This window comes from Pseudomonas sp. MWU12-2020, from assembly GCF_023100605.1.
GTDB classification, from domain to species: domain Bacteria; phylum Pseudomonadota; class Gammaproteobacteria; order Pseudomonadales; family Pseudomonadaceae; genus Aquipseudomonas; species Aquipseudomonas fluorescens_H.
The window spans coordinates 168177-906090 of the sequence record NZ_JALMEX010000001.1 but is presented as its reverse complement, the minus strand read 5'-3'; the positions used below and the strand labels follow the sequence as shown (position 1 = coordinate 906090).

Sequence of the window (737914 nt, the reverse complement as noted above, 5' to 3'; positions counted from 1 at the left end):
ATCGTCAGAATCACACGATACGCGCGCTCCAACCGTCGCCAGGACTGCCGTTGGGCAAAATCCTTCTGAAGTGACCACTCGGTTTTTGGTATGGTGCAGCTCGTTTTTTAACGGACTGATGTCATGCCCATGGATCGGCACTCAAATTATGTCAAAGAGTCGCTGTAGAAATGCCTGAACCCATTCCCATCAAGGATCACGAGAAAGAGAAGCGGTTGGTCAATAAACGGTTGATCGCCTGCGCTCTCTTCGTCTTTGCTATCAGCTGCGCGCTGGTGGTGCGCCTGTACATCCTGCAAGTGGTTGAGTACGACTATCACTCGACCATCTCCGAAAACAACCGCGTGCACATTTTGCCGATCCCGCCGACAAGAGGCTTGATCTATGACCGCAATGGCGTGCTGCTCGCTGATAACCGACCCAGTTACAACCTGGTGATCACCCGCGAGCGCGCCACTGATGTCAATCAGGAGCTGGACGAGGTGATCAATCTCCTGCATCTGCCCGCTGAAGATCGCACGGTTTTCGATAAGGCAATGAAGCAGTCCCGTCATCCATTTACCCCGGTGACACTGTTCTACGAACTGACGGAAGAACAGATCGCCGTGTTGGCAGTCAACGAGTTCCGTTTGCCGGGCCTCGATGTCGAGCCGCAGTTCGTGCGGCATTACCCGCTGGGGCCGCACTTCGCGCATTCAATCGGCTACGTTGGCCGGATCAACGAGAAAGAGTCCAAAACCCTCGACTCGGTGGAGTATCGCGGCACCCAATCCATCGGCAAAACCGGCATCGAGCGCTTCTACGAAGCCCAGCTGCACGGCCACGTAGGCTATGAAGAAGTTGAGACCAACGCCCAGGGCCGAGTGTTGCGGGTGCTCAAGCACACCGATCCGGTCCCTGGCAAAAACATCGTGCTCAGTCTCGACGTCAAGCTGCAGGAAGCTGCCGAAGCGGCACTGGGGGATCGTCGTGGCTCGGTGGTGGCGCTTGATCCGTCCACCGGTGAGGTACTGGCCATGGTCAGCAACCCGAGTTTCGACCCGAATCTGTTCGTCACCGGCATCAGCTCCAAGGAGTATTCGGCGCTACGCGACTCTATCGACCGACCGCTGTTCAACCGCGTGCTGCGCGGCCTGTATGCGCCAGGCTCGACCATCAAGCCGGAAGTGGCGATTGCCGGTCTCGATGCCGGCGTCGTGACCCCGCAGACCCGCGTTTTCGACCCGGGTTACTACCAACTCCCCGACTTTGATCACAAGTACCGCAACTGGAACCACAGCGGCGATGGCTGGGTGGACATGGACGCGGCGATCATGCGTTCCAACGACACCTACTTCTACGATCTGGCGCACAAGCTCGGCATCGATCGCCTGCACGACTACATGGCAATGTTTGGCCTTGGCGAAAAAGTCTCGCTGGATATGTTCGAAGAGTCGCCCGGTTTGATGCCGTCTCAGGCCTGGAAACGCGCAACACGCCGCCAAGCCTGGTTCCCGGGGGAAACGGTAATTCTCGGCATCGGTCAGGGCTACATGCAGGTCACGCCGCTGCAACTGGCTCAGGCCACCGCACTGATCGCCAACAAAGGCGTATGGAACCGACCGCACCTGGCGAAGACAGTCGATGGTGTGGCGCCGGTTGACGAGCATCCGATGCCCAACATCCTGCTGAAGAACCCGCGTGACTGGGATCAGGTCAACCACGGCATGCAGATGGTGATGCACGATGCCCGGGGGATCGCTCGTGCTGCAGCGGTGGGTGCGCAGTACCGTATTGCGGGCAAGAGTGGTACCGCGCAAGTGGTGGCGATCAAGCAGGGCGAGCGCTACAACCGTGAGAAAACCCTCGAACGCCATCGCGACAACGCCTTATTCGTCGGCTTCGCTCCGGCGGAGCACCCGAAGATCGCCATCTCGGTAATGATCGAAAACGGCGAGGCTGGTGGTCGCGTCGCCGGTCCGGTGGTGCGGCAGATCATGGACGCCTGGCTATTGGATCAGGACGGCCACCTCAAGCCGCAATACGCTGCGCCTGCCAAGCCGCCGGGTGATCCGCACGTTTAACCTGAGGCGTCTCCCGGCACAGGCTCGCGCACGCTGAGCAAAGCCGGGAGACGCCCACGGAAACGTACTACTTGCAGCGGTAACCCTCGGGCATCGTCACGGTGTAGTTGCGCTGCACGCGATCCTCGAAACTCAGGTTCTGCAGGCCTTGTTCCACCAGAAAGGTTTCGACCTTGGCGGCCTGGCAGTCGTCGTTATAGGACGAAGCCCGAAGCAGGTAGACGGTACGCTTGCTCACTTCATCCCGGGCGGTGGCAACGAATGTGCTGAGAGTGGTGTAACCGATTCGCTCCGAGGTACCCACCGGACCATATGTAGTGTTTGGGGTACTGGTGCAGGCCAGCCGATCGTCTTTCTTCTTGATGTTTTTGCACACCGTCGAAGTGCTGGTTACGACCTGCCCGTAATCGGTGGCGGTGTAACGGTAGGACACTTGCCGGCTGCCGATATCGAGGGTGATGGTCATTTTCACCGGAGCATGGTTTCTGGGCAGATCAGCGTCGGTATAAACCTCCTGGAATCCCCGATCCTTCAACGCATTCACCATATTGCGAAGATAGTAGCGAGCATTCAATGCATTTTCAGCAGTAGCGCTTGCCGAGGTCACAAGTACTGTTGCCTTGCGGTCGAACTGATAGTCCGGATCAGGTATCGCGTTGAGCGCTACGTCCAATTGTGTGGCGCAGCCGCTGAGTGACGCTGTCAGCAATAACAGCGCGCATGACAAATAACGGGACATGAAATAGCCGCCTTGAAACTAAGGATTGAATGAGAGTTAAACGATTGCGACTGGCGATAAACAACTCGCCGTCAGGGGAAAGTCCTAGTCTTTCTGATATTCCAGCAGATCGCCCGGTTGGCAATCGAGCGCCGCGCAGAGCTTGTCGAGGGTTGCCATTTTCACGCCTTTGACTTTGCCGTTTTTCAGCAATGACAGATTGGCCTCGGTGATCCCGAGCAGGGCGGCCAGCTCTTTCGAGCGAATTTTTTGCGTGGCCATAACAACATCAAGGCGGACGATAATGGTCATTATATTGTTCTATATGTATTGACTTTGCTCATCGCTGAGCACTTTTGCATCGCGCATGATAATTGAAAACGAACACAGCAATACGCCTTTGATAATTTCGTAGGCAGAAGAGGAGGACAGGCCGATAGAGAACTGAAAAATGCGATCCCCCGGCGGCAGATCTATCGACAAGGCAAGACCTTGCAGGGTCTCTACCAGCGGATAGGCGGCCGGAGAAACGATGCACAGTACCCCCACTCGCCACAGGACCCCGATATTGCGGTCGGTCCAGGTTTCGCCGCGCGACAAGCGCAGGAAAAATAACCCTGTCAGCCATAACGTGTACGCCGACAGGACAACGGGCAGGAAGTCCAGGACAACGATCAGCGCAGTGGCGAATGACGACAGCCAGGTGTCGGGATCGAGCAGTGCGCCTTCGACAAACGGGTCAAGCAATTGTGGTGAGCCTTCAGCGAACGCATAGAGCAGGCTTGCCAGCATTTCATCCTTTTTGAAGATCCAGATCGTAGTGTTGCCGCCGACCTCCGTTACACCCAGAACCCAGACAAGTATCGCTGCCAGCAGCCCGATCCAATGCATGCGCTGCAGCGCCAGTCCGTTGTTGTGAGTACTCATGAAAATTCCTGGTTGTTCCAGTTGGGTAGCGAATTTTCGATGAATAATTATCTAATTACAATAATTTATTTTGATTTATTTCTGCGGCTGCCTTTTCTGCGGTCAGCATCGCATTGCTGCTCGAAACGTTGATAAGAAGACGATCCGCCAGCCGCATACACCCAATCGCCCCGTGGTGCTTGCCATCGTCCTGACGTTCACGTGAAGAATGCCCACAGGGCGCTGAAATCAAAAAAGCGCAAAGCGGAACGCTTGATGAGACCGAAACCACTGACTTCGGCCCGCTGACTGAAATCTACTTCAGCGGCATGTGTTCGCCGAAAGAACCGAACCTGATGTTCGGCGTGCTCAATCGCTTGGCCAAGTACGACATCAAGCAGAAGAAGCTGCTGCAGGCCGCGACTCCGGAGCATTCCTACTACTGCATTTCGTTCAACAAGGAGGGCAGCAAGATCTATCTGGCCGGGACGTTCAACGATGTGGCGATTTTTGATGCCGAGACCATGAAGTAAACGGGGAGCATCAAGTTGCCGGGTGGGGATATGGCGATTACGACGGCGCAGGTGTTTGTCCGGGAATGGGTGGCGTCTGTGCTGACGCCTTCGCAAGCAAGCCCGCGCCCACAATCGGAGTGTATTTCAAATTCGGGCGCGGACTTGCTCGCGCAGAGGCCCTCGAAACCACTACAAGGTCAGGCCCCCGGCACCGGGCAACTCATGTCGCCTTCTTCACACTTCAAATACTGCTTCAACGCCTCGACCCGCACTTTGGTGACCCCCGTCAGGCAATTGCTGTAAATCAGCGGATAAACACTGCCGCCCGCGACTCCGGATGCCGAAAACTTGCACTCGGCATCGCGAAACCCGATCCACGCCCGCTGCGCACTCACCAACAGCTTTTTGGCGTCGGCGTTGTCTTTCAAACGGGCGGTAATTTGCTGATAAACCGCATTCAGTTCCTTGTCGGCAGTCTTGAATTCCTGCCCGGCACACTGGTTCATGGTGGCCTGATCGTTGGCATTGGCACAGTCGACGGCGGCATGGGCGAGGGGCGTGAACAGAAAGGGCGTCAGGGCCAGCAGCAGGCGTGGGGACATGGGGGTTCTCACTGTGTCAGATGGAAGTACCGAGCAGTTTAGCGGCTCTGGGGCTTCTATTCAGGTACGTGTAGCCGGGATGCTTCGAGCAGGCGATCTGCGGTGGCCGCAATCTCCTCGCCGTCATGGAGCATTTCCAGCCAGTGGGTGGGAATCGCCCGAACGCCGTAGTAAGCGCCGGCCACCTGACCAACGATAGCGGCAGTGGTGTCGGCGTCATCGCCAAGATTGGCGGCTTGCAGAATCGCCGATGAAAAACTGTCGGTGCGGTGAAAACACCACAGCGCCGCTTCCAGTGACTCGACACTGTAGCCGCTGCCACGGATTTCGCTCGCCGACTTCGCGAGGTAATCGCCTCGAGCGATGGCTGCGACTTTCGGTTGAGTGAAGGTTGAGTCCGGCAGTTTGCGCAACTCTGTTTTGGAGGCGCCAAGCAGGGCTTTGCTGATCAGTTCGGCAAACAACTGACAGCACTCGATGGCTTCGGGGGCTGCATGGGTTGTCCGCGAACTGTCGATGGCGAACTGGCGGATCAGCGGGGCATCAGGAAAGTAAAACAGCACCACCGGCACCAGGCGCATCAGTGAACCGTTGCCGGCGGTAAACGGGTCGGCAGATCCCGCAAAGGGCTGACCGGTTTGTTGATACTGCGACAGCGCCTGGCTGACCGTCGTGCCGATATCGAAACAATCACCGGTGGAGCTGAGATAGCCCCATTTCCACCAGTTCAGATAGCGCCCCATCTGGTCAGCCGCATCGAAGGTGTTTTTGCTCAGCAGACTTTCCGCCAGGCACAGCGCCATCGAAGTGTCATCCGTCCATTGCCCTGGCTTCAAGTGAAAGGGGCCGCCACCGACCATGTCTGTCAGCGGCTGGAATGAGCCCCGTGGCTTGAACTCCACCGTGGTGCCTACGGCATCGCCACAGGCAAGGCCGAGCAGAGCGCCGCGATAACGTTCGGAGAGGGATGGCTGCATGGTTCGTCCTTGTTTGTTTCCATTTCGCAGGAAAAGGTAACAGGTTCATCGGCGGAGAGCGCTCGATTCAACCAGCGGAAATGCCGCCGAATGTTTCCCCATGCTGCACAGTTGCACTGCTTTGATACAACTTCAGGTTGGACATGTGGTCATACAAGCCTACTGTTCAGAACAGGAGGTGACTTATGAAACCGGTACCCAATAGTTTCGAACGCAAAATCAAGCTGAAGGCGCCGCGTTCCTATGTCTGGCGCGCACTGGTCGATGCCGAGGCGTTTGGCCAGTGGTTTGGCGTGGCGCTGGAGGGCAGGCGGTTCATTGCCGGGGAATGGACGCAAGGGCAGGTCACCTATCCCGGTTATGAACACGTGTTGTGGAACGTGCTGGTCGAGCGGGTCGAGCCGCAGCAGCTGTTTTCATTTCGCTGGCACCCCTACGCGGTCAACCCGAGCATCGACTATTCCCAGGAACCGACGACGCTGGTCAAGTTCGACCTGCAGGATTACGAGGACGGTACCTTGCTCAAGGTGTCTGAGTCCGGTTTTGCGCATATTCCCGACGTGCGCCAAAAGGAGGCGTACTACATGGACAGCCGTGGCTGGGAGGAACAACTGAGCCGGCTTGAACAGTTTCTCGCCGAAAGCGCCAAGACTCGCGAGCGTGACGGTGACTGACTGCGCAATCTTCGAACCCTGGTTGCAATGCTGGACGCTGGTACCGGACGGTGAACCGATCATTACCCCGGGCAGCCGCCTGTTACCGGTACGTTTCGGCGACACGCCGGCGATGCTCAAGGTTGCGCTGGATACGGACGAGCAATTCGGCAATCAGCTGATGACCTGGTGGGACGGTCACGGTGCCGCGCGAGTGCTGGCCCATCACGAGGAAGGTTTGTTGCTGGAACGGGCCATGGGCCGGCGTTCGCTGATGCACATGGCGCTCAACGGTGAAGACGACGAGGCCACGCGGATCATGTGCGCGACACTGGCGCGCTTGCATGCGCCGCGTTCGACGCCGCCACCGCCGCTGGTAGAGCTGACGCCGTGGTTCGCCTCGCTGCGGGAGGCCGCCGCCGAACAGGGCGGGACCTATGCCCTGAGCCTGCAAACGGCTGAAGCCTTGCTCGCTGACCCGCAGGACGTAGTGGTGCTGCACGGTGATATGCACCACGACAACGTTCTCGATTTCGGTGCACACGGCTGGCTGGCGATTGATCCCAAACGGGTCCGTGGCGAGCGTGGTTATGACTATGCGAACCTGATCTGCAATCCGGATCTGCCGACGGCTGGCGAGCCGCAGCGTTTGCGCCGTCAGCTCGAAGTGATTGTCGAGGCTTCCGGGCTTGATCGCCGACGCTTGCTGCAGTGGGTGCTGGCGTTCGCCGGGTTGTCCGCGGCGTGGTTTCTCGAAGACGACGCGCAGCAGCAGGCCGCCGGGCAGCTAAAGATCGCGCGAATCGCGGCTTGCCTGCTGGATGCCTGAAGGGGGTAAGGGTTTTCGGAAGTGCCTGTATAGCGAATGTCTTACACGCGTTGGTAGCTTTTGCGACTATTGCCGATTGGATCCACGGCGTAATCTACACCCATCAACTGAGACACAGGGAGTGTTTCAGGATCACGGATGATCGACCATTAGCAAGGATCGCTGCCGACAGGGAGTCGATAATGGTCTTGGGAAAAACCCGCTTCGGCGGGTTTTTTTTCGCCTGGAGAAAAGTGCTGAAGGCTTGTGTCGGGCACCTGTAGCGAGGGGATTTATCCCCGATGGGTAGCGAAGCGACCCCAAAAAAGGGCCTGCTGCGCAGTCCATCAGGGATGAATCCCCTCACCACAGGAATCAAGCAATCAAGAGGCAATCAGCTGCCGCAGCACGTAGTGCAGGATGCCGCCCGATTTGAAGTACTCCACCTCATTCAATGTATCGATGCGGCACAGCACTTCGATTTTCTCCTGCCGTCCGTCTTCACGGGTGATCACCAACGTCAGGTTCATGCGGGGCGTCAGCTCGACGCCGGTCAGGCCCTGAATATCCAGGGTTTCCTTGCCGGTGAGGTTAAGGCTCTTGCGGTTCTGATCGAGCTTGAACTGCAGCGGCAACACGCCCATGCCCACCAGGTTGGAACGGTGGATGCGCTCGAAGCTTTCAGCGATAACCGCTTTGACTCCCAGCAGGTTGGTGCCTTTTGCTGCCCAGTCACGGCTGGAGCCGGTGCCGTACTCCTGACCGGCGATCACCACCAGCGGCGTGCCCGAGGCCTGATACAGCATGGCCGCATCGTAAATCGGCATTTTCTCGCCGCTCGGGATGTAGATCGTGTTGCCACCTTCTTCGCCGCCAAGCATCTCGTTACGAATGCGGATGTTGGCGAACGTGCCGCGCATCATCACTTCGTGGTTGCCGCGCCGTGAGCCGTAGGAGTTGAAGTCCCGCGGTTCCACGCCTTTCTCGCGCAGATAGCGCCCGGCCGGGCTATCAGCCTTGATGTTGCCGGCAGGTGAGATGTGGTCGGTGGTCACCGAATCGCCCAGCAGCGCCAGAACCCGAGCGCCTTTGACATCCGTGATCACCGGCAATGGGCCGGAAATGTCGTCGAAAAACGGTGGATGCTGGATGTAGGTCGAATCGTCCTGCCACACATAGGTAGCGGCTTGCGGCACCTTGATCGCCTGCCATTGCTCGTCGCCGGCAAACACTTCGGCGTATTCCTTGTGGAACATCGCGGTGTTGACCTGACTGACTGCGTCGGCGATTTCCTTGCTGCTCGGCCAGATATCCCGCAGGTACACCGGATTGCCTTGCTGGTCGTTACCCAGCGGTTCAGTGCTGATGTCGGTGCGTACGCTGCCGGCCAGGGCGTAGGCGACCACCAGCGGTGGCGAGGCCAGCCAGTTGGTCTTGACCAGCGGATGCACCCGGCCTTCGAAGTTGCGGTTGCCGGAGAGCACCGACGCCACGGTGAGGTCGGCTTTCTGAATGGCTTTTTCGATCGGCTCCGGCAACGGCCCGGAGTTGCCGATACAGGTGGTGCAGCCATAACCGACCAGCGAGAACCCGAGTTGATCAAGGTATTGCGTCAGCCCCGCAGCCTTGTAGTAGTCGGTGACCACTTTCGAGCCGGGTGCCAGCGAACTCTTCACCCACGGCTTGCGGGTCAGGCCTTTCTCCACGGCTTTTTTCGCCAGCAGACCAGCCGCCATCATCACGCTCGGGTTCGAGGTGTTGGTGCACGAGGTGATCGCGGCGATCACCACTGCGCCGTTTTTCAAGCGGTAGGTGTGGCCTTCGTATTCGTACTCGGTTTCGCCGATCAGATCGGCGTTGCCCACGGCCACGCCACCACCACCCTCGCTTTCCAGGCGACCTTCTTCCTTGCTGGTGGGCTTGAATTGCAGGTCCATGAAATCACTGAAGGCCTGCGCGACGTTCGGCAGCGAGACCCGATCCTGCGGACGCTTTGGCCCGGCGAGGCTGGCTTCGACGCTGCCCATGTCCAGCGCCAGGCTGTCGGTGAACACCGGTTCCTGGCCGGGCAGGCGCCACAGGCCCTGAGCCTTGGTGTAGGCCTCGACCAGTTTCACCACTTCGGCCGGGCGACCGGACAGGCGCAGGTATTCCAGAGTGACGTCATCGACCGGGAAGAAGCCGCAGGTCGCGCCGTATTCCGGGGCCATGTTGGCGATAGTCGCGCGGTCGGCCAGTGGCAGATCGGCGAGGCCATCACCGTAGAATTCGACGAATTTGCCGACCACACCTTTCTTGCGCAGCATCTGCGTGACCGTCAGCACCAGATCGGTGGCGGTGATGCCTTCCTTGAGCTTGCCGGTGAGTTTGAAACCGATCACTTCCGGAATCAGCATCGACACCGGTTGGCCGAGCATCGCGGCTTCCGCCTCGATCCCGCCAACGCCCCAGCCGAGTACGCCGAGGCCATTGATCATGGTGGTGTGGGAGTCGGTGCCGACCAGGGTGTCGGGGAACGCGTAGGTGCGGCCGTCCTCATCCTTGCTCCACACCGTGCGCCCGAGGTATTCGAGGTTGACCTGGTGGCAGATCCCGGTGCCCGGCGGCACCACGCTGAAGTTGTCGAAGGCACTCTGGCCCCAACGCAGAAAGGCGTAGCGTTCGCCGTTACGCTGCATCTCGATGTCGACGTTCTGTTCGAAGGCGCTCGGGGTGGCGAATTTGTCGACCATCACCGAGTGGTCGATCACCAGGTCCACCGGCGACAACGGGTTGATCCGCTGCGGGTCGCCGCCGGCCTTGGCCATCGCCGCGCGCATGGCGGCGAGGTCGACCACGGCGGGTACGCCGGTAAAGTCTTGCATCAATACCCGGGCCGGGCGGTACTGGATTTCCCGGTCGGAGCGACGCTCCTTGAGCCACGCGGCAATGGCCTTGAGGTCGGCACCGGTGACAGTTTTTTCATCTTCCCAGCGCAGCAGGTTTTCCAGCAGGACTTTCAGCGACATCGGCAACTGGTCGATATTGCCCAGGCTTTTCGCGGCATCCGGCAGGCTGAAATAGTGGTAGGTTTTTTCGTCTACTTTCAGGGTTTTAAGGGTTTTCAGGCTATCGAGGGACGGCATTACGATCACTCCTTTGAGTCCGCACGGCTACGGACTGAGGGGACGGGCAGAGCTATCAACGTAGCCCTGTTTTCAGTAGCTGGCTAATAACTGGACTCTATTGACGGAACCAAGGTTCCGACATCGGCTATCATGCGCCGGTTTTCGTGACAGGCTTTGCTTCACCGCAAGGCTTGAGCAGCGCGCAGGGGCCGAATGTCCGCCCTCTGCCCAGGAGTAAGAATGAACACCCTATTCATGCATTGCCGGCCAGGCTTCGAAGGCGAAGTCTGTTCGGAGATTTCCGACCTCGCCGCCCACCTCAACGTGGCCGGTTACGCCAAGGCCAAACCGGCCACCGCTTACGCCGAGTTTGTCTGCACCGAAGAAGACGGTGCCGAGCGTCTGATGCGCGGCCAACGTTTCGCCGAGCTGATTTTCCCGCGGCAATGGGCGCGTGGCGTCTTCATCGACCTGCCGGAAACCGACCGCATCAGTGTGATCCTCGAGCACATGGCGGACTTCCCGGTCTGCGGCAGCCTGTGGCTGGAAGTGGTCGACACCAACGACGGTAAAGAACTGTCGAACTTCTGCAAGAAATTCGAAGGCCCACTGCGCAAGGCACTGACCGGCGCCGGCAAATTGGTGGACGACGCGAACAAACCGCGCCTGCTGCTGACCTTCAAGAGTGGTCGCGAAGTGTTTCTCGGCATGGCCGATGCCGGCAACTCGGCGATGTGGCCGATGGGCATTCCGCGCCTGAAGTTTCCGCGCGAGGCACCAAGCCGTTCGACGTTGAAGCTGGAAGAGGCCTGGCACCACTTCATCCCGCGTGATCAGTGGGACGAGCGCCTGCACAGCGACATGACCGGCGTCGACCTCGGCGCCGCTCCGGGTGGCTGGACCTGGCAACTGGTCAACCGCGGCATGCTGGTCACCGCGATCGACAACGGCCCGATGGCCGAGAGCCTGATGGACACCGGGCTGGTACAGCACTTGATGGCCGACGGCTTCACCTTCAAGCCCAAGCAACCGGTGGACTGGATGGTCTGCGACATCGTCGAGAAACCGGCGCGTAACGCGGCGATGCTCGAAGAGTGGATCGGCGAGGGGCATTGCCGCGAAGCGGTGGTCAACCTCAAGCTGCCGATGAAACAGCGCTATGCCGAAGTGAAGCGCCTGCTCGAGCGCATCGCCGATGGCTTCAAGGCGCGCGGGATCAAGGTCGATATTGGCTGCAAGCAGCTGTATCACGACCGTGAAGAGGTCACGTGCCACCTGCGCCGGCATGACGTGAAGAAAAACAAATCCCGCTGAGTCACTAAACCCTGTGGGAATGATCTCTGTGGTGAGGGGATTTATCCCCGATGGGATGTAGCGCATCCCCAGTCTTTGGGGCCGCTTCGCGACCCATCGGGGATAAATCCCCTCGCTACAGATGACTGAGCACCCGGCAATGCGCGACAATGCCGGCCAGTTTCAGGAGTGAATCATGAGTGAAATGATCGACACGCCGGTCGACGGCACCCTCGACGCCACCGGTCTCAATTGCCCGGAACCGGTGATGATGCTGCACCAGCACATCCGTGACCTGGTGCCTGGCGGCCTGCTCAAGGTGATCGCCACCGATCCCTCGACCCGTCGCGACATTCCCAAGTTCTGCGTGTTCCTCGACCACGAACTGGTGGGCCAGCACGAAGAGGCCGGTACTTATCTGTACTGGATCCGCAAGAAAAACGCCTGAACCTCAGGCAAACGCAAAACCCAATGTGGAAGCGGGCTTGCTCGCGAAAGCGGTGTGTCAGTCACTGTAAATGTCGACTGAAACACCGCTTTCGCGAGCAAGCCCGCTCCCACTTTTTTGTACTGTGTTATTGGCTTAACCCGCGCTGCGACTCATCCGAATACGCTTGCGCGCACTGCGCGTCAGGCGAATCGACAGCATGAACGCCGCGCAGCTCAGACCAACGATCAAACCCTGCCACAAGCCGCTCGGGCCACGCGGCTCGCCGAGCCAATCGGTCAGGCCGAGGGCGTAACCCACCGGCAGGCCGATGCCCCAGTAGGCGAACAGCGTCAGGATCATCGTCACCCGGGTGTCCTGATAACCGCGCAGGGCGCCGGCAGCCGTCACCTGGATTGCGTCGGAAAACTGGAACAGCGCCGAATACACAATCAGCATCGCCGCGATATGAATCACCGTCGGGTCGGCGGTGTAGATCGCCGCAATCGGCTCGCGCAGCAACAGCATCATGCTCGCCGACAGACAGGCGTAGGCCAACGCAGTGCCCATGCCGACGCCGGCTGCAAAGCGTGCTTCACGCGGTTCTTCACGGCCCAGTGCCTGGCCGACACGCACGGTCACCGCCATGCCCAGCGAATACGGAATCATGAACACCAGCGAGCTGACGTTCAGCGCAATCTGGTGCCCGGCCACCACCGTGGCGCCGAGGCTGCCGATCAGCAGGGCGATCACCGCGAAGATGCTCGACTCGGCAAACACCGCGATGCCAATCGGCAGGCCGATCGCCAGCAGGCGCTTGATCACCGCCCATTGTGGCCAGTCGAAACGGCTGAAGATCTCGCTCGAACGATAAGCTGGCGCCCAGCGCTCGTAACCGGCCAGACCCAGCGCCATGACCCACATCACGATCGCCGTGGCCCAGCCGCAGCCGACGCCGCCCATGGCCGGTACGCCGAAGTGGCCATAGATGAAGATGTAGTTCAGCGGAATGTTCAGCGCCAGACCGCACAGGCCCAGCACCATCGCCGGACGGGTGCGGCCGATGCCGTCACTGGTGCAGCGCAGCACATGATAGAACGCCACCGCCGGCAGGCCGCTGGCAATGCCGTGCAGGTATTGCATGCACGGGCCGATCAGCTCGGGATCGACTTTCATCAGGTGCAGCACCGGTTCGGCGGCGACCAGCATGCAAGTCGCGATCAACCCCACCACCAGCGCCAGCCACAACGCCTGACGGACGATCGGGCCGATTTCACTGTGGGTGCCGGCGCCGAAACGCTGGGCGACTTTCGGTGTGGTGGCCAGCAGGGTGCCGGTCATCAACAGAAAAACCGGGACCCAGATCGAGTTGCCCAGCGCCACCGCCGCCAGATCACGTGGCCCGACGCGGCCGGCCATCACGGCATCGACGAAGCCCATGGCGGTGGTCGCCAGTTGCGCGATGATGATCGGCAACGCCAGGGCGAGCAGGTTCCTGAACTCCAGGCGAATTCGCGCGGGGCGGGTGAGTGAGGCAGCGAGAGGTTGATCAGTAACAGAATTCACAGGCAAAGCGTCCACAGGTGTTGATGCGCAAGGCGCCGCATTCTACGCCGCTGACGTGACAGTCAGGAAAAATCCTCTGTTGCGGATTTGTAATCATCAAGGCCATCCACTTTGGCGAGGCAGGTTGCTCCCGCCGGGAAGCGAAGCGTCCTCGCCACCGTGCAGTCTGCGCTGGCTCAACGGTGGATCAGCACCTAAACTGCCGATCCCCCCAAGGAGCCCGCCATGCTGATTGTTGCCGACGAAAATATCCCGCTGCTCGATGCCTTTTTTGCCGGTTTCGGCGAGATCCGCCGGGTCCCGGGCCGCTCCATCGACCGTGCGACGGTCGAGCAGGCCGACGTGCTGCTGGTGCGCTCGGTGACCAACGTCAATCGCGCGCTGCTCGAAGGCAGCAAGGTGCGTTTCGTCGGCACGTGCACTATCGGCACCGATCATCTGGATCTCGATTATTTCAACGAGGCCGGCATCACCTGGTCCAGCGCACCCGGTTGCAATGCGCGGGGCGTGGTCGATTACGTACTCGGCAGCCTCATGACTTTGGCGGAAATTGAAGGCGTCGATCTGCCACAACGTACTTACGGCGTCATCGGTGCCGGTGAAGTCGGCGGCCGGTTGATCAAGGTCCTCAAGGGCCTGGGCTGGAATGTCAAAGTCTGCGACCCGCCGCGTCAGGCGGCCGAGGGCGGCGATTACGTCAGCCTGGAGCAGATCATCGAGCAGTGCGACGTGATCAGCCTGCACACGCCGCTGACCCGTATCGGCGAAAGCGCGACCTGGCACCTGTTTGATGAGCAGCGTTTGCAACAGCTCAAATCCGGTACCTGGCTGATCAACGCCGCCCGTGGTCCGGTGGTGGATAATGCCGCGCTGCGCAAAGTGCTGCTGGCGCGCGAAGACCTGCAAGCAGTGCTCGACGTTTGGGAAGCCGAGCCTGAAGTCGATGTGGCCCTCGCCGAACTCTGCGTGCTGGCCACGCCGCACATTGCCGGCTACAGCCTTGATGGCAAACAGCGCGGTACGGCGCAGATCTATCAGGCTTATTGCGAGTTTATCGGTCAGCCGCCGAGTATCCAGCTCAGTGACCTGTTGCCGGCACCGTGGCTGTCAGAAGTGACCCTGCACGCCGACAGCGATCCGGCCTGGGCGCTGACGATGTTGTGCCGCGGGGTGTACGACCCACGCCGCGATGACGCGGATTTTCGCCGCAGTCTTGTAGGCAATGTCGCTGAACAGCGTGCGGCGTTCGATGTATTGCGCAAGCAGTATCCGGTGCGACGCGAGATTGAAGGGCTGAAAGTGCGGATCGACGGGAATTCGCCGCAGTTGCAAAAGATTGTGGCGGCGCTGGGGGCGGTGGCTGTCTAGAAATAAAATTGGCTTTATCGCTGGCAAGCCAGCTCCCACAGGTTCTCCGTGTTACGCAAGATCTGAGCTGACCCTGGACCTGTGGGAGCGGGCTTGCCCGCGATGGTTGCACCACAATCGTCGATTTGTGGGCAGAAAAAACCCGGCCAAACAGGGGCCGGGTCAGGAAGACGGTGGCTATATCACTTTTGTTCGGCAGGCTTGACCAATCGCTTCTCCAGTTCGCGGCATGCTTGCTGGATCATGTCTTCAGTGATCGGTACTTCACGCCCGTCCTTATCAATAATCGAGCAACCCAGAGGTTGGCCGGGCTTGGTGCGGATCACTTGAATCTTGTCATCGCTGCGGTGTTGCAAGGACATGGCCTGTCTCCTCATCAGGTTGTGCACGTAGATTAAAACCGCCACGTGACCAGGCTGTGACAACACCTTTGGGTCTGTCAAAAGCGGCATCTCCACTCCAACAGAAATGACCGCTCGTCTCAACCGGGACATTAGACCAATAGCAACTATGGCCTAGTCTTTGGGGGCATATTTAACCTGACTCATTGTGATTTACAGAGTTCCGCCCCATAGAAGGTTTAGGCTAGCCCTTTCACCAACACGGATGTGTACCTGAATGATCTCGAAGCTTTCTTCCCGGCACCGTCGCGCGCTGAGTCTGACCAGCCGATTTCTGGCGCCTTATCGTTGGCAAGTCTGCGCTGCGCTGCTGGCGTTGATCGTCACCGCGGCCGTCACTTTGTCGATGGGGCAGGGGATCAAATTGCTGGTCGATCGGGGCTTCATGACCCAGTCGCCGCACCAGTTGAACCAGAGCATTGGGATCTTCATGCTTATGGTACTGGGCCTGGCGGTCGGCACATTTGCGCGGTTTTACTGGGTGTCGTGGATCGGCGAGCGTTGTGTGGCGGATATCCGGCGCGAGGTGTTCAACCATCTGGTGTATCTGCATCCCGGTTTTTACGAGAACAACCGCAGTTCGGAGATTCAGTCACGGCTGACTGCCGACACCACATTGCTGCAATCGGTGATCGGCTCGTCACTGTCGATGTTTCTGCGCAACCTGTTGATGGTGATCGGCGGGGTGGTCCTGCTGTTCGTCACCAACCCGAAACTCACCAGCATCGTGGTGATTGCCTTGCCGTTCGTAGTCGCCCCGATCCTGATTTTCGGTCGGCGCGTGCGCAATCTGTCGCGGCTGAGCCAGGACCGGGTCGCCGACATCGGCAGCTATGTCTCCGAGACCCTCGGCCAGATCAAGACCGTGCAGGCCTACAACCATCAGGTGCAGGACGAGCGGCGTTTCGCCACGACGGTCGAGGATGCATTCGACACGGCGCGCAAACGGATTTTTCAGCGTTCCTGGATGATCACTGTGGTGATCGTGCTGGTGCTGGGCGCGGTGGCGGTGATGTTGTGGGTCGGTGGCATGGACGTGATTGCCGGGCGCATCACCGGTGGCGAACTGGCGGCTTTCGTCTTCTACAGCCTGATCGTCGGCAGTGCGATCGGCACGTTGAGCGAGGTGATCGGTGAGCTGCAACGTGCGGCGGGTGCCGCCGAGCGGATCGCTGAATTGCTCAGTTCAAAAAACATCATCCAGCCACCGACCATCGGGCTGGTGACGTTGCCAGAACGGATCAAGGGCGAACTGCAATTGCAGAATGTGCACTTTTCCTACCCGTCGCGTCCGGACAGCTACGCCGTCAACGGCTTGAGCCTGACCATCAGGGCCGGCGAGACCCTGGCCCTTGTCGGGCCATCAGGTGCCGGTAAATCCACGGTGTATGACTTGCTGTTGCGCTTCTACGACCCGATTGAAGGCCGGATCCTGATCGACGGCGTGCCGCTGACCAGCCTCGACCCGCTGGACCTGCGCCGCAATTTCGCCCTGGTCTCGCAATCGCCCGCGCTGTTTTTCGGTAGCGTCGAAGAGAATATTCGTTACGGCAATGCTGGCGCGACACTGGAGCAGGTCAAGGAAGCGGCAAGAATTGCCCATGCCCATGACTTCATCGAGAAGATGCCCAACGGCTATCAGACCCATCTGGGGGACGCCGGCCTCGGCCTTTCCGGCGGCCAGCGTCAACGCCTGGCGATTGCCCGCGCGCTGCTGGTGGATGCGCCGATTCTGCTGCTGGACGAAGCTACCAGCGCCCTCGATGCGCAAAGCGAACATCTGATTCAGGAAGCCTTGCCCAGCCTGATGCAAAACCGCACCACGCTGGTGATCGCACATCGACTGGCCACGGTGAAAAACGCCGACCGGATCGCCGTTATGGATCAGGGCCAGTTGGTAGCGATCGGTACCCACCAGGAGCTGATCGTGAGCAATCCGCTGTATGCGCGGTTGGCGGCGCTGCAGTTCAATGATGGGCACGCCGTGGCGGTTTAGAACTGGCGCAGGCCTTTGCTGACGACAAAAAAATGCCCGCATCGATTGATGCGGGCATTTTTCATTTCAGGTAATCAGCACCGGTCATTGGTCGTCGAAATACCGCTCATGCCAATCCACCAGCGGCTGCGGTGAATTGAGTTTCTGGCCGTAGATCACCGAGTACGACAGCACGTTCTGCACGTACTGGCGGGTTTCGTCGAACGGGATGCTTTCCACCCAGACGTCGAAGCTCAGGTGATCGGCGCCGCGCAGCCACTGACGCACGCGGCCGGGGCCGGCGTTGTAGGCGGCGGAGGCGAGCACGCGGTTGCCGTTGAACTGGCTGTGCACCTGACTCAGGTAAGCGGCGCCGAGCTGGATGTTTTTATCAGGATCAAGCACTTGCTGTGGCGAGGCCAGCGGGATGCTGAACTTGCGTGCGGTTTCCTTGGCGGTGCCGGGCATCAACTGCATCAGACCGCTGGCGCCGACACCGGAGCGGGCATCGTCCATGAAGGCGCTTTCCTGGCGGGTGATGGCGAACACCCAGCTCGAATGCAACCCGCGAACCTTGGCTTCACGCACCAGCGTGTCGCGGTGGGCCATAGGGAAGCGGATGTCCAGGTCGTCCCAGTACTGCGCCTGGCTGATGGTGCGGATCGCCGGGAAGTACCATTTCAGGTCGTAGGCCAGTTTGGCCTGGGCGACCATTTCGTCCCGATTGAAATGGCGGCTGACGTGATACCACTCGCGACGCCCGTCGACGATCTGCCCGCGGGCATGGAATTCCAGAGCACGGCGTATGCCCGGTGTATTGCGCACCTTGTTGATGGTGGCCTGGCTGAGCACAAGCGGCTTGTTCACTAGCGAATAAGGCGATTGCGAACGGTCGGCGGCGAGGAAACCGTAGAAATCGCGTTCCTTGGCCAGATTCTTGTACAGGGTCTGCGCTTCCGGGTTCTGCGGTTGCGCCAGTTCCAGGCTGCGGGCCTGCCAGTAGCGCCAGCGGTTGGTGGTCGCCAGATCCTGTGGCAGGCGACGGGTCAATTGATAGGCATCGTCCCAGCGTGCCAGACGCAACAGCAGACGCAGGCGCCATTCGGAAACGGTGTTGTCACGCAGCTCGGGATCATATTGAGTCATCACGTCCAGCGCGCGGCTGTCGAAACGCCGGGCCAGGGTCAGGCCGATTTCCCGGGCAATCGCGACCTTCTCGTCACGAGAGAAATGCATGCTGCTGGCGTAACCGTCGAGCAGGGCCATGGCCCTGTCCGGATCCTGACGGGCGAGGCGACGCAGGCCGAGGCTGACAATGTCGGACATCGGCTCGTCGTTCGGGGTGAAGCGCGAAGGCTGATTGAGCAGTTCAGGTTTTTGCGCCACATCGACCAGCAGACGGCCGCGCGGCGCGAGGGTGGTCAGGCCGTTGACCAGGCTGTTCGCCAATGGATAGTTACGCGCCTGAGCGGCGAGTTTGGTGCGCTCCCAGCGTTTCTGTTCGGTCAACTGGCCATCGGCAGCCCAGATCCCGAACAGCCCGTCGCAGGCCGCCGGTTGCGATTTACCGGTCAGCCACAGCTTGTCGGCGTTGGCGTAACCCTCGGCCTTGTGGCCGCTGCTGATCTGGTACTGCGCGTTGAGGCAGTCCAGTTCGGTGAAATTGAGTTTCGGGTCGTAATACTTGACGAAAGTCGCCCAGTCGCCACGGTCGGCGAGCCAGCGCAACCAGCGCAGTTTCATCCAGTTGGCCTGTGGCAGGTCACCGTGTTCGGCGAGGAACTTCTCGATTTCCTCGTTACTGGCGGTCTTCAGACGCGCGGTCAGTTCGTCGTAGGCCAGGTACGGTTCCAGCGGATAATCGGCCAGGGCCTGGCTGTAGCGGAAGTATGGGCCGGTATCGCCCTTGGCCAGTGCGCGCTTGGCTTCATCGTAATACTGGCGTTGGGTGGACAGATCCACCGCCTGAGCGGATTGAGCGGCAGCGGCGGTGAGTAGCAAACAGGACAAGACACTGAAAAGGCGACTGCGCATGAGACATCCGGGCAGAGAAATCATGACAAGTGCCGACCTCGATCAGCACTGAATTGTCTGTAGCTTAGCCTTTTGCCAGCGAGCGGCGAAAGCTTTGCGGGTCTCGCAGCACAAGTTCGCAACAAATGTTGTGCAGAGTGCTTCAGCAGACAAATTGCCGGCCTGCTGAGGGCCTAACTCAGGTAGAATGCGCGCCCGGTTTTTGGAGAAGCTCATGACCCTGCTCAAATTCAGCGATGTGTCCCTTGCATTCGGCGCGATGCCGTTGTTGGACAAGGTGTCCTGGCAGATCGCCCGTGGTGAGCGGGTGTGCATCATCGGCCGCAACGGCACTGGCAAGTCCAGCATGATGAAACTGGTCAAGGGCGACCAGAAGCCCGATGACGGCTCGGTGTGGCGTGCCCCCGGTCTGAAAATCGGCGAATTGCCGCAAGAATTGCCGGTGGCCGACGAGCGGACCGTATTCGACGTGGTTGCCGAAGGCCTCGACGGCGTTGGCGCCTTGCTCGCCGAATACCATCACCTGAGCCAGAACATCGTCACCGACGCCGATCTGGACAAGCTGATGCACGTTCAGCACGACCTTGAAGCCCGTGACGGCTGGCGCTTGCAGACCCTGGTCGACAGCACCCTGAGCCGCCTGCAACTGCCGGCCGACAAGACCCTTGCCGAGTTGTCCGGCGGCTGGCGCCGTCGCGTGCTGCTGGCGCAGGCGCTGGTCTCGGAACCGGATCTGCTGCTGCTCGACGAACCGACCAACCACCTGGACATCGGTGCGATTGCCTGGCTCGAAGAAGCGCTGAAGGATTTCCAGGGCGCTGTGCTGTTCATCACGCACGACCGTTCCTTCCTGCAAAACCTCGCCACGCGCATCCTCGAACTGGATCGCGGCGGCCTGATCGACTGGAACGGCGACTACGCCAGCTTCCTCGTGCACAAGGAAGCTGCGCTGGCCGCGGAAGAAACTGCCAACGCGCTGTTCGACAAGCGTCTTGCTCAGGAAGAAGTGTGGATCCGTCAGGGCATCAAGGCCCGTCGTACCCGTAACGAAGGTCGCGTTCGCGCCCTGAAAGCCCTGCGTGTTGAGCGCAGCGAGCGTCGCGAGCGTACCGGCAAGGCGAACATCCAGCTGGAAACCGCCGACAAGTCCGGCAAGCAAGTGATGGTGCTGGAAAATGTCAGCTTCCATCACCCGGATGGCCCGTACTTGATCAAGGACTTCTCGATGGTCCTGCAGCGCGGCGACCGTATCGGCCTGCTCGGCGCCAACGGTACCGGCAAGACCACCTTGCTGAAACTGATGCTCAATGGTCTGCAGCCGACCAGCGGCAAGGTGGAAGAGGGCACGCGCATCGACGTGGCCTACTTCGACCAGTTGCGCCATCAGCTGGATCTGGAAAAGACCGTGATCGACAACGTCGCCGAAGGTCGCGACTTCATCGATATCGACGGCCAGAGCCGCCACGTTCTGAGCTACCTCGGCGACTTCCTGTTCAGCCCGCAGCGTGCCCGCACGCCGGTCAAGGCGCTGTCCGGTGGTGAGCGCGCGCGCTTGCTGCTGGCCAAACTGTTCAGCAAACCGGCGAACCTGCTGGTACTCGACGAACCGACCAACGACCTCGACGTGGAAACCCTCGAACTGCTCGAAGAAGTGCTGCTGACCTTCAACGGCACTGTGCTGATGGTCAGTCACGACCGGGCATTCCTCGACAACGTGGTCACCAGCACCCTGGTCTTCGAAGGTGAAGGCAAGGTGCGTGAATACGTCGGTGGCTATCAGGACTGGATCCGTCAGGGCGGCTCGCCGCGCCTGCTGGGCGTGACCGAGAGCAAGTCGGGCAAGGCTGACCTTAACTCGGCGGTGGTCACCGCTGAACCTGTCGTGGCTGCCGCACCTGCCGCTGCCGCGCCGGCAGCCAAGAAGAAGCTGAGCTACAAGCTGCAGCGCGAGCTGGAAGCATTGCCGGGCGATATCGATGCCAAGGAGCAGCAGATCGCGGCCGTCGAAGCCGAAATGGCCGAAGCCGGCTTCTATCAGCGTCCGCCGGCAGAAACGGCCAAGGTGATTGCTTCGCTGGAGCAGTTGCAGGCTGAGCTGGATGCACTGGTGGAGCGTTGGGCCGAGCTGGATGCCTGATTGATCCGGCCATGAAAAAGCCCGGCGTTCAGTGATGAGCGCCGGGCTTTTCATATACGGGTGGAGACCTAATGTGGGAGCGAGCCTGCTCGCGAATGCGGTGTGTCAGGCGGCATTAATGCTGAATGTTCCGACGCCTTCGTGAGCAGGCTCGCTCCCACACTGATCAGTGTTTCAGCGTTTGACCAGATGCACTGCGAGCACATCGCAGGGCGCGCCGTGCAGCACGTCGTTGGCGGTGGAGCCGAGCAGCAGCGCCAGACCATGGCGGCCATGGCTGCCGACCACGATCAGGTCGCACAGTTGCTCCTTGGCGAAGTGATGGATTTCCTGGCGTGGCTGGCCGTAGGTCAGGTGGCAATTGGCGCCTTCCAGCTCGGGGTATTTGTGCTTGAGCGTATCAAGGCGTTGCTTGGCCTGATCGAACTGCTGCTGTTGCAGTTGTGACAGATCCATCGGCACATCGCCGCCGAATGCCATCGCCATTGGTTCGACGATATGCACCAGCGACAGCTTGGCACCGTTGCTCGCTGACAGCTCGCGGGCGCGGTGGATCACAGGGTCGCACTCTTCGGTCAGGTCTACGGCGACCAGGATATGGTGGTAGGGCATGAGGTGCTCCTCGTGACGGATCAATATTGTTAAGTATGGCTGGTTTCAAGCGCATTGGTTCCAAAGTGACGCAATGCGCTCACCTATAAGTCGGGAGTAGAGATATGACGGTCTGGTTGGTGGTGTCAATCCTGCTGGTGGTTCTGAGTCCACTGGCATGGTTGCGCCCATCGCGCGTGCAGAGTGGCCGGATGGCCCTGCGCATGGAGGCTCGGCGCATCGGACTGGCCATGCAGTTAGCGCCTCAGGAGTGGCCGCACTGGCTGTCTCAGGAGCCGCCCAACCCGTGTGCGCAATATCATCGGCCACGGCGTGGCAGTCAGCCGGCGTGCTGGACCTACTGGCAGAAATCGCCGGGCGTGTGGGTCAATCAGTGGCAGGAAGTCTGCGAAGACCGATTGTTGCTCAATCATTTCGAAAAGTTGCCGGGCAACGTGTTCAAGGTCGAGGCTGACAAGCAGATGATCGCTTTGTACTGGGGGGAGAAGGGCGAAGCCACGGTTCTGCAGGATATCGATGCGACTCTGAAAGCACTGGCATGACTCGCGGACTTTTCCCACTGCAAGGGTGGGGAGCGTCCGGCAGACGAGCAATAAAAAGCCCGACATGATTCATCGGGCGGGGTGGCCAGGCAGGCCGGTAACTGTTTTTGTCGCTGATTCGTCTTTTTGCAGTCAGCGGATATCCCTGTAGTCCAGCCAGCGTAGCCTTTTAAACAGGGCTCGTTGCGAATTAGGGCGACTTTTCTAACTATTGATTCTATGAATGGCTTTGCATGCAGAGGCGTATTGCAGCTCTGCGTGCGACGGAAGTGACCGCAAAGTCGCATTTCCACCCGTATTTTGGGCGATTGACAATTGTTGGAAATTCCGTGAAGGTGACGTACCCAAATCAAACGGGCGTATGAATTGAGCGTTTGTCTTACAGACTGCTCCTACAGAATCCCGACTATCGCGTTGGCGGGTGTGCCGGGTGGATTGGCGTCAGCATCGACGAAAAAGCGTCCTGCCGAGCCATTTACCTGCGTCCGACGTGTACTGTTCAGCTTCCATATCGTGGAGATCAGTTGATGATTTACGAAGGTAAAGCCATCACGGTTAAAGCTCTTGAAAGTGGCATCGTCGAATTGAAATTCGACCTCAAGGGTGAGTCCGTCAACAAGTTCAACCGTCTTACCCTGAACGAACTGCGTCAGGCCGTGGACACCATCAAGGCAGATGCTTCGATCAAGGGCGTGATCGTCAGCAGTGGCAAGGACGTGTTCATCGTCGGCGCCGACATCACCGAATTTGTCGACAACTTCAAGCTGCCGGATGCCGAGCTGGTTGCTGGCAATCTCGAAGCCAACAAGATCTTCAGCGATTTCGAAGACCTCAACGTTCCGACCGTGGCCGCGATCAACGGCATCGCTCTGGGTGGCGGTCTGGAAATGTGCCTGGCTGCGGACTACCGCGTCATGTCGACCAAGGCCAAGATCGGTCTGCCGGAAGTCAAACTGGGCATCTACCCGGGCTTCGGCGGTACCGTGCGTCTGCCACGTCTGATCGGCGTCGATAACGCCATCGAGTGGATTGCCGCCGGCAAGGAAAACCGTCCTGAAGACGCGCTGAAAGTCAGCGCCGTCGACGCCGTGGTTGCTCCAGAGAAGCTGCAGGAAGCTGCCCTTGAACTGATCAAGCGTGCCATCTCCGGCGAGTTCGATTACAAGGCCAAGCGTCAGCCGAAGCTGGAAAAGCTCAAGCTCAACGCCATTGAACAAATGATGGCTTTCGAAACCGCCAAAGGTTTCGTGGCCGGTCAGGCTGGCCCGAACTACCCGGCGCCGGTCGAAGCGATCAAGACTATCCAGAAAGCCGCGAACTTCGGTCGTGACAAGGCGCTGGAAGTCGAAGCAGCAGGTTTCGTCAAACTGGCCAAGACCTCTGCCGCGCAGAGCTTGATCGGTCTGTTCCTGAACGATCAGGAGCTGAAGAAAAAGGCCAAGGCCTACGACGAAATCGCCAAGGACGTGAAGCAGGCTGCCGTACTGGGCGCCGGCATCATGGGTGGCGGCATCGCCTATCAGTCGGCCTCCAAAGGTACGCCGATCCTGATGAAGGACATCAACGAGCACGGTATCGAGCAGGGTCTGGCCGAAGCCGCGAAACTGCTGGTTGGCCGCGTTGATAAAGGCCGCATGACTGCTGCGAAAATGGCTGAAGTGCTCAACGGCATTCGTCCGACCCTGTCTTACGGCGACTTCGGTCACGTCGACCTGGTTGTAGAGGCTGTGGTCGAGAACCCGAAGGTCAAGCAAGCGGTACTGGCTGAAGTCGAAGACAAAGTCAAAGAGGACACCATCCTCGCGTCCAACACCTCGACCATTTCCATCAGCCTGCTGGCCAAGGCCCTCAAGCGTCCGGAAAACTTCGTCGGCATGCACTTCTTCAACCCGGTGCACATGATGCCGCTGGTGGAAGTGATCCGTGGCGAGAAGTCCAGCGAGCTGGCGATTGCCACCACCGTTGCCTACGCCAAGAAAATGGGCAAGAACCCGATCGTCGTCAACGACTGCCCGGGCTTCCTGGTCAACCGCGTTCTGTTCCCGTACTTCGGCGGCTTCGCCAAACTGGTCAGCGCCGGCGTGGACTTCGTCCGCATCGACAAGGTCATGGAAAAATTCGGCTGGCCAATGGGCCCGGCGTACCTGATGGACGTGGTCGGCATCGACACCGGTCACCACGGTCGTGACGTGATGGCTGAAGGTTTCCCGGATCGCATGAAGGATGACCGTCGTTCGGCCATCGACGTGCTGTACGAAGCCAAACGCCTGGGGCAGAAGAACGGCAAGGGCTTCTACGCCTACGAGGCCGACAAGAAAGGCAAGCAAAAGAAAGTCGCCGATCCGGCGGTACTCGAAGTGCTCAAGCCGATCGTTTATGAGCAGCGCGAAGTCACTGACGAAGACATCATCAACTGGATGATGATCCCGCTGTGCCTGGAAACCGTGCGCTGCCTGGAAGATGGCATCGTTGAAACTGCCGCCGAAGCCGACATGGGTCTGGTTTACGGTATCGGTTTCCCTCCATTCCGTGGCGGTGCGCTGCGCTACATCGATTCGATCGGTGTTGCCGAGTTCGTTGCCCTGGCTGACCAGTACGCTGATTTGGGCGCGCTGTACCACCCGACCGCGAAGCTGCGCGAAATGGCCAAAAACGGCCAGAGCTTCTTCGGTTAAGCGCCCCCAACTAGAGTGAGAGTGAACTTATGAGCTTGAATCCTAGAGACGTCGTGATTGTCGACTTCGGTCGTACGCCGATGGGCCGCTCCAAGGGCGGCATGCACCGCAACACCCGTGCCGAAGACATGTCGGCACACCTGATCAGCAAACTGCTGGAACGCAACGCCAAGGTCGATCCTGCTGAAGTCGAGGACGTGATCTGGGGCTGTGTAAACCAGACCCTGGAGCAGGGCTGGAACATCGCACGCATGGCGTCGCTGATGACCCAGATCCCGCACACCTCGGCCGGCCAGACCGTCAGCCGTCTGTGCGGCTCGTCGATGAGTGCTCTGCACACGGCGGCGCAAGCGATCATGACCGGCAACGGTGACGTATTCGTGGTTGGTGGCGTCGAGCATATGGGCCACGTGAGCATGATGCACGGTGTTGATCCGAACCCGCATATGTCGCTGTACGCGGCGAAAGCCTCGGGCATGATGGGTCTGACTGCAGAAATGCTCGGCAAGATGCATGGCATCACCCGTGAGCAGCAGGACGCCTTTGGCGTGCGCTCCCACCAGCTCGCTCATAAGGCGACTGTGGAAGGCAAGTTCAAAGACGAAATCATCCCGATGCAGGGTTACGACGAAAACGGCTTCCTGAAGCTGTACGACTACGACGAAACCATTCGTCCGGAAACCACCCTGGAAAGTCTGGCGGCCCTCAAGCCTGCCTTCAATCCAAAGGGCGGCACCGTGACTGCCGGTACTTCGTCGCAGATCACCGATGGTGCTTCGTGCATGATCGTGATGTCGGCGCAGCGTGCGCAGGATCTGGGGATCCAGCCGATGGCCGTGATCCGTTCGATGGCAGTGGCGGGTGTGGATCCGGCGATCATGGGCTATGGTCCAGTTCCGGCTACACAAAAAGCTCTGAAGCGTGCGGGCCTTGGCATCAACGATATCGACTTCTTTGAGCTCAACGAAGCTTTCGCTGCACAGGCCCTGCCAGTGCTGAAAGATCTGAAAGTGCTCGACAAGATGAACGAGAGGGTTAACCTGCACGGCGGCGCGATCGCCCTGGGTCACCCGTTCGGTTGCTCCGGTGCCCGTATTTCCGGCACCTTGCTGAACGTGATGAAGCAGAATGGCGGCACCTTCGGGGTGGCTACCATGTGCATTGGTCTCGGCCAAGGCATCTCCACCGTCTTCGAACGCGTTTAAGCGTCTCGTCGATGGAAGCCGGGGCCAAGTGCCCCGGTTTTTGTTTTTGTGGATTTATTTTGTATTTATTTTGAAAAAATTTGAGTGAGGGCCGAAGCATGCCGATACAACCTGGGCTCTACCAACATTACAAGGGGCCGCAGTACCGCGTATTCAGTGTTGCGCGGCATTCCGAGACCGAAGAAGAAGTGGTGTTTTACCAAGCCCTGTATGGCGAATACGGCTTTTGGGTGCGCCCCTTGAGCATGTTTCTGGAGTCGGTCGAGGTTGACGGCGAGCAGGTGCCACGCTTTGCTTTGGTGCAAGCCGAACCGAGCCTTTTTTCCAAGGTATGAGACGAGTGCGTGCAGAACCCTGCGCTTGACCTCACCTTGTATCAACTATATATAGCGGTGCCGCGTCAGGCGCCAACCGCCTTTCACTTCTAGAATTCAGGAATTTTCTGATCCATGGGCAAATCGCTGGTCATTGTGGAATCCCCGGCTAAGGCCAAGACCATCAACAAGTATCTGGGTAACCAATACGTGGTGAAGTCGAGTATCGGCCATATCCGAGACCTGCCCACCAGCGGTTCGGCTAGCGCCAGCAAAGAGCCAGCCGCCAAGCGCGGCAAGGCTGCCGCAGGTGAAGGGCCGGTGCTCACGCCGAAAGAGAAGGCGCGCAAGCAGCTGGTCTCGCGTATGGGTGTCGATCCGGAACACGGCTGGAAAGCCAAGTACGAGATCCTCCCGGGCAAGGAAAAGGTCATCGAAGAGCTGCGCCGGCTCGCCAAGGATGCTGACACCATCTATCTCGCAACCGACTTGGATCGCGAGGGGGAAGCCATTGCCTGGCACCTGCGCGAAGCCATCGGTGGTGATGACAGCCGCTACAAGCGCGTGGTGTTCAACGAAATCACCAAGAAGGCGATTCAGGAAGCCTTCTCCGAGCCGGGCGAGCTGGACATCGATCGTGTAAATGCCCAGCAGGCGCGTCGTTTCCTCGACCGCGTTGTGGGTTACATGGTCTCGCCGCTGCTATGGGCCAAAATCGCCCGTGGTCTGTCGGCCGGTCGCGTGCAATCGGTTGCCGTGAAGCTGGTGGTCGAGCGTGAGCGCGAGATTCGCGCATTCAACCCGGAAGAATACTGGGAAGTGCACGCTGATCTCGGCACCGCCAAAGGCTCGACCGTACGCTTCGAAGTGGCTCGCGAGAAGGGCGAAGCCTTCAAGCCGCTCAACGAAGCCCAGGCCACGGCCGCGCTGGAGAAGCTCAAGTCTTCCAGCTACAGCATCGTCAAGCGCGAAGACAAACCGACCAGCAGCAAGCCGTCGGCGCCGTTCATCACGTCAACCCTGCAGCAGGCCGCGAGCAACCGCCTGGGCTTCGGCGTGAAGAAAACCATGATGATGGCCCAGCGTCTGTACGAAGCCGGCTACATCACTTATATGCGTACCGACTCGACCAATCTTTCGGCTGATGCCGTGGCAATGGCGCGCACTTACATCGAAGACGAGTTCGGCAAGAAGTACCTGCCGGAAACGCCGAACGTCTACAGCAGCAAGGAAGGCGCACAAGAGGCTCACGAAGCGATTCGTCCGTCTGACGCCAACACCACGCCGAGCAAACTTGCGGGCATGGAGCGTGACGCAGAGCGCCTCTACGAGCTGATCTGGCGCCAGTTCCTCGCCTGCCAGATGCTGCCTGCGCAGTACCTGTCGACCACCGTCAGTGTCGCCGCTGGGGATTTCGAGCTGCGCGCCAAGGGCCGCATCCTCAAGTTCGACGGTTATACCCGCGTCATGCCGCAGATCGCCAAGCCTGGCGATGACGACGTTCTGCCGGACATGGCGCAGGGCGACGTGATGAAGCTGATCAAGCTTGATCCATCGCAGCACTTCACCAAGCCGCCGGCCCGTTACTCGGAAGCCAGTCTGGTGAAAGAAATGGAAAAACGCGGCATCGGTCGTCCTTCGACCTACGCGGCGATCATTTCGACCATTCAGGATCGCGGCTACGTGACCCTGCACAACCGTCGTTTCTATTCGGAAAAGATGGGCGACATCGTCACCGAACGTCTGTCGGAGAGCTTCTCGAATCTCATGGACTACGGCTTCACCGCCGGCATGGAAGAGAACCTCGATGACGTGGCTCAGGGCGAGCGCGACTGGAAAAACGTGCTGGACGAGTTCTACGGCGACTTCAAGAAAAAGCTCGAAGTGGCCGAAAACCCGGACAACGGCATGCGTGCCAACCAGCCGGTCATGACTGACATTCCGTGCACCACGTGCGGTCGTCCGATGCAGATTCGTACCGCATCGACTGGCGTGTTCCTCGGTTGCTCGGGTTACAGCCTGCCACCAAAAGAGCGCTGCAAGGCCACCGTCAACCTGGTTCCGGGCGACGAGATTGCGGCGGACGACGAGGGTGAATCGGAGTCGCTGGTGCTGCGCGGCAAGCATCGCTGCCCGATCTGCAGCACGGCGATGGACGCTTACCTGCTCGACGAGAAGCGCAAGCTGCACATCTGCGGTAACAACCCGGATTGCGCCGGCTACGAAATCGAAGAGGGCAACTACCGTATCAAGGGCTACGAAGGTCCGAGCCTGGAATGCGACAAGTGCGGCAGCGAGATGCAGCTCAAGACCGGCCGCTTCGGCAAGTTCTTCGGTTGCACCAATCCGACCTGCAAGAACACCCGCAAACTGCTCAAGAGCGGTGATGCGGCGCCGCCGAAGATGGATCCGGTGAAGATGCCTGAGCTGAAATGCGAAAAGGTCAACGACACCTACATCCTGCGCGACGGTGCTTCCGGTCTGTTCCTGGCGGCCAGCCAGTTCCCGAAAAACCGCGAGACTCGTGCTCCGCTGGTGATCGAGATTCTGCCGCACAAGGACGAGATCGATCCGAAGTACCATTTCCTCTGCGAAGCACCGCAGAAGGATCCTGATGGTCTGCCAGCGGTCATCCGTTACAGCCGCAAGACCAAGGAGCAATACGTGCAGACCGAGGTCGACGGCAAGCCTACCGGCTGGAAGGCTTATTACGACGGTGGCAAGTGGACTGTTGAAGACAAGCGCACGAAAGCCAAGGCCGAGTAAGCGTTAGCCTGATACACAAAAGGCCGCATGATGACCCTCGGGTTTTCATGCGGCCTTTTTGTTTTGTGCTTGCGGTCGGATCCGTTGATCCATGACACTGTCGGGTCTGTGTGACGCAATTATTTCGCTGTGGAGACTGCCGGCATGGCGCACGAACTCTATACCCGCACCAATCAGAAGATCTATTTCGCCGGCCTGTCGCTGGACGCTCTGGCTCGCGCCGAAGAGGGGCGGGCGATGAATTCGTTGGCGTTGATTCAAGCTGGGCGTGAATCGGCGTTGTTTCACCTCTATGGCGCGCTTCTGGGGCTGTGCCATGAGATCGCCGGTTTCTACCGTCTGCCTCAGGCTAATGCGTCGCGAGCGGAAGCGTTGCTGACTCGCGAAGTCCTGGAATCGATTGCGATCCCTGAGCTGGCCGAGATGATCGAGTTGGCGGGCAATCCTGAAACCTGGCTGGCGAAACTGCTGGCGGCGCACTCGGCGTTGTTTCAGCCGCCACGGGTGCCACACAAGCCCAAGGGTGATGTGACACAGCCATTGATTCAGGCCGTTAATCTGGATGAAGAAGAAACGCCGCAAGAGTTGAGTCGCGAAGAGCTGGAGAGCTGGCGGCAGAATCTCAAAGGCCTGGCCATCCGCTTTCGCGAAGGCTTGAACGAATGCTGAGGACAATTGACACGGTGGCAATCTGAAACATGCTGCTGGTCAAGATACCGAGCGAAGCCTGAATGATGTCTATATAATCCCTGCCTTTCGTGGAGAACAGACCTATATGCCAACGTCCTTTCTAGAAATTGTCGAGTTACCAGACGGCCGAATCGAACTGCGCAGGGCTGAGGACGAGGGGTCTCTGGTGACGCTGGATTTCTCCGAGGATGCCAAGGCGTTCCTGCAAGGCCAGCACGTGGAAATCGCCAAGGCGATGTTGAGCGTCGGCGTGCAGATGGCCGGTCGTATGGTTGAAGGCGAATTTGATAAGGAAGAAGGGCCGCGGGTTCTTCACTGAGCCCCGCCTGTCGGCGTTTGCTGTTACCGCATCAGATCGGCTTCTCTGTCCTTGGAGAAGCCATGCGCTTCACACAGCGCGTGTCACAAGTGAATCAACCCAATCGAATATTCAGACTCTGAGCGTCGCCCGTGCGCGCAGCACTGATCAACTGCTGTCGTGAGCTTGTGTTCAGCGGGTTGAGCCAGGTCACCACCGTGTGACTACGACCCAGACGCAATGCTTCGCAGGCCAGTTGCTGGGCGCTTTGCGCGCCACGTGGTTGCAGCAGCAGAATGCGTTCACGGTTCAGGCCGGCCTCGCGCAGCCAGATCTGGGTCAGGCTGGCAGGAGGGGCAATCAGCGTCAGCCAGCGCGCGTCCTGATCTTCGCTCAGTTCGCGCAGGATCGGGGCTAGCAGGTTCAGGCAGTTCCCGGCTGCACCGCGCAGTGACAGCTCGCTGAATACTTCCGGTTCGGCAATCCATGGGCGCTCGACCACATCTTTCAGGATCGGCGCCATCGGTTGTGCCAGAAACGCTTCGAATAACGGCAGTTGTGTTTGCTGAGGTGTGTGTGGGAACTGCATAAAGCCTCCTTTAGCGGCGGATTACGCCGACACTCAAGCCTTCGATCACCAGTTCCTGATCTTTCAGGTCGACTTCGATAGGGGCGAACTCGGGGTTTTCGGCAATCAGCCAGACTTTGCTGCCTTCGCGCTTGAAGCGCTTGACGGTGACTTCGTCGCCGATTCGCGCAACCACGACCTGACCATTGCGTGCTTCGCGGGTGGTGTGAACCGCCAGCAGGTCACCGTCGAAAATACCGATGTCCTTCATGCTCATGCCGTGTACGCGCAGCAGGTAATCAGCGCGAGGGTGGAAGAACGCGGGGTTGATATTGCAGGACTCTTCGATGTGCTGCTGGGCGAGGATCGGTGCACCGGCGGCGACCCGGCCAATGATCGGCAGGGTAGAGTCGTCAGTCTTGGCTTCAAACCCGGGAATGCGAATGCCGCGGGAGGCGCCCGGGGTCATCTCGATCGCACCCTTGCGGGCCAGGGCCTTGAGGTGTTCTTCCGCCGCGTTGGGCGACTTGAACCCCAGTTCCTGAGCGATTTCCGCGCGGGTTGGCGGGTAGCCGTTGTCTTCGAGGCAGCGTTTGATAAAGGCCAGAATCTCGGCTTGGCGTGGCGTCAGCTTTAGCATATTGATCGCTCTGTCTTTTTATACAGTGACTGGGATTATATACAGTGAAGCGGTCTTGGCAATGCCCGTTTTTTTGCAGGCTGCCGGACGGTCGGCAGCCGTGCTTATTAAAGGAGCGGTCCAGTGTGGTTAAATAGCTGACCGACCATTCCCAAAACGGACTGGCAGGCTTGACAAGGCACAGGCTGAAACGTATGTTTCAAACAAGTGTTTGTCAGGCGGAGTAGCCATGGCCCAGTCGGAAACCGTTGAACGCATTCTTGATGCTGCCGAGCAGTTGTTCGCGGAGAAAGGTTTCGCGGAAACCTCATTGCGTTTGATCACCAGCAAAGCCGGAGTAAACCTGGCGGCGGTGAACTATCATTTCGGCTCCAAGAAAGCGCTGATCCAGGCGGTTTTCTCGCGCTTCCTCGGGCCGTTCTGCATCAGCCTCGATAAGGAGCTCGAGCGTCGCCAGGCCAAGCCTGAAAACAAGCCGACCCTTGAAGAACTGCTGGAAATTCTCGTCGAACAGGCGCTCGTGGTGCAGCCACGCAGCGGTAACGATCTGTCGATCTTCATGCGTTTGCTCGGCCTGGCGTTCAGTCAGAGCCAAGGCCACTTGCGTCGCTATCTGGAAGACATGTACGGCAAGGTGTTCCGCCGCTACATGCTGCTGGTCAACGAAGCGGCTCCGCGCATTCCACCTATCGAACTGTTCTGGCGCGTGCACTTCATGCTCGGCGCTGCGGCGTTCAGCATGTCCGGGATCAAGGCCTTGCGTGCGATTGCCGAGACCGATTTCGGCGTCAACACCTCGATTGAACAGGTGATGCGTCTGATGGTGCCGTTCCTTGCCGCCGGCATGCGTGCCGAAACCGGTGTCACCGACCCGGCCATGGCGACTGCGCAACTTCGTCCGCGCAGCAAATCGACCCCGGTAGCCGCCAAGGTTTAACCGCACACGGGTGGGCGCGGCAGTTTACATCCGCTAAGCTAGCCGCCCATGCCGACTCTCGTTCTGAACCCGTTTCCTATCGACATCGCCAACCTGCCGGGCACCGCTCTCGGTGGCGATGTCGTGCGAATCGGGTTTTTCGTTTTCAAGGAATCTCTATGACTGCTGGCCTGCAAGGCTCGTTGATGGTGGACGTCGCCGGTACCTGGCTGACGGCCGAGGATCGCCAATTGTTGCGTCAGCCCGAAGTGGGCGGCCTGATCATTTTTGCCCGCAACATCGAGCATCCGCGCCAGGTGCGTGAGTTGAGCGCCGCCATCCGCGCCATTCGCCCGGATCTGCTGCTGGCGGTCGACCAGGAGGGCGGTCGCGTGCAGCGTCTGCGTCAGGGCTTCGTGCGCCTGCCGGCGATGCGCGCCATTGCCGACAACCCGAACGCCGAATACCTCGCCGAACAATGCGGCTGGATCATGGCCACCGAAGTGCTGGCGGTCGGCCTCGACCTGAGTTTCGCCCCGGTGCTGGATCTGGATTACCAGCGCAGCGCCGTGGTTGGCACGCGTTCGTTCGAAGGGGATCCCGAGCGCGCCGCGTTGCTCGCCGGCGCCTTCATCCGCGGCATGAACAGCGCGGGCATGGCCGCTACCGGCAAGCATTTCCCCGGTCACGGTTGGGCCGAAGCCGACTCCCACGTCGCGATCCCGAATGACGAACGCAGCCTCGACGAGATTCGTGCCAACGACCTCGTACCGTTCGCCAGACTCAGCAAGCAATTGGCAGCGGTCATGCCGGCGCACGTCATCTATCCGCAAGTCGATTCGCAGCCGGCCGGGTTCTCCCGCCGTTGGTTGCAGGACATCCTGCGCGGCGAGTTGCAGTTCGACGGCGTGATCTTCAGCGACGACCTGTCGATGGCCGGCGCCCATGTGGTCGGCGACGCCGCCAGTCGCATTGAAGCCGCGCTCAGCGCCGGTTGCGACATGGGCCTGGTGTGCAACGACCGCGCTGCAGCCGAACTGGCCCTGAGTGCTGCGCAACGGATGAAGGTCAAGCCGTCCGCGCGTATTGCGCGGATGCGCGGACAGGCGTTCGCCAGCACCGACTACCGTCAGGATCCGCGCTGGCTCACCGCCATCGGCGCGCTAAAAGACGCTCAATTGATCGATTAAGGACTCTTCGTTATGACGGTTTACGCAATCATCGGTGGCACCGGCCTGACCCAGCTCGAAGGCTTGAGCATTCGTCAGTCGTTGGCGGTGGACACCCCTTACGGTGCGCCTTCGGCCGAGGTGCAAATCGGCGAGTACGCCGGCAAGGAAGTGTTGTTCCTCGCCCGTCACGGCCATCCGCACCGTTTCCCGCCGCACAAGGTCAACTACCGCGCCAACCTGTGGGCGCTGAAGCAGGCCGGCGCCGAGGCGATCATCGCGGTCAATGCGGTGGGCGGGATTCATCCGGCGATGGGCACCGGCCATTTCTGCGTGCCGCATCAGATCGTTGATTACACCAGTGGCCGTGAACACACGTTTTTCGCCGATGATCTGGAGCACGTCACCCATATCGATTTCAGCTTCCCTTACAGTGAGCCGCTGCGTCAGCAATTGATCGCCGCGCTGGCTGCCGAAGGCTGCGAATACAGCGATCAGGGCGTGTACGCCTGCACCCAGGGCCCGCGTCTGGAAACCGTGGCGGAGATCGTGCGTCTGGAGCGTGACGGTTGCGACATCGTCGGCATGACCGGCATGCCGGAAGCGGCATTGGCCCGTGAGCTGGATCTGGATTACGCCTGCCTGTCGCTGGTGGTGAACCCGGCAGCAGGCAAGACCACGGCGGTGATTACCATGGCCGAGATCGAGCAGGCGCTGCATGACGGAATGGGCAAGGTGAAATCGACGTTGGCGCGGGTGTTGGCCAGCTAAGGACTGTCCATGACCACTTTCATCGAGCGGCTTAAAGGGCTGGCATGGACTGACGCATTCAGTAGTAAGGCGTTGGCCAAGGCCCGCGCTTATGCTGCCGATGATCGGGTAGAGATCATCGAGATCGATGACAGGAAGATCGAGGCGTTCTGCGTCGGTTCGGAAACTCAGGCATATGAACAAAGCATCTACCTGTCCGAAGATCGCCTGGGATCGGTTAATTTGCGTTGCTTGTGCACCTGCCCCGTCGTGATTGATTGCAAGCACTGCGCGGCGGTGCTCTATCACCTGCAGGGCATTGACGACGATACGTCCGAAAGTGACGCACAGATCCCCTTGGGTCGGGCGCTCGAGCATTGGCTTTCGACAGTCCCCGTCCCGTCCCGGCCCGTCGACGAAGGCGCGCAAACCGCGGGCACGCGCCTGTTTTACAAACTCAAACCCACGTCTGCGAACGGCAAGTGGCTGCTCGATATTTTCAAGGTATATCAGCTCAAGAGCGGCGAGTTACGCGAAGTAAAACCGATGTATTCGCTGTCGGACATGCTCATGCGCCAGCCCGGTTATCTGTCCGAACTGGATCTGCGCGTCGCCAGGCTGTTGGTCGCCATGCATTCCCATCACGCCTATTACAGCGGCTATCCGCTGGAAGGCAGCAGTGGCGCGGAAATGCTGGAAATGCTCCTGCGCACCTCGCGCCTGTTCCTCGACTTCGAAAACCTGCAGCCACTGACGCCGGGCGCGAAACGCATGGGTCTGTTCTCTTGGGCCGAGCAGGCCGACGGTGGGTTCCGCGCCCAGTGGAGCAGTGCCGAGGCTGCGCAGGAAACCGTGCTGGCGCTGGAGCCGCTTTATTACCTCGATCGTGAGCAGCGACAGGTTGGCCCTCTGTTCAGTGAGCTGGAAGAAAAACTGGCCTGCCATTTGACCCTCGCCCCAGACATCCCCGCGCGTCAGGCGATGCAGTTCAGCCATCGCATGAGCGCGATGACCAAAATCCCGCCGCCGCACAAACTCACCGAACGAATCATCGATGACGTGTTTCCGCAGCCGCAACTGACCTTGGTCAGCGGCCGGGAGCGTTCGCGCTGGGAATACGTTCTGGAGCACCGCGCCGCTCTGGTGTTTACCTACAACGGTCATCCGGCGGTGGATCGTAATCCGGAAGTGATGATCCTCAACGGCCCTGAAACCCAGCGCATTCGGCGCCAGCCTGCGATGGAAAAGAAGCTGCGCCAGAGCCTGCAAAAGCACGGCTTCAAAAAAGCCACGCGCAAGAGCGCTATGGATCGTCCCGGCGAGATGTTCACTTTGCCGGATGATTCCGCCTGGCTCGGATTCATGCATGAAGGGCTTGCCACACTGCGCGCCGCGGACTGGGAAATCGAAATCAGTCCCGGCTTCCATTTCGATGTGCAGCCGGTTGAACACTGGTACGCGGAGGTCGAAGAAGAGGCCGGGCATCAATGGTTTGATCTGCAACTGGGCATCGTCGTCAATGGCGAGCGCTACAGCTTGTTGCCCATCCTTCTGCATCTGTTGCGCACCCAGCCACGTTTGCTCGACCCGGTGAATCTGGCGCAACGCAGCGACGACGAAAAACTCCTGATCGAACTCAAACCCAGCGGTTTTGGCGACCCGGCAGGCGCCAAGGTGGCGTTGCCGCTGAGCCGGGTCAAACCGCTGATGGCGACGCTGGGCGAGCTGTACCTGGGCGGACATCAGGGCGATGCGCTGCGCTTGACTGCTCCAGACGCCGCGCGCCTGAGTATGCTCGATGGCGTGCCACTGGAATGGCAGGGCGGCGAACGCCTGCGGACTTTTGCCAAGCGGCTGCACAATTCCAGTCACACTCACATTGCTGCGCCGGCCGGCCTTAATGCGCAACTGCGCCCGTATCAGCTCGAAGGCCTTGGCTGGATGCAGACTCTGCGGGAGCTGGAGGTCGGCGGCATTCTTGGCGATGACATGGGCTTGGGCAAAACCCTGCAGACCCTGGCGCATCTGCTCACGGAAAAGCACGCCGGGCGCCTCGATTGCCCGGCACTGGCGGTGATGCCGACCAGCCTGATTCCCAACTGGCTCGACGAGGCACAGCGCTTCACGCCTCAGTTGAAGGTCCTGGCGCTGCATGGGGCCGGGCGGCAAAAAGACTTCGCCAATCTCGCCGAATACGACTTGGTGCTGACCACTTACGCGTTGCTGCCCAGGGATCTTGAAACGTTGCGGCCGCAGTCGTGGAGCGTACTGATTCTCGACGAAGCGCAGAACATCAAGAACCCGCTGAGCAAAGCGGCGCAGGCCGCACGTGACTTGCAGGCCCGTCAGCGCTTGTGTCTGAGCGGCACGCCACTGGAAAACCATCTCGGCGAGCTCTGGTCGCAGTTTCATTTCCTCATGCCTGGCTGGCTGGGCGACAGCAAATCCTTCAACCGCGATTACCGCACACCGATCGAGAAGCATGGCAATGTCCAGCGCATGCAGCACCTGACGGCGCGCATCAAGCCATTTCTGCTGCGTCGCAAGAAAGATCAGGTCGCCACTGAGCTGCCGCCGAAAACCGAAATCATCCATTGGGTTGAACTCAGCGACGGCCAGCGCGACGTCTATGAAACGGTGCGCGTGGCGATGGACAAAAAAGTGCGCGACGAAATTGCCCGCAGTGGTGTGGCGCGCAGTCAGATCATCATTCTTGATGCCTTGCTCAAGCTGCGTCAGGTCTGCTGCGATCTGCGCTTGATCAACATGCCGCTCACGGCGAAGGCATTGCGCTCGGGCAGCGGCAAGCTGATCAGCCTGATGGAGATGCTCGAAGAGTTGCTCGGCGAAGGTCGGCGCATCCTGCTGTTCTCCCAGTTCACCTCGATGCTGGCGCTGATCGAGCAGGAGTTGCAGCAGCGCGCTATCGATTATTCGTTGCTGACTGGCGACACCACCGACCGGCGCACGCCAGTCAAGAATTTCCAGGGCGGCAAGGTGCCGTTGTTCCTCATCAGCCTCAAGGCTGGCGGTACCGGTCTGAACCTGACGGCTGCGGACACGGTGATCCACTTCGACCCTTGGTGGAACCCGGCGGTGGAGAGTCAGGCAACTGATCGCGCTTATCGTATCGGGCAGAACAATCCGGTGTTTGTTTACAAGTTGATTGCCAAAGGTACCGTGGAGGAAAAAATCCAGGCGCTGCAGCAGGAGAAGGCTGCGCTGGCCGGGGCGGTGCTGGAAGGGGGTACGACAGGTGGGTTCAAGCTGGAGCAGAGTGACATCGAGGCGCTGTTTGCGCCGCTGCCGGTTTCCAAGGGTTGACTGTCCAGGTCAGAGTTCGACATCTGATGGCCCCATCGCTGGCAAGCCAGCTCCCACAGGTTTTGTAATGTTCACAAATTAGTGCTCAACGCAAAGCACCGTGGGAGCTGGCTGGCCAGCGATGGCAATTTATCGGAAAAAACGCATCTCAACGCTTGTCGAACTTGTCCGGCAACGGCGCAAACAGCGCTTCAATATCATCGCTCTGCAGTTTCCAGTCCCCGGCCTTGCGCCCATCCAGTACGCCCGCTGCCAGGTCAGACTTTTCCTTCTGCAGGTGCTGAATCTTCTCTTCCACTGTGCCCCGGGCGATCATCTTGTAGACGAACACCGGTTTCTCCTGGCCGATTCGATACGCGCGGTCAGTCGCCTGGTTCTCGGTGGCAGGGTTCCACCACGGATCGTAATGGATCACCGTATCCGCTTCGGTCAGGTTCAAGCCGACGCCGCCGGCCTTCAGGCTGATCAGAAAGATCTGGCGCTTGCCGCTCTGGAATTCCTTCACCGGCGTGCGCCGATCGCGGGTCTGGCCCGTCAGCAAGGCGTAGGCCACGTTGCGTTTTTTCAGTTCGTCTTCGATCAGTGACAGCATCGAGGTGAACTGCGAGAACAACAGAATCCGCCGACCTTCTTCGAACAGCTCTTCGAGCATTTCCATCAGGCTGTCGAGTTTGCCCGAGGTGCTGCCGCGCGCGGGCAGGGTGGCGTCGTTGACCAGGCGCAGATCGCAGCAGACCTGACGCAGCTTGAGCAGGGCTTCAAGAATGATGATCTGGCTACGCGCCACGCCTTTGCGAGTGATCTCGTCGCGGACTTTCTTGTCCATCGCCAGGCGCATGGTTTCGTAAACGTCGCGCTGCGCCTCATTGAGATCGACCCAGTGGATGATCTCGGTTTTGGGCGGCAGTTCGGTGGCTACCTGTTCCTTGGTGCGGCGCAGCAGAAACGGTTTTATCCGCCCATTGAGGTGCTGCAGCCTGACTTCGCTGGCGCGTTTTTCGATCGGCACGCGGTAGTCGGCATTGAAGCTTTTGACATCGCCCAGCCAGCCCGGCAGCAGAAAGTGGAACAACGACCACAACTCGCCGAGGTGGTTTTCCAGCGGTGTGCCACTCAGGCACAGGCGCTGGCGCGCGTTGAGTTCGCGAGCGGCCTGCGCGGCCTTGCTGTTGGGGTTCTTGATGTACTGGGCTTCGTCGAGCACCAGAACGTGCAAGGGCTGTTGTGCCAGCCGTTCGACGTCCTTGGGCAGCAGCGCGTATGTGGTGAGGATCAGGTCGAAGTCGGCCAGATGATCGAAATGCTTTTTGCGGCCGGCACCGTACAGCGCGACCACTTTCAGTTGCGGCGTGAAGTGCGCGGCTTCGTCGAGCCAGTTCGGGATCAGGCTGGTGGGCATTACCACCATGCACGGTCGATCCAGGCGTCCGGCGTCTTTCTCACTGAGAATATGCGCCAGGGTCTGTAGGGTTTTGCCCAGGCCCATGTCGTCCGCCAGAATCCCGCCAACCTCAAGCTGACGCAGCGACTGCATCCAGCTCAAGCCTTCGAGCTGATAAGGACGCAACGTCGCGTTCAAGCCCTTCGGCGCTTTGGCCGTGTAATCGCGAATGTCGCGCAGGCGTTGGGCGAAACTGCGGATCTGCTCGCCGCCCTCCCACAGCAGGGGAATGCCTTCCAGCGAATTGAGGCGCGTGGCATCGGCCTTGCTCAGGCGCAGGGTGGTTTCGCCCGGTTCCTGCAAGTAGAACTCGCCCAGCGTTGCCAGTACCGGTTTTAGTCGGCCAAGGGGCAGCGCCACTTGCAGCGGCCCGTGCTCACTGTTGCGTTGCGGCACATTGACCAGAATCAGCTCGTCATCGCGGCGCCGCGCCAGGCGTTCCGGGTTGAGGATTTCCGTGTGCGAGCGCATCAGGTTGAGCAGGATCGGCAGCAGGCTCAGGCGTTCGCCATTGACGATGATCCCCAGTTCCAGATCGAACCAGTCGCGCTCCGGCGCCTGTTCGACGGTGGCGTACCAGTCGTCGACGGCGGTCAGGTCGAAACCGAACTCCTCGTCGATCTGCAATTCCCAGCCTTGGGTGCGCAGCTTCGGCAGTTCGTTGAGGGTAAACGTCAGCCAGGCGCTGTCGTTGACCATCTCGTACAGCTCGCCGGCGCTTTCCGGCAGCGCTTTGCTCTGGCGCGTGGCGATACGGAAGCCGAGGATTCTTAACTGTTCGCGGTAGGACTGTTCCACTTCCGGATGGCGTTTTATCCGCAGGGTCTGCGTTTCCTGACGAATAAGAATGTCGCTGTTTTTCTGTCCACTGACGTATTCATCCAGATAACTGAACGACAGCGCCGCTCGATGCTGAATGTAACGCTGCATTTTGCCGTTGCGCGGCTCGAACGCGCTGAACTCGACACTCGCCAGCCACAGGCGCGGCAGCGGTTGCACGTTGTCCACCAGCACTTGCGGCGGCGCCTTGGGGCTACGGTTCTCCAATACGGCCTGGAGCTTTTCCAGCAGCTCGGCGTCTTTCGCAGCGGCAGGGTATTCGAGGGTTTCCTGCACTTGCAGGAGTACTGCGGCGCAGTGTTTGCAGTTGTTGCGCACCGGGCAGGTACAGGTGGCGTCAACCAGCAACAGGGTGTCTTTGGCTGACTCGCGCAGGTGAATGGTCTGACGGTAGACGTTACCGCCAGAGCCTTCGCAACTGGCGGTAATGGTCGCATCGCCAACCTGTGCGATGCGTACCCGGTTCTCCAGGGCGTAGCGGCGGCCGCGCTCCAGGCTCTGTTCCTTGAATCGGCTGACCCAGGAGGGTGCCAACGGTTTACTCAGGGGCGGGGACATAAGGACTTCGATCAGTCCGGAATCGCTTCAGGGGCTTGCCGAGGGGCGGGCGCCGTCAGGGAGGTGATCTTGATCAGCAGCGCCAGGTGGCCGTTGTCGAGATAGTTGAGCTGGCCGTTCTTGGTGTGGCTGTCCTGCTTCAGGCGCTCACTGGCGGTGACCATGCCGTTGCTGTCGATCTGGTTGACCCAGAAGTCCGCGTTCACGTCGGTGAAGCGCCCGAGTTTCAATTCCAGGGTGCCCTCGATCGGGAACTGGCCGAACTGTTCCTTGCCGTCGCTGACGGCGACCTTGGTCGGCGCTTCGCCGAGGGTCTGCTGCCAGGCCTTGTGCATCAGCACGCTGTAATCACCGCTGGCGCTGAGTTTGCTGGCAACGTCGCCGAGCGCGGGTGTGCGCAGGCTGTCATCACCCAGGCGTTGAGCGCCGGCGGCCCAGTCTTCCGGGGCGGCACGGCTGACAATCGCTGGCACGGCGTTCTGGCGTACCAGAATCATTTCGACCTGATACAGGTCATCGGCAAAAACCGAAGGGGCTACCAAGGCAAGTAGCAAAGTCAGTGAGCGAAACAGGCGCATGCGGCGTCCTTCAAACAGTTTTCGGGAGGAGGCGCTCGAACAGCGCCTCTACAGTATTAAAGCGCTCTTCCGGGCGTTCCATCGGCACCTGGAACTTGAACATAGTGGCGCCTTCGAATTTGTAGCGTTTTGGCTGAGTCTGGATCAGTTTGATCAGAGTCATCGGGTCTACCGGCGTCTGCGCGGCGAACTCGATACGCCCACCCTGCGGCCCACCGTCGACCTTCTTGATGCCCAACTGCTCGGCCTGCAACTTCAGTGCGGTAATGCGTACCAGGTTCTTGGTCGGCTCAGGCAGCAGGCCGAAACGGTCGATCATCTCCACTTGCAGATCCTTCAGGCCTTCCTCGTCGGTGGCCGAAGCGATGCGCTTGTACAGAATCAGACGGGCGTGAACATCCGGCAGATAGTCTTCCGGAATCAGCGCCGGCACCCGCAGGTTGACCTCCGGGCCTCCGCCGAGCGGTTGATCGAGGTTCGGCTGTTCGCCCTTGCGGATCGACTTCACCGCGCGCTCGAGCATTTCCATGTACAGGGTGAAACCGACTGCCTGAATCTGCCCACTCTGACCATCGCCCAGCAGTTCGCCGGCGCCACGGATTTCCAGGTCGTTGGTCGCCAGCACGAAACCAGCGCCAAGATCTTGGGTATTGGCAATCGCTTCCAGACGCTTTTCCGCATCGGACGTGATTTGTTGGCGTGGCGGCGTCAGCAGGTAGGCATAGGCCTGGTGGTGACTGCGCCCGACGCGTCCACGCAACTGGTGCAATTGCGCCAGGCCGAACTTGTCGGCGCGCTCGATGATGATGGTGTTGGCGCTCGGCACGTCGATGCCGGTCTCGATGATGGTCGAGGCGATCAGCACGTTGAAGCGCTTGTGATAGAAGTCGCTCATCACCTGTTCGAGTTCGCGTTCGCGCATCTGCCCGTGGCCGATGCCGATCCGCGCTTCCGGCACCAGTTCGGCGAGATCCGCCGCGCATTTCTCGATGGTCTTCACGTCGTTGTGCAGGTAGTAAACCTGACCGCCACGCAGCAGTTCACGCAGCAGGGCCTCTTTGACCGTGCTCTTGTTCTGCTCCATGACGAAGGTGCGCACCGACAGGCGTCGCGCCGGCGGCGTGGCGATGATCGACAGGTCGCGCATGCCCGACACCGCCATATTCAGCGTGCGCGGAATCGGCGTGGCGGTCAGCGTAAGAATGTCGACTTCGCTGCGCAGGGCTTTGAGCTGTTCTTTCTGCCGCACACCGAAGCGGTGTTCTTCGTCGATGATCACCAGACCGAGGTTTTTGATCTTCACGTCGTCGGACAGCAGCTTGTGCGTACCGATGACGATGTCGATCTTGCCTTCCGCGAGATCGGCAATCGCTGCATTCACTTCCTTGGCCGATTTGAAGCGGCTCATCACTTCCACGGTCACTGGCCAGTCGGCGAAACGGTCGCGGAAACTGTTGTAGTGCTGCTGGGCGAGCAGGGTGGTCGGCACCAGAATCGCTACCTGGCGTCCGCCGTGCACGGCGATGAACGCAGCGCGCATCGCCACTTCGGTCTTGCCGAAACCCACGTCGCCGCAGACCAGACGGTCCATCGGCTTTGGCGCGAGCATATCTTCGCGCACGGCTTCGATGGTCGCTTGCTGGTCCGGCGTTTCTTCGAACGGGAAACCGGCGCTGAAGGTCGCGTAATCGGCTTTCGGGTCGGCAAACGCGTAGCCTTCGCGGGCGGCACGACGGGCATAGATGTCGAGCAGCTCAGCGGCGACATCGCGCACCTGTTCGGCGGCTTTGCGCTTGGCTTTCTGCCAGGTCTCGGAGCCGAGGCGGTGCAACGGCGCCAGCGCGTCATCGCTGCCGGTGTAGCGGGCGATCAGATGCAGGTTGGCCACCGGCACGTAGAGCTTGGCGTTCTCCGCGTATTCCAGGGTGAGGAATTCCGCCGCCTGATTGTCGATCTCCAGAATCGTCAGGCCGAGATAACGTCCGACGCCGTGGTCGATGTGCACCACCGGTGCGCCTTCGCGCAGCTCGGTGAGGTTCTTGATCACCGCATCGTTGTTGGCGTCGGCGCGCTTTTCGCGACGGCGGCGCTGCATGACTCGCTGACCGAACAGCGGGCTCTCGGCCACCAGCGCCAGCGCCGGGTCATCGAGCATCAAGCCTTCGTCGAGCGGCGCAATGGTGATCGCCAGACGATCCTTGCTCGAAACGAAGTCCGGCCAGCCGTCGACGGTTTTCGGCCGCAGCTTCAGACGTTCCAGCAGTTCCAGCAGGACTTCACGACGGCCCGCGGATTCGGCGGTGAACAGCACACGCCCGGGGAATTCATCGAGAAACGCCGAGAGCGCCGCCAGCGGTTGCGTGGCCTTGGCTTCGATCGCCAGGTTTGGCAGTGCCTGCGCCGGGAAGCGCTCGCGACCGGCACCGGATTCGACGTCCTGCTGACTGGCGACGACCCGTGGCCAGCTCTTGAGGCGGGCGAAGCAGTCTTCCACCGGCAGGAACAATTCCGCAGGCGGCAATAGTGGGCGCGATGGATCGACGCGGCGCTCTTCGTAGCGATTGCGCACGTCGTTCCAGAAGTTTTCTGCCGCCTGTTCGATCCCCGGCAGCGAGAACACTTGAGTGTCCTGTGGCAGGTAATCGAACAACGTCGAGGTTTCGTCGAAGAACAGCGGCAGGTAGTACTCGATACCGGCTGGGGTGATGCCGCTGCTCAGGTCCTGGAAGATCGGGCAGCGCCGGAAGTCGACGTCGAAACGCTCGCGAAAGCGCGCCTTGAAGCGGGTGACCGCATCTTTCTGCAGCGGGAACTCTCGGGCCGGCAGCAGCTTGACCGAATCGACCTTGTCGATGGAACGCTGGTTTTCCGGATCGAAGGTGCGCAGGGTTTCGATTTCGTCGTCGAACAGGTCGATGCGATAGGGCAGTTTGCTGCCCATCGGGAACAGGTCGATCAGCGCACCGCGTACGGTGAACTCGCCGTGCTCGTAAACCGTATCGACGTAGCGATAACCGCTGGCTTCCAGGCGTGAGCGCATCTGTTCGACATCGAGCTTCTGGCCGACATCCAGCACCAGGCTGCTGCCGAGCAGGAATTTGGTCGGCGCCAGGCGGTGCAGGGCGGTGGTGATCGGCACCACCAGCACGCCGTGCGCCAGCTCCGGCAGTCTATAAAGGCTGGCGATACGCTGGGAAATGATGTCCTGGTGCGGCGAGAACAGATCGTACGGCAGGGTTTCCCAGTCGGGAAAATGCAGAACCGGCAAATCCGGGGCGAAGAAGCTCAGCTCCTGCTCCAGCCGTTCGGCACTCTGGCTGTCGGCGGTCAGTAGCAGCGTGAAGCGCTTGGCTGCGCTGGCAGCCTCGGCAATCGCCAGGCTGAGGGCGGCACCGGGCAAGTTGCCCCAATGCTGTTTACCTGCCGCGGCAGGGAGAAGCGGTAGACGCAGAACAGGCACGGAAGGTTGAGCTCCAGGCGTTGCGACAAAGTCGGTAATTGTAGCGGCGTCCGGTGCCGCCTGTCAGTTGCAGACTGCGTCTATCTTCGCGGTTTGCGCGAAATGTAGTGGTAACCATAAAAACGAGCACTTTTTTAGTGGTTATGTAGTGCCGAAATCGACTGGTGTTACGGAGGGTTACAGACATCGTCTAACAGTCGTCGAAAAATTGACTGCGCTGAAAGCCCCGGTTTTACTGGGCTGGCGCGGGGCGTAATTTTTTTGAACGGAATTTTGTTACCGATTGCGCGACAAGCGCGCATTGCTACAAGAGGTTCTCGGCGGCATAATGTAGCCCCTTTTTTCTGCCCCTACATGTGGAAGGTTCCCGTGACTCAGAAGCCCGACCAGTGTCTTGGTGAATGGATCGACCGTGAAGCACTCGCAGAAGCGATGATTCCGCTTATCGGTCAGCTCTACCGCAATAACAACGTGGTGAGCTCGATCTATGGCCGCAGCCTGATCAACCAGTCTGTCATCGCGATTCTCAAAGCTCACCGCTTTGCTCGCCACCGTTCCTCCGACGATAGCGAACTCTCCGTCCACGAAACATTCCCTCTGCTTAAAGCCATGAGCGAGCTCAAGCTCGGCGCGGCTTCGGTAGACCTGGGCAAGTTGGCGTTCAAATTCCGCAGCGAAGGCAATGGCCGCAGCGCCGAGCAGTTCGTTCGTGAAGAACTGGCTGACGTGGTTGGTCAGCAAAACGCTTCGGCCCGTAAAGGCACTGACGTTGTGCTGTACGGCTTCGGTCGTATCGGCCGTCTGCTGGCGCGCATCCTGATCGAGAAAACCGGTGGTGGCGACGGTCTGCGTCTGCGTGCCATCGTCGTGCGCAAGGGCGCCGAAAACGACCTGACCAAACGCGCCAGCCTGCTGCGTCGCGATTCGGTACACGGTCCGTTCAACGGCACCATCGTCATCGACGAAGAAAACAACACCATCACCGCCAACGGTAACCTGATCCAGGTGATCTACGCGAAGAACCCGACCGAGGTGGATTACACCCAGTACGGCATCAAAGACGCGCTGCTGGTGGACAACACCGGTGTATGGCGTGACGCCGATGGCCTGGGTCAGCACCTGCAATGCCCGGGTGTCGCTCGCGTTGTTCTGACCGCGCCTGGCAAAGGCAAGCTGAAGAACATCGTTCACGGTATCAACCACAACGAAATCACCGCTGACGACAAGATCGTGTCCGCCGCTTCCTGCACCACCAACGCCATCGTGCCGGTGCTGAAGGCTGTGAATGACAAGTTCGGCATCATCAACGGTCACGTCGAAACCGTTCACTCGTACACCAACGACCAGAACCTGATCGACAACTTCCATAAGGGCGATCGCCGTGGCCGTTCCGCCGCGCTGAACATGGTCATCACCGAGACCGGTGCTGCCACCGCTGCTGCCAAGGCCCTGCCTGAGCTGGCCGGCAAGCTGACCGGTAACGCGATCCGCGTTCCGACGCCAAACGTGTCGATGGCCATTCTCAACCTGAACCTTGAGAAAGCCGCCAGCCGTGAAGAGATGAACGAGTACCTGCGCTACATGGCGCTGCACTCCGATCTGCACAAGCAAATCGACTTCGTCAACTCGCAGGAAGTGGTGTCCACTGACTTCGTGGGTTCGCGTCACGCCGGTGTGGTCGATGCTGAGGCAACCATCGTTCAGGACAACCGCGTTGTTCTGTACGTCTGGTACGACAACGAGTTCGGCTACAGCTGCCAGGTGGTTCGCGTGATGGAAGACATGGCCGGTGTAAACCCGCCAGCGTTCCCGCGCTAAGCCTTAGCTGCAAATGAAAACGCCCCGACTTTGGTCGGGGCGTTTTTTTATGCCTGCTGAATCTCTATTGCCTGTACCGGCCTCTTCGGGAGCAAGCCCCCTCCCACAGGTTTGGCGGTGTTCACATCATCGTGTTGGCACCACCGGACACTGTGGGAGGGGGCTTGCTCCCGAAGGCGTCCTATCGGGCGCCGCCGACTATCGAGGCCTGCGCAGTCCGCAGCTCATGCTTGTTGCCACGGAACAGCACCAGCGTCGCAATCAGCCCCAGCACCGCCGCACCGCTGAGCCAGATCCCCGGCGCAGCCTTGTTGTCCAGCACATGGATCAGGTAAGTACAGGCCGCTGGCGTAAAGCCGCCAAAGGTCGCGGTCGCCAGGCTATAGGCCAGCGAGAACCCGGTCGTGCGCACTTCCACCGGCATGATTTCGGTCAGCGCCACCACCATCGCCCCGTTGTACGAGCCGTACAGGAACGACAGCCACAGTTCGACGATCAGCAAATGACTGAAGCTCGGATTTGCCACCAGCCACGACAATGCCGGGTAAGCGGTCAGGATTGCCAGAATGGTCGCCGCCAGCAGTAGGGGTTTACGTCCGATCTTGTCAGATACCGCGCCCATCACCGGCAGCCAGAAGAAGTTCGACAGGCCGATACACACGGTCACCAGCAGCGCGTCGAAGTCCGACAGATGCAGTTCAGCCTTGCCGAAGGTCGGGGTGTAGGCGGTGATCAGGTAGAACGAAACCGTGGTCATCACCACCAGCGCCATGCCGGCGATGACGATGCCAAAGTTCTGGCCGATCGAACGGACGATTTCGCGCAGGGTAGGGCGATGTTTACGCGCCTGGAATTCCGGCGTTTCTTCCAGCGAGCGACGAATCACGAAGATCACCGGAACGATCATGCAGCCGATCAGGAACGGCACGCGCCAGCCCCAGTCACCCATCTGTTCCGGGCTCAGCCAGTGGTTGAGACCCACCCCGAGCAGGCCGGCAAAGACCACCGCTGCTTGCTGGCTTGCCGACTGCCAACTGACGAAAAAGCCCTTGCGGCCCGGTGTGGCGATTTCCGCCAGATACACCGAAACACCGCCCAGCTCGACGCCGGCCGAGAAGCCTTGCAGCAAACGACCGAATAGCACGATCAGCGGGGCGGCGACGCCGAGGGTGGCGTAGCCGGGGACGCAGGCAATCAGCACCGTACCGGCGGCCATCAGCGCCAGCGTAATGATCAGGCCCTGGCGACGGCCATGGCGGTCGATATAGGCACCGAGGAAAATCGCTCCCAGCGGACGCATCAGGAAGCCGGCACCGAACGTCGCCAGGGAGAGCATCAGGGAAGCGAAGGCGCTGTCGGCCGGGAAGAAGGTTTTAGCAATGGCCGTGGCGTAGAAGCCGTAGACCATAAAGTCGAACATCTCGAGAAAATTGCCGCTGACAACGCGAAAAATCGCTTTGCCTTTGCCCGTGGTGGAGGACATTGGTTCGTACTCTCTGTTGGCTGTCTTATTGGAAATCCCTGAACTAGACACGTCCTCGCCGTCACGCGGCAAACTCAGGCAGTACCCGTGAACAGTTTTGTAACCATATGTGTATAAAGAACGTTAGGCAACAATTGGTTAGGGCACTGCTTAAACGATATAGCCATTACGAAGGCCAGCGTGACGCTATCAAGCGAATGAAAAACCTGTAGGAGCTGCGGAACGCTGCGATCTTTTGATGTTGCTTGAAAAGATCAAAAGCAAAAGATCGCAGCCTCGTTTCACTCGGAAGCTCCTACAGGTTCTGGCGCATAATCTTCAGCTTTGTGTGGGGAGTAGGGGATTTGTCTATAGGGAGGCTGATTGGCCTTTTGCTGCTGGTGGGCAGCTTGTCCGGCTGCGGCAACGGCGATTCCATGGAAAGCTTCGGCGGCCCGACCATGGGCAGCACCTATTCAATCAAGTACGTGCGCCACGCCGGTCTTCCCGAGGCCGCGCAGGTCCAGCTTGAAGTGGAAAAAATCCTCACCGATGTCGATCAGCAGATGTCGACCTATCGCAGTGACTCAGACATCGAGCGCTTCAATGCATTGCCGGCGAACAGCTGTCAGACCATGCCGGCTGCCGTGCTCGAATTGGTCCGTGTCGGCGAACAGCTGTCAGAGCAAAGCGAAGGTTCCTACGACCTGACCGTCGAGCCGCTGATGAACCTGTGGGGGTTCGGCCCGCAAGGGCGTGAAGAGAAAGTCCCCAGTCCCGTCGCACTGTCCGAAACCCTTGAGCGGGTCGGCTACCGCCATTTGCATATCGACGGCGACCGCTTCTGCAAGGATGCGCCGGTCGAAGTCGACTTCAACAGCATCGCCGCCGGTTACGCCGTCGACACCATCGCAGCCAGGCTCGAGTCGATGGGGATCCATGACTATCTCGCCGAAGCCACCGGTGAGCTGAAGGCCAAGGGCAAGAAGCTTGATGGTTCGTCCTGGCGTATTGCGCTGGAAGAACCGCGAGACGATCAACAGGTGGCCGAACGGATCATTCAGGTCGACGGCTACGGCGTTTCCACCTCCGGTGATTACCGCAACTATTTCCTGCAGGATGGCCGGCGCTATTCCCACACCTTCGATGCGCGTAGCGGGGCGCCGGTCCTACACAACCTGGCGTCGGTCACGGTGATTCATCCTTCAGCGTTGATGGCCGATGGACTATCGACGCTGTTGCTGATTCTCGGGCCTGAAAGGGCTTGGGACTATGCCGAAAAACATGACATTGGTGCATTCTTCGTCATTCGTGCCGATACAGGTTTCGTTATCCGCACCAGTACGGCTTTCGAGCGCCTCAATCACGCAAAAGTTGACTGAAAACAGTACGAAAGCTGGCGTTGTAGTGCAGGCAAAAGTAGCCTACGACGCGACCAAGGGTTAATGTGCGCGGCGTTGACGCTTCTATAGACTGTGTCCGGGTTCTTTACTGACCCCCAATTGTTCCTTCGCGCCGCGATTCGGCGTGATTTAGCCGCCGGTGCTGCTGGCACCGCGGCCTGTTCTGAGGAGTACGCATGGCTGTCTACAACTACGACGTGGTGGTGTTGGGTTCCGGCCCGGCGGGAGAAGGCGCGGCAATGAACGCCGCCAAAGCAGGGCGCAAGGTGGCGATGGTCGATAGCCGTCGCCAGGTCGGCGGTAACTGCACCCACCTGGGAACCATCCCGTCCAAGGCCCTGCGTCACTCGGTCCGGCAGATCATGCAGTTCAACACCAACCCGATGTTCCGGGCGATCGGCGAGCCGCGCTGGTTCTCCTTCCCGGACGTGTTGAAAAGCGCCGAGAAAGTCATTTCCAAACAAGTCGCTTCGCGTACCGGCTACTACGCCCGTAACCGCGTCGACGTGTTCTTCGGCACCGGCAGCTTCGCCGACGAGCAAACCATCGAAGTGGTCTGCGCCAACGGCGTAGTCGAGAAACTGGTGGCCAAGCACATCATCATCGCCACCGGTTCGCGCCCGTATCGTCCGGCGGACATCGATTTCAATCACCCGCGTATCTACGATAGCGACACCATCCTCAGCCTCGGCCACACCCCGCGCAAACTGATCGTTTACGGCGCCGGCGTGATCGGTTGCGAATACGCCTCGATCTTCAGCGGTCTGGGGGTACTGGTTGAACTGGTGGACAACCGTGGTCAGTTGCTGAGCTTCCTCGACTCGGAAATCTCCCAGGCGTTGAGCTACCACTTCAGCAACAACAACATCACTGTGCGCCACAACGAGGACTACGATCGCGTTGAAGGTGTGGACAACGGTGTGATCCTGCACCTGAAGTCCGGCAAGAAGATCAAGGCCGACGCCTTGCTCTGGTGCAACGGCCGTACCGGCAACACCGACCAGCTCGGTCTGGAAAACATCGGCGTCAAGGTCAACAGCCGTGGCCAGATCGAAGTCGACGAGGCCTACCGCACCTGCGTGCCGAACATCTACGGTGCCGGCGACGTGATCGGCTGGCCGAGCCTGGCCAGTGCGGCCCACGACCAGGGTCGTTCGGCTGCCGGCAGCATCGTTGATAATGGTAGCTGGCGCTTTGTGAATGACGTGCCGACCGGCATCTACACCATTCCGGAGATCAGCTCGATCGGCAAGAACGAGCAGGAGCTGACCCAGGCCAAGGTGCCGTATGAAGTCGGCAAAGCGTTCTTCAAGAGCATGGCGCGTGCGCAGATCGCCGGCGAGCCGCAAGGCATGCTGAAGATCCTGTTCCACCGTGAAACCCTGGAAGTGCTGGGCGTTCACTGCTTCGGTTATCAGGCGTCGGAGATCGTGCACATCGGTCAGGCGATCATGAGCCAGCCGGGCGAGTTGAACACCCTGAAGTACTTCGTCAACACCACGTTCAACTACCCGACCATGGCCGAAGCCTATCGGGTAGCGGCGTACGACGGCCTCAACCGGCTTTTTTGACGGGCTCCGGCCGGTGGCCTGAGCCGGCCGGGGAGACCGATTTCAGCAATTCTCGAGGGTGGCAGTGGCCAAACCGGGAAAGTCTGTAATCAGGCTGTCAACGCCGAAGTCGGCGAGTCTGCGCATCAGCGCAGGCTCGTTGACGGTCCACACCGACACATGCAGCCCCTGACGCTGCGCCTTCTGCAGGCGTTCCGGCGTACACAGCGTCCAGTTCAGAGCCAGAATCTCACAGCCATAGCTGGCCGCGACCTTTAGCGGGTCGAGCCAGGCGTATTCGGCTACCAGTCCCCGCGATACGTCCGGCACCAGGTCCAGTGCCGCCTTCAGCACTTCCCGCGAACTCGAAGTAATGGTGACCTTGTCCAGCAAGCCATGACGCTGGGCCATCTCGCGAATCGCCAGCACGGTGGTCGCCGCGCGGGTGCGCGATGCACTTTTGACTTCCAGCTGCCAGTGCTCGAAATCACATTTTTCGAACAGCTCTTCCAGTGTTGGAATCGGGCACGGCTTGATCCAGCCCGGGCCGCCCTTGCGCGCGTCGTAGGTCACCAGTTCGGCGGCGGTGTGCTCGACCACCTTGCCGCGCCGGTCGGTGGTGCGTTTGAGGGTAGGGTCGTGGATCACCATCAGCTCGCCGTCCTTGGACAGGTGCAGATCCAGTTCGCAACGGCGTACGCCGTGCTTGAGACATTCCTGAAAACTGGTCAGGGTGTTTTCCGGTGCTTCGCCCTTGGCGCCGCGGTGGCCGTAGATGAGGGTCACGGTGCTTCCTTAATTTAAATGCCTGAATCGTTCTGTTCACGGGCCAGGCGTCGTTCCTGGGCCTGTTTCTGCAGGATATAGCGGGCGAGCAACTGACGTTGGGCGTCGGTCAAGTGTTCGAACTCGGTGCCGACGTCGTAGCCATCGCCCTTGCGATCGCAATGGGTGACGCGGGCGCGCAGCAGCAGGCCCAGCGCCTGCGGCATCAGCACCAGCTTCACCGACAGGTGCGCGCCAGTGGCCAGCGCGGTCGGGTGCTGAAAGTCGATCCCGCCTTCGGAGATGATCACCGGTTGCGGCTCGCCGATATGGCCGAGCACGGTCAGGGCGACCACCTGGCTGAGCAGGTCGATACGTTTGTTCTGGGATTTGAGGAACGCGGCGATGGCCCGGTCGCGCTCGCTGATCTGGCGCAACAGGTGCTGCGACTCGAATTCGCTCAGGTGCAGTTCGCTGAGCAGGTTGAACAGCGGGGAAGCATCCTGCAACACTTCCTGGCCAGCGGCTTCGGGAGCGGACAGGGGCCGAATTTCCAGTGCGATCGTGTCCTCGATACGGTAGTATTCGCGGCGATCTTCTTCATCTAATGTCGACATGGCGAACCCATGGTAGCGGCGGTGGTCTGAGTGTAAAGCTGGTTATCGACCCCCGCCACAAGGACGTTCCTTTTCCCTCCGAACAAGCCCCGACATGTTCAGACCTCTCTTCGTATTTATCGGCACGCGTTATACCCGTGCAAAGCGTCGCAATCATTTTGTGTCATTCATTTCCCTGACTTCGATGATCGGGCTCGCCCTTGGCGTGGTCGTGATGATCGTGGTGCTATCGGTGATGAACGGCTTCGATCATGAGATGCGCACCCGCGTGTTGGGCATGGTGCCCCACGCGACTCTTGAAACCGGCGAACCGATCAACGATTGGCAAAGCCTCGCCGCCAAGGTCAAGCGCAACCCGGAGGTGACGGCCGTTGCGCCGTTCACTCAGATGCAGGGTTTGCTGACCAACAACGGCCAGGTGTCCAAGGTGTTGCTCAACGCCATCGACCCCGCGCTCGAGCGCAATGTGTCGATCATCGACAACTTCATGAAGCAGGGCAAACTCGACGACCTGACGCCGGGCAGCTTCGGCATCGTCATCGGCGACAAGGCCGCGACCAAGCTCGGCGTGGGCCTCGGTGACAAGGTCACCTTCGTCGCGCCGGAGGTCAGCGTGACCCCGGCCGGGATGTTCCCGCGCATGAAGCGTTTCACCGTGGTCGGCATCTTTCATGTCGGCGCCGGTGAGCTGGACGGCTATCTGGGCGTCACCAACCTGCAGGATCTGGCGAAGATGCACCGCTGGAAACCTGATCAGGTGCAGGGCATCCGGTTGAAGTTCGATGATCTGTTCCAGGCGCCGCGCGTGGCCTGGACCATCGCCCAGCAACTGGGCGAAGACCATTACTACGCCCGCGACTGGACCCGCACCCACGGCAATCTGTATCAGGCGATCCGCATGGAAAAAGCCATGATCGGGCTGCTGTTGCTGCTGATCGTCGCGGTGGCTGCGTTCAACATCATTTCCACGCTGGTGATGGTGGTGAACGACAAGAAGAGCGACATCGCCATTCTGCGCACCCTCGGCGCTACGCCGGGGACGATCATGCGCACGTTCATGGTGCAGGGCACCGTGATCGGCGTGGTCGGCACCGCCATCGGCGCGGTGGTCGGGATTCTCGCGGCGTTGAACGTCAGCGCGGCGATTTCCGCCCTCGAAGGGCTGATCGGCCACAAGTTCCTCAACGCCGATGTGTATTTCATTGATTACCTGCCGTCGCAGGTGCAGAGCCAGGACGTGGTCATGGTCTGCGCGGCTGCGTTGGTCCTGAGTTTCCTCGCCACCCTGTATCCCGCCTGGCGTGCCGCGCGCACCCAGCCGGCGGAGGCGCTACGTTATGAGTGAGTCGGGCATGAGTGATAAAGCAATCTTGAGCTGCCGCAACCTCGGCAAATCCTACGAGGAAGGCCCGGAGTCGGTGCAAGTGTTGGCCGGCCTGCAACTGGAGTTGCACCCGGGCGAGCGAGTGGCGATCGTCGGCAAATCCGGTTCGGGCAAAAGTACCTTGCTCAACCTGCTGGGCGGTCTCGATACGCCGACCGAGGGCAGCGTCTGGCTCGACGGTGAAGAACTGTCGGCCCTGAGCGAGAAGAAGCGTGGCCTGCTGCGTAACCGTGCCTTGGGGTTCGTGTACCAGTTCCACCACTTGCTGCCGGAATTCACCGCGCTGGAAAACGTCTGCATGCCGCTGCTGATCGGCAAGACTGCGATCCCGGAAGCACGTCAGCGCGCTACGGCGTTGCTCGAGCGCGTAGGTCTGGGTCATCGTCTGGAGCACAAACCGGCCGAGCTGTCCGGTGGTGAGCGCCAGCGTGTGGCCATCGCCCGTGCACTGGTGAACAATCCAGGCCTGGTGATGCTCGATGAACCAACCGGCAACCTCGATTCGCACACCGCCGAAGGCATTCAGGACTTGATGCTGGAACTCAGCACTTCGATGCGCACCGCGTTCCTGGTGGTGACTCACGACATGAACCTGGCCCGCCAGATGGACCGCGTCCTGCAGTTGCAAGAAGGTTGCCTGACCGCCATCTGACCGACCGAAACCCGGTGCCTGTGTAAGGCATCGGGTCTTTTATTTTTATACGGTGCCCCAGCGAATGTTCAGACCGTTATCGATCTTTATCGGCACGCGCTATACCCGCGCCAAACGCCGCAATCGCTTTGTTTCGTTCATCTCGATGACTTCGATGATCGGGCTCGCCCTCGGCGTGCTGGCGATGATCGTGGTGCTGTCGGTGATGAACGGTTTTCAGCGCGAGATGAGCTCGCGCATCCTCGGCATGGTGCCGCACGCGACCATCGTTGGCGTCAAGCCGATCGATGATTGGCAACCAGTGGCCGCTGCCGCGCTGAAAAATCCCGAAGTGACCGCCGCCGTGCCGTTCACCGAGATGGAAGGCATGCTGTCCTACAAGGGCTCGATGCAGCCGATCCAGATCAGTGGTGTCGATCCGGCCCAGGAAGGCAAGGTGTCGATCGTGGCCCAGCACATCGTGCAGGGCCGTCTTGATGATCTGAAACCCGGCGAGTTCGGTGTGGTGATCGGTGAAATCACCGCGCGGCGCTTCCGTCTCAATGTCGGTGACAAGATCACCCTGATCGTGCCGGAAGTCAGCACGGCACCGGGGGGTATCACCCCGCGCATGCAGCGCCTGAACGTAGTCGGTGTGTTCAAGGTCGGCGCCGAACTGGACGGTTCGATGGGCCTGATTCACGTGGCCGATGCCGCGACCATGCAGCACTGGCAGCCGAATCAGGTGCAGAGCGTGCGCCTGGCGGTGAAGGACCTGTACGCCGCGCCAAAAGTCTCCTCGGACATCGCCGCGGGCCTCGGTGCCGACTTCAAGGCTGACGACTGGACCCACACCCAGGGCAGTCTGTTCAGCGCGATGAAAATGGAAAAAACCATGATCGGCCTGCTGTTGCTGATGATCGTCGCCGTGGCGGCGTTCAACATCATCGCCACGCTGATCATGGTGGTGAACGACAAGGGCGCGGACATCGCGATCCTGCGCACCATCGGCGCCACGCCACGGCAGATCATGGCGATCTTCATGGTGCAGGGCACGGTGATCGGCATTGTCGGCACACTGATTGGCGGCGTGCTCGGGGTGATCGCGGCGCTCAACGTCAGTGAAATGGTTGGCTGGGTCGAGCGTGTCACCGGCCAGCACATCTTCAGTTCCGATGTGTACTTCGTCAGCAACCTGCCTTCGGAATTGCAGGGCGGGGATGTGCTGTTGATCTGCTCGGCAGGCTTTATTCTGAGCTTCCTGGCGACGGTGTACCCGGCGTTGCGGGCGGCGAAGATCGAGCCGGCTCACGCGCTGAGATATTCGTAAGCGCCAATACCGCCTTCGCGAGCAGGCTCGCTCCCACAGGGAAATGCATTCCAATTGTGGGAGCGAGCCTGCTCGCGAAGGGGCCGGACCTGCTGGCCTCAAACTCCCTTGGGCAACTCAATCACAAACCGCGTCCACCCCGCAGCCGATTCGCAATGAATCTGCCCTCCATGCGCGCGGACGATCGATTGGGTAATCGCCAACCCCAACCCAGCATGCTCACTGCTGCCTTCCTGCCGCGCCGGATCCGCCCGATAAAACCGGTCAAACAGCCGTGGCAACAGTTCTGTTGAAATGCCTTCGCCACTGTTCTCCACCGACACCTGCACCCTGTGCGGCTGATCGACGATGGACAAGCGCACGCTGCCTGTCGTCGGAGTAAAGCGCAGCGCGTTGTCCAGCAGATTCGACAAGGCCCGGCGCAACATATTGCGATCACCTTCCATGCGCGCATGACCTTCGCGGCTCAGCGTCACCCCGGCGTCCTCGGCCAATGGCGCAAAAAACTCCAGCAGCACATCGCTCTCATCCGCCAGTTCCAGCGCCTCACGCTTGGGCATCAGCAAACCGTGGTCAGCCTTGGCCAGATAAAGCATGTCATTGACCAGTTGCGCCATCCATTGCAGTTCTTCGAGATTGCTGTGCAGGGCTTCGCGGTAATCCTCGATCGGTCGCGGGCGGGTGAGGGTGACCTGAGTGTGGGTCAGCAGGTTCGACAGCGGTGTGCGCAGTTCATGGGCGATGTCGGCTGAGAACGCCGACAGCCGTTGAAACGAGTCGTCGAGGCGTCCGAGCATGGCGTTGAAGCTGTGGGCCATTTCCGCAAGTTCTGGGGGCATTTGCGCTTCCGGCAGTCGGGCATTGAGCGAATTCGCAGAAATCCCACGCGCCACTGCACTCATGCGCCGCAGCGGACGCAAGCCGCTGCGTGCAGCCCAGGCGCCGAGCAGCGCGGTGGCCAGCGCCGACAACCCGACGGTCAGCCAGATCAGGTGCTGCATGCGTTGCAGAAAGTGCTGGTGATGGGTGATGTCCAGCAGCAGTGTCAGTTGGGGCGTATCGGGTTTGTCCGGGTAGAGCGGGGCATTGAGCACGCGATAGTCTATGCCGTCATTGCTGATGGTCGACAGGCCGGGCTGTTGCGGCAAATCCGGTGGCACCTTGATCGAGCTGTCGTACCAGCGCTGGCCATCGGCCCCGGTGATGCGCAGCGAAAGATCGGCCTGCCGGCTGAGTTCATCGGCCAGCCGCGTTTCACTCTCGCTGGCCTGAACATCCTGCAAGGCACGGCGCAAACCGATCAGCTTGCCGTCGAGCAATTGCTGGTCGAGCTCAATGAAGTGCGCCTCGCTGGCGCGGTTGAACAGCACCCCGGCGAACAGCGAGACCACGGCGGTGCAGGCGGCAAACAGCAAGGCCAGACGCGAACTCAGGGACAGGCGAGGCATCAGGCAGGGCGCTCTTCAAGCACGTAACCCATGCCGCGCACGGTGTGGATCAGTTTGTTGGGGAAGTCATCGTCGATCTTCAGGCGCAGGCGCCGGATCGCCACTTCGATCACGTTGGTGTCGCTGTCGAAGTTCATGTCCCAGACTTGCGAGGCAATCAGCGATTTCGGCAGCACTTCACCCTGACGGCGCAGGAGCATTTCCAACAGTGCGAACTCCTTTGCGGTCAGGTCGATGCGCTGACCGCTGCGTTCGACCCGGCGGCGGATCAGGTCCAGACGCAGATCGGCCAGTTGCAGGCTGGTTTCCTGGGGCAGGGCGCTGCCCCGGCGCAGCAGGCTGCGCACCCGGGCCAGCAGTTCGGAGAAGGCGAAGGGTTTGACCAGATAATCGTCGGCGCCGAGTTCGAGGCCGTGAACCCGATCCTCGACGGCATCTTTGGCGGTCAGAAACAGTACCGGCGTGTCGAGGCCGGCAGTGCGCACCGCATGCAGGATCTGCCAACCGCTGCGCTCGGGCAGCATCACGTCGAGGATCAGCAGCGCATAATCACCGCTCAAGGCCAGTTGCTGACCGCTGTTGCCGTCTGCCACCAGCTCTGTGTTGAACCCGGCCTCGGTCAGGCCCTGGCGCAGATAGTGGCCGGTTTTCGGTTGGTCTTCGACGATCAGCAGTTTCATGGGCGGCTCGGGTTGTAGAAACGAAAGCGTTATACCGTGAGAGCAGGCGACAGGCGCCAACCTGACAAAGTTGTAATCTGTCTGTCAGGTAGCTGCCAGCGCGGGCGGGCTAGAGTTTCCCACAGGCTGAACCTTTTCTTGTTGGAGTATGACTATGTTTTTGCGCAACCCTCTGGCCGTCGCCGCCTGTTTGCTGGCGCTGAGTTCACCTGTCTGGGCCGCACCCGCGCACAGCTATGACTTCGGCCAGCCGGCCCCGGCGGCCCAGGCCAGCCGCAGCATCGAGGTGGTGCTGAACGACATGTCGTTCGAGCCGAAGGCGATTCAGGTCAAGGCCGGTGAGACGGTTCGCTTTGTGCTGGTGAATAAAGGCCAGTTGCTGCACGAATTCAACCTCGGCGACGCGGCGATGCATGCCAGGCATCAGCAGGAAATGTTGCAGATGCAGCAAAGCGGCATGCTCACGCCTACCGGCATGAAAGAAATGTCCCACGACATGGCCGGCATGAATCACGGCAGCATGGACCACGGCATGAAGCACGACGACCCCAACAGCGTGCTGATCGAGCCGGGCAAGACCGCTGAGCTGACCTGGACCTTCAGCAAAGCCACCAGCCTGGAATTTGCCTGCAATATTCCCGGTCACTACCAGGCAGGCATGGTCGGCAAACTGACTGTCAGTCAGTAAGCACTCAAAGGCGGGCGCAAAGGCTGATAGAATCCGCTGATTCTTCAGTCAGGTTTCCGCCATGCATCCCGCAGCCGAACATTCGCCGCTGGGCAAATCCAGCGAATACATCGCCACTTACACGCCGTCCCTGCTGTTCCCGATTCCGCGTACCGCGAAATGGGCCGAGCTGGGCCTGACCGCCGAAACCCTGCCGTACAAAGGCGTGGATTTCTGGAACTGCTTTGAACTGTCGTGGTTGTTGCCATCGGGCAAACCGGTGGTGGCGATCGGTGAATTCAGCATTCCGGCGGATTCGCCGAACATCATCGAATCGAAGTCGTTCAAGCTGTACCTGAACTCGCTGAACCAGACGCCGTTTGCCGACATCGCCAGCCTGGAAGCGACGCTGGTCAAGGACTTGTCGGCCGCTGCCGGCAAACCGGTCGGCGTGCGCGTGCGCAGCCTGAAAGATGTCGAAGCCGAAGGCGTCGTGGCGTTGCCGGGCGTGTGCATCGACGATCTGGATATCAGCGTCAGCAACTATGAGCATCCGCGTCCGGAACTGCTGCGTTGCGATGATTCGCGGATTGTCGAAGAGAGCGTGCACAGCCATCTGCTCAAATCCAATTGCCCGGTGACCAGTCAGCCGGACTGGGGCAGCGTGGTAGTCGAATATCGCGGCGCGGCGCTGGATCACGCGAGCCTGCTGGAGTACATCGTCAGTTTCCGCCAGCATTCGGACTTCCACGAACAGTGCGTGGAGCGGATCTTCCTCGACCTGCAACGTTTGCTGAAGCCAGAGAAGCTGACGGTGTTTGCGCGCTATGTGCGTCGGGGTGGGCTGGATATCAACCCGTATCGCAGCACTGAAGCGGTACAACTGCCGAACCATCGCCTGGTGCGTCAATAAATAACCCCTGTAGGAGTGAGCCTGCTCGCGATAGCGGACTGACATTCAACTTGGATGTCGACTGTACACCGCAATCGCGAGCAGGCTCACTCCTACAAGGGACTGCGTTTCAAATCGCACCGATGAAAAAGCCCTGCCATCACTGGCAGGGCTTTTTGCATTTCGGGGGAGGGGAATCAGATCCCCATGCTGCCTAGCGCATTGACGATATTGCGCAGGGTGCCGGCAATGGCCGGGTGTTCGACTTCGAAGCGTTCCACCGCCAGGTTCACACCGTCGGCGATGCTCGCGTCCTGAGTGGCAGTTTCCAGTTTGATTTCCGATTCAATCTGCGCCATCAGCGCACGCAGATCTTCACGCTCGGCTTCGGACAACGGCGGATTCTGCTCCAGTTGCTCGCGCAGGGTATTGAGCTGTTCTTGAAGTTCACGGGCGGGCATGGTGTGGTTCCTTTTATCTATAGGCACTGGCATTGACCGCAGCCGCGCGCCAAAGGTCTATGGCTGACCTTTAGATTAATCCACTCTGCTGCAACCTGCATGATCCCGGTCAGGGCTTTTCGCCTTTGAGGCGGCGCAGGCTGATGTCGGCCAGGCAAGTGTCGAGTTCGCCCAGATGATCGATCACCGAGTGCACGCCGAGACCAAACAACTGCATGGTCGCCTTGCCGCGCAACTGCTCGCGCTCCTTCTGGCTCAAGGCTTGCCACTCGCTCGGCGCCAGGCCACACAACGAGCCGCAGGACGCCAGGCCAATGGTCCACAACCCGGCGTTGAGGCCCGATTGCAGCAGGCGTGGCTCGCCGCTGACCAGCACGCAGCCATCCAGACGGCTGACGTTCAACCCCATCAGCGCCTGCCAGCAGGCGTTCGGCGCTGGCCATGGATTGATTGTTGCTGAATATTGCGTCGGTTTGATCCAACCCGGCAGCGAGGCCGCCAGCGGTTGCGCGAGGGCCGGGGGCAGTTCATCGATCCACGCACAGGGAATCTGCTGGCGCTGCAGGCTGAGCAGGCTGTCGAGGGCGCCAGGCGTGGCGTCGGCCTGTTCGGGCAGTACGCTGGCGTGTTGATGGGCGCGGGCACCGAAATCCACCAGACAGCCACTGAGTCCGAACAGCACGGCGGTCAGACCGGGCGCGGCGACAGGCAAGGCTTCAGCGTGTGTCATGGCAACGTCCCTGAAATAGTCATGAGGCTAGGGGACGGCGGTGACAGTTGGATGACAGGCGTGTGAAGGGGGCTTGGAAAGGTCCTACACGACTCTTCATTGGTAGACTGCCCAAAACGGCTTTTGCGCTTATACTAGCGGTCTTAACGCCTGGGCCCGGGTGCCCGCGCCAGTAAAAATCCAAGGAGTTTTTCTATGCGCTGGAGCAATCCTCTCGCTCAGCTATGTGTATGTGCCAGCGTCTTGCTGGTTCCGTTCGCCGCCAACGCCGCAACGGAAGAAGACCCTTGGGAAAGCGTCAACCGCCCGATCTTCCAGTTCAACGACTTCGTCGACACCTACGCGCTCAAGCCGCTGGCGCAGGGCTACGAGTACGTGACGCCGCAGTTCCTCGAGGACGGCATCCACAACATGTTCCGCAACGTCGGTGATGTCACCAACCTGGCGAACAACATTCTGCAGGCCAAACCGGCAGCAGCCGGTGTCGATACCGCGCGTATCATTTTCAACACCACCTTCGGCCTGCTGGGCTTCTTCGACGTCGGCACGAAAATGGGCCTGCATCGCAGCGACGAAGACTTCGGTCAGACTCTCGGTTACTGGGGCGTTGGCAGCGGTCCGTATGTGATGCTGCCGTTGCTCGGCCCTAGCACCCTGCGTGACGCACCGTCGAAGTACGTCGACAGCTACACCGCTCCGTATCGCTACATCAACGACATCCCGGTGCGTAACTCGACGTTTGGCCTGAACATCGTCGACACCCGCGCCAGCCTGCTGTCGAGCGAGAAGCTGATCAGCGGCGACAAATACACCTTCATCCGCAACGCCTACCTGCAGAACCGCGAGTTCAAGGTCAAGGATGGTAAGGTCGTAGACGATTTTTAATGTCGATCCATGACCAGAAGGCGGCCTCTTGAGGCCGCCTTTTTTGTGTGCGCTTATTTCATCTTCAGAATGGTCAGACCGAGTTTCTGGCTGTCACCGTCCTGGGGCTTGACCCAGACCACTTCAGTCTCGGCCTCCAGTCCGCTCAGCGCCGCGTGCTCGGAGTCGATGCGCACGCTCAAGCGGTCGCCGACCGCGAACTGGCGCGGTGCTTCAACCTGCATGCCACTGCTGGAGAGGTCGATGCACACGCCCGACACCTGATCCCCTTCATGAATCAACACCACATCGGCATCGACCCGCATGCGGATGAAATCGCGCTTTTCGCTGTAGTCCCGACCGGTTTGACTCATGGCTTTGACCTTCCATTGGGTTACGGTTTGAGCTGTTCTTATAACTCTCGGTGATTTGACAAGTAAAGTCGTCAAGCGACCATCGGCGCATGCTTGAAACGCCCCGCGGATGGGAGTACCGTCTGCGCCTTAGAAGGGCACCTCTGGTGCAATCGCGTTCCGGCTCAGTGCTCGAAAGCGGTGCAGCAGAGAGGCTAGAAAGCGAATCCAGTAGTCTGAGCCGGGCCGATGCCCCGCCTGCTACGCCAACCTAATTCTGGCGCCGTTTGCCCACATGCCAAAAACCAGTGCCACGCTGCTGATAATCGATGATGACGAAGTAGTGCGCGCGAGCCTCGCGGCCTATTTGGAAGACAGTGGTTTCAGCGTCCTGCAGGCCAGCAACGGCCAACAGGGTCTTCAGGTATTCGAGCAAGACAAGCCCGACCTGGTCATCTGCGATCTGCGCATGCCGCAGATGGGCGGTCTCGAATTCATCCGTCAGGTCACCGAGCGGTCACCGCAAACGCCGATGATCGTCGTTTCGGGGGCCGGCGTGATGAACGACGCGGTCGAGGCGCTGCGCCTGGGTGCAGCTGACTACCTGATCAAGCCTCTCGAAGACCTGGCCGTGCTCGAGCACTCGGTGCGTCGAGCGCTTGATCGTGCGCGCCTGCTGCTGGAGAACCAGCGCTACCGCGAGAAGCTGGAGAAGGCCAACCGCGAGCTCGAAGCCAGCCTGAACCTGCTCCAGGAAGACCAGAATGCCGGTCGCCAGGTGCAGATGAACATGCTGCCGGAAAGCCCGTGGCGCATTGACGAATTTCAGTTTGCTCACCAGATCATCCCGTCGCTGTACCTGTCGGGTGATTTTGTCGATTACTTCCGCGTCGACGAGCGTCGGGTGGCATTCTACCTGGCCGACGTCTCGGGCCATGGCGCCTCTTCAGCGTTCGTCACCGTGCTGCTGAAGTTCATGACCACGCGCTTGCTGTTCGAGTCCAAGCGCAACGGCACGTTGCCGGAATTCAAGCCTTCGGAAGTGCTTGGTCATATCAACCGGGGGCTGATCAGCTGTAAGCTGGGCAAGCACGTCACAATGGTCGGTGGAGTCATCGACGAGGAGACCGGTTTGTTGACCTATAGCATCGGCGGCCATCTGCCGTTGCCTGTGTTGTACACGCCTGACAGTGTTCGTTACCTCGAAGGCCGCGGTTTGCCGGTGGGCTTGTTCAATGAGGCCACCTACGAAGATCACGTGCTTGAGCTGCCTCCGACTTTCAGCCTGACGCTGATGTCCGACGGCATTCTGGATCTGTTGCCAGAACCGACGCTCAAGGAAAAAGAAGCTGCTTTGCCTCAACGGGTGAAGGCGGCGGGCGGCAGCCTGGATGGTCTGCGGCAAGTGTTTGAATTGGCCACGCTAGGGGAGATGCCGGATGATATCGCCCTGTTGGTGTTGAGCAGGAATCTTCAATGAGTACCGGTAGAATCCAGTTCGCCGAGCAGGACGGCACCTTCGTCCTGAAGTTCGTCGGTGAAGTTCGCCTGACCCTGTGTTCGGCGTTGGATGCGACTATTGAGAAAATCTTCACCGCGTTGAATTTCAACGCGATCGTGATCGATTTGACCGAAACCCGTAGCATCGACAGCACCACCCTCGGTCTGCTGGCCAAACTGTCGATCCTGTCGCGGCAAAAGGTCGGCCTGCTGCCGACCGTCGTCACCACCCACGAAGACATCACCCGCCTGCTGCAATCGATGGGCTTCGAGCAGGTGTTCAACATCGTCAACCACCCGGTGCCTTGCCCCGAGTGCCTGGACGATCTGCCGGATCAGGATCAGTCCGAAGAAGTGGTGCGGATCAAGGTGCTCGAAGCGCACAAGATCCTCATGGGCCTGAACGACTCCAATCGTGAAGCCTTCCATGATCTGGTGAATGCCCTCGAAAGACACTGATTCCCTAGGGGGGGAGGGTGTTTGTTCCGGCCTCTTCGCGAGCAAGCCCGCTCCCACAGTGATTGAGTGAACCCGAGATCTTCATTCCACACCTGACCCTGTAGGAGCGGGCTTGCTCGCGAAGGCGTCAGTTCAGACGATGCATCCTCCCGCGCAGCATAAATAAAAAGGGCGAACCCAACCGGGTTCGCCCTTTTTGCATTTCAGCGACTCAGATCACAGCTTGGCCTGCAGCAGCGCCTCAAGCTTCTCCTGGTCACGGGCAAACTGACGGATGCCCTCAGCCAGTTTCTCGGTGGCCATCGCGTCTTCGTTGGACAGCCAGCGGAACTGTGCTTCGTTCAGGATCAGGCGGGCTTCGCCAGCGTGGCCAGGAGCGAGTTTGCGCTCCAGTTTGCCGGTGTCTGCCGCGAGCTTGTCGATCAGGTCCGGGCTGATGGTCAGACGGTCGCAACCGGCCAGTTGCTCGATCTGGCTCAGATTACGGAAGCTGGCGCCCATGACCACGGTCTTGTAGTCATTGGCCTTGTAGTAGTTGTAGATGCGAGTGACCGACTGTACGCCCGGATCATCGGCGCCGGTGTAGTCGTTGCCGTTGGCCTTCTTGTACCAGTCATAGATGCGGCCCACGAACGGCGAGATCAGGAATACCCCGGCGTCAGCGCAAGCGGCAGCCTGAGCGAAGGAGAACAGCAGGGTCAGGTTGGTCTGGATGCCTTCCTTCTCGAGGATCTCCGCTGCGCGGATGCCTTCCCAGGTCGAAGCGATCTTGATCAGCACGCGGTCACGGCCGATGCCGGCCTTGTCGTACAGTTCGATCAGGCGATGTGCACGCTTGAGCACGGCGTCCTGGTCGAACGACAGGCGCGCATCCACTTCGGTGGAAATCCGGCCCGGGATCACTTTGAGGATTTCCTGGCCGACGGCGACGCCAAAACGGTCGCTGGCCAGGCCCACATCGCCCTTGCAGTCGCTGACGCAGGCGTTCAGCAGCTCGGCGTAAGCCGGGATGGCGGCTGCCTTGAGCAGCAGGGAAGGGTTGGTGGTGGCGTCGACCGGCTTGACCCGGGCGATCGCTTCGAAGTCGCCGGTGTCGGCAACCACGGTGGTCATCTGTTTGAGTTGTTCCAGCTTGGAAGTCATGGGTGTGCTCTGTCCTGTGGGTTTGACGACATTACCCGAGCGCTGACAGTCACTCAAGGGTATCCGGGCGTATCGGAGGCCCCGCTGGCAACAACCTGAGAACGGCTGCTTGATGGGCGGGGCGCGGTATCGATGAATACGATGCCAAAAGCGGTCACAGGTTCAAAGCAACTGACGGCCAGCGCCCCTTGGGCACATCAATGGAGGTTATTGCTGGCTCAGTTGGGTTTTGACCGCTGTTTCCGCCGGTTTCGGCTGGCCGTCGGCGGTCAGCAGACCGAAGTTCTTCTCGCGGTCATTGCTGCCGGTGTCGCTGTTTTTCCATTCGTAAATCGAGGTCAGGGCAATGTTGCGGGTTTTGATATCGGCCACGAATGCACTGATTTTACTGGCTTGGCCTTCGGTGCCGCCGTTGGAGGGGAGCGCCGAGATACCCCATTCGCTGATCACCCCCGGCAGATGGAAGTTCTGCTGGATAAACGTCTGGGCGTTGCTGATCTGTGTGCCGGTCATGCCATAGGGATGGTAGGAAACCGCGCTGAGGCATTTGGGGTATTCGCTGACAATTCGGTTGAGTGCCACGGTGGACGCCGAGCCGGCAGTCGGCGGGCGGGCAAAGCCAAAACCGATCACCGGGATGGCTTGCGGCTTGTCCTGCAGGGTTTTGCACGCCGCGCTCATGAACGGCACGAACGTCGTATCGAAATTGCCGGTCGGCCAGTAGGTGTCGAGGTCCGGCTCATTCCACAGCTCGACTGCGACCAGTTGTGAGCCATAGGTCGCTGCCAGGCTGGTCAGCGCGTTGGCATACGCGACCCCCGCGTTCGCCAGATCATTGGCCGGTAACGGCTTGGTCGCGCGCAGGGTCATCAGCACCGGCAGACCGGCTGCGCGGGCCACGGCGAAGGCATCGCTGATCTGCTTCTGGTAGGCCGCGCTGGGCAGGCTGTCAGTCCATACGCCAAAACGCACGAAACTGAATCCGGTGGCTTTGACGCGCTCGGCGTCGGCAGCGGAGAAGGTCTGGACTTTGACCTGAACTCCGATGGTCTTGTTGGTGGGTAATGCCGGGAACAGTTCATTGGCCTGACTCTCGCCGGTTGCCGCCAGCAGTAACAGGGTCAGGGCGCTCAGGTGTTTGAGATGGGCTGACTTCATGTCGGTTCTCCAGGTGAGAAATGACAACGGCGAAAAGGTATCTCGTGATAACTGCTTCGAAACTAACATTGGCACTAAGTGCGCCAATGTTATTTTTTGTCAGGAAAACCAGACCTGAAAATCACAGTTATTTTTAGTCCGGTAATTCTATTTTGGCGACTTTTGGCGCTGTGGTACTTAATACACTGGTACTGACAGGGCGAATCTATTTCTGAGTGCAGAATGATCTAGTGGGTTCATTAAGATCCGCTCTAGATGTTGGCAGAATGATATTACACAGGAATGTAAACCTTGTTCAAAAAGATCCTTGTCGTGTGCGTTGGCAATATTTGCCGAAGTCCGACAGCAGAACTTCTGCTGCGTAACGCGCTGACCCCCTCAACCATCTCTGTGACTTCCGCAGGCCTCGCGGCGCGGGTTGGTGAAGGCATGGAAGCGTCGGCGCGCCAGGTGCTGGAAGACCACGGGCACAGCGCGGAGGGCTTCCAGGCCCGGCAATTGACCGCCGATATCGTCAATGAATCAGACCTGATTCTGGTCATGGAAAAACAACATGTGAATCAGGTACTGAAGATTGCCTCGCACGCTCGAGGCAAAGTGTTTCTTCTTGGCAAGTGGCAGAGCGAAAGAGAAATACAGGATCCGTATCGTCAAGGTAAGGCCGCTTTTATTCATGCCCATGCATTGATTGAAGATGCTGTTAGCTCGTGGGCGCAGCGCCTCGGACATTGATGAATATTCTTCAGATCAGTGAATGGTAAGAAAGACTTATGCAGTTACCGTCAGTAATCGCCAACCGTGATAACGATCAAGACAGTATTGATCTTCTGGGTATATTCGGCAGTTTGATCGACCAGAAATGGCTGATCGGTGCATTCACCGGTGCCTTCATGGCCGCAGGTGTTGCCTATGCGGTATTGGCGACGCCGGTGTACCTGGCGAACGCGCTGGTTCAGGTCGAACCGAAAAAGAACGACATGCTCGGCTTTTCCGACCTCAGCAGCATGCTCGGCGGGCAATCGCCGTCGGTGACCGAAATCGGCATCATCAAGTCCCGCGCGGTGATCGGCAAAACCGTCGATGACCTGCGCCTGGACATCGACGTCACCCCCAACACCTTCCCGGTCATCGGCGGTTTTCTCGCCCGGCGTTATCGCGGCGAAACCGAATTCAGCGTGGCGCCGCCGCGTTTTGGCCTCAACAGCTACGCCTGGGGCGGCGAGCGTCTGGAGTTTACCCGGCTCAATCTGCCCAAAGAACTGTTGGGCAAGAAGCTCACCCTGGTGGCTGGCGAACAACAACACTTCCAATTGCTCGATGACAACGACAACCTGCTGGTCGAGGGCGTCGCCGGCGAAGCCTTCGCCCAGGACGGCGTCGAGGGTTTGATCGAACGCCTGCAAGCCAACCCCGGCACACGCTTTGAAGTGGTGCGCTATCCACGGATCGTGACCATCCAGGGTTACCAGGATGCGCTGGATATTTCCGAGCAAGGCAAGGAGTCGGGGATTATTCGCCTGGCGCTGGCCAGTTCCGATGCCGCCGAGGCAGTGAAGATCCTCAACAAGATCGCCGCGCTGTACGTCGATCAGAACGTGCGTCGCACCTCGGCGGAAGCGGCGCAAAGCCTGGCGTTCCTGCAAAGCCAGTTGCCGCAGGTCAAGCGTGATCTGGCCAAGGCCAGCGATGCGCTCAACGCGTATCAGACCCGTGGCAAGACCGTGAACATTTCCCTGGAAACCCAATCGGTGCTGGGTCAATCCGTGGCGCTGGAAACGCGGATTTCCGAGCTGAAAATGCAACAGGCGGAAATGGATCGCAAGTTCACCAAGCAGCATCCGGCGTATCGCGCGCTGATGTCGCAGATTGGCGAATTGACCCAGCAGCAGAAATCGCTGGAAGGCAAGGTCGGTGATCTGCCGGCCACGCAACAGGAACTGCTCAACCTGACCCGCGATGTGGAAGTCGCTTCGCAGATCTACACGCAGTTGCTGAACAAATCCCAGGAGCTGGACATCGTTCGCGCCGGTGCGGTGGGCAATGTGCGCCTGATCGATCCGGCGGATGTCGACCTGAGCAGTCCGGTCAAACCGAAAAAAGCCCTGATCGTGTTGATCGCGACGTTCCTCGGCGCCTTTCTCGGTGTGGCGCTGGTGCTGTTGCGCAAATCCCTGAGCAAAGGTCTGGAAGGCCCGGAAGCCATCGAACAGCTCGGGCTGCCGGTGTACGCCTCGATTCCCTACAGCACGCTGCAACGGGAAGAAGACAGCAAAAAAGTACGGGCCAAAATCACCGCCGAAACACCGGCCTATCTGCTGGCGCTGCGCAACCCGACCGACTTGTCCATCGAGTCGATTCGCAGCCTGCGCACCTGCCTGCATTTCGCCGCGCTGGATTCGACCAACAACCGCATCATGATCTCCGGTCCCAGCCCGCAGGTCGGCAAGACCTTCGTCTCGTCCAACCTCGCAGCGGTCATGGCGCAAAGCGGTCAGCGCGTGTTGCTGATCGACGCCGACATGCGCAAGGGCCACCTGCACAAGACGCTGAATGTTCCGATCGCCAATGGTCTGTCGGACCTGCTGGTCAAGCGCTGCAGCATCGAGCAGGCGATCAATAAGGTGGAAATCGACAACCTGCATTTCATCAGCCGTGGCCAGGTTCCACCCAATCCTTCCGAGCTGCTGATGCACGCCAACTTCCGCGATCTGCTCGCCGAGCTGAGTCAGCGCTACGACGTGGTGATCATCGATACACCGCCACTGCTGGCGGTGACGGACGCGGCGATTGTCGGGCGTGAAGCCGGGATCAGCCTGATCGTCACGCGGTTTGCGGTGAACCCGGCCAAAGAGATCGAAATGACCATTCGCCGCTTCGCGCAGAACGGCATCGAGCTCAAGGGCGCGGTGTTCAACGGCGTCGAGAAGCGCGCCGCCAGTTACTACGGCAACGGCAACTACGGTTACTACAACTACGAATACGCGTCCGACAAATCCTGAGTGTCAGCGATTGTCCTTACATGCAAGGAAGTGGGTGGGTTGTGAAGAAAATACTGCACGTGGCTGAAACGATAAAAGGTGGGGTCGCCACCGTTATCCGCACCATCTCGGCCTCTCCCGAAGGCCAGGACTCGAATTACGAGCTGGTCTATCTGGTGCCGCTCGACCAGAAAAAAGAGCTGCACGGTATCGATGAGCAGCAGATTCGCACGTTCGAACGCAGCGGGCGCGATGTGCGTTCGCTGCTGCGTTTTGCCTGGCAACTGACCCGAGTGATGCTCAAGGAAAAACCCGACGTGGTGCATTTGCACAGCACTTTTTCCGGGGTGATCGGCCGCGTGGTCTGCGTGCTTCTGCGACCGTGGCGCAAGCCGAAAATCGTCTACTGCCCGCACGCCTTTTCGTTCCTGATGGAAAGCTCGCCGACCAAGCAGAAGCTCTACGCGTGGATCGAGCGCGTCCTGCAGCGGGTGACCGACGTGATCATCTGCGTCAGCCGCTACGAGATGGACAAGGCCGCGCGGTTCGGCATTCAGCGCAAGCGCATGAAACTGATCTACAACGGCATTCATCAGCGTGACGAGGCGCCGAAGGTCGAGAGCCCCGCGCCGATTCATCTGTTGTTCGTCGGTCGTCTCGACTACCAGAAAGGTTTCGACGTGTTGCTCAAGGCCTTCGCCAAGGTGCAACGCAGCGATCTGAAGCTGACGGTGGTCGGCAGTGCGGTCAACGAGGACAAGGTCGAGTGTCCGCAGATGGACGCCGTCGAGTACCTGCCGTGGGTCACCCCGGCCGAGGTGCAGGCGCTGTATCAACAGGCCGACGCGCTGATCGTCCCGAGTCGCTGGGAAGGCTTCGCCATGGTGCCGCTGGAAGGCATGGCCATGGGCTTGCCGGTGATTGCCAGCAACTGCACGTCGCTGCCCGAACTGGTCACCCATGAAGTGTCCGGCTACGTCTTTCCTACCGGTGATCACCAGGCGCTGGCCGATGTGCTGGCGCGAATCCAGAAGCCGCGGTTGCTCGACCTCGGCAGCGAGGGCCGGAACATCGTGCGCGAGCGTTTCAGCGCCGCGCTGATGATCCGCCAGACCTACGACGTGTATTGCGCTCCCACTTATTAAGTAGAACTCAAGCTTATGAACGTAACGATTTTGCATGGCTACAGTGCGTCCAACTCCGGTGACGGCCTGCTCGTCGATCTGGCCATCGCGTTGGTGCAGCGCAACTTTGGCGACGACACCGCGATCAATGTCGTGGCGTCCGATCCGCAGTCTTTCGCCTACTTGCCGCACCCGCGTTTCGACGCACCGGTGATGGCGGCCAAGGGGCTGGGCCGGGTCAAGCAGGCGGTGTTCCTCAATCAGTCGTATGCCGGGCTGGCGGATCTGTTGCGCAAGACTGATCTGATCGTCGGCGTCGGTGGCGGCTACATGCGCTCGAAAAGTGCCTTCGAACACATCAAGCTGAAACTGGGCCACGCCAAGCAACTGGAAACGGCGATTCTCAGCAAGGTGCCGTCGGTGTACCTGCCGCAAAGCATCGGGCCGTTCCATGGCGAGAGCCGCAAGATCGTCGAACACTACGCCAGCGCCGATGCGGTGTTCGTGCGCGATAACCGTTCCTCGGCGATGTTCGATGCCTGCGAAAACGTCTACCGCGCGCCGGATCTGGCGGTGCAGTCGTTGGCCAGCAAGATTCTTCAGCAACCCAAGTTCACCCGCTGCGCCGCGTCGCCGGCCACCGTGTGCGTGGTGCTGCGCAAACCGCCGGAGTGGAGCAAGGAAAAGAAGATCGCCTACGTCGCCAACCTGAAGTTGCTGCTGCAGCGCCTGAAGAACAAAAGCAAAGTGGTCTGCGCCGTGCAGAGCGCCGTTCGCGGCAACGATGACGGTGCGTTCTATCGCGAACTGGGCATCACCGAAGACCTGCTGTCGTTGAAGGCGACGATTGCCCAATATCAGCCGGATCTGGTGATTTCGGTGCGTCTGCACGGCGCCATCGAGTCGCTGCTGTCCGGTGTCCCGGCGTACCACATCAGCTATGAACGCAAAGGCTTTGGCGCCTATCAGGACATGGGCGTGGAAGACTGGGTGATCAATGGCGGCGACATCGATGTCGAGCAGATCATCGACACCGTTTACGCGCCGAACGCGCTGTCGAACTTTGGTAAACGCCTGACCGACACCTGCCGCGAGATCGAGGCAAAAACCGTGGCCATGGACGAGATCATCAAAGGCGTCGTTCGATGATATTTCGGTTGCTGCTTCGCGGCGGAGCGTTAGGCGCGAAGTTCTTGCTGGTGTTGGCCATCACCCATTACCTGGGCTACGAAGCGTTGGGGTTTTACGGGGTGGTGGTCGCGGCTTCGTTGATCGCCTCGAAGTTCTACAGCGTCGGTTTCAGTTCCGAGATCAATCGGCTGATCAGCGTCGGCGGCAGTTCGCGGCGGGTGGTCGACAAAGTCCTGCTGCTGTATCTGGCGGTGGGGCTGCTGCTGTCGCTGCTGACAGTGGAGATTTACTCGCTGTTCCAGCAGGTCGAGGCGGGCACCGCGTTGATTCTTTGCGTGACGCTGGTGCTGCTCACCGAACACCTGTCGTTTGAGATCAATTCGTTCGTGTTTTCCGCGCAGAAAGCCACGGCGGGCGCGCTGCTGTTTTTCATCAAGACTGGCCTCTGGGCGCTGCTGGCGGTGGGCGGGATGATGCTCGACTGGGTGTCCAGCATCGCCAGTGTGCTGTGGCTGTGGGTGGCCGCCAACGTGCTGGTGATCATCGCCGGTTACCTGATTGTGGTGAGCGTGCACAAGGGCCGGGTCAGCGCGGCGCTGACCACGGCGACCGTGTGGAAGGCCGGGTTGCCGTTCTACTTCGGTACGGGGCTGATCGCGCTGAGTCAGTACGCCGAGCGCTTCCTGATTGCCGATCTCGAACCGTATGCCAATCTCGGTAAATACGTGTACGCGTGGTCGGCGGCGAACACTTTGCAAGCGCTGTCCTACGCGGTGGTGGCGGTGGTCGGTATTCCGGTGCTGGCCAAGCGGTTTCAGGCGGATCAGCAGGCGTTTACGGTCAGGCATTTGTTCGTCAACAAGTGGGTGATGCGCTCGCTGCTGGTTTCGGCGGCGGTGGCGGTGCTGATTTTCCTGTTCTTCAACGTGGTGCTCGACTACGTCGCCACCAGCGTGCCGCGTCCGGATAACGCGATCCTCGGTGTGCTGATCTTTTCCTTTGCCCTGCGGGCCATTGGCGACATCGTCTGGGGCGGTCTGATCGCTTCGAAAAACAGTCGAGTGTCATTCGCCAGCGCGGCGATCTGCCTGCTGGTGTCGGTTCCGGTCAGCTACCTGCTGATCAAGCACTATTCGATTTATGGCGCGGCGTGGGGCAATGTCTTCGCGATCATCGTCCAGCTCGGGGTGATTGCCGTGTTGACTCGGGCGACCCGTGTAAAAGGGGCGCTGGCATGGGGTTGAAGTTGCCGTGCATCGAGTTTCGCGGACGCAAACTCGATTCCTCGCTGTCGTTCCTGATTCTGTTCACCGGGCTGTTTCTGTCGGTGGCGATGCCGCTGTTGATCCCCCGTGCTCCGGGCCCGGATGCGATGACGTTGTGGTCGTCCTATGCGCGCGCCGACAACTGCAATTTCTGGAACCCGTTCTCGCCGGATCGCTCCTCCTATGAGTGTTCGGCGTTCCTACTGCGGCCCACCGGGATCAACCTGACCAACGCCTGGGCCTACGGGATGTTCTGCAATTTCTTCCTCACGGCGATTCCGGTGGTGGTGTTCCGCCGCATGCCGCTGGCGATCTTCGGCACCCTGTGTCTGTGGGGGATTGTGCGCTCGTTTTTTCTGGAAAACCTGACCAAGGAAATCATCGTTTCGGTGGCGGTGCTGAGCATTTTGTTCAGCTCGCTGACGCGTAAATATCGTGGCGGATTTTTTTTGTCGGCGGTGATCTACGGCGTGCTGATCCGGCCTTACTGGATTCTGTTTTCGTTGTCGTGGGTCGGCGTCTGCGTGATGAAGAAGTACGTGTCGCGCTTCACCTTCTTCCTGATGCTGTTTCTGTTTTATCTGGCGGTGGCCATGGCGATTCAGCTGGCGCTGGGGTTTCCGGTGTCGTCGATTCGCGCCAGCAACAACGAGTTGCGTACGGCGGGGGAGGAGGGTTCGAAATCGCTGATCGTCTCGTGGCTCAGCGGCAGCGACTTTGTCTCGCAGGCGTTGGACTCGATGATCATTTTTTTCCGCCTGTCGTTCCCGGTGGAGCTGATTCTGTTGTCCGGGCCGGGCCAGGTGATCTTCGTCGCGTTGATGATCATGACCGCGCTGCTGCTGTTCAAAGTCATCACTTCCACCGATTACAAAGGCGCGCCGATCGAGACCAAACCCAAGGAACTGATCGCGATTCCGCTGGCTTTCCTGCTGGTGCAGGGTTTGTTCGAGCCGGACTTCGGTTCCTTCGCCCGGCACTTTTCCATGGTGGTGCCGGTGTTGTTTGTCGGCCTGGGTTTGATGTTGCGCGCCAACAAACCGGTGCGGGTTGAATCAAGAGTTCTGAATTAAGGCGGGTGCTGTATGTCGAGCAAGAAAAAATCGCTGGAGATCGAAACCCTGCGTGGCCTGGCGTGCCTGCTGCTGGTGCTCTATCACGTCATCGGCCCGTTGGGCGGGGGCTTGAAGATCGATCTCGGCTCGCCGTTCCGCGTCATCGCCGACTCGATGGTGTACGTGCGCATGCCGCTGTTCACCTTCATTTCCGGCTACATCTATTCGATCTACAAAATTCGCGGCAATGACTTTTCCGCATTCTTCAGCGGCAAGGTGCGGCGGCTGATCGTGCCGCTGTTTTGCGTCGGCGTGCCGTTCTCGGTGTTGCAGGCGGTGGGGCCGGGGGTGAACAAGGACGTGGGTGTGATCGATGCGTTGTTGTCGTTCTGGGTGCCGGTCAATCACTTCTGGTTCCTGCAGGCGGTGTTCATCATTTTCATGTTTGTCGGGCTGCTCGAATGGCGCGGGCTGCTGCGCTCGATGACGCGCTTGTACCTGCTGTTCGGGTTCGCTGCGGCGGTGTTTCTGTTGCCACCGTTCAAGCTTGATGCGTTCGGCATCAATGGGGCGATTTACCTGCTGCCGTTTTTTGTGGCGGGGATGATCGGCCAGGAAAATGTCGAGGCGCTGAAGCAGCGGTTCAAGGTGATCGGGCCGCTGGTGTTTGTGTTGATCTCGCTGACGCTGCTGTACGTGGCGGCGATTGATCGCGAGCTGATCGTTGACCGCCGCAGCCTGATCGGTCTGACCGTGGGCTGCGTGTCCTGCATCGCCTTGCTGTCGAGTGACATGCGCTCGAAGTGGCTGACCTGGCTGGGCGGCTACTCTTACGCGATCTTCCTGTTCCACGTGCTGTTCGCCGCGACTTCACGGTTTGTCATGGGGCGGCTGGGGATAAAAGACGAAAGCATTCTGGTGCTCAGCGGCGTGCTGTTCGGCTTGTTGGGGCCGGTGGTGTTGTCGATGATTTTCAGCCGCTTCAATGTCACTTCGGTGCTGTTTCTCGGGGAACGTGCGGCGAAGAAGAAGCCAGCGGTTGGCGTTACTCCAGTGGTGCCGGCCAATAGCTGAAAAGCTTCGCGAGCAAGCCCGCTCCCACAGGGATTGTGTGAGTTGCCGAGATCCAATGTGGGAGCGGGCTTGCTCGCGAAGGGGCCATTCCAGACTGAAGGAAATAACGCATGTTGGCAGTAGATGACGCTCAGCCCGTCGCGGCGTCGGTGGTGGAAGTGGGCGATGCCCGCGAGCGCTTTGCGCAGTGGCGCGAAGGTAAGGCCGGGAGGGTGTTGTCGGTCTCGGTGATCGGCGACAGCTACAGCGCCGGGCAGAATTTTTATCTGAACAAACTGGTGCAGCGCGTGGCCGGCGAGGTCGGTTTTGCCGGCCCCGGTTATGTCGGTTTCAACCATGGCGCGGCGCTTGGTGGCACGCACTTCAAATACACCCGCAGCAGCGAAAAATTTTTCGGTGGTGGCTGGCAAGTGTCCGGCCTTGGCCAGGCCAGCCCCGACAGCCGCACGGTGACCGGCAAACCCGGCGCCTGGCTGCAAATCGATGCCAGTCCGACACCCGCCATCGACACCAAAGTCACTCAGGCGAACCTGCTCTACCTGGGCAGCGGCGAGCCCAGTGAGCTGCGTTACCGTTGGACGCCCGCGCAAGACTGGCAGCCCTTGAAACTTGAAGGGGCAGGCGTACAGGAAGTACCGCTCGCAGGTCTCTCTTCGGCGGCAGACTGGTCATTCAAACTGGAAGTGGTGAAGGGCGCGCCGACCTTGTTTGGCCTGTGGCTGAGCAACGATCAGCACGGCGTGCGGGTCTCGAAACTGGCGGCATCGGGCGCGGCATCGGCGGATTTCTATCACCAGGACCCGCAATGGCAGGTGCAGTGGAAAGCTGTCGTGTCGAAGATTCCCGCCGACGTTTACCTGATCATGCTCGGCGGCAACGATCAGGGCTTCGGGGTCAAACCCGAACAGTACCTGCACAACGTTCAGGGCTTGGTGGCGATGATCCGCGAGATTCAACCGGCGGCGAGCATCAACCTGATCATGCGTCAGGACACCACGCGTTCCAGTGCCTATCCGATGTCAGCGTATGCGCAAGTCCTGCAACCGTGGGCGCATGAGCAGCAGTTGGGCTTTGCCAATCTGCAATGTGCGTTCGGCCCTGACGTCAAACGCTATGCGGCGGCGATGATCGGGCCGGACAGGATTCATCCGCAGCCGGCCACGGGCGGGAAGGTGATTGCCGATTACTTCTATCGCTGGATTGTCAGTGGCATCAACGCGGACAGTTGCGACCCCACCAAACCTATGTAGGAGCTGCGGCACGCTGCGATCTTTTGATCTTAAAAACAAGATCAAAAGATCGCAGCGTGCCGCAGCTCCTACAGGGGGAGCGTTTATTGGAATTGGTCTATTTGGCTCAGGAGCTCGGCAGTCTTCTGCGGCATCAACTGCGTCGCACACCGCGTCTCGACATTGATGATGATCGCCGGCTCGTTGCAGCACAGGCGTACGCGGAAGCGCCAGTCGCTGAAGATCACTTTCAACCCATCACGGTCATCCATTTCCAGCGCCTGCTCGGCATAGCGTTGTTTCAGATGGGCGAGCAGGGGGTAGGGATCCGCCAGCGCTCGGCGAATGTCGCCGGACGCCGGAAACATGCCGATGCGCTCCACCAGCAGAATGCTGCCCAGCCACGACTCGTTGGCGCTGGGCAACGGCTGATGGCGTGGCAGCCAACTCACCGCCCCGAGGTTGCCCACCTCCCGTTCAATCTCTGCTGCATGCTGTGCCATGTTCATGGGTTGCCTCCTGAAAAGAGAAGTGGGCGGGAGCCGTCTCAGCGGCCCTTGAGGTAAACGTTGTCGTAGCAGAAGTTGGTCGCCTGCAGGTAACCCTCGGCGTCGCCGCAGTCGAAGCGCAGGCCCTTGAACTTGTAGGCCAGCACGCAACCGTTCTGCGCCTGTTTCATCAGCGCGTCGGTGATCTGGATCTCGCCGCCCTTGCCCGGTTGGGTGTCGGCGATCAGGTCGAAGATGTCCGGGGTGAGGATGTAGCGGCCGATGATCGCCAGGTTCGACGGGGCATCCTGCGGCGCGGGTTTCTCCACCATGTTATTGACCCGATAGATGCCGTCGGACATCAGCTCGCCGGCGATCACCCCGTACTTGTGGGTCTGGTCAGCCGGGACTTCCTGGATGGCGACGATCGAGCAGCGGAATTTCTTGTACAGCTGGATCATCTGCGACAGCACGCCGTCACCTTCCAGGTTCAGGCACAAGTCGTCGGCCAGCACCACGGCAAAGGGTTCATCGCCGATCAACGGGCGGCCGCTGAGAATCGCGTGACCGAGGCCCTTCATTTCCACCTGACGGGTGTAGGAGAAGGTGCAGGTGTCGATCAGTTCGCGGGTACCGGCGAGGAATTTTTCTTTCTCGGTGCCGCGAATCTGGTGTTCGAGTTCGTAGCTGATATCGAAGTGGTCTTCCAGCGCACGCTTGCCCCGACCGGTGACGATGGCCATGTGTTGCAGGCCGGCGTCCCGTGCTTCTTCAACGGCGTATTCGATCAACGGTTTGTTGACGATCGGCAGCATCTCTTTCGGCATGGCTTTGGTCGCCGGCAAGAAACGCGTGCCGTAACCGGCAGCGGGGAACAAACATTTACGAATCATAAAAGTATCCTGGACAGTCATGGAACACAGGCAACGGATGCGCACACTTACGAAGGCGCACAAGTTTCAATGATTATTGAACGAGTACTTTAATACCTGAGTCAGGTTGTTAATGGCAATTAGCGCGAAGGCTAAAACATGACAATGTTATGAGATGTCGGTAACAACGTTATTAGTTATTTTTAGTCGGTATCTGTTGATAGTGATGAGTGTACTTGGGGTGCTAATAAGTACCGGGCAATACAGTTTGACCTGCAAAAATATTTATTGCCAGTGGTTGAACCAATTTTGTTTGAGGCTGTTGTCGTCCTTATTTGTGTGGTGCGCCACAGATTGAATAAAAGGGACTTGACACGCTACTTGTCACTTATCCAATGACGGACCGCGCTATGAAGATTCTGGTAACGGGTGGTGCCGGCTATATCGGCTCGCACACCACACTTGCGCTGCTTGAAGCAGGTTATGAAGTTGTTGTACTGGATAATCTTTGCAACAGCAGCGATGCGGCACTGCACGCGATAGAAGGTATTTGCGGCAAAAGCGCGCTGATGATTCGTGGCGATGTCTGCGACCGGGCGTTGCTCGACCGGATTTTCCGCGAGCATCAAATCGACGCGGTGCTGCATTTTGCCGGGCTCAAGGCCGTCGGCGAGAGCGTGCGCAAGCCGCTGGATTACTACGAAAACAACGTCGGCGGCAGCATCACCTTGTGTCAGGCGATGGCCGCAGCGGGCGTGTTCCGGCTGGTGTTCAGCTCGTCGGCCACGGTGTACGGCGAGCCTGAACAGATGCCGATCCGCGAGGATTTCCCCACCGGCATTCCGACCAATCCTTATGGTCAATCCAAGCTGATCGTCGAGAACGTGCTGCGCGACCTGAGTCAGGCCGAGCCGCGCTGGAGCATCGCCTTGCTGCGTTACTTCAACCCGATCGGTGCGCATCACAGCGGGCATATGGGCGAAGACCCCAGCGGCATCCCCAATAACCTGCTTCCTTACATCAGCCAGGTCGCGGTCGGCAGCCTGCAGGAGTTATCGATCTTCGGCGACGATTACCCGACCATCGATGGCACCGGGGTGCGCGATTACATCCACGTCGTCGACCTCGCCGATGGCCATCTGAAGGCCTTGCAGTCGATTGCCGGACGCCCGGGCATTCACACCTGGAACCTTGGCACCGGCGACGGCTACAGCGTGATGCAAGTACTGCACGCTTTCGAACAAGCCAGCGGGCGACCAGTGCCGTACCGGGTGATGCCGCGTCGCAGCGGTGACATTGCCGAGAGCTGGGCCGACGCGTCCAAGGCTGCCAAAGAGCTCGGCTGGAAAGCCACGCGCAGTTTGCAGGACATGGTCACCGACACTTGGCGCTGGCAATCCAATCATCCGCGCGGTTATCTCGAATGATGTCGTTCTAATACTGAATGTTAGTTTCGGTCAGCTGTTAGATATCGTCGGGAAAATACGCTGGAAATGCCTTTTGCATGTCCGTAGATATAAACCTGCCGTTCGACTTTTATCAGTTGGGTAAGACTGTGAAAGAACGACGGATCTTGTTCGCGCATTTTGCGGACTTGAACGCTACCACCGCTAACACAGGCCGGTTTTTAACAGGCCGAATGTTAGAAAGGAGTTGATATGAAAAAAGTGATGGCGATTGCCCTGTTGACGATGTTGAGCAACTGGGCGTCCGCTGCTGAAGCGCCGCTTACTGCGGTGACCAATGTATCTGGCAGTGTCGCGGCTTCTACCGCGCCTGCTGCCAGTACGGCAATGGTTGCCAGTGCAGTGGCGGCGTCCAACAGTGGTGGAAGTGCCAACGGCGGTACCACCGGTACTACGGGTACCACCGGTACAACCGGCACGCACAACTAACAGGAACATTTGTTAGTGCAGTACAGGGTCGCCCGACGCAAGTCGGGTGACTTTGTTTTTAGATTCGCCCTTGAATAGCGTAGTGCCATTATGACTCGTAGTTTTTCTCTTTTGCTGTTGGCAAGTATCGCTTTGCAAGGTTGCATGTTTTCCCCCGGCCAATACCTGAGCACCGGCGACATCACGCGCCAGGGCGCCAGCGAAAGCAGTCGGGTCGAGCTGATTCCGATCACGCCCAAGCTGATCTCGATGACCCGCGCCACGCAAAAGCGTGAGACGGTGCCGGCGGAATTGTTGGCGACGCCGGCGGAATACCGCATCGGCAGCAACGATGTGCTGTACATCACGGTCTGGGATCACCCGGAGCTGACCGCGCCATCCGGGGCACAACAGCAGATCGACGCCAACGGTCGACTGGTGCGCTCCGATGGCACGCTGTACTACCCGTTCATCAAGGAAGTGCAGGCGGCCGGCAAGACTATTCAACAGTTGCGTGCGGACATCGAATCCCGCCTGTCGGCGTTCATCGCCGAGCCGCAAGTGGATGTCGCGGTGCTGCGTTTCGCCAGTCAGAAAGTGGTGGTCTCGGGCGCCGTGGCCAAGGCCGGCCCGCAGCCGATTTCCACCAACCCGTTGAGCGTGGTCGAAGCCCTCGGTACTGCCGGTATCGACACCAACAACGCCGATCTGTCGGGCCTGTTGCTGACCCGCAATGGCCGGGTGTATCCGCTCAATCTCGACTCGCTGAACCATCAGGATTCCGAGTTGCAGCACGTCTTTCTCAAGGGCGGCGACCAGCTCTATCTGCCGTACAACGACAACAAGCGCATTTACGTCATGGGCGAAGTCAATCAGCCCCGTGCGCTGAGCTTCAAGACCGCGACGATGAACCTCTCCGACGTACTCGGTTCGGTCGGCGGCTTGAGCCAGACCACTTCCAACGGTAACGCGGTGTACGTGATTCGCGGGGTGGAAAACCTCGATGTCGAGCCGGCGAAGATCTATCAACTGGAAGCCCAGTCGCCGACCGCCATGGCACTCGCTTCGCACTTTGAAGTGCGTCCCCAGGATGTGGTGTACGTCGGCCCGGCCAACGTCACGCGCTGGAACCGCTTCATCAGCCAACTGGTGCCGTCGGCATCGATTGTCGGGACCGGGGCTTCCGCTGCGAAGAACTGGAGCGAATTCAGTAACAACAGCAAATAAGGCCGACCGTGAAAACCTTGAAAGTTGGCGTCTGCCTGATGGCGGCCTTGATGTTGTGTGGCTGTAACCCGCTGATGACTGCTTCGGTGCGCAACCTCAAGTCGGCGGTGATCGGCCCGGATGAGCTGGACGTGAGCGCGGCCCAGGTGGCCGAGGTCAAGTATCCGCAAGTCAAACTGACCACGCCCTCCGGCTCCGGAGTGCTGGCGCTGGTGCGTGAGCGTGATGATCTGCAGTTCTGGGTCGCTTCCGGCAAACAGGTGTTGCTCCTGCGTGACGGCCTCGCCGTGCGCACCATCGGCCTCGGTGTGGAAGGCGATCTGGACGGCACGCGGCTGGCCGACAACGCGCCGTTCAAACGCGGCCTGCATCAAGTTGCCGATGGCTTCACCAGTCAGCGCTGGATCGACCTGTACAAGGGCCAGGAAGTCGGTTTGATCGTCAACAGCCGGTTCTCCCGTCGATCCACGCAAACCCTGGACATTCTCGACAAGCAATACACCGTGCTGCGTGTCGACGAGCGCATTGACGTTCCGGCCATCGGCCTGCGCGCGACCAACCATTACTGGGTCGATCCGGTGGACGGTTTCATCCTGCAGAGCGAGCAGCAACTGACCGCGCAAATGCGCGTGCGCATCGTGCAATTGACCCCCGATCGCAGGCACCTGCCATGAAGCGCTTACGGAGGTTATCGGCGGGTTTGCTGTTGCTCAGCGGCGTCAGTCAGGCAGCGGTCACGGTCAGTGGCGATGTCGCCAACCCAGGGCCGGTGGAATTGCCGCCGGGCGGGCGCTTGCTCGACGTGATCAGCGTGGCCGTACCGAATGCCGAAGGTTACTGGCTGGCCGGCGAGTTGCTGCGCCAGTCGTTGCTGGAACAGCAGGCCCGGCTCAAGGCCGGCGTGTTGTTCGATCTCGATGTGCTGCAGCGCATGGCTTCGCTGTTTGACCGCCCGAGTCGCGCGGCGCTGGCGTTGCGCTTGGCCGAACAGGTGCGGCAGATGCCGGTCACCGGGCGCCAGGTCGCGGATCTCGATCCGGTCGCGGTGGAAGTCGGTTTTGCGCGCAATATCCGTCTCGACGATGGCGATCGCCTGATCTACCCGAAACGGGTCGACGAGGTACAGGTATTGGGCGCCGTCGCCGAAACCTGTCACCTGCCTTATCAGCCACTGCTGGAGGCGCGCGAGTACCTGGAAAGCTGCACGCCGCTGGACGATGCCGAGGCCGATTACCTGTGGCTGATCCAGCCCAATGGTGCGGTTCGGCGCGTGGGCATTGCGCATTGGAATCGCGAGAGCGGGCAGTTTCCCGTGGCCGGCAGCAAGATTCTGGTGCCGGTGAAAAACGATGATCTGGATCCGCCTGTTCCTGAACTGAATCAGCAGTTGGCCGAATTGATTGCCACGCAGCTGGCTGAGGTGGTTCGTTGAAGTTACGTGTTGCAGCTGTGTTGTTATTGCCGTGCGGTCTGGTGCATGCCGAGCCGCGTATTACCCAGAATGATTTCGGTGGCACCGGTCTGTTGCAGACGCCGACCGCACGCATGGCCCCGGCCGGCGAGCTGAGCGTCAACGCCAACCGCACCGAGCCTTACAGCCGCTACAGCGTGTCGCTGCAGCCGCTGGACTGGCTCGAAGGCTCGTTCCGCTACACCGCCATCACCAACCGCCCGTACGGGCCGGAGTCGATGAGCGGCAGCCAGAGCTATAAGGACAAGGCGGTCGATGCCAAAGTCCGGCTGTGGCAGGAAACCCACTGGGCCCCCGATGTTGCTTTGGGCTTCCGAGACATTGGCGGTACCGGCTTGTTCGCCAGCGAATATTTCGTCGCCAACAAGCGCTTTGATAATTTCGATTTCAGCGCCGGCATTGCCTGGGGGTATCTCGGTAATCGTGGCGATCTCGACAACCCGCTGGGCTACCTCGACGATCGCTTCAAGACCCGTCCGGCCCTGGAAGGCACCGGTGACGTCAACGCCGGTTCGTACTTTCGCGGCAAGCCTTCGTTCTTCGGTGGTGTGAGCTACCAGACACCGTGGGATCGACTCAGCCTGAAACTCGAATACGAAGGCAACGACTACAAGCACGAGCCCAAGGACAACGTGATCAAGCAAGACTCGCCGATCAACTTCGGCGCGGTGTTCAAGGTGGCGGATTCGGTGGACGTCAGCGCGGCGTGGGAGCGGGGCAACACGGCGATGTTCGGCGTGACCTTTCACACCAATTTCGTCAGCCGCAAGGCGCCGGCCAAGACCTACGATCCGACGCCTGAACCGCTGCCGGCGAAGATGCCGACCACGCCGATGGAACAGGTCAACTGGGCCGACGTGTCGCAACGCTTGCAGCAAAACGCCGGGTACAAGGTCGAGCGCATCAGCCAGCGTGATTCCGAGCTGATCGTCTACGGCGAGCAGCAGCGTTACTTCCATTCGTCCAAGGCCGTTGGCCGCGCAAGCCGGATTCTCGACAACAGTGTGAATGACGACATCAATTGGTTCACCGTGGTCAACAAGCGTTACGACCTGCCGCTGGAAGAGACCAGCGTGCCGCGCCAGACCTTCCGCGAAGTGATCAACAACGAGGAGCCGCTGGAGTCGTTGCACCGCACCACCGAGATCAACCCGGCGATGCCGCACAACGAGAAAACCCTCTACAGCGAAGCGCCGCAGCATTTCAGCTATGGCGTCGGTCTGGGCTTCAAGCAAAACGTCGGCGGCCCGGATGGTTTGCTCTATCAATTGAGTGCCGATGCGGACGCCGAGTACCGCTTCAACCGCAACACCTGGTGGAGCGGGCTGGTCAGTGCCAACCTGGTGAACAACTTCGACAAGTTCACCTACGATGCGCCGAGCGGTCTGCCGCGGGTGCGTACCGATTTGCGTCAGTACCTGACCACCTCGGAAGTGACCATGCCGTTGTTCCAGGTCAGCCATGCCGAGCAGTTGGACAAAGACCTGTATGGCATGGTCTACGGTGGTTATCTGGAGTCGATGTTTGCCGGCGTCGGCGGTGAGGTGTTGTTCCGTCCGACCGGCGAGCGCTGGTCGGTGGGGGCGGATCTGAACTATGTGCGCCAGCGCGAGTTCGACCAGGGTTTTGGCCTGCGCGACTATTCGGTCTGGACCGGGCACATCACCGGCTACACCGACTTGCCGTACGACACGCTGGCGGCGGTCAGCGTCGGTCGCTACCTGGCCGGCGACTGGGGCGGCACGCTCGACATCTCTCGCGAGTTCTTCAACGGCGTGCGCTTCGGCGCCTGGGCCACGATCACCACCGCCGGCAGTGCCGAGTATGGCGAAGGCAGTTTCGACAAAGGCCTCTACCTGTCGATCCCGTTCGACGAAATGATGAGCATGTCGACCATGCGCCGCGCCAACCTCGTCTGGGCCCCCCTGACCCGTGACGGCGGCGCCAGGCTCAATCGCAGCTTCCAGCTGCACTCGATGACCGATAGCCGCGAGGGCGACATGTTCTACCGCAACTTCTCGAAGATTACCGAGTAATCCTTGGGGATCGGTGGGAGCAGCTGGCCTGCTCGCGATGGTGCCGGCCCATTCAACATCTGTGCAGCCTGACCCACCGCTTTCGCGGGCAAGCCACGCTCCCACAGTGGTTCGAGGGTGAAGCAAATATCTTGGTCCACACCCCAATCCCTGTGGGAGCGGGCTTGCTCGCGAAGGCGTCGGCCCACTCAACATCTGCGCTGCCTGACCCACCGCTTTCGTGGGCAAGCCACGCTCCCACAGTGGTTCGAGGGTGAAGCAAATATCTTGATCCACACCCCAATCCCTGTGGGAGCGGGCTTGCTCGCGAAGGCGTCGGCACATTCAGCATATGTGCTGCCAGATCCACCGCTTTCGCGGGCAAGCCACGCTCCCACAGTGGAACTGGATGAACTGGATATCCTGATCCCCCCCGATCCCTGTGGGAGTGAGCCTGCTCGCGATGGCGTCAGCCCAGTCGACATCCCTGTTGCCTGAAACACCGCCATCGCGAGCAGGCTCACTCCTACAATGGGGCTGCGGTGAGGCCATACATCCCGACGCGATCCCCAATCCCTGTGGGAGCGGGCTTGCTCGCGAAGGCGTCGGCACATTCAATATCTGCGCTGCCTGACCCACCGCTTTCGCGGGCAAGCCACGCTCCCACAGTGGTCTGGGGTGAACCGAATATCCGATCCATACCCCCGATCCCTGTAGGAGTGAGCCTGCTCGCGAAGGCGTCAGTCCATTCAAAATCCATGTTGCCTGATCCACCGCTATCGCTTGCACGCAAGCTCCCACAGTGTTTTTGTCGTGCGCCCGATTTGAGTGAACGCCGCCGGACCCTGTGGGAGCGGGCTTGCCCGCGAAGGCGCCGGCACTGCCACCATCGCAACAGCCTGACTCACCACCCAATCCCGCCCACAAAAAAGGGGACTTTCGTCCCCTTGCGGCATTGCCTGATCTACCGCTCGCCCATCAATAAATATCTTTCGACAACAACGTAAATGGCGTCTTCACCAGGATCTTCAGATCCAGCCACAACGACCAGTTGTTGATGTAATGCAGGTCCATCTCCACCCGCCGCTGCATTTTGTCGATGGTGTCGGTCTCGCCACGGCAGCCGCTGATTTGTGCCAGCCCGGTAATACCCGGTTTGATTCGATGACGAGCCATATACGCGAGGATTTTCCCCGAGTAGTAGTTGTTGTGCGCCACCGCGTGCGGACGTGGACCGACCAATGCCATTTGCCCCTGCAGCACGTTGAACAACTGCGGCAGCTCGTCCAGCGAAGTGCGGCGGATGAAGCGCCCGACCGCAGTAATACGCGAGTCGTTGCGGCTGGCCTGAACCACTTCGCGGTCATCGTGCACGCGCATCGAGCGGAATTTCCACACCTGAATCACCTTGCCGTTCCAGCCGTGGCGATCCTGCTTGAAGAACACCGGCCCCGGCGAGTTGATCTTCACTGCCAACGCAATGAACAGCAGCACCGGACTCAACAGGATGATCGCCAGCAACGCCACGCCTTTTTCCAACAGGCTCTTGCTCAGCGCAGCAGTAGGGCGGCTGGTCAGCGGGCTTTCGTTAAGGCAGATGGCCGGCAGACCGTCCACGACCTTCACCGAGTGGTTGAGCAGGGTCAGGCTGTTCAAGTCCGGCACCCAGACCACATCGACGTTGGCACCGAGCAAATCGACGTACATCGCTTCGATTTTCGCCGCCTCCGCCAGCGGCAGGGTGATGTACAGACGACGGATGTCATGGTCTTTGATCAGCTCGAGCAAATCTTCCTGATCGCCGACCACACGCGGCGCATCCGCATCCAGATTCGACGTCGGGCCATTGCTGACCAGGCCTACCAACGGCAGGTTTTCCACCTGACTGATCTTCTTCGCCAGACCCAGTGCCAGCTCGCCGGTACCAACGATCAGGGTTTTCTGCGCGCTGGTGCGGGAGCGCTGGTAGTACTTGGAAAAGGCGTGCAACGGTGCGTACAGCAACGCCTGACCGAGGAAACCGTACACCGCCCAACTCAGCGTCACCTCGCGGGAGAACACCTCGTCGGCCTTGCACACGAACGCGATGCAAGCCAGCGCGACCATGGTCATCGACCAGCCCATGAACAGACGTCCCAGACCCGTCAGGTAATTGTCCTGCTTGCGATACACGCCGCTGAACGTATACGCCGGTACCGAGGCCAGTACCGCCAGTGTCGCGCACATGCGGTAATAGAACTCGACGGTGCCTGTGTGCCGTTCAGCCAGTATGAATAACAACGCAACAATGAAAGCCTGCGCCAATGCCCATTGGCCCCAGAAGGTAAGTCCCTTGAGGCCGTTATTTCGATTGATCCGTAGAGAAAGTTCCATGAGATATCCCCAGAAATACGTCCATTCAGGTTTCGACAGTTGAAGTCCGAGTTGCTAGATAGGCTTGTTGTTGTTATTGGACGAGTGTCCTGAGGTAACAACGTCGATAGGCCGAACTGTCGTCAATCAATAGACTAAGTTATTGCCGGAGAGGGTGTCTGACGAGTTCTAACAAGATGGCACAGTGCCAACTTTTTAATAATCAAATACAAGGTTGTTAGAAAAGGTCGCAGAGCAGGGGGTGAATAAATTATGTTGTGTTTGTTACTGTAGGAGGGTGGAGGCAGGGAGCTATTATTACCAGGGAGGTGAAGTCAAACAGAGTGCTCTTGTTGTTTTTGTAATCGCACTGTTTTCTGTTTGTTTTGTTCGTGGATATCGTACGTGTTTACGCAACGATTTCCTGGATGAGGCAATAACCGCGGTTTCTTACGGCACGAAACAGACGCTCACCATTACTCGCGCTTTTGAACTTGTCCTGCAGGCGACTCAGGCACATCTCCAGGCCACGATATTGCTCTGGCTCGCGGCCGATGCTGAGGATCAGGTCATCACGACTGACTACGCGTTCCTCGTGATGGAGCATTTTGCGCACCAGTGCGGTTTCCAGCCCGGTCAGACTGATCTCGACGCCTTCCTTGACCAGTGCGCCTTGATCGTTGTCCAGGTGCCAGGTTTCGTTGCACGGTGTGCCGTCTTCATTGGCTGAAGTCGGGTGGGCGGTGTCCGCGTTCATTGTCGGGGATTGGTGAAACGGGTTTGCCGATTGTGCGGCGAGCCATTCCGATTCGAGGGTGGCCAGTATGCGCTGGGTATCGTGTTCAATCGTGCGGGCGACGTTTTTCCGAGTGCCGCTTGGGTAAGAAAACTCCATCAGCATCGGGGCGGAAGAGGGCGAAGTAGCACCTTCAATAAACATTTGTGCCTGAGACGTGCCAAACGAATTGAAGCGCTCGCTGGACAGAATGCTCTCAAGTTCACGCTGCGACGTTGTACTGTTGGTCACGACGACAAAATATTTTCTTGGGAGGGTTGTACTAGTTTCCATGTCTCTCTCCTAAAATGTGCACCAAAATGGGCGAAAAGATAAATCGGCAGGCGAGCAATAACTTCCTTGGAAGTAACCGACAGGCAGGGTCTGGGCCCAAAATGGCCTCGATAAATTCCACTCGTTCTGCTGCTATGTTGTTAAGTTTATTGTTATGGTTCGGTGTAGCCGTGCTCATTCAATTGCTTGATTATAATTAGATATGAAGTACAACTAGAGCGGTATGGTTGCATATGACGATCCTTCGTAATTATGCAAAGAGGATGGCTGCCCGAGAGTCAGGCAGTCGATATCAGACCCCGCATCAGGCGATAGCCGTAGCCGCGGATGCTCTGAATCGCGTTCGTACCATACATGTCCTTGATTTTTCCACGCAAGCGGCTGATGGATTTTTCCAGCGCCCTCGGGTCGTAGAAATTGGTATTGAGCCCCATGATGCTGGCGATTTCATCATGGCTGAGAATGTGATTGCTGGTCTGCGCAAAGGCTTCCAGGATCTTCATCTCGGCAAACGAGATGTCGAGTTTCTGGCTGGCGCCGCCCAGCAGGCAGATGCGCGTAGGGTCGAGCGTGAGGTTGATATCCCGCTGCCATTCTTCACTGTTGAAGAACTCACCGAGCAACTCGTCGCCCTCGTCGGAAAGGGTGTTGAGCTTGATACAGAAGTCGGCCCCGGCCAGGAAATACTTGATCTTGTTGAACGCGCCGCGACCGGTAATGACCGCGCAAATGATCGGCTTCAAGTTATTGGTGCGCAGGTTCTCGATCAGCGCAAGATTGTCTTCCAGCGCTTGCGGAGTGTCGATAACGATGAAGATGGCTCGATACGAACCAGAAAGTTCATTGTGCTTAAATGAACTAGTGTACGAACTGGCCTCAAGTGCCATATCAGTGCGTACGTGCTTTGCGACCAGCGCTCTAAAATGTTCGGCCACGCCACAGGTTCGGCCCAGAGTGAGAACACCGGGTACGTCGTTTGTCGGGCGCGGACTTCTAGTCGCCAAGTTCCCTGAGAGCATCATGCATTGACTCGAATTAGGTGCTGACATCGGGATGTTAAAGCACCGGTTCTCATCTGTGACTGACAATTGGTAACATTCACGCGATTTTTAGACGTGGCTCCCGAGTTTTCTAACAATAATTAAGCATTTCAAGCTTTTAGTTGATTTTCTCGGGGCTGTGAACTAGTCGTTACATGGTGGCAATGTGGAATTGTGCCACTATTTTGAATCTATGGCCACGGCTTTATTCATGTCCAAATGCCACTGTCCGTGATCGGGAAATAGTGTGAGCTTGATCACACTTTATTGGCTGATCCTACTTTTTTCTACTAAATGCCTAAATATTTTTCGAGCGGTTCGTAGGCGGACGATTATTAACATGGCTTGAGTGTGTCTTTTGATAAGACATATTCTCCGTCGCCTGATCAGGCAATGGGTGTCGCGTTATACCGATTGTTTAACTTCAGATACTCAATTCCTGAATACAGTTGACCGGTCGCTCATCAAGAGCGCTCTGACGGAGGATTAATGGATTTCTGGACCTTTATCCAGGTGTTGATTTTAGGCGCAGTGGAAGGCCTGACCGAGTTCTTGCCGATCTCCAGTACCGGCCACCAGATCATCGTCGCCGACTTGCTGGACTTCGGCGGCGAACGCGCGATGGCGTTCAACATCATTATTCAACTGGGGGCAATTCTGGCCGTGGTTTGGGAGTTTCGCCCGAAGATCTTCGACATCGTCAAAGGCCTGCCCACCCAACGCAATGCGCAACGTTTCACCCTCAACCTGCTGATCGCCTTCCTGCCGGCGGTGGTCCTCGGCGTGCTGTTCGCTGACAAAATCCATCAATACCTGTTTAACCCGATCACCGTGGCCATGGCCTTGGTAGTGGGGGGCATCGTCATGTTGTGGGCCGAACAGCGCAACCATGCGGTGAGCGTCGATCACGTCGACGACATGCGCTGGTCAGACGCGTTGAAGATCGGTTTCGTGCAATGCCTGGCAATGATCCCCGGCACTTCCCGTTCCGGCTCGACCATCATCGGCGGTTTATTGTTCGGCTTGTCCCGGAAAGCCGCCACAGAGTTCTCGTTCTTCCTCGCCATGCCGACCATGGTCGGCGCCGCGGTGTACTCCGGCTACAAATACCGCGACCTGTTCCAGGCCAGCGACCTGCCAGTGTTCGCCCTCGGTTTCGTCATCGCCTTCATCTTCGCCATGATCGCCGTGCGCGGCCTGCTCAAATTCATCGCCAACCACAGCTACGCCGCGTTTGCCTGGTATCGGATCGCGTTTGGCTTGTTGATTCTGGCGACGTGGTTGTTTGGCTGGGTGAACTGGACGGAAGCGGCGGCGGGGTAATGCGCACGCCAGGCGGATCATCCCGCCTGGCGCGTTTTACGGAAGGAGGGCATCAACGCCCTTGCAGCAACTCGCCAGCCTGATCCAGCAACGCCAGCGGATCCGTGGCCTTGTGAATATCCACCGACAACAACTGGCGGAATTTACGCGCCCCCGGGAACCCGGTGCCCAGCCCCAACACATGCCGAGTGATGTGATGCATCGCGCCGCCGGCCTGCAAATGCTCGGCAATATACGGCCGCAACTGCGCCAGCGCCTCGGCACGGCTGATCACCGGTGCGCTGCTGCCGAACAACTGCTGATCCACTTCCGCCAGCAAATACGGATTGTGATAAGCCTCGCGCCCGAGCATCACACCGTCAAAGGTCTGCAAATGCTCATGGCAGGCCTCCATCGTCTTGATCCCGCCGTTCAGCACAATCTCCAGCTCCGGAAAATCCGCCTTCAACTGCGCCGCCACGTCATACCGCAACGGCGGAATGTCGCGATTCTCCTTCGGCGACAACCCCTCCAGAATCGCAATCCGCGCATGCACAGTAAAACTGGTACACCCGGCATCCCGCACCGTACCGACGAAATCACACAACTCGGCGTAACTGTCCCGCCCATTGATCCCGATCCGATGCTTCACCGTCACCGGAATCGACACCGCATCGCGCATCGCCTTCACACAATCCGCCACCAACTGCGGATGCCCCATCAGGCACGCACCGATCATATTGTTCTGCACCCGATCACTCGGGCAGCCAACATTCAGATTCACCTCGTCGTAACCATGCTCCTGCGCCATGCGCGCGCAAGCGGCCAGATCCAACGGAACGCTACCGCCCAATTGCAGCGCCAGCGGGTGCTCGGCTTCGTTGTGACGGAGGAACCGTTCGTGATCGCCATTGAGTAGGGCGCCGGTGGTGACCATTTCGGTGTAAAGCAGGGCGTTCTTCGACAGGAGGCGTAGGAAGTATCTGCAATGCCTGTCAGTCCAATCCATCATCGGGGCGACGGAGAAGCGGCGGGAGAGTGGGGCGGGTGTGGCGGAGATAGGGGACATTGGCGGTTCTGGATTGGGTGGGGCTGGGAGGTGGGGGAGTTTATCAGGATTGAGAGTGGCGGGCTTGCAGATGCTCTCCCGCGATGATTGCGACATTTGTGAGTGCTTTTTTCAATCATCTGACTAGCATAGGGTGGCTATTTGATGGCTAAATCCCTATTTTCTAAACCAACAAAACCAAGCCTGTGCAGGGAGAAGCAATGGACGCTCAGCAAGAAAAAGTCTTTTTTGACGAACGTGAAGTAAAGGTTACCAACAGCCGATTCATCCTTCCGGGGCAAAAGACGTTCGCGATGAGCGGAGTCACGGCAGTGAAAACCTCTCAAATAAATCCTAACCGTACTTGGCCCATACTGCTGATGATTGTCGGGGCGATTATCGGATATAACAAAGGTATAAATACCGCTTCCGTCGTCTTGTTTTTTGCAGGTCTTGCTTGGTTCCTTATGCAGAAGACGATATATACAATTGTACTTACTACGTCTTCTGGGGAGCAGCAAGCTCTGCAAGATGCGGATCTTTCTTGGATTTCCAGAGTCGTTGGCGCGATAAATGACTCAATCATTCATCGTGGATAGGAACAATGTGGTAAAGATTATTTTGGAAGCTGGATGCTCGGTAGTAAATAATTTGGTGAAAATAAATTTACTTCCTTTATCTTTATTTATTAAATGCTAATACGAATGGATACATTAGGTGCATGAATACTTTACCCAAGCTAGAGCTTCCAAAACGGTGGGAATTCCTCGAACAACGTGCAGTAGCCGCGGGATTGGACGTGGGGCAATTCGTAGAGCGTGTTGATTCCGCAGCAGACCGTATAGATCATCTGTTGCAGAGGGTGAAAACCGGAGGTGGTGGTTTATTTGAGGTCTTTTATGGACTTTCCGGTAGCGGGAAAACTACATTTTTAAAGACGTTACCTAAACATTTTCAACATATTCGTGTTCTGTCATTTCCGAAAAGTTCTCCGCTGAAAGATCTGCCAAAGTTTGTGGTAGAGCAATTTATCCCTAATGACACAGACGCGCGAATAATATTAATTGAGCGTCGTGATAATCCTTCTAGTTCGGATATAGACGCCGTAAGCGAAATGTTTGCTGAGTTGTTAGAGGCGTTCCGCGATCCTCAAGGATCTGCTCTAGTATTGTGGCCAATCACTCGGGAACCCGAAGCTGTGAGAATTGCCACCGAAGCTTGGGTAACCGGTCGCGATTCTATGACGGATACCTTAACTAAAGGTATATATAATTTTACTGGACTTCTAAAGGAACGCTTTTATCATATTGCCGACACCACAACGCGTAATCTGACCGGTGACGGGCTGGAAGCTTTCGGTATTACACCAGAAGTTGGGAACTCCCTTCTGAGCGGAAACGAGACTATTGCAGACTTTTTTAACGCTGTGGATTTACATGCTGAACAGCAGCGTCAAAAAACGTGGTCTGTCCTCAAAAATCGTGTTCGTGCACGTCTGTGGATCGTATTGCCCGGAGATGTACCATCCGTTATTCGATCAACAGTATCCTCATTAACTCAAGGAACAAGAAACAGGGTTGATATTGATCTGATTGCCGAATTTATTGACCATCCTGATAACACATCCCTCTATGTAGCGGACTGGAAAGCGAAAAGGGCTGCGATGGCGCACTTGCTACGTGCGATTGATCTTCGTCTTTTTGGCCTTCCGCCTAATATTTCCCTTGCTGCAGTTAGGGCATTTGGAGATGAAGCAACAACCAAGGTGCTTAAACAACCCGCTGTAAATATTGAAGCAGCCAAGGCAACTTTGCGCGCGAGCAAAATCTACAAAGCTATATTGGAAGAAATTGGCATTTCAACCAATGCGTACTCCGGTAACAATAGAGACAACGAAGAGACGTCAAATGAATTTAGGCGCGTGCAAGCGAGCGCGAGTCGCGGTGACAAACAACTAAATAAGTCGGTTGGACTACTATTGGCCGAGTGTCTCAAAGAAGATGCTCCAAATATAACCATTGCAACAGAGAAGAAGTCGCTACCAAAGTGTGAATTGAAGCCGGATGTTTGTATATATATAGGTGATCAAGATTACATTTGCTTAGAGCCGACATGGCGCTCGACAGATCGTGGTATTCCCGGGGAAATTAGCGGTGGGCAGAACACCCTTGCAGAATCTCATATTAAAAAATATATCCTTGAAAAAGCGATGCAATATGTAAAAGGTTTAGATCTTTAGAATGCAGATGGTATTTCGTTTTTCATGCCGCGTTTTCAGATAGGTGAAGTTTATAGGTAAGTCAGGGTAGGGTGCTTCTTGTGGCTAATTGCAGGCAATTGCCACCTTAGCAGTTGGCTGGAAGCAGTTCGTAAAATGCGTGTATGAATACGAACTACGAATTTTTCACACATTTGAAAATGGTGACGGATTATTTAGACGGATGGGGCGCTTGATAGTTAATAAATTCATCCCCGTTGTCGCCCTCAACTAAACTCCAATAGTTGCTCCTGTAGCTTCTGATTTTGCGATATTCTTTTTGCGTAAATGGTTTATTTCTTTTTATTGTTTTTAAGTTTCTTTCTAGATTTAGCCGTGCCTGAACTCAAGTTGGCGTATTAATAATTTTTCTCTTTGGCGGCGGAAATGATGTTTTTACGCGTTTTTAGTATTTCCTCTATGTCAAATTTCAAATTTTTCTACATTGAATGCTGACCAAGTCATGGAGGTGACCGGCTTAAAATTCGTACCATTTTTCGATTTTCTATTCGGTCGTGGTTGGTAAGCGCTCATATACGATTTTTGCAAACTCTCTATAGGACATACGATTTGCCTGGCCTGACTCTATTATGATCGCATGTCCTAGGTCGTTGGCCTCAGTGAAAGGGAAATCGTTAGTGTTAGCCGGTACGTTTAAAGTCGCAACGTGCTTGCCAAGTATTCCTATGATTATTCCCAGATTTGCCGGGCCCGGAACAAAGCATATACATGAGCCTTGAACTATTTCGCAAAATAGCTTGTCCATGGCGAGTTGGTCGCTGTCTTGCTCGTTTGCAGGCATGAATTCGTCGTATGCTGTTAGTCCGAAGCCGGAAAAATCAATATCATTAACTTCCGAGTTTAAATCCATTAATGCTCTAAGTTCTTTGTGGTTGACATTGTTTCTAAACCATTCCCCAAAAGCAAAGTAGCCACCTGAAAGCGCCGCCTTTGCGGCAAACTTTAACCTCCCATGTCGTGATAGAGTGAATTCGCTGCTGAAGATTTTGCCAGTTATTTCTTTTTTTGATAATTCTTTTTTATTTATAGGGTCATATATTTTCAACCCTTCTTGTCCAGAGAATTCGATTTGTACCGGATGTATTCCATTTTCCTTGTTTATACTGGATTTCTTGAGAATGGCTTTTGGTGGTTTTTTGCTATGGCCGCGGGCATCATATTTTTTACGACGAATCAGTACTAAGAAATCGTTAGCTAGCATCCCGTCGATATCCGTACCAGCTTTAGAGTTATACTCCTTGCTCACTGAGATAGTAAAGCTATTTGAACCTCCTAGCGATAGTGGGATTATGTGTTCGATACTGGAGTCTCTAGTGTTTAGCTCTTTATCTGTGTATGGGCAGTAGAATAAATCTTTCATGCAGTGTCTCTGTAAAATGTTCTAGAGAGGTTCGGTTTTATTTGTTCAATAATTCTTGGTTCTCTTTTGTGAGTTTTGATTTTGTCGATGAAACGGCACTTTGTGTTCACTGAATTCGATGTTGTAGTAGAAAAGGTGACAGATTTACTTAAAAAGCTCTTACCCATCACAACTCGGCACGGGAACCTATGTTCTACGGAATAATAACCTATAAATTCCGCATCCTCCCGTTTCCACTGAACCTCACCACAGGACACTGCGACCCCAAATCTAACCGTACCGCTTCAAAACCCGATCGATATTCCCGATCTAAACGCCAAACAATATCAAAAACGCTCGATCTAACTTCTCTGAGCAGCCCACTGCAAGGTCGGGGCGATGGCGCCTTGTCACGCAGCGTTTGATTACGCGGGTGAGGCATGTGAGGCGTGTAGTGTCGAGCCAGATGGTCAGGTCGGCGTGGTGCAAACGTAGTTCCAAGGTGCGGCGGGAGTAGTTGCCTTCGTAGATTCATGTGTCTGTTATGAGTGCTTCTCGGACACGTACTGAATTGTTCCGCGTGGGGCTCGATCTAGCCGAACTCCCAGAAAAGGGTGTCCAGATCACCACTGGCAGGCCCTGGCGTTTACCAAGTTTGCGGGCAAGAGTGGATTTTCCGCTTCCGGAATTGCCTGAAATTACAATCCGTTGCATGGATACTTCCCGTCGAAAGCCGGTAATTATTTCGATCTGGACTTCCAGTTAAAAGGTGGATAGTGAATTTAAACGGAGAATATTGTTTACGTTTAAATGAATCTTGCCGTTACTACCCCTTGCCTACATGACCTTGCGCCACCCCCTACACCTAAGACAGAATCCCCCGGCTTGTGCGTCTAGCCCGCAGGTTCTATTGTCCCTACGTCACTGAAAACAGTGTCCGGGTTTGGTAGCCCGCTTCGTTTCTAGACTCATGGCGTCACCGTGTGCAGTCCTTCCCAGGACTCCGATTTCATGGTGGTCATGCGTGGGGCTCATTCGTGGGCGCCGGGTTCTAGTGCGACCGGTCTACCAACCCGCGTATGGCCGCCACCTATCGTTTGGTAGCGAGGGTGATGGCTCCTTTTAGTATTCGCGCTAGAGGTTCCATCTATGTTCAAAGTAACACCCAACCCACCCGAATCCGACCCCGCATCCCCCTACGAATCCCTCGATTCCCGCAAACTCCACGAAGCCGCCGAGCGCGCCCTCGATCACTACCTCACCCCGGCCAGCCAGATCATGGCCAGCGGTGATCAATCCAAACCGATGTTCCTCGCCAACCCGGCCTACGACACCGAATCCCTGCTCGCCAACGCCAGTGAATCCCTGGGTTCCGCCACGACCATGCTCAACGATTTCGCCGCGTTGCTGGATGTCTCGCACCGCAAGACGCTGCTGGGTATTGCACAGGTGGTGATGTTGGGGGAGTTGGCGGTGAATCAGGCGTTGGATAACGTCGAGCTCAAGGCGTAGCGCGCTGCCCTCCGTGGCGAGCGGCGAGGTCGTGGTCGCGGAGGGTGTTCTGTCGATGCGCAAAACAACCGCCGAAAATGGCGGTTTTCAGCTTGTTTCCGCTGCAATAGCGATGTGCCACGAAAAATGATGGCAATGCGTCATCATGCGCACGAAAAAGTTCACTGCTTGTACAAAAATATAAAGTTGTACAACTTTTCCCAAAGTTTATAGCATCCGTTCCCAACACCTTTGCTGAAACGATAAATCCAGCTTGAGCCCTGGATTTGTCCGCCGGTGCGTGGGCCGTCAAAACGGTTTTCGCAGCGGTTATTTGCAGCCGGGTCAGTGGAAGCTGCCCGTATTTCGCCCAGGACGACGACCCCGAATATGAGTGGTAACTCCGGTTATCAGAGATCTACTTTTTTGTGCCTGACGCTGAATCGCGTCAGGGCGTTAGAGGCTGAACATGGCAGAAGCATCGAATTTCCTGGGCAACATCAAGGTTTCCCGAAAGTTGGGGGCCGGGTTTGGCGTTCTTTTGCTGGCGGTGGGGGCGGTGGCTTTCATTGGCTATAGCAGCAGTAATGTGCTGGTGGATCGTCTGGACACCACGCGCCTGATCGGCACGCTCAACGATGCGTCGCAGGACATGCGGCTGTCGGAGAAGCAGTATGAAGCGGCGGCGGATGCGGCGTTTGCCGAGTCTTATCAGTCGCAGCTGACGGTGTTGCAGGGGCTGATCGCCAAGGCGTTGCAGACCCTGACGCGGGCGGAAAACCAGCAGGCGTTGAAGCAGTTACAGGACACCACGCTGGCTTACGATCAGCGGGTCAAGCGCTTGATCGAGGCGGACAAGGCGACCAGCGCTGCGCTGAAACCGTTGGGGGCGATGTCGGACAAGTACGCCGAGACCTTCAACAGGATGTTCGAGAGCACCACGGCCAGCGCGTTGGCGTCGGCCGACAGCGCGCGAGTGGCGGACTTGCGCACGGTGGCGGATCTGCGCAATGGCATGACGATGTTTCGTCTGATGTTGCGGCGTTATATCGCCGTGCCGAGCGAGGCCAACAAGAAGGTGCTGCTGGACACCACCGATGCGTTTCTGGCCGACATGAGCAAGGCGCGCAGCGGTTTGCCGGCGGCCCTGTCGAGTCAGCTTGAAGAGGCGCAGGCCGGCATGCGCCGTTATCGCGAGGTGCTGGTGGAGGTCGCCGCGCTGTTCGAGCAGAAGCAGAGCCTGCGCCAGCAGGTGGATCAGCAGAGCCAGGCGATGGACAGCATCATGACCGGCCTGATGGACACCCAGCAGCGTCTGGCGCGGGACGATCAACAGCGTGCGTTTATCCAGATTGCAGTGCTGACGGTGCTGGCGCTGGTGGTCGGTCTGGTTGCTTCGGTGCTGATCTCGCGGCAGATCACCGGGCCGCTGGCGCTGACGGTGGAACTGGCGCGACGGATTGCCAAGGGCGATCTGACGGTGCAAGCCAAATCCAGCCGCAAGGATGAGTTGGGCGATCTGCAAAACGCGATGCAGGACATGGCGCAAAGCCTGAACACGCTGGTGCAGGGGATCGGTAACGGTGTCACGCATATTTCGACATCGGCGGAGAAGCTCTCGGCGATGAGCGAGCAGACCAGCGCCGGTGTGCGCCAGCAGAAAGTCGAGGTGGATCAGGTCGCCACGGCGATGCACGAAATGGCCTCGACGGTGCAGGAGGTCGCACGCAACACCACCGACGCATCCGCCGCCGCGACCCTGGCCGATCAGCAGGCACGCCACGGCAGTGCGGTGGTCAAGCAGGCGACTGTGCAGATCAGTGAATTGTCGGTGGCGATCGAAGACTTGGGCGCGGCGATGAACGTGCTGTCCCAGGACAGTGAGCAGATCGGCAAGGTCATCGATGTGATCAAGGCAGTCGCCGAACAGACCAACTTGCTGGCGCTGAACGCGGCGATTGAAGCGGCGCGGGCGGGTGAGCAGGGCCGTGGTTTCGCGGTGGTTGCCGATGAAGTGCGGTCGCTGGCGCAGCGCACGCAGGATTCGACCAAGGAAATCGAAGCGCTGATTGTCACCCTGCAACAGGGCACGCAAGCGGCATCTACACTGATGACATCCAGCCGCGAGCGCACCCTGGACACCGTGGTGCTGGCGCAGAAGGCCGAGCAGGCGATTACCGAGATCAACCATTCGATCGGCACGATCCAGCAAATGAGCCTGCAGATTTCCGCCGCCGCCGAGCAGCAAAGCGCGGTGGCCGATGAGATCAATCGCAGCATCGTCAGTGTGCGCGATGTGGCCGATCAGTCGGCCGTCGCCAGCGAAGAAAGTGCTGCCGCGACTATTGAACTGGCGTCGCTGGGGCAGGACCTGCAGCGCATGACATCGCATTTTCGAATCTGATGGCGTTTTGAGATGAACTTGGGCTGGCCTGACCGGTCAGCGTGTATAAGTGGGGGGCCGCCGAGCGGCGGCCATCCGGTCCGTGCTGTTATTTTCTGGGCCATGGAAGGTTACAACCCGCTCTCAGGGGGCGTCATGACCAATATTCCCGTTTTCCCCCAGCCCAGCGGGGGGTGCCAAGGATGCCGGCAAAAAGGCGAGGCCGATATGGCGTTCTCCTTTGCTTTCCAGCCGATTGTGGATGTGCGTGATCAATCGACCTTCGCCCATGAGGCGCTGGTCCGGGGCGTGCAGGGCGAGGGTGCGCTGTCGGTGCTGGAGCAGGTCGATGACCAGAACCGCTATCGCTTCGATCAACTGTGCCGCGTGCGTGCGATCTCCACGGCTGCGCAGTTGGGGCTCACCGGGTTTCTCTCGATCAATTTCCTGCCCAACGCGGTGTATCGCCCGGACATGTGCATTCGCAGCACGCTGGAGGCGGCCCGCGCACATGCGTTCCCGCTTGATCGGCTGATCTTCGAAGCGGTCGAAGGCGAGCACGTCGAAAGCAACAAGCACTTGATGAACATCTTGCGCGAATACCGCGAGTTCGGCTTCAAGACGGCCATTGATGACTTCGGTGCGGGGTATTCCGGGCTGAATCTGCTGGCGGACTTTCAGCCGGACCTGATCAAACTGGATATGGCGCTGATTCGCGATATCCATCGCGACCGCGTACGCCAGGCGATTGTGCGGGGCGTGGTGGGCATGTGTGCCGAGTTGGGCGTCGAGGTGATTGCCGAGGGCATCGAGCACCCCGAGGAGCGCGATTTTCTCGCTGATTGCGGGATTTATCTGATGCAGGGTTTCTGGTTCGCCAGACCGGCGTTTGAGGCGATGGCGCAGATTCCTGCGCAGGCGTGGCAACCGATTTAACGGGGGCTGGTCTTTGAGCCTGAGCCATCACGTTGAGGTGACGGCTCAGGCGTGCAGATTCAGCCAAACTGGCTCGCCGACTCAACTGCCGATTTCGTCTGCCTTGAGCGGGTCAACTGGTAAGCAATCGCCAACCAAACGAACCAACCCGGCATGACCATCAAGGCGATCCGAGTGTCAGGTCGCAATGCCAGCAGACACAGCACAAAGCCTAGAAATGCCAGGGAAAACCAGGCCATCGGTACGCCGCCGGGCATCTTGTAAGCCGACTTCGCATGCAGGTCCGGGCGTTTTTTGCGATAGGCAATGTAAGACGCGAGGATGGTCGACCAGGTGAAAATCACCAGAATCGCCGACACGGTGGAGACGATGGTGAAGGCGGTCATCACTTCCGGAACGATGAACAGCACCAGCACCCCAATCAGCATCAAGAGTGTGGTGAACGCCAGACTCAGCAGCGGCACGCTGTTACCTGACAGTCGCCGGAAGATGCCCGGAGCGTTTTGCTGGTTGGCCAGGCCGAACAGCATGCGGCTCGACGAAAACACTCCACTGTTGGCCGATGATGCCGCCGATGTCAGGACCACGAAGTTGACGATACCGGCGGCCGCGGGAAACCCAGCCACGAGAAACAGTTCGACAAAGGGGCTCTTGACCGGAGACACCTGCTGCCATGAGGTCACGGCAATAATGCAGGTCAGTGCCAGCACGTAGAACAGGATGATCCGCAGCGGAATCGAGTTGATGGCCTTGGGCAAAGTTTTCTCTGGAGATCGGGTTTCAGCGGCGGCGGTGCCGATCAACTCGGTGCCGGCGAAGGAGAAAATTGCCATCTGAAATCCGGCGAAGAAGCCGAACAAGCCGTTAGGGAAGGCCGCCTGTTTATCCACCAGGTGACTCAGGGATGCGGTGACGCCACTCGGGGACACGAAGGACGTGGCAATCAGCACGGTGCTGACGCCGATCAAGGTCACGACGGCAATGATTTTGATGATCGCGAACCAGAATTCCACCTCACCGAACAGCCTGACCGTCAGCACATTCAGCGCAAACAACGTCGCCAGCATGCCGACGGCGGGTATCCACGCCGGTACCTCGGGGAACCAGTACTGGAAGAATCCACCGACCACGACGGCATCGCCGATCACCGCCACGCTCCAGCTCAACCAATACGACCAGCCGAGAAAAAATGCCGCGCGCGGGCCGAGGTAGGCGCCGGCAAAGTCGGCAAAGGTTTTGAAGTTCAGGTTGGACAGGAGCATTTCGCCCATGGCGCGCATGACGAAAAAAACGAACAGGCCGATGATCATGTAGATGAGGATGATCGACGTCCCGGAGAGGGCGATGATCTTCCCGGAGCCCATGAACAGGCCCGTACCGATGGCACCGCCCATGGCCATTAATTGGATGTGACGATTGCTGAGCGTGCGCTGCAGCGCGGGCTGTTCAAGCAGCCCGGAAGGATTCGATTTCATCGCAAAACCTCTTGATTTTATGTTTTTGAGTTTTGGCAGAAAGTAGGTGTCGAGCGTTCTTGTTAGAGAGGCAGCGGCTAATCACAGCGATGCCTGGAGAGTGAATGGCCCCCTCGCAAAATCGCGTGGGGGCGGTCCTTACTGATTAACTGACGGTGCGCAGACGTGAGGCTGTTGCCGGTTGCGGCTCCAGCAACTGGAAGAGGTTTTTGATGTTGGCCGGCGTCGGTACCAGGTGGATGCGCTGGCCGATTTGCTGTTGCTGAGCCAGGTCGTTGAGGTAGCGCAGTGACGAAAAATCTTCCAGAGCAAAGCCCACCGAATCAAAGACCGTCACCTGCGTATCGCTCTCGCGGCCGCGAACTTCGCCCTGCACAATCCGGAAAAACTCGACCACTGGAGAGTCGGCTGCCAATTGCTGAATGTCACCTTCAATGCGTGTTTGCGGCTCGAATTCGACGATGACCCGGGCGTTGCGCAGGATGTCGGCGTGCAGTTCGGTTTTACCCGGGCAGTCGCCGCCGACCGCATTGATGTGCATGCCGGGTTCGATCATTTCGGGCGTGAGAATCGTTGCGTAGGCTTTGTCGGCGGTGACCGTGGTGACGATGTCCGCACCCTTGACCGCGTCCTTTACCGAGTCGGCCAGAATCACTTCGATCTGCGGAAACGCCGCGAGGTTGTGCTTTAACTTGAGCGAAGCGTCGCGATCAATATCGAAGATGCGGATTTCGCTGATGCCCAACATTTCATGAAAGGCGAGCGCCTGAAACTCACTCTGCGCACCATTGCCGATGATCGCCATTGAGGTCGCACCCGGGCGAGCGAGCGACTGCGCAACCAGTGCCGAGGTGGCAGCGGTGCGCACGGCGGTGGTCAATGTCAGTTCGCTGAGCAGGGTCGGGTAGCCACTCTGCACATCGGCCAGCAGCCCGAAAGCCATGACGGTCAGCAAGTTGCGCTGACCATTGTCCGGATGGCCGTTGACGTATTTGAACGAGTACTGCTGGCCATCGTCGGTGGGCATCAGCTCGATCACGCCGTCTGCCGAGTGGTTGGCCGTGCGCGGCGATTTATCAAATTGCGCCCAGCGTGCGTAGTCCGCTTCGATGTAGCCCGCCATGTCGCGGATGGCCCGGCGGATGCCGACCTGGGTGAACAGGCGTGCAGCATCATCGACATCAATAAAAAGCGTCATGTTGTTGTTCTCCGATTCAGTCATTCAAAGGCCGCAGAGCGGGGATGGTTCAGCTGCGTTTGCTTTCGAAACCATGCAGCACGTTCACCGCATTGATGCCGATTTCATCGACCATGTAGCCGCCTTCCATCACGAACAGGGTGGGGCAGCCAACACTGGCGATCAGCGTTCCGATGCCAATGAAGTCCTCGCTTTCCAGCAGGAAGTGGCTGATGGGGTCGTCCTTGAACGTGTCGACACCGAGGGATATCACCAGCACTTCAGGTGCGAACTGCTGGAGTTTTTTGCAGGCGTGGAGCAGGGCGTTGCGGTAGCTCTCCCACGTGGTGTTTTTCGGCAGCGGGTAGTTGAGGTTGTAACCCTCGCCGACACCCGCGCCGACTTCGTGGCTGTAACCTGAAAAGTACGGGTAGGACACCGCAGGTTCACCGTGCAGCGACACGAACATGACGTCGCTGCGCTGGTAGAAAATGTTCTGCGTGCCGTTGCCGTGGTGGAAGTCGACGTCGAGCACCGCGACACGTTTGGCGCCTTGGGTGATGGCCTGCTGCGCGGCAATCGCGGCGTTATTGAGGTAGCAATAACCGCCCATGTATTCGCGCGCGGCGTGATGGCCGGGCGGGCGGCACAGGGCAAAGGCGCTGTCGTGGCCTTCATCAATCAGTGCGAGTCCGGTGAGGGCGATATCCGCGCTGGTTTTCACCGCTTGCCAGGTCGTGGCGGTGATGGGCGAACCGGCATCCATGGCATAGAAGCCGAGCTTGCCGTCGATGAACGTCGGCACTTGCTCGTTGGCCAGATCGCGTACCGGCCAGACCAGGGGCAAGGCATCGTGCGTGCGTCCAGTTGCGCACCATTCGGTCCAGGCACTTTCCAGAAAGCTGACGTAGCGCTCACTGTGCGCGTTGACGTAGCACGAGCGGTCAAACGCACGCGGTTCGACGATTTGCCCCAGGCCGACCTGTTTGACGCGGTTGTGCACGGTATCGGCCCGACTCGGTTGTTCGAATGACGGCTTGAGCACGCCGTCCTTCAATTCGGTGCCATGGTGCAAACGGTGGGAATCACTGAAAACTGTAAACATTCTGCGCATCCGTTAATGTGAGCCAGTGCAAATATTCTGTTCCGGCTGACCTGCGCTTTCTTTGCTTTGTTTTCTTGATTCAGTAGATTAATCGGGCGTTCTTACTCAGGATTGGCGTCATGCAGAAAAAATCATCCAAACGCATCAGTCTCGACGAGACCGACCTGGCGATTCTTGAGTTGTTGCAGGAAGACGCCAGTATTTCCAACGCTGAACTCAGTGAGCGGCTGTCTTTGAGCCTTACGCCTTGCTGGCGGCGGCGCAAAAGAATGGAGGAGGCCGGGGTGATCAAGGGCTATCAGGCCAACCTTGATCGGCGAATGCTCGGGCTGGACATCATGGCGTTCGTGCACATCCGTTTTTCCACCCACGCCGATCACGCGCCGGACGCCTTCGAGTCGGTGATTGCGCAACTGCCCCAGGTGCTGTCCTGTCACAAGATCACCGGCGATGCCGATTATGTGTTGCAGGTGCTGGCCGAGGATCTGGATAGCTACAGCGATTTCATCGAGCAGGTGCTCAGGCGCCAGGTCGGGATTGCGTCCATCCAGTCCAGCCTGGCGTTGCGTGAGGTCAAGACCAGTAGCCGTATTGCGATACCCAGACCGGGAAGGGAATGAGCGGGCCGGGGGCGTTTTTCCAATGGGGTGACAGAGTCTTTTGCGGCGTTGTCGGCTGACCAGCCGATTGCCGCAGCCCTGGATTCTGAACCCGCGCTGTCGATCAGCAAAATTTCATCTTGCCGGGCGCGACTTGGGCCTAGGATGCTTGCACAAGATCATCCCAAGGGGAGCCGTACCATGCGCACCAATGTCGTCAAAGTGCTGTTGATCGCTGCAGCTGTCTCGGTATTGAGTGCCTGTTCGGGCTCCGGTGGGCTGACCACCACCAGTTGTTTCTCCTCGGATTGCCAATCGCCGGAGGGTCGCACAAATGCAACGACCCTCAAATTCGGCGGTAACAGTATTGGTAGCAGCTTGAACCAGTACAGCTCCGGGATGTTGCACGACGATTGATCAAAATCGAGGCTGAACCTGTGGCGAGGGAGCTTGCTCCCGCTGGGGCGCGCAGCGGCCCCCAAAAAGAAGGTCTGCTGCGCAGCCCAGCGGGAGCAAGCTCCCTCGCCACAAATGTTTGTGCCTGGAAGATTACTGCGGCAGCGCCAGCCACTCACCAATGACCTTCTGATAACTGCCAGTGACTTTGCTCAAGTGCAGCCACTGGTCCACGTACAGTTTCCAACTGATGTCATCGCGCGGCAGCAGATAGGCCTTTTCGCCGTACTGCATGTACTGGTGCGGATTCACTGCGCACAAACCCGGTTTGAGTTTCTGCTGATACAGCGCTTCCGAGGCGTCGGTGATCATCACGTCAGCCTTGTTATCGAGCAGTTGCTGGAAGATCGTCACGTTGTCGTGCAGGGCCAGTTGCGCCTTGGGCAGGAAGGCGTGGACGAAGGCTTCGTTGGTGCCGCCTGCCGGTTCGACCAGGCGTACGTTGGGCTGGTTGATCTGCTCGACGGTCTGGTACTTGGACTGATCGGCGCAGCGCACCAGCGGGATCTTGCCGTCGCTGTCGAGGGTGTTGCTGAAGTAGGCTTTCTTCTGCCGCTCCAGCGTCACCGAAATGCCACCCATGCCGATGTCGCACTTGCCGGCCTGCATGTCCGGCATCAGGGTTTTCCAGGTGGTTTGTACCCACTCGACTTTCACCCCGAGGCTGTCGGCCAGCGAGCGCGCCATGGCGATGTCGATACCCTCGAAGTCGCCGTCGCTGCGTTTGAAGGTGTAGGGCTTGTAGTCGCCAGTGGTGCAGACGCGCAACTGGCCTTGTTGCTGGATGGTGTCGAGGTGCGAAGGTTGCTCGGCGGCCTGAGCGCTTAAATTCAGCGCGAGCAATGAACCGAGCAAGAGCAGTTTTTTATTGATGGGCATGTCTGTCGGGCTTCAAAGGGATCGGAGCGAGAAGTTAACCACGTTCTCGGCGCTGATCCCTATGGGTAGCTCGCGGTCAGAGGCCGAGACCTTCCTGCACCACCTGCAACAGATTGTTCTCCGTCAGCGCAATCGCATCCAGTTCCTGACCGGTTTCCACCGTTTGCAACCACCAATGGCTTTCGTGATGTTCATCGACGGTGCGCAGCAGATAAGTGTTGCGCTCGGGCAGGGTGATCTGCACGTGGCCGGCGCCGTCCTCGGTAAACCGCGCGATGGGATCAAATGTCAGGGTTCGTTGATTGGCTTCGATCACCAGTTGGTCGATCGCGTAATCGTGGCTCTCGCCATCGGGTGAGCTTTCGCAAACGTGGGTTGGATTGCGGCGGATTTTCAGGCCGACTTCGGTGACTGGCTGCAGCCAGCCCTCGATGCGGTGGTACAGATCGTAGACCTGCGCCGGCCAGCAATCGATCTCCAGCGCGGCATCCGCATGGGTGTGCCGTGTTTGCTTGAGTTTGGCGGCGAGTTCGTCTGCTTTACTCATTTCGGATCCCTTGGTTTGATGTCTGCCTGTTAATCGTAGACCTTTCAACGGCGTACGGCGTTGCCTTGCGTCATGCGCTTGCAACACAAGCATGTCGAAATCAGCGCTGGCCAAGTCTGGTCAGGATCGAAAACCACGGACGCAGGCGTCCCAAGGAGCGGGTAGATGAAAAAGCTGTTTACAATTTTGGCAGTGATTGCGCTGACGGCCGGTAGCATCGGCCTGAGTTCAGCGCGTCAGTCGAACGCCAGCAAGGTGCAAACGGAAGCGGTGGCGGGGCAGTTCGATTACTACCTGCTGACGCTGTCCTGGTCGCCGACCTTTTGCCTGACACACAAGGACGACGTGCAGTGTTCCGGCAAGGGCTACGGTTTCGTGCTGCATGGTCTGTGGCCGCAATACGCCAATGGCGGCTGGCCGGAGTCCTGCCCACCGCTGACCACGTTGTCGGCGGCGGAAACGACCAAAGGCCTGACGCTGTTCCCGACCAAGAAACTGCTTGACCACGAATGGTCCAAGCACGGCACCTGCAGCGGCCTGGGCGCGATGGGTTATCTGGACGAAGCGGACAAAGCGGTCGGCGCGGTGAAAATCCCGCAAGAGCTGCAACCGTTCAGTTCCTCGTACTACTTCGAAGCCCAGGAAATCGCCGACCTGTTCCGCAAGGCCAACCCGGGGATCCCGGCGGATGGCATCGCGGTGATCTGCAGCGGCCCGGAACTGTCGGAAGTACGGGTGTGCATGGGCAAGGATCTGCAGTTCGGCGCGTGCGGCAAGGGCGTGAAGACCCAGTGCCGGGCGGGGGATATTCGGGTACCGCCGTCGCGTTGATGTGATTCAAAACAGCCAAGACAAACACTGAATCCGTGGCGAGGGAGCTTGCTCCCGCTGGACTGCGCAGCAGGCCCCTGCTTTTAGAGTAAGACTGGGCGCTTCGCACCCCAGCGGGAGCAAGCTCCCTCGCCACAGGGTTTTGGTGAACTCGAGTTTTCGGGCCAAGACCCGCTTGCCTGATCAATTGGCATGATCACGCGCAAAACGACAACTGAAAATAAATCGACGCACAGCGTTCATCCAAATCTCTTGCGCGCCGATACAACTGGGCGGGCATGTGTTGGCGCGGCGGGTTTGCTGTGCGCACCCCGGTGGGCTACGCTCACGAAAAGTAAGGGTTTCGGGCTGCGGCCCCTGTCGTACCTGCCCAGGACACGTTTTTGCCAATCCCCATTCACGATCCGCATCAGACTCCCGGCACGCTTAAACGCCTGCCGCTGCGCAAGGCGGCAGCGCTGTTCATCGTTGCGGTGTGCCTGTGCCTGTCCGGCTTGCTGTATCTGCAACTCGAGCAGACCCGACGCCAGGATCTCGCGAGCGCGCAGATCGCTTCTTCCAACCTGACCCGTGCCATGGCTCAGCAGGCCGAAGACACGTTTCTGGCCGCTGATCTGGTGCTCACCAGCCTGGTCGATTGGGTCGAGGACGATGGTTACGGCGCCGCGCAGCGACCACGTCTGCAAAAAACCTTCGCGCGTCGGGTGCAACAACTGGAACAGTTGCACGGCATGTTCCTGTTCGATCGCGACGGTCAGTGGGTGATCACGTCATTTACGGATCTGCCTCGTGGCAATGGTGTGGCCGACCGCGAGTACTTCAAGTTTCACCAGCAGAACGTTTCCTCCGTGGCGCATATCGGCCCGGCGATTCGCAGCCGTGAGAATGGCGAGTGGATCATCCCGATCTCGAAACGCATCAACGACCGTGCCGGCAATTTCCAGGGCGTGCTGATGGCCGGGATCAAGATGGCGTACTTCGACCGGTTCTTCAAAAGCTTCAGCCTCGATGACAACGGCATCATGTTTCTCGGCCTCAAGGACGGCACGTTGCTGGCGCGGCGGCCGTTCGACGAAGGCCTGATCGGTTCGTCGCTGGCCAAAGGCAGGATTTACCAGAAGCTGCTGCCCGAAGCCCCGGCCGGTACCGCGATGATCAAGTCGGTGGTCGATGGCGTGGTGCGTCTGTACGGCTACCGGCAATTGGCGTCGTATCCGCTGGTGGTCGCGGCGGCGTCATCGCGCGATACGATTCTCAAGGGTTGGTATGAGCGGGCCTTTCAGTCCAGCGTGATTGTGGCGCTGGTGATTCTTGGCGTCGGCCTGTTCGGCTGGGTGTTCATTCATCAGGTGCGCGACGGCGAGCGTATCGAGAAAAACTTGCGCAAGGCGCAGCGCGCACTGGAGCAGATCGCTACCCACGACAGCCTGACAGGGCTGGCAAACCGGCGGCTGTTCGAGCGTTCGCTGGAGATCGAATTTGCCCGCGGCGCACGCCAGTCGAGTCCGGTCGGTCTGATCATGCTCGATATCGATTTCTTCAAGCGCTACAACGATGCCTACGGTCATGTGGCGGGCGATCATTGCCTGACGCAGGTGGCGCAGGTGCTGAAGAATTGTACCCAGCGCAAGTCTGACCTGGCGGTGCGTTACGGTGGCGAGGAGTTTGCGGTGCTGTTGCCGGACACCGACATCAACGGCGCGCTGGCGATTGCCGGGCAGATCCGGCGCAGCGTGATGGACAAACGCATCACCCACAGCGGCTCGCCGACCGGGTATCTGACGGTAAGTCTGGGCTGTTACTCGTTTATTCCCAGCGGCAATGACAGCCTGGAGGTGTTTATCCAGCGTGCTGACGCGGCGTTGTATCAGGCGAAAAATGCCGGACGCAACCGCGCTGCGGTGTTGTCGCTGGATACCGGTTTTGCCGAATTGATGCGCTCGGATCGCTGAGGTTTTGACGCTTCAACAGGGGTGAGGGAGCCCGCCCCCTCACACACAGGTCCTATTACCAGCCGTAACGGCGGTTCGTTCAGCTGCCCGAGCCACCGCCCGCGCCGCCGGTTCCGCCCCCGGCCGCGCCTGTGCCACCGCCAGCGCCGGAGCCCGAACCCATGGCGCCGCCGTTGGTGCCGGTGCCGTTGCCAGAACCAGGGCTACCCGCACCGTTACTGCCGGCAGGTGCGCCCGGGGTGTTGTCCGGCGGCTTGGGCGTGCTTTTGTTGACGTCGGGGTTGGTACTCGATGTGCCAGAGCTGTCGTTCGCCGCGAAGCTGGCAGCCGAGGTGGCGGCGAGCAGGCCGGCGAGTAACAACGAGGTGAGTGTGCGTGTAGTCATGGTACGTCTCCAAAAGGGGTCGGTTACCTGACTTTGGTCTGACACTTTTGCCCGTTGGTGCCGATTGGCTGACGAGCGGTTGTTGAGCTTCAGCGCCTGTCGTCCGCCAGTTTCTGCTCCAGCGCCTGACGCACCTGCGGCCACTCGTCATCGATGATGCTGAAGCGCACCGAGTTGCGCTTGCGCCCGTCCGGCATGATCCTCTCGTGGCGCACGATGCCTTCCTGTTGCGCTCCGAGGCGCAGAATCGCGTTGCGCGACTTCTGGTTGTTCTCGTCGGTAGTGAACTGCACTCGCACGCAGTCGAGCACCTCGAAGGCGTGACGCAACATCAGGTATTTAGCTTCGGTGTTGACGAAGGATTTCTGCCAGCGCGCGGCAATCCAGCTGCTGCCGATTTCCAGCTTGCGATTGAGCGGGTCGATCTTCCAGAACCGGGTCGAGCCGATGACTTCGCCGCTATCCTTCAACACAATCACAAACGGCATGACCGTGCCGGCGTCGCGGCCGTCCAGGGCCTTCTTCAGGTAGCTGTCGATGGTGCTCGCCGAAGGCACCACGGTGACGGTGAGGTTCCACAGTTCGCCGTCAGCGGCGGCGTGGAGCAGGGCGTCGGCGTCGATGTACTGAAGCGGGCGCAGGAGGATGCGCGGGCCTTGCAGCGTGGTGAGCATGGGAGCAGGTCTCGGCAGGTTGGGGCAGTGGCGAACGTCTATTACGCCGCAGCCGGTTGATCCGATGCAACCACCGTCGCCGCTACAGAGTCACAATTTTCACACCTTGTTCGCCGGAGTCTGGACGATGAAAAACCTGCGGATCGCCACGTTCAACGTCAACGGCCTGCGCGCACGCTTGCCGAACCTGCTGGAGTGGCTCAAGCGCGAGCAACCGGACATCGCGTGCCTGCAGGAACTCAAGTCAGTCGACAGTGCATTTCCTGTAGCTGAACTTGAAGCCGCCGGTTATGGCGCGATCTGGCACGGTCAGGCGTCATGGAACGGGGTGGCGATCCTCGCCCGTGATGCGCAACCGCTGGAGAGCCGCCGCGGCCTGCCGGGCGATCCCGAGGACAAGCACAGTCGTTATCTGGAAGCGGCGGTGCACGGGGTATTGGTCGGCTGCCTGTACCTGCCCAACGGCAACCCGCAGCCGGGGCCGAAGTTCGACTACAAACTGGCCTGGTTCGAGCGCTTGATCCGTTACGCCAAGGATCTGCAAGGCAGCGATCATCCGGTGGTGCTGGCCGGCGATTACAACGTGGTGCCCACCGACATGGACATCTACAACACCCGCTCGTGGCTCAAGGATGCGCTGCTGCAACCCGAAAGCCGCGAGTGTTATCAACGGCTGCTTGATCAGGGCTGGACTGATTCGCTACGCCATCTGTATCCCGACGATCGCCTCTACACGTTCTGGGATTACTTCCGTCAGCATTGGCAAACCAACTCTGGCCTGCGCATCGATCATCTGCTGCTCAACCCGGCACTCAGCCCGTATCTGCACGAGGCCGGTGTAGACGCCTGGGTGCGCAACGAACCGCACGCCAGCGACCATGCGCCGACCTGGATTCGCATCGGTTCGCGCAAACGTCGGTAACGTTGATTGGCGAAATCAATTGTCGGAATCGGCGCCCAATCCCGTATACATGTCGGCCAGCGGCGCAGCGATCCGCGGCCACATGCAAAAGGACTGAGCAATGAGCGAGCCACGTCTGGCGAATCCGACGTTGTACCTGCAACACCTGGGCTTCGATGCCCCACCGGCACCGACGCTGGAAACCCTGCGGCAGTTGCAGTTGCGCCATACCGGCGTCTTTCCCTTCGAGAATCTGTCGACGATCACGGGCGCACCGGTACTGATCGATCTGGCGTCGGTCGAACAAAAAGTTCTCCACGGTGGCCGTGGCGGTTACTGCTACGAACTGAACAATCTGTTTCTGGCGTTATTGCTGGAGCTGGGCTTCGACGCCCGTGGCATCTCCGGGCGTGTGGTGCTGGCGCAACCCGAAGGCACGTGGACGGCGCGTACCCATCGCTTGAGCCTGGTAATCATCGATGGCGAGCGCTACATCACCGACGTCGGCTTTGGCGGTATGGTGCCGACCGCGCCGCTGCTGCTCGATACCGAGGCTGAACAGGCGACGCCGCACGAGTCCTATCGCATCGAGAAACAGGCCGATGGCTACATGCTGCGCGCCAATGTCGCCGGCGAATGGCGCGCGATGTACCTGTTTGATCTGCAACGCCAGGAAGACATCGATTACACCCTCGGCAACTGGTACGTATCGACTCATCCCGAATCACCGTTTGCTCAGCGGTTGATGGTTGCGCGCACCGGCGATGGCTGGCGCCGGACCCTGAACAACGGCAGTTTCGCGATTCATCATATGGGCGCCGCCAGCGAGCGACACGAGGTGGCGGATGTCGCTGAACTGCTTGAAGTGCTGGAGCAGGAATTCGGCCTGCGCGTGCCTGACCAGCCGCATGTGCGCCAGTCGCTGGCGCGGATGCTCGTACCGGCCTGATCTCAGGGCTTGACCTCCGGTTCCAGTACCCGGCGGATTTCCCCGACCGCCGCCGACAGCTTTTTTTCCAGACTCTTGAGGTCGGCGGCGGTGATGCCTTTCTTGAATTGCCCGGAGTGGGGCGGCTCGACCTCCTGCTTTTTGCTGCCAGCCTCCAGCAGGGCATGGCGCAGGGTGTTGTTGATCACGGTCTGATAACCGAACCCTTCGTTTTCCGCCACGCTGCGGGCGGCTTCGATGACCGCGTCATCGAGCATGATGGTGATGCGGGTTTTGCCCTTGGTGGGCGCCAAGGCTCCGCGTTTGCCCTGCGAGAAGTCGTATTCGTCTTTCATCGTTCAAGCCTCCTGAAAATAAGCGCAACGCTCGCTCGGTGTGGCGACACGTGCAGAAATGATTCGTACGACGTTGGCTTCGCGATAACTGTACGCAACCACCAGCAAACGTCCTTTGCCATCGAGACCGAGGGTGATCCAGCGCTGTTCGTCATGGTCGTTGTCCTCGATCGTCAGCGCGCGTTCGTCATGAAAGACCGGCTCGGTCTCGGCAAGGCTGACGCCTCTGTGCTTGAGTTTGTTGGCTGCGTTCTTGCTTTTGTCGTACTGAATTTCGAATGACTTCATTATGCATACTTTATATGTATAAAAAACAGCGCCAGTACACCGCTGGTCGCCATGAACACTTCAGCCTAGTGCGATAAAAATCGTGGGCAGGAGGGGATGTGTTGCCGGATTTGTGGGAGATGGGGGTGGCGAGATAGAAGCTTGGGTGGCTACCTATCCATTATGTGACTGATAAGTTGTATACAACTCTATGGACATTTGTCACGAGTATTGAATACAGTGTGCGCATAACAAAAACCAGGGAACCCCCCACATGAAAACGCCCCATGTTTCACACCAACGGCCCGAGGACGAAAATCTCGGGGTCGGCGCGAATATGGCTTACGGCCTGCAACATGTTCTGACCATGTACGGCGGTATCGTTGCGGTGCCGCTGATCATCGGCCAGGCGGCCGGGCTGTCGCCGGCGGACATTGGTTTGTTGATTGCTGCTTCATTGTTTGCGGGGGGGCTGGCGACACTGCTGCAAACCCTGGGTCTACCGTTTTTTGGCTGTCAGTTGCCGCTGGTGCAGGGCGTGTCGTTCTCCGGTGTGGCGACCATGGTCGCGATCGTCAGCAGTGGCGGGGAGGGCGGCTTCCAGTCTGTGCTGGGCGCGGTGATTGCCGCGTCGTTGATCGGCTTGCTGATCACCCCGGTGTTCTCGCGAATCACCAAGTTTTTCCCACCGCTGGTAACCGGCATCGTGATCACTACCATCGGTCTGACGCTGATGCCGGTGGCCGCGCGTTGGGCCATGGGTGGCAACAGCCATGCGCCGGACTTCGGCAGCATGCAGAACATCGGTCTGGCGGCGGTGACGCTGGTGCTGGTGTTGCTGTTGAGCAAAGTCGGCAGCTCGACCATCTCGCGTCTGTCGATCCTGTTGGCCATGGTGATCGGCACGATTCTCGCGGTGTTCCTCGGCATGGCGGATTTCTCCGGTGTCGCCCAAGGGCCGATGTTCGGCTTTCCGACGCCGTTTCACTTCGGCATGCCGACTTTCCACTTCGCCGCGATCCTGTCGATGTGCATCGTGGTCATGGTGACGCTGGTGGAAACCTCGGCGGACATTCTGGCGGTCGGTGAGATCATCGGCACCAAAGTCGACTCCAAGCGCCTGGGCAACGGTCTGCGTGCGGACATGCTGTCGAGCATGTTTGCGCCGATCTTCGGTTCGTTCACCCAGAGCGCCTTCGCGCAGAACGTCGGGCTGGTGGCGGTGACCGGAATCAAGAGCCGTTATGTCGTGGCCACCGGCGGTGTTTTCCTGGTGATCCTCGGCCTGCTGCCGTTCATGGGGCGGGTGATCGCTGCGGTGCCGACGTCAGTGCTGGGCGGCGCCGGTATCGTGCTGTTCGGGACGGTGGCGGCGAGCGGGATTCGCACGCTGTCGAAGGTCGATTACCGCAACAACGTCAACCTGATCATCGTCGCGACCTCGATCGGCTTCGGCATGATCCCGATTGCCGCACCGAACTTCTACGATCATTTCCCGAGCTGGTTCGCGACCATTTTCCACTCGGGCATCAGCTCGTCGGCGATCATGGCGATTGTGCTGAACCTGACTTTCAACCACTTCACTGCCGGCAACTCGGACCAGCAGTCGGTGTTTGCCGCAGCGGAAGAGCGCACCCTGCGTTATCGCGACCTGGCGGCGCTGCGGGAAGGCGATTACTTCAGCGACGGCAAGCTGCACGATTGCGATGGCAAGGAAGTGCCGGTGATCGAGGTGGATGCCGATCATGACCACGGTCACGGTACGCCGAAGCCCCAAGTGAAGAGCAGCGAACACGTCTGATCGCTGAATGCATGAAAAGGGCCGATCTGTTGTGAGACAGATCGGCCCTTTTCGTTTCGCAGCAGATTTTCCATCGCCCACAAAAAAGCCCCTGAATCTTTCGATTCAGGGGCTTTGCTATTTGGCTCCACAACCTGGACTCGAACCAGGGACCCAATGATTAACAGTCATTTGCTCTACCAACTGAGCTATTGCGGAATTGGTGCGTATGTTACTGATTCAAAAAGAGAAGTCAAGCACGGGATATAAAATTTCTGGTTTGAGCAGGACGGACGGTGCTTTGTCAGCGATTAGCGATTACCAGAACCGCCTCACAGGTCTACCATGGCTGCCCGGAAGTGGTCACACGCGCTGCCGGCCATTCGCCGAAAAGGTACGCGCCATGATTCAAACCGTTCTGATTTCTCTTTCACGCGAGGTGTTCGTATGAGCGTCACGCAGATCAGCCTGCCTAAAGGCGTCGGCCCGCACGCCGAGAAACTCTTCGACGCGATTACCCAGGCCAGCACCGCTGAGGAGTTGAACCGCGCCGGCGGCAAGGCCGAAGGTTTCGTGCTCGGCCTGGAAAGCACCAAGGCAATCAAAAGCCAGATCGCCGAATCGCTGTACGTCGCCTATGACGACGCAGCCAGTCAACGTGCGACGGAACTGGCTTAACCGCCGAAAGTGATGGTGCCGAGCATCAGCTTGGCATACGCCGCGGTGGCGGCCAGTTGCACCAGCCACAAGGCCAGGCCACCAAGGAACACGCCCGCTGCGACTTGCAGCACCAGGCTCTTGTCGCGCTTGGCCGTGGTGCGAGGGATGAAATCATCCAGATCGTCTCGGTCGGCGCGCAGGTTGTCGTTTTTCATTTGGGTTCTCACAGAATTCCTGGATGTATACGAAATCTGTGGGAGCGGGCTTGCTCGCGAAAGCGTCGGGTCAGTCGCCATGATCTTTGGCTGATACACCGCTTTCGCGAGCAAGCCCGCTCCCACACTTCAGATTTGTGTGCAGTTTAGAGGGAATGTTGCATTCCTTCGGACAAATAAAAAACGGGAAGCCCCAAGGCTTCCCGTTTTTCATTGCCAGGCGAAATCAGATGACCTGAACGATCGCATCCGTTACCGCTTTGATGTTGCTCTGGTTCAGTGCCGCGACGCAGATGCGGCCGGTGTCCAGGGCGTAGATGCCGAACTCGCTGCGCAGGCGGTGCACCTGTTCAGTGGTCAGGCCGGAGTAGGAGAACATGCCGCGCTGACGGCCGACGAAGCTGAAGTCACGCTGCGGGGCTTTCTCAGCCAGCAGGGCGACCATCTGCTCGCGCATGCCGCGAATGCGCAGACGCATTTCTGCCAGTTCGGCTTCCCACTGGGCGCGCAGTTCCGGGCTGTTCAACACAGCGGCGACGATGCTTGCACCGTGAGTTGGCGGGTTGGAGTAGTTGGTGCGGATCACACGCTTGACCTGCGACAGCACGCGCGCGCTTTCTTCTTTCGATTCGCTGACGATCGACAGGGCGCCAACGCGCTCGCCGTACAGCGAGAACGACTTGGAGAACGAGCTCGAAACGAAGAAGGTCAGGCCCGATTCAGCGAACAGGCGCACAGCCGCCGCGTCTTCGTCGATGCCGTCGCCGAAACCCTGGTAAGCCATGTCGAGGAATGGCACGTGACCTTTGGCCTTGACCGCTTCCAGAACGTTTTTCCAGTCAGCCGGGCTCAGGTCGACGCCGGTCGGATTGTGGCAGCAGGCGTGCAGCACAACGATCGAGCCGTTCGGCAGGGCGTTGAGGTCGTCGAGCATGCCGGCACGGTTCACGTCGTGGGTGGCAGCGTCGTAGTAACGGTAGTTCTGCACCGGGAAGCCAGCGGTTTCGAACAGTGCGCGGTGGTTTTCCCAGCTCGGGTCGCTGATCGCCACGACAGCGTTCGGCAGCAGTTGCTTGAGGAAGTCGGCACCGATTTTCAGTGCGCCGGTACCGCCGACAGCCTGAGTGGTGACGATGCGACCGGCAGCGATCAGCGGCGAGTCGTTACCGAACAGCAGCTTTTGCACCGCTTGGTCGTAGGCCGCGATGCCGTCGATCGGCAGGTAGCCACGGGAGGCGTGCTGAGCAGCGCGAATGGTTTCGGCTTCGATCACCGCGCGCAGCAGGGGAATTCGCCCCTCTTCGTTGCAGTAAACACCTACACCCAGGTTGACCTTGGTGGTCCGGGTATCGGCGTTGAATGCTTCGTTGAGGCCCAGGATTGGATCGCGGGGTGCCATTTCGACAGCGGAGAACAGGCTCATTATTACGGCGGCTCTGAATGGAGAGTGGAGGGACGTGTCGCGCTCCAGCCGAATGCACTAGAGCGGTGCACAAACGGGGAGCTAGTATAGAGGCCATCACTGAGCAATGGCGACAGGCGATTCAGCTTTTCAGGCAAGTTTTTCCGATTATTTCTTGACCGTTAGTCGATTGACTCTGTCAGAGACTTTACCGGATGTAGGACGTTTGCCTTGAAAGGCGAGGCAATCGGCTCCACATTGAGCACAATCTTCGTTTTTCCTTGGGCGACAACGGTCGTTTGCGGTCATCCCCGTGGCTCGGCTGTTTTCTGCGCGAGCCGCGATCCCAGAGGTGTGTATGTCCGAATTCCAGCTAGTCACCCGCTTCGAGCCCGCCGGCGATCAGCCTGAAGCCATCCGCCAATTGGTGGAGGGCATCGAAGCCGGGCTGGCGCACCAGACGCTGCTCGGTGTGACCGGCTCGGGCAAGACCTTCAGCATCGCCAATGTCATCTCGCAGGTACAGCGCCCGACGCTGGTGCTGGCGCCGAACAAGACCCTCGCCGCGCAGCTGTATGGCGAGTTCAAGGCGTTCTTCCCGAACAACGCGGTCGAGTATTTCGTTTCCTACTACGACTACTACCAGCCCGAAGCCTATGTGCCGTCGTCCGACACCTTCATCGAGAAGGACGCGTCGATCAACGACCACATCGAGCAGATGCGCCTGTCGGCGACCAAGGCGTTGCTCGAACGCAAGGATGCGATCATCGTCACCACGGTGTCGTGCATTTACGGTCTCGGTAGCCCGGAAACCTATTTGAAGATGGTGCTGCACGTCGATCGCGGCGACAAACTCGATCAGCGCGCCTTGCTGCGGCGTCTGGCCGATCTGCAATACACCCGCAACGACATGGATTTTGCCCGGGCGACGTTCCGGGTGCGCGGCGATGTGATCGACATCTATCCGGCGGAGTCCGATCTGGAAGCGATCCGCATCGAGCTGTTCGATGACGAGGTCGAGAGCATTTCCGCGTTCGACCCGCTGACCGGCGAAGTCATCCGCAAGATGCCGCGCTTCACGTTTTACCCGAAGAGTCACTACGTGACGCCGCGCGAGACCCTGCTCGACGCCATCGAGCACATCAAAGTCGAGTTGCAGGAGCGCCTCGAATACCTGCGCAGCAACAACAAACTGGTCGAGGCCCAGCGCCTCGAGCAGCGCACCCGTTTCGACCTGGAAATGATCCTCGAACTGGGTTACTGCAACGGCATCGAAAACTACTCGCGCTACCTGTCCGGGCGCCCGGCCGGTGCCGCGCCGCCGACGCTGTATGACTATCTGCCGGCCGACGCCTTGCTGGTGATCGACGAATCCCACGTCAGCGTGCCGCAAGTCGGCGCGATGTATAAGGGTGACCGTTCGCGTAAGGAAACCCTGGTCGAATACGGCTTCCGCTTGCCTTCGGCACTGGACAACCGGCCGATGCGTTTTGACGAGTGGGAAGGGGTGAGCCCGCAGACCATTTTCGTCTCGGCGACCCCGGGTAATTACGAGGCCGAGCATGCCGGGCGCGTGGTCGAGCAAGTGGTGCGTCCGACCGGTCTGGTCGACCCGCAGGTTGAAGTACGTCCGGCGCTGACTCAGGTCGATGACCTGCTCTCGGAAATCACCAAACGCGTGGCGGTCGAGGAGCGGGTGCTGGTCACTACGCTGACCAAACGCATGGCCGAAGACCTCACCGATTACCTCGCCGACCACGGCGTGCGCGTGCGTTATCTGCACTCGGACATCGACACCGTCGAACGGGTCGAGATCATCCGCGACCTGCGTCTGGGCACCTTCGATGTGCTGGTGGGGATCAACCTGCTGCGTGAAGGTCTGGACATGCCGGAAGTGTCGCTGGTGGCGATTCTCGACGCGGATAAGGAAGGCTTTCTGCGTTCCGAGCGCTCGCTGATCCAGACCATCGGCCGGGCGGCGCGGAACCTCAATGGCCGGGCGATTCTTTACGCTGATCGCATCACCGGCTCGATGGAGCGGGCGATTGGCGAGACCGAGCGTCGTCGCGACAAGCAGATCGCCTTCAACCTGGAAAACGGCATCACGCCGAAGGGTGTGTTCAAGGACGTCGCCGACATCATGGAAGGCGCCACCGTGCCCGGCTCGCGCAGCAAGAAGCGCAAGGGCATGGCCAAGGCTGCCGAAGAAAGCGCCAAGTACGAAGCCGAACTGCGCTCGCCGAGCGAAATCACCAAGCGCATTCGGGCGCTGGAAGAGAAGATGTATCAGCTGGCGCGGGATCTGGAATTTGAAGCGGCGGCGCAGATGCGCGATGAGATTGCCAAGTTGCGCGAGCGGCTTTTGGCGGTTTGATCTCTGTTGCCTGATCTGGCCTCTTCGCGAGCAGGCTCGCTCCCACATAGGAATTGTGTCGCTCACAAATCCCCTGTGGGAGCGAGCCTGCTCGCGAATGGCGGCAACGCGGTCTTAATGAGACTCCCCAGCCTTCAACCCCGCCGGCAATTTCCTGGTCAACAAAATCGCCAGCATGCTGATCCCCAGCGCAATCCCGACGAAGTGAAACGCATCGTTATAGGCCATGATCAGCGCCTGCTGATGCACGATCTCGCTCATCTTTCCCAGCGCCGCGGTGTCGCTGCCAAACCGGTCGGTCATTGAGGCCATGCGTTCGGCCACTTGCGGGTTGGTCGGCACAATCGACTCACGCAGATAATCGAAGTAGGTCTTGGTCCGCGCATCCAAAAGCGTGGCGAGCAGGGCAATGCCGATCGCACCACCCAGGTTGCGCAGGATGTTGAACAGACTCGATGCCGACCCCGCGTCCTGCGGCAGGATGTACGCCGTGGCGATCAGCGAAATGGTGACCATGATCAGCGGCTGACCCAGCGCGCGGATGATCTGGATCTGATTGAACTGCGGCCCGGCGAAATCCGGGTTGAGCACCCCCGAAGAAAAACTCGCCAGCCCGAACAAGCCAAAGCCAAGGGTGCACAGCCACTTCGGCGACACGAACTTCATCAGCTTCGGCACCAGCGGAATCAGGAACAGCTGCGGCACGCCCATCCACATGATCACTTCGCCGATCTGCAGGGCGTTGTAGTTCTGGATCTGCGCCAGGTACAGCGGCAGCAGATAAATCGAGCCATACAAGCCGACGCCCATACCGAGGCTGGAAATGCTCGACAGGCCGAAGTTGCGATTGCGCAGAATGCCGAGGTTGATCAGCGGATTGGGTTTGGAAATCTGCACGATGACGAAGGTGATCAGGCTCAGCAGGGCAATGCTGCCCAAGGTCACGATCAGGTTCGATTCGAGCCAGTCCTTGCGGTGGCCTTCTTCGAGAAATACCTGCAGACAACCGAGGCCGACACCCAGTGTGAGAATCCCGGTGTAGTCGGTGCTTTTCAGCAGTTCCCAGTGCGCTTCCTTCTTTTCCAGCCCGTACATCAGCCCGGCGATCATGATCAGCCCCGGCGGGATGTTGATGTAGAAAATGTATTCCCAGCCCCAGTTTTCCGTGAGCCAGCCGCCGAGTGTCGGGCCGATGGAGGGGGCGAAGGTCGCGGTCATGGCGAACATCGCCATGCCTTTGGCGCGGTGGTGTTCGGGGAGTTTGATCAGGGTCAGGGTGAACGCCAGCGGAATCAGCGCGCCGCCGGTGAAGCCTTGCATGGCACGAAAGACGATCATGCTTTCGAGGCTCCAGGCCATCGAGCACAGCAGCGATGACGCCAGGAAACCCAGCGACACCCATACCGCCAAGCGTCGCGCCGAGAGCAGCTGCACCAGCCACGCGGTCAGCGGGATCATGATGATTTCCGCGACCAGGTACGAGGTGGAAATCCACGAGCCTTCTTCCAGCGTCGCCGACAGCGCGCCCTGAATGTCCTTGAGCGAAGAGTTGGTGATCTGAATGTCGAGCACTGCCATGAAGGCGCCGAGCATCACGCTCATCACCGCGATCCAGTCCCGCCGGGTCGGTTCGCCGACCGGGCGGATCAGCGAATCACCGGCCATTGTCTGGGGCGTCTTTGATATTCACGGTGGCGGTGACCGACATGCCCGGGCGGATCTTGCCGTGCAGCGGGTTGTCGGCCTTGAACGTCAGTTTCACCGGAATTCGCTGCACGACTTTGGTGAAGTTGCCGGTGGCGTTGTCCGGCGGCAGCAGGCTGAACTGCGCACCGGAGGCGGCGAACAGGCTGTCGACCCGTGCTTCGATCGGCCTGTCACTGTAGGCGTCGAAGGTCAGCTCGGCTTTCTGTCCGGGCTGCATGCGGCCGATCTGGGTTTCCTTGAAGTTGGCCTGCACCCAGATGTCTTCATCGGGGACGATCGACAGCAGATACGCGCCAGCCTGCACCACTTGGCCATTGCGTGCGGCACGCTGGCCGACCATGCCGCTGATCGGCGCGTGGATTTCGCTGCGGGTCAGGTTGAGTTCGGCTTGCGCCAGATCGGCGCGGGCGTTGGCGATCTGCGCGTCGAGGCGTTTGATCTCGGCAGTCAGTGCGTTGACCTGCTGGCGCTGGCTCTGTGCATCGGCCTGGGCCTTGGCCACTTGCGAGCGGGCGATATGGGCGTCAGCGGAGAGAGTGGTCACCCGCTCCTCGGAAACGTAACCGGGTTTGCGCAAGGTTTCGGCGCGCGACAAATCGACCTGCGAGCGGCCCAGCGTGGCCTGCGATGCGGCGACTTGTGCGTCACTGGAGGCGATCAGACTGGCCTGCTGAGTCAACTTGCTCTGCGCCTGCAAACGCTCGGCTTCGCGGGTGGCGAGGGCGGCGTTGGCGCGATCGACGGCCAGGCGGAAATCAGCGGGTTCAAGGCGCACCAGCAACTGGCCCTTTTCCACATGCTGGTTGTCCTGCACCAGCACTTCGTCGATGCGTGCGCTCAATTGGCTGGAAACGCGGGTGATCTCGCCCTGGACATAGGCGTTATCGGTGCTTTCATAAAACCGGCCCTTGAAAAACCAATGGGCGAAGAAGCCCCCGGCAATCAACAGAACCAGCAGCAGGAAAATAAACAGGCGACGCTTGAGTTGGGCAGGCATGAGGCAAACTGTAGTCGAGGAATTGTAAGGAAAGTTCTCTGCGGCTGAATCTGGCATACAGCCGATAAACGGTAAATGCCAATGGCTGATATTCGGCCCGTCACCACGGTCTATGGGCGTTACAGACGCAAACTTGGCTTAAATGCCCTGTCCGCTGGAGCGGGGCGGGTGTCGCCTGTTACCATTCGCGGCTTGATTGTTCTTTGCTTTTCATTCTTTTCGAGACATGCCATGACCACCGTCCGCACTCGCATCGCGCCATCGCCTACCGGGGACCCCCACGTAGGTACCGCTTACATCGCATTGTTCAACTACTGCTTTGCCAAGCAGCATGGCGGTGAGTTCATCCTGCGCATCGAAGACACCGACCAGTTGCGTTCGACCCGCGAGTCCGAACAGCAGATCTTCGACGCCCTGCGCTGGCTGGGGATCGACTGGAGCGAAGGCCCGGACGTTGGCGGCCCGCACGGTCCGTACCGGCAGAGCGAGCGTGGCGATATCTATCAGAAGTATTGCCAGCAACTGGTCGACATGGGTCACGCATTCCCGTGCTTCTGCACCGCTGAAGAGCTGGACCAGATGCGCGCCGAGCAGATGGCGCGCGGCGAAACCCCGCGTTACGACGGCCGCGCTTTGCTGCTGTCGAAGGAAGAAGTCGCGGCCCGTCTGGCGGCTGGCGAACCGCACGTGATCCGCATGAAAGTGCCGACCGAGGGCGTCTGTGTGGTGCCGGACATGTTGCGCGGCGATGTCGAGATCCCGTGGGATCGCATGGACATGCAAGTGCTGATGAAGACCGACGGCCTGCCGACGTATTTCCTCGCCAACGTGGTCGACGACCACCTGATGGGTATCACCCACGTGCTGCGCGGCGAAGAATGGCTGCCGTCGGCGCCGAAACTGATTCTGCTGTACGAATACTTCGGCTGGGAACAACCGGAGCTGTGCTACATGCCGCTGCTGCGTAACCCGGACAAGAGCAAGCTGTCCAAGCGCAAGAACCCGACCTCGGTGACGTTCTACGAGCGCATGGGCTTCATGCCGGAAGCGATGCTCAACTACCTCGGTCGTATGGGCTGGTCGATGCCGGACGAGCGCGAGAAGTTCTCGCTGCAGGAAATGGTCGACAACTTCGACCTCAAGCGCGTGTCGCTCGGCGGGCCGATCTTCGACATCGAGAAACTGTCGTGGCTCAACGGCCAGTGGCTGCGTGACCTGCCGGTGGAAGAGTTCGCCGCACGCGTGCAGAAGTGGGCGTTCAACTCCGAATACATGATGAAGATCGCACCGCTGGTGCAGGGTCGCGTGGAAACCTTCAGTCAGGTTGCACCGCTGGGCGGCTTCTTCTTTGCCGGTGGCGTGAACCCGGATGCCAAGCTGTTCGAGTCGAAAAAGCTCTCGGGCGATCAGGTGCGTCAACTGATGCAACTGATCCTGTGGAAGCTGGAAAGCCTGCGGCAGTGGGAGAAGGACAACATCACCGCAACGATTCAGGCAGTGGTCGAATCCCTCGAGCTGAAATTGCGTGACGCGATGCCGCTGATGTTTGCCGCGATCACCGGGCAGGCCAGTTCGGTGTCGGTGCTCGATGCAATGGAAATCCTCGGCCCGGACCTGACCCGTTTCCGTCTGCGCCAGGCGATCGACCTGCTGGGCGGTGTGTCGAAGAAAGAAAACAAAGAGTGGGAAAAGCTGCTGGGCGCGATTGCCTGAGCACGTCTGACTCTGCAGTAACCACCGAAGGCCGGGATCGTTTGATTCCGGCCTTCGGCGTTTTTCCCCCGGATTTTCGGGGGGAGGGCGGTAAGTGATTGTTATGCCGACAAAAAACTTTGAAATTTTTCAAAAATAAGTTTGACAGGCTTTCGATACGCCCTTAAGATTCGCCCCGTCCTCAGCGATGACATCAACGATGAGGGGCTATAGCTCAGCTGGGAGAGCGCTTGCATGGCATGCAAGAGGTCGACGGTTCGATCCCGTCTAGCTCCACCAATTTACACTTCGAAGCCTGGCCACACCGGCTCCGAAGCGATCAACACTCAGCGTTGATCAGTTGTATAGAAGGGTTTGCGTCCCCTTCGTCTAGTGGCCTAGGACACCGCCCTTTCACGGCGGTAACAGGGGTTCGAGTCCCCTAGGGGACGCCAGTTTTACAGAAGTGATGTTGCAAGATGTCACTCCGCCGCGAGGCGAAAAATCCGGGGCTATAGCTCAGCTGGGAGAGCGCCTGCATGGCATGCAGGAGGTCAGCGGTTCGATCCCGCTTAGCTCCACCAATTTACAGTTCAAGGTCTGGCCACACCGGCCTTGAATCAGATCAGATCTCAGCACTGATCAGCTGTATAGAAGGGTTTGTGTCCCCTTCGTCTAGTGGCCTAGGACACCGCCCTTTCACGGCGGTAACAGGGGTTCGAGTCCCCTAGGGGACGCCACGATTACCCGCTCTGCGGGATTTATAAGGGTCATTCAATTATTGAATGGCCCTTTTGTTTGTCTGGCATTTGGCCAAATCTCCTTTTTCCTTACACTGTGCTTCAGACCAGCGGTCATATCCTCGACTTGCAGAATATTATTATGCGAATAATATTCTAGTCGTAATATTCGGAGGCAACGATGAACGATAAAAAAGCTCAAACCCGCGAACGCATCCTCAAGGCTGCCAGCGCCGCACTGATCCAGCGCGGCCCGGCAGATCCCAGCGTGGGCGAAGTGATGGGCGCCGCCGGCCTGACCGTCGGAGGTTTCTACGCGCACTTCGAAAGCAAGGACGCCATGATGCTCGAGGCGTTCAAGCAATTGCTGGGGCGTCGACGCGACTTGATTGCCGACATGGACTCCGAGCTGACCGGCGAAGAGCGTCGCGCCTTGGTCGCTGCGTTCTACCTGTCGCGCAAGCATCGGGATTCCAGCGATGCCGCGTGTCCGATTCCGGCTTCGATCGGCGAGCTGGGACGTTTGCCGGAGTCGTTTCGCATCGCGCTGAACGAACACCTGGAACTGATGATTGCGCAGTTGGCGTCCAGCCCCGAGGACACCGACAAAGCACTGGCCGATGTGGCGTTGATGGTGGGTGGTCTGGCGTTGGCACGCGCGCTGGGCCCGGGCGATTTATCCGATCGATTGCTGCGCGCTGCCAAGTCGGCGGTGCGTTGACCTGAAGGCAACTCGCCTGAGGAGAGAGCGATGAACACGTTGAAGTGGGTTCGTGGCGTTAATGGCACCTTGGGCTGGATTGCACCGCAGCGGGTAGCAAGCAAAATGCGTCAGGCGTTCATGACGCCACGTTCGCTGCCGCTGCGCGATTGGGAGCTGCCGCTGCTGGCGAGCGCCGAACGCATCACGCTGCGTTTCGGCCTGTCGGCGCTGCGCTGGGGCCAGGGACCGGCGGTGCTGTTGATGCACGGCTGGGAAGGGCGACCCACGCAGTTTGCGGCGTTGATCACCGCGCTGGTCGAGGCCGGTTACACCGTTGTCGCGCTGGACGGCCCGGCCCACGGCCGCTCACCGGGGCGCGAGGCCAATGTCGTGCTGTTCGCTCGCGCCATGCTTGAGGCTGCCGCTGAACTGCCACCTCTTCAGGCCGTCATCGGCCACTCGATGGGCGGCGCCAGCGCCATGCTTACCGTGCAACTGGGCCTGCGCACCGAAACCCTCGTCAGCATCGCAGCTCCCGCGCGGATTCTCGGCGTGCTGCGCGGTTTTGCCCGCTATGTCGGCATGCCACCGCGGGCCCGCTCGGCGTTCATCCGCCAGGTCGAGCAAGACGTCGGCATGCGTGCCGCGACCCTCGATGTTGCGCACTATCAACTGGATATGCCAGGCCTGATCGTGCATGCCGAGGACGACACCTTCGTCTCGGTCAAGGAATCGCAACTGATCCACGAATCATGGTTCGACAGTCGTCTGCTGCGCCTGGAAAGCGGCGGCCACCAGCGAGTGTTGGCCGACCCTCGGGTGGTTGATGGGGTGTTATCACTGTTGGCGGGGCGCAGCCTTCAGGCGCGGCAATCGGCCTGACATCCGTTACACTGCCCCGGTTGAATAATCTGACCGGGAGTGGGGCATGGGCTGGGATCGGGCAACGCCGTTCACCATTGATCTGCAAGTAGGCGCCGAGGACATCGACGGGCTGGGCCACGCGAACAACGCGGTGTACGTGACCTGGCTCGAACGCTGCGCCTGGCGCCACTCGCAGCGGCTGGGGCTGGATCTGGTCGAGTACCGGCGTCTGGACCGGGCGATGGCCGTGGTGCGCCACGAAATCGATTACCTGGCGGCGGCCTACGAAGGCGACGAGCTGCAACTGGCGACCTGGATCGTCGATTGGGATCAGCGCCTGAAAATGACCCGCCACTTCCAGCTGATCCGCCCCAGCGACAACGCCACCCTGCTGCGTGCCCAGACCACATTCGTCTGCATCGAGCTGTCCAGCGGCAAGCCCAAGCGCATGCCGGCGGAGTTCATCGAGGGTTATGGCCCGGCGATCCAGAAACTTGAGACAGTGCAGCTCTAATGTGGGAGCGAGCTTGCTCGCGAAAGCGGTGGGCCAGTGACGGTTGCATCAACTGATACACCGCTTTCGCGAGCAAGCTCGCTCCCACAGGAAAGAGTGTTGTTCTGCGGATTTGCGCGATATCCAGTAAACTGCCGCACGTTTTTTCTTCCTGAGTAGTGTTTTCCCCATGCAAATTGCCCTGGCGCCCATGGAGGGGCTGGTCGACGACATCCTGCGCGACGTGCTGACCCGCGTTGGCGGCATCGACTGGTGCGTGACCGAATTCATTCGGATCAACGATCAGTTGCTTACCCCGGCCTACTTCCACAAGTTCGGCCCGGAGCTGCTCAACGGCGCCCGCACCCGTTCCGGCGTGCCGCTGCGTGTGCAATTGTTGGGCTCCGATCCGGTGTGCCTGGCGGAAAATGCGGCGCTGGCCTGTGAGCTCGGCTCGGAAGTCATCGACCTGAACTTCGGCTGCCCGGCCAAGACCGTCAACAAATCCCGGGGCGGGGCGGTGCTGCTCAAGGAGCCGGAACTGCTCAACAGCATCGTCGAACACGTGCGTCGCGCCGTGCCGGCACATATCCCGGTCACCGCGAAAATGCGCCTCGGTTTCGACAGCCCGGACGGCTCGCTGGTCTGCGCCACTGCGCTGGCCGAGGGCGGCGCCGAGCACATCGTGGTTCACGCCCGGACCAAGGTCGATGGCTACAAGCCGCCGGCGCATTGGGAGTGGATTCCGCGGGTGCAGGACGTGGTCAAGGTGCCGGTGTTCGCCAACGGTGATATCTGGAGCGTCGAGGACTGGCGCCGCTGCCGCGAGATCAGTGGCGTCGAAGACATCATGCTCGGTCGCGGTCTGGTATCACGCCCGGATCTGGCCCGGCAGATCGCTGCCGCGCGCGCCGGTGAAGAAGTGGTCGAGATGAGCTGGGCCGAGTTGCTGCCGCTGATTCAGGACTTCTGGCTGCAAGCCAAGGCGCAGATGACTGCGCGCCAATCGCCGGGTCGCTTGAAGCAATGGCTGGCGATGCTGACGCGCAATTATCCCGAGGCCACCGAGCTGTTTACTGTGCTGCGTCGTGAGACAGAACCGGATCAAGTCTCGCGTTTGCTCGGTTTGCCCGTCGCCGAAGCGGCCTGAAAAAAATCTTCAAATAATCTCTTGAAATCATTTTGGCGGTCCCTATCTAAGGGGTACGCGATGCCGAATTCGGGTCGCGGAGTCAAAAAACCTTGCTGATTGTTTTCAGGAGATTTGAACCATGAGTACTGCATTTTCCCTGGCACCACTGTTCCGTTCCTCGGTTGGTTTCGACCGTTTCAACGATCTGTTCGAAACCGCGCTGCGCAACGAGCCAGGCAGCACCTACCCACCCTACAACGTGGAAAAACACGGTGACGATCAATACCGCATCGTCGTAGCGGCAGCCGGTTTCCAGGAAGAAGACCTGGAGCTGCAAGTCGAGAAGGGTGTGCTGACCATCAGTGGCGGCAAGCGTGATGCCAACGAAGGCGTGACCTTCCTGCATCAAGGCATTGCCCAGCGTGCTTTCAAGCTGTCCTTCCGCCTGGCCGATCACATCGAGATCAAGGCCGCCGATCTGAGCAACGGTCTGCTGAGCATCGACCTGTTGCGGGTGATCCCGGAGGAAGCGAAAGCCAAGCGCATCCCGATCAGCGGAGCGCAAAAGCCGGCTCTGCAGTAAGGCCGAGCAGGAAAAAAGGGCGCCACTGGCGCCCTTTTTTTGTGCTCGTCATTCGAGCATCTTTTTCAACGCCTCCAACGCCACCGGCCGACTGTGCAGATAGCCCTGATACAAATGGCAACCCAGCCCTTGCAGGAACGCCAGTTGCTCCGGCGTCTCGACACCTTCGGCAATCACCTCCAGTTCCAGGCTGCGGGCCATGGCGACGATGGCGCGGATGATCTCGGCGTCGTTGGGGTCGGTGGTCGCGTCGCGGATGAATGACTGGTCGATTTTCAGGGTGTCCACCGGCAGGCGTTTGAGGTAGGTCAGCGATGAATAGCCGGTGCCGAAATCGTCCATGGCGAAGCTCACGCCAAGTTTTTTCAGGCGGCGCATTTTGCTGATGGTGTCTTCCAGGTTCTGGATGACGATGCCCTCGGTGATCTCCAGTTTCAGCAGCGAGCAGGGCAGGCCGTGGCTGCTCATGCTGTGTTCGATGCGTTCGACGAAGTCGTTCTGGCGGAACTGGCGTGGGCTGATGTTCACGCACAGGCTGAAGTTGAACGGATCGACCAGTTTCAAGGCAATCAGCTGTTTGAACGCCTCGCAGGCCTCGTCGAGGATCCAGGTGCCGACTTCCAGAATCAGACCGCTGTCTTCCAGCACCTTGATGAACTCGGTGGGCGATTGCGCGCCGAGTTCCGGGTGATTCCAGCGCACCAGGGCTTCGGCGCCAATGATGCGGTTGTCCCGCGCATCGACCTGCGGCTGGTAGTGCACGTTGAATTCGCCACGGGACAACGCCAGACGCAGATCGGTCTCCATGCGCAGCCGTTCGCTGGCCGCCTTCTGCATGGTGTTGTGGTACATCTGCGTGGTGTTGCGCCCGGAGTCCTTGGCCCGGTACAGGGCAATGTCTGCGCGCTTGAGCAGATCGGTCGGGGTCGAGCCGTGATCGGGAATCAGTGCCACGCCGATACTCGGCGTCACTTGCAGGCGCTGGCCGTCGAGGAACATCGGCTCCGACAGCAGTTCGCGAATGGTGTCGGCCAGTTCCCGCACTTGTGCACTGACCTCGTTGCGCGTGCCTTCCAGACCGCTGAGCAGCACCACGAATTCATCGCCGCCGAGACGTGCCACCGTGTCTTCCATGCGCACGCTGGCTTCAAGCCGCGCAGTGACGATTTTCAGCACCGTGTCGCCGACCGGGTGGCCGAGCGAGTCGTTGATGTGCTTGAAGTGGTCAAGATCGAGGAACAGCAGCGCGCCGCGCAGATTGTGGCGCTTGAGCAGGGCGATCTGCTGGCTCAGGCGATCCATCAGCAGGGCGCGGTTGGGCAGATTGGTCAGCGGGTCGTGATAGGCCAGGTGACGGATCTGCGCTTCAGCATTTTTCAGCAGGCTGACGTCCCGGGCGGTCAGCAGCAGGCATGCGGTTTCGTTGAGGGTGATCGGTTCGATCGACACTTCCACGGTCAGCAGTTCGCCGCGCTTGTTGCGCCCGAGCATTTCCTGATGATGCACGCGGCCTTTGATCTGCAGTTCGGCAAACAGCGCCGAGCGTTGTTTCTCTTCGGCCCAGATGCCGATCTGGTACACGGTTTTGCCCACCACTTCTTCCGCGCGATAGCCGGTGAGGCGGCAGAAACCGTCGTTGACCTCAAGATAACGCCCGGTGTCGCGCTCGGTGATGGTGATCGCATCGGGGCTGGAGTGAAACGCTTTGGCGAATTTCTCTTCGCTGGCCTTGAGTGCGGCTTCGGAGCGCTGCTGCTGGGTGATGTCGCGCAAAGTGGTGACGATGCACGGCTGATTGCCAACGCTGATCTGTCGGCTGGAAATCACACAGGTCAGCGACTGGCCGTCCTTGTGCTGGACGATGATCGCGACATTGCTCAGGCCCTGTTCGCGGATCACCCGCTCGATGCGTTGCAGGCTTTTCGCCGAGGCGTCCCACAGGCCGATGTCTTCGGCGGTGCGGCCGATCACGTCGGCGGCGCTCCAGCCGAAGGTCTGGGTGAAGCTGTTATTGATTTCGATGAACTCGCCGCTGTCCTGGCGCGTGACGCAGATCGGATCGGGGCTGACCTGGAACAACGTGGCGAATTTCTCTTCCGAGGCCACCAGACGTTGCTCGCGCTCGACCTGATCGGTGATGTCCAGCAAGGTCCCGGCCATGCGCAGCGGCGCGCCGTTCTCGTCGCGATAGAGGCGGGCGCGGCTTTCCAGATAGCGTGAGCTGCCATCCGGCAATTGCACGCGGTAGGTCAGTTGATAATTGCCCGCCGGGCCTTCGCGCAGGCTGCGGTAGGCGTCGCGCATGCTGTCGCGTTCTTCGCCGGGCACGCCTTCAAAGAACTCTTCGAACGACTCGTGAAACGGGATCGGCTCCAGCCCGTGCAGTTGCGCGGCCCGTGCCGAGCCATAGAGCATGCCACTGGGGATGTGCCAGTCCCAGGTGCCGAGCTGCGCCGAGTCCAGCGCCAGATCGAGGCGTTCCTGGCTGTCTTTCAAGGCGTGTTCGGCAGCTTTGCGTTCGGTGGTGTCGAGAAAGGTGCTGAGCAGATACGGCTGGCCTTCGAGTTCGACCTTCTGCGCGCTGAGGATGCCGTCATGAATCTGCCCGTTGCTGGCGCGGAACTGCACTTCCATGCTGATCAGTTCGCCCTTGGCCTTGGTCCTTTTCACCAGTTCTGCGCGTTGCTCCGGGTGCACCCACAGGCCCAGCTCCAGGGTGGTGCGGCCAATGGCGCTCTGTACCGGCCAACCGAACAGGCTTTCGAAATATTGGTTGGCCTCGGTGATCAGACCGTCTTCCTGGCGCGTCAGCAGCACCATGTTCGGGCACAGGTGAAAGAGTGTGGCGAAACGTTTCTCCGAGCTGCTCAGAGCCTGCTCGCGTTGGCGCTGGTGGGTGATTTCGCGAATCACCCCGATCATTCGAGGACGCCCCTGTTTGTCCGGTAGCAGACTGCCGCTGATTTCCAGCCAGTGCAGACTGCCATCGGGCCAGCGGATGCGGTGGTGCATCGCCTGTTCCAGCGGTGCTCCGGCAATCACCGCGTGGAATGCCCTGACAGTTTTCGCCCGGTCCTCGGGCGGTAGCAGGTCGAGGTATTCCAGATCCTGCGGCAGCGGTTGCCGTGGATCGAAGCCGAACAGCGCCTGGGTGCCCCGTGACCAACTGATCTGCCCGCGCTCGATGTCCCAATACCAGGCACCGAGCCGGGCGCCGTTGAGCGCGGCGAGCAATTGCGGCGCACTCTCCCAGCTCTGCTCGGAACGTCGCGGATCAATGGCCTGAATACGCGGCATCGGCGGAATTCGGTCAACAGATTTGGGCATTGTTAACGGGCCTTGAGCTGATGGTGGCGTTAGGCACAGGGACAGCGGCTCTGTAGGAGTAGCACAAGTTAGCCCGGAGTCCCTGGCAGATCGATTTGCGCATCCAGCAAAGCCATGAAGGCCCTTGCTGCATTCGACAGCGTCCGTTCGGTGTGCACGATATAGCCTAGCTGGCGACTGAGCTGTATGCCCGGCAAAGGTATGCGCGCGACCTGTTCATCAAGCATGGTGCGTGGCAGAACACTCCAGGCCAGACCGATGGAGACCATCATCTTGATGGTTTCCAGGTAGTTGGTGCTCATGGCGATGTTCGGCGTCAGCCCTTGGGCTTCGAACAAACGTTGGACAATATGATGAGTAAAGGTGTTGCCTCCGGGAAAAACCGCCGGATGACCGGCAATATCCGCCAGACTCACCGCGCCGTTGCTGATCAGCGAATGCTCCGGCGCCACCACAAAATCCAGCGGGTCGTCCCACACCGGCGTGGCTTTGACCAGCGTGTGCGGCTCTGGCGCCAGGGTGATGACTGCCAGTTCAGCGCGGCCATGGAGAATTTCCTCGTAGGCCACTTCCGAATCGAGGAACTGAATATCCAGCGCCACTTGTGGGTAGCGGCGGGTGAATTCCCTCAATAGCGGCGGCAAACGGTGCAGGCCGATGTGGTGACTGGTGGCCAGGGTCAGCCGGCCGCTGACTTCGCCAGTCAGGTTGGTCAGGGCGCGGCGGGTGTCGTCCAGCACGTTGAGAATCTGGTACGCCCGGGGCAGCAGGGCGCGGCCGGCCTCGGTCAGACCGACTTCACGACCCAGTCGATCGAACAACCGCACCTTCAGTTGTTGCTCCAGTCCGGCGATGCGTTTGCTGATCGCCGGCTGCGTCAGATGCAGGCGTTCCCCGGCGCCGGAGAAGCTGCCGGTCTCGGCGATAGCGATAAAAGCATTGAGGTTGGCCAGATCCATGGTTCGTATTCCAGTTGGTTATCCAAAGCATAAAAAATATGAATTTGAGTTATTTAATGTAACGCCATAGGATCGGCCTCACAAGCCAAAGGGTTATTGATAAGCCCAAGGCATAGAAACAAGCTGATGAGGAACCGTCTGATGGCCGGCAAAACGCTCTACGACAAGCTCTGGGATTCGCATTTGGTCAAACAGCGCGACGATGGCTCGGCGCTGATCTACATCGATCGTCACATCATCCACGAAGTGACCTCGCCGCAAGCCTTCGAAGGCCTGCGTCTGGCCGGGCGCAAGCCTTGGCGCATCGATGCCAACATCGCGACCCCGGACCACAACGTACCGACCACGCCAGAGCGCAAGGGCGGCATCGAAGCGATTGCCGACCAGGTCTCGCGTTTGCAGGTTCAGACCCTCGATGACAACTGTGATGAGTACGGCATTGTCGAGTTCAAGATGAACGACATCCGTCAGGGCATCGTCCACGTGATCAGCCCGGAGCAGGGCGCAACCTTGCCGGGCATGACCGTGGTCTGCGGTGACTCGCACACCTCGACCCACGGCGCTTTCGGTGCCTTGGCGCACGGGATCGGCACTTCCGAGGTCGAGCACGTGCTCGCCACCCAGTGCCTGGTCGCGAAGAAAATGAAGAACATGCTGGTGCGCGTGGAAGGCCAATTGCCGTTCGGCGTGACCGCCAAGGACATCGTTCTCGCGGTGATCGGCAAGATCGGCACCGCCGGCGGTAACGGCCATGCCATCGAGTTCGCCGGCAGCGCGATTCGCGATCTGTCCGTCGAAGGCCGCATGACCATTTGCAACATGTCCATCGAAGCCGGCGCCCGTGTGGGTCTGGTGGCTGCGGACGAAAAGACTGTCGAGTACGTCAAGGGCCGCCCGTTCGCACCGAAAGGCGCGCAGTGGGATCAGGCGGTTGAAGCCTGGAAAGACCTGGTCTCCGACGCCGACGCCAAGTTCGACACCGTGGTTGAACTCGACGCGGCGCAGATCAAGCCGCAAGTCAGCTGGGGCACCTCCCCGGAAATGGTCTTGGCCGTTGACCAGAACGTGCCGGACCCGGCGAAAGAGATGGATCTGGTCAAGCGCGATTCGATTGTCCGCGCCTTGAAATACATGGGTTTGACTGCCAATCAGGCGATCACCGACATTCAGCTGGATCGTGTGTTCATCGGTTCCTGCACCAACTCGCGTATTGAAGACCTGCGCGCTGCGGCCGTGATCGCCAAGGGTCGCAAAGTCGCTTCGACGATCAAGCAGGCAATCGTCGTACCGGGCTCGGGTCTGGTGAAGGCGCAGGCGGAAGCCGAAGGTCTGGACAAGATCTTCCTCGAAGCCGGTTTCGAATGGCGTGAGCCGGGTTGCTCGATGTGCCTGGCGATGAACCCGGACCGTTTGGAGTCCGGCGAGCATTGCGCCTCGACCTCCAACCGTAACTTCGAAGGCCGTCAGGGTGCCGGTGGCCGTACCCACCTCGTGAGCCCGGCCATGGCCGCTGCGGCGGCGGTGAACGGTCGTTTCATCGACGTTCGTGAATTGATCTAAAAGGAGCGCAGCATGAAAGCTTTTACCCAGCACACTGGTCTTGTCGCGCCTCTGGATCGTGCCAACGTCGACACCGACCAGATCATTCCCAAGCAGTTCTTGAAGTCGATCAAGCGCACCGGTTTCGGCCCGAACCTGTTCGACGAGTGGCGCTACCTGGATGTCGGCCAGCCGTATCAGGACAACTCCAAGCGCCCGCTGAACAAGGACTTCGTGCTCAACGCCGAGCGTTATCAAGGCGCCAGCGTGTTGCTCGCCCGCGAAAACTTCGGGTGCGGCTCCAGCCGTGAACACGCCCCGTGGGCGCTGGAAGAATACGGTTTCCGCAGCATCATCGCGCCGAGCTACGCCGACATCTTCTTCAACAACAGCTTCAAGAATGGCTTGTTGCCGATCATCTTGAGCGACGCTGAAGTGGATGAGCTGTTCAAGCAGGTCGAGGCTAATCCGGGCTACCAGTTGCAGATCGATCTGCAGGCGCAGACCGTGACCCGTCCGGATGGCAAGGTGTTGAGCTTCGAGATCGACGCGTTCCGCAAGCATTGCCTGCTCAATGGTCTGGACGATATCGGCCTGACCTTGCAGGACGGTGATGCGATTGCGGCGTTTGAGGCCAAACATCGTGTGAGTCAGCCGTGGTTGTTTCGCGACGCATGATTGATTCGAGATTGATGTAGTCAGGGCTGACCTCTTCGCGAGCAAGCCCGCTCCCACAGGGGAATGTATTTCAAATGTGGGAGCGGGCTTGCTCGCGAAGGCGGCAGCTCAAACAACACAAATGCCAGGAAATGACTATGACCAGCACCGCCCAGCACAGTCAGGTTGTACAAAAGCAATTCGGTGAACAGGCCGCCGCCTACCTGAGCAGCGCCGTTCACGCTCAAGGCACTGAATTCGCGCTGCTCCAGTCTGAACTGGCGGGGCAGGGCGCGGCTCGGGTGCTGGATCTGGGGTGCGGTGCCGGTCATGTGAGTTTTCATGTGGCGCCGCTGGTGAAAGAAGTGGTGGCCTACGACCTGTCGCAGCAAATGCTCGACGTGGTCGCCGCCGCAGCCGTTGATCGCGGTTTTGCCAATATCTCCACGGTCAACGGCGCCGCCGAGCGCCTGCCATTTGCCGATGGCGAATTCGATTACGTGTTCAGCCGTTATTCGGCGCACCATTGGAGCGACCTCGGGGTGGCCCTGCGTGAAGTGCGGCGGGTGCTGAAGCCGGGTGGCGTGGCAGCGTTCATCGACGTGTTGTCACCAGGTAGTCCGTTGTTCGACACTTACCTGCAGAGCGTCGAAGTGCTGCGCGACACCAGCCACGTGCGCGATTATTCCGCCGGTGAGTGGCTGCGGCAGGTCAGCGAGGCCGGGCTGCATACCCGCAGCACCAGTCGTCAGCGCCTGCGTCTGGAATACAGCAGTTGGGTCGAGCGCATGCGCACACCCGAAGTGATGCGCGCGGCGATCCGCCAGTTGCAGCAATCGATGGGCAACGAAGTGCGCGAATATTTTGAGATTGATGCCGATGGCTCGTTCAGTACAGATGTATTGGTACTGTGGGCCGAGCGCTAAGAATTTTTCCGGGCGCGCCTGCGGGCGCTCCGACTGATGACATGAGGAAAGCATGAGCAAGCAGATTCTGATTCTCCCTGGTGACGGTATTGGTCCGGAAATCATGGCCGAAGCGGTCAAGGTGCTGGAGCTGGCCAACGACAAGTACAGCCTGGGCTTCGAGCTGAGCCATGACGTGATCGGTGGCGCGGCCATCGACAAGCACGGCGTGCCACTGGCCGACGAAACCCTCGACCGTGCCCGTGCTGCCGACGCAGTCCTGCTGGGCGCAGTGGGCGGCCCGAAATGGGACACCATCGAGCGTGACATCCGCCCTGAGCGTGGTCTGCTGAAAATCCGTGCGCAACTGGGCCTGTTCGGCAACCTGCGTCCGGCGATCCTCTACCCGCAACTGGCTGATGCTTCGAGCCTGAAGCCGGAAATCGTTGCCGGTCTGGACATCCTGATCGTCCGTGAGCTGACCGGCGGCATCTACTTCGGCGCGCCACGCGGCACCCGCACCCTGGAAAACGGCGAGCGTCAGTCTTACGACACCCTGCCGTACAGCGAGAGCGAAATCCGCCGCATCGCCCGCGTCGGTTTCGACATGGCCATGGTCCGTGGCAAGAAGCTGTGTTCGGTGGACAAGGCCAACGTACTGGCGTCCAGCCAACTGTGGCGTGAAGTGGTCGAGCAGGTCGCCAAGGATTACCCTGAAGTCGAGCTGAGCCACATGTACGTCGACAACGCCGCCATGCAACTGGTGCGCGCGCCGAAGCAGTTCGACGTGATCGTCACCGACAACATGTTTGGCGACATCCTCTCCGACGAAGCCTCGATGCTTACCGGTTCGATCGGCATGCTGCCCTCGGCCTCGCTGGATTCGAACAACAAGGGCATGTACGAGCCTTGCCACGGTTCGGCGCCGGACATCGCCGGCAAAGGCATTGCCAACCCGTTGGCAACGATTTTGTCGGTGTCGATGATGCTGCGTTACAGCTTCAATCTGCACGACGCGGCCGATGCCATCGAGAAAGCCGTCAGCGTGGTGCTGGATCAAGGCTTGCGCACCGGCGACATCTATTCGGCCGGTTGCACTAAAGTCGGGACGCAGGAAATGGGTGACGCAGTAGTCGCCGCGCTGCGGAATCTGTAATCTCTCGGGCCCGCTGCGAAATTCAATACAAAGCAGCGGCCCACTTTTCAAGAAGGTGTAGTTGCGATGAAACGTGTAGGTCTGATCGGTTGGCGCGGCATGGTCGGTTCCGTGCTCATGCAGCGGATGCTGGAAGAGCAGGATTTCGATCTTATCGAGCCGGTGTTTTTCACCACTTCCAATGTCGGTGGCCAAGGCCCGTCCGTGGGCAAGGACATTGCTCCGCTCAAGGACGCTTACAGCATTGAAGAGCTGAAAACCCTCGACGTGATCCTGACCTGCCAGGGCGGCGACTACACCAGCGAAGTATTCCCCAAGCTGCGCGAAGCCGGCTGGCAGGGTTACTGGATCGACGCGGCGTCCAGCCTGCGCATGAACGATGACGCGGTGATCATTCTCGACCCGGTCAACCGCAAGGTCATCGACCAGCAACTGGACGCGGGCACCAAGAACTACATCGGTGGCAACTGCACCGTCAGCCTGATGCTGATGGGCCTGGGCGGTCTGTTCGAGGCCGGTCTGGTCGAGTGGATGAGCGCCATGACTTATCAGGCGGCCTCCGGTGCCGGCGCGCAGAACATGCGTGAACTGATCAAGCAGATGGGCGCGACTCACGCCGCTGTCGCCGATCAACTGGCCGACCCGGCCAGCGCGATCCTCGACATCGACCGTCGCGTGGCCGAAGCCATGCGCAGCGACGCGTACCCGACCGAAAACTTCGGCGTACCGCTGGCCGGCAGCCTGATCCCGTGGATCGACAAGGAACTGCCGAACGGCCAGAGCCGCGAAGAGTGGAAGGCCCAGGCCGAGACCAACAAGATCCTCGGCCGCTTCAAGAGCCCGATCCCGGTCGACGGCATCTGCGTGCGCATCGGCGCCATGCGTTGCCACAGCCAGGCGCTGACCATCAAGCTGAACAAAGACGTGCCGATCGCCGACATCGAAGGGCTGATCAGCCAGCACAACCCTTGGGTCAAACTGGTGCCGAACAACCGCGACATCAGCATGCAGGAGCTGAGCCCGACCAAGGTCACCGGCACCCTGAACGTACCGGTGGGTCGTCTGCGCAAGCTGAACATGGGGTCGCAATTCGTCGGTGCCTTCACCGTCGGCGACCAACTGCTGTGGGGCGCGGCCGAACCGCTGCGCCGCATGCTGCGGATTTTGCTGGAGCGTTGATCGCTTGAAGTCGTGAAAGAACCCGCGCCTTGTGAGAGGTGCGGGTTTTTTTATGCCTGAGGTTTCCGGTGTCAGGTCTGGCGCCTTCGCGAGCAAGCCCGCTCCCACCCTTGAAATGCGTTCCCCCTGTGGGAGCGGGCTTGCTCGCGAAGAGGTCAGAACAGACACTGCAAGTCCCGCAGAAATTGCCTGCATCTCACTCACCCGGTAAAGTGCCGCTCCCCCCGTTTCGCCAGAGGTAGAACCATGACCCAGACCCTTGATATTGCCGTCGTCGGCGCCACCGGTACTGTCGGCGAAACCCTCGTACAAATTCTCGAAGAGCGCGACTTTCCGGTCGGCAACCTGCACTTGCTGGCCAGCAGCGAATCCGCCGGCAGTTCGGTGCTGTTTCGCAACAAGAACGTGCGCGTGCGCGAAGTCGACGAGTTCGATTTCAGCAAGGTCAAACTGGTGTTCTTCGCCGCTGGCGCTGCCGTTTCCCTGAGTTACGCGGCGCGTGCCCACGCGGCCGGTTGCTCGCTGATCGACCTGTCCGGCGCGTTGCCGGCCGAGCAGGCGCCGCAAGTGGTGCCGGAAGCCAACGCTGAGGTGCTCGCCGGTCTGAAAGCGCCGTTCCAGGTCAGCAGCCCAAGCCCTTCGGCCACTGCGCTGGCCGTGGTGCTGGCGCCGCTGCTCGATTTGATCGAGCTGCAATACGTTAATGTCACCGCCAATCTGGCCGTGTCCGCCCAGGGTCGCGAAGCCGTGACCGAGTTGGCCCGGCAGACTGCCGAGCTGCTGAACATGCGTCCGCTGGAGCCAACGTTCTTCGACCGTCAGATGGCCTTCAACCTGCTGGCCCAGGTCGGCACCCCCGACGCTCAAGGCCACACGCTGCTGGAAAAACGTCTGGTGCGCGAGTTGCGTCAGGTGCTGAAGCAGCCTTTATTAAAGATTTCCGCAACTTGCGTTCAAGCCCCGGTGTTTTTTGGCGATAGCTATAGCGTGACCTTGCAGTCAGCGAGCGCGGTCGACCTGGCAAAGGTCAACGCTGCGCTTGAGGACGCGCCCGGCATCGAGCTGGTTGAAGCCGGCGATTATCCGACCGCGGTGGGTGACGCGGTGGGGCAGGATGTGGTCTATGTCGGTCGCGTGCGCAGCGGCGTCGATGACCCGGCGGAACTTAATCTGTGGCTGACGTCAGATAACGTACGCAAAGGGGCAGCCCTGAATGCTGTGCAGGTCGCTGAATTGTTGATAAAAGACCTGCTGTAAAAGATACTTGGCAACAATTTGTCGACTGATTCTAGGTGAGCGCTATGCTTGCCCGGAGCACTGGATAACGTGTCACCCTCCGGGACTTTCCGGGGCATCAAAGAAATGATCGCGCGCGGCAGTCTGTCGTCGTCGCGCGCAATGCCTTACGGCAGCGGCAATCAACATCTTCTCGCTGGCCGAGGAACGTTCAAACAAAGGATGAGGCTATGGTTCAAGTTCGCAAACTGGTGTTAGCAATAGCGGCCGCCTCGGCGCTGTCCTCCGGTATGGCGCATGCCCTCGGGCTCGGGGAGCTGACCCTGAAGTCGACCCTGAACCAGCCGCTGGTGGCCGAGATCGAGCTGCTCGATGTCAAGGATCTCACCGCTGCCGAAGTGGTGCCAAGCCTGGCCTCGCCAGAAGATTTCGCCAAGGCCGGCGTTGATCGCCAGGCCTTTCTCAACGACCTGACGTTCACCCCGGTGCTCAACGCCAGCGGCAAGAGCGTGCTGCGCGTGACTTCGAGCAAGCCGCTGTCGGAACCGATGGTGAAATTCCTCGTCCAGGTGATGTGGCCGAACGGCCGTCTGCTGCGCGATTACAGCGTGCTGCTGGATCCGTCGAAGTTCTCGCCGCAGACCGCTGACGCCGCCGCGCAACCGGCGCCGTCGCAGACCATCACTGCGCCAACCACTGGTGCCACGCACCCGACGCAATACACCACCACGCCGCGCGACACCCTGTGGGAAATCGCCGCGAAGGCGCGTACCGGCGGCTCGGTGCAGCAGACCATGCTGGCGATTCAGGCGCTGAACCCGGATGCGTTCATCGACGGCAACATCAACCGGCTGAAAACCGGCCAGGTGCTGCGTCTGCCGGATGCAACGCAGAGTGCCGCACTGCCGCAGTCCAAGGCGATTGCCGAAGTGGCGGCGCAGAACGAAGCCTGGCGTCAGGGTCGTCGCTATGTGGCCAAGCCTGGCACCGGCCAGCAGCAGCTCGATGCCACCAAGCGTGGCCGCAGCAATGTCGGCACCGGGCAGAATGCCAAGGACAACCTGAGCCTGGTGTCTGCCGAAGGCGCCAAGGGTCGTGGCAAAGGCCCGGCAGGCGATGCCAAGGCTTTGAGCAACAAACTGGCGGTCACCCAGGAAAGCCTCGACACGACCCGTCGTGACAACGAGGAACTGAAAAGCCGCATGGCCGATCTGCAAAGTCAGCTGGACAAGCTGCAACGCCTGATCGAGCTGAAGAACAATCAACTGGCGAAGATGCAGGCCGAAGGCCCGGGCGCCGCGCCAGCCGCCACCGCTGCCGTACCGGCGATCACCGCCGAACTGGCCGCGACCCCGCCAGCCACCCCGGCAGAAGCGGCGCCAACGCCAGAGTCGGCGATCGCGCCACCGGTCGATACGCCTGCCGAAACGCCGGCGGTCGCGCCCAAGCCGGTTGTCGATGAGGATAAAACCTTCAACGAACTGCTGACCAATCCGATCCTGCTGGGTCTGATCGGTGGCGGTGCGGTGGTGCTGCTGCTTCTGCTGTTGCTGCTGGCTCGTCGCCGCAAAGCCCAGCAGGAAGCCGAGAAACACCTGCGCATGGCCCGCGCCCTGGCCGAAGAGCAGGAGTTCTCCGCCGAGCAGGACCTGCCTGAAAGCAGCTTCGAAGGCCTTGAAGTACCCGCTGCCAGCGTCAAGCTCAACACCGCGGCAGCTGCGCCAGCGCCAGCGGCAGTCGTGGCTCCGGTGGTGATGGCTGAGCCGATTGCCGCGCCATTGGTCGCGCCGGCCGCCGAGCGCTCCGATGACGTGCTGGACAAGGCTCAGTCGCACGTCAACGCCGGTCGCCTGAATCAGGCCGCCGCGCTGCTTGAAGAGGGCGTCAGCCTCGAGCCGCAGCGCAGCGATCTGCGTCTGAAGCTGATGGAAGTCTACGGTCAGCAGGGCGACCGCGATGCATTCGTCGCTCAGGAGCGTCAACTGGTGGCCAACGGCGATAACTTCGCCAAGGTCGAAGAACTGAAAAAGCGCTTCCCGGCCATGGCAGTAGTCGCTGTCGCGGGTCTGGCCGCAGCGGCGGTCGCTGCCGAGCTCGACGCGCAATACGTCAAGGATCTGCTGCTCGACGAGCCAGAGGCGCCTGCACCTGAGCCTGCTCCTGCGGCAGACGATCTGGATAGCGCGTTCGACCTGAGCCTGGATGACCTCGACAACATCACCCCGGTTGAGCCTGCCCCTGTCGTCGCGCCTGAAGCGCCGGTAGAGCTGGACGAATTCCCGGCAGACGACGATCTGAGCTTCGAATCGGTGCTGCAACAGCAGACCGAGATCAAAGAGAACCTCGACGACCTGTCGGACTTCGACCTCGATCTGGATCTGGGTGCCGAACCTGCGCCAGCCCCGGCGGCGGACCTTTCGGACGATGACTTCCTGCTGGATCTGGACGAGGGCGTGAAAGACCTGTCGCCGGTCGAGCCTGCGGTCGTCAGCGAAGTGCCGCAGGACGATCTGGAGCTGCCGGCCGATTTCGATCTGTCGCTGGCTGACGAAATGGACAGCAACCCGGCGGCCGAGCCTGACGCATTCGCAGCGGAACTGAATGACGTCAACGCCGAGCTGGATCGTTTGTCGCAGAGCATTGCCGAGCCGACCTTCACTGAAAACGATGCGGCATTGGGTGGTGATCTGGGGGAAGACGATTTCGACTTCCTCGCCGGCACCGACGAAGCCGCGACCAAGCTCGATCTGGCCCAAGCCTACATCGACATGGGCGACAGCGACGGCGCGCGCGACATCCTCAACGAAGTGTTGACCGAGGGTGACGAAAAGCAGCGTGGCGAAGCCAAGGAAATGCTTTCGCACCTGGCGTGATTCGGCGGTAAACAAAACGGCAGCCCATCGAGGCTGCCGTTTTTGTTTGGGCTGGATTTCTGTGGTGCCTGATCGACCGCCTTCGCGAGCAAGCCCGCTCCCACATTTGGAATACATTCCTCCTGTGGGAGCGGGCTTGCTCGCGAAGAGGTCGGATCCGTCAACACAGAACTGACTGGCATCCCCGGTCCACAGCCTTATAATGCCCGCCTTTGCACATCAGCAGGCTGTCCCACCTTGGCAAACATAGATAACCCGGTCGCCGAAATGGCACCCGACGGCTTTTACCGCGTCGCGCTTGGCGTTGAATACAAAGGTTCGCGCTACAGCGGCTGGCAGCGCCAGTTGACCGGCGTGGCCACGGTGCAGGAAGAACTCGAGAAAGCCTTGTCGAAAGTCGCCAACTCGCCGGTTTCACTGCAGTGCGCCGGGCGTACCGACGCGGGCGTGCATGCCTGCGGACAAGTGGTGCATTTCGATACGCAAGTCGATCGTTCGCTGAAAGCCTGGGTGATGGGCGCCAATATCAATCTGCCCCACGACATCAGCGTCAGCTGGGCGCGGGTGATGCCGGCGCATTTTCATGCGCGGTTCAAAGCCATCGCGCGGCGTTATCGCTATGTGATCTACAACGATCAGATTCGTCCGGCCCATCTCAATGAAGAAATCACCTGGAACCATCGCCCGCTCGATGTCGAGCGTATGGCCGAGGCGGCGCAGTATCTGATCGGCACTCATGATTTCAGTGCGTTCCGTGCCGGGCAGTGCCAAGCGAAATCGCCGATCAAGAAAATGCACCACCTGCGCGTGACTCGCCACGGCAAGATGATCGTTCTCGATATTCGCGCCAACGCCTTTTTGCACCACATGGTGCGCAACATTGCCGGTGTGCTGATGACCATCGGTGCCGGCGAGCGTCCGGTCGAGTGGATGAAGGAAGTCCTGGAGAGTCGCGAGCGCCGTTCCGGTGGCGTGACGGCGCATCCGTTCGGTCTGTATCTGGTGCAAGTCGAGTACCACGACGAGTTCCCGTTGCCCGAGCGTTTCATCGGGCCACATTTCCTTACGGGTTTCTCGGGCCTTGACGGCTGACGCCCCCGAACGCTTTTGTTACCATCCGGGACTTTCCCGGTTTTTGCCTTGAGGTTTTTATCGACATGTCAGCCGTTCGCAGCAAGATTTGCGGGATTACCCGCATAGAAGATGCGTTGGCAGCGGTCGAGGCGGGAGCCGATGCGATCGGTTTCGTGTTTTACGCCAAGAGCCCGCGGGCGGTAAGCGTGCAGCAGGCAAGGGCGATCATTCAGGCGTTGCCGCCGTTCGTCACCACCGTTGGCCTGTTCGTCAATGCCAGCCGCTGCGAGTTGGGTGAAATCCTCGATGCCGTGCCGCTGGATCTGTTGCAGTTCCATGGCGACGAAGTCGCTGCCGACTGTGAAGGCTGGCATCGTCCCTACATCAAGGCGCTGCGGGTCAAGGCTGGCGACGACATCGCGGCTGCCGTCGATGCTTATCCGAGCGCCAGTGGCGTGCTGCTCGACACTTACGTCGAAGGCGTGCCCGGCGGAACCGGCGAGGCATTCGACTGGTCATTGATTCCGCAAACGTTGAGCAAGCCGCTGATCCTGGCCGGTGGCCTCACCCCGGAAAACGTCGCCGACGCCGTAGCCCGGGTCAAACCTTACGCGGTCGATGTCAGCGGCGGGGTAGAAGCGAGCAAAGGCATCAAGGATCATGCGAAGATCCGCGCGTTCATCAATGCCGTACGTAGAAGCTCGCAGGGAGCGTCTACTTCGATGTGACGGCTGGCAGTCTGCCGCCGTCCATCAATGCACTTGCACAAAGCAGGCGAGGCTGAGGGTTTCTGGAGTTGCACGCAGGTCATGTTTCGCGCTGACCGCGGCGTTTCATCAATCATCGCCACACACATGAATTTAGCTGAAGGGCATACGCGGGGCTGCGAACCAGAGCGTTCGGGCCGCCGGTACTGGAGAAAAAAAGCATGAGCAACTGGTTGGTAGACAAACTGATCCCTTCGATCATGCGTTCGGAGGTCAAGAAGAGCTCGGTGCCTGAAGGTCTGTGGCACAAATGCCCGTCCTGCGAGGCTGTGCTGTATCGCCCTGAGCTGGAAAAGACCCTGGACGTTTGCCCCAAGTGCAACCACCACATGCGCATCGGCGCACGGGCGCGCATCGACATCTTCCTGGATGCCGAAGGCCGCAACGAGCTGGGTGCAGACCTGGAGCCGGTTGACCGTCTGAAATTCCGCGACGGCAAGAAGTACAAGGACCGTCTGGTCGCAGCCCAAAAGCAGACCGGCGAAAAAGACGCGCTGATCTCCGTCAGTGGCACCCTGCTGGGTATGCCGGTGGTGGTGTCGGCGTTCGAGTTCAGCTTCATGGGCGGTTCCATGGGCGCCATCGTCGGTGAGCGCTTCGTGCGCGCCGCCAACTACGCCCTGGAAAACCGTTGCCCGATGATCTGCTTCGCCGCCTCCGGTGGTGCGCGCATGCAGGAAGCGCTGATCTCGCTGATGCAGATGGCCAAGACTTCGGCCGTCCTGGCACGTCTGCGTGAAGAAGGCATTCCGTTCATCTCGGTGCTGACCGACCCGGTCTACGGCGGTGTTTCCGCCAGTCTGGCAATGCTCGGCGACGTGATCGTCGGTGAGCCGAAAGCCCTGATCGGCTTCGCCGGTCCGCGTGTGATCGAGCAGACCGTGCGTGAAAAACTGCCGGAAGGCTTCCAGCGCAGCGAGTTCCTGCTGGAGCATGGCGCGATCGATCTGATCATTGATCGTCGTGAATTGCGTCCACGTCTGGGCAATCTGCTGGCGCAACTGACCGGCCAGCCGACTCCGACCTACGTCGCCGCTCCTGTCGAGCCAATCGTCGTTCCACCGGTGCCTGCCAACGTATGACCGAGCGTACCCTTGGCGAGTGGCTCGCCTACCTTGAGCAGTTGCATCCATCGGCCATCGACATGGGGCTGGAGCGTTCGCAACAGGTAGCGTCCCGCATGGGGCTGGGCCAGCCGGCGCCTCGGGTGATTACGGTTACCGGCACCAACGGCAAGGGTTCGACCTGCGCTTTCGTGGCTTCGTTGCTGCGGGCGCAGGGCCTGAGCGTGGGTGTCTACAATTCTCCGCACCTGCTGCGTTACAACGAGCGGGTGCAGCTTAATGGCGTCGAAGCCACTGACGCACAGCTGTGCGAAGCTTTCGCTGCGGTCGAGGCCGGGCGTGGCGACACTTCCCTGACTTACTTCGAAATGGGCACCCTGGCGGCGTTCTGGCTGTTTCAGCAGGCAAAACTTGACGCTGTGGTGCTGGAAGTCGGTCTGGGCGGGCGTCTGGACACGGTCAACGTGGTGGATGCCGATATCGCGCTGGTCACCAGCATTGGTGTCGATCATGCCGAGTACCTGGGTAATACCCGCGAGTCCGTGGCTTTCGAGAAGGCCGGGATTTTCCGCCAGGGCAAACCTGCGCTGTGCGGCGACCTGAATCCTCCGCAACCTCTGCTCGACAAGGTTCGCGAGCTGGCGTGCCCGTTCTCTCTGCGCGGGCGCGACTTCGATCTGGGAATCACCGATCACAACTGGCAATGGCGCGGCACTGACGCACGGGGTCAGGCGGTCGAATTGCATGATTTGCCGCTGCTCGATCTGCCGATGGAAAACGCGGCGCTGGCATTGCAGGCGTATCTGCTGCTCGGTTTGCCGTGGAATGCGTCGCAAATTGTTGCGGCCTTGCAGGCCACTCGCGTGGTCGGCCGGCTGGATCGCCGCTCGTTCGAGTTCAACGGCAAGCGCCTGAACCTGCTGCTGGACGTGGGGCATAACCCGCACGCGGCGGAGTATCTGGCGCGACGTCTGGCCAGTCGGCCACCGGTGGGCAAGCGTCTGGCGGTGTTCGGCCTGTTGGCGGACAAGGATCTGGATGGTGTTGTCGGCGAATTGAATGCTAGTGTCGAGCACTGGGCGGTAGCGCCGCTGGATTCGCCGCGTGCGCGTCCGGTCAGTGAATTACACGCGGCGTTGCAGAACCTTGGCGCCTCTGTCACGTCCTATGACAGTGTCGCGGCTGCGCTGGAAGGGCAGTGCGAGATCGCAACCAGCGACGACGAGATTCTGTTGTTCGGATCATTTTATTGTGTCGCCGAGGCCCTTGAATGGCTGGCCCGGCGCTCCACGGAGGAAGCGGCAAATGGCTTTGCTGGATAAAGCGTACAAACAGCGCATGGTTGGTGCCCTGGTGCTGGTGGCGCTGGCGGTGATTTTCCTGCCGATGCTGTTTTCCCGTCAGGACGAGCAGCGCCAGGTCACGGTCGATGCACCGGCTGCGCCGCAAGCGCCTGCCGTGCCGCAAGTGCAGCTTGAGCCGGTAGCCGTGCCCGAGCCGCAAGCACTGCCGCAGGAACCGGTCCCGAGTGATGATGAAGTGGCCGAGCAATCGGCGCCGTCGATGCCGATTGCCGCGGTACCAGCGCCGGCACCGGCACCGGCTCCGGTAGCCAAGCCGGTTGCGCCTGCGCCAGTCGCCAAGCCTGCTCCGGCGCCGGCTCAGCCGATTGCTGCCGCTCCGGCCAAGCCTGACACCACGCAAAGCCGCGTCGACGCCAACGGTCTGTCGGTCAGCTGGTCGGTGCAGCTGGCCAGTCTGTCGAGTCGCGCCAGCGCCGAAAGCTTGCAGAAAACCCTGCGCAGCCAAGGCTACAACGCCTACATCCGTTCCGCCGATGGCAAGAATCGGGTGTTCGTCGGCCCGCTGATCGAGCGCGCCGAAGCTGATCGTCTGCGTGATCTGTTGGGCCGTCAGCAGAACCTCAAGGGTTTTGTCGTGCGCTTCCAGCCCGAGCGCGGCTAGGATCTATCGATTCGATTGAAATGCACTGAAAATCGCAGCTTACCGACAGCGGTGCGCTCTGCTAAAATGCGCCGCCTTATCCGTCTGTAGGCTGCACTGTGCCATTTACCATGGTTGACTGGGCGATTGTTGCAATCATCGCCATCTCCGCTTTGATCAGTTTGAGCCGCGGCTTCGTCAAGGAAGCATTATCGCTGGTGACCTGGATCATCGCAGGAGCTGTTGCCTGGATGTTCGGTGGCTCACTGTCCGAGTACCTCGCCGGATACATCGAAACCCCATCGGCTCGCGTGATCGCGGGCTGTGCCATCATGTTTGTCGCCACACTGATCGTGGGCGCAATGATCAATTATCTTATCGGCGAGTTGGTGCGCGTGACCGGGTTGTCCGGCACCGACCGATTCCTGGGCATGGCCTTCGGCGCGGCGCGTGGCGTGTTGCTGGTGGTCGTGGCAGTCGGGCTGTTGAGCCTGGGGCCGGTACAGCAGGACGGGTGGTGGAAAGAGTCACAGCTCGTGCCAAAGTTTCTATTGGTCGCCGATTGGTCCAAAAACCTGATTCTCGGGTGGAGCAGTCAGTGGCTTGCCAGCGGAATCAGCGTACCCGCTGATATTCCGTTCAAGGAGCAACTCTTGCCGTCGGCCAAAACGCCTCAGTGAGTGTTGTTCAGTTCAGATCCATTAAGTAGGGGTTGCGTCGCATGTGTGGCATCGTCGGTATCGTCGGTAAGTCGAACGTCAATCAGGCGCTGTATGACGCGCTAACCGTGCTCCAGCACCGCGGCCAGGACGCTGCCGGTATCGTGACCAGCCATGATGGCCGGTTATTCCTGCGCAAGGACAATGGCCTGGTGCGTGACGTGTTTCAGCAGCGTCACATGCAGCGCCTGGTCGGCCACATGGGTATCGGCCACGTCCGTTACCCGACCGCTGGCAGCTCGACCTCGGCCGAAGCGCAGCCGTTTTACGTCAACTCGCCTTACGGCATTACCCTGGCGCACAACGGCAACCTGACCAACGTTGAACAGTTGGCCAAGGAAATCTACGAATCCGACCTGCGTCACGTCAACACCAGTTCCGACTCGGAAGTATTGTTGAACGTGTTCGCTCACGAGCTGGCCCAGCGCGGCAAGCTGCAGCCGACCGAAGAAGATGTATTTGCCGCTGTGACCGACGTGCACAATCGTTGCGTCGGCGGTTACGCGGTGGTGGCGATGATCACCGGTTACGGCATCGTCGGTTTCCGTGACCCGCACGGCATTCGTCCGATCGTGTTCGGCCAGCGTCACACCGACGAAGGCGTCGAGTACATGATCGCTTCCGAAAGCGTTTCGCTGGACGTGCTCGGTTTCACTCTGATTCGCGACCTGGCCCCGGGCGAAGCGGTCTACATCACTGAAGACGGCAAGCTGCACACTCGTCAGTGTGCGACCAACCCGTCCCTGACCCCGTGCATCTTCGAGCACGTCTACCTGGCGCGTCCGGATTCGATCATCGACGGTGTGTCGGTGTACAAGGCGCGTCTGCGCATGGGCGAGAAACTCGCCGAGAAGATCCTGCGCGAGCGTCCAGAGCACGACATCGACGTGGTCATCCCGATCCCGGACACCAGCCGCACCGCCGCGCTGGAACTGGCGAACCACCTGGGCGTGAAATTCCGCGAAGGCTTCGTCAAGAACCGTTACATCGGCCGGACCTTCATCATGCCGGGCCAGGCGGCGCGCAAGAAGTCGGTTCGCCAGAAGCTCAACGCGATCGAGCTGGAATTCCGCGGCAAGAACGTGATGCTGGTCGACGACTCGATCGTACGCGGCACCACCTGCAAGCAGATCATCCAGATGGCTCGCGAAGCCGGCGCGAAAAACGTCTACTTCTGCTCCGCGGCTCCTGCCGTACGCTTCCCGAACGTTTACGGCATCGACATGCCGAGCGCTCACGAACTGATCGCGCACAATCGTTCGACTCAGGACGTGGCGGATCTGATCGGCGCTGACTGGCTGATCTATCAGGACCTGCCTGACTTGATCGAAGCGGTCGGTGGCGGCAAGATCAAGATCGAAAACTTCGATTGCGCAGTGTTCGACGGCAAGTACGTCACCGGCGACGTCGACGAGGCTTACCTGGACAAGATCGAGCAGGCACGCAACGATGCCTCGAAGGTCAAGACCCAGGCGGTCAGTGCGATCATCGATCTCTACAACAACTGAGTTTCTACCGGCCCTGAGGGGCCGGTTTTGTATCTGGCAAAAGACTTTCATTTATTCAGAACAGAGCAAGGAGTGACAGCATGAGTCAGGAATGGGATGCCGGTCGGCTGGACAGCGACCTCGAAGGCGTAGCGTTCGATACCCTGGCCGTACGTGCCGGTCAGCACCGTACGCCGGAAGGCGAACACGGTGATCCGATGTTCTTCACTTCCAGCTACGTGTTCCGTACCGCTGCCGACGCGGCTGCGCGGTTTGCCGGGGAAGTGCCGGGCAACGTTTACTCGCGCTACACCAACCCGACCGTGCGCGCGTTCGAAGAGCGCATCGCCGCGCTGGAAGGCGCCGAACAAGCGGTCGCCACCGCCACGGGCATGGCCGCGATCATGGCTGTTGTGATGAGCCTGTGCAGCGCCGGTGATCACGTCCTGGTGTCGCGCAGCGTGTTCGGTTCGACCATCAGCCTGTTCGAGAAGTACTTCAAGCGTTTCGGTGTGCAAGTCGACTACGTGCCGCTGGCCGACCTGTCGGGTTGGGATGCGGCGATCAAGCCGAACACCAAGCTGCTGTTCGTCGAGTCGCCGTCCAACCCGCTGGCCGAGCTGGTCGACATCACCGCGCTGGCGGAAATCGCTCACGCCAAAGGCGCGATGCTGGTGGTCGACAACTGCTTCTGCACGCCTGCCTTGCAGCAGCCGCTGAAACTCGGCGCGGACATCGTCGTGCACTCGGCGACCAAGTTCATCGACGGTCAGGGCCGTTGCATGGGCGGTGTGGTGGCTGGTCGCAGCGAGCAGATGAAAGAAGTTGTCGGCTTCCTGCGCACCGCTGGGCCGACACTGAGCCCGTTCAACGCCTGGATCTTCCTCAAGGGCCTGGAAACCCTGAATCTGCGGATGAAAGCGCACTGCGCCAACGCCCAGCAACTGGCCGAATGGCTGGAGCAGCAGGACGGTATCGAGAAGGTTCATTACGCCGGTCTCAAGAGCCATCCGCAGCATGAGCTGGCCCAGCGTCAGCAGAAGGGCTTCGGTGCGGTGGTGAGTTTCGAGGTCAAGGGCGGCAAAGAGGGCGCGTGGCGCTTTATCGACGCCACTCGCTTGATCTCGATCACCGCCAACCTCGGTGACAGCAAAACCACCATCACTCACCCGAGCACCACTTCCCACGGCCGTCTGGCGCCACAGGAGCGTGAAGCCGCAGGGATTCGTGACAGCCTGATCCGCATCGCGGTCGGTCTGGAGGACGTGGCGGACCTGCAGGCCGACCTGTCGCGCGGTCTGGCGGCGTTGTGATCGAATTGTCTACTCCGAAGGCGGGCACCCATGGCCGCGTGGCGCTGGTCACCGGTGCCGCGCGTGGCATCGGTCTGGGTATTGCTGCCTGGCTGATCAGCGAAGGCTGGCAAGTGGTGTTGACCGATCTGGATCGTGTGCGCGGTTCGAAAGTGGCGAAGGTGCTGGGCGAGAATGCCTGGTTCATCGCCATGGACGTGGCGGATGAGAGCCAGGTCGCGCTGGGTGTCGCCGAAGTGCTTGGGCAGTTTGGTCGTCTCGATGCGTTGGTGTGCAACGCGGCGGTGGCTGATCCGCACAACATCACGCTGGAAAGTCTTGATCTGGCTTACTGGAACCGGGTGCTGGCGGTGAATCTCAGTGGGCCGATGTTGCTGGCCAAACATTGTGCGCCGTATCTGCGCGCGCATAACGGCTCGATCGTCAATCTGGCCTCGACCCGGGCGCGGCAGTCGGAGGCTGACTCTGAGGCGTATGCGGCGAGCAAGGGCGGCTTGTTGGCGCTGACGCACGCGTTGGCGATCAGCCTCGGGCCGGAGATTCGCGTCAATGCGGTCAGCCCAGGCTGGATCGATGCACGGGATCCATCCGCACGACGCGCCGAGCCGCTGGCCGATGCCGATCATGCGCAGCATCCGGCGGGCAGGGTAGGGACGGTCGAGGATGTGGCGGCGATGGTGGCGTGGCTGTTGTCGCGCAATGCCGGGTTTGTCACCGGGCAGGAATTCGTCGTTGATGGTGGCATGACCAAGAAGATGATTTACACCGAGTAGATCGCGTTCTTCTCCTGAATTTGCGTCAAATGGGCTGCCGTCTTCGCGAGCAAGCTCGCTCCCACATGAGGAATGCATTTCCCTGTGGGAGCGGGCTTGCTCGCGAAGGCGGTCTCGCAGGTGGGAAGCAATTTTGTCTTTTTCAGAAAAACTTCAATCCTGCTATTGACTTAGGTTCGCTACCTGCGTAAATTTCGCGGCCTCGGAGATGCAAACGGGTGATTAGCTCAGCTGGGAGAGCGTCTGCCTTACAAGCAGAATGTCGGCGGTTCGATCCCGTCATCACCCACCACTCCCCGAGAAACTTGCGCAAGCAAGAGGTAGGCTGAAAGTGCCTCCACCGACGCGCAGCGGTAGTTCAGTCGGTTAGAATACCGGCCTGTCACGCCGGGGGTCGCGGGTTCGAGTCCCGTCCGCTGCGCCATATTTTACGAGTCAGGCATTGTCTGGTTCGCGATTGAAAAGCACCGAAGCTTTCAGTCAAAACGAGTTACTTGAGCGCAAGCTCAAAGCGATACGCAGCGGTAGTTCAGTCGGTTAGAATACCGGCCTGTCACGCCGGGGGTCGCGGGTTCGAGTCCCGTCCGCTGCGCCATATCTGTTTCAAGGACCACTGAACGCCTTGAAACACCGAAAGCAACCGTTGGTTGTTTCGGAATCGATAGCAAAGACCCTGGTCGAAAGACCGGGGTTTTTTGTGTCTGAAATTTGGCTTTCCTCTCTTCCTCCCTCCTCAGTCCAGCGCAAATCCCTGTGGGAGCGAGCCTGCTCGCGAAGGCGTCGGCACGTTCAAAATCAGTATTGGCTGGAAGAACGCTTTCGCGAGCAGGCTCGCTCCCACAAGGGGTGTCGATATGTTCAGCGATCTGCTGCGGTGCCACGTCGCATTGATTTTTTGATTCTTTAGTCAAATTTTTGTAACTGGTTGTTTGCCGGACGCTCAGAAACCTTTAAAGTTAACCTTTCGGTCAGCTTTGCACTGTCAACACGCCCTTTGTTTAGCCAAGAAGGGCTTCTGCAAGACTCGAGATTCCCAGTAGATAACCAGAAGGGCGGACACATAACCGCCCAGAGGATGATCCATGTCCAACCGTGATATATCCCGGCGCTCGTTCCTCCAGGGCGGGCTGGTGGCGGGTGTGAGCGTCACGCTCACGCCGCTCAGCAGTCAGGCGCTGGCTGCCTTGATGGAAAACAGCGTAACCGTGCCGTCCGAAAAGTGGCTCGGCCACAACGGCAAGGCACGCCAACGTAACGACGCCTTGTCCAAGGTCTGCGGCAGCAAAGTGTTTGCCCGCGACATTCGCTCCAAGGACATGCCGGGCTGGCCTGAACAGCAAGGCCACGCCATGCTGCTGAAAACCATCAAGGCTGACCGTATCTACGCCGGCTACGACCTGTCGTGGCTTGGTGCCGACTTGCAACCTGACCGCATCGTCACCGCTGCCGATCTGGACAAGGACGGCATCGTCTTCCCGGAAGAGCACGCGCCGGACCCATTGCTGCCGGAAGGCAAAGTGCCGATGTTCATCGGTCACCCGGTGGCGATCCTGATCTGGAACGATTTCGAGCGTTTCCGCCAGGCCAAGAACAAACTCAAATTCAATGACAAGGCGATTCGTTACGGTGCACAAGTGCCGTACTACGAAGGCGACCCCTATGGCAGCTTCCGCTACGTGCGTGTGGGCGGCCCGACCTCGGCCGACGAAGACGAGTTCGCCAGCCTCAAGGACTCGATCCTGTTCCCGATGCTGAAGAACCGGCGCCCGGTATGGAATTCCCAGCCGAACCTGCACGGCAACCTGACCGAGCGCGGCCTGTTCTACGCCGATCGCATGAAGCAGCAGATCGACACGCCACCGGACAACTGGCTGGTGTTCGACGAACGTTACAAGACCCCGTCGATCGAACCGGCCGCCATGGAGCCAGACAACGGCAACGGTTGGTACGACCCGAAAACCAAGACCCTGCACTTCGTGGTCGCCACTCAGTGCCCGCTGGAAGCCGCGACCGAAACCGCGAAAATGATCGCGCCATCGCGCTTCGGCCTGGCGAACCTGAACATGCACCCGGGCTACACCGTGGGCTACGGTTCCAAAGACCACAACATCTTCGTCTACTACGCGGCCCTCGCTGCGCTGTATGGCGCTGGTGTGCCGATCCGTCTGGCCAATGACCGCTACGAGCAGTTCCAGAGCGGCATCAAGCGCCACCCGTTCGACATCCGCTACCAACTGGCGGTGGACAAGAACGACTACAGCTTCAAGATTTTCCGTGCCGAGATGAGCGTCGACGGTGGCGGCCGAATCAACTACAGCCCTTCAGTAGCGGCAGTGGGTGCCACGGCAGCCCAGTCGATCTACTACATGCCGCAGAACGATCTGCAGGTCACCGCTTACCACTCGCGTGGTGTTGAAGCGGGTTCGATGCGCGGTTACGGCACACTGCAAAGCATGGCCTCGACCGAAATGATGGTCGACGAAATCGCCAATCGCCTCGGTGTTGACGCGATTGATCTGCGTCGCAAGAACGCCCTGCGTTCGGGCATGAAAAACACCCAGGGCGCGATTCCGGCCGGTGCTCTGCGCCTGCACGAGATTCTCGACAAGGCCTCGGTGCACGAAGTCTGGAAAAACCGCGACGCGATCAAGAAACAGCGCGAAGCCGCCGACCCGGACAACTGGTACGGCGTGGGTTTCGCGATTTGCCAGAAAGACTTCGGCACTGGCTCCGAAGCGCCGATGGCCAGTATCGAGTTCACCGCCGAGGGGCGCATCACCCTGCGTCACATCGGTATCGAAATCGGCACTGGCATGTCCACTTCGCAAGCGCTGGTTGTTGCCGACTTCCTTGGTAGCCCGGCACACGACGTCAAGACCGGCGAAACCGAATGGAAGGAAATGCAGCTGATCACCAGCGGCAACCCTTACATCATGAGTCAGGCCGAGCAGGACAACCTGCTGCGCAACCCGCGCTGGGTCGGCAAGCTGGCCTCGGCTTCGTCCGCGACCAACTCGGCTTACTATTTCAGCCACGCCACCCGTGAAGCGGCGCGCGTGCTGTTCAACAACGGTTTGTGGCCGGCGGCCATGGAGATCTGGCGCCAAGGGCCTTACGGCGGTCAAGCCAACCCTTATGTCGTGCGTCGTGAAGATGCGCATTGGGTCGACGGCAAACTCACTGCCAACGGTATGCAGCCATTGAGCTTCGAAGAGCTGGCCAAGCATGCTCACGAGCGTGGTCTGGTGACCGGTGCCACCGTTCACGCATTCAACCGCTGGAGCTGGGCCGAGGCCGAATACAGCATCGACGGCGTGCGCGAGCGTCTGCCGCTCGACGGTCTGGCAGTGAAGTACGGTGATGGCGCGCCGAAGGCGAAGAAAGTGCTGATGAGCACAGCGGGTTTCCACCTGCTGGATCGTCAGAACATCAACTACCCGGTGGTCCAGTTGAACAACGCTGCTGTGACTTACTACAGCCCGGTGGCGACGCTGGTAGAGCTCAAGGTCAACAAAGGCTCGGCGGAAGTCGAAGTGCTCAACCACCATTCGTGGGTCGAGTGCGGTCGGGTGCTGGTCGAAGAACTGGTCAAGGGCCAGCTCGAAGGCGGGATCGCCATGGGCATTGGTCACGCGCTGATGGAAGAGATGCCGCTGTACGAAGGCGGGCCGGGGGAGGGTGACTGGAACTTCAACCGTTATCGCCTGCCGATGGCCCGTCACGTGGCGGTGTGGAAGCAGACTGCGGAGATTCTGCCGCCGCTGTCGCCAAGCGATCCGTCCAAAGGCATCGCCGAAGTGGTGATGATCCCGGTGGTCGGTGCCATCGGTAACGCCGTGGCGCACGCCATCGGTAAACGTGTTCGCGATCTGCCAATCACTGCTGCGCGCATCAAGGAGGCCCTCAATGGCTAACCGTCCGCTTCAACTGACCCTCAATGGTCAATCCGTCGGCCCGGTGGACATCCCTGATGACCTGCCGATGATCGACTATCTGCACGAATACAAGAATCTCACCGGTTCGCGCCTGGGCTGCGGCCAGGGCATCTGCCACGCCTGCGTGGTGATCGTCGACAACCCGGACGGCACCAGTGAAGAAGTGCGCACCTGCATCACTGGCGCGCATTACTTCGAAGGCAAGAAAGTCCGCACCATCGAAAGTCACGCCAAGCGTGATGAGAGTGGTCAGGTCACCGAGCTGAACCCGATCCAGCAGCGCTTCGTCGACGAATTCGCCTTCCAGTGCAGCTACTGCGCGCCGGGCTTCGTCAACGCCGCGACGGTGCTGGTAGAGAAGCTGCAGCGCCAGCCGATCGTTAAAAGCCAACTGGAAAAAGTCATCGAGGACAGCCTCGGCCACCACATCTGCCGTTGCACCGGGTACGTGCGTTACTACAACGCCACGCGCAACGTGCTGACCGATCTCGGCCTGGTCAAGGAGGGTTGAGCATGAAGTATCTATTGACCCGCCTGACCCTGGCGGTCGGGCTGGCTGCACCGGTGTTGTTTGCTCACGCTGATGATCAGGTCAAGCGCGGCGAATACCTCGCTCGCGCTGCCGACTGCATGGCGTGCCATACCGCACCCGGTGGCGCGCCGTTTGCCGGCGGGCTGCCGATCGTCTCGCCGTTCGGCACGATCTACGGCACCAACATCACCCCGAGCAAAGAGCACGGCATCGGTCTGTACAGCGATGACGAATTCTTCGCTGCGCTGACCGAAGGCAAGCGTCGCGACGGGGCGAATCTGTATCCGGCGATGCCCTACACCTCGTATCACCTGGTGCCTCGGGAAGACTCGGATGCAATCCACGCGTACTTGAAAACCATCGAGCCGATCGAGCGCGCCGCGCCGGTCACCAGCCTGAGTTTTCCGTTCAACGTGCGTCCGGGCCTGATCGGCTGGAACATGATGTATGGCAAGGCCTTGAAACTCGAGTCGGGCGAAGGCAAAAGCGAAGCCTGGAAGCGCGGTCAGTACATGGTCGAGGTGCTCGGCCACTGCGGCGAATGCCACACGCCACGCGGCCTGCCGGGTGCGATGCAATTGGACAAGCGCCTGACCGGCGGCATCCTCAACGGTTATCTGGCACCGAGCCTGCTCGCCGCCGATCTGGCGGCGCGCGGCTGGAATCAGCAGGACCTGAGCACGTTCCTCAAGCACGGCATGAGCGCCCAGGGCACGATGTTCAACGAGATGTTCCCAGTGTTTCATAACAGCACCCAGGGCCTGAACGATCAGGATCTGGCGGCGATGGCGACGTTCCTGCTCGGCGACAAACCACCAGTAGCCAAAGAGCTGGCTGAAGTGTCGCTGGACAAACTCAGCCCGAGCGCCCAGCGCGGCCGTCAGGAATATTTGAACGTCTGCGCAGGTTGTCATGCTGCCGGTGGCGAAGGCAAACCGCACATCGCCGTGGCCATGCGCGGCAACACCACGCTGCGTCTGGAAGATCCGCGCAACCTGGTGCGGGTGATCGAGGACGGCATCGGCGAGCAGAAATTCGCCGGGTTCGAACACATGCAACCGATGCCGGGTTTCGCCGACAAGCTCAGCGCTGAACAGCTGACCGATCTGCTGAACTACCTGCGGCAAGGCTGGGGCGGTCAATCGGCAGCGTTGGCGGTGAGCGACGTGCAGAAACTGCAGGCTGACGCTCCGGCCGTCGAGCACAAGGCGCACTGACATGCAGCATCTCGATCTACAGGTTGTGCGGCGGGCACTGGAGTGGTCGGTGGCGGGGCAGCGCATTTGGCTTTGCACCGTGCTGACCACCTATGGCTCGGCGCCGCGTGCGCCGGGTTCGCTGCTGGCGGTGAACGAAACCGGCCAGTGGATCGGGTCGCTGTCCGGTGGCTGCGTCGAGGAAGATTTTCTCGAGCGCGTGGCTGAGGGCGCGTTTCTCGATGCGGTCAACGTGGTGCGTTACGGTGAAGGGGATGATCCGCGCTCGCGGGTCAGCCTGCCCTGTGGCGGCATTCTCGACGTACTGGTAGAGAAATTTGACGCCGACTGCGAGGTGCAGGCGCATCTGCGTGAGCTTGAATCAGCGTTGCTCGGTCAGCGCCGTTTGATTCGCGAAGTCGATCTGGCCAGCGGTGCGCGCAGTCTGTTCGCGGATCGCGAGCAGGGCGCGCGCATCGAGCGCGAGATCGATCGGGTGCGGATTCGCGTGGGTGCCGCTCAGCGCTTGTTGCTGGCGGGTTACTCCAGCGTGGCGCAGGCCTGTGCCGAGTTCGCGGTGGGTCTAGGCTTCGAAGTGATTCTCTGCGATCCGCGTGATGAAGTACTCGAAGGCGTGGTACTGAATGGCGTGGAGATTCGTCGGCAACTGCCGTCGGTGTTCATCGCTGACGGCGGTTGTCATCGCGATACCGCGGTGGTGGCGCTGACCCATGATCCGCGCATCGACGATCTGGCGATGATGGAAGCGGTGCGCACCGAGGCGTTTTACATCGGCGTGATGGGATCGCAGCAGACTTCGCAGAAACGCTTCGAGCGCTTGCGCAGGATTGGGGGGCTGGGGGAGGTAGAACTGGCGCGGATTCATGCGCCGATCGGCCTTAACCTGGGCAGCAAGACGCCGGCGGAAATCGCCTTGGCGGTGCTGGCCGATATCTTGCGGATTCGTAGCGGGATTGCTCGGGATCAGCTCTGATCTGAATTCTGCAAATATTTGTGGCGAGGGAGCTTGCTCCCGCTGGACTGCGTAGCAGGCCTTCTTTCTAGATAAAAGAGGGGCCGCTTCGCGACCCGGCGGGAGCAAGCTCCCTCGCCACAGTTGTTTGCCAGTCAAGAAAACTGATCAGAAACCCAGCTTGTCACGCAATCCGTAATACCACGCACCCAGCGCCGCAAACGGCGTACGCAGCAACTGCCCGCCCGGGAACGGGTAATGCGGCAGATCGGCAAATGCATCAAAACGCTCGGCCTGTCCGCGCAACGCCTCGGCCAGCACTTTGCCGGCCAGATGCGTGTACGTCACACCATGGCCGCTGCAGCCTTGCGAGTAGTAGATGTTGTCGCCAAGGCGCCCAACCTGCGGCAGACGCGACAGGGTCAGCAGGAAATTGCCGGTCCAGGCGTAATCGATCTTCACGTCCTTGAGTTGCGGGAATGCCTTGAGCATTTTCGGGCGGATGATCGCTTCGATGTTCGCTGGATCCCGCGCGCCATAAACGACACCGCCGCCGAAGATCAGGCGCTTGTCGCCCGTCAGGCGGTAGTAGTCGAGCAGATAGTTGCAGTCTTCGACGCAGTAGTCCTGCGGCAGCAGGGTTTTCGCCAATTCATCGCCCAGCGGTTCGGTGGTGATCACCTGGGTGCCGCACGGCATGGATTTCGCCGCCAGTTCCGGCACCAGATTCCCGAGGTAGGCGTTGCCGGCAACGATGATGAACTTGGCCCTGACCTTGCCTTGCGGCGTGTGCACCACGGGGTTGGCGCCGCGCTCGATGCGCACGGCTGGCGATTGCTCATAGATCGTGCCGCCGAGTGACTCGACCGCAGCGGCTTCGCCGAGGGCCAGGTTCAGCGGATGAATGTGGCCGCCGCTCATGTCGAGCATGCCGCCGACATATTGATCGCAGGCGACCACTTCGCGAATGCGGCGCTGGTCGAGCAATTCCAGTTGGGTATGGCCGAAGCGCTCCCACAGGCGTTTCTGCGATTCCAGATGGCCCATCTGCTTGGCCGTCAGCGCGGCGAACACGCCGCCATCCTTCAGGTCGCACTGGATGTTGTACTTGGCGACGCGCTCACGAATGATCCGGCCCCCCTCGAAGGCCATCTGCCCGAGCAGTTGCGCCTGCTTGGGGCCGACAGTGCGTTCGATGACGTCGATGTCGCGGCTATAACTGTTGACGATCTGCCCGCCATTACGCCCCGACGCGCCGAAGCCGACCTTGGCTGCTTCCAATACCGTCACGCGAAAACCGTTCTCCAGCAGAAACAACGCCGAGGACAGCCCGGTGTACCCGGCGCCGATCACACAGACATCCGTCTCCACATCATCCTGCAAGGCCGGACGTGGCGGTACGGCATTGGCCGACGCAGCGTAATAAGACTCTGGGTAAGGGGTGTTCGCCATCCTGCAGCCTCTGTTTAATATACTTTACGAGTGCGTCGATCCTACCCGAGTTGAAAAACCTCCGCCAGCCACCGGAAAAATCTCCTCTACCGGCCCGAAATTAAATATTTTGCATATTCATAGGGTTAGGTGAAAAAAAGGTGTTGACACCCCTCCGGAATTCCGTAGAATGCTGCCTCACAGCAGGCACGTAGCTCAGTTGGTTAGAGCACCACCTTGACATGGTGGGGGTCGTTGGTTCGAGTCCAATCGCGCCTACCAAACAAAATCCGCTCTGCTGGGCGGTCTAGAAGGGCTCACCGAAAGGTGGGCCCTTTTTTGTTGTCTGCGATTTGCCAAAGCCTGCTCAACCGGGCTCGTCGATCACTTCTCGTCTCCCGTTACCTTGAGCGCTTAGCGTGTTTCGAAATAACACGACCTGCTGATATGGCGTTCTGTTCTTTTTTTGGATCCGTCGAAAAAGTGTGGATATTGAAGGGTTTACCGGTATTTTTAACCGACCGGTTATCAAAAAAATGTTGTTGCTGTTCGTGAACTTCAGTAACATCTGCCCCGCGTTCACCACCACGGTTTATGCATTTTTAAATCCCAAGCTTCCATCAGCTGCTTGGGATTTTTTTTGCCTGCGATTTGGCATTCCCTGCCTCTGTTTCCCCCAGCTTTCGCGCGAAGCCTCCCGCGATCCACGATCGCGCATGGGCGAAGCCTCGATTTTTCGACTACTACTGACTGGCGTTTCCAGGGCTTTCTCAAAGGAGTTCGTCGATGCTGGCTCACTGGTTTCTTGCCGCAATTCATCTATTGGCTTTTGCCTTGGGCTTCTGGGCGGTATTGACTCGTGGTACGGCGTTCAGTCGCATGGCGGCGGGTGTCGGCGAGGCCAGGCGTGTTTTGCTCGCCGATAATCTGTGGGGGATTGCCGCGCTGGTTCTGCTGGTGACCGGGGGCATGCGCGCCTTCGGCGGCTTTGAAAAGGGCACTGACTACTATCTGCATCAGCCGTTGTTTCATTTGAAGATGGCGTTGTTCGTACTGATTCTGCTGATTGAGCTGGCGCCGATGATCACGCTGGTCAAGTGGCGGATCGCGTTGGCACGGGGCAAGGCGTTCGATACCGGGCGTGCAAAGCTGTATGCACGGTTCAGTCACATCGAGGCGCTGCTGTTGGTATTGATGGTGATTGCAGCCACCGGCATGGCACGCGGCGTGACGTTCGGCTAGCAGGGAGCAATTCTCTGTGTTCTCTCGGAAATGTCTGACAGCCAAGCTTGGCAGTCGCAGGTAGTATCGCGCTGCTGGGGAGAGGGAAGGGAGCGAATGAAGCGGAGAGGAAGGGCATGTGTCAGGCGCCGTGCCCAGTGAGTGGACTGGGAAGCGGATGGCAATACGGCGCGTGAATTTTTAGCCAGTCATTACGCAGAGGCAAACGAACTGGCTACTGACTGCGGGGTGGCTCAAGGCGTTTGTGGCTTGTCCGGGGCGGTCAGGCCAGCCTGAATGCGCTGATAGATCTCTTCACGGTGCACGGCAACGTTTTTCGGGGCGTTGATGCCGATACGGACTTGCTGACCGCTTACGCCGAGGATGGTGATGGTGATGTCATCACCAATGTTTATGCTTTCACCGACTTTGCGGGTGAGTATCAGCATGGTCTTCTCCTTGATTGCTTTGTAGGGCACCTGATTCAGACAGTGCAGAGGTCGGTGGTACGTATAGATTAGTGCGAAGTTTCACGGTTTGGGTGCCTCTTTCTGACGCGCAGATGTGGCATTAATTCCCAGGGCGTAACTATACAGAGGCTGCAATCATCAATCTCGTTGTTTTGTGCCCATTTTGCGGGCCTCGCGAAGTATTTATGAATGTTAAGATCGGCGCTTTGTGATTTTCGAGGAAAGCGTTGTGCGCAAATTGGTCTGGATGGTCGCGGCACTGGCATTGGCAGGGTGTGGTGAAGGCAAGAGTGTAGATGTGCAGAAGCCGAAAACGACAGTCGCGGCCGCGCCTGCTACGGCATCTGCTCCGCAGTGGGACCTCGAAGTACGCGGCGAAACGCCCCAGGCTGTCAGCGATCTGAGTGGCTGGTTGATCGAGCATGCATTCGTGCCGACCGTGATCAAGGACAGCAGCGGCAAGACACGGATCCTGATCGGTCCGTTCAACTCCCAGGCCGAGGCGCAAGCTCGCAAGGTAGAAGTGGATGCAGCATTGGTGAAAGCCAAGAAGCAGAATGTCGAGTCGGTCATCGTGGAGCATCCGCTCGCGCCGTAAGCAGCAGATTCAGCGGAGCGGCCTAAAGGACATCGCAGGTGACTCGTCTTATACGAGTCAATCACGATTTCTCGAAGGAGCTCCGCATGGCCTCCGCCGCTCCCTACACACTCTTCAATGCAGTTCTGCATCGCAAGACCCTCTTGAGTCCGCACCTGATGCGGATCACGCTGACCGACCCCTCAATCAGTGGTATGGCCACCTGGGCGCCTGATCAGCGGATCAAACTGTTTTTCCCCGCCGAAGACGGAACGCCCGCGAATCTTGCGCAGGAAGAGGGCTGGTACGCCCGTTTTCGCTCGATGCTCGCGAGTCGTCGACCAGCAATGCGCACTTACACCATCCGTCATTTGCGCGCCGAACAGGGTGAGGTCGACATCGATTTTGTCCTGCATGGCGAGACCGGCCCCGCTTCGCGCTGGGCGCTGCATGCGCAGCCGGGAGCGTCTTTGCAGATTCTTGCTCCCGACAGCGAGTTTTCGGCACAGGACGCCGGAGGATTCGAATGGAAACCGCCGCAGGTGCTCAAGGAGGTTTTGCTGGTGGCTGATGCCACGGCATTGCCGGCTGCGATGGGGGTTCTCGAAGAGCTGGCTGCCATGTACGAGCCGCCCCGGACTCAGGCGTTCTTTGAGGTGGACAGTGCGCAAGACATGCTCTCGGTGCCGGATTGGCCCGGGCTGACAGTGCAGTGGCTGGTTCGCGATCAGGCGCCAGCAACAGTGGCTGGAGCGCTGATGGTGGAAGCGGTGATGCACAGGGTCCGGCCAACAGAGGGCCAATCACTTGGGCAGGTCGCTGAACTGGCCGAGGTCGATATCGACGAAAACATTCTTTGGGAGATCGCCAACACCGCCCCTGCAGGATTCTATGGCTGGATTGCCGGAGAAAGCGCTGCCGTCATGCGCCTGCGTAAATACCTGATCAAGGAATGCGGTATCCCGCGCGAGTCACTCAATCTGATGGGCTACTGGCGCTACAACAAAGCTGGCAGCTAAAAGCCAAAAAGGCCTCGAACACCACGTTCGAGGCCTTTTCTTTTGGACTGAAGGATCAGCCGCAGGCTTTCAGGTTTACCGGGCCGACGAATTCATTGCCGCGTCCCATCACACACGCCACGCTCTGGTTGCGCTGGCGCTCCCAATCCTGCACCGGGTAGGTCTTGTCCCACGCCTCATACAGCTGGCGATCCTGTTTTGACAGGCGCAAGCCGTATTGCTTGCTCATGTAGAAATAGGTGCGAGCGATCATGCCGCGAATCGACGGGCGAGGCATGACCTTCTTGGCCTTGAAGTCGACCTGGGTCAGGCACGATCCGTACTGTCCGGATTGCACCGGCAGCCAGCCATAACTGAAGTTGCTGCGATCACCGTTGACCTCACCAATACTCGGCACCAGGTTGTGCAGATCGGCTTCGGCTTTCTGATAGCTCGGGTCATAGCGGGTGCAGTTCTTGCGTCCGCCCGACTGCCAGCATTGGCGCTGGTGACCGAATTCCCACGCCGGAACAATGTGCTCCCATTCAATGCGCGAAGCGCGCTTGGCGTTTTTACGTGGTACGTAGCCGCAAGCCTTCAAGTCCACCTTGTTGCCGGTGTACTTGCACCCGCAGTAAAACTCGGTGGACTGCGGTGCATACAGTTTCCAGGCGACCTTCTTGGCCTCGGTAAAAGTGCGGGGCGCGCCAGCCTGGGCGCCAAAAGCGATGAACAGCAGCAGCAAAGCAAAACAGCGGACACTCATTGAATCAATCTTCCTTCGGCACAACCCAAAAAATCTGCACGCCGCCATCGTCGCGATAGGCGAGTGTGACGTTGTCGTTCTCGTCGATTTCCTCGAGCAGTTGCTCCCATGCATCCACAGGCTCGTCCGGCAGACGGAAGATCAGTGCGGCTTTGGCTTTTTGTGCGGTAGGGGAATTGATGATTTTCTGAACGCGCATGCCCATGCGTTCGTAAGCGTCAGGAGCATCAGGAGAGGTGGCCACGAGGTTATCCTTATTAAGCTGTACGTGCATACAGTATTTAACTGTAAGTATTTTCGCAACTGCTTAAAATTCAAGAAAATCCTCTGACAGCGCTTTTCCGCTTTTGGTGTAGGTCGGGTCGATTATTTTGTACGAAAAATTCGCGCTCAGCGTAGGCGGCAGCACCACCCGCCGTGCGGGCGAGTGGTAAGCAGGTTGCCCGACCCGGAAAGGGTCAGGCGAAGGCCAATCAGTATTCCCAGAACATCCGTTGCAGCTCTTTGCTGTCGTTGGTTTTGGTCAGGGCGACCATGGCCAGGATGCGGGCTTTTTGCGGGTTCAGGTCGTGAGCGACCACCCAGTCGTACTTGTCGTCAGGCTGTTCGGCGTTGCGCAGGACGAAACCGCCGGCGTTGACGTGGGAAGAACGGATGATCTGCACGCCATCTTTACGCAGGGCTTGCAGGGATGGCACAACGCGGGAGGACACCGAGCCATTGCCGGTACCGGCGTGGATGATGGCTTTGGCGCCGGCCTGGGCCAGAGCCTTGTAGGCGGTGTCGTCGACGTTGCCGTAGGAGTAGGCGATTTCTACGTCAGGCAGGCTCTTGATGTTTTTGATGTCGAATTCCGAATCCATGGTGTGGCGCTTGGCTGGCAAGCGGAACCAGTAGGATTTGCCTTCGACCACCATGCCCAGCGGACCCCAAGGGCTTTTGAACGCCTCGGTCTTGATGTTGATCATCTTGCTCACGTCGCGACCGGACTGGATCTCATCGTTCATGGTCACCAGCACGCCTTTGCCGCGCGCATCTTTGCTGCTGGCGACGGCGACGGCGTTGTACAGGTTGAGCATGCCGTCCGCCGACATGGCGGTACCCGGACGCATCGAGCCGACCACGATGATCGGCTTGTCGGTTTTTTCCACCAGGTTCAGGAAGTAGGCGGTTTCTTCCAGGGTATCGGTGCCGTGGGTGATGACGATGCCATCGACGTCTTTGCTGTCGGCCAGTTCGGATACGCGGCGACCCAGTTGCAGCAGGTTGTCATTGGTGATGCTTTCCGAAGCGATCTGCATGACTTGTTCGCCACGCACGTTCGCCAGTTTGTTCAGTTCAGGGATACCGGCGATCAGTTGTTCAATGCCGACCTTGGCCGCCTGATAGGTGGCGCTGTTGGCTGCGCTGGCGCCGGCACCGGCAATGGTGCCGCCCGTGGCAAGCACCACGACGTTGGCGAGTTTGGTCTGGGTTTCGACTTCTTTTGCCTGAAGGGCAGTTGGCAGGAGCAGGAGGAGGGCCAAAGCGCCCGGAACCAAGGTGTTGAAAGCAGATTTCATTATTTTTCTCTCTAGTAGTGAGACGGTGCTGATGCAGGTTCATCTAGATGCGCCCCGAGCCGATCTGAATGCCCGGGGTGCAGGCTAGGGAGCAGGATCTGTACCAGCGCTACTTTGCTTTAGAAAAATGTTTAACTTCATGATTTACATCAAGATTTTATGGATTGGCCAATGATGCGGCGAATGACATGGCCGGGTTTCCGAACAAAGGAGGCTTTCGTGTTCGGTTCACCGAAAGGGACTACATCTCCTGGCGACCGCAACAGCTTGCCGGTTCAGGTTTTCTGCTAAAGAAACCCGTCTGCAGGCCGATGGCTGTGGAAGGAAACGTTTATTTAGGGAGTTCACATGTCACTGACGATCGGTTTTTCAAATCCCGGCTCAGTCACCATTGGCGGTAAAACTGCAGCGACAATCAATGCAATGAACCAGGCGGAATCAGATGCGGCTGACGAGGCCCTTGGCGTTGAAAAAGAACCGAGCAATCAAGTCCGCACTGGTGGTCCTGCGCAAGAAGCCAGCAAGGCGGATAGCGCTGACAGCGGCGATAATCTGAGCGTCACCGTGAAAATGCTGCTCAAACGCATGCAGGAATTGCAAAAGCAACTGCAGGAGCAGCAACAGCAACTGGCTGCAGCCCAGGCCGCGAGCTATCCAACACCTGAGGCCAAGTCGCAGGCGGTCATGTCGGTCCAGGGACAGATTGCACAAACCAGCGGGGAGCTGATGCAAGTGGCGGCGGCGCTGGTCAAGGAAATGACCAAGGATTCCACCAGCGGCAATCTGGTCAGCACCACCGCTTGAGCGGTAAGGGGCGAATCAGACGATTGCGCCCCGCAATACAACGACGATTTCTGATTGTTGACAAATGTCGGCGGGATTCGCATAGTTCGATCTACGCAAACGTTTGCGCGGCTTCCCCGGTGCACTATTGTCCGGAAGAGAGCGCTGAAGCTTACGCCAGCGCGAGCGTTGCTCACAATAATCATAAGATCGGAGTGAACCCATGAAGCTGCCATTCGCTGGACGTCTTCTTGCTGTCGCTATGCTGGCTGCCGCAGCCGCCGCACTACCTGTCTCTTCGGCCTTCGCCGAGTCCCCGGAAAAACCCAAAGTCGCACTGGTCATGAAATCCCTGGCCAACGAATTCTTCCTGACCATGGAAGATGGCGCCAAGGCCTACCAGAAAGAACACTCCGCCGACTTCGACCTGATCTCCAACGGCATCAAGGACGAGACCGATACCGCCGGCCAGACCCGCATCGTCGAGCAGATGATTCTGGCCAAGGTCAACGCGCTGGTCATCGCACCGTCCGATTCCAAAGCCATGGTGCCGGTGATCAAGAAAGCCGTCGATGCCGGCATCACCGTGATCAACATCGACAACCAGCTCGATCCGCAGATCGTCAAAAGCAAAAACATCAGCGTGCCTTTCGTAGGCCCGGATAACCGTAAAGGTGCACGTCTGGTCGGCGAATACCTGGCCAAGCAACTGAAGGCCGGTGACGAAGTCGGCATCATCGAAGGCGTATCCACCACCACCAACGCCCAGCAACGCACCGCAGGCTTCAAGGATGCGATGGAGGCGGCGCAGATCAAGGTAGTGTCGCTGCAATCCGGCGACTGGGAGATCGACAAGGGCAACAAGGTTGCCGCGTCGATTCTCAGCGAATACCCGGATGTGAAGGCGCTGCTGGCGGGTAACGACAGCATGGCCGTTGGCGCTGTTTCCGCGGTGCGTGCTGCCGGCAAGGCGGGCAAGGTCCAAGTGATCGGTTATGACAACATCAATGCGATCAAGCCGATGCTCAAGGATGGTCGGGTGCTGGCGACGGCCGATCAGTTCGCTGCCAAGCAGGCCGTGTTCGGTATCGAGACTGCGCTGAAAATCCTCAAGGGCGAAAAAGTCGACAGCGGCGTCAATGGCGTGATCGAAACGCCAGTCGAGCTGGTCACTAAGTAAGTCTTCCGGCGACACAACGGCGCTCGTCCGTCCGGACGAGCGCATGGAGAGTTTTTTATGTCAGTTTCCGCCCCGAACGCTGTCCTCTCGGTCAGCGGTATCGGTAAGACCTATGCGCAACCGGTGCTCACGGGCATCGACTTGACGCTGATGCGCGGTGAAGTGCTGGCGCTGACCGGCGAGAATGGCGCCGGTAAAAGCACGCTGTCGAAGATCATTGGGGGGCTGGTTACGCCCACCACCGGTCAGATGCAATTCCAGGGCAAGGACTACCGTCCGGGCAGCCGTACCCAGGCCGAAGAGCTTGGCGTGCGCATGGTCATGCAAGAACTCAATCTGTTGCCGACCCTGTCGGTGGCGGAAAATCTGTTTCTCGACAATCTGCCCAGCAACGGCGGCTGGATCAGTCGCAAGCAATTGCGCAAAGCCGCGATCGAAGCCATGGCACAGGTCGGCCTCGACGCCATTGACCCCGACACCCTGGTCGGCGAACTGGGCATTGGCCATCAACAGATGGTCGAAATCGCACGCAACCTGATCGGCGATTGCCATGTGCTTATCCTCGATGAACCGACTGCGATGCTCACCGCCCGCGAGGTGGAAATGCTCTTCGAGCAGATCACTCGTTTGCAGGCGCGTGGCGTCTCCATCATCTATATCTCCCACCGTCTCGAAGAGCTGGCGCGCGTCGCGCAGCGCATTGCCGTGCTGCGTGATGGCAATCTGGTCTGCGTCGAGCCGATGGCCAACTACAACAGTGAGCAACTGGTCACATTGATGGTCGGCCGCGAACTGGGCGAACACATCGACATGGGCCCGCGCAAGATCGGCGCCCCGGCACTGACGGTCAAGGGCCTGACCCGCTCCGACAAGGTGCGTGATGTTTCCTTCGAAGTGCGTGCTGGCGAGATCTTCGGGATTTCCGGGCTGATCGGGGCAGGGCGCACCGAATTGCTGCGACTGATCTTCGGCGCCGATCTGGCCGACAGCGGCACGATTGCGCTGGGTTCGCCGGCGCAGGTGGTCAATGTGCGTTCGCCGGTTGATGCGGTGAAGCATGGCATTGCCTTGATCACCGAAGACCGAAAGGGCGAAGGCCTGCTGCTCAGTCAATCGATCAGCGCCAACATCGCGTTGGGCAACATGCCGGAGATTTCCAGGGCAGGGATCGTCAATGCCAGCGACGAAATTTCCCTGGCGCAGCGTCAGATCGACGCCATGCGCATCCGCAGTTCCAGCCCGACACAATTGGTGTCGGAATTGTCCGGCGGCAACCAGCAGAAAGTGGTGATCGGTCGTTGGCTGGAGCGCGATTGCTCGGTGCTGTTGTTCGACGAGCCGACTCGCGGTATCGACGTCGGTGCCAAGTTCGATATCTACGCCTTGCTGGGCGAGTTGACGCGTCAGGGCAAGGCACTGGTGGTGGTTTCCAGTGATCTGCGCGAGCTGATGCTGATCTGCGACCGGATCGGTGTGCTGTCGGCAGGGCGTTTGATCGACACCTTCGAGCGCGACAGCTGGACCCAGGATGATTTGCTTGCCGCCGCGTTCGCCGGCTACCAAAAACGTGATGCGTTGCTCAATGAAGCGGCGCCTAGGGATCTCCCATGAAAACTGCATCTTCTGCCGGCAAACGTAGTGGCAATTTCTACGGTCTGGGCACCTATCTGGGCCTGGCCGGGGCCTTGTTGGCGATGGTGGCGCTGTTCTCGATGATGAGCAGCCACTTTCTGTCCTATGACACTTTCAGCACGCTGGCCAACCAGATTCCCGATCTGATGGTGCTGGCGGTGGGCATGACTTTTGTACTGATCATCGGCGGCATCGATCTGTCGGTCGGTTCAGTGCTGGCGCTTGCCGCCTCGACGGTCAGCGTGGCGATTCTCGGTTGGGGCTGGGGCGTATTGCCGGCCGCATTGCTCGGCATGGCGGTGGCGGCACTGGCAGGTACGGTGACCGGTTCGATCACCGTGGCGTGGCGCATTCCGTCGTTCATCGTTTCGCTCGGTGTGCTGGAAATGGCCCGTGGCCTGGCGTATCAGATGACCGGTTCGCGCACCGCCTACATCGGTGATTCGTTTGCCTGGCTGTCGAACCCGATCGCCTTCGGCATTTCGCCGTCGTTCATCATTGCCTTGCTGGTGATCTTCATTGCGCAAGCTGTACTGACCCGCACCGTGTTCGGTCGTTACCTGATCGGTATCGGCACCAACGAAGAAGCGGTGCGTCTGGCCGGGATCAATCCCAAGCCGTACAAGATTCTGGTGTTCAGCCTGATGGGCCTGCTCGCCGGTATCGCCGCGCTGTTCCAGATTTCCCGTCTGGAAGCGGCGGACCCGAATGCCGGTTCTGGCCTTGAGCTGCAAGTGATCGCCGCCGTGGTGATCGGTGGCACCAGTCTGATGGGTGGCCGTGGGTCGGTGATCAGCACCTTCTTTGGTGTGTTGATCATTTCGGTACTCGCCGCGGGTCTGGCGCAGATCGGTGCCACCGAGCCAACCAAGCGCATCATCACCGGCGCGGTGATTGTCATTGCAGTGGTGCTCGATACCTATCGCAGCCAGCGCGCCAGTCGACGGGGCTAAGAAATGGCAACGATCAAGGATGTGGCGGCGCTCGCGGGGATTTCCTACACCACGGTTTCTCACGTGGTGAACAAGACCCGCCCGGTCAGTCAGGAAGTGCGGCTGAAGGTCGAGGCGGCCATCAAAACCCTCGACTACGTGCCGAGTGCGGTGGCGCGCTCACTGAAGGCCAAGACTACTGCGACCATTGGCTTATTGGTGCCCAACAGCCTCAACCCGTATTTTGCCGAGTTGGCGCGGGGTATCGAGGATTACTGCGAGCGTAACGGCTACTGCGTGATCCTCTGCAACTCTGATGACAACCCGGAAAAACAGCGCAGCTATTTGCGTGTGCTGCTGGAAAAGCGCATCGACGGTCTGATCGTCGCCTCCGCGGGTGGCGATACCGGTCTGGCACAAGGGCTGGCGGGCGTGAAAACGCCGATGGTCATTGTCGACCGCGGGCTTGAAGGCGTGGATGCGGATCTGGTGCGCATTGATCATGAATATGGCGCCTATCTGGCGACTCGTCACCTGCTGGAGTTGGGGCATCGTGACATCGCCACCATCGGTGGTCCGTCGAGTACCAGCGTGGCGCAAATGCGTCAGGCCGGTTTTTGTCGGGCGCTGAAGGAGGCGGGGATCACGGTGCGCCCCGAGCGCATACTGGAAAGCGATTTCACCAGTACCGGCGGCTACAACGCAGCGGCGGTCCTGCTCAAAAGCAATCCGCCGAGCGCGATCTTCGCCGGTAACGACATGATCGGTATCGGTGTGCTGCGTGCGGCGGCCGAGCGCAATGTGCGCGTGCCAAGCGAACTGTCGGTGATCGGTTTCGACGATATCCAGATGAGCCGCTATGTGTACCCGGCGCTGACCACTGTCGGCCAGTCGATCCTGCAGTTGGGCGAAATGGCTGCCGAAGTGCTGCTGCGAAGGATTGCTACCCCGAGCCTGGTCACCGATCAACGGATCGTGACCCCGAGTATTGTCTTGCGTGAATCGACTGCGCCGCTGTCTGGCGTGTTCACCGAGTACCGCTGAAACCGAATTGACGAGTAGTGATGTATGCCAGCAAATGTAGTGGTAATAGGCAGCCTGAACATGGACCTGGTCACCCGGGCGCCACGGCTGCCCAAAGGCGGGGAGACGCTGATCGGTCATTCCTTTGCCACCGTGTCCGGCGGCAAGGGCGCCAATCAGGCAGTCGCTGCTGCGCGTCTGGGTGCACAAGTGGCGATGGTCGGCTGTGTTGGCAACGATGACTACGGCGTGCAATTGCGCGACGCGTTGCTGGCCGAGCAGATCGATTGTCACGCGGTGAGCACGGTTGAGGATTCCAGTGGTGTGGCGCTGATCGTGGTGGATGACAACAGTCAGAACGCCATCGTGATCGTCGCCGGCGCCAACGGTGCAATGACCCCGGCCGTGATTGACCGCTTTGATGCGGTGCTGCAGGCGGCCGACGTGGTTATCTGTCAGCTGGAGATTCCGGATGCGACGGTGGGTCATGCGCTCAAGCGCGCACGTGCGCTGGGCAAGACCGTGATCCTCAATCCGGCGCCGGCCAGTCGTCCGCTGCCGGCAGAGTGGTTTGCCGCCATCGACTACCTGATCCCCAACGAAAGTGAAGCCGCTGCGTTGAGCGGGTTGCCAGTCGATTCGTTGGAAACCGCAGAAAGCGCGGCCAGCCAGCTGATTACCATGGGCGCGGGCAAGGTCATCATTACCCTTGGTGCGCAAGGTTCACTGTTTGCCAGCGGCAAAGGTTTCGAGCATTTCCCGGCGCCAAAGGTGAAGGCTGTCGATACCACCGCTGCGGGCGATACCTTCGTCGGCGGTTTTGCCGCGGCGCTCGCCAGTGGCAAATCCGAGGCCGAGGCAATCCGTTACGGGCAGATCGCGGCAGCATTGTCTGTGACCCGGGCCGGCGCACAACCTTCCATTCCAACGATGTCCGACGTACAGGCGTTCAAACCCGCATGAAAAAGACTCCACTGCTCAACGTCGCGTTGTCGCGGCTGATCGCCTCCCTGGGCCATGGCGACATGGTAGTCATCGGTGATGCCGGACTGCCGGTGCCGCCAGGTGTCGAGTTGATCGATCTGGCCCTGACCCACGGTGTCCCGGATTTCATCAGCACGCTGAAAGTCGTGCTCAGTGAGATGCAGGTGGAGCGCCATGTGCTGGCCAACGAAATCCTCGACAAGCGGCCGACTGCGCTGGCCGTGCTGGATGAGTTGCAAGAAGAGGACGCTCTCGGTCGGCGCGATCTGCTGACTCATGAGCAATTCAAGGTTCTCAGCCGACAGGCACGGGCGATTGTTCGTACAGGCGAATGTCAGCCGTACTGCAACATCGTGCTGGTGGCCGGGGTAACGTTCTAATCGGGTTTTCGACCCTTTCATTTTCATCAGCACAAGGAATGCGCCATGCACCGCTATGCTCAAAAACTCCACCAATTGCTTCGGAGTCTGCTGCTTTTGTCTTTTATTACCGCCACCGGCGCTCAGGCTGCTGAAAAGATCGATCTGATCATCGACACCGATCCGGGTGCTGACGACGTGGTCGCCTTGCTGTTCGCCCTGGCATCGCCGGATGAACTGAACATTCGTGCGCTGACCACCGTGGCTGGCAACGTGCGCCTCGACAAGACATCGCGCAACGCGCGCCTGGCTCGCGAGTGGGCAGGGCGCGAGGATGTTCCGGTCTATGCCGGTGCGCCGAAGCCACTGATGCGTACGCCGATCTACGCCGAGAACATCCATGGCAAGGAAGGCCTTTCGGGTGTCACCGTGCATGAGCCGAAAAAGGGCCTGGCCGAAGGCAATGCGGTCAACTACCTGATCGACACTCTGAAAAAAGCCAAGCCGCACAGCATCACCATCGCCATGCTCGGCCCGCAGACCAACCTTGCGCTGGCGCTGATCCAGGAGCCTGAGATCGTTAATGGCATCAAGGAAGTGGTGATCATGGGGGGCGCGCATTTCAATGGCGGCAACATCACCCCGGTGGCCGAATTCAACCTGTTCGCCGACCCGCAAGCGGCGGAAGTGGTGCTCAAGAGTGGCGTAAAGCTGACCTACCTGCCGCTGGACGTGACCCACAAGATCCTCACCAGCGATGCCCGTCTGAAGCAGATTGCTGCGCTGAACAACAACGCGAGCAAGATCGTTGGCGACATCCTCAACGAGTACATCAAGGGTGACATGGAGCACTACGGCATCCCGGGCGGCCCGGTGCATGACGCGACCGTCATCGCTTACCTGCTCAAGCCTGAGCTGTTCACCGGTCGCTCGGTGAACGTGGCCATCGACAGCCGTGAAGGGATCACCTTTGGCCAGACTGTCGTCGACTGGTACGACGGCCTGAAACAACCGAAGAATGCATTCTGGGTCGAGAACGGCGATGCCCAGGGCTTTTTCGATCTGCTGACCGAGCGTCTGAAGCGCTTGAAGTAAGGCATGGACCCGCAGGTGCCAGCCTGCGGGTCGTTACTCCCTCTCGGTGTCCTGCGCGCCCTTGTGCTCGTGCTGATAGCGTTCGAAAATCTGGGCGATAAACGTCTGCGCACCTTGTGTTCCCATGGTCTTGACCAGCAGATCGATGCTGATCAACGCCAACTCCTCCGAACTGCCAGGGCTATATGAACTGTGCCCCTTTGGCCAAAGAACCTTGATGTCGGCGTTGATGCTTACAGTGCTCATGAATGCGCTCGAAAAGTCGGGAATGTCTGTGCCTGAGTTAACCACTTTGTCGGGCGTTTGGCACTGCGACTTAGGCATGAGCGTGACGCTATGCGACACTTGGTCTTTTCCGGCTGATCCAAGGAATGTGCTGTGCAGATCGATTTGAACACCCCCGACGGCCTCACACTCGACGCTGTGCGCCAGTTGCTGGCGTCGGCCAGCGATGATGTGCACACGCAGTTGCGCGTGACGAAGGGGGGGATTGCCTATATTTCTTCTGGTGTGACGGGCGGGCAGGACATCGATGGCCTGCTGTTTCGTCTGGAAACCTGGGCCAAGGGTTCGGGGTGCGTCGGCAATGTTGCGGCCAGTGATGAGGTCTGGGTGATGCAGATTTTCAACGCGCTGAAAGACAACTGGCCGAATCCGCCGCTCGATTACATCGACGTCTATTGAGCTTCGTTAATATTCGGTGACGATTGCGTGAGGATGCGTTGCGCGCACTTCAGGCAGACTCGGCGTTTTTCCGGATCGTGGGGCAGGGTGGCAGCACTTGTTGTGAAACCAAACGCCAGATTGGCGGTCGCACGATCTCAGCTTAACCATTTGAAAAAAGGAGGCTTCATGCCTTTGAAGTTCGCGTCTCTGGGTGCACTTATGGCCGTTGCCATGTTGGCCGGTTGCAGCACAACCTCCAGCGAGTCGGCAAAGGATCCTGTGGCGACCGATGCCGGTCATAGCCGCTGTGAAGCAAAGGCAGCGGAATTTGCCATCGGTAAAAAAGCTTCGCCGGAATTGCTCGATCAGGCTCGTGCCAAGGCTGGCGCGCAAAACGCTCGATTCCTCAAGCCAACGGACATGATTACTCTGGAGTATCGTTCCGATCGCTTGAATCTGAATACCGACAACAACCTGGTAGTCACCCGCGTCAACTGCGGCTGATCGCTGACCGCTTTTGTTGCAGGCATAAAAAACCCCGTCACATGGACGGGGTTTTTTCAGTGCGCCGGGAAATTACTCTGGGCGAACTTGTGCAGCTTGCATACCCTTTTGGCCTTTCTCAGCCACGAAAGAGACGGTCTGGCCTTCTTTCAGGCTTTTGAAACCGTCGGATTCGATAGCTTTGAAGTGTACGAACAGGTCGTCACCGCCACCTTGAGGAGTGATGAAGCCGAAGCCTTTTTCATCGTTGAACCATTTAACGGTGCCGGTTTGGCGATTAGACATGGTGTATCTCCAAGAAACATATATTTTCAGTAGTACTGTGCTGCTCAGGCCAACTGGGCACACCGGAGTATCATAGTCGAAATGTTCGCTTTGGTAGCCCCCCGGACGTGCTGTTTGCTTTCATATTGCATCGATTTCAACCTCTGAAATGTCTGCAAGCCCCGGTTTCAGTGGCTTTCAGCCGAGTGAAGAGGGTGTAAAAAAAGCTATAAAACCTGCGTAAATTATCGATTTCGGGGTCTTTTTGGCGGTTTTCAGCCTGCTGGACGCCCGAAAAAACATTCGTCAGCGCTTATTTCTGCACTCGGCAAACCGAGATTTCTTTCAGTGCGCGCTGACCCAGTTCACCACTTGGCGGGGTGTTCTTGTCCATCAGTTGCGCGATCTCTTGCGTGGTGAATTTCTTTTCCAGAACGTCGGCACCGCAAGCGCAATGTTTATTGGCTTCGGCCGGATTGACGCTCTTGCTGGCTGCGGCGGTGCAGTCGTTCATGTATTGGGCTTTGACGCCGGCAGGCCAGGCCGCGTTGGCGCTCAGCGGCAGCAGCAGGGCCAGCGGGGCCGCGAAAGCAAAAAGTCGGATAAGGCGCATGTCGGAAACTCCTTGGGTTGATATCGGCGACGATTCTCAGCTTATTTGAGGCAAAGCGTATATCCCAAGTTCACTTCGCGCCGCAAAAGTGCGCAAATCAGCAACACCGCAATTCGATGACGTCGATGACCGCTCATCTGTGCTAGCATGCCGGGCTCAAGCGTTCTCAGGCTCCGGAAGGCCTTCAGCCCCGGCAGCGGTCAGCGTGCGAATATTCTGATTTGAATCCCAGTCACTCTGGTTCGGTTTTCCGGTTGGCCGCAAGGCTCCTGCCGCTGTAAGGCAAGCGTTCGTCATTGAATGGCCTGGATCGGATCTTGTACTGGCTCATCCCAACCCACGTGACCTTTGGTAGGGGTCACCACTAGGAGAGGAGGCGCCATGCCAACTATTACTCTTCCCGACGGCAGTCAACGTTCATTCGATCACCCGGTTTCCGTAGCCGAGGTCGCCGCATCCATTGGTGCAGGTCTGGCCAAGGCCACCGTGGCCGGCAAGGTCAACGGCAAGCTGGTCGACGCCTGCGACATCATCGACAGTGACGCGACGCTGCAAATCATCACGCCAAAGGATGAAGAGGGGCTGGAGATCATTCGCCACTCTTGCGCGCACCTGGTTGGCCACGCGGTCAAGCAGCTGTACCCGACTGCGAAAATGGTCATCGGCCCGGTCATCGACGAAGGCTTCTATTACGACATCGCCTTCGAGCGTCCTTTCACTCCGGACGACATGGCCGCCATCGAACAGCGCATGCATCAGCTGATCGATAAAGATTACGACGTCATCAAGAAAGTCACTCCGCGCGCCGAAGTGATTGAAGTGTTCAAGGCCCGCGGCGAAGACTACAAGCTGCGTCTGGTCGAAGACATGCCGAACGAGCAGGCCATGGGCCTGTACTACCACGAAGAATACGTCGACATGTGCCGCGGCCCGCACGTGCCGAACACGCGTTTTCTGAAATCCTTCAAGCTGACCAAGTTGTCCGGCGCCTACTGGCGCGGCGATGCCAAGAACGAGCAATTGCAGCGCGTTTACGGCACAGCTTGGGCTGACAAGAAGCAGCTGGCGGCTTACATCCAGCGCATCGAAGAAGCGGAAAAGCGCGATCACCGCAAGATCGGCAAGCGCCTGGGCCTGTTCCACACCCAGGAAGAAGCACCGGGCATGGTGTTCTGGCACCCGAACGGCTGGACCCTGTATCAAGTGCTCGAGCAGTACATGCGCAAGGTGCAGCGTGACAACGGCTACCTGGAGATCAAGACCCCGCAAGTGGTCGATCGCAGCCTCTGGGAGAAATCCGGGCACTGGGCCAACTACGCCGACAACATGTTCACCACCGAGTCGGAAAGCCGCGACTACGCCATCAAGCCGATGAACTGCCCGTGCCACGTGCAGGTGTTCAACCAGGGTCTGAAGAGCTACCGCGAGCTGCCGATGCGCCTGGCCGAGTTCGGTGCCTGCCATCGTAACGAGCCGTCGGGTGCGCTGCACGGCATCATGCGTGTGCGTGCGTTCACTCAGGATGACGCCCATATTTTCTGCACCGAAGAGCAGATGCAGGCCGAATCCGCAGCGTTCATCAAGCTGACCATGGACGTTTACCGCGACTTCGGCTTCACCGACGTCGAGATGAAGCTGTCCACTCGTCCGGAAAAGCGCGTGGGTTCCGACGAGTTGTGGGATCGCGCCGAAGCGGCACTGGCTGCAGCCCTTGACAGTGCTGGCCTGCCGTACGATCTGCAGCCAGGTGAAGGCGCGTTCTACGGGCCGAAGATCGAATTCTCGCTGAAAGATTGCCTCGGTCGTGTGTGGCAATGTGGTACTTTGCAGCTCGATTTCAACCTGCCTGTCCGTCTTGGCGCCGAATACGTCTCCGAAGACAACAGTCGCAAGCACCCAGTGATGTTGCACCGGGCGATCCTCGGTTCGTTCGAGCGTTTCGTCGGGATTCTGATCGAGCACTATGAAGGTGCATTCCCTGCGTGGCTCGCGCCAACCCAGGCAGTGATCATGAATATCACTGATAAACAGGCAGATTTTGTTGCTGAAGTGGAAAAAACTCTCAACGAAAGCGGATTTCGTGCCAAGTCCGACTTGAGAAATGAAAAGATCGGCTTTAAAATCCGCGAGCATACTTTGCTCAAGGTTCCCTATCTTTTGGTTATCGGAGATAAGGAAGTCGAGATGCAGACTGTCGCTGTGCGTACTCGTGAAGGTGCTGACCTGGGCTCGATGCCCGTCGCCCAGTTCGCTGAGTTTCTCGCGCAAGCGGTTTCCCGGCGTGGTCGCCCAGATTCGGAGTAATTATTATTAAGCGTGAAATGAGACAAGATAAACGAGCTGCACCGAAAGCCCCGATCAACGAGAATATCTCGGCACGCGAGGTTCGGTTAATTGGCGCTGATGGCGAGCAGATTGGCATCGTCTCGATTGATGAAGCGCTTCGTATTGCTGAAGAAGCAAAGCTTGATCTGGTAGAAATCTCTGCTGACGCAGTCCCACCGGTTTGCCGGGTGATGGACTACGGCAAATCGATCTTCGAAAAGAAGAAGCAGATTGCAGCAGCGAAGAAAAACCAGAAGCAGATTCAGGTAAAAGAAATCAAGTTTCGTCCAGGGACGGAGGAAGGGGATTACCAGGTAAAACTGCGCAACCTGGTACGTTTCCTGAGTGACGGGGACAGGGCCAAGGTATCCTTGCGATTCCGCGGCCGTGAGATGGCCCACCAGGAGCTGGGGATGGAACTCCTCAAGCGGGTTGAAGCTGACCTGCTCGAGTACGGTTCGGTCGAACAGCATCCTAAGATGGAAGGACGCCAGCTGATCATGGTCATCGCCCCGAAAAAGAAGAAGTAATCAACAGGGCACGGCAGGCCTTCTGATTATGTTTATCAACTGAATGCGGAGTATCCGAACATGCCAAAAATGAAAACCAAAAGTGGTGCTGCTAAGCGGTTTCTGAAAACTGCTAACGGTATCAAGCACAAGCACGCTTTCAAGAGCCACATCCTGACCAAAATGTCGACCAAGCGTAAGCGTCAACTGCGCGGTAGCAGCTTGCTGCATCCGTCTGACGTGGCAAAAGTCGAGCGCATGCTGCGCCTTCGTTAATTTTAGTCAAGAATAGAGGAAGTAACTCATGGCTCGTGTAAAGCGTGGCGTCATTGCCCGTAAGCGTCACAAAAAAATTCTGAAACTTGCTAAAGGCTACTACGGCGCACGCTCCCGCGTATTCCGTGTTGCCAAGCAAGCGGTAATCAAGGCAGGCCAATACGCCTACCGTGACCGTCGTCAGAAAAAACGTCAGTTCCGCGCTCTGTGGATCGCTCGTATCAACGCTGGTGCTCGTGTTAACGGTCTGTCCTACAGCCGTTTCATTGCTGGCCTGAAAAAAGCGTCCATCGAGATCGACCGTAAGGTTCTGGCTGATCTGGCAGTGAACGAAAAAGCGGCGTTTGCTGCGATTGTCGAGAAAGCTAAAGCCACCTTGGCTTAAGTACCCCCGACAGTCACCCGGCCTCACCTCTGTGGGGCCAGGTGTTAAACGTCATAAATAGGGGAAGAGCCTTCAAGCTCTTCCCCTATTTTGTATCTGGAGTCTGTACATGGAAAACCTGGATGCGCTGGTCTCTCAAGCACTAGAGGCTGTGCAAAGCGCTGAAGATATCAATGCCCTGGAGCAAATCCGGGTTCAATACCTTGGCAAAAAAGGTGAATTGACTCAGGTGATGAAGACCCTGGGGAATTTGCCGGCAGAAGAGCGTCCGCAAGTCGGCGCCCTGATCAACGTTGCCAAGGAACGTGTCACAGGCGTTCTCAATGCGCGCATGGCTCTGTTTGAAGAAGCCGAACTGGCTGCCAAACTGTCTGCCGAATCCATTGACGTGACGTTGCCGGGCCGTGGTCAGACCTCCGGTGGTCTGCATCCGGTGACCCGGACTCTGGAACGAGTCGAGCAGTTCTTCACCCGCATCGGCTACGGCATCGCCGAAGGCCCTGAGGTCGAAGACGACTATCACAACTTTGAAGCGCTCAACATCCCAGGCCACCACCCGGCCCGGTCGATGCATGACACCTTCTATTTCAATGCGAACATGTTGCTGCGCACCCATACCTCGCCGGTACAGGTCCGCACCATGGAGTCCAAGCAGCCGCCGATCCGCATTGTCTGCCCAGGCCGTGTGTACCGCAGTGACTCCGATATCACCCATTCGCCGATGTTCCACCAGGTCGAAGGCCTGCTGGTCGATCGCGACATCAATTTCGCCGATCTCAAAGGCACCATCGAAGAGTTCCTGCGGGTGTTCTTCGAAAAAGAGCTGGCCGTACGTTTCCGTCCTTCGTACTTCCCGTTCACCGAGCCATCCGCTGAAGTCGACATGGAATGCGTGATGTGCAGCGGTAAAGGCTGCCGCGTCTGCAAACAGACCGGCTGGCTGGAAGTCATGGGCTGCGGCATGGTGCACCCGAACGTGCTGCGCATGTCCGGCATCGATCCGGAAGAGTTCTCCGGTTTTGCCTTCGGCATGGGCGTCGAGCGTCTGGCGATGCTCCGTTACGGCGTGAACGACTTGCGTCTGTTCTTCGACAACGACTTGCGGTTCCTCGCGCAATTTCGCTAGTCGTAACGAATTCTTAGGAGAGCAGGATGAAATTCAGTGAACAATGGCTGCGTGGCTGGGTTAGCCCGCAGGTAAGTCGCGACGAGCTGGTTGCTCGTCTGTCGATGGCGGGTCTGGAGGTCGATAGCGTGACCCCGGCCGCCGGTGTATTCAGCGGCGTGGTAGTGGGCGAGGTGCTGAGCACCGAGCAACACCCTGACGCCGACAAGCTGCGTGTATGCCAGGTCAGCAATGGCGCGGAAACCTTCCAGGTCGTGTGCGGTGCGCCAAACGTGCGTCCGGGCCTGAAGATTCCGTTCGCCATGATCGGTGCCGAACTGCCGGGCGACTTCAAGATCAAGAAGGCCAAGCTGCGCGGCGTCGAGTCCAACGGCATGCTGTGCTCGCAAGCCGAGCTGCAGGTCGGTGAAGGCAATGACGGTCTGATGGAGCTGCCGGCCGATGCGCCGGTGGGCGAAGATTTCCGGGTTTACCTGGACCTGGAAGACGCCAGCATCGAGGTTGACCTGACCCCGAACCGTGGCGACTGCCTGTCGCTGGCCGGTCTGGCCCGTGAAGTCGGCGCGCTGTACGACACGCCGGTCGCTCGCCCGGTGGTCATGACCATCCCGGCTGCGCACGACGAAGTGCGTTCGGTAGAAGTGCTGGCGCCTGCCGCTTGCCCGCGTTACCTGGGCCGCGTCATCCGCAATGTCGACTTGTCCAAACCAACCCCGTTGTGGATGGTTGAGCGTCTGCGCCGCGCCGATGTGCGCAGCATCGACGCTGCCGTCGACATCACCAACTACGTGATGCTCGAGCTGGGTCAGCCGCTGCACGCTTTTGATCTCGCCGAAATCAATGGCGGCATCCGCGTGCGTATGGCGGAAGAGGGCGAGAAGCTGGTTTTGCTCGACGGTCAGGAAGTCAGCCTGCGTAGTGATACCCTGGTGATCGCCGACCATACCCGTGCTCTGGCGATTGCCGGCGTGATGGGTGGCGAGCACAGCGGTGTATCTGCAACCACTCGCGACGTTTTCCTGGAAAGTGCGTTCTTCGATCAGATCGCTGTGGCAGGCAAGGCTCGCTCCTACGGCCTGCACACCGACGCTTCGCATCGTTACGAGCGCGGTGTGGACTGGCAACTGGCCCGTGAAGCCATGGAGCGCGCCACTGGCCTGCTGCTGGAAATCACTGGCGGCGAAGCCGGCCCGATCATCGAGACCGTCAGCGAGCAGCACCTGCCGTCGATCGCGCCGATCACCCTGCGTGCGCAGCGCATCACCCAGATGCTGGGGATGGAAATGGATTCGGCTCAGGTCGAGCGTCTGCTCAGCGCCTTGGGTCTGAATATTTCCGCTGACGGAGCAGGGCAGTGGCGCGTAGAAGTGCCAAGCCATCGCTTCGACATCAGCCTGGAAGTCGATCTGATCGAAGAGCTGGCTCGCCTGTATGGCTACAACCGTCTGCCGGTTCGTTACCCGCAAGCGCGTCTGGCGCCACAGGCCAAGGCTGAAGCGCGCAGCGAATTGCCTGAGCTGCGTCGTCTGCTGGTAGCGCGTGGTTATCAGGAAGCGATCACTTACAGCTTCATCGATCCGAAGCAGTTCGAACTGTTCAATCCGGGCGTCGAGCCGCTGTTGCTGGCCAACCCGATTTCCAATGACATGGCTGCCATGCGTTCTTCGCTGTGGCCGGGTCTGGTCAAGGCGTTGCAGCACAACCTGAACCGCCAGCAGGATCGCGTACGTCTGTTCGAAAGCGGTCTGCGCTTCGTCGGTCAGCTGGAAGGTCTGAAGCAAGAGCCGATGCTGTCGGGCGTGGTTTGCGGCAGCCGTCTGCCGGAAGGTTGGGCGCAAGGTCGCGACACCGTCGATTTCTTCGACGTAAAAGCTGATGTTGAAGCGGTGCTGGGCTTCGCCGGTGCGCTGGATACCTTCACGTTCGCTCCGGGCAAACACCCGGCGCTGCACCCGGGGCAAACCGCGCGCATCGAACGTGACGGGCGTGAAGTCGGCTTTATCGGTGCGATTCACCCGGAGCTGTCCAAGGCCCTGGGTCTGGATCGTCCGGTCTTCGTCTTCGAGCTGGTTCTGGCTGAAGTCGCTTCCGGAAAAATGCCGCAATTCCACGAGTTGTCGCGTTTTCCTGAAGTGCGTCGTGACCTTGCGCTGATCGCGCACAAAGACGTCGCGGCCTCGGCGGTATTGGGCGTAATCCGAGAAAATGCAGGCGAATGGCTCACGGATCTCAGGCTGTTTGACGTGTATCAGGGTAAAGGTATTGATCCTGATAGAAAAAGCCTTGCAGTTGGCTTGACCTGGCAGCATCCATCGCGCACTCTTAATGACGATGAGGTGAATTCGACGACGCAAAATATCCTCACCTCGCTCGAACAAAGGTTGAACGCCACGTTAAGGAAGTGACGTATGGGGGCTTTGACGAAAGCTGAGATGGCGGAACGTCTGTATGAAGAGCTGGGCCTGAACAAGCGGGAAGCCAAGGAATTGGTTGAACTGTTTTTCGAGGAAATCAGGCACGCTCTTGAAGACAACGAGCAGGTCAAATTGTCCGGTTTCGGTAATTTCGACCTTCGGGACAAACGCCAGCGGCCTGGCCGCAACCCGAAAACGGGGGAAGAAATCCCGATCACGGCTCGCCGTGTGGTCACCTTTCGTCCAGGGCAGAAGTTGAAGGCCCGAGTTGAGGCTTATGCTGGAACCAAGTCATAACGACGAACTACCCGTCATCCCGGGCAAACGCTACTTCACCATTGGTGAAGTCAGCGAGCTGTGTGCAGTAAAACCACACGTGCTGCGCTACTGGGAGCAGGAGTTTCCTCAACTCAACCCCGTCAAACGCCGCGGAAACCGCCGGTATTATCAGCGCCAGGATGTGCTGATGATCCGGCAGATCCGCGCGCTCCTTTACGATCAGGGTTTTACCATCGGCGGTGCGCGTCTGCGTTTGTCCGGCGATGAAGCCAAAGACGACACCACCCAATACAAGCAAATGATCCGCCAGATGATCGCTGAGCTTGAAGATGTACTGGTGGTTCTCAAGAAATAAAAAGCTGCGTTTGAATACTTCCAGTTTTCAAAAGCTTGCGCTATATTCTTGAGCGCTCTTCGAGATGAAGAGCAGGTTTCAAACCAGTCGGGGCGTAGCGCAGTCCGGTAGCGCACTAGCATGGGGTGCTAGGGGTCGAGTGTTCGAATCACTCCGTCCCGACCATATTTCCTGAGTAAAGTCAGACAGTTAAGCCGATCATCTAGATCGGCTTTTTTGTGCCTGCGCAAAACCCGCGCAAAAAAGGTTGCTGGATGAAAAGTTTGGATCACTTGATAGACAAGCAGGATCCGGCGCTGCCCATCATTGAAAAAATGCTGGAGGAAGCCGTACCCAACTATCAGTTACTCCCTCCCTCCGCCGAAAATGGCAGAGTTCTTTCAGGTCTTCAGGTCACGACTAAATCGACTTTGGGGGCGATCGCTTTCAAAACGGGTGGGCTGCTGATTGATCACGGCTGGCTACGTGTGCTCGGCTCCGGGCATCCGCAATTACCGCGAAATCTTCTGGATTGGAATAACGGCCGTGCTGATGCTTATTTGTTGGTTGCGGACGATGCCGCTGGAGGTTTTTTTGCTCTCAATGGCGGTGGTTTGGGTGAAGAAGTTGGAGCGATGTATTACTGGGCGCCTGACACGCTGTTGTGGGAGCCATTGCACATTGCTTACACCGACTTTCTGGGTTGGGCGTTGAGCGATCGGCTCGCGACCTTCTACGACGGTTTGCACTGGAACGGCTGGATTCGCGACCTGCAGGCGCTGGAAGCGGATCAGTGTTTTTCGTTTTTCCCGTTTCTCTGGACTCGGGAAGGCTCAGTCGAAAAGAGTCGTCGTACGGCGATTGATGTTAGCGAACAGTTCGAAATGAATGTCGAGTTGGCACGCAAGCTCGGCAATGGTTCTGCGCAGCCAATCTGATGTCGGGTTGATACTCTACCTGCCAGGGCTGAAGATGCTCGCTCAGATACACGAATGAAGTGCAGGCCACATCTTTTCCGTCATTGGTTCCTAAGAAAATGGATAAGTTATCTCGCTTGAACTCGCTTTTGATTCAGCACAATGCGGTCGTTTCGCTGAATATCGAAATTCAAGACTTCAAGTACAACCTGGCCTTGACGATGTCGTCGCTCGATGACGCAGCAGAAAGCGCTATCACTATAAATTTTCAGGATGTCAGTGCGCTTGATCTAAGTGGCTTTGGCGGCGGATTGACTCAATTCATGGAGCTCGTCGTTACCCGAATCGATCGTGGGCTCGACAGGATCAGATATGAATTAAAAGACGTAGAGGACGAGAAAATATCGTTCTACTTCTTTACCTTCAGTGAGCCTGTTCATTCGGAGCAATCTTGCGGGTTTGATTGACCGCACTTTCAGTGCGCTTGCCCCTGAAGCGCCATTAAATATTGGCGATCGGATGCCGATACCCGGTTATCTAAATTCTGATCGAGCGAAGGCGCATGGACATCAGCAATACCAGCAGTGAATATCAAAAGCCCAAAAATCTCGCAGGGCTGGGCCGTCGCTGGGGCGGGCAGATCATCGATACATTGATCACCTACTTTTTGATCCTCTTCGTAGGGCGGTTGGCGGAGTTTATTGGCTTGCCGCCAAATGTTGTGGCTATCCTGGCTCTTGGTACGGGTGTGTCGTATTACCTGTTTTCCGATGCAATGCCCAACGGGCAAAGCCTGGGTAAAAAGCTGCTGGGGATGTCGGTGATTGATGAGCGTAGTTACTTGAACTGCAATCTGTATCAATCGTTCATCCGCAACATCACAACGCCGTTTCTGAACATCCTCGACTGGATTTTCATCTTCTTTGGCTCGCGCAAACGCTTGGGCGACATGCTTGCCTCGACAATTGTGATCCGCGTTTAGATGAGTCAAATGAGGCGGCGGCAGTCGCCCAAGTCTTAAGGTTTCGAATCTTGCTGAATATCCTCCGAGTCACTCGAGGTAGCGGCATCTTTCTGGGTTTCTTTGGGTTCGGCACCAGAGTTTGAACCTGACGCTTCTTCGCCCTTTTTATTGGCTTTTTCGTCGTTGGACTCGGAGCTGTTCGCCTGATTGGCTCCGGGTGAGACGGCGGGTGCTTCTACCGTTCCTGATTTCTCCGCGGCCTGCGAGGAGAGCGAGCCAGTCAACAGCAGGCTGGCAAGCGTCATGGTGACAATCGACTTGTTCATTGTTGAGTCTTCCGCGCAATGGGGGTAAACCATTGGAGGCATGAACAGGCCCAAGGTGCTTGCTGTTGGACGAGCGGTAAAGTCGGCGGGGACTATGATTTTGCGGCTTGCAAGTCGGCCCATTCAATCCCGAACCGGCTCAGATATTTTCTCAAGCGATCTGCATCATTCGGCTGCGCCTTGGCCTGTCGCGATACCCCAAACAATCTGCGCCCTGCATCCGACAGGCTGTCTGCCTGCCGGCATACGTCAAGTACCGCCTTCAATTGCAGTCGATCGAACAGGTCCAGGCTGTCGGCGTCTCCCGGTAGTTCATCCGACATCCCGTCCGCTTGCGTCAGCCCCCACGCATAACGCAGCCGATCAATTTCTTCCTGCACTTGCGCCTCATCAATTCGTCCGCTGTCAGCCAGTGTGGCCATCCGGGTAATCGACGCTGACAGTTCGCGAAAGTTGCCCAGCCATGCCGCTTCCCGAGAGCTGGCGAAGGCGAGGTAGCGCCGCCGCGCTTCGAGGTTGAAGCGCACTAGTTGGCCGTGATCGCGAGCGTGACGTTCCAGTTCGAAATCGATGTTGGGCTCGATGTCTTCGCGGCGGCCGGCCAGGCCGGGCAAATCAAATGTCCAGAGGTTGATCCGCGCGTACAGATCTTCGCGGAACAGGCCTTCGGCGACGCGGCTGCGCAGGTCGCGGTGGGTGCCGGCGATGATCAGGAAGTCGCTGTCGACTTCCTTGTCGGAGCCAAGCGGAAAGAAGCGCTTTTCTTCGATCGCCTTGAGCAGCATCGCCTGTTCGTCCGCGCCCAGCTCACCGATTTCATCGAGAAACAACATGCCGCCGTCCGCAGCGCGCAGCAGGCCGTCGCGGGCGTTCTGTGCGCCGGTGAAAGCGCCTTTGACGTGACCAAACAATGCCGACATCGCGCCGTCGCCACGCAGGGTGGCGCAGTTAACCTCAACAAACCGGCCCTGCATTTGATGACGGCTGCGCTTGAGTTCGTAGATGCGTCGGGCAAGAAACGATTTGCCGGCGCCGGTCGGGCCGATCAGCAGCATGGGCGCCTTGGAGCGCACCGCGACGCGCTCTATCTGTTCGATGGAGCGGTTGAACGCCGCGTTACGGGTGGCGATGCCGGACTTCAAGAACTCCAGGCCTTCGAGGCGTTTATTGGCGAAACGCGAGGCGATGCGGTCATAACGCGACAGGTCGAGGTCGATCAGGGCGTGGGTGCCCGTGGCTTGTTCATCTTCGCTTTTACGTCGGGCGGGGGAGGTCTGGATCAGGCGCGCCGGCAGATAGCGTGCTTCGGTCAGCAAGAACCAGCAAATCTGCGCGACGTGGGTGCCGGTGGTGATGTGAACCAGATAGTCCTCATGTTCGGTATCGAAGCTGTAGGCCGTCGTGAAGTCATGCAGGGCGCCGTAGACCTCTTCGAAATCCCACGGATTGCGCAGTGCCATGGGGTGCAGGTGGACTTCGGTTTCCGGTGAGACCTGCTGGATATCGGCGCGAACCCGTTCAGCGAGGCTGATGTCGCGCGCGTCGATGCCGTGAATCAATTCCAGGCGATGGATCAGCACGTCCGGTTGTTGGCACAGGCCCACGCTCGGCCGCCAATGGCTCCAGCGATTGGCGCCCTTGCCAACACGGTCCAGGGTGGCGCCGATAAAACCGATGGCGACGGTGCGTTTGTTTGGCATGGCTATCTCAAAAGATAAATGACGATATCAAATGATAGATTTCTCTTGGTTGGTTTGTCTTCGGTTCAGCTAAAAGAAAACCATGAAAAATAAAAAGTCTTTATAAATCAATTAGATAAAAAATAAATTTTATTACTTTCAAAATCTGGCACAGCCGCTGCAATACCTATCGCAACGAACAGGACAACAGAGCGAGACGCCACGATGGCCAACTTCAAACTCTTCAACAGGCAATCGAAGCAACTGCCAGCCTGCGACACTTTGAATGCTTCGGGTGCCTCGGCATATGCCTACACCCCGAAGCATCAACTGGCTCAACTGGCGGTCACCGGTTGCCTGAACCAGACGTTTTACGCCAGCGCTGAAAGTCAGCTGGATCAAGTGTTGAAGCTGGTGGCTGAACTCGACAGCCGTTTCGTGGCGAAGGCTGCTGTCTACGCTCGCCACAAAGGCCACATGAAAGATATGCCGGCGTTGCTGCTGGCGGCGTTGACGGCGAACCGTTCGTCGCTGGTACCTGAGGTGTTTGAACAAGTGATCGACAGCGGCAAGATGTTGCGCAACTACGTGCAGATCCTGCGCAGTGGCGCCACCGGGCGCAAATCCCTCGGTTCGCAACCCAAGCGTCTGGTGCAGAACTGGCTGAACCGCGCGACCGAACGTCAACTGCTGCAAGCGTCGATTGGCAACCAGCCATCGCTGGCGGACGTGGTGAAGATGGTTCACCCGAAACCGGCTGAGGCCTGGCGCGAAGCATTCTTCGCGTGGTTGATCGGTAAACCGGTGGATGTGCAGGCATTGCCTGAGTTGACCCGCGATCTGCTGGCATTTCGCAGCGGTGCAAGTCATCAAGTACCCGCGGTACCGTTCCAACTGCTCGGCAACGAAACCCTGAGCAAAGAGCAATGGGCTGCGCAGGCTTACAACATGGGCTGGCAGGGATTGCGCATCAACCTCAACACCCTGGAGCGGCATGGCGCGTTTGAAGTTCCGGGTTGCGTCGAATACGTGGCGGCGCGGTTGGCGGACCCGCAGGAAGTGGCCAAGGCGCGGGTTTATCCATACCAGTTGCTGGCGGCTTATCGGATGGTTGGCGATAACGTACCGCTGCAGATCCGCGAGGCGTTGCAGGACGCACTTGAGTTATCGCTGGCCAACGTGCCGAAGCTGGAAGGTGCGGTGGTGGTTTGCCCGGACGTATCGGGTTCGATGGGCAGCCCGGCGACCGGTTATCGTCAGGGCGCGACCACGGCGGTGCGTTGCATCGATGTGGCGGCACTGGTCGCGGCAGCGGTGTTGCGCAAACAGCCGGCGGCGCGGGTGATGCCGTTCGAAGTGAACGTGGTGGATATCCACCTCAATCCACGGGACAGCGTGATCAGCAACGCGGAGAAACTGGCCGCGGCCTTTGGCGGCGGCACCAATTGCTCGGCGCCGCTGAAGAAACTGGCGGACAGCAAGGCCAGGGTCGATACGCTGATTCTGGTATCGGACAACGAGTCCTGGATCGATACGCGACGCCATGGTGCCAGTGAGACCATGCGCCAGTGGGAGCGCATCAAGCAGATCAACCCGCAGGCGCGGCTGGTGTGCATCGATATCCAGCCGGGTTATGCAACGCAGGCAGCGGACCGCGATGACATTCTGAATGTCGGCGGTTTCAGCGATGCAGTGTTCGATGTGGTCGAGCAGTTCACCAGCGGCCGTTATGGCGCGCAGCACTGGGTCGAAGCGATCGAGAGCATGCAATGAATTGATTTGTCACAGGCGCTGAATGCCGGTGGGACTACATCCAAGACGTCTCATCAAGCCCTTGTCAGCGTGTGTGACGGCACGAATGCCTGATGGCTGTACATCTGAGGCCGGTTAACCCCGGTGCGCGGCAACGCGCAACAGTCATCAACTTTTGTCGTGCCACCTTAATTGAAAAAGAAGGCAGCGAATGCAACAGGTACTCCATAGGAACGCGGGTTCGAATCCCGCCCCGGCAACGGGGGCTCGACTGGCAGAGCCACAGTGTCTGTTTTTTTGTCGCTGTACATGACGGAACAACGCCGAATCATCGGCCAACGAATAAAGAATAGAGAAATGAAAGAACACACTTACCAACTGCTCGAAGTCGCCAACGGCAAGCCGATCAAACTCTGGACCGAAGGCGTCCCGGTAGAAACCGAGGCCCGCGAACAACTGATGAACACTGCAAAGATGCCGTTCATCTTCAAGCATCTGGCGGTGATGCCGGATGTGCATCTGGGCAAGGGCTCGACCATTGGCAGCGTGATTCCGACGGTGGGCGCGATCATCCCGGCGGCCGTCGGCGTGGACATCGGTTGCGGCATGATCGCCGCACGCACGTCGCTGACCGCTGCCGATCTGCCGGACAACCTGCAAGGTCTGCGCAGCGCCATCGAGCAAGCGGTGCCCCATGGCCGCAGTTCGAACCGTTCGCGGCGCGACAAGGGCGCGTGGGACGAGATTCCGCAGCAAGCCGATCAGGCGTGGGCGGGGCTTCAGCCACGTTTCAAACTGATCACCGATAAGTACCCGAAACTGGCCAACACCAACAACCGCGGGCATCTGGGCACGCTTGGCAGTGGCAACCACTTCATTGAAGTGTGCCTGGATGAAGCCAACCGGGTCTGGTTCATGTTGCACAGTGGTTCTCGCGGTGTCGGTAACGCTATCGGCAACCTGTTCATTCAGAAGGCTCAGGCGGATATGCGGCAACACATCGCCAACCTGCCGGATCGCGACCTGGCGTATTTCGAAGAAGGCAGCCAGCACTTCGATGATTACGTGGAAGCGGTGAGTTGGGCGCAGGACTTCGCCAGACAGAACCGCGAACTGATGATGCGTGCGGTGATTCAGGCCACGCGCCAGATCATTCGCAAGCCGTTCGAGGTGGCGCTGGAAGCGGTCAACTGCCACCACAACTACGTGCAGAAAGAGCGGCATTTCGGCGAAGAAGTATTGGTCACTCGCAAAGGCGCGGTGTCGGCGAAGAAAGGTGAGCTGGGGATCATTCCGGGTTCGATGGGCGCCAAGAGTTTCATTGTGCGCGGCCTGGGCAACGAAGAGTCGTTCAACTCCTGCAGCCACGGCGCCGGCCGCACCATGAGCCGCACCAAGGCCAGGAACACCTTCACCGTCGAGGATCAGATCCGCGCCACGGCGCATGTGGAGTGCCGCAAGGACGAAGCGGTGATCGACGAAATTCCGATGGCCTACAAGGACATCGACAAAGTCATGCACGCCCAGCGCGAACTGGTGGAAGTGCTGCACACCCTGCGGCAAGTGGTGTGCGTCAAAGGATAAAAGGATCAGCAATCATGGAATTCGAAGAACGCCACCCGCTGTGCGACACGATGCGTGCGCGGGTACTGGAAGAGTTGGCGCGTATAGAGCGCGAGCGCAACGTCACGGTGTTGTACGCCTGTGAGTCCGGCAGTCGGGCCTGGGGCTTTGCCTCGACCGACAGTGACTACGACGTACGGTTCGTGTACGTGGAAAAACCGCAGTGGTTCGTTCAGGTCGACACGCCGCGCGATGTGATCGAGCGGCCATTGGACGATGAGCTGGATGTCAGCGGCTGGGAGCTGCGCAAGACCCTCGGGTTGTTGCGCAAGTCCAACCCGACGCTGCTGGAGTGGCTCGACTCGCCATTGGTGTACCGCAGCGAAAGCGCACAGGTTGCGCAACTGCGTGAGCTGGCCGAAGCGTTCTACAGCCCGCCGGCAGCCCGTAACCACTATCTGTCGATGGCGAAAAACAATTTTCGCCAGTACCTGCAAGGCGACAGCGTGCGGTTCAAGAAGTACTTCTACGTGCTGCGGCCATTGTTGGCGGTGCGCTGGATCGATCAGGGGCGTGGGCGTCCACCGATGACCTTCGCCGACCTGCTGACCACGGTCGACGACCGTGCACTGCTGGCTGAAGTCGACGAACTGCTGGCACTTAAACGCAATGCCGACGAGAGCACCTATGGTCCACGTCGTCCGGCGCTGCACAGGTTCATCGCGGCCGAACTCGAGCGCGATGTGCCCACATTACTCAGAACTCAGGAAGACTCGCGACGACTGGATGACTACCTCAGGGAGACCGTCGGGTTGTACGCGTAAGGATTGAAATGGAACAGCAAGTGATTGAACTGGACGGCGCGATTGGTGGCGGTCAGGTGTTGCGCAGCGCGCTGAGCCTGTCGATGGTGACGGGCCAGGCGTTTCGCATTAAACAGATTCGCGCCCGACGCAGTCGGCCGGGACTGTTGCGTCAGCATTTGACGGCAGTGATGGCAGCTGCCGAAGTCTGCGGCGCACGGATCGCGGGAGCGGAGTTGGGCTCGCAAGAGCTGCATTTCGAGCCGGGAACGATTCGTTCGGGTGATTACCGGTTTGCGATCGGTACGGCCGGTAGTTGCACGTTGGTGTTGCAGACACTGCTGCCTGCGCTGTTGCAGGCGCGGGGCACAAGTCGCGTGCGGATCAGCGGCGGTACCCATAATCCATTGGCGCCGCCTGCCGATTTCCTCACGCGCAGTTGGTTGCCGCTGATGCGACGCATGGGGGCCGGTATTGAGCTGGATCTGTTGCGTCACGGCTTCGTCCCGGCCGGTGGTGGTGAGATCGACGTCACGGTGCAGCCGTCGCAACTGACGCGACTTGATCTGTGTGAGCGCGGGGCACTGCTGTCGCATCAAGCAATGGCGCTGACGGCCGGTCTCGCACCGACTGTCGCCGAGCGAGAACTGAATCGGGTGGCCAAACGCCTGAACTGGTCATCGGAAACATTGCAGTCGATCACGCTCGATCCGGCGCGTGGCCCCGGTAATGTGTTGTTGCTGGAGTACGTGTTCGAACAGGTCACCGAAGTCTTCAGTGCCTTTGGCCAGGTGTTGTTACGGGCGGAGAAGGTCGCTGATACCGCAATCAATCAGGCGGCAGACTGGTTGCGCAGTGACGCTGCGGTGGCGGAACACCTCGCCGACCAGTTGCTGCTGCCGATGGCGCTGGCCGGCGGCGGGTCATTCACCACCCCGAGAATGACCGAGCATCTGCACAGCAATATCGCAGTGATCGAGCGCTTCTTGCCGGTGAATATCGAATGTTCGGAGGAGGGCGCCGAGCGTCTGCGGGTTGAGGTCCGCAGCGGTCGCTGATCACGGCGCAGGCACAGGTCAATCTCGGAAAAGCGGCAATTTGCTGGCCCCCAGGCTTGGGCTTCCCCGGCAAACTCGCCTTTTTTCAAAAGGTTAGGTTGGCTATATGCGGACGATTGTCATAACCGTTGCAACGCTTTCCCTGGCTGCCTTCGCTTCGGCCATTGAAGCGAAAGAGTTGAGCAAGAGTCATCGGTTTGCCTGTACCTGGGGCTCGGACATCGCTGCCGGGGCGCAGCAGTCGAAGCTGTCGGGGATCTCGCTGTACGGCGCGCGCAAGCAGTTGCAGGTGCGCAAGTTCCAGCAACCGTGGATGCGCATGACGGCGATGGGCATTACCGAGCAGACGTACAACAGCACCTCCAGGCTCAAACCCGCGGCGGTCAAGCAGACCTATTACGAACAATGCGTGCGGCATGAGCTGGCCCAGCGATAAACCCAAAAGCCCAACCTGAAGAGGTTGGGCTTTTTCATGCCTGACGAAATGTCAGCATCACTGGTCAGTCTCGCAATTAACCATCCATGACACGCCAAAGCGATCGACCAGCATGCCGAAACGGGCGGCCCAGAACGTGGTTTGCAGCGGCATGTCGACGCGAGCGTCCTTGGCCAGCGCGTTAAACACTCGCTCGGCTTCGGCAATGCTGTCGACGTTGAGGGAGATCGAGCACCCGCTCATGCCCCCGGTTGGCCGGTCAGGTGTGGTGTCCGAGGCCATGATCATCTGGTCGCCAACCTTCAGGCAGGTATGGTTGACGAGGTTGTGGTGCTCCTTCGGTACGTGTTCGGCGGCGGGTGTTTCGCCGTAGGTCATCATTGCTTCGAGTTTGCCCTGCAAGGCTTGTTCATAAAAGGTGAAGGCCTCGCGGCAGTTGCCGTTGAAGATCAGGTAGGGATTGATTCTCATGATGGCGTTCCTGGCAGTAGGCGCGGAGAGAGGCGATTTTCGCCAGGTTCCGCGAAAGGCGGTTAAACCATAGCAAAGCATTGGACGCCGCAACGGCCAGAGTTTTTCCAGATGTTTTTCTTCTGAAAACGCCGCGCTTCAGCACGGATAAAACCTGCGGAGTACCATGACACCCTGTACGACCTATCGAGCTTGATCTGCCATGCCTTTGATTTGCCGCTTCAACGCCCTGTTCGATCAGGCCCGGCGCGCCCTGTTGCTGGTCTGGGCGACATCACGCGGGTTGTTTCTGGGGTTGGTGCTGGCGACCCTGATTGCCGGCGTTCTGCCGGCGCTGGCTGCGTGGCTGGGCCAGCGCATTGTCGATGCGGTCGTGACGGCGATGCAGTTGCACGCGCAGCAGGGCGATGCGCCACTGTGGCCGGTGTTGCGTTATGTGCTGATGGAGGCGGGGGTATTGGCGCTGTTGTCCGGCGCGCAACGGGCGCTCTCGGTGCAACAGTCGTTGCTGCGGGTGCAATTGGGGCAGAAGGTCAACACGCTGATTCTGGAGAAGGCGCAGACCCTGTCGCTGGTGCAGTTCGAGAATTCCGAGTTCTACGACAAACTGGTCCGCGTGCGCCGCGAAGCTTCGACCCGGCCGCTGGCGTTGGTGATGAAGTCGCCGGGGCTGATCCAGAACCTGATCATGTTGATCAGCTTCGGTGTGCTGCTGGTGCATTTTTCGCCGTGGGCGCTGGTATTACTGGTGGTCGGCGCGTTGCCGGTGTTCTTTGCCGAGGCGCATTTTTCCGGCGACGCTTTCCGCTTGTTCACCCGCCGTGCGCCGGAGAGTCGGCAGCAAAATTACATCGAAACATTGCTGTCCCATGAGGCCTATATCAAAGAGGTCAAGCTGTTCGGCTTCGCGCCGTTGCTGTTGCAGCGTTATCGGGACACCTTCGCCAAGCTCTACGCTGAGGATCGGCGCCTGACATTGCGTCGCGATGGTTGGGGCTTCGGTCTTGGATTGCTCGGCACCGGGGCGTTCTATCTGGCTTACGCCTGGGTGGTGATCGATGCCGTGAACGGCAATATCAGTCTCGGCCAGATGACCATGTACCTGGTGCTGTTCAAGCAGGGCCAGAGTGCGGTCAGCAGCAGCCTGAGTGCGATCAGCGGCTTGTACGAGGACGGTCTGTACTTGTCGAACCTGTACGAGTACCTGGCCGAACCGGTGCTGGCCGATTCCGGTCACCTCACTGTCGGCGCGCAACCGGGCGATGGCCTGCGCTTTGAAAACGTCGGTTTCCGTTATCCCGGAGCAACCCGGGCAGCGCTGGAAGGCATCGACCTGCACCTGGTGCCGGGCAAGAGCGTGGCACTGGTGGGGGAGAATGGCTCAGGCAAGACCACACTGATCAAATTGCTGACCCGCCTGTATCGGCCGGATCAGGGGCGCATTCTGCTCGACGGCAGCGATTTGCAGGATTGGGAAGAGATCACCTTGCGTCGGCGTATCGGCGTGATTTTTCAGGACTACATTCGCTACCAGTTCACGGTGGGTGAAAACATCGGCGTGGGGGATACCTCGGCGTTCAATGAAGAACAACGCTGGAAGTCAGCGGCCGCCGAGGGAATGGCCGCGCCGTTCATCGAAGGGCTTGACCGTGGCTATGCAACGCAACTGGGTCGCTGGTTTGCCGGCGGTCAGGAGTTGTCGGGTGGGCAATGGCAGAAGATTGCCTTGTCCCGGGCCTATATGCGCCGCGATGCCGACATCCTGATCCTCGACGAACCGACCTCGGCGCTGGATCCGGCGGCGGAAGCGGCAGTGTTCGAGCATTTCAGCCAGCACACCGAAGGGCGCATGACCCTGCTGATCTCCCATCGCTTTTCCAGCGTGCGCAACGCCGATCAGATCATGGTGCTGGAGGCCGGACGGATACTGGAGCAGGGCGATCACGACAGCCTGATCGCCGCCGATGGACACTATGCCAAACTGTTTGATCTGCAGGCTCGCGGCTATCGCTAGGAGTCCTGTGCGCTGCGTGCCAGCGCGGGTCCTGCGACGTGGGGCGCGGGTTTGGACTGCATCAGCGCATCAATCGCCTTGCGATAATTCTGCCCACCCAGCGCCATGCTGTTGTTGTGGGTGGCTCCCGGCACCAAGAGCAGTCGCTTTGGTTGTTGGGCGGCGTTGAACAGTTGCTCGCTGAAGCGCGGCGGCACAAACGCGTCGGCCATGCCGTGCACCACCAGCAGTGGCATGTGAATTTCGGCGATCTTGTCGATGGAGTCGAACTTCTGCGACAGCAGCCAGCGCACCGGTAGTGAAGTGTTGGCCACTGCGGCCGCCACGTCGGCGAGGGAGGTGAACGTCGACTCGATCACCAGGCCTTTGACCGGCAGCGGAGTATTGTCCCGAACGGCGTCCTGGCCGAGTTCGGCAGCCAGATCAATGGCCACGGCGCCCCCCAGCGAGTGACCGTAGATCAGGCGTTTGCTCGGGTCGGGCTGCAGCAGTTTGAAGCGTTCCCACGCCACACGAGCATCTTCGTACACGCTGCTTTCTGAAGGCAGATCACCCTTGCTCTGGCCGAAACCACGGTAGTCGATGGCCAGTACCGAGTAGCCGGCCGCGCGCAGTTGTTCGATACGGAACAACTGCCCGGTGAGGTTCCAGCGCACACCATGCAGATAGAGGATTGCCGGGGCATTGGCTTTTTCTGCCGGCCACCACCAGGCATGAATATTCTGCCCGGCCTTGAAACTCTTGGGCTGCAAGTCGAGTTCCTGCACGCTGCCCGGCAAGCCGTGATACCAGCCGGCCGTGCCCGGTTCGATGCGAAACAGCAGTTTGCGCTCGGTGTGTTCGAGCACCGCGCAACTCGCCGGCACGCCAATGATCAGCGCAGCCATGCAGGCGAACGCCAGACGGCGACGACGCAAACGAGTCATGAAGGACAGGAACATTAAACGGTTCACCACAACGCAGACAAAGAAGGCTTTTTACCAGAAGCCTCCGCCTGCGCGTGACTTTTTCGACCGCCGTGTGCTTGCAACGATTACAAAATGCTGCGGCTCAGTCCACCCGCAGCACAATTTTGCCAATGTGATCGCCGCCTTCCATGCGCGCATGCGCCTGGGCCGCATCGTTCAGCGAGTAGACCTTGTCGATGATCGGCAGGCAGCGCCCGGCGGCCAGCACCGGCCACACGTGTTCGCGCAGTTGTTCGGCAATTGCGGCCTTTTCCTCCGAGGTACGCGCACGCAGCAACGAACCCGTGATCACCGCGCGTTTGGCCATGATCGCCAGCAGGTCGACGTCGTTGGCCCGTCCGCCGCCGAGAAAGCCGAGCATTACCAGCCGGCCATCCATTGCCAATGCGCTGACATTACCGTTGAGGTACGAGGCACCCATGATATCGAGAACCGCGTTTACCCCTTGGCCTGCCGTCTTTTCGGCGATGACCGCGGCGAAGTCCTGCTCGCGATAATTGATCGGCTGGCCACCCAGTTCGCTGATGGCCGCGCATTTATCCGCGCTGCCGGCAGTGGCAAAGGCTTCGATGCCAAACTCGCGGCACAGCATCAGTGCGGTGGTACCGATGCCGCTGGTGCCGCCGTGGATCAACACGCGCTGGCCACGCTGGGCGTCGCCGAGGCCGAACAGGTTGGCCCACACGGTAAAGAAGGTTTCCGGGATGGCGGCGGCCTGCACCCAATCCAGACCATCGGGGATCGGCAGGGTTTGCCCGGCCGGGACGGTGCAGTACTCGGCGTAACCGCCACCGTTGGTCAGCGCGCACACCTTGTCGCCCACGGCAAACTCGCTGACGCCGGCGCCCAGCGCCACGACTTCGCCGGCCACTTCCAGGCCGGGGATCGGATTCATTCCGGGCTTCATCGGGTATTTGCCGGCGCGTTGCAGGGCGTCGGGGCGGTTGATCCCGGCGGCGTGCACGCGAATCAGCACTTCACCGGCTGCGGCGACGGGCAGGGGCACGTGTTTGGCCTGCAAGACTTCGGGGCCACCGGGTTGGGTGATTTCGATACGGGTCATTTCGCTGGGCAGTGTCATATCCGGTCCTGTTGCGTAGGTGGTCTGTAGGTGGGAGTTCAGAGGAGCGCCAATGATTCCCTGCAAAAGCATTTCAAGCTTGAGAACAGGGGTGAGGATATCGGCTATTGTTGCTGCTTTAGCGCAGCGTTTTGGCGGCACAGTGATGCAAATCTGCATCAACGGAGGATCATATGAATTGGGATGACGCACGGGTATTTCTCGCGGTCTGTCGCGAGTCGACACTGCGCGGCGCAGCGCGGGTGTTGGGTGTGGATCAAGCCACCGTCGGACGGCGGATTACCGCACTGGAAAAGTCCCTCAGCGCAACGTTGTTCCTGCGCACGTCTGACGGCTATGCGCTGACCGCCGTCGGTGAAGCGGCGCTCAGGTCCGTGGAGAAAATGGAGCATTCGGCGCTGGAGCTGGAGCGGCAGATCCAGGGGCTGGATGATCGCCTGACCGGCACGGTGCGGGTCAGCACCACCGATTCGCTGGCCATCGACTTCCTGATCCCGGCCATCGCCCGCCTGCATGAACTGCATCCGGACGTACGCGTGCAGTTGGACGCCTCCACGCAGATCCTCAGTCTGGCCAAGCGCGAGGCGGATATCGCCGTACGCAACACCCGGCCCGACAATCCGGACCTGATCGCCCGGCGCATCGCGCGCTGGCCAACGGGATTGTTCGCCTCAAAAGCTTACGTTGACGCCCACGGAGAACCTGAACCCGGCAGTGCTTTCGCCGGGCATGATCTGGTGGTTTATCAACCGTATCTGCAGAGCAACCGGGACCTGAACCTGGTGGGGGAGCCGATCAGCCGCGGACGAATCGTCGCCAGCCTCGGTTCCAGCCTGTTGATGCGTCGCTCGATTGCGGCGGGTATTGGTGTAGGAGAAATCCCGGTGTACATGGGCGAGCGCGACGGTCTGGTGCGGCTCTGGCCGCAGCGTACCCGGCCGCAGCCGTACGAAGTGTGGCTGGTGACCCATGCGGACCTGCGTCATACCGCGCGGGTGAGGGCAGTGATCGAGCAGATCGTCGAGGTGTTTGCGTCGGAAAACGAGTAAGGCGCGTTTTCTCGGCGAACTCACAAGGTCTGACGAAATGGCCTACGCCGGACGCAGAATCCGCTGGCTTGTAGGCCGAAGGACCGGGGGCTATCGTACCCAAAGGCTGGTACGAGGCCGCACGCTTGCACTGGAGTGACATACCACGGACGGTATCGGTAGCCCGATAAAGGTGTCGAATTGGAAGCCAGGGAATTCAGTCACTTTCAAAGCAGTGACATAACGGGTAACGGTCAGAGTACGCAAGTCATGGGCGCCATCAGTCGAGAAGAATTCAATGCCAGGATCGAGACCATCGAGACACGAATGGATGCTCGACTGGACGCGGTATCAATGAAAATTGACGGGTTTTTATCTGTTCAGGGAGAACGGGACAAAACTCAAGTCGAACGAGACAAACGCTACGACTTGATTACGCAAGAGATGCGCAGAATTGCCGACGGCGCGCAGGACGCAGCGAGGCAGGGCGCCACCGTCAAGGCCAATGTCTGGGCAGCAACGGCTGTCCAGTTACTTGGAATAGTCGCCATCGTCGTTGGGGCCTATTACGCCAACCAAGCCAACATGTACGTAGCGATACAAACCACCTTCGCGGCGGTCCAGGCGGGTAAGGATGCCCACACACTCAAATCGCCGGAGTTGCCAACGCCACTGCCACCGCAATAAAAAACGGCCTTCAAATGAAGGCCGTTTTTGCAGGCGTTAAACCCGTGCCTCATGGCATTTGCGGCAACTCCTGCGGCCGCAGATCAAACACCAGTACTTCGGCATCCACGCCGTTGCTCAAGGTCAGGGCCTGTTCTTCACGAACCCGCACACCGTCGCCTTCCTGCAATTGCACGCCGTTGAGTTCCACGCTGCCACGCGCCACATGCACGTAGGCATAACGGTTGGCCGGCAGTTTCAGCGTTGTGCTTTCCTGGCCGTCGAACAGGCCGGCGTAGACCCGTGCGTCCTGCCGTACTTTCAGCGAGCCATCAGCGCCGTCCGGCGAGATGATCAGTTGCAGGCGGCCGCGTTTTTTCTGCGCACTGAAGTGCTCTTGCTGGTAGCGCGGCTTGGCACCGGCCACTTCCGGCACGATCCAGATCTGCAGAAAGTGCACAGGCCGGGTGACCGAATGGTTGAACTCGCTGTGGGCCACGCCGCTGCCGGCGCTCATCAGTTGCACATCACCAGGGCGGATCACCGAACCGGTGCCCAGGGTGTCCTTGTGCTCCAGCGCACCTTCAAGCACGTAGGAAAAGATCTCCATGTCGCGGTGTGGGTGCTGGCCGAAACCCTTGCCGGCCGCCACGCGGTCATCGTTGATCACCAGCAGGTCGGAAAAACCCTGTTCGCGTGGATCGCGGTAACTGGCAAAGGAAAAGGTGTGGAAGGACTTCAGCCAGCCATGATTGGCGAGGCCACGGTCGGAAGCTTTGCGAAGGGTCAGCATGATGGATTCTCCTTGCGGGACGTTGATTCGTCCGAGTGAGGAGAAGGTTACTGTTAAACGATGGATGCAATAAGTAGATGGAAATTGAAATACTGTCCCTCTCAGGTTGACAGTTTTGCGCAATCGATCACGCATTCTTTTCGCCGCTCTCTACGCACTTGGCCATAATGCGAGGCTTGCTCCCTTTTCCTTGATTTCAGTGATGTTCACCCATGAAAACCGTGGCAATGGTGCTGTTTCCCGACTTTCTTCTGCTCGACATGGCCGGTCCCATGGAGGTGTTTTCGGTCGCCAATCGCTACTTGAAGCCCGAAGATCACTATCAACTGATTACCCTGGGCACTGAGCGCGGGATGCTGCGCGCGTCCAATGGTGTGCAGGTGCAGACCGACCGCCATATCGACGACCCGGCACAGGCCTTCGACCTGTTGCTGGTACCGGGTGGGCCGGGTGCCTATAACGAAAGGCACCCGGCGCTGCTCGCCTGGCTGCGGCGCGCGGTGAGGCAGGCTGGTTGCTACGGTTCGATCTGCACCGGGGCCTTTGTGCTCGGGCATGCCGGTCTGCTCGACGGTTATCGCGTGACCACGCACTGGAACTACACCGAACGACTGATCAAGGCCTTCCCCGAGGCGCAGGTGGAGACCGACCGGATCTACACGGAAGACCGCAATCTGATTACCTCGGGAGGCGTGACCGCCGGTATCGATCTGGCGCTGGCCGTGGTCGCCCGGGATCATGGGAAAAAAGTCGCTCAGGACGTGGCCAAGGTTCTGCTGGTGGTGATGAAACGACAGGGCGGACAAGCGCAGTTCAGTCCGTTGATGGCGGCAGTATCCCCCCAGGAAACCGCGATCACGCGGGTGCAGAACCATGTGCTGGAACACCTCGAAGAAGCCTTCACGGTCGAGCGCATGGCGGGTCTGGCGAACATGAGTACCCGGCACTTTGCGCGGCTGTTCGCGCGGGATGTGGGCATGACGCCGATGGAGTTTCTGCAAAACGCCCGGATTGATTGCGCGCGTAATCTTCTGGAGACCACCGAGCTGCCGTTGAAGACCGTCGCCTATAAAAGTGGTTTCGGCAGTGTGCGGCACATGCGTTTTCTGTTCACTGAAAAGCTTGGTCTGACCCCGGCGCAATACCGCGAACAGTTCAGCTAGAGCGGTTGTGTCCGTCCGGTGCATCCGGATGTCCGTGTTGCGCCCCGTACGGAGGTTGTGCCGTTACCGGCGCCTGCCAAGATAAACGGCAACGCTTGGGAGGGAGAGGCACTGGACGCCGAGGGCATGCTGCCCGCAGGCGCTGGCGCTGAAAAACGGCATGAACAGCCACAATGATTTACCCGCGGCATCGGTCCTGCATTTCGGGCCATACGCCTTTCATCTGCGCCAACGGTTGATCCTCGAAGGGGATCGACAGTTGCGCATGGGCGGGCGCGCTCTCGATATTTTGCAGGTGCTGGTCGAGCACGCTGGTCGAGTGGTGCGCAAGGAGCAGTTGATCGCCTGGGTGTGGCCGGACAGTGTGGTCGAAGAGATCAACCTGCGGGTGCACATCGCTGCGTTGCGCCGGGCACTGGGCGATGGTGAAAACGGCCAGCGCTACATCGTCAATGTGCCGCAATGTGGTTACAGCTTTATCGCCCCGGTGCACGGCGACAGTGTCGCGCAAGTGGTATTCGAAACCCTGCAGGCGCCGCAACATAACCTGCCCGCACGCTTGACTCCGGTCATCGGCCGCGATTCGCTGGTCGGCAGCCTGGTGCGACAAATGCCGCTGTGCCGGCTGATGACGTTGACGGGCCCGGCGGGCATCGGCAAATCCACGGTGGCGCTGCGGGTGGCCGAGTTGCTGTTGCAGCATTATCGCGACGGTGTCTGGTACATCGACCTGTCCATTGCCGGTGATGCGCCGTCGTTGCTCGACTGTCTGCTGCACACTCTGGATACCTCGTTCGATACGTTAGCGTCGCGGCATGCCTTGCTGATCCTGGATAACGGCGAGCGGCGTCGCGAATCATGCCGGGCGCTGGTGGAACGATTGCTGTTGGCGGCGCCACGGCTGGCGCTACTGGTCACCAGTCGCGAACCGCTGCAAGCCCATCTCGAGACCCTGCAACCGATTGCGCCATTGACCTTCCCCAAGGCGTCGGCGCCGGCCAGTGTCGACGAGCTCATGGGCTATTCGGCGGTGCAATTGCTGGTCAGCCGTGCGCGTGCCCGTCAGCACGATTTCCGCCTGCGCGAGCAGGATCTGCACACCGTGTGCGCGATCTGTCGGCGCCTGGACGGTTTGCCGCTGGCCATCGAACTGGCGGCTGCGCAAATCGATGCGCTGGCGCTGGTGGGGCTGCTAGCGCAACTGGACAACGGTCTGCGCCTGCTCAGTCATGGCCGACGCACCGCGATGCCCCGGCATCAATCCATGAACGCCGCGCTGGACTGGAGTTATCAGGATTTGCGTCCCTGTGAACGACGGGTATTGCAGCGCCTGTCGGTGTTCAACATGGCCTTCACCGCGGACGCTGCGCTGCGAGTCATTGACGGTGCGCATCTGCGGGCGGTGATTGAACGCCTGGCCGCCAAGTCATGGCTGACGATGGAGCGCGGTGGAGATTCGACGCGGTATCGGATGCTCAACACCCTTCGCTGTTATGTCCGCGAACAGCTGGAAACCAGCGCTGAACGGATGGAAAACCTGCAGCGTCATGTCCTGTACAGCGGACGAAATCGATCAAGCGCGGGCGGACAACTGGCCACGCAACGCGTCGAGCAGTAAGCGCACTTTGCGCAGGTCCGGGGTGGCATAGCCTTCGGTGAAGCGCTGGTAGATCGGGGTCAGCAGATCCAGTGCCTCGCGATGGCGTGATTGACGCTGCCACAGTTGAGCCAAAGACGTGGCGCTGCGTAGCTCCCAGGCCAGCGCGCCCTGGGAGCGGGCGATGGCGAGAGCGTTTTGCAGGAGGTGTTCTGCCTGTTCACGAAGGCGTCCTTGCGGACAACCCGCCTCATCCGCCAATAACCGCTCAGCCTCGGCCCGCAACACTTCTGCGGTGCTCCAGCCTGCCGCACCGCTGTGCGCCCGCTCCAGCAACGCCTCATCGATATGCCGAGCATCGAGCGTGACCATCAGCTCCTTGATCAGCCCGTTATCCGCCGGAGCGTCGGGCTGGGCTAGATGGTTATCGATCACCTGCGCATAGTGCCGGCCCCATCGATAGAACAGCAGCACCGAGTGCTTCTGCGCCTGCTCCAACAGCAGTTGCAACAGCGCGCGAGCGTTCTTGTCGTCGCCGTTGTAATGCGCGATCAGACAGCTGGCCAGCGCCAGGGTGTAGCAGATCGAAGTGCCGTGATTGATCTGCACCGCGATGTCCAGCGCCTGCCGAGCGGTGCGCCAAGCCTGTTCGGGAAACCCCTGCAGCCACAGCACCCGGGCAAGAATGGTCAGCGAAGCCACGCTCTGGTCGTACTGCACGCCGAAACCGTGGGTGAAGCGGTTGCGATAGCCGCTGTGGGCCATGCGCTGGATCACTTGCTCGGCACTGACCCGCGCTTGCGGCTGGTCGCCGGCGAAGTGCAGGGCGAGGACGCGCAAGCGGTGAATGCTCAACGACAGCAGTGGCTCGTCGTGGCCGCCGAGACGATCGAACTGTTCGCTTTGCAGCAATGCCGCCTGGTAATGCCCGCAACTGAGATTGACCGCCAGGTGCCCGGAGATGGCACGCAATTGTCCGGCGACATCGTTTTGCTGTTGCGCCAATGCGTTGGCCTGAGTGAAGGCGTCGACAGTCTCCGGCGAACCGCCCCAGGTGTGGTAGCAGGCGCTGCCGAGTGCCAGTTGCAGGGCAATCTCCAGACGTGGGCAGGGTTGCTCGGCACCGCTGAGCAAGGTCAGTGCCTGGCGCACATGGTCGCCATATTCCTTGAGCAACGACAGCTCTTGCCACAACGCGGCCGACGTCGCCGTCAAACGGATGCCGAGATGGCGCGAGCCGTTGCCGTGCAAACTCCAGTCGAGGGCGGCGCGCAGGTCTTCCAGGCTTCGGGCATAGCGCTCGATCCATTGCGTGCTCGGAGTGCTTTCCCATTCGGTCTGCGCCTGCTCCATCAATGCCAGACAGCGTTCGGCGTGGCGTTCGCGCAGGGTTTCGTGCTCGCCGCTGTATTCAAGTTTTTCCAGGGCGTAATGGCGGGTCGTGTCGAGCAGGCGATAAAACACTTCTTCATCGCCAACATCCACATTCAGCAGCGATTTACCCACCAGTTGCGTGACCGACGCGAGTACCTGCGTCGGATCGATGTGCTGACCGACGATCACCGCCGCGGCCGATGCCAGGCTGAAGCTGCCGCGAAAGACCCCGAGGCGGCGCAGACAGGTCTGCTCGCAGGAGCTGAGCAGGTTGAAGCTCCAGTCCAGTGTGGCGTGCAATGTCTGGTGCCGCGCATGGCGCGGGTGGTTGCCCGCCGCCAGCGGGTGCAGATGGCCCTGCCATTGCTCCAGCAAGCCGTTCAGGCCCAGGCTCTCGACCTGCGCTGCCGCCAGCTCCAGGGCCAGCGGAATACCGTCCAGGCGCCGACAGATTTCCATGGCCAGCGGTACGTCGGCGTCGCTCAGTTCAAAGTGTTCATGGGCGCCCATGGCCCGTTCGACGAACAGTTGCAGGGCAGCAAAACCCATCGCCTGCTGGCGATCGAGAACGGCCATTGCTGGCGGGCAATCGAGGGATTCCAGACGCTGCACGAACTCGCCTTCAGCGCGCAGGCTTTCACGGCTGGTGGCCAGAATGTGCACCTGCGGCGCGCCGCTCAGCAGGCTCTCGACGAGCAGCGCCACGGCATCGATCAGGTGCTCGCAATTGTCGATCACCAGCAGCATCTGCCGCTCGCGCAAATCGTTGATCACACCCGCCAGCGGCTCGCTGTCGTGCACTGGCAGATCAAGCAGGGTTGCCAGTTGCGAGGCGATCAGCGTCGGGTCGTTGAGCGGTGCCAGATCCAGCAGCCGGATCCCGTCGCGATAGCGTCCGAGCAACTGCTCGGCGACGCGCAGGGCGACGGTGGTCTTGCCGATTCCGCCGGAGCCGACCAGGGTGATGCAACGCTGTCGCGGCAGTTGCTGCATCAGATTGTCCACCAGCGGCTGGCGGCCGATCATCCGGGTATGGCGCAACGGCAAATTATGGCGTCCGGGTGCTGCCTCCAGCAGCCGTTGTCCGCTGACTTGCACCGTCAGCGGCGCAACGAAACTGTAGCCGCGCTGGGCCACGGTGACGATGTAGCGCTGGCCGGCCTGACCATCGCCCAGCGCCTTGCGCAGGGCGGCCATGTGTACTCGCAGATTGATGTCTTCGACGACACTGTCCGGCCACACGCCAGCGAGCAGTTGCTGCTTGCTCACCACTTCACCGGCATGCGCCAGCAGCATCAGCAGAATGTCCATGGCGCGCCGACCCAGGCGCAGCGGCTGGTCACCTTCCATGACCAGCCGCTGCCCGGTGTAGATCCGATAGGGGCCGAAGCCGATGGCCTGATTCGGGGAAATACTCAACAGCACACTCCTGCGGTGATGCGGCGATCCTGGCAAATGAACGCTGCGTGAGGACGCAGATCGTCGGGTGCAAGGTATCGCAGCATATTCCTCAGGTTTGGCCATCAGTGCAACGCCAGGCTCCTGCGCAACGCTCAAAAGGTCATGGGCCGGGTCCGGGTGTCCTGGTTTTCACGCATGACCTGACAGCGCCAGGCGAACGGATTGATCCCTTCGCTGCGAGTAAACATGTGACAGAAATGTGCCTGATCGCAGAAGCCGCATTCCAGGCTGATCTGCGTCAGGCTCAGGCCCGTGTGGCGGATCAGCAGCTTGGCACGGGCGATGCGCTGTTCGCGGATCCAGTCCTGGGGCGCGAGGCCGGTGCTGGCCTTGAACGCCCGGGAGAAATGGCTGCGCGACAGCGAGCAGGCGCGTGCCAGCTCGGCCACTTCCAGGCTTTCTCCGAGGCGTTCGAGGATCAGTTGTTTGACCTGCCGCTCCCGTTGCGGGCTGAGGCCGCCGATGAGCGGCTTGCGGGGTTCGCTGGCAGGGGCGAGGGCGACTGATTGCTGTAAATGAGCCATGGCCAAAGTCCGTGTCGTGGGGGCAATAACAACGCTGCGCAGAGGCCTTCATTGTTAAGACGAGAGAGGCAGGCTGACGAGTTAATCGTTGTTAATTCGCAGGCCTGACCCGGATGCAAACCGCCGTTGATCGGGTAAAGTGCTCAGCACTTGCGACTGGTCATAGAAGGAATTGCCGCCCATGAACCGTAACGATCTGCGTCGCGTCGACATGAACCTGCTGGTGATTTTCGAAGCGCTGATGTTCGAAAAGAACCTGACCCGCGTTGCTGAAAAACTGTTCATGGGCCAACCGGCAGTCAGTGCCGCGCTGGGACGTTTGCGCGACCTGTTCGATGATCCGTTGCTGCTGCGCAACGGCCGCAGCATGGAGCCGACCGCCCGCGCGCTGGCGATTCTGCAGGAACTGCAACCGGCTATGGATGTGATCTCCGGCGCGGTCAGCCGGGCCAAGGAGTTCGACCCGGCGAGCAGTTGCGACGTGTTCCGCATCGGCCTGTCGGACGACGCCGAATTCGGTCTGTTTCCGCCGCTGCTGCGACAGCTCCAGCAAGAAGCACCGGGGATTGTCGTGGTGGTGCGCCGTGCCAACTATCTGTTGATGCCGGCGCTGCTGGCGTCCGGGGAAATCTCGGTCGGGGTCAGTTACACCACCGATCTGCCGGCCAACGCCAAGCGCAAGAAGCTGCGCGATATTCCCTGCAAGGTCCTGCGCGGCGATGACCGTCCCGGGCCGCTGACACTGGACGAATACTGCGAGCGTCCGCACGCGATGGTGTCGTTCTCCGGCGACCTGAGCGGCAATATCGACCTGGATCTGGCCAAGCTCGGCCGGCGGCGGCGCGTGGTGCTCGGTGTGCCGCAGTTCAGCGGTTTGCGCGCGTTGCTCGCCGGCACCGAAATGATTGCCACCGTGCCGGACTACGCCGCGTGTGCGCTGGTCGAAGGCTGCAACCTGCGCGCCGAAGATCCACCGTTCCCGATCGATGCCGCCCAACTGTCGATGGCCTGGAGCGGGGTGCACGACAACGACCCGGCCGAGCGCTGGCTGCGCTCGCGGATCAGCCAGTTCATGGCGGCGCCGCTGGATATCCCGCTTGCTTGAACACACAGCAAAACCTGTAGGAGTGAGCCTGCTCGCGAAGATACCTCCACAGTCACCATTCTTGGCGCCTGACACACCGCATCGCGAGCAGGCTCACTCCTACAGAAGTCCGGATGGCCTGAAAGAGAGCACATCCATTCAATTTCCCACCGCCCGCACCGAGCATGATTCACCCCGATAAGAAATAAAGGGTGGGGTCATGAACGCTTTGCAAAGGGATGAACGGGCGCGAGACGCCGGTTTGCTGTTTCTGCGGGTCAGCGGCGGATTGTTTCTGCTGTGGGTGCACGGCTTGCCCAAGCTGTTGAACTTCAACGCGCAATTGCAGCAGATCGAAGACCCTTTCCACCTTGGCGCGCACCTCACGCTCTGCCTGGCGATTTTCGCCGAAGTGCTCTGCCCGCTACTGATCGTCGCCGGGGTGCTGGCGCGATTGGCTTGCTTGCCTATTCTTTTTGTTCTGCTGGTGGCGCTGCTGGTCGTGCATCCGCAATGGAGTGTGGCCGAGGGGCAATTCGGCTGGTTGCTGTTGATCCTGTTCGCCACTGTGTTTATCGCCGGGCCGGGACGCCTGGCGCTCAATGTCCGTCTGCCCGGAGTGCTGCGTTATGCCTGAAGCCCTGAGTCCAAAAGCACCGGGGGTCGGTGAAACCGTGACCCTGATCGTCAAGCACCGGGTCAAGGCCGGATTCGAACAGCCTTACGAGGCGTGGTTGCGCAACATCGTCAGGGTCGCCGGGCAGCGCGACGGCCACCTCGGGGTTGACGTGGTGCGCGGCAAGCTTAAAGGCCTCGACACCTACACCTGCGTGCTGCGCTTTTGCTCCACCGAGGCCATGCAGCTGTGGCTGGAGTCGCCGCAGCGTCAGGCGCTGGTGGATGAAGCAGCGCCGATGCTCGCCGATGGCGACCAGACCGAAGTCGCGCCGGTCAACGAATTCTGGTTCGCACCACTGGCCGATGCCGCCAAGCCGCCGCCGCGCTGGAAGCAAGCGGTGATCACCCTGCTGGTGATTCTGCCGCACACGCTGCTGGTGCCGCTGATCTGGGGGCCTCTGCTCAAGCTGCATCCGCTGCTTTCCAACTACGTGGTCGCCACGTTCCTGATCACCCTGACCATCGTCCTGTCGGTGGTGTACGTGTTCATGCCCCGCGTGACCCGGTTGTTCGCGCCGTGGCTGGAAGCCGGTCAGGCCCATGCTCACGTCGAGCTCGCGAAACAGCCGTCACGCTGACACCCATTCATCTACTCGAAAGGAACTGCGATGAACGCCGATCTGATTCTGTTCAATGGCCAATTTCATACCGTAGACCGCAGCAAACCGCTGGCCAGTGCGGTGGCGATCAAGGACGGCCGCTTTGTCGTCGTCGGTAACGACACCCAGGCCATGGCCCTGCGTGGTTCGGCCACGCAAGTGATCGACCTGCACGGGCGCTGCGTGATCCCCGGCCTCAACGACTCGCACCTGCACCTGATCCGTGGCGGCCTGAATTACAACCTCGAACTGCGTTGGGAAGGCGTGCCGTCGCTGGCCGATGCGCTGCGCATGCTCAAGGAGCAGGCCGACCGCACGCCGACTCCGCAATGGGTGCGCGTGGTGGGTGGCTGGAACGAATTCCAGTTCGCCGAAAAACGCATGCCGACCCTCGAAGAACTCAACCAGGCGGCACCGGACACCCCGGTATTCGTCCTGCACCTGTACGACCGCGCGCTGCTCAACCGTGCCGCCCTGCGCGTCGCCGGTTACACCCGTGACACGCCGAACCCGCCGGGTGGCGAGATCGTCCGCGATGCCAACGGCAACCCGACCGGCATGCTGGTGGCAAAACCCAACGCGATGATTCTGTACTCGACGCTGGCCAAGGGGCCGAAGCTGCCGCTGGAATATCAGGTCAACTCGACCCGGCAGTTCATGTGCGAACTCAATCGCCTCGGCCTGACCAGCGCGATCGATGCTGGCGGTGGTTTCCAGAACTATCCGGATGACTATCAGGTGATCGAGCAACTGGCCAAGGACGACCAGTTGACCGTGCGCATCGCCTACAACCTGTTCACCCAGAAACCGAAAGAAGAGCTCAGCGATTTCCAGAACTGGACCGGCAGCGTCAAGTTGCACCAGGGCGACGATTACCTGCGGCACAACGGCGCCGGCGAGATGCTGGTGTTCTCCGCCGCCGACTTCGAAGACTTCCTCGAACCGCGCCCGGACCTGCCGCAGACCATGGAACAGGAGCTGGAACCGGTGGTGCGCCATCTGGTCGAGCAGCGCTGGCCGTTCCGCTTGCACGCCACTTACAACGAATCGATCAGCCGCATGCTCGACGTGTTCGAGAAGGTCAATCGCGACATTCCATTCAATGGTCTGCCGTGGTTCTTCGACCACGCCGAAACCATCACCCCGCAGAACATCGAGCGGGTGAGGGCGCTGGGCGGCGGCATCGCGATTCAGGATCGCATGGCGTTCCAGGGCGAATACTTCGTCGACCGCTACGGCGCGAAAGCCGCCGAAGCCACGCCGCCGATCAAACGCATGCTCGCCGAAGGCGTGCCAGTAGGCGCCGGCACCGATGCCACGCGGGTGTCCAGCTACAACCCGTGGACCTCGCTGTACTGGATGGTCAGCGGCCGCACCGTCGGCGGTCTGGCCTTGTACGAAGAAGGTCTGCCGCGCACTACCGCACTGGAACTGTTCACCCACGGCAGCGCCTGGTTCTCCTCCGAGCAGGGCAACAAGGGCCAGATCAAGGTCGGGCAACTGGCTGATCTGGCGGCGCTGAGCGCGGACTTTTTCCATGTCGAGGAAGAAGCAATCAAGTGGATCGAGTCGGTGCTGACCGTGGTCGGCGGCAAGATCGTTTACGCCGCCGGCGATTTCGAAGACCTCGGCCCCCGCTCGATCCCCGTGCTGCCGGACTGGTCGCCGGTGGTCAAGGTGCCGGGCCACTGGCGCCCGAACTCGCCGTTGCAGGCGCAAGTGCACCAGTGCGTCGGTGCCTGCGCGGTGCACTCGCACAGCCATGAAAAGGCTCGACTGTCGAACGCACCGGTCAGCGACTTCGCCGGTTTCTGGGGCGCGTTCGGCTGTTCCTGTTTCGCTTTCTGATCCCTACAAAAAAGCGCCGGCCAACCGGCACGGCGCTTCTTGCAACATCCACCCAAGGAGTTTCCCATGAGCGTTCCCTACAAGCGTCTGAACAAAGATGATGCGGTCGTGCTGCTGGTCGATCACCAGACCGGTCTGATCTCGCTGGTGCAGGACTTCACCCCCAACGAGTTCAAGAACAACGTGCTGGCACTGGGCGACATCGCCAAGTTCTTCAAACTGCCGACCATCCTCACCACCAGTTTTGACGCCGGTCCGAACGGCCCGATCGTGCCTGAGCTGCGTGAGCAGTTCCCGGACGCGCCGTTCATTCAGCGTCCAGGCCAGATCAATGCCTGGGACAACGAAGACTTCGTCAAAGCGATCAAGGCTACCGGCCGCAAGCAACTGATCATCGCCGGTGTGGTGACCGACGTCTGCGTGGCGTTCCCGACCTTGTCAGCCATTGCCGAAGGTTATGAAGTGTTCGTGGTCACCGACTCGTCCGGCACTTTCAACACCACTGTGCAGCAAGCGGCGTGGGCGCGGATGTCGGCGGCCGGTGCCCACCTGCTGAACTGGTTCTCCGTGGCTTGCGAGCTGCAGGGTGACTGGCGCAACGACATGGAAGGCCTGGCGCATCTGCTGTCCGAGCGCCTGCCGAACTACCGCAACCTGATCAACAGCTACACCAAGTTCACGGCCAAGTGATGCCTGAAGCCCCTCACCCTAGCCCTCTCCCAGAGGGAGAGGGGACTGACCGAGGGGTTTGTTCGCGATACGCCGACCTGCAATACCGAGCCGATCTCCGAAATTGAAGTACACGGAGATCGGCTCCCTTTCCCCCTCGCCCCCTTGGGGGAGAGGGTTGGGGTGAGGGGGGCTCTTGATCTTGCTCTCGCATCAGCGCTTTTGCAGCCAACCCAAAAAACCACCCTTGCGCACCGCCACCGGTTTGGCCATCAACGCCAGCCGACTGCTCTGCTGTCGCACGGCCTGCAATTTGTTCAGCGCCTGGCCGACTTCGCTGCGCTGCTCCATGCATTGGCGCGCCAGGGTTTTGTCGAGGCGGTAGATGATGCTCGAGGTCAGCGTGGTGAACGTGGCTTGCGACGGGGTATCGGCGAGGATGCTCTGTTCGCCCATGACCTCGCTCGGCCCCATGCGCCCGGCCTCGGTCTGGCCGTTGCCATCGGGCACGGTCGCACTGACCACGCCAGTGGCGATGACAAACAGACTGTCGGGGACTTCATTCAGATCCAGCACCACCTGACCGGCCGCGTACTGCTGCGCGACCATCGATTCGGCGAGGCGATCACGTTCTTCATGGCTCAGCGAGCGAAAGACTTTCACTTCATCGAGCAACGCGCGGGCGCGGGTCGAGGGTTCGATCACGCCATCCGGATGCCGGGAAATACCTGCGGCTTCGAGATGCCGGTGGGCGAGGTCGAACAATTGATTGCGCACTTCGCCTTTGTTGCTCAGTTCACTGATGAAACCGCTGGCGACATACTCCGACATCTCCTCACCGGCCTCTTTCAACACGGCTTTGGGCGGCGGATTGAGCAGCAGGCTGCTGCTGCCCTGCAGGGTGCGGTCGAGGGCGTCGAGCACCCGTCGCGGGCGAATGTGATTCGGCACCTTGAGGCTGATCGAGACGCCGTGCAGGTTGCTCGGACGACTGAGATTGACGATCTTCGCCTTGGCTGCCACCGAGTTCGGCACTACCGCCAGGGTGCCGGTGCTGGTCAGCAGATGCGTGGCGCGCCAGTCGATGTCGAGCACCTTGCCCTCGACACCGTCGATCACCACGAAGTCGTCGACCTGATACGGTTTGGTGGTGTTGAGGACGATCCCCGAAAACACGTCGCTCAAGGTGCTTTGCAGCGCCAGACCGACGACGATCGCCACCACCCCGGAGGTCGCCAGCAAACCTTTGACCGGCAGCTCCAGCACGTAACCGGCGGCCGCGACGATCGCTGCCAGAAACACCATCGCGCCGATCACGTCCTGCAACAGCCGACCGCTGTGCCCGATGCGCCGCATCAGCGCCAGACCGATCACTTCGGTCAATACACGCGCGGCGTACAGCCACCAGACAATCCCCAGCGCCGTCGCGCCCAGTTGCATCACCCGGTCATCGGCGAACAGCGGCGCCTGCAACGGGCTGATCTCGGCGTTGATGATCAGTGCGCTGAAACCAAGGAACAGCGCCAGGCGAATACCGACTCTCGGTGCGCGGTGCTGGAACGGGGCGAGGTGCCAGAGCAATGCGTCGAGCAGCAGCAGGCCGGCGCTCCAGGACAGTGGGTGGGTGAGGAGGATGGACATGATGTGCTCCACGATGATGAGCGCTGTTGTGGCGAGGGAGCTTGCTCCCGCTTGAGTGCGCAGCGCTCACACAATTTTGGGGCCGCTGCGCAGCCCAGCGGGAGCAAGCTCCCTCGCCACGGAATGTGGTCAGGCAAAAAACTCGCCACACCGTCAGGTGTGGCGAGGGAGGGGGCCTCAGTTCAGATGCGTCTTCAACTCCGCCGCCGCCTGCCGCACGGCCGCTTTAACTTCCGGAATCTGACTCAGCGGATTGAGCAAGCCAAAGTCATGAATCATCCCGTTGTAACGCACCGCGGTCACCGCCACACCGGCCGCATCCAGATGCCGCGCGTAGCCTTCGCCTTCATCCCGCAACACGTCGAATTCGGCGGTCTGCACCAGCGCGGCGGGCAGGCCCTTGAGCTGGTCGCTGCTGGCGTTCAGCGGCGAGGCGTGGATCTGTGCGCGCTCGGCCGGGTTGGTGGTGTAGTTGTCCCAAAACCATTGCATCATGCCCTTGGTGAGGAAGTGGCCCTCGGCAAACTGCTGGTACGAGCCGTCGTTGAACTGCGCGTTGGTCACCGGCCACATCAGCAGCTGGAAGCGCAGGGCCGGGCTCTGCTTTTCTTTGGCCATCAGCGCCACGACCGCGGCCATGTTGCCGCCAACGCTGTTGCCAGCCACCGCCAGACGCTTGCCGTCGACGCCAATGTCCTTGCCATGCTCAGCCACCCATTGGGTCGCCACGTAGGCCTGGTTGATCGCTGTCGGGTACTGCGCTTCCGGCGACGGCGTGTAATCGACGTACACCGCGACCGCTCCAGAGCCGACCACCAAATCGCGAATCAAGCGTTGGTGCGTCGGGTAATCGCCCAACACCCAACCGCCGCCGTGGAAGAACATGAACACCGGCAACTCGCCTTTGACCTTGGCTGGACGCACCACTTTGAGGTGGATCGTCTGGCCATCGACGGTGATCGCCTTGTCGCTTACTTCAACCCCGGACAGGTCGACTTTCACCGACGCCTGAGCGTCAGTCAGCACCGCACGGGCATCCTTCGGGCTCAGCTGTTCCAGCGGTTTGCCACCGCCGGCGGCGAGGGCTTCGAGGAAGGCCTGGGTGGTGTGTTCGACACCCGGGCTGCCAGCGGCGAAAGCATTGCCGATGGAGAGGGCGAGAAGGGATGCGGTCAGGGTCTTTTTGATGTTCATGCTCAATTCCTTTTTCGAAAGTTTTTGGTGTTGTGTCGGGCTGTTCTCAAACCGTGCGCACAGATTAATGAGCTGTCGAAAAGTGAAAAAGCGGCTATAAAGCGTTTGACTGTCTACCAGAGAGTGACAATGAACCCGTTCGAAGACATGCGTATTTTTTGCCAGGTCATGGACTCCGGCAGCTTCACCGCCGCCGCCGATCAGTTGGGCCTGTCCAAGCAGTTCGTCAGCCGCCGTTTGATGCAGCTCGAAGAGCGCCTCGGTGTGCGCTTGTTGAACCGTTCCACCCGACGCCTCGATGTCACGCCACTGGGCCAGAGCTACTACGAATCGGCGCTGCGTCTGCTGGGCGAAGTGGAACAGGTCGAGCAGGGCATCGCCGGGCAGACCGCCGAGCCACGCGGTACGATTCGCGTCAGTGCACCGCTGTCGTTTGCCGTGGCGCATCTGGGATGCCTGCTGCCGCTGTTCCTGCAGCGCTATCGCGAGGTCACCGTGGAGGTGGATTTGAGCGATCGCCCGGTGGACCTGCTCGGCGAAGGTTATGACCTGGCGCTGCGCATCGGTGTGCTGGAAGACTCGACGCTGATCGCGCGGCGCATCGCCGCCATCGAACGGGTGTACTGCGCCAGTCCCGCGTATCTGGCCGAACGCGGCACACCGCTCAATCCCGAAGACCTGCACAGCCACGACTGCCTGCCGTACGGCCACGGTCGTTCGGTGCAGTGGCGCTTCAATGCGGGGCAGGGCAAGCCGCTGCTGGTCAACGTCACCGGGCGCATGCGGGTGAACAATGGCGAGTTGCTGCGCGATGCGGCGGTGCAGGGGATGGGGATTACCTATCTGCCGACGTTCATCGTTGGCGCGGCGCTGAAGGATGGGCGACTGGTGCCGGTCCTCGACGATTACCGCACTGAACCGCTGACCTTGTCCGCGGTGTATCCGCAACATCGCCAGGCTTCGCGCCCGGTGCAGGCGCTGGTCGAGTTTTTGCGCGAACGTCTCAACCAAATGTGACCACGCCAAAAGTGTGGGAGCGGGCTTGCTCGCGAAGAGGTCGTGTCAGTCGATATCCATGTTGACGGATACACCGCCTTCGCGAGCAAGCCCGCTCCCACAATGGCACTGTGGGTTGGCTTACAAGTTCGCAACAACCCGAATTGCCGAGCTGTTCTAGACTCGTGGCCGCTCAATCACGAGCATCGCCCGGAGTGCGCCATGGAAGTGCCCAACAATAAAACCGCCATCGACAGCAATCGACAGGCGTGGAACGATTCCGCTCGCCACCACCGTGAATCGGCCGAATGGCAAGCGCTGTTGAACGACGTGTCCCAGGCTGATTTCTCTTGCCTCGACGATACCTTGCGCGGCTTGCTGGAGCAGGTCGGCGTCGACGGTAAAGAGGTGATTCAACTCGGTTGCAACAACGGCCGCGAAAGCCTGTCGCTGTTTGCCCTCGGCGCGCGCAGGGTGGTCGGCGTCGATCAATCGGAGGCGTTTCTCGAACAGGCCCGCGAGCTGAATCAGCGCTCGCCGTACAACGGCGAATTCATCGAAAGCGATATCCATCACCTGCCGGCCGCGCTGCACAGCCGCTTCGACGTGGCGCTGATCACCATCGGCGTGCTGAACTGGATGCCCGACATCGGCGAGTTCTTTCGCCATGTCGCGCTGACCCTGAAACCGGGCGGCAAACTGGTGATCTACGAAACCCATCCGTTTCTGGAAATGGTCGATCCTGAAGGCGAAGACCCGTACCGCCTCGCCAGCTCCTACTTCCGCGCCGAGCCATTCGTGCAGGAAGAACCGATCGTCTACGTGGGCAAGGTCGAGCAGCAGGCCGCCAAGTCCTACTGGTTCGTGCACACCCTCGGCGCCATCTTCAGCGGTGCTATCGCGGCCGGGCTGAACATCGCGCACTTCAAGGAGTATGCGCATTCGAACCGCGAAGAGGTGTATGACCAGTACCTGAATCAGACAGCGCAGATGCCGCTGTGCTTCACCCTGGTCGCCAGCAAGACCTGAAGCTTTCCATCGATCCAACCGGCCTTTTCGCGAGCAAGCCCGCTCCCACATTGGATCTGCGTCGTACACAAATCCATTGTGGGAGCGGGCTTGCTCGCGAAGGCGTCGATAAGGTTTCAAGTCTGGCTGAAAGAATCAGAACCAACTCTGGCCGTTTGATCCCTTCGAATGTTCGAGCAAGCCTCTGCCACATAGCCGATGGCTCGAAGCAACTCTTCATCGTCGTCATCGCTTAGCACTTGCTTCAGATATTCACGAATTGCCGCGACATCTACGAGTAATGACGGCATCTCTAGGCTGGTGAGTTTGTGGCTCAACTTTCTGCTCCCTTCTGTTTTTGCACCAATTTACTTGATCACGCCATTGGCAACAGTCAGGCATAGACTTTAGGGCAGGAGGGCGATTCTTTTTTGGTTGTGGGCAAAGTCGTGTATTACGCAAAGAACATAACGAACGACTTCCCGCCTCATCGCGAGCAGGCTCACTCCTGCAGTTGAATGGTGTCGTACACAAATCCACTGTAGGAGTGAGCCTGCTCGCGATGGCGGCGGAATGGCCGCCATCACTTTTACGATGAATCAAGCCTGCGCCGCCGCACTCACTACCGGCCGTTCCGGTTTGCGCAGTGGTTCCAGGCGTGAGCCGTCATAGCGGGTTTCGCGGTAGAAGCGCCAGCGGCCGAACAGGCCGTAGACGTGGGTGATGCGCCCCTGTTCGTGGTAGCCCATGCGCAGGTGCAGCTTCATCGCCGGGATGTTGCGGGTTTCGCAGGTGTCCACGACGGTGTGGCAGCCCTGGGCGGCCATGGCTTCCCAGAGGGCGACTTGTACGTCCACCGACAGGCTGGTGCCGAAATACGGCCGGGCCATTTCGCCGCCGAATTCGAAGAACTCACCGGGTTTGACCGGGAACCAGCAGCCGTAATAGTGGCGGTCGTGGTAGTCGCGAATACTGCCCCAGATGAACGCCACCGCGTGACCGTCGCCGTCGAGGTACATGTGTCCGGTATGACCCTCGGCGGCGAGTTCGGCCATGGTCTCGACCCGGTCGCCGAAGTGTTTGGCGAAGGCCCCGGTGTTGTGCGGCGTGATATCGACTTTGCGCAAACCTTCGTATGGGCGCAGCTTGTGCGGCGGCACCGGGGAGACCAGATCGCGCTCCATCCACAGCAGCTCCCAGTGGAAGAACACATAGCGTTTCCACAGGGTAGCGAAGAGACGGCCAAGGCCTTTTTGACGAATGCGTTCGCGCAGTTTTTCGATAACGCTCATGTTGCCCTCCGTGGCCAAGGCCCGGTGTGGTGGATGGTGCTTTTGTGGGTATAGATCACACCTGCAACGCCGTTTCGAAGCGCCATCCTCGAAAGTATTGCAAGTTATGTAGGTCAATCGAGTGCCGCAGCACCGCGTAGAAAATCCTTGTTCAGATCGGCATAGGAAACCCGGGGAACGCCCGGCAGTCGCTGCTCTAGCACGCGGCTCAGGGATTCTCCGGGGTTGAGATAGGCATCACCGAAATCGCTCCCGAGCTGATTCGGGTGGGCAACGATTTCCAGCACGCCGTCGGTCGGCGCGGGGTCGTTGCGCAGGTCTACCGGGGTACACACATAGTCCGCCGTGGCCCCGGCGAGACTTTGTAAACGCCAGTTGAGCAAACCTTTGAACAGGCGTTTCGGCAGACTGAGGTTCTGCCCCAGGTTGCGTGCCAGGCGAATCGGCACGCCTTGCCGGGCGGCAAACCGGGCGACGATTTCGCCGATCGGCCAGATGTTGTGCACGTGCTGATGCGAGTCGATGTGGCTCGGCCGCACGCCATGTTCGACACAGCGCTGCCACTGCGCGTGCAACTCCTCACGCACCGCATCGCGATCTTCGCGACTCAGCCACAGACTGTGGCGCGGCAGGCTCAGATCGAACACGCCGTGGCCATCGCAGAAGGTGCGACTGCGCAGGATCGAAGTGCTTAACGGCCGGCCGTAAGTCAGGTTGAAGTGCAACCCGACCCGACCTTGCAGCGTCGGATGCCGGGCCATCGCGCAGGCTGCTTCGAACGCCGGCATGTTGGCCATGGCTGTGGCCGAGCTGATGACCCCGGCCTGAAACGCCGCGAAGATCGTCGCGTTTTCGTTCGGGCTCAACCCGAAATCGTCAGCGTTGACTATGACTTGGCGAGGCATGATCGCCCTCCGTGGTGATGACGACAGGTGGGGTGGGCGATGCCGGTTTGGCTGCACGCCGCGCTCGCCATTGCTGCACCGTCGGTTTCAAGCGATGCCAGAGCCGCAACCCCAGCCCCAGCAACATCCCGCTGGGGCGCCAGGAATAGAAACTCCAGCGCCAGTGTTCCAGTTGTCCGGTCATGCGTTCGTGCAGTTGGTGGCTGGAGTTTTCCAGACTGACCCGCGAGGCATCGATCCAGCGCCAATGCTCGTCCAGCCCCCAGCGAATCCACTCCTCCAGCAGCACCCGGCCGCTGCCCAGATCGGAGTATTGCGGCAGGAACGCGAGGTTGTAATCGTAGAGTCGGTCCTGTTCGAGCAGGCCGAGGCGATAGCTGATGCAACGTCCGTTGAGTTCCAGCGTCACCACCCGCACCAGTCCCTGGCCGGCGAGGGCGGTGAAGGCGCGTTCGATCCATTGCCGACTGCGTTCGCTGGCGAAGATCCCCACGCCTTCGTCACCTTTCCAGCTCACCGCTTCGACTTCGCTGATCGCCCGCAACAGCGGACCCATGCTCAGCGCGTCGGGAGTGATGCGCCGCACCTGGGCGCCACACGCGGCAATCCGTTTGCGCGCCCGCCGCAGCTTGTAGCGCGGATCACCGGAGACTTCCTGATGATCGGCGTCGCTGATCAGATGCACCGGCACCCGGCAACTGAGACGGCGTTCGCCTGTAGAGCTGTGGGCCATCCATTCGGTGAGCACGCTTTCTTCACCCGCAGGCTCGGACAATTCGTTAAGTTGCAGCAGCGCGTGCGGCAGCTGTCGGTGGATCAGGCGCAAGGCTTCGCGCATGTCCTCGCCCTTGAGCAATGACAACAGCGCCAGCCGATCCGCCAGCGGATATCCCAAGTGGTGCAGCACGCGGAACGGCACGCCGGCAAAACGCTCGCGGCCCGCGACCAGCGGCAGGCACAGACGCAATTCTTCCGCTTCCCAACCGAGCAGGATGTGCAGGCGCTCACTCTCGTCGAGTGCCTGCTCGGCCGCGCACAACCAGCCCAGGTGGTTGAACGGCGTGTGGTCCGTCACTTGCAGGCGCAGCGCTTCATAGGCTGCTGCCGGGAAGTCGGCGGCGCACAGCGAAGTGCGCCATTCGAATCGCGCCGGCATAGGCTCAGACCGCCGTTGCTGTGACAGGTGGACGGGACGGTTTGCGCAGCGCATCCAGTCGCGAACCGCTGTAGCGGGTTTCGCGGTAGAAGCGCCAGCGACCGAACAGGGTATAGACATTCATGATCCGGCCTTGCTCGGTGTACCCCATGCGCAGGTGCAGTTTCAGCGCCGGGATGTTGTGGAACTCGCAGACGTCCACCACCTTGTCGCAGCCCTGGGCCGCCATGGCTTTCCACAGTTCCAGTTGCAGGTCCACCGACAGTTCGGTGCCCCAGTAGGAACGGGTCAGCTCGCCGCCGAATTCGAAGAACTCGCCGGGTTTCACCGGGAACAGGCAGCCGTAGTAATGCCGGTCGAAGTAGTCCCGCGCGCTGCCCCAGATGAACGCCACGGCATCGCCTTGATCGTCCAGGTGCATGTGCCCGGTGTGCCCTTCGTCGGCCAGCTCGGCCATGGTCCCGACGCGGTCGCCGAAGTAACGGGCGAAGGCGCTGGCGTTGTCGGCGGTGATCTTCACTACCCGCAGCGGCGGATACGGTTTGAGGCTGTGCGGTGGCACCGGACTGACCAGATCGCGCTCCATCCACAGCAGTTCCTGATGGAAAAACACGTAGTGCTTCCACGCCTTGCCGAGGGTGGCGCGCAGGCCTTTTTGTTTGATGTGTTCGCTGAGTTTGCTGACGGTACCCATGTTCTGTACTCCGGCGTTATCGCAGGGCGAACGACTGTGGCGAGGGAGCTTGCTCCCGCTCGGCTGCGCAGCAGTCGCCAATGGGGTCGCAAGCATTGGGGCCGCTTCGCAGCCCAGCGGGAGCAAGCTCCCTCGCCACAATTTTGTTTTCGCCATGCATTGTCTGAAATTCGGGTTCATGACGCGCTCCAGCTCAGGGCGAACAGGGTTTCCCCTGGCAACTTGAAGCTGACGCGTCCGGCGCGACAGGCAAACGGCGCGTCGCGGCTGCGGTTGTCCGCGCCGAAGTAACGCAACGCACCGTTGTTCAGCGGGCACTTGGCGCCGCTCAGGTCGACACGCTGCAAACGCGTGCCCTTGTTCACACCGAGCAGGCCACGCTGGTCGTCGCCGGCCATCGCCAGCACATCGACTTCAAAGCCATCGTTCTCCAGCCACAGCACCTTGTGCAGCCAGTGTTGCGCGATGAATTGCTGGGCCAGCCCCACCGGTTTCAGCTCGAAACGCTCAGCGCCCAAGACCCGGATCATGCCCTTGGGGTACTGCGGTTCATCGGCGGCCTGAAACCAGTTGAGCATCGTCAGCAAACCGTCCTGCGAGGCATTGATCACCACCGAGGCCCACCACAGCGCGGCGTAATGGGTCTCCTGATCGTAGGGACTGAGGCTGGAGCCGCTGGACAGATTGGTCTGATCCAGCAACAAGGCCTTGCGCGGCTGGCCATGGGCGTCGAGGCCAACCAGTTCGGCGGCGCGGCGCACGCTGTCGCGGTAGACCCGGGTGGCGAGCAGGTCGCGGATCATCCATTCGTGCCACGCCAACGCGTCGATCTGCTCGGCGGACTCGCCGAGCAAGCGCCGCGCCCAGTCGATGCCGCGCTTGTCTGCCGCGTTGTCGGCGAACGGCCCGTTGACCAGCCGTGAACTGGCCGGCATGGCGATGCGCACGCCGGCCCTGGCATTCGCCGGATCGCTGCGCACCTGTCTGGCCATGCTGGTGAATATCGCCCGGTATTGCTCGAAGCTCGAATAGTTGAGGTTCGGCTCGTCGGCAAAACCGATGTAGTGCGTGCCTTTGCCGCCCAAGGCGCGGGTGCCGGCGAGCCAGGCGTCAAGCCCGCCATTGCTTTGCACATCGGCGCGCAGATCGGCCTGACGCTGGCTACCGGCGAGCAGGGTGATGTCCTGACGGATGCCGAAGCGCTCCTGATAAACCTCGCGGAACGCGTCTTCGAAGTGCGGATTCTTCGCCGTGACATCGACAAAACTGTAGTAACTGGCGGCGGTCGGTTTCAGCGCATCCAGCGCGGCATGGCTGGCGGCGGGCGGCAGCACATAGGGCAGGGCGATGCCCAGATCCGGGGTGCGCCCGAGGATTTTGTCGTGCAGGGCCAGGTGGATCTGGCCGGTCTCCTCGCGCACGGGTTTGAGTTGCTGCGGAGTCTGCGCAAACCGATTGGCCGTGCCGTCGAGCCAGAACGCCGCTTTGCCGCTGCCTTGCAGGCGCAGGCGCCAGACCTGTTCGCGCGCGCTGACCGGCAGCGCCAGTTGATCGAACTGCCAATAGGCGCGATAGGGTTTGAGCGCCAGCGTCAGTGGCTGATCATCGCCAACCCGTTGTACCTGCAGCGCGTTGACCCCGCCATGAAACTTGCCGGCAAGCACCGCGTGTTCCCCCGGCGCGACTTTGAAATATAACTCGTCGCCATTCTGCGTCTGCGCGCTGAAATGCACCTTGGCCGGCTCGAACAGCGCGACGGTGCGATCGTCGTGTTCGACCCGGTAATTGCGGAAGCTGTAGCCGGGAATTTCCAGGCGATAACTGGCGGCACCCGGCAGCAACGCCCAGCTCTGGGTGCCGCGGGTTTCGCTGGCCTTGATCAAGCGTTCGCCCTGCAATTTGCCCTGGCCGTCGAGCAGGTACAGATGCTCTTCGTTGGCGTCAGCCTGCCACGCGGGTGTCCAGCGCACGGTCACGGTGTCCGGGCGATCGGTTTGCAGGTACAGGCTGCCGTCGCGGATCTCGCCCCAGCGCATCGACGCGGCAAAGGCGTCCAGCGACAGGCCGAGACCGAGCAGCAGGACCAGGCCTTTCATGCGGCCTTCCGTTGCAACATCTGCCACATCGGCGTGATGTCGCTGGGCAGGATGATCAGGGTTTGCCAGAACGCCACGCCGCTCAAACGGCAGTACAGCACCAGCATCGCCACGGTGACGGCCAGATAGGCAATTGACGAAGCCGCCGCCGCGCCGACGATCCCGTAGGCCGGAATCAACACCAGGTTCAGCGCCAGATTGAGCAGGGCACCGAGGCCCATCAGCAGCGATACCGAGCCGGGGCGGTTTTTCCCCAGCAGGTCCAGACGCAGGATGCTCGCGTAGCACAAGCCGAGCAGCCCCGGCAGCAACGCCAGCAGCGCCGGATACGCCGGTTGGTAGGCGATGCCGAACAGGGTGACGATCAGCCAGTTGCCGATCACTGCCATGCACAGGCACGCAGCGAGCATCACCGTGGCGGTCAGGCGCAGGGCCAGCGGGGTGACCTTGTCCATGCCTTCGTCCTGTTGCAGCAGGCGCTTCATCAGCGGCGTGGTCACCGCTTCCGGGACGATCAGCAGCAGTTCGGCGGCAGCGCTGGCCATCGCGTAATGCCCCAGCGCGGTGCTGCCGAGCAGGGCGCCGATGAACAGGTAGTCCGAGCGCAGAATCACTTGCTGGAACAACAGATCCGGATGGCTGCGCGCGCTGTAGCGCAGCAGTTCGTTCTGGCTGGCGCGATCCCATTGCAACTGCAGCGGTTGCGCGCGTTTGAGCCAGACCCAACCGGCCAGCACCACCAGGCTGATCCCGGCCAGCCAACTGATCAGCGCGGCTTCCAGCGCTGCGCTTTTCCACATCCAGAACAGCGCGAGAAACAGCAGCAACGGCGCCAGCGATTCGGTCAGGCGCAAGGCGTTGAACGCGACCACGCCGCCGGAGGCGTTGTGCAGGGTCAGCAGGCCGCTTTTCAGCACGGTCAGCGGTACCGCCAGCAGCAACAGCCAGGCCAGCAGGCCGAGCTGCACAGTCACATCCAGCTCACTGCCGAACTCACGCACCAGCGCCACCACCAGCAAGGTCAGCAGACCGGCGAGCAAGCAACCGAAGACCAGCACCTGACTCAGCAGCAGCCCCATCGGCCGTTGCTTGGCGGCCTGATAGCCGACGGCTGAATTCAACCCGCCACTGGTGGCGGCGCTGATCAGGTCGGGCAAGGTGCTGAGCAGCGCAAACAGCCCCCGTTCACTCGGCCCGAGGATCCGCGCCAGCAACACGTTGCGCAGCAGACGCAGGGCGATCATCGCCAGTTTGGTGCCCATGCTCAGTGCCAGATGCCTGAGATAGTGGCTGCGGCTCATGGCCGGTTGCCACGAAAGATGCGCCACGACAGCAGCTCAGGATTACGCGCGGTGCGCTGGCTGACACCGAAACGCGGAAGGTTCAGCGGATCGCCTTCGCCGCGATAGATGCCGGTGCCGGTGCCGAGGGCGAACCGGTAGTCGTGCGCGGCAATCTGCTTGCGCACGCGTTCGTCGTTGTTGCCGTTGGGGTAGCAGTACACCGGCAGCGGCCGGTTGCAGCCGTTGTTCAAGGCTTCACGGCTGCGGCTGATTTCTTCGCTCAGGCGCACATCGTCCAGTTCGGTGAGGATTTTATGGCTGGCGCCGTGCGGGCCGAAGCGCACCAGTCCCGAGGCCTCCAGCGCGCGTACCTGATGCCAGTCCAGCGCTTGCGGCAACGATTCCGGCGGACATTCGTCAGTCAGGCGTTCGAGCATTTGTGGTTCGAGGCTCTTCAGGCTTTGCAGGTAATGCAGCAGCGACAGGCTGCGGCGATCGACGTCAATGTCGTCGACCAGCACCGGCACCGGGTGATGAATCGCGTGCAGGCATTCGATCAAGTGCAGGCGGGTCTTTTCGCCATGGCTGCCCCACAGGGTTTCGCCGAGGCTTTCCCACCAGAAGCGCTGACGGCTGCCGATGAAATCGGTGGAGAGGAAAATGCTCGCCGGCACCTGATGCTTCTGCAGCAGCGGGAAGGCGTTGACTGCGTTGTCGCGCCAGCCGTCGTCGAAGGTCAACGCCACCCGTGGGCGCTCGTCGCGCGCTGAGCCGGGCGTCAGGATATCCATCAGCGGCACGCAATCGAAATGCCGACGCAGCCACACCAGCAGGTGATCGAACGCCTTGGGGCCGACGCACAGCTCATTGCGGTGCGGCAGGTCGGCAGCGCGGTCGTTGTCCAGCACCCGGTGCAACATCAGGATCACCCCGGCACCGTGCAACTGGTTTCGTCCTACGGGCGAATTGAGGTAAAGCCAGCCGCTGGTACGTTTTATCAATTGTTTGATCGCCATGGCTTCGGTCCTCTCAACGGTTTTGTTCAGGGTTCCACTGGGCGTAACGGTGGCCGCGCAGGAATTGCCACAGGCCGATGCTCATGCCTGCCAGTGTCACCAGCAGGAATGCCGCAAGGCGGAACGGTTTGGGTAACCGGTGTTGTGAATCCAGCAGTCCGGCAATCGCCACGGCGTAGCCGAACAGTTGGGCGATCAGGGCCAGTCGATAGAAACCGTGGTCGTCCCACAGCCAGAAGTTGCTCAGCAGCAACGGCAGCAGGAGGATCGGTGCCAGACGCCGGATCAGCTTGTGGCTGATCAGCGCAATCGAATACAGGCCATGTTTGAGTGGGTTGAGCAGCTCACTGCGCTGGGCGAGGCTTTGCAGGCCACCGACGGTGACGCGTTGACGCCGGCGGAATTGTTTGTCCGCTTCGTCGACACCGTGGTCGATCACTTGCGCCTCGGGCACGTACACAATGCGCTTGAATGCCACCGGTGCACAGGTGCTGAGAAAGAAGTCGTCATTGACCTCCGCCGGCACGTTCTGGAACAGCTCGCGGCGCAGGGCGAGCAGGGCGCCGTCGGCCGAGACCATGCAGCCGGTGCGGTTCTCCACCCGGCGCAGCCAGCCTTCGTAGTGGCGGTACAGACTGTCGCCGACGCTCAGGCCACCGCCCGTCACCGGAATCACCATGTGCCCGGCGCAGGCGCCGACATTCGGGTCACTGAGTGGCGCGAGCAGGTAGCCGAGGGTTTCCCGCGACCACTGGTTGTCGGCATCGGTGAACACCAGAATATCGCCAGTGGCCAGGGCCACGCCGGCATTCAGCGTCGCCGCTTTACCCAGGCGCGGCAGATCGAGCACGGTGATGCGCGAATCGATCACTTTGTGCGCGCAGGCCACGGTGTCGTCGGTCGAACCGTCGCTGGCGAGAATGATCTGCAGCGTGGCCGGCTGATAGTCCTGCGCCAGCAGCGTGCGCAACTTGTGCTCGATGTGCCGCGCCTCATTGTGCGCGGCGATCACGATGCTGATGTTCAGCGGCGGCGTCGGGCTGTGGCGCCAGGCCGGGAACAGCGGCGCCAGCACGGTCAGCAGCAGCGGGTAGCCGAGGTAGGCGTACACCGGCAGCAGCAGGCACAGCCAGAAAATGAATTCAGCCACGGGCAGGCCTCCTGGCGTTCCAATGACACACACTGAGAATGAGCGCCGCCCCGGCCAGGTGCAGACGCACCCAGTGCAGGCCCCACAGTTGCAGGGTCAGGCCAATGTCGTGATGGCGTGAACTCTGGCGAATGCTCAGCACCAGCGCCGGAATCAGGGTCAGCATCACCATGACCGCTGCGTGATGCGGAAAGCCGTTGAGCAGCGCGGAAATCGCCAGCAAGTCCAGCAGCCATGCCATCAGCGACAGCAGCGGAAAGCGCAGCAGACGCAGGCTGAAGCCGTGGGTGCGCAGCAGTTGCAGATGACTGCCCTGACGCCACATTTCCTTGCCCATCCACTCACGCCAGTTCATCTCGTAGCCCCAGTGCAGGGCCACGTTGTTGTTCACCGACAACAGGCGCGCGCCTTGTTCGCTCAGGCGCAGGGTGAATTCCTTGTCCTCGCCGGTGCGCAGGTGTTCGTCGAAGCCGCCGACCTTCTCGAACCAGCGCCGGCGCATCAGCAAGTTGGAGCTGGGCAGCCAGTCCACTGTGTGCGACGCCTGCCCGGAAGGGCGCAGCGTGCGCCGTTGCCAGGCCGTCGCATACCACGACGCAGCGGCGGGAGTATGCAGATCCAGACCAAACACATCGGCCTGACCACTTTCCTCCAGTTCGAACAGTGGCCTGAGCCAGTCTTCGGGCATTTCGACGTCGGCATCGATGAACGCGATCCACTCGCCGCTTGCCAGCAGGACACCGCGATTACGCAGCGCACCGATCAGCAGCCCAGGCAGCACCAGCACCTGCGCACCGAACTGCCGGGCGATGTGCGGGCCGTCATCACTCGAGCCGTTGTCGACCACGATCAGCTCGCACTCGACATTGGCTGCGTGCGCGGCTTTCTGCGCCGCCAGCAGCGTGCGGCCGATGTGCCGGGCCTCGTTGTACATCGGGATGATGATGCTGATCCGGCTCATGTTCTGGCCTCGCTCAGTGGCGCTTGCTCGGCCTTGAGGCGCAGGACGCTGGTCAGCGCGAGCATGATCCACACGTACTTCTGGTTCGGTGCGCTGAGGAACATCAGGAACAGGGTCAACGACAGGAAACTCACACCGAGGTGAGTCATCAGGTCTGCCTGCTGCCAGTCGCGCCGCAGCATCCACGCGGCGCGGGCACGGATCAGGTTGTACAGGCCCAGACCGAGCATGCCGACGAACAACAGGCCGGCGGGAATCCCCAGTTCACTGAAGATTTCCAGGTAGGTGTTGTGGGCGCGGCGGTACAGGTCGCCGATCTTGCGGTTGGCGGAAAACGCCTTGGCATAGCCGGTGGTTGCGTAGTGCAGCGGGAAGGTGCCGGGGCCGGAGCCGAGCAGCGGATTCTCGCGGATCATCTGCCCGCCGACCACGATGTACGAGGCGCGACGGCCGAGGGATTCGTCGTCGTGGCCCTTGGCCCCGGCGCTCAACACGCTCAGGGACTGAATGCGCGCGATGTAACCGGCGGGCATCGCGTAGATCGCCAGCGGAATCACGATCGCTGCGCCGAGCATGGCGAAACCCAGGTGCCGTGGGCGAATCCGGGTGAGTTGCGCGCGGTAGTGCCAGCAGCCGATCAACAGACTCAAGGCCACCACCACCAGCCCGGAGCGCGATTCGGTCTTGGTCATGCCGCCGAGCAGCAGCACGCAGCAAGCGCCCCAGAACAACCGATGCAACAGGTTCGAGCCGCGAATCACCAGCAGCAGGGCCAGCGGAATGGCGAAGGCGATCAGCAGGGCGAAGGCGTTGGGGTCTTCGAGCAGCCCGGCGGCGCGGCCCTGATCCTGGAATTTGGTCGAAAACATCGCCATGGCGCAGGTGGCGCTGACGCTCAGGGTCACCAGTCTGGAAAACAGGTCGAGGTTCAATTCGCGGCCGATCAGCAGGGTGATGACAAACAGGATCAGGCCGACGCTCAGCTCACGCAGATGCCCCAGCGACATACCCATGTCATCGGTATTGAGCAGGCTGAGGAAATACAGGACCAGAAACCACAGCAGAAACCGCCAGATATTGCTGCGCAGGCGCTCGGAGGGAATCTGATGCATGGCCAGTTGCAGCATCAGGATCACCGCCAGCGAGGCACCGATCAGTTTGCTCCCGGACAGCGAACTGTCCTTGAAGAAACCTTCGAACGGCACCAGCGCGGCGATGCCCAACAGGCCCCAGGTCGGCTTGCGGTACAACACCGAGAAACCCACCAGAGCAATGACGGCGCCCGGTGCCAGAAACGGATAAGGGCTGGCGAGCAGACCGATGCACACCAGACCGAGCAGCGTGACGATCGAGAGCGGGAAAATCATGCGCGTGCCTCCCGTGCCGTGCGGATGTACAGCTGCGACCAGCGTTCGGCCAAAGCCTTGAGGTCGTAGCGATCCTGTTGCGTACGCTTTGCGTTGTCGCACAAATGCCGGGCCAGCTTCGGCTCGCTCAGCAGGTTGTCGAGCTGGCGGGCGAGGGCAGAGCTGTCGGCGGGTGCCGCCAGCAGGCCGTTATTGCGGTGTTCGAGCACATCGGGAATGCCGCCGACTGCGAAAGCCACCACCGGCACACCGGCCTGCATCGCTTCCAGCAGAATCATCGGTGTGCCTTCGGTGCGCGAGCTGATCACCAGCGCATCCAGTTGCTGCCACCACGGTTGCATGGCGGTCTGGTAACCGGGCAGGCGAATCCGTTGGGTCAATCCGGCGGCGTCGATGCGTGTTTGCAGCGCTTCACGTTCCGGGCCGTCGCCGAGCATCACCGCGTCCAGTTGCGGGTGCTGGTGACATAACGGAATCAGTGCATCGAGAAACAGATCCGGGCCTTTCTCGCTGCTCAAACGCCCGACGTAACCGGCGAGCCAGCGCTGGCGGTCAACGGTGCTGACCAGCGCGGCGGCGGCCGGTAAACCGTTGGGGATCACTTGCAGTTTTTCCGCCTGCACGCTGGCCTGACGATGCAGCACGGCGATGCTCTCGGCCACGCACACCACCCGGTCCACCGAAGCGGTGCGGCACAACTGCAGACTCAGCCAGGTGTAGAACTTCTGCTTGCGGCTGCGCGGGGTGAAGCCGTGTTGGGTGATGACCAGTGGCAGACGCAACAGCGTCGCCCCGACCCAACCGAACAACAGCCCTTTGAAGTTGTGGGTGTTGATCAGCGGCTGCTCGCTGCGCCGGGCACGTAGATGGCGCATCAACTCGCCCAGCCCGGAGCAGCCACGACAGTCCACCCCGGCCTCGCGAAAGCGCGCGATCAATGCGGGTGGTGCATCGAGACACAGCACCTGGTGCTGCCCCGGTGTCGCCAGGCAGTGATCGAGCAACATGCGCTCGGCCCCATAGAAGCCGCCGCTGCTGAGCAAATGAATGATCGGCAGCGCGGCGTTCGGGGTGGACAGCGTGTTCAATTGCGCACCCAGTGCACGAAGCTTGGCACGGTCCAGTTCTTGTGCGGATTGCGTGGCAGAACATTTTCGTCGTTGATCACCAGCAACACCGGCAGGCCCAGTTCGTGGGTGATTTGCGCAGGGTGTTTGAAACGGTGATCGAAGAACTCACGCACATAGACCAGGGCAATCGCCAGCAGCAGACCGGTGAACAGCCCGAACGGGATGATCAGCAGCGGTTTGGGGAACGCCGGCTCGCTGGGCTCGATTGGTGGGCTGAGTACCTTGGCGTTCGACAGGTCGTCGTTGATCGAGCCAACGGTACTGCTTTCGGCGAAGCGTTGCGCGTAGGTCGAGAACGCCGTGTGCAGTGCGTCGATTTCAGTGTCCATCTGCCGCAGCTTGCTCTGGGTCTGCTGCAAGGTGTGGATGCGGTTCTTGAAGTCGGCGATGCGCGCGGTTTTCTGATCGATCACCTGTTGCACCACGGCCAGGTCGTTGGTGCGTTCCTGAATGCGGTTGCTCACCACTTTGAGGAATTGCTGCCGGGTGCGGGCGATCTGCTCGCGGGTCAGCAGCATCGGCTCGCTGCCGGGCTGGAACACCGCGAGGTCATTCATGTAGCGGCTGACCTGAGTGGTCAGTTGCTCGCCCAACTGTTTGACTTCGCGATCTTCGAACGCCACGTTGTCGACGGTGGTGGTGAAGGTGTAGGGGAAGGTGTAGTCGTTGAGCTTGTTGGTGCTGGCGGCGGCCAATGCGGTTTTCAGGTATTCAAGCCAGCGCTGGCTCTGCAACAGGCGATCCTGGTACAGGTTCAGCGCTTGCTCTTCGGTGTTGATCGCGTTCAGGCGAAAGGTGATTTCTTCCTTCGGATCGGACGAGCCGACACTTTCCAGCAGCGCCTGGCGATTGCCCTCCAGTCCATCGAGACGCACCTGATACAGGTGCTTCTTGGTTTCGTAGAAGGATTGCGGCAGGTCGATCGATTGCAGCGCCTGACGGCTCACCAGATAGTTCTGCAGCAGGGTGGCGACAAACGTCGTGCCTTGATGCGGATCGGGGAAGCTGTAGACGATCGAGATCACGTTGGAGCCGGGCAGGGTCTCGATCTTCAGGCTGTCGAGGGCCTGTTGAGTGAGGCCGTCGAGCACGGTGTCGCGCACCGGATCGGTCTCCAGCCCGAGCATGTTGCGCAGCGGGTTGATCACGTATTGGCGCAGGGGTGAGGTGACATAACGGCGGAACGGATCGCCGACCAGTTTGGCGAACATCCCGACCGGTGGGCTGTATTCGCCCTTGTCGCGCAACTCACTGATGGTCTGCCGGATCAACGCGGGCGAGCGCAGGATATTGCTCTCGGTTTCCATATCCGCCAGCGACGGCGGAATGAAGGTGGCGTTATCGACCGTCAGTGACGTGGTGGCGTCACCCTGGGAAAGTTTTTTCGACTGCACGATCACCTGGGCGGTGATATCGAAGCTCTGTTTGAGCACCAGCGGCAGTACCAACGCGATGACTGCAAAGATCAGGAAGACCCGTTTCACCAGTTGCTTGTTGGCGAAGAAGATCCTGAAGAACTCATGCAGGTAGTTTTCCTTTGGATTCATGATCGGTCACCTGAGAGTCAGTTACTGCTGCTGCTTTTGTTGTCGACGCGGTAGCCGAAGCTGAAGCCCACGCCCTGAAACAACACCACGTCGGCCAGTTGCCGGGCCAGATCGCCGGCACTCGCGAGTTTGGTTTTTGGTACGAACAGCATGTCGTCGGGTTGCAGGTAGGCGATTTGCGACGCGTCGCCCGACAGGGCTTTTTCCACGTCGTAGTGCACGGCCTGCACCTGGTTGCCGTTGCGGCGCATGATCACCACCGAGTCCAGACGCGCCTTGATGTTGGTGCCACGGGCCAGGGTCAATGCTTCAAGTACCGAGACCGGGCGACGAATCGGATAGGAACCCGGCTGGCCGACTTCACCCAGCACATAGATCTCGTTGCCGGCGGTGGATTTGAGCATCACATCGACACTCATCCGACCTGGCAGTTGTGCGTACTTCTGGTTGAGGAAGGTTTCCAGCTGGTTGATGGTCATGCCTTGCAGTGGCACCGCGCCGATTTCCGGAAAACTCGCGTAACCGTCGTTACCCACTGTGATCTCACGGCTCATACCGGTGGCGGGATGGTTGAGGGCACTTTTGAGGTTCTGCTCATTGGTCAGCGGACTGATGACCTGCACCGTCAGCTGATTGCGGTTGGGCTGGAACAGTTGTTTGCGCTGGTAGGCACGCTGGATTTCCTCGCGCGCTTCGTCGCCGGTCAGCCCGGCGATTTTTACCGAGGTGTTGGCGCCCGGCAGGTTGATGGTGCCGTCAGGCAGCACCAACTGGTTGCCGTTGAGCTGGCTGGCCGCGGTGAAGTTCAGGCCGATCTGGTCACCCGATTGCACGCGGTAGGCGTCCGAACCGCTGGTGCTGATGTGGAAGATCACATCCAGCACGTCTTGCGGGCGCAACGTCTGCTCGATCTTCGGCATATCGGTGGCCTGGGCGTTGGCCGGGGTGGCGGTGAGAATGTTCACCGGCATGGTCTGGGTCTCGGAATTGCTGGAGCAGCCTGCAAGCGGCAGCATCAGCAGAACAAGTATCTTGGCGTTCATGGCGTCATCCTTCGCATTTGCTTACAGGTTTTTGTAAAGCCATTTGGGCATGTAGTACTTGCGCCGGTTGAAGACGCTGCCAACCACTTTTGCCCCGGCCTGGGTCAGGCGTTGCACGGCGGCCTGGGCGACTTCCCAGCGCGTGTCCTCGGCGCGTACCACGAACACCACGCCATCGACCTGAGTGGCGAGTACCAGCGTGTCGGCGGCGGAGTACACCGCGTCACCATCGATCACCACAAAGCGGTACTGGCTGCCCAGTTGATCGAGCAATGGGCTCAGGCGCTCGGCAGTCAGGTGCTCCAGCGTGCGGATCGGCCGACCGTTGGGCAGGACATGGAACGGCAGGCTCGACACCTGCACCACGCAGTCCTGCAACAGCGGCGGGTTGTCCGGGTTGAACAGCAGATCGCGCAGGCCGCGCTCCTTGCTCAGGTTCAACTGTTGGGTGAGGTTGCTCGCCGACTGGCTGGCGTCGACCAGCAGCACCTGGCCGCTGCTCATCTGCGCCAGTTGGCTGGCCAGCGCCAGCGCGCTGGTGGTGGTGCCGGCACCAGGGTTGGCGGCGGTCAGGAACAGGATCCGCAGATCCAGATCCAGCACGGTCGAAATCAGGTTCGATTCGCTGGGGTTGGCAATGCTCAGGCTTTTGTTGGTTGAACCGTCCATTAGCTTGCTCCGTGGCCGCTGAATACTTTGAAGGGGGTTTTCAACAGGATCTTCAGATCAAGCAAAAGGCTTTGCTCGGCGATGTAGCTGAGGTCCAACTCAACGCGCTGGTCGAAGTCGATGTTGCTGCGCCCGGAGATCTGCCACAGGCCGGTCATGCCGGGGTAGATGCTCAGGCGAGCGAGGTGGCGGTCCTTGTAGCGGTAGGCGTTGAACGAGGTCGGACGCGGGCCGACCAGGCGCATGTCACCGCTCACCACATTGAACAGATTGGGCAGTTCGTCGAGGCTGGTGCGCCGCAGGAAACCGCCGATCCCGGTGATGCGCGGGTCCTTGTCGATCTTGAAATCGATGGCGTCGACCCCGTGCTTGTTGAGGTGGCGCAGCGATTCCTTCAGTTCTTCGGCGTTGCAGACCATGGTGCGGAACTTGTACATGCCGAACGTGCGGCCGCGATAGCCGGTGCGTTTTTGCACGAACATCACCGGTCCCGGGCTGGTGAATTTGATGGTCAGTGCCAGGCCCAGCAGCAGCGGCGAAAACACCACCAGGATCATCAGCGCACCGAAGCAGGCCAGCACTCGGTTGGTGCGTGACAGCGTCCATGGCCGGCCACCGTCGCGACCGGTCAACCAGCCACGACCCTGCATATGGATGGCGGTATCCAGGCGCATTCGGTGTTCGGGATCCATGCGTTTGTCACGACGCATCTGATTGATCGGTACACCTTGTTCATGTCCAGTCATGAGAACCTCCGCTGAAGTTCAGCCGCGAGCGGCGCGTGGGCGACAGGCAGTGGGGTAGTAGTCGCGAAACCAGGCGATGAAACGCCCCAGGCCTTCATCCAGCTCGATCCGGGGCTGGAACCCGGTGGCCTGGGCCAGATCATCGGTTTCGGCACAGGTGTTGAGCACATCGCCCGGTTGCAGGGGCAAGAGCTCGACAATGGCTTTCTGGCCGAGGTGTTTTTCCATCAACGCCAGGTAGGTTTTCAGTTCCACCGGGTGGTGGCCGCCGATGTTGAACAGGCACCACGGGGCCATGCTGCTGCCGGCATCGGGGTGTTCGCGATCCCACTCCGGGTGGTTGTGCGGCGGATGATCGGTGAGCCGGGCGATGCTTTCGACGATGTCGTCGATGTAGGTGAAATCGCGCTGGTGCTCGCCGTAGTTGAACAGTTTCAGCGGGGTGCCATCGGTGATCGCCCGGGCGAACTGAATCGGCGACATGTCTGGCCGACCCCATGGCCCGTACACGGTGAAAAAGCGCAGCCCGGTGCTCGGGATGCCGAACAGATGGCTGTAGCTGTGAGCCATCAGCTCGTTGGCTTTTTTGGTCGCGGCGTACAGCGACAGTGGGTGATTCACACCGTCATGCACCGAATAAGGCGTGTGCTGGTTGGCGCCGTAGACCGAGCTCGACGAGGCATAGATCAGGTGCTCCACCGGATGGTGCCGGCAGCCTTCGAGAATATTCAGGAAACCGCTGAGGTTGCTGTCGAGGTAGGCCTTTGGGTTTTCCAGCGAGTAACGTACGCCGGCCTGCGCCGCGAGGTGGATCACCACTTGCGGTTGCTCGCGGACAAACAGCGCTTCAATCGCCGCGGCATCGGCCAGATCAATCCGCGCGATCGGGAAATGCCCGACCTGATTACGTATCCATTGCACCCGATCGTGTTTCAGCTGCGGGTCGTAGTAGCCGTTGAAGTTATCCAGGCCGACCACCGCATGCCCGTCGCGCATCAGCCGCAACACGCAATGGGCGCCAATGAAGCCGGCTGCGCCGGTGACCAGGATTTTCATGGGCGCAATCCTTCCGGCGTAATGTGGCGCAGGCCGATACCGCTGTAATGCAGGCCGGCCGCCGCTACGTGTTCCGGGTTGTAGAGGTTGCGACCGTCGACGATCACCTTCGAACGCAGCTTGCTCGCCAGCAGCTCGAAATCCACCACGCGAAAATTTTTCCATTCGGTGCAGATCACCAGCGCATCGGCATCTTCCAGGGTGTCGTCGCGAGTGGCGCACAGATGCAGGTCGTTGCGATAGCCGTAGAGGCGCCGGCATTCGGACATGGCTTCCGGATCGTAGGCCTGCACGCTGGCGCCTTCGGCCCACAGTGCGTCCATCAGGTAGCGGCTGGGCGCTTCGCGCATGTCATCGGTATTGGGTTTGAACGCCAGGCCCCAGATCGCGATCGACTTGCCGGCCAGACCCTGCGGAAACTGCGCCTTGAGTTTGCTGAACAGAATGTGCCGCTGACTGTCATTGACGTCGGTGACGCTGCGCAGCAGTTTCAGCGGCATGCCGTTGTGTTCGGCGGTGTGTAACAGGGCACGCAGATCCTTGGGGAAGCACGAACCGCCGAAGCCGCAACCGGGGTAGATGAAGTGGTAGCCGATGCGCGGGTCGGAGCCGATGCCTTTGCGCACCGCTTCGATGTCGGCGCCCAGCAGTTCGGTGAGGTTGGCCAGTTCGTTCATGAAGCTGATACGCGTGGCGAGCATTGCATTGGCCGCGTACTTGGTGAGCTCGGCGCTGCGGTTGTCCATGAACATCAGTTTTTCGTGGTTGCGGCAGAACGGCGCGTACAGTTCGCTCATCTGCTCGCGGGCTGCGTCATCGCGGGTGCCGACGATGATCCGGTCCGGACGCATGCAATCGGCGAGGGCGCTGCCTTCCTTGAGGAATTCGGGGTTGGACACCACCCGTACCTTCAGGCTGCTGCGGCCACGACGTTGCAGCTCTTCGTTGGCCTTGGCGGCAACCTGGTCCGCCGTGCCGACCGGCACCGTGGACTTGATGATCAGGGTGCGATCAGCCTCCATGTGCGAGGCGATCTGCCGGGCCACGTTCAGCACGTGGCTGAGGTCGGCGGAACCGTCCTCATCGGCCGGCGTGCCCACGGCGATGAAAATCAGTTCGGCATGTTCTACCGCGTCGCTGGCCTGGGTACTGAACAGCAGACGCCCGGCCTTGATGTTTTCTTCCAGCGCAGCGGATAACCCCGGCTCACTAATAGGCGGCACGGCTTGTTGCAGTTGTTTAATCTTGTTGGGGTCAATATCCACACATAAAACCCGATGCCCTACATCTGCAAGTGCGGCGGCTTGAATTAATCCGACGTAGCCGGTGCCAAATACGCTCACGTCCATCTGCGCACCCTCGATAGAGCGAAAAGAAGAAGTTCGGAAGAAGACTGTAAAAGGGGTATAGCGCAGGGTTTGGAAAGCGTGTCAGCAAAATGACATGTTGCACCTGTATAACACTTGAGTGCTTTTTGGCGATTGGCCATCAAGTCATTGCTGCGATTGGATTTGTTGTTTTTCTGCAGATTTGTTCAGATTTAAAATAAGCGATAAACGGTTGTAAGTCTTTAATTTAAAGGCTTCTAGCGTTTTGCGTGTGTCAGATTTGAGTCATCGGTTTTTTGACGCTTTCTAAAGAAAACAGTCAATTCTTGCGCTTTGATGGCTGGGTGCTAGTGTCAGGTTCTGACCGACAAACCTTTGACTCTCTGCCGTTTTGCACGAGCGGTATCGCCATGTTCAGATATGCCAAAGAATTACTTTTGATTGTTTATTTGCTGCTTTATTCCGAATATTACATTGAGCGGTTAAATGCTATCGGTGTCGGTTTTGCTGTACTTCTTTTTGGCGCGATGTTTTTGGCGCTTACTTTAGCGTTATATCTAACGGCTTATATTCGTCAGGCTCTCATTCGCCACTTGTTCGCAATAACACTGTTTGTCTCAGCGGTATTTTTTGATGTCTATACCCGGGTCACCGCGGATTACCTGAGCTACAGCAGCTTTGTGTCGCTGGTGTACTCTGGCGGCTTCATCCAGGAAGCCGCCTACCAGTATCGCGACGCGATCATTCATGGCGCGCTCAGCGGGCTGCTGTTGCTGTTCGGTATCGGTCTCAAGCCGCGTCATGCACTGGTGGTGCCCAATGCGTTGCGCGTGGCAGCGCCGGTATGTGGCGTGTTGCTGTTGAGTACGGTGTTGTTCCTGCGGGCGGGCGAGGGCGCGCGGGGTTTGCCGATCATGTACACGCCGCTGGCTTATCTGAACCTGTTTGCCTATGAAGCGCTGCACAACACGGTCGGCCCGCGTGAGCCGGTGACGTTGGCGCGCAATACCGCGGCGATCAATCACGACATCGTGCTGATCATCGACGAAAGCATCTCCGGCAATTACCTCGACATCAACGCGCCGTTCGGGGTGCACAGCAACCTCAAGCAGGCGCATCCGGGTGTCGACATCTTCAACTACGGCTACGCCGCGTCCATTGCCAATTGCAGCGCCGACACCAACGTCACCCTGCGCTACGGCGGCACTCGCGCCGATTACATGCGCATCAACAGCACGCTGCCGTCGATCTGGCAGTACGCGAAAAAAGCCGGGTTGCGCACGGTGTACATCGACGCCCAGCGCACCGGCGGCAATTTGCAGAATCTGATGACCGACACCGAAAAAAAGGACATCGACGAATTCGTCCAGTTTGACCAGACCAGTGTGCGTGATCGCGACATGGCCGCCGCCGCGAAACTGATCGAACTGCTCAACGATGATCAGCCGGAGTTGGTGGTGATCAACAAGGTCGGCGCGCATTTCCCGGTGCACGACAAATACCCCGATGCGTTCATGGCGTATCGTCCGACGCTGCCGCGTGGGCAGTTCACCGAAGTGGCCGACACCGGTAAACGCGACGGTTTCAACGGCCAGCCGGATGACTGGGTGCTGTACCGCAACGCCTACAAAAACACCGTGCTGTGGAACGTCGGCGAGTTTTTCGCCCGGGTCTTTGCCCAGGCCAATTTGCACAATGCGCTGCTGATCTACACCTCCGATCACGGCCAGGACCTGCATGAGCGCGGCAATCCCGGGCTCAACACCCACTGCGGCGGCGATCCGGTCGAGGAAGAAGGGCTGGTGCCGCTGGTGGTGATTCAGGGCGATCAGGTGCACGGCCCGGACTGGACGCAGGCATTGGCGCAGAACAAGGATCGCTCCAGCCACTACAACATCTTCCCGACGCTGCTGCAGTTGATGGGTTACGACCTGGCGGGTATCGAAGCGGTGTATGGCAAACCGCTGACGCTGCCGACCGCGGACGATTTCACCTTCAACTATCGCTTCAATGCGCGGTTGGGGGCCAAGCCTGAGTGGAAACACATTGATCTGAAGACGATTGTCACGCCGGGGGAAGCTGCGACCAGTGTGGCAACCGGGGAGTGAGGTTTGTGCCGGTTTCACTGGCCTCATCGCTGGCAAGCCAGCTCCCACAGTGTTTCAGGGTGAACCCGGTATTTGCGGACAACCTCAACCCCTGTAGGAGCTTGCCTGCAAGCGATGGGGCCAGTTCAAACACCACTGATCTGAAGATACTTCCCACAGTGTTTGATGGTAAGTCCAGTATCTGCGAGCAACCTCAATCCCTGTGGGAGCTGGCTTGCCAGCGATGAGGCCAGTACGAACACCTCTGATCCAATCAGGTCGCTATCCGCTATCCTTGCCCCACACTGACCCAGCGGATGGCGGCATGCTTCAGGTTCAAGGCGTCTTCAAAAGTTACCTCACCCCCCAAGGCCCGCTCCCGGTGCTGCAAGGCGTCAACCTGACGCTCGAACCCGGCAGCAGTCTGGCGCTGATGGGCGAATCCGGCAGCGGCAAAAGCACCTTGCTGCACCTGATCGCCGGCCTCGACAAGGTCGATCGCGGCAGCATCCACAGCGGCGAGCATCGGCTGGAGCAGATGAACGAGGCGCAACTGGCCGACTGGCGTCGCACCGAAATCGGTCTGGTGTTCCAGCAGTTCAACCTGATCGGCAGTCTGCGGGTCGAGGACAATCTGGCATTTCAGGCACGTCTGGCCGGGCGGCATGAGCCGCGCTGGCAGGCGCATCTGGTGCAGCGTCTGGGCCTGGGCGATTTGCTCACGCGTTATCCCGAGCAGCTGTCGGGCGGCCAGCAGCAGCGGGTTGCGCTGGCCCGGGCCTTGGCGTCACGGCCAAAATTGCTGCTCGCCGACGAACCCACCGGCAGTCTCGACGAAGCCACCAGTGATGAAGTGCTGCGTCTGTTGCTGGAGCTGCTTGATGACACGCCGACCACCCTGCTGATGGTCACGCACAGCCCGCGCGTGGCGGCACGCCTGGCGCGGCGCGTGGTGTTGTCCAACGGCCATCTGACGTGAACGTTTTCTGGCAAACCCTGCGCGCGCTGCTCAGTCATTGGCGGCGGCACCCGGTGCAGTTTTTCAGTGTGCTGACCGGGTTGTGGCTGGCTACAAGTCTGTTGACCGGGGTCGAAGCGCTGAACAGTCAGGCCCGCGACAGTTACGCTCGAGCCAGTCAGATGATTGGAGGCGAACCGCAGGCCAGTCTTGTTGCGCCCAGTGGGGCGACGTTTACCCAGCAGTGGTTCATTGATCTACGCCGCGCGGGCTGGCCAGTCTCGCCGCTGTTGCAAGGCCGGCTGATGCTCAAGGATCACCAGGAGCAGCGGCTGCAACTGATGGGCATCGAACCGGTGTCGCTGCCGACGGACGCTGCGGTGGCCGGGCAGGCGATGCCGATCGAGCGCATCGTCGAGTTCTTCTCACCGCCGGGCAGCACGTGGATTTCCCCGGAAACGTTGCAGGCCTTGAAGCTCAGCGAAGGCGCCACGCCGCTGACCGTCAACGGCCAGACCCTGCCGCCGCTGCACACACAAAAGGACATGGCGCCGGGCGTGCTGCTGGTGGACATCGGTGTCGCGCAAACCCTGCTCGAACAGCCCGGGCAACTGTCGCGGCTGTTACTGCCGAAGGATTTTCATGCCGAACTGCCGCCGGCGTTCAATGGTCGGTTGCAGCTTAAAAGCAGCGCCGAGGAAAACAATCTTTCGCGCCTGACCGAGAGCTTTCACCTCAACCTCGATGCCTTGGGCTTTCTCTCGTTTCTGGTCGGGCTGTTCATCGTGCACGCGGCCATCGGTCTGGCGCTGGAACAGCGTCGTGGTCTGCTGCGCACGTTGCGCGCCTGCGGGGTCAGTGCGCGGATGTTGATCGGCTGTCTGATCGTCGAACTCGGCGTGCTGGCGCTGGTTGGCGGGGTGTTCGGGGTCATCAGCGGATACTGGCTGGCGAGCGCGTTGCTGCCGGATGTCGCCGCCAGTCTGCGCGGTCTGTACGGCGCGGAAGTGGCGGGGCAGTTGCGCCTGAGTCCGTGGTGGTGGTTCAGCGGTATCGGTTTGAGCCTGTTCGGCGCGTTGCTGGCCGGCGCCAACAGTCTGTTGCGTGCGGCACGACTGCCGCTGTTGGCGGTGGCGGATCCGCAGGCCTGGCATCTGCAACATGCGCGCTGGTTGCGACGTCAGGGTTGGCTGGCGGCGCTGCTGGGCCTGATCGCACTGTTGGCATTGCTGTTCGGTGACAGCCTCGGTAGCGGGTTTGTGTTGATGGCCGGGTTGTTGCTCGGCGCCGCGCTGGCGTTGCCGGTGGTGCTCAGCGCGGTGCTCAATCCCTTGCTCGGGCGCAGTCGCTCGGTACTCGGCCAGTGGTTTCTCGCCGACTGCCGCCAGCAACTGCCGGCACTCAGTCTGGCGCTGATGGCGTTGCTGCTGGCGCTGTCGGCGAACATCGGTGCTGGCAGCATGACCGCCGGTTTTCGCCAGACCTTCGACGACTGGCTCGAACAACGTCTCAGTGCCGAGCTGTACCTCAACCCGGTCAATCCGGCGCAGTCCCGCGAAATGTACGCCTGGCTCAAACAACAGCCGAGCGTCAGCGCGGTGCTGCCCAACTGGCAAGTGGCGGTGACCCTGCAGGGGTGGCCGGCGGATGTCTTCGGGGTGATCGATCATCCTTATTACCGGCAGCACTGGCCGTTGCTCGAGGCGCTTGCCGGCGATCCGTGGGCGCATCTGGCGACGGACGATGCGGTGATGCTCAGCGAACAACTGGCGCGACGCCTGAAGGTTCGCGCAGGGGATCATCTGAGTTTGCCGACGCCGGGCGGTGCGTGGTCACCGCGAATCGTCGGGATCTACGCCGACTACGGCAATCCCAAGGGCCACCTGCTGGTCAACAGCAATCATCTGCTGCGGCTGTGGCCGTCACTGACGCCGAACCGTTTCAACTTGCGCATCGCGCCGCCCGACATCCCGCCGTTTTTGCGCGCACTGCAAACGCGCTTTCAACTCGATGACAGCCGCATCGTCGATCAGGCGCGGCTCAAGGGTTGGTCGGTGCAAGTATTCGAGCGCACTTTCGCCGCCACCGCCGCGCTGAACAGCTTGACCCTGGCGGTGGCCGGTGTGGCGCTGTTCATCAGCCTGCTGACCCAGAGCCAGAGTCGCCTCGGGCAACTGGCGCCGCTGTGGGCGCTGGGTGTGACGCGCCGTCAGTTGATGCTGCTTAACCTCGGCCAGACCTGGCTGCTGGCGGTGTTGACGCTGGTGCTGGCGTTGCCGTTGGGGATCGCGCTGGCGTGGTGTCTGGATGCGGTGATCAACGTGCAGGCGTTCGGCTGGCGCTTGCCGTTGCGGATCTTTCCGCTGCAACTGCTGCAGTTGCTCGGGCTGGCGTTGCTGGCGACGCTATTGGCCTCGGCGTGGCCGCTGTATTCGTTGTATCGCACGCAACCGGCGGATCTGTTGAGGACGTTTGCCCATGAGGATTAACCTGGTTGCGCTGCTGCTCGCGCTGTTGCTATTGGGCGGTTGCGATCAGCCTGTGCCTGAGCAGAAGGGTTTTGCCGGGCTCGGCGATCAGGCCGCGCAGTTCACACCGGTGGTGCCGGGGCGGGTATTCAGCTTCCCGGCGGATCACGGCGCGCACGATGGTTTTCGCATCGAATGGTGGTACGTCACCGCCAATCTCAAGGATCAGCAGGGCCACGATTTCGGCGTGCAATGGACGTTGTTTCGCAGCGCCTTGAAACCAGTGGCGCAACAATCGGGCTGGGCCAACCAGACGATCTGGCTCGGGCATGCCGCAGTGACTTCAGCCACCGCGCATCATGCCGCCCAGCGCTATGCCCGAGGCGGAGTGGGGCAGGCCGGGGTGAACGTCGCGCCGTTCGAGGCGTGGATCGATGATTGGCGCTTCGCCAGTCAGACGCAGGATCCGCTGACGGATCTGCAACTCAGTGCCCGAGATAAAGATTTCAGCTATCAACTGCACCTCACCTCCAGTCGTCCGCTGGTGTTGCAAGGTGACAACGGTTTCAGCCGAAAATCCGAACAGGGCCAGGCCTCGTACTACTACAGTCAGCCGTTTTTTCAGGCCAGCGGCACCCTGCAAATCGACGGCCAGACCTACACCGTCAGCGGCCCGGCGTGGCTGGATCGTGAGTGGAGCAGTCAGCCGCTGGCAGCCAATCAGACCGGCTGGGACTGGTTTTCCCTGCACCTGGACAGCGGTGAATCGCTGATGCTGTTTCGCACCCGGCAAACCGATGGCGCGCCCTATCTGACCGCCACCTGGATCAGCGCCGACGGGCAGACCGAAACCCTGCACGGCGAGCAGATCAAACTGACCGCCCAGGACACCGCCAAAGTCGCCGGACGCCAGATGCCGGTGCGCTGGTCGATCAGCATTCCGGACAAACACCTCGACATCAGCCTCGACGCACTCAATCCCAATGCCTGGATGAACCTGCGCATTCCTTACTGGGAAGGGCCGGTGCGGATCAACGGCAGCCATGGCGGGCGCGGCTATCTGGAGATGACCGGGTACTGAGTTTCGTCGCAACCCCCTGTGGGAGCGGGCTTGCCCGCGAAGGCGCCGGTACAGTCACCCACAGAGCAATTGCCCGGAACTCCGCCCCGTCTACCATCCTCTACCGATCAATCCCGGCCCATTTCGAGGCCCCGGCGAGGACTCCCCCCATGAGCGACGACCTGCAACCCCCCGACCTCACCACGTGGCAGCGCCTGTTCGACGATCAGACCTACTGGCAGCAATCCCCCGACGCTCACTACCTCGACCTGCAACACATCGCCGACGACCTGCTCGCCCAGGGCGCGATCGATCTGGAGCAGTGGCAGATCCTGCGCGCCAAGGCCGATGACCTGCATAAGAATTCGCCAGCCGTGAACGTCGCCAACGAACTGGATGACCCCGAAGCCTGACGAACCGTCACAAACAACAGCCAAGCCCTGAACAGCGTCTATGCTCAGTGGCACATCCGCCGTCAACCACCTGTCGGCGCCGGGTGCTGCCATTCATTACAGGGAAAGTACCGCTTATGAAGCTCCATGCTCTGGCCAAGGCCATCACCCTCGCAACCGTTCTGTCCGCCACCAGCTTCGGCGCAATGGCGGCCGATATTCCGCTGTCTGCCACTGTCGAAGCCGATCAAGTCACGACCAAAGTGCTGGCCGTCGATGCGGCAAACCATCAGGTCGTGCTGGAAGGCGCCGAAGGTCGTCAGGTTCACGTTCAGCTCAGCGACAAGGCGAAAAACCTCGCCAACCTCAAGGTCGGTGATCTGGTAAAAGTCGAAGTGCAGCGTTCCGTGGCGGCCTACCTCGATACCGATGTGGATAAAGGTCTGCCTGGCACGGTCGAGCGTAGCGGCGAGCTGCGCAACGCTCCAGGCACTGAAAACCCGGGCGGCGAGGCCTACCGGCAGATTCAGGTGCAACTGAAAATCACCAAAATTGATTTGAAGCAAAATCAGGTGACCCTGGAAAATCCGGCGGGCCAGTCGAAAATCCTCGACGTTAAAAAGCCTGAAATTCAAGCCAAGCTGAAAGATCTGAAAGTCGGGCAGAGCGTAGTTGTCACTTATACCGATGTATTAAAAGTGACCAGTCAGCATGAAAGCTGAGTATTAACTCTACAAGATGGTTGTTCTTGTACAGATTATTGTATGAGAACAATCATCTGAAAGGAGTTGAGCCGTGCTTTGAAAGTTTCGCGAAAGGATTTCGTCGATAAATATCTATTAACTTTTTCGTACATAAAATTTACCTTTATGTATGACGACATATCCGCCAACTTCTATTAAAATCCTTCCCGTTCGCCCAGTGTCAGGGCTCTTTACCGGTGCATGGATTGCCAGGCCATTACACTGGGCGAACACCTCTTCGGAGCGGATGTATACAATTTCAGATAAAAAAGGGCGACTTTCAAGTCGCCCTTTTTTGTGTTCGCGATTATGCCGATGCCTGCCCCTCAAAGCGTTTGAGGGTGGCTTCATACATCTTGGTGCGGCGGTGGTTTTTGCCGTAGGTTCCAGCAGCTGCGACGGTTCCTGCCTGGATGTGATCCAGATAGCGGAAAATCTTGCGCGGCGCCAACAGCTTGATGCCGTAGCCCAACGCTGTCATTCGATCCTGCAGGGTATAACCGGGCACCCGGTCATCCATGCAAAAGTGCAGTCCCCGGGACTTCATCAACTTGGCGTTCCACAAAGTGCAGAAACTCTTGAGGTGAGTTTCCCGATAAGGTTTCGGCTCTTTACTGCGCAAACCCAACGCAGTTTTCGCCCGGCGAATATAGTGTTTGCAAAATCGCGAAGTTAACCGCCAGGTGTCTCTCACAATCCCACGATTGATTTGCTCGACACACCCGACTGCGGCGATACCCGCAGTCTTCGTACACTCACGCAGCATCATTGCAAAGACTTCCTTGTCGTAGACAAAGGTGTCGGTGTGCAGCAGAAACAGATAGTCGGTTTCAACTTTTTCCAGCGCCAGATCCAGCGCCTTGCCATGCGCAATATGTCCCGCTTCTTTGCCGGGGGAGGGACGTTCGATCAGATTGATCCAGTCCAGCGAACGCAAATAATCCAGACTGGCATCCGCCGAATCATTGTCCACCACCCAAACCGGAATGCGCTGCGCCTGAACGTGCTGACGCAACAACTCCAGGCACATCCGGGTGATGTCCGGGGTTTTGTAATTTACCAATACAAGACTGAAATTCGGCTGCGTAACGGCTGGTAAATCAAACTGGTTCATTTCGGGAAGCTCATCCGCGGTTGATCGGCGACAGGTGTCTCTCGGGCCGGGATGCTAGCGACGCAAGCTTAGTTGAAGCTTAATTCGGCGTTCAGCAAACACGTCAAAGTGTGTCGAGCCAAGACACCTCGCGCGCGACGTACGCTAAACTGCGCACCCCTCTTGCACGCTTCAAGGAAGAAACGGCATTTCGCCGTCGCCTCACGGATGAAACCACTCTCCCTCTACCACCCGGCCCTGTACTGGCTGCGCGTGTGGCAAAAAAGACTGTTGCGCCAGATCGCCTGGCACTGCTCCAGCAAACGCTACGCACGCCTTGTTGCCGGCGCTGACCGCCTGCCATTTCGCTACCTCAAACACACCTCGAAACTCATCCGCAAACTCGGCGACTCCGACCTCGCCCTGCAACACAACAAAGTCATCAACCTGAAACTCGCCGTCGCCGCCATCGACGGCCTCATCATCGCCCCCGGCGAACACTTCTCCTTCTGCCGCCTCGTCGGCCGCCCAACCCGCAAACGCGGCTACGTCGAAGGCATGGAACTGTCCTTCGGCGAAGCACGACGCGGTATCGGCGGCGGAATCTGCCAACTGAGCAACCTGATCCACTGGATGGCGATCCACTCACCTCTGATAGTCCTTGAACGCTCCAACCACAGCTTCGACCCATTCCCGGACGAGGGGCGAGTGCTGCCATTCGGTTCCGGCGCGGCGATTTTCTACAACTACGTTGACCTGGTACTGCACAACCCGACGGATCGGAGTTTTCAGTTGAAGTTGAACGTGGGGGAGAAGCAGTTGGAGGGGGAGTTGTTGTGCGATCAGGCGCGGGCGTATCGGTATCACGTGTTTCAGGAAGGGCACCGGTTTGTGCGGGAGGGAGAGCGGGTGTATCGGGAGAATGAGATCTGGCGGGAAGTGCGGGAGAAGGGGCAGGTGGGGGAATTGGTGGAGCGGGTGAGGTTGTATCGAAATCGGGTGGTGGTTAAGTATGAGGTGATGGACGAGTTGATCGGGTAGGGCGCACAAATAGCTACGATGATATTGGCGCCCACTGATCAGTTTCTGAAATAGAGCTCATCCAGTTGGCGTTTGCGTATGGATAGATACTCTTCCCATACCTTGGGGAAGTCTTCATCTTTGGTCAGCGGGAAGGTCAGATAGATGTGCCTTCCAACCACACTGATGTATTGCCTCACACGCTTGAAGGCGGGTTGTTCGTAAGCTGCCACGCTTTCGTCATAGGCGTCATGGTAGTGATGGATGCTCACTCGGTGCGGGGCGATCATGCACCGCGAGAAATCGATCACCCAGCAGCTGTCAACGGCTGTGCTCAAATAACCGTAGACACCGTCGCTGGATAGACGAATGCACGAATTAGCCTGGGTGCCGTCGTCATCGTTGACCAAAATGATCTTGTCCGCGAAGTAATTGATATTTCTGCCGTCAGGTCCTTGCAGGAGCAAGCTCCAGCCTTCGGCTCCCATGCGGAATTCACCGTTGTTTTCGAAGGTGGCGATCCAGTTATTGGCGAGTGTGATTTGATGTTTATTCATGGGTGCTCATGTTAACCGAAGGGCCGCAAAGTAATGGGTATTTTGTTTTGAACTCCAATAGAGAGTTTTCATTTTCTGCACGGATTAAAAAATACTCGTCAATCTTCTCTATTTTGATAGTGAGGCTCTCTCGAGTAGGTATGTTTTTTAAGAGTAATTCCTTGACTCCGTTGCAGCTCAAGCCAATGCGGCAAGTGTTGAATCCCATCTTTATCCATTTTTCAGGTGCGGAGTCGGGGATTTCTGGGATATCGAATTCGAAGGTTATGTTAGGTCTGTTGTTGTCGATTGTTATTTGGAATAACTTTATCGTGCTAATTTTAATAGGTTTGGTGAACACTCTATTGAATAAGGTGTTGCCATCAAGTTCATTCCAGGTTTTCATTTTTTTTCCTTGAAGGGGTAGTGTTCTTTGGTGCCGGGGACCTTTCAGGTTCTAGTGTCATCGAAGGTAAAAGAGGCAAAAGGGCCAGATTTGTTTTCAATATCTTTTGGGTTGTCATAAATAATAAATCTGTCCCCTTTTGTCTCAATAGGAAGTAATAGTAAAGGTAATATGTCGAGGCAGGGGTCTAGTTTCATTGTTCATATTTCGGAAAGTATTTTGTTTCATTGTTTTTGAAAGCTCTATCGAGCGGTTGAGGTTTTTGTTGTGTGCACTGCAATTCTTTTATGTTGGCCAATTTCCTAGAGTGCTTCTTTGATTGAAAATCTCTGCAAGGAATTCTGAACAATTTTTCTTTCTCCCGATTCGCCACTATTTTATATTGAGTGCAATCGATAGCCTGCATCAAAATCGCATATGGTATGCAAATTGCTGTAGCTAATATCGAATATACCCTGAATTTCAGGTTGAACGCGATTTGCCTGTGAGTTTAATATCCCTACTGATTTCTGAAGTTCGTCGTATGTGGGTATATAAGTGTGGTTTGAAGCAGTGAAGTCGAGGGTTACTTTTTTTGGTGAGATGATGGCAAGGTTGATTAATAATTCAGGAGTTGAGAATGATCTTCCGCCGATATCGTATATTTTATCTTTGTTCTCTAATTTTGGGCCGTAAGATTCGTGCGTCAAGTAGCCACTGTCCTGGTTTAATAAGCGTATTAATTTTTCGTGACCTTTTATTTTTTCAAATGTGATGATGGCTTGCTTAATGACCAGGAAACCGTCCTCGTCCATCTTTTCTAGAAAGCTTGGGTTCTGGTTTTTTATTGAAGAAACTACCGATTTTTCTATTAAGTTAAGGACAAAATTAAATAGTTCTAGTTGGAATTTGTCTTGAATATTTTCGTTTGGAGGTATGTTTATATACGAGATAAGTCCGCCTGCATTATCGAAGTCGATAGCGCCAAAGGATTCTGTAATGTCAATTGAAAAGTTCATTTTGCTCTCTCGATAAAAAATTGATCAAGTTTTTTTGAATCGATTTGGTTGCCATCAGTTGTTTTATGGTGTTTTGGGTTGAGTTTTGTTTATAAAGCTATTCTTAGACCTAATTAATTTTTTGTTTTTAGTGATTTTTATGTATTTGTTTGCGTGAAAATGGGGCTGAAAAGGGGGCAGATTTATTTCCTTCAACGAAAACAATCCGCCCCTCTCCTCATTGCAGTTCAGCAACTAGAGAGGATATTCACACCGCCATGGAGTAGTGAAAAGTTTTGGATCGACGTTAAGCTTTTCAAGAAAGGCGTTGATTTCCGCTTCAGAGTTCATGGTTTCTATTTTTAAGATATTGATGTCTCGGTCGTCCACGCCGTCACTTGTTTCAAGTGTTTCGGTTGAGATTGTAAATATCACTGTTGCATATCGGAAATTTTTTGATTGATGGATGAAGTCATAATGGTTATATGGATCATTGGTAAAGGGGTATTTGTAAATGGCGTATACTGAAATCCATTTTCTTAGTGAAGGGTTTTCGGATTCTAGCTCTTGCGCAATGTTGTTGTAGCCTGTTCCGTCGAGCCCAAACCATACACTTCGTGGGATACATTTCTGGGTTGTCATTTTTCGACCCTAGAACCGATTTGGCCAATAAATTCGGATTATTTTTCAAAGCGGAAGGGAACAGATTTATTTTGATTGCTTTTTTGGGCTGCCTACACAAAAAATCTGTGCCCTTTATTCGTTTTTCTATCGTGTCGGGTGTTCGCTAATTTTAATGCGATATTTTTATGGGAGTAGCAGAGTTTTTAAACTTTGAATTCTTTAAATGGCTATCATCAGCTGTGCCGAAGTCCTGATCTGCATGTTTTTTCAAAGCTGTTCAAGATTAAGGGTGCATCCCTTTAGCTTTAATCGTTTGATTTTCTCATCAAATGTGTACTTTGGCAGATCTTTGTTTTTTAAATCGTACTGTTGCCTAAGCAGACGAAATAGTTTTCCTATATTTTTCTTGCTTCTCTCGTCAAGACTTTCGATTAAGTCGTAACTATTGCTCGATAAAAAGGCTATTTTATTTTTAAGTGTATAGTAGGTGCTTATATTGGAGAATAATCCTTCGGCATCTGAATAATCTTCCTTCAAATATTTTGCGTAATCTTCAAATATCGATGTGAGTAAATTTTGTGCGGCTTTCTGATTTTTTAAAACGCTGCACATTTCCTGCCAGTTGCTAATAAAAAGATGGTCTCCCCAGTCGGAGCCTCGAGCAAAATATTGTCCATTTCCTTTAAAGAAATCAGATATTTCGTGAAGGTCTAAAGCGGTTTCAAAAGTGGTCTTCATTGAAGATTTTCCCAGTCATCGAAATTTTTCAATGAAAAAGGGGGCGGATTTATTTTCTGAAAAGAAGGCCAAAGGGAGGGCGTTCAATCCCTTTTGATCAAAAAGTGGCAAGCTGAAGCAGTATAGGTATGCTCAGTTTCTTGGTGAGTGATTTCACCAGAAATAGAAATCCATTATTTTTTATAAATTGAAAGTGTTTATGTGTTTATGTCATTCAGTTATATTGAGTTGCCATTTTTATCGAATAAAGAGTGGTTTTTTTCGATATTCTTTGAGTTGAGTATTAAATATGGATTTGTAGTTTTTATCAGTTTATATATTTCTGGGAAAAACTCAGAAGTAAAAAAACAATCCAGTATTATGTTTTATTGCTGATTCATTAAGCTTTAAGATTTTGTTTATTATTTCAGTGTTGGTGGTTTTTAATGCTTCTTGAAATATGTTGAGAGATGTTTGTAATTCTGAGATTCCTTGTATTTTTTCGTCTTCGTACTCGTCTATAAGTATTCCTAGTGTTGAGTTGATTTTTTCAATTGCTCCGGTCTTTACAAGGGTTGAGAATTCATCTTCGGAAAGAAAAATTTCTTCCAGATCTCCCGGTAAACATTCATCAAAGTCTAATCGATTCATTGCTTCCACGGTTACTGGCACTGAAATTGTTTTCACTTCTATGGTTCCTTGTTAAAGTGCGTAACTTCGTTGTATTCGCTTTGCGATCTGCCTGTTTGCTTTCCGTTCGGAAGCGTTTTGTTGCTAGGTACAATTCCGTCAAGGTTCAGATATTTACGTTTTCCGGGAAGTGAGGGGTCGTAAACTCTAAAATAGTTTCCATTCATGTCTTCTACTACTTCTACTCCGTTTTGAGGGTTTTTGTATATTTTCTTACCCTTATCAGTGGTGCTGATTATAGGATTGTTGCCGGCGAATTTTTCCACAGCATTATTTAAATTTGCTTTAGGCCAATTTGCAGAGTATTGAGCAGCTCGAGCTGCGCCTCCTGTCTCAGGTGCTTTTTGATCGCCCTCATTTACTTGTGGTTTTGTTGCAGCATCGTCAGCCCCCACTCCAGGCGTACAATTCTCGCCGCCTGGACAAGTACTCAGACCAAGCGGATCCACCCAACCCGTAGGATTAGGCACGTACTGATAGTTGTTCAACCCACCCGCGAGCTTGATCGGATCCGGCGTCAAAAACCGCCCAGTACCCGGATTGTAGTAGCGGTGCCGGTTGTAATGTAACCCCGTCTCGGCATCGAAGTACTGACCTTGGAAGCGCAGCGGATTATCAATCTCGCTGACGTCCAGCGCGGCGAGGTTACCGTAGGCGCGGTACTTCGCCGACCACATGATCTCGCCGCTGTAATCTGTGAGTTCTTGCGGCGTGCCGAGGTGATCAAGCTGATAGTAGAACGGCGTAGCTTTGCGTGGACCTTCGCCGTCGAGCATTGCCAGAGGGCGGAAGCTGCCAGGTTCGTAAATGTAGCTGCGGTAGCGGTTTTCCGCGCTTTCAGCGATCAATCGTTCGCCTTGCCACAGAAACTCGGTAGTGTGGCCGTCGACGGTTTTTTCGATACGGCGACCAAAGGCGTCGTATTTGTAGGATGCGGTACTGCCGCCCGGCAGGCTGACGCCGATGAGGCGGTGCTGGCAGTCGTAGCGGTATTCGGTGACGAGTTTCTGGCCGGCACCACGGCGTTCGCGGATCAGGTTGCCGTAGGCATCGTAGTCGTAATGGCGGTCGCCCTGCATCAGCAGGCGGTTGCCTTTGACGTTGGCCAGGTTCGCTGTGCCTTCGTTGTTTTGACCCAGCAGGTTACCGGCCGGATCATGGGCGAAGCTTTCCGGTGTGGCGCCGCGCACGCTGATGAGTCGGTCGAGCGGGTCGTAGTGGTAGCTGCGCTTGCCTTTGCGGCTGTCATCGATACCGGCGAGATTGCCGTTGGCGTCGTAGTTGTATCGACGCTGAAACAGGTTCTTGTCTCGCTGGCCGACTGTGTGGGCTTGCAAGCGACCCTGCTCATCGTACTGGTATTGGCTGAGCAGCAGACCTTGTTGGCGTTGCTGTTCGCGTCCGGCGCTGAACTGGTGAGCGGTCAGGCGAGAGCCATTGAGGTCGATGCTGCTCAGACGTCCGCCGGGCAGGTGACGGTAGTCAAGTTTGCTGCCATCGGGCAGGCGGCAGTGGTTCAGTTGGCCGACGCTGTCATATTCGTAACGTGTGGTGCCCCAGCCTTGGTGTTCAGTGATCAGGCGATCTTGCACATCGTATTCGTAGGCGAGTGGCCAATTGCCGTCGTCGACATTTACCAGACGACCCAGTCCGTCGTAGCTGTAGTGAATCTCTTCGCCATCGGCGAGGATTTTTACCAACAGGCGGCCAGAAGCATCGCGCTGGTATTCGGTAACGAGTTCGCTGCCGTCATCGCCGAATTCGGTTTTCTTGACCAACTGGCTGTTGAGGTCGTACTCGTAGGCAGTGCGACGACCGTCGAAGCCGGTTTCCTGTTGGATCAGGCCGTTGGCGTAGTAGTCGAGGTGATATTGCTCGCCGCGCTCGTTCTCTATTTCGGTAAGCAGCAGTCCCGCATTGTCGTAGCGGTAGCGCAGTTGGCTGCCGTCCGGATTGATGCGGCGGCTGACAAGGTGCAGGTTGTCGGCGTATTCGTAGCGAGTGATGCGGCCGAGTTCGTCACGTTCGGCGGTGACGTTGCCATAGGCGTTGTAGGTGAAGGCACGTGTTGCGCTGTGCTAGGCGGTTGGCCGCATTCCGTTGGTATTGGGTGATGGCGCGGATTCTTCCTTACGAGTGATCTGACGACCCAGTGCGTCGTAGCGATACTTCCGTTGACCTCCGTCCGGCAGACGCTCTTCCGGAAAAAGGGGACGGATCTGTTTCTGAAAAAGCGGCTAGAACAGGGGGATTTTCACTCCCTTTTGAATCAAAAAAGGGGGGCAAGCCGGAAAATAAACCTGTCCCCTTAGTCCCCCTTAGTCTCGTCTGTAAGGTCGGTGACCTGATTACTTCGCCATAGTCGCAATTTCGACTATCCACACACGCGAATGACTCATCTCAACGTTATTCTTTCACCCATTTATCCAAAGGAAGTTTCTCAGTTTTTTTTGCAAACAATTCTTTTGCTTCCCGAAGAGTCATGTGGTTTGGGCCGCTATAAGTGTCAAGGTTGCTAGTTCCATTGTCTTCCCATTTGCATAGGTCGCAAATTTCATAATTGCCAAGCACTGAAAGCGTGCGGTATTTACAGCACGGGCAAGGCATCAGAGTTTCAATTTCTCCAGATACCTCGTACTCTCCAATATTCAATTGTTTTAATTTTTTTGATAAGAATACGTTTGTTACGCCTTTATAGCTTGATGTTAGGGCAAGCAAGATAAGTTCGTCATATTTTTTATCATCGATGTCGCTAGGTAGATCGTCCCCGCTAGCAATAAGGCTCTGCAGTTGCTCTGATAGTGTGAAGAATTCAGGATTGCTCTCATCAATACTCCACCAATCGAGGAGATGAGATTCTCGCTCGTCATGGTCAAGCAAAATCAAAATTGCCTTTGAGATTTTTTTTATAGCATCGTGTCGATCAATTTTGGTCATTTTATAAACCCTTAGCCAATTCAATGGCGGATTGGAAGGCGTCGGCGCTTCTACCATCATCTCTATAAAATGTTCTAATTTCTCTGGATTTCAAGTGTCCAACAAATATTCTTCCAGTTGCTGGGTCATGTTTGATTACAAAATTTCCGACATTCGTTTCGTTAAAGCTTCCTGATTCTTTCGAGAATTCTTTCGCCTGTTTTAAGTATTCAGTTTGGCTTATGTTTCCGAATTCTTTTTGATCAATTACATGCTTTTGATAATGAGGTTGCAACTTCCCAGAAGAAAATCCCTTCCAATTGACAGATGCGGCCGCCGTTGGAACCTGCGCATCTCCTTGATTTACTCTGGCTTTGTCCTCAGGCGCCTCAGCGCCTTGGCCAGGGATGCATTTATCTCCGCCAGGACAAGTGTTCAGACCAAGCGGATCTACCCAACCCGTAGGATTAGGCACGTACTGATAGTTGTTCAACCCACCCGCGAGCTTGATCGGATCCGGCGTCAAAAAACGCCCAGTACCCGGATTGTAGTAGCGGTGCCGGTTGTAATGTAACCCCGTCTCGGCATCGAAGTACTGACCTTGGAAGCGCAGCGGATTATCAATCTCGCTGACGTCCAGCGCGGCGAGATTACCGTAGGCGCGGTACTTCGCCGACCACATGATCTCGCCGCTGTAATCTGTGAGTTCTTGCGGCGTGCCGAGGTGATCAAGCTGATAGTAGAACGGCGTAGCTTTGCGTGGACCTTCGCCGTCGAGCATTGCCAGAGGGCGGAAGCTGCCAGGTTCGTAAATGTAGCTGCGGTAGCGGTTTTCCGCGCTTTCAGCGATCAATCGTTCGCCTTGCCACAGAAACTCGGTAGTGTGGCCGTCGACGGTTTTTTCGATACGGCGACCAAAGGCGTCGTATTTGTAGGATGCGGTACTGCCGCCCGGCAGGCTGACGCCGATGAGGCGGTGCTGGCAGTCGTAGCGGTATTCGGTGACGAGTTTCTGGCCGGCACCACGGCGTTCGCGGATCAGGTTGCCGTAGGCATCGTAGTCGTAATGGCGGTCGCCCTGCATCAGCAGGCGGTTGCCTTTGACGTTGGCCAGGTTCGCTGTGCCTTCGTTGTTTTGACCCAGCAGGTTACCGGCCGGATCATGGGCGAAGCTTTCCGGTGTGGCGCCGCGCACGCTGATGAGTCGGTCGAGCGGGTCGTAGTGGTAGCTGCGCTTGCCTTTGCGGCTGTCATCGATACCGGCGAGATTGCCGTTGGCGTCGTAGTTGTATCGACGCTGAAACAGGTTCTTGTCTCGCTGGCCGACTGTGTGGGCTTGCAAGCGACCCTGCTCATCGTACTGGTATTGGCTGAGCAGCAGACCTTGTTGGCGTTGCTGTTCGCGTCCGGCGCTGAACTGGTGAGCGGTCAGGCGAGAGCCATTGAGGTCGATGCTGCTCAGACGTCCGCCGGGCAGGTGACGGTAGTCAAGTTTGCTGCCATCGGGCAGGCGGCAGTGGTTCAGTTGGCCGACGCTGTCATATTCGTAACGTGTGGTGCCCCAGCCTTGGTGTTCAGTGATCAGGCGATCTTGCACATCGTATTCGTAGGCGAGTGGCCAATTGCCGTCGTCGACATTTACCAGACGACCCAGTCCGTCGTAGCTGTAGTGAATCTCTTCGCCATCGGCGAGGATTTTTACCAACAGGCGGCCAGAAGCATCGCGCTGGTATTCGGTAACGAGTTCGCTGCCGTCATCGCCGAATTCGGTTTTCTTGACCAACTGGCTGTTGAGGTCGTACTCGTAGGCAGTGCGACGACCGTCGAAGCCGGTTTCCTGTTGGATCAGGCCGTTGGCGTAGTAGTCGAGGTGATATTGCTCGCCGCGCTCGTTCTCTATTTCGGTAAGCAGCAGTCCCGCATTGTCGTAGCGGTAGCGCAGTTGGCTGCCGTCCGGATTGATGCGACGACTGACAAGATGCAGGTTGTCAGCATATTCGTACTGGGTAATGCGCCCAAGTTCGTCTCGCTCGGCGGTGACGCGACCATACGGGTTATAGGTGAAGGCACGGCTGGCGCCACCGGGTAGGATCACCTGAATCAGACGGTCAACGGCATCCCATTGGTATTGAGTAATGGCGCCCGTTTCATCTTGGCGAGTGATTTGCCGCCCAAGTGCATCGTAACGGTATTTACGTTTCCCACCATCCGGTAACTGCTCTTCAAGCAATTCGCCGAGGTTGTTCCAACCTAACCTATGGCGGCTGCCATCCTGGTTTAGAATCTCTAAAAGACGACCTTGATCATCGTAAGAGTAATACGTTGAATTACCGTCGGGATCAATTTGTTGAGTGATATCACCTTGTTTGTTTCGTATATATTTCCAGATCGCATCGCCACGACGAACTTCGGACACAAAGCCGAATTTGTAGTCGTAAAGTGTAGGTGTGTCCTCTGGCGGAATTACTGCTTCCAATCGACCCGCGTCGTTGTACTGGTATTCCGTGATTGCGCCTAATGGATTCTTTTCGGCAACAAGACGGCCCTTTTCGTCGTAGATGTTGCTGTGTTCCGCTCCACCCGGTTCGACTTTGCTGATGAGTCTGGCGTGATCGTCATGAGTGTAGATTTCCTCACTGCCATCAGCGTTAGTAACAGTGACGCTTCCATTATCGTCCCAAGTATAGCGGGCATCCATCTGTGTAAAGTTTGCCCAATGATGGATGCATCGAGAGGATTTTCCTTCGTTCTCCCATTCCCAGAAGAAGCTCGCACCACCAGCTAGTTGCCTTTCGAGAATTACGTTTTGGTGGTTATAGGAATAAAGCTCACTTTCACCCGCGGCGTTTTTCGCTTCCACGAGGCGACTGTGCTCGTCGTATCGATAAGTGACAAGTGTTTGAATGGTGGCCCAAGCATCTTCCAGGTTGTCTGCAGGGATGAACTGCTGATAATCGACAGATACAATATGCTTGCGATCATAGCGAATTAATAATGCTCGTCCCGCACCGTTATCTACACGTTTGATTCGTCCATGAATATCGCGAGTAATATGAAGCCGATTACGATACCGGTCAGTAATTGCAATAAGTGTTGCGCCTTCGCTGTTGTACCTGAAGTGATAGAACAGCGGGCGCTCGCCTGCCTGGGTCAGAATGAGTTCAGATGGATCATCACCAATAAAGATAGCCGCTTTTGCTAGGCTATTGGTTATTGCTGACCGTTGTTCGCTAGGAAGCGGAAAGTTGGTGATGCGATTTTCATGATCTGTCCAGACAATCCCGTCGTCATTCACTTGGACTCGCTGCGCAAGAGCGTGACTCCACCCGTAGCCTAGTCCACAGTCTACTTCTGCTGCGCTAGTACGATATAGGCGGGTCCATTCGAATGGAAACAGTCCATTTAACTGGCCGTCAGTAAGCGTTAGCAGTTCCTCCCCTGTAACCATCGATACTGGGCAGCCGTTAACACAAGTTTCCCTGGTGCAGGCGACGTTTTTATCGTCGTGGTTGGTTGACTGTTTTGATTTGTCATCAACATGCTCTGAACTGCCAACTTTTGCATGGTCTTGTCGGTCCCAGCCAAGTTTGACCTTGCCCTTTTCAAAAGTCCCAGCGATCGCCCTTGTAGCGAGTTTTTTGTAGTGCTCGATCGCTTCCATGAACTTTTTAACAATACTGAATATGGATTTTACAAACCCAGAGACAGCTTCGATAACTCTTGCACCGTAGTTAACCAAGCGCACGCCGAGGTAGGCAATACCTGAGCCCTCTGCAGCGAACGTGAGAACGATCGCCAGAAGAATATCTATTAAAATAGTTACGATGGCGCTGGATATTTGTTCTGCGGTTTTTCCGGATATTACGCTGGGAGGGAGTTGTAGTAGCCAGATTCCTGACGCCTTCAGAATAAGAAAAAGTGCCGCTTGGTCGCTGGCTAGCAACATCAGCTTTTCCATCATCGCTGGTGTTTCTTTCGCTAGTCTCAACAAATCGCTCGCGCTTTCTCCCAATTCCTTTTCGAATTGTTTCGGATCCTTCAGGATCTCAAAGATTCGCTTAATGCCGTCAAATGCTGCCTTGATCGCCTCCCAACTTCCAATGAGCGTTCCCTTCATCTGGGCGAGGTAGGGGGAGGCAAGTGTTTCCTTCGGCCAAAGTGGTCTGTATTTTCTCCATTCTAAGTCGAGCCAGTCTTTTAACTGTGCGGTGAACCCGTCGTAGGAGCTAAATAGCTGATTTAGCTGATTTTTTGTTACTGAGCTTTGTACCCGAACGAAGTATTTTTTTCCTGGTACGCCCTTGTAAACACCTTTTCCATCAGCATCGAGAGTGATAGAAGTTGCTGTGCCGCCTTCTTTGGGAGTGACCTCGACCGTTATATTGCCAACGGGAATGTCGTTGACGGAGACAAATTTACTTTCGATCAGCAGTCTGCCATCCTTGGGGCACTGTGCAACCGTGGATTCGAACTCATCGTCTTTCACACTGACAGTAGCGTTCGCGCTCCCGAGCTTGATGGATCTGCTCAACCCAAAAAATGCTGGTCTATCGAGAAATTGAGGCCCCTTGTCCAGCCATTCCGCATATTTGCTTTCAGTCAGTTCTCGGTAGTCCTTCAAACTGTCCGGGAAGGTAGAGAGTTGTTTATCAACAAAGGCAACGCGATCCATCAGCCTTGCTCCAGAATCAGGTGGTTTAACAGTGCTTCTTTAAGGTTTTTCGGCGCATCCGGGCGGCGCACGAAACGGCTGACTTTCAGCTTCAGGTTGTTCTCAGGCCAAGCGTTGTAAATGTCCGGGCGGTCTTCTTCCAGCCACTGCATAAGGTTGCTGATCAGTGTCGTCGGGTTGTCCTTGGCTAAGCCATCCAGCAAATCCTTCGGCACCTCCCACCACGGCCAATCCTTCACCTTCGGCAACACCCGTGTCCCAACCTCCAGCGTCTGCCCATTAATCAGATACCGCTCAAACATCGGCATTACTTCCCCAGCCTTCTCCCCAAGCCCCTTCAGAATCGGGTAGATATGCCGCCCATCCCAGAAGCGAAAAAACACCTCGGTCCCGTCCGGCATCTTCACCTGGGTCAGGCTGCGCAGGTGTTCGAACACCTCGTTCGGTTCGGCGCGTGAGACCGCCAGCCAGCCCCAGTCGAGGGCGTCGGTTTCGGCGATCCACGGCAGGAATGCCGAGTTGGGTTTGAGTTCGGTGACGTAGGGCATCACTGGTTGCCAGGTGGAGTAGGGCGTGCCGCCCCAGATTGGCAGGAGCTGGGCGGTGGGTTCGGTCAGGTACAGGGTTTTCAGCGCGTCGGCATCGCTCGCCGCACTGATGATCAGGTACAGGCGCTCGCCAGTCTGCAGCGGCTGTTGTGCCAGCCAGTCCTTGGGTGTCAGTCGATCAGATGGCACAGGCACCTGCCTTGCATTTTTCGCATTCTTCGCAGAACGGCGCGTTGCGTTTGAGGGTGTTGATCTGGGCCGGGGTCAGAACTTGGCCGGCTTTGTCGGCGTCGGCCTGTTTCAGCACGCCGGGCATCAGCGGGGCGGCGGGAGTGCCGCTGCCGGGGCTGCCGCCGGAGTTGATGTTGATCGTCGGGCCGCTCATGGTCACGCCGCCGGCGTCGATCTTGATGAAGCTGCCGCCGCCGACCAGGGTCAGCTCGGCGCCGGCTTCGAGCACGACTTTCATGCCGCTGCTCAGGTGGATTTCCTGGCCGGCGTCGATGAACTGGCCGGTGCCGATCTTGATGTGCTGGTTGACACCCACGGTCAGGTGGTCGTTGGCGCGGGCTTCGACTTTGCGGTCTTCGTAGACGGTGTGGTGTTCTTCGGCTTTGAATTCGGTGTAGCTGTTTTGCTCGACGGTGTCGTGGCGTTCGTTGCCGACGCGGATCTTCTGGTCGTGCTCGATGTTCTCGTCCCAGTCGCGCTGGGCGTGGAGGAAGATCTGCTCCTGACCTTTCTTGTCTTCGATGCGCAGTTCGTTGTAGCCACCGCCACCCATCGAACTCAGGGTCTTGAAGGTGCTGCGGGTCTTGTTCGCCGGCAGCTCATACGGGACGGTGTTTTCCTTGTGGTACAGGCAGCCGCTGATCAGCGGTTGATCGGGGTCGCCTTCAAGGAAGGTGACCAGTACTTCCATGCCGATACGCGGGATGGCGATGCCGCCGTACTGGGCGCCGGCCCAGGCGCTGGAGACGCGCAGCCAGCAACTGGTCTTGTCGTCAGCCTGGCCTTCGCGGTCCCAGTGGAATTGCACTTTGACCCGACCGTACTGGTCGCAGTGGATCTCTTCGCCTTTGGGGCCGGTGACCACGGCGCTCTGGCTGCCGAGGATGCACGGTTTCGGGTGGCGCAGCGGTGGACGGTTCGGCACGTCCCACGGGGTCGCCTGGAAGCGGTTGCGATAGCCCTGATGGAAATCGTCTTTGAGTGCGGTGGTGTCGCTGGTCACCGACTCTTCGAGCACTTGCGGCTGTTTGCCTTCGTGCAGGACTTCGGTGAGCAGCCACAGGTCGTTCCACTTGGCCTTCGGGTGTTCGGTCAGGGCAAGGAAATGGCCGCTGACCAGCAGCGGCTGATCGCTCTTGCCTTCGGCGAGCTGGAAGTCGCTGCGGTGACGTTCGAGGGCGCGTTTGGCCAGGTGCTTGCCGCGCTCGCGGTCGATGAAGCGGCCCGGGTAGTCGTAGTCTTCGAGATCGGGCAGGGCGTCGCCACGGTTTTCGCTTTCCAGCGTCAGGCGCGGTTTTTCGAAGTCGTAATCGCGGCGCGTGGTGCGGCTGGTGCGGGTTTCCAGGCGCAGGTCGAAACGCTTGATCACCGGGTTGCTGGCGACCATGCCGGAGTCTTGCTGGTAGGCCACAGGCTTGAGTTTCGGGAACACCGTCTGGTCATCGCCGAAGACGAGCTTGTGCGCTGTAGCGCTGTGCTGGAAGTGGTAGTGAATACCTTCTTCCTCGCACAGACGCTGGATGAAATGCAGGTCCGATTCATCGTATTGCACGCAGTAGATGCGCTCGGGATAGATCGAACCGGTCTTGAATTCGTAGGCGTTGCTCTGGATGCCGTGCTCTTCGAGAACCATGCCGATGATTTTCGGCACCGTGAGGTTCTGGAAGATCCGTTGGTTGACGCGGTGTGCCAGGTACGACAATTGCGGGCGCAGGGTCACCGAATAGCGCGTCAGGCGCTTGCCGGAATCGCCCTGGGCGGCGCGGTAGATCTGGCCGTGGATGCCGCTGCCATCGGGCGACAGCTGCAGAAAGGCCGGTTTGTGCAGCAGGGTTTCGAGGTCCAGCGACGGCTGCTCACTGACCAGCTCCACCTCGAACACAAAAGGCTGGCTGATGGCTTCCCGGCCGGTCAGGGTGAATACCTGAAAATCGGCGGAGAGCCCTTCGATGGTCAGGGCAAAGTGGGTTTCATTGGCCGGCGCGAACATCCCTTGTTCCTCGTGCTGTACAGCGGCGTTCGTCGACAACCGCAAGGCGGTTCAACGCACGCGAAATTCTGGAGGGGCGTAAACAACATCGACCAGCAGGGCTGGTCGATGCTTGTAACGATCAGCCGTAATTAAACGACTGGAGCACGCCAGTCATCGGAACCCGAAGTACCGGATACTTCGTGGGTCCAGGTGATTTTGCGGTAGGTGAACTGCACTTCTTCCAGGTGGGTGAAGTGCGAGTTGCCTGGATCCTGGCAGTTGTGCATTTTGTTGTTGATGGCGACGATGATCGCGTCTTCCAGTTTGGTGGTGTAGTAGTGCTCTTGAGTACCTTGAGCAGAAGTACGGTACCACTGGATAACGATTTCGCTCATGCGCTCGCCGGAGGTCAGAGCAGCTTGCAGCAGAGGCGAAGCCTTGTCGTAGACCTTGGTGATGATCACTGGCTTGTGAACGCGCTGACCGGTTGGCTGACCGGACTGTGGGTCACGCGGGATGATCACGTCGTGGCTGAAAGCCTGAACCATGACCTGGTCTTCGTGGCCTTCCTGGTAGGTGTTGCCAACGGAGTCGGCGGTGAAGGCGCCGGCAGTGATCAGGCCTTGTTTTTCGCCGGTAACCGACATGTACGCTGGTGTTGCCATGGGGTGCTCTCCTTGCGGATAAATTTAGGGTGCCCGGGAGGCGAAATCGCCCGGTGGGTGCCTGACTGTTATCAAGGAGCGTGCCAGGTTTATCGAAGGTCCCGGCAGCCGGGGGTGAAGCAGCTCCAGCCTGCGTTATGACCGATGTTTTTTGCTGAATCGAAGTGGAAAGTGCGCAACTTCTTGCGCAGTACTGCGCAAGAAGTTGCGCACTCGGCTGCGGGCCATGTGCCTCAAGGCCTGCAGCGCGATGACCAGGGTTTTTGAGCCAGACAAGTGCGCAAGAAGTTGCGCAGTAAGGCCACGTGCCAGCGTCGAGCGCTTGAAACGATTCGCCCTGCGCGACGGTCAATCACTCACGAGCGCGCCGAAGGCGTCTGCACATTACCCCCATCGAGTGAGAACGACATGAAAATCCTGATGGTTTTAACGTCCCACGATCAATTGGGTGATACCGGCAAGAAAACCGGCTTCTGGCTGGAAGAATTCGCCGCGCCGTATTACGTGTTAAAGGATGCCGGCGCGCAACTGACGCTGGCCTCGCCCAAGGGTGGCCAGCCACCGCTGGACCCGAAGAGTGACGAACCGGACGCACAGACCGCCGCGACCGAGCGCTTTCGCAAGGACTCCGCCGCCCAGTCGGCACTGTCCTCCACGGTCAAGCTGGACACGGTGAAGGCTGCGGATTTCGATGCCGTGTTCTATCCCGGCGGCCACGGCCCGCTGTGGGATCTGGCTGAAGACCGCCATTCGATTGCGTTGATCGAAGCGTTTTACAACAGTGGCAAACCAGTTGCAGCGGTGTGTCATGCGCCTGGTGTGCTGCGCCATGTCAAAGGTGCGGACGGTCAGCCGCTGGTCAAGGGCAAGCAGGTGACCGGTTTCACCAACAGCGAAGAGGAGGCGGTAGGGCTGACCAACGTGGTGCCGTTTCTGGTGGAGGATGAGCTCAAGGCCAAGGGCGGGATTTTCTCCAAGGGCGCCGATTGGTCGAGCTATACCCGTGAAGACGGGTTGTTGCTGACGGGGCAGAATCCGGCGTCGTCCGAGGAGACGGCGTTCGCGCTGTTGTCGCGGTTGCGCTAGAAGCGACATTTGATTCTGTGGCGAGGGAGCTTGCTCCCGCTGGAGTGCGCGGCGCTGCCAAAACGAGGGCCGCTTCGCAGCCCAGCGGGAGCAAGCTCCCTCGCCACAGTCAGAACAGTTTCAAGCCCAAAACCTGGGCGCACTCCTCAATCGACCGTCGCTGCGTCTCGGCGTACAACCCCAGCTCATCAATGGTCGCGCGGCCCAAGGCCTGTTCGAATGCCTGACGGTTTGAGTGTTCGCCATAGTGTGTCTGCGCGGCATCCCCAAGGTTCGACTGAAAAATCCCCGCCGCACTCACCGGCAGGAAATCTTCGTACACCAACGGTTCAGCTTTCACATGGCCATCGCGGAGCAAATCCTCCAGCGATGCCGACTTAAGGCTACCCGCTGCCAGGCCTCTTTCCGTAGGGAAGTAGCGAAAGTACGCCAGTCCCTGTTCACGCATGCCGTCGACGCTGTCAGGAAATTCGCCAAAGTGCTGAGTCATCAGCGCTTTGTAACGTGCGGCGTTGCCTTCATTGGGGAAGTCGCCGAGTTCATCGCGGGCGGCATTCAGCAAACGGTCATACAGCGCTCGCCCCTTGGGAGTCAGCGCCGCACCGCGTTGTTCGATCTCGCCGAAGCGCGCGCTGTGGCTGCCGTGGGTGTCACTCTGGTCGGTGAAGGCAATCGGCTCGTCGAGTGCCTTGAAACTGGTCTGGCGCAGGAGGATCGGGCAGTGCCGGCGCGGCGGGCCTTCGATCACTGCTTTCGGGGTGATGCCATGTAGCGGCATCTGCGCCTGGACGATGTCGATGTCCAGGGTGCGCGGGGTCAGGTGGTTGATGTGCGGGCCTTTGAACGCCACCACGTCGGCGATCAAACGGTGCTGGGCGCTGAGGGTCTGGTACTGCGCGGCGGTGACGGTTGCGCTGTGATGCCAGCGAAAGGTCTCCAGTGCCTGTAGGACGAATTGCGCCGCGTCCTCCTCATTCAGCCCACCAGTTGACTCAGACTGCTCGATCAGACGCAATGCCGTAGGGGTAAAGATCGAACGCTGGTTCAGCACCGATTCGGCAAACGCGCGCAGCTCGGGATCCTCGATCAGTTCCAGGCGCAGCAACGAGGTGAACACCCGAAACGGACTGATCTGCAGCGCCGCTTCATGCATCGCGCGAAACGCCGTGGAGTGCACCGGCACACCCGCCGGAGTCAGGTCGTAATAACCCACCGGTTGCATGCCCATCACCGCGAACAGGCGGGCGAGGGTCGCCAGCTCTGTAGCCGTGCCGACGCGGATGGCGCCGTGGCGCTCCATGTCCAGCCGTTCGATTTCACCGGTGCTGTCGAGCTGCCGTGCGATGTCCGGCTGAGCCGCCAGCACTTCGCGATTGGTCTGTTCCACCAGTTCCATCAGCGCGCCGTACAGCGGCACTTCTTCGCGGTACATGTCGGACATCGCTTTGGAGAAGCGTTGGCGGATCAGGTCGGGGCTGACGAAAGGCTGCAAGGTCATGAAAAAAATTCCTGCCACGGTCACGTAATGGATGGAGGAAAAGATCGCAGCCTTCGCCGACGCCGGCAAACGAAGAATCCTACGAACTTCATTCTGCCAACGACTGATCCACCAGTTCGATCCAGTGCAAAACCTGGGTGCGCCCGGCGCCGGCCAGATGATTCTGGCAACCGATGTTGGAGGTGACGATCAAGTCCGGGCGATCGCTCTCCAAGGCGTTGAGGCGGTTGTCGCGCAGTTGCCGGGCAAGGGTCGGTTGCGTCAGCGAATAGGTGCCGGCCGAACCACAGCACAAATGCCCGTCCGGCACCGCCGTGAGGTTGAAACCCAGCCGGGTCAACAGTGCCTCCACCGCGCCGCCGAGTTTCAGCGCATGTTGCAGAGTGCAGGGGCAATGCACGGCGATCCGGCGTTGGCTGGCGGCGCACACTTTCTCCAGAGGTTCCTGCGCGAGAATCTGCACCAGATCCAGTGTCCGTTCGCTGATCTGCCGCGCCTTGTCGGCGTAGCGCGGATCCTGTGCCAGCAAATGCCCGTAATCCTTGATGAACGCGCCGCAACCGCTGGCCGTCTGCACGATGGCTTCGGCACCGTTTTCCAGGTGCGGCCACCACGCGTCGATGTTCTGCCGGGCGCGATCGAGGCCTTTGGCCTGGGCGTCGAGGTGATAGTCCAGTGCGCCACAGCAACCGGCCTCGGCCACCGGGGTGACGCTGATCCCCAGTCGATCGAGCACCCGCGCTGTCGCGTCGTTGGTGTTCGGCGACAGGCCCGGTTGCACGCAACCTTCGAGCAGCAACACCCGCCGCGCATGGCGCGGAGCAGGGCGTGAGCCGGATGCTGACGAGCGCTGCGGCAATTTGCTTTCGAACAGGCGCGGCAGCAATGGCCGGAACGTCGTGCCGACCCGCAGCAAGCCCTTGAACACGCCGGGATTTGGCGCCAGTGCGCGCAAGCCCTCGCGCAACAGACGTTGGGCGGCAGGGCGCGGCACGGCCTTGTCGACCACTGCCCGGCCGATGTCGAGCAGGTTGTGATAATCGACGCCGGAAGGGCAGGTGGTTTCGCAATTGCGGCAGGACAGGCAGCGATCCAGATGCAGTTGAGTCTGCGCGGTGGCCGCGGCGCCTTCGAGCACTTGCTTGATCAGATAGATGCGCCCGCGCGGCCCGTCGAGTTCATCGCCGAGCAACTGGTAGGTCGGGCAGGTCGCGTTGCAAAAACCGCAATGCACGCAGGTGCGGAGGATCTTTTCTGCCTCGGCGGCGCGCGGCAGGCGTCGGGACTGTTCGCTGAGTGTGGTTTGCATGGCTAGAACTCCGCGTACATCCGGCCGGGGTTGAACAGCCCTTGCGGGTCGAGTTGCGCCTTGAGTTGCTGGTGATAACGCATCAGCGTGCGTGGCAACGGCTGAAACGGTGTGTCGCTGGCGCCATGAGTGAAGCAGGTGGCGTGGCCGCCGAGTTCCTGGGCGAGGATCTGGATGTGCTCGTGATCGGATTTCAGCCAGCGTTGCGCACCGGCCCAGTCGATCAACTGCTGGCCGGGCAAGTCCTGCGGCCCGAGATTGTTCGGCAGTGACAGGCGCCACAGCGGCAGGCCTTCGTCGAAAAAGTCCAGGCGTTGCTCGTTCAAGTCGCGCCAGAAAGCCGAGTCCAGCGGTTCGCCGCCGAGGCGTTGATGCGCAGCGGTTACCGAGCCTTCGCCACCCTCAAGGCGCAGATACAGGCTTTGCCCGTCATGACAGGCGCCGCTGATCGGCAACGGTTGCTGGCCCCATTCGGCAAGCCGCGCCAGCGCCCGGGCGCAATCGAGGTCTAGGCGGATGCTCAGGCATTGACGCGGTTTCGGCAGGACTTTCAGCGACACTTCGGTGAGCACGCCAAGGCAGCCGAAACTGCCGGTCAACAGGCGCGAGAGATCGTAGCCGGCGACGTTTTTCATCACTTCGCCACCGAAACGCAGGTGTTGGCCGAGGCCGGTGATGACTCGGGTGCCGAGGACGAAGTCGCGCACCGAACCTGACCAGGGCCGCCGTGGCCCGGACAAACCGCTGGCGATCATCCCGCCCACCGTGGCGCTGTCGCCGAAGGCCGGCGGCTCGCAGGGCAACATCTGCCCGGCCGCGTCGAGCGCCGCCAGCAACTCGCGCAACGGCGTGCCGGCGCGCACGCTGACCACCAGCTCCGTCGGTTCATAGCGCACGATGCCGCGATGCGCGCGGACGTCGAGCACTTCACCGGCCACCTCGCGGCCGAGAAACGCCTTGCTGTTGCCGCCCTGAATCTTCAACGGCGTGGCGTTGGCCCGGGCCTCGTTGACCTGATCGAGCAGCGCGCCGCTGGCGTCGAAATCAGCCATCAGAAGCGCTCCAGTTCGGGGAATGGCAGGTGCCCGGCATGAATGTGCATGGCGCCGAATTCCGCGCAGCGATGCAGGGTCGGGATGTTCTTGCCGGGGTTGAGCAGGCCTTGCGGGTCGAACGCGGCTTTTACCGCGTGGAATAGCGTCAGTTCAGCGCTGTTGAATTGCGCGCACATCTGATTGATTTTTTCGCGGCCGACCCCGTGTTCGCCGGTGATGCTGCCGCCGACCTGCACGCACAGTTCGAGAATCTTCCCGCCCAGCGCTTCAGCGCGATGCAATTCGCCCGGTTGGTTGGCGTCGAACAGGATCAATGGGTGCATGTTGCCGTCGCCGGCATGGAACACGTTGGCCACGCGTAAGCCGTATTCGGCGCCGAGGCGGGCGATGCCTTGCAGCACGCCGGGCAACTCGCGGCGCGGGATGGTGCCGTCCATGCAGTAGTAGTCCGGCGACAAGCGACCGATCGCCGGAAAAGCGTTTTTGCGCCCGGCCCAGAAGCGCACGCGCTCGGCTTCATCGCGGGCCTGACGCACTTCGCTGGCACCGGCCCGGGTCATGACCTCGCGGACCCGCAGGCAATCGTCGTGGACATCGGCTTCGACGCCATCGAGTTCGCACAACAGGATGGCTTCGGCATCGACCGGGTAACCGGCGTGGATGAAGTCTTCGGCGGCGCGGATGGCGAGGTTGTCCATCATCTCCAGGCCACCGGGAATGATCCCCGCGGCGATGATGTCAGCCACGGCGCGGCCAGCCTTTTCCACTGAGTCGAAACTGGCCAGCAGCACTTTGGCGACCTGCGGTCTGGGCAGCAGTTTGACCGTCACTTCGGTGATGATCCCCAGCAAGCCCTCGGATCCGGTGAACAGCGCCAGCAAATCGAAACCCGGCGAATCGAGGGCGTCGCTGCCCAGCGTCAGGCGTTCGCCTTCGATGGTCAGCACTTCGATTTTCAGCAGGTTGTGCACGGTCAGGCCGTATTTGAGGCAATGCACGCCACCGGCGTTTTCCGCGACGTTGCCGCCGATCGAGCAGGCAATCTGCGAAGACGGGTCCGGCGCGTAATACAGGCCGAACGGCGCGGCTGCCTGGGAGATCGCCAGATTGCGCACCCCGGGTTGCACCCGCGCGGTGCGGGCTGCCGGGTCGATGTGCAGGATGTTGTTGAACCGCGCCATCACCAGCAGCAGGCCTTTTTCCAGCGGCAGCGCGCCGCCCGACAACCCGGTGCCGGCGCCACGGGCAACCACCGGCACGTTGTGTTGATGACAGAGCTTGAGCAGGGCCTGCACCTGATCGAGTCGCCGGGGCAGGGCCACCAGCATTGGCGTGGTGCGGTAGGCCGAGAGGCCGTCGCACTCGTACGGCTTGAGTTCGTCTTCGCGCCAGAGAAGGTCGAGGTCCGGGATTGCGTGCTGCAGGGTTTTCAGCAGTTCAGCCTTGTTCACCTCCGGTAGCGGGCCATCGAGGCGTTCGTCGTAGAGAATGTTCATTCCGACCTTCCGAATCTTTGTCGCCGGGACGGTTTTTTGTGGCGAGGGAGCTTGCTCCCGCTGGGCTGCGCAGCAGACCTGAGATTGGTGCCGTGTCGAGGCAGGCAAGTTGCTTTCGCTGGATCAGGGCCGCTTCGCGCCCCAGCGGGAGCAAGCGCCCTCGCCACAAGGACTGTGGTGGCTGTCATCGCTGATTGCCCAGAAACTCCCGATACAACCGCGCGGTATTCCCCGGCTGTTCGACCATCGGCATGTGCCCGACGCCGTCCCACACTTCGACCCGCAAATTGGCGATACCCTTGCTCCACACCGGCACGCTGCTGACGTCGATCAAGCGATCCTTGCGGCCCCACAACAGCAGCGCCGGGCATTTGATCTCGGCCAGTTTCGGCTCCATCGGCGGGCTGGCACGAAAGTCGCGGAAGATCTCTTCCAGCTCGTCACGCTGGCGTTGGTAACGTTGGGCGATGGCGTCCAGTACCAGCCCGGGCACCCACGGTGGCGAGGCCATGGTCATGGCATAAAACTGCCGGAACTCTTCCCTCGAATTGATCAGGAACGGGTTATGCCCACGAGCCAGATGGCGCTCCATGTCGCTGGCTTCCGGCGCGGTGACGCCGGCCGGGTCGATCAGCGCCACCGAGGTGATCCGCTCGGGATAGGTCGCCGCCAGCCAGGCTGCAATGTAGCCACCCATCGAGTTGCCGATCACGTGGACCTTCTCCACGCCGCAGACGTCGAGCAGTTGGATCATGCGCTTGGCCTGAAGCGGAATGTCGTAGCCGCCACCGGCCTTGAACCCGGTTTCACCGTGGCCGGCGAGGTCCGGGATGATCACCCGGTACTGGCGGACAAAGTGCCTGGCGAAGCGCAGCCACAGATTTTTCTCGGCGCTGTAGCCGTGCAGCATCAGGATCGCGCTGGCCGCCTCATAGGGGCCACCTTGCCAGGTCGACACCGTCATTTCGGCAATCGGCACCTCGATTTTGTGCAACTTGTACAACTTGGCCTCGAGCGCCGTGCTCAGGTCATACAGCCAATGCCCGACCGCCGGGTAACTCAACCAGCTCCAGGCCACGAAAACCGCGAGAGCGACAAACAGCACAAGCATCGACGTCTTCCTTTTACGTGTTCAGGACAGAATGTGGTCAGCCGGTTTCAGCGCCCGGGTCAACCGGTAGTAGCTGAAACTGAAGCCCGGAAATATCGCGATCACATGACCGCTCTTGCTCTGATACCAACTGTGACAGCCACCGGACTTCCATACCGTGCGTTCCATCTCACGGTGGATCATTGCAGTGTAGGTACGTTCCGCCTCGGGGCGAACTTCGATGCTGTGCAGGCCTTTTGACTGCAAGGTGTGGATGCAGTCGAGGATGTAGTTCATCTGCGCTTCGATGATGAACAGCGCCGAGGTATGCCCGATGCCGGTGTTCGGGCCGGTGACGATAAACAGATTGGGAAAGTCCGGCAGGCTGGTGCCCAGGTAGGCGCGCGGGTACTGCGCCCAGACATCCTTGAGTTGCACGCCGTGCTTGCCGGTCACCGGATAGGAGACCACGCCGTCGGTGGCGTCGTAGCCGGTGGACCAGACAATCAGGTCGACGTCGATGTGTTGGCCGTCCTGGGTGAGGATGCCGGTTTCGTCGAGCGCGGCGATGCCTTGCTCGCGGCTGTGCAGTGTGACGTTGGGCCGGGTCAGCGCCGGATAATAGGTGCTGGAGAGCAGGATGCGCTTGCAACCGATGGTGAAGTCCGGGGTGAGTTTTGCGCGCAATACCGGGTCCGGCACCTGTTGCTTGAGAAAACGCAGGGCCTGGCGCTGGACCAAATGAATCGCCGGTTTTGAATATTTGAAGGCGATGACCCGGGTTTCGAATTGCCAGTAGAGCAGCCAGCGCAGCAGCTTGTAGGCCGGTTTCACCCCCAGCAGCCAGCGCTGGAAACGGCCGAAGCGGCGATCGGCGCGCGGCAGCACCCAATGTGGCGTGCGCTGGAACACATGCAGTTGCTCGACCTCAAGGGCTATCGCCGGAATGACCTGCGCGGCACTGGCGCCGCTGCCGACGATGGCCACGCGTTTACCCTTGTAGTCGTAGCTGTGATCCCAATTGTTTGTATGAAACGTCTTGCCCTGAAAGCGATCCAGGCCGGGGAAGGGTGGGATCACCGGTTGGCTCAACGGCCCGGAGGCGTTGATCACGAACTGCGCGTAGAAAATCCCTTGGCTGGTGTGCACCGCCCAGCGCTTTTCGGCGTCGTCCCATTCGATGCGTTCGACGTTGGTTTGCAGCTCCACGCGTTCGCGCAGACCGAAGCGCTCGATGACGTGTTCGGTGTAACGATGCAATTCGGCCTGGGCTGCGAACATCTGCGTCCAGGGAAATGGTGCAAACGACAGCGAGTAGAGCGGCGACGGCACATCCACTGCCGCGCCGGGGTAGGTGTTCTGGCACCAGGTGCCGCCGAAGAAATCCCGTCGTTCCAGCAGGCGAAAATCGTCGATCCCGGCCTTGAGCAAGTTGACCGCCGCACATTGGCCGCCAAATCCGCTGCCGATGATCAACACTCGGTAGGTCTGCATGGGCCTCCTTCTTATAGTCGTTTTTCCGTTTTCGTCCTTTCAGGTATAGCTAAAAATTTGCATTGTGGGAGCGGGCTGGCCGGCGATGGCTATTTAACGGCTGCCTGTTAGACTTCAGCACATCCGTCTGACGGTGTTCGCAGGTTCCGTTGAGTGCTCGAGGCCCTTATGCGAAACAAGGGGGGAAAGGGACTTTCATTGGCCAGGAGGCTTTATACATCGCGAACCCTCGGGCTGGTGCTGGGGCTGTTGTGCGTGAGCGCGGCGATGTACCCGCTCGACCCGCCGCTGTGGGTCTGGGCGTTGATGCTGTTCAATGGCTTGCTCTGGCCGCACTTGGCGTTTCAATGGGCCCGACGTGCCAGCGTTCCTTACCATGCGGAACACCGCAATCTGTTGGTTGACGCCTTTATGGGCGGCTTCTGGGTCGCCGCCATGCAGTTCAATCCGCTGCCCAGCGCCACCACCGTTTCGATGATGGCGATGAATAATGTCGCCATCGGCGGTTTGCGTTTTCTCGCGGCGGGCCTGGCGGCGCAGATCCTCGGGATCGGCGTCGGCCTGGTGGTTTTCGCCCCGGCGTTTATCCCGCAAACCTCACCCTTGCAGCTGTATGCGTGCCTGCCGTTGCTGATGCTGTACCCGTTGGCGCTGGGCTGGATCTGCTTTCGCCAGGCCTCCACGCTGGGCCTGCACAAACGTGAGCTGCTGGCTTTGAGTCGCACTGACAGCCTAACCGGGCTGCTCAATCACGGCGCCTGGAAGGATCAACTGGAAGTCGAATTTCAGCGTTGCCGCCGACAGAAGCAAGGCGCGGCGATTGCGTTGATCGACATCGACCATTTCAAGGCGATCAACGACACCTATGGCCACGTGGCAGGTGACATCGTGTTGCGCCAGTTGAGCAAAATGCTCAAGCAGAACCTGCGTGCGGCGGACGTCGCCGGGCGCTATGGCGGCGACGAGTTCTGCGTGATCCTGCCCGACCTGCCGCTGTTCAATGCTGCGCAGGCCATGGAAGCCTTGCGCGAGCGTTTTGCCACCCTGGGTTACGAGCAGAACCCGGCGCTCAAGGTCAGTCTGAGCATTGGTCTGGCGGCGTACGATCCGGGCCATGGCGACGCAACCCGTTGGCTCAATGAGGCCGATCAGGCGCTGTACGAGGCCAAGGCGACCGGGCGCAATCGCGTGATCTGCAACAGTGACGATCTGCCGAAGCAGGAACTGCTCGATTCGGTCTGATCTATCACCGCCGTCCCCTGTGGGAGCGGGTTTGCTCGCGAAGGCGTTCTGTCAGCGGCATTGATGTCGGCTGACACTCCGCTGTCGCGAGCAGGCGAAGGCCTACAAGTGTTCGGTGTCGGCCGCAGAGATGTCGCATCCGGTATAGAGCCTTGCGTCGATGTCAGGTACGGTTTGAGTCCCCCCGACGCGAAACAAGGATCGATTCATGACGTTCGCATTTCCCCGCTCGCTGCTGGCCGCCAGCCTCGGCCTGTCACTCGCCTTCAGTGCTGCCGGCGCCTTCGCCGAACCGCACAAACAAGTGCTGGCCGACGCCGAACAGTATCAACCCGAAGCCCTGAAACTGCTGGAACGGCTGGTCAATATCGACTCCGGTTCCGGCTATGAGCCTGGGCTCAAGCAAGTCAGCGAGATCGCCATCGACGAGTTGAAAAAACTCGGCGCCACCATCGAGCTGGTGCCCAATGCCCCGGAAAAATCCAATCACGTGCTGGCCACCTTCAAAGGCACCGGTAAAGCGAAAATACTCCTGATGGCGCACATGGACACGGTGTTCAAGGAAGGCTCCGCCGCCGAGCGCCCGTTCCACATCAAGGACGGGCGTGCCTACGGGCCGGGGGTGATGGACGACAAGGGCGGCATCGTCGCCGGGATCTACGCGTTGAAGATTCTGAAGAGTCTCGACTTCAAGGACTACGCGCAAATCACCTTCCTGCTCGATGCCAGCGAAGAAACCGGCTCGGACGTCGCCACCGACCTGATCAAGAAAACCGCCAAGGCGCATGACGTAACCCTCAACCTCGAACCGGGGCGGCCGGCCGATGGTCTGGTGGTGTGGCGCAAGGGCAGCGCGACGGCGCTGGTCGAGGTCAAGGGCAAAGCGGCGCATGCCGGGGTCGCACCGGAACTGGGGCGTAACGCGGCGATGGAAGCGGCGCACCAGATTCTGCAGTTGGGCAAACTCGGCGACGAGGCGAAGAAAACCACGATCAACTTCACTGTGCTCCAGGCCGGTGATCGCACCAACGTGATCCCGGATCATGCGACCGCCAAGGCTGACGTGCGCGCAGCCGTGCCGGAAGAATTCGACCGGATCGAGAAAGACCTGGCGCGGGTGTCGCAGGACAAGCTGATTCCGGAAACTGAAGTGACCACCAGCCTCAAGCGCGGGTTGCCACCGATGCCGCAGACGGCGGTGTCGGATCGCTTGATGGCCATGGCCCAGGGGATTTACGGCGAGATCGGCCGCAAGTTGACCGAGGAGGGCAGTGGTGGGGCGGCGGATGCCAGCCTGTCAGCCGGCGTGGGCACGCCGACGCTGGATGGTTTCGGGATAGTCGGCGGCAATATTCATACGCCGGAGGAATACGCCGAAGTGGCGAGCGTGACGCCACGGATTTATCTGTTGTCGCGGATGATCATGGAGCTGGCCAAGCGCTGACTGGTGCTGCAACTGACGCTTTCGCGAGCAAGCCCGCTCCCACAGAGGATCTTCAGTGAACACAGCATTGGTGTTCGACACAGATCCACTGTAGGAGTGAGCCTGCTCGCGATGGCGTCACGCCGGCCGACGCACTACTTCTTGACCCTCATAGTGCGCCGGGCTAGCAAGAATCAAGCGGATTGCGGCATGTTCCAGAACTGCTTGATTTCGTGAATGTTGCCCACGTTGTACCGTGGAATGATGCCTGCACATGGCGATGCCGCAGCGGTTGCAACCGGTGTGTTGATGACGTTGGCGCCGGCGTGCAGCAGTGGGGTGTGGTTCCAGTTATCGAGTTGCTTGTTCATGCAGATTTCCTTTCTGATTGAGTGAGCAGTGAAGTCTGCTCACGTTGTAGCCGGGACAGCAGGCTGTCATAGAGCGCTGTCTCCTGGCGGGCGATGCCGGGATAAGTCGGCACCAGATTGTCGTCGAAGCACCAGGCTTCTTCGGTTTTGGCTGCCTGCGGAGGATGAATAAGCAAACTCAGCGAGGCGGACATCGTTTCAGGGGGTAGCTGTTTGTGTACTTCCTTTAGTGGAAGCATGTGCAGCACCTCACCCGGAATAAGTTTAAGGATTCGTTCTTCGCCGAACTCGGGCCTTCTGCCAGCCTGCAGCGGCGCCTGATTCAGAATCTCTCGCGAAACGGTGGTGTAGCCGTCACCGCTGTAACCCACGCAATAGAGTTCGAAGTCATGGCTGTGGTTGAGGTCGTAGATAAAGGTTTCCCTTTCATCCCGTGACGTGACCGGCGACCAGAAACCCAGGCGAACGGTAAACAGATCGTTGGAGTGCAGGACAAATGCATAGGCCCCGTAAAGCCTGTTTTTGGTACTGAAACCGTCCTGTTGAATCGTGGTGTAGAGGTGTTCGCTCAACAACGTGCGGTTAGTTGCCAGTTGACGCAGATCTTCCACGATCTTCGAACTGTCCGTCTGCAGGTCGTAAGTCGCCATACGCTCGATAAATGTCTGCAGTTTCATGCCGCCTCACACTGGTCGAGTAAATGGTTCAGGCGACTGTCTTGCAGGTTTCTCAACAGCGGGGCGCAATTCAGCGCGGTCTGTCGATCCGTTCTACTGATCATCTGAAAGGCCTTCCAGGCGACAGCGGGGTGATAGTGATAAATCAACTCCTGGGCCACTTTGCAGGCTCCGGGGTCCTGTGCCGCTTCAAGCAATTCAAGACTCACCAGAAAGCGCGCGGCGCTGTCGTCATGAGGGAACCAGCCGATTTTGCGCAATGAGCGAGGGTCGAACACACTGATGTCTGCGGTTCTATCGGGCAGATTGATGCTGCCGATAAACGCCGGGTGCCCGTTTCCTTCGGGATTGCTGTCGTACAGCGTTTTGCTGCCGTCGATGAACAACGGATTTTCGGCATCCACGATCACCTGCTCTGCGCGAGTCAGATATTCACCGTCCAGCCGATAAAGCTGAATGGAATACGATTGCCCGTTGATGGCGAACAAAACGCTGTTTCCGGGTACGGAATAGAACTGCTCAGGCGCGGGTGCGTTATCAGGTGCCTTGAGGCTGATGTTTCCATCTTTGGTGCAATATAACGTCAACGTTCCAGTGTGGATGTTCGTCGCTTTCATGATCGCGGCGTGACGGGATAAATTCTCGGTATCTGTTGCAGGTTCGGATAACTGGTCGGCCAGACGCTTTACTTCGTTCCCCATGTTTGTTGTCTTGATGCAGGTAATAAGCTGGTCAGGCGTCAAGTCTGGGTTGAGCAGGTTTTTTATCATGGGAAGTCGCTTTGTTTTTGTGCTGTCAAATGTACGTTTGCGAATATTTGATCAGGCGCAATAATCAGGGTTTGTTATTTTGTTTTGGTAAGCAGATGTCAGCGCTGAAGTTGCCTGAACGCTGACATCTGCGGTACAGCCCCGGGGGTTAAGCCTGAGCGGGCAGCGTACGGAGTTTCTTGATCTCGTGAAGGTTGCCGACGTTAAATCGCAGGCCGTCCCAGCCCGGGCAGTTGGCCGCGTGGGCGGACTTGGTTGGCATGTTGATGACTTTGGTTTCTGCGCGCAGCAGAGGAGTTGTTTGCCAATTGGCAGTAACGGTTTTCATGACGAATCCTTGTCGTGAGTTGAGCGGAATATTGCTCGGTATATAAATTTAAGTTTGATATTCGGGTGTTAAACTTTTTGCTGTTTAACGGTTTGCGATTATAGGGAGGCGATAGTTAATATCAACTCAGTAGTTGTTGTTAAATGTTGGTGTTTGTTTGTGGGTGTGTATCGCTGGGTAGAAGTTGACGGCGTTTAATTCGCCTGTCCTCGCAACTGGCCGGTGACATTGCGTCTACCGGCCATCTTTAGAGTTGCCCGAGGCTCTTCGGATCAGAGGGCAATCATTCCTTCACGCTCATGTATTCCTTCGCCCAGAGAATGTAATCCTCAGGCTGGGTGTAGGTGTGCGTGAGTTCCGTGGCGCTCAGGTCGGAGGCCTGGGTGAAGATCTGCCGCTGTTCGCGCAGGCTGTCGTACGTTGCCTTGATCGCCGCGAAATAGGCGCCATGGCCGTCGATGGTCACGCGTACGCCGAGTTCAGCCAGGCGCTTGTCGTCGCGCAGCGCCGGGTTGCCGTAAGTGACCAGCATCAGCGGGACGCTCAGATGCTCGGCAATTTGTTCAAGCTGATCGAAGTCCTGCACGCCGACCATGCAGATGCCATCGGCACCGGCAGCCTGGTATTGCTTGGTACGGCTGATGATTTCCTGATTTGGCAGGATCCCGGCGTTGGTGCGGGCGATGATTGCCATTTCCGAATCGACCCGGGCTTCCAGCGCCGCGCGGATCTTGCCGACGCCTTCGGCGACCGAGATCAGGTCGGTGGATTTGCGGCCGAATTGCGCCGGCAGCAGGGTGTCTTCGATGGTCAGGGCGGCGACGCCGGCGCGTTCCAGTTCGACGATGGTGCGCATCACGTTAAGGGCGTTGCCGTAGCCGTGGTCGGCGTCAGCGATCACCGGCAGTTGGGCGACGCGGCCGATGCGGGTGGCCTGTTCGGCGAACTCGCTGAGGGTGATCAGGGCAAAGTCGGGGGCGCCCAGCACTTGCAGCGAGGCGACGGAGCCGCCGAGGATCCCCACTTCAAAACCCAGGTCAGCGGCAATGCGCGCGGACATCGGATCGAACACCGAGGCGGTGTGGTAGCAGGTGTCCGAAGCCAGCAATTGACGGAAGTTACGGCGCAAATCTTGATGGGAAAGCCTGGTCATACGAGTTCCACCAATACAAAGGAATGGAACGGCTTGAGCAAAGGTGTCAACGCCGAAGAATGAAAAGGCTATCACGCGAATGGGTCAAGGTTCATGACGAATTTGCGAGTGAGGCGTTGATGATGGTTCCAGCGGCTGAAAGGTTTCATCTGCAATCAGCGGATTTCCAGTGGCAGGGCCCGAGTTCAGGCCGCTACCGCCTGTTGCTGTTGCCTGGGCAGCAACGCGGCGCGCACCGAATTGCCCGGTTGCAGTTGCAGGCGCTTGGCGGTGATGCGGTCGACCACCAGGGTATTGCCGACCAGACGACCGGCGGCCACGGTGATGCGGCAGTTCTCCAGGCGACGGTTGTGGATCAGCCATAAGGGGGCCTGTTCGTCTGGCGTGCCTAGGCTCAGAGTCAGCGCCAGGCTGTCGCGCACGGTACGAATGCCGCCGATCGGCGCTTCGATCACCGGGCCGCCGTCGAAGATGTCGATGTAGCCCTTATGCGTGAAACCTTCTGCGCGCAGGATCTTCAGCGCCGGTTCGGTGTTGGGGTGCGGTTGGCCGATGACCGCTTGCGCCTGCTCGGTGAGCATGCAGGTGTACAACGGCTGGCGCGGCATCAGTTCGGCGATGAACGACTTGTTGCCCAGGCCCGACAAGTGGTCGGCGTGACTGAAATCCATCTTGAAAAAGTGCCGGCCGAGGCTGTCCCAGAACGGCGAGCAACCGAGCTCATCGGCACTGCCGCGCAGTTCGGCGATCATCTTCTCGCCAAACAGCTGCGGGAATTCGGCGACGAACAGCAGGCGCCCCAACGACAGCAATCGACCGTTGCTGCCATGGCGGTGTTCAGGGTGCAGGAACAGCGAACACAGTTCCGACTGGCCCGTCAGCTCATTGTTGAGAAACAGTGTAGGGATCTGCCGCGAAATGCCCAGATCCGGTGCCGAACTCACGGTCAGGCCGACCCGGTAGTTGTACCACGGCTCGCGCAGGCCGACCGCGCCGGTCAGGGCGCTGACGCCGACCACACGCTGGTCGTCGTCTTCGAGCACGAACAGATAATCGGCATCGGCGCGTTCTACCTGTTCGGCGAACGCGCGCTGGGCCCAGCGCACCCGGTGGGCGAGGCGATCCTCATTGGCCGGCAGGGTGGTGAACCCCGGGCCGGCCTGTTGCACCAGGGTCATCAGCGCTGGCAGGTCGCTGACTTTGACCGGACGGACGATCATGCGGTAACTCCTTGTACGCGCCTGTTCGGGCACTGTCGTTGGGTGTGCAGCCGGGGGCGGTTCACAGGGCTATCAGCCTGATCGTGCTGCCATCGGTGACCTTCAGTGCGGCACACAGATCCGGCGTCAGCGACAGCGGTTGCTCAGGCTGGTAATCCAGTTCGGCGACGATGGCCCGGAAGCCGTGCAGTGCGTCGTTGCTCACCAGATAACGGCCACGCGTGTCGATCGGCGCTTGCTGGCGCACGGTGGCGGTCTGGCTGTGGGCGATCGAACGGATGTTCGCGGTGCGCGCATACAGGGTTGGACCCGCATCGAACAGATCGATGTAGCTGTTGGTTTCAAAGCCTTCACGTTCGAGGATGTCGAACGCTTCCTGGCCATCCGGGTGAATCCGGCCGATGCATTCCTGCGCCGCCAGGGGCAGCATCGGCACATAAATCGGGTACTGCGGCATCAGCTCGGCGAGAAATGTGCGACTTTGCAGACCGCACAGGCGCTCGGCCTCGACGTAGGGCAGGTCGAAGAAATGCTTGCCCAGTGCATCCCAGAACGGCGAATGGCCGTTCTCGTCGCTGTAGCCGACGATTTCGGTGATCACTGCATCGGCGAAACGTTGTGCGTGAGCGGCGATGAACAGCAGCCGCGCCCGCGACAGCAATTCGGAAAAGGCGCTGCGCACCAGCGCGTTGTCGATGTGAAAACCGCGCAGCAGGGTGTGGTCGTTGAGGTCGTGACACAGCGACAGCGCCGGCACCCCGTGCTCGATGTTCAGCTCCCGCGAGGCACTAGTGAAGTGGCGGTTGCGCAGGCTGTAGAACGGTTCGTTGAAACCGGCAGTGGCGAGGATCTCCGAACAGCCGACCAGTCGCTGAGTGTCGAGGTCTTCCAGGACGAAGAAGTAGTTCTCCGGGCCTTGCGCCTGAATGTCACTGTCGAACGAGGTGCAGGAACCGGCGATTTTTTCGCGCAGGCGTTCGCTGTCGTCCGGCAGCGACGTAACGCCGACCAGACTGTCGCGGGCCAGTTGCTGTAATTGCGGCAGGTCGGTTGGCTCGACTGGGCGTAAGACCAGCATGGATGCACTCCTGTATCAAAGGGTCCGGTGATCCCCACCGAACCTGACTATCACTGTCGGTTGCCACGCTTTAAAGCGGCGGTCGCCTGATTTGTTGTCAGACGCCGCTCTTTTTCTTGTCAGCCATTGCTCGGGTCAGGCAGCGCGGTGCTGGCGCCGAGTTTGTTCAGGAAGAACAGGTACACCAGACCCAGAGCGATCCAGATCAGGCCGAGTTTCTGCGCATCGACGCCCATGTTGTACATGATGGCGGCGACGATGATGAAGCCGATCACCGGGCAGATCAGATGGCGCACGACCTGACCGGACTTCTGCCGACGCCAGTAGTAGTTGATCACTGTCAGGTGCAGCAGCATGAAACCGCTGAGGGCTCCAAAGTTGACCAGCGAGGTCAGGGTGTCCACCGAGTTGATGAACAGGTAGCAGATCACCAGCGACAGCACCGCCACCAGATAAATGCTCAGGTACGGGGTGTTGTGCTTCGGGTGCACCTTGGCCAGCACTTTCGGCAACTTGCCATCGCGGGCCATGCCGAACAGCAGGCGCGACACCGCGGCTTGCGAGGTGATCGCCACCGCAACGCCCCAGGCCAGCGCGGTTGCAACACCGGTCAGGGTTGCCAGCCAGCTGCCGGCCGCGATTTCGGCGATTTCATAGAACGCGGTGTCGGCGGATTTGAAGCCCATGCCGGCGGCCAGATCGGTGGCGATCCAGGTTTGCGCTACGAAAATCACGCCCATCACCACCAGGGTGATCAGCGCTGCCCGGCCGACGCTTTTGCCCGGGTCACCCTTGATTTCTTCGGCGAGGGTCGAGATTGCATCGAAGCCGAGGAACGACAGTACGGCAATCGACACGGCCTGCATCAGCAGGGCGAAGTTGAACGTTTCCGGGTGATACAGCGGCGCCAGGGTCAGCTCGCCGTTACCGCCGCCGTTGTGCAGGGCATTCCAGGCGTAGAACAGGAAGATCCCCAGCACCACCAGCTGCGCCAGCAGGAAAATGATGTTCATCCGTGCTGTGAAGGTGATGCCGCGCAGGTTGACGAACGTCGCGCTGACCAGGAACGCCAGAATGAAACCGACCTTCGGAATGTCCGGGTACAGATGGTTGAGGGCCATTGCCGCATAGACGTACAGCAGCGGCGGAATCAGCAGGTAGTCGAGCAGCATCAGCCAGCCGGCGATGAACCCGACGTGTTGATTGAGGCCGCGTTGCGCGTAGGAATATACCGAACCGGCGATCGGAAACGCCTTGGCCATGCTGCCGTAGCTCAGCGCGGTGAACAGCATCGCGACCATGCCGATGATATAAGCCAGCGGCACCATCCCGGGTGCCTCGGCATTGACGTAGCCATACACGCCGAAGGGGGCGATGGGGATCATGAAGATCATCCCGTACACCACCAGGTCGGTCAGTGTCAGGCTACGTTTCAACTCCTGTTTGTAGCCGAACTGTTCTATTTCCATGAAGCGCAACTCCTTGTCAGCCTATCGAACGTTTTTAGTTGTTATATCGGTCCATCGTTTACAGCGTCAGCAGTCTTTACAGCAGTGGTGCCAGGCGTTCGGCCCACAGCGATACCGCTTGTGGGGTGCGCAGCAGATCGTTGCGCACCTCGATCAACACCGATTCCAGTCCTCGGGCATCGCCATGCACCGGCACGGTCATGTCACCCAGCGGATCAATCCGGTACGGCTGGTTGCCCGCGACTTTCAGTGGGTGCTGGCCGAGGCCATCGATCACCCGCTGGGCGTACGTTTTGGCCTGACCGAACAGCACGCCGACTTCCAGCGGGCGCGGCTGGCCGTAATACACCGGGGTAAAACTGTGAATCCCTACCACCCGTACCGCTTGGCCTTGTGCGACGCGTTGGTCGATCAGGGTCTGCAGCCGGGCGTGAAACGGTTTGAACAAGCTCTGGCGCCGGTACTCGCGAGTGGCTTCGTCCAGGTCGCGGTTGCCGGGCACCTGATAAATCTCGCTCTGCGCCGGAATGCTGTCGGGGGCATGCCGGGGCCGATTGAGGTCGATCAGCAGCCGTGAATAGTTGGCGCTCAACAGCGTCGCGCCGAGTCTCTCCGAGAGCTTTTCAGCCAGTTGCAGTGCGCCGATGTCCCAGGCGATGTGCTCGCGCGCGGCTGCATCGTCCAGGCCCAGATTGTTCAGGGCCTCGGGGATGTAGCGGCTGGCGTGCTCACACACCAGGATCAACGGATACGATGAATCTTCGCGGCTCAGGTTGTAGACCGGGCGGGTGTACAACCCCTGCTCGGCGGATTCAGTACAGGCGTGCATAGTGCTCACACAGGTCAGCGGGCGAGAGCTGTTCCGTCAGCGCCAGTTCCTCGGTTTTAAGGGCGTGGTAAGTGTCGAGCAACGGCTTGGGCAGCCATTGATTGAAGGCGGCACTGTCACGCAGGCAATCCAGCGCCTGCGCCAGCGAGGCGGGCAGGGCAACGATGCCCCGGGCCTTGCGTTGCTCGTCGTTGAGTGAATCGGGAATGTCGTCGGTGATCGCGTTCAGCGCCAGGCGCTGTTCGATGCCCAGGCGTCCGGCAATCAGCAGCGCGGCCATCGCCAGATGCGGCGAGGCGGTAGCGTCCATGGCGCGGAATTCGAGGTTGTACTGCGCGGCCACGGATTTACCGCCCAGGCTCACGGTCGGACAAATGCGCAACGCCGCTTCACGGTTCTGCTGTCCCAGACACGCATAGGACGCGCTCCAGTGATGCGGCTGCAAGCGTTCATACGAAACCGGCGTCGGCGCGGTGAACGCACACAGCGCTGGCAGGTAATGCAGGATCCCCGCGGCCCAATGCTGGCCGAGGGTCGACAGACCGTTGCTGGTGCCGGCGTCGTAAAGCAGCGGCAGACCTTGCAGGTCGAGCAGGCTGACGTGCAGGTGCACACCGTTGCACACCGCGTCGGCCTTGGTTTTCGGCGCGAAACTGACGTCGACGCCCATTTGCCGTGCGATCTCGCGAGTGATCTCGCGCACGTTGACCGCACGATCCGCCGCCGCCACACCGAGCGTCGGCCGGCAGGTGATTTCGTATTGGTGCTTGCCGTATTCGGGCAGGAACATTTCCGGTTCGACGCCACCGGCGCGCAGGGCGCTGAGCAGCCAGCCGCCGAATTCGGCGCCCTGACGCTGGGCTTCAAGGGAAAACGCCAGATGCTCGGCAAAACCGGCATGCAGGTTGAATTCGTGTTCGAACGCGGCGTTGACCTGCAAGCCGAGGTTGTCGCGATAGCGTTCGATTTCATCGCGCAACAACGTGCGCGGACAGGCGCTCCACGGGCGGCCATCGGTCTCGCGAATGTCGCCGTGGATGAAGTCCAGCGCTGGTGCCGCGGCGTCCGGGCCGTTGCCGACGGTGACGCGGCTGCTCAAATCCGGGATCAACCGCAAATCACCATAGGCGCCCCATGGGTTGGTCGAGGCGATGATGTCCTGGGGCGTCAGTGCACTGTTGGCCGGCACCCAGCCGCAACCGGCGCCGTGATAATGCTCCAGTTGATCGGTGGGAAACGAGCGGCCACGGGTGATGCCAATCAGGTCGGTGGTGACGATGGTGGTCATCGGCAACGGCGTCAGGCGCTCGCTCATGGGCGCATCTCCTGCAAGCGGCCGAGCACGGTTTGCGTGTCGGTGATCCAGCAGTAACCCTTGATCGCGTTGAGGCAGGCGTCATGCCGCGCCGGGGTGTAGGTGGCGCAGGCGTCTTCGACCAGCGTCACCAGATAGCCACGGTCGGCGGCATCGCGCACGGCCATGTCGACGCACTGGTCAGTGACGATGCCGGCGATGATCAGGTGGCGGGTTTCGAGGTTGCGCAGGACGTAATCGATGTTGGTCGAGTTGAACACTCCGGAGGAGGTTTTCGGCAACACGATCTCGTTTTCCACTGGCGTCAGGTCGTCGATGATCCGCGCCTGGGTGCTGCCCTTGGGCAGGTGCATGTCTGACAGTTTGTGATCCAGCGAGCGGTCGCGACCGTCGGCGGTCAGGCTCTCGATAATCGTGTGCAGCACGTTCTGCCGCGCTTCGCGAAAGGCGCTGAGCAGCCGGCGCTGGTTGGGCACCACCTGCATGTGCGCGCGGGTCAGGAAATATTCGGCTTCAGGGCCGTTCAGGTGCGGGTCGTACTGCGGTTCGAGCCAGGCACGCTGCATGTCCACCAGCAGCAACGCGGTGTGGTCGGTGACAAACGGCAAGTCCCGCGGCGAGCGGTGGGGAAGGCTGAACATCCTTATTTATCCTCCAGCAGGTGGGTGTTGAAGTCGTTGCGCAGGGCGTCGATGCCTTCCAGGCGATCGGCCAGATCGGGGGTGCGCAGGGTCAGGCAGGCAATCAGCGCCTCGACCTGGGCAAGCGCCGGCACCATGGTGTCGAACGGCGAGGCCGATTCCACCGGGGCGCTGATGATCAGGTCAGCCAGTTCACGCAGCGGCGAGGCATAGATGTCGGTGAACAGCACCACCCGCGCGTTGTTGTTCTTCGCCGCCGAGGCCACCCGCAGGGCCTGGGACTGATAGCGCCGGTAATCAAACAGCAGCACCACGTCCTGGCGTTGCAGATCGAACAGGCGGTCGGGCAGTTGTGCGTTGTCTTCCAGGGCAAAACAGCCGGGTCGAAGCAGCCGCAAGTGGTTGAGCAGATAGTTGGCCATCAGGCTGCTGAAGCGTCCGCCGAAGCAGTAGATCTGGTGCCGGGTGTCGAGCAGCCAGTCGAGTAGAATGCGCACGTCTTCGGGTTGCGTCAGGGCCTGGGTTTCCACCAGCAGACGCTGGCTGTCGGCCAGATAATGGCCCCAGGCATCGTCCTTGTTCAGGTGCGAACGCGGCTGCAGCAGGGTGCGCGGCGAACGCAGACGGTGATCCATGTCGCTGAGCAGGGCGTCCTGAAACTCGGCGTAACCGCCGAATCCGAGCTTCTTCACCAGCCGCACGATGGTCGGATCGCTGACGCCGGCGTGCTCGGCCAGACGCGCCATCGGACCCAGGCCGTTGCGTGGATACTGGTCGAGCAGGGCGCGAATCACTTTGCGCTCAGACGGCGTCAGCTCCAGGCCGGGATCGGTGATCAAGTCTCTGAGAGGGGGCATCCGGGCTCCTGCTGGATGAAGGGGGGGGGTGTTGAATTCGTTTCATAATCCGTTAAAACAGTATTTATGTAACTCAGGTTACATGTCTAGTGAATTTTTAACGGTAGCGATTCAGCGTTTAAATAACGTCAGACCCCTGTGCCATAAGGCCTACACGGATGACGACGGCCCTTGTAGTCCATTGCCCATTGGTGTGTCAGACATTGCCGTTTTTTCTCGTTCAGTGTGTTGGACGGCAAGCTTGCAAGGCCCCCTGAACGGCCCGGTTTGCGGCACAATTGCCGCAAGACCGGCCGCTTGCCGCCGATTTATCTGATGTTCATCGAGTGCAGTGTTGTGCTATCCACCCGTTTGACTTTGATTTGCCATGCTCGAACCGTCGCACAGAAATTGGCGCGTTTTCCTACGAACGAACCTGTTGAAAATCAGCCTTTGAAGCTCGGTGCGCTGGCGACACAATTCGCTAATGCCAGCCTTTTGTTGTGCGGGCCGGAGTTGCGCACCCGGCAGACGGCCGAGTGGTTCGGTGCGGCGCCGCAAGTGGACGCAGCGCTGCGTGATTGCGATTGGGGGCGCTGGCACGGGCAAGCGATCAAGGATCTGCAAGTGCACGAGGCTGACGCCTTGCAGGCGTGGATCAGTGATCCACAGGCGGCACCCCATGGTGGCGAGTCGGTAATGCAATTGGGCGAACGCGTGGCGCGGTGGCTGACCAGCCTGCAAGGAATGCCGGGGCACATCGTCGCCATCACCCATCCGTTCGTGGTGCGCGCAGCATTGATGCAGGTGGTGCAGGGCGCCGGATTCAACGCCATTGATGTTGAACCGCTGTCAGTGGTTGAGCTGCGGTTCAACGGCATCTGGCGGCTACGCTTGCCGGGTATCGATCTTGCGGGAGCACTTTGATGAAACGACTGCTGGTCATCGGCATCGGCGCCGGCAATCCCGACTACATCACGATGCAGGCGGTGAAGGCGCTGAATCAGGTGGACGTGTTCTTTCTGATGGATAAAGGCCAGAGCAAGGACAAACTGATCGATCTGCGTCGGGATATCTGTGCGCGTTACATCACCGATCCTGCGTATCGCTTCGTCGAATCCCACAGCCCCGAGCGCGCGCGCGGCGACGTGGACTACACCCGCGCGGTCGATGATCTGAACCGCGCCAAGCAAGCAACCTTCGAACAACTGATCAATGAAGAATTGGCTGACGAGCAGTGCGGCGGATTCCTCGTGTGGGGCGACCCGGCGCTGTACGACAGCACCGTTCGTATCCTGCAGGCGATTCTCGCGTCGGGCCGCTGTGCTTTCGAGTTTGAAGTAATCCCCGGGATTACCAGTGTTCAGGCGCTGGCCGCGCAGCATAAGGTGCCGTTGAACAGCATTGGCCGGTCAATTGAAATCACCACTGGCCGGCGGCTGGCGGCGGGGCAGGTCAGCGACACCGACAGTCTGGTGGTGATGCTCGATGCGGAAGATTCCTACCGCCATGTGGCGGATCAGCAGACAGAGATTTATTGGGGGGCCTACCTGGGCACACCGGATGAAATCCTGATCAGTGGCAAGCTCAAGGATGTGGCGGCCGAGATCGAGCGGGTGCGCAAGGCTGCCCGGGCTGAGCATGGGTGGATCATGGATACCTATCTGTTGCGCAAGCCGGAAATCTCGGGTGAATGATCCGGCCTCATCGCGAGCAGGCGAAGGCCTGCATTTGGAATGCTTACCCCTGTAGGAGTGAGCCTGCTCGCGATAGCGTCCTCAAGATCACCATCAGGAAATGGCTGTGACCCCACGCCCAAACCGCTCCCGATACACCGACGGCGGCACCCCGACCACGCTGCGAAACGCCACGCGAAAACTTTCCACCGAGCGATAACCGCAGCGCTGGGCGATCTGTTCGGTGTTGTGCACGGTGCTTTCCAGCAGCTCCCGCGCCCGGGCCAGTCGCTCGTGTTGCAGCCACGCCTTGGGCGATTGCCCGCTGGCCTCGGTGAAACGCCGCAGAAAGGTGCGCTCGCTCATGGCCGCTTCGCTGGCCAGATCGCGAACTTCCAGTGGTTGGTGCAGGCGCTCGCGGGCCCACTGCATCACCCGCGACAAGTCGTTGCGTGGTGTCGGGCTGACCGGCGTGGGGATGAACTGGGCCTGACCGCCAGTGCGTTGTGGCGACATCACCAGACGCCGGGCCACCGCGTTGGCGACCTGGGTACCGAAATCCCGTGTCACCAGATGCAGGCAAGCATCGATCCCGGCGGCGCTGCCCGCCGAGGTAATCAACTGGCCGGAGTCGACGTAGAGCACATCCGGATCCACCGCAATCGCCGGGAAGCGCCGCGCCAGTTCATCGGTGTAGCGCCAGTGTGTGGTCGCGCCGCGGCCGTCGAGCAAGCCACTGGCGGCCAGCACAAACACCCCGGAGCAGATCGACAGCAGCCGCGCACCTTGGGTGTAGGCCTGTCGCAAGGCGTCGATCAGGGCCGGCGGCACCTCGGCATCACGGTCACGCCAACCGGGAATAATAATGGTGCGCGCCTGTGCCAGTAGTTCCAGGCCGCCGTCGGCCAGTACCTGAATCCCGCCCATGGCGCGCATCGGCCCTTGGTCGACGGCGACGATGCGATGCTCGTACCACGGGAAATCGAACTCAGGCCGGGCCAGGCCGAAAATCTCCACGGCGATGCCGAACTCGAACGTACAGAGGCCGTCGTAGGCCAGAATCGCGACCAATCCAGGTGAATTTGGCATTTGGCGGAAAATTCCCGGTGAGTGTCTTGCCCGCCACTGTAGCGCCAAGTGTTGGCCCGATAAAGTCTGTTCACACCCCAACAGATGTAGGAGCTAAACAGCATGACCAGCCTGGTTCGCGAAATTCCTGCCGCACCGTCAGCGATTGCCTTGATGCATTTCAGCAACCGTCTGACCTTCGAGACCGATTGTTCCGACGTCTTCAGCAGCCAGGAGGCCGGCGAAGTCGATTTTGTGCTGGTCGATGTGCGCGGGCCGCTGGCGTTCGAGCGCGGTCATGTGCCGGGGGCCATCAATATCCCGACACGTTTGCTGACGAGCGAAGGTCTGGCGGAGTATTCGAAGAACACGCTGTTCGTGGTCTATTGCGCCGGCCCGCACTGCAACGGCGCCAATAAGGCAGCGGTGAAACTGGCGGCGTTGGGTTACCCGGTCAAGGAGATGATCGGCGGCGTGACCGGATGGCTGGATGAAGGCTTTTCGCTGAGCGTCGAACAACCCGCCAAAACCCCCATCGCCTGCGAATGCTGAATGCTTTTGTAGGAGCTGCCGCAGGCTGCGATCTTTTGACTTTTTTTAAGAACAAGAGCAAAAGATCGCAGCCTTCGGCAGCTCCTACATGAGTAATAGGTACCCTTTTCGAGGGTTTGTCCTACAGCCTTTGCACCATGTCGGCGCACCGTTGATCCCGGTCAACGGTGGCGCCGATTTTCTGTAAGTATTTGTCGCTTAAACACAATTTGCCCTGTGCGCGTCGCCATAGACTGCCGGCCACTTCGGTTTTTGCTTTCAAAAAGCCATGACCGAACGTTCAATCGAAAGCTGCCAATAAAAGCCTCCGCACACAGGAGTAATAAATGAAGAAGCTAGTGATGTTCGGTGCCCTGGCACTGTCGATGTTGTCCCTGACCGCTGTGGCCGAAGACGCCAAACCGATTCGTCTGGGGATCGAAGCCGCTTACCCGCCATTCTCGATGAAAACCGCTGATGGCAAACTCACCGGGTTCGACGTCGATATCGGCGATGCCCTGTGCAAACAGATGGACGTCAAATGCGTGTGGGTCGAGCAGGAGTTCGATGGCCTGATCCCGGCACTCAAAGTGAAGAAGATCGACGCGATCCTGTCCTCGATGACCATCACTGACGACCGCAAGAAAAACGTCGATTTCACCATCAAGTACTACCACACCCCGGCGCGCTTCGTGATGAAGGAAGGCTCCGGTGTCAAAGACCCGCTGACCGAGCTCAAGGGCAAGAAAGTCGGCGTGCTGCGCGCCAGTACCCACGACCGCTATGCCACCGACATGGCCAAGGAAGCCGGGTTTGAAGTGGTGCGCTATGGCTCGCAACAGGAAGCCAACCTGGACATGAAATCCGGCCGTCTCGACGCGATGCTGGCGGACTCGGTCAACCTCAGCGACGGTTTCCTGAAGACCGACGCCGGTAAAGGCTTCGAATTCGTCGGCCCGACCTACGAAGACGCCAAGTACTTCGGCGGCGGTGCCGGGATTGCCGTACGCAAGGGCGATACCGAACTGGCCGAGAAATTCAACAAGGCCATCACCGAAATCCGCGCCAATGGCGAGTACAAGAAAGTCCAGGACAAGTACTTCGACTTTGATGTGTACGGTCATTAATACGCTGTAGAAAAAGTGGCCCCGTGAATGCGGTGGCCACTTTTTTTGTGCTCTTTCCCTGAAGACAAAGACCCCCTGTGGGAGCGGGCTTGCTCGCGAAGGCGGTATAACATTCAACATAATCATTGATTGATACACCGCCTTCGCGAGCAAGCCCGCTCCCACAGGGGATTTTCGCCGATTCAATTTTCAGGAGTTACCCATGCAACGCATCGACCATGTTCTGCCCTGGAGCCATTTGGGCAGCGAACGTTCCCTCAGCGTCTTCCGTTACGGCGCGGGCACTCGCAAGGTGTACATCCAGGCCAGTCTGCACGCCGACGAACTGCCGGGCATGCGCACCGCATGGGAACTCAAACAACGCCTCAACGAGCTGGAACAGCAGGGTCGTCTGCAAGGCGTGATCGAGCTGGTGCCGGTGGCCAATCCGATCGGCCTCGACCAACACCTGCAGGGCAGCCACATGGGCCGCTTCGAGCTGGGTAGCGGGAAGAATTTCAACCGCTCGTTTGTTGAACTCAGTGCGCCGGTGGCGGCGCGAATCGGTGAGCAGCTGGGCAGCGATGCCGCGGCCAACATCGCCTTGATCCGCCAGACCATGGGGCAGGTGCTCGATGAACTGCCAGCCCCGGCCTCGCAACTGGAAGCACTGCACCGCTTGCTGCTGCGCCATGCCTGCGACGCCGACATCACTCTTGATCTGCATTGCGATTTTGAAGCGGCGATTCACATCTACGCGCTGCCTCAACATTGGCCGCGCTGGCAATCGCTGGCGGCGCGACTGAAGGCTGGCGTTGCGCTGTTGTGTGAAGACTCCGGTGGCAGTTCGTTCGACGAATCATGCTCGTCGCCGTGGCTGCGCCTGGCACGGGCGTTTCCGAGCGCGGCGATTCCCCCGGCGAACCTTGCCACCACCCTGGAACTGGGCAGCATGGGCGACACGCGGGTCGATCAGGCCCAGGCCAATTGCGAAGCGATTCTCGGCTTTCTCGCCGAGCAGGGCTTCATCAGCGGCGAATGGCCGGCGGCACCGAAAGATTGCTGCGAAGGCATGCCGTTCGAAGGCACCGAATACCTGTTTGCGCCGCACCATGGCGTGGTCAGCTTCCTGCGCAATGCCGGGGAATGGGTCGAGAAGGGCGATGCGCTGTTCGAGGTGGTGGATCCGTTGAATGACCGGCTGACTACCGTGCGCGCCGGCACCAGCGGCGTGCTGTTTGCGATTGATCGCGGGCGTTACACCCAGCCGGGGATCTGGCAGGCCAAGGTGGCGGGGCGTGCGCCGATTCGGGTGGGCAAGCTGATCAACGACTGACAGATTTCCTTGGATTTTCCGGTCTCATCGCGAGCAGGCTCACTCCTGCATTTGGAATGCGTTGTCCCTGTAGGAGTGAGCCTGCTCGCGATAGCGGTCTCGCCAGCACCACAATCTTCAGAGAGTGTTAGGCTCACCGACGAACCCGACACTCTGTGAAGGAAGGCTTTATGTTGAAGGCGTTTGCCCTGTTAACCCTCCTGGCGTCCAGCGCCGTCCATGCGCAAACCACGCTGCAAAGCGACTTGCCACTGAAGTACATCGAACAGGTCCACCCGGACGCGAACACTCGGCCGCTGGTGATTTTCCTGCACGGCTACGGCAGTAACGAAGCCGATCTGATCGGTATGAAGTTTCAGCTGCCGGCGCAGTACAACTACCTGTCGGTGCAGGCGCCGTTGGCGTTGGGCGAAGGGCGTTTCCAGTGGTTTCGCAAGAAAGGCGAAGGTGCCTACAACGGCGAGACCGATGATCTGAAGGCCAGCGGCCAGAAGTTGCGGGATTTTGTCGCGCAGGCGGCGCAGAAATATCACGCCAGCCCGGACAAGGTGTACCTGATCGGCTTCAGCCAGGGCGCGATGATGACCTACGAAGTGGGCTTGCGTCCGCCCGTGGCGGTCGGTGGCATCGCGGCATTGAGCGGACGGCTGTTGCCGGTATTGAAAACCGAGCTCAAGGCGCAGCAACAACCGTTGCCGCTGAAGATCTTCATCGGCCACGGCACCGCCGATGATCGGGTGCCGTACCGCGACGGCACCGCGGCCAATGCGCTGCTGCAAAAACTTGCCTACACACCCGAGTTTCACGCCTATCCCGGCGTCGGCCACAGCATCAGTGCGGCCGAGCTGCGCGACTTGAATGCCTGGCTGCAGCAGCTCAATCCGTGACGATCACTTGTCCTTGAGGATGGTTTTCACCAGCGCATCGTGACCGCTCTTGTCGTTGGCCCGGGAAATCACCTGGACCAGCGCCATGCGCTTGCCGGAGGCGGCGAGCAGGGTGGTGTTGAGTGTCTGGCCGCCGCCCTGAGTGGCGGTGCTGTCGACCTGACGCACACCGAGGCCGCTGCTTTTCTGGGTCAGGCTTTTTTCACTGAGCTTGTTGAAGTCCGGCAGAGCCTTGCGTTGATCATCAATGAAACTCGCCAGGCTGCCATCGAGAAATTCGTTGTCGTTGTCCTTGACGCTGGCGCCACCGGCGATCTGGTTTTCGGCGGCGATGACCACAGTCTTGGTCGCCTGATTGGTGTACATCGTGCCCTTGGCACCGGTTGGCCCGGCCGGCAGCGGGTCGGCGGTGAAGCCTTTGGGCAGGACGAAGGTGAACTTGCCGTCGAGCATCGACACATTGTTGGTCGAGGCTTTTTCCTTGGGCTTGGCTGCCTGGGCGTTGAGGGCGCCGAAACCGGCGACCGCCGCCAGCAACAGGACGACGGCTTTCTTGCTGAGCAATGACATGTGAATCTCCGAGGGATGGTCGCGCCAGGGCCGCGATGATCCCACGGAGCATGCCTGGCATTCCAGCGCGGTTTGTCAGGCGTTTGCGTCAGCCTTGGGATGGTTGGCCTTTGCCGGGACCTGTCGAGCCAGCAACTTGCGAGTGACGCCGAGCATGGCCACCGACACCGCGACACCGGCGATGAATCCGCTGAGGCCCAGGCTTGGCAGGGTCAGCGCCGACACCAGGCAAAATGCCGAGAACGAGTACATGCCGATCGCCGTCGCCCGCAGCAATGCTGCGGTAAACGCCGGGCCGCGGGTCTGCTGCGAAAACACCGCCATCACACTGCCGAGCACCGGGAACACCGCGAGCAGGCCGCTCCAGCGCTCACCCACGGTACTCGCGAGCATCGTCACCAGCAGCGTCAGCGCCGCGCCGGCAATCATGCGCCAGATCAGTTTGTCCGACTTCGGCGCCGGGCCATTCAACACCGGTTGCACGTCGGGAAACAGGTGCGGCGCCGCCAACAGGGCAATCGCCGCCGCAGCGATCGAGAACGGCAGCGACGGCGGAATCAGCGACAACACCAGCGCCAGTCCCGCCCAAACCGACAGCGAAACCGTCAACGCCCACGGCCAGTTCGCCCGCTGCGCCATCTGCGCGTAGGTGATGCAGAACGCGATCATGGCGAACATCGCTGACAGCGCCGCGACCGCCGATTGCGCAGCAAACTGCGGCCCCTGTTCGATGGCGAGGAAAAACAGAATCGGCCCGACCACCACCGGCAACCCCGACAGCCAACCGGCCACGCTCGGCCCCCAGCGCTTGCCGGCGAGGGAAATCAGCAGCAGAAATCCGGGGATCAGCAGTAATTTGAGAATCAGCACGCGGGAGGCCTCGGGGAAGGAAGTGGCCAAGGTAACCGATTGGCGCATTGATCGACAGTTTTTGTATACAAAGTCTGCGGGTGATATCCGCTATGCTCTGAAGATCAGGGTTTACCGGAGTCGATACCGCGATGAGCAAACCATCGAAGTTGCTGCGTGGGTGCTGTGGCATCGGCTTGTGGGCGTTGTTACTCACGCCGACCTGGGCCAATTGGCAGGACGCCGTGCCCGGCGCGCAAATCATCGGCACCGGGGATTTCAGTGTGTTCGGTTTCGACGTCTACAACGCCCGGTTGTGGAGCGCGGCACGCCCGTTGTCGACCGAACAACCCTTCGCTCTGGAGCTGATCTATCGGCGCAAGATCTCGCGCGATGATCTGGTACAGGCCAGCGTTGATGAAATCAAACGGCTGGCCGGCTCGGGAGTCAGTCCGGCACAACTGGCCGCGTGGCAAGGGCAAATGCAGCAATCGTTCGTCGATGTGCAGGCTGGCACGCGGATTACAGGCGTGTATCTGCCAGGGCAGGGCGCACGGTTTTTTGTCGGTCAGCAGTTGCAGCATGAAATCGATGATCCGCAGTTTGCCCGGGCGTTTTTCAACATTTGGCTTGATCCGCGTACGCGCAATCCGCAATTGCGCGAGCAACTGTTGGGCATGACCCGATAGAGTCTTTGTTCTTCAAGGCGCTGACTGAAACGTCTAAGCTGCGACTTTCCGACTTGTTTCTGGATGTGTGCGTGAAATTCAGCTTACCCAAAATTGCCACTGCGCCGTTCTGCCCGCCGGAAGTGGCCGGCAGTGTGGAAGTCGATCCCCGCGCCTCGTTTTTCAAACGTGCGCTGCGTTTTGCCGGTCCCGGATTGCTGGTGTCGATCGGTTACATGGACCCGGGCAACTGGGCGACGGCCATCGAGGCCGGTTCGCGTTTTGGTTACAGTTTGCTGTTTGTGGTGCTGCTGGCGAGTCTGGCGGGGATGGTTGTGCAGTGCCTGTGTTCGCGCCTGGGGATTGCCACCGGTCGCGATCTGGCGCAGCTGTCCCGCGAGCGCTACAGCACGCCGGCCGCACGCCTGCAATGGGTGCTGGCGGAAATCTCGATCATCGCCACCGATCTGGCCGAAGTGCTCGGTTGCGCCCTGGCATTCCACTTGTTGCTCGGCTGTTCGCTGACTTTCGGCATCGCCCTGACGGCCTTCGACACGCTGCTGGTACTGGCCCTGCAGAACCGTGGCTTCCGTCGGCTGGAGGCGATCATGCTGGTGCTGGTGGCGACCATCGGCGTGTGTTTCTTCGTTGAACTGGTACTGATCAAACCCTACTGGCCAGACGTGTTCGCTGGCTTCAAACCGTCGCTTTCGGCGATCAGCGATGCCGCACCGCTGTATCTGGCGATCGGCATCCTCGGCGCCACGGTAATGCCGCACAACCTCTACCTGCACACCTCGATCGTGCAGACGCGGATGATCGGCCAGGACCTGGCGAGCAAGCAGGACGCGGTGAACCTGGCACGCATCGACACCATCGGTTCATTGGCACTGGCGCTGCTGGTCAACGCGGCGATTCTGATTCTGGCGGCCGCTGCGTTTCACCAGTCAGGGCATTCCGACGTGGTCGACATTCAGGACGCCTACCACCTGCTCGACCCGCTGGTCGGTGGCGCGCTGGCCAGTGTGCTGTTCGGCGTCGCATTGCTGGCGTCGGGACAGAGCTCGACGTTCACCGGGACCATCGCCGGACAGGTGATCATGGAGGGTTATCTGAACCTGCGGATTCCCTGCTGGCAGCGGCGTTTGATCACTCGCGGACTGGCACTGATCCCGGCGTTCATCGGCGTGTGGCTGATGGGGGATAACGCAGTGAGCAAGTTGTTGGTGTTGAGTCAGGTGGTGCTCAGCCTGCAACTGCCATTTGCGCTGTACCCGCTGATTCGCATGACCAGCGACAAACAGCTGATGGGGCCGTTTGTGAATAGACTGCCGACCCGGGTGCTGGCGTGGGGCTTGTTTGCGGTGATCAGTGGGGCGAATGCCTGGTTGATCTTGCAGATGGCGGTGTGAGTCTGGTTTTTCTGCAGCCTGAGCTGGCCCCTTCGCGAGCAAGCCCGCTCCCACCTTGGAATGCATTCCCCTGTGGGAGTGGGCTTGCTCGCGAAGAGGGAGGAACATTCACTGCAAATTTCAAAGGACAAAAAAACACCCGGTGCAACGCAAGTCGCACCGGGTTTTTGTTGCCAGCGAGCAGCGGATGTCGTGGATCCACCGCGCGCTGTGAACTCTTGGATTAAGCGCGTTCCAGCGCCAGCGCTACACCCTGACCACCGCCGATGCACAGGGTCGCCAGACCTTTCTTCGCATCACGCTTGATCATTTCGTGCAGCAGTGTCACCAGCACCCGGCAACCCGACGCACCGATCGGGTGACCGAGGGCGATGGCGCCGCCGTTGACGTTGACCTTGTCCAGATCCCATTGCAGATCCTTGGCCACTGCCAGCGATTGCGCAGCGAAAGCTTCGTTGGCTTCGATCAGGTCGAGTTGGCCGATGTTCCAGCCCGCCTTGTCCAGGCAGCGGCGGGTGGCCGAGACCGGGCCGATGCCCATAATCGCCGGGTCAACGCCGGCGTTGGCGTACGCGGCGATTTTTGCCAGCACCGGCAGGCCCAGGGCCTTGGCTTTCTCGGCGCTCATCAGGATCACCGCAGCGGCGCCGTCGTTCAGCGACGAAGCGTTGCCGGCGGTGACACTGCCGTCCTTCTTGAACGCCGGACGCAGTTTCGCCAGCGATTCGGCGGTGGTGTCGCCGCGTGGTTGTTCGTCGACCTTGAACGCTACCGGGTCACCTTTGCGCTGTGGGATCAGGATCGGCGTGATCTCATCGACAAAGCGCCCGGCCTCGATGGCAGCCGCCGCTTTGCGCTGCGAAGCGGCGGCGAAGGCGTCCTGCTGCTCGCGGCTGATGTCGTATTTCTCCACCAGATTTTCGGCAGTGATGCCCATGTGGTAATCGTTGAACGCATCCCACAGGCCATCGCTGATCATGGTGTCGACGATTTGCGCATGCCCCATGCGCAGACCGGTGCGTGCGCCCGGTATCACGTAGTTGGACAGGCTCATGTTCTCCTGACCGCCAGCGATGATCACCTCGGCATCGCCGCAACGGATCGCCTGCGCGCCCAGGTGCAGGGCTTTCAGGCCCGAGCCGCAAACCTTGTTCAAGGTCATGGCCGGCACGGCGTGGGGCAGGCCGGCCTTGATCGCCGCCTGACGCGCCGGGTTCTGGCCGGCGCCGGCAGTCAGCACCTGACCCATGATCACTTCATCGACCTGCGCACCGTCCAGGCCTGTCTGTTCGAGCAACTGGCGAATCACCGCAGCGCCCAGATCCACCGCGGACACGCTGGCCAGCGAACCCTGGAAACTGCCGATCGCGGTGCGGGTGGCGGCAACAATTACGACGTCTTGCATTTTCGAATTCCTCACTGGGCAGCGAACTGCATTTCCGGTACGTGATCCGGGACGATCAGTTTACCAGCGGTTTTGGCGACGATTTCCTCGACGCTGACGCCAGGTGCGCGTTCCTTGAGGACAAAAGCGCCATTTTCGATTTCCAGATAGGCGAGGTCGGTCAGTACGCGCTTGATGCAGCCGGCGCCGGTCAGCGGCAGGCTGCACTTGGCCAACAGTTTGGACTCACCGTCCTTGGAAGCGTGGGTCATGATCACGATGATGTTGTCGGCGCCAGCCACCAGATCCATCGCGCCGCCCATGCCCTTGACCAGTTTGCCGGGAATCATCCACGAAGCGATGTTGCCTTCGACGTCGACTTCGAACGCGCCGAGCACGGTCAGGTCGACATGCCCACCGCGGATCATCGCGAAGGATTCGGCGGAGTTGAAAATCGATGCGCCGATGCGTGCGGTCACGGTCTGTTTGCCGGCGTTGATCATGTCGGCATCGATGGTGTCTTCAGTCGGAAAAGGCCCCATGCCGAGCAGGCCGTTTTCCGATTGCAGCATGACTTCCATGCCTTCGGGAATGTAATTGGCGACCAGGGTCGGAATGCCGATGCCGAGGTTGACGTAGTAGCCGTCCTGCATTTCGCGGGCGACGCGCTGAGCCATTTGTTCGCGGGTAAGTGCCATGTTTTTATTCTCCGTCAGCCTGAATTATTTGCGGATGGTGCGCTGTTCGATGCGCTTTTCGAACGTGCCGCAAATGACCCGGTCGACGTAGATGCCGGGGGTGTGGATCTGCGACGGATCCAGCTCGCCGGGCTCGACGATTTCTTCGACTTCGACCACAGTGATCTTGCCGGCGGTGGCGGCCAGCGGGTTGAAGTTCTGCGCAGTGTGGCGGTAGATGACGTTACCGAAATGGTCGGCTTTCCAGCCTTTGACGATGGCGAAGTCGCCGGTGATGGACTCTTCCATCAGGTACTTGCGCCCGTTGAACTCGCGCACTTCCTTGCCTTCGGCGACCGGGGTGCCGACGCCGGTGGCGGTGAAGAAGGCCGGGATGCCGGCGCCGCCTGCGCGCATTTTCTCGGCGAGGGTGCCTTGCGGGGTCAGGATGACTTCGATCTCGCCCTTGAGCAGTTGCTCTTCGAACAGTTTGTTTTCGCCGACGTAGGAGGCGATCACCTTGCTGATCTGGCGGTCGGTCAGCAGCACACCGAGGCCGAAACCATCGACGCCGCAGTTGTTGGAAACCACGGTGAGGTCGCGGGTGCCCTTGCGCTTGATCTCGGCGATCAGGTTTTCCGGGATGCCGCACAGGCCGAAGCCGCCAGCGATCACGGTCATGCCGTCTTCCAGACCCGCCAGAGCTTCCTCGTAGGAACTCACGCGCTTGTCGAAACCTGCCATATGCACCTCTTTTATTGTTTGTCGGGCGGCTGGCTAGCCGAATGACTGGAGTGTCTCGCTGAGGGATATATTTGTTAAGTTGATTTTTAAGGTTGATTGATTGATAAAGCTCAATAGTTGACGCTATCCCTGTAGGAGCTGCCGCAGGCTGCGATCTTTTGATTTTGTTTTTTAAGATCAAGATCAAAAGATCGCAGCCTTCGGCAGCTCCTACAGTAGGTACGACGTTGAAACGGTAAGGTATCCAGTATGACCATCAAACAGATCCGCGCCTTCCTCGCCGTGGCCCAGAGCCTGAGCTTCGCTGTGGCCTGTGAGCGCCTGCACCTGTCGCAATCGGCACTGAGCCTGACCATCAAGGCGCTGGAAGAGGGGCTGGGTGGGCGGCTGTTCAGCCGCAACACGCGCAACGTGGCGCTGACTGCCGAGGGCGAATCGCTGCTGCCGCTGGCCCGGCGCCTGATCGCTGACTGGGACAACGCCGAAGACGAAATGCGCCAGCGCTTCAGTCTGCAACGCGGACGGGTGACGCTGGCGGCGATGCCATCGTTTGCCGGCAACCTGCTGCCGCCGATCCTCAAGACGTTCCGCGCGCGCTATCCGAACGTCAACGTCACGGTCAACGACGTGATCAACGAGCAAGTGCTGGAGATGGTCCGCGACCGGCAGGTGGAGTTGGGCGTGGCATTCGAGCCGATGCAGAACACCTCACTGACGTTTACCCCGCTGTACATGGACCGCTTTGTCGCCGTGGTGCCACAGGATTCAGCGCTGGCCGGGCTTGGCGAAATCGACTGGCAGACCTTGCTGCAGGAACCGTTCATCACCCTGCAACGGCCGTCGACGGTGCGGGTGATGCTCGAAGAACACTTGCAGGCCCGGGGTCTGAAACTGCCGGTGGAATTCGAAAGCCATCAACTGGCAACGGTCGGGCGCATGGTCGCCAGCGGGCTCGGGGTCAGCGCGGTGCCGGCGTTGTGTGCCGAGCAGATGCAGGAACTGGGTGCGTGTTGCCTGACCTTGAATGATTCGGTGGAGCGGGCGATTGGTGTACTCACGGAACCGGGAAATGAACTGTCGGCAGCGGCGCAGGCACTGTTCGACATTCTCAAGGCTGAACACTGAACACTGAACCCTGAACTGCGATCCCATCCCTGTAGGAGCTGCCGAAGGCTGCGATCTTTTGATCTTGCTTCTAAAAAACAAAGTCAAAAGATCGCAGCCTTCGGCAGCTCCTACAGGGGATTTTCGGCATTCAGGAAGTCAAGCGTTGCACCAGCAGCGGCAGCAGCTGTTCACATGACGCCTCGATCTTCAGATCCAGCAGATCATCGGCGCGGGTCTTGCCCAGATTGATCGCCAGCAACGGCTTGCCCCGATCAGCAATCACCCGGCACAGACGAAACGCCGAATACGCCATCAGCGACGAACCCACCACCAGCAATCCCGCAGCATTCTCTGCCGCCGCCATGGCTCGCGCCGCTGTCGGTTGCGCCACGTTCTCGCCGAAAAACACCACGTCCGGCTTCATCCGTTCACCGGCGCAATACGGGCACTGCGGTGTCTGGAAGCGTGCTTCGAAGGCCGGGTCGAGCAGGGTATCGCCGTCCGGCGCCTGCACCGCGTCGACCCCGGCCAGATACGGATTCTGCTCGACCATCCGCTGCTGAATGTCGTCACGCGCGCTGCGCTGGCCGCAATCCAGGCACAGCACCCGGTGCAGGCTGCCGTGCAATTCGATCACGTCCTGACTGCCGGCCTGATCGTGCAGGGTATCGACGTTCTGCGTGATCAAGGCGCTGATCAGTCCCTGGCGCTGTAACTCGGCCAGTGCTGCATGCGCCGCATTCGGTCGCGCCTGACGCACCCGCGGCCAGCCAAGCATGGCCCGCGCCCAGTAGCGACGACGAGATTCCGGGGCGGCGAGAAATTCCTGATACATCATCGGCTGCCGGCCACGGCGCACACCTTCGCTGTCGCGGTAATCCGGGATGCCCGACGGCGTGCTGATACCAGCGCCGGTCAGCACCAGGAAATCGCCATCGGCCATGGCCTGGTGCAAGGTATCGAGGTGTTCGCGGGTCGGGCTGTCGAGCATGGTCAGCACTCCGGGGAGGACGATGCCCGCAGGTTAGCATTAACCTTGCGGCGAGGGAGCTTGGTCCCGCTGGACTGCGCAGCAGGCCTGTTGTTGCGGTCGCTTCGCAACCCGACGGGAGCAAGCTCCCTCGCCACAGGTGATAGCGGTGATCTATTTGCGCGCCTCCAGAATCAGATTGAACGGCGTCTGCGTCGCCCGGCGGAAATGCTTGAACCCGGCCTCGGCAAACACCTTGCGCAAGCGCATTTCACCGGCCTGCGCACCCAGCCCCAGGCCGACTTCCTGCGACAGCGAATTCGGCGTGCAGATAAAGGTCGAGGCCGCGTAAAACAGTCGCCCAACCGGGTTGATGTTGTCGTCCAGCGCATCGTTGGCAAACGGCTCGACCAGCAGCACCGTGCCGTCATCCTTCAACGATTTAAATGCATGCCGCGCAGCGCCGACCGGGTCGCCCATGTCGTGCAGGCAGTCGAAGTAGCAGATCAGGTCGTAGTCGCTGCCGGGGTAACTTTTGGCAGTGCTCTGGAGGAATTTCGCCCGGCTGCTGACGCCACCTTCTTCGGCGCGCTGGGTGGCGACGGTGATCGACGGCGCGTGGAAGTCAAAGCCGACGAATTGCGAGTTGGGAAACGCCTGCGCCATGATCACCGTCGAGGCGCCGTGGCCGCAGCCGATGTCGGCGACTTTGGCGCCGTCTTCAAGTTTGGCGATCACGCCCTCCAGCGCCGGCAGCCATTCCGCGATCAAGTGACCTTTGTAGCCGGGGCGAAAGAAGCGTTCGGTGCCGCTGAACATGCAGGGGTGATGATCGCCCCAGGGCAGGGCACCGTTGCCGCGCATGGCTTTGACCAGTTTGTCCTTGTCGTGGAAGAACGACGCCACCACACCGAGTCCGCCGGCGACATACACCGGCGAGTCTTCGACAGCCAGGGCCAGCGCCTGCTCTTCCGGCAGACGGAACTGGCCATCGTGGTGTTCCATATAGCCGGACGCGGCGTGGGCGCTGAGCCATTCGCGCACCAGGCGCGGGTTGCAGGTGGTTTTTTCGGCGAGGGCTTGCGGGGTAATCGGCTGACTGTCGGCCATTGCCCGGTACAGCCCGAGTTCTTCGCCAACGATCACGTTCGCCAGCATTGCGGCGCCGCCCATGTCGTTGACCAGTTTGCCCATGAATGCATTGAGCCTTGATTCGTCCATCACGAGTGCTCCTGATACAGGATCACCGTCCAGTGGCAAAACGATGTCGAGGCATGGGCCGCAGGGCAGTGGTCACAGAAGTGGGCAGGGCACAGCTGACTCCGTCCTGCATTCCCCCTCGACCGGGTAATGAATCAGTCTAGCCGGGCTGGAGCAAGATGCAGCGTTTGTGGCACACACAATCCCCCTGTGGGAGCGGGCTTGCTCGCGAAGGCGTTGTATCAGTCAACTAATCGGCTAGCTGACACACCGCTTTCGCGAGCAAGCCCGCTCCCACAGGGGATTTGTGATGCTCCATTCCGTCGTTTAGTGCCAGTCGCCGCCCGTTCACAGGTCGCGCACCATCAGCCATTGATCGTTGTCCCAGGCCCGAAAGCGCTCCAGCACGGTCCAGCCACGTTTGGCGTAGTACTCCTGCTTGCTTTGCGTATGCAGATAGAAACGCGCGAAGCCACGCTGTTTCGCCGCCTGGCTGATGCCTTCGATCAGACGCTCTGCCAGACCCTGGCCCCGGGCTTCAGGGCTGACAAACACACAGGCCAGCCACGGGCCGAGATCCGGGCGCTGGGCCAGATCCGCCCGGGCCAGCGCCGCACCGCCGAGCAGGCGCTCACCGTCCAGCGCAATCAGGCACGGCCAGTCGCCATTGCTCTGGCCGGCAGAGAACTCGCGTTGCCATTCGGCCAAGGGTTGCTCGGCATACTCGTAGGCGAATTGGCGGTGAATCCACTCGGCGTAAGTGTCGCTGTGCTGCAGATGATCGACGAGCCATTCGAGACGCAGGGACATTGTGGGAGTCCATTCGCGGAAGACGGGAAGGCATAAGAGCCGATTGCCCCGCCCGTGGCAATCCCGCCAGTGTTTCGAGGGCTTTACAAAATCCCGCCACTCATCGGCCCGGCCACTGTTTTAGCGGCTCTTCGGACGATTGACTGGGACGCCGTTGACCCTCGGCGCGATAGTGGGGTGAGTGGGCCAGTCCCCCCAACCTGCAGCGGAGCACGATTGATGAGTACCCCCATTGATCTGACGGGCCTGAAAGAGCGCCAGAAAGTCGCCTGGGCCAGCGGCGATTATGCGGTGATCGGCACCACCTTGCAGATCGTCGGCGAAAACCTCGCCGAGGCCTGCGACTTGCGCTGCGATGAGGAGGTGCTGGATGTCGCCGCCGGCAATGGCAATGCGACTCTGGCGGCGGCGCGGCGCGGTTGTCAGGTGACCTCGACCGACTATGTCGCGGCGCTGCTGGAGCGTGGACAGGATCGGGCGCGGGCCGAGCATCTTGATGTGATTTTTCAGGTCGCCGATGCCGAAGCATTGCCGTTCGCCGACGAGAGTTACGACGCGGTGCTCTCGACGTTCGGCGTGATGTTCGCCCCGGATCAGGCCACCGCGGCTGCGGAATTGGCGCGGGTCTGCCGACGGGGCGGGCGGATCGGCCTGGCGAACTGGACGCCGGAAGGCTTTGTCGGCCAGATGTTCAAAGTCCTCGGCCGCCACGTGCCGCCGCCCGCCGTGGCCCAGCCGCCGTCGAACTGGGGCACCGAAGCGTGGTTGCACAGCCACTTCGATGAGCGCCAGTTCCTGCTGCAGGTCACGCGGCGCACGTTCAACTTCCGCTATCGCTCGGCGGCGCATTTCATCGACATTTTTCGCCACTGGTACGGGCCGGTGCACAAGGCCTTTGCGGCACTGCCGCCGGAAAGCGGGCAGGCGCTGGAGAGTGACCTGGCGGACCTGCTCAACCGCTCGAACCGGGTGGGAGAGCGATCGCTGGTGATGCCGAGCGAGTACCTTGAGGTGGTCATCACCAAACGCTGAAAGATCAATGAAACCTTTGTAGGAGTGAGCCTGCTCGCGATGGCGGTGTGGCAGTAGAAAAATATCCGACTGACACACCGCCATCGCGAGCAGGCTCACTCCTACAGGGGAATGGTGTTTGGCAGGTATGGCGCTATTTCAAATGCGCCCCATCCACCCACTCCAGCGCCGTACGCCAGATGCAGATCCCCAGGAAGTACGCCGACGCCAGCAGCCACAAACCCATCACCAGCGGATTGATCACCGGGTGATTGAGCACCAGCGACAGGCTGCACAGCAGCCAGATCGCCGTGACCGCGATGTTGATCGGCATGAACCGGCGCACGCGGAACGGGTGGAGGAATTTCATGCGGGTGACGGTCAACAGCGCCAGACCGATGATGGTCAAAAAGGTGATCCACGGCCCCGGATTGATGATGTACAGGCACAGGGCAACCACGTTCCACGCGGCGGGGAAGCCGACGAAATAGTTGTCCTTGCTCTTCATGTTGACGTTGCAGAAACAGAACAGCGACGACACCAGAATCAGCGACACGCTCAGCAGCAAGGTGTAGTCGGGCAGGGGAATGTAGCGGTAGATAAACAGCGCCGGGATGAACACGTAGGTCAGGTAGTCGATCACCAGATCGAGGATCGAACCGTCGAAACTCGGCAGCACCGATTGCACATTGACCTTGCGTGCGAGCGCCCCGTCGAGGCCGTCGACGATCAACGCCACGCCCAGCCACATCAGGCAATGGGTCGGCTGGTTCTCCAGCAGGGCGAGGGTCGCCAGAAATGCAGTGACCACGCCGGTCGCGGTAAAACCATGGGCGCCCCATGCTTTGAGCCTGGCGATGTGTACGGTCGATATCACAGGGGCGTTCTCCAGATAAATGAAGCAAGCCGGTTATCACCCTTTGGCAAAGGGCGCCGGCAAACCGAGTCGGGTTGCAGCTATCGACCGGTCAGGCCGGGATAAGGTTCATCACCTTTGAATCTTAGCTGGCCGCACAAAAAATACCTCGGCGAAATCCGCCGAAGGCAGCCGGTGTCAGCCAAACGGTGCTGGCGCGCCGGCGTCGGCGGTCTATCGTTGCCTGACGCAGTTATTGCCAATGCCTGAGGACGAGATCATGAACACCAGCGATTTGCTCGAACAACTGCTGCGAGGCCAGGCCTCGGCGGGACAATCTAGTGGCGCCTCGGCTGGCGCAGGTCTGGGCGGACTGGGCGGCTTGCTCGGAGGCCTGTTGGGCGGCGGCGCGAGTACAGGCGCCAGTGGCGCGCAGTCCGGTGGGCTGGGCGGTCTGGGTGGATTGCTGGGTGGTTTGCTTGGCGGCGGTGGCGGCGGTGGATTGGGCGGCGCGCTGGGCGGGGCACTCGGTGGCGGCGGTACACAAAGTCGTTCCGGCGGTACCAATTATGCGGCACTGGCCTCGCTGGGGATGATGGCGTACCAGGCGTATCAGGCCTGGCAACGCAGCCAGGCATCGGCCGCACCACAGCAGATTCCGCCAACCGCAAATCTGCTGGCCGGGCCCGAGGTCGAGGAACACGGGCATGCTGTGCTGCGGGCGCTGATCGCGGCAGCCAAGGCTGACGGTGAGATCGACGCACGGGAACGGCAAATGATCGATGAAGAGATTGGCAAACACACCGACGATCCAGGATTGCAGCAATGGTTTAACGCTGAAGTTGCCAAACCGCTGGATGCGAACGAAGTAGCCGAGGCCGCCAACGGCGACCCGGCCATGGCCGCCGAAATGTACCTGGTCAGCGTGATCCTGGTGGACGACCAGCAAGACGCCGAACGCACCTACCTGGATGAACTGGCTGCGGCGCTGCAGATCGCCCCGCAATTGCAGGTGCACCTGGAGGCTCAGGCCAAAGGTCAGGTCTGAAATACCGTCAAAAATCGCGGTCTCGGGCAGCCCGTGCCGGGGCCGCGATGGTCCGTCCGTCAGGGCAATTTTCATGTCGATTGAATTTTTCTCCGTAGCGGTTGCTCTGCTGCTGTAGAGGCGTGAAACAACGCCCTGACCGGCCAACCGAGCGAGAACACTGACATGACTGCCCTGACCCCTCTGCATGCGCCGAGTGCGCAGCACCAGCCCATCACTGCCAACGGTGAATTGCGGCGTATTTATGAGGCACTGCTGCTCGAGGATCAGCCTGAAAATCTTGCCCGGGATTTTCTCGCCGAGCAGTTGCACCGTGCCGCGCTGTTACCCGAAGCGCTACCGCAGGATCCGTCTGCCTGGCAGAACTGGGTCGCCGGACATTGCACCGACGTTGCCCGGCAATACGCCGACTACCTGCAACAGCGCAAGGCCGGTGGGCCGCGCCAGTTCTTCAGCAACAAAGCCCATGCGCTGTACTTTCTGCAAGCCGTGGCGCCGACCAAACTGGTGGATGGCGCGTGGTTATACGGTTTGTTGCCGCAATGGCGCGACCCGCGTTTCGACGGGTTGCTGTGTACCTATCTGGAAGAACTCGGCGACGGCAACCCTGCGCAGAATCATGTGGTGATCTATCGCAAACTGCTCGCTGAACACGGCTTGCAGGACGCCGGCGCCATCGCTGACGAGCGCTATCTGCAAGGCGCGCTGCAACTGGCACTCGGTGCCTGTGGCGAAAGCTTTCTGCCCGAGGTGATCGGCTACAACCTCGGCTACGAACAACTGCCGCTGCACTTGCTGATCAGTGCCTATGAACTCAGCGAGTTGGGCATCGATCCGTACTACTTCACCCTGCATGTGACCATCGACAATGCAAGCACCGGCCATGCGCAAAAAGCCGTGCAGTCGGTGCTCGACCTGCTGCCACTGGAGGCTGATCGTGGCGAATTTCTGCGCCGGGTGTCGCTGGGCTATCGACTCAACGACCTGGGGCAGGGCAGCCGCGCAATCATCGAAGGTTTCGACCTTGAACAGGAAGTGCTGGCGATGCTCGAGCGCAAACGTCCGTTCGGCCAGCACATGCATTCCGACTACTGCCGCTTCGAAGGCAAAACCGTCAATCAGTGGCTGGCCACCCCCGAGCAATTGCCCGGATTCCTTCAAGCGATGCAGGACAAAGGCTGGATCAAGCGCAATCAAGATCCGCAGGCCAGCCGTTTCTGGCAGTTGATCGATGGCGACGGTGCGGCGATGTTCGGCGTGTTCAGCCCCTATGAAAAGCAGCTGCTGCACGACTGGATTGCCGGCGACTGGACGCCGTCCGAGAAAGCCCAGGCGCCAAGACGCACTCGTCAGGTCGCCACCCCGGACGCCGCCGTGCCCGAACACGATCCCGATGTGCAGCGCCTGACGGCCGCGCTGCAAGGTCAGGACGGACACGCGCAAATGGCGACGCTGATCCCATGGTTGTCACCGGCCCGGCACGCGCACCCGGCGGGTCTGCTGGCGACACGTCGTTTTATCGAACTCAAATCCAGTCTGCGCTAAGGAAATCTCCATGAATCAGGAAGAACAACTGTCCGCCAACGACCTGACACTGCTGCAACTCGGCCGGCGCTTGCAGGCTGACGGCTACCGTTTCGTCACGCCGACACCCTTGACTCATCAGCGCGTCAACCAGCGTGACGAAGGGCAGGTCGCCGACACCCTGCGCGACGTCTTCGGCTGGTCGCGCCCGTTCGAGCCGGGGCTGTTGTCTGCCGACGAACAACGGCAATTGCAGGATGCGCAAGTGATTGACGTCTACGACGGCCGCTTGAAGAGCCGGGTGCGCTGGTCGAGTCTGGATGACTTGCTGTTCGTGCATTCGGGCTTTCCCACCGACGCCGCCGACTCGGTGTTTTTCGGCCCCGACACCTACCGTTTTGCGCAACTGATTCACGCGCATCTGCAGCAGAGTTTTGCGCCGATCCAGCGTGCCGTGGACATCGGCTGCGGTGCTGGTGTCGGGGCGATTCTGATTGCCCGCGCCCGGCGTGAAGCGCAGGTGCTGGCGGTGGACATCAACCCCGCCGCGCTGCGCCTGACCGCGATCAACGCGGCATTGGCCGAGGTCGCCAATGTCGAGGTGCAGGCCAGCGATGTGTTGCAGGGCACCGAAGGCAGCTTCGACCTGATTGTCGCCAACCCGCCGTACATGGCCGACCCGGCCGGGCGTGCTTATCGGCATGGCGGTGGCTCGCTCGGCGCCGGATTGTCGCTGCGTATCGTCGAGCAGGCACTCAATCGGCTGGCCCCCGGTGGTTCGTTGCTGCTCTACACCGGCGTGGCGATGGTCGATGGCCGCGATCCGTTTTTCGACACCGTGGTGCCACGCCTGGACTCGACGCGATTCGCCTGGACCTATCGCGAACTGGACCCGGACGTGTTCGGTGAAGAGTTGTTGAACCCCGGTTACCAGCGAGTGGACCGGATCGCCGTGGTCGCGCTGACCGTGACCCGCATTGGCTGACACAAGGCAGGTGCGCCATGACCAGGAACCTCGACGACTACAACCGCATGCGCGATTTTTCGGCGACGTCCGAGCCCGCCGCCGTCAAACGCCGTGGCCGCAGCAAGGCCAGCGACCATGCGCTGCAGTTCTGCATACAGAAGCATGACGCTTCGCACCTGCATTACGACTTCCGCCTGGAGCTCGATGGCGCGCTGAAGAGCTGGGCGGTGCCGAAGGGGCCGTCGCTCGATCCCAAGGTCAAGCGCCTGGCGGTACACGTCGAAGACCATCCGCTGGATTACGCCACGTTCGAGGGCAGCATTCCCGAGGGGCATTATGGCGCGGGCGATGTGATCGTCTGGGATCGCGGCGTGTGGATTCCGCTGGAGGATCCGGCCAAGGCCTACGCCAAGGGCAAACTCAAGTTCGAACTGCAAGGCGAAAAGCTCTCCGGCATCTGGAATCTGGTGCGCACGCACATGCCGGGCAAGAAGGAAAACTGGTTTCTGATCAAACATCAGGACAGCGCCGCCCGCCCGCAAGACGACTATGACGTGCTCAGTGCAGAGCCGGACAGTGTGCTCAGCGAGCGTACCCTGATCAGCAAACCGAGGCTCGCCGCCGAGCAAGCCAAACCTGTGAAAAAGTCTGCGGCCAAACCTCGCAAAGCGGCGTCCGGAACACTCACCGGTGCACGCAAGGCCAAACTGCCGGCGCAACTCAAGCCGGAACTGGCGACCCTGGTCGACAGCGCACCCGAAGGGCAGTGGAGCTACGAGATCAAGTTCGATGGCTACCGGATCATGGCGCGCATCGATCACGATCAGGTGCAACTGTTCACCCGCAACGGTCACGACTGGACGCACAAACTGCCGCAACAGGCGCAGGCCCTCGCTGAGCTGGGCCTTGAATCGGCATGGCTGGACGGCGAAGTGGTGGTCACCAACGAGCGCGGTGTACCGGACTTTCAGGCGCTGCAAAACGCCTTCGAAGCCGGGCGCAGCGCCAGCATCATGTACTACCTGTTCGACATGCCGTACCTCAACGGTGTCGACCTGCGCGAAGTGCCGGTCGAGGAGCGCCGCGCGGCGTTGTCCACGGTGCTCGGTGGGCATGAGCAGCCGTTGCTGCGCTTCTCCGAAGCCTTTGACGAAACGGCGGACGCACTGCTCAATAGCGCCTGCCAGATGCAGATGGAAGGGTTGATCGGCAAACGCCTCGGCTCGCCTTACGTGTCGCGGCGCAGCAGTGACTGGATCAAGCTCAAATGCAAGCATCGGCAGGAATTCGTGGTCGTCGGCTACACCGATCCGAAAGGTTCGCGCAGTGCGTTCGGCGCGTTGCTGCTGGGCCTGCATGATCGCGACAGCGGCGAGTTGCGCTATGCCGGCAAGGTCGGCACCGGGTTCAACGAAACCACGCTGAAAAGCATCCTCGCCCAGCTCAAACCGTTGCAGGTGAAGAAGGCGGCGGTGGTCAATCCGCCGAGCGGCTTCGAAGCCAAAGGCGTGCATTGGCTCAAACCGAATCTGTTGGCAGAAGTGGCGTTCGCTGAAATGACCAAGGACGGCTCGGTACGCCACGCCGTGTTCCATGGTCTGCGCAATGACAAACCGGCCAAGGCGATTACCGAGGAGCGAGCGAAACCCGTGAAAACTTCAGCGAAAGCCACCCCTGCGAAAAAAGCGGCCGCGTCGAAGAAAGCTGCCGAATCAAATAAAGCGGCTGAGTCAAAGAAAGCCGAACCGGCGCCGTCACAGCTGGGGCTGGCCAGCGGCAAGGTGCGTATCACTCACCCGGATCGGGTGATCGATGCGGTCAGCGGCACCACCAAGATGCAACTGGCCGAGTATTACGCCAGCGTCGCCGAGTGGATTCTGCCGCAGCTCAAGGATCGCCCGGTCGCGCTGGTACGGGCGCCGGACGGCATCGCCGGCGAGCTGTTCTTCCAGAAAAACGCCGAGCATCTGGCGATTCCCGGCATCACCACGCTGGACAAGGATGTCACTGGCCAGCCGGTGATGCTGATCAACAACGCCGAAGCGTTGATCGGCGCGGTGCAGATGAGCACGGTCGAGTTGCACACTTGGAACGCCACCACGGTCGATCTGGACAAGCCTGACCGGTTTGTCCTCGATCTCGACCCCGACCCGGCATTGCCATGGAAAAGCATGGTGGAAGCCACGGCACTGACCCTGACCGTACTCGATGAACTGGGACTCCAGGCGTTCCTCAAGACCAGCGGCGGCAAGGGCATTCACCTGGTGGTGCCGTTGACGCGCAAACTTGGCTGGGATGAGGTAAAGGACTTCAGCCACGCGATCGTCAGCCATATGGCCAAGCTGTTGCCGGAACGGTTTTCTGCGGTTTCGGGGCCGAAGAATCGGGTTGGACGGATCTTCATCGACTATCTGCGTAACGGTCTTGGCGCGACGACGATCTGCGCTTACGCTGCGCGCACCCGTGAAGGCTTGCCGGTATCGGTGCCGATTTATCGCGAAGAGGTGGCCGAGCTGAAGGGGGCCGATCAGTGGAACGTGAGCAACGTCCACCAGCGCCTGGCGGAGGTCGGTGACGAGCCGTGGGCAGACCTGAAGAAAACCCGCCAGAGCATCACCGCAGACATGCGCAAACGGCTGGGCCTGAAAAAGTAATCAGGCGTCGCGCAGCAAGTCATGAGCGTTGAGTAGCTCGAAAGCAATTTCCGGTCGATTTTCCAGACCTCGGCGGATCGCGGCCGGGATTGCTTGCCGGGTTTTGCGGCACAGGCCGGGCAGTTCGTCGATGACGATTGCAATGCCGCGCATGGTGCGCACCTCATTGAAGCCCGGTGCGACGTCCACGCGAATGCCCAACTGCTCGAACATCTTGCGCTGCAGGCGTTCGAGATCGGCCAGACTCTGCAGGTTTTCCAGACGTTCGAGCAGGCGCTTTTCTTCCTGCCGGGTCAGCAGCAAGATGCGCATATCCGCGCCGGGCGTTTCCAGCAATGGATCGCGCCCGCAAATACAGGCGCCGGGTGGGCAGGGCGAGCGAATGGGCAAAGGAGTCGTCATGGCCTCCATCATAGAGGCCGTTCGGCCAGTTTGCCCATGGTCGCTCAGTTCCATCCATCGGCGGTGCTATACGGGCTTGTTACTGATTCAGGCCTTCGTAATGCGCCAGTATCGCGTTGGCCAGCTCTTCATCACTGGCGTTGATGCCGGGATTGTCCTGCCGCACCTGTTGCAATACAGACTCCAGATAGACCCCTCGGATCGCACCGTCGCTGGCGACAAATGCCGTCAGGTCGTCACGGGCGGGGATGACCATCTTGTGGTCCTTGAAGGTTGAATAAAGCGAAGCGGATACCCCGGCCGAGGTAGCGACGTCCTTGGCATCCACACGGGCCATGGCCGAGCCGAATGGCAGGCATAAGATTAACGACGAAACGAGCAATAACTTGCGCATGACGGTGTTCCTCCACAAGCGCGAAGCAAAAGGGAAGTACTACATAGCGTGAGAGGTGTGCGAAAGGAGGGAGTTCCATCGAAGCACAGGACTCAGTGAGCGCCTGGTGAGCAAGGCACCTGCTATTAACTGTAGACCCGATTTGCCTGTCAGCCCTGCGCGAATCGCTGAAAGACTTCAGCCAGAGCGGCCGCAGGGTCATGTTCCGCCCAGGCCGGCCGATAACGCCCAGAGCGGAAAAAGACTCTCAAGTCGGGAACAGACGCGCGGGTTTGCCCTGACGTGATATTCTTCGCGCCAACTTGGTTTGACCTAATTCAGTCTGCCTGCCCTTGGGGCGGGCTGACGGAATCCCTGTCGCTCAAGTAGCTGAAGCCAATAATGATAAGAAGTCAGTTCAGAAGGGACATTAACTGAGGTCGATGCAGTCCGTCGGCCTTGTGTGCCCACCCGTCAAAATTGCAGTGTGAAGGTGCTCGCGACCCTGGCCTGAGTGTCGCGAAAAAGGCTCCCACACGTACAACAGCGGCGGGCGGAAGGCGTTTTATCATAGGTGCAACAGATGTTTAAGAAAGTGAACACGGCCTTGCTGGGGCTGGCTTTGGCGATGGGGATGTCTTCCGCCAATGCTGCAGAAGCGAAGAAAGTAGATGTACTGCTGATCGGCGGCGGCATCATGAGCACCACCCTGGGTGTGTGGATCAATGAGCTAGAGCCAAGCTGGTCGATGGAAATGGTCGAGCGCCTGGACGGCGTCGCCCTGGAAAGCTCCAACGGCTGGAACAACGCCGGTACCGGTCACTCCGCCCTGGCTGAGCTGAACTACACCCCGGAAGACGACAAAGGCAACGTGACGATCCCGAAAGCCGTCGAGATCAACGAAGCGTTCCAGGTGTCCCGTCAGTTCTGGGCCTGGCAGGTTCAGCAAGGCGTTCTGAAGAACCCTCGCTCGTTCATCAACACCACTCCGCACATGAGCTTCGTGTGGGGCGATGACAACATCAAGTTCCTGAAAAAGCGCTACGAAGCCCTGCAAGCGAGCCCGCTGTTCGCCGGCATGCAGTACTCCGAAGACCCGGCTGTGATCAAGAAGTGGGTCCCGCTGATGATGGAAGGGCGTGACCCGAACCAGAAAATCGCGGCCACCTGGAGCCCGCTGGGTACCGACATGAACTTCGGCGAAATCACCCGCCAGTTCGCCGGTTACCTGCAGACCAAGCCTAACTTCGATCTGAAGCTGTCGAGTGAAGTCGAAGACATCACCAAGAACGCCGACGGCACCTGGCGCGTCAGCTACAAAAACCTGAAAGACGGCACCAAGACCGAAACCGACGCCAAGTTCGTGTTCATCGGCGCCGGTGGCGGCGCTCTGCATCTGCTGCAGAAGTCGGGCATTCCTGAAGCCAAGGAATACGCTGGCTTCCCGGTCGGCGGCTCGTTCCTGGTGACCGATAACCCGGCCATCGCCGAGCAGCACCTGGCCAAGGCCTACGGTAAAGCTTCGGTTGGCGCACCACCGATGTCGGTTCCGCACCTGGACACCCGTGTTCTGGACGGCAAGCGCGTCATCCTGTTTGGCCCATTCGCGACCTTCAGCACCAAGTTCCTCAAAGAAGGCTCGTACCTGGACCTGCTGACCAGCACCACCACCCACAACATCTGGCCTATGACCAAGGTCGGCATCAAGGAATACCCGCTGGTCGAGTACCTGGCCGGTCAACTGATGCTGTCGGATGAAGACCGCATGAACGCGCTGAAGGAATACTTCCCGAACGCCAAAGCCGAAGACTGGCGCCTGTGGCAGGCCGGCCAACGCGTGCAAATCATCAAGCGTGATGAAGCCGCTGGCGGCGTGCTGAAACTGGGCACCGAAATCGTTGCTGCACAAGACGGCTCCATCGCCGGCCTGCTGGGCGCATCGCCAGGCGCGTCGACCGCTGCACCGATCATGCTGAGCGTGCTGCAGAAAGTCTTCAAAGACAAAGTCGCCACCCCTGAGTGGCAAGCCAAGCTGCACCAGATCGTGCCAAGCTACGGCACCCAGCTGAACAGCGATCCGGCCAAAGTGGCACAAGAGTGGGCGTACACCGCCAAGATCCTCGAACTGCCAACGCCTCCGGTAATCGGTCAGGCGGCTGCTCCGGCCGCACCTGCCGCTGAAAAAGCTGCAGCGCCGAAGGAAAATGCTGCACGTGACATGGCTCTGTAACTAGACGCCAGATACGCAAAAGCCCACTGAACCGGTAACGGTCAGTGGGCTTTTTTGTGCCACAAACCCCTTTCGGCAGCTCCTACACAGGTTTCGCTTTTGCCAGATAGGCGCCAAGCCGCCGCCCCATCTCTTCCCCCAGCGCCTGCAACCCGCTCAACGGCCGCACCATCACCTCGAACTCGACAATCTTCCCGCTCTCATCAAAGCGAATCATGTCGATGCCCTTCAGCTCTTTCGCCCCCACTTTGGCGCTGAACTCCAAAACCACATTCAAACCATCGGCAGTCGCCAGTTCGCGGTGGTATTTGAAATCTTCAAAGACGTTGAACACGGTGTTGAGGATCATCGTCACCACTGGCGCGCCGGGGTAGGGCGAGTGGGCCATGGGCGAACGGAACACGGCATTGGCATCGAGCAGTTCGGGCAAGGCCTTGAGGTTGCCGGTGCGGATCATCTCGTGCCAGTGCTTCAGGGATTCGGCGGCGTTGGGGTGCAGGTTCAATTCGGACATTGACCACTCCTGGGATTGTTGTTGTTCTCGCGCGACGGCACTCACTCTAGTTCAAAGCGGCGGATCACGAACCGTTGTGCGTCGATCTGAATACCAGACCATGGCCGAAGCGGATCAGATGGGCATCTGATCCGTATTTTTCTGTTGGATCTGCCTCTGTAACCGGTTCAGTCAGGCGCTCAGAATAGCCCGGCAGTTCGGTCACTCGCGGCAGTCCTTCATCCCGAAGCGCCCGGTGCACCGCCAGCTCAGTATTGAGGAGAGCAGCATGAACAAGATGGCGATTTTCCTGGGTGGGTTTCTGACGTTGACCATTCTGATCGGAATGCTTGCGACGATTTCTCCGGTCTGAGGTGGCCTGTTGCAATAGACGTCCACCGATGTGCAGCGCGAATCGTGGTTAAATTCCGCGCCTCACATCCGTAAATGGACTTCATCCTATGGCCGAACGACGTATTCGCCCGCTCGCAATCTGTGTTTTTCACCATAACGGCAAAATTCTGGTTAATGAATTTCGTGACCCGGTCAGCCAGCAAATCTGTTTTCGGCCTGTTGGCGGTGGTATCGAGTTCGGCGAGACCAGTGCGGAGGCTGTCGTGCGTGAAGTACAGGAGGAGCTGGGCTTGTCCGTGACCGACTTACGACTGCTCGGCACACTTGAAAGTCTGTTCGTCTACAACGGCAAACCGGGGCATGAAATTGTCCAGGTCTACGATGCGACGTTTGCTGATCCTGACGCGTATGAACTTGCACAAATCCATGGCCATGAAAGTGACGGGGCTCCCTTCACCATCCGCTGGCATGACAGCTCAAGTTTCAGCGAGCACGCGCCATTGGTTCCAAAGGGATTGCATGAGCTGCTGAAGAGCGCAGGATTGCTCGTTTGAGATCCGGCGAAGATCTCGATTTCAGTCTCTTCTGGCCTCTTCGCGAGCAAGCCCGCTCCCACATTTTGTCCGGTTGACGCTGAACCACTGTGGGAGCGGGCTTGCTCGCGAAGGGGTCAGTCCAGACAACGCAATAACCGGCTATCAGCGATCAAGCACATCCTCCATCCACTGCAGATACTGCGCTCGCTCGGAAATCGAGTTGTGCCCCGCATCCGGCACCACTCGCAGCGTCGCCACGCCTTTGGGGAAACTCTGTAGCAGTCGCTGCGTGCTGTCCCGTGGTATCACCTCGTCATCGCTGGCCGCCAACAGCAAGGTCGGTACGCGAATGTGCGCGGCATAGCGGCCCGACTCGAAGCGATCCTTCAGCAGCCACTTCACCGGCATCCACGGATATTGGCGGACGGCGATGTCTTCAAGGCTGTTGTACGGCGTCACCAGAATCAGTTGTTTCGCCGGGCGCTGACTCGCCAGGCGCACCGCCACCCCCGAACCCAGGCTGCGGCCGATCACGGCAATCTGCGGATGGCTGGCGTACACCTGATCGAACAGCGCCAACGCATCTTCGGCGATCGCTTCCTCCGAGGGCGAGCCGCCGCTGCCACCGAAACCCCGATAGTTCAGCAAAAACAGCGCGTAGTCGGGAAAGGCCTCGCTGAACGACGGCAGATTGCGCGACACGTCCTCGGCATTGCCGCCAAAGTAGATCAGTGCTTTCGGCCCGACATGTGCGCGCGTGGCTACCCACACATCGGCATCCGGCATCGTCAGTTTCAACCGCGAATCCGTCGTGGCGACGGCGCTGTCAGGCTGGGGGAAATAGATCAGCGAACGCTGAAATACGAACAGCGCCCCGCACAGCAGCAGGTAGAGGGCGATGAGCAAGGCGACGAGTGACATCAGTTTTCTGGACATTCGACTAACTTTAACCGGGCGCGGGTGTTCGCTGTCGCAGTGTAGTCCAGCGCAGTAGACGGGCAGCCGTCGCACACAACGTGCAACAGCTTCACGCAGCAGGGGAACCAGCATGAGCCACACTGAGGGTTACTCCCGGCGCCGGTTGCTCACACTGGCTGCCGGGGTTTCGGCGGTCTTCACCTTTGACCGGGCGTTGGCCACCGCCACGCCGCCGGCCACTTCGCCCAGCACGGCAGGAGACCAGACCATGCAGACCCGCGCCATCCCTTCAAGCTCCGAGCTGTTGCCAATGGTGGGCCTGGGCACGTACCGCGGCTTCGATGTTGCGCCCGGCGACCCCGTCTATAAACAACTGCCGGCGGTGCTCGATGAACTGTTCAAAAAGGGCGGCACGCTGATCGACAGCTCGCCGATGTATGGCCGCGCCGAGCAAACCACTGGCGAGCTGTTGTCGATCCACGAACCACGCTCGCCGGCATTTCTGGCGACCAAGGTGTGGACCCGCGGGCGCAAGGAGGGCATCGCGCAGATGGAGCAATCCTTCAGCCTGCTGCGCACCGAACGCATCGACCTGATGCAGATCCACAACCTGCTGGACTGGCAAAGCCATCTGCCGACCCTTCGCGAATGGAAAGCGCAGGGACGCATTCGCTACATCGGCATCACCCATTACACGCCGTCGGCCTATGAAGAAGTCGAGGCAGTGCTCGGGGCCGAACAACTGGATTTCCTGCAAATCAACTACGCCCTCGATGACCGTGGTGTGGAGAAACGCATTCTGCCGTTGTGCCGCGAGCGCGGGGTGGCGGTGATCTGTAACCGGCCGTTCGGTGGCGGCGGCTTGCTGACACGGCTCAAGGGCAAGCCGCTGCCGGGCTGGGTATCGGATGTGCAGGTCAACAGTTGGCCGCAACTGGCGCTGAAATATCTGCTTTCGCATCCGGCGGTGACTTGCGTGATCCCCGGCACCGGCAATCCGCGCTACATGGCCGACAACGCCGGCGCCGGATTCGGGCCGATGTTGACCGATGCGCAGCGGTATCAGTTGATAGCGTTGATTGGCTAAGCCGGCGTCTGCTGCGGAAACAGATGCTCCTTGAGGAAGTCGATGAACACCCGCAGTTTCAGCTGTGGATGCTTGCCCGAGGGCCACATGATCCGGTAGACGCCTGTCTCTGCGCAGTCGGGCAAAATCCGTTGCAAGCGCCCATCGGCCAAGGCCTCGCTGACGCAGAAGTCCGGTAGATAGGCGATGCCCAGGCCTTGCAGGGCAAAGCAGATCCGCGCTTCGAGGTTGTTGCAGACCATCGAGGTCGGCACCTGCAGATCGACTTCCTGGCCGGCTTCGCGCAACGGCCAGACCTGCAGCTTGCCGGTGTTGGGAAAGCGAAACTGAATACACGAATGACTGAGCAGATCGGTGGCTTGCTGCGGTACGCCATGGGCCTGAAAGTAGAGCGGCGCCCCCACCAGAATCATCCGGTAGCTACCGATCAGGCGCGAGGTCAGGCTGGAATCCGGGACATCTCCGGCCCGCAACACCGCGTCGTAGCCTTCCTCGATCACATCGACCCGGCGGTCATCGAACGTCAGGTCGAGATCCACCGTCGGGTAGGTTTTCTTGAACCGTGCCAGCACCGGTAAAAACGGCTCGCCCACCAGCGGCAAACTGATCTTCAGACGCCCGCGCGGGTCGGCGTTGGTCTGGGAAAACTCCATTTCCGCTGCTTCGATCTCGGCAAGGATGCGCAAACTGCGTTCGAGAAACCGCGTGCCGTCCTCGGTCAGCGTGATGCTGCGCGTGCTGCGATTGAACAGGCGCACGCCAAAGCGTTCTTCCAGGCGCACGATGCTTTTGCCAATTGCCGAAGCCGACACGCCAAGCAGGCGCCCACTGGCGACAAAGCTGCGAGTTTCCGCCACCGACACAAACACATTCAACGCATTAAGGCTGTCCATCACGATTCTCGATTTCACCGGTGGGGTTCAATTTACCTTAGTCATTGCGGAACAAAACGTCCGTATATAACGGAGTGGCGACCCACTTAATCAGCCGGGGGCATGGCTTCTATCATCGGCGCCACAGTCCTCTACCGAGATTATCGCCATGTCCGACATTATGCAGCGCTGGGAAATTTCCGCGTTTGGCCTCGCCAACCTCAGCCAGGTCCAGGCCCCGCGACCAACCCCGAAAGCCGGAGAAATCCTGGTCAAGATCGATGCGGTTTCGCTTAATTACCGTGATACCCAAGTCGCGGAAAACGGCATGACCGCGGCGTTGAAATTCCCCTTCACGCCAGCCTCGGACATGGCCGGTACCGTGGTCGCGGTCGGCGAGGGCGTCACGCGCTTTCAGAGTGGCGACAAAGTCATCTCCACCTACATTACCAACTGGATCGACGGCAATCCGAAAACCTGGGCCGAGATGCCGACCCAGGGTGGGCCGATTCCCGGCATGTTGGCGCAGTACGTTGCCACGCCGGCCGACTGGTGCGTGCGCGCGCCGAAAAACCTCAGTGCAGTCGAGGCCAGCACACTGCCGATCGCCGCACTGACCGCGTGGATGGCGTTGATCGAACTGGGGCATCTGCACGCCGGGCAAACCGTGGTGGTGCAAGGCACTGGCGGGGTTTCGCTGTTTGCCGTGCAACTGGCGGCGGCCAGTGGCGCCAACGTCATCGTCACCAGCAGCAGCGACGACAAGATCGCCCACGCCATCGCCCTGGGCGCCACTCATGGCATCAACCGCAGCACCACCCCGGACTGGCACACCGCTGTGCTGGAACTGACCGACGGGCGCGGCGCCGATCACATTCTGGAGATGGCCGGCGGCGACAACCTCGGGCGCTCTCTGCAGGCAGTGGTGCCTGGAGGTCGGGTGTCGATCATCGGCCTGCTCGATTCTGACGAGTTGCGCACGCCGATCATGCCGCTGCTCGGCAGCCGCGCCTCAATCGTTGCGGTGGCCGTCGGCCCGCGTCGGGCGCTGGAGGACATGGTGCGGATGATCGATCACCACGGGATCAAACCGGTGATCGATGCGACCTATGCCTTCGATCAGGTGACTGAAGCGTTCGCCCATCTCAATCGCGGGGCGTTCGGCAAGGTTGTGGTCGATTTCAACAAGGCCTGAAACCACCTGTAGGAGTGAGCCTGCTCGCGATGGCGGTGAATCAGTCACCGATGATGCCGAATGACACACCGCCATCGCGAGCAGGCTCACTCCTACAAGGGGCCGTGTTGTCTGGGTAATTTTTCATTTTTTTTGATGAGAGTCTATGAACCGTTCCCCCCATCCCATGTCCGTCATGCCCTTCATCATTCTGGGCCTGTTCGGGCTGTACACCCTGGAACTCGGCGTGGTCGGCATTCTGCCGCTGATCGTCGAGCGTTTCGGTGTCAGTGTCGCCCAGGCCGGTTTGCTGATGAGCCTGTTCGCGTTCATCGTCGCGCTGTCCGGGCCGTTTCTGGTGCTGGTGTTCTCGCGGTTCGACCGCAAGAAAGTGCTGGTCGGTGCGCTGCTGTGTTTTTCCGTCAGCAGCGTGCTGTCGGCCTATGCGCCGAACTATTCGACGTTGATGGCGCTGCGCATTGTTCCGGCGATGTTGCACCCGGTGTTTTTCTCGGCGGCGTTTGCTGCGGCGATTTCGCTGTACCCCAGGGAGCGTGCGACCCACGCGACCACGGTCGCCTTCATCGGTACCACCCTCGGACTGGTGTTCGGTGTGCCGATTACCGCATGGGTCGCCGGGCGGTTTTCTTATGAGGCGTCGATTCTGTTCTGCGCCGTCGCGACGTTGCTCGCCGGGCTCGGATTGCTGCTCAGGCTGCCTCGGCAGAATGCTGCGCCGGAGAGCTTCGCAAGTCAGCTGTCGATCCTGAAAAAGCCGCCGGTGTGGCTGGCGATCATCGCCACGGTGCTGGTGTTCACCACCAAGTTTGCGGTGTACAGCTACGCCGCCGAATACCTGAAAAACCAGACCGGCCTGGACGGTGAAACCATCAGTTTCCTGTTGGTGATCTTCGGTGTCGGCGGGGTGCTGGGCAACCTGTTGGCCGGGCGCGCACTGGCCACACATCTGGTGGCGACTGCGTTGCTGTTTCCGATTCTGTTGAGCATCGCCTACCTGATTCTGGCGGTGTTCGGCAGTGCTTCGCTGGGCTCGATGTTGCTTATCGTGCTGCTGTGGGGCGCGATTCACACCAGCGGCATGATCATCACCCAGATGTGGCTGACCAGCGCCGCGCCCGAGGCGCATTCGTTCGCCACCAGCCTGTATGTGTCGGCGGCCAATGCCGGGATCGCCCTCGGTTCGTGGATCGGTGGGGTGTTTATCGACACCTGGGGCCTGCCGGGCACGATCTGGTGCGGGTTGCTGTTTGCGCTGCTGTCGTTGCTGACGATTGGCGCCAAGGCCATGTTCTATGGCGGTCGTGAAGAGTGCCCGAACCTGAGCGGGGCAAGCGTCGCCTAGTGCGCCTTGCGCAGGGCGCCGATAAAGGCTTGCAACGCTGACGACATCTGGCGATTGCTCGGGTAATACAGGTAGAACGCGGGGAAGGGTGTCGACCACTCTTCCAGCAGCGCCACCAGTGCACCGCTGTCGAGTTCGTCCTTGATCCACTCACGGATCCATACCGTGATACCCAGCCCATCCAGCGCCGATTGCATGGCAACGGCGCAGTCACTGACCACCAGAGAACCTTTCACGCTCAATTCGAACGGCATGCCATCGCGGAAAAACCGCCACTTGTACAGCCCGGACTCCCCGGAGCGCCGCCAGTTTACGCAGCGGTGATCCAGCAAGTCGGCCGGCTCGTGCGGGCGACGTTTGCCTTGCAGGTAGTCGGGCGAGGCGATGGCGATCTGCGTCAGCGGTTCGCTGAGTTTGAGCGCGACCATGTCTTGTTCGATGAACTCACCCAGACGAATCGCCGCGTCGTAGCCTTGGGCAACGATGTCGGCGGTGCTGTCGTCGGTGGTCAGTTCGAGCTTGATGTCCGGGTAGGTCGCTTGAAATGCCGGCAGGATCGGTTGGATGAAGTGCAGCATCGCTACCTGCGGCGCGCAGATGCGCAGGGTGCCGACCGGTGTGTCGCGGTAGTCGTTGAGTTGTTCCAGCGCTGCGTCCAGATCGGCAAAGATCTCGCCCAGGCGTTCGAACAATTTACTCCCGGCCTCGGTGGTCGACACGCTGCGCGTGGTGCGATTGAGGAGGCGTACCCCCAGACGCTCTTCCAGACCCTTGATGGTCTGGCTCAGTGCCGATGGCGAAACCCCCAGTGCCTGCGCCGCTCGGGAGAAATTACGCTCGCGGGCGACGGCGAAAAACGCCCTGAGATGGCCAAACTCTTGGTCGCGCATTATGTATGCCCAGCTTCACAATGTTTGTAGATGTTTTGGCATTCTAAATAAAGCTTCCGGGTCAGACAATGCGGCTACAGGCCAATGCGCCGACCGTCCCCCTGGAGCCCACCATGTCTTTCAATGCTCATTTCGATGTTTTGACTTCCGCGCTCAAACCGTTGCCCGATGCTCAACGCTTGCTACTGATCAAGGGCGGAACCCTGGTCACCCAGGACGAACGCCTGGGCAATTTCATCGAAGGCGATGTGCTGATTCGTGGCACGGAAATCGTCGAGGTCGGCGTAGGCCTCAATGCTCCCGACGCTGAAGTCATCGATGCCAAAGGCATGATCGTGATTCCCGGCATGGTCGATACCCATCGCCACGCGTGGGAAGGTCAGTTGCGCCGGATCAACCCGAACTCGCCGACGCTTGAAGACTACTGCAACGCCACGCATTTTTCCTTTGCCAAATACTACCGTCCGCAAGATATGTACGTCGGCAACCTGCTGACGGCGCTGGGTGCGATCAACGCCGGCATCACCACCATCATCGATAACTCACACAACGCCCGCAGCGGCGCGCATTCCGATGCGGCCATCGACGCTTTGCACGACGCCGGCATCCGCGCGGTGCATGCGCCGGGTGCGCCGTTGTCCGGTGAGTGGGAGTCCACGCAGTGGCCGGGCGATCTGCGCCGTATCAAAGACAAGTACGCCGGTTCGCCCGACTCGCTGGTGACCCTGGCGATGATGGCGCAACTCGACCGCGAACAATGGGCAGTTGCCCGCGAACTGGGCCTGAATATCGTCACCGAATTCTTCGGCGCCGGTATGGCGGCGGAGCTGGATGCGCTGCACGAAGAGGGCCTGCTGGGCCCGGACAATATTTTCAACCACTGCACCTGCCTGCCGGATCACGGTTGGTCGATCCTGCGCCACGCCGGGGTCAAGGTGAACGTCTGCCCGCGCTCCGACGCGCACTACGGGCTCGAAGACGGCGTGTTCGCCTGGCAGAAAGCTGTCGATCACGGCCTGCATCCGGGCCTGAGCGTCGACAACGAAAGCTCTTACGGCGGCGACATGTTCGGTGAAATGCGCGTGGCGTTTTACCTGCAACGGGCGGCGGCGCACAGCGCGCGTTTCCATGGTCAGCCTGCGCCGGAACTGGTCAGCGCCGCGCAACTGCTCAAGGCCGCCACCCTTGATGGCGCTGCATGCGCCGGCCTCGAAGCGAGCATCGGCAGCATCACTCCGGGCAAGCAGGCCGACATCGTGCTGATCCGCACCGACAACCTCAGCGTCTACCCGTCGAACAACGCCCTGGGCACGGTGGTGCACGCCGCCGAACGCGGCGATATCGACACCGTGATCATCGCCGGGCGCATTCGCAAACAGGCGGGCGTGGTGCTGGGCGTGGATCGCGAACAACTGAACCGGGCCACGGAAGAGTCGCGCAGCTACCTGTTCAATGCCGCCGGTTACAGCCCTGATCCTTTCGCGGAGCATTTCGCCCCGCTGCATGCCCACTGAGAGGTGCACGGTCATGATCCTGATTTCCTTTGTGCTGGCCTTGCTGGCCGGTGTGGCGATTGCCGTGCAAGCGGCGGTTAACAGTCAGTTGGCCGGGGCCATGACCGGCAACACGCTGGCAGCGGCGTTCTACTCGTTTCTCAGCGGCATGCTGGTGCTGGGTGCACTGGCATGGATGCGCGGTGGTCTGGGCGATGCCTTGAGTGTGATCCCGGCGCAACCCGGCTGGCGTCTGGTCGGTGGTGTGCTCGGCGCCGGGGCGATTTTCTGCACCGTGTGGCTGGCGCCGCGCATCGGTCTGGCGAATCTGCTGGTGCTGGTCATCGCCGGGCAGTTGCTGTCGTCGGTGGCGATCGATCACTTCGGCTGGCTGGGCGCAGTGGTCCGTCCGGCGGCATCGATCAAGATCGCGGGCGCAGTGGTGGTGCTGCTGGGCGTGGCGCTGACGCTGTTTGGTGAGCGGCTGATCGCGATGCTCGCCCGGTCTTTCTGACCCGCGATTCTGCCCATGTGGAAGCGGGCTTGCTCGCGACAGCGGTGTATCAGGCAATGAAGGTGCTGGATGTACTGACGCTTTCGCGAGCAAGCCCGCTCCCACAGGGGGATACGGGTTTGCCTGAGTCTTCTACGAACAACTTCATAGGTGTCGCCGTGACTGCATTCATTCATTCGGGGATGCGCAATGGATTGTCGACCCTGGCCGGCGCATTGCTGCTGGCACGTTTCAGCAACGGAGCTCACGCGGATTTTTTCGCCGATTCTCATGCGTCGTTCGAAACCCGCAATGTCTACTTCAATCGGGATTTCCGTGATGGCCCATCAACCCTGCAATCAAAACGCGAGGAGTGGGCACAGGGCCTGATGCTCAAGTTCGAGTCCGGGTATACGCCGGGGTTGGTGGGGTTTGGGGTCGACCTGCTGGGCATGGTTGGTGTGCGTCTGGATTCCAGTCCCGATCGCGCCGGCAGCGGTTTGTTGCCGGTGCGCAGTGATGGGCGCGCAGCCAGTGAGTACGGCAAATTGGGAGTGACGGCCAAGGTCAAAATCGCCAAAACCGAGCTGAAGGCCGGGTCGTTGATCCCGGTCCTGCCGACACTGCGCCCGCAGGACGGGATGATCCTGCCGCAGTCGTTTCGGGGTGCGATGGTGATCTCGCAGGATCTGCCGGGTGTGGTGCTGACGGCGGGGCAACTGGATCGGGTCAAGGGGCGCAATGACACCAGCTACGAGCCGATTGCGCTGAACAACAAGAACAACCGCTTCGTCACCAATGCCCAGGGCGCGCACCTGAATCTGGTCGGCGTGGATCGGCAGGTGAACGACAACCTCAAGGTCAGTTATCACTACGCGTCGCTGAGCGATGTCTACGATCAACACTTCGTCGGTCTCACCGATACGCGGCCCATGGCCGGCGGCACGGTGAGCAGCGACCTGCGGTTTTTCTCCAGCGAGAGCCAGGGCGCGGCCAAGGCCGGGAAGATCCGCAATCAGTCGCTCAACGGCCTGATCGGTTACGCCGCGGGCGGGCACAAGGTCAGCGTCGGCTATCAGGCGATGCTCGGCGACAGCGCGTTTCCTTATGTCGAAGGCAGCGATGCTTACCTGGTCAACTATGCGCAGATCGGCGATTTCGCCGAAGCGAAGGAGCGCTCGTGGCAAGTGCGTTATGACTTCGATTTCGAGCGCTTGGGCATTCCCGGCCTGACTTTCATGAGCCGCTACATCGATGCCGATCATGCGCAAGTGGCCGGCAAGACCGGCCAGGAATGGGAACGCAATACCGAGGTCAAGTACGTGATCCAGAGCGGCACGTTCAAGGACGTTGCCTTGCGTTTGCGCAATGCGACTTATCGCTCGTCGTTCAGCCGCGATGCCGATGAAACCCGGATCCTCATCACCTACACCAAAGCGCTGTGGTGAACTCAGCCGCGATACCGCAGCACCTCCACCAACAACGCAAACGCCGGCGCCGCCTGCCGTCGGCTCGGGTAGTACAGGTGATAACCGGCGAAGGTCGGGCACCAGTCTGCCAGCACTTGCAGCAGACGCCCGTCGGCGAGATACGGAGCGACGATGTTTTCCGGGATGTAGCTCAGACCAAAACCGTCCAGTGCGGCGTCGAGCAGCGGGTAGACGCCGTTGAGGGTGACTTGCCCGGAGACCCGCACCTTGAGGCTTTCGCCGTCCTTCTCGAACTCCCAGGGGTACAGCCCGCCGTTGGTGGGCAGGCGCAGGTTATTGCAGGCGTGCGCGGTGAGGTCACGCGGTGTTTGCGGCTTTTCACGCTGGGTGAAGTAGGCCGGCGAGCCGACCACCGCCATGCGCATGTCGGGGCCGATGCGGGTGGCGATCATGCCTTGTGCCACGTCTTCGCCCAGGCGCACGCCGGCGTCAAAGCCTTGCCCGGCGATGTCGACAAAGCCATAGTCGCAGCACACCTCGACGGAGATGTCCGGATACTTGGGCAGAAATTCCTTGAGCACCGGACGCAGCAACCAGTTCAGCGAATGGTCGGTGGCGCTGATACGGATCCGGCCTGCCGGGGTTTCGCGCAGGTTGCTCAGGGCGGCCAGTTCCAGTTCGATCTCTTCGAAGCGCGGACCGATGGTCTGCAGCAGATGTTCGCCGGCCTCGGTCGGGGAGACGCTGCGCGTGGTGCGGGTCAGCAGGCGCAGGCCCAGGCGCGCTTCGAGGGCGCGGATGGTATGGCTGAGCGCCGATTGCGAAACGCCGAGTCTGGCCGCGGCTTTGGTGAAACTGCGCTCGCGGGCCACGGCGAGGAAGGCGAGCAGGTCACTGGCGTTTTCTCGAAGCATTGATGAGTGTCCTGCATAAGTTTTTTCGAATTCTAGTCGATTATCTGAAGAGTCTGGCTCGTTAAAGTGACGCAAGTTCCCTGTAGGAGCTCTCGTACAACTTTGGAGTCTTGTGATGAATTCAATTGCAACTGCGCAGGTCCCACGTGTAATCGTCACCGCCAACGGTTCTCAGCCCTCGGCCAAGGGCCCGGCAGACTGGTTCACCGGCACGGTGCGTGTCGATGCGCCATTCAAGGGCAGCGATGCCGCCCGCGTCAGCGGCGCCACGGTGACCTTCGAGCCGGGCGCGCGAACGGCGTGGCACACCCATCCATTGGGGCAGACGTTGATCGTCACCGCCGGCGCCGGTTTTGTACAGGAGTGGGGTCAGCCGGTTCGGCAGATTCGCCCTGGCGATACCGTATGGATCGCTCCCGGTGTCAAGCATTGGCACGGCGCTGCGGCGCATACCGCGATGACCCATATAGCGATCGCCGAAGTGCTCGATGGCAAGGTGGTGGACTGGATGGAGCAGGTCACTGATGCGCAGTATCAGAAAGCGGAATGACGCCCTGACCTCTAGTACCCCATGCAAGTGCGCTAGCGTTTTTCGTGCGTAGTGACACTTGTTACCAAATGAAATATATTCGCATTCATGTAGGTTGCCCCCCTCCAGGATGCCGCTGTGCCCGCTGATTTTCCTTCCGCCCAATCCCCGCGCAATCAGTTGCTGTCGTTGCTTTACAGCGACCATCACGGCTGGTTGCAGAACTGGCTGCGCAAAAAGCTCGGTTGTTCGCAACGGGCGGCGGATCTGGCGCAGGACACCTTTATCCGTGTGCTGACTCTCGCCGAGCCCGAGCGTTTGCAGGAGCCACGGGCCTTCCTGACGACCACGGCAATTCGTCTGCTGATCGATGGCGAGCGCCGGCGCAAGCTGGAGCGGGCGTATCTGGCGGTGCTCGCGCATGAAAGCGAAGACGCGGCGGCGATCAGCCCGGAAGATTTCCATCAGATCATCGAATTGCTCGAATCCATCGCGCGTCTGCTCGAAGGTCTGGCGGAGAAACCGCGCCGGGCGTTTCTGCTCAATCGCCTGGATGGCTGGAGCCACGCCGAAATTGCCGAACATCTCGGCGTATCAAAAAGCATGATCAAGCAGTACATCGCTCAGGTCATGGTGCATTGCTATGTCGCGTTGTATGGCGGTGCGCCGTGATCAGCGGGTCGGAGCCGAGTCATGAAACGGTGGTCGCAGCGGCGCAATGGCTGTCGCTGCTGCATTCCGGCGAGGCCAGTGAGCAGCAGCGTCAGGCGTTCGCCCAATGGCGTGAGGCCGACCCGAGTCATGCGCTGGCGGCGTCACGCCTGGCGTTGTTATGGGGGCGTTTTGACGGCTTGCCCAAGGGCCGCGCGCGCAAGACCCTTGACCGGGTGCTGACATCGAAACGCGGCAGCACCCTGCGCCGCACCGGCACGTGCCTGGCTGTGCTGATCGCCGCAAGCGTGGCGTGGCAAGGCGTGCGGCAGGGGCCGGTGTGGCTGGCGGACCAACGTACTGCCGTGGGCGAGCGGCGCGATTTGATGCTGGCCGATCACAGTCATTTGAAGCTCAACAGCGACTCGGCGGTGGACCTGCATTTCGACGGCCAGCAACGGCTGATCGATCTCAAGCGCGGCGAACTGTGGGTCGAGGTGGCGAAGGACCCGCAGCGGCCATTCGTGGTGCGCACCGAGCACGGCACCGTGACAGCACTTGGCACACAGTTTCTGGTGCGTCGCGAAGCCGGGCAGACCCGGGTTACCGTACTGGAATCGGCGATTGCCGCACGCCCGGTCGAGCATCCGGAGAACGCTGTGCGTGTCGCGGCCGGTCAGCAGGCCACGGTGTTTGCCGACCATGTCGACAGCCCGACGTCACTGGGCCATAGCGACCCGGCGAGCTGGACACGCGGCGTGCTCAAGGTTGACGACCGTCCGTTGGTGGAAGTGCTTGATGAGCTGGCGCGATATCGCTCGGGCGTCATGCATTTTGATCGGCAGGCGCTGGCCGGACTGCGAGTGTCGGGTTCGTTTCCGCTCGGTGACAGCAACGCGGCGCTGGCGGCCTTGCAGACCAACCTGCCGATCCGCGTGCAGCGTTTTACCGATTGGCTGGTGTTGATCAAACCCGAATCCTGAACCCGATACAAAACCTGCAGGCTCACGCCTACAGTGGATTTCGGTGGTCTGAAAAAATAAATCAACGGTCCACTGTCCCTTTCCCGAACTCACCCGTCATGGCCTGAGAAACCAAAACAACTTCCAGGAATCCACCCATGACCCGCCCCGTTGTCCGGCTGCATCCACTCGCTGCCGCGCTGTTTCCGATCTTTCTCGCTGGTGCCGCGCTGCCGGCGGTCGCTGACGACGCCAGTATCGCCCAGAGCCGCGTGCAAAGCTTCGCGGTGCCGGCCGGTGACCTGAGCGTGGCTCTGAGTACGTTGGCCGAGCAGGCTGGGGTGGCGCAGGCGTTCGATCCGGCGCTGACCCGTGGCAAGCAGACCCCGGGCCTGAACGGTCGCTACACCCTGGAAATGGCGCTGGCGCGGCTGCTCAGTGGCAGCGGTCTGGAAGCCGTGCAGGTCGGTTCGACTTACCGCTTGCAGGCATTGCCGTCGGGGGCCGGCCAGGTGCAACTCGACAGTCTGTCGATCAGTGCGCCGGAAGTGGTCGATGGACCGTTCGGGCCGGTTGACGGCTACGTCGCGCAGAACAGCATCAGCGCGACCAAGACCGGCACGCCGATCCACGAAACCCCGCAATCGATTTCGGTCATCACCCGCGAGCGAATGGAAGCGCAAGGCGTGCAGTCGGTGAACGAAGCGTTGCGTTACACCCCGGGCGTGTCGAGCTATGGCGCCAACAATCGTTCGGACTGGTACACAGTGATTCGCGGTTTCTCGCCGACCACTTACCTCGACAGCCTGCAACTGCCGACCACCATCAACCTGGCGAGCTGGATGGTCGATCCGTACATGCTCGAACGCGTTGAAGTGCTGCGTGGCCCGGCCGGCGTGCTCTACGGGCAAGGTGATCCTGGTGGCGTGATCAACCAGGTGTCCAAGCGTCCGAGCGCGGTGGCAGCCAACGAAGTCGGCGTGCAGTACGGCACCGATGCGCGCAAGCAGATCAACTTCGACAGCACCGGCCCGCTCGACGATCAGGGCGTGTGGTCGTACCGCATGGTCGGCGTGCTGCGCGATCAGGACATCAAGGACACCCCGTGGCAGGACAAACGCCAGGCGCTGGCGCCGTCGATTACCTTCGCGCCGGACGACGACACCCGCTTCACCTTGCTGGCCAGTTATCTGTACGACGACAGCAACTCCGGAGACGGTTTCTATCCGTCGGCTGGCACCATCGACTACAACCCCAACGGCCACATCAAGCGCAACATCTTCGAGGCCGACAAAGACTTCCAGAAGTACGAAAAGCGCCAGTACTCATTCGGTTATGAATTCTCCAAACGCCTGAGCGACACCTGGCAAGTGCGGCAGAATCTGCGTTATTCGCACCTCGATCTGAACGACAACATGATCTACGGCGGCGGCTTCCAGGAAGGCTCGCTGACGACCATCGACCGTTGGGCCGGCATCGCCGACTTCACCTACAAACGCTGGACCGTGGACAATCAGGCGCAGGCCGATTTCAGCGTTGGCGGCATCGATCACACGGTGCTGCTGGGTCTGGATTACCAGCATCAGGATGCCACCGATAAAGAGGTCTATGCCCTCGCGGCACCGGTCAATGCGTATAACCCGGTATTCATGCCGTTCGACCGTTCGGTGTTCAACGACCCGGATAAAAGTTACCCGAGTAATATCGATTCGACTTTGAATCAGACCGGTCTGTACCTGCAGGATCAGTTGAAATTCGACGACCACTGGCGCCTGACCCTCAGCGGTCGCTATGACTGGGCCACCAGCGAAACCCAGGATCATCTGGCACACACCACGACCAACCAGAAAGATGAAGCCTTCAGCGGCCGTGCCGGTCTGGTGTATCTGGCGGACAACGGCCTGGCGCCGTACGTCAGTTACTCCACTGCGTTCACCCCTAACGCCGGTCTGGATGCCAACGGCAAACCGTTCGACCCCACCGAGGCCAAGCAGTACGAAGCCGGGATCAAGTTCGCGCCCAAGGACACCAACGCTTCGGTGACCGCCGCAGTGTTCCAGATCACCCAGACCAACGTGCTGACGCCCGGCCCGGTCAACCCGAATTACTCGGTGCAGACCGGTGAAATCCGCTCCCGTGGTTTCGAGCTGGAAGGCACGGCCAGCCTGAGCCGTGAGCTGGACGTGATCGCCAGTTACACCTATCAGGACGTGAAGATCACCAAGGCCAATGACGTCAGCGAAGGCAAGACCCCGACGTTCATCCCGATCCCGCGCAACATGGCGTCGCTGTGGGGCGACTACACCTTCCATGACGGCTGGTTGAAGAACTTCGGTCTGGGCGCTGGGGTACGTTATGTCGGACGCAATCCGGGAGCGGCGGACAACTCGCTGAACATCCCGTCGTACACCGTGTTCGATGCCTCGGCGCACTATGTGACCGGGCCGTGGAAACTGGCGCTGAACGTCACCAACCTGACCAACGACGACTACATCTCCGGTTGCTACGACGCGACCCGTTGCCTGTATGGCAATCCGCGCACCGCAGTGGCATCGGCGACGTATCGCTGGTGATGGAGAACGCCCCTCTCTGCGCAGGGAGGGGCGATTCTGTGCAGTTGCTTCAGATCATCGGCGGCAACGAAGAGAGGATCTTGTCCAGCGTAATCGGATACTCGCGCACCCGCGCCCCGGTGGCGTTGTAGATCGCATTCGCCACCGCCGCGCTCACACCACAAATCCCCAGTTCTCCCACGCCCTTGGCTTTCATCGGTGAAGAAATCGGGTCGGTCTCGTCGAGGAAAATCACCTCTTGATGCGGGATGTCGGCATGCACCGGCACCTCGTATCCGGCCAGATCGTGATTGACGAAAAAGCCCAGGCGCTTGTCCACCGCCAGCTCCTCCATCAACGCTGCGCCAACGCCCATGGTCATCGCCCCGATTACCTGGCTGCGCGCGGCTTTCGGATTGAGAATCCGTCCCGCCGCGCACACCGCAAGCATGCGTCGCACGCGGACTTCACCGGTAGCAGCATCCACCGCGACTTCGACGAAATGCGCGCCAAAAGTCGACTGTTGATACTGCTTGGCAAGGTCGGCGAACTCTATGCTGTCCTCAGCCTCGACGGCACCATTTTTTGCGGCATCACGCAGCGGCAGGGTCTTGCCGGCGGCGCTTACCTGGCCGTCGGCGAACTCGACGTCACCCCCGGTCATGCCCAGCTTCGTCGCCACTGCTTCACGCAGTTTCATGCACGCGGCGTAGACCCCGGCGGTCGAGCAGTTGGCGCCGAACTGGCCGCCGGAGCCGGATGACACCGGGAAGGTTGAATCGCCCAGACGCACGGTCACATCCGCCAGCGGCACGCCCATCATCTCGGCGGCCGTCTGGGCGATGATGGTGTAGCTGCCGGTGCCGATATCGGTCATGTCGGTTTCCACCGAGACCTTGCCATCGTGCTCCAGCCGCACCCGCGCGCCGGACTTGAGCAACAGGTTATTGCGGATCGCTGCCGCGACGCCCATGCCGATCAGCCAGCGACCTTCGCGACGGCTGCCGGGTGTGGCGTTGCGCTGGTTCCAGGCGAATTTTTCCGCGCCGGTCTGCAGGCATTCGATCAGTCGGCGCTGGGAGAACGGGCGCTCGGTTTTCACTGGATCGACCTGCGTGTCGTTGAGGATGCGGAACTGGATCGGGTCGAGCTTGAGCTGCTCGGCCATCTCGTCCATGGCGATTTCCAGCGCCATCAGCCCCGGTGCTTCACCCGGCGCGCGCATGGAGTTGCCCTCGGGCAGATCCAGTGGCGCCCGGCGCATGGTCACCCGGCGATTTTCTCCGGCATAAAGTAACTGGCTCGGTTGCGCGGCGACTTCAACCTTGCCGTCCTTGAGGTTGCCCGACCAGCCTTCGTGGGCGATGGCGCTGAGCTTGCCGTCCGCCGTCGCGCCCAGTCGAATGCGCTGGATCGTGGCCGGGCGGTGGGTGGTGTTGTTGGCCATTTGCGGGCGGGCGAGGGCGACTTTCACCGGGCGATTGGCTAGGCGCGCACCGAGGGCGGCAAGAATTGCGTCCGCACGAATGAACAGTTTGCCGCCGAAGCCACCGCCGATGTACGGCGAGATCAGGCGCACGTTTTCCTTGGGCAGGCCGAGGGTGGTGGCGATGTCGCCGACGCTCCAGGCGATCATCTGGTTGGACGTCCACAAGGTCAGTTGATCACCTTTCCACGCGGCAAGGGTCGCATGCGGTTCCATCATCGCGTGGGACTGGTCGGGTGTGGTGTAGGTCTGGTCGAACTGCACCGGCGCGGCGGCGAAGGCCGAGTCGAAATCGCCGTGGGTGACGTCGGGCAACTCGTCGTCTTCGACACCTTGGTCGCGCACGTTGGCCAGCTCGAATTCGCCTTTGGCCGTGACATAGTCGACCTTGACCAGTTGCGCTGCGGCGCGGGCCTGTTCGAACGTCTCGGCGACCACCAGTGCCACAGCCTGGTGATAGTGCTGCACCTCGGAATCGGCGAGCAGCGGCGCCGAGTTGTATTTGCCTTTGCCGAGCTTGCCGGCATTCGCGGCGGTGACGATAGCCAGCACGCCGGGCGCGGCTTCGGCAGCGTCGAGGTCGATATGGCTGATGTGGCCTTTGGCGATGGCCGAGCCGACCATGAAACCGTAAGCCTGATTCGCCACGGCCTCGTGCTGCTCATAGGCATAAGGTGCCTGACCGCTGGTTTTCAGCGGGCCTTCAACGCGGTCGGTGGGTTTGCCGATCACCTTCAACTGGTCGATCGGATTGGTGGTGGCGGGCGTGTCGAATTTCATGCCTCGTCCCTCGCTTGCGCCAACACCGAGCCGAGCGTGCGCTCGACCAGGGTCAGTTTGAATTGGTTGTCGTGGGTCGGCGTGGCGCCGTCGAGCAGGCGTTCGCTGACGGCTTTTGCGCCTTTAGGCAGCAATGCTTCGGCGGCTTCGACCCGCCACGGTTTCGGCGCGATGCCACCCACCGCCACACGGCCGCTGCCGTCCTTGTGCAGGATCAGACCGACCGACACCAGCGCAAAGGCATAGGAGGAGCGATCGCGCACCTTGTGATAAATGTGCGTGCCGCCAACCGGGGCGGGCAGGGTTACCGAAGTGATGAACTCGCCGGGCGTGAGGCTGGTTTCGATGTTCGGCGTGTTGCCCGGCAACTGATGAAAATCGGCGATGGCGATGCTGCGCGTGCTGCCGTCGGGTTTGACCGTTTCAATCTGTGCATCGAGAGCGCGCATCGCAATCGCCATGTCGCTCGGGTGGGTGGCGATGCAGGCGTCGCTGACACCGATCAGCCCCAGTTGCCGACTGACCCCGCCAATCGCCGCGCAGCCACTGCCGCCGGGTTGGCGTTTGTTGCAGGCCTGATTGACGTCATAGAAGTACGGGCAACGGGTGCGTTGCAGCAGGTTGCCGGCGGTGCTCGCCATGTTGCGCAACTGGCCAGAGGCCCCGGCGAGCAAGGCGCGAGAGAGCAGGGCGTAGTCCTTGCGCACGCGGGTGTCGGCGGCCAGATCGGTGTTGCGCACCAGCGCGCCGATGCGCAAGCCGCCCTCGGCGGTGGCTTCGATCTGGTCGAGGCCCAGGTGGTTGATGTCGATCAGGTGCGGCGGAGTTTCGATGTCGAGTTTCATCAGGTCCAGCAGGTTGGTGCCGCCGGCGATGAACTTCGCGCCTTCGACCTGTGCCGCCAGTGCAGCGGCTGCGGCGGGGGAGTCGGCGCGGCTGTAATTGAAGGCTCTCATGCCGGCACCTCCGCGACTTCAGTGATCGCTTCGATGATGTTCGAGTAGGCGCCGCAACGGCAGATGTTGCCGCTCATGCGCTCCTGGAATTCGCTGGCGATCAGTTGTGGGGCTTCGGTCAGGCTCGGGCTGACGTGGCTGGGAATGCCATCGCGAATTTCCTTGAGCACTGCCACCGCCGAACAGATCTGCCCCGGCGTGCAATAGCCGCACTGGTAACCGTCGTGCTTGATGAACGCGGCCTGCATCGGATGCAGTGCGTCGGGCATGCCGAGGCCTTCGATGGTGGTGATTTCGCTGCCGTCCTGCATCACCGCCAGGGTCAGGCAGGCATTGATTCGGCGCCCATCGGCGATCACCGTGCAGGCACCGCACTGGCCGTGATCGCAGCCTTTCTTGCTGCCGGTCAGGTGCAGGTGTTCGCGCAGGGCGTCGAGCAGGGTGGTGCGGTTGTCGACTTCCAGGGATTGCGGTTTACCGTTGACTTGAATCGTCACTTTACTCATGGCCGATTGCTCCAGATTGGCCGCATAGGCCTTGAGGCTGATGAAGGGCGGCATGGCAAACGCCACGGCCGTTACGGCGCCCAGGATCAGAAATTTGCGTCTGGAAAGCGTCATGCTTCAATTCCTCTCTATCAGGCGGCAGGGTATTGAATGACCCAAACGGGCGCGCCGGCATGTTTGCCAGTCTCATTTCAAGACTGACCCATGATCAGAGGAAAAGGTTTTTGCGGATTTTCGCTATAGAGTTATGCGAAGGGCTCATGAATTAAAAGCCCCTGCAGAAGCAGCCTTCGGCATTTTCTGCAGGGGAAGGGCAATTAAAAGTGAGCGCTCGCCCGGACGCTGGAATGCGCAGGCGCGGTGGCCTCGAGGTCCAGCAAATGGGTGGCGAGTATGTCGCTCAGAAAGCGGAACTGATCGTTGATGCCGACCACTTCATTGCTGAAGTGATTGCTCGCGGCGGGCATCAGCACATCGTCGAAGTCTTCGTTGAACAGCAGCGCTTGGGTCTTGCGCGAGACGACCTGCTGGTCGTAGTAGTTGCTGCCGAACACCGGGAAGCTCACGGAGAGGGTGATGGTGCGAATCATGATGGGTACTCCTCGTTGCGTCTCGGATGGGTGAATCGTGCCTCTGCCGGCTGGCGGGTGGAAGGCAATCGTGGCGATGGTGAATATCGACGGCGTTGATGGTTGAGAGAGGGAGTGGATTGACTGGCCTCTTCGCTGGCAAGCCAGCTCCCACAGGTTTTCGGGTGTTCATTGGCTTCATGTTCACTGAAGGACTCTGTGGGAGCTGGCTTGCCAGCGATGGCGGCGGTACAGCCAACATCCCCGGAAACTGACACACCTATACTCAATGCTGTCTCCCTCCATTCAAGGACTCCACCACCGTGAACCTGCGTGCGCTGAGCGTCGCCGCACTGTTGCTGCTGGCGGGTTGCGCCTCCTCGGCGCGGGCTCCGGTGACGCCGCCGGCCGTGGTGGTTTCACCCGCCACCTGGCAGCAAATCGACCGCGACATTGTCAGCGCCTCGCAGCAGTCCACCGAGCAGGTCAGGGTGTTTGCCCAAGGTTCGATGGAACATTGGCGTATTCGCGTCTATGAGCAAACTGAAGAAAATTTCATTCCGTGGTTCAGCAGCTACTGGACCCAGGAATGGCTGTCGATGAAAGTCAGTTGGTACACCATCAGCGCCAGCGGCGAGCAGGATGCGTCGACCAAGCGCCTGGCGACCTATCTGCTTGAGCAATATCAGAAAAGAGTGCTGGCGCCGGTGGCGGTAGAGATCGATCCGGACGCGATCCTTGGTCAGGCCACGGCGCTTTATGCGCAGTTGATGGCCAAGCAAATGCCACTCATCGCTCAGCGTTACGGTGTGCCGGTGGCCCAGCTCTACGGGCACCTGCAGAAAGTCCCGGCCATCGCCCTCGGGCCGCCGCCCGCACGGGATGCTTCGCTGTATCAGATCGTCAGCACCGAACCGCTGAACACGCTGCCGGCGTATGCCGCACTGATCGACAAGATTCACACCGAGGGCGGCAGCAAGGGCATCGCTGGAACCGACGCCGGCATGGCGCCGGTCGCCAAGCGCGCCAGCCAGCGGATGGAAGCGGAGATGGCCCCGCGCGGGGCGGCCAGTGCCGTGGCGGCTGCGGCGGGCAAGCTGGTCGGCGGGGTGATCTCGATCGGAGTGGCGGGCATCCGCGCGATCATCCAGGCCAGTGACCGGCCCGACAGCGAAGCGCTGATTCGCAGCAGCCTGGGCAGCACGTTCGACAAGGCCTGGCTGAAACTGCTGCAGAACCCGACCACCGGGGTCATGGCCGGTACGCTGCATATCGCCGGGCAGGTCGAAGGCAGCCTCGGCGGGGCAGAGCAACCGTCGGTCGGACTGGGCGTCAACCGTGTCGAATGGCGGCCGCCGGAATCGACTACCCAGCAGATCGAACCCAACGTGCAAGGAGAGTGATCATGGCTTACATCGATATTTTTGTAGCGCCTGTGCCGAATGCCAATCGCGAACAGTACAAAAAACACTGTGAGATCGCCGCGAAACTGTTCAAGGAATACGGAGCGAAAGAGGTGGTTCAGTGCTGGGGCGATGACGTGCCGGAGGGCAAGGTCACGTCATTCCCGATGGCGGTAAAACTCAAGGAGGGCGAGACGGTGTCGTCCGGCTGGCTGATCTGGCCCAACAAGGCCACCCGCGATGCCGGCATGGCAAAAATGATGGAAGATCCGCGCATGCAACCGGACGTCAACCCGATGGGGTTTGATGGCCAGCGCATGATCTTTGGTGGCTTCAAGAACATTCTTGAAGCCTGAAACTCACCAGAATCCGTGTAGGAGTGAGCCTGCTCGCGATGGCGGTGTGTCAGTCAGCGGGTTTGCAAAATGTGCCGGCCTCTTCGCGGGCAAGCCACGCTCCCACAGGGTTTTGCGGATGGCGACGATCATGGGCACGCCACAAATCCAGTGTGGGAGCGAGCCTGCTCGCGAAATCGGTGTGTCAGGCAATGTGAGGCTGAATGTGCGGACGCTTTAGCGGGCAAGCCACGCTCCCACAGGGTTTTGCGGATGGCGACGATCATGGGCACGCCACAAATCCAGTGTGGGAGCGGGCTTGCTCGCGAAATCGGTGTGTCAGGCAATGTGAGGCTGAATGTGCGGACGCTTTCGCGAGCAAGCCACGCTCCCACAGGTTCTGCTGAGATGCCATGATTATCCGTACGCCATAAATACTGTGGGAGGGTGATCACTCTGGGGAGGGGGTTGTCCGGCAGCTTTTGCGGTTGCGGATTTGCTCTTCCGTTGGCCGCTCGTGGACGAATTCGAAACGCGGTTCACCCTCGCTGTAATGCACCAGCCAGCCCCATTCCAGCTCGGTTTCATCCTGCCCGGGGGAGGGTGGCCTGGCCCACCACGGTTCTTTGCTGAGGATCTCGCGCATGGCGACCTCCGGTTCGATGGCAATCCTTGAACTATAGCCGGGTGTCGCCAGTCGTCAGAGAAGGCTGTGTAGAATCGGCCGATCGACGAGCGAAGGAGCAGGGCCATGACCGATGATGCGCGCAGGGATGAACCGTTCAAGCGACTGTTTTTCGCCCTCGACTGCCCGCCGCCACAACGCAAGGCCATCGCTCAGTGGCGCGCCGATCTGGGTTTGCGCACCGGCAAAGCGGTGCCTGCGGACAACTTCCACCTGACGCTGCTGTTTCTCGGGGCGGTGCCGTTGGCGCAGATAGGCGAGGTGTGTGAGGCCGCAGACAAAGTGCGCACTCCAGGCGAAGCGCTACGGATTGCGCTGGATCGGCTGCAGGTCTGGCACAAGGCAGGGGTGTTGTCGCTGGCGCCTGAACAGGCTCCGCAAGCGTTGTTGCGGTTGGTCTATGCGCTGGAGCAGGCCATGTTGCCGTTCGGCTTTGAAGAGGCGAATCGCGAGTATAGGCCCCACCTGACATTGGCTCGGGATTTTCGCGCGCCGGCGCCGGAATCCCCAGCGCCGCCCGAGTTTTTCCTGCGTGCCGAGCGATTTGCCCTGTTCGAGTCGCACAAGGGCCGCTACCGGATTCTGCAGGATTGGCCGCTGATCTGAGCCACAAAAAAAGGCGCCCGAGGGCGCCTGAAATTCACCTGAGCCGAGGGAGCCAGGTGAGGCCGTTCATGCGAGTGCAGCGGTGGTAAGGCGCTGCGGGAACGGAAAACCATCAGTTCTTTGTGTCACAACACAGACCCACTGTAGGAGTGAGCCTGCTCGCGATGACGTCGGCACATTCAGCATCATTGCTGCCTGACATACCGCCATCGCGAGCAGGCTCACTCCTACAGGGTTATTCGATTATTTACCGAGCTTCACCCGGGTCCAGCCGCGAGTCATGATTCGCTGGGTGGCAATCGGTTGATCCGGCACCGCATACAACGTCGCCATCACCGCCTGCGACGGATACGAACCCGGGTCGTTGCGGATCGCTTCGTCCACCAGCGGCGTGGCGGCCGAGTTGGCGTTGCTGTAGCCGTTGCTGTTGGTGATCTCGGCGATGATGTCCGGGCGCATCAGGAAGTTCATGAACAGGTACGCATTGTCGACGTTCGCCGCATCGCGCGGGATCGCGACCATGTCGTAGAAACTGCCGGCGCCTTCCTTCGGAATGCTGTAGTCGATCTGCACCTTGTTGCCGGCTTCCACCGCGCGGGCCTTGGCCTGCAGCACGTCACCGGAGTAACCGACCGCCACGCAGATATTGCCGTTGGCCAGGTCCGAGATGTACTTCGAGGAATGGAAGTACGCCACGTACGGGCGGATCTTCATGAACAGTGCTTCGGCTTCGAGGATGTGCGCCTTGTCCTTGTCGTTCACCGGGTAGCCCAGGTAGTGCAGGGCGGCCGGGATCATCTCGGTCGGCGAGTCGAGGAAGCTGATGCCGCACGCCTTCAGTTTCTCTGCATTTTCCGGTTTGAACAGCAAGTCCCAGGAGTTGGTCGGGGCATTGGCGCCGAGCACTTCCTTGACCTTGGCCGGGTTGAAACCGATGCCGATCGAGCCCCACATGTACGGGAACGCGTGGGCGTTGTCCGGATCACTGGCGGCAGCGTTTTTCAGCAGCACCGGGTTGAGATTTTTCCAGTTCGACAGTTTCGATTTGTCGAGCGGCTGATAGACCCCGGCCTTGATCTGCTTGGCCAGGAAGCTGTTGGACGGCACGACGATGTCGTAGCCGGACTTGCCCGCCAGCAAACGCGCCTCAAGGGTTTCGTTGCTGTCGAACACGTCGTAGGTCACCTGGATACCGGTCTCGTCTTCGAACTTCTTGACGGTGTCCGGCGCGATGTAATCGGACCAGTTGTAAACACGCAGCACCTTGTCGTTGGCCTGGACGCCCGTGGCGATTGCGCCCATTAAGGACAGTGTCAGCAGAGTCCTGCCAAACATTTTCATCGGTACAACTCCATTCTTTTTATTCAAAAACACACATCGGGTGTACATAAAGCCTGTGGCGAGGGAGCTTGCTCCCGCTGGGCTGCGAAGCAGCCCCAAAAATCTTGTGAGCGCTACGCACTCAAGCGGGAGCAAGCTCCCTCGCCACAGTTGTTCATCGGTGTTGCTTAGGCAGTGGCGGCGCGTTGCGGCTGCTGCCACGACTCATTCGCTGTCTGATCCATCGCTTCCTGAATCGCCTTCTTGCGGTTGGCTTCTGCCTTGCGGCCGAAGTACCAGACCAGGAAGGTCACCAGCGACACCGCCAGCAGAATCAGGCTCGCCACCGCGTTGATCTCAGGTTTCACGCCCAGACGCACCGCCGAGAACACTTCCATCGGCAGCGTGGTCGAGCCCGGACCGGAGACGAAGCTTGCCAGCACCAGATCGTCCAGCGACAGGGCGAACGACATCATCCCGCCCGCTGCCAGCGACGGCGCGATCATCGGAATGGTGATCAGGAAAAACACCTTGAACGGCTTGGCCCCCAGATCCATCGCGGCTTCTTCGATCGACAGATCCAGTTCACGCAGGCGGGCGGAGACTACCACCGCCACATAGGCGGCACAAAACGTGGTGTGAGCGATCCAGATCGTGACGATGCCACGCTCCTGCGGCCAGCCGATCAACTGCGCCATCGCCACGAACAGCAGCAACAGCGACAGACCGGTGATCACCTCAGGCATCACCAGTGGCGCGGTGACCAGACCGCCAAACAGCGTGCGCCCCTTGAAGCGCGTCACCCGCGTCAGCACGAAGGCTGCCAGCGTGCCCAGCGCCACGGCGGCGATCGCGGTGTAGCAGGCGATTTCCAGCGAACGCACCACCGAGCCCATCAGTTGCGTGTTGTCGAGCAGGCCGACGTACCACTTCACCGACCAGCCGCCCCACACCGTCACCAGTTTCGAGGCGTTGAACGAGTAGATCACCAGAATCAGCATCGGCAGATAAATGAACATCAGGCCGAAGATCAACATGAACTTGGAAAAACCGAAGCGTTTCATCCCCGTGCCTCCATCTCTTTGGCCTGGCTGCGGTTGAACAGCAGAATCGGCACAATCAGGATCAACAGCATCACCACCGCCAGCGCAGACGCCACCGGCCAGTCGCGATTATTGAAGAACTCTTGCCACAGCACGCGACCGATCATCAGCGTCTCCGGGCCACCCAGCAGTTCCGGGATCACGAACTCGCCAACCACCGGAATGAACACCAGCATGCAGCCGGCAATAATCCCGTTCTTGGCCAGCGGCACGGTGATTTTCCAGAAGTTGTTGAAGTTGCTCGAACCCAGATCGGACGCCGCTTCCAGCAGGCTGCCGTCGTGCTTCACCAGGTTGGCGTACAGCGGCAGCACCATGAATGGCAGATAGGCGTAGACCACGCCGATATACACCGCGGTGTTGGTGTTGAGGATCTCGATCGGGTGATCGGTGAGCCCGGTCCACATCAGAAACGCGTTGAGCAGACCGTTGTTGCTGAGGATGCCCATCCACGCGTAAACGCGGATCAGGATCGCGGTCCAGGTCGGCATCATGATCAACAGCAGCAGGACGTTTTGCGCTTCCTTGCTCGCCTTGGTGATTGCGTAGGCCATCGGGAAACCGATCACCAGGCACATCATCGTGCTCAGCGCCGCGACTTTCAGCGAACCGAGGTAGGCCGACAGGTACAGCTCGTCTTCGCCGAGCATGGTGTAGTTGCCGATGTTCAGCATCAGCTGGAATTTCTGTTCGGCGTAGGTGTAGATCTCCGAGTACGGCGGGATCGACAGCGCGGCTTCCGAGAAGCTGATCTTCATCACCAGGAAAAACGGCAACATGAAGAACAGGAACAGCCAGATGAACGGGATGCCGATGACGAACTTTCGCCCGCTGGGCACCAGGCGCAGGAATTGCTGATTGAAGGTTCTCATGAGCGCAGTACCACGCCGCTGTCGTCTTCCCACCACACGTAGACCTCGTCGTCCCAGGTCGGACGCGCGCCACGGCGTTCGGCGTTGGCCATGAACGACTGAACGATCTTGCCGCCCGGCAGCTCGACGTAAAACACCGAGTGGCCGCCGAGGTAGGCGATGTCATGCACCTTGCCTTCGGACCAGTTGTAGCGGACTTCGGGTTTGATGGTGCTGACGAGCATTTTTTCCGGACGGATCGCGTAGGTGATCGACTTGTCCTGCACCGACGTGCTGACGCCGTGGCCGACGTAGATCTTCTGCTGCAGGTCCGGGCTGTGGATGATCGCGTGACCTTCAAGGTCTTCCACCACGGTGCCGTCGAAGGCGTTCACGTTACCGATGAATTCGCAGACCATGCGGCTCACCGGCGCTTCATAGATGTCCACCGGGCTGCCGATCTGGGCGATCCAGCCGAGGTGCATGATCGCGATGCGCTCGGCCATGGTCATGGCCTCTTCCTGGTCGTGGGTCACCATCACGCAGGTCACACCGACGCGCTCGATGATTTGCACCAGCTCCAGTTGCATCTGTGAGCGCAGTTTTTTATCCAGCGCCCCCATCGGCTCGTCGAGCAGTAACAGCTTCGGACGCTTGGCCAACGAGCGGGCGAGGGCAACGCGCTGGCGCTGGCCGCCGGACAGCTGATGGGGTTTGCGTTTGGCGTATTGGGTCATGTGCACCAGGCGCAGCATCTCTTCGACGCGGGCGTCGATTTCGCTGGCGGGCAAACGGTCCTGCTTGAGGCCGAAGGCAATGTTCTGCGCCACGGTCATGTGCGGGAACAGCGCGTAGGACTGGAACATCATATTGATCGGCCGCTCGTACGGCGGCATGTCGGTGATGTCCACACCGTCGAGCAGAATCCGCCCTTCGGTCGGCCGCTCGAAACCGGCGAGCATGCGCAGCAGGGTCGATTTGCCCGAACCGGAGCCACCGAGCAGGGCAAAGATTTCGCCCTGGTGGATCTCCAGGGACACATCGTCCACTGCCGTGGTTTCGTCGAACTTCTTGGTGACACGATCGACTTTCACCAGAACCTTTTTCGGTTGCTGGTGGCCTTCAAGTGCCTTCCGGTAAGTGCTGGAGGCGTTTGCCATGTGAAACTCCCAACAGGTTTCGTTCGCTCGGCCAACGTGGCCGGGCTTAAGTGGATTGCAAGCCTGTAAGCGCATTTCCTGTCGGATCACTTTCCCCTGTGGGAGCGGGCTTGCTCGCGAAGGCGTCGTGTCAGTCGACATCGTTGTTGCCTGACACAGCGCTTTCGCGAGCAAGCCCGCTCCCACAGGGTTTTGCGTTGTCCTGACGGGCACTGCTCCTACGATCCGGCTTGGTCGGCGCCGCCGTCCTGGCTGCCTGGGTCGTACTTGTTGTTATTACGGTTTGTTGTTTTCACGGATGACGGATGCGCACACGCGCAACCGCCGACCCCGTGGGGGCAGTAAACAGTTTTGAAATCCTGGGTTGAGTCAGCGCTGGTTGCGTCGCGCCGCCCGTTGCCGGCAAGCCTCGCCGAACGCCTGGAAAATCCGCAGGTAGTTCGGGTTGTCCAGCACCTGCCATTCCGGGTGCCACTGCACGCCGAGGGCGAAGGTCGGGCTGTGCTCGACCGAGATCGCCTCGATCAGGCCATCCGGCGCCACCGCTTCGGCACGCAGGCCGGGCGCGAGGCGGTCGATGCCCTGACTGTGAATCGAGTTGACCTGGAACTCGCGGGGCAACTCCAGCGCTTCGAACACACCGCCAGCGAGCACGCTCACGGCATGCGCCGGTGCGTACTGCACGGCCACGTCCGGGCTGTCGGCTTCGCGGTGATCGAGCATGCCCGGCAGCTCATGCACTTTCTGGTGCAGGCTGCCGCCGAAGGCCACGTTCATTTCCTGGAAGCCACGGCAAATGCCGAGTACCGGAACGCCCGCCGCAATGGCTGCACGCAATAGAGGAAGGGTGGTGGCGTCCCGCGCCGGATCGTGATCCGTGCCGGGTTCGCTGGCCGGGCCTTGATAGTGGAAGGGTTCCACGTTCGAGGGCGAGCCGGTCAGCAACAGACCGTCGAGTTGACCGAGCAGGTCTTCGATTTCAGTCAGTTTGCCAAGGGAAGGAATGACCACCGGCAGCCCCAGCGCCGCAACGCTGACAGCGCGAACGTATTTGTCGCCGCTGATGTGATAGGGGTGCAGGCCAATCTGTTTGACGCACGCAGTAACGCCGATCAATGGCTTGAATGCCATTTTTATTCACCTCGAAGTTTGACACTTGAACGAGCTTTTCCGGAGCTTAGCCTCGTTGATTTTAATTAACAACTGCCATGTAAAAAATTCTAAACGCCGTTCATCAAATCTTCATGATTCCCGGCCTTGTGGCGCCTGCATTGGCACGTGAGTGTTAAAAAAAGCCTGAAAAATAAACGCTGAGCGGCCAGGTGTTCGCTATTGACTTCACTTTGCCTTTCGGATTGACTGGCTCGGCGAAACAGCAGTGAACATAATAATTAACAGCTAAATAGGTGCATCATGTCGGTCCCTCTGCGTACCGTTCAACTCAACGAAGCAAACGCATTCCTTAAGAAATATCCTGAGGTTTTGTACGTCGACCTTCTGATTGCGGATATGAACGGTGTGGTGCGCGGCAAGCGCATCGAACGCACCAGCCTCCACAAGGTTTACGAGAAAGGCATCAACCTGCCGGCCTCTCTTTTTGCTCTGGATATCAATGGCTCCACGGTGGAAAGCACCGGCCTGGGTCTGGACATCGGCGACGCCGACCGCATCTGCTACCCGATCCCGGGCACCCTGAGCATCGAGCCGTGGCAGAAGCGTCCAACCGCACAACTGCTGATGACCATGCACGAGATCGAAGGCGAGCCGTTCTTCGCCGATCCGCGTGAAGTGCTGGCCAACGTCGTGCGCAAGTTCGATGAACTGGGCCTGACCATCTGCGCCGCATTCGAACTGGAGTTCTACCTGATCGACCAGGACAACGTGAACGGCCGTCCGCAGTCGCCACGTTCGCCGGTCTCCGGCAAGCGCCCGGTGTCGACTCAGGTGTATCTGATCGACGATCTCGACGAATACGTCGACTGCCTGCAAGACATCCTCGAAGGCGCGAAAGAGCAGGGCATTCCGGCTGACGCCATCGTCAAGGAAAGTGCCCCGGCGCAATTCGAAGTCAACCTGCATCACGTCTCCGACCCGATCAAGGCCTGCGACTACGCTGTTCTGCTCAAGCGTCTGGTGAAGAACATCGCCTACGACCACGAGATGGACACCACCTTCATGGCCAAGCCGTATCCGGGCCAGGCGGGCAATGGTCTGCACGTGCACATTTCGATCCTGGACAAAGAAGGCAACAACATCTTCGCCAGCGAGGATCCCGAGCAGAACGCCGCGCTGCGACATGCGATCGGCGGTGTGCTGGAGACCCTGCCTGCGCAAATGGCTTTCCTTTGCCCGAACGTCAACTCGTACCGCCGTTTTGGTGCGCAGTTCTACGTGCCGAACTCGCCGAGCTGGGGTATCGACAACCGCACCGTTGCAGTCCGTGTGCCAACCGGTTCGGCCGACGCCGTGCGCATCGAGCATCGTGTTGCCGGCGCCGACGCCAATCCGTACCTGCTGATGGCCTCGGTGCTGGCCGGTATCCACCACGGCCTGACCAATCAGATCGAGCCAGGCGCGCCCGTTGAAGGCAACAGCTACGAGCAGAACGAACAGAGCCTGCCGAACAACCTGCGCGACGCATTGCGCGAGCTGGACGACAGCGAAGTCATGGCCCGCTACATCGACCCGATGTACATCGACGTGTTCGTCGCGTGCAAGGAAAGCGAGCTGGCCGAGTTCGAAAACTCGATCTCTGACCTTGAGTACAACTGGTATCTGCATACCGTCTGACGCTCAAGCGCGATCCCGTTAACACCGCAAAACCCTGTGGGAGCGGGCTTGCCCGCGAAGAGGCCATCACCTTCAACATTGAAGGTGACTGACCCACCGTATTCGCGAGCAAGCTCGCTCCCACAGGGATATCGGTCACCAATTCTCCTGTGAGTCACCCCCATGACCATGACCCGCAACGACTGGGAACAACGCTTCCAGTCCCTGACCATCGAATCCCGCGCGTTCATCAACGGTGAATACCGCCCGGCAATCAGCGGCGCCACCTTCGAATGCCTGAGCCCCGTCGACGGCCGTTTCCTCGCCTCCGTGGCCAGCACCGATGAAGCCGACGCCAACCTCGCCGTCGAAGTCGCGCGCCAATCGTTCAACTCCGGCGTGTGGGCCAACAAAGCTCCGGCCGAGCGCAAGCGCATCTTGATCCGCTTCGCCGATCTGATCCTGCAACACCAGGAAGAACTGGCGCTGCTGGAAACCCTCGACATGGGCAAACCGATCAGCGACTCAATGAGCATCGACATCCCGGCGACCGCCAACGCGATCCGCTGGAGCGCCGAAGCGATCGACAAGATCTACGATGAAGTTGCCGCCACGCCGCACGATCAACTCGGTCTGGTGACCCGCGAGCCATCCGGCGTCGTCGCCGCCATCGTGCCGTGGAACTTCCCGCTGATCATGGCCAGCTGGAAATTCGCCCCGGCCCTGGCCGCCGGCAACTCGTTCATCCTCAAGCCTTCGGAAAAGTCGCCACTTACCGCGATTCGCATCGCGCAGTTGGCACTGAACGCGGGCATCCCGAAAGGCGTGTTCAACGTCCTGCCGGGCTTCGGCCACACCGTCGGCAAGGCGCTGGCGCTGCACATGGACGTCGACGTGCTGGCCTTCACTGGCTCCACGGCGATTGCCAAGCAGCTGATGATTTATGCCGGCCAAAGCAACATGAAACGCGTCTGGCTCGAAGCCGGTGGCAAGAGCCCGAACGTGGTGTTCGCCGACGCCCCGGACTTGCGCGCGGCAGCCCAGGCTGCGGCTGGCGCCATCGCTTTCAACCAGGGCGAAGTGTGCACCGCCGGTTCGCGTCTGCTGGTCGAACGTTCGATCCGCGAGCAATTCATCCCGCTGCTGGTGGAAGCGCTGCAAGCGTGGAAACCGGGGCACGCACTGGATCCTGCGACCACCGTCGGCGCGGTGGTTGATCAGCGTCAACTGGACAACGTGCTGCGCTACATCAGCATCGGTCGCGAGCAGGGTGCCGAGTTGATCGCCGGCGGCCAGCGCACCCTCGAAGAAACCGGTGGCCTCTACGTGCAACCGGCGATCTTCGATGGCGTGACCAATGCGATGACCATCGCCCGCGAAGAAATCTTCGGCCCGGTGCTGTCGCTGATCACCTTCGACACCGTTGAAGAAGCGCTGCAGATCGCCAACGACAGCATCTTCGGTCTCGCCGCCGGCGTCTGGACCAGCAACCTGAGCAAGGCGCACACCTTCGCCCGTGGCCTGCGCGCCGGCAGCGTCTGGGTCAATCAGTACGACGGCGGCGACATGACCGCGCCGTTCGGTGGCTTCAAACAGTCGGGCAACGGTCGTGACAAATCGCTGCACGCGTTCGACAAGTACACCGAGCTGAAAGCGACCTGGATCAAGCTCTAACTCTTTTACAACGGTGGTCGCTCCTACGGGCGACCCTCGGAGAACAATAAAATGAAGCAACAACACGTCAACAGCTACTACGCCGCCACCCGCAACGAAGTCATCGACTTCCCGACCCTTGAAGAGTCGGTCGAGTGCGATGTCTGCATCATCGGCGCCGGCTACACCGGCCTGTCCTCGGCGCTGTTCCTCACCGAGGCCGGCTACAAAGTGACGGTGCTGGAAGCGGCGAAAGTCGGCTATGGCGCCAGCGGTCGCAACGGCGGGCAACTGGTCAACTCTTACAGCCGCGACGTTGATGTGATCGAAGAACGCTACGGCGACAAGACGGCAGAAATCCTCGGCAGCATGATCTTCGAAGGCGCCGACATCATCCGTTCGCGCATCAAGGAATACGACATCAAATGCGACTACCGCCCGGGCGGCATCTTCGCAGCGATGAACAAGAAACAACTCAACGGTCTGGCCGAGCAGAAGCGCAGCTGGGAACGTTACGGCAACAAAAACCTGAAGATGCTCGACGCCGCTGACATCCGTCGCGAAGTCGGCTCCGACGCCTACGTTGGCGGCCTGCTGGACATGCAGGGCGGTCACGTGCATCCGCTGAACCTGGCCCTCGGTGAAGCCGCGGCCATCGTGCGTCTGGGCGGCAAGATTTACGAGCAATCGGCTGCCGTGGAAATCAAATACGGCGAGCCGAACGTCGTGCGTACCGCCAAAGGCCAGGTGCGCGCCAAGTACCTGCTGATCGCCGGCAACGCCTACCTGCCGCAAGGTCTGGACAACCGCGTGACCGCGAAAAGCATGCCCTGCGGCTCGCAGATCGTCGTCACCGAGCCACTGACCGAGAAGCAGGCGCGCAGCCTGATCACCAATAACTACTGCGTCGAAGACTGCAACTACCTGCTGGATTACTACCGCCTCACCGCCGACAACCGTCTGCTGTACGGCGGCGGTGTGGTCTACGGCGCGCGCGAACCGGACGACATCGAACAACTGATCCGCCCGAAGATCCTCAAGACCTTCCCGCAGCTCAAGGATGTGAAAATCGACTACCGCTGGACCGGCAACTTCCTGCTGACCATGTCACGCATGCCGCAATTCGGCCGCATCGAGAAAAACGCCTACTACATGCAAGGCTACAGCGGTCACGGCGTCACTTGCTCGCACCTGGCCGGCAAACTGATTTCGGAAATGATCCGTGGCGACGCCGAACGCTTCGACGCGTTCGCCTCGCTGCCGCACATGCCAATGATCGGCGGCCGCACCTTCTCCGCCCCATTGACCGCCCTCGGCGCCGTCTACTACTCGCTGCGCGACCGCTTCGGCATCTAGTTACCTCCCCGGCGGCGGCCCCCAAGACCCCGCCGGTTTTTTAATGCTGTAGCAACACCGCCGATGGCGGCCTGACGACCGCTACCAAGCCAAATGACACAAAACAGATCCAACTGTGGGAGCGGGCTTGCTCGCGAAGGGGCCAGTTCAGCCAACGCACATGTCGTCTGACACAGCGCTTTCGCGAGCAGGCTCGCTCCCACAGTGACTGTATTACCAAGGCCAGAAGGACTTTTATCCCACCGTCCATCGAACCTGCTGAGCAACACCGGCAAACGTGATTTAATAGCCGCCTTTCACGGTTCCGGGACACGGGAGCAACGTGATCCGCGCGCCTTGCGCGGCACCCGCCACCCACCCCCATTGCCCTTAAGTACTACTCACATAAGGCTGTCATGGATACGGGTTCTCGACTCAAACTAGTACGCGAAAGCTACAAACTCTCCCAGCGCGAGCTGGCCCGGCGTAGCGGCGTGACCAATGCCACCATCTCCCTGATCGAACAGAATCGCGTCAGCCCCTCCGTCAGCTCCCTGAAAAAGCTGCTCGAAGGCATCCCCATGTCCCTGGCCGACTTCTTCACCTTCGACCAGCCCCCGCGCGAACACCAATACGTCTTCCGCGCCAACGAACAACCCGACCTCGGCCGCCACGGCCTGCGCCTGCTGCTGATCGGCGCCTCCGTCCCAAGCCGCCAGATGCGCCTGCTGCGCGAGCAATACGCTCCGGGCGCGAGCTCCGGGGAAGAGCCGATCGTGCATGCGGAAGGTGAGGAGTGTGGGCTGGTGACGCGTGGCACTGTGGAGTTGACCGTGGATGGGCAGGTGAGCGTGTTGAATGCCGGGGATGGGTATTATTTTCCGACGACACTGCCGCATAAGTTCCGGAATATCGGGGCGGATGAGGCGGAGATTATTAGTGCGAATACGCCGGCGAATTTTTGAAGTTGGTAGTTAGAGCAATTTTCGACTGAATCATTATTTTATATTTAGTTCTCATTTTAAGGGATGGAGATGGCGCGAAGTATTCATAAGTTTGATCGATGGACCTCGCGTGAACAATCTACTTGGCCTTTTCAAGTGTTCAAGAAATATACGAATGAATACGACAGGATGTTTTGGTCGCACGTTGTATCAAAAAAATTCGTTTACGCGCAACTTAAGCATAAGGAAGCTTTGTTTGAGGATGATGTATCCAAGCACTTCGATATTTCAACCGCAGACAGGCCCGAATTGTACAGTGATTTAAAAGATTGGTCGAACGCCTTTAATCAATTAAGTAATTGGACAAATTTGAACGGATTGATGGCTGTTTCCGCGAATTTGGAAACCTATATGGCATCAGTTGTAAGATTAGCTTTGGAATCAGATCCAGGAATATTGTTTGATGCTTCAAAGAAAATTGATGGAATAATGCTCTTGAAACATGGCGAGCAGCGAAAGCTTTCTTTTAACAGCGAAATAATGTCCTGCACTAAGGGTGATTGGTCAAGTCGTATTCGTGCATACAAAAATATTTTTGGAGGAGCGCCTAAGATTCTCACTGATAAATGCACGGAGCTGGATGCTATAAGGAAAATTAGAAATAATATTGGTCATGCGTTTGGACGTGATTTGGACAAATCGAGAGATCATGGTGTAAAAACCACAAGTCCAATGGAGGTTGTAACTCCGGAGCGAGCTGTGAAGTATAAAAAATTGATTTGGGATGTGGCCAAGGCCATAGATAAACATCTGCTGATTCATCATGTTGGTGAATTTCAGGTTCTTGGTCTATATCATCAAAAGCTCCCTCTTCTTAAAGATATCTACGATGTCAATGCTCGTGCGAAAAGGTTTAGAAAAGAAATTGGTGAGTTTGGTGCTACGCTTCGAGGTGTGGACGAAAGCAAAGAGTTGATTGCCTATTATAACTCTCTTTAACAAATAAAAACTTTTAGTCTGTTTTTGTTGTGCGTGGCGAACAGATGCTGTCTGTAGTCGGCCACGCGTGAAGTTTTAGGCGGTTTTGTGAATTAAGGTATGTCTCCGTTAGCGAGTTTTCCTGTCATAAGGAAATAGTGTTTTGCTTCGCTTTCAAGTGTAGTGATTTGGAAAAGTAGCGCGTTACTAGAGTGGTCGGATAGATATATCAGGCTTCTTAAGAGCTCAAGATTCTTGATTTGCAATTTATTAAGGTTTTTTCTTTTGTGAATCAAAGTGCTGAAAGGTGTTTTTTCAATAAATGAAAAATATCGCCCTACTAGTCCCATTGTGATGTCAGATAACTGGATGCCGGGTGTTGATTTAGAGTTTCTGAATGAATACGAAATTTCTTTTTGATTATCTATTACTCGGACATCCTGAAGGTCAGCTTGGATTTTTTTCTCTTCGTCGAAAATGTGAGTTGCATTTTTGAAAGTGGCTATTCTGTTGAGAAAGAAATGATGAAAGCTTTCTATCAATGTATGAGGTTTTTCATTGGTGAGAAAAATTAGTCTAGGTATTTCTAGGGCTTTGATTAGAAGGAATTTTAGTTCTTCTGTGAATTGGTTTCTCTTAAGAGGGTAGTGTACCTTTACAAAGTTAATGATTGACCGTAGGAAAGGCTTGACGTTGTTGTCCTCAATGTTTGGATAGTCGTAGGACTTTAGTATTTCAAGGAAGCCGCTCAAGTCTGACGTTATAATTGAAAATAGTTCATTTTTTAGTTCGCGGTGGAATGGTTGGTATTGGATAAAACTATCTTCTGCAACTATTGACTCTATTATGTCTAGTGTCGCCCAGTTGAGGATGTTTAAGTTGGTGTAGTGGATTCCGATTTTGTTTTTGAGAAGCCAACTCAATACTATTTCTAGTTTTTTTGAATTTATAGCGGCCTCAAAGTCACCCTTTGCCACATGTGAGAATTTTATTTCTTCGGCGTTCTGTTGTACCTTGAGTAACTTCCGAAGTGTCGAGATGTCCGGGATGTTTTGTTCTGGTTCGAGTACAATCCCTCCTAATACATAGTTGTCATGTTTTTTTATATTTAAGCCTGATCCGTTTAATAAGAGCTTTCTCGGATTGTTGGATTCATCATAAAAGAGGGTGAATGGTTTGTCGTGCCCATAGTTTTCAGGATGATTGTGGCCTATCTTTTTAGCATCAAGGTTCATGTTTGTTAATCTCAATTTAATACTTTAAATGCGTGTTTGACATATTCATTATTTAGTATTTATACGGTTCTGGATCATGTAATTAGCCATGGCGTCGATAGGGCTATTTCCAGACTCATTTTCAGCGTGGCCTAGCTCCTCAGGGGTGATCTCCATAGATGGCCAGTTTACTCGACCGATTAATTTGTCCAGCTTGTTTAGTTTCATTAGTTTTATATAAAGCTCGTCGTTAGTGTCTCCGGATGTTAGTTTATTTATGTAATAGGCAATCGCGCCGGTTATTATATCTGTGACCTGAACACCGTCTGATTCATGCGAGGATGTGAAACTTAGACTGCTCAACCTAAGGGGCAATTCAAATTTGTTAGGGCCGTATCCAAGGGTGGCTTTTGAGTTATTTAGTTCGCTTATGGCATTGAAAAAAGATTCTTGTTGTTCAACTGGTGCCGAGTCATCGCAGATAGCTTCAAATGTTTCATGGCTCTCCCCCCAAGCTACACACAGGTTGAAAAAAGCGGGTATTGCAGGGTTGAAGGTGTTGTGTTTAATTCTCTTTAGCGTGTTATTTATATTCCGCTCGGTTAACATTATTAGATCGAAGAAAAATCCAAGTTTTTCCTCTTGTTTTTCACATGTTTTACGCATTTCAACGACGTGTCTGTAGAATTTTCGTATATCCTCTCCTTTTTTTGATATCACCATGTCGTAATAGTTAGTGAGAAGTTTTTCGAATGCCTCCTCGCCGCAATATGTTGGAAGTGCAAAAAATAGAAGATTGCTTAGAGAGCGATTTAGGCCTCCTGCGTAAAAATCTACATCATTTTCGTGTAATAGATTTTCTACTAGGTCGTCTAATAGCTTGCAGAGCAACATAAAACGTTTGTGAAATAGGCAAGACTTATAGCGAGTGTCTGAGATGAGCTCTGATGATAGCAGTGCGATAATTTTATCTTGACCGCTAGCTGTCCTTCTTAGTCTTTTAAAATGAACTTCTGCTGACTGGCGAGACCTTAATGGGGCGAGCAGTTCATTGCATTCTGCTTCTGTAAAATCGCATGAGCCTAGAATAAAAACTGGCTGGTTTAGATCACCTAATTGACGTCCAGTATTGCCTGATTCGTCGAAATATATTTTTGTCAAGGTTGATTCCTTTTTTTGAATGGTTGGAAGGGTTTTGCTCATTTTAAGTTGAATGGGCGACGCCCTGGATGCCAAATTTTTTTAAAAGAGTCTGATTATTAAAGAGCACGGCGCTGGAATCAGCGGCTATCCTGCAGAATATTTTGAATTGTTTTGTCCTTTTGCCTTCATCAAAATGATCCACGCTTTGTTGAGCTAAGAATTTTAGTATTTCTATATAGTTGTTTGGATTGAAAACCATTTTTACAATGTCGCCAGATGATATTTTTCTCGATAAAAATCCTGTTCTCTTGAAATCTGATTTAAGCAAATGCTCCCATGATGTATTCCACGCTTCAATAATTTCACGTTTTTGGCCAACCGTATTTGTATTTGAAATACTTGAAGTGAAATTTTTCCTTAAGTCCCTTAGCTCTGAGTACTCTTTACGCATGCTATTTAATGTGTCTAAGATGTGCTCGCTATTCTTTGCGCGATCAAGGAGGCATGCGAGTAGCGGGGGGAAATTTTTTATCGTGTCAATGTAAGGGTCTTCAACTGATCTTGAAGCGGAGATTAGCTGCCCTTGGTAATACTTAGAGAATTCGCTATATTTTTCGTGAATATAGTCTGTGTTTTGGCTGTTGATTTTTGTATATTTTTCGATACTTGCTAGGGAGTTAGGTAGTAGTAGGGTTGATCCATATTTTTCTGATATTTCATTTGTTGCACTTGAAAGCCAGATTCTCATTAAGCTCATTGTTCTGCTATTTGCGATTTCGGAGGTTTGTGATCGCATTTCTTCGTACAAGTCTGGGTCGTGTTGGATCGTCCAGTATGCGTCTTCGTTTGCAATATCAGAGAATGCAGCAAGTGCGAGGTTCACATCGATCGTGATGCCTTTCGTTAAATCATCCGAGTGTAGAACGTCTTTTGCAGGAGTAAATAGAAATGAATTTTCTCCTCCAAGCTCTTTTAATTCATCGTATTTGCTATACCTTTCAGGTAGTCTTATCTTATCAAAAAGTATGAAGCCTTCTACAAATGCCGATAGTCTTGATATCAGCTCCGGCGTGAGCCAATTGTACGATTGACCTCTTGTGAGAGATATTAATGCGTCTGCTGACCAGAATGTTAAAGCCCCGGAATTTTCCATGAGTTACCTTGTTCTATTAAGTGTGGTTTTTGCTTGGTAATACAGTTCGGTATATTTTTGTGGGATCCCAATTTTATTTAAATTTGGTTTTGAGTTGGCAGGCTTCTACTAAATGTGTTAGTGATGTGGTGTGTTGGCTTTATTGATTTCTGGGTTGGGTTTATTAAAAAACGTTTTTGGTTAAGTTGTGTGTCGGGTTTCGCTACCCCCATGAAATGTCGTACAACCACTGAAATATTTCAGAATTTTGGGTTCGCGATTCCTGAAACAGGAAAAGTTGCTGTTGAGGTGGTAAAAGCTTTGAAGAGTCGAGTGCAGCATTCCAAATGAACATGTGAATTCCTTTTTCTCAGTTGGCGGCAGAGAAACAATCCTTTGAGCAAATCTAAAATTCATGGCTTAGCAACCTCCAGGAATAGGTGTCAGAGTGCCATTAAGTTTATGGCACTGAAAGGGGGTAATACCAAAGTCGAAGAGAAGATATGAGTTGCCGCGGGTCGAATCGTGCACTTTTGGTAGTGCGATCGCCTAGGGGCAGAAAACCGCACTGTTGCGGTTTTCTGGGTAGTTAAGGTCATCGCTTGATTGGAGTATCGCCCTGCCGTTGCTCAATCATCCGAAACACATCACTTACGTCTTGCACCATGATCCGAGCGATGGTGGTTATGGTGTTGATGTCGTGTTCGGAATGGTAGGGGAGGCGGGTGCATGCCATGAGGTCGAGGTATTTCAGGACGGCGTGGAGGCGTTCGGCGAGGCAGGAGTGAAGATCGCGGAGTGGGACATCGGCGTCGATTAACAGCACCGGGTGGTCGGTGGCAGGGTGGGACATGTTTACGCAATGGCGGAGCGGTGTTTTGCTGGTCATATTAAGCACTCTTCAGTTGGTTAAAAAGTGCCACCTTCAGGCTGCGAAACAAATGGGTGGCAGCTGTATGCGGGTTCGCAGACCGGAGAAGAGCTAAACCGGCAGACCCGAAGGTCTCCCACACACAGCCGCCGTAAATTGAACGGTGGCGGATTTTGCCACAGTTGCCATTGAACGGCGTGTGTCACTTCTGAGGGCTGCGAAACCCTATCGCTAAATTCGTTCGGCGACAGACTCACTCTAGGCACCGATCCCTACTGCCGTAATCAGCCTGTAGGACGCAAAATCACCACGTTTGGCCTAAGAGCTGGCTTCAGTTCGGCGGCGCAACCGACGTAAATCAAGGCCTGCGGTGTACCTGGGAAAAGTGACCTGCCGGGTTTGGTGCAGCTTCTCAGTCCAGAAGAAACAACCTCCCTCACCACGCGCAGTCATTTCCTACGCAGTTATCAGATCCCAAAATCCAGCCCGCATCCCCACCCCGGAACTTTCCTCAAATCCGATGTCAATTTGATGGCGTGTCGCGACGCTCATTTCGAACGGATCAACCAGTGCCTGACTGTTTCCAGGCAAACCCAAGGAAGTGTGAGATGAAACTGATTCTTGCGATGTTGTTGATGTTCAGCGGTTACGCATTTGCCGGTTGTTCCAGCATCCACGACAGCGACCAGCGCGCTTACTGCGAGGCGAAAAAGGGCAGCACGTGTTCGAGCATTCATGATTCGGATTTGCGCGCAACATGTGAAGCCGAGAAGGGCAGTACCTGTTCGAGCATTCACGACAGCGACCAGCGTGCTTACTGCGAGGCGAAAAAGGGCAGCACGTGTTCGAGCATTCATGATTCGGATTTGCGCGCAATGTGTGAGGCTGAGAAAGGCAGTACCTGCTCCAGCATCCATGACAGCGATCAGCGTGCATTTTGTGAGGCGAAGAAGGGCAGTACGTGTTCGAGCATCCATGATTCTGACCTGCGCAATCAGTGTGAAGCGATGAAGCGCTGATTGATCCGCTTGCCTCCATACGCAAAAAGGGACACCCAACGGTGCCCCTTTTTTCTGGGCGGCTGAAACGCAATTCCCGGACTGCCCAGTCAAACTTTTCACTTGCCACCCCCCGGTTCATCGCCAAAGGTTCCCCCCATCGGCACCACGTCGTAGACTGCGAAACAAGTTGTAACGCCTCACCCACGGACGGAACCGCGCATGATCGAAATCGGCAGCCGCAACAACGCCCCCACGCCGCAGCACCCCACTCAAGACATCTACATCTTCAGCATTGACTTGTCCCGACCGGCGACGCCGTTCTGTTTCGAGCAATCGATTGGCGGCGGGCATGCCAATCAGGGCGGGGCGCGGTGGTTGGCGCTGGATGAGCTGGACGCGTGGCCCGGCGAGTGGCGTGAACATCTGCAGAAAGCCGATTGTGCGTGGGTGGCGCAGGTGATCGATGCGCATCCGGGGGTGGATCAGGCGATATTGGTTTCCGTGATTCTTGAACAACATTCCCAGCCAGTGGGGCGCTTGAAAACAATCGGCAACTGGCTCAAACGCAACATTCATGTCGGCGGCCGTTACGGCGTTTAAACCACGGAGACTCGCATGACTCAAACCCTCGAACGCGCTATCGCCATCGCCGCCACCGCCCACACCGGGCAGGTGGACAAGGGCGGTGCGCCGTACATTCTGCATCCGCTGAAAGTCATGTTGCGCATGAACTCGCTGGAAGAACGCATCGTCGCCGTGTTGCACGATGTGGTCGAGGATTGCGGCGTCAGCCTCGATGACTTGCGCAAGGAAGGTTTCAGCGAAGAGGTGCTGACGGCGATTGAATCAGTGACCAAAGTGCCCGGCGAGTCCTACGAGGATTTCGTCGAGCGTGCTGCGCAGAACCCGATTGGCCGGGTGGTGAAACTGGCGGATCTGGAAGAGAACAGCGACCTGTCGCGGATCGCCTCGCCGAGTTGGGAGGATCTGGAGCGGGTCGAGAAGTATCGGCGGGCGATTGGTCGGTTGCGCGCGTAAGAAGGAATACCCCCCTGTAGGAGCTGCCGAAGGCTGCGATCTTTTGATCTTGCTTCTAAAAATCAAAGTCAAAAGATCGCAGCCTGCGGCAGCTCCTACAGGGGAGTGGAATACCTCAGGGAAATAGCCAGGAAGGCGAAAATATGAAATCGATTCTGTGTTTGTTGATCGCGGCCGCCGTTGGCGCTGCGTTGCAGGTCAGCGGTGTCCCTCATGGCTTGTTGCTGGGGGCGATTCTTGTCACCGCATTGGTCGCCACCAGGTTCGGGTTTGCCCCCGCGACGCCTTATGGCTTGGGCTACATCCAGGTCACGCTGGGTATCGCCACCGGGCTGATATTCGAGGCGTGGGACAGTGCGACGGCTTCGGCGATGTTGCCGAGTCTCGGCGTTCTGCTGATATGCCTGACCGTGCAGATTGCCCTCGCCGGATGGTGGCTGACCCGTGGCGCAGGATGGAATCGCACCGATGCGCTGTTGGCGGTGTACCCCGGCGCATTGGCGGCGGTGTTTGATTTGCTCGAATCGGAAAAGGCTTCGAGCAAAGTCATCATCGTCCACCTGATGCGCTTGCTGTTGATCACCGTGTTAGTGAGTTTTTTGATTCCCGGGCAGGCCTCGGTGGCCGTGATGGAAAGCGCTCCATTGAGCACGGGCATGGCGTTGACGGTGCTGGCGCTGATCGGCTTGAGCATCGTCATCGGGCGCTTGCTGTTGGTGATCGGCGTGCCGGCGCCGTTCATGTTGACGGCAATTCTGCTCACCGCGGTGTTCGTGAAATCGGGATGGCTGCACGGCTTCCACATGCCGGACTGGAGCCTGAATCTGGCGGCGCTGATTCTTGGCGTGCGGATCGGTTCGCGCTTTCAGGGGCTCGGCCTTGCGGAATTGGGGCGGCATGGGCGGACGGCGTTGGTGTCGGTCGGCCTGATGATCGTGGTGGCGGCGGTTTTCGCCGAAGTGGCGGCGCGGTGGCTGGGCAGTGATCCGCTGTCGCTGTGGCTGGCGTACATGCCCGGGGCGATCGAGACGATTGCGATTGTCGCGTTTGCCGGAGGCCTGAATGTGGTGTTTATCCTCACGCACCACTTGGCGCGGATGGTGCTGCTGCACTTTGCGCCGGCGTTGCTGGTGCAGGTGCGGCGGGCGCGGGAGGAAGTCTGAAGCACACCTCCCTGTGGGGAGGGAGCAAGCTCCCTCGCCACAAAGGTTCAGTTATCTTTACCGAGTGTGGGCGGCAAAGCCTTCAAGCCCTGGTGCAATACCTTCCTTCAACGTCAACGCCGGAATCTCGTAATCGCCGCCGTTCTGCTGTCGATACGCAATCGGCCGCGTGCTCCACAATTCATCCAGCCGCGTGCCCAGTTCCTCGCAAGTCGCGGCAAATGTCGCCTCGTCCATGCGACCGACGCGATAGGCCACGAACGGCGGCACCACCTCAAAACCGGGGTAGTAGAGGATTCCGTGGTTGATCGGGAACAGCACGTCATCAATCGGCCCGTTGATCCCGCGCGGACTGTAGTGCGAGTCCCAGCCACCGGTGGTGACCATCAACATCGCCCGCTTGCCTTTCATTTTCCCTTCGCCATAGCGCTCGCCCCAACGCGAATCGGAGTGTTCGCCAACGCCGTAGGCAAAACCGCAGGCGTACACGCGCTCGACCCAGCCCTTGAGAATCGCCGGCATGGAAAACCACCACAGTGGGAATTGCAGGATCAGTGCGTCGGCCCAGAGCAGTTTTGCTTGCTCGGCGGCGATATCGGCGGCCTGGGTGCCCTGGGCGTAGGCCAGTTTCGAATCGCCTGAGGCGTCAAACGGGCGGCTGCGGTCGCGTTCAGGGGCGTCGTCGGCGTCGAGGGTGGTCTTCCAGTTCATCGCGTAGAGGTCGGAGACCTGCACGGTGTGGCCGGCGGCTTGCAGGCGCTGGACGGTGAAGTCCTTGAGCGAGCCATTGAGCGAGGTAGGTTCAGGGTGGGCGTAGACCAGTAGCACATTCATGTTGCAGCTCCTTGGTTGAATGAAGGCAGGATCAATCCTTGATCGGTATATTGGAAATGAATGTCTGATATGTCAGGTATAGCCATGAATAATTTACGACGTCTGGATATCAATTTGCTGTTGACCCTAGACGTGTTATTGGCAGAACACAACGTAACCCGCGCCGCAGAGCGGTTGAGCCTGTCGCAACCGTCAGTGAGCGTGCACTTGGCCAAGTTGCGCGAGATCTTCGGCGACCCGCTGTTGCTGCCCGGGCCACGCGGGATGCGACCGACGGTGCGGGCCGATGAGTTGCGTGAGCCGTTGCGTGAAGCGCTGGAGGCACTGGAGCGAGCGGTGGCGCCGGCCAGTGCCTTCGATCCGGCGCAGGCCCGCCACATCTGGAAAGTTGCGGCGACGGATTACGGCGAATCGACGGTGGTGCTGCCGGCCCTCAGCGGTTTGCGCACTCAGGCGCCGGGCACGCGGCTGGCGGTGCTCGACCTGATGCCGGCGCAGTTGGTCAAGCAGGCGGAGCAGGGCGTGTTTGACCTGGCGCTGCACATCACCGAAGAGGCGCCGCTGGATCTGCATCAGCGGGTGCTGTTCACCGAGCATTACGTGTTGGCCGGTCGCGTCGGGCATCCGGGGTTGACGCGTAAACCGAACCGCGAACAGTTCTGCGCGCTGGAACACGTAATGGTGTCGCGTGAGGGCGGGGGCTTTTTCGGGGTGACCGACAAGGCGCTCGCCGAGGTCGGTCTGGCGCGCAAAGTGGTGCTGTCGGTGCCGCACTTTCTGATGGTGATGTCGGTGCTGGCGAGTACCGATCTGGTGGCGATGCTGCCGTCACGGCTGGTGCGCGGCAACCCGGCGTTGCAGGTGGTCGACGCGCCGCTGCCGGTGCCGGGCTACGAAATGGCGATGTTCTGGGGCGAGCGCGCGCACCGCGATCCGGCACACAAATGGTTGCGAGAGCACCTGGCGGCGTCGGTGTAGTGGGTCAGGCGTGGCCCAGGGCAATCGCAAAAGACACCACGATCATGCACGCAAACGCAAAATTGAGATTCATCAGCTGTTCATCCTGAGCCTTTTTCGAGTGGGGCCATTCTGAACAGACGCACAGCAAAGAAAAAATTCGGCATGTTGATTCCAATGATCGAAACAATTGATACCCGCCGGTTTGTGTTTGCCCCAGGCTTTCGCTAGTCTCGGCAAAACCTGCAACTACAAGCATAAACAGGCATAACCATGCACGATCATTCGGTCACCGAACTGCCCTCCCTGCGACGGCAGAAAATCCTCCTGATCCTCGAACGCGACGGCAAGGTCATGGCCTCCGAGTTGAGCCAGCACTTCGCCGTGTCCGAAGACACCATCCGCCGCGACCTTGCCGAACTGGACAACGCCGGACTGGTGCAGCGCGTGCACGGCGGGGCGCTGCCAAGGCCCAAGGACTCCGGTAAGGATTTCTTCACCCGACTGGATGAGACTGACGAGGTGAAAGTGCGGTTGGCGCAATGGGCGGCGCAGAAAGTCGAGGACGGGCAGATCGTGCTGTTCGATTCTGGCTCGACCACGTTGCAGGTGGCGCGCTCGCTGCGGGCGGATATCCAGATCACCGCGGTGACCGCCGCACCGATGACGGCGATTGCGCTGTCCGAATACAAGGGCGTGAAAGTGATTCTGGCCGGTGGGCAACTGAACCCGCGCACGATGTCGGCCGGTGGGCATGAGGCGGTGCGGTTGTTGGCCGGGATCAAGGCCGATCTGGCGTTTACCGGCGTCTGCGCTATTCATCCGGAGGTGGGTATCACCTCGCTGCATTTTGATGAAGTGCCGGTGAAGCAGGCGCTGCTCGACAGCGCGGCGCGGGTGATTGCGGTGACCACCGCGGATAAATTGGGCGCGGTGGAGCCGTTTGTGGTGGCTTCGTGTACGCGCCTGCATACGCTGATTACCGAGCGGCATGTGGCGTCGGGGAGTATCGAGGATTATCGGCGGTTGGGGATTGTGGTGGAGCAGTTGCCTGATTGAGATTTTGTGCTGAGGCTGATGGCCTCTTCGCGAGCAAGCCCGCTCCCACATTTGGAATGCATTTCAATGTGGGAGCAGTTGCCGGACTGAGGTTTGTAGTGAGGCTGCTGGCCTCTTCGCGAGCAGGCTCGCTCCCACATTTGGAATGCAATCAACCTGTGGGAGCGGGCTTGCTGGCGAAAGGGCCAGTGCGATCAACGCAGTTTTTCAAGCATCTGGTAATACCACATCCCCGCCGCCAGCAACGGATTGCCCAGCAAATCCCCCATCGGCACCCGAATGTGCTGGCACTGCGCAAAGGTGTCGAACTGTTCCATCTGCCCGGTGATCGCGCGGCTCATGATTTCACCCATGATGTGCGTCGTCGCGATGCCGTGTCCGGAATAACCCTGGCAATACCAGACGTTGTCCGAGAGCTTGCCCAGTTGTGGGATGCGGTTGATCACGATGCCCATCGCGCAGCTCCACTGGTAGTCGATCTGCACCCCTTTGAGCGCCGGGAACGTCTGCTCGATGCACGGACGCAGCTCGGCGGCGATGTCCCGTGAATCCTTGCCACTGTAATTGGCGCCACCACCGAACAGCAGACGCCCGTCAGCCGTGAGGCGGTAGTAGTCGAGGACGAAACGGCAGTCGTACACCGCCAGGTCCTCAGGGTTGATCTGCCGCGCCAGATCACCCAGCGGCGCGGTGGTGACGATGCCGCCCATGGCCGGGAAAATCTTGCCCTTGAGCTGACCCGGTTCGAGCTTGTGATAGACGTCACCGGCGAGCATCACCTGATTGGCGTCGATCTGGCCATGGGCGGTGCGCACCCCTGGGGTTTTGCCGTGAATGATCTCCAACACTTCACTGTTCTCGAAGATCAATGCACCAAGACTCTCCGCCGCCCGCGCTTCGCCGATGCACAGGTTGAGCGGGTGCAGGTGCATGTTGCGGGTGTTCTTGATCGCGCCGTGGTAGAGGTCGCTTTGCAGCAGGTCGCGCACCTGGCTGCGGTCGAGCAGGCTGACTTGATCACCCAGGCCGCGACGCACGGCTTCTTCGTAGTCGTTGCGCAAATCAGTCATGTGACTGGGCTTGTAGGCAGCGTGCAAATGACCGTGTTTGAGGTCGCACTGAATGCCATATTTCGCCACGCGCTGCTGGATGATTTCATGCCCGCGCCAGCGCAGGTGCCAGATGAAATCGTCGACTTCATCACCGAGTTTCGGGCGCATCTGTTTACGCATCGCACCGTCGCCGGAGAGGCTGCCGGTGACTTGCCCGCCATTGCGTCCGGTGGCGCCCCAGCCGATTTTATTGCTCTCGACGATGGCGACTTTCAGGCCTTTTTCGGCGAGTTCGACGGCGGTGGCAACGCCGGTGAAACCGCCGCCGATGATCACCACATCCACCTGGTGCCGGCCCTGCAGGGTCGGGTAGTCGGTGTCCTGGTTGAGGGTGGCGGTGTAGTAGGAATTGCAGCGTTGGGTCATGTCAGTGTCCACACAAAATTCGGAGTTCGGAGTGCAATCCCCTGTGGGAGCGGGCTTGCTCGCGAATGCGGTGGGTCAGTCACTGAAATATTGAATGTGACGACGCCTTCGCGAGCAAGCCCGCTCCCACAGGGGGATTGATGCTGTGCTTCAGGCTTCGGTCAGGTACCAGCGCCAATCCTGTTCACCCACCTCGGCCATGAACTGCCGGTACTCGGCGCGTTTCACCGCCAGGTACACCCCGAGAAATTCCTGGCCCAGGGCATCCCGTGCCCACGCGGAATTCTCCAGCGCTTGTAGCGAAGTCAGCCAGTCGGTCGGCAGCAATTCCTTGGCTTGCGCATAGCCGTTGCCCTCGACTGGCGCACCCGGATCAAGACTTTCGCGAATGCCACGATGGATCCCGGCGAGGATCGCTGCCGCCGCCAGATACGGGTTGGCGTCGGCGCCGCAGATGCGGTGTTCGATGTGCCGGGTGTTGGCCGGGCCGCCCGGTACGCGCAGGCTGACGGTGCGGTTGTCGACGCCCCAGGTCGGCGCCAATGGCGCATAGCTGTTGGCCTGGAAGCGCCGGTAGGAGTTGGCGTTGGGGCAGAACAGCAGCAGCGAATCGAGCAGCGAGGCGAGCATGCCGCCAATCGCGGTGCGCAGCAGCGGCGTACCGGCCGGGTCCTCGGAAGCAAACAGATTGCGCCCTTCGGCATCGGCGAGGCTGACGTGCATGTGCATGCCGGTGCCGGCCAGATCATCGAACGGCTTGGCCATGAAAGTCGCCCGCATGCCGTGCTTGTGCGCCACCGCTTTGACCAAGCGTTTGTAGCGCACCGCCTGATCCATCGCGAGCAAGGCGTCGCCATGTTCGAGGGTGATTTCCACTTGGCCCGGGGCGTATTCGGAGATCGCTGTACGCGCCGGAATGCCGTGCAGTTTGCAGGCGCTGTAGAGGTCGGCGAGGAACGGTTCGATCTGCTCCAGTTCACGCAAACCGTAGACCTGGGTGTGTCGCGGTCGGCCACCGTCGGCGTCCAGCGCCGGTTGTGGACGACCGTTGTGATCGCGTTTGGCGTCGAGCAGATAGAACTCCAGCTCGCACGCCATCACCGGGTGAAAACCCTCGGCCTTGAGGCCGTCGATTACCTTGATCAGTAGATGACGCGGGTCGGCGATGCTCGCTGGCAGGCCCTCGGTCGGGTGCATGCTGACCTGCACCGCCGCAGTTGGAATCTGCCGCCATGGCAGGCGCACCAGACTGCCTTCGAGCGGGTAGGCGCGGCAGTCGATGTCGCCGACGTCCCACACCAGACCTGAGTTTTCCACGTCCTCGCCCTGTACGGTCAAACCGAGGATGGTGCTGGGCAGCGGGCGACCGCTTTCGTAGACCGCCAGCAGTTCCTCGCGGTGCAACAGCTTGCCGCGCGGCACGCCGTTGGCGTCGAGGATGAACAGCTCGATCATGTCGATATCGGGGTTCTGTTCAAGGAACAGGCGTGCGTCTTCGATAGCTGCGAATTTCATGGTCAATCACTCACGATGGCGCCGGGCAGGCGCGCAGGATCGGGCCGGACGCAGCTATGGCGTCCCGGCAGGGATATCAAATGGAGATCAGTCAGACTTGACGTAGAACCTGTGGCGAGGGAGCTTGCTCCCGCTGAGGCGCGAAGCGGCTCTCGCTTTTTGATTCAAAGGCAGGGGACTGCTACGCAGTCCAGCGGGAGCAAGCTCCCTCGCCACAATGGGTCTTTACTGACTGACAGAAATCAGCAGGCGATATCCGGCGGGCGTGCGGAGTGACGCAGCTTGGAACGGCGCAGGGCCATGGGGAGATTGACGATACGATTCATACGCCGCCCCTGTGGGAGAGGGCGCGCAAGCGAGAGACGTTCAACGTTTCTGGTTGTTGTGGTGACGTACTCATAACGCGTGTTTCCGTTGGCGGAAAACGTCGGTGGCGGGATGGCCCCGCCGACCGGTGTGCCCGGATAGTAAGGGGCAATCTGCGGGCCTGTAAACCGATGATTGTGCCCCTGCCTCTTTGGCCGCTGCTCAGCGCAGCAGATGAAGGCCCAGCCCGGCGAGGGCGCAAACGATCAACACTGCAATCACACCGCGCTTGAAAATGAACAGCGCCAGTGCGGCCAGCAACGCCAGCCCGATGGAAAACAGATCCGTGTGCCCGGCAAAACCGTTGGGCCAGAACACGTGATAAGCGAAGAAACACGCCAGGTTCAGAATCACCCCGACCACCGCCGCGGTGATAGCGGTCAACGGTGCAGTGAATTTCAATTCATTGTGGGTCGATTCCACCAGCGGCCCGCCGGCGAGGATGAACAGGAACGAGGGCAGGAAGGTGAACCAGGTCACCAGTGTCGCCGCCAGTGCGCCAGCGGCGAACGCATGTTCCGCGCCGAACGCCGGTTGCACGTAACCGCCGATGAAGCCGACAAACGCCACCACCATGATCAGCGGCCCGGGCGTACTTTCGCCAAGGGCGAGGCCGTCGATCATCTGCGTTGGCGTCAGCCAGCCGTAGTGCCCGACTGCGCCCTGATAGACATAGGGCAACACCGCGTAAGCGCCGCCAAAGGTCAGCAGCGCGGCTTTGGTAAAGAACCAGCCCATTTGCGTGAAGGTGCCGTCCCAGCCGAACAGCGCGGTCAGCAGCGCCATCGGCAAACACCACAGCGCCGCGCCGACCAACAGCAGACGCCACAACTTCGGCAGGCTGAATCGGGCATGTTCGGGCGTTGGCGTGTCGTCATCGATCAACGCCGGGCCGAAGGATTGGGCACTGCCGCGCTGGCTGCCATTGTCGAACCGTTGCGGCGCCAGTCGCCCGCCGAAATAGCCGAGCAACGCCGCACTGAGGACGATCAGCGGGAACGGCAGGTTGAAGGCAAAGATCGCCACGAACGACGCCCCGGCGATTGTCCACAGCCAACTGTTTTTCAGCGCCCGCGAACCGATGCGATGCGCCGCGTGCAGCACAATCGCAGTCACCGCCGGTTTGATTCCGTAAAAGATCCCGGCCACCACCGGCACGTCACCGAACGCGATGTACAGCCACGACAGCGCAATCAGGATGAACAGCGACGGCAGCACGAACAGCGCCCCGGCAATCACTCCGCCCCAGGTGCGATGCAACAGCCAGCCAATATAGGTCGCCAGTTGCTGGGCCTCGGGGCCAGGCAGCAACATGCAGTAGTTGAGCGCATGCAGGAACCGTCGCTCGGAGATCCAGCGCCGGCGCTCGACCAGTTCCTGATGCATGATCGCGATCTGCCCGGCCGGGCCGCCGAAACCGATGCAGCCGAGCTTGAGCCAGAAGCGCCAGGCCTGGCGCAGGGTGACGGGAGCGGGGCGGGGCAGGTTGTTGGGCGCTGTGCTCAAACGAAACTCCGGAGTTTAATCCTGGCGGAGTGGCTATCTAATCAGACTTTCAACCCTCACCCCAGCCCTCTCCCAGAGGGAGAGGGGGCCGACCGAGGTGTCTGGCGTTATCCATCGACCTGAAAGATCGAGTCGATTATGGATTCAGAACCAATCTTTCAATTCGGTGAATTTCTTCAATATCCCCCAATCAGTCCCCTCTCCCTCGGGGAGAGGGCTAGGGTGAGGGGCTCTTGATCTTCAGGCATGCGCCAGACTCCAGCGCAGCGCCGCATTCTGGTCACTCTCCCGCGCCTCGACCCAATGCGAACCCTGCGCTGTGCTCTCACGCTTCCAGAACGGCGCGCGGGTCTTGAGCACGTCCATGATGAACGCGCAGGCTTCGAACGCCATGTGCCGGTGCTTGCTGCTGACGCCAACGAACACGATCGGCTCGCTGACCGCCAGCGCGCCGACCCGATGCACAATCTCCACTCCCAGCAGCGGCCAGCGCTCGCGCGCCTCGTCGGCGATCTTTTCGAGGGCTTTTTCGGTCATGCCCGGATAGTGCTCGAGGAACAGTTCGTTCACGCTCTGGCCAATGTTCAGATCGCGCACATAGCCAATGAAATTCACCACCGCGCCGACCCGTGGATTGCGCGCATGCAGGTCGGCGGTCAACTGGCCGACGTCGAAACTTTTGTACTGAACTCGAACCGTCATGCTCAGCCCCCGGTGACCGGTGGGAAAAACGCGATCTCGTCGAAGTCCTCAATGGCCGCACTCGGCTGGCACAGTTCCTGATTCAACGCGCACATCAGGTTGCCGGCGCCGAGCACTTCGCGCCATTCCTCGCCGCGGGCCATGAGCAATTGCCGCACGTCTTCGATGCAGGTCAGGTTGTCGCTCAAGGGGATTTTTTCACCGCCCAGATTGAGGCGATCACGGTAGCTGGCGAAGTAGTTGATCAGGATCATTGCGCGTCCTCCCATTGAAAATGCCCGGAGCGTCCGCCCTGTTTGCTCAGCAGGCGGATGTCGCCGATGACCATCGCCCGGTCCACCGCTTTGCACATGTCATAGATCGTCAATGCGGCGACGCTGGCGGCGGTCAGCGCTTCGAGTTCGACGCCGGTCTGGCCGGTGAGGCGGCAGGTGCTGGTGATCTGTACGCGGTCCGGCTCGCAGGCCTTGAGTTCGACATGAATCGAGCTGAGCAGCAGCGCGTGGCACAGCGGGATCAGTTCGTGGGTGCGCTTGGCTGCCTGAATTCCGGCGATGCGTGCCACGGCGAAAACGTCGCCTTTGGGGTGCCCGTTGGCCTGGATCATCTGCAGCGTTTCCGGGCGCATCTGCACCCAGGCTTGCGCCGTCGCTTCGCGGCGAGTCGCGGCTTTGTCGCTGACATCGACCATGTTGGCGCGACCCTGATCGTCGAGGTGGGTGAGGGGGTTGCTCATGGCGAAAGCTCCTGGATCGGGCTGTAGATTCGGGGGGCGTTACGGTGCGGAACGTGGATCAGATTCAGCTGATGCTTGAGCGCCCAGCGCACGGTCAATGCGGTGGGGGCGGACAGGCTGACGAGGGTGCCGAGGCGGGCGCGCACGGCCTTGTGGATCAGTTCGAGGCTGCAACGGCTGGTGACCACCACAAAGCCCTGACGCGCATCGACCTCGGCGCTGTGCATCGCGCCGATCAGCTTGTCGAGGGCGTTGTGCCGACCGATGTCTTCGCGGCACAGCAGCGCCTCACCGCGGGCATCGAAGTACAGCGCCGCGTGCAGGGCGCCGCTGCTGCGGGCCAGTGGCTGAGCCTGTTCGATACGCTGGCGGATGCCATCGAAATGCGCGGCCGGCGGCAATGCGCAGGGTTGCAGGATCTGTAGTTGCGGCAGCGCCTGCTCCAGCGCTTCGACGCCACAGATGCCGCAACCGCTGGTGCCGGTCATCTGCCGACGATGATCTTTCAGCGCCCAGAAGGCACGACTGGAAATCTGCACGTCGGCTTGGCAGGCCTGATCGAAATGCGTCAGATGGATATCGTAGATCTCGTCGACGCTGTCGATGATCGCGTTGCTCAGGGCGAAGCCACGGATGAAGTCTTCGAGGTTGCCGGGCGAGACCATCATCACCGCCTGACTCAGGCCATTGAAGGTGATCGCCAGAGCAATCTCCGCGGCCAGGGCGGCGTGCGAGAGCGGGGCGTCTTGCAGGTATTCGCGAAAGGCCACCGGTGACGGTTGCGGTGCGGGGGCATTGGCATCCCCCGGTTCGGCGGTTGTTGCAACTTGGCACTGCATCTTGAAAAGTCCCGAAGCGCTGAAGTGAGTTCAGGCTACGGGGGAGTCAAAAGTGCGTCCAATCGCTTGTTCTGATCTGGTGATTGGGTGGGTCGATCACCGCTGTCATGTCCGAAATGTGTGTTGGCTGGGCGGGCCTCTTCGCGAGCAAGCCCGCTCCCACATTTGAAATGCATTCAACCTGTGGGAGCGGGCTTGCTCGCGAAGGCGGCCAGGCGTCCAGCAGCAATGTCTGGATAGTCACTCAAACAACCGGCACCTCACCCCCAAACATCTTTCGCGCCTCGGCAAAGCACTTCTCGGCAATCGCCGAACGCGGCTCGGTCTTGCGCATCACCAGCCCCAGCGGCGCCAGCACGCTGGCATCCGGCAGTTGCATGAACGACAGGTGTTCGATCGGCTCTTCCAGCCCGCTGTCCAGCGGCATGATCGAGCAGCAGAATCCTTGGTGGATCGCCTGCAGCAGTTGATAGGTCGAATCACTTTCCATGATCGGCTGCGGATTCAGCCCGCGACTGCGGAAACTCAGGTCGATGGATTTACGGTAATGCATGCCGGTGGTGATCATCCCCAACGGCAGTTCGGCGGCGTCTTCCCAGCTCATTTCCGAGCCTTCGAAATGGAAGTGACGGTTGTCGTAAAGCAGCCCGACGCGGGTTTCACCGATCTCGAAAAAATCGAAATAGTTCGGGTTGACGTGGTCGAGGTAGCACACGCCCAGGTCCAGTTGATTGTTGCCAAGGCCGGCGATGATCTCGTCGGAACTGCCCGAGGACAGACTGAATTTCAGCTCCGGATAGGTCCCGGACAAGCCCTGAATATAATTGACCGGATTGAAGTTGCTCAGCGGCACCAGCCCCAAACGCAAGCTACCAACCAGTTGCCCGCGGCACGCCGCCGCTTCGGCGAACAGACCGTCATGCGCGGCCAGCAGTGTGCGCGCCCAGGCCAGCACCCGCTCGCCGGCCTGAGTGAAACCCTCGAAGCGCTGACCGCGATTGACCAGCACCAGATCCAGCTCGTCTTCCAGATTGCGCAGACGCATCGACAGGGTCGGCTGGGTGATGTGGCAGCGGGCGGCGGCCTGGCCGAAGTGTCGGGTTTCGTCCAGTGCGATCAGGAACTTGAGTTGTTTGATGTCCACGAAGGCACCTGCTCGTTGAGAAATTGAATGGAGTATTGACGCAGATGCGCGCAGCGCACGGAAAACGCGAGGTGCGACGATCTCATTTGCCTGTGTTTGCGTCCAATCGGAAGCATTGAAAAGACTATCGATCAGCTCTATCGCCCATGGTTTCAAAGGCTTTGGCCGAGGTCAACGGAACCGATAGAGCAGGTCGATAATGTGGTTGGCCAGAGTGATTAGACAGTACTCATAAGTGGCACTTAGGCTGCTCGGCAATCTGATTGACTACTGCCGGAGAGTCCCATGAGCGCGAAAGCGGATGCCCTGTTTGTCCCCCTGAACATTGCCGTACTGACCGTCAGCGATACTCGCGATTATGCGAGCGACACGTCCGGCCAATTGCTGGTCAGCCGATTGCTGGAGGCCGGTCATACCTTGAGCGAGCGCAACCTGCTCAAGGATGACCTGTACAAGATCCGCGCCCAGGTCGCCCACTGGATTGCCGACGACAGCATTCAGGTGGTGCTGATCACCGGCGGCACTGGCTTCACCGGGCGCGACAGCACGCCGGAAGCGGTGGCCTGTCTGCTCGACAAGCAGATCGATGGGTTTGGCGAGTTGTTCCGCGCCATTTCGATTCTCGACATCGGCACCTCCACCGTGCAAAGCCGTGCGCTGGCCGGCTTGTCCAACGGCACGCTGGTGTGCTGCTTGCCGGGTTCGACCGGTGCCTGCCGCACCGCGTGGGAAGGCATCCTCGCCGAACAACTGGATAACCGCCATCGCCCGTGCAACTTCGTGCCGCACCTCAAATCAGTAGCCGCCTGTGGGCCGCGCGGATGAGCAAGGCAGCGTTGATGCCGGTCGAGGACGCCCTCGATCAGTTGCTCGGCATGGCCAATGAGCAGCGTCTGGCCGACAGCGAAATACTGCCGCTCGACGAGGCGCGTGGCCGAGTGTTGGCCAGTGACCTGGTGGCGACACTCGACCTGCCGCCGTGGCCGAACAGTGCCATGGACGGTTATGCGTTGAACCTGGCCGATCTGCATCGCCAGCCGTTGAAGGTCTCGCAAAAGGTCTACGCCGGCCAGGCGCCGGACGCGCTATTGCCCGGTACCTGCGCGCGGATCTTTACCGGCGCACCGCTGCCACCCGGCGCCACTTGCGTCGAAATGCAGGAAAACGTCGAAGTGCTCGAAGACGGTCGCGTGCGCTTCCTGCAGGCGCTGAAAGCGGGGCAGAACATTCGCGCGCAAGGTCAGGAAAATCGCGTCGGCGACATCCTGCTGCGCGCCGGCAAACGCCTCGGGCCGTTCGAACTGGCGGTCGCCGCCGGGCAGGGGCTGGCGCAGTTGCACGTGGTGCGTCGCCCGCGTGTGGCGCTGCTGTCGACCGGTGACGAACTGGTCGAGCCGGGCCTGCCGCTGCGTCCCGGCAGCATCTACAACAGCAACCGCGTGTTGCTCGGCCACTGGCTGAAGGAACTGGGCTGCGAGGTGATCGACGCCGGGATTCTGCCGGATCGTCCGGCACAGACGCGGCTCAAACTTGAGCAACTGCAAGTGGCGGCCGACCTGATCCTGACCACGGGTGGCGTATCTGCCGGCGACGCCGATTGCCTTGGTCAGGTGCTGCGCGACAACGGCAAACCGCTGCTGTGGAAACTCGCGATCAAGCCTGGCAAACCGCTGACCGTGGGGCATTTCGGTACGGTCCCGGTGATAGGCCTGCCGGGCAATCCGACCTCGGCGCTGGTGACCTTCGGCCTGCTGGCGCGGCCGTATCTGCTGCGCATTCAGGGCGTGGAAGAGGTCATGCCGTTGAGCTTTACGGTGAATGCCGGATTTGAATGGAGTAAAGCTGGCAGCCGTCGAGAGTATCTGCGGGTGCGGCTGGAAACGGGGCGTGCGGTGTTGTATCCGAACCAGAGTTCCGGCGTTTTGCTCGGTGCGACCTGGGCTGACGGGTTGGTGGAAGTGCCGGAAAACAGTACTCACAACATCGGGGATGAGCTGCGCTTCATTCCCTTCAGTGAACTGTTCTGACCCCGACACAAATCAGAACTGTGGGAGCGAGCCTGCTCGCGAAGGCGGCGTGTCATACAACATCAATGTTGACTGACAGGCACTCTTCGCGAGCAGGCTCGCTCCCACATTTGGATGTGTGATGTTCATCCATTCTGCGGGTGTACCTCAAACCTGTAGGAGTGAGCCTGCTCGCGATGACGGCGGCACAGTCAACATCTTCACTGACTGGTCGACCGCTATCGCGAGCAGGCTCACTCCTACAGAGGGAACGAGCTCAGCTCAGGACATAGTCCACCGGCAGCAGCATCGGTGGCAGGTCTGTCTCCCCCAGCTCGGAGAGGATGTCGCGCTCGATGGTGCGTACCAGCGAGTCGGTCGCCAGGTCGTTTTCATCGCGGCCGAACGGGTCTTCCAGTTCATCGGCAATCGCATCCAGACCAAAGAACGTGTAGCTCACGATCGCCGTGAACAATGGGGTCAGCCAGCCCAGCGGTTCGGCCATGGCGAAGGGCAGCAGGATACAGAACAGGTAGATCGTGCGGTGCAGCAACAAGGTGTAGGGGAAGGGCAGCGGGGTGTTCTTGATCCGCTCGCACACCGCTTGCGCCTGGGTCAGGCTGGTCAGGTGATTGGCCAGCAGCATGTAGCGCCACTCGCTCAGTTCACCGCTTTGATGCAGGTCGGAACACTGCTGGCCGACCTGCTGCAGAATCCGCCCGCTGTAGTCCGGCACCTGCGGATCGTGTTGCGGGGTGATCCACGCACGGCTGGCCGCCGCTTCGCTTTCCCGGCGCAATCGTGCATTCAGCGAGTGGGCAAAACCGCAGAGGTTGAGCAGCAACGGCTTGCGTTGTACCGACTCACGGATGACATGGGTTTCGCGAATCACCGAACGAATGTGCACCAGCACATCGCCCCAGGCCTTGCGCGCTTCATACCAGCGGTCATAGCAGGCGTTGTTGCGAAAATTCATGAAGATCGACAGCGACAGCCCGAGCAAGGTGAACGGCGTGGCGTTGACCTTGGTGAAGTTGCTCGGGTGGAGGATTTCAATCAGGACGATGGCCGAGGCCAGCAGGGTGACCATCAAGGTGCGCAGGGCGATACGTTTGGCAATCGAACCCTTGAGGGTGAAGAGGATGGCGAATTGGTTGACCTTGGGTCTGATGATCATGCTGGGCGATCCCGATTACGCAGGGTGAGGGCGGTTTCAACCGCCGGTCATGTTCATGAAGCGCACGACCTGCACGTCGTCGTTCACTTCGAAATTGTGTCGGTACGGCTTGAGTTTCATTGCCTCGATAATGGCTTTCTCCAGCCGCTGCGGTTGCCCCGGATGAGCGCGCAGCACGGCTTTCAGATCCACCGCATGCTCGTTACCCAGACACAGTAGCAGGCGCCCTTCGACGGTCAGCCGCACCCGGTTGCAGGTGCCGCAAAAATTGTGGCTGTGCGGCGAGATGAAACCCAGACGAATGTCCGGCGCTTCGGCCAGCCGCCAGTAGCGCGACGGGCCCTGGGTCGACTCGGCGGAGTCGATCAGGGTGTAGCGCTCGGCGATCTTCGCGCGCACCTGGGCGCTGGAGAAAAACGACTCCGCGCGGCTGTGTTCGCTGATGACCCCCAGCGGCATTTCCTCGATGAAGGAGACGTCGAGCTGGCGGTCGATGGCGAAGCTCACCAGATCGTTGATCTCCTGATCGTTGCGCCCCTGCATCACCACCACGTTGAGTTTAGTGCGGGTGAATCCGGCCTTGCGCGCCGCATCGATGCCGCTGATCACCTGCGCCAGATCACCGGTGCGGGTCATCTGTCTGAAGCGCTCGGGATCGAGGCTGTCGAGGCTGATGTTCAGGCGCTTGACCCCGGCGTCGAACAGCGGCGCGGCGAGTTTGCCCAGCTGCGAGCCATTGGTGGTCAGGCACAGCTCGCGCAGGCCGGGCAGGGCGGCGATCTGCTCGCACAGTTTGACCACACCCGGACGGATCAGCGGCTCGCCGCCGGTCAGGCGAATCTTGCGCGTGCCCAACGCCACGAAGCTCTGCGCCAGTTGATAGATCTCCTCCAGCGTCAGCACTTGCTGGCGTGGTAGAAACTGCATGTCCTCGGCCATGCAATACACGCAGCGGAAGTCGCAGCGGTCGGTGACCGACATGCGCAGATAGTCGACGCGGCGGTTGTAACCATCGATCAAGACACGCTCTGACATGACAGCCTCGCAGGAGTGAGAAGTCCGCATTAACGGACCAGGTTGACGCAGGTTATGGGCAACTTCACAGGACGTCCAATCACTGTTTATGAACGCTTGATTGAGCGCGTCGATGATCAATTGTTTTTTCTTGAAAGTTGCCGCTTTAGTTTCGCAAGGCCCGGTAAATAAAGGGTTTTTAAGCGTGATAGAGGGTTTCGATAATGTGGTCATAAATAGCGATTAGACAATATTTTGTATCGGTTCATATCCTTGCCCCGGCAAATGAAACGACCGCTTTTTACTGTTGAAAGACGGTCGGATATTTAACCGAGATCAGGTTCACGCCTGTGTGCATCGTCATGGAGATGTCCCATGTCACAAGTCGACCGTTACAAACCTTACAAGGGTGCCGCTGCCGGTTGGGGCGCTGTGATCAGCCTGACCAAGAGCTGGCTGGGCAGTGAAAACGCCCTGAAAAACATCCGCGCCATGCTCAAAACCAACCAGAACGGCGGCTTCGACTGCCCGGGCTGCGCCTGGGGTGAAGCGCCCGGTGCGAGCATGCTCAAGTTCTGCGAGAACGGCGCCAAAGCGGTGAACTGGGAGGCGACCGGGCGTTTGGTCGACCCGGCGTTCTTCAACAAGTACACGGTGTCGAGCCTGGCCGAACAGAGCGACTACTGGCTGGAATATCAGGGGCGTCTGACCCACCCGATGCGCTACGACGCGCGGGTCGACCGCTACGTGGAAATCAGTTGGGAAGACGCGTTCGCGCTGATCGCCGAACACCTCAAGGGCCTGAAATCGCCGCACGAGGCCGAGTTCTACACCTCGGGCCGGGCCAGCAACGAAGCGGCGTTTCTCTATCAGTTGTTCGTCCGTGCCTACGGCACCAACAACTTCCCGGACTGCTCGAACATGTGCCACGAAGCCAGTGCGGTGAGCATGGGCGAGACGCTGGGCGTCGGTAAGGGCACCGTGGTCTACGAGGATTTGCATCACGCCGACGCGATTTTCGTCATCGGCCAGAACCCCGGCACCAACCACCCGCGCATGCTCGAACCGCTGCGCGAAGCGGTGAAACGTGGCGCGCAAGTGGTCTGCATCAACCCGCTGAAAGAGCGTGGGCTGGAACGTTTCCAGAACCCGCAGAACCCGCTCGAGATGCTCAGCAACGGCTGGGAAGCGACCAACACCGCGTACTTCCGCCCGGCGCTGGGTGGCGACATGGCGATGATCCGCGGCATGGTCAAATTCCTCCTGCAGTGGGAGCGTGAAGCCCAGGCCTCGGGCGGCGAGCCGGTGTTCGATCACGCCTTTATTGCCGAACACACTTCGGGTCTGGACAGCTACCTGGCAGAAGTCGACGCCACGACTTGGGAGCACATCCTCGAGCAGTCCGGCGTGCCGTTGCACGACATCGAACTGGCCGCGCGCATGTATGGCCGCGCAAAGAGCGTGATCATGTGCTGGGCCATGGGCCTGACCCAACATGTGCACTCGGTGCCGACCCTGCAGGAGGTCATCAACCTGCAACTGTTGCGCGGCAACGTTGGCCGTCCGGGCGCCGGTCTGTCGCCGGTGCGCGGTCACAGTAACGTGCAGGGCGACCGCACCATGGGCATCAATGAACTGGCGCCGAAGGAACTGATGGATGCGCTGGAAAAACGCTTCAACTTCAAAGTGCCGCGCATGCACGGGCACAACACCGTGATGGCGATCGGTGCCATGGAACGTGGCGAAGCCAAGGTGTTTATCGGTCTGGGCGGCAACTTCGCCCAAGCCACGCCGGACACCCCGCGCACCCACGAAGCGATGCGCAAACTCGACCTGACCGTGCACATCTCGACCAAGCTCAACCGCAGCCATCTGGTCACCGGTCGCGACGCGTTGATCCTGCCGTGCCTCGGCCGTACCGACATCGACATCCAGGCCGAAGGCCCGCAAGGCGTGACGGTGGAGGACACCTTCAGCATGGTGCATTTGTCGTTCGGTCAGTTGAAACCGAAGTCGGCGCATTTGAAATCCGAGCCGGCGATCATTGCCGGAATCGCCGCCGCGACATTGGGCAAACACCCGATCGACTGGGAGTGGGCGGTGGGCGACTACGGGCGCATCCGCAACCTGATCGCCGACGTGATTCCGGGCTTCGAGAACTTCAACGAGAAACTGTTGATCCCGGGTGGTTTCCACCTCGGCAACGATGCCTCGGACCGCGTCTGGAACACCGAGTCCGGCAAAGCCCAGTTCACCCCGTGCGTGCTGCCGGAACACCTGATCAGCAAAGGCGTGCGCAACCTGGCGGTCAAACCGGATCTGATCCTGCAGACCATGCGTTCCCACGATCAGTACAACACCACGCTGTACGGCCTCGACGATCGTTATCGCGGGGTTTACGGCATGCGCGACGTGATCTTCGCCAACGAACAGGACATCCAGCGACTCGGTTTCGAACCGGGGCAGAAGGTCGATCTGGTGGCGCTGTGGGATGACGAGCGCGAGCGTCGGGTCAGCGGGTTCACCCTGATCGCCTACGACATTCCGCCCGGTCAGGCCGCGGCGTACTACCCGGAAACCAATCCGCTGGTGCCGCTGGAAAGCTACGGCGACCGGACCTACACGCCGACCTCGAAATTCGTCGCGATTCGCCTCGAAGCGGCCAAGGTCAGCAACCTGATCCCGTCATCGGTGGCGTAACCCGCTACCGATAAAAACACTGGCAATTTGACTGGCTGCAGGCGTTCGCGCCTGGCGGTGGCCCGGGTTCGTGCTGCCGCTTTTCAGCCTGGATGAGGACATCATCATGCTCAACATGGAGGCACTGGACCTGGCGCGAATTCAATTCGCGTTCACGGTTTCGTTCCACATTATCTTCCCGGCGATCACCATCGGCCTGGCGAGTTTCCTTGCGGTACTCGAAGGCCTGTGGCTGAAAACCCGTAACGACAACTACCGTGATCTCTACCATTTCTGGTCGAAGATCTTTGCCGTCAACTTCGGCATGGGCGTGGTCTCGGGGCTGGTCATGGCGTACCAGTTCGGCACCAACTGGAGCGGGTTTTCGGACTTTGCCGGGAGCATCACCGGGCCGTTGCTGACCTATGAGGTGCTGACCGCATTTTTCCTTGAGGCCGGTTTCCTCGGGGTCATGCTGTTCGGCTGGAACCGCGTCGGCCGTGGCTTGCACTTCTTTGCCACGGTGATGGTCGCCATCGGCACGCTGATTTCAACGTTCTGGATTCTCGCTTCCAACAGCTGGATGCAGACCCCGCAGGGTTTCGAAATCGTCGACGGGCGGGTGATGCCGCTGGACTGGCTGGCGATCGTGTTCAACCCGTCGTTCCCGTTCCGTCTGGCGCACATGGCGATTGCCGCGTTTGTCGCGACGTCGTTCTTCGTCGGTGCGTCGGCGGCCTGGCATTTGCTGCGCGGCAACAACACCGCGCCGGTGCGCAAGATGTTTTCCATGGCGTTGTGGATGGCACTGATCGTGGTGCCAATTCAGGCCGTGGTCGGTGACGCCCATGGCTTGAACACCCTGGAACATCAACCGGCGAAAATCGCCGCCATCGAAGGCCACTGGGAAAACGCCGACAGCGGCCCGACGCCGCTGGTGCTGTTCGGCATCCCCGACATGCAGGCGGAGAAGACCAAATATGCGCTGGAAATCCCGTACCTAGGCAGCCTGATCCTGACCCACAGCCTCGACAAACAGATCCCGGCGCTCAAGAGCTTCCCGAAAGAGGACCGGCCGAACTCGACCGTCATCTTCTGGAGCTTCCGTGTCATGGCCGGGCTGGGCATGTTGATGATCCTCGTCGGTCTGCTGGGGCTGGCGCTGCGCCGTGGCGGCAAGCTCTATCAGCATCGTGGTTTTCAGCGTCTGGTGTTGCTGATGGGACCTAGCGGGTTGATCGCGTTGCTGGCTGGCTGGATCACCACCGAAGTCGGGCGTCAGCCGTGGGTGGTTTACGGCTTGATGCGCACCCATGATGCCGCGTCGCACCACTCGGTGGCGCAGATGAGCACCTCGCTGCTGCTGTTCGTGGTGATCTACTGCTCGGTGTTCAGCGTGGGCATCGGCTACATGATGAAACTGGTGCGCAAAGGCCCGCAGCCACATCACGAACATCCACCGGAGGGCGATCATTTGCAGACTCCGCGCCGACCCATTTCGGCGGCTACCGCCCCGATGAAGGAGCATTGAGTCATGGGTATTCAAGGTATCGATCTCTCGTTGATCTGGGGTGTGATCATCGCCTTCGGGGTGATGATGTACGTGATCATGGACGGCTTCGATCTGGGCTTGGGGATCCTGTTTCCGCTGATCCCGGATGAGCAGGAGCGCGACGTGATGATGAACACCGTCGCCCCGGTGTGGGACGGCAACGAAACCTGGCTGGTGCTCGGTGGTGCGGCGTTGTACGGCGCGTTTCCACTGGCCTACGGAGTGATTCTGGAGGCGTTGTACCTGCCGCTGATCCTGATGCTCTGCGGGCTGATTTTCCGTGGTGTGGCGTTCGAGTTTCGCTTCAAGTCGTCGCCGCAAAAGCGTCACTGGTGGGACAAGGCGTTCATCGGTGGTTCGCTATTGGCGACGTTCTCCCAGGGGGTGGTGATCGGCGCGTACGTGTCGGGCATTCCCGTGGTGGATCGGCAGTTTGCCGGTGGCGGCCTGGACTGGCTGACGCCGTTCCCGCTGGTGTGCGGTGTCGGTCTGGTGGTGGCTTATGCGCTGCTGGGCAGTACCTGGTTGCTGGTCAAGACCGAAGGCATGCTCGAGTCGCGGATGCGTCTGTTCACTCGGCCATTGGCGTGGTTGCTGCTGGCGATGGTGGTGGTGATTGGCGTCTGGACCCTGCAGTTGCACCCGGAACTGGCCACGCGCTGGTCCAGTCATGGGCACTTGATGGTGTTCGCCGGGTTGGTGGGGTTGGCACTGCTGGCATTGTTCGGACTGCTGCGCACCTTGCGTCAGCGTCACACCCACTGGCCGTTCGTATTCACTCTGGTGCTGATGCTGCTCGGCTACATCGGCCTGGCGCTGAGCATCTGGCCGAACATCATCCCGCCGTCGGTGAGCCTGTGGGCCGCGGCGTCACCGCCATCGAGCCAGTTGTTCGCCCTGATCGGCGCACTGTTCATCCTGCCGGTGATCCTGATGTACACCTTCTGGAGCTACTACGTATTCCGCGGCAAAGTGAGGATTGGCGATGGCTACCATTGATTCGCGTGAGGTCAGATCCAGCCGCTGGTACAAGCGCCTGGGCTGGTTGTTGCTGATTTGGCTGGGCAGTGTAGCGTCACTCGCCGTGGTGGCGAGTCTGCTGAAACTGGCAATGTATGCAGCGGGAATGAGAACCCACTGACCCTGAAAAACCGGAGCCATGGCTCCGGTTTTTTGTGCCCGCAATTCTGAACATCACTGATGCCCCCAGTGGGAGCGGGCTTGCTCGCGAAGGCGTCAGGTCAGTCGACATTGATGCTGAATGTGCCGGCCTCTTCGTGAGCAAGCCCACTCCCACCCTTGATCGCGGCCAGCCGCAAATCCTTCATTCACCGACGATTCCCTGTGGGAGCGGGCTTGCTCGCGAAGGCGTCAGGTCAGTCGATATTGATGCTGAATGTGCCGGCCCCTTTGTGAGCACACCCACTCCCACCCTTGATCGCGGCCAGCCGCAAATCCTTCATTCACCGATGATCCCCTGTGGGAGCGGGCTTGCTCGCGAAAGCGTCAGGTCAGTCGACATTGATGCTGAATTTGCCGTCCCCTTCGTGAGCAAGCCCACTCCCACACTTGATAGCGGCCAGCCGCAAATCCTTCATTCACCGACGATCCCCAGTGGGAGCGGGCTTGCTCGCGAAGGCGTCAGGTCAGTCGATATTGATGCTGAATGTGCTGACCCCTTCGTGAGCAAGCCCACTCCCACCCTTGATCGCGTCCAGCCGCAAACCTTTCATTCACCGACGATCCCCCGTGGGAGCGGGCTTGCTCGCGAAGGCGCCGGGTCAGCCAACATTGATGCTGAATGCGCCGGCCCCTTCGTGAGCAAGCCCACTCCCACAATTGATAGCGGCCAGCCGCAAATCCTTCATTCACCGACGATGCCCTGTGGGAGCGGGCTTGCTCGCGAAGGCGTCAGGTCAGCCGACATTGATGCTGAATGCGCCGGCCCCTTCGTGAGCAAGCCCACTCCCACCCTTGATCGCGGCCAGCCGCAAATCCTTCATTCACCGACGATCCCCAGTGGGAGCGGGCTTGCTCGCGAAGGCGTCAGGTCAGTCGACATTGATGCTGAATGTGCCGACCCCTTCGTGAGCAAGCCCACTCCCACCCTTGATCGCGGCCAGCCGCAAATCCTTCATCACCGACGATCTCCCGTGGGAGCGGGCTTGCTCGCGAAGGCGTCAGGTCAGTCGACATTGATGCTGAATGTGCCGGCCTCTTCGTGAGCAAGCCCACTCCCACAGTTGATGCGGTGCGCAGACACATCCTGCCAACAAACATGTTCGGCGCACTGTGATGGCTGATCTAGCCTTTTTCTGAATTCAACCATGGACAAGGCAAAGGAATGCCCGAACGTTACTCATCACATCGCCTGCGAACCGGCCGTCATTGCGAAGAAAATCAGATCTACCTACTAACCGCCAATACCTTGGGGCGTGAGCCGGTGTTCACGGATTACAGCCTCGGCCGGTTGGTTGTGCATCAGTTCAGGCAGGCGCAGGAGGAGGGGTTTGCCGAGACATTGGCATGGGTGGTCATGCCGGATCATTTTCATTGGCTGATCCAGTTGCAAAAGGGAACACTTGGACAATTGATGTGCCAGGTCAAATCCCTGAGTACTCGTTCAGTGAACACAGCAGCCGGTAGAACCGGGAGCCTTTGGCAACACGGTTTTCATGATCATGCATTACGTCGAGAGGAGGACCTGGTGAAACTGGCCCGCTATGTAGTGGCTAATCCACTGCGGGCCGGACTGGTAAAAAAACTCGGTGACTATCCGTTATGGGATGCGATCTGGGTTTGAACTTAGGATGTGCATACACCGCATTACTTCAGAATAAATGCGATCCCTGTGGGAGCGGGCTTGCTCGCGAAGGCGTCAGGTCAGTCGACATTGATGCTGAATGTGCCGGCCTCTTCGTGAGCAAGCCCACTCCCACATTGGATCTTCGGTGTTTTCTGAAGGGGGCTATTGCGCACCAAACATCGCCGTCCAGTAAATCCCGGCGCTGCTCTTTGGATCGGTCGCGTAGGCGGCGCCGAGTTCTTTGTATTGCGGGTTCATCAGGTTGGCGCAGTGGCCGGGGCTGGCGAGCCAGCCGTCGACGACCTTGCGCACGGTGTCTTGGCCGGCAGCGATGTTTTCGCCGACCAGTTGCCCGCTGTAGCCGGCCAGTTCGGCGCGGTCGCCCGGGGTGCGGCCGTCGCGGTCCTTGTGGTCGAAGTAGTTGTTGTTGGCCATGTCGCGGCTGTGATCCTGGGAGATTGTGCCCAGGCTCGCGTTCCAGGCCAATGGCCCGGCGGCAGCAAAGGCTTGCCCGCCGCATTGGCGTGGCTGGGCGCGGGCCACGTTGACCTGCTCGAGTAACTTCTGGCCTTCAGCCTGCGCATCACCGAGCTTCGCCGAGAGCAACGGTCGCGCCAGCACGATTCGCCAGTCGCGATCGGCGCGGCTGACCCCGACATCGACGAACTGCGGGTCCAGCACCACCTGACAGAAACTTTCCTCAATCGCCTTCATCGCCGATGCCGCATCCCGTGGGCCGTTGAGCGTAATCGCCTGCACATTGACCATCGGGTAACTGGCGCTGGCCATGGCCTGTTGCAGATCGACCGCACCGCTGGCCGGCAGTCTCAGCCGTGGGTCGGCCGACAGCGGTGGCAACTCGTTGGACGCCTGGCTGCCGCAGCGCTGCGGCTGACTGCGATAGTTGTTGATCGACTCGATCAGTTGCGACTCGTCGGCAGCCATGGCCGAGGCGGCCACGACCAGGCCCACGGACAGCGTGGCAAAACGCAAGACGGATGGCATGAAGCGCATGGAAATCTCCCTTGAGCTGAGTGCGCTCATGATGCGCGAAATGGCCCGGGGGAATGCAATGTCTTTTTCTTTACCGAGCGGATTTTTCTGCGGAACGTTACTGCGGTATTTGCCGTCTACACTCTCCGAAGGCCCCGGGAACCGGGCGTCTCCCCCACGAAACACCTTGCCCGGAACGGGCGCTGCCGGAAGAACTGACATGGGATTGAAATGGTTGGCTGGCTGTTTCGCATTAACCCTTATGGCCGGCGTTGTGAACGCCACCGATCAGACCCCGATCAAGGCCAAGGCCGAAGAGAAAGCCCAGGTGCTGGAAGAAAAAGCCGCTGATAAAGTCAGCGCCGCACCGGCACCCAAATCCGAAGCGATCACCCCCACTGAAGTACAAGCCGTGGACCCCGCCGGTACCGCGCCGCTGGACGATCCGATCACCTGCCTGGCACGCAGTATCTACTGGGAAGCCAAGGGTCGCGACACCCCGGAAATGGAGGCGGTGGCCAATGTGGTGATGAACCGCCTGGGGCACGATGGCTTTCCAGGCACTGTGTGCGAAGTGGTCAAACAAGGTTCGGAAACCAAGAGTTGCCAGTTTTCCTGGTGGTGCGATGGCAAGGCGGATCAGGTCAAGGAAGACGCTGAATACACCCTGGCCAAGGATATCGCCGGCAAGGCGCTCAACCGCCAACTGCCGGATCGCACCCATGGTGCGCTGTACTTTCATGATCGCAACGTGCATCCCGGCTGGGCCAAGGAATACAAAAAGACCGCCGAAGTCGGCAAATTCCTCTTCTATAAACCGGCCGGTGGCGATGCGCGCTAGACGCAGACTTCCCGTACACAATTGCGCAGCCAGCGGTGCGCCGGGTCGGCGTCCATGCGCGGGTGCCAGAGCATCGACACGCTGATCGGCGGCATCCTGAAGGGCAGGGCAAAACTGTGCAGGCCCATGCGCAGCTTGCTGGTGTGACGCTCCGGGACGGTGGCGATCAGGTCCGATTCGCGGACCAGCGTCAGCGCCGCCGAAAAGCCGCCGAATGAAGTGACGATGTCCCGCGTCAGTCCTGCGGCGAGCAGCGCTTCGTCGACCGGGCCGCTGCTGCGCCCGCGTCGTGAGATGAGAATGTGCTGGCCGCCGGCAAAGCGTTTGCTGCTGATCTTGCCCGAACTCAATGGATGGCCTTCGCGCACCACACCGATCCACTGATCCTCAAACAGGATGCGGCTGTGCAGCGCCGGGTCAGTGCTGTCGTCGACCACACCGGTCTCCAGATCGACCCGGCCTTCGCGCAGCGGTGTGCTGTCCTTGTCGGCTTTTTGCACAAAGCGCAGGCGCACGCCGGGGGCCTCTTCAGCAATGCGCGCGAGCAGCGCGGCGGCAAAGGTTTCGACAAAACCGTCGGTGTTGCGCAAGGTGAAGGTGCGTTGCAACTGGCCGGGGTCGAGCACTTCGGCGGGGCGCAACACCGCCTCGGCTTCCTGCACCAGGCGGCTGACCCGCTCACGCAACTCCAGCGCCCGTGGGGTCGGCACGAGGCCTCGGCCGGCGCGCACCAGCAGCGGATCGCCGGTGGTCTCGCGCAATCGGGCCAGGGCGCGGCTCATCGCTGACGGGCTCAACCGCAGAATGTGCGCGGCACGCGCGACGCTGCCTTCGCGCAACAACACGTCGAGGGTGATCAACAGGTTCAGATCCGGGGCGCTCATGACATGACGTTCCATGCAGGTATCAAGTGCAAAGCATGCGTCTTGCGCCTTGCCTTGTCGAGACTCAGGCTATGCCGTCCGATCACCAGTTGGAGCGCCCGATGCCCCGAACTCCCTTGAACACTCAAACCCGCTGGGCGCTGACCAGTCTGGCGCTGTCGATGTTGATGCCGTCGCTGGACACCAGCATCGCCAACGCCGGATTACCGACTCTGGCGGCAGCGTTCGATGCGACGTTTCAACAGGTGCAGTGGATCGTGCTGGCGTACCTGCTGGCGGTCACCACATTGATCGTCAGTGTCGGGCGCCTGGGCGATGTGTTCGGGCGGCGACGACTGCTGCTGATCGGCATCGGCATTTTCACCAGCGCTTCGTTGTGCTGCGCGTTGGCGCCGGGGCTGGGCTGGTTGATCGGCGCACGGGCGGTGCAGGGCCTTGGCGCAGCGATCATGTTTGCCTTGACCGTGGCGTTGGTGGCGGATGCGGTGCCCAAGGCGCGGGCGGGCAGTGCGATGGGTTTGCTGGCAACCATGTCGGCCACCGGCACCAGCCTCGGGCCGTCGTTGGGTGGCCTGCTGATCGCGCATGTCGGCTGGCCGTCGATCTTTGTCCTCAACGTGCCATTGGGCTTGCTCAATGCGTGGCTGGTTTATCGCTATCTGCCGGCGGATCGGCCGACGCGGTCGAGGGTGGCGTTTGATTATCTCGGCACTGCGGTGTTGGTTTTGACGCTGGCGGTCTACGCGCTGGCGATGACACTGGAAGGTTTCACCCTGATATTGCTGCTGCTCAGCCTGTGCGGCGCAGGCCTGTTTATCGCGGTCGAAATGAAAGCCAAGGCGCCGCTGATTCGTCTGTCGTTGTTCGCCGACTCGCGACTGGGCAGCAGCCTCGCGCTGACGTTGCTGGTGACGACGGTGATGATGACCACGCTGGTGGTCGGGCCGTTTTACCTGAGCCGTGGACTGGGACTGGGCAGCACCGTGGTCGGTCTGGCGTTGTCCGTCGGGCCGCTGCTGGCGGCGTGCGGCGGGGTGCCGGCCGGGCGTCTGGTGGATCGCTTCGGCGCGCGGCGGGTGGTGCCGGGGGCGTTGCTCGGGATGGTTGGTGGTTGCAGTTTGTTGGCGCTGTTGCCGATGAGTTTCGGTCTGCCGGCGTATCTGCTGCCGATGGCGCTGATCGCCAGCAGTTACGCGTTGTTCCAGGCTGCGAACAATACCGGGTTGATGGCGACGGTCAGTCAGGATCAGCGCGGCGTGGTCTCAGCCTTGCTCGGGCTGTCGCGCAATCTGGGCTTGATCACCGGCGCGGCAGTCATGGGGGCGGTGTTTGCGCTGGCCACGGGAGACCCGACGCAAGCCCCGGCCGAGGTGATCGGCAGCGGCTTGCACAGCACGTTTGGTGTTGCAGCGGCGCTGATGATCATGGCCCTTATCGTCAACTGGCGTGGGTACTCAAAATACTCGCCACCTGCTGTGGCTGGCAGTTGAGGTACGGCGAAGACTTCAGCCAGTGCTGGTCCGGGTACCAGGAGAACATGAACTGGCCGTCCTTGAGTTTGTCGATCACCTGTCTTGCCACTTGCGGGCGTACCGCCGGGCAACCCTGACTGCGACCGATGCGGCCCTGACGTTTACTCCATAACGGGTTCACGTAGTCGGCGGCGTGGATCACGATGGCGCGGTCGCGAGCCATGTCATTGAAACCCGGCTCCAGACCGTCCATACGCAGCGAATAACCGTGGGTGCCCTTGTAGCTTTCCTGTGTGCGGAACAGGCCGAGGCTGGACTGGTAACTGCCTTCGCGGTTGGAGAACTGGGTAGCGAAGTTTTCCCCGGAATTGGACCCGTGGGCGACCAGGTCACGCAGCACCAGCTTCTGTCTGCTCAAATCGAAGATCCACAGCCGGCGGGCGGTGGAGGGCTGCGAATAGTCGATGATCGCCAGGTGGCGGGAAGGTTTCGCGCCGTTGTTGATCGCACATTGCATGGCGTTCAAGGCACCTTTCAGCGCCTGGGGATTGAGTTCCGGCGCGGCGTGCGCGAGGCTGGTCAAGAGAACCGGCGATGGCTTGCCGGCGGCGAAAGCTGGGCTGCTCACGACGACGAGAGTCGCAGTGGTCAGCAGAAGTCGGCGCAAAAACGTCAACATTTATAAAGTGTCCTCACTTGCTACTTATTTGGCACTTTGGCTCCTGACTCCCAGTCATACCCACAGACCCCTGATTCGGGCCTGACTGTTCAGCGCACCTGATGTAAGGTTGACCGTCATTGAGGCGGCCACGGATTGGAGTAAAGCAGTTGTTCAAAAAGTACGCATGCTACTTGAGCATTTGTTTGCTCGCTGCGCCGTTTGTCGCTTGTGCCGAGGAGCCGCTGCCGCCGTTGCAGACCCTGCCGACGCCACCGGCGCCAATGCCGGTTGAGCCGCAGAGTCCGCTGCAAGCGGTGCTGATCGGTTTGCCGCAGGCGTGCCCGGCGATTGCCGCGCATCTGAACGGCCCGGCGCTGTCGCAACTGCAAGCGTTCTACCAGCAGCAGGACTGGCTGCCGGTGTGGGCCAGCGAGACAGGGCGTTTGCCGGTCTTGCGCGCACAGTTGCAGCTGTTGGCCGATGATGGGCTCGATCCAAAGCGCTATCCGGTAGCGGCCAACCCGCCGCAGGATGGCGAATTGTGTGCCGATATCGACATCAGTCGTTCTTACCTGCAAGCACTGCAGGACCTGCATTACGGTCGTCTGCTGCAGTCACATTTCGAGCCGCTGTGGCATGCCGATGAGGCCCCGCGTGATCGGCAGGCCGAATTACTCGCCATCGCCGTACCCGGCCTGCATGACATCAAGGCCGCTTTCGATCTGGCCCGTCCGCATCTGGCGCAATACCAAAGCCTGCGCCATCTCTACGCCAGTCAACGGCTGCAAGCCTTGCCGCACTGGCAGTCGGTGGGCAACGGCCCGTTGTTGCGTCCGGCGATGGAAGACAAGCGCGTTCCGGAACTGGCCCGACGGTTGTACAGCGAAGGCTATCTGACCCACGCCATCGGTACGCCCGGCAATGCCTATGACGGTGTACTGGTAGAGGCGGTGAAGAGCTTCCAGGCCAACCATTCGCTGCAGGCTGACGGCGTAGTCGGGCCGGGGACGATTGCCGAACTCAACATCACTCCGCTGACGCGCCGTGAACAATTGCGGGTCAACCTCGAACGCTTTCGCTGGCTGGCCCAGGACATGGAGCCCAACGGCTTGCTGGTCAACGTCGCTGCCGCCGAGCTGACGCTGTATGAGGGGGGAGTGCCAGTCTGGCAGACCCGCACCCAGGTCGGGCGTGCCGAACGGCAGACCCCGCTGCTCAAATCCCGGGTCACGCGCCTGACCCTGAACCCGACCTGGACCGTGCCGCCGACCATCTGGAAGGAAGACAAACTGCCGGCGATCCGCAAGGATCAGACCTTTCTCAGCCGCCAGAACCTGCAAGTGCTCGACGCCCATGGTCAGCCGTTGGCCGCAGCGGATATCGACTGGGACAATCCCGGCAACATCATGCTGCGCCAGGACGCCGGGCCGCGAAATCCGCTGGGGCAACTGGTGATCCGCTTCCCCAACCCGTTCGCGGTGTACCTGCACGACACACCGAGCAAGGCGCTCTTTGACAAGGGGCCGCGCGCATTCAGCTCCGGCTGTGTGCGGGTCGAGCACCCGATGCAACTGCGTGACCTGCTGCTGACCCCGGCGGAACGCACGCGCACCGACACCTTGCTCGCCACCGGCAGCACCCACGAATTCCGCCTGTCGGCACCGGTACCGATCCTGATGACTTACTGGACGGCACAGGTCGGCAAGGATGGGCAGATACGTTATGCGCCGGATATCTACAGCCGCGACGAGGCCCTGTTGGCCGGGTTGGATCGGGCACACTGATCCCCTGTCATCCACACAACCCTGTAGGAGTGAGCCTGCTCGCGATAGCGTCAAGTCAGCCGACATCAATGCTGAATGTACCGACCCCTTCGTGAGCAAGCCCACTCCCACCCTTGATCGCGGCCAGCCGTAAATCCTTCATTCACCGACGATCCCCGGTGGGAGCGGGCTTGCTCGCGCAGGCGTCAAGTCAGCCGCCATCAATGCTGAATGTACCGACCCCTTCGTGAGCAAGCCCACTCCCGCCCTTGATCGCGGCCAGCCGTAAATCCTTCATTCACCGACGATCCCCGGTGGGAGCGGGCTTGCTCGCGAAGGCGTCAGGTCAACCGCCATCAATGCTGAATGAACGGGCTCCTTCGTGAGCAAGCCCACGCCCACATTTGGATTTTCAGTGTGTCGGTCAGTGTGATTCGGCACCGGTCCGCAGCGTCTAGCCCCAGTGTCCCCGCAATCCCATGGGGCGAGACTTCGGAACCCGGCATGCAAGCGCTGTTGAACGAGATTCTTGACGCTGTCCGGCCCCTGATCGGGCAGGGCAAGGTGGCTGACTACATTCCCGCCCTCGGCACCGTGCCGGCCAATCAACTGGGCATTGCGGTGTATGGCAACGACGGCGAAATGTATTGCGCCGGCGATGCCGAGACGCCGTTCTCGGTACAGAGTATTTCCAAGGTGTTCAGCCTGGTGCAGGCCATCGAGCATTCCGGCGAGGCGATCTGGGAGCGCCTGGGGCACGAGCCGTCCGGCCAGCCGTTCAACTCGCTGGTGCAACTGGAGTTCGAACGCGGGCGTCCGCGCAATCCGTTCATCAATGCCGGGGCGCTGGTGATCTGCGACATCAATCAGTCGCGATTCGCCGCGCCGGCCTTGTCGATGCGTGACTTCGTGCGGCGCCTGTCGGGCAATCCGCAGGTGATCGTCGACGGCAAGGTCGCCGAATCCGAATACCAGCATCGCGCCCGCAATGCGGCCATGGCGTACCTGATGCAATCGTTCGGCAACTTCCACAACGATGTCGAAGCGGTGCTGCGCAGCTACTTCAGCCACTGCGCGTTGCGCATGAACTGCATCGATCTGGCCCGGGCGTTCTGCTTCCTCGCCAACGACGGTTTCTGCAAGCACAGCGGCGAACAGATCCTGACCCGGCGCCAGACCCAGCAGGTCAACTCGATCATGGCCACCAGCGGCCTGTATGACGAGGCCGGCAACTTCGCCTACCGCGTCGGTCTGCCGGGCAAGAGCGGGGTCGGCGGCGGGATCGTCGCGGTGGTGCCGGGGCAGTTCAGCGTGTGCGTGTGGTCGCCGGAACTCAACGCCGCCGGCAACTCGCTGGCGGGGATGGCGGCGCTGGAGATGCTCAGTTCGCGGATTGGCTGGTCGGTGTTCTGACCTGATCTTCCAAACACCACGAAACCTGTGGGAGCGGGCTTGCTCGCGAAGAGGCCAGCACATTCAATATCCATGTTGATGGTGCCGACGCCTTCGCGAGCAAGCCCGCTCCCACAGGTTCGGTAGTGTTTGTAGAAGGTGTGTTTCAGCGCAGAATCCGCTACATTTTCCGGCCGCCCCTCATATGGTGAATCCGCTTCATGTCTCTTGCGCTCGAACGTCTAGTCGCTGGCACGCCGATCCCTTTCGCTGGTAACCGCGTGACCGTGGTCAGCCCCGAACTGGCGGCGCGGTTTCAGCCCGGTGACCACCTGCTGGTCGAGCAGGTGAGTGGCGAGCTGTTGCTGATTCCGGTGGTCGATCAACAAGCGGCTGCGGTGGCAATCGAACGTGCTGAAGCGGCATTCACTGCATTGTCGGCAGTGTCCGACGAAGCCATCAGTCGCTTCTTCGACCTGTTCGCGCAACGCCTGGAAACCCCGGAATGCTGGACCTTGATCGAAGCCGCGAACCTGGCCGACATCGAACGCGCCAAGGCCCGTGGCCGCTCGACCACCCGACTGCTCGCCGACGAGCGCATGCGCCGCGACATGATCGCCGGTCTGCGCGCCTGGCGTGATGCGCCGGCCACGCGCGGCAAGGTCATCAGCTGCGTCGAACACGACGGCTGGAAGGTCGAGCAAGTGGTGTCGCCGCTGGGCATCGTCGCCTTCGTGTTCGAAGGACGACCGAATGTGTTCGCCGATGCCGCCGGCGTACTGCGCACTGGTAACACCGCAGTGCTGCGCATTGGCAGCGACGCGTTGGGCACCGCGCAAGCGATCGTCACTCACGCGCTGAACCCGGCGCTGGCCGATGCTGGTTTGCCGGCAGGTGCGGTGTCGCTGGTGGAAAGTGTCAATCACGCGGCCGGGTGGGCGATGTTCGCCGACCGGCGTCTGTCGCTGGCGGTGGCCCGGGGTTCGGGGCGTGCGGTCAGCCAGTTGGGCAGCATCGCCCAGCAGGCGGGCACGGCGGTCAGCCTGCATGGCACCGGCGGCGCCTGGTTGATTGCTGACCGTGATGCTGATGCCACACGTTTCGCCGCCGTGGTGCGCAATTCGCTGGATCGCAAAGTCTGCAACACCCTGAACGTCTGCCTGATTCACCGCGAGCGCGCCGCCGAACTGGTGCCGCTGTTCCTCGATGCGCTGAAGCAGGCCGGCAGCGCACGCGGGCAGGGCTGCAAATTGCACATCGTCGCAGGCAGCGAAAGTTACCTGCCGGCTGAGTGGCAGAACGCGACGGTCGAGGTCTATCGCGCCGAGGGTTATCAGACCGAAGCCCTGGCCGAAGCGTTGGCGGAATCAGAGCTGGGCCGCGAGTGGGAATGGGAAGAAACCCCGGAAGTCAGCCTGATGATCGTCGAAGATCTGCATCAGGCGATCACGTTGTTCAACCGCTACAGCCCGCAGTTCACGGTGTCGCTGATCAGCGAGGATGCTGGCGCTCAGGAACGCTTTTACAACGCGGTGAACGCGCCGTTTGTGGGTAACGGGATTACTCGCTGGGTCGATGGGCAGTACGCGTTGAACAAGCCGGAGCTGGGGCTTTCGAACTGGGAGAGCGGGCGCTTGTTTGCGCGCAGTGCGATTCTTTCGGGGGATGGGGTGTTTACGGTGCGTAGTCGTATGACCCAGATCGACCTCACCGTAAAACGCTGATCTGAACACCAAACCTGTGGCGAGGGAGCTTGCTCCCGCTGGTCTGCGCAGCAGACCCAAAAAAGCAAGGGCCGCTGCGCGCCCCAGCGGGAGCAAGCTCCCTCGCCACAGGGTTGCACTGTTCTCCTTCAGGCAGCTGCGCTGGTGTTTGCCTGCACCGCACAAGTCGCTGGCTGCTCGGCCAGCGGCACAAACGTGCGGCGGTCTGCCGCCAGCGCATCGATCGAGCCGGTCTCGATGTCATACACCCAGCCATGCAGATTCAGCAGGCCTTTCTCCTGGGCCAGGCGCACGCTCGGGTGGGTCTGAATATTCGCCAGTTGCGCGATCACATTTTCCCGCACCATCGAACTCAATTTCGCCGCGTCATTGGCGTGCGGCCGCGCCTCGTTCACCACTTTCGCCGACTCGGCATGTTGCAGCCAGCCGCTGACGGCGGGCAGATGATCCATGCATTTGCACTGGGCAATCGCGGTCATCGCGCCGCAATCGGAGTGCCCACAGATCACGATGTCAGTCACCCCAAGCACCGCCACCGCGTATTCCACCGTTGCCGAAACCCCGCCCGGATGCGGGCTGTAGGACGGCACGATATTGCCTGCGTTACGGATCACGAACAGCTCGCCGGGTTCTTGCTGGGTCAGCAGTTCCGGCACCACGCGGCTGTCGGAACAGGTGATGAACAAGGTTCCGGGTTGCTGGGTGGTCGCCAGGTGTTTGAACAGTTCGGTGCGTTGCGGGAAGGCTTCGTTCTGGAACTTCAGGAAACCGTCGATCAGGCTTTTCATGGTGTAGTCCTCTTAGTTCGAGCAACCGTTGCCGAATTCGCTGTATTGAAGAATGTGTTTGTCGCCATTGCTGTCCAGATACGTCATCTCCACCGGCACCACGCCACAGACGTCGGCAACCGGGCTAATGCTCACGACTTCGGCGATGTCCAGGTGCATGCCGTAGTGGTAGGCCACGGCATCTTCATCGGCATGAACCTGAGTGGACAGGCCGGCAAGCAGGGCAAGGGCCAGCAGAATTTTTTGCATGGGGCAGCCTCCAGACGTATTGGGGAACGGTTGCAATGAAAGTGTTGGGGTGGCCCGCCCCTCGGGGCGGGCCAGGCGGATCAGAACGGACGCAGGGGCAGGAACTTGCCGTCGAGGGTGACCACGGCGCGGGAGCCGCCTTCCGGGTCTTCGACTTTCTTGATGTCGAGCTTGAAGTTGATGGCGCTGATGATGCCGTCGCCAAACTGCTCGTGGACCAGGGCTTTGAGGGTGGTGCCGTAGATCTGGATCATCTCGTGGAAGCGGTAGATGGTCGGGTCGGTCGGCACGCCGCTGAGGCTGCCGCGCAGCGGGATGATCTGCAGGGCGGCAACGGCGTCGGCGTCCAGTTCAAGTTTGTCGCCAACCACTTGCGCGGCGGTTTGTGGCAGCGGGTGCTGGCCGAGCAGGGCAGCGGTGACGTAGGCCAGGCTCAGGCCGGTGTCGTCGGCCAGATCCTGCCACGACAGGCCTTTGCGTGCCTTGATGTCGAGAATGCGGGTGGTCAGGGCCAGGCTGGCATCGTTGTAGGCGTGGGACTGTTGCATGGTGTCACTCCTTTCAGGGTTGGCTTGCTGTGTGGGAGCAATCTTCTGCCGATTGATCCATAGCGTCCAAGACCGATATACAATGCTTCGCATAAGTCCTGCCTATAGATGGTGATCCCATGTTGTTGCGACATTTGCGTTATCTGCTGGCCGTGGCCGACCACGGCGGGTTCACCCGGGCGGCGGAGGCGTTGCATGTGTCGCAGCCGACCTTGTCGCAACAGATCCGCCAACTGGAAGAAACCCTCGGGGTGAACCTGTTCGATCGAACCTCGCGCACGGTCAAGCCCACCGATGCCGGTGAGGCCTACATCGAATGTGCGCGGCGGGTGCTGGTGGAACTGGAGGCGGGCAAGCGGGCGTTGCATGACGTGAAGGATCTGTCCCGTGGCAGCTTGCGTCTGGCCATGACCCCGACCTTCATGGCCTATCTGGTCGGGCCGTTGGTGCGCGATTTCGCGGCGCGCTATCCGGGTATTCATTTGCAGATTTTCGAACTGTCGATGGACGATATCGAGGTCGGGCTGGCGGATGACTCGCTGGACATCGCGATTGCCTTTACCCCGGTGCGCCACCCGGACATCGAGTGCATTCCGGCGTTTACCGAAACCCTGGGGATCATGATCGGCCGCGAGCATCCGTTGTACGAGAGCACATCGGTGCTGACGGCGAGTGACCTTGCGCAGCTGGATTTCGCCTTGCTGGCGTCAGACTTCATTACCCGGTTATCGATTGATGAGTATTTTCGTCAGGAGGGGATTACGCCGAAGGTGCGGATCGAGGTGAACTCGGTGAGTACATTGCTCGAGGTAGTGCGCCATTCGCCAATGGCGACGATGTTGCCGGAGGCGATTGCCACCGAAGACCGGTCGTTGCGTCGGCTGCGGGTCGAGAACGAAGCGCCGCAGCGCGGGGCGGCGTTGTTGCGGCGGCGCAATAATTACCACAGTGCGGCGGCGGTGGCGTTTATGAATCTGGTATTGGAAACGAAAATCTAACCAACGATACAGTCCCCCCTGTGGGAGCGGGCTTGCTCGCGAAAGCGGTGTCTCAGTTGAGATGATGGTGACTGACACGGCCCATTCGCGAGCAAGCCCGCTCCCACAGGGTTATATGGTGACTCGCAGATGTAAAAAGGGCCTGCTTCTTTTGGAAGCAGGCCCTTTTATTTATTGAAGTTGTAACTCAGTAGAACCGATCAATCACCCGAACTTCATTCTTGTTCTGCATCGAATCCCACGCCTGTTTCAGCGTCTGCAGCACATTGCCGATGAAGTCCTTGTCGGCCGCAGCTTTTTTGCCGACATAACCGTGGCCGCGGCGGTACATCTTCAGGCGGGCCAGCAGGTTCTGGTGGCTGCGGTCGAATTCTTCTTCACCAGCGTGGGGCGACAGGCAGTCGATATGCACCTGACCCGACTTGCTGATCCAGAGAATGTGGCTGTCGTGGCTGTCTTTTTGCGCAGCGAACATACGAGCCAGTTCTTCGATAGTAGGTTGATTATTCAGATTCATGATGTTTGCCCCTTGACCAGTCTGGTGATCTTTCAAAGTTGATTCGCTAATACAGGTAGCCCATCGGTTAGTTGATCCCTGGCACCGAAACCAGGACGTCAGCGGTCGCCCGTAAGAAGTACGGGGTCATGCGTCTGTTGCATGTAGTCGTGTTGAATAACTGCTACGCAATAGCGTCACAACGAGGAGAAGCAGCGAAAACCGGGAGGCTCCTTGACGACGTTTTCAGGGTCGGCCACAAGCGTCTTGAGAATTTTCGCCAGCGCTTCTCGTCCTTGTACTGGACGTTCAGGCCAGGTCAGCTTCTTCAATCTGCCTTGTGGGCAGCGTGTATCCGGAAAAAACAACTCGGCGGTCAGACGAGTTTGCTCAAGCGTGTTACTGATGTTCCCGATCGGGGAACGTCTTCATCATGCAAAAGCAAAACGGTGCCGTCAACGGTTTTGTAGTGATTATTTTTGCTCACTACATATTGTCGGACAAAGCTGTTTTGGAATGAGAAAAGTTTCGTTCAGAGAACGGAAGCGGGGACGTTCAGGACGTAGAAGGTGCAGGGGTAACCGTCTACCGAGCGCTGCTGACGGGTGAACTCGCCACCGCTCAATTGCGGGATCAGCCCGGCCCAGAAGCGCTGTGCAGGCAGGTTGGCGTCGATATGGAAAATCTGCCATCGACCTGGCAGGCGGCTCAAGAGGGCAGAGACGACAAACTGCGCGACGCCTTGGCCACGAAAGCGTCGGGTGAGGAAAAAGTAGCCGATGTTGTGTTCGGCGCCATCGATGTGGGTTTCATCATCCACGGTCACGAAACCGGCCAGCTCACCGTCGACGCGGATCAGGAACGGTCGGGTGGCTGGATTGCGCCAGTAATCGTCCTTCTGCTGAATGCTGAAGAAGCCATGTTCGCCGAGCTTCAGTGGTAGCCATTGGCTGAAGTCGTACATGTAGAACTGCATTAGGTTTTCGATGGTTTGCAGTTCGTCGCGGTGGGCGGGGTGTAGTTCGATGGTGGGCATGTTCAATGAACTCCAAAAGGGAGACTTAAGAACCCTGTGGCGAGGGAGCTTGCTCCCGCTGGGGCGCGAAGCGGCCCTAAAGCCTGCAATCGCGATGTTTCAGATAGACCATAGTTGCAGGTTTTGCGACTGCTGCGCAGCCGAGCGGGAGCAAGCTCCCTCGCCACAGGAGCTCAGCAGGTTTGAGTTATTTGGCGGTACGCTTGGTTGCACTGGCGGTTTTACTGCGCGCCGATTTGCGTTTCTTCTTCCACGGCGCCGCAGCCTTGCCGGCCGGTGGCGGGCCGCTGATGGTCAGGCTCAGTGCAGAACAGCGACTGACCTGCTTGCTCATCCACGCCGCCTGTTTGGTGACGAACTCTTCCAGACTCATCTCGCCGCTCTGCACCATGTCCAGCGCCTGTTCCCAGATGGCGGTAGTGCCGGGGTCGGCAATTGCCCGGGGTACGGCGTCGATCAGGCTGAAGGCTGCAGGCGTCGCGGCCAGCGCCTTGCCGTTTTTCAGCAGATAACCGCGGTCCAGCAGGCCCTGAATGATCGAGGCGCGAGTGGCTTCGGTGCCGATGCCGGTAGTGTCCTTGAGTTTCTGTTTGAGCAGCGGATCTTCCACCAGTTTGGCGACGTTCTTCATCGCCTTGATCAGATCGCCCTCGGTGTAGGGTTTGGGCGGCTGAGTCCAGAGATCCTTGAGGTTCACGCCGGCCACGGCGCAATCGATACCCTGGCTCAGCGCCGGCAGGGTTTGCGGGGCTGGAGCTTCACGGCCCTTGGCCGGGGCGAGGGCTTCGGGCAAGGCGCGTTTCCAGCCCGGTTCGATGATCTGCTTGCCGACGGCGCGCAATGCTTCACCGGCGCAATCGAAATCGGCCTGGGTGCGATCGTATTCGTGGTTGGGCAGAAATTGCGCAAGATAGCGCGCGCGAATCAGGGTGTAGACCGCCCGGTGCTTACCGCTCAAACGCTCGAGATTTTTCGCCGCCGCGGTGGGGATGATGCCGTGGTGGGCGCTGACCTTGGCGTCGTTCCACGCCCGTGAGCGGCGTTGCGGGTCGAGGTGACCGTTCAGCGCATCGAGGCTTGAGTCGGCCTGACGCAGTGCAGCGAGTATCCCCGGCGCCTCGCTGTGCTGGCTCAGCGGCAGGAAGCCGCAATCACTGCGCGGGTAGGTGATGACCTTGTAGGTTTCGTACAGCGCCTGGGCGATGTCGAGGGTTTCCTGGGCGCCGAGACCGAGTTTCTTCGAGCAGACTTCCTGCAGGGTGCCCAGATCGAAGGGCAGCGGTGCCACTTCACGCATGCGCTCGGTGCGCAATTTCACCACCCGTGCGCTGGCCGCATTGCTGATTGCAGCCGCCGCTTGCTGCGCCAACGCCTGATTCAGGCAGCGATCCTGATCGTCGCAAACGTCGGAGGGCGCACGCCATTGCGCAGTGAACGGCGTGCCGTCGTGCAGCAGTTGCACATCGATCGCCCAATACGGCACCGGCACGAAATCGGCGATGCTGCGGTCGCGATCCACCACCAGCCGTAGTGTCGGCGTCTGCACCCGGCCGACGGGCAGCACGCCCTGATAGCCGGACTGACGGCCCAATAACGTGAACAGGCGACTCATGTTCATACCAATCAGCCAGTCCGCGCGGGAGCGCCCCAGGGCCGAGTGATACAGGCTGAAGGTTTCCGCCCCCGGCTTCAGTGCGGCCAGGGCCTTGCGGATCGACGCTTCATCCAGCGCCGACAGCCACAGGCGACGGATCGGCCCGCGATAGCGGCAGTGCTCGACCAGTTCCCGGGCAATCATCTCGCCTTCACGGTCGGCGTCGGTGGCGATGATCAGTTCGCTGGCCTCGCCCAACAGGCGCTTGACCGCCTTGTACTGGCTGGCGGTACGCGGCTTGACGGTCATTTTCCACTTGTCCGGAATGATCGGCAGATCCGCCAGCACCCAGCGCTTGTAGCGCGCGTCGTAGGCATCCGGCGGGGCAGTTTCCAGCAGGTGGCCGATACACCAGGTCACCGTGACGTCCGTTCCCAGCCAACAGCCGTCGCCCCGGCGCTTTGCACCGAGCACAGCCGCAATGTCTTTGGCCTGGGAAGGTTTTTCACAGAGGTACAGCCGCATAACCACCGTCGTCAATCAGTTCACTGGAGGTGCACAGAATGGCCGGAGTTCGCGCCCGGGGCAACTTTTATCTGTATGGATATACAGATAAAAACATTGCCGGGAATGACCGGTATTACCGGGACGGCGCGGGCGACTATCGAGAAATCGAATGGCACCGCGCTTGCCGGGCATGGCAGGTTCGTCGGGCCTTTAAGAAACGCGAGTGACAGGACGATCTCGCCAGAAGATCGCCACGGTCCGAACGCACTGACCACTCTGAAACAAGGAAGTCCCACCATGGCTCAAGCCAAAGCGAAAACCAGCAGCGCCTATGACGAAGTGAATGCCTTCAGCCACCTGTACGACCGTGGCGTCGGCCTGGTGAACGGCAAACCGTCGTTTACCGCCGACCAGGCAGCCGACGAAATCCTGCGCAAAAACCTGTTGTGGCACGACAAGAACGGCGACGGCAAAATCTCCCTGACCTACACCTTCCTCACCGAGAAACCGGCGAACTACAACCCGAACCTCGGCAACTTCAGCCAGTTCAGCGCGCAGCAAAAGGCCCAGGCCATACTGGCGATGCAATCGTGGGCCGATGTGGCCAAGGTGACCTTCGCTGAAGGCACGGGCGGCGACGGTCACATGACCTTCGGCAACTACGATGTCAGCACCGGCGGCGCGGCGTTCGCCTACCTGCCGAGCGGCGGTAGCTACGATGGCCAGTCGTGGTACCTGATCAACAACCAGTATCAGGTCAACAAGACCCCGGACACCAACAACTACGGGCGTCAGACCCTGACTCACGAAATCGGCCACACCCTCGGCCTGTCGCACCCGGGCGCCTACAACGCCGGCAATGGCAACACGACCTACAACGACGCCAAGTACGCCGAAGACACCCGTGGCTACAGCCTGATGAGCTACTGGAGCGAAGCCAATACCGACCAGAACTTCAGCAAGGATGGCAGCGGAGCCTACGCCTCCGCGCCGTTGCTGGACGATATCGTGGCGGTGCAGAAACTCTACGGTGCCAACTATGAAACTCGTGCCGATAACACCTGGTATGGCTTCAACTCCAATACCGGACGCGATTACTACACCGCGACTTCGGCCTCTTCGAAAGTGGTGTTTTCGGTATGGGACGGTGGCGGTGACGACTGGCTGGATTTCTCCGGCTTCACCCAGAACCAGAAGATCAACCTCAATGAAGGTTCGTTCTCCGACGTTGGCGGTCTGGTCGGCAACGTGTCGATTGCCTATGGCGTAACCGTGGAAAATGCGGTTGGCGGTTCGGGCAATGACCTGCTGATCGGCAACTCGGCCGTCAACCATCTGTTCGGCGGAGCCGGCAACGACATCCTTTACGGCGGTGGCGGCGCCGATGTGTTGTGGGGCGGCGAGGGTGCGGACACCTTCGTGTTCGGTGCGGCCAGTGACTCGACCAACAACCAGCCGGACTGGATCATGGATTTCAAAAGCGGCGTGGACAAGATCGATCTCTCGGGCATCGCCGGTTTCGCCACGGGTGCGGCCACGCTGAACTTCGTCAGCAGTTTCACCGGCCATGCGGGCGATGCAATCCTGACTTATTACGCGCAGAGTGGTCAGACCGGGCTGCTGATCGATCTGACCGGGCAGGGGCAGATCGACTTTGCCGTAGGTGTGGTAGGGCAGGCGCTGGCGACTGATATCGTGGCTTGATGTGAAATGACAGGGCCGACCTGACGCTTGTGGCGAGGGAGCTTGTCGAGTCGTCGCACCGTCCCGCTCGGCGGCGAAGCCGTCGCAAAACCTGAAATCGCGTTATACCTGATGCAGCGCGATTTCCGGATTTGGGTCTGCTGTGCAGACCAGCGGGACGGTGCGACGATTCGACAAGCTCCCTCGCCACAGTCATTTCCATGACCAGGAGAAACCCCCAATGAGCACCACCGGCCTCAACCCCGTCATCACCCTCGAAGAACTCTCCGGTTGCCTGCTGGTGAAATTCCACGGCATCCAGGTCGCGGCGTCCTCGCATGTGATGGTTCTCCATGAGGCCAACTACCCGCCGGTGTACTACGTTCCCCGCGAGGACATCGACGAGAAATACTTCGCCCGCACCGACCACACCAGTTATTGCCCATACAAGGGCGATGCCAATTACTTCAGCCTGCAAGTGCCGGGGCATGAGGGGGCGAATGCGGTGTGGACGTACGAGAAACCGAAAATCTCGGTGGAGCAGATCAAGAACTATGTGGCGTTTTATCCGGATCAGGTGAAGTTTGAAGTGATCAAGGCTGACGCTTAGTTCCTTGATGAAGAGATTTAATTGTGGCGAGGGGATTTATCCCCGATGGACTACGTAGTAGTCCCATTTTTCACGGGGGGCGCTACGCACCCCATCGGGGATAAATCCCCTCGCCACAGGTTTTTTTCACCAAAGGATCATGTGTGCAGGTTCAGAATCAGTTCTTGTCCAGATCGATATTCTTGGTCTCACGCAAACAGATCATCCCCACCACCAGGCTCACCCCGGTGATCAGCACCGGGTACCACAGCCCATAGAAAATATCCCCGGTGTACACCACCAGCGCGAATGACACGGTGGGCAGGAATCCACCAAACCAGCCATTGCCGATGTGATACGGCAGGGACATCGACGTATAGCGGATGCGCGTCGGGAACAGTTCCACCATCAGCGCCGCCAGCGGGCCGTAGCACATGGCCGAGATGATGATCAGCGCGACGATCAGCGCCACGATCATCGGTTTGTTGATCTGTTGCAGGTCAGCCTGTTGCGGGTAGCCAGCGAGGGTCACTGCGCCGCGCAGGGCGGATTCGTCGTAGCCGTCGATCTTCACGTCACCGACGCTGACCTGCACGCCACTGCCGGCCGGGGCGGCGGCGCTGGAGTAGGGCAGGCCTTGCTTGACCAGGAAGGTCTTGACCTTGTCGCACGGGCTGTCGAATTTGGCCTTGCCCACCGGGTCGAACTGGAAGGTGCAGGTGGCCGGATCGGCCAGCACGGTGATCGGTGCCTGACGGCTGGCCTGATCGATTGCCGGGTTGGCGTAGTGCGCCAGGGATTTGAAAATCGGGAAGTACAGCGCCGTCGCCAGAAGCAGGCCGAGCATCAGCACCGGTTTGCGCCCGACCTTGTCGGACAGCCAGCCGAAAATGATGAAGAACGGCGCACCGATCACCACGCTGATGATCAGCAGAGTGTTGGCCACCGCCGGGTCCATTTTCAGAAACTGGGTGAGGAAGAACAGCACGTAGAACTGCGCGGCGTAGAAGGTCACCGCTTGCCCGGCGTTGATGCTGAACAGGGCGATCAGCACGACCTTGAGGTTCTCCCATTTGCCGAAGGATTCGCGGATCGGTGCTTTCGATGCCTTGCCTTCCTCCTTCATTTTCAGATACGCCGGCGACTCGTGCAGGCTCAGGCGGATCCAGGTGGAAATGCCCAGCAGCACGATCGACAGCAGGAACGGAATACGCCAGCCCCAGACTTCGAACTGATCGCCGGTAAAGTAACGGCACCCGAGCACCACCAGCAGCGACAGCAGCAGGCCGAGGGTCGCAGTGGACTGAATCCAGCTGGTGTGGAAGCCGCGTTTGCCGATTGGCGCGTGTTCCGCCACATAGGTCGCCGCACCGCCGTATTCACCGCCCAGGGCCAGACCCTGAAGCATGCGCAGCACCACCAGAATGATCGGTGCGGCAATGCCGATGCTGGCGTAGGTCGGCAACAGGCCGACGCAGAACGTGGCGATACCCATCAGGATGATGGTGGCGAGGAAGGTGTATTTGCGCCCGATCATGTCCCCCAACCGACCGAACACCAGCGCCCCGAACGGCCGCACGATAAACCCGGCGGCGAAGGCCATCAGCGCGAAAATGAACGCCGTGGTGTCGTTGACTCCGGCGAAAAACTGCTTGCTGATCACCGCCGCGAGGGCGCCGTAGAGGAAAAAGTCATACCACTCGAAGACCGTCCCCAGAGACGAGGCGAAGATGACTTTCTGCGTGGCATTGCTGGTGCTGGCGCCGCTCGCGGCGTCCAGCGGCTGAGCGTGTTCTGACATATCGAAATCCCTCACAGTGATTGTTTTTGTTGTTCCACTGGTGTTGCGTGTCCGGGTGAAGCGCGATGTCTTGAATCTGCTGTTGATTCCTGTGGGAGGGGGCTTGCTCCCGAAGGGGCCGTGTCAATCAAATCATGGGTGAATGACACTCTGCCTTCGCGAGCAAGCCCGCTCCCACACTGGGGCTGTGAACAGGTCCTGAAAGGATCAGCTGCGCCGCCTTCTCGGCAATCATCAGCGTAGGCGAACAGGTGTTGCCCGAGGTGATGCGCGGCATGATCGAGGCGTCGGCGATGCGCAGGCCGGGCACGCCATGCACGCGCAGTTGCGCATCGACCACCGCGTCGGCGTCACTGCCCATGCGACAGGTGCCGACCGGATGGAAAATCGTCGTACCGATGCGCGCCGCCGCTTCGTGCAGTTGCTCCTCGCTTTGCAGGCTGTCGCCGGGCAGATATTCCACCGGTTTGAACGCTTGCAGGGCCGGGGCGCTGACGATGCGGCGGGTCAGGCGGATCGCATCCGCGGCCACGCGCAAATCTTCGGGATGGCTCAGGTAATTGGGTTGAATCAGCGGTGCTTCCTGCGGATCCGCCGAGCGGATTTCAATGCGACCCCGGCTCTGCGGACGCAAATCACACACCGACGCGGTGAATGCAGGGAAGCTGTGCAGCGGCTCGCCAAAACGCTCCAGCGACAGCGGCTGCACGTGGTATTCAAGGTTGGCGGAAGTCTGCTCTGGCCCTGAGCGGGCAAACGCGCCCAACTGACTCGGCGCCATCGACAGCGGCCCGCTGCGGTCATACAGATAACGCAGGCCCATGCCCATCTTGCCCCACACGCTGCCGGCGATCTGATTCAGGGTGCGGGCGTTTTGCAGTTTGTAGATCAGGCGCAGTTGCAGGTGATCCTGCAGATTGCCGCCGACCCCCGGCAGCTCATGAGTCACGCCAATGCCGAGGCGCTCGAGCAGCGGACGCGGGCCGATTCCGGAGCGCTGCAGAATGCTCGGTGACCCGACGGAGCCAGCGCAGAGGATGATCTCCTTGCGTGCCTTGAAGCTTTTCGTGTGCCCTTCGTGACGTGCGCTGACCTTCGATGCCCGCCCGTTTTCCAATAGCACGCGATCAACCTCAACCCCGGTCAGCACGGTCAGATTGGTCCGCTCGCGAATCGGTTTGAGAAAAGCCTTGGCCGCGTTCCAGCGCACCCCGGCCTTCTGGTTGACCTGAAAGTAGCCGCAACCCTCGTTGTCGCCCTGATTGAAGTCATCGATGCTGGCGATGCCGCTCTGCTCGGCGGCGCTGCGAAACGCGTCGAGAATCGGCCACGACAGGCGCTGTTGCTCGACCCGCCATTCGCCCTTGGCGCCGTGAAATTCAGCGGCGCCGGCGAAGTGGTTTTCGCTGTGTTTGAACAGCGGCAGCACGTCTTTCCAGGCCCAGCCCGGATTGCCCTCGGCCGCCCAGCCGTCATAGTCGCCGGCCTGGCCACGCATGTAGATCATGCCGTTGATGGAAGAGCAGCCACCGAGCACTTTGCCGCGTGGGTAGCTCAGGCTGCGACCTTGCAGGCCGGGTTGCGCTTCGGTCTTGAAGCACCAGTCGGTGCGCGGGTTGCCGATGCAGAACAGGTAACCCACGGGGATGTGAATCCACGCATAGTTGTCGCGTCCGCCGGCTTCGAGCAGCAACACCCGCTGCTGCTTGTCTGCCGACAGTCGATTGGCCAGCAAGCACCCGGCAGGGCCGGCGCCGACCACGATGTAGTCGTATTCTTCAAGGGAAGTCTGCATTCCCTGACCTCGCTTTTTGTTTTTATTGTCGGACACTCTAGTTGTTAGCTTTCGTTAAAAGAATGTTAGTTTTTGCGCAGCCGCTGTGCGTTTTCAAACAGCCTGGATTGACCATAGCTGACAAGGACACCCCATGTTCGACTGGAACGACCTGCGGTTCTTTCTGGAGTTGCAACGCAGCGGCCGCCTGCTCACCGCTGCCCGGCGTCTGAACACCACTCACGCCACCGTGGCCCGTCATATCGAGGCCATCGAAAAGAGCCTCGGCACCGCGCTGTTCGTCCAGCACGCCCAAGGCTACGAAATGACCCCGGCGGGGGAGGCGCTGCTCAAGCACGCCGAAGCCATGGAAAACGTTGCGCTGCTGGCTCAGGAAGAAATCACCCAGTCCACCGCGCCGCTGGGCAAGATCCGCGTCGGTGTCACTGAGGGGCTGGGCATCAAGTTTCTCGCCAGCCGCATGATCGGCCTGTTCGAACGCTATCCGGGGCTGGAGGTGGAACTGGTCGCCGTGCCGCGCTTCGTCAGCATCCTCAACCGCGAGGCGGAAATCAGCATTCATCTGGAGCGCCCGGCGGCGGACATGCTGGTCACGCGCAAGCTCACCGACTATCGGTTGGCGCTCTACGCCAGCCAACGCTACCTCGACAACGCGCCACCGTTGCGCAGCCGCGAAGACCTCGCGCGACATGCGTGGATCGGCTATGTCGACGATCTGCTGTTCAGTCAGGAACTGATGTTCCTCAACAGCTTCTGCCGCAGCCCGCGCGTGGTGTTCCATAGCACCAGCGTGATCGCCCAGCAGGAAGCGGCGCGCTCGGGGTTGGGCATTGCCGTGCTGCCTTGCTACATGGCCGCGTCGGATCCGGATCTGGTGGCGTTGCTGCCGGATGACAGCATCGAGCGCAGTTACTGGATCAGTACCCGGCGCGAGCTGCACAAATCGGTGAGGCTGCGGGTGGTCTGGGATTATGTCGTCGGCCTTTGCGAAGCGGAGCAGGGCCTGCTGCGCGGATAGTCCCACCCCACAAAAATCCCCCAGTGGGAGCGGGCTTGCTCGCGAAAGCGGTATGTCTGTGACATAGGAATCGACTGACACTACGTCTTCGCGAGCAAGCCCGCTCCCACAGGGGGCTGCGGTTGTTGCCGGATGGCAGCATCGAGCGAAGTTACTGGATCAGTACCCGGCGCGAGCTGCACAAGTCGGTGCGGCTGCGGGTGGTCTGGGATTATGTGGTGGGGTTGTGCGAAGCGGAGCAGGGGCTGTTGCGCGGATAGTCCAGCCCACACAAATCCCCCCTGTGGGAGCGGGCTTGCTCGCGAAAGCGGTATGTCTGTGGCATAGGTATCGACTGACACTACGCCTTCGCGAGCAAGCCCGCTCCCACAGGGGTTCTGCGATGTGGCTTGAATCCGGGGTTGAATAATATATGGATATCCGTATATTCGGTTTTCCATATGTTCGAGCCCACCCCCATGCTCACCCCCACCGAACTGTTCAAAAGCCTGGCCGATGAAACCCGTGTCCGCGCCACCTTGCTGATTGCCGAGCAGGGTGAGCTGTGTGTCTGCGAGCTGATGTGCGCCCTCGACGACAGCCAGCCGAAAATCAGCCGCCACCTCGCGCAACTGCGCAGCAATGGGTTGTTGCTTGATCGCCGTCAGGGCCAGTGGGTCTATTACCGGCTCAACCCGGATCTGCCGGATTGGGTTCGGCAGATCCTCAAGGTCACGGCCACGGCCAACACCGATTGGCTCAAGGACAATGCCTGTCGCCTGCACAACATGGATGGTCGTCCTGCCCGCGAAACCGCGTGCTGCTGAACTTCAAATATTCCCGGAGCTATCCATGCGTGTCCTGTTCATGTGCACGGCCAACAGTTGCCGCAGCATCCTTTCCGAGGCCGTGTTCAATCATCTGGCGCGGGAGGGCTTCGAGGCGGTAAGCGCCGGCAGTTTTCCCAAGGGCCAGGTGTTGCCACGCAGCCTGGCGACTTTGCAACAGGCTGGTATCTCAATCGACGGTTTGTACAGCAAGGGCAACGACGCCTTCGAAGGCAACCCGCCGGACATCGTCATCACCGTCTGCGACAAGGCGGCGGGCGAAACCTGCCCGGTGTACTTCGGGCCGGCGATCAAATGCCATTGGGGGCTGGAAGATCCATCCGATGTGATCGGTGATGAGGCGACAGTGGATGAAGCGTTCCGTGCCACCGTGGCGATCATCGAGCGCCGCTGCGCAACGTTCCTCGGTCTTCCTTTCAAAACACTCAGCCGCGTTGAGCTTCAGCGCGAACTTGATCGCATTGGCTCCCTCTGAGCCGGAGGACATATGTCAGAGCATCTGCCCAATCTTGATCACAGCCTGTTCGAAGGCCGGATCACATCACCTTCGCACGAACATCAACCGCGCATCCTGCTGCTCTACGGCTCGACCCGCGAACGCTCCTTCAGCCGTCTGCTGGTGGAGGAGGCCGCACGCTTGCTGGAGCACTTCGGCGCCGAAACGCGCATCTTCAATCCGTCCGGTTTGCCATTGCCGGATGACGCCCCGGTCGACCATCCCAAAGTCCAGGAACTGCGCGAGCTGGTGCTGTGGTCGGAAGGTCAGGTCTGGTGTTCGCCGGAACGCCACGGCGCGATGTCTGCGGTGTTCAAGGCGCAGATCGACTGGATTCCGCTGGAGCTCGGTGCGGTGCGTCCGACCCAGGGCAAAACCCTCGCGGTGATGCAGGTCTGCGGCGGTTCGCAGTCGTTCAACGTGGTCAATCAACTGCGCGTGCTGGGGCGCTGGATGCGCATGTTCACCATCCCCAATCAGTCTTCGGTGCCCAAGGCTTTCGCGGAATTCGACGAGGCGGGGCGCATGAAACCTTCGCCGTTCTATGATCGCGTGGTCGATGTAATGGAAGAGCTGGTGAAGTTCACCGTGCTGCTGCGCGACCGCCAGGAATTTCTTGTGGATCGCTATTCCGAACGCAAGGAAAGCGCCGAGCAACTGATGGCGCGGGTCAATCAGCGCTCGATCTGAAATGCACAAACCTTCTAGCCTCAACCCGCCAATTGTGGATTACTGGCCCCAGCCCACCACTGTACGCACGCCATGAGCAACTGGATCGACCTTGCCCGCGACCGGGAAACCGGCATCGAAACCCTGCACGCGCATTTCGCCGGGCACGCGCACGCCTACGATCCGCACTGGCATGAAACGTATTTGATCGGCTTCACCGAGCAGGGCGTGCAGCGCTTCAACAGCCGTCGGGCGCGGCATGACAGCACGCCGGGCAAGGTTTTCATGTTGGAGCCCGGCGACATCCATGACGGCGATGCGCCGAGCCCGGACGGCTTCACCTATCGCATGCTCTATCTGCAACCGGCATGGTTGGAGCAGGCGCTGGATGGTGTGCATCTGGGCAGTTATGGCAGTGGCTTGCCGGGGATCGACAGTGTGCTCAACGATGATCCCGAACTGGCCCGGGCCACCTTGTTTGCGTTCAATGCGCTGCATCAGCAGGACGTACGCATGGTGCGCGACGTGGCGCTGGATGCCTTGCTCGAACGACTGGCGATTCATCTGTACCGGCGACCGCAACCGAGCGCTGCCAACCGCGCACCGTTGATCGCCCGTCAGGCCCGTGACTACCTGATGGCCTATCACGAACAGGACATCAGCCTGCAAACCCTGGCCGACGTCTGTGGCACCGACCGCTTTCGCCTGACCCGCGCGTTCAAGGCAGCCTATGGACTCGCGCCACACGCGTGGCTGATCCAGCTGCGTCTGAGCCGTGGCCGGCAGATGCTTGCCGCCGGCATGCAGCCAGTGGAAGTTGCCGGCCGCCTCGGATTCGCCGATCAAAGCCATCTCGGCCGCTGGTTCGTGCGTGCCTACGGCATCACACCGGGCGCCTATCAGCAACGCGCCATTGGTACCTTTCGACGCTGAACAAACGTTCAAGACCGTCACCTTGCTCAACCATCACAGTGGGCCCTGACTTTCTACAGGGCCGTGCCATGCTTGCGTTCATCCTCTTTGCCTTCGTTGCCTCGATCACCCCGGGGCCGACCAACCTCATCGTCCTCAGCACCAGCGCCCGACGCGGCTGGCGGCCGTGTCTGCCGATCATTCTCGGCGCGGGGGCGGGCGCTGCGTCTTTGGTTTGGGTGGCCGGCGCTGGCGCCAGTACGCTGATGCTGCCCGGCGTGCGCCCGGTGATCAGTGCGCTGGGGATGGGCTGGATGCTGTGGCTGGCGTGGCAGATCTTCACTGCCCCCGTTACCGCCATCGACCCGGAAGCGGGGGAAACCAAGACTGAACTGGGTTTGATCGGCGCAGCCTTCTTGCAGTGGGTGAACCCCAAGTCGTGGATGATGGCGATTGCCGTGATCAGCGTGTTTACCGCGCAGGGGCAGGGGTTGAATGCGCTGTGTCTGGCGTTCTTTCTGGTGTCGTTGCCGTGCCTCGGCGTCTGGGCGTTGTTGGGGCGTGGGGCGGCGCGCTGGCTGAGCAATCCGGCGCAGTTGCGCTGGCTGAACCGGATTCTGGCGGTGTTGCTGGTGGTTTCATCCGCCGCTGCGTTGCTGCACCCCTGAGCTAAGAGGCATCGACAAGGTGGCGCGCAAGCCTCCCTCTGGCCGGTTGACCAAGGTGATCCGTCCGCCCAGGCGCAATGCGATGGTGTTGACGATGGTCAGCCCCAGGCCTGCACCTTGCGTGTTGCCACGGCTGTAAAAACGTTCGAACAGGCGCGCCCGATCTGCCTCGTCAATCCCCGGCCCTTGGTCTTCGACGCTCAGCAGGCACCAGCCCTCGGCTTGTCTCAGCTTGACCGTGATTACGCCGTGCTCCGGCGAGAAGTTGGCAGCGTTGGTGATCAGGTTGCCGAGGGCGATGTCGATGGCGGCGGTACTGGCCATGACGTGGAACGGTTGGTCGCCGTCCTCGAAGGCCAGTTCCAGGTGTTTGCTCAACAGCCACGGCGTCAGTTGCACGAGGCTGTTGCGCACGGTTTCGCTGAGGTCGATGCGTTGCAGCGGCGGCGGGTTGGATTTCGGTTCGAGGCGGGCCATGGTCAGTAACTGGTTGACCAGGCGGCTGGTGCGGTCGACGCCGGAAATCAGGAACTGCAACGAGTCGCGACGCTCCTGTTCGGTACCGGCCTCCAGCAGGTTTTGTGCATGCACCCGCAGCACCGCCAGTGGCGTGCGCATCTCGTGGGCAGCGTCGGCGATAAACCGTCGTTCGCGGCCAAGCACTTCCTGAATCTGCGCCAGCATGCGGTTGAGCGCCGCCTGCATCGGTTCCAGTTCGCTGGGCAGCGGCGTCAGTTGCAACGGCTCCAGCGAGCCACTGTGTCGGGCACGCAGGGTCGCGGCCATGTTCGCCAGCGGCTTGAGGCCCCAGCCGATGGCCAGCCAGACCATCGCCGCGAGAATCAGACTGCCCAGCACGTTCGGCCACAGCGTGTGGCGCACGATGCGGTCGACCAGATCGGTGCGCACATCATCGCGCTCGCCGACCCAGATGCGCAGATCGTTCTGCGGATCGTCGAGCATGAAGGCGCGCCAGTGGCGACCATTCAAATCCACCACATCACTGAAGCCCGGTTGCGTCGGCGGTGCGGTGAACGACGGGGCACTGGCGGTGTGCACCAGCACTTCGTTGTTCGGGTTCCACACCTGGAAGGCGATCTTGCTTTCGTAAGGGTGGCCGTCGACATGCGGTTTGGCTTCGCTGAGTGCCTGATTGAACGCCTGATACAGCTGCGAGTGATCCTTGCTCGCCAGCGGCATGCGCATCACACCCTGCAACAGGCGCGCGTTTTGCGCCAGTTGCGCGTCGTAGACTTCGGCGATTTCGTGGTTGCTGTCGTGCAGGTTGAACACGCTGAGCACCGCAAGACCAGCGAGCAACAGACCGATGATCAGCGTCAGTGTGCGGCGACGAATCGAGGTCATCGACGCTCCTCCACCAGATACCCCACACCGCGAATGGTGCGGATCAGGTCGGTGGAGAATTTCTTGCGCAGGTGATGGATGTGCACTTCCAGGGTGTTGCTCTCGGCTTCTTCGTTCCAGCCATACAGTAACTGGAGCAGTTGGTCGCGTGTCATCACCCGCCCCGGTGGCGAAAGCAGTTCGTGCAGCAACTGATATTCCTTGGGCGTCAGCGCGACGGGCTGACCCTGATAGCTGACCTGCTGGGTGCCGGGGTTGAGGCTGATCCCGGCGTGTTCGATCAGCGCCTGGGCGCGCCCGGCACTGCGCCGCAACAAGGCACGCAGGCGTGCCTTGAGTTCGGCGAGGTCGAAGGGTTTGACCAGATAATCGTCGGCGCCGGCGTCCAGCCCGGCGATGCGGTCTTCGGTGGCATCGCGCGCGGTAAGAATCAGCACCGGCAGGTTCGAACCGCTGTCGCGCAGACGGCGCAGCACTTCGAGGCCGTCCATGCGCGGCAGGCCCAGATCGAGTACGGCAACGTCAAAGGTTTCACTGAGCAGCGCATGCAACGCGCTGCTGCCGTCCTTCAACCAATCGACGGTGTAGCCCTCGCGCCCCAATGCCTGATGAATGCCTTCACCGAGGGCTACGTCATCCTCAATCAGTAATAAACGCACACGGACTCCTGTCAGTCGAGTTTCTGGTTCACGTCCACCAGCAGGGCGGCGATCTCTTTGCGCCGGCCGGCATCGGCGGTTTCCCGGCCCGGGCGCGGGGCGGCCTGCTGGGCCTTGAGCAGCGCGGCCCTGGCTTCAGCGTAGCGCTTCTGACGGTAGAGGTGATCGCCCCAGAAGTACAGACTGTCGATGCCCTCCGGATTCAGTTGCAGCGCTTGCTTGAGCAGTTGCTCGGCCTTGTCGCTGTCGCCGAAACCGATCGGCCAGCCCGGGACGCGATCATATAGCGCGGCGAGGCTGGTGTAGGCCGAACCTTGCAGGGCTTTGGGGTCGAGTGTCAGGGCTTTTTCCAGATCGGCCTTGGCGTCCTTGGCCTTGCCCAAGGCACCGAGTCCGCCCTGAGCGCCGGCCCAACTGCTGGTGACGATGCCTTTCCAGATCCACGCTTCGGCCACTGCCGGACGCTGGGTGGTAAAAGCAGTGGCTTCTGACGACAATTGCTCGAACGCAGCGGCGCGTTGCTTTTCCGCCACTTCATATTGGATGTGCGCCCAGCTCTGCTGGATGCCGTTGAGGCGTTGCTGATCGGCAGGCTCCAGCGCCCAGACGCTTTGACTGAGGGCGGCGAGCAACAGGCATACGGAAATTCTTTTCATGGTTTTGGTGCCTCGTTGTCAGGTTTTTCACTGAGGCGGCGAATCAGCGGCAACTGCTTGCGCAGGCCTCGATCCACCAACTGCGGCAGCAGGTTATTGAGGCGTACGAAAAAGCGCTCAGGCCAGCCCAGATACAGGTCACGGCGGTCGCCGGCAATCGCGTGGATCACCGCCGAGGCAACGGTCTGCGGGTCATCGACGTTGGACTTGAGCGCATCGTTCAACGCTTGCGCCGCCGCGCTGTTCATCGAAGTGCGGGTGGCCCGGGGCGCGACATACAGCACGTTGACCCGAGTGTCGGCCAGCTCGCGGCGCAGCGCTTCGGAAAATCCGCGCAGGGCAAACTTGGTCGCGCAATAACTGGCGTAACCGGCGTAGCCGATCGAGCCATAGGTGGAACCGACGTTGACCACCATCGCGCTGTCAGCCTCTTTGAGCAGGGGCAGCAGCAGTTTGGTCAGGCAGATCGGTGCGCTGATGTTCACCGCGAGCATCGCGTTGATGTCGCTGTCGTCGAGCTGTTCAAGCATGGCGAAGTGGTTGACCCCGGCAGCGTTGATCAGCAGGTTGATGCCGCCGATGGCTTCGGCGGCGGCCAGCACTTTGCGTCGGTCGCTGAGGAAGGTCAGGTCGGCGGCGACCCAACACAGCGAGTTCGGGTAGCGCTCAAGCAACGGCGCCAGCGCCTGCTCATGTCGAGCCACCGCCAGCACCTGGGCGCCGGCGGCACACAACGCCTCGGCGATGGCCATGCCGATGCCGCCACTGGCACCGGTCAACACCACCCGCGCATCATGCAGCTGCATGTTGAGCCTCCGCGTCACGCGGCAGGCCACGGAACATATCGGTGTACAAGCGATAGACGACTTTCGAGGCGTGGATCACCGCGGCTTGATCGTCTGGATCTTCCAACTGATTCATCAGGCGGCGGTAGGTCTGCATGTGCTCGATGTCCAGCGAGCCGTGCGAATTCAGGTAGCTGAACGCGGTGTCCGACAGTGCCAGACGCTCGCGAATGCTGCCCGCTGCGTGGGTAGCCAGGGCGATGCTGGTGCCTTCAAGCACATTGACCATGCCGAACAGGCCCACCGGATTACCCCGGGCGATCAGGTCGTAAAGGAAGCTGACCATCAGTTCGATCGGCAACGACGGCTGACCGTCGCGCACCGCATCGCGATCACCGCCACACGCGGCGATATCGTTGAGCACCCACTGTTCGTGGCCGTATTCGTCCTCGATGTACTCGCACACGGCTTTGCGCAGCCATTCCAGCCGCGTCGGCAGGCGCGCGCCGCAGGCCATCATCAACGGCACGGTGTGGCGCACGTGGTAATACGCCTGCGCCAGAAATGCCCGATAGCTTTCCAGGCTGACCTTGCCTTGCAAGGCGTCGAGGATAATCGGCAGGTTGAACAGCTCGTGGCGTTCTTGATGCGTGGCTTCTTGCAGGGTGTCGAAAAAACTCATGATGCGGACTCCTCGGAAACAGCGGATTCAGTCAATTGGGCGTGGTACTGCGCGACGATCGCTTCGCGGCGCGGGCGGCCATTGGCGGTCAGCAGGCCATTGGCGGCAGTGAAGGGGTGCGGCAGGCGCGTCCAGCGATGCACCTGGGCGTAATCGGGCAAGGCTTCGTTAGCCTCAGCGACCGCTGCGGCCAGCTCCGCGTCGCTGCAATCGGTACGGTGCGGCCAGAGCAAGGCATGGTTGTGCGGCAGGGCCTCGCCGTAGACGAAGGCCTGGGCGATATGGCGGCGCTGGGTCAGTTCGGACTCGACCCATTCCGGGTTGACGTTGCGTCCGAAACTGGTGACGAACTGGTGTTTCTTGCGGCCCTTGAGGTAGAGGAAACCTTCGGGGTCGAATTCGCCCAGATCGCCGCTCGGCCACCACTCATCGGCGTATGGCGCGTCCCCCAGATAACCGAGCAGTGCCGAGCCCTTGATCAGCACCTCGCCGTCTTCAGCCAAGCGCACTTCAACGTGCGGCAGCGGCTGACCGACGCTGCCCGGACGCCGCGCGCCGGGGCGATTGAGGCACACCACCGAGGCGCACTCGGACAAGCCATAACCTTCGAAAACCGGCAGGCCGACACGATGCGCGCGGTGCAGCAAATCCTCCGAGACCCGTGCACCACCGACGGCGGCGAAACGCAGTTTTTGTGGATCGAAGGCTTTCTGTTCGGCAGCGCTGACCAGCATCAGCAACAGCTGCGGCACCAGAATCAGACTCTCCGGCGCACGCCTGGCCAGATAGCCCAACAGGTGCGGTACATCGACGCCGCTGGCGCCTTGGATACCCAGGGTTTTCTGGCTCGGCAAACTCAGCATCGCACCGGCATACAGCGCGGCGTAACAGCCGAGGTTTTCCAGCAGAATCGCCAGCGGCAACAACGCCAGATGATGCTGCGGATCGGTGGATTTGCTCGCTTGATCCAGCTCCCGCGCCACACGCAGCAGACTGTCGGCACTCAGGCACACGCCTTTCGGTGTGCCGGTGGTGCCGGAGGTGAAGGTCAGTTTGGCGGTGCCGGCCGGCAGGCGACTCGGGCCGCTGAACGTGCGGCACCAGAACTCACCGCGCTTTTCATAACCGGCGGCGAGCAGTTCGGCGTCCAGCTCCGGTTCGACAATCACCCGTTCGGCCTGGCTTTGCTCCAGACAATGAGCGCGTTGCGCCGGGCTGAAGAATGGCGGCAGCGTCACGCAGGTCAGGCCCTCGAACAACACGGCCAGATCCCACAGCATCGCATCGACGCCGTTATCCAGCGCCAGGGCGATTACCTGCGCCCGTTCATCGCGCAGGCGCTCCTGGCGATACAGCACCTCGGCATACACAGTGGCGTAATCGAGTTTCAGCGTATCGCCCCACAGGGCAGTGCTGTTGTCATTGCGCCGGGCATGGTCGCGCAGGGTTTCCTGGAAGCGTTGCAATTCAAGCGACATGGCAGGCTCCTTCAATCGAGGTCGGCAGTCCCAATCGAGTGAACAGGCCGATATTGCGCAAATGGATGAAGCCGGCGCGGATGTTGCCGACGTGCACCCAAGGCTTGCTTTCGTAATAACTGCCCCAGTGTTGACGCTCGTCACCCAGGCGTTCCGGGTCGGCGGCGCATAATGTCACTGGCTTCAGACCGAGCCGATGGAAGCTGTTGACCAGCCCGATGTTGCCGGTGAACGTCACCCATTCCAGGCCGCCCATGGCCAGCAGATAGGTGATGGCGATGATGCTCATGCGTGCGCTGCCGGTGTCGCTGGCGGCAAGATTGCCGACTTCGACAATGGCGACGCGATCCACCGGGCGATCAGCCGCAGCGCTGATCAACGGTTCGATCGGCTCGTCCAGGTAACGCTCGAGAAACAGTGGCTCGCGATGCGCACGACGCACGCCGGCTACCGCGCACAGTTCGCCGTCGACGTTGTGCATGCCGAACAGCTCGGGCATAAAGTGCCGGATGTCGGCGCCATGGGCCTTGCGAAAACGCTGCTGGATGAAGGCTTCGAAAGTCTCTCGCAGCGCGTCGTCGGGCAAAGCGCCGGTCAAGGTCATCGGCGGCATGTCGGCCTGACCGAAACGCAGAGGGAGGGGAATGTTCCAGTGGTAATCGGGCATGGGCGGCGCGCCTCCCTCAATGGTTTGAGCGGAGTATCGGAGGCATTTCTTAACGAAGTCTGAAGGTGAAAAAAGGTTAATCAAACGGGCAATCTTCAGATTGTCTTAAGACTGCAAGGGCAGGGTGGCACCGTCGGTTCGCCCTGCAACCGGATCGAGACTGTCGAACGAATCGGCGGTCGCTCACGACAATCACGAGGCGCTTCTTATGACCCGCGACACCGCCGTAACCCGTTATGGAAAACTCTCAATCACCCTGCACTGGCTGATGCTGGCGTTGTTTGTCGGCGTCTACGCCTGCGTCGAAATCAAGGGCTTCATGCCCAAGGGCAGCGAAGCGCGCGGCCTGCTGATGGGCTTCCACGGTCTGTTCGGCACGAGCATCTTCGTCCTGGTCTGGGTGCGCCTGCTCGGCCGCCTGAGCCCACGCCCGCCGATCACCCCCAAACCGCCTGCCTGGCAGACCGGCATCTCGCACCTGATGCACCTGGCGCTGTACGTGCTGATGATCGCCACGCCGATCCTCGCCTGGCTGATGCTCGCCGCCGCCGACAAACCGTTCCCGTACTTCGGCTTTCACGTCCCGGCACCGGTGGCGATCGACCCGGACTTCGCCAAACAGCTCAAATACTGGCATGAAACGCTGGGCAGCACGGGCTACTGGCTGATCGGCCTGCACGCGGCGGCGGGGCTGTTTCACCACTACTGGGTGCGGGATAACACGCTGGTGCGGATGTTGCCGGGGCGCACGGAATAACCTTGATCTCCTTCAACCCCCAATCCCTGTGGGAGCGAGCCTGCTCGCGAAGGCAGTGTGTCAGTCAGTGATGATGGCGGCTGACACGACGCCTTCGCGAGCAGGCTCGCTCCCACAGTTTTTTGTGGCGTGTTCGAGTGCTTGGACTTCAGGTTTTGCACCGGCCTGCCGATGAAATCTGCACGATTTCAACGGATGCCGTTCATGAACAAGGTTGTTGCTCTACTGGCGCTCACCGCCCTCATCGCAGGCTGCAAAACCAACAGCGCTTATACCCAGGTCGCAGATTTCCCCGCTCTGCGTTGCTTCGCCTACTGGGACGATAAAGCCATCACCTCGCTGGAAGTCAGCTACATCCGCGACCTCAGTCAGAGCGGTAACCTGCCGTGTACGATCATGCTGGGCGACCTGTACGAGAAGGGGCGCGGTGTGCCCCAGGACATTTCCAAAGCCAAGGCCCTCTATCAAGCCGTGGCCGATAAAGACGCCAGCGCCTATGGCCAACTTGGGCGCATGGCCGAAGAAGGCATCGGCGGGCCGGTCAATGACACCGATGCGCGGCAGTTTTACCAGCTTGCCGTGAGCAAGCCCGAGCAGCAGCGCAGTGAAGCCAAACTGGCCAAATACATGGAGGATGGGCGCGGTGGCCCGCAGGACCTGCAAGGCGCGCTGACGCATTACTTCAACGCCACGCAGTATCTCGGCGATGACGCGTGGCAAGGCATCGAACGTCTACGCGCCAAAGGCTTGCCTCTGACGATCGAGCAGCAACAGCGCTACAACAATCTCTTTGTCAGCAGCGTGCAAAGCGGCCTCAAGAAACGCATCACCGCCATAGAGAAGTCTCTGGAGAACAACGTCAATCCGACGTCTGCCAGCAAGCCAGTGCAGGTACAGCTGGAGTACACCCCGGGCGCATCGGCCCCGGTGGTTTCGATACGGCAAAGCTCGGGCGACACCGCGCTTGATCAAAGAGTGATGCAAGGCTTCAGCGATTATCGCTTTCCCGGTGACCCGATCATGCCACCGGGCCAGAAGAGCTATCAGGCGATCCCGATCGTCAGGACGGACGGCAAGAGTCCGATGCAGCGATTTAACGAGAGCAGAAAGACTGAGCCTTCCCCCGAGTGAATCCCCCCACCGACAGGTCGGCGTGAACTCAACGGGCTGGCCGCGCCACTTGCCGGAACAGCGTCTCGCGTCCACTCTATGGCATGCCGACAAGGAGCGTCGCCGACCCTCCGTCGAGCCCCATGGGAGCTTGCAGCATGAGCGAAGACAACAAGGTAAAAGGCCCGGCGTCGTACTTCCCCTCCATCGAAAAGAAATACGGCCAGCCCATCGATCACTGGCTGAACCTGCTCGCCGGCATCACCGACAAGAAGCACATGGAGCTGGTGGCGTGGCTCAAGGAGGAACACGGCATGGGCCACGGCCATGCCAACGCGCTGGTCGCGCACCATTTGGCCGCAGGCAAACAGTGAGGGCAGGGCAGCGATGAATTTCTCCCACCGGCCAGTGACGGCCGACGACGTCAAAACCATCTGCAGCTTTCCGCAGGGCGTTCAAGAGTTGTACTTCATGTTCCCGAAAGCGCAGTACCCGCTGACGGAAGAGCAAATGCACACCGCGATCAGCCAGCGCTTCGACTCCACGGCTTTTCTGGCCAACGGCGAGTTCGTCGGCTTCGCCAACTTCTACCGTGCCGAGTACGACGGCGTCTGCTGCATCGGCAACGTCATCGTCGCGCCATACGCCCGGGGCCAGGGTGTCGCTCGCTACATTGTCGAAACCATGACTGCGGTCGGCTTTGAAAAGTATCAGGCCAGGGAAGTGCAGCTGTCCTGCTTCAACGAAAACACCGCAGGGTTGCTGCTCTACCCGAAACTCGGCTTTACCCCGTTCTCCATCGAAGAGCGCGCGGCGCCGGGTGGCAGACGCGTGGCCCTGATCAACATGACGCGCCACCGACAATAGCCATCCCCCAATCCCTGTGGGAGCCGGGCTTGCCCGCGATGGCGCGAGCCCGGCCAGACATGCTCCCGAGCCTTGCGCGGAACCTGTGGGAGCTAGCCTGCTAGCGATGGCGCCCGCCCAACCGCTACATAACCTGCTGAATCACCAAGGTCTCGAGCATGCCAAACACCACAACACGCCTGACCTACCGACGCCCACAACAAGCAGACCTGCCCACCGTTTTCGCGATTTTCGGCGACCCACAAACCAACCTGTTCAACCCCGCCGGCCCCATGACCGACATCACACAAGCCGAAGCACTGCTGGATCGCTGGCTGCAACATTGGGAAGTCCACGGCTACGGATGGTGGGCAATCAGCAGCGCACAAGCCCCTGAGCACATTTTCGGATTCGCCGGCATCGCCGCCCACGACTACCTGGGCAAAAAGGTCATCAACCTCGGCTATCGCTTCGCCGTCGAAGCGTGGGGTCACGGCTATGCGACAGAGGCCGCACAAACCGCGCTAACCCACGCCTTCGACCATCTCGGGTTGCCCGAGGTATTCGGCCTGGTCAGGCCTGACCACACCGCCTCAATCCGCGTCCTGGAAAAGATAGGCATGTGCCGCTTCGGCGAACTGGACGATGTCCCCGGCAAAGCCCCCAGCCTGGTATTCCGAATTCACCGAGATGCCCGCTGATTCGAACCACCTCCCTCTGTAGGAGTGAGCCTGCTCGCGATGACGCCACTCCAGCCCCCACCAATCTCAATCCAGCCAAAAATCCCTGTGGGAGCGGGCTTGCCCGCGAAGACGTCTGCCCAATCACCCCATCAATCACTGACCGAAATAAACAGAAAAATCACCTCCGTTTAAACGAAGCCTCCCGTAACCACCCAAGCCCTACAACGCCTTGCGTCATTACCTACGAGTACGCCAGAATCCGCCGGCTTGTGCGTCTGGCGCGCCCTCCGTACCTTGATTCCTATCACTGCTCATCAGTGATCGGGTCTGCAAGCCCGCCGGAAAACCAGTCGCATAGCCACGCCACATGGACGCTCGTTCGCGTCTACAAAATGGCAGCTTTGTGCGGGAGACCTTCGGGTCTGCCGGGTTCCTGGTTTCCCGGTCTTGCAGACCCGCGCACAGCTGCCACCCATCATCTGCAAGTGATGCCGGTAGCTCCTAATGAACAATCAGGAGTTTCACCATGATCAAACCAACACCCAACCCGCCAGAAACCGACCTCGCATCCCCCTACGAATCCCTCGATTCCAAAAAACTCCACGAAGCCGCCGAACGCGCCCTCGACCATTACCTGTCCCCGGCCAGCCAAATCATGGCCAGCCCCCACAAACCCGAACCCATGTACCTCGCCAACCCGAAGTGCGATACCGAATCCCTGCTCGCCAACGCCAGCGAAACCCTCGGGTCCGCCAGCGAAATGCTCAACAACTTCGCCGCCATGCTCGACACCTCCCACCGCAAAACCGCACTGGGCATCGCCCAAGTCGTCATGCTCGGCGAACTCGCCGTAAACCAGGCCCTCGACAACGTAGAAATCGCCCACTGACCAACCCGTGCGACGAGCCCAAACCCTCGTCGCACCCAGCAATTCCAACCGAGCTGGCACAGAGCCACGCCTTGCGCCCCCTCGCCTCGGCTGTCACCCTTCGGCCCGTTCTTCAAGGATCAGAACAAGGAATCAAGGATTGAGTGGCTACGTTCCCAACCCCCCGAAAAACTACCGCTATGAAGAAGCCAAACCCGTCGATATTCACGCCCAGCGTTGGGCGGAATATGAGAAGCACGGGAAAGAACCCGCACGCGAGCCTGAGAAAATCGGCATTGCGTTGAGGATTGGGGTTTTCTTTGATGGTACTGGTAACAATGCGAACAACACGGCAGCAGGGTTGCTGTGTGGTGCGCAGCATCCGATTGCGCCGCAGGATATTCCTGCGAGTTGCATGCCTTACATGAGTGATCCGGATAGCAGTTATGGCGCCGGCCTCACGAATGTTAAAAAACTGCATGATCTGTATAAAAAGACTGAAAAAGCGGAGGGCTCAGGGGCCTTCAAATGCATTTCACGTCCTGTCTATGTTGACGGAATAGGCACCGTCAGCAATAAAAAAGACAGCACAGTGGGCGCCGGCACGGGGCGAGGTGATACCGGTGTTGCAGCGCGTGTGCAGGCGTCTTTCGCGCAAATCAAACAAACCATTGATGAGGCCCTGCAAGATAGTTCGGGCAGTGAAATAGTGTCTCTGACTTTTGATACGTTTGGCTTCAGCCGTGGCGCCGCAGCTGCCCGGCACTTCTCTAATGAAATCGTGCGAGGCAAGCAGGGTTCACTAGGGAATTTGCTGAACATCTACGCCCGAGATTTCAGCCGAAATTTTGATAGCCAGTACGGAAACGGTATCAAGATGGGATTTATAGGCCTGTTCGACACAGTGCCATCCATTGCCGGCTTCACCAATCTTGGTCAAGTGACAAGTCCTATTGCTCCCGGTGTGAAGCTTTACCTGGACCGCAGGTTCTTCAAAGATGTTGTCCATCTCGTTGCTCGCGATGAGTGCCGAGTGAACTTCGCGCTCAGCCGTGTTAAGCCCGACCATCCGGAGTACACCCTTCCCGGCGTTCATTCGGATATCGGTGGAAGCTACCTCGATGAAGTCGAGGAATGCGTGCTGGTCAGCCCCATGCAAGCCCTTGATGTCTCTGTCCAAACTGACGTCGCGACTACGTCGATCTACCGGGATGCTGCACGCCTGAAAAGTCAGTGGGTTGCCAAAGGGTGGCCTGAGCATTTTCTGGAAGTTGTGACACCCACCGCGCTCGTGCTCCCGAGGGACAACCAAGATCGACTGGCTCCTAGAGAAAAACGCGTGTACGCCGCGCTGCAGCTCAAAAGGCCAGTCAGCGGTAAGCTTTCACTGGTTTACTTGAGAGTCATGTATCAACTGGCAAAGGAAAAGGGTGTCCAGTTCATCGACATGCCAGACAGCGATGAGTACGCGGTTCCGGAAGAACTACAAGCCTTGTGTGATCGTTTTGTTGCCGGTGATTACAAAACCACTGATGTGGAAGAAACACTGCTTAAGCTGAAATACATCCACACCTCTGCAAACTGGAATCATCCCCTCGGAAGAAATGACGGCAGTGGCATCGAGGCCGTTTACATCAACGCTCCGACGGCAGACGCAATTCGCGTACAACACCCACACGTACCTGATTGGAAGCTTTGGTAATGAGAGCACTGATTGTTCTATTGGGCATTTTTCTGTTGGCGGGTTGCCAGACGGGCGCAGCCGAAAGTGGCGAAAGTGACCCCAAATCTCCTTGGTGGCAGTTAGGATTTGTAGAGCCGGACTACATGAAGGTTTGGGTAGAAGACAGCTCAGTCCTGGACATCAAAAACAGAACGTTTTTCAAGGTGGGCGGAAGCACCGCCGCCGGAGGTGAACCAGAAGATGGCACAGAGTCAGCCCGTGGTTGGGGCACGGTCAGTGGTTCCGGTATTCCGGTAACCGGTGCCGATCTTCCCAAACTCATCTTTGTTCGTTGGCAGTCCATATCAGAGCAGAAAACCTACAAGGGTTTCATTGAAATTCCAGAGTCAGCGAGGCAGTTGATGGTGGATTCAACGCACCAGCGTTGCCCGGAAACTCCTGAAAGGACCGCTCGATACATGGCTTCGCTTTACGTGGGGCTGGCACCGGGTGGGGTACTTCAAGCATGGGTCAGAGATTCATGCCATCGACCGATCCAAGTCGCTCATGCCCAGGGCGAACTTGAACCGCTAGGCCCGGAGCAGGGGAAGCACGGCGGGCGCTATGCCTATCCAGTCAGCGAAAAGTCCAAGCGGTATATCGATAAATTCGGCATACCGTACGGGAGTTGGTAATTCTTAAGCCAATGAAACAACTCATAACTATACTTTGCGTTTTGCTGATCTCAGGGTGCCAAGAAACTGATCCACTCTCAGCCAAAAATGACCCGAAGTCCGAATGGTGGGAGCTGGCGTTTACTGAGCCGGACTATATGAAGGTCTGGGTTGAAAACAGTTCTGTTCAAGACGTTAACAACCGGATTTTCTACAAAACCGGTGGCGGTACCGCAGCTGGGGGAGAGCCTGAAGATGGCACAGAATCAGCCCGGGGGTGGGCAGGTGGAGTTGGCGGCAGCGGGAGGAGGGTGATAGGAGCAGACCTGCCCGTTCGAATCTGGGTCCGTTGGCAATCAATCGTTGAACAGAAAACCTGGCAAGCATGGGTAGATATTCCGGAAGAGGCCAGGCAGTTGATGGTGACGTCCGTCAATCAGCGCTGCCCGCGAACTCCCGATCGGCAGGCAAGATTCATGGCATCGGTTTATCTCGGCCTGGCTCCCGGCGGTGTCGTGCAGGTTTGGGTAAGAGACTCATGTCATCACCCAGTCAAGGTCGCGCGAGCACAGGCGGAAATTGAGCCACTGGGGCCGAGCCAAGGTAAGAACGAAGGGCGGTACGCCTATCCTGTGAGTGAAAAGGCTAAGCGGTATATCGACAAGTACGGCATTCCATATGGAAGTTGGTAGTCGTGACAAATACTTGAATGGATCATTTGTAATGAAAGCAACGATTGCACTGCTGGGCGCTTTATTGTTGTCCGGCTGCCAAAGCAGTGGCCCAGAAACAGGCGAAAATGACCCTAAATATCCATGGTGGGAATTAGTGTTCGTTCAGCCGAATTACATGAAGGTCTGGGTAGAAGACAGCTCCGTCCAAGACATCAATAACAGAGTCTTCTTTAGAGCTGGCAAGAGCACTGCAGCCAGCGGAGAGCCCGATATCAGCACAGAGTCGGCCCGTGGTTGGGGGACGGTGTCGGGGAGCGGGATGCCTGTGACAGGCGCCGATCTTCCAAAACTGATCTTTGTCCGCTGGCAATCCATAACAGAGCAAAAAACCTACAAAGGCTTCATCGAAATTCCGGAAGAGGGCAGGCAACTGATGGTGAAGTCAACACACCAGCGCTGCCCGGAAACACCGGAGAAAACTGCTCGCTTTATGGCGTCACTTTACGTGGGGCTCGCTCCGGGCGGCGTGCTCAAAACATGGGTTAGAGATTCATGTCGAAATCCTGTTGAGATTTCTCGCGGTCAAGGGGAGATAGAGCCTCTGGGGCCGGAACAAGGGAAGCACGGTGGTCGTTATGCCTATCCGGTAAGTGAGAAGGCTAAACGATACGTCGAAAAGTACGGCATTCCGTATGGGAGTTGGTAGGCGACACTTCTCTTGCCTGTCTTTTAATGACGTTGTCTTGAGTGAGTCACCTTTTTGACAGCTTTCGCGTCAATGCTGAGCTCAACGAAGGTTCGCTTTCGGCCAATAGCTGTCTGTCGTAATCGACCGAAATCGACCCAGGGCGAACGTTGTCACTGCCCGCAGCGTCTAGTAAAAAGGTCATCTCCAGTTCCAGGCACTGAAACGAATTTATGACTACTGACTATGGTCAACGTGTTTGTAATCGATGCGGCGATTCAATTACTGGTTACTGTCCATCAATTGAAACGCTAGCGATCATCGGGGCTTTCCACGAGAAGGGTGATCAGGCGGTAGTAGATGAGATAGTCCTCCGAGAAAATATTGATCCTAATGTTGTCTGGGAATATTTCCGCCATCGGATGAGGCCTCTTTGCGAGCAAAAAATTGCCCGATGCTCATTCTGCGGAGGGCAGTTGAGGACTTGGCGTGCGCGTCAATGCATGCACTGTTTTAGGGAGCGGCACTGACGCAGGCGATTATCGAGCTGAATTTTCAGATTCTGAACTGCATTCTTCCTACTTCTGACTGACCGCTATGTGGCCGGAAACCGCCGTACCTGACCTACCGTTTTCGGCCAAAAGCTGTACTTGCACAGCCTAGTGGCAAAACAGTAATTTTTGCGATAAGGCCGACGGAAAATGGCCGTCAGCGGGTCATTCAATGAGGATTCCACGTATGCCCACTTCTCTAACCTTTAGGTACCACAATGAAGTCGTATCGCAAGTTGATTTCAGCAATAGAGGCGTTTGATCGCTGGGAGCAGCCATGGGAGTTTTATGAGTCGATATCATCTGCACCATCACTCGACAAAAATGACCTCGAACAACTGCGGCGTGCCTGGGGTATTGCAATAGAGAGAGAAGGTTGGCTTGCGAGCAAGGACTTTGCCGATGGCTGCTCGCTTGCAGATGCTCGGCTCGCGTCGGGATTCCCATGGCTATCGAACAAAGCACGACAGCAGCTTGTCAACGGCGCTTCCTATCAATGGCTGTAAAGCTTAACAGCTCGCCGAACGCTGGATAAATGTTGGTACATCTAGTTCAACAGTCAATTATCTCAATGATAGTCATGGTCGGTTCCAGCCCTTCGCTACGAGGGAGCAACTGCTAGAGATCGGCCAGAAGCGGACATTTTAGAGCGGCACCTTCCGGCCAGAAGCGGTCGCTCAGCAGAGGTTGCACCGTGCCCGCTTCGGTCAATTGAAAGACGTCAAATGCCCAGAGGGCTTACACTGAGCATCACCATGGTAAAAAACGGCAACGTTTAAGCTGCTCGGTTCTTAACTTTCTAGAGAGCTAAGATTTGCCGTTAACAAAAAATAGGCATTTAGATGACTGAAAATCTCCCACCGGAAGTCCAAGAGCGTTTCAAGCGTTTTGATGCTCACCTTCCTTCGTCAGATGATCCAACCCTAGTGGTTCTTAAGGGGCATCTTTTGGCGGAGGAGATCCTAGAAAATTTAATAAAATCCAAATGCCGCTTTCCTGAAGCTCTTGACGGCATTGAAATTGGATTCTTCTTGAAAGCGAAACTTGCGCGCGCCCTAATCGGAAATTCTCATCCAAACGGCCTACTTCTTACCGACACCGTGTGGGGAATGCTCGAAGCTTTAAACTCGTTAAGGAATGAGCTAGCACACGCCCTGGAACCAAAAAAATTAGAAGCGAAAATTCAAAGATTTCTTTCATGTGCACCTATACCCAACAAGACAACCCCTTCTAAGCAACAGTCAAATATTGCTCTGCATTCAGCGATTGTGGGGACTCTCTCATACATTGCATGCTTCGAAACAATAGCGTTAACTGGTGAATTCCCTCCGAGACTACCTGAAAATTAATAACCGATGGCTAAACTCGTTCGAACTCCACTATTGGAAAAAAGATACTTCGTAGTATCTACAAATGAAGGGTTGTTCACTCACGATTTTTTGAAACGGTTAAATTAGGAGCGCCTAAATGGATGAAATTGACTCTCGCCCCCTCCAATTCAAGGACGTCTGTGCGTACTACGGAGCAGCTATGCACATGGCACAGGTGCTTGAACATGGAATAGTGAATGCCCTCTTTTTCCTCGATTTTCTACCTCGAAAAAAAACCGAATGGACTGATGAAGAGTATGAAGCATTCTTCGATGGAAATTTCTTAAAGACCTTCGGTGCATTGGTGCATTCATTAAAAAGTGACCACCGTTCCTGACGCATTTGATGACCTTATACGCAGATCGAACTCTCGTCGAAACTACCTCGCCCATACCTTTTTTCGGAAGAATATGGACGTGCTTTACTCCGGTGGTTTTGATGAAGTCGTAAGCAGCTTGAACGGAGACATAAGCCTATTCCACGAAGCTGATGCCGCACTAACAGCCATCCTTGAACCCCTATGGTTAAAATTCGGATGGACGGTCGAAGGCATAGAAGCCGAAGCGATGCGATATAGGGCTGAACTCAATCCAAAAGCACTGATTGAGTAGATGACGTGGCAAACTGAATCATCTTTATCAACCGAAGGTCTGTTTTTAGTCGATAGCTGTCTGTTGCAGCTATCGTTGTTCCCATCGTTTCTTTGAGGAGAATCAGAAATAGTTATAAATTTTTTGGGGCTTTTTAAACTACTGAAAATAAGGATATGCCTCTGGATGTATGTTGCCAGAAGCATCGTTCTCTTATTTTTTCTCCATTTACAGATATGGTTGGCATTTCTGCTTTGGAAGTCTCGATGTCAACTCGTAGGGCATTGTGGAGTCACTCGAACGCGACTTTGAGAAGCCCTCCGCTTGTGCTTTTGCAAAGTTAATGGTCGGTCTCTGGAAATACGAGCATCAATATGATCGTCGGTCAACTGCTTCTGGCCGGAACCCGCTCTCGAAATTGTCTGTACCCAAAGCCCAGCAGTCTATCTGTGGGCTTTGCAGCCGAAGCATGTTGTGTTGAGATCCTTCGTTGCTATGGATGTGGATTATTTTTTAGTCTGTTTTTAGTGTTTAGATATAGGTGCTCCTAGAACGCATACTTTAGGAAGAACCGGTATCGGCTCCCAGCCGACCATTACACCACCTCGCTCGAATGGAGAAGGGCTATGCTTGGAAGTCGCTCGTATGTTTCCGGTGCTGGTCGAGTGTCCTGGAGCACTATTCCAGCTTCCCATATCCCAGCCAGCTAGTTTATGGATGTTAATCGAGCTTGGAGTCGGGTGCTGGGTGGTTCTAAATTTATTATCCGGTCCGTAGGAGTAGATTAAGCGATTATATCCATTAAAAGGTGCGGGTGACGGTGCGATATTGTTTGATTTTGTTATGCCCCCGTGATGGGGGGCTACCACTGCAATCGGCGCCGAGTACTGGAAAGATTTCTGGAAAAATCGATATGAACAGTCACCTGTCAGAAGCCAGCTTGAAGGAAACTGTACATCGGGGTTTTCAATTGCCAATACTATTCCTGAATCATTTCGGGTCGTGCCTTCACCGAGTGCAAATTTTAAATGCTGACCATTAGATAAAGTCGACGCACCCATATTTTTTTGAGGCATGTCCAGAACTAATAGGCGACCGCCAGCGGCTATTATTTCATGTGCAAAGCTCTTGTGAGCAGCATCTAGCTGCTGTCGAGGTACGACCCAAGTCAAAGGCAATGTTTTGGATTTGCTGAGCAATGCACCCGCCCAATGATCTTTGTCCCAGTGAGATAAAATCACCAAAGGATTGTTGCAAGTGCAGAATGTAAGATTCGCTGGTGTTATTGAAGCATGCGATCCCACACCACAGCCCATGTCAAAATAAATGACTGGGCATTCTTCATAATCGCTTGAAATTAGTGCGTTGGCGTTGCCTTGCCCTACATCGTAGACAGCTAAATATTCAGCACTTGGAGTTCGTCGAGATATTTCTTGTTCAAGTTCTAGATGTGAAATTGTGTCAGCAGTTGCTAGAGAGAATTCATCGTTAAGTTTTTTTTGGTGGCGCGGGTATATTTTTGTGAATGATAAATGCGCATCAATAGGGGGGCGAAATATGTTTGTATAAAGCTTGGCGTCACCCGCCCCCCTACCGTGCTTGAGTATTTCGATATTGAACCAACTATCCGCATATGAGCGCTCGAGTGCGTCGAGATCTTTGAAGCCTTCTTTTTTTAAAGTGGTTTCAATTTCCACTCTAAAAATAACTGCTTTCTCATAAGGATTATTTTGAAAGCTATTAAGTCTAGCGTTGAGCCTATAGTTATTGCGTCTTTGAATGCCACACTCATGCAGATCGTATTTTAAAATAGCATTGTAAGAGACCAGGATGCTTCCGCTTTGCTCATCCAGCACTTCCACGTCATCAACTCTTCCGTAGGCTTTTCCGTCCTTGAAATCAGTTGTTTTTTGATCTGCTTCGCTGTCTAAAAAATAATTCAAATCTTCTGTTCCTTGAGCATTTATTTAAACGTTTGATAGGCCCAACCTACATGAGGTAGGTCTGAACGCATGGCCCCTATACAAAGGCTGAATATCGCGAAGCCACGCTCCAGTTGGATAATGATCGTGGTGGGGAGCTTGATGTTTTGACAGCAAATCTCACGGGGTCAATGATTTTGCACGCGATCTCTTGAACAAACCAGATGCTACGTTTTCGGTTGAGTGAGCGACTGCTTCTGGCCGAAAGCAGCCCCATCCGTAATTCCCTATCAGTCCGAGTACCGCCAAATCAACCGAATCTATTACCGGTATCAATCAGCAACAATCTCAAACGCAGCACCCCCCAAAACCTCCCCATTAACCAAAACCCTAACCCCATGTCGCCCCACAAAATGCTTCCGCGTCGTAAAATCCCGAATCACCTGCCGCCTCCCCACAACCACTTCCCCAAACCCCGCCAACTCCACCGTCTTCAACTTGAAAACCTTCCCCGAAACCCCGCCATTCGCCTTCACATAGTCAATCGCATAATCAATCACCAACCGCTGCTCATGCGCCACCGTCGACTTCACCGTAAACGACAACGTAATCGCCTCACCCAACCTCACCACCGCCGGCTCAACCCGCACGTCCAGCAACTCAACCTCAGCCTTGGCCCCCGCACCAATCACCGTTAGTGCACGCAGATCGCCCTGTTTGATCAAGCTGCGCAACGCATGCTTGGCAATCCATGCCGTGTGTTTGTTCTCCAGCGACCAGCCTTCAATCGTGTCCAGCACCCATTCCGGATGCTCTTTGGTCACGTCATTCAGATGGTTCGCCACGGACTTACGTACGTACAGACTCTCGTCGGCTTTCAACCGATCGAGGATTCCGGCGGTCAGTTGCGGGTTGGCTTGCACGGCTTCGAGGCGAAATGACCAGGGCAGGCGAGGGCGGGTGCCTTCGCTGGCGAGGCGGCGGACGTGGTGGTTTTTGTCTTGGGTCCAGTCGTGCATGAGTTCCAGCGAGCGTTCGAGGTCGCTGCGCAGGAAGTGGCGGATGGCGAATTCGGAAGAGCCGAAGCTGGTGAAGTATTTCAGTGCTTGCATGGAGGTATCGAACGCGTGGCTGCCGTAGCTGGCGACGTAGTGCGGCAGGCACATGCTGACGAATCCGCTGTTGAGGCGGGGGGCGAGTTCGCGCAGGACTTCGAGGGAATCTTCGTAGTCCAGCGGCAGCACGGCGTGCAGGCTTTCGCTGACGCGGGCCATGCGTTGCATCACCGACAATTCCGCCAGCCCTTGGTTGGCGTGCTTGAGAAACGCCTTGGCCTTGAACGCCGGGTACACGGCGCTCATTTCGCTGGCGATGTGTTGCAGGCGTTCGGCGTTGAAGATTTCCTTTAACGCCGGGGCGGCGGTGTCGGTGGTGCTCATGGTCAGGTCATCGGGGTGCTGACGAACGCTTCGAGGGTTTCGGCGTAGGTGGTGTATTGGGCGATGTGCGGGTAGCGGCGGGTGTCGATCTGGTCGGGGACGACGAGGTCGGTGAAGCTCCAGGCGACGGCGAGGCTGATGCCGGCCTGGGTGAGGGTGCCGTCGGTGGGCAGGCCGGTTTTTTCCAGTTCCTGTTCGAGGGCGGTGAACGCGGCGGCGAGTTGGCCTTCGACGCGTTCGACCCACGGTTGGTACTGAATGTCGGCCGGGCGCAGGTTGCGTTCGTAATAGAGTTGCACGGCTTTTTCGCAGGCGGCGAGGCTGAGGCCGATCAGGCGCAGGGCGTGGGCGCGTTGTTTGAGGTCGCTCGGCAGCAGGCTTTTGCCGCTGGCGGCTTCGAGGTAGTCGAGGATGAGGGTGGAGTCCATCAGGACCACGCCGTCATCGAGGATCAGCGTGGGCGCCTTGACCACCGGGTTGATCTGCTGGAATTGCTCGAAGTGGCGGAACACCGAGACCGATTCATGTTCGAGGTCGATGCCTAAGCGTTTGGCGGAGATCGCCACGCGGCGCACGTAAGGGGAGTCCAGCATGCCGATCAGTTTCATGACGCGCTCCTTCAAGTCGAACCGTTGGGAAGGCATAACCTAGCCGAGCCTGAGGCAAATGTCAGTCGTCAAAACCGGCTTGTTCGTGAATCTCATCCACATTCAATTCCAGCCGATACGCCACCGCCACGAACAACGCCTGACACAAACATAAGGTCGCACTCAGCGAACGAAACGCCAGTGCGCTGCCCTCATTGACCAGCAACAGACTGTTGGCGTTTTTAGCCAAAGGCGAGAGCTGGCTGTCGGTGAGGATCAAGGTGTTGGCCTGTTGCTGGCGGGCGTAGCGCAGGCAGTGTTGGGTTTCCTTGGCATAGGGGGTGAAGCTGATGGCGATCACCAAATCACCGCTACGTACGCTGCGCATCTGCTCGCGATAACTGCCGCCAAGACCAGAAACCAGGTGAATGCGCTTGTGAGTGTGTTGCAAGTTGTAAACGAGGTAGTCGGCGACGGCGAAGGAGCGGCGTACGCCGACGACATAGATGTTGTCGGCGTTGACGATCAGGTCGACGGCTTTCTCGAACGCGACGTCGTCGAGTTCGCGGCCCAGGCGTTCGATGCCGGAGCGGGTGGCGTCGATGCATTCGCGGGCGAGGTCGCCGTCGCTGGCTGGCTGCGACTGGTTGGCGATCATGCTGTGGATGCGTTGCTGGTAGTTCTGCACTGGCGAGGCTTTATGGGTGTAGGCGCTGCGGAACAGCGCCTGCATTTGGCTGAAGCCGCTGAAGCCGAAGCGCTGCGAGAAGCGCACGATGGCGGACGGATGCACCTCGCATTCCCGCGCAATGTCGCTGATGCGATCGACCATGATCCGGTCGCTTTGCTGGCTCATGTAGGTGGCGATGCGCTTGAGTTGGCGCGGCAGGGTGTCGTATTCGTCGGTGATCAGTTGCAGCAGACGCTCGGCATTGATCGGGGGGCTGGCGAGAGGGCGCTCGTCGTTGGCCGGCAGATCGGGGCGGGGCATAAGTTATCCTTCGGGCTGATCGTTCAACCTGTGGCGAGGGAGCTTGTCGAATCGTCGCACCGTCCCGCTGGACTGCGAAGCAGGCCCACTGCTTTTTAAAGTTGAAGAGCAAGGGCCGCTTCGCGCCCCAGCGGGACGGTGCGACGATTCGACGAGCTCCCTCGCCACAGTTATTTGCGGTGTGCCTGATGATAGGCGGGGTGCGGGCAGTTGGCAGGGGAGATTTTCGGCGTCTGCGCAGCTGAAACGATGCACTGCGCGGGCGGCATGGCTGAAAAAAATGCGACCAACTGCCGCTCGGTTAGCCGTTTGTCTTCTATATACAGCCGCTCGACTGAATTTCTTGCTATAAACGCACTCCGATGACCGCCATGACGCCTGTGTCAGAGCTGTTTACGGCTGTTGTCGGACAAATTCCCGGTATTTACAGTTGCTGAGGCCTCAAACGGGCCTTAGACTGCCGCCCCTTCGTAAATTGAGTGCCGGGTGGCGTTTGCAATAAACGATGCCTTTTCGTCGACCGGACACGGTTCGCCGGAACGCTCCCTATTTCGCCTTAATGCACGTTTTTTTATAGAGATATCAATGACAAAGGACAAGTTGCTGGCGATGCCGGCAGATGACTACATGAATGCCGAGCAACACGCTTTCTTCACTGAGCTGTTGCAGAACATGAAAGTCGAAACCCACGAGCGCATTGAGCAAAACCGTATCGCCATCGAAAGCCTGGACACTCCGGCCGACCCGGCGGACGCGGCTTCGGTTGAAGAAGAGCGCACCTGGCTGGTGAACGCGATCGATCGCGACCAGCGCATGCTGCCGCAACTGGAACAAGCCCTTGAGCGCATCAAGGAAGACAGTTTTGGCTGGTGCGACGACAGCGGCGAGGCCATCGGCCTGAAGCGCCTGCTGATCAGCCCGACCACCAAGTACTGCATCGAAGCTCAAGAGCGTCACGAGCAGATCGACAAGCACCAGCGTCAGGCCTGATTCCATGGCTGCCCCCTGAATCGGGGGCGCCTGCAAAAGATCGCAGCCTTCGGCAGCTCCTCCACGAGCTGACGGGGCTGCGATCTTTGCATTTTTTCGTCTGCGATATTTCGCGCGCCGTTCCTTTGACCTGCTGCAGACCCCACGACTAACGGACCATGGATAATGGCGTTCTAGTGGCGTTTAATGCAGTCACAACAATGAGAACAAGCGTGGGGTGTTGATATGACGAGAGATGGATCTCTGGTTGGGGCTATGCCCGCACCAGTGCTGTTGCCGAAAAACCGCTGGATCGCTCCGACCCTGCAAAGCATCGCCCTGATGCTGTTGCTCGCCGGCATGACGCTGGGTGGATGGTCGCTGTACATCGGCATGCCGCTGGCGATGCTGATTGTTTGGCTGCCGCGCCTGCGCTCGCGTGCCATTCCCGATGTTGTGCCTGCCGAGACCGGTAGCGCGATTTCCGAACTCACCCGCGATCTTTCCCACACCACCAGTCATAACGCGCTGTCAGCCGCCGGCGTGGCGTTTTCCGTCAAGCAACTGGCGAGCAAACTGGAATCGCAACTCGACGCGGCGGCGCAGATTGTCAGCAACGCCGAAGTGATGATCGCCACCGAACACGCCACCTTACAGCTCAGCCGTGAAGCACTGGAGGCTGCCAGCGAAGCGCATCACAGCAGCGCAGCCGGGCGCACCGAACTGGTGGATTCGATTGCGCGTATGCATCAACTCAGTCAGCGCGCCAATGCCAGCCGTGAGTTGATCGAAGCCCTGAGTCTACGCAGCGATGACATTCAGCGCGTAACCCTGGTGATTCAATCCATCGCCAGCCAGACCAATCTGCTGGCGTTGAACGCGGCGATTGAAGCGGCGCGGGCTGGCGAGCATGGTCGTGGTTTCGCAGTGGTGGCGGATGAGGTGCGTGGTCTGGCGGCCCGGACGGCCTCGGCGACCGGCGAAGTCGGGGAGATGGTCGCCGATATTCAGCAGCGCACGGCGCAAGTGGTGGAGCAGATCCGCGAGCTGTCCAGCGATTTGCAGACCGGTGTCGAACAAGTTGAAATTACCGGCCAGCATTTGGAAAACATCGCGCGGCTGGCGGCCGGCGTGGAAACCCAGGTCGGTGAAATCGCCCGGGGCGCGGAAACTAACCGTGAGCAGCTCGACAGCCTGTTCAAGGCCATTGAGCAGATGCGCAGTGATCTGGCGATCAGCGATCAACAGACCCGGCGCCTGGCCGAGGCCGCCGTACAGATGGAAGGCCAGGCGGAAACCATCAGCGAGCGTCTGGCCGAAGTCGGTCTGGATGACTATCACCAGCGCGTCTATGACCTGGCGCGTGAGGGCGCGAGTCAGATTGCGGCGCGGTTCGAGGCGGATGTCGATCAGGGGCGGATCAGCCTCGATGATCTGTTCGACCGCCAGTATCAACCGATTCCCGGGACGCAACCGGCGAAGTTTCAGACCCGTTTCGATCGCTATACCGATCAAGTGCTGCCGGCGATTCAGGAGCCGTTGCTGCCACGCCACGAGGGCTTGGTGTTCGCCATCGCCTGCACGCAGCAGGGTTATGTGCCGACGCACAACCTGGCGTTCAGTCAGCCGTTGACCGGTGACCCGCAGGTGGACGCGGTGGGCAACCGCACCAAACGCAAGTTCGCCGATCGCACCGGGATTCGCTGCGGCAGCCATCAACAAGCGGTGTTGCTGCAGACTTACACCCGCGATACCGGGGAGCTGATGCATGACCTGTCGGTGCCGATCATGGTCAAGGGGCGGCATTGGGGCGGTCTGCGCCTGGGGTATAAGCCGGAGAGTCCGCGCTGATCGATTGTTACCGCTCGTGCAATGAATCTGTGCACGGGCGTTGCTGTTTCCTCTGCGACGAAGTCACTAACATTGCTATTAGTTAGGTAGCTAATGAAGTCGAGAGGTCAGTATGTGCAGAGTCGATGTCGCAGTGATGATTGGCAGTGGTGTGCCCGCCGGATTGCGTGCGATGGGCCGCAGCGTCTGCTGGGTGGTGTTGCTCAACGGTGAGCGGCGTGGCACCGCGTTCGCCAGTCGCGACGAGGCGGAGGAGTGCAAGGCTGCCTGGCTCGCGCAACTGATGGCCGAGCCTGGCGACAGCCTGCACTGACATGTATTAACGGCCGTCGTGCAGGCGTACGTTCAATTCATCGACCATCACCGCTTCTTCGCCGTCGGCGCGCAGCCATTCCTTCAGAAGCTGCGCCTGTTGCGGCGTCCAGAAGTCGGCATCGATCAACTTGGTGTTGGCGTCCAGCGGATGCGCTTCGATGAAATCGTCGATTGCTCCGTCTTCCGATGGCAGGCCCAGTTGGTCGAACAGGGTTTTCAGATCATATGCTGGCAGTTCCATCGTGTACTCCTTTTGCGTGTGCCGGAATGGCGCTGTCGCTTGCTCTTTATCTGAGGCAGCCGTTGGACAAGAGTTCGATTCGTGATTCAAGCGAGCGGGCGAGGGCGCACGCTTCGTTATGGTCTTCGCGGAAACCTCTTACACGTCCGGTAGACGATTCCCTGATATGAAAGAACGCGTTACCCGCCGGTACTACCTGAAATCGCGGCGCGTAAGCGCTTTGTGCGTAGGGTGCAAGGTCCGGTAAGTCAGCGCCTTGCAGCACGAAAGGTTGATCGATGCCGGGGTTGGAAGGCTCGGCAAAGTGAGTCAGAGTGCACATATGAAGTCCTTTTCATGGGGTAGCCGACGGTTACAGGTCGGTTTGGGTAGTCGGAAGGAGCATCGCTGCTCTAGAATCGCCAGTGCCTGTTGGCGACAGGTGTCTATCTAAAGCAATTTTTTACCGGTGATATGTCGGAAAAAGGCTTTTTTTCGTCAGCTTTTTCCCTAAAGTTTGTAGTCCGTCTTCACTACGCTTAAGTGAGGACTTTTCCTTCAAGGCCTGGCGAACGTCGAGCCAAGTTTCTCGCGTGACTTTCCAGTAGTCTTGCGAACTCGCGATGAATGGGCGTTCTGCTTGTTTCAGGTTTACTGAAGTCATTCGGTAACAGCATCGGCCTGGCCGTTTTTTTTGCCGTGCGCGTTTTGGCGCAGGGTACTTTTCAGATGTGGGGATGTTTCTTTGGCAGTCAGTAATCTCGATATGCATGCTTTGTTCGTGTTGGGTGATTTGCGTGCAAAGCTGGTCAAGCAGTTTCAATCGCGTTTTGTTTACATCACCGAACAGAACGCCGAAGGCATTTATGTGGCCGAGATCGACACCGAAAGTGCGTTGGTAGTCGATGACAAACCGGGGCTCAAGCTCAAGGTCGGCGATCATTTCAGCGCGGCCGTTTTGCCCAGCCGTGAAGGCGGCAAGATGGATATTCGCTTTCGCGAAATCAAACTGACGGTGTATGGCCTGGGCGACTATGCCTTTGTCGATACCGCGGACGGTCACGCGATCCTGTTCAAGGAGGGCCATAGCGTGGTGACGGTGTTTGCCGCGCATCAGCAATTGCAGGAAGGCCTGACCAAGACCCTGAAAGCCGTGACCGGTAAAGCGGCGAAGTGGCGCAAGGGCGAACTGATCACGTTCAAGGCCAGCGAGTGAGCGTTGGTGTGAGTCGCGCCGACTTCCATTCGCAGAACCTTGATCGCGCGCGTGAAGAGGCCTTGCGGCTGTTTCACGCCAAAGCCGAGTTGCAGGGCGCGTGGCTGAACTGGGTGGCAGCGCAGATCTACACCTTGCGGCCAGCGGAATACGCCAGCATGGTCAGACGCGAGCTGCAAAGCTTGCAGGAAAAGTCTGAAACGTAACCTCGTCGGGAACCGGTCCCGGAAAAAGCAGGAACCTCGGCTACAGTCAGTTGACTGAGTATTCAGAGGCTTGCGGTCTTCTGCCAGGCCATCCTGCTATTGCTGAGAACAGCACGAGGTGCAAAAGCATGAAAGGATTTCGACGGTTACTGGCCGCCAGCGTGGTCTCGTTCGGTGTGCTGGCATTGGCGCAACCGGTGACGGCGGCGCAGACGCCCATCCATTTTGCCGACCTGAACTGGGAAAGCGGCAGCCTGATCACCGATGTTCTGCGGATCATCGTCGAGAAGGGCTATGGCCTGCCGACCGATACGCTGCCGGGCACCACCATCACCCTGGAAACCGCCCTGGCCAACAATGACATTCAGGTCATTGGCGAAGAGTGGGCCGGGCGCAGTCCGGTGTGGGTCAAGGCCGAAGCCGAGGGCAAGGTCGCCAGCCTGGGGGATACGGTCAAGGGTGCCACTGAAGGCTGGTGGGTGCCGGAATACGTGATCAAGGGCGATCCGGCCAAGGGCATCAAGCCCATGGCCCCGGACTTGCGCAGTGTCAATGACCTGAAGAAATACAAGGACGTGTTCGCTGATCCCGAGAACCCGAGCAAGGGGCGTTTCCTCAACAGCCCGATTGGCTGGACCTCGGAAGTGGTGAACAAACAGAAGCTGACCGCTTACGGCCTGCAGGATGACTACACCAATTTCCGCAGCGGATCGGGTGCGGCGCTGGACGCCGAAATCACCTCATCGATTCGTCGGGGCAAACCGGTGCTGTTCTATTACTGGTCGCCAACGCCGCTGCTGGGCAAATTCAAACTGGTGCAGTTGGAGGAGCCGCCGTTCGATGCCGAGGCGTGGAAGACGTTGACCGATGCCGACAACCCCAATCCGAAACCGACCCGTTCGCTGGCGTCGAAGCTGTCGATCGGGGTCTCTGCACCGTTCCAGAAAGAGTATCCGCAGATCGCGGCTTTCTTCAGCAAGGTGGATTTACCTATCGAACCGCTGAACAAGGCGCTGGCCGAGATGAGCGAGAAGCACACCGCGCCACGCCAGGCGGCAGAAGCGTTCATGAAGGCGCATCCGGAGGTGTGGCAGGCGTGGGTGCCGAAGGATGTGGCGGAGAAGGTGGCGGCTGATCTGAAGTAGGTGGTGAGTCCGCTGGCCTCTTCGCGAGCAAGCCCGCTCCCACAATTGGAGCGCGTCCTCCTGTGGGAGCAGTCTCACTCCCACAATTGAAACGCGTTCTCCTGTGGGAGCGGGCTTGCTCGCGAAGCTTTTACGCTTTTAAAACTTCGTCTGTACCGCCAATTCAAAGGTACGCGGCGTACCCAGATAGTACGCCGGCGAAACATGCGCAAACTCGGCATACACCTCATTGGTCAGGTTACGCACCCGACCGGTGACGGTGGTGTGCGAGTCGACCTTGTAGCTGAGGAAACTGCCGAACAGCGTGTACGACGGCACGGTCATGGTGTTCGCCGTATCCGCATACACCGACGCCACATACCGTGCATCGACCCCACCTTGCCATTGCGGCGAAAAATCATAAGTCAGCCACAGATTGCCTACCCGATCCGGAACGTTGGTCGGCGTGTTGCCCTTGCGCGACACCACTACGCCGGCGGCATTCTTTTCGGTGAAGTCGTCGTACTGCGCATCGACCCAGGCGAAGTTGCCTTCGGCCAACAGCTTGTCGGTGATCCGCAGGGAACTGGCGATCTCGATGCCTTTCGAGGTTTGCTGACCCACCGGGATGCTGCTGGTCGGGTCCAGCGGATCGGTCACGGCGAAGTCTTTGCGCTCGATGGTGTACGCGGCCACCGTCGCCGAACCACGGCCATTCAGGTAGTCGAACTTGCTGCCGATTTCCCACTGTTTGCCTGTTGAAACATCGAAGTCCTGCGTGCCGTTCGGTTGCTCGGCGGCGGTGCTGTATTGCACGTAGACGTTGGCCGACGGGATGAATTGGTAGGTCAGGCCGACGCGCCCGGTGACCGGCTCCCAACTGCGTTTGAGGTGCTTCGGATTGGCGGCCGTCACGGTGCGATGGTTGGTCACGTCGAGGTCGATGTCGTCGTAACGCAGGCCGCTGAGCAGCGCCAGTTTATCGGTCAGTGCCAGACGGTTTTCCACGAACAGCGCTTTGGTGGTGACCTCGTTGGTCTTGTCGCTGATCAGTGCCGGGTTGGTGCCGGGAATGTCGTAGAAATGCCCCGGACGGTAGTTGTTCGGATCGACCGTGCTCGCGCCTTTGATATTCAGCGGAGAGTTGGTGGTCTGGTTGACCTTGTACTCGAAACCGCCGGACCAGGTGGTGTCGAGGCCGAACAGGGTGTTGTCGTGGCGCAGTTCGAACTGGTTGCCGTTCTGCTCGCCCTGATGCCGTACTTGATAGGCGGTGGAGCGGTTCACCGCGCTGTTGTCGGCGTTGTACTGGTAGGTCTCGAGGTTGCGGTAATCGCGCTGGCTGTCGAGGTGATACAGCGTGTTGCGCAGGGTGGTGCTGTCGTTGATCCGGTAGTCGATGATCGAGCGCACCCAGATCGTGCGCTGTTCGTAGCGCCCGTCCTCGACGTTGTAGTTGTTGAAGCGGTTGTGTTTGTCGATCTTCAACTCGCCGGCCTTGGGGTTGAGCACCGGCGTGCCCCAGTAGGGGCTGTCTTCGTGTTCGTCCTGATATTCCAGGGCCAGGGTGTGCGACAGATCCGGCGTCAGATCGCTGAGCAACGAGAACGCTACGCTCCAGGCATCGCGCTCCTGCCGGTCGATGTAGCCGTTGCTGGTGTTGTGGCTGACATCGAGCCGCGCGTAGTGCTGCACGTCGGCGCTTGGGTCGGTCAGCGCGTGATTGAGGCCGAACGCGGTTTCGGTGGTGTCGTAACTGCCGTAGCTGACGCGACCTTCAGCGGCTTGTTCGTCGCGAGTTGCCAGTTTGGTCACGTAGTTCAGCGAACCACCCACCGAGCCTGCGCCGTTGATCAGTGACGAAGGCCCGCCCACCAGCTCGACCCGATCATAGATCCACGCATCCACCGGCCGGGCGAGACCACCAGAGACGGTGACGCCGTTGAACATCTGGGTGATCTGGCTGCTGGTAAAGCCGCGGTAGGAGACGAATCCGCCAAAGCCTGGCGGTGCGCTGGCATTGACCCCGGGCAGGGTATTGGCGGCGTCCTGGAAGTTTTGTGCGCCGTGGCGTTCGATGTCGTTGCGGTTGGCGACGGCCACCGAGGCCGGCGTGTCGCGCACGCTCAAGCCGAGGCGCGAGGCCATGCCGCTGGATTGATCGAGGCTCAGGCCCGGTTCGCTGGGGGATTCGCCGTCGATGGTGATCGGCGCCAGATCCACGGTGGATTGCGCCCAGGCGTTAAGGGACAGGCAGCCGCACAGGCTCGCCAGCAGAGGAATATGTTTCATCGTTGAATCCTGAATGCTTGTCTAGGAGTCAGCGCACAGGCGAACGCCGCGCGTTGGCGCAGTGGGCTGAACAATCAAAAGGGCGAAGACACTCAGGCGAGCGGTGGGGCGCGAGGGTTGGCCGAAGGCCAGGTGAAGCGGGCAGGGAGGTCGGCGCTGACGATGGGTGCCAGCGGCGGGCTGTGTTGCTCGGGCAGAACCGCGAGGGTCAGGCTGGAGTTGAATGCCGGGCCCATGCCGCCGCCGACCGAGCACAGCGGACAGCCGAACGCCTTGGACAGGGTCGGCAGTTGCTCTTCGGTGGGATTGCTGGCCAGCGGCGCTTGAGTGGCCGGTTCGACCGTACAGAACTGGCCGCCGATACCGTTGAGCTGCATCCCGACCATTTGCCCGTGACCGATGCTGCAGGCGAACACGTTGAACAGGACGCAGCAATAGAGCATCCAGGCCAGCAGTGAGCGATCGGAACGGGTGAATTTCATGGGGCGGCACTTTACCGTACCGCCGATCGGTCGTGCACTTCAAAAAATGCCAACTAGGATGTTTTGTTCAAATCCCTTGAAAGGATTCTCGACCATGACCTTTGTGTTGGCTCAATGGCTGGTGACGATATTTGCAGTGATCGCCCTGGTACATGTGTATTGGGCGCTGGGTGGACAATGGGCGGCGGTGGCGGCGGTACCGCAAGTGCCGGTGCAAGGTCTGGTGGCAACGGTGCGACCGGCGTTCAAACCGTCAGGCTGGATTACCTTGGTGGTGGCGGCAGCATTATTGGCGATTGCCGCGCTGGTGTGCATGCGGGTCGGCTGGGGTATGCCGGCGGTGCACCACAAGGCGTTGCAATGGGTGATCAGTGCGATTGCATTGTTGATGTTTGCCCGGGCGATCGGCGATTCGAATCTGGTGGGGTTTTTCAAAGAGGTGAAGGGTTCGCGGTTTGCGCGGCTGGATACCTGGGTGTATTCGCCGTTGTGTCTGGTGTTGGGGGCGGGGTTGTTGGCGGTGGCCTGGATCTGACCCGGTTCATGGGTTGGCAGTACCGGCCTCTTCGCGAGCAAGCCCGCTCCCACAGGGGAAATGCATTCCAAATGTGGGAGCGGGCTTGCTCGCGAAGAGGCCCGCTCAGACACCATAGGTGTAGAAACTAACTACCACTATCGGTCCTGCGGCTACTCACCTCAGCCGGCACATCATCCCCGGCCATGCGCTTGCGGAACAATGCCGCCCGCGCCAGCAGCAGCGTGGTCACCGGCACAGTGATCGCCAGCAGAATCGGAATCAGCCACGCGTGCAGCACTGGCCCGGACTTGAGCACCGAGAAGCAGATGATCGATGCCAGCGCCACACACCAGGCGCCCAGCGTCGATGCCAGCGCCGGTGGGTGCATGCGCTGGAAGTAATCCTTCATGCGCAGCAATCCGGTCGCACCAATCAGCGCAAACACCCCGCTGAGCACCAGCAGGATCGCCACCGGAATCTCGACCCACAGTGACAATTCAGCATTCATTCGATCACCTCGCCACGCAGCAGGAATTTCGCCAGGGCAAACGAGCCGACGAAGCCGAACAGCGCGATCAGCAGCGCCGCCTCGAAGTAAGTGTCACTGGAATATCGAATGCCCAACGTCAGCACCATCAGCATGGCGACGATGTACAGGTAATCCAGAGCGAGTACCCGATCCTGTGCCGAAGGCCCCTTGAACAGGCGAATCAAGGTCAGGACCATCGCCAGCGAGAATAGAAACAGCGTCAGCAGAATCGCGTTCGACAGCAGCGGGCTCATTCGAAAATCTCCATCAACGGCTGCTCGTAGGCAGTCTTGAAGTGGTGGATGAAGTGCGCCTCGTCATCCAGATCCCAAACGTGCAGCAGCAGGATGCTGCGATCCAGCGCCAGCTCCGACCACACGGTGCCGGGCACCACGGTGCAGATCATCGCCAGAGCGGCCAGACCGTGGGCGTCGCGCAGGTCCAGCGGCACTTTGACGAAGCGCGAACGCGGCGGTCGGCGACCGGCGTTGAGCACGCCCCAGGCGACGATCAGGTTGGATAGGATCACGTCACGACCGACCAGCAGGAACAGGCGCAGGATCGTCAGCGGGCGGCGAATGCGTACCTGTTTCGGACGCAGCTTGCGCATCATCAGCGGTGCCGCGAACCCCAGTATTGCACCGAGCAGCAGATTGCCCGGGCTGACAGACAGGTTCAGCGTGAGCCACAAGGCCCACAGTGCCAGTGAAAGCCACGGCGCGGGACATACTCGCTTCATGGTTGCACCTCCAGCATCGCCGCCTTGGCTTCAGGGCTTGGCACGGCGCGAGTGCCGAGCACCGCCATCACGTATTGCTGCGGATTGTTCAAGGCGTCGGCGGTGGCCTGGGTGTAGCGCAGCAATGGCTCGGCCTTGAAGGTCAGTGCAATGCTCAGCCCCAGCAACAGGAAGATCGGCGCACATTCAAGCTTGCGCAGCAGCGGCGAAGGGCGCTCTTCGGGTGTCCAGAAACGCTGGATACCCATACGGGCGAATGCCATCAGTGAGGCCAGTCCGGAGAGGATCAGCAGCGCCAGCAACGCCCATGCGGCATTCGAGATTGGAGCATCAGTTCCCAGCCCCAACGGATTGAGCAGAGCACCGATCAGGTTGAGCTTGCCGATGAACCCGGACAGCGGCGGCATGCCGATGATCAACAGCGCGCAGGCAATGAAGCTCAAACCGAGAAACGCCATGGTCCACGGAATGACCTGACCGACCACCGCTTTCTGTTCGTCGTCGAGGTTGATGCCCTTGGGCGGTTGCAAGGATTCCTGCGGACGTGGCAACAACTCGTTTTCGTCCTCCAGCGGGATTTCATTGGCCGAACGTGAACGCTCAATCAGTTCGGCCAACAGGAACAGTGCGCTCAGGGCCAGGGTCGAGCTGACCAGATAGAACAGCGCTGCGCCGATCAGGTTCGGCTGGGCGAAACCTACCGCCGACAGGAGAATCCCCGCCGACACCAGAATGCTCAGGCTGGCCATGCGCTCCAGACGTTGCGCGGCCAGAATCGCCAGCGCCGCGCAGGCCATGGTCGCCATGCCGCCGTAGATCAGCCAGTCACCACCGAAGAATGCCGAGGCCCCGGCTTGCCCGGAGAACAGCAGCGTCCACAGGCGCAGCAGGGTGTAGACGCCGACCTTGGTCATGATCGCGAACATCGCCGCCACCGGTGCGCTCGCCGAGGAGTAGGCCGGCACCAGCCAGAAGTTCAGCGGCCACATACCAGCCTTGGCCAGGAACGCCACGGCGAGAATCCCCGCGCCGGCGTGCAGCAAGCCACGGTCGGCTTCCGGCACCAGTGGAATCTTCAGCGCCAGATCGGCCATGTTCAGGGTGCCGGTGACGCCATAGATCAGCGCCGCGCCAATCAGGAACAGCGACGAGGCCAGCAGGTTGATCGAGATGTAATGCAGCCCCGACGACACCCGCGCCCGACCCGAGCCGTGCAGCAACAGGCCATAGGAGGCGGCGAGCAGCACTTCGAAGAACACGAACAGGTTGAACAGGTCGGCGGTGAGGAACGCGCCGTACAGGCCCATCAGTTGAATCTGGAACAGCGCGTGGAAGCTCGACCCCGCGCCGTCCCAGCGCGCCATGGCAAACAGCAGGGCGCTGACGCCGATGATGCCGGTCAGCACCAGCATCAACGCCGAGAGGCGATCGACCACCAGCACGATGCCGAACGGCGCTTGCCAGTTGCCCGGCAGGTACACGCCGATGGAACCGGGCACACCGGTGGTTTGCGTCCACTGCAGCAGCATCACCGAAATGAACAGGCCGACGAGGCTGGAGAACAGATTGATTTTCGCCTTCAGCGGGCGGTGCTTTTCGCCGAGCATCAACATGATGGCGGCGGTCAGCAGCGGCAGCAGGATCGGTGCGGCGATCAGGTGAGTCATCGCCATCATTCCTTGGGCTCCCGGCCGTCGACATGGTCGGTGCCGGTCAGGCCCCGCGACGCCAGCAACACCACCAGGAACAGCGCGGTCATGGCGAAGCTGATGACGATTGCCGTCAGCACCAAGGCCTGCGGCAGCGGATCGGTGTAGTGCAGCAGGTCCTGGGTCACGCCGTCCTTGATCACCGGCTCTTTACCGATGAACAGGCTGCCCATGCTGAAGATGAACAGGTTGACCGCGTAGGACAACAGGCACAGGCCCATGACCACCTGGAATGTCCGTGGCCGCAACACCAGCCAGACACCGGACGCGGCGAGTACGCCGATGGCGATTGCGATGACTTCTTCCATCAGACGGCTCCTTTGCTGGCGACGGACTTGGGCAGCGACGCGGTCTTGTGACCACGCACCGATTGGTGGGCGAGAGCGGTCAGAATCAGCAGCGTCGAGCCGACCACCACGGCGTACACGCCGATATCGAAGAACAGCGCACTGGCGATATGGATCTCGCCCAGCAGTGGCAATGCGAAATGCCAGGTGTGGGTGGTCAGGAACGGATAGCCGACCGCCATCGCCCCGAGACCGGTGGCGGTGGCAAACAGCAGGCCGGTGCCCATCCAGCGCAGCGGTCGCAGGCTCATTTGCGCCTCGACCCACTGGGTGCCAGCGACCATGTATTGCAGGATGAACGCCACTGACATCACCAATCCGGCGACGAAACCGCCGCCCGGCTGGTTGTGGCCGCGCATGAACAGGTAGAACGACACCACCAGCGCAATCGGCAGCAGCAGGCGCACCAGCACCGCCGGCACCATCATGAACCCGAGTGCGGTGTCGCTGGCTGTACGCGGGTTGACCAGATCGGTGACCACGTCCGGCGCGAGCAAGCGTTGCTGGGCCGGCAATTGCAGGCTTTCTTTCGGCGGTCGGAAGCGGCGTAGCAGGGCGAACACGGTCAGCGCCACGGCCACCAGCACGGTGATTTCACCGAGGGTGTCGAAGCCACGGAAGTCCACCAGCATCACGTTGACCACGTTGCTGCCACCGCCCTCGGGCATGGCACGGCTGAGGTAAAACGAGGAAATGTCGTTGGGCGTCTGCCGCGTCAGCATGGCGTAGGACAGCAGTGCCATGCCGGCGCCGACGGCGATCGACAGCAGCAAGTCGCGCAAGCGGCGCACCCGGGCCTTGCGCAGGCTCGATGGCAGTGGCGAGACTTCCTCGATGCGTCGTGGCAGCCAGCGCAGGCCGAGCAGGATCAGCACCGTGGTCACCACTTCGACCGCCAGTTGCGTCAGGGCCAGATCCGGCGCCGAGAACCAGACGAAGGTCACGCAGGTCATCAGCCCGCAGACGCTGACCATGGTCAGGGCGGCGAGACGGTGATACTTGGCCTGCCATGCCGCGCCGAGGGCGCAGGCAATCGCCAGCAGCCACAGGGTGACGAACACGATGGAGCCCGGAATCTTCGGCCGGTCGCCCCAGCTCAGGCTGCTGTGCAACATCGGGATCAGCCCGGCGAGCACCGCCGCCAGGACCATCAGGAACAATTGCATCTGCAGGCGCCGGGTGCCGAGTCGGCGTTCTACCCGACGGGCCATGCGCATCATGATCACCAGACTGCGCTCGAACAGGCGCTTGCCGTTGAAACGGCCCACCAGCGGCGGGTATTTGAAGCGGCCACGCTTGAGCTGGTTGCGCAACAGCAGATAGACCACGATGCCGCCGGACATGGCGATCAGGCTCATGATCATCGGTGCATTCAGACCGTGCCAGATCGCCAGGCTGTACTCCGGCAGCGTGCCGCCCACCACCGGCAGTGCGGCGGCCGCGAGCAGCGGCCCGACCACTTGCGCCGGGAAGATCCCGACGACCAGACAGGTGAACACCAGCAACTCCACCGGCGCACGCATCCAGCGCGGCGGTTCGTGCGGAGTGTGCGGCAGGTCGGTAGCCGTCGGGCCGAAGAACACATCGACGGTGAAGCGCAGCGAGTAGACGACGCTGAATGTGCCAGCGATGGTCGCGACAATCGGCAGTGCTGCTTCGACCCACGCGGTTGCGTTGATGAACACGGTTTCGGCGAAGAACATTTCTTTCGAGAGGAAACCGTTGAGCAACGGCACGCCGGCCATCGATGCACTGGCAACCATCGCCAACGTGGCGGTGAACGGAATCAGTTTGATCAGGCCGCTGAGTTTGCGGATGTCACGGGTGCCGCTCTCGTGGTCGATGATCCCGGCGGCCATGAACAGCGAAGCCTTGAAGGTCGCGTGATTGAGGATGTGGAACACCGCCGCGACCGCTGCCAGTGGGCTGTTCAGACCCAACAGCAAGGTGATCAGGCCCAGATGGCTGATGGTCGAGTAGGCCAGCAGGCCCTTGAGGTCGTTCTGGAACATTGCGCAGTAGGCGCCGAGCAACAACGTACACGCACCGGCGCCGCTGACAATGTAGAACCACTCTTCACTGCCGGACAGCGACGGCCACAGGCGCGCGAGCAGGAACACTCCGGCCTTGACCATGGTCGCCGAGTGCAGATAAGCCGAAACCGGGGTGGGCGCCGCCATCGCGTGCGGCAGCCAGAAATGGAAGGGGAACTGGGCGCTTTTGCTGAGGGCGCCAATGAGGATGAGGGGAAGCAGAACAGGGTAGAGGGCATGTGCGCGAATCAGATCGCCGGCGGCCAGGACCTTGTCCAGGTCATAGCTGCCGACGACATGGCCGAGGATCATGACCCCCGCCAGCAGGCACAATCCTCCCGCACCGGTGACCATCAGTGCCATATAGGCGCCACGCCGGGCGTCAGAGCGGTGGTGCCAGTAGCCGATCAACAGGAATGAGAAGAGGCTGGTCAGCTCCCAGAAGAACACGATCTGGATCAGGTTGCCGGAGATCACCAGCCCGAGCATGGCGCCCATGAACGCCAGGAAGAAGGCGAAGAAGCGCGGCACCGGGTCGTCCGGTGACATGTAATAACGCGCATATAAAGAGACGAGTGCGCCGATGCCCAGCACCAGCAGCGAGAACAGCCAGGCGAAGCCGTCCATGCGCAGGACGAAGTTCAAACCGAGGCTGGGCAGCCAAATGAACTCTTCGCGAATCACCCCGCCGTGGGCGATTTGCGGGTACAACAGCGCGACCTGCACGGTGCCGATCAAAGCGACCAGACCTGCCAACAGGGATTCGGTATTACGCGCGTTGTGTGGCAGCACCGCTGCCAGACAGCTGCCAATGAATGGCAGAAGCAGTAGAACTATCAGGGACATAGGCTTCTAATCTGCGGAAGTTTGTGAAGCATCATACGTGCCAGCTCCCTGATTACCAAACCCGAGGATGTCTCAGAATCCTACAAAGTAGTCTGGAATTTTCTGTTTGGCATTGTTTCAGGGACGTGGATGTTGGCGCTGATGGCCCTTTCGCGAGCAAGCCCGCTCCCACATTTGAAATACATTCCAAGGTGGGAGCGGGCTTGCTCGCGAAAGCGATAGGGCAGACGCTAAAAATATCGAGGATCAGCCCTGGGTTTCCCGCTCCAGCTCAGCGTCTACTTCGACAACCTTACCCTTGGTCTTCAGCTCACTGACAATCACCGCCGCGACAATCAACCCCGCGCCAACCAAGGCAATCGCCGGCAAGCGCTCCCCGGCGATTCGCCCGACGATCCCGGCCCACACCGGCTCACCGGCATAGATCAACGTCGCCCGGGTCGGCGAAACACTCTTCTGCGCCCAGTTCATCGCAACCTGAATCGCCGCACTCGCTGCGCCGAGGCCCAGTGCGGTCACCAGCAAGGTCCAGGAAAAATCCGGAAGCGCTTCGCCGGTCGGCACCACCAGCAGGAACGACAGCACAGAGGTCACCGCCAGCTGCACCACGGTCACCCGGCGCACGTCGACCTGACCGGCGTAGGTACTGATCAGAATGATCTCGGCGGCAATCGCGATGGCGCTGATCAGCGTGGCGATTTCGCCGGGGCTGAAATTCAGCGAAGCCCCGGACGGACCGGACAACAGCATCAACCCGGTAAACGCCAGCATGATGCCGATGCTTGGCATCAACCCCGGACGACGGCCCAGCACCAGCCATTGCAGCAACGGCACGAAGGGCACGTACAGCGCGGTGATGAATGCCGACTGGCTGCTCGGGATCGTTTGCAGGCCAACCGTCTGCAAGCCGTAACCGAGCATGATCGCCACGCCGATGAAGGCGCCGGCCTTGAGCTCGAACAGGGTCAGTTCACGCAAGTGACGCCAGGAGAACAGCGCGACAATGGCGGCCGCAGCGGCAAAGCGCAGGCCGACGAAGAACATCGGGCCGCTGACGGTCATGGCGTGTTGCACCAGCAGGAACGTGCCGCCCCAGACCATGGTGATCAGCACCAGCACGCACTCGGCCTTGCTGAAGCGGGAGAAGCGTATAGGGGTGGAGGAACCGTTCACTGACGTCATGACCTTGCGCACTATAAAAGGCAGGACGCACAATGCGCCCAACGTTGCGCAGTATACTGCCCAACCCCACCGAGTGAGCAATATAGTGCACAAAGATTCCAGCCAACGGGCGTCCGTCCTGCAACACGTCAGTCATAACGTCCGGCGCCTGCGCCACGCTGCCGACATGAGCCAGACCGCGCTGGCGGAAAAGTCCGGCGTCAGTCGGCGCATGCTGGTGGCGATCGAGGCCGGGGAAAAGAATGTCAGCCTGACCACCCTCGACCGGGTCGCCGAAGCGCTCGACGTGGCCTTCAGCGACCTGATCCAGGCCCCCGACGCGCGCGATACCAGCCGCATCAACGAGGTGGCGTGGGCTGGAGTGATTCCCGGCAGCAAAGCGGTGTTGTTGTCCAAGGCGACCGCTACCCGTGAAGTCGAGCAGTGGGAATGGTGCCTGCAACCGGGCGAGGTCTATCCCTCGCAACCAGACGCCGATGGCTGGAGCGAACAGATTTACGTGTTCGAAGGTTGCTTGACGTTAACGGTTGGCGACGTGGCCAACACCATTTCCGCCGGTGAGTTTTTCATGTTTGCCAGCAACCAGCCGCACGGCTATCGCAATGACGGAGCGGTCGCGGTGCGGTTTGTGCGCAATGTGGTGATTTGAAATGAATCAGAACGCAGACATCCTGATTATCGGCGGAGGCCTCAGCGGCACGATGCTGGCCGTGCAATTGCTGCGTCTGCCCGGCCAACGCCAGATCCTGATCATCGAGCCACGCGCTGAACTTGGGCGCGGTGAAGCTTACAGCGCGGTCGAACTGGGGCATACGCTCAACGGCAATGCGGCGCGCATGAGTGTCGACCCGGACAACCCCGATGATCTGACTCAATGGCTGACCGCGCACATTGCCGCTGGCGGCTGGCCGCAATCTGCCGAGCAGAACGTGCCGATCAGTGAGCTGTTCCCGCCACGTGGCTTGTTTGGCGTCTATGTGCAGCAGCGCCTGGCCGAAGCGCGGGTCGTTGGTGCGCAGCACGGTTCGACGGTCGAGCACATCTGCGCCGAAGTCGTCGATGTGCAAACCGATGCCGACTCTGTGCAACTGAGCTTGAGCAATGGGCAGACGCTGCGCGGTGCTCGCGCCGTGCTCGCCACGGGCATGTTCCCCGCCGCTCGCACGCCGCAGAAACAATCCAGCGGCCTGAATGCCGCAGCGCTTGATCCGTGGGATGTTGCGGCCATGCGCCAGCTCGATCCGCAATCGACCGTGCTGATCATCGGCTCCGGCCTGACCATGGTTGATGCGGTGGTTTCGCTGGAGCAGGCCGGGCATCGCGGGCCGATCGAAGTGTTTTCCCGTCACGGACTGTTGCCCCATGCGCGGCGTCAACCGCCGGCGTGGGTGGACTTCCTCGCCGAGGATCAGAGCATTCGCACGCCGCGACAGTTGTTGCGCGAGCTACGTCGGCATTGCCGCGAGGCGATCGCTCAGGGCATCGACTGGCAGGCGCCGCTGGACACGGTGCGGGCGCACATCGGACGGCTGTGGAGTCAGGCGACTGACGTGCAGCGTCGACAATTCGTACGCCATGTACGGCCGTGGTGGGAGAGCCATCATCACCGTTCGCCGCCGTTGAGTGCGGCATTGGTGGAGCGCTTGCACAACGAGGGGCGGTTGCGGATTCAGGCGGCGTCGTTCAAGGGGCTTGAGCCGGTGGCGGGCGAGGGTGTGAGTATTCGGATTCGGCGTCGGTGCGAAGCGGAAACCTGTGTGGTACAGGGGGCAGCGCTGATCAATTCCAGCGGCATCGAGTACGATTGGCGCCGCGTCGCGCGACCGCTGCCGCAGCAGTTGCTGGCGCGCGGGCTGGTGCGCCCAGGGCCGTTGGCGTTGGGGATTGCGGCGGCGGTGGACGGTGCGGTGCTGGACGCTGAAGGGCAGGCCGGCAGCCGATTGTTCGCGATGGGGCCACCGTTGCGCGGGATGTGGTGGGAGAGCACGGCGGTGACGGATGTGGCATTGCAGGCGAAGGCGTTGGCGGCGCGGCTGGTGGAATGAAAGCAGACCGGCTGCACAGATCCCTGTAGGAGTGAGCCTGATCGCGATAGCGGTGGGTCTGTCACCTCATTGCTGAAGGGGCTGACGCTATCGCGAGCAGGCTCACTCCTACAGTTGAACGGGGCAGCTCAGTCATCTCGGCAGTGCATTCATCAGCCAGCGCTGGCGAATCTGTTCCATTCGCCCATCGGCGCGCAAGGTTTCCAGTGCCTGCTGCCAGCGTTGCACCTGACCCGGATCGGTCTGCAGCGAAAAGGCAATGTAGGTGTCCTGTTTCATCAGCGGAATCTGATACTGCAAGCGTCCCGGTTCCATGCCTTGGGTGCGGGCCAGCGCGGCGGTGGAGAGTGTGTCGGAGACCACGAAATCGGTTCGGCCAAGGCTGAACAGCCGCATCATCTGTTCCGGGGTTTCGACGCCGTCGAGGTTCTTCAGGTTCTGCTGTTGCAGGTAGCTGTAGATCAGCCATTTGCGCGGCACGCTGATACGACCGGCCTGATCCGCCTGCTGCAGGGTTTTTACCGGCGGCTGGTTGTTGGCATGGGCATACAGCGCGGTTTCGACTTCAATCAGCGGCCCGACCCATTGATAGCGGTCATCGCGCTCGTCGGTACGCAGGACGGTGAAGACGCCGGTGTTGGGTGTTTCGCTGGCGGTGCGCAGGGCGCGCAGCAACGGCACTTGTTGCAGATCGATCCGGTCGCCGGTCTGTTCGGCCAGCGCGCGCACCACATCCACGCCGTAGCCCACCAGTTGATCGCCTTGCTGGAAATGCAGGGGCGGGTGGTTGTCGGTGAGCAGTTGCAGATCGGCCGCATCGGCCGCCAGGGCCAGGAGTGACAGCAGACACGCGGCAATCCGTTTCATGAATCGTCCCTGAAAAATTGATCGCGAAGCTTAGTACGGGCCGGTGGTGGCTGTCGTGAGGAATGTACGGGGCTTTTGTGTCAGAAACAAAGGCTGATTGGCAGCATCGGAATGACCTCAAAACAATTGTGGGAGCGGGCTTGCTCGCGAAAGGGGTGTGTCAGGCAACATTGTTGTTGACTGACACGGCCTCTTCGCGAGCAAGCCCGCTCCCACATTGGCTGATGCGGCGGCTGAAGAGTTACGCCACCACGCGATAGCACGGCACATACGCCGCGCCGCCCGGCAGTTTCATCCGATGCTGGGCGACGAAGGCTTTGAGCAGCGCGTCGAGCGGTTGCATGATCGCCGCGTCACCACGGATCTGGTACGGCCCGTGTTCTTCGATCAAGCGGATGCCCTTGTCCTTGACGTTGCCGGCGACGATCCCCGAGAACGCGCGGCGCAGGTTGGCCGCCAGTTCGTGGGGCGGCTGGTCGCGGTGCAGTTTCAGATTGGCCATGTTCTCGTGGGTCGGATCGAACGGACGCTGGAAACTCTCGTCAATCTTCAGCAGCCAGTTGAAGTGGAACGCGTCGTTACGCTCGCGGCGGAACTGCTTCACCGCTTTGAGACCCGCCGTCATCTGCCGGGCGACCTCGGCCGGGTCGTCGATGATGATCTGATAGTGCTGCTTCGCTGCATCGCCGAGGGTGGCGGTGACGAACGCGTCGAGTTGTTCAAGATACGGCGCGGCATGTTTCGGCCCGGTCAGGATCACCGGGAACGGCAGGCCGGCGTTGTCCGGGTGCATCAGGATGCCCAGCAGGTACAGGAACTCTTCGGCGGTGCCGGCGCCGCCCGGGAAGATGATGATGCCGTGGCCGACACGCACGAATGCTTCCAGACGTTTTTCGATGTCCGGCAGGATCACCAGCTCATTGACGATCGGGTTCGGCGCTTCGGCGGCGATGATCCCCGGCTCGGTCAGGCCGAGGTAGCGACCGCCGTGGATGCGCTGTTTGGCGTGGGCGATGGTCGCGCCCTTCATCGGGCCTTTCATCACGCCGGGGCCGCAACCGGTGCAGATGTCGAGGCTGCGCAGGCCCAGTTCGTGGCCGACTTTCTTGGTGTATTTGTATTCTTCGGTGTTGATCGAGTGACCGCCCCAGCACACGACGATTTTCGGCTCGACGCCCGGACGCAGGGTGCGCGCGTTGCGCAGCAGGTGGAACACGTAGTCGCTGATGCCTTGTGAGGAGCTGAGGTCGATGCGTTGGCTGTCGAGTTCGTTTTCGGTGTAGACGATGTCACGCAGGGCGCTGAACAGCATCTCGCGGGTGCTGGCGATCATTTCGCCGTCGACGAACGCGTCGGCCGGGGCGTTCAGCAGTTCGAGGCGCACGCCGCGATCCTGCTGGTGAATGCGGATTTCGAAGTCCTTGTAGGCTTCGAGGATAGTCTTGGCGTTGTCGACATGCGCGCCGGTATTGAGGATGGCCAGGGCGCACTGGCGGAAGAGGGTGTAGGTGCTGCCGGATCCGGCTTCGCTCAGTTGCTGAACTTCACGTTGAGAAAGGGTTTCCAGGCTGCCTTTCGGGCTGACCGAGGCATTGATTACGTGTCGTTGGGTCATGCAATGATCCTTAAAACGATGTCATTCCAGTGGCAGGCGAATGGCATCCGAATAGTGTGTATCCATGAATGAAGATGGCACGATCTGCGCTGTACCGCCATGTCCCCCGTTGGACGCTGAAAAGATGAAAAGGGCCCCCAGCATAGCTAAATCCCCGATAGAGGCGATAATGCGCCGGCGAGTTTTTTCCGTTGCCCTTTTTATCGCTCAAGGAAGTCATGCCCGATGTTCGAGATCCAGCCGATGGACCCAGCAACGTTTCGCCAGCAGACCCGCCGCAGCACGCTGATCATTGCCGTGCTGTTTCTGGTGTTGGCGATGGTGCTTTCGACGGCGGCGGTGGCGCTGTTCGGCGAACCCGGCGGCGACAATCTGCGCTTCAATGTCGGCGGGGTGTTCGTCGCGTTCCTGCTGACGGCGGCGCTGATGCGCGGGCAGTTCTGGCATCAGACCTGGATGGCCCCGGCGGTCTATAGCTGGCGGCTCAAGCGCAGCCTGATGAGCGTGACCAACGTGATGCATCAGGTGACGGCGGCGGTGGAACAGAACGATCCGACCGCGATGAAGGTGCTGCGCTTCTATCATCTGGGGCTGACCCAGATGCACGAACTGGACGGTAACTCCAGCGATCATGCGCAATTACATCGGGAAGTCGAAGCGCACAAGGAGCGGATGCAGGCGCTGGGTCTGGAGATCGACCAGAAGCGCCTGGATCCGGCCTGGCTGCAAGCCTTGAAACCCTCCACGCGTTAAAACGGGATGCGGCTGGCGCGGCGCAGTTTCCACGCACGGGCCAGGCGCCCGTAGACCAGCAGGTTGATCACCAGCACCACGCTGCCCAGCGCCAACTGGATCTGCGGCGTCAGCCCGGCGGGGTAGATGATCGGCCAGACGTAGTGCTCGATGAAGCCGCCGGCGTATTCGGTCTGCCCGGCGGCGTGGCGCATCAGGTTTTCCCAGTAGGTCAGCGGACAGGTCAGGTGCAACACTTCGACCGCCACGCCCCACGCGGCCGCCGGCAGGTGCAGCCACATCAAGCGTGGCCACTTGAGTACCAGCAGCCCGCCGAACAGCACGAACAGAATGAAGCACAGATGAAACAGCACCAGCCCGTCGGCTGCGATTCGGTACAGCATGTCGTCTCCCTGACGCGGTTGTGAAGGCTCCCATGCTACGCCGACAGTCGCACCGGGGCGCGGCGATTTAGCGCAAGTGCGCAAGATTGTTCAAGCCGCGACAGGGCATTTGCTGGCAGAGTCTGCGACCGTTTCCTCGATTGAAGAGCGTTATGTCTGACTCACTTATGCCGCGCAGTGCGTTTCTTCGCGGCGCTGCGGCGATCATGCCGTTATCACTGGCGACGGCGCCGTGGGGGCTGCTGGCCGGCTCCATGGCGATCGAAGCCAATCTCACGCCGTTACAGGGGCAGGGCCTGTCGAGCATCGTGTTCGCGGGGGCCGCGCAACTGGTGGCGATCGGCATGCTCAAGGGCGGTGCCGGAATTTTCTCGATTCTGTTGACCACGCTGCTGCTGACCTCGCAACACTTGCTGTACGGGATGAGCATGCGCTCGGTGATTTCGCCGCTGCCCGGACGCTGGCGCATCGGCCTGGGCTTTTTGCTCACCGATGAGCTGTTCGCCCTGACCAGCCAGCATGACCGTCAGCAGTTCAATCGCTGGTACGCATTGGGCGTCGGCCTGACGTTCTATATCGCCTGGAACCTCTTCACCCTGGCCGGCATCGTCCTGGGCAGCAGCATTCCGGGGCTTGAGCACCTGGGGCTGGACTTCTCGATTGCCGCCACCTTCATCGCGTTGATCACCCCGGTGGTGCGTAACGTGCCGACCGTGGTGTGCGTGGCCGTGTCTTTGTTCTGCTCGGTGTTGTTCAGCTATTGGCAGTGGGGCTCGGCGCTGGTGTTGTCAGGGCTGGCCGGGATGACCGCAGGATTTGTCTGCAACAAGCTGTATCTGGGGCGCACATGATGGTCTGGGCAGTGATTTTCGGCATGGGGATTCTGGTGTTCCTCAACCGATACGTGTTTCTCGAACCGCGCCTGCCGGTACGTTTGAGCAGTAATGCTCGGCAGTTTCTCGGGTTTGCCGTACCGGGCATGCTCACGGCGATTTGCGGGCCGATCGTGTTCATGCCGGACAAACAGCTGAATTTGCAGTGGGATAACCCGTATTTGCTTAGTTCATTAGTGGCAGTAGGTTTGGTTATCTATACCCGTAATACCTTGCTGAGCATGCTATTGAGCATGGCGTTCTTCTTTTTGCTGCGCTGGTGGCTGTAAGTTGGACGGGTAAAATTGTTCTACGCTTTAGGATATACAGTCTTTTTATACAAGCGGGGGTGCGCATGACGACCGAGCAAGAACGTCCGGATGAAGACGAAGATGTCGATGAGCCGAGCGAAGAAGAGATCGAGCGTGAAAAACGCAAAGAACAAACGTGGAAGCACGATGATGGCAAAGAGCTGTCATGGCCTGATCTGAAGCCTTGATCGATCAGATACGAAAAAGCCCCGCCAGTGCGGGGTTTTTCTTGGGTTCAAAGATCTTCCAACTGCGTGAAATCGGGGTGTGCAGCCCGATATCCCAGGGTTTTGTCGATCCAGGCATTGAGCTCGTTGACCATCACCGGCGGATGGCCGGGATAATTTTTGAGGGTGGTGCGCAAGATACGTTCAATGTCGGGAACTGAGCGCAGGTTTCGGGTCTTGATGTAGTGGCCGATAAAACAGTCGAGTTGAAAGCGTTCTGTCATGGACAGATAGATACACTCCAGGCCGTTGGCCTGTTTGATTGCAAAATCGTCGCGCAACTTAGTTCTCTGCAAGGCTTGTAAAAGTTGTAGGGGATTCCTGGTTTTTTGTTGACTCTTTGGTCAACTGGTATGCCAAACGGAAATGCGGCGCGCATGCTATCCGTAGTGCTACAAAATGTATCTAAGCTGATTGAAGAGTCAGACAAGCGGTTGGTTTTAATCAAACGACTGCTTCAATTGATGTATCGATATTGAAACATTAAGTGTAAAGAAACAGTTTCACTTGCATGGTGACGCAGGTCATGTGTAGGCACCGCCGAAGGTTTCGACCGTTGCAACATTGAATACACGTGCCATGGCGACCATTATTTAGGGCCGCGCTTCAATCAGTTCGGCACCCTGATTGCGTGGGTTGCCCACCGCTTTGCTGACTTTGTGCCACAGAAACGTTTCGCTGTTTTCACCTTCGAACAGCAACATCTGTTCGGCGCGCTCGACGGGCGTGGCCGGGTCCAGCCATTCTCGGGCGAGCTCGGCGCAGAGTACGATCGGACGCCGATCGTGAATATCGAGCAGGCCACCGGCACTGTCGGCGGTGATGATCACAAAACCATCGTCCTCCCGCGCTGGTGCATCGGGTGTCGGCAGTTGACCGATGGCAGCGCAGAAAATCGGCCCATTATCCGCTCGTCGAATCAGCCACGGCTGGCGGAGTTTTTCTTCGGTATCGACCCATTCGAACCAGTTGTCGATCGGCACAATCAGTCGATGGCGCCAGATCGCGCGGAAGAACGGGCCGTGGGCAACTTTCTCCACCCGCGCATTGATCGGCGCGGCGCGATCCTTCGCCCAATGCGGGCGCCAGCCCCAGCGCAGGTTGTCGGCATACAGGCGTCGATCATGTTGATGGAGGACGGCGAGGGCGGTGGTCGGCGCGGCGTTGTATCGCGCCAGCGGCGCATCGCCGACATGATTGATCAGCGCATCGGGAATGCTCAGCACCGCGACAAAGTCGTGAATGCCACGGTACTGCGAGAGTCTTCCGCACATGCGCTGAATCTCCGGTTGGACGCTTTCAGCTTAGTTGGCTGCGGCCAATCAATCCTGCGCCTCCTGACCGGTGAACGTATCGCGCCAGGCGAGCCAGCGGCGTTCAAGCATGGCGAGCAGGCCGTCGCTGAGTTTGCCGAGCAGGGCGAGCACGATGATCGCCGCCAGCACGATGTCCGGTCGCGAGGTTTCGCGGCCGTCGCTGAGCAGATAACCCAGGCCCTTGGTCGCGGCGATCAGCTCGGCGGCCACCAGAAACATCCACGCCAGACTCATGCCGCTGCGCAGCCCGGTGAACAGGCCGGGCAGGGCGGCGGGCAGCAGAATCCGCCGCACCAGTTGCCAGCGGCTGAAACCATAGATATGCCCGACCTCGACCAGTTTGCGATCGATGTTGCGAATCGCCGCGACCACGTTGACGTACACCGGAAAAAACGCGCCGATGGCGATCAGCACGATTTTCGAGGTTTCGTCGATGCCCAGCCACAGCAGCAACAGCGGCACCCAGGCCAGGCTCGGAATCGAACGCAGGGCGGCGAACGTCGGTTCCAGATACGCCTCGGCCTCACGGCTCAGGCCGACCCAGGCGGCAAATACCAGCGCGAGACTGGCGCCAATCGCAAATCCCAGCAACACGCGTATCAGGCTGGCGCCGATGTGTTTCCACAGTGCGCCTTCGGCGAGGTCGGTGAGGGTCAGGGCAATCTCGCTCGGGGCGGGCATCTGATAGGACGGTAGCCAGCCGATGCGCACGATGAATTCCAGGGCGAACACGATCAGCAGCGGCAGGGCCAGACCCTTCAGGCGCCGGCGCCATGTCGGGTGGAAAGGAGGGCGGGGCCTCGACAAGCTGCGAGGCGCGGGCAGTTCGTTACTGCGAGTGGTCATACGTTGGCTCCACTCACAGCCCATCCGCAACTGGCGCGGATGGGCTGTGAGTCTGGTCGATTACTGGCGGGCGACGGCTTGTTGCACACCGCTGTCGAGCAACTGATCGATGACTTGATCGACATTCACCCCGCGCCGCACCAGTTCCTCAGAGACCAGAATCGGTGCGGCCGCCTTCGAGGCCTGCACGTCGTTGGCGGTCAGTTGCGGGCTGCTCAGGTCAGTGCGCGACAGTTGCAGTTTGGCCACGTCCAGCGGCAAACCGGACTCTTTGGCGAGCAGGGCGGCGAACTCTTCGGGATTTTTCAGCGCCCATTCGCGCGCCTGCTCGTAGGCTTTGATCACCGTGTCGATGGTTTGCGGATGCTCCTTGGCGTACTGCTCGGTGACGCTGACCACGCCGTAGCTGTTGAACGCCGGATTGCGATACAGCAGACGCGAACCGGCCTGCACTTGACTGGCGGCCATGTGCGGGTCGAGCCCGGCCCAGGCGTCGACATCGCCTTTTTCTAGCGCGGTGCGGCCGTCCGGATGTTGCAGGTGCACCAGTTCGACGTCGTCTTTCTTCAGCCCGGCCTGTTGCAGGCTGCGCAAAGTGAACAGGTACGGATCGGTGCCTTTGGTGGCGGCGATTTTCTTGCCCTTGAGATCGGCGACGCTCTGGTACGGCGAATCCTTGCGCACCACCAATGCGGTCCATTCGGCGCGGCTGTAGACGTAGACCGATTTGATCGGGCTACCGTTGGCCCGGCTCAGCACAGCGGCAAGGCTGGCGCTGGAGGCGAAATCGACGCCACCACTGTTCAGATATTCCAGCGAACGGTTACTGCCCTGGCTCAGCACCCAACTGACTTTGGTCTGTGGCAGAGCCTTTTCGAGAAAGCCGAAATGCTTGAGCACCAGACTCACGGGGGAGTAGTAGGCGTAATCCAGATGCACCTCGGCGGGAGGGGCTTCGGTGGCGTGGGCCAGAGGTTGCAGGCTCAATGCCATGGCGCTGGCGACCAGCAGCGTTTTGAGGCGGGCAAACGGTAAGAACGATGTCATGGGGGGCGCTCCGGCGAAGGCACTGTTTTTTATGTCCAAAAATATATTTTTATCGGCTGCGTCCTGCATGAATGGAATATTGCAGGCTCTGTGCCATGTGCGTTTTGGCTAATGTTTACGGGGTTTTCACCCGTTTTGGCGCCTTTCAACTGTTGCTTGGGCAACACTGTGGTATCGCACTGTTGCGCAGCGGACAGTGAGCATTCGCAGCAATGAGCTTATGCATTAATCGAATTTAAAATTGGTTTATCAAGAGCGTTATGGTCTATGAAAAATCCCGTCGCAGGACCTCCCATGAAGCTCTCCCGTTTGCTCCGCAGTACACTGATGATTGCCCTGTTCGCCGTACCGCTTGCCTACGCCGCCGAGCCGGTGGTACTGCATGTCGGTGATCAGAACTACTACAACATCCGCGCCTCGGTGGAAGCCTCGGGCGTGTTGAAGGACGCGCCTTATACCGTTGACTGGAAGCACTTCCAGGCCGCTGCGCCATTGGCCGAGGCGTTGCAGACCGGCTCGCTGGATCTGGGTTTTCTGGGCGATTCGGGTTTCCTGTTTCTCGCCGCCAAACAGGCGCCGGTAAAACTGATCGGAGTGTCGCGACAAAACCCGGACACCATCGCGTTACTGGTGCCGAAAGATTCGCCGGTGAAAACCATTGCTGATCTGAAGGGCAAGAAAGTCGCCTACTGGCCCGGCGCCTGGAGTCAGCAGTTGACCTTGCGTGCCCTGGAGCAGGGCGGTCTGCCGGAAAATTACGTCGATTTCGTCAAGCTGATGCCGATCGATGCGGCGGCTGCGTTGCCGCAGGGCAGCATTGATGCCTTCCCGGTGTGGGAACCGTACATCTCCCAGCAAATCGTGTTCTCCGGGGCGCGGCCGATTCTCACCGCGAAAAACCTGATGCCAGGCCTCAGCGCGATTGCCGCGTCGGCGCCTTCGATCGACAGCAAACGCGCAGCGATCGCCGATTTTCTCGGACGTTTGAAGCGCGCTCGAGCCTGGGTCGACAGCCATACCGACGAATACGCAGACTTGTGGGCGAAGAAGGCCAACCTCGATCAGGAAGTCTCGCGACACTGGTTGCGCCAGGCGCACATGACCGTCGGGCCGGTGGATCAACAGGCGGCAGCAGACCTGCAGGGCACCGCGGACTTCCTGTTCAAGGTCAAGGCACTGCCGGCGCCGCTGGCTACCACCGGGGTCATCGATACCTCGTTTCAGCGGGCATTGGCCGACTGAGCGAGCGCCGTCACCAAAGCCTGTGTACCCTATCCAGACTTGGCTCGCGAGGCCGGGTGCAGGGATGGATCAGGGCGAGGGGGTTTTGCCAGTCGACAACAGGGCCGCAAGGGTCAGGCGCAAGGCAAAACATGAAATACGCGTTCAAACTTATCTGTGCAGCGGCCATCGCGTTTGGGTTGGCCGGCTGCATTGCCGCGCCCATCGAGATGACCGCACAAACCGAAACCCGGCTCAAGGCCCAGGCACCGGTGCGCTTTCTGCTGACCTTCGATGACGGCCCTAGCGCTTCGAGTTTCTGGAACCCTTCGGCGACAGTCCTCGATAGCCTGAAGGTCAACCCGGTGCAACCGGACATCAAAGCGGTGTTCTTCGTCCAGACCCGCGCCCCCCGCGCCGGCAACAGTGAGATTGGTCGCGGGATCATGCGGCGCGAGCACGCCGAAGGGCACATCCTCGGATTCCACACCGCCACCCATTGGCACACCAATCATCGCTCGCTCGATCCGCAAGAGCTGGAGCAGTCGTTGAGCAACGGCACGGCGGATATCGCCGCGATTACTGGAGCTGCGCCGATCCTGCTGCGCCCGCCATTCTGGAATTACGACAAGCGCACCTTCGCCGCCTATCAACAGCACGGCCTGCATGTATTGCTGACCGATTTGAGCGCCAACGACGGCAAGATCTGGGGCTTCAATGCCAGCCCCCGACGTCGGGCGAACATGCTGCGCCAGCTATCGGAAGTCCGCGAGCGCATTGCCCTCGGCGAATTCCCTACCGTGGACGGGGTGATTCCGGTGGTGGTGACCTTTCATGACCTCAACCGCTACACCGCGCGGCATACCCGCGAATACCTGCAGATCCTGCTCGACAGTGCCGCCGCCACGGGCGTGAGACTGGCGGACAAACCGTTCTACGATGATCGCGCGGCGCTGCAGAAAGCGGCGTTGGCGCGCACGGTTCAGCAAAGTTCGGATGCGGTGCAATTGCCGGGGATGTGGAACTGGATCTGGGATCATGACGCGCACTGAGACCGCGCTGAAAATGTGATCGGGTTGGCACTTGCCGGGGCGGCAGATTATTGATCGCTCATCTATGCTGAATCGGTCGACCGACTCATCGCCTGCGAGGCGTGCGCTCATGCTAGCCATTGCCGACATCTGCCGGATTGTCGAATCCGGCTTTCCGTCGCTTGAATGCGAATGCACACAAGTGGAGCAGGGACTGCTGCGGATCAAGGTCTACGAGCCTGACTCCGGTCGAGTCGAGTTGTTGCTCAATGGCGTGTCGCCGGAACATCTGGTGACGATCCGCGATATTTCCAACTTCATTGGTGAATTGCGCACGGAAATGAGCGCCGGGCGCCGGGCATTCGCCGGTTGAAACCTCACAAGCGCCGCTGAAACGCCTGCACGATGCGCAACGTCGCGTCGCTGGTGGGCAGATTCTGCACCGCGTCCAGCGGATGCCAGATGCACTCGGTGATCTCGTTTTGCGGGCGCAACTGCTCAAGGTCGGGCACTGAGGCCTCGTAGACATGATGCTGCGTGCTGCCACTGCGCAGTTCCATCAGATACAACATTTGCTCGGCCTTCAGCGCCGTTTCTTCCTGCAACTCGCGCATCGCCGCTGCGGCCTTGGTTTCCCCAGGCTCGACCTTGCCGCCGGGCAATGTCCAGCGGCAGTGGGGTTTGCGCACCAGGAGAACGTGTCGTTCTTGCTCGCAAATGACGGTTGCGCGTACTTTCATCTGTTACCTGTTCACTGCTTGTCACATTAATGAAACAAAACTGCAATATTCGAGCCGGGCCCCGGTTTATAGGTTCCCTCGGGTTTTTTGAGCGTTTGGCGTGGTTGAAAGTGCCAGCGATTTGGCACATCGCTGGCTGTGAAGTAACGGCCCGTGGCGGTTTGCAGCCAGGGCGTGCGGCTTGCATCGTTTGGTAGCAGAGAAGAAGCAATGGCCTATGCCGCTGCGTTGCCGGGTTACAGACAACGCTCGGCGCGGGCGCGAAGTCACACCGCGAGTTGATGCAAATGTAACGAAAGAGCCCCGGTACTTGCCGGGGCTCTTGTTGAGGGCAAGGTCGGTATCAGTGAACTTTGGTTCTGCTGATGGAGCGGGTCTTCACTTCCTTGGCATATGACTGCAATCGTTCTTCATCACTCTGCAGCACCTCGCAAGACCTCAGGACCGCCTGGGCATCCGCTTCATTGCCATTCTTGCGCAGCTGTTCGGCAATGCGTTTGAGGTCGACCGCCGACCATCTCAGATCCGATGCAACGGCTTGCAGGTCGCGCTGAAGTTCGTGTTCGTATTCATTGAGCCGCATGATCACCTCCGGAACATTCTCGGTAGAACAGAGTAGCCGCATTTGCGGGCGATGTTTTACAGCTCGTCTGTCACCCGGCGGAACGTGTGTAAATATTTGTCCAATTTCCCGTATGGGCGTGGTCCGCTGTGGATGTACACCCGGTTACACGTTACATTCGCTTTTTTTCAGATCAGGGAAACACCATGCGGATATGGATCGGGATTTTGGCGTTGGCATTACTGGCAGGGTGCTCATTGCCAGCGTCGCTGGTACCGGGTGAGCCAAATCTCAGCAAGACCACCACCAAGGCGCCTAAAGACTATGCCGCGTGCTTGTTGCCGTTGTGGCAGCAGGACATTCCGAAGACCACGCAGACCTCCATTTCCAATGGCTACCGGATCAAGGCGCCGAGCCTCGTCACCGCTGACGAGATTCTCGACATCATCAAATACAAGGACGGCAGCCGGGTCTCGTTGTATCAGGGGCCGCCATGGGCCAAGTCCGGGTCATTGCGCAAATCGGTGCGTGACTGCCTCTGACGCAGCGCTTCAGTTTTAGCAGCCAGCCGCAAAAAAAGCAGAAACCGTATCGTCGGTTTCTGCTTTTTTTTGCTTTTCACGCAGGCCGCGATGCTGCGCCCCCAGGCTATGAGCAAAACTCATGGCCCCATGATTTTTAATGGTTACAGCCCGCACCAGCCCCGGTGTTAAAAAATCGCAAACACAGCTCATCAATAACAACCAGAGAGCGTTTGCAGCCATGTCCCATTTTCCCCGACGCACCTCCCCACGCCCGTTATTGAGCGCACCGGCCATTCGGCCCGTGTGAGCTATCGAACATCCCTCGTATCGCACAAGAGTAATGACTGATGAAAGAACTCGACCTGTACATCGGTGAAGGTTTCGAAGGCCCGGGCGTGAACGCCGCACACATCAATATCCTGATCGGACCGCGCAACGGCCCGGCCGGGCAGGCGTTCGCCAACAGCCTGGCGTCGCCAAGTCAGGGCCATTGCCCGTTCATGGTGATCGCCCAGCCGAACATTCCGGTCAAGCCGATGACCCTGTATGTGAACAAGGCCGCAATCAGCAGTGACCTGCACGGCAACGCCACCTGGGGCGCATCGCAGGCCGGGATCGCCAAAGCCGTGCTCGAAGCACTGCTCGACGGCACCTTGCCGCCGGAAGCCGAAGACGAGTGGGCCATCGTTACCGCCAACTGGGTCAATCCGGCCTGCGACGACCTCGATACGGTGTACCTGAACAACTACAACGCCTGCCGCACCGCAATCCGCGCCGCCCTCACCGGCAAGCCGGAAACCGCGCAACTGGCCGATGTGGTCAACCACATCAGCAACCCTTTCTACACGCCAAAAGCCTGAGGTCCGCGCCATGCAATACATCCGTTTGGGCAACTCCGGCCTGCAAGTTTCCCGCCTGTGCCTGGGCACCATGAACATGGGCACCCCGGACTGGAAACCGTGGATCTTCAACGAAAAACAGAGCGAGCCGATCGTCGCTCACGCGCTGGACAACGGCGTGAATTTCATCGACCTGGCGGACTTCTATTCTGCCGGCGTCGGCGAGGAAGTGGTGGGGCGCATCGTCAAGCGTCTGGCCCGTCGCGAAGACCTGGTGATCACCACCAAGGTCGGCTATGGCACCCGCAGCGGGATCAATGCCAGCGGCCATTCGCGCAAACACATCATGGACAGCATCGATGCCTCGCTGAAGCGTCTGGACATGGATTACGTCGACGTGTTCATGCTGCATTACTTCGACGTGAACACCCCGGTCGAGGAAACCATGTCGGCATTGAACGATATCGTGCGCTCCGGCAAGGCCCGCTACATCGGCGTGTCGACCATGCTCACCGGGCAACTGGCGAAGATCCTCATGGCCTGCGAGCGCAATGGCTGGGTCAAGCCGATCAACATGCAGCTGCAACTGAACTGTGCCTATCGCGAAGAAGAGCGCGAGATGATTCCGTTCTGTCGCGATCAGGGCATCGGCGTCTCGGTGTTCAGTCCGCTGGCGCGCGGCCTGCTGACCGGCGACGTGCAGTCGACCCGCAACCAGACCGACTTCTTCACCCAGCAGATGTACAGCGACGAAGCCTCGTTCGAAATCGCGCATTCGGTACAACGCGTGGCCCGCGCCCGTGGCGTGTCGAACGCGCAGATCGCCCAGGCGTGGGTGGCCAACCATCCGGGGGTGGATTGCATGCTGGTCGGCGCGGACACCACGGCGCAGTTCGACAGTGCCCTGGCAGCGCTGGAAACCAGACTCGACGCTGATGAATTGCATGAACTGGAGCGCAATTACACCCCGTGCGACGTGATCAACGATTACACCGCCGGCAAACGCATCCTGCGCACCGCGCGTCCGGGGCTGGAGCGCTTCACTTTGCAGGGAGCGGTGGCATGAGCGATCTGATCCGTCACGGCCACTTCATCGACGGCCAGTGGGGGCAGGGCGGCGCGACCTATGCGGTGCGCAACCCGGCCAATGGCGAACTGATTGCCGAGGTGCAAAAGGATGGCGCCGAAGTAACCAACCTGGCCATCGATGCGGCCAATCGTGCGCTGCCGGCGTGGCGCAAGCTCACCGCCAAGGAACGCAGCCAGCGCCTGAAACGCTGGAGCGATCTGATGCTCGCCAACCAGAAGGAACTTGCGACGCTGCTCAGTCGCGAGCAGGGCAAACCGCTGGCCGAGGCCATGGGTGAAGTGGTCTATGCCGCGAGTTTCCTCGAGTGGTTCGGCGAGGAAGCCAAGCGTGCCTATGGCGACGTGATCCCCAGCCACAAGGCCGATGCGCGGATCATCGTGGTCAAGGAAGCGATTGGCGTGGTCGCCGCGATCACCCCGTGGAACTTCCCGTTGGCGATGGTCACCCGCAAGGTCGGCCCGGCGTTGGCGGCCGGTTGCACGATGATTCTCAAACCGTCCGAGGAGACGCCATTGTCGGCGTTCGCCCTGGCGGTGTTGGCGGAACAGGCGGGTATTCCGGCAGGCGTGTTCAACATCGTTTCCGGCGATGCCGTGGCGATTGGCGGTGCGCTGCAAGCGTCGAGCATCGTGCGCAAACTGTCGTTCACCGGCTCGACCCGCACCGGCAAACTGCTGATGCGCCAGGCTGCCGACACCCTGAAAAAAGTCTCGCTGGAACTGGGTGGCAACGCGCCGTTCATCGTCTTCGACGATGCCGATCTGGACGCGGCAGTCAAAGGCGCGATGGCCTCGAAATTCCGCAACACCGGGCAGACCTGCGTGTGCGTGAATCGCTTCTTCATTCAGGACAGCGTCTACGAAGCCTTCACCGGCAAGCTTGCCGAAGCGGTTGTGGCGATGCGCGTCGGCAGTGCGCTGGACGGTGAAACCGAGCAAGGCCCGCTGATCAACACCGCCGCATTGGCCAAGGTCGAAAGCCATGTCAGCGATGCCCTTGAGAAGGGCGCCACGCTACTGTGTGGCGGTCGTCGTCACGCACTTGGCGGCACCTTTTATGAGCCGACCATCCTCACCGAAGTCAACGGCGACATGCTGATCGCCCAGGACGAAACCTTCGGCCCGGTGGCTGCGTGTTTCCGCTTCAAGGATGAAGCCGAAGTGCTGGCGCGGGCCAACGACACGCCGTTCGGTTTGTCGGCGTACTTCTACAGCCGCGACATCGGCCGGGTCTGGCGCATGGCCGAAGGGCTGGAAGCCGGCATGGTCGGGATCAACGAAGGGATCATTTCCACGGAAGTCGCGCCATTCGGTGGCATCAAGGAATCGGGCCTGGGTCGCGAGGGTTCGAAGTACGGTCTGGATGACTATCTGGAGATCAAATACCTGTTGATGGGTGGTCTCTGACCCCCACCGAGATCTCCATGTGGGAGCGGGCTTGCTCGCGAAAGCGTTGTATCAGTTGGAGCAAATGGTGACTGACACACCGCATTCGCGAGCAAGCCCGCTCCCACATAAACCAAGCAAGAGCTCTGCGTTTCTCCGTCAATAACAACAATTGGAGACGAACATGTCCGCTCAACCGGTAAAAATCGACGACCTGCCCATCGGCCGGTTTCACCTCAAGATCGCCGGACTGACCTTCGGCGCACACTTCACCGACGGCTACATCCTCGGCCTGATCGGTATCGCCTTCACCTTGCTCAGCCCGCAGATGCACCTGGATGCGTTCTGGCAGGGATTGATCGGCGCATCGGCGTTGATCGGGCTGTTTCTCGGCAGTCTGTTTTTCGGCTGGATCTCGGATAAGGTCGGCCGGCAGAAGATTTTCCTGGTCAGCTTCGTGCTGATCACCATTGCCTCGGTGATGCAGTTCTACGTCGAAAGCGCGATGAGCCTGTTCCTTTGCCGGGTGCTGATCGGCATTGGCCTGGGCGGCGATTTCAGCGTCGGTCACGCGATGCTGGCGGAGTTCTCGCCGAAGAAACATCGCGGCGTGTTGCTCGGTTCGTTCAGCGTGATCTGGACCTTCGGTTATGTCGCCGCTACATTCGTGGGGACGGCCATGCTCAGCCTTGGCGACGATGCCTGGCGCTGGATGCTTGCTTCGTCGGCAATCCCGGCGGCGCTGATTCTGATCGCCCGCATCGGCACCCCGGAATCGCCGCGCTGGCTGGTCAATCAGGGGCGCATCGCCGAGGCGCGGGCGATCGTCAAAAAGCATCTGGGTGACAATGTCGAACTGGATGAAACCCGCACCACGGAAACCCGTTCCGGCTATGCGGTGCTGTTCAGCCGCGAGTACCGCAAGCGCACGGCGTTCAACTGCCTGTTCTTCGTCTGCATCGTGATGCCGTACTTTGCGATCTACACCTTTTTGCCGTCGATCCTGCAGAAGATGGGGCTGGCCGAAGGCTTCGGCACCGAACTGATGTTGAACATGCTGCTGATCCTCGGCGCGTTGATCGGCATCTGGTGCACGATCAGGTTCAGCCGTCGCGGCTTCCTGATCAACTCGTTCATCATCCTCGCGGTGGCGCTGTTTCTGCTGGCGGTGTTGCCGGGCAGTGCAGCGTGGCTGATGGTGCTGGTGTTCGGCGTGTTTACCCTGGTGCTGTCGGCAGTGAGCAATCTGGTCGGGGTGTTCCCGGCCGAGAGCTTCCCCACCGAAGTGCGCGCCAGCGGCATTGGTCTGGCGACGGCGGTCAGTCGTCTGGGCTCGGCGATCAGCACCTTTCTGTTGCCGGTGAGTGTGGCGGGCATCGGCCTCAGTCCGACCATGGGCATTCTTGCGGCGATCCTGGCGATTGGCGCATGGCTGTCGTGGGCGTGGGCGCCGGAGACCAAGTCGCTGACGTTGAGTCAGGCGTGCAAGGCGCAGAGTCCGGTGGAGGGGAGTTCGATTGCGGTGAGTAAAGTCGCCCCGATCTAACGGCGTGCCATCGAACCCTGTAGGAGCTGCCGCAGGCTGCGATCTTTGATTTTGCTTTTGAAGATCAAAAGATCGCAGCCTGCGGCAGCTCCTACATGTCAGGGATTGCTCACCAGACTCAGCCACTCGGTAAACAGCTTCACCTTCGACAAACCCTGCTTGTCATTCGCCACATCCAGCCAATAACCATAAGGGCCGATCACTTCAATCGGGGTGATCGGCAGCAGGCTGCCGTTGGCCAGTTCCTTTTCGATCATCTGCCGGTCGATCACGGCCAGACCACCGCCGGCCAGTGCGGTGTGGATCACCTGATCCAGGGTGCTGAACTCCAGGCCTTGTCCGGCATCGACATCATCGCGGCCCATGGCCGCCAGCCAGTTCTCCCAGACCTGCAAACGCTTGCCGTCGTGCAGGATGTGCAGCAGTGGAAATTGCCGCAGATCCGGCGGCTGAGCGCCGTTGAACAACTCCGGGCTGGCGACGGCGATGTGCCGTTCCATCACCAGTAACTGGCTGGCGCACTGGGGGGACGCCGCGAGGCCGAAACGGATGTGGCAATCGATCTCGGCGAGGCTGTCGTGGCTGGCCTGATTGGTCACGCTGAGGCTGATGTCCGGGTAGCGCTGGCAGAAGGCGCGCAGGTGCGGCGACAGCCAGCGCGTGGCCCAGGTCGGTGGCGCCAGGACACGCAGGCGCTGACGCAGATTGGGCACGCGAATGGCTTGCAGGGCGCGTTCCATGTGGTCGAAGGCTTCGGCCAGATGCGGCTTTAGATTGCTGCCGGCCTCGGTCAGCGACAGGCCTTGCGGCGTGCGCACGAACAGCGCGACACCGAGGTAGTCTTCGAGTTGTTTGATCTGGCGACTGACTGCGCCCTGGGTGACGTTCAGGCCGAGTGCGGCCTGACTGAAACTGCGATGCCGCGCGACTTCTTCGAACACGCGCAGGGTGTTGAGCGAGGGCAGTTGACGCATGGAGGTAGGACCCCAGGTCGAGCGTGTGGCTCGGTTTTATTTTTGTAGGTTTTGTTGGTAGGGGTTATCTGACTATTGGTGAGGAACGGATGCAAGTGTTGTTTGGCAGGACGCCTTCGCGAGCAAGCCCGCTCCCACAGGTTTTGTGCCTGACATAAATCCATTGTGGGAGCGGGCTTGCTCGCGAAGGCTGACTTTCAGGCGCAGTAAAATCCGGATCAGAAGTAATACCCGACGTTCACATACACCTGATTCTCCCACTGATCCAGCCCACCCACGCCCAGGCTCTGGGTGTAGCTGCTGCCACCGATGTATGGATCGTTCTTGCCAAACAGCCACTCGGTCGCCACCCACAATTTGCTCACTGAAAACGAGCTGCCGAGGATCATTCGCTGGGAGGTCTTGAAGCCGCTGGCGAATTTGTCGAAGGCGCTGTAGTTGGCGTAAAGCTTGATCCCGCTGATCTGATCGAACAGGTATTTGCCGGCCACGTCGTAGCTCAGGTCTGCCACGTACAGATTGCCGCGACTGGCGACGTTGTAAGTGCCGTCGTAACCGCCGAGGGTCACCAGCTCATCGGTGCCGGCATTGCGCGGCGACATCTGCTGACGTGCCGCCTGCAACTGCACGCCCCACGGGCCGTTCTTGCCCAGGTAGTGCACGGCCACGGCGTTGCGCCGACCGTCGTTATCGGTTTCCTTGTTTTCCAGGGTCGAGGTCAGCCCGGAGATCCCCACTTCGGATTTCCATGGGCCCAGATCCAGGGCTTTCGCCACGCGCAGCACCACGGTGTTGCGTTCCTGGTTGGCGCTGCCGTCAGCCACGTAGCTGTCGGCTTCGGACACGACGCTGGAGTAGGTGACGCCCTTGCTGGTGCCTTTGCCTTGCCACGCCGGGCGCAGGTAGTAACCGGCCTGAATGTTCCAGTCGCCGCTTTGCTGAACGTATTTGGCGCCGACCTGTTGCACGTCTTCGAGGCCGATGACGTTGCCCAGGGTCTCGTAGAAGGTGCTGCCGAAGTACGGCTGCAAGCCGAACGGCACGGTGTTCAGGCCGACCTGCACCTGCTGGTCCGGGTTGAACTTGTAGCCGACCCAGGCGAATTTGGCGAACTGAATGTCGCCGTAATTTTTCGTGTACTGGTAGGGGTAGGAGCGACCATAGAAGCGGTATTGCGCCTCGCCGATCCAGGAATCGGAGTTGTACTTGGCGCTGAGAAAAACCGTATCGAGACCGAACTTCTGAATGTCGCGATCCGGGTCCAGGTCCCAGCGCGCACGAATGGCGCCACCCAGGTCGAGGTTATCGGTAACTTGCACGGCCATCGCCGGAGCGGCAACGCTGCAGAACAGGACGATTGAGGTGGTGCGCAAACGCAAGGAAGCAGAGAAGGGCATGGAGCGGCTCTCGATTGTTTTTATTAGAGATGCCGCGCAGTCTTGCCATCCGCCGGGCGTGGGACAAACGATAAAAACGATGCGCAAACCTGCATCGAATGCATGTTACTCAAAAAATCCTGTAGGACAGTCCGGCACGCTCATGGGATGCTCTGCAACTTGTCAGTGGTTTTCGAGTGCCTTGATATGAAACGCAAAATGCCCGGCCTGAACGCGCTCAAGGCGTTCGAAGTGGCCGGCAGCACCGGCAGCTTCACCCGCGCCGCCGAGCTGCTCAATGTCACCCAGAGTGCGGTCAGCCGTCAGGTGCGGCAACTGGAAGAGCAGCTCGGCGAAAGTCTGCTGGAGCGCCGTCATCACCATCTGGAGCTGACCGCCGCCGGCAAGATCCTGCTGCGGGCACTGCATCAGTCGTTCGACAAGATCGAGCTGACGGTGCGCAGCATCCAGCAGAAAACCCATTCCAACCGTCTGCACATCAACGCACCGCCGACGTTCACCAGTCGCTGGCTGATGCCGCGCCTCGGGCGTTTGCGCGAGCAACACCCGGAGCTGGAACTGAGCATCACCACGCGCTTGCAGGACAGCCTGGCGGAAACCAGTACCCTCGATTGCGCGATCCGCTTTGGCGACGGCGAGTGGGACGGTCTCGACAGTTCGCTGTTGATCCAGGAGCGGCATATCGCGGTGTGCGCGCCATCGCTGTATGCACGGGAGGGAAGCGAACAGGGCATCGACCTCAATCGCCTGACCCTGCTGCATGTGCTGGCCAAGGAGGATCAGCGTTACCTGACCTGGAAGCACTGGCTGGACGCGGCGCACATCAGTGGCGTCGATACCCAGGGCGGTTACGAATTCGATTTGCTGGACCTGGCGATTCAGGCAGCGACCGATGGTCTGGGGATCACCATTGCCGACTGGCACATGGTTGCGGCGGAACTGGCCAACGGGCAATTGACGCAAGTGCTGAATGTGCATGTGGAGGGGCATCAGTCGTACTGGCTGGTGACCCGCCCGGAGCAGACCGAGATGCCGCAGTTGCAGGTGTTTGCGCAATGGCTGCAGGAGGAAATCTGGCTGGCGCAGCGCCAGCTGGAGCCTTCGACCGCAGCCACCTGACACACCCCCAATCCCCTGTGGGAGCGAGCTTGCTCGCGAAAGCGGTGTGTCAGTCACCTGTACGTCACAGTCAGACCGCCATCGCGATCAGGCTCACGCCTGCAGGGGATGTGTGCTTATGCGAAGGTAACCTGCATTTTTCGAATGTTTCCCCGCCCTTTAAATCGTTTGTTCAACCCGCCACCGATGACAAGACTGGTGGCATTGATAAAAACAAACGATGGGCGATGCACATGCGAATCGAGCGAAACTTTGTAAACGGCCACTTCATCGAGCCGGCCAGCGCGGCAATGATCGCGGTGTACAACCCCGCCACTGAAGCGCTGCTCGGCCATGTCTCGGCTGCCACCGCCGAAGAAGCCACCGCAGCCGTGGATGCCGCGGCGGCCGCACAAAAGGTCTGGGGCAAACTGACCAGCATCGAGCGCGCCGAACACTTGCGCGCATTCGCCGCCGCGCTTGAGGAGCGTGCCGAGTCCATCGGCGCCGCGCTCGCCGCCGAGTCCGGCAAGAGTCTCAGCGACGCGAGCAACGAAGCACGCTATGCCGCGCAGATCACCCGTTACCACGCCGAGTGGGCGCGGCGCATCGAAGGCGAGATCATCCCCAGCGACAGCCCCGACGAAAACCTGTTTCTGCACCGCGAGCCGATCGGCGTCGTCGCGTGCCTGATTCCGTTCAACTACCCGGTCTACACCTTGCTGCGCAAAATTGCCCCGGCGCTGATTGCCGGCAACACCGTGGTGGTGCGCCCGAGCAACAACACCCCGACCTCGGCATTCGAAATCGCCAAAGCGGTGCAGCAGTCGGGCATGCCGGCCGGGGTGATCAATATTCTGACCATGGATCACGCCACCGCTGCCACGGTGTGCACGCATAAGGCTGTTGGCTTGATTACGCTGACAGGCAGCGTCAACGCCGGGCGCATCGTGCTCGATTACTGCAAGGCCAACATCGCCAAGCCGTCGCTGGAATTGGGTGGCAAGACGCCGGCCATCATCGAAGCCGATGCCGACCTCGAAGCCGCCGCCAGCGCGATCATCGCTTCCAAGACCACCCACTGCGGGCAGTTGTGCACGGCGGTGGAAAGGGTCTACGTGCAGGAAAGCGTCCACGACCGATTCCTCGCGCTGCTCAAGGCCAAAATCGCCGAGGTGAAGTTCGGTGACCGCGCCACCGATGCGAGCCTGATGGGACCACTGGTCAACGCCAGTTCGCAGCGGAACATTCACGCCATGGTCGAGCGTGCCATGGCCGACGGCGCGGTGCTCGAAAGCGGTGGTGTGTTGCCGCAAGGCCCGGGGCATTTCTATCCGCCGACCCTGCTCAGCCACTGCCGCCAGGACATGGAAATCGTCCAGGAAGAAATCTTCGGCCCGGTGCTGCCGGTGCTCAAGTACCGCGACATCGACGAAGCATTGGCCATGGCCAACGACCATCAGTTTGGCCTGTCGTCGGTGCTCTACACCGAGAACTACCGCACCGCGCAGAAGGTCGCCAACGCCATCGAGGCCGGCGAGCTGTACGTCAATCGCACCCCGGCCGACCCGTATCAGGGCTACCACGCCGGTTGGAAACGCTCGGGCCTGGGCGGTGATGACGGCAAGCACGGGATGCTCGAATTCACCCAGACCCGACTCGTGGTCATGAAGTACTGAAACACCGCAACACGCCTCATGCTGCACCTATAAAAACAATTATCAGGGGCGCCCGGAGCACGGGTTGCCCGAGGTCACTTCAATGTCCAAGCATGCATCCTCTGCTGCCGCTGTTCAGGGTTCCAACTCGGCTGTGAAAAGCCGGAGCGACAAGGGAAGTCGCTATTTCCAATTGATGTTGCTGGTGCTGGCCGCCGGTGCGATCTACCCGATTCTGTACCTGCGTCAGGTCTACCAGACCACGATGCTCGAAGTGTTCCAGATCAACCACAGTGAACTGGGCTATCTGTACTCGATGCTCGGCACGATTTTCCTCCTCAGCTACTTGCCCAGCGGCTGGTTGGCGGATCGCATTGCGCCACGCTTTCTGATTTTCTTCTCGCTGGTGGCGACCGGCGCTTTAGGCCTGTGGTATTCGACGGCGCCATCGATGACCGGGCTGATGATCATCTTCGGTTGCTGGGGCCTGACCACCGGTTTGACCTTCTGGGCGTCGGTGCTCAAGCGGGTGAAGATGATTGCTCACCCTACCGAGCAAGGGCGCTTTTTCGGCATCCTCGACGGTGGTCGCGGGCTGGTCGAGGCGTTGCTGGCGACGGTTGCCTTGGCGCTGTTCGCCTTCGCCACCGAAACCCGTGGTGAGTCCACTGCCGAAGGCTTCAGGCACGTGGTCTATCTCTACGCCTTCACCTGTATCGCCATCGGCTGTGTGCTGGTGTTGATCAAGGATCCGAAGTCGATGGCGGACACGCCGCCGGTGGAGAAGGGCAAGTTCAACCTGCTCACCGATCTGGCGACGCTGGTGAAGATTCCCGAGCTGTGGCTGGTCACCGCCATCGTGTTCTGCGGCTATCACATCTTCTGGGCGACCTACAGTTTCTCGGACTACCTGCAAGGCAGCGGCCTGACCGCGGTCATGGCCGGCACCATCACCACCATCAAATTGTGGATGCGCCCCATCGGCGGCATCGGCGGCGGCTGGCTGGGGGACAAGTTCTCGAACATCTCGGTGCTGATCGTCGCGCTGTTGCTGGCGAGTCTGGCGATTGTCGGGCTGATCGTATTCCCGGCGCTCAACAGCATGGGTTTGCTGATCGCCACGGTGATTTTCATTGGCCTGATGACTTACGCGATTCGCGGTTTGTACTGGGCGATTCTCGACAGCTGCAACATTCCGCTGCGCATCACCGGCCTGGCCATCGGCATCGTCTCGGTGGTCGGCTACATGCCGGATGCCTTCATCCCGTTGATCAATGGCTACCTCACCGAGCACTTCCCTGGTGCCCTCGGCTACAAGCTGTACTTCGGTTACATCGCCTCCGTTGGTCTGATCGGCACCCTGGCGGCCGTGACCCTGCGTGCCCGAATCAATCGCAAAACTTCAGATAAAGCAGGTGCCTGACATGAAAATCATCGCCCTTGAAACCCATATCGTCGCCGTACCACCACCGCACATCGGCGGCATGTACTGGCTGTTCGTCAAGCTCAAGACCGATTGCGGCATCGAAGGCGTGGGCGAGATCTACGCGGCGACGTTCGGTCCCAAAGCCATGCTGCCGATCATCGAAGACGTGTTCGAGCGCTACCTGCTCAATCATGACCCGCACCACATCGAACGCTTCTTCCGTCAGGCCTATTCCAGCGGCTTCACCCAGCGTCCCGACCTGACCATGATGGGCGTGGTCAGCGGTCTGGAAATGGCCTGCTGGGACATCATCGGCAAAGCGGCGAACAAACCGGTCTACGAGTTGCTCGGCGGCAAGGTCAACGAACGTCTGCGTTCCTACACCTACCTGTACCCGGTCAACAGCCGTGGCGAATACGACTACGACGATCCGGATCTGGCGGCTGAATGCGCCGTCGAGAACATGAACAAAGGCTTCACCGCGCTGAAGTTCGACCCGGCCGGTCCATATACCGCGTACTCCGGGCACCAGATCTCGCTGCAGGTGCTGGAACGCTGCGAAACCTTCTGTCGCAAGATCCGCGAAGCGGTGGGCAACCAGTGCGACCTGCTGTTCGGGACTCACGGACAGATGGTGCCGTCGTCGGCAATCCGTCTGGCCAAGCGCCTGGAAAAGTACGACCCGCTGTGGTTCGAAGAGCCGGTGCCGCCGGGGCAGGAAGAGGCCATGGCGCAAGTCGCGGCCAAGACCAGCATCCCGATTGCCACTGGCGAACGCCTGACCACCAAGTACGAATTCTTCAAGCTGCTGCAGGCCGGCGGCGCGTCGATTCTGCAGATGAACGTCGCCCGCTGCGGCGGCCTGCTCGAGGCGAAGAAGATCGCCAGCATGGCCGAGGCCTACTACGCGCAAATTGCTCCGCATCTTTACAACGGCCCGATCGGCGCGGCGGCGAGTTTCCAGTTGGCGACCTGCACACCGAACTTCCTGATTCAGGAAAGCATCGAGACCTGGGGCGGCTTCCACGCCGAGATCCTGAAGAAACCGTTGCAGTGGGAGGACGGCTACATCATCCCGTCCACCGAGCCGGGGCTGGGCGTGGAGCTGAACATGGACGTGGTGCGCAAGCATTCGCCGTACACCGGCGAGCGCCTGCACCTGCAAATGGCACCGACTCCGGTTGACGTCAAAGACACCTCGCCGGCCAAGGGCTGACAGAGGCCCATTGTGGGAGCGGGCTTGCTCGCGAAAGCGGTGTGTCAGGTTCACAAATGTCAGCTGACCGAGCGCATTCGCGAGCAAGCCCGCTCCCACAGGGGACATGCGTTGCTCATCCGATTTTTTGTACAACGACTTACGCGGTAACCGTGCATGACATACGACTACATCATCGCTGGCGCCGGCGCAGCAGGTTGCGTGCTGGCCAATCGGCTTTCGGCCTCCGGGCAATACACGGTGCTGCTGCTGGAAGCGGGCGGCAAGGACAGCTCGCTGTGGTTCAGGATCCCGGTCGGCTTCGCCAAAATGTATTACAACCCGACCTTCAACTGGATGTACTACAGCCAGCCGCAGAAGCAGTTGGGCAATCGCGAAATCTACGCCCCGCGCGGCAAAGTGCAGGGTGGTTCGGGTTCGATCAACGCGATGATTTACGTGCGCGGCCAGGCCCATGACTTCGATGACTGGGCGGCCAACGGTAACGACGGCTGGGGCTTCAAGGACGTGCTGCCGTACTTCCGTAAACTGGAAAACCATCCGCTGGGTGACAGCGAATACCACGGCGGCAGCGGCCCGATCAGCATCACTCCGATGAAGGGCCAGACTCACCCGATTTGCGATGTGTTCCTCGAAGGCTGTTCAGAGTTGGGCTACCCGCGCAGCGACGATTTCAACGGGGCAAAATTCGAAGGCGCGGGCCTGTACGATGTCAACACCAAAAACGGCCAGCGTTGTTCCAGCAGCTTCGCGCATTTGCATCCGGCACTGAGCCGGCCGAACCTGACAGTCGAGCATTACGCCTTGGTCGATCGCGTACTGTTTGACGAGACGCAGCAGCGCGCCACAGGCATCTCGATCACCCAGCATGGTGTGGCGCGGACGTTCACCGCGCGCAAGGAAGTGATCCTGTGTGCCGGCGCAGTCGACACGCCGAAAATCCTGCAATTGTCCGGCGTGGCTGATCGCACGTTGCTGGAAAAGCACCAGATCCCGCTGGTCAGGCACCTGCCGGCAGTGGGGCAGAATCTGCAGGATCACCTGTGCGTGAGCTACTACTACAAAGCCAATATCCCGACGCTGAACGATGAACTGAGCTCGCTGTTCGGCCAGCTCAAACTCGGCATCAAATACCTGCTGACCCGCAAGGGCGCGCTGGCCATGAGCGTCAATCAGGCGGGCGGTTTCTTCCGTGGCAACGCGCAGCAGGCGCATCCCAATTTGCAGCTGTACTTCAACCCGCTGTCGTACCAGATTCCGAAAAACAACAAGGCCAGCCTCAAGCCGGAGCCGTATTCGGGCTTCCTGCTGTGCTTCAACCCGTGCCGGCCGACCAGTCGCGGCCACGTCGAAATTGCGTCGAAGAATCCGCGTGATGCGGCACTGATCGATCCGAACTATTTGAGCACGCAAAAGGACATTGACGAGGTGATCCAGGGCAGTCGCCTGATGCGCAAGATCATGAACGCTCCGGCGCTCAAGAGCATCACCGTTGATGAGGTCCTGCCGGGACCGGCAGTGGAAACCGACGAGCAGATGTTGCAGTACTTCCGCGACAACTGTGGCTCGATCTATCACCTCTGTGGTTCCTGCGCGATGGGTGCGGATGAGCAGACTTCGGTGGTCGACAAGCGTCTGAAGGTGCATGGCCTTGCCGGGTTGCGGATTGTCGATGCGTCGATCTTCCCGAACGTGACCTCGGGCAATACGCATGCGGCGGTGCTGATGGTGGCGGAGAAGGGCGCTGATCTGATTTTGCAGGATGCGTAGGTTTTAGCGGCTGGCGTAATGCGCTGTGACAGTTGCGCGGCGGCATTTTTTCAGCGTGCGCTAGGCTTTGATTGCCGGTCACTTATCGGGCCGGCAAGTCTTTCAAGGAGCCACGGATCATGGATGATCTGGTCAAGGAAGTTATTCCGTTGTTGCAGTATCTGATTCCCGGATTTGTTTCTACCTGGATTTTTTACACGCTCACTTCGTTCAAGCGGCCTGACACCTTTGGGCAGATTGTGCAGGCGTTGATTTTTACGTTTGTGATTCATGGGGTGGTGTTGGGGATCGGGGCTATTGGCTTATGGATAGGCTCGAAGGGCTTTTCTGTAGGGAAATGGGATGGCAAAACCCAGGCTATTTTGGCGTTTATGGTTGCAATGGGGCTTGGCTTGTTGTCGTGTGCTCTGGCTTCGAATGACAAATTGCACAAATGGTTACGAAGAAAAAATGTAACGAATAAAAACTCTTACCCCAGCGAGTGGTACAGCACCTTTGCTCGCCACAATCGGCTGGTTACGCTGCATTTGACGGATGAAAGGCGATTATTTGGCTGGCCCGTCGAGTGGCCTTCCGGCCCCCTGGAGGGGCAGTTCATCATGCTGAATCCAGGCTGGCTGGGGGAGGATGGCGTGGCGTTGCCTTTTGGCGCCGAACTATTGGTGATAGATTCCTCGAAAGTCCAGTGGGTCGAATTCAGTTCTGTCGAAGAGGTTTCATCATGAGCGCAAAAGAGCCTACTCCCATGCCGCCAAGCATCAGGCGCCTCTTTTATGGCCCGGACGGCAAGCTGCTGGCCAAACCCCTCGTCAAAGGGCCGAGTGCGCCGCCACCGCTAAAGCGCCAGTACCGGGATTGACCGAACGCCGCTCATCGAGCGGCGTTTCGTTATGTTGTGCATTTGTGGGATCTCCGGTCAGAGCGTATCCACCAACCAATCCCTGAACGCTTTCAGTGACGGTAACGCCTCATTCCGCGGCGGATACACCAGGTAATAGCTGCGCCGGCTGGTGATCGGCTCCCCCAGTTGCAGCAGCTCGCCGTTAAGCAATTCATCCTCCACCAGAATCCGCGGCACCAGCCCGACGCCAATATTCGCCCGCACCGCTTGGATCAGGTGCGAAGTCATTTCAAAGCTCGGGCCGATGCGCATGCTGCGGTGTGGCAAACCATGATGGGTGAACCATTCCGCCCAGGCCTGGGCGTTGCTGCTGACATTGAGCAGTAACTGCCCGGCGATGTGTTGTTCCGCTTCATCGCGTTCGGCCAATGACAACTGCGCACTGGCAATCACCACCAGTTCTTCAGTGTGCAGGGGCAGGGCGCTCAAGCCCGGCCAGTCTCCCGCACCGACACAGATCGCCGCATCGATCTCGCTGGTGTCGAAGTCAATCGCTTCGATCCGTGAGTGCAAGTGCACGGTCATGCCGGGGTGCGCGGTGTAGAAGTCCTTGAGTCGCGGCAGCAGCCATTTCGAGCCGAAGGTCGGCAGCGTCGCCAGACGCAAACTGTGGATGCCTGAACCGAACGCCATGGCCTGCAGGGTCGCGCTGCGGATCTGCCCGAGGGCTTCGGCCAGTTCACGCTGATACATGCGCCCGACATCGGTCAGCACCACTTGCCGACCTTCGCGGCTGAACAGGCGCATGCCGAGCATCTTTTCCAGAATCTGCACCTGACGGCTGACCGCGCTTTGCGTCAGCGACAGTTCGTGGGCGGCGCGGGTGTAGCTTTCATGGCGTGCGGCAGCTTCGAAGGCCAGCAATAAAGACATGGAAGGGGTGAGGGTTCGCGGATTCATTCGTTTTAGTCATGGATTGCGGGTCGATTTTACGTTTGTCCCGACGGCGCCAAGCAATGAACATAAGCACCATGAGATGGCGGGAGCGTGACGCAATCATTCATTGCGCACAACTGTTCACCGCCACACGGCCCGATTTTGACCGAGATTTCCTCACCGATGATTGCCCAGCTGTCACCCGCCGCTGCATTGACTACTGATTACCAACTGTTCCTCAGCGCCCTGAAAGCCAGTGGTTTTCGTGGCGAGATCAGTGCCGATTACGCCAGCCGCGTAGTGCTCGCCACCGACAACTCGATCTACCAGCGTCTGCCGCAAGCGGCGGTGTTTCCGATGGATGCGGAGGATGTGGCGCGGGTGGCACGGCTGATCGCCGAGCCGGCGTATCAGCAAGTGGTGATTACCCCGCGTGGCGGTGGTACCGGCACCAACGGCCAGTCGCTGACCGACGGCATCGTCGTCGACCTGTCGCGGCACATGAACCGCATTCTGGAAATCAACGTCGAGCAGCGCTGGGTGCGAGTGCAGGCCGGGGTGGTCAAGGATCAGCTGAATGCCGCGCTGAAATCCGCCGGGCTGTTTTTCGCCCCGGAACTGTCGACTTCCAACCGCGCCACCGTTGGCGGCATGATCAACACCGACGCCAGCGGCCAGGGCAGTTGCACCTACGGCAAGACCCGCGACCATGTGCTGGAACTCGACATGGTTCTGCGCGGCGGTGAACGCCTGCACGGCGCCGCGCTGGCGGAAGACGACCTGACAGCGCTGTGCGCCCGTGAAGATCGGGTGGGTGAAGTCTATCGCTGTGCGCGGCAGATCATTGATGAGCAAGGCGAGCTGATCAAACAGCGCTTCCCCGATCTCAACCGCTGCCTGACCGGCTACGACCTGGCGCACCTGCGCGAGGCCGACAACCGCTTCAACCTCAACAGCGTGCTGTGCGGGGCTGAAGGCTCGCTGGGGTTTGTGGTCGAGGCGAAGCTCAACGTACTGCCGATCCCCAAGCACACGATGCTGGTGAATATCCGCTACGCCGGATTCATGGATGCATTGCGCGATGCCCGGGCGCTGATGGCGCTCAAGCCGCTGTCGATTGAAACCGTGGATTCCAAGGTGTTGCTGCTGGCGATGCAGGATATCGTCTGGCACGGCGTCGCCGAATACTTCCCGGAAAGTGCCGAGCGGCCGACGCTGGGGATCAACCTGGTGGAGTTCTGTGGCGACGATCCTGAAGATCTGCAGCACCGGGTTCAAGCCTTCCTTGAGCACTTGAGCAGTGACACCACGGTCGAGCGCCTTGGCCATACGCTGGCGGTCGGCCAAGCGGCGGTGAACAAGGTCTATGGCATGCGCAAGCGCGCCGTCGGCCTGCTCGGCAACGTTGCCGGCGAAGCGCGGCCGCAGCCGTTTGTCGAAGACACCGCGGTGCCGCCGCAGCACTTGGCCGAGTACATCGCCGAGTTGCGCGAACTGCTCGACAGCCACGGCTTGCAGTACGGCATGTTCGGCCACGTCGATGCCGGCGTGCTGCACGTGCGGCCGATTCTCGACATGAAGGATCCGCAGCAAGCGGCGCTGGTGCGTCCGGTGTCCGACGGTGTCGCCGCGCTGACCCAACGCTACGGCGGCCTGTTGTGGGGCGAACATGGCAAGGGCCTGCGCTCGGAATACGCGCCGGCATTCTTCGGCGAGCTGTACCCGGCGTTGCAGGCACTGAAAGCCGCGTTTGACCCGTTCAACCAGTTCAACCCGGGCAAGATCGCCACCCCGGCCAACACCGCTGCGGCATTGCTGAAGATCGACGAAGTGACCTTGCGCGGCGAACTCGATCGGCAGATCGACGAAAAGGTCTGGCAGAGCTACGGCGCGGCCATGCATTGCAACGGCAACGGCGCCTGCTACAACTTTGATCCCGACGACGCCATGTGCCCGTCGTGGAAAGCCACCCGTGAGCGTGCGCAATCGCCCAAGGGCCGCGCCTCACTGATCCGTGAATGGCTGCGTTTGCAGGGCGAGGCAGGGGTGGATGTGCTGTCGGATGCGATCCGCCGCCCGGCGTTTTTCCGCAACCTGTGGACGCGCTGGCGCAACAGCCGTGGGCAGGCCGCAGACTTTTCCCATGAGGTGTATGACGCCATGGCCGGATGCCTGGCGTGTAAATCCTGCGCGGGGCAATGCCCGGTCAAGGTCAACGTGCCGGAGTTTCGCTCGCGGTTTCTGGAGTTGTATCACAGCCGTTATCTGCGCCCGGCGCGGGATTATCTGATTGCTTCGCTGGAGTACAGCATTCCGTACATGGTGCGGATTCCGGCGCTGTACAACGGTTTGATGGGCGCTTCATTCGTGCGCCAACAGTTGGAGCGTCTCGGTGGAATGGTCGATGTGCCGTTGCTCAGCCGCTTTGATTTCCACGCGGCGATGCGCCGCTGGAAGGTGCAGCCGGCGACGGTTTCCACGCTGTCGACGCTGACCCAGGCCCAGCGCGAGCGCAGTGTGGTACTGGTGCAGGATGCCTTCACCCGTTACTTCGAAGCGCCGCTGCTGGCGGATCTGGTGGAGCTGATTTCGCGGCTTGGCTATCAGGTGTATCTGGCGCCGTTCAGTGCCAACGGCAAGCCGCTGCATGTGCAGGGCTTTCTGTCGGCGTTCAACCGCGCGGCACTGCGCAATGCGCGGCAACTGCGAGAGCTGGCGGATGTTGGCGTACCGTTGCTGGGGCTGGATCCGGCGATGACCCTGGTCTATCGCCAGGAATACTTGAAAGTGCCCGGCATGAACCAATGCCCGGAAGTCGCGCTGGTACAGGAATGGCTGCTCCAAGTGATGCCGGAGCAGGCGAATAACACATCGGCAAGAGCATTCCGGCTCCTGGCGCATTGCACCGAGAAAACCAACGCGCCGGCCGCCACCCGTCAGTGGGAGCAAGTGTTCGCGCGGGCCGGATTGAAACTGGCGACGCAGGCCACCGGTTGCTGCGGCATGTCCGGCACCTACGGCCATGAAGCGCGCAACCGCGAAACTTCGGCGGTGATCTACGAGCAATCGTGGGCGCGGCAGGTCGAGGCACCGGCGGAGCAGGGCGAAGCACTGGCCACCGGCTATTCGTGCCGCAGTCAGGTCAAGCGCCAGTCGGATCGGGCGCTGCGCCATCCGTTGCAGGTGCTGCTTGAGGTGGTACGTCGCTGAGCGGTTCGTCGTCCGGAGCGTTGTCCCAGATCAGCCGTGGATCGAAACTCATCGCCGAGAGCATGGTGAACACCACCACCATGCCGAAAAACAGGATGCCCGGGCGTGGTTCGATATCGCCCAGCGCCTGGAACTTCACCAGCGCCGCGACCAGCGCGACCACCAGCACGTCGAGCATCGACCAGTAGCCGATCAGCTCGACGAAACGGTACAACTTCGAGCGCTCACGGCGCGCCCAGTTGCTGTCGCGCTGCACGGTGATCAGCAGCAGCGACAGGGCCACGAACTTGATGCCCGGCACCGCGATGCTGGCGATGAAAATGATCAGCGCGATGTCCCACGCGCCGCCCTCCCAGAATTCCAGCACGCCGCTCATGATCGTGCTGTCGGCGCCGTTGCCGAGCATCATGGTGTTCATCACCGGGAGCAGATTGGCCGGCACGTAAAACGCCAGCGCGGCAAACAGGAAGGCCCAGGTACGCGCCAGGGAATTGGTCTTGCGCCGATGCAACGGCGCGTCGCAACGCGGGCATTGGTGCGGCTCATCGGTCATGTCGCAGGCCAGCCCGCAGCTGTGGCACAGGCACAGATTCAGTTCGCTGGCGGTCGCTGGACGCTTCATAGGATGTCCCAAAGGTCACGAATGTCGCGCCCGGCAATGCGGATCATCATCAGGCTCAACACGGCCAGGGCAAACAGGCCGATACCCGGCAGCACATCGAGCAGCCCGGCCAGTTTGAACACCGCGACCATCGCCCCCAGCAGACACACTTCGAGCATGCTCCACGGACGCAGGGTTTCCAGCCAGCGCATGCACAGCTTGAAGCCCGGTGCCCGGCGCGATGACAAGGCGAAACTCAGCACCCAGATCAACAGCACCAGTTGAAACGCTGGGGCGATGATGATCGAAATCGCCGCGACCATCGCCATGAATGTGATCGGTCCCTGACTCAGCGCCAGCACCGAATCCCACAGCGTCGCGCTGTTTTTCAAACCCTTCATGCTGATGCTCATCACCGGATAGAAATTGGCGAACAGCCACAGCATCGCCGCGGTGAAACTCAAGGCCAGCCGCTGCTCGACGGTCAAGCCGTTATAGCGCTGCAGCACGCCGCCGCAACGTACGCAGAGGGTTTTCTGGTGTTTGCCGAGCACGACTTTTTCGTACACGCAGTCGCAATGCTCGCAGATGATCAGGTGTTCGGTTGAGGTCATGGGCAACGCTCGACGCCAGGGCACAAGACCTGATCACTATAGACCTCACTGTCTGCTCCTGCAGTAAAGCGGATTTTGTTGATGTCAGGTATTGCCGGTAACAATAAGAAAGTTGTCGCGGATCTGAATAAACTCGCGACCGTAAACATGAAATTCCTATTCTGTTTACCCCTTTGGTTTTGGCCACCTGTTATCAGGCGGCCTTTTTTTTTCCCGGTTTTTAATGTTGTTATCAACTTGACGGATATCGCAAATGCAAACAGGCCGCTTGAGCGACCTGTTTCTTCGAGCCCTTCAATCAAGTTGTTTTAGTTGTTCCATATGTTTGCTGTACAGCGCCGCTTCTTCTGTCAGCGCCTTGTGCACCGAAGGGCGGGCATCGATGCGATTCTTCCACGCCATCAGGTGTGGCAGGTGTTCGATCTGTGCGCCGGAGCGTTCGTGCCACCAGGTGGCGAAGACGTACGCATCGGCCACGGAGAACTGGTCACCGGTCAGCCAGGTACGGCCGTCGGCCAGGCGTGCGTCGAGTTGGGCATAGGCGCTGACGATCTTGTTGCGTGTCCACTGTGTGCCGTCTTCAGTCAGCAATTTGCGCATCAACGGAATGTGTTTCTGGGCGATCTCGGTGGCGACGAAGGTCAGCAACTGGTCGACCTTGACCCGTTCCAGCGTGCCGCGCGCCGGGATCAGGCCGGACTCTGGATGCTGGTCGGCGAGGTAGGAGGTAATGACGATGGTTTCCGACAGGATATCGTTGAAGGTGTTGTCGAGCAGCAGGGCGGGTACATACAGCAGTGGGTTCACCGCCGCGAAATCTTCGCCGCTGGAGGTGGTCCGGCCGAATACGTCGAAGTGCACCAATTCCGGGGTCAGGCCCAATTCGTTGGCGATGATCTGGACGGCCTGGGAGCAAGTCTGGTTGGCAATGTAGAGCTTCATGGTAGTCACCTTTGGGAGAAAGTCGGGGCCCTGGAGTGGACCGGCAAATCCAGTCTGCACGCCGCGGTTAAGGCGATAAATACCGTGAAAGGTGATGCTCTGTAGCTTTTATGGAGACAATTGGGCCGCACAGCTATCCCTCCGCCAAACCCGCCGTGGCGGGCATTCAGGCCTGATTGTCTCCGCTGGAGCTACTAAGAGTAGCGTCCGGTGTTGTTTATCCGGCGTCAGGTCTCGGCCACCATTCGCTCAACGGCAAATGCCCACCGCAGAGACCACGGCGATGTTGACGAAACAGTTGATCAGCTCAGGCGCTTATCTGGAGAAGTTCAGCGACGTTCCCCCGGAACTGTTGTGGACGCTGGAGCGGATCGGTCAGTCGATGGAAGACACCCTGAACGCGCGTCCCGGCGAGGGCGACATCTGGGTTTTCGGTTACGGCTCGCTGATCTGGAACCCGCTGTTCGAATTTGCCGAGCACCAATTGGCGACCCTGCACGGTTGGCATCGCAGTTTCTGCCTGCGGATGATCGCCGGGCGCGCGACAGTGGCACTGCCGGGTCGGATGCTGGCCCTGCAGCGCGGCGGGGAAACCCACGGCGTCGCGTTCAAGATCAGCCAGGCGGTGGCTCGCGACGAACTGATTTCACTGTGGATCCGCGAAATGCCCACCGGTGCCTACCGGCCGATCTGGACCGGCGTGCAACTGGCCGATGGTCGTGACGTACTGGCGCTGGTGTTTGTCGCGGATCCCGATCACCCGCTGTTCGAGGCGGATGCACGGATTGAGACCATCGCCGGTAGTGTGGCACTCGCCGAAGGACCGATGGGGACGAACGCAGATTATGTGCACCGACTGTGTTGCGCGCTGAGTGAAAGCGGCATTGTCGATGAATACATCGGCGCCTTGTCGGCAGAACTCATGGATTGAACTAATCGCGTATCGGGAAGTTATGCAGTGAAGTTTTATTGCAGGGATGCGTGCGTCTTGAAGTTGCAGTTTTTTAATAAGTTTTGAACATCATCAATAGTTTCGGGAGAAGTGAAATGGTCGCCAGTCGTAAACGGCTTTCCGTCGCATTAAGTGCGCTCTTAGTGGCCGGCACGGCCGGCATCGTCGTCAACTATGGCGATCATTTCGGACCGATAGCCAACGCTCATGCCGACACCGCGCCAGCCGCCAAAGCCGAGGTGGATGTTGCCACCGTCGTGTTCAAGACGATCAGTGAATGGCAAAGCTATTCCGGGCGCCTGGAGGCGGTCGACAAAGTGGATATCCGACCGTTGGTGCCGGGCACCATCGTCGGCGTGCACTTCAAGGATGGCACGCTGGTGAAGAAGGGCGATCTGCTGTTCACCCTCGACCAGCGTCCCTATCTGGCGGAAGTCGATCGCGCCGCCGGGCAACTGGCTGCTGCCGAGTCCCGTGCCGGCTATACCGCCACCGACGCCGGACGTGCCGCCCGGCTGGTGGAACAGAACGCGATCGCCAAGCGTGATTTTGACGAGAAACAAAACGCCGCCCGTGAAGCCGTGGCTCAGGTCAAGGTGGCGAAAGCAGCGCTGGATGCCGCTCGGGTCAACCTGTCGTACACCGAGATCAAGGCACCGGTGGCCGGTCGAGTTTCCCGCGCCGAACTGACGGTCGGCAACGTGGTGTCGAGCGGCGCAACGGCGCCGCTGCTGACCCGCCTGGTATCGGTCTCGCCGATCTACGCCTCGTTCGATGTCGATGAACAAACCTACCTGCGCTACCTCAATCAGGCGTCCGGCAGCGGCGCCCCCGTGTCCCTGGGGCTGGCCGACGAAGACGGCTATTCGCGTCAGGGCGCAGTGGATTCGATCGACAACCAGCTCGACACCCAGTCCGGCACCATCCGCGTCCGGGCGCGTTTCGACAACGCCAACGGCGCGCTGCTGCCGGGTCTGTATGCGCGGATCAAGGTCGGTGGCGGCAAGCCGTTCGAGACCGTGCTGGTTGACGACTCGGCGATCGGCACCGATCAGGCGCGCAAGTTCGTGCTGGTGGTCGGCGCCCAGGATCGCGTCGAGTACCGCGAAGTGACGCTGGGCAACCTGCATGAAGGGCTGCGCATCGTCACGTCCGGCCTCAAGGCAGGAGACCGGGTGATCGTCAGCGGCGTACAGCGTGTACGCCCCAACGACGCCGTTCACGTCAATACCGTCGACATGGTCAGCGTCAATCGCGCCGCCAGGCCTGCGGCTTAATCCGGGAATCGCCATGAACATCTCAAAATTCTTTATCGACCGGCCGATCTTTGCCGGTGTGTTGTCGATGGTAATCGTGCTGGCCGGGCTGATCGCCCTGACCCGGCTGCCGACTGCCGAATACCCCGAAGTGGTGCCACCCTCGGTGGTGGTGCGTGCCGAATACCCTGGCGCCAACCCGAAAGTCATCGCCGAAACCGTGGCCTCGCCAATCGAAGAACAGATCAACGGTGTCGAGGACATGCTGTACATGCAGTCTCTGGCCAACAGTGACGGCAAGATGACCACTACCGTGACGTTCAAGCTCGGCACCGATCCGGACAAGGCTCAGCAGTTCGTGCAGAACCGCGTGGCCCAGGCCCTGCCGCGCTTGCCTGAGGACGTGCAGCGCCTTGGTGTGACCACCATCAAGTCGTCGCCGACCCTGACCATGGGCGTGAGCATTCTTTCGCCCAATCAGCGTTATGACCTGACCTATCTGCGCAACTATGCGCTGATCAACGTCAAGGATCGCCTGGCGCGGATTCCCGGCGTCGGTGAAGTGGTGATGTGGGGTGCGGGCGATTATTCGATGCGCATCTGGCTCGATCCGCAGAAAGTCGCACGTCTGAACATGACCGCGCTGGACGTGGTGAAAGCCATTCGCGAGCAGAACGTACAGGTCGCTGCCGGCATTGTCGGCGGTGCACCGATGCTCACCGACGTGCCAATGCAACTGAGCGTCAACGCCCAGGGCCGACTGAAGACCGAGCAGGAATTTCGCGACATCATCCTCAAGAGCAGCGCCGGCGCGGTGACGCATCTGTCGGACGTGGCACGGGTGGAAATGGCCGCCTCCGAATACACCTTGCGCGCCATGCTCGACAACAAGCCTGCAGTGCAGATGATCATCTTCCAGCAGCCGGGTGCCAACTCGCTGCAGATTTCCGATGACGTGCGCAAGGTCATGGAGGAAATCAAACAGGACATGCCGGACGGTGTCGATTACGGCATCAAGTACGACCCGACCCAGTTTGTCCGCGACAGCATCCACGCGGTGATCCAGACCCTGCTTGAGGCCATCGCGCTGGTGGTGCTGGTGGTCATCGTGTTCCTGCAAACCTGGCGTGCGTCGCTGATCCCGTTGCTGGCGGTGCCGGTGTCGATCATTGGTACGTTCGCGCTGCTGCTGGGGTTCGGTTACACCATCAACGCCTTGTCGCTGTTCGGCATGGTGCTGGCCATCGGCATCGTGGTCGACGACGCGATCGTGGTGGTGGAGAACGTCGAGCGCAATATTGCAGCCGGTCTGTCGCCCCGTGATGCGACCTATAAAGCCATGCAGGAAGTCAGCGGGCCAATCATCGCGATTGCACTGACGCTGGTGGCGGTGTTTGTGCCGCTGGCGTTCATGTCCGGACTCACCGGGCAGTTCTACCAGCAGTTTGCGATGACCATCGCGATTTCGACGGTGATTTCCGCGTTCAATTCGCTGACCTTGTCGCCGGCACTCGCGGCCATCCTGCTCAAGGGGCATGACGCGCCGAAAGATCGTCTGACGCGGATCATGGACACGCTGCTTGGTGGCTTCTTCAACGTCTTCAATCGAGTGTTCAATCGTGGCTCGGACAATTACGGCAAAGGCGTGCGCCATGTGGTCAACCGCAAACTGGTGATGCTGGTGATCTATGGCGTGTTGCTCGGCGCGGCGGTGTGGATGGGCAAAATTGTGCCCGGCGGTTTTGTGCCGGGGCAGGACAAGGATTACGTGGTAGCGATCGCGCAACTGCCGAGCGGCGCGACCCTGGACCGAACCGAGAAAGTCGTGCGCGACATGGGCGATATCGCCCTGGCGATTCCCGGGGTGAAGAACTTGCCGCAGTTCCCCGGTCTGTCGGTCAGCCTGGCCAACTCGCCGAGCAGCGCCCTGGTGTTTCCGGTGCTGGAGCCCTCGAAGTACCGCAGCAAGGAGCAATCCTCCTCGGCGATCGTTGCCCGGTTGAACGCTGAATACGCCGGTATCAAGGACGCCGCGATTGCCGTGTTCCCGCCCCCGCCAGTGGCCGGTCTGGGCACTGTTGGCGGCTTCAAGCTGATGATCGAAGACCGCGGCGCGCTGGGTTACGAGGCGCTGAACAAGGCGACGCGGGACTTCCTCGCCGCAGCCGCCAAAGCGCCGGAACTCGGCCCGGCGTTCTCGACCTTCCAGATCAACATGCCGCAACTGAATGTCGAGCTGGATCGGGTCAAGGCCAAGCAGTTGGGGGTGTCGGTGACGGATGTATTCGACACCCTGCAGATCTATCTGGGCTCGATGTACGTCAACGACTTCAACGCCTTTGGCCGTGTATATCAGGTACGGGCTCAGGCCGATGCCCCGTTCCGTGCCAACGCCGAAAATATCGGCGTGCTGAAAACCCGCAACGACAAGGGCGAGATGGTGCCGCTGTCGTCGCTGATCAAGGTCACCACCACTTACGGCCCGGAAATGGTCGTGCGTTACAACGGCTTCACCGCTGCCGATATCAACGGCGGGCCGGCCCCGGGTTATTCGTCCGGTCAGGCGCAGGCTGCGGTCGACCGGATTGCGAAAGAGGTGTTTCCGCGCGGTATCAGGTACGAATGGACGGACCTGACCTACCAGCAAGTGCTGGCCGGCGATTCGGCGCTGTGGGTGTTCCCGATCAGCGTATTGCTGGTGTTCCTGGTGCTGGCGGCGCTGTACGAAAGCCTGACCTTGCCGCTGGCGATCATCCTGATCGTGCCGATGAGCATTCTCTCGGCGCTGGCCGGGGTGTGGTTGACCCATGGCGACAACAACATCTTCACCCAGATCGGCTTGATGGTGCTGGTGGGGCTGTCGGCGAAGAACGCAATCCTGATCGTCGAATTCGCCCGTGAACTGGAGATGCAGGGCCGCAGCGTGGTGCAAGCCGCGATCGAGGCCAGTCGGCTGCGGCTGCGACCGATTCTGATGACCTCCATCGCGTTCATCATGGGCGTGGTGCCGCTGGTGTTCTCCACCGGCGCCGGTGCCGAGATGCGCCAGGCCATGGGCATCGCGGTGTTCTTCGGCATGCTCGGCGTGACCCTGTTCGGGCTGATGCTGACGCCGGTGTTCTACGTGCTGCTGCGCAAGCTGTCCGGTGTCGAGCATCTGGTCGACACGCACGGCAGGCATCCGCACCCGGGCGCCGACGCAACGGCCCACGATCACAGCATTGTCACTCACGGCGTTTCGACCCACCCGACTTTGCCGCGCACGCCGCAAGCGGCCTACGAGAAGTAAGGAGAACGACATGAAAGTATTTGCCTTGAATCGTTTGCTGGTGGGCAGTGTCTGGCTCGCCGCGGTACTGGCCACCGCCGGTTGCTCGCTGGCGCCGACTTACCTCAAACCCAATGTGTCGATGCCACCGGCCTACAAGGAAGAGAAGACCCAGGAGCCGCGTACCGCGTTGTCTGCCGCTGAAGCCGGGTCTTGGAAAACCGCGCAGCCGTCGGAGGGCATCGCTCGTGGTGAATGGTGGACGGTGTTCGGCGATCAGCAGTTGAACGACTTGCAGCAACAGGCGCGCGATGCCAACCAGAGTCTGCTGGCGGCAGCGGCGCGGTTGAAGGAGGCGCGGGCGTTGAATCAGGCGGAGCGCTCACAACTGTTCCCGACGGTGGACGCCGGTGTCGGTCCGACCCGGCAACGGGTCTCGCCAGCCTCGCAATATGAATCCGATAGCGGCAAGGGTGCCAGCCAGACCTTGTGGCGTGCGCAGGCGGGCGTGTCTTACGAGGTCGACCTGTTCGGTCGGGTGGCCTCGACGGTAGAGGCTGCCGATGCACAAACCCAACGCAGCGAGGCACTCTACCGTTCGGTGTTGCTGGCGTTGCAGGCGGACCTGGCGCAGAACTACTTCACCTTGCGCCAACTCGATGCCGAAAACGAGGTTTATGCCTCGACGGTACGGTTGCGCGAACAAGCGCTGAAGCTGGTGCAGCAGCGCTATTCGCTGGGCGACATCAGCGAACTGGACGTGGCCCGGGCCGAGACCGAGCTGGCCACGGCGCGTTCAGATGCGATGACCGTGCAGCGCTTGCGCGCAGTGTCCGAGCACAGCCTGGCGGTGTTGCTGGGCAAAAGTCCGGCGCAGTTTTCCCTGGCGGCCAGTCCGCTCGATCCAGTGACCTTGCGCATTCCCGCGGGGCTGCCGTCGTCGCTGCTGGAGCGGCGGCCGGACATCGCTGCGGCCGAGCGGGAAATGGCGGCGGCCAATGCGCGGATCGGTGTGGCGAAAGCGGCATTCTTTCCGTCGCTGACATTGACGGGCTCGGCCGGGTTCGAGTCCGGCTCGCTGAGCAATCTGTTCCACTGGAGCAGCCGGACCTTCCTGCTCGGGCCGCTGGCCGGCACTGCGCTGAACTTGCCGATCTTCGACGGCGGCTTGCGCAAGGGCAATCTGGCCAAGGCCAACGCCGAGTATGAAGAGGACGTGGCCAACTATCGGCAGCAGGTGCTGGTGGCGTTCCGCGAAGTGGAAGACAACCTGTCCGACCTGCGGGTGCTGGAAGAGCAGACACAGACTCAGGCGCAAGCCGTGGATGCATCGGCGCGTGCGGCCCGGTTGGCGCAGGCGCAATACACCGAGGGCGATGTGATTTATCTGTCGGTGATCGACGCCGAACGCACGGCGCTGCAATCGCGTCGGGCCGCCGTGCAACTGCAGGGCGCGCAGGCGGTGGCAACGGTCAATCTGATCCGTGCCCTGGGGGGCGGCTGGGGCAATGCTGGGGAGAAATCGATATGAAAACCGGTGCGGTCAATGTGATCGAAGTGCTGGCGGTCAGCGGCCAGTCGCAAGACTTGCGTGCGCCGATCGACCGGCTGCTGCAAACCCTGGGCGAGGTGCCGGGATGTCTGTCCTATCAGGCGGTGCGCAGCCTGGCGGATGCCGATCTGTGGATCATCACCGGCTACTGGGAGTCGACGGCGGCGATGCGTGCGCACTTCGCCCATCCGGCGTTGAATGATCTGGAACGGCTGCTCGATTGTCGCGCGGTCAAGCGCGTCGCGGCCAGCAGTTTCACCGCGAGTCAGGTGTGAGGCAGGGCGATGGCGATCAACGAGGCGAGTTTTCGTGGTGTCGATCTGAACCTGCTGGTGACATTTGTGGTGCTGTTTCGCGAGCGTAATGTTTCGCGCACGGCGGCGCTGCTCAAGGTCGGTCAGCCCGCCGTGAGTGGCGCACTGGCGCGGTTGCGGGTGCGGTTTGCCGATCCCTTGTTTGTACGCACGGGCCGGGGCGTACGCCCGACGGCCCGGGCCGTTGAACTCGCAGCGACGCTGCTCCCGGCGATGCACACGATCGAATGCCTGATTACCTGTGGGAGCGGGCTTGCTCGCCAATGCGCTGTGTCAGGTGAACGTGATGGTGACTGACCCGGACTCTTCGCGAGCAAGCCCGTTCCCGCAGTGATGTATTGCAAGGCTAGCGCAAGCGATCGGCGAGGTAGTTGAGCACGGCGCGGGTTTTCGCCGGCATGCGATTGCCGAGAGGGATCAGCGCGTGCACCGGAGGCCCGGGCGAATCCAGTGCCGGCAATACCGGGACCAGACGTCCGCAATCGACATAGGGCTGGGCGACCTGGTTGAACAGCTGTGAAATGCCGAGGCCCACCACCGTCGCATCGATCATCGCCTGACCGTCGGAAAGCACCAGCACCGGCGGTGGCGCCAGTTCGCGAAAGTGCCCGTTTTCGGTCAGCGACCATGGCCGCAGCTTCCCGGTGAAACCACGGAAAATCACCGCATCGTGGTGCACCAGGTCCGCCGCCGTTTCAATCGGCGCATGGCGGGCCAGATAGTCCGGCGATGCGTACAGGCTCAACGTGGTGTTGCACAGTTTGCGCACGGTCATTTCGCTGTCCTGGGGCAGGACGCCGGCACGCACGACGATGTCCCAGCCTTCGCCCACGGCATCTGACATGCGATCGGTCATCGACAGCTCAAGCGTGACCTGTGGGTAACGATGACGCAGCTCGGAAAGGGTTGGCAGAAACAACTGGCGAAAACCCGAGGGAATGTCGAGACGCACACGGCCGATCGGTTCTTCCTTGCGCGCTGCCAGCGCCTGGGCGGCGTCGCGCAAGCCATCGAGTGCGGCTTGCGCGGCCAGCAGATAAGTCTCGCCGTCTTCGGTCAGACGCACCGCGCGGGTGGTGCGTTGAAACAGCTTGGTGCCCAGGCGTGATTCCAGGCGCTGAACGGCCTTGCCGACGTTGGATTTGCTGGTCGCCAGATTCTCCGCTGCGCGGGTGAAGCTGCCGGTCTGGGCGACACCGACAAACGCAGCGATGTCGGGAAATGAAGTATCGGCACGTTCCATGATTGTCTCCCCTTGAGCGACTAAGCGTCTCGATTTGCGCAGTTTATCAATAGGTCGGCGTCATCAACAATGGCCTTCCAACGGCGTCCCCCTACAGGGATCGGGCTGTTTACACGTTGCCTTAAAGCAGCGATTTTTCCTTCTGACACAGGATTGACTCATGACATCTGTTGCTCAACAGCGGGGTGAGCGCGACAAGCTGCTGATCCTCGCGGCCATCTGCCTGTCGGCACTGGTACTGCCTTTGAGTTTTACCGGTGGCGCGGTGGCAACCCCCGCCATCGGCCGTGATCTGGGCGGCAGCCCTGTCGCCCTGACGTGGATCACCAACGCGTTCATGTTGTCTTTCGGCAGCTTGCTGATGGCCGCAGGTGCACTGGCTGATGTCTACGGCCGCAAGCGCCTGTTTACCTTCGGCATGTTGCTGTTTACCGCAGCCTCGCTGGCGCAAAGCCTAGCGCCGTCGGTGTTCTGGCTCGACGTGCTGCGCGCCGTTCAGGGTGTGGCGGGGGCTGCAGCGCTGGCCAGTGGTTCAGCGGCCTTGGCCCAGGAGTTCGAAGGCCATGCCCGCACTCGTGCGTACAGCATGCTCGGTACTACGTTCGGTATCGGTCTGGCCTTCGGTCCGTTGGCGGCCGGGGCCTTGATCGAAGCGTTCAATTGGCGGGCGATTTTCGTGTTCACCGCGTTGATCGGTGTGATCGCCATGGTCTTCGGCCTGCCCCGCATGCGCGAAACCCGTGACCCGGACGCCACGGGCCTGGACTGGCCGGGTACTGTCACCTTCAGCGCGATGCTGGCGCTGTTCACGTTCGGCGTGATCCAGGCCCCGGAAAGCGGTTGGGGCAGCCCGCTGGTGGTCGGTCTGCTTGGTGCGGCGGCATTGTTGCTGGCGTTGTTCGTGATCATCGAAATGCGCGTCGAACGGCCGATGCTTGACCTGACCCTGTTCCGTTTTCCGCGTTTCATCGGCGTGCAAATGCTGCCGATCGGTACCTGCTACTGCTACATCGTGCTGGTTGTAATGCTGCCGCTGCGCTTTATCGGGGTTGAAGGCTTGAGTGAAATCGACGCCGGTCTGCTGTTGCTCGCGCTGTCCGCACCGATGCTGGTGGTTCCGATGCTGGCGGCGTCGATGACCCGGTTTGTCTCGGCGGGCATCCTGTCGGGGATCGGTTTTCTGATCGCCGCGCTGGGTCTGCACTGGCTGAGTCTGTACAACGTTGGCGAGCCGAAATTCGCTCTGGTCATTCCAATGGTGTTGATCGGTGTTGGCGCCGGCCTGCCATGGGGCTTGATGGATGGCTTGTCGGTCAGCGTGGTGCCGAAAGAACGTGCAGGGATGGCCGCGGGGATTTTCAATACGGTGCGCGTGGCGGGTGAGGGCATTGCCCTGGCAAGTGTCGCGGCGATTCTCGCTTCGCTGCTGCACACCGATCTGTCGAGCGCGGTGGCTGGCAGTGTCGACACGGGGTTGATTGCCGAGACCGCGCACCGGGTTACCACGGGCGACATGGCGCATGCGATCAACGCCATTGCGGGGCTGGCCAGCGAGCGTCTGGTGCAAGGTTATGCCTCGGCGTTCCAGTACCTGCTGCACATCCTGACCGTGATCACGCTGGCTTCGGCGGCAGTGGTGCTGGGGCTGCTGAGCAAGGATCGGGCGGTTGCGCAGCCGCAAAAAGCAACGCCCGACTTGCTATAGCGGTGTGTGCGGAATTTTCGAGTGTGGGAGCGGGCTTGCTCGCGAAGGCGTCAGATCAGTCACTATCAATGCTGAACATGCCGACCCCTTCGTGAGCAAGCCCACTCCCACCAGTGCGTGTTGGAGTCCTGATTATTTGCGATCCAGCCACACGGTCTGCGCGTTGCAGAACTCGCGCACGCCGAAGTGCGACAGTTCGCGGCCGAAACCGCTTTTCTTCACGCCGCCGAAGGTCACGCGCGGGTCGCTGGCGGAGTAGCCATTGATGAACACGCCGCCGGTTTCCAGTTCGCTGGTCAGTTGCTGGGCCAGTTGCACGTTGGCGGTGTAGATCGTCGCGGTCAGGCCGAAGTCGCTGTCGTTGGCCAGGGCCACGGCGTGGGCGCAATCGCGGGCAGTGATGATCGATGCCACCGGGCCGAACAGTTCCTGTTTGAACGAGGTCATGCGGTCGGTGACATCGGCCAGCACGGTTGGCTCGTAGTAGTTGCCCGGGCCTTGGGCCTTGCCGCCGCCGAGCAGCAAGGTCGCGCCTTCTTCGAGGGTGTCGCGCACTTGCTGGTCGAGTTCGTCACGCAGATCGAAACGCGCCATTGGGCCGATGTAGGTGTCGGCGGACAGCGGATCACCGACATTCAATTGACGGGTGGCCTCAACGAATTTGCGGGTGAACTCCTCGACCACACCTTCTTCGATGATCAGACGCTTGGCCGCGGCGCAGACCTGGCCGGAGTTCTGGTAGCGGCCGACGACGGCAGCCTGCACGGCTTCGTCCAGATCAGCGTCATTGAGCACGATGAACGGGTCGGAACCGCCCAACTCCAGCACGCATTTCTTCAGCGCGGCACCCGCCTGGGCACCGATGGCCATGCCGGCGCGGACGCTGCCAGTCAGGGTGACGGCGGCGATGCGCGGGTCGGCGATGGCGCTGGAAACACCTTCAGGGGTGACGTTGATCACTTCAAACACGCCGTCAGCGAAACCGGCGCGCTTGAACGCGTCGCGCAGCAGGTAGGCGCTGCCCATCACGTTCGGCGCGTGCTTGAGCACGTAGGTGTTGCCGGCGATCAGCGCCGGAACGGCGCCGCGCAGCACTTGCCAGATCGGGAAGTTCCACGGCATCACCGCGAGGATCGGGCCGAGCGGCCGGTACTCGATACGCGCCTTGCCGCCTTCAACCTGGGTCGGTTCGGCGTCGAGCATCGCCGGACCGTTTTCGGCGTACCACTCACAAAGCTTGGCGCATTTCTCGATTTCGCCACGGGCTTGGGCGATCGGCTTGCCCATTTCCAGGGTGATCATGGTCGCCATGGCTTCGGCGCCGTCACGTAGGGCGCCGGCGAGGGCGGTCAGGGCGCGGGAGCGATCCTGCAGCGGCTTGCGTTTCCATTTCGAGAAACCGAACGCGGCGCGGGTCAGCGCAGCGTCGAGAGCCTCGGCTGATTCAAAGGCGTAGTGACCGACCTGCTCGCCGGTAGCAGGGTTGATCGAGATGGCGTGGGTCTGGCTGGAAATCTGGCTCATGGCGTCGTCCTGCGAGTTCAGTGGATGGGCTTAGAGTAGGGTGGCGTTTGTTTTCTGGAAACTGAATAATAAAGATCGTTTCTTTCACGATTGGAGAATGACTGTGGATCTGGTGCAGCTGGAAATCTTCAAGGCCGTTGCCGAGCACGGCAGCATCAGCGCTGCGGCGGCGCAGATCCATCGCGTGCCGTCGAACCTGACTACACGGATCAAACAGCTGGAGCAGGACTTGGGCGTTGACCTGTTCATCCGCGAGAAAAGCCGTCTGCGCCTGTCGCCCGCCGGCTGGAGTTTTCTCGAGTACGCCCGGCGCATTCTCGATCTGGTGCAGGAGGCGCGGGCCACGGTCGCCGGTGAAGAGCCGCAGGGCGCGTTTCCCCTCGGCTCGCTGGAAAGTACCGCAGCGGTGCGCATTCCTGAGCTGCTGGCGGCGTACAACCAGCTTCACCCGAAAGTCGATCTGGACCTGTCCACCGGGCCATCCGGGACGATGATCGACGGCGTACTTTCTGGGCGTCTGGCCGCTGCGTTTGTCGACGGCCCAGTGTTGCACCCAACGCTCGAAGGCGTGCCGGCGTTCGAGGAAGAGATGGTCATCATCGCGCCGCTCAATCACGCGCCGGTGCAGCGCGCGGCGGATGTGAACGGCGAGAACATCTATGCGTTTCGCTCCAACTGCTCCTATCGTCATCACTTCGAAAAATGGTTCAGCACCGACGCCGCCGTGCCGGGCAAGATCTTCGAGATGGAGTCCTATCACGGCATGCTCGCCTGCGTCAGTGCCGGGGCCGGTTTGGCATTAATGCCGCGCAAAATGCTGCAGAGCATGCCCGGCAGCGCGACGGTCAGCGTCTGGCCGCTGGCGGCGGATTTTCGTTATCTGACTACGTGGCTGGTGTGGCGCCGGGGCACGGTGTCGCGCAGCCTGAGCATGTTTGTGCGCTTGCTGGAAGAACGCGGCGTGGTGCGCGCAGAAGAGTAATTGACACGTTGTGTCATGGCTGTATCTTGATCGGCGTTTCGCAATATAAAAAACTATACAGCGTAGCCATGAGGACAAGGACATGAGTGCAGCCCTGAGCGGTAAAGAAGCAGTCGGTGAACGGTTTGTGCTGGAGACGATGCGTCATGCGCAGGGCCTGACCTGGAATGCGGTTGATGCCATCGCACAGGTGATCAAGCCCGGCATGCGTGAATCCGAAGCCCAGGAACAGGGCAAACAGATCCTCGCCGAACTGGGCATGGACCGCATCTGGCACCCGCTGCTGATCCGCTTTGGCGCCAACACGCTGAAGGCGTTCAAGGAACGTTCCGAAGGCGATCCGGTACTCGGTGAAAACGACATTTTCTTCATCGACATGGGCGTGGTCTGGCAGGGGCACGAAGGCGATGCCGGCGAAACCTTCACCACCGGTTCCGACCCGGAAATGATCGCCTGCGCGGCGGCGTCCAAGGAGCTGTTCAAGCGGGTCGAGGCGTTATGGCGCCAAGGCGTGAGCGGTGTCGAGTTGTACCGTTACGCCAGCGATCAGGCTGAAGCCATGGGCTGGAAACTCAATCTCGACATCAAGGGCCACCGCGTCAGCGATTTCCCGCACGCGATCCATCGCGGCGGCAATCTCGGTGATTTCGAGCAGGCACCGAATCCCGGGGTGTGGATTCTGGAAATCCAGATCGCCCACCCGCAGCGACCCTTTGGCGCGTTTTATGAAGATCTGTTGATCTGATCTATTGTTGCTCGACAGGTGTTTGCACAGTGCAAGTGTGACAACAGAGCGCAGCGCTGTAGTTGTTTCTACATAACGCTAACTCTGATGATGCAGGCCGTTTTTCCTAACTCTAAAGTCAAAAAAGGAAGCCCGTCATGAAAGTCAGCGCACGCAACGTATTCAAAGGCAAAGTCAGCCAGGTTCAAGCCGGCGCGGTCAACGCCGAAGTGGTGCTGACCCTGGCCGGGGGCGAGCAACTGGTTGCCGTCGTGACCATGGAAAGCATCAAGAACCTCGGCATCGCCGTTGGCAAGGAAGCTGTTGCGCTGGTCAAGGCGCCGTGGGTGATGCTGATGACCGAATCCAGCGACATCCGCCTGTCGGCGCGTAACTGCCTGGAAGGCAAAGTGCTGAGCGTCACTGACGGCGCGGTCAATGCTGAAGTGGTGATCGAGCTGGCCGGCGGTTCGAAGGTTTATTCGATCGTTACCCGTGATGCGGTTGCCGAGCTGGGTCTGGCCAAGGGTGTGAGCGCCACGGCGGTGATCAAGGCGTCGCACATCATTCTCGGTGTTCCGGCCTGATCTACGTTTCAGGCCAATAAAAACCTCTGGTTCCGTGATCGGGAACCAGAGGTTTTTCGTTATGGCGTACCGTTTCTGCCGTACAGGCGAAAGCCTTCGCGTTGACTCAGACGCTCGTAATACGCCCTGACGGCGGGATAGTCCGGATGCGCGAGCGGCGTTTCGAACCAGCGGTTGACCGACAGCCCGATGGGGATATCGGCGAGGGAAAACTGTTCGCCACTGACGTAGGCACCGGTCTTCTGCAACTGCTGATCAAGGATGCCCATGGTCTTCGACCATTGCTCGATGCCCTTGGCCAGAGCGGCGCTGTCCTGATAATCCGCTGACTGGCGCACCAGCGACATGAACGCATACGACCACGACCGGTTCAGCTCCGACGCCTGCCAGTCGATCCACTGATCGACGCGCGCGCGGGTTCGCGGCTCGGCGGGGTAAAGGTCTGCGCCGCCATGGGCGCCCGCCAGATACCGAATGATCGTATTGGATTCCCACAGAGTGAAATCGCCGTCCTGAATCACCGGCACCATCGCGCATGGGTTGAGGGCGAGGAACTCTGGAGTGTCGGTGGGTTTGAAGCCCGAGCCCCAATCCTCACGCGTGAACGGGATCTGCAGTTCGGCGCAGGTCCACAGCACTTTGCGCACGTTGATCGATGAGGCCTTGCCCAGAATTCGCAGCATGAGTTTTCCCTTTCTCGTGGGTACCTGTAGAAACTCAACAAATACCACACCAAAACGCAGAAGGCCCGCACAGCGGCGGGCCTTCTTTTTACATCGAATCAATCTCAGAGACTGCCCATCAGCTTCCCACCCATCGTCCGCCGCCGATAGGCGCTGTCACGACTCGCCAGCCAGAAGTACAGCGGCGAAGTCACCAGCAGCCCGACCAGCCACGACAGGTCCGCGCCGTTGATGTGCGCCGAGACCGGGCCGACGTACAGCGGCGTGTTCATGAACGGGATCTGCACCGCGATGCCGATCGCGTAGGCCAGCAGCGCCTGCGGGTTGTAGCGTCCGTAGATGCCGCCGTCGACCTGGAAGATCGACTGGATGTCGTACTTGCCTTTATGAATGGCGTAGAAGTCGATCAGGTTGATCGCGGTCCACGGCACCAACACCACCAGCAACACCAGCACCATGTCGACGAAGTGACCGATGAAGTCCTTCGACGCGCCGACGGCGGCGAAGCAGCAGGCCAGCAGCACGATGATCGAGATCACCGCACGGCTTTTCGCGGTGGGGATCCAGCGGTAGGCGAAGGTCTGCACCAACGTGATCAGCGACAGCACGGCGCCGTACAGGTTGAGGGCGTTGTGACTGATCACGCTGAGCAGGAACAGCACCAGCATCAGCGGGCCAATCGAGCCGGTGGCGAGCTTGACCGCATCCATGGTGTCCATGCCCACGGGTGTCGCCAGCACGGCGACGGCACCGAAGATGAACGCCAGACTCGAGCCCAGTGCCGACCCCAGATACGTCGTCCAGAACGTCGACGAGACTTTCACGTCCGCCGGCAGATAACGCGAATAGTCGGACACGTACGGCGCAAACGCGATCTGCCACAGCGCAGCGAGCGATACGGTGGCGAGCCAGCCGGAGAGGTTGAAGCTGCCGCGGGTGAGGAAGTCATCGGTTTGAATATGGGTGAAGATGTAGCCGAAACCGACGACGATGCCGATCCCCAGCACCCAGGTGCCGATGCGGTTGAGCACGTGGATGAAGCGGTAGCCGATGATGCCGATGATCCCCGAACCGAACGCGCCGATGACGATGCCGACCGGCACCGGCACGCTGTCGACCACGCCGTGCAGCGACTTGCCGGCCAGCACGATGTTGGAGGCGAAAAAGCCGATGTACATGACCCCGGCAATCAGCACCACCAGCAATGCGCCCAGCGAGCCGAACTGCGCGCGGCTCTGGATCATCTGCGGAATGCCCATCTGCGGGCCTTGCGCCGAGTGCAGCGCCATCAGCACGCCGCCGACGAGATGACCGACCAGAATCGCGACGATGCCCCACACCAGGTTCAAGTGGAACAACTGCACGCCCAGCGCGCCGGTGACGATGGGCAACGGCGCGATGTTGCCGCCGAACCACAGCGTGAACAGATCCCTGACCTTTCCGTGGCGATCTTCGGGGGGCACGTATCCTATCGTGTGTTTTTCAATGAGCGGGGCGGATGTTGTTGCAGAGGTGGACATGACGAACTCCAAGGCAAGGATGAGTACGTGGACGTACTTCGGTAAGCGCCGACACGGACGGCGCATTTCTTGTTGAAGCGATCATGTGCAAAGGCCCGGGATAGATAAATTAGTAAGTTTGTTGCTTCAGACCTTAAAAAATATATGCCCCGGGTTTGGGGGCTGTCCGGTATGTTCAACCGTGATCAACAACAAAAACTTTCAGAGGCGAACCCTTTCCTGTGGCGAGGGAGCTTGCTCCCGCTGGGCTGCGCAGCGGCCCCCAAAACTGCGCCACGCCCGCTGATGTTGTGAGTGCTGCGCACTCAAGCGGGAGCAAGCTCCCTCACCACAAAAGCGTCGTCTTACTTGCAGAGGTTTTATATGGCCGCCTACAACCTGCGCCAGCTCAAATACTTCGTCACCACCGCCGATTGCGGCAGCGTCGCCGAAGCCTCGCGCAAGCTCTATATCGCCCAGCCGTCGGTCTCCACCGCGATCAAGCATCTGGAAGAAAGCTTCGGCGTGCAGCTGTTCATCCGCCATCACGCCCAGGGCGTGTCGTTGACGCCCAGCGGTTCGCGGTTTTATCGCAAGGCGCTGGAGTTGCTGCGGGTGGCGCATGAGTTCGAGCAGAACGCGCTGGCCGACAACGACGTGGTCGCCGGGCAGATCGATATCGGCTGTTTCGAAACGGTGGCGCCGCTGTACCTGCCGCGCCTGATCGCCGGTTTCAAGCAGCGCTGGCCGGGCGTGGAAATCCGTATTCGCGATGGCGAACAACAGGAATTGGTGCAGGCGCTGACCGCCGGCAGCATCGATATGGCGATGCTGTTCGAACATGACCTCGACACCACTATCGAAACCACGCCGCTGATGCCGCCGCAGCAGCCCTATGCGTTGCTGCCGGCCGACCACCGTTTTGCCCAACAGGCGAAAGTCTCGCTGCACGATCTGGTGCTGGAACCGATGATCCTGCTCGACGTGGTGCCCAGCCGCACCTACTTCGTGAGCATTTTCGAGGAGCGCGGACTGACCCCGCACATCGTCTTCAGCTCACCGTCGATCGAGATGGTGCGCGGCATGGTCGGGCGCGGTTTCGGCTTTTCGATTCTGGTGACCCGACCGTTCGGCGAGTACACCTACGACGGGCAGAAAGTGGTGTGCGTGCCGCTGGCGGAAACCGTGACCGGCTCGGGTTTGTCGGCAGCCTGGCTACGCCGGGTGCAACTGACCAAACCGGTGCAGTTGTTCGTTGATCATTGCCGTGAGGAGTTGGCTCGACTGTACGCCTGAGCGTGCGTCGAGCCGTGTTTCAAGCGCGGATAGATGTCAGCATCCGCTGCAGCATTGCATCGCAGGCATCGAGTTGCGCACGACTGACAAACTCGTCCGGTTTGTGCCCCTGATCCATGCTGCCGGGGCCACAGACCACCGTGGGAATACCCGCCGCATCGAACAGCCCGCCCTCGGTGCCGAACGCTACGGTGCCGAATTCCCGTGAACCACAGAATGCCGCAATCAGCTCGGCCGCCTGACTCTGCGCATCGGTGGCCAGGCCCGGATAGGCCGACAATTCACTGAAACGAATCGCGCTGTGGTCGCTGACCGCACGCATGCGCGGCAGCACTTGCTGCTCGGCGTAGGCCTGCAACTGTTGTGCGACCTGGGTTGGATCCTGCGAGGGCAGGGCGCGGATTTCGAAGTCGAAGCGGCAATCGGCAGGCACGATGTTCAAGGCCTTGCCGCCGCTGATCACCCCAGTCTGCACCGTGCTGTAGGGCGGGTCGAAGCGCGCGTCGTGATGCTCGGGTGCCTTCAATTGCTGGCCGATACGCCCCAGCTCGCCGATCAGCTCGGCGGCGTATTCGATGGCGTTTACTCCCAGCGGTGCGTAGGCCGAATGGCACGGATGACCGTGCACGTCGCAGCGCATCGCCAGTTTGCCTTTGTGGCCGAGCACCGGTTTCAGCTCGGTGGGCTCGCCGATGATGCACAGCAGCGGTTTGACCGGGCGCTGCTGCAGCTCGGCGAGCAACGAGCGCACGCCGAGGCAACCGACTTCTTCGTCATAGGACAGGGCGATGTGCACCGGCATGCGCAGTGTTGTCTGGACCAGCGCCGGCACCAAGGCCAACACGCAGGCGATGTAGCCCTTCATGTCGGCGGTGCCACGCCCGAACAGCTTGCCATCGTGCTCGCTGAGTTCGAACGGCGGAACAGTCCACGGCTGACCGTCGACCGGCACCACATCGGTGTGTCCCGAAAGCACGATGCCCGGTTGCTCGGCAGGGCCAATGGTCGCGAACAGGTTGGCCTTGCTGCGCTCGGCGTTGTAGATCAGCTCGCACGGCACGCCGAAGCCAGCGAGGTAGTCACGCACGAACTCGATCAGTTGCAGATTGGATTCGCGGCTGGTGGTGTCGAACCCCACCAGCGTCTTGAGCAACGCGACGCTGCTGCTCATCGATCATCTCCGGCAACGCCATAGCCCGGCGCCTTGGCCGGGTCGAGGGCACGGTCGATGTAGTCCTGCAGCTGCGGCTGATAGGCGTCCCAGAGTTTTTGCAACTGGCTGATCGGGTCTGCGTCTGCCCAGTCGACTCGCAAATTGACGATCGGCCACGTCTGTTCGCCGACCACCACCACAGCTGCCGAATGCACCGGCCCGGCTTCGCCACCGAGGGCTTGTGCGGCGTGCAAGGCCTTGAGCAAGCGGTCGGCCAACTGGCCTTCGCCGTCCTCAAAGGTACTGACCATCGCTTCGATTACTGAGCGCCCGGCGAGCATGTTGCCGGCGGCCACGCATTGTTCGCCGGAGACCGCGTTGTGCACGCCGAGGGTCTGCGCGCCGCTGAAATGCGCGGTCTGGCCGAGGTGGTTGATCGCGGTGATCTGCCGGTATTGGCTGTAGCCGTTGCGGGTCAGCACCTGATCCAGCGCAGCGTCGGGCGCGTGGCCTTGCTCCATCAATGCAAGGACTTCCGGGCCGAGGGACGGCAGGGTGATGTTCTGGCTCGACACCGCGCCGACACCCGGCAACAGCCACGGGCAACGCGCGCCGACGGCGATGCTGGAGGAACTGATGGCGACACCGAACTGGCCGGTTTCGGGGCAACGGGCTGCGATTGAAAAGGTCATGGTCTAACTCCTTTCGAGGAATTTGTTGTCCTTGCGGGCCTCATCGCTGGCAAGCCAGCTCCCACAGTAATTGGTGTGATCACAAAACTTGCAGGCACCTCAAGTACCTGTGGGAGCTGGCTTGCCAGCGAAGGCCGCGACTCGGTCTTCCGACTTACTCGGGAATCACCGCCACCACATCAATCTCCCACAGTAATCGGGTTGGTCACAAAATCTGTAAGCACCTCAAAAACCTGTGGGAGCTGGCTTGCCAGCGAAGGCCGCGATTCGGTCTGCCGACTTACTCGGGAATCACCGCCACCACATCAATCTCCATCAGCCACTGCGGCTGCCCCAGTGCCGACACCACCAGCCCGGTGGAGATCGGGAACACGCCTTTGAGCCACTTGCCGACTTCCTGATACACCGGCTCGCGGTAGCGCGGGTCGATCAGGTAGGTGGTGGTCTTGACGATATGGCTCATGTCGCTGCCGGCTTCTTCCAGCAGTTGCTTGACGTTGCGCATCGCCTGTTCGGCCTGCGCACGCGGATCCCCGAGGCCCACCAGATTACCGTCGAAATCGGTGCCGACCTGACCTCGGACGTAAACCGTGTTGCCGGCGCGCACGGCCTGGCACAGGTCGTTGTCCAGAGTCTGATTCGGGTAGGTGTCCTTGGTGTTGAACATACGGATGCGGGTGTGGGTTGGCTTGCTCATGTACAGCTCCAGACTAGGTGTTCAGCGGCGCACCGGGCACCGCTGCGAAAAAGGGAAATCAAGCGTCGACGGTGCCGACGGCTTTGCTGTGAATCTGCGCATGCAGGGCGGCTTCACGCTGCTCGGCATCCTGGTAGTCGAGGTATTTGCGCTGGGTGGCGATGTGATCGGCCACGTGTTTGGCGTCGTGCCACACGCCCCAGATAAACGACGAGCCGCGCCGCGACTGCCATGGCAGCCCAAGGAAATACACCCCCGGCTCGCTGGACACGCCACGCTGATGCTGCGGTTTGCCCTTGTCGTCAAACGCGGCGACCTGCAGCCAGGAATAATCCACGGCGAACCCGGTGGCCCAGATGATCGAAGTGATTCCGGCCTTGGCCAGATCCAGATCGAGCAGCGGATTTTTCACGCACTCGGGATCCGCATAGGTTTTGCGTGCTTCAGGTTCTTCCGGCAGGTCGAGACCGTTGCGCTCGATGTAGGCATCGGCGGCATCCAGCAGCGCCAGATAGTTCTCGTCACCGCGCTTGAGGTTGTCGCGCAGGTCCTGCTTGAAGGTCACCACGCCGTTATTGAACGACTCGGTCACACCGACCAGCGTCATGCCGCGATGGGCCAGACCACGGAAGTCGATGGTGCGACCGCCATGCGCACCGCTGACCGCGATGGTCACGTGCTCGCGGCCGGGTTTCATCGCCGCCTGATCCCACTCGCCGAGCACCCCCAGCCACCAGCAGAAATCACGGTTGCGATAGGCTCGCGGCGGACGGTCATGCGCACCTACCGACAGGTACACCTGCTTGCCGGAGCGCTGCAGTTCATCGGCGATCTGCACGCCTGACGAACCGGCGCCAACCACTAGCACTGCGCCTGCGGGCAGTTGCTGCGGATTGCGATAGTCGGCGGAGTGGATCTGCAACAGACGCGGGTCTTGCGGCGCAATCGGCGGGATTACCGGGCGCTGGAACGGGCCGGTCGCCGCGACCACGCGGCTGGCCTCGATCACTCCTTCGGAAGTCTCGATGGTGAAGCCCGGACGCCCGACATTGCGCACCACGCTTTTGACTTCAACGCCGGTGCGGATCGGCGCGTTGAATTTCTTCGCATAGGCTTCGAAGTAGTCCGCCACGCGCTCCTTATGGGCGAAACCGTCGGGATCGACATCATCGAATTCCAGCCCCGGGAAGCGGTCGTGCCACGCCGGACCGTTGGCCACCAACGAGTCCCAGCGCCCGGTGCGCCAGCGTTCGGCGATGCGGCTGCGCTCAAGCACCAGGTGCGGCACGCCGAGTTTGCTCAGGTGCTCGCTCATCGCCACACCGGCCTGTCCGGCCCCCACGACAAGCGTGTCTGTTTTTATTATTTCAGTGGTCATTTCTACATCCTTCCTGGCAAGGCAAGTGGATTCGGATCGCTTCAGGCTTGTCCGTTTTGCTTGCGGTCAGACTAGGCAGGAGGGGGGTATCGGTAAAATATTATTAAGCTGGGATGTGAATACAAATTGCTGAAGCAGAAGGGGCGAAGCCAGTAAAAACGCGGCTTGCAGGACAGGGGGAGGGGTGTCCCGGGCAGGAAAACTCGGGACAGGAAGGTGAAAATTCACTTTAAGGAGGGGGGAGCGTCGCGTCAGTTACCGTCGGCGACCTTGCGTTCGATCGCATCGGTCTTGCGCTTGAGCTCCTCGGCGTCCTGCTCCATGACGCGGGTGGAGGTGGGGGTAATCACCTCGTCCACGACGCGGGTGTCGTCGTCGCTGTCCTGCAGATCGCGGTTCACCACATCCACCGGTTTGCCCGAGGAGTCGAGCGGTGGCGCGTTATGAGGTGTTGCAGGCTTGATATCGTCGGTGCTTTTCATTTTTCATACCTCCATTGACCTACAACGTTGGATACGAAGCCATGACGGGAGTTCGAGAAATTTCACGGGCGACCGCAGCCGCCCTCGGCTGTGCGCTGCTGATCGCTGCAAATTCAACTCAAGCCGCCAGTTTCGACTGCGACAAGGCCAAATCCATGGACGAAAAAGCCGTCTGCGCCAACCGCGCCTTGAACGACCTGGACGTCACCATGAGCGAGCTGTTCAGCCTCGATAAACGCCTGCTGCCGATGGGCGGGCGTGATGCTCTGATCGGTGAGCAGCAGGACTTCCTCAAACGCCGCAATGCCTGTGGCGCGAAGCTCGATTGTTTGACCGATCTGTATCAGAAGCGGGTCGTTGCGCTGCGCAGCATTATCGAGACGCGGGTGATGACGCAGGGGCCGTTTTGACGGACGGGTTGACCCTCTGGTCGATGCATAGCAGCATCCCGGGCAAACCCATTCACCAACAGGAATTTGCCACGATGTCTGCGCCTGATGATCTTGATGAGTTGCTGGAACGCGTGAACGACGAGCAATCGTTCATTACGTTTATTCAGGCACTGGGTGCCGATTTCGCCCGTGAGCGGACAATGAACGAACCGCTGTCACCCTATGGTCGGGGCGCCTTGGGTTGGGAACATGGATCTGTGGATGCGTTTTTTGAGGCAGCAGGTGCCTGGGCGATCAGCAGTTCCAGGCAGGTGGCAGCAGATGTCTCTTCGGCCAACGTATGGCAGCGCTGTGCGAGCATTTTGCTGGCCGGCAAGTTTTATGAGTGAACCGGGAGAGCATCAAGAACAGAGCAGGAAAATGAGTGATGAGTAGGCCGTTGAGTGAAGCCGATCTTTATCTGGTCATGCTGGAAGCGATTGAAGAAGGCTTGAACATCGATCTGCAACCCTTTTGTGAGCGGCTGCAGGTCGAGCGTCGCGATCTGCTTAATCAAGTCGCGATCGCCGTAGCCAGAGATTTCCTGTCAAACACGCGTGATTTTGAGTTTGGCGATGAAGTGATGAATGCACTTATCAACCCCATCGTTGATGTGTCGATGCACGCAGAAATGCCCCAGCCAGCCTTTGACATCTATCAGGCATTTGATTCCGGCGAGTATCTGCACACAGGCGATGCGCAGGATGTTTGCCCTCGGGAGAAACATACGCGGCCGGGGCTGGAGAATATTTTGCGTAATCATTTGCCTACGTTGGAGTAGTAACCCGGCGGGTTGCCGAGTATGCAAACCGTCAGAGCAAACTCCACGACACCCCGACATAAACCCCCAGCCCTTCACCCGGCGTAGACCGCGCCGCATCCAGGCCCTTGTCGTCATACCCCGGCGTGACTGTCGCGGCGTAGTGCTGGTTGGTCAGGTTGCGCAGGTCCAGCTAGGTCTGCCAGTCGTTTTTCGGCGCGTTGTAGCCGACGGTGGCGCCGAATAATGCGTAGGGATCGGCGTAGTAGCTGTTGGCGTAATCCACCGCGACCTTGGACACCAGTTGCGTATTGACCGCCGCGAAGAAACCCTGCGGCCAGTCGTGGCGCAGTTCGCCCTGGTAATAGTGCATCGGCAGGGCGGGCAGGCGGTTGTCGCCGAAACGCTGGTCGTCGCGGTAGTGGAAATCGCTGAAGGTGTAGGCCTGGCGCAGGCTCAATTTACGTCCGTCGGCGGCTGACCACAGCGTGTTTTGCAGGCTGGCTTCCACGCCTTGGTGCACGGTGGGGCTGGCGTTGAGTTCATACGGGGTGACGGCGTTGGCGTCCGGCAGTACCGAAAGCAATTCGTGGCGCACCTGCGCGTAGTACCACGCCAGGCTCCACTGGCCGATTGCGCTGTCGCCGCGGCCGCCGAGTTCGAGGGTGGTTGCGGTCTGGTTCTGCAGTTTGATCGGGTCGCTCTGGGTGCCGGTCGCCGCACCGTTGCCGGAGGGGAAGCGGATGTTCGAGCTGTAGATCAGCGACCACGGGTGCGGTGCCTCGACTGAGCGGCTGAGGTTGCCGAACAGTTGCAAATCCGGCGTGACCTGATAGCGCAGGCCCAGACGCGGGGCGTAATCCCAGTCATTCAGGCTGGTTTTGCCGCCGCTTTGCGGGTAGGTGACGGCGCTTTCGCGGCGGGTGTAAATGGCGGCGAGGCCGGTGGTCAGCCACAGGTCGTCGGCGAGTTCCAGGTCGTTGCCCACATGCAGCACGGTGTCCGAACCCTGATAGGTGAAGTTGCGCATGCGTGTGCCCGGCGCATACGCGGCGGTATTGCCGGACGGGATGCGCACGAATTCACTGGCGCCGTCGTTGGGCAGGTGTTTGGTGGTGCGCAGGCCCACGGTGCTGCGGCTTTCCATGCCGAACAAAGTGTCGCGACGCTTGTAGTCGAACGTGCCGCTGACGTCGGTGTAGGCCACTTTCAGACGGTTCGGGCCTTCGCGCAGGTCCATCGGGTAATCGTGATAGACCAGCCCGGTCTGAATGCTCGAATCGTCGTCGATGTAGTAGGTGGTCTTGTTGCCGATGAAGGTGCTGCCCGGTTGTTTGCGGCTGTCGTCGCGCGACACATAAGCCGGGTTGGCCGCCCGTGGATCGTGCTCGATCGAGTGCTTGGTCACGCGGCCGGCGAGGTCGTTGTCGGTCTCGCGATAGCGGATATAGAAGCGGGTTTCCAGGTTCGGATTGAAGCGATAGCCGAAGTTGGCGATCACGCCTTTGCTCTCGCTGGCGGTGTGATCCTGATAGCCGTCGGCGTTCGAGTCGGTCAGCGACACGTAGTAATCGAAGTCGCCCAGCACTTGTCCGGAGCTGACTTGCCGCTGCTGATAACCATGGCTGCCGGTGGCATAGCGCACCTGCAGTTTCGGCGCGTCGTAACCGGTGTGGCTGACGTAATCGACGGCGCCGCCCAGCGCCAGGGCGCCGCGATCAAAGCCGTTGGCGCCGCGCAGCACCTCCACATGGTCGAGCCACAGCGGTTCGAGCAATTCGTAGGGCGTGCCGCCGGGGCCGGTCAGCGGCAGGCCGTCGAGCAGGGTGTACAGCCCCGAAGCGTGCGCGCCCGGCGCCCGGTTGATCCCCGAACCACGGATCGAAATCTTCACCCCTTCGTTGCCCGCCGACTGCGCGTAAACCCCCGGCTGATACGCCAGCACGTCCTGATTGCTCGCCACACGACCCTGCAACGGTTGGCGCATGTCGACCACGTTGCTGCCGCCGGGCACTTGCGCCAGGCGCGCTTGGGCCTCGGCGACGGAGGCATCGGCGCCGCTTTGTTCCTCAGCCGAAATCAGCACCTGCCCCAACTCCATGCCTTTGGGTTCCTCGGCCATGACCGGGCAGGCGAGGGCCAGGCCCAACAGGGCAGAGGGCAGGGATTTGGGCGACGGCATCGAGAAACTCCAGACAGACAGGGACGGGCAATGAACAGTGCGACGCAAGAAGGAACGATGGAAACACATGGCAATTTTGCTTTTTTTGCCGGGGAGCGAGATGACAGGAGCGGCGTGGATTTTTCAGGAGGCGGCATTAAACGCCGTAAATGCAGGCGGCTGGCCGCTTTCGATCACGGCCAGTCGCACGGTTTACCTGCTCGTCAGCCGACGCGCATGGAAGGATCAGGCAATTTTCAACGCCATGAGAATATCCAGCGGAGTCTGGGCAAATGCCCGCGCCTGTTCGGTCATCTCGGCCAGGTTTTCTTCGGGCGTGAGCAGCGGCTGGTCACCCTTGAGCAGCACTTCGCCTTGATCACCGATGACGGCCCATGCCAACTGCGCCCACTCGCTCGGTTGTGTCATGCCTTGCTTGATCGAAATCAGGAACAACTGCTGAACGCGGCTGATCGGTACGCCACCACCGGTGACCGGGCTGGCCAGCACCTGAATGTTGTTGTTGAACAGCGCGCGTTTGCACAGTTGCAGGTTGAGAGTGTCGCAACGTTCCTGCACCTGCCTTTCGGCGGCTTCGCTCTGGCACGGGGCGGCGACGCCCATGCCGATCAGCACGGTGACAGCCTGCACCAGGTCGTCGTAAGACACGGAGCCGACGGCCATCGACAACTGCTGCAGGGTTTTCGGTGCGTAAGCACTGGCGGCGAGCGCTTCGAGCACCGGGCTGTAAATCTCAGTTTGCAGCGCAGCCTCGCCGGCGGGACCAGTGACCGTGCCGGGAATGCTCTCAATCGCTTGCAGCAGGACAAAACGCGTTCTCAGCAGGCCATCGCGCTGCTCGGCAGCAGACAGCCGATTGGCGCCACGTACGTACAGATCCCGGCGGAAGTTCTGATTGATGAAATAGTCGCGCGCCTGTTCCCGCATGATCGGGTGCTCGATACCCTCCAGAAAGTCCATGCCCTCTGCACTCAAATTCAGCGGGGCCACTGTGTCCAGCGGCACGGCCGTGGTGGCGTAGTCGAGTTTGGCTGCGGTCATGGCGTCGACCACGTCAGTGAAGTACATGCAGTCCCAATTGCGGTTGAAGTACTCATGGGCCACGTACTGACGATTCTGGCCCTTGATGCTCTGCAACTGGGCACCGAGGGCCGGCGCCGCTTTGGCGTACTTCGGATTGGCCGCCAACAGTGCTTCGGAAAACTGCATCGCGGCATCGATGCGCTTGGCCGGGCTGGTCGAGGCCTGACTGGCAAAGCGGTTGTGCAGGCTGAACAGATTGCGCAAGGGTGCCGATGGTGACCAGCCCGGGAAGCAGTTGTAGCTGACGTACAACATGCCCCCTGGCTTGAGGTGGCGCCGGGCGAATTCGACGATCAGTTTCTGGTTGTCACGGCTGACCCAGGTCCAGATGCCATGCAGGCTGATGCTGTCGAAGGCCGGCAGGTCATCACGGGCCAGCAACTGCTCGAAGCTGTCGTCATACAGTCGTGCCTGGCTGTTCCAGTCATTCGCCAGCGCAATGGCATGCGCGGCCTGGGACGGTGTGAAGTCGGTGCCGACATAGTTGCCCGGGTTGGCGGCGGCGTGGATGTTGATTGAAACACCCTGGCCGAAGCCCAGTTCGCAGTGGTAACCGCCGGTGTTTTCGAGGGTGGCAAAACCGCGCAACAACAAACAATAACGCTGGAACACCGGGTTGATTTCCCGGCTATACGAGTAGGTGTAGCCCTCGTCGGTGAAATACCCTTCGTTCCAGGCATTGCTCATGTTTACATCCTTCAATTCGCGAGTGAGCCGCTCTTATAAAGGGTTGTCATTACGCACCACAAGCGGAAAAACATGTAAGTGAATCTTACGATTGCAAAGGCACATAGATGTCCGTCTGCCATTGCTCCTGCGGGGTCTCGGGATACACGCTCAGGTAATGGAAAAACAGCGGATGATCGCGCAATTCCTCACCGCTGGCCGGCAACCAGTCACGGTAGACCGGATAGATGGTTTCGCCGATATGATCCGGCGAACCGACGTGCCGCACCACCACGCAACGTTCCCCGGGAATGACGAGTTCCCCCACGCCGAACGTATTGGGTGCTACCGGCTCATCAATCTCGCCACAGATGGCGAAGCGAAAATCCTGCGCCGCAGTGGTGTCGGGGTTGTTGTAGGGAATGCCGAAGGTACGACTCGACGCCACGGGCGACTGCCCGCTGTGCATGCGCCAGGCGATGAATTTCTGCACGCTTTGCTGAACTTCCCCCGGTGCGCCGCAGTGCTCAAGTGCAGCGACGCGCACGGTCGGGAAGTCGACGATTCTGGTTTGCATGATGACGCTCCTGGAAAAATGAGGGATGGCAAACACCGCATTCCAGATCTGCCAGTTCGGTTGCTTCCTGAAGGCACTCGGCGACAGGCCGAAATCGCGCCGGAACGCCCGGCTGAAAGCTTCCGGACTTTCGAAACCGGCGCCAGACGCGACATCCAGTATCGAATGCTCCGGCTGCGCGGCCAGTCGATGCGCAGCCCGGCGCAAACGCATCAGCTGCACATAGCGCGACACCGGCACGCCAACGAAGGCGCTGAATTGCCGATGGAAGTGAAACACCGAAAAGTTCGCCAACTGACTCAGCGTACTCACCGAGAGGTCGCCTTCGAGATGCGCGTCGATATAGGCGAGTACGGCGTTGAAGCGCCGGGTGTAGGCGCGCTGGGTCGGCAGGTCGGACACTGGGTGGAGACTCCTGGAAGTGCGGTCGGCTATAGCCTCGTCGATTTTGGCGTAGGCGCGCCTAGCCGGGTTTGCTCAGCGTATCCAGTAATCGCGCAATTGCCTGGCGCAACATGCCCATGCACGTCACGTATCGCGCCGGTCAGGAGCAGTCGTCGGACAGCATAACGCCCAAGGTGTTGGCGCGCTCTGGATGGAGCGGCGCACTGCCTTGGGCGTAAATGCCTGGTGAAGGATTACGATCGGCTTATCTGACAGACTGTATACACGAAGGGCACCTGATCTTAACTGTCGCACCCGCTTCCTCTAGTCGTATTTTGACCGCGTCCTTTTCAGCTTTTGAGAGGTTCTGCTGCACTGTGTTTGGAGCACTATCCACCAGGTTTTTTGCTTCCTTTAACCCTAAACCGGTTTGTCCTCGAACTGCTTTAATGACTGGGACTTTTTTACTTTCATCAACTGCGTCCAGAATTACTATGAATTCGCCAGAAGATGACGCTTCACCTGACGTTTCCGACGTTCCTAATCTTTTCTTCAACATAATCATAATATCTTGTGCTTCGAGTACAGTAAGGCTGGGGAGCCAGTCGATAAATTCATCTTTGGTCATTTCAGGTTCTCCTGTAATCAATATGTGAAGTCAATCTTCACCGCTTACCGGAGACCTGACACCTGTTAGAAATTACAGTTTTTCAGATTGTTTAAGAATTACCTCTCAAACCAAAAAAACTAACCATTGGAGTTGCTGAGCTGGCTTCTTGCGCGGCGCATCGAAGATTCATATCCAGCGGTGTTCCCTATAGGAGCTTCCGTAGGCTGCTCAGGAGGCGGAGGAGCGGGGAGTCAGCGGCCGTGCGCTGCGTCCGCCAGTTGCCCGGTATCAACCCGCACGAACACCGAATCGCCCACCGCCGTCAGCACCTCCCCGGCATATACCTCGCAAATCACCCGGGTCTTGCGCCCGACTTCGCCTTCGACCTTGGCGCGCAATGTCAGCGGCACGCCCATCGGCGTGGGTTTGATGAATTTGATGCCGAGGTTGCCGGTCACGCAGTCGATGCGCGGCAGGCTGCCTGGTTCGCGTTGTTCGTGGCGGTAGTGGTAGGCCATGGCGGTCCAGTTGGAATGGCAGTCGACCAGCATCGCCAGCAGGCCGCCGTACACCAGGTCCGGCCAGCCGCAGTATTTTTCGTCCGGCAGATGTTCGGCCATGACGTGCACGCCGTCCTCGTGCCAGTAGCTTTTGACGTGCAGGCCATGGGGGTTGCGGCCGCCGCAGCCGTAGCAGACGCCTTCGGGGGCGGCGAGGTCTTGCAGGGGCGTCTCGGAACGGGTCATCGGTCTGGTCATCCTGAAGTGGTAAGCCCGGTCAGGCGCAGGCGGTTGCGGCCGCCGCGCTTGGATTCGTAGAGCGCGGCGTCGCCTTGCTCGATCAGTGCCGCGAGGCTGGCCGGCGGCTGGTTGAACAGGGTGGCGCCGATGCTCAGCGTCACCGGTTCGGCGGTGGGGAAGGTCTGGGCGGCGTTGCGCTGGAACTGATCGCGCAGGGCGTCGCCCAGTCTGACGATGTGATCACTGGGCGCGTTGCTCAGCAAAATCACGAACTCGTCACCGCCCAAGCGCGCGGCCAATGTCTCATCGGTGGTCTCGGTGCGAATCATTTCGCTCAAGGCGACGAGCAAACGGTCGCCGGCGCTGTGACCGTACTGGTCGTTGACCAGTTTGAAGTTGTCGATGTCGATCAGCAGCAGGGCGCCGGGATGCGCCGGGGAGACGTCCTGCAGCAGGCGCGGCGCGCGCACGTCGAGGGCGCGCCGGTTGTACAGGGCAGTCAGCGGGTCGCGAGCGGCCAATCGGGCGATCTGCTCTTCGCGCCGGTAACGTTCGGTGCCGGTCATCGACAGCGCGATCAGCATGATCGCCATCGCGCCCTCGACCAGCGAGATCTGGATGATGACGCCACGGAACGCGGCGAGGTCGATCAGCGTCCCCGGGATCATCACGGTCATTGCCTTGGCCACATAGAACATCCCATGGCCCAGCAGCACGTAGCGCAATTGCACCGCGCCGACGCTCAGCGATTTGCCATGCGGGCGCAGCAGCAGACTGGCCTTGAGCGTCGAGGCGGCCACCAGCAGCGAGTTGGCCGCCAGCATGACTTTCGACCACAGCGGCCCGTCCGGCAGCAACAGCAACACCAGCCAGCAGACGAAGATCAGGTACCAGGCGCGGGACAGGCGAATCTGGGTGAAGCGCGCCACACCGAGCAGAAACAGGAAATGCGCGGTCACCAGCAAGCCGTTGGCAAACCAGATGCCGACCAGCAGAAAGCCGTTGCTGCGTAGCAGTGCCAGGGTGGAACCGACGGTAATCGTGGCGAAACCGGCGCTCCAGAACAGCAGCGAAGGCTCACGAATGCTGCGCCACTCGACCGCCAGATACAGCGCGGCAGCGGCAGCGAGAGCGATCGAGATGGTCAGCATCGTTGGTGGATCGAGCAGCATTTCTTGAAGCGCCTGTCTGAGGGGGCGGTTAGACGGGCGATTGTAAGCGTTCGGGGCTGTTTTGGCAGGAGGTGCGGCGGCTGCCCTCGCAGGCGCCGCACAGGATCGTCACTGACTGGCGTCCAGCACCACGCGATAGCGCGCCTTGCCACTGCGCAGATGATCGACGGCCTCGTTGACCTTGCTCATGGGAAACATCTCGACCTGCGGCAGAATCTGATGCCGGGCGCAGAATTCAAGCATGGTCGCCATGGTGCCGGGCGAGCCGACCGGGGAAGCGGACAGGGATTTCTGCTGGGGGATCAGATCGAACACATGCACCGGAATCGCGTTGGGCACGATCCCGACGAAATGCAGCCGCCCATTGCCGCGCAGGGTGGCGAGCATCGCGGTCCAGTCGAGGTCGGCGTTGGCGCTGATCAGCAGGAAGTCCAGGCTGCCGGCAATCGCTTTCAGCGCGTGGCTGTCAGTCGAGGCGACCACGTTATGCGCGCCCAGACGCCTGGCTTCATCCTGTTTGTTCAAGGACGAGGTAAACGCAGTGACTTCGCAGCCCCACGCGTTGAGAAACCGCAGTGCCAGATGACCGAGGCCGCCAATGCCGACCACGCCGACCCGGTCGGTGGGTTTGACGCCGAACTGCAGCAACGGGTTGAACACGGTGGAACCGGCGCAGAACAACGGGCCGACCATCGCCGGATCAAGATTGGCCGGCACCGGAATCGCCCACGCCCAGTGCGAACGCAAGCGATCGGCAAAACCGCCGTTGCTGCCGATGATGGTCGGTTGGGCGGTGCCGCACAGTTGCTGCGAGCCGCTGATGCACGACGAACAATGCATACAGCTGCCCTTGTACCAGCCGATGCCGACGCGCTGGCCGAGTTCGAGGCCGCGCACTTGCGGGCCCATGCGCACGATTTTGCCGACCACCTCGTGACCCGGCACGAACGGGTAGCGGCTGATGCCCCAGTCGTTGTCGATCAGCGACTGATCGGAGTGACAGACGCCGCAATATTCCACCGCGACTTCCACGTCCTCTTCGCCCAAAGGGCCGGGATCGTAGCTGTAGCGTTCCAGCGGGGCACGGGCGGCGGTGGCGGCCCAGCCGTTGAAAGTTGCGGGTTCGCTGTTGCTCATGGGGGGCACCTCCGGTTCGACTGACGGGACATTGGCAGCCCGGCAAGTCTAGTCGGTCATGGCTGTGGCGCGAGCCAGGTGTCGACGACCCGTCGATCCAGTTCTTCCCAGTAGGCCATGCCCAGCACGCGCGTGGTGTTCAGCCCGCGCAGATAGCCGCGCAACTGGTTGGCGGTATCGCGCTTGAGCTGCGCATTGGTGATGTCCTTGTCCAGCAACACGCTTTCGTACTGCACCAGGTATTCGGCCACCCGCTCGCGAAAGTCGGGCAAAACCGCGTCGCGGATCAGGTCAAAGGTTCTCAAATCGGCTTCCTCACTGTTGTTTTAGTCATTAGGGATGAGCGTGCATCAAACTTTATCGTCGGTAACTATCGCTAGAAGTAATAGTGACCATCACGAAACGCAAGTTCAGCTTTGCATTCAATAGGCGGAAAATCGCTTTCATTGAACACGCAGCTCAAGGAAATTGCGCGATGAAGACACTGACCCGACTGGCGCTGATCGCTCTGTTGATGAGCGGCGTGGTAGCCACGGCACCGTCTTACGCAGACGACGCCTGTGAGTGTCATCTTCAACCGATCGCCGGCAGCAGCGCGACCTTGCAGCATTCACAGACCGTGGGTGTGCTGTACAGCGAAAACACCCGGGAAAACCTGCAGTACCTGACGCGTTACCACGACATGGCGCTGCACGGTGCCAAGGATGCGCTGGACTCGCGGATTCGTGCAGCGTTTGTCCGCAGCTCCGATCCGGAGCTGGCCATCGACTGGTTGCTCAGCTCGCTGCAGCGTCAGTTCATGTCGGTGACCGTTTACGACAACCTTGATGCATTGATTCTGGCGCATCCGGATATCGTGGTGAAACTCGACACCTTCAACCGCTTGCTGACCCAGCAGAACAGCCTGTTCGAAGCGCACTTCATCGCGCGTTTCTACGATGCCGACCTGCAGTACATCGGCAAGGCCGAGGGCTCGGTGGAGAAACAGATCCCGTCGGTCTGGGTCCACGACAAAGCGGCGCAAGAGATTGCCGCGCAGATCGAGAAACAACGTGACCTGCAACTCAATGCCTTGAAGCAGTTCGACGCCTCGCTCAAGGCGCTGGTGGCTTCCAGCTGAACACTCAAAACCAAAAGGGCAGCGGCGGCGCCGTGACGCTGAGCCGCTGCCAGTTGAACCGGACCTTTATTTTCAGGATTACCCCGATGCGTGCTTTGTTTGCCCCGACCCTGGCCGTTGCCTCCTTGCTGCTCGGCGGTTGCGCCTCCGCACCGAACGACCCGACGCTGACCTTGCACACCAACAAGACCCCGGCGCAATACGCCGATTGCGTGGTGCCGAAGCTGCAGGGCAGTGCGCTGAACCCGACCGTCTCGCAAACCCAGCGCAGCTACCGGATCGTGGTGCCGAGCAAGGTGTCGGCAGACAACGTGCTGGAAGCCTACAAGGCCGGCAGTGGCGGCAAGGTGTTCATCTACGAGCGCCACTTGCTGGCCTCGAATTTCCTGCCGTCCAGCTTTGAACGCGCCGCCCAGGATTGCATCTGACCCGGCTGCGCAAACCGTTTTAACCGAGCTCCTTTGGTTGGCCGCAACCAACCAATACTTTGCCCCGCACCTCATTCGGTTGCGGGGCTTTTTTTTGCCGGAGTCTGTGTGGTTCAGGCGACTTGATTCAGCGCCACTATGTAGGCGCTGAACATGTCCGCCAACCCATCGGCGAAAGCCGTGATTTCCTGATCGCTGCGTGCAGTACCGGAAAAGTCCTTGCCCACCGAACTGAGCGTGGTCAGGATCAGATCACAAGTTGCGGTGCGGCTTGCCTCATCGACATCCGGCAGCAATTGCAGCATGAACTCGGCAAAGATCTGCCGTCCGGCGGCGCGCACTTCGTGGGCCTCGGGCGCATCGCGATACAGCGGCGCCGCGTCATTCAGCGCACCGCGCATCTGCGCTTCCTCGCACTCCGAACGAATGAACGCCTGCACCAGTGTGCGCAGGCGCGTCAGTGGCGGCTGTTGCTGATCTTCGAGAATTCGCTGCAGCATCTGCGTGGTGTGCAGCCACTCATCGCTCTGAAGGCGAAACAGGATCGCTGCCTTGTTGGGGAAGTACTGGTATAGCGAGCCGATGCTCACGCCAGCCTTTTCCGCGACCCGTGCGGTGGTAAATCGGGTCGCGCCATGTTCGGTCAAAACCTGAATAGCCGCCTGCAGAATCGCCGCGACCAAGTCAGTCGAGCGTGCCTGCTGCGGCTGTTTGCGCGAGGAAATACGGGCGGTCTGACGATTGCTCATGGGCGGCTCGGGCCTCGGGGGGAAACGCGAATAGCGGATCGAGTGAATCACTCGCATCATTTAAATGCGACGAATCACTCGCATCTTAATCCCCCATTGACGGAAAGCAATCATGACCACCCTGACTTCTGAGCCATTGGCCAGCCTGATCGAACGCCTCTACAGCCAAGCCAGCGCTGCCACCAGCCCGGTGCTGGAAACGGTGTCGGGCGACGAGCGCGAGCGCCTGATGCACAGCAAGACTGAGTACCTGCAACTCTACGCCATGCTCAAGGATCTGTGGCTGCCGGTCTCGCGCGACACCGGCAAACTGCTGTACATGCTGGCGCGCAATACCAAGGCCAAAGCGATTGTCGAGTTTGGCACCTCGTTCGGCCTGTCCACTCTGCACCTGGCGGCGGCATTGCGCGACAACGGTGGCGGCGTACTGATCGGCAGCGAATTCGAACCGTCGAAAATCGCCCTGGCCCGCCATCACTTCATCGAGGGCGGCGTCAGCGATCTGGTGGACATCCGCGAAGGCGATGCACTCGTCACCCTCGCCAGCGACCTGCCGCCGTCGGTCGACTTGCTCCTGCTCGACGGGGCCAAGGCGTTGTATGGCGACGTGTTGAAACTGGTGGAAAAACACCTGACACCGGGCGCGCTAGTGGTGGCGGATAACACCAACTATTGCCCGGAATATCTGGCTTATGTGCGCGCGCCGCAGAACGGTTACCTGTCGGTGCCGTTTGCTGATGACATCGAGCTGTCGATGCGATTGGGTGATTACGCGTAAGCCTTGAAAGGCCCTGATGATCGCTATTGTTTCAGTCAGTCAGGCTTCCTGCGCCTTGGAGCTGGCGATTGAAAACTCTTTCGGCAAATTGGCGCCATTCTTCGCGGCCAGGATCTCGGCCATCACGCTGACGGCGATCTCCGCCGGTGTCTTGCTGCCAATATAGATGCCGATTGGCCCGTGCAGGCGCTCGAGTGACGTTTGGGTCTCACCAAAATGCTCGATCAGACGTTCGCGACGCAGCTGACTATTGCGCCGCGAACCGATGGCGCCGATGTAAAACGCCGGGCTGTGCAGGGCTTCGAGCAGCGCCAGATCGTCGAGTCGTGGATCATGACTCAAGGCGACGATGCAGGTGCGCAGATCGACCGCGAAGTCGCGCACCACGTCATCGGGCATGCCGATGATCCGCTCCACGCCGTTCACCGCCCAGGTTTCGATGTATTCCGCACGAGGATCGCAAACCGCGACCTTGAAGCCGTTGAACAGCGCCATGGTCGCCAGATACTCGGCCAGCGTGCCGGCACCGATCATCAGCAGCCGATACCCCGGCCCGAGGGTATTGAGCATCCGCTGGCCGTCGAAACTGAATTGCTCCGGGGTTGCCGTGGCTTGCAGTGTGACCTGACCGTTATCCAGTGCCAGGCAGCGGCGCACCAGTTGCCCGGCATCCAGTTGCACCAGCAGTTCGTCCAGCACCTGCCACGACGGGTTGAACTCGAGAATCAGCTCAAGCGTGCCGCCACAGGGCAAACCGAAACGATGCGCCTCGTCGGCGCTGACGCCGTAGCGCACCACCTCGGGTGCAGCGTCCTTGAAGCCGCTGCCGCCATGCACGGTGGTGTAGCGATCGATCAGGTCGTCCTCGATGCAGCCGCCGGATACGCTGCCGACCGCGCGACCGTCGTTACGCAAGGCCATCATCGACCCTGTCGGACGTGGCGAAGAGCCCCAGGTGCGCGCCACCGTGGCGAGCAACACTCGCTCGCCGGCGGCGAGCCAGTCCCGCGCGGTGCGCAGGACCAGCAAGTCGATGCTTTCCATCAAAGTTCCTCTAACGCATTTGCAGGATGATCGGGCTGCTGCTGGCCGGATCGGTGTGTTCACGCAGCTTGTTGACTGCCTGCGCTTCAACGGCACGGCCCTGATTGCCCCAGGTGCTGCGCATGAAGGTCAGCACTTCGGCGATCTCTTGATCCGACAACTGCTCACGGAAGGCCGGCATGCGATAGGCGTCCGGCACTCCAGCAGCCACCACCCGCTGCGAACCGTTGAGGGTGATGTTGATCGCCGAGGCACTTTCCTTGGCCAGTGCCGAGGTGGCGCCGGCCAGCGGTGGCATCCATTGCGACTGGCCCTTGCCGTCGAGGCCGTGGCACGAGGCGCAGCGCGTGACGTAGGTATGAGCACCGGGCGCGTCCAGACGTTCCGTCGCCGAAACCGCTTGGTACTGCCATGGCTGGCCGTCGCGCTGACGGTCCCCCGGCAATGACTTGAGATAACGGGCAATCGCGGTCAGATCGTCATCGCTCATGAACTGCGTGGAGTTGTTGAACGCCTCGGTCATCGAGCCGTAAACCACCGCATGTTTGTTGCGCCCGGTCTTGAGGAACTGCACGATCTCCGGCTCGCTCCAGCGGCCCAGGCCGGTGTTGTGATCATCCCGCAGGCTCGGCGCGTACCAGCCATCGAGCAAGGCGCCGGCGAGATACGGCGTGGCGGATTCATCCAGGGCCTTCTCGTTGAACGCCAGACCGCGCGGCGTATGGCAACTGCCGCAGTGTCCGGCGCCTTGAACGAGATAGGCGCCGCGATTCCACACTTCATCCTGCGACGGTTTGGCCACGTAAGGTTCGGTATCGGCAAACACACCGTTCCACAGGGCAATCGGCCAGCGCAGGTTCAACGGGAAAGGAATCGCGCTCGGGATATTCGCCTGCTTGACCGGTGCCACGCCTTTCATGAAAAACGCGTACAGCGACCGCACGTCGTCGTCACTGAGCTTGGCGTAGGACGGGTAGGGCATCGCCGGGTACAGACGGCGGCTGTCGGGTGCCACGCCGTGGCGCACCGCACGGTCGAAGTCCGCCAGGCTGTAGCGACCGATGCCGGTTTCCGGCTCCGGGGTGATGTTGGTCGCGTGAATCGCGCCCAGAGGTGTGGCCATTTCCAGACCGCCAGCGAACGGCGCACCGCCCGGCACACTGTGGCACGCGACGCAATCGCTGAGTCGGGCGACGTATTCGCCACGGGCCACCAGCGCCGGGTCGATATCGGCCACGGCGAGGGGTTGGTGTTCAAGCGGCGAGACAGGCTCGCGGGTGACATACCAGGCCAGCAGGCCTGCCGCGACCAGGCACGGCACTGCCAGCCAGCCAGCGGTTCTTGCGAATCGGCGGTTATTCATGGACGCTCCGGCGCTGATCAAGTGAAGGTGTGTCGGCTCATGGGCAGGCTGCGCACCCGTTGCCCGGTCAGCGTTGCCACCGCATTGGCGACAGCGGGCGCGACAGCGGGCAAAGGTGGTTCACCGATGCCGCCCATTTTTTCTCCACTCTCGACAACACGCACGTGGACCCGGGCCATCCGCGCAGGCGGCAGGATCGGATACAGGTCGTAGTTGCGCGCGCGCGGTTTGCCATCAATCCACACGGCTTCCTCCACCAGGGTCTGCGACAGGCCCAGCGCCACCGCGCCATTGACCTGCGCTTCGACAATCGCCGGATTGACGATGCTGCCGGGGTCGATTGCCTGCCAGATATCGTGCACCTTGACCTGACCGTTCTCGATGGAGACCTCGGCGATCACCGCCGTCTGGGTACCGAACGGCGACGCCATCGCCACGCCTCGCGCACGTTTGCTGCCGTCCGCCGCGGTAAACGGCCCGCGCTTCCAGCCACCCGACAGCTCGCCCACTGCTTGCAGCAGCGTGGTCAGTCGACGGTTGTCGCGCAGCAGGTGCAGGCGCAGTTCGAACGGGTCCTTGCCGCCCTTGTCAGCCAGTTCGTCAAGGAACGACTCATAGAAGAAGTCGTTGAGCGAGTTGCCCACCGAACGCCAGTAACCAAGCATCGCCGGGCCTTTGGCGTAGATCTGCGCGATGCGCTTGTTGGGGATCGCGTAGGACTTGCCCGATAAGCCTTCAAGCGCAGTAGGGTCGAGCTTTTCACCCTGCTTGCCGGCAAGCGCCTCGGTCGGACCTTCGGTGGCGCTGATTGCTTCGATCGCCAGCGGCCAGCCGTCGTTGTCCAGTGCACCGCGGAAATTCACGGCGGCTACGGGGCGCAGCACGTCGCGCAGGAACTCTTCCTCGCGGCTCCAGATCAGTTTGACCGGGCGGCCAACCGCCTTGGACAACTCGATCGCCTGCGGGTAGGGGCTGGCGGCGTCGTAGAGGAAATGCCGACCGAAGAAGCCCCCCAGCAATGGCGAATGCAAGGTAATCCGCGACGGGTCCAGCCCCGTGCGTTTGGCGATGTCCGCACGGAACATGTCCGGCGCCTGATTCGGCAGCCAGACTTCCAGCGAACCATCGGGATTGAATCGGGCCAGCGCCGACGGCGGCTCCAACTGGCCGTGGTTCAGGTACTGATTGTGGTAGGTGGCGTCGATCCGGGTCTTGGCACTTGCCAGAATTGCAGCCACGTCGCCTTCATTTTCATCATCCTTGGCCGGGCCTTTGTCTTCAGCCAGGCGCTTGAGCCAGGCATCGCTGGAAAAGTCGGCGGGCATCGGTCGTACCTTGCTGTCGGCCGTAGGTTCCTGCCAGTCGACCTGAATCGCTTCCACTGCACGTTTGGCGTGCCACCAGCGCTCGGCGACCACGGCCACGGCACCCGGCAGACGATGCACGGAATGCACGCCTTTCATCGCCTTGACCTGCTCTTCGTTACGCAGATTGCCCACCGTCATCCCCAGACGCGGGGCATGTTGAACGGCGGCATGCAGCATGTCGTCGACCTTCAGGTCGATGCTGTAGAGCGCCTTGCCCGTGGACTTGTCGTAGGCATCGACGCGCTTCACCGGTTTGCCGATCCAGCGGAACTGGCTCGGATCACGCAGCTGCACCGAGGCCGGATCGGGAACCGGCAGATCCATGGCGTGCTCGGCCAGTGCGCCGTAGGCCACCGAGCGGCCCGACTTCGCGTGCACGACTTTGCCGGGTTCGGTGCTCAGTTCGCTCACCGGCACCCCCAGTTGCTGCGCGCCGGCCTGCAGCAGCATGGCGCGGGCGAGGGCGCCGAGGCGGCGCATCACCGGGTAACTCATGCGCACCGACATGCTGCCGCCGGTGATGCGCATGCCGTTTTCCATCACCACATAGGCTTCGCCGGGCGGCGCGGCTTCGACCAGGAAAGTCGTCGGGTCGGCATCCAGCTCTTCACCGACGATCTGCGCCATCGCGGTGAAGGTACCTTGTCCGCCCTCCATGAACGGGCAGAGCAGGCGCACGCGGTTGTCCGGGCGGATTTCCAGAAACGCCGGGACCTGCGTGCCGCGCTCGGCAGTCGCGGCCGCCGCTGCCGCTTGCACGCGCGTCACACCCAGCGGCAGACCGAAGCCAAGCACCAGTGCGCCGACGGCGGTGCCGGCCAGGAAACGTCTGCGCGACACGTTGATTGGTTCGTGCAGAGCCAGTGCCGAGGCTTCCTGAGCAGGATCGATACGCACGTTCATCAGGCGTCTCCCTTGCCGGCCAGCTCATGCACGGCGGCATGAATGGCGTTGTATGTGCCGCAGCGGCACAGGTTGACCATCGCCGCTTCGATCTGCGCGTCACTTGGCTTGGGGTTTTGCTTGAGCAGCGCCGTGGCGGCCATCACCTGCCCGGACTGGCAGTAGCCACATTGGGCGACCTGCAGGTCGACCCAGGTCGAGACCACTCGTTTGCCCACTTCATCGGCCTCGATCGCCTCAATGGTGGTGACCTCGCGGCCTACCACACCGGCCACCGGCGTGACGCACGAGCGCACGACATTGCCGTCCACCAGCACCGAGCAGGCGCCGCACTGCGCCAGTCCACAGCCGTACTTGGTGCCGGTCATGCCCAGGTCATCGCGGATCACCCACAGCAGGGGCGTATCGGCGTCGGCATCGACCTGATAGGTTTTCTGGTTGATTCGTAGTTCCATGGTTCACCCGCTCGATCATCGGTTGACGTGCATTTTTATAGGCGGTGAAACGCGGCGTGGCGCCTCACCGGTGACGCGTGTTCTTTGCTCAGCTTGCCGCGTTGCCCAGTGCTTCTGCGGCGAAGGGTTCACCGCGCAGCAGCGCGATGTCACGACTGGGTGCGGTGCCGTACAGGCGTGCGTATTCGCGGCTGAACTGCGAGGGGCTTTCGTAGCCGACCGCAAACGCCGCGCGCGAAACGTCCAGACGTTCCATCAACATCAGCCGGCGGGCTTCGTTCAATCGCAGCCACTTCTGGTACTGCAGCGGACTCATGCCGGTGAGCTGGCGGAAATGGTGGTGAAAGGTCGGTGCGCTCATCTGCACCCGCGCCGCCAGTTCATCGATGCGCAGCGCCGCGCTGTAGTTGACCTTGAGCCAGTCGATGGCTTTGGCGATGCGATAACCCTGGCCATCGACGGCAGTGATCTGCCGCAGCCGCGCACCTTGATCGGTATTGAGCAGCCGATAGTGGATTTCCCGCAGCACCAGCGGCGCCAGCAGCGGGATTGCCTCAGGCTCATCGAGTAATGCCAGCAGGCGTTCGAGCGCGCCTTGCAGCGCGCACGACATGTCGCCAATGCCAGCGCCTGCACCCGTGGATGAATGCCGCTTGGCCGGCAGGCCAACCTTGGTGATGACCTCGGCGAGCATGCTCACATCCAGTTTCAGCACCAGCCCGACACAGGGCTGTTCGGGGCTGGCAACCAGCACTTCGGAGTTGGCGGGCAGATCCAGTGAGGTGACCAGAAACCGCGAAGGGTCATAGCTGTAACCTTCACCCCCGACCCACAAGCGCTTTTCCCCACGGCCCACCAGAATCAGGCTCGGCTCGATCATGCACACGGCCGGTGGCGCCGGCTGATCGCGACGAAACAGCGACAGCCCGGGTATGGCCGTGGGGAAGTCACCCGGCACGCTCACGCGCGGGTTAATGTTCAACGCCAAAGGTGACTTGTGGCGCAGCGGGGTAGTGATCATGTCGGGCAACTCCTGATGATCGAACTCTAGTCCGCTGAACAGACGTTTCCTATACATCACCCTGCATCCTCAGAGGATCAGGCAAGCATTCAAGAGGAATGCACTAGGGCAGAGGTCAATCGACCGGGAGAATGTGTCAAACCATTACAGGATTGCCGCGATTCGACAACGCGATCCTGACGCCTCTCGCAATACAGGTAGTTCCCATGACTCCCCTTTCTACAGAACAACGCGGCTGGAGCGCCGTGCTGGCCATGTCGTTGGCCGCCTTCGCGCTGGTCGCTTCAGAATTCATGCCGGTCAGTCTGCTGACGCCGATTGCCGCCGAACTGCACATCAGCGAAGGCCAGGCCGGGCAGGGGATTTCCGTGTCCGGGGCGTTCGCCCTGGTGACCAGCCTGGTGATTGCAGCGGTCGCTGCTCGCGTCGAGCGCAAGAAGCTGTTGCTGGGTCTGACCTTGCTGATGATCGTCTCGGGTACGGTAGTCGCGTTCGCGCCGGGCTACCCTTCGTTCATGTTCGGGCGGGCCTTGATCGGTATCGCCATCGGCGGTTTTTGGTCGTTGTCGGCGGCGACCGCAATGCGTCTGGTACAGCCTGATCAAGTGTCCCGGGCACTGGCCATCGTCAACGGCGGTAACGCGCTGGCAACGGTCATTGCCGCTCCGGCGGGGAGTTTCCTCGGCGCGTTGATAGGCTGGCGCGGCGCATTCTTCTGTGTGGTTCCGGTCGCTGCGCTGGCGGCCGTGTGGCTGCTGATCAGCCTGCCGTCCTTCAAGCTCGAGCGTCAGGCCGGTAGCGGCAATGCCCTGCGGTTGATGAAGCAATGGCCGGTCGCCTTGGGGATGGTCGCCGTCAGCGTATTTTTCATGGGGCAGTTCATGCTGTTCACTTACCTGCGGCCCTTTCTGGAGGTCGTCACCGGGGTCAGCGTTGCAACCCTGTCGTTGATGCTGCTGGGGCTGGGGCTTGCGGGTTTCATCGGGACCTTTGTGATTGAACGATTCCTCGGCACCGGCCTGTACCGCACGCTCACGGTTATTCCGCTGATCATGGCGGTGATTGCACTGGCCCTTGTGAACTTCGGCGCATCGCCGTTGCTCAGCGCAGTGCTGCTCGGACTGTGGGGGCTGGTCGCCACGGCGGCTCCCGTTGGCTGGTGGACATGGCTGGCGCAGACGCTCCCGGAGGATGCCGAAGCCGGGGGCGGCTTGCTCGTGGCCATTGTTCAACTGGCTATCGCAGCCGGGGCCATTGTCGGTGGCCTGGCATTTGATCTGAGCGGCTATAAAGCCACCTTCGAGCTGAGCGCTGCGGTGTTGGTGGTTGCGTCGGTGCTCGCGTGGTTAGCGGGGCGCAGTGCAACTGAGGTTCATCTTGTCGAGTCGAATGTGACCGGTTGAGAGAAGTGATTGCGGAGTTGGCAGCTCAGCTCCAGCAGCGGACTTGCCAATGACACTAAGTGTCATATAGTCTTTCGCGCATCACTCATCCGGCCCTTACCAAGGATTTCCAATGAACGTTCATTTCGTGGTTCACGAAGCATTCGAATCGCCCGGCGCCTATGAGACCTGGGTTCGCGAACGTGGCCATGAAGCGAGCTATTCGCGCGTTCATGCGTTTGACGCGTTGCCTGCGAGCGTCGAGAACATCGACCTGCTGGTGGTGTTGGGCGGTCCGCAATCGCCGGCGACGAGCAAAGAGCAATGCCCGCATTTCGATGCGGCCGCCGAATGCGATCTGATCGTCAGAGCGATCAACGCGAACAAGGCAGTGGTCGGCGTTTGCCTGGGTGCGCAATTGCTCGGCGAAGCGCTGGGCGCCACACATGGCCATAGTCCGGAAAAGGAGATCGGCAATTTTCCGATCACCTTGACGGAGGCGGGCAAGAGCAACGCCAAGGTTGCGCACTTCGGCGATGTGCTCGAAGTGGGGCATTGGCACAACGATATGCCGGGGCTGACGGCGCAGGCGAAGATCCTTGCCGTCAGTGAGGGCTGCCCGCGTCAGATTGTCGAGTACAGCGATCTGGTCTATGGCTTCCAGTGCCATATGGAGTTCACGACGGAGGTCGTGGAGCGCTTGATTGCCGCGTCCCGCGACGAGTTGGCGGCGGCGGTGGATCGGCGTTTCGTTCAGCAGCCGGCGATGCTACGAACCAATGCTTATGAGGAGATGAACCTGAAACTGTTCGAGTTCCTCGACAAGCTGGTTGCGCAGTATCAGCAGCAACGCAAGGGCTAGGAATACCGGGCCAGACGATGACGCCAGTTGCCACCGTGAGTGCGTTGGCATTCCTCTTCGGAGTCGAAACGCACGTTGCGGTCTGAAACAGGCACATCGATGTTGGCCTCATGCAGAGCAGTGGCCGTCAGTTCATGGATGCGTGCCTTGGCGTCAGTCAGGGCGAGATTTTTGTCGGCCTCGGTTTCGAACACCCAGATGACTTTCAGGGTTTGAGCCAACGCGTTCAAATCAGCGGTGTGGGTGAGCCAGGTGAAACCTTTGATTTCGCCTTTTGCGGTCTCACACGCGTCGGTGAGCGTGGCAATCAAGCGCCGCTCGATTTGCGCCAGTTCACGTTTTCCTGGGGGCATTGCAGATCCTTCGGTGACAGTGGTGGTGTGGAGATGGGTTTATCCGGTGGGTCTTGCGAAACAGGGCATTGCGCGTCGCACACTCATGTTGCTGTGGGAGCGGGCTTGCTCGCGAAAGCGGTAGGTCTGTGATGTCAGTGTTGACTGACCCGGCGCCTTCGCGAGCAAGCCCGCTCCCACAAAGATTGCTGTGATCCCGGATCCCTGTGGGAGCGCGGCGTCAATCCAGATCGCTGGCCTGATGCCGTTCAGGAACCTGGCTGGCCTCGTCACCCCAGGTGCGATTGACGCGCTGGCCACGGATCACCGCAGGGCGTTGGGCGATTTCTTCTGCCCAGCGCTGCAAGTGGGTGTAATCCTGTGCCGATAGAAATTCAGCCGCCGAATACACGTTATTGCGCACCAGTTGCCCGTACCACGGCCAGACCGCGATGTCGGCGATGGTGTAGCTGTCGCCGGCCAGGTAGCGGCTCTCGCCAAGGCGCCGGTCAAGCACATCAAGCTGACGCTTGGCTTCCATGGTGAAGCGGTTGATCGGGTATTCGAGCTTCTCCGGCGCATACGCATAGAAGTGCCCGAAGCCGCCGCCCAGATAAGGCGCCGCGCCCATTTGCCAGAACAGCCAGTTCAGGGTTTCCGTGCGACCGGCGGGATCTTTCGGCAGGAAGGCGCCGAATTTTTCCGCCAGATACAGCAGGATCGAACCGGATTCGAACACCCGAGTCGGTGGCTGTGTGCTGCGGTCGAGCAGCGCTGGAATCTTCGAGTTCGGATTGATCTCGACAAAACCGCTGGAGAACTGATCCCCCTCGTTGATGCGGATCAGCCACGCGTCGTACTCTGCCTCGGTATGCCCCAGTGCGAGCAATTCCTCCAGGAGGATGGTCACCTTCACGCCGTTGGGCGTCGCCAGCGAATACAGCTGCAGCGGATGCTTGCCCACCGGCAACGTCTTTTCATGGGTCGGCCCGGCAATCGGGCGGTTGATGTTGGCGAACTGGCCGCCGGACGGCGCTTCGTGTTTCCAGACTTTGGGCGGTACGTAGGGCACTTTACTCATGAAATGGGCCTCATCGTGGGTGTGCCGAGGGATACCTCGACAGGTATCAGACTCGACAGCATAAACGCTCTACCTCAGGACTGTGCAACCCCGGGAATCATCAAACACGCCGCTAGACCAATCAGTGCCGTACCAATCACCTTGTCGATGAGCCGCTGTTTTTCCAGCATCCGGCGGCGTAATCGATCCGTTGAGAAAAACAGTGCAACCAGGCTGAACCACGCCCAGTGCGTGAACGACATGAACAAGCCATAGGCGAAGTTTGCTGTCAGGGAACTGCCTGGCTCCACCACCTGGCTGTACGCCGCCACCACGAACAGCATGGTTTTCGGATTCAGTGCATTGGTCAGAAAACCTGAGCAGAACACTTTCCAGGCGCGGGGTGCCGAAGCGCTCGCATCGGCAAATATCAGCACCGATTTATTGGTAAAGGATTTGATGCCCAGATAGACCAGGTAACCGGCACCCAGCAGCTTCATCATCCAGAACAGTACCGGCGATTGAGTAATGATCAGCGCCACCCCGAACACGGTGTAGAACACATGAACCTGCACGCCGCAGGCAATGCCCAGCGCAGCCAGCAAACCGCTTCGCCGGCCATAGGCGTAACTGTTGCGGGTGACCATGGCAAAGTCCGGCCCTGGACTGATCACGGCCAAAATGGTGATCGCGATTACCAAAAACAACTCGTTCATTCCTGCTCTCTCCATGACGATATTTGCGCTACTCGAATTCACAGATGTCGAGCTTCGATCTGTACCAACGACCAACAGTGGTTGATGGGAATCTGCTCTAGCGGCCTCGAGCGGCAACATGATGGAGAAGTGTCTTCGGCAAAAAAAACGATTTATAGTCGCGAAAATCTGTGAGAAATCATCGCCTATATGAACCTTCCTCCATTGGCTGCCTTTCGCTTCTTCAATACCGCCGCCCAGACCCAGAGTTTTGTAAAAGCTGCCGAGCTGCTGCACGTTACCCACGGTGCGGTCAGCCGCCAGGTGCGCTTGCTGGAGGAGGCGCTCGGCGTGGAATTGTTCGAGCGGCGCAATCGGGCGATCTTTCTCAACCACGCCGGGCGCTTGCTGTTCAATGTCACCGCGCCGATGTTCGAACAGTTGGAAAGCGCTGTTTATCGTCTGCAACGCGAAGTCCACGATGACGTGCTGGTGGTGTCCTGCGAGCCGACCATCGCCATGAAATGGCTGATCCCGCGCTTGCCTGACTTCCACAGCGCACACCCACAGTTGCAGGTGCAATTGCTGACGGCCGGCGGGCCCATCGACTTCGCCCGTTCAGGGGTGGATCTGGCGATCCGCCGTGACGATTTTCATTGGGACGAGACCGTGCATGGGGTGACCCTTTGTGGGGAGTGGATCGGCCCGGTCTGCGTGCCGTCCAGTCGTCCTGCAAGCGATCATTTGCGCGGTGCCTGCATGCTGCGCAGCAAGACGCGCCCACAGGCGTGGGATAACTGGCTTCGACTGGCCGACATGATCACGGTGCAGGTCAGTCGGGTCGACTACGAACACTTCTATCTGTGCATTCAAGCGGCGTTAGCGGGGCAAGGGATCGCCATGGCGTCGTTTCTGATGGTTCAGGACGAGCTCAAATCCGGCCAATTGATCGCGCCTTTCGGCTTCATTCGCGACGGCTCGAGTTATTGCCTGTTATCGCCGCAACCCTTTGAGCAGAGCACCAATGCCATGGTTTTCCGCGAGTGGATCACCCAGCAGATGAGCGCCTGTAGCCGGCAGTTTGAGGGGGCTGATGATTCGCCCGGCGCTATTTAGTGATGCTGCCCTGACGCAGGTCCGCGCAAAAAATATCAACGCTGCCATCGGTCGCCGCCGTGCGCACTACCACGGAGTAATTGCCGGATAGCAATGGCGACAGGGCCACCGGCGCGCTCCGGGAAAACGTCCAGCCACGAATCGCCTGTCGTTCGGTATTGACCCTGTCGTTCAACGCATAGGCCACCGCTCCGGGTTGCTGGCAACTGCCCTTGTTGACGAAGGCATAAAGGCGCAAGGGCAGTGAGGCACCGCTCGGCGCGCCGCTGATGAAGAAGTTGAAGTTGGTTTGCTGGCCCCAGTCAGACAGCGTGACATTGCCGATCTGCCCGGTGTTTTGACGGGTGGCGGTCAACGGCAGGTTCACGCTGGAGCCGGATGAACCGGCGCATCCGGCAAGGGCGGTTGCTATCAGGATTGCTGTGAGTGGAGTGGTGAGCTTCATTACCGATCTCCTGAGTTGAGAGGCTGCAATGAGCCAGTTAAGCAGATCGGCATGCCGGTATGCGCCGCGGCTCAAGGCGCTTGCATCGGCCAGCGTCTGTTCAGGTGTTCAGTTAGATAATCCATGAAAGCTCTGACCTTCGGCGTCATCGCTGCTCGCTCCTGCACGCAGGCGTAGATGTCCATCGGTTCGACATAAGCGTGAGCCTCCCCCTGGAGATTTTCAAACAGTGGCACCAGTTGACCGCTCTCAAGATAGGGCGCTGCGACGAATTCGGCCAGGCGCGTAACGCCTGCGCCGTTGACTGCCATTTGCGTCAGAACATCGATGTCGTCGCTGATGGCGGTGGCGTTGATCGGGGCGTCGTAGTGCTCGCCGTTGCGGAGGAAACCCCAGCGCAGAAAACGCCCGTCCAATGGATAACGGAACGCCAGGCAGGCATGGTGTTGCAGGTCTTGCGGTGATTGCGGCATGCCGGCGCGTTCGAGGTAGGCGGGGGCGGCGCAGAAGATGAACGGCAGGGAAACAATCCGGCGCGCGACGATGCCGTCTTCCAGTTGCGGCTTGATCCGCAGGCTCAGGTCGATGCCGTCCTGGATGTGATTGATCTTGCCGTTGGTGGTCGACAGCTCGACCAGCAGGCGCGGATGCAGCGCGGCGAAACCTGCGAGTAACGGCGCCAGGACGTGGCGGCCGAATGCGCTGGTGGAGGCGATGCTCAAACGCCCTTGCAGTTCGCTTTCATCGCTGACGATCGCACTTTGCGCCGACTCCAGATCAGCCGCGATGCGTCGGACCTTTTCGTAATACAGCGCACCATTTTCGGTGAGGGCCATGCGGCGGGTGGTGCGTTGCAGCAGGCGAACACCGAGGTGCGTTTCGAGGCGATTGAGGGTCTGGCTCACCGCGGCCGCACTGACACCCAGCGTCTTGGCGGCGCCGACGATGGAGCCGGCTTCGACCACTTTGATAAAACTGGCAATCGCCGCCAACAGATTCATCCGTGTCCCGCCGCATGGGTTTGATTCGTAAGTTGTGCTTTATAAAGTACCTGTGGCGGGACGTCTAGTTGCGCGCAGGGGGGCTTTGCTAAGGTGCCGACTCCCTGCCAACGGATGGAAAAGCCCTATGAATCAAAGAACCACCACCGATGCCTTATATCTCGGTCGGCGCAAGCTATCGCCGCGAGCGACGCCCTATGTGTTTGCGTTGTACATGGCGACGATCATGGCGTTCCTGATGTCGCTGGTGATCACCGCCGCCAATTCCGGGATTGATAACGACTACCTGAGTAATGCGTTGCACGCTTACAAGCTGGCAATGCCGGTGGCTTTCCTTTGCATCCTCGTGGTGCGGCCGATTGTGATCAAACTGGTAGCGCTGACGGTGCATCCGCATCGTTGATGCGTGCCTCAGAAAAACTCGTCGAGCAACTGATAGAAAGCGACTTTTCGCAGATCCGGTTGCACCCCATAAGCCTCGAAAAATGCCGGCACCCATTGCTCGCCGAGGTTGTAGGCGATGCTGTGGGCTGTCAGTGCAAGGTCCTGGAAACGGTCGGAAACGCCCAGCCGCCCGCAGTCGACGAAACCGCTGAAGCGACCGTGGTCGACGAGCAAGTTGGGCAGGCACGCGTCGCCGTGAGTCACCACCAGGTCTTCGCTGTCCGGGCGTGCGGCCAGCATCTGCTCGAACAGCGCTTTGGCGCTTTGGCCGAGGCGTGAGTCGTCGAAATCCTCTTCGTCGATCAAACCGGCCAACAGGTGCTCTCGGGCCAGGGCGATTTTCGCGTCGAGGCGATGATCGAATGGGCAGTCTTCAATGTTGATCGCATGCAGCGTGCGCAAGGCATTCGCCGCCAGCGAGACGATTTGCTGCGGCGTGAGATGTTCGCTGCTGGCGAGATCGCGTCCCGGTACAGCGGTCATCAGCAACCAGAAGCGCTCGCTTTCTTCGACGCTGTCGAGCACGCGCGCCGCCGGCAGATCCTGCTCCGCCAGCCATCGCAGGCGCTGCACTTCGCCAGGCAATTCGGAGAAGCTGATACGCGGCTCCGATTTGACGAACAGCGGCGCTGATCCGGCGGGCGTCAGGCGGAACACATCGGCGCGGGATTCGCCGATGGTTTGCTGTTCGTAGCGGGTGTCAGCGAAACGCTGGCGCCATGTCTGTGGCAGATCCATTTTCATTCGTCCCTTGTGGCAGTGGGCGCCAGTGCGCCTTCAAGAATTCGATAAACACTTTGACCTTGCGCGTGTTGCGCCGGTGGGCCAGGTACAACACGTAAATCCACGGGCCGAATGCGCTTGGCTCGCGCCAGTACTCGGGCATCACTTCCACCAGTTCGCCGCTAGCCAGATACGGCGCGGCGCTCCATTGCGGCAGAAACTGCAGGCCCTGGCCCTTCAGCAGGCAGGCCAGCAGGAAGTCGTAGTTGTCGCTGGCCACGCGTGGACTCGGCTGGGTCAGGCGAATCCTCCGGTCACCTTGCTTGACCCACCAGAAATGCCGGTTGAGCAGCGGGTGACGAAAGATCAGCCAGTCGTGCTGCTGATAGTTGTCCAGTGACACCTCCTGACCCTTGCGCGCCAGATACGTCGGGCTGGCGCACAGCACCACCCGATTCTCGACGATGGGTTGGGCGATCACGCCCGGCAGATCGATCGGGCCGTCACGCAGCGCCAGATCGTAACCGCCATCCACCGGATCGTCATAGCTGTCACTCAAGTCGACTTCCAGATGCACCTGCGGGTGGGCGTCGAGAAAGCGGCAGCAGACGTCGTTGAGAAACGCCGGGGCGAAGGAGGGCGGTGCGGTGATGCGCAGGCCGCCGCTCAATTCGTGCCTGAGCTGTTCGACACCCTCGCAGGCCAGTTGCAGTTGCATCAGCGCCTGTCGCGCGCCATCCAGATAAATCCGTCCGGCCTCGGTCAACGCCATGCGTCTGGTCGTCCGGTCGAACAGCCGCGTGCCGAGCTCTTCTTCCAGTTGCGCCACGGCTTTGGTCAGGGCCGACGGAGTCTTGCCGAGTACCTCGGCGGCGCGGCTGAAATTGCCGTGTTCGGCGGTGGCGACGAACATCGTCAGGGCACTCATCTTGTCCATTGATCTATTCCTGCTGGGCACAGAAGTTGTGCGCGAGGTGGCATTCAGTTATCGCCAAGGCTTGGATAGGCTTGCTCGCAGCCTAACAAAAATAACGAGAAGCCTCATGAAGCAGCTACTGACCCTGATGGTGTCATCGGCACTGGCCTGTGCCTCACTGGAAAGTCTGGCGTCCGCCGATCTGATCCTGCACGACGCCAAGGTCTACACCGCCGAACCCGGCCAGCCCTTGCAGCAAGCGGTCGCGGTGGAGAACGGCAAGATCCTCGCCGTGGGCACGGATGCGCAGGTGATGCGCCTGAAGACGCTGGCCACGCAAGTGATCGACCTGCACGGCAAAGTGCTGATGCCGGGCTTCATCGACTCGCATTCCCACACGATCAAGGGCGGTCTGCAGATGTTGCAGGCCAACCTCGACGGGCAACTGTTGCCGCTTGATCAACTGGAACAACGCCTGCGCCAATGGCGTCAGGACGGCAAGGCGCAGCGTGGGGATTTCCTCAGTGTCGGCGGGTTGCCGTCGACCTACTGGAGCGATATCGCCGCCCTCGAGCAGCGTTTCAATCAGGGCGAATGGGCGAACCAGCCGATCCTCCTGCTGGGCTGGGATCTGCACACCGGCTGGGCCAATCGGGCGATGCTTGAACGCGCCGGCGTCACGGCAGAGAAAGTTAAAACGCTCAAGGGCGAAGAGCAGGCAACCATCGGCCATCACTCCGACGGCAGCCCGGATGGCTTCCTCGTCGATGCCGGACTGTACCCGGTGCAGGCCTTGCTGCCGCCGCCGACCGCTGACACCCTACTGGCCGCTGGGCGTGCGGCGTTGAACTATTACAAGAGCTTGGGGATCACCGGATGGATGGACCCGCTCGCCAACGAAGTCCCGGGCAGTGACGTTACCAACACCTCGCTCGGTGTGTTGCCGACCTACAAAAAACTCTCGGAAAACGGCGAACTCACCGCCCACGTCGCGGCACTGTTGATGGCGGATTCCAAGGCCAGACCGGCCGACCTCGATGAGCTGGACAAGGTGCGCCAACAGTTCCTCGGAGTCAGCAATCTGACCTTGCCGGGGATCAAGATTTTCGCTGACGGCGTGGCCGAAGCGCCGGCGCAAAGCGCGGCGATGCTCGAGCCATACCGCAACTCGAAAAAGACCGGTGAGCTGCTGATCGACCCGGCGCACTTCGGCGAGTTGGTCAGCGCTGCCGATGCCCGTGGCTGGCTGGTGCACATCCACGCCATCGGTGATCGCGCGGTGCGTGAGTCGCTTAACGGCATCGAGCAGGCGCGCAAGGATCGTCAGAGTGGCATCGCCCATTCGATTACTCACCTGCAAATGGTCAATCCCAAGGAGTTCGCTCGTTTCAAGGCGCTGAATGTCATCGCCTCGATGCAGATGTTCTGGGCTGCCGCCGACGAGTCGAGCATGGACCTGGTCAAGCCTTACGTCAGCGCGATGGCCTTCATGTACACCTATCCGGCGCGCTCGCTGTTGAAGAACGGCGCGACCATCGCCGGTGCCAGCGACTGGCCGATCACCACCCCGGAGCCGTGGAAGGCGATCTATCAGGCCGTCAGCCGTAAAGGCCCGAAAGGCGTGCTCAACGCCGCCGAAGACATCGACCGCCAGGTCATGTTCCAGGCCTACACCCTCAACGCGGCCAAGGTGCTGCGCCTTGAGGACCAGATCGGTTCGCTCAAGCCCGGCAAGCAGGCCGACATGATCGTCCTCGACCGCGATGTGTTCACCGTCGAACCCGCCGCTCTGCGCGACACCCAGGTGCTCAACACTTGGTTCGCCGGTCGCGAAATCTACCGCCGTAAACCGTGACGGCAGACCTTCAAAACGACAACAAGGAAATCTTTTCGTGAATGTTCATTGCTTAGTCACCGACACCCGCAACCCACAGATTCGCGGGCAGCAGATTGGCACCACCTGGGCCGCGCAGATCCGCCAGACGGTGGCGCTCTATCTGGATTTCTTCAATCAGGTCGGTGTTCCTCTGGCACAGGTGCAGGCCATCGGTGAAGCCAGTCTGCAAACCCTCCAAGGCTGGTGCCCGAGCCTCGCCGAAGAGCTCGTCGCCACTGCTGAAGGTGCCGGGGTGCCGCTTTGGCAGCTCGCCAGTCTGAATGCTCGTACCGAGATTCTCGCAGTAATGCCGGCGTCCACCGAAGGCGAGTGTTCGACCGCCGTGTTCGCCCCCCACGGCGCATTGCCGCCGCGCAGCATCCAGACCTGGGACTGGCACGATTCGCTGGTGCCCAACGGGCTGATTCTGCAACTGACCACGGCCGCAGTCATGACGGTCAAGCTGTTCACCGAGTTCGGCATGCTCGGCAAGATCGGCGTCAACAGCGCCGGGCTGGGCCTGCACTTCAACATCCTGCATCACGTCAGTGACAATGGATCTGCCGGGGTGCCGGTACATGCGATTGCCCGGCGCATCCTTGAAGAAGCCAGCAGCGTTGACGAAGCGATTGCGCTGGCGCGTTCAGCGCGGGTCAGTGCCTCCACGGTGCTGACCGTGTTCTCCCGCGAGGATTCAAGCCCGCGTGCGGTGAGCATCGAAATGTCGCCGGTCTTCACCGCTGTGGTGCGCCCCGATGCCGAAGGCTGGATCACCCACACCAACCATTTCCTCGATCCCGAACTGAGCCTCGGCGAGCGCACACCGGATGCCTCGACGACGTACGCGCGTTTCGATCACGTCAACGCGGCGCTGCAAAACATGGTCAGTGGCAACCTGAGCCATCGGGCAGACGCCATGTGCGGCGAGGCGGGTGAAGACGCGCCGATCTGCTTCCACCCGGATCTGAGCATGCCGGCGACCGAACGCTGGGAGACTCTGCTGACCATCGGCATCGACACCGAGAACAGCGTCCTCGAATACGCCGCCGGCAACCCCAAACAACTCGCCCGAAACGGCTATCTGCGTTTCTGAATCGCGGCCTCCAATAAAAACAAAACGAGCAATGCACATGGCTACCGAGATTGATCGCAAGAGCGGTTCCCCGTCAGCGCTGAGGACGTTTTTCGTCTCCGGCATGGGCACCGCCCTGGAGTTCTATGACTTCGTGATATACGGCACCGCCGCCGCGCTGGTGTTTCCCAAAGTGTTCTTCCCGCAGATGGATCCGCTGACCGCGACGCTGGTGGCGTTCGGCGCCTTTGGCGCCGGGTTCTTCGCCCGGCCCCTTGGCGGCATGGTGTTCGGGCATTACGGTGACAAACTCGGCCGGCAGAAAATGCTGGTGATCACGCTGCTGCTGATGGGTTTGAGCACGCTGTTGATCGGGTGCCTGCCGGGCTATGCCACCCTCGGCGCTGGCGCACCGGTGTTGTTGGTGCTGCTCAGGCTGGTGCAGGGCTTTGCCGCCGGTGGCGAGTGGGGTGGCGCGGCGTTGTTCGGTATCGAGTCGGCGCCGCCCGGGCGTCGTGGTCTGTGGGGCAGTTTCACCAGCATGGGCATCGGTATCGGCGGGATTCTCGGTGCCGGGGTGTTCGCGATTGTCAGTGTCGCGTCACACGATGACCTGGCCGGATTTGCCTGGCGCATTCCATTCTGGCTCGGTGGCGTGCTGGTGTTGATCGGTCTGTATGCGCGCCTGCACAAACCGCTCGAACAACCCGCCGAACCGCAGGCCCACTTGCGCATGCCGCTGCTTGAAGCGCTGCGTGCGCGGCCCAGAGCCATGCTGTTGTGCACCGGCATCGCTTTCGGCTACGTGACCATCGCCTACATCGGCAGCACGTTCTTTCTGTCGTATGCCACGCAATTGGGCTATGGCAGTACCGATGCGCTGGTATTCGACTTGTCGCTGTCGATCGCCATCGTGATCACCGCGCCGTTGTTTGCCTTGCTGTCCGACCGGATCGGCCGCCGCCAGGTGATGATCCTCGGCGCGCTGATCATGGCTCTCGGCTTCTTTGCGTTTTTCCCGCTGGTCGGCCTCAAGAGTCTGCTGATTTCTACCGCTGCCTATATCTCTATCGGTGCGTTCATGGGCGCGACGCAGGGGCCTATTCCGGCCTTTCTGGCTGAACAGTTTCCGCGGCACATGCGCTATTCGGGAATGTCGGCGGCCTATCAGATCGGTGCGGCGCTGGGCGGCGGCACCGCTTCCAGCGCGGCCACAGCGATTCTGATCGCCAACAACCACAACGCGTTCGGGGTGGCGGTTTACGGCGCGGTTGCGCTGGGTATCGTGGCGCTGTGCTCGTTTCTTCTGAAGGAGACGGCGCACCTGAGCCTTGCCCAAATCGATGAGGCCGAGTGGTCGCAGGTTGTACCCGTCGCCACTGGCTAATGGCAAAAAAAATCGAAACTTCGCGCTCTTCCCGGCTGTCCAGACCCTTGTACTTCCCGGCGGATGTTTCGCCGGGAAGGCCTCATGCATCGGTGACAGGCGAGGAACGAGATGACGACGACAGTGGGAGATTTTCTGGTTGAGCGGCTCAGTCAATGGGGCGTCACGCGGATTTTTGGTTATCCGGGAGACGGCATCAATGGCGTGTTCGGCGCGCTCGCCCGAGCCAATGGCAAGATCGAATTCGTTCAGGCCCGGCACGAAGAAATGGCCGCGTTCATGGCTTCGGCCCACGCCAAGTTCACCGGCGAATTGGGTGTGTGCATTGCCACTTCAGGCCCCGGCGCTACGCACTTGATTACCGGGCTGTACGACGCCCGCATGGATCACCAACCGGTGCTGGCGATTGTTGGTCAGCAGGCGCGTACCGCACTCGGCAGCCATTACCAGCAGGAGCTGGACCTGGTCTCGATGTTCAAGGATGTGGCCGGGGCTTTTGTGCAGCAGGCGTCGGCGCCGTCGCAAGTACGACATTTGCTCGACCGCGCCGTGCGCACAGCGGTTGGCGAGCGGCGGGTGACAGCGATCATCCTGCCCAATGATTTGCAGGATCTTGAGTACGAGCCACCGGCGCGGGCGCATGGCACCGCGCACTCTGGCGTCGGTTACACCAAGCCGAAAGTGCTGCCCTACGAGGCGGATCTGCAGCGCGCCGCCGACGTTCTGAACAGCGGTGAAAAGGTTGCGATTCTGGTCGGCGCCGGCGCGTTGCAGGCGACGGATGAAGTGATCGCCATCGCGGAAAAACTCGGTGCTGGCGTCGCCAAGGCGTTGCTCGGCAAGGCTGCGCTGCCGGACGATTTGCCGTGGGTCACCGGCAGCATTGGTCTGCTGGGCACCGAACCGAGCTACAAGATGATGAACGAATGCGACACCTTGCTGATGATTGGCTCGGGTTTCCCCTATGCCGAATTTCTGCCCAAGGAAGGTCAGGCGCGCGGCGTGCAGATCGACCTGCAACCCGACATGCTCAGCCTGCGTTATCCGATGGAGGTCAATCTGGTTGGTGACTCCGCCGAAACCCTTGCTGCGTTGCTGCCGTTGCTCGAACAGAAGACCTCGCGCAAGTGGCGCAAAAAGATCGAAGGCTGGCGCGGCAGCTGGGAAAAGACCCTGGAAAAGCGTGCCATGGCCAAAGCCACACCGATCAATCCACAGCGGGTGGTGTATGAACTGTCACCGCGTCTGCCGGATCAGGCAATCATCACCAGCGATTCGGGCTCCTGCGCCAACTGGTACGCCCGTGACCTGAAAATCCGCCGGGGCATGCAGTGTTCGCTGTCCGGCGGACTGGCTTCGATGGGGGCTGCCGTGCCGTACGCGATTGCCGCCAAGTTCGCCCATCCCGAGCGCGCGGTGATTGCCCTGGTGGGGGATGGCGCGATGCAGATGAACAACATGGCCGAGCTGATCACCGTCGCCAAATACTGGCGCCAGTGGGACAGTCCGAAGTGGATCTGCGCGGTGTTCAACAACGAGGATCTGAATCAGGTCACTTGGGAGCAACGAGTGATGGAGGGCGATCCGAAGTTCGAAGCCTCGCAGAGCATCCCCGATGTGCCGTATCACCTGTTCGCCATTTCCATCGGCCTGAAAGGGATTTTCGTCGACCGCGAAGAGGACGTTGCCGCCGCCTGGGAGCAGGCATTGGCTTCGGAGGTGCCGGTGCTGATCGAGTTCAAGACCGATCCCAACGTACCGCCGTTGCCGCCGCACATCACGCTCCAACAGGCGAAGAAATTTGCCACGACCCTGCTCAAGGGCGACCCGGACGAGGCGGGCGTCATCGTGCAAGCCGCCAAGCAGGTGCTGGCGAGCGTCCTCCCCGGCAAAAAATAACCGCATAGGAGCTTCGCCGTGCCCCAAATCTGTGAACGCCGCTGAAACCTGTGGGAGCGGGCTTGCTCGCGAAAGCGCTGTGTCATGTGCAGAAGTTGTGGATGTATCGACGCCTTCGCTGGCAAGCCAGCTCCCACAGGTGTTTCGTCGTCCCCCAAATTTGTGAACGCCGCCGAAATTGTGGGAGCGGGCTTGCTCGCGAAGGCGGTGTGTCAGGCGCCGCGATTGTGGATGTGTCGACGCCTTCGCTGGCAAGCCAGCTCCCACAGGTGTTTCGTCGTACCTCCAATCTGTGAACGCCGCCGAAATTGTGGGAGCGGGCTTGCTCGCGAAGGCGGTGTGTCAGGTGCAGCGATTGTGGATGTGTCGACGCCTTCGCTGGCAAGCCAGCTCCCACAGGTGTTTCGTCGTACCCCCAATCTGTGAGCGCCGCCGAAACTGTGGGAGCGGGCTTGCTCGCGAAAGCGCTGTGTCGGCGCAGCGATTGTGGATGTGTCGACGCCTTCGCTGGCAAGCCAGCTCCCACAGGTGTTTCGTCGTACCTCCAATCTGTGAACGCCGCCGAAATTGTGGGAGCGGGCTTGCTCGCGAAGGCGGTGTGTCAGGCGCAGCGATTGTGGATGTGTCGACGCCTTCGCTGGCAAGCCAGCTCCCACAGGTGTTTCGTCGTACCCCCAATCTGTGAACGCCGCCGAAATTGTGGGAGCGGGCTTGCTCGCGAAGGCGGTGTGTCAGGCGCCGCGATTGTGGATGTGTCGACGCCTTCGCTGGCAAGCCAGCTCCCACAGGTATTTTGTCGTACCCCAAATTTATGAACGCCGCCGAAACTGTGGGAGCGGGCTTGCTCGCGAAGGCGGTGTGTCAGGTGCAGAAGTTGTGGATGTGTCGACGCCTTCGCTGGCAAGCCAGCTCCCACAGGTATTTCGTCGTCTCCCAAATTTGTGAACGAAGACCGTGGAGATTTTCATGCGTGAAGCGGCGAAGGTGCTTTTTTGATGTTCATCGGTTGCGCAGGCTGGAGTCTGGGGCGTGAGTATTGGCCGCAGTTTCCGGCCGAGGGCACGCATCTGCAGCGGTATGCGGCACGGTTCGACTGTGTGGAAATCAACAGCTCGTTCTATCGCCCGCATCGGCGCGAGACGTATGCACGCTGGGCGGATTCGGTGCCGCCGGGGTTTCGTTTTTCGGTGAAGGTGCCTAAGCAGATCACCCATCAATTGCGTTTGCAGAACTGTGAGCAGGCGCTGGATGAGTTTCTCGGGCAGTGCGAAGGCCTGGCCGATCGGCTGGGGTGTTTGCTGGTGCAACTGCCGCCGTCGCTGGTCTTTGAACCGGCAAGTGCAGAGGCGTTTTTCGTGGCGTTGCACCAACGCTTCGCCGGTGACGTGGTGTTGGAGCCACGGCATGAATCGTGGGTGATGGCGGAGCCGATGCTGCACGCTTATCGTATCGCCCAGGTGGTGGTCGATCCATCGCGAATCAGTAACGATGGCTCGGCGCAGGGCTGGGCGGGTGTGCGCTATTGGCGACTGCATGGCGCGCCACGGATTTATCACAGTGCTTATGAGCTGCCTTATCTGCAGCAGCTTGCGCAGAACATGCAGCTCTGCGCTGCTGAAGGCGCCAGCGTCTGGTGCATCTTCGACAACACCGCCAGTGGCGCTGCGTTGGGCAACGCGATGACACTGGCGGCGTTGACCGGGCCTGAATCAGGCTGACAAGTGCTCGTACAAAATGGTCGCGCCGACGATCATCAGCACCACACCACCGACGATTTCCGCACGCTTGCCGACCACCGCTCCGAGTACCCGGCCAAGCATCACGCCGATGGTCACCATGGTCATGGTTGCCACGCCGATGGCCGCTGCGGCCACCCAGATGTTCACATCGACAAACGCCAGACCGACGCCGACTGCTAGGGCGTCAATGCTGGTGGCGAACGCGGTGACTGCCAGAATCAGGAACGAATGCTGGCCGGGTTTTTCTTCTTCCTCGTCTTCGTGTTTCAGGCCGTTGTAGATCATGTGCAGACCGAGAATCAGCAGCAGGGTGAAGGCGATCCAGTGGTCCCATTCGGCGACCCATCGGGTGGCGGCCTGACCGATCAGCCAGCCGATGATCGGGGTGATGGCTTCGATCACGCCGAAGATCAGGCCGGTGCGAAGTGCTTCGGTCAGACGTGGTTTGTGCAGGCTGGAGCCTTTGCCGATGGCCGCGGCGAACGCGTCCGTGGACATGGCCAGAGCGAGGAATATGAGGGAAACAGGATTCACGGGGGCACACTTCCAGTCGGGCTATGAGTCAACGACACAACCACACGCCCGACTTTAGGCATGGATGTGTCGTCGGTCTCACCAACCAAAAGGTGTTCGTACCACGGCATGTTGCCGAGAATGTTGATACGAACGCTTCCGAGGGACTCGGAAACAGGCTACTCCCCAACGAGGCTGCGGATCTTATTTGGGCAAACATGAAAATTTTGTCAAAAGCATCGAGGCGATCGATAAACACCAGACTCTGTGGCGAGGGAGCTTGCTCCCGCTGGGCTGCGCAGCAGGCCTTCTGCTGTTCGGCAAAGAAAGGGCCGCTGCGCGCCTCAGCGGGACGGTGCGACGATTCGACAAGCTCCCTCGCCACAATGCTCGTGCAGGGTCCGGGCGATGTTAGTGACTCGAGAGCTCATTGATCCGCAACTGCGCACACAACCCGCCCTGCGGCCGGTTGTACAGCTGCAGCGTGCTGCCGATCTTGCCGACGATCATCTGCACGATCGCCAGCCCCAGTCCCGCGCCGTTACCGTGGCCGTGGCTGTAGAAACGCTCGAACAGCCGCGCGTATTCCTGCTCGTTGATACCGGGGCCGGCGTCCTCGACGCTGATGTACACCGCGCCGCCCGCCTGCGGTTGCACCTGGACCCGCACCTCGCTGCCCGGTGGGGCGAAGTTCAGGGCGTTGGTCACCAGGTTCTGCAAGGCGATGGCGAGGGCCACCGGGTCGGTGTCGACCGGGCAGTGGTGGTCGCTGTCGAGGATCAGTTCGACGTCTTTTTCCAGGGCCAGCGGTGCCAGTTCGGCGAGTTCTTCGCGCACCAGTTCGGTCAGTTCCACGCTGCGGGTTTCGGGATTGGCCAGGTGCGGTTCGATGCGCGCCATGGTCAACAATTGACTGGCGATACGCGTCGCCCGATCCACCGCGCTGACCAGATACTCCAGCGCTTCTTCGCGTTGTTGCGGGGTCGCCGCCAGTTGCGCGTTTTGCGCGTGGATTCGCAGAATCGCCAGCGGTGTGCGCAGCTCATGGGCGGCGTCGGCAATGAAGCGCCGCTCCCGGGCCAGCAGATTGTCGATCTGTTGCAGCAGACGATTGAGCGCGGTCTGCATCGGCTCCAGATCGTGGGGCAGGGGGCTGAGGTGCAGCGGTTTCAGGGTTTCAGTGTCACGTCCGCGAATGCTCTGCGCCATCGCGCGCAGCGGTTGCAGGCCCCAGCCGATGGTCAGCCAGATCAGCGCGGCCAGCAGCGGGACGCCGATCAGGCTCGGCCACAACGTGTGGCCGACGATGCGCTCGATCAGGTCCTGACGGATGTCGTCACGCTCGCCGACCCAGATCAGCAGCCCCTGTTGCGGATCCTTGAGCAGGAACGCACACCAGTCGCGGCCGTTCTCCATCAGGTCATGCGAGCCGAGAGTGGTCGGCGGTGCGGCAAGCTCCGGCGCTTCGGCCGAGCGCACCAGCAATTGGCCGTCGCTGCGCCAGACCTGAAAGGTCAGACGGGTTTCGTATGGGTGCGCGGCCTCGCCGTCACCGACCCGGCTCATCGCTTCATCGAAGGCCTGATAGAGCCGGCTCCAGTCGTTGTCGCCCGGCGCGCGCTGGGCCAGCACGCCTTGCAGCAGGCGGGCACTTTGCGCCAGTTGGGCATCGTAGACCTCTTCGATTTCATGATGACTGTCGCGCAGCACCAGCCAACTGATCAGCAGATCGCCGATCAATACCAGAATCAGCACCGGCACCAGAATCCGCGCACGTATGGAAATCATGGCTTGAGCTCCACCACATAGCCGACACCGCGCACGGTGCGGATCAACTCGCTCGAAAGTTTTTTGCGCAGGTTGTGGATCAGCACTTCAAGGGTGTTGCTCTCGACCCGGTCCTGCCAGCCATACAGCGCCCGGGACAGACGTTCGCGGGTGACGACCTTGCCGGGGCGGGCCATCAGTTGATGCAGCAGTTGATATTCCATCGGCGTCACCACCACGTCGGTGCCGTGCCAGGTGACCTGCTGCGTGACCGGATCAAGGCACACGCCGGCATGCTCGAGCACCGGTTGCGCACGGCCCTGACTGCGGCGCAGCAACGCGCGGATGCGCGCTTTCAGTTCATCGACGTCGAACGGTTTGATCAGGTAGTCGTCGGCGCCGGCATCCAGCCCGGCGATACGTTCGGCGGTGCCGTCGCGGGCGGTGAGGATCAGCACCGGCAAGTCCTGCTGCTCGCCGCGCAAGCGTTGCAGCAGCGTCAGGCCGTCGAGCCGTGGCAGGCCGAGGTCGAGCAGCAGCAAGTCGAAGCTCTCACTGCGCAGGGCGTGCAGGGCGCTGACCCCATCCTGCAACCAGTCGAGGGTGTAGCCTTCGCTGCCGAGGGCAACGCGAATGCCTTGACCGAGGGCGCGATCATCTTCGACCAGCAATAGGCGCATAACGGATTCTCTTGAGGAAACACGGCGGTTGACCGGCGGCATCATGCCGCTGTGCAGCCGGCTGTGGCAGCTGACCCGACGGGAAAGATGTAACGACTCGTTGCCAACTAAGCTTCGACTAAGGTTGCTTTTGCACAGTGAGGCCTTCCTCATCGAGCGAGAGTGTTTCCATGCGCAAACTTCTGCTGTTGTCCCTCATCGTTGCCAGCCCGCTGGCCATCGCCGGCCCGCAATGCACCACCGCCGAACGCTCGCAATGGCAAGACCAGAAAGCCTTTCAGGAACAACTCAAGGCCCAGGGCTACGAGATCAGCAAGTTCAAGGTTACCGACGGCAACTGCTACGAGATCTACGGCTTCGACAAGGACAAGCGCAAGGTCGAGATCTACCACGACCCGGTCAGCGGCAAAGCGGTGAAAACCGAGATCAAGGGCTGATGCCGAGCGCGTCCCTGCGCCTGTGGGACCCCGTGGTGCGGCTGTTTCATCTGTCCATCGCGGGCGTCTTCGTCGCCAATTACTTCTTCAATGAAGCGGGTGATGACTGGCATGTGTGGCTCGGCTATTACGCCATGGGCTGGCTGCTGGTGCGGCTGGTGTGGGGATTTGTCGGGCCGCGCAGTGCGCGTTGGGCGGATTTCTGGCCGACGCCGACGCGGCTGTTCGCCCATGCGCGCTCGTTGATTGCCGGACGGCCCGAGCATCGTCTTGGGCATTCGCCGATGGGTGCACTGGTGATGGTTTTGATGCTGCTGGCAATGTTCACCGCTGGCGTGAGCGGTTGGGCCATGGAAGAGGTCGATGCCTTGTGGGGCGCCGACTGGCCGTTGCAGGTGCACGAAACCGCTACCGACATCCTGTTGGTGCTGGTCTGCCTGCACATCGCCGCCGCGCTGTTCGAAAGTTTTCTGCTGCGCGACAACTTGCCGTTGTCGATGCTCACGGGACGCCGGCGCCGCTTGCCGGACGATCTGCCGCGCTGACAAGGATGTTTTGCCGATTGCCCTCCATCCTGTTTTTGCCGTGAGTCCACTATGCGTGTGCTTCCCGATCGCTTGAAATTTATCCTCGGCGGACTGGCCGTGAGCCTGATTTTCTGGGGCGCCTGGCGCAGTCATCCGGCCCATGTGCTGGCGCCGTTTGCCGTGGCGACGCCGCCGGTCGATGCCTCGCTGCAGGCACCGGAGCCGCAGTACAGCAGTCGCTTCGTCTCCTCGCAATTGAATGATTTCGTGCACTCCTCGTCGGTGACCGCACTGCCGGGCGGTGACCTGATGGCGGTGTGGTTCGCCGGTTCGCGTGAGGGCGCCGCCGACGTGCAGATTCGTACCGCCCGCTATGACGCCAAAACCGCGGAGTGGGGCGCCGAGCAGGTGCTGGCCACCCGCGAATCGACCCGTGACGGCACCCAGCGCTACATCCGCAAACTGGGCAACCCGGTGATTGCCCTCGCGCCGGATCAGCGGTTGTGGATGTTCTATGTCTCGGTGTCCGTGGGCGGCTGGGCCACCAGTGCGATCAACGTGATGGTCTCGGATGATGTCGGGCGCAACTGGTCGGCGCCGCGACAGCTGATCACCTCACCGTTTTTCAACATCAGTACGCTGGTGCGCGCCGCGCCGGTGTTCCATGCCGACGGCTCGATCGGTTTGCCGGTGTATCACGAGTTCATGGGCAAATTCGCCGAGTACCTGTACCTGAGTGCAGACGGCGCGGTGATCGATAAATTCCGCATCAGCCGTGGCAAACATTCGTTGCAGCCGACCATTGTGCCGCTGGATGGCCGGCGTGCCGTGGCCATGCTGCGTTATGCCGGCGACACTCATCATCGAGTGCTGGCCAGCCGCACCGAGGACGCCGGGCAGACCTGGAGCGAGCCGTACCCGCTGGAACCGGCCAACCCCAATTCATCGCTCGCGGCAGTCGGCACCGACGACAACGGGCTGCTGGTGGCGCTGAATGATCTGCAGGACGGGCGCTTCAAACTCAGCCTCTATGGCACTGATGCCAGCCTGAACCACTGGCGCAATGTGATCGAACTCGATCAGTCACCCGATCCGCTCGGCCAGCCGTTCGCCCCCGAAGCCTACAAGGCGATCATCGGCGAAGGTTTTCGTGCTTCGAGTGGTGCCCGGCGCTTGCCGCTGGAACAGCGCTTTCTGAGCAATCTGGACTACCGGGTGTGCAAGCCGCAGGGCTGTGATTTCGAGTACGAGTATCCGTACTTCAGTCGCGGCAGCGATGGCCTTTATCACCTGGTGTATTCGTGGAATAACACTTTCATCAAACATGTCAGCTTCAACGAAGCGTGGCTGGAGGAGCGCCTGTGATGCTGATTCTCTGGCAAGCCCATTTGACGTTCATCCTGCTTGGTTTTGTCCTGCTGGGTTCGTTGCAATGCACCCAACGCTGGCGTCCGTGGCTGTTGCCGCTGCTGGCGGTGGTCAGCTTCGTGCCGGTCAACGAGCTGCCCTTGGCGGCGTATGTGCGCAGTGTCACCGACGATCTGGCGATCACCACGCTGGTGTTGCTCGGCTGGGCCAGTCTGGTCCGACTGGGCGTGGTCGAGCGGCAGACATTGTCGGCACGGGTGCAGGTGCTGGTGCTGTTTACCGTGCTGGCCGCGCTGCTGTACCCGGCGACGATGGGCCTGACGTATTTCGATCCGTACCGCTGGGGCTTCAACCCACGGCCGATGATCGTCTGTATCGGCCTGCTGGCACTGGCGCTGTTGTGGCTGCGCAACACGCTGGCAGTGTCGATGCTCGCGCTGGGCACGCTGGCGTTCGCCTTGCGTCTCAAGGCTTCGGAAAACTATTGGGATTACCTGATCGATCCACTGCTGCTCGGTTACTGCCTGATCGCCGCTGCAGCGCTGTGCATCCGTGAGGTCTGGCGTCTGCTGCGAGCCGCACCGGCGGGCGCGACATCTTCTATTTGAACCAACGACACTGAGGTCAATGATGGGCTGGTTGCAATCGCGACGCCTGCGCTACGGCGTGGGTGCGGCAGGTTTGGCGTTTTTGTTGTTTGCCGTGCTCAGGCTGGTGTTCGTGCTGGGGTTTTCCGGGATCGCGCCCAGCGAGTTCATCGATAACCCGGCACTGCGCGAAACCCTGGGTATCGGTTTGCGTTTCGACTTGCGCCTCGCCGTGTTGCTGATCCTGCCACTGGCGCTGCTGGCCTGGCTACCGCGCTGGAACCTCACGCGGTTGCCGTGGTTGCGCTGGGTCGCACGGGTTTACTGGCTGCTGGCGCTCGGTGCGATTGGCCTGTTGTACATCATCGATTTCGGTCATTACGCCTATCTCGGCGTGCGTATCAACGCCACGGTGCTGCGTTACCTGGAAGACGCGCAGATCTCGCAGCAGATGGTCTGGGAAACCTATCCGGTGCTGTGGATCGCCCTCGGCTGGATGGCGACGCTGGGCGTTTGCTTCTACGGATTTTTGCAACTCGAACGCGTGACGCTGGCCCGTGAAGCCAAGGTTATCCAGCGTCCGTCGCTGGCATTCGGCACCGGGCTGGGGGTGGTCGTGGTGCTGCTGGCGCTGCTGGGTCGTGTCGACAATCTCAACCTGGAAAACCCGGTGCCGCTGCGCTGGAGCGATGCGTTCTTTTCCGGTAACGCGCAGATCGCCGCGGTCGGTCTGAACCCGGTGCTGTTCCTGTACGACACGCTGAAAACCGCGCAGGCGCAATTCGATGAGGCGCAGGTGCGCGAGCACTATCCGTTGATTGCCCGCTATCTGGGCGTGGATCGACCGGATCCGCAAAGTCTGACGTTCGAGCGTCAGCAAGGCGTGCAGCCGTATCGACTGCAGGGCACGCCGAACGTGATGTTCGTCATGCTCGAATCACTGGGCACCAGCGCCGTCGGCGCCTACGGCAATCCGTTGAACCCGACGCCGAACCTCGATCAACTGGCGAGCCGCAGCTGGTTCTTCAAACACTTCTATGTGCCGGTCACCGGTACCGCAAAAACCGTGTGGGCGAGCATCACCGGCGTTCCCGACGTAACCCGCCGTGAGACCGCGACGCGCCATCCGCTGATCACCCGCCAGCACACGCTGATCAACGCGTTCACCGATTACCAGAAGCTCTACATGATCGGCGGCAACGCCGGCTGGGCCAATATCAACGCGCTGATCCAGCAGAGCATCGACGGCGTGCGCCTGTATCATGAAAGTGACTGGCGTTCGCCGCTGGTGGACGTGTGGGGCATCTCCGACCTGGATCTGTTCAAGGAGAGCGACCGCATCCTGCGCGACTTGCCGAAGGACCGACCGTTCTTCGCCTACGTGCAAACCTCGGGCAACCATCGGCCGTTCACCATCCCCAAGGACAACGACGGCTTCGAGGTCAGCAACCTGTCACTGGAGCAGGTGCAGGCCGCCGGTTCGCGCAGCGTCGAGCAGTACAACGCGGTGCGCCTGCTGGATTTCAATATCGGCAAGTTGATCGAGCTGGCCAAGGCTGGCGGCTATTACGACAACACGATTTTTGTGTTCTTCGGCGACCACAACACGCGTATCAGCCAGATCCCGCACATGCCGCCGGCGTTCGAGCAACTGGGCCTGGAAAGCAATCATGTGCCGATGTTGATTCACGCCCCGGGGCTGCTGGTGCCGAAGGTCATCGAGGACGCCGTGGGGCTGGTGGATCTGCTGCCGACGGTGGCGGGGATGGCCGGCGTGCCGTTCAGCAACGGCGCGATGGGGCGCGATGTCCAGCAACCGGCGCCGGAAGGTGAGCGCGTGGTGCCGCTGGTACTGCGCGAGGGGACGTTCCCGTTGATTGGCGGGGTGACCAAGGATTTCCTCCTGCAGATGCAACATGACGGCAGCTCGCCGACCCTGCATGACCTGGCGTCGAAGACTCCGCTGGATAACGTCGCCGGGCAAAACCACGAGGAATTCCAGCGCCTGGTGGAGCTGACTCGGGGACTGCACGAAAGCGCGCGGCTGATGTTGTATCGCAACGTGCGCTGACCGGGACTGTTCCCGGTCAGCGTGGGGCTTTATTGGTTCAGGAAAGCCAACAGGTCTTCATTCAGCGCCTCGGCGTGCGTCACGGCAAAACCGTGGGGGGCGCCGGCATAGACTTTCAGTTCGGCGCCTTTGATCAGGGCGGCGGCTTGCTTGCCGGTGGTTTCGAACGGCACGATCTGATCGCCGTCGCCGTGGATTACCAGGGTCGACACGTCGATCTTCGCCATGTCCGGACGGAAGTCGGTTTGCGAGAATGCGGTGACGCAATCCACGGTGCCTTTCAGCGAGGCGAGCAAGGCGACGTTCAGGGTTTGCGTGAGCACGCCGTCGGAGACTGTCTGGCCCTGATTGGTGCCGTAGAACGGCGCGGCGAAATCCGCGATGAACTGCGCGCGATCCTTGAGCAGGCCGGCCTTGATCCCGTCGAACACCGAGTGGTCGACGCCTTGCGGGTAGTCGGCCTTCTTGCCGAACAGCGGCGTCACTGCCCCGAGCAGCACCAGCCCGGCAACGCGCTCGCTGCCGTGGCGGGCGATGTAGCGGCTGACGTCGCCGCCGCCCATGGAGAAGCCGACCAGCGTGACATCGCGCAGGTCGAGGTGCTTGATCAGTTGCGCGATGTCATCGGCAAAGGTGTCGTAGTCGTAGCCGGTCCACGGTTGATCGGAGCGCCCGAAACCACGGCGGTCGAAGGCAATCGTGCGGTAGCCGCGACTGCTCAGGTACTCCATCTGGTATTCCCACATGTCGGCATCCAGCGGCCAGCCATGGCTGAACAACACGGGTTTGCCGCTGCCCCAGTCCTTGAAATAGATCTGTGTGCCGTCATCGGTAGTGAATGTGCTCATGGAAACTCCTTGCTGTGGGCAATCGTTCAGGAAGGCCGGATGCCGCAATGGCCGCCGATCACTATCGGCGCAAATCGCTGCCGTCACTTGTACGCAAGTGCTGAATTGCCGGGCAGGGCGGTGTGGTTCTTTTCCAGCGTCACAGTTGTAAGATGCAACCACACGCCGGTTTTGATGGAGAAACACCCTGTGAAGCGCAAAAGCCTGCACGGCAACGCCTGCCCGGTCGCCCGTACGCTGGACCTGATCGGCGACTGGTGGTCGCTGCTGATCATCCGCGATGCGCTGGAGGGCATCCGCCGCTTCAGTGATTTTCAGAAGAATCTGGATATCGCCAAGAACATGCTCAGTGCCCGGCTCAAGGCCCTGGTGGAGCAGGGGATTCTGCAAACGGTGCCGGCCGCCGATGGCAGTGCTTACAAGGAATACGTGCTGACCGAACGCGGCAAGGAGCTGCAGACGGTGATCGTCGCGCTGTCGCAGTGGGGCGGGGAGCACCTGTATGCGCCAGGTGAGCAGGGTTCGGTGATGGTCGATGCGCAGCAGCGTCAGTCGATCAGAAAGTTGGAATTGCGTTCAGCGGATGGCCGCTTACTGGCGCCTCAGGACGTGGCGACGAAGTTGGGCGTTGCGCACTGAGCCAAGGATTACCCCCGGAAAACCGCAGCCGCGTCGATTGTTCAATCCCTGTTACAAACCCGACAAACGGTCGAAATGTTTGTTTGACGTCAAAATGATGGCCATCTAATATCGCGCCACTATTTTGATGTCATTCCGTCTCGAGGGATCGAACATGTACCCACCCGCCCTCGCGGCGAGGTTGTGCGTAGCTTTGCTGTGCCTGTCTCCGCTTCAAATTGCCTTCGCTGCACCCACACCCGGTGAAACCGACCTGATCCGCGATCGCCAGAATCGCTTGCTCGAAGAGCAGCAGCGGCGTCTTGAAGACCTGAAAAATCTGCCCGGCAAAGAGGCAGGTCCGGCGCAACCAGCGGCGCCCACCGACACCCGTTGTTTCCCGATCAAGGACATCGAGCTCAAGGGCGCCGACAGTCTGTCCGACAGCGACAGAACCCGTCTGCTCAAGCCCTACATCGTCCAGTGCCTCGGTGTACCGCAACTCAACGAGCTGCTGAAAGTCATCACCGACCATTACATCGAGAAAGGCCTGGTCACCAGCCGCGCCTACCTGCCGCAGCAGGATCTGTCTGGCGGGCATCTGAAAGTGCTGGTGGTCGAAGGCAAGCTTGAAGGCATGAAGGGCGCCGAGAACAGCAAGCTTTCCGAGCGTGAACTGGCGATGGCGTTTCCCGGCAAGTCCGGCGATCTGGTCAACCTGCGCGAGATCGAGCAGATGGTCGATCAGCTCAATCGCCTGCCGTCCAATCAGGCCAAGATGGAACTGGCGCCGGGCAAGAACGTCGGCGGCAGTGAGGTGCTGGTCACCAATACGCCGCAGAAGCCATGGCGTGCCGGACTGTCGCGCAGCAACGACGGCCAGCGCAGCACCGGTGAACAGCAGTGGGGCACCACTTTCGATTGGGACAGCCCGCTGGGCCTGGCCGATCAGTTGAGCCTGCGCGGCGGTCACGATGCAATGACCGACCACCAGCACACCTCCAGCAACGCCATGCTCAATTACAACCTGCCGTGGGGCTGGTGGAACTTCAGCTACACCTACAGCCAGAGTGACTACCGCTCGCAGATCGCCGCCAACGGCTACAACTTCAAGCAGACCGGCGACAGCGAAAACCATCAACTGCGCGCCGAACGGGTGATCCATCGCGACTCGGTGAGCAAGACCTCGCTCAGCGCCGGCCTGTCCTACCTGCGCACCAACAACTACATCGAAGACAGCAAGCTCAAGCTGAGCAGCAACCGCATCAGCGAAGCGCAGTTCGGCTTCAACCACGGTCGCCGCATCGGCAGCGCCTTCGTCAACTTCGATGCCGGCATGCAGGAAGGCATCGGCGCGTTCGACGCGCAGGGCAGCCACGATCCGGGCCCGGGCGAACCGGACGCACGCTACCGCAAATACACCGCGACCCTGAGCTACCTGCAACCGTTCAAGGTGTGGGGCGAATCCTTCACCTTCAGCAGCCTGATGACCGGCCAGCGCAGCGAAGACGTGCTGTTCAGTTCACAACGCACCAGCCTCGGCGGGCTGTCGTCGATCCGTGGCTACAAGGATCAGTCGCTGTCCGGCGACAGCGGCGGCTACTGGCGCAACGATCTGCGCTGGAGCCGTCCGATCAACGTCGAATGGCTGCGCCCGGTGTTCGCTGAATACGGCACCAGCCTCGGTTACGACCAGGGCGTGATTCGCGGCGACCGCTACAACGGCGATCAGCACGGGCGCATGTCGAGCAACTCGCTGGAACTGTTCGCCCGTGGCGAGCATGTGGCCGCCAGCGTGACCTTTGCTCACTCCCTCGAACGCCCGGATGTGCTGACCGAGCGTGAAGCGCCGATCTATTTCCGCCTCGACTTTTTCATCTAATTCAAATACTTCGAGACCATCGACATGGATGTTCGTCAGTTCGCCTTCCTTGCAGGCCAGCCTTCTGCGGCCGTAAAAAACCGTGAGTCGTTTCTGGGCATGCCCAAGCGCGGGCTGGCGTTCCTGCTGGCGAACGTCATGTTCTGGCAACCGATGTGGGCGCAGGCCGACGGCATTGTCGTGGCCAACCCGAACACCTCGCTGGATCGTGCCGGCAATGGTGTGCCGATCATCAACATCGCCACGCCCAACGGCAGCGGGCTGTCGCATAACCAGTTCCACGATTACAACGTCGGCGCGCAGGGCGTCATCCTCAATAACGGCTCGAGCCAGACGTCGAATACGCAATTGGGCGGCCACATCATCGGCAACCCGAACCTGAAAAACAGCGGTTCGGCGCAGGCAATTCTCAACGAAGTCATCAGCGGCAACCCGAGCCAGTTGCGCGGTTACACCGAAGTGGCGGGGCAGTCAGCGCGAGTGATCGTCGCCAACCCGTATGGCATCACCTGTAATGGCTGCGGCTTCATCAACGCACCGCGCGTGACGCTGACCACCGGCAAACCGGTGCTGGATGGCGCGGGACGGCTGGATCGTTTTCAAGTTGATCAGGGTTCTGTGGCCATTGAAGGCGCCGGGCTTAACGCGAGCAACGTCGACCGTTTCGAAATCATCACCCGTAGCGCGAAGATCAATGCCGAAATCCAGGCGCAGAACCTGACCATCGTTGCCGGGCGTAACGACGTCGATGCGCAAACCCTCAACGCCACGGCCCGCGCCGATGACGGCAGCGCCAAACCGCAACTGGCGATTGACTCCTCGGCACTCGGCGGGATGTATGCCGGGGCGATCAAACTGGTCGGCACCGAGGCCGGGGTCGGGGTGAAACTGGCGGGCAACCTGGCTGCCAGTGGTGGCGATATCCAGATCGATGCCAACGGCCAGTTGACCCTGGCGCAGACCTCGGCAGCCACTGCTGTGAACATCAAAGCCAACAGCCTTAGTGCCCAAGGTCCGGTCTACGCTGGCACCGCTCTGAACGTGCAAACCCAAGGCGATCTGAGCAACCAGCAAAACCTCGCTGCACGCGACAGCATCAGCCTCAGCGCCGGTGGAACCCTGAGCAACAACGGCATCATTGAAGCCGGGGTCAACGCCGACAACAGCCGTAACAGCGCTGGCGACGTGAACCTGAGTGCGCAGAACCTCAACAACAGCGGCAAAAGCGTGATCGCCAGTCGCAACCTGACGGCGACCGTCGCGCAAACCCTGAGCAACCAGGGCGGTACGTTGAGCGCCCAGCAGGACACGCGCCTCACGGCCACCACCCTGGACAATCAGAACAAGGGCAGCGTCCTCGGCAACTCGACGGTGCAGTTGAACGCCAGCAAGGTCATCAACACCCAGGGCGTGATCAGCAGCAACGGCAGCCTCGGCGCCGATCTCGGCGATCTGAATAACCACGATGGCGAGATATCCAGCGCCGGCTCCACCCGTATCAACGCCATCACGCTGGACAACAGCGACGGCCAGGTGACGGGCGACGTAGCGCTGAACATCGGTTTGATCGGTGCGCTGAACAACCGCAACGGTGTGTTGGGTTCGGGGGTGAATGTCAGCATCACCGCCGCCAGCCTCGACAACAGCCAGCAAGGCAGCCTCGTCAGCGACGGCAGTCTGACCGCGCGCATCACTGGCTTGTTCGATAACCAGAACGGTGAGCTGAGCGCCAAAGGTGCGGTCGATGTCCAGAGTGGCAGCCTCGACAACCGTGGCGGCAGCGTGGTTGGCAAGGATCGCCTGACCTTGCGCAGCGATTCCGTGGACAACCGCGGCGGTAAAGTTCGCGCGACCAAAGACCTGCAACTCAGCATTGGCGCACTCGACAACCGCGACAAAGGTCTGCTCGATGGTCAGGCCGCCGTCAACTACAGCGGCACGCAACTGGATAACCGTGGCGGTTTGCTCAGTGCGGCAGGGCCGATGATTCTCGGTGTGACGCGCATCGATAACAGCGCCGGGCGCATCTCAAGCAAAGCCGATCTGAACGCCAACGTGACGCAATTGGTTAACCAGGGTGGTGAATTGGTCGCCCAAGGTTCGTTGTTGCTCAGTGGCCAGTCGCTCGACAACCGTAAGGCCGGTCTGGTCGGTACCACAAAAGCGCTGAAACTCACGGTCGGCGAGATCGACAATCGCGGCGGTGAAATCTCCAGCACCGTCGATGTGAACGTCATCGGTCAAAGCCTGAACAACAGTGACAGCGGCAAAGTCCTCGCCGGAACCACCCTTGGCCTGACTGTGGCCCGGGTCATCAATCAGACCCTCGGACAACTGTTCAGTGTGGGTACCTCGACGCTGATCGGGCAGAGTCTGGACAACAGCGGCGGTAATTTCGTTACCCGACGGGGCAATCTGGACATTCGTCTCGACAACGCCTTGAGCAATATCGAGGGTCTGATCAGCAGCGAAGGGACGCTGACTGTAAACGCGGGCAGTCTCGATAACACACGCGGTCACTTGTCGAGCGCCGGCGCGCTGGCGCTGACCACCACGGGTAGCCTGAATAATCAGGCGGGCTCAATTGCCACTGACAGCGGGCTGATCCTGACTTCGCAGAGTCTGGACAACAGTCAGGGCGGCTTGATCAGCGCCAAGAAAGCCACCGCGCTGACCACCGGTGCCTTCAACAACGCCTCCGGCGGCAGCCTGGTCAGCGGTGACACCCTCACGCTCAACGCCGGCGCAGTGAGCAACGGCATCGGCAGTCGCATCGCCAGCGAAAAAGCCCTGACCGCAACGGTCACCGGCTTCGATCAGCAGGGCGGTCAACTGTTCAGCAAAACCTCCCTGAGCCTTGACCTCAACCACGGCCAATTGAACAACCGCAACGGCCTGATCAATTCGCCGCTGCTGGTGCTGAAAAACCTCAAGGATGTCGACAACCAGGGCGGTGAAATCTCCAGCGCCCAGGCCTTCACCCTGACCGCGCAAAACCTCGATAACAGCAACAACGGCAAATTGATCAGCAATCAGGGCCTGACCCTGCGCATCGAACAACTGCTGGCCAGCGTCAAGGGCCTGATTTCCGCGCAGAGCGTGGATGCCAAAAGCGCTCGCCTGGACAACAGCGGCGGCCTGATCACCAGCCGTGGCACCCTCGGGGTGACGGTGGACGGCCAACTGGTCAACCAGGGCGGTACGCTGATCGCTGATGATGAACTGAATCTGAAAGCCGACAGCGTCGACAACAGCGAAGGGCACATTGCCGGTAAAGCCGACGTTATCGCTAACGTCGCGACCCTCGATAACCGGCGCGGTGAACTGGTGGCAACCGCCGGGCTGAAGCTCACCGGCAACAGCCTCGACAACCGTAACGGCGGTCTCGTCGGGGCGAATCAGGCGCTGCAACTGACGGTCGATGCCGTCGACAACCGTGGCGGCGAGCTGTCCAGCCAGGCTGACGTAACGCTGGTCGGCAGTCGTCTGGACAACAGCGACGGCGGCAGGCTGATTGCACAAGGTGCGTTGAGCCTGACCGTTGATGAAGTGCTCAACCGTGCAAAGGGGCTGATTTCGGGTAAAACCGACCTGACCCTGACCGGCCGCAGCCTCGACAGCACTGCGGGTGCGCTCCTGAGCCAGAGCAACCTGAAGCTCGACCTGAGCGGTGACCTGAATAACAGTCAGGGCCTGATCAGCGCAGAGGGCAGCCTTGGCGTGACAGCGGCGAGTCTGACCAACAATCTCGGCAGCCTCTCGGTTGCCGGGCCGTTGACATTGAACACCATCGGCGTGGTGCTCAACCGCGGTGGTCAGATCGTCACCGACGCCAGCCTCAATCTCAGCAGTGCCAGCCTCGACAACAGCAACGGCGGCAGCCTCAGCGCCAAAGGCGCGGTAGTGGTGCACACCGGTACGCTGGATAACAGCCACAACGGCAAGTTGAACAGTGGCGATACGCTGGACCTGAAGGCGACCCAACTGACCAACCAGGATGGCGGTCGTATTGCCAGCGTTGCTGCGCTGACCGCGAACGTCACCGGTCTCGATCAGCAGGGCGGCCAGTTGTTCAGCAACACGTCGCTGGACCTGGACCTCAATCACGGTCAACTGAACAACCAGAACGGCCTGATCGGCGCGCCGTTGCTGATGCTCAATAACCTTGAGGACGTCAACAACGATGGCGGTGAGATCTCCAGCACCCAGGCGTTCACAGTGACGGCGCGCAGCCTCGACAACAGCAACGGCAAATTGCTCAGCAACCAGGCCGTGACGCTGCGCATCGACCAGGCGCTGACCAACATCAAAGGCCTGATTGCCGCGGCTGCGCTGGATGTCAAAGCGGCCAGCCTCGACAACAGCGGCGGCACACTGACCAGCCGTTCGAATCTGGACCTTAACCTCGACGGCCTGCTCACCAACCAGAACCTGGGGCTGATCAATGCCACCATTGGCCTGACTGTCAACAGCAACGGCTTGAACAACCAGAACGGCTCGCTGCTGGGCAGTGCCATCGCCATTGATTTCGGCGCGGCCACTGCTGATCTGAACAACGATGGCGGCCTGATCACCACCGAAGGCCAGTTGAGCATTCAGCATCTGCGTGACCTGAGCAACCGCAGCGGCGAAATCTCCAGCAGCCAGAGCATCGGCCTTAAAACCCGGGCCATCGATAACAGCGGCGGCAAACTGATCAGCAGCAACCTGCTGAGCCTCACGGGCAGCCAACTGCACAACCAGAACGGTCTGATCTCCGGTTGGCAAGGTCTGGACGTCAATGCCCAGAGCCTCGACAACCGCAACAGCGGCACGCTCTCCAGCAAAAGCGGCAGCCTCGATGTGACACTGAGCGGGGACTTGCTCAACAGCGGCGCCGGTGCACTGGTCAGCCAGAAAACCCTTAACGTCAACGCCGCGAGCCTGGATAACAGCGACAAGGGCGTGGTTTCCAGTGGCGAAGCACAGGCTCTGACCGTCGCTAGTCTTTTGAATAACGCTGCAGGTGGTTCGATCTACAGCGGTGCAACCCTGACGATGCAGGCGATGACGCTGGGCAACGCCGGCGGCAGTGTCAGCGCCAAACAGGACCTGAGCTTTGTCGGCACCACACTGGATAACACCGGTGGCATGGCGGCCAGCGATGGCGCCGTAACCCTCGACCTGCTCGGCGCATTGACCAACACCAACGGCAAGCTCGCCAGCGGTGGTGCACTGCTGCTGCAACGCGCCACACAGATCAACAATCAGGGCGGCCAACTGGCCAGTCAGGGTTTGATGACCCTGCTCAGTGGCGGCCTGGACAACCGCAATCGCGGCACCGTCGCGACCAATGACGTGTTGACGATCACCACGCCTGGCGTCATCCAGAACAGCGCCGACGGTTTGATCTACAGCCAGAATGGCGATGTACAGATCCGGGCGGCCAGTCTGGCCAACGCCAAGGGCACTCTGCAAAGCAAGGGCGCACTGACCCTGACCACCAGCGGCGACATCGATAACCAGAGCGGCCGGATCATTGCCGATGCCGGGGACCTTACCCTCGACGCTGGCAACCTCGATAGTCGTGGCGGCGTCCTCGCCAGCCTGAAAGCTGCGTTCTCTGCACGCCTGACCGGTCTGCTGAAGAATGGCTACGACCTGAATAACAATCGCCAGGGCGGTGTGATTCAGGCTCAACGCGTGAATCTCGTCGCACCGGGTGGACTCGATAACTACGGCGGACGCATTTCGGCGCAAAGCGGCGATGCAGTCATCACCACCGGCAACTTCGACAACCGCAATGGCGGCCTCTACGCCAAAGGCAAAATCAACGTCACCGGCAACAACTTCGACAACAGCGGCGACAACGACGGCCAGATTGCCGGCCAGCAGATCGACCTCAATCTGACCGGCGCATTGAACAACCGCCTGGGCATCATCGAAAGCGACAGCACCCTTGCCATCAAGGCTGCCAGCCTCGATAACCAGACCGGCCAGTTGCGTGCCCTCGGCAGCGGCGGCAAAACCAGCTTCCAGATTGGCGGGCTGTTCGACAACCGTAACGGCACGCTGGAAACCGCCAACACCGACCTGACGCTCGGCGCCGGCAGCTTCCTCAATACCGGCGGCAGCCTGTTGCACGTCGGCGACGGCACGTTCGATATCTCCACCGCCAACCTGATGAATGCAGGGGGGGCGCTGGTAACCCGTGGCGGCCTGACGATCGGTGCTGACAGCTGGACCAACAGCAGCGTCATCCAGGCCGGGCGTCTTACCGTCAACGTCAACAGTCTGACCCAGACCGCTACCGGGCAATTGCTGGCGTCTGACAGTTTCACCGGCAATGGCGTCAATTGGCTCAACGACGGCTTGATTGCCAGTGACGGCCGGATGAATGTCGGCCTCGGTGGCGCTTATTGGGGCGCGGGGCGGCTCAGTAGCCTGGGTACTCTGAATCTGAGTGCAGCGCAGGTGAGTCTCAGCAGCGCGACATCGAGTATCGCCGGCGGCGGGGACACCACGCTTAATGTCGGTGGCCGCCTGGACAATGGCGCTCGTCTAACCTCGGCAGCCAACATGACCATCAATGCCGGAGCGGTCAACAACTTCGGCACGCTGGCTGCGGCACAAAATCTGACACTGACCAGCGGATCATTGCTCAACACCAATGCGTTGATCACCAGCGGCGGCGACATGCGCCTGCAGGTTGCAAACCTCAATAACTCCTATGGCCAACTCTACGGGCTGAGCAATGTTTACATCGGCAGGGATTCCGGAACTAGCAAAGCCGATCTGCTGGATAACTCTTCCGGTGACATCTACAGCGCTCAGAACCTGACCATCAATGCCCTGACCATCAACAACGTTCGGGCGATCCTGGAATACACCAAGCAAGAAAAAAGCTCAGTCGTCATCACGCAACTTGATTGCAATCTTATTCCTATCGCTGGCTGTGACTTCCGTAGTGGAGGGCGGCGAAATGGCCTGTGGGAAATCGCTGAAACCGATCGTTTGAAAGTCAACGCCAGCAGTGCGGCTGCCAGCATGACCAGTGGCGGCGACATCTCGATCAATGCGTCGACGCTGAACAACACCAGTAGCACGATTGCCGCCACCGGCAACATCGTGGCCAATGCCGACACTATCAATAACACCGGTTTGCAAGAGCAGGAGATCGTCACCAAGCGCACGTACTGGAACTATGTGAAGCAGATCTTCGGGGCAGTGGCCGCAGCAGATGCGTTCAACAAGAAAAACGGTGGGACGCCCTCAGCCGACGTCGAAGCGGATCTGAGCGCCTTTATCAAGTTGATGGGCGGGGGCAAGCTCACCGGCCCGGAGATTACGGTAACAGGCTCGAGCAACGCCTACGATGCGGTGATTCAGGCGGGCGGCAACATCACACTCAATGCCACGCAGAAAATCAGCAACAGCGTCGAACGGCCTTACTACGCCTATGTCGCAGCCGGCCGCAACAAAACCGAAACAGGTGCGGGTAGCGCTTATTCGACACCGATTTACATCAACGCACAGCTGCCACCCGATCTGGCTCAACAGCAAGTCAACCCGTTAGCGTTGCCCGGTTTCAGCCTGCCCACAGGGCAAAACGGCTTGTTCCGTCTGAGCGGGCAAGGCAACACCACGCCGACCGCCACCGGTCCGGATAGCTGGACCATGGGTGGCGCCGCGATCAGCCCCGCCAATCGCCAGCAAACCTTGACCGATACCCAGCCAAGGAACATCCAGCTGGCAAACAATGCTCAGGCTTCAGGCAGTACGGTTGACTTGAAGACGGCTGATCACAAGGCAGGCGAAACGGGTGCGACAGCCAGCGCTCTCGACGTCAGCACACCCGCTGCCGACGCCAGTGGCACGGCATTGCCTGGCCGCTCCACCGACTTCACGATCAATCGCGTACAAGGCTTGCCGGTGACCAGCAAGCCATCCAATGCACACAAGTATCTGATAGAAACCAACCCGGTATTGACTGACCTCAAGCAGTTCATGGGTTCGGATTATCTGCTGTCGAACCTTGGGTACGATCCTGACAAGAGCGCCAAGCGATTGGGCGACGGGCTCTATGAGCAGCGCCTGGTCCAGCAGGCGGTTGTGGCACGTACCGGCCAGCGCTTCATCGATGGTCAGACCACCGATGAGGGTCTGTACAAGTACCTGATGGACAACGCCATCGCCAGCAAAAATCAGCTCAATCTGGCAGTGGGAGTCAGCCTGACGTCCGAACAGGTCGCGGCACTGACTCACGATATCGTCTGGATGGAAAACGCCGTGGTAAACGGCGAGCAAGTGCTTGTCCCGGTACTCTACCTGGCCAATGCCAATAATCGCCTCGCAGCTAACGGCGCGCTGATTCAAGGCAGTGATGTCACGCTCATTGCCGGCAAGGATCTGGAAAACGCCGGAACATTGCGCGCCAAAAACAACCTTTCAGCCACCGCCGACAACAATCTGGTCAACAGTGGCCTGATTGAAGCAGGCAATCGTCTTGATCTTCTCGCAGGCAATAACCTTGTAAACAAGGCTGGCGGCATTATCGCCGGGCGTGACGTCTCGCTGACTGCCACTCGTGGCGACATCATCAATGAACGCAGCGTCACCACCCATGAGAGTGGTGTTGGCGACATGAACGAGCGTTCGGACTTCATCGACAACGCTGCGCGCATCGAAGCGGCCAACGATCTGACACTCAAGGCTGGACGAGACGTCATCAACACCGGTGGTGTTCTGAAAAGCGGCGCAGATACCACGATCAATGCCGGTCGCGATGTGAATCTGGTTTCCGCTGAAAAGGCCTTCAGTTCTCAGCGTGGACTGCATACCAACGACAACGTTACCCAGTACGGCTCAACCGTCGATGTCGGGCGTGATCTGAACATCACGGCCGGACGGGACCTTTCGGTCATCGCCAGTCAGATCGATGCCAAGCGTGACGTGTCGATGTCTGCGACCGAGAACCTGACCATCGGCTCGGCTGCTGATGAGGAGCACTCGCTGTACAAAAGCAAAAAACTCACGATGCAGGAGGACCATGTCAGCCAGGTCATGTCCGGGATCACCGCAGGCGGCGACGTCAAGCTGAGTGCCGGTAAAGACCTCAGCGTGATCTCCAGTCGCGTGACTGCAGGCGACGAAGCTTATCTGGCCGCGGGTGACAACCTCAACATTCTTGCAGCGCAGGACACGGACTACTCGCTGTATGACATGAAGAAAAAGGGCAGCTTCGGCAAGCTCAAAATGAAGCGGGACGAGGTGACCGATATAAAGCATATCGGCTCCGAGATCAAGTCGGGCGGCGATCTTACGCTCAAGAGCGGAGGCGATCAGCTTTATCAGGTCGCCAAACTGGACAGTGGTAACAACATCACGCTGGACAGCGGTGGGGCGATTACGTTTGAAGGGGTTAAAGACCTCCATGACGAAAGCCACACCAAGACCAACAACAATGCCGCGTGGGTGTCGTCCAAAGGTCGCGGTAATACCGATGAAACCCTGCGTCAGACCCAGATGATTGCCAAGGGCAACATCGTGATCAAGGCCGTGGATGGTCTGAAGATCGACGTAAAAGATGTCAACCAGCAATCCGTCAGCCAGACCATTGATGCGATGGTCAAGGCTGATCCGCAGTTGGCGTGGTTGAAGGATGCCGAGGCGCGTGGGGATGTTGATTGGCGGCTGGTGAAGGAGATTCACGAGTCGTTCAAGTACGAGAACTCGGGGGTTGGTCCAGCAGCACAAATCGCAATTGCGATCATGATGTCGTTCGTGATGGGCCCCGGAGGATTGGCCTTGGTCAGCGGCGGTGCCGGCGGTGTAATGGCCACCTCTCTGGCGACCACCGCCGTGACCAGCACGATCAACAACAAGGGCAACCTGGGCGCTGCTTTCAAGGAGACGTTCAGCGCTGACAGCCTCAAGAGTGCGGCCATCGCCGGCTTTACGGCCGGCGTGCTGAACTACGCGGACGCGAATTGGTTTGCGGGTGGAACCAGCAAAACAGCAAATATCCTGACCAGCAGCAACTTTACCGACGTCGCAATCCGCACGACTGGCCGGGCGATCATTTCCAGTGGCATTTCCACCACCATTGGTGGAGGTAGTTTTGGTGACAATTTTGGTGCTGCCTTGCTGGGGGAGGCGAGCAGTGTAGCGATGGCGACCGGGTTCAACTGGGTTGGCGACAAGACGATCAAGTTCCCGAATGGCAGCATTGAGAAGGTTGTTGCACATGCTTTGATGGGTGGTTTGATTTCTCAAGCGATGGGGGGGGATTTTGCTACCGGTGCGGCGGCGGCAGGGCTCAACGAAGCAGCGATGAAAGCGTTAATTTTCATGGCTGATGGCAACCTGGAGCTTCAAAAGTCCTTATCTCAACTAACCGGGTTGATTGGCGCCGCGGCTGTTGGTGGGGATGTTTCCTTAGGTTCAGAAATTGCGAAAAACGCAACGATATACAACGCACAGGGTCACTCACATCTAGACGAAATGCAGGGTCACAACTCCGTACAGGAAGTGGATGAAGAGTTGAGGCACACGCTCAGGGAGCATATTCCACTTCAAGAGCAGGAAGAGCTTGGTGATTTTACTACTCCGATCGATCCGGGTATCAGCCCAGTAATTGCAGGCGCTATACTCGGTGTAAAAGTACCGCCTGTGGGTACAAAAGGCGGCGCTCTTGTAACTAAAGGAAGTGAGGTCACTCCAGAAATTATCCAGAAAGCATTGAGCGGTGATAAAACTATTAGTGCGCAAGATGGTGTATCCCTACCGATGATTCAACGATACGTTGACAGGCTCCTTAAGGGCGATGTTGCTCCACCAATTAAAATGGATGGAGATGTGATTGTGGATGGTAATCATCGATACATTGCGTCTAAAATCCTCGGTAGAGAACTTACAGTGGATCCTGGCGTATTGACTGATTACAAAGCAAGTAAGAAAAGACCAACTGTAAGTCTTGAAATTTCACCTTTGGATTGGGATAACAGATGATTAAGGTACGGTTTGAGACGGGCGACTGCCTAGAGCTTCCTATTGATAGCTTTGTTGGCGCGGATCTTAAAGGTATTAACTTTCATCGTGCGATATTTGAATATTTGGATTTCAGTAGAGCCGACTTTACAGGTTGTGATTTGAGAAATTCCGTTTTTTATTGTTCTGTGTTGAATAATGCAAAAATGAAAAATGTCTCATTGGTTAATGCGATATTGACGGGTTCTATAATGAGGGGGAGCGATCTTTCTGAATCGTTACTCATGTATTCTGACTTCGCTAAAGTTGATCTAAGCTTAGCAAGTCTAAATAATGCCAATGTGGCGGGAGGAGACTTTCGAGGTGCTGAGTTGTCCGGGGCGAACTTCAGGGTCCTCGGGCTTGATCAGTGTAAGCTTCAGGGTGCGTTATATGATGGTGCAACTATATGGCCGAAAAATTTTGATCCCGGTGAGTATGGCTTATTAAAGAAAAAAAGTTTTAGTGGCCCCCGGTTGTAATTTTCCGAATGTAGGAGCGGTCAGGCAAAGAGAAACGGTCCAAAAAGCGACAGAGGTGGCGAGTACGGGGTCTAAGGTGCCGCCAAAGTTGCAGCCATTCACTAATCCGCATCAATGGCCAGTAATTTCCATTGAGGATTAAAGGTGACTGAGGATTAAAGGTGACGGATTTATATTTAAAAATAGATCTATCCCCAACTTCGACAAAACCTTAATCCCTATAAAAATTGAGGTTTTTCAAAATATTGCCATTCACGTTTGTGGAAACCACGCCTTCATATGACTCGGCCAAAGTTTTTTATGTGCGGATTGACCCCTCCATTCAGGCTGCGGAGGAATTAATAAGATCGCTGTATTACCTACTTTGGTTACCGGGGTACTTTGGATACAACTGGGATGCCTTGTATGACTGCTTAAGGGATCTCAGTTGGGTGCCGTGTCATAAAATCGTCCTTGTGCATGAGTCTCTGCCAGAATTGCCAAGAGACGACCTAAAGATATATCTCGAGATTTTACGTGACTCGGTCCTAGATTGGATTGGTGATGATGGACGCGAGTTGGAAGTTGTCTTCAAAGAAGTTGATAGAGCTGTGGTCGGAAGTTTGCTAAAAAATTAGGCTAAGCCTGTGACGCAAGGTAAATGGGAAAGTAATAGGTTGAAAACTATGGATCCGAAAACACATGAGTTGCTTTACAGTATTCCGGAAAATTCCGATTATGCTGCCGAAGCGGGTGATTTGGATGCGGGAGATATTCCGGAGGCAAGACGTAGTGCCGTCAAGGAATTGATGCTCCATAGTAATGATGAAACAGAGCGTTTCTTGGCTGCAAAACTACTGGCAAGTTGGGGAGAATATGAAGGTTTAGTGGCCTTGCAGAAAGGTCTAGAGAGGCCTGAAGTCATTGAGGGGACGTATATTCATAGGCTTTATGGGTATGATGATACTTATCGGCAAGTATTGATGGCGGTGACCATGTATTTCGCCAATGTTGCCGGCGCACAAGGGAAGGACGTGGCCCGGCCTCATGTATATGAACTGCTCTCGAAAATTATCTCGTTGGCAAACGACAGGCCTTTTGAAATATCAGAGTTGTATTCCTTTGTGCGGCGAGAGAAGTATCTGGAATACTTGCCTATGATTGAGCGGCACTTGATCTCCATTATTGATTTTCCAGAAAAGCACCGCTGGAAAATCTACGATGCTATTGTGTTTCTAATGGAATTAGACTCCGATTTTGTAGTGCCTCTATTGATTGGGCGGAATAAGACTGTTGATGATTTTAAGCCGTAACAAGAGTTTATTAAAGGCTAAGCTCGAGGAGGTATATAATTATAGGTGTCGGATTTATTTATTCAAAACTAGATCTGACCCATTTTTCTTTTTTTGGAGAATAAATGGGGACAGGCCACGTTTAGAAAGCACTCGGAAAATGTGGTCTGTCCCCGTTAACTTGTATGGTCAGAGAGCGGGTGTCGGTTCAGCGAGCATGCCATCACCATATCCCTGACGACACGAAGAGGTCACCGGTTACGGTTTACGGACGAAATTGGCCGAAAGGCGAATGCGAGGATTAACCATTGAGCAATGTCGAAGCGTTGAATAAATTATTGCGCGAATATGTTTATGTGGAAAGTCTTCATCTAGATTCTGAAGAGGGTTTTTCCAGTTACAACTTATTGATGAAGTTGGCGGAGTCTTCGCATCCCGGAGCAAAAAATATTGCAATAAATTTTTATAACGTAGGTGGTTTCAAAGTCCGGGAATTTGGTAGTGGTCTCACGCAGTTCATGGATCTATGTGTAACACGGGTTGAAGGCGAGCTGGATCGGATTCGGTATGAGCTGATGGATGAAGAAGACGAGAAAATAGCCTTCAATTTTCACTCTTTCAGGGTGCCCAGCGAAGACCTCGGCAGTAAGTGATAGGCTGCGAATAGGGTCAAGTTGGCACGTTAAAGGTGATATGTTTATTCTTGCTGTAAAGAGATTGAAAATCCGCTTAAAAATAAATCTGTCCCATTTTTCTTTAAGAGTTTAATAAAAATGACCGTAAGTGAAGTGATTTTTGACGATCTGTGGAACGGCAAAAAAAATATCTGTTTTTTTGTTCATTCTGAAAAATGCTTCTGGGTTGTGGATGAAAAAGATAATTTTATTTTGGATATGGATATCAGTCTCAGTGCCTCTCTGGAAAGTGGAGGAATTCAAAAGGAACAATATGAACAGTTTCGGCAAGACTACAGGGGAGGGCTTGCGCAGTTGACTTCGGAAAATTTTCCGAAGTATCTTGATGATTCGCGGGAGAAAATACTATCGTTGTTGGATTTGCAGGGCTTTGTTGGGGCGGATGTAACTGTCTTTGAGGCAATTGAGAGTTACTACCTGACAGGTAAAGGTTTGAGCGCCGATTTGTATAAAATGGCCAATGTTGTTAGTTCGCGCCTTCCAAATTTTTATATAAATTTTGATCGAAAGATATTTATGCATATGGATGAAGGTCGGTTTCACGAGAAATATGTTCATGCGGATTGGATTTCTGAGTGCTATGATTTTAGTTTTCTGATTCCCGCGCATGAAAGATACTGGATAGTGGATGGCAGGGACTATTGGAAGTTACGCTTTGTATGATCGTAGGCAATTAGGTGGCTGTTAAGTTGCAAGGCTACATACCTTGGAAAGGGGTAAATGGGGACCGCCTACGTTTAGAAAGCCCTCCGAAAATTTCGTCTGACCCCATCAACCACGTTAGCCCAGCCCCCCGTTAACCCAATTTTTCGGGTGCGCAGGACGTTTGGGATCATATCGTTAAAAGAACTGTCGATGCCTATAACAAGTAAATCAATAATCAGCTGGCTATTTAAATACCATGACTGGGTGGGGGTGGGGCTATTACTCGCAGCACTACTCAATGGATACTTTCAGTTCAATGGCAGTTGGGCGCGTTTTTTTACGATACTTGCTGTTCAGTTATGGTTTGCTCAAGGTGTTTATAACTATTTAAGAGGGGCAACGGTTGCCATTGCACCCGGTGGATTGGGCAGGGGTGCTGACCCCGCCGGGCGGGCGGTATTGGCAAGTTTTGCGTTCTTTTTATATGCGATATTTTTCTTTGCGGATTATCAATGCTGAATTGTTGATTGCAAAATTTCCTTTGATATTCGAACTGTTTCGGAGACACCTATAAAAAAACCGGGCTAATGCCCGGTTTTTTACAAGTCAGCTCAGCGAAACGCCGGCACCACATCCCTGATAAACAACGCCAACGACTTCTTCTTCTCCGCATGCGGCAGACTGTTGTCACACCAGAAACTAAACTCATCCACCCCAAGTTCCTGGTAATACTTGATCCGCGGAATAATCTCTTCCGGTGTACCAATCATCGCCGTCTTGTGCAGGCTCTCCAGCTCAAACTCCGGACGCCCGGCAAACTTCTCTTCCGGGCTCGGAGCGAGGAAGCCGTTGACCGGCACCTCCTTGTTGCCAAACCACGCATCGAAGGTGCGATAGAACCGTGAGATCGCCTTGGCGCCGACTTTCCAGCCGTCCGGATCGTCAGCCGAGTGCACGTGGGTGTGGCGCAGCACCATCAATTGCGGACGCGGTACGTCGGGGTTGTTGTCGAGCGCGGTCTGGAATTTATTCTTCAGGTCGACGACTTCTTCGTCGCCCTTCATCAATGGCGTGACCATCACGTTGCAGCCGTTGGCGACGGCGAAGTTGTGCGAGTCGGGGTCGCGGGCGGCGATCCACATTGGTGGGTTCGGCTTTTGGATCGGTTTTGGCACGCTGGTGGACGTGGGGAATTTCCAGATGTCGCCGTCGTGGGCGTAGTCGCCTTGCCACAGGGCGCGGACTACGGGGACCATTTCGCGCAGGGCCTGACCGCCGCTGGAGGCGGGCATGCCGCCGGCCATGCGATCGAATTCGACCTGATAGGCGCCACGCGCCAGGCCGACTTCCATGCGTCCGTTGCTGATGACGTCGAGCAGCGCGCATTCACCAGCGACCCGCAGCGGGTGCCAGAACGGCGCGATGATGGTGCCGGCGCCGAGGTGAATGGTGGTGGTTTTGGCGGCGAGGTAGGCCAGCAGCGGCATCGGGCTCGGCGAGATGGTGTATTCCATCGCGTGATGTTCGCCGATCCACACGGTGCTGAAACCGCCGGCCTCGGCCATCAGGGTCAGTTCGGTCAGGTCTTCGAACAGTTGGCGGTGGCTGACGCTTTCGTCCCAGCGTTCCATGTGGATGAACAGGGAAAATTTCATGACGCTTCCTCGGATCTTTTGTTGTTGAGGCTACAAAACTGTGTGGGAGGGGCTTGCTCCCGAAAGCGCTGGATCAATCGACATCTCTGGTGGCTGACACATCGCCTTCGGGAGCAAGCCCCCTCCCACAGTGGATTTGTGTGGGGTTGAAGTTTTGCTCAGGCCAGAACGGGCAGGGCGCCCATCTTGCCGTGGCAATACACCAGCGGCCCGGTGTGCTGCTCCGGGACGATCAGGTTCTTCACCGCGCCGACCATGATCGCGTGGTCACCACCTTCGTATTCGCGCCACAACTCACACTCGATGATAGCCGTCGCGTTGGCCAGGATCGGGTTGCCCAGCTCGCTCAACGTCCACTCGATGCCCTGCGCCTTGTCCTTGCCTTTACGGGCGAAGGCGTAGGCTTCGCTCTGCTGGCCGCCGGAGAGGACGTGGATCGCGAAGCGTTTGTTCTTGATCAGCACGGGATAAGAATCGGAGCTGTAGTTGGGGCAGAACAGCACCAGGGCCGGGTCCATCGACAGCGAGCTGAAGGCGCTGGCGGTGAGGCCGACGATCTGACCGTCATCGTCCAGCGTGGTGATGACTGTGACGCCGGACGGAAACGAGCCCATGACTTGTTTGTAGATGGCAGCATCGATCATTGGACGGTCCTCGGGTGTTGTGACGCGATTTTTATGTATTTGTTGGTCTGATGGTATACCAGTATTTTTTCTTTGCAAGGGCTTTTAGGCTGAACCGATAAACGTGGTGCTTTCGTCGGAAACTCAGCGTTTATTGGGCTAGTGGCTGGCCTGCAGGCCGCAGTATCAGTGAGGATGGTGAATCAGATAGCGCCGCAAACTACGGATCAGTCTTGTGAAATGTTTGGAATACCATAATATGGTCTGCATCTGAGGGGCGACCCAGAGTTCCCCCGGTTTGGCTTCATACAAAGATAAGAACAGACAAACTCGAGTTCATGCATATGTCCCAGATGTCCCGGCAAGATCCGTTGATCGAGAATCACACGGTCGACTACGTCCCACTCGCGGAACGCCACGGGAAGGCCCGCGACCTTTTCACCTTATGGTTCAGCACCAACATCGCGCCACTGCCCATCGTCACCGGCGCCATGGTGGTTCAGGTGTTCCATCTCGACTTGCTTTGGGGGCTGCTGGCGATTGCGCTGGGGCACCTGATCGGCGGCGTGGTGATCGCCCTGGCGTCGGCGCAGGGCCCGCGCATGGGCATTCCGCAAATGGTCCAGAGTCGTGGCCAGTTCGGGCGTTACGGCGCACTGCTGATCGTGTTTTTTGCGGCGCTGATCTACATCGGTTTCTTCATTTCCAACATCGTGCTTGCCGGGAAATCGATTGTCGGTATTGCGCCATCGGTGCCGGCACCGCTGAGTATTTTGATCGGTGCGCTGGCGGCCACGGCGATTGGCGTGATCGGCTACAACTTCATCCACACGCTCAACCGCATCGGCACATGGGTGATGGGCAGCGCGCTGCTCGCCGGTTTCATTTACATATTCGCTCACGACTTGCCGGCAGACTTCCTGACGCGCGGCAGTTTCAACCTGTCGGGCTGGCTGGCGACGGTGTCGCTGGGGATCATCTGGCAGATCAGCTTCTCGCCGTACGTGTCCGATTATTCGCGTTACCTGCCGGCGGATATCGGTATCGCCAAACCGTTCTGGGCCACTTATCTGGGGGCGACGCTGGGGACGATTCTGTCGTTCAGCTTCGGTGCCGTAGCGGTTCTGGCAACGCCTGAAGGCACCGAAGCGATGGCTGCGGTCAAGCAGTCCACCGGGTGGCTGGGACCGATTCTGATGGTGTTGTTTCTGCTCAATATCATCAGCCACAACGCGCTGAATCTGTACGGCGCGGTGCTGTCGATCATCACCTCGATCCAGACCTTTGCCAGTCAGTGGACGCCGAGCATCAAGGTGCGTGTGCTGTTGTCGAGCGTGGTGCTGGCGGGGTGCTGCGTGGTGGCGCTGGGTGCCTCGGCGAATTTCATTTCGCAGTTCATCGGGCTGATTCTGGCGTTGCTGCTGGTACTGGTGCCGTGGGCGTCGATCAACCTGATCGACTTCTACCTGATCAAGCGCGGCAGCTATGACATCACCTCGATTTTCCGCGCGGACGGCGGCATTTACGGGCGCTTCAATCTGCACGCGATCATTGCCTACTTCATCGGGATCATTGTGCAACTGCCGTTCGCCAATACCTCGTTGTATGTCGGGCCGTACGCCAATCTGGTCGATGGCGCCGACCTGTCGTGGCTGTTCGGCCTGGTGGTGACAGTGCCGTTGTATTACTGCCTCGCCACACGTGGGCAGACCCAGAATCAACGTGGCGAGGGGATTTATCCCCGATCGGCTGCGAAGCAGTCGTGAAATCAGCGAGTGCGGCCCCCCCTTTGAGATATAAAGGGGGCCGCTTCGCGCCCCATCGGGGATGAATCCCCTCACCACAAGTGATCCCCCGTCCAGCTTCCGCATTCCAGCGGTCATTCAAATTGGCCATTTCGATCCCCTTTTGGCCCATCCCCCACTGTGCCGCGACCCCGCGGTCGGCAAGAATCAAAGCCACAACAAAACGCTGGACCTTCCTTGCCCTTGGCTACCTTTACAGCCGCTGCCGTGTACAGAACATAAAAACCATCGATCTCACGTCGCAATCCGGGGAAACAACCATGGTCACGATGAAACGCATTCTGGGTGCCACCGTGTGTGGGCTGACGCTGCTGGCCAGCGCGGTACACGCCGAACAGCGCGAGCTGCGGGTCTACAACTGGGCGGATTACATCCTGCCGTCGGTGCCCAAGGATTTCGCCGCGAAGACTGGCATCAAAGTGACCTGGGACACCTTCGACACCAACGAATCGCTGGAGGCCAAGTTGCTCACCGGCAACTCCGGCTACGACCTGGTGGTGCCGTCGAACCAGTTCATCGACACCCAGATCAAGGCCGGCGTGTTCCAGAAACTCGACAAGTCGAAACTGCCGAACTGGAGCCACCAGGATCCGGCGCTGCTCAAGTTGCTCGACGCCAACGATCCGGGCAACCAGTATGGCGTGCCCTACATGTACGGCACGGTGCTGATCGGTTTCAACCCGGCCAAGGTCAAGGCTGCCCTCGGCGACAACGCGCCGGTGGACAGCTGGGATCTGGTGTTCAAGCCGGAGAACATGGAGAAGCTCAAATCCTGCGGCGTAGCGATGCTCGATTCGCCGTCGGAAATCCTCCCGCTGGCCCTGCATTACCTCGGTCTCGATCCGAACAGCCAGAACCCGGCCGACTATGAAAAGGCCAAGGACCTGATGCTGAAGATTCGTCCGTACGTGACCTACTTCAACTCGGCCAAGTACATGACCGACATCGCCAATGGCGACATCTGCGTGGCCATCGGCTATTCCGGTAGCTTCTACCAGTTCGGTAATCGCGCGAAAGAGGCGGGCAACGGTGTGGTGGTTGACTGGCGCTTGCCGAAGGAAGGCGCGCCGATCTGGTTCGATACTTTCGCGATTCCGAAGAGTGCGAAGAATGTCGAAGAGGCGCATGAATTCCTCAACACCTTGCTCGATCCAAAAGTCATTGCGCCGATCAGCGACTTCCTCGGCTACCCGAACGTGAACAAGGACTCGATGCCGCTGGTGAATAAAGACATCACCGGCAACCCGAACCTGACGCCGACCAGCGAAGCGCTGAAAACCCTGTATGTGGTCCAGCCACTGCCGCAAAAACTCGAGCGCGTACGCACGCGGGTGTGGACCAGCATCAAATCCGACAAGTAGCCGCACACCCTCTGGAGGAGTGAGCCTGCTCGCGAGGGCGTCGGGTCAGTCAACATTGATGCTGAATGTGCCGGCCCCTTCGTGAGCAAGCCCACTCCCACCCTTTGATCTCGGCCAGCCCCGGATCCTCCATCCACCGACTATCACCTGTGGGAGCGGGCTTGCTCGCGAAGGCGTCGGGTCAGCCGACACCTTTATTGAATGCCGCACCGCATTGTGAGCAGGCTCACTCCTACAGGTTTTGTGGCGCGTTTTTACTCATCATCAGACTCAACAATACCGACCCCAGAATCACCCCGCCCACCACCGCCAGCGACCATTCCACCGGCATGTGAAACCAAGGCATCAGCGTCATCTTGCCGCCGATAAACACCAGCACAATCGCCAGTCCGTACTTGAGTAGATGAAAGCGGTCGGCCATGTCTGCCAGCAGGAAGTACAGCGCCCGCAGTCCCATGATTGCGAAGATGTTCGAGGTGAACACGATGAACGGATCGGTAGTGACCGCGAAGATCGCCGGGATGCTGTCGACCGCGAACATCAGGTCGCTGGCTTCGATCAGCACTAGCACCAGGAACATCGGCGTCGCCCAGCGCACGCCGTTCTGCCGCACGAAAAAGCGTTCACCATGAAAGCCCTGAGTGATCCGCAAATGCCCGCGCACCCAGCGCAGCAACGGGTTTTTATCGAGGTCCGGTTGTTGCTCGGCAAACATCAGCATCTTGATCCCGGTAAAGATCAGAAATGCGCCGAAGGCATACAGCAGCCACTCGAACTGCGACACCAGCCACACCCCGGCGAAGATCATCGCCGCGCGCATCACGATCGCCCCGAGCACGCCGTAGAGCAGCACCCGGCGTTGCAATTCCGGCGGCACGGCGAAGTAGCTGAAGATCATCACGAAGACGAACATGTTGTCGATCGACAGCGACTGCTCGATCAAATAACCGGTGAGGAATTCCAGTGTCTTGCGCTGGGCAATCTCGGCGCCGAACTCGCCGTGCAGATACCACCAGAGCAAACCGGCGAAGGCCATGGCCAGTGCGCACCAGGCGATCACCCAACAGGACGCTTCCCGCACTGAAACGCGGTGTGCCTTGCGTCCGCCGAAGACGAACAGGTCCAGCGCAAGCATGGCGAGGACGAAGACGATAAACGCGCCCCACATCCATGGTTCGCCGATATTGATGTTGGTGGTTGGCATGGCTGGCTCCCTGGTTTTTTTGAATTAGGGTCAGGCAGGGCCATGCTAGCGGCGAGTTTGGTTGTAAGAAAAATCGCTTATTTCTGATGGATAGTTCGGGAAAAGCGAAGTGTCGTGATCAGGTAGGGGAATAGCCGCGGCGGGGATTGAGACCTTTTGCGGCCTCAATCCCGTCCGTGTTCGCTTACTTGCCGGCAGTCAGCGCCGGAGTGCGCGGTGGCACCAAGCGCTTCGAGCCAGTTGCCTCAAACGCCGAGGCCAGACGCAAAAGGTTCGAGTCATCGTAGGCACGACCGGCGAAGGTCAGGCCGACCGGCATGCCGATGTCGGCCATGATGCCCATCGGCACGGTGACGGTCGGAACGCCGAGGTGACGGATCGCCAGGTTGCCGTTGGCGACCCAGATGCCGTTGCTCCAGGCGATGTCTGCCGATTCCGGATTGATATCGGCATCCGCTGGGCCAACGTCGGCGTTGGTCGGGAACAGCACCGCGTCGAGTTTCAGTGCATCCATCCAGTCTTCGAGATCGAGCTTGCGGGTCTTTTCCAGACCGCGCAGGCCGTCCGGCAGGGTCGGGATCTGGTCCCACGGGGTGATGCCGCGTTGGGCCATGCGCACGTATTCGTCCATGCCGGCGGCCAGGTCGCCCTCACGGTTCGGCAGGGTGCCCGGGTCGTGCGGGAAGATCTTCGGTCCGTCGACATCGGCCAGGCGATTGAGCTTCGGATCGCCGTTGGCGCGCAGGAAATCATCGAAGGCCCAGGCCGACAGGTCCCACAGTTCGTGATGCAGGAACTCCTTGGAGACGATGCCGCGATTGAACACGGTCGGTGCGCCCGGACGATCGCCTTCGCAGTTGGAGACCAGCGGGAAGTCTACTTCGATGACTTCGGCGCCGGCTGCTTCCAGCGCGGCGCGGGCCTGTTTCCACAGGTCGATCACTGACGCACGAGTGTTGATGCGCTGCCCGGTCGGGCCGCCGATGCCTGGGGCTTCGCTGGTGCCGGCTTCAGGATCGGCGTTGATGTACATCTTCGGCACACCGAGGCGTTTGCCGGCCAGTGCATCGGACTTCACGGCCAACTCGGCGTAGGAGGCCGGGCGCACCGCGTCGACGCTCGGGATCGGCACCCACGGCTGCAGGCGCCACAGATCGCCACGGGTGTCAGGGTCTTCAGCGACTACCACGTCGAGCACTTCGAGCAGGTCGGCCATGGTTCGGGCGTACGGCACGACCACGTCCATGGTCGGCGTCAGCGGCCAGTTGCCGCGCACCGAAATCACCCCGCGTGACGGCGTGTAGGCGCACAAACCGTTGTTCGACGCCGGGCCGCGACCACTCGACCAGGTTTCTTCCGCCAGACCGAACGCCGAAAAACTCGCGGCAGTGGCGGTGCCGGCACCGTTGGACGAGCCGGAGGCAAACGGCGCGGTCAGGTAGGCCGCGTTGTACGGACTTTCGGCACGGCCATAGACTCCGCGTTGCATGCCGCCATTGGCCATCGGCGGCATATTGGTCTTGCCCAGGCAGATCGCTCCGGCGGCACGCAGGCGTTCGATGGTGAAGGCGTCGCGATGTGCCACCAGATCGGCGAATGCCGGGCTGCCGGAAGCCGCGGTCAGACCCTTGACCAGATAGCTGTCCTTGGCGGTGTAAGGGATGCCGTCGAGCGGGCCGAGGGTTTCGCCCTTGGCGCGGCGTGCATCGGACGCCTGGGCCTCTGCCAGTGCTTCGGGATAGCGTACGACCACGGCATTCAGTGCAGTGGCGGTGTTCGGGCCGTCATAGGCGTCGATCCGGGCCAGATAGGCCTGCACCAGTTCAACCGCGGTGGTCTGGCCGGCTTCGAGCGCCGCGCGTAATTGAGCAATGGAGACTTCAGTGACTTCGATCATGCTGTTACCGCCGACAGGTTCGCTAAAGGGGTGGGTCATTATGGTTATGGTCGAAACGCATAGAGAATTTCGTATGGACGAAACTGTACCCTGAACTTTGCCGAATGGCATGTGCTAATTCGATAAATATCGACAAAACTCAACGAAAAAATTCTCCCGGTGTCTCGCCAAACTGTTGCCGAAAGGCAGCGATGAACGCCGAGGTCGAGTCATAACCGCAGGCCAGAGCCACGTCGGTGACGCGTTCGCCACGTTCCAGCGGGGTCAGTGCGCCGAGCAATCGCAAGCGCTGACGCCAGGCACGGAAGGTCAGGCCGGTGTCACGTAAAAACAGGCGGCTGAGGGTTTTTTCGGTGACGCCGAATTTGTCGCTCCAATGGTGCAGCGTGGTCTGCTGTTCCGGATGTTGCTCCAGGCTTTGATAGATCTGTCGCAGACGGCTGTCCTGGGGCAGTGGCAGCATCAGGTCGATCTGCGGCGCCTCGGCCAGTTGATCGAGGATCACCTGGGCCAGGCGGCCATGCGCGCCGCGCTCGTCGTACTCCACCGGAACCAGACTGAACGCGCGAATCAGCTCGCGCAACAGGTCGCTGACGCCCAACACATGACAACGTTCAAGCGCCCAGCCGGCCACGCTGCAGTCGATGTACAGGCTGCGCATTTCCGTGTGCGGCGAGCTGAACACACGGTGCGGTACGCCCGCCGGAATCCACACCGCGCGCTCCGGTGGGGCAACGAAGCGTCCAGCGCCGGTCTGCACTTCGAGCACGCCCTGAATCGCGTACGACAATTGCACCCACGGGTGACTGTGGCGCCGGGTCAGTGCACGATTGGGCAGCGATTCGGTGCGCCCGTATAGCGGACGCGGCAGGCTGGGCAGTCCGGGAATGCTGCGCCGGAAGCTTTTCTCATGTCCTTTAGGCGGCATCTGTTGGCTCTTCGGCGTTAGTCGGTAATTCCCACTCACGTTAGAGTCGCAATCACGTACTGGCAACCCCCGGATGAGCAAACCATGACCCGCCCAAGATTCCTGCCCGACAACTTCACCCTGACCTTGATCAGCGTCGTGCTGCTGGCCAGTTTCCTGCCGGCCAGCGGGCAGGTCGCGGTGGGGTTTGGCTGGCTGACCAACATTGCCATCGCGCTGCTGTTCTTCCTCCACGGCGCCAAACTGTCGCGTGAATCAATCATCGCCGGTGCCGGCCACTGGCGCCTGCACCTGTTGGTGTTCGGCCTGACCTTTGTGCTGTTCCCGATCCTCGGCCTGGCGCTGAAACCGCTGCTGTCTCCGCTGATCGGCGACAAGCTGTACATGGGCATGCTCTACCTCTGCGCGTTGCCCGCCACCGTGCAGTCGGCGATTGCCTTCACCTCGCTGGCCCGGGGCAATATTCCGGCAGCGATCTGCAGTGCGGCGGCCTCGAGCCTGTTCGGGATCTTCCTCACCCCGTTACTGGTGACCCTGCTGTTGAACGTACACGGCGATGGCGGCTCGACTCTTGATGCAATTCTGAAGATCAGCGTGCAACTGCTGCTGCCGTTCATTGCCGGGCAGATCGCTCGCCGCTGGATCGGTGCGTGGGTCGGACGCAACAAGAACTGGCTGAAGTTTGTCGATCAGGGTTCGATTCTGCTGGTGGTTTATAGCGCGTTCAGCGAGGCGGTCAACGAAGGCATCTGGCATCAGATTCCGGTGGTCGATCTGCTGGGGTTGGTGGTGGTCTGCTGCATCCTGCTGGCGCTGGTGCTGCTGGCGTCGACCCTGCTGGGCAAGGCGTTCGGCTTCAGTCAGGAGGATCGCATCACCATTCTGTTCTGCGGTTCGAAGAAGAGTCTGGCCACCGGCGTGCCGATGGCGCAGGTGTTGTTTGCCGGCAGCACCATCGGCGTGTTGATTCTGCCGCTGATGCTGTTCCATCAGATTCAGCTGATGGTTTGTGCGGTGCTGGCGCAGCGTTATGCCAAGCGGCCGGAATCGGTGCCGGAGTTGATGGCGCAAGTTGATCCGTAATGCAGTGTTGCCCGGCGGTCAGCCATCGCGAGCAGGCTCGCTCCCACAGTTGACCGCACAGGGCATTACAGCGCAAGAATCCTTCAATCCTGAGTAACGTGTTTCGGCCCGGCCAGTGCCCAGGCAATCAGGCCAAACAACGGCACGAACACGATGGCGATAATCCACACGCCTTTGTTGCTGCCTTTACCGGCGCTTTTGCGCACGCGGTTGATCGCCCACAATTCAATGAGCACAAGAACGACGGCGAGTACGATCCAGACGGGTTCAATTTGCATGGGCTACCTCCTGATGGTCTTTCAGTTAGGTGAGCCTCGGCGCGCAGGGTTCATTTAAATTGCGCCACTGCCTCCCGAATACTTCACCGCCGCGGCTGCCCGCGACGGCACATTGAGTGTGCGCAACAACGACGACACATGGATGCGCACGGTGAACGGCGAGATATCCAGTTCCCGAGCGATTTCCTTGTTGGTCTTGCCTTGGGCGATCAGCCGCAACACATCCTGCTGACGCGGGGTGAGGGCGGTGCCGGTCTCCAGCGGCAACAGCCCGGAAGGTGCAAACCTGACCAGCACTTCGCCTTCACGGATCGCCAGAATCGCCTGGCCGATCTCATCCGGGGCGATGTTCTTGCCAATGAAACCGTCGATGCCGGCCGCCATCACTTCACTGATCAGCGCCTCGTCGTCGACCATCGACACCACAATCAGCGTGGTGCGCGGCAGTTTTCGGCGCAGGTCGGCGAGTTGGCTGATGCAGGTCAGGCCAGGGAAGCGCAGGTCGAGAATCAACGTGTCCGGTTCGCTGCCGTTGGGCAGCAAGGCCAGCACGGCGTCGAGGTCCCCGGCTTCTTCGATAGTCGCTTCGGGCAGCAGGCGCTGCACGGTGCGCAGCATGGCCTCGCGAAACATCGGGTGATCGTCGGCTATGATGATGCGGCATGTCATGGCGTGACCCTCCCTGGATCAGTGTTGTTTATGGCATGCACCATAGCACCGCGCGCCAGGGTCGCCTGTCGATTGGTGTTGAATCTGACGACTGTTGCACAAGGACGTTGCCCATGAAGTTCGAGAAAAACACCGAACTCGACCAGGCCAATCTGCGGATCATCATCGCCAGCATTGCCATGGTTTACATCGGCGTGCTCGGTGTGCTGCCGGGTCAGCGCTTCGATACTTATCTGCCGGTAATGACTTACATCTTCGTGTTTCTGCTGGTGTCGGTCGGCTTGCGCCAGGCCATTGCGCGCTGGCCCGGGCATTACCCGGCGCGGCGGATTTTCGGCATGGTCCACGATTACACCGGCACCTGTTTCGGCCTGGTGCTCGGCGGTGAAGCGGCGTTGCCGCTGTACGCGGTGATCATCTGGGTCAATCTGGGCAACGGCATGCGCTACGGCTCGCGCTATCTGGCGATTGCCACCGGTCTGGCGCTGGTGGCGCTGCTGGCGGTGTATCGCTTGACGCCGGTGTGGCAGGCGCAACCGTTCATGGTGTTGATGTTGATGCTCACCAGCACGGTGATCCCGTTCTACGCGCACTTGCTGCTGGAGCGCACGCGCAAGGCGTCGGAAGAAGCCGTCGCGGCCAATCTGGAAAAGTCGCGGTTTCTCGCCCAGGCCAGTCACGATCTGCGTCAACCGATTCACTCCATCGGTCTGTTCACGGCGTGCCTGCGCGAGTCGCGGCTCGGCGAGCAGGAGCGGCAACTGGTCGACAACATCGACCGTTCGTTGCTCAACGTCTCGCAGTTGTTCCGTTCGATTCTCGACCTTTACACCCTCGACAACGGGCGCATCCTGCCCAGGCTGCAGGTGTTCAATCTCGGCGAGTGGCTGGCCGATCTGATCCGCCAGAACGCCGAGGCCGCGCGCTGGGCCGGCGTGGAGTTGCGCCTGCGCCCATGCAAACACTGGGTGCAGAGCGATCCGGCGGTGCTCGCGACCCTGGTGCAAAACGTGCTCTCCAACTGCTTCAAGTACGGCGCGCAACGCCCGGTGCTGATCGGCGTGCGCAAACGCGGCGGCGGGCTGGCCATCGTGATTTATGACCGCGGCAACGGCATTGCCGAGGAGCACCTGCCGAGGGTCTTCGAGGAGTTTTATCGGGTGCGTCAGGTACGCGACAAAGACGTGGAAGGCGTCGGCCTCGGCCTGTCGATCGTCAAGCGTCTGGGACAGTTGATTGGCGTCGATGTAGCCTTGCGCTCGCAGCTTGGGCGCGGCACGGCGGTCACGCTGTATGGCTTGCCGCTGGCCATGGCACCCCAGTTGCCGGTCAATCGTGACGATGTGCGGCAGGTCGGCCTGTTGACCGGGCTGAAGGTGTGTCTGGTGGAAGATGACCGCAACGTGTTGCTGGCGACGTCCGCGCTGCTGGAGCGCTGGGGCTGCGTGGTGCAGGGCGAGTTGAGCGGACAGGGTCTGGTCACCGATTGCGACATCATCGTCGCCGATTACGATCTGGGAACGCATTCCACGGGTATCGAGTGCATTGACGCTGTGCGGCGCCAGCGTGGTTTTGCGGTGCCGGCGATGATCATCACCGGGCACGACATCGAGAAAATACAGGCGGCCTTGCACGACCGCCAAATTGCCATCCTGTCCAAACCGGTACGCCCGGCCGAGCTGCGCGCGACCTTGCGAGCCCTGCGCGACCGGCAAACCGAGCCGGTCGCGCAGATCTGATTTCAACGCTTGCAGAGGTAGTCCTGAGTGATGGTGGTTTGCAGGCAGTTGAACTGGCCCATGGTGCGGCAGATATTTTTCTCCGAACCGGTCACCTCGGCGTTCTTGTAGCCCCAGGTCTTGCAGCGCTCCATCGCGACAGTCAAGCCTTGCGCGGCGTTGGTCTGGCCGCTTTCAAACTGGCCCAATTCGTAGGAGACCTGGACGACACCGTCGTTCTTGCTGCCGCCGGTGGCTTCCCATTGTTTGGGCGTGGCGCAGCCGCTCAGGGCGAGGGCGGTGAGGGTGAGAGTTGCGATCAGGGTTTTCATGATGGAACGTAGTCCTTTACCGGGGATGAGGGATTACTGGAACGGAATCGGCGAGGCGCCTTTCGGCAGGCACGACAGTGGCGGGCTCATGATGCCCATGCTCGCCACGGCGACAATCGCGCCGCTGGGCAACTCGCAGTTGTATTCGCCGGCCGGGGTGTAGGCGGTGTAGTAGGTGAGGGTGCTGTCGCTGCGGATGTTGTCGATTTTCGACACCGGTTTACCGATGACCGTCTGGGCGCGTTCTTTCATGCTGGCTTCGGTGGGCTTGGCGGTCTGGCAGCCGCTGGCGCCAAGCAGCAGAGCACTGACGATGGCCACTCTGCAGAGGTTGGAATGCAGTTTCATGGTGTTTCTTCCTTGGTGTTGTTCTGATTTCCAGGCACAACGATCCCGCGCACTGCACAGCGGCAATGTTGGGGAGCATCGGGGGGTGCGAGGGAATATAACGCCGGGTGGCGGGGCGGTCGATTAGCACAAATGTGCTAGTGCGACCTGAGGCGATAGTCGTTTAGCTTCCTTGCAGGCCGGTGCAAAAAAGGAAATCAGTCTAAAAACACCGAGGCGGATCTTGTGGCTTTTGCTAGGCTCAAGGATGTAGGCGAAGACGCAGACTGATGCGCAAGCGGATAGCAAGGGGACGTGGGGCGCGTTCCGAAGGGTACACGGTTAGAAAGATCTCCGCGCTGAGATCCAGCCCTTATGCCGTGTGAGGCAGCAAAGCGCCGCTCTTTTTCCATGGTTGCTTTTGTACTGTGAGAGGCCCGATAAACCTTGTAAGCCAGAGACCAGCACTGGCCGCCTACTCGAACACCAAAGCCCGCATTGCTGCGGGCTTTGTCATTGTTGCAGGATCAGATTTTCGTCAGTGCGTGCGCCAGATCGGCGCGCAGGTCTTCGAGATCCACCGAAAAACGCACAATGCCATCACCGATATCCAGTTTTGCCGGGGTTCAATTGGGATCAGGCAAAACGGCCGGAGCTGTTGTCAGTGACGGAACCGATGGCGAAGTTGATCCCCGACGCTTTTATGCCTCGCTGAAAGGGATCTCGCCGTAGCGACGGAATGCGAAATCATTAAGACGCCGCGAGTGATGCGTTGAATGAGAGTTTATAGACTGTTGCTCGGACATTATCCTGCTCTCACGATTCTGGTTGCCGGTGACACTCATACTAAAAGGAATCTGTTCGAATGCTGAAAGAGGAAAAAAAGGACGCGATTTTTATTTCCTATGCGTGGGGTGGGTCGCTGCAGCAAAAGGAATGGTTACGCCAGCGCATTATCGAGCCTCTTGATTGGAAATATCGAGTGTTCTGGGATCGGGACAGTATTGGATTCGGTGAATCGATCGACAACGTCATTGCCCGTGCGCTAGAGCAACGGCCGATCAATGTGTTTTGTATTTGTGACAGCGACTATCTGGTCGCAGCGCAGCGGGTCAACTCTGGCTTGCATCGAGAACTGCAGATGCTGACGCAAATCGCTGATCACGTTGGCGTCAGGATCATTCCATTGATTTTCGACGCCGATAGCTCAGCGGACTTGCCAGAGCCGCTGGCAGGCAGGGCTTACCTGAATGTTCATCCGTTACATGAGCGCGGTTTGGACTTGAGCTCTTTATTACTCGGTGTAGCTGACGGAGCGACGCAGGCACAAGTGAGCACCAATATTGCGGAAAGGCTCAAGGCATATGATCTGCGCCAGCGGGCCAACGCTTATTTCAGGCGTCAGAACATGGAGTTATGGGGGACTGCACGTACTCATGAAGTGCGGGTGTTTCAAACTGGGCAGCAACCGCGATTGTTACTCCCGGCTCAGTGGATGTGGGATAGCGACGAGTGGGGGGGCATGCTGGGTGACGATAATCCGACGTATTGCCCTTCAAAAGGACGCTGGCATTGGGATTACTTTAGTCCGTCGCGAGGCATGTGTGCGCTGGGAACCGCGACCATGTCGGCGTTTTTTCCGGATCGTGAAAGCTCGGGCGACCAAGCAATGCTGACTTCGGCTGGTGCGATTCTGGCCAGAAGCGTATTCGCCATGACTTATAAGACTGAGTCGTTCAATCTCGCACCTGCCGAACTGATCAATATCCTTCTCAACGACGCCGAAGGCTACGCAGCGCTAGAACATCTGGTGTAATCGAATACATAGCCGGCCGCCCGCTATTTTCCGGAAAGAGTGTCCTGTTGGGGGGCTGGTCGCTGAGGGGCAGACAATGTCGATTGCGTGCTCGCTGTCTCGGGCGGCGAGGGTGTATTTGGAGACACCAATGGATAGATCGCAAAAGCGAGTCCAAAAATACCGATAAAAAATCCGCCTGTCGTGTAGTACTTCTGTTGCTTTCGTTCTTTGTCGTTTACGGCGAGCAGTTCACGTATTTGGTTGGCTAACGGTTCCATGGACTGTGCAGGGGTCGTCAACTGCTCTCGCAGGCGCTCAAGGTGGATTCTTATTTCCTTGGGCATTCCCTCGAAAGGCTCCGTCTCTTTCATCTGTGCGATATAGCTTTCTACCAAATCTCTGTGTGCACTCAACTCGGTGTTTCTTCCTGTCAGTATTTCCCTGAGCAGTCGTTGCAGAATCCAATAGATGCGCTCGTTCCTGACCTGGCGAGAAGCGGCAATTTGCAGGATTTGCGGCCATGAAGGCTGGCTGATTTTGATGGCCAGAATCAAGTCTTCGTTGAAATCCTTCTCCCATTTTGATTTGAAATAGTCTTCAAGTGCAGACGTCAGAACCCAGGCAAGAAACATGAATGCACAAATGATTACGACGAAACTTATAGCGATTGCTATCCAGGTTTGCATGAACACTCCATTTTCATTGCGCAGATATAAAGTAAATAGACTTGGGATTTCGAGCCGGATCTGTGAATAGCGCGACGTGCCTGGGGCATATTCCGCCGACCAGTGATTCTGCCCGGAGGCAAGGCTAAGTGCCACTATTTCCGCATGGTGGCCTGCAATGCTTGGTTCAAAGTGCAACATTGAATGGTTGCAAGGAGAGGTTTGTTCGTACTGTGAGAGGCCCGATAAACCTTGTAAGCCAGAGACCAGCACTGGCCGCCTACTCGAACACCAAAGCCCGCATTGCTGCGGGCTTTGTCGTTGTTGCAGGATCAGATTTTGGTCAGTGCGTGCGCCAGATCGGCGCGCAGGTCTTCGAGGTCTTCGACCCCCACCGACAGACGCACCAGGCCATCGCCGATTCCAAGTTTTGCGCGGGTTTCAGCGGGAATGGTCGCGTGGGTCATGATCGCCGGGTGCTCGATCAGGCTTTCGACACCGCCGAGGCTTTCGGCCAGGGCAAAGATCTTCACGTTTTCCAGAAAACGCCGTGCGCCCTCCAGATCACTGTTCAGATCCACCGAAATCATCCCGCCAAAACCGTACATCTGCCGCTTGGCCAACTCATGTTGCGGGTGCGACGGCAGGCCCGGGTAGTAGACGCGTTTGACCTGCGGTTGCTGCTCCAGCCACTTGGCCAGTTCCAGCGCGTTGCTGCAATGACGCTCCATGCGCAGCGCCAGGGTTTTTACCCCGCGCAGGGTCAGGAATGCGTCGAACGGCCCGGAGATCGCGCCGACCGCGTTCTGCAGGAAGCCGAGTTTTTCCGCCAGTTCAGGGTTCTGCCCAACCACTGCGATACCACCGATCACGTCGGAGTGACCGTTCAGGTACTTGGTGGTCGAGTGCAACACGATGTCGAAACCCAGTTCCAGCGGACGCTGAATGTACGGGCTGGCAAAGGTGTTGTCGGCGACGCTGATGATCCCGCGTGCACGGCAGATGCGCGCAATCGCGGCCAGATCCGACAGGCTCAGCAACGGGTTGGTCGGTGACTCGACAATGACCAGGCGTGTGTCGTCCTGCAGCGCCGCTTCGAACGCCGACAGGTCAGTCAGATCGACGTAGCTGAAACGATGCCCGGCACTGCGCTGGCGCACCTTGTCGAACAGGCGGAACGTGCCGCCGTACAGGTCATTGCCGGAGATCACGTGCGATCCGGCATCGATCAGTTCGAGGACAGTGGAAATCGTCGCCAGCCCGGAAGCGAAAGCGAAGGCGCGGGTGCCACCTTCCAGATCCGCCACACAGCGCTCCAGCGCAAAGCGCGTCGGGTTGTGCGAGCGCCCGTAGTCGAAGCCCTTGTGTACGCCGGGGCTGTCTTGCAGGTACGTCGAGTTGGCGTAGATCGGCGGCATCAGCGCACCGGTGGTCGGGTCAGGCTCTTGCCCGGCGTGGATCACCCGGGTCGCGAAGCCTTGGGATTTATCGTCGTGCTGACTCATGCGAGGGATCTCCGTAATTGGTTGAGCATGTCGGTGCGGGTGATCAGGCCGTGGAAGCCCGAGGCGTCGGCGATGATCGCCACCAGGCCGCGACTGAGCACTGATTCCAGCTCAGAGAGGGGCGCACCGGGGGCGAGGGTTTGCAGTTTGTCGGTCATCACGCTGGAAACCGACTGGCTGAAGCGTGCGGCGTCTTCGTGCACGGGCAGCAGGATGTCCGATTCGTCGATCACGCCGACCAGTTGTTTGCCTTCAACCAGCACCGGCAGTTGCGAAACGTCCGCCAGACGCATGCGCTGGAACGCGGTCAACAGGGTGTCGTCGGGACCGACGCTGATCACGCGGCCATCTTCGAAACGTCGGGCGATTAGATCGCGCAGGTCGCCATAGCGTTTGCGCTGCAACAGGCCCTGATCGGTCATCCACTGGTCGTTGTAGACCTTCGACAGATAACGCGTGCCGGTGTCGCAGACGAAGCTGACCACGCGTTTCGGCTCGGTCTGTTCGCGGCAGTAACGCAGCGCGGCGGCGAGCAGGGTGCCGGTCGACGAGCCACCGAGAATGCCTTCGGCGCGCAACAACTGGCGCGCGTGGTCGAAGCTTTCTTCATCGCTGATCGAGTAGGCGTGGCGCACGCTGCTGAGGTCGGTGATCGACGGAATGAAATCCTCGCCGATGCCTTCTACCGCCCACGAACCGGGGGTCGGCATCGTGCCGTCGCGGCTGTACTGAGCCATTACCGAACCGACCGGGTCGGCGAGGACCATCTCCAGATCCGGTTGTACGCGTTTGAAGAAGCGACTCAGGCCGGTCAGGGTACCGGAGGAACCGACACCGACCACGATCGCGTCCAGATCATGCTCGGTCTGCGCCCAGATCTCCGGCGCGGTGCTGCACTCGTGTGCCAGCGGGTTGGCGGGGTTGTTGAACTGGTCGGCGAAGAACGCGCCGGGAATGTCTTTTGCCAGTCGTGCGGCCACGTCCTGGTAATACTCGGGGTGGCCCTTGCCGACGTCCGAGCGGGTGATGTGCACTTCGGCGCCCATGGCTTTCAAGTGCAGGACTTTCTCGGTGGACATTTTGTCCGGGACTACCAGCACCACGCGGTAGCCTTTGGCGCGGCCGACCAGTGCCAGGCCCAGACCGGTGTTGCCGGCGGTGGCCTCGACGATGGTGCCACCCGGTTGCAGGCGGCCGTCGCGTTCAGCGGCATCGATCATCGCCAGACCGACGCGGTCCTTGATCGAGCCGCCGGGGTTTTGTGATTCCAGTTTGAGAAACAGTGTGCAGAGGCCGGTATCGAAGCGGGTAACTTGTACCAGCGGCGTATTGCCGATCAGCCCAAGTACGGCAGGGCGTGAATCCTTTGACATTTCTTCACCTCTTGTAGTGGTGTTGATCGCGTTCCATTCGCGGGGAAAAGCTCGCGTGCAACATAGGCGCAGACATGATCTGTCGCAACCTTTAGTCAGCCGCCGATACAGCCATTTCGATCTAACCATAGAACAGAATCGAAGCCTGCAAAGGCTGGGTTCCAGAGGGTTTACATCATGGCGCCATTGAGTATTCAAAGGGCGTCGTAACCGTCCCCCACCGCTTGATCTGCGGACGAATATCCTGCAGGGCAAACGGTGTTTTCAGCGAGCACTCTGCTGATGGCTGATCATGAGGGAAACTTGTGATCATCAAGATTAAAATGAGTTTGTCTCACTAGCGCTCGATCCCGACAATGGCCGCCATCAACAAGACATTGGAGTTGTTTGTCATGGCACTGGCCCATTCCCTCGGATTTCCGCGCATCGGTCGCGACCGCGAACTGAAAAAAGCGCAAGAGGCGTTCTGGAAAGGAGAACTGAACGAGGCCGGCCTGCGTGAAGTGGGTCGCGAGTTGCGCAAGGCCCACTGGGCGTTGCAGAAGAACGCCGGGATCGAGCTGCTGCCGGTGGGGGATTTCGCCTGGTACGACCAGGTGCTGACCCACTCGCTGATGTTCGGAGTGATCCCCGAGCGTTTCCGTCCGCACGATGGCAAGGCCAGCCTGCAGACCCTGTTCAGCATGGCCCGTGGCGTCAGCGACAGCTGCTGCGGCGGTGCGCACGCCCAGGAAATGACCAAGTGGTTCGACACCAACTACCACTATCTGGTCCCGGAATTCAGCGTTGATCAACAGTTCCAGCTCGGCTGGGAGCAGTTGTTCGAAGAGGTCGAAGAAGCCCGCGCACTGGGGCATAACGTCAAACCGGTGATCATCGGGCCACTGACTTATCTGTGGCTGGGCAAGGCCAAAGGCGCCGAGTTCGACAAGCTGGAACTGCTCGATCGCCTGCTGCCGCTGTACGGGCAGATTTTCGCGCGGCTTGCCGCCCTCGGCGTGGAATGGGTGCAGATCGACGAGCCGATTCTGGTGCTCGATTTGCCGCAGGAGTGGAAGAACGCTTTCGAGCGTGCCTACAACCAGATCCAGCGTGATCCGCTGAAGAAACTGCTCGCCACCTACTTCGGCGGTCTGGAAGAAAACCTCGGTCTGGCGGCGAACCTGCCGGTCGACGGTTTGCACATCGATCTGGTGCGTGCGCCGGACCAGTACCCGACCATCCTTGATCGCCTGCCGGCCTATAAAGTGCTGTCGCTGGGTGTGGTCAACGGCCGCAACGTCTGGCGCTGCGACCTGGAACATGCGCTGGCGACTTTGCAGCATGCACATGAGCGTCTGGGTGATCGCCTGTGGGTCGCGCCGTCCTGCTCGTTGCTGCACAGTCCGGTGGATCTGGGCCGCGAAGACAAACTCGATGCGGAGCTGAAAAGCTGGCTGGCGTTTGCCGTGCAGAAGTGCGAGGAAGTTGCGGTGCTGGCGCAGGCGGTCAACCAGCCGGAAGCGCCGAAAGTGCTGCGCGCCTTGGCCCAAAGTCGCTCGGTGCAGACCAGCCGCGCCGCCTCGCCACGCATTCATAAACCGGCGGTGCAGGCCCGTGTGGCGGCCATTACCGCGCAGGACAGTCAGCGCCAATCGCCATTTACCCAGCGCATTGCCCAGCAACGCGCCGGTCTCGATCTGCCGCTGTTTCCGACAACGACTATCGGTTCGTTCCCGCAAACCGCGTCGATCCGTCTGGCGCGGCAGTCGTTCAAGCAAGGCAAGCTGAGCGAAGCCGAATACACCGAAGCCATGTACAGCGAGATCCGTCACGCCGTGCAAATCCAGGAGCAACTGGGCCTCGACGTACTGGTGCACGGAGAAGCCGAGCGCAACGACATGGTCGAGTACTTCGCCGAGCAACTCGACGGCTATGCGTTCACCCGTTTTGGCTGGGTACAGAGCTACGGTTCGCGCTGCGTGAAACCGGCGGTGATCTTCGGTGATTTGAGCCGTCCGCAAGCCATGACCGTGGAGTGGATCCGCTACGCCCAGGGCCTGACCGGCAAGGTGATGAAAGGCATGTTGACCGGTCCGGTGACCATGCTGATGTGGTCGTTCCCGCGCGAAGATGTGTCCCGTGAAGTGCAGGCGCGGCAACTGGCGCTGGCGCTTCGTGACGAAGTGGTGGATCTGGAAGCCGCCGGGATCAGGATCGTGCAGATCGACGAAGCCGCATTCCGCGAAGGTCTGCCGCTGCGCCGCGCGCAATGGCAGCACTATCTGGACTGGGCAACCGAAGCGTTCCGCCTGTGTGCCTCCGGTGTACGCGACGAAACGCAAATCCACACGCACATGTGCTACAGCGAATTCAATGATGTGATCGAGTCCATCGCGGCGATGGACGCCGACGTGATCACCATCGAAACCTCGCGCTCGGACATGGAACTGCTGGAGGCGTTCGAGGCCTTCGATTACCCGAACGAGATCGGCCCGGGCGTTTACGACATCCACTCGCCACGGGTGCCGGATGCTTCGGAGATGGCCAGCCTGCTGCGCAAGGCGGCGCAGCGGATTCCGGCGCAGCGGTTGTGGGTCAACCCGGACTGCGGTCTGAAAACCCGTGGCTGGCCGGAGACTGAAGCGGCGTTGGTGCACATGGTTACCGCTGCCCGGCAGTTGCGCAAAGAACTGGCGTAAAGCGCTAACTCCGTCTCTGTGGGAGCGGGCTTGCTCGCGAAAGCGGAGTGTCAGCTAAATAATTTTCGACTGACACTCCGCCTTCGCGAGCAAGCCCGCTCCCACACTGGAGTGTGTAGGGTGTCAGTGACGGCTCATCAAACCGTGCAACACACCGAGGCGCAGCCCCGGTTCCGACGGCACCATCTGCGAAATGCCAAACACCTTGAACGCCGCCAGCATCAGCACCAGCCCACCGGGCAAAATGCTCTGGCGATGCGGCTGCAGACCGGCGAGTTTCAACTGCTGCACGTTCTTCACCTTCAGCAGCAACAGCGACAAACGCAACAACCCGCCATAGGTAATGCCGTCCTGACCGAAATCGTTCAAGCGATTGGCTTTCAGCACTTTCGCCAGCATCCGCGCCGTGCCGGAGGAACCAATGGTCTGTTGCCAGCCCTGAGCGCGATAGCGGCGGGCGACTTTCTCGAATTGCAGGATCGCCACGCGCTCGGCTTCCTGCAGCGCACCGGGCGCAATCCGTCCGTCAGGGAAATAGCGTGCACCCAGAGTGCCGCTGCCGATGGCGATGCTTTCGGTGAGCAGCGGCTGCGAACCCTGGCCGAGAATCAGCTCGGTGGAACCACCGCCGATGTCGACCACCAGGCGCATGTCTTCGGCGCCCGGCAGGGTATGGGCGACGCCGGCATAGACCAGTCGCGCCTCTTCATGGCCGGAGATGACGTCGATGCGAAAGCCCAGATGACGTTCGGCACTGTGCAGAAACAACTGCGCATTGTCGGCCTCGCGCACCGCGCTGGTCGCCACTGCCCGCACCTTGCCGGCCTCGAAGCCGCGCAGTTTCTTGCCGAACCGCGCCAGCGCCTGCCAGCCACGATCCAGCGCCATTTCGTCCAGTGCACCGCCGTCGAAGCCCTCGGCCAACCGCACCGGTTCACGCAGGGTTTTGACTTCCTGAATCATGAAACCCTTACGACTGCGCACCGACTGGCCGATCATCATCCGAAACGCATTCGAACCCAGGTCGATGGCGGCAAACAGCGAGGCGTCTTCTTTCATGGGAATCCCTGCAAAGCATCCGTCGAAGGCTCAAGACGGTTTGCGAGGATTCTGCGGTGCGCTTGATGACATCCTGATGACGGGGCAGGGGCGGTTCAGTGAATTGTTGGCTGTCATGACACTGTCATTATCCGGCGACTATCCTGACCCCAATACATCGCGTGTTCTTAAAGTTTTTGCTGCCTCTTTGGGCAGCTTTTTTTTGCCCGCGATTTGGCAATCCCTACGCAAGGTTTGCAATCGTGGGCGTCGCCTGGCTAATATACGATCCATATACACTTCGTATCGGAATCGGATATGGGCATCGTAAAGATTTCAGAAGACATGCACGAGAACCTGCGCATCTCCAGCAACGCACTCAGCCGCTCGATCAACGCGCAGGCCGAGCACTGGATGCGCATCGGCATGCTCGCCGAGCTGCACCCCAACCTCGACCACAGCGCCATTTGCCGCTTGCTGATCCGCGCCGAACAGAACGGCGGGCTGGATCTGCATCAACTGACTCAGGAAGCCGTCAGCGCATGAGAAACCAGATCAAGATCAATACCCCCGCCGAAATCGCCCAGTCCCGTGCTGCCGGCAAGCTGGCCGCCGACGTGCTGGCGATGCTGGTGCCGCACGTCAAGGCCGGGGTGACTACCGATGAGCTGGATCGGTTGTGCAACGACTACATCGTCAACGTGCAGAAAGCGATTCCGGCCAACGTCGGTTATCACGGTTTCCCGAAAACCGTCTGCGCTTCGGTCAACGATGTGGTGTGCCACGGCATCCCCTCGGGCACGCCGCTGAAGGATGGCGACATCGTCAACCTCGACATCGCGGTAATCAAGGATGGCTGGTTCGGCGACACCAGCCGCATGTACGTGGTCGGCGAGGCGACGCCTGAAGCACAACACCTGATCAAGACCACCTACGACGCGATGTGTGCCGGCATCCGCATGGTGCGTCCGGGCGCGACGCTGGGCGACATCGGTCATGCGATCCAGAGTCTGGCGGAGAGCGAAGGTTTCAGCGTGGTGCGCGAGTATTGCGGCCACGGGATCGGCAAGGTGTATCACGATGAGCCGCAGATCCTGCATTACGGCTTTCCCAATCAGGGCATGAAGCTCAAGGCGGGGATGATCTTCACCGTCGAACCCATGCTCAATGCCGGCAAGCGCCATGTGAAGAACATGCCGGACGGCTGGACGGTGCTGACCAAGGATGGCTCGCTGTCGGCGCAGTGGGAGCATATGGTCGCGGTGACGGAGACCGGCTTCGAAATCCTGACGGCGTGGCCGGATCAGATTGAAGGATTTGCACCGATTAACTAAGCGCCACAAAAAAACTGTGGGAGCGGGCTTGCTCGCGAAGGCGGTGTGTCATTCAACATAAACAGTGACTGACACACCGCCTTCGCGAGCAAGCCCGCTCCCACAAGGGGATTTGCGGGGTTACCGAGATCCTCAGTGGGCGCCGGCGGCTTTGTTGAGGTCGCTGTCGGTCCATTCGGTGTAGACGCAGGCGTCCGCCGTCGCCCAGCGCACTCGCACCGGTTCGCCAGCCTTGAGCGGCATGCCCGCCGCCGACAGCGCTTTGACCGTCATCGAAGTACCGCCCGACGTCACTACGCTGCAGGTCTGGCTTTCGCCAAGAAACAGCACCTCCACGACCTTGGCCGACACCTCATTCCAACCGGCGGCCAACGGCTCATCGCTCGCCTGCTGCACACTCAGCGCCACAGCTTTTTCCGGCCGCACCATCAGCAGCACATCCTGATCGGTGTGCAAGCCGGCAGTCAGGCGAATCGACAACGACTGCCCCTCAAAGCTCGCCGCCGCATTGCCTTGGGCCTTGAGCTTGAGGAAGTTCGAGTTGCCGAGGAACGACGCGACAAACGCATTCGGCGGGTTCTGATACAGGTCATAACCGCTGCCCAAACCAACAATCTTGCCGTGACTGAAAATCGCGATGCGCTGCGACAGGCGCATGGCCTCTTCCTGATCGTGGGTGACGTAGACGATGGTGATGCCCAGGCGCCGATGCAGCTGGCGCAGTTCATCCTGCAAGTCTTCGCGCAGTTTTTTATCCAGCGCACCGAGCGGTTCGTCCATCAGCAGGATGCGTGGCTCATAGACCAGCGCCCGGGCGATGGCGACGCGTTGCTGTTGTCCGCCAGACAACTGCGAAGGGCGGCGATGGGCGAACTGTTCGAGCTGCACCAGTTTCAGCATCGCATCGACGCGCTTGTCACGTTCGGCGGCAGCGAGTTTGCGAATCGCCAGCGGGAAAGCGATGTTGTCGCGCACCGACAGATGCGGGAACAGCGAATAACGCTGGAACACCATGCCGATGTCGCGTTTGTGCGGCGGCACGTTAACCAGCGACTGACCGTTGACCAGGATCTCGCCGCTGCTCGGGGTTTCGAAGCCGGCGAGCATCGACAACGTGGTGCTTTTGCCCGAGCCGCTGGAGCCGAGGAAGGTCAGGAACTCGCCGTCCTTGATGTCCAGCGAGATGTTGTCGACGGCGGCAAAGTCGCCGTAGTGCTTGTTCAGATTGCGCAGGCTGACCAGGGGTTTGTCGTTCTGCTGGGATGCGTCTTTGATCACGGCACTCATGTCGTACTCCTGGGCGCTCAGGCGCTGATTTCGTTGCGCCGGCGCAGCGCGGCGGCGATCACCATGACCAACACCGACAGGCCGATCAGCAGCGTCGAAGCGACGGCGATCACCGGGGTCAGGTCCTGGCGCAGGGTGGTCCACATTTTCACGGGAAGGGTTTGCAGGGTCGGGCTGGCCATCATCACGCTGAGCACCACTTCGTCCCACGAAACCAGAAAGGCGAAGAGGGCGCCGGCGACCATGCCCGGACGGATCGCCGGAAAGGTCACCTTGAACACCGCTTGCAAGCGTGAGGCGCCGCAGATCACCGCCGCGTCTTCAATCGACTGATCGAACAGCTTCAGCGAGTTGATGATCGAGATGATGGTGAACGGCAGCGCGACGATCACATGGCTGACCACGAAGGCGAACAGGGTCCCGGTGTAACCGAGCTTGAGAAACAGCGCGTACACCGCCACCGCGATGATCACCAGCGGCACGATCATCGGCAGGGTGAACAGGCCGTAGAGCATTTCCCGACCGGGGAAGCGTCCGCGCACCAGAGCAAACGCGGTTGGCAGACCGAGCGCCACGGCGCAGATCGTGGTCAGCACGGCAACCTTGAGGCTGGCCGCAGCGGCGTTCATCCAGTCGGCGTTAGAGAAGAACTGGCCGTACCATTTCAGCGTCCAGCCCGGCGGCGGAAATACCAGCCACTGCGACGAACCGAACGACAGCAGAACGATGAACACGATCGGCAACAGCAGGAACAGGCCGATCAGCCCGGTGGTGGCGTAGAGCCCGAAACGCATCCGGCGGCTCATGGCATTGGGAGTCAGGAGCATCTCGGCTTACCTCGCGTTGCTGGCGCCAACCGGGGATTCCGGCTGAAGCTTCAGGTAGAAGTAGAACAGCACCAGGGTGATCGCGATCAGCAATGCGGCGCCGGCACTGGCCAGGCCCCAGTTGAGGAACGATTGCACCTGCTGAATGATGAACTCCGGCAGCATCATGTTCTGCGCCCCACCCAGCAGCGCCGGGGTGACGTAGTACCCGAGCGACATCACGAACACCATCAACCCGCCGGACGCCAGACCTGGCCGGCACAGCGGCAGGAACACCCGGAAGAAGTTGGTCCACGGACTGGCGCCGCAGATCGAGCCGGCCTGCAGAATCATCGGGTCGATGGCCTGCATGGTCGCCTGCAACGGCAGGACGATGAACGGGATCATGATGTAGCTCATGCCGATCACCACGCCGGTCAGGTTGTGCACCATTTCCAGCGGCTGATCGATGATCCCCAGCGCCATCAGCGCCTTGTTGATCACGCCCGAGGCTTGCAGCAGCACCAGCCACGAATAGGTGCGGGCGAGCAGGCTGGTCCACATCGACAGCAGCACGATGTTGAGAATCCAGCGGCCCCAGCCGCGCGGTACCAGGGTGATCGCCCAGGCCAGCGGAAAGCCCAGCAACAGGCTGAAAATCGTTACCAGTCCGGCCACCGAAAAGGTGTTGAGCAGCACCCGTGCATACGCCGAGTTGGCGAACAGTTGTTCATAGTTGCCAAGGCCCGGGGTCGGTTCCAGCACGCCGCGCAACAGCAGGCCAATCAACGGCGCGAGAAAGAACAGGCCGAGGAACAGCAGTGCCGGGACGAGGTTGCCGGCGCCGCGCCAGCGTTGTCTGAGGGACGGGGCTTGCGCCATTGCACTCGCCTTGCCTGTGGCCGGACCGGCAGCGCTCGTGGCGCTCCCGGTGGCAGTGGAGGGACGGGACGCGGTGGCCGCCATTTTCATTTGACCAGCCATTCGTTCCACCGTGTCGCGATGGCTTGACCGTTCTTGGCCCAGTACGCGAAATCAAGAGTGATCTGATCCTTAGCGTAGGCAGTCGGCAGGTTCGGGGCCAGCACCGAGTCCAGGCGCGCCACGCTGTCGACGTTGACCGGGGCGTAGGCGGTCAGGTTGGAGAAGTCGGCCTGACCTTTGGCACTGCTGGCGTTGGCCAGAAACTTCATCGCCGCGTCCTTGTTTTTCGAGCCTTTTGGAATCACCAGAATGTCGGCCATGACCAGGTTCTGCTTCCAGCTCACGCCGACGGGTGCGCCGTCTTCTTGCAGGGCGTGAATGCGGCCGTTCCAGAACTGGCCCATGCTCGCTTCACCGGAGGCCAGCAGTTGCTGCGACTGCGCGCCGCCGCCCCACCAGACGATGTCTTTCTTGATGGTGTCGAGTTTCTTGAAGGCGCGATCAAGGTCCAGCGGGTAGAGCTTGTCGGCCGGCACGCCGTCGGCCAGCAGCGCCAGTTCGAGCACGCCGGGGCTTGGCCATTTGTACAGGGCGCGTTTGCCGGGGTAGGTCTTGGTGTCGAACAGCGCGGTCCAGTCTTGCGGCTTGGCCGCGCCGAGCTTGCCTTCGTTGTAGCCGAGGACGAAGGAGAAGAAGAACGAGCCGACGCCGTAATCGCTGACGAAACGCGGGTCGATCTTGTCGCGCTGAATGACTTTGAAGTCGAGGGGTTCGAGCAGGCCTTCGGCGGCGGCGCGCAGGGCGAAATCGGCTTCGACATCGACCACGTCCCACTGCACGTTGCCGCTTTCGACCATGGCTTTGAGTTTGCCGTAGTCGGTCGGGCCGTCCTGCACCACGGTGATGCCACTGGCCTTGCTGAACGGATCGGCCCAGGCCTGTTTCTGCGCATCCTGGGTGCTACCGCCCCAGCTGACGAAGTTCACGCTTTCGGCGGCCATTGCAGCCTGGCCGGTCACGCTCAGCAGTCCCGCAAAAAGGATTGCGGTTGCAGCTTTGTTCAACACCATTTTCACGCCCTCATTGTTGTGTTTTTGAGCGGGCTTGCGTTGTTGCCCGCCTGTCGGGAGCAGTAGCCGGACGGTTTTTCAGGTCGTTCGGTCTATGGAATATCATATTATGGTATTCCAAGCTTTGTGCAAGCACTTTGCCTTACCGGTTATCTGGCGGAGCCATTTTTTGTCGTTCGAGGAAATGGGGTTGAAACGCAAAACCCCTTGTGGGAGCGGGCTTGCTCGCGAATGCGTTGGGTCATTCAACATTGATGTCGACTGATACGGCGCCTTCGGGAGCAAGCCCCCTCCCACAGGGGAACGTGGTGTTCTGTGGAGTTATTCGGTGAAGGGGATGCTCTCGACCACCTCCAGGTCATACCCGGTCAGCCCCGCATACTTCAGCGGCGGCCCCAGATGCCGCAGCTTGCCCACCCCCAGATTCTGCAGAATCTGCGCCCCTGTACCGACCTCGGAGTAAATCCGCGATTGCGAACGACTGAACTGTCGCGGCGGCTGGGTCAATTGCGGTACGCGCTCAAGCAATGCCTGGGACGATTCATGGTTGGCCAGCACCACCACGACGCCATGACCTTCAGCCGCGACCCGTTGTAGCGCCGCCCACAGCGTCCAGTTGCTCGGCCCGTTGTATTCGGCGCCGACCAGATCACGCAGCGGATCGATCACATGCACGCGCACCAGCGTCGGCTCTTCGCGACGCAGATCGCCCATGACCATTGCCATGTGCACGCCGCCCTCGATGCGGTCTTCAAAGGTGATCAAGCGGAACGTGCCATGCACCGTCGGCAGTTCACGCTCGCCGATGCGTTCAATGGTGTGCTCGGTGCTCAGACGGTAGTGGATCAGGTCAGCGATGGTGCCGATCCTGATCCCGTGCTTGCGCGCAAACACTTCCAGATCCGGACGCCGAGCCATGGTGCCGTCATCGTTCATCACCTCGACGATCACCGAGGCCGGGGTGAAACCGGCGAGGCGTGCCAAGTCGCAACCGGCCTCGGTGTGACCGGCGCGGGTCAGCACCCCACCTTCCTTGGCGCGCAGCGGGAAGATGTGCCCGGGTTGCACCAGGTCTTCAGCGCGGGCGTCTGTCGCCACCGCGGCAGCGACAGTTCGCGCGCGGTCAGCTGCAGAGATGCCGGTGGTGACGCCGACTGCCGCTTCAATCGACACGGTAAACGCGGTGCTGAACACGCTGCCGTTGCTCGGCACCATTTGCTCAAGGCCCAGGCGCTGGCAGTGTTCGTCGGTCAGTGTCAGGCAAATCAGCCCGCGCGCCTCACGCGCCATGAAGCTGATCGCCTCGGGTGTGCAGCAGTCGGCGGCCAGCAGCAGGTCGCCTTCGTTTTCCCGATCTTCGTCATCGACCAGCAGGACCATTTTGCCGAGGCGATAATCTTCGAGGATTTCTTCGATGCTGTTGAAGGCCATGCTGGACTCTCAGGGTTTGTTGGAAATATATTGGTATACCATAATACAAAATCAACAAAGAGGTCACTATGAAGGCGTACTGGATTGCCCACGTGGATGTCGACGATGCCGAGCACTACAGCCAATACACCCAGCGCGCACCGAAGGCGTTTGCCGAATTCGGCGCCAAGTTTCTGGCCAGGGGCGGGCGCAGCCAGGCGCTGGAGGGCAGGGCTACGCCTCAGCGTAGCGTGGTGATCGAGTTCGAGAGCTACGAGCAGGCGCTGGCGTGCTACCACTCGGCGGCGTATCAGGAGGCGAAAAGTTATCGCGAGGATTGGGCGAGGGCGGAGATCGTCATTGTCGAGGGCATTGCTCCACTTTAAGCAACACCCCAAACCCCCTGTGGGAGCGGGCTTGCTCGCGAAGGCGTCGTGTCAGTCGATAGAAATGTTGAATGATTGACCGCCTTCGCGAGCAAGCCCGCTCCCACAGGGGAAACGGTAATCCTCAGCGGATGAAGTGGATTTTCCCGCTGTCATCATTGCCCATATAGATCCCATACACCCCGGCCTGACGCTCCTCGATATAGCGCTCGAGGATCTGCCGGATCGCCGGGTAATAAATCTTGTCCCACGGAATGTCCTCAGGGGCGAAGAATTTGTAGTCCAGGGTTTCCGGGCCGAACTGGCCGGTGATCTCCAGTGCGAGGGCGCGGAAGATGATGTACACCTCGCTGATCTTCGGCACGCTGAAAATCGAATACGGCGAGACGATTTCCGCGCGCACGCCGCTTTCTTCCCAGACTTCACGCAGCGCCGCCTGCTCGGTGGTCTCGCCGCTTTCCATGAAGCCGGCCGGCAGTGTCCAGGTGCCCGGACGCGGGGGGATCGCCCGTTGGCACAAAAGGTATTTGCCGTCCTGCTCGATGATGCAGCCGGCGATGATCTTCGGATTGACGTAGTGGATGTAGCCGCAGCCGCGGCACATCAGGCGCTCGTGCGTATCGCCCGGCGGCACCTGCTGACCGAGGTCAGGGCCACCGCATTTCGGGCAAAAGCTCGGGCTGAACATGTCAGTGACCTATGCGCGGTTCTTTCAGCGCGATCGGCAGGGTGATGTTCGGCGTCGCGCCGGTCTCTTCCTGTTTGCGCTTGAGGTAATCGAGGGCCACGGCGGCCGCGGCGCGCACGTGATCGACGCAGGCCTGATGCGCCGCCAGCGCATCACCGCTCTTGATCGCCTCGACCATTTTTTCCATTTCCTGATTACTCGCGCCGCGACGGTTTTCCTGGGACACCGAAGTCGCCCGCAGGTAGCTGATGCGTGCCTGCAACTGGCGCAGTTGAGTGGCCGCGACATGGTTGCCCGAGCCTTCGAGCAGCACGTCGTAGAAACCCTGCACCGAGTCGATCACCTGTTGCAGTTCGCCGTCCTTGAGTGCCTTGCGGTTCTCGTCGAGGGCTTTTTCCAGGGCCTTGATGTCCTTGGCCTTGGCGCGCAGGGTGAACAACTGGACGATCAGGCCTTCGAGCACGCAGCGCAGCTCGTAGATGTCGACCGCATCGGCGAGGGTGATGATCGCCACCCGTGGGCCTTTGGCATCGGCGAACTCGACCAGACCTTCGGACTCCAGGTGACGCAAGGCTTCGCGCACCGATGTGCGACTGACACCGAGGCGATCGCACAGATCGCGCTCCACCAGACGATCGCCGGGCATGAGCTGGAAATTCATGATCGCGCTACGCAGTTTATCCAGCACGATTTCGCGCAGGGTAACGGGGTTGCGATTGACCTTGAAGCTGTCGTCGAGTGGCTGGCGTTTCATGGGGTCCGCTCTTTACTGTGGCTGTCCATGCCAGACGGGCATCAAAACAGCCGAGGGGTTAACTGGAGGCCTCGGCGTCGGCTTCGGCGAAGGCTTCACGGGCGAGCCGGAAACTGTCCACGGCTGCCGGGACGCCGCAATAAATACCGACCTGAAGCAGAATTTCGCGTATTTGCTCACGACTCAGGCCGTTACGCAAGGCGCCGCGCACACGCAGCTTGAGTTCGTGCGGGCGGTTGAGCGCCGAGATCATCGCCAGGTTGATCATGCTGCGCTCCTTGAGCGACAAACCCTCACGCCCCCAGACATGGCCCCAGCAGTATTCGGTGACCATTTCCTGCAACGGGCGGGTAAAGTCGTCGGCGTTCTCTATTGAACGCTGCACGTAGGCTTCGCCCAGCACCTGGGTGCGGATCTTCAGGCCTTTTTCGTACTTTTCGTTACTCATCATTCCTCCTGTCACCCTGGTTCTCCTTGTGGGAGCGGGCTTGCTCGCGAAGGCGTCGTGTCAGTCGACATCAATGTTGAATGATCCACCGCATTCGCGAGCAAGCCCGCTCCCACATTGGGATTTGGGTGTGTTAATCAGGCCAGGGTCGGCAACGGCCCGAGCTTGCCCTTGTGATAAATCATCGGCGTCACCGGTTGCTCGGGCAGGATCAGGTTCTTCACCGCGCCGACAATGATCGCGTGATCACCACCGTCGTATTCACGCCACAACTCGCACTCGATGATCGCCGTGGCCTTGGCGAGGATCGGGTTACCGAGTTCGCTCAAATGCCACTCGATGTGCTTGGCCTTGTCCTTGCCTTTACCGGCAAAGGCGCAGGCCTCGGCGGTCTGGTCGGCGGACAGCAAATGGATCGCGAATTTCTTGCTGTCGCGCAGCACCGGGTAGGTGTCGGAAGCGTAGTTGGGGCAGAACAGCACCAGCGCCGGATCAATCGACAGCGCGCTGAAGGCGCTGGCGGTGATGCCGACGATGGCGCCCTCCGGGTCGAGGGTGGTGACCACCGTGACCCCGGACGGAAACGAGCTCATGACGTCTTTGTAAATGCCGGGTTCGATCATGTCGCAGGACTCCTAGCGCATCACAAACGGATCAGGCATCGGGGCCTGAGAGAGATTGATCCACACCGTTTTCAGTTCGGTGTAGGCCAGCACCGAATCGATGCCGCTTTCGCGTCCATAGCCACTGTTCTTGAAGCCGCCGATCGGCGCCATCGCCGACACTGCACGGTAGGTATTGACCCAGATGATCCCCGAACGCACGTCGCGCGCCAGGCGATGGGCGCGGCCCAGGTCGCGGGTCCAGATGCCGGCGGCGAGGCCGAACTGCGAGTCGTTGGCGATCGCCAGCGCCTCGGCCTCGTCTTTAAAGCGAATCACTGAAGCCACCGGGCCGAAGACTTCTTCCTGCATGATCTTCATCGAGTTGCGGTCGCACTCGAACAGCGTCGGCTCGTAGAACCAGCCGTCACCCAGATCCGCCGGACGCTTGCCGCCCGTGCGCAAACGCGCGCCTTCAGCGATGGCATCGGCCACCAGACCTTCGACCACCGCCAGTTGCTGCGCAGTGGCCATCGGGCCCATTTCGCTGTGGTCTTCCTGCGGGTTGCCGATGCGGATGCGCTGGGCGCGTTCGACCAGGCGGTTGACGAACTCGTCGTAGATTTCGTCCTGCACCAGCAGGCGTGAGCCGGACACGCAACTCTGACCGGAGGCCGCATAAATCCCGGCGATTGCGCCGTTGATCGCGCTGTCCAGATCGGCGTCGGCGAAGATGATGTTTGGCGACTTGCCGCCGAGTTCCAGCGACAGTTTGGCGAAGTTTTCGGCGCTGCTGCGCACCACGTGCCGGGCCGTGGCCGCGCCGCCGGTGAAGGCGATCTTGCGGATCAGCGGATGGCGGGTGAGGGCGGCGCCGGTGCTCGGGCCGTAACCGGTGACGACGTTGACCACGCCCGGCGGAATCCCGGCTTCGAGGGCCAGACGCGCCAGCTCAAGGATGGTCGCCGAAGCGTGTTCGGACGGCTTGATCACAATGGTGTTGCCGGCGGCGAGGGCCGGGGCCAGTTTGATCGCGGTCAGGTACAGCGGGCTGTTCCATGGAATGATCGCGGCGACCACACCCATCGCTTCGTGCACGGTGTAGGCAAACAGGTCGGGCTTGTCCAGCGGCAGGGTGCCGCCTTCAAGCTTGTCGGCCAAGCCTGCGGTGTAGTGGAAGAACTCCGGCAGATAACCGACCTGACCACGGGTTTCGCGGATCAGTTTGCCGTTGTCGCGGCTTTCCAGCTGCGCCAGTTGTTCCTTGTTGTCCGCGATCAGGTCACCGAGACGCCGCAGCAGTTTGCCGCGCGCGGTGGCGGTGAGGCCGCGCCAGGCCGGGCTGTCGAAAGCCGTCTGCGCCGCTTGCACGGCGCGTTCGACATCGGCTTCATCGGCGTCGGGCAGTTCGGCCCAGGCTTGCGCGCTGGCCGGGTTGAGGCTTTCGAAGGTCTTGCCGGAGAGGGCGTCGACCCATTCTCCGCCGATGCACATCTGGAAGCGTGCGAGTGTCATGCAACGATCCCCTTTATATGGTTTTGTCGGGAGTGTGCGTATTCGAGAAATTCCAGCAGCGTCTGGTTGACCAGGCGCGGCGACTCTACCGGCATCATATGCCGTTGCTCGGGCAGCACCGCAACCTTCGCGCCGGGGATGCGTCGGGCCAGTTGCTCGGCCATTTCCGGGGTGGACCCGGGGTCGAGTTCGCCGGTGGCGATCAACGTCGGCGCCTGAATACTGCCCAGGTCGTCGGCGCGGTACATGTCCTGGGTCGCGAACAATTCGTAGGTGGTCAGGTAACCCTGCGGATCGTTGCCGGCCAGGGTCTGGCGAATGGCCGCGATCTGCGCCGGGTTGGCCGCCTGATATTCACGGCTGAACCAGCGTGACAGCGCCGCTTCGGCGTTGGCATCCGGCCCGTGTTCAGCCGCCTGCGCGGTCCGGGCGATGACCCCGGCACGCTGTTCTTCGCTGCGGTTGAATACGCTGTTGAGCACCACCAAACTTTGCAGGCGCTCCGGGTAGTGCAGGGCAAACGCCCGCGCCACCAGCCCGCCCATGGAGAAACCGATCACCGCTGCCTGAGGCAGATTCAGGTGATCGAGCAGCTCCAGCAACTGATCGGCATAACCGAGCAGGCCGGTGCCGCTGGCCGGGCGCGGGCTCGCGCCATGGCCGAGCATGTCGTAGGCGATCACCCGGTATTGGGCAGACAGGCCAACGATCTGGCCGCCCCACATTTCTTTATTCAGGCCCACGCCGTGGATCAAGACCACGGGCTGGCCTTGGCCGGTCGCCAGGTAACTGGTGCCAGCCGGGGTGAGTTCAGCGGTGAGCCGAATCATGGAGCGCTCCTGCAATGCCTTTTTATTGTGATTACTGGGCTTTTTCGGCGGCCAGTTCTTCCAGATCGATGTAGCGGTTGCCGATGCGCGGGTGCAGGCGGCCACCGTCGGCGCACCCGAGCACCACCACGATTTCGTCGGCACGCGGCGCGTCTTCGATCTGCATTTCCAGAGTGATGTAATGCGAACGCTGGCCTTCGTCGTCCTTGTGCATCATCGGGATCTGAATCGAAGTGCCCGGGCCGCCGCGCTTGTTGGTGAAGCTCAGGTAGCTCTTGGCCTTGACCGCTTCGCGGTAGTGATTGCCGAAGCGCAGGGTGTGGATCACCGCCGAGGCGTGTTCGATTTCGCCGTCGGCGCCGACCACTGCTGCCTTGCCGTAAGCCTCGATCTTCTCCGCACCGCCGATGATGCCCACCAGGCGCTCGACCATCAGCGCGCCGAGGTCGGAGCAGTTGGCGCGGATCTGCGGTTTCAGATCCTCAACGAAACCGTTGCCGACCCACGGGTTTTTCATCACCACGGCCAGCCCGACCATGGTTACCGGCTTGTCAGTGGCCTTGCCGCCTTCGATGAAGGTTTCTTCGACATAGCTGACGATCTTGCGAATTTCGAAACTCATGAGCTGCTCCGTAGGGGGATTGAGAGTGTCTGTGCGTCTTATGGTATACCATAATACCTGTCGTGCAAGTCCCCCACGCAAGATTTGCCGCATCCATCCGGCGAATGGCGGTGTATTCATCCGCCAGCCCCAATCTCACAAACACCATTGCACCCTGTGGGAGGGGGCTTGCTCCCGAAAGCGGTGGATCAGTCGACATCTCTGGTACCTGACACATCGCCTTCGGGAGCAAGCCCCCTCCCACAGTGGAAATCACCACCGACAGGAGGCCCATCCGGTTAACAAAAGATAACGTGGCGCCGATTGTCAGACGTTTCCAAAGCCCGATAGGATGAGCCAGCTTCCCAAGGCGCTCTGGACTGCGGGTTTCACGGCTATGCTTGTGACCTGTCAGTCACCACGAGCACCCTTGCGGCGCCCTAAGGCCGAATGGCCTAACAATAATAAATAGGGGAAGGTCTATGAGTCGTTGCCGCCCGCCGGCGTTTCGCAACACCGCGTTGCTGGCCACAGCACTCACCCTGCTGGGCTGTGCTGCCTTGTCGGCACCCGTGCTGGCCGCTGAAGCGCCAGCCGACGGGGTGTATTCCACCGAATCGGCCAAAGCCGCAAAAAGCCTGATGCTCGATGTCGTCCACGCCGGCACCCGGTTGGTGGCGGTGGGTGATCGCGGGCACATTCTCTATTCCGACGACCAGGGCAAGACCTGGACCCAGGCCAAGGTGCCGACCCGGCAACTGCTGACGGCGGTGTATTTCGTCGACGACAAGCACGGCTGGGCGGTCGGCCACGACGCGCAGATCCTCGCCAGCGAAGACGGCGGCCTGACCTGGAGCAAACAGTTCGAAGACCTCAAGCGCGAAGCGCCGCTGCTTGACGTCTGGTTCCAGAACGTCAATCACGGTGTGGCGGTCGGTGCCTACGGCGCCCTGCTGGAAACCACCGACGGCGGCAAGAACTGGCAAGACGTCAGTGACCGCCTCGACAACCAGGACCAGTTCCACCTCAACGCCATCGCCGCCGTCAAGGACGCCGGGCTGTTCATCGTCGGCGAGCAGGGCAGCATGTTCCGTTCCCCGGACTGGGGCCAGACCTGGGAAAAACTCCAGGGCCCGTATCAAGGCTCGCTGTTCGGTGTGATCGGCACCGCACAACCCCAGACTCTTCTGGCGTATGGCCTGCGCGGCAACCTCTATCGCTCCACCGACTTCGGCAGCACCTGGCAGCAGGTTGAACTCAAGGCCGCGCGCGGTGCGCTGGAGTTCGGTCTGTCCGGCGCAACCCTGCTTGCCGACGGCTCGATCGTGATCGTCGGCAACGGCGGCTCGGTCATCAGCAGCAGCGATAACGGCGAAACCTTCAGCGTGTTCAACCGCCCGGACCGCATCTCGCTGTCCTCGGTGACGGCGGCCGGCGACGGTAATCTGATTCTTACAGGGCAGGGCGGCGTGCACACCACGCAGCCAAACGGCGCCGAGATCAATAATAAGAAGGCGGGGCTATGACTTCCTTGAGCAATCATCATCAGGACAAGGCGACGTTCCTCGAACGTCTGATTTTCAACAACCGCCCGGCAGTGATCCTGATCTGCCTGGTGGTCAGCATCTTCCTGTTCTGGCAGGCCACGCTGATTCGGCCTTCCACCAGTTTCGAAAAAATGATCCCGCTCAAGCATCCGTTCATCGAGAAGATGATGGAGCACCGCAACGACCTCGCGAACCTGGGCAACACCGTGCGGATCTCGGTGGAAGCCACCGACGGCGACATCTTCTCCAAGGAGTACATGGAGACCCTGCGCCAGATCAACGACGAGGTGTTCTACATCTCTGGCGTCGACCGTTCCGGCCTCAAGTCGCTGTGGAGCCCGAGCGTACGCTGGACCGAAGTGACCGAAGAAGGCTTTGCCGGTGGTGAAGTGATCCCGCAGAGCTACGACGGCTCGCCGGAAAGCCTCGACATGTTGCGCAACAACGTCCTCAAGTCCGGGCAGGTCGGGCGCCTGGTGGCCAACGACTTCAAGTCGAGTATCGTCGACATCCCGCTGCTGGAGTCCTACCCGGATCCGCAGGATCAGGGCAAGCTGCTCGCGCTGGACTATCGCCAGTTCTCCCATGAACTGGAGGACAAGATCCGCAACAAGTTCGAAGCGCAGAACCCCAACGTCAAGATTCATATCGTCGGTTTCGCCAAGAAGGTCGGTGACCTGATCGACGGTCTGGTGATGGTGGTGATGTTCTTCGGCATCGCTTTCGTCATCACCCTGATCCTGCTGCTGTGGTTCACCAACTGCCTGCGCAGTACCGTGGCGGTGTTGAGCACCACACTGGTGGCGGTGGTCTGGCAGCTCGGGCTGATGCACTTCTTCGGTTTCGGACTCGATCCCTATTCGATGCTGGTGCCGTTCCTGATCTTCGCCATCGGCATTTCCCACGGTGTGCAGAAGATCAACGGGATCGCCCTGCAATCCAGCGAAGCCGATAACGCCTTGACGGCGGCGCGGCGCACTTTCCGGCAATTGTTCCTGCCGGGGATGATCGCGATTCTTGCCGACGCCGTGGGCTTCATCACGCTGCTGATCATCGACATCGGGGTGATCCGCGAACTGGCGATCGGCGCCTCCATCGGCGTGGCGGTGATCGTGTTCACCAACCTGATCCTGCTGCCGGTGGCGATTTCCTATGTCGGCATCAGCAAGCGCGCGATTGCCAAGAGCAAGAAGGACGCGAACCGCGAACATCCGTTCTGGCGTTTCCTGTCGAACTTCGCCAGCCCGAAAGTCGCACCGATCTCCATCGCTCTGGCGCTGATCGCTTTCGGCGGCGGCCTCTGGTACAGCCAGAACCTGAAAATCGGCGACCTCGATCAAGGTGCGCCGGAGCTGCGCCCGGACTCGCGCTACAACAAGGACAACAATTTCATCATCAACAACTATTCCACCAGTTCCGATGTGCTGGTGGTGATGGTCAAGACGGCCACCGAAGGCTGCTCGCGCTACGAAGCCATGGCGCCGATCGATGAGCTGATGTGGAAGATGCAGAACACCGAGGGCGTGCAGTCGGCGATCTCGCTGGTGACCGTGTCCAAGCAGATGATCAAGGGCATGAACGAGGGCAACCTGAAATGGGAAACCCTGTCGCGCAACCCGGATGTGCTGAACAACTCGATCGCCCGCGCCGACGGTCTGTACAACAACAGCTGTTCGCTGGCGCCGGTATTGATCTTCCTCAACGACCACAAGGCCGAAACCCTCGACCGTGCGGTACACGCGGTGCAGGAGTTCGCCAAGGCCAACAACAAGGACGGTCTGGAATTCATCCTCGCCGCCGGTAACGCCGGGATCGAGGCGGCCACCAACGAAGTGATCAAACAGGCCGAACTGACCATCCTGATCCTGGTGTACATCTGCGTCGCGGTGATGTGCATGATCACCTTCCGTTCATGGGCGGCGACTCTGTGCATCGTCCTGCCGCTGGTACTGACCTCGGTACTGGGCAACGCGCTGATGGCGTTCATGGGCATCGGCGTCAAAGTCGCGACCCTGCCGGTGGTGGCGCTGGGCGTGGGGATTGGCGTGGACTACGGGATCTACATCTACAGCCGACTGGAAAGTTTCCTGCGCGCCGGGCTGCCGTTGCAGGAAGCCTATTACCAGACCCTGAAATCCACCGGTAAAGCGGTGCTGTTCACCGGCCTGTGCCTGGCCATCGGCGTGTGCACCTGGATCTTCTCGGCGATCAAGTTCCAGGCCGACATGGGCCTGATGCTGACCTTCATGTTGCTGTGGAACATGTTCGGTGCGCTGTGGCTGCTGCCGGCCCTGGCGAAGTTCCTGATCAAGCCGGAGAAAATGGCGGGGCAGAAGGGCAATTCGCTGTTCTCCCACTGATCCGAATGCCGAAACAACAAAGCCGCAACCCGAGGGTTGCGGCTTTTTTTATCCAGTGAACATCACACCATTCAAAATGTGGGAGCGGGCTTACTCGCGAAAGCGGTGTGCCAGTCATAACATGCTTTGCTGACACTCCGCATTCGCGAGCAAGCCCGCTCCCGCAGGAGATTTTGGGTGTGTCAGGTGAGTTCTGTGCCGAGCACGACACTGAGAGCACTACGCGCATCATCCAGCTGCACCAGCGTCGCGTGGCGGGCGCCAAGCGCATCACGGTTCTCGATCGCCGTAAGAATCGCCTTGTGCCGTGGCAGCGCCAGCTCATGCAAATTCGGCCGCTGGTTGGAATGCTTCAACGCTTCGGCAATCGCCACCGACAACATGTTGCACAGGTTCGCCAACAGATCGTTGTGGGTCGCGTCGGCGATGCGGCTGTGAAAGTCGAGGTCCGGTTGCAGCAAGGCTTCCGGGGTCGGTGCGGCTTCCATGCGCTGATAGGCTTCGCCGATGGCGGCGATGTCGGCCTCGGTCGCATGCTGGGCGGCGAGGGCGGCGGCGGCCGGTTCGATGATGCTGCGCACGCTGGTCAGTACATTGAAGAATTCATTCTGCGGGCTGCTTTGCATCAGCCAGTGCAGTACGTCCGGATCGAGCATGTGCCATTCACGTCGGGCCTTGACCACCGTGCCGACACGCGGTTTGGAGTACACCAGTCCCTTGGCCACCAGCACTCGCGTGGCTTCACGCAACACCGGGCGGCTGACCGCGTATTCCTCGCACAACAGCGCTTCGGCGGGCAGTTTGTCGTCGGGCAAAAAACGTCCGGAGACGATCTGCATGCCCAGTTCCTGGACAATGCGCGAGTGCATGCTTTTGCGGTCGGAAGGTTTGCGGTAATCCATGGGGAACGGCGCGATCCTGAGCGATGGAGATGCCGCGCATCATAGCAGGCACGACACTGTATTGAGGCAGACACAGTAGCCAAATGTGGGAGCGGGCTTGCTCGCGAAAGCGGAGTGTCAGCCAAAAATATGGCACTGACACTCCCTCTTCGCGAGCAAGCCCGCTCCCACAGTGGGAATGCATTCCAAGGTAGGAGCTGCCGCAGGCTGCGATCTTTTGCTGTTAATGGGAGTGGCGGGGGACTTCAGCACCTCGGCAACCAACCAGGAAATCAAAGTCACAACCCTGATCCGCCTGCAGCACATGGTCGATGTACAACTGACGATAGCCGCCGACCAACAGCTGCTGCGGTGGTTGCAGATCCGCCATGCGCGCCGCCAGTTCGGCATCCGGAATGTCCAGATGCAAACGCCCGCTGGCGCAATCCAGCTCGATCCAGTCGCCTTCCTGCACCACCGCCAACGGCCCGCCGGCCGCCGCTTCCGGGGCGACGTGCAACACCACCGTGCCGTACGCGGTGCCGCTCATTCGCGCATCAGAAATGCGCACCATATCGGTCACACCCTGCGCCAGCAGTTTGGCCGGCAAGCCCATGTTGCCGACCTCGGCCATGCCCGGATAACCCTTTGGCCCGCAGTTCTTCATCACCAGAATCGAATCTTTATCGACATCCAGTTCCGGATCATTGATCCGCGCCTTGTACATGTCGAAGTTCTCGAACACCACCGCACGGCCACGATGCTGCATCAGCTCAGGCGTAGCGGCGGACGGCTTGAGCACCGCACCGAGCGGCGCCAGGTTGCCGCGCAGCACGCAGATACCACCGTCAGCGCGGATCGGATTGTCGAGGGTGCGGATCACTTGGTCTTCGCCGTAGATCGGCGCGTCCTGGGTGTTCTCGCCCAAGGTCTTGCCGTTGACGGTCAGCGCGTCGGGATTGGGAATCAGATTGGCCTCGCCGAGACGCCGCAGCACCGCCGGCAAGCCCCCGGCGTAGTAAAACTCTTCCATCAGGAAACGCCCGGACGGTTGCAGGTCGACAATGGTCGGCATGCCGCGCCCGATGCGCGTCCAGTCGTCCAGATCCAGTTCGACGCCGATGCGACCGGCGATGGCTTTCAGGTGAATCACTGCGTTGGTCGAGCCGCCAATAGCCGCGTTGACCCGAATGGCGTTTTCAAAGGCTTCTTTGGTCAGAATCTTCGACAGTCGCAAGTCTTCGCGCACCATCTCCACCGCGCGCATGCCGGACATGTGCGCCAACACATAACGCCGCGCATCGACTGCCGGAATCGCCGCGTTGTGCGGCAACGACGTGCCCAGTGCTTCGGCCATGCAAGCCATGGTCGACGCGGTGCCCATGGTGTTGCAGGTACCCGCCGAGCGTGACATGCCGCCCTCGGCCGCGAGGAAATCGTCGATGGTGATAGTGCCGGCCTTGACCTGTTCGCTGAGCTGCCAGACCACCGTGCCGGAGCCGATGTCCTTGCCCTTGTGCTTGCCGTTGAGCATCGGCCCGCCGGTGACGACGATCGCCGGCACATCGCAACTGGCCGCGCCCATCAGCAGCGCCGGAGTGGTCTTGTCGCAACCGGTCAGCAGCACCACACCGTCAATCGGGTTGCCGCGAATCGCTTCTTCGACGTCCATGCTCGCCAGGTTGCGAGTGAGCATGGCGGTCGGGCGCAGGTTCGACTCGCCATTGGAGAACACCGGGAATTCCACCGGAAAGCCGCCAGCCTCGATCACCCCGCGTTTGACGTGCTCCGCAATCTGGCGGAAATGCGCGTTGCACGGGGTCAGTTCCGACCAGGTGTTGCAGATGCCGATGATCGGCTTGCCATGAAACTGATGGTCGGCGATGCCCTGATTCTTCATCCAGCTGCGGTACATGAAGCCGTTCTTGTCGGCCGTGCCAAACCATTGGGCCGAGCGCAGGGTGGGTTTCTTCTCAGACATGATCGGTTCTCTTATTGTAAGACTATTGTTTGCGAGCCATGGCTAAACATAAGCGCAAAATCGCCGCTTTGGAAGTGTTGTTGGGTAATTAGTATTACTATATAGTTGTTTTCGGTGGAGGGATTGGCCCTGGCGGTTTTCCGCGAGAGGCGTCCCCCGAGGTTCTATAAAAACAACAATCGGAGACCGATCCCATGAGCCAGGAACTGCGGCTTGTCCGGCGCATCACGCTGAAACTGATTCCCTTCCTGATCCTGCTGTACCTGATCGCCTATGTGGATCGCTCCGCCGTCGGCTTCGCCAAGCTGCACATGGGCGCCGACATCGGCATCGGTGACGCGGCCTATGGCCTCGGTGCCGGGCTGTTTTTCATTGGCTACTTTCTTCTCGAAATCCCCAGCAACCTGATGCTCGAACGCTTCGGTGCGCGGCGCTGGTTTGCGCGGATCATGATCACCTGGGGCGCAATCACCATCGGCATGGCCTTCGTCCAGGGTCCGCATAGTTTCTACGTGATGCGCTTTCTGCTCGGCGCGGCGGAGGCGGGGTTCTTCCCCGGCGTTCTCTACTACATCACCCAATGGTTCCCGGTGCGCCATCGCGGCAAGATCCTCGGCCTGTTCATCCTCTCTCAACCAATCGCGATGATGATCACCGGCCCGGTATCCGGCGGCCTGCTGGGCATGGACGGCATCCTCGGTCTGCACGGCTGGCAGTGGCTGTTCATCGTCATCGGCACCCCGGCGATCCTCCTGACCTGGCCGGTCTTGCGCTGGCTGCCCGACGGCCCGCAGAACGTGAAGTGGATGGATCAGGCCGAGAAAGACTGGCTGACCGGCGAACTGAAAAAAGATCTTCAGGAATACGGCCAGACCCGTCACGGCAACCCGTTGCATGCGCTCAAAGACAAACGCGTGTTGCTGCTGGCGCTGTTTTACCTGCCGGTGACCCTGAGCATTTATGGCCTCGGCCTGTGGCTGCCGACGCTGATCAAACAGTTCGGCGGCAGCGATCTGGTGACCGGTTTTGTCTCGGCGGTGCCGTACATCTTCGGCATCGTCGGTCTGCTGATCGTGCCGCGCAGTTCCGACCGCATGAATGATCGCTACGGCCACCTTGCGGTGCTCTATGTGCTGGGCGCGCTGGGCCTGTTCTTCAGCGCGTGGCTGACCCTGCCGGTGGCGCAATTGGCGGCGCTGTGCCTGGTGGCGTTCGCGCTGTTTTCCTGCACGGCGGTGTTCTGGACCTTGCCGGGGCGGTTCTTTGCCGGCGCGAGTGCAGCGGCGGGGATCGCCCTGATCAACTCGGTGGGCAACCTCGGCGGCTATATCGGGCCGTTCGTGATCGGGGCGTTGAAGGAGTACACCGGGAATCTGGCTTCGGGGTTGTATTTCCTGTCGGGCGTGATGGTGTTCGGATTGATCCTCACGGGCATCGTCTACCGCGTGCTCGAGCGCAAACACGTGCTGCCGGCCGAGCAATTTGCCGCCAGCGCACGCGGTGCCACAAGAACCTGACTGGCCGACACCGACCTTGTGGGAGCGAGCTTGCTCGCGAAGAGGTCGGCACATTCAACATTTGTCGTGACTGTTACACCGCCTTCGCGAGCAAGCTCGCTCCCACAGGAATCAGCGGTGTTTTTGAGGGAATAGGAGAAGAATATGCATCTGGTTCAATTCGAATTGATTAACGGCGAGCGCCGCGTCGGCGTGGTCGACAACGGTCTGATCCGCGAAGTGCAGGACGCCCGCACTGTGCGCGATCTGGCCCTGGCCGCGATCGAGGCCGGCAATACCCTTGAACAGCAAGTTCAGACCCTCGGCCTGGGCATCAGTCATGACTATGCGCAGTTGCTCAAAGACCGGCGCATCCTGCCACCGCTGGACCATCCCGATCCTGCGCACCTGCTGGTCAGCGGCACCGGCCTGACGCACCTGGGCAGCGCCTCGGCGCGGGACAAGATGCACCAGCAGGCCGGCGACGAAGCGCAAATGACCGACACCATGCGCATCTTCAAATGGGGCGTGGAGGGCGGCAAACCGGCGGCGGGGCAGGCGGGCGTGCAACCGGAATGGTTTTACAAGGGCGACGGCAGCATCGTCGTGCGTCCGGGCGAGGCCTTCCCGTTGCCGCCGTTTGCCGAGGATGCCGGCGAGGAACCGGAAATGGCCGGGCTCTACGTCATTGGTCACGACGGCAAACCTTGGCGCCTCGGTTTCGCGGTGGGCAACGAGTTCTCCGACCACATCATGGAGCGCAAGAACTACCTGTACCTGGCGCATTCGAAACTGCGCAGTTGCAGCTACGGCCCGGAACTGCGCACCGGCGAACTGCCGCAGCATCTGGCCGGCACCAGCCGCATCCTGCGTGACGGTGAAGTGCTGTGGCAGAACGAATTCCTCAGCGGCGAAGCCAACATGTGCCACAGCCTCGCCAACCTCGAATACCACCATTTCAAATACCGCCAGTTCCTGCGTCCCGGCGACGTGCACATCCACTTTTTCGGCACCGCGACCCTGTCGTTCGCCGATGGCATCCGCACCCAACCCGGCGACCGGTTTGAAATCAGCCAGGCCGAATTCGGCGCACCACTGGTCAACGGCATCGCGCCGGCAGAAGCGGCTTTTCAACCGGACAGCATCGGCACCCTTTAAGGAGCTCCCATGACTCAGATTCTCGGTCACAACTACATCGGCGGGCAGCGCAGTGCCGCAGGTAACGTGAAACTGCACAGCGTCGACGCGACTACCGGCGAACAGCTGCCATACGATTTCATTCAGGCGACTGAAACCGAAGTCGATGCCGCCGCCAAAGCCGCCGCAGCAGCGTACCCGGCCTATCGCAGCCTCAGCGCCGAACGCCGCGCGCAATTTCTCGACGCGATTGCCGATGAGCTGGATGCGTTGGGTGATGATTTCGTGGCCGTGGTCTGTCGCGAAACCGCGTTGCCCGCCGGCCGCATTCAGGGTGAGCGCGGGCGTACCAGCGGCCAGATGCGCCTGTTCGCCAAGGTCTTGCGGCGCGGTGATTTCTACGGTGCGCGAATCGATCTGCCACTGCCGGATCGCCAGCCGTTGCCGCGTCCCGATCTGCGCCAGTACCGCATCGGCCTCGGCCCGGTTGCGGTGTTCGGTGCGAGCAACTTTCCGCTGGCGTTCTCCACTGCGGGTGGCGACACCGCTGCCGCGCTGGCCGCCGGTTGCCCGGTGGTGTTCAAGGCCCACAGCGGACACATGGCAACTGCTGAACTTGTCGCCGATGCGCTGATTCGTGCCGCCGAAAAAACTGCGATGCCCATCGGTGTGTTCAACATGATTTACGGCGGCGGTGTGGGCGAGTGGCTGGTCAAGCATCCGGCGATTCAGGCCGTCGGTTTCACCGGTTCGCTGAAGGGCGGTCGGGCCCTGTGCGACATGGCGGCGGCGCGGCCGCAACCGATCCCGGTGTTCGCCGAGATGTCGAGCATCAACCCGGTGATCGTTCTGCCGCAAGCCTTGGCTGAGCGTTCGGAGTCCATCGCCCGCGACCTGACCGCCTCGGTGGTGCAGGGCTGTGGTCAGTTCTGCACCAATCCGGGATTGGTCATCGGTATTCGTTCGCCGCAGTTCAGCGCCTTCGTCCAGCAAGTGGCCGGGCTGATCGGCGATCAACCGGCGCAGACCATGCTCAACGCCGGCACCCTCGGCAGCTACGGCAACGGCTTGCAGAAACTCTTGGCGCATTCCGGCATTGAGCATCTGGCGGGTCAGCCGCAGCAGGGCAATCAGGCGCAGCCGCAATTGTTCAAGGCCGACGTCAGCCTGTTGATCAACGGCGATGAAGTGCTGCAGGAAGAAGTGTTTGGCCCGACCACGGTGATCGTCGAAGTGGCGGACAAGGCCGAGCTCAGCGCGGCGCTGCAGGGCCTGCACGGCCAACTGACGGCGACGATGATCGGCGAGCAGACCGACTTCGAGCGCTTCCCGGAGCTGACGCCGTTGCTTGAGCAGAAGGTCGGGCGGATCCTGCTCAATGGTTATCCGACCGGGGTCGAGGTGTGTGACTCGATGGTGCATGGCGGGCCGTATCCGGCGACGTCCGATGCCCGTGGCACTTCGGTGGGGACGCTGGCGATTGATCGTTTCCTGCGTCCGGTGTGTTTCCAGAATTACCCCGACAGCCTGCTGCCGGAACCACTGAAGAATGCCAACCCGTTGCGCATTCAGCGCCTGGTGGATGGCAAGCCCTCGCGCGACGCGCTGTAACTGCCAGCCGATATCCCTGTGGGAGCGAGCCTGCTCGCGAATGCATTCTTCCAGTCAGCCTTTCATGGCCTGACACACCGCATTCGCGAGCAGGCTCGCTCCCACAAGGGTTCCCATAAGGCCTCTGGATCACATTGAGCTATCATTGGCCCTTTCCCCCCTAAGAAAGACTGTTTGCCATGACTGCCCGAACCCTTCTCAACGCCCTCGAACAATGCGGCATGGTCGAAATCGATGGTTTGCACGCCTTCGAATTCGCCCTCGACGAAGACGACAATCTGCACATCGAATGTATCGATGGCCGCACGGCCAAGCATTGGGAGTTCACCCCGGCGCAGGTTACGGCGGCGACGTTTGATGAAGACCTGCAGAGCTGGCTGATCATTGGCTATGCCAGCGACACCAAAACCACCGGCGAGCACCGTCTGGTCTGCCTCGGTGATGTATTCAGCAGCAGCGATGACGAGGATGAAACTGATGAAGATGCGTAAATTCTGGCCGCTGCTGATGGCCGGCAGCGTCGGTGCGATGGGCCTTTCCAGTGCCAGCGCCGAGAACTATCAATTGCTGGTCGGCTCCTACACAGCGGGCACCAGCCAGGGCATCTATCGAATGAATTTCGATAGCGCCACCGGCCAGATTGCCGCCAAGCCGCTGCAAGTGGTGAAGAGCGAAAACCCGTCATGGCTGACCCTGTCCAAAGACCAGCATCGGCTGTTCGTGGTCAATGAAAACGGCCCCGGCCAGAAAGACCCGGTCGGTCGCGTCAGCAGCTATTCGATTGATCCGAAGACCCACGCCCTGACCCTGATCAATCAGGTGCAGAGCCTGGGTAACGAACCGACCCACTCAAGCCTCAGCGGCGACGCCAGCCACCTGTTCGTCAGCAACTATTCGGTGATGGAAGATCCGGGTGGCACCCTCGCGGTGTTGCCGGTCGGTGCCGATGGCAAGCTCAAACCGGTGGTGCAGATGAGCGCGCACCCGGCGAGCCGGGTCAATCCCGAGCGTCAGGCGTCGAACCACGTGCACTCGACCGTTTCCTCACCGGATGGTCGCTACGTGTTCTCCAACGACCTCGGTGCGGACAAGGTCTTCATCTACAAATTTGACCCGAAGGCCAACCCGGACCTGCCGCTGACCCCGGCGAAAACCGCCTCGATCGCCTTGCCGGCCGGCAGCGGCCCGCGTCATCTGCTGTTCAGTGCTGACGGCAAACATGCTTGGCTGACCATGGAAATGAGCGCGCAGGTGGCGGTGTTCGACTACAACGACGGCGTGCTGACCCAGACGCAAATGGTCGATCTGGCTGCCGGCCAACCGACCTCGGACAAGGCCGGTGCGGCGCTGCATGCCTCGGCGGATGGCAAATTCCTGTACGTCAGCAACCGTGGCACGGCCAATCAGTTGGTGGTGTTCAGCATCGACCCGGCGACCGGTCAGCTCAAGGAGCTGCAAAAACGCTCGGTGGAAGGTGATCACCCGCGTGAGTTCAGCCTCGATCCGAGTGGCAAATTCCTGCTGATCGCCAACCAGAAGAGCAACGAAATTGTTGTCGTCGAGCGCGATGCCAAGACCGGTCTGCTTGGCAAAACCGTGCAAAAACTGCCGATGGACGCCCCGAGCGACCTGAAGTTTCTAGTGCGACAATAAGCCACAGGCCCCGGTTTGCGGGGCCTGTCTCTTTGTATTAATGGCGCTGATATCCGGTAATGCTACAAAGCATTTCAAGCGATCAACCCTCGAGCGTTAAGTTTGCTTCACGGCCCAACCGGGCAAAGCAAGCCAACCGAACACGAGGGTTACCGCCATGAACTTCAATCTCTTCTCCGTTATCGCCGCTTCCGCCATCTCTGCCACCGTTGCATTGCCAGCCAGTGCCAACGCTGAAGTCAGCAGCAAAAAATCCCACACCCAGAGCTACACCCAGAAATACCTGCAACAGAGCGCCAACTTCTACGCCGCGCTGGATCACAAAGCCCAACACTGAACGTCCGATTTGGCACCGCTCCCTGTAGGAGCTGCCGAAGGCTGCGATCTTTTGATCTTCAACGTCAAAAGATCGCAGCCTTCGGCAGCTCCTACACGTATGCGTGATCGAAAAATCTCTGCTCGATAGGTTTTCTCCAACACCGAGATAGAAGGCCTAAATAATCAACCAAGCTGATGGTTACTATGGGAAACCCTGAGTGGTTACCGCGGCTTTTTTGATCGATCCTGACGGCACTGAAACATGCCCACGGAGCACATCATGGCCAGTTCAATCATTACCTCAGCCAAGCGCGGCGCCTACCTGGCCATCGGTCTTTACCTGGCCCTGGTGCTGTTTGTCAGCATCGCCGCGCAGACTCAACACAGCTTCGAAGCGCCGATCCAGGTCGCACACCCCGGCATCCAGTTCGAACACCGCGCAGACGTGCTGGTTGATCGTGCTGAACTCGCAGGAGTGGGCGGAGCATGAAAGGTTACAGACTCTGGGTCATCGCCGGACTGGCACTGATGACCAATGGCGCGGCGTTACTCGGCTTCGGTCAAGGCTCGGTGGGTGCGCTGGCACGGGCCATAGAGGCTAATCACAGCATTGCGCACAACATCGAACGGGCAAATACCCTGGGGCTGATGGCCGGCAACCCACCGGTAAAAGTCTCGGCCGATTTTCTCGGCCCCTTCGAAGTGGATTGCATGGCACTCGGCATGTGCAACGCGCTCGCTTAGACAACACGAACCACTGTGGCGAGGGAGCTTGCTCCCGCTGGGTTGCGAAGCAGCCCCAAATGCGGCGATCGCCTATTTCTGATGATCCGTGTTGAATGGTTTTGCGACTGCTGCGCAGCCGAGCGGGAGCAAGCTCCCTCGCCACAGGTGCTGTGTGAAGCGGGCGTCGGGGTTACTTCTTCATGATCGCCGTGAACAGCTCGGACTCAAGAAAACCCTGCAACCACGCCTGCAACCACACATAAGGCGTTTGCGCAAACCACTCGCGATCCACATGCGCAAACTGCCGAACGAACGGCAGCAGCGCGATATCCGCAAGACACGGATGATCACTCAGCAAATAATCCCGACCTTCAAGCAACCCATCCAGCCTCTGCAAAAACACCGCGCCCTCAGCCCGATAAACCTCCATCGGCTGCTCGGGATAGCGCTCGGCGTATTTGTAGCGATTCAGATGCAGCTTGAATGCCTGATCGTTGGCTTCGATCAACTCGGCAATCCGTGAATCACCGCCAAGCAACCAGTTGTCAGGATCATTCTGTGCCAACGCCCAGCGCATGATCTCCAGGCTCTCATCGATCACTCGACCCTCCGCATCCAGCACCGGCACCGTGCCTTTGGGCGAGATCGCCAGCATCTCGGCCGGTTTGGCCTTGAGGCTGACTTCGACGATCTCTACCGGTACGCCCGAATAACGCAGAGCCATTCGCGCGCGCATCGCGTAAGGGCAGCGGCGGAACGAATACAGCGTGTTCATTTCACCTCCAGCGTGCTCAAGCCGTTGCCTTGGCGTTGCACCTGTATCTGCACCGGAATCCGTTCGTGCATTTCCTGTACGTGGGAAATCACCGCGACCTTGCGCCCCTGCGCCTGCAAGCCGTCGAGTGCATCCATGGCCAGTTGCAGCGACTCCGGATCGAGGCTGCCGAAGCCTTCGTCGATGAACAGCGATTCGATCTTCAGCGTGCTCGACGCCATCGATGCCAGGCCCAGTGCAAGGGCCAGCGACACCAGGAAGGTTTCGCCGCCGGACAGCGAATGCACCGAGCGCAATTCGTCGCCCATCTCGGTGTCCATCACCAGCAGGCCGAGCATGCTGCCGCCGCGTTTCAGGCGATAGCGTTTGACCAGTTGGCGCAACTGCACGTTGGCGTGATGCACCAGCAAGTCGAGGTTGTAGGCTTGGGCGATCTTGCGGAAGGTGTCGCCGGTGGCCGAGCCGATCAACGCATTCAAACGCGCCCAGCGCTGATACTCGGCATAGGCGTCGGCAATCTGCTGCGCCAGCGCCTGATTGGCGTTTTGCCGGCGCTGATCCTCGGCCTGTTCGGCGCGCAGTTCGGCGCACTGTTGCTCGCTGAGGTTGAACTGGTTCTGCAGGTCGGCGAGGGCGCTGGCGAGTTGTTCGGCATCGAGGTTGCCGTTGTGCTGCGCCTGATGATCGGCCAGACGCTGATCACGTTCCTGCAGCAGCACTTTGGCCTGTTCGATGGCTTTTTCGTTGTGCTGCAAGCGCTGGCGCAATTCGCTGAGCTGCGTGTCATCGACGCGCAGCAAGTCTTCGAGACCACCGTCATCCAGCTCCGGATGACGCCCGCGCCAGTCGGCAATTTTCTGCGTCAGCTCATTGTCTTCGCTTTGCAGTGCCTGCAAGCGTTCTTGCTGAGCCTTGAGTTCGGCGCCAATCTGCACCCGTTGCGTACGCACGTTCTGCAGTTCCGCAGCCGTGCTGGTTTCGGCGTTGCGCGCTTGTTCCACAGCCTGTTCCAGTTGCTGCTGCCAGTGTTCGGCGCTGCTGTGTTCGCCCAGCAGTTGCGCGAGTTGCGCCTGGCAGGCCTGTTGCTGCTCAGCCAGTGCGCTGAACTGCTGCTCGGCGCTTTGCAATTGCTGGACGCGGCTGTGCTGGCGATCCTGTTCCTTCTCCAGGGTTTGCTGGCGTTGTTGCTGTTCGGCCAATTCTTCCTTCTGCTGCTCGACATGCGCCAAACGCTCGGCAATCTGCCGATCCAGCTGCATGAAGGTCGCCGCCGGCTCGACGCGCAAGGCTTCGAGGGTGTCGGCCGGCAGCAGGCTGGCGAACGCGGTGAGCTCTTCGTCGAGACGCTGACGGTCGCTGCTCAGTTCGCGCTGTTGATTGCTCAGGTGCTGCGCCGCTTGCTGATGCGCGGTTTCGGCGTTGCGCAGTTGCTGGGTCAGGCGCGCCGCATCCTGTTGCAGGGTGAGCAGGGCGCTCTGGCGTTGTTCGTCCTGCGTGATGCTCTGGTTCAGTTGATCGGTTTGCCGGGTCAGCCAGGCGTCACGCTTGTCGGCATCCTGATTCAGCAACTGAGGGGCCAGCGGATGCGCCTCCAGACTCGGCGCCAGTGCCTGAAGCTGGGCGGTCAATTGCTCCTGCTGTTGCAACAGCTCTTTCTGTCGGGCGATCACGCCACCGACTTCGGCGCGCAGCTCGGTGAGTTTTTCCTTGAGCTGATCCACCGCTCGCTGCGCGCTGGCCTGCTCGGACTCATCGTGACGGCCGAGGCTTTGCAGCAGCGCTTCCGGCTGATGATACGGATGCTCGTTGCTGCCGCAGACCGGGCAGGGCTGGTCGTCCTGCAACTGCGCGCGCAACTCTTCGACACTGGCACTGCGCGCCAGACGCTGGCGCTCGAGCAGTTCACGGGTGACGTTGAGGGTTTGTTCGGCGATGGTCAGTTCGGCCTTGGTTTTCACCCCATCCTGGGTCAGGCGTTCGCGTTCCTGCTGTGCGTCGAGCAGGCGCTGTTGCAACTCGGCGCCGCGTTTTTCCAGCTCCTGCTGACTGGCCCACAGCCGCGTCAGGTCTTCGATGGCGCGCAGCTGTTTGCGGTTGTCCTGCAACAGAGTGCCGAGGATGCCGATCTGCTCGGCGACCGCATCCGGCTCGGCGCCGGCCTCCTTGAACAGCACTTCCAGTTGCTGCTTTTGCGTGGCCAGCGCTTCGGCGCTTTGGCTTGCATTCTGTTCGAGGGTCGCCAGTTCGGCTTGCCCTTTGTTCAGTCGATTACCGATCAGCATCAACTGTTGCAGGCGATCGCGGTAGGCATTCCATGCATCGCTGAGCGGTGCCAGATGAGCGCTTTGTTCGAGCTCGGCGGCCATTTTCTGCAGGCGTTCAGCAACTTCAGCCTGTTTTTCCTGCAAGGCTTGAATGGCGCTCTGGCCTTGCGTGCAGGCCTGCTCGGCGGTTTGACGGGCGTCGGCGCTGAGGGCGGTGTCCTTGGCGAGGCGGGCGAGGGTGCTCTGCTCTTCGAAAGCCTGACGCAGCAGCGGGGCGCTTTCGCTGTTGCGCTGCTGCGCTTCGGTCAGGGCGATTTTTGCCGCATCGAGTGCCTGCTCCAGTTGCGTCTGACGCTCATTGAGTTCGCCATGCTGGCGAGTGTGCGCGGCAATTTGTGCGGCCAGCGGCGTCAGTTGCGCATCGAGTTCAGTCTTGCGCGCGAACTGGTGGCGCTGCGGGGCGAGTTGTTCCAGGCGCGTCAGCTTCAGGCGCTCGCCGGCCAGGCTTTCCCACTGTTGCTGCGCACTGTGCAGTTGTTCGGCAGCCGCTTGCTGCGCGTCCTGCAACTGGCGCAAATCCTTGAGCCAGCTGTGCTGTTGTTCCAGTTGCTTGAGCTGCGCTTGCTGCAACTTCAATTGCTGCTGGGCAGCGTTGAAACGCTCATCCAGTTCGGCCCGCGCCTCGGGCGCCAGCGGAGTGACGCCGGTGGCTTGGTCCTGCAGCAGCTTGTGCGCTTCGCGGGCCTCTTTGGTCTTGTCGAACGCGCGGCGGCCGAGGCGGGTGTAGAGCGCGGTGTCGGTGAGTTTTTCCAGCAGTTCGCTGCGGTCGTTGTCGTCGGCCTTGAGAAACGCACTGAACTCGCTCTGGGCCAGCAGTACGGCGCGGGTGAACTGTTCGAAGTTCAGACCGAGTGCGGCTTCGAGTTGGGTCTTGTACTCGCCTTTCTGACTGGCGAGCAGTTGATCCTGATCGATGTCACGCAGGCTCTGACGGCTGGCCTGCAACTTGCCGCCAGCCTTTTCCCGGGCGCGGTTGGCTTCCCAGCGTGCACGGTAACGGCGGCCGTCGACGCCGACAAAATCCACCTCGGCATAACCTTCACCGGTACCACGGCGCAGCAAGGTGCGTGGGTCGCCAGTGGCGATTTCACCGTCAGCGTCCGGCACCTTGGCGTCGCGACCGGTGTTGTTCAGGCGCGGGACCGCACCGAACAGCGCCAGGCATAACGCGTCGAGCAAGGTACTTTTACCGGCGCCGGTCGGCCCGGTGATCGCGAACAACCCGGCACTGGCCAGCGGTTCGGCGGTGAAATCAATCTCGAACGGCCCGGCCAGCGAGGCGAGGTTCTTCAAGCGAATGGCGAGAATCTTCATGGCTGCTCACCCTCCAGTTGCACGTCTTGCAGCAGTTCGGCGAAGTCCTTGAGCGTCTGTTCATCGACCTCGTTGCCGTAATTGTCGAGCCAGGCGCGACTGAACAGTTCCTGCGGGGTGAGTTGATCGAGTTCGATCAATGCGCTGCCTTCTTCGGCACCGTCAGCACCGCGATTGCCGGCGTATTCGGCGGCAATCCGCACCAGGCGCACGGCTTTGCCTTGCAGGGCGTTTTCCACTTGATGGCGCAGATCCGGCTGCGGCTCGTCGAGGGTCACGCGCACCTCCAGCCATGGCTGGCGCTGGGTTTCGGCGAGCAGATCGATGTTCGGCAGGTCGGCCAGTTGCAGCAGGATCTCCGCCAGCGGCGCCGGGCCGATGCGTTGCAGGTTGACCGAGCGCGGGATCAGTTTCGGTTCAACGCTGACCAGCGTTTCGCCGTCGAGGATGATGTCGAGAATCTGATGCTGATAACCGATCTCCGAGAACGACAACGGAATCGGCGAGCCGCTGTAGCGAATGCGCTCTTCACCGTTGACCTTCTGCGGCTTGTGCAAATGGCCGAGGGCGACGTAGCTGATGCTCGGCCCGAACAGGCTGGCCGGCAGTGCTTCGGCATTGCCGATGATCAGGCTGCGCTCAGAATCTTCCGAGACCGAGCCCCCGGCCATGTGCGCATGGCTGATGGCGACCAGCGCCTGACCCGGTTGGCGCTTGGCATTCGCCGCTTCGATCAGCCATTCATGCACCTGACCGATGCCACGCAAATAATTGTCGCCCAGATGCGCGCCAGTCACTTCCGCCGGACGCAGGAACGGCAACGCCAGGCACCATGCGGCGATCTCGCCTTGGGCATTCGGCAGTGGCAGCAGCAGACGTTCGGCGTCGAGCTGGCCGTCATCCAGCCACAACACCCGACCCAGCGCATGGGTGCGCAAACGGCGCATCAACGGCGCCGGCAGCTCGATGCGCGAGCCGGAATCGTGGTTGCCGGCGATCATCACGATGGTCAGCAACGGTTGCTGCTCGTGTGCGCTGACGATGAAGTCGTAGAGGCGTTCCTGGGCTTTGACCGGCGGATTGACCGTGTCAAAGATGTCCCCGGCAATCAGCAGCACATCCGGCTGTGCCAGTTGCAGTTGGCGCAGCAGCCATTCGAGAAAGCACGCATGCTCGAAATCGCGCTCCTGGCCGTGCAGGTTTTGCCCAAGGTGCCAGTCGGAGGTGTGAAACAGACGCAAGGTGGACTCCGCTACAGAAATAGGTGATGGCCGCGGGGGAAATGATGGGCGGCTAAAGAGGGGGGAGTTTACAGATTATTGCGTCAGGAGGGCTGACCGTGGCTCAGCAGGACGGTGGTATGGACGCGCAATTTGGCCATGATCGTTTATCGACAACTCAATCTGTTAATTGACGCCAAAATAGTGGCCATCTAATATCTCGGGATCTTCTCGACCTGATTCGTTGCAAGTGTTCTACACGATTGACGGTAAAACGAAATCTGTAGTTTTTGAGAACGAAGCCCGAAAAATACCGGAGATAATCGAGTGATCACAGATGATCTAGAAATCGTCAAAAAAATTTTTCAGATGGTCGAGGGGGGTGTTGTTCACGGCTACGATGCCTTCCGTTACGAGATCGAGATGGGTGAAGGGTTTACGGAGGCCGAACTGACGGTAGAGAAAGACGGTGTTGAGGTAACGGACGCTGAAATCAATTTCGATGTCTCCGACATATATTTTTTGGCAAAAGATTTAAAGGCTAATGCCGTGAAACGTGGCGAGCCATGGAAATCATTTGTGATGTCTTATCGTGACGGCGAGCAAGTGAAGACAAAATTCAACTATTGATCCGCGAAGTCTTTGCAAAAAGTCATCTTGCTATCTGAAAAACCGGCGGCACTGGTCGTCCGTTTCCAGAGTTGACGCCATTTCACTTATGGCAGCAACTCGAGGCTTTTTCATTTTCATACCGATCATGATGCGCCCCCATCCATGATCTCATCCTCATTCCTGCCCTTGGGTATGAGGTTGAAGTAGTTGTCTGCATCGACCAGCATGTCCACGCCGCGGGCATAGGTTGAATACGTAGGGAAAATCTCGCCCTTTGCATCACGATGGTAAGGTGACAGATTTATTTTTGACGAACCAGTTCCATAAAGAGGTTTATATGCTTTGCCTAAGGTGTCAGCAGGACTATATTGTTAAGGCGAAAATCAAAGCAACCGAAGCTTTTATTTTTACTTGTCCGGAGTGTGATGCAACGTGGTTCAAGATCGAAGAAATTGGGGTTGCGCCTTTTTTGGATTTCGCTACTTACATGAATAGTATTGGCCTTGCCGGAGTGTGGGAAGAGTTAGAGGTTATTGCTGAAAGAGTATGAGTTTCAGTAATTTCGGCTCGAGGAGTAAAAGGTCAGCGCGTTGTCAGGGGCAAATGGGGACAAACCACGTTTAGAAAGCACTGCGAAAACGTAGTCTGTCCCCGTTTTACATTGACGGTAAACACAAAGCCGTGGCTTTTAAAAATGAACCTCATCAAATTCCGGAGGTAATAGAGTGATTACAGAGGACTTCGAACTCGTTAAATCAATTTTTGAACTGGTCGAGACCGGAATTGTTCACGGTTATGAGTCCTTTCGATACAGCATTGAGTGGGGGGGGAACTATATGGAGACCGACCTCGCTGTGGAAAAAAATGGCTCAGAAATTTGGGACGCTGAAACTGATTTCAATCACTGGAAAATCTATGTGCTTGTAGAAAAGCTACACGAGCATGCGGTTGCTCGCGGTGAGCCATGGAAGTCCTTTGTCCTGTCTTATCGCGAAGGCGAACAGGTCAAAACAAAATTCAACTATTAGACGGTGATGCGTATTCCAGGCATCCAGGGTGCAGCGGGCGGTATTGCCGGCCGCTGACTTTCCTTTGATTTGCTGATCACCTCCGGTGGTCGTAACTTGAAATCATTTCCGCTTCATACCGATGCGGTTTGAAACTGCTGGAGAATGGAGATGCGGGTTGAAAGCTTGTTCAATCAGGCCAGAGGAATGGTTAAAGGGCTATATTTTCATGCGATGGATGAACTTGGTTTTCGTCCGGAGCAAGCTTTTGCCTATGCTCAGGATGATCTGGAACTCTTGATGCGCAAAGATGCGCCCGGTCCGAATACGATTCTTCAAACCGCCATTTACATGGAAGGACTTCGCCGCGGCATGCAGCTGTCAAAAGAAGATCCATACACGAGTGATATGTTGGGGATTTTGGCGCAGACCTACAGCAAATGCAGCGTTGAGAGCCTGATCGAGGCAGATGTCGATGACGAGGAGTTGAAAATTATCCAGTCAGATATGGAAACTGTGCGGAAGTTTTTTCTACTTTAAGTGGTCAAGTCAAATATCGTTTGAAGGTCGATTGAATCGACCATTCAACATCAAAAGATCGCAGCCTGCGGCAGCTCCTACAGGGAATAAATGCCCACTCTGTAGGAGCCGCCGCAGGCTGCGATCTTTTTGCTTTTTACTTCGGGTAGAGCGGCGGCAACCCACTGTCACCTACCGGATCCTGCACCCGCTCCGCCGCCGGAATGGTGCGGATTGCCCGCCACAGATCTTCGCCTTGCCAATGCTGGCCGGTCTCGCTGTACAGCGCACCATTCAGCCCATCCAGCGCATCCGACAACGGCACAAACCGCGCCGCCATATCGGCAAGGGTTTCCGGTTGCTGCCGCGCCCATGCATCGAGTGCCTGACGCGTCGCTTGCGGATCGTTGGCTTGACTCGCACGCTTGATGTCGTCCAGCAGTGTGCGCGGGCTTGGGCCGGTTTGTGCGGCGCGGTGCACCGCCGGCTGCCAGCGCGCGCGCCACCACAGGCCGAAGCCGAGCAGGGTGGTGCAGGCGAGGATCAGGGTGCTGAGTTTCCACCACCACAGCACATCGTTATCGACGACGCTCGGTTGCAGATTGCCGGCCGGGGTGTCGACCTGCAGGCTCGGGTTGTTCGCCACTTGCAGGGTGCGCGCCGGCAGGCTGGTGTGTTCCAGATGATCTTCGAAGGTGTTCCACCAGATCACGTCGACGCTCGGCAACTCGATCGCACCGCTGCGGCTGGGCACCAGCGCTTCGCGTTCTTCACGGCTGCCGATCAGGCCGCGCTCGCCGCTCTGGTTGCTCAGCACCGGTTGATCCGGGTAACGGCGCAGGCCGTTGGCGTCGGTGGCGGGCAGGGCCGGCAGTTGCGAACTGGCCAGACCTTCGGCTTTCAGGGTCAGGCTGCGGGTCAGCGAGTCGCCGACCTGAGTGTGATCCGGCTCCGGGTTCCAGCTTTCGCTCAGGCTCAGGCTGCGGGCGGGCAGCCAGGGTGCGTCGGCCGGGTAAGTCAGCGGTTTTGGTTTGACCGTCAGCGGAATCTCCGAGGAACTGACGCGCAACAGCTTGCCCGGTTTCGGGCCTTGCGCGGTCGCGTCCTGGGCGGGCTGGGTATCGACCAGCGTGGCACTGAACGTCTGCGGGGCGATGGTCAGCAAACCGCTGTGCTGCGGATAGATCGCGTAGCGCATCTCGATCACGCCATGACGCACGCCGTTGATGTCTTTCTCGTAGGTGCGCGTGTCGCCCAACTGCTCGATGCGCGCATCGGCGATCTGCAACGGGGTCAGGCTGCTGTCGTCGTACAGCGACACCGAGTGATAGATGCGCAGGGTCAGGATCGCTTGTGCCTGCACATACACGCTGGACTGGTCGAGGCTGGCCTCGATGAACACCGGATCCGGATTGTTTTTCTCTTCGCGGGTATCGCTCTCGACCACTTGCACGGTGATCGGCTGGCTCTGCACCTCACCCAGTTGCAGCGGCGGAATGGTCACGCTGCCGTTCTCTTTCGGCAGCAGGGTGATGATCCAGCGCGTGGTCGCACGGTTGTCGCCATTGAGGGTGTTCAACTGGTTGACCTGGCGCGTGCCACGCACCTCGAACAACGGCTCCAGCGGCGTCAGGTCGGGCTTGCCGAACTGCGTGACATCGTTGGTTTCGAGGGTGAGTTCGACCGTCTCGCCGGTGTTCAGGCGACTGCGATCCACGCTGGCCGTCAGCTCGGCCGCCTGGGCGGTGGCCATGCAGATCAGCAGGGGCAGCAAGAGAGCGGTGAAGCGGGTCATCGAGTTTTTCCCTTATCCTGATGTTGTTGCTGTTCGTACCAGAATTTGCGTCGCAGCAATTCCCCCGGGTTGTCCGGAATCTTGCCCAGCCATTGTTCCAGTGCCTGACGCTGTTCGCCTTCGAGGGTGTCCTCGCCGGGTTGCAGGATCGGCGCAGTATTCGGTGACTCATCCGGCGGGTTGCCCGGCACTTCGTTGGGTCCCGGTTGCGGTGGTGTGGTCGGCGGCGGTTCGTTGGCCGACTCACCGGGCTGGGCCTCGCTCGGGGTGTCACTGTTGACCGCCGGTGGCGGCGCGGTCGCTGGCGGTGGTTCATCGCCGGGTACGTTCGGCTGGGCCGTTTGCGGCTGCGGCTGCGGCTCGGCCGGCGGCGGGGTGTTCTTCTGCTTGAGCAGGTTTTCCACCAGAGCCTTGTTGGTCAGCGCCGGACGCAAGTCCGGTTGCAGTTCCAGCGCTTGCTCGTAGGCGTCGATGGCCGCTTCCAACTCGCCACTTTTCGCCAGGGCGTTGCCACGATTGTAGTGGGCGCGGGCATCGCTGCCTTCGGCGAAACGCTGAGCGGCGCCACTGTAATCGCCGGCCTCGTACAACGCCAGCCCTTGCCACTGGTGATCTTCGAAGTGCTCGGCGGCTTCGGCCGGGCGCTTCTGCTTGAGCAGGTGCAGGCCCTGTTGGTCAGGTCGCAGCCACAGGTCTTCGAAGTCAAAAGCGTAGCTCGGCTGCGGCAGGCACAGCAGCAGCGGCAGGCAGAACAACCAGCCACGGCGTCCGGCGCAGGCGACCAGCAGCAACAGTGGCAACAACAGCCAGTAACCCTGATCGGCCCAAGTGTCGAGGCGCACGGTCTGGCCATCGTTGCGCAGACTGCGCGGGCCATCAAGCAGGCCGAGGGCGCGCAAATCGCTCTCGTCCAGACGCGCACTGTGGTAGTCGCCGCCGACGCTGGCGAGGAATGCGCCGAGGCTCGGGCTGTCGAGTTGCGGCACGCGGATCGCGCCTTGTTCATCCTTGAGGAAACTGCCGTCCTCCTGAGCAATCGGTGCGCCTTCAGCGGTGCCGATGCCGAGCATCAGCAGTTGCGCCGATTGTTTGCCGAGGGCGCGGCGGATGCCTTGGCGTTCTTCTTCACTCAGCGACGAGCCGATCAGCAGAATCCGCCCCTGCCCGAGGGCGCCTTGCTTGAGCAATGTCAGCGCCTTGATGACCCCGAGGTCAGCGCGGTTGCCGCTTTCCGGCATCAATGACGGCTTGAGAGCGTCGAGCAGATTGCGACTGGTCGCCAGGTCATCCGACAGCGGCACCAGCGTGTGCGCACTGCCGGCGTAGACGACGATCGCGGTCTGCGCATCGCTGCGTGCCTGCAACAGGTCGAACAGTTTGCGCCGGGCCTGTTCCAGTCGCGTTGGCGGCGAGTCGGTGGCGAGCATTTCCGGAGTCAGTTCCAGCACGACGACCAGCGGGTCGGCAGGTTTCTGGCTGGTCTGTTCGACGCGCTCCCAGCTCGGTCCGAGCAGGGCGATCGTCGTCAGCAACCAGGCAGCACCGAGCACGACCCACGGCAATTTACTGTCGCGACCGTTACCACCACTGAGCAGCGTCGAGTGAAACGCCGGCGGCAGAATCATCTGCCAGCGCCCGGCGCGTTTCTGTCGGTGCCAGAGTTGCCAGAGCAACCAGCCCAGCAGCGGCAGGAGTAGCAGCCACCAGGGGCGGAACCAGTGCGGCCAGAGCGCGATCATCGGCGCCTCCGCAGACGCAAACGCTTGAGGCGTTCGCGCCAGTCAGGCAGCGGACTTTGCAGATACAGCTCCTTGGTGAACAGGCGTTGCAACGGGTTGTCCGGCCACAACTCACGGGCGACCAGCAGCAGGCTCAACAGCAAGGCCAACGCCAGCGGCCACTGATACAAGGCTTGTGCGGGGCGCGCCTGGGTCGGTTGCTGAGTGACCGGTTCGAGCTGGTCGAGGGTGTTCTTGATCGCTTGCAGCTCTTTACCATCGCGGGCACGAAAATACTGACCACCGGTGGCCTGGGCGATGGCTTTGAGCGCCGGCTCATCAAGATCCAGGCTCGGATTGACCCCAAGCAGGCCGGTGCTGCCGCTGGCTTCAGGATCGGCACCGATGCCGATCGGGTAGATCTTTACGCCTTCGCTGGCAGCCAGTTTTGCCGCGGTCAGAGGATCGATTTCGCCGCCGTTGTTGGCGCCGTCGGTCACCAGGATCAACACTCGGCTCTGTGCCGGACGCATGCGCAGGCGTTTCAGCGCCAGACCGATAGCGTCGCCGATGGCGGTGTTTTTGCCGGCGATGCCGATACGCGCTTCATCGAGCCAGACGCGCACGGTGTGGCGGTCGAAGGTCAGCGGCGCTTGCAGGTACGCCTGACTGCCAAACAGGATCAGACCGACACGGTCACCGTCGCGGCTTTCAAGAAAGTCGCCGAGCAGATGCTGGACCAGCGTCAAGCGGCTGACATCTTCGTCCTGCCACTGCATATCGGGGAAATCCATCGAGCCGGACACATCCACCGCCACCAGCAGATCACGCCCGCTGGCGGCTATCGGCAACGGTTCGCCCAACCACTGCGGGCGCGCGGCGGCAGTCAGCAGCAACAGCCACAGCAGCAGGAACGGTGCTTGCTGGCGCCACGCCGGCAGATTGGCTCGGGCACGCCGACGGGCGAGGCCTTCCAGGTCGTTGAGGAAACTCACTTTCAAGGCTGGCTCGCCGCTGTCGGCCATCGGCAGCACGAGGCGCATCAGCCACGGCAGCGGCAACAGCAGGAAGATCCACGGCCAGGCAAACTCAAACATGCTTGCGGATCCAGGTGTCGACGGCTTGGGTCAGGCCGGCAATGGCTTTGTCGTCGAGTTTGCACTCGGGTTTGTAGGCGCCTTCGACCAGTACCATCCAGCGCGTCAGGCCGGCTGCCGGGCAGCGGTTGTCGAGAAACGCCAGCCATTTGCGGCCGTTGAGCGTGTGGCTCTGGCTGTAGGGGTAATGGTTGCGGCACAGGCGTTTGAGCAGGCCATTGAGTTGTTGCAGCCAGGCGCCGGCGGGTGCGCCGTCGTAGGGTTTGGGCATCTGCGCCAGTTCGGCGAGGGCGGCGATGCGTACCGGGTCGAGCGGTTGTTCGGCGCGCACGATCGGGCGTTTCTTGATCGGAATGAACCGGCGCAGGCGCCACGCGGCGAAGCCGAGCAACGGTAACAACAGAAGCAGCAACCACCAGCCCGGCGCCGGCGGCCAGAAGGCAATCGGTGGTGGGGAAATCAGCGGCTGCAGTTGTTCGAGGCCGTTCATCGTCCTGTCCCCGGACGCTGCGGATTGAGAAACTCGCGCATCTGCTCGACCATCTCGCTTTGCGTGCTCAGCGGCATCAGCAATACCCGCAGTTTCTGCGCGAGCAGCTCCCAGCGGGCGATGCGTGCTTCGGCCTGGGCGCGATACGTCTGGCGCAGCTCGAAATTCAGCGTGTCGAGTTCCAGTTGCGCGCCGCGCTCGGCGAATCGTAAAAGCCCGGCGGCGGGCAGGGCGTGATCCAGCGGATCGGACAGCGGCAGCAGCAGCAAGTCGCAGTGCCGCGACAGCAGGCTCAGTTGTTGCTCGGCGCTGTCCGACAGTGCGCGCTCATCGCAAATCACGATGGCCAGGCTGCCTGGGCGCAGCACCTCACGCGCGCGGCGCAGGGCCACGCCAAAGGCATCGTGATCCGATTCGCGTTCGGTATGCAGCGACTGGTTGACCTTGACCAGCCGGTTGAGCAATTGCAGCAGGCTTTGCTTGCTGCGCCGGGGTTTGATTTCGTAGTGCTCGTTGTCACCGAACACCAGCCCGCCAACCCGGTCGTTGTGGCCGAGGGCCGCCCAGCCGATCAGCGCCGCCACTTGCGCCGCCAGCACCGACTTGAACATCAGCCCCGAGCCAAAAAACAGCCGGGTGCTTTGCTCGACCATGATGAAAATCGGGCGCTCGCGTTCTTCATGGAACAGCTTGGTGTGCGGCTCCTGGGTGCGTGCTGTCACGCGCCAGTCGATGGTGCGTACGTCGTCGCCGGCCTGATAGACCCGCACCTGATCGAAGTCGACGCCACGGCCACGGAATTTCGAGTGATGCAGACCGATCAGCGGACTGCGCTGACTGGGTGTGGAAAACAGCTGCACTTCGCGCACACGGTGGCGCATCTCGATCAGGTCGGTGAGGCTGATGCGGATGCCCGGTTCGGACGGTAGGGGGGCGTTCATGGGGGTCAAGCGACGGCTACGACGTCGAGAATCCGCTGCACCACCCGATCCTGATCGATGCCGGCGGCTTCGGCTTCAAACGACAGAATGATGCGGTGACGCAACACGTCGAACAGCACGGCCTGAATGTCCTCGGGGCTGACGAAATCGCGACCGGCCAGCCACGCGTGAGCACGGGCGCAGCGGTCGAGGGCGATCGAGCCGCGCGGGCTGGCGCCGTAGGCGATCCACTCGGCCATTTCCGGGTCGAATTTGGCCGGCGTGCGCGTGGCCATGACCAGTTGCACCAGGTATTCCTCCACGGCGTCGGCCATGTACAGGCCAAGGATTTCCTTGCGCGCGGCGAAGATCGCTTGCTGGCTGACCCGGCGCTCGGGTTTGGTTTCGCCATTGAGGGCTTCGCCACGGGCCTGTTGCAGGATGCGGCGTTCAACGGCGGCGTCGGGGAAGCCGATTTTCACGTGCATCAGGAAGCGGTCGAGTTGGGCTTCGGGCAACGGGTAGGTGCCTTCCTGCTCGATCGGGTTCTGCGTGGCCATCACCAGAAACAGCGGCGACAGCTCGTAAGTGCTGCGCCCGACACTGACCTGCCGTTCGGCCATGGCTTCGAGCAGCGCCGATTGCACCTTGGCCGGGGCCCGGTTGATTTCGTCCGCCAGCACCAGGTTGTGGAAGATCGGCCCTTGCTGGAACACGAAACTGCCGGTTTCCGGGCGATAGATCTCGGTGCCGGTGATGTCGGCCGGCAGCAGGTCCGGGGTGAACTGGATGCGATGGAACTGGGCTTCGATGCCCTCGGCGAGTTCTTTGATCGCTTTGGTCTTGGCCAGACCCGGAGCACCCTCGACCAGCATGTGGCCGTCGGCGAGCAGGGCGATGAGCAAACGCTCGATGAGTTTTTCCTGGCCGAGAATCTGCGTTGAAAGAAAGGTTCGCAGCGCCAGCAGCGCTTCACGATGTTCCATCGGTGACTGTTCCTGGAAAGGGTGGCCGCAGGCGTTCGGATAACACCGTGGCTGGGGGCGTTACTTTAATCCATCGAGGGGGGTGGCGACTAACGGCATTTTGCGCAAAGTGCGGGAAATGACTGGGGCAATTGTTGGAATTTTGTAGCCGGAGAAAGGTGCAGTGTTCTTTCGGGCGTCTTCGCGAGCAGGCTCGCTCCCACATTTGAACGGCGTACACCCGTCAATGTGGGAGCGAGCCTGCTCGCGAAGGGGGCAGTCCAGACGACATCAAATTTCGCCCCATCGCTGGCAAGCCAGCTCCCACAGGTATCAGCGGTGCGAATGCGATTTATGCAACACATCGGTCCTTGTGGGAGCTGGCTTGCCAGCGAAGAGGCCGGCTCAGGCACCCTCAAATCTGGCTGATATAGGTCCCGGTGCCATCCAGAATATTTTTCAGGGTTTCTTCAACTTCAGCCAGATCAACCATGTCCGGATTGAAGGTAATCTCCAGCACATCATCGCCATTCAGCGCATCGGCATCCGCCGCCGCGATCTCGATCTTCAGCAGAGTCTTGGTCAAGGTGACTTTCACGCCGTCCAGCGTCGAAGGCTCGCCATCCAGGGTGATCTCCAGCTCATCCTCGTCCGGATAGCGGCTCATCAGAAACATGTCGCCCTTGTCGCTGTGGCAGCAGAGCATGGCCATGTTGTCTTCTTCGTCGTCGCACGGGTTGACGATCAATAGGGCGGTGGTCATTTGCATGGGGAATTCCTGCCTCGGCGGGCGTGTTGGTCGCAATTGGGCGCGATTCTGCCAGTCCTCGGGAATTTCTGCATGTGAGAGTGTCAGAGGATGTGTCGTGAACGCGACACAGGTCAATGGTCACTTCTGGCACAGATGTACCGTAAATACGGGCATTCAAGCCGGCGTTTTGCGCCATGAATGCTAGTGTTTATCGGTGCCGAACCCCTTGTTTACGTGCCAATGACCGAATATGTCGCAGCACCGCAAGCAGACACATTGTCGCACCCATTAAGCTGCGCAACGGATGAGCACCCGTAAAGGCATTGTCGGCAGCCCTGACAGTCGTTTTTGCAGATGCTCATTCAATGGAAGGTGAATGTGACCTGAGTGTCGTGTCCAGCTTCACCCACCTGTCACCCTGTTTCCTCTGCCCGAGAATCAGGAACAGGGCGACGGAGGCCCCGAAAGGGGTTTTGCAAGCGACGCTTTCCATCAATAACAAGCCCCAAGCGGAGTACCACAGATGGCGTTCTTCACCGCAGCCAGCAAAGCCGACTTCCAGCACCAACTGCAAGCGGCACTGGCGCAGCACATCAGTGAACAGGCACTGCCACAAGTGGCGCTGTTTGCTGAACAATTCTTCGGCATCATTTCCCTGGACGAGCTGACTCAACGTCGCCTCTCCGACCTCGCTGGCTGTACTCTTTCTGCGTGGCGCCTGCTTGAGCGCTTCGATCACGCGCAACCGCAAGTGCGCGTCTACAACCCCGATTACGAGCGTCATGGCTGGCAGTCGACCCACACCGCGGTTGAGGTGCTGCACCACGACCTGCCGTTCCTGGTCGACTCGGTCCGCACCGAGCTGAACCGCCGCGGCTACAGCATCCACACCCTGCAAACCACCGTGCTCAGCGTGCGTCGTGGCAGCAAGGGCGAGTTGCTGGAAATCCTGCCGAAGGGCAGCACCGGCGAAGGCGTGCTGCACGAGTCGCTGATGTACCTGGAAATCGACCGCTGCGCCAACGCGGCCGAACTCAATGTGCTGAGCAAAGAGCTGGAGCAGGTGCTCGGTGAAGTGCGCGTCGCGGTCGCTGATTTCGAGCCGATGAAGGCCAAGGTGCAGGAGATCCTCACCAAGCTCGATCACAGCGCATTCGCCGTCGATGCCGACGAAAAGACTGAAATCAAGAGCTTCCTGGAATGGCTGGTGGGCAACCACTTCACCTTCCTCGGCTACGAAGAGTTCACCGTTGTCGATCAGGCCGATGGCGGCCATATCGAATACGACCAGAATTCCTTCCTCGGCCTGACCAAACTGCTGCGCACCGGTCTGACCGACGAAGACCGTCACATCGAAGACTACGCGGTGAACTACCTGCGCGAACCGACCCTGCTGTCGTTCGCCAAGGCTGCGCACCCGAGCCGCGTACACCGTCCTGCCTACCCGGACTACGTGTCGATCCGTGAAATCGACGCCGACGGCAACGTCATCAAGGAACACCGCTTCATGGGCCTGTACACCTCCTCGGTGTATGGCGAGAGCGTGCGGGTCATTCCGTTCATCCGTCGCAAGGTCGAAGAAATCGAACGCCGCTCCGGCTTCCAGTCCAAGGCTCACCTGGGCAAGGAACTGGCGCAGGTACTCGAAGTGCTGCCGCGTGACGACCTGTTCCAGACCCCGGTCGACGAGCTGTTCAGCACCGTGATGTCGATCGTGCAGATCCAGGAACGCAACAAGATCCGCGTGTTCCTGCGCAAAGACCCGTACGGTCGCTTCTGCTACTGCCTGGCCTACGTGCCGCGCGACATCTATTCCACCGAAGTGCGCCAGAAGATCCAGCAGGTGCTGATGGAGCGCCTGAAGGCCACCGACTGCGAGTTCTGGACCTTCTTCTCCGAGTCCGTGCTGGCTCGCGTGCAGCTGATCCTGCGTGTCGATCCGAAGAATCGCATCGACATCGACCCGCTGCTGCTGGAAAAAGAAGTCGTACAGGCCTGCCGCAGCTGGCAGGACGACTACGCCGCACTGACCGTCGAAAGCTTCGGCGAAGCCCACGGCACCAACGTGCTGGCGGACTTCCCGAAAGGCTTCCCGGCCGGCTACCGCGAGCGTTTCGCGGCGCATTCGGCCGTGGTCGACATGCAGCACCTGTTGAGCCTGAACGAAAAAAATCCGCTGGTGATGAGCTTCTATCAGCCGCTTGGCCAGGTGTCCGGCCAACGCGAGCTGCATTGCAAGCTGTACCACGCTGATACCCCGCTGGCGCTGTCCGACGTTTTGCCGATTCTGGAAAACCTCGGCCTGCGCGTGCTGGGCGAGTTCCCGTACCGTCTGCGTCACACCAATGGCCGCGAGTTCTGGATCCACGACTTCGCGTTCACCGCGGCTGAAGGTCTGGAGCTGGATATCCAGCAACTCAACGACACTCTGCAGGACGCATTCGTCCACATCGTGCGTGGCGATGCCGAGAACGATGCGTTCAACCGTCTGGTGCTGACCGCCGGTCTGCCATGGCGCGACGTCGCGCTGCTGCGTGCCTACGCCCGTTACCTGAAGCAGATTCGTCTGGGCTTCGACCTGGGTTACATCGCCAGCACCCTGAACAACCACACCGACATCGCTCGCGAGCTGACCCGGTTGTTCAAGACCCGTTTCTACCTGGCGCGCAAGCTGGGCAGCGATGATCTGGAAGACAAGCAACAGCGTCTGGAACAAGCGATTCTGACCGCACTGGACGACGTTCAGGTGCTCAACGAAGACCGCATCCTGCGTCGCTACCTGGACCTGATCAAAGCCACCCTGCGCACCAACTTCTATCAGACTGATGCCAACGGCCAGAACAAGTCGTACTTCAGCTTCAAGTTCAACCCGCACGCGATTCCAGAGCTGCCGAAGCCGGTACCGAAGTTCGAAATCTTCGTTTACTCGCCACGCGTCGAAGGCGTGCACTTGCGCTTCGGTAACGTTGCCCGTGGTGGTCTGCGCTGGTCCGACCGTGAAGAAGACTTCCGTACCGAAGTCCTCGGCCTGGTGAAAGCCCAGCAAGTGAAGAACTCGGTCATCGTGCCGGTGGGTGCGAAGGGCGGCTTCCTGCCGCGTCGTCTGCCACTGGGCGGCAGCCGTGACGAGATCGCGGCCGAGGGCATCGCCTGCTACCGCATCTTCATCTCCGGTCTGCTGGACATCACCGACAACCTGAAAGACGGCGCGCTGGTGCCGCCGGCCAACGTCGTGCGTCATGACGACGATGACCCGTACCTCGTTGTGGCCGCGGACAAGGGCACTGCAACCTTCTCCGACATCGCCAACGGCATCGCCATCGACTACGGATTCTGGCTGGGTGACGCGTTCGCCTCCGGTGGTTCCGCCGGTTACGACCACAAGAAAATGGGCATCACCGCCAAGGGCGCGTGGGTTGGCGTACAGCGCCACTTCCGCGAGCGCGGCATCAATGTTCAGGAAGACAGCATCACTGTGGTCGGCGTCGGTGACATGGCCGGTGACGTGTTCGGTAACGGCCTGTTGATGTCGGACAAGCTGCAACTGGTGGCCGCGTTCAACCACATGCACATCTTCATCGATCCGAACCCGAACCCGGCGACCAGCTTCGTCGAGCGTCAGCGCATGTTCGACCTGCCGCGTTCGGCCTGGACCGACTACGACACCAGCATCATGTCTGAAGGCGGCGGCATCTTCTCGCGCAGCGCGAAGAGCATCGCCATCTCGCCGCAGATGAAAGAACGCTTCGACATCAAGGCCGACAAGCTGACCCCGACCGAACTGCTGAACGCCTTGCTCAAGGCGCCGGTGGATCTGCTGTGGAACGGCGGTATCGGTACTTACGTCAAGGCCAGCACCGAAAGCCATGCCGACGTGGGCGACAAGGCCAACGATGCACTGCGCGTGAACGGCAACGAGCTGCGCTGCAAAGTGGTGGGCGAGGGCGGTAACCTCGGCATGACCCAACTGGGTCGTGTGGAATTCGGTCTCAATGGCGGCGGTTCCAACACCGACTTCATCGACAACGCCGGTGGTGTGGACTGCTCCGACCACGAAGTGAACATCAAGATCCTGCTGAACGAAGTGGTTCAGGCCGGCGACATGACCGACAAGCAACGCAACCAGTTGCTGGCGAGCATGACCGACGAAGTCGGTGGTCTGGTGCTGGGCAACAACTACAAGCAGACCCAGGCTCTGTCCCTGGCGGCGCGTCGTGCCTACGAGCGCATTGCCGAGTACAAGCGTCTGATGAGCGATCTGGAAGGCCGTGGCAAGCTGGACCGTGCCATCGAGTTCCTGCCAACCGAAGAGCAGATCAACGAGCGCGTTGCGGCAGGCCATGGCCTGACCCGTCCCGAGCTGTCGGTGCTGATCTCGTACAGCAAGATCGACCTCAAGGAACAGCTGCTGAACTCGCTGGTGCCGGACGACGACTACCTGACCCGCGACATGGAAACGGCGTTCCCGCCGACCCTGGTCAGCAAGTTCTCCGAAGCCATGCGCCGTCACCGTCTGAAGCGCGAGATCGTCAGCACCCAGATTGCCAACGATCTGGTCAACCACATGGGCATCACCTTCGTTCAGCGACTCAAAGAGTCGACCGGCATGAGCCCGGCGAACGTGGCGGGCGCTTACGTGATCGTGCGTGACATCTTCCACCTCCCGCACTGGTTCCGTCAGATCGAAGCGCTGGACTACCAAGTAAGCGCTGACGTGCAACTGGAGCTGATGGACGAGCTGATGCGTCTGGGCCGTCGCGCTACGCGCTGGTTCCTGCGTGCCCGTCGCAACGAGCAGAACGCTGCCCGTGACGTGGCGCACTTCGGTCCGCACCTGAAGGAGCTGGGTCTGAAGCTCGACGAACTGCTGAGCGGCGAAATCCGCGAAAACTGGCAGGCGCGTTATCAGGCTTACGTCGCGGCCGGTGTTCCGGAGTTGCTGGCGCGTATGGTGGCGGGTACCTCGCACCTGTACACCCTGCTGCCGATCATCGAAGCCTCCGACGTGACCGGGCAGAACCCTGCCGAAGTGGCCAAGGCCTACTTCGCCGTGGGCAGTGCGCTGGACATCACCTGGTACCTGCAACAGATCAGCGCGCTGCCGGTTGAAAACAACTGGCAGGCCCTGGCCCGTGAAGCGTTCCGTGACGACGTGGACTGGCAGCAACGTGCGATCACCATCTCCGTCCTGCAACAGGGCGACGGCACGCTGGACGTGGAAGCACGTCTGGCGCTGTGGATGGAACAGCACGAAGGCATGATCGAGCGCTGGCGCGCCATGCTGGTGGAAATCCGTGCTGCGAGCGGCACCGACTACGCCATGTACGCCGTTGCCAACCGCGAACTGCTCGACCTGGCGTTGAGTGGGCAAGCGGTAGTGCCTGCAGCTGCTGTGAATGCCGAGCTTGAGCTGGCCTGAGTAGTGGTTGAATGAGAAAGCCCCGGTGTCGTGAGATGCCGGGGCTTTTTTATGTCTGTGGGTTTTGTGGTGTTTGTTACGGCCCTTTCGCGAGCAAGCCCGCTCCCACAGGGGGAATGCATTTCAAATGTGGGAGCGAGCTTGCTCGCGAAGAGGCCGTTTGTGTCAATACAACTTATGTGCTTGTTTACTATCGAGCATCGACACTTTATCTGTCGGTCTGGTCAATAAATTACTGAGCGACTGGTCAAACTTCTGCAAAGCTCTAACTTGTACATCTTCCTGTTGATTGATATCGGCCACGATCTCTTCCGAACGTTTGAAGTCCGCCCACACCGGCGTCAACTCTTTCGCCTCGGAACCTTTCGCCGTACCGATGTAGTTCAATTTCGCATCATAAAAATCCGCACTCACATCAGCTTTGATGTCGGAACTGCGCGAAGTGATCAACTGGCTGTGGGTATCGACGATCGCCACCACATCGGGGTTGGCCGCACGCAGGCTTTGCATGTCCGGGTACACCGTCACCGCGCCGAACTGCCGTTGCAGCGAAGCCTTGACCCAGTCCACCGCCATGTCGGGTTTTGAGGTGGCGACGTAGGCGTCGTGGATCGGCTGCACCAGCAGGCTCTGGCCGAAACCGGTGCCGGCGTTGGCCTGGTAGTTACGCAGGTATTCGCGGTTGGTCTGGGTGCTTGGGCTGTAGACCACGCCCAACGACACGCCGGGACCACTTTTTACCTGAGCGGCGCTGCTGCGCCCGACCGGTTGGGTGAACAGGGAATCGAGGGACGAGACCGCTTGTGGCGCGGTGGGTACTGAACAGGCGGACAAGGCCAAAACCGATATCGCCAAGGTGCTGGCAAACGCAAGTTTCATGGTGAGTCTCCCGTGAAGCAACTTCAGTCGGAAAGTCGTTGTTGTCGAGGCTGTTTGTGATGGGCGCACGACAGTTAACTCAGACTAAACCCGCCAACCTGTAAATAACCTGACAATTTCCCCGCTAATGATCGTGCGATAGTTTTATTTGCTTTAAGTCGAATCGGTTAATTGCCTGGGGAAATAAAAAGGCGCGAAACGATGTTTTGCGCCTTTTTATTTATGGCTGTGCAAACAACCATCAGTTTTTCAAGGGGATCAGCACTTGCTCGTCCGGGGCCAATACCATGAACACCAGCAACTTCGCCGGTTTGGTCTGGCTGGCGTTTTTCGACACCAGATGTTCGGAGCCGGCCGGTTCGTACCAGAATTGGCCCTTCTTGTAGGTGATCGCCTGTTCACCCTTGACCTGGGAAATCACTTCGCCCTCGAGCACGTAGGCCATGGCGGTGCCGTCGTGTTTGTGGGCGATGGACGATTGGCCAGGCTGGTAATCGACTTCGATCATCATGGCTTTCTTGCCGGGGGCGTTTTTCAGCATCTGGTCTTGCAGCACCGTGACTTTCTCGGACGGATCGTGGGCCAGCGCAGCGGCAGACAGGGACAGGGCGAGAGCGGCGGTGAAGAGGTGCAGGGCTTTCATGGCGGATCACCTGTGGGAGGAGGGGGTGGTGATCACAGTAGTCTGCGGGGCGGGGTATTCAAACGGCCAATATTCGGGAAGATCGGGTGACCAATCAGCAGTGCGGCGGTGCGGCGGAATACGCCTTCGCGAGCAAGCCCGCTCCCACAGTTGATCGCATTCCAATGTGGGAGCGGGCTTGCTCGCGAAGGGGGCAGATCAGACGATCGGGAAACTGTTGAAATCCACACTATTGGCCAACCGGCTATCGATCAGATCGATAAACCCCTGTGCCTCAGGCCGGTTGAAGTGCGCCTGCATCGCCGCTTCCGACTGCCAGCGCGCACTCACCGTCCAGCGGTGGCTGTCCTCGGGGCAGCGGTCGACCATGTAGGCGTCGCAGCCCGGTGTCTGGCGCAGGGTGTCGACGATCTTCTGCAGCTGCCGGCCGAGCTCTTCCGAACGGCCGGCGGCGGCGCGCACCTGGACGGTGTTGATCACTTCGTTGGACATTGCTCACACTCCTGAATCAGGCCGGACGAATCCTGCTCATTGAGGGATAACGCCCATGCAGAATAGGCCTGCACCTGCTGATCACCAATAACCAATCGGCGGTTAATCGCCCAGACCAATCATTCACGCCACTTGTTGCAGAATGTCGCGCAGGCGATCCAGAGCAGTGTCGATGTCGAGGGTTTCAATCGCACCGAAGCCGAAGTACAGGCCGCTCTTCACCGGTTGCTGGTAATGGAATCCGTCGATGGAATACAGCCCGACTTCGACTTTTTTCGCCAGTTCGATCACCAGCGGTAGGTCGATCGGCACCTTGCACAGCACCGCCATGTGGAACCCGGCACTGGGCGGTATTGCCTCCAGCCACGGCGCCAGATCCGTGGCCATGCGCGCCAGAATCCGCTCGCGGCGCTGGGCGTAAATCGCGTGGCAACGGCGAATATGTTTGAGCAGGCAACCTTCAGCGATGAACTTGGCCAGCGCCCATTGCGGCAGGGTCGAGGCGTGCAGGTCGGTCAGCTGTTTGGCGCGGATCACCGCTTCGAGGATCGCCGGCGGCAGGATCGCGTAGCCCAGGCGCAGCTCCGGCAGCAGGGTCTTGGAGAAGGTGCCGACGTAGGCCACGATGCCGCGCTGATCAAGGCTGAACAGAGAGTCCGTCGGCCGCCCTTCGTAGCGGAACTCGCTGTCATAGTCGTCCTCGATGATGATCGCGCCCAGCTCATGCGCACGGGCCAGCAAGGCCTCGCGGCGCGCCTGGCTCATCGGCATGCCCAGCGGAAACTGGTGCGACGGGGTGACGTAAATCAGCCGCGTACCCTCGGGAATCTGTTCGACCACAATGCCTTCGGCATCCACCGGGATTCCGACCACTTCGGCACCGTGGGTGCCGAACAGCAGGCGCGCCGGGGGATACCCCGGATCTTCCATCGCCACCAGGCTGCCGGGGCTGATCAGGACGCGGGTGATCAGGTCCAGCGCCTGTTGCGCGCCGTTGCACACCACGATGTCCTCGTCCTGACAGTTGATCCCGCGCGAGAACGCGATGTGCCGGGCAATCGCATTGCGCAGCGCCGGCAGACCCTCGGGTACGCTGTAGAAGCCTTTGGACCCGGCCATCTGGCGCATCGCGTGCGACACGCAGCGGCGCCAGTCGTCATGCGGGAACTGGCCCTTGCTGGTGGCGCCGCCGATGAAGTCATAGCGCAACGAACCTTCCAGCGACGGGTGGCGCAAAAACACCGGCAGATTGCGCCAGCGCTCGATCACCTCGGCGCTGGCCAGTTCGGTGTGGCTTTGCTTGCGCTGAATCTGCGCCGGGCGGGCGTTGACGTAGGTGCCTTTGCCGATCACCCCGGTGAGGAAATTTTCGTAAGTCAGCTGCGCGTAGGTGTCGGAAATGGTCTTGCGCGAGATCCCCAGTTGCTCGGCCAGCAGACGGCTGGGCGGCAACTGCGTGCCGGCAGCCAGACGCCCGGACTCGATGGCGCCGCGCAGCTGGTTGTACAGCTGGCCGGCGAGGTCCTTGCGGCCATTGATCACGACGTGAAGTTCCATACCGACGCGGCTCCGGGGGGCGATTGGGGTGTCGGCCAGATTAACTCTGTTGCGTGATTGGCAGTAGTTGCGCAGCACAAAAACCCGAAATTGGTCACCGTCCTCCTTGTGGGAGCGGGCTTGCTCGCGAATGCGGTGTGTCAGTCGATACTTTAGTGCCTGAAACGACGCCTTCGCGAGCAAGCCCGCTCCCACAGGGTCTATGTGTGTGCATTGGGCAGTGGTGTAGCGATATTCCGTGGAATTGGGGCTGTAACGCCAGCGCATCAGCGCTTACCGTGAACTCATCATTCCGCTTCCCGAGACCTGCCATGTCCCCGCGTCTGGACTACTACAACGCATCGCCCAAGGCGATGAAAGCGATGATCGCCATGGAGGCGCTGACCAGCGACCTGAGCATCGAGGCGCCGCTGTTGCAACTGATCAGGATCCGCGCCTCGCAGCTCAACGGCTGCGCGTTCTGCACCGACATGCACTCGGTGGACGCGCGGCGGGCCGGGGAGAGTGATCGGCGTTTGTATGCGATTGCGGTGTGGCGCGACAGCGGCTTTTTCAATCCCCGTGAACGCGCCGCCCTGGGCTGGGCTGAGGCCGTGACGCTGTTGGCGGAAAGTCATGTGCCGGACGAGGTTTACCAGCAGGCCAAAGCGCAATTCAGTGAGGCGGAACTGGTGGATCTGACCATGGCCGTCACCACCATCAACAGCTGGAATCGTCTGGCCGTTAGCTTTCGCCAAACCCCAAGCGACTGACGTGCACAAAACCCTGTGGCGAGGGAGCTTGCTCCCGCTCGGCTGCGCAGCAGTCGCAAAACCTTTGCATGCGGTCTGTCAGTTAAAACCGGTTCGGCAGATTTGGGGGCGCTGCGCACCCCAGCGGGAGCAAGCTCCCTCGCCACAAAGTTTGGTCTTCAGTTCGGTGGGCGCTGTGGTTTGACTGACGTGCCAAACGTATTCCCCATCCGCGTACTGGTCGCCGCCGGCGTCGCCAGCCCGACCTGATTCGGTGGCCGCTTGTTCACCGGCACATTCAGTGCTTCCTGATTCTTCTGCGCGGCGGCAGCGCCCTCGGGATTGTTGCCCATCTGCTGACTCAGGCAATCGTAATTCGGCGCCTTGTAGCCGCCCACCGTCACCTCCACACAGCCCAGCGGCTGCTCGGCGTGGGCACTGGCGAAGGCGCTCAGCAGCAGCCCGCCGAGGGCGAATTTCCACAGTGATTTCATGCAAGCCTCCTGGCCGGCCCGAAGCGGCCGTTCTCTGATTGCAGTCTAGTGCAAGCCTTGCGCGAATCCCGTGATGGTTTTTTTGCACCGCCCGTCACACCAGATTCATAAACAGCCATCAGGATGACGGTTTTCAGGGGTACGTCAGCCGTGCAGCGAGGCAGTTCCAGGGACGGTCTTCAGCGTTCAGCGACTCTTGTGCACCGGGTGAGTCTGGGGCTGCTGCTTGGCTGGTTGAGCAGTGCTGCGACAGCCGAACCCGCGCCCGCCGACTTGCGCATGACGCTGCACATTCCGGCGCAGGACCTGGCCCGGGCGCTGGATCAGTACAGCCATGCCACCGGGGTGGCGGTGCTGGTCGACAGTCAGTTGAGTCGTGGCCGGCGCTCATTGGCGGTCGATGGCGAATACACCGCTGCCGACGCCTTGCGCCGTTTGCTCGGCGGCAGCGGCCTGATGGCGCGTTATGCCCGCGACGATGCGTTCACCTTGCAAGTGGCGCAGGTCGAGGACGTGCCGTCGGCCCTGGACAAAACCACGCCGGCCAGCGCCGCTGTGAGTCGCAGCTACGCCACCGCGGTGCAAGCGGCGATCGAGCGCAACCTGTGCCGTTCGCCACTGACTCGCCCAGGCAGTTATCGCGCGGTGTTGCAGGTCTGGGTCGGGCGTGACGGCGTGGTGCAGCACAACCGGTTGGTCACCACCACCGGCGATGTACGGCGCGATACCGCGCTGGTGGAGAGCTTTCGCAATCTCAGGATCGACCGGCCGACGCCCAGCGCGTTGCGTCAGCCGGTCACGTTGCTGTTGTTACCGGAGTCGTCAGGGAAACGCATGGAATGCACCAAATGGGAAGGAGTTTCCGGGGGATGAAAGACACCGGACAAGGTTCGATGGTCCAGCTGTTCCTGACGTCCTACGAGGACTTTCGGGTGCGCTTGCGCCGCCGTCTCGGCTCGGAAGACCTGGCCAACGACGTGCTGCACGAAACCTACCTGCGGGTCGACCGCATGGAAACGCCGCCGAACCTGCTGCGGCCCAATGCCTACCTCTATCGCATGGCCCTGAACATCGCCGCCGACCGCCGTCAGGCCGATGCGCGCGTGCTCACCGGCGAGGAAGTCGAAGAGCTGCTGCAAATCGGCGACGAGGCGCTGGATCCGGCGCGAGTGGTCGGTGGACAAAAGGAAATCCAGTCGCTGCTCAGCGCCCTCTACGAACTGCCAGCGCGGCGTCGCAGAATCTTCATCGCGGCGCGTCTGGAAGAGGCGCCGCACCTGGAAATCTCGCAGCGCTTCGGCATTTCCACGCGCATGGTCGAGAAGGAAATCAAAGCCGCGTTGGGGCACTGCGCAGCGAAACTGGAAAGAAAAGTGTTTCAGCGGTTCGGTCGCGGGGCCGGAAAACCGTCTTCTGAATAGTGCCCGATCAATTCGTTGAGAACCTGCGCGTTTGAACATCTTTCGACTGACACCTGCCAAGCCATCGGCGGCCGACAATCTGCACAACGAAGCCCACGACTGGTTGATCTTGCTGACCTCGGGCCGCGCCACCGTGGCCGACGCCCGGGCGTTGCGTGACTGGTGCGCACAAAGCGCCGAACATGCCCGCGCTTTCGAAGAGGCCAAGGTGTTGTGGCACAACCTGCAGCCTGCCGCTGAAATGCTGCAATCGCCTCGGCGGTTTGGCCGGCGCGCGTTTCTCGGTGGCGCCATCGCAGCATCGGCGGCGTTTTTGCTGGTGCGCGGAACGATTCCGGGAGGCTTTGGTGGCCTCGGCGCCGATTACATCACTGAAGTCGGCGAGCAGCGCCGGGTCGAACCGGCCGATGGCGTGAGCCTGGAACTGAATACACAAACCCGCATCAACCAGCGCTCCGGCGATGACGGCGTGCAGGGTTTCGAACTGGTCAGCGGCGAAGTCGAAGTACAGACCGCGCGGTTGCCACTAGCGATGCAGGCCGGGGGCGGGTGGTTGCGGGCGAGTCAGGCGCGGTTCAACCTGCGTAATACCGATCAGCAAGTCTGCGTGACCTGCCTGGATGGTTCGGTGGACGTCAATGTCGATGGTCGCAGCCTGCGCCTGCAGCCCGGTGAACAACTGACCTACGACGGGCAACAGGTGGGCGCGGTGCAAAGCGTCGACACCGCAGCGGTGATGAACTGGCGCCAACAGGTACTGGTATTCAACGGCGCAACCCTCAGCCAGATGATCGACGAGATCAACCGCTACCGCCCCGGCATGTTGCTGCTGCTCAACCGCGACCTCGGCCAACGCCGCGTCCAGGCCCGCTTCAGCCTCGACCAACTCGCCGGCGTCGCCCTGCTGATCCGCGACGCCTACGGCGTCAAATGCACCGAACTACCCGGCGGCGTAGTCGTCCTCAGCTAACCCAACCCCACCAATCCCTGTGGGAGCTGGCTTGCCAGCGATGACGCCCTGCCAGCCAACCAATCTCTCCCAGACCGCATACGATCCAATTGTAGGAGTGAGCCCGCTCGCGATGACGGCCCGACAGCCGACCAATATCTACCGGCTTGTGGGTGCTGGCCTCTACCAGCGATGACAGCTCACAAACCAACCATTCCCCAACTGACCAAACCCAATCCAATTGTGGGAGCGGGCTTGCTCGCGAAGGCGCCCGTTCAACCACATCATCATCAACTGACCCACCGCCTTCGCGAGCAAGCCCGCTCCCACAGAATTTTGCAGTGATGCTGACTACTCCAGCGGCCCCATCACCTGCCGATACCGCTCCACCCCCTGCGCCGTCTCCCGCGTCAACCGCACCTCCAACCCCAACGGATCCTCCCGCCGATTCCCACTCAACTGCCGCCACCCCTTATCCACCTCCCAAACCCGCACCTGCACATCACTCACACCCTGCAACACCGCCACCCCAACCCCCGGCGCCGGCAACGGATACCGACTGCGCGCCTCAGCCACCGCCCGATATAACGTATCCCCCTTGACCCACCAACGCACCCGTTGCAAAGCCCCAGGCTGATCCGCCGCACTGCGAATGATATCCAGCCGAAACCCCTTGCTGTCACTGCTCCGCACCGTCACCGCAGGCGGCGCGCTCGGCGGCTCATCATCCACGCCAACCTTCTTCGGCTCAGTCAACTCCACACCTGCGCGCATCTCCACATCACGCTGCAACTGATTCAACGCCCGCAACAAACTGTCGCTCTGCTCACTGCTCGCCTGCAAATGACTGTCCGCCCGCGTCACACTGTCCAGCCCGCGCCAGGCAATCAAACTGACCACCGCCATCAGCAAAATAGCGACCATCACCTCGATCAGGGTAAAGCCCCGTTGATCGCTCATTGCACACTGATCCTTCCACTGGCATCACGCAGCACACTCAGCCGATTGAGCCCATCAGACAGGGTCAATTGCAGCGGCGGATTAATCCACTCGGCGTTAAGCACCACCTTCTGCTTCGGCTCCACCCGCACCTCCAGCTTCGGACTCTGCCAAGTGCGCGGCCGCAACTGCGGATCATCCTTGAAATGCTCAAAACCCCGACCACTGTCACTGCGCCGACTGAAGCGAAACCCCTTGCCATCACTCACCCACACAATCGGCCGACCATCCGCCCGCGCCTCCGCCTGCGCCACCTGCAGCAACTGCGCCACCCGCTCAGCGTCCTTGCGCAGCAACTGCAGCGGATCCGGCTTGATACTCAGACTGATCGCCGCACTGGCAATCCCGATGATCACCAGCACCACCATCAACTCGATCAGCGTAAAGCCCTGTTGCCTACCCACATTCATCGGTTGCGCGCTCCGTTGCGTCCTGCCCCGTCCCAAAAAAACATCCTGCACGGCCAACATGTAAGACGTGTGAAATAAAACCGTGAGAATTGCCGCGTAGCCTGTCAGCAGGGACTAAAAGGAGATTCAGCCCATGATGCTCACCACCCGCATATCCCCCCCGCAAACCGTCCAGGCCCTCGCACTGCTCGCCGCCCTGGTCGGCGTCGCGACCTGGTCGTCGCTGCTCCTGACCTCCGCCGAATCCCACACCCCACCAGCGCCCCCGCAAATGCTCGCGGCACGCAGTGACAGCCCGGCGTTGCAGTGGTTTTCCAACCAGACGGCGCCGGTGGACATCAAGGTGAGCGGGGTGATGGCAGGGAGTCGCGGGGCGGTGGCGATTTTGAGTTTGAACGATGGACCGCCGAGGAGTTTTTTGCAGGGGGAGCGGGTGGGGCCTGGGGTGAAGTTGGTGGCGGTGGAGGGGGATGGGGTGGTGATTGAGCAGGGGGGGGAGAGGGTGAGGTTGGGGGTGGAGAGGTTGGGGGAGGGGGTGGTTTTGCCGAGTCTTAAGAGGCCCTGATTTGTAGGATCGGAGTTGTTATTTTTGCCGTTTAGTTGAATGCCAGTTTAAGCGCTCTGTAAAGTGAGCCGACAGACTAGGGAATGCTTGTGATCGCTTTTGGCCGATAGCTGGCAGTCGCGATCGGAAGCTCCCGACCTGCGGCGGTCGCTCGGATATTTAAGCTAGCCAAGCATTCATAATGTCACTAGCGGTATTCGCAATCTCCTTGAAAATGCTCAGGGAGCGTGTCAGGACGATTGATCCATATCTCATGATGGCCATTTTTTTCCACAGTTGTGGCTAGGCAGCGTCGGCTGAATGAGCCAAGCTGAAGCGACCATCCAGCACAGGGATATGCGGAAATGCGCGTTATCAATCTGAAGATTGAGAATTTTCGTGGTGTGAAGTCGGCTGACCTCACGTTTGACGGGCACACCCTGTTGGTAGGGGGCAACAACGTCGGGAAGAGTACGATTTGCGAGGCCTTGGATTTGGTTCTAAGCCCCGACAGGCTTCCCGCTTTCCCCCGGTTCAAGAATTCGACTTTTACAACGCCTCGTACCTGGATGCTGACGGGGCCAACCCTGTAAAGATCAAGATCGAAGTGATGCTAGTAGACCTCAGTGGCGAGGTTGAGCGTACCTGCGCCGCTCATACGGAGCTATGGCATGTCAAAGAGCAACGCCTGCTGGAGGCTGGCGAGGTAGATGCCGCCGCTCCTCCGGAAGTGATTCGATGCCTGCGCATTGAAACCCAAGCCTTCTACAACCCGGAGGAGGATGAGTTCGAGGCGGACACGTTCTTCTCATATAGCCCCAGCCTCGATGATGGCGAACTTCAGCGTGTAAAGAGAACAGTGAAGCGGTTGTTCGGTTTTCTCTATCTCCGGACCTTACGCACAGGATCACGCGCGCTCAGTCTTGAACGTGGTTCTTTGCTTGACCTGATCCTCCGGTTGCAAGGCGTGCGCACGGGCCTATGGGAAAAGTCCATCAAGCGGCTTCGAGAGCTGGATCCTCCGATTGATTCGGATGCCGCTGACCTTAGACCAGTGCTGGACTCGATTGAAGAGAGGCTTGCCCAGTACATTTCTGTGGGTGGAGCTGGTAAAACAACTCAGCTATTCGTTTCGCAACTGACGAGAGAACACCTACGCAAGACGATGTCGTTTTTTATTTCCATCACAGCGGATCAAAAGCCAGTCCCATTCCAGCATGTTGGGACTGGTACACTGAACACGCTCGTGCTGGCCCTGTTGTCTTTCATCGCTGAGGTAAAGAAGGACAACGTGATTTTTGCAATGGAAGAGCCTGAAATAGCTCTGCCGCCGCATACGCAGCGCAGAATTGCGAAGTACCTCTTGGAAGAGACGACTCAGTGTTTTGTTACCTCGCACTCACCATATGTGATTGAACGATTCGACCCCTCACAGATCATCATCCTGCGGCGCAATGGCGAGGCGACAGTTGAGTCGACAACCGTAGCATCTGGCACGACTTTGAAGGGCAAGATGTACAAACGCCATGCACGCCGTGGATTGGCGGAAGCGATGCTGGGGCCTGGGGTAATTGTTGCGGAGGGGATCACTGAGCACAGTGCATTGACAGCAGTCGCTGAGAAGATGGAGCAGGCCAACCCGGATCTGTTCGCCTTGGATCTGGCAGGCATCACAATTTTCCCGGTCGAGGGCGACGGTTCGTTGCCTAATTTCGGAGCTTTCTTCAAAGCACTTGGACTACGTACGTACGCGTTCTATGACTACAAGCCACGCAAGGCAGAGGAAAATCAGAAGTTTGCTGAGGCCTTCGACTTTCCTAACGAGATTCCGTACCCAAACATCGAGCAGCTCTTGGTAACTCAGACACCGGTTGACCACCAATGGACATTCTTGTCCACGCTCCGTGATTCTGGTGATCAAGGGAATATTGGCATTCCTGCCGAGCGCCCTGACGACAAGGGAGTTAAGGACAACATGCTCAAGGCGCTCAAAAGCAATAAGGGAAACGGATATGCAGCCCGGTTGCTGGACCTTTGTGCGCTGCATGAACTACCTCCGGGCATCACAGACTTCTTGACGCGTGTTTATAACGATTTTCCAAAACCTGCTCCTGCCGCTCGGCCTGGTGATGGACCTGCTGAGGAAGAGGATGATCCGGTAGGTGCAGTATGATCATCTGCGAGCGGCGTCAGACGATTCTGGACGAAGATCGCCACCTCCTGATCGTCGGAGGGCCTGGCAGCGGGAAAACCACCATCGCCCTCCAAAAAGCCACGAAGATTATTGCTGCTGGGTTGCAGCCGGGGCAATCAATACTCTTCCTCAGTTTCTCTCGCGCAGCCGTTGCCCGGGTTGCAGAGGCCTCGAATCTACTGGTCGATAAGACGGTACGTTCGCAGCTCAGTCTCCAGACCTTTCACTCCTTTTGCTGGTCATTGCTCAAAAGCCATGGCTACCTGCTTGGCTCACCGAAGGGCAAGCTCAAGATACTACTTCCTCAAGATGAAAAGGCCTTATCTGGTGGTGTGAAGGCACCGAAGAAAGGAGAGCAGGGGACGGCGGATTGGCTCGCGTGGCAATCCGAGCGGGAGCGGCTGTTCGCGGAAGACGGGCGAATCTGTTTTGACTGGTTTGCCCCGAAAGCAAGTGAACTGCTCGAAAGATGTCAGTTGCTACGTGTGCTGGTTGCAGATACTCACCCTGTAATCATTGTTGATGAAGCTCAAGATACTGGGAATGAGGCTTGGGGCTGCATTCAGAAACTAGCTGACCTCTGCCAAATTATTTGCCTGGCTGATCTTGACCAGCAAATTTTTGACCACTTGGAAGGTGTAGGTCCGGAGCGAATTGAGAATATCAAAGAGGCTTTAGCTCCCGTTTTTGTAGATCTTGGTTCCGAAAACAACCGTAGTCCTGGCACCGACATAGCTGCGTTCGGCAATGACATCTTGGCGAAAACGCCGAGAAAAGTCCCTTACGCTGGTGTTGGTCGCATGCTGTACGACCCAAAAAAGGAACCGCTTCAGTGGATACGTGTGGCGCTCGGTCGATTTTTCAATGGAGCTAAAGCTGATGGCCTGAAACTGGAAAACTTGGTCATCCTCGCAACAACCGGCAGTGGCGTCGCCAAAATTTCAGCTGCCTTGAACGGAGGCGCGAAGCCTATTCCCCACAAAGTGTTATTCGACGAAGCCGCAGTTCTGCTTTCGGCCAGATTGGCAGCATTCCTTCTGGAGCCCAAGCTTCCCGAGCGGCGTGCAGCCGATATCGCAACATGCCTAGAGTTGCTTGCCTCAATCAGACGCGCGGATGGAAGTGCAACGGCGCTCAAGCAGGCGGCAACCTACTTAATGTGGAGTGCCAATATTGCTGCAGGTAAGCCCCCAAAGACGAATCTCGCGAGGAGCGCTGAAGCAATCATAAACGGTGCTGCTGACCTTATATTTTCGGGTGACCCTGGCAGGGATTGGATACTGATCAAAACACTGCTCTACCGAACTGGAGTAACTGAATTCACACAGGTCGCAGGAGCCCTTGATTATTTGATCGCTTTCAATCGTGGCAAGCGAATCAGTTCGAACCTGTCTGAGATGTGGATGACGACTGGTGCCTACACCAAAGCTCGTCAGGGGCTGGATAACGCACTGGTGCAAGATCAACTGCTCGCTGACGGAAACGACACCGGAGGCATACATGTCATGACGATCCACAAATCGAAGGGCAAGCAGTTTGATGCGGTGATCTTGGTTCGGGAAAGCATCAGGCAAGGCGCCAAAGAGTTTCGCTCCTCCTTGGTCTGGCGAGGTGATGCTCCACCATACGACCGCAGCAGGAAAATCCTTCGCGTTGGGGTTACCCGTGCACGACGTTACGTTCTGATGCTGGAACCGGCATTTCCAGCATGTCCTATTATGTCCGGCTTCAGACTGTGAAAAGGCATGGTTAGCTTCCAGAACAGCTGGTAGGACGATTCGTCAATTAGCTCAGGTCATACAATATGGAGTGTCACTTCAAGGCGATAGTGCGGCGTTCGTATCTTCACTGAATTCGAAGGTGCCGGTTGGTGGTCTCAGCAATTCGTATTCTTCCATGATTGATTTGATTTCCCTTACTGGATCCGCGATTGGTGACGGCTGAATTTGGTCACGCTCAATGACTTCGGTGAGTAACTGCGTGTGGAAGGTGCATAAGTTAGAGATAGATGTAATTAGGGTCTTTAGACTCCAGCCCACTGAGACTCTCCCGGCTGCGTGGAATCATGAAATCTGCATGCTGGACGCATGCATAGGTGTCCGCCGTTGATCGATGGCTGACGTTCATCGTCAATATTCTTCGCCTGCGGCACTTTGAACCTATTGACCAGAACACCTACCCCTTCGTTGCCCCTAATTGACGCCTACGGCTATGCTCAGTCACTTCTCCGAGTTCTCAATCACTTAGCGTGGTTCATTAGGATGGATTCCTCAAAATCCTTTGGGTAGAGGTATCTCAGGAAATATAAATGAGGATGAAACGCCACAATGGAAGGCACCAAAAAAGATAACCACTATGTACCTCAGTCCTACCTTAGGCATTGGGTGATTGACGGCAAAATCCTAACTTACAGACTCCTAGTGCCACATGAGAAATGCGAATATTGGAAGCCTCATTCCCCCAAAAGCATTGCTAAACATCAGCACCTTTACACCTATTTTTCTGGCTCCAAAGACAGCGATGAGATTGAGCAATGGCTTGATCGTGATTTTGAGCAGCCTGCGTCGGTGGCGATATCAAAGGTAGTGAATGAGACGAAATTGAGCGTTGAGGATTGGAGCAATTTGTTCCGCTTCGCCGTAGCACAATCGATCAGGACGCCTACAGGCATGCAGAGCTTTATGAGGCGGCAGAACGAAACACTTGAGGCTCTTTTGTCTGAGTCAATGGAGGGGTCGCTTGCCAAAGTTGAAGCAGCTTTGGCGTCTGGTATCAAACTTGAGCCCGTGGCAGCTGTAGACCCATTTAGCAAGTTGCCCCTCAAACTCCATCGCGTAAAAAATGAGGATGGCGCAGAAGGTATCGAAGCACTGGTGCTGAACGGGCGGAAGTTTTGGATTTGGCACCTCGAACACATACTCAAAAACACAATCCATCGTATGCCAACTCATCGATGGACCATCCTGCATGCCCCACCTGGAGTCACGTGGCCAACCACTGATAATCCGTTCACAAGATTGGGAGTATCTGCAAGTGGGGGGCTCAGCCTCGAAGGCGGCTGGGGGGTACAAGGAACGAGACTCTTCCTTCCTCTTAGCCCCAAGCATCTACTATTCGCTTGTGTTGGCCAGCGCCCCCCACAACGAGGGACTGTCCTAAGCCTCTACGACGCAGCATTTATTCGGACGACGATCATCAATGGTGCCAGCCGCTACATATTTGCAACGGATACACAAGATATTGTCGAATTCAGGCCGCGCAAAGTCTCCCGTGAGCTATTTGATGCAGAAGCAAAGCTGTGGGCAGATTGGCACGCGATCCAATCAGAAGAGGAGGCTAAGTACCCCAACCTTTGATTACCCCCGAGAGGCAGTTGATCACGGCTGGGGCGCAGTACTGTGGGTAGTCGTGGGTTTGTCCCTAGCCAATTACAGCTTTTGGTAGTGAATTCTTGCCCTCTGTGGAAAGTAGAAACTGGCGGGTGGGACCGTGAAATGAGGACAACGCTCATTGGATCCTTGTCGTGCAATTCGTTGTACAAAAAAAGCATAAGCGGACAGATCTGCTTTATAGGAAGTGATGCAATGAGGTCTCGATAAACACCAACGTTTAAAAATACATCTCCAGACACTCTCTCAGGCTACATATCCTTGCGCCTTTGCCTACAGCTACGCCAGAATCCGCCGGCTTGTGCGCCTTGGGGGCGGGTTCTATTGTGGTTCGGTCGCTGACGAATCAGCGATCGGATTTGACCGTCCGCCCAATATCAAGGCGCGCCAGCGTTCTGCACGTGTTCAGGCATTGTCTGAAATCATGTCGCGGCGGCTGTGCGTGGGACACCTTCGGGTGTGCCGGATTCCTTGATGTCCGGTCGGTCAACCCGCGTACAGCTGCCACCCAGTTTGTTTGACCGCGAACGGTGGCGGCTCCAGTCATCAAGGAGCTTCACCATGATCAAACCAACACCCAACCCGCCCGAAACCGCCTCGGTTTCCCCCTACGAATCCATCGACTCCAAAAAACTCCACGAAGCCGCCGACCGCGCGCTCGACCATTACCTCTGTCCGCCCGGGTCCACGCCGCCCCCACGTAAAACCCGTGGGATGTATGCCGTGACGGCGGACAACAAAACCGAAGAGCTGCTGGTGGATGCCAGTGAAACACTCGCTTCGGCCAAAACCCTCGCGCAGAACATCGCCAGCTTGTTGCCGGTGTCGCAGCGTCACGCGCTGGCGGGGATTGCGCAGTTGATCATGCTTGGGGAGTTGGCGGTGAATCGGGCGTTGGATAATTTGCAGTTGCCGGGTTGATGCGGGTGTCGGGATCACCTGGTGATTGATCGGGTGTTCATTCTGGCGCCTTCGCGAGCAAGCTCGCTCCCACAGGGTTTTATGCTGATTGCAGATGTTGTGTACAACGCTGAAACCTGTGGGAACAGTTGATTATTACCGTGCCGTCTTCGTGTGGTTAATAAAAGTAGAAATGTCGAAGCATATCAATTGGGTAGGCGTGCCCCCAAACAGGTTCGCCGAAAGAAATCGTTACTTGGAGAGTAATTAATGCGTACTTTACGTCTCGCAGCCTACACGCTTTTCGGTTTGGCTTGCTTTTCATCCGCGACGGCGGCTGAGTTTGACTACAAGCGGGTCTACCAGGCAGATGCAGGGAAAGTAGGCAAATATATCGTGAGATATTTGAGGACATTCGATTCTCCGTGCATACGGGTGCAATCGCTCGTGCCAGGGGGTAACGGGAAAATAGTTAAAGAAAAAGAGCTGTGCTCCATTGACGGCAAAAGTTTTCTCGACGGATACACTCAAGTTGAATTGAAAAAGGGAGAGTTTCAAGAAGATAAACTGACTTTCTTGTTTGAGATAATGCCACTTGAGCCGGCCCCCGAGTTTCTAAAAAAATGTACTGTTCCATTTAAGGATGGTGCGCCTCAGGATCTTGTTTGTGAAACGATAACGCCGTGAGTTGGAAGCTCTGTAGGCGAGCAAAACGTGGGTACGGATGAACATGTGTCGAACCTGACAACTCGGTCCGTCCATCTCCAAGGGGGGGCAGGCGTATCGGGACACCATGGTAAGGGAGCATAGGGCCGTATCTATTTAAGGGGGGAGGTGACGCGGTGGGATTTCGATAAACACCACCGTTTAAAAAGACATCTCCAGACACTCTCCCAGGCTACACATCCTTGCGCCATTGCCTACAGCTACGCCAGAATCCGCCGGCTTGTGCGCCTTAGGGGCGGGTTCTATTGTGGTTTGGTCGCTGAATGTTCAGTGACCGGGTTTAGCAGCTCGCCAATTTTCAAGGCACGCAGGTTCCGCCATGACGTTATGGTGGCTTTGCGTGGGGCACTTCGGTGCGCCGGGATCCTTGAGCCTGGTCTGCTAACCCGCGTAAAGCCGCCACCTCTTCGTTTAGCAGCGATGGCTGACGGCTCCATTTCTCAAGGAGCTTCACCATGATCAAACCAACACCCAACCCACCCGAAACCGCCTCGGTTTCCCCCTACGAATCCATCGATTCCAAAAAACTCCACGAAGCCGCCGATCGCGCGCTCGACCATTACCTCTGTCCGCCCGGTTCCACGCCGCCGCCGCGTAAAACCCGTGGGATGTATGCCGTGACGGCGGACAACAAAACCGAAGAGCTGCTGGTGGATGCCAGTGAAACACTCGCTTCGGCCAAAACCCTCGCGCAGAACATCGCCAGCTTGTTGCCGGTGTCGCAGCGGCACGCGCTGGCGGGGATTGCGCAGTTGATCATGTTGGGGGAGTTGGCGGTGAATCGGGCGTTGGATAATTTGCAATTGCCGGGGTGATGCGGGTGTCGGGATCACCTGGTGATTGATCGGGTGTTCATTCTGGCGCCTTCGCGAGCAGGCTCGCTCCCACAGGGATTTATGTTGATTACAGATTTTGTGTAAGTCGCTGAAACCGTTGGGAGCTGGGGACAGAGGTGACGGATTTATTCTCGGAAAATAAATCGCTCCCCTCTGTCACGCAGTTCGCCGATCCGCCACGCACAGCCGCCATAAAACATTGATGATTTGAGCGCGGCGTCTGCAAGTCAGAAAACCGGATTTCCCCTACAACGAACAGCGATCCATCCTGCATTCAAAGTTGAGTCTGTTCGCCAAAGTCCCCCGTTTTCAGAACTGGAGACGGACGTGGCCAGACTCATTCCTCAAAGCGAGCTGCATGGTCAGCGAGACCAGATCCTTGATTCCTATCAAGCCATGGAAGAATTCCGACAGGCAATGAATCGCCCGGACGACTTGCCCGGATTCGACGACTTGTTAAAAGCCATGGGCCTGCATCGTTCCAACTACAGGCAAGGCGCGAATAAGCGAAAACTCATCGATGCTGTGCATAACGGTGAGTGGGCAGTAGTGAAACCGCGCAAGGTTGCAGATAGCAGCGGTGCCTCCTGGAGCGCCTTCAACCCCAAACCCGAGCCTCCTCCCGCACAACATCTGGTGGAGGAACACGCCTATACCTTGCCGCAACCCGCCGAATCGGGTTTCCACATCGTTCAGAAACCTATGACGCTCGAAGCGCTTGAACGGGAGTTGTACGAAATAAGGCCTGGCGATTCACTGCTTCGCGAATTCCGCTCACTCAATCGACACCTCGGTGAGCGGGTCAAACCTGGGCAAATGGTCTTGTTCAGTGACTCTCGCAACTATATGTGCCGGCGCGAAGAAGCGCAGATGATGGCCGCTGCGGAGAAGGTGAACGAGGCGTTGAAAGACCTTTCGGATGAAGAAGCTTCGTTCATGGTTGAGCATCATGAGGTCATTGAGCCGTTTCTGGAGGTGTCGGCGGGGTCGCTGGGGATTGCCTCTTATATGATCGGCCAGCATCTGGATGGGTTGAAAAAAGCTTTGCAGGATATGGAGCAACTGCACCAGCAGCATTATCGGCAATACGGGCATCTTCGCTCGCCGGATTTTTTTGCACAGCGCAAACGGATCTTGACGAAGCTTGATGGTGGCCTTGGGGCGCTGGTACGCAAGGGAACCGGAATTGCCGATCACCCCAAGCTTAAAAGAGCATTGGGTTTGTCGACTCGAAGAACCATTCACCGTTGGGATAAAGCGGGAGGTCCCACTCAGTTGCCGGGATATGCGTCCAACATCGTTGGCGTTGCGCGGGCGGCAAAGTTCATGCAGATCGGAGGTTACGTCGGAATAGGTTTAGCAACAGGGGCGGCAACTCTACGAATCAACGAAGTGTGCCGTACCGGTACTGATCAAGAATGCCAGAAGGTTAAATTCATCGAAGGCAGCAAACTGGCAGGTAACGTTGGAACAACTCTCGCGGCAACCACATATACCGCACCGCTCACAATGGAGTATTGCGCAGGTGTTGCACTAAAAACACGAGGCATTGGCGGCGTTATTTGCGTCCTCGTCATCAGCGGCGCGACAGCTTCTGTAGCAGGCAATACAGGATCTAAGATCGGCGATGTCGTCGGTGAAATCGTTTACGAAGCAACCTCAAATGACTGAAATCAAACTTCTGTTCGCCGCCACTGGCATTGCGTTACTGGTGCTGATCATCTCCAACGTTCTGGTGATGATCTATGTCGGGTATTTCAAGCTTTCCGAAATTGAATTGCACCTTGAAAATTGCTTTCTGCTCCACAACTGCCCTCAGAAGGGACGTTCCGGTTTTTGGGCGCGAAGGTACAGGCTCAACCTGATCACTGCTTTGCTTCGTAAACGTCCTTCGCGCCTGTTGCTGGATAATCCGAGCGCGCTCGAAGATGTCCAGAGCCTTCCGCTGAATTTGCGGCGGTGGGTCGAAATTCCATATCGATTGAATGCATTTTCTCTGCTGGGAATTCTGGCTTTGTATGGTTGGGCGGAATATTTAGGACTGTTCGAGTAAGCACCATGAGAAACCTGTCGTCTATCAAGTGCTATCGCGAGCCGTCTGGGTGCCGTGGAGACAGAAAAAGGATGTTTGATGATGGTGAGTTTTCAGGGCAAGAAACTCATGAGTATTCCGAATAATGGAAATCACCGAAATAGTATTTGCCTGGGCATGTGGGGCGCTGATCCTGCTGGGCGTGATCAACTGCGCAATGATTTTCTACGCCGTTTATACAAAACTCGATGCTCTGGAAAAACACTTTGATGAGTGGCTGTACCTATCCATGGACTGTGGTTCATCAGGGGGAAGTTTTTACTCGAGAACTCAGCGGATGACCGCTGTCAGCCAGTTGATTACATCCAAGAGTATCCAACTGCAGGAACCCTTGCTGATCGATGCCGTTCAACGCCTGCCCAGCGGACTCAGGTTCTGGGCGACGAGTCCATTTCATGTCAGCTATGTCGTGTGCGGTGCATCGTGGGTGATTTGGCTTTATGGGAAATACAAAGGTTTTTTGTAGGAGCAGGTGTCTTTGACGGTTCGGCGATTCGTAAGGGCTAGGGACTTTCGGCCCGGCTGAGCAACGTTTCCAGGCGGGTCAGGGGCGGGGCGTCCTGGTTGCGGTTGAAGACCTGGATGCCGACCTTGAGCAGTCGGCCGTTTTCGGCAGCTGCGATTACCTGCTCACACCGCAACAACAACCGTCCCTGATCACAATCAACGGCTTTCACACCGGTCTGCAATCGGCCTTCCAGTTGCAGCTCAGCCATTCGGCTCTGCGCCGCAATCATCGCCACCGAACGATCCCGCAAAATCCCGCTGCTCTGCGTCATCAACCCCGCCACGCGCACGGCCGCCGACATCGCCACAGCAATGATCGCCAGCGCCACCAGCACTTCAATCAGGGTGAATCCGCTTTCTCGGGAGCGCGTAGGCATAAAAGGCCCAAAACCAAAACACAGCCCTCGACCCTAACCCGCGTCCTTGACGGCTTGACGACGAAAACTCCCGAGGATTTTCAACATCCCTGACATATCTTCTTGCAACACTGCGCGTCGAATCGAATCAAGCCAAAGGAATGTCGAGATGGATATCGCGCAGTTCAAACAGCCCAGACGACCGAGCCGGATGCCCCGTGGGCAGCAGGGTTTTACCCTGATCGAGATCATGGTGGTGGTGGTGATTCTCGGGATTCTGGCGGCGATGGTGGTGCCCAAGGTGCTGGATCGGCCGGATCAGGCGCGGGCCACGGCGGCCAAGCAGGATATTGGCGGTTTGATGCAGGCGCTGAAGTTGTATCGCCTCGATCACGGTACTTATCCGAGCCAGAGTCAGGGTTTGAAAGTGCTGGTGGAGCGTCCGGCGGATGCGAAGAACAGCAACTGGCGTTCGTACCTGGAGCGTTTGCCGAATGACCCGTGGGGTCGTCCTTATCAGTACCTCAATCCCGGCGCGAATGGCGAGATCGATATCTTTTCCCTCGGTGCCGACGGTCAGCCTGACGGCGACGGCGTGAATGCCGATATCGGTTCCTGGCAGCTGTAAGGCCGGTGATGAATAGCCAATCGAACCAGCAGGGGATGGCGATCATCAGTGCGCTGTTGATTGCGGCGGTGGTCGCGGTGATTGCGGCGGGGATGTTGACCCGGCAGAGCGTTTCGACCCGCGCGCTGGAGGCGGATCAGCAGCGGGTGCAGGGGCGCTGGTTGTTGCACGGTGGGCTGGAGATCAGCCGGCAATTGCTCTGGGATGCGCGGCAGCGTGATCCGCTGACCCGGCTCGATCAGCCGTGGGCGCAGCGCTTGAAGGCGCAAGGTTTCGAGGGGCGGCTGGAGGATGAGCAGGGCAAGTTCAACCTGCGCAATCTGGTGGCTAACGAGCGTGTCGATGAGGCGCAGGTGCAGGCGTTTCAGCGGTTGTGCGAGTTGATCGGTATCAGCGCCGGGTTGAGTCAGCGCATCAGTCAGCGGGTGATTGGCTCTTATCCGTATCTGTTGAATCCGCAGATTGCCGAAAACACCGCAAGCAAAAACGCCTTTGACAGTGGCCGTGCCACGTCGCCGAATGCTTCGCGTAAACCGCAGAATCCGAAGTTGCCGATGCTGCGCAGTATTGATGACTTGCGCAGCGTCGAGGGCGTGAGTGAGGCGGTCATCGGCAAACTGGCGCCGTATCTCACGGTAATTCCGGCGACTACTTGGCTCAATGGCAATACCGCCACTGCACCGGTGTTGGCCGCGTATGTGCCGGGGTTGTCACTGGAGCGCGCGCAGGCGCTGATCAATGAGCGCGATGCCGGGCGCTGGTTCATCAACCGTGGCGATTTCGTCAACCGCTTGCGCATGCCGAACCTGGAGCTGACCAGCGTCAAGGTCGGTATCACCAGCGACTGGTTTCGTCTGCGTGGCGAGGCGCGGCGGGATCAGCGTCGGGTCAGCCTCGATGCGTTGCTGCATCGCAGCGAGGACCGCTTGCCGCAAGTGATCTGGTCGCGGGTGGGCGTATGAGTCAGTTGCGTGTGAGTTTGCCGCCACTGGCGGGGTTGAGTCTCGACAGTGAAATGGACTGCGCGTGGCTGGACCGTCAGGGGCAGGTCATTCGTGAGCAGCGCCAGACTTTTAGCCAACTGGGGCAGTTAGCGAAACAGCCACCGCTCAGCGTTTTTCTGCACCCGGCGGACAGCCTGCTGGCGAGCATCGACTTGCCACCGCTGCCGGCGAACAAGACCGCAGCGGCGGTGCAATGTGCGGCGCAGGCCTTGATGCTCGGCGACAGCAATGACATGCACATCGCCCACAGTTCGCGGGATGAAGCGGGGCAGGTGCAGATCGCCTGGGCGCCGCGTCAACGCTTGCAGCATCTGGGGCAACTGCTGAAACAGTCCGGTCTGAATCTACGCGGTCTGTACCCGGCGGCGTACAGCTTGCCGGTGCTGCCGGGCACGGTGGCTTGTCGGCAGGACGGCCATTTGTTGCTGCGCGAAAGCGTGCAGGTGGCGCGGGTGCAGCCGTTGTTCGACGAGGAGATTGGCGATTGGCTGCTGACCTGCGGCACGCCGCTGCACTGGATCGGTTCGGCGCCACCGCCGCAAGCGCAATTGCCGATGGCTGAGGCGCAGCGCTGGACCGGACCGTTGCCCGGTTGGGGCCTGCAGGGTGCGGTGCAACAGCAGCGCAGCGAGCATCGAGGTTGGGGCCGGGCGCTGGGACTTTGCGCATTGGCGGTGGCGGTGTGGGTCATCGGCTTGAACCTGTATGCCGCCCGCGAAGCCAGTCAGGGCCAGCAGCTCAAGGCGCAGATGGCGCTGCGGGTGAAGCAGGCCTTTCCCGAGTTGCCGGTGATCCTCAATCCGTTGCAACAGGCGCGTCAGCAATTGGCGGCGCGGCAGAAGGGCGCGGCGGAGGACCCGGCGCAGCCGTTCAATCGGCTGGTGTTGCAGGCCGGCAGTGGCATGCCGTTCATGGCCGGCACGGTCGAGCGCCTGACGTTTGTCGATGGCACGTTGCAGTTGAGTTTGCTGGCCGATGCCCGACGCAGCGCCAATGACAAGGACAAGGATTGGCAAGCCGCATTGGCCCAGGCCGGGATCAGTGCGACGGCTGACGATGAAGGCTGGCTGTTGCGCCCGAGTGACGAAGTCAGCACCCCCGACGAAAGCGCTGACGACAGCGGAGCAGAAGATGAATAAGGCATCGCTGGCGGTTTATCGCGCCCGCTGGCAGGGTTTCAGCGCGCAGCTTCAAGTGCGCTGGCAAGCATTGGCCCTGCGCGAAAAACGCATGGTCGGCGGCATGGCGGTGGTGCTGTTGTCGTTGTTGGCGTGGGTCGCATTGATCCAGCCGCCGCTGAAAAAAATCAGCTATTGGCAAGCCGAAACCCCGAAGTTACGCGCCCAGACCGAAGCCCTCGAAGTGCTGTTGCGCGAGGTCAGCGTGCGTCCGCAGGGGCAAATCATCGAGCAGTCTCTTGAGCAGACCCTGCAGGCCAGCGGTCTGGCCGGGCACTATCAATTACAGGCCGGGGAGGCCGGCGCGTGGCAGTTGACGTTCGACGCGGCGCCGGCCGATGCAGTGCTCGACTGGCTGTTGAGCACCCCGGCACAACTTTCTCTGCAAGTGGTCGAGGCCCGTCTGCAACGCGCCGACAACGCTTCGACCGAAGTCACTGCCGGCACATTGTCAGGCACCGTTCGCATGGATCAGGCGCTGGGCGCTAAGGAAGCTTCATGAAGGGGTCAGGATCCAAACCGGCGCGCATGGCGTTGCCGATGCTGCTGATGGCGTTGAGCGCGTGCAGCAACACCACCACGCCGCCGAACCAGCCGCCATTGCTGGTGGACAGCGAACTCGGCCGGCCACTGGCCAACACCCAGCGCAGCGGCGATGCGCTGCTCGATCGTCAACGCGCCCAGGCGCAAGCGGCGCCGCAACCACGGCAGATGCACAACATCACTGAGCGTGCGCGCAGTGGCGCGGCTCCGCGCAGCAACACGCTGGCGAGCAACCCGTTGGGTGATCAGCCGGTGACGTTGAATTTTGTCGATGCCGATATTCAAGCGGTGGTGCGTGCGCTGTCGCGCTCGACCGGTCAGCAGTTTCTGGTCGACCCTCGGGTCAAGGGCAGCCTGACGCTGGTCTCGGAAGGTCAGGTGCCGGCGCGGCAGGCTTACGACATGTTGCTCGCGGCGTTGCGCATGCAGGGCTTCAGCGTGGTCGATGTCGGTGGCGTCGCGCAGGTGGTGCCGGAGGCCGATGCGAAACTGCTCGGCGGCCCGATCTACAGCGCCGACAAACCCGCCGGTAACGGCATGCTCACACGCACCTTTCGCCTGCAATACGAGAACGCGGTGAACCTGATTCCGGTGCTGCGCCCGATCGTATCGCCGAACAATCCGATCAATGCCTACCCGGGCAACAACACCATCGTCGTCACCGATTACGCCGAGAACCTGACCCGCGTCGCCCAGTTGATCCAGACCATCGACAGCCCGAGCGCGATCGACACCGACGTGGTGCAGATCCAGAACGGCATCGCCGCCGACATCGCGCCGATGGTCGCGGATCTGCTCGACGCACCGGGCAACGATCCAACGCAGAAAATCGCGGTGATCGGCGACCCGCGCTCCAACACCATCATCATCCGCGCCGGCAGCCCCGAGCGCACCGAGCTGGCGCGCAATCTGATCTACAAACTCGACAACGCGCAGAGCAATCCGAGCAACCTGCACGTGGTTTATTTGCGTAACGCGCAAGCGGCGAAACTCGCGCAGGCCTTGCGCGGACTGCTCACCGGCGAGAGCGACAGCGGAACCAGTGACAGTGCGCGCTCGGTGCTCAGTGCCATGGGCAGCAACGGCAACAATGGCGGGTCGAGTGCGCAGAGCGGCACGCAAACCAGTGGCAACACCTCGACTACCTCAAGCACTGGCAGTACCGGCGGCAGTTACGCGCAGGGCAGCAGTGCGACCAGTAGCGCCGGCAAACAGGCCAGTGAACAGAGCGTTGCGTTCAGTGCCGGCGGGGTGACGATTCAGGCCGACGCCACCACCAACACCTTGCTGATTTCCGCGCCAGACCCGTTGTATCGCAACCTGCGCGAGGTGATCGACCTGCTCGACCAGCGCCGTGCGCAAGTGGTGATCGAGAGCCTGATTGTTGAGGTCGGCGAGGACGATGCCAGCGAGTTTGGCGTGCAGTGGCAGACAGGTAATCTCGGCGGCAAAGGCGTGATCGGCGGGGCGAACCTCGGTGGGTCAGGGATCAATCTCAACGGCAAGACCAGTCTCGACGTGCTGCCGCAAGGCTTGAACGTCGGCTACGTCAACGGCACGGTCGACATTCCCGGCATCGGCAAGATCCTCGACCTCAAAGTGCTGGCCCGGGCGTTGAAGAGCAAGGGCGGCACCAACGTGCTGTCGACGCCAAATCTGCTGACCCTCGATAACGAAGCGGCGAGCATTTTTGTCGGCCAGACCATTCCGTTTGTCAGCGGCAGCTACGTTACTGGCGGCGGTGGCACCAGCAACAACCCGTTCCAGACCGTGACCCGTGAAGAGGTGGGTTTGAAGTTGAATGTGCGGCCACAGATTTCCGAGGGCGGGACGGTCAAGCTCGATATCTATCAGGAGGTCAGCAGCATCGACGAGCGCGCTTCGGCCAGCGCGGCGTCGGCGGGCATCGTCACCAACAAACGCGCGATCGACACCAGCATCCTGCTCGACGACGGCCAGATCATGGTTCTCGGCGGCTTGCTGCAGGACGGCTACAGCCAGAGCAACGAAGCGGTGCCATGGCTGGGGACGCTGCCGGGGATCGGTGCACTGTTTCGCAACGAACGCCGGGCGATCACCAAGACCAACCTGATGGTGTTCCTGCGCCCGTACATCATCCGCGACAGCGAAGCGGGGCGCAGCATCACCCTCAACCGCTACGACTTCATGCGCCGCGCCCAGGGCGGGCTGCAACCGGAACGCAGCTGGGCAATGCCGGACATGCAGGCGCCGCAGTTGCCGACGGCGGCGCAGGGGGTACCGGCGGTGGTACCGGGGACGGGGCCAAGAGCGACGATCAAGGCTGTGCCGATCGAAGGGAGCACACGCTTTTGAATCCTTCCATTAATCTGAAAATTTACTCTGTGGTGAGGAGATTTATCCCCGCTGGGCTGCGCAGCAGACCCAAAACCTGCTACCCCATTCTTCCAGATACACCCTGCATGCCGGATTTACGAGGGCTTCGCCCCCGAGCGGGAGCAAGCTCCCTCGCCACAAAAACATGTCCAGACCCTCGAGTTGGGGAGGGCATGAGATGAGTGCGCTTCCCTACGCCTGGTTCAAGGCCATGAACTCGGCCCGCAAGCTGAAAAACATTCCTGTGGCGAGGGAGCTTGCTCCCGCTGGGCTGCGCAGCAGCCCCAAAGCCAATGCACGCGGTGAGTCAGATGTATCCGGATGTCAGGTTTCGGGGCTGCTGCGCAGCCCATCGGGGATAAATCCCCTCACCACAGGAACACCTCCAGGCAGAGAGATTGGGGAGGTTCTGAGATGAGTGCGCTTCCCTGCGCTTGGTCCAAGGCCATGAACTCGGCCCGCAAGCTGAAAAACATTCCTGTGGCGAGGGAGCTTGCTCCCGCTGGGCTGCGCAGCAGCCCTAAAGCCTATGCACGCGGTGAGTCAGATGTATCCGGATGTCAGGTTTCGGGGCTGCTGCGCAGCCCATCGGGGATAAATCCCCTCACCACAAGAAATCCCCTCACCACAAAAACATGTCCAGACCCTGGGGTTGGGGAGGGCTTTAGATGAGTGCGCTTCCCTACGCCTGGGCCAAGGCCCAGCGCATTCTGTTGTGCGACGGTGTGCTGACCGTTTGCCCATCGACGCCGGGCTGGTCGATCAGTGAGGTGCGGCGCCAGTTCGGTGAAACCTCGCTCAAGCGCGTGCGCGATGACGAGCTCGACGGCTTGCTCGCCACCGCCTATGCCGACACCGGCAGCGCCGCCGCTGTGGTCGGTGCGGCAGAGAACGAAGTGGATCTCGACCGGCTGATGCAGGACATGCCGGAAATCACCGACCTGCTCGACACTCAGGACGGCGCGCCGGTGATCCGCATGATCAACGCCTTGCTCACACAGGCTGCGCGCGACGAGGCCAGCGACATTCACATCGAACCGTTCGAAACCCATTCGGTGGTGCGCTACCGGGTCGACGGCACCCTGCGTGATGTGGTCTCGCCGCGCAAGGCGCTGCACGGGGCGCTGGTGTCGCGGATCAAGATCATGGCCCAGCTCGACATCGCCGAAAAACGCTTGCCGCAGGACGGCCGTATCGCGCTGCGTGTGGCTGGGCGGCCGATCGATATTCGCGTGTCAACCGTGCCCACCGGGCATGGCGAACGCGTTGTCATGCGCTTGCTCGACAAGCAGGCCGGGCGTCTGCATCTGGAAACCCTCGGCATGGATGCGCAGGTGCTGGCCAAACTCGATCATTTGATCCGCCAGCCCCACGGCATCGTGCTGGTCACCGGCCCCACCGGCAGCGGCAAGACCACCAGCCTGTACGCTGCGCTGGCGCGCCTGGATGCCAGCACCAGCAACATCCTCACCGTCGAAGACCCGGTGGAATACGATCTGCCGGGGATCAGCCAGATTCAGGTCAACGCCAAGATCGACATGACGTTTGCCCTGGCCTTGCGGGCGATTCTGCGCCAGGACCCGGACATCATCATGATCGGCGAGATCCGCGATCTGGAAACTGCACAAATCGCCGTGCAGGCGTCGCTCACCGGTCACCTGGTGCTGGCGACGCTGCACACCAACGACGCGGTGTCGGCGGTCAATCGCTTGATCGACATGGGCGTCGAACCGTTTCTGCTGGCCTCGTCGATGCTTGGTGTGCTGGCCCAGCGGCTGGTGCGACGCCTTTGCAAAGAGTGCAAACAGGAAGACCCAGCAGCGCCGGGGACGTGGCGGCCAGTGGGTTGCCCAGCGTGCAATCACACCGGCTACAGCGGCCGCACCGGCATCCACGAATTGTTCTGCATCGACGACGACATCCGCACCCTGATTCACCAAGGGGCAGGGGAGCAGGCCTTGCGTGCGGCGGCGTCAAAGGCCGGGATGTTCAGCCTGCGCGAGGACGGCGAGCGCTGGATTCGCAGCGGTGCCACCGCCCCTGAAGAAATTCTCCGTGTGACCCGGGACGCCTGATGAATCGCTATCGTTTTGAAGCCGCCGACGCCACTGGCAAGATCGAGTCCGGGCATCTGGAAGCCGACAGTCAGGGCGCTGCGTTTGGCGTGTTGCGCAGCCGTGGGTTGACCGCGTTGTCGGTGCACAAGGAGAGCAACGTCGCCCAGCATGGCGGCGGTGGTCTGTTCAGTGCGCGGATGTCGGATAACGACTTGGCCTGGGCCACCCGGCAATTGGCGAGTCTGCTCGGTGCGAGCCTGCCGCTCGAAGCAGCACTCAGCGCAACGGTGGAGCAGGCCGAGAAAAAGCACATCGCCCACACCCTCAGCGCGGTGCGTGCCGACGTGCGCAGCGGCATGCGTCTGGCCGAGTCATTGGCCGCACGGCCACGGGATTTTCCGGAGATCTACCGCGCGCTGATCGCCGCCGGGGAGGAGTCCGGTGATCTGGCGCAGGTGATGGAGCGCCTGGCCGACTACATCGAGGAACGCAACAACCTGCGCGGCAAGATTCTCACCGCGTTTATCTACCCCGGCGTGGTCGGGCTGGTGTCGATCGGCATCGTGATTTTCTTGCTCAGCTATGTGGTACCGCAGGTGGTCAGTGCGTTTTCCCAGGCGCGTCAGGACTTGCCGGGGCTGACGTTGGCGATGCTCACCGCCAGTGATTTCATCCGGGCGTGGGGCTGGTTATGTGCGGCGCTGATCGCGGGTGCTTTCTGGAGCTGGCGTCTGTACCTGCGCAATCCGGCGGCACGTTTGAATTGGCATCATCGGGTGCTGAAATTGCCGCTGATCGGACGTTTCGTCCTGGGCCTGAACACCGCGCGTTTCGCTTCGACCCTGGCGATTCTCGGCGGTGCCGGTGTGCCGTTATTGCGGGCGCTGGAGGCAGCGCGGCAGACGCTATCGAATGATCGCCTGAGTCTGAGTGTCAGCGACGCCACGGCCAAGGTTCGCGAAGGGGTGAATCTTGCGGCGGCGCTGCGGGTGGAGAACGTGTTTCCGCCGGTATTGATTCACCTGATCGCCAGCGGCGAGAAAACCGGCGCACTGCCGCCGATGCTCGAACGGGCGGCGCAGACTCTGTCCCGCGATATCGAACGGCGGGCAATGGGCATGACCGCGTTGCTGGAGCCGCTGATGATCGTGGTGATGGGCGGGGTGGTGCTGGTGATTGTGATGGCGGTGTTGTTGCCGATCATTGAGATCAATCAACTGGTCCAGTAGTGGTGTGCCTGAGGGTTTGAGGTTGTCTGGACTGGCCTCTTCGCGAGCAAGCCCGCTCCCACATTTGAAATGCGTTCCCCTGTGGGAGCGGGCTTGCTCGCGAAGAGGCCCATCAGGGCAATAAATTATTCAGACGTTTTACCAGGACTTCAGCATCACCCGACCCTCATTTCCCCCATCCTCGGGTTCTCCTTTCTGTCATCTGCAACCACCCCGCAACGGCTGCAGCCCGTTTCAGCAAAACCCCCAATCCAGACCCCTCGCGATCCCCCACAAACACCCGAGAAAACCGCCGGAAAATCGGCGCGCAGCTCCCGAGGTTTTTTCCTTTATCTGTCACCGGAAACTGCGAATTTCTCAGTGCGACTTAACCACGGACCCCGCTTGCGAAGGTCGGCGGTGAGTCTTCCCAGTGTCATGCAAGACCCCTGAAAACCTGTGTTCACAACCATCGTTGAAAAGGAGATTCTTCATGTTCAAGCGCACTCTGATCGCAGCTTCCCTGACCGTCGCCGCGCTGGCTTCCGCTCAAGCCATGGCCGTTACCGGTGGTGGCGCTACTCTGCCAGCCGCTCTGTACAAAGGTTCGGCCGACAGCATCCTGCCTGCCAACTTCAGCTACGCCGCCGTGGGTAGCGGTGCCGGCAAGACTGCCTTCCTGACCAACGTTGCCACTGGCTTCGGCACCACCGGTACTGTGCACTTCGCCGGTAGCGACTCGATCCTCAGCGCTGCGGAAATCAGCACCTACAACACCACCTACGGCGCTTCGTACGGCCCGCTGATTCAACTGCCGTCGGTGGCCACTTCGGTTGCCATCCCGTACAAAAAAGCCGGCCAGACCGCGCTGAACCTGACCAGCGCTCAACTGTGCGATGCCTTCTCCGGTGCCAAAACCACTTGGGGCCAACTGCTCGGCACGACCGACACCACGCCGATTCGCGTTGTCTACCGCAACGTTTCCAGCGGCACTTCGGAAATCCTCAGCCGTCACTTGAACTCGGTCTGCCCGACTCAGTTCGCCACCAACTCGACCTTCACCAACGCGCGTCTGCCAGCCGGTTCGGCACTGCCGTCGAACTGGGTCGGCGTCGCCAACACTTCTGATGTCGCCACTACCGTGAACGCGGTTGACGGCTCGATCGGTTATGTCGGTCCGGACGGTGTCGACGCCACCAGCAACGCTGTTGTTGCTCGCGTTAACGGCGTTCAGCCAACTTCGCTCAACGTCACTCTCGCACTGTCGTCGGTGTCCGCTCCTTCGACCCCGGCCCAGGCTGCAAACCCTGCCAACTGGTCGCCAGTGGTGGCTAACCCGGCTTCGGGCTACAAACTGGCTGCCTACACCAACTTCATCTTCGGTCAGTGCTACAAGGATGCAGCCGTGGCCGCGGACGTCAAAGCCTTCCTGACCCAGCACTACAGCAACCCGGGCAACAACACTGCGACCCAGGCCCACAAGTTCGTCGCCGTGCCTAATGCCTGGAAAACCGCTGTGACCGCCAACTTCATCACCAACACTTCGGGCAACAACCTGGACATCAACAACGCCAGCGTCTGCAACGCTATCGGTCGTCCTTTGTAAGCTCGCGCGGTCGTAACACCGATGACGGCAACCTTCGGGTTGCCGTCATTTTTTTTGGCTCGAATACACGCCGAACATGAAGTTTGTGTGACATCCGTTCGGTCGCGCCCTCCGCCAACGGCCTATGTCGTAACAGCAGGTTTTTGCGCGCCTGCGGCCATATGTGGCAATCAAAAAAGGATCTCGTAGTGATGCTCGCTCGCCCATCCCGTCGTCGTACCAACGCTCTGTCATCCAAACGTGAAGTCATGGATCCGACGCTGTGGCTGCTCAAGCCGTTGGCGCACGCGGTGGCGTTGTGTCTGGTGGCGGGCAGTGCGCAGGCGCAAACGGCGTTCAGTTCGAGCTGGTTTGCCGCCAAGGGTGCGGCGCAGCAGGCCGCGGCTGCGCGTCCGAGCGTGGGGGGCCTGCCGGGGATGACACCGCCATTGGCCCAGCAGCAGAAGGCTAATGCGCAGTTGCAGCGCTCGATTCAGACCTTGAATAACACGGTCGCGGCGATTGCTGCGCAACAAGCGGCGCAGGCGGCCGGACGCGCTGCTGCGTTGGGCACGGTGCAGTTCGTGCCGGACGGTCTGGGCGAGGGTGGCTTGAAAGTCGACAACAACCTGACCCAGGGCTGGCAGAACGCGAAGGGCCCGCAGCAGACCCAGGTCGATGGCAAAACCACAGTGACAATCGAGCAGACCGCCGACAAGGCGATTCTAAACTGGGAAACCTTCAACGTCGGTCGCAATACCACGGTCGATTTCGCCCAGCAGTCGAACTGGGCGGTGCTCAACCGCGTCAACGATCCGAATGCCCGGGCCAGCCAGATCCAGGGCCAGATCAAGGGCGACGGCACGGTGATGCTGATCAACCGTAACGGCATCGTGTTCAGCGGCAGCAGTCAGGTCAACGTGCGCAACCTGGTGGCCGCTGCCGCCAACATCACCGATATCCAGTTCCGTGATCGTGGGCTGTATTTCGACAGCACCGGCACCCAGCCGACTTTCACCGATGCCGCCGGCAAGGTGCTGGTGGAACGCGGTGCCTCCATCGACACCCACAAGCCGGCATCGTCCACCGCTGCCGGTGGTTATGCCTTGCTGCTCGGCAGCGACGTACAGAACGACGGCAGCATCAGCACCGCCAAGGGCCAGACCGTGCTCGCCGCCGGTGACCGTTTCTACATCCGCAAAGGCTCGGGCACTGAGGGCAATGCGCTGTCCACCACATTCGGCAACGAAGTCATACCGGGTTTCAAGGCCGGTGCCGTTGCGGGCAAAGTCACTAACAACGGACTGATCCAGTCGTCTACCGGCGACATCACTCTGACTGGTCACGAGGTCGTGCAGAACGGTGTGTTGCTCGCCAGCACGTCAGTGGCGACGCGGGGCACGATTCACCTCTCCAACCCGAGCACCGATGCTAACGGCAGCGTGACGCTGGGACAGGGCAGTGCCACGGCGATCATGCTCGACAGCAGCGACCTGACGGCCCTCGACAGCCAGCATCAGGCCGCGCTGACGGGCGTCACGGCCAATAACCGGATCCGTGGCGATCAGTCACGCGTCGAGATTCAGAGCGGCGGCAGTGTCGAGTTCCAGAACGGCTCGATCACCCTGGCCACCGGCGGCCAGGTCGCGGTCAGCGCACAACGCCGCAGCCTGGTGCGCGACGGCGCGATGATCGATGTATCCGGTGCCCTCGGCGTCAAAGTGGCGATGGAAAACAACAGCATCAAGATCAACGTGCAAGGCAATGAGCAGCGCGATGCCTCGGTCAACCGCGAGAAAGGCGCGCTCAACAGCAACGACATCTGGGTCGATGTGCGCGAGCTGGTGTATGTGCCGGCCGGCACCAACGGCTACGCCACGGATCGCTGGTACACGGCGGGCGGTTTGCTCGAAGTCGGGGGTTATCTCGGCACTCAGGGCCACAGCGTCGGCGAATGGATGGCTCAGGGCGGCACGGTGAGTTTTGCCGGTAACGACGTGGTCACGGAAAAAGGTTCGTTGATCAACCTGTCCGGCGGCACCCTGGATGTGCAGAGCGGCGAGATCCGCCAGAGCTGGCTGCGTGGCGCCGACGGCAAGTTGTATGAAGTGTCGCGTGCGCCGGGGGACCTGCTCTACACCGGCCTGTACAAAGGCTATGAAGACAGCAGCCAACGCTGGGGCCAGACCCGTTATTACTACAGCCCGCTGATTGCCCCGCGTTCACGTTTCGAGTCGGGTTACACCGTGGGCCGCGATGCCGGACAACTGGTGATCGCCACGGCCAACGCCGTACTCGACGGGCAAATGATCGGCGAGGTGTATCAGGGCGAACGGCAGAACCAGGCGCCGAAACCGGTGCTCGACGGCTATCAGCAGAGCCAGAGCGCGTTGGCCCGGCGTGCGCAGTTGATCGTCGGCAGTTACGACCCGACCTTCGTCGCGGCGTCGAATGGCCTGCTCTACACCCTCAATCCGACGCTGGATCAGGTGCAGATTGGTGGCGAGCGTCCGCTCGCCGGCAGTGATCTGAACCTGAGCGCCGCAGTGCCCGAGTCGCGCAAGGGCAAGTTGTATCTCGATAACAATCAACTCAACGGCGTCCGCCTGGGTGCCCTCAAGGTTGCAGCCAGGGATCAGGTGGTTGTTGACGGCGCGCTGACGGTCGATAACGGTGGTGACATCACCCTGTATTCCCCGGATGTGCAGATCGGCGCCGACCTGAGCGCGCGTGGCGGTAGCCTGCGTCTGGGCAACGTGCTCAATCAGTTTCTCAGTAGCGACACCGCTGACACTCGGCTCACGGCGAAGGTCGGCAAGGCGACGCAGGTCAACGTGGCCGACGGTGTGCAACTCGATACCCGTGGCGTGTGGAGCAACCTGCGCACCAACCCGGACGATGGTGCGAGTCTGGCGTACCTCAATGGCGGTTTGCTGTCGATCCGCAGCAGTGGCGACATCGATATGGGCGCAGGCAGTCTGCTCGATGTTTCCTCCGGCGGCGCTGTGCTGGCCAACGGCAAGACCCGGGGTGGCAAGGGCGGGGACCTGACGCTGGAATCCAGTGCAATTTCGGCGCCCGGTGAAACCTATCTGAACCTTGCGGGCGATCTGCGTGGCTACGGTGTCACTGGCGGCGGCACGCTGACGGTACAGGCCAACAGGATTCTCATCGGTCAGACCGACAAGGCGCTGGCCGACGATACACTGCAGCTGTCTGCCGATCTGTTGCGCAAGGGCTTTTCCGCCTACAACCTGATTGGCCTGAATGGGCTGGGCGTTGGTGAAGGTACGGCGATCGATGTGCACATGCCGGTGTACCGTTTCGCTGATGCCGCGCCGAATCAGGTCAGTGGTGTCGATCCGCAAACGGCGCTGGAGCTGTGGACGCCGACGCTGTTCCAGGAAAACCCGACCAAGGGCCTGCTGACTCAACGTGCCGGCGCCAGCCTGACCTTGCAGGGCGGGGCCAGCCTGATCGGTCTGATCGATGCCGCCAACAGCACGTTGACGCTGGGCCGCGGTTCGCGGATCAGCGTCGATCCGGGGCAGAGCATCAAGCTGCGCGGTGCCGGGCAGATCACCGTGCAAGGTGAACTGAATGCCTGGGGTGGTGCGATTGATATCCGGCAGCAGCAGTTTGGTTCGAACAAACCGGCGACCTCCATTGTCGTGGCCGATCCGAACGCGCATGACCGTTCCATCTGGATCGGTGAACAGGCGGTGCTGGATGTCGCCGGACGCGCCACTACGGCAGTCGATGCGCTGGGCCGCACTTACGGTCAGGTCGGCAAGGGTGGCAGCATCATCCTCGGCGGTGAAATCGATGCGAAACTGGCCACTGCCACGGCCGCCGATGCCTACGTGATTGTACGTCCGGGCGCGCGGCTGGATGCCTCGGGCACCGAGGCCGTTCTGGATATCGCCGGCCAGGGGCCGACCCGCGTTGCGACGGATGGCGGGCGGATCAGCCTGAGTTCCTACAACGGCCTGTTCCTTGAGGGCAACCTGCGTGCAGCGGCGGGCGGTGTCGGGGCTGCCGGCGGTCGTCTGGACATTGCGCTTGAGACACCGCTGTACGTTGACTCGGCAAGCAATGCCGTGCGGGCGCCGCGAGAGATGATCATTGGCCAGGCACCGACGGACAAACCGCTCGCGCAGGATCTGCGTCCGGGCGAGGGCGCCGCTGGCCTGCGTTACGGTCAGACGCGCTTGAGCGCAGACGGCCTGATGGCGGGCGGCTTCGATAACCTGAGCCTGTTGAGCAACGGTTTGCTGTCGTTTGACGGCGACGTCAATCTGCACATGAACCAGAGCCTGACGCTGTACGCCGGGGCGTTGTCGCTGGCCGACGCCTCCGCGAGTACGACCAGCGTCGATTTGAGCGCGCCGTACCTGCGCCTGTCCGGCGTGGGCACTTATCACGCCGGCTTCGGCCTGATACGGCCGCGATTGACCAATAATCCGACGACACAATTGTCGGACGCGACCTTCAACGCATCAGCCGACCTGCTGGATGTGGGCAATGGCCTGTCGTTCGGTACACAGGGTTCGATCCTGCAACTCGGCGCGCCGGCGCTCGCGTATGACCGACGGGCATTTGGTCTGGTGAACCTCGACAGTCGTGGCGATCTGCGTTTCCTCGCGCCCAACGACGGTGCCGAAAAAACCCGGCTGTGGACGCCGGGTGACTTGAACCTCGGTGCTGCACAAATCTATCCCGCCAGTGATGTCCAGGCTGAAGTGCGCGTTGGCTATCAGGGCGCCGTTGCGGTGTCCGACCATACGCTGCGGATCAGCAGCCACGGTGCGGCACCCGCTGAGGTGCCGTACTCGGTATTCGGCAATCTGAGTTTTTCCGCGGCGTACATCGAGCAGGGCGGGGTGGTGCGGGCCCCGTTGGGCAAGATTGTTCTGGGTGACGATTTGCAGACCACCAGTCATGAGATTCGACTGCTGTCGGGCAGCACCACGTCGGTCAGCGGCGCCGGTCTGGTCATGCCATACGGTGGCACTACGGACGGCATCGATTATCTCTACAACGGTAAATCGGTGGTGTTGAACGGCATCACGGGCGATAAAAACGGCGTGGCGATCGGTGGGCAATACATCGAGGTACAGAACGGTGCGCTGATCGATCTGTCCGGCGGTGGTGATCTTCGCGGCGCCGGTTTCATTTCCGGACGCGGCGGTTCTACCGACGCGCGCTTCAATCCGCTGGTGCGCAATGCCACCGATGGCACCTTCAGTCTGCCGGGGCTGGCGAGTAACCCGGTCTACGCCATCGTGCCGGGCAATCAGAGCCGTTACGCGCCGATCCTGGCCGAAGCCGGAGCGGTCGATCCGCGCATCGGCCAGCAGGTCACTATTGGCGCTGGCGTACCGGGGTTGGCAGCGGGGACTTACACGTTGCTGCCGTCCACTTTTGCCTTGTTGCCGGGCGCGTTCCGGGTCGAGGTCAATGGTCAGGCGACGCCGGCTGCGACGACGGCAGCGCTGCAGTTGCGCAACGGTTCGTGGACCAGTAGCGGGCAGATGTCGATTGCCAATACCGGACTGCGCGACAGTCTGGCCAGTCAGGTGATCCTGACGTCGGCTGACGTGTTGCGCCGTTACTCGCAGTACAACGAAACGTCGTTCACCCAGTTCATCCGCAGCGATGCCGCCCGGCGTGGCGTGCCCCGTGCGTTGGCGCCAATGGACGGCAAGGTGCTCGATCTGCGCCTGAGCACGGGTGGCAAGCAAGAGACTGCGTTGCAGTTCGATGGGCGAGCACTGTTTGATGCCGCCGAGGGTGGGCTGATCGGCACGGCGGCGCTACGCGGCGGTTACGCCGGCGCCGAGTTTGAGGTGCTCGGTACGGGGCGTGCGCCGACGCCGGGTTTCAGTGGCGTGTCGGTGTATGCCGACACGCTGAACAACCTCAATGCCGGACGTCTGACGCTCGGTGCGCTGCCGGAGGTGATTTACAACACGACCGGCAACATCATCAAGTTCGTGGGGACCTCCAGCAACATCACGCTGCGCGAAGGGGCCATCCTGTCAGCGCCGGAAGTCGTGCTGCGCACCACCTCGACCAACGGTGGCATCACGGTCGAAGCGGGCGCCGGGATCAACACCCTGGGGCGTGGCAATGTGGCCTTCGATTCAACGTCCGGCTACCTCTACCAGCCGCAAGCCTCGAGTCTGTTGGTGGTGTCCAACGGCTGGACCAACGTGCTGGCGCCGGAAGCGGCCAGCGGCATCAGCGGCGCGGGCAGCATCCGGATTGGCGCGTGTGTCACGTCATCTTGCAACGATCCGGCGCTGCTCTATTCGAACGGCAGCATCACGGCGGCGACGGACAATCAGTTTGAACTGGGTGAGGCGGTACGTTTCGGCACGCGCCAACTGGCGCTGACTGTGGGCTCGGTCAACGCCGGCAGCGCCGCCGCGCTGGCGGCGACCGGCAGTCGCGTGCCGGCCGGTCTTACCCTTAACCAGAATGTACTCGACCGACTGCTGCGCGGTGACACCCAATATGGCGCTCCAGCGCTGGAAACCCTGAGCCTGACCACTCGCGACGCCTTCAATTTCTACGGCAGCGTCAGCCTCGACACGATCGATCCGCAGACCGGCCAGAGCAAACTGCAGAATCTGCTGCTGGTCACTCCGGCGATCTACGGTCTGGGCGATGCCAACGATGTGGCGAGTATCCGTACTGCCAACCTGATCTGGAACGGCGCCACCCAAAGCCCGGGCGCTGTCATCACGGGTGGTGCGGGCACCGGCAGTGGCACGCTGGACATTCAGGCCCAGCGGATCGAGCTGGGTTACGGCCCGATGCCTCAGGCCAGCGGTCTGGATCAGAACAATCGTCTGGCGCTGGGTTTTGCCAACGTCAACCTCAGCGCCAGCGAGCGCATCACCGCCAATCACAAGGGCAGCCTGGCGGTGTATCAGGAGCAGGGCGCGTACGATCCGCTCAAGGGTTACAGCTACAGTGGCGGCAATCTGAACCTGCGCACGCCGTTGCTCACCGGTGAGGCGGCATCGGTCAGCCTGCTCAAGGCCGGTAATAGCCTCACGCTCAGCGGCGCCGGGGCTGCCGGGGTGGCCAATGCTTTGGGTGCGGAGTTGAATCTTGAAGCCCGCGATGTCGTGCTCGATAGCCGTATCGCCTTGGCCAGCGGCAAGCTGACCGTCAAGTCCGAGGGCGATTTGACGCTGGGCACTAGTGCCGTGCTGGACATGGCCGGGCGGACCTTGCCGTTCAACGATGTCAGCAAATACAGCTGGGGCGGCGACGTATCGCTGTACAGCGCCAACGGCAATATCCGTCAGGCCGCGGGCTCGCGGATCGATCTGTCGGCGAAGAATAATCAGGCCGGTAGTCTCAGCGTCGTAGCCTTAGCCGATGCGGCCGGGATGGTCGATCTGCAAGGCGAGATTGTCGGCGGCAGCAGCGGTTACTTTGACGCCGGGGGCACGTTGGTGCCGTACAAGGCCGGTGGCGTGGACATTCGCGCGCAGCGCCTGGGAGGTGACGCCACCGAGCAGTTCGCCGCGCTCAACCAGCGCTTGAATGCAGGTCAGGTGTTCGGCAGCCGCAGCTTGCAGCTCAAGCAAGGCAACCTGGTGATCGGTGATGGCCTTAAGGCGAGCGAGGTCAATGTCTCGGTGGACAATGGCAGCCTGACGGCGACCGGTCTGATCGATGCCAGTGGCGAGCGTGTCGGCAGCATTCGTCTGTCGGCGAAAAATGGCCTGACGCTGGCTGGCAATAGCGTGCTTGATGCCCATGGTCGCGTGCTGCGGGTCGACAGCTACGGCGAGATCATCGATGCGCCGAACCGTGCCACGGTTGAACTGAGTTCCGGCGATGGTTTGCTCACGCTGGACAACGGCGCGCGGATCGATTTGCGCCACGGCACTGATGCCGTGCCCGGTTTCCTTGCCGGGCAACACGATGGAATGCTGCGCGGTACGCTGGAGCTGAACGCGCCGCGTCTGGGCAGCAATGACATCGCCATCGACGCCAGTGGTGTGTTGACCATTCAGGGCGCTCGCTCCATCGGCCTCAACGGTATGCGCCGCTACACCGATGCCCGCGATGGTGTCGATCCGGCGGTCAGTGGCCGGCCGTATCAGGTGATTGATCAGGCCATGCTCGAGCGCATTCATGGCGACAGCAACGACTTTATCAACGCCGCACTGGGCAATAACGATCTGCTGCAACGCAAACTCGCCGGGTTGAACAACGCCAAGTATGCCGATGCGTTCCATTTGCGGCCCGGTGTGGAGATCGCCAGCAAGACTGCCGACGGTGATCTGGTGGTGGAGGGCGATCTGGATTTGTCCGGTTACCGCTACGCCAGTCTCAATCCGCACACGCAGCTGAACCCCTCCGTATATGGTTCCGGGGAAGCGGGCAGCCTGGTGATTCGTGCCGGTGGCAACCTCGATATTTACGGCAGCATCAATGACGGCTTCGCGCCGCCACCGGAAACTCAGGATGACGCCGGGTGGAAACTGATTGCCGGTGTGCAGCCGTTCGGTGGCGATCTGATTGTGCCGGGCAGCGGCGTTTCGCTGGCCGAAGGCACGCAGTTCCCGATAGGCGTCACGCTCAATTACGACGTGACCATTCAGGGCGCGGTGTTGGCCAGCGGCACGTTGCTGCCGACTCAGGCAGTGTTGGCTGAGGCGTATACCTTCAGCGCCGGCACCGTGCTGGCGGGGGCGATCCACGACAGCAACGGTCATCTGCTCTACGCCGCCGGTACGCTGCTCAGCGACAGCGTGACATTGCCTGCCGACACACGCCTGGGTGCCGGCATCCGTTTGAACAAGGCCACCGCCCTGCAAGCGATGAACTGGCCCAAGGGTGTGCCGTTGCCCAGCGTTTACGATGCAGACCTGACTACGTTCGCCGGGGTGAAATTAAAGGGCGAACTGGCCTTGCTGCGCGGTTCGCTGATTCCGTCGATGACCGATGTGAAGCTCGCCGAAGGCACTTCGCTGATCGAGTTGCGGCCGTTCAACGGCACACAACAGGGCAAGAACTGGGCGCTGGCCAGCATGCTGCCGTCGGGCAGTGCCTCATGGTCGATGCGCGTGGTCGCCGGTGCAGATCTTGCTGCGGCCGACAGCCGTGCCGTGAAGCCTGTCACCACCGATGGCAATCTGCGGCTGGCGGACACTCATTACGGTGTCACGCTTACCCAGGCAACGGGGATACTCGTGTGGGCACCAGACAATCCGTATGACCTTCCGGGATATTACCCTGTGCCCGATGACCAATTGGAGATCTGTGCGCAGGTGGAAGGGCTCTGTGTGCCGATGGCACGTTGGGTCTGGGCGCCGGGCAATGGTCTGGGACCTGACTACGAACCCGTTCCCGAGGAGTATCAGATCCTTTGTGAAATCTATCCGGAGTTCTGCATCGGCAATAATCCCGGCACAACCGCCAAGGCCCACAGTCAGATGTTCAGTGTGCTGCGCACCGGTACAGGCGATCTCGATCTCATGGCTGCCGGCAACCTGAGCATGGATTCACCGTTCGGCGTTTATACCGCCGGCACTCAATCAGCGAACGTCGATCCGTTGTACAACCAGAAACGTGGGCATCTGTCGGACAGCAATTCGGTGTTGGGCAGCGCCGGTGCCGCTTATGAAAAATGGGTCGACGGCGGTAGCGACAGCCTTTATCAGGCCTGGTATCCGCAGATGGGCGGCAACCTGACAATCAATGCCGGTGGCTCGGTCTCCGGTGATTCCGTCGGCACGAAAGCACAATCGGTGAATGGCGGTTTCCGCGAACAGATCGCCAGTGCGTCAGTGGGCAACTGGCTGTGGCGCCAAGGCACGGGCAACCCGGATGTACCCGCAGCGTGGTGGATCAACTTTGGCAGTTATGCTACTCGGTTGATGACGCCTGACAGTAATACCGAACCTTACCTGGTCGGCTTCACCGGATTCGGCACCCTGGGCGGCGGCAACATCAGCCTGCGTGCCGGTGGCGATGCCGGGATGCTCAAACCGTTGGGCGATGCGGTCAATTATCCGCGCAGCCAAGGGCTGATCGTTGCCGTGGGCAGCACCGGGCGTGTCGCCGACGATGGCAGCATGCAGATGACCGGCGGTGGCGATATGGACATTCACCTCGGCGGCGCACTCAATCCATCGCTGCAAGCGCGGGCCGGGGATAACGGGACTCAGCCGCCGAGGCACGACCTGCAAGGCGCACTGATCAACTTGCGCGGTGCGGCGCAATTGACCGGAGGGGCACTGGGCGGCATCAATCTGCAATACGGTGCCAACTCGCAGTTGCATGATGTCCGTGAAACCCGACCGCTGGATCCTTTCACCTCGACGACGAGCAACGCCTCCGGTGGCCTGGTGCTGATTCCCGGCGATTCCGGCATGAGCCTCGGTACCCGTGGAGACCTGGTGTTGGGCGGTGCGGCAGATCCCGGACGTGTGCGTCTGCTCAATGCCACGCCACTGCTTGATGACAACGGCAATATCCGCACTGGCGGCATCCTGAGCGGCTTTTCGCTGTGGACGGATCACACCGCCATCAATCTTTTTTCCGCTGGAGGCAATCTCACGCCGAGTACTCAATTGGCCGAGGCAGACGCCAATCTCACCCCTGTGAGCGGCGCCAATTCGTCGCCCACCGATGGACGTTTTGTGTACCCGTCGATTTTTCGGGCTGTGGCTGCGCAGGGGTCGATTTATGCCGGGCCATCGGCGGCTTACAGCGAGCGGGACTTGTCACGGACAACCGCTTATTCACTGTTACTGGCCCCTTCGACATCCGGACAACTCGAACTGTTGGCCGGTGACTCGATCTACGCCGGCGGCTATGCGATCAATCAGTCGGGTGCCAGTCCGCTAGCCATCGCTACGCCATTCAGGCCGTCATTCCTGGCCTTTGCCAGCAATAACCCCAACACGCCACTCAAGAGCAACTACGGCAGTGACGGCGTGAAACCGGACGGTAATTCGCGTTACCCATTGTTCGCTTTTGGGCCCGACAGCTATTCCGGTTTGAATGATGTGCAAGGGCCGGCACGGTTCTATGCCTTGAGCGGCGATCTGGTGGGGATCCGCAGTGGCGAGACGTTGAGTTTCGATACCTCCAAACGCACTTGGTACGAAGCAGCAGGCCCTGTCTGGATGATTGCCGGACGTGACATCGTGGCATCCGGAACCAACCTGGGCCAACCGACAGCCGTGCAGCCCGATGAGATGGGCGTGGGTCGGGAAGGCATCACCTCGACCGGCAACCTGTTCGTTCATAACGACCCGCGAGATATATCCCGGGTGTCGGCGGGCCGCGACATTCTCTACAGCAGCTTCGACATCGCCGGCCCCGGCACGCTGGACATTAATGCCGGGCGCAACATCCTGATGGAAAACCGCGCCAGCATTACCAGCCTCGGCGCGATAGTGGCCGGGTATTCGCGGCCTGGCGCCAGCGTGGTATTGCAGGCGGGCGTGGGCGCGCAGGGGCCGGATTACACAAGGTTCATCGCCCGTTACCTGAACCCGCAAAACCTTGCTGATCCGAATGCCTCTCTCAACGGCCAGCCGGGCAAAGTGGTCAAGACCTACCTCGACGAGTTGCAGAGCTGGCTGACCCTCGGTTACGGCTTCAGCGGCAACGCAGAGCAGGCACAGGCGTTCTATGCCGCGCTACCAAGTGCCGAGCAGGCGATCTTCGCTCGCCAGGTGTACTTCGCCGAACTGCGCGCCGGCGGCCTGGAATACAACGACGCTGACGGCCCACGCAAAGGCAGTTATCTGCGCGGTCGCAACGCCATCGCCGCACTGTTCCCGAGCACCGATGTGGCGGGCAATCCGCTCCGCTACGACGGCGACATCACGCTGTACGGTGGTGCCGGGGTCAAGACCCTGTTCGGCGGCGACATTCAGATGCTCACGCCGGGCGGCGGTCAGGTGTTCGGCATCGAAGGCGCGGCGCCACCGTCGACGGCGGGGATAATCACTCAGGGTTCGGGCAACATTCAGCTGTATTCGCAGGGCAGTATTTTGCTCGGCCAGAGCCGGATCATGACCACCTTCGGCGGCTCGATCCTGGGCTGGTCGGCAGAGGGCGACATCAACGCCGGTCGCGGCTCGAAAACCACGGTGGTCTACACCCCACCGAAACGCGTGTACGACACTTGGGGCAACGTGACCCTGTCGCCATCGGTGCCGAGCACCGGCGCGGGTATCGCCACACTCAATCCGATCGCCGAAGTGGCACCCGGCGACATCGACCTGATCGCACCGCTGGGCACCATCGATGCAGGGGAGGCGGGGATTCGTGTTTCGGGCAACGTCAACATCGCCGCGCTGACCGTGGTCAACGCCGCCAACATCGCGGTGCAGGGCAAGACCAGTGGCGTACCGGTGGTGGCCGCGGTGAACACCGGGGCGATTACCTCGGCCAGCTCCGCCGCCTCTTCGGCCACGCAAGCGGCGGAAGATGTGGCGCGTCAGCAGCAGGCGGCCGCGCGGCAGAATCAGGCGTCGGTGTTTACCGTGCAGGTGTTGAGCTTCGGCAACGAACAGCTGGCGCCGACCCGGGATGGCGCCAACCGTGCCCCGGCTACCGGATACAACCCGAACAGCCCGGTGCAGGTGCTAGGGGCAGGGGCGCTGGATGAACAGGCGAAACAGCAGTTGACCGAGGAGGAGCGGGGCCAGCTGACGTTGTAAAAGACTCTCGTGTAGTACTTTGGGCGGCCGGTGGGTCGCCCTTTTTTTGTGTGGGTGGGGAAAGCTTAGGGATACGCTTGTCGAGCGTGCAAAAGGTTGAGAATCTCGATCCGGTCGGTCACCCGATAAACCACGACGTAGTTGGGATGGACAACGATTTCCCGTGTACCGGCGACCTTGCCGAAGCGATAAAGGTAGGGGTGAAGTGGGAGGGCGGAGGTAGCCGCTTCGATGGCGGCGTTCAGTTGACTGGCCGCAACGGCGTTACGGTCAGCGATGTAGTTCAGGGTTTGCCAGAGTTGAGTGCGAGCTTCAGGTCGCCAGTCAACCCGCACTGTTTTTGTTGAGTTTCGATTCGATGAGGGCGCGCATCTCGGCCATCACCTGCTCGTGGGGGATGTTGGGCCGCGGATCATCCATCGAGGCCTGTACCTGTGCCCGGAACCAGCGATCGTAGCTGGCGGCCTGCTCTGGGGTTTCGAAGTCTGAAACGATAAGTGAAAGTTCGGCGCTCATAGTGACCTCCATGATCAATGTGAAGCAGTCTAAGGGGGATGTGGCTCGCTGTCGTCACTGGCAGGACGAAGTGCCCAGTATCCATTGGGGCGATTGATAACGCAGTCAGACGTTTCCGTGGATCAGGTGGGCATTTCCACGGGGCCTGTAGGCTTCATCACATCTGTGGGAGCGGGCTTGCTCGCGAAAGCGCCGTGTCAGGCAACGTATTGGTTACTGACAGACCGCTTTCGCGAGCAAGCCCGCTCCCACAATGGAATGGCGGCGCAGTTCAGAAGGCGTAGGGGATGCTGACCTTGGCCCAGAGCATGTCGCCCTGCGGCCGGTTCTCCACGTCAAACTCCTTGGCCCAGCGAATCTCCGCGCTGGCGTACTTGAGAAAGGTCAGGTGCAACGCCGGGCCGATCGCGAACACCTGGCCGCGCACGCCGTCGTCCACATCCTGCCCGGCGAACTGCACAGTGTGGCCGTACTGTTTGTCGTCGGTGGTCTGCTTGAGGTAGTAGCCGTTGAGGCCGAACATCACATCGTCGGTGATCTTGTAGCTGGCCGAGTAATCGAAGTGGAAGATCTGCCCGGACTTGTAGTCGGTGTCCTTGTTCTTCTCGTTGAAGCTGTAGGTGGTCTTCATCGACACTTCGGTCTTGTCGGTCGGCAGCCAGGTGAAGGAAAACAGCGGCTTGTAGGTGTAGAAATTGTTGCTGGTGTTGGCCAGCCGATCGACGCTGTATTCCCCCGTGGGCACCGTGACTTCAAGGGCTGCGCCGAGGGTCAGGTTCTTGCCCATGTCCCACAGGATGATCGGCGCAATCGTGGTATCGCCCATGCCTTCGCGGGTATCGCTGAGGCCGTAGACCGAGACTTCCTGCTTCAGCCAGGGCTGGGCGATGTAGCCGGCCAGACGTCCGCCGAACACCCGCACCGGGCTCAGGTAATCAATACGCGGGATCACCGCTGTCGATTCGATCTCGACATTCGGCACCTTGCCGCCCAACGAGCTGATGTTGAGCTTCGTCGACTTGTAATGGTTGTAGTAGAGGTTGAACGCGACCATGTTCTCCGGAAGGCTGTCGACCTCCAGCGGCAGCATGAAGAACCCGTCGGTGCCGGGGCCGATGTTGTCGACCCCGGCTTCGGTGGCCAGGGCCGGCAGGGCCGCGGAGCAACCGAGCAGAGTCAGTGCCAGACGCAAGGGGAATGTGGCGCGGTTCGGGCTCATGGCTGTCCTCATTATTATTGTGTTGGGACGTGGCGCCGGTACGCAGAACGTCCGGCACCATAGAAATAAGCGCTTGGCGTGCGACGGGGCAGGGTATTGGCGGACAGTTAGGGGGGCTTCTGCGGACAGTCGGCCAACCCTGTGCTAACTTCCTTCGACATAACCGGTTACAAAAATAACAATCAAGCGTGATCCGGAATGTCAGTCCCCATGAACGTAAAAGTCCAAGACCCCACTTTTGAACTGGCGCTGGTCTCGCCGTTTCTCCTGCAAACCCTCGCCGAAGTCGCGCAGAACAAAGGCATCGACCCCGAAAGCCTGTGCCGTGGCCTGGGGTTCACCTTTGAAGATCTGCAGGATCCGGCGCAACGCATTTCCTACCGTCAGGCCGTGGCGATGATTCAACGCGCGCTCAAAGTGCTGCCCAATCAGGGGCTGGGGCTGTGGGTCGGGGCGCAGAATGTGTTGGGTACGCTGGGGTTGCTCGGGCACGTGCTGTCGCTGTGCAAGACCTTGCGCGATGCCTTTGCCCTGGGTATCCGCCACCAGCACACCTCCGGCGGAATCGTGGTGTCCAGTGTCGATGTAGTCGGTGACCAGGTGCACCTCGATGCCGAATGTCGCTTGCCGTTCGCCGATGTGCAGGTGTTCGCCGTCGAAGAGTTTTTCGCCAGCCTGCTGGTGTATGGCCGGGCCTTGGTGGGCCATGAGTTCAAGGCGATTGCCGTGGAGTTCGTGCACGCCGCGCCGGATTATCTGAGCGAATACCACCGCTTGCTCGGGCCCGATGTGCGTTTCGGCTGCCTGCACAATCGCATGCTGATCGATGTCCAGTGGCTGGACGTCAATCTGCCCAATCATCATTCGCTGGCGCTGCGTCAGGCGGTTGCCTTGCTGGAGCTGGAAGCGGCGCAGGTGCACCAGAAACTCGATCTGATTCAGACAGTGGAACGGGCGATTGCCCGGGACTTGAGCCGGGGCAGCCATATCGAAAAAATCGCCGGCGACCTGAACATGAGCAGCCGCACCCTGCGCCGCCGTTTGACCGAGCATGCACTGACGTTCGAGGCGCTGCTGGAACAGGTGCGTCAGGCGCGGACCATGAGTCTGCTGGCCAATCCTGAGATGCCGATTGAACGTATCACCGAAGAGGTTGGCTACAGCGACGTGCGCAGTTTTCGCCGAGCGTTCAAGCGCTGGACGGGGATGAGCCCGAGTGCGTGGCGCCAGGATGCAAGCACCGCTTAGACATCGGTCCCCTGTGGCGAGGGAGCTTGCTCCCGCCGGGCTGCGCAGCAGACCCAAAACCTGCCACGCCATTCCTCCAGACACACCTTGCCGGCGGGGTTTGCGGGTGCTTCGCCCCCGAGCGGGAGCAAGCTCCCTCGCCACAGGCTTCCGTGCGCCACTCACCAGTATTTCAACCCCACAAACCCTCCGGCTACAGGTAAACTCCCGCGCACTTTCCCAAGGAGTTCACATGAGTTACTACCAGCCGGGCATTCTCGCCACCCCTGTTCCTGCGCAAGCACGTCACCTGTTTTTCGCCCTTGAGTCGGTAGCCGCACTGCCGCAGGCGATCGACAACCTGATGAATCTGGTGGACGGCAAATCGGCTGTGATCGGTTTCGGTGAATCCCTGACCAAGGCCCTGAATGTGCAGATCGACGGCCTGCGCAGCTTCCCGGCCATGACTGGCGTCGGCGTGGAAAACCCGTCGACCCAGCACGCACTGTGGGTCTGGCTGCACGGTGTCGACCGTGGTGAATTGCTCAATCGTTGCAACGCCTTCGAAGCCGCGCTGGCCCCGGCGCTGCGTCTGGTCCAGGCCCAGGAAACCTTTCGCCACAAGGACGGCCATGACCTGACCGGCTACGAAGATGGCACCGAAAACCCGCACGATGACGCCGCGATTGCCGCCGCGTTGCTGGGCGAGGGCGCTGATGGTCTGGTCGGTGGCAGTTTCGCCGCGATCCAGCAGTGGCAGCACGACCTCAAGGGTTTCCACAAGCTGTCCGCCGAAGACAAGGACAACATCATGGGCCGTCGCCTCAGCGATAACGAAGAGATCGACGACGCGCCGGTCTCCGCCCACGTCAAACGTACCGCCCAGGAAAGCTTCGCCCCCGAAGCCTTCGTCGTGCGTCGTTCGATGCCGTGGATCGAAGGCGAGCGTGCCGGTCTGATGTTCCTCGCGTTCGGTGTTTCGCTGGACGCCTTCGAAGCCCAGCTGCGGCGCATGAGCGGTCTGGAAGACGGCATCACTGACGGTCTGTATCGCATCAGCCGGCCGATCACCGGCGGCTATTACTGGTGCCCGCCGCTGAAGGACGGCCACCTCGATCTGCGCGCGTTGCGCATCGGCTGAGTGTTTCAAACCAAGGGAGTTGAGCATGGACGTGGTGCGGTGGGGCATGATCGGTTGCGGCGGCGTCACGGAACGCAAGAGCGGGCCGGCCTTCTACAAGGCACCCGGCTCGGCGCTGGTGGCGGTGATGGGCCGCCGCCTTGAAGCGGTGTCCGATTACGCCGCGCGCCACGGCATCGCCCGGGTCTACACCGATGTCGATGCGCTGATCAACGACCCCGAGGTGGACGCGGTGTACATCGCCACGCCCCCCGACAGTCACCACGCCTACAGCCTGAAAGTCGCCGCCGCCGGCAAGCATTGCTGCGTCGAGAAACCGATGGCGCTCAACGCCAGGCAGAGTCGTGAGATGCAGCAGGCGTTTGCCGCCGCCGGTTTGCACCTGTTCGTTTCCTACTACCGCCGTTCGTTGCCGCGTTTTGCCCAAGTGCGCCAATGGCTGGCGCAGGGCCGCATCGGCGAGGTGCGGCACCTGAGCTGGACGCTGACCAAGGCCCCCTCGGCGGCGGATCTGGACGGCAGCGCCAACTGGCGAACCGACCCGAACGTGGCCGGTGGCGGTTACTTTGCCGACCTGGCCAGCCATGGTTTTGACCTGTTTCAGTACCTGCTCGGCGATATCGTCGAAGTCGCCGGTTTCACCGCGCGCCAGGCTGGTTTGTATGCGGCGGAAGACGCGGTCAGCGCCAGTTGGCGCTTCGCCTGCGGAGCACTGGGCATGGGCTGCTGGAGCTTTGTCGCGGATCGGCGCGAGGACCGGGTGGAGATTATCGGCAGTGGAGGGCGCATCAGTTTTTCCGTATTCGATGAGCATCCGGTCCAGCTATTTGCCGACGAACAGATCAGTCTGGAAATCCCCCATCACGAACACATTCAGTGGCACCACGTCCTCGGCATGAACGCGCATATCCGTGGCGATTCGCAACATCCCGCTGTCGCCGAACAAGCCCTCAAAACTGATTGGGTGATGGACCAGATCCTCAAACGCCACTGATTTACGCGTTAAACCACAACCCTGTGGCGAGGGAGCTTGCTCCCGCTCGGCTGCGCAGCAGTCGTAAACCATGCTCCTCGGTACACCCGATGGGCTGCGACAGCCGGGTTTTAGGGCCGCTTCGCTGCCCAGCGGGAGCAAGCTCCCTCGCCACAGAATCAGACTGATCTTCATGTTCTGCGCTCAGCTCTAAGGTTATGCCCAAACAATATTTCTCAAGCTTGTCATAACGTCTCTAAGATCACGTCATAACTCGTTATGACAAGTGATCCCTGATGACCGATAACGTCCTCTCCTTACCCAGTGTCCCGCTGCACACCCAACTGCGCGACGTCCTGCGCGCACGCATTCTTGATGGCGAATACCCGCAAGACAGCCAGATGCCGTCCGAAAGCGAACTCGGCACGCTGTTCAAAGTCAGCCGCATCACCGTGCGCCAGGCGCTGGGTGATCTGCAGAAAGAAGGGCTGATCTTCAAGATCCATGGCAAAGGCACCTTCGTCGCCAAGCCGAAAACCTTTCAAAACGTCAGCAGCCTGCAAGGCCTCGCCGAGTCCATGACCGGGCGCGGCTACGAGGTGATCAACCGTCTGCGCAGCTTCAAATTCATCCCCGCCGACAAACGTGTCGCCGAGCGCCTGCAAGTCGCCGAAGGCGAGACCGTGGCGCAGATCAAACGCGTTCGACTGATCAACCGCGAGCCTATATCGCTGGAAATCACCTACCTGCCCAAAGCCGTCGGCGAACGGCTGGAGAAGGCCGATCTGGTGACTCGCGACATCTTCCTGATTCTGGAAAACGACTGCGGCATCGCCCTCGGTCATGCCGATCTGGCGATCGACGCGGTGCTGGCTGACAGCGACCTGACCCAGGCGCTGAACGTCGAGGCCGGCTCGCCGATCATGCGCATCGAACGTCTGACCCACGACGCCAACGGCCAGCCGCTGGACTTCGAACACCTTTACTACCGTGGCGATGCGTTCCAGTACCGCCTGCGGATCGACCGGCAAAAAGGGGCGTGACATGACCCGCAAGACCTTAGAACAGGAATACGACATCGTCGTGATCGGCGGTGGCACCGCCGGCCCGATGGCGGCGATCAAGGCCAAAGAGAAGAACCGTGATTTGCGCGTGCTGCTGGTCGACAAGGCCAACGTCAAGCGCAGCGGCGCGATCAGCATGGGCATGGACGGCCTGAACAACGCGATCATCCCCGGCCACTCGACGCCGGAGCAGTACACCAAGGAAATCACCATTGCCAATGACGGCATCGTCAATCAGGCGGCGGTGTACGCCTACGCCACTCACAGTTTCGAAACCATCGAGCAACTCGACCGCTGGGGCGTGAAGTTCGAGAAGGACGAAACCGGTGATTACGCCGTGAAAAAAGTCCACCACATGGGTGCCTACGTGCTGCCGATGCCGGAAGGGCACGACATCAAAAAGGTGCTTTATCGCCAGTTGAAACGCGCGCGGGTGAGCATCACCAATCGCCTGGTCTGCACCCGTTTGCTCACCGACGAGGAGGGCACGGTCAACGGCGTGATGGGCTTCGATTGCCGCACCGCTGACTTCCATGTGATCAAGGCCAAAGCGGTGATTCTCGCGTGTGGCGCGGCCGGGCGCCTCGGCCTGCCGTCCTCGGGCTACCTGATGGGCACCTACGAGAACCCGACCAATGCCGGCGACGGCTACGCCATGGCGTATCACGCCGGGGCCGAGCTGGCGAACCTCGAATGCTTCCAGATCAACCCGTTGATCAAGGACTACAACGGCCCGGCCTGCGCCTATGTCACCGGCCCGCTCGGCGGCTACACCGCCAACAACAAGGGCGAACGCTTCATCGAGTGCGATTACTGGAGCGGGCAGATGATGTGGGAGTTCCACCAGGAACTGGAAAGCGGCAACGGCCCGGTGTTCCTCAAACTCGATCACCTGGCCGAGGAAACCATCCAGAACATCGAGGAAATCCTGCACAGCAACGAACGCCCGAGTCGCGGCCAGTTCCACGCCAATCGCGGCACCGATTACCGCACGCAGATGGTCGAGATGCACATCTCGGAGATCGGTTTTTGCAGCGGCCATTCGGCGTCCGGGGTGTGGGTCAACGAGCGTGCCGAGACCTCGGTGAAAGGTTTGTACTCGGCGGGTGACATGGCCGCTGTGCCGCACAACTACATGCTCGGCGCGTTCACCTACGGCTGGTTCGCCGGGCACAACGCGGCGGATTTTGTCGCCGGGCGCGAGTTTTCCGCGCTGGATGCCGCACAGATCGAAAAGGAGCAAGCGCGGGTCTACGCACCGCTCGATCGCGAACACGGGCTGCCGCCGGCGCAGGTCGAGTACAAGCTGCGGCGCTTCGTCAACGACTACCTGCAACCGCCGAAAGTGACCAAAAAAATGCAGATCGGTCTGCAGCGCTTCAGCGACATCGAACGCGACCTCGAGCAGATGAAAGCCAACAACGCTCACGAGCTGATGCGCGCCATGGAAACCAGCGTGATCCGCGACTGCGCAGAAATGGCCGCACGCGCTTCACTGTTCCGCGCCGAGAGCCGCTGGGGCCTGTACCACTACCGCGTCGATCACCCGCAGCGCAACGACAGCGAGTGGTTCTGCCATTGCCATCTGAAGAAGGGTGAAGACGGCCGCATGACCAGTTTCAAGAAACCCGTCGAGCCGTACATCATCCCGCTCGATGCCGAAGAAATGCAGGCTTACGACCGCTTGCGCGTGGGCGCGTTCGCCGCTTGATGCATCACCAGAGAGAGTCCGAACCATGGCCTATCAAGCCCAGGAAATCTTCTTCCGCTCCAACGCCCCGGTCACCGTGGACGAGGACAAATGCATCGCCGAAAAAGGCTGCACCGTGTGCGTCGACGTCTGCCCGATGGACCTGCTGGCGATCAACCCGGCCACACAAAAGGCCTACATGGCATTTGATGAATGTTGGTACTGCATGCCGTGTGAGAAGGATTGTCCGACCGGTGCCGTAAAAGTCGACATCCCTTATCTCCTGCGCTGATCCTGCTCGAAATGTGGGAGCGAGCCTGCTCGTGAAAGCGGTGGGTCATTTAGCAATGATGTCGACAGATACGCCGCTTTCGCGAGCAAGCTCGCTCCCACAATGGATCGAGTTACTGCACAAATTGAGTACGCCAAAACCCTGTGGGAGCGAGCTTGCTCGCGAAGAGGCCCGCCCAGACAACCCAAAGCCATCCGGAAACCCCGGACGCTGGATTCACCGAAACCCCTCGTTTCCCACCGCGCCCTGATCGCGGCGGAGACGAACATCCTATAAATGATTCGAGGGGAAACACTCATGTTGCGTGCAGCAATCGCCGGTCTGGTACTGGCTTCATTCACCCTGTCGGCCTCGGCCGAAACCATCCGTATCGCCATCGGCACCCAGGACACCACCATCAACTGCGCCGCCGGCGGACTGTTGATTCGTGAACTCGGTCTGCTCGACAAATACCTGCCGCACGACGGCGCCTATAAAGACGCGAAATACGACGTGCAGTGGAAGAACTTCACCAGCGGCGCGCCGCTGACCAACGAAATGGTCGCCGGCAAACTCGACTTCGGCGCCATGGCCGATTTCCCTGGCGCGTTCAACGGTGTGGCGTTCGAAACCGCCGGCAAGCACAGCCTGTTCATCAGCGTGTTGTCGGGCAGCATCAAGGGCAGCGGCAACGGCATCGTGGTGCCGAGTGCGTCCGGGGTGCAGGCGCTGAGCGAACTCAAGGGCAAAACCATCTCGGTGCCGTTCGCCTCGACCGCCCACGGCATGCTGCTGCGCGCGGTGGCGGAGCAGGGCTGGGATCCACTGAAAGACGTGAACATCATCGCTCAGCCACCGGAAGTCGCCGGCTCCGCGTTGCAGGCCGGCAAGATCGACGCCCACGCCGATTTCGTGCCGTTCGCCGAGCTGTTCCCGAGCCGTGGTTTCGCCCGCAAGATTTACGACGGTGCTCAGGCCAACGCGCCGACTTTCCACGGTGCACTGGTGGATCAGGCCTACGCGAAACAGTACCCGGAAATCGTCGTCGCCTACCTGCGCGCGAGTATCGAAGCCAACCAGTTGCTCGCCGCCGAGCCGGAGAAATACAGCGAGCTGATCGCCAAAGTCACCGGCGTCGATGCCGAGGTCAACTACCTGTTCCACGGCCCGCTCGGCGTACAGACCCGCGACCTGAGCTGGAAGCCGGAATATCGTCAGGCCGTTGGCACCGCGATCGATACCCTGAAGCTGTTGAAAAAGGCTGATCGCGGCCTCGACCTCAACACCTTCATCGACGATCAGTACATCCGCGCCGCCTTCAAGGCCTCGAATCTGGACTACACCGCGCAACTCGCCAATTACGCGCAAACACCGTTGAAAGCGCTGGATGCGGCCAGCGGCAAAGCGATCACTGACTTCAGCCACGTCGCCGAAATCTGGGTGCGCGGCGAAGACAAGGTGCGCCAGTACGCCTCGGCGGAATCCGCTTTCACTGCGTTGGCCGCGTTGAAGCAGGAAGGCAAAAACATCCGCGCGGTGTATGCCCAGGCCAGTGACAGCGGGATCAAGTTGCTCGCCGATCAGGCGTGGTTCGCCAGTGATGCCAAGGGCCGCCTGAGCGCGTTCCTGCTCAAGGGCCAGGCCCAGCAATTTGCGGCGGCGCAGGGTGGCAAGGTCTTCGACTTCACCGATGCCACGACCCAGGCCGTAGCTGCCCGCTGATCTTAGGCACACCACATTCCCTTGTGGGAGCGGGCTTGCTCGCGAATGCGGTGTATCAGTAAGCAAATGATTGCCTGACACCCCGCATTCGCGAGCAAGCCCGCTCCCACAAGGGGGATCTCGGTTGAAAGGAATATTTATGTTCAGTTCTGTTAAGCGCTGGGTTCCAAGGGCCGCTTCTTTGCTGCTCTGCCTGCTGTTCTGGCAACTCGCCGCCAGCCACCACTGGAACCTCGGCCTGGTCACCTTCGCCAACGTGCCAACCCCACTGGCCGTGATCGAAGCGGCGCTGGGTCTGGGCGATTCCGGCAAGTTGCTGCAACACCTGACCGCCAGCCTCAGCCGCGTGTTCGCCGGCTATCTCGCGGCATTGATCATCGGCATCGCCCTGGGTCTCGCCATCGGCCGCTCGAAATGGGCTGAAGACCTGCTGCTGCCACCGCTGGAAGTGCTGCGCCCGATCCCGGCGGTGGCATGGATTCCGCTGGCGATCCTGATGTTCCCGTCGTCGGAGCTGTCGATGGTCTTCATCACTTTTACGGGGGCGCTGTTCCCGATCCTGCTTAACACCGTGCACGGCGTCGAAGGCGTCGACCCACGGCTGATCGCCTCGGCAAAAAGCCTTGGGGCAGGGCGTCGGGCGATTCTGCTGGAAGTGATTTTGCCGGGTGCCGCCCCGAGCATCATTACTGGCCTCGCCATCGGCATGGGCACCTCGTGGTTCTGTCTGGTCACGGCGGAAATGATCTCCGGCCAGTTCGGCATCGGTTACTACACCTGGGAGTCCTACACCATTCAGAACTACGCCGACATCGTCGTCGGCATGCTGCTGATCGGTGTGCTGGGCATGGGCAGCAGTCTGCTGATCAAGCGTCTGGGCGGGCTGTTCACGCCCTGGCACCGACCACGAGGAAAAGCCTGATGAGCGCAATGCAAACCCCCGAAGGGCGGATCGATATTCGCCAGTTGTCGATCGTTCTCGGCGAAGGCCAACACGCTTTCGAGGCCGTGCAGGGGCTGGATTGTCAGATCGAGCCGGGCCAGTTCGTGTGCATTCTCGGCCCGTCCGGTTGCGGCAAATCGACCTTGCTCGGTGCACTGGCCGGGCACCTGCAAGCCCATGCCGGCAGCCTCAAAGTCGATGGCGGCGAGGTCTGCGGGCCGTCGCCGCAGCGCGGCATGGTGTTCCAGCATCACACGCTGTTTCCGTGGCGCACGGTGCGCGACAACGTCGCTTTCGGCCTGAAGATGCGCGGCATCGGCAAGGCTGAGCGCCATCGCGCGGCGGACGAAATGCTCAAACTGGTCGGCCTCGACGGCTTCGCCGAACGCTGGCCCGATCAGCTCTCCGGCGGCATGCAGCAACGGGTCGAGATCGCGCGGGTGCTGGTCAACCGTCCACGGCTGTTGTTGATGGACGAACCGTTTGGTGCGCTGGATGCCTTGACCCGCTTGAACATGCAGGAACTGCTGCTGGACATCTGGACGCGCATCCGCACCACCGTGGTGTTCGTTACTCACGATATCGACGAGGCGCTGTTTCTCGCCGATCGCTTGCTGGTGATGAGCGCGCGACCGGGGCGAATCATCGAGGACCTGCGCCTGGACTTCCCGCGTCCGCGTACCAGCGAACTGGTGACCAGCCCCGAATTCTCCCGCCTCAAACGCCATTGCCTCGACCTGCTGCGCCACGACAACCCCCGACCGCTGCCGCGCCTCAACCCGCTCGGCCTGCCTCCCGAAAACCCTTTGCCGCGATTTGCCCTATGACCTCATTTTTTGCTGTGACCGATAACGACGACATCCTTGCCCTGCAACCGCGTCTGACCGCTGACGATGCCGGTGTACGGCGCATTGCCCTGATCGAACTGGCTGATCTGGAAGAGCCGGACGGGTTGCTGTGGCTGGTTGAAAAACTGAGCGAAGATCCCGCCGAAGAGGTCCGCGCCGAAGCCGCGCGGCTGCTGGAAGCCTGGGAGGACGAACCGGTGGTGGCTGCGCTGTGCCGGGCGCTGACCGATCCGTCTCCGGCCGTGCAGGCAGCCGCCGCGCAAAGCCTGAGTCTGCTCAAAACCGAAGCGGCAGGCCGGGTGATTCTGCCGTGGACCGATCACGCCGAAGTCAGTGTGCGAATCGCCGCGTTCCGTGCTCTGCGTGAATTGCGTTTCGCCGAGGCCGCACCGGCTGCAATTACCGCGCTGAACGATGCCGATGCCAACGTACGCCGCGAAGCCGTGGGCGTTCTGGGCTGGCTCAAACAGCTCGACGCACTGCCGGCCCTGGCGCGACTGGCCAGCGCCGACCCGGACACCGAAGTGCGCCGCGCCGCCACCGGTGCCCTCGGTCTGGCGTCCGGTGGCGAAGTGCTGCCGGCCCTGCGTCAGGCGCTGCAGGACGCTGCCTGGCAAGTGCGCGAAGAAGCGGCCACGACGCTGGGCAAAGTCGGCCACAGCGACGCCGGTCCGGCGTTGATCGCCGCCCTCGGCGATGACTATTGGCAAGTGCGCTTGCGCGCCACTCGCAGCCTCGGTCGTTTGCGTTTTGCACCGGCGCTGGACGCTCTGATCGAAACCCTCGGCCATCGCATCAGCAACCTGCGCAAGGAAGCCGCGCTGGCCCTCGGTGAGTTGAATGATCGCGGCGCGGTGGCGGCGTTGCAGGCGGCGCAGGATGACGGTGATCCGGAAGTGCGCAAAGCGGTGCGGATTGCCTTGAGTCAGCTGCAATGAACCCGCTGTCGCTGGGCAATTCGCAGAGCGAGCAGACCCTGCGCCTGAGCTGGCCGAACGGCCGCGAGTCGCTGTTCAATCACGCCGAACTGCGCCGCCAGTGCCCGTGCTCGCAATGCCGTGCGTTTCGCCTGAAAGGCGTTACTCCGCTGGTGGATGACCGTGTTCGTCTGATCGAGATCAACCCGCAGGGGTATGGCGTACAACTGGTGTTCAGCGACGGCCATCAACGCGGGATCTACCCTTGGGACTACCTGGCACAACTTGGTTCTTAGCTTCACCACAATCATCTGGGGGAGCAAGCTTGCTCCCACAGGGGAATCGTGATTTTCAGAAGGATTTACTCAGGCTGGCGACGACAGTGGCGGTGCACATATCCTTGAATCCCCAGTTGCTCAGGCACTGGCTCTGCGACAGATCGGTGTCGATGTAGCTCAGGCCCAACACCACCCCGGCCAGATTGTGGGTCAGTTTGACCTCCCATTCGCGATAGCTGTTCTCGCCATGCCCGGACGCCGAGTACAGGTGCGGGTCCTTGAAGTCCATGTTGCCGTAACGCAGTTTCAGCCCGGAATCGAACGGCAGCCCGGTTTCATAACCGACATAGGTGTAGAGCGAGCTCTGCTTGCTGTCGACCCCCGGCGCATCGCTGGAGTAATACGCCGCCAGCTTCACCCCGTAGACGCCGAGAATCCCGTAGACCTCGCTCTGGTTGAACTGGCTTTCCTTGGGGTAGGCGTACTTGAGGTAACCCAGATCGAGGCTGACGTCCTCGGTGGCCTGCCACAGCCAGCCGGCGTAGTAATCAATTTCCTGACGGGTTTTCAGACCACCGCCGAAATCGACGTTGGAGCTCCAGGCACCCGCGTACAAACCGCTGCTGTGCGTCAGGGTCAGGCCGGCTTGCAGGGCCGGGTCGTTCTGCGTTTGCGAGATGCCGCGGGTCCGGTAGTCGCTGGCCAGAGTCAGGTCAACCAGCACGGCGAAGTCGTCGTTCAAGGGGATCGCGTGGCTACTCAGGGGCAACAGACTCAAGGAACTCAGGGCGAGCAAGGGCAAGGCTTTCATGTGAAGTCCCGATGTTGTGATTGTTATGGGGGCTGGAAAATGCAGTGGAAATGCTTGGGTAGGGTGAAAGTCCCTGTGGGAGCGGGCTTGCTCGCGAAGACGGTGGGTCAGGTATCGAAATGTTTGCTGACCGGACGCCTTCGGGAGCAAGCCCCCTCCCACAAAAGAGGGAGGGATCCTGTTGTTATTGGGCGGCGGTGTAGACCTGACGCCCACCAAACCAAGTTTGCAGAACCTGGGTGTCATGCAGGGCTTTTTCGTCGACGCTGAACACGTCGCGGTCGACCACGATGAAATCGGCCTGTTTGCCCGGCGTCAGCGAGCCGATCTGCTGGTCGAGGCCGATGGTCCGCGCCGCGTTGGCGGTGTAGGCGTAGAACATGGTTTCGCGGTCCAGACGCTCGTCGGCATTCAGCACCCCCAACGGGCCGACGCGGGTGATGGCCTGGGCCATGGCGTTGAACGGATTGGGCGACGACACCGGCCAGTCGCTGGCACCGGCAATCGTCGCACCCTGTTTCAGCAGCGAGTGCGCCGGGTATTGATAGCGGAAGGCGAGGGCGCTGACGTAGGGCTTGATCATGTCGGTGGTGTAGTCATCGGCGCTGGCCCACAGCAATTGCATCGAGGCGACCACGTTCAGCGGTTTGAAGCGGGCGAACTCTTTTGGATTGACCATTTGCAGGTGGGTGATCGAGTGAGTAATGCCGCTCTGCCGATCCTTGCGCGCGCGTTCGACGCCATTGACTGATTCCCGCACCGCACGGTCGCCGATGGCGTGGATGTGCACCAGCCAGCCGCGCTGGTCAATGGCGCTGACCAGTTCGCCGAAATGCTGCGGGTCGATCAGCAGCTCGCCCTGTTTGTGCGAGTTGCGGTACGGATCGATCATCGCCGCGCTCTGCGCCGGGTACTCAATCACGCCATCGGCGAAGATCTTGACTCCGGGCAGGGTCAGGTTGGGGATGCCCTGAAATTGCTGGCGCACCTTATCCAGCGTATCGAGATCGGCCGGCAGGCTTTTCGGGTTGGCGACCAGCAACGCTGCAACGTGCACGCTCATGTCGCCGCTTTCCGACAGCGCTTTGTAGGCCGGCAGCACGCCGACGGTTTTCTCGGTGGGTTTGAGGGCGAAGACCGGCTCGCCCGGTGCGGCGTTGGCGGCGGGGTCCATCCACGCGGTGATGCCGAGGCTGTTGTTGAAGCGCACAGCGGATTTGGCCGCGGTGAGCATATCGGTCGGGCTCGGCACCGGCATTTTCGCGGCGACCCGGTCCCAGCCGGCATCGACCAGAAAGCCGTTGGGCTCGCCGCTGGCCAGTTTGCCGATCGTGTCTTGTTCCGCAGCGGGCAGGGTCTTGAGCAACGCCGCGTCGATGCCGGCGCGCTTGAGCATCACGTTGTTGGCCCACGCGGTGTGGTGATCGCTGCCGGTGAACACCACCGGCACGTCAGCCCATTCGCCGTGGTTGAAGGTTTTGCCCAGCGCTTCGGCCTGCGCCCAGTACGCTGAACTCATGCCGGCAATGCTCAGCACATCGCCATGTCTGGCCTTGCCGTCGTCACGCCAGGCGCGCAGGCGTTTTTCCAGTTCGTCGAGGGCGACGACTTCGTCTTCCATGTTGGCCGAGACCATTTCCAGGCCACCGAAAATCGCGTGGGAATGGCTGTCGATCAAGCCCGGCATCAGCGTCTTGCCGCCGAGGTCGATGACCTGGGTGCCGGGCTCGATCAGCGCCTTGATCTGTGCGTCGCTACCGACTTTCAGCACTTTGCCGTTTTCCACGGCCAGCGCCTGCACCTCCGGTTGCGTGCGGTCGGCAGTGAAAATCTTGCCGTTGACCAGTACCAGATCGGTGGCGGCCATGGCTTCCATCGAGGCAAAACTTATAGCGGTAACCAGCAGGCTCGGGATGAATCTTTTCATTGAAGATTTCCTTGTTATTGCGTCTGATGGCCAGATTAGTGGCAGACACTGGCCGACAGAACGCCTTCCTCACGAAAAACGTTTTTGCCTGAATGGAAAAAGCATGGACAAGCTGGGTGCACTGAAAATGTTCGTGGTCACCGCACAGCTCGGCAGTTTCAGCCGTGCGGCCGAGCAACTGGGCAAGACTCCGTCGGCCCTGACCAAAGCGGTCAATCACCTGGAAACGGAACTCGGCGCGCGACTGTTCGAGCGCAGCACACGGCGGATTCTGCTCACCGAAATCGGCCGGGTCTATCTGGAAACCGCGCGGCTGGTGTTGCAGCGGCTGGAGGAGGCCAGCGAGGAAATCGAGCAGTTGCAGCACGGTCTGCGCGGCAGCCTGAAAATCACTGCACCGTTGGCGTACGGGCGAGCTTTTCTCGATCAGGCGTGTGACGGCTTTTTGCAGCAATACCCGCAGATCCGCCTGCAAGTGGATCTGTGCGACGCGTTCGTCAATCTGCTGGAAAGCGGCTATGACCTGGCCTTGCGCGAAGGCCATGACGACCTGCCGGGGCTGATTGCCCGGGTGGTCGGCAGCAACCGTCTGGCCTTGTGCGGCAGCCCGGACTATCTGGCGCGCAAAGGGTTGCCGGTCACCCCGCAAACCCTCGAACAGCATGAATGGCTGCTGTATCAGCATCCGTTGCTCAGCCGCGAGTTCTGGTGGGCCGAACGCGACGGCCAGCGCCTGAGCCTGGCGCAACCGACGGCGCCGCGCTTGCGCAGCGACAATTACGACCTGTTGCTGGCCAGCGCGCTGGCCGGACGCGGCTTGCTGCACACGCCGCTGTGGAGCGCCGCGCCGTACATTGCCGATGGGCGTCTGGTGCGGGTCATGGCTGACTACGAAATCGACCCCGACACCTTCGGCCCGCACATTCTTGCGGTGTACCCAAGCCATCGGCGGGCCACGGCCAAGGTCGTCGCATTCATCGATTACATCTCGGCATTTCTGGCCGAGCGTGGATTGAACTGACTGGCGGTCATTGCCAGCAAAAATGCGAAAGAGTACAAATGTACTCCATGACCAATCTGACTCCCCGCCGTACCGCCATCCTGACCTTTATCCGCGAACGCATCGCCGAACACGGTCAGCCCCCAAGCCTCGCTGAAATCAGCGAGGCTTTTGGTTTTGCCTCGCGCAGCGTGGCGCGCAAGCATGTGCTGGCGCTTACCGAAGCCGGGTTTATCGAGGTCAATCCGCATCAGGCCCGGGGCATTCGCCTGCTCGGGCAGCCGGCGCGGCCGGAGCTCCTGGATATTCCGGTGCTCGGCCGGGTGGCCGCCGGTGCGCCGATCGGTGCCGATGCCGATATCCATAGCCGCTTGATGCTCGACCCGGCGCTGTTCTCCCGTACCCCCGACTACATGCTGCGAGTGCAGGGCGACTCGATGATCGAGGACGGCATTCTCGACGGCGATCTGGTCGGTGTGCGGCGCAATCCCGAAGCGCTCAACGGCCAGATCGTCGTGGCGCGGCTCGATGGCGAAGTGACGATCAAACGCTTCGAGCGCGTCGGCGATGAGGTCCGGCTGCTGCCGCGCAACCCGGCGTACCAGCCGATTGTCGTGCGCGATGATCAGGACCTGGCCATCGAAGGCGTGTTTTGCGGTCTGGTGAGGCAAGGCTGATGGGCGCCGTCGTTGCACTCGATACGCTGTTCAATGGCGGCCAGGTCTGGAAGGGCCGGCCTGCGCCGCCGACGGCCAGCCCGCAACCCACCGGCCATGCCGCGCTGGATGCGGCACTGCCCAGCGGTGGCTGGCCGGAAGCGGCACTGAGCGAAATCCTGCTGGCCGGCCCCGGGGTTGGCGAGCTGCAACTGGTGTGGCCGACCTTGGCGCGGCTGTCGACGGCGGGCGAGCGCATTGTGCTGGTGGCACCACCGTTCGTGCCGTACCCGCAGGCGTGGGCGAACGCCGGGGTCGATCTGCGTCAGTTGTCGGTGATTCAGGCCAGTGAGCGCGATGCCTTGTGGGCGGCGGAACAATGCCTGCGCTCGGGCAGTTGCGGCGCGGTGCTGTGCTGGCCGCACAAGGCCGATGACCGCGCGTTGCGGCGCTTGCAGGTGGCGGCGGAAACCGGCCAGACCCTGGCGTTTGCCTGGCGCCCGTTGAGCGAGGCGATCAATCCCTCGCCGGCCGCGTTGCGCATCGCCATCGACGCCAGACCGGCCCAGTTGCGCGTGCTCAAGTGCCGTGGCGGACTGGCGCGCACGGCGCCGATTGCGTTTGCCGTGGGGCATTGAGGTCGTCATGCGCTGGGTGTGTATTTTGTTCCCGCAATTGGCCCTCGACGCGGTGCTGCGTCAGCGTGCCGATCCCGCTGAGCCGTTGGTGCTGCTCAGTGGCCCGGCCCAGCGCCGCGTGCTGCAAGCGGTCAATCCGGCGGCGCGTCAACTCGGCCTGCGCGCCGGTCAGTCGATGACCGCCGCGCAAGCCCTGAGCAAAGGCTTTGCCACCGCCGATTACGACCTGGCCGAGGTCGAGCGCTGGCAGCAGTTTCTCGCCGCGTGGGCTTACCGGTTCAGCGCGCAGGTCAGCGTGCATTACCCGCGCACCGTGGTGTTCGAGATCGAGTCGAGCCTGGGTCTGTTCGGCTCCTGGGCGCAGTTCGAAGCGCGGCTGCGCAAGGAACTGACTGAACTGGGTTTCCGCCATCGCATCGTCGCCGCGCCCAATCCGGTGGCGGCGCGGGTGCTGGCCAACGCCTACGACGGCCTTGTAGTACCGGACGGCGAAGCCCTGCAGCATCACCTCGGGCAGTTGCCTGTCGACCGCGTCGGGCTGGAGCCGCAGGTCGCCACCGCGCTGACGCGTATGGGCCTGCGCAACCTGAACCAACTGCAGAGCCTGCCGCGTCAGGCCTTGGCCCGGCGCTTCGAAGCATCGATGCTCAAGCATCTCGACACCTTGTTCGGGGCACGGCCGCTGGCCTTGGCGTTCTATCTGCCGCCGGATCGTTTCGATGTGCGCATCGAACTGAATTTCGACGTGCAATCTCATCAGGCGCTGCTATTCCCGTTACGGCGTTTGACCGCGGACCTGTCGGCGTTCCTCTGCGGGCGTGACAGCGGCGTGCAGCGTTTCGACCTGCATCTGGAACACGCCGGGCTGCCGGACACGCTGATCAAGGTCGGCCTGCTCAGCGCCGAGCGCGATCCGGCGATGCTTTTCGAACTGGCCCGTGGACGACTGGAGCAAGTCCTGGTCGAGGCCCCGGTGCGCGGCTTCCGTCTGCGTGCCGAAGATCTGCCGAGTTTTGTGCCGCAGTGTCAGGAACTGTTCGATGACCGTCCGCAACAGACCTTGCCCTGGGAGCAATTGCGCGAACGCCTGCGTGCACGGCTCGGTGATGACGCGGTGCAGGGCCTGCGCTTTCAGGCAGACCATCGCCCGGAATGCGCCTGGCAGAACGCTGTCGACAAGCAACGTTGCACAGGTTTGCCGAGCGTGCAGCGTCCGGGTTGGCTGCTCGGCGAGCCGCAAAGCGTGCCGGAAGGTTCGGCGCGGATCCTCATGGGCCCCGAGCGCATCGAATCCGGCTGGTGGGACGGTGACGATGTGCGCCGTGATTACTACCTGATCCAGAACCGTGCCGGTCAGCAGGGCTGGGCCTATCGGGCCGTGGGCGAGGGCGGTCCGTTGTGGCTGCAGGGCTGGTTTGCATGAACGACGGCTATGCCGAGCTGCACTGCCTGTCGAACTTCAGTTTCCAGCGCGGCGCCTCCAGTGCCCTTGAGCTGTTCCAGCGGGCGAAAAAGCACGGCTATCAGGCGCTGGCGATCACCGATGAGTGCACGCTGGCCGGGATCGTTCGCGCCTGGCAAGCGGCGAAATCGGTTGAACTGCCGCTGATCATCGGCAGCGAAATCCGCATCGACAACGGCCCGAAACTGGTACTGCTGGTGGAGAACCTTGCGGGCTATCAGACCTTGTGCGGCTTGATCACTCAGGCCCGACGGCGTACGCAGAAGGGCCAGTACCAAGTGCTGCGCGAGGACTTCAGCGAGCCGTTGCCGGGTTTGCTCACGCTGTGGGTGCCGGACAGCGTCGATGACCTAGAGGAGGGGCGCTGGCTGAAGCAGACCTTCGGCGAGCGCCTGTATCTGGCGGTGCAGCTGCATCGCGGGCAGGACGACCAGCGTCGGTTGGCGGCACTGCTTAACCTGGCGGACCAGCTGCAGATTCTCGCCGTGGCCAGCGGCGATGTGCACATGCACGCCCGTGGCCGGCGCGCACTGCAGGACACCATGACCGCGATCCGCCATCACGTCCCGGTGGCCGAGGCCGGATTGCGCCTGCACCCCAACGGCGAGCGGCATCTGCGCAGCCTCGAGGTGTTGCGCGAGCTGTATCCGCCGGTGCTGCTCGACGCCTCGGTGCAACTGGCCCGGCGCTGTACTTTCGAGCTGAGCGAGTTGCGCTATCAATATCCGAAAGAGCTGGTGCCAGAGGGTCACACCGGCAGTTCCTGGCTGCGCCAGTTGACTAAAGAGGGCATCGCCTGGCGCTGGAAAAAAGGCGCGCCCTTCAAGGTGCTGAGGCAGATCAACAAGGAACTGAAGCTGATCGCCGAACTCGGCTACGAAAGCTACTTCCTCACCGTGCACGACGTGGTGCGCTTTGCCCGCGATCAGCAGATTCTCTGTCAGGGCCGCGGTTCGGCGGCTAACTCGGCGGTGTGTTATGCCTTGGGCATCACCGAGATCGACCCGGATCGCACCACGCTGCTGTTCGAGCGTTTCATGTCGAAAGAGCGCAACGAGCCGCCGGACATCGACGTCGACTTCGAGCACGAACGCCGTGAAGAAGTCCTGCAATACGTGTTCCGCCGTTATGGCCGGCGGCGTGCGGCGCTGACGGCGGTGGTCAGCACCTACCACGCCGCCGGTGCCGTGCGTGACGTGGCCAAGGCCCTCGGTCTACCGCCGGATCAGATCAATGCACTGGCCGATTGCTGCGGCCACTGGAGCGACGAAACACCGCCACTGGCGCGCTTGCTCGAAGGCGGCTTCGACCCCGACAGCCCGGTGCTGCGTCGGGTGCTGAGCCTGACCGGACAACTGATCGGCTTCCCCCGACACTTGTCGCAGCATCCTGGCGGCTTCGTGATTTCCGAGCAGCCGCTGGATACGCTGGTGCCGGTGGAAAATGCCGCCATGGCCGAGCGCACGATCATTCAGTGGGACAAGGACGACCTCGATGCGGTCGGGCTGCTCAAGGTCGACATCCTCGCCCTCGGCATGCTCAGTGCCATCCGCCGTTGCTTCGATCTGCTGCGTCGTCATCGCCATCTCGATCTGAGCCTGGCGACGATTCCAGACAAAGACAAACCGACCTACGAGATGATCAGCCGCGCCGACACCATCGGCGTGTTTCAGATCGAGTCGCGGGCGCAGATGTCGATGCTGCCGCGGCTGAAACCGGCGAAGTTCTACGATCTGGTGATTGAAGTGGCGATCGTCCGCCCAGGGCCGATTCAGGGCGGGATGGTCCATCCGTACCTGCGCCGACGCAACAAGGAAGAGCCGGAAACCTATCCCTCGCCGGAACTGGAAGTGGTGCTCAAACGCACCCTCGGCGTGCCGTTGTTTCAGGAACAGGTGATGCAGATCGCCATCGTTGCGGCCGACTACAGTCCCGGCGAGGCCGATCAGTTGCGTCGCTCGATGGCCGCGTGGAAACGCCACGGCGGCCTGGAGCCGCACAAGGAACGCCTCGCCGCCGGCATGAAGAAAAACGGCTACACCGAGGAATTCGCCGCGCAGATCTTCGAGCAGATCAAGGGTTTTGGCAGCTATGGTTTTCCCGAGTCCCACGCCGCCAGTTTCGCCTTGCTGACCTACGCCAGTTGCTGGCTCAAGTGCCACGAACCGGCGGCGTTTGCCTGCGCGTTGATCAACAGTTGGCCGATGGGTTTTTACAGCCCGGATCAGATCCTTCAGGACGCTCGCCGGCATCAGTTGCAGATCCGTCCGGTGGACGTGCGCGCCAGCGACTGGGATTGCAGCCTGGAACCGATCAGCGGCGCGCAGCCGGCGATCCGCATGGGCCTGCGGATGATCAAGGGCTTTCGCGAGGATGACGCCCGGCGCATCGAAGCGGCGCGGGCGCGCGGGGCGTTTGCCGATGTCGCCGATCTGGGCGAGCGGGCCGCGCTCGACAGTCGCGCCCAGGCGCTGTTGGCTGACTCCGGCGCGTTGCGCGGCATGGCCGGGCATCGGCATCGCGCACGCTGGGAAGTGGCCGGGGTGCAGAAACAGCTGGGCCTGTTTGCCGGGTTGCCGAGCCAGGAAGAGCCCGATGTGCTACTGCCCAAACCGAGTGTCGGTGAAGACCTGCAGGCCGATTACGCGACCATCGGCACCACGCTGGGGCCGCATCCGTTGGCGCTGTTGCGTGGTGAACTGAAGGCGCTGCGTTGCCGCAGTTCGCAGGAGTTGCTGGACGTCGAACACGGTCGGCCGGTGAGCATCGCCGGGCTGGTCACCGGGCGTCAGCGACCGGGCACTGCCAGCGGCGTGACCTTCGTCACCCTTGAAGACGAGTTCGGCAACGTCAACGTGGTGGTCTGGCGCGATCTGGCCGAGCGTCAGCGTCAGGTGCTGGTCGGCTCGCAATTGCTCAGGGTCGATGGCCGCTGGGAGCGCGAGGGCGAAGTGCGGCATTTGATCGCCGGACGGCTGAGCGACCTGAGTTCGCTGCTGGATGGTATTCGCGTGCAGAGCCGCGATTTTCACTAAACCCAGAACACCACAAATCCCCCCTGTGGGAGCGGGCTTGCTCGCGAAGACGGTGTGTCAGTCAGCACAAATGTCTCTGACAGAACGCCTTCGCGAGCAAGCCCGCTCCCACAGGGGATTTGTGTGTGTCCAGACAAGCCAATTCATTGGCGTCAAAAATATCTGTCGCCAATGATGGCACTTTGTCATAATGCCGCCCCTTTTCCGCTCCCCACCGCCTTGCCGTGCCGGGACACACCGTTTTTTTCAGAAGGAATGCACAGTGAGAATGATCTCCCGGATGTTGGTCTCAGGCGTTGCGATTGCCGTGCTCGGCACTATCGCCGGCTCCCTTGCCGGCTGCGCCACCGAAAGCTCCCGCGCACTGCCGGTGGCCAAGGTCGAGAGCGCCACGCAAGTCTGGACCGGTGCTCGCGTACCGATGGCGGTGGGCAAGTTCGATAACCGCTCCAGCTACATGCGCGGGATCTTCTCCGACGGCGTCGACCGTCTCGGCGGCCAGGCCAAGACCATCCTGATCACTCACTTGCAGCAGACCAACCGTTTCTCGGTACTGGATCGCGACAACATGGGCGAGATCCAGCAGGAAGCGGCGATCAAGGGCCAGGCCCAGCGCCTCAAGGGCGCCGACTACGTGGTCACCGGTGACGTCACCGAGTTCGGCCGCAAGGAAACCGGCGACCATCAGCTGTTCGGCATTCTCGGCCGTGGCAAGACCCAGGTTGCCTACGCCAAGGTCAACCTGAACATCGTCAATATCAGCACCTCCGAAGTGGTGTATTCGACCCAGGGCGCCGGCGAGTACGCCTTGTCCAACCGCGAAATCATCGGCTTCGGCGGCACCGCTGCGTACGACTCCACCCTCAACGGCAAAGTCCTCGATCTGGCCATGCGCGAGGCGATCAATCGTCTGGTTGATGGCATGAACGCCGGTGCCTGGAAACCGGGTAACTGATCGCTATTCATTGCAAGGAGCACCACCCATGAATCTGACTTTGTCGCGGTCGCTGCTGGCCCTGACGCTGGCCGCCAGCGCCTTGCTGGCCGGTTGCAGCAGCCCGAAAACCCTGTACCAGTGGGAAGACTACCAGCCGCAGGTTTACGAATACTTCAAAGGCGAAGAGCCAAAAGAAGCTCAGGCCGAAGTGCTGGAGCGCGACCTGCAGAAGATCCGTTCCACCGGCAAGGCCGTGCCGCCGGGTTACCACGCGCACCTGGGCCTGCTGTACCTGAGCATGGGCAAGGACGATCAGATGGTGCAGCAGTTCCGCACCGAGAAAGCGCTGTTCCCCGAGTCCGGCCCGTACATGGATTTTCTGCTTAAAAACGCCAAGACCGGAGACGCCAAATGATCTCGCGTACCCTTAAACTGCTGGCCGCCGGATTGGCCCTGACCGTGCTCGGTGGCTGCGTCGCACCGAAAACCGTCGACTATTCGGCGTACAAACAGGCGCGCCCGAAGACCATTCTGGTGCTGCCACCGCTGAACACCTCGCCGGACGTCAAGGCTTCCTACAGCTTGCTGTCGCAGGTGACGTTCCCATTGGCTGAAGCCGGTTACTACGTGCTGCCGATCACCCTGGTGGACGAAACCTTCCGCCAGAACGGCCTGACCACCCCGGATGACATTCATCAGGCACCGGCCAACAAGCTGAAGGAAATCTTCGGCGCCGACGCTGCGCTGTACATCACCGTGACCGAGTACGGCACGCGCTACATGGTCATCAGCAGCGAAACCGCCGTGACCGCCACCGCCAGACTGGTGGATCTGAAATCCGGCACCACGCTGTGGACCGGTTCGGCACGGGCGTCGAGCGAAGAGGGCGGCAACAACAGTGGTGGCGGCCTGGTCGGCATGCTGATCACCGCCGCGGTAAAGCAGGTGATCAACAGTTCGACCGATGCCGGATACCCGATTGCCGGCGTGGCGAGCAATCGCCTGTTGTCGGCCGGTCAGCGCGCAGGCCTGCTGTATGGCCCGCGTTCGCCGAAGTACGGTACTGACTGACAATTATCGGCACGCCTGAAATCTCCTGTGGGAGCGGGCTTGCTCGCGAAAGCGGTGTGTCAGCCACTTATTTGCCAACTGACACACCGCTTTCGCGAGCAAGCCCGCTCCCACAAGGGGAAGGCGTTTCGCAGCCGATTTATTTGGCGTCGGCCAAAACCGCTCGCCAACGCCCGGTGCTTCCGTCCACGCTTGCAATGAGCGGGTCGGCAAATCGAAATCATCCCGCCGACCAATCGTATCCAGACCCTGCATCTCGACGCCGAAGGCGATATCCTGCGCCACACCTATCTGTGCAACGGCGCATAACGCTGGAACACCGTGTTCGCCCGAGGCTAAAGGAGTGTTCGAATGACCGAGAAGAAACTGGAAACCACGGTCGACCGCGTCTACCAAGGGATTTACCAGGCGATCAGCAAGCGTTCGCTGCGTCCGGGGATGAAGCTGGGCGAAGCGTCGCTGGCCGAACTGTTCAATGTCAGCCGCACGTCGGTACGCGCCGCGCTCAAGCAACTGGAAGCCGAGGGGCTGGTCACCACCGAGCCCAATAAAGGTGCATCGGTGTCGCTGCCGAGCAACGAAGAGATCCGCTCGCTGTTCGAAACCCGTCGGCTGATCGAGATCGGTATGGTCACCGAACTTTGTCGGCGCAAGGACACCGCCGCCATGCAGGTCTTGCGCGAGCACCTGCTACTGGAAGACGCAGCCCACGCGGCGGGCGATCACGAGCAACTGATTTACCTGCTCGGCGAGTTCCACCTCAAACTGGCGCGCAGCCTCAATAACCCGGTGCTGCTCGACTGGTTCCAGAAGCTGATTTCCCGCGCCTCGCTGTACGTCGCCGCGCTGGATGACGACAGCCATGAAGCCTGCCGCGACAACGAACATTTGCGCCTGATCGAATACATTGAAGCGGGTGACCAGAGCGCCGCCATCGAACTGACCTGCACGCATTTGAACGGCATCGAGAAGGCGATTCTCGACGTCGCGGCGAAGATGAAAACTGGCTACCATCCGCTCAAGCACCTGATCGGGGTTTAAAGCCGAACCCGGTGTGAAATCGGCTATAACCTAATGAAACCATTACGGCCGGTGACGCTCGAAACAGACGGGCGTCGCGGCGTTCTGCCGTCGCGATGTATCGGGCAAACACCACAGGACACCGAGTCAATCGATGCAGTTTTTATCCGATAGCCACGGTTGTGAGGGCTGGAAAGGCGAGATGGCCGGGCGCATTTGTGCGTTCGACTGGAGTCAGACCGAACTCGGCCCGCTGGACGCCTGGCCCGCCAGTCTGTGCAGCGCCGTGCAGTTGATGCTGGCGTCCCCCTTGCCGATGGTGATGCTCTGGGGCCGCGCCGGCTACATGATCTACAACGACGCCTACTCGCAGTTTGCCGGTGGCCGCCACCCGTATCTGCTGGGGGTGCCGGTGGAACTGGGCTGGCCGGAAGTCGCCGAATTCAATCGGCATGTGGTCAATACCTGTCTGGCGGGTGGCACCTTGTCGTTTCGCAACAAGGAACTGGTGCTGTTGCGTGATGGCGTGCCCGAAGACGTCTGGATGGATCTGTATTACAGCCCGGTGGCCAACGATGACGGTGTGCCGGCCGGGGTAATGGCGATGGTGGTCGAGACCACCGACTTAGTGCGCTCCGAGCGCCTGCGTCAGGCGGCTGAAGATGCCTATCGCGCCGACAACGAGCGGGTGCGTCTGGCACTCAATGCCGGGGCTTTGCTTGGCTCGTTTGTCTGGGATGTGAAGAACAATGTGTTGTCGGCGGACGAGCGTTTCGCCCGCACGTTTTCGTATCCACCGGATCAGGACCTGAGCAATCTGCCGCAGTCCTACTGCGAAGCGCGGATCCACGCGGATGATCTGGCGTGGGTGAACGATCGGGTCAGCCATTCGCTGCAGACCGGTGAGCCCTACAATGCCGAGTACCGGGTACAGCGCCCGGACGGCAGTTATCTGTGGGTGCTGGCCAGCGGCGCCTGCGAGTTCGACGAACACGGTTCGCCGTTTCGATTCCCCGGGGTGTTGATCGACATTCACGAGCGCAAGAACGCCGAAGAGTCCCTCCTCAAATTCACCCGCAATCTGGAACAGCGTGTGGCCGATGAAGTCGGGGCGCGACTGGCGGCCGAGGAGCAATTACGCCAGTCGCAGAAGCTCGAAGCCATCGGCGGACTGACCGGCGGCGTGGCCCACGACTTCAACAACCTGCTGCAGGTGATCGCCGGCAATCTGCACCTGCTGGCGCGGCATGAGCCGGACAATGCCAACGTGCAACGGCGGGTCAGCGCGTCGCTGGCGGCGGTCGAGCGTGGGGCCAAGCTGTCGTCGCAATTGCTCGCCTTCGCCCGGCGTCAGCCGTTGTCACCGGCGGTCTGCGATCCACGGCAGATCTTCGATGGTGTTGGCGAACTGCTGCAACGCGCCCTCGGTGAGACCATTCAAATCGACGTGCAGTTGCCGCATGAGCCGTGGCACATCAACGTCGACCGCAATCAACTGGAAAACGCCATTCTCAACCTGGCGATCAACGCCCGGGACGCGATGAAGGGCGAGGGCACCATTGTCCTCAGCGCCGTCAATACTCGGCTGGACAGCAGCTTTTGCACCGGCAAAGGCATCGTTGCCGGCGATTTCGTGCGGGTGATGGTCAGCGATACCGGCGTCGGCATTGCACCGCAAATGCTCGAGCAAGTGTTCGAGCCGTTCTTCACCACCAAGGCCGATGGTCAGGGCACCGGGCTCGGTTTGAGCATGGTGTTCGGCTTCGTCAAACAGAGTGGCGGCCACGTCGAGATCGAAAGCACCGTGGGCGAAGGCACTCGGGTGCAATTGTTCTTTCCGCGCAGCCTGCGCCCGATCCTCGAAGAGTCACCGAGCCTCGGCAAGCAGCAGGGTGGCGGCCATGAAACCATTCTGGTGGTCGAGGACAACGACGCGGTGCGCGCCTCGGCCGTGGAGTTGCTGCGCGAAGAGGGTTACCGCGTGCTGACCGCCGGCAATGGCGACGTGGCGATGCAGATGCTGCTGGACGGCGCGAAGGTGGATCTGATTTTCACCGACGTGGTGATGCCGGGGCTGATCAAAAGTTCTGATCTGGCCGCGTGGGCCAAGGTGCAGAGGCCAGCAGTGGCGGTGCTGTTCACCTCCGGCCACACCCGCGACATCATCTCGGGCAACCACCAGTTGAGCCCGGACACGCACTTGCTGGGCAAACCGTATGGCCCGCAGGCGTTGTTGCAGATGATTCGTTCGGTGCTGAGTGCCTGACTGGCTAATGCCCAATTCTCTGTGGCGAGGGGATTCATCCCCGATGGAGTGCGCAGCACTCCCCTGCATTTTTCCAGCTATATGGCATTTGCAGTGACTGCGCCGGCTGCGCCGCCGATCGGGGATAAATCCCCTCACCACAGGGTTCAGCTTCGCCCCTAAATTTTTCTGCAGGGATAGCCAATGACTTCCAAGCGTAATTCCAAGGCCCCCACCGGCATGGTCCGGGTGCGTGGCGCCCGGGAACATAATCTGAAAAACGTCGACGTCGATATCCCTCGCGATGCGCTGGTGGTGTTCACCGGTGTATCCGGTTCGGGCAAGTCGTCGTTGGCCTTTTCGACCTTGTACGCTGAAGCCCAACGGCGCTATTTCGAGTCGGTGGCGCCGTATGCGCGGCGGCTGATTGACCAGGTTGGCGTGCCGGATGTCGATTCCATCGAAGGCCTGCCGCCGGCCGTGGCCCTGCAACAGCAGCGTGGCACGCCGAGCACGCGTTCGTCGGTGGGCAGCGTGACCACGCTGTCGAGCCTGATCCGCATGCTCTATTCCCGCGCCGGCAGTTACCCGCCGGGGCAGCCGATGCTCTACGCCGAGGATTTTTCGCCGAACACGCCACAGGGTGCGTGCCCCGAGTGCCATGGCCTTGGGCGAGTCTATGAGGTGACCGAGGCGTTGATGGTGCCCGATCCGAACCTGACCATCCGCCAACGCGCCGTGGCCTCCTGGCCGCTGGCCTGGCAAGGGCAGAACCTGCGCGACATCCTCGTGACCATGGGCATCGACGTCGATATCCCCTGGAAGAAACTGCCGAAAAAACAGCGCGACTGGATTCTGTTCACCGAAGAAACCCCGACCGTGCCGGTGTACGCCGGGCTGACCCCGGAAGAAACCCGGGTTTCCCTCAAACGCAAGATGGAGCCGAGTTATCAGGGCACCTTCACCGGCGCCCGCCGCTACATCCTGCACACCTTTACCCACTCGCAAAGTGCGCTGATGAAGAAGCGTGTTTCGCAGTTCATGCTCGGCAGCCCGTGCCCGTTGTGCGACGGCAAGCGCCTCAAGCGTGCAGCGTTGTCGGTGACCTTTGCCGGTTATGACATCGGTGAACTGTCGCAGATGCCGTTGCTGCAAGTGGCCGAAGTACTGCGGCCAGTCGCAGCTGCAACGTATCTGCAGCAGTCCGAGGAAAGCGGCGAAACCCTCAGTCATGCGCAAACCCGCGAAGCCCGCCAGCAGCGTGTCGCTCGTGGCGCCAGCGGCCATGCAAGTGCGCCGGACGTGCGCCACACACCGAACCTGTCGCTAGAAAAACGCCTGGCGGCGCAACGGATTGCCGAGGACTTGCTGGAACGGGTCAGCACCCTGACCGATCTGGGTCTCGGTTATCTGGCGCTGGAGCGCAGTACGCCGACGCTGTCGTCCGGCGAGCTGCAGCGTCTGCGTCTGGCGACGCAATTGGGTTCGCAATTGTTCGGCGTGATCTATGTGCTCGACGAGCCGTCCGCCGGTCTGCATCCGGCCGATGGCGAGGCGCTGTTCGAAGCCTTGCAGCGCTTGAAGGCCGACGGCAATACGCTGTTTGTGGTCGAGCACGATCTGGAAACCATGCGCCGCGCCGACTGGCTGATCGACGTCGGCCCGGCAGCGGGCGAGAAGGGTGGGCAGGTGTTGTACAGCGGCCCGCCGGCCGGGCTGGCCGAGATTGCAGCGTCGCAGACCCGCGCCTATCTGTTCGCTGAAAGCCAGCGGCAGATCCGCACTGTGCGCAAGCCGACCGGGTGGCTGAAACTCGATGGCATCAGCCGCAATAACCTGCACAACCTCAGCGCTGAATTTCCCTTGGGCTGCTTCACCTCGGTGACCGGGGTTTCCGGTTCGGGCAAGTCGAGTCTGGTCAGTCAGGCGTTGCTGGAGCTGGTCGGCGCGCAACTGGGGCGGCCGGTGGTGGAGGACGAGCCGGAAGAACTCAGTCTGGAAGACGATGCGCCACAGGCCAGCAGCGGTCAGGTGACAGCGGGGCTGGAGACGATCAAGCGCCTGGTGCAGGTCGATCAGAAACCCATCGGCCGCACGCCGCGCTCCAACCTGGCGACCTACACCGGGCTGTTCGACAACGTGCGCAAGCTGTTCGCCGCCACGCCCGAGGCACGGGCGGCGGGGTATGACGCCGGGCAGTTTTCCTTCAACGTCGCCAAGGGCCGCTGCCCGACTTGCGAGGGCGAGGGTTTTGTCAGCGTCGAGTTGCTGTTCATGCCCAGCGTGTATGCGCCGTGCCCGACCTGTCATGGCGCGCGCTACAACCCGCAGACGTTGGCGATTGAGTGGCAAGGCCTGAGCATCGCGCAGGTGTTGCAACTGACCGTGGATGAGGCGGTCGAGGTGTTTGCCGAGCAACCGGGGATTCGTCGTTCGCTGGAGGTGCTGAGGGATATTGGCCTCGGATATCTGCGTCTGGGCCAACCGGCCACCGAGTTGTCGGGGGGTGAAGCGCAGCGGATCAAACTGGCCACCGAGTTGCAGCGCAATCAGCGTGGCGCGACCTTGTATGTGCTGGATGAGCCGACCACCGGGCTGCATCCGCGGGACGTCGATCGGTTGTTGGAGCAACTGGATACGCTGGTCACGGCAGGACACACGGTGATCGTGGTCGAGCATGAAATGCGCGTGGTGGCGCAGAGTGACTGGGTGATCGACATCGGCCCGGGGGCCGGGGATCAGGGCGGCAGGATTGTTGTGGCGGGCACGCCGCAAAAAGTGGCGGCGAGCAAGAAGAGCCGCACGGCGCCGTTTCTGGCGCGGGCCTTGAGCCGATAGCCAAGGTGTTCCAACCGGCCCCCACAGGGGCTGCCGTTTACTCGGAAGATGACACACCGCAATCCCTTGTAGGAGTGAGCCTGCTCGCGATAGCGGAGTGTCAGCCAGAAATGAATTAACTGACCTGGCGCCATCGCGAGCAGGCTCACTCCTACAGGGGCTGTGTTCTCAACCGAGCAACCTGATGGCGGTATGTCAGGCACCGTCAAGCGTGCGGCGGACCTTGTCCAGCAGTTCGCTGATCTGGAAGGGCTTGACCAGCATATCCATGCCGCTGCCGAGGAACACCTGACGATTGATCGCGGTTTCGGCATAACCGGTCATGAACAGGATCGGCAAGCCGTCACGCCAGCCCCGCGCCACGTCCGCCAGCTCGCGGCCACTCATGCGCGGCAGGCCAACGTCGCTTAGCAGCAGGTTGATCGTCGGGTCATTCTGCAAACGATCCAGCGCGGTTTCGATATCCGCTGCCTGGGTGCAGCGATAACCCGCGTCCTCCAGCACTTCGGTGACGAACATGCGCACTGCCGGCATGTCCTCGACAATCAGCACATGCTCGCCCGAGCCCTGCGGGTCGACCACCACCGGAGCAACATCAGCTCCAGTCGGGTCGCTGGTGGCCGGCAGCATGATCGTCACTTCAGTGCCGCGCCGTGCCACGCTGCGAATGTGGGCATCGCCGCCGGACTGGCGGGCGAAACCGTAGATTGTCGACAGTCCCAACCCGGTGCCCTGGCCCAGCGGTTTGGTGGTGAAGAACGGGTCGAACACCTTGTCGATCACGCTGTGCTCGATGCCGGTGCCGTCGTCGCGCACCGACAGTGCGACATAGGCGCCATCGGCCAGGTTCGGATCACCATGGGAATAGGCGGCATAGGTGTTGACCCAGATATTGCCGCCCTTGGGCAGCGCATCCCGGGCGTTGATCACCAGATTCAGCACCGCGCTTTCCAGTTGCACCGGATCGACCAGGGCAATCGCCGGTTTGTTGGTCAGTTCAAGCTTGAGGGTGATGCGTTCGCCGATGGTGCGCATCAGCAATTCTTCCAGTGAGCGCACCTGCTCGTTGATGTCTACCGGCCGCGTGTCCAGCGGCTGTTGGCGGGCGAAAGCCAGCAGGCGATGGGTGAGGGACGCCGCGCTCATCGCCGAATTGAGTGCCGCTTCGGCGTAGAACTGCACCTTGTCCGGCCTCGCGTCGGCTGTGCGTTTCTGAATCAGCTCAAGGCTGGTGATGATCCCGGTCAGTAGGTTGTTGAAGTCGTGGGCGATGCCGCCGGTGAGCTTGCCCAGCGCGTCCATTTTCTGCACTTGCAGCAGTTGCGCTTCGGCGCGCACGCGCTCGGCGACTTCCTTGGCCAGTTGCGTGGTGGTGTCATCCAGTTGCGCCAGATGCGAGCGCTCGCGACGGCGGTGTTCAGTGACGTCCTCGACAAACACCAGGCTCAACTGCGGCGTGCGGTACGGCGAAATCTGCCACTCGGTTTCGCGGATCTCGCCCTGCACGCGCATGTTCAACGTGCCTTTCCAGCGCTCGCCATCGACCAGCCGCAGGCGCAGCTCGTTGAGGATCGCGCCCTGGTCCTCGTCGAAGCATTCGCTGAGGGTTTCAGGGTTGCGATTGTCCTGAATCATCTGCGTGAAGGCGTGGTTGCACTCATGCACTTTCAGGTTGGCATCGAGCACGGCAATCGGCGCTGAAACGTTGACGAAAATCTCGCGAAAGCGTGCCTCGCTTTCACGCAGCGCGTTTTCCGTGTCGCGTACCCGCAGCAGGGTACGCAGGGTCGCCAGCAGCACGTCCGGGTCCACCGGGTGAATCAGGTAGGCATCGGCGCCGGCGTCGAGGCCGGTGATGATGTCGCCGGTCTGGATCGACGCGGCGGACACGTGGATCACCGGCAGCAACGCGGTACGTGCATCGGCGCGCAGGATGCGCACGATGTCGAAGCCGCTCATGTCCGGCAGGTTGACGTCGAGGATCAGCGCATCGAGCGGCTCGCTCGCGATCAGCGCCAGGCCCTCGCTGCCGGTGCCGGCCTCCAGCACTTCGTAACCATGGCGCTCCAGACGCCGGCGCAAGGCGTAGCGGGTGGCGACGTTGTCGTCGACGATCAACAGACGGATGTCACGTTTCATCGACGTTCTCCAAGGCGAGCGCCAGTGGAATGATCACGAAAAAGGTCGAGCCGACCCCCGGTGTGCTGTCCATCCCGACCTCGCCGCCGAGCAGCGCCGCGAAGCGCTTGCACAGCGACAAGCCGAGGCCGGTACCACGCAGGCGTTTCTGCAATGGCGAGTCGACCTGCGAGAAGTCCTCGAACAATGCACCATGCAGCTCCGGCGCGATACCGATACCGGTGTCGCTGACGGCAAAACGTACTTTGTCCGAGCCTTCCAGGCGCGCCGAGACTCGCACTTCGCCACGGGTGGTGAACTTCAACGAGTTGGAAATGAAATTGCGCAGAATCTGCGCGAGTTTCTTGTCGTCGGTGTACAGGCGCGGCAGGCCGACCGGTTCTTCGAAGATCAGATCCACCGCCGAGGCATCGACGATCGGCCGGAACATCCCGCGCAGGGCGGAGAACAGGTCGAACATGTCGAACCACGCCGGGGAAATGGTGATTCGCCCGGCTTCGATCTTCGCCAGATCGAGCAAGTCATCGACCATGTCGCTGAGTTCACGGGCGGCGCTGCTGACGAACGCCACCTGCTTGTGCTGCTCGGGGCTGAGCGGGCCGTCGAGTTCGTCGGCCAGCAAACTGTTGATGCTCAGGATCGAACCCAGCGGGGTGCGGAACTCATGGCTCATGTACGACAGGAAACGGCTTTTCAGGTCCGAGGCCTGCTTCAGCTCTTCCGCCTGGGTATCGAGTTCGGCGTAGAGCGCCAGCACGCCCTGATTGGTTTCGTCGAGTTCTTCGCGCAGGGCGGCGGTCTCGCTCTGCAACTGGGCAATCAGCGCAGCCTGCTCGGCGGGGTTCAGGGTTGGCGACTCAGCCATGGGCGGCCTCCAGGGCAACGACCAGCACCGTTACATCGTCGCGCCCGCGACAGAAGTCGCGGTGCAGGACGCTGGCTATCACGGCAGGATGGCGGTGCACCAGGCCGGGGTAGTCTTGAAGATTCCAACGGGACTGCAAGCCGTCGCTGTACATGATCAATAGATGTCCGTTCACGTGAGCATAGTCAAAAGGCTGGGCTTTCCGGTATTGGCCGCCGACGATGCCCGGATGCGAGGCCAGCCCCCGCGACTTGTCGGCGGTGATCAGGCTGGCGCCGATGTTGCCCACGCCAGTAAAGGTCAGGCCGTCGCGGGCGGCATTGAACTGGGCGAACGCGGCGGCGCCGCCACGGCTGCCGATCATGTCGCGGTGCATGTCCTCCATCAGCAGCACCGGGCTGGCGAACGGGGTCGCGGCGAACACCCGCTCGCCGGCCTTGGCCGCGCGTTCGGCATCCTCACCGTGGCCGAGGCCGTCGATGATCAGCGCACTGACGTTGGCGCCGTTGTACGCCAGATGCCAGGTGTCGCCGCACGCCGGATCGTTGTGCAACGAGTGCTGGCTGACGCCGTAGCGCAAGTCCTGTTGACGGTCGCCGCGCGGGTACAAACGCGCCAGCAGCACCGCGCCACGGGCGTCGGCGTGGACGTCGAAGACTTCGGTCTGCCGCGCCACGGCACCCAGTCCAATGCCCTGAGTGCCGCCGGTGGAAAAGCCATCGGTGAGGCAGGCGTCGAGGTCAAAGCCCTGAGCACGATCCACCGCGAGCATCTCGATGCCGAATCCGTTGGGGCGCGGCAGCAGGCGCAGGTGAACTTCGCCGCGGCTGGCGTGCTTGAGCACATTGCTCGCCAGTTCGGTGGCGACCAGCGCCACCCGCCCGGCATCGGTCGCATCAAAACCGTGTTGCTCGGCCAGCCGTTGCGCGGTGCGCCGGGCATGGCCGATCTGGCTGCTGTCTTCGATCAGCAGCACCTGGGTCAGCGACCCTGCGATATTCATGTCCATCGGGTGATCGTTATTCGCGTGCCCTTGCCCGGCTCGGTGTCCAGTTCGAACTCCTCGACCAGGCGTTTTGCCCCGGTCAGGCCCAGGCCCATGCCGCTGCCGGAGGTCCAGCCGTCGGTCATCGCCAGTTTGATATCGGCAATACCGGGGCCTTCGTCGCGGAACGTCAAGCGCAGACCGACCTTGTGATCTTCATCGAGAATCTGCCAGTCCATGTCGCCGCCGCCACCGTAAACCATGGTGTTGCGGGCCAGTTCGCTGACCGCCGTGACCATTTTGGTCAGGTCGATCAGGCGCATCCCGCATTCGGTGGCCAGTTTGCGGGCGGTCTGGCGTGCGAGCACGACATCCTGCTCGATATGGATGGGTTGAGTACCGCTGCTGCGTACGGTCATTGCCGGTTTACTCGTTCCTGCAGCAGTTTCATCCCGCGCTCGACGTTCAGTGCGGTGCTGACACCCGGCAGGGTCAGGCCGAGCTCGACCAGGGTGATCGCCACCGCCGGCTGCATGCCGACCAGCATGGTTTCGGCGTCCATGATTTTTGACAGGGCGGAAATCGTGCTGATCATCCGGCCAATGAACGAGTCGACCATGTCCAGCGCCGAGATGTCGATCAGCACACCACGCGCCGAGGTGTTGCTGATGCGCTCGGACAAGTCGTCCTGCAACGTGAGGGCGAGTTGGTCATGCATGTCGACCTGAATGGTGACCAGCAGGAACTTGCCCATTTGGAGAATCGGGATACGTTCCATCGGCTCAGACCGCTTGGCCGAGGCTGATGCCCAGGCGGGTGAGGGCGAGTTTCAGTGCGTCGGCCAGGTTCGCCTTGGTCACCACACCTTGCAGGTCGAGGCCGAGGTGGACGATGGTCTGGGCGATTTGCGGACGTACGCCGCTGATGATGCAGTCGGCGCCCATCAGACGAATCGCGGTCACGGTTTTCAGCAGGTGCTGGGCGACCAGCGTGTCGACGGTCGGCACACCGGTGATGTCGATGATGGCGATTTCCGAACCGGTGTCGACGATGCGTTGCAGGAGCGATTCCATCACCACTTGGGTGCGTTGCGAATCGAGGGTGCCGATCATCGGCAGCGCCAGCACGCCGTCCCACAGCTTGACCACCGGAGTGGACAGCTCCAGCAGTTCTTCCTGCTGACGCTTGATCACCGCCTCGCGGGATTTCTGGAAGGTGCGGATGGTGTGCAAGCCGAAGGCGTCGAACAGCTCGGAAATTTCCCAGAGTTGTTCGGCCAGCAGCGCGGGTTGTTCGCGATAGTGACTCTGCAGCAGGGAGAACAGCGGGCCTTTGAGGGCGAAGATGAAACTGGCGGTCTGTTGCGAGTCCTGACCGAGCAGGGCACGGCTATGGGAGAGCTTTTCGAGGAACTGGCGGGTGGACTCCCAGCCCGGCGCATTGATGTTGGTGCCGTTGTCGTCCTGCAGGCCGTTGATCACCAGTTGCAGGAATTCGCTGGTCTGCTGTTGCAGGTCGTGTTCTTTGAGGTTGCGGTTGGCGCCGCTGGTTTCCAGTCCGTTGATCCATTCGCCCAGCAGTTGTGGTTGTTTGTTCTTCATCGCATCGAGTGTGCTGTTCTGCAGTGCTGCCATGTGCCTGTTGCTCCGTAACGAATTGGGGGCCGATTCTGCAAAAATTGACCGGCGCGAAGTCAGTGACCTTTGCCGTTCAAAATAGTTGTTCGGTTGCGCGAGGATATTTTTGACCTGACGCAAAGAATGCCCCGATAACTCTAGTCGGCATGGCTGCAGTCGGCGGCTTTTTGCTTGCAGAACGGGAGGCACGGCCACAAAAAAGCCGCATCGACCGAATGCGGCTTCAGGGGCGGGCGAGCGGATTATTTGCTTGGATGCTTGGCTTGCAGGTCTTTGGCCGCGGCCAGGTGTTTTTCCAGCGCCGGGAGCATTTTCTGGGCGAAGGCTTTCAACTCGGTGGCACCTTTGACCTGGTCGTCGGTCACGGTGTTGGCCTCTTTCTTGAACAGCTCGATGGTTTCTTCGTGGGCCTTGACCTGGTTGTTGGCGTAGGCCGCATCGAACGATTCATCGCGCATGTCGAGGATCTTTTCCTTGGCCTGCTTGACCAGGGTGGTGGTGTCCGGAACCTTGATGTCATGGGCCTGGGCAATGCTTGCCAGCTCATCGTTGGCCTTGCTGTGGTCAGTGATCATCATGTTGGCGAAGGCCTTGATGTCGGCCGACTGGCTTTTTTCCAGGGCGAGACGGCTGGTTTCGACCTCGGCAATGCCACCGGCTGCGGCGTTGTCGACAAAGCTGTTCGAGGTGGCGGCGAAGGCACTGCCCATGCCAGCGCTCAGTGCGACAGCCAAAACGAGATGACGCAGGTTGAATCCGTCCATTGATGTTTCTCCACACAGGTTTTTGTTGACGTTATGCAATGGAGGGAGTGGAGCGGGAAAAGGTTTGATCGCGTTTCCGACAGGGCGACGAACGGCCACCGCTGGTCTGACAGGAGGTCGACAGAACGGCCCGACCAAGGCCATTCTGATAACTGCCAGCGCAATCGGTCGCGTTGGCTGCCGATCAATTGACGGAGGTGTTCCATGCCGGTGACTCATGACCTGTATCAGGATTTGAAGCTAACGAAGGAAGAGGTCCAGCAAAAACGCACCGAGGATCCGTTTCTGGATGCGCTGATCAACAAGTACTCCCAGGCGGACGCCGAAGTAGTCAAGGCCGAGACGGCGACCTCGGATGCACCCAGCGATGACACACTGAAAAAGCTCAAAGAGAAACGCTTGCAGGTCAAAGACAAGATCGTCGCGCAGTTACAGGCTCGATCCTGACCGTCAGTCGCTTCACCGATCCGCGATGGTGAAATGACTGAACGCAGCTCCCGACCGGCACCTCGAATGTACAGAGTCTTCACTTACCGACTCATTGCGAGGTGCCTCATGAACAGACCCAGATTCCCCAGTGAAGAGCAGGGCGGTTTCGACCCGGTTCCCACGCATCCCGAACCCAACAGCCCGGCGCACACCACGACCCATCCCGAGGAGCCGGATGAGGATCTGCCTGAAGACGAAGATCCGGACAAGTTCGACAGGTCGGGCAACTGATAGACCGCTATCGCGAGCAGGCTCACTCCTACAACTGGAATGCAATCCCCTTGTGGGAGCGCGCTTGCTCGCGAAGAGGCCTGCACAGGCGAAATCATTGTTGCCTGACACTCCGCCTTCGCGAGCAAGCCCGCTCCCACATTGGCCATGCATCATTTCAATGCATCCGCCAACGGCAACCGCGCCATGTGCGTAGCCTTCAGCGACCCCAGATACAACCAGTCCCCATATTCCCGCGCCGTGGTGAAAGTTGACCCAGTCCCAGTGTGGGAGCGGGCTTGCTCGCGAAGAGGCCTGCACAGGCGAAATCATTGTTGCCTGACACACCGCTTTCGCGGGCAAGCCCGCTCCCACATTTGCCATGCATCATTTCAATGCATCAGCCAACGGCAACCGCGCCATGTGCGTAGCCTTCAGCGACCCCAGATACAACCAGTCCCAATATTCCCGTGCCGTGGTGAAAGTTGACCCAGTCCCAGTGTGGGAGCGGGCATGCTCGCGAAGAGGCCTGCACAGGCGAAATCATTGTTGCCTGACACACCGCTTTCGCGAGCAAGCCCGCTCCCACATTCGTCATGCATCATTTCAATGCATCCGCCAACGGCAATCGCGCCATGTGCGTAGCCTTCAGCGACCCCAGATACAGCCAGTCCCCATATTCCCGCGCCGTGGTGAAAGTTGACCCAGTCCCAGTGTGGGAGCGGGCTTGCTCGCGAAGAGGCCTGCACAGGCGAAGTCATTGTTGCCTGACACACCGCTTTCGCGAGCAAGCCCGCTCCCACATTCGTCATGCATCATTTCAATGCATCCGCCAACGGCAATCGCGCCATGTGCGTAGCCTTCAGCGACCCCAGATACAGCCAGTCCCCATATTCCCGCGCCGTGGTGAAAGTTGACCCAGTCCCAGTGTGGGAGCGGGCTTGCTCGCGAAGAGGCCTGCACAGGCGAAATCATTGTTGCCTGACACACCGCTTTCGCGAGCAGGCTCGCTCCCACATTGGCCCGGACTCACTTCAATGCATCCGCCAACGGCAACCGCGCCATGTGCGTAGCCTTCAGCGACCCCAGATACAGCCAGTCCCCATATTCCCGCGCAGTGGTGATCGGCGAGTAATTTCCGCTGCTGGCGTCTTGCAGATTAGCGATCACCTTACCCTCAAGATCCAGCCCCAGGACAAACCCGCGTTTCTCCACCGGTTTGGGCAATACCGTCAGCGCGCGCACGATCATCTTGCGTACGAACGGGTGCCCGGCGGTGCCATCGAGCAAGGCACTGCGCGGCGCGTAGAGCGCGACCCAGAAGCGGTTGCTGCCGTTGAAGGCGAGGTTGTCCGGCAGGCCGGGCAGGTTGTCGATGAACAGGTCGTGGGTCCCGGTTTTGGGCCCCGTCAGCCAGTAGCGGCTGATGCGGTAGGCGCCGGTTTCGTTGACCAGCACATAGGCGTCATCCGGGCCGAGGGTCACGCCGTTGGCAAACTCCAGTTTGTCGAGGAGTACGCTGGTCTTGCCGGTCTGAAAGTCATAACGCAGCAAACGGCCGTCGCCAGCGTGTTCGATGATCGCTTCGCCGTCATGGCCATAGCCCCAGCGGCTGCTGGCGTCGCTGAAATAGGCGTAGTGCCCGGACTTGTCGATCGCTACATCGTCGGTAAAACCGAAGGGCAGGCCATTGGCCTCGGTAGTCAGAGGAATCAACCGACCCTGGGCGTCCAGCGACAGCAGACCTTTGACCGCATCGGCGATCACCAGCAAACCATTGGGATGTCGCGCCAGACCCAGCGGCCGGCCGCCGGTGTCGGTCAGCACCTTGCGCTCCTTGCCATCGAGGCTGGTGCGGATCAGTCGCCCGTCATGCAGACCGGTGATCAGGAAGTCGCCTTCCAGCAGCAGTGCTTCGGGGCCGTCGATATCACCCGGGCCAACCTGTTCAGCGGCCTTGAGCCGCTGGTTTTCCGCGTACGGCCCCTCGCTCAGAGACGGCGCCGCTGGCGGCTTCCACGCCACCGGCTGCACCTTGGTCGGCATCAGCAGCAGAAACGCGATGACGAGGATCACCAGCACTGACAGCAGGCGCTTCATGAACGGTGCCCCGTCAGCGCCAAGTGTCTGAGCGCCATACCGCGCAGGGCCTGCATCGAGGTCGCCGATTCACGTTCGATGCGGCGCTTGAGCAACAAGCGATTGGCAAGGCGCATGCCCAGGCCATCGAATTGGTAATCCAGGGTGCGCACGAACCGCGTGCCATCGGCTGCGGCCGCGCATTCGTAGGTCAGCAGCAGCGATAAACCGTGATCGCCGCGCGCTTTTGCGCACCAGCGTCGACCGGGCAGGTACTCGGTGACTTCCCAGCGCAAATGGCCGGCGCGCCCACCGGCATGAATGTCTTCTTCGAAACGCGCACCGGCATGCAACGGGCCTTGCGGGCCGTCGATTTTCAGCGACGACGGGTGCCATTCGGGCCAGTGGCTGACGCTGGCGGCGTAGCGGAGCACGGCAATCGGCTCGCCGGCGATGTCGATCTGGTGCTGCATGCGGGTCATGGGTGATCTCGAATAGCGCAACGGAGCGGGGTGCGGCTCCCAGTACAGGGTGCCGAACAGGTAATCCATCAGCGGGAAAACGATATTGAAATTGCGTTCCTGCATGCGCTCGCGACGGTGATGCAACTCATGCAGATGACGCATCTGACGGATCCACGGCAGGCGGGTCAGCAGGTTGTGCGGTGGCAAATGCTCGCAGGCGTGAAACACCTCGTAGGCCAGATAGCCCAGCACCATGCAGCCGCCGAACAGCCCGGCGACATTGGTATTGAGCTGCGCAAGCAGCCACCACAACGGCAGGGTAATGACTAGCGTATGCACCACGATCAGCCAGGCCGGAAACAGGATCACCCGCCAGTCGCGAGCACCGTCATAGGTCATCTGGCCGGGGGTGAAAAAGCTGTGATGATCGCCGGCATGCCGGGCGTAGAACAGCTTGGCGAAAGTTTTTTTGTGATGGCCGAGATGGCGATGGACCATGTACACGCCGAAGTTGAAGAACAGCAGGGTCAGCGGCACGCTCAGCCATTCCAGCGGCTGTACCTGATGCGCGCTGCTCCAGAATGCGCCGATCGCCAGCACGCCGAACAGCAGCACGAAGGCGCCGTGCAGCCACGGGTTGTACAACGGATGAATGGCCGCACGGTAGCGGCTGCGGAATGCCTCGGTGGTCTGCCTCACTGCGTTCACCTGTGGGTATTGTTGTTATACCCGGCAGATTAGCCGATCCGGCCGTTTGTGCAGGCCGCACCTTGAGGTCACTTGCGCCATGCTCCGGTGTAAAGCGGCCGACTCAGCTCAACGGGTTCCAGCGTTGCGACCAGTCGTCATCGGTGGCGATCACCTGGCGCAGCAGATCGAAGGCCTGCTGCAGCGTGGCCGAGTCACGTTCGCGGGCGTACACCAGATAGGTCGGGTAACCGAATTCCGGGGCTTTGGTCACCGCTTCCAGCGCGCCGGTTTCCAGATAGCTGCGTACCACGCGCGTGCGGAAGTAGCCGCTGCCGCCGTGTTCGAGGATGTATTGCAGGGCCAGCGGGCCGAGGTTGAAACTCAGCGCTGCTTTGGCCTTGTCCGGCAGGGCGGCGTCGTGTTGCCGACGGAAATCCGGCCCCCAGTCGATGTAGACGTAGGGATCCGGGCGGTTCGGCGCACGCACCAGAATCAACTTCTCTTCCAACACCTGCTCGACCTGCAGGCCCGGCCAGTATTCGGGCTGATAGACCAGTGCGGCATCGAGCACACCAAGTTCGAGTTGACGCAGGAGGTTTTCGCCGTCGCGGATTTCCATGCGCAGGGCATGCCCGGGGATCTTCTCGCGCAGTTCGGCGGCCCAACTGAGCATCAACGGATTGCACAGGCTGACTTCACCGCCGATGTGCAGCACGTTGTGATAACCGTCCAGCAGCGGCAGGTCGCGCCGCGCGGCTTCCCATGTCTGCACCAGTTGATTGGCGTAGACCACAAAGGCTTCGCCATTGGCGGTGAGTTTCGCCCCGGCACGGTTGCGCACGAACAGCGTACTGCCCAACTGACTTTCAAGTTTCTGCACCCGGGCGGTGATCGCCGTCTGCGTGACGAACAGCTTCTGCGCCGCCGCAGCGAGACTGCCGTGGCGAACGATTTCCAGAAAGGTGCGGGCGAGATCGATGTCCATGGGCGGGCCGGTGTCTGAGGTGCGGGCATTGTAAAGGCAAAAGCCCCTCACCCTAACCCTCTCCCGGAGGGAGAGGGGACTGATTGGGGAATATTGAAGAAATACACCGACTTGAACGATCAGCGTTGAATCCATAATCGACCGAGATATTTCAGGTCGATGCGGGGCGCCAGACACTTTGGTCAGTTCCCTCTCCCTTGGGAGAGGGCCAGGGTGAGGGGAAGGCAGTCACCGCAAAATCAACTGGCCAACTCGGTCGAACGCACCCGCGCCCAGTCTTCCACCAGCCGCGCCGGTGTGCCGCAGGCCTTGCGCTTGTAGACGAAGTGGCGGCACTTCTCGGCAAACTGGTTGCGGTTGTAGAGCATGTCTTCCTGCATTTCCTGCAGTTCGTTTTCCCGGGACTGCTGGATCAGCACCTGATCGACCCGCAACTTGCGCTCGCGCACGGCGGCGTAGGTCGGATCGCTCAGCGTTGCGTTGGCCCTCTGCAGCAGCCACAGCGAAAACTCATCCGGGCAGCGCGGGCCGATTTCCTGGACCATGCCCAGTTGCAGCGCCTGCGTGGCACTGACCGGCAGACAGGCCTGGGTCAGTTGCTCGGCCATCGCCGGGCCGACGGCGCGGGGCAGGCTGTAGGTCCAGTATTCCGAGCCATACAGGCCCATGCTCTTGTAATGCGGATTGAGCACGATGTCGGCGCGGGCAAACACGATGTCGGCAGCCAGCGCCAGCATCACGCCGCCGGCCCCGGCATTGCCGGTCACCCCGCTGACCACCAGTTGCCGGGCGCTGAGCAGTTCGGCGCAGACATCGTCGATCGCCTGAATATTCGCCCACGCTTCGGCCCCCGGGTCCTGCGCGGCCTGGATCACGTTCAGGTGCACACCGTTGGAGAAGCTGCCGCGCCCGCCCTTGATCAACAGCACGCGAGTGTCCCGAGACTTGGCCCAGCGCAGCGCCTCGACCATGCGCTGGCACTGTTCGGTGCTCATCGCGCCGTTGTAGAACTCGAACGTCAGCTCACCGACATGCCCGGATTCGCGATAGCGGATCGGCTGATAGGCCTCGTCGCTGAACGGCTGGCGGGCAATCGACCAGTCGAGGATTGGTACGCCGGCCAATTGCCCGGCCAGCACATGCCGCGCCGGTTGCTTGAAGGTTTCTTCGCCGGGTAGCGGTTTGCGCCGCAGCGAGCCGATCCACAAGCTGTGATCGCCGGTCGCGACCAGCACCGCGTCGTCATGCACCGCGAGAATCTTGCCGGGAATGCCGGTGCGCTGATCGAGGTGCGCGTCGTACACGTAATACTGCCCGCCGGCCAGACTCGCCAATACCCCGGGCTGGCCGTCGGCGGCGTCGATGCAGCGTTTGATGAAGCGCGAACAGTCGTGCCAGCTGAAGGTACGGTCGTCCTGCTTCATGTTCGGCTGCAAGCGGCCGCGGACTTTGGGGTCGGTGTAATCCAGTGCGACCGGTTGCACGCCGTCGATGAATTTCTCGACCACTTCGCGAATACAGCGAATCGCCGCATCGCTGACCCGACCGTTGTACAGCTCGGACTTGCGCAGGCCCGAGGGCAGATTGAATTCGCAGGTGGCCCAGACCGGGCCGGCGTCCATTTCTTCCACCGCTTGCAGGGCGGTCACGCCCCAGCGCGTCAGTTCATTGCTGATCGCCCAATCCAGCGCGCTGGCGCCACGATCGCCGACGATTCCGGGGTGGATGATCACCACCGGACGCCGGGCATTGCTCCACAGCGCATGCGGCACGCGGTCCTTGAGGAACGGGCAGATCACCAGATCGGCGCCGCTGTGTTCGATCTGTTCGCACACCGAGGCTTCATCGGTGAACACCACAACGCTGGGCGAGTGCCCGGCCTGGCGCAGCTCCAGCCAGGCGCGTTGGGTCAGGCCGTTGAATGCCGAGGACAGCAGAATAATCTTCAGTGATCGCATGGTTTTCTTCCTTGAAGGGATAGCCGCGGGCTCCCGGTGAGCCGTCCTTGGCGTTCGATGGAGCGCGCAGATTAGAGAGTGCTTCAGGGTGGGCAACTGACCGGGATCAACGTTGTGTCAGTCAATATTTCTGCGGCGACGGCGCGTCTTATTCTCAATAGTTTGCTTATCCTGATTTTTAATTACTTCAAATGTAAGCGGCGCTATTGCACAGTCGCCCCCTGATCTGGAGCCGGACGATCCCGGCAGAACGATGGTTTTCGCAGCGGGTGGGACCCGTTTCAGGGAGCAAGACATGGGTGATGTTCAAAACCCGCATTACCGGATGATTGGGCAAATGTTCCAAAAGGACTATCGCTGGCTGTGCGCTGCCGTTGGCCGCACGCTGGGTTGCCCGCACAGTGCACAAGACATCGCATCGGAAACCTTTCTACGGGTGTTGGCCCTGCCGGATCCGACCGCCATTCGCGAGCCGCGGGCGCTGCTGACCACCATCGCCCGGCGGCTGGTCTATGAAGGCTGGCGCCGCCAGGACCTGGAACGCGCCTATCTGGAAAGCCTGGCACTGGCGCCGGAACCGGTGCATCCATCGCCGGAGGAGCGGGCGCTGGTGATCGAGGCGCTGCTGGCGGTTGATCGCCTGCTCAACGGTTTGTCGGCTAAAGCCAAAGCCGCGTTTCTCTACCATCAGCTCGACGGTTTGACCTACAGCGAAATCGGCGAACGGCTGGGGGTTTCCACCAGCCGGGTGCAGCAGTACATGGTCGAGGCCTTCAAGCGTTGCTATCAGGCGATGCAGGCATGAGGCCGGACGAAGCGGTGATCGACGAGGCGGCGCAGTGGATGGCACTGTTGCAGTCCGGCGAGGCCAGCGCAGGCGAGCGTGCCGCGTTCGAAGCGTGGCGCGCGGCCGACCCGAGGCACCAGCGGATCATCGAGCAAATGGGCGGCGGCCTTAACCTGCTGCGTAATCCGACCTTGCGCGGGCTGCCGCGTAACAGCCTGCTGCATAGCCTGAACGCACCGTCGAGTCGGCGGCGCTTTCTCAGCGGCAGCTTGAGTGTGCTCGGCATCGCGGTGCTGGCCGGGTTGCTCGGGCGTCGTTACGGCTGGCTGCCGGAAGCCGGTGAACTGGCGACCGGCACCGGCGAACGACGCGATTTCACTCTGGAGGATGGCAGTGCGCTGAGCCTGAATGCGCGGACGCGCGTAGTGACGCAATTCGATGCGGTTCAGCGCTTGTTGGCATTGCGTACGGGCGAGTTGTTGGTGGATGTCGCCAAGGATCCTGCACGGCCATTCGTGGTCGAGACCGAGCACGGTCGGATGCGTGCGCTGGGGACGAAATTCCTCGTGCAACAAAACGATGATTTCACCCGCCTGGTGATGCTGCACTCGCAGGTCGAAGTGGTTACCGCCGGCGGTGCGCGGCAGGTGGTGGAGGCGGGGGAGAGTCTGCGGTTCAACGCACAGGACATTCTGGCTCTGGAGCGCAGTACAGGGCAGGAAAGCGCCTGGGTACAAGGTCGCCTGGAAGTGCGCGACCGACCGTTGAGCGAAGTGATCGACGGCCTGCGCCCATACCGACGCGGCATCCTGCACCTGAGCCCCGAAGTGGCCGATCTGCGCCTGAGCGGTCTTTATCCGCTGGACGATAGCGACCGCACCCTGCAACTGCTGGAGCGCTCGCTGCCGATCCGCGTGACCTGGCACAACCCGTACTGGGTCAGCATCGGCGCACGGTTATAGCGTCATAACTTCTTGGCCTAATCGCCGCCCTATAAAAAGCGCCGGCCCGCTGCTCATTCCCTGCAGACGCCTTCAACAGGGAAGCCCCTCGATGTTCTTATTCAAACAACAATTACCTGGTTTGACCCTCGCCGCCGCGTTGGCGATGGGGCTGGCGCCGCAGGCGGTTTTCGCTGCGGATCCTGCCGCTCAAGTGTTCACCTTCGACATCGCCAGCGGCCCGCTCGATGAGGTCCTGCTGGACATCTCGCGTCAGACCGGCGTCCCGATCTCGTTCAGCCAGAATCTGGTGCAAGGCAAGCGCAGCAGTGCGGTGCGCGGTGCGTTGGGTGGACGTCAGGCAGTCGAGAAGGCGTTGCTTGGCAGCGGCCTGCAAGTCGAGCAGAGCGCCCAGGGCCTGAGTGTGCGCGAAGGCGAGGCGAACACGCCGGTGGCGGCCAAAGTCAGCGCCGTGGCCCCAGCGACCAGCGCCGATTACCGCATGGAAAAAGTCACCGTCACCGGCTCGCGGATCGCTCGCGCGCAAAGCGATGGTGCGACCCCGGTCAACGTCATCACTCACGAAGAGATGGAAGCGCGTGGCTACAAGAACGTCTACGACGCCCTGGCGACCCAGACGCAAAACACCGGCATGACCCAGGGCGAAGACTATGGCAACACCTGGCAGCCGGCGGCCAGTGCGATCAACCTGCGCGGACTCGGCCCCAATCACACACTGGTGCTGATCAACGGCCGACGCGTCGCCGATTACCCGACCCCGTACGACGGCAAGGTCAACTTCACCAACCTGGCGAACATTCCCTCGGCGGTCATCGAACGCATCGAAATTCTCAGCAGCGGCGCCTCGGCGATCTACGGTTCGGACGCGATTGCGGGGGTGGTCAACATCATCCTCAAGAAGCAGATCAATGGCATCGACGTCAACCTCAAGGGCGGCACCAGCGAGCGTGGCGGTGGCGACAATCAGCGCCTGCAAATCAGCGGCGGCGGCAGTTGGGGCGACTTCGACGGCTTGTTCGGCCTGGAGCTGACCAACCGCGATCCGATCTGGGCCGACGACCGAGGCTTCATGCAGAGTGGCCCGCTGGCGGACGTCGGTTACCGTCGCGACCTGAGCAACAACCGCTACCTTGGCCCCGGTTGCGGTGCCTATCAAGGCACTTTCGATAACAAGCTGTTGAACAATGGTGGGCGCTGCCGCACCGATCAGATGTACAACGATTACTGGACCATTCAGACGCAAAAGGAAAACTACGACGGCTACACCCGCGGCACCTGGCACTTCAGCGATAGCGGTCAAGTGTTTGCCGACTTGATGTATGGCCTCGATCACATCCAGAACAACACCCGGGGCCCGACCTTCACCTCACCGGATTTCATCAACCAGAACAGCGGCAATCTTGAGCGCTGGTATCGCCGTTACGGAGAAGAGGAAATCGGTGGCCGTACCAGCAACAACAGCAAGTGGACCGACACGTCGTGGACCGGCACCCTCGGCCTCTCGGACAAGATCGCCGACACCGGCTGGAACTACGATCTGGCCGCCAACCGCTCGGAATACCGCAGCGTTAGAACCACGCGCTACACACCGCTGTCATCGATTCAGGATTTCTACCTCGGCCCGCAATTGGGCACACGTAACGGTTACCCGGTGTTCTCTCCCGATGCCTCGCGTCTCGATCGCCCACTGACGCCACAGGAATGGGATCAGTTTCGCAGCAACCTGACCCAGAACAGCAAGTCGGTTTCCACCAGCTACAACGCCTCGGTCAACGGCGATCTGTTTGACTTGCCGGCCGGCCCGGTCGGATTTGCCGGTGTGCTGGAGGCGGGCAAGCAGGAATATCGCGTCGACCCGGACGACGGTCTGAATGACGGCACTTTCTATGGCGTGAGCCCGGCGCAAAGCTCCGGCGGTTCGCGCAAGCGCTACGCGGCGGGCGGCGAGTTCAGTATTCCGGTCACCGACACCGTGCTGGCCACCGCCGCCGGGCGTTGGGATCAATACAAATTCAGTGGCCGCAGCGAGCAGCAGAAGACCTATAACCTTGGGCTTGAATGGCGTCCGGTCACCAGCCTGTTGCTGCGCGGCAGCTATGGCACCAGTTTCCGCGCACCGGACCTGAACTACATCTATCAGTCCGACAGCAACGGTTACTACCCGGCGCAGATCGACTACTACGGTTGCAGCCAGGGTGTGCAGGGGGCGTGTGATCGCGGGCGGGTCGACTACACCCAGAGCGGTACCCCGGACCTTGAGTCCGAACGCGGTAAATCCTGGACCTATGGTTTTGTCTGGTCACCGTCGCGCAATTTCGATTTCTCCACCGATTTCTGGCGTGTAGAGATCGACGACCTGCTGACCACCGTCGACGAAAACCGCCTGCTGCAACAAGAGAACGAATGCCGCAACGGCACCCAGGACATCAACTCGGCCAACTGCCAGTCGACCCTGGCGCGCATCGACCGCAACCCGGGCAATGCCGCTATCGATCCCAACCAGTTGCAACGGGTGCGAGTCAATGCGATCAATGCCGCCAGCGAGCGGGTCAGCGGTCTGGACTTCAAGAGCAACATTCGTTGGGGGGCCGGCCAGTACGGCGCATTCAGCTCGGCGCTGGGCTACACCCTGGTGCTGTCGCATTTCTACAAGGAGTCCGACGAGGCGCCGACTCAGGACTGGCGCACTTCGCGAACCAACTACGACTGGCGCAGCAAGGTCAACGCCAGTCTGACCTGGGATTACCAGAAAGCCACGGCGACGCTGATGGGCATTCGCTATGGCTCGGTGACCAACGGCGCGGGCGACGGGCGTCTGTCGCCATGGACGGTGTTCAATGCCAGTGCGCGCTACAAGCTCAATGACCGCGCCAGTGTCGGCCTGACCGTGAACAACGTGCTTAACCAGATCAAGCACGATGACTCGGCCGGCTGGCCGTATTACCCGACCGGTAACTATGACCCGTACGGGCGGCAGTGGTGGCTGGATGTGAGTTATCACTTCGGCAGTTGAGCACGCGTTATTCGTCCGTAACGTCCTACGGAAACAGGCGGGGTTTTCGCATAAGTGGGGATATTTCCGACGACATTCTCAGGTTGGTCGTCGGAAGCGCGATCTATAGCATCGGACATGACATTGAAGTCGTACATGGCCTGGACGCTCAGGCCTCTGATAACGGATGGATCATGCGAACTCATCACCTCGAATACGAAACGCCTGCTTATTCCCATCGCCTTCAATGGCGTGACGATCGTGCCAGATGCCCCGTGGAGGATGTCGCGATGCCCAGCGTCAAGATACCCCGGCTGACGGGTGTGAAGAGGGCCGAGGGCAAACCTGTCGACTTGCTCGTGCATGGCCGGAACATAGGTGACGACGCCTTTCTGATCGTTCAACTTACCGACGAAGGTTTTGAGCTGAACGATGTGGTCAACATGCTTTCAACCTCTGAACTGTATCTGCAAGGCGATATGGTCAAACGTATCACCGGCAAGTCGGTCAGAACCGTACGGCGATTACTGAAGGAAGGTAAACCGGTACGGCTTGATTCCCAGCAGAGCGTCGTCGCCTACCAATATGCCTTGGTGCTGGAAAAGGCCATTCACGCCTTCGGGAGGCAGTCACGGGCCGAAGAGTGGCTGCGCAAACCCAGCACCTACCTGAGCGGTCGCGTACCCATCGAGTTTATCCGGCACTCACTGGGGTTTCAGATGGTGGAGCAGTATCTGGGGCAGCTGATATACGGGGTTTACCCATGAATCCCTTGCCCTGGGACGAGCATTGGTATGCCTGGCGGCTGGACCCCGAGATTTACGGAGGGACGTGGGACAGCGGGATGGGTTCGAATCTCAATGGTGGCCGATGGAACATACCCGGGCGGCGAGTCGTTTATGCATCAGTCGATCCGTCCTCGGCGATTCTGGAGGTGGCAGCCAATCGCAGTTTTGATGCGCTCGACAGCGAACGTTATGTACTCACGTGCTTTGAGGTCATCAGCGAAGCAAAGGTGAAAATCGTCCAGCCGGAGGAGGTGCCGAATCCTTACTGGTTGAGCCCTGCAAAGCCTTCCCCCAATCAACAACTGTTTGCCGATGCGTTACTCGCTGAGCATCCGTTTGTACTGATCCCCTCGGCGGCGACCCGGCACTCCTGGAATCTGCTGGTGAGCTGCGAATTGGCAGAGGGGCAGTTCAAGATGGTTTCCCAGGAGCGGTTTGGGCTGGATACCCGGTTGCTGAAGGAGAAGGAACTGGCTTGATCCACGCTTGCCATTTTTTGCATAACCTCATCACCCAACGGTCTAAATCGGGCTCTATAAAACGCTGCTGTCCATTGCACATCCCTGCATAAACCAAAACGCAGGGATGGCTGTTCATGATCCATTTTTTACCCGTTCGATCTCGTTTGAGCCTGGCCTTGCTGCTGGCAATCAACACCTTGCCGGCGGTCGCCGCTGACGAGCCGACAACCCAGCTGCAACGAGTCGAGGTCACCGGCACGGCGATTCGCCGGGTCGATGCTGAAACGGCGGTGCCGGTCACCATTCTGCGAGTTGAAGAACTGCGCGAGCAGGGCGTGACCACCACCGAAGAACTGGTGAGCCGGATTTCCGCAAACCAGTCCTCAGTCGGCTCGGGGCGTTCGGTGGGTTCGAGCAGCGGCGGTGCGTCGTATGCGGATTTGCGTGGCATCGGCCCGAACAAGACGCTGGTGCTGCTCAATGGTCGGCGGCTGAGCAACAACGCGACCAATGCGATCAATGGTTCCGGGGTTGACCTGAATACCATCCCGTTCGCCGCCATCGATCGTGTCGAGGTGCTGCGTGATGGCGCCTCGGCGCTGTACGGCACCGATGCGATCGGCGGGGTGATCAACTTCATCACCAAGACCAGCCTGACCGAAGGGCAACTCAGCACCAACTACGACACGCCGACCCATGCCGGCGGTGGTGAAAGTCGTAATTTCAGCGGCAGTTGGGGCTTTGGCGATTTGCAGGATGACCGTTTCAACGTGTTCGGCGTGGTCAGTTATGACAAGCAGCAACGCCTGGCTGCCGAGGATCGTGGCTACACCTACAACTATCAGCCTGGACGCGGCCTCGACTACACCTCCGGCACTGCATCACCGGCGAACTGGAGCCAGGGCAGCAACGCCACCAACCCGCTGGCCAGTTCCGGCTGCAACGCCCCGGGCCTGCTGGCGCGCAATGGCATCTGCCGCCAGAGTCTGTGGAACTACCTCGACCTGGTGCCGGAAACCGAGAAGACCTCGGCCTTCGCCAAAGCAACCGGCAAGCTTTCGGACGACCACAACGTCAGCCTCGAATACTTTTGGGCGCGCAACGAAAACCGCACGCAGATCGGTCCCGGCACGTTGATGGGTAACCAGGTCAATCCCGGCACGGCGTTTTATCCCGGCAACGGCATTACCCCAGGCCCGAACAGCTTCGCTCTCGACCCGACGCAGCCGGTCGATGTGAATTGGCGCGAAAGCGCTGTCGGCGCCCGTCAGCATGAAGACGACAACACCGGGCAGCGTTTGCTGCTGAGCTTTGACGGCAGCGTGGTCGGTTGGGACTACAACGTCGGTGCGTCGTACAACCAGAACAAAGTGGTCAACAGCATCGAGGCCGGCTATGTCAACGACCGCGCCGTCAGCGCCGGCATTGCCAATGGCATCATCAACCCGTTCGGTGCGCAGACTGCTGCCGGGCAGGCGCTGCTGGCAGCCAATTCCGTAGACGGCGATTACGGCACGGCGGTCGGCCGCGTGAAGGCGATTGACGGGCGTGTCAGCCGCGAGATCGGTGACTGGTTCGGTGCCGGCCCTTCGGCGCTGGCGCTGGGTGGCGAATACCGCAAGGAAGATTTCCATCAGGACTTCGCCCAGTTCGCCGCCGACGTGCAGAGTCTGGGTGTCGACCCCAATGCCAGTGTCGCGGGGGATCGCAGCGTCTCGGCGCAGTACGCCGAGGTCAACGTGCCGGTGCTCGACAGCCTCGAATTGTCCGCCGCCGTGCGCCACGACAAGTACAGCGATTTTGGCAGCACCACCAACCCGAAATACTCGTTCCGCTTCCAGCCGTTCAAGGAACTGGTGGTGCGTGGCGCCTACAGTGAAGGTTTTCGCGCGCCGTCACTGTACGAGTTGTACAACCCCAACTTCACCACATTCACGGTCGCCAACTACAACGACCCTCGGCTGTGCGCAGGCGGCAACCCGAGCAACGGCGGGATCGCCAACCGTGACTGCGCCCAGCAGTTCTACAGCAGAACCGGTGGCAACACTGACCTGAGCCCGGAAACCGCACGCAACGTTACCCTCGGCTTCGTCTATCAGCCGTTCGAACGCCTGACCACCGGGCTGGATTTCTGGTGGATCAACATCGCCAACCAGATCGCAGAGTTCCCGGAATCGGCGGTGTTCGAGAACCCGGAGCTGTACCCGGACCGCCTGATTCGCAAGCCTGACGGTTCCATCGATCACATCGTCACGGGCCTGGCCAACCTCGGCAAGATCAAGACCAATGGTGTCGATGTCAGCTTCGATTACCGTTTGCCGAGCACTCCGTACGGTAACTTCGGGATCGGCCTGCAGGGCACTTATGTCAGTCGGTACGAGTACCAGCAGCAGCTCAAGGGCGACTACATCGACAAGCTCGGCGATTTCCGCGGCGGCGACTTCTCCTCGGCCGGTGCCGTGGCCCGCTGGCGCCACAGCCTGACCGGCAGCTGGAACTACGGCCCCTACGGTATCGCCCTGACCAACCGCTACACCAGCGGCTACCACGACTCCGACCGCGAGACCCACGATTACGTTGGCTCGTACAACGTCTGGGATCTGGCTGGCACCTACACCTGGCGCAAAACCCTCAGCGTAACGCTCGGCGCGAAGAACCTGTTCGATCGTGAGCCACCGTTCAGCAACCAGACCTACACCTTCCAGAGCGGCTACGACCCGAAATACGGCGACCCGTTCGGCCGGACGCTGTACACGCGGGTCAATTACAAGTTCTGAAAATGCCCAGAGGGGGCGGGTTTTAGTCACTTATTGATCTAAAGCCAGCCCTATAAAAATCGCCGGCCTGTTGCACATCACAGGTAGGCAGGACGTTTGGTGACTGTACTGGCGCCTTCGCGAGCAAGCCCGCTCCCACAGGGGAACAGCGGTGAGCACAACTTCCTTGTGGGAGCGGGCTTGCTCGCGAAGAGGCCAGTAGCAACACCGTGCAAAAAGGATCTGCCAATGCTATCCAGGCTCATTCTGTTCAGCGCTTTTGCGCTGCTAAGCCCATTCAGTTGGGCCGCCCCGCAACCCGCCCTCACGGTCTATGGCGAAGCCCCCAAATACGCCCCGGACTTTCAACACCTGGCCTACGCTAACCCCAACGCTCCCAAGGGCGGAACGTTGCGCCGCTCTTCACTGGAAAGCGGCCCGTTCGATCACCTGATTCCCTACATCGACAAAGGCACCGGCGTCGCCGACATCGACGGCTGGCTCTACGCGCCGCTGGCCTATCGCAGCAAGGACGAACCCTACAGCGTCTACGGCCTGGTGGCGCAGCAGATGGAACTGGATGCAGATCGCCGCTGGCTGCGCTTCTACCTCAACCCCAACGCGCGCTTCGACGACGGCACGCCGATCACCGCGCAAGACGTGCGTTACACCTTCGAGCTGTTCACCACTCAGGGCAGCCTCAAATATCGCCAGCAGTTTCGTGATGTCGCCGACGTCGTGGTGGAGTCGCCGACGCAAGTGCGCTTCAACTTCAAGAACAACGACAGCCGCACCTTGCCGCTGGATCTGGCGACGCTGCCGGTATTGCCCGAGCACTGGTGGCGTACGCGCAATTTCGCCGAGGGCGCCGGTTTCGAAATCCCGCCGGGCAGTGGCCCGTACCGGATCAGCGCCGTGGATGCCGGGCGCAGCGTGAAATTCCAGCGCGTTGCCGACTGGTGGGCCAAGGATCTGCCGATCACTCGCGGCCTCTATAACTTCGATCACTTGAGCGTGGAGTTCTTCGCCGATACCGATGTTGCAAGGCAGGTGCTCAAGGCTGGCGGCTTCGACTATAACCGCGAATTTTCCGCGACCAGTTACACCATCGGCTATGCCGGCGCAGCGCTGGAGCAGGGCAGATTGCTTCGCGAACATCTGGCGCCGGGTGCCGCGCAGGGCTCGCAAGGGTTCGCGTTCAATCTGCAGAAACCGCTGTTTCAGGATCGCCGGGTACGTCAGGCGATCGCCATGCTCTGGGATTTCGAATGGAGCAATCGGCAAATGATGCGCAGCATGTACCTGCGCCAGCGCAGTTACTTCTCGCACAGTGCGTTGTCGGCCACCGAGTTACCGGATGCCGAGGAGCTGAAAATCCTCGAACCGTGGCGCGGCAAGATCCCCGACGAGGTGTTTACCCAAGTCTTCGAAGCGCCGAAAACCGACGGCAGCGGCAACATCCGCGCCGAGCAGTTGCAGGCCTTGAAGCTGCTGGAAGCCGCCGGCTGGAAACCCCGTGGTGATCAGTTGGTGAATGCCAATGGCGAGCCGCTGCAGTTCACTTTTCTCAACGGTCAGAAGGGCTTTGAACGGCTGCTGCTGCCGTTCAAGCGCAACCTGGCGCAGATCGGCATCGGCTTCGATATCCGCCAGGTCGACACCGCGCAGTACACCAACCGCGTGCGCAATCGCGACTACGACATGATCGTCGTCGGCTACCCGGTGAGCCAGGCGCCGGGGCGCGAGATGTTCAATTACTTCGGCTCCGACGGCGCCGATGATCCCGGCTCGAACAACTACATGGTGCTGCGCGATCCGGCCGTCGATGCCCTGCTCGAAGGTCTGGTGCAGGCCGACAATCGCGAAAGCCTGCTGCGCCATGCCCATGCCTTGGATCGGGTGTTGCAGTGGGGCTATTACTGGATCCCCAATTACTACCCACCGGGGATTTCCACGGTGTGGTGGAACCGTTTCGGCCGCCCGGCGACGGCGCCTTTGTACGACGCCGGACTCGATACCTGGTGGGAAATCAGCCCGACCGCGCTGACGGCCGCGCAGATGCAGCAACAGCAAAAGGAGTACGCCCATGTGGGGTTATAGCCTGCGGCGTCTGCTGCTGATCGTGCCGACTTTGCTCGCCATTCTGCTGGTCAATTTTGTCATCGTGCAGGCCGCGCCGGGTGGCCCGGTGGAACAGGCGATTGCCCGGTTGCAGGGCATTGGTGTCGGCGCGGCGGTGGGCGGTGGTCATGTTGAAACCATCGGTGGCGAATCCCGCGCCACCCGGGGTCTCGACCCGAAACTGGTGGCCGACATCGAGCGTCAGTACGGCTTCGATAAACCGGCCGGTGAGCGCCTGTGGTTGATGCTCAAAAGCTACGCGCAGCTGGATTTCGGTCAGAGCTTTTTCCGTGGTGCCAGCGTCACCGAACTGATCTGGCAGAAGCTGCCAGTGACCTTGTCACTGGGCTTGTGGGCCACGTTGATCACTTATCTGGTGTCGATTCCGCTGGGCATCCGCAAGGCCGTGCACAACGGTTCGGCGTTCGATGTCTGGAGCAGCGTGGCGATCATCATCGGCTACGCGATGCCGGGTTTTCTGTTTGCACTGCTGCTGATCATCGTGTTCGCCGGCGGCACCGCGCTGGACTGGTTTCCGGTGCGCGGGCTGGTCTCGGACAACTTCGCGGAGCTGTCACCGTGGGGCAAAGTGGCCGATTACTTCTGGCATCTGGTGCTGCCGGTCACGGCGCTGGTCATCGGCGGATTCGCCACGCTGACGATTCTCACCAAGAACAGCTTTCTCAACGAGATCTCGCGCTTGTACGTGGTGACGGCGCGGGCCAAGGGCCTCAGTCAGCGTCAGGTTTTATACGGTCATGTGTTTCGCAACGCGATGCTGCTGGTGGTCGCCGGGCTGCCGCAAGCACTGGTGACGGTGTTTTTCGGCGGTTCGTTGCTGATCGAAGTGATCTTCTCGCTCGATGGCCTCGGCCGTCTCAGCTACGAGGCGGCCGTGTCGCGCGACTACCCGGTGGTGTTCGGTTCGCTGTTCATCTTCACCCTGTTCGGCCTGCTGATAAAACTGCTCGGTGACCTGTGCTACACGCTGGTCGACCCGCGCATCGACTTCACCGCGAGGACTGCCTGATGTTGACTCTATCTCCCATCGGACAGCGCCGTTGGACGCGGTTCAAGGCCCATCGGCGGGGCTGGTGGTCACTGTGGCTGTTTCTGCTGCTGTTTGGCCTGAGCCTGGGCGGCGAGCTGATCGCCAATGACAAACCGTTAATGGTCGAGTATCAGGGCCAGTGGTACTTCCCGGCGTTCAAGCGCTACACCGAGCAGGATTTCGGCGGCGAATTGCCGTTCCAGCCGGACTATCGCAGTGCGCAGGTGCGGCAACTGATCGAGGGGCAGGGTGGGCGGATGTGGTTTGCGCCGATCCCGTTCGGTTTCGATACGGTGAATTACGACCTGACTGAACCGGCACCGAGTCCACCGAGCGGCGAGAACTGGCTGGGCACCGACGATCAGGCGCGGGATGTGCTGGCGCGGGTGATCTTCGGTACGCGGGTGTCGCTGCTGTTTGCCCTTGCGCTGACCGCCGCCAGTGCGCTGATCGGCATTGCTGCCGGGGCCTTGCAAGGCTATTACGGCGGTTGGGTCGATCTGCTCGGGCAGCGGTTGCTGGAGGTGTGGTCGGGGCTGCCGGTGTTGTACCTGCTGATCATCCTGTCCGGGTTCGTCGAGCCGAATTTCTGGTGGCTGTTGGGGATCATGGCGCTGTTTTCCTGGCTGAGTCTGGTCGATGTGGTGCGCGCCGAGTTCCTGCGCAGCCGCGGTCTGGAATACGTGAAAGCCGCGCGGGCGCTGGGGGTTGGCGATGCGCAGGTGATCAGCCGTCACATTTTGCCCAACGCCATGAGTGCGACCCTGACCTATCTGCCGTTCATTCTTACCGGAGCGATCGCGACCTTGTCGGCGCTGGATTTTCTCGGTTTCGGCATGCCCGCCGGCAGCGCTTCATTGGGCGAACTGATCGGTCAGGGCAAGAGCAATCTGCAAGCGCCGTGGTTGGGGCTGACGGCTTTTTTTGCGTTGGCGCTGATTCTTTCTCTGTTGGTGTTCATCGGCGAGGCTTGCCGAGATGCGTTTGATCCAAGGACTTGAGATGAACGATAACTTGATTGAAATCCGCGACCTGCGTGTGGCATTCAACGGCCAGCCAGTGGTGCATGGCATCGACCTCGATATTCGTCCGGGCGAATGCCTGGCGCTGGTCGGGGAGTCTGGCTCCGGCAAATCGGTGACCGCCCACAGCATCCTGCAATTGCTTGACCCGAACATCACGCGGATCGATGGCAGCATTCGTTATGCCGGTGAAGAGCTGCTCGGTGTGCATGAGCGCTATCTGCGGCAGTTACGGGGCAACCGGATCGCGATGATTTTTCAGGAGCCGATGAGTTCGCTGAATCCGCTGCACACCATTGAGCGGCAACTTGGTGAGAGCCTGGCGCTGCACAAAGGCCTGGCGGGCGCGCAAGCCCGTGAGCGCATTCTTGAGTTGCTGGAGCTGGTGGGGATTCAGAAGCCGCGCGAACGGCTCAAGGCCTATCCGCATCAACTCTCCGGCGGTCAACGCCAGCGGGTGATGATTGCCATGGCGCTGGCCTGCGAGCCGCAACTGCTGATCGCCGACGAGCCGACCACGGCGCTGGATGTGACGGTGCAGCGCAGGATTCTGTTGCTGCTCAAAGACTTGCAGCAGCGGCTCGGCATGGCGCTGCTGATCATCAGCCATGACCTGAATCTGGTGCGCACCATCGCACAGCGAGTGGCGGTGATGCGCAGTGGGCGGATCGTCGAGCAGGCGCCGTGCGAGCAACTGTTCCGTGCGCCGCAGCATCCCTACAGCATCGAATTGCTCAACGCCGAGCCGGGGGGCGAAGCGCTGTGCCGGGATGTGGCGCAGGACTTGTTGCAGGTGCGCGATCTGCATGTGCGCTTTCGCCTGGGGGGCGGTTGGCTGCGGCCGAAGACCTGGCTGCAGGCGGTCAAGGGCATCGATTTGAATCTGCAGCGCGGCAAAACCTTGGGGATTGTTGGTGAGTCGGGGTCGGGCAAGTCGACCTTGGGCCAGGCGATTTTGCGGCTGATCGACGCCGAGGGCAGCATTCGCTTTGCAGGTGAGGCGCTGGAGCAGTTGAGTGGCAAGCAACTGCGGCCGCTACGCAAACGCCTGCAAGTGGTGTTTCAGGATCCGTTCGGCAGCCTCAGTCCGCGCCTGTGCGTGGCGCAGATCATTGCCGAAGGCTTGCAGGTGCACAGTGATTTGAATGCTGCCGAGCGCGAGCAGGCGGTGATCGATGTGCTGCGTGAAGTCGGGCTTGATCCAGCAACCCGTCATCGCTATCCCCACGAATTTTCCGGTGGCCAGCGCCAACGGATTGCCATCGCCCGGGCGCTGGTGCTCAAGCCGGATTTGATCTTGCTCGATGAGCCGACCTCGGCGCTGGATCGCACGGTGCAAAAACAGATCGTTGCTTTATTGCGGCGACTGCAGGAAGAGCATGGTCTGACTTATCTGTTCATCAGCCATGACCTGGCGGTGGTGCGGGCGTTGGCCCATGACCTGATTGTGATGAAGGAGGGTGAGGTGGTGGAACAGGGTCAGACCGATGAGCTGTTTAGGGCGGCGCGGCATCCTTATACGCAGGAGCTATTGGCGGCATCGTTTGTCACGACGATTTTGCCTGCTACACATACGGACAAACTTTTATCCGCGGTGTAGATCCGGTACATTCCGCGCCCTGGCCAATACAAGGAAGTAGATGATGGCAAAACCTGCCGCTCGACTCAGCGATCTCAATGCCTGCCCGGTGACCGGTCACGGTACCAACCCAAGCACCAGCGGTTCGCCCAACGTGAACATCAACGGCATGCCGGTGCTGCGTGTCGGCGATTCCACGGCTTGCGGAGACTCCGTCACCGAAGGGATAGGCAACATACTGATCAATGGCAAACCTATTGCCTTTCTCGGCAGCTCCACCGCTCATGGCGGCATGATCATCACTGGCTCCGGTGACGTTTTCGTCGGCACCGCAGTCGGCGCCGTGCCGTTCACTCCGATCGTTACCGTGCCCAAGCATAGCGAACGCTTCCAACTGGTCGACGAAACCACCGGCGAAGCCATTCCCGATATGCTCTATTGCATCGAAACCGGCGACGGCCAGCGCCTCGTCGGCCACACCGACAACCACGGCAACGCCGCTCGGGTGTTCACCGCCGATCCTACCTCCGTTGTCGTGCAATGGGGCAAGGAAGCCGCCGCTCATCTGGATGCGTTGGGCATTGCTTACTAAGGAAGGTCAGACGTGGCGCCACCGAAGAAAAAACAGGCCCAGACAAGCGATCAGCACGGCACGACGCAGGTCAAGGGGACACTCAAATACGATTATGTAACTGTGGTGGGCTCTTACCACATTAGTCGCTGGACGGAATTTCGCGAGAATTACGGCAACAAGATGAGTTTCATCAACCAAGGTGTTGGCCAGTTGAGAGACTACTCGAACCTTAAAAAGGGTGCCGCGGACAAAACCTTTTTTCTGCTGTTTGTCGCGGAGTACGATCCCAAAATGCGCGCCAGGCTCAAAGAGCTTGTCGTCAACACATACAGAGCCGAATACCTTGAGATTGATTCCGCCGCCGAACTGGTTGCTTTCATAAACAAGCGGGTAGAGGAAAAGCGCGAGATCAAACAGCTCGACATCTTTGCCCACGGCGTGGTGTTCAATATCGAGTTCGGTTACGAAATCGAAGGTAAGGATGCCAGCTATCGCTTTGGACCTGCCCAAGCGAGCCAGTTGCAGCCTGATGCCTTTGCCTTCGGCGCTAATATCTTTTCGTACGCATGCCGAACCGGGTTGGGGGTTGATGAGACGGCACTTGTCAGTGAGGGGCAGGAACATTACGAGCTCAGCCTTGCACAGAAACTTGCCGATGCAACCGGGGCGACCATTCATGCTTACCCGCGGCGCAGCCTTTACGACCAAACATATGGCAGTGATGCAGAGCGCGATGGTCTGGAGGGGGCGAAGGCGCGTGTAGCGTCGGATAATCGAGCCAAATCCGCTTTCATGATCAAGAAGGCTGGCTACGAACGGCGTCTTGCTGAATACAGATTGTCAAAAAAGGACGACACCGTGGAGCTGCCGGGCGAAACAGCCCCGGTTCAGCCGCCGGAGCTGGCTACCGAAAATGACAAAAAGCTTTTGATGCATGCTCAGAGCCGCGCGAAAAACGAAAAGAACATGAGTTATCCGCTGGACGATTATGGGGCTGTCGGAAAGGTGCGCTCAGGCAATACGCCGTTGGGGCCACCGAAGCAGCAAATGAAGTTTAAAAAAGGGCTTCCGGCACAACCATGACTGTTAATTTTCACAAGCGCTTGGGTCTCGTAGCGGCCTTTTTGCTGGTTTTTAGTGCGATGGGGCTCTATCTGCACACAAGGGAAGATGCGATGAGCGAGAAAGTGATGATGTACTACGGCGACTGGAGTCCGGAAGAAAACCGTTTTGATGCAACAAAATGGTTTCGTACCGATATGTACCGCACTGATGTTGTCGATGGAAAAAAAAGCGCTGTAACCATGCTGCGTAACAGACCATTACCTTTCAAGCCAAGCGACAACGATGAGTTGGTAGCTGGCGCCATTGTGGCCCTCGAGGCGGCGTTTCCGCCGGTCAATGGTGACTTGCTTGACAAGGAGTGGCCGATGCTGATTCCACGCATCCGCTACCGCTACAGCGCTTTCGAAGCGCCGGATCAGCCACAGGATTATTACAACATTTACCTGAAGTACCAGGGTGAGCGGTATGTCATCACCTTCGCCCGGGATGCGCAAACCGGTGAAATCATCCCAGGGGGTAGCGTCCAGTTGATGTACCCCGAGAGTGAGAGCCAGATCGCCGATCGGCAGGTCTTCAAGGAGCTGGACGCCGCCGGCATCCAATGACCCGGAAATGACAAATCCCGCCATCAAGGCGGGATTTGTTTGTACTGCGACGTAGTCTTACGACGGGAACAGCTCGGACAGTTTCATCGCCAGCATCATGTCGCCTTCAGCGCGCAGTTTGCCGCCCATGAACGCTTGCATGCCGTCGGTCGAACCATCGACGATGCCTTCCAGGGTTTCGCCGTCCATCACCAGAGTGACCTGAGCGTTCGGGTTCTCGCCTTCTTGCAGCTCGCAGGTGCTGTCCTTGACGATCAGCGAGAAGTTTTTGGTGTCGTCGATGCGGAAACCGAAGACCAGATCCAGACCGGCAGCGGCGGCTGGGTTGAACTTGGCTTTCATTGCTTGTACGGCATCAGCTACGGAGGTCATGGTTCGATCCTTTCTTGGGTAATAGGCGCTGGTTGATTACAGCAAGGGTCACAGTTATCCGGACTCAGCGGAAAGTGATGAGTTCCGGAGCCTTCAGCAGTTGCAGATGTGCGTGACTGTTGAAGGAAGCCAAAGCCACCTCGCGACCGCGGAACTTCAGCTGGTTGAGCGAGGTGTTGACGATTTGCCAATTCAGTTCAAAGGCCTGCCGGGCAGGCATTTGGGTAATCAGGTGGAGCAGGGCGGTGATGGTGCCGCCGGAGGTGAACACGGCGATTTTCTGGTTGCCGTCGGCCTGTTCGAGGATCCGGTGCAGTCCGCCCTGTACCCGCTCGACGAAACCCAGCCAGCTTTCCAGCCCGGGGGTGTCGTAGGTGCCCGCCAGCCAGCGCTCGATGACCAGGGCGAAGATGCGCTGGAATTCGGCGCGGTTTTGCGCCGCGTTGCGCAGGATGTCGATGGCTTCCGGCTCGTCCGCCAGCATGGCGGGGATCAGGGCGCGGATGATCGCGTCGGCATCGAACTCGTTGAACGCGGAGTCGGTCTCCAGCGTCGGTACCGACAGGCCCTTGGCGGTGAACTGCTCCAGCGCGCTGGTGGCCGTGTGTTGCTGGCGACGCAGGTCGCCCGCCAGGCAGCGATCGAAACGGATTCCCAGCTCGGCGAGGTGCTGGCCAAGGACTTCTGCCTGGCGCACACCGATCGGCGACAGGACGTCATAGTCGTCTGCACCAAAGGAGGCCTGGCCATGTCGAATCAAATAGATGCTGCCCACGTCCGCGTCATCCCGGTACGTTGAAGGTTGTGGCGAGGTTATGAGGATGACGAAGTGCTGTCAATGAAAAAACATACGCTTGTTTGAAATGCCCGTTACAGGCCTGTTGCCAGAGGTTTCACGGCTGGTCGACGGGCCAGCGCATGGGTATGCTGGAGCGATCCCGCGCGTGTTTCGTGTCCGCGCATTGTTTTAAGGAGTCTCTGTGGAGTTTTTGTCCGAATACGCCAGCTTCCTGGCCAAAACCGTGACCCTGGTCGTTGCCATTCTGGTGGTCCTGGCCAGTTTCGCTGCATTGCGCAGCAAGGGCCGGCGCAAGTCGGCGGGTCAGCTGCAGGTCAGCAAGCTCAACGATTTCTATAAAGGGCTGCGTGAGCGCCTGGAGCAGACCCTGCTCGACAAGGATCAGCTCAAGGCCTTGCGCAAGGGCCAGGCCAAGGCTGAGAAAGGCGAGAAGAAGCAGAAGAGCAAAACCGAGAGCAAATCCCGGGTGTTCGTGCTCGATTTCGACGGTGACATCAAGGCGTCGGCCACCGAGAGCCTGCGTCACGAAATCACCGCACTGCTGACTCTCGCCACACCAAAGGACGAAGTGGTACTGCGTCTGGAAAGCGGCGGCGGCATGGTTCACAGCTACGGCCTGGCGTCGTCGCAACTGGCGCGTATCCGCGAGGCCGGCGTGCCGCTGACCGTGTGCATCGACAAGGTCGCGGCCAGCGGCGGTTACATGATGGCCTGCATTGGCGAGAAGATCATCAGCGCACCGTTCGCGATCCTCGGTTCGATCGGCGTCGTCGCGCAGTTGCCCAACGTCAATCGCCTGCTGAAAAAGCACGACATCGACTTTGAAGTGCTGACTGCCGGTGAATACAAGCGCACCCTGACCGTGTTTGGCGAAAATACCGAAAAGGGCCGCGAGAAATTCCAGGAAGACCTGGACATTACTCATCAACTGTTCAAGAACTTCGTCGCCCGCTACCGCCCGCAGCTGGCCATCGACGAGGTCGCCACCGGTGAGGTCTGGCTCGGTGTCGCGGCGCTGGACAAACAGCTGGTGGACGAACTCAAGACCAGCGACGAGTACCTCGCCGACCGGGCAAAAAAGGCTGAGGTCTACCACCTGCACTACGCCGAACGCAAAAGCCTGCAGGAACGCATCGGCATGGCGGCCAGCGGTTCGGTGGATCGTGTGTTGCTGAACTGGTGGAGTCGTCTGACCCAGCAACGTTTCTGGTAATGCAATAAAAAAATAGCCCCGTTCTCTGTCCTGCCGAGAGCGGGGCTATTTTATTTTTTGGCGGTATATATGTATTTCTCGAGTTCGAATTGTTGATTCGAACCTCGCTGTTTTTATCGACTATTCACGCTTTTTTATAAAGCAGCGCTCGGTAAGCTGGTGATACTTTTCAGCTGTCGAGTGTTCAATATGTCCTCTTTGTCGGTTCGTGATGCTATTCCTGTTTTGACGCCTGAACAGAAAGGCCTGTTTTTCGAGTTAATTAAAAACAATACACCGGACTGGTTGTTGGCGGCTCCCGGTGAGTTGCGTCATAAGCTCTATCAAAGCTTGATTGCCAGTCATCGCTCTCAGAGTGAAGCCGGCAAGTCGCTGAGTAGCCTGAAGTCACCGCAAAGCTTCTGTGCGCCGCTGCTTGCCAAGGCGATGGCTGACAAGTTGGGTGAACCGCTGGATATCAATGGGGTGATCTTTCAGCACGTACGCTCGACCTCCAGCCTGCTGGGGCTGCGCAGGAAACTGGTATTGCCGATCGAGCGTGATCTGTTGAGCGCCGCCTGTGAAAACTTTGAAGCAAGTGAAACCCAGGCGACAAATTACAACGAAACTTCGCTGATTTATATTCCCGAAAAAATAACCGGGCGCGGACCTCGGATATTGCCGCTACCACCACACGAGTTTGCAACACTGTGTCGGACTCTGGATCTGGGCAAGCAGTATCAGACGCATCTTCGGGCAGTATTCGCTGTTGATGCTGAAGTTAATCCATTGCGCAACAAGTGCATTGCCAATTGGCGGAATCGATTTGAAGTGGAAAGACATTTTGCACTGATGAAAAAATACATCAGTGCGGATGTACATCAGATGTTGCAGGCAGTAACAACTAACCAGAGTCCAATCAAACTTGGCCATAACACCCTGGGTTATCAGGGGCTGCAGATGTTCGGGGTGACGCTGGGCGGCGCGCTGTTCATCGGGCCGGTCAGTGAGCACGCCGACGACGACTACCGTTGCGTGGTCTACCTGCCGGGCGATCCATTACACCCGCTGAAGGAATACGCCTCCTTCAGCGATTTCGAGAGGGAGTTGAGCGAGCGCCTGAAAAAGACGGCGTTCCGCAAGTTCTTCACCCGCTATATCAAGGTCCGTGAGCGCTTGCTCTGGGAGACGGAGCTCGATGCCCGCCTGTATCCGCGCAGCAATTCGATGCTGCCACATGCCTCCGGCTATATCACGTTGTCCGGCATCGATTTCGTTGGTGATCCGTTCAGCATGACGTACCGCCAACATGCCGAGCAGACCCTGGCGGATGCCCGGCTGATGGTGGTTCCCACCGACGATGAAGACGAAAAAACCCGGCTGGCCCGACTGGATACCTACAAGACGATCGGCGTCGATCTGCTGCTGATGGCCGCATCGTTTATCCCCGTGCTGGGCGAAGTGTTGCTGGCAGCTACCGCGGTGCAGTTGCTCTGGACCGTCTATGAGGGCATTTCCAGCTGGACACGGGGCGAGAAGGAGCAGGCAACGGATCACTTTTTCGATGTGGTCGAGAACCTGATCCTGCTGGCGGCGTTCGCGGCGGGAACACGGGCCGCGGGCGCCACGTTCAGAGTCGTTCGGTCATCGGCGTTCATCAAACGGCTGCGCATGATCAGCCTGCCCGCAGGCCAGGCCCGCTTGTGGAAGCCTGACCTCAGCGCCTATCGCCAGCAGCGCCTGCTGCCACAAGGCTTGCCACCCGATGAGCGCGGTTTGCGCTGGGTCGAAGGCCAGGCGTTCCTCACCCTGGACGCGCACCATTATGCCGTGCGCCCCAAGCCGCAGACCGAGTTGTGGGAAGTCCTGGCGCCGTCCGAGGTCGCCAACCGTTATTCGCCGGTGCTCGAAACCAATGGCAGCGGCGCCTGGCGCCATGACACCGAACTGGTGCAGGAGTGGGATCGCCTGACGCTGTTTCGCCGCTTCGGTTTTACCCGGGAACAAATCCCGGACGACGCCGCGTTGCGAGCCCTTGCCGTAAGCGGTGTCGAGGACAGCGTCCTGCGCCAGATTCACATTGATAACGGCCATCCTCCGGCGCTGCTCATCGATACGGTCCGGCGGTTTCGCGCCGACGCGACGGTGACTGAGTTTTTCGATCATTTGCAGACTCCGGCATCCGCGCCATTGGCAGACCCTGATCTGCAACTGCAGGTGCTCACGACATTGGCGGGCTGGCCGGTCGACAGCGCTATACAAGTCGTCGACTCGGCGGGAATCCGGGGCAATGTCTACGGCGCACCAACGGCCACGACTTCGTTGCGAATCACCCAACAGGCACTGGGCAAGGGCCAACTGTATTCATGGCTGTTATCGACCCTCGAAACCCGGCAGCGTGAGACTCTGCTTGGTCTGACGACGACGGATGCGGGAGAGCAAAGCAGCAAGCTCCTGCAAATTGTCAGTGCGCAAGCTGAAAGCCTGCGGGTGCAACTGTTCCAGCGGGTCTACCGACGCAGCGAAGCAGCGAGCAATGGCCGAGCGCAATTGCTGCTCGACAGGTTTGCCAATCTGCCGGCCAGCGTGGCCGAAGAACTGGTGGGCGATGCATTGATTGGCGAGGCGCAGGAGCTGGATGCCGGCCGCATCCCATTGCGTCTGGCACAGGAGGTGCGGCGTTATTTGCAGGCTATCGCGGTGTGTCGCGCCTATGAAGGCCTGTATCTGGACAGTGGCGGTGGTTACGACACCAACCGCCTGGTGCTCGATACCCTTGAGCACCTGCCAGGCTGGTCGGGCACCCCGTTGATTGAAATTCTCGAATGGTCGGGCAGCTACGGTAACGTCGCCTCGATCGGCCCGGTCGACGCCCGCGAACGAATGCTGGTCAATGTGCTGGCAGACCGGGTCAGCGTCTTCGATGGCACCGAGCATCCCCTGACTGAATTTGCCGGACGCACCCGCGCGCATTATTTTCAGGCGCTATGGCACGGACTGTCGGCGCCGCGCAAAACCGCACTGGGCTTGCTG

Annotated in this window: 667 protein-coding genes, 10 tRNA genes, 9 pseudogenes and 1 riboswitch (1 of these 687 running past the window's edge); of the genes and pseudogenes, 379 read left to right on the top strand and 307 right to left on the bottom strand. The window is 60.0% G+C overall.

Annotation, left to right across the window (positions count from 1 at the left end):
* Positions 1-170: 170 nt before the first annotated feature.
* Positions 171-2063, top strand: coding sequence for a penicillin-binding protein 2 (mrdA, locus tag M0814_RS04290; RefSeq protein WP_103486294.1), 1893 nt, complete (start codon positions 171-173; stop codon positions 2061-2063).
* A 67-nt stretch (positions 2064-2130) separates the two neighbouring features.
* On the opposite strand, the gene M0814_RS04285 is transcribed toward mrdA, so the two are convergent.
* The 3 genes from M0814_RS04285 to M0814_RS04275 form a co-directional block, all read right to left on the bottom strand.
* Positions 2131-2802 (bottom strand): hypothetical protein, encoded by a 672-nt coding sequence (locus tag M0814_RS04285; protein WP_103486293.1) that lies wholly within the window; start codon positions 2800-2802, stop codon positions 2131-2133.
* A gap of 84 nt (positions 2803-2886) precedes the next feature.
* Complete coding sequence (locus M0814_RS04280; RefSeq protein ID WP_003226632.1) at positions 2887-3093, bottom strand: helix-turn-helix transcriptional regulator; 207 nt, start codon at positions 3091-3093, stop codon at positions 2887-2889.
* Positions 3094-3102: 9 nt separating this feature from the next.
* A complete protein-coding gene (locus M0814_RS04275; RefSeq protein WP_003226630.1) occupies positions 3103-3708 on the bottom strand; it encodes a hypothetical protein in 606 nt (201 codons plus the stop codon).
* 257 nt (positions 3709-3965) lie between these two features.
* Between M0814_RS04275 and M0814_RS04270 the strand changes: the two are divergent.
* Positions 3966-4283 (top strand): annotated as a pseudogene (locus tag M0814_RS04270) (hypothetical protein); the annotation flags it as partial.
* 116 nt (positions 4284-4399) lie between these two features.
* Here the strand turns inward: M0814_RS04270 and M0814_RS04265 are convergent.
* Entirely contained in the window at positions 4400-4804 is a 405-nt protein-coding gene (locus tag M0814_RS04265; RefSeq protein ID WP_103486292.1) for a lysozyme inhibitor LprI family protein, read from the bottom strand.
* Positions 4805-4860: 56 nt separating this feature from the next.
* Positions 4861-5781, bottom strand: coding sequence for an ADP-ribosylglycohydrolase family protein (locus M0814_RS04260; RefSeq protein WP_103486291.1), 921 nt, complete (start codon positions 5779-5781; stop codon positions 4861-4863).
* Positions 5782-5966: 185 nt separating this feature from the next.
* Between M0814_RS04260 and M0814_RS04255 the strand changes: the two genes are divergently transcribed.
* Both M0814_RS04255 and M0814_RS04250 read left to right on the top strand, forming a co-directional pair.
* Positions 5967-6455, top strand: a complete 489-nt coding sequence (locus M0814_RS04255; protein ID WP_103486290.1) for an SRPBCC family protein — start codon at positions 5967-5969, stop codon at positions 6453-6455.
* The gene (locus M0814_RS04250; protein ID WP_103486289.1) at positions 6442-7263 is read left to right on the top strand and encodes an aminoglycoside phosphotransferase family protein; all 822 of its coding nucleotides are present in this window, start codon (positions 6442-6444) and stop codon (positions 7261-7263) included. Before M0814_RS04255 ends, M0814_RS04250 begins: the two co-directional genes overlap by 14 nt.
* Before the next feature lie 362 nt (positions 7264-7625).
* Here the strand turns inward: M0814_RS04250 and acnA are convergent, their stop codons facing one another.
* The gene (gene acnA / locus M0814_RS04245; protein WP_103486288.1) at positions 7626-10367 is read right to left on the bottom strand and encodes an aconitate hydratase AcnA; all 2742 of its coding nucleotides are present in this window, start codon (positions 10365-10367) and stop codon (positions 7626-7628) included.
* Between the two features lie 222 nt (positions 10368-10589).
* On the opposite strand from acnA, the gene rlmM reads away from it, so the two are divergent.
* A complete protein-coding gene (gene rlmM / locus M0814_RS04240; protein WP_103486287.1) occupies positions 10590-11663 on the top strand; it encodes a 23S rRNA (cytidine(2498)-2'-O)-methyltransferase RlmM in 1074 nt (357 codons plus the stop codon).
* A gap of 175 nt (positions 11664-11838) precedes the next feature.
* The gene (gene tusA, locus M0814_RS04235; RefSeq protein WP_103486286.1) at positions 11839-12090 is read left to right on the top strand and encodes a sulfurtransferase TusA; all 252 of its coding nucleotides are present in this window, start codon (positions 11839-11841) and stop codon (positions 12088-12090) included.
* Positions 12091-12225: 135 nt separating this feature from the next.
* Here tusA and M0814_RS04230 read toward each other — a convergent pair whose 3' ends face one another.
* Positions 12226-13635 (bottom strand): MATE family efflux transporter, encoded by a 1410-nt coding sequence (locus M0814_RS04230; RefSeq protein ID WP_003226614.1) that lies wholly within the window; start codon positions 13633-13635, stop codon positions 12226-12228.
* A 225-nt stretch (positions 13636-13860) separates the two neighbouring features.
* Here M0814_RS04230 and pdxB point away from each other — a divergent pair, with 225 nt between their 5' ends.
* Positions 13861-15003: a 4-phosphoerythronate dehydrogenase PdxB gene (gene pdxB, locus M0814_RS04225; RefSeq protein WP_103485799.1), complete on the top strand. Its 1143-nt coding sequence runs from the start codon at positions 13861-13863 to the stop codon at positions 15001-15003.
* Positions 15004-15185: 182 nt separating this feature from the next.
* Here the strand turns inward: pdxB and M0814_RS04220 are convergent, their stop codons facing one another.
* Positions 15186-15365: a PA1571 family protein gene (locus M0814_RS04220; protein ID WP_045122558.1), complete on the bottom strand. Its 180-nt coding sequence runs from the start codon at positions 15363-15365 to the stop codon at positions 15186-15188.
* A gap of 256 nt (positions 15366-15621) precedes the next feature.
* Between M0814_RS04220 and M0814_RS04215 the strand changes: the two genes are divergently transcribed.
* Entirely contained in the window at positions 15622-17400 is a 1779-nt protein-coding gene (locus M0814_RS04215) for an ABC transporter transmembrane domain-containing protein (RefSeq protein ID WP_103485798.1), read from the top strand.
* 84 nt (positions 17401-17484) lie between these two features.
* Here the strand turns inward: M0814_RS04215 and M0814_RS04210 are convergent, their stop codons facing one another.
* A complete protein-coding gene (locus tag M0814_RS04210) occupies positions 17485-19413 on the bottom strand; it encodes a transglycosylase SLT domain-containing protein (protein WP_003226606.1) in 1929 nt (642 codons plus the stop codon).
* A gap of 214 nt (positions 19414-19627) precedes the next feature.
* Between M0814_RS04210 and M0814_RS04205 the strand changes: the two genes are divergently transcribed.
* Positions 19628-21550, top strand: coding sequence for an ATP-binding cassette domain-containing protein (locus tag M0814_RS04205; protein WP_003226605.1), 1923 nt, complete (start codon positions 19628-19630; stop codon positions 21548-21550).
* 174 nt (positions 21551-21724) lie between these two features.
* On the opposite strand, the gene M0814_RS04200 is transcribed toward M0814_RS04205, so the two are convergent.
* Positions 21725-22162, bottom strand: a complete 438-nt coding sequence (locus M0814_RS04200; protein WP_103485797.1) for a universal stress protein — start codon at positions 22160-22162, stop codon at positions 21725-21727.
* Between the two features lie 104 nt (positions 22163-22266).
* Between M0814_RS04200 and M0814_RS04195 the strand changes: the two genes are divergently transcribed.
* From M0814_RS04195 to M0814_RS04165, 7 genes are all read left to right on the top strand, one after another.
* Entirely contained in the window at positions 22267-22704 is a 438-nt protein-coding gene (locus M0814_RS04195) for a hypothetical protein (RefSeq protein ID WP_003226602.1), read from the top strand.
* A gap of 527 nt (positions 22705-23231) precedes the next feature.
* Positions 23232-25379 carry a fatty acid oxidation complex subunit alpha FadB gene (gene fadB / locus M0814_RS04190; protein WP_103485796.1) on the top strand — a complete coding sequence of 716 codons (2148 nt, stop codon included), beginning with the start codon at positions 23232-23234 and terminating at the stop codon, positions 25377-25379.
* A gap of 29 nt (positions 25380-25408) precedes the next feature.
* Positions 25409-26584, top strand: a complete 1176-nt coding sequence (gene fadA / locus M0814_RS04185; protein ID WP_103485795.1) for an acetyl-CoA C-acyltransferase FadA — start codon at positions 25409-25411, stop codon at positions 26582-26584.
* 98 nt (positions 26585-26682) lie between these two features.
* Positions 26683-26919 carry a DUF1653 domain-containing protein gene (locus tag M0814_RS04180; RefSeq protein ID WP_003226597.1) on the top strand — a complete coding sequence of 79 codons (237 nt, stop codon included), beginning with the start codon at positions 26683-26685 and terminating at the stop codon, positions 26917-26919.
* Positions 26920-27033: 114 nt separating this feature from the next.
* Entirely contained in the window at positions 27034-29664 is a 2631-nt protein-coding gene (gene topA, locus M0814_RS04175) for a type I DNA topoisomerase (protein WP_003226594.1), read from the top strand.
* 144 nt (positions 29665-29808) lie between these two features.
* On the top strand, positions 29809-30333 hold the full coding sequence (locus M0814_RS04170) for a DUF6586 family protein (RefSeq protein ID WP_003226593.1): 525 nt from the start codon (positions 29809-29811) through the stop codon (positions 30331-30333).
* A gap of 106 nt (positions 30334-30439) precedes the next feature.
* Positions 30440-30673 (top strand): hypothetical protein, encoded by a 234-nt coding sequence (locus M0814_RS04165; protein WP_003226592.1) that lies wholly within the window; start codon positions 30440-30442, stop codon positions 30671-30673.
* 94 nt (positions 30674-30767) lie between these two features.
* On the opposite strand, the gene sulA is transcribed toward M0814_RS04165, so the two are convergent.
* Together sulA and lexA (M0814_RS04155) are read right to left on the bottom strand one after the other, a co-directional pair.
* Complete coding sequence (gene sulA / locus M0814_RS04160) at positions 30768-31241, bottom strand: SOS-induced cell division inhibitor SulA (RefSeq protein ID WP_003226591.1); 474 nt, start codon at positions 31239-31241, stop codon at positions 30768-30770.
* Between the two features lie 10 nt (positions 31242-31251).
* The gene (gene lexA / locus M0814_RS04155; protein WP_103485794.1) at positions 31252-31860 is read right to left on the bottom strand and encodes a transcriptional repressor LexA; all 609 of its coding nucleotides are present in this window, start codon (positions 31858-31860) and stop codon (positions 31252-31254) included.
* A gap of 229 nt (positions 31861-32089) precedes the next feature.
* Between lexA (M0814_RS04155) and M0814_RS04150 the strand changes: the two genes are divergently transcribed.
* The 4 genes from M0814_RS04150 (at position 32090) to M0814_RS04135 (ending at position 38019) form a co-directional block, all read left to right on the top strand.
* Positions 32090-32797, top strand: coding sequence for a TetR/AcrR family transcriptional regulator (locus tag M0814_RS04150; RefSeq protein WP_007961819.1), 708 nt, complete (start codon positions 32090-32092; stop codon positions 32795-32797).
* A gap of 158 nt (positions 32798-32955) precedes the next feature.
* Positions 32956-33966, top strand: a complete 1011-nt coding sequence (gene nagZ / locus M0814_RS04145) for a beta-N-acetylhexosaminidase (RefSeq protein WP_025111059.1) — start codon at positions 32956-32958, stop codon at positions 33964-33966.
* A gap of 12 nt (positions 33967-33978) precedes the next feature.
* Positions 33979-34716 carry an S-methyl-5'-thioinosine phosphorylase gene (locus tag M0814_RS04140; RefSeq protein ID WP_103485793.1) on the top strand — a complete coding sequence of 246 codons (738 nt, stop codon included), beginning with the start codon at positions 33979-33981 and terminating at the stop codon, positions 34714-34716.
* A 9-nt stretch (positions 34717-34725) separates the two neighbouring features.
* Positions 34726-38019, top strand: coding sequence for a DEAD/DEAH box helicase (locus tag M0814_RS04135; RefSeq protein WP_103485792.1), 3294 nt, complete (start codon positions 34726-34728; stop codon positions 38017-38019).
* A 148-nt stretch (positions 38020-38167) separates the two neighbouring features.
* Here the strand turns inward: M0814_RS04135 and M0814_RS04130 are convergent, their stop codons facing one another.
* The 3 genes from M0814_RS04130 to mfd are packed head-to-tail and all read right to left on the bottom strand — an operon-like array spanning position 38168 to position 44896.
* Entirely contained in the window at positions 38168-40858 is a 2691-nt protein-coding gene (locus M0814_RS04130; protein WP_103485791.1) for a DEAD/DEAH box helicase, read from the bottom strand.
* Positions 40859-40869: 11 nt separating this feature from the next.
* Positions 40870-41436 carry a CsiV family protein gene (locus tag M0814_RS04125; protein ID WP_103485790.1) on the bottom strand — a complete coding sequence of 189 codons (567 nt, stop codon included), beginning with the start codon at positions 41434-41436 and terminating at the stop codon, positions 40870-40872.
* A gap of 10 nt (positions 41437-41446) precedes the next feature.
* Positions 41447-44896: a transcription-repair coupling factor gene (mfd, locus tag M0814_RS04120; protein ID WP_103485789.1), complete on the bottom strand. Its 3450-nt coding sequence runs from the start codon at positions 44894-44896 to the stop codon at positions 41447-41449.
* A gap of 354 nt (positions 44897-45250) precedes the next feature.
* Between mfd and M0814_RS04115 the strand changes: the two genes are divergently transcribed.
* Positions 45251-46714: a glyceraldehyde-3-phosphate dehydrogenase gene (locus tag M0814_RS04115; RefSeq protein ID WP_003226583.1), complete on the top strand. Its 1464-nt coding sequence runs from the start codon at positions 45251-45253 to the stop codon at positions 46712-46714.
* 181 nt (positions 46715-46895) lie between these two features.
* Here the strand turns inward: M0814_RS04115 and M0814_RS04110 are convergent, their stop codons facing one another.
* Complete coding sequence (locus tag M0814_RS04110) at positions 46896-48197, bottom strand: MFS transporter (protein WP_103485788.1); 1302 nt, start codon at positions 48195-48197, stop codon at positions 46896-46898.
* Between the two features lie 344 nt (positions 48198-48541).
* On the opposite strand from M0814_RS04110, the gene M0814_RS04105 reads away from it, so the two are divergent.
* On the top strand, positions 48542-49558 hold the full coding sequence (locus tag M0814_RS04105; RefSeq protein WP_103485787.1) for an FAD:protein FMN transferase: 1017 nt from the start codon (positions 48542-48544) through the stop codon (positions 49556-49558).
* Positions 49559-49755: 197 nt separating this feature from the next.
* On the top strand, positions 49756-51150 hold the full coding sequence (sthA, locus tag M0814_RS04100) for a Si-specific NAD(P)(+) transhydrogenase (RefSeq protein WP_003226580.1): 1395 nt from the start codon (positions 49756-49758) through the stop codon (positions 51148-51150).
* 42 nt (positions 51151-51192) lie between these two features.
* Here the strand turns inward: sthA and M0814_RS04095 are convergent, their stop codons facing one another.
* Together M0814_RS04095 and M0814_RS04090 are read right to left on the bottom strand one after the other, a co-directional pair.
* The gene (locus M0814_RS04095; protein ID WP_003226579.1) at positions 51193-51915 is read right to left on the bottom strand and encodes a glycerophosphodiester phosphodiesterase family protein; all 723 of its coding nucleotides are present in this window, start codon (positions 51913-51915) and stop codon (positions 51193-51195) included.
* A 14-nt stretch (positions 51916-51929) separates the two neighbouring features.
* Positions 51930-52511, bottom strand: coding sequence for a PilZ domain-containing protein (locus M0814_RS04090; protein WP_103485786.1), 582 nt, complete (start codon positions 52509-52511; stop codon positions 51930-51932).
* A gap of 94 nt (positions 52512-52605) precedes the next feature.
* On the opposite strand from M0814_RS04090, the gene M0814_RS04085 reads away from it, so the two are divergent.
* The 3 genes from M0814_RS04085 to M0814_RS04075 all read left to right on the top strand — a co-directional run bounded on the left by M0814_RS04085 (position 52606) and on the right by M0814_RS04075 (position 55856).
* Positions 52606-53856, top strand: coding sequence for a lipoprotein-releasing ABC transporter permease subunit (locus tag M0814_RS04085; protein WP_003226577.1), 1251 nt, complete (start codon positions 52606-52608; stop codon positions 53854-53856).
* A gap of 7 nt (positions 53857-53863) precedes the next feature.
* Entirely contained in the window at positions 53864-54547 is a 684-nt protein-coding gene (lolD, locus tag M0814_RS04080; protein WP_164747873.1) for a lipoprotein-releasing ABC transporter ATP-binding protein LolD, read from the top strand.
* A gap of 64 nt (positions 54548-54611) precedes the next feature.
* Positions 54612-55856, top strand: a complete 1245-nt coding sequence (locus tag M0814_RS04075; RefSeq protein WP_103485785.1) for a lipoprotein-releasing ABC transporter permease subunit — start codon at positions 54612-54614, stop codon at positions 55854-55856.
* Positions 55857-55954: 98 nt separating this feature from the next.
* Here the strand turns inward: M0814_RS04075 and M0814_RS04070 are convergent, their stop codons facing one another.
* Both M0814_RS04070 and M0814_RS04065 read right to left on the bottom strand, forming a co-directional pair.
* Entirely contained in the window at positions 55955-57304 is a 1350-nt protein-coding gene (locus tag M0814_RS04070; RefSeq protein WP_103485784.1) for a heavy metal sensor histidine kinase, read from the bottom strand.
* Entirely contained in the window at positions 57304-57984 is a 681-nt protein-coding gene (locus M0814_RS04065) for a heavy metal response regulator transcription factor (RefSeq protein WP_103485783.1), read from the bottom strand. The genes M0814_RS04070 and M0814_RS04065 overlap by 1 nt, the downstream gene beginning before the upstream one ends.
* 154 nt (positions 57985-58138) lie before the next feature.
* Between M0814_RS04065 and M0814_RS04060 the strand changes: the two genes are divergently transcribed.
* Entirely contained in the window at positions 58139-58672 is a 534-nt protein-coding gene (locus M0814_RS04060) for a cupredoxin family protein (RefSeq protein ID WP_103485782.1), read from the top strand.
* Positions 58673-58733: 61 nt separating this feature from the next.
* Entirely contained in the window at positions 58734-59564 is an 831-nt protein-coding gene (queF, locus tag M0814_RS04055) for an NADPH-dependent 7-cyano-7-deazaguanine reductase QueF (RefSeq protein WP_003226566.1), read from the top strand.
* Between the two features lie 176 nt (positions 59565-59740).
* Here queF and M0814_RS04050 read toward each other — a convergent pair whose 3' ends face one another.
* Entirely contained in the window at positions 59741-60004 is a 264-nt protein-coding gene (locus M0814_RS04050) for a DUF4404 family protein (RefSeq protein ID WP_103485781.1), read from the bottom strand.
* A 109-nt stretch (positions 60005-60113) separates the two neighbouring features.
* A complete protein-coding gene (locus M0814_RS04045) occupies positions 60114-60734 on the bottom strand; it encodes a hypothetical protein (RefSeq protein WP_003226562.1) in 621 nt (206 codons plus the stop codon).
* A gap of 195 nt (positions 60735-60929) precedes the next feature.
* On the opposite strand from M0814_RS04045, the gene M0814_RS04040 reads away from it, so the two are divergent.
* A complete protein-coding gene (locus tag M0814_RS04040; protein ID WP_103485780.1) occupies positions 60930-61619 on the top strand; it encodes a VacJ family lipoprotein in 690 nt (229 codons plus the stop codon).
* A gap of 53 nt (positions 61620-61672) precedes the next feature.
* Here M0814_RS04040 and M0814_RS04035 read toward each other — a convergent pair whose 3' ends face one another.
* On the bottom strand, positions 61673-61972 hold the full coding sequence (locus M0814_RS04035) for a PilZ domain-containing protein (RefSeq protein WP_003226557.1): 300 nt from the start codon (positions 61970-61972) through the stop codon (positions 61673-61675).
* A 274-nt stretch (positions 61973-62246) separates the two neighbouring features.
* Between M0814_RS04035 and rssB the strand changes: the two genes are divergently transcribed.
* Both rssB and rssC read left to right on the top strand, forming a co-directional pair.
* The gene (gene rssB, locus M0814_RS04030) at positions 62247-63431 is read left to right on the top strand and encodes a two-component system response regulator RssB (RefSeq protein ID WP_003226555.1); all 1185 of its coding nucleotides are present in this window, start codon (positions 62247-62249) and stop codon (positions 63429-63431) included.
* Complete coding sequence (rssC, locus tag M0814_RS04025) at positions 63428-63910, top strand: anti-sigma factor antagonist RssC (protein WP_003226553.1); 483 nt, start codon at positions 63428-63430, stop codon at positions 63908-63910. The genes rssB and rssC overlap by 4 nt, the downstream gene beginning before the upstream one ends.
* A gap of 216 nt (positions 63911-64126) precedes the next feature.
* On the opposite strand, the gene tal is transcribed toward rssC, so the two are convergent.
* Together tal and M0814_RS04015 are read right to left on the bottom strand one after the other, a co-directional pair.
* On the bottom strand, positions 64127-65053 hold the full coding sequence (tal, locus tag M0814_RS04020) for a transaldolase (protein ID WP_003226550.1): 927 nt from the start codon (positions 65051-65053) through the stop codon (positions 64127-64129).
* A 207-nt stretch (positions 65054-65260) separates the two neighbouring features.
* Positions 65261-66211: a glycosyl hydrolase family 5 gene (locus M0814_RS04015; RefSeq protein ID WP_103485779.1), complete on the bottom strand. Its 951-nt coding sequence runs from the start codon at positions 66209-66211 to the stop codon at positions 65261-65263.
* A 291-nt stretch (positions 66212-66502) separates the two neighbouring features.
* Here M0814_RS04015 and M0814_RS04010 point away from each other — a divergent pair, with 291 nt between their 5' ends.
* The 8 genes from M0814_RS04010 (at position 66503) to M0814_RS03975 (ending at position 76088) form a co-directional block, all read left to right on the top strand.
* Positions 66503-66943 (top strand): low molecular weight protein-tyrosine-phosphatase, encoded by a 441-nt coding sequence (locus M0814_RS04010; protein ID WP_003226547.1) that lies wholly within the window; start codon positions 66503-66505, stop codon positions 66941-66943.
* Between the two features lie 38 nt (positions 66944-66981).
* On the top strand, positions 66982-69210 hold the full coding sequence (locus M0814_RS04005; protein WP_103485778.1) for a polysaccharide biosynthesis tyrosine autokinase: 2229 nt from the start codon (positions 66982-66984) through the stop codon (positions 69208-69210).
* A gap of 41 nt (positions 69211-69251) precedes the next feature.
* Positions 69252-70334: a glycosyltransferase gene (locus M0814_RS04000; protein WP_103485777.1), complete on the top strand. Its 1083-nt coding sequence runs from the start codon at positions 69252-69254 to the stop codon at positions 70332-70334.
* Between the two features lie 15 nt (positions 70335-70349).
* Positions 70350-71462, top strand: a complete 1113-nt coding sequence (locus tag M0814_RS03995) for a polysaccharide pyruvyl transferase family protein (protein WP_103485776.1) — start codon at positions 70350-70352, stop codon at positions 71460-71462.
* Entirely contained in the window at positions 71459-72688 is a 1230-nt protein-coding gene (locus M0814_RS03990; protein WP_103485775.1) for a polysaccharide biosynthesis C-terminal domain-containing protein, read from the top strand. The genes M0814_RS03995 and M0814_RS03990 overlap by 4 nt, the downstream gene beginning before the upstream one ends.
* A complete protein-coding gene (locus M0814_RS03985; RefSeq protein ID WP_003226536.1) occupies positions 72679-73782 on the top strand; it encodes a hypothetical protein in 1104 nt (367 codons plus the stop codon). Before M0814_RS03990 ends, M0814_RS03985 begins: the two co-directional genes overlap by 10 nt.
* Before the next feature lie 12 nt (positions 73783-73794).
* On the top strand, positions 73795-74838 hold the full coding sequence (locus tag M0814_RS03980) for an acyltransferase (protein ID WP_103485774.1): 1044 nt from the start codon (positions 73795-73797) through the stop codon (positions 74836-74838).
* Between the two features lie 110 nt (positions 74839-74948).
* Entirely contained in the window at positions 74949-76088 is a 1140-nt protein-coding gene (locus M0814_RS03975) for a GDSL-type esterase/lipase family protein (RefSeq protein ID WP_103485773.1), read from the top strand.
* A gap of 83 nt (positions 76089-76171) precedes the next feature.
* Here the strand turns inward: M0814_RS03975 and M0814_RS03970 are convergent, their stop codons facing one another.
* Both M0814_RS03970 and galU read right to left on the bottom strand, forming a co-directional pair.
* Entirely contained in the window at positions 76172-76576 is a 405-nt protein-coding gene (locus tag M0814_RS03970; protein WP_103520632.1) for a mannose-1-phosphate guanylyltransferase, read from the bottom strand.
* A 38-nt stretch (positions 76577-76614) separates the two neighbouring features.
* Positions 76615-77448 carry a UTP--glucose-1-phosphate uridylyltransferase GalU gene (gene galU / locus M0814_RS03965; protein ID WP_103484261.1) on the bottom strand — a complete coding sequence of 278 codons (834 nt, stop codon included), beginning with the start codon at positions 77446-77448 and terminating at the stop codon, positions 76615-76617.
* A gap of 389 nt (positions 77449-77837) precedes the next feature.
* On the opposite strand from galU, the gene galE reads away from it, so the two are divergent.
* From galE to M0814_RS03935, 6 genes are all read left to right on the top strand, one after another.
* Positions 77838-78854 (top strand): UDP-glucose 4-epimerase GalE, encoded by a 1017-nt coding sequence (gene galE, locus M0814_RS03960; protein WP_103484262.1) that lies wholly within the window; start codon positions 77838-77840, stop codon positions 78852-78854.
* Positions 78855-79085: 231 nt separating this feature from the next.
* The gene (locus tag M0814_RS03955; protein WP_003226528.1) at positions 79086-79322 is read left to right on the top strand and encodes a hypothetical protein; all 237 of its coding nucleotides are present in this window, start codon (positions 79086-79088) and stop codon (positions 79320-79322) included.
* A gap of 144 nt (positions 79323-79466) precedes the next feature.
* Positions 79467-80528 (top strand): polysaccharide biosynthesis/export family protein, encoded by a 1062-nt coding sequence (locus M0814_RS03950; RefSeq protein ID WP_003226526.1) that lies wholly within the window; start codon positions 79467-79469, stop codon positions 80526-80528.
* Positions 80529-80536: 8 nt separating this feature from the next.
* A complete protein-coding gene (locus M0814_RS03945; RefSeq protein WP_103484263.1) occupies positions 80537-81202 on the top strand; it encodes a YjbF family lipoprotein in 666 nt (221 codons plus the stop codon).
* Entirely contained in the window at positions 81199-81960 is a 762-nt protein-coding gene (locus tag M0814_RS03940; protein ID WP_103484264.1) for a capsule biosynthesis GfcC family protein, read from the top strand. Before M0814_RS03945 ends, M0814_RS03940 begins: the two co-directional genes overlap by 4 nt.
* Positions 81957-84035, top strand: coding sequence for a YjbH domain-containing protein (locus M0814_RS03935; RefSeq protein WP_103484265.1), 2079 nt, complete (start codon positions 81957-81959; stop codon positions 84033-84035). The genes M0814_RS03940 and M0814_RS03935 overlap by 4 nt, the downstream gene beginning before the upstream one ends.
* A gap of 957 nt (positions 84036-84992) precedes the next feature.
* Here the strand turns inward: M0814_RS03935 and M0814_RS03930 are convergent.
* The 3 genes from M0814_RS03930 to M0814_RS03920 form a co-directional block, all read right to left on the bottom strand.
* Positions 84993-86387, bottom strand: a complete 1395-nt coding sequence (locus M0814_RS03930; protein WP_103484266.1) for an undecaprenyl-phosphate glucose phosphotransferase — start codon at positions 86385-86387, stop codon at positions 84993-84995.
* Between the two features lie 388 nt (positions 86388-86775).
* Complete coding sequence (locus tag M0814_RS03925; RefSeq protein ID WP_003226518.1) at positions 86776-87435, bottom strand: helix-turn-helix domain-containing protein; 660 nt, start codon at positions 87433-87435, stop codon at positions 86776-86778.
* Between the two features lie 278 nt (positions 87436-87713).
* On the bottom strand, positions 87714-88457 hold the full coding sequence (locus M0814_RS03920; RefSeq protein ID WP_103484267.1) for a winged helix-turn-helix domain-containing protein: 744 nt from the start codon (positions 88455-88457) through the stop codon (positions 87714-87716).
* A 507-nt stretch (positions 88458-88964) separates the two neighbouring features.
* Between M0814_RS03920 and M0814_RS03915 the strand changes: the two genes are divergently transcribed.
* Positions 88965-89798 carry an undecaprenyl-diphosphate phosphatase gene (locus tag M0814_RS03915; protein WP_103484268.1) on the top strand — a complete coding sequence of 278 codons (834 nt, stop codon included), beginning with the start codon at positions 88965-88967 and terminating at the stop codon, positions 89796-89798.
* A 52-nt stretch (positions 89799-89850) separates the two neighbouring features.
* Here M0814_RS03915 and dusA read toward each other — a convergent pair whose 3' ends face one another.
* Positions 89851-90846: a tRNA dihydrouridine(20/20a) synthase DusA gene (gene dusA / locus M0814_RS03910; RefSeq protein ID WP_103484269.1), complete on the bottom strand. Its 996-nt coding sequence runs from the start codon at positions 90844-90846 to the stop codon at positions 89851-89853.
* 200 nt (positions 90847-91046) lie between these two features.
* Between dusA and M0814_RS03905 the strand changes: the two genes are divergently transcribed.
* On the top strand, positions 91047-91424 hold the full coding sequence (locus M0814_RS03905; protein WP_103484270.1) for a DUF6232 family protein: 378 nt from the start codon (positions 91047-91049) through the stop codon (positions 91422-91424).
* Between the two features lie 122 nt (positions 91425-91546).
* The gene (locus tag M0814_RS03900) at positions 91547-93064 is read left to right on the top strand and encodes an ATP-binding protein (RefSeq protein ID WP_146774714.1); all 1518 of its coding nucleotides are present in this window, start codon (positions 91547-91549) and stop codon (positions 93062-93064) included.
* 523 nt (positions 93065-93587) lie between these two features.
* Here M0814_RS03900 and M0814_RS03895 read toward each other — a convergent pair.
* A complete protein-coding gene (locus M0814_RS03895; protein ID WP_103484272.1) occupies positions 93588-94463 on the bottom strand; it encodes an HNH endonuclease in 876 nt (291 codons plus the stop codon).
* Between the two features lie 208 nt (positions 94464-94671).
* Positions 94672-95156, bottom strand: a pseudogene (locus M0814_RS03890) (AAA family ATPase).
* Positions 95157-95591: 435 nt separating this feature from the next.
* Between M0814_RS03890 and M0814_RS03885 the strand changes: the two are divergent.
* From M0814_RS03885 to M0814_RS03875, 3 genes are all read left to right on the top strand, one after another.
* Positions 95592-95954: a DUF6124 family protein gene (locus tag M0814_RS03885; RefSeq protein ID WP_103484273.1), complete on the top strand. Its 363-nt coding sequence runs from the start codon at positions 95592-95594 to the stop codon at positions 95952-95954.
* A 448-nt stretch (positions 95955-96402) separates the two neighbouring features.
* Positions 96403-98337 carry a methyl-accepting chemotaxis protein gene (locus tag M0814_RS03880; RefSeq protein WP_103484274.1) on the top strand — a complete coding sequence of 645 codons (1935 nt, stop codon included), beginning with the start codon at positions 96403-96405 and terminating at the stop codon, positions 98335-98337.
* 207 nt (positions 98338-98544) lie between these two features.
* Positions 98545-99252 carry an EAL domain-containing protein gene (locus M0814_RS03875; protein WP_247868459.1) on the top strand — a complete coding sequence of 236 codons (708 nt, stop codon included), beginning with the start codon at positions 98545-98547 and terminating at the stop codon, positions 99250-99252.
* A 59-nt stretch (positions 99253-99311) separates the two neighbouring features.
* Here M0814_RS03875 and M0814_RS03870 read toward each other — a convergent pair whose 3' ends face one another.
* From M0814_RS03870 to M0814_RS03860, 3 genes are all read right to left on the bottom strand, one after another.
* The gene (locus M0814_RS03870) at positions 99312-100727 is read right to left on the bottom strand and encodes an amino acid permease (RefSeq protein WP_098964680.1); all 1416 of its coding nucleotides are present in this window, start codon (positions 100725-100727) and stop codon (positions 99312-99314) included.
* 145 nt (positions 100728-100872) lie between these two features.
* A complete protein-coding gene (locus M0814_RS03865) occupies positions 100873-101925 on the bottom strand; it encodes an ornithine cyclodeaminase (RefSeq protein WP_103484288.1) in 1053 nt (350 codons plus the stop codon).
* A gap of 49 nt (positions 101926-101974) precedes the next feature.
* Entirely contained in the window at positions 101975-103009 is a 1035-nt protein-coding gene (locus M0814_RS03860; RefSeq protein WP_103484276.1) for a histone deacetylase family protein, read from the bottom strand.
* 119 nt (positions 103010-103128) lie between these two features.
* On the opposite strand from M0814_RS03860, the gene M0814_RS03855 reads away from it, so the two are divergent.
* Together M0814_RS03855 and M0814_RS03850 are read left to right on the top strand one after the other, a co-directional pair.
* The gene (locus M0814_RS03855) at positions 103129-103629 is read left to right on the top strand and encodes an Lrp/AsnC family transcriptional regulator (protein ID WP_103484277.1); all 501 of its coding nucleotides are present in this window, start codon (positions 103129-103131) and stop codon (positions 103627-103629) included.
* A 180-nt stretch (positions 103630-103809) separates the two neighbouring features.
* On the top strand, positions 103810-104025 hold the full coding sequence (locus M0814_RS03850; RefSeq protein WP_081794889.1) for a hypothetical protein: 216 nt from the start codon (positions 103810-103812) through the stop codon (positions 104023-104025).
* A 132-nt stretch (positions 104026-104157) separates the two neighbouring features.
* Here M0814_RS03850 and M0814_RS03845 read toward each other — a convergent pair whose 3' ends face one another.
* Complete coding sequence (locus M0814_RS03845) at positions 104158-104943, bottom strand: transporter substrate-binding domain-containing protein (protein ID WP_098964678.1); 786 nt, start codon at positions 104941-104943, stop codon at positions 104158-104160.
* 76 nt (positions 104944-105019) lie between these two features.
* The gene (locus M0814_RS03840; RefSeq protein ID WP_103484278.1) at positions 105020-105490 is read right to left on the bottom strand and encodes a hypothetical protein; all 471 of its coding nucleotides are present in this window, start codon (positions 105488-105490) and stop codon (positions 105020-105022) included.
* 165 nt (positions 105491-105655) lie between these two features.
* Between M0814_RS03840 and M0814_RS03835 the strand changes: the two genes are divergently transcribed.
* Together M0814_RS03835 and M0814_RS03830 are read left to right on the top strand one after the other, a co-directional pair.
* Positions 105656-106321 (top strand): ribonuclease T2, encoded by a 666-nt coding sequence (locus M0814_RS03835; RefSeq protein ID WP_003226484.1) that lies wholly within the window; start codon positions 105656-105658, stop codon positions 106319-106321.
* A gap of 383 nt (positions 106322-106704) precedes the next feature.
* Positions 106705-108273 (top strand): sensor domain-containing diguanylate cyclase, encoded by a 1569-nt coding sequence (locus M0814_RS03830; protein WP_103484279.1) that lies wholly within the window; start codon positions 106705-106707, stop codon positions 108271-108273.
* Positions 108274-108352: 79 nt separating this feature from the next.
* On the opposite strand, the gene M0814_RS03825 is transcribed toward M0814_RS03830, so the two are convergent.
* Positions 108353-108658, bottom strand: a complete 306-nt coding sequence (locus tag M0814_RS03825; RefSeq protein WP_003226473.1) for a hypothetical protein — start codon at positions 108656-108658, stop codon at positions 108353-108355.
* A gap of 89 nt (positions 108659-108747) precedes the next feature.
* Positions 108748-109332, bottom strand: a complete 585-nt coding sequence (locus M0814_RS03820) for a GNAT family protein (protein WP_103484280.1) — start codon at positions 109330-109332, stop codon at positions 108748-108750.
* Between the two features lie 127 nt (positions 109333-109459).
* On the opposite strand from M0814_RS03820, the gene xth reads away from it, so the two are divergent.
* Both xth and M0814_RS03810 read left to right on the top strand, forming a co-directional pair.
* Positions 109460-110254, top strand: coding sequence for an exodeoxyribonuclease III (gene xth, locus M0814_RS03815; protein WP_003226468.1), 795 nt, complete (start codon positions 109460-109462; stop codon positions 110252-110254).
* 100 nt (positions 110255-110354) lie between these two features.
* Positions 110355-111182: an arylamine N-acetyltransferase gene (locus tag M0814_RS03810; RefSeq protein WP_103484281.1), complete on the top strand. Its 828-nt coding sequence runs from the start codon at positions 110355-110357 to the stop codon at positions 111180-111182.
* 2 nt (positions 111183-111184) lie between these two features.
* Here M0814_RS03810 and M0814_RS03805 read toward each other — a convergent pair whose 3' ends face one another.
* Together M0814_RS03805 and M0814_RS03800 are read right to left on the bottom strand one after the other, a co-directional pair.
* Positions 111185-111517: a BrnA antitoxin family protein gene (locus M0814_RS03805; protein ID WP_103484282.1), complete on the bottom strand. Its 333-nt coding sequence runs from the start codon at positions 111515-111517 to the stop codon at positions 111185-111187.
* A gap of 3 nt (positions 111518-111520) precedes the next feature.
* The gene (locus tag M0814_RS03800) at positions 111521-111805 is read right to left on the bottom strand and encodes a BrnT family toxin (RefSeq protein ID WP_103484283.1); all 285 of its coding nucleotides are present in this window, start codon (positions 111803-111805) and stop codon (positions 111521-111523) included.
* A gap of 253 nt (positions 111806-112058) precedes the next feature.
* Here M0814_RS03800 and M0814_RS03795 point away from each other — a divergent pair, with 253 nt between their 5' ends.
* Positions 112059-113585, top strand: a complete 1527-nt coding sequence (locus tag M0814_RS03795; RefSeq protein WP_003226461.1) for a nucleobase:cation symporter-2 family protein — start codon at positions 112059-112061, stop codon at positions 113583-113585.
* A 122-nt stretch (positions 113586-113707) separates the two neighbouring features.
* Here M0814_RS03795 and M0814_RS03790 read toward each other — a convergent pair.
* Positions 113708-113783 (bottom strand) — tRNA-Asn (locus tag M0814_RS03790).
* 228 nt (positions 113784-114011) lie between these two features.
* Between M0814_RS03790 and M0814_RS03785 the strand changes: the two genes are divergently transcribed.
* Entirely contained in the window at positions 114012-114242 is a 231-nt protein-coding gene (locus M0814_RS03785; RefSeq protein WP_003226459.1) for a hypothetical protein, read from the top strand.
* Here the strand turns inward: M0814_RS03785 and M0814_RS03780 are convergent.
* A complete protein-coding gene (locus M0814_RS03780) occupies positions 114239-114439 on the bottom strand; it encodes a hypothetical protein (protein ID WP_003226457.1) in 201 nt (66 codons plus the stop codon). The two genes, M0814_RS03785 and M0814_RS03780, sit on opposite strands and share 4 nt — an antisense overlap.
* Positions 114440-114665: 226 nt before the next feature.
* Positions 114666-115862, bottom strand: a complete 1197-nt coding sequence (locus M0814_RS03775; RefSeq protein ID WP_103484284.1) for an amino acid aminotransferase — start codon at positions 115860-115862, stop codon at positions 114666-114668.
* Positions 115863-116199: 337 nt separating this feature from the next.
* Between M0814_RS03775 and uvrB the strand changes: the two genes are divergently transcribed.
* On the top strand, positions 116200-118215 hold the full coding sequence (gene uvrB / locus M0814_RS03770) for an excinuclease ABC subunit UvrB (protein WP_003226454.1): 2016 nt from the start codon (positions 116200-116202) through the stop codon (positions 118213-118215).
* A gap of 114 nt (positions 118216-118329) precedes the next feature.
* Here uvrB and M0814_RS03765 read toward each other — a convergent pair whose 3' ends face one another.
* Together M0814_RS03765 and M0814_RS03760 are read right to left on the bottom strand one after the other, a co-directional pair.
* The gene (locus tag M0814_RS03765) at positions 118330-119820 is read right to left on the bottom strand and encodes an MDR family MFS transporter (RefSeq protein WP_177434758.1); all 1491 of its coding nucleotides are present in this window, start codon (positions 119818-119820) and stop codon (positions 118330-118332) included.
* A 49-nt stretch (positions 119821-119869) separates the two neighbouring features.
* Positions 119870-120919 (bottom strand): HlyD family secretion protein, encoded by a 1050-nt coding sequence (locus M0814_RS03760; RefSeq protein WP_103484286.1) that lies wholly within the window; start codon positions 120917-120919, stop codon positions 119870-119872.
* Between the two features lie 231 nt (positions 120920-121150).
* Here M0814_RS03760 and gltX point away from each other — a divergent pair, with 231 nt between their 5' ends.
* The 10 genes from gltX to M0814_RS03710 all read left to right on the top strand — a co-directional run bounded on the left by gltX (position 121151) and on the right by M0814_RS03710 (position 127126).
* Entirely contained in the window at positions 121151-122632 is a 1482-nt protein-coding gene (gene gltX / locus M0814_RS03755) for a glutamate--tRNA ligase (RefSeq protein ID WP_103484287.1), read from the top strand.
* A gap of 203 nt (positions 122633-122835) precedes the next feature.
* Positions 122836-122911 (top strand) — tRNA-Ala (locus M0814_RS03750).
* Positions 122912-122990: 79 nt separating this feature from the next.
* Positions 122991-123066 (top strand) — tRNA-Glu (locus M0814_RS03745).
* Positions 123067-123119: 53 nt separating this feature from the next.
* Positions 123120-123195 (top strand) — tRNA-Ala (locus M0814_RS03740).
* Between the two features lie 80 nt (positions 123196-123275).
* Positions 123276-123351, top strand: a tRNA-Glu gene (locus M0814_RS03735).
* Positions 123352-123532: 181 nt separating this feature from the next.
* Positions 123533-124072, top strand: coding sequence for a TetR/AcrR family transcriptional regulator (locus M0814_RS03730; protein WP_045122549.1), 540 nt, complete (start codon positions 123533-123535; stop codon positions 124070-124072).
* Positions 124073-124102: 30 nt separating this feature from the next.
* Complete coding sequence (locus M0814_RS03725; protein ID WP_103484402.1) at positions 124103-124936, top strand: alpha/beta fold hydrolase; 834 nt, start codon at positions 124103-124105, stop codon at positions 124934-124936.
* Between the two features lie 46 nt (positions 124937-124982).
* On the top strand, positions 124983-125432 hold the full coding sequence (locus M0814_RS03720; RefSeq protein WP_103484401.1) for a thioesterase family protein: 450 nt from the start codon (positions 124983-124985) through the stop codon (positions 125430-125432).
* A 169-nt stretch (positions 125433-125601) separates the two neighbouring features.
* A complete protein-coding gene (locus tag M0814_RS03715; RefSeq protein WP_003226441.1) occupies positions 125602-126561 on the top strand; it encodes a tRNA-dihydrouridine synthase in 960 nt (319 codons plus the stop codon).
* A gap of 121 nt (positions 126562-126682) precedes the next feature.
* On the top strand, positions 126683-127126 hold the full coding sequence (locus M0814_RS03710) for an Hsp20 family protein (RefSeq protein ID WP_003226440.1): 444 nt from the start codon (positions 126683-126685) through the stop codon (positions 127124-127126).
* A 48-nt stretch (positions 127127-127174) separates the two neighbouring features.
* Here the strand turns inward: M0814_RS03710 and M0814_RS03705 are convergent, their stop codons facing one another.
* Positions 127175-130453 carry a PAS domain S-box protein gene (locus M0814_RS03705; RefSeq protein ID WP_003226438.1) on the bottom strand — a complete coding sequence of 1093 codons (3279 nt, stop codon included), beginning with the start codon at positions 130451-130453 and terminating at the stop codon, positions 127175-127177.
* A gap of 68 nt (positions 130454-130521) precedes the next feature.
* Complete coding sequence (locus M0814_RS03700; protein ID WP_007969232.1) at positions 130522-131412, bottom strand: LysR family transcriptional regulator; 891 nt, start codon at positions 131410-131412, stop codon at positions 130522-130524.
* A 141-nt stretch (positions 131413-131553) separates the two neighbouring features.
* On the opposite strand from M0814_RS03700, the gene leuC reads away from it, so the two are divergent.
* The 23 genes from leuC to M0814_RS03585 all read left to right on the top strand — a co-directional run bounded on the left by leuC (position 131554) and on the right by M0814_RS03585 (position 156755).
* Complete coding sequence (gene leuC, locus M0814_RS03695; protein WP_095136733.1) at positions 131554-132972, top strand: 3-isopropylmalate dehydratase large subunit; 1419 nt, start codon at positions 131554-131556, stop codon at positions 132970-132972.
* Positions 132973-132984: 12 nt separating this feature from the next.
* Positions 132985-133629, top strand: coding sequence for a 3-isopropylmalate dehydratase small subunit (gene leuD / locus M0814_RS03690; protein WP_103484400.1), 645 nt, complete (start codon positions 132985-132987; stop codon positions 133627-133629).
* Between the two features lie 137 nt (positions 133630-133766).
* A complete protein-coding gene (locus M0814_RS03685) occupies positions 133767-134534 on the top strand; it encodes a class I SAM-dependent methyltransferase (RefSeq protein WP_103484399.1) in 768 nt (255 codons plus the stop codon).
* Between the two features lie 52 nt (positions 134535-134586).
* On the top strand, positions 134587-135669 hold the full coding sequence (leuB, locus tag M0814_RS03680; protein WP_003226430.1) for a 3-isopropylmalate dehydrogenase: 1083 nt from the start codon (positions 134587-134589) through the stop codon (positions 135667-135669).
* Positions 135670-135735: 66 nt separating this feature from the next.
* The gene (gene asd, locus M0814_RS03675) at positions 135736-136848 is read left to right on the top strand and encodes an aspartate-semialdehyde dehydrogenase (protein WP_003226428.1); all 1113 of its coding nucleotides are present in this window, start codon (positions 135736-135738) and stop codon (positions 136846-136848) included.
* A 246-nt stretch (positions 136849-137094) separates the two neighbouring features.
* The gene (locus tag M0814_RS03670) at positions 137095-138105 is read left to right on the top strand and encodes an aspartate-semialdehyde dehydrogenase (RefSeq protein WP_103484398.1); all 1011 of its coding nucleotides are present in this window, start codon (positions 137095-137097) and stop codon (positions 138103-138105) included.
* 209 nt (positions 138106-138314) lie between these two features.
* Positions 138315-140957, top strand: a complete 2643-nt coding sequence (locus M0814_RS03665) for a FimV/HubP family polar landmark protein (protein ID WP_103484397.1) — start codon at positions 138315-138317, stop codon at positions 140955-140957.
* Positions 140958-141224: 267 nt separating this feature from the next.
* The gene (gene truA / locus M0814_RS03660; protein WP_171061913.1) at positions 141225-142049 is read left to right on the top strand and encodes a tRNA pseudouridine(38-40) synthase TruA; all 825 of its coding nucleotides are present in this window, start codon (positions 141225-141227) and stop codon (positions 142047-142049) included.
* 65 nt (positions 142050-142114) lie between these two features.
* Positions 142115-142759, top strand: a complete 645-nt coding sequence (locus M0814_RS03655; RefSeq protein ID WP_103484395.1) for a phosphoribosylanthranilate isomerase — start codon at positions 142115-142117, stop codon at positions 142757-142759.
* A gap of 200 nt (positions 142760-142959) precedes the next feature.
* The gene (accD, locus tag M0814_RS03650; RefSeq protein ID WP_027611535.1) at positions 142960-143880 is read left to right on the top strand and encodes an acetyl-CoA carboxylase, carboxyltransferase subunit beta; all 921 of its coding nucleotides are present in this window, start codon (positions 142960-142962) and stop codon (positions 143878-143880) included.
* Positions 143877-145184, top strand: coding sequence for a bifunctional tetrahydrofolate synthase/dihydrofolate synthase (folC, locus tag M0814_RS03645; protein ID WP_103484394.1), 1308 nt, complete (start codon positions 143877-143879; stop codon positions 145182-145184). Before accD ends, folC begins: the two co-directional genes overlap by 4 nt.
* Positions 145168-145827 carry an SPOR domain-containing protein gene (locus tag M0814_RS03640; protein ID WP_103484393.1) on the top strand — a complete coding sequence of 220 codons (660 nt, stop codon included), beginning with the start codon at positions 145168-145170 and terminating at the stop codon, positions 145825-145827. The genes folC and M0814_RS03640 overlap by 17 nt, the downstream gene beginning before the upstream one ends.
* A 98-nt stretch (positions 145828-145925) precedes the next feature.
* Positions 145926-146486 (top strand): CvpA family protein, encoded by a 561-nt coding sequence (locus M0814_RS03635; RefSeq protein ID WP_045122548.1) that lies wholly within the window; start codon positions 145926-145928, stop codon positions 146484-146486.
* A gap of 41 nt (positions 146487-146527) precedes the next feature.
* Positions 146528-148033 carry an amidophosphoribosyltransferase gene (purF, locus tag M0814_RS03630; protein WP_003226416.1) on the top strand — a complete coding sequence of 502 codons (1506 nt, stop codon included), beginning with the start codon at positions 146528-146530 and terminating at the stop codon, positions 148031-148033.
* 80 nt (positions 148034-148113) lie between these two features.
* Complete coding sequence (locus tag M0814_RS03625) at positions 148114-149325, top strand: O-succinylhomoserine sulfhydrylase (protein WP_103484392.1); 1212 nt, start codon at positions 148114-148116, stop codon at positions 149323-149325.
* Positions 149322-150098 carry an SDR family oxidoreductase gene (locus M0814_RS03620; protein ID WP_003226413.1) on the top strand — a complete coding sequence of 259 codons (777 nt, stop codon included), beginning with the start codon at positions 149322-149324 and terminating at the stop codon, positions 150096-150098. The genes M0814_RS03625 and M0814_RS03620 overlap by 4 nt, the downstream gene beginning before the upstream one ends.
* 216 nt (positions 150099-150314) lie before the next feature.
* Positions 150315-150390, top strand: a tRNA-Val gene (locus tag M0814_RS03615).
* A 55-nt stretch (positions 150391-150445) separates the two neighbouring features.
* Positions 150446-150522, top strand: a tRNA-Asp gene (locus M0814_RS03610).
* Between the two features lie 94 nt (positions 150523-150616).
* Positions 150617-150693, top strand: a tRNA-Asp gene (locus M0814_RS03605).
* A gap of 487 nt (positions 150694-151180) precedes the next feature.
* The gene (locus M0814_RS03600; protein ID WP_103483625.1) at positions 151181-154012 is read left to right on the top strand and encodes a xanthine dehydrogenase family protein molybdopterin-binding subunit; all 2832 of its coding nucleotides are present in this window, start codon (positions 151181-151183) and stop codon (positions 154010-154012) included.
* On the top strand, positions 154005-154544 hold the full coding sequence (locus tag M0814_RS03595; protein WP_003226408.1) for a (2Fe-2S)-binding protein: 540 nt from the start codon (positions 154005-154007) through the stop codon (positions 154542-154544). Before M0814_RS03600 ends, M0814_RS03595 begins: the two co-directional genes overlap by 8 nt.
* Positions 154545-154546: 2 nt before the next feature.
* Complete coding sequence (locus M0814_RS03590) at positions 154547-155782, top strand: cytochrome c (protein WP_103483624.1); 1236 nt, start codon at positions 154547-154549, stop codon at positions 155780-155782.
* Position 155783: 1 nt separating this feature from the next.
* A complete protein-coding gene (locus M0814_RS03585) occupies positions 155784-156755 on the top strand; it encodes an XdhC family protein (RefSeq protein ID WP_103483623.1) in 972 nt (323 codons plus the stop codon).
* A 147-nt stretch (positions 156756-156902) separates the two neighbouring features.
* Here the strand turns inward: M0814_RS03585 and M0814_RS03580 are convergent, their stop codons facing one another.
* Positions 156903-158186 carry an FAD-binding oxidoreductase gene (locus M0814_RS03580; RefSeq protein WP_103483622.1) on the bottom strand — a complete coding sequence of 428 codons (1284 nt, stop codon included), beginning with the start codon at positions 158184-158186 and terminating at the stop codon, positions 156903-156905.
* Between the two features lie 184 nt (positions 158187-158370).
* Between M0814_RS03580 and M0814_RS03575 the strand changes: the two genes are divergently transcribed.
* Positions 158371-158447, top strand: a tRNA-Val gene (locus M0814_RS03575).
* A 504-nt stretch (positions 158448-158951) separates the two neighbouring features.
* Entirely contained in the window at positions 158952-159407 is a 456-nt protein-coding gene (locus M0814_RS03570) for a DUF2214 family protein (RefSeq protein ID WP_103483621.1), read from the top strand.
* A gap of 233 nt (positions 159408-159640) precedes the next feature.
* Here the strand turns inward: M0814_RS03570 and csrA are convergent, their stop codons facing one another.
* Positions 159641-159835, bottom strand: coding sequence for a carbon storage regulator CsrA (gene csrA, locus M0814_RS03565; protein WP_003179932.1), 195 nt, complete (start codon positions 159833-159835; stop codon positions 159641-159643).
* 250 nt (positions 159836-160085) lie between these two features.
* Between csrA and M0814_RS03560 the strand changes: the two genes are divergently transcribed.
* Entirely contained in the window at positions 160086-160454 is a 369-nt protein-coding gene (locus M0814_RS03560) for an SPOR domain-containing protein (RefSeq protein ID WP_003226400.1), read from the top strand.
* A gap of 86 nt (positions 160455-160540) precedes the next feature.
* On the top strand, positions 160541-161452 hold the full coding sequence (locus tag M0814_RS03555; RefSeq protein ID WP_103483620.1) for a siderophore-interacting protein: 912 nt from the start codon (positions 160541-160543) through the stop codon (positions 161450-161452).
* Between the two features lie 55 nt (positions 161453-161507).
* On the opposite strand, the gene M0814_RS03550 is transcribed toward M0814_RS03555, so the two are convergent.
* The 3 genes from M0814_RS03550 to M0814_RS03540 all read right to left on the bottom strand — a co-directional run bounded on the left by M0814_RS03550 (position 161508) and on the right by M0814_RS03540 (position 163759).
* Positions 161508-162197 carry an endonuclease I family protein gene (locus M0814_RS03550; RefSeq protein WP_064588319.1) on the bottom strand — a complete coding sequence of 230 codons (690 nt, stop codon included), beginning with the start codon at positions 162195-162197 and terminating at the stop codon, positions 161508-161510.
* A gap of 4 nt (positions 162198-162201) precedes the next feature.
* Complete coding sequence (locus M0814_RS03545; RefSeq protein ID WP_177434755.1) at positions 162202-162471, bottom strand: DUF1654 domain-containing protein; 270 nt, start codon at positions 162469-162471, stop codon at positions 162202-162204.
* A 199-nt stretch (positions 162472-162670) separates the two neighbouring features.
* Positions 162671-163759 (bottom strand): asparaginase, encoded by a 1089-nt coding sequence (locus tag M0814_RS03540; RefSeq protein WP_003226392.1) that lies wholly within the window; start codon positions 163757-163759, stop codon positions 162671-162673.
* 348 nt (positions 163760-164107) lie between these two features.
* Between M0814_RS03540 and M0814_RS03535 the strand changes: the two genes are divergently transcribed.
* The 8 genes from M0814_RS03535 to M0814_RS03500 all read left to right on the top strand — a co-directional run bounded on the left by M0814_RS03535 (position 164108) and on the right by M0814_RS03500 (position 171747).
* A complete protein-coding gene (locus M0814_RS03535; protein ID WP_103483619.1) occupies positions 164108-164563 on the top strand; it encodes a hypothetical protein in 456 nt (151 codons plus the stop codon).
* Between the two features lie 202 nt (positions 164564-164765).
* Positions 164766-165722, top strand: coding sequence for a sugar ABC transporter substrate-binding protein (locus M0814_RS03530; protein ID WP_103483618.1), 957 nt, complete (start codon positions 164766-164768; stop codon positions 165720-165722).
* A gap of 57 nt (positions 165723-165779) precedes the next feature.
* Positions 165780-167333, top strand: coding sequence for a sugar ABC transporter ATP-binding protein (locus M0814_RS03525; protein ID WP_103483617.1), 1554 nt, complete (start codon positions 165780-165782; stop codon positions 167331-167333).
* Complete coding sequence (locus tag M0814_RS03520) at positions 167330-168307, top strand: ABC transporter permease (RefSeq protein ID WP_003226385.1); 978 nt, start codon at positions 167330-167332, stop codon at positions 168305-168307. Before M0814_RS03525 ends, M0814_RS03520 begins: the two co-directional genes overlap by 4 nt.
* A 3-nt stretch (positions 168308-168310) precedes the next feature.
* Positions 168311-169330, top strand: a complete 1020-nt coding sequence (locus M0814_RS03515; RefSeq protein ID WP_103483616.1) for a LacI family DNA-binding transcriptional regulator — start codon at positions 168311-168313, stop codon at positions 169328-169330.
* A gap of 24 nt (positions 169331-169354) precedes the next feature.
* Entirely contained in the window at positions 169355-170272 is a 918-nt protein-coding gene (rbsK, locus tag M0814_RS03510; protein ID WP_003226382.1) for a ribokinase, read from the top strand.
* Positions 170269-170673 carry a D-ribose pyranase gene (gene rbsD, locus M0814_RS03505; protein ID WP_003226380.1) on the top strand — a complete coding sequence of 135 codons (405 nt, stop codon included), beginning with the start codon at positions 170269-170271 and terminating at the stop codon, positions 170671-170673. The genes rbsK and rbsD overlap by 4 nt, the downstream gene beginning before the upstream one ends.
* A 45-nt stretch (positions 170674-170718) precedes the next feature.
* Positions 170719-171747: a nucleoside hydrolase gene (locus M0814_RS03500; protein ID WP_003226378.1), complete on the top strand. Its 1029-nt coding sequence runs from the start codon at positions 170719-170721 to the stop codon at positions 171745-171747.
* A gap of 33 nt (positions 171748-171780) precedes the next feature.
* On the opposite strand, the gene M0814_RS03495 is transcribed toward M0814_RS03500, so the two are convergent.
* Positions 171781-171993, bottom strand: coding sequence for a hypothetical protein (locus M0814_RS03495; RefSeq protein ID WP_003226376.1), 213 nt, complete (start codon positions 171991-171993; stop codon positions 171781-171783).
* A 132-nt stretch (positions 171994-172125) separates the two neighbouring features.
* Between M0814_RS03495 and M0814_RS03490 the strand changes: the two genes are divergently transcribed.
* Positions 172126-172431, top strand: a complete 306-nt coding sequence (locus tag M0814_RS03490; protein WP_103483615.1) for a hypothetical protein — start codon at positions 172126-172128, stop codon at positions 172429-172431.
* A 168-nt stretch (positions 172432-172599) separates the two neighbouring features.
* Complete coding sequence (locus tag M0814_RS03485) at positions 172600-172917, top strand: I78 family peptidase inhibitor (RefSeq protein ID WP_007961248.1); 318 nt, start codon at positions 172600-172602, stop codon at positions 172915-172917.
* A gap of 72 nt (positions 172918-172989) precedes the next feature.
* On the opposite strand, the gene M0814_RS03480 is transcribed toward M0814_RS03485, so the two are convergent.
* Positions 172990-173202, bottom strand: a complete 213-nt coding sequence (locus tag M0814_RS03480) for a cold-shock protein (protein WP_003179963.1) — start codon at positions 173200-173202, stop codon at positions 172990-172992.
* A gap of 292 nt (positions 173203-173494) precedes the next feature.
* Entirely contained in the window at positions 173495-173794 is a 300-nt protein-coding gene (locus M0814_RS03475; RefSeq protein ID WP_003226370.1) for a hypothetical protein, read from the bottom strand.
* 381 nt (positions 173795-174175) lie between these two features.
* On the opposite strand from M0814_RS03475, the gene thrS reads away from it, so the two are divergent.
* From thrS to M0814_RS03415, 12 genes are all read left to right on the top strand, one after another.
* Positions 174176-176098, top strand: a complete 1923-nt coding sequence (gene thrS, locus M0814_RS03470; RefSeq protein ID WP_003226368.1) for a threonine--tRNA ligase — start codon at positions 174176-174178, stop codon at positions 176096-176098.
* Entirely contained in the window at positions 176098-176649 is a 552-nt protein-coding gene (infC, locus tag M0814_RS03465) for a translation initiation factor IF-3 (RefSeq protein WP_170929410.1), read from the top strand. The genes thrS and infC overlap by 1 nt, the downstream gene beginning before the upstream one ends.
* A gap of 60 nt (positions 176650-176709) precedes the next feature.
* Positions 176710-176904, top strand: a complete 195-nt coding sequence (gene rpmI / locus M0814_RS03460) for a 50S ribosomal protein L35 (protein ID WP_002553160.1) — start codon at positions 176710-176712, stop codon at positions 176902-176904.
* A gap of 28 nt (positions 176905-176932) precedes the next feature.
* Positions 176933-177289, top strand: coding sequence for a 50S ribosomal protein L20 (gene rplT / locus M0814_RS03455; protein WP_002553161.1), 357 nt, complete (start codon positions 176933-176935; stop codon positions 177287-177289).
* A gap of 109 nt (positions 177290-177398) precedes the next feature.
* Complete coding sequence (gene pheS, locus M0814_RS03450; RefSeq protein ID WP_003226365.1) at positions 177399-178415, top strand: phenylalanine--tRNA ligase subunit alpha; 1017 nt, start codon at positions 177399-177401, stop codon at positions 178413-178415.
* 26 nt (positions 178416-178441) lie between these two features.
* Entirely contained in the window at positions 178442-180820 is a 2379-nt protein-coding gene (gene pheT / locus M0814_RS03445; RefSeq protein WP_103483614.1) for a phenylalanine--tRNA ligase subunit beta, read from the top strand.
* Positions 180821-180823: 3 nt separating this feature from the next.
* A complete protein-coding gene (ihfA, locus tag M0814_RS03440) occupies positions 180824-181126 on the top strand; it encodes an integration host factor subunit alpha (protein ID WP_002553164.1) in 303 nt (100 codons plus the stop codon).
* The gene (locus tag M0814_RS03435; RefSeq protein ID WP_003179985.1) at positions 181107-181463 is read left to right on the top strand and encodes a MerR family transcriptional regulator; all 357 of its coding nucleotides are present in this window, start codon (positions 181107-181109) and stop codon (positions 181461-181463) included. Before ihfA ends, M0814_RS03435 begins: the two co-directional genes overlap by 20 nt.
* An 88-nt stretch (positions 181464-181551) precedes the next feature.
* Positions 181552-181628: transfer RNA gene (locus M0814_RS03430), tRNA-Pro, on the top strand.
* An 89-nt stretch (positions 181629-181717) separates the two neighbouring features.
* Positions 181718-182380, top strand: a complete 663-nt coding sequence (locus M0814_RS03425) for a DUF2625 domain-containing protein (RefSeq protein WP_003226360.1) — start codon at positions 181718-181720, stop codon at positions 182378-182380.
* Positions 182381-182478: 98 nt separating this feature from the next.
* On the top strand, positions 182479-182826 hold the full coding sequence (locus tag M0814_RS03420) for a hypothetical protein (RefSeq protein ID WP_103483630.1): 348 nt from the start codon (positions 182479-182481) through the stop codon (positions 182824-182826).
* A 95-nt stretch (positions 182827-182921) separates the two neighbouring features.
* On the top strand, positions 182922-183341 hold the full coding sequence (locus M0814_RS03415; protein WP_003226356.1) for an RDD family protein: 420 nt from the start codon (positions 182922-182924) through the stop codon (positions 183339-183341).
* 35 nt (positions 183342-183376) lie between these two features.
* On the opposite strand, the gene M0814_RS03410 is transcribed toward M0814_RS03415, so the two are convergent.
* On the bottom strand, positions 183377-183649 hold the full coding sequence (locus M0814_RS03410) for a hypothetical protein (RefSeq protein ID WP_003226354.1): 273 nt from the start codon (positions 183647-183649) through the stop codon (positions 183377-183379).
* A gap of 92 nt (positions 183650-183741) precedes the next feature.
* On the bottom strand, positions 183742-185349 hold the full coding sequence (gene rtcR / locus M0814_RS03405) for an RNA repair transcriptional activator RtcR (RefSeq protein ID WP_103483613.1): 1608 nt from the start codon (positions 185347-185349) through the stop codon (positions 183742-183744).
* A 204-nt stretch (positions 185350-185553) separates the two neighbouring features.
* Between rtcR and M0814_RS03400 the strand changes: the two genes are divergently transcribed.
* The 5 genes from M0814_RS03400 (at position 185554) to M0814_RS03380 (ending at position 190940) form a co-directional block, all read left to right on the top strand.
* Positions 185554-187101 carry a TROVE domain-containing protein gene (locus M0814_RS03400; RefSeq protein WP_103483612.1) on the top strand — a complete coding sequence of 516 codons (1548 nt, stop codon included), beginning with the start codon at positions 185554-185556 and terminating at the stop codon, positions 187099-187101.
* A 336-nt stretch (positions 187102-187437) separates the two neighbouring features.
* Positions 187438-188664, top strand: a complete 1227-nt coding sequence (locus tag M0814_RS03395; RefSeq protein ID WP_103483611.1) for an RtcB family protein — start codon at positions 187438-187440, stop codon at positions 188662-188664.
* Positions 188665-188678: 14 nt separating this feature from the next.
* A complete protein-coding gene (locus M0814_RS03390) occupies positions 188679-189467 on the top strand; it encodes a nucleotidyltransferase domain-containing protein (protein WP_103483610.1) in 789 nt (262 codons plus the stop codon).
* Positions 189468-189475: 8 nt separating this feature from the next.
* Positions 189476-190504, top strand: coding sequence for an RNA 3'-terminal phosphate cyclase (gene rtcA, locus M0814_RS03385; protein WP_103483609.1), 1029 nt, complete (start codon positions 189476-189478; stop codon positions 190502-190504).
* Between the two features lie 106 nt (positions 190505-190610).
* Positions 190611-190940, top strand: coding sequence for a hypothetical protein (locus M0814_RS03380; protein WP_003226343.1), 330 nt, complete (start codon positions 190611-190613; stop codon positions 190938-190940).
* Positions 190941-190997: 57 nt separating this feature from the next.
* Here M0814_RS03380 and M0814_RS03375 read toward each other — a convergent pair whose 3' ends face one another.
* Positions 190998-191411 (bottom strand): VOC family protein, encoded by a 414-nt coding sequence (locus tag M0814_RS03375; RefSeq protein WP_103483608.1) that lies wholly within the window; start codon positions 191409-191411, stop codon positions 190998-191000.
* Between the two features lie 202 nt (positions 191412-191613).
* On the opposite strand from M0814_RS03375, the gene M0814_RS03370 reads away from it, so the two are divergent.
* A complete protein-coding gene (locus tag M0814_RS03370) occupies positions 191614-193425 on the top strand; it encodes an ABC transporter ATP-binding protein (RefSeq protein WP_103483607.1) in 1812 nt (603 codons plus the stop codon).
* Here the strand turns inward: M0814_RS03370 and M0814_RS03365 are convergent.
* Both M0814_RS03365 and M0814_RS03360 read right to left on the bottom strand, forming a co-directional pair.
* Complete coding sequence (locus tag M0814_RS03365) at positions 193422-194366, bottom strand: alpha/beta fold hydrolase (RefSeq protein WP_103483606.1); 945 nt, start codon at positions 194364-194366, stop codon at positions 193422-193424. The genes M0814_RS03370 and M0814_RS03365 overlap by 4 nt on opposite strands.
* A 109-nt stretch (positions 194367-194475) precedes the next feature.
* Positions 194476-195474 (bottom strand): NAD(P)H-quinone oxidoreductase, encoded by a 999-nt coding sequence (locus M0814_RS03360; protein WP_103483605.1) that lies wholly within the window; start codon positions 195472-195474, stop codon positions 194476-194478.
* Positions 195475-195647: 173 nt separating this feature from the next.
* Here M0814_RS03360 and M0814_RS03355 point away from each other — a divergent pair, with 173 nt between their 5' ends.
* Positions 195648-196523, top strand: a complete 876-nt coding sequence (locus M0814_RS03355; protein WP_103483604.1) for a LysR family transcriptional regulator — start codon at positions 195648-195650, stop codon at positions 196521-196523.
* A gap of 249 nt (positions 196524-196772) precedes the next feature.
* Positions 196773-197189 (top strand): hypothetical protein, encoded by a 417-nt coding sequence (locus tag M0814_RS03350; protein ID WP_103483629.1) that lies wholly within the window; start codon positions 196773-196775, stop codon positions 197187-197189.
* Positions 197190-197238: 49 nt separating this feature from the next.
* Here the strand turns inward: M0814_RS03350 and M0814_RS03345 are convergent, their stop codons facing one another.
* Positions 197239-197961, bottom strand: coding sequence for a pirin family protein (locus tag M0814_RS03345; protein ID WP_103483603.1), 723 nt, complete (start codon positions 197959-197961; stop codon positions 197239-197241).
* Between the two features lie 212 nt (positions 197962-198173).
* On the opposite strand from M0814_RS03345, the gene M0814_RS03340 reads away from it, so the two are divergent.
* Positions 198174-199124 (top strand): GlxA family transcriptional regulator, encoded by a 951-nt coding sequence (locus tag M0814_RS03340; protein ID WP_103483602.1) that lies wholly within the window; start codon positions 198174-198176, stop codon positions 199122-199124.
* 160 nt (positions 199125-199284) lie between these two features.
* The gene (locus M0814_RS03335) at positions 199285-200742 is read left to right on the top strand and encodes a winged helix-turn-helix domain-containing protein (protein WP_103483601.1); all 1458 of its coding nucleotides are present in this window, start codon (positions 199285-199287) and stop codon (positions 200740-200742) included.
* Here M0814_RS03335 and M0814_RS03330 read toward each other — a convergent pair.
* Complete coding sequence (locus M0814_RS03330; RefSeq protein WP_103483600.1) at positions 200698-203514, bottom strand: winged helix-turn-helix domain-containing protein; 2817 nt, start codon at positions 203512-203514, stop codon at positions 200698-200700. The genes M0814_RS03335 and M0814_RS03330 overlap by 45 nt on opposite strands.
* Positions 203515-203648: 134 nt before the next feature.
* The gene (locus tag M0814_RS03325) at positions 203649-204080 is read right to left on the bottom strand and encodes an AraC family transcriptional regulator (protein WP_103483599.1); all 432 of its coding nucleotides are present in this window, start codon (positions 204078-204080) and stop codon (positions 203649-203651) included.
* A gap of 181 nt (positions 204081-204261) precedes the next feature.
* On the opposite strand from M0814_RS03325, the gene M0814_RS03320 reads away from it, so the two are divergent.
* From M0814_RS03320 to ycaC, 5 genes are all read left to right on the top strand, one after another.
* Complete coding sequence (locus tag M0814_RS03320) at positions 204262-205185, top strand: LysR family transcriptional regulator (RefSeq protein WP_103483598.1); 924 nt, start codon at positions 204262-204264, stop codon at positions 205183-205185.
* Between the two features lie 199 nt (positions 205186-205384).
* Positions 205385-205801, top strand: a complete 417-nt coding sequence (locus M0814_RS03315; RefSeq protein ID WP_103483597.1) for a DoxX family protein — start codon at positions 205385-205387, stop codon at positions 205799-205801.
* Positions 205794-206420, top strand: coding sequence for an antibiotic biosynthesis monooxygenase (locus M0814_RS03310; protein WP_103483596.1), 627 nt, complete (start codon positions 205794-205796; stop codon positions 206418-206420). The genes M0814_RS03315 and M0814_RS03310 overlap by 8 nt, the downstream gene beginning before the upstream one ends.
* A gap of 30 nt (positions 206421-206450) precedes the next feature.
* Positions 206451-208289: an amidohydrolase gene (locus M0814_RS03305; protein WP_103483595.1), complete on the top strand. Its 1839-nt coding sequence runs from the start codon at positions 206451-206453 to the stop codon at positions 208287-208289.
* 66 nt (positions 208290-208355) lie between these two features.
* The gene (gene ycaC / locus M0814_RS03300; RefSeq protein WP_003226320.1) at positions 208356-208979 is read left to right on the top strand and encodes an isochorismate family cysteine hydrolase YcaC; all 624 of its coding nucleotides are present in this window, start codon (positions 208356-208358) and stop codon (positions 208977-208979) included.
* A gap of 192 nt (positions 208980-209171) precedes the next feature.
* Here ycaC and M0814_RS03295 read toward each other — a convergent pair whose 3' ends face one another.
* Both M0814_RS03295 and M0814_RS03290 read right to left on the bottom strand, forming a co-directional pair.
* Positions 209172-210599, bottom strand: coding sequence for a mechanosensitive ion channel family protein (locus M0814_RS03295; RefSeq protein ID WP_103483594.1), 1428 nt, complete (start codon positions 210597-210599; stop codon positions 209172-209174).
* A gap of 177 nt (positions 210600-210776) precedes the next feature.
* Positions 210777-211793, bottom strand: coding sequence for an alpha/beta hydrolase (locus tag M0814_RS03290; protein WP_103483593.1), 1017 nt, complete (start codon positions 211791-211793; stop codon positions 210777-210779).
* Positions 211794-211922: 129 nt separating this feature from the next.
* On the opposite strand from M0814_RS03290, the gene M0814_RS03285 reads away from it, so the two are divergent.
* Entirely contained in the window at positions 211923-212810 is an 888-nt protein-coding gene (locus M0814_RS03285) for a LysR family transcriptional regulator (protein WP_103483592.1), read from the top strand.
* A 201-nt stretch (positions 212811-213011) separates the two neighbouring features.
* Positions 213012-213818 (top strand): class I SAM-dependent methyltransferase, encoded by an 807-nt coding sequence (locus tag M0814_RS03280; RefSeq protein WP_103483591.1) that lies wholly within the window; start codon positions 213012-213014, stop codon positions 213816-213818.
* A gap of 116 nt (positions 213819-213934) precedes the next feature.
* Here the strand turns inward: M0814_RS03280 and M0814_RS03275 are convergent, their stop codons facing one another.
* From M0814_RS03275 to M0814_RS03190, 18 genes are all read right to left on the bottom strand, one after another.
* Entirely contained in the window at positions 213935-214135 is a 201-nt protein-coding gene (locus tag M0814_RS03275; protein ID WP_103483590.1) for a transcriptional regulator, read from the bottom strand.
* A gap of 261 nt (positions 214136-214396) precedes the next feature.
* Positions 214397-215089 carry an N-acetyltransferase gene (locus M0814_RS03270; RefSeq protein WP_103483589.1) on the bottom strand — a complete coding sequence of 231 codons (693 nt, stop codon included), beginning with the start codon at positions 215087-215089 and terminating at the stop codon, positions 214397-214399.
* A gap of 113 nt (positions 215090-215202) precedes the next feature.
* A complete protein-coding gene (locus M0814_RS03265; RefSeq protein ID WP_103483627.1) occupies positions 215203-215994 on the bottom strand; it encodes a ChbG/HpnK family deacetylase in 792 nt (263 codons plus the stop codon).
* The gene (locus M0814_RS03260; RefSeq protein ID WP_103483588.1) at positions 215966-217150 is read right to left on the bottom strand and encodes a GNAT family N-acetyltransferase; all 1185 of its coding nucleotides are present in this window, start codon (positions 217148-217150) and stop codon (positions 215966-215968) included. Before M0814_RS03260 ends, M0814_RS03265 begins: the two co-directional genes overlap by 29 nt.
* A 4-nt stretch (positions 217151-217154) precedes the next feature.
* Positions 217155-217844, bottom strand: coding sequence for an N-acetyltransferase (locus tag M0814_RS03255; protein ID WP_103483628.1), 690 nt, complete (start codon positions 217842-217844; stop codon positions 217155-217157).
* Positions 217845-218020: 176 nt separating this feature from the next.
* Positions 218021-219940 (bottom strand): hypothetical protein, encoded by a 1920-nt coding sequence (locus M0814_RS03250; RefSeq protein ID WP_103483587.1) that lies wholly within the window; start codon positions 219938-219940, stop codon positions 218021-218023.
* Positions 219937-221241: an oligosaccharide flippase family protein gene (locus M0814_RS03245; RefSeq protein WP_103483586.1), complete on the bottom strand. Its 1305-nt coding sequence runs from the start codon at positions 221239-221241 to the stop codon at positions 219937-219939. Before M0814_RS03245 ends, M0814_RS03250 begins: the two co-directional genes overlap by 4 nt.
* Positions 221238-222239 carry a polysaccharide deacetylase family protein gene (locus M0814_RS03240; protein ID WP_103483585.1) on the bottom strand — a complete coding sequence of 334 codons (1002 nt, stop codon included), beginning with the start codon at positions 222237-222239 and terminating at the stop codon, positions 221238-221240. Before M0814_RS03240 ends, M0814_RS03245 begins: the two co-directional genes overlap by 4 nt.
* 13 nt (positions 222240-222252) lie before the next feature.
* The gene (locus M0814_RS03235) at positions 222253-223389 is read right to left on the bottom strand and encodes a glycosyltransferase family 2 protein (RefSeq protein ID WP_103483584.1); all 1137 of its coding nucleotides are present in this window, start codon (positions 223387-223389) and stop codon (positions 222253-222255) included.
* Positions 223382-224350: a glycosyltransferase gene (locus M0814_RS03230; protein ID WP_103483583.1), complete on the bottom strand. Its 969-nt coding sequence runs from the start codon at positions 224348-224350 to the stop codon at positions 223382-223384. Before M0814_RS03230 ends, M0814_RS03235 begins: the two co-directional genes overlap by 8 nt.
* Complete coding sequence (locus M0814_RS03225) at positions 224347-225717, bottom strand: O-antigen ligase family protein (RefSeq protein WP_103483582.1); 1371 nt, start codon at positions 225715-225717, stop codon at positions 224347-224349. Before M0814_RS03225 ends, M0814_RS03230 begins: the two co-directional genes overlap by 4 nt.
* The gene (locus tag M0814_RS03220; RefSeq protein WP_103483581.1) at positions 225714-226805 is read right to left on the bottom strand and encodes a glycosyltransferase family 4 protein; all 1092 of its coding nucleotides are present in this window, start codon (positions 226803-226805) and stop codon (positions 225714-225716) included. The genes M0814_RS03225 and M0814_RS03220 overlap by 4 nt, the downstream gene beginning before the upstream one ends.
* On the bottom strand, positions 226802-228394 hold the full coding sequence (locus tag M0814_RS03215) for a Wzz/FepE/Etk N-terminal domain-containing protein (RefSeq protein ID WP_103483580.1): 1593 nt from the start codon (positions 228392-228394) through the stop codon (positions 226802-226804). Before M0814_RS03215 ends, M0814_RS03220 begins: the two co-directional genes overlap by 4 nt.
* A gap of 17 nt (positions 228395-228411) precedes the next feature.
* On the bottom strand, positions 228412-229437 hold the full coding sequence (locus M0814_RS03210; RefSeq protein WP_103483579.1) for a polysaccharide biosynthesis/export family protein: 1026 nt from the start codon (positions 229435-229437) through the stop codon (positions 228412-228414).
* Positions 229438-229458: 21 nt separating this feature from the next.
* Positions 229459-230106, bottom strand: a complete 648-nt coding sequence (locus tag M0814_RS03205; protein ID WP_003226287.1) for a CpsD/CapB family tyrosine-protein kinase — start codon at positions 230104-230106, stop codon at positions 229459-229461.
* Entirely contained in the window at positions 230106-230852 is a 747-nt protein-coding gene (locus tag M0814_RS03200) for a sugar transferase (RefSeq protein ID WP_103483578.1), read from the bottom strand. Before M0814_RS03200 ends, M0814_RS03205 begins: the two co-directional genes overlap by 1 nt.
* Positions 230853-230870: 18 nt before the next feature.
* Positions 230871-231908 carry an NAD-dependent epimerase gene (locus M0814_RS03195; RefSeq protein ID WP_003226284.1) on the bottom strand — a complete coding sequence of 346 codons (1038 nt, stop codon included), beginning with the start codon at positions 231906-231908 and terminating at the stop codon, positions 230871-230873.
* Complete coding sequence (locus M0814_RS03190; protein WP_003226282.1) at positions 231905-233257, bottom strand: UDP-glucose/GDP-mannose dehydrogenase family protein; 1353 nt, start codon at positions 233255-233257, stop codon at positions 231905-231907. The genes M0814_RS03195 and M0814_RS03190 overlap by 4 nt, the downstream gene beginning before the upstream one ends.
* Positions 233258-233646: 389 nt before the next feature.
* Here M0814_RS03190 and M0814_RS03185 point away from each other — a divergent pair, with 389 nt between their 5' ends.
* The 6 genes from M0814_RS03185 (at position 233647) to M0814_RS03160 (ending at position 240923) form a co-directional block, all read left to right on the top strand.
* Positions 233647-235344, top strand: a complete 1698-nt coding sequence (locus M0814_RS03185) for a sulfatase-like hydrolase/transferase (RefSeq protein WP_103483577.1) — start codon at positions 233647-233649, stop codon at positions 235342-235344.
* Positions 235345-235648: 304 nt separating this feature from the next.
* Positions 235649-236302, top strand: coding sequence for an ABC transporter ATP-binding protein (locus M0814_RS03180; protein ID WP_103483576.1), 654 nt, complete (start codon positions 235649-235651; stop codon positions 236300-236302).
* Entirely contained in the window at positions 236299-238770 is a 2472-nt protein-coding gene (locus M0814_RS03175) for an ABC transporter permease (RefSeq protein ID WP_103483575.1), read from the top strand. Before M0814_RS03180 ends, M0814_RS03175 begins: the two co-directional genes overlap by 4 nt.
* The gene (locus M0814_RS03170; protein ID WP_103483574.1) at positions 238760-239830 is read left to right on the top strand and encodes a lipocalin-like domain-containing protein; all 1071 of its coding nucleotides are present in this window, start codon (positions 238760-238762) and stop codon (positions 239828-239830) included. The genes M0814_RS03175 and M0814_RS03170 overlap by 11 nt, the downstream gene beginning before the upstream one ends.
* Before the next feature lie 149 nt (positions 239831-239979).
* Positions 239980-240222, top strand: a complete 243-nt coding sequence (locus tag M0814_RS03165; protein ID WP_103483573.1) for a hypothetical protein — start codon at positions 239980-239982, stop codon at positions 240220-240222.
* 116 nt (positions 240223-240338) lie between these two features.
* Complete coding sequence (locus M0814_RS03160; RefSeq protein WP_003226266.1) at positions 240339-240923, top strand: hypothetical protein; 585 nt, start codon at positions 240339-240341, stop codon at positions 240921-240923.
* 328 nt (positions 240924-241251) lie between these two features.
* Here M0814_RS03160 and M0814_RS03155 read toward each other — a convergent pair whose 3' ends face one another.
* Positions 241252-242058 carry a glycosyltransferase gene (locus M0814_RS03155; protein WP_103483572.1) on the bottom strand — a complete coding sequence of 269 codons (807 nt, stop codon included), beginning with the start codon at positions 242056-242058 and terminating at the stop codon, positions 241252-241254.
* Between the two features lie 207 nt (positions 242059-242265).
* Between M0814_RS03155 and M0814_RS03150 the strand changes: the two genes are divergently transcribed.
* Complete coding sequence (locus M0814_RS03150) at positions 242266-243078, top strand: VanW family protein (RefSeq protein WP_103483571.1); 813 nt, start codon at positions 242266-242268, stop codon at positions 243076-243078.
* A 38-nt stretch (positions 243079-243116) separates the two neighbouring features.
* Here M0814_RS03150 and M0814_RS03145 read toward each other — a convergent pair whose 3' ends face one another.
* The 12 genes and pseudogenes from M0814_RS03145 to M0814_RS03090 all read right to left on the bottom strand — a co-directional run bounded on the left by M0814_RS03145 (position 243117) and on the right by M0814_RS03090 (position 258011).
* Positions 243117-243614 (bottom strand): hypothetical protein, encoded by a 498-nt coding sequence (locus M0814_RS03145; protein ID WP_003226260.1) that lies wholly within the window; start codon positions 243612-243614, stop codon positions 243117-243119.
* A complete protein-coding gene (locus tag M0814_RS03140) occupies positions 243607-243999 on the bottom strand; it encodes an Imm50 family immunity protein (protein WP_103483570.1) in 393 nt (130 codons plus the stop codon). Before M0814_RS03140 ends, M0814_RS03145 begins: the two co-directional genes overlap by 8 nt.
* A gap of 377 nt (positions 244000-244376) precedes the next feature.
* Positions 244377-244997 (bottom strand): hypothetical protein, encoded by a 621-nt coding sequence (locus M0814_RS03135; RefSeq protein ID WP_003226256.1) that lies wholly within the window; start codon positions 244995-244997, stop codon positions 244377-244379.
* A gap of 234 nt (positions 244998-245231) precedes the next feature.
* Positions 245232-245618, bottom strand: coding sequence for a hypothetical protein (locus M0814_RS03130; RefSeq protein ID WP_103483569.1), 387 nt, complete (start codon positions 245616-245618; stop codon positions 245232-245234).
* Positions 245619-245867: 249 nt separating this feature from the next.
* Positions 245868-246338 (bottom strand): hypothetical protein, encoded by a 471-nt coding sequence (locus tag M0814_RS03125; protein ID WP_097088783.1) that lies wholly within the window; start codon positions 246336-246338, stop codon positions 245868-245870.
* Between the two features lie 333 nt (positions 246339-246671).
* A complete protein-coding gene (locus M0814_RS03120; protein ID WP_045122541.1) occupies positions 246672-247004 on the bottom strand; it encodes a hypothetical protein in 333 nt (110 codons plus the stop codon).
* Between the two features lie 2 nt (positions 247005-247006).
* Positions 247007-249208: pseudogene (locus M0814_RS03115) on the bottom strand (RHS repeat-associated core domain-containing protein); the annotation flags it as partial.
* 205 nt (positions 249209-249413) lie between these two features.
* On the bottom strand, positions 249414-249944 hold the full coding sequence (locus tag M0814_RS03110; protein WP_158547269.1) for a CPCC family cysteine-rich protein: 531 nt from the start codon (positions 249942-249944) through the stop codon (positions 249414-249416).
* Between the two features lies 1 nt (position 249945).
* Complete coding sequence (locus M0814_RS03105) at positions 249946-254595, bottom strand: RHS repeat-associated core domain-containing protein (RefSeq protein WP_247868458.1); 4650 nt, start codon at positions 254593-254595, stop codon at positions 249946-249948.
* A complete protein-coding gene (locus M0814_RS03100; protein WP_103485081.1) occupies positions 254595-255332 on the bottom strand; it encodes a DUF4123 domain-containing protein in 738 nt (245 codons plus the stop codon). Before M0814_RS03100 ends, M0814_RS03105 begins: the two co-directional genes overlap by 1 nt.
* A complete protein-coding gene (tssI, locus tag M0814_RS03095) occupies positions 255322-257364 on the bottom strand; it encodes a type VI secretion system tip protein TssI/VgrG (protein ID WP_103485082.1) in 2043 nt (680 codons plus the stop codon). Before tssI ends, M0814_RS03100 begins: the two co-directional genes overlap by 11 nt.
* A 131-nt stretch (positions 257365-257495) precedes the next feature.
* On the bottom strand, positions 257496-258011 hold the full coding sequence (locus M0814_RS03090) for an Hcp family type VI secretion system effector (RefSeq protein ID WP_003226246.1): 516 nt from the start codon (positions 258009-258011) through the stop codon (positions 257496-257498).
* A gap of 408 nt (positions 258012-258419) precedes the next feature.
* Between M0814_RS03090 and M0814_RS03085 the strand changes: the two genes are divergently transcribed.
* Positions 258420-259097: a type 1 glutamine amidotransferase domain-containing protein gene (locus M0814_RS03085; RefSeq protein WP_103485083.1), complete on the top strand. Its 678-nt coding sequence runs from the start codon at positions 258420-258422 to the stop codon at positions 259095-259097.
* A gap of 109 nt (positions 259098-259206) precedes the next feature.
* Here M0814_RS03085 and M0814_RS03080 read toward each other — a convergent pair whose 3' ends face one another.
* From M0814_RS03080 to M0814_RS03055, 6 genes are all read right to left on the bottom strand, one after another.
* Entirely contained in the window at positions 259207-260595 is a 1389-nt protein-coding gene (locus tag M0814_RS03080; protein ID WP_103485084.1) for a VOC family protein, read from the bottom strand.
* Between the two features lie 88 nt (positions 260596-260683).
* Positions 260684-261904, bottom strand: coding sequence for a glycolate oxidase subunit GlcF (gene glcF, locus M0814_RS03075; protein ID WP_103485085.1), 1221 nt, complete (start codon positions 261902-261904; stop codon positions 260684-260686).
* Between the two features lie 2 nt (positions 261905-261906).
* Positions 261907-262956 (bottom strand): glycolate oxidase subunit GlcE, encoded by a 1050-nt coding sequence (gene glcE / locus M0814_RS03070; protein ID WP_103485086.1) that lies wholly within the window; start codon positions 262954-262956, stop codon positions 261907-261909.
* Positions 262956-264455: a glycolate oxidase subunit GlcD gene (gene glcD / locus M0814_RS03065; RefSeq protein ID WP_103485087.1), complete on the bottom strand. Its 1500-nt coding sequence runs from the start codon at positions 264453-264455 to the stop codon at positions 262956-262958. The genes glcE and glcD overlap by 1 nt, the downstream gene beginning before the upstream one ends.
* A 184-nt stretch (positions 264456-264639) precedes the next feature.
* Positions 264640-265566: an alpha/beta fold hydrolase gene (locus tag M0814_RS03060; protein WP_103485088.1), complete on the bottom strand. Its 927-nt coding sequence runs from the start codon at positions 265564-265566 to the stop codon at positions 264640-264642.
* Positions 265567-265587: 21 nt separating this feature from the next.
* A complete protein-coding gene (locus tag M0814_RS03055; RefSeq protein ID WP_103485089.1) occupies positions 265588-267039 on the bottom strand; it encodes an NAD(P)/FAD-dependent oxidoreductase in 1452 nt (483 codons plus the stop codon).
* 168 nt (positions 267040-267207) lie between these two features.
* On the opposite strand from M0814_RS03055, the gene M0814_RS03050 reads away from it, so the two are divergent.
* Together M0814_RS03050 and M0814_RS03045 are read left to right on the top strand one after the other, a co-directional pair.
* On the top strand, positions 267208-268281 hold the full coding sequence (locus M0814_RS03050; protein WP_103485090.1) for a diguanylate cyclase: 1074 nt from the start codon (positions 267208-267210) through the stop codon (positions 268279-268281).
* A gap of 208 nt (positions 268282-268489) precedes the next feature.
* Positions 268490-269725 carry a M20/M25/M40 family metallo-hydrolase gene (locus tag M0814_RS03045; protein ID WP_103485091.1) on the top strand — a complete coding sequence of 412 codons (1236 nt, stop codon included), beginning with the start codon at positions 268490-268492 and terminating at the stop codon, positions 269723-269725.
* 173 nt (positions 269726-269898) lie between these two features.
* Here the strand turns inward: M0814_RS03045 and M0814_RS03040 are convergent, their stop codons facing one another.
* From M0814_RS03040 to M0814_RS02985, 12 genes are all read right to left on the bottom strand, one after another.
* The gene (locus M0814_RS03040; RefSeq protein WP_003226222.1) at positions 269899-270075 is read right to left on the bottom strand and encodes a hypothetical protein; all 177 of its coding nucleotides are present in this window, start codon (positions 270073-270075) and stop codon (positions 269899-269901) included.
* Entirely contained in the window at positions 270072-270752 is a 681-nt protein-coding gene (locus M0814_RS03035; protein ID WP_103485092.1) for a transposase, read from the bottom strand. Before M0814_RS03035 ends, M0814_RS03040 begins: the two co-directional genes overlap by 4 nt.
* Positions 270749-271522 carry a hypothetical protein gene (locus M0814_RS03030; protein ID WP_103485093.1) on the bottom strand — a complete coding sequence of 258 codons (774 nt, stop codon included), beginning with the start codon at positions 271520-271522 and terminating at the stop codon, positions 270749-270751. The genes M0814_RS03035 and M0814_RS03030 overlap by 4 nt, the downstream gene beginning before the upstream one ends.
* Before the next feature lie 148 nt (positions 271523-271670).
* The gene (locus tag M0814_RS03025) at positions 271671-271850 is read right to left on the bottom strand and encodes a hypothetical protein (RefSeq protein WP_003226216.1); all 180 of its coding nucleotides are present in this window, start codon (positions 271848-271850) and stop codon (positions 271671-271673) included.
* A gap of 283 nt (positions 271851-272133) precedes the next feature.
* A complete protein-coding gene (locus M0814_RS03020; protein ID WP_003226214.1) occupies positions 272134-273003 on the bottom strand; it encodes an oxaloacetate decarboxylase in 870 nt (289 codons plus the stop codon).
* 185 nt (positions 273004-273188) lie between these two features.
* Complete coding sequence (astA, locus tag M0814_RS03015; RefSeq protein WP_103485094.1) at positions 273189-274223, bottom strand: arginine N-succinyltransferase; 1035 nt, start codon at positions 274221-274223, stop codon at positions 273189-273191.
* A gap of 61 nt (positions 274224-274284) precedes the next feature.
* Positions 274285-275301 (bottom strand): arginine N-succinyltransferase, encoded by a 1017-nt coding sequence (locus tag M0814_RS03010; RefSeq protein WP_103485095.1) that lies wholly within the window; start codon positions 275299-275301, stop codon positions 274285-274287.
* A 119-nt stretch (positions 275302-275420) separates the two neighbouring features.
* Complete coding sequence (locus tag M0814_RS03005) at positions 275421-276770, bottom strand: APC family permease (RefSeq protein WP_103485096.1); 1350 nt, start codon at positions 276768-276770, stop codon at positions 275421-275423.
* A 76-nt stretch (positions 276771-276846) separates the two neighbouring features.
* Positions 276847-277599, bottom strand: coding sequence for an N-formylglutamate amidohydrolase (locus M0814_RS03000; protein WP_103485097.1), 753 nt, complete (start codon positions 277597-277599; stop codon positions 276847-276849).
* On the bottom strand, positions 277583-278914 hold the full coding sequence (locus M0814_RS02995; protein WP_103485098.1) for a glutamine synthetase: 1332 nt from the start codon (positions 278912-278914) through the stop codon (positions 277583-277585). The genes M0814_RS03000 and M0814_RS02995 overlap by 17 nt, the downstream gene beginning before the upstream one ends.
* A complete protein-coding gene (locus M0814_RS02990; protein ID WP_003226202.1) occupies positions 278911-279555 on the bottom strand; it encodes an isochorismatase family cysteine hydrolase in 645 nt (214 codons plus the stop codon). Before M0814_RS02990 ends, M0814_RS02995 begins: the two co-directional genes overlap by 4 nt.
* A 2-nt stretch (positions 279556-279557) precedes the next feature.
* A complete protein-coding gene (locus M0814_RS02985; RefSeq protein WP_045122540.1) occupies positions 279558-280412 on the bottom strand; it encodes a MurR/RpiR family transcriptional regulator in 855 nt (284 codons plus the stop codon).
* A 315-nt stretch (positions 280413-280727) separates the two neighbouring features.
* Here M0814_RS02985 and M0814_RS02980 point away from each other — a divergent pair, with 315 nt between their 5' ends.
* Positions 280728-281318 (top strand): phosphoglycerate mutase family protein, encoded by a 591-nt coding sequence (locus M0814_RS02980; RefSeq protein WP_177434725.1) that lies wholly within the window; start codon positions 280728-280730, stop codon positions 281316-281318.
* A complete protein-coding gene (gene cobF / locus M0814_RS02975; protein WP_103485099.1) occupies positions 281318-282088 on the top strand; it encodes a precorrin-6A synthase (deacetylating) in 771 nt (256 codons plus the stop codon). Before M0814_RS02980 ends, cobF begins: the two co-directional genes overlap by 1 nt.
* 93 nt (positions 282089-282181) lie before the next feature.
* On the opposite strand, the gene ftrA is transcribed toward cobF, so the two are convergent.
* Complete coding sequence (gene ftrA, locus M0814_RS02970) at positions 282182-283156, bottom strand: transcriptional regulator FtrA (protein WP_103485100.1); 975 nt, start codon at positions 283154-283156, stop codon at positions 282182-282184.
* Positions 283157-283258: 102 nt separating this feature from the next.
* Between ftrA and M0814_RS02965 the strand changes: the two genes are divergently transcribed.
* The 4 genes from M0814_RS02965 to M0814_RS02950 all read left to right on the top strand — a co-directional run bounded on the left by M0814_RS02965 (position 283259) and on the right by M0814_RS02950 (position 286995).
* Positions 283259-283687 (top strand): rhodanese-like domain-containing protein, encoded by a 429-nt coding sequence (locus M0814_RS02965; protein ID WP_003226196.1) that lies wholly within the window; start codon positions 283259-283261, stop codon positions 283685-283687.
* 326 nt (positions 283688-284013) lie between these two features.
* Positions 284014-284793, top strand: a complete 780-nt coding sequence (locus tag M0814_RS02960) for an ABC transporter substrate-binding protein (RefSeq protein ID WP_103485101.1) — start codon at positions 284014-284016, stop codon at positions 284791-284793.
* Between the two features lie 202 nt (positions 284794-284995).
* A complete protein-coding gene (locus M0814_RS02955) occupies positions 284996-286108 on the top strand; it encodes a succinylglutamate desuccinylase/aspartoacylase family protein (RefSeq protein ID WP_103485102.1) in 1113 nt (370 codons plus the stop codon).
* 170 nt (positions 286109-286278) lie between these two features.
* A complete protein-coding gene (locus M0814_RS02950; protein WP_103485103.1) occupies positions 286279-286995 on the top strand; it encodes a prolyl oligopeptidase family serine peptidase in 717 nt (238 codons plus the stop codon).
* 3 nt (positions 286996-286998) lie between these two features.
* Here M0814_RS02950 and M0814_RS02945 read toward each other — a convergent pair whose 3' ends face one another.
* Together M0814_RS02945 and M0814_RS02940 are read right to left on the bottom strand one after the other, a co-directional pair.
* Positions 286999-287565 carry a hypothetical protein gene (locus M0814_RS02945; protein WP_103485104.1) on the bottom strand — a complete coding sequence of 189 codons (567 nt, stop codon included), beginning with the start codon at positions 287563-287565 and terminating at the stop codon, positions 286999-287001.
* 75 nt (positions 287566-287640) lie between these two features.
* The gene (locus M0814_RS02940; RefSeq protein ID WP_103485105.1) at positions 287641-288435 is read right to left on the bottom strand and encodes a hypothetical protein; all 795 of its coding nucleotides are present in this window, start codon (positions 288433-288435) and stop codon (positions 287641-287643) included.
* 131 nt (positions 288436-288566) lie between these two features.
* Between M0814_RS02940 and M0814_RS02935 the strand changes: the two genes are divergently transcribed.
* Together M0814_RS02935 and M0814_RS02930 are read left to right on the top strand one after the other, a co-directional pair.
* Entirely contained in the window at positions 288567-289103 is a 537-nt protein-coding gene (locus M0814_RS02935; RefSeq protein WP_103485106.1) for a chalcone isomerase family protein, read from the top strand.
* A 71-nt stretch (positions 289104-289174) separates the two neighbouring features.
* Positions 289175-290494, top strand: a complete 1320-nt coding sequence (locus tag M0814_RS02930) for an Nramp family divalent metal transporter (protein ID WP_103485110.1) — start codon at positions 289175-289177, stop codon at positions 290492-290494.
* 223 nt (positions 290495-290717) lie between these two features.
* Here M0814_RS02930 and M0814_RS02925 read toward each other — a convergent pair whose 3' ends face one another.
* From M0814_RS02925 to M0814_RS02915, 3 genes are read right to left on the bottom strand one after another with little or no spacing between them, the layout of a single operon-like run.
* Positions 290718-291899, bottom strand: coding sequence for an acetyl-CoA C-acetyltransferase (locus M0814_RS02925; RefSeq protein ID WP_103485107.1), 1182 nt, complete (start codon positions 291897-291899; stop codon positions 290718-290720).
* 11 nt (positions 291900-291910) lie between these two features.
* Complete coding sequence (locus tag M0814_RS02920; protein WP_003226176.1) at positions 291911-292576, bottom strand: CoA transferase subunit B; 666 nt, start codon at positions 292574-292576, stop codon at positions 291911-291913.
* 24 nt (positions 292577-292600) lie between these two features.
* Positions 292601-293299, bottom strand: a complete 699-nt coding sequence (locus M0814_RS02915) for a CoA transferase subunit A (protein WP_103485108.1) — start codon at positions 293297-293299, stop codon at positions 292601-292603.
* Between the two features lie 249 nt (positions 293300-293548).
* Between M0814_RS02915 and M0814_RS02910 the strand changes: the two genes are divergently transcribed.
* Complete coding sequence (locus M0814_RS02910; RefSeq protein ID WP_045122537.1) at positions 293549-294424, top strand: LysR family transcriptional regulator; 876 nt, start codon at positions 293549-293551, stop codon at positions 294422-294424.
* Between the two features lie 130 nt (positions 294425-294554).
* Here M0814_RS02910 and M0814_RS02905 read toward each other — a convergent pair whose 3' ends face one another.
* From M0814_RS02905 to M0814_RS02895, 3 genes are all read right to left on the bottom strand, one after another.
* Entirely contained in the window at positions 294555-295397 is an 843-nt protein-coding gene (locus M0814_RS02905; protein ID WP_103484857.1) for an NAD-dependent protein deacetylase, read from the bottom strand.
* Between the two features lie 153 nt (positions 295398-295550).
* Entirely contained in the window at positions 295551-296597 is a 1047-nt protein-coding gene (locus tag M0814_RS02900) for a class I SAM-dependent methyltransferase (RefSeq protein ID WP_103484856.1), read from the bottom strand.
* A 327-nt stretch (positions 296598-296924) separates the two neighbouring features.
* Positions 296925-297386 carry a GNAT family N-acetyltransferase gene (locus M0814_RS02895; protein ID WP_103484855.1) on the bottom strand — a complete coding sequence of 154 codons (462 nt, stop codon included), beginning with the start codon at positions 297384-297386 and terminating at the stop codon, positions 296925-296927.
* A gap of 219 nt (positions 297387-297605) precedes the next feature.
* On the opposite strand from M0814_RS02895, the gene M0814_RS02890 reads away from it, so the two are divergent.
* Complete coding sequence (locus M0814_RS02890; RefSeq protein WP_103484854.1) at positions 297606-298418, top strand: class I SAM-dependent methyltransferase; 813 nt, start codon at positions 297606-297608, stop codon at positions 298416-298418.
* Between the two features lie 133 nt (positions 298419-298551).
* On the opposite strand, the gene pcsA is transcribed toward M0814_RS02890, so the two are convergent.
* Positions 298552-299274 (bottom strand): phosphatidylcholine synthase, encoded by a 723-nt coding sequence (gene pcsA, locus M0814_RS02885; protein WP_003226166.1) that lies wholly within the window; start codon positions 299272-299274, stop codon positions 298552-298554.
* Between the two features lie 259 nt (positions 299275-299533).
* Here pcsA and M0814_RS02880 point away from each other — a divergent pair, with 259 nt between their 5' ends.
* The 4 genes from M0814_RS02880 (at position 299534) to ligD (ending at position 305446) form a co-directional block, all read left to right on the top strand.
* Positions 299534-300301, top strand: coding sequence for a tellurite resistance TerB family protein (locus M0814_RS02880; protein WP_103484853.1), 768 nt, complete (start codon positions 299534-299536; stop codon positions 300299-300301).
* Positions 300302-300466: 165 nt separating this feature from the next.
* On the top strand, positions 300467-301846 hold the full coding sequence (locus tag M0814_RS02875) for an iron-containing redox enzyme family protein (RefSeq protein ID WP_103484852.1): 1380 nt from the start codon (positions 300467-300469) through the stop codon (positions 301844-301846).
* A gap of 10 nt (positions 301847-301856) precedes the next feature.
* Entirely contained in the window at positions 301857-302810 is a 954-nt protein-coding gene (locus M0814_RS02870; RefSeq protein ID WP_103484851.1) for a class I SAM-dependent methyltransferase, read from the top strand.
* Positions 302811-302827: 17 nt separating this feature from the next.
* Positions 302828-305446: a DNA ligase D gene (gene ligD, locus M0814_RS02865; protein WP_103484850.1), complete on the top strand. Its 2619-nt coding sequence runs from the start codon at positions 302828-302830 to the stop codon at positions 305444-305446.
* Here ligD and M0814_RS02860 read toward each other — a convergent pair whose 3' ends face one another.
* Entirely contained in the window at positions 305447-305848 is a 402-nt protein-coding gene (locus M0814_RS02860) for a hypothetical protein (protein ID WP_045122535.1), read from the bottom strand.
* A 79-nt stretch (positions 305849-305927) separates the two neighbouring features.
* Positions 305928-306242, bottom strand: coding sequence for a DUF2388 domain-containing protein (locus M0814_RS02855; RefSeq protein WP_003226153.1), 315 nt, complete (start codon positions 306240-306242; stop codon positions 305928-305930).
* Between the two features lie 562 nt (positions 306243-306804).
* Here M0814_RS02855 and mqo point away from each other — a divergent pair.
* Positions 306805-308451: a malate dehydrogenase (quinone) gene (gene mqo, locus M0814_RS02850; protein ID WP_003226151.1), complete on the top strand. Its 1647-nt coding sequence runs from the start codon at positions 306805-306807 to the stop codon at positions 308449-308451.
* Between the two features lie 82 nt (positions 308452-308533).
* Here the strand turns inward: mqo and M0814_RS02845 are convergent, their stop codons facing one another.
* The gene (locus M0814_RS02845) at positions 308534-308965 is read right to left on the bottom strand and encodes a nuclear transport factor 2 family protein (protein WP_103484849.1); all 432 of its coding nucleotides are present in this window, start codon (positions 308963-308965) and stop codon (positions 308534-308536) included.
* A 64-nt stretch (positions 308966-309029) separates the two neighbouring features.
* Complete coding sequence (locus M0814_RS02840) at positions 309030-309332, bottom strand: hypothetical protein (RefSeq protein WP_158547270.1); 303 nt, start codon at positions 309330-309332, stop codon at positions 309030-309032.
* A 73-nt stretch (positions 309333-309405) separates the two neighbouring features.
* Here M0814_RS02840 and M0814_RS02835 point away from each other — a divergent pair, with 73 nt between their 5' ends.
* A complete protein-coding gene (locus M0814_RS02835; RefSeq protein ID WP_003226146.1) occupies positions 309406-309852 on the top strand; it encodes an NUDIX hydrolase in 447 nt (148 codons plus the stop codon).
* 144 nt (positions 309853-309996) lie between these two features.
* Here M0814_RS02835 and M0814_RS02830 read toward each other — a convergent pair whose 3' ends face one another.
* Complete coding sequence (locus tag M0814_RS02830; RefSeq protein ID WP_103484848.1) at positions 309997-310770, bottom strand: alpha/beta fold hydrolase; 774 nt, start codon at positions 310768-310770, stop codon at positions 309997-309999.
* 112 nt (positions 310771-310882) lie between these two features.
* On the opposite strand from M0814_RS02830, the gene M0814_RS02825 reads away from it, so the two are divergent.
* Positions 310883-311839: an aldo/keto reductase gene (locus tag M0814_RS02825; RefSeq protein WP_177434723.1), complete on the top strand. Its 957-nt coding sequence runs from the start codon at positions 310883-310885 to the stop codon at positions 311837-311839.
* Here the strand turns inward: M0814_RS02825 and M0814_RS02820 are convergent.
* Complete coding sequence (locus M0814_RS02820; protein WP_103484846.1) at positions 311836-312732, bottom strand: LysR family transcriptional regulator; 897 nt, start codon at positions 312730-312732, stop codon at positions 311836-311838. The genes M0814_RS02825 and M0814_RS02820 overlap by 4 nt on opposite strands.
* Positions 312733-312880: 148 nt before the next feature.
* On the opposite strand from M0814_RS02820, the gene M0814_RS02815 reads away from it, so the two are divergent.
* Both M0814_RS02815 and M0814_RS02810 read left to right on the top strand, forming a co-directional pair.
* Positions 312881-313906 (top strand): NAD(P)-dependent alcohol dehydrogenase, encoded by a 1026-nt coding sequence (locus tag M0814_RS02815; RefSeq protein WP_003226140.1) that lies wholly within the window; start codon positions 312881-312883, stop codon positions 313904-313906.
* 145 nt (positions 313907-314051) lie between these two features.
* Entirely contained in the window at positions 314052-315248 is a 1197-nt protein-coding gene (locus M0814_RS02810; RefSeq protein WP_103484845.1) for an MFS transporter, read from the top strand.
* Here the strand turns inward: M0814_RS02810 and M0814_RS02805 are convergent.
* Entirely contained in the window at positions 315245-316138 is an 894-nt protein-coding gene (locus M0814_RS02805; protein WP_045122530.1) for a LysR family transcriptional regulator, read from the bottom strand. The genes M0814_RS02810 and M0814_RS02805 overlap by 4 nt on opposite strands.
* 113 nt (positions 316139-316251) lie before the next feature.
* Here M0814_RS02805 and M0814_RS02800 point away from each other — a divergent pair, with 113 nt between their 5' ends.
* From M0814_RS02800 to M0814_RS02790, 3 genes are all read left to right on the top strand, one after another.
* Positions 316252-317652, top strand: coding sequence for an amidohydrolase family protein (locus tag M0814_RS02800; protein WP_247868457.1), 1401 nt, complete (start codon positions 316252-316254; stop codon positions 317650-317652).
* Positions 317653-317665: 13 nt separating this feature from the next.
* Positions 317666-318145, top strand: coding sequence for a DMT family transporter (locus M0814_RS02795; RefSeq protein WP_003226134.1), 480 nt, complete (start codon positions 317666-317668; stop codon positions 318143-318145).
* Positions 318146-318327: 182 nt separating this feature from the next.
* On the top strand, positions 318328-319572 hold the full coding sequence (locus tag M0814_RS02790; protein WP_103484844.1) for an OprD family porin: 1245 nt from the start codon (positions 318328-318330) through the stop codon (positions 319570-319572).
* A gap of 2 nt (positions 319573-319574) precedes the next feature.
* Here M0814_RS02790 and M0814_RS02785 read toward each other — a convergent pair whose 3' ends face one another.
* The gene (locus tag M0814_RS02785) at positions 319575-320468 is read right to left on the bottom strand and encodes a LysR family transcriptional regulator (RefSeq protein WP_103484843.1); all 894 of its coding nucleotides are present in this window, start codon (positions 320466-320468) and stop codon (positions 319575-319577) included.
* Positions 320469-320583: 115 nt separating this feature from the next.
* Between M0814_RS02785 and M0814_RS02780 the strand changes: the two genes are divergently transcribed.
* From M0814_RS02780 to M0814_RS02765, 4 genes are all read left to right on the top strand, one after another.
* Positions 320584-321018 carry a cupin domain-containing protein gene (locus tag M0814_RS02780; protein WP_103484842.1) on the top strand — a complete coding sequence of 145 codons (435 nt, stop codon included), beginning with the start codon at positions 320584-320586 and terminating at the stop codon, positions 321016-321018.
* Positions 321019-321135: 117 nt separating this feature from the next.
* The gene (locus M0814_RS02775; protein WP_003226129.1) at positions 321136-321669 is read left to right on the top strand and encodes a sigma-70 family RNA polymerase sigma factor; all 534 of its coding nucleotides are present in this window, start codon (positions 321136-321138) and stop codon (positions 321667-321669) included.
* On the top strand, positions 321669-322631 hold the full coding sequence (locus M0814_RS02770; protein ID WP_177434726.1) for a FecR family protein: 963 nt from the start codon (positions 321669-321671) through the stop codon (positions 322629-322631). The genes M0814_RS02775 and M0814_RS02770 overlap by 1 nt, the downstream gene beginning before the upstream one ends.
* A 137-nt stretch (positions 322632-322768) precedes the next feature.
* Positions 322769-325183 carry a TonB-dependent siderophore receptor gene (locus tag M0814_RS02765; protein WP_103484840.1) on the top strand — a complete coding sequence of 805 codons (2415 nt, stop codon included), beginning with the start codon at positions 322769-322771 and terminating at the stop codon, positions 325181-325183.
* Positions 325184-325232: 49 nt separating this feature from the next.
* On the opposite strand, the gene paoC is transcribed toward M0814_RS02765, so the two are convergent.
* From paoC to M0814_RS02745, 4 genes are all read right to left on the bottom strand, one after another.
* The gene (gene paoC / locus M0814_RS02760; RefSeq protein ID WP_103484839.1) at positions 325233-327428 is read right to left on the bottom strand and encodes an aldehyde oxidoreductase molybdenum-binding subunit PaoC; all 2196 of its coding nucleotides are present in this window, start codon (positions 327426-327428) and stop codon (positions 325233-325235) included.
* Complete coding sequence (locus M0814_RS02755; RefSeq protein ID WP_103484838.1) at positions 327425-328384, bottom strand: xanthine dehydrogenase family protein subunit M; 960 nt, start codon at positions 328382-328384, stop codon at positions 327425-327427. Before M0814_RS02755 ends, paoC begins: the two co-directional genes overlap by 4 nt.
* Positions 328381-329004: an aldehyde dehydrogenase iron-sulfur subunit PaoA gene (gene paoA / locus M0814_RS02750; RefSeq protein WP_103484837.1), complete on the bottom strand. Its 624-nt coding sequence runs from the start codon at positions 329002-329004 to the stop codon at positions 328381-328383. The genes M0814_RS02755 and paoA overlap by 4 nt, the downstream gene beginning before the upstream one ends.
* A gap of 203 nt (positions 329005-329207) precedes the next feature.
* Positions 329208-329480 (bottom strand): hypothetical protein, encoded by a 273-nt coding sequence (locus tag M0814_RS02745; RefSeq protein WP_003226119.1) that lies wholly within the window; start codon positions 329478-329480, stop codon positions 329208-329210.
* A gap of 302 nt (positions 329481-329782) precedes the next feature.
* Here M0814_RS02745 and M0814_RS02740 point away from each other — a divergent pair, with 302 nt between their 5' ends.
* Positions 329783-330862, top strand: coding sequence for a hypothetical protein (locus tag M0814_RS02740; RefSeq protein ID WP_103484836.1), 1080 nt, complete (start codon positions 329783-329785; stop codon positions 330860-330862).
* Positions 330863-330864: 2 nt separating this feature from the next.
* Complete coding sequence (locus M0814_RS02735) at positions 330865-331218, top strand: DUF1428 domain-containing protein (protein WP_103484835.1); 354 nt, start codon at positions 330865-330867, stop codon at positions 331216-331218.
* 430 nt (positions 331219-331648) lie between these two features.
* On the opposite strand, the gene M0814_RS02730 is transcribed toward M0814_RS02735, so the two are convergent.
* A complete protein-coding gene (locus tag M0814_RS02730; protein ID WP_103486687.1) occupies positions 331649-331843 on the bottom strand; it encodes a hypothetical protein in 195 nt (64 codons plus the stop codon).
* Positions 331844-331948: 105 nt separating this feature from the next.
* On the opposite strand from M0814_RS02730, the gene thpR reads away from it, so the two are divergent.
* Positions 331949-332488: an RNA 2',3'-cyclic phosphodiesterase gene (gene thpR, locus M0814_RS02725; RefSeq protein WP_103486686.1), complete on the top strand. Its 540-nt coding sequence runs from the start codon at positions 331949-331951 to the stop codon at positions 332486-332488.
* A 243-nt stretch (positions 332489-332731) separates the two neighbouring features.
* Here the strand turns inward: thpR and M0814_RS02720 are convergent, their stop codons facing one another.
* The 5 genes from M0814_RS02720 to M0814_RS02700 form a co-directional block, all read right to left on the bottom strand.
* Positions 332732-333829 (bottom strand): polyamine ABC transporter substrate-binding protein, encoded by a 1098-nt coding sequence (locus M0814_RS02720; RefSeq protein WP_103486685.1) that lies wholly within the window; start codon positions 333827-333829, stop codon positions 332732-332734.
* A 167-nt stretch (positions 333830-333996) separates the two neighbouring features.
* Positions 333997-334872, bottom strand: a complete 876-nt coding sequence (locus M0814_RS02715) for an ABC transporter permease subunit (protein WP_003226106.1) — start codon at positions 334870-334872, stop codon at positions 333997-333999.
* On the bottom strand, positions 334869-335783 hold the full coding sequence (locus M0814_RS02710; protein ID WP_003226104.1) for an ABC transporter permease subunit: 915 nt from the start codon (positions 335781-335783) through the stop codon (positions 334869-334871). The genes M0814_RS02715 and M0814_RS02710 overlap by 4 nt, the downstream gene beginning before the upstream one ends.
* Entirely contained in the window at positions 335780-336922 is a 1143-nt protein-coding gene (potA, locus tag M0814_RS02705) for a polyamine ABC transporter ATP-binding protein (protein ID WP_112997810.1), read from the bottom strand. Before potA ends, M0814_RS02710 begins: the two co-directional genes overlap by 4 nt.
* Before the next feature lie 369 nt (positions 336923-337291).
* Entirely contained in the window at positions 337292-338053 is a 762-nt protein-coding gene (locus M0814_RS02700; protein WP_103486745.1) for a gamma-glutamyl-gamma-aminobutyrate hydrolase family protein, read from the bottom strand.
* Between the two features lie 282 nt (positions 338054-338335).
* On the opposite strand from M0814_RS02700, the gene M0814_RS02695 reads away from it, so the two are divergent.
* The 5 genes from M0814_RS02695 (at position 338336) to M0814_RS02675 (ending at position 344622) form a co-directional block, all read left to right on the top strand.
* Positions 338336-339712 carry a glutamine synthetase family protein gene (locus M0814_RS02695; RefSeq protein WP_003226100.1) on the top strand — a complete coding sequence of 459 codons (1377 nt, stop codon included), beginning with the start codon at positions 338336-338338 and terminating at the stop codon, positions 339710-339712.
* Between the two features lie 162 nt (positions 339713-339874).
* Positions 339875-341365 carry an aldehyde dehydrogenase gene (locus M0814_RS02690; protein ID WP_103486173.1) on the top strand — a complete coding sequence of 497 codons (1491 nt, stop codon included), beginning with the start codon at positions 339875-339877 and terminating at the stop codon, positions 341363-341365.
* Between the two features lie 51 nt (positions 341366-341416).
* On the top strand, positions 341417-342700 hold the full coding sequence (locus M0814_RS02685) for an FAD-binding oxidoreductase (RefSeq protein WP_003226098.1): 1284 nt from the start codon (positions 341417-341419) through the stop codon (positions 342698-342700).
* Between the two features lie 395 nt (positions 342701-343095).
* Positions 343096-343644, top strand: a complete 549-nt coding sequence (locus M0814_RS02680) for a cupin domain-containing protein (protein WP_003226097.1) — start codon at positions 343096-343098, stop codon at positions 343642-343644.
* A 69-nt stretch (positions 343645-343713) separates the two neighbouring features.
* Entirely contained in the window at positions 343714-344622 is a 909-nt protein-coding gene (locus tag M0814_RS02675) for a hypothetical protein (protein ID WP_146774689.1), read from the top strand.
* 92 nt (positions 344623-344714) lie between these two features.
* Here M0814_RS02675 and M0814_RS02670 read toward each other — a convergent pair whose 3' ends face one another.
* The 4 genes from M0814_RS02670 to M0814_RS02655 all read right to left on the bottom strand — a co-directional run bounded on the left by M0814_RS02670 (position 344715) and on the right by M0814_RS02655 (position 348979).
* Positions 344715-345836, bottom strand: coding sequence for a DUF3800 domain-containing protein (locus M0814_RS02670; protein WP_103486175.1), 1122 nt, complete (start codon positions 345834-345836; stop codon positions 344715-344717).
* Positions 345837-345884: 48 nt separating this feature from the next.
* Complete coding sequence (locus tag M0814_RS02665) at positions 345885-346976, bottom strand: DUF3800 domain-containing protein (protein ID WP_247868456.1); 1092 nt, start codon at positions 346974-346976, stop codon at positions 345885-345887.
* 43 nt (positions 346977-347019) lie between these two features.
* Positions 347020-348111, bottom strand: a complete 1092-nt coding sequence (locus M0814_RS02660; protein ID WP_146774690.1) for a hypothetical protein — start codon at positions 348109-348111, stop codon at positions 347020-347022.
* A 574-nt stretch (positions 348112-348685) separates the two neighbouring features.
* The gene (locus tag M0814_RS02655; RefSeq protein WP_103486178.1) at positions 348686-348979 is read right to left on the bottom strand and encodes a fructose-bisphosphate aldolase; all 294 of its coding nucleotides are present in this window, start codon (positions 348977-348979) and stop codon (positions 348686-348688) included.
* Positions 348980-349569: 590 nt separating this feature from the next.
* On the opposite strand from M0814_RS02655, the gene M0814_RS02650 reads away from it, so the two are divergent.
* The 4 genes from M0814_RS02650 (at position 349570) to M0814_RS02635 (ending at position 352163) form a co-directional block, all read left to right on the top strand.
* The gene (locus M0814_RS02650) at positions 349570-349980 is read left to right on the top strand and encodes a hypothetical protein (protein ID WP_112997811.1); all 411 of its coding nucleotides are present in this window, start codon (positions 349570-349572) and stop codon (positions 349978-349980) included.
* Between the two features lie 201 nt (positions 349981-350181).
* Positions 350182-350562, top strand: coding sequence for a hypothetical protein (locus tag M0814_RS02645; protein WP_103486398.1), 381 nt, complete (start codon positions 350182-350184; stop codon positions 350560-350562).
* A gap of 15 nt (positions 350563-350577) precedes the next feature.
* Positions 350578-351000 (top strand): HD domain-containing protein, encoded by a 423-nt coding sequence (locus M0814_RS02640; protein WP_003226088.1) that lies wholly within the window; start codon positions 350578-350580, stop codon positions 350998-351000.
* Positions 351001-351143: 143 nt separating this feature from the next.
* Positions 351144-352163 carry an AbrB family transcriptional regulator gene (locus tag M0814_RS02635; protein WP_103486399.1) on the top strand — a complete coding sequence of 340 codons (1020 nt, stop codon included), beginning with the start codon at positions 351144-351146 and terminating at the stop codon, positions 352161-352163.
* 57 nt (positions 352164-352220) lie between these two features.
* Here M0814_RS02635 and M0814_RS02630 read toward each other — a convergent pair whose 3' ends face one another.
* Positions 352221-352997 (bottom strand): NAD(P)H-dependent oxidoreductase, encoded by a 777-nt coding sequence (locus tag M0814_RS02630; RefSeq protein WP_103486400.1) that lies wholly within the window; start codon positions 352995-352997, stop codon positions 352221-352223.
* A gap of 84 nt (positions 352998-353081) precedes the next feature.
* Here M0814_RS02630 and M0814_RS02625 point away from each other — a divergent pair, with 84 nt between their 5' ends.
* Positions 353082-353975 carry a LysR family transcriptional regulator gene (locus M0814_RS02625; RefSeq protein ID WP_218565917.1) on the top strand — a complete coding sequence of 298 codons (894 nt, stop codon included), beginning with the start codon at positions 353082-353084 and terminating at the stop codon, positions 353973-353975.
* Positions 353976-354227: 252 nt separating this feature from the next.
* A complete protein-coding gene (locus M0814_RS02620) occupies positions 354228-355013 on the top strand; it encodes a DeoR/GlpR family DNA-binding transcription regulator (protein WP_103486402.1) in 786 nt (261 codons plus the stop codon).
* Between the two features lie 194 nt (positions 355014-355207).
* Here M0814_RS02620 and M0814_RS02615 read toward each other — a convergent pair whose 3' ends face one another.
* The 8 genes from M0814_RS02615 to M0814_RS02580 all read right to left on the bottom strand — a co-directional run bounded on the left by M0814_RS02615 (position 355208) and on the right by M0814_RS02580 (position 363299).
* Positions 355208-356491 carry an FAD-binding oxidoreductase gene (locus tag M0814_RS02615; protein WP_003226085.1) on the bottom strand — a complete coding sequence of 428 codons (1284 nt, stop codon included), beginning with the start codon at positions 356489-356491 and terminating at the stop codon, positions 355208-355210.
* A gap of 150 nt (positions 356492-356641) precedes the next feature.
* Entirely contained in the window at positions 356642-358006 is a 1365-nt protein-coding gene (locus tag M0814_RS02610; RefSeq protein ID WP_103486403.1) for a glutamine synthetase family protein, read from the bottom strand.
* A gap of 528 nt (positions 358007-358534) precedes the next feature.
* Positions 358535-359878: a chromate efflux transporter gene (chrA, locus tag M0814_RS02605; RefSeq protein WP_103486404.1), complete on the bottom strand. Its 1344-nt coding sequence runs from the start codon at positions 359876-359878 to the stop codon at positions 358535-358537.
* 240 nt (positions 359879-360118) lie between these two features.
* A complete protein-coding gene (gene moaE, locus M0814_RS02600) occupies positions 360119-360580 on the bottom strand; it encodes a molybdopterin synthase catalytic subunit MoaE (protein ID WP_103486405.1) in 462 nt (153 codons plus the stop codon).
* A 2-nt stretch (positions 360581-360582) separates the two neighbouring features.
* Entirely contained in the window at positions 360583-360834 is a 252-nt protein-coding gene (locus M0814_RS02595; protein ID WP_003226078.1) for a MoaD/ThiS family protein, read from the bottom strand.
* Complete coding sequence (gene moaC, locus M0814_RS02590; RefSeq protein WP_103486406.1) at positions 360831-361316, bottom strand: cyclic pyranopterin monophosphate synthase MoaC; 486 nt, start codon at positions 361314-361316, stop codon at positions 360831-360833. Before moaC ends, M0814_RS02595 begins: the two co-directional genes overlap by 4 nt.
* Complete coding sequence (fdhD, locus tag M0814_RS02585; protein WP_103486407.1) at positions 361313-362155, bottom strand: formate dehydrogenase accessory sulfurtransferase FdhD; 843 nt, start codon at positions 362153-362155, stop codon at positions 361313-361315. The genes moaC and fdhD overlap by 4 nt, the downstream gene beginning before the upstream one ends.
* 244 nt (positions 362156-362399) lie before the next feature.
* Positions 362400-363299, bottom strand: coding sequence for a LysR family transcriptional regulator (locus M0814_RS02580; RefSeq protein WP_103486408.1), 900 nt, complete (start codon positions 363297-363299; stop codon positions 362400-362402).
* Positions 363300-363584: 285 nt separating this feature from the next.
* Between M0814_RS02580 and moaB the strand changes: the two genes are divergently transcribed.
* Both moaB and glp read left to right on the top strand, forming a co-directional pair.
* Entirely contained in the window at positions 363585-364124 is a 540-nt protein-coding gene (moaB, locus tag M0814_RS02575) for a molybdenum cofactor biosynthesis protein B (RefSeq protein ID WP_027611709.1), read from the top strand.
* The gene (gene glp / locus M0814_RS02570) at positions 364121-365326 is read left to right on the top strand and encodes a gephyrin-like molybdotransferase Glp (RefSeq protein WP_103486409.1); all 1206 of its coding nucleotides are present in this window, start codon (positions 364121-364123) and stop codon (positions 365324-365326) included. Before moaB ends, glp begins: the two co-directional genes overlap by 4 nt.
* Before the next feature lie 256 nt (positions 365327-365582).
* Here the strand turns inward: glp and M0814_RS02565 are convergent, their stop codons facing one another.
* On the bottom strand, positions 365583-366482 hold the full coding sequence (locus M0814_RS02565; RefSeq protein ID WP_103486410.1) for a bestrophin family protein: 900 nt from the start codon (positions 366480-366482) through the stop codon (positions 365583-365585).
* A 36-nt stretch (positions 366483-366518) separates the two neighbouring features.
* Positions 366519-367517: a GTP 3',8-cyclase MoaA gene (gene moaA / locus M0814_RS02560; protein WP_103486411.1), complete on the bottom strand. Its 999-nt coding sequence runs from the start codon at positions 367515-367517 to the stop codon at positions 366519-366521.
* Positions 367518-367871: 354 nt separating this feature from the next.
* On the opposite strand from moaA, the gene M0814_RS02555 reads away from it, so the two are divergent.
* The 5 genes from M0814_RS02555 (at position 367872) to M0814_RS02535 (ending at position 374530) form a co-directional block, all read left to right on the top strand.
* Positions 367872-370196, top strand: coding sequence for an FdhF/YdeP family oxidoreductase (locus tag M0814_RS02555; RefSeq protein ID WP_103486412.1), 2325 nt, complete (start codon positions 367872-367874; stop codon positions 370194-370196).
* A gap of 106 nt (positions 370197-370302) precedes the next feature.
* Positions 370303-371706 carry a cytochrome ubiquinol oxidase subunit I gene (locus M0814_RS02550; RefSeq protein WP_103486415.1) on the top strand — a complete coding sequence of 468 codons (1404 nt, stop codon included), beginning with the start codon at positions 370303-370305 and terminating at the stop codon, positions 371704-371706.
* A gap of 3 nt (positions 371707-371709) precedes the next feature.
* The gene (cydB, locus tag M0814_RS02545; protein ID WP_103486413.1) at positions 371710-372726 is read left to right on the top strand and encodes a cytochrome d ubiquinol oxidase subunit II; all 1017 of its coding nucleotides are present in this window, start codon (positions 371710-371712) and stop codon (positions 372724-372726) included.
* Complete coding sequence (locus M0814_RS02540; protein ID WP_103486414.1) at positions 372713-372868, top strand: DUF2474 domain-containing protein; 156 nt, start codon at positions 372713-372715, stop codon at positions 372866-372868. The genes cydB and M0814_RS02540 overlap by 14 nt, the downstream gene beginning before the upstream one ends.
* Before the next feature lie 1203 nt (positions 372869-374071).
* Positions 374072-374530: a transposase gene (locus M0814_RS02535; protein WP_103486720.1), complete on the top strand. Its 459-nt coding sequence runs from the start codon at positions 374072-374074 to the stop codon at positions 374528-374530.
* 165 nt (positions 374531-374695) lie between these two features.
* Here the strand turns inward: M0814_RS02535 and M0814_RS02530 are convergent, their stop codons facing one another.
* Positions 374696-375547: a CAP domain-containing protein gene (locus M0814_RS02530; protein WP_103486545.1), complete on the bottom strand. Its 852-nt coding sequence runs from the start codon at positions 375545-375547 to the stop codon at positions 374696-374698.
* Between the two features lie 199 nt (positions 375548-375746).
* On the opposite strand from M0814_RS02530, the gene M0814_RS02525 reads away from it, so the two are divergent.
* The gene (locus tag M0814_RS02525; RefSeq protein WP_103486544.1) at positions 375747-376367 is read left to right on the top strand and encodes a cell wall hydrolase; all 621 of its coding nucleotides are present in this window, start codon (positions 375747-375749) and stop codon (positions 376365-376367) included.
* On the opposite strand, the gene M0814_RS02520 is transcribed toward M0814_RS02525, so the two are convergent.
* Positions 376364-377251: a LysR family transcriptional regulator gene (locus tag M0814_RS02520; protein ID WP_045122520.1), complete on the bottom strand. Its 888-nt coding sequence runs from the start codon at positions 377249-377251 to the stop codon at positions 376364-376366. The two genes, M0814_RS02525 and M0814_RS02520, sit on opposite strands and share 4 nt — an antisense overlap.
* 101 nt (positions 377252-377352) lie before the next feature.
* Between M0814_RS02520 and M0814_RS02515 the strand changes: the two genes are divergently transcribed.
* The gene (locus M0814_RS02515) at positions 377353-378741 is read left to right on the top strand and encodes an MFS transporter (RefSeq protein WP_103486546.1); all 1389 of its coding nucleotides are present in this window, start codon (positions 377353-377355) and stop codon (positions 378739-378741) included.
* On the opposite strand, the gene M0814_RS02510 is transcribed toward M0814_RS02515, so the two are convergent.
* Complete coding sequence (locus M0814_RS02510) at positions 378689-379402, bottom strand: murein L,D-transpeptidase catalytic domain family protein (RefSeq protein WP_003226055.1); 714 nt, start codon at positions 379400-379402, stop codon at positions 378689-378691. The genes M0814_RS02515 and M0814_RS02510 overlap by 53 nt on opposite strands.
* Before the next feature lie 149 nt (positions 379403-379551).
* Between M0814_RS02510 and M0814_RS02505 the strand changes: the two genes are divergently transcribed.
* From M0814_RS02505 to M0814_RS02495, 3 genes are all read left to right on the top strand, one after another.
* On the top strand, positions 379552-381168 hold the full coding sequence (locus M0814_RS02505) for a L,D-transpeptidase family protein (RefSeq protein ID WP_103486543.1): 1617 nt from the start codon (positions 379552-379554) through the stop codon (positions 381166-381168).
* Between the two features lie 483 nt (positions 381169-381651).
* The gene (glsB, locus tag M0814_RS02500; protein ID WP_027611723.1) at positions 381652-382560 is read left to right on the top strand and encodes a glutaminase B; all 909 of its coding nucleotides are present in this window, start codon (positions 381652-381654) and stop codon (positions 382558-382560) included.
* 200 nt (positions 382561-382760) lie between these two features.
* Positions 382761-384263, top strand: a complete 1503-nt coding sequence (locus M0814_RS02495) for an aldehyde dehydrogenase family protein (protein WP_103486167.1) — start codon at positions 382761-382763, stop codon at positions 384261-384263.
* Positions 384264-384391: 128 nt separating this feature from the next.
* Here the strand turns inward: M0814_RS02495 and M0814_RS02490 are convergent, their stop codons facing one another.
* The 3 genes from M0814_RS02490 to cynS form a co-directional block, all read right to left on the bottom strand.
* Complete coding sequence (locus tag M0814_RS02490; RefSeq protein ID WP_103486168.1) at positions 384392-385051, bottom strand: carbonic anhydrase; 660 nt, start codon at positions 385049-385051, stop codon at positions 384392-384394.
* Between the two features lie 12 nt (positions 385052-385063).
* Entirely contained in the window at positions 385064-385300 is a 237-nt protein-coding gene (locus M0814_RS02485; protein ID WP_103486169.1) for a DUF2790 domain-containing protein, read from the bottom strand.
* 80 nt (positions 385301-385380) lie between these two features.
* Positions 385381-385848, bottom strand: a complete 468-nt coding sequence (cynS, locus tag M0814_RS02480; RefSeq protein WP_003226042.1) for a cyanase — start codon at positions 385846-385848, stop codon at positions 385381-385383.
* A gap of 119 nt (positions 385849-385967) precedes the next feature.
* Between cynS and cynR the strand changes: the two genes are divergently transcribed.
* Positions 385968-386846, top strand: coding sequence for a transcriptional regulator CynR (gene cynR / locus M0814_RS02475; RefSeq protein WP_103486170.1), 879 nt, complete (start codon positions 385968-385970; stop codon positions 386844-386846).
* Between the two features lie 187 nt (positions 386847-387033).
* On the opposite strand, the gene M0814_RS02470 is transcribed toward cynR, so the two are convergent.
* The 3 genes from M0814_RS02470 to M0814_RS02460 form a co-directional block, all read right to left on the bottom strand.
* A complete protein-coding gene (locus M0814_RS02470; RefSeq protein ID WP_003226040.1) occupies positions 387034-387363 on the bottom strand; it encodes a hypothetical protein in 330 nt (109 codons plus the stop codon).
* 511 nt (positions 387364-387874) lie between these two features.
* A complete protein-coding gene (locus tag M0814_RS02465) occupies positions 387875-388378 on the bottom strand; it encodes a GNAT family N-acetyltransferase (protein ID WP_103486171.1) in 504 nt (167 codons plus the stop codon).
* A gap of 187 nt (positions 388379-388565) precedes the next feature.
* Complete coding sequence (locus M0814_RS02460) at positions 388566-390497, bottom strand: DNA topoisomerase III (protein ID WP_112997812.1); 1932 nt, start codon at positions 390495-390497, stop codon at positions 388566-388568.
* A gap of 279 nt (positions 390498-390776) precedes the next feature.
* On the opposite strand from M0814_RS02460, the gene M0814_RS02455 reads away from it, so the two are divergent.
* Both M0814_RS02455 and M0814_RS02450 read left to right on the top strand, forming a co-directional pair.
* Entirely contained in the window at positions 390777-392183 is a 1407-nt protein-coding gene (locus M0814_RS02455) for a serralysin family metalloprotease (protein WP_103484230.1), read from the top strand.
* Between the two features lie 220 nt (positions 392184-392403).
* A complete protein-coding gene (locus M0814_RS02450; protein WP_103484229.1) occupies positions 392404-392772 on the top strand; it encodes a DUF427 domain-containing protein in 369 nt (122 codons plus the stop codon).
* Between the two features lie 157 nt (positions 392773-392929).
* On the opposite strand, the gene M0814_RS02445 is transcribed toward M0814_RS02450, so the two are convergent.
* Positions 392930-394552 carry an MFS transporter gene (locus tag M0814_RS02445; RefSeq protein ID WP_003226027.1) on the bottom strand — a complete coding sequence of 541 codons (1623 nt, stop codon included), beginning with the start codon at positions 394550-394552 and terminating at the stop codon, positions 392930-392932.
* Between the two features lie 127 nt (positions 394553-394679).
* Positions 394680-396347, bottom strand: coding sequence for a GMC family oxidoreductase N-terminal domain-containing protein (locus M0814_RS02440; protein ID WP_103484228.1), 1668 nt, complete (start codon positions 396345-396347; stop codon positions 394680-394682).
* Positions 396348-396480: 133 nt separating this feature from the next.
* On the opposite strand from M0814_RS02440, the gene M0814_RS02435 reads away from it, so the two are divergent.
* The 7 genes and pseudogenes from M0814_RS02435 (at position 396481) to M0814_RS02405 (ending at position 400937) form a co-directional block, all read left to right on the top strand.
* Positions 396481-397365, top strand: a complete 885-nt coding sequence (locus M0814_RS02435) for a LysR family transcriptional regulator (RefSeq protein ID WP_045122518.1) — start codon at positions 396481-396483, stop codon at positions 397363-397365.
* A 122-nt stretch (positions 397366-397487) separates the two neighbouring features.
* A pseudogene (locus M0814_RS02430) lies at positions 397488-397625 on the top strand (LysR family transcriptional regulator); the annotation flags it as partial.
* A 198-nt stretch (positions 397626-397823) separates the two neighbouring features.
* Positions 397824-398171, top strand: coding sequence for a metalloregulator ArsR/SmtB family transcription factor (locus M0814_RS02425; RefSeq protein ID WP_103484235.1), 348 nt, complete (start codon positions 397824-397826; stop codon positions 398169-398171).
* A 25-nt stretch (positions 398172-398196) separates the two neighbouring features.
* Positions 398197-398667, top strand: coding sequence for an arsenate reductase ArsC (locus tag M0814_RS02420; protein ID WP_103484227.1), 471 nt, complete (start codon positions 398197-398199; stop codon positions 398665-398667).
* Between the two features lie 12 nt (positions 398668-398679).
* On the top strand, positions 398680-399378 hold the full coding sequence (gene arsH, locus M0814_RS02415; protein ID WP_103484226.1) for an arsenical resistance protein ArsH: 699 nt from the start codon (positions 398680-398682) through the stop codon (positions 399376-399378).
* A gap of 72 nt (positions 399379-399450) precedes the next feature.
* Entirely contained in the window at positions 399451-400290 is an 840-nt protein-coding gene (locus M0814_RS02410) for an AraC family transcriptional regulator (RefSeq protein ID WP_103484225.1), read from the top strand.
* Positions 400291-400358: 68 nt separating this feature from the next.
* Complete coding sequence (locus M0814_RS02405; RefSeq protein WP_103484224.1) at positions 400359-400937, top strand: LysE family translocator; 579 nt, start codon at positions 400359-400361, stop codon at positions 400935-400937.
* On the opposite strand, the gene M0814_RS02400 is transcribed toward M0814_RS02405, so the two are convergent.
* The 7 genes from M0814_RS02400 to M0814_RS02370 are packed head-to-tail and all read right to left on the bottom strand — an operon-like array spanning position 400908 to position 407229.
* Positions 400908-402302 (bottom strand): ATP-binding protein, encoded by a 1395-nt coding sequence (locus tag M0814_RS02400; protein WP_103484223.1) that lies wholly within the window; start codon positions 402300-402302, stop codon positions 400908-400910. The two genes, M0814_RS02405 and M0814_RS02400, sit on opposite strands and share 30 nt — an antisense overlap.
* Positions 402299-402961, bottom strand: coding sequence for a response regulator (locus M0814_RS02395; protein WP_103484222.1), 663 nt, complete (start codon positions 402959-402961; stop codon positions 402299-402301). Before M0814_RS02395 ends, M0814_RS02400 begins: the two co-directional genes overlap by 4 nt.
* Positions 402962-402972: 11 nt before the next feature.
* Positions 402973-403617, bottom strand: coding sequence for a tetratricopeptide repeat protein (locus tag M0814_RS02390; protein ID WP_103484221.1), 645 nt, complete (start codon positions 403615-403617; stop codon positions 402973-402975).
* Complete coding sequence (locus tag M0814_RS02385) at positions 403614-404423, bottom strand: SDR family oxidoreductase (protein WP_103484220.1); 810 nt, start codon at positions 404421-404423, stop codon at positions 403614-403616. Before M0814_RS02385 ends, M0814_RS02390 begins: the two co-directional genes overlap by 4 nt.
* Positions 404410-405084, bottom strand: coding sequence for an iron-containing redox enzyme family protein (locus M0814_RS02380; protein WP_103484219.1), 675 nt, complete (start codon positions 405082-405084; stop codon positions 404410-404412). The genes M0814_RS02385 and M0814_RS02380 overlap by 14 nt, the downstream gene beginning before the upstream one ends.
* Positions 405081-406562 carry an AMP-binding protein gene (locus M0814_RS02375; RefSeq protein WP_103484218.1) on the bottom strand — a complete coding sequence of 494 codons (1482 nt, stop codon included), beginning with the start codon at positions 406560-406562 and terminating at the stop codon, positions 405081-405083. The genes M0814_RS02380 and M0814_RS02375 overlap by 4 nt, the downstream gene beginning before the upstream one ends.
* A complete protein-coding gene (locus M0814_RS02370) occupies positions 406552-407229 on the bottom strand; it encodes a thermostable hemolysin (protein WP_103484217.1) in 678 nt (225 codons plus the stop codon). The genes M0814_RS02375 and M0814_RS02370 overlap by 11 nt, the downstream gene beginning before the upstream one ends.
* Positions 407230-407437: 208 nt before the next feature.
* On the opposite strand from M0814_RS02370, the gene M0814_RS02365 reads away from it, so the two are divergent.
* The 14 genes from M0814_RS02365 (at position 407438) to M0814_RS02300 (ending at position 417721) form a co-directional block, all read left to right on the top strand.
* Positions 407438-407986, top strand: a complete 549-nt coding sequence (locus tag M0814_RS02365) for a cytochrome b (protein ID WP_103484216.1) — start codon at positions 407438-407440, stop codon at positions 407984-407986.
* A 204-nt stretch (positions 407987-408190) separates the two neighbouring features.
* Positions 408191-409117, top strand: a complete 927-nt coding sequence (locus tag M0814_RS02360; protein ID WP_103484234.1) for an SEL1-like repeat protein — start codon at positions 408191-408193, stop codon at positions 409115-409117.
* A gap of 137 nt (positions 409118-409254) precedes the next feature.
* A complete protein-coding gene (locus M0814_RS02355; protein ID WP_103484215.1) occupies positions 409255-409470 on the top strand; it encodes a DUF4287 domain-containing protein in 216 nt (71 codons plus the stop codon).
* A 13-nt stretch (positions 409471-409483) separates the two neighbouring features.
* Positions 409484-409963 carry a GNAT family protein gene (locus M0814_RS02350; RefSeq protein WP_103484214.1) on the top strand — a complete coding sequence of 160 codons (480 nt, stop codon included), beginning with the start codon at positions 409484-409486 and terminating at the stop codon, positions 409961-409963.
* A gap of 158 nt (positions 409964-410121) precedes the next feature.
* On the top strand, positions 410122-410643 hold the full coding sequence (locus tag M0814_RS02345) for a GNAT family N-acetyltransferase (RefSeq protein ID WP_103484213.1): 522 nt from the start codon (positions 410122-410124) through the stop codon (positions 410641-410643).
* A gap of 508 nt (positions 410644-411151) precedes the next feature.
* Positions 411152-411514 (top strand): DUF6124 family protein, encoded by a 363-nt coding sequence (locus M0814_RS02340; protein ID WP_098964401.1) that lies wholly within the window; start codon positions 411152-411154, stop codon positions 411512-411514.
* A 139-nt stretch (positions 411515-411653) separates the two neighbouring features.
* Positions 411654-413195: a DUF2235 domain-containing protein gene (locus M0814_RS02335; RefSeq protein ID WP_103484212.1), complete on the top strand. Its 1542-nt coding sequence runs from the start codon at positions 411654-411656 to the stop codon at positions 413193-413195.
* Positions 413195-413851 (top strand): DUF2931 family protein, encoded by a 657-nt coding sequence (locus tag M0814_RS02330; protein ID WP_103484211.1) that lies wholly within the window; start codon positions 413195-413197, stop codon positions 413849-413851. The genes M0814_RS02335 and M0814_RS02330 overlap by 1 nt, the downstream gene beginning before the upstream one ends.
* 11 nt (positions 413852-413862) lie before the next feature.
* Positions 413863-414522, top strand: coding sequence for a DUF2931 family protein (locus M0814_RS02325; RefSeq protein ID WP_103484210.1), 660 nt, complete (start codon positions 413863-413865; stop codon positions 414520-414522).
* 31 nt (positions 414523-414553) lie between these two features.
* Positions 414554-415210: a DUF2931 family protein gene (locus M0814_RS02320; protein ID WP_103484209.1), complete on the top strand. Its 657-nt coding sequence runs from the start codon at positions 414554-414556 to the stop codon at positions 415208-415210.
* Between the two features lie 748 nt (positions 415211-415958).
* Positions 415959-416246: a hypothetical protein gene (locus M0814_RS02315; RefSeq protein ID WP_146774691.1), complete on the top strand. Its 288-nt coding sequence runs from the start codon at positions 415959-415961 to the stop codon at positions 416244-416246.
* Positions 416247-416582: 336 nt separating this feature from the next.
* Complete coding sequence (locus M0814_RS02310) at positions 416583-417089, top strand: hypothetical protein (protein WP_146774692.1); 507 nt, start codon at positions 416583-416585, stop codon at positions 417087-417089.
* A 118-nt stretch (positions 417090-417207) separates the two neighbouring features.
* Positions 417208-417447, top strand: coding sequence for a hypothetical protein (locus M0814_RS02305; protein WP_103484208.1), 240 nt, complete (start codon positions 417208-417210; stop codon positions 417445-417447).
* Positions 417448-417520: 73 nt separating this feature from the next.
* Positions 417521-417721 (top strand): hypothetical protein, encoded by a 201-nt coding sequence (locus M0814_RS02300; protein ID WP_103484207.1) that lies wholly within the window; start codon positions 417521-417523, stop codon positions 417719-417721.
* Between the two features lie 503 nt (positions 417722-418224).
* Here the strand turns inward: M0814_RS02300 and M0814_RS02295 are convergent.
* The 4 genes from M0814_RS02295 to M0814_RS02280 all read right to left on the bottom strand — a co-directional run bounded on the left by M0814_RS02295 (position 418225) and on the right by M0814_RS02280 (position 422639).
* A complete protein-coding gene (locus M0814_RS02295; RefSeq protein ID WP_103484206.1) occupies positions 418225-419643 on the bottom strand; it encodes a hypothetical protein in 1419 nt (472 codons plus the stop codon).
* A 311-nt stretch (positions 419644-419954) separates the two neighbouring features.
* Positions 419955-421061, bottom strand: a complete 1107-nt coding sequence (locus tag M0814_RS02290) for a DNA alkylation repair protein (protein WP_103484205.1) — start codon at positions 421059-421061, stop codon at positions 419955-419957.
* A gap of 2 nt (positions 421062-421063) precedes the next feature.
* A complete protein-coding gene (locus M0814_RS02285) occupies positions 421064-421669 on the bottom strand; it encodes a glutathione S-transferase (RefSeq protein ID WP_103484204.1) in 606 nt (201 codons plus the stop codon).
* Between the two features lie 61 nt (positions 421670-421730).
* The gene (locus M0814_RS02280; protein WP_103484203.1) at positions 421731-422639 is read right to left on the bottom strand and encodes a MurR/RpiR family transcriptional regulator; all 909 of its coding nucleotides are present in this window, start codon (positions 422637-422639) and stop codon (positions 421731-421733) included.
* A 585-nt stretch (positions 422640-423224) separates the two neighbouring features.
* Between M0814_RS02280 and M0814_RS02275 the strand changes: the two genes are divergently transcribed.
* The 3 genes from M0814_RS02275 (at position 423225) to M0814_RS02265 (ending at position 425772) form a co-directional block, all read left to right on the top strand.
* A complete protein-coding gene (locus tag M0814_RS02275; RefSeq protein WP_003225981.1) occupies positions 423225-423629 on the top strand; it encodes a TraR/DksA family transcriptional regulator in 405 nt (134 codons plus the stop codon).
* A gap of 225 nt (positions 423630-423854) precedes the next feature.
* Positions 423855-425459 carry a methyl-accepting chemotaxis protein gene (locus tag M0814_RS02270; protein WP_103484202.1) on the top strand — a complete coding sequence of 535 codons (1605 nt, stop codon included), beginning with the start codon at positions 423855-423857 and terminating at the stop codon, positions 425457-425459.
* Between the two features lie 112 nt (positions 425460-425571).
* On the top strand, positions 425572-425772 hold the full coding sequence (locus tag M0814_RS02265) for a hypothetical protein (protein WP_003225978.1): 201 nt from the start codon (positions 425572-425574) through the stop codon (positions 425770-425772).
* Positions 425773-425778: 6 nt separating this feature from the next.
* Here the strand turns inward: M0814_RS02265 and M0814_RS02260 are convergent, their stop codons facing one another.
* Both M0814_RS02260 and M0814_RS02255 read right to left on the bottom strand, forming a co-directional pair.
* Positions 425779-426015: a DUF2789 family protein gene (locus M0814_RS02260; protein WP_003225976.1), complete on the bottom strand. Its 237-nt coding sequence runs from the start codon at positions 426013-426015 to the stop codon at positions 425779-425781.
* A 46-nt stretch (positions 426016-426061) separates the two neighbouring features.
* Entirely contained in the window at positions 426062-426337 is a 276-nt protein-coding gene (locus M0814_RS02255) for a hypothetical protein (protein ID WP_103484201.1), read from the bottom strand.
* A gap of 423 nt (positions 426338-426760) precedes the next feature.
* Between M0814_RS02255 and M0814_RS02250 the strand changes: the two genes are divergently transcribed.
* The 3 genes from M0814_RS02250 (at position 426761) to M0814_RS02240 (ending at position 428561) form a co-directional block, all read left to right on the top strand.
* Positions 426761-427210, top strand: coding sequence for a hypothetical protein (locus tag M0814_RS02250; RefSeq protein ID WP_051018090.1), 450 nt, complete (start codon positions 426761-426763; stop codon positions 427208-427210).
* An 8-nt stretch (positions 427211-427218) separates the two neighbouring features.
* The gene (locus M0814_RS02245; protein WP_103484200.1) at positions 427219-427416 is read left to right on the top strand and encodes a hypothetical protein; all 198 of its coding nucleotides are present in this window, start codon (positions 427219-427221) and stop codon (positions 427414-427416) included.
* A 128-nt stretch (positions 427417-427544) separates the two neighbouring features.
* Positions 427545-428561, top strand: a complete 1017-nt coding sequence (locus M0814_RS02240; RefSeq protein WP_003225969.1) for an ABC transporter substrate-binding protein — start codon at positions 427545-427547, stop codon at positions 428559-428561.
* A gap of 138 nt (positions 428562-428699) precedes the next feature.
* Here the strand turns inward: M0814_RS02240 and M0814_RS02235 are convergent, their stop codons facing one another.
* Complete coding sequence (locus tag M0814_RS02235) at positions 428700-430832, bottom strand: TonB-dependent receptor (protein WP_103484199.1); 2133 nt, start codon at positions 430830-430832, stop codon at positions 428700-428702.
* Between the two features lie 92 nt (positions 430833-430924).
* The gene (locus M0814_RS02230; protein WP_103484198.1) at positions 430925-431314 is read right to left on the bottom strand and encodes a DUF2946 domain-containing protein; all 390 of its coding nucleotides are present in this window, start codon (positions 431312-431314) and stop codon (positions 430925-430927) included.
* Between the two features lie 94 nt (positions 431315-431408).
* Between M0814_RS02230 and M0814_RS02225 the strand changes: the two genes are divergently transcribed.
* On the top strand, positions 431409-431849 hold the full coding sequence (locus M0814_RS02225) for a DUF3995 domain-containing protein (protein ID WP_003225962.1): 441 nt from the start codon (positions 431409-431411) through the stop codon (positions 431847-431849).
* 127 nt (positions 431850-431976) lie between these two features.
* On the opposite strand, the gene M0814_RS02220 is transcribed toward M0814_RS02225, so the two are convergent.
* The 7 genes from M0814_RS02220 to M0814_RS02190 all read right to left on the bottom strand — a co-directional run bounded on the left by M0814_RS02220 (position 431977) and on the right by M0814_RS02190 (position 439216).
* On the bottom strand, positions 431977-432339 hold the full coding sequence (locus M0814_RS02220; RefSeq protein ID WP_003225960.1) for a Na+/H+ antiporter subunit G: 363 nt from the start codon (positions 432337-432339) through the stop codon (positions 431977-431979).
* The gene (locus M0814_RS02215; RefSeq protein ID WP_103484197.1) at positions 432336-432614 is read right to left on the bottom strand and encodes a K+/H+ antiporter subunit F; all 279 of its coding nucleotides are present in this window, start codon (positions 432612-432614) and stop codon (positions 432336-432338) included. The genes M0814_RS02220 and M0814_RS02215 overlap by 4 nt, the downstream gene beginning before the upstream one ends.
* Entirely contained in the window at positions 432611-433099 is a 489-nt protein-coding gene (locus tag M0814_RS02210; RefSeq protein WP_103484196.1) for a Na+/H+ antiporter subunit E, read from the bottom strand. Before M0814_RS02210 ends, M0814_RS02215 begins: the two co-directional genes overlap by 4 nt.
* The gene (locus M0814_RS02205) at positions 433096-434775 is read right to left on the bottom strand and encodes a monovalent cation/H+ antiporter subunit D (RefSeq protein WP_003225955.1); all 1680 of its coding nucleotides are present in this window, start codon (positions 434773-434775) and stop codon (positions 433096-433098) included. Before M0814_RS02205 ends, M0814_RS02210 begins: the two co-directional genes overlap by 4 nt.
* Positions 434772-435116 carry a Na+/H+ antiporter subunit C gene (locus tag M0814_RS02200; protein WP_003225953.1) on the bottom strand — a complete coding sequence of 115 codons (345 nt, stop codon included), beginning with the start codon at positions 435114-435116 and terminating at the stop codon, positions 434772-434774. Before M0814_RS02200 ends, M0814_RS02205 begins: the two co-directional genes overlap by 4 nt.
* Entirely contained in the window at positions 435116-438034 is a 2919-nt protein-coding gene (locus M0814_RS02195; protein WP_103484195.1) for a monovalent cation/H+ antiporter subunit A, read from the bottom strand. Before M0814_RS02195 ends, M0814_RS02200 begins: the two co-directional genes overlap by 1 nt.
* A 246-nt stretch (positions 438035-438280) precedes the next feature.
* The gene (locus tag M0814_RS02190) at positions 438281-439216 is read right to left on the bottom strand and encodes a DMT family transporter (protein ID WP_103484194.1); all 936 of its coding nucleotides are present in this window, start codon (positions 439214-439216) and stop codon (positions 438281-438283) included.
* A gap of 85 nt (positions 439217-439301) precedes the next feature.
* Here M0814_RS02190 and M0814_RS02185 point away from each other — a divergent pair, with 85 nt between their 5' ends.
* Positions 439302-439865, top strand: coding sequence for an XRE family transcriptional regulator (locus M0814_RS02185; protein ID WP_003225948.1), 564 nt, complete (start codon positions 439302-439304; stop codon positions 439863-439865).
* Between the two features lies 1 nt (position 439866).
* A complete protein-coding gene (locus M0814_RS02180) occupies positions 439867-441261 on the top strand; it encodes an FAD/NAD(P)-binding protein (RefSeq protein WP_103484193.1) in 1395 nt (464 codons plus the stop codon).
* 132 nt (positions 441262-441393) lie between these two features.
* On the opposite strand, the gene M0814_RS02175 is transcribed toward M0814_RS02180, so the two are convergent.
* Both M0814_RS02175 and ppnN read right to left on the bottom strand, forming a co-directional pair.
* The gene (locus tag M0814_RS02175) at positions 441394-442128 is read right to left on the bottom strand and encodes a transporter substrate-binding domain-containing protein (RefSeq protein ID WP_103484192.1); all 735 of its coding nucleotides are present in this window, start codon (positions 442126-442128) and stop codon (positions 441394-441396) included.
* 241 nt (positions 442129-442369) lie between these two features.
* Entirely contained in the window at positions 442370-443743 is a 1374-nt protein-coding gene (gene ppnN / locus M0814_RS02170) for a nucleotide 5'-monophosphate nucleosidase PpnN (RefSeq protein ID WP_003225941.1), read from the bottom strand.
* Positions 443744-443968: 225 nt separating this feature from the next.
* On the opposite strand from ppnN, the gene M0814_RS02165 reads away from it, so the two are divergent.
* A complete protein-coding gene (locus M0814_RS02165) occupies positions 443969-444496 on the top strand; it encodes a DUF3087 domain-containing protein (protein ID WP_103484191.1) in 528 nt (175 codons plus the stop codon).
* Here M0814_RS02165 and M0814_RS02160 read toward each other — a convergent pair.
* Positions 444493-444879 (bottom strand): DUF2784 domain-containing protein, encoded by a 387-nt coding sequence (locus M0814_RS02160; protein WP_103484190.1) that lies wholly within the window; start codon positions 444877-444879, stop codon positions 444493-444495. The genes M0814_RS02165 and M0814_RS02160 overlap by 4 nt on opposite strands.
* Positions 444880-445031: 152 nt before the next feature.
* Here M0814_RS02160 and M0814_RS02155 point away from each other — a divergent pair, with 152 nt between their 5' ends.
* The 3 genes from M0814_RS02155 to M0814_RS02145 all read left to right on the top strand — a co-directional run bounded on the left by M0814_RS02155 (position 445032) and on the right by M0814_RS02145 (position 446250).
* A complete protein-coding gene (locus M0814_RS02155) occupies positions 445032-445730 on the top strand; it encodes an AzlC family ABC transporter permease (RefSeq protein WP_103484189.1) in 699 nt (232 codons plus the stop codon).
* Entirely contained in the window at positions 445730-446041 is a 312-nt protein-coding gene (locus tag M0814_RS02150) for an AzlD domain-containing protein (protein WP_177434727.1), read from the top strand. The genes M0814_RS02155 and M0814_RS02150 overlap by 1 nt, the downstream gene beginning before the upstream one ends.
* 65 nt (positions 446042-446106) lie before the next feature.
* Entirely contained in the window at positions 446107-446250 is a 144-nt protein-coding gene (locus tag M0814_RS02145; RefSeq protein WP_177434724.1) for a hypothetical protein, read from the top strand.
* A gap of 47 nt (positions 446251-446297) precedes the next feature.
* Here M0814_RS02145 and M0814_RS02140 read toward each other — a convergent pair whose 3' ends face one another.
* The 4 genes from M0814_RS02140 to M0814_RS02125 form a co-directional block, all read right to left on the bottom strand.
* Positions 446298-446570, bottom strand: coding sequence for a hypothetical protein (locus M0814_RS02140; protein WP_103484188.1), 273 nt, complete (start codon positions 446568-446570; stop codon positions 446298-446300).
* A 312-nt stretch (positions 446571-446882) separates the two neighbouring features.
* The gene (locus tag M0814_RS02135; RefSeq protein ID WP_103484187.1) at positions 446883-447563 is read right to left on the bottom strand and encodes an SOS response-associated peptidase family protein; all 681 of its coding nucleotides are present in this window, start codon (positions 447561-447563) and stop codon (positions 446883-446885) included.
* Positions 447564-447611: 48 nt separating this feature from the next.
* Complete coding sequence (locus M0814_RS02130; protein WP_103484186.1) at positions 447612-448451, bottom strand: ABC transporter permease; 840 nt, start codon at positions 448449-448451, stop codon at positions 447612-447614.
* Between the two features lie 60 nt (positions 448452-448511).
* Positions 448512-449498 carry an aliphatic sulfonate ABC transporter substrate-binding protein gene (locus M0814_RS02125; RefSeq protein WP_103484185.1) on the bottom strand — a complete coding sequence of 329 codons (987 nt, stop codon included), beginning with the start codon at positions 449496-449498 and terminating at the stop codon, positions 448512-448514.
* A gap of 294 nt (positions 449499-449792) precedes the next feature.
* Here M0814_RS02125 and M0814_RS02120 point away from each other — a divergent pair, with 294 nt between their 5' ends.
* The 3 genes from M0814_RS02120 (at position 449793) to M0814_RS02110 (ending at position 452123) form a co-directional block, all read left to right on the top strand.
* The gene (locus M0814_RS02120) at positions 449793-450740 is read left to right on the top strand and encodes an ABC transporter substrate-binding protein (protein WP_103484184.1); all 948 of its coding nucleotides are present in this window, start codon (positions 449793-449795) and stop codon (positions 450738-450740) included.
* A 131-nt stretch (positions 450741-450871) separates the two neighbouring features.
* Positions 450872-451771 carry a polysaccharide deacetylase family protein gene (locus tag M0814_RS02115; protein ID WP_103484183.1) on the top strand — a complete coding sequence of 300 codons (900 nt, stop codon included), beginning with the start codon at positions 450872-450874 and terminating at the stop codon, positions 451769-451771.
* Between the two features lie 109 nt (positions 451772-451880).
* Positions 451881-452123 (top strand): DUF1652 domain-containing protein, encoded by a 243-nt coding sequence (locus M0814_RS02110; RefSeq protein WP_003225919.1) that lies wholly within the window; start codon positions 451881-451883, stop codon positions 452121-452123.
* Positions 452124-452127: 4 nt separating this feature from the next.
* Here M0814_RS02110 and M0814_RS02105 read toward each other — a convergent pair whose 3' ends face one another.
* Positions 452128-452490 carry an NUDIX hydrolase gene (locus M0814_RS02105; RefSeq protein WP_103484182.1) on the bottom strand — a complete coding sequence of 121 codons (363 nt, stop codon included), beginning with the start codon at positions 452488-452490 and terminating at the stop codon, positions 452128-452130.
* A gap of 159 nt (positions 452491-452649) precedes the next feature.
* Here M0814_RS02105 and M0814_RS02100 point away from each other — a divergent pair.
* Positions 452650-452772: pseudogene (locus tag M0814_RS02100) on the top strand (DUF2188 domain-containing protein); the annotation flags it as partial.
* A gap of 61 nt (positions 452773-452833) precedes the next feature.
* Here M0814_RS02100 and M0814_RS02095 read toward each other — a convergent pair.
* Positions 452834-453073 (bottom strand): hypothetical protein, encoded by a 240-nt coding sequence (locus tag M0814_RS02095; protein WP_003225914.1) that lies wholly within the window; start codon positions 453071-453073, stop codon positions 452834-452836.
* 185 nt (positions 453074-453258) lie between these two features.
* Here M0814_RS02095 and M0814_RS02090 point away from each other — a divergent pair, with 185 nt between their 5' ends.
* The gene (locus M0814_RS02090; RefSeq protein ID WP_103484181.1) at positions 453259-453594 is read left to right on the top strand and encodes a hypothetical protein; all 336 of its coding nucleotides are present in this window, start codon (positions 453259-453261) and stop codon (positions 453592-453594) included.
* Positions 453595-453609: 15 nt separating this feature from the next.
* On the opposite strand, the gene M0814_RS02085 is transcribed toward M0814_RS02090, so the two are convergent.
* Positions 453610-453816: a hypothetical protein gene (locus tag M0814_RS02085; RefSeq protein ID WP_146774693.1), complete on the bottom strand. Its 207-nt coding sequence runs from the start codon at positions 453814-453816 to the stop codon at positions 453610-453612.
* A gap of 107 nt (positions 453817-453923) precedes the next feature.
* Between M0814_RS02085 and fae the strand changes: the two genes are divergently transcribed.
* The 4 genes from fae to M0814_RS02065 all read left to right on the top strand — a co-directional run bounded on the left by fae (position 453924) and on the right by M0814_RS02065 (position 458436).
* On the top strand, positions 453924-454436 hold the full coding sequence (gene fae / locus M0814_RS02080; protein WP_003225910.1) for a formaldehyde-activating enzyme: 513 nt from the start codon (positions 453924-453926) through the stop codon (positions 454434-454436).
* 10 nt (positions 454437-454446) lie between these two features.
* On the top strand, positions 454447-455481 hold the full coding sequence (locus M0814_RS02075) for an aldo/keto reductase (RefSeq protein ID WP_003225908.1): 1035 nt from the start codon (positions 454447-454449) through the stop codon (positions 455479-455481).
* A complete protein-coding gene (locus M0814_RS02070) occupies positions 455478-456911 on the top strand; it encodes an NAD-dependent succinate-semialdehyde dehydrogenase (RefSeq protein WP_103484180.1) in 1434 nt (477 codons plus the stop codon). Before M0814_RS02075 ends, M0814_RS02070 begins: the two co-directional genes overlap by 4 nt.
* 163 nt (positions 456912-457074) lie before the next feature.
* A complete protein-coding gene (locus M0814_RS02065) occupies positions 457075-458436 on the top strand; it encodes an MFS transporter (protein ID WP_103484179.1) in 1362 nt (453 codons plus the stop codon).
* 98 nt (positions 458437-458534) lie between these two features.
* Here M0814_RS02065 and M0814_RS02060 read toward each other — a convergent pair whose 3' ends face one another.
* A complete protein-coding gene (locus M0814_RS02060; protein WP_045122513.1) occupies positions 458535-459410 on the bottom strand; it encodes a LysR substrate-binding domain-containing protein in 876 nt (291 codons plus the stop codon).
* 218 nt (positions 459411-459628) lie between these two features.
* Positions 459629-460807 (bottom strand): hypothetical protein, encoded by a 1179-nt coding sequence (locus M0814_RS02055; protein ID WP_103484178.1) that lies wholly within the window; start codon positions 460805-460807, stop codon positions 459629-459631.
* A gap of 186 nt (positions 460808-460993) precedes the next feature.
* Between M0814_RS02055 and M0814_RS02050 the strand changes: the two genes are divergently transcribed.
* The 6 genes from M0814_RS02050 to M0814_RS02025 all read left to right on the top strand — a co-directional run bounded on the left by M0814_RS02050 (position 460994) and on the right by M0814_RS02025 (position 468700).
* A complete protein-coding gene (locus tag M0814_RS02050; RefSeq protein ID WP_103484177.1) occupies positions 460994-461926 on the top strand; it encodes a LysR substrate-binding domain-containing protein in 933 nt (310 codons plus the stop codon).
* Positions 461927-462159: 233 nt separating this feature from the next.
* On the top strand, positions 462160-463584 hold the full coding sequence (aldA, locus tag M0814_RS02045; protein ID WP_103484233.1) for an aldehyde dehydrogenase: 1425 nt from the start codon (positions 462160-462162) through the stop codon (positions 463582-463584).
* A gap of 82 nt (positions 463585-463666) precedes the next feature.
* Positions 463667-464986 carry an MFS transporter gene (locus tag M0814_RS02040; protein ID WP_103484176.1) on the top strand — a complete coding sequence of 440 codons (1320 nt, stop codon included), beginning with the start codon at positions 463667-463669 and terminating at the stop codon, positions 464984-464986.
* Position 464987: 1 nt separating this feature from the next.
* Entirely contained in the window at positions 464988-466205 is a 1218-nt protein-coding gene (locus tag M0814_RS02035; RefSeq protein ID WP_103484175.1) for a mandelate racemase/muconate lactonizing enzyme family protein, read from the top strand.
* Positions 466206-466361: 156 nt separating this feature from the next.
* A complete protein-coding gene (locus tag M0814_RS02030; protein WP_103484174.1) occupies positions 466362-467975 on the top strand; it encodes a GMC family oxidoreductase N-terminal domain-containing protein in 1614 nt (537 codons plus the stop codon).
* Between the two features lie 119 nt (positions 467976-468094).
* Positions 468095-468700 carry a DUF6338 family protein gene (locus M0814_RS02025; RefSeq protein WP_103484173.1) on the top strand — a complete coding sequence of 202 codons (606 nt, stop codon included), beginning with the start codon at positions 468095-468097 and terminating at the stop codon, positions 468698-468700.
* A 191-nt stretch (positions 468701-468891) separates the two neighbouring features.
* Here M0814_RS02025 and M0814_RS02020 read toward each other — a convergent pair whose 3' ends face one another.
* Positions 468892-469776: a LysR substrate-binding domain-containing protein gene (locus M0814_RS02020; protein WP_045122511.1), complete on the bottom strand. Its 885-nt coding sequence runs from the start codon at positions 469774-469776 to the stop codon at positions 468892-468894.
* A gap of 159 nt (positions 469777-469935) precedes the next feature.
* Here M0814_RS02020 and M0814_RS02015 point away from each other — a divergent pair, with 159 nt between their 5' ends.
* Complete coding sequence (locus M0814_RS02015; protein WP_103484232.1) at positions 469936-472962, top strand: FAD-binding and (Fe-S)-binding domain-containing protein; 3027 nt, start codon at positions 469936-469938, stop codon at positions 472960-472962.
* Here the strand turns inward: M0814_RS02015 and M0814_RS02010 are convergent.
* From M0814_RS02010 to M0814_RS02000, 3 genes are all read right to left on the bottom strand, one after another.
* Positions 472895-473584 (bottom strand): paraquat-inducible protein A, encoded by a 690-nt coding sequence (locus tag M0814_RS02010; protein ID WP_103484172.1) that lies wholly within the window; start codon positions 473582-473584, stop codon positions 472895-472897. The genes M0814_RS02015 and M0814_RS02010 overlap by 68 nt on opposite strands.
* Positions 473581-474177 (bottom strand): paraquat-inducible protein A, encoded by a 597-nt coding sequence (locus M0814_RS02005; protein ID WP_003225887.1) that lies wholly within the window; start codon positions 474175-474177, stop codon positions 473581-473583. The genes M0814_RS02010 and M0814_RS02005 overlap by 4 nt, the downstream gene beginning before the upstream one ends.
* A gap of 294 nt (positions 474178-474471) precedes the next feature.
* Positions 474472-475119, bottom strand: coding sequence for a glutathione binding-like protein (locus tag M0814_RS02000; protein WP_003225885.1), 648 nt, complete (start codon positions 475117-475119; stop codon positions 474472-474474).
* Positions 475120-475402: 283 nt separating this feature from the next.
* On the opposite strand from M0814_RS02000, the gene M0814_RS01995 reads away from it, so the two are divergent.
* The 6 genes from M0814_RS01995 (at position 475403) to M0814_RS01970 (ending at position 482758) form a co-directional block, all read left to right on the top strand.
* A complete protein-coding gene (locus tag M0814_RS01995) occupies positions 475403-476050 on the top strand; it encodes a gamma-glutamylcyclotransferase (RefSeq protein ID WP_003225884.1) in 648 nt (215 codons plus the stop codon).
* Positions 476051-476166: 116 nt separating this feature from the next.
* Positions 476167-477348, top strand: a complete 1182-nt coding sequence (locus M0814_RS01990) for an efflux RND transporter periplasmic adaptor subunit (RefSeq protein WP_103484171.1) — start codon at positions 476167-476169, stop codon at positions 477346-477348.
* A gap of 13 nt (positions 477349-477361) precedes the next feature.
* Positions 477362-480616, top strand: coding sequence for a multidrug efflux RND transporter permease subunit (locus M0814_RS01985; protein WP_103484170.1), 3255 nt, complete (start codon positions 477362-477364; stop codon positions 480614-480616).
* A gap of 10 nt (positions 480617-480626) precedes the next feature.
* Entirely contained in the window at positions 480627-482126 is a 1500-nt protein-coding gene (locus M0814_RS01980) for an efflux transporter outer membrane subunit (RefSeq protein WP_003225878.1), read from the top strand.
* A complete protein-coding gene (locus M0814_RS01975) occupies positions 482123-482422 on the top strand; it encodes an antibiotic biosynthesis monooxygenase family protein (RefSeq protein WP_003225876.1) in 300 nt (99 codons plus the stop codon). The genes M0814_RS01980 and M0814_RS01975 overlap by 4 nt, the downstream gene beginning before the upstream one ends.
* Before the next feature lie 9 nt (positions 482423-482431).
* Positions 482432-482758 (top strand): LysR family transcriptional regulator, encoded by a 327-nt coding sequence (locus M0814_RS01970; protein ID WP_103484169.1) that lies wholly within the window; start codon positions 482432-482434, stop codon positions 482756-482758.
* A 49-nt stretch (positions 482759-482807) separates the two neighbouring features.
* Here M0814_RS01970 and M0814_RS01965 read toward each other — a convergent pair whose 3' ends face one another.
* A complete protein-coding gene (locus tag M0814_RS01965) occupies positions 482808-483704 on the bottom strand; it encodes a LysR family transcriptional regulator (RefSeq protein WP_051018084.1) in 897 nt (298 codons plus the stop codon).
* A gap of 160 nt (positions 483705-483864) precedes the next feature.
* Between M0814_RS01965 and M0814_RS01960 the strand changes: the two genes are divergently transcribed.
* Positions 483865-485409 (top strand): MFS transporter, encoded by a 1545-nt coding sequence (locus M0814_RS01960; protein ID WP_103484168.1) that lies wholly within the window; start codon positions 483865-483867, stop codon positions 485407-485409.
* A gap of 132 nt (positions 485410-485541) precedes the next feature.
* Here M0814_RS01960 and M0814_RS01955 read toward each other — a convergent pair whose 3' ends face one another.
* Positions 485542-486933 carry an aldehyde dehydrogenase family protein gene (locus M0814_RS01955; protein ID WP_103484167.1) on the bottom strand — a complete coding sequence of 464 codons (1392 nt, stop codon included), beginning with the start codon at positions 486931-486933 and terminating at the stop codon, positions 485542-485544.
* Between the two features lie 103 nt (positions 486934-487036).
* Here M0814_RS01955 and M0814_RS01950 point away from each other — a divergent pair, with 103 nt between their 5' ends.
* The 3 genes from M0814_RS01950 to M0814_RS01940 all read left to right on the top strand — a co-directional run bounded on the left by M0814_RS01950 (position 487037) and on the right by M0814_RS01940 (position 489226).
* Positions 487037-487915 carry a LysR family transcriptional regulator gene (locus tag M0814_RS01950; RefSeq protein WP_045122799.1) on the top strand — a complete coding sequence of 293 codons (879 nt, stop codon included), beginning with the start codon at positions 487037-487039 and terminating at the stop codon, positions 487913-487915.
* An 82-nt stretch (positions 487916-487997) separates the two neighbouring features.
* Positions 487998-488660 carry a M24 family metallopeptidase gene (locus M0814_RS01945; RefSeq protein WP_103484166.1) on the top strand — a complete coding sequence of 221 codons (663 nt, stop codon included), beginning with the start codon at positions 487998-488000 and terminating at the stop codon, positions 488658-488660.
* A 137-nt stretch (positions 488661-488797) separates the two neighbouring features.
* Positions 488798-489226, top strand: coding sequence for a TOBE domain-containing protein (locus M0814_RS01940; RefSeq protein ID WP_103484165.1), 429 nt, complete (start codon positions 488798-488800; stop codon positions 489224-489226).
* Positions 489227-489285: 59 nt separating this feature from the next.
* Here M0814_RS01940 and M0814_RS01935 read toward each other — a convergent pair whose 3' ends face one another.
* Together M0814_RS01935 and M0814_RS01930 are read right to left on the bottom strand one after the other, a co-directional pair.
* A complete protein-coding gene (locus M0814_RS01935; protein WP_103484164.1) occupies positions 489286-489909 on the bottom strand; it encodes a glutathione S-transferase in 624 nt (207 codons plus the stop codon).
* Between the two features lie 104 nt (positions 489910-490013).
* The gene (locus M0814_RS01930) at positions 490014-491429 is read right to left on the bottom strand and encodes a cytosine permease (RefSeq protein ID WP_103484163.1); all 1416 of its coding nucleotides are present in this window, start codon (positions 491427-491429) and stop codon (positions 490014-490016) included.
* A 363-nt stretch (positions 491430-491792) separates the two neighbouring features.
* On the opposite strand from M0814_RS01930, the gene M0814_RS01925 reads away from it, so the two are divergent.
* Positions 491793-492704 carry a LysR family transcriptional regulator gene (locus M0814_RS01925; RefSeq protein ID WP_103484162.1) on the top strand — a complete coding sequence of 304 codons (912 nt, stop codon included), beginning with the start codon at positions 491793-491795 and terminating at the stop codon, positions 492702-492704.
* Between the two features lie 19 nt (positions 492705-492723).
* On the opposite strand, the gene argE is transcribed toward M0814_RS01925, so the two are convergent.
* The 5 genes from argE to M0814_RS01900 all read right to left on the bottom strand — a co-directional run bounded on the left by argE (position 492724) and on the right by M0814_RS01900 (position 497106).
* Positions 492724-493875, bottom strand: a complete 1152-nt coding sequence (gene argE / locus M0814_RS01920; RefSeq protein ID WP_103484161.1) for an acetylornithine deacetylase — start codon at positions 493873-493875, stop codon at positions 492724-492726.
* Positions 493872-494549 carry a DUF1028 domain-containing protein gene (locus M0814_RS01915; RefSeq protein WP_103484160.1) on the bottom strand — a complete coding sequence of 226 codons (678 nt, stop codon included), beginning with the start codon at positions 494547-494549 and terminating at the stop codon, positions 493872-493874. Before M0814_RS01915 ends, argE begins: the two co-directional genes overlap by 4 nt.
* A 280-nt stretch (positions 494550-494829) precedes the next feature.
* On the bottom strand, positions 494830-495246 hold the full coding sequence (locus tag M0814_RS01910) for a RidA family protein (RefSeq protein ID WP_003225869.1): 417 nt from the start codon (positions 495244-495246) through the stop codon (positions 494830-494832).
* A gap of 58 nt (positions 495247-495304) precedes the next feature.
* Positions 495305-496624, bottom strand: a complete 1320-nt coding sequence (locus M0814_RS01905) for an NAD(P)/FAD-dependent oxidoreductase (RefSeq protein ID WP_103484159.1) — start codon at positions 496622-496624, stop codon at positions 495305-495307.
* A 251-nt stretch (positions 496625-496875) separates the two neighbouring features.
* Positions 496876-497106 (bottom strand): hypothetical protein, encoded by a 231-nt coding sequence (locus tag M0814_RS01900; RefSeq protein WP_103484158.1) that lies wholly within the window; start codon positions 497104-497106, stop codon positions 496876-496878.
* Between the two features lie 41 nt (positions 497107-497147).
* Between M0814_RS01900 and M0814_RS01895 the strand changes: the two genes are divergently transcribed.
* The 3 genes from M0814_RS01895 (at position 497148) to M0814_RS01885 (ending at position 498318) form a co-directional block, all read left to right on the top strand.
* Positions 497148-497516: a hypothetical protein gene (locus M0814_RS01895; protein WP_103484157.1), complete on the top strand. Its 369-nt coding sequence runs from the start codon at positions 497148-497150 to the stop codon at positions 497514-497516.
* Positions 497517-497590: 74 nt separating this feature from the next.
* Positions 497591-497887, top strand: coding sequence for a hypothetical protein (locus M0814_RS01890; protein ID WP_103484156.1), 297 nt, complete (start codon positions 497591-497593; stop codon positions 497885-497887).
* Positions 497888-497937: 50 nt separating this feature from the next.
* The gene (locus tag M0814_RS01885; protein WP_247868455.1) at positions 497938-498318 is read left to right on the top strand and encodes a hypothetical protein; all 381 of its coding nucleotides are present in this window, start codon (positions 497938-497940) and stop codon (positions 498316-498318) included.
* Positions 498319-498349: 31 nt separating this feature from the next.
* On the opposite strand, the pseudogene M0814_RS01880 reads toward M0814_RS01885, so the two are convergent.
* The 8 genes and pseudogenes from M0814_RS01880 to M0814_RS01845 form a co-directional block, all read right to left on the bottom strand.
* Positions 498350-500479: pseudogene (locus M0814_RS01880) on the bottom strand (TonB-dependent receptor).
* Between the two features lie 225 nt (positions 500480-500704).
* Complete coding sequence (locus M0814_RS01875) at positions 500705-502249, bottom strand: class I SAM-dependent methyltransferase (RefSeq protein WP_103484154.1); 1545 nt, start codon at positions 502247-502249, stop codon at positions 500705-500707.
* A gap of 85 nt (positions 502250-502334) precedes the next feature.
* Positions 502335-503207, bottom strand: a complete 873-nt coding sequence (locus tag M0814_RS01870; RefSeq protein WP_103484153.1) for an AraC family transcriptional regulator — start codon at positions 503205-503207, stop codon at positions 502335-502337.
* Between the two features lie 247 nt (positions 503208-503454).
* Positions 503455-503817 (bottom strand): bL12 family ribosomal protein, encoded by a 363-nt coding sequence (locus tag M0814_RS01865; RefSeq protein ID WP_103484152.1) that lies wholly within the window; start codon positions 503815-503817, stop codon positions 503455-503457.
* A gap of 233 nt (positions 503818-504050) precedes the next feature.
* The gene (locus M0814_RS01860) at positions 504051-504545 is read right to left on the bottom strand and encodes a thioesterase (RefSeq protein WP_103484151.1); all 495 of its coding nucleotides are present in this window, start codon (positions 504543-504545) and stop codon (positions 504051-504053) included.
* An 8-nt stretch (positions 504546-504553) separates the two neighbouring features.
* Entirely contained in the window at positions 504554-505711 is a 1158-nt protein-coding gene (locus M0814_RS01855) for a GGDEF domain-containing protein (RefSeq protein ID WP_103484150.1), read from the bottom strand.
* 108 nt (positions 505712-505819) lie between these two features.
* Entirely contained in the window at positions 505820-506848 is a 1029-nt protein-coding gene (locus M0814_RS01850) for an NAD(P)-dependent alcohol dehydrogenase (RefSeq protein ID WP_103484149.1), read from the bottom strand.
* 56 nt (positions 506849-506904) lie between these two features.
* Complete coding sequence (locus M0814_RS01845; protein WP_103484148.1) at positions 506905-507153, bottom strand: hypothetical protein; 249 nt, start codon at positions 507151-507153, stop codon at positions 506905-506907.
* A 170-nt stretch (positions 507154-507323) separates the two neighbouring features.
* On the opposite strand from M0814_RS01845, the gene M0814_RS01840 reads away from it, so the two are divergent.
* Positions 507324-507968 (top strand): hypothetical protein, encoded by a 645-nt coding sequence (locus M0814_RS01840; RefSeq protein WP_003225851.1) that lies wholly within the window; start codon positions 507324-507326, stop codon positions 507966-507968.
* Between the two features lie 86 nt (positions 507969-508054).
* Positions 508055-508396 carry a hypothetical protein gene (locus tag M0814_RS01835; protein ID WP_103484147.1) on the top strand — a complete coding sequence of 114 codons (342 nt, stop codon included), beginning with the start codon at positions 508055-508057 and terminating at the stop codon, positions 508394-508396.
* Positions 508397-508509: 113 nt separating this feature from the next.
* Here M0814_RS01835 and M0814_RS01830 read toward each other — a convergent pair whose 3' ends face one another.
* The gene (locus M0814_RS01830) at positions 508510-509145 is read right to left on the bottom strand and encodes a TetR family transcriptional regulator (RefSeq protein ID WP_103484146.1); all 636 of its coding nucleotides are present in this window, start codon (positions 509143-509145) and stop codon (positions 508510-508512) included.
* 112 nt (positions 509146-509257) lie between these two features.
* On the opposite strand from M0814_RS01830, the gene M0814_RS01825 reads away from it, so the two are divergent.
* Entirely contained in the window at positions 509258-509923 is a 666-nt protein-coding gene (locus M0814_RS01825) for a class I SAM-dependent methyltransferase (RefSeq protein WP_103484145.1), read from the top strand.
* A gap of 39 nt (positions 509924-509962) precedes the next feature.
* Here M0814_RS01825 and M0814_RS01820 read toward each other — a convergent pair whose 3' ends face one another.
* The 5 genes from M0814_RS01820 to M0814_RS01800 form a co-directional block, all read right to left on the bottom strand.
* Complete coding sequence (locus M0814_RS01820; RefSeq protein ID WP_103484144.1) at positions 509963-510967, bottom strand: XdhC family protein; 1005 nt, start codon at positions 510965-510967, stop codon at positions 509963-509965.
* 10 nt (positions 510968-510977) lie between these two features.
* Positions 510978-512330 (bottom strand): cytochrome c, encoded by a 1353-nt coding sequence (locus tag M0814_RS01815; protein ID WP_103484143.1) that lies wholly within the window; start codon positions 512328-512330, stop codon positions 510978-510980.
* Positions 512331-512347: 17 nt separating this feature from the next.
* Entirely contained in the window at positions 512348-514600 is a 2253-nt protein-coding gene (locus M0814_RS01810; RefSeq protein ID WP_103484142.1) for a molybdopterin cofactor-binding domain-containing protein, read from the bottom strand.
* A complete protein-coding gene (locus M0814_RS01805; RefSeq protein WP_011333895.1) occupies positions 514600-515055 on the bottom strand; it encodes a (2Fe-2S)-binding protein in 456 nt (151 codons plus the stop codon). The genes M0814_RS01810 and M0814_RS01805 overlap by 1 nt, the downstream gene beginning before the upstream one ends.
* A gap of 88 nt (positions 515056-515143) precedes the next feature.
* On the bottom strand, positions 515144-516076 hold the full coding sequence (locus M0814_RS01800) for an AraC family transcriptional regulator (RefSeq protein ID WP_103484141.1): 933 nt from the start codon (positions 516074-516076) through the stop codon (positions 515144-515146).
* A 206-nt stretch (positions 516077-516282) separates the two neighbouring features.
* Between M0814_RS01800 and M0814_RS01795 the strand changes: the two genes are divergently transcribed.
* Both M0814_RS01795 and M0814_RS01790 read left to right on the top strand, forming a co-directional pair.
* The gene (locus M0814_RS01795) at positions 516283-517479 is read left to right on the top strand and encodes an MFS transporter (protein ID WP_103484140.1); all 1197 of its coding nucleotides are present in this window, start codon (positions 516283-516285) and stop codon (positions 517477-517479) included.
* A gap of 112 nt (positions 517480-517591) precedes the next feature.
* A complete protein-coding gene (locus M0814_RS01790) occupies positions 517592-518320 on the top strand; it encodes a type 1 glutamine amidotransferase (RefSeq protein ID WP_103484139.1) in 729 nt (242 codons plus the stop codon).
* Here the strand turns inward: M0814_RS01790 and M0814_RS01785 are convergent.
* The 3 genes from M0814_RS01785 to M0814_RS01775 form a co-directional block, all read right to left on the bottom strand.
* Positions 518317-518673, bottom strand: coding sequence for a hypothetical protein (locus M0814_RS01785; protein ID WP_103484138.1), 357 nt, complete (start codon positions 518671-518673; stop codon positions 518317-518319). The two genes, M0814_RS01790 and M0814_RS01785, sit on opposite strands and share 4 nt — an antisense overlap.
* Positions 518674-518893: 220 nt before the next feature.
* Complete coding sequence (gene yghU / locus M0814_RS01780) at positions 518894-519733, bottom strand: glutathione-dependent disulfide-bond oxidoreductase (protein WP_103485878.1); 840 nt, start codon at positions 519731-519733, stop codon at positions 518894-518896.
* A gap of 74 nt (positions 519734-519807) precedes the next feature.
* The gene (locus M0814_RS01775) at positions 519808-520428 is read right to left on the bottom strand and encodes a LysE family transporter (RefSeq protein ID WP_103485879.1); all 621 of its coding nucleotides are present in this window, start codon (positions 520426-520428) and stop codon (positions 519808-519810) included.
* 189 nt (positions 520429-520617) lie between these two features.
* On the opposite strand from M0814_RS01775, the gene M0814_RS01770 reads away from it, so the two are divergent.
* Positions 520618-521523 carry a LysR substrate-binding domain-containing protein gene (locus M0814_RS01770; protein ID WP_103485880.1) on the top strand — a complete coding sequence of 302 codons (906 nt, stop codon included), beginning with the start codon at positions 520618-520620 and terminating at the stop codon, positions 521521-521523.
* Here M0814_RS01770 and M0814_RS01765 read toward each other — a convergent pair.
* Entirely contained in the window at positions 521516-521968 is a 453-nt protein-coding gene (locus tag M0814_RS01765) for a hypothetical protein (protein WP_103485881.1), read from the bottom strand. The genes M0814_RS01770 and M0814_RS01765 overlap by 8 nt on opposite strands.
* A 71-nt stretch (positions 521969-522039) precedes the next feature.
* Positions 522040-522969, bottom strand: a complete 930-nt coding sequence (locus M0814_RS01760) for a LysR family transcriptional regulator (RefSeq protein WP_103485882.1) — start codon at positions 522967-522969, stop codon at positions 522040-522042.
* Positions 522970-523096: 127 nt separating this feature from the next.
* Here M0814_RS01760 and M0814_RS01755 point away from each other — a divergent pair, with 127 nt between their 5' ends.
* Positions 523097-523372, top strand: a complete 276-nt coding sequence (locus tag M0814_RS01755) for a DUF2798 domain-containing protein (RefSeq protein ID WP_103485883.1) — start codon at positions 523097-523099, stop codon at positions 523370-523372.
* Positions 523373-523380: 8 nt separating this feature from the next.
* Here the strand turns inward: M0814_RS01755 and M0814_RS01750 are convergent, their stop codons facing one another.
* A complete protein-coding gene (locus tag M0814_RS01750; RefSeq protein WP_103485884.1) occupies positions 523381-524151 on the bottom strand; it encodes an APH(3')-II family aminoglycoside O-phosphotransferase in 771 nt (256 codons plus the stop codon).
* A complete protein-coding gene (locus tag M0814_RS01745) occupies positions 524114-525073 on the bottom strand; it encodes a LysR family transcriptional regulator (protein WP_103485885.1) in 960 nt (319 codons plus the stop codon). The genes M0814_RS01750 and M0814_RS01745 overlap by 38 nt, the downstream gene beginning before the upstream one ends.
* A gap of 106 nt (positions 525074-525179) precedes the next feature.
* Here M0814_RS01745 and M0814_RS01740 point away from each other — a divergent pair, with 106 nt between their 5' ends.
* From M0814_RS01740 to M0814_RS01720, 5 genes are all read left to right on the top strand, one after another.
* Complete coding sequence (locus tag M0814_RS01740; RefSeq protein ID WP_103485886.1) at positions 525180-526907, top strand: amidohydrolase; 1728 nt, start codon at positions 525180-525182, stop codon at positions 526905-526907.
* A 37-nt stretch (positions 526908-526944) separates the two neighbouring features.
* Complete coding sequence (locus tag M0814_RS01735; RefSeq protein WP_103485887.1) at positions 526945-528021, top strand: C45 family peptidase; 1077 nt, start codon at positions 526945-526947, stop codon at positions 528019-528021.
* Between the two features lie 37 nt (positions 528022-528058).
* The gene (locus tag M0814_RS01730; RefSeq protein WP_103485888.1) at positions 528059-529387 is read left to right on the top strand and encodes an MFS transporter; all 1329 of its coding nucleotides are present in this window, start codon (positions 528059-528061) and stop codon (positions 529385-529387) included.
* Positions 529388-529498: 111 nt separating this feature from the next.
* Complete coding sequence (locus tag M0814_RS01725; protein WP_003225815.1) at positions 529499-531286, top strand: thiamine pyrophosphate-requiring protein; 1788 nt, start codon at positions 529499-529501, stop codon at positions 531284-531286.
* A gap of 995 nt (positions 531287-532281) precedes the next feature.
* Positions 532282-533004: a DUF72 domain-containing protein gene (locus M0814_RS01720; RefSeq protein ID WP_103483279.1), complete on the top strand. Its 723-nt coding sequence runs from the start codon at positions 532282-532284 to the stop codon at positions 533002-533004.
* On the opposite strand, the gene mntP is transcribed toward M0814_RS01720, so the two are convergent.
* The 3 genes from mntP to M0814_RS01705 all read right to left on the bottom strand — a co-directional run bounded on the left by mntP (position 532996) and on the right by M0814_RS01705 (position 535985).
* Positions 532996-533559 (bottom strand): manganese efflux pump MntP, encoded by a 564-nt coding sequence (mntP, locus tag M0814_RS01715; protein WP_045122500.1) that lies wholly within the window; start codon positions 533557-533559, stop codon positions 532996-532998. The genes M0814_RS01720 and mntP overlap by 9 nt on opposite strands.
* A 6-nt stretch (positions 533560-533565) precedes the next feature.
* Positions 533566-533738: riboswitch (yybP-ykoY riboswitch) on the bottom strand.
* Between the two features lie 211 nt (positions 533739-533949).
* Positions 533950-535326, bottom strand: a complete 1377-nt coding sequence (locus tag M0814_RS01710; protein WP_103483280.1) for an ATP-binding protein — start codon at positions 535324-535326, stop codon at positions 533950-533952.
* A complete protein-coding gene (locus M0814_RS01705) occupies positions 535323-535985 on the bottom strand; it encodes a response regulator (RefSeq protein ID WP_003225808.1) in 663 nt (220 codons plus the stop codon). Before M0814_RS01705 ends, M0814_RS01710 begins: the two co-directional genes overlap by 4 nt.
* Before the next feature lie 170 nt (positions 535986-536155).
* Here M0814_RS01705 and M0814_RS01700 point away from each other — a divergent pair, with 170 nt between their 5' ends.
* Genes M0814_RS01700 through M0814_RS01680 form a run of 5 tightly spaced genes read left to right on the top strand, consistent with a single transcriptional unit; the run spans position 536156 to position 540975 of the window.
* Complete coding sequence (locus M0814_RS01700; protein WP_003225806.1) at positions 536156-536422, top strand: PepSY domain-containing protein; 267 nt, start codon at positions 536156-536158, stop codon at positions 536420-536422.
* The gene (locus M0814_RS01695) at positions 536422-536967 is read left to right on the top strand and encodes a cytochrome b/b6 domain-containing protein (RefSeq protein WP_103483281.1); all 546 of its coding nucleotides are present in this window, start codon (positions 536422-536424) and stop codon (positions 536965-536967) included. Before M0814_RS01700 ends, M0814_RS01695 begins: the two co-directional genes overlap by 1 nt.
* A 51-nt stretch (positions 536968-537018) precedes the next feature.
* Positions 537019-538314 carry a sialidase family protein gene (locus M0814_RS01690; RefSeq protein ID WP_103483282.1) on the top strand — a complete coding sequence of 432 codons (1296 nt, stop codon included), beginning with the start codon at positions 537019-537021 and terminating at the stop codon, positions 538312-538314.
* Entirely contained in the window at positions 538314-538925 is a 612-nt protein-coding gene (locus M0814_RS01685) for a hypothetical protein (RefSeq protein WP_003225798.1), read from the top strand. Before M0814_RS01690 ends, M0814_RS01685 begins: the two co-directional genes overlap by 1 nt.
* Before the next feature lie 22 nt (positions 538926-538947).
* The gene (locus tag M0814_RS01680; protein ID WP_103483283.1) at positions 538948-540975 is read left to right on the top strand and encodes an LTA synthase family protein; all 2028 of its coding nucleotides are present in this window, start codon (positions 538948-538950) and stop codon (positions 540973-540975) included.
* A gap of 29 nt (positions 540976-541004) precedes the next feature.
* On the opposite strand, the gene M0814_RS01675 is transcribed toward M0814_RS01680, so the two are convergent.
* Positions 541005-541823 carry an alpha/beta hydrolase gene (locus tag M0814_RS01675; RefSeq protein ID WP_103483284.1) on the bottom strand — a complete coding sequence of 273 codons (819 nt, stop codon included), beginning with the start codon at positions 541821-541823 and terminating at the stop codon, positions 541005-541007.
* Positions 541824-542012: 189 nt separating this feature from the next.
* Here M0814_RS01675 and M0814_RS01670 point away from each other — a divergent pair, with 189 nt between their 5' ends.
* The 9 genes from M0814_RS01670 to M0814_RS01630 all read left to right on the top strand — a co-directional run bounded on the left by M0814_RS01670 (position 542013) and on the right by M0814_RS01630 (position 558942).
* Positions 542013-542462: a helix-turn-helix domain-containing protein gene (locus M0814_RS01670; RefSeq protein WP_103483285.1), complete on the top strand. Its 450-nt coding sequence runs from the start codon at positions 542013-542015 to the stop codon at positions 542460-542462.
* 154 nt (positions 542463-542616) lie between these two features.
* Positions 542617-544323 (top strand): ShlB/FhaC/HecB family hemolysin secretion/activation protein, encoded by a 1707-nt coding sequence (locus M0814_RS01665; protein WP_103483286.1) that lies wholly within the window; start codon positions 542617-542619, stop codon positions 544321-544323.
* A gap of 24 nt (positions 544324-544347) precedes the next feature.
* Complete coding sequence (locus M0814_RS01660; protein ID WP_103483287.1) at positions 544348-555312, top strand: filamentous hemagglutinin N-terminal domain-containing protein; 10965 nt, start codon at positions 544348-544350, stop codon at positions 555310-555312.
* Entirely contained in the window at positions 555309-555812 is a 504-nt protein-coding gene (locus M0814_RS01655) for a pentapeptide repeat-containing protein (RefSeq protein WP_103483288.1), read from the top strand. The genes M0814_RS01660 and M0814_RS01655 overlap by 4 nt, the downstream gene beginning before the upstream one ends.
* Before the next feature lie 260 nt (positions 555813-556072).
* Positions 556073-556429 (top strand): barstar family protein, encoded by a 357-nt coding sequence (locus tag M0814_RS01650; protein ID WP_348773066.1) that lies wholly within the window; start codon positions 556073-556075, stop codon positions 556427-556429.
* Between the two features lie 48 nt (positions 556430-556477).
* Entirely contained in the window at positions 556478-557104 is a 627-nt protein-coding gene (locus M0814_RS01645) for a hypothetical protein (RefSeq protein WP_103483289.1), read from the top strand.
* Positions 557105-557391: 287 nt separating this feature from the next.
* Positions 557392-557736, top strand: coding sequence for a hypothetical protein (locus tag M0814_RS01640; RefSeq protein WP_103483290.1), 345 nt, complete (start codon positions 557392-557394; stop codon positions 557734-557736).
* 120 nt (positions 557737-557856) lie between these two features.
* Complete coding sequence (locus tag M0814_RS01635) at positions 557857-558441, top strand: hypothetical protein (RefSeq protein WP_103483291.1); 585 nt, start codon at positions 557857-557859, stop codon at positions 558439-558441.
* A 192-nt stretch (positions 558442-558633) separates the two neighbouring features.
* Positions 558634-558942, top strand: coding sequence for a hypothetical protein (locus tag M0814_RS01630; protein ID WP_146774694.1), 309 nt, complete (start codon positions 558634-558636; stop codon positions 558940-558942).
* Between the two features lie 92 nt (positions 558943-559034).
* On the opposite strand, the gene M0814_RS01625 is transcribed toward M0814_RS01630, so the two are convergent.
* Positions 559035-560078: an LLM class flavin-dependent oxidoreductase gene (locus tag M0814_RS01625; protein ID WP_103483292.1), complete on the bottom strand. Its 1044-nt coding sequence runs from the start codon at positions 560076-560078 to the stop codon at positions 559035-559037.
* Positions 560079-560236: 158 nt separating this feature from the next.
* Positions 560237-560722, bottom strand: coding sequence for a flavin reductase family protein (locus M0814_RS01620; RefSeq protein ID WP_003225754.1), 486 nt, complete (start codon positions 560720-560722; stop codon positions 560237-560239).
* 323 nt (positions 560723-561045) lie between these two features.
* Between M0814_RS01620 and M0814_RS01615 the strand changes: the two genes are divergently transcribed.
* Together M0814_RS01615 and M0814_RS01610 are read left to right on the top strand one after the other, a co-directional pair.
* The gene (locus M0814_RS01615; protein WP_103483293.1) at positions 561046-562467 is read left to right on the top strand and encodes a cytosine permease; all 1422 of its coding nucleotides are present in this window, start codon (positions 561046-561048) and stop codon (positions 562465-562467) included.
* A gap of 299 nt (positions 562468-562766) precedes the next feature.
* A complete protein-coding gene (locus M0814_RS01610; RefSeq protein ID WP_003225750.1) occupies positions 562767-563867 on the top strand; it encodes a polyamine ABC transporter substrate-binding protein in 1101 nt (366 codons plus the stop codon).
* A gap of 232 nt (positions 563868-564099) precedes the next feature.
* Here the strand turns inward: M0814_RS01610 and M0814_RS01605 are convergent, their stop codons facing one another.
* The 3 genes from M0814_RS01605 to M0814_RS01595 all read right to left on the bottom strand — a co-directional run bounded on the left by M0814_RS01605 (position 564100) and on the right by M0814_RS01595 (position 567896).
* Positions 564100-565071: a TerC family protein gene (locus M0814_RS01605; RefSeq protein WP_103483294.1), complete on the bottom strand. Its 972-nt coding sequence runs from the start codon at positions 565069-565071 to the stop codon at positions 564100-564102.
* A 184-nt stretch (positions 565072-565255) separates the two neighbouring features.
* Positions 565256-566968: an amidase gene (locus M0814_RS01600; protein ID WP_103483295.1), complete on the bottom strand. Its 1713-nt coding sequence runs from the start codon at positions 566966-566968 to the stop codon at positions 565256-565258.
* Between the two features lie 139 nt (positions 566969-567107).
* Positions 567108-567896, bottom strand: coding sequence for a helix-turn-helix transcriptional regulator (locus M0814_RS01595; RefSeq protein ID WP_103483296.1), 789 nt, complete (start codon positions 567894-567896; stop codon positions 567108-567110).
* A gap of 84 nt (positions 567897-567980) precedes the next feature.
* Here M0814_RS01595 and M0814_RS01590 point away from each other — a divergent pair, with 84 nt between their 5' ends.
* A complete protein-coding gene (locus M0814_RS01590; RefSeq protein ID WP_103483297.1) occupies positions 567981-568979 on the top strand; it encodes a bile acid:sodium symporter family protein in 999 nt (332 codons plus the stop codon).
* Positions 568980-569062: 83 nt separating this feature from the next.
* Here the strand turns inward: M0814_RS01590 and M0814_RS01585 are convergent, their stop codons facing one another.
* Together M0814_RS01585 and M0814_RS01580 are read right to left on the bottom strand one after the other, a co-directional pair.
* Positions 569063-569257, bottom strand: coding sequence for a PLDc N-terminal domain-containing protein (locus M0814_RS01585; RefSeq protein WP_003225742.1), 195 nt, complete (start codon positions 569255-569257; stop codon positions 569063-569065).
* A gap of 54 nt (positions 569258-569311) precedes the next feature.
* The gene (locus M0814_RS01580) at positions 569312-569926 is read right to left on the bottom strand and encodes a response regulator transcription factor (protein ID WP_003225741.1); all 615 of its coding nucleotides are present in this window, start codon (positions 569924-569926) and stop codon (positions 569312-569314) included.
* Between the two features lie 113 nt (positions 569927-570039).
* Between M0814_RS01580 and M0814_RS01575 the strand changes: the two genes are divergently transcribed.
* On the top strand, positions 570040-571665 hold the full coding sequence (locus M0814_RS01575; RefSeq protein WP_103483298.1) for a hybrid sensor histidine kinase/response regulator: 1626 nt from the start codon (positions 570040-570042) through the stop codon (positions 571663-571665).
* A gap of 2 nt (positions 571666-571667) precedes the next feature.
* Here M0814_RS01575 and yecR read toward each other — a convergent pair whose 3' ends face one another.
* Positions 571668-571976 carry a YecR family lipoprotein gene (yecR, locus tag M0814_RS01570; RefSeq protein WP_003225737.1) on the bottom strand — a complete coding sequence of 103 codons (309 nt, stop codon included), beginning with the start codon at positions 571974-571976 and terminating at the stop codon, positions 571668-571670.
* Positions 571977-572009: 33 nt separating this feature from the next.
* Positions 572010-572324, bottom strand: coding sequence for a hypothetical protein (locus M0814_RS01565; RefSeq protein ID WP_003225735.1), 315 nt, complete (start codon positions 572322-572324; stop codon positions 572010-572012).
* 844 nt (positions 572325-573168) lie between these two features.
* Here M0814_RS01565 and M0814_RS01560 point away from each other — a divergent pair.
* The gene (locus M0814_RS01560; RefSeq protein WP_103486692.1) at positions 573169-574119 is read left to right on the top strand and encodes a toll/interleukin-1 receptor domain-containing protein; all 951 of its coding nucleotides are present in this window, start codon (positions 573169-573171) and stop codon (positions 574117-574119) included.
* Between the two features lie 23 nt (positions 574120-574142).
* On the opposite strand, the gene M0814_RS01555 is transcribed toward M0814_RS01560, so the two are convergent.
* From M0814_RS01555 to M0814_RS01545, 3 genes are all read right to left on the bottom strand, one after another.
* Positions 574143-574967 carry a hypothetical protein gene (locus tag M0814_RS01555; RefSeq protein WP_146774695.1) on the bottom strand — a complete coding sequence of 275 codons (825 nt, stop codon included), beginning with the start codon at positions 574965-574967 and terminating at the stop codon, positions 574143-574145.
* A gap of 131 nt (positions 574968-575098) precedes the next feature.
* Positions 575099-576271 carry a cystathionine gamma-synthase gene (locus M0814_RS01550; RefSeq protein ID WP_103486469.1) on the bottom strand — a complete coding sequence of 391 codons (1173 nt, stop codon included), beginning with the start codon at positions 576269-576271 and terminating at the stop codon, positions 575099-575101.
* Positions 576268-577644 carry a cystathionine beta-synthase gene (locus M0814_RS01545; protein ID WP_003225732.1) on the bottom strand — a complete coding sequence of 459 codons (1377 nt, stop codon included), beginning with the start codon at positions 577642-577644 and terminating at the stop codon, positions 576268-576270. The genes M0814_RS01550 and M0814_RS01545 overlap by 4 nt, the downstream gene beginning before the upstream one ends.
* A gap of 392 nt (positions 577645-578036) precedes the next feature.
* Between M0814_RS01545 and metE the strand changes: the two genes are divergently transcribed.
* Positions 578037-580325 carry a 5-methyltetrahydropteroyltriglutamate--homocysteine S-methyltransferase gene (metE, locus tag M0814_RS01540; protein WP_103486470.1) on the top strand — a complete coding sequence of 763 codons (2289 nt, stop codon included), beginning with the start codon at positions 578037-578039 and terminating at the stop codon, positions 580323-580325.
* Positions 580326-580448: 123 nt separating this feature from the next.
* Here the strand turns inward: metE and M0814_RS01535 are convergent, their stop codons facing one another.
* Entirely contained in the window at positions 580449-581384 is a 936-nt protein-coding gene (locus M0814_RS01535; protein ID WP_003225729.1) for a Ppx/GppA family phosphatase, read from the bottom strand.
* Between the two features lie 297 nt (positions 581385-581681).
* Here M0814_RS01535 and M0814_RS01530 point away from each other — a divergent pair, with 297 nt between their 5' ends.
* On the top strand, positions 581682-581909 hold the full coding sequence (locus M0814_RS01530; protein ID WP_003225727.1) for a ParD-like family protein: 228 nt from the start codon (positions 581682-581684) through the stop codon (positions 581907-581909).
* Positions 581906-582697 (top strand): type I methionyl aminopeptidase, encoded by a 792-nt coding sequence (map, locus tag M0814_RS01525; RefSeq protein WP_103486468.1) that lies wholly within the window; start codon positions 581906-581908, stop codon positions 582695-582697. Before M0814_RS01530 ends, map begins: the two co-directional genes overlap by 4 nt.
* Before the next feature lie 132 nt (positions 582698-582829).
* On the opposite strand, the gene M0814_RS01520 is transcribed toward map, so the two are convergent.
* The 5 genes from M0814_RS01520 to ribBA all read right to left on the bottom strand — a co-directional run bounded on the left by M0814_RS01520 (position 582830) and on the right by ribBA (position 588215).
* Positions 582830-583984, bottom strand: a complete 1155-nt coding sequence (locus M0814_RS01520; protein ID WP_103486566.1) for an ABC transporter ATP-binding protein — start codon at positions 583982-583984, stop codon at positions 582830-582832.
* 17 nt (positions 583985-584001) lie between these two features.
* Positions 584002-584811, bottom strand: a complete 810-nt coding sequence (locus tag M0814_RS01515) for an ABC transporter permease (protein WP_003225722.1) — start codon at positions 584809-584811, stop codon at positions 584002-584004.
* 6 nt (positions 584812-584817) lie between these two features.
* Positions 584818-585762: an ABC transporter permease gene (locus M0814_RS01510; RefSeq protein WP_003225721.1), complete on the bottom strand. Its 945-nt coding sequence runs from the start codon at positions 585760-585762 to the stop codon at positions 584818-584820.
* A complete protein-coding gene (locus tag M0814_RS01505; RefSeq protein WP_003225720.1) occupies positions 585759-586784 on the bottom strand; it encodes an ABC transporter substrate-binding protein in 1026 nt (341 codons plus the stop codon). Before M0814_RS01505 ends, M0814_RS01510 begins: the two co-directional genes overlap by 4 nt.
* Positions 586785-587105: 321 nt before the next feature.
* Complete coding sequence (ribBA, locus tag M0814_RS01500) at positions 587106-588215, bottom strand: bifunctional 3,4-dihydroxy-2-butanone-4-phosphate synthase/GTP cyclohydrolase II (protein ID WP_103486565.1); 1110 nt, start codon at positions 588213-588215, stop codon at positions 587106-587108.
* A 68-nt stretch (positions 588216-588283) separates the two neighbouring features.
* On the opposite strand from ribBA, the gene M0814_RS01495 reads away from it, so the two are divergent.
* Positions 588284-588580: a DUF1330 domain-containing protein gene (locus M0814_RS01495; protein ID WP_103486564.1), complete on the top strand. Its 297-nt coding sequence runs from the start codon at positions 588284-588286 to the stop codon at positions 588578-588580.
* Positions 588581-588704: 124 nt separating this feature from the next.
* Here M0814_RS01495 and M0814_RS01490 read toward each other — a convergent pair whose 3' ends face one another.
* Genes M0814_RS01490 through M0814_RS01480 form a run of 3 tightly spaced genes read right to left on the bottom strand, consistent with a single transcriptional unit; the run spans position 588705 to position 590470 of the window.
* Entirely contained in the window at positions 588705-589268 is a 564-nt protein-coding gene (locus M0814_RS01490; RefSeq protein ID WP_003225717.1) for an NUDIX hydrolase, read from the bottom strand.
* A 1-nt stretch (position 589269) separates the two neighbouring features.
* On the bottom strand, positions 589270-590022 hold the full coding sequence (locus M0814_RS01485) for a GntR family transcriptional regulator (RefSeq protein WP_045122494.1): 753 nt from the start codon (positions 590020-590022) through the stop codon (positions 589270-589272).
* Positions 590023-590080: 58 nt separating this feature from the next.
* Positions 590081-590470, bottom strand: a complete 390-nt coding sequence (locus tag M0814_RS01480) for a carboxymuconolactone decarboxylase family protein (RefSeq protein ID WP_103486563.1) — start codon at positions 590468-590470, stop codon at positions 590081-590083.
* Here M0814_RS01480 and M0814_RS01475 point away from each other — a divergent pair.
* Positions 590469-590585, top strand: a pseudogene (locus M0814_RS01475) (metal ABC transporter ATP-binding protein); the annotation flags it as partial. The gene M0814_RS01480 and the pseudogene M0814_RS01475 sit on opposite strands and share 2 nt — an antisense overlap.
* Before the next feature lie 22 nt (positions 590586-590607).
* Here the strand turns inward: M0814_RS01475 and M0814_RS01470 are convergent.
* From M0814_RS01470 to M0814_RS01455, 4 genes are read right to left on the bottom strand one after another with little or no spacing between them, the layout of a single operon-like run.
* Positions 590608-591093, bottom strand: coding sequence for a flavin reductase family protein (locus M0814_RS01470; RefSeq protein ID WP_103484451.1), 486 nt, complete (start codon positions 591091-591093; stop codon positions 590608-590610).
* A 12-nt stretch (positions 591094-591105) separates the two neighbouring features.
* The gene (locus M0814_RS01465; protein WP_103484452.1) at positions 591106-592587 is read right to left on the bottom strand and encodes an aldehyde dehydrogenase; all 1482 of its coding nucleotides are present in this window, start codon (positions 592585-592587) and stop codon (positions 591106-591108) included.
* Positions 592584-593417 carry an alpha/beta fold hydrolase gene (locus M0814_RS01460; protein ID WP_103484453.1) on the bottom strand — a complete coding sequence of 278 codons (834 nt, stop codon included), beginning with the start codon at positions 593415-593417 and terminating at the stop codon, positions 592584-592586. The genes M0814_RS01465 and M0814_RS01460 overlap by 4 nt, the downstream gene beginning before the upstream one ends.
* 31 nt (positions 593418-593448) lie before the next feature.
* A complete protein-coding gene (locus M0814_RS01455; protein ID WP_098964278.1) occupies positions 593449-594039 on the bottom strand; it encodes an amino acid synthesis family protein in 591 nt (196 codons plus the stop codon).
* Positions 594040-594500: 461 nt separating this feature from the next.
* Here M0814_RS01455 and M0814_RS01450 point away from each other — a divergent pair, with 461 nt between their 5' ends.
* Both M0814_RS01450 and M0814_RS01445 read left to right on the top strand, forming a co-directional pair.
* Entirely contained in the window at positions 594501-595544 is a 1044-nt protein-coding gene (locus M0814_RS01450; RefSeq protein ID WP_003225711.1) for a YCF48-related protein, read from the top strand.
* Positions 595541-597925, top strand: a complete 2385-nt coding sequence (locus M0814_RS01445; RefSeq protein ID WP_103484454.1) for an RND family transporter — start codon at positions 595541-595543, stop codon at positions 597923-597925. Before M0814_RS01450 ends, M0814_RS01445 begins: the two co-directional genes overlap by 4 nt.
* 182 nt (positions 597926-598107) lie before the next feature.
* On the opposite strand, the gene M0814_RS01440 is transcribed toward M0814_RS01445, so the two are convergent.
* Together M0814_RS01440 and M0814_RS01435 are read right to left on the bottom strand one after the other, a co-directional pair.
* Positions 598108-598827: a FadR/GntR family transcriptional regulator gene (locus M0814_RS01440; RefSeq protein WP_045122493.1), complete on the bottom strand. Its 720-nt coding sequence runs from the start codon at positions 598825-598827 to the stop codon at positions 598108-598110.
* 223 nt (positions 598828-599050) lie between these two features.
* Positions 599051-600787, bottom strand: a complete 1737-nt coding sequence (locus tag M0814_RS01435) for an IlvD/Edd family dehydratase (RefSeq protein WP_103484455.1) — start codon at positions 600785-600787, stop codon at positions 599051-599053.
* Between the two features lie 194 nt (positions 600788-600981).
* On the opposite strand from M0814_RS01435, the gene M0814_RS01430 reads away from it, so the two are divergent.
* The 8 genes from M0814_RS01430 to M0814_RS01395 all read left to right on the top strand — a co-directional run bounded on the left by M0814_RS01430 (position 600982) and on the right by M0814_RS01395 (position 607746).
* On the top strand, positions 600982-602304 hold the full coding sequence (locus M0814_RS01430) for an MFS transporter (RefSeq protein ID WP_103484456.1): 1323 nt from the start codon (positions 600982-600984) through the stop codon (positions 602302-602304).
* 144 nt (positions 602305-602448) lie between these two features.
* On the top strand, positions 602449-603441 hold the full coding sequence (gene araD1 / locus M0814_RS01425) for an AraD1 family protein (protein WP_103484457.1): 993 nt from the start codon (positions 602449-602451) through the stop codon (positions 603439-603441).
* A 9-nt stretch (positions 603442-603450) separates the two neighbouring features.
* Complete coding sequence (locus M0814_RS01420; RefSeq protein WP_103484458.1) at positions 603451-605031, top strand: aldehyde dehydrogenase (NADP(+)); 1581 nt, start codon at positions 603451-603453, stop codon at positions 605029-605031.
* A 179-nt stretch (positions 605032-605210) separates the two neighbouring features.
* Positions 605211-605522, top strand: a complete 312-nt coding sequence (locus M0814_RS01415; protein WP_103484459.1) for a DUF5629 family protein — start codon at positions 605211-605213, stop codon at positions 605520-605522.
* On the top strand, positions 605509-606684 hold the full coding sequence (locus tag M0814_RS01410) for a lactonase family protein (protein WP_103484460.1): 1176 nt from the start codon (positions 605509-605511) through the stop codon (positions 606682-606684). Before M0814_RS01415 ends, M0814_RS01410 begins: the two co-directional genes overlap by 14 nt.
* A gap of 157 nt (positions 606685-606841) precedes the next feature.
* Positions 606842-607021 carry a hypothetical protein gene (locus M0814_RS01405; RefSeq protein ID WP_003225702.1) on the top strand — a complete coding sequence of 60 codons (180 nt, stop codon included), beginning with the start codon at positions 606842-606844 and terminating at the stop codon, positions 607019-607021.
* 261 nt (positions 607022-607282) lie between these two features.
* Positions 607283-607492 (top strand): hypothetical protein, encoded by a 210-nt coding sequence (locus M0814_RS01400; protein ID WP_103486677.1) that lies wholly within the window; start codon positions 607283-607285, stop codon positions 607490-607492.
* Positions 607489-607746 carry a hypothetical protein gene (locus M0814_RS01395; RefSeq protein WP_003225699.1) on the top strand — a complete coding sequence of 86 codons (258 nt, stop codon included), beginning with the start codon at positions 607489-607491 and terminating at the stop codon, positions 607744-607746. Before M0814_RS01400 ends, M0814_RS01395 begins: the two co-directional genes overlap by 4 nt.
* Positions 607747-607918: 172 nt before the next feature.
* Here M0814_RS01395 and M0814_RS01390 read toward each other — a convergent pair whose 3' ends face one another.
* The 3 genes from M0814_RS01390 to M0814_RS01380 are packed head-to-tail and all read right to left on the bottom strand — an operon-like array spanning position 607919 to position 613382.
* Positions 607919-608503 (bottom strand): glutathione S-transferase, encoded by a 585-nt coding sequence (locus M0814_RS01390; RefSeq protein WP_103486652.1) that lies wholly within the window; start codon positions 608501-608503, stop codon positions 607919-607921.
* Positions 608500-612141, bottom strand: coding sequence for an AAA family ATPase (locus M0814_RS01385; protein WP_103486651.1), 3642 nt, complete (start codon positions 612139-612141; stop codon positions 608500-608502). Before M0814_RS01385 ends, M0814_RS01390 begins: the two co-directional genes overlap by 4 nt.
* Positions 612138-613382: an exonuclease SbcCD subunit D C-terminal domain-containing protein gene (locus M0814_RS01380; RefSeq protein WP_003225695.1), complete on the bottom strand. Its 1245-nt coding sequence runs from the start codon at positions 613380-613382 to the stop codon at positions 612138-612140. The genes M0814_RS01385 and M0814_RS01380 overlap by 4 nt, the downstream gene beginning before the upstream one ends.
* A gap of 306 nt (positions 613383-613688) precedes the next feature.
* Here M0814_RS01380 and M0814_RS01375 point away from each other — a divergent pair, with 306 nt between their 5' ends.
* On the top strand, positions 613689-613991 hold the full coding sequence (locus M0814_RS01375) for a hypothetical protein (RefSeq protein WP_103486650.1): 303 nt from the start codon (positions 613689-613691) through the stop codon (positions 613989-613991).
* An 82-nt stretch (positions 613992-614073) separates the two neighbouring features.
* Here the strand turns inward: M0814_RS01375 and M0814_RS01370 are convergent.
* Positions 614074-614272 (bottom strand): annotated as a pseudogene (locus M0814_RS01370) (DUF899 family protein); the annotation flags it as partial.
* Here M0814_RS01370 and M0814_RS01365 point away from each other — a divergent pair.
* The 3 genes from M0814_RS01365 to M0814_RS01355 all read left to right on the top strand — a co-directional run bounded on the left by M0814_RS01365 (position 614266) and on the right by M0814_RS01355 (position 615520).
* Positions 614266-614523, top strand: coding sequence for a hypothetical protein (locus M0814_RS01365; RefSeq protein WP_247868454.1), 258 nt, complete (start codon positions 614266-614268; stop codon positions 614521-614523). The pseudogene M0814_RS01370 and the gene M0814_RS01365 sit on opposite strands and share 7 nt — an antisense overlap.
* A gap of 175 nt (positions 614524-614698) precedes the next feature.
* Positions 614699-615001 carry a hypothetical protein gene (locus M0814_RS01360; protein WP_112997813.1) on the top strand — a complete coding sequence of 101 codons (303 nt, stop codon included), beginning with the start codon at positions 614699-614701 and terminating at the stop codon, positions 614999-615001.
* A 150-nt stretch (positions 615002-615151) separates the two neighbouring features.
* On the top strand, positions 615152-615520 hold the full coding sequence (locus M0814_RS01355) for a hypothetical protein (RefSeq protein ID WP_103486387.1): 369 nt from the start codon (positions 615152-615154) through the stop codon (positions 615518-615520).
* Between the two features lie 136 nt (positions 615521-615656).
* Here the strand turns inward: M0814_RS01355 and M0814_RS01350 are convergent, their stop codons facing one another.
* The 7 genes from M0814_RS01350 to M0814_RS01320 form a co-directional block, all read right to left on the bottom strand.
* Positions 615657-617294: a BatD family protein gene (locus M0814_RS01350; protein WP_003225687.1), complete on the bottom strand. Its 1638-nt coding sequence runs from the start codon at positions 617292-617294 to the stop codon at positions 615657-615659.
* Positions 617291-619033, bottom strand: coding sequence for a tetratricopeptide repeat protein (locus M0814_RS01345; RefSeq protein ID WP_103486386.1), 1743 nt, complete (start codon positions 619031-619033; stop codon positions 617291-617293). Before M0814_RS01345 ends, M0814_RS01350 begins: the two co-directional genes overlap by 4 nt.
* On the bottom strand, positions 619030-620109 hold the full coding sequence (locus M0814_RS01340; RefSeq protein WP_103486385.1) for a VWA domain-containing protein: 1080 nt from the start codon (positions 620107-620109) through the stop codon (positions 619030-619032). Before M0814_RS01340 ends, M0814_RS01345 begins: the two co-directional genes overlap by 4 nt.
* Positions 620102-620599 (bottom strand): DUF4381 domain-containing protein, encoded by a 498-nt coding sequence (locus tag M0814_RS01335; protein ID WP_003225681.1) that lies wholly within the window; start codon positions 620597-620599, stop codon positions 620102-620104. The genes M0814_RS01340 and M0814_RS01335 overlap by 8 nt, the downstream gene beginning before the upstream one ends.
* On the bottom strand, positions 620596-621540 hold the full coding sequence (locus M0814_RS01330; RefSeq protein ID WP_103486384.1) for a DUF58 domain-containing protein: 945 nt from the start codon (positions 621538-621540) through the stop codon (positions 620596-620598). Before M0814_RS01330 ends, M0814_RS01335 begins: the two co-directional genes overlap by 4 nt.
* A gap of 5 nt (positions 621541-621545) precedes the next feature.
* Positions 621546-622505 carry a MoxR family ATPase gene (locus tag M0814_RS01325; protein ID WP_003218556.1) on the bottom strand — a complete coding sequence of 320 codons (960 nt, stop codon included), beginning with the start codon at positions 622503-622505 and terminating at the stop codon, positions 621546-621548.
* Positions 622506-622899: 394 nt separating this feature from the next.
* Positions 622900-623253 carry a hypothetical protein gene (locus M0814_RS01320; RefSeq protein WP_003225678.1) on the bottom strand — a complete coding sequence of 118 codons (354 nt, stop codon included), beginning with the start codon at positions 623251-623253 and terminating at the stop codon, positions 622900-622902.
* A gap of 505 nt (positions 623254-623758) precedes the next feature.
* Here M0814_RS01320 and M0814_RS01315 point away from each other — a divergent pair.
* On the top strand, positions 623759-628654 hold the full coding sequence (locus tag M0814_RS01315; protein WP_103486383.1) for an NAD-glutamate dehydrogenase: 4896 nt from the start codon (positions 623759-623761) through the stop codon (positions 628652-628654).
* A gap of 165 nt (positions 628655-628819) precedes the next feature.
* On the opposite strand, the gene M0814_RS01310 is transcribed toward M0814_RS01315, so the two are convergent.
* The 4 genes from M0814_RS01310 to M0814_RS01295 form a co-directional block, all read right to left on the bottom strand.
* Complete coding sequence (locus M0814_RS01310) at positions 628820-629533, bottom strand: ATPase (protein ID WP_103486382.1); 714 nt, start codon at positions 629531-629533, stop codon at positions 628820-628822.
* 241 nt (positions 629534-629774) lie between these two features.
* Entirely contained in the window at positions 629775-630176 is a 402-nt protein-coding gene (locus tag M0814_RS01305) for a cupin domain-containing protein (protein WP_103486381.1), read from the bottom strand.
* Between the two features lie 198 nt (positions 630177-630374).
* Positions 630375-630668 (bottom strand): putative quinol monooxygenase, encoded by a 294-nt coding sequence (locus tag M0814_RS01300; RefSeq protein WP_103486380.1) that lies wholly within the window; start codon positions 630666-630668, stop codon positions 630375-630377.
* 123 nt (positions 630669-630791) lie between these two features.
* Positions 630792-632225 carry a PLP-dependent aminotransferase family protein gene (locus tag M0814_RS01295; protein WP_103486379.1) on the bottom strand — a complete coding sequence of 478 codons (1434 nt, stop codon included), beginning with the start codon at positions 632223-632225 and terminating at the stop codon, positions 630792-630794.
* Between the two features lie 311 nt (positions 632226-632536).
* Between M0814_RS01295 and M0814_RS01290 the strand changes: the two genes are divergently transcribed.
* Positions 632537-632977, top strand: coding sequence for a carboxymuconolactone decarboxylase family protein (locus tag M0814_RS01290; RefSeq protein WP_003225663.1), 441 nt, complete (start codon positions 632537-632539; stop codon positions 632975-632977).
* 158 nt (positions 632978-633135) lie between these two features.
* Here the strand turns inward: M0814_RS01290 and M0814_RS01285 are convergent, their stop codons facing one another.
* The gene (locus M0814_RS01285) at positions 633136-633450 is read right to left on the bottom strand and encodes a hypothetical protein (RefSeq protein ID WP_003225661.1); all 315 of its coding nucleotides are present in this window, start codon (positions 633448-633450) and stop codon (positions 633136-633138) included.
* Between the two features lie 207 nt (positions 633451-633657).
* On the opposite strand from M0814_RS01285, the gene M0814_RS01280 reads away from it, so the two are divergent.
* From M0814_RS01280 to M0814_RS01270, 3 genes are read left to right on the top strand one after another with little or no spacing between them, the layout of a single operon-like run.
* On the top strand, positions 633658-634323 hold the full coding sequence (locus M0814_RS01280; RefSeq protein WP_247868453.1) for a secretin and TonB N-terminal domain-containing protein: 666 nt from the start codon (positions 633658-633660) through the stop codon (positions 634321-634323).
* The gene (locus tag M0814_RS01275) at positions 634320-634871 is read left to right on the top strand and encodes an RNA polymerase sigma factor (RefSeq protein ID WP_103486670.1); all 552 of its coding nucleotides are present in this window, start codon (positions 634320-634322) and stop codon (positions 634869-634871) included. The genes M0814_RS01280 and M0814_RS01275 overlap by 4 nt, the downstream gene beginning before the upstream one ends.
* 31 nt (positions 634872-634902) lie before the next feature.
* Complete coding sequence (locus M0814_RS01270) at positions 634903-635841, top strand: FecR domain-containing protein (RefSeq protein ID WP_103486669.1); 939 nt, start codon at positions 634903-634905, stop codon at positions 635839-635841.
* Positions 635842-636171: 330 nt separating this feature from the next.
* Here the strand turns inward: M0814_RS01270 and M0814_RS01265 are convergent, their stop codons facing one another.
* Positions 636172-636780, bottom strand: coding sequence for a prepilin-type N-terminal cleavage/methylation domain-containing protein (locus M0814_RS01265; protein WP_103486668.1), 609 nt, complete (start codon positions 636778-636780; stop codon positions 636172-636174).
* Positions 636777-637229, bottom strand: a complete 453-nt coding sequence (gene gspH / locus M0814_RS01260; RefSeq protein WP_103486667.1) for a type II secretion system minor pseudopilin GspH — start codon at positions 637227-637229, stop codon at positions 636777-636779. Before gspH ends, M0814_RS01265 begins: the two co-directional genes overlap by 4 nt.
* A gap of 133 nt (positions 637230-637362) precedes the next feature.
* On the opposite strand from gspH, the gene M0814_RS01255 reads away from it, so the two are divergent.
* From M0814_RS01255 to M0814_RS01205, 11 genes are all read left to right on the top strand, one after another.
* Positions 637363-637794, top strand: a complete 432-nt coding sequence (locus tag M0814_RS01255) for a type II secretion system protein N (RefSeq protein ID WP_112997814.1) — start codon at positions 637363-637365, stop codon at positions 637792-637794.
* A 344-nt stretch (positions 637795-638138) separates the two neighbouring features.
* Complete coding sequence (locus M0814_RS01250) at positions 638139-638366, top strand: AAA family ATPase (RefSeq protein ID WP_218565918.1); 228 nt, start codon at positions 638139-638141, stop codon at positions 638364-638366.
* Positions 638367-638383: 17 nt separating this feature from the next.
* Positions 638384-639946 carry an AAA family ATPase gene (locus M0814_RS01245; RefSeq protein WP_218565919.1) on the top strand — a complete coding sequence of 521 codons (1563 nt, stop codon included), beginning with the start codon at positions 638384-638386 and terminating at the stop codon, positions 639944-639946.
* Entirely contained in the window at positions 639943-641706 is a 1764-nt protein-coding gene (locus M0814_RS01240; RefSeq protein WP_103486654.1) for a UvrD-helicase domain-containing protein, read from the top strand. The genes M0814_RS01245 and M0814_RS01240 overlap by 4 nt, the downstream gene beginning before the upstream one ends.
* A gap of 588 nt (positions 641707-642294) precedes the next feature.
* Positions 642295-643323 carry a DUF4238 domain-containing protein gene (locus tag M0814_RS01235; RefSeq protein WP_103486653.1) on the top strand — a complete coding sequence of 343 codons (1029 nt, stop codon included), beginning with the start codon at positions 642295-642297 and terminating at the stop codon, positions 643321-643323.
* Positions 643324-643917: 594 nt separating this feature from the next.
* Positions 643918-644277 carry a hypothetical protein gene (locus tag M0814_RS01230; RefSeq protein ID WP_095136351.1) on the top strand — a complete coding sequence of 120 codons (360 nt, stop codon included), beginning with the start codon at positions 643918-643920 and terminating at the stop codon, positions 644275-644277.
* A 249-nt stretch (positions 644278-644526) separates the two neighbouring features.
* On the top strand, positions 644527-644943 hold the full coding sequence (locus M0814_RS01225) for a hypothetical protein (RefSeq protein WP_103486696.1): 417 nt from the start codon (positions 644527-644529) through the stop codon (positions 644941-644943).
* Positions 644944-645437: 494 nt separating this feature from the next.
* Entirely contained in the window at positions 645438-645797 is a 360-nt protein-coding gene (locus M0814_RS01220) for a hypothetical protein (RefSeq protein WP_095136351.1), read from the top strand.
* Positions 645798-646145: 348 nt separating this feature from the next.
* Entirely contained in the window at positions 646146-647489 is a 1344-nt protein-coding gene (locus M0814_RS01215) for a hypothetical protein (RefSeq protein WP_103486239.1), read from the top strand.
* Positions 647482-647871: a hypothetical protein gene (locus M0814_RS01210; RefSeq protein WP_103486240.1), complete on the top strand. Its 390-nt coding sequence runs from the start codon at positions 647482-647484 to the stop codon at positions 647869-647871. The genes M0814_RS01215 and M0814_RS01210 overlap by 8 nt, the downstream gene beginning before the upstream one ends.
* 124 nt (positions 647872-647995) lie before the next feature.
* Positions 647996-648376 carry a hypothetical protein gene (locus M0814_RS01205; RefSeq protein ID WP_103486241.1) on the top strand — a complete coding sequence of 127 codons (381 nt, stop codon included), beginning with the start codon at positions 647996-647998 and terminating at the stop codon, positions 648374-648376.
* A gap of 37 nt (positions 648377-648413) precedes the next feature.
* Here the strand turns inward: M0814_RS01205 and gspI are convergent, their stop codons facing one another.
* A complete protein-coding gene (gspI, locus tag M0814_RS01200; protein WP_103486242.1) occupies positions 648414-648794 on the bottom strand; it encodes a type II secretion system minor pseudopilin GspI in 381 nt (126 codons plus the stop codon).
* A gap of 148 nt (positions 648795-648942) precedes the next feature.
* On the opposite strand from gspI, the gene gspG reads away from it, so the two are divergent.
* The 9 genes from gspG to M0814_RS01155 all read left to right on the top strand — a co-directional run bounded on the left by gspG (position 648943) and on the right by M0814_RS01155 (position 672041).
* Positions 648943-649401: a type II secretion system major pseudopilin GspG gene (gene gspG, locus M0814_RS01195; protein WP_003225640.1), complete on the top strand. Its 459-nt coding sequence runs from the start codon at positions 648943-648945 to the stop codon at positions 649399-649401.
* 8 nt (positions 649402-649409) lie between these two features.
* Positions 649410-650363, top strand: coding sequence for a type II secretion system minor pseudopilin GspK (gene gspK / locus M0814_RS01190; protein ID WP_103486243.1), 954 nt, complete (start codon positions 649410-649412; stop codon positions 650361-650363).
* Positions 650360-651544, top strand: a complete 1185-nt coding sequence (gene gspL / locus M0814_RS01185; RefSeq protein ID WP_103486244.1) for a type II secretion system protein GspL — start codon at positions 650360-650362, stop codon at positions 651542-651544. The genes gspK and gspL overlap by 4 nt, the downstream gene beginning before the upstream one ends.
* A complete protein-coding gene (gene gspM, locus M0814_RS01180) occupies positions 651537-652085 on the top strand; it encodes a type II secretion system protein GspM (RefSeq protein ID WP_103486245.1) in 549 nt (182 codons plus the stop codon). The genes gspL and gspM overlap by 8 nt, the downstream gene beginning before the upstream one ends.
* Positions 652082-654460 (top strand): type II secretion system secretin GspD, encoded by a 2379-nt coding sequence (gene gspD, locus M0814_RS01175; protein ID WP_103486246.1) that lies wholly within the window; start codon positions 652082-652084, stop codon positions 654458-654460. Before gspM ends, gspD begins: the two co-directional genes overlap by 4 nt.
* A gap of 689 nt (positions 654461-655149) precedes the next feature.
* Complete coding sequence (gspE, locus tag M0814_RS01170) at positions 655150-656556, top strand: type II secretion system ATPase GspE (RefSeq protein WP_103486397.1); 1407 nt, start codon at positions 655150-655152, stop codon at positions 656554-656556.
* On the top strand, positions 656556-657767 hold the full coding sequence (gene gspF, locus M0814_RS01165) for a type II secretion system inner membrane protein GspF (RefSeq protein ID WP_103486396.1): 1212 nt from the start codon (positions 656556-656558) through the stop codon (positions 657765-657767). The genes gspE and gspF overlap by 1 nt, the downstream gene beginning before the upstream one ends.
* A 472-nt stretch (positions 657768-658239) precedes the next feature.
* Positions 658240-659352: a substrate-binding domain-containing protein gene (locus M0814_RS01160; RefSeq protein WP_103486395.1), complete on the top strand. Its 1113-nt coding sequence runs from the start codon at positions 658240-658242 to the stop codon at positions 659350-659352.
* A 191-nt stretch (positions 659353-659543) separates the two neighbouring features.
* On the top strand, positions 659544-672041 hold the full coding sequence (locus M0814_RS01155; RefSeq protein WP_103486394.1) for a filamentous hemagglutinin family protein: 12498 nt from the start codon (positions 659544-659546) through the stop codon (positions 672039-672041).
* A 65-nt stretch (positions 672042-672106) separates the two neighbouring features.
* Here M0814_RS01155 and M0814_RS01150 read toward each other — a convergent pair whose 3' ends face one another.
* From M0814_RS01150 to M0814_RS01140, 3 genes are all read right to left on the bottom strand, one after another.
* Positions 672107-672376: a type II toxin-antitoxin system RelE/ParE family toxin gene (locus M0814_RS01150; protein ID WP_045122487.1), complete on the bottom strand. Its 270-nt coding sequence runs from the start codon at positions 672374-672376 to the stop codon at positions 672107-672109.
* Positions 672366-672557, bottom strand: a complete 192-nt coding sequence (locus M0814_RS01145) for a hypothetical protein (protein WP_003225628.1) — start codon at positions 672555-672557, stop codon at positions 672366-672368. Before M0814_RS01145 ends, M0814_RS01150 begins: the two co-directional genes overlap by 11 nt.
* A gap of 271 nt (positions 672558-672828) precedes the next feature.
* Positions 672829-673776, bottom strand: coding sequence for a transporter (locus M0814_RS01140; RefSeq protein ID WP_103486393.1), 948 nt, complete (start codon positions 673774-673776; stop codon positions 672829-672831).
* Positions 673777-673986: 210 nt separating this feature from the next.
* Between M0814_RS01140 and M0814_RS01135 the strand changes: the two genes are divergently transcribed.
* The 11 genes from M0814_RS01135 (at position 673987) to M0814_RS01085 (ending at position 684868) form a co-directional block, all read left to right on the top strand.
* Positions 673987-675024, top strand: a complete 1038-nt coding sequence (locus M0814_RS01135) for an AraC family transcriptional regulator (RefSeq protein ID WP_103486392.1) — start codon at positions 673987-673989, stop codon at positions 675022-675024.
* 232 nt (positions 675025-675256) lie between these two features.
* Positions 675257-676144 carry a Dyp-type peroxidase gene (locus tag M0814_RS01130; RefSeq protein ID WP_003225622.1) on the top strand — a complete coding sequence of 296 codons (888 nt, stop codon included), beginning with the start codon at positions 675257-675259 and terminating at the stop codon, positions 676142-676144.
* 25 nt (positions 676145-676169) lie between these two features.
* Positions 676170-677138, top strand: a complete 969-nt coding sequence (locus tag M0814_RS01125) for a Gfo/Idh/MocA family oxidoreductase (RefSeq protein ID WP_103486391.1) — start codon at positions 676170-676172, stop codon at positions 677136-677138.
* A 275-nt stretch (positions 677139-677413) separates the two neighbouring features.
* Positions 677414-678160: a GntR family transcriptional regulator gene (locus M0814_RS01120; protein WP_003225618.1), complete on the top strand. Its 747-nt coding sequence runs from the start codon at positions 677414-677416 to the stop codon at positions 678158-678160.
* Position 678161: 1 nt separating this feature from the next.
* On the top strand, positions 678162-679892 hold the full coding sequence (locus M0814_RS01115; protein WP_103486390.1) for a fumarate reductase/succinate dehydrogenase flavoprotein subunit: 1731 nt from the start codon (positions 678162-678164) through the stop codon (positions 679890-679892).
* Positions 679893-679917: 25 nt separating this feature from the next.
* Positions 679918-680163 carry a ferredoxin family protein gene (locus M0814_RS01110; protein WP_003225615.1) on the top strand — a complete coding sequence of 82 codons (246 nt, stop codon included), beginning with the start codon at positions 679918-679920 and terminating at the stop codon, positions 680161-680163.
* Between the two features lie 276 nt (positions 680164-680439).
* The gene (locus M0814_RS01105; protein ID WP_177434749.1) at positions 680440-681864 is read left to right on the top strand and encodes an ABC transporter substrate-binding protein; all 1425 of its coding nucleotides are present in this window, start codon (positions 680440-680442) and stop codon (positions 681862-681864) included.
* Between the two features lie 139 nt (positions 681865-682003).
* Positions 682004-682786: an ABC transporter permease gene (locus tag M0814_RS01100; RefSeq protein WP_047597727.1), complete on the top strand. Its 783-nt coding sequence runs from the start codon at positions 682004-682006 to the stop codon at positions 682784-682786.
* Positions 682786-683634: an ABC transporter ATP-binding protein gene (locus M0814_RS01095; protein ID WP_103484088.1), complete on the top strand. Its 849-nt coding sequence runs from the start codon at positions 682786-682788 to the stop codon at positions 683632-683634. Before M0814_RS01100 ends, M0814_RS01095 begins: the two co-directional genes overlap by 1 nt.
* Positions 683631-684593 carry a HEAT repeat domain-containing protein gene (locus tag M0814_RS01090; protein WP_103484087.1) on the top strand — a complete coding sequence of 321 codons (963 nt, stop codon included), beginning with the start codon at positions 683631-683633 and terminating at the stop codon, positions 684591-684593. Before M0814_RS01095 ends, M0814_RS01090 begins: the two co-directional genes overlap by 4 nt.
* Positions 684590-684868, top strand: coding sequence for a DUF971 domain-containing protein (locus M0814_RS01085; RefSeq protein ID WP_003225603.1), 279 nt, complete (start codon positions 684590-684592; stop codon positions 684866-684868). The genes M0814_RS01090 and M0814_RS01085 overlap by 4 nt, the downstream gene beginning before the upstream one ends.
* Before the next feature lie 55 nt (positions 684869-684923).
* Here M0814_RS01085 and M0814_RS01080 read toward each other — a convergent pair whose 3' ends face one another.
* The gene (locus tag M0814_RS01080) at positions 684924-685661 is read right to left on the bottom strand and encodes a TorF family putative porin (protein WP_103484086.1); all 738 of its coding nucleotides are present in this window, start codon (positions 685659-685661) and stop codon (positions 684924-684926) included.
* Positions 685662-685845: 184 nt separating this feature from the next.
* Positions 685846-687588 (bottom strand): amidohydrolase, encoded by a 1743-nt coding sequence (locus M0814_RS01075; RefSeq protein ID WP_103484085.1) that lies wholly within the window; start codon positions 687586-687588, stop codon positions 685846-685848.
* Between the two features lie 103 nt (positions 687589-687691).
* Here M0814_RS01075 and M0814_RS01070 point away from each other — a divergent pair, with 103 nt between their 5' ends.
* The 8 genes from M0814_RS01070 (at position 687692) to M0814_RS01035 (ending at position 696387) form a co-directional block, all read left to right on the top strand.
* Positions 687692-688609, top strand: coding sequence for a LysR family transcriptional regulator (locus M0814_RS01070; protein ID WP_103484084.1), 918 nt, complete (start codon positions 687692-687694; stop codon positions 688607-688609).
* 38 nt (positions 688610-688647) lie between these two features.
* Positions 688648-689265: a transcriptional repressor LexA gene (lexA, locus tag M0814_RS01065; protein ID WP_003225601.1), complete on the top strand. Its 618-nt coding sequence runs from the start codon at positions 688648-688650 to the stop codon at positions 689263-689265.
* Entirely contained in the window at positions 689265-689882 is a 618-nt protein-coding gene (gene imuA, locus M0814_RS01060; RefSeq protein ID WP_003225600.1) for a translesion DNA synthesis-associated protein ImuA, read from the top strand. The genes lexA (M0814_RS01065) and imuA overlap by 1 nt, the downstream gene beginning before the upstream one ends.
* A 7-nt stretch (positions 689883-689889) precedes the next feature.
* Positions 689890-691305: a DNA polymerase Y family protein gene (locus tag M0814_RS01055; RefSeq protein ID WP_103484083.1), complete on the top strand. Its 1416-nt coding sequence runs from the start codon at positions 689890-689892 to the stop codon at positions 691303-691305.
* A complete protein-coding gene (locus tag M0814_RS01050) occupies positions 691302-694379 on the top strand; it encodes an error-prone DNA polymerase (protein ID WP_103484082.1) in 3078 nt (1025 codons plus the stop codon). The genes M0814_RS01055 and M0814_RS01050 overlap by 4 nt, the downstream gene beginning before the upstream one ends.
* 268 nt (positions 694380-694647) lie before the next feature.
* Positions 694648-695334 carry a CsgG/HfaB family protein gene (locus tag M0814_RS01045; protein WP_167734216.1) on the top strand — a complete coding sequence of 229 codons (687 nt, stop codon included), beginning with the start codon at positions 694648-694650 and terminating at the stop codon, positions 695332-695334.
* A gap of 28 nt (positions 695335-695362) precedes the next feature.
* Positions 695363-695731, top strand: a complete 369-nt coding sequence (locus tag M0814_RS01040; RefSeq protein WP_003225593.1) for a DUF4810 domain-containing protein — start codon at positions 695363-695365, stop codon at positions 695729-695731.
* The gene (locus M0814_RS01035; protein ID WP_003225580.1) at positions 695728-696387 is read left to right on the top strand and encodes a DUF799 domain-containing protein; all 660 of its coding nucleotides are present in this window, start codon (positions 695728-695730) and stop codon (positions 696385-696387) included. The genes M0814_RS01040 and M0814_RS01035 overlap by 4 nt, the downstream gene beginning before the upstream one ends.
* A gap of 150 nt (positions 696388-696537) precedes the next feature.
* Here the strand turns inward: M0814_RS01035 and M0814_RS01030 are convergent.
* Positions 696538-696615, bottom strand: a pseudogene (locus M0814_RS01030) (flavin reductase family protein); the annotation flags it as partial.
* 123 nt (positions 696616-696738) lie between these two features.
* Between M0814_RS01030 and M0814_RS01025 the strand changes: the two are divergent.
* The 3 genes from M0814_RS01025 to M0814_RS01015 all read left to right on the top strand — a co-directional run bounded on the left by M0814_RS01025 (position 696739) and on the right by M0814_RS01015 (position 702490).
* Positions 696739-697428, top strand: a complete 690-nt coding sequence (locus M0814_RS01025; RefSeq protein WP_045122485.1) for a GntR family transcriptional regulator — start codon at positions 696739-696741, stop codon at positions 697426-697428.
* A 133-nt stretch (positions 697429-697561) separates the two neighbouring features.
* Positions 697562-699673, top strand: a complete 2112-nt coding sequence (locus M0814_RS01020) for a PAS domain-containing hybrid sensor histidine kinase/response regulator (protein ID WP_103486619.1) — start codon at positions 697562-697564, stop codon at positions 699671-699673.
* A gap of 183 nt (positions 699674-699856) precedes the next feature.
* On the top strand, positions 699857-702490 hold the full coding sequence (locus M0814_RS01015) for an excinuclease ABC subunit UvrA (protein ID WP_103486618.1): 2634 nt from the start codon (positions 699857-699859) through the stop codon (positions 702488-702490).
* 195 nt (positions 702491-702685) lie between these two features.
* On the opposite strand, the gene M0814_RS01010 is transcribed toward M0814_RS01015, so the two are convergent.
* The 7 genes from M0814_RS01010 to M0814_RS00980 all read right to left on the bottom strand — a co-directional run bounded on the left by M0814_RS01010 (position 702686) and on the right by M0814_RS00980 (position 708880).
* Positions 702686-704629 (bottom strand): response regulator, encoded by a 1944-nt coding sequence (locus M0814_RS01010; RefSeq protein WP_103486617.1) that lies wholly within the window; start codon positions 704627-704629, stop codon positions 702686-702688.
* On the bottom strand, positions 704619-705494 hold the full coding sequence (locus M0814_RS01005; protein WP_003225574.1) for an ATP-binding protein: 876 nt from the start codon (positions 705492-705494) through the stop codon (positions 704619-704621). Before M0814_RS01005 ends, M0814_RS01010 begins: the two co-directional genes overlap by 11 nt.
* Positions 705487-706497, bottom strand: a complete 1011-nt coding sequence (locus tag M0814_RS01000; protein WP_103486620.1) for an ATP-binding protein — start codon at positions 706495-706497, stop codon at positions 705487-705489. Before M0814_RS01000 ends, M0814_RS01005 begins: the two co-directional genes overlap by 8 nt.
* Positions 706494-706898: an anti-sigma regulatory factor gene (locus M0814_RS00995; RefSeq protein ID WP_003225570.1), complete on the bottom strand. Its 405-nt coding sequence runs from the start codon at positions 706896-706898 to the stop codon at positions 706494-706496. Before M0814_RS00995 ends, M0814_RS01000 begins: the two co-directional genes overlap by 4 nt.
* The gene (locus tag M0814_RS00990; RefSeq protein WP_003225568.1) at positions 706895-707257 is read right to left on the bottom strand and encodes an STAS domain-containing protein; all 363 of its coding nucleotides are present in this window, start codon (positions 707255-707257) and stop codon (positions 706895-706897) included. The genes M0814_RS00995 and M0814_RS00990 overlap by 4 nt, the downstream gene beginning before the upstream one ends.
* Before the next feature lie 4 nt (positions 707258-707261).
* A complete protein-coding gene (locus M0814_RS00985; RefSeq protein WP_003225566.1) occupies positions 707262-708113 on the bottom strand; it encodes an STAS domain-containing protein in 852 nt (283 codons plus the stop codon).
* A gap of 245 nt (positions 708114-708358) precedes the next feature.
* Entirely contained in the window at positions 708359-708880 is a 522-nt protein-coding gene (locus M0814_RS00980; RefSeq protein ID WP_103486616.1) for a DUF4142 domain-containing protein, read from the bottom strand.
* Between the two features lie 204 nt (positions 708881-709084).
* Between M0814_RS00980 and M0814_RS00975 the strand changes: the two genes are divergently transcribed.
* Together M0814_RS00975 and M0814_RS00970 are read left to right on the top strand one after the other, a co-directional pair.
* The gene (locus tag M0814_RS00975; protein WP_027613686.1) at positions 709085-709327 is read left to right on the top strand and encodes a DUF465 domain-containing protein; all 243 of its coding nucleotides are present in this window, start codon (positions 709085-709087) and stop codon (positions 709325-709327) included.
* 108 nt (positions 709328-709435) lie between these two features.
* Positions 709436-709600 carry a hypothetical protein gene (locus M0814_RS00970; RefSeq protein ID WP_177434750.1) on the top strand — a complete coding sequence of 55 codons (165 nt, stop codon included), beginning with the start codon at positions 709436-709438 and terminating at the stop codon, positions 709598-709600.
* A 1008-nt stretch (positions 709601-710608) separates the two neighbouring features.
* Here M0814_RS00970 and M0814_RS00965 read toward each other — a convergent pair.
* The 4 genes from M0814_RS00965 to M0814_RS00950 form a co-directional block, all read right to left on the bottom strand.
* Entirely contained in the window at positions 710609-711679 is a 1071-nt protein-coding gene (locus tag M0814_RS00965; protein ID WP_112997831.1) for an SMP-30/gluconolactonase/LRE family protein, read from the bottom strand.
* Entirely contained in the window at positions 711676-712821 is a 1146-nt protein-coding gene (locus M0814_RS00960; RefSeq protein WP_103484777.1) for an SRPBCC family protein, read from the bottom strand. Before M0814_RS00960 ends, M0814_RS00965 begins: the two co-directional genes overlap by 4 nt.
* A 112-nt stretch (positions 712822-712933) precedes the next feature.
* Positions 712934-713797 (bottom strand): LysR family transcriptional regulator, encoded by an 864-nt coding sequence (locus M0814_RS00955; protein ID WP_045122483.1) that lies wholly within the window; start codon positions 713795-713797, stop codon positions 712934-712936.
* A gap of 239 nt (positions 713798-714036) precedes the next feature.
* A complete protein-coding gene (locus tag M0814_RS00950) occupies positions 714037-715755 on the bottom strand; it encodes a hydrogenase maturation protein (RefSeq protein WP_103484776.1) in 1719 nt (572 codons plus the stop codon).
* A gap of 295 nt (positions 715756-716050) precedes the next feature.
* Here M0814_RS00950 and M0814_RS00945 point away from each other — a divergent pair, with 295 nt between their 5' ends.
* The 13 genes from M0814_RS00945 (at position 716051) to M0814_RS00885 (ending at position 732518) form a co-directional block, all read left to right on the top strand.
* Positions 716051-716560: a sigma-70 family RNA polymerase sigma factor gene (locus M0814_RS00945; RefSeq protein WP_003225554.1), complete on the top strand. Its 510-nt coding sequence runs from the start codon at positions 716051-716053 to the stop codon at positions 716558-716560.
* A complete protein-coding gene (locus tag M0814_RS00940; protein ID WP_003225552.1) occupies positions 716557-717504 on the top strand; it encodes a FecR family protein in 948 nt (315 codons plus the stop codon). Before M0814_RS00945 ends, M0814_RS00940 begins: the two co-directional genes overlap by 4 nt.
* A 91-nt stretch (positions 717505-717595) precedes the next feature.
* Positions 717596-720517 (top strand): TonB-dependent receptor, encoded by a 2922-nt coding sequence (locus tag M0814_RS00935; RefSeq protein WP_103484775.1) that lies wholly within the window; start codon positions 717596-717598, stop codon positions 720515-720517.
* A gap of 269 nt (positions 720518-720786) precedes the next feature.
* Positions 720787-721263 (top strand): MbcA/ParS/Xre antitoxin family protein, encoded by a 477-nt coding sequence (locus M0814_RS00930; protein WP_103484774.1) that lies wholly within the window; start codon positions 720787-720789, stop codon positions 721261-721263.
* Complete coding sequence (locus M0814_RS00925; protein ID WP_103484773.1) at positions 721260-721763, top strand: RES family NAD+ phosphorylase; 504 nt, start codon at positions 721260-721262, stop codon at positions 721761-721763. Before M0814_RS00930 ends, M0814_RS00925 begins: the two co-directional genes overlap by 4 nt.
* Before the next feature lie 116 nt (positions 721764-721879).
* Complete coding sequence (locus M0814_RS00920; protein WP_103484772.1) at positions 721880-724522, top strand: TonB-dependent receptor; 2643 nt, start codon at positions 721880-721882, stop codon at positions 724520-724522.
* A 228-nt stretch (positions 724523-724750) separates the two neighbouring features.
* Complete coding sequence (locus tag M0814_RS00915; RefSeq protein WP_103484771.1) at positions 724751-726601, top strand: extracellular solute-binding protein; 1851 nt, start codon at positions 724751-724753, stop codon at positions 726599-726601.
* Positions 726588-727652 (top strand): microcin C ABC transporter permease YejB, encoded by a 1065-nt coding sequence (gene yejB, locus M0814_RS00910; RefSeq protein ID WP_103484770.1) that lies wholly within the window; start codon positions 726588-726590, stop codon positions 727650-727652. Before M0814_RS00915 ends, yejB begins: the two co-directional genes overlap by 14 nt.
* Positions 727652-728674 carry an ABC transporter permease gene (locus M0814_RS00905; RefSeq protein WP_103484769.1) on the top strand — a complete coding sequence of 341 codons (1023 nt, stop codon included), beginning with the start codon at positions 727652-727654 and terminating at the stop codon, positions 728672-728674. Before yejB ends, M0814_RS00905 begins: the two co-directional genes overlap by 1 nt.
* 1 nt (position 728675) lies before the next feature.
* Positions 728676-730295: an ABC transporter ATP-binding protein gene (locus M0814_RS00900; RefSeq protein WP_103484768.1), complete on the top strand. Its 1620-nt coding sequence runs from the start codon at positions 728676-728678 to the stop codon at positions 730293-730295.
* A gap of 43 nt (positions 730296-730338) precedes the next feature.
* Positions 730339-730866 carry a PAAR domain-containing protein gene (locus M0814_RS00895; RefSeq protein WP_003225535.1) on the top strand — a complete coding sequence of 176 codons (528 nt, stop codon included), beginning with the start codon at positions 730339-730341 and terminating at the stop codon, positions 730864-730866.
* 12 nt (positions 730867-730878) lie between these two features.
* Positions 730879-731931, top strand: a complete 1053-nt coding sequence (locus M0814_RS00890; RefSeq protein WP_003225534.1) for a hypothetical protein — start codon at positions 730879-730881, stop codon at positions 731929-731931.
* Positions 731928-732518: a hypothetical protein gene (locus M0814_RS00885; protein ID WP_103484767.1), complete on the top strand. Its 591-nt coding sequence runs from the start codon at positions 731928-731930 to the stop codon at positions 732516-732518. Before M0814_RS00890 ends, M0814_RS00885 begins: the two co-directional genes overlap by 4 nt.
* 57 nt (positions 732519-732575) lie before the next feature.
* On the opposite strand, the gene M0814_RS00880 is transcribed toward M0814_RS00885, so the two are convergent.
* Both M0814_RS00880 and M0814_RS00875 read right to left on the bottom strand, forming a co-directional pair.
* Positions 732576-732890 (bottom strand): SCP2 sterol-binding domain-containing protein, encoded by a 315-nt coding sequence (locus tag M0814_RS00880; protein WP_103484766.1) that lies wholly within the window; start codon positions 732888-732890, stop codon positions 732576-732578.
* Positions 732891-732954: 64 nt separating this feature from the next.
* Positions 732955-733665, bottom strand: coding sequence for a histidine phosphatase family protein (locus tag M0814_RS00875; RefSeq protein ID WP_103484765.1), 711 nt, complete (start codon positions 733663-733665; stop codon positions 732955-732957).
* 205 nt (positions 733666-733870) lie between these two features.
* Here M0814_RS00875 and sohB point away from each other — a divergent pair, with 205 nt between their 5' ends.
* Both sohB and M0814_RS00865 read left to right on the top strand, forming a co-directional pair.
* Positions 733871-734902 carry a protease SohB gene (sohB, locus tag M0814_RS00870; protein WP_003225526.1) on the top strand — a complete coding sequence of 344 codons (1032 nt, stop codon included), beginning with the start codon at positions 733871-733873 and terminating at the stop codon, positions 734900-734902.
* Between the two features lie 189 nt (positions 734903-735091).
* Positions 735092-737914, top strand: the 5' portion of a protein-coding gene (locus tag M0814_RS00865; RefSeq protein WP_103484764.1) for a DUF6543 domain-containing protein. Its footprint extends 2007 nt past the window's final position; only the first 2823 of its 4830 coding nucleotides appear in the window; its start codon is at positions 735092-735094; the stop codon falls past the right edge of the window.

Bases quoted from the DNA above. Each gene is read 5' to 3' on its own strand.
- M0814_RS01155 (WP_103486394.1), top strand. From the start codon at position 659,544: ATGCTCGCTCGCCCATCCCGTCGTCGTACCAACGCTCTGTCATCCAAA.
- yejB (WP_103484770.1), top strand. From the start codon at position 726,588: ATGTGGGGTTATAGCCTGCGGCGTCTGCTGCTGATCGTGCCGACTTTG.
- M0814_RS02345 (WP_103484213.1), top strand. From the start codon at position 410,122: ATGCCAAACACCACAACACGCCTGACCTACCGACGCCCACAACAAGCA.
- M0814_RS03265 (WP_103483627.1), bottom strand. From the start codon at position 215,994: ATGCCTCGCCAAGTCATAGTCAACGCTGACGATTTCGGGTTGAGCCCG.
- M0814_RS03195 (WP_003226284.1), bottom strand. From the start codon at position 231,908: ATGAAAATCCTGGTCACCGGCGCAGCCGGCTTCATTGGCGCCCATTGC.
- M0814_RS01135 (WP_103486392.1), top strand. From the start codon at position 673,987: ATGAACGTAAAAGTCCAAGACCCCACTTTTGAACTGGCGCTGGTCTCG.
- M0814_RS04220 (WP_045122558.1), bottom strand. From the start codon at position 15,365: ATGTCCTTGCAACACCGCAGCGATGACAAGATTCAAGTGATCCGCACC.
- M0814_RS03920 (WP_103484267.1), bottom strand. From the start codon at position 88,457: ATGATGCTCTCAGGGAACTTGGCGACTAGAAGTCCGCGCCCGACAAAC.
- ligD (WP_103484850.1), top strand. From the start codon at position 302,828: ATGACCAGGAACCTCGACGACTACAACCGCATGCGCGATTTTTCGGCG.
- M0814_RS00885 (WP_103484767.1), top strand. From the start codon at position 731,928: ATGACTGTTAATTTTCACAAGCGCTTGGGTCTCGTAGCGGCCTTTTTG.
- M0814_RS03420 (WP_103483630.1), top strand. From the start codon at position 182,479: ATGGATAAGTTATCTCGCTTGAACTCGCTTTTGATTCAGCACAATGCG.
- M0814_RS01825 (WP_103484145.1), top strand. From the start codon at position 509,258: ATGACCACCCTGACTTCTGAGCCATTGGCCAGCCTGATCGAACGCCTC.
- M0814_RS04070 (WP_103485784.1), bottom strand. From the start codon at position 57,304: ATGCCTCGCCTGTCCCTGAGTTCGCGTCTGGCCTTGCTGTTTGCCGCC.
- gspK (WP_103486243.1), top strand. From the start codon at position 649,410: ATGAATAGCCAATCGAACCAGCAGGGGATGGCGATCATCAGTGCGCTG.
- M0814_RS01005 (WP_003225574.1), bottom strand. From the start codon at position 705,494: ATGGCTGAGTCGCCAACCCTGAACCCCGCCGAGCAGGCTGCGCTGATT.
- M0814_RS01055 (WP_103484083.1), top strand. From the start codon at position 689,890: ATGCGCTGGGTGTGTATTTTGTTCCCGCAATTGGCCCTCGACGCGGTG.
- M0814_RS02000 (WP_003225885.1), bottom strand. From the start codon at position 475,119: ATGAAGCTCTACATTGCCAACCAGACTTGCTCCCAGGCCGTCCAGATC.
- M0814_RS03760 (WP_103484286.1), bottom strand. From the start codon at position 120,919: ATGCCTGCCCAACTCAAGCGTCGCCTGTTTATTTTCCTGCTGCTGGTT.
- M0814_RS01255 (WP_112997814.1), top strand. From the start codon at position 637,363: ATGATGCTCACCACCCGCATATCCCCCCCGCAAACCGTCCAGGCCCTC.
- M0814_RS03365 (WP_103483606.1), bottom strand. From the start codon at position 194,366: ATGTTCCTGTCCTTCATGACTCGTTTGCGTCGTCGCCGTCTGGCGTTC.
- M0814_RS01420 (WP_103484458.1), top strand. From the start codon at position 603,451: ATGACTCAGATTCTCGGTCACAACTACATCGGCGGGCAGCGCAGTGCC.
- M0814_RS02820 (WP_103484846.1), bottom strand. From the start codon at position 312,732: ATGGACAGCCTTAATGCGTTGAATGTGTTTGTGTCGGTGGCGGAAACT.
- M0814_RS03150 (WP_103483571.1), top strand. From the start codon at position 242,266: ATGAAACCACTCTCCCTCTACCACCCGGCCCTGTACTGGCTGCGCGTG.
- rtcA (WP_103483609.1), top strand. From the start codon at position 189,476: ATGGAACAGCAAGTGATTGAACTGGACGGCGCGATTGGTGGCGGTCAG.
- M0814_RS03310 (WP_103483596.1), top strand. From the start codon at position 205,794: ATGCCTGAAGCCCTGAGTCCAAAAGCACCGGGGGTCGGTGAAACCGTG.
- M0814_RS03850 (WP_081794889.1), top strand. From the start codon at position 103,810: ATGCGCACCAATGTCGTCAAAGTGCTGTTGATCGCTGCAGCTGTCTCG.
- moaB (WP_027611709.1), top strand. From the start codon at position 363,585: ATGAGCGCGAAAGCGGATGCCCTGTTTGTCCCCCTGAACATTGCCGTA.
- M0814_RS01800 (WP_103484141.1), bottom strand. From the start codon at position 516,076: ATGATCACTACCCCGCTGCGCCACAAGTCACCTTTGGCGTTGAACATT.
- M0814_RS03340 (WP_103483602.1), top strand. From the start codon at position 198,174: ATGAAAACCGTGGCAATGGTGCTGTTTCCCGACTTTCTTCTGCTCGAC.
- M0814_RS03875 (WP_247868459.1), top strand. From the start codon at position 98,545: ATGGCGTTCTCCTTTGCTTTCCAGCCGATTGTGGATGTGCGTGATCAA.
- M0814_RS00985 (WP_003225566.1), bottom strand. From the start codon at position 708,113: ATGGCAGCACTGCAGAACAGCACACTCGATGCGATGAAGAACAAACAA.
- M0814_RS04165 (WP_003226592.1), top strand. From the start codon at position 30,440: ATGCCAACGTCCTTTCTAGAAATTGTCGAGTTACCAGACGGCCGAATC.
- M0814_RS01970 (WP_103484169.1), top strand. From the start codon at position 482,432: ATGGCGATCAACGAGGCGAGTTTTCGTGGTGTCGATCTGAACCTGCTG.
- M0814_RS03360 (WP_103483605.1), bottom strand. From the start codon at position 195,474: ATGACACTGCCCAGCGAAATGACCCGTATCGAAATCACCCAACCCGGT.
- M0814_RS03950 (WP_003226526.1), top strand. From the start codon at position 79,467: ATGTTTTCCCCCGGCCAATACCTGAGCACCGGCGACATCACGCGCCAG.
- M0814_RS03225 (WP_103483582.1), bottom strand. From the start codon at position 225,717: ATGATTTTCCCGCTCTCGATCGTCACGCTGCTCGGTCTGGTGTGCATC.
- leuD (WP_103484400.1), top strand. From the start codon at position 132,985: ATGAAAGCTTTTACCCAGCACACTGGTCTTGTCGCGCCTCTGGATCGT.
- cobF (WP_103485099.1), top strand. From the start codon at position 281,318: ATGAAACGACTGCTGGTCATCGGCATCGGCGCCGGCAATCCCGACTAC.
- M0814_RS03825 (WP_003226473.1), bottom strand. From the start codon at position 108,658: ATGACTACACGCACACTCACCTCGTTGTTACTCGCCGGCCTGCTCGCC.
- M0814_RS01725 (WP_003225815.1), top strand. From the start codon at position 529,499: ATGACGACGACAGTGGGAGATTTTCTGGTTGAGCGGCTCAGTCAATGG.
- M0814_RS04015 (WP_103485779.1), bottom strand. From the start codon at position 66,211: ATGAAGTCAGCCCATCTCAAACACCTGAGCGCCCTGACCCTGTTACTG.
- M0814_RS03500 (WP_003226378.1), top strand. From the start codon at position 170,719: ATGCACCGCTATGCTCAAAAACTCCACCAATTGCTTCGGAGTCTGCTG.
- M0814_RS02155 (WP_103484189.1), top strand. From the start codon at position 445,032: ATGTCTGACTCACTTATGCCGCGCAGTGCGTTTCTTCGCGGCGCTGCG.
- M0814_RS03255 (WP_103483628.1), bottom strand. From the start codon at position 217,844: ATGGGTACCGTCAGCAAACTCAGCGAACACATCAAACAAAAAGGCCTG.
- truA (WP_171061913.1), top strand. From the start codon at position 141,225: ATGGCACCCGACGGCTTTTACCGCGTCGCGCTTGGCGTTGAATACAAA.
- M0814_RS02735 (WP_103484835.1), top strand. From the start codon at position 330,865: ATGGCTTACATCGATATTTTTGTAGCGCCTGTGCCGAATGCCAATCGC.
- M0814_RS01960 (WP_103484168.1), top strand. From the start codon at position 483,865: ATGACATCTGTTGCTCAACAGCGGGGTGAGCGCGACAAGCTGCTGATC.
- M0814_RS01085 (WP_003225603.1), top strand. From the start codon at position 684,590: ATGAACCCGCTGTCGCTGGGCAATTCGCAGAGCGAGCAGACCCTGCGC.
- M0814_RS01890 (WP_103484156.1), top strand. From the start codon at position 497,591: ATGTCTGCGCCTGATGATCTTGATGAGTTGCTGGAACGCGTGAACGAC.
- M0814_RS01895 (WP_103484157.1), top strand. From the start codon at position 497,148: ATGACGGGAGTTCGAGAAATTTCACGGGCGACCGCAGCCGCCCTCGGC.
- M0814_RS04085 (WP_003226577.1), top strand. From the start codon at position 52,606: ATGTTCAGACCTCTCTTCGTATTTATCGGCACGCGTTATACCCGTGCA.
- M0814_RS03530 (WP_103483618.1), top strand. From the start codon at position 164,766: ATGAAGCTGCCATTCGCTGGACGTCTTCTTGCTGTCGCTATGCTGGCT.
- M0814_RS00940 (WP_003225552.1), top strand. From the start codon at position 716,557: ATGAGGCCGGACGAAGCGGTGATCGACGAGGCGGCGCAGTGGATGGCA.
- M0814_RS02905 (WP_103484857.1), bottom strand. From the start codon at position 295,397: ATGCTCGACAGCCCGACCCGCGAACACCTCGATACCTTGCACCAGGCC.
- M0814_RS02960 (WP_103485101.1), top strand. From the start codon at position 284,014: ATGAAGAAGCTAGTGATGTTCGGTGCCCTGGCACTGTCGATGTTGTCC.
- tssI (WP_103485082.1), bottom strand. From the start codon at position 257,364: ATGTTCGCGCCGGCCAATGAAACCCACTTTGCCCTGACCATCGAAGGG.
- M0814_RS02920 (WP_003226176.1), bottom strand. From the start codon at position 292,576: ATGGCACTTACCCGCGAACAAATGGCTCAGCGCGTCGCCCGCGAAATG.
- M0814_RS03710 (WP_003226440.1), top strand. From the start codon at position 126,683: ATGAGTACTGCATTTTCCCTGGCACCACTGTTCCGTTCCTCGGTTGGT.
- M0814_RS03720 (WP_103484401.1), top strand. From the start codon at position 124,983: ATGGGCTGGGATCGGGCAACGCCGTTCACCATTGATCTGCAAGTAGGC.
- M0814_RS04140 (WP_103485793.1), top strand. From the start codon at position 33,979: ATGACGGTTTACGCAATCATCGGTGGCACCGGCCTGACCCAGCTCGAA.
- M0814_RS02730 (WP_103486687.1), bottom strand. From the start codon at position 331,843: ATGCGCGAGATCCTCAGCAAAGAACCGTGGTGGGCCAGGCCACCCTCC.
- M0814_RS01750 (WP_103485884.1), bottom strand. From the start codon at position 524,151: ATGGATCTGCCACAGACATGGCGCCAGCGTTTCGCTGACACCCGCTAC.
- M0814_RS02630 (WP_103486400.1), bottom strand. From the start codon at position 352,997: ATGAATGTGCTACTGGTCTACGCCCACCCTGAACCTACCTCGCTCAAT.
- M0814_RS02340 (WP_098964401.1), top strand. From the start codon at position 411,152: ATGATCAAACCAACACCCAACCCGCCAGAAACCGACCTCGCATCCCCC.
- M0814_RS01510 (WP_003225721.1), bottom strand. From the start codon at position 585,762: ATGAAAATGGCGGCCACCGCGTCCCGTCCCTCCACTGCCACCGGGAGC.
- M0814_RS04180 (WP_003226597.1), top strand. From the start codon at position 26,683: ATGCCGATACAACCTGGGCTCTACCAACATTACAAGGGGCCGCAGTAC.
- M0814_RS00920 (WP_103484772.1), top strand. From the start codon at position 721,880: ATGATCCATTTTTTACCCGTTCGATCTCGTTTGAGCCTGGCCTTGCTG.
- rssC (WP_003226553.1), top strand. From the start codon at position 63,428: ATGAGTACCGGTAGAATCCAGTTCGCCGAGCAGGACGGCACCTTCGTC.
- fadB (WP_103485796.1), top strand. From the start codon at position 23,232: ATGATTTACGAAGGTAAAGCCATCACGGTTAAAGCTCTTGAAAGTGGC.
- M0814_RS02520 (WP_045122520.1), bottom strand. From the start codon at position 377,251: ATGAGCGCCCCGGATCTGAACCTGTTGATCACCCTCGACGTGTTGTTG.
- gspF (WP_103486396.1), top strand. From the start codon at position 656,556: ATGAATCGCTATCGTTTTGAAGCCGCCGACGCCACTGGCAAGATCGAG.
- M0814_RS01340 (WP_103486385.1), bottom strand. From the start codon at position 620,109: ATGTTTGAGTTTGCCTGGCCGTGGATCTTCCTGCTGTTGCCGCTGCCG.
- M0814_RS03595 (WP_003226408.1), top strand. From the start codon at position 154,005: ATGGCTAACCGTCCGCTTCAACTGACCCTCAATGGTCAATCCGTCGGC.
- M0814_RS02050 (WP_103484177.1), top strand. From the start codon at position 460,994: ATGAAACGCAAAATGCCCGGCCTGAACGCGCTCAAGGCGTTCGAAGTG.
- M0814_RS02020 (WP_045122511.1), bottom strand. From the start codon at position 469,776: ATGAATCCGCGAACCCTCACCCCTTCCATGTCTTTATTGCTGGCCTTC.
- M0814_RS02800 (WP_247868457.1), top strand. From the start codon at position 316,252: ATGTCTTTCAATGCTCATTTCGATGTTTTGACTTCCGCGCTCAAACCG.
- M0814_RS01600 (WP_103483295.1), bottom strand. From the start codon at position 566,968: ATGATCGAAGTCACTGAAGTCTCCATTGCTCAATTACGCGCGGCGCTC.
- M0814_RS02620 (WP_103486402.1), top strand. From the start codon at position 354,228: ATGCACGATCATTCGGTCACCGAACTGCCCTCCCTGCGACGGCAGAAA.
- yghU (WP_103485878.1), bottom strand. From the start codon at position 519,733: ATGAGTAAAGTGCCCTACGTACCGCCCAAAGTCTGGAAACACGAAGCG.
- M0814_RS02635 (WP_103486399.1), top strand. From the start codon at position 351,144: ATGAAATCGATTCTGTGTTTGTTGATCGCGGCCGCCGTTGGCGCTGCG.
- M0814_RS01000 (WP_103486620.1), bottom strand. From the start codon at position 706,497: ATGAATATCGCAGGGTCGCTGACCCAGGTGCTGCTGATCGAAGACAGC.
- M0814_RS03285 (WP_103483592.1), top strand. From the start codon at position 211,923: ATGAACCCGTTCGAAGACATGCGTATTTTTTGCCAGGTCATGGACTCC.
- M0814_RS01120 (WP_003225618.1), top strand. From the start codon at position 677,414: ATGACCGATAACGTCCTCTCCTTACCCAGTGTCCCGCTGCACACCCAA.
- rbsK (WP_003226382.1), top strand. From the start codon at position 169,355: ATGCCAGCAAATGTAGTGGTAATAGGCAGCCTGAACATGGACCTGGTC.
- M0814_RS01265 (WP_103486668.1), bottom strand. From the start codon at position 636,780: ATGAGCGATCAACGGGGCTTTACCCTGATCGAGGTGATGGTCGCTATT.
- M0814_RS03700 (WP_007969232.1), bottom strand. From the start codon at position 131,412: ATGGATCTGGCCAACCTCAATGCTTTTATCGCTATCGCCGAGACCGGC.
- M0814_RS01995 (WP_003225884.1), top strand. From the start codon at position 475,403: ATGTTGACGAAACAGTTGATCAGCTCAGGCGCTTATCTGGAGAAGTTC.
- M0814_RS01775 (WP_103485879.1), bottom strand. From the start codon at position 520,428: ATGAACGAGTTGTTTTTGGTAATCGCGATCACCATTTTGGCCGTGATC.
- M0814_RS03230 (WP_103483583.1), bottom strand. From the start codon at position 224,350: ATGAGCCGGATCAGCATCATCATCCCGATGTACAACGAGGCCCGGCAC.
- M0814_RS00980 (WP_103486616.1), bottom strand. From the start codon at position 708,880: ATGGACGGATTCAACCTGCGTCATCTCGTTTTGGCTGTCGCACTGAGC.
- M0814_RS03155 (WP_103483572.1), bottom strand. From the start codon at position 242,058: ATGAACCAGTTTGATTTACCAGCCGTTACGCAGCCGAATTTCAGTCTT.
- M0814_RS01010 (WP_103486617.1), bottom strand. From the start codon at position 704,629: ATGAAACGTGACATCCGTCTGTTGATCGTCGACGACAACGTCGCCACC.
- M0814_RS02515 (WP_103486546.1), top strand. From the start codon at position 377,353: ATGCCCCGAACTCCCTTGAACACTCAAACCCGCTGGGCGCTGACCAGT.
- M0814_RS02535 (WP_103486720.1), top strand. From the start codon at position 374,072: ATGCCCGAACGTTACTCATCACATCGCCTGCGAACCGGCCGTCATTGC.
- M0814_RS01835 (WP_103484147.1), top strand. From the start codon at position 508,055: ATGCGTGCTTTGTTTGCCCCGACCCTGGCCGTTGCCTCCTTGCTGCTC.
- M0814_RS02870 (WP_103484851.1), top strand. From the start codon at position 301,857: ATGAATCAGGAAGAACAACTGTCCGCCAACGACCTGACACTGCTGCAA.
- M0814_RS01410 (WP_103484460.1), top strand. From the start codon at position 605,509: ATGAAGATGCGTAAATTCTGGCCGCTGCTGATGGCCGGCAGCGTCGGT.
- M0814_RS01125 (WP_103486391.1), top strand. From the start codon at position 676,170: ATGGACGTGGTGCGGTGGGGCATGATCGGTTGCGGCGGCGTCACGGAA.
- M0814_RS02685 (WP_003226098.1), top strand. From the start codon at position 341,417: ATGAAGCAACAACACGTCAACAGCTACTACGCCGCCACCCGCAACGAA.
- M0814_RS01665 (WP_103483286.1), top strand. From the start codon at position 542,617: ATGTACCCACCCGCCCTCGCGGCGAGGTTGTGCGTAGCTTTGCTGTGC.
- M0814_RS01035 (WP_003225580.1), top strand. From the start codon at position 695,728: ATGATCTCGCGTACCCTTAAACTGCTGGCCGCCGGATTGGCCCTGACC.
- M0814_RS02830 (WP_103484848.1), bottom strand. From the start codon at position 310,770: ATGTCCAGAAAACTGATGTCACTCGTCGCCTTGCTCATCGCCCTCTAC.
- M0814_RS02230 (WP_103484198.1), bottom strand. From the start codon at position 431,314: ATGAAATTCACCCGTTCCGATCGCTCACTGCTGGCCTGGATGCTCTAT.
- M0814_RS02675 (WP_146774689.1), top strand. From the start codon at position 343,714: ATGGCGCGAAGTATTCATAAGTTTGATCGATGGACCTCGCGTGAACAA.
- M0814_RS02495 (WP_103486167.1), top strand. From the start codon at position 382,761: ATGTCTCTTGCGCTCGAACGTCTAGTCGCTGGCACGCCGATCCCTTTC.
- M0814_RS04040 (WP_103485780.1), top strand. From the start codon at position 60,930: ATGCGCTGGAGCAATCCTCTCGCTCAGCTATGTGTATGTGCCAGCGTC.
- galE (WP_103484262.1), top strand. From the start codon at position 77,838: ATGAAGATTCTGGTAACGGGTGGTGCCGGCTATATCGGCTCGCACACC.
- M0814_RS03475 (WP_003226370.1), bottom strand. From the start codon at position 173,794: ATGCGCCTTATCCGACTTTTTGCTTTCGCGGCCCCGCTGGCCCTGCTG.
- M0814_RS03550 (WP_064588319.1), bottom strand. From the start codon at position 162,197: ATGAGTGTCCGCTGTTTTGCTTTGCTGCTGCTGTTCATCGCTTTTGGC.
- M0814_RS02120 (WP_103484184.1), top strand. From the start codon at position 449,793: ATGAAGCTCTCCCGTTTGCTCCGCAGTACACTGATGATTGCCCTGTTC.
- M0814_RS02640 (WP_003226088.1), top strand. From the start codon at position 350,578: ATGACTCAAACCCTCGAACGCGCTATCGCCATCGCCGCCACCGCCCAC.
- M0814_RS03810 (WP_103484281.1), top strand. From the start codon at position 110,355: ATGAGCGAGCCACGTCTGGCGAATCCGACGTTGTACCTGCAACACCTG.
- M0814_RS04170 (WP_003226593.1), top strand. From the start codon at position 29,809: ATGGCGCACGAACTCTATACCCGCACCAATCAGAAGATCTATTTCGCC.
- M0814_RS03870 (WP_098964680.1), bottom strand. From the start codon at position 100,727: ATGAAATCGAATCCTTCCGGGCTGCTTGAACAGCCCGCGCTGCAGCGC.
- M0814_RS02525 (WP_103486544.1), top strand. From the start codon at position 375,747: ATGGGATTGAAATGGTTGGCTGGCTGTTTCGCATTAACCCTTATGGCC.
- M0814_RS02260 (WP_003225976.1), bottom strand. From the start codon at position 426,015: ATGGAACTGCCAGCATATGATCTGAAAACCCTGTTCGACCAACTGGGC.
- M0814_RS03035 (WP_103485092.1), bottom strand. From the start codon at position 270,752: ATGAAACTGCAGACATTTATCGAGCGTATGGCGACTTACGACCTGCAG.
- M0814_RS02150 (WP_177434727.1), top strand. From the start codon at position 445,730: ATGGTCTGGGCAGTGATTTTCGGCATGGGGATTCTGGTGTTCCTCAAC.
- M0814_RS02210 (WP_103484196.1), bottom strand. From the start codon at position 433,099: ATGAAGCGAGTATGTCCCGCGCCGTGGCTTTCACTGGCACTGTGGGCC.
- M0814_RS01315 (WP_103486383.1), top strand. From the start codon at position 623,759: ATGGCGTTCTTCACCGCAGCCAGCAAAGCCGACTTCCAGCACCAACTG.
- M0814_RS01980 (WP_003225878.1), top strand. From the start codon at position 480,627: ATGAAAGTATTTGCCTTGAATCGTTTGCTGGTGGGCAGTGTCTGGCTC.
- M0814_RS03855 (WP_103484277.1), top strand. From the start codon at position 103,129: ATGCAGAAAAAATCATCCAAACGCATCAGTCTCGACGAGACCGACCTG.
- M0814_RS01930 (WP_103484163.1), bottom strand. From the start codon at position 491,429: ATGTCCACCTCTGCAACAACATCCGCCCCGCTCATTGAAAAACACACG.
- M0814_RS01935 (WP_103484164.1), bottom strand. From the start codon at position 489,909: ATGCTGCGAATTCTGGGCAAGGCCTCATCGATCAACGTGCGCAAAGTG.
- M0814_RS02010 (WP_103484172.1), bottom strand. From the start codon at position 473,584: ATGAAGCGTCCAGCGACCGCCAGCGAACTGAATCTGTGCCTGTGCCAC.
- M0814_RS03515 (WP_103483616.1), top strand. From the start codon at position 168,311: ATGGCAACGATCAAGGATGTGGCGGCGCTCGCGGGGATTTCCTACACC.
- rlmM (WP_103486287.1), top strand. From the start codon at position 10,590: ATGAACACCCTATTCATGCATTGCCGGCCAGGCTTCGAAGGCGAAGTC.
- M0814_RS02060 (WP_045122513.1), bottom strand. From the start codon at position 459,410: ATGCGTCAACTGCCCTCGCTCAACACCCTGCGCGTGTTCGAAGAAGTC.
- M0814_RS02315 (WP_146774691.1), top strand. From the start codon at position 415,959: ATGAAGTCGTATCGCAAGTTGATTTCAGCAATAGAGGCGTTTGATCGC.
- M0814_RS01025 (WP_045122485.1), top strand. From the start codon at position 696,739: ATGACCGAGAAGAAACTGGAAACCACGGTCGACCGCGTCTACCAAGGG.
- uvrB (WP_003226454.1), top strand. From the start codon at position 116,200: ATGTCCGAATTCCAGCTAGTCACCCGCTTCGAGCCCGCCGGCGATCAG.
- gspM (WP_103486245.1), top strand. From the start codon at position 651,537: ATGAATAAGGCATCGCTGGCGGTTTATCGCGCCCGCTGGCAGGGTTTC.
- M0814_RS03400 (WP_103483612.1), top strand. From the start codon at position 185,554: ATGGCCAACTTCAAACTCTTCAACAGGCAATCGAAGCAACTGCCAGCC.
- M0814_RS03125 (WP_097088783.1), bottom strand. From the start codon at position 246,338: ATGAAGACCACTTTTGAAACCGCTTTAGACCTTCACGAAATATCTGAT.
- M0814_RS00895 (WP_003225535.1), top strand. From the start codon at position 730,339: ATGGCAAAACCTGCCGCTCGACTCAGCGATCTCAATGCCTGCCCGGTG.
- M0814_RS02165 (WP_103484191.1), top strand. From the start codon at position 443,969: ATGTTCGAGATCCAGCCGATGGACCCAGCAACGTTTCGCCAGCAGACC.
- M0814_RS01770 (WP_103485880.1), top strand. From the start codon at position 520,618: ATGAACCTTCCTCCATTGGCTGCCTTTCGCTTCTTCAATACCGCCGCC.
- M0814_RS02410 (WP_103484225.1), top strand. From the start codon at position 399,451: ATGAGCAACTGGATCGACCTTGCCCGCGACCGGGAAACCGGCATCGAA.
- paoC (WP_103484839.1), bottom strand. From the start codon at position 327,428: ATGAAATTCGACACGCCCGCCACCACCAATCCGATCGACCAGTTGAAG.
- M0814_RS02875 (WP_103484852.1), top strand. From the start codon at position 300,467: ATGACTGCCCTGACCCCTCTGCATGCGCCGAGTGCGCAGCACCAGCCC.
- ppnN (WP_003225941.1), bottom strand. From the start codon at position 443,743: ATGACCCAACGACACGTAATCAATGCCTCGGTCAGCCCGAAAGGCAGC.
- M0814_RS01955 (WP_103484167.1), bottom strand. From the start codon at position 486,933: ATGAGCCAGATTTCCAGCCAGACCCACGCCATCTCGATCAACCCTGCT.
- acnA (WP_103486288.1), bottom strand. From the start codon at position 10,367: ATGCCGTCCCTCGATAGCCTGAAAACCCTTAAAACCCTGAAAGTAGAC.
- M0814_RS02995 (WP_103485098.1), bottom strand. From the start codon at position 278,914: ATGAGCGAGCGCCTGACGCCGTTGCCGATGACCACCATCGTCACCACC.
- M0814_RS04110 (WP_103485788.1), bottom strand. From the start codon at position 48,197: ATGTCCTCCACCACGGGCAAAGGCAAAGCGATTTTTCGCGTTGTCAGC.
- M0814_RS02805 (WP_045122530.1), bottom strand. From the start codon at position 316,138: ATGCGCGACCAAGAGTTTGGCCATCTCAGGGCGTTTTTCGCCGTCGCC.
- M0814_RS02690 (WP_103486173.1), top strand. From the start codon at position 339,875: ATGACCATGACCCGCAACGACTGGGAACAACGCTTCCAGTCCCTGACC.
- leuB (WP_003226430.1), top strand. From the start codon at position 134,587: ATGAGCAAGCAGATTCTGATTCTCCCTGGTGACGGTATTGGTCCGGAA.
- M0814_RS03685 (WP_103484399.1), top strand. From the start codon at position 133,767: ATGACCAGCACCGCCCAGCACAGTCAGGTTGTACAAAAGCAATTCGGT.
- M0814_RS02615 (WP_003226085.1), bottom strand. From the start codon at position 356,491: ATGACCCAACGCTGCAATTCCTACTACACCGCCACCCTCAACCAGGAC.
- M0814_RS01045 (WP_167734216.1), top strand. From the start codon at position 694,648: ATGATCTCCCGGATGTTGGTCTCAGGCGTTGCGATTGCCGTGCTCGGC.
- M0814_RS03030 (WP_103485093.1), bottom strand. From the start codon at position 271,522: ATGATAAAAAACCTGCTCAACCCAGACTTGACGCCTGACCAGCTTATT.
- M0814_RS03905 (WP_103484270.1), top strand. From the start codon at position 91,047: ATGGACGCTCAGCAAGAAAAAGTCTTTTTTGACGAACGTGAAGTAAAG.
- M0814_RS03480 (WP_003179963.1), bottom strand. From the start codon at position 173,202: ATGTCTAATCGCCAAACCGGCACCGTTAAATGGTTCAACGATGAAAAA.
- fdhD (WP_103486407.1), bottom strand. From the start codon at position 362,155: ATGCAGTGCCAAGTTGCAACAACCGCCGAACCGGGGGATGCCAATGCC.
- M0814_RS01875 (WP_103484154.1), bottom strand. From the start codon at position 502,249: ATGAGCAATGCCTGGAACGAAGGGTATTTCACCGACGAGGGCTACACC.
- M0814_RS02035 (WP_103484175.1), top strand. From the start codon at position 464,988: ATGAAAATCATCGCCCTTGAAACCCATATCGTCGCCGTACCACCACCG.
- M0814_RS03280 (WP_103483591.1), top strand. From the start codon at position 213,012: ATGGAAGTGCCCAACAATAAAACCGCCATCGACAGCAATCGACAGGCG.
- M0814_RS03165 (WP_103483573.1), top strand. From the start codon at position 239,980: ATGAGCGACGACCTGCAACCCCCCGACCTCACCACGTGGCAGCGCCTG.
- M0814_RS00900 (WP_103484768.1), top strand. From the start codon at position 728,676: ATGAACGATAACTTGATTGAAATCCGCGACCTGCGTGTGGCATTCAAC.
- M0814_RS01990 (WP_103484171.1), top strand. From the start codon at position 476,167: ATGGTCGCCAGTCGTAAACGGCTTTCCGTCGCATTAAGTGCGCTCTTA.
- M0814_RS02365 (WP_103484216.1), top strand. From the start codon at position 407,438: ATGACCCGCGACACCGCCGTAACCCGTTATGGAAAACTCTCAATCACC.
- M0814_RS03570 (WP_103483621.1), top strand. From the start codon at position 158,952: ATGCTGGCTCACTGGTTTCTTGCCGCAATTCATCTATTGGCTTTTGCC.
- M0814_RS01865 (WP_103484152.1), bottom strand. From the start codon at position 503,817: ATGACCAAAGATGAATTTATCGACTGGCTCCCCAGCCTTACTGTACTC.
- ftrA (WP_103485100.1), bottom strand. From the start codon at position 283,156: ATGCCAAATTCACCTGGATTGGTCGCGATTCTGGCCTACGACGGCCTC.
- M0814_RS01905 (WP_103484159.1), bottom strand. From the start codon at position 496,624: ATGACCACTGAAATAATAAAAACAGACACGCTTGTCGTGGGGGCCGGA.
- M0814_RS01295 (WP_103486379.1), bottom strand. From the start codon at position 632,225: ATGGAACTTCACGTCGTGATCAATGGCCGCAAGGACCTCGCCGGCCAG.
- M0814_RS00945 (WP_003225554.1), top strand. From the start codon at position 716,051: ATGGGTGATGTTCAAAACCCGCATTACCGGATGATTGGGCAAATGTTC.
- M0814_RS00925 (WP_103484773.1), top strand. From the start codon at position 721,260: ATGAATCCCTTGCCCTGGGACGAGCATTGGTATGCCTGGCGGCTGGAC.
- M0814_RS02270 (WP_103484202.1), top strand. From the start codon at position 423,855: ATGACGAGAGATGGATCTCTGGTTGGGGCTATGCCCGCACCAGTGCTG.
- M0814_RS00965 (WP_112997831.1), bottom strand. From the start codon at position 711,679: ATGAAGCGCCTGCTGTCAGTGCTGGTGATCCTCGTCATCGCGTTTCTG.
- M0814_RS01490 (WP_003225717.1), bottom strand. From the start codon at position 589,268: ATGTTCAGCCCGAGCTTTTGCCCGAAATGCGGTGGCCCTGACCTCGGT.
- M0814_RS03295 (WP_103483594.1), bottom strand. From the start codon at position 210,599: ATGTCCATCCTCCTCACCCACCCACTGTCCTGGAGCGCCGGCCTGCTG.
- M0814_RS02255 (WP_103484201.1), bottom strand. From the start codon at position 426,337: ATGTGCACTCTGACTCACTTTGCCGAGCCTTCCAACCCCGGCATCGAT.
- M0814_RS02350 (WP_103484214.1), top strand. From the start codon at position 409,484: ATGAATTTCTCCCACCGGCCAGTGACGGCCGACGACGTCAAAACCATC.
- xth (WP_003226468.1), top strand. From the start codon at position 109,460: ATGAAAAACCTGCGGATCGCCACGTTCAACGTCAACGGCCTGCGCGCA.
- M0814_RS01755 (WP_103485883.1), top strand. From the start codon at position 523,097: ATGAATCAAAGAACCACCACCGATGCCTTATATCTCGGTCGGCGCAAG.
- imuA (WP_003225600.1), top strand. From the start codon at position 689,265: ATGGGCGCCGTCGTTGCACTCGATACGCTGTTCAATGGCGGCCAGGTC.
- M0814_RS02275 (WP_003225981.1), top strand. From the start codon at position 423,225: ATGACAAAGGACAAGTTGCTGGCGATGCCGGCAGATGACTACATGAAT.
- M0814_RS03845 (WP_098964678.1), bottom strand. From the start codon at position 104,943: ATGCCCATCAATAAAAAACTGCTCTTGCTCGGTTCATTGCTCGCGCTG.
- sthA (WP_003226580.1), top strand. From the start codon at position 49,756: ATGGCTGTCTACAACTACGACGTGGTGGTGTTGGGTTCCGGCCCGGCG.
- M0814_RS03655 (WP_103484395.1), top strand. From the start codon at position 142,115: ATGTCAGCCGTTCGCAGCAAGATTTGCGGGATTACCCGCATAGAAGAT.
- M0814_RS03135 (WP_003226256.1), bottom strand. From the start codon at position 244,997: ATGAACTTTTCAATTGACATTACAGAATCCTTTGGCGCTATCGACTTC.
- M0814_RS03185 (WP_103483577.1), top strand. From the start codon at position 233,647: ATGTTCAGATATGCCAAAGAATTACTTTTGATTGTTTATTTGCTGCTT.
- M0814_RS01585 (WP_003225742.1), bottom strand. From the start codon at position 569,257: ATGCAAATTGAACCCGTCTGGATCGTACTCGCCGTCGTTCTTGTGCTC.
- M0814_RS02065 (WP_103484179.1), top strand. From the start codon at position 457,075: ATGTCCGCTCAACCGGTAAAAATCGACGACCTGCCCATCGGCCGGTTT.
- M0814_RS03970 (WP_103520632.1), bottom strand. From the start codon at position 76,576: ATGAACATGGCACAGCATGCAGCAGAGATTGAACGGGAGGTGGGCAAC.
- M0814_RS01495 (WP_103486564.1), top strand. From the start codon at position 588,284: ATGAAGGCGTACTGGATTGCCCACGTGGATGTCGACGATGCCGAGCAC.
- M0814_RS03170 (WP_103483574.1), top strand. From the start codon at position 238,760: ATGAGGATTAACCTGGTTGCGCTGCTGCTCGCGCTGTTGCTATTGGGC.
- ribBA (WP_103486565.1), bottom strand. From the start codon at position 588,215: ATGGCCTTCAACAGCATCGAAGAAATCCTCGAAGATTATCGCCTCGGC.
- M0814_RS03020 (WP_003226214.1), bottom strand. From the start codon at position 273,003: ATGACCAGGCTTTCCCATCAAGATTTGCGCCGTAACTTCCGTCAATTG.
- M0814_RS01765 (WP_103485881.1), bottom strand. From the start codon at position 521,968: ATGAAGCTCACCACTCCACTCACAGCAATCCTGATAGCAACCGCCCTT.
- M0814_RS03145 (WP_003226260.1), bottom strand. From the start codon at position 243,614: ATGAATAAACATCAAATCACACTCGCCAATAACTGGATCGCCACCTTC.
- M0814_RS01580 (WP_003225741.1), bottom strand. From the start codon at position 569,926: ATGACATGCCGCATCATCATAGCCGACGATCACCCGATGTTTCGCGAG.
- M0814_RS03725 (WP_103484402.1), top strand. From the start codon at position 124,103: ATGAACACGTTGAAGTGGGTTCGTGGCGTTAATGGCACCTTGGGCTGG.
- M0814_RS02945 (WP_103485104.1), bottom strand. From the start codon at position 287,565: ATGTCATTGCTCAGCAAGAAAGCCGTCGTCCTGTTGCTGGCGGCGGTC.
- M0814_RS03940 (WP_103484264.1), top strand. From the start codon at position 81,199: ATGAAGCGCTTACGGAGGTTATCGGCGGGTTTGCTGTTGCTCAGCGGC.
- M0814_RS02785 (WP_103484843.1), bottom strand. From the start codon at position 320,468: ATGCTTCGAGAAAACGCCAGTGACCTGCTCGCCTTCCTCGCCGTGGCC.
- M0814_RS01590 (WP_103483297.1), top strand. From the start codon at position 567,981: ATGACCCGCCCAAGATTCCTGCCCGACAACTTCACCCTGACCTTGATC.
- M0814_RS01685 (WP_003225798.1), top strand. From the start codon at position 538,314: ATGCTGATTCTCTGGCAAGCCCATTTGACGTTCATCCTGCTTGGTTTT.
- M0814_RS01850 (WP_103484149.1), bottom strand. From the start codon at position 506,848: ATGAGCAACAGCGAACCCGCAACTTTCAACGGCTGGGCCGCCACCGCC.
- M0814_RS03025 (WP_003226216.1), bottom strand. From the start codon at position 271,850: ATGAAAACCGTTACTGCCAATTGGCAAACAACTCCTCTGCTGCGCGCA.
- M0814_RS01740 (WP_103485886.1), top strand. From the start codon at position 525,180: ATGAAGCAGCTACTGACCCTGATGGTGTCATCGGCACTGGCCTGTGCC.
- M0814_RS03860 (WP_103484276.1), bottom strand. From the start codon at position 103,009: ATGTTTACAGTTTTCAGTGATTCCCACCGTTTGCACCATGGCACCGAA.
- M0814_RS02745 (WP_003226119.1), bottom strand. From the start codon at position 329,480: ATGATTCGCACCATCACCCTCTCCGTGAGCTTCCCGGTGTTCGGCAGC.
- M0814_RS01655 (WP_103483288.1), top strand. From the start codon at position 555,309: ATGATTAAGGTACGGTTTGAGACGGGCGACTGCCTAGAGCTTCCTATT.
- gspG (WP_003225640.1), top strand. From the start codon at position 648,943: ATGGATATCGCGCAGTTCAAACAGCCCAGACGACCGAGCCGGATGCCC.
- M0814_RS02450 (WP_103484229.1), top strand. From the start codon at position 392,404: ATGAGCACCACCGGCCTCAACCCCGTCATCACCCTCGAAGAACTCTCC.
- M0814_RS02090 (WP_103484181.1), top strand. From the start codon at position 453,259: ATGCGGATATGGATCGGGATTTTGGCGTTGGCATTACTGGCAGGGTGC.
- M0814_RS01645 (WP_103483289.1), top strand. From the start codon at position 556,478: ATGGATCCGAAAACACATGAGTTGCTTTACAGTATTCCGGAAAATTCC.
- M0814_RS01335 (WP_003225681.1), bottom strand. From the start codon at position 620,599: ATGAACGGCCTCGAACAACTGCAGCCGCTGATTTCCCCACCACCGATT.
- M0814_RS02195 (WP_103484195.1), bottom strand. From the start codon at position 438,034: ATGTCCCTGATAGTTCTACTGCTTCTGCCATTCATTGGCAGCTGTCTG.
- M0814_RS01820 (WP_103484144.1), bottom strand. From the start codon at position 510,967: ATGGAAAGCATCGACTTGCTGGTCCTGCGCACCGCGCGGGACTGGCTC.
- M0814_RS04280 (WP_003226632.1), bottom strand. From the start codon at position 3,093: ATGACCATTATCGTCCGCCTTGATGTTGTTATGGCCACGCAAAAAATT.
- argE (WP_103484161.1), bottom strand. From the start codon at position 493,875: ATGAGCAGCAGCGTCGCGTTGCTCAAGACGCTGGTGGGGTTCGACACC.
- M0814_RS01105 (WP_177434749.1), top strand. From the start codon at position 680,440: ATGATTCGAGGGGAAACACTCATGTTGCGTGCAGCAATCGCCGGTCTG.
- M0814_RS02385 (WP_103484220.1), bottom strand. From the start codon at position 404,423: ATGCAGCTGCATGATGCGCGGGTGGTGTTGACCGGTGCCAGTGGCGGC.
- aldA (WP_103484233.1), top strand. From the start codon at position 462,160: ATGCGAATCGAGCGAAACTTTGTAAACGGCCACTTCATCGAGCCGGCC.
- M0814_RS02190 (WP_103484194.1), bottom strand. From the start codon at position 439,216: ATGACGTCAGTGAACGGTTCCTCCACCCCTATACGCTTCTCCCGCTTC.
- M0814_RS02125 (WP_103484185.1), bottom strand. From the start codon at position 449,498: ATGACATCGTTCTTACCGTTTGCCCGCCTCAAAACGCTGCTGGTCGCC.
- accD (WP_027611535.1), top strand. From the start codon at position 142,960: ATGAGCAACTGGTTGGTAGACAAACTGATCCCTTCGATCATGCGTTCG.
- arsH (WP_103484226.1), top strand. From the start codon at position 398,680: ATGTCAGAGCATCTGCCCAATCTTGATCACAGCCTGTTCGAAGGCCGG.
- M0814_RS02390 (WP_103484221.1), bottom strand. From the start codon at position 403,617: ATGAAAAGAATTTCCGTATGCCTGTTGCTCGCCGCCCTCAGTCAAAGC.
- M0814_RS03355 (WP_103483604.1), top strand. From the start codon at position 195,648: ATGAATTGGGATGACGCACGGGTATTTCTCGCGGTCTGTCGCGAGTCG.
- M0814_RS01090 (WP_103484087.1), top strand. From the start codon at position 683,631: ATGACCTCATTTTTTGCTGTGACCGATAACGACGACATCCTTGCCCTG.
- gltX (WP_103484287.1), top strand. From the start codon at position 121,151: ATGACCACCGTCCGCACTCGCATCGCGCCATCGCCTACCGGGGACCCC.
- M0814_RS01790 (WP_103484139.1), top strand. From the start codon at position 517,592: ATGAACGTTCATTTCGTGGTTCACGAAGCATTCGAATCGCCCGGCGCC.
- M0814_RS01860 (WP_103484151.1), bottom strand. From the start codon at position 504,545: ATGACCCGTTCCGAGACGCCCCTGCAAGACCTCGCCGCCCCCGAAGGC.
- M0814_RS02540 (WP_103486414.1), top strand. From the start codon at position 372,713: ATGGCTACCATTGATTCGCGTGAGGTCAGATCCAGCCGCTGGTACAAG.
- M0814_RS04215 (WP_103485798.1), top strand. From the start codon at position 15,622: ATGATCTCGAAGCTTTCTTCCCGGCACCGTCGCGCGCTGAGTCTGACC.
- M0814_RS01945 (WP_103484166.1), top strand. From the start codon at position 487,998: ATGAGTGCAGCCCTGAGCGGTAAAGAAGCAGTCGGTGAACGGTTTGTG.
- M0814_RS01630 (WP_146774694.1), top strand. From the start codon at position 558,634: ATGCCTATAACAAGTAAATCAATAATCAGCTGGCTATTTAAATACCAT.
- M0814_RS03435 (WP_003179985.1), top strand. From the start codon at position 181,107: ATGCTGGAACCAAGTCATAACGACGAACTACCCGTCATCCCGGGCAAA.
- M0814_RS01545 (WP_003225732.1), bottom strand. From the start codon at position 577,644: ATGTCAAAGGATTCACGCCCTGCCGTACTTGGGCTGATCGGCAATACG.
- M0814_RS03290 (WP_103483593.1), bottom strand. From the start codon at position 211,793: ATGAACATCAAAAAGACCCTGACCGCATCCCTTCTCGCCCTCTCCATC.
- M0814_RS01100 (WP_047597727.1), top strand. From the start codon at position 682,004: ATGTTCAGTTCTGTTAAGCGCTGGGTTCCAAGGGCCGCTTCTTTGCTG.
- M0814_RS02610 (WP_103486403.1), bottom strand. From the start codon at position 358,006: ATGAAATTCGCAGCTATCGAAGACGCACGCCTGTTCCTTGAACAGAAC.
- M0814_RS02305 (WP_103484208.1), top strand. From the start codon at position 417,208: ATGGATGAAATTGACTCTCGCCCCCTCCAATTCAAGGACGTCTGTGCG.
- leuC (WP_095136733.1), top strand. From the start codon at position 131,554: ATGGCCGGCAAAACGCTCTACGACAAGCTCTGGGATTCGCATTTGGTC.
- glcE (WP_103485086.1), bottom strand. From the start codon at position 262,956: ATGGCTGATTTCGACGCCAGCGGCGCGCTGCTCGATCAGGTCAACGAG.
- glp (WP_103486409.1), top strand. From the start codon at position 364,121: ATGAGCAAGGCAGCGTTGATGCCGGTCGAGGACGCCCTCGATCAGTTG.
- M0814_RS02145 (WP_177434724.1), top strand. From the start codon at position 446,107: ATGACGACCGAGCAAGAACGTCCGGATGAAGACGAAGATGTCGATGAG.
- M0814_RS02980 (WP_177434725.1), top strand. From the start codon at position 280,728: ATGTTCATCGAGTGCAGTGTTGTGCTATCCACCCGTTTGACTTTGATT.
- M0814_RS02755 (WP_103484838.1), bottom strand. From the start codon at position 328,384: ATGAGAGCCTTCAATTACAGCCGCGCCGACTCCCCCGCCGCAGCCGCT.
- M0814_RS04255 (WP_103486290.1), top strand. From the start codon at position 5,967: ATGAAACCGGTACCCAATAGTTTCGAACGCAAAATCAAGCTGAAGGCG.
- M0814_RS01415 (WP_103484459.1), top strand. From the start codon at position 605,211: ATGACTGCCCGAACCCTTCTCAACGCCCTCGAACAATGCGGCATGGTC.
- M0814_RS01130 (WP_003225622.1), top strand. From the start codon at position 675,257: ATGAGTTACTACCAGCCGGGCATTCTCGCCACCCCTGTTCCTGCGCAA.
- M0814_RS00950 (WP_103484776.1), bottom strand. From the start codon at position 715,755: ATGCGATCACTGAAGATTATTCTGCTGTCCTCGGCATTCAACGGCCTG.
- M0814_RS03305 (WP_103483595.1), top strand. From the start codon at position 206,451: ATGAACGCCGATCTGATTCTGTTCAATGGCCAATTTCATACCGTAGAC.
- M0814_RS03110 (WP_158547269.1), bottom strand. From the start codon at position 249,944: ATGACCAAAATTGATCGACACGATGCTATAAAAAAAATCTCAAAGGCA.
- glcD (WP_103485087.1), bottom strand. From the start codon at position 264,455: ATGAACATTCTCTACGACGAACGCCTCGATGGCCCGCTACCGGAGGTG.
- M0814_RS04075 (WP_103485785.1), top strand. From the start codon at position 54,612: ATGTTCAGACCGTTATCGATCTTTATCGGCACGCGCTATACCCGCGCC.
- M0814_RS02680 (WP_003226097.1), top strand. From the start codon at position 343,096: ATGGATACGGGTTCTCGACTCAAACTAGTACGCGAAAGCTACAAACTC.
- M0814_RS01815 (WP_103484143.1), bottom strand. From the start codon at position 512,330: ATGAATAACCGCCGATTCGCAAGAACCGCTGGCTGGCTGGCAGTGCCG.
- M0814_RS02550 (WP_103486415.1), top strand. From the start codon at position 370,303: ATGCTCAACATGGAGGCACTGGACCTGGCGCGAATTCAATTCGCGTTC.
- M0814_RS00995 (WP_003225570.1), bottom strand. From the start codon at position 706,898: ATGACCGTACGCAGCAGCGGTACTCAACCCATCCATATCGAGCAGGAT.
- M0814_RS02790 (WP_103484844.1), top strand. From the start codon at position 318,328: ATGCGCAATGGATTGTCGACCCTGGCCGGCGCATTGCTGCTGGCACGT.
- M0814_RS01225 (WP_103486696.1), top strand. From the start codon at position 644,527: ATGCGTACTTTACGTCTCGCAGCCTACACGCTTTTCGGTTTGGCTTGC.
- M0814_RS02810 (WP_103484845.1), top strand. From the start codon at position 314,052: ATGAACCGTTCCCCCCATCCCATGTCCGTCATGCCCTTCATCATTCTG.
- M0814_RS02040 (WP_103484176.1), top strand. From the start codon at position 463,667: ATGTCCAAGCATGCATCCTCTGCTGCCGCTGTTCAGGGTTCCAACTCG.
- M0814_RS02815 (WP_003226140.1), top strand. From the start codon at position 312,881: ATGTCCGACATTATGCAGCGCTGGGAAATTTCCGCGTTTGGCCTCGCC.
- M0814_RS04210 (WP_003226606.1), bottom strand. From the start codon at position 19,413: ATGCGCAGTCGCCTTTTCAGTGTCTTGTCCTGTTTGCTACTCACCGCC.
- M0814_RS02990 (WP_003226202.1), bottom strand. From the start codon at position 279,555: ATGTTCAGCCTTCCCCACCGCTCGCCGCGGGACTTGCCGTTTGTCACC.
- M0814_RS03190 (WP_003226282.1), bottom strand. From the start codon at position 233,257: ATGGACGTGAGCGTATTTGGCACCGGCTACGTCGGATTAATTCAAGCC.
- M0814_RS02445 (WP_003226027.1), bottom strand. From the start codon at position 394,552: ATGTCAGAACACGCTCAGCCGCTGGACGCCGCGAGCGGCGCCAGCACC.
- rtcR (WP_103483613.1), bottom strand. From the start codon at position 185,349: ATGCCAAACAAACGCACCGTCGCCATCGGTTTTATCGGCGCCACCCTG.
- M0814_RS04265 (WP_103486292.1), bottom strand. From the start codon at position 4,804: ATGTCCCCACGCCTGCTGCTGGCCCTGACGCCCTTTCTGTTCACGCCC.
- M0814_RS04035 (WP_003226557.1), bottom strand. From the start codon at position 61,972: ATGAGTCAAACCGGTCGGGACTACAGCGAAAAGCGCGATTTCATCCGC.
- ihfA (WP_002553164.1), top strand. From the start codon at position 180,824: ATGGGGGCTTTGACGAAAGCTGAGATGGCGGAACGTCTGTATGAAGAG.
- M0814_RS01160 (WP_103486395.1), top strand. From the start codon at position 658,240: ATGTTCAAGCGCACTCTGATCGCAGCTTCCCTGACCGTCGCCGCGCTG.
- lexA (WP_003225601.1), top strand. From the start codon at position 688,648: ATGTACTCCATGACCAATCTGACTCCCCGCCGTACCGCCATCCTGACC.
- M0814_RS01230 (WP_095136351.1), top strand. From the start codon at position 643,918: ATGATCAAACCAACACCCAACCCGCCCGAAACCGCCTCGGTTTCCCCC.
- M0814_RS03985 (WP_003226536.1), top strand. From the start codon at position 72,679: ATGGGGTTGAAGTTGCCGTGCATCGAGTTTCGCGGACGCAAACTCGAT.
- M0814_RS02115 (WP_103484183.1), top strand. From the start codon at position 450,872: ATGAAATACGCGTTCAAACTTATCTGTGCAGCGGCCATCGCGTTTGGG.
- M0814_RS02380 (WP_103484219.1), bottom strand. From the start codon at position 405,084: ATGAGTTTTTTCGACACCCTGCAAGAAGCCACGCATCAAGAACGCCAC.
- M0814_RS03780 (WP_003226457.1), bottom strand. From the start codon at position 114,439: ATGAAAAACGACAACCTGCGCGCCGACCGAGACGATCTGGATGATTTC.
- M0814_RS02845 (WP_103484849.1), bottom strand. From the start codon at position 308,965: ATGTCCGAATTGAACCTGCACCCCAACGCCGCCGAATCCCTGAAGCAC.
- M0814_RS01470 (WP_103484451.1), bottom strand. From the start codon at position 591,093: ATGATCGAACCCGGCATTTACAAAGACGTCATGAGCTCGTTTCCGTCC.
- M0814_RS02910 (WP_045122537.1), top strand. From the start codon at position 293,549: ATGACCATCAAACAGATCCGCGCCTTCCTCGCCGTGGCCCAGAGCCTG.
- nagZ (WP_025111059.1), top strand. From the start codon at position 32,956: ATGACTGCTGGCCTGCAAGGCTCGTTGATGGTGGACGTCGCCGGTACC.
- M0814_RS03580 (WP_103483622.1), bottom strand. From the start codon at position 158,186: ATGGCGAACACCCCTTACCCAGAGTCTTATTACGCTGCGTCGGCCAAT.
- M0814_RS04275 (WP_003226630.1), bottom strand. From the start codon at position 3,708: ATGAGTACTCACAACAACGGACTGGCGCTGCAGCGCATGCATTGGATC.
- M0814_RS01465 (WP_103484452.1), bottom strand. From the start codon at position 592,587: ATGACACTCGCACGCTTCCAGATGTGCATCGGCGGAGAATGGGTCGAC.
- M0814_RS01075 (WP_103484085.1), bottom strand. From the start codon at position 687,588: ATGAAAAGATTCATCCCGAGCCTGCTGGTTACCGCTATAAGTTTTGCC.
- M0814_RS01910 (WP_003225869.1), bottom strand. From the start codon at position 495,246: ATGAGCAAGCCAACCCACACCCGCATCCGTATGTTCAACACCAAGGAC.
- M0814_RS01700 (WP_003225806.1), top strand. From the start codon at position 536,156: ATGCGCAAACTTCTGCTGTTGTCCCTCATCGTTGCCAGCCCGCTGGCC.
- M0814_RS01575 (WP_103483298.1), top strand. From the start codon at position 570,040: ATGAAGTTCGAGAAAAACACCGAACTCGACCAGGCCAATCTGCGGATC.
- M0814_RS01080 (WP_103484086.1), bottom strand. From the start codon at position 685,661: ATGAAAGCCTTGCCCTTGCTCGCCCTGAGTTCCTTGAGTCTGTTGCCC.
- M0814_RS03585 (WP_103483623.1), top strand. From the start codon at position 155,784: ATGCAGCATCTCGATCTACAGGTTGTGCGGCGGGCACTGGAGTGGTCG.
- M0814_RS01900 (WP_103484158.1), bottom strand. From the start codon at position 497,106: ATGAAAAGCACCGACGATATCAAGCCTGCAACACCTCATAACGCGCCA.
- M0814_RS04050 (WP_103485781.1), bottom strand. From the start codon at position 60,004: ATGCCCGCCCGTGAACTTCAAGAACAGCTCAATACCCTGCGCGAGCAA.
- M0814_RS00970 (WP_177434750.1), top strand. From the start codon at position 709,436: ATGAACAGACCCAGATTCCCCAGTGAAGAGCAGGGCGGTTTCGACCCG.
- M0814_RS03555 (WP_103483620.1), top strand. From the start codon at position 160,541: ATGGCCTCCGCCGCTCCCTACACACTCTTCAATGCAGTTCTGCATCGC.
- map (WP_103486468.1), top strand. From the start codon at position 581,906: ATGAGAAACCAGATCAAGATCAATACCCCCGCCGAAATCGCCCAGTCC.
- M0814_RS02765 (WP_103484840.1), top strand. From the start codon at position 322,769: ATGACCCGCCCCGTTGTCCGGCTGCATCCACTCGCTGCCGCGCTGTTT.
- M0814_RS02280 (WP_103484203.1), bottom strand. From the start codon at position 422,639: ATGCCCCGCCCCGATCTGCCGGCCAACGACGAGCGCCCTCTCGCCAGC.
- M0814_RS02225 (WP_003225962.1), top strand. From the start codon at position 431,409: ATGACCTTTGTGTTGGCTCAATGGCTGGTGACGATATTTGCAGTGATC.
- M0814_RS02220 (WP_003225960.1), bottom strand. From the start codon at position 432,339: ATGAATGCTGAATTGTCACTGTGGGTCGAGATTCCGGTGGCGATCCTG.
- M0814_RS02950 (WP_103485103.1), top strand. From the start codon at position 286,279: ATGTTGAAGGCGTTTGCCCTGTTAACCCTCCTGGCGTCCAGCGCCGTC.
- mqo (WP_003226151.1), top strand. From the start codon at position 306,805: ATGTTTAAGAAAGTGAACACGGCCTTGCTGGGGCTGGCTTTGGCGATG.
- M0814_RS03800 (WP_103484283.1), bottom strand. From the start codon at position 111,805: ATGAAGTCATTCGAAATTCAGTACGACAAAAGCAAGAACGCAGCCAAC.
- ycaC (WP_003226320.1), top strand. From the start codon at position 208,356: ATGAGCGTTCCCTACAAGCGTCTGAACAAAGATGATGCGGTCGTGCTG.
- M0814_RS01940 (WP_103484165.1), top strand. From the start codon at position 488,798: ATGAAAGTCAGCGCACGCAACGTATTCAAAGGCAAAGTCAGCCAGGTT.
- M0814_RS02855 (WP_003226153.1), bottom strand. From the start codon at position 306,242: ATGCGCAAGTTATTGCTCGTTTCGTCGTTAATCTTATGCCTGCCATTC.
- M0814_RS02825 (WP_177434723.1), top strand. From the start codon at position 310,883: ATGAGCCACACTGAGGGTTACTCCCGGCGCCGGTTGCTCACACTGGCT.
- M0814_RS02835 (WP_003226146.1), top strand. From the start codon at position 309,406: ATGGCCGAACGACGTATTCGCCCGCTCGCAATCTGTGTTTTTCACCAT.
- M0814_RS01020 (WP_103486619.1), top strand. From the start codon at position 697,562: ATGCAGTTTTTATCCGATAGCCACGGTTGTGAGGGCTGGAAAGGCGAG.
- topA (WP_003226594.1), top strand. From the start codon at position 27,034: ATGGGCAAATCGCTGGTCATTGTGGAATCCCCGGCTAAGGCCAAGACC.
- M0814_RS02440 (WP_103484228.1), bottom strand. From the start codon at position 396,347: ATGCAGACTTCCCTTGAAGAATACGACTACATCGTGGTCGGCGCCGGC.
- glsB (WP_027611723.1), top strand. From the start codon at position 381,652: ATGCAAGCGCTGTTGAACGAGATTCTTGACGCTGTCCGGCCCCTGATC.
- M0814_RS03140 (WP_103483570.1), bottom strand. From the start codon at position 243,999: ATGAAAACCTGGAATGAACTTGATGGCAACACCTTATTCAATAGAGTG.
- M0814_RS02670 (WP_103486175.1), bottom strand. From the start codon at position 345,836: ATGAACCTTGATGCTAAAAAGATAGGCCACAATCATCCTGAAAACTAT.
- M0814_RS01250 (WP_218565918.1), top strand. From the start codon at position 638,139: ATGCGCGTTATCAATCTGAAGATTGAGAATTTTCGTGGTGTGAAGTCG.
- M0814_RS02070 (WP_103484180.1), top strand. From the start codon at position 455,478: ATGAGCGATCTGATCCGTCACGGCCACTTCATCGACGGCCAGTGGGGG.
- M0814_RS02955 (WP_103485102.1), top strand. From the start codon at position 284,996: ATGCAACGCATCGACCATGTTCTGCCCTGGAGCCATTTGGGCAGCGAA.
- M0814_RS03315 (WP_103483597.1), top strand. From the start codon at position 205,385: ATGAACGCTTTGCAAAGGGATGAACGGGCGCGAGACGCCGGTTTGCTG.
- M0814_RS03410 (WP_003226354.1), bottom strand. From the start codon at position 183,649: ATGAACAAGTCGATTGTCACCATGACGCTTGCCAGCCTGCTGTTGACT.
- M0814_RS02900 (WP_103484856.1), bottom strand. From the start codon at position 296,597: ATGGACGAATCAAGGCTCAATGCATTCATGGGCAAACTGGTCAACGAC.
- M0814_RS01275 (WP_103486670.1), top strand. From the start codon at position 634,320: ATGAAAGACACCGGACAAGGTTCGATGGTCCAGCTGTTCCTGACGTCC.
- M0814_RS00975 (WP_027613686.1), top strand. From the start codon at position 709,085: ATGCCGGTGACTCATGACCTGTATCAGGATTTGAAGCTAACGAAGGAA.
- M0814_RS01145 (WP_003225628.1), bottom strand. From the start codon at position 672,557: ATGAGCGCCGAACTTTCACTTATCGTTTCAGACTTCGAAACCCCAGAG.
- M0814_RS01460 (WP_103484453.1), bottom strand. From the start codon at position 593,417: ATGATTCGGCTCACCGCTGAACTCACCCCGGCTGGCACCAGTTACCTG.
- M0814_RS01345 (WP_103486386.1), bottom strand. From the start codon at position 619,033: ATGATCGCGCTCTGGCCGCACTGGTTCCGCCCCTGGTGGCTGCTACTC.
- M0814_RS01515 (WP_003225722.1), bottom strand. From the start codon at position 584,811: ATGCTCCTGACTCCCAATGCCATGAGCCGCCGGATGCGTTTCGGGCTC.
- M0814_RS02310 (WP_146774692.1), top strand. From the start codon at position 416,583: ATGACTGAAAATCTCCCACCGGAAGTCCAAGAGCGTTTCAAGCGTTTT.
- M0814_RS04045 (WP_003226562.1), bottom strand. From the start codon at position 60,734: ATGACACACGCTGAAGCCTTGCCTGTCGCCGCGCCCGGTCTGACCGCC.
- M0814_RS02130 (WP_103484186.1), bottom strand. From the start codon at position 448,451: ATGACCACTCGCAGTAACGAACTGCCCGCGCCTCGCAGCTTGTCGAGG.
- M0814_RS03520 (WP_003226385.1), top strand. From the start codon at position 167,330: ATGAAAACTGCATCTTCTGCCGGCAAACGTAGTGGCAATTTCTACGGT.
- M0814_RS03590 (WP_103483624.1), top strand. From the start codon at position 154,547: ATGAAGTATCTATTGACCCGCCTGACCCTGGCGGTCGGGCTGGCTGCA.
- M0814_RS04125 (WP_103485790.1), bottom strand. From the start codon at position 41,436: ATGCGCCTGTTTCGCTCACTGACTTTGCTACTTGCCTTGGTAGCCCCT.
- M0814_RS03040 (WP_003226222.1), bottom strand. From the start codon at position 270,075: ATGAACAAGCAACTCGATAACTGGAACCACACCCCACTGCTGCACGCC.
- M0814_RS03485 (WP_007961248.1), top strand. From the start codon at position 172,600: ATGCCTTTGAAGTTCGCGTCTCTGGGTGCACTTATGGCCGTTGCCATG.
- M0814_RS02660 (WP_146774690.1), bottom strand. From the start codon at position 348,111: ATGGAAAATTCCGGGGCTTTAACATTCTGGTCAGCAGACGCATTAATA.
- M0814_RS03600 (WP_103483625.1), top strand. From the start codon at position 151,181: ATGTCCAACCGTGATATATCCCGGCGCTCGTTCCTCCAGGGCGGGCTG.
- M0814_RS03245 (WP_103483586.1), bottom strand. From the start codon at position 221,241: ATGAGCCGCAGCCACTATCTCAGGCATCTGGCACTGAGCATGGGCACC.
- M0814_RS02320 (WP_103484209.1), top strand. From the start codon at position 414,554: ATGAAAGCAACGATTGCACTGCTGGGCGCTTTATTGTTGTCCGGCTGC.
- M0814_RS03955 (WP_003226528.1), top strand. From the start codon at position 79,086: ATGAAAAAAGTGATGGCGATTGCCCTGTTGACGATGTTGAGCAACTGG.
- gspD (WP_103486246.1), top strand. From the start codon at position 652,082: ATGAAGGGGTCAGGATCCAAACCGGCGCGCATGGCGTTGCCGATGCTG.
- M0814_RS01535 (WP_003225729.1), bottom strand. From the start codon at position 581,384: ATGAAAGAAGACGCCTCGCTGTTTGCCGCCATCGACCTGGGTTCGAAT.
- tusA (WP_103486286.1), top strand. From the start codon at position 11,839: ATGAGTGAAATGATCGACACGCCGGTCGACGGCACCCTCGACGCCACC.
- M0814_RS03055 (WP_103485089.1), bottom strand. From the start codon at position 267,039: ATGCAGACCTACCGAGTGTTGATCATCGGCAGCGGATTTGGCGGCCAA.
- purF (WP_003226416.1), top strand. From the start codon at position 146,528: ATGTGTGGCATCGTCGGTATCGTCGGTAAGTCGAACGTCAATCAGGCG.
- M0814_RS02030 (WP_103484174.1), top strand. From the start codon at position 466,362: ATGACATACGACTACATCATCGCTGGCGCCGGCGCAGCAGGTTGCGTG.
- M0814_RS01210 (WP_103486240.1), top strand. From the start codon at position 647,482: ATGACTGAAATCAAACTTCTGTTCGCCGCCACTGGCATTGCGTTACTG.
- M0814_RS01095 (WP_103484088.1), top strand. From the start codon at position 682,786: ATGAGCGCAATGCAAACCCCCGAAGGGCGGATCGATATTCGCCAGTTG.
- M0814_RS02265 (WP_003225978.1), top strand. From the start codon at position 425,572: ATGTGCAGAGTCGATGTCGCAGTGATGATTGGCAGTGGTGTGCCCGCC.
- M0814_RS03250 (WP_103483587.1), bottom strand. From the start codon at position 219,940: ATGAAAGGCCTGGTCCTGCTGCTCGGTCTCGGCCTGTCGCTGGACGCC.
- M0814_RS03050 (WP_103485090.1), top strand. From the start codon at position 267,208: ATGCGAAACAAGGGGGGAAAGGGACTTTCATTGGCCAGGAGGCTTTAT.
- M0814_RS03625 (WP_103484392.1), top strand. From the start codon at position 148,114: ATGAGTCAGGAATGGGATGCCGGTCGGCTGGACAGCGACCTCGAAGGC.
- glcF (WP_103485085.1), bottom strand. From the start codon at position 261,904: ATGCAAACCACACTCAGCGAACAGTCCCGACGCCTGCCGCGCGCCGCC.
- M0814_RS02510 (WP_003226055.1), bottom strand. From the start codon at position 379,402: ATGTTGACGTTTTTGCGCCGACTTCTGCTGACCACTGCGACTCTCGTC.
- M0814_RS01455 (WP_098964278.1), bottom strand. From the start codon at position 594,039: ATGAGTTTCGAAATTCGCAAGATCGTCAGCTATGTCGAAGAAACCTTC.
- moaC (WP_103486406.1), bottom strand. From the start codon at position 361,316: ATGAGCAACCCCCTCACCCACCTCGACGATCAGGGTCGCGCCAACATG.
- M0814_RS01560 (WP_103486692.1), top strand. From the start codon at position 573,169: ATGCTGAAAGAGGAAAAAAAGGACGCGATTTTTATTTCCTATGCGTGG.
- M0814_RS03980 (WP_103485774.1), top strand. From the start codon at position 73,795: ATGTCGAGCAAGAAAAAATCGCTGGAGATCGAAACCCTGCGTGGCCTG.
- M0814_RS02400 (WP_103484223.1), bottom strand. From the start codon at position 402,302: ATGACCTCGATTCGTCGCCGCACACTGACGCTGATCATCGGTCTGTTG.
- M0814_RS03665 (WP_103484397.1), top strand. From the start codon at position 138,315: ATGGTTCAAGTTCGCAAACTGGTGTTAGCAATAGCGGCCGCCTCGGCG.
- M0814_RS01705 (WP_003225808.1), bottom strand. From the start codon at position 535,985: ATGCGCCTATTGCTGGTCGAAGATGATCGCGCCCTCGGTCAAGGCATT.
- M0814_RS04060 (WP_103485782.1), top strand. From the start codon at position 58,139: ATGTTTTTGCGCAACCCTCTGGCCGTCGCCGCCTGTTTGCTGGCGCTG.
- M0814_RS01635 (WP_103483291.1), top strand. From the start codon at position 557,857: ATGACCGTAAGTGAAGTGATTTTTGACGATCTGTGGAACGGCAAAAAA.
- M0814_RS02235 (WP_103484199.1), bottom strand. From the start codon at position 430,832: ATGAAACATATTCCTCTGCTGGCGAGCCTGTGCGGCTGCCTGTCCCTT.
- M0814_RS01720 (WP_103483279.1), top strand. From the start codon at position 532,282: ATGTTCATCGGTTGCGCAGGCTGGAGTCTGGGGCGTGAGTATTGGCCG.
- M0814_RS02695 (WP_003226100.1), top strand. From the start codon at position 338,336: ATGTCGGTCCCTCTGCGTACCGTTCAACTCAACGAAGCAAACGCATTC.
- M0814_RS02025 (WP_103484173.1), top strand. From the start codon at position 468,095: ATGGATGATCTGGTCAAGGAAGTTATTCCGTTGTTGCAGTATCTGATT.
- M0814_RS02015 (WP_103484232.1), top strand. From the start codon at position 469,936: ATGATTGCCCAGCTGTCACCCGCCGCTGCATTGACTACTGATTACCAA.
- M0814_RS03415 (WP_003226356.1), top strand. From the start codon at position 182,922: ATGGACATCAGCAATACCAGCAGTGAATATCAAAAGCCCAAAAATCTC.
- araD1 (WP_103484457.1), top strand. From the start codon at position 602,449: ATGCATCTGGTTCAATTCGAATTGATTAACGGCGAGCGCCGCGTCGGC.
- M0814_RS03260 (WP_103483588.1), bottom strand. From the start codon at position 217,150: ATGCCGGCGCGATTCGAATGGCGCACTTCGCTGTGCGCCGCCGACTTC.
- cynR (WP_103486170.1), top strand. From the start codon at position 385,968: ATGTTGTTGCGACATTTGCGTTATCTGCTGGCCGTGGCCGACCACGGC.
- M0814_RS02425 (WP_103484235.1), top strand. From the start codon at position 397,824: ATGCTCACCCCCACCGAACTGTTCAAAAGCCTGGCCGATGAAACCCGT.
- M0814_RS02105 (WP_103484182.1), bottom strand. From the start codon at position 452,490: ATGAAAGTACGCGCAACCGTCATTTGCGAGCAAGAACGACACGTTCTC.
- M0814_RS03930 (WP_103484266.1), bottom strand. From the start codon at position 86,387: ATGGAACTTTCTCTACGGATCAATCGAAATAACGGCCTCAAGGGACTT.
- M0814_RS03130 (WP_103483569.1), bottom strand. From the start codon at position 245,618: ATGACAACCCAGAAATGTATCCCACGAAGTGTATGGTTTGGGCTCGAC.
- M0814_RS02795 (WP_003226134.1), top strand. From the start codon at position 317,666: ATGATCCTGATTTCCTTTGTGCTGGCCTTGCTGGCCGGTGTGGCGATT.
- M0814_RS02715 (WP_003226106.1), bottom strand. From the start codon at position 334,872: ATGAAACGCTTCGGTTTTTCCAAGTTCATGTTGATCTTCGGCCTGATG.
- M0814_RS03995 (WP_103485776.1), top strand. From the start codon at position 70,350: ATGAACGTAACGATTTTGCATGGCTACAGTGCGTCCAACTCCGGTGAC.
- M0814_RS01785 (WP_103484138.1), bottom strand. From the start codon at position 518,673: ATGCCCCCAGGAAAACGTGAACTGGCGCAAATCGAGCGGCGCTTGATT.
- M0814_RS02370 (WP_103484217.1), bottom strand. From the start codon at position 407,229: ATGCCCGATTACCACTGGAACATTCCCCTCCCTCTGCGTTTCGGTCAG.
- cydB (WP_103486413.1), top strand. From the start codon at position 371,710: ATGGGTATTCAAGGTATCGATCTCTCGTTGATCTGGGGTGTGATCATC.
- M0814_RS02880 (WP_103484853.1), top strand. From the start codon at position 299,534: ATGAACACCAGCGATTTGCTCGAACAACTGCTGCGAGGCCAGGCCTCG.
- M0814_RS02095 (WP_003225914.1), bottom strand. From the start codon at position 453,073: ATGCGGCTCAATGAATACGAACACGAACTTCAGCGCGACCTGCAAGCC.
- queF (WP_003226566.1), top strand. From the start codon at position 58,734: ATGCATCCCGCAGCCGAACATTCGCCGCTGGGCAAATCCAGCGAATAC.
- M0814_RS04150 (WP_007961819.1), top strand. From the start codon at position 32,090: ATGGCCCAGTCGGAAACCGTTGAACGCATTCTTGATGCTGCCGAGCAG.
- M0814_RS01985 (WP_103484170.1), top strand. From the start codon at position 477,362: ATGAACATCTCAAAATTCTTTATCGACCGGCCGATCTTTGCCGGTGTG.
- M0814_RS01975 (WP_003225876.1), top strand. From the start codon at position 482,123: ATGAAAACCGGTGCGGTCAATGTGATCGAAGTGCTGGCGGTCAGCGGC.
- M0814_RS03535 (WP_103483619.1), top strand. From the start codon at position 164,108: ATGTCACTGACGATCGGTTTTTCAAATCCCGGCTCAGTCACCATTGGC.
- M0814_RS01840 (WP_003225851.1), top strand. From the start codon at position 507,324: ATGAAGACACTGACCCGACTGGCGCTGATCGCTCTGTTGATGAGCGGC.
- astA (WP_103485094.1), bottom strand. From the start codon at position 274,223: ATGATCGTCCGTCCGGTCAAAGTCAGCGACCTGCCAGCGCTGATGACC.
- M0814_RS02625 (WP_218565917.1), top strand. From the start codon at position 353,082: ATGAATAATTTACGACGTCTGGATATCAATTTGCTGTTGACCCTAGAC.
- mrdA (WP_103486294.1), top strand. From the start codon at position 171: ATGCCTGAACCCATTCCCATCAAGGATCACGAGAAAGAGAAGCGGTTG.
- M0814_RS03375 (WP_103483608.1), bottom strand. From the start codon at position 191,411: ATGAGAATCAATCCCTACCTGATCTTCAACGGCAACTGCCGCGAGGCC.
- M0814_RS02595 (WP_003226078.1), bottom strand. From the start codon at position 360,834: ATGATCCTGATCAACTACTTCGCCAGCTACCGTGATCGCCTCAATCTG.
- M0814_RS01240 (WP_103486654.1), top strand. From the start codon at position 639,943: ATGATCATCTGCGAGCGGCGTCAGACGATTCTGGACGAAGATCGCCAC.
- M0814_RS03060 (WP_103485088.1), bottom strand. From the start codon at position 265,566: ATGCTTGTGCTGTTTGTCGCTCTCGCGGTTTTCGTGGCCTGGAGCTGG.
- M0814_RS03085 (WP_103485083.1), top strand. From the start codon at position 258,420: ATGAAAATCCTGATGGTTTTAACGTCCCACGATCAATTGGGTGATACC.
- M0814_RS02180 (WP_103484193.1), top strand. From the start codon at position 439,867: ATGAATCAGAACGCAGACATCCTGATTATCGGCGGAGGCCTCAGCGGC.
- M0814_RS02460 (WP_112997812.1), bottom strand. From the start codon at position 390,497: ATGCGGCTGTACCTCTGTGAAAAACCTTCCCAGGCCAAAGACATTGCG.
- M0814_RS03540 (WP_003226392.1), bottom strand. From the start codon at position 163,759: ATGAAATCTGCTTTCAACACCTTGGTTCCGGGCGCTTTGGCCCTCCTC.
- M0814_RS02700 (WP_103486745.1), bottom strand. From the start codon at position 338,053: ATGGCATTCAAGCCATTGATCGGCGTTACTGCGTGCGTCAAACAGATT.
- lolD (WP_164747873.1), top strand. From the start codon at position 53,864: ATGAGTGATAAAGCAATCTTGAGCTGCCGCAACCTCGGCAAATCCTAC.
- M0814_RS00935 (WP_103484775.1), top strand. From the start codon at position 717,596: ATGTTCTTATTCAAACAACAATTACCTGGTTTGACCCTCGCCGCCGCG.
- M0814_RS00880 (WP_103484766.1), bottom strand. From the start codon at position 732,890: ATGACCTCCGTAGCTGATGCCGTACAAGCAATGAAAGCCAAGTTCAAC.
- M0814_RS01350 (WP_003225687.1), bottom strand. From the start codon at position 617,294: ATGACCCGCTTCACCGCTCTCTTGCTGCCCCTGCTGATCTGCATGGCC.
- M0814_RS01625 (WP_103483292.1), bottom strand. From the start codon at position 560,078: ATGAAATTTTCCCTGTTCATCCACATGGAACGCTGGGACGAAAGCGTC.
- M0814_RS03325 (WP_103483599.1), bottom strand. From the start codon at position 204,080: ATGGCTCATTTACAGCAATCAGTCGCCCTCGCCCCTGCCAGCGAACCC.
- M0814_RS02935 (WP_103485106.1), top strand. From the start codon at position 288,567: ATGAGCAAACCATCGAAGTTGCTGCGTGGGTGCTGTGGCATCGGCTTG.
- M0814_RS01330 (WP_103486384.1), bottom strand. From the start codon at position 621,540: ATGAACGCCCCCCTACCGTCCGAACCGGGCATCCGCATCAGCCTCACC.
- M0814_RS01925 (WP_103484162.1), top strand. From the start codon at position 491,793: ATGGCCGCCTACAACCTGCGCCAGCTCAAATACTTCGTCACCACCGCC.
- M0814_RS04135 (WP_103485792.1), top strand. From the start codon at position 34,726: ATGACCACTTTCATCGAGCGGCTTAAAGGGCTGGCATGGACTGACGCA.
- potA (WP_112997810.1), bottom strand. From the start codon at position 336,922: ATGGCAAACGCCTCCAGCACTTACCGGAAGGCACTTGAAGGCCACCAG.
- M0814_RS04195 (WP_003226602.1), top strand. From the start codon at position 22,267: ATGACGGTCTGGTTGGTGGTGTCAATCCTGCTGGTGGTTCTGAGTCCA.
- M0814_RS03335 (WP_103483601.1), top strand. From the start codon at position 199,285: ATGAACAGCCACAATGATTTACCCGCGGCATCGGTCCTGCATTTCGGG.
- M0814_RS03000 (WP_103485097.1), bottom strand. From the start codon at position 277,599: ATGCACGCCTGTACTGAATCCGCCGAGCAGGGGTTGTACACCCGCCCG.
- folC (WP_103484394.1), top strand. From the start codon at position 143,877: ATGACCGAGCGTACCCTTGGCGAGTGGCTCGCCTACCTTGAGCAGTTG.
- M0814_RS01480 (WP_103486563.1), bottom strand. From the start codon at position 590,470: ATGAGTAACGAAAAGTACGAAAAAGGCCTGAAGATCCGCACCCAGGTG.
- M0814_RS04130 (WP_103485791.1), bottom strand. From the start codon at position 40,858: ATGTCCCCGCCCCTGAGTAAACCGTTGGCACCCTCCTGGGTCAGCCGA.
- M0814_RS01355 (WP_103486387.1), top strand. From the start codon at position 615,152: ATGCGGGTTGAAAGCTTGTTCAATCAGGCCAGAGGAATGGTTAAAGGG.
- M0814_RS03160 (WP_003226266.1), top strand. From the start codon at position 240,339: ATGAAGCTCCATGCTCTGGCCAAGGCCATCACCCTCGCAACCGTTCTG.
- M0814_RS01445 (WP_103484454.1), top strand. From the start codon at position 595,541: ATGACTTCCTTGAGCAATCATCATCAGGACAAGGCGACGTTCCTCGAA.
- M0814_RS03425 (WP_003226360.1), top strand. From the start codon at position 181,718: ATGAAAAGTTTGGATCACTTGATAGACAAGCAGGATCCGGCGCTGCCC.
- M0814_RS01690 (WP_103483282.1), top strand. From the start codon at position 537,019: ATGCGTGTGCTTCCCGATCGCTTGAAATTTATCCTCGGCGGACTGGCC.
- M0814_RS03395 (WP_103483611.1), top strand. From the start codon at position 187,438: ATGAAAGAACACACTTACCAACTGCTCGAAGTCGCCAACGGCAAGCCG.
- M0814_RS03205 (WP_003226287.1), bottom strand. From the start codon at position 230,106: ATGGACGGTTCAACCAACAAAAGCCTGAGCATTGCCAACCCCAGCGAA.
- M0814_RS01915 (WP_103484160.1), bottom strand. From the start codon at position 494,549: ATGACCTTTTCAATCGCAGCCCGTTGCCCCGAAACCGGCCAGTTCGGT.
- M0814_RS02530 (WP_103486545.1), bottom strand. From the start codon at position 375,547: ATGCGCTTCATGCCATCCGTCTTGCGTTTTGCCACGCTGTCCGTGGGC.
- thpR (WP_103486686.1), top strand. From the start codon at position 331,949: ATGACCGATGATGCGCGCAGGGATGAACCGTTCAAGCGACTGTTTTTC.
- M0814_RS02890 (WP_103484854.1), top strand. From the start codon at position 297,606: ATGAGTACCCCCATTGATCTGACGGGCCTGAAAGAGCGCCAGAAAGTC.
- M0814_RS04205 (WP_003226605.1), top strand. From the start codon at position 19,628: ATGACCCTGCTCAAATTCAGCGATGTGTCCCTTGCATTCGGCGCGATG.
- M0814_RS03180 (WP_103483576.1), top strand. From the start codon at position 235,649: ATGCTTCAGGTTCAAGGCGTCTTCAAAAGTTACCTCACCCCCCAAGGC.
- rplT (WP_002553161.1), top strand. From the start codon at position 176,933: ATGGCTCGTGTAAAGCGTGGCGTCATTGCCCGTAAGCGTCACAAAAAA.
- M0814_RS01605 (WP_103483294.1), bottom strand. From the start codon at position 565,071: ATGCCAACCACCAACATCAATATCGGCGAACCATGGATGTGGGGCGCG.
- M0814_RS01435 (WP_103484455.1), bottom strand. From the start codon at position 600,787: ATGTCTGAGAAGAAACCCACCCTGCGCTCGGCCCAATGGTTTGGCACG.
- M0814_RS01965 (WP_051018084.1), bottom strand. From the start codon at position 483,704: ATGGAACGTGCCGATACTTCATTTCCCGACATCGCTGCGTTTGTCGGT.
- M0814_RS01220 (WP_095136351.1), top strand. From the start codon at position 645,438: ATGATCAAACCAACACCCAACCCACCCGAAACCGCCTCGGTTTCCCCC.
- M0814_RS02110 (WP_003225919.1), top strand. From the start codon at position 451,881: ATGCTAGCCATTGCCGACATCTGCCGGATTGTCGAATCCGGCTTTCCG.
- pheS (WP_003226365.1), top strand. From the start codon at position 177,399: ATGGAAAACCTGGATGCGCTGGTCTCTCAAGCACTAGAGGCTGTGCAA.
- M0814_RS02290 (WP_103484205.1), bottom strand. From the start codon at position 421,061: ATGAGCACCACCGACACCGCCGCCCCGGCGTTAAAGGAAATCTTCAAC.
- csrA (WP_003179932.1), bottom strand. From the start codon at position 159,835: ATGCTGATACTCACCCGCAAAGTCGGTGAAAGCATAAACATTGGTGAT.
- sulA (WP_003226591.1), bottom strand. From the start codon at position 31,241: ATGCAGTTCCCACACACACCTCAGCAAACACAACTGCCGTTATTCGAA.
- M0814_RS01610 (WP_003225750.1), top strand. From the start codon at position 562,767: ATGGTCACGATGAAACGCATTCTGGGTGCCACCGTGTGTGGGCTGACG.
- M0814_RS03915 (WP_103484268.1), top strand. From the start codon at position 88,965: ATGGATTTCTGGACCTTTATCCAGGTGTTGATTTTAGGCGCAGTGGAA.
- M0814_RS03805 (WP_103484282.1), bottom strand. From the start codon at position 111,517: ATGAAAGACGAATACGACTTCTCGCAGGGCAAACGCGGAGCCTTGGCG.
- M0814_RS04260 (WP_103486291.1), bottom strand. From the start codon at position 5,781: ATGCAGCCATCCCTCTCCGAACGTTATCGCGGCGCTCTGCTCGGCCTT.
- M0814_RS03210 (WP_103483579.1), bottom strand. From the start codon at position 229,437: ATGAACGCCAAGATACTTGTTCTGCTGATGCTGCCGCTTGCAGGCTGC.
- M0814_RS02965 (WP_003226196.1), top strand. From the start codon at position 283,259: ATGACCAGCCTGGTTCGCGAAATTCCTGCCGCACCGTCAGCGATTGCC.
- M0814_RS00990 (WP_003225568.1), bottom strand. From the start codon at position 707,257: ATGGAACGTATCCCGATTCTCCAAATGGGCAAGTTCCTGCTGGTCACC.
- M0814_RS02250 (WP_051018090.1), top strand. From the start codon at position 426,761: ATGCATGCTTTGTTCGTGTTGGGTGATTTGCGTGCAAAGCTGGTCAAG.
- M0814_RS02005 (WP_003225887.1), bottom strand. From the start codon at position 474,177: ATGACCTCAACCGAACACCTGATCATCTGCGAGCATTGCGACTGCGTG.
- M0814_RS03885 (WP_103484273.1), top strand. From the start codon at position 95,592: ATGTTCAAAGTAACACCCAACCCACCCGAATCCGACCCCGCATCCCCC.
- M0814_RS02175 (WP_103484192.1), bottom strand. From the start codon at position 442,128: ATGAAACGGATTGCCGCGTGTCTGCTGTCACTCCTGGCCCTGGCGGCC.
- M0814_RS02355 (WP_103484215.1), top strand. From the start codon at position 409,255: ATGAGCGAAGACAACAAGGTAAAAGGCCCGGCGTCGTACTTCCCCTCC.
- M0814_RS03640 (WP_103484393.1), top strand. From the start codon at position 145,168: ATGGCTTTGCTGGATAAAGCGTACAAACAGCGCATGGTTGGTGCCCTG.
- M0814_RS00915 (WP_103484771.1), top strand. From the start codon at position 724,751: ATGCTATCCAGGCTCATTCTGTTCAGCGCTTTTGCGCTGCTAAGCCCA.
- M0814_RS03975 (WP_103485773.1), top strand. From the start codon at position 74,949: ATGTTGGCAGTAGATGACGCTCAGCCCGTCGCGGCGTCGGTGGTGGAA.
- M0814_RS03010 (WP_103485095.1), bottom strand. From the start codon at position 275,301: ATGCTGGTCTTACGCCCAGTCGAGCCAACCGACCTGCCGCAATTACAG.
- M0814_RS02565 (WP_103486410.1), bottom strand. From the start codon at position 366,482: ATGATCATCAGACCCAAGGTCAACCAATTCGCCATCCTCTTCACCCTC.
- M0814_RS02710 (WP_003226104.1), bottom strand. From the start codon at position 335,783: ATGAGAACCTTCAATCAGCAATTCCTGCGCCTGGTGCCCAGCGGGCGA.
- M0814_RS02085 (WP_146774693.1), bottom strand. From the start codon at position 453,816: ATGGCTGCAAACGCTCTCTGGTTGTTATTGATGAGCTGTGTTTGCGAT.
- M0814_RS03240 (WP_103483585.1), bottom strand. From the start codon at position 222,239: ATGGCGATCAAACAATTGATAAAACGTACCAGCGGCTGGCTTTACCTC.
- M0814_RS01485 (WP_045122494.1), bottom strand. From the start codon at position 590,022: ATGAAACGCCAGCCACTCGACGACAGCTTCAAGGTCAATCGCAACCCC.
- M0814_RS03005 (WP_103485096.1), bottom strand. From the start codon at position 276,770: ATGGAAATAGAACAGTTCGGCTACAAACAGGAGTTGAAACGTAGCCTG.
- M0814_RS02420 (WP_103484227.1), top strand. From the start codon at position 398,197: ATGCGTGTCCTGTTCATGTGCACGGCCAACAGTTGCCGCAGCATCCTT.
- M0814_RS01285 (WP_003225661.1), bottom strand. From the start codon at position 633,450: ATGAAATCACTGTGGAAATTCGCCCTCGGCGGGCTGCTGCTGAGCGCC.
- M0814_RS03795 (WP_003226461.1), top strand. From the start codon at position 112,059: ATGAAAACGCCCCATGTTTCACACCAACGGCCCGAGGACGAAAATCTC.
- moaE (WP_103486405.1), bottom strand. From the start codon at position 360,580: ATGACGGTTCGAGTTCAGTACAAAAGTTTCGACGTCGGCCAGTTGACC.
- M0814_RS03785 (WP_003226459.1), top strand. From the start codon at position 114,012: ATGAGCGTCACGCAGATCAGCCTGCCTAAAGGCGTCGGCCCGCACGCC.
- M0814_RS01015 (WP_103486618.1), top strand. From the start codon at position 699,857: ATGACTTCCAAGCGTAATTCCAAGGCCCCCACCGGCATGGTCCGGGTG.
- gspL (WP_103486244.1), top strand. From the start codon at position 650,360: ATGAGTCAGTTGCGTGTGAGTTTGCCGCCACTGGCGGGGTTGAGTCTC.
- M0814_RS04285 (WP_103486293.1), bottom strand. From the start codon at position 2,802: ATGTCCCGTTATTTGTCATGCGCGCTGTTATTGCTGACAGCGTCACTC.
- M0814_RS03090 (WP_003226246.1), bottom strand. From the start codon at position 258,011: ATGGCAACACCAGCGTACATGTCGGTTACCGGCGAAAAACAAGGCCTG.
- M0814_RS01290 (WP_003225663.1), top strand. From the start codon at position 632,537: ATGTCCCCGCGTCTGGACTACTACAACGCATCGCCCAAGGCGATGAAA.
- paoA (WP_103484837.1), bottom strand. From the start codon at position 329,004: ATGACGCTTTCCAGACGCAAATTTCTGATCCTGGGCGCCGTAACGGCC.
- M0814_RS01695 (WP_103483281.1), top strand. From the start codon at position 536,422: ATGCCGAGCGCGTCCCTGCGCCTGTGGGACCCCGTGGTGCGGCTGTTT.
- M0814_RS02360 (WP_103484234.1), top strand. From the start codon at position 408,191: ATGAACAAGGTTGTTGCTCTACTGGCGCTCACCGCCCTCATCGCAGGC.
- M0814_RS03925 (WP_003226518.1), bottom strand. From the start codon at position 87,435: ATGGAAACTAGTACAACCCTCCCAAGAAAATATTTTGTCGTCGTGACC.
- M0814_RS02435 (WP_045122518.1), top strand. From the start codon at position 396,481: ATGTTCGACTGGAACGACCTGCGGTTCTTTCTGGAGTTGCAACGCAGC.
- M0814_RS01595 (WP_103483296.1), bottom strand. From the start codon at position 567,896: ATGCCGCCTAAAGGACATGAGAAAAGCTTCCGGCGCAGCATTCCCGGA.
- M0814_RS01050 (WP_103484082.1), top strand. From the start codon at position 691,302: ATGAACGACGGCTATGCCGAGCTGCACTGCCTGTCGAACTTCAGTTTC.
- M0814_RS01310 (WP_103486382.1), bottom strand. From the start codon at position 629,533: ATGAAACTTGCGTTTGCCAGCACCTTGGCGATATCGGTTTTGGCCTTG.
- M0814_RS03545 (WP_177434755.1), bottom strand. From the start codon at position 162,471: ATGCACGTACAGCTTAATAAGGATAACCTCGTGGCCACCTCTCCTGAT.
- M0814_RS01385 (WP_103486651.1), bottom strand. From the start codon at position 612,141: ATGAAGATTCTCGCCATTCGCTTGAAGAACCTCGCCTCGCTGGCCGGG.
- M0814_RS02075 (WP_003225908.1), top strand. From the start codon at position 454,447: ATGCAATACATCCGTTTGGGCAACTCCGGCCTGCAAGTTTCCCGCCTG.
- M0814_RS03390 (WP_103483610.1), top strand. From the start codon at position 188,679: ATGGAATTCGAAGAACGCCACCCGCTGTGCGACACGATGCGTGCGCGG.
- M0814_RS03880 (WP_103484274.1), top strand. From the start codon at position 96,403: ATGGCAGAAGCATCGAATTTCCTGGGCAACATCAAGGTTTCCCGAAAG.
- M0814_RS03370 (WP_103483607.1), top strand. From the start codon at position 191,614: ATGCCTTTGATTTGCCGCTTCAACGCCCTGTTCGATCAGGCCCGGCGC.
- M0814_RS02555 (WP_103486412.1), top strand. From the start codon at position 367,872: ATGTCACAAGTCGACCGTTACAAACCTTACAAGGGTGCCGCTGCCGGT.
- M0814_RS02465 (WP_103486171.1), bottom strand. From the start codon at position 388,378: ATGCCCACCATCGAACTACACCCCGCCCACCGCGACGAACTGCAAACC.
- M0814_RS01620 (WP_003225754.1), bottom strand. From the start codon at position 560,722: ATGATCGATGCTGCCATCTACAAACAAGTCATGGGCTCGTTTCCGTCC.
- M0814_RS02215 (WP_103484197.1), bottom strand. From the start codon at position 432,614: ATGAGCCCGCTGCTGTCGAACGCGATTCTGCTGACGCTGTTTCTATTC.
- M0814_RS01140 (WP_103486393.1), bottom strand. From the start codon at position 673,776: ATGAGCCCGAACCGCGCCACATTCCCCTTGCGTCTGGCACTGACTCTG.
- M0814_RS03715 (WP_003226441.1), top strand. From the start codon at position 125,602: ATGCAAATTGCCCTGGCGCCCATGGAGGGGCTGGTCGACGACATCCTG.
- thrS (WP_003226368.1), top strand. From the start codon at position 174,176: ATGCCAACTATTACTCTTCCCGACGGCAGTCAACGTTCATTCGATCAC.
- gspI (WP_103486242.1), bottom strand. From the start codon at position 648,794: ATGCCTACGCGCTCCCGAGAAAGCGGATTCACCCTGATTGAAGTGCTG.
- M0814_RS03895 (WP_103484272.1), bottom strand. From the start codon at position 94,463: ATGAAAGATTTATTCTACTGCCCATACACAGATAAAGAGCTAAACACT.
- M0814_RS02325 (WP_103484210.1), top strand. From the start codon at position 413,863: ATGAAACAACTCATAACTATACTTTGCGTTTTGCTGATCTCAGGGTGC.
- M0814_RS02135 (WP_103484187.1), bottom strand. From the start codon at position 447,563: ATGTGCGGAAGACTCTCGCAGTACCGTGGCATTCACGACTTTGTCGCG.
- M0814_RS01300 (WP_103486380.1), bottom strand. From the start codon at position 630,668: ATGTCCAACGAAGTGATCAACACCGTCCAGGTGCGCGCCGCCGCCGGC.
- M0814_RS00930 (WP_103484774.1), top strand. From the start codon at position 720,787: ATGCCCAGCGTCAAGATACCCCGGCTGACGGGTGTGAAGAGGGCCGAG.
- M0814_RS03495 (WP_003226376.1), bottom strand. From the start codon at position 171,993: ATGAGCACTGTAAGCATCAACGCCGACATCAAGGTTCTTTGGCCAAAG.
- M0814_RS03670 (WP_103484398.1), top strand. From the start codon at position 137,095: ATGACCCAGACCCTTGATATTGCCGTCGTCGGCGCCACCGGTACTGTC.
- M0814_RS02650 (WP_112997811.1), top strand. From the start codon at position 349,570: ATGAAACTGATTCTTGCGATGTTGTTGATGTTCAGCGGTTACGCATTT.
- M0814_RS03835 (WP_003226484.1), top strand. From the start codon at position 105,656: ATGAAAAAGCTGTTTACAATTTTGGCAGTGATTGCGCTGACGGCCGGT.
- M0814_RS01530 (WP_003225727.1), top strand. From the start codon at position 581,682: ATGGGCATCGTAAAGATTTCAGAAGACATGCACGAGAACCTGCGCATC.
- M0814_RS03525 (WP_103483617.1), top strand. From the start codon at position 165,780: ATGTCAGTTTCCGCCCCGAACGCTGTCCTCTCGGTCAGCGGTATCGGT.
- M0814_RS01040 (WP_003225593.1), top strand. From the start codon at position 695,363: ATGAATCTGACTTTGTCGCGGTCGCTGCTGGCCCTGACGCTGGCCGCC.
- M0814_RS01810 (WP_103484142.1), bottom strand. From the start codon at position 514,600: ATGAACGTGCGTATCGATCCTGCTCAGGAAGCCTCGGCACTGGCTCTG.
- M0814_RS01205 (WP_103486241.1), top strand. From the start codon at position 647,996: ATGGAAATCACCGAAATAGTATTTGCCTGGGCATGTGGGGCGCTGATC.
- M0814_RS02915 (WP_103485108.1), bottom strand. From the start codon at position 293,299: ATGGCAGGTTTCGACAAGCGCGTGAGTTCCTACGAGGAAGCTCTGGCG.
- M0814_RS01395 (WP_003225699.1), top strand. From the start codon at position 607,489: ATGAAAGGTTACAGACTCTGGGTCATCGCCGGACTGGCACTGATGACC.
- M0814_RS01760 (WP_103485882.1), bottom strand. From the start codon at position 522,969: ATGAATCTGTTGGCGGCGATTGCCAGTTTTATCAAAGTGGTCGAAGCC.
- M0814_RS02925 (WP_103485107.1), bottom strand. From the start codon at position 291,899: ATGCAAGACGTCGTAATTGTTGCCGCCACCCGCACCGCGATCGGCAGT.
- M0814_RS01745 (WP_103485885.1), bottom strand. From the start codon at position 525,073: ATGGACAAGATGAGTGCCCTGACGATGTTCGTCGCCACCGCCGAACAC.
- M0814_RS00905 (WP_103484769.1), top strand. From the start codon at position 727,652: ATGTTGACTCTATCTCCCATCGGACAGCGCCGTTGGACGCGGTTCAAG.
- fae (WP_003225910.1), top strand. From the start codon at position 453,924: ATGAAAGAACTCGACCTGTACATCGGTGAAGGTTTCGAAGGCCCGGGC.
- M0814_RS03730 (WP_045122549.1), top strand. From the start codon at position 123,533: ATGAACGATAAAAAAGCTCAAACCCGCGAACGCATCCTCAAGGCTGCC.
- M0814_RS01325 (WP_003218556.1), bottom strand. From the start codon at position 622,505: ATGGAACATCGTGAAGCGCTGCTGGCGCTGCGAACCTTTCTTTCAACG.
- M0814_RS01430 (WP_103484456.1), top strand. From the start codon at position 600,982: ATGAGCCAGGAACTGCGGCTTGTCCGGCGCATCACGCTGAAACTGATT.
- M0814_RS03345 (WP_103483603.1), bottom strand. From the start codon at position 197,961: ATGCTGACCCTTCGCAAAGCTTCCGACCGTGGCCTCGCCAATCATGGC.
- M0814_RS01855 (WP_103484150.1), bottom strand. From the start codon at position 505,711: ATGCTGCTCGATCCACCAACGATGCTGACCATCTCGATCGCTCTCGCT.
- M0814_RS03775 (WP_103484284.1), bottom strand. From the start codon at position 115,862: ATGAGCCTGTTCTCCGCTGTCGAAATGGCACCCCGCGATCCAATCCTG.
- M0814_RS01830 (WP_103484146.1), bottom strand. From the start codon at position 509,145: ATGAGCAATCGTCAGACCGCCCGTATTTCCTCGCGCAAACAGCCGCAG.
- fadA (WP_103485795.1), top strand. From the start codon at position 25,409: ATGAGCTTGAATCCTAGAGACGTCGTGATTGTCGACTTCGGTCGTACG.
- dusA (WP_103484269.1), bottom strand. From the start codon at position 90,846: ATGTCCCCTATCTCCGCCACACCCGCCCCACTCTCCCGCCGCTTCTCC.
- M0814_RS02985 (WP_045122540.1), bottom strand. From the start codon at position 280,412: ATGCCCCCTCTCAGAGACTTGATCACCGATCCCGGCCTGGAGCTGACG.
- M0814_RS02200 (WP_003225953.1), bottom strand. From the start codon at position 435,116: ATGGAAGAAGTCATCGCAATCGCCATCGGCGTACTCGCCGCGTCCGGT.
- M0814_RS01110 (WP_003225615.1), top strand. From the start codon at position 679,918: ATGGCCTATCAAGCCCAGGAAATCTTCTTCCGCTCCAACGCCCCGGTC.
- rbsD (WP_003226380.1), top strand. From the start codon at position 170,269: ATGAAAAAGACTCCACTGCTCAACGTCGCGTTGTCGCGGCTGATCGCC.
- M0814_RS03080 (WP_103485084.1), bottom strand. From the start codon at position 260,595: ATGACCTTGCAGCCTTTCGTCAGCCCCGACCTGATCCGCCAACGCTTC.
- M0814_RS04115 (WP_003226583.1), top strand. From the start codon at position 45,251: ATGTGGAAGGTTCCCGTGACTCAGAAGCCCGACCAGTGTCTTGGTGAA.
- gspE (WP_103486397.1), top strand. From the start codon at position 655,150: ATGAGTGCGCTTCCCTACGCCTGGGCCAAGGCCCAGCGCATTCTGTTG.
- pdxB (WP_103485799.1), top strand. From the start codon at position 13,861: ATGCTGATTGTTGCCGACGAAAATATCCCGCTGCTCGATGCCTTTTTT.
- M0814_RS01400 (WP_103486677.1), top strand. From the start codon at position 607,283: ATGGCCAGTTCAATCATTACCTCAGCCAAGCGCGGCGCCTACCTGGCC.
- M0814_RS01795 (WP_103484140.1), top strand. From the start codon at position 516,283: ATGACTCCCCTTTCTACAGAACAACGCGGCTGGAGCGCCGTGCTGGCC.
- M0814_RS02205 (WP_003225955.1), bottom strand. From the start codon at position 434,775: ATGATGGCGATGACTCACCTGATCGCCGCACCGATCCTGCTGCCGCTG.
- rssB (WP_003226555.1), top strand. From the start codon at position 62,247: ATGCCAAAAACCAGTGCCACGCTGCTGATAATCGATGATGACGAAGTA.
- M0814_RS02160 (WP_103484190.1), bottom strand. From the start codon at position 444,879: ATGCTGTACCGAATCGCAGCCGACGGGCTGGTGCTGTTTCATCTGTGC.
- M0814_RS01450 (WP_003225711.1), top strand. From the start codon at position 594,501: ATGAGTCGTTGCCGCCCGCCGGCGTTTCGCAACACCGCGTTGCTGGCC.
- rpmI (WP_002553160.1), top strand. From the start codon at position 176,710: ATGCCAAAAATGAAAACCAAAAGTGGTGCTGCTAAGCGGTTTCTGAAA.
- M0814_RS02455 (WP_103484230.1), top strand. From the start codon at position 390,777: ATGGCTCAAGCCAAAGCGAAAACCAGCAGCGCCTATGACGAAGTGAAT.
- M0814_RS01615 (WP_103483293.1), top strand. From the start codon at position 561,046: ATGTCCCAGATGTCCCGGCAAGATCCGTTGATCGAGAATCACACGGTC.
- M0814_RS04200 (WP_103485797.1), bottom strand. From the start codon at position 22,162: ATGCCCTACCACCATATCCTGGTCGCCGTAGACCTGACCGAAGAGTGC.
- M0814_RS02055 (WP_103484178.1), bottom strand. From the start codon at position 460,807: ATGCCCTTCTCTGCTTCCTTGCGTTTGCGCACCACCTCAATCGTCCTG.
- M0814_RS01565 (WP_003225735.1), bottom strand. From the start codon at position 572,324: ATGAAACTGCATTCCAACCTCTGCAGAGTGGCCATCGTCAGTGCTCTG.
- M0814_RS01680 (WP_103483283.1), top strand. From the start codon at position 538,948: ATGGGCTGGTTGCAATCGCGACGCCTGCGCTACGGCGTGGGTGCGGCA.
- M0814_RS03200 (WP_103483578.1), bottom strand. From the start codon at position 230,852: ATGACTGGACATGAACAAGGTGTACCGATCAATCAGATGCGTCGTGAC.
- M0814_RS02405 (WP_103484224.1), top strand. From the start codon at position 400,359: ATGCTTGCGTTCATCCTCTTTGCCTTCGTTGCCTCGATCACCCCGGGG.
- M0814_RS01070 (WP_103484084.1), top strand. From the start codon at position 687,692: ATGGACAAGCTGGGTGCACTGAAAATGTTCGTGGTCACCGCACAGCTC.
- M0814_RS01390 (WP_103486652.1), bottom strand. From the start codon at position 608,503: ATGAACACGCTGTATTCGTTCCGCCGCTGCCCTTACGCGATGCGCGCG.
- M0814_RS01505 (WP_003225720.1), bottom strand. From the start codon at position 586,784: ATGGTGTTGAACAAAGCTGCAACCGCAATCCTTTTTGCGGGACTGCTG.
- M0814_RS02285 (WP_103484204.1), bottom strand. From the start codon at position 421,669: ATGAAACTGATCGGCATGCTGGACTCCCCTTACGTGCGCCGCGTGGCG.
- moaA (WP_103486411.1), bottom strand. From the start codon at position 367,517: ATGTCAGAGCGTGTCTTGATCGATGGTTACAACCGCCGCGTCGACTAT.
- M0814_RS03820 (WP_103484280.1), bottom strand. From the start codon at position 109,332: ATGCTCACCACGCTGCAAGGCCCGCGCATCCTCCTGCGCCCGCTTCAG.
- M0814_RS01660 (WP_103483287.1), top strand. From the start codon at position 544,348: ATGGATGTTCGTCAGTTCGCCTTCCTTGCAGGCCAGCCTTCTGCGGCC.
- M0814_RS03270 (WP_103483589.1), bottom strand. From the start codon at position 215,089: ATGAGCGTTATCGAAAAACTGCGCGAACGCATTCGTCAAAAAGGCCTT.
- M0814_RS02645 (WP_103486398.1), top strand. From the start codon at position 350,182: ATGATCGAAATCGGCAGCCGCAACAACGCCCCCACGCCGCAGCACCCC.
- M0814_RS04005 (WP_103485778.1), top strand. From the start codon at position 66,982: ATGCAGTTACCGTCAGTAATCGCCAACCGTGATAACGATCAAGACAGT.
- M0814_RS03380 (WP_003226343.1), top strand. From the start codon at position 190,611: ATGCGGACGATTGTCATAACCGTTGCAACGCTTTCCCTGGCTGCCTTC.
- M0814_RS01675 (WP_103483284.1), bottom strand. From the start codon at position 541,823: ATGAGCACATTCACTACCGATGACGGCACACAGATCTATTTCAAGGAC.
- M0814_RS01440 (WP_045122493.1), bottom strand. From the start codon at position 598,827: ATGGATTACCGCAAACCTTCCGACCGCAAAAGCATGCACTCGCGCATT.
- M0814_RS00955 (WP_045122483.1), bottom strand. From the start codon at position 713,797: ATGGACATCGATCTCGCCCGCACCTTTCTGGAAATCGTTCGCCACGGC.
- M0814_RS02895 (WP_103484855.1), bottom strand. From the start codon at position 297,386: ATGTCCCTGCGTCTCGAATGGCTCGTCGATCATCTGCAGCACAGCGAC.
- M0814_RS02490 (WP_103486168.1), bottom strand. From the start codon at position 385,051: ATGAAAAGCCTGATCGACGGTTTCCTGAAGTTCCAGAACGAAGCCTTC.
- M0814_RS01555 (WP_146774695.1), bottom strand. From the start codon at position 574,967: ATGTTGCACTTTGAACCAAGCATTGCAGGCCACCATGCGGAAATAGTG.
- tal (WP_003226550.1), bottom strand. From the start codon at position 65,053: ATGACTTCCAAGCTGGAACAACTCAAACAGATGACCACCGTGGTTGCC.
- M0814_RS01730 (WP_103485888.1), top strand. From the start codon at position 528,059: ATGGCTACCGAGATTGATCGCAAGAGCGGTTCCCCGTCAGCGCTGAGG.
- M0814_RS02300 (WP_103484207.1), top strand. From the start codon at position 417,521: ATGGACGTGCTTTACTCCGGTGGTTTTGATGAAGTCGTAAGCAGCTTG.
- M0814_RS04090 (WP_103485786.1), bottom strand. From the start codon at position 52,511: ATGTCGACATTAGATGAAGAAGATCGCCGCGAATACTACCGTATCGAG.
- M0814_RS03705 (WP_003226438.1), bottom strand. From the start codon at position 130,453: ATGCCCAAATCTGTTGACCGAATTCCGCCGATGCCGCGTATTCAGGCC.
- M0814_RS02720 (WP_103486685.1), bottom strand. From the start codon at position 333,829: ATGAAAATGTTTGGCAGGACTCTGCTGACACTGTCCTTAATGGGCGCA.
- M0814_RS01115 (WP_103486390.1), top strand. From the start codon at position 678,162: ATGACCCGCAAGACCTTAGAACAGGAATACGACATCGTCGTGATCGGC.
- asd (WP_003226428.1), top strand. From the start codon at position 135,736: ATGAAACGTGTAGGTCTGATCGGTTGGCGCGGCATGGTCGGTTCCGTG.
- lexA (WP_103485794.1), bottom strand. From the start codon at position 31,860: ATGCTAAAGCTGACGCCACGCCAAGCCGAGATTCTGGCCTTTATCAAA.
- M0814_RS03320 (WP_103483598.1), top strand. From the start codon at position 204,262: ATGAACCGTAACGATCTGCGTCGCGTCGACATGAACCTGCTGGTGATT.
- cynS (WP_003226042.1), bottom strand. From the start codon at position 385,848: ATGCAACAGTCCCACGCCTACAACGATGCCAGCCTGGCCCTGACCACC.
- M0814_RS01550 (WP_103486469.1), bottom strand. From the start codon at position 576,271: ATGAGTCAGCACGACGATAAATCCCAAGGCTTCGCGACCCGGGTGATC.
- M0814_RS03105 (WP_247868458.1), bottom strand. From the start codon at position 254,595: ATGGATCGCGTTGCCTTTGTTGATAAACAACTCTCTACCTTCCCGGAC.
- M0814_RS01805 (WP_011333895.1), bottom strand. From the start codon at position 515,055: ATGGAACTACGAATCAACCAGAAAACCTATCAGGTCGATGCCGACGCC.
- M0814_RS02860 (WP_045122535.1), bottom strand. From the start codon at position 305,848: ATGACGACTCCTTTGCCCATTCGCTCGCCCTGCCCACCCGGCGCCTGT.
- M0814_RS02375 (WP_103484218.1), bottom strand. From the start codon at position 406,562: ATGTCGCTTGAATTGCAACGCTTCCAGGAAACCCTGCGCGACCATGCC.
- M0814_RS01235 (WP_103486653.1), top strand. From the start codon at position 642,295: ATGGAAGGCACCAAAAAAGATAACCACTATGTACCTCAGTCCTACCTT.
- M0814_RS03350 (WP_103483629.1), top strand. From the start codon at position 196,773: ATGGGCGCCATCAGTCGAGAAGAATTCAATGCCAGGATCGAGACCATC.
- M0814_RS03865 (WP_103484288.1), bottom strand. From the start codon at position 101,925: ATGACGCTTTTTATTGATGTCGATGATGCTGCACGCCTGTTCACCCAG.
- M0814_RS03990 (WP_103485775.1), top strand. From the start codon at position 71,459: ATGATATTTCGGTTGCTGCTTCGCGGCGGAGCGTTAGGCGCGAAGTTC.
- M0814_RS02780 (WP_103484842.1), top strand. From the start codon at position 320,584: ATGAATTCAATTGCAACTGCGCAGGTCCCACGTGTAATCGTCACCGCC.
- M0814_RS01710 (WP_103483280.1), bottom strand. From the start codon at position 535,326: ATGATTTCCATACGTGCGCGGATTCTGGTGCCGGTGCTGATTCTGGTA.
- M0814_RS01520 (WP_103486566.1), bottom strand. From the start codon at position 583,984: ATGAGTGCCGTGATCAAAGACGCATCCCAGCAGAACGACAAACCCCTG.
- M0814_RS02470 (WP_003226040.1), bottom strand. From the start codon at position 387,363: ATGAATCTGAATAATCAACCTACTATCGAAGAACTGGCTCGTATGTTC.
- M0814_RS01245 (WP_218565919.1), top strand. From the start codon at position 638,384: ATGCTAGTAGACCTCAGTGGCGAGGTTGAGCGTACCTGCGCCGCTCAT.
- M0814_RS01405 (WP_003225702.1), top strand. From the start codon at position 606,842: ATGAACTTCAATCTCTTCTCCGTTATCGCCGCTTCCGCCATCTCTGCC.
- M0814_RS03840 (WP_103484278.1), bottom strand. From the start codon at position 105,490: ATGAGTAAAGCAGACGAACTCGCCGCCAAACTCAAGCAAACACGGCAC.
- M0814_RS02240 (WP_003225969.1), top strand. From the start codon at position 427,545: ATGAAAGGATTTCGACGGTTACTGGCCGCCAGCGTGGTCTCGTTCGGT.
- metE (WP_103486470.1), top strand. From the start codon at position 578,037: ATGGCACTGGCCCATTCCCTCGGATTTCCGCGCATCGGTCGCGACCGC.
- M0814_RS04065 (WP_103485783.1), bottom strand. From the start codon at position 57,984: ATGAAACTGCTGATCGTCGAAGACCAACCGAAAACCGGCCACTATCTG.
- M0814_RS01320 (WP_003225678.1), bottom strand. From the start codon at position 623,253: ATGCAAATGACCACCGCCCTATTGATCGTCAACCCGTGCGACGACGAA.
- M0814_RS02655 (WP_103486178.1), bottom strand. From the start codon at position 348,979: ATGACCAGCAAAACACCGCTCCGCCATTGCGTAAACATGTCCCACCCT.
- yecR (WP_003225737.1), bottom strand. From the start codon at position 571,976: ATGAAAACCCTGATCGCAACTCTCACCCTCACCGCCCTCGCCCTGAGC.
- M0814_RS03900 (WP_146774714.1), top strand. From the start codon at position 91,547: ATGAATACTTTACCCAAGCTAGAGCTTCCAAAACGGTGGGAATTCCTC.
- M0814_RS02330 (WP_103484211.1), top strand. From the start codon at position 413,195: ATGAGAGCACTGATTGTTCTATTGGGCATTTTTCTGTTGGCGGGTTGC.
- M0814_RS03045 (WP_103485091.1), top strand. From the start codon at position 268,490: ATGACGTTCGCATTTCCCCGCTCGCTGCTGGCCGCCAGCCTCGGCCTG.
- M0814_RS01305 (WP_103486381.1), bottom strand. From the start codon at position 630,176: ATGAAAGCCCTGCACCTCTTCACCGCCGCTCTCGCCCTGTCCCTGTCT.
- M0814_RS03215 (WP_103483580.1), bottom strand. From the start codon at position 228,394: ATGAATCCAAAGGAAAACTACCTGCATGAGTTCTTCAGGATCTTCTTC.
- gspH (WP_103486667.1), bottom strand. From the start codon at position 637,229: ATGAATGTGGGTAGGCAACAGGGCTTTACGCTGATCGAGTTGATGGTG.
- galU (WP_103484261.1), bottom strand. From the start codon at position 77,448: ATGATTCGTAAATGTTTGTTCCCCGCTGCCGGTTACGGCACGCGTTTC.
- M0814_RS02485 (WP_103486169.1), bottom strand. From the start codon at position 385,300: ATGCAAAAAATTCTGCTGGCCCTTGCCCTGCTTGCCGGCCTGTCCACT.
- pheT (WP_103483614.1), top strand. From the start codon at position 178,442: ATGAAATTCAGTGAACAATGGCTGCGTGGCTGGGTTAGCCCGCAGGTA.